Annotated in this window: 764 protein-coding genes, 8 tRNA genes, 16 pseudogenes and 1 riboswitch (1 of these 789 running past the window's edge); of the genes and pseudogenes, 394 read left to right on the top strand and 394 right to left on the bottom strand. The window is 65.7% G+C overall.

Features of this window, described 5'->3' with window-relative positions; all coding sequences use genetic code 11:
- From AC0MAZ_RS16310 to AC0MAZ_RS16290, 5 genes are all read left to right on the top strand, one after another.
- Positions 1-264, top strand: partial view of an isochorismatase gene (locus tag AC0MAZ_RS16310; protein WP_232856207.1) — the final stretch only. 603 nt of this gene lie to the left of the window's left edge; the window shows 264 of its 867 coding nt (coding positions 604-867); its start codon lies beyond the left edge, outside the window; its stop codon occupies positions 262-264.
- A complete protein-coding gene (gene dhbA / locus AC0MAZ_RS16305) occupies positions 264-1,013 on the top strand; it encodes a 2,3-dihydro-2,3-dihydroxybenzoate dehydrogenase (protein ID WP_475858549.1) in 750 nt (249 codons plus the stop codon). Before AC0MAZ_RS16310 ends, dhbA begins: the two co-directional genes overlap by 1 nt.
- Before the next feature lie 80 nt (positions 1,014-1,093).
- Entirely contained in the window at positions 1,094-2,389 is a 1,296-nt protein-coding gene (locus tag AC0MAZ_RS16300; protein WP_475858547.1) for a histidine decarboxylase, read from the top strand.
- Positions 2,390-2,816: 427 nt separating this feature from the next.
- Positions 2,817-3,884 carry a GNAT family N-acetyltransferase gene (locus AC0MAZ_RS16295; RefSeq protein WP_475858545.1) on the top strand — a complete coding sequence of 356 codons (1,068 nt, stop codon included), beginning with the start codon at positions 2,817-2,819 and terminating at the stop codon, positions 3,882-3,884.
- A gap of 88 nt (positions 3,885-3,972) precedes the next feature.
- A complete protein-coding gene (locus AC0MAZ_RS16290; protein ID WP_475861446.1) occupies positions 3,973-4,887 on the top strand; it encodes a fatty acid desaturase family protein in 915 nt (304 codons plus the stop codon).
- Positions 4,888-4,998: 111 nt separating this feature from the next.
- On the opposite strand, the gene AC0MAZ_RS16285 is transcribed toward AC0MAZ_RS16290, so the two are convergent.
- The 6 genes from AC0MAZ_RS16285 to AC0MAZ_RS16260 all read right to left on the bottom strand — a co-directional run bounded on the left by AC0MAZ_RS16285 (position 4,999) and on the right by AC0MAZ_RS16260 (position 10,658).
- Positions 4,999-6,339 carry an LLM class flavin-dependent oxidoreductase gene (locus tag AC0MAZ_RS16285; RefSeq protein WP_475858543.1) on the bottom strand — a complete coding sequence of 447 codons (1,341 nt, stop codon included), beginning with the start codon at positions 6,337-6,339 and terminating at the stop codon, positions 4,999-5,001.
- Entirely contained in the window at positions 6,326-7,870 is a 1,545-nt protein-coding gene (locus tag AC0MAZ_RS16280) for an MFS transporter (protein ID WP_475858541.1), read from the bottom strand. Before AC0MAZ_RS16280 ends, AC0MAZ_RS16285 begins: the two co-directional genes overlap by 14 nt.
- A gap of 70 nt (positions 7,871-7,940) precedes the next feature.
- Complete coding sequence (locus AC0MAZ_RS16275) at positions 7,941-8,690, bottom strand: tRNA-dependent cyclodipeptide synthase (RefSeq protein WP_096050126.1); 750 nt, start codon at positions 8,688-8,690, stop codon at positions 7,941-7,943.
- A gap of 5 nt (positions 8,691-8,695) precedes the next feature.
- Positions 8,696-9,115 carry a 2OG-Fe(II) oxygenase gene (locus tag AC0MAZ_RS16270; RefSeq protein ID WP_244670885.1) on the bottom strand — a complete coding sequence of 140 codons (420 nt, stop codon included), beginning with the start codon at positions 9,113-9,115 and terminating at the stop codon, positions 8,696-8,698.
- Positions 9,112-9,471, bottom strand: a complete 360-nt coding sequence (locus AC0MAZ_RS16265) for a hypothetical protein (RefSeq protein ID WP_475858538.1) — start codon at positions 9,469-9,471, stop codon at positions 9,112-9,114. The genes AC0MAZ_RS16270 and AC0MAZ_RS16265 overlap by 4 nt, the downstream gene beginning before the upstream one ends.
- A gap of 233 nt (positions 9,472-9,704) precedes the next feature.
- The gene (locus AC0MAZ_RS16260) at positions 9,705-10,658 is read right to left on the bottom strand and encodes an aliphatic sulfonate ABC transporter substrate-binding protein (RefSeq protein ID WP_475858537.1); all 954 of its coding nucleotides are present in this window, start codon (positions 10,656-10,658) and stop codon (positions 9,705-9,707) included.
- Between the two features lie 13 nt (positions 10,659-10,671).
- On the opposite strand from AC0MAZ_RS16260, the gene AC0MAZ_RS16255 reads away from it, so the two are divergent.
- A complete protein-coding gene (locus tag AC0MAZ_RS16255) occupies positions 10,672-10,800 on the top strand; it encodes a hypothetical protein (protein WP_269806752.1) in 129 nt (42 codons plus the stop codon).
- A 41-nt stretch (positions 10,801-10,841) separates the two neighbouring features.
- On the opposite strand, the gene AC0MAZ_RS16250 is transcribed toward AC0MAZ_RS16255, so the two are convergent.
- The 11 genes from AC0MAZ_RS16250 to AC0MAZ_RS16200 form a co-directional block, all read right to left on the bottom strand.
- Positions 10,842-13,292: a TonB-dependent receptor plug domain-containing protein gene (locus AC0MAZ_RS16250; protein ID WP_475858536.1), complete on the bottom strand. Its 2,451-nt coding sequence runs from the start codon at positions 13,290-13,292 to the stop codon at positions 10,842-10,844.
- Between the two features lie 55 nt (positions 13,293-13,347).
- Positions 13,348-13,842 carry a RidA family protein gene (locus AC0MAZ_RS16245; protein WP_110737047.1) on the bottom strand — a complete coding sequence of 165 codons (495 nt, stop codon included), beginning with the start codon at positions 13,840-13,842 and terminating at the stop codon, positions 13,348-13,350.
- A 75-nt stretch (positions 13,843-13,917) separates the two neighbouring features.
- Positions 13,918-15,492, bottom strand: a complete 1,575-nt coding sequence (locus AC0MAZ_RS16240; protein ID WP_475858534.1) for a flavin monoamine oxidase family protein — start codon at positions 15,490-15,492, stop codon at positions 13,918-13,920.
- 320 nt (positions 15,493-15,812) lie between these two features.
- Positions 15,813-17,006 carry a dipeptidase gene (locus AC0MAZ_RS16235; RefSeq protein ID WP_475858533.1) on the bottom strand — a complete coding sequence of 398 codons (1,194 nt, stop codon included), beginning with the start codon at positions 17,004-17,006 and terminating at the stop codon, positions 15,813-15,815.
- Between the two features lie 377 nt (positions 17,007-17,383).
- The gene (locus tag AC0MAZ_RS16230) at positions 17,384-18,340 is read right to left on the bottom strand and encodes an ABC transporter substrate-binding protein (RefSeq protein WP_203646428.1); all 957 of its coding nucleotides are present in this window, start codon (positions 18,338-18,340) and stop codon (positions 17,384-17,386) included.
- A gap of 15 nt (positions 18,341-18,355) precedes the next feature.
- Entirely contained in the window at positions 18,356-19,174 is an 819-nt protein-coding gene (locus AC0MAZ_RS16225; RefSeq protein WP_475858531.1) for a class II aldolase/adducin family protein, read from the bottom strand.
- A complete protein-coding gene (locus tag AC0MAZ_RS16220) occupies positions 19,171-20,115 on the bottom strand; it encodes a D-isomer specific 2-hydroxyacid dehydrogenase family protein (RefSeq protein WP_475858529.1) in 945 nt (314 codons plus the stop codon). The genes AC0MAZ_RS16225 and AC0MAZ_RS16220 overlap by 4 nt, the downstream gene beginning before the upstream one ends.
- Positions 20,112-21,302 carry an acyl-CoA dehydrogenase family protein gene (locus AC0MAZ_RS16215; protein ID WP_475858528.1) on the bottom strand — a complete coding sequence of 397 codons (1,191 nt, stop codon included), beginning with the start codon at positions 21,300-21,302 and terminating at the stop codon, positions 20,112-20,114. Before AC0MAZ_RS16215 ends, AC0MAZ_RS16220 begins: the two co-directional genes overlap by 4 nt.
- The gene (locus AC0MAZ_RS16210) at positions 21,299-22,060 is read right to left on the bottom strand and encodes an ABC transporter ATP-binding protein (protein WP_443201107.1); all 762 of its coding nucleotides are present in this window, start codon (positions 22,058-22,060) and stop codon (positions 21,299-21,301) included. Before AC0MAZ_RS16210 ends, AC0MAZ_RS16215 begins: the two co-directional genes overlap by 4 nt.
- Before the next feature lie 2 nt (positions 22,061-22,062).
- On the bottom strand, positions 22,063-22,878 hold the full coding sequence (locus tag AC0MAZ_RS16205; RefSeq protein ID WP_475858527.1) for an ABC transporter permease: 816 nt from the start codon (positions 22,876-22,878) through the stop codon (positions 22,063-22,065).
- Positions 22,879-23,429: 551 nt separating this feature from the next.
- Entirely contained in the window at positions 23,430-24,326 is an 897-nt protein-coding gene (locus AC0MAZ_RS16200; protein WP_475858525.1) for a LysR family transcriptional regulator, read from the bottom strand.
- A gap of 110 nt (positions 24,327-24,436) precedes the next feature.
- Here AC0MAZ_RS16200 and AC0MAZ_RS16195 point away from each other — a divergent pair, with 110 nt between their 5' ends.
- Positions 24,437-25,039: a cysteine dioxygenase family protein gene (locus AC0MAZ_RS16195; protein WP_475858524.1), complete on the top strand. Its 603-nt coding sequence runs from the start codon at positions 24,437-24,439 to the stop codon at positions 25,037-25,039.
- Positions 25,036-26,619, top strand: a complete 1,584-nt coding sequence (locus tag AC0MAZ_RS16190) for a rhodanese-related sulfurtransferase (RefSeq protein WP_475858523.1) — start codon at positions 25,036-25,038, stop codon at positions 26,617-26,619. The genes AC0MAZ_RS16195 and AC0MAZ_RS16190 overlap by 4 nt, the downstream gene beginning before the upstream one ends.
- A gap of 174 nt (positions 26,620-26,793) precedes the next feature.
- Here AC0MAZ_RS16190 and paaX read toward each other — a convergent pair whose 3' ends face one another.
- Positions 26,794-27,717 (bottom strand): phenylacetic acid degradation operon negative regulatory protein PaaX, encoded by a 924-nt coding sequence (paaX, locus tag AC0MAZ_RS16185; RefSeq protein ID WP_475858521.1) that lies wholly within the window; start codon positions 27,715-27,717, stop codon positions 26,794-26,796.
- Positions 27,718-27,776: 59 nt separating this feature from the next.
- Positions 27,777-28,376 (bottom strand): phenylacetic acid degradation protein PaaY, encoded by a 600-nt coding sequence (gene paaY, locus AC0MAZ_RS16180; protein ID WP_203646641.1) that lies wholly within the window; start codon positions 28,374-28,376, stop codon positions 27,777-27,779.
- Positions 28,377-28,717: 341 nt separating this feature from the next.
- On the opposite strand from paaY, the gene paaF reads away from it, so the two are divergent.
- The 16 genes from paaF to AC0MAZ_RS16100 all read left to right on the top strand — a co-directional run bounded on the left by paaF (position 28,718) and on the right by AC0MAZ_RS16100 (position 44,918).
- Complete coding sequence (paaF, locus tag AC0MAZ_RS16175) at positions 28,718-29,491, top strand: 2,3-dehydroadipyl-CoA hydratase PaaF (protein ID WP_475858519.1); 774 nt, start codon at positions 28,718-28,720, stop codon at positions 29,489-29,491.
- Between the two features lie 31 nt (positions 29,492-29,522).
- Complete coding sequence (gene paaG, locus AC0MAZ_RS16170; protein WP_232856187.1) at positions 29,523-30,317, top strand: 2-(1,2-epoxy-1,2-dihydrophenyl)acetyl-CoA isomerase PaaG; 795 nt, start codon at positions 29,523-29,525, stop codon at positions 30,315-30,317.
- A gap of 2 nt (positions 30,318-30,319) precedes the next feature.
- Entirely contained in the window at positions 30,320-31,837 is a 1,518-nt protein-coding gene (gene paaH / locus AC0MAZ_RS16165; protein ID WP_475858517.1) for a 3-hydroxyacyl-CoA dehydrogenase PaaH, read from the top strand.
- The gene (paaI, locus tag AC0MAZ_RS16160) at positions 31,830-32,279 is read left to right on the top strand and encodes a hydroxyphenylacetyl-CoA thioesterase PaaI (RefSeq protein WP_203646647.1); all 450 of its coding nucleotides are present in this window, start codon (positions 31,830-31,832) and stop codon (positions 32,277-32,279) included. The genes paaH and paaI overlap by 8 nt, the downstream gene beginning before the upstream one ends.
- Positions 32,272-33,492 carry a 3-oxoadipyl-CoA thiolase gene (pcaF, locus tag AC0MAZ_RS16155; RefSeq protein WP_475858515.1) on the top strand — a complete coding sequence of 407 codons (1,221 nt, stop codon included), beginning with the start codon at positions 32,272-32,274 and terminating at the stop codon, positions 33,490-33,492. The genes paaI and pcaF overlap by 8 nt, the downstream gene beginning before the upstream one ends.
- A gap of 94 nt (positions 33,493-33,586) precedes the next feature.
- Complete coding sequence (gene paaK / locus AC0MAZ_RS16150) at positions 33,587-34,906, top strand: phenylacetate--CoA ligase PaaK (RefSeq protein WP_475858513.1); 1,320 nt, start codon at positions 33,587-33,589, stop codon at positions 34,904-34,906.
- A 283-nt stretch (positions 34,907-35,189) separates the two neighbouring features.
- A complete protein-coding gene (gene paaA, locus AC0MAZ_RS16145) occupies positions 35,190-36,179 on the top strand; it encodes a 1,2-phenylacetyl-CoA epoxidase subunit PaaA (RefSeq protein WP_234561645.1) in 990 nt (329 codons plus the stop codon).
- 28 nt (positions 36,180-36,207) lie between these two features.
- A complete protein-coding gene (paaB, locus tag AC0MAZ_RS16140; protein ID WP_011533969.1) occupies positions 36,208-36,489 on the top strand; it encodes a 1,2-phenylacetyl-CoA epoxidase subunit PaaB in 282 nt (93 codons plus the stop codon).
- An 8-nt stretch (positions 36,490-36,497) separates the two neighbouring features.
- Entirely contained in the window at positions 36,498-37,256 is a 759-nt protein-coding gene (paaC, locus tag AC0MAZ_RS16135) for a 1,2-phenylacetyl-CoA epoxidase subunit PaaC (RefSeq protein WP_475858512.1), read from the top strand.
- A complete protein-coding gene (gene paaD / locus AC0MAZ_RS16130; protein WP_232856182.1) occupies positions 37,243-37,767 on the top strand; it encodes a 1,2-phenylacetyl-CoA epoxidase subunit PaaD in 525 nt (174 codons plus the stop codon). The genes paaC and paaD overlap by 14 nt, the downstream gene beginning before the upstream one ends.
- Positions 37,768-37,782: 15 nt before the next feature.
- Complete coding sequence (gene paaE, locus AC0MAZ_RS16125) at positions 37,783-38,859, top strand: 1,2-phenylacetyl-CoA epoxidase subunit PaaE (protein WP_232856181.1); 1,077 nt, start codon at positions 37,783-37,785, stop codon at positions 38,857-38,859.
- A 171-nt stretch (positions 38,860-39,030) separates the two neighbouring features.
- Positions 39,031-39,339: a DUF485 domain-containing protein gene (locus AC0MAZ_RS16120; RefSeq protein WP_110736998.1), complete on the top strand. Its 309-nt coding sequence runs from the start codon at positions 39,031-39,033 to the stop codon at positions 39,337-39,339.
- Positions 39,336-40,898 (top strand): cation acetate symporter, encoded by a 1,563-nt coding sequence (locus tag AC0MAZ_RS16115; RefSeq protein WP_475858510.1) that lies wholly within the window; start codon positions 39,336-39,338, stop codon positions 40,896-40,898. The genes AC0MAZ_RS16120 and AC0MAZ_RS16115 overlap by 4 nt, the downstream gene beginning before the upstream one ends.
- Positions 40,899-40,933: 35 nt before the next feature.
- On the top strand, positions 40,934-42,166 hold the full coding sequence (locus AC0MAZ_RS16110; RefSeq protein WP_475858508.1) for an OprD family porin: 1,233 nt from the start codon (positions 40,934-40,936) through the stop codon (positions 42,164-42,166).
- Between the two features lie 38 nt (positions 42,167-42,204).
- On the top strand, positions 42,205-44,253 hold the full coding sequence (paaZ, locus tag AC0MAZ_RS16105; RefSeq protein ID WP_475858506.1) for a phenylacetic acid degradation bifunctional protein PaaZ: 2,049 nt from the start codon (positions 42,205-42,207) through the stop codon (positions 44,251-44,253).
- 353 nt (positions 44,254-44,606) lie between these two features.
- A complete protein-coding gene (locus AC0MAZ_RS16100; protein WP_232856177.1) occupies positions 44,607-44,918 on the top strand; it encodes a hypothetical protein in 312 nt (103 codons plus the stop codon).
- Between the two features lie 5 nt (positions 44,919-44,923).
- Here the strand turns inward: AC0MAZ_RS16100 and AC0MAZ_RS16095 are convergent, their stop codons facing one another.
- Entirely contained in the window at positions 44,924-46,555 is a 1,632-nt protein-coding gene (locus tag AC0MAZ_RS16095; RefSeq protein WP_475858504.1) for an ATP-binding response regulator, read from the bottom strand.
- A 107-nt stretch (positions 46,556-46,662) separates the two neighbouring features.
- Here AC0MAZ_RS16095 and AC0MAZ_RS16090 point away from each other — a divergent pair, with 107 nt between their 5' ends.
- A complete protein-coding gene (locus tag AC0MAZ_RS16090; protein ID WP_203646663.1) occupies positions 46,663-47,277 on the top strand; it encodes a LuxR C-terminal-related transcriptional regulator in 615 nt (204 codons plus the stop codon).
- 170 nt (positions 47,278-47,447) lie between these two features.
- On the opposite strand, the gene AC0MAZ_RS16085 is transcribed toward AC0MAZ_RS16090, so the two are convergent.
- A complete protein-coding gene (locus AC0MAZ_RS16085) occupies positions 47,448-47,669 on the bottom strand; it encodes a DUF6555 family protein (protein WP_186713273.1) in 222 nt (73 codons plus the stop codon).
- 91 nt (positions 47,670-47,760) lie between these two features.
- Positions 47,761-48,312: an ATP-dependent Clp protease proteolytic subunit gene (locus tag AC0MAZ_RS16080; protein WP_475858501.1), complete on the bottom strand. Its 552-nt coding sequence runs from the start codon at positions 48,310-48,312 to the stop codon at positions 47,761-47,763.
- 314 nt (positions 48,313-48,626) lie between these two features.
- Between AC0MAZ_RS16080 and AC0MAZ_RS16075 the strand changes: the two genes are divergently transcribed.
- From AC0MAZ_RS16075 to AC0MAZ_RS16060, 4 genes are read left to right on the top strand one after another with little or no spacing between them, the layout of a single operon-like run.
- Positions 48,627-49,400: an endonuclease/exonuclease/phosphatase family protein gene (locus AC0MAZ_RS16075; RefSeq protein WP_475858500.1), complete on the top strand. Its 774-nt coding sequence runs from the start codon at positions 48,627-48,629 to the stop codon at positions 49,398-49,400.
- Entirely contained in the window at positions 49,397-50,599 is a 1,203-nt protein-coding gene (gene clsB, locus AC0MAZ_RS16070; RefSeq protein WP_475858497.1) for a cardiolipin synthase ClsB, read from the top strand. Before AC0MAZ_RS16075 ends, clsB begins: the two co-directional genes overlap by 4 nt.
- Positions 50,599-51,558: a lysylphosphatidylglycerol synthase domain-containing protein gene (locus AC0MAZ_RS16065; RefSeq protein ID WP_475858495.1), complete on the top strand. Its 960-nt coding sequence runs from the start codon at positions 50,599-50,601 to the stop codon at positions 51,556-51,558. The genes clsB and AC0MAZ_RS16065 overlap by 1 nt, the downstream gene beginning before the upstream one ends.
- A gap of 24 nt (positions 51,559-51,582) precedes the next feature.
- Positions 51,583-51,834 carry a hypothetical protein gene (locus AC0MAZ_RS16060; protein WP_475861506.1) on the top strand — a complete coding sequence of 84 codons (252 nt, stop codon included), beginning with the start codon at positions 51,583-51,585 and terminating at the stop codon, positions 51,832-51,834.
- A gap of 835 nt (positions 51,835-52,669) precedes the next feature.
- On the opposite strand, the gene AC0MAZ_RS16055 is transcribed toward AC0MAZ_RS16060, so the two are convergent.
- Both AC0MAZ_RS16055 and AC0MAZ_RS16050 read right to left on the bottom strand, forming a co-directional pair.
- Positions 52,670-52,900, bottom strand: a complete 231-nt coding sequence (locus AC0MAZ_RS16055; RefSeq protein ID WP_475858493.1) for a metallothionein — start codon at positions 52,898-52,900, stop codon at positions 52,670-52,672.
- Entirely contained in the window at positions 52,900-53,361 is a 462-nt protein-coding gene (locus AC0MAZ_RS16050) for a phosphotransferase system, HPr-related protein (RefSeq protein ID WP_475858492.1), read from the bottom strand. The genes AC0MAZ_RS16055 and AC0MAZ_RS16050 overlap by 1 nt, the downstream gene beginning before the upstream one ends.
- Positions 53,362-53,518: 157 nt before the next feature.
- On the opposite strand from AC0MAZ_RS16050, the gene ligD reads away from it, so the two are divergent.
- From ligD to AC0MAZ_RS16025, 5 genes are read left to right on the top strand one after another with little or no spacing between them, the layout of a single operon-like run.
- Positions 53,519-55,981, top strand: a complete 2,463-nt coding sequence (gene ligD / locus AC0MAZ_RS16045; RefSeq protein ID WP_475858490.1) for a DNA ligase D — start codon at positions 53,519-53,521, stop codon at positions 55,979-55,981.
- Complete coding sequence (locus AC0MAZ_RS16040) at positions 55,981-57,003, top strand: acyl-CoA dehydrogenase (protein WP_475858489.1); 1,023 nt, start codon at positions 55,981-55,983, stop codon at positions 57,001-57,003. The genes ligD and AC0MAZ_RS16040 overlap by 1 nt, the downstream gene beginning before the upstream one ends.
- Positions 57,000-57,770 carry a PIG-L deacetylase family protein gene (locus tag AC0MAZ_RS16035; RefSeq protein WP_475858487.1) on the top strand — a complete coding sequence of 257 codons (771 nt, stop codon included), beginning with the start codon at positions 57,000-57,002 and terminating at the stop codon, positions 57,768-57,770. Before AC0MAZ_RS16040 ends, AC0MAZ_RS16035 begins: the two co-directional genes overlap by 4 nt.
- Entirely contained in the window at positions 57,767-58,366 is a 600-nt protein-coding gene (locus AC0MAZ_RS16030; RefSeq protein ID WP_254463572.1) for a class I SAM-dependent methyltransferase, read from the top strand. Before AC0MAZ_RS16035 ends, AC0MAZ_RS16030 begins: the two co-directional genes overlap by 4 nt.
- Entirely contained in the window at positions 58,363-59,025 is a 663-nt protein-coding gene (locus tag AC0MAZ_RS16025) for a glycosyltransferase (protein WP_475858485.1), read from the top strand. Before AC0MAZ_RS16030 ends, AC0MAZ_RS16025 begins: the two co-directional genes overlap by 4 nt.
- 14 nt (positions 59,026-59,039) lie before the next feature.
- On the opposite strand, the gene ku is transcribed toward AC0MAZ_RS16025, so the two are convergent.
- From ku to AC0MAZ_RS16010, 3 genes are all read right to left on the bottom strand, one after another.
- Positions 59,040-59,876 carry a non-homologous end joining protein Ku gene (ku, locus tag AC0MAZ_RS16020; RefSeq protein WP_475858483.1) on the bottom strand — a complete coding sequence of 279 codons (837 nt, stop codon included), beginning with the start codon at positions 59,874-59,876 and terminating at the stop codon, positions 59,040-59,042.
- A gap of 9 nt (positions 59,877-59,885) precedes the next feature.
- Complete coding sequence (locus AC0MAZ_RS16015; RefSeq protein WP_203646679.1) at positions 59,886-60,023, bottom strand: PSPA7_2676 family Cys-rich small protein; 138 nt, start codon at positions 60,021-60,023, stop codon at positions 59,886-59,888.
- 140 nt (positions 60,024-60,163) lie between these two features.
- Entirely contained in the window at positions 60,164-60,352 is a 189-nt protein-coding gene (locus tag AC0MAZ_RS16010) for a con-10 family general stress protein (protein ID WP_203646680.1), read from the bottom strand.
- Between the two features lie 240 nt (positions 60,353-60,592).
- Here AC0MAZ_RS16010 and AC0MAZ_RS16005 point away from each other — a divergent pair, with 240 nt between their 5' ends.
- Together AC0MAZ_RS16005 and AC0MAZ_RS16000 are read left to right on the top strand one after the other, a co-directional pair.
- A complete protein-coding gene (locus AC0MAZ_RS16005) occupies positions 60,593-61,804 on the top strand; it encodes a multidrug effflux MFS transporter (RefSeq protein WP_475858481.1) in 1,212 nt (403 codons plus the stop codon).
- Between the two features lie 5 nt (positions 61,805-61,809).
- A complete protein-coding gene (locus tag AC0MAZ_RS16000; protein ID WP_475858479.1) occupies positions 61,810-62,442 on the top strand; it encodes a TetR/AcrR family transcriptional regulator in 633 nt (210 codons plus the stop codon).
- 96 nt (positions 62,443-62,538) lie between these two features.
- On the opposite strand, the gene hpaR is transcribed toward AC0MAZ_RS16000, so the two are convergent.
- Together hpaR and hpaA are read right to left on the bottom strand one after the other, a co-directional pair.
- The gene (hpaR, locus tag AC0MAZ_RS15995; protein WP_203646685.1) at positions 62,539-62,961 is read right to left on the bottom strand and encodes a homoprotocatechuate degradation operon regulator HpaR; all 423 of its coding nucleotides are present in this window, start codon (positions 62,959-62,961) and stop codon (positions 62,539-62,541) included.
- A 171-nt stretch (positions 62,962-63,132) separates the two neighbouring features.
- Positions 63,133-64,035, bottom strand: a complete 903-nt coding sequence (gene hpaA, locus AC0MAZ_RS15990) for a 4-hydroxyphenylacetate catabolism regulatory protein HpaA (protein WP_028688922.1) — start codon at positions 64,033-64,035, stop codon at positions 63,133-63,135.
- A gap of 162 nt (positions 64,036-64,197) precedes the next feature.
- On the opposite strand from hpaA, the gene AC0MAZ_RS15985 reads away from it, so the two are divergent.
- From AC0MAZ_RS15985 to AC0MAZ_RS15950, 8 genes are all read left to right on the top strand, one after another.
- Complete coding sequence (locus AC0MAZ_RS15985; RefSeq protein ID WP_475858477.1) at positions 64,198-64,872, top strand: fumarylacetoacetate hydrolase family protein; 675 nt, start codon at positions 64,198-64,200, stop codon at positions 64,870-64,872.
- Positions 64,869-65,648 carry a fumarylacetoacetate hydrolase family protein gene (locus AC0MAZ_RS15980; protein WP_254463564.1) on the top strand — a complete coding sequence of 260 codons (780 nt, stop codon included), beginning with the start codon at positions 64,869-64,871 and terminating at the stop codon, positions 65,646-65,648. The genes AC0MAZ_RS15985 and AC0MAZ_RS15980 overlap by 4 nt, the downstream gene beginning before the upstream one ends.
- The gene (gene hpaE, locus AC0MAZ_RS15975) at positions 65,645-67,105 is read left to right on the top strand and encodes a 5-carboxymethyl-2-hydroxymuconate semialdehyde dehydrogenase (RefSeq protein ID WP_203646701.1); all 1,461 of its coding nucleotides are present in this window, start codon (positions 65,645-65,647) and stop codon (positions 67,103-67,105) included. Before AC0MAZ_RS15980 ends, hpaE begins: the two co-directional genes overlap by 4 nt.
- Positions 67,106-67,261: 156 nt before the next feature.
- Positions 67,262-68,185, top strand: a complete 924-nt coding sequence (gene hpaD, locus AC0MAZ_RS15970; protein ID WP_203646703.1) for a 3,4-dihydroxyphenylacetate 2,3-dioxygenase — start codon at positions 67,262-67,264, stop codon at positions 68,183-68,185.
- A gap of 11 nt (positions 68,186-68,196) precedes the next feature.
- Positions 68,197-68,607 carry a 5-carboxymethyl-2-hydroxymuconate Delta-isomerase gene (locus tag AC0MAZ_RS15965; RefSeq protein WP_232855110.1) on the top strand — a complete coding sequence of 137 codons (411 nt, stop codon included), beginning with the start codon at positions 68,197-68,199 and terminating at the stop codon, positions 68,605-68,607.
- Positions 68,608-68,614: 7 nt separating this feature from the next.
- Entirely contained in the window at positions 68,615-69,418 is an 804-nt protein-coding gene (hpaH, locus tag AC0MAZ_RS15960; RefSeq protein ID WP_203646706.1) for a 2-oxo-hept-4-ene-1,7-dioate hydratase, read from the top strand.
- A gap of 135 nt (positions 69,419-69,553) precedes the next feature.
- Positions 69,554-70,354, top strand: a complete 801-nt coding sequence (hpaI, locus tag AC0MAZ_RS15955; RefSeq protein ID WP_232855112.1) for a 4-hydroxy-2-oxoheptanedioate aldolase — start codon at positions 69,554-69,556, stop codon at positions 70,352-70,354.
- A 122-nt stretch (positions 70,355-70,476) separates the two neighbouring features.
- A complete protein-coding gene (locus AC0MAZ_RS15950; protein ID WP_475858475.1) occupies positions 70,477-71,436 on the top strand; it encodes a ribonuclease Z in 960 nt (319 codons plus the stop codon).
- 215 nt (positions 71,437-71,651) lie between these two features.
- Here AC0MAZ_RS15950 and AC0MAZ_RS15945 read toward each other — a convergent pair whose 3' ends face one another.
- A complete protein-coding gene (locus tag AC0MAZ_RS15945; RefSeq protein WP_475858473.1) occupies positions 71,652-73,220 on the bottom strand; it encodes a sensor domain-containing diguanylate cyclase in 1,569 nt (522 codons plus the stop codon).
- Between the two features lie 198 nt (positions 73,221-73,418).
- Entirely contained in the window at positions 73,419-74,300 is an 882-nt protein-coding gene (locus tag AC0MAZ_RS15940; protein ID WP_475858472.1) for a LysR family transcriptional regulator, read from the bottom strand.
- A gap of 108 nt (positions 74,301-74,408) precedes the next feature.
- Here AC0MAZ_RS15940 and AC0MAZ_RS15935 point away from each other — a divergent pair, with 108 nt between their 5' ends.
- Entirely contained in the window at positions 74,409-75,383 is a 975-nt protein-coding gene (locus tag AC0MAZ_RS15935; protein ID WP_475858471.1) for a polysaccharide deacetylase family protein, read from the top strand.
- Positions 75,384-75,513: 130 nt separating this feature from the next.
- On the opposite strand, the gene AC0MAZ_RS15930 is transcribed toward AC0MAZ_RS15935, so the two are convergent.
- Entirely contained in the window at positions 75,514-76,017 is a 504-nt protein-coding gene (locus tag AC0MAZ_RS15930; protein ID WP_475861444.1) for an ester cyclase, read from the bottom strand.
- Positions 76,018-76,196: 179 nt separating this feature from the next.
- On the opposite strand from AC0MAZ_RS15930, the gene AC0MAZ_RS15925 reads away from it, so the two are divergent.
- Positions 76,197-76,610 (top strand): winged helix-turn-helix transcriptional regulator, encoded by a 414-nt coding sequence (locus tag AC0MAZ_RS15925; RefSeq protein ID WP_232855117.1) that lies wholly within the window; start codon positions 76,197-76,199, stop codon positions 76,608-76,610.
- Positions 76,611-76,742: 132 nt separating this feature from the next.
- Here AC0MAZ_RS15925 and AC0MAZ_RS15920 read toward each other — a convergent pair whose 3' ends face one another.
- The 20 genes and pseudogenes from AC0MAZ_RS15920 to AC0MAZ_RS15825 form a co-directional block, all read right to left on the bottom strand.
- Positions 76,743-77,594, bottom strand: coding sequence for a CsgG/HfaB family protein (locus AC0MAZ_RS15920; protein ID WP_186735546.1), 852 nt, complete (start codon positions 77,592-77,594; stop codon positions 76,743-76,745).
- A gap of 32 nt (positions 77,595-77,626) precedes the next feature.
- Positions 77,627-78,046: a curli assembly protein CsgF gene (locus AC0MAZ_RS15915; protein ID WP_050705917.1), complete on the bottom strand. Its 420-nt coding sequence runs from the start codon at positions 78,044-78,046 to the stop codon at positions 77,627-77,629.
- Positions 78,043-78,438, bottom strand: coding sequence for a curli production assembly/transport protein CsgE (gene csgE, locus AC0MAZ_RS15910; RefSeq protein ID WP_203646718.1), 396 nt, complete (start codon positions 78,436-78,438; stop codon positions 78,043-78,045). Before csgE ends, AC0MAZ_RS15915 begins: the two co-directional genes overlap by 4 nt.
- Positions 78,435-78,956, bottom strand: a complete 522-nt coding sequence (locus tag AC0MAZ_RS15905; protein ID WP_475858469.1) for a type II secretion system protein — start codon at positions 78,954-78,956, stop codon at positions 78,435-78,437. Before AC0MAZ_RS15905 ends, csgE begins: the two co-directional genes overlap by 4 nt.
- Positions 78,931-79,305 carry a type II secretion system protein gene (locus tag AC0MAZ_RS15900; protein ID WP_096050074.1) on the bottom strand — a complete coding sequence of 125 codons (375 nt, stop codon included), beginning with the start codon at positions 79,303-79,305 and terminating at the stop codon, positions 78,931-78,933. The genes AC0MAZ_RS15905 and AC0MAZ_RS15900 overlap by 26 nt, the downstream gene beginning before the upstream one ends.
- A gap of 5 nt (positions 79,306-79,310) precedes the next feature.
- On the bottom strand, positions 79,311-79,784 hold the full coding sequence (locus AC0MAZ_RS15895; protein WP_232855119.1) for a type II secretion system protein: 474 nt from the start codon (positions 79,782-79,784) through the stop codon (positions 79,311-79,313).
- A complete protein-coding gene (locus AC0MAZ_RS15890) occupies positions 79,781-81,658 on the bottom strand; it encodes a secretin N-terminal domain-containing protein (protein ID WP_203646724.1) in 1,878 nt (625 codons plus the stop codon). The genes AC0MAZ_RS15895 and AC0MAZ_RS15890 overlap by 4 nt, the downstream gene beginning before the upstream one ends.
- Positions 81,655-82,161: a hypothetical protein gene (locus AC0MAZ_RS15885; RefSeq protein WP_475858467.1), complete on the bottom strand. Its 507-nt coding sequence runs from the start codon at positions 82,159-82,161 to the stop codon at positions 81,655-81,657. Before AC0MAZ_RS15885 ends, AC0MAZ_RS15890 begins: the two co-directional genes overlap by 4 nt.
- The gene (gene pilO, locus AC0MAZ_RS15880; protein WP_203646726.1) at positions 82,161-82,712 is read right to left on the bottom strand and encodes a type 4a pilus biogenesis protein PilO; all 552 of its coding nucleotides are present in this window, start codon (positions 82,710-82,712) and stop codon (positions 82,161-82,163) included. The genes AC0MAZ_RS15885 and pilO overlap by 1 nt, the downstream gene beginning before the upstream one ends.
- A complete protein-coding gene (locus tag AC0MAZ_RS15875) occupies positions 82,699-83,241 on the bottom strand; it encodes a pilus assembly protein (protein ID WP_475858466.1) in 543 nt (180 codons plus the stop codon). The genes pilO and AC0MAZ_RS15875 overlap by 14 nt, the downstream gene beginning before the upstream one ends.
- A 1-nt stretch (position 83,242) precedes the next feature.
- Positions 83,243-84,025 carry a hypothetical protein gene (locus AC0MAZ_RS15870; RefSeq protein ID WP_203646728.1) on the bottom strand — a complete coding sequence of 261 codons (783 nt, stop codon included), beginning with the start codon at positions 84,023-84,025 and terminating at the stop codon, positions 83,243-83,245.
- Positions 84,006-85,805, bottom strand: coding sequence for a GspE/PulE family protein (locus tag AC0MAZ_RS15865; protein WP_475858464.1), 1,800 nt, complete (start codon positions 85,803-85,805; stop codon positions 84,006-84,008). Before AC0MAZ_RS15865 ends, AC0MAZ_RS15870 begins: the two co-directional genes overlap by 20 nt.
- Positions 85,806-85,859: 54 nt before the next feature.
- Positions 85,860-86,393: a response regulator gene (locus AC0MAZ_RS15860; protein ID WP_232855124.1), complete on the bottom strand. Its 534-nt coding sequence runs from the start codon at positions 86,391-86,393 to the stop codon at positions 85,860-85,862.
- 240 nt (positions 86,394-86,633) lie between these two features.
- The gene (locus AC0MAZ_RS15855; RefSeq protein WP_475858462.1) at positions 86,634-87,275 is read right to left on the bottom strand and encodes a SurA N-terminal domain-containing protein; all 642 of its coding nucleotides are present in this window, start codon (positions 87,273-87,275) and stop codon (positions 86,634-86,636) included.
- 21 nt (positions 87,276-87,296) lie between these two features.
- A complete protein-coding gene (locus AC0MAZ_RS15850) occupies positions 87,297-88,787 on the bottom strand; it encodes a cytochrome c/ABC transporter substrate-binding protein (protein WP_475858460.1) in 1,491 nt (496 codons plus the stop codon).
- A gap of 152 nt (positions 88,788-88,939) precedes the next feature.
- The gene (locus AC0MAZ_RS15845) at positions 88,940-89,596 is read right to left on the bottom strand and encodes an SCO family protein (protein ID WP_203646732.1); all 657 of its coding nucleotides are present in this window, start codon (positions 89,594-89,596) and stop codon (positions 88,940-88,942) included.
- Complete coding sequence (locus tag AC0MAZ_RS15840) at positions 89,593-90,246, bottom strand: SCO family protein (protein WP_203646734.1); 654 nt, start codon at positions 90,244-90,246, stop codon at positions 89,593-89,595. Before AC0MAZ_RS15840 ends, AC0MAZ_RS15845 begins: the two co-directional genes overlap by 4 nt.
- The gene (locus tag AC0MAZ_RS15835; protein ID WP_475858458.1) at positions 90,243-92,222 is read right to left on the bottom strand and encodes a YncE family protein; all 1,980 of its coding nucleotides are present in this window, start codon (positions 92,220-92,222) and stop codon (positions 90,243-90,245) included. Before AC0MAZ_RS15835 ends, AC0MAZ_RS15840 begins: the two co-directional genes overlap by 4 nt.
- Positions 92,223-92,582: 360 nt before the next feature.
- Positions 92,583-92,657, bottom strand: a pseudogene (locus AC0MAZ_RS15830) (DUF3077 domain-containing protein); the annotation flags it as partial.
- Between the two features lie 69 nt (positions 92,658-92,726).
- Positions 92,727-93,548, bottom strand: coding sequence for a shikimate 5-dehydrogenase (locus AC0MAZ_RS15825; protein ID WP_475858457.1), 822 nt, complete (start codon positions 93,546-93,548; stop codon positions 92,727-92,729).
- Positions 93,549-93,712: 164 nt separating this feature from the next.
- On the opposite strand from AC0MAZ_RS15825, the gene AC0MAZ_RS15820 reads away from it, so the two are divergent.
- The gene (locus AC0MAZ_RS15820) at positions 93,713-94,057 is read left to right on the top strand and encodes a hypothetical protein (RefSeq protein WP_186735574.1); all 345 of its coding nucleotides are present in this window, start codon (positions 93,713-93,715) and stop codon (positions 94,055-94,057) included.
- A gap of 102 nt (positions 94,058-94,159) precedes the next feature.
- Entirely contained in the window at positions 94,160-94,342 is a 183-nt protein-coding gene (locus AC0MAZ_RS15815) for a hypothetical protein (RefSeq protein WP_475861442.1), read from the top strand.
- 68 nt (positions 94,343-94,410) lie between these two features.
- Here AC0MAZ_RS15815 and AC0MAZ_RS15810 read toward each other — a convergent pair whose 3' ends face one another.
- The 12 genes from AC0MAZ_RS15810 to gntR all read right to left on the bottom strand — a co-directional run bounded on the left by AC0MAZ_RS15810 (position 94,411) and on the right by gntR (position 107,355).
- The gene (locus AC0MAZ_RS15810; RefSeq protein ID WP_203646740.1) at positions 94,411-95,469 is read right to left on the bottom strand and encodes a metal-dependent hydrolase; all 1,059 of its coding nucleotides are present in this window, start codon (positions 95,467-95,469) and stop codon (positions 94,411-94,413) included.
- Positions 95,470-95,544: 75 nt separating this feature from the next.
- Positions 95,545-96,795: an OprD family porin gene (locus AC0MAZ_RS15805; protein ID WP_475858456.1), complete on the bottom strand. Its 1,251-nt coding sequence runs from the start codon at positions 96,793-96,795 to the stop codon at positions 95,545-95,547.
- A gap of 224 nt (positions 96,796-97,019) precedes the next feature.
- Positions 97,020-97,934 (bottom strand): catechol 1,2-dioxygenase, encoded by a 915-nt coding sequence (gene catA, locus AC0MAZ_RS15800; protein WP_475858455.1) that lies wholly within the window; start codon positions 97,932-97,934, stop codon positions 97,020-97,022.
- Positions 97,935-97,969: 35 nt separating this feature from the next.
- Positions 97,970-98,260: a muconolactone Delta-isomerase gene (gene catC / locus AC0MAZ_RS15795; RefSeq protein WP_203646744.1), complete on the bottom strand. Its 291-nt coding sequence runs from the start codon at positions 98,258-98,260 to the stop codon at positions 97,970-97,972.
- Between the two features lie 144 nt (positions 98,261-98,404).
- Positions 98,405-99,526 (bottom strand): muconate cycloisomerase family protein, encoded by a 1,122-nt coding sequence (locus AC0MAZ_RS15790; RefSeq protein ID WP_475858453.1) that lies wholly within the window; start codon positions 99,524-99,526, stop codon positions 98,405-98,407.
- A gap of 29 nt (positions 99,527-99,555) precedes the next feature.
- Positions 99,556-100,890: an MFS transporter gene (locus tag AC0MAZ_RS15785; protein WP_232855140.1), complete on the bottom strand. Its 1,335-nt coding sequence runs from the start codon at positions 100,888-100,890 to the stop codon at positions 99,556-99,558.
- A 55-nt stretch (positions 100,891-100,945) separates the two neighbouring features.
- Positions 100,946-101,707 carry a 1,6-dihydroxycyclohexa-2,4-diene-1-carboxylate dehydrogenase gene (locus tag AC0MAZ_RS15780; protein ID WP_234560989.1) on the bottom strand — a complete coding sequence of 254 codons (762 nt, stop codon included), beginning with the start codon at positions 101,705-101,707 and terminating at the stop codon, positions 100,946-100,948.
- Positions 101,708-101,909: 202 nt separating this feature from the next.
- Positions 101,910-102,920, bottom strand: a complete 1,011-nt coding sequence (benC, locus tag AC0MAZ_RS15775) for a benzoate 1,2-dioxygenase electron transfer component BenC (RefSeq protein ID WP_475858452.1) — start codon at positions 102,918-102,920, stop codon at positions 101,910-101,912.
- 66 nt (positions 102,921-102,986) lie between these two features.
- Entirely contained in the window at positions 102,987-103,472 is a 486-nt protein-coding gene (gene benB / locus AC0MAZ_RS15770; protein WP_475858450.1) for a benzoate 1,2-dioxygenase small subunit, read from the bottom strand.
- On the bottom strand, positions 103,469-104,827 hold the full coding sequence (gene benA, locus AC0MAZ_RS15765) for a benzoate 1,2-dioxygenase large subunit (protein WP_475858448.1): 1,359 nt from the start codon (positions 104,825-104,827) through the stop codon (positions 103,469-103,471). Before benA ends, benB begins: the two co-directional genes overlap by 4 nt.
- Before the next feature lie 336 nt (positions 104,828-105,163).
- Positions 105,164-105,892, bottom strand: coding sequence for an RHS repeat-associated core domain-containing protein (locus AC0MAZ_RS15760; RefSeq protein WP_475858447.1), 729 nt, complete (start codon positions 105,890-105,892; stop codon positions 105,164-105,166).
- A 443-nt stretch (positions 105,893-106,335) separates the two neighbouring features.
- Positions 106,336-107,355 (bottom strand): HTH-type transcriptional regulator GntR, encoded by a 1,020-nt coding sequence (gene gntR, locus AC0MAZ_RS15755; protein ID WP_475858446.1) that lies wholly within the window; start codon positions 107,353-107,355, stop codon positions 106,336-106,338.
- Positions 107,356-107,705: 350 nt separating this feature from the next.
- Here gntR and AC0MAZ_RS15750 point away from each other — a divergent pair, with 350 nt between their 5' ends.
- The 4 genes from AC0MAZ_RS15750 (at position 107,706) to AC0MAZ_RS15735 (ending at position 111,062) form a co-directional block, all read left to right on the top strand.
- Positions 107,706-108,245 carry a gluconokinase gene (locus AC0MAZ_RS15750; RefSeq protein ID WP_232855150.1) on the top strand — a complete coding sequence of 180 codons (540 nt, stop codon included), beginning with the start codon at positions 107,706-107,708 and terminating at the stop codon, positions 108,243-108,245.
- Between the two features lie 114 nt (positions 108,246-108,359).
- Positions 108,360-109,712, top strand: coding sequence for a GntP family permease (locus tag AC0MAZ_RS15745; RefSeq protein WP_203646753.1), 1,353 nt, complete (start codon positions 108,360-108,362; stop codon positions 109,710-109,712).
- Positions 109,713-109,817: 105 nt separating this feature from the next.
- The gene (locus AC0MAZ_RS15740) at positions 109,818-110,114 is read left to right on the top strand and encodes a hypothetical protein (protein ID WP_475858445.1); all 297 of its coding nucleotides are present in this window, start codon (positions 109,818-109,820) and stop codon (positions 110,112-110,114) included.
- Positions 110,115-110,198: 84 nt separating this feature from the next.
- Positions 110,199-111,062 (top strand): RHS repeat-associated core domain-containing protein, encoded by an 864-nt coding sequence (locus AC0MAZ_RS15735; protein ID WP_475858443.1) that lies wholly within the window; start codon positions 110,199-110,201, stop codon positions 111,060-111,062.
- A gap of 140 nt (positions 111,063-111,202) precedes the next feature.
- On the opposite strand, the pseudogene AC0MAZ_RS15730 reads toward AC0MAZ_RS15735, so the two are convergent.
- From AC0MAZ_RS15730 to AC0MAZ_RS15710, 5 genes and pseudogenes are all read right to left on the bottom strand, one after another.
- A pseudogene (locus AC0MAZ_RS15730) lies at positions 111,203-111,453 on the bottom strand (helix-turn-helix domain-containing protein); the annotation flags it as partial.
- Positions 111,454-111,651: 198 nt separating this feature from the next.
- On the bottom strand, positions 111,652-113,079 hold the full coding sequence (locus AC0MAZ_RS15725; RefSeq protein ID WP_203646755.1) for a sigma-54-dependent transcriptional regulator: 1,428 nt from the start codon (positions 113,077-113,079) through the stop codon (positions 111,652-111,654).
- Positions 113,048-114,541, bottom strand: a complete 1,494-nt coding sequence (locus tag AC0MAZ_RS15720; RefSeq protein ID WP_203646756.1) for a sensor histidine kinase — start codon at positions 114,539-114,541, stop codon at positions 113,048-113,050. The genes AC0MAZ_RS15725 and AC0MAZ_RS15720 overlap by 32 nt, the downstream gene beginning before the upstream one ends.
- 290 nt (positions 114,542-114,831) lie before the next feature.
- Entirely contained in the window at positions 114,832-116,277 is a 1,446-nt protein-coding gene (locus AC0MAZ_RS15715; protein WP_203646758.1) for an ATP-binding protein, read from the bottom strand.
- Positions 116,278-116,704: 427 nt separating this feature from the next.
- A complete protein-coding gene (locus AC0MAZ_RS15710; RefSeq protein WP_203646759.1) occupies positions 116,705-117,304 on the bottom strand; it encodes a lytic transglycosylase domain-containing protein in 600 nt (199 codons plus the stop codon).
- 185 nt (positions 117,305-117,489) lie between these two features.
- Between AC0MAZ_RS15710 and gspG the strand changes: the two genes are divergently transcribed.
- The 3 genes from gspG (at position 117,490) to AC0MAZ_RS15695 (ending at position 120,328) form a co-directional block, all read left to right on the top strand.
- Positions 117,490-117,915, top strand: a complete 426-nt coding sequence (gene gspG / locus AC0MAZ_RS15705; protein WP_203646760.1) for a type II secretion system major pseudopilin GspG — start codon at positions 117,490-117,492, stop codon at positions 117,913-117,915.
- An 11-nt stretch (positions 117,916-117,926) separates the two neighbouring features.
- A complete protein-coding gene (locus AC0MAZ_RS15700; RefSeq protein WP_234560995.1) occupies positions 117,927-119,105 on the top strand; it encodes a type II secretion system F family protein in 1,179 nt (392 codons plus the stop codon).
- Between the two features lie 65 nt (positions 119,106-119,170).
- Entirely contained in the window at positions 119,171-120,328 is a 1,158-nt protein-coding gene (locus AC0MAZ_RS15695) for a GGDEF domain-containing protein (RefSeq protein WP_234560996.1), read from the top strand.
- Between the two features lie 15 nt (positions 120,329-120,343).
- On the opposite strand, the gene AC0MAZ_RS15690 is transcribed toward AC0MAZ_RS15695, so the two are convergent.
- A complete protein-coding gene (locus AC0MAZ_RS15690) occupies positions 120,344-121,258 on the bottom strand; it encodes a site-specific integrase (RefSeq protein WP_234560997.1) in 915 nt (304 codons plus the stop codon).
- Positions 121,259-121,472: 214 nt separating this feature from the next.
- On the opposite strand from AC0MAZ_RS15690, the gene AC0MAZ_RS15685 reads away from it, so the two are divergent.
- Both AC0MAZ_RS15685 and AC0MAZ_RS15680 read left to right on the top strand, forming a co-directional pair.
- Positions 121,473-122,654, top strand: a complete 1,182-nt coding sequence (locus AC0MAZ_RS15685) for an NnrS family protein (RefSeq protein WP_475858441.1) — start codon at positions 121,473-121,475, stop codon at positions 122,652-122,654.
- 112 nt (positions 122,655-122,766) lie between these two features.
- Complete coding sequence (locus AC0MAZ_RS15680) at positions 122,767-123,414, top strand: DUF1345 domain-containing protein (RefSeq protein WP_062574194.1); 648 nt, start codon at positions 122,767-122,769, stop codon at positions 123,412-123,414.
- Here the strand turns inward: AC0MAZ_RS15680 and AC0MAZ_RS15675 are convergent.
- Positions 123,340-124,569, bottom strand: coding sequence for a pyridoxal phosphate-dependent aminotransferase (locus tag AC0MAZ_RS15675; RefSeq protein WP_475858440.1), 1,230 nt, complete (start codon positions 124,567-124,569; stop codon positions 123,340-123,342). The two genes, AC0MAZ_RS15680 and AC0MAZ_RS15675, sit on opposite strands and share 75 nt — an antisense overlap.
- Before the next feature lie 296 nt (positions 124,570-124,865).
- Between AC0MAZ_RS15675 and AC0MAZ_RS15670 the strand changes: the two genes are divergently transcribed.
- Positions 124,866-125,129, top strand: a complete 264-nt coding sequence (locus AC0MAZ_RS15670; protein ID WP_186714368.1) for a DUF1652 domain-containing protein — start codon at positions 124,866-124,868, stop codon at positions 125,127-125,129.
- Here AC0MAZ_RS15670 and AC0MAZ_RS15665 read toward each other — a convergent pair.
- The gene (locus AC0MAZ_RS15665) at positions 125,126-127,213 is read right to left on the bottom strand and encodes a putative bifunctional diguanylate cyclase/phosphodiesterase (protein ID WP_475858438.1); all 2,088 of its coding nucleotides are present in this window, start codon (positions 127,211-127,213) and stop codon (positions 125,126-125,128) included. The two genes, AC0MAZ_RS15670 and AC0MAZ_RS15665, sit on opposite strands and share 4 nt — an antisense overlap.
- 364 nt (positions 127,214-127,577) lie before the next feature.
- Between AC0MAZ_RS15665 and AC0MAZ_RS15660 the strand changes: the two genes are divergently transcribed.
- Positions 127,578-127,859: a hypothetical protein gene (locus tag AC0MAZ_RS15660; protein ID WP_232855168.1), complete on the top strand. Its 282-nt coding sequence runs from the start codon at positions 127,578-127,580 to the stop codon at positions 127,857-127,859.
- 1 nt (position 127,860) lies between these two features.
- On the opposite strand, the gene AC0MAZ_RS15655 is transcribed toward AC0MAZ_RS15660, so the two are convergent.
- The 3 genes from AC0MAZ_RS15655 to AC0MAZ_RS15645 all read right to left on the bottom strand — a co-directional run bounded on the left by AC0MAZ_RS15655 (position 127,861) and on the right by AC0MAZ_RS15645 (position 130,235).
- The gene (locus AC0MAZ_RS15655) at positions 127,861-128,541 is read right to left on the bottom strand and encodes an alpha/beta hydrolase (protein ID WP_475858436.1); all 681 of its coding nucleotides are present in this window, start codon (positions 128,539-128,541) and stop codon (positions 127,861-127,863) included.
- A 116-nt stretch (positions 128,542-128,657) separates the two neighbouring features.
- Complete coding sequence (locus AC0MAZ_RS15650; RefSeq protein WP_254464020.1) at positions 128,658-129,467, bottom strand: substrate-binding periplasmic protein; 810 nt, start codon at positions 129,465-129,467, stop codon at positions 128,658-128,660.
- 141 nt (positions 129,468-129,608) lie between these two features.
- Entirely contained in the window at positions 129,609-130,235 is a 627-nt protein-coding gene (locus tag AC0MAZ_RS15645) for a glutathione S-transferase family protein (protein WP_475858435.1), read from the bottom strand.
- A 238-nt stretch (positions 130,236-130,473) separates the two neighbouring features.
- Between AC0MAZ_RS15645 and AC0MAZ_RS15640 the strand changes: the two genes are divergently transcribed.
- A complete protein-coding gene (locus AC0MAZ_RS15640) occupies positions 130,474-130,791 on the top strand; it encodes a DUF2388 domain-containing protein (protein WP_232855179.1) in 318 nt (105 codons plus the stop codon).
- Between the two features lie 40 nt (positions 130,792-130,831).
- On the opposite strand, the gene AC0MAZ_RS15635 is transcribed toward AC0MAZ_RS15640, so the two are convergent.
- From AC0MAZ_RS15635 to AC0MAZ_RS15620, 4 genes are all read right to left on the bottom strand, one after another.
- Complete coding sequence (locus AC0MAZ_RS15635; protein WP_475858433.1) at positions 130,832-131,767, bottom strand: 5'-nucleotidase; 936 nt, start codon at positions 131,765-131,767, stop codon at positions 130,832-130,834.
- Between the two features lie 40 nt (positions 131,768-131,807).
- Positions 131,808-132,506: an MOSC domain-containing protein gene (locus AC0MAZ_RS15630; RefSeq protein WP_475858432.1), complete on the bottom strand. Its 699-nt coding sequence runs from the start codon at positions 132,504-132,506 to the stop codon at positions 131,808-131,810.
- Between the two features lie 538 nt (positions 132,507-133,044).
- Positions 133,045-133,314, bottom strand: a complete 270-nt coding sequence (locus tag AC0MAZ_RS15625) for a hypothetical protein (RefSeq protein ID WP_234561005.1) — start codon at positions 133,312-133,314, stop codon at positions 133,045-133,047.
- A gap of 66 nt (positions 133,315-133,380) precedes the next feature.
- Positions 133,381-134,301, bottom strand: coding sequence for a LysR family transcriptional regulator (locus AC0MAZ_RS15620; RefSeq protein ID WP_475858431.1), 921 nt, complete (start codon positions 134,299-134,301; stop codon positions 133,381-133,383).
- 124 nt (positions 134,302-134,425) lie between these two features.
- On the opposite strand from AC0MAZ_RS15620, the gene AC0MAZ_RS15615 reads away from it, so the two are divergent.
- Positions 134,426-135,160 carry an SDR family NAD(P)-dependent oxidoreductase gene (locus tag AC0MAZ_RS15615; protein ID WP_203646780.1) on the top strand — a complete coding sequence of 245 codons (735 nt, stop codon included), beginning with the start codon at positions 134,426-134,428 and terminating at the stop codon, positions 135,158-135,160.
- 16 nt (positions 135,161-135,176) lie between these two features.
- Positions 135,177-135,383 carry a tautomerase family protein gene (locus tag AC0MAZ_RS15610; RefSeq protein ID WP_203646781.1) on the top strand — a complete coding sequence of 69 codons (207 nt, stop codon included), beginning with the start codon at positions 135,177-135,179 and terminating at the stop codon, positions 135,381-135,383.
- A gap of 41 nt (positions 135,384-135,424) precedes the next feature.
- On the opposite strand, the gene AC0MAZ_RS15605 is transcribed toward AC0MAZ_RS15610, so the two are convergent.
- Genes AC0MAZ_RS15605 through AC0MAZ_RS15585 form a run of 5 tightly spaced genes read right to left on the bottom strand, consistent with a single transcriptional unit; the run spans position 135,425 to position 141,932 of the window.
- Positions 135,425-135,802 carry a response regulator gene (locus AC0MAZ_RS15605; protein WP_203646783.1) on the bottom strand — a complete coding sequence of 126 codons (378 nt, stop codon included), beginning with the start codon at positions 135,800-135,802 and terminating at the stop codon, positions 135,425-135,427.
- A gap of 44 nt (positions 135,803-135,846) precedes the next feature.
- Entirely contained in the window at positions 135,847-137,073 is a 1,227-nt protein-coding gene (locus AC0MAZ_RS15600; RefSeq protein ID WP_232855188.1) for a hybrid sensor histidine kinase/response regulator, read from the bottom strand.
- Entirely contained in the window at positions 137,067-137,642 is a 576-nt protein-coding gene (locus tag AC0MAZ_RS15595) for a chemotaxis protein CheB (protein ID WP_475858429.1), read from the bottom strand. Before AC0MAZ_RS15595 ends, AC0MAZ_RS15600 begins: the two co-directional genes overlap by 7 nt.
- Positions 137,639-138,460: a CheR family methyltransferase gene (locus AC0MAZ_RS15590; RefSeq protein ID WP_050705979.1), complete on the bottom strand. Its 822-nt coding sequence runs from the start codon at positions 138,458-138,460 to the stop codon at positions 137,639-137,641. Before AC0MAZ_RS15590 ends, AC0MAZ_RS15595 begins: the two co-directional genes overlap by 4 nt.
- A 4-nt stretch (positions 138,461-138,464) precedes the next feature.
- Positions 138,465-141,932 (bottom strand): response regulator, encoded by a 3,468-nt coding sequence (locus tag AC0MAZ_RS15585; protein ID WP_267812377.1) that lies wholly within the window; start codon positions 141,930-141,932, stop codon positions 138,465-138,467.
- A 256-nt stretch (positions 141,933-142,188) separates the two neighbouring features.
- On the opposite strand from AC0MAZ_RS15585, the gene AC0MAZ_RS15580 reads away from it, so the two are divergent.
- Positions 142,189-142,554, top strand: a complete 366-nt coding sequence (locus AC0MAZ_RS15580; protein WP_203646789.1) for a response regulator — start codon at positions 142,189-142,191, stop codon at positions 142,552-142,554.
- 190 nt (positions 142,555-142,744) lie between these two features.
- Entirely contained in the window at positions 142,745-143,032 is a 288-nt protein-coding gene (locus AC0MAZ_RS15575; RefSeq protein ID WP_186714385.1) for a hypothetical protein, read from the top strand.
- Between the two features lie 2 nt (positions 143,033-143,034).
- Here the strand turns inward: AC0MAZ_RS15575 and AC0MAZ_RS15570 are convergent, their stop codons facing one another.
- The 3 genes from AC0MAZ_RS15570 to AC0MAZ_RS15560 all read right to left on the bottom strand — a co-directional run bounded on the left by AC0MAZ_RS15570 (position 143,035) and on the right by AC0MAZ_RS15560 (position 145,097).
- On the bottom strand, positions 143,035-143,295 hold the full coding sequence (locus tag AC0MAZ_RS15570; RefSeq protein WP_203646791.1) for a DUF1652 domain-containing protein: 261 nt from the start codon (positions 143,293-143,295) through the stop codon (positions 143,035-143,037).
- A 207-nt stretch (positions 143,296-143,502) separates the two neighbouring features.
- On the bottom strand, positions 143,503-144,408 hold the full coding sequence (locus tag AC0MAZ_RS15565; RefSeq protein WP_203646793.1) for a LysR family transcriptional regulator: 906 nt from the start codon (positions 144,406-144,408) through the stop codon (positions 143,503-143,505).
- Positions 144,409-144,554: 146 nt separating this feature from the next.
- The gene (locus AC0MAZ_RS15560) at positions 144,555-145,097 is read right to left on the bottom strand and encodes an RrF2 family transcriptional regulator (RefSeq protein ID WP_475858426.1); all 543 of its coding nucleotides are present in this window, start codon (positions 145,095-145,097) and stop codon (positions 144,555-144,557) included.
- Between the two features lie 261 nt (positions 145,098-145,358).
- On the opposite strand from AC0MAZ_RS15560, the gene AC0MAZ_RS15555 reads away from it, so the two are divergent.
- The 4 genes from AC0MAZ_RS15555 to AC0MAZ_RS15540 all read left to right on the top strand — a co-directional run bounded on the left by AC0MAZ_RS15555 (position 145,359) and on the right by AC0MAZ_RS15540 (position 152,580).
- Positions 145,359-146,561 (top strand): NAD(P)/FAD-dependent oxidoreductase, encoded by a 1,203-nt coding sequence (locus AC0MAZ_RS15555; RefSeq protein WP_475858425.1) that lies wholly within the window; start codon positions 145,359-145,361, stop codon positions 146,559-146,561.
- A gap of 217 nt (positions 146,562-146,778) precedes the next feature.
- Entirely contained in the window at positions 146,779-148,404 is a 1,626-nt protein-coding gene (locus tag AC0MAZ_RS15550) for a methyl-accepting chemotaxis protein (RefSeq protein WP_203646797.1), read from the top strand.
- A 189-nt stretch (positions 148,405-148,593) separates the two neighbouring features.
- Positions 148,594-150,216 (top strand): methyl-accepting chemotaxis protein, encoded by a 1,623-nt coding sequence (locus AC0MAZ_RS15545; RefSeq protein ID WP_234561011.1) that lies wholly within the window; start codon positions 148,594-148,596, stop codon positions 150,214-150,216.
- 180 nt (positions 150,217-150,396) lie between these two features.
- A complete protein-coding gene (locus tag AC0MAZ_RS15540) occupies positions 150,397-152,580 on the top strand; it encodes a response regulator (protein WP_232855200.1) in 2,184 nt (727 codons plus the stop codon).
- 64 nt (positions 152,581-152,644) lie between these two features.
- Here AC0MAZ_RS15540 and AC0MAZ_RS15535 read toward each other — a convergent pair whose 3' ends face one another.
- Positions 152,645-154,825 carry an ATP-binding protein gene (locus tag AC0MAZ_RS15535; RefSeq protein WP_475858422.1) on the bottom strand — a complete coding sequence of 727 codons (2,181 nt, stop codon included), beginning with the start codon at positions 154,823-154,825 and terminating at the stop codon, positions 152,645-152,647.
- Between the two features lie 87 nt (positions 154,826-154,912).
- Positions 154,913-155,545 carry a LysE family translocator gene (locus tag AC0MAZ_RS15530; RefSeq protein ID WP_203646805.1) on the bottom strand — a complete coding sequence of 211 codons (633 nt, stop codon included), beginning with the start codon at positions 155,543-155,545 and terminating at the stop codon, positions 154,913-154,915.
- A 155-nt stretch (positions 155,546-155,700) separates the two neighbouring features.
- Here AC0MAZ_RS15530 and AC0MAZ_RS15525 point away from each other — a divergent pair, with 155 nt between their 5' ends.
- From AC0MAZ_RS15525 to AC0MAZ_RS15505, 5 genes are all read left to right on the top strand, one after another.
- The gene (locus AC0MAZ_RS15525) at positions 155,701-156,435 is read left to right on the top strand and encodes an RHS repeat-associated core domain-containing protein (protein ID WP_475858420.1); all 735 of its coding nucleotides are present in this window, start codon (positions 155,701-155,703) and stop codon (positions 156,433-156,435) included.
- A gap of 397 nt (positions 156,436-156,832) precedes the next feature.
- Positions 156,833-157,066: a hypothetical protein gene (locus AC0MAZ_RS15520; protein ID WP_475861441.1), complete on the top strand. Its 234-nt coding sequence runs from the start codon at positions 156,833-156,835 to the stop codon at positions 157,064-157,066.
- 73 nt (positions 157,067-157,139) lie between these two features.
- Entirely contained in the window at positions 157,140-157,499 is a 360-nt protein-coding gene (locus AC0MAZ_RS15515; protein WP_475858264.1) for a transposase, read from the top strand.
- On the top strand, positions 157,496-158,341 hold the full coding sequence (locus AC0MAZ_RS15510; protein WP_475861439.1) for an IS3 family transposase: 846 nt from the start codon (positions 157,496-157,498) through the stop codon (positions 158,339-158,341). Before AC0MAZ_RS15515 ends, AC0MAZ_RS15510 begins: the two co-directional genes overlap by 4 nt.
- A 366-nt stretch (positions 158,342-158,707) precedes the next feature.
- Positions 158,708-159,709: a FecR family protein gene (locus AC0MAZ_RS15505; protein ID WP_475858418.1), complete on the top strand. Its 1,002-nt coding sequence runs from the start codon at positions 158,708-158,710 to the stop codon at positions 159,707-159,709.
- A 167-nt stretch (positions 159,710-159,876) separates the two neighbouring features.
- Here the strand turns inward: AC0MAZ_RS15505 and AC0MAZ_RS15500 are convergent, their stop codons facing one another.
- Positions 159,877-161,196, bottom strand: a complete 1,320-nt coding sequence (locus tag AC0MAZ_RS15500) for a Na+/H+ antiporter family protein (RefSeq protein ID WP_198745489.1) — start codon at positions 161,194-161,196, stop codon at positions 159,877-159,879.
- A 262-nt stretch (positions 161,197-161,458) separates the two neighbouring features.
- Between AC0MAZ_RS15500 and AC0MAZ_RS15495 the strand changes: the two are divergent.
- From AC0MAZ_RS15495 to AC0MAZ_RS15465, 7 genes and pseudogenes are all read left to right on the top strand, one after another.
- A pseudogene (locus tag AC0MAZ_RS15495) lies at positions 161,459-162,700 on the top strand (methyl-accepting chemotaxis protein); the annotation flags it as partial.
- Positions 162,701-162,850: 150 nt separating this feature from the next.
- Positions 162,851-163,606, top strand: coding sequence for a methyl-accepting chemotaxis protein (locus AC0MAZ_RS15490; RefSeq protein ID WP_371041468.1), 756 nt, complete (start codon positions 162,851-162,853; stop codon positions 163,604-163,606).
- Positions 163,607-163,697: 91 nt separating this feature from the next.
- Positions 163,698-164,714: an ABC transporter substrate-binding protein gene (locus tag AC0MAZ_RS15485; RefSeq protein WP_475858416.1), complete on the top strand. Its 1,017-nt coding sequence runs from the start codon at positions 163,698-163,700 to the stop codon at positions 164,712-164,714.
- Positions 164,711-165,559, top strand: coding sequence for an ABC transporter permease (locus AC0MAZ_RS15480; protein WP_198745492.1), 849 nt, complete (start codon positions 164,711-164,713; stop codon positions 165,557-165,559). The genes AC0MAZ_RS15485 and AC0MAZ_RS15480 overlap by 4 nt, the downstream gene beginning before the upstream one ends.
- A 52-nt stretch (positions 165,560-165,611) precedes the next feature.
- Positions 165,612-166,223, top strand: a complete 612-nt coding sequence (locus AC0MAZ_RS15475; RefSeq protein ID WP_475858415.1) for a cell wall hydrolase — start codon at positions 165,612-165,614, stop codon at positions 166,221-166,223.
- A 239-nt stretch (positions 166,224-166,462) separates the two neighbouring features.
- On the top strand, positions 166,463-167,326 hold the full coding sequence (locus AC0MAZ_RS15470) for a LysR family transcriptional regulator (RefSeq protein WP_475858414.1): 864 nt from the start codon (positions 166,463-166,465) through the stop codon (positions 167,324-167,326).
- A gap of 285 nt (positions 167,327-167,611) precedes the next feature.
- Positions 167,612-168,529 carry an AEC family transporter gene (locus AC0MAZ_RS15465; RefSeq protein ID WP_203646816.1) on the top strand — a complete coding sequence of 306 codons (918 nt, stop codon included), beginning with the start codon at positions 167,612-167,614 and terminating at the stop codon, positions 168,527-168,529.
- A gap of 459 nt (positions 168,530-168,988) precedes the next feature.
- Here the strand turns inward: AC0MAZ_RS15465 and ureG are convergent, their stop codons facing one another.
- Genes ureG through AC0MAZ_RS15425 form a run of 8 tightly spaced genes read right to left on the bottom strand, consistent with a single transcriptional unit; the run spans position 168,989 to position 174,534 of the window.
- Positions 168,989-169,612, bottom strand: coding sequence for an urease accessory protein UreG (ureG, locus tag AC0MAZ_RS15460; protein WP_203646818.1), 624 nt, complete (start codon positions 169,610-169,612; stop codon positions 168,989-168,991).
- A gap of 11 nt (positions 169,613-169,623) precedes the next feature.
- Positions 169,624-170,298: an urease accessory protein UreF gene (locus tag AC0MAZ_RS15455; RefSeq protein ID WP_203646820.1), complete on the bottom strand. Its 675-nt coding sequence runs from the start codon at positions 170,296-170,298 to the stop codon at positions 169,624-169,626.
- The gene (locus AC0MAZ_RS15450; RefSeq protein ID WP_232855211.1) at positions 170,298-170,843 is read right to left on the bottom strand and encodes a HupE/UreJ family protein; all 546 of its coding nucleotides are present in this window, start codon (positions 170,841-170,843) and stop codon (positions 170,298-170,300) included. Before AC0MAZ_RS15450 ends, AC0MAZ_RS15455 begins: the two co-directional genes overlap by 1 nt.
- Positions 170,844-170,862: 19 nt before the next feature.
- Positions 170,863-171,348, bottom strand: coding sequence for an urease accessory protein UreE (gene ureE / locus AC0MAZ_RS15445; RefSeq protein WP_234561021.1), 486 nt, complete (start codon positions 171,346-171,348; stop codon positions 170,863-170,865).
- 10 nt (positions 171,349-171,358) lie between these two features.
- A complete protein-coding gene (gene ureC / locus AC0MAZ_RS15440) occupies positions 171,359-173,062 on the bottom strand; it encodes an urease subunit alpha (RefSeq protein ID WP_475858412.1) in 1,704 nt (567 codons plus the stop codon).
- Positions 173,059-173,376 (bottom strand): urease subunit beta, encoded by a 318-nt coding sequence (locus AC0MAZ_RS15435; RefSeq protein WP_232855380.1) that lies wholly within the window; start codon positions 173,374-173,376, stop codon positions 173,059-173,061. The genes ureC and AC0MAZ_RS15435 overlap by 4 nt, the downstream gene beginning before the upstream one ends.
- Before the next feature lie 10 nt (positions 173,377-173,386).
- Positions 173,387-173,689: an urease subunit gamma gene (locus AC0MAZ_RS15430; RefSeq protein ID WP_038706005.1), complete on the bottom strand. Its 303-nt coding sequence runs from the start codon at positions 173,687-173,689 to the stop codon at positions 173,387-173,389.
- A gap of 11 nt (positions 173,690-173,700) precedes the next feature.
- Complete coding sequence (locus AC0MAZ_RS15425) at positions 173,701-174,534, bottom strand: urease accessory protein UreD (RefSeq protein WP_234561023.1); 834 nt, start codon at positions 174,532-174,534, stop codon at positions 173,701-173,703.
- Between the two features lie 283 nt (positions 174,535-174,817).
- On the opposite strand from AC0MAZ_RS15425, the gene AC0MAZ_RS15420 reads away from it, so the two are divergent.
- The 6 genes and pseudogenes from AC0MAZ_RS15420 (at position 174,818) to AC0MAZ_RS15395 (ending at position 181,546) form a co-directional block, all read left to right on the top strand.
- Complete coding sequence (locus tag AC0MAZ_RS15420) at positions 174,818-175,186, top strand: glyoxalase superfamily protein (protein WP_050706017.1); 369 nt, start codon at positions 174,818-174,820, stop codon at positions 175,184-175,186.
- The gene (locus AC0MAZ_RS15415) at positions 175,183-175,536 is read left to right on the top strand and encodes a hypothetical protein (RefSeq protein WP_198745506.1); all 354 of its coding nucleotides are present in this window, start codon (positions 175,183-175,185) and stop codon (positions 175,534-175,536) included. The genes AC0MAZ_RS15420 and AC0MAZ_RS15415 overlap by 4 nt, the downstream gene beginning before the upstream one ends.
- A 347-nt stretch (positions 175,537-175,883) precedes the next feature.
- Positions 175,884-177,530, top strand: a pseudogene (locus AC0MAZ_RS15410) (ATP-binding cassette domain-containing protein).
- 650 nt (positions 177,531-178,180) lie between these two features.
- Positions 178,181-179,200, top strand: a complete 1,020-nt coding sequence (locus tag AC0MAZ_RS15405) for a branched-chain amino acid aminotransferase (protein WP_028690746.1) — start codon at positions 178,181-178,183, stop codon at positions 179,198-179,200.
- A gap of 296 nt (positions 179,201-179,496) precedes the next feature.
- Positions 179,497-180,177, top strand: coding sequence for a response regulator transcription factor (locus tag AC0MAZ_RS15400; RefSeq protein ID WP_050706019.1), 681 nt, complete (start codon positions 179,497-179,499; stop codon positions 180,175-180,177).
- Positions 180,155-181,546: a sensor histidine kinase gene (locus AC0MAZ_RS15395; protein ID WP_475858410.1), complete on the top strand. Its 1,392-nt coding sequence runs from the start codon at positions 180,155-180,157 to the stop codon at positions 181,544-181,546. The genes AC0MAZ_RS15400 and AC0MAZ_RS15395 overlap by 23 nt, the downstream gene beginning before the upstream one ends.
- A gap of 120 nt (positions 181,547-181,666) precedes the next feature.
- Here the strand turns inward: AC0MAZ_RS15395 and cysS are convergent, their stop codons facing one another.
- On the bottom strand, positions 181,667-183,049 hold the full coding sequence (gene cysS / locus AC0MAZ_RS15390) for a cysteine--tRNA ligase (protein WP_186714427.1): 1,383 nt from the start codon (positions 183,047-183,049) through the stop codon (positions 181,667-181,669).
- A gap of 9 nt (positions 183,050-183,058) precedes the next feature.
- A complete protein-coding gene (locus tag AC0MAZ_RS15385) occupies positions 183,059-184,762 on the bottom strand; it encodes a glutamine--tRNA ligase/YqeY domain fusion protein (protein WP_203646844.1) in 1,704 nt (567 codons plus the stop codon).
- 248 nt (positions 184,763-185,010) lie between these two features.
- On the opposite strand from AC0MAZ_RS15385, the gene AC0MAZ_RS15380 reads away from it, so the two are divergent.
- Both AC0MAZ_RS15380 and lpxH read left to right on the top strand, forming a co-directional pair.
- Entirely contained in the window at positions 185,011-185,514 is a 504-nt protein-coding gene (locus AC0MAZ_RS15380; protein WP_475858408.1) for a peptidylprolyl isomerase, read from the top strand.
- Complete coding sequence (lpxH, locus tag AC0MAZ_RS15375) at positions 185,511-186,233, top strand: UDP-2,3-diacylglucosamine diphosphatase (RefSeq protein ID WP_050706024.1); 723 nt, start codon at positions 185,511-185,513, stop codon at positions 186,231-186,233. The genes AC0MAZ_RS15380 and lpxH overlap by 4 nt, the downstream gene beginning before the upstream one ends.
- A 149-nt stretch (positions 186,234-186,382) precedes the next feature.
- Here the strand turns inward: lpxH and pvdQ are convergent, their stop codons facing one another.
- Complete coding sequence (pvdQ, locus tag AC0MAZ_RS15370) at positions 186,383-188,689, bottom strand: bifunctional acylase PvdQ (protein ID WP_475858407.1); 2,307 nt, start codon at positions 188,687-188,689, stop codon at positions 186,383-186,385.
- Positions 188,690-188,888: 199 nt separating this feature from the next.
- On the opposite strand from pvdQ, the gene AC0MAZ_RS15365 reads away from it, so the two are divergent.
- On the top strand, positions 188,889-189,251 hold the full coding sequence (locus AC0MAZ_RS15365) for a fe2+ zn2+ uptake regulation protein (RefSeq protein WP_232855219.1): 363 nt from the start codon (positions 188,889-188,891) through the stop codon (positions 189,249-189,251).
- A 36-nt stretch (positions 189,252-189,287) separates the two neighbouring features.
- Here the strand turns inward: AC0MAZ_RS15365 and AC0MAZ_RS15360 are convergent, their stop codons facing one another.
- Positions 189,288-189,476: a hypothetical protein gene (locus AC0MAZ_RS15360; RefSeq protein ID WP_011533313.1), complete on the bottom strand. Its 189-nt coding sequence runs from the start codon at positions 189,474-189,476 to the stop codon at positions 189,288-189,290.
- Positions 189,477-189,911: 435 nt separating this feature from the next.
- Between AC0MAZ_RS15360 and AC0MAZ_RS15355 the strand changes: the two genes are divergently transcribed.
- Positions 189,912-190,292, top strand: coding sequence for a Mor transcription activator family protein (locus AC0MAZ_RS15355; protein WP_475858406.1), 381 nt, complete (start codon positions 189,912-189,914; stop codon positions 190,290-190,292).
- Between the two features lie 18 nt (positions 190,293-190,310).
- Here the strand turns inward: AC0MAZ_RS15355 and AC0MAZ_RS15350 are convergent, their stop codons facing one another.
- Genes AC0MAZ_RS15350 through AC0MAZ_RS15340 form a run of 3 tightly spaced genes read right to left on the bottom strand, consistent with a single transcriptional unit; the run spans position 190,311 to position 196,428 of the window.
- Complete coding sequence (locus tag AC0MAZ_RS15350) at positions 190,311-193,985, bottom strand: translocation/assembly module TamB domain-containing protein (RefSeq protein ID WP_475858405.1); 3,675 nt, start codon at positions 193,983-193,985, stop codon at positions 190,311-190,313.
- Entirely contained in the window at positions 193,982-195,724 is a 1,743-nt protein-coding gene (locus AC0MAZ_RS15345) for an autotransporter assembly complex protein TamA (protein WP_232855223.1), read from the bottom strand. Before AC0MAZ_RS15345 ends, AC0MAZ_RS15350 begins: the two co-directional genes overlap by 4 nt.
- 53 nt (positions 195,725-195,777) lie before the next feature.
- Positions 195,778-196,428, bottom strand: a complete 651-nt coding sequence (locus tag AC0MAZ_RS15340) for a GNAT family N-acetyltransferase (protein WP_203646864.1) — start codon at positions 196,426-196,428, stop codon at positions 195,778-195,780.
- Between the two features lie 163 nt (positions 196,429-196,591).
- Between AC0MAZ_RS15340 and xthA the strand changes: the two genes are divergently transcribed.
- The 5 genes from xthA (at position 196,592) to AC0MAZ_RS15315 (ending at position 204,326) form a co-directional block, all read left to right on the top strand.
- Positions 196,592-197,404 (top strand): exodeoxyribonuclease III, encoded by an 813-nt coding sequence (xthA, locus tag AC0MAZ_RS15335; RefSeq protein WP_232855224.1) that lies wholly within the window; start codon positions 196,592-196,594, stop codon positions 197,402-197,404.
- Positions 197,405-197,824: 420 nt separating this feature from the next.
- A complete protein-coding gene (locus AC0MAZ_RS15330; RefSeq protein ID WP_203646865.1) occupies positions 197,825-198,703 on the top strand; it encodes a formylglycine-generating enzyme family protein in 879 nt (292 codons plus the stop codon).
- A gap of 130 nt (positions 198,704-198,833) precedes the next feature.
- Positions 198,834-200,498 (top strand): cyclic peptide export ABC transporter, encoded by a 1,665-nt coding sequence (locus AC0MAZ_RS15325; protein ID WP_475858404.1) that lies wholly within the window; start codon positions 198,834-198,836, stop codon positions 200,496-200,498.
- 230 nt (positions 200,499-200,728) lie between these two features.
- On the top strand, positions 200,729-203,188 hold the full coding sequence (locus AC0MAZ_RS15320) for a TonB-dependent siderophore receptor (protein WP_475858403.1): 2,460 nt from the start codon (positions 200,729-200,731) through the stop codon (positions 203,186-203,188).
- Positions 203,189-203,318: 130 nt separating this feature from the next.
- Complete coding sequence (locus AC0MAZ_RS15315; RefSeq protein ID WP_203646867.1) at positions 203,319-204,326, top strand: GlxA family transcriptional regulator; 1,008 nt, start codon at positions 203,319-203,321, stop codon at positions 204,324-204,326.
- Between the two features lie 131 nt (positions 204,327-204,457).
- Here AC0MAZ_RS15315 and AC0MAZ_RS15310 read toward each other — a convergent pair whose 3' ends face one another.
- Both AC0MAZ_RS15310 and AC0MAZ_RS15305 read right to left on the bottom strand, forming a co-directional pair.
- Complete coding sequence (locus AC0MAZ_RS15310) at positions 204,458-205,003, bottom strand: thioredoxin family protein (RefSeq protein WP_475858401.1); 546 nt, start codon at positions 205,001-205,003, stop codon at positions 204,458-204,460.
- Positions 204,993-205,268 carry a DUF2790 domain-containing protein gene (locus tag AC0MAZ_RS15305; protein WP_203646871.1) on the bottom strand — a complete coding sequence of 92 codons (276 nt, stop codon included), beginning with the start codon at positions 205,266-205,268 and terminating at the stop codon, positions 204,993-204,995. The genes AC0MAZ_RS15310 and AC0MAZ_RS15305 overlap by 11 nt, the downstream gene beginning before the upstream one ends.
- A 219-nt stretch (positions 205,269-205,487) precedes the next feature.
- Between AC0MAZ_RS15305 and AC0MAZ_RS15300 the strand changes: the two genes are divergently transcribed.
- Entirely contained in the window at positions 205,488-206,228 is a 741-nt protein-coding gene (locus AC0MAZ_RS15300) for a response regulator (protein WP_050705623.1), read from the top strand.
- Complete coding sequence (locus AC0MAZ_RS15295) at positions 206,225-207,511, top strand: sensor histidine kinase (RefSeq protein ID WP_475858399.1); 1,287 nt, start codon at positions 206,225-206,227, stop codon at positions 207,509-207,511. Before AC0MAZ_RS15300 ends, AC0MAZ_RS15295 begins: the two co-directional genes overlap by 4 nt.
- A gap of 16 nt (positions 207,512-207,527) precedes the next feature.
- Here AC0MAZ_RS15295 and AC0MAZ_RS15290 read toward each other — a convergent pair whose 3' ends face one another.
- From AC0MAZ_RS15290 to AC0MAZ_RS15255, 8 genes are all read right to left on the bottom strand, one after another.
- Positions 207,528-210,602, bottom strand: a complete 3,075-nt coding sequence (locus AC0MAZ_RS15290; protein ID WP_475858397.1) for an error-prone DNA polymerase — start codon at positions 210,600-210,602, stop codon at positions 207,528-207,530.
- A complete protein-coding gene (locus AC0MAZ_RS15285) occupies positions 210,599-212,017 on the bottom strand; it encodes a Y-family DNA polymerase (RefSeq protein WP_475858396.1) in 1,419 nt (472 codons plus the stop codon). Before AC0MAZ_RS15285 ends, AC0MAZ_RS15290 begins: the two co-directional genes overlap by 4 nt.
- A 6-nt stretch (positions 212,018-212,023) precedes the next feature.
- The gene (gene imuA / locus AC0MAZ_RS15280; protein WP_203646876.1) at positions 212,024-212,644 is read right to left on the bottom strand and encodes a translesion DNA synthesis-associated protein ImuA; all 621 of its coding nucleotides are present in this window, start codon (positions 212,642-212,644) and stop codon (positions 212,024-212,026) included.
- Entirely contained in the window at positions 212,644-213,252 is a 609-nt protein-coding gene (lexA, locus tag AC0MAZ_RS15275) for a transcriptional repressor LexA (RefSeq protein ID WP_475858395.1), read from the bottom strand. Before lexA ends, imuA begins: the two co-directional genes overlap by 1 nt.
- 70 nt (positions 213,253-213,322) lie before the next feature.
- A complete protein-coding gene (locus AC0MAZ_RS15270; protein WP_475858394.1) occupies positions 213,323-214,921 on the bottom strand; it encodes a hypothetical protein in 1,599 nt (532 codons plus the stop codon).
- Between the two features lie 3 nt (positions 214,922-214,924).
- The gene (locus AC0MAZ_RS15265) at positions 214,925-215,686 is read right to left on the bottom strand and encodes a hypothetical protein (RefSeq protein WP_475858393.1); all 762 of its coding nucleotides are present in this window, start codon (positions 215,684-215,686) and stop codon (positions 214,925-214,927) included.
- Positions 215,687-215,846: 160 nt separating this feature from the next.
- Positions 215,847-216,374, bottom strand: a complete 528-nt coding sequence (locus AC0MAZ_RS15260) for a thioesterase family protein (protein ID WP_475858392.1) — start codon at positions 216,372-216,374, stop codon at positions 215,847-215,849.
- A 268-nt stretch (positions 216,375-216,642) separates the two neighbouring features.
- Entirely contained in the window at positions 216,643-217,053 is a 411-nt protein-coding gene (locus tag AC0MAZ_RS15255) for an acyl-CoA thioesterase (RefSeq protein ID WP_475858390.1), read from the bottom strand.
- A gap of 450 nt (positions 217,054-217,503) precedes the next feature.
- Between AC0MAZ_RS15255 and AC0MAZ_RS15250 the strand changes: the two genes are divergently transcribed.
- The gene (locus AC0MAZ_RS15250; protein WP_475858389.1) at positions 217,504-218,169 is read left to right on the top strand and encodes an HAD family hydrolase; all 666 of its coding nucleotides are present in this window, start codon (positions 217,504-217,506) and stop codon (positions 218,167-218,169) included.
- 76 nt (positions 218,170-218,245) lie between these two features.
- On the opposite strand, the gene ppk2 is transcribed toward AC0MAZ_RS15250, so the two are convergent.
- Positions 218,246-219,064 carry a polyphosphate kinase 2 gene (ppk2, locus tag AC0MAZ_RS15245; protein WP_475858388.1) on the bottom strand — a complete coding sequence of 273 codons (819 nt, stop codon included), beginning with the start codon at positions 219,062-219,064 and terminating at the stop codon, positions 218,246-218,248.
- Between the two features lie 258 nt (positions 219,065-219,322).
- Between ppk2 and AC0MAZ_RS15240 the strand changes: the two genes are divergently transcribed.
- Positions 219,323-219,955 (top strand): hypothetical protein, encoded by a 633-nt coding sequence (locus AC0MAZ_RS15240; RefSeq protein WP_203646888.1) that lies wholly within the window; start codon positions 219,323-219,325, stop codon positions 219,953-219,955.
- A gap of 98 nt (positions 219,956-220,053) precedes the next feature.
- The gene (locus AC0MAZ_RS15235; RefSeq protein ID WP_203646890.1) at positions 220,054-220,272 is read left to right on the top strand and encodes a hypothetical protein; all 219 of its coding nucleotides are present in this window, start codon (positions 220,054-220,056) and stop codon (positions 220,270-220,272) included.
- Between the two features lie 144 nt (positions 220,273-220,416).
- Here the strand turns inward: AC0MAZ_RS15235 and AC0MAZ_RS15230 are convergent, their stop codons facing one another.
- Positions 220,417-221,316 carry a proline iminopeptidase-family hydrolase gene (locus tag AC0MAZ_RS15230; protein ID WP_186733290.1) on the bottom strand — a complete coding sequence of 300 codons (900 nt, stop codon included), beginning with the start codon at positions 221,314-221,316 and terminating at the stop codon, positions 220,417-220,419.
- 98 nt (positions 221,317-221,414) lie between these two features.
- Positions 221,415-222,176: a LuxR family transcriptional regulator gene (locus tag AC0MAZ_RS15225; RefSeq protein ID WP_203646892.1), complete on the bottom strand. Its 762-nt coding sequence runs from the start codon at positions 222,174-222,176 to the stop codon at positions 221,415-221,417.
- A 172-nt stretch (positions 222,177-222,348) separates the two neighbouring features.
- On the opposite strand from AC0MAZ_RS15225, the gene AC0MAZ_RS15220 reads away from it, so the two are divergent.
- From AC0MAZ_RS15220 to AC0MAZ_RS15195, 6 genes are read left to right on the top strand one after another with little or no spacing between them, the layout of a single operon-like run.
- Positions 222,349-223,239, top strand: coding sequence for a proline iminopeptidase-family hydrolase (locus tag AC0MAZ_RS15220; RefSeq protein ID WP_203646895.1), 891 nt, complete (start codon positions 222,349-222,351; stop codon positions 223,237-223,239).
- 3 nt (positions 223,240-223,242) lie between these two features.
- Positions 223,243-224,190 carry an ABC transporter permease gene (locus AC0MAZ_RS15215; RefSeq protein ID WP_203646897.1) on the top strand — a complete coding sequence of 316 codons (948 nt, stop codon included), beginning with the start codon at positions 223,243-223,245 and terminating at the stop codon, positions 224,188-224,190.
- Positions 224,187-225,035 (top strand): ABC transporter permease, encoded by an 849-nt coding sequence (locus AC0MAZ_RS15210; RefSeq protein ID WP_203646899.1) that lies wholly within the window; start codon positions 224,187-224,189, stop codon positions 225,033-225,035. Before AC0MAZ_RS15215 ends, AC0MAZ_RS15210 begins: the two co-directional genes overlap by 4 nt.
- The gene (locus tag AC0MAZ_RS15205) at positions 225,032-226,018 is read left to right on the top strand and encodes an ABC transporter ATP-binding protein (protein ID WP_232855272.1); all 987 of its coding nucleotides are present in this window, start codon (positions 225,032-225,034) and stop codon (positions 226,016-226,018) included. The genes AC0MAZ_RS15210 and AC0MAZ_RS15205 overlap by 4 nt, the downstream gene beginning before the upstream one ends.
- Complete coding sequence (locus AC0MAZ_RS15200; RefSeq protein ID WP_475858385.1) at positions 226,015-226,989, top strand: ABC transporter ATP-binding protein; 975 nt, start codon at positions 226,015-226,017, stop codon at positions 226,987-226,989. The genes AC0MAZ_RS15205 and AC0MAZ_RS15200 overlap by 4 nt, the downstream gene beginning before the upstream one ends.
- A gap of 34 nt (positions 226,990-227,023) precedes the next feature.
- Entirely contained in the window at positions 227,024-228,565 is a 1,542-nt protein-coding gene (locus AC0MAZ_RS15195) for an ABC transporter substrate-binding protein (RefSeq protein WP_475858383.1), read from the top strand.
- 421 nt (positions 228,566-228,986) lie between these two features.
- On the opposite strand, the gene AC0MAZ_RS15190 is transcribed toward AC0MAZ_RS15195, so the two are convergent.
- The 3 genes from AC0MAZ_RS15190 to AC0MAZ_RS15180 all read right to left on the bottom strand — a co-directional run bounded on the left by AC0MAZ_RS15190 (position 228,987) and on the right by AC0MAZ_RS15180 (position 233,344).
- A complete protein-coding gene (locus AC0MAZ_RS15190; protein WP_475858381.1) occupies positions 228,987-231,134 on the bottom strand; it encodes a hypothetical protein in 2,148 nt (715 codons plus the stop codon).
- Complete coding sequence (locus AC0MAZ_RS15185; protein ID WP_475858379.1) at positions 231,121-232,323, bottom strand: DUF3142 domain-containing protein; 1,203 nt, start codon at positions 232,321-232,323, stop codon at positions 231,121-231,123. Before AC0MAZ_RS15185 ends, AC0MAZ_RS15190 begins: the two co-directional genes overlap by 14 nt.
- 91 nt (positions 232,324-232,414) lie before the next feature.
- Positions 232,415-233,344 carry a class I SAM-dependent methyltransferase gene (locus tag AC0MAZ_RS15180; protein WP_475858377.1) on the bottom strand — a complete coding sequence of 310 codons (930 nt, stop codon included), beginning with the start codon at positions 233,342-233,344 and terminating at the stop codon, positions 232,415-232,417.
- A 187-nt stretch (positions 233,345-233,531) separates the two neighbouring features.
- Here AC0MAZ_RS15180 and AC0MAZ_RS15175 point away from each other — a divergent pair, with 187 nt between their 5' ends.
- Complete coding sequence (locus AC0MAZ_RS15175; RefSeq protein WP_475858376.1) at positions 233,532-234,050, top strand: GNAT family N-acetyltransferase; 519 nt, start codon at positions 233,532-233,534, stop codon at positions 234,048-234,050.
- A 619-nt stretch (positions 234,051-234,669) separates the two neighbouring features.
- On the opposite strand, the gene AC0MAZ_RS15170 is transcribed toward AC0MAZ_RS15175, so the two are convergent.
- A complete protein-coding gene (locus AC0MAZ_RS15170) occupies positions 234,670-235,695 on the bottom strand; it encodes an AraC family transcriptional regulator (RefSeq protein ID WP_475858375.1) in 1,026 nt (341 codons plus the stop codon).
- A gap of 171 nt (positions 235,696-235,866) precedes the next feature.
- Here AC0MAZ_RS15170 and AC0MAZ_RS15165 point away from each other — a divergent pair, with 171 nt between their 5' ends.
- Genes AC0MAZ_RS15165 through AC0MAZ_RS15155 form a run of 3 tightly spaced genes read left to right on the top strand, consistent with a single transcriptional unit; the run spans position 235,867 to position 238,514 of the window.
- Positions 235,867-237,051, top strand: a complete 1,185-nt coding sequence (locus AC0MAZ_RS15165; RefSeq protein ID WP_475858374.1) for an acetyl-CoA C-acyltransferase family protein — start codon at positions 235,867-235,869, stop codon at positions 237,049-237,051.
- 14 nt (positions 237,052-237,065) lie between these two features.
- Positions 237,066-237,914 (top strand): 3-hydroxybutyryl-CoA dehydrogenase, encoded by an 849-nt coding sequence (locus AC0MAZ_RS15160; protein ID WP_475858373.1) that lies wholly within the window; start codon positions 237,066-237,068, stop codon positions 237,912-237,914.
- A gap of 12 nt (positions 237,915-237,926) precedes the next feature.
- On the top strand, positions 237,927-238,514 hold the full coding sequence (locus tag AC0MAZ_RS15155; protein WP_475858371.1) for a TetR/AcrR family transcriptional regulator: 588 nt from the start codon (positions 237,927-237,929) through the stop codon (positions 238,512-238,514).
- Between the two features lie 876 nt (positions 238,515-239,390).
- Here AC0MAZ_RS15155 and AC0MAZ_RS15150 read toward each other — a convergent pair.
- The 7 genes from AC0MAZ_RS15150 to AC0MAZ_RS15120 form a co-directional block, all read right to left on the bottom strand.
- Positions 239,391-240,875: an efflux transporter outer membrane subunit gene (locus AC0MAZ_RS15150; RefSeq protein ID WP_475858369.1), complete on the bottom strand. Its 1,485-nt coding sequence runs from the start codon at positions 240,873-240,875 to the stop codon at positions 239,391-239,393.
- Positions 240,872-243,982: a multidrug efflux RND transporter permease subunit gene (locus AC0MAZ_RS15145; protein ID WP_475858368.1), complete on the bottom strand. Its 3,111-nt coding sequence runs from the start codon at positions 243,980-243,982 to the stop codon at positions 240,872-240,874. Before AC0MAZ_RS15145 ends, AC0MAZ_RS15150 begins: the two co-directional genes overlap by 4 nt.
- Positions 243,979-247,077 carry an MdtB/MuxB family multidrug efflux RND transporter permease subunit gene (locus AC0MAZ_RS15140; RefSeq protein ID WP_203646914.1) on the bottom strand — a complete coding sequence of 1,033 codons (3,099 nt, stop codon included), beginning with the start codon at positions 247,075-247,077 and terminating at the stop codon, positions 243,979-243,981. Before AC0MAZ_RS15140 ends, AC0MAZ_RS15145 begins: the two co-directional genes overlap by 4 nt.
- Positions 247,074-248,348, bottom strand: a complete 1,275-nt coding sequence (locus AC0MAZ_RS15135; protein WP_475858366.1) for an MdtA/MuxA family multidrug efflux RND transporter periplasmic adaptor subunit — start codon at positions 248,346-248,348, stop codon at positions 247,074-247,076. The genes AC0MAZ_RS15140 and AC0MAZ_RS15135 overlap by 4 nt, the downstream gene beginning before the upstream one ends.
- A gap of 287 nt (positions 248,349-248,635) precedes the next feature.
- The gene (gene tpx, locus AC0MAZ_RS15130; protein WP_475858365.1) at positions 248,636-249,136 is read right to left on the bottom strand and encodes a thiol peroxidase; all 501 of its coding nucleotides are present in this window, start codon (positions 249,134-249,136) and stop codon (positions 248,636-248,638) included.
- Between the two features lie 163 nt (positions 249,137-249,299).
- Positions 249,300-250,580, bottom strand: coding sequence for a serine/threonine transporter (locus AC0MAZ_RS15125; RefSeq protein WP_050705937.1), 1,281 nt, complete (start codon positions 250,578-250,580; stop codon positions 249,300-249,302).
- Positions 250,581-250,863: 283 nt separating this feature from the next.
- The gene (locus AC0MAZ_RS15120) at positions 250,864-252,060 is read right to left on the bottom strand and encodes an amino acid aminotransferase (RefSeq protein ID WP_203646918.1); all 1,197 of its coding nucleotides are present in this window, start codon (positions 252,058-252,060) and stop codon (positions 250,864-250,866) included.
- A 600-nt stretch (positions 252,061-252,660) separates the two neighbouring features.
- Here AC0MAZ_RS15120 and AC0MAZ_RS15115 point away from each other — a divergent pair.
- Complete coding sequence (locus tag AC0MAZ_RS15115) at positions 252,661-252,906, top strand: hypothetical protein (RefSeq protein ID WP_050705939.1); 246 nt, start codon at positions 252,661-252,663, stop codon at positions 252,904-252,906.
- An 11-nt stretch (positions 252,907-252,917) separates the two neighbouring features.
- Entirely contained in the window at positions 252,918-253,166 is a 249-nt protein-coding gene (locus AC0MAZ_RS15110) for a hypothetical protein (protein ID WP_232855311.1), read from the top strand.
- A 36-nt stretch (positions 253,167-253,202) separates the two neighbouring features.
- Here the strand turns inward: AC0MAZ_RS15110 and AC0MAZ_RS15105 are convergent, their stop codons facing one another.
- Positions 253,203-254,228: an Ldh family oxidoreductase gene (locus tag AC0MAZ_RS15105; RefSeq protein ID WP_475858363.1), complete on the bottom strand. Its 1,026-nt coding sequence runs from the start codon at positions 254,226-254,228 to the stop codon at positions 253,203-253,205.
- Between the two features lie 143 nt (positions 254,229-254,371).
- Between AC0MAZ_RS15105 and AC0MAZ_RS15100 the strand changes: the two genes are divergently transcribed.
- The 6 genes from AC0MAZ_RS15100 to AC0MAZ_RS15075 all read left to right on the top strand — a co-directional run bounded on the left by AC0MAZ_RS15100 (position 254,372) and on the right by AC0MAZ_RS15075 (position 259,621).
- Positions 254,372-255,244: a MurR/RpiR family transcriptional regulator gene (locus AC0MAZ_RS15100; protein WP_475858362.1), complete on the top strand. Its 873-nt coding sequence runs from the start codon at positions 254,372-254,374 to the stop codon at positions 255,242-255,244.
- 26 nt (positions 255,245-255,270) lie between these two features.
- The gene (locus AC0MAZ_RS15095; RefSeq protein ID WP_234561129.1) at positions 255,271-256,023 is read left to right on the top strand and encodes a transporter substrate-binding domain-containing protein; all 753 of its coding nucleotides are present in this window, start codon (positions 255,271-255,273) and stop codon (positions 256,021-256,023) included.
- Between the two features lie 104 nt (positions 256,024-256,127).
- On the top strand, positions 256,128-256,847 hold the full coding sequence (locus tag AC0MAZ_RS15090) for an ABC transporter permease (protein ID WP_232855319.1): 720 nt from the start codon (positions 256,128-256,130) through the stop codon (positions 256,845-256,847).
- On the top strand, positions 256,844-257,554 hold the full coding sequence (locus AC0MAZ_RS15085) for an ABC transporter permease (protein WP_475858361.1): 711 nt from the start codon (positions 256,844-256,846) through the stop codon (positions 257,552-257,554). Before AC0MAZ_RS15090 ends, AC0MAZ_RS15085 begins: the two co-directional genes overlap by 4 nt.
- Positions 257,555-257,570: 16 nt before the next feature.
- Positions 257,571-258,815 (top strand): NAD(P)/FAD-dependent oxidoreductase, encoded by a 1,245-nt coding sequence (locus AC0MAZ_RS15080; protein WP_475858360.1) that lies wholly within the window; start codon positions 257,571-257,573, stop codon positions 258,813-258,815.
- A 23-nt stretch (positions 258,816-258,838) separates the two neighbouring features.
- Positions 258,839-259,621 carry an amino acid ABC transporter ATP-binding protein gene (locus tag AC0MAZ_RS15075; protein WP_096047910.1) on the top strand — a complete coding sequence of 261 codons (783 nt, stop codon included), beginning with the start codon at positions 258,839-258,841 and terminating at the stop codon, positions 259,619-259,621.
- 43 nt (positions 259,622-259,664) lie between these two features.
- Here the strand turns inward: AC0MAZ_RS15075 and AC0MAZ_RS15070 are convergent, their stop codons facing one another.
- The gene (locus AC0MAZ_RS15070) at positions 259,665-260,546 is read right to left on the bottom strand and encodes a LysR family transcriptional regulator (protein WP_203646926.1); all 882 of its coding nucleotides are present in this window, start codon (positions 260,544-260,546) and stop codon (positions 259,665-259,667) included.
- A 275-nt stretch (positions 260,547-260,821) separates the two neighbouring features.
- On the opposite strand from AC0MAZ_RS15070, the gene argC reads away from it, so the two are divergent.
- Both argC and AC0MAZ_RS15060 read left to right on the top strand, forming a co-directional pair.
- On the top strand, positions 260,822-261,751 hold the full coding sequence (gene argC / locus AC0MAZ_RS15065) for an N-acetyl-gamma-glutamyl-phosphate reductase (RefSeq protein WP_203646928.1): 930 nt from the start codon (positions 260,822-260,824) through the stop codon (positions 261,749-261,751).
- A gap of 59 nt (positions 261,752-261,810) precedes the next feature.
- Positions 261,811-262,497 (top strand): GNAT family N-acetyltransferase, encoded by a 687-nt coding sequence (locus AC0MAZ_RS15060; protein ID WP_475858358.1) that lies wholly within the window; start codon positions 261,811-261,813, stop codon positions 262,495-262,497.
- Positions 262,498-262,509: 12 nt separating this feature from the next.
- On the opposite strand, the gene AC0MAZ_RS15055 is transcribed toward AC0MAZ_RS15060, so the two are convergent.
- The 3 genes from AC0MAZ_RS15055 to AC0MAZ_RS15045 form a co-directional block, all read right to left on the bottom strand.
- On the bottom strand, positions 262,510-262,989 hold the full coding sequence (locus tag AC0MAZ_RS15055; protein ID WP_475858357.1) for a VOC family protein: 480 nt from the start codon (positions 262,987-262,989) through the stop codon (positions 262,510-262,512).
- Between the two features lie 86 nt (positions 262,990-263,075).
- Complete coding sequence (locus AC0MAZ_RS15050) at positions 263,076-263,390, bottom strand: DUF2388 domain-containing protein (RefSeq protein ID WP_274235421.1); 315 nt, start codon at positions 263,388-263,390, stop codon at positions 263,076-263,078.
- The gene (locus AC0MAZ_RS15045; RefSeq protein WP_203646931.1) at positions 263,387-263,758 is read right to left on the bottom strand and encodes a VOC family protein; all 372 of its coding nucleotides are present in this window, start codon (positions 263,756-263,758) and stop codon (positions 263,387-263,389) included. The genes AC0MAZ_RS15050 and AC0MAZ_RS15045 overlap by 4 nt, the downstream gene beginning before the upstream one ends.
- A gap of 155 nt (positions 263,759-263,913) precedes the next feature.
- Here AC0MAZ_RS15045 and AC0MAZ_RS15040 point away from each other — a divergent pair, with 155 nt between their 5' ends.
- The 3 genes from AC0MAZ_RS15040 (at position 263,914) to AC0MAZ_RS15030 (ending at position 265,973) form a co-directional block, all read left to right on the top strand.
- Entirely contained in the window at positions 263,914-264,405 is a 492-nt protein-coding gene (locus tag AC0MAZ_RS15040) for a GNAT family N-acetyltransferase (protein ID WP_475858355.1), read from the top strand.
- An 83-nt stretch (positions 264,406-264,488) separates the two neighbouring features.
- Complete coding sequence (locus AC0MAZ_RS15035; protein WP_475858354.1) at positions 264,489-265,097, top strand: hypothetical protein; 609 nt, start codon at positions 264,489-264,491, stop codon at positions 265,095-265,097.
- A gap of 60 nt (positions 265,098-265,157) precedes the next feature.
- Positions 265,158-265,973, top strand: a complete 816-nt coding sequence (locus AC0MAZ_RS15030) for a protein phosphatase 2C domain-containing protein (protein WP_475858353.1) — start codon at positions 265,158-265,160, stop codon at positions 265,971-265,973.
- Positions 265,974-266,040: 67 nt separating this feature from the next.
- On the opposite strand, the gene AC0MAZ_RS15025 is transcribed toward AC0MAZ_RS15030, so the two are convergent.
- The gene (locus AC0MAZ_RS15025) at positions 266,041-266,466 is read right to left on the bottom strand and encodes a GNAT family N-acetyltransferase (RefSeq protein ID WP_475858351.1); all 426 of its coding nucleotides are present in this window, start codon (positions 266,464-266,466) and stop codon (positions 266,041-266,043) included.
- Between the two features lie 185 nt (positions 266,467-266,651).
- On the opposite strand from AC0MAZ_RS15025, the gene pbpG reads away from it, so the two are divergent.
- On the top strand, positions 266,652-267,578 hold the full coding sequence (gene pbpG, locus AC0MAZ_RS15020; protein WP_203646942.1) for a D-alanyl-D-alanine endopeptidase: 927 nt from the start codon (positions 266,652-266,654) through the stop codon (positions 267,576-267,578).
- A gap of 62 nt (positions 267,579-267,640) precedes the next feature.
- Here the strand turns inward: pbpG and AC0MAZ_RS15015 are convergent, their stop codons facing one another.
- Positions 267,641-268,066: a hypothetical protein gene (locus AC0MAZ_RS15015; RefSeq protein ID WP_232855340.1), complete on the bottom strand. Its 426-nt coding sequence runs from the start codon at positions 268,064-268,066 to the stop codon at positions 267,641-267,643.
- Between the two features lie 182 nt (positions 268,067-268,248).
- Here AC0MAZ_RS15015 and pvdM point away from each other — a divergent pair, with 182 nt between their 5' ends.
- The 7 genes from pvdM (at position 268,249) to AC0MAZ_RS14980 (ending at position 278,308) form a co-directional block, all read left to right on the top strand.
- Positions 268,249-269,619: a dipeptidase gene (gene pvdM / locus AC0MAZ_RS15010; RefSeq protein WP_203646944.1), complete on the top strand. Its 1,371-nt coding sequence runs from the start codon at positions 268,249-268,251 to the stop codon at positions 269,617-269,619.
- Positions 269,612-270,892 carry a pyoverdine-tailoring periplasmic protein PvdN gene (pvdN, locus tag AC0MAZ_RS15005; RefSeq protein ID WP_254465118.1) on the top strand — a complete coding sequence of 427 codons (1,281 nt, stop codon included), beginning with the start codon at positions 269,612-269,614 and terminating at the stop codon, positions 270,890-270,892. The genes pvdM and pvdN overlap by 8 nt, the downstream gene beginning before the upstream one ends.
- Before the next feature lie 431 nt (positions 270,893-271,323).
- A complete protein-coding gene (locus AC0MAZ_RS15000) occupies positions 271,324-272,133 on the top strand; it encodes a gamma-glutamyl-gamma-aminobutyrate hydrolase family protein (protein WP_203646946.1) in 810 nt (269 codons plus the stop codon).
- 447 nt (positions 272,134-272,580) lie between these two features.
- The gene (kdgD, locus tag AC0MAZ_RS14995) at positions 272,581-273,492 is read left to right on the top strand and encodes a 5-dehydro-4-deoxyglucarate dehydratase (protein WP_234561039.1); all 912 of its coding nucleotides are present in this window, start codon (positions 272,581-272,583) and stop codon (positions 273,490-273,492) included.
- Positions 273,493-273,594: 102 nt separating this feature from the next.
- Entirely contained in the window at positions 273,595-274,950 is a 1,356-nt protein-coding gene (locus AC0MAZ_RS14990) for an MFS transporter (RefSeq protein ID WP_267812261.1), read from the top strand.
- Between the two features lie 78 nt (positions 274,951-275,028).
- Positions 275,029-276,582 (top strand): galactarate dehydratase, encoded by a 1,554-nt coding sequence (gene garD, locus AC0MAZ_RS14985; protein ID WP_475858350.1) that lies wholly within the window; start codon positions 275,029-275,031, stop codon positions 276,580-276,582.
- 145 nt (positions 276,583-276,727) lie between these two features.
- Positions 276,728-278,308, top strand: coding sequence for an aldehyde dehydrogenase (NADP(+)) (locus AC0MAZ_RS14980; protein ID WP_475858349.1), 1,581 nt, complete (start codon positions 276,728-276,730; stop codon positions 278,306-278,308).
- Positions 278,309-278,441: 133 nt separating this feature from the next.
- Here AC0MAZ_RS14980 and AC0MAZ_RS14975 read toward each other — a convergent pair whose 3' ends face one another.
- Positions 278,442-279,191, bottom strand: a complete 750-nt coding sequence (locus AC0MAZ_RS14975; protein ID WP_475858348.1) for a FadR/GntR family transcriptional regulator — start codon at positions 279,189-279,191, stop codon at positions 278,442-278,444.
- A gap of 79 nt (positions 279,192-279,270) precedes the next feature.
- The gene (locus tag AC0MAZ_RS14970; protein ID WP_475858347.1) at positions 279,271-280,038 is read right to left on the bottom strand and encodes an AraC family transcriptional regulator; all 768 of its coding nucleotides are present in this window, start codon (positions 280,036-280,038) and stop codon (positions 279,271-279,273) included.
- Positions 280,039-280,146: 108 nt separating this feature from the next.
- On the opposite strand from AC0MAZ_RS14970, the gene AC0MAZ_RS14965 reads away from it, so the two are divergent.
- The 9 genes from AC0MAZ_RS14965 to pdxR all read left to right on the top strand — a co-directional run bounded on the left by AC0MAZ_RS14965 (position 280,147) and on the right by pdxR (position 290,661).
- Positions 280,147-280,962 (top strand): sulfite exporter TauE/SafE family protein, encoded by an 816-nt coding sequence (locus AC0MAZ_RS14965; protein WP_232855347.1) that lies wholly within the window; start codon positions 280,147-280,149, stop codon positions 280,960-280,962.
- A gap of 63 nt (positions 280,963-281,025) precedes the next feature.
- Positions 281,026-281,676 (top strand): DUF998 domain-containing protein, encoded by a 651-nt coding sequence (locus tag AC0MAZ_RS14960; RefSeq protein WP_203646957.1) that lies wholly within the window; start codon positions 281,026-281,028, stop codon positions 281,674-281,676.
- Positions 281,677-281,750: 74 nt separating this feature from the next.
- Complete coding sequence (locus AC0MAZ_RS14955; RefSeq protein WP_232855349.1) at positions 281,751-282,080, top strand: hypothetical protein; 330 nt, start codon at positions 281,751-281,753, stop codon at positions 282,078-282,080.
- A gap of 173 nt (positions 282,081-282,253) precedes the next feature.
- Entirely contained in the window at positions 282,254-283,474 is a 1,221-nt protein-coding gene (locus AC0MAZ_RS14950; RefSeq protein WP_475858345.1) for a M20/M25/M40 family metallo-hydrolase, read from the top strand.
- Positions 283,475-283,480: 6 nt separating this feature from the next.
- The gene (gene glcD, locus AC0MAZ_RS14945; RefSeq protein ID WP_254465110.1) at positions 283,481-284,980 is read left to right on the top strand and encodes a glycolate oxidase subunit GlcD; all 1,500 of its coding nucleotides are present in this window, start codon (positions 283,481-283,483) and stop codon (positions 284,978-284,980) included.
- Positions 284,980-286,026 carry a glycolate oxidase subunit GlcE gene (gene glcE, locus AC0MAZ_RS14940; RefSeq protein ID WP_475858342.1) on the top strand — a complete coding sequence of 349 codons (1,047 nt, stop codon included), beginning with the start codon at positions 284,980-284,982 and terminating at the stop codon, positions 286,024-286,026. Before glcD ends, glcE begins: the two co-directional genes overlap by 1 nt.
- A 9-nt stretch (positions 286,027-286,035) precedes the next feature.
- Complete coding sequence (gene glcF, locus AC0MAZ_RS14935; RefSeq protein ID WP_475858341.1) at positions 286,036-287,292, top strand: glycolate oxidase subunit GlcF; 1,257 nt, start codon at positions 286,036-286,038, stop codon at positions 287,290-287,292.
- Between the two features lie 165 nt (positions 287,293-287,457).
- Complete coding sequence (locus tag AC0MAZ_RS14930; RefSeq protein WP_110738654.1) at positions 287,458-287,799, top strand: hypothetical protein; 342 nt, start codon at positions 287,458-287,460, stop codon at positions 287,797-287,799.
- A 1,428-nt stretch (positions 287,800-289,227) separates the two neighbouring features.
- The gene (gene pdxR / locus AC0MAZ_RS14925; RefSeq protein ID WP_475858340.1) at positions 289,228-290,661 is read left to right on the top strand and encodes a MocR-like pyridoxine biosynthesis transcription factor PdxR; all 1,434 of its coding nucleotides are present in this window, start codon (positions 289,228-289,230) and stop codon (positions 290,659-290,661) included.
- Here the strand turns inward: pdxR and AC0MAZ_RS14920 are convergent.
- Both AC0MAZ_RS14920 and AC0MAZ_RS14915 read right to left on the bottom strand, forming a co-directional pair.
- Positions 290,654-291,847 (bottom strand): cyanate transporter, encoded by a 1,194-nt coding sequence (locus AC0MAZ_RS14920; protein WP_254465108.1) that lies wholly within the window; start codon positions 291,845-291,847, stop codon positions 290,654-290,656. The genes pdxR and AC0MAZ_RS14920 overlap by 8 nt on opposite strands.
- Positions 291,844-292,302, bottom strand: coding sequence for a nucleoside deaminase (locus AC0MAZ_RS14915; RefSeq protein ID WP_234561028.1), 459 nt, complete (start codon positions 292,300-292,302; stop codon positions 291,844-291,846). The genes AC0MAZ_RS14920 and AC0MAZ_RS14915 overlap by 4 nt, the downstream gene beginning before the upstream one ends.
- Before the next feature lie 196 nt (positions 292,303-292,498).
- Here AC0MAZ_RS14915 and AC0MAZ_RS14910 point away from each other — a divergent pair, with 196 nt between their 5' ends.
- Positions 292,499-292,936, top strand: coding sequence for a carboxymuconolactone decarboxylase family protein (locus tag AC0MAZ_RS14910; RefSeq protein ID WP_050706207.1), 438 nt, complete (start codon positions 292,499-292,501; stop codon positions 292,934-292,936).
- A 4-nt stretch (positions 292,937-292,940) separates the two neighbouring features.
- Here AC0MAZ_RS14910 and AC0MAZ_RS14905 read toward each other — a convergent pair.
- A pseudogene (locus AC0MAZ_RS14905) lies at positions 292,941-293,258 on the bottom strand (LysR substrate-binding domain-containing protein); the annotation flags it as partial.
- Here AC0MAZ_RS14905 and AC0MAZ_RS14900 point away from each other — a divergent pair.
- Together AC0MAZ_RS14900 and AC0MAZ_RS14895 are read left to right on the top strand one after the other, a co-directional pair.
- Positions 293,247-293,384 (top strand): annotated as a pseudogene (locus tag AC0MAZ_RS14900) (NAD(P)H-dependent oxidoreductase); the annotation flags it as partial. The pseudogenes AC0MAZ_RS14905 and AC0MAZ_RS14900 overlap by 12 nt on opposite strands.
- A 321-nt stretch (positions 293,385-293,705) precedes the next feature.
- Positions 293,706-294,731 (top strand): IS110 family RNA-guided transposase, encoded by a 1,026-nt coding sequence (locus AC0MAZ_RS14895; protein ID WP_475858338.1) that lies wholly within the window; start codon positions 293,706-293,708, stop codon positions 294,729-294,731.
- A 215-nt stretch (positions 294,732-294,946) separates the two neighbouring features.
- On the opposite strand, the gene AC0MAZ_RS14890 is transcribed toward AC0MAZ_RS14895, so the two are convergent.
- Positions 294,947-295,120 (bottom strand): hypothetical protein, encoded by a 174-nt coding sequence (locus tag AC0MAZ_RS14890; RefSeq protein ID WP_475858337.1) that lies wholly within the window; start codon positions 295,118-295,120, stop codon positions 294,947-294,949.
- Between the two features lie 77 nt (positions 295,121-295,197).
- On the opposite strand from AC0MAZ_RS14890, the gene AC0MAZ_RS14885 reads away from it, so the two are divergent.
- From AC0MAZ_RS14885 to AC0MAZ_RS14860, 6 genes are all read left to right on the top strand, one after another.
- Positions 295,198-295,974, top strand: a complete 777-nt coding sequence (locus AC0MAZ_RS14885; RefSeq protein WP_475858336.1) for an ABC transporter substrate-binding protein — start codon at positions 295,198-295,200, stop codon at positions 295,972-295,974.
- 24 nt (positions 295,975-295,998) lie between these two features.
- Positions 295,999-296,688, top strand: coding sequence for an ABC transporter permease (locus AC0MAZ_RS14880; RefSeq protein WP_186735854.1), 690 nt, complete (start codon positions 295,999-296,001; stop codon positions 296,686-296,688).
- Positions 296,689-296,700: 12 nt separating this feature from the next.
- Positions 296,701-297,399 (top strand): ABC transporter permease, encoded by a 699-nt coding sequence (locus AC0MAZ_RS14875; protein WP_186714582.1) that lies wholly within the window; start codon positions 296,701-296,703, stop codon positions 297,397-297,399.
- 9 nt (positions 297,400-297,408) lie between these two features.
- Positions 297,409-298,521, top strand: coding sequence for a succinylglutamate desuccinylase/aspartoacylase family protein (locus AC0MAZ_RS14870; RefSeq protein ID WP_254465250.1), 1,113 nt, complete (start codon positions 297,409-297,411; stop codon positions 298,519-298,521).
- A 19-nt stretch (positions 298,522-298,540) separates the two neighbouring features.
- The gene (locus tag AC0MAZ_RS14865) at positions 298,541-299,305 is read left to right on the top strand and encodes an ABC transporter ATP-binding protein (RefSeq protein WP_232855360.1); all 765 of its coding nucleotides are present in this window, start codon (positions 298,541-298,543) and stop codon (positions 299,303-299,305) included.
- A 78-nt stretch (positions 299,306-299,383) separates the two neighbouring features.
- Positions 299,384-300,289, top strand: a complete 906-nt coding sequence (locus AC0MAZ_RS14860; protein WP_234562298.1) for a MurR/RpiR family transcriptional regulator — start codon at positions 299,384-299,386, stop codon at positions 300,287-300,289.
- A 33-nt stretch (positions 300,290-300,322) separates the two neighbouring features.
- Here the strand turns inward: AC0MAZ_RS14860 and AC0MAZ_RS14855 are convergent, their stop codons facing one another.
- Complete coding sequence (locus tag AC0MAZ_RS14855; protein ID WP_232855361.1) at positions 300,323-301,255, bottom strand: LysR family transcriptional regulator; 933 nt, start codon at positions 301,253-301,255, stop codon at positions 300,323-300,325.
- Positions 301,256-301,399: 144 nt separating this feature from the next.
- On the opposite strand from AC0MAZ_RS14855, the gene AC0MAZ_RS14850 reads away from it, so the two are divergent.
- Positions 301,400-302,623 (top strand): MFS transporter, encoded by a 1,224-nt coding sequence (locus AC0MAZ_RS14850; RefSeq protein WP_475858334.1) that lies wholly within the window; start codon positions 301,400-301,402, stop codon positions 302,621-302,623.
- A gap of 5 nt (positions 302,624-302,628) precedes the next feature.
- Here the strand turns inward: AC0MAZ_RS14850 and AC0MAZ_RS14845 are convergent, their stop codons facing one another.
- From AC0MAZ_RS14845 to katB, 3 genes are all read right to left on the bottom strand, one after another.
- Positions 302,629-303,501: an MFS transporter gene (locus tag AC0MAZ_RS14845; RefSeq protein WP_475858332.1), complete on the bottom strand. Its 873-nt coding sequence runs from the start codon at positions 303,499-303,501 to the stop codon at positions 302,629-302,631.
- A gap of 55 nt (positions 303,502-303,556) precedes the next feature.
- Positions 303,557-303,865 (bottom strand): hypothetical protein, encoded by a 309-nt coding sequence (locus AC0MAZ_RS14840; protein WP_232855363.1) that lies wholly within the window; start codon positions 303,863-303,865, stop codon positions 303,557-303,559.
- Positions 303,866-304,064: 199 nt separating this feature from the next.
- Positions 304,065-305,606: a catalase KatB gene (gene katB / locus AC0MAZ_RS14835; protein WP_186735862.1), complete on the bottom strand. Its 1,542-nt coding sequence runs from the start codon at positions 305,604-305,606 to the stop codon at positions 304,065-304,067.
- Between the two features lie 157 nt (positions 305,607-305,763).
- On the opposite strand from katB, the pseudogene AC0MAZ_RS14830 reads away from it, so the two are divergent.
- Positions 305,764-306,176: pseudogene (locus AC0MAZ_RS14830) on the top strand (thiamine pyrophosphate-dependent enzyme); the annotation flags it as partial.
- Between the two features lie 301 nt (positions 306,177-306,477).
- On the opposite strand, the gene AC0MAZ_RS14825 reads toward AC0MAZ_RS14830, so the two are convergent.
- The 6 genes from AC0MAZ_RS14825 to AC0MAZ_RS14800 all read right to left on the bottom strand — a co-directional run bounded on the left by AC0MAZ_RS14825 (position 306,478) and on the right by AC0MAZ_RS14800 (position 314,055).
- Positions 306,478-307,563, bottom strand: a complete 1,086-nt coding sequence (locus AC0MAZ_RS14825; protein ID WP_475858330.1) for a hypothetical protein — start codon at positions 307,561-307,563, stop codon at positions 306,478-306,480.
- Positions 307,564-307,662: 99 nt separating this feature from the next.
- A complete protein-coding gene (locus AC0MAZ_RS14820) occupies positions 307,663-308,949 on the bottom strand; it encodes a hypothetical protein (protein ID WP_475858329.1) in 1,287 nt (428 codons plus the stop codon).
- A 39-nt stretch (positions 308,950-308,988) separates the two neighbouring features.
- Complete coding sequence (locus tag AC0MAZ_RS14815) at positions 308,989-311,235, bottom strand: hypothetical protein (protein ID WP_475858328.1); 2,247 nt, start codon at positions 311,233-311,235, stop codon at positions 308,989-308,991.
- Positions 311,236-311,638: 403 nt separating this feature from the next.
- Positions 311,639-312,229, bottom strand: a complete 591-nt coding sequence (locus tag AC0MAZ_RS14810; RefSeq protein WP_475858327.1) for a hypothetical protein — start codon at positions 312,227-312,229, stop codon at positions 311,639-311,641.
- 129 nt (positions 312,230-312,358) lie between these two features.
- Positions 312,359-312,772 carry an alternative ribosome rescue aminoacyl-tRNA hydrolase ArfB gene (gene arfB / locus AC0MAZ_RS14805; RefSeq protein WP_203646975.1) on the bottom strand — a complete coding sequence of 138 codons (414 nt, stop codon included), beginning with the start codon at positions 312,770-312,772 and terminating at the stop codon, positions 312,359-312,361.
- 56 nt (positions 312,773-312,828) lie between these two features.
- Positions 312,829-314,055, bottom strand: a complete 1,227-nt coding sequence (locus tag AC0MAZ_RS14800) for an NADH:flavin oxidoreductase/NADH oxidase family protein (protein ID WP_475858325.1) — start codon at positions 314,053-314,055, stop codon at positions 312,829-312,831.
- Positions 314,056-314,261: 206 nt separating this feature from the next.
- Here AC0MAZ_RS14800 and AC0MAZ_RS14795 point away from each other — a divergent pair, with 206 nt between their 5' ends.
- Positions 314,262-315,215: an acetoacetate decarboxylase (ADC) gene (locus AC0MAZ_RS14795; RefSeq protein ID WP_203652663.1), complete on the top strand. Its 954-nt coding sequence runs from the start codon at positions 314,262-314,264 to the stop codon at positions 315,213-315,215.
- A 118-nt stretch (positions 315,216-315,333) separates the two neighbouring features.
- Here the strand turns inward: AC0MAZ_RS14795 and AC0MAZ_RS14790 are convergent, their stop codons facing one another.
- Positions 315,334-315,774, bottom strand: a complete 441-nt coding sequence (locus AC0MAZ_RS14790) for a MerR family transcriptional regulator (RefSeq protein ID WP_203646976.1) — start codon at positions 315,772-315,774, stop codon at positions 315,334-315,336.
- Between the two features lie 116 nt (positions 315,775-315,890).
- Here AC0MAZ_RS14790 and AC0MAZ_RS14785 point away from each other — a divergent pair, with 116 nt between their 5' ends.
- The 4 genes from AC0MAZ_RS14785 (at position 315,891) to AC0MAZ_RS14770 (ending at position 320,325) form a co-directional block, all read left to right on the top strand.
- Positions 315,891-316,721, top strand: a complete 831-nt coding sequence (locus tag AC0MAZ_RS14785; protein WP_203646978.1) for an alpha/beta fold hydrolase — start codon at positions 315,891-315,893, stop codon at positions 316,719-316,721.
- 376 nt (positions 316,722-317,097) lie between these two features.
- Positions 317,098-318,255, top strand: coding sequence for a cationic peptide resistance protein CprA (gene cprA, locus AC0MAZ_RS14780; RefSeq protein WP_232855369.1), 1,158 nt, complete (start codon positions 317,098-317,100; stop codon positions 318,253-318,255).
- A gap of 375 nt (positions 318,256-318,630) precedes the next feature.
- Complete coding sequence (locus tag AC0MAZ_RS14775; RefSeq protein ID WP_234562305.1) at positions 318,631-319,929, top strand: NAD(P)/FAD-dependent oxidoreductase; 1,299 nt, start codon at positions 318,631-318,633, stop codon at positions 319,927-319,929.
- A gap of 30 nt (positions 319,930-319,959) precedes the next feature.
- Positions 319,960-320,325 (top strand): cupin domain-containing protein, encoded by a 366-nt coding sequence (locus tag AC0MAZ_RS14770; protein ID WP_050705511.1) that lies wholly within the window; start codon positions 319,960-319,962, stop codon positions 320,323-320,325.
- A gap of 157 nt (positions 320,326-320,482) precedes the next feature.
- Here AC0MAZ_RS14770 and feaR read toward each other — a convergent pair whose 3' ends face one another.
- The 4 genes from feaR to pobA all read right to left on the bottom strand — a co-directional run bounded on the left by feaR (position 320,483) and on the right by pobA (position 325,124).
- Entirely contained in the window at positions 320,483-321,448 is a 966-nt protein-coding gene (feaR, locus tag AC0MAZ_RS14765; protein ID WP_203646983.1) for a transcriptional regulator FeaR, read from the bottom strand.
- A gap of 196 nt (positions 321,449-321,644) precedes the next feature.
- Complete coding sequence (locus AC0MAZ_RS14760) at positions 321,645-322,208, bottom strand: DUF3156 family protein (RefSeq protein WP_475858323.1); 564 nt, start codon at positions 322,206-322,208, stop codon at positions 321,645-321,647.
- Positions 322,189-323,688: an APC family permease gene (locus AC0MAZ_RS14755; RefSeq protein WP_254465255.1), complete on the bottom strand. Its 1,500-nt coding sequence runs from the start codon at positions 323,686-323,688 to the stop codon at positions 322,189-322,191. Before AC0MAZ_RS14755 ends, AC0MAZ_RS14760 begins: the two co-directional genes overlap by 20 nt.
- Positions 323,689-323,936: 248 nt before the next feature.
- Positions 323,937-325,124 (bottom strand): 4-hydroxybenzoate 3-monooxygenase, encoded by a 1,188-nt coding sequence (gene pobA / locus AC0MAZ_RS14750; protein WP_475858322.1) that lies wholly within the window; start codon positions 325,122-325,124, stop codon positions 323,937-323,939.
- Between the two features lie 166 nt (positions 325,125-325,290).
- On the opposite strand from pobA, the gene AC0MAZ_RS14745 reads away from it, so the two are divergent.
- From AC0MAZ_RS14745 to AC0MAZ_RS14735, 3 genes are all read left to right on the top strand, one after another.
- Positions 325,291-326,163, top strand: coding sequence for a helix-turn-helix domain-containing protein (locus AC0MAZ_RS14745; protein ID WP_234562912.1), 873 nt, complete (start codon positions 325,291-325,293; stop codon positions 326,161-326,163).
- Positions 326,164-326,377: 214 nt separating this feature from the next.
- Positions 326,378-326,779, top strand: coding sequence for a MerR family transcriptional regulator (locus AC0MAZ_RS14740; RefSeq protein WP_028692177.1), 402 nt, complete (start codon positions 326,378-326,380; stop codon positions 326,777-326,779).
- A 20-nt stretch (positions 326,780-326,799) separates the two neighbouring features.
- A complete protein-coding gene (locus AC0MAZ_RS14735) occupies positions 326,800-327,699 on the top strand; it encodes a hydroxymethylglutaryl-CoA lyase (RefSeq protein ID WP_267812219.1) in 900 nt (299 codons plus the stop codon).
- Positions 327,700-328,238: 539 nt separating this feature from the next.
- Here AC0MAZ_RS14735 and AC0MAZ_RS14730 read toward each other — a convergent pair.
- The gene (locus tag AC0MAZ_RS14730; RefSeq protein ID WP_475858321.1) at positions 328,239-328,775 is read right to left on the bottom strand and encodes an MgtC/SapB family protein; all 537 of its coding nucleotides are present in this window, start codon (positions 328,773-328,775) and stop codon (positions 328,239-328,241) included.
- A 425-nt stretch (positions 328,776-329,200) separates the two neighbouring features.
- Here AC0MAZ_RS14730 and ccoG point away from each other — a divergent pair, with 425 nt between their 5' ends.
- From ccoG to AC0MAZ_RS14710, 4 genes are all read left to right on the top strand, one after another.
- Positions 329,201-330,607, top strand: coding sequence for a cytochrome c oxidase accessory protein CcoG (ccoG, locus tag AC0MAZ_RS14725; protein ID WP_475858320.1), 1,407 nt, complete (start codon positions 329,201-329,203; stop codon positions 330,605-330,607).
- 39 nt (positions 330,608-330,646) lie between these two features.
- Positions 330,647-332,056 (top strand): GntR family transcriptional regulator MpaR, encoded by a 1,410-nt coding sequence (gene mapR / locus AC0MAZ_RS14720; RefSeq protein WP_028692181.1) that lies wholly within the window; start codon positions 330,647-330,649, stop codon positions 332,054-332,056.
- Positions 332,057-332,121: 65 nt separating this feature from the next.
- Complete coding sequence (locus tag AC0MAZ_RS14715) at positions 332,122-334,185, top strand: ATP-binding protein (RefSeq protein ID WP_475858319.1); 2,064 nt, start codon at positions 332,122-332,124, stop codon at positions 334,183-334,185.
- Positions 334,186-334,253: 68 nt separating this feature from the next.
- A complete protein-coding gene (locus tag AC0MAZ_RS14710; RefSeq protein WP_475858318.1) occupies positions 334,254-336,305 on the top strand; it encodes a PAS domain-containing protein in 2,052 nt (683 codons plus the stop codon).
- Between the two features lie 161 nt (positions 336,306-336,466).
- Here AC0MAZ_RS14710 and AC0MAZ_RS14705 read toward each other — a convergent pair whose 3' ends face one another.
- The 8 genes from AC0MAZ_RS14705 to AC0MAZ_RS14670 all read right to left on the bottom strand — a co-directional run bounded on the left by AC0MAZ_RS14705 (position 336,467) and on the right by AC0MAZ_RS14670 (position 384,691).
- Positions 336,467-337,213, bottom strand: coding sequence for an SDR family oxidoreductase (locus AC0MAZ_RS14705; RefSeq protein WP_203646991.1), 747 nt, complete (start codon positions 337,211-337,213; stop codon positions 336,467-336,469).
- Between the two features lie 94 nt (positions 337,214-337,307).
- On the bottom strand, positions 337,308-338,843 hold the full coding sequence (locus AC0MAZ_RS14700) for a DHA2 family efflux MFS transporter permease subunit (RefSeq protein WP_203646992.1): 1,536 nt from the start codon (positions 338,841-338,843) through the stop codon (positions 337,308-337,310).
- Complete coding sequence (locus AC0MAZ_RS14695) at positions 338,840-340,033, bottom strand: EmrA/EmrK family multidrug efflux transporter periplasmic adaptor subunit (protein ID WP_475858316.1); 1,194 nt, start codon at positions 340,031-340,033, stop codon at positions 338,840-338,842. Before AC0MAZ_RS14695 ends, AC0MAZ_RS14700 begins: the two co-directional genes overlap by 4 nt.
- A 30-nt stretch (positions 340,034-340,063) precedes the next feature.
- Complete coding sequence (locus tag AC0MAZ_RS14690; RefSeq protein WP_186714554.1) at positions 340,064-340,537, bottom strand: MarR family winged helix-turn-helix transcriptional regulator; 474 nt, start codon at positions 340,535-340,537, stop codon at positions 340,064-340,066.
- A gap of 956 nt (positions 340,538-341,493) precedes the next feature.
- A complete protein-coding gene (locus tag AC0MAZ_RS14685) occupies positions 341,494-343,497 on the bottom strand; it encodes a MacB family efflux pump subunit (RefSeq protein WP_203646999.1) in 2,004 nt (667 codons plus the stop codon).
- A gap of 2 nt (positions 343,498-343,499) precedes the next feature.
- Positions 343,500-344,654 carry a macrolide transporter subunit MacA gene (gene macA / locus AC0MAZ_RS14680; protein ID WP_234563129.1) on the bottom strand — a complete coding sequence of 385 codons (1,155 nt, stop codon included), beginning with the start codon at positions 344,652-344,654 and terminating at the stop codon, positions 343,500-343,502.
- A gap of 66 nt (positions 344,655-344,720) precedes the next feature.
- On the bottom strand, positions 344,721-359,246 hold the full coding sequence (locus AC0MAZ_RS14675; RefSeq protein WP_475858312.1) for an amino acid adenylation domain-containing protein: 14,526 nt from the start codon (positions 359,244-359,246) through the stop codon (positions 344,721-344,723).
- Positions 359,243-384,691: a non-ribosomal peptide synthase/polyketide synthase gene (locus AC0MAZ_RS14670; protein ID WP_475858310.1), complete on the bottom strand. Its 25,449-nt coding sequence runs from the start codon at positions 384,689-384,691 to the stop codon at positions 359,243-359,245. Before AC0MAZ_RS14670 ends, AC0MAZ_RS14675 begins: the two co-directional genes overlap by 4 nt.
- A 280-nt stretch (positions 384,692-384,971) precedes the next feature.
- On the opposite strand from AC0MAZ_RS14670, the gene AC0MAZ_RS14665 reads away from it, so the two are divergent.
- Positions 384,972-386,027, top strand: coding sequence for a tetratricopeptide repeat protein (locus AC0MAZ_RS14665; protein WP_254465042.1), 1,056 nt, complete (start codon positions 384,972-384,974; stop codon positions 386,025-386,027).
- 9 nt (positions 386,028-386,036) lie between these two features.
- On the opposite strand, the gene AC0MAZ_RS14660 is transcribed toward AC0MAZ_RS14665, so the two are convergent.
- Positions 386,037-388,100, bottom strand: a complete 2,064-nt coding sequence (locus AC0MAZ_RS14660; RefSeq protein ID WP_475858308.1) for an ATP-binding protein — start codon at positions 388,098-388,100, stop codon at positions 386,037-386,039.
- Positions 388,090-388,539, bottom strand: a complete 450-nt coding sequence (locus tag AC0MAZ_RS14655) for a nucleoside deaminase (protein WP_475858307.1) — start codon at positions 388,537-388,539, stop codon at positions 388,090-388,092. The genes AC0MAZ_RS14660 and AC0MAZ_RS14655 overlap by 11 nt, the downstream gene beginning before the upstream one ends.
- 145 nt (positions 388,540-388,684) lie before the next feature.
- Here AC0MAZ_RS14655 and AC0MAZ_RS14650 point away from each other — a divergent pair, with 145 nt between their 5' ends.
- Positions 388,685-389,458 (top strand): type 1 glutamine amidotransferase domain-containing protein, encoded by a 774-nt coding sequence (locus AC0MAZ_RS14650; RefSeq protein WP_475858306.1) that lies wholly within the window; start codon positions 388,685-388,687, stop codon positions 389,456-389,458.
- A gap of 6 nt (positions 389,459-389,464) precedes the next feature.
- Here AC0MAZ_RS14650 and hppD read toward each other — a convergent pair whose 3' ends face one another.
- A complete protein-coding gene (gene hppD, locus AC0MAZ_RS14645) occupies positions 389,465-390,541 on the bottom strand; it encodes a 4-hydroxyphenylpyruvate dioxygenase (protein ID WP_234561423.1) in 1,077 nt (358 codons plus the stop codon).
- A 314-nt stretch (positions 390,542-390,855) separates the two neighbouring features.
- On the opposite strand from hppD, the gene AC0MAZ_RS14640 reads away from it, so the two are divergent.
- Together AC0MAZ_RS14640 and rarD are read left to right on the top strand one after the other, a co-directional pair.
- Positions 390,856-392,451 carry an EAL domain-containing protein gene (locus AC0MAZ_RS14640; protein ID WP_203647009.1) on the top strand — a complete coding sequence of 532 codons (1,596 nt, stop codon included), beginning with the start codon at positions 390,856-390,858 and terminating at the stop codon, positions 392,449-392,451.
- Positions 392,452-392,485: 34 nt separating this feature from the next.
- Positions 392,486-393,373 carry an EamA family transporter RarD gene (rarD, locus tag AC0MAZ_RS14635; protein WP_232856507.1) on the top strand — a complete coding sequence of 296 codons (888 nt, stop codon included), beginning with the start codon at positions 392,486-392,488 and terminating at the stop codon, positions 393,371-393,373.
- On the opposite strand, the gene AC0MAZ_RS14630 is transcribed toward rarD, so the two are convergent.
- A complete protein-coding gene (locus AC0MAZ_RS14630; protein ID WP_475858304.1) occupies positions 393,336-394,907 on the bottom strand; it encodes a TerC family protein in 1,572 nt (523 codons plus the stop codon). The two genes, rarD and AC0MAZ_RS14630, sit on opposite strands and share 38 nt — an antisense overlap.
- Positions 394,908-395,167: 260 nt before the next feature.
- On the opposite strand from AC0MAZ_RS14630, the gene AC0MAZ_RS14625 reads away from it, so the two are divergent.
- On the top strand, positions 395,168-395,749 hold the full coding sequence (locus AC0MAZ_RS14625; protein WP_232856505.1) for a LysE family translocator: 582 nt from the start codon (positions 395,168-395,170) through the stop codon (positions 395,747-395,749).
- 430 nt (positions 395,750-396,179) lie between these two features.
- On the opposite strand, the gene AC0MAZ_RS14620 is transcribed toward AC0MAZ_RS14625, so the two are convergent.
- Both AC0MAZ_RS14620 and AC0MAZ_RS14615 read right to left on the bottom strand, forming a co-directional pair.
- Entirely contained in the window at positions 396,180-396,956 is a 777-nt protein-coding gene (locus tag AC0MAZ_RS14620; RefSeq protein WP_203647016.1) for an AraC family transcriptional regulator, read from the bottom strand.
- 10 nt (positions 396,957-396,966) lie between these two features.
- Positions 396,967-397,509: a helix-turn-helix domain-containing protein gene (locus AC0MAZ_RS14615; RefSeq protein ID WP_198743306.1), complete on the bottom strand. Its 543-nt coding sequence runs from the start codon at positions 397,507-397,509 to the stop codon at positions 396,967-396,969.
- A gap of 154 nt (positions 397,510-397,663) precedes the next feature.
- On the opposite strand from AC0MAZ_RS14615, the gene AC0MAZ_RS14610 reads away from it, so the two are divergent.
- Entirely contained in the window at positions 397,664-398,446 is a 783-nt protein-coding gene (locus AC0MAZ_RS14610; protein WP_203647018.1) for an aldolase, read from the top strand.
- A gap of 33 nt (positions 398,447-398,479) precedes the next feature.
- Positions 398,480-399,370 carry a dihydrodipicolinate synthase family protein gene (locus tag AC0MAZ_RS14605; RefSeq protein ID WP_203647019.1) on the top strand — a complete coding sequence of 297 codons (891 nt, stop codon included), beginning with the start codon at positions 398,480-398,482 and terminating at the stop codon, positions 399,368-399,370.
- A gap of 84 nt (positions 399,371-399,454) precedes the next feature.
- Here the strand turns inward: AC0MAZ_RS14605 and AC0MAZ_RS14600 are convergent, their stop codons facing one another.
- Together AC0MAZ_RS14600 and AC0MAZ_RS14595 are read right to left on the bottom strand one after the other, a co-directional pair.
- On the bottom strand, positions 399,455-400,594 hold the full coding sequence (locus AC0MAZ_RS14600) for a glycerate kinase (protein ID WP_232856502.1): 1,140 nt from the start codon (positions 400,592-400,594) through the stop codon (positions 399,455-399,457).
- Between the two features lie 101 nt (positions 400,595-400,695).
- A complete protein-coding gene (locus AC0MAZ_RS14595) occupies positions 400,696-401,799 on the bottom strand; it encodes a sugar diacid recognition domain-containing protein (protein ID WP_234561430.1) in 1,104 nt (367 codons plus the stop codon).
- 155 nt (positions 401,800-401,954) lie between these two features.
- Here AC0MAZ_RS14595 and AC0MAZ_RS14590 point away from each other — a divergent pair, with 155 nt between their 5' ends.
- A complete protein-coding gene (locus AC0MAZ_RS14590) occupies positions 401,955-403,286 on the top strand; it encodes an MFS transporter (RefSeq protein ID WP_475858300.1) in 1,332 nt (443 codons plus the stop codon).
- Positions 403,287-403,431: 145 nt separating this feature from the next.
- Here AC0MAZ_RS14590 and AC0MAZ_RS14585 read toward each other — a convergent pair whose 3' ends face one another.
- Together AC0MAZ_RS14585 and AC0MAZ_RS14580 are read right to left on the bottom strand one after the other, a co-directional pair.
- Positions 403,432-404,541 (bottom strand): DmpA family aminopeptidase, encoded by a 1,110-nt coding sequence (locus tag AC0MAZ_RS14585; RefSeq protein ID WP_475858298.1) that lies wholly within the window; start codon positions 404,539-404,541, stop codon positions 403,432-403,434.
- A gap of 17 nt (positions 404,542-404,558) precedes the next feature.
- Positions 404,559-405,923, bottom strand: a complete 1,365-nt coding sequence (locus tag AC0MAZ_RS14580) for an APC family permease (RefSeq protein ID WP_475858297.1) — start codon at positions 405,921-405,923, stop codon at positions 404,559-404,561.
- A gap of 300 nt (positions 405,924-406,223) precedes the next feature.
- Here AC0MAZ_RS14580 and AC0MAZ_RS14575 point away from each other — a divergent pair, with 300 nt between their 5' ends.
- Positions 406,224-407,021 (top strand): helix-turn-helix transcriptional regulator, encoded by a 798-nt coding sequence (locus tag AC0MAZ_RS14575; RefSeq protein WP_254465029.1) that lies wholly within the window; start codon positions 406,224-406,226, stop codon positions 407,019-407,021.
- Between the two features lie 28 nt (positions 407,022-407,049).
- Here the strand turns inward: AC0MAZ_RS14575 and AC0MAZ_RS14570 are convergent, their stop codons facing one another.
- The 5 genes from AC0MAZ_RS14570 to AC0MAZ_RS14550 all read right to left on the bottom strand — a co-directional run bounded on the left by AC0MAZ_RS14570 (position 407,050) and on the right by AC0MAZ_RS14550 (position 413,263).
- Positions 407,050-408,516: a DNA-3-methyladenine glycosylase 2 family protein gene (locus AC0MAZ_RS14570; protein ID WP_475858295.1), complete on the bottom strand. Its 1,467-nt coding sequence runs from the start codon at positions 408,514-408,516 to the stop codon at positions 407,050-407,052.
- A 186-nt stretch (positions 408,517-408,702) separates the two neighbouring features.
- Positions 408,703-409,749 carry a chitinase gene (locus tag AC0MAZ_RS14565; protein WP_203647036.1) on the bottom strand — a complete coding sequence of 349 codons (1,047 nt, stop codon included), beginning with the start codon at positions 409,747-409,749 and terminating at the stop codon, positions 408,703-408,705.
- 37 nt (positions 409,750-409,786) lie between these two features.
- Positions 409,787-410,422 (bottom strand): lytic polysaccharide monooxygenase auxiliary activity family 9 protein, encoded by a 636-nt coding sequence (locus tag AC0MAZ_RS14560; protein WP_028689290.1) that lies wholly within the window; start codon positions 410,420-410,422, stop codon positions 409,787-409,789.
- 359 nt (positions 410,423-410,781) lie between these two features.
- Positions 410,782-412,473, bottom strand: coding sequence for a phospholipase D-like domain-containing protein (locus AC0MAZ_RS14555; protein WP_475858293.1), 1,692 nt, complete (start codon positions 412,471-412,473; stop codon positions 410,782-410,784).
- Positions 412,474-412,495: 22 nt separating this feature from the next.
- Positions 412,496-413,263, bottom strand: coding sequence for a ribonuclease T2 family protein (locus AC0MAZ_RS14550; RefSeq protein ID WP_475858292.1), 768 nt, complete (start codon positions 413,261-413,263; stop codon positions 412,496-412,498).
- A gap of 154 nt (positions 413,264-413,417) precedes the next feature.
- Between AC0MAZ_RS14550 and AC0MAZ_RS14545 the strand changes: the two genes are divergently transcribed.
- Together AC0MAZ_RS14545 and AC0MAZ_RS14540 are read left to right on the top strand one after the other, a co-directional pair.
- Positions 413,418-413,600, top strand: coding sequence for a DUF2986 domain-containing protein (locus AC0MAZ_RS14545; RefSeq protein ID WP_203647040.1), 183 nt, complete (start codon positions 413,418-413,420; stop codon positions 413,598-413,600).
- 41 nt (positions 413,601-413,641) lie between these two features.
- The gene (locus tag AC0MAZ_RS14540) at positions 413,642-414,106 is read left to right on the top strand and encodes a VOC family protein (protein ID WP_232856493.1); all 465 of its coding nucleotides are present in this window, start codon (positions 413,642-413,644) and stop codon (positions 414,104-414,106) included.
- Position 414,107: 1 nt separating this feature from the next.
- On the opposite strand, the gene AC0MAZ_RS14535 is transcribed toward AC0MAZ_RS14540, so the two are convergent.
- The 5 genes from AC0MAZ_RS14535 to AC0MAZ_RS14515 all read right to left on the bottom strand — a co-directional run bounded on the left by AC0MAZ_RS14535 (position 414,108) and on the right by AC0MAZ_RS14515 (position 419,958).
- Entirely contained in the window at positions 414,108-414,929 is an 822-nt protein-coding gene (locus AC0MAZ_RS14535; RefSeq protein ID WP_254465026.1) for a MipA/OmpV family protein, read from the bottom strand.
- 157 nt (positions 414,930-415,086) lie between these two features.
- Positions 415,087-415,383 carry a DUF3144 domain-containing protein gene (locus tag AC0MAZ_RS14530; protein ID WP_110737748.1) on the bottom strand — a complete coding sequence of 99 codons (297 nt, stop codon included), beginning with the start codon at positions 415,381-415,383 and terminating at the stop codon, positions 415,087-415,089.
- 288 nt (positions 415,384-415,671) lie between these two features.
- A complete protein-coding gene (locus tag AC0MAZ_RS14525) occupies positions 415,672-417,006 on the bottom strand; it encodes an MFS transporter (protein WP_203647050.1) in 1,335 nt (444 codons plus the stop codon).
- A gap of 229 nt (positions 417,007-417,235) precedes the next feature.
- The gene (locus AC0MAZ_RS14520) at positions 417,236-418,777 is read right to left on the bottom strand and encodes a class I adenylate-forming enzyme family protein (protein ID WP_475858289.1); all 1,542 of its coding nucleotides are present in this window, start codon (positions 418,775-418,777) and stop codon (positions 417,236-417,238) included.
- A 2-nt stretch (positions 418,778-418,779) separates the two neighbouring features.
- Positions 418,780-419,958 carry an acetyl-CoA acetyltransferase gene (locus tag AC0MAZ_RS14515; RefSeq protein ID WP_203647052.1) on the bottom strand — a complete coding sequence of 393 codons (1,179 nt, stop codon included), beginning with the start codon at positions 419,956-419,958 and terminating at the stop codon, positions 418,780-418,782.
- Between the two features lie 141 nt (positions 419,959-420,099).
- Here AC0MAZ_RS14515 and AC0MAZ_RS14510 point away from each other — a divergent pair, with 141 nt between their 5' ends.
- Positions 420,100-420,672 carry a LuxR C-terminal-related transcriptional regulator gene (locus tag AC0MAZ_RS14510; RefSeq protein ID WP_203647054.1) on the top strand — a complete coding sequence of 191 codons (573 nt, stop codon included), beginning with the start codon at positions 420,100-420,102 and terminating at the stop codon, positions 420,670-420,672.
- Between the two features lie 48 nt (positions 420,673-420,720).
- Here AC0MAZ_RS14510 and AC0MAZ_RS14505 read toward each other — a convergent pair whose 3' ends face one another.
- Positions 420,721-421,365 carry an ankyrin repeat domain-containing protein gene (locus AC0MAZ_RS14505; RefSeq protein WP_203647056.1) on the bottom strand — a complete coding sequence of 215 codons (645 nt, stop codon included), beginning with the start codon at positions 421,363-421,365 and terminating at the stop codon, positions 420,721-420,723.
- Positions 421,366-421,523: 158 nt separating this feature from the next.
- Here AC0MAZ_RS14505 and AC0MAZ_RS14500 point away from each other — a divergent pair, with 158 nt between their 5' ends.
- On the top strand, positions 421,524-422,405 hold the full coding sequence (locus AC0MAZ_RS14500; protein ID WP_203647059.1) for a LysR substrate-binding domain-containing protein: 882 nt from the start codon (positions 421,524-421,526) through the stop codon (positions 422,403-422,405).
- A gap of 36 nt (positions 422,406-422,441) precedes the next feature.
- Here AC0MAZ_RS14500 and AC0MAZ_RS14495 read toward each other — a convergent pair whose 3' ends face one another.
- The 7 genes and pseudogenes from AC0MAZ_RS14495 to AC0MAZ_RS14465 all read right to left on the bottom strand — a co-directional run bounded on the left by AC0MAZ_RS14495 (position 422,442) and on the right by AC0MAZ_RS14465 (position 430,994).
- On the bottom strand, positions 422,442-423,170 hold the full coding sequence (locus tag AC0MAZ_RS14495; RefSeq protein WP_475858286.1) for a DUF899 domain-containing protein: 729 nt from the start codon (positions 423,168-423,170) through the stop codon (positions 422,442-422,444).
- 157 nt (positions 423,171-423,327) lie between these two features.
- A complete protein-coding gene (locus tag AC0MAZ_RS14490; protein WP_203647063.1) occupies positions 423,328-424,773 on the bottom strand; it encodes a curlin in 1,446 nt (481 codons plus the stop codon).
- A gap of 30 nt (positions 424,774-424,803) precedes the next feature.
- Positions 424,804-425,274 carry a curlin gene (locus tag AC0MAZ_RS14485; RefSeq protein WP_203647065.1) on the bottom strand — a complete coding sequence of 157 codons (471 nt, stop codon included), beginning with the start codon at positions 425,272-425,274 and terminating at the stop codon, positions 424,804-424,806.
- 13 nt (positions 425,275-425,287) lie between these two features.
- Complete coding sequence (locus AC0MAZ_RS14480; RefSeq protein ID WP_475858285.1) at positions 425,288-427,522, bottom strand: Ig-like domain-containing protein; 2,235 nt, start codon at positions 427,520-427,522, stop codon at positions 425,288-425,290.
- Positions 427,523-427,548: 26 nt separating this feature from the next.
- Positions 427,549-428,895, bottom strand: coding sequence for a hypothetical protein (locus AC0MAZ_RS14475; RefSeq protein WP_475858284.1), 1,347 nt, complete (start codon positions 428,893-428,895; stop codon positions 427,549-427,551).
- A 302-nt stretch (positions 428,896-429,197) separates the two neighbouring features.
- A pseudogene (locus AC0MAZ_RS14470) lies at positions 429,198-429,704 on the bottom strand (flavin reductase family protein); the annotation flags it as partial.
- A gap of 120 nt (positions 429,705-429,824) precedes the next feature.
- Complete coding sequence (locus AC0MAZ_RS14465) at positions 429,825-430,994, bottom strand: p-hydroxyphenylacetate 3-hydroxylase oxygenase component (RefSeq protein ID WP_254465021.1); 1,170 nt, start codon at positions 430,992-430,994, stop codon at positions 429,825-429,827.
- 325 nt (positions 430,995-431,319) lie between these two features.
- Here AC0MAZ_RS14465 and AC0MAZ_RS14460 point away from each other — a divergent pair, with 325 nt between their 5' ends.
- The 6 genes from AC0MAZ_RS14460 to AC0MAZ_RS14435 all read left to right on the top strand — a co-directional run bounded on the left by AC0MAZ_RS14460 (position 431,320) and on the right by AC0MAZ_RS14435 (position 437,371).
- Entirely contained in the window at positions 431,320-432,807 is a 1,488-nt protein-coding gene (locus AC0MAZ_RS14460; protein WP_475858283.1) for an aldehyde dehydrogenase family protein, read from the top strand.
- A gap of 2 nt (positions 432,808-432,809) precedes the next feature.
- On the top strand, positions 432,810-433,469 hold the full coding sequence (locus AC0MAZ_RS14455) for a helix-turn-helix transcriptional regulator (protein WP_475858281.1): 660 nt from the start codon (positions 432,810-432,812) through the stop codon (positions 433,467-433,469).
- A gap of 76 nt (positions 433,470-433,545) precedes the next feature.
- Positions 433,546-434,364: a molybdenum cofactor biosynthesis F family protein gene (locus AC0MAZ_RS14450; RefSeq protein ID WP_203647073.1), complete on the top strand. Its 819-nt coding sequence runs from the start codon at positions 433,546-433,548 to the stop codon at positions 434,362-434,364.
- Entirely contained in the window at positions 434,361-435,152 is a 792-nt protein-coding gene (locus tag AC0MAZ_RS14445; RefSeq protein ID WP_475858280.1) for an SDR family NAD(P)-dependent oxidoreductase, read from the top strand. Before AC0MAZ_RS14450 ends, AC0MAZ_RS14445 begins: the two co-directional genes overlap by 4 nt.
- On the top strand, positions 435,149-435,916 hold the full coding sequence (locus AC0MAZ_RS14440) for an SDR family oxidoreductase (protein ID WP_475858278.1): 768 nt from the start codon (positions 435,149-435,151) through the stop codon (positions 435,914-435,916). The genes AC0MAZ_RS14445 and AC0MAZ_RS14440 overlap by 4 nt, the downstream gene beginning before the upstream one ends.
- A 168-nt stretch (positions 435,917-436,084) precedes the next feature.
- Complete coding sequence (locus AC0MAZ_RS14435) at positions 436,085-437,371, top strand: alginate export family protein (protein WP_475861436.1); 1,287 nt, start codon at positions 436,085-436,087, stop codon at positions 437,369-437,371.
- Between the two features lie 121 nt (positions 437,372-437,492).
- Here the strand turns inward: AC0MAZ_RS14435 and AC0MAZ_RS14430 are convergent, their stop codons facing one another.
- On the bottom strand, positions 437,493-438,371 hold the full coding sequence (locus AC0MAZ_RS14430; protein WP_254465016.1) for a Dyp-type peroxidase: 879 nt from the start codon (positions 438,369-438,371) through the stop codon (positions 437,493-437,495).
- Between the two features lie 174 nt (positions 438,372-438,545).
- On the opposite strand from AC0MAZ_RS14430, the gene AC0MAZ_RS14425 reads away from it, so the two are divergent.
- Both AC0MAZ_RS14425 and AC0MAZ_RS14420 read left to right on the top strand, forming a co-directional pair.
- Positions 438,546-439,436, top strand: a complete 891-nt coding sequence (locus tag AC0MAZ_RS14425; RefSeq protein ID WP_475858276.1) for a bile acid:sodium symporter family protein — start codon at positions 438,546-438,548, stop codon at positions 439,434-439,436.
- Between the two features lie 568 nt (positions 439,437-440,004).
- On the top strand, positions 440,005-441,096 hold the full coding sequence (locus tag AC0MAZ_RS14420; protein ID WP_475858275.1) for a TerC family protein: 1,092 nt from the start codon (positions 440,005-440,007) through the stop codon (positions 441,094-441,096).
- Here AC0MAZ_RS14420 and AC0MAZ_RS14415 read toward each other — a convergent pair.
- The 3 genes and pseudogenes from AC0MAZ_RS14415 to AC0MAZ_RS14405 form a co-directional block, all read right to left on the bottom strand.
- A pseudogene (locus AC0MAZ_RS14415) lies at positions 441,097-441,192 on the bottom strand (DUF1330 domain-containing protein); the annotation flags it as partial. It abuts the gene before it with no gap.
- 143 nt (positions 441,193-441,335) lie between these two features.
- A complete protein-coding gene (locus AC0MAZ_RS14410; RefSeq protein WP_028691681.1) occupies positions 441,336-441,524 on the bottom strand; it encodes a hypothetical protein in 189 nt (62 codons plus the stop codon).
- Between the two features lie 140 nt (positions 441,525-441,664).
- A complete protein-coding gene (locus tag AC0MAZ_RS14405; RefSeq protein WP_050705861.1) occupies positions 441,665-441,985 on the bottom strand; it encodes a heavy metal-binding domain-containing protein in 321 nt (106 codons plus the stop codon).
- A 134-nt stretch (positions 441,986-442,119) separates the two neighbouring features.
- Between AC0MAZ_RS14405 and AC0MAZ_RS14400 the strand changes: the two genes are divergently transcribed.
- Both AC0MAZ_RS14400 and AC0MAZ_RS14395 read left to right on the top strand, forming a co-directional pair.
- A complete protein-coding gene (locus AC0MAZ_RS14400; RefSeq protein ID WP_475858273.1) occupies positions 442,120-443,547 on the top strand; it encodes an MFS transporter in 1,428 nt (475 codons plus the stop codon).
- A complete protein-coding gene (locus AC0MAZ_RS14395; RefSeq protein ID WP_203647083.1) occupies positions 443,544-444,272 on the top strand; it encodes a class I SAM-dependent methyltransferase in 729 nt (242 codons plus the stop codon). The genes AC0MAZ_RS14400 and AC0MAZ_RS14395 overlap by 4 nt, the downstream gene beginning before the upstream one ends.
- A gap of 215 nt (positions 444,273-444,487) precedes the next feature.
- Here AC0MAZ_RS14395 and ribD read toward each other — a convergent pair whose 3' ends face one another.
- The 7 genes from ribD to AC0MAZ_RS14360 are packed head-to-tail and all read right to left on the bottom strand — an operon-like array spanning position 444,488 to position 451,420.
- Positions 444,488-445,402 carry a bifunctional diaminohydroxyphosphoribosylaminopyrimidine deaminase/5-amino-6-(5-phosphoribosylamino)uracil reductase RibD gene (gene ribD / locus AC0MAZ_RS14390; RefSeq protein WP_267812193.1) on the bottom strand — a complete coding sequence of 305 codons (915 nt, stop codon included), beginning with the start codon at positions 445,400-445,402 and terminating at the stop codon, positions 444,488-444,490.
- Positions 445,399-446,058, bottom strand: a complete 660-nt coding sequence (locus AC0MAZ_RS14385) for an SAM-dependent methyltransferase (RefSeq protein WP_475858271.1) — start codon at positions 446,056-446,058, stop codon at positions 445,399-445,401. The genes ribD and AC0MAZ_RS14385 overlap by 4 nt, the downstream gene beginning before the upstream one ends.
- A 12-nt stretch (positions 446,059-446,070) precedes the next feature.
- On the bottom strand, positions 446,071-447,762 hold the full coding sequence (locus AC0MAZ_RS14380) for a WD40 repeat domain-containing protein (protein ID WP_203647087.1): 1,692 nt from the start codon (positions 447,760-447,762) through the stop codon (positions 446,071-446,073).
- Positions 447,763-447,785: 23 nt separating this feature from the next.
- Entirely contained in the window at positions 447,786-448,382 is a 597-nt protein-coding gene (gene ribA / locus AC0MAZ_RS14375; RefSeq protein ID WP_028691687.1) for a GTP cyclohydrolase II RibA, read from the bottom strand.
- A 34-nt stretch (positions 448,383-448,416) separates the two neighbouring features.
- Positions 448,417-449,427: a formylglycine-generating enzyme family protein gene (locus AC0MAZ_RS14370; RefSeq protein WP_203647092.1), complete on the bottom strand. Its 1,011-nt coding sequence runs from the start codon at positions 449,425-449,427 to the stop codon at positions 448,417-448,419.
- A 56-nt stretch (positions 449,428-449,483) separates the two neighbouring features.
- A complete protein-coding gene (locus tag AC0MAZ_RS14365) occupies positions 449,484-450,377 on the bottom strand; it encodes a VOC family protein (protein WP_475858269.1) in 894 nt (297 codons plus the stop codon).
- Positions 450,377-451,420, bottom strand: a complete 1,044-nt coding sequence (locus AC0MAZ_RS14360; RefSeq protein WP_203647098.1) for a methyltransferase — start codon at positions 451,418-451,420, stop codon at positions 450,377-450,379. Before AC0MAZ_RS14360 ends, AC0MAZ_RS14365 begins: the two co-directional genes overlap by 1 nt.
- Before the next feature lie 310 nt (positions 451,421-451,730).
- Between AC0MAZ_RS14360 and AC0MAZ_RS14355 the strand changes: the two genes are divergently transcribed.
- Positions 451,731-452,375, top strand: coding sequence for a helix-turn-helix transcriptional regulator (locus AC0MAZ_RS14355; protein ID WP_203647100.1), 645 nt, complete (start codon positions 451,731-451,733; stop codon positions 452,373-452,375).
- Positions 452,376-452,495: 120 nt separating this feature from the next.
- Here AC0MAZ_RS14355 and AC0MAZ_RS14350 read toward each other — a convergent pair whose 3' ends face one another.
- On the bottom strand, positions 452,496-458,834 hold the full coding sequence (locus AC0MAZ_RS14350; protein ID WP_475858267.1) for an amino acid adenylation domain-containing protein: 6,339 nt from the start codon (positions 458,832-458,834) through the stop codon (positions 452,496-452,498).
- A 418-nt stretch (positions 458,835-459,252) separates the two neighbouring features.
- Between AC0MAZ_RS14350 and AC0MAZ_RS14345 the strand changes: the two genes are divergently transcribed.
- The gene (locus AC0MAZ_RS14345; protein ID WP_232856474.1) at positions 459,253-460,005 is read left to right on the top strand and encodes a helix-turn-helix transcriptional regulator; all 753 of its coding nucleotides are present in this window, start codon (positions 459,253-459,255) and stop codon (positions 460,003-460,005) included.
- Positions 460,006-460,021: 16 nt separating this feature from the next.
- Positions 460,022-461,452: an efflux transporter outer membrane subunit gene (locus AC0MAZ_RS14340; RefSeq protein ID WP_475858265.1), complete on the top strand. Its 1,431-nt coding sequence runs from the start codon at positions 460,022-460,024 to the stop codon at positions 461,450-461,452.
- On the opposite strand, the gene AC0MAZ_RS14335 is transcribed toward AC0MAZ_RS14340, so the two are convergent.
- Positions 461,422-462,174, bottom strand: a complete 753-nt coding sequence (locus AC0MAZ_RS14335; RefSeq protein ID WP_232856472.1) for an AraC family transcriptional regulator — start codon at positions 462,172-462,174, stop codon at positions 461,422-461,424. The genes AC0MAZ_RS14340 and AC0MAZ_RS14335 overlap by 31 nt on opposite strands.
- A 940-nt stretch (positions 462,175-463,114) precedes the next feature.
- Between AC0MAZ_RS14335 and AC0MAZ_RS14330 the strand changes: the two genes are divergently transcribed.
- Together AC0MAZ_RS14330 and AC0MAZ_RS14325 are read left to right on the top strand one after the other, a co-directional pair.
- Positions 463,115-463,474 carry a transposase gene (locus AC0MAZ_RS14330; protein WP_475858264.1) on the top strand — a complete coding sequence of 120 codons (360 nt, stop codon included), beginning with the start codon at positions 463,115-463,117 and terminating at the stop codon, positions 463,472-463,474.
- Positions 463,471-464,316 (top strand): IS3 family transposase, encoded by an 846-nt coding sequence (locus AC0MAZ_RS14325; protein WP_324256565.1) that lies wholly within the window; start codon positions 463,471-463,473, stop codon positions 464,314-464,316. The genes AC0MAZ_RS14330 and AC0MAZ_RS14325 overlap by 4 nt, the downstream gene beginning before the upstream one ends.
- A gap of 418 nt (positions 464,317-464,734) precedes the next feature.
- On the opposite strand, the gene AC0MAZ_RS14320 is transcribed toward AC0MAZ_RS14325, so the two are convergent.
- On the bottom strand, positions 464,735-465,172 hold the full coding sequence (locus AC0MAZ_RS14320; protein ID WP_203647106.1) for a PACE efflux transporter: 438 nt from the start codon (positions 465,170-465,172) through the stop codon (positions 464,735-464,737).
- 315 nt (positions 465,173-465,487) lie between these two features.
- Between AC0MAZ_RS14320 and wecB the strand changes: the two genes are divergently transcribed.
- The 5 genes from wecB (at position 465,488) to AC0MAZ_RS14295 (ending at position 473,878) form a co-directional block, all read left to right on the top strand.
- A complete protein-coding gene (gene wecB, locus AC0MAZ_RS14315; protein ID WP_203647108.1) occupies positions 465,488-466,642 on the top strand; it encodes a non-hydrolyzing UDP-N-acetylglucosamine 2-epimerase in 1,155 nt (384 codons plus the stop codon).
- The gene (nfrB, locus tag AC0MAZ_RS14310; protein ID WP_232856470.1) at positions 466,639-468,813 is read left to right on the top strand and encodes a cyclic di-3',5'-guanylate-activated glycosyltransferase NfrB; all 2,175 of its coding nucleotides are present in this window, start codon (positions 466,639-466,641) and stop codon (positions 468,811-468,813) included. The genes wecB and nfrB overlap by 4 nt, the downstream gene beginning before the upstream one ends.
- Positions 468,810-471,812 (top strand): phage receptor, encoded by a 3,003-nt coding sequence (locus AC0MAZ_RS14305; RefSeq protein WP_475858262.1) that lies wholly within the window; start codon positions 468,810-468,812, stop codon positions 471,810-471,812. The genes nfrB and AC0MAZ_RS14305 overlap by 4 nt, the downstream gene beginning before the upstream one ends.
- Positions 471,812-472,657 carry a DUF4434 family protein gene (locus AC0MAZ_RS14300; protein WP_475858261.1) on the top strand — a complete coding sequence of 282 codons (846 nt, stop codon included), beginning with the start codon at positions 471,812-471,814 and terminating at the stop codon, positions 472,655-472,657. The genes AC0MAZ_RS14305 and AC0MAZ_RS14300 overlap by 1 nt, the downstream gene beginning before the upstream one ends.
- 132 nt (positions 472,658-472,789) lie before the next feature.
- Positions 472,790-473,878, top strand: a complete 1,089-nt coding sequence (locus AC0MAZ_RS14295) for a GGDEF domain-containing protein (RefSeq protein ID WP_475861432.1) — start codon at positions 472,790-472,792, stop codon at positions 473,876-473,878.
- A gap of 114 nt (positions 473,879-473,992) precedes the next feature.
- Here AC0MAZ_RS14295 and AC0MAZ_RS14290 read toward each other — a convergent pair whose 3' ends face one another.
- Positions 473,993-475,291: an ATP-binding protein gene (locus AC0MAZ_RS14290; RefSeq protein WP_475858260.1), complete on the bottom strand. Its 1,299-nt coding sequence runs from the start codon at positions 475,289-475,291 to the stop codon at positions 473,993-473,995.
- Between the two features lie 6 nt (positions 475,292-475,297).
- Positions 475,298-475,999, bottom strand: coding sequence for a response regulator (locus AC0MAZ_RS14285; protein ID WP_050705882.1), 702 nt, complete (start codon positions 475,997-475,999; stop codon positions 475,298-475,300).
- Between the two features lie 158 nt (positions 476,000-476,157).
- Between AC0MAZ_RS14285 and AC0MAZ_RS14280 the strand changes: the two genes are divergently transcribed.
- Together AC0MAZ_RS14280 and AC0MAZ_RS14275 are read left to right on the top strand one after the other, a co-directional pair.
- Positions 476,158-477,333, top strand: a complete 1,176-nt coding sequence (locus AC0MAZ_RS14280; protein WP_203647120.1) for an efflux RND transporter periplasmic adaptor subunit — start codon at positions 476,158-476,160, stop codon at positions 477,331-477,333.
- 11 nt (positions 477,334-477,344) lie between these two features.
- Positions 477,345-480,470 (top strand): multidrug efflux RND transporter permease subunit, encoded by a 3,126-nt coding sequence (locus tag AC0MAZ_RS14275; RefSeq protein ID WP_475858257.1) that lies wholly within the window; start codon positions 477,345-477,347, stop codon positions 480,468-480,470.
- A 57-nt stretch (positions 480,471-480,527) separates the two neighbouring features.
- Here the strand turns inward: AC0MAZ_RS14275 and AC0MAZ_RS14270 are convergent, their stop codons facing one another.
- Entirely contained in the window at positions 480,528-480,800 is a 273-nt protein-coding gene (locus AC0MAZ_RS14270; protein ID WP_475858255.1) for an HU family DNA-binding protein, read from the bottom strand.
- Between the two features lie 180 nt (positions 480,801-480,980).
- On the opposite strand from AC0MAZ_RS14270, the gene mobA reads away from it, so the two are divergent.
- Positions 480,981-481,556, top strand: coding sequence for a molybdenum cofactor guanylyltransferase MobA (gene mobA / locus AC0MAZ_RS14265; protein ID WP_475858253.1), 576 nt, complete (start codon positions 480,981-480,983; stop codon positions 481,554-481,556).
- 250 nt (positions 481,557-481,806) lie between these two features.
- On the opposite strand, the gene AC0MAZ_RS14260 is transcribed toward mobA, so the two are convergent.
- From AC0MAZ_RS14260 to AC0MAZ_RS14250, 3 genes are read right to left on the bottom strand one after another with little or no spacing between them, the layout of a single operon-like run.
- Positions 481,807-483,210: an efflux transporter outer membrane subunit gene (locus tag AC0MAZ_RS14260; RefSeq protein WP_475858251.1), complete on the bottom strand. Its 1,404-nt coding sequence runs from the start codon at positions 483,208-483,210 to the stop codon at positions 481,807-481,809.
- Positions 483,210-486,338 carry a multidrug efflux RND transporter permease subunit gene (locus AC0MAZ_RS14255; RefSeq protein WP_475858249.1) on the bottom strand — a complete coding sequence of 1,043 codons (3,129 nt, stop codon included), beginning with the start codon at positions 486,336-486,338 and terminating at the stop codon, positions 483,210-483,212. The genes AC0MAZ_RS14260 and AC0MAZ_RS14255 overlap by 1 nt, the downstream gene beginning before the upstream one ends.
- A 15-nt stretch (positions 486,339-486,353) precedes the next feature.
- Positions 486,354-487,496: a MexC family multidrug efflux RND transporter periplasmic adaptor subunit gene (locus AC0MAZ_RS14250; RefSeq protein ID WP_475858247.1), complete on the bottom strand. Its 1,143-nt coding sequence runs from the start codon at positions 487,494-487,496 to the stop codon at positions 486,354-486,356.
- Between the two features lie 182 nt (positions 487,497-487,678).
- Between AC0MAZ_RS14250 and AC0MAZ_RS14245 the strand changes: the two genes are divergently transcribed.
- From AC0MAZ_RS14245 to AC0MAZ_RS14235, 3 genes are all read left to right on the top strand, one after another.
- Positions 487,679-489,211, top strand: coding sequence for an FAD-dependent oxidoreductase (locus tag AC0MAZ_RS14245; RefSeq protein ID WP_475858245.1), 1,533 nt, complete (start codon positions 487,679-487,681; stop codon positions 489,209-489,211).
- A gap of 89 nt (positions 489,212-489,300) precedes the next feature.
- Positions 489,301-490,308, top strand: coding sequence for an aldo/keto reductase (locus AC0MAZ_RS14240; protein ID WP_203647140.1), 1,008 nt, complete (start codon positions 489,301-489,303; stop codon positions 490,306-490,308).
- Positions 490,309-490,548: 240 nt separating this feature from the next.
- Positions 490,549-491,181 carry a LysE family translocator gene (locus AC0MAZ_RS14235; protein ID WP_232856454.1) on the top strand — a complete coding sequence of 211 codons (633 nt, stop codon included), beginning with the start codon at positions 490,549-490,551 and terminating at the stop codon, positions 491,179-491,181.
- 36 nt (positions 491,182-491,217) lie between these two features.
- On the opposite strand, the gene AC0MAZ_RS14230 is transcribed toward AC0MAZ_RS14235, so the two are convergent.
- The gene (locus AC0MAZ_RS14230; RefSeq protein ID WP_475858243.1) at positions 491,218-491,433 is read right to left on the bottom strand and encodes a hypothetical protein; all 216 of its coding nucleotides are present in this window, start codon (positions 491,431-491,433) and stop codon (positions 491,218-491,220) included.
- Between the two features lie 235 nt (positions 491,434-491,668).
- Between AC0MAZ_RS14230 and AC0MAZ_RS14225 the strand changes: the two genes are divergently transcribed.
- The 4 genes from AC0MAZ_RS14225 to AC0MAZ_RS14210 are packed head-to-tail and all read left to right on the top strand — an operon-like array spanning position 491,669 to position 495,957.
- The gene (locus tag AC0MAZ_RS14225; protein ID WP_475858241.1) at positions 491,669-494,287 is read left to right on the top strand and encodes a T6SS effector BTH_I2691 family protein; all 2,619 of its coding nucleotides are present in this window, start codon (positions 491,669-491,671) and stop codon (positions 494,285-494,287) included.
- The gene (locus AC0MAZ_RS14220; RefSeq protein WP_203647150.1) at positions 494,287-495,483 is read left to right on the top strand and encodes a DUF6708 domain-containing protein; all 1,197 of its coding nucleotides are present in this window, start codon (positions 494,287-494,289) and stop codon (positions 495,481-495,483) included. The genes AC0MAZ_RS14225 and AC0MAZ_RS14220 overlap by 1 nt, the downstream gene beginning before the upstream one ends.
- Positions 495,455-495,652: a hypothetical protein gene (locus tag AC0MAZ_RS14215; protein ID WP_267812176.1), complete on the top strand. Its 198-nt coding sequence runs from the start codon at positions 495,455-495,457 to the stop codon at positions 495,650-495,652. The genes AC0MAZ_RS14220 and AC0MAZ_RS14215 overlap by 29 nt, the downstream gene beginning before the upstream one ends.
- Before the next feature lie 47 nt (positions 495,653-495,699).
- Entirely contained in the window at positions 495,700-495,957 is a 258-nt protein-coding gene (locus tag AC0MAZ_RS14210; protein WP_186734772.1) for a PAAR domain-containing protein, read from the top strand.
- A 3-nt stretch (positions 495,958-495,960) separates the two neighbouring features.
- Here AC0MAZ_RS14210 and AC0MAZ_RS14205 read toward each other — a convergent pair whose 3' ends face one another.
- Entirely contained in the window at positions 495,961-496,848 is an 888-nt protein-coding gene (locus tag AC0MAZ_RS14205; RefSeq protein ID WP_475858238.1) for an MFS transporter, read from the bottom strand.
- A 76-nt stretch (positions 496,849-496,924) separates the two neighbouring features.
- Here AC0MAZ_RS14205 and AC0MAZ_RS14200 point away from each other — a divergent pair, with 76 nt between their 5' ends.
- From AC0MAZ_RS14200 to AC0MAZ_RS14185, 4 genes are all read left to right on the top strand, one after another.
- On the top strand, positions 496,925-498,094 hold the full coding sequence (locus AC0MAZ_RS14200; RefSeq protein WP_475858237.1) for an acetyltransferase domain-containing protein: 1,170 nt from the start codon (positions 496,925-496,927) through the stop codon (positions 498,092-498,094).
- Positions 498,095-498,121: 27 nt separating this feature from the next.
- Positions 498,122-498,319: riboswitch (cobalamin riboswitch) on the top strand.
- 114 nt (positions 498,320-498,433) lie between these two features.
- Positions 498,434-499,447, top strand: a complete 1,014-nt coding sequence (locus AC0MAZ_RS14195) for an ABC transporter substrate-binding protein (protein WP_475858235.1) — start codon at positions 498,434-498,436, stop codon at positions 499,445-499,447.
- Positions 499,444-500,460, top strand: a complete 1,017-nt coding sequence (locus AC0MAZ_RS14190) for a FecCD family ABC transporter permease (protein WP_475858234.1) — start codon at positions 499,444-499,446, stop codon at positions 500,458-500,460. Before AC0MAZ_RS14195 ends, AC0MAZ_RS14190 begins: the two co-directional genes overlap by 4 nt.
- Positions 500,457-501,242, top strand: a complete 786-nt coding sequence (locus tag AC0MAZ_RS14185) for an ABC transporter ATP-binding protein (RefSeq protein ID WP_475858232.1) — start codon at positions 500,457-500,459, stop codon at positions 501,240-501,242. The genes AC0MAZ_RS14190 and AC0MAZ_RS14185 overlap by 4 nt, the downstream gene beginning before the upstream one ends.
- Before the next feature lie 394 nt (positions 501,243-501,636).
- Here the strand turns inward: AC0MAZ_RS14185 and AC0MAZ_RS14180 are convergent, their stop codons facing one another.
- Both AC0MAZ_RS14180 and AC0MAZ_RS14175 read right to left on the bottom strand, forming a co-directional pair.
- A complete protein-coding gene (locus AC0MAZ_RS14180) occupies positions 501,637-502,071 on the bottom strand; it encodes a bleomycin resistance protein (protein WP_475858230.1) in 435 nt (144 codons plus the stop codon).
- Between the two features lie 223 nt (positions 502,072-502,294).
- Positions 502,295-502,666, bottom strand: coding sequence for a GFA family protein (locus AC0MAZ_RS14175; protein ID WP_232857425.1), 372 nt, complete (start codon positions 502,664-502,666; stop codon positions 502,295-502,297).
- 167 nt (positions 502,667-502,833) lie between these two features.
- Here AC0MAZ_RS14175 and AC0MAZ_RS14170 point away from each other — a divergent pair, with 167 nt between their 5' ends.
- From AC0MAZ_RS14170 to AC0MAZ_RS14160, 3 genes are all read left to right on the top strand, one after another.
- Positions 502,834-502,989: a hypothetical protein gene (locus AC0MAZ_RS14170; RefSeq protein ID WP_155952705.1), complete on the top strand. Its 156-nt coding sequence runs from the start codon at positions 502,834-502,836 to the stop codon at positions 502,987-502,989.
- Positions 502,990-503,047: 58 nt separating this feature from the next.
- Complete coding sequence (locus AC0MAZ_RS14165; RefSeq protein ID WP_234562402.1) at positions 503,048-503,527, top strand: hypothetical protein; 480 nt, start codon at positions 503,048-503,050, stop codon at positions 503,525-503,527.
- A 230-nt stretch (positions 503,528-503,757) separates the two neighbouring features.
- A complete protein-coding gene (locus AC0MAZ_RS14160) occupies positions 503,758-505,260 on the top strand; it encodes a sensor domain-containing diguanylate cyclase (protein WP_203652667.1) in 1,503 nt (500 codons plus the stop codon).
- Between the two features lie 43 nt (positions 505,261-505,303).
- On the opposite strand, the gene AC0MAZ_RS14155 is transcribed toward AC0MAZ_RS14160, so the two are convergent.
- The 4 genes from AC0MAZ_RS14155 to mqo all read right to left on the bottom strand — a co-directional run bounded on the left by AC0MAZ_RS14155 (position 505,304) and on the right by mqo (position 521,367).
- Positions 505,304-505,609 (bottom strand): hypothetical protein, encoded by a 306-nt coding sequence (locus AC0MAZ_RS14155; protein WP_186734798.1) that lies wholly within the window; start codon positions 505,607-505,609, stop codon positions 505,304-505,306.
- A 134-nt stretch (positions 505,610-505,743) separates the two neighbouring features.
- A complete protein-coding gene (locus tag AC0MAZ_RS14150) occupies positions 505,744-517,995 on the bottom strand; it encodes a filamentous haemagglutinin family protein (RefSeq protein WP_475858226.1) in 12,252 nt (4,083 codons plus the stop codon).
- Between the two features lie 265 nt (positions 517,996-518,260).
- The gene (locus tag AC0MAZ_RS14145; protein ID WP_203647159.1) at positions 518,261-519,406 is read right to left on the bottom strand and encodes a substrate-binding domain-containing protein; all 1,146 of its coding nucleotides are present in this window, start codon (positions 519,404-519,406) and stop codon (positions 518,261-518,263) included.
- A gap of 386 nt (positions 519,407-519,792) precedes the next feature.
- A complete protein-coding gene (gene mqo / locus AC0MAZ_RS14140; protein ID WP_475858223.1) occupies positions 519,793-521,367 on the bottom strand; it encodes a malate dehydrogenase (quinone) in 1,575 nt (524 codons plus the stop codon).
- 338 nt (positions 521,368-521,705) lie between these two features.
- Between mqo and aroQ the strand changes: the two genes are divergently transcribed.
- Entirely contained in the window at positions 521,706-522,155 is a 450-nt protein-coding gene (gene aroQ, locus AC0MAZ_RS14135) for a type II 3-dehydroquinate dehydratase (protein ID WP_232857433.1), read from the top strand.
- Entirely contained in the window at positions 522,152-522,997 is an 846-nt protein-coding gene (locus AC0MAZ_RS14130) for a shikimate dehydrogenase (protein ID WP_475858221.1), read from the top strand. Before aroQ ends, AC0MAZ_RS14130 begins: the two co-directional genes overlap by 4 nt.
- Positions 522,998-523,045: 48 nt before the next feature.
- Here AC0MAZ_RS14130 and AC0MAZ_RS14125 read toward each other — a convergent pair whose 3' ends face one another.
- Both AC0MAZ_RS14125 and quiC read right to left on the bottom strand, forming a co-directional pair.
- Positions 523,046-523,708, bottom strand: coding sequence for a TetR/AcrR family transcriptional regulator (locus AC0MAZ_RS14125; protein WP_203647163.1), 663 nt, complete (start codon positions 523,706-523,708; stop codon positions 523,046-523,048).
- Between the two features lie 211 nt (positions 523,709-523,919).
- Positions 523,920-525,812, bottom strand: coding sequence for a 3-dehydroshikimate dehydratase QuiC (gene quiC / locus AC0MAZ_RS14120; protein ID WP_475858219.1), 1,893 nt, complete (start codon positions 525,810-525,812; stop codon positions 523,920-523,922).
- Positions 525,813-526,317: 505 nt separating this feature from the next.
- On the opposite strand from quiC, the gene AC0MAZ_RS14115 reads away from it, so the two are divergent.
- On the top strand, positions 526,318-527,691 hold the full coding sequence (locus AC0MAZ_RS14115; RefSeq protein ID WP_475858217.1) for an MFS transporter: 1,374 nt from the start codon (positions 526,318-526,320) through the stop codon (positions 527,689-527,691).
- A 93-nt stretch (positions 527,692-527,784) separates the two neighbouring features.
- Positions 527,785-529,692 (top strand): hypothetical protein, encoded by a 1,908-nt coding sequence (locus AC0MAZ_RS14110; protein WP_475858215.1) that lies wholly within the window; start codon positions 527,785-527,787, stop codon positions 529,690-529,692.
- Positions 529,693-529,753: 61 nt separating this feature from the next.
- Here AC0MAZ_RS14110 and AC0MAZ_RS14105 read toward each other — a convergent pair whose 3' ends face one another.
- Positions 529,754-530,665 carry a LysR substrate-binding domain-containing protein gene (locus AC0MAZ_RS14105; RefSeq protein ID WP_475858213.1) on the bottom strand — a complete coding sequence of 304 codons (912 nt, stop codon included), beginning with the start codon at positions 530,663-530,665 and terminating at the stop codon, positions 529,754-529,756.
- A 94-nt stretch (positions 530,666-530,759) separates the two neighbouring features.
- Here AC0MAZ_RS14105 and AC0MAZ_RS14100 point away from each other — a divergent pair, with 94 nt between their 5' ends.
- From AC0MAZ_RS14100 to AC0MAZ_RS14075, 6 genes are all read left to right on the top strand, one after another.
- Complete coding sequence (locus AC0MAZ_RS14100; protein ID WP_234562408.1) at positions 530,760-531,851, top strand: tartrate dehydrogenase; 1,092 nt, start codon at positions 530,760-530,762, stop codon at positions 531,849-531,851.
- 264 nt (positions 531,852-532,115) lie between these two features.
- The gene (locus AC0MAZ_RS14095; protein WP_198744704.1) at positions 532,116-533,714 is read left to right on the top strand and encodes a BCCT family transporter; all 1,599 of its coding nucleotides are present in this window, start codon (positions 532,116-532,118) and stop codon (positions 533,712-533,714) included.
- Positions 533,715-533,923: 209 nt separating this feature from the next.
- Positions 533,924-535,045, top strand: a complete 1,122-nt coding sequence (locus tag AC0MAZ_RS14090; RefSeq protein WP_050706148.1) for an aromatic ring-hydroxylating oxygenase subunit alpha — start codon at positions 533,924-533,926, stop codon at positions 535,043-535,045.
- A gap of 57 nt (positions 535,046-535,102) precedes the next feature.
- Positions 535,103-536,077, top strand: a complete 975-nt coding sequence (locus tag AC0MAZ_RS14085; RefSeq protein WP_254464716.1) for a PDR/VanB family oxidoreductase — start codon at positions 535,103-535,105, stop codon at positions 536,075-536,077.
- Positions 536,078-536,324: 247 nt separating this feature from the next.
- Positions 536,325-538,940, top strand: coding sequence for a T6SS effector BTH_I2691 family protein (locus tag AC0MAZ_RS14080; RefSeq protein ID WP_475858211.1), 2,616 nt, complete (start codon positions 536,325-536,327; stop codon positions 538,938-538,940).
- On the top strand, positions 538,940-540,136 hold the full coding sequence (locus AC0MAZ_RS14075) for a DUF6708 domain-containing protein (protein ID WP_475858210.1): 1,197 nt from the start codon (positions 538,940-538,942) through the stop codon (positions 540,134-540,136). Before AC0MAZ_RS14080 ends, AC0MAZ_RS14075 begins: the two co-directional genes overlap by 1 nt.
- Before the next feature lie 93 nt (positions 540,137-540,229).
- Here the strand turns inward: AC0MAZ_RS14075 and nfsB are convergent, their stop codons facing one another.
- Entirely contained in the window at positions 540,230-540,883 is a 654-nt protein-coding gene (gene nfsB / locus AC0MAZ_RS14070; RefSeq protein WP_110733882.1) for an oxygen-insensitive NAD(P)H nitroreductase, read from the bottom strand.
- A gap of 104 nt (positions 540,884-540,987) precedes the next feature.
- Between nfsB and AC0MAZ_RS14065 the strand changes: the two genes are divergently transcribed.
- From AC0MAZ_RS14065 to AC0MAZ_RS14050, 4 genes are all read left to right on the top strand, one after another.
- Complete coding sequence (locus AC0MAZ_RS14065) at positions 540,988-541,908, top strand: LysR family transcriptional regulator (protein WP_203647177.1); 921 nt, start codon at positions 540,988-540,990, stop codon at positions 541,906-541,908.
- A gap of 34 nt (positions 541,909-541,942) precedes the next feature.
- The gene (locus AC0MAZ_RS14060) at positions 541,943-542,557 is read left to right on the top strand and encodes a LysE family translocator (RefSeq protein ID WP_475858208.1); all 615 of its coding nucleotides are present in this window, start codon (positions 541,943-541,945) and stop codon (positions 542,555-542,557) included.
- Positions 542,558-542,634: 77 nt separating this feature from the next.
- The gene (locus tag AC0MAZ_RS14055; protein ID WP_254464826.1) at positions 542,635-543,465 is read left to right on the top strand and encodes an AraC family transcriptional regulator; all 831 of its coding nucleotides are present in this window, start codon (positions 542,635-542,637) and stop codon (positions 543,463-543,465) included.
- Positions 543,466-543,514: 49 nt separating this feature from the next.
- Positions 543,515-544,099, top strand: coding sequence for a LysE family translocator (locus tag AC0MAZ_RS14050; protein WP_232857107.1), 585 nt, complete (start codon positions 543,515-543,517; stop codon positions 544,097-544,099).
- Between the two features lie 18 nt (positions 544,100-544,117).
- Here the strand turns inward: AC0MAZ_RS14050 and AC0MAZ_RS14045 are convergent, their stop codons facing one another.
- A complete protein-coding gene (locus AC0MAZ_RS14045) occupies positions 544,118-545,005 on the bottom strand; it encodes an EamA family transporter (protein WP_203647183.1) in 888 nt (295 codons plus the stop codon).
- A gap of 262 nt (positions 545,006-545,267) precedes the next feature.
- On the opposite strand from AC0MAZ_RS14045, the gene AC0MAZ_RS14040 reads away from it, so the two are divergent.
- Positions 545,268-546,665, top strand: coding sequence for a purine-cytosine permease family protein (locus tag AC0MAZ_RS14040; RefSeq protein ID WP_232857109.1), 1,398 nt, complete (start codon positions 545,268-545,270; stop codon positions 546,663-546,665).
- A 326-nt stretch (positions 546,666-546,991) separates the two neighbouring features.
- Positions 546,992-548,299 (top strand): phosphate ABC transporter substrate-binding/OmpA family protein, encoded by a 1,308-nt coding sequence (locus AC0MAZ_RS14035; RefSeq protein WP_475858207.1) that lies wholly within the window; start codon positions 546,992-546,994, stop codon positions 548,297-548,299.
- Between the two features lie 5 nt (positions 548,300-548,304).
- Here AC0MAZ_RS14035 and AC0MAZ_RS14030 read toward each other — a convergent pair whose 3' ends face one another.
- Together AC0MAZ_RS14030 and AC0MAZ_RS14025 are read right to left on the bottom strand one after the other, a co-directional pair.
- The gene (locus AC0MAZ_RS14030; RefSeq protein WP_203647189.1) at positions 548,305-549,639 is read right to left on the bottom strand and encodes an ATP-binding protein; all 1,335 of its coding nucleotides are present in this window, start codon (positions 549,637-549,639) and stop codon (positions 548,305-548,307) included.
- Positions 549,636-550,349 (bottom strand): response regulator, encoded by a 714-nt coding sequence (locus tag AC0MAZ_RS14025; RefSeq protein ID WP_232857155.1) that lies wholly within the window; start codon positions 550,347-550,349, stop codon positions 549,636-549,638. The genes AC0MAZ_RS14030 and AC0MAZ_RS14025 overlap by 4 nt, the downstream gene beginning before the upstream one ends.
- A 154-nt stretch (positions 550,350-550,503) precedes the next feature.
- Here AC0MAZ_RS14025 and AC0MAZ_RS14020 point away from each other — a divergent pair, with 154 nt between their 5' ends.
- Positions 550,504-550,839, top strand: coding sequence for a hypothetical protein (locus AC0MAZ_RS14020; protein WP_234561369.1), 336 nt, complete (start codon positions 550,504-550,506; stop codon positions 550,837-550,839).
- Entirely contained in the window at positions 550,836-551,495 is a 660-nt protein-coding gene (locus AC0MAZ_RS14015) for a DUF3313 domain-containing protein (protein ID WP_475858205.1), read from the top strand. Before AC0MAZ_RS14020 ends, AC0MAZ_RS14015 begins: the two co-directional genes overlap by 4 nt.
- 35 nt (positions 551,496-551,530) lie before the next feature.
- On the opposite strand, the gene AC0MAZ_RS14010 is transcribed toward AC0MAZ_RS14015, so the two are convergent.
- Complete coding sequence (locus AC0MAZ_RS14010; protein WP_475858204.1) at positions 551,531-552,583, bottom strand: NAD(P)-dependent alcohol dehydrogenase; 1,053 nt, start codon at positions 552,581-552,583, stop codon at positions 551,531-551,533.
- A gap of 178 nt (positions 552,584-552,761) precedes the next feature.
- Between AC0MAZ_RS14010 and AC0MAZ_RS14005 the strand changes: the two genes are divergently transcribed.
- Positions 552,762-553,667, top strand: a complete 906-nt coding sequence (locus AC0MAZ_RS14005) for an AraC family transcriptional regulator (protein ID WP_234561377.1) — start codon at positions 552,762-552,764, stop codon at positions 553,665-553,667.
- A 172-nt stretch (positions 553,668-553,839) separates the two neighbouring features.
- Here AC0MAZ_RS14005 and AC0MAZ_RS14000 read toward each other — a convergent pair whose 3' ends face one another.
- Positions 553,840-554,436 (bottom strand): TetR/AcrR family transcriptional regulator, encoded by a 597-nt coding sequence (locus AC0MAZ_RS14000; RefSeq protein WP_475858203.1) that lies wholly within the window; start codon positions 554,434-554,436, stop codon positions 553,840-553,842.
- Positions 554,437-554,529: 93 nt separating this feature from the next.
- Between AC0MAZ_RS14000 and AC0MAZ_RS13995 the strand changes: the two genes are divergently transcribed.
- The 4 genes from AC0MAZ_RS13995 to AC0MAZ_RS13980 all read left to right on the top strand — a co-directional run bounded on the left by AC0MAZ_RS13995 (position 554,530) and on the right by AC0MAZ_RS13980 (position 559,250).
- Positions 554,530-555,129, top strand: coding sequence for an NAD(P)H-dependent oxidoreductase (locus tag AC0MAZ_RS13995; protein ID WP_232857115.1), 600 nt, complete (start codon positions 554,530-554,532; stop codon positions 555,127-555,129).
- 122 nt (positions 555,130-555,251) lie between these two features.
- Positions 555,252-555,758: a sigma-70 family RNA polymerase sigma factor gene (locus tag AC0MAZ_RS13990; protein ID WP_232857116.1), complete on the top strand. Its 507-nt coding sequence runs from the start codon at positions 555,252-555,254 to the stop codon at positions 555,756-555,758.
- A complete protein-coding gene (locus AC0MAZ_RS13985; RefSeq protein WP_203647202.1) occupies positions 555,755-556,732 on the top strand; it encodes a FecR family protein in 978 nt (325 codons plus the stop codon). Before AC0MAZ_RS13990 ends, AC0MAZ_RS13985 begins: the two co-directional genes overlap by 4 nt.
- 91 nt (positions 556,733-556,823) lie before the next feature.
- Entirely contained in the window at positions 556,824-559,250 is a 2,427-nt protein-coding gene (locus AC0MAZ_RS13980) for a TonB-dependent siderophore receptor (RefSeq protein ID WP_475858201.1), read from the top strand.
- A gap of 7 nt (positions 559,251-559,257) precedes the next feature.
- On the opposite strand, the gene thpR is transcribed toward AC0MAZ_RS13980, so the two are convergent.
- A complete protein-coding gene (gene thpR / locus AC0MAZ_RS13975) occupies positions 559,258-559,803 on the bottom strand; it encodes an RNA 2',3'-cyclic phosphodiesterase (RefSeq protein ID WP_232857119.1) in 546 nt (181 codons plus the stop codon).
- A gap of 215 nt (positions 559,804-560,018) precedes the next feature.
- On the opposite strand from thpR, the gene lpxO reads away from it, so the two are divergent.
- On the top strand, positions 560,019-560,918 hold the full coding sequence (gene lpxO, locus AC0MAZ_RS13970) for a lipid A hydroxylase LpxO (RefSeq protein ID WP_214501466.1): 900 nt from the start codon (positions 560,019-560,021) through the stop codon (positions 560,916-560,918).
- A gap of 184 nt (positions 560,919-561,102) precedes the next feature.
- Here lpxO and AC0MAZ_RS13965 read toward each other — a convergent pair whose 3' ends face one another.
- Entirely contained in the window at positions 561,103-561,399 is a 297-nt protein-coding gene (locus tag AC0MAZ_RS13965; RefSeq protein WP_203647204.1) for a DUF3077 domain-containing protein, read from the bottom strand.
- A 418-nt stretch (positions 561,400-561,817) separates the two neighbouring features.
- On the opposite strand from AC0MAZ_RS13965, the gene AC0MAZ_RS13960 reads away from it, so the two are divergent.
- From AC0MAZ_RS13960 to AC0MAZ_RS13925, 8 genes are all read left to right on the top strand, one after another.
- The gene (locus AC0MAZ_RS13960; protein WP_232857120.1) at positions 561,818-562,723 is read left to right on the top strand and encodes an AraC family transcriptional regulator; all 906 of its coding nucleotides are present in this window, start codon (positions 561,818-561,820) and stop codon (positions 562,721-562,723) included.
- Between the two features lie 264 nt (positions 562,724-562,987).
- Positions 562,988-564,298, top strand: a complete 1,311-nt coding sequence (locus tag AC0MAZ_RS13955; RefSeq protein ID WP_234561361.1) for an ABC transporter substrate-binding protein — start codon at positions 562,988-562,990, stop codon at positions 564,296-564,298.
- A gap of 70 nt (positions 564,299-564,368) precedes the next feature.
- Positions 564,369-565,292 (top strand): carbohydrate ABC transporter permease, encoded by a 924-nt coding sequence (locus AC0MAZ_RS13950; protein ID WP_203647207.1) that lies wholly within the window; start codon positions 564,369-564,371, stop codon positions 565,290-565,292.
- Between the two features lie 10 nt (positions 565,293-565,302).
- Positions 565,303-566,136, top strand: coding sequence for a carbohydrate ABC transporter permease (locus AC0MAZ_RS13945; protein ID WP_011533227.1), 834 nt, complete (start codon positions 565,303-565,305; stop codon positions 566,134-566,136).
- 165 nt (positions 566,137-566,301) lie between these two features.
- Positions 566,302-567,414 carry an ABC transporter ATP-binding protein gene (locus AC0MAZ_RS13940; RefSeq protein ID WP_475858197.1) on the top strand — a complete coding sequence of 371 codons (1,113 nt, stop codon included), beginning with the start codon at positions 566,302-566,304 and terminating at the stop codon, positions 567,412-567,414.
- A gap of 365 nt (positions 567,415-567,779) precedes the next feature.
- The gene (locus tag AC0MAZ_RS13935) at positions 567,780-569,255 is read left to right on the top strand and encodes a mannitol dehydrogenase family protein (RefSeq protein WP_475858196.1); all 1,476 of its coding nucleotides are present in this window, start codon (positions 567,780-567,782) and stop codon (positions 569,253-569,255) included.
- Positions 569,256-569,271: 16 nt separating this feature from the next.
- A complete protein-coding gene (gene xylB, locus AC0MAZ_RS13930) occupies positions 569,272-570,762 on the top strand; it encodes a xylulokinase (protein ID WP_475858194.1) in 1,491 nt (496 codons plus the stop codon).
- A gap of 41 nt (positions 570,763-570,803) precedes the next feature.
- Positions 570,804-571,751 (top strand): carbohydrate kinase family protein, encoded by a 948-nt coding sequence (locus tag AC0MAZ_RS13925; protein ID WP_475858193.1) that lies wholly within the window; start codon positions 570,804-570,806, stop codon positions 571,749-571,751.
- A gap of 64 nt (positions 571,752-571,815) precedes the next feature.
- On the opposite strand, the gene AC0MAZ_RS13920 is transcribed toward AC0MAZ_RS13925, so the two are convergent.
- The 10 genes from AC0MAZ_RS13920 to AC0MAZ_RS13875 form a co-directional block, all read right to left on the bottom strand.
- A complete protein-coding gene (locus AC0MAZ_RS13920) occupies positions 571,816-572,229 on the bottom strand; it encodes a hypothetical protein (protein WP_232857126.1) in 414 nt (137 codons plus the stop codon).
- Positions 572,230-574,008, bottom strand: a complete 1,779-nt coding sequence (locus AC0MAZ_RS13915) for an FAD-dependent oxidoreductase (RefSeq protein ID WP_232857127.1) — start codon at positions 574,006-574,008, stop codon at positions 572,230-572,232. It lies immediately after the preceding gene.
- Positions 574,009-574,049: 41 nt separating this feature from the next.
- On the bottom strand, positions 574,050-574,841 hold the full coding sequence (locus AC0MAZ_RS13910) for an SDR family NAD(P)-dependent oxidoreductase (protein WP_203647217.1): 792 nt from the start codon (positions 574,839-574,841) through the stop codon (positions 574,050-574,052).
- Positions 574,838-576,607 (bottom strand): FAD-dependent oxidoreductase, encoded by a 1,770-nt coding sequence (locus AC0MAZ_RS13905; protein ID WP_203647219.1) that lies wholly within the window; start codon positions 576,605-576,607, stop codon positions 574,838-574,840. Before AC0MAZ_RS13905 ends, AC0MAZ_RS13910 begins: the two co-directional genes overlap by 4 nt.
- Before the next feature lie 57 nt (positions 576,608-576,664).
- Positions 576,665-578,083, bottom strand: coding sequence for a 3-deoxy-7-phosphoheptulonate synthase class II (locus tag AC0MAZ_RS13900; protein WP_475858190.1), 1,419 nt, complete (start codon positions 578,081-578,083; stop codon positions 576,665-576,667).
- Between the two features lie 41 nt (positions 578,084-578,124).
- A complete protein-coding gene (locus tag AC0MAZ_RS13895) occupies positions 578,125-578,724 on the bottom strand; it encodes a chorismate--pyruvate lyase family protein (RefSeq protein WP_203647223.1) in 600 nt (199 codons plus the stop codon).
- Between the two features lie 36 nt (positions 578,725-578,760).
- Complete coding sequence (locus tag AC0MAZ_RS13890; protein ID WP_232857157.1) at positions 578,761-579,996, bottom strand: FAD-dependent monooxygenase; 1,236 nt, start codon at positions 579,994-579,996, stop codon at positions 578,761-578,763.
- A 368-nt stretch (positions 579,997-580,364) separates the two neighbouring features.
- Entirely contained in the window at positions 580,365-581,288 is a 924-nt protein-coding gene (locus tag AC0MAZ_RS13885) for a LysR family transcriptional regulator (RefSeq protein ID WP_203647229.1), read from the bottom strand.
- A 155-nt stretch (positions 581,289-581,443) separates the two neighbouring features.
- The gene (locus AC0MAZ_RS13880; RefSeq protein ID WP_203652672.1) at positions 581,444-582,388 is read right to left on the bottom strand and encodes an LLM class oxidoreductase; all 945 of its coding nucleotides are present in this window, start codon (positions 582,386-582,388) and stop codon (positions 581,444-581,446) included.
- Positions 582,389-582,435: 47 nt separating this feature from the next.
- Positions 582,436-583,674, bottom strand: a complete 1,239-nt coding sequence (locus AC0MAZ_RS13875) for an MFS transporter (RefSeq protein WP_475861429.1) — start codon at positions 583,672-583,674, stop codon at positions 582,436-582,438.
- A 358-nt stretch (positions 583,675-584,032) separates the two neighbouring features.
- Here AC0MAZ_RS13875 and AC0MAZ_RS13870 point away from each other — a divergent pair, with 358 nt between their 5' ends.
- Both AC0MAZ_RS13870 and AC0MAZ_RS13865 read left to right on the top strand, forming a co-directional pair.
- Entirely contained in the window at positions 584,033-584,455 is a 423-nt protein-coding gene (locus tag AC0MAZ_RS13870; RefSeq protein WP_475858188.1) for a hypothetical protein, read from the top strand.
- Positions 584,456-584,526: 71 nt separating this feature from the next.
- Positions 584,527-586,350, top strand: a complete 1,824-nt coding sequence (locus tag AC0MAZ_RS13865) for a hypothetical protein (RefSeq protein WP_475858187.1) — start codon at positions 584,527-584,529, stop codon at positions 586,348-586,350.
- A 99-nt stretch (positions 586,351-586,449) separates the two neighbouring features.
- Here AC0MAZ_RS13865 and AC0MAZ_RS13860 read toward each other — a convergent pair whose 3' ends face one another.
- Positions 586,450-586,659 carry a hypothetical protein gene (locus AC0MAZ_RS13860; RefSeq protein WP_475858186.1) on the bottom strand — a complete coding sequence of 70 codons (210 nt, stop codon included), beginning with the start codon at positions 586,657-586,659 and terminating at the stop codon, positions 586,450-586,452.
- A gap of 191 nt (positions 586,660-586,850) precedes the next feature.
- Between AC0MAZ_RS13860 and hxsD the strand changes: the two genes are divergently transcribed.
- The 6 genes from hxsD to AC0MAZ_RS13830 all read left to right on the top strand — a co-directional run bounded on the left by hxsD (position 586,851) and on the right by AC0MAZ_RS13830 (position 591,621).
- A complete protein-coding gene (gene hxsD / locus AC0MAZ_RS13855; RefSeq protein ID WP_475858185.1) occupies positions 586,851-587,150 on the top strand; it encodes a His-Xaa-Ser system protein HxsD in 300 nt (99 codons plus the stop codon).
- Entirely contained in the window at positions 587,147-588,634 is a 1,488-nt protein-coding gene (hxsB, locus tag AC0MAZ_RS13850; RefSeq protein ID WP_475858184.1) for a His-Xaa-Ser system radical SAM maturase HxsB, read from the top strand. The genes hxsD and hxsB overlap by 4 nt, the downstream gene beginning before the upstream one ends.
- 5 nt (positions 588,635-588,639) lie before the next feature.
- The gene (gene hxsC, locus AC0MAZ_RS13845) at positions 588,640-589,869 is read left to right on the top strand and encodes a His-Xaa-Ser system radical SAM maturase HxsC (RefSeq protein WP_475858183.1); all 1,230 of its coding nucleotides are present in this window, start codon (positions 588,640-588,642) and stop codon (positions 589,867-589,869) included.
- A complete protein-coding gene (hxsA, locus tag AC0MAZ_RS13840; protein WP_203647237.1) occupies positions 589,866-590,474 on the top strand; it encodes a His-Xaa-Ser repeat protein HxsA in 609 nt (202 codons plus the stop codon). The genes hxsC and hxsA overlap by 4 nt, the downstream gene beginning before the upstream one ends.
- A 197-nt stretch (positions 590,475-590,671) precedes the next feature.
- A complete protein-coding gene (locus AC0MAZ_RS13835; protein ID WP_475858181.1) occupies positions 590,672-591,235 on the top strand; it encodes a hypothetical protein in 564 nt (187 codons plus the stop codon).
- A complete protein-coding gene (locus AC0MAZ_RS13830) occupies positions 591,232-591,621 on the top strand; it encodes a hypothetical protein (RefSeq protein ID WP_023629525.1) in 390 nt (129 codons plus the stop codon). Before AC0MAZ_RS13835 ends, AC0MAZ_RS13830 begins: the two co-directional genes overlap by 4 nt.
- A 138-nt stretch (positions 591,622-591,759) precedes the next feature.
- On the opposite strand, the gene AC0MAZ_RS13825 is transcribed toward AC0MAZ_RS13830, so the two are convergent.
- Complete coding sequence (locus AC0MAZ_RS13825; protein WP_475858180.1) at positions 591,760-591,921, bottom strand: hypothetical protein; 162 nt, start codon at positions 591,919-591,921, stop codon at positions 591,760-591,762.
- Between the two features lie 568 nt (positions 591,922-592,489).
- Here AC0MAZ_RS13825 and AC0MAZ_RS13820 point away from each other — a divergent pair.
- Together AC0MAZ_RS13820 and AC0MAZ_RS13815 are read left to right on the top strand one after the other, a co-directional pair.
- Positions 592,490-592,732, top strand: coding sequence for a hypothetical protein (locus AC0MAZ_RS13820; RefSeq protein ID WP_475858179.1), 243 nt, complete (start codon positions 592,490-592,492; stop codon positions 592,730-592,732).
- Positions 592,733-592,873: 141 nt separating this feature from the next.
- Positions 592,874-593,137 (top strand): DUF3077 domain-containing protein, encoded by a 264-nt coding sequence (locus AC0MAZ_RS13815; RefSeq protein ID WP_475858178.1) that lies wholly within the window; start codon positions 592,874-592,876, stop codon positions 593,135-593,137.
- Between the two features lie 300 nt (positions 593,138-593,437).
- On the opposite strand, the gene AC0MAZ_RS13810 is transcribed toward AC0MAZ_RS13815, so the two are convergent.
- Positions 593,438-594,250 carry an endonuclease gene (locus AC0MAZ_RS13810; RefSeq protein WP_475858177.1) on the bottom strand — a complete coding sequence of 271 codons (813 nt, stop codon included), beginning with the start codon at positions 594,248-594,250 and terminating at the stop codon, positions 593,438-593,440.
- On the bottom strand, positions 594,243-595,526 hold the full coding sequence (locus AC0MAZ_RS13805; protein ID WP_475858176.1) for a DNA cytosine methyltransferase: 1,284 nt from the start codon (positions 595,524-595,526) through the stop codon (positions 594,243-594,245). Before AC0MAZ_RS13805 ends, AC0MAZ_RS13810 begins: the two co-directional genes overlap by 8 nt.
- A 527-nt stretch (positions 595,527-596,053) precedes the next feature.
- Between AC0MAZ_RS13805 and AC0MAZ_RS13800 the strand changes: the two genes are divergently transcribed.
- Positions 596,054-597,886, top strand: coding sequence for an AAA family ATPase (locus AC0MAZ_RS13800; RefSeq protein ID WP_475858175.1), 1,833 nt, complete (start codon positions 596,054-596,056; stop codon positions 597,884-597,886).
- 182 nt (positions 597,887-598,068) lie between these two features.
- Here the strand turns inward: AC0MAZ_RS13800 and AC0MAZ_RS13795 are convergent.
- From AC0MAZ_RS13795 to thrS, 9 genes are all read right to left on the bottom strand, one after another.
- A tRNA-Pro gene (locus AC0MAZ_RS13795) sits at positions 598,069-598,145 on the bottom strand.
- 102 nt (positions 598,146-598,247) lie between these two features.
- Positions 598,248-598,604 carry a MerR family transcriptional regulator gene (locus AC0MAZ_RS13790; protein WP_011533210.1) on the bottom strand — a complete coding sequence of 119 codons (357 nt, stop codon included), beginning with the start codon at positions 598,602-598,604 and terminating at the stop codon, positions 598,248-598,250.
- The gene (ihfA, locus tag AC0MAZ_RS13785) at positions 598,585-598,887 is read right to left on the bottom strand and encodes an integration host factor subunit alpha (RefSeq protein ID WP_009394049.1); all 303 of its coding nucleotides are present in this window, start codon (positions 598,885-598,887) and stop codon (positions 598,585-598,587) included. The genes AC0MAZ_RS13790 and ihfA overlap by 20 nt, the downstream gene beginning before the upstream one ends.
- 4 nt (positions 598,888-598,891) lie before the next feature.
- Complete coding sequence (pheT, locus tag AC0MAZ_RS13780) at positions 598,892-601,273, bottom strand: phenylalanine--tRNA ligase subunit beta (protein WP_232857145.1); 2,382 nt, start codon at positions 601,271-601,273, stop codon at positions 598,892-598,894.
- A gap of 31 nt (positions 601,274-601,304) precedes the next feature.
- Positions 601,305-602,321 carry a phenylalanine--tRNA ligase subunit alpha gene (pheS, locus tag AC0MAZ_RS13775; RefSeq protein WP_028691467.1) on the bottom strand — a complete coding sequence of 339 codons (1,017 nt, stop codon included), beginning with the start codon at positions 602,319-602,321 and terminating at the stop codon, positions 601,305-601,307.
- A 111-nt stretch (positions 602,322-602,432) separates the two neighbouring features.
- Positions 602,433-602,789, bottom strand: a complete 357-nt coding sequence (gene rplT / locus AC0MAZ_RS13770) for a 50S ribosomal protein L20 (RefSeq protein WP_003250671.1) — start codon at positions 602,787-602,789, stop codon at positions 602,433-602,435.
- 27 nt (positions 602,790-602,816) lie between these two features.
- Positions 602,817-603,011 carry a 50S ribosomal protein L35 gene (gene rpmI / locus AC0MAZ_RS13765; RefSeq protein WP_003250667.1) on the bottom strand — a complete coding sequence of 65 codons (195 nt, stop codon included), beginning with the start codon at positions 603,009-603,011 and terminating at the stop codon, positions 602,817-602,819.
- Positions 603,012-603,074: 63 nt separating this feature from the next.
- Positions 603,075-603,626, bottom strand: a complete 552-nt coding sequence (gene infC / locus AC0MAZ_RS13760; RefSeq protein ID WP_172670897.1) for a translation initiation factor IF-3 — start codon at positions 603,624-603,626, stop codon at positions 603,075-603,077.
- Complete coding sequence (gene thrS, locus AC0MAZ_RS13755; protein ID WP_203647245.1) at positions 603,626-605,548, bottom strand: threonine--tRNA ligase; 1,923 nt, start codon at positions 605,546-605,548, stop codon at positions 603,626-603,628. The genes infC and thrS overlap by 1 nt, the downstream gene beginning before the upstream one ends.
- 333 nt (positions 605,549-605,881) lie before the next feature.
- Here thrS and AC0MAZ_RS13750 point away from each other — a divergent pair, with 333 nt between their 5' ends.
- Positions 605,882-606,187 carry a hypothetical protein gene (locus AC0MAZ_RS13750; protein WP_110738971.1) on the top strand — a complete coding sequence of 102 codons (306 nt, stop codon included), beginning with the start codon at positions 605,882-605,884 and terminating at the stop codon, positions 606,185-606,187.
- Positions 606,188-606,350: 163 nt separating this feature from the next.
- Positions 606,351-606,563, top strand: coding sequence for a cold-shock protein (locus AC0MAZ_RS13745; protein ID WP_007956027.1), 213 nt, complete (start codon positions 606,351-606,353; stop codon positions 606,561-606,563).
- A gap of 210 nt (positions 606,564-606,773) precedes the next feature.
- Here AC0MAZ_RS13745 and AC0MAZ_RS13740 read toward each other — a convergent pair whose 3' ends face one another.
- The gene (locus tag AC0MAZ_RS13740) at positions 606,774-607,094 is read right to left on the bottom strand and encodes an I78 family peptidase inhibitor (RefSeq protein ID WP_232857147.1); all 321 of its coding nucleotides are present in this window, start codon (positions 607,092-607,094) and stop codon (positions 606,774-606,776) included.
- 287 nt (positions 607,095-607,381) lie between these two features.
- Between AC0MAZ_RS13740 and AC0MAZ_RS13735 the strand changes: the two genes are divergently transcribed.
- The gene (locus tag AC0MAZ_RS13735; RefSeq protein ID WP_475858170.1) at positions 607,382-607,594 is read left to right on the top strand and encodes a hypothetical protein; all 213 of its coding nucleotides are present in this window, start codon (positions 607,382-607,384) and stop codon (positions 607,592-607,594) included.
- Here AC0MAZ_RS13735 and AC0MAZ_RS13730 read toward each other — a convergent pair.
- The 7 genes from AC0MAZ_RS13730 to AC0MAZ_RS13700 all read right to left on the bottom strand — a co-directional run bounded on the left by AC0MAZ_RS13730 (position 607,566) and on the right by AC0MAZ_RS13700 (position 614,718).
- The gene (locus tag AC0MAZ_RS13730) at positions 607,566-608,576 is read right to left on the bottom strand and encodes a nucleoside hydrolase (protein ID WP_475858168.1); all 1,011 of its coding nucleotides are present in this window, start codon (positions 608,574-608,576) and stop codon (positions 607,566-607,568) included. The genes AC0MAZ_RS13735 and AC0MAZ_RS13730 overlap by 29 nt on opposite strands.
- A gap of 147 nt (positions 608,577-608,723) precedes the next feature.
- Positions 608,724-609,128: a D-ribose pyranase gene (gene rbsD, locus AC0MAZ_RS13725; RefSeq protein ID WP_232857150.1), complete on the bottom strand. Its 405-nt coding sequence runs from the start codon at positions 609,126-609,128 to the stop codon at positions 608,724-608,726.
- Positions 609,125-610,033 carry a ribokinase gene (gene rbsK, locus AC0MAZ_RS13720; protein WP_234561342.1) on the bottom strand — a complete coding sequence of 303 codons (909 nt, stop codon included), beginning with the start codon at positions 610,031-610,033 and terminating at the stop codon, positions 609,125-609,127. Before rbsK ends, rbsD begins: the two co-directional genes overlap by 4 nt.
- Before the next feature lie 9 nt (positions 610,034-610,042).
- A complete protein-coding gene (locus AC0MAZ_RS13715) occupies positions 610,043-611,068 on the bottom strand; it encodes a LacI family DNA-binding transcriptional regulator (RefSeq protein WP_203647250.1) in 1,026 nt (341 codons plus the stop codon).
- A 4-nt stretch (positions 611,069-611,072) separates the two neighbouring features.
- The gene (locus AC0MAZ_RS13710; protein WP_254464796.1) at positions 611,073-612,065 is read right to left on the bottom strand and encodes an ABC transporter permease; all 993 of its coding nucleotides are present in this window, start codon (positions 612,063-612,065) and stop codon (positions 611,073-611,075) included.
- A complete protein-coding gene (locus AC0MAZ_RS13705; protein ID WP_475861427.1) occupies positions 612,062-613,615 on the bottom strand; it encodes a sugar ABC transporter ATP-binding protein in 1,554 nt (517 codons plus the stop codon). Before AC0MAZ_RS13705 ends, AC0MAZ_RS13710 begins: the two co-directional genes overlap by 4 nt.
- A gap of 158 nt (positions 613,616-613,773) precedes the next feature.
- Positions 613,774-614,718, bottom strand: coding sequence for a sugar ABC transporter substrate-binding protein (locus tag AC0MAZ_RS13700; RefSeq protein WP_203647253.1), 945 nt, complete (start codon positions 614,716-614,718; stop codon positions 613,774-613,776).
- 341 nt (positions 614,719-615,059) lie between these two features.
- Here AC0MAZ_RS13700 and AC0MAZ_RS13695 point away from each other — a divergent pair, with 341 nt between their 5' ends.
- The 3 genes from AC0MAZ_RS13695 (at position 615,060) to AC0MAZ_RS13685 (ending at position 617,318) form a co-directional block, all read left to right on the top strand.
- Positions 615,060-616,148: an asparaginase gene (locus tag AC0MAZ_RS13695; RefSeq protein ID WP_050705237.1), complete on the top strand. Its 1,089-nt coding sequence runs from the start codon at positions 615,060-615,062 to the stop codon at positions 616,146-616,148.
- Positions 616,149-616,379: 231 nt separating this feature from the next.
- The gene (locus tag AC0MAZ_RS13690; protein ID WP_050705218.1) at positions 616,380-616,622 is read left to right on the top strand and encodes a DUF1654 domain-containing protein; all 243 of its coding nucleotides are present in this window, start codon (positions 616,380-616,382) and stop codon (positions 616,620-616,622) included.
- Between the two features lie 6 nt (positions 616,623-616,628).
- The gene (locus tag AC0MAZ_RS13685; RefSeq protein WP_050705217.1) at positions 616,629-617,318 is read left to right on the top strand and encodes an endonuclease; all 690 of its coding nucleotides are present in this window, start codon (positions 616,629-616,631) and stop codon (positions 617,316-617,318) included.
- A 6-nt stretch (positions 617,319-617,324) separates the two neighbouring features.
- On the opposite strand, the gene AC0MAZ_RS13680 is transcribed toward AC0MAZ_RS13685, so the two are convergent.
- Both AC0MAZ_RS13680 and AC0MAZ_RS13675 read right to left on the bottom strand, forming a co-directional pair.
- Positions 617,325-617,750: a bifunctional (p)ppGpp synthetase/guanosine-3',5'-bis(diphosphate) 3'-pyrophosphohydrolase gene (locus AC0MAZ_RS13680; protein WP_203647254.1), complete on the bottom strand. Its 426-nt coding sequence runs from the start codon at positions 617,748-617,750 to the stop codon at positions 617,325-617,327.
- A 136-nt stretch (positions 617,751-617,886) separates the two neighbouring features.
- Positions 617,887-618,456 (bottom strand): SPOR domain-containing protein, encoded by a 570-nt coding sequence (locus tag AC0MAZ_RS13675; protein WP_203647255.1) that lies wholly within the window; start codon positions 618,454-618,456, stop codon positions 617,887-617,889.
- Positions 618,457-618,512: 56 nt separating this feature from the next.
- Between AC0MAZ_RS13675 and AC0MAZ_RS13670 the strand changes: the two genes are divergently transcribed.
- Positions 618,513-620,672, top strand: coding sequence for a hypothetical protein (locus tag AC0MAZ_RS13670; RefSeq protein ID WP_475858164.1), 2,160 nt, complete (start codon positions 618,513-618,515; stop codon positions 620,670-620,672).
- A 70-nt stretch (positions 620,673-620,742) separates the two neighbouring features.
- Here the strand turns inward: AC0MAZ_RS13670 and AC0MAZ_RS13665 are convergent.
- Both AC0MAZ_RS13665 and AC0MAZ_RS13660 read right to left on the bottom strand, forming a co-directional pair.
- A tRNA-Val gene (locus tag AC0MAZ_RS13665) sits at positions 620,743-620,819 on the bottom strand.
- Positions 620,820-621,120: 301 nt separating this feature from the next.
- Positions 621,121-621,197: transfer RNA gene (locus tag AC0MAZ_RS13660), tRNA-Val, on the bottom strand.
- A gap of 202 nt (positions 621,198-621,399) precedes the next feature.
- On the opposite strand from AC0MAZ_RS13660, the gene AC0MAZ_RS13655 reads away from it, so the two are divergent.
- Positions 621,400-622,683, top strand: a complete 1,284-nt coding sequence (locus AC0MAZ_RS13655) for an NAD(P)/FAD-dependent oxidoreductase (RefSeq protein ID WP_203647257.1) — start codon at positions 621,400-621,402, stop codon at positions 622,681-622,683.
- A gap of 77 nt (positions 622,684-622,760) precedes the next feature.
- Here AC0MAZ_RS13655 and AC0MAZ_RS13650 read toward each other — a convergent pair whose 3' ends face one another.
- Positions 622,761-623,504, bottom strand: coding sequence for a peptidase C39 family protein (locus AC0MAZ_RS13650; protein WP_475858162.1), 744 nt, complete (start codon positions 623,502-623,504; stop codon positions 622,761-622,763).
- Between the two features lie 154 nt (positions 623,505-623,658).
- On the opposite strand from AC0MAZ_RS13650, the gene AC0MAZ_RS13645 reads away from it, so the two are divergent.
- The gene (locus AC0MAZ_RS13645; RefSeq protein WP_203647259.1) at positions 623,659-623,838 is read left to right on the top strand and encodes a hypothetical protein; all 180 of its coding nucleotides are present in this window, start codon (positions 623,659-623,661) and stop codon (positions 623,836-623,838) included.
- A gap of 77 nt (positions 623,839-623,915) precedes the next feature.
- Here the strand turns inward: AC0MAZ_RS13645 and AC0MAZ_RS13640 are convergent, their stop codons facing one another.
- A complete protein-coding gene (locus AC0MAZ_RS13640; RefSeq protein WP_203647260.1) occupies positions 623,916-624,671 on the bottom strand; it encodes a TerC family protein in 756 nt (251 codons plus the stop codon).
- 15 nt (positions 624,672-624,686) lie between these two features.
- Positions 624,687-624,926, bottom strand: a complete 240-nt coding sequence (locus AC0MAZ_RS13635; RefSeq protein ID WP_203647261.1) for a hypothetical protein — start codon at positions 624,924-624,926, stop codon at positions 624,687-624,689.
- Between the two features lie 132 nt (positions 624,927-625,058).
- On the opposite strand from AC0MAZ_RS13635, the gene nhaR reads away from it, so the two are divergent.
- The 3 genes from nhaR to AC0MAZ_RS13620 all read left to right on the top strand — a co-directional run bounded on the left by nhaR (position 625,059) and on the right by AC0MAZ_RS13620 (position 628,092).
- Entirely contained in the window at positions 625,059-625,952 is an 894-nt protein-coding gene (gene nhaR, locus AC0MAZ_RS13630; protein ID WP_203647262.1) for a transcriptional activator NhaR, read from the top strand.
- Between the two features lie 155 nt (positions 625,953-626,107).
- Complete coding sequence (gene sstT / locus AC0MAZ_RS13625) at positions 626,108-627,319, top strand: serine/threonine transporter SstT (RefSeq protein WP_232856859.1); 1,212 nt, start codon at positions 626,108-626,110, stop codon at positions 627,317-627,319.
- A 131-nt stretch (positions 627,320-627,450) separates the two neighbouring features.
- Positions 627,451-628,092 (top strand): YceH family protein, encoded by a 642-nt coding sequence (locus tag AC0MAZ_RS13620; RefSeq protein WP_234563017.1) that lies wholly within the window; start codon positions 627,451-627,453, stop codon positions 628,090-628,092.
- Between the two features lies 1 nt (position 628,093).
- On the opposite strand, the gene AC0MAZ_RS13615 is transcribed toward AC0MAZ_RS13620, so the two are convergent.
- Positions 628,094-628,285, bottom strand: coding sequence for a hypothetical protein (locus tag AC0MAZ_RS13615; RefSeq protein WP_110738951.1), 192 nt, complete (start codon positions 628,283-628,285; stop codon positions 628,094-628,096).
- A 182-nt stretch (positions 628,286-628,467) separates the two neighbouring features.
- Between AC0MAZ_RS13615 and AC0MAZ_RS13610 the strand changes: the two genes are divergently transcribed.
- From AC0MAZ_RS13610 to AC0MAZ_RS13600, 3 genes are all read left to right on the top strand, one after another.
- On the top strand, positions 628,468-628,932 hold the full coding sequence (locus tag AC0MAZ_RS13610; protein ID WP_475858160.1) for a nuclear transport factor 2 family protein: 465 nt from the start codon (positions 628,468-628,470) through the stop codon (positions 628,930-628,932).
- A 222-nt stretch (positions 628,933-629,154) separates the two neighbouring features.
- Entirely contained in the window at positions 629,155-629,433 is a 279-nt protein-coding gene (locus tag AC0MAZ_RS13605) for a hypothetical protein (RefSeq protein WP_198745276.1), read from the top strand.
- Complete coding sequence (locus tag AC0MAZ_RS13600; protein WP_254465186.1) at positions 629,405-630,163, top strand: ATPase; 759 nt, start codon at positions 629,405-629,407, stop codon at positions 630,161-630,163. Before AC0MAZ_RS13605 ends, AC0MAZ_RS13600 begins: the two co-directional genes overlap by 29 nt.
- A gap of 177 nt (positions 630,164-630,340) precedes the next feature.
- Here AC0MAZ_RS13600 and AC0MAZ_RS13595 read toward each other — a convergent pair whose 3' ends face one another.
- Positions 630,341-631,402 (bottom strand): sigma-54 interaction domain-containing protein, encoded by a 1,062-nt coding sequence (locus AC0MAZ_RS13595; RefSeq protein WP_198745274.1) that lies wholly within the window; start codon positions 631,400-631,402, stop codon positions 630,341-630,343.
- Between the two features lie 328 nt (positions 631,403-631,730).
- Here AC0MAZ_RS13595 and AC0MAZ_RS13590 point away from each other — a divergent pair, with 328 nt between their 5' ends.
- Genes AC0MAZ_RS13590 through AC0MAZ_RS13580 form a run of 3 tightly spaced genes read left to right on the top strand, consistent with a single transcriptional unit; the run spans position 631,731 to position 635,222 of the window.
- Positions 631,731-632,798 carry an ABC transporter substrate-binding protein gene (locus tag AC0MAZ_RS13590; protein WP_203647268.1) on the top strand — a complete coding sequence of 356 codons (1,068 nt, stop codon included), beginning with the start codon at positions 631,731-631,733 and terminating at the stop codon, positions 632,796-632,798.
- 15 nt (positions 632,799-632,813) lie between these two features.
- Positions 632,814-634,037 carry a lipase family protein gene (locus AC0MAZ_RS13585; protein ID WP_475858159.1) on the top strand — a complete coding sequence of 408 codons (1,224 nt, stop codon included), beginning with the start codon at positions 632,814-632,816 and terminating at the stop codon, positions 634,035-634,037.
- 15 nt (positions 634,038-634,052) lie between these two features.
- Positions 634,053-635,222 (top strand): LLM class flavin-dependent oxidoreductase, encoded by a 1,170-nt coding sequence (locus AC0MAZ_RS13580; RefSeq protein ID WP_203647270.1) that lies wholly within the window; start codon positions 634,053-634,055, stop codon positions 635,220-635,222.
- A gap of 555 nt (positions 635,223-635,777) precedes the next feature.
- On the opposite strand, the gene AC0MAZ_RS13575 is transcribed toward AC0MAZ_RS13580, so the two are convergent.
- Together AC0MAZ_RS13575 and AC0MAZ_RS13570 are read right to left on the bottom strand one after the other, a co-directional pair.
- Entirely contained in the window at positions 635,778-636,509 is a 732-nt protein-coding gene (locus AC0MAZ_RS13575; protein ID WP_203647272.1) for a class II aldolase/adducin family protein, read from the bottom strand.
- Between the two features lie 15 nt (positions 636,510-636,524).
- Complete coding sequence (locus tag AC0MAZ_RS13570) at positions 636,525-637,571, bottom strand: ABC transporter substrate-binding protein (RefSeq protein WP_203647273.1); 1,047 nt, start codon at positions 637,569-637,571, stop codon at positions 636,525-636,527.
- 319 nt (positions 637,572-637,890) lie between these two features.
- Here AC0MAZ_RS13570 and AC0MAZ_RS13565 point away from each other — a divergent pair, with 319 nt between their 5' ends.
- The 8 genes from AC0MAZ_RS13565 (at position 637,891) to AC0MAZ_RS13530 (ending at position 651,481) form a co-directional block, all read left to right on the top strand.
- Positions 637,891-639,123: an acyl-CoA dehydrogenase family protein gene (locus AC0MAZ_RS13565; RefSeq protein WP_475858158.1), complete on the top strand. Its 1,233-nt coding sequence runs from the start codon at positions 637,891-637,893 to the stop codon at positions 639,121-639,123.
- A gap of 162 nt (positions 639,124-639,285) precedes the next feature.
- Entirely contained in the window at positions 639,286-641,067 is a 1,782-nt protein-coding gene (locus AC0MAZ_RS13560) for an ABC transporter ATP-binding protein (protein WP_475858157.1), read from the top strand.
- Positions 641,060-642,892, top strand: coding sequence for an ABC transporter ATP-binding protein (locus AC0MAZ_RS13555; RefSeq protein WP_475858156.1), 1,833 nt, complete (start codon positions 641,060-641,062; stop codon positions 642,890-642,892). The genes AC0MAZ_RS13560 and AC0MAZ_RS13555 overlap by 8 nt, the downstream gene beginning before the upstream one ends.
- Positions 642,893-643,166: 274 nt before the next feature.
- Positions 643,167-644,315 carry an LLM class flavin-dependent oxidoreductase gene (locus AC0MAZ_RS13550; RefSeq protein ID WP_203647277.1) on the top strand — a complete coding sequence of 383 codons (1,149 nt, stop codon included), beginning with the start codon at positions 643,167-643,169 and terminating at the stop codon, positions 644,313-644,315.
- A gap of 11 nt (positions 644,316-644,326) precedes the next feature.
- A complete protein-coding gene (locus AC0MAZ_RS13545; protein WP_475858154.1) occupies positions 644,327-645,394 on the top strand; it encodes an ABC transporter substrate-binding protein in 1,068 nt (355 codons plus the stop codon).
- A complete protein-coding gene (locus tag AC0MAZ_RS13540) occupies positions 645,391-646,449 on the top strand; it encodes an ABC transporter substrate-binding protein (protein WP_475858152.1) in 1,059 nt (352 codons plus the stop codon). The genes AC0MAZ_RS13545 and AC0MAZ_RS13540 overlap by 4 nt, the downstream gene beginning before the upstream one ends.
- A 207-nt stretch (positions 646,450-646,656) precedes the next feature.
- The gene (locus tag AC0MAZ_RS13535) at positions 646,657-648,897 is read left to right on the top strand and encodes a TonB-dependent receptor (protein ID WP_475858150.1); all 2,241 of its coding nucleotides are present in this window, start codon (positions 646,657-646,659) and stop codon (positions 648,895-648,897) included.
- A gap of 142 nt (positions 648,898-649,039) precedes the next feature.
- Positions 649,040-651,481, top strand: a complete 2,442-nt coding sequence (locus AC0MAZ_RS13530) for a TonB-dependent receptor plug domain-containing protein (RefSeq protein ID WP_475858149.1) — start codon at positions 649,040-649,042, stop codon at positions 651,479-651,481.
- Between the two features lie 310 nt (positions 651,482-651,791).
- On the opposite strand, the gene AC0MAZ_RS13525 is transcribed toward AC0MAZ_RS13530, so the two are convergent.
- Positions 651,792-662,618: a peroxidase family protein gene (locus AC0MAZ_RS13525; protein WP_475858148.1), complete on the bottom strand. Its 10,827-nt coding sequence runs from the start codon at positions 662,616-662,618 to the stop codon at positions 651,792-651,794.
- 658 nt (positions 662,619-663,276) lie between these two features.
- Here AC0MAZ_RS13525 and AC0MAZ_RS13520 point away from each other — a divergent pair.
- The 4 genes from AC0MAZ_RS13520 to AC0MAZ_RS13505 all read left to right on the top strand — a co-directional run bounded on the left by AC0MAZ_RS13520 (position 663,277) and on the right by AC0MAZ_RS13505 (position 668,373).
- Positions 663,277-665,013: a type I secretion system permease/ATPase gene (locus AC0MAZ_RS13520; protein ID WP_475858146.1), complete on the top strand. Its 1,737-nt coding sequence runs from the start codon at positions 663,277-663,279 to the stop codon at positions 665,011-665,013.
- A gap of 6 nt (positions 665,014-665,019) precedes the next feature.
- Positions 665,020-666,357, top strand: coding sequence for an HlyD family type I secretion periplasmic adaptor subunit (locus tag AC0MAZ_RS13515; RefSeq protein ID WP_203647281.1), 1,338 nt, complete (start codon positions 665,020-665,022; stop codon positions 666,355-666,357).
- A gap of 1 nt (position 666,358) precedes the next feature.
- Entirely contained in the window at positions 666,359-667,687 is a 1,329-nt protein-coding gene (locus AC0MAZ_RS13510; RefSeq protein WP_203647282.1) for a TolC family outer membrane protein, read from the top strand.
- A 77-nt stretch (positions 667,688-667,764) separates the two neighbouring features.
- Positions 667,765-668,373 (top strand): hypothetical protein, encoded by a 609-nt coding sequence (locus AC0MAZ_RS13505; RefSeq protein WP_203647283.1) that lies wholly within the window; start codon positions 667,765-667,767, stop codon positions 668,371-668,373.
- A 6-nt stretch (positions 668,374-668,379) separates the two neighbouring features.
- Here AC0MAZ_RS13505 and AC0MAZ_RS13500 read toward each other — a convergent pair whose 3' ends face one another.
- Positions 668,380-669,162, bottom strand: a complete 783-nt coding sequence (locus AC0MAZ_RS13500) for a FecR domain-containing protein (protein WP_232856890.1) — start codon at positions 669,160-669,162, stop codon at positions 668,380-668,382.
- A 504-nt stretch (positions 669,163-669,666) separates the two neighbouring features.
- Here AC0MAZ_RS13500 and AC0MAZ_RS13495 point away from each other — a divergent pair.
- The 7 genes from AC0MAZ_RS13495 to AC0MAZ_RS13465 all read left to right on the top strand — a co-directional run bounded on the left by AC0MAZ_RS13495 (position 669,667) and on the right by AC0MAZ_RS13465 (position 676,052).
- The gene (locus AC0MAZ_RS13495) at positions 669,667-670,041 is read left to right on the top strand and encodes a hypothetical protein (RefSeq protein WP_232856891.1); all 375 of its coding nucleotides are present in this window, start codon (positions 669,667-669,669) and stop codon (positions 670,039-670,041) included.
- A 151-nt stretch (positions 670,042-670,192) separates the two neighbouring features.
- On the top strand, positions 670,193-670,537 hold the full coding sequence (locus tag AC0MAZ_RS13490; RefSeq protein WP_110739533.1) for a metalloregulator ArsR/SmtB family transcription factor: 345 nt from the start codon (positions 670,193-670,195) through the stop codon (positions 670,535-670,537).
- Between the two features lie 21 nt (positions 670,538-670,558).
- A complete protein-coding gene (locus tag AC0MAZ_RS13485) occupies positions 670,559-671,842 on the top strand; it encodes an arsenic transporter (RefSeq protein ID WP_234563131.1) in 1,284 nt (427 codons plus the stop codon).
- A gap of 15 nt (positions 671,843-671,857) precedes the next feature.
- Positions 671,858-672,328, top strand: coding sequence for an arsenate reductase ArsC (locus AC0MAZ_RS13480; RefSeq protein WP_475858145.1), 471 nt, complete (start codon positions 671,858-671,860; stop codon positions 672,326-672,328).
- A 397-nt stretch (positions 672,329-672,725) separates the two neighbouring features.
- On the top strand, positions 672,726-673,541 hold the full coding sequence (locus AC0MAZ_RS13475; RefSeq protein WP_254464686.1) for an isocitrate lyase/PEP mutase family protein: 816 nt from the start codon (positions 672,726-672,728) through the stop codon (positions 673,539-673,541).
- A 301-nt stretch (positions 673,542-673,842) separates the two neighbouring features.
- On the top strand, positions 673,843-674,883 hold the full coding sequence (locus AC0MAZ_RS13470) for a hypothetical protein (protein ID WP_254464685.1): 1,041 nt from the start codon (positions 673,843-673,845) through the stop codon (positions 674,881-674,883).
- Positions 674,884-675,194: 311 nt separating this feature from the next.
- Positions 675,195-676,052 carry a diguanylate cyclase domain-containing protein gene (locus AC0MAZ_RS13465; RefSeq protein ID WP_475858144.1) on the top strand — a complete coding sequence of 286 codons (858 nt, stop codon included), beginning with the start codon at positions 675,195-675,197 and terminating at the stop codon, positions 676,050-676,052.
- Between the two features lie 87 nt (positions 676,053-676,139).
- Here the strand turns inward: AC0MAZ_RS13465 and bla are convergent, their stop codons facing one another.
- On the bottom strand, positions 676,140-677,015 hold the full coding sequence (gene bla, locus AC0MAZ_RS13460; RefSeq protein WP_337994563.1) for a class A beta-lactamase: 876 nt from the start codon (positions 677,013-677,015) through the stop codon (positions 676,140-676,142).
- Between the two features lie 205 nt (positions 677,016-677,220).
- Here bla and AC0MAZ_RS13455 point away from each other — a divergent pair, with 205 nt between their 5' ends.
- The 11 genes and pseudogenes from AC0MAZ_RS13455 to glsB all read left to right on the top strand — a co-directional run bounded on the left by AC0MAZ_RS13455 (position 677,221) and on the right by glsB (position 686,572).
- Positions 677,221-677,538, top strand: coding sequence for a hypothetical protein (locus tag AC0MAZ_RS13455; RefSeq protein WP_203647290.1), 318 nt, complete (start codon positions 677,221-677,223; stop codon positions 677,536-677,538).
- A 99-nt stretch (positions 677,539-677,637) separates the two neighbouring features.
- A complete protein-coding gene (locus tag AC0MAZ_RS13450; protein WP_186732582.1) occupies positions 677,638-678,021 on the top strand; it encodes a tautomerase family protein in 384 nt (127 codons plus the stop codon).
- A 50-nt stretch (positions 678,022-678,071) separates the two neighbouring features.
- Entirely contained in the window at positions 678,072-678,290 is a 219-nt protein-coding gene (locus AC0MAZ_RS13445) for a hypothetical protein (protein WP_232856894.1), read from the top strand.
- A gap of 16 nt (positions 678,291-678,306) precedes the next feature.
- On the top strand, positions 678,307-678,987 hold the full coding sequence (locus AC0MAZ_RS13440) for an HD domain-containing protein (RefSeq protein WP_254464682.1): 681 nt from the start codon (positions 678,307-678,309) through the stop codon (positions 678,985-678,987).
- 93 nt (positions 678,988-679,080) lie between these two features.
- The gene (locus AC0MAZ_RS13435) at positions 679,081-680,250 is read left to right on the top strand and encodes a MerR family transcriptional regulator (protein WP_475858142.1); all 1,170 of its coding nucleotides are present in this window, start codon (positions 679,081-679,083) and stop codon (positions 680,248-680,250) included.
- Positions 680,251-680,275: 25 nt separating this feature from the next.
- Positions 680,276-680,833 (top strand): annotated as a pseudogene (locus AC0MAZ_RS13430) (HD domain-containing protein); the annotation flags it as partial.
- A gap of 9 nt (positions 680,834-680,842) precedes the next feature.
- The gene (locus AC0MAZ_RS13425; RefSeq protein ID WP_475861426.1) at positions 680,843-681,343 is read left to right on the top strand and encodes a GNAT family N-acetyltransferase; all 501 of its coding nucleotides are present in this window, start codon (positions 680,843-680,845) and stop codon (positions 681,341-681,343) included.
- Positions 681,344-681,457: 114 nt separating this feature from the next.
- Positions 681,458-681,976 (top strand): sigma-70 family RNA polymerase sigma factor, encoded by a 519-nt coding sequence (locus tag AC0MAZ_RS13420; RefSeq protein WP_475858141.1) that lies wholly within the window; start codon positions 681,458-681,460, stop codon positions 681,974-681,976.
- A complete protein-coding gene (locus AC0MAZ_RS13415; RefSeq protein ID WP_475858140.1) occupies positions 681,973-682,920 on the top strand; it encodes a FecR domain-containing protein in 948 nt (315 codons plus the stop codon). The genes AC0MAZ_RS13420 and AC0MAZ_RS13415 overlap by 4 nt, the downstream gene beginning before the upstream one ends.
- Before the next feature lie 92 nt (positions 682,921-683,012).
- Complete coding sequence (locus AC0MAZ_RS13410; RefSeq protein ID WP_475858139.1) at positions 683,013-685,511, top strand: TonB-dependent siderophore receptor; 2,499 nt, start codon at positions 683,013-683,015, stop codon at positions 685,509-685,511.
- A gap of 143 nt (positions 685,512-685,654) precedes the next feature.
- Positions 685,655-686,572, top strand: coding sequence for a glutaminase B (glsB, locus tag AC0MAZ_RS13405; protein ID WP_475858138.1), 918 nt, complete (start codon positions 685,655-685,657; stop codon positions 686,570-686,572).
- A gap of 7 nt (positions 686,573-686,579) precedes the next feature.
- Here glsB and AC0MAZ_RS13400 read toward each other — a convergent pair whose 3' ends face one another.
- Positions 686,580-687,614 carry an AraC family transcriptional regulator gene (locus tag AC0MAZ_RS13400; protein ID WP_232856903.1) on the bottom strand — a complete coding sequence of 345 codons (1,035 nt, stop codon included), beginning with the start codon at positions 687,612-687,614 and terminating at the stop codon, positions 686,580-686,582.
- A 283-nt stretch (positions 687,615-687,897) separates the two neighbouring features.
- On the opposite strand from AC0MAZ_RS13400, the gene AC0MAZ_RS13395 reads away from it, so the two are divergent.
- The gene (locus AC0MAZ_RS13395) at positions 687,898-688,800 is read left to right on the top strand and encodes a SphA family protein (RefSeq protein WP_232856931.1); all 903 of its coding nucleotides are present in this window, start codon (positions 687,898-687,900) and stop codon (positions 688,798-688,800) included.
- A gap of 183 nt (positions 688,801-688,983) precedes the next feature.
- Here the strand turns inward: AC0MAZ_RS13395 and AC0MAZ_RS13390 are convergent, their stop codons facing one another.
- The 8 genes from AC0MAZ_RS13390 to AC0MAZ_RS13355 all read right to left on the bottom strand — a co-directional run bounded on the left by AC0MAZ_RS13390 (position 688,984) and on the right by AC0MAZ_RS13355 (position 702,533).
- Entirely contained in the window at positions 688,984-690,261 is a 1,278-nt protein-coding gene (locus AC0MAZ_RS13390) for a DSD1 family PLP-dependent enzyme (RefSeq protein ID WP_475858137.1), read from the bottom strand.
- Between the two features lie 15 nt (positions 690,262-690,276).
- The gene (locus AC0MAZ_RS13385) at positions 690,277-691,671 is read right to left on the bottom strand and encodes a D-arabinono-1,4-lactone oxidase (protein ID WP_232856904.1); all 1,395 of its coding nucleotides are present in this window, start codon (positions 691,669-691,671) and stop codon (positions 690,277-690,279) included.
- Positions 691,672-691,686: 15 nt separating this feature from the next.
- Positions 691,687-692,043, bottom strand: a complete 357-nt coding sequence (locus AC0MAZ_RS13380) for a c-type cytochrome (protein ID WP_203647298.1) — start codon at positions 692,041-692,043, stop codon at positions 691,687-691,689.
- A gap of 302 nt (positions 692,044-692,345) precedes the next feature.
- Entirely contained in the window at positions 692,346-696,578 is a 4,233-nt protein-coding gene (locus tag AC0MAZ_RS13375) for a hemagglutinin repeat-containing protein (RefSeq protein ID WP_475858134.1), read from the bottom strand.
- Positions 696,579-696,617: 39 nt separating this feature from the next.
- Positions 696,618-698,291 (bottom strand): ShlB/FhaC/HecB family hemolysin secretion/activation protein, encoded by a 1,674-nt coding sequence (locus AC0MAZ_RS13370; RefSeq protein ID WP_442800031.1) that lies wholly within the window; start codon positions 698,289-698,291, stop codon positions 696,618-696,620.
- A 799-nt stretch (positions 698,292-699,090) separates the two neighbouring features.
- Entirely contained in the window at positions 699,091-700,416 is a 1,326-nt protein-coding gene (locus AC0MAZ_RS13365; protein ID WP_475858133.1) for an MFS transporter, read from the bottom strand.
- A gap of 28 nt (positions 700,417-700,444) precedes the next feature.
- Entirely contained in the window at positions 700,445-701,515 is a 1,071-nt protein-coding gene (locus AC0MAZ_RS13360; protein WP_475858131.1) for a C45 family autoproteolytic acyltransferase/hydolase, read from the bottom strand.
- Between the two features lie 100 nt (positions 701,516-701,615).
- Positions 701,616-702,533 carry a LysR family transcriptional regulator gene (locus AC0MAZ_RS13355; RefSeq protein ID WP_475858129.1) on the bottom strand — a complete coding sequence of 306 codons (918 nt, stop codon included), beginning with the start codon at positions 702,531-702,533 and terminating at the stop codon, positions 701,616-701,618.
- A gap of 186 nt (positions 702,534-702,719) precedes the next feature.
- On the opposite strand from AC0MAZ_RS13355, the gene AC0MAZ_RS13350 reads away from it, so the two are divergent.
- Positions 702,720-704,441 (top strand): amidohydrolase, encoded by a 1,722-nt coding sequence (locus tag AC0MAZ_RS13350; protein ID WP_475858127.1) that lies wholly within the window; start codon positions 702,720-702,722, stop codon positions 704,439-704,441.
- A gap of 24 nt (positions 704,442-704,465) precedes the next feature.
- On the opposite strand, the gene AC0MAZ_RS13345 is transcribed toward AC0MAZ_RS13350, so the two are convergent.
- Positions 704,466-705,041, bottom strand: coding sequence for a hypothetical protein (locus AC0MAZ_RS13345; RefSeq protein WP_110739648.1), 576 nt, complete (start codon positions 705,039-705,041; stop codon positions 704,466-704,468).
- Positions 705,042-705,183: 142 nt separating this feature from the next.
- Between AC0MAZ_RS13345 and AC0MAZ_RS13340 the strand changes: the two genes are divergently transcribed.
- The 9 genes from AC0MAZ_RS13340 to AC0MAZ_RS13300 all read left to right on the top strand — a co-directional run bounded on the left by AC0MAZ_RS13340 (position 705,184) and on the right by AC0MAZ_RS13300 (position 714,608).
- Entirely contained in the window at positions 705,184-705,642 is a 459-nt protein-coding gene (locus AC0MAZ_RS13340) for a GNAT family N-acetyltransferase (protein WP_475858125.1), read from the top strand.
- 260 nt (positions 705,643-705,902) lie between these two features.
- The gene (gene proP, locus AC0MAZ_RS13335) at positions 705,903-707,405 is read left to right on the top strand and encodes a glycine betaine/L-proline transporter ProP (RefSeq protein ID WP_203647303.1); all 1,503 of its coding nucleotides are present in this window, start codon (positions 705,903-705,905) and stop codon (positions 707,403-707,405) included.
- Between the two features lie 148 nt (positions 707,406-707,553).
- Positions 707,554-708,009, top strand: coding sequence for a (2Fe-2S)-binding protein (locus AC0MAZ_RS13330; protein ID WP_203647304.1), 456 nt, complete (start codon positions 707,554-707,556; stop codon positions 708,007-708,009).
- Complete coding sequence (locus AC0MAZ_RS13325) at positions 708,009-710,252, top strand: xanthine dehydrogenase family protein molybdopterin-binding subunit (RefSeq protein WP_232856913.1); 2,244 nt, start codon at positions 708,009-708,011, stop codon at positions 710,250-710,252. The genes AC0MAZ_RS13330 and AC0MAZ_RS13325 overlap by 1 nt, the downstream gene beginning before the upstream one ends.
- A 17-nt stretch (positions 710,253-710,269) precedes the next feature.
- The gene (locus AC0MAZ_RS13320; protein WP_475858122.1) at positions 710,270-711,604 is read left to right on the top strand and encodes a c-type cytochrome; all 1,335 of its coding nucleotides are present in this window, start codon (positions 710,270-710,272) and stop codon (positions 711,602-711,604) included.
- Positions 711,605-711,820: 216 nt separating this feature from the next.
- Positions 711,821-712,837, top strand: coding sequence for an XdhC family protein (locus AC0MAZ_RS13315; protein ID WP_267813872.1), 1,017 nt, complete (start codon positions 711,821-711,823; stop codon positions 712,835-712,837).
- 205 nt (positions 712,838-713,042) lie between these two features.
- Positions 713,043-713,624 (top strand): hypothetical protein, encoded by a 582-nt coding sequence (locus tag AC0MAZ_RS13310; RefSeq protein WP_203647308.1) that lies wholly within the window; start codon positions 713,043-713,045, stop codon positions 713,622-713,624.
- Between the two features lie 65 nt (positions 713,625-713,689).
- The gene (locus tag AC0MAZ_RS13305; protein WP_232856920.1) at positions 713,690-714,244 is read left to right on the top strand and encodes a lipocalin family protein; all 555 of its coding nucleotides are present in this window, start codon (positions 713,690-713,692) and stop codon (positions 714,242-714,244) included.
- A 58-nt stretch (positions 714,245-714,302) separates the two neighbouring features.
- Positions 714,303-714,608: an NIPSNAP family protein gene (locus AC0MAZ_RS13300; protein WP_232856921.1), complete on the top strand. Its 306-nt coding sequence runs from the start codon at positions 714,303-714,305 to the stop codon at positions 714,606-714,608.
- Positions 714,609-714,668: 60 nt separating this feature from the next.
- Here the strand turns inward: AC0MAZ_RS13300 and AC0MAZ_RS13295 are convergent, their stop codons facing one another.
- The 10 genes from AC0MAZ_RS13295 to AC0MAZ_RS13250 form a co-directional block, all read right to left on the bottom strand.
- Complete coding sequence (locus AC0MAZ_RS13295; RefSeq protein WP_203647311.1) at positions 714,669-714,935, bottom strand: hypothetical protein; 267 nt, start codon at positions 714,933-714,935, stop codon at positions 714,669-714,671.
- Positions 714,936-715,006: 71 nt separating this feature from the next.
- On the bottom strand, positions 715,007-715,561 hold the full coding sequence (locus AC0MAZ_RS13290) for an EndoU domain-containing protein (RefSeq protein WP_203647312.1): 555 nt from the start codon (positions 715,559-715,561) through the stop codon (positions 715,007-715,009).
- A gap of 79 nt (positions 715,562-715,640) precedes the next feature.
- Positions 715,641-716,423 carry a glycoside hydrolase family 19 protein gene (locus AC0MAZ_RS13285; protein ID WP_475861372.1) on the bottom strand — a complete coding sequence of 261 codons (783 nt, stop codon included), beginning with the start codon at positions 716,421-716,423 and terminating at the stop codon, positions 715,641-715,643.
- Positions 716,424-716,519: 96 nt separating this feature from the next.
- Positions 716,520-716,906: a hypothetical protein gene (locus tag AC0MAZ_RS13280; RefSeq protein ID WP_186732609.1), complete on the bottom strand. Its 387-nt coding sequence runs from the start codon at positions 716,904-716,906 to the stop codon at positions 716,520-716,522.
- 31 nt (positions 716,907-716,937) lie between these two features.
- Complete coding sequence (locus AC0MAZ_RS13275; RefSeq protein ID WP_225933215.1) at positions 716,938-717,111, bottom strand: hypothetical protein; 174 nt, start codon at positions 717,109-717,111, stop codon at positions 716,938-716,940.
- A gap of 43 nt (positions 717,112-717,154) precedes the next feature.
- Complete coding sequence (locus tag AC0MAZ_RS13270; RefSeq protein ID WP_232856924.1) at positions 717,155-717,460, bottom strand: hypothetical protein; 306 nt, start codon at positions 717,458-717,460, stop codon at positions 717,155-717,157.
- Positions 717,460-717,732 carry a hypothetical protein gene (locus AC0MAZ_RS13265; RefSeq protein ID WP_050706449.1) on the bottom strand — a complete coding sequence of 91 codons (273 nt, stop codon included), beginning with the start codon at positions 717,730-717,732 and terminating at the stop codon, positions 717,460-717,462. The genes AC0MAZ_RS13270 and AC0MAZ_RS13265 overlap by 1 nt, the downstream gene beginning before the upstream one ends.
- Before the next feature lie 87 nt (positions 717,733-717,819).
- Positions 717,820-718,428 carry a DUF2589 domain-containing protein gene (locus AC0MAZ_RS13260; protein WP_050706450.1) on the bottom strand — a complete coding sequence of 203 codons (609 nt, stop codon included), beginning with the start codon at positions 718,426-718,428 and terminating at the stop codon, positions 717,820-717,822.
- Between the two features lie 11 nt (positions 718,429-718,439).
- Complete coding sequence (locus tag AC0MAZ_RS13255) at positions 718,440-718,928, bottom strand: DUF2589 domain-containing protein (RefSeq protein ID WP_050706451.1); 489 nt, start codon at positions 718,926-718,928, stop codon at positions 718,440-718,442.
- A gap of 196 nt (positions 718,929-719,124) precedes the next feature.
- Positions 719,125-720,165 carry a helix-turn-helix domain-containing protein gene (locus AC0MAZ_RS13250; RefSeq protein WP_475861371.1) on the bottom strand — a complete coding sequence of 347 codons (1,041 nt, stop codon included), beginning with the start codon at positions 720,163-720,165 and terminating at the stop codon, positions 719,125-719,127.
- A 224-nt stretch (positions 720,166-720,389) separates the two neighbouring features.
- Between AC0MAZ_RS13250 and glpT the strand changes: the two genes are divergently transcribed.
- Positions 720,390-721,742: a glycerol-3-phosphate transporter gene (glpT, locus tag AC0MAZ_RS13245; RefSeq protein WP_203647318.1), complete on the top strand. Its 1,353-nt coding sequence runs from the start codon at positions 720,390-720,392 to the stop codon at positions 721,740-721,742.
- A 178-nt stretch (positions 721,743-721,920) separates the two neighbouring features.
- Here glpT and AC0MAZ_RS13240 read toward each other — a convergent pair whose 3' ends face one another.
- The 6 genes and pseudogenes from AC0MAZ_RS13240 to AC0MAZ_RS13215 form a co-directional block, all read right to left on the bottom strand.
- Complete coding sequence (locus AC0MAZ_RS13240; RefSeq protein WP_475861369.1) at positions 721,921-722,649, bottom strand: DUF1353 domain-containing protein; 729 nt, start codon at positions 722,647-722,649, stop codon at positions 721,921-721,923.
- 112 nt (positions 722,650-722,761) lie between these two features.
- Complete coding sequence (locus AC0MAZ_RS13235) at positions 722,762-724,378, bottom strand: mechanosensitive ion channel family protein (RefSeq protein WP_442800030.1); 1,617 nt, start codon at positions 724,376-724,378, stop codon at positions 722,762-722,764.
- A gap of 448 nt (positions 724,379-724,826) precedes the next feature.
- A pseudogene (locus tag AC0MAZ_RS13230) lies at positions 724,827-724,937 on the bottom strand (GNAT family N-acetyltransferase); the annotation flags it as partial.
- Between the two features lie 34 nt (positions 724,938-724,971).
- Positions 724,972-725,169, bottom strand: a complete 198-nt coding sequence (locus AC0MAZ_RS13225) for a DUF1737 domain-containing protein (protein ID WP_475861367.1) — start codon at positions 725,167-725,169, stop codon at positions 724,972-724,974.
- Positions 725,170-725,490: 321 nt separating this feature from the next.
- Complete coding sequence (locus tag AC0MAZ_RS13220; RefSeq protein ID WP_475861365.1) at positions 725,491-725,739, bottom strand: hypothetical protein; 249 nt, start codon at positions 725,737-725,739, stop codon at positions 725,491-725,493.
- A 359-nt stretch (positions 725,740-726,098) separates the two neighbouring features.
- Positions 726,099-727,898: a glycoside hydrolase family 15 protein gene (locus tag AC0MAZ_RS13215; protein WP_475861363.1), complete on the bottom strand. Its 1,800-nt coding sequence runs from the start codon at positions 727,896-727,898 to the stop codon at positions 726,099-726,101.
- 736 nt (positions 727,899-728,634) lie between these two features.
- Between AC0MAZ_RS13215 and AC0MAZ_RS13210 the strand changes: the two genes are divergently transcribed.
- Complete coding sequence (locus AC0MAZ_RS13210) at positions 728,635-729,684, top strand: 3-oxoacyl-[acyl-carrier-protein] synthase III C-terminal domain-containing protein (protein ID WP_475861361.1); 1,050 nt, start codon at positions 728,635-728,637, stop codon at positions 729,682-729,684.
- A gap of 60 nt (positions 729,685-729,744) precedes the next feature.
- Here AC0MAZ_RS13210 and zwf read toward each other — a convergent pair whose 3' ends face one another.
- Positions 729,745-731,238, bottom strand: coding sequence for a glucose-6-phosphate dehydrogenase (gene zwf / locus AC0MAZ_RS13205; RefSeq protein WP_475861360.1), 1,494 nt, complete (start codon positions 731,236-731,238; stop codon positions 729,745-729,747).
- Positions 731,239-732,222, bottom strand: a complete 984-nt coding sequence (gene gnd / locus AC0MAZ_RS13200; RefSeq protein WP_475861358.1) for a phosphogluconate dehydrogenase (NAD(+)-dependent, decarboxylating) — start codon at positions 732,220-732,222, stop codon at positions 731,239-731,241.
- A 196-nt stretch (positions 732,223-732,418) separates the two neighbouring features.
- Between gnd and AC0MAZ_RS13195 the strand changes: the two genes are divergently transcribed.
- From AC0MAZ_RS13195 to AC0MAZ_RS13155, 9 genes are all read left to right on the top strand, one after another.
- Positions 732,419-732,586 carry a DUF6026 family protein gene (locus tag AC0MAZ_RS13195; protein ID WP_220037411.1) on the top strand — a complete coding sequence of 56 codons (168 nt, stop codon included), beginning with the start codon at positions 732,419-732,421 and terminating at the stop codon, positions 732,584-732,586.
- A 492-nt stretch (positions 732,587-733,078) separates the two neighbouring features.
- A complete protein-coding gene (gene glgA / locus AC0MAZ_RS13190) occupies positions 733,079-734,638 on the top strand; it encodes a glycogen synthase GlgA (protein WP_232855912.1) in 1,560 nt (519 codons plus the stop codon).
- Positions 734,639-734,652: 14 nt separating this feature from the next.
- On the top strand, positions 734,653-736,395 hold the full coding sequence (gene treZ / locus AC0MAZ_RS13185; protein ID WP_475861355.1) for a malto-oligosyltrehalose trehalohydrolase: 1,743 nt from the start codon (positions 734,653-734,655) through the stop codon (positions 736,393-736,395).
- On the top strand, positions 736,392-738,461 hold the full coding sequence (gene malQ / locus AC0MAZ_RS13180; RefSeq protein ID WP_475861354.1) for a 4-alpha-glucanotransferase: 2,070 nt from the start codon (positions 736,392-736,394) through the stop codon (positions 738,459-738,461). Before treZ ends, malQ begins: the two co-directional genes overlap by 4 nt.
- Positions 738,458-741,232 carry a malto-oligosyltrehalose synthase gene (locus AC0MAZ_RS13175; protein WP_475861352.1) on the top strand — a complete coding sequence of 925 codons (2,775 nt, stop codon included), beginning with the start codon at positions 738,458-738,460 and terminating at the stop codon, positions 741,230-741,232. The genes malQ and AC0MAZ_RS13175 overlap by 4 nt, the downstream gene beginning before the upstream one ends.
- Before the next feature lie 20 nt (positions 741,233-741,252).
- Positions 741,253-741,495: a DUF2934 domain-containing protein gene (locus tag AC0MAZ_RS13170; protein ID WP_203647330.1), complete on the top strand. Its 243-nt coding sequence runs from the start codon at positions 741,253-741,255 to the stop codon at positions 741,493-741,495.
- Between the two features lie 129 nt (positions 741,496-741,624).
- Positions 741,625-743,778 (top strand): glycogen debranching protein GlgX, encoded by a 2,154-nt coding sequence (glgX, locus tag AC0MAZ_RS13165; RefSeq protein WP_475861351.1) that lies wholly within the window; start codon positions 741,625-741,627, stop codon positions 743,776-743,778.
- A gap of 298 nt (positions 743,779-744,076) precedes the next feature.
- Entirely contained in the window at positions 744,077-744,859 is a 783-nt protein-coding gene (locus AC0MAZ_RS13160; protein ID WP_254464663.1) for an endonuclease/exonuclease/phosphatase family protein, read from the top strand.
- Positions 744,860-745,179: 320 nt separating this feature from the next.
- Positions 745,180-746,256, top strand: coding sequence for an autotransporter domain-containing protein (locus AC0MAZ_RS13155; protein ID WP_232855908.1), 1,077 nt, complete (start codon positions 745,180-745,182; stop codon positions 746,254-746,256).
- A gap of 149 nt (positions 746,257-746,405) precedes the next feature.
- Here the strand turns inward: AC0MAZ_RS13155 and glgB are convergent, their stop codons facing one another.
- From glgB to AC0MAZ_RS13140, 3 genes are all read right to left on the bottom strand, one after another.
- Positions 746,406-748,616 (bottom strand): 1,4-alpha-glucan branching protein GlgB, encoded by a 2,211-nt coding sequence (glgB, locus tag AC0MAZ_RS13150; protein WP_475861349.1) that lies wholly within the window; start codon positions 748,614-748,616, stop codon positions 746,406-746,408.
- A gap of 157 nt (positions 748,617-748,773) precedes the next feature.
- On the bottom strand, positions 748,774-752,091 hold the full coding sequence (gene treS / locus AC0MAZ_RS13145) for a maltose alpha-D-glucosyltransferase (RefSeq protein ID WP_475861347.1): 3,318 nt from the start codon (positions 752,089-752,091) through the stop codon (positions 748,774-748,776).
- A gap of 152 nt (positions 752,092-752,243) precedes the next feature.
- On the bottom strand, positions 752,244-754,262 hold the full coding sequence (locus AC0MAZ_RS13140) for an alpha-1,4-glucan--maltose-1-phosphate maltosyltransferase (protein ID WP_475861345.1): 2,019 nt from the start codon (positions 754,260-754,262) through the stop codon (positions 752,244-752,246).
- 138 nt (positions 754,263-754,400) lie between these two features.
- On the opposite strand from AC0MAZ_RS13140, the gene AC0MAZ_RS13135 reads away from it, so the two are divergent.
- From AC0MAZ_RS13135 to AC0MAZ_RS13125, 3 genes are all read left to right on the top strand, one after another.
- Positions 754,401-754,568, top strand: coding sequence for a hypothetical protein (locus tag AC0MAZ_RS13135; RefSeq protein WP_475861343.1), 168 nt, complete (start codon positions 754,401-754,403; stop codon positions 754,566-754,568).
- A 103-nt stretch (positions 754,569-754,671) separates the two neighbouring features.
- Complete coding sequence (locus tag AC0MAZ_RS13130; RefSeq protein ID WP_254464659.1) at positions 754,672-754,911, top strand: acyl carrier protein; 240 nt, start codon at positions 754,672-754,674, stop codon at positions 754,909-754,911.
- A 145-nt stretch (positions 754,912-755,056) separates the two neighbouring features.
- Complete coding sequence (locus tag AC0MAZ_RS13125) at positions 755,057-755,317, top strand: acyl carrier protein (protein ID WP_254464658.1); 261 nt, start codon at positions 755,057-755,059, stop codon at positions 755,315-755,317.
- Here AC0MAZ_RS13125 and AC0MAZ_RS13120 read toward each other — a convergent pair.
- Positions 755,292-756,962, bottom strand: a complete 1,671-nt coding sequence (locus AC0MAZ_RS13120) for an AMP-binding protein (RefSeq protein WP_475861341.1) — start codon at positions 756,960-756,962, stop codon at positions 755,292-755,294. The two genes, AC0MAZ_RS13125 and AC0MAZ_RS13120, sit on opposite strands and share 26 nt — an antisense overlap.
- 319 nt (positions 756,963-757,281) lie before the next feature.
- Here AC0MAZ_RS13120 and AC0MAZ_RS13115 point away from each other — a divergent pair, with 319 nt between their 5' ends.
- From AC0MAZ_RS13115 to AC0MAZ_RS13100, 4 genes are read left to right on the top strand one after another with little or no spacing between them, the layout of a single operon-like run.
- Positions 757,282-758,445, top strand: a complete 1,164-nt coding sequence (locus AC0MAZ_RS13115; RefSeq protein ID WP_050706477.1) for an isovaleryl-CoA dehydrogenase — start codon at positions 757,282-757,284, stop codon at positions 758,443-758,445.
- A gap of 19 nt (positions 758,446-758,464) precedes the next feature.
- Positions 758,465-760,072 (top strand): carboxyl transferase domain-containing protein, encoded by a 1,608-nt coding sequence (locus AC0MAZ_RS13110; protein ID WP_203647337.1) that lies wholly within the window; start codon positions 758,465-758,467, stop codon positions 760,070-760,072.
- A gap of 3 nt (positions 760,073-760,075) precedes the next feature.
- Entirely contained in the window at positions 760,076-760,885 is an 810-nt protein-coding gene (locus AC0MAZ_RS13105; protein WP_232855901.1) for a gamma-carboxygeranoyl-CoA hydratase, read from the top strand.
- On the top strand, positions 760,882-762,834 hold the full coding sequence (locus AC0MAZ_RS13100) for an acetyl/propionyl/methylcrotonyl-CoA carboxylase subunit alpha (RefSeq protein ID WP_475861338.1): 1,953 nt from the start codon (positions 760,882-760,884) through the stop codon (positions 762,832-762,834). The genes AC0MAZ_RS13105 and AC0MAZ_RS13100 overlap by 4 nt, the downstream gene beginning before the upstream one ends.
- Before the next feature lie 130 nt (positions 762,835-762,964).
- Here AC0MAZ_RS13100 and AC0MAZ_RS13095 read toward each other — a convergent pair whose 3' ends face one another.
- Complete coding sequence (locus AC0MAZ_RS13095; RefSeq protein ID WP_475861337.1) at positions 762,965-763,669, bottom strand: S24 family peptidase; 705 nt, start codon at positions 763,667-763,669, stop codon at positions 762,965-762,967.
- A gap of 89 nt (positions 763,670-763,758) precedes the next feature.
- Between AC0MAZ_RS13095 and AC0MAZ_RS13090 the strand changes: the two genes are divergently transcribed.
- From AC0MAZ_RS13090 to AC0MAZ_RS13080, 3 genes are all read left to right on the top strand, one after another.
- Positions 763,759-764,073, top strand: coding sequence for a DUF6124 family protein (locus tag AC0MAZ_RS13090; protein ID WP_203647340.1), 315 nt, complete (start codon positions 763,759-763,761; stop codon positions 764,071-764,073).
- 663 nt (positions 764,074-764,736) lie between these two features.
- Positions 764,737-765,252, top strand: coding sequence for a DUF4880 domain-containing protein (locus tag AC0MAZ_RS13085; RefSeq protein WP_232855898.1), 516 nt, complete (start codon positions 764,737-764,739; stop codon positions 765,250-765,252).
- A gap of 186 nt (positions 765,253-765,438) precedes the next feature.
- Positions 765,439-766,587 carry a M14 family metallopeptidase gene (locus AC0MAZ_RS13080; RefSeq protein WP_475861335.1) on the top strand — a complete coding sequence of 383 codons (1,149 nt, stop codon included), beginning with the start codon at positions 765,439-765,441 and terminating at the stop codon, positions 766,585-766,587.
- Positions 766,588-766,711: 124 nt separating this feature from the next.
- On the opposite strand, the gene AC0MAZ_RS13075 is transcribed toward AC0MAZ_RS13080, so the two are convergent.
- The 7 genes from AC0MAZ_RS13075 to AC0MAZ_RS13045 form a co-directional block, all read right to left on the bottom strand.
- Positions 766,712-767,680, bottom strand: a complete 969-nt coding sequence (locus tag AC0MAZ_RS13075) for a Csu type fimbrial protein (protein WP_475861333.1) — start codon at positions 767,678-767,680, stop codon at positions 766,712-766,714.
- Positions 767,677-770,010, bottom strand: coding sequence for a fimbria/pilus outer membrane usher protein (locus AC0MAZ_RS13070; protein ID WP_475861424.1), 2,334 nt, complete (start codon positions 770,008-770,010; stop codon positions 767,677-767,679). The genes AC0MAZ_RS13075 and AC0MAZ_RS13070 overlap by 4 nt, the downstream gene beginning before the upstream one ends.
- Positions 770,011-770,078: 68 nt before the next feature.
- Positions 770,079-770,858, bottom strand: a complete 780-nt coding sequence (locus AC0MAZ_RS13065; protein ID WP_203647344.1) for a fimbrial biogenesis chaperone — start codon at positions 770,856-770,858, stop codon at positions 770,079-770,081.
- A 34-nt stretch (positions 770,859-770,892) separates the two neighbouring features.
- Positions 770,893-771,396, bottom strand: coding sequence for a Csu type fimbrial protein (locus AC0MAZ_RS13060; protein ID WP_475861332.1), 504 nt, complete (start codon positions 771,394-771,396; stop codon positions 770,893-770,895).
- A 3-nt stretch (positions 771,397-771,399) separates the two neighbouring features.
- Positions 771,400-771,933, bottom strand: a complete 534-nt coding sequence (locus AC0MAZ_RS13055) for a Csu type fimbrial protein (protein WP_475861330.1) — start codon at positions 771,931-771,933, stop codon at positions 771,400-771,402.
- 17 nt (positions 771,934-771,950) lie between these two features.
- Complete coding sequence (locus AC0MAZ_RS13050; protein WP_203652676.1) at positions 771,951-772,484, bottom strand: Csu type fimbrial protein; 534 nt, start codon at positions 772,482-772,484, stop codon at positions 771,951-771,953.
- Positions 772,485-772,508: 24 nt separating this feature from the next.
- Complete coding sequence (locus AC0MAZ_RS13045) at positions 772,509-773,036, bottom strand: Csu type fimbrial protein (protein ID WP_475861329.1); 528 nt, start codon at positions 773,034-773,036, stop codon at positions 772,509-772,511.
- 446 nt (positions 773,037-773,482) lie between these two features.
- Here AC0MAZ_RS13045 and AC0MAZ_RS13040 point away from each other — a divergent pair, with 446 nt between their 5' ends.
- From AC0MAZ_RS13040 to AC0MAZ_RS13025, 4 genes are all read left to right on the top strand, one after another.
- Positions 773,483-774,508 carry an IS110 family RNA-guided transposase gene (locus AC0MAZ_RS13040; protein WP_475858338.1) on the top strand — a complete coding sequence of 342 codons (1,026 nt, stop codon included), beginning with the start codon at positions 773,483-773,485 and terminating at the stop codon, positions 774,506-774,508.
- Between the two features lie 508 nt (positions 774,509-775,016).
- Complete coding sequence (locus tag AC0MAZ_RS13035; protein WP_475861327.1) at positions 775,017-777,269, top strand: ATP-binding protein; 2,253 nt, start codon at positions 775,017-775,019, stop codon at positions 777,267-777,269.
- A gap of 11 nt (positions 777,270-777,280) precedes the next feature.
- A complete protein-coding gene (locus tag AC0MAZ_RS13030; protein WP_050705090.1) occupies positions 777,281-777,742 on the top strand; it encodes a response regulator in 462 nt (153 codons plus the stop codon).
- 10 nt (positions 777,743-777,752) lie between these two features.
- Positions 777,753-780,137, top strand: a complete 2,385-nt coding sequence (locus AC0MAZ_RS13025; RefSeq protein WP_475861325.1) for a hybrid sensor histidine kinase/response regulator — start codon at positions 777,753-777,755, stop codon at positions 780,135-780,137.
- A gap of 56 nt (positions 780,138-780,193) precedes the next feature.
- On the opposite strand, the gene AC0MAZ_RS13020 is transcribed toward AC0MAZ_RS13025, so the two are convergent.
- Positions 780,194-780,268 (bottom strand) — tRNA-Gln (locus AC0MAZ_RS13020).
- Positions 780,269-780,663: 395 nt separating this feature from the next.
- Between AC0MAZ_RS13020 and AC0MAZ_RS13015 the strand changes: the two genes are divergently transcribed.
- Complete coding sequence (locus AC0MAZ_RS13015; RefSeq protein ID WP_050705088.1) at positions 780,664-780,906, top strand: hypothetical protein; 243 nt, start codon at positions 780,664-780,666, stop codon at positions 780,904-780,906.
- A gap of 106 nt (positions 780,907-781,012) precedes the next feature.
- Complete coding sequence (gene zapE, locus AC0MAZ_RS13010) at positions 781,013-782,098, top strand: cell division protein ZapE (protein ID WP_254463531.1); 1,086 nt, start codon at positions 781,013-781,015, stop codon at positions 782,096-782,098.
- A 267-nt stretch (positions 782,099-782,365) separates the two neighbouring features.
- On the opposite strand, the gene AC0MAZ_RS13005 is transcribed toward zapE, so the two are convergent.
- Positions 782,366-784,255 (bottom strand): propionyl-CoA synthetase, encoded by a 1,890-nt coding sequence (locus tag AC0MAZ_RS13005; RefSeq protein WP_475861323.1) that lies wholly within the window; start codon positions 784,253-784,255, stop codon positions 782,366-782,368.
- Positions 784,256-784,408: 153 nt separating this feature from the next.
- Here AC0MAZ_RS13005 and AC0MAZ_RS13000 point away from each other — a divergent pair, with 153 nt between their 5' ends.
- Together AC0MAZ_RS13000 and AC0MAZ_RS12995 are read left to right on the top strand one after the other, a co-directional pair.
- On the top strand, positions 784,409-785,692 hold the full coding sequence (locus tag AC0MAZ_RS13000) for a leucine-rich repeat-containing protein kinase family protein (protein WP_475861322.1): 1,284 nt from the start codon (positions 784,409-784,411) through the stop codon (positions 785,690-785,692).
- Between the two features lie 61 nt (positions 785,693-785,753).
- Entirely contained in the window at positions 785,754-786,620 is an 867-nt protein-coding gene (locus AC0MAZ_RS12995; RefSeq protein ID WP_232855889.1) for a LysR family transcriptional regulator, read from the top strand.
- On the opposite strand, the gene AC0MAZ_RS12990 is transcribed toward AC0MAZ_RS12995, so the two are convergent.
- The 5 genes from AC0MAZ_RS12990 to AC0MAZ_RS12970 form a co-directional block, all read right to left on the bottom strand.
- A complete protein-coding gene (locus tag AC0MAZ_RS12990) occupies positions 786,594-787,751 on the bottom strand; it encodes an HPP family protein (protein WP_475861321.1) in 1,158 nt (385 codons plus the stop codon). The two genes, AC0MAZ_RS12995 and AC0MAZ_RS12990, sit on opposite strands and share 27 nt — an antisense overlap.
- Positions 787,752-788,114: 363 nt before the next feature.
- Entirely contained in the window at positions 788,115-789,434 is a 1,320-nt protein-coding gene (locus AC0MAZ_RS12985) for a sensor histidine kinase (RefSeq protein WP_203647353.1), read from the bottom strand.
- Positions 789,431-790,099 (bottom strand): response regulator transcription factor, encoded by a 669-nt coding sequence (locus AC0MAZ_RS12980; RefSeq protein WP_232855886.1) that lies wholly within the window; start codon positions 790,097-790,099, stop codon positions 789,431-789,433. The genes AC0MAZ_RS12985 and AC0MAZ_RS12980 overlap by 4 nt, the downstream gene beginning before the upstream one ends.
- On the bottom strand, positions 790,100-790,414 hold the full coding sequence (locus AC0MAZ_RS12975; protein ID WP_203647354.1) for a PepSY domain-containing protein: 315 nt from the start codon (positions 790,412-790,414) through the stop codon (positions 790,100-790,102).
- The gene (locus AC0MAZ_RS12970; RefSeq protein WP_234562621.1) at positions 790,414-790,719 is read right to left on the bottom strand and encodes a PepSY domain-containing protein; all 306 of its coding nucleotides are present in this window, start codon (positions 790,717-790,719) and stop codon (positions 790,414-790,416) included. The genes AC0MAZ_RS12975 and AC0MAZ_RS12970 overlap by 1 nt, the downstream gene beginning before the upstream one ends.
- A gap of 311 nt (positions 790,720-791,030) precedes the next feature.
- Here AC0MAZ_RS12970 and AC0MAZ_RS12965 point away from each other — a divergent pair, with 311 nt between their 5' ends.
- Both AC0MAZ_RS12965 and queD read left to right on the top strand, forming a co-directional pair.
- Positions 791,031-792,110 carry a patatin-like phospholipase family protein gene (locus AC0MAZ_RS12965; RefSeq protein ID WP_232855884.1) on the top strand — a complete coding sequence of 360 codons (1,080 nt, stop codon included), beginning with the start codon at positions 791,031-791,033 and terminating at the stop codon, positions 792,108-792,110.
- Between the two features lie 53 nt (positions 792,111-792,163).
- Positions 792,164-792,520, top strand: a complete 357-nt coding sequence (gene queD / locus AC0MAZ_RS12960; RefSeq protein WP_023630589.1) for a 6-carboxytetrahydropterin synthase QueD — start codon at positions 792,164-792,166, stop codon at positions 792,518-792,520.
- 60 nt (positions 792,521-792,580) lie between these two features.
- Here the strand turns inward: queD and AC0MAZ_RS12955 are convergent, their stop codons facing one another.
- Positions 792,581-793,060 (bottom strand): DUF1289 domain-containing protein, encoded by a 480-nt coding sequence (locus AC0MAZ_RS12955; protein ID WP_203647356.1) that lies wholly within the window; start codon positions 793,058-793,060, stop codon positions 792,581-792,583.
- Positions 793,061-793,468: 408 nt separating this feature from the next.
- On the opposite strand from AC0MAZ_RS12955, the gene acnB reads away from it, so the two are divergent.
- A complete protein-coding gene (gene acnB, locus AC0MAZ_RS12950; protein WP_475861422.1) occupies positions 793,469-796,078 on the top strand; it encodes a bifunctional aconitate hydratase 2/2-methylisocitrate dehydratase in 2,610 nt (869 codons plus the stop codon).
- Between the two features lie 181 nt (positions 796,079-796,259).
- Here the strand turns inward: acnB and prpD are convergent, their stop codons facing one another.
- From prpD to AC0MAZ_RS12920, 6 genes are all read right to left on the bottom strand, one after another.
- The gene (gene prpD, locus AC0MAZ_RS12945; RefSeq protein WP_475861317.1) at positions 796,260-797,744 is read right to left on the bottom strand and encodes a 2-methylcitrate dehydratase; all 1,485 of its coding nucleotides are present in this window, start codon (positions 797,742-797,744) and stop codon (positions 796,260-796,262) included.
- 158 nt (positions 797,745-797,902) lie between these two features.
- Positions 797,903-799,093 (bottom strand): 2-methylaconitate cis-trans isomerase PrpF, encoded by a 1,191-nt coding sequence (prpF, locus tag AC0MAZ_RS12940; RefSeq protein WP_475861316.1) that lies wholly within the window; start codon positions 799,091-799,093, stop codon positions 797,903-797,905.
- Positions 799,094-799,225: 132 nt separating this feature from the next.
- Positions 799,226-801,814: a Fe/S-dependent 2-methylisocitrate dehydratase AcnD gene (acnD, locus tag AC0MAZ_RS12935; protein WP_203647358.1), complete on the bottom strand. Its 2,589-nt coding sequence runs from the start codon at positions 801,812-801,814 to the stop codon at positions 799,226-799,228.
- Positions 801,815-801,979: 165 nt separating this feature from the next.
- On the bottom strand, positions 801,980-803,107 hold the full coding sequence (prpC, locus tag AC0MAZ_RS12930) for a bifunctional 2-methylcitrate synthase/citrate synthase (RefSeq protein WP_475861314.1): 1,128 nt from the start codon (positions 803,105-803,107) through the stop codon (positions 801,980-801,982).
- A 161-nt stretch (positions 803,108-803,268) separates the two neighbouring features.
- Positions 803,269-804,159 carry a methylisocitrate lyase gene (prpB, locus tag AC0MAZ_RS12925; RefSeq protein ID WP_232855879.1) on the bottom strand — a complete coding sequence of 297 codons (891 nt, stop codon included), beginning with the start codon at positions 804,157-804,159 and terminating at the stop codon, positions 803,269-803,271.
- Positions 804,156-804,872: a GntR family transcriptional regulator gene (locus tag AC0MAZ_RS12920; RefSeq protein WP_475861312.1), complete on the bottom strand. Its 717-nt coding sequence runs from the start codon at positions 804,870-804,872 to the stop codon at positions 804,156-804,158. The genes prpB and AC0MAZ_RS12920 overlap by 4 nt, the downstream gene beginning before the upstream one ends.
- A gap of 285 nt (positions 804,873-805,157) precedes the next feature.
- Here AC0MAZ_RS12920 and rloA point away from each other — a divergent pair, with 285 nt between their 5' ends.
- The 5 genes from rloA (at position 805,158) to AC0MAZ_RS12895 (ending at position 810,735) form a co-directional block, all read left to right on the top strand.
- Entirely contained in the window at positions 805,158-805,694 is a 537-nt protein-coding gene (gene rloA, locus AC0MAZ_RS12915; RefSeq protein ID WP_110738108.1) for a retropepsin-like aspartic peptidase RloA, read from the top strand.
- Between the two features lie 5 nt (positions 805,695-805,699).
- Positions 805,700-807,235, top strand: coding sequence for an osmotic stress tolerance membrane protein RloB (gene rloB / locus AC0MAZ_RS12910; RefSeq protein ID WP_475861309.1), 1,536 nt, complete (start codon positions 805,700-805,702; stop codon positions 807,233-807,235).
- Entirely contained in the window at positions 807,235-808,215 is a 981-nt protein-coding gene (locus AC0MAZ_RS12905) for an alpha-L-glutamate ligase-like protein (RefSeq protein WP_028692610.1), read from the top strand. Before rloB ends, AC0MAZ_RS12905 begins: the two co-directional genes overlap by 1 nt.
- Before the next feature lie 234 nt (positions 808,216-808,449).
- Positions 808,450-809,793 (top strand): aminodeoxychorismate synthase component I, encoded by a 1,344-nt coding sequence (gene pabB / locus AC0MAZ_RS12900; protein ID WP_475861307.1) that lies wholly within the window; start codon positions 808,450-808,452, stop codon positions 809,791-809,793.
- Between the two features lie 207 nt (positions 809,794-810,000).
- A complete protein-coding gene (locus tag AC0MAZ_RS12895) occupies positions 810,001-810,735 on the top strand; it encodes a phosphoadenylyl-sulfate reductase (protein ID WP_050705067.1) in 735 nt (244 codons plus the stop codon).
- Positions 810,736-810,860: 125 nt separating this feature from the next.
- Here the strand turns inward: AC0MAZ_RS12895 and cysB are convergent, their stop codons facing one another.
- From cysB to AC0MAZ_RS12880, 3 genes are all read right to left on the bottom strand, one after another.
- Positions 810,861-811,835: an HTH-type transcriptional regulator CysB gene (cysB, locus tag AC0MAZ_RS12890; protein ID WP_011533140.1), complete on the bottom strand. Its 975-nt coding sequence runs from the start codon at positions 811,833-811,835 to the stop codon at positions 810,861-810,863.
- 127 nt (positions 811,836-811,962) lie between these two features.
- Positions 811,963-812,460: a universal stress protein gene (locus tag AC0MAZ_RS12885; protein WP_110738113.1), complete on the bottom strand. Its 498-nt coding sequence runs from the start codon at positions 812,458-812,460 to the stop codon at positions 811,963-811,965.
- 95 nt (positions 812,461-812,555) lie between these two features.
- Positions 812,556-813,518 (bottom strand): putative 2-dehydropantoate 2-reductase, encoded by a 963-nt coding sequence (locus AC0MAZ_RS12880; RefSeq protein ID WP_232855876.1) that lies wholly within the window; start codon positions 813,516-813,518, stop codon positions 812,556-812,558.
- A gap of 260 nt (positions 813,519-813,778) precedes the next feature.
- Between AC0MAZ_RS12880 and AC0MAZ_RS12875 the strand changes: the two genes are divergently transcribed.
- Entirely contained in the window at positions 813,779-814,855 is a 1,077-nt protein-coding gene (locus AC0MAZ_RS12875) for a 3-deoxy-7-phosphoheptulonate synthase (RefSeq protein WP_028692615.1), read from the top strand.
- Positions 814,856-814,909: 54 nt separating this feature from the next.
- Here AC0MAZ_RS12875 and AC0MAZ_RS12870 read toward each other — a convergent pair whose 3' ends face one another.
- Complete coding sequence (locus tag AC0MAZ_RS12870; RefSeq protein ID WP_203647366.1) at positions 814,910-815,191, bottom strand: GNAT family N-acetyltransferase; 282 nt, start codon at positions 815,189-815,191, stop codon at positions 814,910-814,912.
- Positions 815,192-815,682: 491 nt separating this feature from the next.
- Here AC0MAZ_RS12870 and oprI point away from each other — a divergent pair, with 491 nt between their 5' ends.
- Complete coding sequence (oprI, locus tag AC0MAZ_RS12865) at positions 815,683-815,934, top strand: outer membrane lipoprotei OprI (RefSeq protein WP_003259780.1); 252 nt, start codon at positions 815,683-815,685, stop codon at positions 815,932-815,934.
- Positions 815,935-816,164: 230 nt separating this feature from the next.
- On the opposite strand, the gene AC0MAZ_RS12860 is transcribed toward oprI, so the two are convergent.
- From AC0MAZ_RS12860 to AC0MAZ_RS12850, 3 genes are all read right to left on the bottom strand, one after another.
- Complete coding sequence (locus tag AC0MAZ_RS12860; protein ID WP_203647368.1) at positions 816,165-817,139, bottom strand: L,D-transpeptidase family protein; 975 nt, start codon at positions 817,137-817,139, stop codon at positions 816,165-816,167.
- Positions 817,140-817,233: 94 nt separating this feature from the next.
- On the bottom strand, positions 817,234-817,515 hold the full coding sequence (locus tag AC0MAZ_RS12855) for a hypothetical protein (RefSeq protein WP_028692618.1): 282 nt from the start codon (positions 817,513-817,515) through the stop codon (positions 817,234-817,236).
- Positions 817,516-817,573: 58 nt separating this feature from the next.
- Positions 817,574-818,179 (bottom strand): arylesterase, encoded by a 606-nt coding sequence (locus tag AC0MAZ_RS12850; protein WP_203647369.1) that lies wholly within the window; start codon positions 818,177-818,179, stop codon positions 817,574-817,576.
- Positions 818,180-818,189: 10 nt separating this feature from the next.
- Here AC0MAZ_RS12850 and AC0MAZ_RS12845 point away from each other — a divergent pair, with 10 nt between their 5' ends.
- Both AC0MAZ_RS12845 and AC0MAZ_RS12840 read left to right on the top strand, forming a co-directional pair.
- Positions 818,190-818,873 (top strand): ABC transporter ATP-binding protein, encoded by a 684-nt coding sequence (locus AC0MAZ_RS12845; RefSeq protein ID WP_475861302.1) that lies wholly within the window; start codon positions 818,190-818,192, stop codon positions 818,871-818,873.
- A complete protein-coding gene (locus tag AC0MAZ_RS12840) occupies positions 818,873-821,380 on the top strand; it encodes an ABC transporter permease (protein WP_232855873.1) in 2,508 nt (835 codons plus the stop codon). Before AC0MAZ_RS12845 ends, AC0MAZ_RS12840 begins: the two co-directional genes overlap by 1 nt.
- A 153-nt stretch (positions 821,381-821,533) precedes the next feature.
- Here AC0MAZ_RS12840 and greB read toward each other — a convergent pair whose 3' ends face one another.
- The 4 genes from greB to AC0MAZ_RS12820 form a co-directional block, all read right to left on the bottom strand.
- Positions 821,534-822,007, bottom strand: coding sequence for a transcription elongation factor GreB (gene greB / locus AC0MAZ_RS12835; RefSeq protein ID WP_203647372.1), 474 nt, complete (start codon positions 822,005-822,007; stop codon positions 821,534-821,536).
- Between the two features lie 89 nt (positions 822,008-822,096).
- Positions 822,097-822,405, bottom strand: a complete 309-nt coding sequence (locus AC0MAZ_RS12830; protein WP_050705060.1) for a hypothetical protein — start codon at positions 822,403-822,405, stop codon at positions 822,097-822,099.
- Between the two features lie 246 nt (positions 822,406-822,651).
- Positions 822,652-823,086 carry a DoxX family protein gene (locus AC0MAZ_RS12825; protein WP_050705059.1) on the bottom strand — a complete coding sequence of 145 codons (435 nt, stop codon included), beginning with the start codon at positions 823,084-823,086 and terminating at the stop codon, positions 822,652-822,654.
- A 111-nt stretch (positions 823,087-823,197) separates the two neighbouring features.
- Complete coding sequence (locus AC0MAZ_RS12820) at positions 823,198-824,604, bottom strand: MltF family protein (RefSeq protein WP_203647374.1); 1,407 nt, start codon at positions 824,602-824,604, stop codon at positions 823,198-823,200.
- Positions 824,605-824,762: 158 nt separating this feature from the next.
- Between AC0MAZ_RS12820 and AC0MAZ_RS12815 the strand changes: the two genes are divergently transcribed.
- The 3 genes from AC0MAZ_RS12815 (at position 824,763) to AC0MAZ_RS12805 (ending at position 827,594) form a co-directional block, all read left to right on the top strand.
- Positions 824,763-825,569, top strand: a complete 807-nt coding sequence (locus tag AC0MAZ_RS12815; protein ID WP_203647375.1) for a TatD family hydrolase — start codon at positions 824,763-824,765, stop codon at positions 825,567-825,569.
- 86 nt (positions 825,570-825,655) lie between these two features.
- The gene (locus AC0MAZ_RS12810; RefSeq protein ID WP_203647376.1) at positions 825,656-827,134 is read left to right on the top strand and encodes a methyl-accepting chemotaxis protein; all 1,479 of its coding nucleotides are present in this window, start codon (positions 825,656-825,658) and stop codon (positions 827,132-827,134) included.
- A gap of 91 nt (positions 827,135-827,225) precedes the next feature.
- Positions 827,226-827,594, top strand: a complete 369-nt coding sequence (locus AC0MAZ_RS12805; protein WP_203647377.1) for an Mpo1-like protein — start codon at positions 827,226-827,228, stop codon at positions 827,592-827,594.
- A 136-nt stretch (positions 827,595-827,730) separates the two neighbouring features.
- On the opposite strand, the gene AC0MAZ_RS12800 is transcribed toward AC0MAZ_RS12805, so the two are convergent.
- From AC0MAZ_RS12800 to AC0MAZ_RS12790, 3 genes are all read right to left on the bottom strand, one after another.
- On the bottom strand, positions 827,731-828,528 hold the full coding sequence (locus tag AC0MAZ_RS12800; protein ID WP_475861301.1) for an acyl-CoA thioesterase: 798 nt from the start codon (positions 828,526-828,528) through the stop codon (positions 827,731-827,733).
- A gap of 83 nt (positions 828,529-828,611) precedes the next feature.
- On the bottom strand, positions 828,612-829,379 hold the full coding sequence (locus AC0MAZ_RS12795) for a CHAD domain-containing protein (RefSeq protein WP_475861299.1): 768 nt from the start codon (positions 829,377-829,379) through the stop codon (positions 828,612-828,614).
- Between the two features lie 14 nt (positions 829,380-829,393).
- A complete protein-coding gene (locus tag AC0MAZ_RS12790; protein WP_046854892.1) occupies positions 829,394-829,672 on the bottom strand; it encodes a hypothetical protein in 279 nt (92 codons plus the stop codon).
- Positions 829,673-829,830: 158 nt separating this feature from the next.
- Between AC0MAZ_RS12790 and AC0MAZ_RS12785 the strand changes: the two genes are divergently transcribed.
- The gene (locus tag AC0MAZ_RS12785) at positions 829,831-830,871 is read left to right on the top strand and encodes a patatin-like phospholipase family protein (protein ID WP_203647380.1); all 1,041 of its coding nucleotides are present in this window, start codon (positions 829,831-829,833) and stop codon (positions 830,869-830,871) included.
- Positions 830,872-831,092: 221 nt separating this feature from the next.
- Here the strand turns inward: AC0MAZ_RS12785 and AC0MAZ_RS12780 are convergent, their stop codons facing one another.
- From AC0MAZ_RS12780 to AC0MAZ_RS12730, 11 genes are all read right to left on the bottom strand, one after another.
- Positions 831,093-832,952, bottom strand: coding sequence for a SurA N-terminal domain-containing protein (locus AC0MAZ_RS12780; RefSeq protein ID WP_186716079.1), 1,860 nt, complete (start codon positions 832,950-832,952; stop codon positions 831,093-831,095).
- A 179-nt stretch (positions 832,953-833,131) separates the two neighbouring features.
- Positions 833,132-833,404, bottom strand: a complete 273-nt coding sequence (gene hupB / locus AC0MAZ_RS12775) for a nucleoid-associated protein HU-beta (RefSeq protein WP_011533117.1) — start codon at positions 833,402-833,404, stop codon at positions 833,132-833,134.
- 154 nt (positions 833,405-833,558) lie between these two features.
- The gene (lon, locus tag AC0MAZ_RS12770; protein ID WP_203647382.1) at positions 833,559-835,955 is read right to left on the bottom strand and encodes an endopeptidase La; all 2,397 of its coding nucleotides are present in this window, start codon (positions 835,953-835,955) and stop codon (positions 833,559-833,561) included.
- Positions 835,956-836,110: 155 nt separating this feature from the next.
- On the bottom strand, positions 836,111-837,394 hold the full coding sequence (gene clpX, locus AC0MAZ_RS12765) for an ATP-dependent Clp protease ATP-binding subunit ClpX (protein ID WP_198743995.1): 1,284 nt from the start codon (positions 837,392-837,394) through the stop codon (positions 836,111-836,113).
- A 108-nt stretch (positions 837,395-837,502) separates the two neighbouring features.
- Positions 837,503-838,144, bottom strand: a complete 642-nt coding sequence (gene clpP / locus AC0MAZ_RS12760; RefSeq protein ID WP_043213484.1) for an ATP-dependent Clp endopeptidase proteolytic subunit ClpP — start codon at positions 838,142-838,144, stop codon at positions 837,503-837,505.
- A gap of 91 nt (positions 838,145-838,235) precedes the next feature.
- Positions 838,236-839,549: a trigger factor gene (tig, locus tag AC0MAZ_RS12755; RefSeq protein WP_203647383.1), complete on the bottom strand. Its 1,314-nt coding sequence runs from the start codon at positions 839,547-839,549 to the stop codon at positions 838,236-838,238.
- A gap of 418 nt (positions 839,550-839,967) precedes the next feature.
- Positions 839,968-840,267: a DUF6388 family protein gene (locus tag AC0MAZ_RS12750; RefSeq protein ID WP_475861297.1), complete on the bottom strand. Its 300-nt coding sequence runs from the start codon at positions 840,265-840,267 to the stop codon at positions 839,968-839,970.
- A 143-nt stretch (positions 840,268-840,410) separates the two neighbouring features.
- Positions 840,411-840,486: transfer RNA gene (locus AC0MAZ_RS12745), tRNA-His, on the bottom strand.
- Positions 840,487-840,522: 36 nt separating this feature from the next.
- A tRNA-Leu gene (locus AC0MAZ_RS12740) sits at positions 840,523-840,607 on the bottom strand.
- Positions 840,608-840,663: 56 nt separating this feature from the next.
- Positions 840,664-840,739 (bottom strand) — tRNA-His (locus AC0MAZ_RS12735).
- Positions 840,740-840,774: 35 nt separating this feature from the next.
- Positions 840,775-840,851, bottom strand: a tRNA-Arg gene (locus AC0MAZ_RS12730).
- Positions 840,852-841,106: 255 nt separating this feature from the next.
- Here AC0MAZ_RS12730 and folD point away from each other — a divergent pair.
- The 10 genes from folD to rdrB all read left to right on the top strand — a co-directional run bounded on the left by folD (position 841,107) and on the right by rdrB (position 853,675).
- A complete protein-coding gene (gene folD, locus AC0MAZ_RS12725; RefSeq protein ID WP_050705047.1) occupies positions 841,107-841,961 on the top strand; it encodes a bifunctional methylenetetrahydrofolate dehydrogenase/methenyltetrahydrofolate cyclohydrolase FolD in 855 nt (284 codons plus the stop codon).
- 271 nt (positions 841,962-842,232) lie between these two features.
- On the top strand, positions 842,233-843,150 hold the full coding sequence (ctlX, locus tag AC0MAZ_RS12720) for a citrulline utilization hydrolase CtlX (protein ID WP_475861296.1): 918 nt from the start codon (positions 842,233-842,235) through the stop codon (positions 843,148-843,150).
- 19 nt (positions 843,151-843,169) lie between these two features.
- Positions 843,170-844,216 (top strand): ornithine cyclodeaminase, encoded by a 1,047-nt coding sequence (locus tag AC0MAZ_RS12715; protein ID WP_475861294.1) that lies wholly within the window; start codon positions 843,170-843,172, stop codon positions 844,214-844,216.
- Positions 844,217-844,609: 393 nt separating this feature from the next.
- Complete coding sequence (locus AC0MAZ_RS12710; RefSeq protein WP_084941448.1) at positions 844,610-845,392, top strand: ABC transporter substrate-binding protein; 783 nt, start codon at positions 844,610-844,612, stop codon at positions 845,390-845,392.
- A 118-nt stretch (positions 845,393-845,510) separates the two neighbouring features.
- The gene (locus tag AC0MAZ_RS12705) at positions 845,511-846,218 is read left to right on the top strand and encodes an ABC transporter permease (protein WP_232855866.1); all 708 of its coding nucleotides are present in this window, start codon (positions 845,511-845,513) and stop codon (positions 846,216-846,218) included.
- Positions 846,215-846,928 carry an ABC transporter permease gene (locus AC0MAZ_RS12700; RefSeq protein ID WP_050705042.1) on the top strand — a complete coding sequence of 238 codons (714 nt, stop codon included), beginning with the start codon at positions 846,215-846,217 and terminating at the stop codon, positions 846,926-846,928. Before AC0MAZ_RS12705 ends, AC0MAZ_RS12700 begins: the two co-directional genes overlap by 4 nt.
- 4 nt (positions 846,929-846,932) lie before the next feature.
- The gene (locus AC0MAZ_RS12695; protein ID WP_232855865.1) at positions 846,933-847,745 is read left to right on the top strand and encodes an ABC transporter ATP-binding protein; all 813 of its coding nucleotides are present in this window, start codon (positions 846,933-846,935) and stop codon (positions 847,743-847,745) included.
- Between the two features lie 13 nt (positions 847,746-847,758).
- Positions 847,759-848,250 carry an Lrp/AsnC family transcriptional regulator gene (locus tag AC0MAZ_RS12690; RefSeq protein ID WP_050705041.1) on the top strand — a complete coding sequence of 164 codons (492 nt, stop codon included), beginning with the start codon at positions 847,759-847,761 and terminating at the stop codon, positions 848,248-848,250.
- 114 nt (positions 848,251-848,364) lie between these two features.
- Positions 848,365-850,983 carry an antiviral RADAR system adenosine triphosphatase RdrA gene (rdrA, locus tag AC0MAZ_RS12685; RefSeq protein WP_475861291.1) on the top strand — a complete coding sequence of 873 codons (2,619 nt, stop codon included), beginning with the start codon at positions 848,365-848,367 and terminating at the stop codon, positions 850,981-850,983.
- A 7-nt stretch (positions 850,984-850,990) separates the two neighbouring features.
- Positions 850,991-853,675, top strand: coding sequence for an antiviral RADAR system adenosine deaminase RdrB (gene rdrB / locus AC0MAZ_RS12680; protein ID WP_475861289.1), 2,685 nt, complete (start codon positions 850,991-850,993; stop codon positions 853,673-853,675).
- A gap of 85 nt (positions 853,676-853,760) precedes the next feature.
- Here rdrB and AC0MAZ_RS12675 read toward each other — a convergent pair whose 3' ends face one another.
- The 3 genes and pseudogenes from AC0MAZ_RS12675 to AC0MAZ_RS12665 form a co-directional block, all read right to left on the bottom strand.
- Complete coding sequence (locus AC0MAZ_RS12675) at positions 853,761-855,443, bottom strand: putative bifunctional diguanylate cyclase/phosphodiesterase (RefSeq protein WP_475861287.1); 1,683 nt, start codon at positions 855,441-855,443, stop codon at positions 853,761-853,763.
- 12 nt (positions 855,444-855,455) lie between these two features.
- Positions 855,456-856,565, bottom strand: coding sequence for a methyl-accepting chemotaxis protein (locus AC0MAZ_RS12670; RefSeq protein WP_442964127.1), 1,110 nt, complete (start codon positions 856,563-856,565; stop codon positions 855,456-855,458).
- 174 nt (positions 856,566-856,739) lie between these two features.
- Positions 856,740-857,054: pseudogene (locus AC0MAZ_RS12665) on the bottom strand (PAS domain-containing protein); the annotation flags it as partial.
- A gap of 243 nt (positions 857,055-857,297) precedes the next feature.
- On the opposite strand from AC0MAZ_RS12665, the gene AC0MAZ_RS12660 reads away from it, so the two are divergent.
- From AC0MAZ_RS12660 to AC0MAZ_RS12640, 5 genes are all read left to right on the top strand, one after another.
- Positions 857,298-857,612 carry a helix-turn-helix domain-containing protein gene (locus AC0MAZ_RS12660; RefSeq protein WP_203647389.1) on the top strand — a complete coding sequence of 105 codons (315 nt, stop codon included), beginning with the start codon at positions 857,298-857,300 and terminating at the stop codon, positions 857,610-857,612.
- A gap of 209 nt (positions 857,613-857,821) precedes the next feature.
- Positions 857,822-859,132, top strand: coding sequence for a C4-dicarboxylate transporter DctA (locus AC0MAZ_RS12655; RefSeq protein ID WP_110738147.1), 1,311 nt, complete (start codon positions 857,822-857,824; stop codon positions 859,130-859,132).
- A gap of 70 nt (positions 859,133-859,202) precedes the next feature.
- A complete protein-coding gene (locus AC0MAZ_RS12650) occupies positions 859,203-859,904 on the top strand; it encodes a FadR/GntR family transcriptional regulator (RefSeq protein ID WP_203647390.1) in 702 nt (233 codons plus the stop codon).
- Positions 859,905-859,923: 19 nt separating this feature from the next.
- The gene (locus tag AC0MAZ_RS12645; RefSeq protein WP_475861284.1) at positions 859,924-860,628 is read left to right on the top strand and encodes a GntR family transcriptional regulator; all 705 of its coding nucleotides are present in this window, start codon (positions 859,924-859,926) and stop codon (positions 860,626-860,628) included.
- 195 nt (positions 860,629-860,823) lie between these two features.
- Entirely contained in the window at positions 860,824-861,681 is an 858-nt protein-coding gene (locus AC0MAZ_RS12640; protein WP_475861283.1) for a lectin MOA-related protein, read from the top strand.
- Between the two features lie 6 nt (positions 861,682-861,687).
- On the opposite strand, the gene AC0MAZ_RS12635 is transcribed toward AC0MAZ_RS12640, so the two are convergent.
- A complete protein-coding gene (locus AC0MAZ_RS12635) occupies positions 861,688-862,272 on the bottom strand; it encodes an isochorismatase family protein (RefSeq protein WP_475861281.1) in 585 nt (194 codons plus the stop codon).
- Between the two features lie 99 nt (positions 862,273-862,371).
- Between AC0MAZ_RS12635 and AC0MAZ_RS12630 the strand changes: the two genes are divergently transcribed.
- Both AC0MAZ_RS12630 and AC0MAZ_RS12625 read left to right on the top strand, forming a co-directional pair.
- On the top strand, positions 862,372-862,815 hold the full coding sequence (locus AC0MAZ_RS12630; RefSeq protein WP_475861279.1) for a GNAT family N-acetyltransferase: 444 nt from the start codon (positions 862,372-862,374) through the stop codon (positions 862,813-862,815).
- A 190-nt stretch (positions 862,816-863,005) separates the two neighbouring features.
- On the top strand, positions 863,006-863,983 hold the full coding sequence (locus AC0MAZ_RS12625) for a hypothetical protein (protein ID WP_475861420.1): 978 nt from the start codon (positions 863,006-863,008) through the stop codon (positions 863,981-863,983).
- A gap of 125 nt (positions 863,984-864,108) precedes the next feature.
- Here AC0MAZ_RS12625 and AC0MAZ_RS12620 read toward each other — a convergent pair whose 3' ends face one another.
- Entirely contained in the window at positions 864,109-864,537 is a 429-nt protein-coding gene (locus AC0MAZ_RS12620; RefSeq protein ID WP_203647395.1) for a PACE efflux transporter, read from the bottom strand.
- 100 nt (positions 864,538-864,637) lie between these two features.
- Between AC0MAZ_RS12620 and AC0MAZ_RS12615 the strand changes: the two genes are divergently transcribed.
- The 3 genes and pseudogenes from AC0MAZ_RS12615 (at position 864,638) to AC0MAZ_RS12605 (ending at position 867,553) form a co-directional block, all read left to right on the top strand.
- Positions 864,638-865,516 (top strand): LysR family transcriptional regulator, encoded by an 879-nt coding sequence (locus AC0MAZ_RS12615; RefSeq protein ID WP_475861278.1) that lies wholly within the window; start codon positions 864,638-864,640, stop codon positions 865,514-865,516.
- Positions 865,517-865,666: 150 nt separating this feature from the next.
- Positions 865,667-866,650, top strand: a pseudogene (locus tag AC0MAZ_RS12610) (cache domain-containing protein); the annotation flags it as partial.
- A 162-nt stretch (positions 866,651-866,812) separates the two neighbouring features.
- Complete coding sequence (locus AC0MAZ_RS12605; RefSeq protein ID WP_371263136.1) at positions 866,813-867,553, top strand: methyl-accepting chemotaxis protein; 741 nt, start codon at positions 866,813-866,815, stop codon at positions 867,551-867,553.
- A gap of 42 nt (positions 867,554-867,595) precedes the next feature.
- Here AC0MAZ_RS12605 and AC0MAZ_RS12600 read toward each other — a convergent pair whose 3' ends face one another.
- From AC0MAZ_RS12600 to AC0MAZ_RS12590, 3 genes are all read right to left on the bottom strand, one after another.
- Positions 867,596-868,660, bottom strand: a complete 1,065-nt coding sequence (locus AC0MAZ_RS12600) for a YkvI family membrane protein (RefSeq protein ID WP_475861276.1) — start codon at positions 868,658-868,660, stop codon at positions 867,596-867,598.
- A gap of 106 nt (positions 868,661-868,766) precedes the next feature.
- Positions 868,767-869,147, bottom strand: a complete 381-nt coding sequence (locus tag AC0MAZ_RS12595) for a RidA family protein (protein ID WP_110738477.1) — start codon at positions 869,145-869,147, stop codon at positions 868,767-868,769.
- A gap of 12 nt (positions 869,148-869,159) precedes the next feature.
- A complete protein-coding gene (locus AC0MAZ_RS12590) occupies positions 869,160-870,296 on the bottom strand; it encodes an NAD(P)/FAD-dependent oxidoreductase (RefSeq protein WP_203647399.1) in 1,137 nt (378 codons plus the stop codon).
- A gap of 113 nt (positions 870,297-870,409) precedes the next feature.
- Between AC0MAZ_RS12590 and AC0MAZ_RS12585 the strand changes: the two genes are divergently transcribed.
- The gene (locus AC0MAZ_RS12585) at positions 870,410-871,012 is read left to right on the top strand and encodes a helix-turn-helix domain-containing protein (RefSeq protein ID WP_203647400.1); all 603 of its coding nucleotides are present in this window, start codon (positions 870,410-870,412) and stop codon (positions 871,010-871,012) included.
- A gap of 262 nt (positions 871,013-871,274) precedes the next feature.
- Entirely contained in the window at positions 871,275-872,060 is a 786-nt protein-coding gene (locus AC0MAZ_RS12580) for a sulfite exporter TauE/SafE family protein (RefSeq protein WP_050705024.1), read from the top strand.
- A 171-nt stretch (positions 872,061-872,231) separates the two neighbouring features.
- On the opposite strand, the gene AC0MAZ_RS12575 is transcribed toward AC0MAZ_RS12580, so the two are convergent.
- Together AC0MAZ_RS12575 and AC0MAZ_RS12570 are read right to left on the bottom strand one after the other, a co-directional pair.
- Positions 872,232-873,281, bottom strand: a complete 1,050-nt coding sequence (locus AC0MAZ_RS12575) for a DUF1176 domain-containing protein (RefSeq protein ID WP_475861273.1) — start codon at positions 873,279-873,281, stop codon at positions 872,232-872,234.
- A gap of 30 nt (positions 873,282-873,311) precedes the next feature.
- The gene (locus tag AC0MAZ_RS12570) at positions 873,312-874,352 is read right to left on the bottom strand and encodes a DUF1176 domain-containing protein (protein ID WP_203647402.1); all 1,041 of its coding nucleotides are present in this window, start codon (positions 874,350-874,352) and stop codon (positions 873,312-873,314) included.
- Positions 874,353-874,502: 150 nt separating this feature from the next.
- Between AC0MAZ_RS12570 and AC0MAZ_RS12565 the strand changes: the two genes are divergently transcribed.
- Positions 874,503-875,075, top strand: a complete 573-nt coding sequence (locus AC0MAZ_RS12565) for a biliverdin-producing heme oxygenase (protein WP_475861271.1) — start codon at positions 874,503-874,505, stop codon at positions 875,073-875,075.
- A gap of 17 nt (positions 875,076-875,092) precedes the next feature.
- Here the strand turns inward: AC0MAZ_RS12565 and AC0MAZ_RS12560 are convergent, their stop codons facing one another.
- A complete protein-coding gene (locus tag AC0MAZ_RS12560; RefSeq protein WP_475861269.1) occupies positions 875,093-875,464 on the bottom strand; it encodes a hypothetical protein in 372 nt (123 codons plus the stop codon).
- 180 nt (positions 875,465-875,644) lie between these two features.
- Entirely contained in the window at positions 875,645-875,803 is a 159-nt protein-coding gene (locus AC0MAZ_RS12555) for a hypothetical protein (RefSeq protein ID WP_156177521.1), read from the bottom strand.
- 200 nt (positions 875,804-876,003) lie between these two features.
- On the opposite strand from AC0MAZ_RS12555, the gene AC0MAZ_RS12550 reads away from it, so the two are divergent.
- Positions 876,004-876,453, top strand: coding sequence for a GNAT family N-acetyltransferase (locus AC0MAZ_RS12550; RefSeq protein ID WP_232855849.1), 450 nt, complete (start codon positions 876,004-876,006; stop codon positions 876,451-876,453).
- Positions 876,454-876,795: 342 nt separating this feature from the next.
- Here the strand turns inward: AC0MAZ_RS12550 and AC0MAZ_RS12545 are convergent, their stop codons facing one another.
- Both AC0MAZ_RS12545 and AC0MAZ_RS12540 read right to left on the bottom strand, forming a co-directional pair.
- Positions 876,796-877,821: an IS110 family RNA-guided transposase gene (locus AC0MAZ_RS12545; protein WP_475858338.1), complete on the bottom strand. Its 1,026-nt coding sequence runs from the start codon at positions 877,819-877,821 to the stop codon at positions 876,796-876,798.
- Positions 877,822-878,187: 366 nt separating this feature from the next.
- Complete coding sequence (locus AC0MAZ_RS12540; RefSeq protein WP_203647408.1) at positions 878,188-878,475, bottom strand: hypothetical protein; 288 nt, start codon at positions 878,473-878,475, stop codon at positions 878,188-878,190.
- Between the two features lie 571 nt (positions 878,476-879,046).
- Here AC0MAZ_RS12540 and AC0MAZ_RS12535 point away from each other — a divergent pair.
- The 3 genes and pseudogenes from AC0MAZ_RS12535 to AC0MAZ_RS12525 all read left to right on the top strand — a co-directional run.
- Positions 879,047-880,096 (top strand): annotated as a pseudogene (locus AC0MAZ_RS12535) (cache domain-containing protein); the annotation flags it as partial.
- Positions 880,097-880,219: 123 nt separating this feature from the next.
- Entirely contained in the window at positions 880,220-880,999 is a 780-nt protein-coding gene (locus tag AC0MAZ_RS12530; protein ID WP_375547222.1) for a methyl-accepting chemotaxis protein, read from the top strand.
- 192 nt (positions 881,000-881,191) lie between these two features.
- Entirely contained in the window at positions 881,192-882,385 is a 1,194-nt protein-coding gene (locus AC0MAZ_RS12525; RefSeq protein WP_475861268.1) for an MFS transporter, read from the top strand.
- A gap of 57 nt (positions 882,386-882,442) precedes the next feature.
- On the opposite strand, the gene AC0MAZ_RS12520 is transcribed toward AC0MAZ_RS12525, so the two are convergent.
- Complete coding sequence (locus AC0MAZ_RS12520) at positions 882,443-884,257, bottom strand: ABC transporter ATP-binding protein/permease (RefSeq protein WP_203647410.1); 1,815 nt, start codon at positions 884,255-884,257, stop codon at positions 882,443-882,445.
- A 161-nt stretch (positions 884,258-884,418) separates the two neighbouring features.
- Between AC0MAZ_RS12520 and AC0MAZ_RS12515 the strand changes: the two genes are divergently transcribed.
- Positions 884,419-884,838 carry an N-acetyltransferase family protein gene (locus AC0MAZ_RS12515; RefSeq protein ID WP_475861266.1) on the top strand — a complete coding sequence of 140 codons (420 nt, stop codon included), beginning with the start codon at positions 884,419-884,421 and terminating at the stop codon, positions 884,836-884,838.
- Between the two features lie 169 nt (positions 884,839-885,007).
- Here the strand turns inward: AC0MAZ_RS12515 and AC0MAZ_RS12510 are convergent, their stop codons facing one another.
- From AC0MAZ_RS12510 to AC0MAZ_RS12460, 11 genes are all read right to left on the bottom strand, one after another.
- Positions 885,008-885,220, bottom strand: a complete 213-nt coding sequence (locus AC0MAZ_RS12510; RefSeq protein WP_203647412.1) for a formate dehydrogenase subunit delta — start codon at positions 885,218-885,220, stop codon at positions 885,008-885,010.
- Positions 885,217-888,093, bottom strand: coding sequence for a formate dehydrogenase subunit alpha (gene fdhF / locus AC0MAZ_RS12505; RefSeq protein WP_232855843.1), 2,877 nt, complete (start codon positions 888,091-888,093; stop codon positions 885,217-885,219). Before fdhF ends, AC0MAZ_RS12510 begins: the two co-directional genes overlap by 4 nt.
- On the bottom strand, positions 888,090-889,634 hold the full coding sequence (locus tag AC0MAZ_RS12500; RefSeq protein WP_232855842.1) for a formate dehydrogenase beta subunit: 1,545 nt from the start codon (positions 889,632-889,634) through the stop codon (positions 888,090-888,092). The genes fdhF and AC0MAZ_RS12500 overlap by 4 nt, the downstream gene beginning before the upstream one ends.
- Positions 889,628-890,113 carry a formate dehydrogenase subunit gamma gene (locus AC0MAZ_RS12495; RefSeq protein ID WP_203647415.1) on the bottom strand — a complete coding sequence of 162 codons (486 nt, stop codon included), beginning with the start codon at positions 890,111-890,113 and terminating at the stop codon, positions 889,628-889,630. The genes AC0MAZ_RS12500 and AC0MAZ_RS12495 overlap by 7 nt, the downstream gene beginning before the upstream one ends.
- A 374-nt stretch (positions 890,114-890,487) precedes the next feature.
- A complete protein-coding gene (locus tag AC0MAZ_RS12490) occupies positions 890,488-891,645 on the bottom strand; it encodes a glutathionylspermidine synthase family protein (RefSeq protein ID WP_203647416.1) in 1,158 nt (385 codons plus the stop codon).
- 2 nt (positions 891,646-891,647) lie between these two features.
- On the bottom strand, positions 891,648-892,400 hold the full coding sequence (locus tag AC0MAZ_RS12485; RefSeq protein WP_203647417.1) for a DUF1190 domain-containing protein: 753 nt from the start codon (positions 892,398-892,400) through the stop codon (positions 891,648-891,650).
- Positions 892,401-892,425: 25 nt separating this feature from the next.
- Positions 892,426-892,851, bottom strand: coding sequence for a DUF350 domain-containing protein (locus AC0MAZ_RS12480; RefSeq protein WP_028692698.1), 426 nt, complete (start codon positions 892,849-892,851; stop codon positions 892,426-892,428).
- 12 nt (positions 892,852-892,863) lie between these two features.
- Positions 892,864-893,520 (bottom strand): DUF2491 family protein, encoded by a 657-nt coding sequence (locus tag AC0MAZ_RS12475; protein WP_203647418.1) that lies wholly within the window; start codon positions 893,518-893,520, stop codon positions 892,864-892,866.
- Positions 893,521-893,811: 291 nt separating this feature from the next.
- The gene (locus AC0MAZ_RS12470; RefSeq protein WP_203647419.1) at positions 893,812-894,513 is read right to left on the bottom strand and encodes a PspA/IM30 family protein; all 702 of its coding nucleotides are present in this window, start codon (positions 894,511-894,513) and stop codon (positions 893,812-893,814) included.
- A 16-nt stretch (positions 894,514-894,529) separates the two neighbouring features.
- Positions 894,530-895,144, bottom strand: coding sequence for a YjfI family protein (locus tag AC0MAZ_RS12465; RefSeq protein ID WP_475861263.1), 615 nt, complete (start codon positions 895,142-895,144; stop codon positions 894,530-894,532).
- 100 nt (positions 895,145-895,244) lie between these two features.
- Positions 895,245-895,559 (bottom strand): DUF2388 domain-containing protein, encoded by a 315-nt coding sequence (locus tag AC0MAZ_RS12460; RefSeq protein ID WP_232855838.1) that lies wholly within the window; start codon positions 895,557-895,559, stop codon positions 895,245-895,247.
- A gap of 219 nt (positions 895,560-895,778) precedes the next feature.
- Between AC0MAZ_RS12460 and AC0MAZ_RS12455 the strand changes: the two genes are divergently transcribed.
- The gene (locus AC0MAZ_RS12455; RefSeq protein WP_475861262.1) at positions 895,779-896,570 is read left to right on the top strand and encodes a MipA/OmpV family protein; all 792 of its coding nucleotides are present in this window, start codon (positions 895,779-895,781) and stop codon (positions 896,568-896,570) included.
- Here AC0MAZ_RS12455 and AC0MAZ_RS12450 read toward each other — a convergent pair.
- The 4 genes from AC0MAZ_RS12450 to AC0MAZ_RS12435 form a co-directional block, all read right to left on the bottom strand.
- Complete coding sequence (locus tag AC0MAZ_RS12450) at positions 896,558-897,880, bottom strand: ATP-binding protein (protein ID WP_234561535.1); 1,323 nt, start codon at positions 897,878-897,880, stop codon at positions 896,558-896,560. The two genes, AC0MAZ_RS12455 and AC0MAZ_RS12450, sit on opposite strands and share 13 nt — an antisense overlap.
- Complete coding sequence (locus AC0MAZ_RS12445; RefSeq protein ID WP_232855918.1) at positions 897,881-898,588, bottom strand: winged helix-turn-helix domain-containing protein; 708 nt, start codon at positions 898,586-898,588, stop codon at positions 897,881-897,883.
- Positions 898,589-898,665: 77 nt separating this feature from the next.
- Positions 898,666-899,298, bottom strand: coding sequence for a hypothetical protein (locus tag AC0MAZ_RS12440; protein WP_232855835.1), 633 nt, complete (start codon positions 899,296-899,298; stop codon positions 898,666-898,668).
- Between the two features lie 11 nt (positions 899,299-899,309).
- Positions 899,310-899,600, bottom strand: a complete 291-nt coding sequence (locus AC0MAZ_RS12435) for a hypothetical protein (RefSeq protein WP_475861261.1) — start codon at positions 899,598-899,600, stop codon at positions 899,310-899,312.
- Between the two features lie 359 nt (positions 899,601-899,959).
- On the opposite strand from AC0MAZ_RS12435, the gene AC0MAZ_RS12430 reads away from it, so the two are divergent.
- Positions 899,960-902,959 (top strand): autotransporter family protein, encoded by a 3,000-nt coding sequence (locus AC0MAZ_RS12430; RefSeq protein ID WP_475861260.1) that lies wholly within the window; start codon positions 899,960-899,962, stop codon positions 902,957-902,959.
- A 52-nt stretch (positions 902,960-903,011) separates the two neighbouring features.
- Here the strand turns inward: AC0MAZ_RS12430 and AC0MAZ_RS12425 are convergent, their stop codons facing one another.
- From AC0MAZ_RS12425 to AC0MAZ_RS12415, 3 genes are all read right to left on the bottom strand, one after another.
- A complete protein-coding gene (locus AC0MAZ_RS12425; protein ID WP_475861258.1) occupies positions 903,012-905,423 on the bottom strand; it encodes a TonB-dependent siderophore receptor in 2,412 nt (803 codons plus the stop codon).
- A 306-nt stretch (positions 905,424-905,729) separates the two neighbouring features.
- Complete coding sequence (locus AC0MAZ_RS12420) at positions 905,730-906,650, bottom strand: FecR domain-containing protein (protein WP_203647429.1); 921 nt, start codon at positions 906,648-906,650, stop codon at positions 905,730-905,732.
- Positions 906,647-907,162 carry a sigma-70 family RNA polymerase sigma factor gene (locus tag AC0MAZ_RS12415; RefSeq protein ID WP_234561528.1) on the bottom strand — a complete coding sequence of 172 codons (516 nt, stop codon included), beginning with the start codon at positions 907,160-907,162 and terminating at the stop codon, positions 906,647-906,649. Before AC0MAZ_RS12415 ends, AC0MAZ_RS12420 begins: the two co-directional genes overlap by 4 nt.
- A gap of 396 nt (positions 907,163-907,558) precedes the next feature.
- Between AC0MAZ_RS12415 and AC0MAZ_RS12410 the strand changes: the two genes are divergently transcribed.
- Together AC0MAZ_RS12410 and AC0MAZ_RS12405 are read left to right on the top strand one after the other, a co-directional pair.
- A complete protein-coding gene (locus AC0MAZ_RS12410) occupies positions 907,559-908,572 on the top strand; it encodes a polymorphic toxin type 44 domain-containing protein (protein ID WP_475861257.1) in 1,014 nt (337 codons plus the stop codon).
- Positions 908,550-908,978, top strand: a complete 429-nt coding sequence (locus AC0MAZ_RS12405; protein ID WP_203647432.1) for a hypothetical protein — start codon at positions 908,550-908,552, stop codon at positions 908,976-908,978. Before AC0MAZ_RS12410 ends, AC0MAZ_RS12405 begins: the two co-directional genes overlap by 23 nt.
- A 173-nt stretch (positions 908,979-909,151) precedes the next feature.
- On the opposite strand, the gene AC0MAZ_RS12400 is transcribed toward AC0MAZ_RS12405, so the two are convergent.
- Positions 909,152-909,967: an aminoglycoside phosphotransferase family protein gene (locus AC0MAZ_RS12400; protein WP_203647433.1), complete on the bottom strand. Its 816-nt coding sequence runs from the start codon at positions 909,965-909,967 to the stop codon at positions 909,152-909,154.
- 272 nt (positions 909,968-910,239) lie between these two features.
- On the opposite strand from AC0MAZ_RS12400, the pseudogene AC0MAZ_RS12395 reads away from it, so the two are divergent.
- A pseudogene (locus AC0MAZ_RS12395) lies at positions 910,240-910,444 on the top strand (DUF3077 domain-containing protein).
- 173 nt (positions 910,445-910,617) lie between these two features.
- On the opposite strand, the gene AC0MAZ_RS12390 reads toward AC0MAZ_RS12395, so the two are convergent.
- Positions 910,618-911,349: a hypothetical protein gene (locus tag AC0MAZ_RS12390; RefSeq protein WP_203647434.1), complete on the bottom strand. Its 732-nt coding sequence runs from the start codon at positions 911,347-911,349 to the stop codon at positions 910,618-910,620.
- Positions 911,350-912,643: 1,294 nt separating this feature from the next.
- Entirely contained in the window at positions 912,644-914,278 is a 1,635-nt protein-coding gene (locus AC0MAZ_RS12385; RefSeq protein ID WP_475861255.1) for a hypothetical protein, read from the bottom strand.
- Between the two features lie 369 nt (positions 914,279-914,647).
- Here AC0MAZ_RS12385 and AC0MAZ_RS12380 point away from each other — a divergent pair, with 369 nt between their 5' ends.
- On the top strand, positions 914,648-915,640 hold the full coding sequence (locus AC0MAZ_RS12380) for an AraC family transcriptional regulator (RefSeq protein WP_475861253.1): 993 nt from the start codon (positions 914,648-914,650) through the stop codon (positions 915,638-915,640).
- Positions 915,641-916,183: 543 nt separating this feature from the next.
- On the opposite strand, the pseudogene AC0MAZ_RS12375 reads toward AC0MAZ_RS12380, so the two are convergent.
- Positions 916,184-916,435 (bottom strand): annotated as a pseudogene (locus AC0MAZ_RS12375) (DNA adenine methylase); the annotation flags it as partial.
- Positions 916,436-916,622 lie beyond the last annotated feature (187 nt).

Raw genomic sequence — 916,622 nt, 5'->3', positions numbered from 1 at the left:
ACCGACACCGCCACCCTGCTGACCCAGCCCGCGGGCGAAACCACCCGCGACTGGCTGCACGGCCGGGTGCGCCAGATGATCGAGGACGACAGCGACCTCGACCCGCAGGAAAGCCTGATTTTCTACGGGCTGGACTCGCTGCAGGTGATGAAGCTGGCCGCTGAGCTCAAGCAGCGCGGCATCGCCGTCAGCTTCGAGGAACTGGCCAACGCGCCGACCCTGGACGGCTGGTGGTCGCTGGTGCAAGCGCGGGGTGCCGCCTGATGGCCATGGCCCGTTTCACCGGCCGGCGCGTGCTGGTCACTGGTGCCGCCAGCGGCATCGGCCGCTGCGTGGCGCAGCAGTTTCTCGACGAAGGCGCCGAGGTCATCGGCCTGGACTGCGAGGAGGCCGAGGTGCCGTTCCCGCTGCTGCATGTCGACCTGACCGACCCGGCCGACGTGCAGCGGGTCTGTGACCGCCTCAAGGAGCAGGCGCAGTACCTCGACGTACTGGTCAATGTCGCCGGCGTGCTGCGCCTGGGGCGCAGCGACGAAGTGTCCTGCGAGGACTGGCAGCGCTGCCTGGATGTCAACGTGAGCGCGCCGTTCTACCTGATGCGCCAGTGGACCCCGGTGTTCCGCCGCCAGCGCCGCGGCGCCATCGTCAATGTCGCCTCCAACGCCGCCCACGTGCCGCGCCTGAACATGGCCGCCTACTGCGCCTCCAAGGCCGCTCTGGTCAGCCTGAGCCACTGCGTGGGCCTGGAACTGGCGCCCTATGGCGTGCGCTGCAACGTGGTCTCGCCGGGCTCGACGCGCACGCCGATGCTCGCCGGCATGCTCGGCGACCCGGCGCTCGAGCGCCAGCTGGTCGACGGCCTGCCCGGGCAGTTCAAGCTCGGCGTGCCGCTGGGCAAGATCGCCACGCCCGACGACATCGCCAATGTGGTGCTGTTCCTGGCCTGCGAGCAGGCCGGCCACGTGACCCTGCAGGATATCGTGGTCGACGGCGGCGCCACCCTGGCCGCCTGAGCCTGATGCGGCACTGACAAGGACTTTCACCCGCACCGCGCTCGGCCCTGGCTGGCCGAGCGCGCACCATGGAGCTGGACATGACATTCTCACCCACCAACCACAAGCGTCTCGAGGCTTTCTGGCAATACTGCCTCACCCACCAGTACTTCAATGTCGGCTACCCCGAGTCAGCCGACTTCGACTACAGCCTGCTGCACCGTTTCATGCGCTTTTCCATCAACAACTGCGGCGACTGGAACGAGCCCAGCAACTACCTGCTCAACTCCTTCGACTTCGAGCGCGAGGTGATGCGCTACTTCGCCGAGCTGTTCCACATCCCGTTCGAGGACAGCTGGGGCTACGTCACCAACGGCGGCACCGAAGGCAACATGTTCGGCTGCTACCTGGCCCGCGAGCTGTTCCCCGCCGCCACCCTCTACTACTCCAAGGACACCCACTACTCGGTGGCCAAGATCGTCCGCCTGCTGCGCATCAAGGCCCAGGTGGTGGAGTCTCAGGCCAATGGCGAGATGGACTACGACGACCTGGTCGCGCGGATCGCCGCCGATGGCGAGCGCCACCCGATCATCTTCGCCAATATCGGCACCACCCTGCGCGGCGCCACCGACAACATCGCCACCATCCAGCAACGCCTGGCCCGGGCCGGCATCCGCCGCGAGGACTACTACCTGCATGCCGACGCGGCCCTGAGCGGCATGATCCTGCCCTTCGTCGACGCCCCCGAGCCCTACTCGTTCGCCGACGGCATCGACTCGATCTGCGTCTCCGGACACAAGATGATCGGCTCGCCGATGCCCTGCGGCATCGTCGTGGCGCGGCGTGGCAACGTCGAGCGCATCTCGGTGGAAATCGACTACATCAGCGCCCGCGACCAGACCATCAGCGGCTCGCGCAATGGTCACACGCCACTGCTGATGTGGGCCGCCCTGTGCAGCCGGTCGCGGGAGGACTGGCGCGCACGCATCCAGCGCTGCCTGGATCTGGCCCAGCACGCGGTGGACCGGCTGCGGGCGGCCGGCATCGAGGCCTGGCGCAACCCCAACTCGATCACCGTGGTGTTCCCCTGCCCCTCGGCCAGCGTGTGGAAACGCCATTGCCTGGCCACCTCGGGCGACACCGCGCACCTGATCACCACTGCCCATCATCAGGACAGCGCACAGATCGACGCCCTGCTCGACGAGGTGATCGCTGACCTCAAGTCTCGCAACAAACCGCCAAGCCGATCCCCGCTGCAAGGCCCCCTGATCGACGGCCTGGGCAGTCACACCAAGGTCTACAGCACGGCTGGGCAGCCCCTGCCGGAGCGGCTGCAGGGCCATGCAATGCCCGAGCGCGACAGCGGCCTTGCCCGCCTCAAGGGCAGCGATATCTGAACGCAGAGTCATCCATACGGCCACTTGTATGTAAGCCTGTTCCTACAGCGTGTCACCTGGGGACCTTGCGTGCCGAAAAACAGGGGGCGGGCCTGCCCGCCGCCTCGGTACCGTGACGGGGCACCGCGTTGCAGACACCGGTCGCCCCCCGTTTGACGGCCCATGGCGTGGCTCTATAGTCCGTTTCCTGGCAGCGGCAAGGATTTCCGCTGGCCTTGGACAAGAACCCGCCATGTACAGGAGTCGTATGATGGCCATGCTCACGGATGACGCACCCTCGCCTCACCCTCTACACGCATCACCCAGCCGCGCCGACCTGCGACGACATCCCCGTCACTGACCCCTGCACCCGCCCCGCCACGTGCCTGTGACCCGCCTTGGGCGGTCACTGCATTCGTTCGCCTTCAATAAAGACAAAAGGTGCGTCATGACTGCGACCCGTTCGCCGCAAACGGCCGTTGCGCCGTTGCCGGAAACCGAATCACTGCGTTATCGCCCGGCCAGCCCCGCCGATATCGAAGCCCTCGCCGCGCTGTTCCAGCAGGTGTATGGGCAGACCACCCACCCCTGCCAGAACCCGGGCTATATCCGCCACTCCATGGGCAGTGGGCAACAACAGTGGTTCGTTGCCGAGGCCGAGGGCCAGCTGCTCGGTTGCTGCTGCATCGCCCGTCGCCCCTGGAACCGCTCGTGGGAAGTCTGCCACGGGGTCATCCACCCCGATGCGCGCAGGACCGGCGCCATCTCCAGCCTGATCCGCCTGGGCTTCGAGACCCACCGGCCCGAACCCGTGGAACTGGGCTTCTACATCACCCGCAACATTGCCAGCCATGGCGTCATGAACAAGATCCGCCCCGCCGTGCTGGTGGGGCATGACGGCGGCCCGGACACGGTCGACGGCCTGCGCGAATATCACCTGACCGCCATCCAGCCGGTGCTCCAGGCCGGTTTTGTCCATGTTGCGCCCTGGTACGTGACCACCCGCGCCGCCGACTTCGTCCGCCGCCTGCTCTACCCCGCCCTGCGCCTCGGCGTCACCCCCGGCAGCTACCCGGAGACCTTTCTGAGCGGCCCCACCGGCGCCGAACGCCATGGCCAGCTCAGCTACACCCACGATCCCAAGGCCCGCGCGCTGATGCTGTCGGGCCAGTGCGGTCGCTACCTGTCGAGCCAAGCCGTGCTGGCGGAGCTGGGCGCACTGCTGCGCCAACATGCGCAGGCCGAGTATGTCAGCCTGGTGATCCTGGCCGACAAGCTCGAACTGCTGGCCAGCCTGCGCCGCCTGGGTTTTGCCATCACCGCCTACCTGCCGGCCTGGCACCTGGAGAACGGCACGCGCTACGACTGCATCCAGCTGGTGTTCCAGGACTTCGACGTGGCGCCGCGCAGCCACGGCTTCGACGACGACATCGCCCGCTTCGACCTGGCCTACGCGCACCTGGCCAACAACCTCTGCAGCCTTCCCGCGGCCCCGGCTTCCCGGGCCGCCAGCTAACCGATCGGAGTTTTTGCAAGTGACCAAGGACCAATGGCTTAGTGTAAGAAAACAGATCCCCGACGGCGCCCGGGAACCCTGGACCGTGATGCTTTGGGTCGCCGACCTGGCGTTGTTGGCGGTGGCCTGGAACCTGTGGCTCGCCGACTCCACCGCCTTGCAGTTGCTGGGCCTGGTGCTGGCAGGCCTGGCCACCGTGCAGCTCTACCTGATCATGCACGAGGCGACCCACGGCGCCGCCTCGGCCAACCGTCGGCTCAACGACTTCATCGGCCACTGCGACGGCTGGCTGATCGCCTTGCCGTTCCTGGTCCGTCGGCGCTTCCACATGGCCCACCACACCTGGACCGCACACCCGGTGAACGACCCGGAGAACCGCGGCATGATCGAGCGCTTCTCGGTGATGACGAAAAAGCAGGAGCGCACCCTGGAGTTCGTCTGGAAGCACTGGATCCCGATGATCGCCGCCAACCATTTCCTGCTCAACTGGCGCGCGCCGTTCATTGCCCGGGCCAAGGGCGACAGTTCGCCGAGGATTCTCAAGGAGATCCGCTTCGCCCGCCTGTACCTGGCCGGTTACCTGGCGGCGGCCGTGCTGGCCTGGAGCCTGGGGCACCTGCTTGACCTGGTGCTGTTCTACGGGATCACCTGGCTGTTCCTGTTCTTCATGGTCGAGCTGCTCAACCTCCCCCACCACGCCGAGGCACCGTTGCTTGCGCGGGACGCCGACCGCCTGCAGTTCTGGGAGCAGGACGGCGTGTCCCATGACTGCAAGGACCTGCCGCTGTGGTCGCGCTATGTGATCCTCAACTTCAACCTGCATATCGTCCACCACGCCTTCCCCTCGGTGCCGTGGTACCGGTTGGCCCAGGTGCAGAAGCTGCTGAGCGAGCATGAGGTCGGCCATGCGCCGTCGCAGACCCATGAGTGGGAGTTCGCGGTGAAGAACCGGCGGCGGCCGTTGTTGCAGCTGATGGGGCATTTCTTCGATCAGCGGGGTTGAGCTGCCCCTCCGGGTCAGTACAGGTATTCGTGGGAGCGGGCTTGCCCCGCGATAGCGTCAGTTCGCTAATGACGCCATCGCGGGGCAAGCCCGCTCCCACAGGTGCCATGCTCAGTTCGAAAAATGGTGATTGGGCACATACCGCAACCCCAGGTTCTCCCGCAACGTACGCCCCTCATACTCTTGCCGGAACAACCCCAGCCGCTGCAACTCGGGCACCACCTGCCCGACAAAATCGTCCAGCCCACCCGGCAGGTGGGTAAACAGCAGGTTGAAGCCATCCGCCGCCCCCTCCTCGAACCAGCAGGCCATCTCCTCGACGATCTGCCCCGGCGTGCCCACCAGCAGCCGGTGCCCGCCCGCGCCGAGCCTGGCCAGCAACTGCCTGGCGGTGGGCCGTTCGCGGCGGATCAGGTCCACCACCAACTGCTGGCGGCTCTGGTGCCGCTCGGTCAACGGCAAAGGGTCCGGCAGCACCACCGGGGCATCCGCCGGTAACTGCTCCAGGTCGATGCCGATGTCCAGCAGGAACGACAACGCCTTGAGCGCCGCCTCCGGATCCACCAGCGCCTGCAGTTGCTCGTGCTTTTCCTGGGCTTCGCTGACCGTGCGCCCCACCACCGGTGCCAGGCCCGGAAATACCAGCAACGACTCCGGCTCCCGCCCGGCCAGCGCCAGGCGCTGGTGCATGTCGGCGTAGAACGCCCGGCCCTCGTTCAAGGTCTGCTGGGCAGTGAACACCAATTCGGCGCTGCGCGCCGCCAGCGCCCGGCCGGCCTGCGAGGAACCGGCCTGGGCGATCACCGGCCAGCCTTGCACGGGGCGTGGGGCATTCAACGGGCCACGCACCCGAAAATGCGCGCCCTGGTGGTCGAGCACCCGCATGCGCGCAGGCTCCAGCCAGGTACCGGAGGCTTTGTCCAGCGGGAAGGCATCGTCCGCCCAGCTGTCCCAGAGCCCGGTGACCACATCGAAGAACTCCTCGGCGCGGGCGTAACGATCAGCATGGGGCAGGTGCGCCCCCTGGTTGAAGTTCTCGCCACCGATCAGCGCGGTCACCAGGTTCCAGCCGGCGCGGCCACCGGACAAGTGATCGAGGGAGGCAAATGTGCGGGCAATGTTGTACGGCTCGTTGAAACTGGTGTTGGCGGTGGCGATCAGGCCGATATGGCGGGTTACCACCGCCAGCGCCGGCAACAGGGTCAGCGGGTCCCAGCGCAGGCTGTAGGCGCTGCTGCGCAGCACCCGTGGGTCCAGCTCGCCGACGGCGACGTTGTCGTTGAGGAACAGCGCGTCGAAACGCCCGCGCTCCAGGGTCTGGGCGTACTGCCGGTAGCGCTCGAAGTTGATCGAGGCATCGGCGTCCGCCTGCGGATGTCGCCAACTGCCGGCGTGAGCGCCGGCGCCGGAGAGAAAGGCGCCCAGCCGCAGGCGGCCGTCACGCCTTGCCATGGCTGGGCTCCTGGGCGGGTACGGTTGCCTTCTTCGCTCGCAGCAGCAGGGTCACGCCACCCCAGACCAGCAACAGGCTGACGGCGAGGAACACCATCAGCGCCTGGTAACCGTCGAGGAACGCGGCATGCACCCAGCCCTGCAGGACATCGTCGCCCTGCCCCAGGTGCTCGGCCAACAAGGTCGCACCCTGCTCCGGGGCAGCCGCCGCCCGGGCCAGCCAGCCGGTCTGCACGGGCACGCCCGTGGCTGCGGACAGCGTGTCGACCGCCACCGCCCGGTACAACCCCACCCCGACTGCCAGCCCCAGCCCGCCGCCGACATTGTGCAGGGTCATCAGCGAGCCCATGGCCACCGAGCTCACCTGCTGCGGCACCGACGAGATCCCCAGCACCGTCGAGGGCCCGAGGATGCAGGCCCAGCCCAGTCCCATCACAGCGAAGGCGCCCAACAGATGCACCAGCGAGGTGTGCTCGCCGAATGCTGCCTGCAGCACGGCGGACAGCACGAACAGCAGCAGCCCGGCCTGCACCAGCAGCGCCGGGCCCTTGCGGTCCACCAGGCGGCCCACCAGCGGCGACAGCAACGCCACCCCGAGCGTTGTCGGCAACAACAGCAGGCCGCTGGCCTGCACGCTCTCGCCACGGATCAACGCCAGGTACAGCGGCATGACGAAGAATGCCACGCAATAGAACACCGCCAGGCCGAAGCTGGCGGTGACCGCCGCGACGAAACGGCGGTTGGCGAACAGGCGCAGGTCGATGATCGGTGCATCGACCCGCAACTCGACCCCAACGAAGACCAGCAAGGCGAGCAGCGCCACCGCCAGCAGGCCCAAGGTATTGGCCGAGGTCCAGCCCCAAGCGGCGCCCTGGACGATCACCAGCACCAGGCTCGGCAAGCCCACCAGCAACAGCAGCGCGCCCAGCCAGTCGAGCCGCGCGCCCTCCTCGCCGGCCCGCGACTCGTCCGCCGCCACGGCGATGATCGCCAGGCTCAGCAGCACGAACGGCACGTTGACCAGGAAGATCCACTGCCAGCCGAAGGCGCTGGTGATCAGCCCGCCCAGCACCGGCCCCGCGGCAAGACCAATGCCGTTGACCCCGAACAGCACGCCGAAGGCCTTGCCCTGCTCCTCGCTGGCGAAGGTGGCCGCGACGATCGCCCCCGACGCGGTGTACAGCACCGCGCAGGCCAGGCCCTGGGCGACCCGGGCCGCCACCAGGGTGTCGATGCCGGTGGCCAGCCCCGCCGCCAGCGAGGCCAGTCCGAACACTCCCAGCCCGATATTCAGCACCCGTCGGCGGCCTTTCAGGTCGGCCAGCCGGCCGACCAGCACCATGGCGCTGGACAGCGCCAGGATGAAGCCGTTGATCACCCACTGCAGGCTGTCCACCGATGCGCCGAGGTCGGCCTGCAGCGCCGGCAGCGCGGTATTGACGATGGTGAAGTCGACGCAGCCGAGAAAACTGGCGATGCTCACACCGAGCAAAGCCCACCATTTGCGTTGCTGTTGCGCAAAAACGCCCATGGAAACTCCTGTTCCGGATTTCAGTATGAAGGCCGTCGTCCGTGTGGCGTGGGGCCGGGATTGCGAAGACTCAGATGGCAATGGCGCTGGCGGCCCAGGCCGGGTGTGCCGCCCCTGGCAGGGTGAAGGGAATCGGGATGCCGCGCTTCTTGAACTTCAGCGGCAACCAGTGCACCCGCTCCGGCGCGTGCGGCTCGACCAGCAGGCGCCGGGCGGTGGCCATGGCATCGGTCATCTGCTGCGGGTAGATCACGTAGTCGTATCCCTCCTCGGCCCACTGCGGCAGGATGATCGGCACCTCCTCGAGGATGTACTCACGGCACTGGGCGGCAGCGCGCTCCAGGTCCGCCTCGGGGTCGCGCAATCGCAAACGCTCGATGAACACGCCGATGGTCGCCTCGATGGCGCCGCGCAGGTCCTCGCTGTCGCGGTACAGCTGGTTCACCTGCTGGCGCAGCTCGGCGTAGCGGTCCGAGGCCAGCTCCTGGTTCCAGCGGCTGATGCGCACCGGCGCCTCGAGCCCGGCCAGGTACTTGCGATTGCGCGCCAACCACGCGTCGCCGTCGCGGATCGACGCCGACAGCGCCTCGCCCGGCGACTTGCCGTGCTTGTTGTGGCGCTGCAGGGTGTCGGCCACCACCACCTTCACCTGGCTGAAGCCGGATTTGTTGATCAGGTGCACGGTGGAGCTGAGCTTGTGCTCCTCGTGGTATTCCTGGCCCACGCTGACCGCCAGCACGCAGCGCTTGCCGGTGAAGTCCAGTTCTTCGCCGCCCTTGTTGAAATAGGCTTTGAGGTTGATCGCTTCCACATTGCTCATGTCGCTTAGCTCCAGTAGGCCAAAGGCTGGTCGTCGCCGAAATAACCGATGAATACGCCGAGGGTGACCCGGGTGCTGGTGGCCGAAGGGCGCACCGCGTGGATCAGCCGCGGGTTGAGGAAGATCAGGTCGCCCGGCTCGGGCTTGACCACCAGGTCCGGCGGCGGCAGCAGGTGGCGCTCGATGCCGTAGGCGCGCTGGCCACGCAGGCGCTGGTATTCGGCCTCGTCCGGGTGCAGGTTCCAGATCTCCAGCTCGCCGCCGTCCTCGGGGATCTGCAGGTAGATGTTGGTCGACAGCTGGGTGAGCAGCCGCGGCTGGTGGTCGGCCGGGGCGTTGCGCGCCAGGTCGTCGGTATGCGGCGTGAGGTCGACATTGTTGCCCTGGAAGCGGGCAATGCCGACGAAGCACTTCTGCCCGTTCACATCCAGCAGCCGCCCCCCTTGGGCCAGACCTCGTCGAGCAGCAGGCGCAGGTGATCGATGGGCGACGCCAGCGGGCCGAAGGCGCTGCGGATCTTGCGGATGTTGCCGATGGCCTGGCCGTGATACTCGGCGCGGCTGGCTTCGTCCTTGATCTCGATATAGGCCTTGCCCAGGCGCACGAACTCGGTCTGTTCGCTGAAGGCGCCGCGCAGTTCGTGATGGCTCAGGCGCTCCAGGGCCAGGGCCACGGTATCGGCGGGTGCGAAGCCTTTGATCAGGATGCCCAGTGTACGGGCGTGAATCACATCGTCTAACTGTGCGGCGGTCAACTCCTCGACCGTGGTAATTGTCAGCATGAACACTCCCTCGCCTATTCCTGAACGGTTTGACTGCACCTGTGATGGGCGGATAACCGGCGACATCCGATGGTCGCCAGGCCATCTTCAACAAGCGGCAAGCACTTGTGAAATATCGTTTTTCTCTAGCGTCAAAACTTTTTCAAAATATTACAGAGCAACTTCAACCATTATCAGCAATGCGCATGAACATTATAAAAATGACAACTTGGCTCATGTGTTACGGATAACTTTTACTGAACTTCCGGCGCCTCATTGAACTGCCTGTCCACCTGTTGTTCGGCAACGAAGCCCGGACCGATCACCCCCTCGTCCCGGTACAGCCTGGCGGTGTCGGCCAGGTCCCTGACCAGGGCGTCGTCGACTGCGACCCGGCGTGGCTGTGAATAGCGGTTCGAGCGCAGGTGCACTTCCAGTGGCAGCCCGCTCTGGCGGGCCTGGATCGCCGAGAATTGCTCGACATGAGCGTTGGCCCAGTCCCAGGCGCGGCCGACCCGATGCAGGAAATCCCGCAGTTGCGCCGGCTTGTCGTGAATCGCCGCGGGGTTGGCCACCAGCAGCATGTTGCCGGCGAACAAACCTTCGCCGCTGACCAGCACCCGCGTGCCGCCTTCGAGCTGGACCATGCTGGTGTACGGATCCCAGGTGGCCCAGGCATCGGCGCCGCCGTTGGCCAGCAGGCTGCGCGACTCGCCCGGCTGCAGGAACACGAACGTGGCGTCGCGGCCTTTATGGCCGCTGGCGCGCAATGCGGCCAGCGCCAGGTAATGGCCGATGGAGCCACGGGTGGTGGTGATGCGCCGGCCCACCAGCGACGCCGCGTCGGTCAGGGGTGAACTGTCGGGCACGACGATTGCCACCGCCGTGGGCGTCACCTGCAGGCGCACCACCCCGACGGTCTTGAGCCCGGCGCCGGCCGCCGTGGCGAACACGAACGGCGCGGTGCCCAGGGTGCCGATATCCACCGCGCCGGCCGCCAGGGCTTCGGCGGTGGGCGCGGCGGCGCCGAAGGCGGCGAACTCCAGGGGGTATGGCACATCCTCGAGCTCGCCGGCGGCCTGCAGCAGCACCTGCAGCGAGTTCTTCTGGCTGGAGACGCGCAGGGTTTCTTCGGCGTGTGCGATCCCCAGCATCAGGCACAGCAACCCCGCCAGGATGTAACGCCCCCCGCTCCCACGCTCAATCATGCAGGAAACTCCCATGGCTGGCCGGCGTGTGACACGCCCGGCACAGCAACACGCCAGCGAGCCACGCCCCTGTGGGAGCGGGTTTACCCGCGAATGGCACACCGCGGTGGATGGCACCGGCCATGCCGGTGTTCGCGGGTGAACCCGCTCCCACAGGAAAGCCGTCAGCTTCGCGAGTACCCATCAGAACGCCAGGCTCACACGGCCGTAGTAGTACCCCCCACCCAGTCCATAAGGCGAGAACATGCCGTACTCGTAGGTCCCGGCCCAGGGCACGATGCCGATCTTGTCCGGGTACTTGTCGAACAGGTTGTTGGCGCCCAGAGCCACTGTGATGTTCTGGGTGAGGTCGTAGGCCACGTCGATATCGGTGATCCACTTGGCGCCGTAGGTTCGGTCGTTGGCCGGGATGTTCGAGCCTTCGGTGTACTCGCCGTAGCGGGTCAGGGTCAGGTTCACCGTCCAGTCGTCGACCTTGTAGTTGCTGTTGAGGATCCACTTGTCCTTGGGCGTGGCCTTGGTCAGGTCGATCTGCTGCTGGCGGTCGAACAGCACGTAGCCGGCACCGAGGCTCGACAGGCTCGCCGGGGTGTCGGCCAGGTCGCGGATGCTGGTCTTGTTGTGGTTGTAGGCCAGGCTCCAGCGCACGGTACCGTACTCGGCCAGCGGCTGGCGGTACTCGGCCACCAGGTCGACGCCCTTGGTGCGGGTGTCGGCGGCGTTGGCAAAGTACTGCCCCGAGAGGTCCGGCGACAGGCCGTTGGCCACCAGGATGCTCGACACGGCGGGGCCGGTGAGCACGCCGGTCTGCAGGATGCGGTCGTCGATGTCGATCAGGTAGAAGTCGGCGGTCAGGCGCAGGCGGTCGGTGGGCTCGGCGGTGAAGCCCAGGCTGTAGTTGCGTGACTTCTCCGGCTCCAGGGTCTGGGCACCCAAGGCGATGGCCTCGGGCGAGCCTGGGCGCATCTGCTTGGTGCGCGCCGTGCTGGTGCTGCCGCCGGCGCCGAAAATGGTCACCGAACTGGTCGAGGAAAACACGTTCTGCGCCAGCGACGGCGCGCGGAAGCCATTGCTCACCGCGGCCCTGACCGCATAGCCCGGGGCGAACTCGTAGCGGGTGGTGAACTTGCCGCTGACGGTCTCGCCGACCTCCTGGTTGTAGCGCTCGTAGCGCAGGGCGAAGGCGCTGTACCACTGCGGCGTGAGGTTAATGCCGAAATCGACATAGGCCGCGCCGCTGTGGCGGATCATCTGCCCGGCGTCCTCCGGGGTGGTGCCGTTGACCGAGAACAGGCCAGGGTCCGGGCGGCGTCCGGCCAGCGGGCCGCTGGGGATCACGTAGTTGCCGTAATTGTAGGAGTTGGGCTCACCCTCGGTAAGCTCGTACTTCTCCCAGCGGTACTCGACGCCGAACGAGGTTTCCAGCGGGCTGCTCCAGCCGATGTCCAGGGCCCGGCTGAAATCCAGGTTGGTGGTCCACTGGTCGAAGATCTCGTCGGTCAGGTGGAAGCGCCGCTGGCTCAGCAACGGGTCGTTGGACAGGTTGAGGTTGTTGTCGGTGTACAGCTTGGCCTTGTCGCGGCCATAGGTGGTCGACAGGTCCCAATCCCACTCGGCAGCCAGGCCCTTGAGGCCGGCAAGCACCTGGTAGTCGGTCTCCTCCACTTCGCGGGTGGCCTGGCCGCCTTTCGGATAAGGCGCGTTGGGCAGCCAGTTGGTGGCGGTGATGTCGGTGGGCGCGCGGTGGCCGAGGACTTTCTTGCCGTCGCGGTAGCTGAGGGTGGAGAACGAATACAGCTTCAGTTCCTCGCCCAGCGGCAGTTCCAGGTTGTAGGCGCCACTGTAGGTGCGGTCGCGGCCCAGGCCGTATTCCTCGCCCCAGCCGTGACGCTCTGTCAGGCGCGGGTCGGGCTGGCCGTTGGCCAGGGTGGTGAAATTGCCGCGCACGGCGCCGGCGCGGTCGTAGGGCTCCTGCACCTTGGCGTCGAACGACAGGTTGAGAAAACCGCCGTCGCCCAGGCCGAAGCCGGCATTGGCCGCCTCATGGCCGCTGGTGCCGTCGCCAGCGTAGTACTGCCCGACCGAACTGTCGGAGGTGATGCCCTCGGCATCCTGCTTGAGGATGATGTTGATCACCCCGGCGATGGCGTCGGAGCCGTACTGCGCCGCCGCGCCGTCGCGCAGCACCTCGATGCGCTCGATCGCCGCGGTGGGAATCAGGTCGAGGTCCACCGGCACCGCGGCGGTGCCGACCCGGGCGTTGTTGTTGATCATCGCCGTGTTGTGCCGGCGCTTGCCGTTGACCAGGATCAACACCTGGTCGCCGCCCAGGCCGCGCATGCTGATGCCGCGCACCAGGAATGCAGTGCCGCCGCCGTTGATGGTCGGCGCGTTGAACGAGGGCAGCAGGCGCGTGAGCATGTCCTTGAGGCCGTTCTGGCCACTGGTGCGCAACTGCTCGCCGGAAATCACGTCCACCGGCACCGGGCTGTCGGTCACGGTGCGCTGCTGGCTGCCACGCACGCCGGTCACCACCACGGTGGACAGCGCCGGGTCTTCGGCGGCCATGGCCTCGCCAGCCAGGCTCAGGGCCAGGGCGGTGGCCACGGGGGAAAGCTTGAAGGTCTTGGGCATCTGCGGATATTCCTTGTGGCGACCATGGCCCGGCCGCCGCTATCGGGTTCGGGGTTCAACGGGCCTTGGCGGCGACCGCCTCGACTTCGATCAGGGCGCCGGGCAACACCAACCCGGCCACCTGCACCGTGGTGCGGGTCGGTTTCAACGGTTGACGGTCATTGCCGAAGAACTGGCGGAAGCCGCGCTGCAGGCCGTCGAAATCCATGCGTCCCTGCAACCCCGGGTCGCCCACCAGGTACACCCGCAACTGCACCACGTCGCCCAGGCCCAGCCCGCGCGGCGCCAGGGCGGCCTCGACCTTGCGCAGCACCGCCACGGTCTGCGCCTCGGTGTCGCCGCTGGCGCGCAGCTCGTCCTTGGCCGCCTTGGGGTCGGCCGGGTCGGGCAGGATGCCGGAGACGAAGGTCAGCGCCGTGCCCGGCGGCAGGGTCGCTGACTGCAGGATCGGCGAGTTGGGATAGGTCGAGGGGACGCGCTCGATATCGGCGGCCTGGCTGGCCGCGGCGAACAGGACCCCCAACCCCAGAAGGGCGTGCTTGAAAGGCATGGCGAAGCTCCACTGATGTGTAGGCGCCAGCCTCGGAGGTCCGCTACCTGGCAGATGGTTTTAGTTGTGTAGTAGTCAGGCTGTCTGCCGGCTCTGCGAGGTGCCCTGGGCACGCTCGCACAGGTTGCGCACCACCCGCCGGGCGGCTCCGGCAGCGGTTTCCTGCCAGATACCGATACCGCTGTGGGCCAGGGCGTCGCTGGTCAGGTGCACCCGGCCCTGGGCCTGGTTGAGCAGGTTGTAGTCGGCGTCGGCCAGCGGGTGGCTGATCCACGGCCCGAGGCTGTGGGGTATGCGTCCCCAGTCCACCACCAGTGGCTTGCGCAGTTCGTGGCCGTGCCCCGGGTGCAGCAGCTCCACGGCCTGGCGCGACAGGGCGATCTGCTCGGCGACCGACTTGTCGGCAAACTGGCGGGCGGTCTCGCCGTTGTTGTAGGCGGCGACGAGAATGCCCTCGGCCTGGTTGAAGCCGCCGCTGGGGTACCACAGCCCGGACGACGCCTGGTTGATGAACGAGAGGCCGCCGTAGATCTGGTAGTCGGTCTCCCAGAAGCGCCGGGACTGCCAGGCCACCTTGTTGGCATGACCGAACTGCACGGCGGCGATGGCCTGGCGCACCGGGGCGCTGAAGTTGCTGTCGAGCTTCGCCAGCAACGGCAGCGGCAAGGCGATCACCGCATAGTCGCTGGTGATGCGCCGTGGCTGACCATGCTGCTGGAAGCCGATCTCCACCCGGTCGTCGAAATGGCGAATCGAGCGTACCTCGGCCCCCAGGCGCAGGGCATCCCGCAGGTGGCGCTGGAACGCCAGGGGAATGCGGTCCATGCCGCCCACCGGCTGGAACATGGTCGGCGAGAACTCCGGGTACTCGTCGATCATCAGCGCCGTGCCCAGCGCCGGGTTGAGCAAGGTGCGCAGGGGCAGCGGGTCGTTGCGCAGGGCTTGCTGGTCGCCGGCCCCGGGCCAGACCTTGTAGCCGGAGCGCGCCGAACCCAGGTACTCGAGCTTCTCCGACAGGTCGCCCCAGGTGCGCAGGAAGCCCAGCAGGTTGCGCCGGTCGTCCAGGCTCAACTCCTGGTCCAGGGCCTGGCGGTCGACGGCCTTGGCCAGCAGTTCGGCCAGGTGCCCGCGGCTGTCGTTGACCGCCTGGCGGATCTGCATCGGTGGCTGGTCGAGGTCGGGACGCACCAGGGCGTTGCGGCTGGTGTTGACCAGCACTTCAAGCTCCACCCCCAGTTCGCGGCAGTAGCCGAGCATCAGCTGATGATGGCTGGGCAACCGGCCAGGGCCGGCGTTGAGGTAGAAACCATCGTCGAACTCGACGGTTTGCACGCTGCCATCGGTGAACGCGACCCGGTCACCCCGGCGCACGGTCCAGTTGCGCCCGCCGACCCGCTCGCGGGCCTCCAGCAGGGTGACGGCAAAGCCGGCCTTGCGCAGCTCGTAGGCGGCCACCAGGCCGCCGATGCCGGCGCCGACCACGGTGACAGTGGCGCCCTGCCCGACACGGGCCAGCGGCAGCTGGGCGTAGTTCTCCTGGCTGGCCCGCGCCGGGGCCAGCGGCCCGAACAACCCGAGGGCCGCCGTGGCGGCTTGCAGGCCACCGACCATACCGATACGGGCAATGAGCTGGCGTCTGGTCAATGGCATCGCGGGCACTCTCCCTGGTCCACGGTTATCGCTTTCGGTTATGACTGGATGTTTTCAAGCTACGAAAACGCTCTATGTGGAGCCATCCTAGAGAGCGGGATGAGCTAAGAGAAATACATTTTGAGCATATGCAAATATTAAAATGTGTAATGTCTTAAGCTTTGCATGCTGCGCAGAACGCATAATTATTTTGAAACACCTGCTTTTTTGTAGGAGCGGCCTTGTGCCGCGAAAGGGCCGCAAGGCGGCCCCGACGATCGACGATGTGACACCAATGCCTGGGGGCTGCGATGCAGCCCTTTCGCGGCACAAGGCCGCTCCTACAGTGAACACGTGGATTGCGCTTCTTCCATCACCCGCAACAGGTTCCCACCCCAGATATCCGCCAGGTCCTGCTCGCGGTACCCCGCCGCCAGCAACCGCGCAGTGATCTCTGGCAACTGGCTGACATCGCGCAGCCCCTCCACCCCGCCACCACCGTCCCAGTCCGCGCCGATGCCGACATGCCGCGGGCCAACCACGTCGAGGATGTGCAGCAGATGACGCATGAAGTCGTCCAGGCTGGTCGCCGGCAACGGATGCCGGGCTTCGGCCTCGCGTATGCGCCGGGCCAGGTCCGCCACCTGCGCCGGCGGCAGGCTGGCCGCCAGGCGGAACTCCCGGTACAGCGGCGCCAGGGCCTTGTCCCGCTCGGGGTTCGGCGCACGCGGCACCAGGTCGCTGGCGTAGGTGTTGACCTGCACCACTCCACCCTTGGCGGCGAGATGGCGCAATCGTTCGTCATCGAGATTGCGCGGATGCGGGCCGATGGCCCGGGCCCCGGAATGCGAGGCGATCACCGGGGCGCTGGACAACGCCAGCACCTGGTCGAACACCGCATCGGAGGCATGGGACACGTCAATGAGGATTCCCAGGCGGTTGGCCGCCTGCACCAGTTCGCGGCCAGCCGGGCTCAGCCCATGCCAATTCGGCAACGCGGTGGCCGAGTCGGCGAAGTCGTTGTTCTGCGCATGCACCAGGCCCAGCATGCGCAAACCCAGGCGGTGGTAAGTGGCCAACCGGCCGGGGTCGGCCGCCAGCGGTTCGGCATTCTCCATGCTGATCAGCACCACCCGCCGGCCGGAGGCGACGATCGCCGGCACCTCCTGCGCCCGCGTGGCCAGGGCGAATGCGTCCGGCCGGGCGGCGACCATGTCGCGGATCCGGGTCATCACCGCCAGGCCATGCTCGCTGGCCAGGGTACGGCCCTCGGGCGTGAGCGGTCCCTGGGGGGTGAAGATGGCGAAGAAACCGCCGTCCAGACCACCGTCGCGCATGCGCGGCAGGTCGACCTGGGACAGGTCGTCGGCATAGCGGTGGCGCTGGCCGATGTCCCAGCCGGGCCGGGCCAGTTGCATGGGCGTGTCCAGGTGGCTGTCGAGGACAATCAGGCGTTCGTGGAGGGCGCGGACATCGGCCAGCGCGCAGCCGCAGGCCAGTACCAGCAGCAAGGCATATCGAGTTGAACGAGGCATGGGATTCCTTTATGCCAGACACGGTCCCTGCCCTTCGGACTACGCAGTCGCGCAGGGAACTCTCACCCTGTGGGAGCGGGTTCACCCGCGAACACCGGCGCAGCCGGTGCCATACACCGCGCTGGATTCTTCGCGGGTAAACCCGCTCCCACAGAGTCAAGCTGAATTAATAGGTTACGTGTTGTTCCATAGGAGATTACACAGCCCTTACGGGCTGCGCTGTCGCGCAGGAAACAGAGTTCCAGCGTGGGAGCGGGCTTGCCCCGCGAACACCGGCGAAGCCGGTGCCATACACCGCATCGCGGGGCAAGCCCGCTCCCACGCTACCCAGTCAAATCAAAGAATTATGTTTTGTTCCATGAGAGCGGCCGCGTTAATCACGAAGCCCAGCTAAAACTCCGATCCCACAACGGCGCCACATCCAGGCGCTGGGGCAGCACGCCGGCGGCGTAGAAGGTGTCGGCCACATCCTGCTGCGAGCGCACCGCGGCATCGTCCACCGCCTGCAGCACCCGCGGCCCGCTCTGGGCCTTGTACTGGGCGATGAACACTTCCCGGGGAATGCCCAGCACCTGCTCGCAACGCGCGGCCCAGGCCTCGGGGTGGTGCTGCACCCACTGCCAGCTGCGGTACTCGCGGCGCACGTAGTCCTCGATCGCCGCGCGCTTGCGCGGATCTTCGATCGCCCGCTGGTTGGCGGCGATCACGTAGTTGCCCGACAGGTAGCCCTGCCCGGTGCGCAGCACCCGCGCCCCGCTGCGCAGCTCGGCCAGCTGGATGAAGTAGCCGAAGGTCACCCAGACATCCAGGTTGCCGTTCTGGAACGCGGCGAAACCATCCTGGGGCGTCAGCGCCAGGGGCTGGATGTCCGCCAGGGTCAGGCCCTGGTCCTTGAGGGCGCGCAGCAGCATGTAGTGCGAGGACGTGGAGCGGATGTACCCCACCCGCTTGCCCGGCAGCTCGGCCAGCGACTGCATGGTCGAGCCCTTGGGCACGACAAAGGCCTGGTTGTTGACGTCACCGGTCAGCACGGCGATGAGCCTGACCGGCGCCTGGTTGCGGATGCCGAAGATCGGCGGGATCTCGCTCATCGGCGCCAGGTCCAGGGTACCGCTGATCAACGCTTCAAAGCCGAGGTTGCCGCCGTTGAACTCGGCGTATTTCACCGCGTAGGGCGGGCGCTCGATGCCGGCCTCCTCGAAGAAGGTCGGCGCGGCGCCCTTGTAGGTGGCCACGCCCAGGGTCAGCCCCTGCCAGTCGCGGGCAAAGGCGCCGGGCAGCGCGCAGGCGAGCCCGCCCAGGGCGCTGTACTGCAGAAAACGACGGCGATTCATGGCGCCTCCTTGCACTCAGTCGAGAAAATCGGGTTCGTCGCGCAGCAGGCGGTCCCAGTACGGCTGGAAGCTGAACCAGCCACCGAACTCGGTGCCGACCTGGCGCGCGGTGTGCTCGGCCACTGCCGCCGGGATCGGCCGCGGCGTGCCGACGGCCTCGGCCAGCAGTTGCGCATGGGCGGCGTTGTCCAGGGCGATGAAGCGCCACACCGCGGCCTCTACCGTGCGCCCGACGGTGAGCAGCCCATGGTTCTGCAGGATCAGCGCGACCTTGTCCGGCCCCAGGGTGGCGGCGATGCGCGCACCCTCGCTGGCCTCCAGCACCACCCCGGTGAAGTTGTCGAACAGCGCGTGCTTGCCATGAAAGGCGCAGGCGTCCTGGGTCAGCGGATCGAGCAGGCGTCCCAGGCTCGACCAGGCCTTGCCGTACAACGAATGGGCATGGGCGGCGGCCACCACGTCCGGGCGCGCCTCGTGCAACGCCGCATGGATGGCGAAGGCGGCCAGGTTCAACGCGCCCTGCCCTTCGACGATCTCGCCCCGTGGGTTGACCAGCAGCAGGTCGCTGACGCGAATATGGCCGAAGTACACGCCCACCGGATTGACCCAGAAGTGATCGGGATGCTGAGGGTCGCGTACGGTGATATGGCCGGCGCCGCCCATGTCGAAGCCGTGCCGGGCGAACAGCCGGAACGAACCGGCCAGGCGCTGCTTGCGCAGCAACCGCTCGGCCTCGTGGGTCGATTGTTGCGGCGGGTCCTGCCAGCGATGCACGGTGTGGCCGTCGCGGGGCAATGAATAGGCGGTGGGTAGGCGGCTCAGCCTGGCGCTCATGCGGTCTCTCCTTGGGCCAGCAGGTTCTCCAGCGGTCGTCCGCTACGGAAATGATCGAGGTTGCGCGCCAGCAGCGCGGCAAGGTTGCGGTACACCTGCGGCGTGTTGGCCGAGGTGTGGGGGCTCAGCCGGACCTTGGGGTGGCTGTACAGTCGGTGCCCTGCCGGCAGCGGCTCGGGCTCGGTGACATCGAGGCTGGTCAACGCCACCTGGCCGCTGTCCAGGGCCTCGAGCAAGGCGTCCTGGTCCACCAGGGCGCCACGGGCGATATTGATCAGGTGCAGGCCAGGCTTGGCGTGGGCAAGGCTGCGCCGATCGACCACATGCCGGGTCGACGGGTCGGCCGGCGCCGCCAGCACCAGGTGATCGGCGCGGGCGAACAGCTCCTCGACGCTGGCCACGCCCCGTACGCCGGGCACCTCGAACGGCCTGACCGAGCGGCGCAGGGCGATCACTTCGATATCCAGCGCCAGGGCCTTGCGCGCCAGGGCCTGGCCGATCCGCCCGAAGCCGTAGAGACCCAAGGTGCTGCCGGCCAGCGAGGCCAGCGGACGTGGTTGCCATTGCCCGGGTTCGTCGATCCACAGTTGCGGCAGTTGCTTGGCGGCGGCGAACATCGATGCCAGGGCGAATTCGGCCAGGCTGTCCGCCGTCACCCCGCGAGCACTGGCCACAGGCAGCGGCTCGAGCAGCCAGCCGGGAAAGTAGTCGATGCCGGAGCTGACCAGCTGCACGAAGCCGAGCCCGAACGGCCAGCCCGAGGGCGGCGCAACGGCATCACGCAAGCCCGGGTCTGGCGCGGCCAGCAGGACCCGGACATCGTCCGGCATCCCATGAGGCACGCCCCTGGGCAGCGCCAGGATCTCCACGCCCGGCACGGCGTCGGCCAGCAACGCATTGAACCGCGCGTCCAGCTGGCTGGCGATACGCACGCCGCTCATGCCTGGCCGCCACGGCTGGGCAAGGCGAACGCCGCGCGTCCGGCGGCGCCGAGCACCGCGTCGTTCTGTGGTGTGTGGATACGACTGCACAGCACGTCGCGGTAATGCCGCTCAAGCGGGTTGCCCCGGGCCAGCGCCGGGTTGCCGATGGCCTCCACGCCCAGCTCGACAGCGCTGATGGCCTGGGTGGTCACCAGGTACTTGACCTGGGTGGCCTCGCTCGCCGGGATGCGCCCTTCGGCGGCGGCGTCGAGCAGGACCCGGTTGGACAGCAGCAAGGCATCGATGCGCCCCACCAGTTCCTGGAATCGCGACAGGCTCGACAGCGGCGCGCCGAGGTTGCCCGGCGTGCGCCCGGCCAGCCAGCCCACCAGCCAGTCGCGGGCGGCCCGGGCGACGCCGTCGTAGATGCTCGACAGCAGCACGGCCAGCCACAGTACGCCGTTGTGGTCGAGCTCGGACGGGCGTGGCTGGTGCGCCGGGAGGACATCCACGGCTTGTTCGGCGGGCACCAGTACATCATCGAAAATCACATCTTGGCTGCAGGTGGCACGCATGCCCAGGTGGTCCCAGGTTTCCTCGATGCGGATGCCCGGCGTGTCGCGGTGCACCAGCCAGGTGCCGACCCGCGGTTCGGCCTCGTCGCTGCGTGCCCACACCGCAAGCCAGGTCAGCCCGGGGATGCCGGTGGAGTAGATCTTGCGCCCGCTGATCCGCCAGCCCTCGGCCACCCGCCGGGCGACGGTGCCCGGCAGGCCGCCCCGCGCCGGGGTGCCCAGCTCCGGCTCGACGCGCAGGGCGTTGACCAGCGCGCCGTCAGTCACCGCCTCGCGGGCCAGGCGCAGGCGCAGGTGCTCGGGCCAGGCCTGGTTCTGCTGCAGGCGGGCATGCTGCAGGTACTGCATCACCAGCACCAGGGCGGTGGACGGCTCGCCCCGGGCCACGGCGGCGATCACCCGCCGGGCCTGGGCCAGCGTCGCTTCGCTGCCACCCAGGCGGCGCGGCACGGTCAGGGCCAGTAGGCCGTGTTCATGCAGGCGGCGCAGGTTGGCGTGGGGGAAGCTGCCCCGGCGATCATGCTCGGCGGCGCTGGCGGCAAATTCGTCGCTCAGGCGGGCCAGCAGGTCGGCGAAGGCCGGCGAATCGAGATCGGGCGCCTTGGCGCTGGTGTGCAGGTCGAGGCTCATCGTTGGGCGGTCCGTGCGAGGGTGTGGGCATGGCTGGCCGCGGGCGCTTCGACGCCGAGCAGGGCCAGCAGGTGTTGGCGCAGTTCCTGGAAGCCACGGCTGGCCACCTCGCGGTGACGCGGCAGGCGGATCGGGATCTGCTCGGCGAGGCGCCCCGCCTCCAGCACCACCACGCGGTCGGCCAGCAGCAAGGCCTCGTCGACATCGTGGGTGACCAGCAGCACCGACGGCTGATGGGTGCGCCACAGTTCGAGGATCAACTGGTGCATGCGGATGCGGGTCAAGGCATCCAGCGCGGCGAAAGGCTCGTCGAGCAGCAGCAGTTGCGGCTCGCGCACCAATGCCCGGGCCAGGGCCACGCGCTGGGCCTCGCCGCCGGACAGGGTGCCCGGCCAGGCCTCGGTGCGGTGCGCCAGGCCCACCTCACGCAGCGCCGCCAGGGCACGCGCTTTCGGCTCGGCGCCCCTCAGGCCCAGCACGACATTGCGCCAGGCACGCTTCCAGGGCATCAGCCGTGGTTCCTGGAACACCGCCGCATGGGCGCCAGGCACCTCCAGGGTGCCCGCCTCCACCCGGTCGAGCCCGGCCAGCGCCCGCAGCAGGGTGGTCTTGCCCGAGCCGCTGCGGCCGAGCAAGGCGACGAACTCGCCGGGTGCCAGGTCCAGGTCCAGGCCGTCGAGCACCGTGTGGCCCTGGAACCTGCGCGTGAGCCCGCGCACCCGCACCGGGGGGCGCAGGCGTTGCAGTGCGACTTCCATGGTCAGTTCCTTATGAAGGTGGGGCGCCAGGCCAGGGCCAGGCGTTCGAGCAGGCGCACCAGGGCGTCGATGGACAGGCCCAGCACGCTGTAGACGATCAGGCAGATGACGATGACATCGGTGCGCATGAAGTCGCGCGCGTCATTGACCAGGTAACCTAGGCCAGCACTGGCGTTGATCTGCTCGACCACCACCAGGCCCAGCCAGCTGATGCCGAAGGCATAGCGCAGCCCGACGAAGAATGCCGGCAGCGCGCCGGGCAGGATCACATGCCAGACCAGCCCCAGGCGGCCCAGGCCGAACAGTTGCCCGGCCTCCACCAACTTGGGGTCGACGCCGCGAATGCCGGAGAACAGGGTGAGGTACACCGGGAAGGTGGTACCCAGGGCAATCAGGGCGATCTTGGGCGTCTCGCCCACGCCGAACCACAGGATGAACAGCGGCACGATGGCCAGGAACGGCAAGGTGCGCAGCATCTGCACCGGCGAGTCGATGGCCAGCTCGCCGCGCCGTGACAGGCCTGCGAGCAAGGCCAGCAGAGTGCCCACGCTGACACCGATGGCCAGGCCGCTCAGGGCGCGCTGGAGAGACACCCACAGGTGCCCGGCCAGCTCGCCGCTGACGATCATCTGCCAGAGGGTGTCGCCGATGGCGCTGGGCGCGGCGATGATTCGCGGCGGCAACATGCCGCTGCGCGAGGCCAGCTCCCAGGCCGCCAGCAGCAGCAACGGGCTGACCAGTCGCAGGCCCAGGTTGCGAAAGCCCTGCCAGTGCAGCAGGGCTGTGATGGGTACCAGGGTGTTGCTGTACCGGGACATTCCATCTCCTCGCTCAAGGCCGTTCCATTGATTGCTGGCGGTGGCGGGAGTGTGGATCGAGCCCGCCGGTGCCTGGCTTGATCCTTATGCTATCGATCTTAAAAAGGGGCGTGAAATTCGATCTGCTTCTAACCTAATATACAGAATGTGCATTTATTTATTGTTGTTATATAAATAATATTTTTGGTATTCGGGCGCAGGGGTTTTGATCGTGTTATGGCCGCAAGGTGTCCGCCGCAACCCTTGCAGCGCCCTCAAGATCGAGCGCCGCCCGCGCGGTGCATCGCGACGCAAGGCCGCTCCTACATCTGTTTCGGGCCAGTCAAACCTTTGCCATTACCTGGTACGCCTTGTGGGCACTACTGCCGCCTAACCTGTCTCAAGGCATGCACCAAGGCGGGCAACCATGGCCTGACAGGTTTGGCACGTTGCAACAAATGTAGGAGCGGCCTTGTGCCGCGATGCGCCGCGCGGGCGGCGCTCGATCTCGTAGGCGCTGCAAGGCTATCGCCAGGCACCTCTTCGCCTAAACACGATCAAAACCCAAAACCTCACCCCTGACTCACCACCCGCTGCGCCACCGTCTCGCCAAACAACGCCACCGGCGCCTGCAAATTCCCAAGAAAACGCGGATGAATCAGCCACAGGTCAATCACCGGCTTGAAATCACTCACCTGCACGATCTCCAGGCGCTCGCGATGACGGCTGTTGTCCAGCAACGGCCGCGGCACCAGGCCGAAGCCCAGGCCATTGGCGATCAAGCCCAACTGCAACTCGGTACCGAAGGTCTCCAGGTTGATCCGCAGCGACAGCCCTTCGTCGTTCAGCGCCCGCTGCAGGCCGGCACGGAAGCCGCAGCCGTCGGGGTTGAGCACCCAGCCGCGCTGGTAGCAGTCGGCGAGCTTGCAACTGCGCTTGCCCACCTCGCCACGGGCGGCCACCACCACCAGGTCCATACGCGCCAGCGAACGGCCGACGATGCCCTCGGGGAATACCTTGCCGGCCGGGAACAGCGCCGCCACGGCGTCCAGCTCGCCGTTTTCCATCTTGCCCAGCAGATGGCTGCCCCAACCGGTGGCGACCTGGGTCTGCAGGTCGGGGTACAGCGCCTTGAGCTGGCTCAGGGCGTCGAGCAGCACCACGTCGCCGACGGTCTGCGGCACCCCCAGGCGCAGGGCGCCACTGGGCGAAGAGTCGCTCAGCACCAGCTCGCGCAGCGCGTCCATCTCGCGCAGTACTGCCCGGCACTGCTCGTAGACGCGCATGCCCATGGGCGTGGGTTTCAGCGGTTTGGTGTTGCGGTCCAGCAGGCTGACGCCCAGGGCCTCCTCGAAGTTCTGCACCCGACGGGTGATGGCCGGCTGGGTCAGGCGCAGCGATTCGGCCGCCTGGCTGATGGACTGGCTGCGGATGACGGCCACGAATGCATCGATATCATCTATCTTCATTCTTAATTCGCATAATAAATATCTGGAAAAATACGCAACAAGAATAATACCTTTTCCCTCGCCACGGTAGCGCCCGGCGCTGCCTCATCTCATGGACATCGAGGGAACCCATGTCTCAAACGCCCAACCTCGGACGGCTACGCGGCTTCATCGGCGAGCTGGCCGACCTCCTCGCCCAGGCGCCGGACGAGCCGCGCCTGCTCGACCACGGCGCGCGGCTGCTGCGCGACCTGGTCAGTGTCGACGACTGGCTGCCGGACGACTACGCCCGGCCCAACCCGGAGCGCTACCAGCAATACCTGCTGCACGCCGATTCCAGCCAGCGCTTCTCCATCGTCAGTTTCGTCTGGGGGCCGGGGCAGGAAACCCCGGTGCACGACCACCGTACCTGGGGGCTGATCGGCATGCTGCGCGGCAGCGAGATCAGCCAGGGCTATGCCCTGGCGCAGGATGGCCTGCAGCAGGAGGGGCCGGCCGAACGACTGGAGCCCGGCCAGGTGATCGCGGTGTCGCCGCGCATCGGCGACCTGCACCAGGTGCGCAACGCCCATGCCGACCGCACCTCCATCAGCATCCATGTCTACGGCGCCAATATCGGCGCGGTGCGGCGTGCGGTGTACACCGCCGAGGGCACAGAGAAGCCCTTCATTTCCGGCTATTCCAACAGCTACCTGCCCAACCTCTGGGATCTGACGAAAGAGAACCGCGCATGAGCCAGGCCACCCACCGCAGCTACCACGCCATCCGCACCGCCCTCCTTGCCGGCCAGGAGCTGGCCTTGCTCGATGTCCGCGAGGAAGACCCGTTCGCCCAGGCCCATCCGTTGTTCGCCGCCAATGTGCCGCTGTCACGCCTGGAGCTGGAGATCTACGCCCGAGTGCCACGCCGTGACACGCCCCTCACCGTCTACGACGACGGCGAAGGCCTGGCGTCGACCGCCGCGCAGCGCCTGCTCAGCCTCGGCTACACCGACGTGGCGCTGCTCGAAGGCGGCCTGGCCGGCTGGCGCCAAGCGGGCGGCGAACTGTTCCGCGATGTCAATGTACCGAGCAAGGCCTTTGGCGAACTGGTCGAGGCCGAACGCCATACGCCCTCGTTGGCTGCCGAAGAGGTCAAGGCGCTGCTGGACGCCAACGCCGATGTGGTGGTGCTGGATGCCCGCCGCTTCGACGAATACCAGACCATGAGCATCCCCGGCGGCATCAGCGTGCCCGGCGCCGAACTGGTGCTGCGCGTGGCGGAACTGGCCCCCGATCCGGCCACCCGGGTGATCGTCAACTGCGCCGGGCGCACCCGCAGCATCATCGGCACCCAGTCGCTGGTCAATGCCGGTATTCCCAACCCGGTGGCGGCCCTGCGCAACGGCACCATCGGCTGGACCCTCGCCGGGCAGACGCTGGAGCAAGGCCAGTCGCGCCGTTTCCGCGCCGTGACCGCCGCCACCCGTGACAGCGCCGCGCAACGCGCCCGCCAGGTGGCCGACCGTGCCGGTGTGGCGCGCATCGATCTGGCAGGCCTGCGCCGATGGCAGGCCGAAGCGCAGCGCACCACCTACCTGTTCGATGTGCGCACGCCAGAGGAGTTTGCCCTGGGCCACCTGCCCGGCGCCCGCTCCACGCCCGGTGGCCAGTTGGTGCAGGAGACCGACCATGTCGCCAGTGTACGCGGCGCGCGCCTGGTGCTGGCGGACGACGATGGCGTGCGCGCCAACATGAGCGCGTCGTGGCTGGCCCAGATGGACTGGGAGGTGGCGGTGCTCGATGGGTTGTCGTCGGACGACTTCACGCAAACCGGTGCCTGGGTCGCCCCCGTGCCGACGCCGCCCCAGGTCGAAACCATCAGCCCCGCCCTCCTCGCCGACTGGCTATCGGAGCCGGATACCCAGGTACTGGACCTCACCACCAGCGCCAACCATGTCAGGCAGCATATTCCCGGTGCCGTATGGGCGCTGCGCAGCCAGCTGAAGAAAGTACTGGCCTCATTGCCAGCAGCACGGCACTTCGTCCTGACCTGCGGCTCGAGCCAGCTGGCGCGCTATGCCGCGCCGGAGGTGGCGGCGCTGAGCGGCAAGTCGGTGTTCGTGCTTGAAGGCGGCAACAGCGCCTGGAGTGCCGAAGGGCTGGCGACCGAGCAAGGCGAGCAGCGCCTGGGCGCGCCGCGCATCGATCGCTATCGACGTCCCTATGAAGGCACCGACAATCCGCGGGAGGCGATGCAGGGGTATCTGGATTGGGAGTTCGGGTTGGTGGACCAGTTGGGGCGGGATGGGACCCATGGGTTCTTTGTGATCTGAAGAAAAAACACCCGACTATCGGCCCTGTGCTGTCGATTGCGCGGCTGGCGCGCACCCTGTGGGAGCGGCTTTAGCCGCGAAGCAAGCGACGCGGTGGATGGCACCGGCTTTGCCGGTGTTCGCGGCTAAAGCCGCTCCTACAGGTCCCTGCTGAACCCATCAGTTAGGTGCCGCTCAGCCAAGCCCGCCAAAGCGTCGATAGTAACTCTCGTTGGCATCCGGCAACGGCCCATCCGCCGTTTCCAGCGCGCAGGCCAGGTATTCCTCCGCCCTGCCCTGCACCAGCCGGTACAGGTTGCGGCACAGCTGCCGCGCCGCGCGCCCTTCCCAGTCACCCGGCAACAGCTCGTCCGGCAGTTGCGGATCACGCAGCAGCAGGCGGCGGTATTCATGGATCAGCAGCGTGCGCGCCAGGAAACAATCCTGCGGGCTCGGCGCCTCGAGGTCCTTCATGGCCTGCCACAGCGGGCGGAACAGGCGGATGAACTCGCTGTAGTGCTGGCCCAGCTCCTCGATGTTCCAGCTTTCCCGCACCTGGGCGCGCAGGGCCTTGGAGGCCAGCACTTCCTGGGCGAGGGTTTCGAAGACGATGCAGTCGTCCTCGGCGTCCTGCTCGCGCAGGGTCGCGGCGAGGTCGGCGCGGTCGGTGCGCGGGCAGCCCAGCAGGTTCGTGCCCATGGCGCCGAAGCCCTGCCATTCCAGCTCTTCGCGCACGGCCTTGCGCTTGCCGGCGTCGAGCTGCGCCAGCAGCACCAGGGTCCAGGCGCCGTTCCAGGCCGGCAGGCTGGCGCTGTAGACGCGCTTGAAGGCTTTCTCGAAACGCCGCCGACCGGTGCCGGTCAGGCTGTAGTAGCTGCGCCGGCCGACTTTCTCGGCGGTCAGCCAGCCTTCCTTGGTCAGGCGGAAGATCGAGGTACGGATCAGCCGCTCGTTGATGCCCATCGGCTCCAGCAGGTTGATCAGGCTGCCCAGCCAGACCGTACCGCCATGGGGTTCGATGGCATCGCCGTACAGGGTGATGATCAGGGAGCTTGCGCGGATCGGCGTCTGCTCCTGGAAACGGGTGATCAGGTGGTTCAGGGGGGCAAGGCTGCTCATGGGGGAACGAGGCGCGGCTAAAGCCTCGACTATACCTGCCTGCCGCGACCGCGCAAGGCTCATGCGCCGCCCTCGGCCTTGGGCCGGAAGCCGGAGTCGCACATGCGTGGGCGGTCCGCTTCGGGCGCGGTCAGCGGTGGGCACTCCACCAGCGCGGTCATGCAGCGCCGGGCCAGGCTGTGGTATTCGGCAGTGCCGCGCTGTTTCCAGGCCAGCTCCTGGTCGCTGATCGGGCGCTTGACCTCGGCCGGCGCGCCGACCACCAGGCACTGTTCCGTACACGTGAATCCCGCCTTGACGAAGGCCGTGGCGGCGACGATGCAGCGTGGGGCGATATGCGCGCCGTCCATGACCACCGCGTTCATGCCGACCAGGGCGTCCTCGCCTATCCGACAGCCGTGCAGCACGGCGCCATGGCCGATATGGCCGTTGCGCTCGACCACTGTGTCGGCGCCGGGGAAACCGTGCATCACGCAGGTGTCCTGCAGGTTCGCGCCCTCTTCCAGGATTATTCGCCCGAAATCGCCGCGCAGCGAAGCCAGGGGGCCGATGTAGCAGTTGGGGCCGATCAACACGTCGCCGATCAGCACGGCGCTGGGGTGTACGTAGGCGCTGGGATGAACCACTGGGGTCAGGCCGTCGAGGCGATAGCAGGGCATGGGTTTGGCTCTCAATATGATTCAGTTGATCAAGCGATCCTGTATCAGATCAAATCACTTCGTCAATGCCTTGCTGGTGTATCGCTTTCCTCACAAAGCGTCAGCACAGTGATGACCTAATCGCTGGGCAAGCCAGCACCAACAAATGGCTACAACAGCGAGACAGCCTGGGAGCGGGCTTGCCCCGCGATAGCGTCGCTCGCCTCAAATATAGATACGTAATTACAATTTCAATGTTGATTTTACGTATCACTTTGAACATATACTTGCCCCAGCACCACGAACAATTCCAAGAAAAGCCGGCCCCAGCCGGCGCCGAACGTGCAGCCTGAGGTACCCCCATGCCAAGCAACCTCATCGTGCAGGCCCCGGCGGACGGCGTCCGCCTGATCACCCTGCACCGCCCGCAAGCCCTCAACGCCCTGAACACGGCGCTGCTGGAAGAGCTGGCCGAACAACTGGACGCCGCCGACCAGGACCCGCAGATCCGCGCCGTGGTCATCACCGGCAGCCAAAAGGCCTTCGCCGCCGGCGCCGATATCAACGAAATGGCCCAGCGCGACCTGGTCGGCATCCTCAACGACCCGCGCGTGGCCCACTGGCAGCGCATCGCCGGCTTTGGCAAACCGCTGATCGCCGCCGTCAACGGCTTCGCCCTCGGCGGCGGCTGCGAACTGGTGATGTGCGCCGACATCGTCATCGCCGGCAGCGACGCCCGTTTCGGCCAGCCGGAAATCAACCTCGGCATCATCCCCGGCGCCGGCGGCACCCAGCGCCTGCTGCGCGCCGTGGGCAAGCCGCTGGCCATGCAGATGGTCCTCGGCGGCGAAGCCATCGACGCCCGTCACGCCCTGCAGGCAGGCCTGGTCGGCGAAGTCACCCAGCCCGAACTCACCGTCGAGCGCGCCCTGCAGGTGGCCGCCGCCATCGCCGCCAAGGCACCGCTGGCGGTGCGCCTGGCCAAGGAGGCGCTGCTCAAGGCCCAGGACATGGACCTGGCCTGCGGCCTGCGCTTCGAACGCCACGCCTTCACCCTGCTGGCCGGCACCGCCGACCGCGACGAGGGTATCCGCGCCTTCCAGGCCAAACGCCCGGCCCGATTCCAAGGGCTGTAAGCCTTCCACCGACTGACGGAGCGAGCCAGTCATGTCCTTCCAGCACATCCTGTTTTCCATCGGCGACGACGGCGTCGCCCTGCTTTCGCTGAACCGGCCCGAGCAGCTCAACAGCTTCAACAGCGCCATGCACCTGGAAGTGCGCGAGGCGCTGAAGCAGGTACGCCAGAGCGAAACCGCCCGGGTGCTGCTGCTGACCGGCGAAGGCCGTGGCTTCTGCGCAGGCCAGGACCTGGCCGACCGCAATGTCGCCCCCGGCGCCGAGCTGCCTGACCTGGGCCAGTCCATCGAGCAGTTCTACAACCCGCTGGTGCGCAGTCTGCGCGACCTGCCGCTGCCGGTGATCTGCGCGGTCAACGGCGTGGCCGCCGGCGCCGGGGCCAACCTGCCGCTGGCCTGCGACCTGGTGCTGGCGGCGCGCTCGGCGAGCTTCATCCAGGCGTTCTGCAAGATCGGCCTGGTGCCGGACTCCGGCGGCACCTGGCTGCTGCCGCGCCTGGTCGGCATGGCCCGGGCCAAGGCGCTGGCCCTGCTCGGTGAGCGCCTGAGCGCCGAGCAGGCCGAGCAATGGGGGCTGATCCACCGGGTGGTGGACGATGCCGCGCTGCGCGACGAAGCGCTCAAGCTCGCCCGCCACCTGGCGACCCAGCCCACCTATGGCCTGGCCCTGATCAAGCGCGCCCTCAACCAGAGCTTCGACAACCGCTTCGACCAACAGCTGGAACTGGAGCGCGACCTGCAACGCCTGGCTGGGCGCAGCGAGGACTACCGCGAGGGCGTCGGCGCCTTCATGAACAAACGCACAGCTGTGTTCAAGGGGCGCTGACCATGGCCGCACTCGACAACAACGCCCTGGTGGCAGTGATCGGCGCCGGCGCCATGGGGGCTGGTATCGCCCAGGTGGCGGCCCAGGCCGGCCACCCGGTACGCCTGTATGACAACCGCCCCGGCGCCGCCGCGCAGGCCATCGAGGGTATCGACCGACAGCTCGGCCGCTTGGTGGAGAAAGGTAGGCTTACCCCCGACACCCGCAGCACCATCCGCGCTCGCCTGCAACCGATCGACAGCCTCGCCGACCTGGCCGATGCCCGCCTGGTGATCGAGGCCATCGTCGAAAGCCTGCCGATCAAGCAGGAGCTGCTGCGCCAGCTTGAAGCCCACTGCGCCGACGACTGCATCCTGGCCAGCAACACCTCGTCACTGTCGATCACCAGCCTTGCCGCCGGGCTCCGGCACCCGCAACGGGTGATCGGCATGCATTTCTTCAACCCGGCACCGCTGATGGCGCTGGTGGAGGTCGTGTCCGGACTGGCCACGGCGCCGACATTGGCGAGCACCCTGTACGACACCGCCCGCAACTGGGGCAAGCAACCGGTGCACACCCGTTCGACGCCAGGCTTTATCGTCAACCGCGTGGCTCGGCCCTTCTACGCCGAAAGCCTGCGCCTGCTGCAAGAAGGCGCCGCCGACTGCGCCACCCTCGATGCCCTGCTACGCGACGCCGGAGGCTTTCGCATGGGCGCCTTCGAGCTGACCGACCTGATCGGCCATGACGTCAACTACGCGGTGACCTGCTCGGTGTTCGAGGCGTTCTATGGCGACTTCCGCTTCCAGCCATCGCTGGTGCAAAAAGAGCTGGTCGACGCCGGGCGCCTCGGGCGCAAGACCGGCCAGGGCTTCTATAGCTACGCCGAAGGCGCCGAGCGGCCAGCGCCTGCGGCACTCACCAGCCAGGCGCCTGTCGAGCGCTGCACGGTGGAAGGTGACCTCGGTGTCCTGCGGCCCCTGGTCGAGCGCCTGCGCGCCAAGGGTATCGACGTCACCGAGCGCGCTGGCAGCGGCCTGCTGCGGGTGAGAGACGCCACCCTGGCGCTTTCCGATGGCCGCCTGGCCAGCCAGCGCGCCCGCGAGGACGGTTTGCGCAACCTGGTGCTGCTGGACCTGGCCCTGGACTACACCAGCGCCACGCGCCTGGCCATCAGTCACGGCGCCGAGTGCAGTGCCGAGGCCCTGGACCAGGCCGTTGCCCTGCTCGCCTGGGCCGGCTTGAGCGCCTGCCCGGTGGCCGACCTGCCCGGCCTGGTGGTGCTGCGCACCGTGGCCATGCTCGCCAACGAAGCCGCTGACGCCGTGCTGCAAGGCGTCGGCACGCCCGGCGACATCGACCTGGCCATGCGCGCCGGGGTCAACTACCCGCGCGGCCCGCTGGCCTGGGCCGACGACCTGGGGGTCGGCTACACCCTGAACGTGCTCGACAACCTGCAACGCAGCTACGGCGAGGAACGTTATCGCCCGTCCCTGCTGCTGCGCCGCACCCACGCCGAAGGAGGCCGCCTGCATGGCTGAACAATCCGCACACACCCTGGCCCGCGCCTGCGCCCAGGCCATGTTCGCCCGCGACGCCGCCAGCCAGGGCCTGGGCATCGAACTGCTCGACGCCGGCCCAGGCAGCGCCCGGCTGGGCATGCGCGTGCGCGCCGACATGCTCCAGGGCCACGGCACCTGCCACGGCGGCTACCTGTTCGCCCTGGCCGACTCGGCCTTCGCTTTTGCCTGCAACAGCTACGATGAAGCGGCCGTGGCCCTGGGTTGCAGCATCGACTATGTGGCGCCGGCACGCCTGGGCGATCAGTTGCTGGCCACCGCCAGCGAGCAGAGCCGCAAGGGCCGTACCGGCAACTACGACGTGCGCATCGAGAACCAGCAGGGCGAGCTGATCGCCCTGTTCCACGGCAAATCCTACAAAGTGCGCGGCACCGTGCTGTCGCCGGAGACCTCCCATGACTGACGCCACCCTGCCCCACGCGCTGATCATCGATGCCGTGCGCACGCCCATCGGCCGCTATGGCGGCGCCCTGTCCAGCGTGCGCCCCGATGACCTTGCCGCAGTGCCGATCAAGGCGCTGATGGCGCGCCATCCCGATTTGGACTGGGCGGCCGTGGACGATGTCATCCTTGGCTGCGCCAACCAGGCCGGCGAAGACAACCGCAACGTCGCGCGCATGGCCGGCCTGCTGGCCGGGCTGCCGATCGAGGTGCCCGGCACCACCCTCAACCGTCTGTGCGGCTCGGGCCTGGACGCCATCGGCAACGCCGCCCGCGCCCTGCGCTGCGGCGAGGCCGGGCTGATGCTGGCCGGCGGCGTCGAATCGATGTCGCGGGCGCCCTTCGTCATGGGCAAGTCGGAACAGGCCTTCGGCCGCAGCGCGCAGCTGTTCGACACCACTATCGGCTGGCGTTTCGTCAATCCGCTGATGCAGGCGCACTACGGTATCGACTCGATGCCCGAGACCGCCGAGAACGTCGCCGAGCGCTTCGCCATCTCCCGCGAGGACCAGGACGCCTTCGCCCTGCGCAGCCAGCTCAAGGCCGCCGCCGCCCAGGCCAATGGCCGCTTGGCCCGGGAGATCGTCGCGGTGCAGATCCCCCAGCGCAAAGGCCCGGCCAAGCGCATCGAGCAGGACGAACATCCCCGTGGCGACACCACCCTGGAACAGCTGGCGCGCCTGGGCACGCCGTTTCGCGACGGTGGCAGCGTCACCGCCGGCAATGCCTCGGGGGTCAACGACGGCGCCTGCGCCCTGCTCCTGGCCAGCCCCGCGGCAGCCCGGCGACATGGCCTCAAGGCTCGCGGCCGGGTCCTTGGCCTCGCGGTGGCGGGCGTCGAGCCGCGACTGATGGGCATCGGCCCGGTGCCGGCCACCCGCAAGGTACTGGAACTGACCGGCCTGTCCCTGGCCGACATGGACGTGATCGAACTCAACGAAGCCTTCGCCGCCCAGGGCCTGGCCGTGCTGCGCGAGTTGGGCCTGGACGACGACGATCCCCGGGTCAACCCCAACGGCGGCGCCATCGCCCTGGGCCACCCGCTGGGCATGAGCGGCGCACGGCTGGTCACCACCGCCCTGCACCAGCTGGAGCAGACCGGCGGCCACTACGCCCTGTGCACCATGTGCATCGGCGTCGGCCAGGGCATCGCCCTGGTGCTCGAACGCCTCTGATCAGCCGCCAGAGACGCCAAGCGACGCGGGCAGTATGCTGCCTGCCATGACACTCAGGGCTTCGGCCCACGACAAGAACAACTCGAGTGAAACCATGAACCTCTACCACGATGCCGACCGCGCCCTGCTCGACCCGATGGAAACCGCCAGCCTCGACGCGCTGCGCCAGCACCAGCTGGAGCGCCTGCGCTGGAGCCTGAACCACGCCTACGCCAATGTGCCGCTGTATCGTCAGCGCTTCGACGCCTGCGGCGCCCATCCCGACGACCTGAATTCGCTGGACGACCTGGCGAAGTTCCCCTTCACCGGCAAGAACGACCTGCGCGACAACTACCCCTACGGCATGTTCGCCGTGCCCCAGGACCAGGTGGTGCGCCTGCACGCCTCCAGCGGCACCACCGGCAAGCCGACGGTGGTCGGCTACACCCAGAACGACATCGACACCTGGGCCAACGTGGTGGCGCGCTCGATCCGCGCCGCTGGCGGGCGTCGTGGCGACAAGGTGCATGTGTCCTATGGCTACGGCCTGTTCACCGGCGGCCTGGGCGCGCACTACGGCGCCGAGCGCCTGGGCTGCACGGTGATCCCCATGTCCGGCGGCCAGACCGAGAAGCAGGTGCAGCTGATCCGCGACTTCCAGCCGGACATCATCATGGTCACCCCTTCGTACATGCTCAACCTGGCCGACGAGATCGAGCGCCAGGGCATCGACCCGCACGACCTCAAGCTGCGCCTGGGCATCTTCGGCGCCGAACCCTGGACCGACGAACTGCGCCGCTCCATCGAGCAGCGCCTGGGCATCGACGCACTGGATATCTACGGACTGTCGGAAATCATGGGCCCGGGCGTGGCCATGGAATGCCTCGAGACCAAGGATGGCCCGACCATCTGGGAGGACCACTTCTACCCCGAGATCATCGACCCGGTCAGCGGCGACGTGCTGCCGGACGGCCAGCTTGGCGAGCTGGTGTTCACCTCGTTGAGCAAGGAGGCATTGCCGATGGTGCGCTACCGCACCCGTGACCTGACCCGCCTGCTGCCCGGCACGGCGCGGCCGATGCGGCGCATTGGCAAGATCACCGGGCGCAGCGACGACATGCTGATCATCCGCGGGGTCAATGTGTTCCCCACGCAGATCGAGGAACAGGTGCTCAAGATAAAACAGCTTTCAGAGCTTTATGAGATACATCTGTATCGCAATGGCAACCTCGACAGCGTCGACGTGCATGTGGAACTGCGCAGCGACAGCCAGTACCTCGACGAGGGCCAGCGCAAGCAGGTGGTGGGCGAGCTGGCGCGGCAGATCAAGACCTATATCGGTATCAGCACGCAGGTCCAGTTGCAGCCTTGCGGCACGCTGAAACGTTCGGAGGGCAAGGCTTGTCATGTGTATGACAAGCGGTTGGCTGGCTGACGGCAAGCGCTGAGAAGGAAGCCCCGGCATGGTCCGGGGCTTTTTTTGGCCTGAATTTCACATCCCCTGTGGGAGCGGGTTTACCCGCGAATCAGGCGCCGCAGTGGATGGCACCGGCTCTGCCGGTGTTCGCGGGTAAACCCGCTCCCACAGGGATCACTGCTGCTTGACTGGAACGTGATACATAATTCTTATTCGATACATCAAATACTGTTTGATGTTGTGTTTTGTATCGCTTATAAATGACCCACGCCCCAAGCAGCCCACAACCGGGAGCCTGAACATGTACGCACAGCTCGTAGAAACCGGCGTCAAGCGCCTCAAGTCCCTGGAGGAGATGTCGCCCGAAGAGCGCGCCTTCCAGGAGAAGATCGACGCCGAAATAAAGATCGAAGCCAAGAACTGGATGCCCGAGGCCTACCGCCAGACCCTCATCCGCCAGATCTCCCAGCATGCCCACTCGGAAATCGTCGGCATGCTCCCGGAAGGCAACTGGGTCACCCGCGCCCCGTCGCTCAAGCGCAAGCTGCAGCTGATGGCCAAGATCCAGGACGAAGCCGGCCACGGCCTGTACCTGTACAGCGCCATGGAAACCCTCGGCGCCGACCGCGACGAAGAGATCGCCAAGCTGCACAGTGGCAAGGCCAAGTACTCGAGCATCTTCAACTACCCGACCCTGAGCTGGGCCGACATGGGCGCGGTGGGCTGGCTGGTGGACGGCGCGGCGATCGTCAACCAGGTGGTGCTGCAGCGCACCTCCTACGGCCCCTACTCCCGCGCCATGATCCGCATCTGCAAGGAAGAGAGCTTCCACCAGCGCCAGGGCTACGAGCTGCTGCTGACCATGATGCGCCACGGCACCCAGGCGCAGAAGGACATGGTCCAGGACGCCATCGACCGCCTGTGGTGGCCGGCGCTGATGATGTTCGGCCCCAGCGACGAGCATTCCCCCAACAGCGCCCAATCCATGGCCTGGAAGATCAAGCGCCAGACCAACGACGAACTGCGCCAGCGCTTCATCGACCAGACCGTGCCCCAGCTCGAACTGCTCGGCTGCACCGCGCCGGACCCCGCGCTCAAGTGGAACGAGGCCCGTGGCCACTACGACTTCGGCGAGATCCAGTGGGATGAGTTCTACGAAGTGATCAAGGGCAACGGCCCGTGCAACCAGGAACGCCTGGCCACCCGGCGCACCGCCATCGAAAGCGGTGCCTGGGTGCGCGAGGCCGCCGTGGCCTATGCCCGCAAGCAACAGAACAAGAACGCCGCCTGAAGCGGCGAATGATGCGGAGATACCCCCAATGTCTGTCTGGACCCTGTTCGAAGTCTTCGTGCGCAGCAAGCACGGCCTGAACCACAAGCACGTCGGCAGCGTGCACGCCGCCGACGCCGCCATGGCCATCGAGAATGCCCGCGAGCTGTACACCCGCCGCAGCGAGGGGGTGAGCCTGTGGGTGGTGCCCTCGGCGCTGATCACCGCCTCCTCTCCTGACGAGAAGGATCCGCTGTTCGCCCCGGCGGATGACAAGGTCTATCGCCACGCCAGCTTCTACGAGCTGCCGGCAGAAGTCGGACACATGTGAGGCGCGCCATGCACAAGCAAGCATTGATTCAATACCTGCTGCTGCTCGGCGACAGCGCCCTGGTCCAGGGCCAGCGCCTGTGCGAGTGGTGCGGCAAGGCCCCGGCGCTGGAGGAAGAACTGGCGCTGATGAACGTCGGCCTCGATCTGGTCGGCCAGGCGCGCAACTGGCTGGACTATGCCGCCGAACTGCAGGACGACGGCCGCGATGCCGACGCCCTGGTCTTCCGCCGCGACGAGCGCGCCTACCGCAACCTGCTGCTGGTCGAACAGCCCAACGGCGACTATGCCGTGACGATGCTCAAGCAGTTCCTCTACGACGCCTGGCACCACGCTGTGCTTGACGGTCTGTGTGCCTCGAACGATGAGCGCATCGCCGGTATCGCCGCCAAGGCCCTGAAGGAGGTGACCTACCACCTGCGCCGCTCAGGCGAATGGGTGCAGCGCCTGGGCGGCGGCACCGAAGAGAGCCGCCAGCGCATGCTCGAGGCCATCCCCGTGCTGTGGCGCTTCACCGTCGAGCTGACGGTCGCCAGCGACAGTGAAGTGCAACTGGCCCAGGCCGGCATCGCCGCCCACCCGGCGCAGGTCGCCCAGCGCTGGCACGCCACGGTGGAAACGATCTTCGCCTCGATCGAGCTGCCGCTGCCCAAAGCCGCCAGCCACTTCTACCTGGACGGGCGCAAGGGCCTGCACACCGAGCACCTGGGCCTGCTGCTGGCCGAGATGCAGTTCCTGCCGCGAGCCTACCCCGATGCGACCTGGTGAGCTGATCGCGGGTGACCGCGGCGCCCGCGCCCTGCGCGACGGCGACCTGGCCCAGGCCTGGGCGGTGCTGGCCGAGGTGATGGACCCGGAGGTACCGGTGGTCAGCGTGGTCGACTTAGGTGTCGTGCGCGACCTCGACTGGCGCGCCGGCCACTTGCACCTGGTGGTCACCCCGACCTACTCCGGCTGCCCGGCCACCGAGGTGATCGAGGGCGATATCCGCCAGGCGCTGGAACAGGCCGGGTTCGCCGAGCCCGCGCTGGAGCGCAGGCTTACCCCGGCCTGGAGCACCGACTGGATCAGCGACCAGGGCCGCGAGCGCCTGCGCGCCTACGGCATCGCACCGCCCGTCGGCAGTGCCAGCCTGCGGGGGGCCTCGCCCACGGTGTGCTGCCCGCAATGCGCAAGTAGCGATACCGAACTGCTCAGCCAGTTCGGCTCCACCGCCTGCAAGGCCCTGTACCGCTGCCGTGCGTGCCTGGAGCCGTTCGACTATTTCAAATGCCTTTGAGCCGTGGAGAACGCCATGAGCCAGTTTCACAGCCTGACCGTCAAGCAAGTGCGCCAAGAGACCCGCGACGCGGTGTCCATCGCCTTCGACGTGCCCGCGCACCTGCACGATGAGTTTCGTTTCACCCAGGGCCAGTACCTGGTCATGCGCACCCGACTGGATGACGAAGAAGTGCGCCGCTCCTATTCGATCTGCAGCGCGGTGCAGGACGGCGAATTGCGCGTGGCGGTCAAACGCGTGCCGGGCGGTCGTTTCTCGGCCTTCGCCAACGAAGTGCTCAGGGCCGGCCAGCAGCTCGAGGTAATGCCGCCGTCGGGCAGCTTCTTCGTGCCGCTGGACCCGGCGCGCCGAGGTCACTACCTGGGCGTGGCCGCCGGCAGCGGCATCACCCCGATCCTGTCGCTGGTCGCCACCACCCTGGCCTGCGAACCCCACAGCCGCTTCACCCTGCTGTACGGCAACCGCGCCAGCAACAGCGCGCTGTTCCGCGATCGCCTGGAAGACCTGAAGAACCAGTACCTCGACCGCCTCAACCTGATCTTCGTGTTCAGCCGCGAGCAGCAGGATGTCGACCTGTACAACGGCCGCATCGACGCCGACAAGTGCGGCCAGCTGTTCGCCCGCTGGCTCGACGTGAAGTCACTCGATGCGGCATTCATCTGCGGCCCGCAGGCGATGACCGAGACCGTGCGCGACAGCCTGCAGGCCAATGGCCTGGCCAGGGAGCGCATCCACTTCGAGCTGTTCGCCGCCGCCGGTGCAGAGGCCCGTCGCGAAGCCCGCGAGGCGGCGCGCCAGGTGGATTCGGCGGTCAGCCACGTCACCGTGATCAGCGACGGCCGCGCCCTGGCCTTCGACCTGCCGCGCAACACCCGCAGCGTGCTCGAGGCCGGCAACGCCATCGGCGCCGAGTTGCCCTGGTCGTGCAAGGCCGGGGTGTGCTCGACCTGCAAGTGCAAGGTGATCGAGGGCGAGGTGGAGATGGACAGCAACCATGCCCTGGAGGACTACGAAGTGGCGGCCGGGTATGTGCTGTCGTGCCAGACCTACCCGTTGAGCGACAAGGTGGTGCTCGATTTCGATCAGCTCTAGCACCGCGTCGCCTGCTTCGCGGGTAAACCCGCTCCCACAGGTACATCGGCGCCCTCAAGACCAACGCCGTCCCTGTGGGAGCGGGTTTACCCGCGAAGAAGCCAACACAGATACCGGCAACACCCGCGTGACCTGAAAAAACAATTACAACAGCCAGAGAGAACGCTCCCCATGACACCCGAACACCTCGAATCCATCAGCAAGCACCCCGCCTTCGTGCAACTGATCCAGCGCAAGCGCCGCCTCAACGGCTCGCTGACCCTGGCCATGCTCGTCGCCTACTACGGTTTCGTCCTGCTGGTGGCCTTCGCCCCCGGCGTGCTCGGGCAATCGCTCAGCGGCGGCGTGACCAGTGTCGGCATGCTGGTGGGCGTGCTGATGGTGCTGCTGTCCTTCGCCCTCACCGGCATCTACATGCACCGCGCCAACCGCGTCATCGACCCGCTCAACGAGGTGGTCAAGCAGGAGTGCGCGCGATGAACTGGACCGCCATCTCGATGTTCCTGGTGTTCGTCGGCTTCACCCTGCTGGTGACCCGCTGGGCCGCCCTGCGCACCCGCTCGGCCAGCGACTTCTACACCGCCGGCGGCGGCCTGACCGGCATGCAGAACGGCCTGGCGATCGCCGGCGACATGATCAGCGCCGCCTCCTTCCTCGGCATCTCGGCGATGATGTTCATGAACGGCTACGACGGCCTGCTCTACGCCCTGGGCGTGCTGGCCGGCTGGCCGATCATCCTGTTCCTGATCGCCGAGCGCCTGCGCAACCTGGGCAAGTACACCTTCGCCGACGTGGTCTCCTACCGCCTGGCCCAGGCCCCGGTGCGCCTGACCTCGGCCTTCGGCACCCTGGCCGTGGCGCTGATGTACCTGGTGGCGCAGATGGTCGGCGCCGGCAAGCTGATCGAACTGCTGTTCGGCATCAGCTACCTGTACGCGGTGATGCTGGTGGGCGTGCTGATGGTGCTGTACGTCACCTTCGGCGGCATGCTCGCCACCACCTGGGTGCAGATCATCAAGGCGGTGATGCTGCTGTCGGGCACCACCTTCATGGCCTTCATGGTGCTCAGGCACTTCGGCTTCAGCACCGAGGCGATGTTCGCCAGCGCCGTGGCCGTGCACGCCAAGGGCCAGGCGATCATGGCACCGGGGGCACTGCTGTCCAACCCGGTGGACGCCATCTCCCTGGGCCTGGGCATGATGTTCGGCACCGCCGGCCTGCCGCATATCCTCATGCGCTTCTTCACCGTCAGCGACGCCAAGGAAGCGCGCAAGAGCGTGTTCTACGCCACCGGTTTCATCGGCTATTTCTACCTGCTGCTGATCGTCATCGGCTTCGGCGCCATCGTCATGGTCGGCACCGAGCCGTCCTACCGCGACGCCAGCGGGGCGATCATCGGCGGCGGCAACATGGTCGCGGTGCACCTGGCCCAGGCGGTGGGCGGCAACCTGTTCCTTGGTTTCATCTCGGCGGTGGCCTTCGCCACCATCCTCGCCGTGGTCGCGGGCCTGGCGCTGTCCGGCGCCTCGGCGGTGTCCCACGACCTGTACGCCTGCGTGGTGCGCAAGGGCCAGGCCAGCGAGCAGCAAGAGATGCGCGTATCGCGCCTGGCCACCCTGGGGATCGGCCTGTTCGCGGTGCTGCTGGGGCTGCTGTTCGAGTCGCAGAACATCGCCTTCCTTTCCGGCCTGGTGCTGGCGGTGGCCGCCTCGGTCAACTTCCCGGTGCTGCTGCTCTCGATGTTCTGGAAAGGCCTGACCACCCGTGGGGCGGTGGGCGGCAGCCTGGCCGGGCTGGTCTCGGCCATCGTCCTGGTGGTGCTGGGCCCGGCGGTGTGGGTCAACGTGCTGCACAACGAGCGGGCGCTGTTCCCCTATAGCAACCCGGCGTTGTTCTCCATGTCGCTGGCCTTCCTCGCAGCCTGGGCCTTCTCGGTCACCGACGGCTCGGAGCGGGCACGTGAAGAACGCGGGCGCTACCTGGCCCAGTTCATCCGCTCGATGACCGGTATCGGCGCCGCCGGCGCCAGCAAGCACTGACCTCAAGAACAATAACAATGTCGGGTACAACAACAATGAACCGCACGCACCTCAAGTCAGCCGCCTGGCTGGCCACCCTCGCCCTGCCCTTGCCGGCCATGGCGGACTTCGTCGCTGACAGCCACGCACGCCTCGAACTGCGCAACCACTACATCAACCGCGACTTCCGCCAGAGCAACGCCCCGCAGAGCAAGGCCGAGGAATGGGGCCAGGGCTTCACCGCCCGCTTCGAATCGGGTTTCACCGAGGGGCCGGTCGGCGTCGGGGTGGACGCCATGGGCCAACTGGGCATCAAGCTCGACTCCAGCCGCGACCGGCGCAACACCGGCCTGCTGCCCTACGGGCCACGCAGCCTGGAACCGGTGGACGATTACAGCGAACTGGGCCTGACCGGCAAGCTGCGGGTGTCCAAGAGCACCCTGCGCCTGGGCACCTTGCAGCCGATCCTGCCGGTGGTGGTGTACAACGACACCCGCCTGCTGGCCTCGACCTTCCAGGGTGGCCTGCTGACCAGCCAGGAGCTGGACGGCCTGACCTTCAACGGCGGCCGCCTGACCAAGGCCAACCTGCGCGACTCCTCCGGGCGCGACGACATCGGCTACGGCGCCGCCAGCAGCGACCACTTCGACTTCGCCGGCGGCAGCTACGCCATCACCCCGCAGGTCAGCGTCAGCTACTACTACGCCAAGCTCGAAGACATCTACCGCCAGCAATACATCGGTTTGCTGCATACCCAGCCCCTGGCCGAAGGTGTCAGCCTGCGCAGCGACCTGCGTTACTTCGACAGCCGCGGCGACGGCGCCGAGCGCGCCGGGCGCATCGACAACCGCAACTTCAACGCCATGTTCACCCTGGGCGTGAAGGCCCACAAGTTCACCGCCACCTGGCAGCAGATGTCCGGCGACAGCGCCTTCCCGTTCCTCAACGGCGGCGATCCGTACACCGTCAACCTGGTCACCTACAACACCTTCACCCGCGCCGGGCTCGACTCCTGGCAGGTGCGCTACGACTACGACTTCGTCGCGATGGGCATCCCCGGGCTGAGCTTCATGACCCGCTACACCGACGGCCGCCACGCCGAGACCGCCACGCTCAGCAATGGCCGCGAGCGCGAGCGCGACACCGACATCACCTACGTCATCCAGAGCGGCCCGTTCAAGGACGTCAGCCTGCGCTGGCGCAACGTCACCTTCCGTTCCAGCAACGGCCTGACCAATGCCGTGGACGAGAACCGCCTGATCATCGGCTACACCGTGGCGCTGTGGTAACCGCGCCCCCTGTCCATTAGAACCGCATGGAGAACAGCATGTCCGCCGCCCCTACCCTGCAAAGCTTCATCGCCGGCCGCTGGATCGGCCAGCACGGCGCCCAGGCCCTGCGCAGCGCCCTGGATGGCCATATCCTGGCCTACAGCCACGAAGAGCGCCCGGACTTCGCCGAGGCCGTGGATTTCGCTCGGGCCCAGGGCCTCAAGCAGCTGCTGGCCATGGATTTCCAGCAGCGCGCCGCCCGGCTCAAGGCCCTGGCGCTGTACCTGGCCGAGCGCAAGGAGCAGCTCTACGCCCTGTCCCACCATTCCGGCGCCACCCGCGCTGACAGCTGGATCGACATCGAGGGCGGCAACGCCACGCTGTTCGCCTATTCCAGCATGGGCCGGCGCGAACTGCCGTCGGGCAACCTAGTGCATGAAGGCCCGGCAATCGCGCTGGGCAAGCAAGGCCATTTCGCCGGCAGCCATATCCTGGTGCCGCGCACGGGGGTGGCCGTGCATATCAACGCCTTCAACTTCCCGATCTGGGGCATGCTGGAGAAGTTCGCCCCGACCTTCCTCGCCGGCATGCCGTGCATCGTCAAACCCGCCACGTCCACCAGCTACCTGACCGAAGCCGTGGTACGCCTGATGAACGAATCGGGCCTGTTGCCGACCGGCAGCCTGCAACTGGTGATCGGCAGCACGGGCGATCTGCTCGACCGTCTGCAGGGACAGGACGTGGTGACCTTCACCGGCTCCGCCGACACCGCAGCCAAGCTGCGCGTCACCCCGAACCTGATCCGCAACTCGGTGCCCTTCACCGCCGAGGCCGACTCGCTGAACTGCGCCATCCTCGGCCCGGACGTGAGCCCCGACAGCGAGGAGTTCGAGCTGTACATCAAGGAAGTAGCGCGGGAAATGACCACCAAGGCCGGGCAGAAATGCACGGCGATCCGCCGCGCCATCGTCCCGGCCAAACACATCGACGCGGTGGCAACCCGCCTGCGCGAGCGGCTGCGCAAGGTGATGGTGGGCGATCCTGCGGTCGAAGGCGTGCGCATGGGCGCGCTGGCCTCCCACGACCAGCAGCGCGATGTCGGCGAGCGCGTGCGCCAATTGCTGGACAGCTGCGAGCAGTTGCTGGGGGCCAGTGACGGTTTCACCCCGGTGGGTGAAGGCGTGGCCGAGGGCGCGTTCTTCGCCCCGACCCTGCTGCTGGCCCGCGACCCGCATGCCGAGGGCGGCGCCCACGATATCGAGGCGTTCGGCCCGGTGAGCACGCTGATGGCCTACGACGACCTCGACGAAGCCCTGACCCTGGCCGCCCGCGGCAAGGGCAGCCTGGTGGCATCGCTGGTCACCGCCGACCGCGCCGTGGCGGCCAAGGCCATTCCGGTGGCGGCGGCCTGGCACGGGCGGCTGCTGGTGCTCGACAGCGAGGCGGCCAAGGAATCCACCGGCCATGGCTCGCCATTGCCGCAGCTCAAGCACGGCGGCCCCGGCCGTGCGGGCGGCGGTGAAGAGCTGGGCGGCCTGCGCGCGGTCAAGCACTACCTGCAGCGCGCCGCCGTGCAGGGCTCGCCGAGCATGCTGATGGCGGTGACCGGCGAATACGTGCGCGGCGCCGAGGTGATCGAGACCGAGGTGCACCCGTTCCGCCGCCATTTTGACGACCTGCGCATCGGCGAGTCGCTGCTGACCCACCGCCGCACCGTGACCGAGGCCGACCTGGTCAACTTCGGCTGCCTGTCGGGTGATCACTTCTACATGCACTTCGACGAGATCGCGGCGAAGCAGTCGCAGTTTGGCAAGCGCATCGCCCACGGTTACTTCGTGCTGTCGGCGGCGGCCGGGTTGTTTGTTTCTCCGGGCGAAGGGCCAGTGCTGGCCAACTATGGCCTGGACACCCTGCGCTTCATTACCCCGGTGGGGATCGGCGACACCATCCAGGCGCGCTTGACCTGCAAGCGCAAGATCGACCAGGGCAAGACCAGCCCGCAGGGGCAGGCGCAAGGGGTGGTGGCGTGGGATGTGGAGGTGACCAACCAGCTGGGTGAGCTGGTGGCCAGTTATGACATCTTGACGTTGGTGGTGAAGCGGTGAGCGTGGTTGGGTTGCGAGGGGCTTGGCGATAGGCGGCCATCCCTTTCAAGGTCTTGCGATTACTGGGGTCGCTTTGCGACCCTTTCGCGGCACAAGGCCGCTCCTACAGGAGATTCGCGCCCCCTTGTAGGAGCGGCCTCGTGCCGCGAAAGGGCTGCAAAGCAGCCCCGGCAATTCCAAGCCGGACGCCAAGTCTCAGCACCTTGAAATTGCCATCACTATGCCACCTCGCACATCCGCCCTACATCGCGCAATGCTCCCTCGGCGCTATAGTCGGCCCATCGCCCCACCGCCAGCCCCCCTTCCTGGCGGTGGGTGCGCCGTACCGAGAACAATGCCAAGGAAGCAACGCGATGATCCCCATGTCCTTCCCCTTCAAGTCCCTGGTCCTGCTTGCCGGCCTCGCCACCCTGGCCGGTTGCCAGACCGCCAGCCCCAGCGCCGACACCCTCAAGCAGCGTACCGAGGTCACCCTCGGCGTGCCGGTAAGCAAGGTCAGCAACCTGCGCAGCGACTCCAACACCACCTACTTCACCGCCAGCACCTCCAAGGGCCAGTTTGACTGCCAGGTGCCCAGCGGCGGCCTGGTCGCCGTGGCCGGCATGGGCATCTACACCCCGTCACCAACCTGCTGGAAGGAAGGCCAGGCCCCCGTCTTCCAGTGACACCCTCAAGCGCCGGCCTGAACCGCCGGCGCCGCTGCCGTCTCGCGCAGGGCACGCAACGCCGCGCGCAACTCGGCAGGTCGCACCGGCTTGGCCAACACCGCGATGCCCCGCGCCTGCAAGGCGCCCTGCAGCCTGTCGATGTCGTGACCGGTCATGATCAGCGCCGGCACATCGGCACCGCGCTGCGCGCGCAACTGGTCGATGCAGTCAATGCCGGTAGCCTGCGGTCCCAGGTCATAGTCGGCGACGATCACATCACAGTCGCTGACCAGGCCATGGGGCGAACTCTCGGCCTGCACCTCGCATCCCCAGCGTTGCAACAAGGCACTGGTGGCCTGCAGCACGTTGTGGTCGTCCTCCACCAGGCACACCCGCAGCCCGGTGAGCAGGCCCGCCTGCACGGCCTGGTCGAGCGTGGCCCGCGGCACTTGCGCAGGGGCCCTGGCCAACCCCTGCAGGGTCACGCAGGTGCCATGCCCCAGGCGCGAGCGCAGGCTGACCTGCAGGCCCATCAACCGCCCCAGGCGCTTGACGATGGCCAGACCCAGGCCAACCCCCTCGACATCCTTGTCGCGTGCCTCGCGCACCCGGTAGAACTCCTCGAACACCCGGTCCTGGTGCTCCTCGGCAATCCCCCGCCCCTGGTCGCAGACAACGATGGCCAGGCCCTGCCCGCAAGGCCGCACGCCGATCAGCAACCGGCGTCCGGTGGCGTACTTGAAGCTGTTGGACAACACGTTCTGCACCATGGTCGCCAGCATGCCCGGATCGGCGCGGATCCAGTGACGGCTCGGCACCAGGCGCATCTCCACCCCGGCCCAGCGCGCCGCCTCGCTGTTCTGGCGCAGCAGCTCGCGCAGGAAGCCGTCCACGGCAAAGGTCTCCCATTTCGGCTGCACCCGGCCGTTGTCCAGGGTGTACAGGTCGAGAATCGAGCGGAACAGCTGCGAGACGTTGAGCAGCGAGCGGTCGATGCTGTCCACCAGGCGCCGCTCCTCCTCGCCCAGGCGTGCCTCGCGCAGGCAGGCGGTGAACAGGCCGATGGAGTGGATCGGCTGGCGCAGGTCGTGGCTGGCCTGGGCCAGGAAGCGGGATTTCTCGCGGGTCGCGGCCTCGGCCAGGGCCGTGGCCTTGCGCGTGCGCTCCAGCAAAAGGTGGGCATAGAACGGGATCAGGGTGCTGGTGGTCAGCAGCATCGGCAGCAGAAACGGCTGCTCCTGCCAGTAGGGGGTCAGCCGCCAAACCACCAACAACGCCCCCAGGGCCAGCACCGTGGCAATGGCCAGGTAACGCGAACCGAAGCGCATGCCGTTGCCCAGGTTGATCCACACCATCACCGCATACAGCGGCAGCGCGGTTTCGCCGCCGACCACCAGGCCGAAGCTGGTGCCGGTGTAGTCACCGAGCATGCCGAAGATCCGCCGCGCCGGATAATGCCCCGGCCAGCGCTTGATAGCCTGGCGCATGCCGATCGAAACCACCACGAAAGCGGCGTAGTAGAGTATCACCGGCAGATAGGTGGCCGGCGAGCGACCCGGCAGGAAGCCCAGCAGCGCCACGTAGCTGATCGCGCAGGAGGCGACGATGATGCGCAGGTTGGCCTGGTCCAGTTCGTTGTTCTTTTCGAACTTCATGGGGTAACGTCCTTGTGCGCCAGTCGGCATTTGCGGCAAGCATCATGGGAAAATGCCGCAGTTGACTGCTAAATTAGCATGTGTCGGACGACAGGGAGTTCCTCGACGTGAGTTGTCGCATCATCGTGGCAGATGACCATCCGCTGTTCAGGGAAGCCATGGTCAACACCGTGCGGCGCATCCTGCCCGAAGCCCGGCTGGAGGAAGCCGGCAGCCTGGCCGACGTGCTGCGCCTGGCGACCCTGGGCACAACGCCCGATACCCTGATCCTCGATCTGCGCTTTCCCGGCCTGACCTGCATCGGTCGCCTCGCCGAGCTGCGCCGGCAACTGCCGCGTACCACGCTGATCGTGGTGTCGATGGTCGACGACCCGGAGGTGATCTGCGAAGTCATGGCCGCCGGCGTCGATGGTTTCATCGGCAAGAGCGTCAGCCCCGCGGAGATCGGCACGGCCATCCTCGCCATCCGCGCCGGCGAGGTGGTGGTCAACTACCTGCCCAGCGGCCTGCTGCCGCAACTGGGGGCTTCCAGCGAGCTGGAACAGCTCACCCACCGCCAGCAGGACGTGTTGCGCCTGATCGCCCAAGGCAAGACCAACAAGGAGATCGCACGGGCGCTGGATATCTCGCCGTTCACGGTGCGTATTCATGTGTCTTCGCTGCTCAAGACCCTCAATGTGCCGACCCGCACGGCGGCGGCGGTCAAATATTCGGGCAATTAAGCGCAGATCGGGCTGTCAGCTGTCGCGGGGCCCTGTGGGAGCGGGTTCACCCGCGAACACCGGCGCAGCCGGTGCCATATACCGCGTTGCTTTATTCGCGGGTAAACCCGCTCCCACAGGATATGTGACTCGCTGTCGGGCGTTGTTCCCTGTGCGGGTAAGCGTCTGGTTCAGACCCGCCAGTGCACATCGGTGATGCCATGCCGCTCGGCCATCGGCCGGCTGACCTTTTTGATCTTTTCCCGTCCGAACTTCGGGATGATCCCCAACCCCGCATCGCAACTGGCCCAGTGCCAGGCTTCGGCGTTGTCCATGTGCTCCTGGCGGATGATGAAACGCCGCGGCTCTCCGTGCAGCCGGTATTCGATGGTGTACAGCTGGGGACTTGGCATCGACGCAGGCCCTCCTCTTCTCCATGGATGACTCTCTGACAGATCACCCTGTGCGCTGAAAATTCAAAAAAATTGTCAGACAAGACACGCCTCACGCATGCACGCTCCACTGCGTGACATCGGGCTCGATCGGCAAGTCGTCGATGGCATGGATCAAGCCGCAGGCAAGCGCCTCGTCGGGCCCGAGGATGCGCGGATAGGCCATCAGGTAGCGCGGCACATCCAGCACCTCATTGGCGCCTTCGGTTCGTTCGGCGACGATCTGCGCATACAGGCGCAGGTCATAGTCCAGGCTCATGGCGTACTCGGCCATGCGCGCATGGTCCACCGAGCCGTGCAAGGTCCAGTGAAAGGGGTGGAACAGGAACTTGCTCAGGGCGCAGGCGGTACGGTGGCTGCCGGCCAGGAACAGGATGTTGCCCATCGACTCGACCGTGCCGAGGTTGTGGGTGTGCACTTGCACCGGCAACGCGCGCAGGAAGTTGTAGAGGGTAAAGCCGTAGCTGCATTCGCCGCCCATGGTGGCGATGTTCAGCTGCAACAATTCGGCGCCCTGCTGCAAGGCTCGCGAGCAGGTGTTGATGAGATTGCCGCAGGTGGCCGAGTTGATCGGGCCGGTGAAATGGATGATGTGTCTGGCCATTGCGTCCTCCAGGTCAGTCGGCGCCGTGCGGATCGTCACCGCGCACGCCCAGCCATTGGTACTGCCTGCGCAGGGCATGCAGCTCGACCGGCTTCAAGTCCTGCAGGTCGCATTTCATCGCGAACCCTCGTGCAGGTTCTCTGCCCGGCAAGCGGTGGAGGCTGCGCCTGCCCCTAAAGTTCCACCGTAATTCCGCTCATCCATCGGGCTGAACCCAGACGCTTGGCAGCCGGTCGCTATGCAATAACGACTGTCAGGGACGCGAACGTGAACGCATGTCATAGCGAACTTCCCGAATGCTCGGGGACCGTGCGATGAATAGCCCCGTATCCGCCTCTGGCCATACCGGGGAGCAGACGATGGCCGTGCACCGCCTGACGGTGCTGACCCTCAACGTGCACAAGGGCTTCACCCTGTTCAACCGCCGCTTCATCCTGCCGGAGCTGCGCGAGGCGGTCCGCTCGACAGGCGCCGACCTGGTGTTTCTGCAGGAGGTCCACGGCAGCCATCAACAGCATGCCGAGCGCCACCCCACCTGGCCGCAGACCCCACAGTACGAATTTCTCGCCGACAGCATGTGGCCGCAGTTCGCCTACGGGCGCAACGCGGTCTATCCCCATGGCGATCATGGCAACGCCCTGCTGTCGAAGTTTTCGATCCGCGCCTACGACAACCTGGACGTCTCGATCCACGGCAACGAGGAGCGCGGTCTGCTGCACTGCCAGCTCGAAGTACCCGGCCATGAGCAGGTACACGCGATCTGCGTGCACCTGGGGCTGCGCGAAGACCATCGCCAGCGCCAGGTCGACCTGCTGCTGGCGTTGCTCGACAGCCTGCCGGCGGACGAACCGGTCATCGTCGCTGGCGACTTCAACGACTGGCGCCTGAAAGCGGATGCGCGGCTGTCGGGCCATCTGCGCGAAGCCTTTGGCAAGCCAGCGCGCAGCTTTCCCGCCCGCCTGCCCCTGCTGCGCCTGGATCGCATCTATCTGCGCAATGCTCAGGCCTGCGAGGCGCAAGTGTTGGCCAGGTACCCGTGGTCGCACCTCTCCGACCATGCCCCGCTGGTGGCGCAGGTGACGCTATGAAGCAGTCCTGGAGCGACGGCAACCGTGTCGAACTGCTGATCAATGGCGAGCAGTACTACCCGCGCGTGTTCGAGGCCGTGGCCCAGGCGCGCAAGGAAATCCTCCTGGAAACCTTCATCATCTACGACGACAAGGTCGGCCAGCCGTTGCGCCAGGCCCTGATCGACGCCGCGCGGCGCGGGGTGCGGGTCGAGGTGGCGGTGGACGGCTACGGCACCGCGGACTTGCCCGACGACTTCATCGCCTCGATGACCGAGGCCGGGGTGCGTTTCCATTCGTTCGATCCGCAACCACGGCTGGCCGGCATGCGCACCAACCTGTTCCGCCGCCTGCACCGCAAGATCCTGGTGATCGACGGGCAACGCGCGTTCATCGGCGGCATCAACTACAGCGCCGACCACCTCGGTGATTTCGGTCCGCAGGCCAAGCAGGACTACGCGGTGGAGGTCGTCGGCCCGGTGGTGGCCCAGGTGCACGCATCCTCCTGCCGCATGCTCGCACCAGTGCTGGATACCACCAGCCTGGTACAGCCGACCTGCACCGCCGCAGGCCCGGCCAGCGCCGTGCTGGTGGAGCGCGACAACCGGCGCCATCGCAACGATATCGAGGTCTGCTACCTGCAGGTTTTCCGTGAGGCCAGGCAACGTATCGTCGTGGCCAACGCCTACTTCTTCCCCGGCTATCGCCTGCTGCGCGAACTGCGCAACGCCGCCCGGCGCGGGGTCGAGGTGACCCTGATCCTCCAGGGGCAACCAGACATGCGCTGGGTACGCGCCCTCTCGCGGCTGCTCTACAACTACCTGCTGCGCGACGACGTACGTATCCACGAGTACTGCCAGCGTCCGTTGCACGGCAAGGTGGCGCTGGTGGACGACGACTGGTCCACGGTGGGCTCGAGCAACCTCGACCCGCTGAGCCTGTCGTTCAACCTCGAAGCCAACCTGCTGATCCGCGACCGGGCGTTCAACGACGTGCTCTACCAACACCTGAGCGAGCTCACCCGCGAACACTGCAAGACCGTGACGCTGGAGCGCATGGTGCGTGGCTACTGGTGGCGCGCACCCTTGATTTTCCTGGGTTTCCACATCACCCGCTATTTCCCGCGTATCGCCGGCTGGTTCCCCGCGCATCGGCAGCGCCTGCAGTCGCTGCAAGCCGCCAGCGAGGCCCCGGCCGACTACCACGGGGGCAAGACCTGATGGCCACGCCACGCTGGAAGACCTGGGGCAAACGCCTGCTGACCGTACTGTTCCTGGTGTTGATCCCGGTGCTGCTGTTCACCCTGGCGCGTAACCTGGACTGGAACGAAGTGCGCCAGTCACTGCTGGCCTACCGACCCTCGACCCTGGCCCTGGGGTTGCTGCTGGCCCTGTGCAGCTATCTGGTGTTCGCCAGCTACGACCTGCTCGCCCGCGCCTACACCGGCCATCGCCTGCCGGCCCGCCAGGTGCTGCCGGTGGCGTTCGTCTGCTATGCGTTCAACCTCAACTTTACCACCTGGGTCGGCGGGGTGGCCCTGCGCTATCGCCTGTACGGCAGGCTGGGGCTGGATACCCCGACCATCACGCGCATCCTCACCCTGGGCCTGTTGACCAACTGGATGGGTTACCTGCTGTTGGCCGGAACGGTGTTCGCGTTGGGCTTGGTCAAGCTGCCGGATAGCTGGGCGGTGGGCGCCGGCGGCCTGCGCCTGATAGGCGTCATGATGGTGGCGATCACGTTGGCTTACCTGTTCGCCTGTGCCTTCGCCAAGCGGCGAACGTGGGAGCTGCGCGGGCACGAAGTCACTCTGCCGAGCCTGCGCCTGGCGTTGGGCCAGGTGGTCCTGGGGGCCAGCAACTGGGCTTTGATGGCGGCGTTGATCCACCTGCTGCTGCCGCCGGAACTGTTCTATCCCTCGGTGCTGGGGGTATTGCTGATCAGCTGCGTGGCGGGCGTGGTCGCGCATATTCCCGCAGGGCTTGGCGTGCTGGAGGCCGTGTTCCTCGCCCTGCTCCACGGCCAGCTCGGCCAGGGCACGCTGGTCGCCGCGCTGCTGGGTTATCGAACGTTGTACTACCTGATTCCGCTGCTGTTGGCGGTGGTCACCTACCTGATCCTCGAGAAGCGCGCCAAGGCCTTGCGCCAACAGGCCGGGCCGGCCCTCGACAAGCGCTGAAGGGCCTTCGGGCCTGGGAGGTACTTGGCCAACCCCAATGCCGCAGGGCGTGACGAGCCCTCCACCCGCCCTGCCGTGCCCAAGGATGCGCGGATCATCACCTATCACTGCGACACCCCGAGCCTGGGCCAGGCGCGTAGCGATTGTGAGCGCAACAACGCCGACGTCCCAACGAGGCAAGCTCAGCGCTATGCCGTTGCCGTTGCCGTTGCCGTTGCCGTTGCCGTTGCCGTTGCCGTTGCCGTTGCCGTTGCCGTTGCCGTTGCCGATCAATAGTTTAGCCCCATAGCCCGCTAGCGACAGCTGCGTCAGCCCAGGCGCCGCCCGTAACTTCGCGACTTCAGGAGGCCGAACGCAGGCCTTGCGGAGGGAGGTGACGGGCATGGATGCCCGTCAAGCGCTGGGGCCCAGGATGGGCCCTGCAGCGCGGTCCTCCCGGGAGCAAGGCCGGAGTGAGGGGACCCGGAGCGAAGCGTAGGGCCGGATGAATGGAGCGAGGATTTTTTGGTTCCTTTTTGATCCTTCAAAAAGGAACTCGCCGTAAGGGCGAAAAGGTGACTATGCGTCGACATTGCAAATGAATGCACTTACAACCCTTAAAACCAGCACCGGCCGACTTTGACTTTGACTTTGACTTTGACTTTGACTTTGACTTTGACTTCTAGAGCATGTGTATTGAAAGTTATATGCGCATTCATTTGCGATGGTGACGCAAAGTCACCTTTCCGCCCTTACGGCGGGTCCCTTTTTGAAGGATCAAAAAGGAACCAAAAAATCCTCGCTCCATCATCCGGCCCCTACGCTTCGCTCCGGGGTTCCCTCGCTTCGTTCTTGCTCCCGGGAGGACCGCGCTGAACGCCCCATCCTGGGGCGCAGCGCTTGACGGCCATCCATGGCCGTCACCTCCCTCCGCAAGAACTCCGCTCGGCCTCCTGAAGTCGCAATTGGCGGCGCCTGAACTATCGCGCACTTAGAAGCAAGATCAAGATCAAGATCAAGATCAAGATCAAGATCAAGATCAAAATAACTACTGCTGCTGTGCGTACATTGATGTAGCAATTCGCTCTTCGCCGGAGATTTCAACGAAAGGGCCGTCGAGAGTGAAAGAACCTTATGGCGATATAGGATCCCTCGCCGGGAATGTTTCATCCAGCGCGTTATCGACATTACTCTCCTTCGGCCGGGTCATCTCACCACATTTGCAATCGGCCATACGACAAGGCTCCCCATCGCGATGCCCCGTCGCACAGGCTTCGCAGCAATAGGCCTTGCCATCCTGGACCACGGCATTGGCATCCACGGTGCAGGAACAGTGGTTGCAGGAACAGCGTTGCTCATTCATCACGGCTCTCTCCTGTCGTCATCAGGCACCACCTCATCGACCCACGGCTCACCATCCAACGGCGCCGAGCGGGCCAGTTCGGCCTCGTCCAGGCCGATGCCACCACCGATCTCGTGGGCCTCCACCTGGCGCAGGGTCTGGTCGGCAGGTCCGCTGCCTGTGCCAGGTTCATGCGGGTCTCGAGCGCCGGATTCATCGAACAGCGTATCCGGGCTCAAATCGTCGAGGGTGACATTGTCCTCGTGCAGGCTGTCGCCCAGGGTCTCGCCACCGGTCATGCCGCTTTCGGCGACGCGCCGGGGCGGGTAGTCCTCGGCGATCTCGCGCGCCGGACGCTCGTCGCCGACACGCCCCTGGCGCTCATCGCGGCGCTCGCTGAAATCCAGCTCGTGGACGCTGCCCATGCGGTCCTCGGTGTCGTCTATATCAACCTGCGGTCTTGGGTCATCGGGTCTAGGCATGAACGTTCTCCGTCAGTGGGCTTCACACGGTCGACTGCCCCCACCAAGCAATGATTCAGAGTTTCTTCAAAAGGCACCGCCCCGCGCTTTTTTTGAACTCCGCGCCGCACCGCCGCCTCCCAATCCTGAGACCCCGCGAACCGTCCCGGAGCCCGCCATGGCCAAGCCCCTGCAGGAGTACCAGCGCAAGCGCGATTTCAACGCCACGCCCGAGCCGGCTGGCAAGCGCGCCAGGCCACGCTCGGCCCACGCCCTGCAGTACTGCATCCAGAAGCACGATGCCAGCCACCTGCATTACGACTTTCGCCTGGAACTCGACGGCACCCTCAAGAGCTGGGCGATCCCCAAGGGGCCCTCGCTCGACCCCAAGGTCCGGCGCCTGGCGGTGCACGTGGAAGATCACCCACTGGACTACGCCAACTTCGAAGGACACATTCCCGAAGGCCATTACGGCGCCGGTGATGTGATCGTCTGGGACCGGGGTGTCTGGGAGCCCGAGGGCGATCCGCATGAAACCTATGCCAAGGGCAAGCTGCGCTTTCGCCTGCAAGGCGAGAAGCTGTCGGGAATCTGGAACCTGTTCCGCACCCACCTGGCCGGCAAGAAAGAGCAGTGGATGCTGGTCAAATCCCATGACGGACAGGCGCGCAGCGAATCCGACTACCGCATCGTCGAGGCCCTGCCGGACAGTGTGCTGAGCGACCGCACCCTGCCACCGCGGCGCCCGACCAAGGCAACCGCTTCCACGCGCAAGCGCAAGGCCGGTCGCAAAGCCCTGCCGGCGCTGCTCCAGCCACAACTGGCGACGTTGCTTGACTCACCTCCCAGCGGCGACTGGCGTTACGAAGTCAAGTTCGATGGCTACCGGATCCTGGCGCGCATCGACGGTGACGACGTACGCCTGTTTACCCGCAATGGCCACGACTGGAGCGCGAAGATGCCTCGTCAGGTCAAGGCGCTCAAGGCACTGGGGCTCGACGCGGCATGGCTGGACGGCGAGATGGTGGTGGTCGACGACAACGGCGTGGCCGATTTCCAGGCGTTGCAGAACGCCTTCGACACCGAGCACGACGAACGCATCACCTATTACCTGTTCGACCTGCCCTGGCTGGGCGGCGAGGATCTGCGCGAACTGCCGCTACAGGCCCGTCGCGCCACCCTGGCCAAGCTGCTGGAAGACAACGCTTCGCCGCTGCTCAGGTATTCCACCGATTTCAACGAGCCGGTTGACTCGCTGCTCGACAGCGCCTGTCGGCTGGAACTCGAGGGGCTGATCGGCAAGCGTGCCGACAGCCCCTACGTCGGCCGGCGCAGCAGCGACTGGATCAAGCTCAAGTGCAAGCAGCGCCAGGAATTCGTGATCGTCGGCTATACCGACCCCAAGGGCAGCCGCCACGGCTTTGGCGCCCTGCTGCTGGCCCTGCACGACCATGACAGCGGCCAGCTGCGCTACGCCGGCAAGGTCGGCACCGGCTTCAGCGCCGCCACCCTGGACAGCATCCTCACCCGACTGAAACCGCTGCAGACCGCCAAGCCGCCCTTGGCCAGCCCTCCCACCGGAGCCGAAGCCCGCGGCGTGCACTGGCTCAAACCGCAACTGCTGGCAGAAGTCGCCTACGCCCAGATGACCCGCGAAGGCATCGTGCGCCATTCAGTGTTCCACGGTCTGCGCGACGACAAGCCCGCCACCGCCATCGACCTGGAGCCAGCGATGCCCGCCAAGCACGTAGCACAACCCGAGGGCCTGGGCACCCTGCGCCTGACCCACCCCGACCGCGTGGTCGACGCAACCACCGGGGCCACCAAGCGCCTCGTCGCACAGTACTACACCCAGGTCGCCGACTGGCTACTGCCGCAGCTCAAGGATCGGCCCGTGGCCCTGGTCCGGGCACCGGATGGCCTGGGCGGCGAGCTGTTCTTCCAGAAGAACGCCGGCCAGCTGCATATCCCCCACGTGCTCAGCTACAGCAAGGCCCAGGCCGGCCAGGCGGCCATGGTGCTCAACCGCGCCGACAGCCTGCTGGGCGCGGTGCAGATGAACACCCTCGAACTGCACACCTGGAATGCCACCACCAAGGACTTCGACAAGCCCGACCGCTTCGTACTCGACCTCGACCCTGATCCCGCACTGCCTTGGAAGGCCATGCTCGAGGCCACCCAACTGACCCTCACCCTGCTCGATGAGCTGGGCCTGAAGGTGTTCCTCAAGACCAGCGGCGGCAAGGGCATGCACCTTGTCGTGCCATTGACCCGGCGCGCCGGTTGGGACGAGGTGAAGGACTTCAGCCACGCCTTGGTCGAGCACATGGCCGGCCTGTTCCCCGATCGCCTCAGCGCCGTGTCCGGGCCAAAGAACCGGGTCGGGCGGATCTTCATCGACTACCTGCGCAACGGCAAGGGCGCCACCACCGTGGCCGCCTACTCGCTGCGCGCCCGCGAGGGATTGCCAGTGTCGGTGCCGATCTGGCGCGAGGAACTGACTCAGCTTAAAGGCGCCAACCAATGGAACATCGGCAACCTGCAGGCCCGGCTTGCCGAGGTGGACGATCCGTGGGCCGACATGGCCAGGACCCGCCAGTCGATCACCGTGCGCATGCGCAAGCAACTGGGGATTGCCTGATGGAATCGACCCACTTTGATCAGCTGCTACACCGGGTCGCTGCTCGTTCGCAGCCCCTCGAACTCGAACCCTTGCTGCCGGAACTGCTGCAGGCTCTGCAGCGCGAACACCTCGACCTGCTCCCCTTGCCGGGCCAGGGGCAGACCCTGGAGCGCTGGCGGGCCCTGGCGCGGGTCGCCGCTTGCGATCTCAGCCTGGCCAAACTCTACGAAGGCCATACCGACGCCTTGGCGATCCTTGCCGAGTGCGGCGCCGCTCATCATGCCGGTGAAGGGACCTGGGGCGTGTGGGCTGCCGAACCGCCGGATGCCCGCACCCTCATCGTCGAACGGAACGGCGAGCAGGTTCGCCTGCAAGGCCGCAAGGCCTGGTGTTCGGGGGCGTTACAGATCGACCGTGCGCTGCTGACCGCCTGGCAAGACGACCAGCCTCAACTGGTGGCCATCGAGCTGCGCCATCCCAGCCAGCGCATCCAGGCCGACCACTGGCAGGCCGTCGGCATGGCCGCCACCACCAGTGTCGCCATCGCGTTGGACGACTCGCCGGGGTTGGCCATCGGCAAGCCCGGCCAGTACCTGTCCCGTCCGGGCTTCTGGCACGGCGGCGCGGGCATCGCCGCGTGCTGGTACGGCGCCGCCGAAGCCTTGGCGGACTACCTGCGCGAACACTGCCGCAAACCCCGGCCCGACCCGCACGCCGATGCCCACCTGGGCGCGGTCGATGCCGCCTTGTTCGGGGCCCGTGCCGCCCTGCGCGAATGCGCCGCCTGGATCGACCGGCACCCTCACGACGATGCCAGTTTCGAGGTACGCCGCACCCGCGCCCAGGTCGAGCAGGCGGTCGAGTTGGTCATCCAGCATGTCGGCCGGGCGCTGGGCGCCACGCCGTTCTGTTGCAGCAGCCATTTTGCCCGGCTCAGCGCCGACCTGCCGGTATACCTGCGGCAAAGTCACGCAGAACGCGACCTGGCCGAGCTGGGGCGGCAACTGACCGACATGCCTGCAGGAGCATGGCAACTATGAGCCAGAATCTGATTCAGACCGCTGACGGCACGCCATGGAGCGCCTGGCAGCAATCCGCGCACCTGGCCCGGGCCACCTGGCTGACACCCGACCGACTGTGCCCGCCCGGCAGACGGCTGGTGCTGCTGGCGCCGCACCCGGACGACGAAATCCTCATGGCCGGCGGCCTGTTGGCCAGCTTCCACGGCCGGGAACAGGACCTGGTGCTGATTTCCGCCACCAACGGCGAGGCCAGCCATCCGCATTCCAGCCAGTGGACCGAGCACCGCCTGCGCCATCAGCGCCCCCTTGAGAGCCGCCATGCCCTGCACAAGCTGGAGCTGGACCTCAACCGCGTCGATTGGCGACGACTCAATCTCAAGGACGGCGCCCTGCCACGCGACGAGGCTTTCCTGGTCACGCACCTGGAACAGTTGCTCCAACCCGACTACCTGCTGCTGACCACCTGGCGTGGCGATGGGCACTGCGATCATGAAACCGCCGGCCGCGCCTGCGCCCGGGCGGCCCAGTCGCGCCGCGCGCAGTTGGCCGAGGTACCCGTGTGGGCCTGGCACTGGGCCGTTCCCGACGATCCGCGCCTGCCTTGGCCCCAGGCATATCGCCTCCAGCTCGACGAAACGCGCCTGGCGCGCAAGCGCGAGGCCCTGGCCGCCCATGCCAGCCAGTTGCAGCCCGATGGCGATCGTCCGCCGGTACTGCCCGAACAGCTGCAGGCCTGCCTGCTGCAACCCTTCGAACTGGTCTTCCTGTCAATGGAGTCGCCATGAGCCTCGACGCGCAGTACTTCGCCGACCTGTATGCCGGCAACGATGACCCGTGGGCCTTTCGCACCCGCTGGTACGAACGACGCAAGCGCGACCTGGCCCTGGCCAGCCTGCCGCGCCAGTGCTACGCGCGCGTGTTCGAGCCAGCCTGCGCCAACGGCGAATTGAGCGTCCTGCTGGCCGGGCGCTGCGCCGACCTGCTGTGCCAGGACATCGACGCCACCGCCGTGGCCCTGGCCCGCCAGCGGCTGGCAGGCGTGAGCCATGCCCGCGTCGAACAGGGACACCTGCCGGGCGATTGGCCGGGCGGGCAGTTCGATCTGATCGTGCTCAGCGAGATCGGCTACTACCTGGACCCCACCGAGTGGCTGCAGGTGATCGAGCAATCGGTGGCCAGCCTGAGCCATGGCGGCGGCCTGCTGGCCTGCCACTGGCGCCATCCCATCGCCGGTTGCCCGCAGGATGGTCGCGAAGTCCATGGTCTGCTGGCCCGACACCTGCCGCTGTACCCGCTGCTGTGCCACGAGGAGGCGGATTTCCTGCTCGAGTACTGGTCGTGCCAGCCCAGCCTCGTGGACCTGGACGAGACCTGCCCATGATCGCCGTCATCATTCCGGCCCACAACGAGGCCCGCCGCCTCGGGCACTGCCTGGCCGCCGTCAAGCTGGCGGTGGCGCGGGCCGAGGCGGCGGGCCTGGTGGTCGAGGTGCTGGTGGTGCTCGATCGCTGCGTCGACGCCAGCGCGCGCATCGCTCGTCGTCATGGCGTGCACACCCTGGAACTGCAGGCCGGCAACGTCGGCTTCGCCCGGCGCCTGGGCGCGGCCTGGATGATCGAGCGCGGCGCCCAGTGGCTGGCTTTTACCGATGCCGACAGCCGCGTGCCTGGGCACTGGCTGGTGTCGCAACTGCAATGGCATGCCGACGCGGTCTGCGGCACGGTGCACATCGAGCGCTGGCAGCCCTGGCACGGCGCCGCCCTGCGCCAGTTGTACCGTAGCCGTTACCAGGCCCGGGACGGGCACCGGCATATTCACGGCGCCAACCTGGGCGTCTGCACCAAGGCCTATGAGCGCGTCGGCGGATTCCAGCCGTTGCCGGCCCACGAAGATGTGCAACTGGTGCTGGCCCTCGAGGCCAGTGGCGCGCAGATCGTCTGGACGGCGGCGCACAGCGTGGCCACCAGCAGTCGCCGGAACAGCCGCGCTCGCCAGGGCTTCGGGGACTACCTGAATGGACTGGAAGGGCAACTGCCGTAACCTCTGCGCAACCGCTATGACGCTTTGCGCGGTCGCTTGGTCGCCGGTTTCTTCGCCCTGGCCTTGCCACCCAGGCTGCGCTTGAGCAGCTCGGTAAGGTCGATGATGTCAGCGCCCTTCTCCGCCGGCGCGCCCTCGCCTTTGTCCACGGTCTCGATCTTGCCCTTGCTGGCCTTCTCTTCCACCAGGTCGAGGATGGTCTGGCGAAAGGCATCATGGTACTCGTCGGGCGTCCATGGCCCGCTCATGTCTTGCACCAGCTTCCTGGCCATGTCCAGTTCGCGCTTGTCCAGCTTGCTGTTGGTCACACTCTTGTCCAGTTCCAGCGACTCCAGGCCGCGCACCTCCTCGGGCCAGCGCAGGGTGATCATCACCAGCGCGTCCTCCAGGGGGCGCAGTAGCGCCAGGTGCTGGCGGGTGTGCAGCACCACGGTGGCCAGGGCGACATTGCCGGTGCTGTGCAAGGTCTCGCGCAGCAAGGCGTAGACCTTGCCGCCGCGGCGGTCAGGGCTCAGGTAGTAAGGCGTGTCGAACTGTTGCAGCGGGATCTCCCCGGCATCGATGAAGGAAAAGATCTCGATGGTCTGGGTCGCCTCGGGCCGGGCCTTGCGAATCTCCTCCTCGCTGATCACCACATAGCGGCCCTTCTCGTACTCCACACCCTTGACGATGTGCGCCTTGTCGATCTCCTTGCCGGTCACCTTGTTCACCCGCTTGTAGCCCACCGGCTCCATGCTGCGTTTGTCGAGCCAGTCGAAGTCGACGCGTTCGGTACGCACGGCGGTGTTGAGGGAGACGGGGATATGCACGAGGCCGAAGCTGATCGCACCTTTCCAGATTGCCCGGGGCATGGTCGGCTCCTACGCGTCGAACGGTTGGCCGGGCTGGCTGTAGCGCAACGCGCCGCAGCGCTCGCAGCACTGGCAGTCAAGCCCGGCGATTTCCCGGACCAGCAGGCTGCGCCATTGGCAGCCACGCAACAGGCAGACGAGTTTCATCAGCCACCTCCTTGGCCCGCATGTAGGGGCTCATACAAGGAATGACTGCACAGCATGTCAAAGGTTTACTCGATGTTTTCGGCCGATCCAAGTCGGGATATGCGCGGTACCAGGCGAACCCGGCACCGCGTGCCCTTCACTTACGAGCGGCCACCCTTGCGGCCGGACTCGGTCTGGCGGTTGTCGCCACTGCTCTGGCCGCCCTTGCGGCCGGCTTCGGATGCCTTCTCGCGGTCGTTGGCGAAGTTGCCCGGGTTCTTCGATCCACCCTGGCTGCCGGTCTTGTTGCTGTCCTGGCGACCGGTCATGTTGCTGTCTTTATTGGCCATGGTTGCAAAACCTCATGTGGCTGTGGGATGCACGGCTGCATGCCGTACATGGTTGGGAGTACGGCGATAAGGAGGGATTCGGATTATTCCGGAGTGATCGGACCGGTGGCGCTAAACATGCCGATGCCCTGTATCTGGGACGCAAGGGGACGCAGGCATGGTTGACCCCTTCACGCACTCTGGCATAATTCGCACAACCTACCGGTCGGTAGGTTTATTTTGCCAACGGATTTTCCAGTCATGCCTGCTTCCAACCTGCGCTTCGCCGCCTCCCTCGCCCTGATCGGCGCCCTCGGCCCTTCGGCCATCGACATGTACCTGGCCAGCCTGCCGGAAATGGCCCGCGACTTCGGCACCGGCTATACCCAGGTGCAACTGACCCTGACCGTGTTCCTGCTGGCGATGGGCGCCGGCCAGCTGCTGTTCGGCCCCGTGGTGGATGCCCTGGGTCGTCGTCGTCCATTGCTCGCGGGCCTGATGGTGTTCTGTCTGGCCTCCCTCGGCGCCGCCGCCGCGCCATCGCTGGACACATTGCTGCTGGCACGCCTGGTCCAGGGCCTGGCCAGCGCGCTGACGCTGGTGGTGATCATGAGCATGGTGCGCGACAGCGCCGACGGCGCGCGGGCGGCGCAGATCTTCGCCCTGCTGATGACCATCGAAGGCCTGGCGCCGATCCTCGCCCCGGCGCTGGGCGGGGTGATCGACGCGGCCTACGGCTGGCGGGCGATCATGCTGGTGCTGGCCGGTCTGGGCCTGCTGACCCTGCTCAACTCGATGCTGACGCTCGACGAGACCCTGCCTGTGGCGCAGCGGGTACGCCTGGCGCCGACCAGTGTATGGCGCACCTATGCGCGCATCGCCGCCGACGGCGCGTTCCTGCGCCCTGCCCTGGCGTTGTCGGCGGTGTTCTTCTTCCTGTTCGCCTACATCGCCGGTTCCGCCTACGTGTACCAGCAGCATTTCGGTCTCTCCAGCGCCCACTTCGGTCTGCTGTTCGGGGGCTGTGGCGTGGCCATCCTGCTCGGCGCGGCGCTGTCCGGCTACTGGGTAACGCGCCACGGCGTGGCTCGCGTGGCCTGGTGGGGCGCGCTGTGCATGGGCGGCGGCGCGCTGCTGACGGTACTTGCCGGGCTGAGCGACGCGGACCTGGTGCTGCTGCTGGCGGGCGTGGTACTGGCGCTGTTCGGCTTAGGCATTTGCGAGGCCACCTTGATGGCCCTGGCGATGTCGTCGCAACAACGTGACGTCGGCTCCACCGCAGCGTTGCTCGGCGCCCTGCAACTGGTGATCTCGTCCAGTGCCACACCGTTGGCCGGGCACCTGGCAACGCTGGGGCCGCTGGCCTGGGCCTGGCTGCTGGCGGCCGCTGCCCTGGTCATCGTCGGTTTGACCCGCGCCGCCGTGGCAAAGACAATCAGCGCCTCGCCCTACCCCAGCGCCAATCCGGAGTGACCGCCTTGAAAGCCCTGACCCCTTCCGCCGCGCGCATCTGCGACCATGCTGTCGAGCATTTTGCCGAACACGGCTACGACGGCTCGTCGCTGAACGAGATCGCCGTCCTGGCCGGCATGCGCAAGGCCTCGCTCTATGCCCACTTCGCCAACAAGGACGCGTTGTTCGTGCGCGCCTTCGAACGGGCGCTGGCGGACGAGACCGCCTACGTCGAGGCCGGATTCGGCCATGAGGCGGCGGGCCGCGAGGCGCCGGGGCACTGGCACCCGCTGCACCTGGCCGAGCGCTACGCCGCCTCGGCCAACCTGCGCTTCGTGCTGCGCACGGCGTTCCTGCCGCCGGCACCGATCCGTGCGATCGTCACCGGCGGCTTCGAGGCCTACCTGGAGCAGATCCGCCTGGGCTTCTGCCAGGCCCTGCGCGAGCGCCACGCCTGGGCCCGCAGCGATGGCAACAAGCTGGAGCTGTATGGCGACGCGTACCTGGGGATCATCGACAGCCTGCATGTGGAGCTGCTGTATGCGAACCCGGCGGTGTATGCGCGGCGGGCGGCTTCGTTGCTGAAGATTCTCGATGATTCTCTGTATCTGTGCGCAACCCCTGTAGGAGCGGCCTTGCGCCGCGAAAGGGGCGCGTAGCGGCCCCAGGATTTCAGCGTTGACGCATCAATCGACGGGGCTGCTACGCAGCCCTTTCGCGGCACAAGGCCGCTCCTACAGGGATTGCGCACGGCATCAGGGCCTGACCTTCTTCAACTCGTTCAACAACCCCATCAACTGCTCCAGCTTGTCCTCGCCGAACTGGCGCTGGATCTCCTGGTAATTGCGCTCCATCTCCTCGCTCATGGCCAGGAACGCCTGCTGCCCGCGCACGGTCAGGCTGATGAAGATCCGCCGCTGGTCCTCCGGCGACTTGCGCCGGCCCACCAGGCCGTCGCGCTCCAGGCGCTTGAGCACGCCGCTCATGCTCGGTTTGAGGATGCAGGCCAGGTCCGCCAGCTGGTGGCTTTCCAGCTCGCCCTGCTGGCGCAGGATGCGGATCACCCGCCACTGCTGCTCGGTCAGGTCATGGGCATTGAGGGCCGGGCGGAAGAACGCCATGGTCGCTTCGCGGGCCTGCAACAGGGTCAACGTCAGGGAAGGTCTAGGAGTGGTCATCAGGATAAACGGCTGGTTTTATTAAGATATTAATAAAGTGAAAACCATTTTCACCCGTGCTGTCCAGCCCCTGTGAAAAGTACCAGCGCTCCCGGCAAACGCCTATTTTCCAGGCGCCGCCTTCGTTGCACGATCAGTTGAAGCCTGTAGCCCGGAGCTGATCGCCCCATGTCAACGCAATCCCGCCTGGCGCTGGCGATACTCCCCCGGCGTCATCTGCGCATGGCGCTGGAAGAAGCGGCTGAAATACGCCGGATCCTTGAACCCCAGCCGATAGCAGATCTCGTTGGCCGAACCGCCGGTGTACAGCAGCAATCGGCGCGCCTCCTGCATCAGCCGTTCGAACACCAGACGCTTGGACGGCAGGTCGGCCATGCGCCGGCACACATCGTTCAGGCGCGCCTCGGTCACGCCCAGCGCCGCCGCATACGCCGGCAGTGTCCAGTGGTCGAGGTAGTGGCGCTCGATCAGCTCGTTGAAGCGATGAAACAGCTGCAGGTCCTCGTGCCGCGCAGGTGTGGCCTCCAGCGAATTGGCGCCCAGGCGCAGCAGGCTGATCATCACCAGGCGCGCCAGGTCCTGCACGGCGGTGCCCTGCCCGGCCTGGCCATGGCCGATTTCGTCGCCAAGCAGGTCGAACAGTTGCTCCAGGCGCCGCACCTCGCCGGCCGCCGCCCCCTGCAGGTGACCCAGGGCAACGCACGCCGGTTGCAGCCGCGGCCCCAGCGCCAGCCCAGGCTCGGCCTGCAGCAGTTGCCAGACCAGTTGCTGGCGCACGGTCAGCACATGGCCGTCGGCGTCGGCCTCGGTGACGAAGGCATGGGGAATGGTCGGCGGGGTGAGGAAGAACATCGGCCCGGACTCGTGGTAGCGCTGCTCGTCCAGGTACACCCGCACGCTGCCGGTCTTCACGTAGTGCACCTGGAAGAAGCGGTCGTGGCGGTGCACCGGCATGTTGCGGCCGAAGAATCCGGCCAGGTTGCCCAGGCGGTCGTAGTGCACCTCGCTGTCGCTATAGCGCTGGTCGTACACCTGACCGATGTTGATGTTGGGAATCGGCTGTCGTTCTTTCATTGTTGTTCTCGCAGCAGTGAAACGCGCCGGGGAAACCATCGTAGCACCACCGGCCAGCGGTAGACGCCTTGACGATCGTTAACATATTAAATATAACGTTAACACATTAACAAAAACACCACGAGGCGCCCCTGGTCGCCTCAATCACCGCAGGAGAAAAGCATGAGCCGTGCCTTGCACGAGGTCGCCAACGGCAGCTTGTTCGGCGTCGCCCTGAACTATCAGGGCCTGCTGCAGCAGCATCTGGCATCCTTCCATGAAGCGCCGTACCAGCAGCCGCCGGTCAAACCGGTGCTGTTCATCAAGACCCCGAACACCCGCAACGAGCATGCCCGCCCGGTGACCTACCCATCGGCAGTCGAGCGCCTGCAACCCGGCCCCGCGTTGGGCGTGGTGATCGGCAAGGACGCCAGCCGCGTCAGCGTCGAAAACGCCCTCGCGCATGTGGCCGGCTACACCATCGTCAACGAGTTCAGCCTGCCCGAGGACAGCTACTACCGTCCGGCGGTCAAGGCCAAGTGCCGCGACGGCTTCTGCGCCATCGGCCCGCAGCTGGTGCCGGCCGCGCAGGTCGGCAACCCCGACGCGCTGGGCATCCGCCTGTGGGTCAACGGCGAGCTGCGCCAGCAGAACAACACCGCCAACTGCGTGCGCGGCGTGGCCCGGCTGATCGCCGAGATCAGCGAGTTCATGACCCTGCATGCCGGCGACGTGCTGATCACCGGCACCCCCGAAGGCCGCGTCGATGTGCTGCCCGGCGACCGGGTGACGGTCGAGATCGACGGCCTTGGCCAGCTGACCAACCCCATCGTCGCCGAACAAGGACTCGCCCCATGAAGCACGCCCGTATCCAGTTCGACGGCCAGGTCCATCAGGTCACCGTCGAGGACGACCAGCAACTGCGCCTGGCCGATGGCCGCCTGGTCCATGCCGACCAGGTCACCTGGCTGCCACCGGCCACCGGCAACATGTTCGCCCTGGGCCTGAACTACGCCGACCACGCCGCCGAGCTGGCCTTCACCCCGCCCACCGAACCGCTGGCGTTCATCAAGTCGCCGGGCACCTACACCGGGCACGACCAGGTCACCTGGCGCCCGGACAACGTCAAGTACATGCACTACGAGTGCGAACTGGTGGCGGTGATCGGCAAGCCGGCGCGCAACGTCAGGCGCGAGGACGCCCTCGACTACCTGGCCGGCTACACGGTGTGCAACGACTACGCCATCCGCGACTACCTGGAGAACTACTACCGCCCCAACCTGCGGGTGAAAAACCGTGACGCCACCACCCCGGTGGGCCCGTGGATCGTCGACGTCGCCGACGTGCCGGATCCGTCGAAGCTGACGCTGCGCACCTGGATCAACGGCGAGCTGAAACAGCAAGGCAGCACCGCCGACATGATCTTCGACATCCCCTACCTGATCGAATACTTCTCCAGCTTCATGACCCTGCAGCCCGGCGACATGATCGCCACCGGCACCCCGGAAGGCCTGGCCGACGTGGTACCGGGCGACGAGGTGGTGGTGGAAGTAGAAGGCGTTGGTCGCCTGGTCAACCGAATCGTCAGCGAAGCCGAGTTCTTCGCCCGCAAAGCACACGAGGCAACAGCATGATCAAGCACTGGATCAACGGCCGCGAAGTCGAGAGCCGCGACACCTTCATCAACTACAACCCGGCCACCGGCGAAGCCATCGGCGAAGTCGCCAGCGGCGGCGCCGAGGAAGTCGCCCAGGCCGTGGCCGCGGCCAAGCAAGCCTTCCCCAAATGGGCCAACACGCCGGCCAAGGAGCGCGCCCGGCTGATGCGCCGCCTGGGTGAGCTTATCGAGCAGAACGTGCCGCAGCTGGCCGAACTGGAGACCCTGGACACCGGCCTGCCGATCCACCAGACGCGCAACGTGCTGATTCCCCGCGCCTCGCACAACTTCGACTTCTTCGCCGAGGTGTGCACGCGCATGGACGGCCACACCTACCCGGTGGACGACCAGATGCTCAACTACACCCTCTACCAGCCGGTGGGCGTGTGCGGGCTGGTGTCGCCCTGGAACGTGCCGTTCATGACCGCCACCTGGAAGACCGCGCCATGCCTGGCCCTGGGCAACACCGCGGTGCTGAAGATGAGCGAACTGTCGCCGCTGACCGCCAACGAGCTGGGCCGCCTGGCGGTCGAGGCTGGCATCCCCAATGGCGTACTCAATGTGATCCAGGGCTACGGCGCCACCGCCGGCGATGCCCTGGTGCGCCACCCGGACGTGCGCGCCATCTCCTTCACCGGCGGCACCGCCACCGGCCGCAAGATCATGCAGACGGCGGGCCTGAAGAAGTACTCGATGGAGCTGGGCGGCAAGTCGCCGGTGCTGATCTTCGAAGACGCCGACCTGGACCGTGCCCTGGACGCCGCGCTGTTCACCATTTTCTCGCTCAACGGCGAGCGCTGCACCGCCGGCAGCCGGATCTTCATCCAGGAGAGCGTATACCCGCAGTTCGTCGCCGAGTTCGCCGCCCGCGCCAGGCGCCTGATCGTCGGCGACCCGACCGATCCGCAGACCCAGGTCGGCTCGATGATCACCCAGCAGCACTACGACAAGGTCACCGGCTACATCCGCATCGGCCTCGAGGAAGGCGCACGCTTGGTGGCCGGCGGCTTGGAGCGTCCGGCCGGGCTGCCGGCGCACCTGGCCAAGGGGCAGTTCATCCAGCCGACGGTGTTCGCCGACGTGAACAACTCGATGCGCATCGCCCAGGAAGAGATCTTCGGCCCGGTGGTCTGCCTGATCCCGTTCAAGGACGAGGCCGAGGCGCTGCAACTGGCCAACGACACCGAATACGGCCTGGCTTCGTACATCTGGACCCAGGACATCGGCAAGGCCCACCGCCTGGCCCGTGGCATCGAAGCGGGCATGGTGTTCATCAACAGCCAGAACGTGCGCGACCTGCGCCAGCCGTTCGGTGGGGTGAAAGGCTCGGGTACCGGGCGCGAAGGTGGGCAATACAGCTTCGAGGTCTTCGCCGAGATCAAGAACGTGTGTATATCCATGGGTAGCCATCACATTCCGCGCTGGGGAGTGTAACGCTTCCAATCGCCGGGGCTGCCTTGCAGCCCTTCGCGGGTAAACCCGCTCCCACAGGAACAGCGCTGAACCTGTGGGAGCGGGTTTACCCGCGAATCGAGGGCGCAGCCCTCGCCATGGACACCAAGAACAACAACCTTCAACAGGAGACATACCATGGGCAAACTCGCTCTCGCCGCCAAGATCACCCATGTTCCCTCGATGTACCTGTCCGAACTGCCCGGCCCGCGCCAGGGCTTTCGCCAGGCGGCCATCGACGGCCACCACGAGATCGGCCGGCGCTGCCGTGAACTGGGCGTGGACACCATCGTCGTGTTCGACACCCACTGGCTGGTCAACGCCAACTACCACATCAACTGCGCCGCGCATTTCGAAGGCCTGTACACCAGCAACGAACTGCCCCACTTCATCGCCAACATGGACTACGGCTTCCCCGGCAACCCCGAGCTGGGGCGGATCCTTGCCGAGGAATGCAACCGCCTGGGCGTGGAGACCATGGCCCACGACGCCACCACCCTGGCCCCGGAGTACGGCACCCTGGTGCCGATGCGCTACATGAACGCCGACCGCCACTTCAAGGTGATCTCGGTCTCGGCCCTGTGCACCTCGCACTATCTCAATGACAGCGCGCGCCTGGGCTGGGCCATGCGCAAGGCGGTCGAGGACCACTACGACGGCACCGTGGCCTTCCTCGCCAGTGGCTCGCTGTCGCACCGCTTCGCCCAGAACGGCCAGGCCCCGGACTTTGCCACCAAGGTCTGGAGCCCGTTCCTGGAGACCCTCGACCACCGCGTGGTGCGCATGTGGCAGGACGGCGACTGGGCCGACTTCTGCGCGATGCTGCCCGAGTACGCAGTCAAGGGCCACGGCGAAGGCTTCATGCACGACACCGCCATGCTGCTCGGCGCCCTGGGCTGGTCCCAGTACGACGCCAAGGCCGAGGTGGTGACGCCGTACTTCGGCTCCTCCGGCACCGGCCAGATCAACGCGATCTTCCCGGTCACCCCGCAGGACGGCAGCGCGATCCCCGCCGCCCAGGCCTCGAACCCGGCCGGCGTCACCGCCACCAGCCGCCTGTAAGGAGTACCGTCATGCCTCATCTGGTCCTGCTCTACAGCCCGGACATCGAAGCCGACGCCGATATGCCCGGCCTGTGCCGCGCCCTGGCCGACTGCATGCTCGCCCAGCGCGACGAACATGATCGCCAGGTGTTCCCCACCGGCGGCACCCGCGTGCTGGCCTACCCGGCCGCCCACGCGGCGATCGCCGATGGTCGTGGCGACTACGGCTTCGTCTACGCCAACCTGCGCATGGGCAGCGGTCGCAGCGCCACAGTGCACCGGCAGGTCGGCGATGCGCTGCTGGCGGTGCTGCGTCGGCAGTTGGACGCGCTGCTGGAACGTCGCCCGGTCGGGCTGACCCTGCAGATCGATGAAAGCCAGGCGCAGGTGTACGACGCCAAGCACAGCAGCCTGCATCCCCTGTTCACCCGTCAGCCCTGAGGTCTCCATGCTCGACGCCCGCATCATCCAGCAAGCCGCCGCCCGCCTCGACCAGGCCGAACGCACCCGCGAACAGGTCGGCCAGTTCTCCCTGGAACACCCCTCGATCAGCATCGAGGACGCCTACGCCATCCAGCGTGCCTGGGTGGCGCAGAAGATCAAGGACGGCCGCAAGCTGGTCGGCCACAAGATCGGCCTGACTTCCCGGGCCATGCAGGTCTCCTCGAACATTACCGAGCCGGACTATGGCGCGCTGCTCGACGACATGCTGTTCGACGAAGGCAGCGACATTCCCTTCGAGCGCTTTATCGTGCCCCGGGTCGAGGTGGAGCTGGCGTTCATCCTCGGCAAGCCGCTCAAGGGGCCGAACGTGACCCTGTTCGACGTGCTCGACGCCACCGAGTGGGTGATTCCGGCCCTGGAGATCATCGATGCGCGCATCCAGCAGGTCGACCCGCTCAGCGGCGCCACCCGCAAGGTGTTCGACACAATCTCCGACAACGCTGCCAACGCCGGCGTGGTCATGGGCGGTCGCGCCGTGCGCCCGGGCGACGTCGACCTGCGCAAGGTGCCGGCGGTGCTGTACCGCAACGGCGTGATCGAGGAGTCCGGCGTGTCGGCGGCGGTGCTCAACCACCCGGCCAAGGGCGTGGCCTGGCTGGCCAACAAGCTGGCGCCATACGACGTGGGCCTCGAAGCCGGCCAGATCATTCTCGGCGGCTCGTTCACCCGCCCGGTGGCCGCCCGTCCTGGCGACACCTTCCACGTCGACTACGATCAACTCGGTTCGATCGCCTGTCGATTCGTCTGACGCCTGCCCAGACAGCAGAGATTCCTGTGGGAGCGGGTTCACCCGCGAAAGCATCATCAGCATCACCATCGCATTCGCGGGTGAACCCGCTCCCACAGTGTACCTGCGACCCCACACGCTCAACGAGGACCGCCCATGGACATGCCCATCAACACCTTCAAACAACGCCTGCGCGCTGGCCAGGCGCAGATCGGCCTGTGGCTCGGCCTGGCCGACCCGTACTGCGCGGAGCTGGCGGCCAATGCCGGCTTCGACTGGCTGCTGCTCGACGGCGAGCACGCGCCCAACGACCTGCGCAGCCTGCTCGGCCAGTTGCAGGCGGTGGCGCCCTACCCGGCCCAACCCATCGTGCGCCCGGTGATCGGCGACACCGCGCTGATCAAGCAATTGCTGGATATCGGCGCGCAGACCCTGCTGGTGCCCATGGTCGAAAGCGCCGAGCAGGCACGCCAGCTGGTGCGAGCGATGCACTACCCGCCCCACGGCGTGCGCGGCGTCGGCAGCGCGTTGGCACGAGCGTCGCGCTGGAACAGCCTGCCCGACTACCTGGACCAGGCCGACGAACAGATGTGCCTGCTGGTGCAGGTGGAGAACCGCGAAGGCCTGGCCAACCTCGACGCGATCTGCGCCGTCGAAGGCGTCGATGGCGTGTTCATCGGCCCCGCCGACCTCAGCGCCGCCATGGGCCACCGGGGCAACCCGGGGCATCCCGAAGTGCAGGCGGCCATCGACGACGCCATCGTGCGCATCGGCCGTGCCGGCAAGGCGGCGGGGATCCTCAGCGCCGACGAGGCGCTGGCGCGCCGTTACATCGAGCTGGGCGCGGCGTTCGTCGCGGTCGGGGTCGACACCACGGTGCTGATGCGCGGCTTGCAGACGTTGGCGGGCAAGTTCAAGGACGGGGCCGCTGCCAGCGCCCAGGGCGGTGTCTACTAGTCCGGCCTGGTAGCGCGTAAGCTCGATGTTGGGAGCACACTGGCCCCTGCGACAGTGCCATGCTAGCCTCCGCGCGCCTCGTCCTGCGGGGTCGCAACAACATCGAATCAAGGAGTCAGGCAATGGACCTGCAGTTTCTGGGCACCTCTTCCGGTGTGCCCACCAAGGCCCGCAACGTCAGTGCGACCGCAGTCATCGAATCCTCAGGCACCGGCTGGTACCTGGTCGATTGCGGCGAAGGTACCCAACACCAGTTGCTGCACAGCCCGCTGTCGGTGCGCGACCTGCGCGCCATCCTCATCACCCATGTGCACGGCGACCACTGCTTCGGCTTGCCGGGGCTGCTGGCCAGTGCCGGCATGTCGGGGCGCAAGGAACCCTTACAGCTAGTGCTGCCGGCCGAGCTTCAGGCCTGGGTGCGCCAGAGCCTGGCGGTCAGCGATACCTACCTGCCCTTCGAGCTGCAGATGCAGCCGGTCGAGACCTTCACCGGGCTGGAACATGGCAATGTGCAGATCGGTGTGGTCGAGCTGTCGCACCGGGTACCGTCCTACGGTTTCGTGTTCGAGGAGCGTGACCCAGAGCCACGGCTGGACACCCAGCGCCTGCAGGCCGACGGCATCCCCGCCGGGCCGTTGTGGGGGCAACTGGCCCGTGGCAGGACTGTCGAGCACGAGGGACGCCAGCTCGACCCGCAGGCCTACCTGCAACCGACGCGCCCGGCGCAGCGGATGATCGTCTGCGGCGACAACGACCGCCCGGAGCTGTTGAGCACGCTGGCGGCGAACGTGGATGTGCTGGTCCATGAGGCGACCTTCACCCAGCCGGTGGTCGAGCGTGCCCAGGCGACCTTCGGCCACAGCACCGCCGCCGCAGTGGCGCGCTTCGCCGAAACGGCGGGCGTGAGGAACCTGGTGCTGACGCATTTCAGTGCTCGCTACCAGTCGGGCGGCGGGCGTGGTGGCTCCATCGAGGAGGTACGCGAAGAGGCGCAGGCGCACTACAACGGGCACCTGACCCTGGCCCGGGACCTGCAGCGTTATCGGCTTGGCCGTGATGGGGTGTTGGTAGAGGTGGAGTGAGCAGGCCTTGTGGCCAGCCCCTTTTGGATATCAACGCTCCGATTCAAGATTGCCGGGGTCGCTCTGCGACCCTTTCGCGGCACAAGGCCGCTCCTACAGGGGGACGCAATCGCCTGTAGGAGCGGCCTTGTGCCGCGAAAGGGCTGCAAGGCAGCCCCAGCAACTCCAAGCCGGACGCCACTCTCAACCCCTGGAAAAGGCTGGACCTTGCGGCCTCAATGCGCCGGATGCTGCGCCACGCTGCCCGCCAGGCAATAGCGATCCCGCCCCTGGCGCTTGGCTTCATAAAGCGCCGCATCCGCAGCCGCCATCAGGTTCTCCGGGGTCACCGTCTCCAGCGTCGGCGCGCCCACCGCAATACCGGCACTGGCCGAGACGTGTCCCAGCGGGCTGCCGGCATGCTCGATGGCCAGCCGGCGCAACAGCTGCAGGATCTCCTGGACGATCTGGCTGGCGCCCTGGCCATCGGTATCGGGCAACAACAGGGTGAACTCCTCGCCGCCATAGCGCACCGCCAGGTCCCCCGGGCGCTTGAGCGCCTGGCGCAGCAGCTCGGCGAAACGCCGCAGGCACTGGTCGCCCGCCGGGTGGCCGTAGCGGTCGTTGTAGGCCTTGAAGTAGTCCAGGTCGAGCATCACCAGGGCCAGCGGCCGGCCCTGGCGCCGTGCCCGGCGGATCTCCGGCTCGAACACCGCGTCCAGGCGTCGGCGGTTGCCCAAACCGGTCAGGCTGTCGCTCAGGGCCAGCGCCTTTAGGGTCTGGTGGGCCTGGTGCAGTGCGCGCTCGATGGCGATGCGCTCGCGCAACTGGCGCAGGACGATCCAGCCGAAGCCGGCCAGGCCGACCAGCAGCAGGACCAGCACGGCCAGTGACTTGATCATGTCATGCCGCCAGGGCCCGACGATCGACTCGCGGGACAAGCCCGCCTGTACCACCAGCGGGTAGCTGGACAGCGCCCGGAACGCATACAGCCGAGTGGTGCCATCAACCACCGCCACCGCTTCGGTCACGCCTTCGCTGGCGTAGGGCAGGTAAAGACGGAAGATCTCGCTGCCCGCCAGGCTGCGGCCAATGACCTGCTCGACGAACGGCCGGCGCACGAGGATGGTACCGTCGCGTTTGGCCAGCACCAGGGCGCCACGTTCATCGATCTTGAAATCACCGTAGTAACGCACGAACCAGTCGACCTTGATGGTGCCCAGCAGCACCCCGGCGAAGCGGCCATCGGGCAGGTCCAGGCGCCGCGAGATGGGGATGATCAGGTCGCCCGTGGAACGGCTGCGCACCACCGAGCCGATACGCACCTGGTGACCGGCGTGGGTCTGGTGGTAGATGAAATAGTCGCGGTCAGCGTTGTTGGCACCCGGCGGCACGGCGTCCTTGTCGGTGACGATCCAGCTGCCATCGGCGCCGTAGACGAACAGGCCGTGCAACTGCGGCATGATTTTCACCTGCTGCTTGAGCAGGGCGTGCAGGCGCGGTCGATCGACATGGGCGAAGCCATCGCCTTCCAGGCGCTCGGCCAGGACGGCGGTGATCGCGTCCACCTGGCGGATGGCGTCCTCGGCGTGCTGGGCGGTGGCCCTGGCCAGGTTGGTGACCGCGTTCTCGGCGTCGCTGAACGCCTGCCGGTACTCGCGCCAGATCCGCCAGCCCTCGATCAGCACGAACGCCAGCATCACCACCGCCATGAAACCCAGCACCAGGCGGAACAACGACACGGCGCGGCCCTCGCCGGTCACCGCGAAGACGCTGTCATCAGTGTGTTTCCTGGCTGCTGCCATCAAAGTCCCTTGTCGTCACGCACTAGCCGCCCATCACTATAGTTCAGCCAGGACACTGTCTATCTCCTGTAGGAGCGGCCTTGTGTCGCGAAAGGGCCGTGCAACGGCCCCAGGATGTCAGCATTAAGCAAAGATTGCCGGGGCCGCTTTGCGGCCCTTTCGCGACACAAGGCCGCTCCTACAAGGCACCATTCGACTCTATGACCCAAGCTGTTCTACGATCGCCTCCATCAGCGCCCGCACCCGCCTCGGCTGCACCCGGGTCGGCGGATAGACGATCTGCAGCGCCACCTGCCCGGCGCTGAAGTCTCCCAGCACCTCCACCAGCCTGCCACTGTCCAGGTCATCGCGTACATCGCGCAGCGACTTCAGGCACAGGCCATGCCCGGCCAGGGCCCAGCGCCGCACCTGCTCGCCGTTGTTGGCGACCCGCCGGCCGCGCACGCTGACCGGATAGGCCGCCGAGCCCAGGCGAAGCGGCCAGACCCGCTCGGTGTGGATGCCGAAGCGCATGACGATGCAGTCGTGCCGCGCCAGGTCGTCCGGGTGCAGTGGTGTGCCGTGCCGGCCCAGGTAATCGGGCGCGGCGCACACCACCCGGCGGTTGTCGCCCAGGGGCCGGGCGCGCAGGGAACTGTCGGCCAATGTGCCGTAGCGGATGGCGAAGTCGATGCCCTGCCCTACGAGGTCGACGTAGCCATCGGTCAGGTCCAGGTCGATCGACACTTCGGGGTGTTCGGCAAGGAAGCGGTCGAGCAGCGGCGCGATGCAGTGCTGGCCGAGGTCCACCGGGGCGCTCAGGCGCACCAGCCCGGAGATCTTCTGCTGGCCGTGGCGCAGCTGGCTCTGCAGCTCGTCGGCCTCGGCCAGCAAGCGCCGGGCGCCGTCGGCCAGCAGCCGACCGGCGTCGGTCAGGCTGAGCGAGCGGGTGCTGCGGGTCAGCAGCGTCACCCCGTAATGCGCCTCCAGCGCCGACAGGCGCTCGGACACCGTGGCCGGTGACAACCCGCGCTCACGGCCCGCCGCCGACAGGCTGCCCTTTTCGATGATGGTGAGGAACAACGCCAGTTGATCCAGCATGGCTTTCGACTTTTCCGAAATATGATTTTGTCTTTCGGCTGATTATTAGCGATTTTCTCGCTAATTACACTGCCCGGCATCGAAACCCACGCACTCAGGAGCGAACCGATGACCAGCAGAAGAGACTTCATGAAAGGCACCCTTGCCGGCGGCATCGCCGTGGCGGCGGGCGCGGCACTGGCGAGCGAGCCAGGCAGCACCAACGGGACGACGCCAGGTAGCGGCGATGGCAAGGCGTTCTGGCCCAACGGCGCGCAACTGGTGATATCGGTGTCGTTGCAGTTCGAATCGGGTGGGCAGCCGGAGCATGCCGAAAGCCCCTTCCCGCCCCTGGACCCACGCTACCCCGACACCATCGCCCCCAGCTGGTACCGCTACGGCCCGCTGGAAGGCGTGCCGCGCCTGCTCGCGCTGTTCGACCGGCACGGCATCAAGGTTACTTCGCACATGGTCGGCAAGGCCGTGGAAGCTTACCCGGAGCTGGCGGCCGAGGTGGTCCGGCGTGGTCACGAAGCCGCCGGTCACGGCCTGCACTGGGCGCCCCAGTACAGCCTGACGCCCGCCGAGGAGCGCCGCCAGTACCAGCAGGCCAGCGGCATAATCGAACGCGTCACCGGGCAACGTCCGCTGGGTTTCAACGCGTTCTGGATGCGCCACTCCCGCGAAACCCTGAATATCCTCCAGGACCTGGGCTTCCTCTACCACATCGACGACCTGGCCCGCGACGAGCCGTCGATCACCCCGGTGCGCGGCAAGCCGTTCGCCGTGGTGCCCTACACCCTGCGCAACAACGACATCGGCCGCATCGCCGGGTCCACGGCGATGACCGGCGCCGCCTTGCTGCAGGAGCTCAAGGACGAATTCGACGTGCTGTACGCCGAAGGCCGCCAGCGCCGCCGGCTGATGTCGCTGTCGGCCCATGACCGCATCGGCGGCACGCCCACCGTGGTGCGGGCGCTGGACCAGTTCTTCGCCTATGCCCGCAGCCATGCCGGGGTGGCGTTCATGCGCAAGGACGACATCGCCCGCTGGACCCTGGCCCAGGGCGATGCGCCGGTCAATCCGCCGCGGGTGTTCAGCTGATCGCAGGCCAGACCCAACCTGTAGGAGCGGCCTTGTGCCGCGAAAGGGCTGCGCAGCAGCCCCGGGATCTCAGCCTCAAGGCAGATATTGCTGGGCCGCTTCGCGGCCCTTTCGCGGCACAAGGCCGCTCCTACAGCCCCACTAGCCCCGCCTGACGCATGAATGCCAGGTTGTCCTCCAGATGCCAGTCCTCGGCTATACGGCCATCGGCGATGCGATAGATGTCCATGGCGATGAAGTCGATGGCCTGGCCCTGACCCTGGTGCTCGCCCAGTGTGCCGGTGAAATGGCCAGTAAAGCGCAATGCCGCGGTGACCCGGTCACCCGCGACGATCATCTGCAGCACCTCGCAGCGCAGGTCCGGCACCGCCGCGCGGAATGCCCGGGAAGCCTTCAGCGGCCCTTCGACGCCCTGCACCCGCCCCGGCGGCAGGGTGTTGTCGCGAAAGTCGGCGGCCAGCGCGGCGCGGGCCATGGCCTCGTCGCCAGTGTTCCAGAAGGTGTCGTAGCGGCGGGCGGCGAGGATCTGCTGCTGCGCCTGGGCCTCGGGCAGGCTCTGGTCGACCACCAGCGTGGCCGGCGTCACCAGCTCACTGGCGTTGCCCAGATTGGCCGCCGCCGTCAGCAGCAGCATGGAGATGCAGCGGGCGGCACGCAGCGCCGAAGCCTTGGTTTCGGTGTTCATCCTGATTTCCTTCAGTGCGTTTACAAGGGGGCATGGCGCGGCCGCGAACCATGGACAACAGCCTAACCAGCCCCGACCAAGCGCTCAAGAAGGCACTTTTCACTCACCTGATTACCCTGGAGTAACCCATGGCCCACTACCGCGAATGCCCGGCCTACGACGTCTTTGCCCCGAACTGCCCGGCACGCCTGGTGCTCGATCGGCTGGCCGACAAATGGGTGCTGCTGCTCATCGACCGCCTCAGCGCCGGCGAGCGGGTGCGCTTCAACCAGCTGCGCCGGGATATCGCCGGGGTCTCGCAGAAGGTGCTGTCGCAGACCCTGAAGAGGCTCGAGCGCGATGGTCTGGTGGAACGCCAGGTACACCCGACCGTGCCGCCCACCGTCGAATACGCCCTGACCGAACTGGGCGCGACACTGGGCGGCACGGTGGAACAACTGGCGCATTGGGCGGAGTCGAACATGCCGGCGATAGTTCAAGCTCGGCAACGCTACGATAAGAGGCCGGACCCAGGATCCCCCCGCAATGCACTTCCCCTGTAGGAGCGGCCTTGTGCCGCGAAAGGGCTGCAAAGCAGCCCCGCCGATCTTTGCATTAGCGCGCAAATCCCGGGGCCGCTGTGCGGCCCTTTCGCGGCGCAAGGCCGCTCCTACAGGCAAGCGCGTAACCTCGACTTACGGCTGCTGATACTGACTCAGGTACTTGTCCAGCACCGCCTTGTCCCCCGCCCCATCCCCCGCCACCTGCCACAACCGCCGCTCGATCCCCTGGGCCAGCAGGTGGCCCACCGCGGCTTCGATGGCCGACAGCACGCACAGCTGCGCCGGTTCGTTGGTGGTGTAGCCCACCTCGGCTTCGAGCAGCTTCTTGAACTCGATGAACTTGAACACCCCGGCGTTCTGCCCGACCGAGTAGATGGTCTTGCTGGTCATCACGTTGGCCAGCACCTGGCCGGTGCGCACGTCCACCGCCCGCAGGTTGACCGTGACCTGGTCGACCCGGTACTCGCGGGACAGGCCGATGCCCAGGTAGCGGGCGCCCTCACCGCCGCTGCGCACATTGGTGTCGTAGGCGATGATGCCGCCCTCGAGCATCAGGTTGGCCGCCTGCAGCGGCGGCAGCTCGCCCTGGATGTTTTCCGCGACGTCGGGCTTCTTCTGCGAGGCGCGGATGATCTTGCGCTCGGTCAGCAGGTTCTGCAGGCCCTCGCGCTCCAGCACCACGAACCAGCCGCTGGCGTTGAGCGCGTCCATCAGCATGCTCGCCGCCCCCTGGGTGACGCTGGTGGAAAACGAACTGGCCGGGGTCGGCTTGTATTGCCCGGTCTGGTCGCGGAAACCGTACACCACCGCCATCAGCCGGCCGCGGGGCCGAGGCATGTTGACCAGGTCGTAGTAGGTCGAGGCCCGCGGCGTCAGCGTCGGGGTCTCGGGGTCCTGTTCGGCGGGCATCGGCTCGCGCAGGCCGCAGCCTGGCAGGCTACCCAGGGCGGCGAGGACCAGCAGTGTGCTCAGCAGGCGTTTCATGGCGTTCTCTCCCCAGTAAAGACCCGTCCCTCTCAGGGGTTCAGGCCGCTGACCTCGATGATCGAGACTTCCCCGGTGGCCCGGTCGGTGACCTTGATGCTCAGCGCCCCCGAGTCGTCGATGACGTCGATCAGGAAGGCGTCGGTGGACATGCTGCCGGTGTTGCCGTTGCTGATGTTGTCCAGCAGTTGCCCGAGCAGGCGCGACTCGAGCTGGTTGCTGAAGCGCTCCAGGGCCGAGGTGCCGGCGAATGCCGAGCTGCGGTCCTTGAGGTCGGGATCGTCGTAGTCGTTCTGCGCCTGGGCGTTGTTCAGCAGCCAGGTGCCATTGATCGGGTTGCCGCCGAAGGACGGGTTGACCGGGGTGTACACCAACTCGGTGGCCAGGGCCTGGCCACCGAGGCCGGCAGCCAGCAGGCAGGCGGCGATGCGTCGTGCAAGATGGGTGCTCATAGCTCGTCCCTCTCCAGATCGGTTGTGTCCTGCAGCAGTCGTTGCAGCTTGCGCTGGATGATCTGTTGCCTGACCAGGTCGGCGGCCGCGATGGCCTCGTCGTTGAGTTGCGTGGTGTTAGGCGGCAGGAAACGCCGGTACAGCACCTCGCGCTCGTATTCCACCGTCACCAGGCTGCCCCAGCGGGCATCCGGGCGTTCGCGCACCACCAGGTTGAAGTCGAGCCGGCTGGTGGCGCGCAGCCGGTCGCTGAAGGCGTGATAGAAGTCGTGGCCGATGTGCGAGATGGTGTTGTCGACGATGAAACCCATCATCTCGTCCTCGGCACCCGCCCGGGCCTGACCCTGCAGCAGGGCCAGGCACAGGCACAGCAACGTGGCCAGGCGTTTCATGGCGCCTCTCCCGGGCCTGCGTGTTGACGGGCGCCGCCGGCACTCTCGGCAAAGGCCTGCTCGGCGACGAACTGCCAGTCGCTGTAGTGTTCCAGCCCTTCGAAAGCGCTCCACTGGGCGTCGAAGCCACTGCGCTTGAGCGGCGCGGTCTCGGAGCGGCTGTACACCCCGGTGATACGGCCATCGACCGCGCGCAGCAGGCCCCACGCCTCGCCGCCGCCGACCGGGTCCGGGTAGAGCCTGCGCAGGTGGCGCTGCGGCGCCGGGAAACGGTTGTCCTCCACCAGCTCGCCCAGGTCCTGCGGGTACTGGGCCAGGCCCGGCGAGGCGCGATAGTAGCTGCGCAGGGCCTGGGCGTACTGGCCGCCCACCCACAACAACTGGCGCTCGCGTTCGCGCTGCACGCTGGTGGCCCACAGGGTGCCGGTGGCCGCCAGGGCCACGCTGCTGACGGCGATCAGCAGCAGCACGCCCAGGTAGGTGAAGCCGGTTTCACCATTCGGCATAGAGGCTGCCATCACGCGCCCTCCCGCTGGCTCCACTCTTGATGTCGGCCACCCCGCCAGCCACGCCCTCGGGCGGCGGCACCAGCTGCCAGGCATCGCGGCGCTCGGTGATCGGGTCGACCGGGGTGTTGCGCAGGTAGCGCTGCTCCACCAGCTGATCGAGGGAATCGGGGTAGTGCCCGGTGTCGCCGTAGTAGTGGTCCAGGGCCTCGCGCAGCACCGCCAGGCTCTGGCGCAGGGTGGCCTCGCGGGAGGCCTCCAGGCTGTTGAAGTAGCGCGGCATGGCGATGGTCATCAGGGTGGCGATGATCGCCATCACCACCAGCAGTTCGATGAGGGTAAAGCCCTTGCTCGGTTTCATCGCCGTCACCATTGCCCGTAGGGAACGTTGTTGAGGCCCTTGCCGGCGGCCGTGGAATAGACGTCGAACACGTCCTCGCCCTCGCGCGGGTTGTCGGCCGCGCTGTCGTAGGCGCGCAGGCCCCAGCCGCCCTGGTCGTCGGCCTTGGCGGCGCGCAGCGGATCGTGGGGGATGCGCCGCAGGAAGTAGAACTTCGCGCCCTTGGCGCTGCGCACATCGCGCACGCCGTCCACCAGCACCTGCAGGTTCGGTGGATAGCCGCTGCCGTTCAGGCGCTTCTCGATGTAGCCGGCGTCGAAGGCGCGCTTGTAGGCATCGATGGCGTCGCGGATCTGGTACAGGGCCTCGCGCAGTTGCTGCTCCTTGCCCCGGCGCACCACGGTCTCGGTCAGTGGCGCGGCCATGCTGGCGAGCAGCCCGAGCAGCGCCAGGGTCAGCACCACCTCGATCAGGCTGAAGCCCTGCTGGCGGCGTGTCATGGCCGTGGCCTCGGGCTGGCGGGCACCACGGCCATCTGCCCTTCCACCAGCGGCGCCTCCTGCGACTCGCTGCCCGGCACCTCGGTGGGCACCGCGCTGGCCGGCACCGGCTGGGCCAACTGGCGCACCTGCAGGGCCGACTCGGTGCCGGTGGCGAACTCCATGTCCGACGGGCTCTGGTACGGCAGGTTGCGCACGATGCGCGGGGTGATCGCCAGCACCAGTTCGGACTTGCTCATGTCGTCCTTGTTGCTGCCGAACAGCCGGCCCAGGCCGGGAATGTCACCCAGCCCCGGGATCTTGTTGCCGCTGGCGTTGTGGTCGTTGCGCACCAGCCCGGCCAGCACCTGGGTCTCGCCGTCGTGCAGGCGCAGGCTGGTCTGGGCGTTGCGGGTGTCGACCTGGACCGGGATGGTGCCCTGGCGGGTCGCCTCCAGGGGCGTGGCGTTGCTCACTTCCAGGGCCACCTTGATCGCCACCTCGTTGTTCAGGTGCACGGTAGGTTGCACTTCGAGCTTGAGACCGACGTCCAGGTAGGTGACGCTCTCGGTGATCACCGGCCCCTGGGTCGAGGGCACCGAGGTAGCGCTGATGATCGGCACCCGCTGGCCGATGTGGATGCGCGCCTGCTCGCGGTTGCTGACCCGGATCACCGGGCTTGCCAGGGTGTTGATGTCCTTGTCCTGGGCGTTGATCTTGGCCTGCGGCGCCGGCGAGATGCTGATCCGGCTGGAGTCGATGCCGCGCAGCTGGTCGAGCACGCTCACCGACTTGCCGTCGCTGGTCAGCACGCCGAAGGTGTTGGGCCATTGCAGGCCGAGGTCGAGGATGCGCGAGGTGGCCACCTCCATCACCTCCACTTCCAGCACCACCTCGGGGTTGGACTGGTCCTGGGACTGCAGCAGTTTCTCGGCCATGCGCACGGCGTCGGGGGTGTCACGCATGGTCAGGGTGTTGAGGCGCTCGTCGACGAACACGTCGCGGGTCTTGAGCATGGTCTTGACCATGTTCAGCGCGGTGTTGGCGTCGATGCTGGTCAGGTAGAAGGTGCGCATGACCAGTTCCTGGTAGTCCTTGGTCTTCTGCGGCGAGTCCGGGTAGATCAGCAGGGTGTTGTCGTTGACGATCTTCTGGCGCAGCTGGTTCTGCTCCAGCAGCAGGGCCACGGCGTCCTCGATGCGCACCTCGCGCACGAAGATGGTGGCCTTCATGTCCGGGCGCAGGTCCTTGTCGAAGATGAAGTTGATCCCGGCGACCTGGGCCAGCACCTCGAAGATGGTCTTCAGGTCAGCATCGCGAAACTCCAGGGTCACCGGGCGCTCCAGCTTGCTGCGCAGCTGCGGGTACGGCGTGGCGGTGCGCGCCTGGACGTTCTCGATGTCGCTGCGCAGCATCTGGCCTTTCTGGTTCTGCGGATCCAGGCGCAGCACCTCGCGCATGTAGCGCTCGGCGCCGAACAGGTCGCCCTGGCGCAACGCCGCCTGGCCGAGGGCGACGCGATCGTCGAGGGTGCGGATCAGCTCCAGCTGGCGGATGCCTTCCTGGGCACGGCGGTTGTTGGCCTCTATGGTCAGCACCCGGCCGTAGCCCATGCGCGCGCCAGCGAAGTCGTGGCGCACGCGGTCGCTGTCGGCCTGGGTCAGCAGCGCCTCGACCGCGGCCTGGCGGCCGTGGGCCAGGGCGATGTTCAGTTCGGTGTCACGCGGGTCCTCGCGCAGGGCCTCTTCCAGGCGGGCGATCCCGGCCTCGTACTGGCCTTCCTTGATCAGCTCCTGGCTGTCCTTGCGCGCGGCGCTCGAGCCACATCCGCCGATGGCCACGCACAGGGCCAGGAGCATGAACGGTGCAGGCTTGCACAACTTCGACGATTTCATGGGGCGCTCCCGACAGACAGGGTCTGTGGCTGGTGCAGTGGCAGGTAGACCAGGCTCAGCTCGGTGGCCGAGACGTGGTCCAGACGGTAGGTGTCATCGATCACGTCGCCCTGGCGCACGACGTAGAGCTTGTCGCCGCTCTGCAGGAAGATCTGCAGGTCGTCGCGCTCGCCCATGCGGCCGATGAAGCGAAACGGCAGTGTCGGCGCGGTGGGCGCGGCGGCCACCGGGGCGGTGACCACGGGTTGCTCGGTGACGGTGGCCAGGGCCTGGGGTGGGCTCCATTGCTGGCTGGGGAACAGGTCTGTGGAAGCCTGTTCCGGCCTCTTCGCGGGTAAACCCGCTCCCACAGGGTCAGCTGCATCCCGGGACCCTGTGGGAGCGGGTTTACCCGCGAAAGGGGCCACCTCGTCCTCCAGGCCGAACCAGTGCCCCGGCGCCCACGCCAGCGCGGCGCTCACCCCGAGGAACCCGGCCCACATCACCGCACGCTGAGTGTTCATCACGACCTCGACAGGTAAAGGGTCATGCGCACACGACCGGTCAGTTCCCTGTCACCGATCCGCTTGCGCTGCAGCTCCAGGTCTTCCAGCACCAGGGTCGGCAACTGGCCGAGCAGTGCCTTGAGGAAGCCGCGGATCTGCGGGTAGCTGCCACGCACCGGCAGGACAATCTGGTAGCGCGCCAGCTGGGTCCTGGGGTCCACCCCCAGGGCGTACTCGCCGCGGGACAGGCTGATGCGCTCGGCGCTGGCCAGGTGGTACAGGCGCTCGATCAGCTCGCTGGCCTGGGGCTGGCCGGGCAACTGCTGGCGCAGTTCGTCCAGGGCCTGCTGCTCGGGTCGGGCCTGGACCTTCAGCTCGCCACGCGCCAGACGCTGCACCTGGGCACTGGCATCGGCCTCGCTGGCGCGCAGCTCGCGCACCGCCTGCCAGTGCGGCAGCACCCCGGCCAGGGCGATGGCCAGCGCCAGGGCGCCAACCAGCAGCGCCGCCAGCCCTGCCCGGCCCAGGCGCCGCAGCGCTTCGTGGACAATCAGGCTAGGGACGCGCATGGCCGGTCTCCCAGGTGGCGGTGAGGTTGAAACGCACCGGATGCTCGGCCTGCCCGGCCAGCACTTCGTGGTTGAGCAGCGACACGTCGGACAGCTCGGCGCTGCGCTCCAGGCGCTGGTGGTACTGCAGCATCGCCTCGAGGTTGCGCGCCTCGGCGCTGATGCGGACCTGGCCCTTGCGTGCGTCTGGGGTGAGGCTGAGCAACGCCACGTCTTCCTGGGGCATCGCCTCGAGCATGGCGAACAGTTGCTGCCAGGGCCGCTGCAGTTGCTGCGAGACGCTGCGCATCTGTGCCAGGCGCTCGGCCTGCTCGCGGATCACCGCGCTGCTCTGCACGGCGGCGGTGGCCGGGCGCCGGCCGAGCTTGAGTTCGAGCTGGTGCACGCGGCCTTCCAGGTCCACCTGCTCGCTCACCAGTTGCTGCTGGGCCAGCACCAGCACTGCCAGCACGGCGCCGCCCAGGGCCAGCAGCGACCAGGCCAGGGGGCTGTTGTGACGGGGCTGGAATTCCAGGTCGAGGCGGCGCATGTCAGGCCACCGCCCGCCACATGGCGCACAGCGGGTCGGCCTCGGCGCAAGGCGCGCACAGCTGCACCGCCGCCAGCTGCGAGGCCGCCGTGCGTCCCGGCGCGTGCAGGTACACCCGCGGCAGCTGCTCGCCGTACAGCTCGCAGGTGCGCTCGATCAGCGCCTGCAGGGCCTGGTCGCTGTCGGCGCAGCCCTGGGCCAGCACCTGTTGCCAGGCGCCGCCGGCGGCCAGCAGCAGCACACTGCGGCGCGGCTCGGCGAGCACGAACAGGAAGTCGCCCTGGGCCAGCTGTGCCGAGCAGCGATTGTAGGCGGCCATCAGGTAAGGTTGCACCGAGCGCAGGCTCAGCCGGCTTTCCCGGCCCAGGGCCTGCAGGCCCTGGAGCAGCGCCTCGGGCAGCGCGGTGGCGATGCGCGCGGCGCCTGCCGGCTCCGGCGACAGGACGATGCGCCAATCGTCCAGGGCCTGGCCGTAGAGATGTTCGAAGCAGGCCCGGGCGTAGCTGTCCAGCTCGCCCGGGGTGCCTATGGCGTCGCTCCAGGGCACCAGGCAGAAGCGGCTGTAGCGGGCCGAGAGCAGCACCCGCAGTTGCGCGCCGCGTGCCGGGTGCTCGTCGAGCAGGCCGGCCAGGGCCTCCAGGGCCGCGGCCCAGGCCGGCTGGGCGGCGTCGCAGTTGAAGGCGCGACTGCCCAGCCACTGGTGTTGATGACCGTGCCAGCGGCCCAGGCCGACACCCTCGGCGCCGAGTACGGCGCAATACCGATCAGGCGATAAATGTGACACGGTTGATCTCCTCGAGTGTGGTGCGGCCGTTGCGGACCAGGTCCAGGGCCGAGGCACGCAGCAGGCGCAGACCGCGTTGGCAGGCCAGCTGCTTGATCTGCGCGAGCGGGCGGCGTTCGACGATCATCTGCCGCAGGTCGTCGTCCAGGTGCAGCAGCTCGGCAATGGCGTTGCGCCCGCGGTAGCCACTGCCACGGCACTGGCCGCAACCCTGGGCGCGCACGAAGCGCCAGCCGGCCACCGCGTCACGGGCCAGGCCCGAGGCGGCCAGCAGTTCGTCGTCGGGCTCGCAGGGCACCGCGCAATGCGGGCAGGCCAGGCGTACCAGGCGCTGGGCCAGCACGGCGTTGAGCGCCGAGACGAAGCTGTAGGGGTCGACCTGCATCTGGCTGAAGCGGCCGATCACGTCGAACACGTTGTTGGCGTGGATGGTGGTGAACACCAGGTGCCCGGTGAGCGCCGACTGCACGGCGATCTGCGCGGTGTCCGGGTCGCGGATCTCGCCGACCAGGATCTTGTCCGGGTCATGGCGCAGGATCGAACGCAGGCCGCGGGCGAAGGTCAGGCCCTTCTTCTCGTTGACCGGGATCTGCAGCACGCCGGGCAGCTGGTACTCGACCGGGTCTTCGATGGTGATGATCTTGTCGACGCCATGGTTGATCTCGCTGAGCATGGCGTACAGCGTGGTGGTCTTGCCGCTGCCGGTGGGCCCGGTGACCAGGATCATGCCGTAGGGTTCGCTGGCCAGGCGGCGCAGGGCGCGCAGGGTGTGCTCCTCGAACCCCAGCGCCTGCAGTTGCACGCCGCTGACCTGGTCGGACAGGTCCTGCTTGTCCAGCACCCGCAGCACCGCGTCCTCGCCGAAGATGCTCGGCATGATCGAGACGCGAAAGTCGATCTGCCGCTCGCCGATGGCCACCTTGAAGCGCCCGTCCTGGGGCACGCGCTTCTCGCCGATGTCCAGCTCGGCCATGACCTTGATGCGCGAGATCACCTGCTCGGCGAAGGCGCTGCCGCTGGCCTTGCCGGCACCGTTGAGCACGCCGTCGATGCGGTACTTGATGGTCAGGCCCTGGCCGGTCATCCCTAAGTGGATGTCGCTGGCGTGCAGCTTGAGGGCGTCGTACAGGGTCGAGTTGACCAGCTTGACCACCCGGCTCTGGTCTTCGCTGATGCTGGTCAGCGACAGGCGCTGCAGCGGGTCGGCCTCGCCACCGGCCTCGGCGTCGTGGCCGAGGGCGTCGACGGCGTGGAAGCTCTCTTCGTGGCGGGCCAGGAACGCGGCCAGGTCGGCGGCGTGGACCAGGTACAGCGGCGCGCCCTGCAGGCAGTCGTCGATCCAGGCCAGGCGGGCACTGTCGAAGGGGTCGGCGAACACGCCGACCCGCTCGCCGTTGTGCTCGACCAGGGCGAATTCGCGCTTCAGGCATTGCGCCAGGCTGACCTGGTCGAAGGCCGGGGCGCAGGCGAACAGGGTCTGGGTGGCGAGTGCCGGGTAATGCAGGGTGGCGGCCAGGCGCTGGGTGAAGGTGGCGGGCGTGTCGCTGCAGAGGCGCTCCAGGCAGGCCAGCAGGCGCTCTTCGCCGGCTTGCTGGCGGGCCTGGGCCAGGAGGTCGCGGGAATAGCCTGGAAGCACCTGTGCCCCGTTCGCGGGTAAACCCGCTCCCACAGGTTCGGCGCAATGGCGGAAAGCATGGGGGCCCAGTGGGAGCGGGTTTACCCGCGAAGAGGCCGGTACCGACAGCGGATCTTCCGAGGTTGTATCGATTGCCTGGGACATGGCCTGCGACTCCGCTCAGGGGCGGCGCCGCAGGCCGGGGGACCTTGGGCGCCGCTATTCCCCGGTGAGCAGTTGTTCGTCGTCAGGTTCGCCTGGCCTGGCGCCGTTGCGTCGGCGGTCGGCCAGGACCCAGCTGCCATCGTACAACTGCAAGGGGAACGACTCGTTCCTGTTCTGGCGTCGTTCGACGAACCCCGTGGCCGGCTGGTCGGTGCTCCTGCGCTGGCGCTCGATGCCCATCAGGTCGAAGACGGCGCGGGCCAGTTCCATCAGCGGGAACGGCTTGAACAGGACATGGGTCACACCCAGCTCGGCGGCGCGCTCACGGACCTCGGCGGTCGGGTGGGCGGTGATCAGCACGAAATGACACGACCTGTTCCTGCGCACGGTCTCCAGGACCTGAAACCCCTCCATGTCGGGCAAGCGGTAATCCAGCACGATCACGTCCGGTGCCAGGTTCTCGGCCTGATCGATGCCGCTGGCACCGTCATGGGCGAGATGGACCTCCAGGCCTTGCGCCTGCAGATACGCTTGCAGGTTCTGCGCAAGGGTCTGTTCGTCATCGACTACCAATACTCTGTTCACCAAGGTCCACTCCCATGAACTGCCCGGTTTCCCGGTCTGCGAAGTGCGGCCTTGTAGAGGCTTGAGCAGGCTTCGTGCCAGGCATGAAAAGTCATTGCGCACCGCTTTCAAGTCATTGATATCGTTGTTGCTTTCAATCCACTTCAAGCCGTGCCGGCAGGCCGTCCCCCCACAACCGGGGAAGCTGATGGCACTTTGCCTTTGGGGCATTCCCCAACAGTGGGGGAACGCCCTGGCGCGGCTTCAATCGCCGCGCTCCACTGTAGCGGAATCACGCAAACGTTGGCGCACCGCTTGACGCGCCTGGGCCTGCAATTGCGCGACGAGCGCTGCCCTGGCCAGGCGCAGGCCGTGTTCAGGTAAGACAGAAGTATTATCACTTTGGTTCTGCATCCCTTGCAGTCTTTGCCGATTGGCCTGATGGAAGGCCGCGACCTCGGCTTCGCTGGGCTCGACCACCGCCGTCAGCCGGGCGTAGACCTGCTGGGCGGCCATCTCCTGACGAGTGTAGTCAGCGAAGCTGCGCCGATCGAAGCCCGCCTCCTCCAGGCGGCGCTCGAACACCGCGGGACTGCCGAAGGCCACCTCCACCTCGCCGATTCGGGCCGTCAGCTGCGCCTCGCTGATCTCGACGCCCTGGCGCTTGGCCTCCTGCCATAGCAGCTCCTTGTCGATCAGTTCATCCAGGGCCTGCTCGCGCAGGCGCTGGTAAAGGTTGGGGTTGCGGATGCTCGCCACCGCCCGCCCCTGGGCCTGCAGGTATTCGCTGAAGTAGCGCTCCAGACGCAGCACGCCGATGTCCACGCCATTGACCCGCGCCGCCGGCGTGTCGGCGTGGCTTGCCAGGGCAAGCAGTGACAGCAGGCAGGCAATCAGTACGCGCATGGTCATCCACTCCTGAAAGGGTCATGGTGAGTCCGGTACCGGACGATACGGCGCCACCTCGACATAGCCCGGCCCCGGCAGGCTCACCACCACCACGTGGGCGCCGGCCATGCCCTGGCGGCGCCCAGGGCCGAAGCCCAGCAACGGCGTCAGCCCGGTCTCGACGTCATGCAACTGTTCCAGGGCGCCGAGCAGTTGTTCACGGCTGGCGTCGCGCCCCACCTGTTTCAGGGCTTCGACCAGCAACTGCCAGGCACACAGCGTGCTGACCTGCAACGACGCCTGGCGCGATTCCAGGCCCTGGCGCTGCTGCACGCCGGCCAGGGTAGCCCGGCCCCTCGCGGTCCAGTCGCCAGGCACGAACGGATAGGCCAGCAGCACGCGTCGCGACCAGGCCGGTGCCAGCCCCGGCACGGCACCGGCCACCTGGCTCGACGCGGCCAGCAGGTATGGGTTGCGGCCGGCGGCCTGCAGGCTGGCGGCCAGCTCGGCAAACGCCTGGGCGCGCCCCAGGAAGATGATGCCCTCGCCCGCCAGTGCCTGGCCGGTGAACGCTTGCGCGGATACGCCGGTAAAGCCCAACTGGCGCAAGCGCTGCTGTACAACCTGCGCCGCCTCGGCCTGGTCGTCACCGGCGTAGATCACCTGCACGGCATCGGCTGCCAGGCCAAGGCTGTCGCGGGCATGCAAGGCCACGCTGAGCAATTGCTCGGGCACGCCCGGCAAAGGGTCGAACACCTGCGCGCTGCCGCCACTGCGCGGCGTGGCGCCGATCAGCGGCAGGCTCGCCTGTTCCAGCTGGCGACTGTCGAGCAGTGGTGCCACGGGCGCGATCAGGGCGAAAACCTGCTCGCGCTGGATCAGCTGGTCCAGCGCCTGTGCGGTACTGGCCGGATCCGGCCCAGGGTCCAGCGCGATCAGCTGCAGTCGACGGCCATGGATGCCCCCCGCCTGGTTCAGCTGAGCGACACCATCCTCCAGCACCGCCCGCACCGTTCGCCCGGCCTCGGCCAGCGGGCCCTGTTCGGGCAGCAAGGTACCGAGGCGCAGGGTGCCCTCCTCCACGCCCGGGTCGCGGTCTTCGCCCAGGCGCTTGAGGTAGGCCGCCAGGTTGCGCTGGTCGGCCAGGCTCAGCTCGAAGCGTGGCATGGCCGGGTCCAGGTGGTTGCCGGCGGGATCGACGCCGCTGCGCACAACCCGCGCCAGGCTGGCTTCGGTATAGGCCGGGTAGCGTCGGTTGTTGACCTCGCGATCGCCTGGGCCGAGGGCCAGGCGCTGCCAGTCCAGGCTCGGCGGTCGCACCCCGCCCTCACTGCGGCCGCGCCCGTCGTTGCCGTGGCAACTGGCGCAGGGCAGCACGCTGGCCGGCACGCTCATGTCAGCGGGGCCGACCCGGGCCAGCAACTGGGCGTCGCTGCTGGAGAGGCCTTCGCGGTAGAGGCGTTTGCCCGCTTGCTCCTGGGCCGTCAGATCCAGTGCGTGCGAGGTGTTGCACATCATCAGGATCAACATCAGGTACAGGGGCAGGCCATTTCTGATGCCTGCAGCGCCTCCTGTGGGAGCGGGTTTACCCGCGAATGCTGCACTGGGCTCACTGACGCATTCGCGGGTAAACCCGCTCCCACAGGGGCCGTACCGCCCGATTGCCCAGGGCTTCATGATGTTCACCGCCCCGCCAGCGGCTGGGCCAGCAGTTGCATGCGCTGAGCGATCGCCGCCGGTGGCGCGTCCGGACGGATCTTGCTCCAGCGCTTGCCTGCCACGTCGCCGGCGATCAACTGCGTCGAATGCTGCTCGGGGCTGGGCAGGAACTGCCCCAGGCGCCCGAGCACCAGGTCGACGCTGGCCTTGTCGCCGGTCAGGAACAGCCAGTTCGGCCCGTCCACCCCTTGCTTGCGGGCAAACGCCTTGAGCACCTCGGGCGTGTCGTTCAGCGGATCGCTGCTCACCGAGACGAAGGTCACCTGCGCCGCAAGCTCGGCGCCCATGGCTTCGCGCACCTCGCGCAATTTGCGGGTGATCAGCGGGCAGGCATCGTTGCAGTGGGTGAAGATCACGTTGAGCATCACCACCTTGTCCTTGAGCACATCGCTGTAGAAGCGCAGTTCGCGGCCGTCCTGGTCCTTGAGCACGGTGTCGGTGAACCAGGTCTGCGCATCGCGGGTACCGCCGCCGCTGACCATGGGCTGCGGCGCGGGTTGCGGTGCCGGCGCGTGGCCCTCGTGGGCGAACGCGACCGAAGCGAGGATCCACAGGCAGCCGCCGAGCACCAGCCAGTCGAGGCTGCGCATGCCGGCATGGCGGGAGGTCTGCGCGCTCATGGCCGCACCTCCTGGCCGGCGATGGCCGTGCTCTTGGCGTGCACCCGGCGCGCGCTCAGGCGGTTGATCTCGCCGATCAGCACGTTGGGGTCGGTGAAACCGTAGTAGCGCGTCCAGTGTCCGCTGCGGCCGTCCCCAACCAGAATCAGCGGCGGGTGCTCGCTGAGGTTGGCGCTGAAGCTGCCCAGCCCCTTGAGCGTCTCGCTGATGGCGTAGGGCGAACCGGTCAGCCAGCTCCACCCCGGCCCGTGCTGGAACGCCCGGGCGTACCCGGCCAGGCGTTTCGAGTCGTCGCGCTGCGGGTCGACGCTGATCGATACCAGGCGGATCTCCTCGCCCACCCGCCCGCCCAGCTGCTGCTGGACCTTGCTCATGATCGACGAGACCACCGGGCACACCGTGGTACAGCTGGTGTAGATGAAGCCCATGACCACCAGGTGATCGCCCACCAGGTCTTGCTCCAGACGCACAGGCATGCCGTCCTGGTCCAGCAGCGCCACGTCGGCGAAGCGCACGCTGGCTTTCTCCTGGCGTGCGGCCGGGGGTTGCTCGGGCTGGCCGCCGTGATCGTGACCGGCGTGGGCCAGGGCCAGGTTGCTGGCCAGCAGCAGGCTCAGGCCCAGCAGTTTTCCGCCATGCAGACGCGTCATCGCACACTCCTGGCTTCCCCTTGGGAAGTACTGGGCTTTGCTGCGGCCGGCAGGACGCGCAGGCTGGTGTAGTTGTCTTCGGTGAAGGCGCGCCCGAGGCTGGGCGACTGCACGTGCAGGTACCAGGCGCCGGCCTCGGCCAGCTCCAGCGGTGCCTGGTAGAGCCCGTCGCCCACCTCGACCAGCGCCACGTCACGCGGCAGCGACGAAGGCGCCAGGAAGTAGCGCAGGCTCAGGTCATCGAGCCCCTGGCGCGGCCTGCCGTCCTCGCCGAGGATGCGTACCTGGGCCATGTAGGGCGCGTGCTGCTGCAACGGCCGGGCGGTGCCGATGAACTCGGCATGGGCCCGCTTGCGCAGGCTCGACTGCGGCAGCGCCGCGACCTCGGTGCTGAAGCAGTGGATGATCTGCGGCTGGTTGAGCAGGAACGCCACGTCGAAGGTGCCGGCCGCCGGCAGCTTGACCGTCGAGCCATACACCCCCGGCGCCACCTCGCGCAGGCTGCGATCGACGACCAGCGCGGCGCGGGCCTGGTGGCCGCGGTTGTTGTAGCCCGACATCGGTGCGTTCATGCCCTCGGCGTAGAAGTAGGTGGTGTTGTCCACCGGGTTGACCACGAACACCGAGTTGTCGTCGCGGGAGATGCTCACCCCCTGGGCCAGCGGCAGGTCGCCGGCCTGGCGCGGCGCCGCCGGGCCGGCCTCGAAGCCCTGGACGATCGGCGTGCGCCCCTGCCCGAGGCTTGCCAGGTTGATCATGCTCACCTTCGGTGAGGCCAGGCCGCGCACGTAGGCGTAGGCCTTGGTAAAGGTCAGCTGGTAAGGCTCGGCGGCCACCGGGATGCGGTGGATCAGCTGGTCGGTACTGGCATCTATCACCAACGCCTGGTTCTCCAGGGTATTGAGCACCACGCCGTAGCGGCCATCGTGGCTGAAGCGCATCGGCCCCTGGCCCTGCTCGGCCTTGACCGTGTGGCGCAGGCTATGGCTGCGCGCATCGATCACCCGCACCGAGCCCTCCTGGCCATCGACCACATACACCGCCTGCGACAAGGGCGAGTACGCCACCGACAGCGGATGCGGGCCGACTTCGAGGGTCTTCACCAGACGCATCTGGGCGGTGTCGATGACGCTCAGGGTGCCGCCGTCACGGTTGCTGACGAAGGCGAAGCGCGAATCGGCGCTGAAGGCGATCTCGTGGTGGCCGGAGCCGGTGACGAACGACTTGAGCTTGGTGCGGCTGGGCACGTCGATCACCGTTACCCCGCCCTTGGCCGGGTCCTGGCTGTTGTTGCCCACCCACAGCAGGCGCTGGTCGGGTTGCAGCGCCACCCGCAGCGGCTGCTCGCCGGCCTCCAGGGTGGCCACGCGGGTGAAGGTCTCGGTGTCGATCAGCGCCACCTGGTTGCGTTCGGGCATGGACACGAACACCTGCTTGTCATCGCCGGTGGCCACCCAGTCCATGGGCCGCCCCGGCAGGTCGATGCGCGCCAGGGTGCTGGTGACCCCGCCCACCGACACGGTCGGGTCGATCACGGTCAGGCTCGCGTCCTTGTTCAGCACCAGCAGGAAGTAGCTGTTCAGGTCGAGCAAAGGACGAGCGCCGATGCTGCTCTTGAGGAACAACGCCACTCGCGCCTTGCAGCTGCTGTCGCGATCGCCGACAGGCGCCGATTGCGCGGGGTCGAGCCAGGCACCGGGGGCCATGCCCGACAAGGGCTGGCCGCTGGTCTGGTCGCTGACCTTGAAGCGGATGTTGGCAAAATCCCCCTCGCGCAGCTCACCCCCGCTCAGGGGGCGGGCCTCGAACTCCACGGTCACGCCATCGCGGTTGAGGGTATGCAGGGCTTGGGGGTCGGCGGCTTCCTGCAGCAGCTCGCGGGGGTCGCACCAGAGCTTTTCGTAGGCGACGCCAAGGCCGATCAGCGCCGTGCCCAGCAGCAGGCCCAGGTAGGCTGGGCGCAGCTTGCGGTTCATGCCTGCGCTCCGCTGGCAGGGGTGGGCGCGCACGGGGCAGCGCCTTCGAGCGGGATGACCATGCTGCACCTCCACGGGGCTCAAGGGTTCTGTGGAGGGTGGAAGCAAGCGTTATGCCATCAATAAAAGTGTTTTGAATCAGTGTGTTGGAGAAACAAGTGGAGAGTATTGGGGAGGCTGCCCCAAAGACGGGGGCGCTTTGCGCCGCTTTTCAAGGCTTTTGCGGTTTTCAAGATTGCCGGGGTCGCTTTGCGACCCTTTCGCGGCACAAGGCCGCTCCTACAGAGGATAGCGCGCCCCTGTAGGAGCGGCCTTGTGCCGCGAAAGGGCTGCAAGGCAGCCCCGGCGATTACAAGCCGGGCCCAGTTCGGCATCGTCCATCAACGCCTTGGCCAGGGCACTGAGATAGTGAGCGGCCCAGACCATGCGTGGGTCGCTCTCCACCACCCCGACCAGGGTCAGAAGAAAGCGATTAAGTCTGATGTTTCTGGGCAAGGTTTCAGGTCAGATCTCCCGGGCATGCGCCACTGCCACCGCCACCTGCTCGGCCGTCGGCCGCACCCCGGTATACAGCACGAACTGCTCCAGCGCCTGCAACGCGATGACATCGAGCCCGGTGATCACCGGTTTGCCCAGCGCCTCGGCGGCGCGGATCAAGGGCGTGCGCACGGGCATGGCCACCACGTCGAATACCTGCTGCGCCGCCGCGATGGCGGTTTCGCTGAACGCCAACTGCTCGGCTTCAGGCCCTCCTGCCATGCCGATCGGCGTGACATTGACCAGCATCGGCGGACACCGGTCGCCCAGGTCCGGCAACCAGCGGTACCCGCAGGTGTCCGCCAACTGCCGCCCGGCTTGCTCGTTGCGGGCGACGATGGTGCCCTCACGGAATCCTGCGTCCCGCAGCGCACTGGCCACCGCCTTGGCCATGCCGCCGCTGCCGCGCAGGGCGAACGCGGTGCTCGGATCGACCTCATGCCGGGCCAACAGTTGGCGCACCGCCAGGTAGTCGGTGTTGTAGGCCTTGAGATGGCCATCGGTGTTGACCAGGGTGTTCACCGAGGCGATGGCCGCGGCGGACGGATCGAGCTCGTCCACCAGCGCCAGGCACGCCTCCTTGTACGGCATCGACACGCCGCAGCCACGGATGCCCAGGGCGCGGATGCCGGCCACGGCGGCGGGCAGGTCACGGGTGGTCATGGCCTTGTAGTAGTAATCCAGCCCGAGCTGGCGGTAGAGGTGGTTGTGAAAGCGCACGCCGAACGTCCCGGGGCGCCCTGCCAGGGAGATGCACAGCACCGTGTCCCGGCTCGGAGAATGGCTCATCGCGGTTCCTCTGTCATGTGGCTGAATCGATTTTTCCAGCGTACCAGACCCTGCCGCCGATCGCCCCTTACACAACCTTTACCCTTTGCCGGCACGCACTTTACCGTGGCTGCGGTCATAGTTATCAGGCCCCGTGCGTGGGGTTGTCTTGCGAGGTGTTCGCCATGAAGCGTTTCATCCCCGGAATCGCCCTGCTGGTCGGTGCGCTGGCCATCAGCGGGCAGGCATCGGCCCATGGTGGCGGCTGGTATGGCCCGGGGCCAGTGATCGGCGCGGCGGTAGTGGGCGCGGTGGTCGGGGCGGCGGTATCGGGCGGCCACGACCGTACCGTCTATGTCGAGCGCCAGCCGGCCTACTACCCGCCGCCACCGGTCTACGTGCAGGCGCCACCGCCGCCGGTCTACTACCAGCCCTACGTGGTCGAGCGCTATGTCCCCGCCCCGCCGCCACCGGTGTACCGTCGCTACTACGGCCCGCCACCGGTGTACTACGGTCCGCCACGCTGGTAAGGGGGCATAGTTGATAAAAGCAATGACCACTATCGAGGACATTGATTTCAAACCCTGAGGGCATCTGCGTAAGGTGGGGCCATGTTCGAGAGGAGATACACCATGGCCCCGATCCAGATCATGTCCGTTGTCGGCAGCGCGGTACCCAGCAGCCTGCGCCAACAAGGCCTGCTGGCCTGCTGGTACCTGTTGCGCAACGGTGAAACCATCAGCGGCCCATTGACCAGCCGCCGCTCGGCCGAGACCCTGGCCGACCACCTGCTCGGCGAGACGTTCGCCGCCTGACCCCGAATTTGTTGTGCGTTGCTCCCTACGCCTCTTGTTGCCCGCCGTCATGGCGGGCTTTTTTTGCCTCACAAGTGCCCGGAGCCCGGCGTCGCCCATGCCGCCAAAGGCAGCGGCGGTTGCTGCTCGAGGATGCGACGCCAGATCAAGGCCAACCTGCCGCCATCGAACAGGGACGCGGCTCCGCCACCGATCCAGCCCCGGGGCTGGGAGACCGCCCATTGTCCGGCAGCGTCACGCCGGGCCATCTCGAAGCGGAAACTGTAGCTACCAGGCATGCCCATGCGCAGGTCGGTGACCACCAGCGAGTCGCCGATGATGTCGTAGCGCAACCAGTCATCGGTGAACCAGCGCAGCCGCTCGTGTAACGCGGCTCCCGCCAGTATCCCGGCCATCTCCAGGTTGCGCGACTGACGCAGCATCTCGGGCGGCTCGCGATCAAACCAGCTGCTCACGCCCTCGTAGTAGTCGCCCTCCGGGGTTTTCGCCAGCACTCGCCAGATCAGGCTGTTGAAGGCGATGGGCACCGCGCGGACCTCGCTGTTGCTGACGCCTTGCGCTTGCAGGGCCATGGCGAAACGTTGCTCGGCAGCCATCCGCCCAGCCAGGCCGAAGCCCAGGTATGCAGTGCTGAACGCCAGCGCCAGGGACAGCAACACGGTCGCCCTGCCCTTCAGGCCCTTGACCGCCGCATAGCCGACCGCCAGCAACAACGGCACGGTGTATACCGGGTCGATGATGAACACCGCGGCCCAGCTTTCCGGCGTCAGGTGCAAGGGCCAGAACAGCTGGGTACCGTAGACGGTGAACGCGTCGAGAATCGGGTGGGTGACCAGCGCCAGCCAGAAGGCCAGGAACAGCCGGGGCCGGGTGTAGCCCTTGTCCGGCCAGCGCCAGGCGACCAGCCAGGCCAGCAGCAAGGCCAGGCCGGTCAGGACGAAGATCGAATGGGAAAAGCCACGGTGGAAGGTCATCTGCGACACCGGATCGGCGTAGCGGATCACCACATCCAGATCGGGCACGGTGCCAAGGGCGGCGCCGTAGAGCAGCGCACGGCGCCCCTGGAGGCGGCCCAGCACGGTGCCCTGCAGGGCGGCGCCGAGTACGGCTTGGGTGAGTGAGTCCAAAGGGAACGGTTCCTGAGCGAGACCTGCGCAAGCTACCTGCTTCGCCAGTGAATATGCAAATAGCCATCGTGGCAGTCAGAACAGCTGCCAGGTGTACACCAGGATCAAGCGGTTCTCGTCGATGTCGCTGCGATAGTTCGAACGTGCAATGGCGTTGCGCACCCGGATCCCCAGCCCCTTGAACACCCCGCTCTGCACCGCGTAGCCCAGGTCGATGTCGCGCTCGCGATCCCGGCCTTCGAAGCCCTGCCCGGTGTCGACATTGTCGCCAGTGATGTAGCGCACCGTCGCGGTCAACCCGGGGATGCCCAGGGCGGCGAAGTTGTAGTCGTAACGCAGCTGCCAGGAGCGCTCGTCGGTGTAGGCGAACTCGTAGGTCGGCACCTCGTTGCCCAGCGGCGAGATGTTGGCGAACACCCGGGGAAACGGGCTGTCGCCGTAGATGCCCTGGTAGCCGACATGAAAGCCGTGCCCGCCACGCCGGGCAGTCAGCAGCGAGAAGAACGCCTGGTTGTCGATCCGCCCCAGCCGCGCGTCGCCCGCCTCGCGGGCGCTGAAGTAGCCGAGGTTGGCGCTGAGCACCCAGTCGCCCACGGGCTTGCTGTGCTTGAGACCCACAAAGCCCTGCCGGTAGATGTCCTGCAGTTGCCCATACCACAGGCTGACACTGCTCTGCCCGGCATTGAACCCGTAGTCGCCGCCCGCATAGTCGAAGGCGTCGCTCTGTGCCTGGCGCATGGGCACATGGCCGAGCATGGCGCTCATCCTGCCGTCGCCACCCTCGTTGCGCAGGTGCGTGCTGCCCAGATGACCGGCCTGCACGGTCAGGCCCTCCAGTTCGGCGGAGCTGAGGCTGATGCCCTGGTAGGTCGGCGGCAGCAGGCGGATATCGCTGAAGGTGAGGACCGGCAGGTTGGGTTGCAGCTCGCCCAGGCGCAGTTCGCTCTTCGACCAGCGCGCCTTGAAGGTCGGCGCCAGGCGGCTGTACTCGGCCGCGGCGCGGCCATCGCCGTGCACCGGCAGCAGCCCGCTGTTGACCCGATCGGGGCTGCTGTCCAGTCGGATGCCCAACAGGCCCAGGGCGTCCACACCAAAACCGACGGTGCCGGGGGTATAGCCGGACTTGAAATCGAGGATGAAGCCCTGGGCCCACTCCTCGGCCCGGGACTGCCGGCTGGCGCCGACGATGTCGCCGTAGTCGCGGCTGAAATAGTAGTTGCGCGCGCCGAGGCTGGCTTTGGCGCCTTCGAGGAAGCCGCCTTCGGCGGCCAGCAGGGAGGGACTGAGCAGGGTCAGGCCCAGGACGACGCAAGGGGTGTGGTTCATTCCGAAGCTCTCTGATCTTGTTGTTATGTGATGAAGTGCTGGAACGGGGGTTAACTCTGGTATGCCCTCCTCCTGGGCATGGCAAAACGGGACAACACAGGAGCTGTAGGAGCGGCTTTAGCCGCGATGCAGGCATCGCGGTATTTGGCACCCGCTTCGCGGGTGATCGCGGCTAAAGCCGCTCCTACAGAGGTTGCGTCAGATCAATGGGGCGGATGACACCCTCAGGCCTGCTGCAAGGCCCGTGGCCTTGCGCTGCGTTGCTCGGCCTCGCTGTCCTGCGCCTGCTGCAGCTGGAAGTCGAAGGTCAGTTCGGCAACCCGCCCCTGCCCGTCGTCGCGCAACACCACCTCGCCCACCAGCCCTTCACGGGTGGCATAGGCGAAGTCGTCCCACAGGTAGCGGTCGCCGGCGAGGTTGATCTGGGTGGTCAGGTGGCGGTAGCCCGGTGCCGAGATGAAGAAGTGAATGTGCGCCGGGCGCTGGCCGTGGCGGCCGAGCAGGTCCAGGCACTCCTGGGTCGGCCCCTGCGGGTCGCAACCGTAGCCCGACGGCACGATCGAACGGGCGCGGTAGCGGCCCTGGGCGTCGGTAACGATGCGTCGACGCAGGTTGTAGGCGGACTGGCTCTGGTCGAAGAACGAGTAGGTGCCCCGGGTGTTGGCGTGCCACAGATCGACCGTGGCGCCGGCCAGTGGCTGGCCCTGCGGGCCGAACACCTGCCCCTCGAGGAACATCACCGTGGCCACGCCCTCCTCGCTGCCATCGTCCATGCGCGCCTCGCCCTCGGTGATCGGCGCGCCCGCCACATACAGCGGGCCTTCGATGGTGCGTGGGGTGCCGCCACCCAGGCCGGCCTGGGCATCCTTGGCGTCCTGCAGCAGGTCGAGGAAGTGCTCCAGGCCCAACCCGGCCACCAGCAAACCGGCCTCGCCGCGTCCGCCGAGGCGGTTGAGGTAATCGACGGCGTGCCAGAACTCGTCCTCGCTGATCTCCAGGTCTTCGATCAGGCGCGCGGCGTCCTGCAGCACCCGCTGGACGATACGCTTGAGGCGCGGACTGCCGTTGTCGTTGTGCAGGCCCGCGGCCTCTTCGAAGAACTGCTGCACCTCAGGGGTATGGGAAATCTTCACGGTCATGATCAGGTACCTCGTGTTGTTCTTGTCGTGTGGGGTCAGCGGTCGTCGGCATGGATCGACGAGGGGTGGCGGCACAGGCCGGCGACCTCGATGTCCATGTAGGGGAACAGCGGCAGTTGCAGCAGGGTGTCGTGCAGCGCCTCGACGCTGGGCACGTCGAACACGCTGTAGTTGGCGTAGTGGCCGGCGATGCGCCACAGGTGGCGCCAGGTGCCCTCGCGCTGCAGGCGCTGGGCCAGTTCCTTTTCATCGGCCTTCAGTTGCGCGGCCTTGGCCGGGTCCATGTCGACCGGCAGTTTCACGGTCATCTTCACGTGGAACAGCATGGCGTCTCTCCTTACGTATGACGGAATCATTCAGGCAGGGACCCTGTGGGAGCGGCTTCAGCCGCGAACACCGGCGCAGCCGGTGCCATCCACCGTGTCGCCTGCTTCGCGGCTGAAGCCGCTCCTACAGGACTGGGTGTTTCTTCAGCGGCGGGCGAAGCGCGACAACCGCGCCTCGTCCAGGGTCAGGCCCAAGCCGGGGGTGGCCGGAACGTGCAGGTGGAAATCGCGGTAGACCGGCCCCTCGCAGACGACGTCCTCGGTCAGCAGCAACGGGCCGAACAGCTCGGTGCCCCAGGTCAGCTGGCGCAGGGTGAGGAAGGCATGGGCCGAGGCCAGGGTGCCCACCGCCCCTTCGAGCATGGTCCCGCCATACAGCGCGATGCCGGCGGCCTCGGCGATCTGCGCGGTGCGCAGCACGGCGCGGGGGCCGCCGTTCTTGGCGATCTTCAGGGCGAAGACGCTTGCCGCGCCCTCGGCGGCCAGGCTGAAGGCGTCTTCCACGCTTTCGATGGACTCGTCGGCCATGATCGGTGCCGTGCTGCGCTGGTTGAGGCGGACCTGGCCGCCACGGTTGATGCGCGAGATCGGCTGCTCGACCAGGTCGACGCCGTTGTCGCCCAGCACCTGGCAGGCGCGGATGGCCTGGGACTCATCCCAGTACTGGTTGACGTCGACCCGCACACTGGCGCGCTCACCCAGTTCGCGCTTGATCGCCAGCACGTGCCTGAGGTCCTGCTCCAGCGGGTTGGCGCCGATCTTCAGCTTGAACAGCCGGTGACGGCGGATCTCCAGCAGGTGCTCGGCCTCGGCGATATCCCGGGCGGTGTCACCGCTGGCCAGGGTCCAGGCCACCTCCAGGCTGTCGCGTACCCGCCCGCCGAGCAGCTCGCTGACCGGCAGCCCCAGGCGCTTGCCCTGGGCGTCGAGCAAGGCCGTCTCGATCGCCGACTTGGCGAAGGTATTGCCCTTGGCCTGCGTGTCCAGCCTGAGCATGGCGGCGTTGATGTTGCCTGCGGGCAGGCCGATCAGTGCCGGCGCCAGGTGCGCGTCGATATTGGCCTTGATGCCCTCGGGGCTTTCGTAGCCATAGGCCAGGCCGCCGATGGTGGTGGCCTCGCCGATGCCCTCGACGCCGTCGCTGCAACGCAGGCGCAGGATCACCAGGGTCTGGCGCTGCATCGTGTGCATGGCCAGCTTGTGCGGGCGGATGGTCGGCAGGTCGACGATGAGCGTCTCCAGCCGGTCGATGGTCGGGCGTGTCATGCAGGCTCCAGTTCAGTCAGGGTGGGGGTTCAGGCCGCCGCGGCCAGGGCGTGCCGCCGGCCGCTGGCCAGGTGCACGGCCATGGCCAGCGCGGCGACGGCGCCGGGGATGGCGAAGGCGATGAAGTTCAGTTGCAGCGGCAGGTTGATGCCCATCAGCGCGCCGCCCAGCAACGGCCCGACGATGGCGCCGTTGCGGCCGATGCCGGAGGCCCAGCCCAGGCCCGTGGAGCGCACCGCCAGGCCATACAGCTGGGCGGCACCGGCATACAGCAGGATCTGCGTGCCGATGGTGGTGGCGCCGGCGATGAAGATCAGCAGGTACAGCACCGGCATCGGGCTGTTCACCCCCAGCAGGCTGATCGACAGCGCGGCGGCGAGGAAGAACGCCACCTTGACCTTGACCAGGTTGTAGCGGTCGCCCAGCCAGCCGCCGAGAATCGCCCCGGCCATGCCGCCGAAGTTCAGCACCAGCAGGAACGACAGGCTCGAGCCGAGGCTGTAGCCGGCGCTGGCCATCAGCTTGGGCAGCCAGGAGCTGAGGGCGTAGACCATCAGCAGGCAGCAGAAGAACGCCAGCCACAGGGCCAGGGTGCGGATCGCCAGGCCGTTGCGGAACAGTTCGAGCACTGATGAGGCTTTACCGGCATCGCGGGGCAAGCCCGCCCCCACGACCAGGTCATCGTGCTCGGTGACACCGCAATCGGGGTCGAGGCGCTTGAGCAACTGGCGCGCTTCATCGACGCGGCCCTGGCGCACCAGGAAGCCGATGGACTCCGGCAGGTAGAACAGGATCACCGGCAGGAACAGCAGCGGTACGGCGGCAGCGAAGAACATCGACTCCCAACCGAAGCGCGGCAGCAGGAGGATGCCGATGCCCGCCGAGAGCATGCCGCCCAGCGAGTAGCCGCTGAACATGATCGCCACCAGGGTGCTGCGCAGGCGCTTGGGCGCGTACTCGTTCATCAGCGCCACGGCGTTGGGCATCAGCCCGCCACAGCCGAGGCCGGCAAAGAAACGATAGAGGCCGAACTCGCTGGGGCTGCTGGCGAAGCCGTTGAGGATGGTCGCCCCCGAGAACAGCGCGAAGCACAGGGCGATGCCCTTCTTGCGCCCGATGCGGTCGGCCAGGCTGCCGAACGCCAGGGCGCCGAACATCATGCCGAACAGCGCGTAGCTGCCCAGGGCGCCGGCCTGCAGCGGGGTCAGCGCCCACTCCTGCATGATCACCGGCAGCACCACGCCGTAGATGAACAGGTCGTAGCCGTCGAAGATCAGCAGCAGGCCGCACCAGGCCATGACCCTCCAGTGGAAGGGGGTGAAGCGGGCATTGTCGATGATCGCGTGGACGTCGAGTGTTCGCATGGCATCTGTCTCCGTTGTTCTTGTTGTGTGCAGAGAAACCTTGCCGGGGCGGCCTTCAGCCGAGGTCGCCACCGCCCACCGGCAGGGTCACGCCGGTGATGTACGAGGCCTCGTCAGAAGCCAGGAAGAGGATCGCGCCGACCTGCTCGTCGAGGCTGCCATAGCGTTTCATCAGGCTGCTGGACAGGGTCTGGTCGACGATCTGCTGGTACCAGGCCCGCTCCTGGGCGCTCTGCTCGGCCTCGTTGCGCGGAATGCGCCGCGGTGGCGCCTCAGTGCCGCCGGGAGCGGTGGCGTTGACCCGGATGCCGCGCCCGGCGGTTTCGAAGGCCAGGCACGCGGTGAGCGCGTTGACGCCGCCCTTGGCCGCGCCGTAAGGCACGCGGTTGACGCCGCGGGTGGCGATGGACGAGACGTTGACGATGGCGCCGCTGCCGCGTTCGAGCATGTACGGCAGCGCCGCGTGACAACACCACAGGGTGGGGAACAGCGAACGGCGCACCTCGGCCTCGATCTGCTCGACCTGGTAATGCTCGAAGGGCTTGGCCCAGATGGTGCCGCCGACGTTGTTGACCAGGATGTCGAGGCGGCCGAAAGTCTCGACGGCGCGGGCCATGACCTGGGTGCAGTCGGCATGCCGTTCGAGGTCGGCGGTGAGGGTCAGCACGCCCTCGCCCGCCAGTTCGTGGACCAGTTCGGAGCGGTCCACCGCCACCACCTGCGCGCCCTCGGCCTTGAGCCGCCAGCACACGGCGCGGCCGATGCCCTGGGCGGCGCCGGTGACCAGGGCGACTTTGCCTTGGAATCGGTTGTTCATGTAGATCTCCTGCTTGATCCGGAAATGCCGGGAGGGCTCCGCCCTCCATCGCGGCACAAGGCCGCTCCTACAGAAAAGCGCGATCCCTTGTAGGAGCGGCCTTGTGCCGCGAAAGGGCCGCAACGCGGCCCCGGCGCTCTCGAAATTCATGGATAAAAAGAGGCCACCCCACCCGCACGATGCAGGCAGCCCCATAAAAGCTTCAGGCCGCCGCCGCGAACTTCTCGTAGTAGAAATTGGCCGGGGTGATGCCCTGCTCGCGGATGTACTGGCTGACCGCCTCGACCATCGGCGGCGGGCCGCACAGGTACACATCGACATCGCCGTCATTGAGGTGGCGTGGCTCGATGTGCTGGGTGACGTAGCCCTTTTGCGGATACTGGCTGTCGGGGTTGGCCACACAGGCGCTGAAGGTGAAGTTGGGAATGCGCGCGGCCAGGGCTTGCAGGCGATCCAGTTCGACCAGGTCGAAGTCGTTGGTCACCCCGTAGACAAGGTGCAGCGGATGCCCACTACCCTGCTCGGCGATCTTCTCCAGCATTGCGGTGAATGGCGCGAGGCCCGTGCCGCCGGCCAGCAGCAGCAAGGGGCGCTGGATCGGCCGTAGGTAGAAGCTGCCCAGCGGCCCGGCCAGGCTGAGGCTGTCGCCGGCCTTGGCCAGCTGGGTGAGAAAGCTGCTCATCAGCCCGCCCGGCACATTGCGAATCAGGAAGCTGACTTCGCCGTCCTTGGGCAGCGAACTGAACGAATAGGCGCGGCTCTGCTCGCTGCCCGGCACCTTGAGATTGACGTACTGCCCCGGCAGGAATGCCAGGCGACTGAGCGCCTCGCCCTTGATCGAAAGGGCGATGGTGCTGGCCGACAGCTGGCGCACGTCGCTGATGGCCGCTTCAAAGCTGGCCTGCTCGGTCTTGCACAGTTGCGACGAAGCCGGGATGCGCACCACGCAATCGCTGGCGGCGCGCATCTGGCAGGTCAGCACGTAACCCTGGGCGATTTCCTCCTGGCTCAGGGCGTCCTCGATGAAGTTGTCGCCCAGCTCGTAGTGCCCGGACTCGGCCTTGCACTTGCAGGTGCCGCAGGCGCCGTCGCGGCAGTCCAGCGGGATGTTGATGCCCTGGCGGTAGGCGGCGTCGGCCACGGTCTCGTGGCCTGCGGCCTCGATGAAACGGGTGACCCCGTCCTCGAAATTCAGTGCGATCTGGTAGCTCATGGTGCACCTCGCAGGCGAGCCTGGGCGCGGCGCGCCATCAGGCACACCGACAGGCTCGGCGGTGAATCAGATGTGGTAGATGTCGATGACCTGACGCACGTAGTCGTTCTTCAAGACCACCTTCTTGGCCTTGATCAGCGGCTGTTCGCCGCGCAGGTCGAGGGTGTAGAAGCTGGTGCCGAAGTAACTGTCGGTGGTCTTGTAGCGAAAGCTCAGGGTGTGCCAGTTGAAACGCAACTGGCAGCTGCCCTCGTCCGCCGCGACGATCTCGATGTTGCTGAGATTGTGCGAGGTGCGGGTATCCGGGACCGTGGCGCTGGAACGCTCGGTCTTGATGCGGAACACCCGGTCCTCGAGGCCGCCACGGTTGCCGTACCAGATCAGCGAGATCTCGCTTTGCGGGTCTTCGGTCAGGGTGTCGTCGTCATCCCAGGAGGGCATCCAGAAGGTCGCGTCACAGGCGTACAGCTCCAGCCACTGGTCCCACTGGGCGTCGTCCAGGTAGCGCGCCTCGCGGTAGAGGAAATCGCGCACGGTGTCATGCAGGCTCATTGCACGGCCTCCACGGGGATCAGCTTTTGTTCGTCCTTCAAAGCCTGGACCATGGTGTCCTGCCAGTACTTGTGCTGCAGCACGAACAGGCCTTCGTCTTCGGTGCGCACGCCCGACAGCAACGGCTTGAGCGCGATCTCGCTGGCCGCCGCGTCGGCGCCTTCGATCCAGTGCCTTGCGCCCCGGGACATGTCGTTCCAGCCGGCACCTGCGCCGTAGCCGGTCTGGCAGGAGCGGAACTCTTCCAGGTCGTCCGGAGTGGCCATGCCGCTGACGTTGAAGAAGTCCTCGTACTGGCGGATGCGCCGGGCGCGGGCCTCGGCGCTTTCGCCCTTGGGCGCGATGCAGTAGATGGTGATCTCGGTCTTGTTCACCGAGATCGGTCGGGCCACGCGGATCTGCGAGCTGAACTGGTCCATCAGGTAGACGTTCGGGTACAGGCACAGGTTGCGCGAGTTCTCGATCATCCAGTCGGCGCGGGCCTGGCCGAAATCGGCGGCCAGTTGCTCGCGGCGCTCGTAGGCCGGGCGATCCTCGGGGTTGGCCCAGCGGGTCCAGAGCAGCAGATGCCCGTGCTCGAAGGAGTAGAAGCCGCCGCCCTGCTTGGCCCAGGCGCCGGCGCTCATGGTCTTGATCTCGTCGCCCGCCTCGCGCTGCTTGCGCTGGTTCTGGGTGGCGGCGTAGTTCCAGTGCACGGAGCTGACGTGGTAGCCGTCGGCGCCGTTCTCGGCGGTGAGCTTCCAGTTGCCTTCATAGATGTAGGAGCTGGCGCCGCGCAGCACTTCCAGGCCCTCGGGCGACTGGTCGACGATCATGTCGATGATCTTCGCCGACTCGCCCAGGTGCTCGACCAGTGGCTTGACCTCGGCATTCAGACTGCCGAACAGGAAGCCCCGGTACGACTCGAAACGGGCAACCTTGGTCAGGTCGTGGGAGCCGTCGCAGTTGAAGCTGTCGGGGTAGCCGGCGTTGCCCGGGTCCTTGACCTTGAGCAGCTTGCCGCTGTTGTTGAAGGTCCAGCCGTGGAACGGGCAGGTGTAGCTGGAGCGGTTGCCGCGCTTGTGCCGGCAGAGCATGGCGCCGCGGTGGCTGCAGGCGTTGAGGAAGGCATTGAGTTCGCCGTCCTTGTTGCGCGCGATGAAGATCGGCTGGCGCCCCATGGTCAGGGTGAGGAAGTCGTTGTTGGCGGGAATCTGGCTTTCGTGGGCCAGGTAGATCCAGTTGCCCTCGAAGATGTGCTTCATCTCCAGGTCGAACAGGCGCGGGTCGGTGAACATCTCCCGCTTGCAGCGATAGACGCCCTTCTCCCGGTCATCCTCGAGCAAGGCATTGAGATAGTCGAATCCCAGGGACATGGCCAGGGCCTCCGTTGTTATTGTTCAGGCCGGGTCAGGTTAGGTCCCTGGGTGGGACGGGGATATCCGGATTGTGCAGAGTGCTATCCGTTTTGTGCAGGCTCCTTGTGTGTTGCGGTGCGCTGATGGGGCGCTACTTCCACGCTTGCGGTAGAGATGAAAGCGCCAGGCGCGCTGGGATGGCTGGTACTGGTTTTGCCGGTGCTTGCTCGGAAAGTGCGGTGACCGAGTAACACTCAACGCCCCGTCGTGGTCATGCGATGAGTCGTCGCCGCACCTTGATCGCACATTAAAGCCACCCGCCAAAAGCGAACAGGTTATTTCCGAGACAGCAGACTAGACAGGACTAAAGTTGTTGGACTCACGGACAGCGGAACCCTGATTGTTAGGATTTTTGGGGGAGTTAGAGGCAGACTTGTTAGCAACAAGCACCGAATTTACAGCGGATAGCAAAATTGAAGGCCTCGAGGAAGAATTTGAGTCTATATAAAACTCCGCAGAGGTGCTTGACCATGCGTTTTTTGGCTCTGGCTTAACATTTACTCTCTTCTCAATTATTGCTTCACTTGAACTTTCAACCGACTCAGTGACCGCCTCCACCCTTCCATTTTCATGGAATACCTTTCTTCTCTTCGAGAGTCCCAGCACGGGTGTATTGTCATCGACAGCCTTCATCTTTCCATTTTCAAGGAATATTCTTCTTTTATCAGCGGCTGTTAAAAACGACGTATTTTTAGACACCATGCTTTTTGAGGTGGGTTGCCCACCCACATGCCCCGTCGGATCGATCCGAGAAACAGGATCCCCACTACAGTACATGTAACAATTCCCCCCGCCTGCCCCAAAAGGACTGTAGCTATCAGGCGAGTTGAACCGCATCAGCACCGGATTGTAAGCACGATAGCCATTGCCCAGCAGGTAATGACCAGAGATCAATTCACGAAGCTGCCCGCCGAATCGCAGGCATGGCCCAGTTGCAAGGCTGCCGTGGCCATAGACCGTATAGGCTAACAGGCTGGACCCACCAACGGCGTGCATTACTGTCCCAAGGATGTCCACTTGCATGAGTTGAGTAGCCATGATCTTTGGTAGGCCTATCTGAAAATCATAGGCTCCGGCCTCCTTCGGTCATTTACAACTGGTAAATCTGATAGGTTGCCCAGTGATGTATACACCTCACGGGCTATCGCCCTCAGGGCCGACGTGTATTCACATACAGGTTTGCGCTACTGCCCCATCTCGAAGAATGCGGCCAAGGCGCCGCCAGAAGTGAACAGCTTTTTTTGAGACAGGACACTTGCCCCAAGGTCAGTTCATGCAAGGCAGGGGTCAAACCGTCGCGTTTCTGGTACAGCATCGTCACGCGCTTTCATGGCTTTTGAGCAAGCCGAACGCCGCGTCATTCCCAGCAGACGATGTCCCGCGACTTCGCCCGGCCAGCAAACTTCAATAATTGAGAGTGAGCAATGCCGCGCAGTGCGCCCTCCCAAGAAAGCGCAGCTCAATGCTCAGGAGCTCTCCCGCACCATCAGCTCGAACCCCAGGTCCTGCTGCCCGGTGGCCACCCGCTTGCCGTCGAGCAGCGCCAGCAGCGCCTGGGCCGCGCCGCGGCCGACCGCCGAGCGCGGGGTGCGGATCGAGGTCAGGCGCGGGACCATGTGCGCCGAGGCCGGCAGGTCGTTGAAGCCGACCATCGCCACCCGCTGAGGCACCTCGACGTCCTCGCGCAGCGCCTGCAGCACCGCGCCCTGGGCCAGGTCGTCGTTGCAGAAGAAGATCCCGTCTACGTCCGGCGCCTTGGCCAGCAGGCGGCTGAACAGCGTGCCGCCCAGGCCGATGGACGACGGCTGCGGATCGAGCATTTCCAGCTCGGGCGCCTGCAGTCCGGCCTCGGCCAGGGCCTGGCGGAAGCCCTCGGCGCGCTGCATCACCCGCGGGTCGAGCTGCGCGGCGATGAAGCCCAGGCGCCGCCGGCCGCGCTCGATCAGGTGACGCGCCGCGGCGCGCCCGGCCTCGTGCTGGGAGAAGCCCACCGACAGGGCATCGGCCTCACCACCCAGCTCCATCATATGCACGCACGGCACCCGGCTGGCGGCGAGCATCTGCCGCGAGGCGTCGCTGCGTTCGAAGCCGGTGAGCAGCATGCCGCACGGCTGGTAGGCCAGGTAGTTGCGGATCAGGTTCTCTTCCTCGGCGATATCGTAGTGATAGTTGCCGATCAGCACCTCCAGGCCACGGGGGCGCATCACCTCGTGGATGGCCTCGAGGGTATCGATGAACAGCTGGTTGGACAGCGACGGGATCAACACCACCACCGACTGGCTGCGCGCCGAGGCCAGGGCACGCGCCGCCGGGTTGGCGACGTAGCCCAGGCTGGCCGCTGCGGCCATGACCTTCTGCGCCAGTTCCGGCGCGACCGTGCTGACGCCGCGCAGGGCGCGGGAGGCGGTGATGGGGGAAACCCCGGAAAGCCTGGCGACTTCCGCCAGGGTGGGACGACCGGTAGTGCGCGAGCCAGTGCGGGACATGAGTATTGTAATTTTACCGCTTGCAGGAATGGGGAACGGTCACTAAGGTAGCGCTGTCTCTGAATGCAGGCAATGCAATCTTGGTAGGGTCTGTACGAAATGTGTCTGCGCGAAGGCCAGACAAGGCGATAATGGGGGGAGCAAGCGCAGTGTACTGGAGTACATGAGCATTCCGAGCCCCGTTTCAACGCAGTATGGGCGAGTGCAGATACATTTCGGACAGAGCCTGGCAGGCATGCGTTCAGCGTCCATACTGCCAAAGACAAGATCAATAACACCCGGGAGGGTGGCGCATGACCTTCGGCTCGTCCCGGCCAAGACAGCGCTATCTCACCCAGCAGGAGGTACAGATGAACCCTACCCTGTCCGCGATCGTGGTCATGGGCGTAGCCGGCTGTGGTAAAAGCAGCGTCGGCGCCGCCATCGCCACCCGCAGCGGCGGCCGCCTGATCGAAGGCGATGCCTTCCACCCCGCCGCGAACATCGCCAAGATGAGTGCCGGTATTCCCCTGGACGACGACGACCGCGCCGGCTGGCTGGTGCGTCTGGGCCAGGAGCTGCAAGACACCCTGGCCGCCGGCGAACGCCCAATCCTGACCTGCTCGGCCCTCAAGCGCCGCTACCGCGACACCCTGCGCCAGGCCGTGCCCGAACTGTGCTTCGTGTTCCTCGAACTGACCCCGCAGGAAGCGGAAAAGCGCGTGCTGGCCCGCCCCGGCCACTTCATGCCGGCCAGCCTGATCGACAGCCAGTTCGCCGCGCTGGAACCGCCGCACGCCGAGCCCCTGACCCTGGCCCTGGATGCCACCCGCCCGCTGATTACCCTGGCCGAGGACGTGCACCAATGGCTAAAGCCTTGCGGTGAGCAGGCGCTGGCGCGGACTGCCTGATCCGGCGGTTTTTCCGGCTCACCAAAGACAGCGCTGTCTCCATGCTTCTCAAGACGCAATGACGCAAGACACGCGACACCAAAACAACAACGAAAAGACCGAGGTTCACGAACCATGTTCGGACTGGCTACCGATACCTTCCTGTTGCTCGACGCACTGGTCACCATCGTCGGGCTCATCCTGCTGATCACCCATTTCAAAGTCCACCCCTTCGTCGCCCTCACCCTGGCCGCAGGCTTTCTCGGCCTGACCTCCGGCATGCCGGTGGCCAAGGTGATGAAATCGTTCCAGGACGGCTTCGGCGGCGTGCTCGGCTTCGTCGGCATCGTCCTGGCGCTGGGCACCATGCTCGGCAAGCTGATGGCCGACTCCGGCGGCGCCGACCAGATCGCCCAGACCCTGATCCGCGCCTTCGGCAAGCAGAAGGTGCACTGGGCGATGATGTTCGCCGCCTTCCTGGTGGGCATCCCGCTGTTCTTCGAGATCGGCTTCGTGCTGCTGATCCCGCTGGTGTTCATCGTCGCCCGCCGCTCCGGCGTGTCGCTGGTGAAGATCGGCATCCCGCTGCTGGCGGGCCTTTCGGTGGTGCACGGCCTGGTGCCGCCGCACCCGGGGCCGCTGCTGGCGATCGGCATCTTCCACGCCGACATCGGCAAGACCATCTTCTACGGCCTGCTGGTGGCCCTGCCGACCGCGGTGATCGCCGGCCCCCTGTTCGGCAACTTCATCTCGCGCTACATCCCGGGCAACCCGTCCCAGGAGCTGATGGACCAGATCGCCCGCGAGTCGAACCAGCAGAACCTGCCGAGTTTCAGCGTGACCCTGATCACCGTGCTGCTGCCGGTGGTGCTGATGCTGCTGAAAACCTTCGCCGACGTGGTACTGCCGGCCGAGCACATCGTGCGCCAGTGGATGGACCTGATCGGCCATCCGATCACCGCCCTGCTCGCCGCCCTGCTGCTGGCCTTCTACACCTTCGGTTCGGCCCGCGGCTTCAACCGCCAGCAGATCATGAAGATGCTCGACCAGAGCCTGGCGCCCACCGCCGCCATCGTGCTGATCGTCGGCGCCGGCGGCGGCTTCAAGCAGATGCTGGTGGACACCGGCGTCGGCAACGTGATCGGGCAGATGGCGGTACAGGCCGAGATCTCGCCGATCCTGCTGGCCTGGCTGGTAGCGGCGGTGATTCGCATCGCCACCGGCTCCGCCACCGTGGCCACCATCACCGGCGCCGGCATCGTCGCCCCGGTGATCGACCTGGTGCCGGGGGTCAACCGGGAGTTGCTGGTGCTGGCCACTGGCGCAGGTTCGTTGATCCTGTCCCACGTCAACGACGCCGGGTTCTGGCTGGTCAAGCAGTACTTCAACATGACCGTGGCCGAGACCTTCAAGACCTGGAGCATGATGGAGACCATCCTTTCGGTGGTCGGCATCATCTTCATCATGCTGCTGTCGCTGGTGGTGTGACCGTTGGTCGCCGTCATGGCACCTTGCTGACGGGCCACAGGCCCAAGTGAGACAGAGGCCCTGCGCAGGCAGGGCCGCTTTCTCCGTCGCAAAGGAGCCTGCCCCATGAAACACGCCTTCCTCCTCGCCGCCCTGCTCGCCTCGCCACTGGCCTTGGCCGCCGGTACCGGCGCCACCTACCCTGACGATCCGCACAATCCGGCGCCACAGCCGGGGGTCGACAGCACCCTCAACCCGATCGAGAAGCCCATGCCGCGGGATACCGACCCGCGGATCAAGGGCAATGACCCGGAAAGTCCGCCGGCCGAACAGAACGATGATCGTGATCTGCCGGGGATGGGAGGTAGTGGATCGGAAGGGATGGGGCGTGACGGGGGAAGCTCAGGGAGCAGCAAGCCCTGAGCCCTGCCACCTGACATTTTTACCAGTTGTACAGCACCCAGTGGCGCACCAGTATTACCAGGTAATACTGGTCGGGGGCGACACATGGACAAATCAAACCGGGGCCGTTCAGCAGCCCCGGGAATACTGGCTGTCGACCGGCAGGCCACTATATTGAGGAGGAGCCATGTATCACAGCCCTCCACATTCACCTATTGCCCTTACGGCTACCTACCTGAACGTAACGACTCAACGTTGTTGAGGTTCAACGGGCAGCCTCTGGAACTGCCCATCCCCCTCTATCTTCTGGGCAATGGTTATCGCGCCTTCAATAGCGTCTTGATGCGCTTCCACTCCGCCGACAGTAAAAGCCCGTTCGGTGATGGAGGCATCAATGCCTACACCTACTGCGCGGGTGATCCGGTCAACAATACCGACCCGTCCGGGCATATCTTGGAGAAAGTCCGTAATGCTATTACCGGAAGGGTTGAATTCGAAGGGTCATACCAGGTTCTGTTCAAAGGTAATGACCAGATTGCGCCAACCGTGTTCCATAAAGAGGTACTACGTAGTGGAATGGCAGGTTTCGTTACACACTCCAAACTAGGCAGCCCGCTATTGATGGATGAGTTCGGTAACCTAAATAATGCGAAATCAGTGGCTAGGGAGGAAATCGGTCCCAGGCTGAAGGGGTTGAAAGCCTACCGCGAAGCCCCAAACAAGCCTTTCATGCTGCTCGCATGCTATGCAGGGACCGCCGCTGCGCAGATTGTCGCCAATACATTGAACAGACCGGTTATTGCAGTCATGGGAAAGCTCAGAGCACCCAAGGCCCACCTGATTAATCAGCTTTCAGAGGATGGTAAACCAATGCCTCTGCGTGAGTATGATCCTGAGGACAATGACAAGCTGATAACAGCAGTGCTTCATACGTTTTATCCTATGGCGCAAGTCCGCAGCGCCTCTTAGGTACTAAGCGGCGCCGTTTTCGTCTTTAACATCAGCCCTTTCAAAGTGTTGATCATTGGCGTCCGACTTAGGCCTGCCGGGGCCGCTGTGCGGCCCTTTCGCGGCACAAGGCCGCTCCTACAGGGATTGCGCTGGGCTGGTCACCACTGGCGCTTGTCTGGACGGGTCAGGCCGAGTTTTTCGATCTTGTAGCGCAGCATGTCCCGCGACAGCCCCAGCAGCCGTGCCGACTTGGTGACGTTCCAGTCGGTGCGATCCCAAGCGTGCGGCAGACCATGTCGCGCTCCATGTCCGGCAGGCTGGCGGCGCCCGGAGGCTCGTGGCGCGGTGCTTCGAACGCTAGCACCTGCGCGGGTTGCGCCTGTGGCTCGTCGACCAGGGTCAGGCACAGGGGCGTGACGGTGGTGGGTCAGGGACTGGCGGGAAACCTTGAGCTCACAACGCTACTCGGTCCCTGTAGGAGCGGCCTTGTGCCGCGAAAGGGGTGCGAAGCGCCCCCAGGATTCGTGCATCAAGCTAATATCGCCGGGGCCGCTGTGCGGCCCTTTCGCGGCACAAGGCCGCTCCTACAGGGATCGCGCTGGGCTGGTCACCACTGGCGCTTGTCTGGACGGGTCAGGCCGAGTTTTTCGATCTTGTAGCGCAGCATGTCCCGCGACAGCCCCAGCAGCCGTGCCGACTTGGTGACGTTCCAGTCGGTGCGATCAAGCGTGCGGCAGACCATGTCGCGCTCCATGTCCGGCAGGCTGGCGGCGCCCGGAGGCTCGTGGCGCGGCGCTTCGAACGCCAGTACTTGCGCGGGTTGCGCCGGCGGCTCGTCGACCAGGGTCAGGCACAGGTTCAGCTGATGGGCGCCAATCACCTCGCTGGGGGCCAGCAGCACCGTCTGCTCGAGCATGTTGCGCAGTTCGCGTACATTGCCCGGCCAACCGTAGCCCAGCATCAGCGCCTCGGCCTCGGCCGAGAAACGCAGGTTGGGCTTGCCGTAGCGCCGCCCGTGATGAGCCAGGAAATGCCGGGCCAGGCGCAGGATATCCTGCCCGCGCGCGTACAGGCGCGGTACCTTGAGGGCGATGATGCGCAGGCGGAAGAACAGGTCGCGGCGGAACTTGCCCTGCTGGACCATCTGCTCGAGGTTGCAGTTGGTGGCGCTGATCACCCGCAGGTCGACCTTGCGCTCCTTGACCGCGCCGATGCGGCGGATGGTGCGGTCCTCCAGCAGCTTGAGCAGCTTGGCCTGCAGCACCAGGTCCATCTCGCCGATCTCGTCGAGGAACAAAGTGCCGCCGTCGGCCGCCTCGACCAGGCCCACGCGACGTTCCTTGGCATCGGTGAAGGCGCCCTTTTCATGGCCGAACAGCTCGGCCTCCAGCAGGTTGGCGGGAATCGAGGCGCAGTTGAACTCGATGAACGGACCCTTGGCCCGGCTGCCGTCGAAATGCAGGGCGCGGGCCACCAGCTCCTTGCCAGTGCCGGTCTCACCCTCCACCAGTACTGGCGGCAGGTCGCCGCTGGCCATGCGCTGCTCGGCGTCGAGCAGCTGGCGCAGGGTGTGCTTGAGCTCGAGCATGGCCGGCGACTCGCCGATCAGCGCCTGCAACCCGGACTTCTGCGCCTCGCGCTCCTGGTAGAACGACAGCGTGCGCTCCATGCGTTCGGCGGCCAGGGCCTTGTCCAGCATCAGCTTGAGCTCGGCCAGCACCACCGGCTTGGTCAGGTAGTGGAACGCCCCCTCCTTCATCGCCAGCACGGCGTCCTCGACGTTGCCGTAGCCGGTCATCATGATCACCTTGAGCTCCGGCGCCTTTGCCACCAGCGTGCGCAGCAGGTCGTGGCCGCTCATGCCGGGCAGCGAGTTGTCGGTCAGCACGGCGTCCGGCTGGGCGCGCTTGATCTGCTCCAGCGCCAGTTCCGCACTGTGGCACACCGTGACCTCGAAGCCTTTCAGGCCCAGGTAGGTGCGAATGTTGTCTGCAAGGATTTCATCATCCTCTACCACCAGGATGCTGTGCTCCATGGTCCCCTCCCGCTGCAATGTTGAAAGTCAGGCTGACGCGGGTTCCTTCCTCTTCGCGGCTGGTCAGTTCGACCGCGCCGCCAAAGCGTTCCATGATCCGTTTGACCAAGGCCAGGCCGACACCCAGCCCGCCCTGCTTGGTGGTGAAGAACGGCTTGAACACCATGCGCCGCTGCTGCTCGCTCATGCCCTTGCCGGTGTCGCTGAGCTGCAGCTGGGCCTGCTGGCCCTCCAGCTGGCGCACCTCGGCGCGCAGCTCGCCACCCTGGGGCATGGCCTCCAGGGCGTTGGCGAACAGGCTGTTGAGGATCTGCGTCAGTTGCAGCGGCTGGCTGGCCACCCATTGCGCCGGCGGCCCGTCGAAGGCGAAACGTACGCCGTTGCGCTCGATCTGCGGGGCGAAGGCCTGGCGCGCATCCTCGATGGCCGCCACCAGGTCCACCGACTCGGCTTCGTCGCTGGTCGGGCGCAGCGACACCAGCAGGTCGCGGACCCAGCGCGACATACGGTCGACCTGGGTGATGATGTCGCCAATGTTCTTCTGCGCCGCCGGACTGGCGATGTCCTGCGCAAGTTCGGCGCTGGAGCGGATGTTGGCCAACGGGTTGCGCAGGCTGTGGGCCACCGCCGAGGACATCTCGCCCAGGGCCACGTAGGTCTCGCTGGCCACCAGGCGGTCCTGCTGGTGGTGCAGCAGGCTGGCGGCGCGGCGCACGATCCAGAACAGGCCGAAGTAGATCAGCGCCCCGCCGACCAGGGTCGAGGCCCAGATCAGCACATAGCCGCGCTGGATACGTCGCACCAGGTCCTGGGGTTCCTTGTAGATCTCGACCATGGCCAGCACCTGTTCACCCTGGCTGTCGAACAGCGGGATGTAGTTCTCGATGAACAGGTGCCGGGGCTCGCGCTGGAACTTCTGTTCCTCGCGGTCCTCGTCGGCCTTGTGGTAGCTGGCCGATACCGCCTTGCGCGAGTGGAAGGCATGCTCCAGGTCGTCGTCCTCGTCGATGCGCTTGCCGATCAGGTTGGGGTTGGTCGACCAGACCACCAGGCGGTCGCGGGCGTAGACATTGGCCAGCAGGGTGTCGGGCAGGTGTTCGACGTGGTCGAGAAACTCGACCCGGGTCGACTCCGCCAACTGCGGGGTGAACTGCAGGTGTTGCTGGTCCAGGCGCGGGTCAAGCAACTCGCCCATGGTGATGCCCGGCGGCAGTTGCGAGTGACGCACCTCGGCCTGGGCCATGGCCTGGATGAACTGGGCGGTGAGCATGGCGTCGCGCTCGACGCTGTCGCGTACCACGAAACGCGTCGAGACGTACCCCAGCCCGCCGGCGACCGAGGCGATGATCAGCAGGCTGACCAGCGAGAACCAGCGCAGCAGGTTGAACTCGCGCAGCGGCGCGGCCAACCCGCTGGCGGAGGCGCCGGGCTTGTCTGGGGCTTCGTTTTCGAGCGTCTGCATCGCGTCGCTCCCGCCTGGGGCCGATGAGGGCTATCGGCATGCCCTTGCTACCGGTGGTAGCAAAGTGACTCCATTGAGCCCGGACAGACGATGCCGCCTCAGGCCTGTATCAGGTCTAGCAAAAACTCAGCCAGTACATTCAATATTCTATTTTTTATTATAAATCATAGACTTAAATAAATTTGTTAATGCTAAATGTTGAAAAACCCCCCACTTTTGGGGAATTGCTACCCACATCCAATAAATTGCTTATAAAACAATTCATTAAGAGACATTTCTACCGTTACACATCACACTGCTGCGACGCGAAAATTCAACAGCACCCGTGTCCCCATCCCCTCGCGACTGCTCAACCGCACCGAACCACCAAAGCACTCCATGATCCGCTTGACCAGCATCAGCCCTACCCCCACGCCACCCTGCTTGGTGGTGAAGAATGGCCGGAAGGCCATGCGCTGCTGCTGCTCGCTCATGCCCTTGCCGGTATCCGATAGACGCAGGCTGAGGGTGCGTCGGTCGTGGCGCACCACCTCCACGCGCAACTCTCCGCCCGCCTCCATCGATTCCAGGGCGTTGGCGATCAGGCTGTTGAAGATCTGCCCGAGCAAGGCCGGCTGGCCCAGCACCCGGACCGTCGGCAGGTCGGCCAGGACCAACCGTACACCACCCTGTTGCAGCGCCTGGCCATGGGCCTGGAGGCTGTCGCGCAGGGCCTGGGCCACATCCACCGGCACAGCCTCGTCGCCGAGCGGGCGCAGCGACTGCAGCAGCTCGCGCACCCACTGCGACATGCGATCGACCTGGTTGATGATGTCGCTGATGTTCTTCTGCGCCGGGCCTTCGTCGAACGCCTGGGCCAGTTCGGCGCTGGAGCGGATGCTCGCCAGCGGGTTGCGCAGGCTGTGCGCCACAGCCGACGACACTTCGCCCAGGGCGACGAAGGTTTCGTTGCCGATCAGCCGCTTCTGCTGCACCGCCATCAACCGGGCGGCGCGGCGCATGATGCCGTACAGGCCGACATAGACGAGGCCGACCCCCACGGCAATGGCCAGCCAGATCAGCAGCAGGCCGTGCTCGATGCGCACGATCAGGTCGTGGGGCTCCTTGTAGATCTCGACCATGGCCGTGACATGTTCGCCGTCGGCATCGAACAGGGGGATGTAGTTCTCGATGAACAGCTGCTCGGGCGGGGTGACGAACTTCTGCTCGCTGCGCGCCTGCTCGAAGTCGTGGTAGCTGGCCGACACCCGCATCTTGTACTCGAACGCCCGGTCGAGGTCGTCGTCCGACTCGATCAGCTTGCCGATCAGCGCCGGGTTGCTCGACCAGATCACCGTGCGGTCGGGGGCGTAGATGTTGGCCAGGAGCATGTCCGGCAGGTGGGCGATATGGTCGAGGAACTCGCCCCGGGCCCGGCGCCGGGCCTCGGGATCGACGTCCGAAAGGGCGTGGTCGGTGCGCGGATCGAGTAGCTCGCCCATGGTCCGCACGTTGGGGATCGACACATGGCGCACTTCGGCATCGGCGATGGAGGTGATGAACTGCGCGGTGAGCAAGGCGTCGCGCTCGACGCTCTCGTCGATGATGAAGCGGCTGGAGATCAGGCCCAGGCCGACACCCACCGAGAGGATGATGGCCAGGCTCACCCAGGCGTACCAGCGCAACATGTTGAACGGTTTGCGCGCCGGGCCGGTGTCGGCGGGCGGCAACGTGTCGGGACGTGGGGCGAGGTCCATGGCGGGCTCCGCGGCTGGGCACCTCTAGAGGTTATAGCCCAGAGTTGGGGGAAGCATGGGTGTCGGTGGGACTATTGATCGTGTGGGGGCTGCCAGGTGTCCGCCGAATGCCTTGCAGCGCCTATGAGATCGAGCGCCGCCCGCGCGGCGCATCGCGACGCAAGGCCGCTCCTACATTTGTTGCAACGTGCCGAACCTGTCAGGTCATGGTTGCCCGCCTTGGCGCATGTCTTGAAACAGGTGGCGCGGCAGTGATGCCCACGCTGAAACCGCGTCGTACCAACAAGGCGGATCAGGTAATGGCACAGGATTGACTGGCCCGAAACAGATGTAGGAGCGGCCTTGTGTCGCGATGCGCCGCGCGGGCGGCGCTCGATCTTGTAGGCGCTGCAAAACTTTCGGCGAACACCTAGAAACCCCACCCCGATCAAAGCGGCGCATCCTCAGCCAACCCCCGCAACAACCGATACTCACGCAACACCGCCGGCACATACCGCCGCGTCTCGGCAAACGGCGGCACCACCCGCCCCCGGCTGAGCACGGCATCGGGCCCGGCATTGTAGGCCGCCACCGCCAACGTGATGTCGTTGTCGAACAGCTTGAGCATGCGTTTGAGATAGCGCGCCCCACCCTGAACGTTGGAAGCCGGGTCCAGCACATCCGCCACGCCCATCTCCTTCGCCGTGTCCGGCATCAGCTGCATCAGCCCCGCCGCGCCCTTGGCCGAGCGGGCCTTGGGGTTGTAGCCGGACTCGGCCTTGATCAGCGCATGCAGCAGCGCCGGCGACACACCGTTGGCCAGGGCCGCGGCCGCCACCAGGTCGGCATAGGGCCTCCCGGTGACCAGCTGGGCGTTGACCGGCCCGCCAGCCACCCCGTTCTCCTGGATCACCCGCTCATAGTGCCGTCCTGGCCGATGCACGTTGGACAGCACGAAGCCGCCTTTGCCATCGCTGGAGATGTAGATGTCGGCCTGGGCGCCAAACGCCATCAGCCCCACCGCCAGTCCCAGGATCAGTCCACGCATGTCGGTCGCCTCCCGTCGCACAAGATCAAGAGTGGCCCCCGATGTGGGGGATATGCCCCGTCGATCCGGGCTTTTCAGCTATGACGCAAGCGCCGTGCCGCCCGCCATCACGCACGGCGCAAGGGCCCGACGCAGACGTGCACGGCTGTTGCATGGCAGGGGCAAACGCACTGGAGGGTTTCACCATGCAGCGCAACATCCACAACCAACGCGGCTTCACCCTGCTCGAACTGTTGGTGGTGCTGGTGGTGCTGGGCCTGCTGGCCGGCATCGTCGCGCCCAAGTATTTCAGCCAGCTGGGCCGCTCCGAGGCCAAGGTGGCGCGAGCGCAGATCGAAGGCCTGGGCAAGGCCCTGGACCTCTATCGCCTGGAAGTCGGCCACTACCCCAGCAGCGAACAGGGCCTGCAGGCTCTGGTGGTCGCACCCGGCGGCGAGGCGCGCTGGTCGGGGCCGTACCTGCAGAAAGCCGTTCCCCAGGACCCCTGGGGACGCCCTTACATCTACAAGCAGCCCGGCGAGAACGGCGGCGAGTATGACCTGCTGTCGATGGGCAAGGACGGCCAACCCGGCGGTGACGGGGAAAACGCCGAGATCACCAGCTGGCAGTGAGGAGCCCGGCCATGCGCTATCAGCTCAAGGCCCTGGGCAGCCAGGGCGTGGTGCAATTGCAGGTCGAGGCCGAGGACAGCGACCAGGCCCGGCGCCAGGCCGAGGACCAGGGCTTGCGCGTGCTCAGCGTGCGCCGCCAGGGCCTGGCCCTGCGCCGCCGCCCGGCGGCGTTCGACCTGATGCTGTTCAGCCAGGAACTGGCCACCCTGCTCGGCGCCGGCCTGCCGCTGATCGACGCCCTCGAGAGCCTGGCCGAGAAAGCCCCGGGCGGCGCCACGCGCAAGACCCTGGAGCAACTGGTGCGCCAGCTGTATGAGGGGCGCTCGCTGTCCCAGGCCCTGGCCCAGCAGCCACGGGTGTTTCCCGCCCTGTACGTGGCCCTGGTGCAGTCGAGCGAGCGCACCGGCGCCCTGGGCGACGCCCTGAACCGCTACATCGGCTATCGCCAGCGGCTGGACCTGGTGCGCCAGAAGCTGGTCGGCGCTTCGGTCTACCCGCTGCTGCTGTTGCTGGTGGGCGGCGGCGTGGTGCTGTTCCTGCTGGGCTATGTGGTGCCGCGCTTCAGCCTGGTGTTCGAGGGCATGGGCACCGAGCTGCCCTGGCTGTCGCGGGTGCTGATGCGCATCGGCCTGTTCCTGCATGCCCAGCAACTGCCCCTCGGGCTGGGCACGCTCGCCGGCATCGGCGCGCTGGTCGCCCTGCGTCGCCATCCGGCGCTGCGCCGTGGCGCCGGTCGCCTGCTGCGCCGGCTACCGGCCCTGCACCAGCGCCTGATGATGTACGAACTGGCGCGCTTCTACCGCTCGCTGGGGATCCTCCTGCAAGGCGGCATTCCCATCCTCACCGCCCTGGGCATGGCCCGCGGGCTGCTGGGCAGCAGCGCGGCCGAAGGCCTGGAGCAGGCCAGCCGGCGGGTCGCCGAAGGCCTGCCGTTGTCCGATGCGCTGCAGGCCGGGCAACTGGTCACGCCGGTTTCGCTACGCCTGCTGCGCGCCGGCGAGCAGTCGGGCAACCTGGGCGAAATGCTCGAACGCTGCGCGGACTTCCACGACCAGGAGATCGGCCGCTGGGTCGAGTGGTTCGTCAAACTGTTCGAGCCCTTGCTGATGACCTTCATCGGCCTGCTGATCGGGCTGATCGTGATCCTCATGTACATGCCGATCTTCGAGCTGGCGTCGAGCATTCACTGAGCAAGGTAGCAAATGGCCATGCGCATGGCTTAGCATCGCCGGTTTGCCCTTTGAGCCCTTGTATCGTGCCGCTTAGCCTGCCGACCCTGATCCTGGTCGCCGTTTTCATCCTGACCCTTACGGGCATCCTGACCCTGCACGCCTGGCGGCGTTGCGCCAGCGATCCGAGCTTGGGCTACCTGGGCGCGATGCTGCTGCTCTCGGCCCTGGGGGTCAGCCTGAATGCCCTGCGTGGCATTGACATGGACTACCTGGCCCTGGTGCTGGGCAACATCGTCCTGCTGGTCGGCACCGGGCTGGGCTGGACGGCCATGCGCGTGCTCGGCGGGCGCAAGCCGCACTGGCCGCTGCTGCTGGCCGGTGCCGTGTTCTGGGGGCTGTTCAGCCTGTGGCCGGGTTTTTACGGCGATCTCGGCCTGCGGGTGAAAGTGTATTCGCTGCTGACCCTGGGTTACACCTGCCTGAGCATCGGCGAGTTGCTGCGGCCACGGGTGCGCCTGCAGGTGTCCTATACCCCGGCGTTGATCCTGACCACCCTGCATGCAGCGCTCTACCTGATGCGCACGCTGCTCGAGGACGGTGTCGCCCTCGACCACGCCATCAACAGCGGCGGCGCCAGCCCGGGCTTCTTCGCCTTCATCCTGTTCGAGTCGATGCTGTTCGCCATCGGCATCTCCTATGTGACCCTGGCGATGGTCCGCGAACGCGCCGAGATCATGCTCCGCGCCGCGGCCTACAGCGACCCGCTGACCGGCATCGACAACCGCCGGGCGTTCATGGAGCGCGGCGCAGGCTTGCTGCATGACTGCGCGGCAGGCCAGGCACCGGTGGCGCTGCTGCTGTGCGACCTGGACCACTTCAAGCGCATCAACGACCGCTTCGGCCACCCCGTCGGGGACGAAGTGCTGCTGGCGTTCGCCCGGGAAACCGCTCGTCACCTGCGCCGGGACGACCTGTTTGCGCGCATCGGTGGCGAGGAGTTCGCCTGCCTGCTGCGTGGCGCCAGCGAAGCCGAGGGCGAACAGGTGGCACAGCGGATCTGCGCCGGGTTTTCCGGGCTGGCGCTGCTGGAGCCGGGGCTGCTGGGCGTGAGCATCGGCATCGTCAGCCAGCCGGCCGCGCAAGGCGAGCTGTCGCGGCTGCTGTCGATGGGCGACCGGGCGCTGTATGCGGCCAAGCAACAGGGGCGTGGCCGGGTGTTGCGCTATGCCGAGGTGTCCTGACGCCCTCGATCCCTCTCAGTAGTCGAAGCGCTCCACCGCCCGCCGCCGCTCGTTGTCATCGCGCCGGTCATAGCTCGCCGTGGTCTGGATGTTGGCATGGTGCGCGAGCTTCTGCGCGATCGACAGGTCGTGCTCCTCGATTACCCGGGTGATGAACGCCCGGCGAAAATCATGGGGCATGATCTTCGCCCCCACCTGCGCTCCGCGCTGGCGGGCGATGTAGTAGATCGCGTGTTTGGTGATGCGCGCACGGGTGATATGGCTGCCGCGGCGGATGCGGTTGAACAGGAAGCTGTCGTCGCGCTCGCCGGCGGGCAGGTGCTCGCGGCGCAGGTCGAGCCAGGCCTGCAGCTTGTCGAAGGCCCAGGCCGGGGCGTACTTGAGCAACTGGCGGTTGCCCTTGGCCAGCACCTGCACGCTGCGCTCCTGGAAGTCCACCTGGTCCAGGTCGACGTCCACCGATTCCGACTTGCGCATGCCGGTGCCGTAGAGCAGCGCCAGGATCGCCGCGTCGCGCACGCCCTGGGGGCGCGGGTCGGCGGCGCAGACATCCATCAGTTCACGAATCAGGTTACGCCGCAGGTTGCGCCCCGGCGGCAGGCGGCTGCCGCTGGCTGGCTTGACCTCGCGGATCATCAGCAACTGCTCGTGGTCGATCAGCCCCTGGCGCCAGGCCTCGTTCATCACCCCGCGCACGGCATTGACGTACAGCGATGAGGTATTGGGCGCGTAGCCATCCGCGCGTAACGCCGCGACCAGGGCGATCACATGGCCGGGCTCGAGACGGTGCCAGGGCACCTCGGCGATATCGCCATCGGCGAAGCCCAGGCGGTCGGCGGCATCCTGCAGGATGTAGCGCATGGTCAGCTGGCTGGACGGGGCCAGGCGGGCAAGGTACTGCAGCAGCGGATTGCGCAGGAGGTCGGTCACAGCGGGGATCCTGTAGCAAAGCCGAATGCGCGGCGGCGCAAGACGGCGCAAAGCGAGTCGTTTCGACCCTGATCAAGGTCAAAAAGACTACAAACAAAAAGAGTCATAATGACTTCACACAGTGCCATCACCTTGATATTCAAGGCCTTTGAACGCTGGCATGGTTCGTGATGGTACCCCATTCAACCGCTCCGATCGAACCAAGGTCCCCGCCATGCTCGTCCAGCCGATCACCGCTCGCCCACGCCAGGCCCTCTGGGCCCTGGGTTTTCGTCCGTTCTTCCTCGGCGGCAGCCTGTTCGCCCTGCTCGCCCTGCTGCTGTGGGCCGGCGTGCTGGCCGGCGCGTTCCAGCTCGACCCGGCCGGCGGCATGCTCGCCTGGCACCGCCATGAAATGCTGTTCGGCTTCGCGGTGGCCGTTGTCGCCGGTTTTCTGCTTACCGCCGTACAGAACTGGAGCGGCATCCCGGGCCTGAGCGGCCGGCCGCTGCAGGGGCTGTTCCTGCTCTGGCTGCTGGGCCGGATCAGTTGGTTCCTGCCCTTGCCGGCCTGGCTGCTGGTCCTCATCGAAGGCGCCTTCCTGCCCCTGGTGGCGCTGGCCCTGGCCCGACCGATCATCCAGCGGCGGCTGCGCAACAACTACCCCATCGTGGTCCTGGTGCTGCTGATCGCCGCCTGCCAGTGGCTGACCCTGGCCGGCGGGCTGCTGGGCAACGAGGTGTGGCAACGCCGCGGTGTGCTGGCCGGGCTGTGGCTGGTGGCGGCGATGATGAGCGTGATCGGCGGGCGGGTGATCCCTTTCTTCACCCGTCGCGGCCTGGGCAACATGAGCCCGGCGCCGGCCCGGCCCTGGCTGGATCGTGCCTGCCTGCTGGGCAGCGTGGCGCTGCCGCTCACCTACGTACTGGGCTTCAACGATGCGCCGCAGCCACTGATGGCCGCGCTGTTCGCCGCCCTGGCGGTGCTGCACGGCGTGCGCCTGGCGCTGTGGCATGACCGTGGCCTGTGGCGGGTGCCGCTGCTGTGGTCACTGCACCTGGCCTACGCCTGGCTGATCCCGGCCTGCCTGGGCCTGGCGCTGTGGCATGCCGGGTTGGCGATCAATCCGAGCCTGGCCGCCCACGCCCTGACGGTCGGCGCCATGACCGGACTGATCGTGGCGATGATGGCCCGGGTCAGCCTGGGGCATACCGGGCGGCCGCTGGCGGTGCCGCGCAGCATTGGCTGGGCGTTCGCGCTGATCCAGCTGGCGGCGCTGGCCCGGGTCGTGGTGGTGCCGTTCACGGCGCTGGGGCTGGGGTTGTCGGTGCTGTTCGGCAGCGCCGCGCTGCTGCTGTTCCTTTGGCACTACCTGCCTATCCTGCTGCGAGCGCGAGTGGATGGCATGCCGGGCTGAACGACCTGTATGGGCTGCGCGCATGGAATGAGTTGCGTGGGAGCGGGCTTGCCCCGCGATAGGGGCGCATCTGGTCTACAGTTCAACCCACGCCCATCCGCCAAGGGACCGCATGGCCTTCCACCACCTCACCCGCACCCACCCCCGTCTCAGTATCGCCACCCTGGCCGGCCTGCTCGGTGGCTGGCTGATCCCCGCCGGCGACACCGTGCAGCATATCCTCGCCGGCTGGAACCTCGGCGTCTGGCTGTACCTGGCCATGGTCCTGTGGCTGAGCCTGCGGGCCAATGCCGAGCGGGTGCGCAAGGTCGCCCGGATCGAGGATGAAAACGCCGGCCTGGTGCTGATCACCGTCTGCGTCTCGGCCATCGCCAGCCTGGCCGCCGTCACCCTGCAACTGGTGTCCAGCCGCGGCCTGGAGGGCGGCGCCCTGGCCCTGCACTACCTGTACACCGGGCTGACCGTGGCCGGCTCATGGCTGCTGATCGGCTGCATCTTCAGCCTGCACTACGCCCGGCTGTTCTACACCGGCGACCGCCATGAGCCGCCCCTGCGCTTTGCCGACGGCGAACGCAACCCGGACTACTGGGACTTCCACTACTTCTCGTTCACCATCAACGTCGCCGTGCAGACCTCGGACATCGGTGTCGCCGGCCGAGCCATGCGCCGGGTGGTGCTGGCCCACTCACTGGTAGGTTTCGTGTTCAACACGGCGATCCTCGGCTTTACCATCAACATCGCCGCCGGACTGCTCGGCTAGCACCCGCAGCGCGCAGGCAGCGATACGCCGGCACACCTGCTCCAGCACATCGGCTTCCAGCACCAGCCCCAGGCGCAGGTGCCCCGCGGCACTCGGTCCGAAACCATCCCCCGGCAGCAACGCCACGCCCTCCTCGTCCAGCAGGCGCTGGGCGAACGCCTGGGCGCCGAGCCCGCTGCCGCGGATATCGAGCATCACGAACATGCCACCGGCCGGCCGATGGGCATGAATGCCAGGACAGCCCTCCAGCACCGCGCATACCCGGTCACGCCGCTGCCGGTAGATCTCGCGCATCCGCCGCACGTCATCCCCTGCCTGATCCAGGGCCACGCAGGCAGCATGCATGACGAACTCCGGCAGGCCGAACAGCATGCTCATGACCAGGGTACCGAGGTGCCTGGCGAACAGCGGCGGCCCGATCACCCAGCCGACCCGCCAGCCACTCATGGCATGGGACTTGGACAGGCTGCCGATCGACACGCAGCGCTCGGCCATGCCCGGGAGGCTCAACGGACTGGGCGCCTCACCGTCGTACAGCAATGACTGGTAGACATCGTCGCAGATCAACCACAGATCATGCTCCCGGCATAACTGCGCCAGGCGCTCCAGGTCGGCCTGGTCGATCATCGCGCCCGTCGGATTGTGCGGACTGTTGAGCAGCAGGCCCCGGGTGCGCGGGGTGATCGCCCTGGCCACCGCCGCAGGATCCAGGCGAAACCCCTGTTCCGGCCGCACCGCGACCTGCACGGCCCGTGCACCGCAGGCACCGAACACGCCGTGATAGGTCACGTACATGGGTTCGGCGACGATCACCTCGTCGCCGGGTTCGAACAGGCACTGGAAGGTCGCAAACAGACCGCACTGTGCCCCTGCGGTCACCACCACCTGCACCGGATCGAGGGGCAGTTGGCTATGGCGCACCACCGCCTCACGCAGGGCGAGGCTGCCGCGCACATCGCTGTAATGGGTGTCGCCGCGGCGCAGGCTGGCCACGGCGGCCTCGACCACCGGGGCCGGAGTGTCGAAATCGGGGTCGCCCACCGACAGCAGCATAATCTCTCGCCCCTGTCGGCGCTGCTCCAGGGCCTGGTAGTGAATGTCCCAGGCGGCGACTGCATGGCCGGCAATACGTTGGGTGAGCGTGGAATAACGCATGACTGTCTCCCTGTCTGCCGGCCGGCACCGTTGGTCCGAAAAGCGCTGCAGATAAACATAGCAGAGCAACCCTCGCTGCCAGCCGTCCACCCACGGGGAAAACGTTTGCCCAGCCAACGAGCACCCACCGTTCATCGTGACAGGACTGTGACCGCCGTCATGCATTAGTACATCTGCCATATTTTCCGGCGAACACTGCCATGGCAGGTGCTATGGTTAGAGTCCCGACGGCCAGGACGGCCACAGTATTACCGCTACGCAATCACCGCGTTCAGGATACGAACAAGGAGGCTGGCATGAACAAGATGACGTTCCCCAACGCCTGCCAGGTGATGCGCTGGCATTTCCATCCGCTGGGTTTCGAGGCCAGCATGGATGCCCCGCGCAGCATGGTCGCCCGGCTGTTCGACCGGGCCACTGGCGAAACCCTTCTGGCGATCGCCGGCATTCCCTGCGCCACCATCATGCCCGCCGCCGATGTCGAGCGGATCATCGAGGCGGTGGAGGCCGAGATGGAAACCTTCGACCTGCTGGCCGGCCCCATGCGCAGCGCTGTCTAAATTGCCTGTTCCTGACGCGCTTTCAACGCCTGCAACCCTTTCATGAACTGCTCGGGCGGCACCGGCTGGCCGAGCAGGTAGCCCTGCAGCGAGTCGCAACCCAGGCGGGTCAGGAAGTCCTGCTGGCGGTCGGTCTCCACGCCTTCGGCAACAATCCGCAAGCCCAGTGCCTGGCCCAGTGCGACGATGGCCGAGACGATCGCCGCATCGTCGCTGTCCTGCTCCAGGTCGCGCACGAAGCCGCGGTCAATCTTCAGCTCGTTGGCCGGCAGGCGCTTGAGGTACATCAGGCTGGAGTAGCCGGTGCCGAAATCGTCGATGGACAGGTCAACGCCCATGTCCGACAGGCGCTGCAGCACATGCAGGCTGGCGTCGGCATCGCGCATGGCAGTGGTTTCGGTAATTTCCAGGGTCAGGCGGTTGGCCGGCAGGCCATTTTCACTCAACGCCTGGGCCACGTTGTCGACCAGTCCGGCATGGCAGAACTGAATGGCCGACAGGTTGACCGCGATACGCCAGTCGTCGTTGCCCTCATCCAGCCACTGGCGCATCTGCCGACAGGCTTCGCCCAGTACCCACTCACCGATCGGAATGATCAACCCAGTCTTCTCGGCCAGGCCGATGAAGCGGTCCGGCAGCATCAGGCCATGTAGCGGGTGCTCCCAGCGCAGCAGGGCCTCGGCGCCGATGGGCTGGCGCTGCACGGCGTCGAACTTGGGCTGGTAGTGCAGGCGGAACTGCTGGTGCTCCAGGGCCGTGCGCAGATCCTGCAGCAATTGCAGTTGCTGGCGCGCGTTGCTGTTCATCGAGGCGTCGAAGAAGCTGTAGCCGTTCTTGCCGGCGCTCTTGGCGTGGTACATGGCCGCGTCGGCGTTGCGCAGCAGCTCGTGCTGGTCCAGGCCGTTGCCCGGGTACAACACGATGCCCAGGCTTGCCGACAGTTGCAGGTCGTGCTCGGCCACGCGGAACGGCCTGGCCATCAGGTTGACCTGCTTGACCGCGACATTCATGGCGTCGTCCGGCTCTTCCAGCTCCACCAGCAACACGAACTCGTCGCCGCCGATCCGCGCCAGGGTGTCCTGGCTGTGCAGATGGCCGCGCAGGCGCGCCGCCACGGCCTTGAGCAACAGGTCGCCGACATGGTGGCCGAAGGCGTCGTTGACCGGCTTGAAGCCGTCCAGGTCGATGAACATCAGGGCGAAGCAGCCGCCCTGCTCCGCCACCCGGCCCATGGCCTGGTCGATACGGTCGGCCAGCAGCGTGCGGTTGGGCAACCCGGTCAGGGTGTCGTGCAGGGCCAGTTGGGTCAGCTCCTGGTTGGCCAGGGTCAGCGAGCGTGCCAGCTCCGCCGTGCGCGCTTCCAGGCGGGCATCCAGCACCGAGGTCAGCAGGGCCACCGCCAGCACCGCCAGGGTGGTGATCAATACCAGGTAGTCCAGGCCGTCGCCGGCCAGGCCCGTGGCCAACGCGCCACAGAAGCTGCCCGCCGGGAAGTTGGCCGCGGCCATGCCGGTGTAATGCATGCCGACGATGGCGATGCCCATCACCACTGCCGCGACGCCGCGGATCTGGCGCACATAGGGGGTGTGCTGGCGCAGGCGGAAGGCAATCCACAGCGCCGCCGCCGACGCGCCCACGGCGATGGCCAGCGACGCGCCGAACAGCGTCGGGTCGTAGTCGATACCCGGCTGCATGCGCAGCGCGGCCATGCCCATGTAGTGCATGCAGGCGATGCCGGTGCCCATGATCAAGGCGCCGAACGCCAGCTGCAGCCACGGCAGCTTCGGCTGGCTCACCAGCCACAGGGCAAAGCCCGAGGAGGCCACCGCGATCAGCAGCGACAAGGCCGTCAGGGCGGTGTCATAGCCCAGCTCGATCGGCAGGCTGAACGCCAGCATGCCGATGAAATGCATCGACCAGATGCCGATGCCCATGGCGAACGCCCCGCCACCCATCCACAGGTACACCGCCCGCCCCTTGGCCGTGGCGATGCGCCCGGTAAGGTCCAGGGCCGTATAGGAGGCAAGGATGGCCACGCACAGCGAAATCAACACCAGCGAGGATGAGTAACTACCGATCAGCATTCGCACTTCCAGGAACAGGCCGACGGACGGCCCGGGAAAAGCCGATAATTGTACTCAAGCTTTGGCGAAACGCACGGGGTTTTCGCGGGTCTGAGTGGATCCAATGATTGACCGGAGGCGCCGCAGGGACTGGGCTAGAGCGCATTGCCCAGTAATTGAAGGCATATTGCCACTTGTCGTCTCGGACCTCATCGCGGGGCAAGCCCGCTCCCACGCTGTGAAACATGCCTGAATGACCTGGAAGATGGCGTGGGAGCGGGCTTGCCCCGCGATAGCGTCACGACGAAACCCAAGCCAGGCGAAGCGACTCCAGCTAATCTAAACAGGCCAACACCGTGAAACCACGCCGCCCCAGGAGCTCGCCATGGCCACCCGCCCCAGGCAGGCAGTGCTGCTCGCCCTGCTTGCCCTCGCACTGTCGCTGACTGCCGGCTGTTCGAGCAAACACACCACCACCCGCTACGCGGCACAAGGCTCCGCTTGCTATGCCAAGGCCCTGCCCAGCAGTGGCGAGGGTGGCCTGGCCTTCGGCCCCACCCTCGCCATGGCCAGCAAGAAGTCGCTGGCCAGCTGCGTGCGCTACGCCGGCAGGTCGGGCGGCACGCCGCATACCTGCCAGGTCGTCGTGGCCAAGTGCAAAGGCTGAGCTAGCCCAGCGCCTCTTCGATCAGCGCGGCGACCTCAGTGGCCCGCGAGGCCAGCGACGCGTGGCTGGCATCCAGGGTGATGACCTTGCGCGCCTTCAACCGCGCCGACATCATCTGCTGGTTGGCCGGCGCGATCATGTGATCCTGGCTGGAGATCTGGTACCACGACGGTTTGTGCTTCCACGCCGGATCAACGATGGTGTCGCCAAAGGTGCTCGCCAGCGGCGCCTTCTGCGTCACTGCCATGACCAGCGCCTCATCCGCCGACAGGTCCTGGCAGAAACTCTCGTGGAATTTGTCGGGTTTGATCCACAGGTAGCCGTCGCTGTCCGGCGCCAGGTTCGCTGCCGCCAGCGGTGGATGCTGCTGGGTCAATCCGCCCGGGCTTTCACCCGCATCGGGTGCGAAGGCAGCGATGTAGACCAGCCCCGTTACATTGGCCTGGTTGCCCGCCTGGGTGATCACCGCCCCGCCATAGGAGTGGCCGACCAGCAGCACCGGTCCGCCGACCTGCGCCACCATCTTGCGCGTGCGCTCGGCGTCGTCCGCCAGGGAGGTCAGCGGCAGCTCCACGGCGCGGACTTGCGTGATGCCCTTGCGCGCCAGCTCGACGATCACCTTGCCCCAATGGGCGGCACCGCCCCAGAAACCGTGTACCAATACGACCGTTGGCTTGCTCATGGATGAACACCTTCGCTAGGGAAACAGGGATGTGATTCGCCGCAACAGCATAGGCCATAGGCTGGCGCGCCTTAGATCAAAGGCACTGGACGGCACTCGCGCAAATGACGCAAAACCTATTGGCCGGTCTGCTGGCGTTGCCAGCGTTGCAGGTTCTCGGCCACCAGTTGCTCGGGCAACGGGCCCGCAACCAGTGCCTTCATCTTGCGCGCCAGCTGCTCGCGCAGCGCCGGCTTGTTGCAGCCGGACTTGTGCGACAACGCCAGGTACAACCCTTCGCTGGAGACCGGCGGTTCGAGCACCTCAAGCGCCTGCTCCTTGCCCAGCGTGCGAGCCAGGGCCAGCCCGGGATAGTGCTCGAAGATCACATAGTCGCTGCGTTTGAGCAGCAGCTTCTGGAAAGCCTGGGTGACGCTGGGCACGGCCTCGAGGTTGAGCTGCGCCCGGGCGTAGTCGTCGAAGGCCTGGCCGTGGCTGTTGTTGACCAGCGTTCCGCCACGTCGCCCCTTGAGGTCGGACCAGTCGCTGTAGGCGAAGCCCTCGCCCTTGCGCACCCAGACCACACTGGAGTTGAACAGGAATGGCGGATTGACGAAATCCACCAGCAGTTCCCGCGCCTGGGTGTGGAAATACCCGGCAAGCATGTCGACGCGCCCGCTGCTCACCTCTTCCTGGGCCCTCGACCAAGGCCCGACATACACCACGTCCACCACCAGACCGAGCTCCTTGGCCACCTGCTTGAGCAGGTCGGCATTGGCGCCGATCAGGCGCTCGGGGTCCTGCGGGTCCCGCCAGAGGTAAGGGGGATACTCCGGATTGCCGGTGGCGGTGAGGTGCTGGCAGGCGTCAGCGGCGACGCTGATCTTGGGCACCATCGCCAGGGCGAACGACAACATCACAGACACGCCCAGACAACGTCCGTTCATTGCGTTCCTCGTACTATGGATTACGCCACTGACAACGTGGCCTTACACAGTGTGCACGAGAAATGGCCGAACGCCACGTGCGCTGTCGCGATCCGTGCTGCGGTACGTCGTCACGCCTGCTGCTGAACGTGCAGGGCTGCCTCAGCCGGCCGCCCGCGGCATCAGGTCGTAGGGGTGCTTCCAGCCTGGAACCGCCTGGATAAGCGCCTTCCAGGCTTCGATATGGCGGAACTCCTCCAGCGCCAACCCCGTGTCTTCAGGCATGTACACATATCCCGCCAGGGACAGGTCGGCAATGGTCAGCCGCCCACCCACCATGAACGGCGTGTTTGCCAGGTGCGCATCGACGATCTGGTAGGCCGCCTTGGCCCGCTCGCGCAAGAAGCGGGTGACATCCGACTCGCCCATGCTCTTCAGGCAATAGATGAAACGCAAGGCCGCGTAGTAGCTGGTGAACTTGTGGTTGTCGAACAGCATCCAGCGCCAGATCTCGCGCTTCTCATGATCGTCACGCGGGCCGAAGCGGCCGGTGCGCTCGGCCAGGTAGTCGAGGATCAGCGCCGACTGGGTGAGCTTCTCCCCGGCGTGCTCCAGCACGGGCACCTCGCCCTGTTCATTGACCGCATCACGCCAGTCCTGGCCACGGGTCTGGCCGTGGAAGAAATCGACGAACTCCGGCGCCCAGTCCTGGCCGGTGAGTTCCAGCATCAATGCGACCTTGTAGGCGTTGCCGGATTCGGCAAAGCAGTGGAGCGTGTATTCGGCCATGGGTATCAGCGTCCTTTGATTGTTGAACGTCTGTCAAACGAACAGATCCTAGACCCGCAACGACTGTGCGCGCTACTGTCGCTTGCCATTCAACGATATTCGCTTGCGCCTTTCCTTGATCCTGTCCTTTTCCACTGCCCATCATGGCGATTGTGGGGAGTGGAACTCCCGGCGACCCTTTGCGCTCTTAACATCATGCAGTAACTCCCTTGGGCATCACCTTTCCGGAGGACTCGCCATGCGCCATTTACTGCTCGTTCCCGCACTGCTTCTCCTGCTCCCCGCAGGTTTCGCCCTGGCCCGCGTCGATGCCGGGGATGTCGCCACCTCGGCGGGGATCTCCGCATCGCTGTACTCGACCTTCAAGGACGACAAACGGATCATTCCGGCCCGTGACGAACTGTCGGCCTTCGTCGCCAGTGGTGGTGCCATTCGCGGGGCTTACCTGGAGTCGGCGCTGGCCCATGTACGCCAGGCCAATCCCGGGCTGCAGGCCAGTGACGAGGAACTGGCCCGGGCGCTACTGTCGCAGGATGACGGTTTGGCGGATCACTGAGCGCAAGAAACCCGGGGCCGCCCATGCGGCCCCTGCCTGCTCAGCGCGCCCGGTTGGTCACCCCGAACGGGATGTGCACCGACGGCGCCACGGTGCTGGTGCTCTTCAAGTGCCCCGACTGGTCGTCGAAGAAGATGTGCGGCTTGAGCACCTGAAGCACCCGTCGCTTCTCGATGCCGCCGAGGAAGAACGCATCGTTGGCCATCACCCCCCAGCTTTTCAGGGTGTTGAGCGCTCGTTCATGGGAGGGCGCGTTGCGCGCCGTGACAATCGATACCCGCAGGCGGTTCTCGTAGCCCGGATGGGTCAGCTTGTGCTGTTCCTCGGCCGCCTGGATGCGGGCGATGCGCACGAAGAACTCCTTGAGCGGGCCAGGGTTGTGCGGCTGGGTGACGTTGATCACCTCATGGGCGTGAAAGCTGTCCAGCCCGCCTGACTGCATCACCGCCTCCGACTCGTCCCCGGCCAGCACGCCGTCGAAGTCAAAGGCGATGCGCAGGTTGTCGTCGCTTTCGTCGTCATCGAACTTCGAATCCAGCACCTGCCCTGCCGGATAACCGGCCTTGATCGCGGCATCGACGTGCTGCTTGTCAGCGGAGAGGAACAGGGCGATGTTCAGCGCCGGGATGTACTCGTACGGCGAGCGGCCCTGGGTGAAGATCGCCCGGGTCATGTTCAGGCCGTAATGGCCGATGGTCTTCATCACCCGCATGCCGGTGTCCGGGTCGTTCTGCGACAACAGCACCACCTCCACCAGCGGGTCCTCGGGATCGCCGCGCAGGTCGTTGAGGGCCAGCAGGCGCTTGATGAAGGGATAGGCAATGCCTTTTCCCAACGGCACGTCCAGGTGCTGCTCCTGGTATTTGCGGAACTGTGCCTCGCCCTCTCGACGGAACACCGCGTCCGATTCACTGAGGTCAAACACCGCACTGGAGGCGACACCGATGACCAGCCGATCATCCAGTTCGAAGGCCATGGGGCTTTCCTTGTATTGATAACGTTGTACGCGATGCCGCTCAGCCTTCGCTGCGGCCCTGCAGGCGCGAGGTCCAGTCTTCGACCTGATGTTGCTCCAGGCGCTTCTCCAGGGTCCGACGCCAGTTCGGCACCAGCGGCAGCACCAGGCACTCGCGCAAGAGGTCGGGTTCCAGGCGCTTGTCGAACAGCACCGCCGAAAGCCGCGCCACCGACCATTCGCCGTGCGGGCGCTCGACCAGTTGCAGGGCATCGCCGGCCTCGATCACGCCCTCCTCCAGCACCCGGTAGTACCAACCGGTTCGCCCGCTCTGTTGCACCCGCAACGCCATCTGCGCCACGTCGAAGCGGTCGTTGAGCTTCCAGCACGGCATGCGCCCCTGGGAGATTTCCAGTAACGCCGTGCCGACGCGGACCCGGTCGCCCAGGCAGACATCGCCCTCGCGCCAGCCGGTGCTGCTGAAGTTTTCGCCGAAGGCGCCGGGCCGGTCCAGCAAGGGATGCTCGCCCAGTTCGGCAGTCCAGTCGGGATAGTGATCGCGGGGGTAATGGTGGATGGCTTTCTCGACACCACCGTGTACCCGCAGATCACCCTGTTCGTCGCCGACGATACCGAGGAAGGTCACTGCCAGAGGCCCTTGGCGAGGCTGCTTGTCGATGGCACTGTGCGAACCCGGGCGGGTGAACGGCCGGGCGCAGCCGGTGAGCAGGCTGTCGAGGCGCGGGCTGGGCGAGGTCATGCGGCGGTCTCGTTGAAAGATCCGCCAGAGCTTACACCAGAGCGCCTGAGGGCCCAACCGCATTACCTGTGGGAGAAACTGTCTTGCTGAGTTTTTTCAGCTGCCGCGATCTCTGTAGGAGATCACACAGCCCTTCCGGGCTGCGCTGTCGCGAAGGGAACAGGGTTCCAGCGTGGGAGCGGGCTTGCCCCGCGATCACCGGCGGAGCCGGTGCCAAACGCCGCATCGCGGGGCAAGCCCGCTCCCACGCTGCCCCAGCTAAATCAATGTATTGTGTTTTGTTCCATGAGAGCGGCCTTGTGCCGCGAATGGGCCGCAAAGCGGCCCCGGCGATTTTTGCAACAACGCTGAAATCCCGGGGGCTGCTTCGCAGCCTTTTCCGGCCGGCCCGGCGCTCCGGCAAGGCCGCTCCTACACAGGTTGGCGTAGTACCTGTGGGAGCGGCTTTAGCCGCGAACACCGGCGAAGCCGGTGCCATCCACCGCGTCGCTTGCTTCGCGGCTAAAGCCGCTCCCACAGGGTCCGCATTGGCCAACCGTTACTTGCCCCGCGCCTTGTTGTAGATGGTCTTGGCGCGGTCGGCCGAGGCTTGGCACTTGGCCATGTCGCCTTTGTCCCGGGCGTCCTTGGCCTCCTTGAGCAGCTCGTGATAGTCATGGGCCATGCCGCCATGCAGTGCCTGGCCATCGGTCTTGCTGATGTACTCCAGATCATTGATCTTGGCATCGCAATTGGTCGCCGGACCATCCTCGGCTTGGGCGGCGAAACTCAGTACGCAGGTGATCGCTAGCAGTGTCATGGATTTCATGGCGTGTTCTCCTGGGAAATCGACGCAGAACAGAGCTTAGTCCGCCCGTGCATGCCCGACGGTGCTTCAGCCCAACGGTCGTGCAACCTCGCCGATCAGGAAGTCGATGAACACCCGCACCTTCAACGGCATGTACCGGGCTTGCGGATACACCAGCATGAACGGCCGCGACGTCCCGCCATGCCCGGCCAGCACCTCCACCAGTTCGCCACTGTCCAGCGCATCCTGCACGGTAAAGCGGTACGCCTGCATCAGGCCGCCCCCATGGCGCACCAGGGTCGTGGTGGCGAGGAAATCGCCCAGGCAAGTCAGCGCGCCCTGGGTCTCGAGCTCGACCAACAGCCCGTCACGGCGAAAGCTCCAGGGCGGACGCCTGCCGCTGCTGGGCAGCTCGAACTGGATGCACTCATGCCCGGCCAGGTCCTCCAGGGTCTGTGGCGTACCGGTCCGGGCCAGGTAGCCGGGGGTGGCGACCACCACCAGCTCGGCGTCCTCCAGGCGCCGGGCCACCAACCGCGAATCGGCGGGCGCGCGGCCACGGATCGCCAGGTCGAAGTGTTCCTCGGCGAAATCGACGTTGCGATTGCTGACATGCACATCCACCTGCACCCCTGGATAGCGCTGGCGAAAACGCGGCAGCAGTGGCAACAGGCGGTGATGGGCATAGGGCGTAGGTGCGCTGATGCGCAGGCGGCCAGCGGGCTCGAGCTGGCCACCGGTGACTTGCCGCTCGGCCTCGACCAACTGCCCCAGCGCCTGCCGACAGTGCTGGTAATAGGCCTGGCCGGCCTCGCTCAGGCGCATCTGCCGGGTGGTGCGCACGAACAGGCGCACGCCCAGACGCTCCTCCAGGCGCGCCACCGAGCGGCTCACCGCCGCGGGGGTGACCCCTGCCAGGGTGGCCGCCTCGGTAAAGCTGCCGGCATCGGCGGCAAGGCAGAACAACTCCAGGCTGCCCAGTTGCAGGTCATCGAAATGGCGGGTCATGGCGGGCTCTATTAATTACATGATGTATCGATTGAAATGCCCTGCGCCTCATTTTTCAAGCCGAGATTGCAACTTAAAGTGGCTCCACACCCGAGCAACGGCTCGCATCACCGGAGAGTTTCCCATGAGCAACGCAAGAACCGTCATCATCACCGGCGCCTCCAGCGGCCTGGGCTTCGCCCTGGCCCAGGCCTACCTCAAGCGTGGCGATAACGTGGTCGGCAACGCCCGCACCCAGGCTCGCCTGGACGAAGCCGCAGCGCGCCTGGGAAATCCGGCCGCCTTTATCGGCGTGGCGGGCGACATCGCCGAAAAAGCCACCGCCGAGCGGCTATTCGCCGCCGCCCAGGAAGCCTTTGGCCGGGTTGATATCCTGGTCAACAACGCCGGCATCTTCATTCCAAAGCCCGTGACCGACTACACCGAGGCCGACGTCGATGCGCTGGTCGGCACCAACCTCAAAGGTTTCTTCTACCCCGCCCAGGCAGCAGCCCGGGTCATGAAGGCCCAGGGCCACGGTCATATCGTCGCCATCACCGCCTCGGTGGCCCTGCAACCGGACACCCGCGTCCCGGCGCTGCTGCCGGTGCTGGTCAAGGGCGGGCTGAACCAGGCGGTCAAGGGCCTGGCCCTGGAGCTGGCAGCGAGCGGCGTGCAGGTCAACGCCGTGGCCCCAGGCATCATCGACACGCCGCTGCACAGCGGCCACACCGAAGGGCTCGGCGCACTGTCGCCAAGCGGTCGCACCGGCAAGCCAGAGGATGTGGTGGACGCCGTGCTGTACCTGACCGATGCCCGTTTCGTCAGCGGCGTCATCCTCCCCGTCGACGGTGGCAGCACCGCCGGTACCTGGCACTGAACCTGGAGCGACGCACATGCCTTATGTCCATATCCGCGTGACCGATGAAGGCGTCACGGCCGAACACAAGCGTCAACTGATCGAAGGCACCACCCGCCTGCTGGAAAAGGTCCTGAACAAGCCGCCGGCGAGCACTTTCGTGGTGATCGAGGAAGTGCCCACCGACAACTGGGGCGTCGGTGGCGAATCGGTGACCTCATTGAGAGCACGCGAACGGCGATAAAAGCAACCACCGGCCTGGAAAACTGGCCGGTTCGCATGCGCCTAGCGCAACAGCGTCTGGATCTGCTCGTGGAGCGTGTCGAGGTCGAAAGGCTTGGCCAGGATCGGCGCCTTGCGCGCGATCGGGCTGCCCGACTCGACGATCTCGGCCGGGTAGCCACTGATGAAGATCACCTTCAGGTCCGGGCGCAGCTTCACCGCAGGCTCGGCGATTTCCACCCCGGAAATCCCGCCTGGCAGGCGGAAATCGGTGACCATCAGGTCCAGGTGCGGCTTGCTCGCCAGGATCGCGAACGCCTCCTCGCCGTCCTCGGCCACCAGCACGTGGTAGCCCTCGCCGGCCAGGTAATCGCGCAGGATCATGCGGATCGCCGGTTCATCCTCGACCACCAGTACCACGTCTTGTGCATCTTCACTCATGACAACGCCTTCGCATTCAACAGGTTGGCCATCAGACCCCAGCACTACGCAGAGGTTGCGCGGGCCGGGTCACAATGTTGCGACTGTGCCGACAGCGGCAGATACACGGTGAAGGTCGAGCCGATGCCGGCCTGGCTGTCGACCTGGATCCGCCCGCCATGGGCCAGGACGATCTGCTCGGAGATGTACAGGCCCAGGCCCAGCCCGCCCGTGGCCTGCTGCGCGGCAACGCGCTCGAATTGCTGGAAGATCCGCTGCAGGTGTTGCGCATCGATACCGATGCCATGGTCCTGCACCTGCACGCAGGCCATCTCGCCCGCTTCGAACACCCGCACCTGGACCGGTTTGCGCTCACCATAGCGCAAGGCATTGGACAACAGGTTGGCCACCACTTGTTCAATGCGGAACTCGTCCCAGTCGCCCTGCAAGGGGTCGCAGCGCTGCAGTTCGAGCGGCGTGTCCACGGCGCCGGCCTGGGTGGCGAAGTTCTCCACCAGGCCCCGCACCAGTTGCCCAAGGTCGAAGGTCCGCGGGCGGATCGACAGCTTGCCGGTACGGATCCGCGATACATCGAGCATGTCCTCGACCAGGCGGATCAGGCTGTTGATCTGGCGCTCGTCGCGCTCGACCATGGCCTTGAGCTTGTCCTCGCTGAACGCCGCCAGGTTGCCGCGGGACAGGTGCAGGCGGCGCAGCTGGGTTTCCAGGATCAGCCCGTTGAGCGGCGTGCGCACCTCATGGGAGACAATCGACATGAAGTCGTCACGCATGCGCACCGCGTGCTCCAGCTCGCCCCGCGCCACCTGCAACTGGGCCAGCAGCAGCTCTTGCTCCTGGCGGCTCTGCTCCAGGGCCTGCAACTGTCGGTCGAGGGCCTTGCGCTGGCGGAACAGATCGACGAACACCGACACCTTGCTCTTCACCGCCAGGGTTTCCAGCGGCTTGTGCAGGAAGTCCACGGCGCCGCTCTCGTAGCCCTTGAAGGCGTAGTTCATTTCGCGCCCGGCGGCGCTGACGAAGACGATGGGGATGCTGCGGGTCTTTTCCGTGCCGCGCATCAGCTCGGCCAGCTCGAAGCCGTTCATGCCCGGCATCTGTACGTCGAGAATGGCCAGGGCGAACTCGTGCTCGAGCAGCAGCGACAACGCCTGCTCGGCGGACTGCGCCTGGTGCACCTCGCGGTCCTCGCCCTGGATCAGGGCGTCGAGGGCCAGCAGGTTCTCCGGCAGGTCGTCGACGATCAGCAGTTTCGCGGTAATGTGGCTTAGCATGCGCTGGGTTCCAGGGTAGCGAGCAACTGCCCGATACCGCCAAGGGAAAGAATATGGTCAGGGTCGTGCAGGGCCAGGGCGGCCTCCGGCATCAACGCCACCTGTGCGTCGCGGGGGTCCTGGACAACCGTCCGGCCACCGCGTTGTCTGATGCGCAACAGCCCCCGGGCGCCGTCTTCGTTGGCGCCGGTGAGCAGCACGCCGAGCAGGCCCGGGCCATAGGCATCGGCGGCCGACTCGAAGAGAAAATCGATTGCCGGGCGCGAGAAATGCACCGGCGCTTCCTGGCTGAGCGAGAAGCTGAGGTCGCGCTCGACCGACAAGTGATAGCCCGGCCCCGCCACGTAGATCAGCCCAGGCTCGATCCGCGCCTTGTCGAAGGCTTCGCGCACCGGCCGGCGCAGGCGCCGCTGCAGCACCTCGGCGAGCTGGCTGTGGCGGTCGTCCGGCAGGTGCAGCAGGCACAACACCGGGATGGCGAAGTCCGCCGGTAGCGCGCCAAGCACGCTGAACAGCGCCGTGACGCCGCCCGCCGAGGCGCCGATGACGATCGCGCGCACGCCGTTCATGTCTTGCGGTAGATCCGCTCGGGCCGCACCAGCGGCTCGAAGCCTTCGCTGTAGGCCGAGAAGTCCACCGACTCCTTGCTGCCCAGCACCAGGAAGCCGCGGTGGCACAGCGACTCGTGGAACAGGCCCAGGGCGCGGTCCTGCAGGTCCTTGTTGAAGTAGATCAGCACGTTGCGGCACGACACCAGCTGGGTCTCGGAGAACACGCTGTCGGTGGCCAGGCTGTGGTCGGCGAAGGTCACGTTGTCGCGCAGGCTTGAGTCCATGATGGCGTTGCCGTAGGCGGCGGTGTAGTACTCGGAGAAATCCCGCCGGCCACCGGCCTTGCGGTAGTTCTCCTCGTACTCGCGCATGCTCTGCATCGAGTAGATACCCTGCTTGGCGCGCTCCAGCGAATGCGGGTTGATGTCGGTGGCGTAGAGGATGGTGCGCTCCAGCAGGCCTTCCTCGCGCAGCAGGATGGCCATGGAGTATACCTCCTCGCCGGTGCTGCAGCCGGCGATCCAGAGCTTCAGCGACGGCCAGGTGCGCAGCAGCGGCACCACTTCGTTGCGCAGCGCAAGGAAATGCCCGGGGTCGCGGAACATCTCGCTGACCGGGATCGTCAGGTACTGCAGCAACTCGAGGAACATGCCCGGGTCGTGCAGCACCCGCTCCTGCAGCGCCGACACCGTGCGGCAGTCGAACTGGCGCACGGCGTGGAGGATCCGGCGCTTGATCGAGGCGCCGGAGTAATCGCGAAAATCGTAGCTGTACTTGAGGTAGATCGCCTCGATCAGCAGCCGGATCTCGATATCGGTGTTGCGTTCACTGGTCAAGATTTCAGATTCGCTCCAATTGCGGCAGCCAGACCCGGATCAGCGAGAACAGGCGGTCCAGGTCGATCGGTTTGGCCAGGTAGTCGTTGGCCCCGGCCTGCAGGCAGCGCTGCTGGTCATCCTTCATCGCCTTGGCGGTCACGGCGATGATCGGCAGCTTGCGCCAGCGCGGCTGCTGACGGATCAGGCGGGTGGCCTCGTAGCCGTCCATCTCCGGCATCATCACGTCCATCAGCACCAGGTCGATGTCATCGTTGGCCTCCAGGCACTCGATGGCTTCGCGCCCGTTGCGGCCGATCTCGACGATGGCGCCCTTGTGCTCCAGGGCGCTGGTCAGGGCAAAGATGTTGCGCACATCGTCGTCCACCAGCAGGACCTTGCGCCCCTCGAACACCTTGTCGCGGCTGCGCGCGGTCTTGAGCATGCGCTGGCGTTCGTTGGACAGCTGCGACTCGACCTTGTGCAGGAACAGCGTGACTTCGTCGAGCAGGCGCTCGGGCGAACGCGCGCCCTTGATGATGATCGAGCGCGAATACTTGAGCAGGTCGGCCTCTTCCTCGCGGGTGAGGTTGCGCCCGGTGTAGACGATCACTGGCGGGAAGCTGCGGATGTCCTCGGCGGTCATGCGCTTGAGCAGCTCGTTGCCGAGCATGTCGGGCAGCTTGAGGTCGATGATCATGCAGTCGTAGATGTTCTCGCGCAGCAGCGCCAGGGCGTCCTGGGCCATGGCCACGGCGGTGATCTGGATATCGTCGTCACCGATCAGGCGGGCGATGCTCTCGCGCTGCAGGTCATCGTCCTCCACCAGCAGGATGTGCTTGAGCTTCTGCGTGAGCTTGGCCTCCAGGCGGCCGAACACCGCCTTGAGCTCCTCGCGGCTGGTGGGTTTGACCGCGTAGCCCACCGCGCCCATGTGCATGGCCGCCTCGACGCGATCTTCCACCGAAATGATGTGCACCGGGATGTGCCGGGTGCCGGCCTGCTCTTTCAGGCGCTGCAGCACGGTGAGCCCGGAATGGTCGGGCAGGCGCATGTCCAGCAGGATGGCGTCGGGCAGGTACTGGGCGGCCAGCTCGAAGCCTTCGTCGGCGGCATGGGCGACCAGGCAGCTGTAGCCCAGCTCGTGGGCCAGGTCGAAGAGGATGCGGGCGAAGTTCGGCTCGTCCTCGATCACCAGGATGCAGCGGTTGGCGAACGGCGCCTGGGCGCGGTCGTCGGCAAAGGCCGGGGCCGGGCGCTCGGTGCGCACCGGCGCCGGTACCGGCGGCGCCGGCGGCAGTTCGTCGACCGCCGGGCGCAGGCTGTGCACCTCTACCTGCTGCGCCGACGGCTCGAAGTGCTCGGGCAGGATCAGGCTGAACACGCTACCCTGCCCCGGGCTGCTGTCAACATTGATCTGCCCGCCCAGCAGGTGCGCCAGGTCGCGGGAAATCGACAGGCCCAGACCGGTGCCGCCGTAGCGGCGGTTACTGGTGCCGTCGACCTGGTGGAAGGCGCCGAAGATCGCCTGCTGCTGGTCGGCGGCAATGCCGATACCGGTGTCGCGCACGGCAAAGACGATGCCCAGGCCGGCCTGGTGGCTGATGCCCAGGCTGACCTGGCCGCGCTCGGTGAACTTGATGGCGTTGGACAGCAGGTTCTTGAGGATCTGCTCCAGGCGCTGGCGGTCGGTGAACAGGCTCGCCGGCAACGGCTGCTCGAGTTTCACCTCGAAGGCCAGGCCCTTGTCCTGGGCCAGCGGCTGGAACATGCCCCGCAGCCCTTCGACCAGGCGCTCCAGCGGCGTGCTCTCGGCGCGCACCTCCAGCTTGCCGGCCTCGACCTTGGCGATGTCGAGGATATCGTTGATCAGGTTCAGCAGGTCGTTGCCGGCCGAGTAGATCGACTCGGCGAACTTGACCTGCTCCTCGCTGAGGTTGCCTTCGGCGTTCTCGGACAAGAGCTTGGCCAGGATCAGCGAGCTGTTGAGCGGCGTGCGCAGCTCATGGGACATGTTGGCGAGGAACTCGGACTTGTACTTGCTCGAACGCTGCAGGTCGTCGGCGCGGGCCTGCAGCTCGACCTGGGCCTGGTTCAGCTCGCTGTTCTTGCGATCCAGGGCCTCGGTGCGCTCGGCCAGCTGTTCGTTGGTCTGCTCCAGTTCCGCCTGCTGGGTCTCCAGGTGGGCCTGGGACTCCTTGAGCACCCGCGATTGCTCCTCGAGCTCTTCGTTGGCGGTCTTGAGCTCTTCCTGCTGCACCTGCAGCTCTTCGTTGAGCTGCTGGGTCTCGGCCAGTACTTCCTGCAGGCGCTGGCGGTAGCGTGCGCTCTCGATGGAGATGCCCAGGTTCTCGGTGATCCGCTCCAGCAGTTCGACGTCGCGCTCCTGCAGCGTGCGCAGGAAGCCCAGCTCCAGTACGCCGTTGACCCGCCCGTCGTCCTGGGACGGCACCAGCACGCCGCTGCGTGGCAGGCCGCGCCCCAGGCCAGAGCTCAGGCGGTAGTAATCCTCGGGCAGTTCGTCCAGGCGCAGCAGGCGCCTCTGGATCACCGCTTCGCCCAACAGGCCGGCATGATCGCCCAGACGCGGCTCGCTGCCCTGCTGCTCGGCGTCCAGCCCATAGGTGGCGACCCGCACCAGCTGGCCATGCTCGTCGCGCACGTACAACGCGCCGACCACGCTGCCCAGATAGCCGGCGAAGAAACGCAGGATATTGTCGCCGAGCATGGGCAAGGTCAGCTGCCCCAGCACCTGCTCGGCCAGCTGGGTCTGCCCGGCCCGCAGCCAGGCCTGTTGCTCCAGGCGCTCGGCGGCGCGCTGCTGGGCCTCCAGGTTCGACACATAGCTGGCCGATAGCGCCAGCAGGTCGCGGCGCCCCAGGTAGGCAAGCAAGGCACTCAGGGCGACGATGAACAGCACGAAGGCCGAGATCGCGGTCATGGTGACCGTGCTGACCGTCTCGTTGCGGGTCGTACGCAGTTGCTGCTCGGTGTTGATGAAGGTGTCGAACTCCTTGCGGATCTCGTCGGTCAGGCGCTTGCCGCGGCCACGGCCGATCGACGCCTGCACGTCGCCCTGGCTGCGGCGCTGGCTGATCATCTCGCTGCCGAAGGTATTCCACTCGCGCTGCAAGGCCGCGATGCGGTCAATGCGGTCGACCTGCTGGGGGTTGTCCGCGACCATTTCCTTCAAACTGTCCAGGCTGCCGAAAATACGCGGCTTGGCGACCTCATAGGGGTCGAGGAAACGCTCCTCGCCAGTCAGCAGGTAGCCGCGCATGCCGGTTTCCATGTCGATCGACAGCTTGATCGTCTCGTTGGCATTGCCGATCACCCGGTCGGTGTGCTCGACCCACTGCATGGCCGAGAGCAGGTAGTTGATCACCGCGACAAACGCCACGGCGCCCAGGAGCCCTACGCCCAGGGGCAGGCCGACGTTGCGGCTCAGCAGTTTGCGAAAGCTGCGTTGGTCCATCGAGGCTGCTTGAATCATCTGAAAGTGCCCGAGTGAAAAAAGTCCATTGAACAGACTGGCGTCTACATCGTGTAAGGGTTGCCCTGCGCCAGACCGACCGGGGGAATACAGCGAGTCTAACCAGCTTTGGCGGATCTGGCAGGGCATTTAGCCAGTATTTGAAGCCTGTCTGCGGCAATCGTTCCATCTATTTGCCGGTGCCGTTAAGCTTGGGAACTTCTGCCACCGCCTTGCGCACAGAGTAGAGACAATCCACCGAAACAGGATCCGCACAATGCACCTTCTGGTAGTCGAAGACGACGACATCGTACGCATGCTGATAGTCGAAGTGCTCGGCGAACTGGGCTACACCACTATCGAGGCCGACAGCGCCGGCGCGGCCCTGAAGATCATCGAGGATCCCGAGCAGTCCCTGGCACTGTTGATGACCGACGTCGGCCTGCCCGACCTGCGCGGCGAGGAACTGGCCGCCAAGGCCCGCGAGGCCCGGCCACTGCTGCCGGTGCTGTTCGCCAGCGGCTATGCCGAGAGTTTCACCGTGCCCGAGGGCATGCACCTGATCGGCAAGCCGTTCAGCATCGATCAACTGCGCGATAAGGTGCTGGAGATTCTCGGCGCGCCGTCCATGCCTGGCCTGTAGGAGCGGCCTTGTGCCGCGAAAGGGCTGCGAAGCAGCCCCGGCAATTGATGCATCAACGCAGAAGCCCCTTTCGCGGCACAAGGCCGCTCCTACAGGCGCCCAGCGAAAGGCACAGGCTGAAATAATTTGAACGTCTTGCGCTTTTAAGCTTCCAACGTTCGAGGTATGCCTCTTTCGCCGGAAAGCCACCATGAAGATGCCCTGCCGCGCACCCTGCGTCCTGCTGGAACTGGACTTTGTCCGCGACACCCTGTTCGGTCGGGTGGCCCAGCGCGCCGAGTGCCAGGTGCAGTTGGCGGCCCTCAGTCTGCAAGGCCGCCCGGCACTGCGCCTGCATATCGAGCCGCCGCTGCCGGGCAAGGTCGAGAAAGCCCACAGCGTCGCCTTCGCCTGGGAAGGACGCAACTATCGCGGCGTGGTCCGCGAGCATGTCAAATGCGGTGACGGTGGCATCAACCTGCTGCTTGAACTTTTATGACCTCAGGCGCTGACCTTGCGCACGGTGGCCGGGGCCTTGCGCTGCGCCTTGACCCTTGCCACCAGGCCCAGCAGGTCATGACAGCTGTTGAGCTCGGCGATCGGCACGCCGGTCACAGTCAGGCAGTCGTCCAGGCTCTGTCCCTGGCCCAGGCGAATGGTGAGGTGTTCGCCGTCCGGGCAGCTCACCTCGCAGCGGTCAGGCAGGCAGGCCTGTTCGATCATCTGCCGCATCTCAAGCATTGAAACGCCAATCAACGACATGGTACGACCCTCTCTGTACTGGATGGCCTGTTGGGTTTGGTACGCCCTCGACTGGCAGGCTGCCAATTGATATTGCCCATGCCCGGGTGCAGGTCCATTCGCCCAGGCAATGACAACGTCGAAGTGCCTCTAGCACCTTAGTGGAAGAAACCGCTGGCATGGCAACGTTCGCTCGCCAGCGCCATGTTGGCGACGGATGGTCAACGCCTACAGGCGTGCCAGTTCCTCGCGACAGAACTCGACGAACAATTGCGCCGGCTTGGTCAGCTGCACACGTTTCAGGTGCGCCGCCGCCAGGCCCGACAGCGCTACAGGCTCGGTGATGTCGAGGGTCACCAGGCGCTGTCCGTCGTAGGTGAATTCGGAATGCGGCCGGGTCACCAGCAGCGAGAAACCGAAACCCTGGCCCACCATGCCCCGGACCATCTCTATCGACGGCGAGCTGAAGACGATGTTCGGCGTCAGCCCCAGCTCGTTGAACAGGCTGACGAAGTAGGTGCGGCTAGGCGCCACGTCAAGCAGGATCATCGGTTCCGGGCACAGGTCGCGCAGCGACACCTGGGTTTGGCCGGCGAAACGGTGCTTTTCCGGCAGCAGCACATAGGGTTTCTGCGCCGGCATCAACGGCTCGGTCTCTATGGTGCCGTCCAGGTCATGGTCGTAGAGGAACGCCAGGTCGAAGGTGCCCGCCGTCAGGCCCTGGATCAGGTCCTGCTGTTCGCCGTCGCGAAGGCGGATGTCCACCCCGGGATAACGCTGGCGAAAACCGGCGATCAGTCGCGGCAGGTACAAAGGCGCCACGGTCTCGAAACAACCGATGTCGATCTGCCCGGCCACCGTGTCGTTGTCGGCCAGGGCGTTCTGCTCGAACTCATGGGCCATCTGCAGCAGGGCCCGGGTCTTGGCATAGAAGCGCTTGCCGCTGGGCGTCAGCGACACGCCCTGGGCGTGATGGCGGATGAACAGCTGCACACCGAAGCTCTCTTCCAGGCTCTTGATCGCGGTGGAGATAGACGGCTGGGCGATATACAGCTGGCGCGAGGCCTCGGCGACGCTGCCGGCCTCCACCGTGGTGACGAAGTACTTGAGTTGGCGCAAGGTGTAGGAAGCCACGCTGACCTCTCTGGCGCCGGGAGCGGCGCACGGAATTTTTCTGTCAGCTTACCTCGGCTTGGCACCTGTGGGCCGATCGCACAGGCAAGGATTTACCTTGGGGTTGAGCACAATTTTCCGTTGCGCCGCCCAACCGACCCAGCTCGTCAGACGGCCTGCAGCGGAATGTCCCCACCGGCGCCCTTGCCGTCGCGCCGCTCGCTCATCCAGTCATTGACCTTCTGCCCGAACTCGGCCGGAGCCTTGCGCCCGAAGCGCCGCGCCAGGTCGAGGATGGTTTGCTGGGCCAGCGCCTCCTCCATGCGTTTCTGCGCCCCCAGCATCACCGCATGGATCGCGCAGGTGCCTTCGGTGGCCCAGACCGGCGCGGCGCCCTCGAACACCGCGCAACGCTCGCGGATCTCCCGGCAGTCGAAGAGCTTCTTCGGCCCGTCGATGGCCGTGACGATATCCAGCACGGTGATCTCGTCGGAAGGCCGCGCCAGACGGAATCCGCCGCGCACGCCTTCGGTCGCCGCCACCAATCCGGCGCGGGCCAGCTTGGTGAAGACCTTGGCCAGGTATTCCTGGGGCACGCCCTGCAACTCGGCCAGGTCGCGCACGCTGGATTCGCGGCTGTCGCCGCGCTCGTCCACCAGGAACAGCAGGCAATGGATGCCGTATTCGACGCCGGCGCTGTAAAGGGACATATCAATCTCCGACTAATTCTGTCGCAAATAGTACGCCCATAATCGGTGGCAGGCAAAGCCGGTCGTCGCCGTGCAAGCATATCAACATCCCCGCAGAAGCCAATAAACACGCTGGATACAGCCGATACACCTGCGTTTGCGAAAGGACGACCCGAAAAATAACACTTGCCGATTTAAACTACGATCAATACAGTCGTAGTTATTCGACGGGCCGTGAACGCCTCATCGAAGACCTTTTTCCTGTCCTTGCGGAGCATCCACATGACCTCTCGTATCCTGATCATCGGTGCCGGCTTTGCCGGTGTCTGGAGCGCCCTGAGCGCCGCCCGCCTGCTCGACCAGGCACAACGCGGCGACGTGCGCATCAGCGTGCTGGCCCCGCAGCCGCAACTGCGCATCCGTCCACGCTTCTACGAGGCCGACGTCCACACGCTGCAGGCACCGCTGGAGGCGCTGTTCGACGTGGTGGGCGTGGAGTTCATCCCTGGCACCGCCGACAGCATCGACAGCGCCGCCCGCCAGGTCGGCTACCGCGATGCCGATGGCCTGCCGCAGCAGCTCGCCTACGACCGCCTGATCCTCGCCGCCGGCAGCCAGGTGGCCCGCCCTGCCGTACCGGGCCTGGCCGAGCACAGCTTCGATGTCGACCAGATGGAGTCGGCCGTGCGCCTGGAACAGCACCTGCACGGCCTGGCCAGCCTGCCCGCCTCGCCGGCGCGCAACACCGTGGTGGTCTGCGGCGGCGGCTTCACCGGCATCGAGACCGCCACCGAGATGCCGCCGCGCCTGCGCGCCATCCTCGGTGAAGGCCATGCCCGCGTGGTGCTGATCGACCGTGGCGCCAGCGTCGGTGCCGCCCTCGGCGCCGGGATCACCCCGGCCATCGTCGCCGCCAGCGAGCAGGCGGGCGTCGAATGGCTGACCGGCACCTCGGTGGTGGCGGTGGATGCCGGCGGCGTGACCCTGGACAACGGCGAGTACATCGCCAGCAAGACCGTGATCTGGACCGCCGGCGTCAAGGCCAGCCCGTTGACCGCGCAGGTCGCCGGCGAGCGTGACGGCTTCGGTCGCCTGCGGGTCGACGACCACCTCAAGGTGATCGGCCAATCGCACATTTATGCCACCGGCGATGTGGCCTGGGCCGCGGTGGACGAGCTGGGCAACCACGCCCTGATGACCTGCCAGCACGCCATCCCCATGGGTCGCCACAGCGGCAACAACGCCATGGCCGACCTGCTGGGCCAGACGCCGATAGCGTACCGCCAGCCCAAGTACGTCACCTGCCTGGACCTGGGCGACTGGGGCGCCGCGTACAGCGAAGGCTGGACCCGCGAACTGAAGCTGCAGGGCCAGGAAGGCAAGGACCTCAAGCGCCAGATCAACTCGGTCTGGATCTACCCGCCGGCCGCCGACCGCGCCCTGGCCCTGGCGGCGGCCGACCCGCTGATTCCGATCGTCGAGTGAACGAAAACAACAGGCCCGTCACGGAAGTGACGGGCCTGTTTGTATGCGTCATTACATTGAACGACTGGTCAATAATAGTGGCGTTATGTCATCATTCAGAAAAAACAACATGAACCGTGAGGATATAACCCCCTTCGCAGTGCATCGAGAGCCTTTCCAGCCGAGCCCGGTCAGTCCGCGCTCTTGACGCCTGCCAGCCACCGTCAAGGAGCGTCGCATGCAGTTACGGAACATGAAGATCGGTATTCGGGCAGCAGGAATGTTCACCCTGCTCGGGATCCTGGTCCTGGCCCTGGGCCTGGTCGCCCTCTACGAAACCCGGCGGATGGACAGCGCCACCGACGAAATCCGTCTCACCTGGATGCCCGCCGTGCTCGCCCTGGGCGAGGTCAGCAGCAACCTGGGCCGGGCCCGCGCCCTGACCCTGCGCAGTGTCCTTGAGGACAGCAGCAGCGCCCGCCATGCCACGCTGGACAAGATCGTCCAGGTCAACCAACAGCTCGAAAACGACCTCAAGGCCTACGAGCGCACCATCTTCGCCGCGGACGACCGCGCCCTGTTCGACACCTTCATGGGCCTGAGCGAACGCTATCACGCACTGCAGCAAGCCATTCGCAGCGCCGCCGGCGATGACCGACTGGACGAGGCCCGACGTCTGGTCAACGGCCCGCTGGCCGAGTACGCCGACAGCATGATGAAGGCCCTGGCCGAACTGATCGACTACAACACCAAGGGCGCCGAGCAAGCCTCGCTGCGCAGCAGCGCGGCCTCCGACGAAGCCTTCAGCCTGATCATCGCCGCCATTGCCGTGATCACCCTGGCGCTGATCGGCATCGCCACCCTCCTCACCCGCAGTATCGTCGTGCCCCTGGCCGACGCCGTTGCCGTGGCCGAGCGGGTCGCCACCGGCGACCTGACCCGCGAAATCGTCGTGCTCGGCCGCGACGAACCGGCCTTGCTGCTGGCCGCCCTGAGCCGCATGCAGCATAGCCTGCGCGACACCCTGCGCAGGATTGCCGCGTCTTCCGACCAGTTGGCCTCGGCCTCCGAGGAGCTGCACACCGTCACCGAGGACACCAGCCGCGGCCTGCACCAGCAGAGCGCCGAGATCGACCAGGCCGCCACGGCGGTCAACCAGATGACCGCCGCCGTCGAAGAGGTAGCGAGCAACGCCGTGAGCACCGCCGACGCCTCCCAGGGCGCCGACCGCACTACCCGCGACGGTCGCGACCAGGTCAACCAGGCGCTGGCCTCGATCCAGCACCTGGTCGATGACGTGACCGGCACCTCCGGGGAAATCGAGCAGCTGGCCAGCCACGCCAACGAGATCAGCCAGGTCTTGGACGTCATCGGCTCGATCGCCGGGCAGACCAACCTGCTGGCCCTCAACGCCGCCATCGAGGCCGCCCGCGCCGGTGAGGCCGGCCGCGGCTTCGCGGTGGTCGCCGACGAGGTCCGTGCCCTGGCCCACCGCACCCAGCAGTCCACCGCGGAGATCGAGCAGATGATCGGCGGCATCCAGTCCGGCACCGAGCGTGCGGTCAGCGCCATGCACAGCAGCCAGGGCCGTGCCAACGGCACCCTGGCCGTGGCGCAGTCGGCCGGCCAGGCCCTGGAGCTGATTGCCGAGGCGATCGCCACCATCAACCAGCGCAACCTGGTAATCGCCACCGCCTCCGAACAGCAGGCCCAGGTGGCCCGGGAGGTGGACCGCAACCTGGTGAACATCCGCGACCTGGCGATGCAGACCTCGGCCGGCGCCAACCAGACCAGCGCGGCGGCCCAGGACCTGTCACGCCTGGCGGTGGAGCTGAACGGGATGGTGGCGCAGTTCAAAGTCTGAGCAAGCGCATTACATTGCCGCTCAACCGGGCTACCAGCGGATGACGCCGTCCGCTGGGAGCCCGCCTACGCCGGGACAGGTACCGGCAAATAGGAAAATCCGCCGCAATACGTGCGACCTGGCGACTATCTCCCCGCAGCCCCCGGAATCATGCTCCTGACGTTTGCATTCTGACGTCAAGGAACATCCATGCTGTTGAGAAACATGAAGATCGGTAAACGGGCGACCAGCCTGTTCACGCTGCTGGCCGGCCTGGTCCTGGCCATGGGCCTGGTGGCCTTGTACGAAACCCGGCAGATGAACGATGCCACCAACGAGATCCGCCGCAACTGGCTGCCGGCCGTGATCGCCCTCAACGAGATCGGCGGCACCCTGGCCCAGGAACGCGCCGCCACGCTGCGCGCGGCGCTGGAGGAAGACACCGACGAAAACGCCAGCGTCAACCTGCTCAACAGTATCGAGGAAGCGATCCAGCAGGACCTCAAGGATTACGAGAAGACCATCTCCGACCCCCAGGACCGCGGCCTGTTCAATGCCTTCCTGGTGGCGCGCCAGCAATACACCCAGCAACAGCAACAGGTGCTGGCGAACATCGGCGCCGGGCGCATGGCCGAAGCCAGACGCCTGATCAATGGCCCGCTGATCCAGCGCGCCGACCGTATGATGGACGCCATGGCAACACTGGTGGCCTTCAACTACAAAGGCGCGGAAACGGCCTCGCACCGCAGCGACACGGTCAGCGACCAGGCGTATGCGGTGATCATCACGGCACTGGTGCTGATCGTCCTGGCACTGATCGCCATCGCCACCCTGTTCACCCGCAGCGTCGTCGCGCCGCTGGCCGACGCCGTCATGGTGGCCGAGCGCATCGCCACCGGCGACCTGACCCGCGAGATCACGGTAGTCGGCCACGACGAGCCGGCATTGCTGCTGCACGCCCTGCGCCGCATGCAGCAGAGCCTGCGCGACACCATCGGCAAGATCGCCGCGTCCTCCGACCGCCTGGCCTCGGCCTCCGAAGAGCTGCACAGCGTCACCGAGGACACCAGCCGCGGCCTGCAGCAGCAAAGCACCGAAATCGACCAGGCCGCCACTGCGGTCAACCAGATGACCAGCGCCGTCGAGGAAGTGGCGAGCAACGCGGTGAGCACCGCCGAGGCCTCCCAAGGCGCGGACCAGACCACCCGGGACGGCCGTGACCAGGTCAACCAGGCGCTGGCTTCGATCCAGCATCTGGTCGACGATGTCACCGGTACCGCCGGGGAGATCGAACAGCTGGCCAGCAGCGCCAACGAGATTACCCGGGTGCTGGATGTGATCGGCTCGATCGCCGGGCAGACCAACCTGCTGGCCCTCAACGCCGCCATCGAGGCCGCCCGTGCCGGCGAAGCCGGGCGTGGCTTCGCCGTGGTCGCCGACGAGGTGCGGGCGCTGGCCCATCGCACCCAGCAGTCCACCGCCGAGATCGAACAGATGATCGGCGGCATCCAGGTCGGCACCGAGCGCGCGGTCAGCGCCATGCACAGCAGCCAGGGCCGTGCCAGCGGCACCCTGGAGGTGGCGCAATCGGCCGGCCAGGCCCTGGAACTGATTGCCCGGACCATCGCCTCGATCAACCAGCGCAACCTGGTGATCGCCAGCGCTTCGGAACAACAGGCCCAGGTGGCGCGGGAAGTGGACCGCAACCTGATGAACATCCGCGACTTGTCGATGCAGACCACGACCGGGGCCAACCAGACCAGCGCATCGGCCCAGGACCTGTCGCACCTGGCGCTGGAACTCAATGGGCTGGTGGCGCAGTTCAAGGTCTGATTCGGGTCGCCCTGCGCTCCATCGCCGGCAAGCCCGCTCCCACGTGATTCTTCCAGAGATGCATACCGTGGGCGCGGGCTTGCCCCGCGATGGCGCCCCCCCAGACGACACAAAACCCCTCGCCAAGCGCCGCGTCTCGGTGCACCCTGATGCTCTCACGCACAAGGACCCGCAAAGCACATGGCGAAATGGCTCGACGGCGGCGGCCTCATGGCCGAACGCATCCGCAACCACGACTGGTCGTCGACCACCCTGGGCCCCCTTGCCAGCTGGCCCGATGTGCTCAAGACCACGGTTGCCCTGTGCCTGGCCTCGCGCTTTCCCCAGGCCGTGCTGTGGGGCGACGCGCTGATCACCCTGCACAACGACGCCTTCAGCGAAATCCTCGGCAACAAACCCTCTGCCCTGGGCCGCCCCTTCAGCGCGGTCTGGCAGGAAGCCTGGAGCGATATCCGCCACCTGGCCCAGCGCGCCCTCGACGGCGAAGCCGTATACATCGAAGATTTCCCGCTGATGATCGAGCGCCACGGCAGCCCGGAGCGCGCCTACTTCACCTTCTGCTACAGCCCCATCCGCGACCACGACGGGCAGGTGGTGGGGATGATCGACACGGTTACCGAGACCACCGCCAGCGTGGTGGCCAACCAGCGCCTGAACTTTCTCGACAGTTTGAGCCGGGCGGCGGCCAACGCCATCGATCCTGAACGGGTCATGGCCACCACCACGCGCCTGCTGGGCGAGCACCTGCACCTGTCGAGCTGCGCCTATGCGGTCATGGACCCTGACGAGGACGGTTTCACCATCTGCGGCGACTGGGTCGCGCCAGGTTCGCCGCGCCTGCTTGGCCAGTACCGCCTTGCCGACTTCGGCGATCTGGCCGTCAGCCGCCTGCGCGCCGGACTGGCGCTGGTGATCGAGGACAACCTTGCGCAACTGTCACCCCATGAATCGGCGACCTTCCAGGCCATCGGCATTACCGCCACCATCTGCATGCCCTTGATCAAGGAAGGCCGCCTGACGGCGCTGATGGCCATCCATGACAAGGCGCCCAGGACGTGGACCCGCTACGAGAGGGCCTTGATCGGTGAGGCCACGGAGCGCTGCTGGGCACATATCCAGCGGGTCCAGGCCAATGCCGAGGTGCGCGAGGCGTTGACGGCGCTGGAGGCCCTCAACGCCACCCTCGAGCAACGCGTGGAGGAGCGCACCAGCCAGTTGCTGCACACCGAGGCCGTGCTGCGCCAGGCGCAGAAGCTCGAGGCCATCGGCCAATTGACCGGCGGCGTGGCACACGATTTCAACAACCTGCTGACCATCATCCGCTCCTCCATCCACTTCCTGCAGCGGGCGGACCTCGACGAGACTCGGCGCAGCCGCTACTTCAAGACCGTCTCCGACACCGTCGACCGCGGCGCCAAGCTCACCGGACAACTGCTCGCCTTCGCTCGGCGCCAGGCCCTCAGCCCGCAGGTGTTCGAGGCCGGTCCCAGGCTCGAAGCCATGGCCGAGATGCTCGACACCGCCACCGGCGCCCGCATCCAGGTCGGCCTGGAACTGCCCGACACGCCCTGCCACGTGCACGCCGACCTCGGCCAGCTGGAAACCGCGGTGATCAACCTGATGATCAATGGCCGCGACGCCATGGACGGCATCGCGGGCACGCTGCGTCTGCGCCTGGAGGCCAATCAGCGACTGCCGGCGTTGCGTGGACAGGCGGCGCAGGACGGGCCGTTCGCGGCGATCTCGGTCATCGACAGTGGCGTTGGCATCGCCCCGCACCTGCTGGAGCGCATCTTCGATCCGTTCTTCACCACCAAGGCCGCCGGCCAGGGTACCGGGCTTGGCCTGTCGCAGGTGTTCGGCTTCGTCAAGCAATCCGGTGGCGATGTGCAGGTGCTCAGCGTGCCAGGCCAGGGCACCACCTTCACCCTGTATCTGCCCCAGGTGCCGCAGGCCGATGGCGAAACACCTGACGTGACGGTGCCGCTGGTCCTGCCCGGCGAGCGCAAGCGCATCCTGGTGGTGGAGGACAATCCGGATGTCGGCAGCTTCACCGCGCAGATCCTGCGTGACCATGGCTACCAGATCAGCTGGGCGACCTCGGCCGAGGATGCCCTGGCCCAGATCGCGGCGGCCCGCGGCGGATTCGACGCAGTGTTCTCCGATGTGGTGATGCCGGGCATGGGCGGTCTCGCCCTGGCCAGGGAACTGCGGCGCAGCCAACCGCAACTGCCGGTGATTCTCACCTCCGGCTACAGCGAAGCGATCGCCGAAGGTGGCCACCAGGGCTTCGCGTTCCTGGCCAAGCCCTATTCGGCCGAACAGGTGTGCCAGATGCTGGGGGATGTACTGGCTAGTCGGTGAGGCGTATCAACTCACCATGGCATGGGAGCGGGCTGCATGATGTTCGAGGTTTCCTCCACAGCGTTCACTTTCGCCTCGCCAATAGCCGCGCCAGACTCTGCCCCAGCTCGTCCTGGCGAAACGGTTTGCGCAGTACCTCGAAGCCATGCAACTCACGCGGCGTCAGGTTGGTGTAACCGGTAATGATCAGCACCGGCAATTGCACCAGCTGCTCGCGCACCTGCTGGGCGAAGCGCACGCCGGTAGTCTCGGCCATGACATGATCGGTCAGCAGCACATCGGGCAGCAGGCCCTTGTCCAGCAACGCCAACGCCTGGGCCGGCCCCTCGGCCTCGGTCACCTCGTAGCCGAGGGCGCGCAGTTGCAGGAGCGTGGCCTGACGCACCAGTGGCTCGTCGTCCACCAGCAGCACGCGGATCTGGCCTTGCGCCCGGGGAACCTCGAGCGGCTTGGCCGCTTCATCAACCACTTCCTGCTCGCTGGCCGGGAGCCACAAGGTCGCTTCGGTGCCCTCACCCACGCGCGAACGAATGCCGAAGCCGCCGCCGGACTGCAGCGCCAGGCCCTGCACCATCGGCAAGCCAAGCCCGGTGCTGCGGCCCACGCCCTTGGTCGAGTAGAACGGCTCGACGCAATGCGCCAGCACCTCCTCGCTCATGCCACAGCCATTGTCGGTGACCCGCAGCCACACCTGTGGCCCTGCCTGCAGACCGGGCGGACCAGGCGTACCGTCGCCGCCAAGACCGGCGCGTATGGTCAACTTCCCGCCCTCGCCCATGGCATCGCGGGCATTGACCACCAGGTTCAGCAAAGCCAGTTCGAGTTGGTGCGGGTCCACCAGCACCCCCGGCAGTGCCGTCTCGACACTGACCTCCATGGCAACGGTCGGGCCCAGCGAGCGAGCGATCAGCTCGCGCATGTCCCCCACCAGTGCCGCCAGCGACACCGTCGTCGGCTTGAGGGTCTGCCGCCGCGCGAAGCTGAGCAGGCGCCCGACCAGATTGCGCGCGCGCTCGGCCGCCTGCAGGCCGCCATCGATGAGGCGCTCGGCGCGCTCCGGTTGTGGATGGCGGCGCAGCAGTTCCAGGGAAGCGATGATCGGCGTCAGCATGTTGTTGAGGTCGTGGGCAATGCCGCCGCTAAGCTGGCCGATCATCTCCATCTTGCGTGCTTCATGCAGTTGCACCAGTGCGGCCTCGCGCTGGGCAAGCATGTTGGCCACCCGCTCCTCCAGGTTTTCGTTGAGCATGTGCAGGGCGCGCTCGGCACGGGCGTGAGTGACCGCCGCCCAGACCTGCCGGGCGGCCTCTTCCACCAGCAGGCATTCGCTCTCGCCCCAGGCGTGGGGTGCATGAAAATGCACCGCGAGCATGGCCTCCAGGCGTTCAGCGCGCAGCACCGGAACGTGCAGCGTGGCGCACAGGCCCTTGAACCGGGGCGGCACGCCCTGGCTCGCCTCATAGTTGCGCTGCACCGCCTGACCGGCCAGTAGCGCCTCGCGCAGGGTCGGGTCCAAGGCCGAGTACTGGTTGAAGCCGACCATCGACGGTACTTCGGCGGCCCACTCCTGAGCAACTCGATAGCGTCGGCCATCGCCCAGGTCCTCGCCGAAGCAGACCCGCGCCGCGCCCAGTTCCTCCCCCAGGCGGCGCACCGCATGGGCCTCGATGCGCTCGGCCTCGCCCAGGCCCGGCAAGGCCTGGCGCAACTCCTGGAGAAACGCCTGGCGTTGCTGGAAACGCACCCGCTCGGTGGTGTCGGTGACGATGCACAGCACGCCGCCCACCCCACCGTCGGCCTCGCGCACGGCAGAGTAGGAGACATCGAAATAGGCGGTTTCGCCCGGGCCATGTCGCTCGATATAGAACGGCCGATCCCGGGCCGAGAAGGTCACCCCGGTTTCACGCACTCCGCGCAGCAGCGGCTCGAGGTCGTTCCACAACTCGCTCCAGTGCTCCTGTCCGGGCCGGCCCAGGGCCGCGGGGTGCTTGCTGCCGATGGTCGGCCAGTAGGCATCGTTGTACAACGCGATGTACTGCGGCCCCCAGAACAGCACGATCTGCGCCTGCGCCGGCAGGAGCATGGCCACCACCGACTGCAGCACTGGCGACCAGCCATCCGGCACTCCGAGCGGAGACTGTCGCCAGTCCATCGCCTGCAACAGGCAGCTGACTTCGCCACCGCCGCCCAGGAAGCTCGGCAGTGCTTGCAGGTTAACCGTCTTGCTCTCCTGGCGCGCTTTCATGTCTCGGTTTTCCCGGGCACGTTTTCTTTCCTCTGAGGGTAAGAAGTCGCCCGGTGGCAAAACGTTCCATCGGATCGACGCCGACGATCAACGGCGTCCTTCGGCCAGCATGCGCAGCGCCAGCGCCGCCAGCACCGTGCCCATCAGCCAGCGCTGGACTTGCTGCCACACCGGCCTGCCGGCCAGGAACACGGCGATGGAACCGGCCATCAGCGCGATCAGCGCGTTGACCGTGACGCTGATGGCGATCTGCGTGCTGCCCAGCACCAGCGACTGCGCCAGCACGCTGCCGTGGCCGGGCTCGATGAACTGCGGCATCAGCGACAGGTACATGACCGCGATCTTGGGGTTCAGCAGGTTGGTCAGAAACCCCATCATGAACAGCCGCCGCGGGCTGTCGGCCGGCAGGGCGCGGACCTGGAACGGCGAACGCCCGCCCGGGCGCAGCGCCTGCCAGGCCAGGTACAGCAGGTACAGCGCGCCGCCGATGCGCAGGGCGTCGTAGGCGAAAGGCACGGCCATGACCAGCGCGGTGATGCCCAGCGCGGCGCAGAGCATATAGAAGACGAAGCCCAGCGCCACGCCACCCAGCGAGATCAAGCCGGCGCCACGCCCCTGGCAGATGGAGCGGGAGATCAGGTAGATCATGTTGGGGCCCGGCGTCAGCACCATGCCCAGGCTGATCAGGGCGAAGGCCAGCAGGTTGGAGGGTTCTGGCATTGCAAGTCCTCTTTGTCGGTAGTGCCATACCTGGCATTTTTGCCAGTTTCACTGGCCTGGGGCGCACGTTAACGTGGATTGGTCATTTCTGAACAGTGGGTGGGAAGGTGGTTAGTCCAGATACCAGGCTGCTGGCAGGCGACTTGGCAGGCTCCGTGCTGATCGCGTCGCGAGGGGCATTGCGCCATGGGTTCGTTTTCTCGGTTTACGGCCATGATCCGGTCCAGGCGGTTGTCCGCGCGCAGCTTGGCTTCAATGGCGTGATACGGGAACTGTTGACGGGCTGTTACCTGCTCGGCAATGGGCATCGTGCGTTCAGCCCGACATTGATGCGGTTCCACTCGCCGGACGGGCTCAGCCCTTTTGCGGCGGGTGGGATCAATGCCTATGGGTATTGCGGGGGGGATCCGGTGAATCATGTGGATCCTGATGGGAGAATGACCAAGCGTCCAACAGCACTCGTGTCTGATCCAGCCTTGACGAACGCTTCCGCGACAAAAGAGTTAACCCTTCAAATAAACGCCACTTCATACGACCAGATGGCTAACCTGATAAACTCAAGCCCGGAGTTTGCGCCATTGGTCATAAAGACCACTGCTGAGAACGCCTTATTTCATGCTCTCGCATTACCCAACAAAGACCGAGTACACCAGGATAAAGTGCGCTTGGAAACACCCTCTCTGGGAATCCTACGTATTGACCAAGAGCGATTTGAAGATGTAGTGCTCCAAGGGTCGAGAGCACGTGAGGCGTACAAAGTCTATTCTGCTGTTCCCAATGAGTCGAACAAAGCTAAATACCTAGAAGAAAAGTCCGACTATGGAAAAGCCAGGGAAGTCCTTATAGATGCCTACAAGTTTGCAATTGAGGATTTTCGAAGTAAACCCTGAGCCGTGTCATCTTGGATTAATTCCTTACACATCCGTCCTTGAAACCCTCGCCCTGCCCCGGTAACCTTTGCGCGCTGCTGTAAGTCCAGCAGCCGGGTTTGGTCACCCGCGAACATCAAGGCGCACAAGCGCCCGCTCTGCGATTCAGTTGGCGCTTTTTTGTGCCCGGCTGTCTCGTTTTATGGCGGCTGTGCGTGGGGCGCCTCTGTGCGCGCCGGTTTCCTTGATTCCCGGTTGACCAACCCGCGTACAGTCGCCACCCATTCGTTTGGTCACGTCGAGTGGCGGCTCCATTGAATCAAGGAGCGACATAATGACAAAAGGCTTACCTGATCCTCCGTCTCGCGCCACCACGGCGCACTCCAGCTTCGGCAACTGCGAATGCAGCCACCCTTCCCTGTTCGCCGTGCGTGAAGGCGTGGACTTCGAAGATGTGCTGGTGCACCTGTCCACCCTGCTCAAGGGCGCATTCGCCACCAACCTCAAGGCCATGGAGCTGGCGACCGGCACCTGTCACGACCTGCTGCTGGGCAACGACCACGGGCTGGACGCGGCCAAGGCGGTAGTCGAGGCGTTGCTCGATGGCGTGGAAATGCAGCAGGTGGAAAAGGCGCGCCTGCGTACCGTCTGAAGGGCCCCATCGCGGGGCAAGCCCGCTCCCACGCAGGCAACCACCCCTGTGGGAGCGGGTTTGAACTGGCCTAATGATTTTGGACACCTTCATCGGGCGCTATGATGGCGCCCAATTGGAGGCAAAATCAGTGCGTAAATCTTATTCAAGAGAATACAAAGTCCAAGCTGCCGAAATGGTGCTGGACGGTGGGCAGTCAGTTCCTGAGGTCTGTGCCGCCCTTGGGCTGGGCCCTACCGCGCTTCGCCGCTGGGTTGACCAGGTGCGTGAAGAGAGAACCGGTAAGGTTCCGGCTGGAGCCAAAGCGATTACACCCGAGCAGCAACGAATTGAAGAACTCGAAGCGCTGGTTCGGCAAAAGGATCGGGATATCGAAATCCTAAAAAAGGCCAGTGCTCTCCTGCTTCGGGACTCCAAAGATCGTTCTCGCTGATCAACGAGCTGAGTGAGCAATACCCTGTTGTCGTCTGCTGCCGCGTGCTTGGGGTTAAGCGCAGCAGTTTCTATGCGTGGCGCAAACGACAAGGACGTGAAAACCCGGCAAGAGATGCGCTACGCCTGCTGGTAATCAAGCACTTCAACGCATCGCGAAGTGCTTCTGGCTCGCGAACCCTGGCGCAGGAATTGCGGCACGAAGGCCATGAAATAGGACGATACAAGGTGCGTGCGCTAATGCGTGAAGCTGGCCTGAAGTGCAAACAGCGCAGGCCGCACCGCTATCGGTCATCAGGGGCAGAAGCGTTGATCGCCGAGAATCAGCTGAAGCGCAATTTCAAGGTTTCGGCGATCAATGAGGTTTGGTGTGGCGATGTGACCTATATCCAGGTTGGCAGGCGCTGGCTGTACCTAGCCGCCGTGATTGACCTCTATGCCCGTCGCGTAGTGGGTTGGGCATTCTCGATGATTGCAGATGCCAACTTAGCTTGTAACGCCCTGCGCATGGCCGCTGAATCGCGGGGTAGGCCGGCGGGCGTAATGTTTCATTCAGACCAGGGCTGTCAGTACACCAGCCATAAATTCAGAGCCGCGCTCGATGAGTACAACTTGAACCAGAGCATGAGCCATCGAGGCCAATGCTGGGATAACGCTGCCATGGAGCGATTCTTCGGAGCATTGAAATCAGAATGGGTGCCGGCAGAGGGTTACGAGACCGAAGCGCAGGCACGAGTGGATATCCAGGCTTATCTGATGCGCTACAACCTCAAGCGCCTCCACAGCTACAACGGCTATGAAACGCCAGTAGCCATGGAGGAAAAGCTCAAGGCAGCGGCATGAACCTTAACCGGTGTCCAAAATTACTTGACCAGATCAGTTTACCCGCGAACACCGGCGCAGCCGGTGCCATAAAACGCATTGCCTTCTTCGCGGGTAAACCCGCTCCCACAGGGTATCCGATGCGCGCTCGAGTATTGTTTCCTGCATCGCATCGCGGTCCCTGTGGGAGCGGGCTTGCCCGCGAACACCGGCGCAGCCGGTGCCATGCGCCAGGGGATCGCCCACGCAAACCGGCAACTCACCCTGTCGCAGATGAAACCCAACCTCAGATACGACGAAAAACTGCACAATTGATAGTCATTCGCCATTAACTCGTTCTCGGAAGCACCCGCCCGGGGGTAGAATGCCGCAAAACCGGGAGCCGCGATGAACCAGGACCGCCACATTCCAAGCGACGAAGATGCCATTACCGATGCCGCCGCGCATTGGTGCATGCGCCTGCACGCCGACGACTGCACGGCGGGCGAGCGCGAGGCGTTCGGCCAATGGTTGGCGAGCGACCCGCGGCACGCCGAGGAATACCAGGCGATGCTGGAAATCTGGGACACCGCCGACCTGCTCCCACGTAGCGCCCAGGTGATCCCACTGCCCACCCGGCAAGCGACGCCGACGCGTCACTGGCGCCCGTTCGCCTCGGCTGCCGCCATCGCCCTGCTCGCGTTGCCCCTGGCCGGTTGGGTCGGCTGGGAGCAAGGTTGGCTGCCCAACGGCTACCAGCACTTCGAAGCCACCGACCAGTTGCGCCACGTGCGCCTGAGCGACGGCAGCAGCGTCGAGCTGAACCTGCATAGCGAATTGCGCTTCCTCAACTACAAGGACGAGCGCAAGGTCACCCTGGTCAAGGGCGAGGCGTTCTTCAAGGTCACCCACGACAGCAACCACCCGTTCATCGTCCACGCCGCCAACGGCCAGACCCGGGTTACCGGGACCCAGTTCAACGTGTGGAAGTATCAGGACCAGGTCAAGGTGACGCTGGTGGAAGGCTCGGTGCTGGTCAGCGCCGGCGGCAACACTGGCGGCTACCGTCTTGGCCCGGGCATGCAGGCCAGCTACCACAAGGGCGATTTCGAACCCGAACTGAACCAGAGCGACGATTACGGCAACAGCCTGGCCTGGCGCAGCGGCAAGCTGGTGCTGGACAACCTCAGCCTCGGCCAGGCCCTGCCGGTGATCAACCGCTACCTGGACAAGCCGCTCATGGTGGCCGACGACAGCACCGCCAGCATTCGCATCAGCGGTGTCTACAGCACCCGCGAGGTCGCACGCCTGGTCGACACCCTGCCCAAGGTGCTGCCGGTGTACCTGACCCGCAGCAAGGACGGCAGCACCGTCCTCAACCGCATCGTCCCCGCGCCGACCCGCGGCTGAGCTGAAGCTGCGCCCTCTGCCCCTGTAGGAGCGGTCTTGTGCCGCGAAAGGGCTGCGCAGCGGCCCCAGGGTATCAGCGTTTACGCAAAGATCGCCGGGGCCGCTTTGCGGCCCTTTCGCGGCACAAGGCCGCTCCTACAGAGACAGCGTGCGGCTGTGACAGCAGATCAGAGCGTCATCGCCGCCAACCAGCCAAACGCCAGCAGCGGCAGATTGTAGTGGATGAACGTCGGCACCACGGTATCCCAGATGTGATGGTGCTGTCCGTCCACGTTCAGCCCCGAGGTCGGCCCCAGGGTCGAGTCCGACGCCGGCGATCCGGCATCACCCAGTGCGCCGGCGGTACCGACGATGCACACGGTGGCCAGCGGGTCGAAGCCCAGCTGCACGCACAGCGGCACGAAGATCGCCGCCAGGATCGGCACGGTGGAGAACGACGAGCCGATGCCCATGGTCACCAGCAGCCCCACCAGCAGCATCAGCAGCGCGCCGACGCCCTTGCTGTGGTCGATCCACTGGGCCGAGGCTTCCACCAGGCTCTTGACCTCGCCGGTGGCCTTCATCACTTCGGCAAAGCCGGAGGCGGCGATCATGATGAAGCCGATCATCGCCATCATCTTCATGCCTTCGGTGAACAGGCTGTCGGTGTCCTTCCAGCGCACGATGCCCGACAGCGAGAAGATCAGGAAGCCGACCATCGCACCGATGATCATCGAATCCAGCCACAGCTGGATGATGAACGCGGCGCCGATCGCCACCCCGGCCACCAGCAGGGTCACCGGGTTGTACTGCACGCTGACCTGCTCGACCTGTTCGATGCGTTCCAGGTCGTAGTCACGCTTCTTGCGGTAGCTGAAGAACACCGCCAGCAACAGACCGGCGAGCATGCCCGCCGCCGGGATGGCCATGGCGTGGGTGACGTTGACGCCGCTGACGTCCACCCCGGCGCGGCTGACGTTGGCCAGCAGGATCTCGTTGAGGAAGATGTTGCCGAAGCCCACCGGCAGGAACATGTACGGGGTGATCAGGCCGAAGGTGATCACGCAGGCGATCAGCCGGCGGTCGATGCGCAGACGGGTCAGCACGTACAGCAGCGGCGGCACCAGCAAGGGAATGAAGGCGATGTGGATCGGCAGGATGTTCTGCGACGACACCGCCACCACCAGCATCAGGCCGACCAGCAGCCACTTGACCTTGCCACCGTCGGCATGGCCCTGGCGATCGATCATCGCCAGCGCCCGGTCGGCCAGGGCATGGGCCAGTCCGGACTTGGCGATGGCCACCGCGAAGGCGCCGAGCAAGGCATAGGACAGGGCCACCGTGGCCCCGCCACCCAGGCCTCCATTAAAGGCCTTGAGCGTACCCTCGATACCCAAGCCACCGACCAGGCCTCCGGCCAGGGCGCCGATGATCAGGGCGATGACCACATGCACGCGGGACAGGCTCAGGATCAGCATGAGCCCGACCGCGGCAATCACTGCATTCATGGTGTGCGAACCTCGTTACGACAGACAAAAAGCGGGCATTCCGGCGACAGACTGCGCGCAGGCAGTGGCCGGACCAGGGGATGTTGTTATGAAGGGCGCACACTCTGAAGCACAGGCCGGCAGAAGTCAAAAGCGTCTGCGCCGCAACATCGCGTAGGGAATAGACGAAAGTCGCAGGGTTTAATTGAACGTTTGAATAAAGAAAAATCCGAGCAGGCCGACACAGTCGGCAGCATCAAACCTATTACAAGGGATTTTCCCCATGCCTTTGCTGCGACAACTCTCCATCCAATGGAAGATCACCCTGCTGGCGGGCCTGTGCCTGGCGGCCATCGTCACCCTGCTCGTCGGCCTTTCGCTGTACCGCATGGACCACAGTTCGGACCTGGTGAAAGCCAGCAGCATGCGCATGCTCTCCGACTCGGCCCAGTCGCGCATCGAATCCCAGGGTGAGGTCCAGGCCCTGAACATCCGCCGCCAGTTCATGGACGCCTACCAGTACGGCGCCGGTTTCGCCCGCCAGGTGCTGTTCCTGCGCGAACAGGCCGAGAAACGCTTCCTCGACGCCTACGACCTGCGCCAGGACATGACCGCCCAGGTGCGTGCCGCGTTGCAGGCCAACCCCGACCTGCTCGGCCTGTCGCTGGTGTTCGAGCCGGGCGCGCTGGATGGCAAGGACAAGTTGTTCGCCGGCCAGAGCGAACTGGGCAGCAACGAGACCGGGCGCTTCGCCCTGTACTGGTCGCAGCCGCGGGTCGGCCAGCTGACCTCGATGGCCCTGCCCGAGCACGACATGGCCAACACCGAGATCGGCCCCAGCGGCCAGCCGGCCAACACCTGGTGGGTGTGCCCGCGCAGCACCGGCACGGTGTGCGTGGTCGAGCCGTACTTCTATGACATCGACGGCCAGCGCGTGCTGATGACCAGCATCGTGTTCCCGCTCAAGGCGGGCGACAAGGTCATCGCCACCCTGTCCATCGACATCAACCTCAACAGCCTGCAGGCCCTGAGCCAGACCGCCAGCCGCAGCCTCTACGACGGCCAGACCACCGTCGGCATCCTCAGCCCCGTGGGCCTGCTGGCCGGCTACAGCGCCGACGCCGGCAAGCTGGCCCAGCGCTTCGACCAGGTCGACCGCACCCAGGGCGCGGAGCTTGTGCGCAAGCTCGCCGACGGCAAGCTGCAGATCCTTCACGACCAGCAACGCCTGAAAGTGCTGGCCGCTTTCGAGCCGATCCCTGGCGGCAAGCCATGGGGCGTGCTGCTGGACGTGCCGGAAAGCGCCCTGACCGGTCCGGCCGAGGCCCTCAAGGTTGAACTCGACGCCCTCAACACCAGCGGTACCCTGCTCGAACTGGGCCTGGGCCTGGCCGCCGCCATCGCCGGCCTGCTGCTGGTGTGGCTGATGGCCCGCGGCGTGACCCGGCCGATCCTCGGCGTGGCCGCCATGCTCAAGGACATCGCCAGCGGCGAAGGCGACCTGACCCGCCGCCTGCAGTACGACAAGCAGGATGAGCTGGGCGAGCTGGCCGGCTGGTTCAACCGCTTCCTCGACAAGCTGCAGCCGACCATCGCCGAGGTGAAACGCTCGGTGCAGGCCGCTCGCGGCACCGCCGACCAGTCCGCGGCGATTGCCGCCGAGACCAGCGCCGGCATGGAGCAGCAATACCGCCAGGTCGACCAGGTGGCCACCGCCTCCCACGAGATGAGCGCCACTGCCCAGGACGTTGCCCGCAGCGCGGCCCAGGCCGCCCAGGCCGCGCGCGAAGCCGACCAGGCGACCCGCGAAGGCCTGGCGGTGATCGACCGCACCACCACCAGCATCGACACCCTGGCCGCCGACATGAGCGGCGCCATGGCCCAGGTCGAGGGGCTGGCGCGCAACAGCGAGAAGATCGGCTCGGTGCTCGAGGTGATCCGCTCTATCGCCGAGCAGACCAACCTGCTGGCGCTCAACGCCGCCATCGAGGCCGCTCGCGCCGGTGAGGCCGGCCGTGGCTTCGCCGTGGTCGCCGACGAGGTGCGCAACCTGGCCCGCCGCACCCAGGAGTCGGTGGAGGAAACCCGCCAGGTGATCGAAGCCCTGCAGGCCGGCACCCAGGAAGTGGTCGGCGCCATGGACAGCAGCCACCGCCAGGCCCAGGGCGGCGTCGAGCAGGTCGGCCAGGCCGTCACCGCGCTGCAGCGCATCGGCCAGGCGGTGACCGTGATCACCGACATGAACCTGCAGATCGCCAGCGCCGCCGAGGAGCAGAGCGCGGTGGCCGAGGAGATCAACAGCAACGTCGCCACCATCCGTGACGTGACCGAGTCGCTGAGCGGCCAGGCCAACGAATCGGCGCGGGTCAGCCAGTCGCTCAACAGCCTGGCCAACCAGCAGCAGGGGCTGATGGATCAGTTCCGCGTTTGATTCCACCCCGTCGGGGCCGCTTTGCGGCCCCGGCAACTTCGTCGTCTACACTTCTGCCCGAACCCAAGGACCGGCAACCGACGAGGCCCCGATGAAGAAAGTCCCCACCCTTCTGGCCAGCCTGCTCCTCGCCTTCGGCCTGGCCAGCACCGATTCTGCCGCTGCTGCGGACCAACCCGCCCCCATCCACTTCGGCGCCATCGGCTGGGAAAGCGGTGCCCTGACCACAGAGATCCTGCGCCTGATCGTCGAACACGGTTACGGCTACCCCACCGACACCCTCCCCGGCAGTACCGTCAGCATGGAAGTGGCCCTGGCGCGCAACGACCTGCAGGTAATCGCCGAGGAATGGGCCGGGCGCAGCCCCGCCTGGGTCAAGGCCGAACAGGCCGGCCAGGTGTTCGCCCTGGGCGACACGGTGAAGAACGCCGAGGAAGGCTGGTGGGTGCCGGCCTACGTGATCAAGGGCGACCCTGCACGCGACCTGAAACCCTTGGCCCCGGACCTGCGCAGCGTCTACGACCTCAAAGACTACCCCCAAGTGTTCAAGGACCCCGAGGTACCCGGCAAAGGCCGCTTCCTCAACAGCCCCAGCGGCTGGACCTCCGAGACCGTCAACAGCCAGAAGCTCAAGGCCTACGGCCTAGACGGGCTGTACAACAACTTCCGCAGCGGCTCCGGCGCCGCCCTCGACGCCGAGATAGGCTCGGCGATCCGCCGAGGTCAGCCTGTACTGTTCTACTACTGGAGCCCGACCCCGTTGATGGGCCGCTACGACCTGGTTCGCCTGGAGGAGCCGGCGTTCGATGCCACCGCCTGGGCCACCCTGACCGATGCCGCTAACCCCAACCCGAAAGGCAGCCGCTCATTGCCGGCCAAGCTCTCGATCGGCGTGTCGAAGGCATTCCGTGACGCCCACCCCGAGCTGGTCGCGGTGTTCGAAAAGGTCGACCTGCCCATCGCCACCCTGAACAAGGCCCTGGCACGCATGAGCGAAACCCGCCAGCCGCCCCGCGAGGCCGCCCTCGCCTTCCTGCGCGACAACCCCGCTGTGTGGAAGGCCTGGATGCCCGCCGAAAACGCCGCCAAGGTCGAGGCCGGCCTGTGAGTGGTGGTTTCCCCGAAGCCCTGCAATTCTCCTTCGCCGCCTGGGTCAACCGCCTGGTCGACTGGCTGGTGCTGCACTATGGCGATCACCTGCGCAGCATCTCCGACCAACTGCTGCAACTGCTGGTGGGCCTGGAGAACCTGCTCCGGTTACTGCCCTGGTGGCTGCTGTTGCTGCTGGTCGGGCTGCTGGCCTGGCACGCCAGCCGCAGCCTGGCACGGGCGTTGGTGTTGCCGCTGCTGCTGGCGCTGATCGGCATGCTCGGGCTGTGGGACAAGCTGCTGCAGACCCTCGCCCTGGTGCTGGTCAGCACCGGCCTGTGCGTGCTGGTCGGCGTGCCGCTGGGCATCCTGCTGGCCACTCGCCCCCTGGCCCGGCGCCTGATCCTGCCGGTGCTCGACGTGATGCAGACGCTGCCGGCCTTCGTCTACCTGATCCCGGTGCTGATGCTGTTTGGCCTGGGCAAGGTGCCAGCGGTGTTTGCCACCCTCATCTATGCCCTGCCGCCGCTGGTTCGCCTGACCGATCTGGGCCTGGCACAGATCGACCCGTCGCTGCTGCAGGCCGCCCACGGCCTGGGCGCCAGCCGCTGGCAGCGCTTGCGCCGCATCGCCCTGCCGCTGGCCTTGCCAAGCATCATGGCCGGGCTCAACCAGTCGGTGATGATGGCATTGTCGATGGTGGTGGTGGCGTCGATGATCGGCGCCCGCGGGCTGGGCGAAGACGTGCTGGCCGGGATCCAGACCCTGAACGTCGGCCAGGGCGTCGAGGCGGGGCTGGCGATCGTCGCCCTGGCGATGGTCATCGACCGCATCAGCCAGGCTTATGGACGACCTGGGCGCTGAGTTGAAGCCGTGCAGCTAGACTGTGGACAGCCCACCCTCAGGAATATCGACCATGCGCCTACCGTGGATTCTGTTCGGCCTGTCCCTCGCCCTGTTCGCAGGCCTCCTCCCCGCCGCTGACAGCCAGAAAGCCGCGGTCGCCGAAGACAAGGCTCAGGTACTGGAAGAAAAGGTGGCCGAGGATGCACCACCGCCGAAAAAGCAGGAGACCCTGACCCCTGGAGAAGTCCAGGCGGTCGACCCGGCGGGCCAGTCGCCGATGGATGACAGCATCACCTGCCTGGCGCGCACCATCTACTGGGAGGCCAAGGGTGCCAATGCCCAGGACATGGGTGCGGTAGCCAGCGTGGTGCTCAATCGCCTGGGGCACGAGGGCTTTCCCGACAGCATCTGCGCGGTGGTCAAGCAAGGTGTAGAGAGCAAGAGCTGCCAGTTTTCCTGGTGGTGCGATGGACGCCCCGATCAGGTGGAAGAAGAGGAACGCTATGCAGTGGCCAAGGAAATTGCCCGCAAGGCCCTCAACCAGCAGTTGAAGGACCCCACCGGCGGCGCGCTGTATTTTCACGACCGCAACGTCAACCCGGATTGGGCCAAGGCCTACCGCAAGACGGCCGAGACCACGCACTTCCTGTTCTACAAACCGAACCAAGCGCTAGCCCGATGATGACCGGCGGCAGTCCGACATTGATCCGTGGGCGCCTCGTACGACAATGAAATCGGTCCATCTGAGCCAAGACTTCGCCCATCAGTGTTCCCACAATCTTGTCCTCCAGCATCCTTCGCGTGATCAGACCTCAGGCCAACGCTCGCCTTCAGCGTGGAACCATGTTTTCGCGTATCGTACCCGCCTCCCCCCTCCTGCACGGCCCAACCTGCCAAGCCACGAACCGGAGCCTGCCCCGCGTGTCCCTCAAAGCCTTGCGCACCCTGGTCACCATCGCTCGCCACGGCACCTTCGCCCGCGCCGCCGACCTGCTGAGCCTGACCCCCTCGGCGGTGAGTCTGCATATCAAGACCCTGGAGGTCGAACTGCAGGTCTCCCTGTTCGACCGCAGCCGCCGCCAGGTCATGCTGACCGAGGCTGGCCAACTCGCAGTGGTCCGTGCCGAAGGCATCCTGGCCGCCTACGACGAGCTGGCAGACACCCTGGCCAGCGGCCCAAGCTTGCGTGGGCGCCTGCGCATCGGCGCAATTCATACCGTGCTTGCCCGGCGCCTGCCCAAGGCGCTGGTGTGGATCAAGGCGCACCACCCCGAACTGCATGTCAGTGTGGTTTCGGGCATGTCGGCAGAGCTCGCCCGACGGGTCGAGGATGGGGAGCTGGACGCGGCGATCACCACCGAGCCGGTCAGCCCCTACCCGCAGAGTCTTCAGTACACGCCGCTGTTCGAGGACCGCTTCTGGGCCATCGCCAGCCCGGAACTGGCCGACCAGAACCTGCCGACGCTGCTCGCCGAGCAGCCGTTCCTGCGCTTCGACAAACGCGCCTGGGCCGGTCGGCAGATCGAGCAGGAGCTGCGTCGCCAGCGGCTGCAGGTGAACGAGCAGATGGAACTGGACAGCCAGGAGGCCTTGGCGCGTATGGCGGCCATGGGGCTGGGGGTGGCGGTGATTCCCATGAGCGACGACGACCTCGAGCGGCTGCCAGCAGCCACCGTGCTGCCCTTCGGCGAACCGCAGCTGATCCGGCGTATGGTGCTGCTGGAGCATGAGAAGAGTCAGCGCCGGCATTTGAGTGCAGTGTTGAGGACCGCGTTGGAGGCCTGATCACAGTGTCGCGCCGCGAACCATGATTGCGCGGTCAGCGCGCACCCAGTGGGAGCGGCTTCAGCCGCGAAGCAAGCGACGCAGTGGATGGCACCGGCTTCGCCGGTGTTCGCGGCTAAAGCCGCTCCCACAGGATAAAATTAAATCAATGAGTCACGCATTGGTCATGGAGCGCGGGCTTTCAGTTCGTGCAGTTTTTCTCAACAGTCGCTCAAGAAAACACCGTTTTTTCTGCTCACTCCACTCCGCTAGTCTGTGACGGTACCCGACCACGGACCCGCCCCCATGCTTCATCTGCTGCTCACCACCCTCGTCCCGATCATCCTGCTCATCACCCTCGGTACCTGGCTGCGAGTGCGTGGCTTTCTCGCCGAAACCTTCTGGCCCGGCGCCGAGCGCCTGAGCTACTACGTGCTGCTGCCGTCGCTGTTCCTCCACGGCCTGGCCACCGCCAACCTCGACGGCGTGCCGGTGCTGGGCATGGTGGGCGTGTTAATGCTCTCGACGCTGCTTGGCGCCCTGTTATTGGTGCTCTACCAGGGCGTTGCCAATTATGACGGTGCCGATTTCACCTCGGTATTCCAAGGTGGCGTGCGCTTCAACAACTACATTGGCGCGACCCTGGCCGCCGGTATCTACGGCACGGCCGGCATCGCCCTGGCGGCCGTGGCCAACGCCGCCATCGTGCCGCTGGTCAACCTGCTCTGTGTGCTGGTCTTCGCTCGCTTCAGCGCACGCCACAGCTCGCCGGCCGTGGTACTCCAGGCGATCTTTGCCAACCCGCTGATCATCGGCTGTGCCGGGGGGCTATTGCTGCGATTGACGGGCGTGGGCCTGCCAGCAGGCCTGGAGCCCACGGTCAAAGCCCTGGGCCAGGCGGCGTTACCTTTAGGACTGCTTTGCGTTGGCGCAGCACTGGGTGGCGCGCGGATCGGCCAGCAGGCCAAGCCCTTGGTAGTCTCGGCACTGTTCAAGTTCCTGGTCATGCCACTGACCACCTGGGCATTGTGCCAGCTGCTCGGGCTGGGCGGCCAGGCGGCGGTGGTGGCGGTGCTGTTCCAGGCCCTGCCCACCGCCTCGTCATCCTACGTGATGGCCCGACAGATGGGTGGTAACGCGCCGCTGATGGCGACCATCATCGCCCTGCAGACCATCATCGCCGCCGTGACGCTGCCAATGGTGCTGACATTGGCGCTGAGTTGAAACAATTCGCTTTGAGGGTGGGCAGCCCACGCTCAGGAGAAAGGCCAGCAAGCAAAAAAAGCGCCGCTGAGCATGACTGCCCAGCGGCGCGGGTATCGCATTGAAACAGCTGACTTGACTTAGTCGAAGTCGAAATCAGGCTGGCAGGATCCCATTGCCGTCGGGTAGTAACCCTCTGGGCATTCGATCGGCATCGGCAACCAGGACGATTGAGCCTGAGCTAAGCCAGCAGTGGCCAACAGAGCGACAAATGCGAACATTTTCATAACAGTTTCCTTCAGTAAATAATGTGGTTTAACCGCGACAAGTGAAACTTCTCATTCCGCCCTGTCATCAGTCCGACACACGATATCCCTTGTCGCAGGAAACGGCTTTCACCAAAGGCCCATCCATAACCCGGAAATCAACGCCTAAACCGTAGGAAATATGTCGAAAATGCCGAGTTAGACACCAATTTCATCACTTATCCTTCTCCAACATCCCCCGCTCGACAATGAAGTCGATCACCGCTTGCAACCCCTCACCCTTCTTCAGATTGCTGAAGGTCCACGGTCGCTCCGGGCGCATGCGCCGGGTATCACGCTCCATCACTTCCAGCGAAGCACCGACATAAGGCGCCAGGTCGGTCTTGTTGATCACCAGGAAGTCCGACTTGGTGATCCCCGGCCCGCCCTTGCGCGGGATCTTCTCGCCCTCGGCGACGTCGATCACGTAGATGGTCAGGTCGGCCAGTTCCGGGCTGAAGGTGGCGCTGAGGTTGTCGCCGCCACTCTCGACGAAGATCACTTCGAGGTTGCCGAACCTGCGCGCCAGATCTTCGACGGCGGCCAGGTTCATCGAGGCGTCCTCGCGGATCGCGGTGTGCGGGCAGCCGCCGGTCTCGACGCCGACGATGCGCTCGGGCGCCAGGGCCCCGGCCTCGGTGAGGATGCGCTGGTCTTCCTTGGTATAGATGTCGTTGGTCACCACGGCGATCTGGTAGTGGTCGCGCATGGCCTTGCACAGGCACTCGAGCAGCGCGGTCTTGCCGGAACCGACCGGGCCGCCGACACCGACGCGCAGGGGTTGCTGGTAGTTTTCCATCTAGGCAGTCCTCAGGAACGGAACAATCGGGTGTATTGGGTTTCGTGACGCGATGAGGCGATGGCCAGCAGCGGCAGGCCGCCGCCGAGCTGGTCGTCATCGAGGGCCAGGGCATGGTCGAGCACGGCGGGCAGCGCCTCGCCCAGGTCGCGCAGCAAGGTCTGGGCGGCCTGCTGGCCGAACGGCACCAGCTTCACCCCTGCCATCACCGCGCCTTCCAGCCAGGCGAAGCCATGGCCCAGGGCGAGCTGGCGCAACGGGATCGACCAATGCGCGCCGAGCCAGGCCATGCCGCCCAGCTGGCTGAGTTCGAGGCTGGCGCGCCAGGCCGGAGCCTGCGCCAGTTGCCAGCCATCGAGCAGGCGCGCCAGGGCGCTGCCGCGCTGGCGCTCCTCGAGGCGCAACTCGGCGGTCTCGCGGTTGGCCAGCAGGAACAGGCTCCAGTGGGCGAAGGCCTCGGCATCGTCCGCCTGGCAGGCCCGGTAGAGGCGCGCCAGCAGCGGCCAATCAAGATGGCCGAGGGTGTCGTGCAACTGCTCGCGCTGCCAGGCGGCAAAGCCCTTGGCATCCTTCACCCAGCCAGCTTCCACGGCCCACTCCAGGCCTTGCGAATAGGTGAAGCCACCCACGGGCAGCCCGGGGCTGGCCAGCTGCAGCAGGCGCAGCAGCGCCAGGTCGCTGGTCATCAACCGGCCAGCACCAGCGCGGCACCGGCCAGCAGGCCGCCGCCAAAGGCTTTCTGCAGGCCGGCATGGCGGCGCAGCAGGCAGCCGACACCGAAGCCTACAGCCAGCAGCAAGCCGCTGACCGTGACGAAGCCGACGCTGAACTGCCAGAACGCGCTGGGCGTGGCTTCCACGCCATGGGCCCAGCCGTGGAACAGGGCGAACACCGGCATGATCAGCGACAGCAGCAACTGGCGGCTCGGCAGCAGCATGGCGGCAGCGGCCACCAGCAGCGAGCCGAGGATCATCTGCTCCATGCCGACCACGTCGCCGAACAGATGGCCGCACACCGCGCCGCCGAACATCGCCGCCAGGGTCGCCAGCGGCAAGGTCAGGTTGCGCCGGGTCAGGGCGGCGAGCACGCCGGTGCCGAGCAGCATCAGCAGGTGATCGAGCCCGGTCAGCGGATGCAGCAGGCCGTCCTGCAGCGGGTTGGCGTCGTGGCCGGGGTGGGCGAAGGCCGGCAGGGCCACCATCAGCAGTACCAGGGCGAAAGTCTTTTTCATTGTGGGCTCCAGGGTGAGGTCAGGAATGGGCTGGCAGGCGTACGAACGGATGGGCGTGGCCATGGGAATGACCATGGGGCGCGCTCTGGTAGGCACCGGCCTCGGGCTCGAACGGCGCCTGTTCGGCGACCACCTCCAGTCCCAGGCCGCGCAGCATGTCGTCGAGCACATGGTCGTGCTGGTAGCGCAACAGGCCCGGTTCGATCTGCAGCGGCACATGGCGGTTGCCCAGGTGGTAGGCGGCGCGGGCCAGCAGGTGCGGGTCGGTGCAGCGCACCGTGGACACCGCCTCCGGCGCGGCCAGTACCTGGATCACTTGAGTGCCTTCGGCGTCGCCCAGCAATTCGCCGCCACGCAGCAGATGGCCGCGCTCGAGCATCAACCCGGCCTCGCGGCCATCGTCGAGGGTGACCCGCAGGCGGCTCTTGATGCGGCTGTCGACATTGAGAGTGACGGTGCCGGTGATGGCCTCGGCCTGGGTGATGCGACGGGTAAGGACAATCATGTTCGCTCCTTCAGAACAGGAAATAGCGCTGCGCCAGCGGCAGCTCGTGGGCCGGCTCGCACACCAGCAGCTCGCCGTCAGCGCGCACCTGGTAGGTCTGGGCATCGACCTCGATCAGCGGTTGCAAGGTGTTGTGGACCATGTCGGCCTTGCGCACCCGCCGGCAGCCATGGGCCACGCCGATCAGGCTCTGCAGCTTCAGTTCATGGGATAGGCCACGGTCCACGGCGGCCTGGGGCAGGAAGGTCATGCGCGTGGCATGCCGCGCCGCGCCCAGGGCGCCGAACATCGGCCGGTAGTGCACCGGTTGCGGGGTCGGGATCGAGCCGTTGATATCGCCCATCGGCGCCGTGGCGATCATCCCGCCCTTGAGCACCAGGGCCGGCTTGACCGCAAAGAACGCCGGCGCCCACAGCACCAGGTCGGCCAGCTTGCCCACCTCCACCGAACCGACTTCGTGGGCAATGCCGTGAGTCAGCGCAGGATTGATGGTGTACTTGGCGATGTAGCGCTTGACCCGGAAGTTGTCGCTGTAGGCGCCGTCCGGCGCCAGCGGGCCGCGGCGCAGCTTCATCTGGTGCGCCACCTGCCAGGTGCGCAGCACCACCTCGCCGACCCGGCCCATGGCCTGGGAATCGGAGGAGGTCATGGCGAAGGCGCCCATGTCGTGGAGGATATCCTCGGCGGCGATGGTCTCGCGGCGGATGCGCGACTCGGCGAAGGCCACGTCCTCGGCAATGCTCGGGTCCAGGTGGTGGCAGACCATGAGCATGTCCAGGTGCTCGTCCACCGTGTTCACGGTGTAGGGCAGCGTCGGGTTGGTCGAGGACGGCAGCACATTGGCCTGCCCCGCCGCGCGGATGATGTCCGGCGCGTGGCCGCCGCCCGCCCCTTCGGTGTGGAAGGTATGGATGGTGCGCTCGCCGATGGCGGCCAGGGTATCCTCGATGCAGCCCGACTCGTTGAGGGTGTCGGTGTGGATCGCCACCTGGATGTCCATCTCCTCGGCCACCCCCAGGCAGCAGTCGATGGCGGCGGGCGTCGAGCCCCAGTCTTCGTGCAGCTTGAGGCCCACGGCACCGGCGGCGATCTGCTCGCGCAGGGCCTCGGGCCGCGAGGCGTTACCCTTGCCCAGCAGGCCGATGTTGATCGGCAGGCAGTCGGCGGCCTGAAGCATGCGCGCCAGGTACCAGGGGCCGGGGGTGCAAGTAGTGGCGTTGGTGCCGGTGGCGGGGCCGGTGCCGCCGCCGATGAACGTGGTCACGCCGCTGGTCAGCGCCTCTTCCACCTGCTGCGGGCAGATGAAGTGGATATGCGAGTCGATGCCGCCGGCGGTGACGATCTTGCCTTCGGCGGCGATCACCTCGGTACCCGGCCCTACAGGCACCGTGACACCAGGCTGCACATCGGGGTTGCCGGCTTTGCCGATGGCGGCAATACGCCCGTGCTTGACACCGATATCGGCCTTGACGATGCCCCAGTGGTCGATGATCAGTGCGTTGGTCAGCACCAGGTCCATGGCCTGCGCCGCGAGCATCTGCCCCTGGCCCATGCCGTCGCGGATCACCTTGCCGCCGCCGAACTTGACCTCCTCGCCGTAGATCGTGAAGTCCTTCTCCACCTCCACCCACAGCGCGGTATCGGCCAGGCGCACACGGTCGCCGACGGTGGGACCGAACATGTCGGCGTAGGCCTGGCGGGAAATGCGGCTCATGCCCTGCCCTCCAGCGCGCCCATCACCTTGCCCTGGAAACCGTACACCTCGCGCTTGCCGGCATAGGCCACCAGTTGCACGGTGCGCGCCTGCCCCGGCTCGAAGCGCACCGCGGTGCCGGCCGGTATGTCCAGGCGATAGCCACGGGTCGGCTCGCGCTCGAATACCAGGGCGTCGTTGACTTCATAGAAGTGGTAGTGCGAGCCCACCTGCACCGGGCGGTCGCCATGGTTGGCCACGCTGACGCTGACAGTCTGGCGGCCGAGATTGAGCTCGATGTCGCCCGCGGCGACCTGGACTTCTCCGGGGATCATGCCGGCTTCCTCAAACGATGGGTTCATGCACGGTCACCAGCTTGGTGCCGTCGGGAAAGGTCGCCTCGACCTGGACGTCGTGCAGCATCTCCGGCACACCGGCCATCACCTGTTCGCGCACCAGCACCTCGCGCCCCAGGCTCATCAGCTCGGCTACCGTGCGGCCATCGCGGGCGCCTTCGAGTACCGCGGCGCTGATCAGCGCCACCGCTTCCGGGTAGTTGAGTTTCAGGCCACGGGCCAGGCGCCGCTCGGCCAGCAAGGCGGCGGTGAACAGCAGCAGTTTGTCTTTCTCTCGCGGGGTCAGCTCCATGGCGGCTCTCTTCAGGTGGCCCAGATGCGCGGCGGGCACGGCGCCAGGCCGAGCACGGCCGGGCGCAGCAGGTGCCAGAGGCGCTGCAGGTTACGTTGCAGGTGTTGGTTGTCATGGTCGAGCAGGCGGATCACCAGCAGCGGGCCGAGCAGGGTCGCGCCGGCGGGCGTGGCCAGTTCGTCGAGGGCCTGGCGCACCTGGTCGAGCAGCGCCTGGTCGGCCGGCGCGGCGCAGAACGTGGCGATCAGCGGGTGCCCGGCCAGTTTGTCCAGGTGCCCGCCTTGGATGCGCAGGCGCTCGTGCAGGCCGGGCTCACCGGGCAGTTCGATGCGCAATCGGCTATCCAGGGCGCCCTGTTCGAAGCGCTCGCCCATCACCGGGCGGCCCAGGCACAGCGTCTCCCAGGCCAGCAGGCGGGCACCGGGCTCGAGGGTGAAACGGCTGTCCAGGCAGGCTCGGGCACCGTTGAAGAAGATGCTGTCCTGGGGCAGCCACTCCAGGGTGCTGCCGGCGGCGAGGTGAAAGCGCTGGGCCAGGCGCGCGGTGGGGCCAATGCTGCGGTAGAACTTGCTGGCGCCGGGCATGGTCAGCAAGGCGTGGCTGCCGGTCTCCAGGTGGATGTCCAGCTCCAGGCGGTCACCAGCAACGATCCCGCCGGGCGGGTGCAGCACATAGACATGGCACGGCGCGCCCTCCGGGTAGAAGGGTCGCTGCACCAAAAGAGGTCCGACATGACGGCGCGCACCAAGGCGGGTCACGCCCTCGCGCTGGACGAAGCGCAACTGCAGATGGGCGCTCCAGCCCGGGTCTGCCTGCGGTGGGTCGATCTGTTGCGCCAACGACATCCTGGAACCCCTGAAATCCGTGGCCTGGCGGCCGGATTGAGGGTCAAGCGCGGGGGCTTGCGGGCACGCCGGGCTGACCACTCGATCAATATTCGCTGATGGGATATAGCAGGGAGCGGGCCAACTGCGCAGATGAACGATGATGAAACTTTCGAACCGTCAGTCATGCCGCAAGGCTGCGGCCCAGAGCGGCTGCGCCCCGGCGCGCAATTCGGGTGCCAGCCTCGATGGCGAAGTGCGCTAAAGTGACCACCCTGCCCTTTTTCGAGCCAAGGACGCCCCCATGCAATTCGCCCCCGCCATTCCGATCCTGCGGATCTTTTCGGTCGACAAGGCCCGGGAGTTCTACCTCGACTTCCTCGGTTTCCAGCTCGACTGGGAACACCGCTTCGCCCCGGACCTGCCGCTGTACATGCAGGTCCACCGCGACGGTCTGATCCTGCACCTGTCCGAGCACCACGGCGACGCCACGCCGGGCGCGGCAGTGTTCGCCCGGGTCGAGGACCTCAAGGCCCTGGAGCGTGAACTGCTGGCCAAACAATACGGCTATGCGCGACCGCACGCCGAGGCAGTCGATTGGGGCCTGGAGATGCAGGTCGCCGACCCGTTCGGCAACCGCCTGCGCTTCTGCCAGCAGATCGACAACGTCTGATGGCCGGCGGCAAGCGTGCCCTGGCGCGCCTGGAGCGGGAGATGGTCGCCTGCCTGACCGAGGCCTGCGCCACCGCCCAGGGCGAGATCGTCGGTTTCGCCTGGCTCACCCATCAGGTGGACCTCGACGACTTCCCCGCCAGCCTGCGCATCACCTGGGTGTTCACCGACGACACCGACAAGGCCCGGGCCCTGGCCGGCACGGACAAGGCGCGGATGATCGCGCTGACGGCCCAGGCGCTGAGCGACGCGGGGATCGAGCTGGACCATGTGGCCTGGCATGTGCGCTTCGACAGCGAAGAAGCCTGCTGGCGCGATCATGGCGGCGACTGGAACCGGCGTTTGCGCTGAGCCCTTCAAGCCCTGCGCGGTCCCTGTAGGAGCGGCCTCGTGCCGCGAAGGGGCTGCGCAGCAGTCCTTAGACCTCTGCGCCGAAGCAGATATTGCCGGGGCCGCTTAGCGGCCCTTTCCGGCCGGTCCGACGCCTCGGCAAGGCCGCTCCTACAGGGGATTGCGCATGTGCTGACGACGCGCATAGGCGAAAACGTTGCCTTCCAACGCGTTGCTGGACTAGTCTTGCACCCACTCCACACCACAAGGTATTCGTCCAATGCGCCATTGATGCCGCCGTCAGCCTGACGGCCAGTCTTCAGCCTCCGGCTCACGCCGGGGATGTCGCGGCATGAGTGGAGTTGTGCATGACGAACTCGTCGATCCTGACGCTGGACAGCGTCACCCTGGTCCTGCCCGATGGCAGGCCACTTTTCACCGACCTCAACGAATCCTTCGACCTGCGCCACACCGGCCTGGTCGGACGCAACGGCGTGGGCAAGAGCTTGCTCGGGCAACTGCTGGCCGGCCTGCGCGAGCCCAGCCAGGGCCACTGCCTGCGCCATGGTCGAGTGCATCATCTCGACCAGCAGGTGCTCGCCAACAGCGCCACTCTCGCTGACCTGGCCCAGATCGGTGGCACCCTGCGCGCCCTCGAACGGATCGAGCGTGGCAGCATCGACCCGGCAGACTTCGATGCGGTTGGTGAACGCTGGGACATCCGTTCGCGATTGTAGGCCCAGTTGCAACGCCATGGCCTGGGTCATCTCGACCCGCACTGCCCGGCCAATCGCCTGAGCGGCGGCCAGGCCATGCGCGTCGCCCTGCTCGGCGCCTGGCTGAGCGAGGCCGACTACCTGATCCTCGACGAGCCAAGCAACCACCTGGACAGCAGTGCCAGGGCCATGCTCCTGGACATGCTCCAGGGCTGGGAAAAAGGCCTGCTGGTGATCAGCCACGACCGGGCACTGCTCGGGCACATGGCACGCATCGTCGAACTGTCGCCCCTTGGCTTGCGCGCCTACGGCGGCGATTTCGCCTTCTACCGGCAGCAGAGCACCGCGCAGGCCGAACTGGCCGCGCAGGAACTGCTGCGCCTCAAGCAGCAGCGTCAACGCCAGGCCCAGGCATTGCAACGTCAGCGCGAGAACCTCGAGCGTCACCAGGCCAGCGCCGGGCGCCAGGCCAGGCAGGCGAACCAGGCGCAGATTCTGCTCGACCGCCAGCAACAGCGCAGCCAGGCCACCGCCGGGCGCCAGCGCCGCGAGCAGCAAGACGCCAAGGTGGCGCTGGACGAACAGGTGCGCCAGGCAGCGTGCCAGGTCGAGCGCGAGGTGCCGATCATGCTGCACGCCCCCACGCCGCAACGGCATGCGGGGCGCGAGGTGCTGGCCCTGGAGGGTTTGTGCCTGCCACGGGGCACGACGGATGCGCTGGATATGCGCCTGTGCCTGGGCCAGCGACTGGGGGTGGTGGGCGACAACGGCAGTGGCAAGTCCACCCTGCTGCGGGTGCTGGCCGGTGAACTGGCGCCGCGCGCGGGCAGCCTGCGGCTGACCGGCGAAGTGGCCCTGCTCGACCAGCACGGCAGCCGCTTGGAACCGCAACAGAGCGCCCTGGAACACCTGCGCGCCGCCAATCCTCGCCTGCAGTGCGACGAACTGCATCGTCGGCTGGCGCAGCTGGGCATCGATGCGGCACGCATCGCACTGCCCGGTGCCCTGCTCAGTGGCGGCGAACGGCTCAAGGTCGCGTTGGCTGCCGTGCTGTACCGTGAACAGCCATTGGACCTGCTACTGCTCGACGAACCGAACAACCACCTCGACCTGCCGTCGCTCGAGGCGCTGGAGCAGTTGTTGCGCCAGTTCAAGGGGGCGCTGCTGGTGGTCTCGCATGACCACGTTTTTCTGGAAAACCTGATTCTGAAGGACTATCTGCGTTTAGGCTCATCCCTTTCAAGGTCTTTTGGCGCGAGGGCTATTGACCGCATCAGGGCTACCAGGTGTTCGCCTTAACGCTTGCAGCGCCTATCAGATCGAGCGCCGCCCGCGCGGCGCATCGCGACGCAAGGCCGCTCCTACATTTGTTGCAACGTGCCAAACCTGTCAGGCCATGGTTGCCCGCCTTGGTGCATGTCGTGAGACAGGTGGGACGCCAGTGGTACCCACGCTGAAACCGCGTCGTACCAACAAGGCGTACCAGGTAATGTCACAGGATTGACTGGCCCGAAACAGATGTAGGAGCGGCCTTGCGTCGCGATGCGCCGCGCGGGCGGCGCTCGATCTGACAGGCGCTGCAAGAGTTACGGCGAACACCTTGAAAGGCCTGGCGTTTAGGCTGAATACACAAAGACATGTCTGACTAACATCCGACAACCTTCAGAATCCTCCTACACATCATTCGGAAGTCGGGGTCTTTAGCAACATCCCCCTGCACGGCAATGTTCCTGGCCAAGGTAAATTCCAAGGAATGTGGATGTGCAGTTCTGCACAGGCTCAGGCCTGTTCGTTCATCGTAATCGCCATCGCGACAGCGACTGACCCGAACGTACACGCCCGGCGGATTGTGTGACTGGCCGTTCCCGATCCGCGCCGGATGTATTATGGTGGCGGGGTGCGCATATAAAAGCAGCCCGCCGTGTTCGGGCAAGAGCAATGAGGGTGTCATGAGTAACGAAAGCATTAACTGGGACAAGCTGGGTTTCGACTACATCAAGACCGACAAACGTTACCTGTCCGTATGGCGTAACGGCGAGTGGGACAAGGGCACCCTGACCGAAGACAACGTGCTGCACATCAGTGAAGGCTCCACCGCCCTGCACTATGGCCAGCAGTGTTTCGAAGGCCTGAAGGCCTACCGCTGCAAGGACGGTTCGATCAACCTGTTCCGCCCCGACCAGAACGCCGCGCGCATGCAGCGCAGCTGCGACCGCCTGCTGATGCCACGGGTCTCGACCGAACAGTTCATCGAAGCCTGCAAGCAGGTGGTCAAGGCCAACGAGAAATTCGTTCCGCCGCACGGCAAGGGCGCGCTGTACCTGCGTCCGTTCGTGATCGGCACCGGTGACAACATCGGCGTGCGCACCGCCCCCGAGTTCATCTTCTCGGTCTTCGCCATCCCGGTCGGTTCGTACTTCAAGGGCGGCATGACCCCGCACAAGTTCCTGATCTCCGACTACGACCGCGCAGCCCCGCAAGGCACCGGCGCAGCCAAGGTCGGCGGCAACTACGCGGCCAGCCTGCAACCGGGCTACGAGGCCAAGAAAGCCGGCTTCGCCGACTGCATCTACCTCGATCCGCTGACCCACAAGAAGATCGAGGAAGTCGGTTCGGCCAACTTCTTCGGCATCACCGCCAACAACGAATTCGTCACGCCGAAGTCGATCTCGGTATTGCCGGGCATCACCCGCCTGTCGCTGATGGAACTGGCCGAATCGCGCCTGGGCCTGAAGGTGATCGAAGGCGACGTGGAAATCGACAAGCTCGACCGTTTCGTCGAAGCCGGCGCTTGCGGCACCGCCGCGGTGATCACGCCGATCGGCGGTATCCAGTACAACGGCAAGCTGCACGTGTTCCACAGCGAAACCGAAGTCGGCCCGGTCACCCAGAAGCTCTACGCCGAGCTGACCGGTATCCAGAGCGGTGACGTCGAAGCCCCGGCGGGCTGGATCGTCAAGGTCGCCTGAGGCGCCAGCCTGCAGTGAAGACGGGGCATGCCAGCGATGGCATGCCCCGTTTTGTTTGAGCATGGGCTCTGAAAAGATCCCCCAGGAAAACTAATCACAAGCGCACCACGCCCTTCTGTGGGAGCGGGTTCACCCGCGAACACCAGCAGAGCTGGTGCCAGACACCGCGGCGCTTGTTTCGCGGGTAAGCCCGCTCCCACAGGGCGTCGTGGTGTCGCGTAGATGAATTTTTCTTAAATCGCCGGTTGTCTATTCTTTGGCACAATCAGGTCTCCACTCGCCGCCCAGGAACCAGCATGCCTCGCGTACTGACCATCGAAGACGACGCCGTCACCGCCCAGGAAATCGTCGCCGAACTGTCCAGCCACGGTCTGGAAGTCGACTGGGCCGACAATGGCCGTGAAGGCCTGGCCAAGGCCATCGCCGGCGGCTATGACCTGATCACCCTCGACCGCATGCTGCCCGAGGTCGATGGCCTGACCATCGTCACCACTCTGCGCAACCTGAAGATCACCACGCCGATCCTGATGATCAGCGCCCTGTCGGACGTCGACGAGCGCGTGCGCGGCCTGCGCGCCGGCGGCGACGACTACCTGACCAAGCCGTTCGCCTCCGACGAGATGGCCGCCCGGGTCGAGGTGCTGCTGCGTCGCAACAGCGTGCCGATGACCCAGACCCGCCTGCAGGTCGCCGACCTCGAGCTGGACCTGATCAGCCACGAGGCGCGCCGCGGCGAACAGGCGCTGAACCTGCTGCCCACCGAGTACAAGCTGCTCGAGTACCTGATGCGCCACTCCGGCCAGGTGATCACCCGGATGATGATCTTCGAGGAGGTCTGGGGCTACCACTTCGACCCTGGCACCAACCTGATCGACGTGCACATCGGCCGTCTGCGCAAGAAGATCGACTCGCCCGGGCAGAACCCGCTGATCCGTACCGTGCGGGGCTCCGGCTATGCCATTGCCGAACCCGTCTAAGGGCTGGAGTTCTTCCACCAGCCGCCTGCTGGCGCTGTACAGCTTCCTGTTCGTGGCCTGGAGCAGCATCCTCATGGGGGTGCTGTACTTCGAGGTCACCAGCTACCTGAACAAGCTCACCCGCCACTCCATGCTGCAACGCCAGCACCTGTTCGCCCACATGAGCGGCAAGCAGCTGGACGACGCGCTGATCGCAAGCCAGGCCTTCGAGGAACGCAGCTTCGACGCCTACGGTTTGTTCGACACCCAGCTCAACCCGATCGGCGGGCGCATCCGCACGATACCCTCGGAGCTGGGCCTGGACGGCAAGGTCCACGAGCTCAAGCGCTGCCTGGACGCCGACGACCCCCACCTGCCCCGCGACAGCTGCGACGCCGTGGCGATCAAGGTGCAGGACGGTCGCTGGCTGGTGCTGGTGCGCGACAACGGCTCGCTGTTCGTGGTCACCCGGATCATTCTCGACGCGCTGCTCTGGGGCATTTCCCTGACCCTGATTCCAGGCTTCGCCGGCTGGTACCTGCTGCGCCGCCGACCGCTCAAACGCATCCGGGCGATCCAGGCCCAGGCCGAACTTATCGTCGCCGGTGACCTGACCCACCGCCTGCCGGTGTCGGTGCGCCGCGATGAACTGGACATGCTGGCCGCCATCGTCAACGCGATGCTCGACCGCATCGAAAGGCTGATGCATGAGGTCAAGGGAGTCTGTGACAACATCGCCCACGACCTGCGCACGCCCCTGACCCGCCTGCGCGCGCAGCTCTATCGCATTCGCCAGCAAAGCGGCGCCGACTCTGCCGAAGGCGAAGCGCTGGACCAGGCGATCGGCGAGACCGACACGCTGATGGCGCGCTTCCGTGGCCTGCTGCGTATCAGCGAACTGGAAGACCGCCAACGCCGCGCCGGCTTCGTCCAACTCGACCCGCAGGCTTTGCTGGTGGAGCTGCACGACTTCTACCTGCCACTGGCCGAGGATGGCGGCATCCGTCTGCAGCTGGAGCAGCCCGTGCAACTGGCGGCCCTGCATGGTGATCGGGAATTGCTGTTTGAAGCCCTGGCCAACCTGGTAGGCAATGCGATCAAGTTCACCCCGCAAGGCGGCCAGGTGCGCATGGTCGCAAGCGAAGACGATCAAGGCGTGCATATCGCCGTCGAGGACAGCGGGCCGGGGATTCCGACGGATGAGCGCGAGGCGGTGTTGAAGCGCTTCTACCGCAGTGAGGAAGGCCATCGCCACCCGGGGTTCGGGCTGGGGCTGTCGATCGTCGCGGCGATCGTCGACCTGCATGGGTTTGGATTGGAGGTGGGGGCCAGCGAGTGGGGTGGAGCCAAGTTGGTGTTGCATTGCCCATTGGTTGGGGTAGTTCAATAAAGAGCGGGGCCGCTTTGCGGCCCTTTCGCGGCACGAGGCCGCTCCTACAGGGGACCACGCAGCTCTGTAGGAGCGGCCTCGTGCCGCGAAAGGGCTGCGCAGCAGCCCCAGTGGCGCCAATCAGTCAGCCAGGCGCCAGGTGGTGGTGCCCTTGCTGTCTTCCAGCACCACGCCCATGGCGGTCAGCTGGTCGCGGATGCGGTCGGACTCGGCCCAGTTCTTGTCGGTGCGTGCCTGCAGACGCGCCTGGATCAGCGCCTCCACTTCGGCGGCATCGACCTTGCCCTCGGCGCCGGCACGCAGGAAGTCATCGGCCTCCAGCTGCAGCACGCCCAGCACATCCCCCAGCTCGCGCAGGCGACCGGCCAGGCCGGCGGCGGCCTCGGGGTCGCTGTCGCGCAGGCGGTTGATCTCGCGCACCAGGTCGAACAGCACGGCGCAGGCTTCAGGCGTGCCGAAGTCGTCGTTCATCGCCACGGTGAAACGCTCGACGAATGCCTCGCCACCCTTGGCCGCGACCCGCGGCAAGCCGCGCAGCGCGTGGTAGAAGCGCTCGAGCGCGCCCTTGGCGTCACGCAGGCTGTCCTCGGAGTAGTTGATCGCGCTGCGGTAGTGGCTGGCTACCAGCAGGTAGCGCACCACTTCCGGGTGGTACTTGTCGAGCACGTCGCGGATGGTGAAGAAGTTGTTCAACGACTTGGACATCTTCTCGCCATTGATGCGGATCATGCCGCAGTGCATCCAGGCGTTGGCGTACTGCTTGCCGGTGGCCGCCTCGCTCTGGGCGATCTCGTTCTCGTGGTGCGGGAACTCCAGGTCGCTGCCGCCGCCGTGGATGTCGAAGCTCTCGCCCAGGCAGCAGGTGGACATCACCGAGCACTCGATGTGCCAGCCCGGACGGCCCGGGCCCCACGGCGAATCCCAGTAAGGCTCGCCGGGCTTGACGCCCTTCCACAGGACGAAGTCCAGCGGGTCCTGCTTGGCCTCGTCGACCTCGATGCGGGCGCCGATGCGCAGGTCTTCGATCTTCTTGCGCGACAGCTTGCCGTAGCCGACGAACTTGCCGACCCGGTAGTACACGTCGCCGTTGCCCGGCGCGTAGGCATAGCCCTTGTCGATCAGGGTCTGGATCATCGCGTGCATGCCGGGGATATGGTCGGTGGCACGCGGTTCCAGGTCCGGCGGCAGGATGCTCAGGCGCCGCTCGTCCTCGTGCATCGCATCGATCATGCGGGCAGTCAGCGCGTCGAACGACTCGCCGTTCTCGTTGGCCCGGTTGATGATCTTGTCGTCGATGTCGGTGATGTTGCGCACATAGGTCAGCTCATAGCCGCTCTTGCGCAGCCAGCGGGTGACCAGGTCGAAGGCCACCATGCTGCGGCCGTGGCCCAGGTGGCAGTAGTCGTACACGGTCATGCCGCACACGTACATGCGCACCTTGTTGCCGTCCAGCGGCTTGAAAACTTCCTTGGTCTTGCTCAGCGTGTTGTAGATGGTAAGCACGAAGGTTCCTCAGCTGCCCCACGAATCGCGCAGGGTCACGGTCCGGTTGAATACCGGGCGACCCGGCTGGGAGTCTTTCAGGTCGGCGCAGAAGTAGCCTTCGCGCTCGAACTGGAAGCGGTCTTCTGGCTGGGCCTGGCCCAGGGAAGGTTCCGCGCGACAACCGCTGAGCACCTGCAGCGAATCGGGGTTGATGTTGTCGAGGAAGCTGCCGCCGTCTTCGGTCTTCTCCGGGTTGGCGGAGCGGAACAGGCGGTCGTACAGACGCACTTCGCACTCGACGCTGCCTTGCGCCGGCACCCAGTGGATCACGCCCTTGACCTTGCGGCCCTCGGGGTTCTTGCCCAGGGTGTCCGGATCGTACGAGCAGCGCAGTTCGACGATGTTGCCGCCTTCGTCCTTGATCGCCTCGTCGGCGCGGATCACGTAGCTGCCGCGCAGACGCACTTCACCGGCCGGCTCCAGGCGCTTGTAGCCCTTGGGCGGCTCTTCCATGAAGTCGTCGCGGTCGATGTACAGCTCGCGGGCGAACGGCAACACGCGCACGCCCATGTCTTCCTTCGGGTGGCGCGGCAGTTCGAGCTGCTCGACCTGGCCCTCGGGGTAGTTGGTGATCACCACCTTCAGCGGGCGCAGCACGCACATCGCGCGTGGCGCGGTGCGATCGAGGTCGTCGCGGATGCTGAACTCGAGCATCGCCATGTCGACCACGCCGTCGGAACGGTTGGTGCCGATCATCTCGCAGAAGTTGCGGATCGAGGCCGGGGTGTAGCCGCGACGGCGATAGCCCGACAGGGTCGACATGCGCGGATCGTCCCAGGCCTCAACGTGGCCTTCGTCCACCAGCTGCTTGAGCTTGCGCTTGGAAGTGATGGTGTAGTTCAGGTTCAGGCGGCTGAACTCGTACTGGCGCGGGTGCGCCGGCACCGGCAGCTTGTCGAGGAACCAGTCGTACAGCGGACGGTGGCTTTCGAACTCCAGGGTGCAGATCGAGTGGGTGATGCCTTCGATGGCGTCCGACTGACCGTGGGTGAAGTCGTAGTTGGGGTAGATGCACCACTTGTCACCGGTCTGGTGGTGGTGGGCATGACGGATGCGGTACAGGATCGGGTCGCGCAGGTTCATGTTCGGCGAGGCCATGTCGATCTTGGCGCGCAGCACGCGCTCGCCGTCCTTGAACTCGCCGGCCTTCATGCGCGCGAACAGGTCCAGGTTCTCCTCGACGCTGCGCTCGCGGAACGGGCTGTTCTTGCCAGCCTCGGTCAGGCTGCCGCGGTATTCCTTGGCCTGCTCGGGGGTCAGGTCGCAGACATAGGCGTTGCCCGACTTGATCAGCTCCACGGCCCAGGCGTGCAGCTGCTCGAAGTAGTCCGAGGCATAGCGCACCGGGCCTGCCCACTCGAAGCCCAGCCATTTGACGTCACGCTGGATGGAGTCGATGTACTCCTGGTCTTCCTTGGCCGGGTTGGTGTCGTCGAAACGCAGGTGGCAGGCACCGCCGAATTCCTTGGCCAGGCCGAAGTTGACGCAGATCGACTTGGCGTGACCGATATGCAGGTAACCGTTGGGCTCCGGCGGGAAACGGGTGACGATGCTCTGGTGCTTGCCCGAGTCCAGGTCGGCCTGGACGATCGGCCGCAGGAAGTTCACAGGGACGGCGGGTGCGCCTTTGGCAGCGGCGTTTGGCGCGTTGTCGGCAGTGGGCTTGCTCATAGTGTCCTTGAATGCAGGTAGCCGGCCCGGGTAGGCCGATTGAATCAAAGCGCCTATCATAGCCGAAGCAGTCAAGCTGCTGACAGCCGGAGCACCGACAAAGTGGCGCGTTTTGTCGCCGCAGCGGTCTACAATCCGGCACAATGGCGCCCCAGTGGCGTGTGCCGCGGCGGCCTGATCCTGCGTCAGGTCATCCGAGCGCACCGCGCACCCTATTTCCCGAATGCCTTGAAAGAGCGAATTTCAGCATGTCCAAAGTCAAACTGAGCACCAACCACGGCGATATCGTCATTGAACTGAATGACGAAAAAGCCCCGATCACCGTGGCCAACTTCCTCGAATATGTTAAGGCCGGGCACTACAGCAACGTTGTGTTCCACCGTGTGATCAAGGGCTTCATGATCCAGGGCGGCGGTTTCGAGCCAGGCATGAACGAAAAACGTGACAAGCGTGCCAGCATCCAGAACGAAGCCGACAACGGCCTGAAGAACGACAAGTACACCATCGCCATGGCCCGCACTATGGAGCCGCACTCGGCGTCGGCGCAGTTCTTCATCAACGCCTCGAACAACGACTTCCTCAACCACAGCGGCAAGAATGTCCAGGGCTGGGGCTACGCCGTCTTTGGCAAGGTGACCGAAGGCCAGGACGTCGTCGACAAGATCGAAGGCGTTTCCACCGGCTCCAAGTCTGGCCACCAGGACGTGCCGAAAGACGACGTGATCATCGAGAAAGCCGAGATCATTGAGTGATACTGCTGATCTCCGATCTGCACCTGCAAGAAGAACGCCCGGACATCACCCGGGCGTTTCTTGATCTGCTCGACGGCCGCGCCCGCCACGCCAAGGCGCTGTACATCCTCGGCGACTTCTTCGAGGCCTGGATCGGCGACGATGCGATGACGCCGTTCCAGCAGTCGATCTGCCAGGCCCTGCGCCGGCTGAGCGACAGCGGCACGGCGATCTACCTGATGCACGGCAACCGCGACTTCCTCATCGGCCAGGCGTTCTGCGACGCCGCCGGCTGCACCTTGCTGGCCGACCCCAGCGTGGTCGAGCTGGGTGGCGAGGCGGTGCTGCTGATGCACGGCGACACCCTGTGCACTCGCGATGTGGCCTACATGAAGCTGCGCCGCTACCTGCGCAACCCGCTGACCCTGTGGATCCTGCGGCACCTGCCACTGGGCACGCGGCACAAGCTGGCGCGCAAGCTGCGCAGCGAAAGCCGCTCGCAGACGCGCATGAAGAGCACCGAGATCGTCGACGTCACCCCCGAGGAAGTGCCCAAGGTGATGGCCGCCCACGGCGTGCGCACCCTGGTTCATGGCCACACCCACCGGCCGGCGCTGCACAAGCTGGTGGTCGACGGCCAGCCGGCGCGGCGTATCGTGCTGGGGGACTGGGATCGTCGGGGCTGGGCGTTGCAGGTGGACGAACAGGGCTTCCAGCTGGCGCCGTTCGAGTTTTCCTGAACGACAAACGCACAGCCCCCTGTAGGAGCGGCCTCGTGCCGCGAAAGGGCCGCAAAGCGGCCCCCCGATATCTGCGATTATGCAAAGATCGCCGGGGCTGCTTTGCAGCCCTTTCGCGGCACAAGGCCGCTCCTACAGAGGACGCCTGATTACTGGGCGATGACCACGCGCCCCTTATCCCGCTCGCTGATCACATACTGCCGATACTGCGGATCAGCCTTGATCTGCGCCTCGGTGAACGGGATCGGCGCCAGTTGCTTGGCCGCGAAGGCACGCGTCTGGTCGGCGGCATGCGCCGACGCCTTTTCGCTCGACAGCGAGAACGCCAGCAATCCCTGGGCCTTTGGCCCCTGCTCGGTGAAGCTGACCACCTGCAGATAGCTCGAACCACTGACCACCATGCGCTTGCCCGGCCCCACCGGCACACTGACCATCGCGTTGTAGACCCCCAGGGCCTGCGGACCGCCAGGCACCGGCGTGCCATCGGCAGCCTGCTGGATCTGCCCCCAACGCTGATCGGCGGCGATGCCCGCCTTGCCCACCCGCTCCAGCGACGCCAGCGCCGCCTCGCGCAGCAGCTTGCCTACCGCGGCCTGCTCCACCGCCAGGCCACGCGGGGTGTGCTGCGGGTCGGCCGGGTCGAACGGCACGCGCCAGCTTTGCGGGTGCTCGGCCAGCGCGCCGGCGATATTGATGAAGTGGACCAGACCGACGCCGCTATCCAGGTCGGCCTTGCCATTCCAGTCCCGCAGGCTGACGCACACTGACTCAAGATCCGCCCCCGCGCCCTTGCACCACTGCAGCAGGTCCGGCAACAGCAGGCTGGCCTGGTACACCTCGTCGTCGAACACCATGCGCTGCAGCTCGGCGACACCCAGCTTGTCCCTGCCCTGCAGGCGCTGCAGGGCAAAACGGCTGCGCATGCCCAAGGGCTGGTCGGCACGGCTGACCAGCGGCGAGAAGCCGGTCAACGGCTGGGCCGGGTTGGCCATCCACGCCGAGTCGTTGGCGTGCTGCACATAGTCACGGCGCTCCAGGCTCGGCAGCAGGTTCGCCGGGAAGATCCCCGGCTGGGCCGCCTGCGCATCGACCTTCCACTGGCAGGCGCTGCGCGAACCATCAAGTACCACCAGCGGGCCGGAGGCCGCCGGATTGCTGCACTGCGCCAGCAGCGCCTGGTCGACATAGGGCACCACCGACTGGTTCAGGTACAGGGCCTGGCCAGCGGCATCCACCGCCAGGGTGTTGACCCAGGGGATACCCTGCAACTGCCCCACCGAAGCCTTGAGCGCCTCCAGGCTATCGGCGCGGTTGATCCGGTACCACTGCTGCAGCACCCGGGTATTGTCCAGGTTGGCGTCGCGCAGGCTGTAGGCCGCCTGGTTGTCCCAGTCCAGCCGCCCTGGCCACTGCACCACCGGGCCGAACTTGGACAGGTGGATAGTGCGCTCCACCTCGCTCAGCGTGCCGTCCTTGCCCTTCACCATGACCTTGAGCTGTTTGCGCTCGAGCGGCAGCGACTGGCCGTCATACAGGTAACGAGTGGCGTCCTTGGGGTCCAGTTGCAGACGGTAGAGGGTGAAATGCTTCGAGGTGTCGACGGTATGGGTCCAGGCCAGATGGCGGTTGAAACCGATATTGACCACCGGCAGGCCCGGCAGGGCCGCGCCCATCACATCCAGCTGCCCGGGGATGGTCAGTTGCATCTGGTAGAAGCGCATGCCGCCGATCCAGGGGAAATGCGGATTGGCCAACAATAGCCCGCGACCATTGGCCGAACGCTCGCTGCCCACCGCCACGGCGTTGCTGCCACGTTCGGCGGCGAACTGCGCCTGGCGCGCCAGGGCCACGCTGTAGTCGACCACCGGGCGTTGCGCCGCCAGCTTCGGCGGGGTCGCGGCCACCACCGCCTCGACGAACTGACCGACACCGCCTTCAGCCAGCAGGCGTCGAGTCAGCTTGACCAGGTCGCGGCTGCTGATCGGCCGCACCCAGTCCCCTGCCCCGCACTCGGCCGGCAGGCCCTGGGCGCGCCGCTCGCCCAGGGCACGGTTATAGCCGCTGGCGTAGCCGTCGAGCAGGTCACGCACCGCCACCGGTTGCGCCTGCAGGAAGGCGTCCACTGCCGCCGATTCGTTCAGCCAGGTGAAGAACAGGTCGCTGGACAGGTTGTCGCGCTGCTCGACCGTCTTGGCGTCGCCACCGAAATAGCGCGAGCGCTCGCCATTGACCGTCAGCACCTCGTTGGCCAGCAGGCACAGGTTGTCCTGGGCGTAGGCATAGCCGATGCCGTAGCCCAGGCCGCGTTCGTCCTTGGCCAGGATATGCGGCACGCCGAAGCTGGTGCGACGGATCTGCGCAGAGGCCTCGTCGGCAACCTCCCGTGCCTGGACAGCCAGGCTGGAGGCAACCAGGGCAGCGGCAAGGCCCAGGCGGAACAGGGGAAGAGGGATCACAGGCACTCCTCGTGCTATCGGGGTCATCCCGAACAGACGAATGGCCGGATGAAAATTTTACGTTCGACGTGAGGCTGCAACGTTCTCAACAGAACGTGTCAGATTTTTTTCACCGAGGGTTGCAGTTTTGTCGATCTCATTCGTCTTTAGATGTGAGGCACCCATGATTTCGGGACAGTCCACGAAAAGGAGCATTCACATGTACAACCCGCAACAAACGCTATCGGCGCCGCCCGCCCCAGGCCAGGCCGCCGCCCCCCAGGAGGAACGCGTGGGCAACGAACAGATCCGCGAGCTGCTGCGCGCCTATGGCCTGCGCACCAGCCTGATCCGCCTGAAGGTCATCGACGCCCTGCACACCGCCGGGCGCAGTGGCCGCAGCATTGGCGTGCGCGGCGTGCATGCGCAACTCGAGCAACTGGATATTCCCTTGTCGTTCCTGAGTGTGCGCGAGGTGCTCAAGCGCCTGTGCAGCGAAGGCGTCATCAGCCTGGGCAGCGACAAGTGCTACAGCCTGAACCCCCAGGCCTGGGCCGTGCTCGAGCAACCCGTCTCGCGTTGAGCGCCTGGCCGGCAGGGATATGCCGGCCCGCCCGTCTCAGGGCTTGACCTTGCGCCGCAGGATCCCGTTGATCACCACCACGACCACCGCGATGGCGATGGCGATGTACTGGAACGTCTGCTCGCTGATAGTGCCCTGCTTCTGCAGGTAGCTTAGGCCGAGCATGATCCCCAGGACCACCAGGATGATCAGGATCGAGTATTTGAGGCGCTGCACGTGGGTCATCGAAAATTCCTTGCGACATCGGGGACATGAGGCTCCAGCGGAGCCGACGCCATGATACCTCGCCCGCTTTTCCCCCGCTGAAGTTCCTGCCTGCCTCCTTTTCCTGCACATACCTCCTCACCCCAGGACCCCCGGGCGTGTCTGCGCGCGAACGCCTGGGTCATCCACCCAAACCGCCATCATGGAACCCCTTCACTAGACGATTTGGGGCCTGTAGCTAAAGGGTGAAGGCGTTTCCTACTTCACGCTATCAGGCTGCCCGCAAACAACAGGCAGTTGCGACTACAAGCTCCGGTCCGCTTCACGCCTAGCGACCCTTTCCGCTGCTGTTCGAAAATCGGACCACGCCACTCGGACCGCCACCTGTGGCCGACCACGCCGCAGCCAACCGGGCCTCGGCGTCTGCCAAACCTACATGACGGAAGGAACCATTTCGTGGAAAAGCCAGACCTGAGCAATATCGACATCACCCAACTGCCTCAATCGCTGCAGGCGCTGATCGAGTGCATCGGCCTGGACAGCGCCTATCGCCTGACCTGCGCTTTCGGCGGGCGCCCCAAGTACATTCCCAAGCACCGCGACCGCAGCAAGCTCGCCGATGTGCTGCCATCGGCGGCGCTCGACGCGCTGATCGAGCGCTATGCCGGCCTGGCCCTGGAAATTCCCAAGCCCGATCACTTCCAGCGCCAGCTGCGCAACCAGCAGATCCAGAAGGAAAGCGCCAGCGGGCTGTCGCGCAGCCTACTGGCCAACAAGTACGGTCTGAGTCTGCGGCAGATCGGCAACATTCGTCGCCAAGAGTGCCATGCCCGATGAGCAGGCACTCCACCGGGCTCAGAAATCTCGCTTGTAGAAGATATCCAAGGAACTGGCCAGGCCGCTGGCGGCCTCGAGGTAGACCTTCTTGCTGAGCTTGTAGCGCAAGGCGATGGTGTTGGCCGGCTCGAATACGCCGACGCCATAACGCAGGCTAAGCCGCTCGGTGAGATTGCCGCTGGCCACTACGCTGGTCTTGTTGCCCGTGCCCTGGGTGTCGAGCTGGAAGTCGTCGATGCCCAGGTTCGAGGCCAGGCCGCCGGTGAGGCCGGCGCTGCCCATCAGGCCCAGGCCCAGCGCCGCCTCGGCCAACATGTTGTTGTCCTCGCCAGAGCTGTTCAGCGGCCGGCCCAGCACCAGGTAGGACAATGCCTGCTCCTGGCTCATTGCCGGCTCCGAGAACACCTTGGTGGTCGGCTGTTCGGCGCTGCCGCTCAGGCGGATGCCGGCAATTACGTCATCGACCTTGCGGATGGCCTCGATATCCAGGTACGGCTGGTCGATGGGCCCGGCGAACAACAGGCGCGCGCGGCGGATGGTCAGATTCTGCCCATACTGCCGATAGCGCCCGTCGGCCAGGCTCAGTTCGCCGCGGGTATCGAGGTTGTCGCCGATATGCACATGCCCCAGCAGGTTGGCGGTAAGGCCGAAGCCCTTGAACGACAGTTTTTCGCTGCCGACCTCGACATCGATGTCCATGGCCACCGCCATCGGCGGCTTGCCCTGCTCGGTCTGGTGGCCGACGATCACCGTGTCGTCGGAGACCTTGACCGTCGACGGCGGCAACTCACGCACGGTGATCTTGCCCTTGGGCACCAGCACCTTGCCGGTCACCGCCAGGCGGTCGTCCAGCAGGCGGATGGTCAGGTCGGGCGCCACTTCCAGCGCCGCGTACGGTTCGATGCTGACCGGCAGTTGCTGGCCCTGCAGGCGCAGGTCCATGCCCAGCGCCTGCCCCCAGGTCAGGTGACCGGCCAGTTGCCCACGGCCGGCGGCGCCGCTGCGCCAGTTGCCGTTCAACTGCACCTGCTCGCCGGCGATCAGTGCCTGCAGCGACAGGTCCTCGAGGCTGACCGGCAGTTCCGCGCCGCTGACTTCGCCGCCGCTCAAGGCCAGGTTGCCATTGACCTGGGGCGCCAGCAGGCTGCCCGACAGGCGTCCGCTGCCGTTGAGCTGGCCGGCCAGGCGCTCGACCATCGGCAGGAACGGGCGGATGACCGACAGATCGAGCCCGGCCAGGCGGAAGTCGCCGGAAAGCGGCTTGTTGCGGCCCAGCGGGTCGATGCGGGCATTCAGGTTCAGCTCGCCCAGGCGCTCGCCGCGAAAATCCACGCGGGTGTCGACCCGGCGCGGCGCCAGGGTGCTGTCCAGGCGCAACACCTGGTAAGGGAAGTCGATCCAGCGGTCCTTGTCGCGCACCCGCAGGGTACCGCCGCCGGCATCGATGCGGATGCTGCCCTTGGGGCCACTGGACGGGATGTCGAGGTTGATGTCGGCGTTGAGCAGGCCGTGCCAGGCGAAGTCCTTGGGTAGCCACTGCGCCAGGCTGTCCAGCGGGAACTGCTTGAGGTGGTAGCGCAGGCGCGGCTCTGGCGCCAGGCGCTGGTCCTCGCCGCACAGGCTGGCCTGGCCGGAACGCCAGCAATGGGCACCGAAGTCGAGCTGGCCGCTGGCCAGGCGTTGCAGGCGCGCCGGTGCCTGCAACTGCCAATCCTGGCCGCCGGCCTGGATGCGCCCGTTGGCCAGGCGGCCACGCCAGTCGCCCTTGCTCAAGGCGCCATCCAGCGCCAGGTCGAGCTTGAGTTGCGGGCCGTCGAGGGCCAGCGTCGCGGCCTGCTGGCGGATATCGCCCTTGCCTTGCACATCGAGGCTGCCCAGGGCGGTGTCCCCCAGGCGGATCCCGCCGGCCTTGAGCGTCAGCTGGCCGCGCTGGGCGCTGTCCAGTCGCGCGTCGAGGTCCAGGCGCTGCACGCGGTTGTCGGCCTGGCCCAGTTGCTGGCCCTGCAGGGCCAGGGTGCCCTGGGGCGCGGCCAGGGTACCGGCCAGGTCCAGGCGGCCCTTGGCCTGCCCTTGCAGTTGCGGCCAGAGCTGGCCCAGGCGCGGCAGGTCGAGGTCGATACGCCCGGCCAGGCGCTGCTGCAGGCTGGCGCTGCCGCTGATGCGGTTGTCACCCAGTTGCACCGCCAGGCTGCCCAGGGTCCAGCGCTCGCCAGCGCCCTCGGCGTCGACCTTGACCAGCGCCGACTGGCCGCGCAGGCGACCCTTGAGGTCCAGCTGCGCCTTGAGCGCCAACTGCTCGTGCTTGAGCTCGCCCTGGCTGCGCAGCGGCCCGGCCAGGGTGCCCGGCAGCTCCGCCAGCCAATAGGCCGGGTCCAGCGCCGACAATTGCAGGTCGACATCCCAGGCCAGGGTGTCGGCAAAACGCAAGGCGACACTGCCCGCGGCCTTGCCCTGCCCCGCGCTGAGCAGCAGCTGTGGCAGGCGTACCTGGCCCAGGTCGCCCTCGAACGGGCTGGCCAGGCTGAAAGCGCCCGCCGGGCCGTCCAGGTCGCCGTTGAACGCGCCCTTGTAGTTGCCGTCGCGGTACTGCAACTGGGCGTTGAAGCGCTTGAGGCTGACCTGGGGCGCCTGCTCCAGCGGATACAGGCGCAACCAGGGGAAGTCCAGCCAGTCGAGGCTGGCGTCGGCGCTCAGGCCCTGCTGCCAGTCGGCGCTGGCCTGCAGCTTGAGCCGCTGCGTGTCGCTGGCGTTGAGGTCCAGGGCATCGATCCGGGCTCCCTTGGCGTCCACCTTGCCGGCCAGCACCAGGCCCACCGGCCCTTGCTCGGCGGGCAAGGTGGCCGAACCTGAGAGTTGGTAACCGTTGAGCAGGTCGCCCTGGGCATCGAGCTTGAGCTGGTTCAACTGCAGGGTGTCGGGCAACTCGCCGGCGGGCTTGAAGGCCTCCGAGCGGATGCTCAGGCGGGCCGGCAGGTGCTCGGCCAGGGCCTGCAATTCACCGTTCAACCGGGCATCCAGGTAACCGCTGCTGGTGGCCTCGATGACGAGGGTCTGCTGCAGCTCGCCCTTGGCGTTCAATGCCAACTGCCACGGCTTGCCATCCACTGTCGGCAGTTGCAGCGTGCCCTGCAGCTGCAGCGGCCAGTCACCCTGGGGCGTCAGGTCGCCTTGGACATCCAGGTGCAGATCGTCTCGGCGCAGTCGCAGGCTGTCCACCCGCAGCCCGCTGGCGGTCCAGTGCGCGGCCAGGCTCAGGTCGCCCAGCAGTTCGCTGCCATCCAGGCGCAACTGGCCCACCTTGACCTCGCCCAGTTCGATGGCCAGCGGCAGGTTCAGCGCCGGCAATTGCAGCGGGCCGCTGTTGGGGTTGTCCTCTCCCGGCGCGAAGGCCATGTCGATGCGCTCGGCCTGCAGGCGCTCGACGCACAGGGTGGCACGCAGCAGACAGGCCGGCGACCAGGCCAATTGTGGCGCCAGCAGCTCGACCCGATCGTCGCCGGCGGACCAGCGCAGCAGGCTGGCCTGCCAGCTGCCGCCAAGGCGCCCGGTAAAATCGCTGACCTCGAGCCCCGGCACCCGCGCCAGCGCCCAACGGCCCCCCGCCTGGGTGCCGAGCACCAGCCCCAGCGCCAGGACGATCAGCACCAGCAGGCCCGCCAGCACCAGCAGGATCGGTTTGAACACACGCATCACAGCTCGGGCCCCATGGAGAAGTGCAAGCGAAAACCACCGTCATCATCCAGCGCGCGGGCCAGGTCCAGGCGCAGCGGCCCGACCGGCGACACCCAGCGCACACCGATGCCGACACCGGTCTTGAGGCTGGGGAACTCCAGCGAATTGAACGAGTTGCCCTGGTCGACGAAGGTCGCCAGGCGCCATTTTTCCGCGATCGAGTACTGGTACTCGGCGCTGCCGGCCACCAGGTAGCGGCCGCCGATGCGGTCGCCCTGGTTGTTCTTTGGCGACAGCGACTGGTAGTCGTAGCCGCGCACGCTCTGGTCGCCACCGGCGAAGAAGCGCAGCGACGGCGGGATGTTCTGCTGGTAGCCGTTGGTGGCGCTGCCGCCGAACTGCACGCGAGCGAGGAAGCGATGGTTCTGGCCCAGGGTAGTCAGGCCCTTGAGCAGCACGTTGCCGTGGATCAGGTTGGTGTCCGAGCCCAGGCCTTCCTTGGCCGCCTGCAGGTCGAACTGCAGGCGGTAGCCGTTATGCGGGTCGATGCGGTTGTCGCTGCGCAGGTACGAAAAGCTGACGCCCGGCATCAGCAGGTTGCTCAGCCCCGAGTCGTCACCCAGGCGATATTCCTCGCGCTGGTACTTGAGCGAGATCACCCGTTGCCAGCCGCTGGGCAGCTTGCTGTGCCACTCGGGGCCAACGGTGAGCAGCTTGCTCAGGGTGTCGGTGCCGGAGATCTCCTCGTTCTGGTAGCCGCCGGCGAAGCGCAGCTTGTCGGTGAGCGGCGGGTCCAGCGGGATGTCGTACCACAGCCCGACGTTCTGCCGGGGCGCCGACAGCTCGGTTTCCCAACCATAGCTGTGCCCTTGCGGGTTGACCCAGTGGCGGGTCCAGTTGGCCTTGCCGCGCGGCCCGACGTCGGTGGAAAAGCCCAGGCCCAGGCCCAGGGTGCGCGGCTTGCGGGTATCGAGGCGCACATCCACCGGGATGTCCTCGCCCACCGCGGCGGTGGGCGCGGCGTCCACCCGCACGCTGTCGAAGTAGCCGCTCGATTGCAGGTCGTTGTTGAGTTCGGCGATCAGTTCAGAGTCGTAGGGGGTGCCGGGCTTGAACGACACCATGCGCTGCAGCAGGTCGTTGTCCAGCGGCGCGTCACCGCCGAAGGTCACCGCGCCCAGGCGGTAGCGCGGGCCGCTCAGGTAGATCAGCTCGATGTCGGCCACGCCGGCCTGCGGGTCCACCGCCAGGCGCTGGCGCTCGAAACGGCCGGCGAAGAAGCCGTAGCGCGACGCCTGGTTCTGGATCAGCCGCTTGGCATCCTCGTAGGTGCCGTGGTTGAGTTGCTCGCCCGGGCGCAGCGCCTTGCTGTCGGGGATGCGAAAGGCCTTGAGCTCGCTGGCCGGCCCGTCGATGCGCACGGTCACGTTGCGCAGGCGCACCGGCTCGCCGGGCTCGACCCGGATGATCAGTTGCGCGGGTTTGTCGTTGTCCCCCGGTGCCTTGACCTCGGTCTCGACCCGCGCCTGGTAGTAGCCCAAGGCCTGGGCCGCCTTGCGCGTCTGCTCCTCGGCGCCCCGGCTGAAGCGCAGCAGGGCTTCTTCGTCGCGATCGCCCAGGCTGCCGATATACCCTTCGATATTGGACTTGAGCGCCTTGTTGGCGGGTTTGACCCGCACCAGCAATTCGCTCTGCGCCCATGCCATGGAGCTGGCGGCCAGCAACAGCAGGCCCCAGCCAAGTCTTCCTGAATACGTCATGCGCGGCATGCTACCAGAGCAAAGGGGTCAAGAGGGCTGTCGGCAAACGCCTGTCACAGGTTCGCCACCCTGGATGAACGGGGATTGGGGTGGAAGAACACCCGCTCCCTGATCGGTCCCACCGCGATCTCGCCGATTTCTTCATAACCCTGGCGTTGGTAAAACGCCAGGTAGTGCGCATTGCCGGTATCCAGCACCACGCCCTCGGTGTTGGCGTCCTCCGCGCACCAGTCGTGCACGGCCTGCAGCAGTTGCTCCCCATAGTGCTGGCCCTGGAACTGCGGGTGCACGCCCAGCAGCGGCAGGACGTGGACATTGTCGCCCGGCAGGCAGCCGGCCAGCGCGGCCTGGTAGTCCAGGTAGCGCCGGGTACAGCGCAGGCCGGTGCCGAGGATCATGCGCAGGCGCCAGGCCCAGCTGTCGGCCACGCCCAGGCGCCGCTGCGGCGGCACGATCAGCGCCAGGCCGACCAGGCGGTCCTCCAGCAGCAGGCCGATCGCCGGCAACTGCAGATAGAAGTGCTGGCGCACCCATTCGCGCACCATCACCCGCAGGCGACGCTCGTAGCCGGGGCGCTGGCCCTCGAACAGCCAGGCGAAGGTCGGCTCGTGGCGATAGGCATGGTAAAGCAGCGAACGCGCCTCACGGGCGTAGCCGGCGTCGAGCAGACAGGTGCGGGCCGGGGCGGCGATGACGTCGGGCATTGCGGGCAGTCCTCCTGGAATGGGCTTACAGTGCCTTGGAGCCAGATTCCGGCGCTGGGTTCACCTCCTCCAGCACGTTAGCAGTGCCCGCCGCGCGGCGCCATGCTGGCCGTGGCCGGCGATGTCGGCTAGCATCCGTGGCTTTTACCAGGATCATCTTTCCATGAAGATCGTCTCGTTCAACATCAATGGCCTGCGCGCCCGACCGCACCAGCTGGCGGCGCTGATCGACAAACACCAGCCGGACGTGATCGGCCTGCAGGAAACCAAGGTCAGCGACGATCAGTTCCCGTTGGCCGACGTCGAGGCGCTCGGCTACCACGTGCACTACCACGGCCAGAAGGGCCACTACGGGGTCGCCCTGCTCTCGCGCCAGGCGCCGCTGTCGTTGTTCAAAGGCTTTGCCAGCGATGAAGAGGACGCCCAGCGTCGTTTCATCTGGGGCACCTTCGCCGATGCCGACGGCACGCCGATCACCGTGATGAACGGTTACTTCCCCCAGGGGGAGAGCCGCGACCACCCCACCAAGTTCCCGGCCAAGCAGCGCTTCTACAGCGACCTGCAGGCCCTGCTCGAAGGGCAGTTCAAGAATGACCAGCCCGTCGTGGTGATGGGTGACCTGAACATCTCGCCCCAGGACTGCGACATCGGCATCGGCGCGGACAACGCCAAGCGCTGGCTGAAGACCGGCAAGTGCAGCTTCCTGCCCGAGGAGCGCGAGTGGATGGAGCGGCTCAAGGGCTGGGGCCTGGTCGACAGCTTCCGTCACCTGCACCCGGAGGTGGCCGACCGCTTCAGCTGGTTCGACTACCGCAGCCGCGGCTTCGAGGACGAGCCCAAGCGCGGCCTGCGCATCGACCTGATCATGGCCTCCCAGGGCTTGCTGCCACGGGTCAAGGCCGCCGGGGTCGACTATGAGCTGCGGGGGATGGAGAAGCCTTCGGACCATGCGCCGATCTGGCTTGAGTTGGGTTGAGTTGAGGCGCTAGCGCTTGACTGTAGCCTTGCAGCGCTCTCGAGATCGAGCGCCGCCCGCGCGGCGCATCGCGGCGCAAGGCCGCTCCTACATCTGTTTCGGGCCAGTCAATCCTGTGCCATTACCTGGTCCGCCTTGTTGGTCCGACGCGGTTCCAGCGTGGGCACCGCTGCCGCTTCACCTGCCTCAAGGCATGCACCAAGGCGGGCGCCGCCTCACTCTCAGGCATAACTGGCCCGAAACAGATGTAGGAGCGGCCTTGCGCCGCGATGCGCCGCGCGGGCGGCGCTCGATCTGATAGGCGCCACACCTCTCCCGCCAAACACTTGTTACAACCCACCCTTAAACATCGCCTCGTTCATTTCGTTCATCAGCACGAACTCCCGCTGTCTGCCCAGCAACCCTGAACAAGGCTTCCCCATGACCGCACCCCTGAACCGCCTCACCCTGGCCGCCCTGCTGGTCGCCTGCAGCCTGCCGGCCCTGGCCGCGGCGCCCGCGCACAAACCCGGCACGGTGTTCCGCGACTGCGCCAAGACCTGCCCGGAAATGGTGGTGCTGCCCGCTGGCAGCTTCATGATGGGTACCCCGAATGACGAGAAAGGCCGCCAGGACGACGAAGGCCCGCTGCACCAGGTGACCTTCAAGAAGGCCTTTGCCGTCAGCCAATACCAGATCACCAACGGCGAATGGAAAGCCTACCTCAAGGCCAGCGGTTACAAGGTCCCCAACGGCGACACCCGCCCGGGCCGCGAATGCATCGCGGGCGTGCCGCGCTACCAGCAGGGTGACCGCCAACCCGCCGTGTGCCTGAACTTCCACGAGGCCGAGGCCTACGCCTCGTGGCTGTCGAAGAAGACCGGCAAGGTCTACAAGGTGCTCAGCGAATCCCAGCGCGAATACGCCGTGCGCGGCGGCAGCACCGGGCCGTTCCCCTTCCCGCTCGATGACAACGACGAGCAGAAGTACCAGATCTCCAAGCACGCCAACACCTACGGCCCCACGGACGGCTTCTCCTTCACCTCGCCCGTCGGCAGCTTCCCGCCCAACGCCTTCGGCGTCTACGACGGCCACGGCAACGTCTACGAGTGGACCCGCGACTGCTACGTCGACAGCTACGCAACCGCCCCCACCGATGGCAGCCCGCAGACCAACAGCAGCGAATGCGAGGACCGCCGGGTGATCCGCGGCAACGACTACACCGAGGCGCCGATCTTCTCCCGCTCGGGCAATCGCAACGAACGCAGCTCCACCCTGCGCGGCGACTGGATCGGCTTCCGCGTCGCCCGCGAACTCTAAGCCCTCCCCACTTCCGGCGCCCCTGGCGCCGGATCCGCCTCGCCACTAAATCCGCGCAAAACCCTCTCGTCTACCAAGATCAGGGCCTGGTCCGCCGCCCTGCGCCAACGAATACTCACGAGATGACTCCATGACGTCCAAGACCCCCAGCCTCGCCCAGGAAACCCTGCGGATACTCAAGCCGTTCTGGATGCTGGTCGCGCTTTCGGCGGCCCTCGGCGTGGTCAGCGGCCTGAGCGTCACCGCCCTGCTGGCCACCATCAACAGTGCGATGAACGCCGTGGGCGGGCCGGACACCCGCACCGCCCTGCTGTTCGGCGGCCTGTGCCTGCTGACCCTGGCCTGCTCCACCGGCTCGAACCTGCTGACCAACTACGTCGGACAGAAGGTGGTGGCGCGCCTGCGCCGCGAACTGGCCGCCAAGGTGCTGGTGGCGCCGATCGCGCAACTGGAGCGCTACCGCGCCCACCGCCTGATCCCGGTGCTGCTCAACGACGTCAGCACCATCAGCGCCTTCGCCCTGTCGGTGGCGCCGATGGTCATCGCCTTCACCGTCACCCTCGGCTGCCTGTCCTACCTGGCGCTGCTGTCCTGGCAGATCCTGCTGGTCACCGTGCTGACCGTGGTGATCGGCACCGGCGCGCAATTCATCGCCCACCGCCATGGCATGAAGAACATCCTTACCGCGCGCAACAACGAAGACGAGCTGCAGAAGCACTACCAGGCCCTTTCCGGCGGCGCCAAGGAGCTGCGCATCCAGCGCCAGCGCCGCCAGCACATGCACGACCAGTTGATCCACGGCGCCACCGAACGCATCTGCAAGGCCAACATCCGCGCGGCGAACATCTTCGTCAGCGCCGAGACTTTCGGCTCGATGCTGTTCTTCGCGGTGATCGGCATCGCCATCGCCTTCCAGGCCCTGTGGCCGAGCACCGACAAGACCGTGCTGGGTGGTTTCGTGCTGGTGATGCTGTACATGAAGGGGCCGCTGGAACAGCTGATCACCAACCTGCCGAGCATCAGCCGGGCACAGATCGCCCTGCGCCGGATCGCCGAGCTGTCCCAGCGGTTCTCGTCGCCCGAGCCGCACCTGCTGGTCAGCGACCGCGCACCGCAGGTGACCGAGGTCGCCTCCATCGAACTGCGCCAGCTGCGCTATGACTATCCCCAGGTCGAAGGCAGCCAGCCGTTCCACCTGGGCCCGGTGGACCTGACCATCCGCCAGGGCGACATCGTCTTCATCGTCGGCGAGAACGGCTGCGGCAAGACCACCCTGATCAAGCTGCTGCTGGGCCTGTACACCCCGCAACAGGGCGAGGTCCGCCTCAACGGCGAGACAGTTACCCCGCAGCGCCTGGACGACTACCGCCAGCTGTTCACCACCATCTTCGCCGACTACTACCTGTTCGACGAACCGCTGCCGGGCCTCGCCGAGCTGCCGCCGGAGGCCGCCAAGTACCTCGAACGCCTGGACATCGCCCACAAGGTCGGGATCCGCGACGGCAGCTTCACCACCACCGACCTGTCCACCGGCCAGCGCAAGCGCCTGGCGCTGATCAATGCCTGGCTCGACCAGCGCCCGGTGCTGGTGTTCGACGAGTGGGCCGCCGACCAGGACCCGGCCTTCCGCCGGGTGTTCTACACCGAGCTGCTGCCGGAGCTGAAGCAGCAGGGCAAGACCATCATCGTCATCTCCCACGACGACCGCTACTTCCCGGTGGCCGACCAGCTGGTGCGCATGCACAGCGGCAAGATCCTGGTCGAACGCAACCAGGAACCGGCCCTGCCCGCCTGACCCCTCCTCCACGGGCGGTGGCCCTGTCACCGCCCGCGCCGCTTAAATTCCCCGCCGCACCGCTCGTTCCCCTATTGCCGCACGCTGAATCAACCCTGCCTACAGGGAAGTCGCAGGTCACGCCTCTACCAACCGCAATAATTATTTTTCCGGTTTTGGCATTCGCATGCGTCCTACTCGCAACGGAATAATTTTCATTTACTTTGCGTACCTTGAGCCAGAGCATAAAAATGCCAATACCAGCCAACACCCTGACCCCTTTGAGCAAAGCGCTGATGCTGCGCCGGATGCTGCGCTCCTCGCCGGCCATGGCAACCCTCGGCCTCGCCCTGTCCCTGCCGCTGGCCGCCCAGGTGCAGGCCCAGGAGCAGGACTTCGACATCCCGGCCCAGTCGCTGGCCAGCGCCCTGCAAGAGCTGGGTCGCCAGGGCAACCTGCAGGTGCTGTTCAGCCCGGAAACCGTCCAGGGCCTGCGCAGCAGCCCGGTCAAGGGCCGCTTCTCGCCAACCCAGGCAGCTGGGGAGCTGCTCAGGAACAGCGGGATTCGCTACAGCGTGCAGGACAACACCCTGATCATCAGCGGCGCGGCAGAGTCCGGTTCGGCCATGACCCTGGACGCCACCACCATCAACGGCCAGGTGCTCGGCGCCACCACCGAGGGCAGCAACTCCTACACCACCGGTGCGGTGACCATCGGCAAGACCGCGCAATCGCTGCGTGAAACCCCGCAGTCGGTGACCGTGGTCACCCGCAAGCTGATGGACGACAAGAACCTGGTCTCGCTGGACCAGGTGATGGCCCAGACCACCGGTATCACCCGCGCCAACCGCGGCTACGGCAACCACCACTTCAGCTCCCGTGGCTTCGACCTTACCGACGAAAGCTACATGGTCGACGGCGTGCCCGGGCAGGCCTACGCCTACACCGGCTGGATGACCCCGGACATGGCGATCTTCGACCGCGTCGAAGTGCTGCGCGGTGCTTCCGGCCTGCTGGTCGGCGCCGGCAACCCGGGCGGCGCGGTGAACCTGGTGCGCAAGCGCCCGACCGCCGACCCGCGCTTCACCGTGATCACCCGCGCCGGCTCCTGGGACAACTATCGCCTGGACCTGGATGCCAGTGGCCGCCTCAACCCCCAGGGCACCCTGCGCGGGCGCATGGTCGCCTCCTATGAGGACCGCGGCTACTTCACCGACGTCACCAAGTCCAAGCGGCCACTGCTGTACGGGATCGTCGAGGCCGACCTGAACGACGCCACCACCGTCGCCCTGGGCCTGCGCCGCCAGACCTCGCGCATCGACGGCTACAGCGTGCTGGGCATCCCCAACAACCCCGATGGCAGCAACCCGCACCTGAAGCGCTCGACCTACCTGGGCCAGGACTGGACCAAGCTGCAGACCGACATGGACGAGGTGTTTGCCGACCTCACCCACCGCTTCAACGACAACTGGACCGCCAAGCTGGCGCTGTCCCATTCCGAGGGTGGCTACAACCGCAGCGCCATCGAGTGGGGTGTGGGCAGAACTGATCCCACCTTGGAGTATGGTGCCCCCGGTGGACCTAGGGTCAACACCGTCAGCTATCACAAGTTCGATGTGACCTCCAATGCCGTCGACGGCCACCTGGACGGCACCTTCGAGGCCTTCGGCCTGACCCACCAGTTGACCCTCGGCGCCAACTGGTCCAAGCGCAAGATGAACGACAAGGACAACACCATAGATCTACCCAGCACGATCCCGCTCAATGTCTTCGATCCCGACCATAGCAATATCCCGGAATTGCAGCGCAACGGCTGGAAGTCCATGGATGACACCATCGACACCCGCTACGGCACCTACCTGAGCGCCCGCCTGCACGCGACCGAAGACCTGAGCTTTGTCCTCGGAGGTCGCCTGAGCTGGTACAAGAACGAAGCCTGGAACGGTCCGAAGGTGACGACTAGCCGACAGGACGAGGAATTCACCCCCTTCGTCGGTGCGATCTACGACCTGAACGATCAGTGGTCGTGGTACGCCAGCTACGCCGACATTTTCCTGCCGCAGTCCAACTACCGCACCGTCAGTGGCAGCGTACTGGACCCCTCCATCGGTTCCAACTATGAAACCGGCATTAAGGGTGAGCTGTTTGACAAGCGTTTGAACGTTTCCTTCGCGGTGTTCTACATCGAGCAAGAAGACGTTGCGAAGCAGGATCCAAACCCTGATAACCGTGGTAAGTGCCCAACGGACTCTGCAGGCCGCTGCTGGGTCAACGGCGACGGCATCAACCGCAGCAAGGGCTTCGAAGCCGAGGCCACCGGCGAACTGCTGCCGGGCCTGCAGGTCGCGGCTGGCTATACCTACAACACCACCAGCTCGTCCGAGGGCGGCCCGATCTCGGCGCAGACCCCGAAACACATGGTGCGCGTGAACACCAACTACACCTTCCCGGGTGAATGGAACCGCCTGAGCGTCGGCGGTGGTGTCTCGGCGCAGAACTCCTACGTCGATGCCTACAACGAGGCCTACAACAGCGGCCGTGCGATCTTCGACGCCCGCGCCGCCTACAAGCTCGACGAGCACTGGACCGTCGGCGTGGACGTCGAGAACCTGTTCGACCGCAAGTACTTCGACTCCATGGGCTACTGGACCCGCGGCACCACCTACGGTACCCCGCGCAGCTACATGTTCACCCTGCGCGGCGACTTCTAAGCCCCGCGTTGCATGACCGGCGCCCCCTCTCGAGGGGGCGCTTTGCTTTGAGCACCAGCGAGCGCCCCTGTTGTCTTTCCCCGCGTCCCGCCGCACACTCGTGCGCGCCAGCCAGGAAGCGGAGTCCGCAGTGCCCACGCCACGCCAGTTCAGCAAGAAGACCAGCACCAGCAACATGCTGCGGCTCAAGTCCGGCGATGCCGGCAACCAGCGCCCCTACCGCGTCGACTTCGTCCTGCTCGAGCATTTCTCCATGGCCAGCTTCACCGTGGCGATGGACGTGCTGGTCACCGCCAACCTGCTGCGCACCGACAGCTTCACCTCCACCCCGCTGTCCCTGGCGGGCGATCGCGTGCTCAGCGACCTGGGCCTGGAACTGGTGGCCAGTCCGCTGGCGCCGCGCAGCCTGCAGGACCTCGACCTGCTGGTGATCTGCGGCGGCCTGCGCACACCCTTGAAATACCCCGACCTCGACCGCCTGCTGGGCGATTGCGCCAGCCACGGCATGACCCTCGGCGGGCTGTGGAACGGCGCCTGGTTCCTCGGCCGCGCCGGGGTGCTCGACGACTATGGTTGCAGCGTGCACCCCGAGCAGCGCGCCAGCCTGGCCGAGATCAGCCCGCAGACGCGCATCACCCCGGCCAGCTTCACCCTCGACCGCGACCGCCTGAGCGCCGCCAGCCCCAACGGCGCCATGGAGCTGATGCTCGGGCTGGTGAGGCGGCTGTACGGCGATGCCCTGGCCGAAGGCGTCGAGGAGATCCTGTCGTTCTCCGGGGCGCGCTATCGCCAGGTCGGGCCAGGGGCGAAGAAGTCCATGAGCCTGCACCTGCGCACCATCGTCGAGCTGATGGAGAACAACCTCGAGGAGACCCTGAGCCTCGACCAGCTGGCCACCTACTCCGGGCGTTCCCGGCGGCAGATCGACCGCCTGTTCCAGGCCCAGCTGGGCACCTCGCCCCGGCGTTACTACATGGAACTGCGCATCACCAAGAGCCGGCGCCTGCTGCAGTATTCGGACCTGTCGGTGATGGAGGTGGCGGTGGCCTGCGGGTTCGTCTCGGTCTCGCACTTCAGCAAGTGCTATGCGGCGTATTTCGGCTATCCGCCGTCACGCGAGCAGCGGCTAGGGGAATGACCCTGCTGCGCCCTATCGCAACTGTAGGAGCGGCCTTGCGCCGCGAAAGGGTCGCAACGCGACCCCGGCGACTCACCCGCAATCACAGATCCTGGAGCTGCTGCGTAACCCTTTAACAACACAAGGTCGCTCTACCCCCGCTCATTCAGCAATTCGCGAATCACCCGCTCCTGCCCCGCATAATCCCCCTCGCCAAAGTGCACATGGCGCACCTGCCCCTTGCGATCGACAAAGTAATGCGCCGGCCAGAACTGGTTGCCCCAGGCGTTCCAGATCCGGTAGCCATTGTCCACCGCCACCGGGTAGGCGATGCCCAGTTGCTGCACATGGGCCCGGACATTGCCCAGGTCGTGCTCGTAGTCATACTCCGGCGTATGCACCCCGACCACCACCAGCCCCTGCTCGCCGTAGCGCTGCGCCCAATCATTGACATGGGGCAGGCTGCGCCGGCAGTTGATGCAGTCGTAGGTCCAGAAATCCACCAGCACCACCTTGCCCTTGAGCGCGGTGCCATCCAGCGGCGGCGAGTTGAGCCACTGCTCGGCCCCCGCCAGCGACGGCATGGGGCCGTAGCTGTCCCTGGCCAGCAGGTGGCCGGCCAGGCCCAGCCCGAGCAGGGCCAGGGCCACGCCGCCGGCCTTGAGCAGGCGGCGCTTGCCGCGCACCTCAGTTGTCATGGCAGCCACTGGTGGCGTATGAGCGGTACTCGACACTCTGCGGCTTGCCCTGGGAGTCGAGGTAGTCCATGCGAGTCTTCACCGGCCCGCAGGTGGTGCCTGGCTCATCCTTCACCGACAGCACTTTCTTCACATCCAGCCGGTCGCCGTAGCGGTATTGCATCACGCTGGCGTCGTTCAGCGAGCTGCTGCTGGCCTGGGCCGTCAGGGCGCCGAGGCCGAGGACGGCAAACAGGGCGGCGCTGGCGAGGGTCTTGAGGTTCATGGCGTGTCTCCTTGTGCGGATTCTGGTTTGGGAAGGCTTTACTCCCCGGTCGAGAACCATTTCACGCCTGCCAGGTATCGCGCATGTGTCCGGCCAGGGGCCGCCGTGCTTCTTCCTGTATCTGTGTCGCCAGCAGATACACTGCAATACAAACCCGGGCAGGCAAGCCCGGATCCACTCGGTACACTGCGCCCATTCCCCACGTACAAGGACACCCCGATGGAACACGCCGATCACATCCTGATCGTCGACGACGACCGCGAGATCCGCGAACTGGTCGGCAACTACCTGAAGAAGAACGGCCTGCGCACCAGCATCGTCGCCGATGGCCGGCAGATGCGCGCCTTCCTGGAAAACAACGCCGTCGACCTGATCGTCCTCGACATCATGATGCCCGGCGACGACGGTCTGCTGCTGTGCCGCGAACTGCGCGCCGGCAAGCACCGCAACACGCCGGTGCTGATGCTCACCGCGCGCAACGACGAGACCGACCGCATCATCGGCCTGGAGATGGGCGCCGACGACTACCTGACCAAGCCGTTCTCCGCCCGCGAGCTGCTGGCGCGGATCAACGCCGTGCTGCGCCGCACGCGCATGCTGCCGCCGAACCTGACCATCAGCGAGAGCAGCCGGCTGATCGCCTTCGGCCCATGGCGGCTGGACACCACCGCCCGCCACCTGCTCGACAACGAAGGTACCCTGGTGGCGCTGTCGGGGGCCGAGTACCGCCTGCTGCGGGTGTTCCTCGACCATCCGCAGCGGGTGCTCAGCCGCGAGCAACTGCTTAACCTCACCCAGGGCCGCGAGGCGGACATCTTCGACCGCTCCATCGACCTGCTGGTCAGCCGCCTGCGCCAGCGCCTGGGCGACGACGCCCGCGAGCCGACCTGCATCAAGACCGTGCGCAGCGAAGGCTACGTGTTCTCGCTACCGGTGCAGTTGCTGGAGTCGCCGGCATGAAATGGCCGCGCACCCTGGCCTCGCGCCTGGCCCTGATCTTCTTCACCGGGCTGGTGCTGGCCTATGGCCTGTCGTTCAGCCTGCAGGCCTACGAACGGTACGTCAGCAGCCGCTCGATGATGCTCAGCAACCTGGAGCTGGATGTCTCGACCTCGGTGGCCATCCTCGACCGCCTGCCCGCCGCCGAGCGCCCGGCCTGGCTGTCGCGCCTGGAACGGCGCACCTACCGCTACCGGCTGAACGGCGGCCTGCCCGGCGAGGCCATGCCCAGCGCCGACCCGCCCATGGCCGCCGAGTCCATCGTCAAGGCCATCGGTGACCGCTACGCCCTGACCTTCCAGGAAATTCCCGGCCCCAACGCGCACTTCCAGGCTCACCTGCGCCTGGCCGACGGCGCGCCGCTGACCATCGACGTCACCCCTGCCCCGGTGCCGGTGGCCACCTGGCTGCCGGTGGTGCTGCTGATCCAGCTGGCGGTGCTGCTGGCCTGCACCTGGCTGGCCGTGCGCCTGGCCATCGGCCCGCTGACCCGCCTGGTCCAGGCGGTGGACAACCTCGACCCGAACAGCCCTGGCCCGCAGCTCGACGAGAGCGGCCCGCGCGAGGTGCGCTACGCCGCCGTGGCCTTCAATGCGCTGCAGGCGCGCATCGGCGCCTACCTCAAGGAGCGCATGCAGCTGCTCGCCGCCATTTCCCACGACCTGCAGACGCCGATCACGCGCATGAAGCTGCGGGTCGAGCAGATGGACGACGGCCAGGAGAAGGACAAGCTGGCGCACGACCTGGACGCCATGGAGCACCTGGTGCGCGAAGGCGTGGCCTATGCCCGCAGCATGGACAGCGGCACCGAGGCGCCATGCCGGGTCAACCTCGACGCCTTCCTCGACTCCCTGGTATTCGACTACCAGGACAGCGGCGCCCGGGTGGACCGCCACGGCAGCGCCCAGGCGACCCTGCAAACCCGTCCCCATGCCTTGCGCCGGGTGCTGGTGAACCTGGTGGACAATGCCCTCAAGTTCTCCGGCGCCGCGCAGCTGGAGGTGGGCTGCGAGAACGGCGTGACCCTGATCCGCGTGCTCGACGATGGCCCGGGCATCCCCGAGGCGGAACTCGACGACGTACTCAAGCCGTTCTACCGGGTCGAGGGCTCGCGCAACCGCAGCACTGGCGGTACCGGGCTGGGGCTGGCGATCGCCCAGCAACTGACCCAGGCCATGGGCGGCAGCCTGACCCTGCGCAACCGTGCCGAAGGGGGACTGTGCGCGCAGGTCGAGCTACGCTGAGGTCCAGCATTACCTGTTAGTGAAAATCTCGACTGCGTACATCCAGCCCCTGCAACAAGGGGCTGATGTCCTCCAGCCGCCGGGCGATCAGGTGGCGCACCCCGCTCTCCTGCTCCAGGCGCCCGCTCACCTTGAGCAATTTCGAGCCCACCAGCGCCCGCCGCTGGCGCTCGGCCAGGTCGCGCCAGACCACCACGTTGACCATGCCGTGCTCATCCTCGAGAGTGACGAAGGTCACGCCACTGGCGGTCTGCGGGCGCTGCCGGCCGACCACGATGCCGGCCACGGCAATCGTGTCGCCATGCTCGACCCCCGCCAGTTCCGTCGAGCTGCGACAACCCAGCGCCCGCAAGCGAGAACGCAGCAGGGTCAACGGATGCGGACCGAGGGTGGTGCCCAGGCTGTCGTAGTCGGCGGCCAGGTCCTCGGCGACACTCGGCAGCGGCAACATCACCGCCTGCTCGGGCACGGAGTCGACCTCGGCAAACAGCGGCAACTGCGCCTGCACCGCCGCCACCTGCCAGCGCGCCTGGTGGCGGTCACCGGCCAGCCCGCGCAAGGCCCCGGCATCCGCCAGGCGCGCACGGGCCCGAGCATCGAGCCCGGCACGCAGGCACAGGTCCTCGACATCGCGCCACGAACGCTGTGCCCGCGCCTGCGCCAGGCGGCGGGCATCGTCTTCAGCGAAGCCACGGATCTGGCGCAGCCCCAGGCGGATGGCCAGCGCGCCCTCGCCCACGGCTTCCAGGGTGCAGTCCCAGTCGCTATGGAACACATCCACCGGGCGCACGTCGATCCCTTGGCGGCGGGCCTCCTGCAGCAGCTGGTCGGGGCTGTAGAAGCCCATCGGCCAGCTGTTGACCAGCGCGCAGGTGAAGATCGCCGGCTCATGGCACTTGAGCCAGCTGCTGGCATAGCACAGCAGGGCGAAACTGGCGGCGTGGGACTCGGGGAAGCCGTAGCTGCCGAAACCCTTGATCTGCTCGAAGATGCGCTCGGCGAAGGCCAGTTCGTAGCCATTGCGCAGCATGCCCGCGACCAGCCGCTCGCGGTGCGGCTCCAGCCCGCCATGGCGCTTCCAGGCGGCCATGCTGCGGCGCAGCTGGTCGGCCTCGCCCGGGCTGTAGTCGGCGGCGACCATGGCCAGCTCCATTACCTGCTCCTGGAACAGCGGCACGCCGAGGGTGCGCTCGAAGACGGCCTTGAGCTTTTCCGATGGATAGGTGACCGGCTCCTGCTCGAGCCTGCGGCGCAGGTACGGGTGGACCATGTCGCCCTGGATCGGCCCGGGACGGACGATGGCCACCTCGATCACCAGGTCGTAGAACTTCACCGGCTTGAGCCGGGGCAGCATGGCCATCTGCGCCCGCGACTCGATCTGGAACACGCCCATGGTCTCGGCACGGCCGATCATGGCGTAGGTGGCCGGGTCCTCCTTGGGCAGGGTCGCCAGCGTGTACTCGCGCCCCCGGTGCCGGGCGATCAGGTCGAAGCAGCGGCGCAGCGCGCTGAGCATGCCCAGCGCCAGCACATCGACCTTGAGCAGGCCGACCATGTCCAGGTCGTCCTTGTCCCACTGGATCACCGTGCGCTCGGCCATCGCTGCGTTCTCCACCGGCACCAGCCGGTCCAGCGGCTGCTCGCAGATGACGAAGCCACCGGGATGCTGCGACAGGTGCCGGGGAAAGCCGATCAGTTCCCCCGCCAACACCAGGATGCGCCGCAGCGAGGGGCTGTGGGCGTCGAAACCGGCCTCGGCCAGACGCCCGGCATCGGGGATGCGATCGCTCCAGCGCCCGCAGCACTTGGCCAGGGCGTCCACCTGGTCGGCCGGCAAGCCGAGCACCCGGGCTACGTCGCGCACCGCCCCGGCGGCGTGGTAGCTGCTGACCACGGCGGTAAGTGCCGCACGGTGCCGGCCATAGCGGCGGAACACGTACTGGATCACTTCTTCGCGGCGGTCATGCTCGAAGTCCACGTCGATGTCCGGCGGCTCGTTGCGCTCGCGGGAAAGGAAGCGTTCGAACAGCAGGCGGTGTTCCATGGGGTCGAGCTCGGTGATGCCGAGGACGAAGCACACCACCGAGTTGGCCGCCGAACCGCGCCCCTGGCAGAGGATGCGCTGGCGGCGGGCGAAGGCGACGATGTCGTGGACGGTCAGGAAGTAGCTCTCGTAGCCCAGTTCCTCGATCAGTGCCAGCTCCCGCTCCAGCACCGTGCGCACCTTGTCGCTCGGGCCCTGGGGCCAGCGCTCGGGCAGGCCGCGCCGGCACAGTTCGCGCAACCAGCTGGCCGGGGTATGCCCTTCGGGCACCAGCTCCCGCGGGTACTGGTACTTCAGCTGCGACAGGTCGAAGGTGCAGCGCCCGGCAACCTGGGTGGTCTGCGCGAGCAGATCGTCGGGGTACAGCTCGCGCAGCTGGTCGAGCGAGCGCAGGTGACGCTCGCCGTTGGCGAACAGGAAACGCCCCGCCTCGGCGACCGCGCAATGTTCGCGGATGGCGGTCATGCAGTCCTGCAAAGCCCGCCGCCCGCGCACATGCATGTGCACATCACCGCAGGCCACCAGCGGGATATCCAGCCGCGCCCCAAGGGCGCGCAGCTGCGCCAGGCGCTGGCAGTCATCGGCCCCGCGGTGCAGGTGCACCGCCAGCCACAGGCGCTCGCCGAACAGCTGCCGCAACCAGGCCCCGACGCCATCGTCGGGCTCGGCCACCCACAGCGCCAGCAGGCCCTGGTGATGGGCCTCGAGGTCCTCGGCGAGCAACTGGTAGCGGCCCTTCTCCGAACGCCGCCGGGCGCGGGTGATCAGCGCGCAGAGGTTCTGGTAGCCGGCAAGGTCCTCCACCAGCAGGACCAGCTTCGGCCCCTGGTGCACCCGCACCTCGCTGCCGACGATCAGCTTCAGCTGATGCTGCTTCGCTGCCTGCCAGGCCCGGACAATCCCCGCCAGCGTGCATTCGTCGGTGATCGCCAGGGCCTGGTAGCCCTGCTCGCGGGCGCGGCGGAACAGTTCGTCGGCACTGGAGGCGCCGCGCTGGAAGCTGAAATTCGACAGGCAGTGCAGCTCTGCATAATCCGGGCTGTTCATGCGAACCAGCCCTGCAACCACAGCGGCCCGGGGCTCGCCAGGTCACGGAAGGCCCAACCGCGCAGGCCGTCGCGGGTCTCGATGCGGTAGTAGTCACGGCGCACGTCGCCACCGTCCCACCAGCCGGACTCGATGCGCTCGGCCTGCCCCAGCAGTTGCAGGCCGGTCTCGCTCAAGAGCTGGGGTGTGGGCAGCAGCCAACCGGGACGACGACCAGGGGCCATCACCCGTTGGCCCTGGGCGCCCTGCTCCACGCCTTGCCAGGCGCACTCGGGGCGATGGTCGGCTTCGGCGCGCAGGCCCCTGACCGCCTCGTCACCGAGCCGCGCCCGCAGCCGTTCACGCAGCTGCTCCCAGGGCTGGGCCTGCTGTGCGCGCGGGTCGAACAGCGCCTGGCGTTGCGGCACGAATGGCGGCAGGTCGGCGGCCAACAGGCGCAGGTTGCGTACCGGCGCCGGGATACGCAGCGGTTCCAGGCGACCACGGGCCAGCTCGAACAACAGCGAGGCGTCACGCTCGGCGGCCAGCAGGCCGACCTTGAGCACGGTGTCGGCGCCTTCGGCGTGCTCCAGGTGCAGCTCGAAACGCTGCACGCCGCAGTCGCGCCCGGCGAGGAAAGCCGCCAGGTCGCTGATGAGGCGACGCAAGGGGAACAGCAACGCCTGATGCGACTCGACGTCGAAATTCAGCTCCAGCCGCGCCTCGAAACGATCGGGCGGCTGGTAGAAGTCCAGCCCCAGGTTGCGCAGGCCGAGCAGCTGGTCCAGGTGCAACTGCACCTGGACACTGAAACGCCTGGCCAAGGCATCGCGCGGCAATGCCAGCACCTGCCCGAGCCGCTGCAGGCCCATGCGGGCGAAGGCCTCGGCCGCTTCGGCGGGCAGGCCGACACGCTCGACGGGCATCTCGAGCAAGGCGGCGCGAGTGGCCTGCGGGCAGGTCAGCGCCAGGCCGTCATGGCCATTGGCGAGCATCCTCGCCGCCACCGGATTGCTGGCCACGACAATGCGCTGGCGCAGCCCCAATGCCGCCAGTTCCTCGCGCAGGCGGGCCTCGAACAATGGCCAGGGGCCGAACAATTGCAGGCTCGAGCCCACCTCCAGCAGCAACGCACGGGGATAGTGAAGACTGACCTGGGCGCTGAAGCGGTAGGCCCAGGCTGCCAGCAACTGCTGCAACTGCTCGATGCGCGCCGGCTCGACCTCGACGCAGCTGAAACCGTCAGCCAGGGCGCGGGCGGCGGTCAGCGTCTGCCCGGCGCGCAGGCCCAGCTCACTGGCCGCCGGGTTGACCGCCCGCAGCACCCGGCGCTGGAGCGGCCCGCCGAGCAGCACCAGCGGTGCCTCGGGGTCGTCGCGTTCGCGCAGGACGGTGTCCAGCGCCAGCTGTGGCAACAAAATGCAGGCCCAGAGCATGGCGCATCACTCCCGTCCCGGGCAGGCGATGGGCGTGGCCGGCGCCAGGCCGCCCCGGCACTTGAGCACGCGCCACTGCGCCGGACGCAGGTCGAGGGCGATGCGCAGGGCGGCGGGTGATGGGTTCAGCGCGGCCTGGTGCGGGCGACAGGCAAACGCCAGCGCGTCGCCGGTCTCCGCGGCCACCTGCAGACGCCGCAGGGCACGGTCGTCGGCGTACCCTGGCCAGCACAGCACGGCGGCGCAACTGCCCGAGCGCAGGCACTGCTCGGCCGCCCACAAGGCATCGGCCGCCTCGGCGTCAACCTGCACCAGCCAGCGCAGGTCAACGCCAGCGGCCTGCCAGGCCGGCGCGTAGGGAATGAACGGCGGCGCCACCAGCACCACCCGCTGCCCCTCCCCGGTCAACCGGGCGAGTGTCGGCCAGAGCAGTTGCAGCTCACCGCAGCCGGGGCTGGCCAGCAGCAGCTCGCTCAGTGCCGCCGCCGGCCAGCCACCTTCCGGCAGACGATGGTCGAGGCTGGCATGCCCGGTGGGTTGCAGGCCCTGCGCACGCGCCTGGGCCTGCCGTCCACGCCATACCTGGCGCTGGTCGAGCAGTCGGTCGAGTTCGACCACGGCGCCCATCAGTCACGCCTCAGCAGGCCGCAGAACACGCCTTCGATGAAGAACTCGCGCCCGGGGCTCACGTCGATGGGGGCATAGGCCGGGTTGCGCGGCAGCAGGCGATAACCGTCGTGGGTGCGCTGCAGGCGCTTGATGGTCACCTCGCCGTCGAGCCGGGCGACCACGATCTGCCCGTCACGGGCCTCGCCCTGCTGGCGGATGCCGACCAGGTCGCCGTCGAAGATGCCGTCGTCGATCATCGAGTCGCCGCGCACCTTGAGCAGGTAGTCGGGGGTACGTCGGAACAGGCTGGGGTCGAGCAGCAACTGCTCGTGGATATCGAGGTCGGGGCCGATCGGCGCACCGGCGGCGACCTGGCCAAGTACCGGTATCTCGAGGATCTCGGGCCGGCGCAGGGGCTCGGCCAGGCGGATGCCACGCGCCTGGTTGGGCGTGACGTCGATGAACCCGGCCTGGCTCAGGGCGGTGATGTGCTTGCGCGCCACGCTGCGCGAGGCGAAACCGAAGCGCTCGGCGATGTCGGCCAGCGACGGTGGCTGGCCTTGATCGGTGATGCGCTCGCGGATGAACCCGAGGATGGCGCGGCGTTTGGGGGATAAAGTGTCCATGGAGTACATTTGTACTCTTTTTTCAAAACACTGAACAGTCCCCTTCGTCGCCGGCCCTCCCCGCCCTGCCTCAGTAGCGAATGGACAAGGCGATCGCCTCGTTCGGGGTCTGGTGTTTGTCCAGCAGGCCCAGCACCTCTTTCTTCAACTGCTCCTGCCGGTCGATCAGCGCCAGGTCGCGGAACTTGTAGTCCAGGTCGGCATAGCTTTCCGACACGCCGGCATTGAGGTGGTTCTTGCCGAAGGTGTGCACGATGTGCTTGGACTTCCAGATGTCGTACTGGCTGAACACCTGGTCCTGCGGCAGGTGCCTGGCGACCGAGAACGGCACCCGGGTCAGCAGGCAGTAGTTCATCTTGTACTTGTGGAACTGGTAGTGCTCCAGGGAGTGGACGAACGACACGTACCAGATATAGGTGGCGATCACCTCGATGTTGAAGGCCTTGTCGCCGGGCTGGCACGGCAGGTTGACGTAGCGGCACAGCTCGGCGACCCAGTTGTTGATGTAGGGCTCGGAGCCGTCGCGCAGCAGGTCGTCGTAGCTGGCCGAGACGAACTTCAGCACCGCCGCGTAGTAGTCGCGGTACTGGGCGTTGAGCGCGTGCTGGCCATTGAGGTACTGGTCGAACGGGATGGCGAACTTGATCTCGAACTTCTGGGTCAGCGCCTGGTCTTCGGTCTCGCGCTTGTTGTACATGTTCAGGGCGTTTTCATAACCGACCTTGTAGAAGGTCTGCGCCGAGTAATAGCCGATGCAGCTGTAGAGGAACTTGTCGGCGATGCCGGTGGTTTCGCGCAGCGACAGCGGCGACTCCTTGAACTGGTGGTTGAGCATCAGGATGTAGGCGGTATGCGGGTCCATCAGCTTGTGGAAGTTCGACTCCCTGGGCACCAGGTTGAACAGGAACGCCGCGCCCATTTCGGCGAAGAACAGGTGGTGGTGCAGGTGCGCGCCGAGGATGAAGAACACCATGGTGTTGGACATGAAGTACACCTTGGCCAGGTCCCAGTGCGGCTCGCCCGGGCCGACACTGAAGCCGTCGCGCAGGGTGATGCGCATGCTGTCGGCGGCAAAATCCTCGGCAATGGCGATGCTGGCCACGTCGAACACCGAGCTGGACAGGCGGATCTCGCGGGTGAAGTCACGCATGTCGAAGGTCGACACGCCATCGACCGTCTGCAGGTAGTGGGTGATCTGCGACGACATCAGGAACACCCGCAGGTCCTCGTCCGAGATGGCCGTCGGTTGCGGGAACTGGCCCAGCGGCACCTTGTAGTAGTCGCGGTTGGCCTTGATGATCGACTGGATGTAGTTGTGGTAGACCTTGTCCTTTCTCCAGCGGTAGACCAGCTCGGCGGGCAGCTTTTTCGGGATGTAGCCCATGTGGTAGTCGGTGCCCGGGATCGGCGTGCTTTCCATCGAGATGGAATCGCGGTTGTAGTGGCGGTAGCCGAAGTAGCGAGGCAGCAGCCATTTCAACTGGACCCACTTCCAGGCCAGGAAGCTGGTGCCGAGGTTGATCGCGTACAGCGACAGCAGCAGCGGCACGAATTTCACGTAGTAAAGGCCCACGTACACATGCTTCAACGGCTCGGCGCGGGTCTTGCTCATCAGGATGATCACGGGACTGACGGTGATGAAAAACGCCAGCAGGATGACTTCCAACATGCTTCAAACTCCTTGTTCGATCGCTTTGTTCTTGTTGCGGCTTGCGCCGTAGCTGTACAGGCAGGCGCCTGTGAAAATCACGTTGGCCACGCTCCAGGCGAGGGCCGCGTCGGGGCTGTACCAGCCCGTCAGGTCGAAGGCCGGCAGGTTCATCAACGGTGTGTCGCCGGCGAGCGTGCGCACGAACAGGTAAAAACCAAAGGTGTAGGCACGGGCCTGGAAGTACAGATCCGAACGACGCAGGAGCAAGGCGTAGGCCACCGGTGCCAGCAACAGCGGCAGGGCGTAGCCGAAGGTGGTGATCCGTGCCGAGTACAGGAAGCACAGGTTCCAGGTGGTGTAGAGGTAGGGCCAGTAGGCCGGGACACGCACCACGAAATCACTGTGACGGCCGGAGATCTCCCAATGCTTGCGCGAGTACGGCAGGCAGACGATCAGGCCCACGGCGGCGACGATGTTGAGGATGTTTCCGGTCTGCCAGTCGATCACCGAGGCTTCGATGATGTTCAGCACGATCACCACGTAGATGAGCTTGTAGATGAAGCCTTCGATCCTTGGCTTGTAGCGGGCATAGGCCAGGAAGCACATGGGCAGCAACACACTGATGGTCTTGATGCGCATGAACAGGTTGGCGTTGGGCACCAGCAGCGCCGGCAGCGACAGGACGAAGAAGGTCAGGCCCACCAGGCGGTAGCGCCTGAACAGCTCGGCGACCAGCAGGAAGGCGGCGAAAAAGGCCAGCATCAACAGCAAGGTGTTCGACATGAGGTGTTTCCCTACTCATTCATGGATCGACGTGCGGCGCGAACGCCGGGCACGGCAAAGCCTGCCGCGCACGTCCGGGCCAGAGGCCGGGGACGGTGGAGCAATGGACAGGCGTTGCAGGTATCAGGTGGCTGGCAAGGAGGCCGCGGCGCGGCCTGGCTCAGGCCTTGCCGAGGACGTGCGCTTCAGCCTCCAGCCACTTCTTCACGGCTTCGGGCATCGGCGCGGTGGTGGGCTGGACCTTGAGCTTCTCGGCGATCACCGCGTTGGCGACCAGGCCCTTGCGACCGACCCAGGCGCCTTTGGAGTAGCCGGTCACGACCACCTCGCCTGCGCTGTTGAAGAAGCTGTACTGGAAGTAGGTCCAGTTCTCGTCAAGGCAGCAGATGCTGAATTCGGCGGTATACTTCTCGAACATGGAAAGTTGCTTCTTGTAGACAACCAAGTTGCCACCGAGCATCGGCTTCCAGCCCAACTTGAAGGCCGGAATGAGGATTTTCGCGCGCAGGCAAAGTTCCAGCATGAACAAGTCGGCGATGGTCATGTAACGACCATTGTTCATGTGCTTGTTGATGTCGATATCGTTCGGCCAGACCCGCAGCGTGCGGTGCAGCGTGTCGGTCAGGGCCATGGGCGGCTTGAAGAAACCGCGCAGGACAGCCAGCAACAGGCGGATGTACAGATTCATCCGGTTATCCCTCCCTAGGATTTTTATTATCGTTCCCTGTCAAGCCAGCCGTTGATGCGTCGGCTGGCGGCAAGCGGCGCATTGCAGGCCTGCTTGTTTGCTTCGTAGCGGTGGCGAAACTAACAGCTTTCCCCAAGAGCAACCAGTGGCCAACACCTTAATTGGTCGAAAAACGCCAACTGAATAACCGGTCACGTTCGGACTTTATATCCGATTGATGCTGAAACGTTTGTTCTTTTATTGGAAAACTATTCGTCGCGGTGTCCCGCTAGTCCATGTGCTCGCTCAATGCCTGGCGCAATGCCTCGGGCACTGCAACTGGCTGCTTGCTCTCAGGGCAGACGCACACCTGGGTCATGCTGGCGCGAAAGCAAACCTCGCCGCCGGCGCCGCGTGCCTCGACGGCAAAGCTGAACGAGGTCGTCCCAGGCACGCCACTGCTGACCTGCACGCTGATCAGGTCATCCCAGGTCATGGGCGCCAGGAACTCAATGGACAGGGCCCGCGCCGGCGGCATCACGCCCATGGCGAACAACCTGCGCAGGCCTTCGCCGCCAAGGCGGTGGGAGAGAAACTCATGAATCGCCTCGATGACGAAATAGGAGATGCGCGGCGTATAGACGATCCCCGCAGGATCGCAGTCGCCAAACAGAATTTTCCTGGTAGTGACAAAAGGCATGGCGTTATGTGCTCCGTGCTGGGAATGCCTGGCCGCTCATACTAACGTACAAACGGCTGGCATCTTTGCTGCCCACCACTCCCAAGCCATGCACCAAGGCAGGCAACCATGGCCTGACAGGTTCGGCACGTTGCAACTAATGTAGGAGCAACTGTCTTGCTGAGATTTTTCAACCGGCATGATCTCTGTAGGAGCGGCCTTGTGTCGCGAAAGGGCCGCAAAGCGGCCCCGGCGATCTTTGCGACAACGCTGAAATCCCGGGGCTGCTTCGCAGCCCTTTCGCGACACAAGGCCGCTCCTACAGGTTGGCGTAGTACCTGTGAGCCTTGCGTCGCGATGCGCCGCGCGGGCGGCGCTCCCGCCGAGCACCTCGAACGCCCCCAGCCAAGTGCATTTCCCCCCCCTGATCCCTTATGATGCTGAATGGTTTCTCCACCCCCAGGATGCCCGATGCTGACCGCCCTGCTGTTCGACCTCGATGGGACCCTCACCGATACCGACACCTTGCACCTGCAAGCCTTCCGCCAGCTGCTGTTCGACCATGACGGCCGCGAGCTGACGCAGGAGCAGTTCAACACCCAGGTCAGCGGCCGCTCCAACGGCCTGTTGTTCGCCGAACTGTTCCCCCAGGCCGATGCCGCCAGCCGCCAGGCCCTGGCCGAACGCAAGGAAGCGCTGTTCCGCGAACTGTCACCGACCCTGGCGCCGATGCCCGGCCTGTTGCGCCTGCTGGATCACGCCACGCGGCATGGCATCGGCATGTGCGTGGTGACCAACGCGCCCCGCCTGAACGCCGAGCACATGCTCGGCGCCATGGACCTGGCCACGCGTTTCGAGCATGTGCTGGTAGCAGACGAGCTGGCGCGCCCCAAACCCGACCCCCTGCCCTACCTCACCGGCCTGCAGCGCCTGGACGCCAAGGCCGGACAGGCACTGGCATTCGAGGACTCGCTGCCAGGCGTCAAGGCCGCCGTCGATGCCGGCATCTTCACCGTCGGGCTGGCGACCACACAGTCCGCCGAGCGGTTGCTGGAAGCCGGGGCAAGGCTGGTGGTCGACGACTATGACGACCCGCGGTTGTGGGACCTGGTCGAGCAAATGCAGTCGGCTGGCTGATTGTCCGGGGAGCACAACGTGCACCTTGCCCGTGTGCTCGGAACAGTCGCCGCCACGGCTTGCGTCGATCCATGCGTCAGAACCGCTCCGCCACCATCTTGAACGGATACGGCTGCGCCTTGTGCTTGCCGATCCTGCCTCGCTTGGGCAGCGACACCTTGTGCGCGTGGCTGAGGTCCTTGTAGGGGATCTGTTGCAATAGGTGGCTGATGATGTTCAGCCGCGCCTTGCGCTTGTCCTCCGAACGCGCCATGTACCAGGGCGCCCAGGACGAGTCGGAGGCAGCGAACATGTCGTCGCGGGCGCGGGTGTAGTCGTCCCAGCGGTTGTAGGACTTGACGTCCATCGGCGACAGCTTCCACAGCTTGCGCCCGTCGCTGATGCGGTCCTGCAGGCGGCGGGTCTGCTCCTCGGCGCTGACCTCGAGCCAGTACTTGATGAGGATGATCCCCGACTCGACCATCATGCGCTCGAACATCGGCACCACGGTGAGGAACTTGTGGGCCTGCTCATCAGTGCAGAAGCCCATCACCCGCTCGACGCCGGCGCGGTTGTACCAGCTGCGATCGAAGATCACCACCTCGCCCGCCGCCGGCAGGTGGACCAGGTAGCGCTGGGCATACATCTGGGTCTTCTCGCGCTCGGTGGGAGCCGGCAGCGCCACCACGCGAAACACCCGCGGGCTCACCCGCTCGGTGATGGCCTTGATGGTGCCGCCCTTGCCGGCGCCGTCGCGGCCCTCGAAGACGATGCACACCTTCAGGCCCTTCTCCACCACCCACTGCTGCAGCTTGACCAGCTCGACGTGCAACCGTCGCAGTTCTGCCTCGTAGCTCTTGCGCCCGAGTCTGTCCGTGGCATCGCCCTTGCGTTTCTTGCCCTCGCCCTTGGCCATCGGCGGCTCCTCTGTGTGCGTTGCAGGTCTGTCCGTTGCCGGTTGCCCCGACGGCGCCAGGGCGGATCAAAGGAGTATGGATGAGCAGCGGCATTTTGCCGGGCATTGCGCTGCGCGGGTGCTGCGAAACAGCGCACAGCTTGGAGGATATGTCGTCTTGCCACGATTGCGGGGGCTCTGGCCCGCGGGTTCTAATCCCGCACCAGCCGGCCCGGCCGGCGCGCATCCCTGCAATTGGCAACTCAAGGAAGCCCTACGATGGACAGGAAGATCATACCGCTGGCCCTGCTGGCGACCCTGGTCGGCTGCTCGGACGGCCAACAGCCCCGCGAAGCCGACCTGCGCCAGGCTGCCCAGGCCTACCTCGACACCCAGTACCCGCACTGTTTCGTGATCAGCGCCTTCCCCACGCGCACCCGTGACTTCGATGTGGAAGGCACCAACAAGGCCCTGCACGCCCTGGCCCGGGTCGGCGTGGTCAGCGAACGGGAAGTCGCCCGCACCGAGGTGCCGGAGCGCCTGTGGCAGCCGGCGCGGACCGACATCTACTACGCCTACGACCTCACCGACGAGGGCCGGCGCCACTACAAGGCCGATGCCCGGCGCGAGGCGAACGGCGCCAGTACCGGCGGCCTGTGCTTCGGCAAGGCACAGGTCACCACCATCAAGGGCTTCAGCCCCCCTGTCGAACACGATGGCCGCCAGCAGTCCCGGGTGACCTACAGCTACCAGATCACCGAACTGCCGGGGTGGGCCGACGACGCGGCGGTCCAGGCCGATATCGCCGGGCTTGGCCAGGCGGTCGCCAGCGCCGCCAAGCCGCTGGAGGAAACCCGATCCATGGTCCTTACGGCCCAGGGCTGGGTGCACGAGCAACTGCTGGCCAACTGAACGGCTTGTTAATCCTGGGAAAATCCGCGCACGCCATCCTTGCCTCAACCCGGCCGCCAGGCGGCCGACCTTCAGGTCAATCGATGGAGACTCCAGTGATGAAATCCGTAGCGTGCGCACTCGCCCTGCTGGCAACGATCTCGGCCACCTCGGCCTTTGCCGAAGGCGGCGCCGACCGCCTCAGGGAACGCAGCGACCAACTTGCGCTGCAACGCCAGCAGGCGGCCGAGCAGGTTGCCAAGGGTGACGCCCCGTCACCCGCCCGGCAGCATCTCGGCCAGCAAGGACAGGACGCTAGCGACAAGCCCTCCAGCTGATGCCCCCTGAACAGCGTCTTTCAGCGCAGACGCCTTGCGCGTGGATGGCTTGGCCCCTACCTGACAACACCGCGCAAAAAACTCAGGCCCGCCGGGCAACGCCCGGACAGGCCTGAGGAAGGGAAAACGGTCGAATGCTACGCGCTACAGACTCTCGTCGAGGAACTTCACCACCGTGCCCATGCACGCCACCCGCTCCTCGACATGGGGCATATGGCTGGAGTTCTCGAACAGCGCCCAGCGGATCCCGGGGATCAGGTCCAGGTACGGCTTGACCACCAGCGGCGTGGCCTCGTCATAACGCCCGGAAATCAGCAGGCTCGGCACATTGATCTGCGGCAGGCGGTCGACGATGGTCCAGTCCTTGGTGCTGCCGATGATATGGAACTCGTTCGGCCCGGTCATGGCGTGGTACACGGTCGGGTCGGCATCCACCTGGGCGAAGGTGCGCGCCACTTCTTCCGGCCAGGGCTTGAGCCGGCACACGTGGCGGTCGTAGAACACCCGGGTGGCGGCGATATAGTCGGCTGCGGTGTAGTCGCCCACGGCCTCGTGGCGCAGCAGGGTGTCCTGGACCTCCTTGGGCAGCTCTTCACGCAGGCGGTTGGCCTCGCGTACCCAGGTGCGCATGTCGGCCGGCGAGTTGGCGATCACCAGGCAGCGCAGGCCCCGTGGCTGGCGCACCGCGTGCTCGCTGGCGAGCATGCCGCCCCAGGATTGGCCCAGCAGCGCGTAGCGCTCGCTGATGCCCAGGTGTTCCAGCAGGTTGTCGAGCTCCTCGAGGAACAGCTTGACCGTCCAGAACGATGCCGGCATCTGCGGCAGGTGGGTCGAGCGGCCGTTGCCCAGCTGGTCGTAGTGGATGACCGGGTAGCCACCGGCGGCGACATCCTTGTAGGCGTCGACATAATCGTAGGTGCAACCCGGGCCGCCATGCAGGATGACCAGTGGGGTGCGGCCACAGTCCAGGTCACCGGTAACGCGGTACCAGGTCTTGTAGTTGCCGAAGGGGGCAAAACCTTCACGCGATTGGGTGAGTTCCATGTCATCCGGCTCCGTGCGAATCATGGAGCACACAATAACCTCACGCGCGGCGCGGCATAACTAGAGAGTTCTCTAGGTTTTCGACCTTTTTTGTTGCTTCATTGGTCCAGCAGGCGGTAGTGCACCGCCCGGGCGACCGCCTGGACGCGGTTTTTCGCCCCCAGTTTGTGCATGGCCGAGGTCAGGTGCAGGGAAATCGTCGCCAGCGAGCGGTTGAGCTTCTCGGCAATCTCCCCTGCCGTCAGGCCTTCGGCGGCCCAGCGCAGGCATTCGACCTCGCGGCGGGTCAGGCGGATGACGCGGGTGGCGGAGGCCTTGGCCAGCAAGGGATAGGCCGCCTCCTGCAAGGCATGGGCGATCAGGCTGAAATCGCCCAGGTGCTCCCGGGCGTCGTCCAGGTCGCGTTGGCTGGCCTGGGGGCGCAGGCCGGTCAGGGTCGCCAGCCCGCCCCGTGGCAGGTGGATGGGCACGGTCACGCCGCAGGTCAGCTGCGCGTCGTGCAGGTAACCGACCACCGGGGCGTGGCGCTGGTCGATGTGGCGCTGCAGGACGGTCTCGCCCTTGGGCAGGTACGACCAGACGAAGGGCGCGATGGAGGACACCGCCACCTGCTGCACCGGGTCGATCTGGTAGAAGCCCTCGGAGCACCACAGGTCCTGCCAGTCCTTCGGGGTCTGGCGCAGCCGGACCACACTCGGGGTGATCAGCTCGCCGACATGATCCAGCGGCACCGGGCTGTAGTCGTACACCAGGGCATCGAAGCCCAGTTCCGCCGCCAGTTCGGCGACGCTGTCCATCTGCTCGTCGAGGCTATCGTCCGACGCCAGACGCGCATTGAGTTCAGCCATCTTGGCCTGCATACCTGACACTCCCTGTGATTCCTTTTGGATTTCCATCTCGAAGTCCGGCACGTAGAATGCCACGGCTTGGCGCGGGACTGCCATACGAAACCTATAGGAAACACTAGCTTGTAGGCGACGAAAACTCCTGCGCTAGTTATAGCTGCAAGCCATGGCCAACAGGAGAGTAGCGATGTGGCGTGAGATGCAACCTGACCAGCAGTTCAACGTATCGGTCGATGGCCACAATCTCGTGGTGTACAGCTTTGGTGAAGGGGACGAGGTGCTGCTGTGCCTCAATGGCGGGCCGGGGCTGCCCTGCGACTACCTGCGCGACGCCCATGCCTGGCTCAAGGACAAGGGTATCCGCGTGGTCGCCTTCGACCAGCTGGGCACCGGCGCCTCCGACCGCCCGGATGACGACAGCCTGTGGAACATCACCCGCTACGTGGCCGAGGTCGAGCAGGTGCGCCAGGCCCTGGACCTGGGCCGTGTGCACATGCTCGGGCACTCCTGGGGCGGCTGGCTGGCGATCGAGTACGCCATTCATCACCCGCAGTCGCTGAAAAGTCTGATTCTCGAGAACACCGTCGGCGACATTCCGCACCTGATCACCGAGCTGGAGCGCCTGCGCGGCGCCCTGGGCAGCGAAACAGTGGCGATGATGCAGCGCCACGAGGCCATGGGCACCCTCGACCACCCGCAGTACCAGGCCGCCATCACCCTGCTCAACTACCGCCATGTCTGCCGGCTCGATGAATGGCCGGCGCCGATCCAGCGCTCGCTGGGCGACTGGAACATGGGCCCCTACGCCACCATGCAGGGCCCCAACGAGTTCCTTTATATCGGCAACCTCAAGGACTGGAACCGCCTCGAGCAAATGGGCTCGTTCCGCATGCCGGTGCTGATCACCACCGGCCAGCACGACGAACTGACCCCGGCCTGCGCCATGCGCATGAAGCTGGCGCTGCATGAGCGCGCCGAGCTGCACGTGTTCCCCAACAGCAGCCATATGCCGTTCTACGAAGAGCCCCAGGCCTATTTCCCGGTGTTGCTGGATTTCCTGCAACGTAACCGGGGCTGATCGATGAGCCTGGCCCGCTACCGGTTCGTCCTCATCCGTCCGTTGCAACTGCTGCCGGTGCTGCTGGGCATCAGCATCATCACCTTCGTGCTGGTGCGCTCGATCCCGGGCGATCCGGCGCGGGTACTGCTGGGCGCGCGCAGCACACCGGACGCGATCCAGAAAATCCGCGCCCAGTTCGGCCTCGACGAGCCGATCTGGGTGCAATACCTGTACTTCCTGAAGAACCTGCTCAATGGTGACCTGGGCAAGTCGCTGCTGTACAAGGTCGACGCCCTGCCGCTGATCGCCAGCCGCATCGAGCCGACCCTGATGCTGGTGTTGGGCAGCGTCGCCCTGGCGCTGCTGATCGCCGTGCCGCTGGCCATCCTCGCCGCCCGCCACAAGGGCGGCTGGGCCGACAACCTGATCCGCCTGTTCACCACCGCCGGCCTCGGCTTGCCGGCCTTCTGGCTGGGGCTGATGCTGATCCTGCTGTTCAGCGTGCACTGGGGGCTGTTCCCGGTGTCCGGCTATGGCCGTACCTGGACCGACAAGCTGCACCACCTGGTGCTGCCCTGCCTGACCATCGCCCTGGCGCTGTCGGCGGTGCTGGTGCGCAACCTGCGCGCCAGCATCCTGCTGGAGATGCAGGCCGACCATGTCACCGCCGCCCGTGCCCGGGGCCTGGGCGAAGGGGCGATCCTGCGCCGGCATGTCCTGCCCAACTCCATGGTGCCGACCATCAACCTGCTGGCGGTCAACATCGGCTGGCTGATCAGCGGCACGGTGGTGATCGAGAGCCTGTTCTCCCTGCCGGGCGTCGGCCAATTGCTGGTGCGCGGCATCTTCACCCGTGACTACATGGTGGTCCAGGGCGTTGCCATGGTGCTGGCCTGCGCCACGGTGGCGGTGAACTTCCTCGCCGACGTGGCGACCACCGTCCTCGATCCGCGGGTGAAGATCCAATGAGCGCCACCCTCGCCCTGCGCGCACGCCTGGCCTGGAACCTCGGCGATGGTCGCCTGACCCTGTACTGCGGCCTGGCCATCGTCCTCGGCTGGTGCCTGCTGGCGCTGTGCGCGCCGTGGGTTGCGCCATTCGACCCGCTGCTGCAGAACGGCGACCTGCGCCTGGCCGCGCCGAGCCTGGCGCATCCCTTCGGCACCGACAACTTCGGCCGCGACGTGCTCTCGCGGGTGATCTGGGGCGCCCGCGTCGACCTGCAGATGGCCTTGATCGGGGTGATCTTCCCGTTCCTGCTCGGCACCTGCATCGGCGCGGTATCCGGCTACGTCGGCGGCTGGCTGGACAACGCCTGCATGCGCCTGATCGACATTGTCCTGGCCTTTCCGTTCCTGGTGCTGATGCTGGCGATCATGGCCATTCTCGGCCCGGGCCTGGGCAGCTTCTACATCGCCATGGCGCTGGTCGGCTGGGTGTCCTATGCGCGGCTGATCCGCTCGCAGATCCTCGTGCTCAAGCAGAGCGACTTCGCCCTGGCCGCCAGGAGCCTGGGTTTCAGCCACCGACGCACGCTGTTCGGCCACCTGCTGCCCAACGCGCTGTTCGGCTCGGTGGTGTTCTGCATGTCGGACGCCGTGCTGGTGCTGCTCAACGGCGCCGCTGTCAGCTACCTGGGCCTCGGTGTGCAACCGCCGACCCCGGAATGGGGCACCATGGTCGCCGAGGGGCAGAGCTTCATCACCAGTGCCTGGTGGATCTGCACCTTCCCGGGCCTGGCGGTGGTGACCCTGGCCATGGGCTTCAGCCTGCTGGCCGACGGCGTCGCCGAACGCCTGGGAGACCGCTCATGACCACGCCCCTGCTCCAGGTTCGCGGACTGAGCGTCATCGCCCGTGCCGGCCAACGGGATATCACCCTGGTCGACCGGCTGTCCTTCGACCTTGGCGAAGGCGAGATCCTCGGCCTGGTGGGTGAAAGTGGCTCGGGCAAGACCCTGGCCTGCCGGGGCCTGATGCGCCTGCTGCCGGCGCCGAACCTGCGGGTCGAGGGCCAGGCCGTGCGCCTGGCGGGCCACGACCTGCTGCAGCTGGACGAAGCCGGCATGCGCCGCCTGCGTGGGCGCGAGCTGGGGATGATCTTCCAGAACCCCAGCAGCCACCTGGACCCGCTGATGCGCATCGGCGAGCAGATCGCCGAGGGCATCCGCCTGCACCAGGGCGTTTCGCGTCGCGAGGCCCGGGCCGAAGCCATCGAGGTGCTGCGCCAGGTCGGTATCCCCGACCCGAAGTCCCGGGTCGACAACTATCCCCATGAGTTTTCCGGCGGCATGCGCCAACGGGCGATGATCGCCGTGGCCCTGGGCTGCAACCCCAAGGTGCTGATCGCCGACGAGCCGACCACGGCCCTGGATGTCACCGTGCAGGCGCAGATCCTGCGCCTGCTGCTGGAGCTGCGCGACCGCCGCGGGCTGTCGATGATCCTGATCAGCCACGACCTGGGCGTGGTGGCGCAGACCTGCGACAGCATCGCCGTGATGTACGCCGGGCGCCTCTGCGAACACGGCGCCAAGCACGAAATGCTGGCCCGGCCTCGACATCCGTACAGCGCCGGGCTGCTGGCCTGCCATCCGGCGGCGCAACCCGAGGCACGGCGCATGACCACCATCGCCGGGCAGCCACCGCTGCTCGATGACCTGCCGGCGGGCTGCCGCTTCGAATCACGTTGCCCCCAGGCCATGCCGCTCTGCCGGCAACAATTGCCCGAACTGCTGGAGGCAAGCCCCGGCCACCGCCTGGCCTGCCATGTCCCGCTGCTGGCCGGAGGCCTGTCATGACCAGTTTGTTGCAGGTCAAGGACCTGCAGGTTCAATTTCCCGCCGCCGGCAGCGGCCTGTTCAACCTGCGTCCGCGCAAGGTCAGCGCGGTCAACGGCGCCTCGCTGAATCTCGCCGCCGGCGAAACCCTCGGCCTGGTGGGCGAATCGGGCTGCGGCAAGAGCACCCTGGCCCGGGCCATCCTCCAGCTCACCCCGAGCTGCGGCGGCCAGGTGCTGTTCGACGGCACCGACATGAACCAGGGCAACCCGGCGGATATCGCCCGCCTGCGCCGCGAGACCGCGATGATCTTCCAGGACCCGTACAGCGCGCTCAACCCACGCCAACGCATCGGCCAGATCCTCGCCGAAGTGCTGCAAGTGCAGCGCAAGGTGCCCGCCGCGCAGATTCCGGCCCGGGTCGGCGAACTGCTCGAGCTGGTCGGCCTGCGCGCCGAACTGGCCGAGCGCAGGCCCGGCTCGCTCAGCGGTGGCCAGTGCCAGCGGGTCGGCATCGCCCGGGCCCTGGCCGTCGAGCCCCGGCTGATCGTCGCCGACGAATGCGTCGCCGCGCTGGACGTGTCGATCCAGGGGCAGATCATCAACCTGCTGCTGGAGTTGCGCGAGCGCATGGGCCTGGCGCTGCTGTTCATCACCCACGACCTGGGCGTGGTGCGCCGCCTGTGCGACCGGGTGGCGGTGATGTACCTGGGGCAGATCGTCGAGGAAGGCCCGGTGCATGAGGTCTTTACCGCCCCGCGCCACCCCTACACCGCCGCGCTGATCCAGTCCATCGCCGACATCGACCCGGCCCGGCGCCTGCCCCAGGACCCGCTGGCCGGCGAGCCGCCGAGCCCGCTGAACCTGCCCTCCGGCTGCGCCTTCCATCCGCGCTGCCGGCATGCGCTGCCCGGCTGCGGCGAAACCGCGCCACCCGAGCATATCCAGGGCGCCCGGCGCCACGCCTGCGTTCACTCGCAACTGCCCTGCTGACATCACCACCATGACCATCAAACGGAGCTTGAGCATGAAACCCGCCGCATTGAAACTTCTCACCGCCGCCGTGCTGGCCGCCAGCACCCTGGCTAGCGGCCTGGCCCAGGCCGCCGGCGTGCTGACCATCGGCTGCCGTGAGGAAAGCACCACCTTCGACCCGATCAAGAGCGCGCAGAACCGCGACAGCTGGGTATTCGCCAACGTCTACGACGTGCTGATCCGCGTCGACAACAGCGGCACCCGGCTGGTGCCGGGCCTGGCCGAAAGCTGGAAGGTTTCCGACGACGGCCTGACCTACACCTTCAAGATGCGCGAGGCCAAGTTCTCCGACGGCTCGCCGATAACCGCCGAGGACGCCGCCTTCTCCCTGCTGCGCATCCGCGACAACCCGGGTTCGCTCTGGGCCGACTCGTACAAGATCATCGACACCGCCAAGGCCGCCGACCCGCATACCCTGGTGGTGACCCTGCACAGCAAGTCGGTGCCGTTCCTGGCCCAGCTCGCCACCGCCAACATCTCGATCCTGTCGAAAAAGGCCATGGACAAGCTCGGCGAGGAGGAATACGCACAGAACCCGGTGGTGTCCGGGGCCTTCAAACTCAAGGAATGGCTACGGGGCGACCGGGTGATCCTGGAGAAGAACCCGGAGTTCTGGCAGGCCGACAAGGTCAGCCTGGATGGCGTGGAGTGGATCTCCATCCCGGATGACCGCACGCGCATGATGAAGGTCCAGGCCGGCGAACTGGACTCGGCGATCTTCGTGCCGTTCACCCAGGTGGACGAGTTGCAGAAGGACAAGAAGATCACCATCCATATCGACCCCTCGACCCGTGAAGACCACCTGCTGATCAACCACTCCAAGGGCCTGCTGGGCAAGCAGGAAGTGCGCGAGGCCATCGACCTGGCGATCGACAAGAAGGCGCTGGTGGACACGGTGACCTTCGGCCATGGCGAAATGGCCTACTCGTACATTCCCAAGGGCGCGCTCTACCACAACGCCGACAACCCGCAGCGCCCGTTTGATCCGGCCAAGGCCCGCGAGCTGCTGAAAAAAGCCGGCGCCGAGGGACTGAAGGTCAACTACGTGGTCAACGCCGGCAACGAGGCCGACGAGCAGATCGCCGTGCTGGTGCAGAAGCAGCTGGCCGATGTCGGCATCACCGCCAACCTGCAGAAGGTCGACCCGACCCAGAGCTGGCAGATGCTGGTCGACGGCGACTACGACCTGTCGGTGATGTACTGGACCAACGACGTGCTCGACCCGGACCAGAAGACCACCTTCGTGCTGGGCCATGACACCAACATGAACTACATGACCCGCTACCACAACGACAAGGTCAAGGACCTGGTGGCCGCAGCCCGGGTGGAAACCGATCCGGTCAAGCGCAAGCAGATGTACCAGGACCTGCAGAAGCTGGCCAAGCAGGACGTGCACTGGATCGACCTGTACTACAGCCCGTACATCAACATCTCGCGCAGCAATATCCAGAACTTCCTGCAGAACCCGCTGGGGCGTTTCACCCTGGAGGAGACAGTGAAGCTGGAGCCTGGGCAGAAGACCGCGCAGAACTGAAACCCGTGGGGCGGCTCATGGCTGTCTTTTGACCGCGTTGTGGCGGACAGGTGCCTGGCAGTAGTCTTGTCGCGCCCTTGAGACCGAGCGCCGCCCGCGCGGCGCATCGCGGGACAAGTCGCATCGGCGCACCGCCGCTCCCACATTTGTTTCGGGCCAGTCAATCCTGTGCCATTACCTGGTCCGCCTTGTTGGTACGACGCGGTTTTGGCGTGGTCGCTAACGCTGCTCCACATGACTCAAGGCATGCACCAAGGCAGGCGCCGGTACTTTCACAGGCATAATTGGCCCGAAACAAATGTGGGAGCGGCGGTGCGCCGATGCGACTTGTCCCGCGATGCGCCGCGCGGGCGGCGCTCGATCTGATAGGCGCTGCAACTCTCTCGTCCTACACCTCGAGAATCCAGCGCCGCCCCTCATATCAACCCCTAGCCTTGCGCCGCCGCATCCACGCCCAGGCAACCCCCGCCAGCACCACCAACCCCACCGGCAGCACCTGCGCCTTGTACGGCCGCAACGCCGTGCGCACGCTATCGAGCTTCTCGGTCAGGTAGCGCTTGTTGGCCTGATCGAACCGGGGCTCTTCGCACTGCTTGCCGAAATCTTCCGCCCACTGCACGAACGGCCCCTGCTGGACATAGCGTCTGTACAACGCGCTTTCCTGTTCGCTGCCGGGCACCCATCCGGCCGCCGTGCACAGCACCGCGGCAAAGGCCTGGCTGCTGCGTGGCAGTTGGTCAGCGGCCTGGTTGGCCAGGTCGGCGGCGACATAGCGGTAGTGGTAGCGCTGATCGGGCTTGGCCTCGGTCGCCAGTTGGCGCTGCACTTCGCCCGCGGCCAGGAACGGCCCTGGCTGCACTTCGGCGCTGCCCAGGCTGTAGCTGCCGCCCAGCCAGGCGTAGTCGGGCGCCATTTCATAACCGAGGATCTCCATGCCCGCGCTGCGCGCCAAAGTCGCTGCGGCGTACAGTGCTTCAGCCCGGCCGGTAGGTGTCCAGCGTGAGACGGCATCCTGGCGGTGCTGGCCGTAGGCCTTGGCATCTGCCTGCAACTGCGGCGTGGCGAAGTAGCCGGGTGCTTCGTCGTAGCGCCCCTCGCGCAGCAAGCGTCGACCCAGCAGCTCGCGCAGTTGCGTCGCCACTGGTCGCGGCACGTAACCGCCCTCCTCTGCCTTGGGCGCTGGCGGCGCCGGCACATGGGCATCAACGTAGCCTTTGAGCTCATCCAGGGTCAGCACGCGATCGGCCACGCTGGCCGTGTCCTGCCAGTAGATCTCCTGGCTGCGGTACAGCAGGTCGAAGGCCTGCAGGTAGTCGCCGCGCTCCAGCGCCAGGATCGCGCCTTCGCCTTCGACGCGGCAGCCAGGCTTCACGCTTTCGTAGTCCCAATCGGGTGTCTGTCGCGAACCCCATGACTCTTCGCGTGGGAATGCGGCGGCGGCCTTGGCATAGGCCGCCGCTGCCTGTTTTTTGTCGCCGTCGCGCAAGGCCAGCTTGGCGCGCAGCCACCAGGCAAGGCCGGTGTCGCCTGCCTGCTGCAGATAGCTTCTGGTCGCGGCATAGTTGCCTTGCTGGTAGGTCAACGCAGCCAGGCGGTCGGCGTCTTCCAGCTTGTCGCCGACACTGGCCTGCAGCAATGCGGGCAGGCGCCGGGCCTGGGTCGGCGGCTGGCCGTCGTAATCCCAGCCGACATGGCTGAGCAGGTAGGCGGTGAGCAGTTTGCGTGGCATCGGCTGTGCCAGCAGTGTCTTCAGCTGTTCATCCGGCAGGCTCACCAGTTCGTTGGCAAGCTGCCTGAGCGAGCTGTAGCCGCTGCCCGAGCCCAGGCGGCTCTGGCTGGCATACAACTGGATGGCGCTGCTCCAGTCGCCAGCGAGCTTGGCCAGGCGGGCCTCTTCGCCAAGGCTGGCCACCCCCAGCTCCAACGGATCGCTGAAACCTTCGGCGCTGAGTGTGCGGGCCTGGTGAAAGGCCTCGCGTGCCTGGGTTTGCAGGGCCAGCGGCGTCTGTTGCGGATCATCGCTGGCCTCGAAGCTGCGAGCCATCAGCGCCCGCCCCAGCGAGTAGGCCGCCCAGGTGCTGCGCAACTTGCGTTGCTCGGCCGGCAGGGCCAGCACCTTGGCGAAATAGTCCGCCGCCAGGGCGTTATCCTCGGTGTCGAAGGCCACTGCGCCGGCAATGTACAGGCGCAGTTCATCCGGCAGTTCGGCACCCTGCTCCAGCACCTGTCGCGGATCCTGCAGGGACCGCAACTGCGCGACCTTTTCGCGCAGCGATTCCGGCAACTCATCGGCCTCGATCCGGCTGCGCTGCTCACGGTAAGGTCGGTCGTTGTCGTCACTGTCCCAGTAAGGGGTCAGGGTCATCTCGGTGGTGGGCTTGAGGCCTGCCAGCTGCTCGCCGAGGCGATTCACCTCGAAGCCAAAATTGCCTTCCGGCAGCTCGGCCAGGGTCTGCGCCCGGTCATCCAGCAGGCGCATCGGGAAGTCCGGGCCACAGGCCAGCGCCGTGCCGACCGGCACGCTCAGGGACAGGCACAGCAAGCGTCGGGTCCAGTCAGGGGTAGACATTCCATGCTCCTTGATCGATTCCATGGCAGCGCGCCCAACCGAGGACGCGCCGGCCGCCAGCGGCCACACGCACGCTGGACTGGCGGTTGAAGACGAGGTGTTGGGGGGATTGCTGCAGGCGGTAGCCGTTGAGCCCATCCGCGGCGTCGCAGGATTCGACGTTCAGTTCCACGCGCGCGGGCACCGCCAAGTCGAGATTGCCGACATTGACCAGGCTGATGTCGAAGAGCCCGCCCTGCCCGGACAGTTCGACCCGCCACTGGCTGGCGAGCGTGTCGCCGCGCGCCACCGCCTTCAGGGTGGTCAGGCTCCAGGCCCGGCGGTCGCCGGGCAATGGCAGGCGGAACCAGATCAGCCCGACCAGGTGCGCGGGCGGCTTGTCCCGCAGTTGCCTGCCCAGGTCCGCCAGTTGCTGCGGATCGGCCAGCAGTTCGCGGCGCTCGCCGGGCCGGTTCAATGGGGTTTCGCTTTCCACCACCGGCGCACCACCGGTATCCGGCAGCAGCGCGACGCCATAGGCGGGCAAGGCCAGGTAGAACGGCCTGTCGCCGACACGACTCCAGCGTTCGGCCCAGCTCTTCGCCTGCAGCGGATCGAACAGGCCTCGACGGGGATCGCTCACCGCGTGTACCTGCAACACGCTGCTGTCCACCGCCTGCAACAACGCCGGCAGGTGCGGGCTGTCGAGCCAGGCGGGCAGCGCGGTGATGCTCAGTTTCAGGCCCGACGGCAGTTGCTCGCGCAGTTTCAGGAGGAATTCGGTATAGCCCGGCAGGCGGGCGCTGCCGCTGTCATGGTCGATCTCGAGCCCGCTTGGGGTCAAGCCGGCGGCCTGCCAGTCGGCCAGCAATTGGGCGATCTGGGTGCCGGCCAGCTGCAGGTCGAGCGCGGGCAGCTGACCGTCCAGCCGCACCACGGCGATCACCGGGCGGCCATCGGCCTTGAGCTGATGCAGGTTGACCAGCGCCCTGCTCCAGCCTGCCTTGGGCTGGGCCTGCAAGGCCAGCACACGCAGGGTCGAGAAGTCGGCGCGGCTATCGGCCAGGGCCTGTTCGTGGATCGGCCGCCACTGGCGTTGCCAGATGTAGAGTTGCTGGTCGAGGGGCGGTGCAGGGTCGGGCTGGCAGCCGGTAAGCGCGGCAAGGACAAAACCTGCGAAAAGACGACGCAGTAGCGGGATGGCGGGCATACAGTCCTTTGTCTGACGGGTGTTGGCGCCGGGGTGAAGTGCAGATTTTACCCCAGCGCACCAAAGGATGGACACGGAGCTGATCGTTTAATCACGGAGTCCGGTCAGGTGCCTGACGGCCTAGCTGGCGGGTCGGCTGAGCAATAGATAGATGACATTCCGGTAGGGATCGAAGTACAGGCAGGTGTGCGTTGACGCGCCTTGGGGTATGAACCCTCTCATCTGCTCGCGTGATCGAAGCACCAGGTTCCAGTCCATGAACGCTTCCATGTAGCCCCGCCCCCAGTTGTCCGCAGTGAAGTTCGCAATCAGCATTCGCCCCCCCCGGATTGAGTCTGGCCATCAGCCAGGTGGTGAGCTTCGCTGCCTGGGCGTGGCTGAGATAGTCGTAGATACCAATGCTGTAGATGAAGTCGAAGCCGTTGTGCTCACCGTTTTCAGGCAAGCTCTTGACATTGCACTGCCAAGTCGTGATCTCGGGAGAGACTTGCCTAGCCTGAGCCAGCGTCTCGGCATCATTGTCAAAGGCAACGAAACGGGTGATGCGCGCGCGGGTCGATGGCGTAAGCAGCTCCAGCTCCCGGCAATGTCCGCAAGCCACACTCATCAGCGCCAACGTTTCCCGTTGGCCTGCCATTTGCTCGATCAACCAGGCGATATGCTCGCGCCGCCAACGCACACTGAGCGCATTCGGGCTAGAGGTCACGACGTTGAAGATCCGCTTGCCCAGCTCGCTGGCATCCGATGGCGGCTGTTGGTAGTAGGCGTAGTCCAGCATCACCGCATCCCCCGGATAACCTCTGGGTTTGTCGAAGGCGCGTGATGTATAGGGATCTTGCTTGAGCAACTGGAATATCGGGTGCTGACGACACTGATCGACCACACTTTCCCGCCAGAGCGTGTCGGACAGCCCCTGGCGGTACTCGGTCAGCAGTTCGTTCATGCAGTTGATGGCGTGCAGGTAATCGCCACCGACGATGTCATTCTGAAAATCATCCAGTGCGCGGCTCAAGCCTCTCATGGTCAACCTCCGGTGGGACGCAAGGTTATTTGAATAGCCCTTTGAGATTAGTAGAGCCGCAAGCCCGTGGCGCATCGGACCGTGACGCTTGTTCAGCACATCGCGCAAACAGCGGACAAAGGCTTGAACCTCAAGGCAACCCGGCGTACAAATCCTCCAGCCCTCCCAATCCCGCAAGGAGCACCGGATGCTGGAGCTGCACACCGATCGGTTGTACCTGCGCCCCCTGGCCGAAGCCGACTGGCCGCTGTTCCTCAGGCTCCACCGCGAGCCCGAGACCATGCGCCATGTGTTCGACGAGCTGCCGGAAAGCGAAGTGCGCCGGGGGTTCGAGCATCGCCTGCCGGACTGGTCACCCGGCGCCGAACACTGGCTGTGCCTGGTGATGACCGACAAGGCCAGCGGCCGGGACGTCGGAGTCACCGGCCTGCGCCTGCTGCGCCCAGGGCATGCCGAGTGCGGCTACCTGCTGCTGCCCGAGTGGCACGGCCAGGGCCTGGGCAGTGAATCGCTGCGGGTGATCGTGGATTTCGCCAGCGCCACCGGTCTCACCTCGCTGGAGGCCACCGTCACCGACGGCAACACGGCCTCCTGCCGGGTCCTGGAGAAGTGCGGCTTTACCCTCGCCCGCCGTGTGCCCGAGGCCTACCGGCTCGGTGGCCGCTGGCACGACGACCTCATCTACAGCCTCGAGCTGCACGGATAACCCATGAACCCCTACCAATGAGTGCCGCCCCGCGCCTTCTGGCGCACGGCGATGACCGGGCAGGCGCGCAAGGCGCAACAGTACGGCGTGTTTTCGTTCCGCGCCGGCAACCTCTATACCCCGACGATGCTGCGCCAGTGGCTGGTTTGGGCACTGGGGTGTTCGCCGAGAGAAATTCAGCGCCTATGATATCGAGCGCGGCGCATCGCGACGCAAGGCCCACACAGGGATCGCGCCAGATTCTAAAAGATTGAGCAAGACAGTTGCTCCCACAGGCGTGGCGCGTGGCTTGAGGGCTGCGCGGTCGCTGTGGGAGCGGCTTCAGCCGCGAACACCGGCATAGCCGGTGCCAGGTACCGCGTCGCCTGCTTCGCGGGTAAACCCGCTCCCACAGGGATCGCGCCAGATTCTAAAAATTGAGCAAGACAGTTGCTCCCACATCTGTTTCGGGTCAGTCAATCCTGTGCCATTACCTGGTCCGCCTTGTGGGTCCGACGCGGTCTCAGCGTGGACAGCGCTGTCGCCCCACCTGTCTCAAGACATGCACCAAGGCGGGCAACCATAGCCTGACAGGTTCGGCACGTTGCAACAAATGTGGGAGCAACTGTCTTGTACTGTACTACGTAGTACACCACGAATCATGTTTCCCCTTGGCCCGGTAACTGCCCGGACTCTGCCCGGTCCATTTCTTGAACGCTCGGTGAAACGCGCTGGGCTCCTGGAAACCGGTGTGCTCGGCGATCTCGGCAATGCTCAGGCACCCTTCGCGCAGCAGCTCGAAAGCCATTGCTCGACGCACCTCGTCCTTGATCTGCTGGTACGAGCGCCCTTCCCGCTCCAGCCGGCGGCGGAAGCTGCTGGCGCCAAGCCCCTGCCGCTCGGCCATGACGTTGAGGGTCGGCCACTGCCCGTAGTGGCGGGCGCGCAGGTGGCGGTAGACCTCGGCCGCCAGGCCGTTCTGGTTGCGAAAGCGAATCACCAGCCCCTGCGGCGCGCTGCGCAGGAAACCCTTCAGCGCCGCCAGGTCCTGCACCACCGGCAGGCGCAGCCAGGCGCTGTCGAACTCCACCTCGGTACGCCCGCTGCCCAGGCGCAAGTCCGGCCCCCACAGCAACGCGTCGTCCTCCTGCGCCGGCCGCGCCAAGGCCAGTTCGGTGCGGTCGATGGCGATGCGCCTTCCCGCCAGCCAGCACAACAAGCCGATCACCAGCACCAGGTAGGTTTCCTCGGCATAGACCCGGGTCAGCGGATCGGCGATGTTCGACTGCACGCTGATCACCGTGCGCGCGCCGCGCACCGTGACACTGCCGTTCAGGTCGCGCAGGAACAGGGCGAAACTGCCCAGGCACTGGCGCAGTGCCTTGCCCAGGGTGGGTTCCTGGATCAGCCCGCGGCAGATCAGGGCGAAGCTGCCCAGGGGCATGCCGTGGCTGTCGAGATGGAAGAACTCGTCGTGCAGCTCGTCGATCAGCGCGAGCCACAGTTGCGCGAAAGCCTTGGCCGGCACCCGCGCCAGGGGCTCGGCCAGCACCTGCGGATCAATGCCCACCGCCCGCAGATGGGCGTCGCGTGCCTGTGGCCGCTCACGCAGGGCGTGGAGCATGGCATTGAGGAAATACACCGCGACCGTATCGCTATCGCGCATGGCAGAAGTCCGCTGTCTATGCTGAGTGGCAAAAAATACCAGGTTGATTGAACAGATCCGGCATAGGCCACCTGAAGGCCTTTGCCTAGACTCGATCCACCCCGGGAGGGTGCGGCCGCCATTCTCGCAGAGCCACCCCCACCCCGCCACGCCTTCGCAAACGGAGCCCCCATGAGCAGCACAGAAATCTTTGTCGTCAGCGCGGTACGTTCGGCCATCGGCAGCTTCGGCGGTTCGCTCAAGGACCTGCCACTGGCCGACCTCGCCACCCAGGTGACCCGCGCCGCCATCGAGCGTTCGGGCATCGCCGCCGAGCAGATCGGCCATGTGGTGATGGGCAATGTGATCCCCACCGAGCCACGCGACGCCTATCTGGGGCGGGTCGCGGCCATGAACGCAGGCATCCCCAAGGAAACCCCGGCCTTCAGCGTCAACCGCCTGTGCGGCTCGGGTCTGCAGGCCATCGTTTCAGCCACCCAGGGCCTGCTGCTGGGCGACAGCGACATCGCCCTGGCCGCCGGCGCCGAATCCATGAGCCGCGGCCCCTACCTGCTGCCACAGGCCCGCTGGGGCGCGCGCATGGGCGACCTGCAGGGCATCGACTACATGGTCGGCATCCTCCAGGACCCGTTCGAGCACTTCCACATGGGCATCACCGCCGAGAACGTCGCGGCGGCCCACGGCATCAGCCGCGAGATGCAGGACGAGGTCGCCCTGACCAGCCAGCGCCGTGCCGCCCGCGCCATTGCCGAGGGCCGCTTCGACGGCCAGATCGTGCCGATCGAGATCAAGACCCGCAAAGGCCCCGTGCAATTCGCCGTGGACGAGAACGTGCGCGGCGACGCCAGCGCCGAACAGCTGGCGGCCATGAAGGCGGTATTCAAGAAGGACGGCACCGTCACCGCCGGCAACGCCAGCAGCATCAACGACGGCGCCGCCGGCCTGGTCCTGGCCACCGGTGACGCCATGCGCCGCCAGGGCCTCAAGCCACTGGCGCGGATCGTCGCCTACGCCCACGCCGGCGTGGAGCCGGCACTGATGGGCCTGGGCCCGATCCCGGCCACGCAGAAGGTGCTGGAGAAGGCCGGCCTGAAGGTCGCCGACCTGGACGTGATCGAATCCAACGAAGCCTTCGCCTCCCAGGCCTGCGCCGTTGCCCGCGCCCTGGGCTTCGACCCGGAGAAGGTCAACCCCAACGGTTCGGGCATTTCCCTCGGCCACCCGGTCGGCGCCACCGGCGCGATCATCGCCACCAAGGCCATCCATGAACTGCACCGCGTCCAGGGCCGCTACGCCCTGGCCACCATGTGCATCGGCGGCGGCCAAGGCATCGCCGTCGTCTTCGAACGCGTCTGAAAGGAGTCAGCAACATGAACATCGAACGCATCGCCGTGATCGGCGCCGGCACCATGGGCAACGGCATCGCCCAGGTGTGCGCGCTGGCCGGCTACCAGATCCTGCTGGTGGACGTCTCCGACGCCGCGCTGGAGCGCGGCGTGGCGACCCTGGGCAAGAACCTGGAGCGCCAGGTCGGCAAGGGCACCATCGACGCCGACAAGGCCAGCGCAGCCAAGGCGCGCATCCGCACCAGCACCGACTACGCCCAGTTGGCGGACGCGCAGCTGGTGATCGAGGCGGCCACCGAGAACCTCGCCCTCAAGCAGCGCATCCTGCAGCAGGTGGCCGCCAATGTCGGTGCCGAGTGCCTGATCGCCACCAACACCTCGTCGCTGTCGGTCACCCAACTGGCGGCCAGCATCGAGCAGCCGCAGCGTTTCATCGGCGTGCACTTCTTCAACCCGGTGCCGATGATGGCGCTGGTCGAGATCATCCGGGGCCTGCAGACCAGCGATGCGACCTACGCCCAGGCGCTGCTGGTCACCGAGAAGCTCGGCAAGACCCCGATCACTGCCGGCAACCGTCCGGGCTTCGTGGTCAACCGGATCCTGGTGCCGATGATCAACGAGGCGATCTTCGTGTTCCAGGAAGGCCTGGCCAGCGCCGAGGACATCGACACCGGCATGCGCCTGGGCTGCAACCAGCCGATCGGCCCGCTGGCCCTGGCCGACCTGGTGGGCCTGGACACCTTGCTGGCGATCATGGAGGCCTTCCACGAAGGCTTCAACGACAGCAAGTACCGCCCCGCCCCACTGCTCAAGGAGATGGTTGCCGCCGGTTACCTCGGGCGCAAGAGCGGCCGCGGCTTCTTCACCTACTAGAGGAGCCGCGTGATGCCCCCGGTCAACGCGGCGCTGCGCTGCGCCAACTTCGAGGAGCGGCGTGACCGGGCCATGGCCCTGTTCGCCGAAAAAGGCTTCGGCCAGGTCAGCATGCGTGAGCTGGCGGCGCACGTGGGCTTGACCGCGGGCTCGCTGTACCACCATTTCCCCAGCAAGCAGGACCTGTTGTATGACTTGATCGAGGAGTTGTACGAGGAGTTGCAGGCCACCCTGGACCTGGGCCGTCGGGCGCGGGCCCAGGGCCGGCCAGTGCTGGCTTGCCTGATTGCCGCGCACTGGCAGTTGCATGCGGAGCGACCGTTGCAGTTTCGTCTGGCCGAGCGGGATTTTTGCTGCCTGACCGGGGAGCAGCAGGCGCGTCTGGCGGGCCTGCGGGAGCGCTATGAAACCGGGCTCCTGCGGTTGATTGCGCCACAGGCGCGGCTGGGGGCCGAGGTCCTGGCGGCTACCGGGCATGTGCTGGCGACGCTGTTGAACCAGTTGCCTGGGATGTTGCGGGGGAAGGGGCTGGGTGAGGTGGAGGGGGTTGGGTTGATGGAGAGTTTGGTGGGGGGGGCTGTGGAGAGGGCTTTGGGGTAGGGTTTTGGTTCTCTGGTTCTCTGGTTCTCTGGTTCTCTGGTGATTGTTTTGAGGTTTTTATGCGCATTCGTAGGTGATGTCGACATTTAGTCACCTTTTCGCCTTTACGGCGACCTACTTTTCTCTAGGGAAAAGTAGGCAAAACCGTTCCGCTCCGTTCATCCGGCCCCTGCGCTTCGCTCCGGGGTTCCCTCGCTCCGTTCTTGCTCCCGGGAGGACCGCGCTGAACGCCCCATCCTGGGGCGCAGCGCTTGACGGCCATCCATGGCCGTCACCTCCCTCCGCAAGAACTCCGCTCGGCCTCCTGAAGTCGCAATTGGCGGCGCCTGAACTACCGCGCGCTTAGAAGCAAGAGCAAGAGCAAGAGCAAGAGTAAGAAATGCGAAGTTAGTTGTTTTACAGTTAGTTATGTATTGGCTGTTCCGACCCTTTCGCGGGGCAAGCCCGCTCCTACAGGGTTATATATAACGGCGACTATCGTGTAGGAGCGGGCTTGCCCCGCGATGTGATCGAGAGATTAATTAGGCTCCCACTAGCGACAGCTGCGCCAGTCCAGGCGCCGCCCGTAACTTCGCGACTTCAGGAGGCCGAACGCAGGACTTGCGGAGGGAGGTGACGGGCATGGATGCCCGTCAAGCGCTGGGGCCCAGGATGGGCCCTGCAGCGCGGTCCTCCCGGGAGCAAGGCCGGAGTGAGGGAACCCGGAGCGAAGCGGAGGGCCGGATGAATGGAGCGCAACGGCTTTGGTTACTTTGGCCAAGACCAAAGTAACCCGCCGTAAGGGCGGAAAGGTGAATAAGCGTCGACATCACAAATGAATGCGCCTACAACTTACAAAACAATCAAAAAACCAAAAAAAACCAAAAAAACCCAACTCTACTCCACTACCAAATCCCGCCCAACATCCCACCCTCCCCCAAGCGCCGCAATCAACTGCACACTCGCCACCAACCGCCCCTGCAACAACGTCAACACACTCCGCTCGTTGCTGAGCGCCGTCGTCTGCACATTGACCACATCCAGATACCCGATCAACCCCGCCTTGTACTGGTTCTCGGTCAACCGCAACGACTCCCGCGCCGCGTCCAGCGCTTCCTGCCGCACCGCCGCCTCGTCCCCGTACACCTTGAGCTGCACCAGGTAGTTCTCGACCTCCTTGAATCCGTCGAGCACCGTCTGCCGATACTGCGCCACGGTCTGGTCGTACACCGCCACCGTCCGGTCGACCTCGGCACTGCGCTTGCCGGCATCAAACAGCGTCAACGCCAGTTGCGGCCCGACCGACCAGTAACGGTTGGGCAACTCGATCCAGTTGTTGAAGCTGCTGCTGGAGTACCCCCCGTTCATGCTCAGCGACAGATCCGGGAAATACGCCGCCCGCGACACGCCGATGTTCGAGTTGGCCGCCATCACCTTGCGCTCGGCCGAGGCAATGTCGGGACGCCGCTCGAGCAGCTGCGACGGCAGCGACAGCGGCACCTGCGGCAACGCCGGAATATCGTTGCTCGCCGCCAGGGCAAAATCAGCCGGCGCCTTGCCCATCAACACGGCGATGGCGTTCTCGTACTGCGCCCGCTGCCAGGCCAGGTCGATCAGGTCGGCCTGGGTGCTCTTGAGCTGGGTACGCGCCTGGGCCACGGCATCCGGCCCGGCAACCCCGGCGCGGTACTGGTTCTCGTTCATCTTCAACGACCGCTCATAAGTTGCGACCGTGGCTTCAAGCAGGCGCTTCTGCGCATCGATCACCCGCAGCTGCAGGTAGTTCTGCACCAGCTCCGACTGCTGGCTCAGGCGGATGGCCGCCATGTCGGCCAGGCTGGCCTCGGCGCTGGACTCGTTGGCGTTCATGGTTTCACGCAACTTGCCCCACAGGTCGATCTCCCAGCTCACCCCGAGCTGGGCGTTGTAGGTGTCGCGGATGCCGCTGCTGTTGTTCGACAGGCTGGAGCTGGAACTGCCGGTGCCCTGGGCTGAACGGTTCTTGCTGGTGGTCAGGTTCAGCGAAGGGAACAGCGAGGCACGGCTGCTGCGCACCAGCGCCTGGGCCTGGCGGTACTGCGCCTCGTACTGCGCCACCGTCTGGTTGCTGCGATTGAGCTCCTCCACCAGGGCGTCAAGCTGCTTGTCGCCATAGATCTCCCACCACGCCCCGCGGGCGATGGCGTCGGACGGATTGGCCTGGGTCCAGCCTTCGGCCTGCTTGAACTGCGCCGGGGTGCTGATTTCCGGGCGCTGGTAGTCCGGGCTCAGGGTACAGGCGCTGAGCATGGCCACGCACAACCCGGCGCTGACCAGGCGCGAACCGCGCCCGTGGGTCAGCCGCTTGAGGGCACGATGGATTCGGGTGTGGGCAAAGTTCATAGCGGGGTATCCAGGGCAGCGTCGGTGCGCACGCCGCGCCAGCGGTTGAACCGGTGGCGCAGGCGATCGAGGTACAGGTAGACCACGGGCGTGGTGTAGAGGGTGAGGATCTGGCTGAACACCAGGCCGCCGATGATGGTCAGGCCCAGCGGCTGGCGCATCTCGGCGCCCTCGGCGCGGCTGAGCAGCAACGGCAGCGCGCCGAGGATCGCCGCCAGGGTGGTCATCAGGATCGGCCGCAGGCGCAGCAGGCAGGCGCGGCGGATCGACTCCTCCGGCGACAGGCCGTCGTGGCGCTCCAACTGCAGCGCCAGGTCGATCATCAAGATGGCGTTCTTCTTCACCACGCCGATCAGCAGGAACAGCCCGAGCAACGAGATCAGGCTGAACTCGCCACCGGTCAGGTACAGCGCCAGCAAGGCGCCGACACCGGCCGAGGGCAGCGTGGAGAGGATCGTCAGCGGGTGGATGTAGCTCTCGTAGAGGATGCCCAGCACCAGGTACACCAGCACCAGGGCGCCGAGGATCATCAGCGGCTGGCCTTCGGTGGTCTTGGTGAAGGCGTCGGCGTCGCCGCCGAGCTTGGCGATCACCGACTCGGGCAGGCCGAGCTTGGCCACCGCGCGTTCCAGCGCGGCCATGGCCTGGTCGGGGCTGTAGCCTTCGGCGACGTCGAACGAGATGTCCTCGGAGGCGAACTGCCCTTCGTGGCTGACGCGGTCGTTGGCCAGGCTGTTCTCGTAGCGGGCGAAGGTGGACAGCGGCACCCGGGCGCCGTCGGCAGTGATCACCTGCACCTGCTCCAGGGTGCTCGGGTCCCAGGCGTATTTCGGGTTGATCTCCAGCACCACCTGGTACTGGTTGAGGCTGTCGTAGATGGTCGAGATCTGCCGCTGGCTGTAGGCGTTGTTCAGCACCGCGGTGACCATGTCCATGTCGATGCCCAGGCGCTTGGCCTGGTCACGGTCGACCACCAGGGTCACCTGCTGGGTGCCGGCGCCGTCGTGGGCGTCGATGGCGGTCAGCTCGGGCAGCTTGCGCAGCTCGGCGGCCACCTTCGGGAACCACTCGCGCAGGGCTGCCAGGTCGCCGCTCTGCAGGGTGTAGAGGTACTGTGAGGTGCTCTGGTCGCGACCGCCACCGCCCAGTTGCAGGTCCTGGTCGGCCATCAGGTACAGACGCCCGCCGGGGATCTTCGGCAGGTCCTTGCGCAGGCGGTCGATCACCTTCTGCGCGTTCTCCTTGCGCTCGGCGATCGGTTTGAGGCGCACCAGCACGAAGGCGTTGTTGGTGCCGCTGTTGCCGCCGATGAAACCAGCGACGCTTTCCACCGCCGGGTCCTTGAGCAGGGCGCGGCGGTAGATTTCCATCTTCGGCTGCATCACGGTGAACGACAGGCCGTCGTCGCCACGGATGAAACCTTGCAGCTGGCCGGTGTCCTGCTGCGGCATCAGGGTCTTGGGCACCACCACGTACAGGGCGATGTTCAGCCCGATGGTGGCCAGCAGGCTGAACAGGGTCAGGCGCTTGTGGCGCAGCGCCCAGCCCAGGCTCTTGTCGTAGCCGGCGACCATGCGCTGGTGGATGCGGTCGCTCCAGCGTTGCAGGCGGGTCTGCTGCTGCGGGCCGTGGACCTTGAGCCAGCGCGAGCAGAGCATCGGCGTCAGCGTCAGCGACACCACCAGCGAGACGATGATCGCCGCGGCCAGGGTGATCGAGAACTCCTTGAACAGCCCGCGCACGATACCGCCCATGAACAGGATCGAGACGAACACCGCCACCAGCGAGACGTTCATCGACAGCAGGGTGAAGCCCACCTCCTGCGCACCCTTGTAGGCGGCGCGCATGGGGTTTTCGCCGTTCTCGATATGCCGCGAGATGTTCTCCAGCACCACGATGGCGTCGTCCACCACCAGGCCGGTGGCGAGAATCAGCGCCATCAGCGACAGGTTGTTCAGCGAGAACCCGCACAGGTACATGACCGCGAAGGTGCCCACCAGCGACACCGGCACCGCCAGGCTCGGGATCAGCGAGGCGCGCAGGTTGCCGAGAAACAGATAGACCACCAGGATCACCAGCACCACGGCGATCAGCAGGGTGTGCTCGGCCTCCTTCAGGGTGGCCTTGATCACCGGCGAGCGGTCCATGGCCACGTTGAGCTTGACGCTGGCCGGCAGCAGCGACTGCAAGGCCGGCAGCTCGGCCTTGATCTGCTCGACGGTCTGGATGATGTTGGCGTTGGTCTGGCGGTTGACCACCAGCAGCACCGCGCTCTCGTCGTTGAAGAAACCGCTGTTGTAGCGGTTCTCCACGCCATCGCTGACCTTGGCCACGTCGGACAGGCGCAGGATCGCGCCGTTCTGCTGGCGGATCACCAGCGGCTTGTAGTCCTCGGCGGTCTCCAACTGGTCGTTGGCGCGCACCTGCCAGTTGCGCTCATGGTCTTCGACGAAGCCCATGGGCCGGCGCTGGTTGGCGTTGGCCACCGCATTGCGCACGTCGTCCAGGGACAGGCCGTACTGGTTGAGCAGCTGCGGTTCCAGCTCGATGCGCACCGCCGGCAGCGAGCTGCCGCCGATCTGCACCTCCCCTACCCCGCTGACCTGCGCCAGGCTCTGGGACAGGATGGTGTCGGCCAGGTCGTAGAGCTTGCCCTTGGACAGCACGTCCGAGGTCAGCGACAGCACCATGATCGGCGCCTGGGACGGGTTGATCTTCTTGTAGGTGGGCATGCTGCGCATGCCGCTGGGCAGCAGGTTGCGGGTAGCGTTGATCGCCGCCTGCACCTCGCGCGCCGCGCCGTCGATATCGCGGCCCAGCTCGAAGCCGATGATCACCCGGGTCGAGCCCTGGTTGGAACTGCTGGTCAGGGTGGTGACGCCGGCGATGGCACCGAGCTTGCGCTCCAGCGGCGTGGCCACGGTGGAGGCCATGACCTCCGGGCTGGCGCCGGGCAGGCTGGCCTGCACCACGATCACCGGGAAGTCCATCTGCGGCAGCGGCGACACCGGCAGCAGGCCGAAGCTCACCCCGCCCAGCAGCATGATCGCCAGGCTCAGCAGCATGGTGGCTACCGGCCGGCGGATAAAGGGTCCGGACAGGTTCATGCTTCGGCCTGCCGCGCATCGTCAGCCGGGCGCCAGCGGCGCGCCAGGCGGTCGAAGTACAGGTAGATGACCGGCGTGGTGAACAGCGTCAGCACCTGGCTGACCAACAAGCCGCCGACCATCACCAGGCCCAGCGGCTGGCGCAGCTCGGCGCCGGAGCCGGTGGCGAGCATCAGCGGCATGGCGCCGAACAGCGCGGCCAGGGTGGTCATCAGGATCGGCCGGAAGCGCAGCAGCGCCGCCTGGTAGATCGCGTCACGTGGGCTCATGCCCTGGTGGCGCTCGGCCTCCAGGGCGAAGTCGATCATCATGATCGCGTTCTTCTTGACGATGCCGATCAGCAGGATGATGCCGATGATGGCAATCATGCCCAGGTCGTTGCCGCTCAGCAGCAACGCCAGCAAGGCCCCCACCGCCGCAGACGGCAATGTGGAGAGGATGGTCACCGGGTGGATGTAGCTCTCGTAGAGCACGCCCAGCACGATGTACATGGTCACCACCGCGGCCAGGATCAGCAGCAAGGTGCTCGACAGCGAGGCCTGGAACGCCTCGGCGGCGCCCTGGAAGCGGGTCTGTACACCGATCGGCATGCCGATGTCCTGCTGCACCTGCTCGATCACCTTGACCGCCTCGCCCAGGGACGCGCCATGAGCCAGGTTGAACGACATCATCACCGCCGGGAACTGGCCGATGTGCGAGATCGCCAGCTGGGCCTGGCGCTGCTCGATGCGCGCCAGGGCCGACAGCCGCACCTGACCGCCGTCGGTGGCCTTGACGTGGATCGATTCCAGGGCCTGCGGGCCGAGGCTGGCCGCGGTCTGCGACTGCAGCACCACGCGGTACTGGCTGGCCTGGGTGTAGATGGTCGAGATCTGCCGCTGGCCGAAGGCGTCATACAGCGCGTTGGTGATCTGCGCCACGGTAATCCCCAGGCGACTGGCCATATCGCGGTCGATCACCAGGAATACCTGCAGGCCCTGATCCTGCAGGTCGCTGGCCACGTCCTGCAGTTCGGGACGGTCCTTGAGCGCCTGCACCAGCTTGCCGCTCCATTCGGCGAGCATGTCGGCATCCGGCGAGCTCAGGCTGAACTGGTACTGGGTGCGGCTGACCCGGTCCTCGATGCTCAGGTCCTGCACCGGCTGCATGAACAGGCGGATGCCGACCAGCCTGTCGAGCTGCGGCTGCAGGCGGTTGATCACCTCGGCGGCGGTGACGTCGCGCTCGCCGTGAGGCTTGAGGTTGATCAGCAGGCGGCCGCTGTTGAGGGTGGCGTTATCGCCGTCCACGCCTATATACGAGGACAGGCTCTGTACCGCCGGGTCCTGCAGGATCACCTTGGCCAGGGATTGCTGGCGCTCGCTCATGGCGGCGAACGAGGTCGATTGCGGCGCCTCGGAGATGCCCTGGATGACCCCGGTGTCCTGGGCCGGGAAGAAGCCCTTGGGCACCATCAGGTACAGCACCACGGTCAATGCCAGGGTGGCCACGGCCACCAGCAGGGTCAGCGGCTGGCGCTCGAGCACCCAGGTCAGGGTGGTGCCGTAGTGCTTGATCAGCCAGTCGATCCAGGCACCGCTGGCGCGGTAGAAGCGGCCTTGCTCCTCTTCCTTGGGTTCACGCTTGAGCAGGCGCGCGCACATCATCGGCGTCAAGGTCAGCGACACCACCAGGGAAATCAGGATGGCCACCGCCAGGGTGATGGCGAACTCGCGGAACAGCCGCCCGACCACATCGGCCATGAACAGCAGCGGAATCAGCACGGCGATCAGCGAGAAAGTCAGCGAGATCAAGGTGAAACCAATCTGCTTGGCGCCCTTGAGCGCGGCCTGCATGGGTGTTTCGCCCTCCTCGATGTGCCGGGAGATGTTCTCCAGCATGACGATGGCATCGTCCACCACGAAACCGGTGGCGATGGTCAGGGCCATCAAGGTGAGGTTGTTGACCGAAAAACCCGCCAGGTACATCACCCCGAAGGTGCCGATCAGTGACAGCGGCACGGCGATGGAGGGGATGATGGTGGCGCTGAAGCGGCGCAGGAAGACGAAGGTGACCATCACCACCAGGGCGATGGCGAACAGCAACTCGTGCTGCACATCGCGCACGGCGGCGCGGATGGTCTGGGTGCGGTCGGTAAGCACGCTGACATCCAGGCCCGCCGGCAGGTTGTCGGTGATCGACGGCAGCAGTTCCTTGATCCGGTCGACCACCTCGATGACGTTGGCGCCGGGCTGGCGCTGGATGTTCAGCAGCACCGCCTCGTTCTGGTTGGCCCAGGCGGCCAGCCGTTCGTTCTCGGCGCCGTCGACGATCTCGGCGACGTCCTTCAGGCGCAGCGGCGCGCCATTGCTGTACTTGAGGATGAGGTTGGCGTATTCCTCGGGCGAGCGCAGCTGGTCGTTGGCGTCGAGCATCGACACCCGGGTCGGGCCGTCGAAGTTGCCCTTGGGCTGGTTGACGTTGGAGGCGCCGATCAAGGTACGCACGTCGTCCAGGTTCAGGCCGTTGGCGGCCAGGGCGTCGACGTTGACCTTGATCCGCACGGCCTGGCGCTGGCCGCCGGCGATGCTGACCATGCCGACGCCGCTGATCTGGGCGATCTTCTGCGCCACGCGGGTGTCGACCAGGTCGTTGAGCTTGGGCAGCGGCATGGTCTTCGAGGAAATGGCCAGGGTCAGCACCGGGGTGTCGGCCGGGTTGACCTTGTTGTACACCGGCGGCGCCGGCAGGTCGCTGGGCAGCAGGTTGCTGGCGGCGTTGATCGCGGCCTGCACCTGCTGCTCGGCGACATCCATGTTCATGTCGAGGTTGAAGCGCAGGGTCAGTACCGAGGCGCCGCCGGAGCTGGTCGAGGCCATCTGCTCCAGGCCCGGCATCTGCCCGAACTGGCGTTCCAGCGGCGCGGTGACGGCACTGGTCATCACCTGCGGGCTGGCGCCGGGGTACAGGGTCATGACGCGGATGGTCGGGTAGTCGACCTGGGGCAAGGCCGCCACCGGCAGCAGCCTGTAGGCGATCAGGCCGGCCAGGACGATGGCCAGCATGCTCAGCGTGGTGGCGACCGGCCGCAGGATGAACAGGCGCGAAAGGTTCATGCGCCCGCCTTGGTGCCTGGTTCAGCGGCCTGGGCCGAGCCCTTGGCGCCCTGCCCCTGCAGGTGCTGGCCAGGGGTGGTCGGCACTTGCGAGCTATCCTCGACCACATCGACCTTGGTGCCTTCGCGCAGGCGGTCGGTGCCTTCCAGCACCAGGCGCTCGCCAGCGGCCAGGCCCTCGACGATCACCGTGTTCTCGCCATCGCTGGCGCCGACCTTGAGCTTGCGCACGTTGATGGTGTTCTCGGCGTTGACCACATAGGCGAAGGTGCCGTCGTTGCCGAACTGGATCGCCGCAGCCGGAGCCAGCACCACCTGTTTGAGGGTGTCGGCCAGCAGGCGCACATTGACGAACTGGTTGGGGAACAGCGCATGGTCTGTGTTCTGGAAGGTGCCCTTGAACTTCAGGGTGCCGGTGGCGACGTCGATCTGGTTGTCGAGGCTGCCCAGCACACCGGTGGACTGCAGCTTCTGGTCGCCCCGGTCCCAGGCCTCGACCGGTAGGCTGGCGCCGCTGCGGTAGCGGGCCAGGACGGTGTCGAGCTGGGTTTCCGGCAGGGTGAAGACGACGCTGATCGGCTGGGTCTGGGTGATGACCACCAGCGCCGTGGTGTCGTTGGCCGCCACCAGGTTGCCCAGGTCCAGCTGGCGCAGGCCCACGCGGCCGTTGATCGGTGCGCGGATCTGGGTGAACTCGAGGTTCAGGCGAGCGTCGTTGACCTGGGCCTGGTTGGTCTTGACCAGTCCCTGGAATTGCCCGACCTGGGCTTCGGCGGTGTCGAGGGTCTGCTTGGCGATGCTGTCCTCGGCGTACAGGCCTTTATAGCGGGCCAGGTCGACCTGGGCGTTCTTCAACTGTGCCTGGTTCTGCGCCAGGGTGCCTTCGGCCTGCTGCAAGGCGATGCGATAGGAACGTGGGTCGATCTCGGCGAGCAGGTCGCCTGCCTTGACCTGCTGGCCTTCCTTGAAGTGGACCTTGACCAGCTCGCCGGCGACCCGGCTGCGCACGTTGACCGTGTTGGTCGCGGTGACGGTGCCGAGGGCCTTGTAGTACAGCGGGAAGTCCCCGACACGCACGGGTTCGACCCGTACCGGCACCGCCTCGGTGGAGGCACCGAAGCCCGGTCGCCCGCCCTTGCCCGGTCGGTGCCCGGCGTCCTCCTTGTGGACGGTCGCCGCGGGCCACAGCCACCAGGCCAGCAGGGCCACCAGCAGCAGGATCAGCAGGCCGAACAGCCAGCGACGAGGGGAACGGGAATTGGAGGCTTGCATGGGTCGAACGAACCTTGTTCAGAGAAAGACGGCGTGGAGAGCGTGAACGATAAGCACTGGCATCGCTTTAGCAAAGGGGCTTTACCAGTGCTTTACCTTCGGCTGACGTTGGCAAAGGGGTGAACTTTAAATGAAAACGGCCTGGAACAGGGTCCAGGCCGTTACAGGGTGTAACCCCTGGGGGGCTTCGCCCCTTTCGCGGCACAAGGCCGCTCCTACAGGAATCAGCGTTTTCTGTAGGAGCGGCCTTGTGCCGCGAAAGGGCCGCAGGGCGGCCCCAGCGTCACTTACTTCAGGACAGCCAGTGCCGCCTCGTAGTTCGGCTCGTCGGCGATTTCGCCCACCAGCTCGGCGTGCAGCACCTTGTCGTTTTCGTCCAGCACCACCACGGCGCGGGCGGCCAGGCCGGCCAGCGGGCCGTCGGCGATGGCCACACCGTAGTTTTCCAGGAACTCGCGGCCACGCAGGGTCGACAGGTTCTTCACGTTCTCCAGACCTTCGGCGCCGCAGAAGCGCGCCTGGGCGAACGGCAGGTCGGCGGAGATGCACAGCACCACGGTGTTGGTCACGTCATTAGCCTGGGCGTTGAACTTGCGCACCGAGGTAGCGCAGGTCGGGGTGTCGACGCTCGGGAAGATGTTCAGCACCTTGCGCTTGCCGGCGAAGTCGGCCAGCGACTTGTTCGACAGGTCGCCAGCGACCAGGGAGAAGGCTGGTGCCGCGGCGCCTTGCTTCGGCAGTTCACCGCTGACCTTGACCGGGTTGCCTTTGAGAGTCACTTGAGCCATGGCGGAAATCCTTATACGGGGTTGGAAAAGGACTCAGAGTTAACCATGAAGGGACGCAAGTGCCTATGGGCAAAGATGAAATTGTCCTACGTTCGGGCAATTCCTGTAGACAAACGCCCGGGTGACTGGCGTCGACCCGGGCGCTTTTCCTACGTGACGGGACTCAGGCCAGCAGGCCGTACACCACCGAGGTCAGGGCCACCAGGCCGACGACCACCACGAACAGGTTGGACAGCGCGCCGCTGTACTTGCGCATCGATGGCACGCGACGGATGGCGTACATCGGCATCAGGAACAGCAGCACGGCGATGATCGGGCCGCCGAGGGATTCGATCATGCCGAGGATGCTCGGGTTGAGGGTGGCGACGATCCAGCACACCACCAGCATCAGCGCGGCGACGATGCGGTCCAGGGCCTTGGCACCCGGGCGCATGCCGGACTTGACGATCATGCCCTTGAGGCCCTCGCTGGCACCGATGTAGTGGCCCAGGAACGACTTGGCAATGGCGATGAAGGCGATCAGGGGCGCGGCGAAGGCGATGGCCGGCTGCTCGAAGTGGTTGGCCAGGTACGACAGGATCGACAGGTTCTGCGCCTTGGCCTCGGCCAGCTGGGCGCTGCTCAGGGTCAGCACGCAGCTGAACACGAAGAACAGCACCATCAGCACCATCAGCAGGTGCGCGCGACGCAGGATCTGACCGCTGCGCTCATCGGCGTGCTCGCCGTAGCGGCGCTTCTGGTCGACGGCGAAGGCCGAGATGATCGGCGAGTGGTTGAACGAGAACACCATCACCGGAATCGCCAGCCACACGGTGTGCAGGAAGGCCGAGCCGGACGGCACCTGGGTGGCGGTGTCGAGGATGCCGCCGGTCCAGTGCGGCACCAGGTACAGGGCCAGCAGCGCCAGGGCAACGATGAACGGGTAGACCAGCAGGCTCATGACCTTGACCGTGGCCTGTTCGCCGCAGCGCACGATGGCCAGCAGGCCGAGGATCAGCACGAACGACAGGATCGCCCGCGGTGGCGGCGCGATGTGCAGCTGGTGCTCCATGAAGCTGCTGACGGTGTTGGTCAGCGCCACGCTGTAGATCAGCAGGATCGGGAAGATGGCGAAGAAGTACAGGACGGTGATCAGCGCGCCGGCGGTGATGCCGAAATGCTCCTCGACCACTTCAGTGATGTCGCCGCCCTTGCTGCCGGAGAGCACGAAGCGGGTCAGCCCGCGGTGGGCGAAGTAGGTCATGGGGAAGGCCAGCAAGGCCAGGACCAGCAGCGGCCAGAAACCGCCAAGGCCGGCGTTGATGGGCAGGAACAGGGTTCCGGCGCCGATGGCCGTGCCGAACAGGCCCAGCATCCAGGTGGTGTCTTGACGCGACCAGCTGCCGAGGGTGGCGGGGGTCGATTCTACAAAGCGTTGTTCAACGCTTGGGGCCTGCTCATTCATTCCGGGTGACGCTCCACTCGCAAGACTGCAACAGGCTGAGAATGGCGAAATAGACGATTCGCCCAACTCAACCGGGGAAGAGGGGCGCGATTGTGCATGCAAAGGTTGCACTTGGGGAAGCCCCGCCCGAGGGACGGTTGCACTTGTCTTTACAAGCGGGTTGTGCTGGAGGGGCTGCTTCGCAGCCCTTTCGCGGCACAAGGCCGCTCCTACAGAGAAACGCAAACCTCCCTGTAGGAGCGGCCTTGTGCCGCGAAAGGGCCGCAGAGCGGCCCCAGGCCGGTTACCGCTGAACGGCGGCAAACGCCTCGGCTACCTGGCGCAGGTTGGCCGGACGCAGCCCGGACATGCACACCCGGCCACTGTCGATCAGGTACACGCCGAACTCGTCACGCAGGCGACGCACCTGCTCCACGCTGAAACCGGTGTAGCTGAACATGCCGCGCTGGCGCAGGAAGAACTGGAAGTCCTGGCCCGGCAGCAGCTCGCCGAGGAGGTCGACCAGGCCCTGGCGCATGTCGAGGATACGCTTGCGCATCACCTCCACTTCCGCCGCCCACTGGGCATTGAGCGCGGCATCGCCGAGCACGCCGGCTACCAGCTGGGCGCCGAACGCGGGCGGGCTGGAATAGTTGCGGCGCACGGTGGCCTTGAGCTGGCCGAGCACGCTGGAGGCGGTGGCGGCATCGTCGCAGACCACCGACAGGCCCCCTACCCGCTCGCCGTACAGCGAGAAGATCTTCGAGAATGAGTTGCTGACCAGGCACGGCACGCCGGCACGGGCCATCTCGCGAATGGCGTAGGCGTCTTCCACCAGGCCTTCACCGAAGCCCTGGTAGGCGATGTCGAGGAACGGAATCAGCTGGCGCGCCTTGACCACCTCGACCACCTGCTGCCACTGCTGCTGGTTCAGGTCGACGCCGGTGGGGTTGTGGCAGCACGGGTGCAGCAGGACGATGCTGTTGGCCGGCAGGGTCTGCAGGGTCGCCAGCATGCCGGCGAAATCGACGCCACGGCTGGCGGTGTCGAAGTACGGGTAGCTGTGCACCTTGAAACCCGCGCCTTCGAAGATCGCCCGGTGGTTGTCCCAGGTCGGGTTGCTCACCCACACCTCGGAGCCCGGGAAGTAGCGCTTGAGGAAGTCGGCGCCGACTTTCAGCGCGCCGGAACCACCGACGGTCTGCACGGTGGCCACGCGGCCATCGGCCACAGCCGGGTGATCTGCGCCGAACAGCAGCGCCTGGATCGCCTGGCGGTAGGCGGCCAGGCCTTCCATCGGCAGGTACAGCGAGGCTTCGTGGGGCTGACCGGCCAGGCGCTTCTCCACCTCGCCCACCGCCGCCAGCTGCGGCACCACGCCAGCTTCGTCGTAGTACAGGCCGATACTCAGGTTGACCTTGTCGGCGCGCGGGTCGGCCTTGAAGGTTTCCATCAGCGAGAGGATCGGGTCGCCGGCATAGGCATCGACATGTTTGAACACAGCGTGCAGCTCCTTGGAAATCAGGACAGTTCAGGGAAGGCTCCAGCGAGGATACCCGCAGTGGGGCGTCAGGAACATCACCGATGTGCAAGGAGTCGATGCAGGGGTGCACGAGGGAGCGTTACGACGCAAAGACATTTCCCACATCAATTACGGAAACGGATGAATAGGCACCCTCTGTGGCGGCCTGCCATTGTCGCTATTGATTTTCTGAGTACGACTGGAGAGTTGTAGCGCTCTTTAGACCGAGCGCCGCCCGCGCGGCGCATCGCGGCACAAGGCCGCTCCTACATCTGTTTCGGGCCAGTCAATCCTGTGCAATTGCCTGGTCCGCCTTGTTGGCTCGACGCGCTTTCAGCGTGGGCACTACTGCCACTCCACCTGTCTCAAGATATGCGCCAAGGCGGGCAACCATTGCCTGACAGGTTCGGCACGTTGCAACAAATGTAGGAGCGGCCTTGTGCCGCGATGCGCCGCGCGGGCGGCGCTCGGTCTCGAGAGCGGTGCAAGACCATCGCCAAACCCTTGGCCGCCATCACGCGATCAATTGCCTTCTCGCCAAAGGCCTTGAAGGGCGCGTCCAAAGACAAGGACCATACGATGCCTTACATCTACCTGGCTGTATGTACTGCACTGACAGGCTGGTTCCTCGACTGGATCTGCAAGCCGATTCTGGTGCGCAGGTGGCTCTACCTGGTTTTCCAGATCACAGGCATCACCGCTTGCACACAACTCGGTGCCCAGGAGGTTCTTTACTGGGATGGAGGGGCATGGGGCCTGTTCTTTTCACTCGCCGGATTTCCTCTGCTGTTCGAACGCTCGAGTTGGTATGAGCGAAACCGATAGAGGAGGCATTCATGAACATGCTTTACCTGCTGATCTATCTGCCGGTCGCAATCCTTCTGTTCGACTGGCTTTGCAGGTCAGTACTGCTTCGCAGAATCTTGTACATCGTCTTCATGGTAGCGGGCATCAGTACCTGTTCACAGCTGGGGCAACGCGAGTTCATGAAACTCGATGGTGGGCAATGGGCTCTATTCTTCGTCGTGCTCGGCACGACCCTGCTGTTTGATCGCTCGCACTTTTTTGATCGCGATCGGGATTGAGGACCTGCGCCCCATCCCGATCCAGATGGGGCCAGTTCAGCCCGCCAACCCCCGCAACTCCCCCCACTCCCGCTCACTCAACGCCACCCCTTCTCGCCCAGCCACTTCACGCTCGCGATAACGCCGCTCGCCCGGCATCCGCGTCAACCCGACTGCCTGCATCTGTTCCACCAGTTCACGGCTGCGCAGCGCGAAGCGCTCGCCCTCGGCCTTGCTCGGGTCGATCACGATGATCAACTGCCCGGTCCAGGGGGTCTTGGCTCCTGGGTGGCCCGACCAGTCGAACTCCCAGGAGAAATTGCCTCCCGTCAGCGCCGCCGCCAGCAGCTCGACCATCATCGACAGCGCCGAGCCCTTGTGCCCGCCGAACGGCAGCAAGGCGCCGCCCTCGAGAATCGCCTTGGGGTCGCTGGTCGGCTGGCCATCGGCATCCACGCCCATGCCCGGCGGCAACTGCTCGCCCGCCCGCGCGGCGATCTGCACATCGCCATGGGCCATGGCGCTGGTGGCCATGTCGAAGACGATCGGATCATGCCCGGCGCAAGGCGCGGCAAAAGCAATGGGGTTGGTGCCGAACAGCGGCTTGCGCGCACCGTGTGGCACCACGCAGGTCATGCTGTTGACCACGCTCAAGGCCACCAGGCCTTCGTCGGCGAACGGCTCGACATCCGGCCACAGCGCGGCGAAATGGTGCGAGTTGTGGATCGCCAGCACCGCGATGCCGGCCGCCCGGGCCTTCTCCACCAGCAGCGGCCGGGCCGCCGCCAGCGCCGGCTGGGCGAAACCACCCTTGGCATCGACCCGTACATAGCCGGATGCCAGGTCGGTCACCAACGGCTCGGCGCGGCCATCAACCCAGCCGCTGGCCAGGGTCGAGACATAACCGGGAATACGGAACACCCCATGGCTGTGGGCACCGTCGCGCTGGGCACTGGCGCAATTGTGGGCGAGCACGGCGGCCACCGCCGCGCTGCAGCCATGACGCTCGAAAATCGACTGCAGCAACGCCTGCAGCTCGGTAAAAGGCACGCGCACGACAGGGCCGGTGGAAGGTGAAGACATCTGGAGCTCCTTTCTTGGAATTGGATTCGCTACAGCGCAACTGCACAGACTTTCCCGCCAATGACAGCTATCTGTCAAATATTGACTTAATGACAGAAAACAGCCATTTTGGCCTCCACGCCAGAAATCAACCGGAACCGACCATGAGCCAATCGATCAAGCAACGCCTGGAAAGCAGCCTGCACACCGCTGCCGCCTCGGGCCGCCAGATCGCCAGCTACATGCTCGCCAACCTCCACGAACTGCCGTTCCAGACCTCGGCCAGCATCGCCGCCAAGCTGGGCGTCAGTGAATCCAGCGTCGGCCGCTTCTGCCGCTCGCTGGGCTACGCACACCTCAAGGCGCTCAAGCAGGACCTGCAGAGCGACCTGGGCGACGGCCCCTGGCTGGTGGGCGACCGCCTGCAGGAGTTCCGCCAGCAACCCGAGGACGACCAGCGCTCGGGCAGCCTGGAGCTGGAAATGGCCGCGCTGGTGCGCGTGCACGAATACAGCCGCGGCGAACCCTGGCAGCAGGTCGCCCGGCGCCTGGCGGAAAAACCGCGGGTGTTCGTCGCGGGCTTTCAGACCGAACGCGGCGTGGCCATGTGCATGAGCCACCTGCTGCAATACCTGCGCGACGGCGTGCAACTGGTCGACGGCAGCGCCGGGCACTTCGCCGAGGTGCTGCTGGGGCGCCCGCAGGACTGCGCGCTGGTGGTGTTCGAGGCGCGCCGCTATTCCCGCCATGCCCTGCAGCTGTGCCACAAAGCCCGCGAGCTGGGCATCCCGGTAACCCTGGTCACCGACACCTTCTGTGACTGGGCCGATGCCAACGCCGACGAGGTGTTCCGCATCCCCACCGAATTCAACCTGTTCTGGGAATCCACCGCGACCATGCTGTCGTGGGTGCACCTGATGGTCAACGAGGTCTGCAAGAAGCTCGGACCGGATGTTGAAAGACGCTTGGAAGCAACTGCCGCTCTACATAACGAGTTCGTCGGCTACACCTCGTGGCCGGCGGGCAAACAACAATAGCAAGAGTGCAACTACCGAGGTGCGAGATGAAAGGAACCATGGCTGTGGTGGGTGCGTGCGCCCTGCTGCTGGCGGCCGGCGCCAGTGCCGAGACCCTGCGTTTTGCCACTGAAGGCGCTTACCCGCCGTTCAACTACGTCGATGCCGACAACAAATTGCACGGCTTCGACATCGACATCACCCATGCCCTGTGCGAGCAGATGAAAGTCGAGTGCACCCTGGTGGCCCAGGACTGGGAAGGCATCATCCCCGCGCTGATGGCGCGCAAGTACGACGCCGTGGTGGCCTCGATGATCGACACCGAGGAGCGCCGCCGCAAGATCGCCTTCACCGACCGCTACTACCGCACCCCGCTGACCGTGGCGGTCGCCAAGGACAGCAAGATCAGCGACGCGCAGACCGACTTCAAGGGCTACACCGTCGGTGCCCAGTCCGCCTCGACCCAGGCGATCTACGCCGAGGACGTGTACGGCAAGGCCGGCGCGGACGTGAAGCTGTACCCGACCCTGGACGAGGCCAATGCCGACCTCGCCGCCGGTCGCCTGGACGGGGTGATCGCCGACAAGTTCCCGTTGCACGAATGGCTGAACAAGAATGGCAAGGACTGCTGCAAGATCCTCGGCGACGTCGACGGCACCAAGGCCGACGCGGCGATTGCCGTGCGCAAGGATGACGAGGCCCTGCGCGTGCGGCTGAACGAGGCCCTGGCGGCGATCGTGGCCAATGGCACGTACCAGAAGATCGCGAGCAAATACTTCGCCTTCGATATCTACCAGTAATCTCGTGGGAGCGGGCTTGCCCCGCGATGGCGTCCTGCGTCAACCAGGTGCTATCGCGGGGCAAGCCCGCTCCCACGGGGTCGTCTGTATCCCGGGGGTTACCCATGCTCGATCAACTCTCCCTGCTCTCCTTCGCCAGCGGCGGCTGGGGCCAGGCGCTCTTGGCCGGCGCTCTGGTGACCGTGTCGCTGGCCCTGGCCTGCCTGCCCATCGGCCTGCCGCTGGGCCTGCTGGTGGCGCTGGCCGCGCGCTCGCGCAAACGCCTGCCGCGGGCCTGGGCCACCACGTTCTCCACGGTGTTCCGCGGCCTGCCCGAATTGCTGACCCTGCTGATCATCTACTACGGCTGCCAGATCGCCGCGCAGAAGATCCTCGCCGCGCTGGGCTACCAGGGCGAGGTGCTGATCAACACCTTCCTCGCCGCGATGGCCGCCTTCAGCCTGGTGTTCGCCGCGTTTTCCAGCGAGATCTGGCTGATGGCCTTCAAGACCCTGCCCAAGGGCCAGCTGGAAGCCTGCGCGGCCTTGGGCCTTAGCAAGCGCACCGGATTCTTCAAGGTGGTGTTGCCGCAACTGACGCGCATCGCCCTGCCGGGCCTGTCGAACAACTGGCTGAGCCTGCTCAAGGACACCTCGCTGGTCTCGACCATCTCGCTGATCGACCTGATGCGCCAGACCAACCTAGCGGTCAGCGTGACCAAGGAGCCGATGCTGTTCTACGGCGTCGCCTGCCTGGTCTACCTGCTGTTCTCGGCGCTGTCGGGCAGGGTCTTCACCCTGCTGGAGCGGCGCAGCAACCGCCATTTGCAAGGAGCCCGCCCATGAGCCCGGAGCAACTGCTGGCCTACGTGCTCGATCCCGACCTGCTGGAGCGCTACGGCGCGCGCTTCGTCGATGGCCTGCTGGTCACCGCCAAGCTGGTGGCGATCTCCTTCACCCTCGGCGCGCTGCTGGGCATGCTCCTGGCCCTGGCGCGGATGTCGCAGCGCCTCGTGCTGCGACGCCTGGCTGCGGGCTACGTGTACTTCTTTCGCGGCTCGCCGCTGCTGGCGCAGTTGTTTTTGCTGTACTACGGGCTCGGTTCGCTCAAGGGTTTCTGGCAGGACCTGGGGCTGTGGTGGTTCTTCCGCGAGGCCTGGTACTGCGCCCTGCTCGCCTTCACCCTCAACACCGCCGCGTACCAGGCCGAGATCTTCCGCGCCAGCCTGATGGCCGTCGCGCCGGGCCAGTACGAGGCGGCCAAGGCCCTCAACCTCAAGCGCTCGACCACCTTCTTCAAGGTGGTGCTGCCACAGTCGCTGCTGGTGGCCATCGGCCCGTTGGGCAACGAGCTGATCATGATGATCAAGGCCAGCGCCATCGCCTCGCTGGTGACGATCTACGACCTGATGGGGGTGACCAAGCTGGCCTTCTCGCGCAGCTTCGACTTCCAGATCTACCTGTGGGCGGCGGTGCTCTACCTGCTGATCGTCGAGGTGGTCCGGCGCACCCTGAAACACCTGGAGGCCCGCCTGGGCCGCCACCTGAACTGATTGAAGGAATCCTTACATGCATTGCCAGACCATCGTCCTGGGTGCCGGCATCGTCGGCGTCAGCACCGCCCTGCACCTGCAGGCCCGCGGACGCCAGGTGACCCTCGTCGACCGCGACGAACCGGGCAGCGGCACCAGCCATGGCAACGCCGGGCTGATCGAGCGCTCCAGCGTGATCCCCTACGCCTTCCCGCGCCAATGGAGCGCCCTGCTGCGCTACGGCCTGAACCGCCAGCCCGACGTGCGCTACAGCCTGACCCACCTGCCCAAGGTCGCGCCCTGGCTGCTCAGCTACTGGCGCCAGTCCGCCCCCGGCCGCCTGGCCAAGGCCGCCGCCGACATGCTGCCGCTGGTGCAGCGCAGTGTCGAAGAACACGATGCACTGATCGAGGCCGCCGGCCTGCAAGGACTGGTACAGGCCAAGGGCTGGATCGAGGTGTACCGTGACAGTGCGCTGTTCGAACAGGCCAAGCGCGACCTGCGGGGCCTGGCCCGTTATGGTCTGCAGTACGAGATCCTCGAACGCGAACAACTGCAGGCCCGCGAACAGCAACTGGACGGTGGCGTGATCGGCGGCATCCACTGGCTCGACCCGAAGACAGTGAGCAACCCCGGCGGCCTGACCCGTGGCTACGCGGCGCTGTTCGTCCAGCGCGGCGGGCAGTTCCTCCATGGCGACGCGCGCAGCCTGCGCCAGGTCGAGGACGGCTGGCAGCTGGACACCCGTCGAGGGACGGTGACGGCCGACGAGGTGGTGGCCTGCCTCGGCCCGCAGTCGGCCGACCTCTACGAGCGGCTGGGCTACCGCTTTCCGCTGGGCATCAAGCGCGGCTACCACATGCACTACGCCACCCGCGACGGCGCCGAGCTGGGCCACTCGATCTGCGACACCCAGGGCGGCTATGTCCTGGCGCCGATGGCCCGTGGCGTGCGCCTGACCACCGGCATCGAATTCGCCGCAAGCGATGCCGCCGCCAACGAGATCCAGCTGCGCCGCTGCGAGGCCCTGGCGCGCCAGCTGTTCCCGGCCCTGGGCGAGCGCCTGGACGACAAGCCCTGGCTGGGCCGCCGCCCCTGCCTGCCGGACATGCGCCCGGTGATCGGCCCGGCGCCCCTGCACAAGCACCTGTGGTTCAACTTCGGCCATGCCCACCACGGCCTGACCCTGGGCCCGGTCAGCGGCCGCCTGCTGGCCGAATTGATGACCGGCGAGCACCCCTTCACCGACCCTGCGCCCTACAGCGCCGCACGTTTCGACTGAACCTTGAGCGGGAGAACAACAAGATGACCGCCCCCCTGAGCCTTGCCAGCCTGCACCCTGCCCCCGATCCGCGCCCGGAGCTGATTCGCATCGAGGGCCTGAACAAGCACTACGGCGCCTTCCATGTGCTGCACGATATCGACCTGTCGGTGCGCGAGGGCGAGCGCATCGTGCTCTGCGGCCCGTCGGGTTCGGGCAAGTCGACGCTGATCCGCTGCATCAACCGCCTGGAAATCGCCCAGCAGGGCAGCATCCGCGTGGCCGGCACCGACCTCGCCAGCAAAGGCCGCCAGGCCGACCAGGTGCGCAGCGAGATCGGCATGGTGTTCCAGCACTTCAACCTGTTCCCGCACATGAGCGTGCTCGACAACTGCCTGCTGGCGCCGATGAGCGTGCGCGGCCTGTCGCGCCGGGAGGCCGAGGAACGGGCGCGCTTCTACTTGAGCAAGGTCGGCATCGAGAGCCAGGCGCACAAGTACCCCAGCCAGCTGTCCGGTGGCCAGCAGCAGCGGGTGGCGATCGCCCGGGCGCTATGCATGAAACCGAGGATCATGCTGTTCGACGAGCCGACCTCGGCGCTCGACCCGGAGATGGTGGCCGAGGTGCTGGATGTGCTGGTGCAGTTGGCCGGCACCGGCATGACCATGCTGTGCGTCACCCACGAGATGGGCTTCGCCCGGCAGGTGGCCGAGCGGGTGCTTTTCCTCGAGGGCGGGAAGATTATCGAGGACAGCCCACCCGAGGTGTTCTTCGGCCAGCCGCGCACGGCGCGGGCACAGGCGTTTCTCAAGCAGATCCTGCACTAGCATTCTCCAGTGAATGGCAAGTGACAGCCTGTACTGCCATTTTTCATTGACGCAGCCGCCCCAACGCCTCCAGTACATGTTCCGTCGCCCGCTCCACCTGCCCCTCGCGACAGGCGATCCCCAGTTGGCGCCACATCCCCGGTCGCAACGGCCGCCGGGCGATGCGCGGCGGCGACTGCTGCACCTCCCCTTCCTGCGGCAGCAAGGTGGCGCCGTAGCCCGCCGCCACCAGGCTCTTGATCGCATCGTTGTAGTTCAGCTCGATCCGCGGCTCGGGGTACAGCCCCGCCGCGGCAAACCACTCCGAGGTCACCCGCGACAACTGCGTGGAGCTGTCGTTGAGGATCAGCGCCCGGGCCGCGAGCCAGGCCGGCGTGACCCGGGCAGGCGGCTGCCAGTCGGCGGGAACATAGGCCATGATCGGGTCACGCCGCCACGGTGTGATCCTCACCCCTTTGCCCGCCACCTGCGGCAGCGCCACCAGGCCGATGTCCAGGGTGCCCTCGCGCAGTCGCGCCAGGGAGGCCTGTGAAGTGAGCACCTGAACCTGCACGTCGACTCCCGGATGGTCCACCCGCAGTGTTTCCAGGGCCTGGGGCAACAGGTGGGCGATGGCGCCAGTCGAAGCGCCCAGGCGCACCCGCCCGGTCAGGCCCTGCACCTGGCGGCGCACTTCGTCCAGGGCCTGGTCGGCGTCGGCCAGCAGGCGCCGGGCGCGGGTCAGCAAGGTCTCGCCAATGGCCGTGGGGCGCACCTGGCCGCGGGTGCGGGTGAGCAAGGGCGCACCAATGCGTGCCTCCAGCTCGGCCACGTGCAGGCTGATGGTCGGAGGCGCCAGGTTGAGCTGACGGGCGGCGTCGGCAAAGGAGGCACGGTCGGCAATCACCACCAGGGTGCGCAGGCGGTCGAGGCTGATTTCTCGCATGGGGTCTCGGCACGGATGAAGTAATAGCGGCTGGCACATCTCAGGTAGGAGCGGCCTTGTGCCGCGAAAGGGCTGCACAGCAGCCCCGGCACTTTCGCGCCAAACGGGCAACCCTGGGGCTGCTTCGCAGCCCTTTCGCGGCACGAGGCCGCTCCTACAGGGGCATGCGATTTAGATTCAGGATTACTGAACATGGCAATCATGATATTCAAATTTTCTTTCGTCCAGCGAACGACGAGGATAACGCCATTCCTTCTCTTCACTGGAACACCGACATGCACCAGCCCCTCGTCTTCATCGACGGCGACCAAGGCACCACCGGCCTGCAGATCCATGCCCGCCTGCACGGCCGCCAGGACCTGCGCCTGCTCACCCTGCCCGAAGCCGAGCGCAAAGACCCGGCGCGGCGCAGCGAGGCGATCAACAGCGCCGATATCGCCGTGCTCTGCCTGCCCGACGACGCCGCCCGCGAGGCCGTGGCCACCCTGCACAACCCGGCGGTGCGGGTGATCGACGCAAGCTCCGCGCACCGCACCACGCCCGGCTGGATCTATGGCCTGCCGGAACTGAACGAACAACAGGCCGAACGCATTGCCCGGGCCACCCGGGTAAGCAACCCCGGCTGCTACCCCACCGGCGCGATCGCCCTGCTGCATCCGCTGGTCAAGGCAGGCTTGCTGCCGGCGGACTATCCGCTGAGCATCCATGCCATCTCCGGCTACTCCGGTGGCGGCCGGGCCGCCGTCGAGCGGCATGAGCAGCGCAGCGACGCCTACCTGCCGACACTCCAGCTATACGGACTGGAGCTCGCCCACAAGCATGTGCCAGAGATCCAGCAGCATGCGGGGCTGAGCGCGCGGCCGGTGTTCGTGCCGGGTTACGGCGACTACCGCCAGGGCATCGTGCTGAGCATCCCGCTGCAACTGCGCCTGCTGCCCGGGGTCAGCGCCGAGCAGCTGCAAGCCTGCCTGGAGCGGCATTACCAGGGTGCCCGCCATGTGCAGGTGATGCCTCTGCACCAGCACGGCCCAGCTCAGGCGCTGGACCCGCAGGCGCTGAACGACAGCAACGACTTGCGCCTGGCCGTGTATGCCAACCCCGAGCATGGCCAGGTATTGCTGACTGCGGTGTTCGACAACCTGGGCAAGGGCGCCTCGGGCGCCGCGGTGCAGAACCTCGACCTCATGCTGGCCGGGCTGCGCTAGAATGATCACCCGCCTCGTTCCGGGGCGGGTGTTTCAATCCTGCCGGAGCCCGACCCGCGATGTTCATCCTCCGCCGCCTTGATGGCGTGCCGCCCGAATCCTTCCAGAACCAGATCCGCCAGCTGGTGATCGACCATGTCGGCCAGCTCAGCAGCGTCGCCATCAGCCCGGACAATCCGCTCTACCCGTTGTACCAGTACGGAGTCGGCCTGGAGGTGCACCAGTACCTGATGGCACTGGACGGCACCCGTGGCCTGGCCGTCGAGCTGACCCTGGCCCTGGATGCCGAGGCGCCGGACCAGTTGCTCGGCTTCGCCCTGGTACTGCCGGCCCAGGACAACCCGCAGGCCTGCGCCCTGGCCTACCTTGCAGTGACGCCCAGCCACCGCCGTCAGGGCATCGCCCGTGGCCTGCTGGACGCAGTGCGTGAACGCTATGCCTGCGTCGAGCTGAGCACTTTCGCCCAGCAGGTGCCATGGTTCGAGAACATGGGCCTGCAGGTGGTCGCCTGTACCGGCCCACAGGTGTTGATGAGCAGTACCGGGCAGGCCAGCGGCGCACTGATCGGGCGGCTGGACATCGCGCCGATCTACCAGACCGTCGAAGTCCGGCAGATCCACGCCTACCTGCTCAAGCAACAGGGCGAGGAGGCAATGGTGGATGCCGAGCGCCTGCGCGACGAGCGGCTGGACGTCCTGACGGAACAGGCAAGGGCGTGCGTCAGGGAACGCAAGACCGTGCATTGAGGCGCCTCGCCGTCAGCCCTTGATGGCCTTCTCGATCGTGGCAATGTCGATCTTGCCCATCTGCAGCATCGCCTCGAACGCCCGCTTCGCCAGGGCGCGATCGGGGCTGGCCACCGCCTGGGTCAATACCCGCGGGCTGATCTGCCAGGACAGCCCCCACTTGTCCTTGCACCAGCCGCATACGCTCTCGCTGCCACCGTTACCGACGATGGCGTCCCAGTAGCGATCCGTTTCCTCCTGGCTGTCGGTCGCCACCTGGAACGAAAAGGCCTCGCTGTGGCTGAACGCCTTGCCCCCATTGAGACCGATGCACGGGATGCCCATCACGGTGAACTCAACCGTGATCACATCGCCCGCCTTGCCCGAGGGGTAGTCGGCGGGCGCCTTGTGCACGGCGGTCACCCGGCTGTCGGGGAAGGTGCTGGCGTAGAAGTTCGCCGCCACCTCGGCGTCGCTGTCGTACCACAGGCAAATGCTGTTCTTGGCGGTCATGATCGGACTCCTGGCGGGACTCGTTGCCCACGAGTCTAGCCGCCTGTCCTGGCATGCCAGGGCGGACCGATCAGCGGCTCAAGCCATCAGCCCTGGCAGGCGAACGCCTGGGCCAGCTCACGATCGCTCAGCGCGCTCACCGGATGCAGCTGGCGGTACTCGTCCAAGGCCTGCTCCAGCCGTGCGCCGCGCAGGCGCCCGTCGCTGGCGATGAACAGCAACGCATCGTCGCGGGCGGCCTGGTAGGTACGCGTCGGATGGCTGGTGGAGCCGCTTACCGCTGCGGTGGCGAGGCTCGAGCCGACGGTGAAGTGGTCGCTCGAGTTGCCCTTGCCGTCCATGGCCAAGGCCGGGCCGGCAAGCAGCAACATCGCCAGCAATGCTCGGCCGCGCAGGATCACGAGGCAACCCGTGCGGCTTGCGCGACGTCGGCGTGCCGCTGGCTGAAGGCCAGGTAATAGCCATTGCAATCACGCACGCCGAACTCCCGCGAACCATACTCCGTGTCGTGCAACGGCCAGGCGATATCCGCCAGCTCGCGAACTTGTGCGTAATAGCCGTCGACATCCTCGACCACCAGATAGAAGGTCCCGGCACACCCCGGCGGCAGCCGCCACAGGTCGTCCTCGGTGAACAGCAGGCGGCAGTCGTGCAACTGGACGGTAAGGGTCGATTGCGCGGTGTCGGCGACGGTAAATTGCAGCACATCGCGGTAATGACGGCGGGTGGCGTCAAGGTCGGTGCAGCGCAAAAGCGGGGCAACAGGCATGCGGAACCTCCTCGTCGGTAAACGGTTTGCGGCGGATCATCGCCGCAAACCCGGGGAGCGGCAAGGGGCTGTATGCCGCGTTTGCCGGCCATCTGTATCTAACCGCTGGCGCCGTACACGCCTAGGATCGAGGTCTTCGACCCAAGGCAACTGCCATGAACGACCTGCCGCCCGCCATCGACTTTCCCGGCCTGACCCTGCGCCGTCTGTTGCCGGGCGACCATGCCATGGTCTGCGCCCATCGCGAGGCCATGTTTCTGGAAGCCGGTGGCGACCCGCATCGCCTGAAGACCATGACCGAGCACTTTGGGCCCTGGCTATGGACGCGCCTGGCGGACGGTCGCTATTACGGTTTCGTATTGTTGGGCGACATGCAACCAGTGGCCGCGATCGGCCTGATGACGATCGAGTGGCCGCCGCATCCGGCCCACCCCCATCAGGAACAGCGCGGCTACGTGCTGAATGTCTATGTCGAGCCATCCCATCGGCGTCAGGGCCTGGCCTCGAAACTGATGCGCCTCGCCGAATCGGAGTTCGCCGAGCGCGGCCTGGACTTCGCCGTGCTTCATGCCACCGACGTGGGCAGGCCGGTTTACGCCGGGTTGGGTTGGGCGGCAACCACGGAAATGGCCAAGGCCCTCGGCTGAACGCTCAAGTCGGCCAGGCAAGAGCCGATACCCCTCGTGCATCCGATCGGATGCACGATTGTGCAGTTACTCAAGGAAGATTCATGTTATGCCACAACCTGCCAGCCCTGCTGGCACTGTCGCTGATGCTGTCACTCACCGGCTGCAACGGCCTGCCAAGCTCGAACGCCACCGACTCAGCGCCGCTCGGTCCGATTCAACCGGATAGCGAAGCCCGCACGGCCTGGATCACGCAGATCCTGGCCCAGGACCCACTGGCCAGCCAGGACCGACAGCCACCACCGCGCGAGAGCAACGCGCAGATCGTCGACGCATTGCGCCAGAAGCGCGACCTGAAGTTGCCGGATGCCTACTGGGCGCAATGGCAACGCAATCTCGATACCTTCGATGCCGAAGCCTCCCGTCACAAGGAAGCACAGCGCGCCCGTTACATCGCCACCTTCAGCGACCAGCTCAAGCGCGTCGACGACACCACCCTGCAACGCCTGGCCAGTGCGCCCGACACCCTGGACGCGGCTACCCGCGATGCCTGGAAGCAACGCCTGATCGAGCGCTACAGCCGCTATATCATCGACAGCGAAGTAGGCCGCGACATCCTCGACGCCCACCTGCGACGCATGGCGCTGATGGACCGGCAATTCGGCGTCTGCGACCTGGACAGCCATTGCTGGGACCGCACGCCCAGACCGTGAAATTTGACTCGCGACGGCGCAGGGCTCAAGGTCGGTGATCCCACCGACCTGGAGCCCGACATGCATTTCGACCTGATCCAGAGCTTGTGCCTGGCTGGCAAGCCCGATGTGCCCAATGACGACCGTATCGGCAACGCCGACTGCCACGCCTGGGTCATCGACGGCGCTACCGACCTCGGCGCCCCCGGCCTGCTCGGCGAGCGCGGCGGCGCGGCGTGGCTCTCGGCCACGACCCAGCGCGCCTTCGCCACGGCCTCGGGGCCACTGCGGCAGGTCTGCGAGACGGTCTTCGATTCGATTGCCCAGGCCTACCGGCAGGACCGCCGACGCGAGCCCCTGGCCACCTGGGAACTGCCGCGCGCGGCCTTTGCCGCGGTGGCCATCGAAGGTGAAGAACTGGTCTGCGCGCACCTGGCCGACTGCGTGGTGCTGCATCGCAGCGCGCAAGGCATCCGCTTCCTCACCCCCGAGCCCGATCGCGAGGCCGAGCAAGCCGAAGCCGCCGCACTCGGCCCCGGCACCGGCGCCCACGGCGTGCGCACCCCAGCGGTGCTGGCCGACCGCCGCAGCGCTCGCGAGCGGCCCCGGGCCGTGCTCGGCGTAGATGCCGAGCTGTCCCGTGAGGGCACCTTCTACAGCCGAGCGCCAGTCGCCGTGGGTGACGATGTGCTGCTGATGAGCGATGGCTTCGCGGCGCTGTTCGATACCTACCGGGCCTATGACCCGGCAGGTTTCATCGAGCGCCTGCAAAGCCACGGCCTGGATGATCTTGCACGGACACTGCGCGGCATCGAGCACGACGATGCCGCATGCCTGCGCTACCCGCGGTTCAAGATGAGCGACGACGCCTCGGCGATCTGGTTGCGGGTGGGTTGACCCTTGTAGGAGCGGCCTTGTGCCGCGAAAGGGCTGCAAAGCAGCCCCGGCTGTGAGGAGCGAGATGCTACGCCAACCGTTTATGCAGGAAATAGCGGGTATGCCCAGGCGGAAAGTCGGCAAGCTCGCCGAACACCTCGAACCCCAGCTTGCGGTAGAAGTCCGGCGCCTGGAAGCTGAAGGTATCCAGCCAGATTCCGCAACACCCCTTCTCCCTCGCCAGCGCCTCGGCCTGGGCCATCAGCTCGCGTCCGCTGCCCTGCCCGCGCATGCGCTCGGGCACCACCAGCAGCTCGACGAACAACCAGCCCCCTCCGAGCCTGGCGTAGAGCCCGCCAACGACCTCATCATCGTCGGGATCGCGCAGCGTCCAGGCGACGGTGGCCGCGCCGGGCGAACCGATCACGCTGTCGTTGAAGGCGCGCAGGGGTTTGAGAATCGCATCGTGGTGCAGGCTGGTGGCCTGGTCGGTGAAATCGATCGTGAGCGTCATGGCAGGTCGTCCGGTTGACCACGTAGGAAGGCGGCGCAAAGCGCGCCGGATTAAATTTACTTCACGTTGCGCCCTTTAGATATAAGGCATTCGACAGCGGTTCGACCATACTCCAAAATGCAAAGGTTTTTTGGGGGGAAACCCTTGCACAGCCAACGACATACCAACATTTAGTGAGCCTCAACGTGAAAACTTCCCTGTCCATCCTCAGCCTGCTGCTGTTGCTCACAGGTACCGCGACCCTACCGTCGACCGCTGCTGCACAACCCCCGGCCCAGGTCCAGCGTGACCCAAGCAAGCTGCACCTGGCCTCTGGCAGCGCCCTGTTGATCGACCTCAACACCAACAAGGAGCTGTATGCCAGCCACGCCGATCGCGTGCGCCCCATCGCCTCGGTCACCAAGCTGATGACCGCGATGGTCGTGCTCGACGCCAAGCTGCCCATGGACGAAATGCTCGGCATGACCATCGCCAACAACCCGGAGATGAAGGGCGTGTACTCGCGGGTACGCCTGGGCAGTGAGCTGAACCGGCGCGAGACGTTGCTGATCACCCTGATGTCGTCGGAAAACCGCGCGGCCAACACCCTGGCCAACCACTACCCCGGTGGCTATGGCGCCTTCATCAAGGCGATGAACGCCAAGGCCCGCAGCCTGGGCATGAGCCGCACCCGCTACGTCGAGCCGACCGGCCTGTCGACCCTGAACGTGTCCACCGCCCACGACCTCGCCAAGTTGCTGATGGCCTCGCGCAAGTATCCGCTGCTCAGCGAGCTGTCGACCACCCGCGAGAAGACCGTGGCGTTCCGCAAGCCCAACTACACCCTGGGCTTTCGCAACACCGACCACCTGGTGAACAAGAGCAACTGGGACATCGCCCTGACCAAGACCGGCTTCACCAACGAAGCGGGGCATTGCCTGGTGCTGCTGACGAAGATGGACAACCGTCCGGTGGCCATGGTGATTCTCGACGCCTACGGCAAGTACACCCACTTCGCCGATGCCAGCCGCATGCGCCAGTGGCTGGAGACCGGCAGCGCCAAGCCGGCGCCGGCGGTGGCCATGCAGTACAAGAGCGAGCGCCAGAGCCGCGCGCGCCTGGCGCAGGACTGACACACCGCTGAAACGACGACGCCCCGCATGATGCGGGGCGTCTTGCTTTACCGGTATGGGTCTCAGGCCTGGGTGGCGATCATGCCACCGGCGCTGCTGCCGCCAGTCTTGGTCAACGCTTCGAGCAACTGTTGCGTGGCGGCCAGGATCTGCCCGCTCAGGGTGGCGATGCTCGCCTGTTTGGCGGTGATCATGGCCAGCTTGGAGGTTTCGTCCATCTCTTGCTCGGCAATCATCGCCAGTTGCTTCTGCTCTTCGGCAAGCTGCTTCTGCAATTGCTTGATCATGTCGCGCAGCTGGGTAATGTGCCCCGGCTCGCCGCTGCCCTCACCACCCTCGGCCTGCTTGGCCTCCTCGGCCTTGCCCGGGGTGGTTTCACCCGACAGGTCCACCGCGACGCTCGTCAACGGCTTTTCTTTCTTTTCTGCGGGCTGGGCGTTGGCCACACTGGTGATCACGCCCATCGTCGCACTGTTGATACCTACCATTCCCTAATCCTCCGTGGTGGGTCCTTTCAATACCAGCGCTATCGGCCGCGCCACGGCAGACTTGATGGCTTTACGCCGATAAATTTACCCCCTCGTCATTCGTCCACCACATACCCGAGCCATGCCCTGGCGCCCCTGGCGACCCGACAGGCCGACCCGATCAGCCCCGCAACGAGATGGCAATGACCAAGACCCGTTCCCGCAAAGCCTTGTACATCGGCCTGCCCCTGGCCCTGGTGGCCGCCCTGGGTGGCGCCGCCGGCTATTACTTCTGGAAGCAGGACAGCGGCTATCCCCGCGCCATCGTGCAGCAGGCCAATGAACTGCACGAACACATGCTCTCCTTCGACAGCCATGTCACCGTGCCGCTGGGCTACGGCAGCGACGGCTACGAGGCTGACAAGGACGGCCGTGGTCAGTTCGACCTGGCCAAGGCGGCCAAGGGCCGGTTGTCGGGCGCGGCGCTGACCGTCTTCGGCTGGCCCGAGCTGTGGAACGGCCCGAACGCACCGCACCGTCCGACCCCGGGCTTCGTCGACGAGGCCCGAAACCAGCAGGAAGTGCGCTACAAGATCATCAGCGGGATCGTGCGTGACTTCCCCAACCAGGTCGGCATCGCCTACACCCCCGAGGACTTCCGCCGCCTGAACGGCGAAGGCAAGTTCGCCATCTTCATCAGCATGCTCAACGCCTACCCGCTGGGCAACGACCTGTCGCAGCTCGACCTGTGGAGCAAGCGCGGCATGCGCATGTTCGGCTTCAGCTACACCGGCAACAACGCCTGGGCCGACTCCTCGCGCCCGCTGCCGTTCTTCAACGACACCCCCGACGCCTTCGGCGGCCTGTCGCCACTGGGCGAGCAGGCGGTCAAGCGGCTCAACGACCTGGGCGTGATCATCGACGTCTCACAGATGTCCACCCTGGCCCTGGAAGACGTGGCCCGCCTGAGTCGCGCCCCGTTCGTCGCCTCGCACTCGGCGCCGCGGGCGCTGGTGGACATCCCGCGCAACCTCTCCGACAAGGAGATGCAACTGATCAAGGACAGCGGCGGCGTGCTCCAGGTCGTGGCCTTCACCACCTACCTCAAGCCGCTGAGCAAGCCGACCCTGGAAAAACTCGAGGCCCTGCGCGCGCGCTTCGACCTGCAACCGCTGCAAGGCCTGACCAACGCGCTGATGCCAGGCGACCCGATCATCGCCATCTGGCCCGAGGCGCGCTTCGGCGAATACGCCAGCAGCCTTTACGCCATCGTCGACGAAGAGCCCCGTGCCGGCCTCAAGGAATACGTCGATGCCATCGACTACGCCGTGAAGAAGATGGGTATCGACCATGTCGGCATCAGCTCCGACTTCAACGATGGCGGCGGCGTCACCGGCTTCATGAACGTCGGCGAGATCCGTAACGTCACCGCCGAGCTGCTGACCCGCGGCTATTCCGAAACCGATATCGCCAAACTCTGGGCGGGCAACTTCCTGCGTGTGTGGGGGCAAGTGCAGAAAGCCGCCAACCCGGTGGCCCTGCTCGACAACAACCGGGAAGCTCGCCATGACTGACCGGCGCGCCTTCCTCAAGCAGGCCGCCGCCCTGGCCGCCAGCCTGCCCTTGCTGCCCGGTGCCCTGGCCGCCGAGCCGGCAGCCCCGACACTGCAAGGCCCGGACAAATGGCGCCAACTGCGCCAACTGTTCCCCCTGGCCCCCGATGTCGCGCACTTCGCCAATTTCCTGATTACCGCCCACCCGCGCCCGGTGCAGGAAGCGATCGACCGCCACCGCGCCACCCTCGACCGCAACCCGGCCCTGTGCATGGACTGGGAAAGCCAGTACGAATGGCAACGCGAGGACGAGGTCCGCGAATGGGCGGGCCGCTACCTGGATGTGCGTCCGCGCCAGGTTGCCCTGACCGGCAGCACCACCGAGGGCCTGGGCATGATCTACGGCGGCCTGCATGTGGCGCCGCACCAGGAAATCCTCACCACCGAACACGAGCACTACTCGACCCACAATTGCCTGGCATTCCGCCAGCGCCAGCACGGCACCCAGGTGCGCAAGCTGCGCCTGTTCGACAAACCCGGCGAGGTCTCCACTGATCGGGTCCTGAGCCTGATCGACCGCAGCATCCGCCCCGAGACCCGGGTGCTGGGCATGACCTGGGTGCACTCGGGCAGCGGCGTCAAGCTGCCGGTGGGCGCCATCGGCGAACTGGTACGCCAGCACAACCGCAACCGCGACGAGGCCGAGCGCATTCTCTACGTGGTCGATGGCGTACACGGCTTCGGCGTGGAAAACGTGCGCTTCGCCGACTTCAACTGCGACTGGTTCATCGCCGGCACCCACAAATGGATGTTCGGCCCCCGGGGCACGGGGATCATCTGCGCGGCGTCGGAGCAGATGCAGCACCTGACACCGACCTTCGCCACCTTCTCGCGCAACGAGGACTTCGGCACCATCATGACCCCGGGCGGTTACCACGCCTTCGAGCACCGCTGGGCGCTGGGCGAGGCCTTCAAGCTGCACCTTGCCCTGGGCAAGGCCGACGTCCAGGCGCGTATCCATCAGCTCAACGACTACCTCAAGGCACGCCTGGCCGAGCACCGCGCCATCGAGCTGGTGACCCCGGTCAGCCGTGAGTTCTCCGCCGGCTTCACCTTCCTGCGCATCAAGGACCGCGATCCCGATGCCGTGGCGGCCTACCTGAACGCCAACAAGGTCATGGTCGATGCCGTGGACCGCGACGTCGGGCCGGTGATCCGCTTTGCGCCCAGCCTGCTCAACGACGAGCAACAGATCGATCGGGCCATGGCGCTACTGCGCAAGCAGATCGGTTGAAACGCCTCCTGCTGTAATGGGGCCGCTCTGCGGCCCTTTCGCCGACAAGTCCAACTTCCCTTGCAGGCATGCCTGCAGACAGACACGGCCCGGACTGTGCCGTACGCCTGCTTGTCGGCGAAAAACCAACGTGCACGAGCGATCATTGCACCGGCGCAATGAGCCAACTGCATCGTTAAATATTATTGACCTAAACCCCCGCCAAACCCTTGCCAGCCAAGGCCTTGAACATCTCAATCCCCCGGAAACCGGCGCCTGGGCGCCCCGCCACTCGTTTGACATATCGAACGGCTCTGGCAAGCTAGGAGTCAGGCCCCGACCGACATCGCCTGCAAGGCGAGCCGGCAGTGCTCGGGGCTCCAGGCAGCACTGAAGGCCCCGGCCGTGCGCCTGCACAACAACGACAGGCATGACCTGTCTCAAGGTGACATATGTCCAACAGCAACATTGGCAACAAGCAACCCTCCCTGCGCAAACCCGTCGTCCTGATGACCATGGGCAGCCAAGAGCGCAAAGGCCATGACTATCAGGTCATGACCCACAAATACATCACCCCGCTGGTCGATTTCGCCGGTTGCGTCCCGGTCCTGGTGCCCACCTGCTGTGGCGTCGAAGACCTCGAGACCTACCTGGACATGGCCGACGGCGTCTACCTGACCGGTGCCGGCAGCAACATCGACCCGAGCCTCTACGGCCAGGAAAACCAGACCCCCGGCAAGGGCCAGGACAAGGACCGCGACCTGTTCGACATGCCGCTGGTCAAGGCCGCGATCAAGCGCGGCCTGCCGATCTTCGGCATCTGCCGCGGCATGCAGGAAATCAACGTGGCTTTGGGCGGTGACATCTACCAGAAGGTCTACGCCGAGCCCGGCTTCAACGACCACCGGGAAAACCCGGAAGATCCGGTCGAGGTCCAGTACGCCGCGGTGCACAGCGTGAAGATCAAGCCAGGCAGCTGGCTGCGCGATACCCTGGGCACCGACGAGATCCGCGTCAATTCGCTGCACGGCCAGGGCCTGCGCAACCTGGGTGCCGGCATCGAGCCGATCGCCCATGCCGAAGACGGCCTGGTCGAGGCGATCCACGCCCCGAGCCTGTCGCCCTTCCTGTTCGCGGTGCAGTGGCACCCGGAGTGGCAGGCGGCGAAGAACCCCGACTCGATCAAGATGTTCCAGGCCTTCGGCGACGCCTGCCGCGCCCAGGTCCGCAAGTCCCAGGTCAAGCACCACCAGGCTGCCTGATCCACTGAAGCTTCGTTAGCTTTGATCGCGGGGCGGTGCAATACCGCCCCCGTTTCCCCGGTCACCCTCTGCTGGTCCCAGAACACTTCCCGTGGAAGCGGGCGGCGGGCTTGTGCCTGTCTCCGCGATCTTTTTTCTTCCGCAAAAGTCATACGACAACATCACTCTACCGAATAAATAGGGCTTACGCTTTCCCCTGTAGGAGCGGCCTTGTGTCGCGAAAGGGGCGCGCAGCGGCCCCAGGGTCTTAGCGTAGACGCATCAATCGCCGGGGCCGCTTTGCGGCCCTTTCGCGACACAAGGCCGCTCCTACAGGGATTGCGTTGTCATGGCTGAAACGAATTCAAAATTCTGTGCAGGGGGGGACTAGTCATCGCACAAGTTGTACGATAACTTACCTCTCACCTTGGTTCCCCCTCCTCCAAGCGCCACAGGATGCCTACAACAATGACCCCACAAGAACTGCAATCCATCCTCTCCCACGGCCTGCTGTCGTTCCCCGTCACCGACTTCGACGCCCACGGCGACTTCAACCCGGCCGGCTACGTAAAGCGCCTGGAATGGCTCGCCCCCTACGGCGCCAGCGCGCTGTTCGCCGCCGGCGGCACCGGCGAGTTCTTCTCCCTGGCCGCCAGCGAGTACAGCCAGGTGATCAAGACCGCCGTCGACACCTGCGCCACGTCGGTGCCGATCCTCGCCGGCGTCGGCGGCTCGACCCGCCAGGCCATCGAATACGCCAAAGAGGCCGAGCGCCTCGGCGCCAAAGGCCTGCTGCTGCTGCCCCACTACCTCACCGAAGCCAGCCAGGACGGCGTCGCCGCCCATGTCGAGGCGGTGTGCAAGGCGGTGAATATCGGCGTGGTGGTATACAACCGCAACGTCTGCCGGCTGAACGCCGACCTGCTGGAACGCCTGGCCGAGCGCTGCCCGAACCTGATCGGCTACAAGGACGGCCTGGGCGACATCGAGCTGATGGTGTCGATTCGTCGCCGCCTGGGTGATCGCTTCAGCTACCTGGGTGGCCTGCCTACCGCCGAGGTGTATGCTGCGGCGTACAAGGCCCTGGGCGTACCGGTGTACTCCTCGGCGGTGTTCAACTTCGTGCCGAAGACGGCGATGGACTTCTACCACGCCATCGCCCGCGACGATCACGCCACCGTGGCCAAGCTGATCGACGACTTCTTCCTGCCGTACCTGGACATCCGCAACCGCAAGGCCGGCTATGCCGTGAGCATCGTCAAGGCCGGGGCGAAGATCGCCGGCTACGACGCCGGGCCCGTGCGCACGCCGCTGACCGACCTGACCGCGCAGGAGTACGAGATGCTCGCCGCGCTGATGGACAAGATGGGCCCGCAATAAGCGAACGCCCTGCGGCCTGCCGATGCCGCCGCCGGAGCAGGGCCACCCTGCTCCGGCCCACAACCGATCCCCGTATAAAAATAACGAGTGGGAGTAACCAGCATGCAAGCGACGAAAAAGACGCATGTGCGCTACCTGATCCTGTTGATGCTGTTCCTGGTGACCACCATCAACTACGCCGACCGCGCCACCATCGCCATCGCCGGCTCCAGCCTGCAGAAGGACCTGGGCATCGACGCGGTCACCCTCGGCTACATCTTCTCCGCCTTCGGCTGGGCCTACGTGGCCGGGCAGATCCCCGGCGGCTGGCTGCTTGACCGCTTCGGCTCGAAGAACGTCTACGCCTTCAGCATCTTCACCTGGTCGCTGTTCACCCTGCTGCAGGGCTTTGTCGGCGGCCTGCCGGTGGCCTGGGCGGTGGTCACGCTGTTCACCCTGCGCTTTCTGGTCGGCTTCGCCGAAGCGCCGTCGTTCCCCGGCAATGCCCGGATCGTCGCGGCCTGGTTCCCGACGCAAGAGCGCGGCACCGCCTCGGCGATCTTCAACTCGGCGCAGTACTTCGCCACCGCGCTGTTCGCGCCGATCATGGGCTGGATCGTCTTCACCTTCGGCTGGGAACATGTGTTCGTGGTGATGGGCGCGCTGGGCATCGTGTTCTCGGCGGTGTGGCTCAAGACCATCTACAACCCGCGCCAGCATCCGCGCATCGGTGCCGCCGAGCTCGAGCACATCGAACAGAACGGCGGCCTGGTGGACATGGACCAGAAACGCGGCAACGACGGCCCGAAATGGGGCTATATCAAGCAACTGCTGACCAGCCGCATGCTGCTGGGCGTCTACCTGGGCCAGTACTGCATCAACGCCATCACCTACTTCTTCCTCACCTGGTTCCCGGTGTACCTGGTGCAGGAACGCGGCATGACCATCCTCAAGGCCGGCTTCATCGCCTCGTTGCCGGCAGTGTGCGGCTTCATCGGCGGCGTGCTTGGCGGCGTGCTGTCGGACTGGTTGCTGCGCCGCGGCAACTCGCTGACCTTCTCGCGCAAGCTGCCGATCGTCTGCGGCCTGCTGCTGTCGACCACCATGGTCTTCTGCAACTACGTCGAGGCCGAATGGATGGTGGTCGGTTTCATGACCCTGGCGTTCTTCGGCAAGGGCATCGGCGCGCTGGGCTGGGCGGTGGTCGCCGACACCTCGCCCAAGCAGATCGCCGGGCTGTCGGGCGGGCTGTTCAACACCTTCGGCAACATCGCCTCGATCACCACGCCGATCGTCATCGGCTACATCATCAGCGCCACCGGCTCGTTCAAGTGGGCCCTGGTGTACGTGGGCGCCAACGCCCTGGTGGCAGTGTTCAGCTACCTGGTGATCGTCGGTCCGATCAAGCGCATCGAGCTCAAGGACAACCCGAAGCAGGAAGCAGCACCCACCACTGAACTCGCCACTTCGCGCCATTGAGTGAAACACGCCTGCGCCCTGCCCGGGCGCAGGCTGGCGTACAAGAAGCCTGAAAGAAACGACAAGAAGGGCCTGACCATGCAGTTGATCGAACATTCCGAGTCGCCCCGCTACGTGCGCCTGCATCCTGACGACAATGTCGTGGTGGTGGTCAACGACGGCGGCCTGGGCGAAGGCGCGCGCTTCGCCGACGGCCTGACCCTGGTCGAGGGCGTTCCGCAGAGCCACAAGGTCGCCACCGCGGATATCCGCCGGGGCGAGGCGGTGCGCCGCTACGGCCAGGTCATCGGCCATGCCCTGGAAGACCTGCGCCAGGGCAGTTGGGTCAAGGAAGATCAACTGGCGATGCCGGCCGCCCCCGAGCTCGACAGCCTGCCGCGCTGCGACGCCGTGCCCGCCGCCCAGGCGCCCCTCGAAGGCTTCACCTTCGAGGGCTATCGCAATGCCGACGGCACCGTCGGCACCCGCAACATCCTCGGCATCACCACCACCGTGCAGTGCGTGACCGGCGTGCTCGACCACGCGGTCAAGCGTATCCGCGACGAACTGCTGCCCAAATACCCCAACGTGGATGATGTGGTCGCCCTCACCCACAGCTACGGCTGCGGCGTGGCGATCAACGCCCGCGATGCCTACATCCCGATTCGCACCGTGCGCAACCTGGCGCGCAACCCCAACCTGGGCGGCGAGGCGCTGGTCATCAGCCTGGGCTGCGAAAAACTCCAGGCCGGCCAGGTGATGCACGAGGACGACCCGTCCGTGGACCTCAGCGAACCCTGGCTATACCGCCTGCAGGACGCCTCGCTGGGCTTCGTCGAGATGATCGAGCAGATCATGGCCCTGGCCGAAACCCGCCTGCGCAAGCTTGACCAGCGCCGCCGCGAAACCGTGCCGGCCAGCGAGCTGATCCTGGGCATGCAATGCGGCGGCAGCGACGCCTTTTCCGGCATCACCGCCAACCCCGCCCTGGGCCATGCCGCCGACCTGCTGGTGCGCGCCGGAGCCACCGTGCTGTTCTCGGAAGTCACCGAGGTGCGCGACGCCATCTACATGCTCACCTCCCGCGCCGAAACGCCGGAAGTCGCCGAGGCGCTGGTGCGCGAGATGGACTGGTACGACCGCTACCTGCAACAGGGCGCGGCGGATCGCAGCGCCAACACCACGCCAGGCAACAAGAAAGGTGGCTTGTCCAACATCGTCGAGAAATCCCTGGGCTCGATCGTCAAGTCCGGCAGCGGCGCCATCCAGGGCGTGCTCGGCCCGGGCGAACGGGTCACGCACAAGGGCCTGATCTTCTGCGCCACCCCGGCCAGCGACTTCGTCTGCGGCACCCTGCAGCTGGCCGCCGGGATGAACCTGCATGTGTTCACCACCGGTCGCGGCACGCCTTACGGCCTGGCCATGGCACCGGTGGTCAAGGTGTGCACCCGCAGCGAACTGGCCCAGCGCTGGCCGGACCTGATCGACATCGACGCCGGGCGCATCGCCAGTGGCCGGGCGAGCATCGAGGAGCTTGGCTGGGAGCTGTTCCGCTATTACCTGGACGTGGCCAGTGGTCGCAAGCGCACCTGGGCCGAGCAGCATGGTCTGCACAACGACATCACCCTGTTCAATCCGGCACCGATCACCTGAAGGCACGCGCCAAACCCTGTGGGAGCGGGTTTACCCGCGAATCAGACGCCGCATGGTCTGGCACCAGCTTCGCTGGTGTTCGCGGGTAAACCCGCTCCCACAGGGTCGGTGAATGTCCCCTCTTTCTGACCTACAGGAGCACCCCATGCCCAATATCCTCGGCCACAACTTCATCGCCGGCCAACGCAGTGCCGTCGGCCCGCAACGCCTGCAAAGCCTGGACGCCACCACCGGCGAGGCACTGCCCTACAGCTTTGCCCAGGCCACCGAGGGCGAAGTCGACCGCGCCGCCCAAGCCGCCGCCGTCGCCTTCGGCGAATTCCGCCAGCTCCCCCCGGCACGCCGCGCCGAATTCCTCGACGCCATCGCCGCCGAACTGGACGAACTCGATGACAGCTTCGTCGCCATCGTCTGCCGCGAAACCGCCCTGCCCGCCGCGCGTATCCAGGGCGAACGCGGCCGCACCAGCGGGCAGATGCGCCTGTTCGCCCAGGTACTGCGCCGTGGCGACTTCCTCGGTGCGCGCATCGACCTGGCGCTGCCCGAGCGCCAGCCGCTGCCACGGGTGGACATCCGCCAGATGCGTATCGGCGTCGGCCCGGTAGCGGTATTTGGCGCCAGCAATTTCCCGCTGGCCTTCTCCACCGCCGGCGGCGACACCGCCGCAGCCCTGGCCGCCGGTTGCCCGGTGGTGTTCAAGGCTCACAGTGGCCACATGGCCACCGCCGACCTGGTGGCCTGCGCCATCCTGCGCGCCGCCGAACGCACCGGCATGCCCAAGGGCGTGTTCAACATGGTGTTCGGTGGCGGTGTCGGTGAGTGGCTGGTCAAGCACCCGGCCATCCAGGCGGTCAGCTTCACCGGCTCGCTCAAGGGCGGCGACGCTTTGTGCCGCATGGCTGCCGAGCGGGCGCAACCGATCCCGGTGTTCGCCGAGATGTCCAGCATCAACCCGGTGATCATCCTGCCGGGCGCGCTAGCCAAGCGCGGCGAAGCCATCGCCCGTGAGCTGGCCGGCTCCGTGTGCCTGGGCGCCGGGCAGTTCTGCACCAACCCGGGGATGCTGATCGGCCTGCAGTCGCCTGGCTTCAGCCAGTTGCTGAATGACCTGGGCCGGCATCTGGAGCAACAGGCTGGCCAGACCCTGCTCAACGCCGGCGGCCTGCGCAGCTATGTCGCCGGCCTGGAACACTTGCACGCCCATGCCGGCATCCAGCACCTGGCCGGTCAGGCGCAACAGGGCGACCAGGCCCGTGCCCAGCTGTTCAAGGCCGACGCCCGTCTGCTGCTGGAGTCCGACCCGCTGCTGCAGGAAGAAGTGTTCGGCCCGGCCACGGTGGCCGTCGAAGTCAGCGACCGCGAGCAACTGCGCGCCGCCCTGCTCGGTCTGCGCGGCCAGCTGACCGCCACGCTGATCGGCGAGCCGGAAGACTTCGAGGCGTTTGCCTGGCTGGTGCCGCTGCTGGAGGAGAAGGTCGGGCGGATCCTGGTCAATGGCTACCCGACCGGGGTCGAGGTGTGCGACGCCATGGTCCATGGCGGACCTTACCCGGCGACCTCGGATGCCCGCGGCACTTCGGTCGGCACCCTGGCCATCGATCGGTTCCTGCGCCCGGTGTGCTACCAGAACTACCCGCAGGCGCTGCTGCCGGAGGCATTGCGCGATGGTAACCCGCTGGGGCTGCGGCGATTGGTGAATGGGCAGTGGAGTGACGGGGCGGTCTGAGAGCCCTGGGCTCTTTTAGGGTGCCTGCGTCGGCCTCTTCGCGGGTAAACCCGCTCCCACAGGGATCAGCGTTTGCCAGCGCGCTGTGAAGAACCTGTGGGAGCGGGTTTACCCGCGAAGGGACCAGTACAGATCAAATGCCTTGCGCCTCGGCCTCTTCATGGGCCTGGCGCAGGCGCTCGCGGCTGTTGCTCAGGTGCATGCGCATGGCCATCTTCGCGCCTTCGCTGTCGCGTCGGGCGATGGCCTCGTAGATCGCCTCGTGCTCATGCATCAGCCGGTTCATGTAGTGCGCCTGGTCGTCATGGGCCAGGCGCGCCGAATTGAGCCGGGTGCGCGGGATGATGCTGGTACCCAGGTGGTTGATGATGTCGGCGAAATAGTGATTGCCGCTGGCCTGGGCAATGCGCAGGTGGAACTGGAAATCCGCCGACACCGCATCCGAGGCGTGGGCCGCGCCCTCGTTGAGCTCGTCCAGCGCCGCGCGCATGCCGGCCAGTTCCTCATCGCCGCGACGCTGGGCGGCAAGGCCCGCGGCTTCGATCTCCAGGGCGATGCGCAACTCCAGCACCGCCAGCACTTCGCGCAAGGTGACGATGGTCGCCGGGTCGATCCGAAAGCCACCAGTGCTCGGCGCGTCCAGCACGAAGGTGCCGATGCCATGACGGGTCTCGACCTGGCCGGCGGCCTGCAGCCGCGAGATGGCCTCGCGCACCACGGTGCGGCTGACCCCCTCCTCGACCATGATCTGCGACTCGGTGGGCAGCTTGTCGCCGCGCTTGAGCTGGCCGCTGCGGATGCGTTCGGTCAGCACCGTGACCAGTTCCTGGGCCAGACTGCGCGGCTTGCGCCGGGTCCGTGCCTGTACCTGCTGCTCTGTCATGCCCTGTATGTCTGGTTGTGAAAGACAGGCGTGATGATAGCGCAAGCAGTTGTACGATCACATACGTCCAGCGGGGTTTTCATCTGCCCTGGCGTGCCGCCGACGGCGGCTGGCCCATGATTCGTCGGTACAGGCTGGAGAACGCGCTGGGGCTTTCATAGCCCAGGTCCAGGGCGATGGTGGTCACCGCCTCGCCGGTCGCCAGCCGTGTCACCGCGGCCATCAGGCATGCCTGCTGGCGCCACTGGCCGAACGACAGCCCGGTCTGCTCGCGAAAGCGCCGGCTGAAGGTACGCGGGCTCCAGTTGAGCTGCCCTGCCCAGGTGTCGCCACGGGTGTGGACCGACGGCTGCGCCAGGAACGCCTGGCACAGGGCCGCCAGACGCGGCTCGGCCGGCAGCGGCGCGAACAGCGGCAGACGCTCGGCCTGGCCCAGCTCATGCAGCACGAGCCGCAGCAGCAGGCCATCGCGCCCCGCCTCGTCATGCAGGGCCGGCACCTCGGCGCTGGCCAGCAACAGCTGGTGCAGCAGCGGCCCGACCCGCAGTGCCTCGCACACGCCACCCGGCCTGGGCAGCGCGGTCGGTTCGATGTACAGGCTGCGGGTACTCACGCCACGCATGCGCACCTGATGCGGCTTGCCGGGCGGAATCCATACCCCGCTGCCGGGCGGGATGACCCAGGCGCCGTCATCGGTCAGCACCTCCATCAGCCCGCTCATGCCATACAGGAACTGCGCCCGGCGATGGACATGCCTGGGCAGCAAGGTATCGGGCGAATAGTCGGTGGCGATGGCCAGCACCGCACGCGGGGTGGCATCGACCTCGGACAGGGGAACATTGCGCATGAAAGGAGGCTCTGGCCGAAACACGACGATTATTGGCCAGGTTGCGCAAGCCAGCCAAGAGGCATACCCCTACCCTGACCGCCTCAACCCTGGCCCGAGGCCCACACCATGCTCTATCCCCTGCTTGGCCTGTTCGGCCTGTGCGCCGGCGTCACCACCTTGCTGTTTGGCTTCGGCGGCGGGTTCTTCGCCGTGCCGCTGTTCTATGCCCTGCTGCTGGCCAGCCATGGCGCGGGGACCGCCATGGCCCAGCACGCCATGCAGATCGCCGTGGCCACCTCGGCCACGGTGATGATCTTCAGCAGCGCGCTGGCCACCTGGCGCCATCACCGCGCGGGCAGCCTGCGCTGGGACCTGGTGCGACCACTGGCGCCGGCCATCGCCCTCGGCGCGCTGCTCGGGGCCTGGGCGGCGCTGTACCTGGCCAGCGCCTGGCTGCGCTGGCTGTTCATCGCCTACCTGGCGCTGAGCCTGATGGACGCCTGGCTGCGCCCGGGCTTCGTCCGCGCTGGCGAACATCGCCTGGCGCCCCTGGGCAGTACCGGCGCCAGCCTGGTCGGCGTGCCCATCGGCGCCCTGGCAGCGTTGCTCGGGGTGGGCGGCAGCGTGATGACCGTGCCACTGATGCGCCGCCGCGGCGCCAGCATGCGAACCGCCACGGCCATGGCCAACCCGCTGTCGCTGCCCATGGCCCTGGCGGCCACGCTGGTCTATGCGCTGCTGCCGGCTGGCCAGCTCGACCTTGGCCCGGGCCTGCTGGGCTTCATCGACCTGCGCGCGGCCCTGGTGATGACCGTCGGCGCCTGGCTCGGCATGCACCTGGCCGCGCCACTGCTCGGGCGCATCCCCGACAGCGTGCATGCCCGGGCCTACCTGGCGCTGCTGGCCTGCGTGCTGCTGGTGATGCTGGTCAACGGCCGCTAAGGCTGGCGAATGGCCACGGCGACGCGGTAGGCTGCGTCCTGCACTCACCAAGGAAGGCACTGCATGAAGACGTTCGATCGCCTGCTGCTCGCCAGCGGCCTGCTCATCCCCCTCTGGCTGCTGCTGGGCGTCACCCTGACGGCGCTGGCCTACCCCGGCTACGACCACCTGCAACAAGCCATGAGCCAGCTCGGCGCGGTCGGCGCCCCCACCCACGGGCTGTCGCCCTGGGCCAACAATTTCCCGCTGGCCCTGTTGTTCGCACTGTTCGCCTGGGGCCTGGCGCGGCGCTGGCGGCGCTCGAAGCTGGCACGGCTGAGCGCCCTGCTGGTGCTGTTGCATGGCCTGGGCAGCCTGGTGACCGGCGGGTTTGCCTGTGACCAGGGCTGCGCGCCGCTGGAGCCATCGTTCTCGCAACAGATGCACAACCTAGGCGGCCTGCTGATGTTCCTTTCGCTGACGCTCGCCAGCGTGTTGTGGATCGGCCTGGGCATGCGCCTTGCCCGATCCCCGGGGCTGGCCTGGGGGTCGCTGCTGAGCGCTGTACTGGCGGTGGTTACCGTAGTGTTGATGACCCAGGCCGTGCACAGCGGTGAACTGTTCGGTCTCTACCAGCGCCTGAACTACGGCGTCGGCGTGCTGTGGATCGCGGCCCTGGCCCTGCAGTCGCTGCGCAGGCGCCAGCACGGTGGCCTGCAAATGGCCATCGCCTGACGGCAAACTGCTGGCCCCCAGGCGTCGGAAGCAAAGGCAAACTTTGTTTTCCTTCAGATGCTTAGGACAGCAACATGCGAGTGATTCTAGCAACCGTGGCCGGCTGCCTGCTGGCCACCGCCGCCTTCGGCGCCCAGGCCCGGGCACTGAGCCAGAACGATCGCCAGGTGTGCGGCTGGGGCGCGCAGATCGCCGCCGAGGCGCAGCAGGCCAAGCTTTCCGGCGTCACCCTGTACGCCACGCGCAAGAAGCTCCAGGCGCGCAAGTTCGCCAAGCCGTGGATGCGCATGACGGCCTTCGGCATCACCGAGCAGACCTACAACAGCCGGTCTCGGCTGAAGCCGGCGGCGATCAAGCAGACGTATTACGAGCAGTGCGTACAACACGCGATAGCGAAAAGATAAATTCTTTATATTCAATAGCTTATTAACTATATGTAATGTCATGCATCACTATGAGTTGTCATGATTTTCAGCCCTCTCAGGCTGCACGGCAGCTTTGTCGCCGGGGGCAAATGACTCGGTAATCGGATGGCAGGGTCTACGCTGAAGGGTTCACGACAACGAGATCCCTGCCCATGCCCTTGCGATTCTGCTCATTGGCCCTTGCCCTGGCCTGTGCCACCGCCCAGGCCGCCGACCCGACGCCCCAGGAACTGTTCAGCCAGGCCCAGGCCGAACAGCCTCATTACCTGGAGACCCTCAAGACCCTGGTGGCAGTGGACACCGGCACCGGCACCGAACCCGGTCTGAAACAGGTCGGCAGCGAACTGGTGAAACGCCTCGAGGCCCTCGGTGCCAAGGTCAGCACCCAGCCGGCCACGCCCTCGGTGGGCGACAATATCGTCGGCACCCTCAAGGGCAGCGGCGACAAGGACTTCCTGCTGATGGTCCACTACGACACGGTGTTCGGCCCCGGCACCGTGGCCAAGCGCCCGTTCCGGATCGATGGGGAACGCGCCTACGGCCCCGGCGTGGCCGACGCCAAGGGCGGCGTGGCGATGATCCTGCATGCGCTGAAACTGCTACAGGAACAGCAGTACAAGGGCTACCGCACCCTCACCGTGCTGTTCAACCCGGACGAGGAGATGGGCTCGGCCGGCTCGCGGCAACTGATCGCCGAGCTGGCGCGCAAGCACGATTTCGTCTTCTCCTACGAGCCGCCGGACAAGGACGCGGTCACCGTCGCCACCAACGGCATCAACCGCCTCAAGCTCGAGGTCAAGGGCCGCGCCTCCCACGCCGGCTCCGCCCCGGAAGCCGGGCGCAACGCGCTGGTGGAGCTGGCGCACCAGTTGCTGCAGTTGAACGACCTCGGCGACAAGGGCAAGGGCACCACCGTCAACTGGACCCTGGCCAAGGCCGGGGAAAAGGCCAATATCATTCCCGCCCAGGCCAGCGCCGAGGCCGACATGCGCTACTCCGACCTGAGCGAGACCGAGCGGGTGCAGGAAGACGCCCTGCGGATCATCAAGAAACAGCTTGTAGCCGATACCCAGGTCGAGCTGGTCGTGGAAAAAGGCCGCCCGCCGCTGGCCAGAAACGACGCCTCCACGGAGCTTGCGCAAACGGCGCGGCAGCTCTACAGCAAGATCGACCGGCAGTTGCAGCCGATCGCCATGCGCTTCGGCACCGACGCCGGCTACGCCTACGTGCCCGACAGCGACAAGCCGGCGGTGCTGGAAACGCTGGGTGTGGTCGGCGCCGGCCTGCATGGCGACGACGAGTACATGGAGATCGCCAGCGTGGCGCCACGCTTGTACCTGACGGTGGCGATGATCCGGCACCTGGCGCAGTAAGCCTGCATGAACATCCTTTACGACGAACGTGTCGATGGACCGTTACCGGCCGTGGACAAGCCGGCACTGCTGGCCGCCCTGCGCGAGGCCCTCCCCGATCTGCAGATCCTGCACCGCAGCGAAGACCTCAAGCCCTACGAGTGCGACGGCCTCTCGGCCTACCGTTCGTTGCCGCTGCTGGTGGCGCTGCCCGAGCGCCTGGAGCAGGTGCAGGCGTTAATGCGGCTCTGCCACCAGCGCGGCGTGCCGGTGGTGGCGCGCGGCGCCGGCACCGGCCTGTCCGGCGGCGCCCTGCCGTTGAGCCAGGGCATCCTGCTGGTGATGGCGCGCTTCAACCGCATCCTCGAAGTCAACCCGCAGGGCCGCTTCGCCCGGGTCCAGCCTGGCGTGCGCAACCTGGCGATCTCCCAGGCGGCGGCGCCCCATGGGCTGTACTACGCGCCCGATCCTTCCTCGCAGATCGCCTGCTCGATCGGCGGCAATGTCGCCGAAAATGCCGGTGGCGTGCATTGCCTGAAATACGGCCTGACCGTGCACAACCTGCTCAAGGTGGAGATCCTCACCGTCGAAGGCGAACGCCTGGTACTGGGCAGCGACGCCCTGGACAGCCCCGGTTTCGACCTGCTGGCGTTGTTTACCGGCTCCGAGGGCATGCTCGGCATCGTCACCGAAGTCACCGTCAAGCTGCTGCCCAGGCCGCAGGTGGCGCGGGTACTGCTGGCCAGCTTCGACAGCGTCGAGGATGCCGGGGGCGCGGTGGCCGAGATCATCGGCGCCGGGATCATCCCGGCTGGGCTCGAGATGATGGACAACCTGGCGATTCGCGCCGCCGAGGACTTCATCCATGCCGGCTACCCGCTGGACGCGGCGGCGATCCTGCTGTGCGAGCTCGACGGCGTCGAGGCCGACGTGCAGGACGACTGCGCCCGGGTCGATGCCGTGCTGCGCAAGGCCGGCGCCCGCGAGGTGCGCCTGGCCTGCGACGAAGCCGAGCGCGTGCGCTTCTGGGCCGGGCGCAAGAATGCCTTCCCGGCGGTGGGGCGCATTTCCCCGGACTACTACTGCATGGATGGCACCATCCCGCGCCGCGAGCTGCCGCGGGTGCTCAAGGGCATCAGCGCGCTTTCCCGGCAGTACGGCCTGCGGGTGGCCAATGTGTTCCATGCCGGCGACGGCAACCTGCACCCGCTGATCCTGTTCGATGCCAACCTGCCCGGTGAACTGGAGCGCGCCGAGGCCATCGGCGGGCAGATCCTCGAACTGTGCGTGGCCGTCGGCGGCAGCATCACTGGCGAACACGGCGTAGGACGGGAGAAGATCAACCAGATGTGCGCGCAGTTCAACAGCGACGAGATCACCCTGTTCCACGCGGTCAAGGCCGCCTTCGACCCACGGGGCCTGCTCAACCCGGGCAAGAACATCCCCACCCTGCAGCGCTGCGCCGAGTTCGGCGCGCTGCATGTACACCACGGGCAACTGCCCTTCCCCGACCTGGAGCGTTTCTGATGGACAGGGACCTCGGCCAGGACCTGCTGGAGCAGGTCAACCAGGCGCTGAACCGGCGCACCCCGCTGCGCATCCAGGGCGGCAACAGCAAGGCCATGCTCGGTCGCCCGGTGACCGGGCAGGTCATCGACACCCGTGGCCACCGCGGCATCGTCGGCTACGACCCCACCGAGCTGGTGCTCACCGCCCGCGCCGGCACGCCCCTGCGGGAGGTCGAGGCGACGCTGCACGAGGCCGGGCAGATGCTGGCCTGCGAGCCACCGCACCTGGGCCCCGAGGCGACGCTGGGCGGCATGGTCGCGGCCGGGCTGTCGGGGCCACGCCGGCCCTGGGCCGGGTCGGTGCGTGACTATGTCCTCGGCACCCGGCTGATCACCGGCCACGGCAAGCTCCTGCGCTTTGGTGGTGAGGTGATGAAGAATGTCGCCGGCTACGACGTGTCGCGGCTGATGGCGGGCAGCTTCGGCTGCCTGGGGCTGCTCACCGAAGTGTCACTCAAGGTGCTGCCGCAACCGCGCCAATGCCTGGGCCTGCGCCTGGAGATGAGCACGCAGCAGGCACTCGCCGCACTCGCCGAATGGGGCCGACAAGCGCTGCCAGTCAGCGCCGCCTGCCATGACGGCGAGGCGCTGCATCTGCGCCTGGAGGGCGGCGAAGGTTCGGTGCGCTCGGCCCGTGAGCGCCTGGGTGGTGAAGCGTTCGACACAGGCTTCTGGCAAGACCTGCGCGAGCAGCGCCTGGCGTTCTTCACCGCACCCGCAACGCTGTGGCGGCTGTCCCTGCCCATTGCCTGCGGTGCACTCGAACTGCCGGGACAGCAGTTGATCGACTGGGGTGGCGCCCAGCGCTGGCTCAAGTCCGACGCCCCGACGTCCGTCATCCGGGCATTGGCGGCCGAGGCCGGCGGTCATGCCACCGCCTACGCGCCCGGCGACGACAGCAGTGCCCCACTCGATCCGCTGACGCTGCGCTATCACCAGGCGCTGAAACGCCAACTCGATCCCCAGGGTGTGTTCAACCCTGGCCGCCTATACGCGCACTTGTGAGGCCATGGCATGCAAACCCACCTGAGTGAGTCCACCCGCCAGCTGCCCCGCGCCGACGAGGCCGAACGTATCCTGCGTTCCTGCGTGCACTGCGGGTTCTGCACCGCCACCTGCCCCACCTACCAGTTGCTCGGCGATGAGCTGGACGGGCCTCGCGGGCGCATCTACCTGATCAAGCAGGTGCTCGAAGGCGAACCGGCGGGCACCAGCACCCAGGCGCACCTGGACCGCTGCCTGAGCTGTCGCAACTGTGAGACCACCTGCCCGTCGGGGGTGGAATACCACAACCTGCTCGACATCGGCCGCGCCGTGGTCGAACGGCAGGTCCCCCGGCCGCCGGGGCAACGCCTGCTGCGCGCGGGCCTGCGCGCCGTGGTGCCGAGGCCGGGCGCATTCAAGGCGCTTGTGCGCGCCGGGCAGGCCCTGTATCCCCTGCTCCCGGCCAGCCTCAAGGACAAGCTGCCGGCGCAGGTCGTCACCCCGGGCCAACGTCCGATGCCGCGCCACACCCGTCGCGTGCTGCTGCTCGAAGGCTGCGTGCAGCAGGCCCTTTCACCCAACACCAATGCCGCCGCCACTCGCCTGCTCGACCGGCTAGGCATCAGCGTCGAACCGATCCACCAGGCCGGTTGCTGCGGCGCCGTGGACTATCACCTGGATGCCCAGGCACGAGGCCTCGACCGCGCCCGACGCAACATCGACGCCTGGTGGCCGGCCATCGAGGCCGGCGCCGAGGCCATCGTGCAAACCGCCAGCGGCTGCGGCGCCTTTGTCCGCGACTATGGCCACCTGCTTCAACAAGACCCACGCTACGCCGCCAAGGCCGCTCGGGTCAGCGCCCTGTCTCGTGACCTGGTACAGGTGCTGCAGGCCGAGCCACTGGAGCATCTGGGTCTATGCGCCGAGCAGCGCCTGGCATTGCACTGCCCCTGCACCCTGCAGCACGCCCTCAAGCTTGGCGGCGCGGTGGAAGGTCTGCTGGCCCGGCTGGGCTTTCATCTCACCCAGGTGCCGGATAGCCACTTGTGCTGCGGCTCGGCCGGCACCTATTCACTGACCCAGCCGCAGCTGGCGCGCCAGCTGCGCGACAACCGCCTCAATGCCCTGGAAAGCGACAACCCACTGGTCATCGCCACTGCCAACATCGGCTGCCAGCTGCACCTCGGCGGCGCCGGTCGCACGCCGGTGCGGCACTGGATCGAAATCGTCGAGGCGGCACTTGAGCCCGGCGCTTTCGAGGCCGCGGAAATTGTGCCCCGCACCTGACGCGGATCAAGGCGATGTTCAACCTGGTGCCTGTAATTTCGGAACCCTCCTACCGAAAGTACGGAAGCTTCTAGATTGTTGCCCCACCCTCGGCAAAACATCATCAGGACTGGAGACGTGACCGCCGCCCCGGCGCGGCCAACCCCATCCAGACGAGGCCATGCCATGCCCACAAATGCTCATCGCCCTACCCGCGAACTGCGCCACACCCTGCGTCAACTGCTGGCCCACGAGGTCAGCAACCCCGACGACAACCCGCACCTGTCCGGGGTGCGGTTCTTCTGCGCCACCGACGAACACACCCGCCAGCTGATCGAGCGTGTCGAGCTGCTCGCCAGCGAAGCCTTCTTCGATGCCAAGGGCCGCGCCATCCCCGCGCGCATGCGCGAAGCAGCGGTGGATGGCGTATGCATCCAACAGAAACGCAAGGCCTGCGAGGACGAGACGGTGATCCGCATCGCATTGCCGGAAAAAGGCTACATCACCATCAGTACCGCTCGCCTGTGAACACGCCGTCCCTCTCATGGAACTGCACATGACTTGTTGATTTAGCAGGAACCTGTGGGAGCGGCTTTAGCCGCGAACACCGGCAAAGCCGGTGCCATCCACCGCGTTGCTTGCTTCGCGGGTAAACCCGCTCCCACAGGGTATGCCACTCGCTCTCGGGTATTATTCCCTGCGCGATCGTCAGTAGGGCCCCTTGCAGCTTTGTCGATAAAACCCGAAGCTTTTACACCCCCTGCGCTTCGGACCCCCTGCCCCGATGGAACTGCACATCCGCCTCGAAGGCCGCAAAGGCCTGGCCGACCAGCTCTCATGGAACTGCACATGACTTGTTGATTTAGCAGGAACCTGTGGGAGCGGCTTTAGCCGCGAATACCGGCAAAGCCGGTGCCATCCACCGCGTTGCTTGCTTCGCGGGTAAACCCGCTCCCACAGGGTATGCCACTCGCTCTCGGGTATTATTCCCTGCGGGATCGTCAGTAGGGCCCCTTGCAGCTTTGTCGATAAAATCCGAAGCTTTTACACCCCCTGTGCTTCGGACCCCCTGCCCCGATGGAACTGCACATCCGCCTCGAAGGCCGCAAAGGCCTGGCCGACCAGCTCTCATGGAACTGCACATGACTTGTTGATTTAGCAGGAACCTGTGGGAGCGGCTTTAGCCGCGAATACCGGCAAAGCCGGTGCCATCCACCGCGTTGCTTGCTTCGCGGGTAAACCCGCTCCCACAGGGTATGCCACTCGCTCTCGGGTATTATTCCCTGCGGGATCGTCAGTAGGGCCCCTTGCAGCTTTGTCGATAAAATCCGAAGCTTTTACACCCCCTGTGCTTCGGACCCCCTGCCCCGATGGAACTGCACATCCGCCTCGAAGGCCGCAAAGGCCTGGCCGACCAGCTCTCATGGAACTGCACATGACTTGTTGATTTAGCAGGAACCTGTGGGAGCGGCTTTAGCCGCGAACACCGGCAAAGCCGGTGCCATCCACCGCGTTGCTTGCTTCGCGGGTAAACCCGCTCCCACAGGGTATGCCACTCGCTCTCGGGTATTATTCCCTGCGGGATCGTCAGTAGGGCCCCTTGCCGCTTTGTCGATAAAACCCGAAGCTTTTACACCCCCTGCGCTTCGCCCCCCCTGCCCCGATGGAACTGCACATCCGCCTCGAAGGCCGCAAAGGCCTGGCCGACCAGCTCTCATGGAACTGCACATGACTTGTTGATTTAGCAGGAACCTGTGGGAGCGGCTTTAGCCGCGAACACCGGCAAAGCCGGTGCCATCCACCGCGTTGCTTGCTTCGCGGGTAAACCCGCTCCCACAGGGTATGCCACTCGCTCTCGGGTATTATTCCCTGCGCGATCGTCAGTAGGGCCCCTTGCAGCTTTGTCGATAAAACCCGAAGCTTTTACACCCCCTGCGCTTCGGACCCCCTGCCCCGATGGAACTGCACATCCGCCTCGAAGGCCGCAAAGGCCTGGCCGACCAGCTCTACCAGCAACTGCGCGCCGGCATCGACAGCGGCCACCTGGCGGCCGGCACCCAACTGCCACCCACGCGCCTTTTGGCCGAGCAGCTGGGGGTTTCGCGCAAGACCGTGGCCGAAGCCTACTCGCGCCTGACCTACGACAACCTGCTCAGTGGCGTGGTCGGTCGCGGCACCTTCATCACCCCGCGCCACACGCCGCGCCAGAGCGACAGCGACAACATCCCCCTGGCCGCCGCCGAAACCCTCGAGCGCTGGCGCCAGCGCGCCACGGTATTGGGCCAACGGGCGCTGGACGCGCCGTCGCGCTACGACTTCATCGGCGGCGCCTCGAGCAAGGCGCAGTTCCCCTACGACCACTGGCGCAGTTGCATGAACTACGCCCTGCGCCGCAGCCAGCGCCACCCCGACCGACAGTTTTCCGCCCAGGGCCTGCCCGAGCTGCGCGAGGCCATCGCCCACCAGATTGCCTTCACCCGCGGCATCCAGTGCACCGCAAGTGACGTGCTGGTATGCAACGGCGCCCAGCAGGCCCTGGACCTGATCGCCCGGGTACTGGTCGAACCCGGCTGCAAGGTGGCCATGGAGGACCCGGGCTACCCACCGGCGCGCCAACTGTTCCTGGCCCTGGGCGCGCGCCTGCAGTCGGTGGCGGTGGACGACCAGGGGCTGTGCGTCGAGCAGATCGAGGACGGCACCCGGCTGATCTACGTGACACCCTCGCACCAGTTTCCGCTTGGCATGCCCATGGCCGAGCCGCGGCGCCAGGCGCTGCTGGCGCGGGCTGCCGAGCTCGGCGCGCTGATCATCGAGGACGACTACGACTGCGAGTTCCGCTACCAGGGGCCAGCCGCCGAAGCCTTGCAGCGCCTGGATCGACATGGCCTGGTGGCCTATGTCGGAACCTTCTCCAAGACCCTGCTGCCGGAGTTGCGCCTGGGCTACGCGGTGCTGCCGCCGGCCGTGCTGCAGGCCGCCTGCGTGGCCAAGCACCTGAGCGACTGGCACAGCCCGACCTTGCAACAATGGGCCCTGGCACGCTTCATCAGCGAAGGTCACCTGAACAAGCACATCCGTCGTTGCCATGAGGTGTACAGCGCCCGCCGCGAGCGGATCCTGGCACGCCTGGGCGGCGACCTGGCGCCCTGGTTCGACACGGTGCCGGCCAGCGCCGGCTTTCACCTGAGCGCGCTGGCCAAGCCCGGGGTGGATATCGAGCTGTTGATCAACCTGGCGCGCAAGGTGGAAGTCGGCCTCTACTCGCTGGCGCCGTTCTTCAGCGAAGCGCCGGTCAGGCCGGGACTGCTGTTCGGTTTCGGTGCCATCGAACTGCTGGACATCGACCCGGCGCTGGACCGGGTCGGTGACACCCTGCAGCGCCTCAGTTGAGCGCTGCCTCAGCGACTCGTCCCTCACGGGCGATGGCCCGGGCATAGCCTTTCGGAGCGAAACGCACGGTCACCAGCAGCATCGCCAGCACGGTGCAGGCCAGCAGGGTCCAGGAGGCCTGGAAATCGCCGCTGACATCACGCAACCAGCCGGTGACGTACGGCACGATACCGGTGACGATGAAACCTACGCCCTGGACGAAAGCCGCCAGGCTGCCGGCTTCGCCGGGCGTGCGCAGGTGCTCCAAGGTCAGCGTCAGGCTGAGGCTGAAGCACGCGCCCAGGCCCAGGCCGATCAGCGCCACCCACAGGCCCATGGCGCTGGCCGGCGCCAGCAGCAGGCCAAGGAAGCCCGCCAGTTGGATCAGCAAGGCCAGCCACAGGCCCGGCCGCCGATCGACCAGACGCCGCAGCAGCAACGGCAGGCCCAGGGCACCGCAGACCTGGAAGATGGTCATCAGCCCAACCAGCTCGCCGCCGCCCTGGGCCGTGCCGCCGTGCTCGAGGTGATAGGCCGGCAACCAGGCCACCATGCTCGTATAGCCACCGTTGATCAGCCCGAAATAGAGCGCAAGCAGCCAGGCCCGGCGGTTGCCGAACCAATGGCCGCCCCCGCCACCGGCCAGGCTGGGTGCATCCTGGCGCGGGCGCAGGACGGTCCACGCCACGATCGCCAGCAGCGCCGGAAACGCCCACAGGCCAAGGCCGAACTGCCAATGGCCGAAGTGCGCGGTGATCGATGGGCCAAGCACCGCCGCCAGGCCACCGCCGCTCATCAACGCCGCCGAATACAGCCCCATGGTCGCCGCCAGGCGGCCGGGGAACCAGCGGTTGACCAGCCCCGGCATCATGCCCTGCACCACGGCGACACCCAGGCCTGCGACCACCGCACTTACGATCAGCGCCCAGGCGCTGTCCAGTTGCAGGCGCCACAGACACGCCAGGGCGATGGCCGCCAGTCCCGCCAGCATGCCGCCATGCTCGCTCAGCCAGCGCCGCAGCCAGGGTTGCAGAAGCGGTACCAGGCCCATGCACAGCACCGGCAACGCGGTCAGCAGCGCCGCCTGCTGGTAGCCCAGGCCGGTGCTCTGGCGCATCGGTTCGAGCAGTGGGCCAATGCTGGTAAGAATCGGCCGCAGGTTCAACGCCAGCAGCACCACCAGCAACAGGTTCAACGCGCCCCTCATGCTTCGCCGGCCTGCTGCCATTCAAGGTACAGGCCGCTTTCACCCGCCGGTTTCAGCGGGCGCAGGGGCAGGCTCTGCTGCTGTGGCGGGCGGGCCATCTGCGCATACACTGCGGCGGTGGACAACCCATAGGGCTCGCCCTCGTCGTTGTCGTAGGCGAACCAGGCGCGCTCGATGCCGCACAGGTGCATGGCGGCCAGGCACATCGGGCACGGATGGCCGCTGGCGTAGATCTCGGCACCGTCCAGGCGCGCCCGGCCAAGCACCTGGGCGGCCTGGCGGATGGCCTGCATCTCGGCGTGGCTGGTGGGGTCCTGGGTGCTGTGGATCTGGTTGACGGCACGGGCGATCACCTGCCCCTGGTGGACCAGCACGGCGCCGAAGGGGCGGCCACCGGCCTGGATATTGGCGCGGGCAAGCTCAAGGGCCTCGCGCATGAATCGATCTGCGGACATGAAACGGTTCTCAGGTGAAGACCTGCCCATTATCCCGCCTCGGCCGCCCTGGCAGAAATGAAGAGATTGGATGCCTGTCAGTGCCCATCCGAATGACGGATTGGCCTCCTGGCAAAGCGCGGGATTGGCTATTCGGCGCGGCGCGAACTGGCCCTAAGGTAGTGCCACTTTCCTCTTGTCGAACTGGAGCCTCACCATGCATGACCGTATCGAATGGGCCAAACACTCGCCGGAAGCCTACAAAGCCATGATCGGCCTCGAGCAGGCGCTGGTCGCCTCGGGCCTTGAGCATTCACTGCTCGAGCTGATCCGCCTGCGCGCCTCGCAGATCAATGGCTGCGCCTACTGCGTCAACATGCACGCCAACGATGCGCGCAAGGCTGGTGAAACCGAAGCACGCCTGCAGACCCTGAGCGTCTGGCGCGAGACCCGCTACTTCAGCGAGCGCGAGCGGGCGGCCCTGGCCTGGGTCGAAAGCCTGACCCGCCTGGCCGAGCGCGGCGCGCCGCAGGACGAGTACCAGGCGCTGCTGGAGCACTTCAGCGCCAAGGAGATTGCCAACCTGACCCTGGCCATCGCCACCATCAATGCCTGGAACCGCTTCGGCGTGGGCTTTGCCATGGTGCCGGCATAACAGCTCAAGGCGCCTGCAACGGTACCGCCCGGGCCAACTGTTCACGCAACCACTGATGCGCAGGATCGCGGTGCACCCGCTCCGGCCACAGCATCAGCATCTCGAAGCCCGGCACCACCAAGGGCGCCTCCACCACCCTGAGGGCCGGGTTCCCGGCCACCAGGCGCGGCGGCAGCATGGCCACCAGGTCGCTGTCGACCAGCATCGCCGCAAGCCCCGAGAAGCGCGGTACCGACAGCACCACATTGTGTGCCAGGCCCTGCTCGGCCAGGGCGTCGTCGGTGGGCCCCGTGAAACCTTCACCGTCGGGCGAGACGATGATTTGTGGCGTGATGCGCCCATCCCGTTCCGGCGGCAGAACGGTGGGGATTATGTGATTCCGGCGTTGACCCTGCGGCCAGAGCTTGCGCCTGGCCGGGATGGATTGGGCGTGCATGTTGCCGACTAGGCGGATACCAGGTGTCCGCCACAACCCTTGCAGCGCCTGTCAGATCGAGCGCCGCCCGCGCGGCGCATCGCGGCACAAGGCCGCTCCCACATCTGTTTCGGGCCAGTCAATCCTGTGCTCTTACCTGGTCCGCCTTGTTGGTCCGACGCAATTTCAGCGTGGGCATTACTGTCGCCTCACCTGTCTCAAGACATGCGCCAAGGCGGGCAACCATGGCCTGACAGGTTCGGCACGTTGCAACAAATAATGAAATGGCTACCCCCGCCCCACCCTGTGTCAGCCCTCTAAGCTTTCACAGGGTGCCTATCGGAGTGCAACGCCATGAACACTGTCGCCATCATCGCCATCGACCTGGGAAAGTTGAGCTTCCATGTACACGCTCAGGATGATCGGGGTCATGAGCTCTATCACCGCAGGTTCAACCGTGAGTCACTCATCCGCCACCTTGCCAATCTTGCGCCCTGCACGGTGGCGATGGAGGCCTGTGGTGGCTCTCATTTCATGGCGCGAGAGGTGACGAGACAGGGTCATACGCCCAAACTTATTCCCGCACAGTTCGTTCGCCCCTACGTGAAAAGCAACAAGAATGACTTTGCCGATGCTGCCGCTATCGGTGAGGCGGCAACCCGCGATCAGATGCGCTTCGTGCCTCCCAAAACCGAGGCCCAGCAGGCGCTGGCGATGCTCAATTCACTGCGCGACAGCTTCATCAGAGACCGTACTGCCACCATGAACCGCATCCACGCTTATTTGCTCGAGGTGGGGGTCAGTTTGGCACCCACCTTCAAGGCGGTCCGGGAGCTCCCCATTCTGCTGGACGACAGTACCTTCTCACCGTTGATCAAGAAGCTGTTGCTGGACCTACATGCCCACTTCCGCTATCTCGATGATCGGATCAAGGCTCTGGACAAGGAAGTGCATAGCCAGGCCGTTAGCGATGATCTTGCTTCCCGTTTGATGTCGATACCTTGTATTGGCCCGATCACCGCTACCGCCCTGGCTGCGGAATTGGGTGATGGTAAGCAGTTCCGCTGTGGGCGAAATTATTCAGCCTCCATAGGCCTGGTTCCCAGGCAGCACACGACAGGCGGCAAACCTTGCCTGGGGCGAATCAGCAAGCGGGGCGACGGCAATCAGCGACGACTGCTGATCCAGTGCGCGAGGGTCTATCTGATTGGGCTGGAGCGCAAAACCGGCAAGCTGGCGGACTGGGTACGTGGCTTGCTACGTGTTCACCACCCCAACCTGGTGGTGTGCGCTATCGCCAACAAACTGGCCCGAATCGCCTGGGCCATCACGGCACACCACAGCGAATTTAATGCAGGGTCAAGCGCCATGAACGCTTGACCCTGCAGACACACGAGTAACAACCCACCTGGTTTTGCGATGCTGCACACAGATGACGTGAACGGTATACCGGCCTGGCGATCAACCTGAGCTCCTACTCGGCTTCAGAAGCCGAACAAATATCTAGGCTCGTCGGGCGCGATTTTCATCGAGGCGCGGGACCAACCTCCCACACGACGCCGTATAGATTGACGCAAACCAAACTCACGCACATCTCAGTACAGTATTGCAGAAATGGGGGTAACCATAGATGTAGGAGCGGCCTTGTGCCGCGATGCGCCGCGCGGGCGGCGCTCGATCTCATAGGCGCCACAACCCTGTCGACGAACACCATCGACCACCGTTCTGACACATTTATTTTCACCATATTGATAAATGAAATATTTCATGTCATGTTCTTCTCCGTACCCAGGCCCCTCCCAAGCAAAGCCCTGGACGGTACGCCCCACCCACCGGAGTCAACAATATGAACAAGACAGGACTTCTCGGCGCGCTGGCACTCTGTGCCTGCAGCGCCTTCGCCCAGGCCGACGACGCCAGCCTGCGCATCGGCATCGAGGCCGCCTACCCGCCCTTCTCCTACCGCACCCCTGAAGGCGAGCTCGCCGGCTTCGACTACGACATCGGCAATGCCCTGTGCGCACAGATGCAGGTCAAGTGCCAGTGGGTGATCCAGGAGTTCGACGGCATGATCCCGTCGCTGAAGGTGCGCAAGATCGACGCGGTGCTGTCGTCGATGTCGATCACCGAGGATCGCTTGAAGTCGGTCGACTTCACCGACAAGTACTACCAGACCCCCGGCAAGTTCGCGATGAAGGCCGGCAGCCGGCTCGACACCCCGGCGGTGGACCTCAAGGGCCGCAAGGTCGGGGTGCAGCGCTCGTCCACCTATGACCGCTTCGCCACCGAGCAACTGGAGCCGGCGGGGGTCGAGATCGTGCGCTACGCCTCGCAGAACGAAGCCTTCCTCGACCTGGTGTCCGGGCGCCTGGATGCCACCCTCGCCGATATCGTCAACACCGAGGAGAGCTTCATCAAGACCCCGGCCGGCCAGGGCTTCGCCCTGGTCGGCCCGGACATCGCCGACCCGCACTACTTCGGCCGCGGCGCCGGCATCGCCGTGCGCAAGGGCGACAGCGCCAACCTGGCGCGGCTCAACGCCGCCATCGCCGCGATCCGCGCCAATGGCACCTACCAGCAGGTGCAGCGCAAGTACTTCCCGTTCGACATCTACGGCCAATAGCGCAGGCTGACGAGGGTTTTCATCATGCTTCACGGCTACGGATCGAGCATTCTCGATGGCGCCTGGCTGAGCATCCACCTGGCCCTGCTGGCGATGGCACTGGCCATCGGCCTGGGCCTGTTCGGTGCGGCCTGTCGCCTGTCCCCCCTGAAATGGCTGGCGGTACCGGGCGAGGTCTACACCACGGTGGTGCGCGGTATTCCCGACCTGGTCCTGATCCTGCTGGTGTTCTATGGCGGCCAGGACCTGGTCAACCGCCTGGCGCTGGCACTGGGTTACGAGCAGTACATCGACATCAATCCCTTCGTCGCCGGGGTCTGCACCTTGGGCTTCATCTTCGGTGCCTACCTCTCGGAGACCTTTCGCGGCGCCTTCCTGGCCATCCCCAAAGGCCAGGCCGAGGCCGGTATGGCCTACGGCATGAGCGCCCTGCAGGTGTTTGTGCGGATCAGCCTGCCACAGATGGTGCGCCTGGCGCTGCCGGGCTTCACCAACAACTGGCTGGTGCTGACCAAGTCCACCGCGCTGATCTCGGTGATAGGCCTGCAGGACATGATGTTCAAGGCCAAGAACGCCGCCGACGCCACCCACCAGCCGTTCACCTTCTTCCTCGCCGTGGCGGCGCTGTACCTGCTGCTGACCAGTGCCTCGCTGCTGCTGTTGCGCGGCGTGGAGAAACGTTACTCGGTCGGCTTCAAAGCCGCCGAGCTCTAGGGGATCTGCCCGATGACACTCGACTATCCGCTGATCTGGCAGAACCTGCCGTTGTACCTGAACGGCATCGCCCTGACCCTCAAGGTGCTGTTGATCTCGCTGGCTTGCGGCCTGGCCCTGGCGATCCCGCTGGGGTTGATGCGGGTCTCGCGCGCGTGCCTGCTGCGCTACCCCGCCTGGCTCTACACCTATGTGATCCGCGGCACGCCGATGCTGGTGCAGCTGTTCCTGATCTACTACGGGCTGGCCCAGTTCGAGGCGGTGCGCCAGAGCCCGTTGTGGCCCTACCTGTCCAGCGCCACGTTCTGCACCTGCCTGGCGTTCGCCATCAACACCAGCGCCTACAGCGCCGAGTTGCTGGCCGGGAGCCTGCGCGCCACGCCGCGTGGCGAGGTGGAGGCGGCCCGCGCCATGGGCATGTCGAGGCTGACGCTGTACAGGCGCATCCTGCTGCCCTCGGCCTTGCGCCGCACCTTGCCGCAGTACGGCAACGAGGTGCTGATGATGCTGCAGACCACCAGCCTGGCCTCGATCGTCACCCTGGTCGACATCACCGGCGCGGCAAAGACCTTCAATGCGCGCTACTACCTGCCGTTCGAGGCCTTCATCACCGCCGGGCTGATCTACCTGGTCCTGACCTTCCTGCTGGTGCGCCTGTTCAAGCTGGCCGAGCGCCACTGGCTGGCCTACCTCGCCCCCCGCAAGCACTAAGGAACTTCCATGCAGCACATCGACCATATCCTGCCCTGGAGCGCCTGCGGCACCCAACGCTCGCTGCGCGTGCTGCGCTTTGGCAGCGGCCCGCGCAAGGCCTATATCCAGGCCTCGTTGCACGCCGACGAGCTGCCGGGGATGCGCGTGGCCATCGAGCTCAAGCGCCGCCTGCTCGAACTCGAGGCGCAAGGCCGGCTGACTGCGGTGATCGAACTGGTGCCACTGGCCAACCCGATCGGCATCGGCCAGATGTTCCAGGCCACCCACCAGGGCCGTTTCGAGTTCAACAGCGGCAAGAATTTCAATCGCGATTTCCCAGCGCTGACCGAAGCGCTGGCCGCCCACCTGGAAGGCCGCCTGGGCAGCGATGGCCAGGCCAACGTGGCAACCATCCGCCGGGCCATGCTCGAGCTTCTTGACGAACTGCCCGCGCCCGACTCGGAGCTCGACGGCCTGCGCCGCCTGCTGCTGCGCCACGCCTGCGACGCCGACCTGGTGCTGGACCTGCACTGCGATTTCGAATCGGTGATGCTGCTGTACGCCATGCCGCAGCACTGGAGCCAGCTGCGCCCGCTCGCCGCCCGCCTCGGCGCGCAAGTGGCGCTGCTGGCCGAAGGCGCCGGTGGAGATGCCTTCGATGAAGCCTGCGCGGCGCCGTGGCTGCACCTGCGCGAATACTTCCCCGAGGCCGAGATTCCCCTGGCCTGCGTGGCGACCACCATCGAGTTGCGCGGCATGGCCGACACCGAACGCGAGCAGTGCCAGGCCAGCGCCGAGCAGATCCTCGGCTACCTCGCCGACCAGGGCCTGATCAGCGGGCCGTGGCCGGCCGCGCCGGAGCATTGCTGCCAACCCACGCCCTTCGCCGGTGCGCAGTATGCCTACGCCGAGCACCCGGGGGTGGTCAGCTACCTGCAGCCGCTGGGCGCGCAGGTGCGGGTCGGCGATCCGCTGTTCGAAGTGCTCGATCCGCTCAGCGACCGCCACAGCGTGGTCAGGGCCACCACCGACGGCATCCTCTATGCCCGCGAACGCCTGCGCTTCGCCCAGCCCGGCCTGTGGCTGGCCAAGGTCGCCGGCAGCACCTCCATCCGCCAAGGTCGCTTGCTCAGCGACTGACCCCTGCGAGTACCGACTGATGAACAAACTGCAAATCCACGACCTGCACAAAAGCTACGGCAACCACCAGGTGCTCAAGGGTGTTTCACTGCAGGCCGACGCCGGTGATGTGATCAGCATCATCGGCTCCAGCGGCTCGGGCAAGAGCACTTTCCTGCGCTGCATCAACCTGCTCGAGCAACCCAATGCCGGGCAGATCCTGGTCAACGGTGAACAGCTCAAGCTGCGCGAGTGCGCCCGCGGCGGGCTGCGCGCGGCAGACCCGCACCAACTGCAGCGCCTGCGCTCTCGGTTGAGCATGGTCTTCCAGCACTTCAACCTGTGGTCGCACATGAGCGCCCTGGACAACGTCATGGAAGCCCCGGTGCACGTGCTCGGCATCAACCGCAAGGAGGCCCGGGACAAGGCCGAGCACTACCTGGCCAAGGTCGGTGTCGGCCATCGCCGCGACGCCTACCCGGCGCACATGTCCGGTGGCGAGCAGCAACGGGTGGCGATTGCCCGGGCCCTGGCCATGGAGCCCGAGGTGATGCTGTTCGACGAGCCGACCTCGGCGCTCGACCCGGAGCTGGTCGGCGAGGTGCTCAAGGTCATGCAGGACCTGGCCCAGGAAGGCCGCACCATGGTCGTGGTCACCCACGAGATGGGCTTCGCCCGCGAGGTGTCCAACCAGCTGCTGTTCCTCCACCAGGGCCAGGCCGAGGAGCGCGGCGACCCACGCGAAGTGCTGGCCCGGCCGCAGTCCGAACGCCTGCGCCAGTTCCTCGCCGGCAGCCTGAAGTAAGCGCCAGGGCGCTCAACGGCTCCGCCGCCGGGCGCCTTGGGATACACTACCGGCAACTTTCAGGGAGCGTCGCGCCGGATGTCGAGCCATACCAAGAACACCACCGTCTACGCCTCCGCGGTCATGCGCAAGCTGTCGCAGAGCCTGGGCGAACTGCCGCCGTCCCTGCGCAAGGTCGCCGATTACATCCTGCGCCACCCGCTGAAGGCCGCGACCCTGACCATCGAGGAGATGGCCCAGGCCACCGCCACCTCACCGGCCGCGGTCAACCGCCTGGCCAAGGCCCTGGACCTGGGCGGCTACAGCGGCATGAAAGCCGAGCTGGTGGCGACCCTGCAACAGATGGTCTCGCCGGTGGACAAGCTGCGCAACGAACTGGCCCAGCGCCCGGGTGGCGAGTTCGGCCTGCATGAGCAGATCCAGAGCGCCAGCAGCAACCTGGCGACCACCGCCAGCAACAACCAGGCCGACGCCTTCGAGGCGTTCGTCGGCTGCCTGCTCGAGGCGCGCAAGGTCTATGTGCTGGGGTTCGGCAATAGTGTCTACCTGGCGGGCCTCGCCGCCTCGACCCTGGTGCCGTTCTGCAAGGACACCTGCGCCATCAGCATGGAAGGCGGCAACGAGAACGCCGCCTACCGCCTGGCCGCGATCACCGAACAGGACGTGCTGCTGGCCATCGCCCTGCCACGTTACTCCCAGGACACCCTGCAGCTGTCGCGCTTCGCCCATGAGCGCAAGGCCACCGTGCTGGCCATCACCGACTCCCCGGCCTCGCCGCTGGCGCCGCTGGCCCGTCACGTGCTGTATGCCACCGCCGATCATCCGGTGCTGACCAGCTCCAACATCGCCGTGCTGGCGTTGATCGAGGGCCTGGTGGCCGGGGTCATGGCGCGCAACAAGGAGGCGGTGAAACTGGCCACCGAACTCACCGAAAGCGTGATGTCGTATCTGCATGTGCCAGGTGACAAGTTCAGCAGAAAGTAGGTGCGCCAGACAGCTGGGTAGATCCCCGTGAATTTACTCCGCTCTCCCTGAGCAGCCTTCGGCACTCAATCGGGGCAACAGGTAATCGAGCAACGCCCGTACCTTGGGCAACCCCTCCCGCCTTTTCAGCCAGACCAGATTCATCGGCAATCCCTGCGAGGTGAGCTGCGGCAACACCTCGACCAGCGTGCCGCACTCGATATGCGTTCGGGTCAGCCAGGTCGGCAGCTGGCCAATGCCCAGGCCCGCCAGGACCGTGTCGAGCATGCCTTCGCCATCGCCGATGGCCAGGTGTGGCTGGACGATCCGCTGCCTGATCTCGCCCGGCAACCCACCGCCCAGGTACCACGGCGTGACCAGACCTGCGGCCTCGCCATAGCCGATGCACAGGTGGCGCTCCAGGGCTTGCTCGTCCTGTGGCGTGCCATGTTGCGCCAGGTAGTCGGGCGAAGCGCAGAACGCCAGGCGCTGGGCACCGAAATACCGGTGCCCCAGGGCCGCAGGCCAGGCTTGCGCGCCGCCGATGCGCACCAGGATGTCCACGCCCTCCTGCACCGGGTCGATGTAGCGGTCGGAAAACGACACATGCGGTTGCAACCGCGGATGCGCCCGGGTGAACGCCACGATCAGCGGCAACACATGCAGTCGGCCAAAGGCGGCCGGCAGATCGATGCGTACCTTGCCGTGGGGGGTGTCGCTTTCGGCGAAGATGGCCTGCTCGGCCTCTTCCAGATCGGCCAGCACGCTGGTGCAGGTCTTGTAGAACAGCGCGCCCGCCTCGGTCAGCGACAGCCTGCGGGTAGTGCGGTTGAACAATCGTGCCCCCAGGCGCGCCTCCAGCCGCGCCACCCCCTTGCTTACCGCCGAGCCACTGAGGCTCAGGCGCCCGGCGGCAGCGCTGAAGCTGCCCATCTCGGCCACCGCGACGAAGACGTCGATTCCCTTCAACCGTTCGGATGCGTACATCAGCCACTCCATTGATGACGAAAATTCCGCTACCGGCGGAATTTATCGCCCAGATCAATCCTGGGTTCTCCAATAGGCTACGGCAAAAAGCAAGGTGGGCCCAAGCGTCTACCTGCCCCCTTCACCTGCCCAGGGACCTGGACCATGACCATTGAAACGCAACCTGCACAGCACACGGAAACCGGCCGCTTGCTACCGGTGGCCACCGCGGTGTTCCTCGGCCTGATGACCATGGGCATGCCGCTGGCCAGCGTGCCGCTGTGGGTCCATGGGCAGTTGGGCTACGGCATGCTCATGGTGGGGTGCGTCATGGGCGTCGAGTCGCTGGCCACCCTGCTCACCCGTCATTTCGCCGGGACCGCCGCGGATCGTCGCGGCCCGAAACGGGCGGTGGTTCTGGGTCTGCTGGGCAGCGCGGTCTCCGGCCTCTGCTACCTGCTGGCCGCGCAACTGCAGGACACCCCTGCGGCCAGCCTGGCGGCCGTCATCGCCGGGCGAATCGCCATGGGCTTTGCCCAGAGCCTGCTGTTTACCGGTGGCAGTACCTGGCCGATCGCCCTGTTCGGCGCAGAGCAGGCCGGCAAGGCGCTGTCCTGGATCGGCATCGCCATGTTCGCCGGCATCGCCTGCGGCGCGGCGGTGGCAGCGCAGCTGGGTGAAGTCGCAAGCTTTGCCTGGGTGTCGGCGGTGACGGCGATCATTCCGCTGTTCGGCCTGCTCGTTGCACTGCGCACGCCGGCGGCCCGCCTCGTCCACGCGTCGGGCGCGTCGATGCCCCTGGCGGCGCTGCTGGCCCGGATCTGGCGCCCCGGCCTGGTGTTCGCGCTGGCAACCGTGGGCTATGTGTCGGTGTCGTCGTTCATCACCCTTACCTACGCACACCATCAGTGGAACGGCGCCGGCTATGCCCTCGCGGCGTTCGGCGCCGGTTACGTCTGCGCCCGCCTGTTGTTCGGCGCTCGGGTGGACAGCACTGCGGGGCCGGACATGGCCTTGTCGATGCTGGCCATTGAGGCCATCGGCCAGTTGCTGCTGTGGCTGGCGGCGAGCCCCGCCCAGGCGATGCTGGGGGCGGCACTGAGCGGCTTCGGTGTGTCGATGATCTATCCCTTGCTGGCGCTGGTAGCGCTGCGTGCGGTGCCATTGCACAGCCTGGGGCTGGCCATCGGTTTCTATGACGCCTGCTTCGATATTTCCATCGGCCTGACGGCACCGCTGGCCGGCCTGCTCGCCCGCCAGCAGGGGGTACCCGCGGTATTCCTGATCGGCGTGCTGGCCTCGCTGGTGGCGATGCTGGCCGCGCTTTGCGCCTATCGTCACGTGGTCGATGGTCCCCGGGGCAGTTGCTCGCGCAACCACCCGGCTTGACCCCTCTACTGCCACTCGCTGGACAGATTGGGCGGCAAAGATTCCTCGACGGAACGACTGATTTCCAACGGGATACAGTCCTGTTGCGGAAACTCATCTGGAATTGTCACAGGCTGCAACCACGAGGCCTTCTTGTCAGCGTTCCAGCCCACACGTTCCTCGAGCTTGGGCGCTATAAGCACCTTACTTCGTTGCGCATCCGTATAGACAACAAGCTCGTCACTTGCAACTCCCTTGCAACTGTTCCTTGCATTGAAGTCAGCAAAATGCGCAATCCGATAGATGGAGTTACGACTCTGCTCTTCATCATTAATCCAAGCGTGGATCATCAGTGCAAAAAAAAGCTGTGCCGCCGCACTGATTATGATAGTTACAATAATCGCAACACCATCCCTGGAGCCTGAAAAACTATCGCGCCCCAGCCAAGCGACTATAATCAGGAGCACAGAAATTGCCACAACAAACCAAAAAAACATCCCAAGCGTCTGAAGCGCGGTCACCGCCAACAACGTCATCGGGAAAACCGAAGCATCCACATGAAATATGTCATTGATGGCGATGGCCGCATTGGATTTCGCCAAGAACGCCACATACGAAAAAATCGCCAGCCAGGCCACGAGTGACGCACGCAGTTCTACCAGGTTTCTCAGGACGGTCGTTTCCAATGTCGCGATGAAAACATAGACTCCCAAGAACACGAACACTGCCATCAGACCAAAACCAAGATCCGGATGCCCTTCGTTAACCGACATGAATGCAGCGAAAAGACTCAGAGCGGCAATACAGGAGATCACCAATAAGATGCGCCTGATTACACTAATTTTTCGCCCCTCGAAATCAATATTATCAGCCCGTAGAGCTCTTTCGATTTTTTCCATGGCGTTACGCTTTCCCTCTACCCGGCTGCACCTTGTATCGCTGAGACATTGGCAACTAACGCTTCAAGACCTTACTGATATCCACCAGCTTCTTCCCATTGCTTTTGGCGAGCTCGTACATTTCGGTCACCAGCCTATTAACCTCTTCAATCAGTTCGATCCGTTCGCTCTTTGAAGTGCTTTTTTTGATGGAATTCAGGCGATTGGTGATAATGCGCTTTCTGCCCAGCAGGCTGTAGTCATTCACGCTACCGTAAATCTCCAAGTAGTCATAGCTCGGAAATTTTTCGGCAATTTCAGAAATATTTACTCCACTCTCCAAAAGTTGATTCATTTCCTTGAGATCATGGGCGGCAATTGTCATTTGGTTCACGTTTCCTTACAAGAATGAAGTCTGCGCTCGCTGAGCCAGACAGACTATTGTCAACAACTGCAGAAAGGTGACACTCTTTAGCCATCATTACAACCTCGGGCGCGATATTGGGGGAGAAACGGATTTATCCATGACGCGCCCGGCTTCGCGGGTGCTCGCGGATAAACCCGCTCCTGCAGATCCGCGCCGCTCAGTCCTTGAGCTTCGCCGCCAACTGCCGGACCCGCTCGAGGTCGGCCTTGGCCACCTTGGCCAGGCCGGTGCCGTAGTCCGCATCCGCCTTGTAGAAGAACGACAGCATGATGTAGCGGCTCTGCTCGTCCGCCGTCGCCAGGGCCTGGCCGAGGCTATTGATCAGGTCGGTCTGGTCCTTCTTGCCGTAGGAACGGAACAGCTCGCCCGCCTGCTTGAAGTTCTGCTCGCGCTGGATCTTCGCCTGCTGGGTGCTGCCGCTCAGCGGGGTCTGCACGTACCGCGCGTCGGCCTGCTCGTCACGCGGCTGGCGGCGGCTCGGCTGGTAGTTCACGCCGCTGTCGGTGTGCCCGGCGTTCATCGCGCCATCCTGGTTGACGGTGTTGACCTCAGCCCGCGGGCGGTTCACCGGCAGGCTCAGGCCATTGGCGCCGACCCGGTACATCTGGGTATCGGCGTAGGCGAACAGGCGCCCCTGGAGCAGGCGATCCTCGGACGGTTCGATACCTGGTACCAGGTTCGACGGCGCCATGGCCACCTGCTCGGTCTCCTGGAAGAAGTTGTCGACGTTGCGCTCGAGCACCATCTGGCCGATCTTGCGCTCCGGCACGTCGGGCCAGATCTTGGTCGCGTCCAGCGGGTCGAAGTCGAACTTGGCCAGCTCCTCAGGCTTGAGCACCTGGATGTACAGGTCCCATTTCGGCAGCTTGCCCTGGTTGATCGCGCTGACCAGGTCGTGAGTCATGTGGCTATAGTCGCGGCCCTGGACCTGGGCGACCTGTTTCGGGTCGAGGTTCTTCTGCCCTTGCAGACTCTTCCAGTGGAACTTCACGTAGTGCACCTGGCCCTTGGCGTTGACCAGCTTGTAGGCGTGCACGCTGTTGCCGTCCATCTCGCGGTAGCTGGCCGGCGTGCCTTCGTTGGAGTACAGCAGGGTCAGGGTGCGGGTGGCTTCCGGTACATGGGAGAAGAAATCGAAGCGGCGCGAATCGTCATCGAGGTTGCTGCGCGGGTCCGGCTTGAAGGCGTGGACCATGTCCGGGAACTTGATCGCGTCGCGGATGAAGAAGGTTGGGAAGTTGTTGCCGACCAGGTCCCAGTTGCCATCAGCGGTGTAGAACTTGGTGGCGAAACCGCGCGGATCACGCAGGGTTTCCGGCGAGTGGTTGCCGTGCACCACCGAGGAAAAGCGCACGAATACCGGGGTCTTCTCGCCGGGGCGGAACACCTTGGCCATGCTCAGGTCGCTGATGTCGGCACTGGCGGTGAACTGGCCATGGGCGCCAGTGCCGCGGGCGTGCACCACGCGCTCGGGGATGCGTTCACGGTCGAAGCGCTGCAGCTTCTGCAGCAGTTGCACGTCCTGCAGCAACACAGAGCCGTTGGGGCCGGCGGTCTGCGAGTTCTGGTTGTCGCCAACCGGCGCGCCGTTGTCACGGGTCAGGGTGGCGGCCTGCACGGATAGCGACAGCAGACTGGCGGCAAGGCTGCCCGCCACCAGCAGGCGACCGGGTTGGAACAGCTTGAGCAAAGGGATCATGGGGTACTCCTAAGGGTTCTTTCAGGCGTCTTGATGCGCCTCGAAAAGGGTAAGGAGCCCGTGACCGATCACTAAATTGATCCTGATGATCAGTGCAATTGGTAATTTCAATCCTGTTTTTTATTCATGAATGCTATAGGCAAGCAAAGCTGTCCTAACCGTGCTGCTCGACAACGCCCTGGCGACCATGGCCGCGCACCTGGTATATCAGGATCGCCCGGTGATCTCGGTCTGCGGCGACGGCGGCTTCATGATGGAACAATAGGAGCTGGAAACCGCAGTACTACCGTGGTGATCCTGCTTGACGACGGCTACGGCATGATCCGCTGGAAGCAGGCCAATATAGGCTTCACCGATTTCGGCCTGGACTACGGCAATCCGGACTTCGTCAGAGAAGCCGAAGTCTACGGCGTCAATGGCTGTAGCGTTGAGAGCGCCGACGCCTTGCTGCCCCTACTCGACCACTGCATCTCCAACCAAGGCGTGCACGTGATCGACTGCCCAGTCAATTACAGCGAGAATGACCACATCCTCAACAGAGAACTGCGTGAACGCGCGCTGGGCATCTAATCAGAGAGGTCACTACCGGCCATGGATTGGTAATGACCTACTCACTCGACGATAGTGCTGGGCACTAGGCATTCAAGACTCAGGCGACCCTGACGGCGCAGCTTAGATCACGTGACAAGCACATTCCCCTCTCAAGACCGCTACCGGACGCACCAATCGACCCAAGAAATTGAGGTCATGGCAAGCTCCATACAAACTGGCACCTCGAATGCCGTAATTGCCATGGGCAAAATCAAAGAGCAGGCACGCAAGCCATGCCTCTAGCAACCTTAAAAAACTTTAGACTTAGATGAGCATAGCGTCAGCCACTCAATCTATGAGTGATGTTTACATTAAGGTTTTTCTTAAGCTTGTCTTCTGTAGCCTCTATGCTATCAAGCTCCTCATATAGCCTGCCATACACAGCGAATCGTTTGTATGCCTTTGACTCTTGAGAGTAATCCATTGCTGCTTGTATTGCAGTGGAAATTGTCGCAGTAGGCTTAACAAGTGCCTTCGAGAGGTCAGAGGACGATAAATTTCGACGCAACAAGCGAGGCTTTTTGAACCCGCTCTTCACAACGATATCCCACGATTTAGCCCACTCCGCCACTACCTCACTCTTGGCTGAGACACCCTTCTGTGCTTCGACTTCACGCTTGAGCTTACCAGTGAGCTGCCTGAGCTCTTCATGGTCGCGTCGCAGGTTGATAAGATTGTCCAACAACATATCCACAGAGAACGTCTGGTCAATCAAAAGCAAGAAGAATGGAGGGACATTATCAATTATGCTCTCAAACGAGTCTCCGACCACGCTTACAATGCTTTTCAAAGCTCCCCTGAAATGCTCATCGAGCACCTGCAGCTGTTCGACATGGTAGGGGATAGGTTTAAACTCGCTTTTTGATACCTCCAATCCTTGCAAAGAAAGCGGAAGTATCAAGGAAGAATGCGTTTTTTCTGCTATCTCATTCACTAGGCTTTGCTGCCAAAATCTAAGAAAAGTCATTGGCGTGCATCCTTCACTCAAAATCTCATGATAATCAGCCTCCCCGAGCAGACCATCATGTTGAGCAAACCACTTGGCACCGTCTCTCTCGAGAATCTCAAAATTCTCGACATTTAAATTCAGGTCAAAAGTAAGGCCATCCTGAAGGTTAGTTGAGTGTAAGAGATCACTCTTTTTAATGAACTCAAAAATTTTTCCATCAGGGTCAAGATACTTCAAAACCGAATGATTCTCAAAGCCTTCCGTCAGCACAACCTTATCGTACAGCACGAATGATTCTACGAAATTTCCCGCCCTCGACACCCACTCAGATGACCAATTCAAGGGCATGTTAGGACTGCAGGCTGAGAGCCCTAGAAAAGCATCTGTCGCCCACGTTGAAATAGTTACCTTGTTCATAAACTTCAACTCTTCTTCCTGAAATCAATATCAGCCACAGCAACAATAATAATACAGCAATTGAATCCTATTTCCTGTGCAGGATAGCCGTGACCTTAATCAGAGGCCTTCTTTCCTCAAGTTTGCCGCTGTGTCCTCCCGCCGGCCATCGTGCTCATAGCCTTTGGCCAAGTCATCCAGAACAGCAGCCACATTGGGATGTGAAAAACGAACCCGCTCGGCGTGTCCTCGATACGTCTCCGCCAGGGTCCTTTCCTGCTCTCCGCCATCCCACATGGACCTGATGGTTACACCACGTTTGTTAAAGCAACCAATGCAAAACCCTTCCCTCATTTGCTCTGCGTCGAAGTCATCCAGTACCTCTCTGATTGGTTCGCACGGCCAGGCCCCATCTGCATCTGCAGGAGCATGCGCAAGTATTTCGCCTAATGTCTGATCACACATCGTTAGCCTGTCGGCGTCACGGCACAGACCGCGGGTCGATCTGACGAACTCAAGCAGAACGTCTCTATCGATGCGCCCATCATCCTGCACACCAGGCAACCGACGACATGAGTGCAGAATACTGTAGGCACGTTCCGCAGCAGCCTTAGCCAGATCGTCAACTGGTTTCCGCTCTCCATTCTCCGGAGCGAACACCATGCAAATAAATTCTTTGAAAATTTCGGGCTCAGTCATAAGGGCTTCATAAAGAAGCGCCGCCTTGCTTTCTCGACCATAACGAAACAACGGGAATAGGCCAAACTCAAGTCGCACCAGCGTCATCCGGTCTATCTCTTTGCAGGCCTCTAAACGTTCGATCATCTTCTCAAGATGCCAGCTTTCGAGCCTGATCTCCCCCTCTGCACCTTGGGTTAAGAACAGCTCAAGGGCCGCAAGCAGCAGATGCGGGTCTGCTTTTTCGATCGCATACTGACAGTAATGAAGCGCACTTAATGGTCGCTTGACTGCCAGCAACTGCTCCATAACATACCCTGGAATCTCATCTGCTCTAGGATGGACACTTACTTGCTGCCAATAGGCAGCCGAAACCTCAGGCCCGCACTCCTCCACCATCCGCCATGTAGCAGGCCTTGCCACTGCCAAAGTCAGCAACTTGGCCAACCTGTCCACTTCCCACTTATGCTGCATCCCTAAACAGATCAGTTTTTGGAGAAGCTCGTCGGCGATTGGCACTGAATACGATTCAAATATCCCAACCAGGCATCTCGCCACCGATGAAGATTTCGCAAAATCCGCACCTACCGAAAATAGCCAATCGGCAATTTCAACTGAATTTATCCATTCAACCCTGGTCAGCGTAGATCCAACAATGCCAGGCTCAGCGCATTCGCATATGAGGCGATTCACCCCTTGTATTGAATAGGCCTCGTGTATCTGATTCAATGCCGAGACCCGCAGTTTTAGTACGACCAGCCCCTTGGCTTAAATTCCATCGTACTCATCTTTTTCAGGCAAGTCCAACCAGTGGTTGTCAAACAACCATTGGTGTCGCAGCACCACGTCTTTAGCAACAAGCTGCTCATAAATACCGCTTATAGCTTGCAATTTACTTTCCAGCTCTGCGACTGGTTCATCTGAATAGTTTTTATGCCAGTAAATTATGTGCCGCAGCTCTGCACGGATAGCTTCACGGTCCCCATCGGCAGCCCCATCCAACAAAAATGGCGCTAGGAGTAAAAGCGAATTATCCAACTCATCGACAAGATGAATTTTCTTGATGACCCGCACCGTTCTGGAGGCATCCCCCGCGCTCATCGTGAACAACCTTTCTTTCGCGGCGAGGACCATCGCGGCTACCTCCTCTCCGCTAACACCACGACCAGCACCGGCATCGTCATCCCGCCACTTTGGTCTGTGGGTCAGAAACACACCATTAGGCCCACGCCCGACCAGGGCCAGCAGTAAGCTGAAGCTCGCGTCGGGTGCTTTGTTGATCAGAAAATCAAGGACCTTGATGCGCTCTTCCAAACTGGCCGCTGTCTGGGGATACGACGATCTGAACAAACTAAGCAGACTCTCACTAGGTTTGTTTCCCCAATTTCCTTTCATGGGCACATCACGGAGACGAGCAAGAATCAGTGAAACTGGGCCGAGCCGCCGCGGCGCCCAGCCGAGCATCTCTAGCGCCCAGAGCAGATCGGCGTGCCAGCAACGACCGCCCAAACCACCCGAGCTTGCTGACTCGGTAATGAGTCGAGTCACAGGCGCACCCGGCAGGCTGAGACTTTTTTGAACCGCACGGATGAATTCATCGGGTGCTGCTTCAGCCAAAGTCGGCAAGTACGAGGCTAGCGACAACCAGCGACGACCATCGGCACCATCGAGCAAACTCAAGATGAGCGACGAAACGCGCTGCTCTATGTGGAGCGACTGAAGCCCTGGTTGCTCCTCGCCGCGCACCGCCAGCTTCAAAAGCGAGTCACAAATCGACTCGAACAGCAGACTGGAATATTGATGTACTCGACCACGAACCTGAGCCAGCCAACGCTCGTCTTCCGGCAGCTCCAACTGCGGATCAGGGATACTGAGGATCTCCTGGGCAACAGCAAAAAATCTATCTAGCTGACCGCTAGTGATTCGGTCGCCACACTGAGTGAGGAGCTCCAGCGGTGATTTAGCCTTCCAGACCATACCGATATTCAGCACCGGTGCATCATCCACTCTGGCGAGTTGGCGTAAATCTGCCTCTACTTCCTCATACGTCCGATCGGCAATGCGCTCAATTATCTGTCTGTCAGCCAGGCAATCAGACTTCCAAGCCCCAAGCAGACACAGAAGAGGCAAGCTTGCCGAGTGAGGGGAATCCAACCAACCAGGGCGACGGATCGCGGGGTTGGTAGCCCGTTGACGACGCAGTACCGTCCAGGACCTCCCTGTACTGAGCGCATACCTTTTGGCATCGGACTCTTCCATCCCGGTATGAACGAGAGCCTTTTCGAAATCGTAAATACTCGGTCGTTCCAGTACCAGTTCGTCTCCGTTCGGCCTACCCGCCATATCACCAGAGGCGTAGGGAACGATCAGTCGAAGCCCTTTACGCATGATGGGGTGACTGGCTATCTCTGCGCGAGCGGCGATTGCGATACGAATCTGAGGGTTGGCTTCAACATATCGCCAGCCAGCAGGATCAACTACTACCAGTGACTGATGCCTCAACTCTCCCGAAGCCATTGTCGCCGCCACCACAAAGGCTGCAGCTTCATCCATGCTGTCAGCTCTGATCGATAGCGGACTCATCACATCGGTATCAGCCGTTGCGGACCGAAGTTTTTCATTCAGAGCATTCAGCTCCAGCGCCCGCCCCATAACCAGTGCATCAGGAGTGATCTCGGGAACGCATTGGCGAGCCCAGCCATCCCAAAAGCGCGCAAGGCTTACAACCCCCCAACCGGCAAGACCCATCTCTTCGGCAAATTGCAAGGACACTGCCGGGGTTTGCTCCAGCCATTGCTCCAAGTCATCCGCGTCATAGGCTCGAACGCCTGCCCACTCTCGTTGGCCCTTCTTTTGCGCCAACCAATCAGCTTTTTTTACCCAACGCCTCGGCGTCACAAAAACAAAAGCTGTTTTAGAACGCTCTTGCTGATCTACTTTTTCAACACGCTTCTGATAATCCGAATTGGCTTTTGCCTGGACGTCTTGATCGCAGCCGATTTCCCAGCGGGACAAGCCGAGCGGAATCCAGGCATTACCCTCTTGATGGAAAACTGTTCCATCCCACCCGGGGACGTAGGTGGAGTCGCCTGCTGGGAACGATAGGAGAGCCGTCACCGACGGCTCGTAGCAAAGCCGCCTGATCAAGCGTGGCAGCGCCGCTTGCGCCTCCTTCGCATGAGTGTTGGCCCAATCGACGATGTGAGAGGCTGTAATTCGCATGGTTTACCCCGAGGCAGGACCAGTCCCAGTACAAGTCACTGCGAGTGTACTATTTGGACGGGCACAGATGCGCAGGGGAGCAGTGGAAACGCCTGGCTAAGCAGGGCTTTGGCACCATAGAAGAATGGACCGGGGCGATGGCAGATAGACTCTAATAATTGTGCGTCACCCGCGCCAACCTAGCAAAGCGTTGGCCTCAGGGCGTATTGTTCGTGAGTAACGTCGTCGAGGAGGCTGCCGTGAAACGTACCCTGATTGGGATGGCAGAGGCTGGAGAGCCGCTGTTGCGACAAGCACTTGAGGCACTGCGCCAGTTGCATGACGCCGAGTGCACCAGATTGTTGGCGAATGGCGCGGTGCTGAACGCGCGGTAGAGGTTGCGGCACCACAGCCGCAAGTCCACCGTACCCTCGCAGGTCAACCCGCCATTCGCGTTCCAGCCGCCAGCGCTGATGCCCTTGCCCTGGGCGACGATAAAGCTGGCGAACGCCTGCGGCCACTGGTCGGCCTTCAGCGCCCCGGCAACCGCGGTGTAGTCGAACCGCTGCAACTCGCCGTCACGCTCGCGTACCAGGCAGGCGCTGATCACCTCGCCCTCGACCAGGTCGCGTCCGGCACGGATCGGGCACAGGGTGTGCCAGCCCTTTTCCAGCGTGCCCAGGCGCTCAAGCTCGAAGCCTGTCATGTCCGGCAGGTAGCCATCGGGCTGGGTGGTGATTTTAAACGGTACCGCAGAAGACGAAACGTTTTGTGGCGAGGGAGCAGAGGCGGTGTTTGCACTGGCCATTACGGTTCTCCTTGAATGTTCAGGCGAGAAAGACCGGTGCCAGACAGCAAACAGAAGCACCAAAGTTCATTCGATGCTTTATTTACTAGGGCTAGCGAAAGAGGCACAACTGACATAAATGCCAGGTCTCTAGAAATCCACCTTGCCGCGCCCCGCCTTGATCGTCCCACGCCTGGACTTCGAGTCGAGGCGGCGGGTCTTTGAACCGAGGGTCGGCTTGGTCGGCCTGCGCTTCTTCTCGACCTTGCCGGCGCCGATGATCAGCTCGGCCAGACGCTCCAGCGCGTCCAGGCGGTTCTGCTCCTGGGTGCGGTACTGCTGGGCCTTGATGATCAGCACGCCGTCAGCGGTAATGCGGCTGTCGCGCAGCGCCAGCAACCGCTCCTTGTAGAACGCGGGCAGCGACGAGGCCGGGATGTCGAAGCGCAGGTGCACGGCGCTGGAGACCTTGTTGACATTCTGCCCGCCGGCGCCCTGGGCGCGGATGTAGGTCAGTTCGATCTCGGCATCCGGCAGATGCACATTGTTGGAGATAGTCAGCATGGTGCGCCTCTTGTGATAGCGCGGCCATTATCGCATCTCCTTGACGTCCCGGGGTGTCAGGCCTGCGCCATGCGCCGCCGGTACTGCCTGGCGCGCACGGCGTCGGTCCATTGCTGGCGCAGCAAAGCCCACAATGGAGATACCCCAGGCTCGGGCGCCTTGGCCTCGCTCAGCCTGCGCAGCTGGAACTTGACCATGGCCATGTTGCCCAGCGAAGCCAGGGCCTTGTTCTTCCAGGTGATCGGGCGCAGTTCCGGCACCGCCGCCTCCCCTGCCTGCCAGGCGCGGGGCAAGGCCGGCGCGATGGCCAGGGCAGTGCCGATGCCGACCATCTCGACGCCGCTCTGCACCACCTGCTCGGCGACCGGTCGACGGCGGATGCCGCCGGTGACCATCACCGGCATCTTCGCCACCGTGCGGATGTCCCGGGCGAACTCCAGGAAGTACGCTTCACGCGCAAGCGTGCGGCCATCCCGGGCCTGGCCCTGCATCGCCGGCGCCTCGTAGCTGCCACCGGACAGTTCCACCAGGTCGACCGCCAGCTCATTGAGCAGGCACACCACCTGCCGGGCATCGTCGGCGCTGAAGCCGCCACGCTGGAAGTCCGCCGAGTTGAGCTTGACCGCCACGGCGAAGCCGGGCGACACCACCGCGCGTACCGCCTTGACGATCTCCAGCAGCAGCCGCGCGCGGTTGTCCAGGGAGCCGCCCCACTGGTCGGTGCGCTGGTTGCTCAGCGGCGAAAGGAACTGGCTGAGCAGGTAGCCATGGGCCGCATGGATCTGCACGCCGCTGAAGCCGGCCTGTTCGGCAAGCCGCGCGGAGCTGGCGAAGCGCCGGATCACCTCGTCGATCACCTCGGCAGGCATCGCCCGCGGGGTGGAGAAATGCCTGGACATGTTGCCCAGGTCCAGCGCCACGGCCGAGGGTGCCCAGGTCTGCTGCCCGAGGCTCGCCGGCATCTGCCGGCCGGGGTGGTTGATCTGCAACCAGAACTGCGCACCCTTCGAGCGGCCGATGGCGGCCCACTGGCGAAAACGCTCCAGGTGCCGGTCATCTTCCAGCACCACGCCGCCGGGGCCGGTCATGGCGCGCCGGTCGACCATGACGTTGCCGCTGATGAGCAGACCGGCGCCGCCCTGCGCCCAGGCCTGGTACAGGCGCATCAGCCGGTCCGAAGGGGCATGGTCGGCATCGGCCATGTTTTCCTCCATGGCGGCCTTGGCGATGCGATTGGGGACGACCGCGCCATTGGGCAGGGTCAGGGGGGAGAACACGTCCATCGGCAATACCTCGAAAAAGTGGCGTGCCGCAGACGTTAGCCTTGAAGTCAACTTTAAGGTCAAGCCCTGGGTTGGCGAAAATTTGATCATTGACTCTCAAGTTGGGTTGAACGTTAGGGTGATTGCGCAGCGACAGCCCTTACCCCCCCTGGAGATACCGCACCGTGAAACTCGCAAGCGCAACCGCCTTGGCCGGCGCCCTGCTGATGCCCGTCACCCACGCCGCCAATGGCCTCCCTGAACACGCCGAAACCACGCAGATCGACATCGCAGGGCTCTCGGTGCCAGTGCTCAAGGGCGGGCTGTACGACCGTTACCGTTCCAACCCGCCGCTGGCCGTGATCCAGGCCGAGGCGCCGGGCATCGACCTGAGCTGGTTCAAGGGCCTGGAGAAGACCCGGGTCGACATGGGCTTTACCTCCTACTCGCCGAACTTCTACTACAGGAACAGTCGCGTCACCGCCGTCTACACCGCCGACCTCGACCGCCTGCGCGCCCTGATGCCCGCCGAAGTGCTGGAACAAGTGCAACCGTTGCAGGTGTGGCCGGGGCGCGGGCTGGTGGCGTTTACCGCCTACACCTACGACTACTGCGACAACGACAGCTACAACGAGATCGCCCTGTCGATCATTACCAGCAAGCCCGGCAAGGCTAATCTCGGGCCTTTCTCCCTGGTCGGCCAGTCGATGGCCAAGGATTTCTGGGGTTATGTACTCAAGCTGCCGGTCAATACCGAGCTGGCGCGGGTGCGCGGCGTGGTGGGCTACAACCTGCCCAAGTGGCTGACCGCGATCGACCGCCGCGAGGATGCGCGGGCCGTGACCTACGACATCGGCGACGCGCAGAGCGGCAAGGTGGATGTGATCTTCAGGGCGAAGAAGCTCGAGGGGCTGTCCGCTGAACCAGGCCTGGTGACCAACAGTTTCACCAACCTCGACCACCAGGGCCGGCTGGCCTACGGCTACGCCACCTCGCGCCAGACCCTGCATGCCTCGAGCATGAGCGGGGATTCGGCGCAGCTGGTGCTTGGGGATGGCGAGCTGTCGCGCTATATCCGCGATCTGCAGCTGGGACGGATGGTCAAGTACGAGTATGTGCCTGAGTTCCAGAGCGCGCTGTATGCGCCCAGGCCGCTGGCGGCGCTGGGCTCGAGCGACTGAGACGGAACTGACGGTGCTCGATTCCTGTAGGAGCGGGCTTGCCCCGCGATGAGGCCGGCCATGACTATGCAGTGGCATGGCACCGGCCGAGGCCGGTGTTCGCGGGGCAAGCCCGCTCCTACAAGTCAGTAGCTTGCCGGGCCTTGTCCTGGGCAAGCTCCTCGCGCAACCGCTCCAGCACCCGCTGCGAGTTGTCCACGCAGGGCATGCCTTCAGGCTTGCTCTCGATCCCCTCGATCACCAGCAGCAACTGCGCCTTGTTGCGCGCCAGGCGCTCCTGCAGTCGCTCGATCTCCTCGACCTTGCGCCTGAGCCCGCCGAGCAGTTCGTCATGCTGCCAGCCCTTGCTCTTGGCAGGCAGCAACTGGCGGATCTCCTCCAGCGAGAACCCGGCAGCCTGGGCGTTGGTGATCATTTCCAGCACCCATACCGCGTCGGCATCGTAGTCGCGATAGCCATTGGCCTTGCGTTCGACCGAGCTGATCAGCCCGCTGGCTTCGTAGAAGCGGATACGCGACGCGGCCAGCCCGGTAAGTTTGGCCAACTCTCCTATTCTCATCCGGCACCTTTGAAATTGCATTGACCTTCAAGCGCACTTTAATCCTAGTGTTGTCCGGTGGCCAGTGAACCATCACCGGCCTGCCCGCTCCACACCCTAGAGACAGGAGAAGCGAAATGGGATACGTCACAAGCAAAGACGGTGTCGAAATCTTCTACAAGGACTGGGGACCCCGTAACGCCCAGGTGATCTTCTTCCACCACGGCTGGCCACTGAGCGCCGACGACTGGGATGCCCAGCTGTTGTTCTTCGTCGCCGAAGGCTATCGCGTGGTCGCCCATGACCGCCGTGGCCACGGTCGTTCGAGCCAGGTCTGGGATGGCCACGACATGGACCACTACGCCGACGATGTGGCCGCCGTGGTCAAGCACCTGGGCGTCGAGGGTGCGGTCCATGTCGGCCACTCCACCGGCGGTGGCGAGGTGATCCACTACATGGCCCGCCATCCCGAAGACAAGGTGCCCAAGGCCGCGATCATCGCCGCGGTTCCGCCGCTGATGGTCAAGACCGACGGCAACCCCGGCGGGCTGCCCAAGTCGGTGTTCGATGATCTGCAGGCCCAGCTGAAAGCCAACCGGGCGCAGTTCTACCACGATATCCCGGCGGGGCCGTTCTACGGTTACAACCGCCCCGGGGCCAAGGCGGACCAGGGGGTGATCCTCAACTGGTGGCGCCAGGGCATGATGGGCGGCGCCCAGGCACACTACGACGGCATCGTCGCGTTCTCCCAGACCGACTTCACCGAGTCGCTGAAGAAAGTGACCGTCCCGGTGCTGGTGATGCATGGCGACGACGACCAGATCGTGCCCTACGAGAACTCGGGGCCGCTGTCGGCCAAGCTGCTGCCCAAGGGCATCCTGAAGACCTACAAGGGCTACCCCCACGGCATGCCGACCACCCACGCCGACGTGATCAACAAGGACCTGCTGGCATTCTTGCGCAGTTGAGATACCCGTCGGGGGCCGCCGCGCCCCCGACGAGTACTTGATCGAGCAACAACTTTAAAACTTTTTACATATTGGCTACGCGCACTTACAGCTGTTCAACACCCATTAAAATACTTTCACCAAAAACCTCCATATCGGCCACAACTGTTAATTGAATTAACAGGCCACGGGCCAGACAATTAAATACCCCTGCCCCTGGTAACGTCCCGCGTTACCTGGGCATGGTGGTTTCAAACCAACCCGGTACGGCTGCCTTCTCTTGACTCAAGAGTGCGTATGGCTGTGCGCCTGAAACTGCTGTTCGGCCCAACTTTCACACGACTTCTACACCCCGTCACGGGGTGTAAGCCGGGCCCGTCATTGACCGAGGAAACCTATGAACACCCCTGCCACCGTCGCGCTCGACGCTGTCCCTTCAACCCAGGAACGTATCCTGCTGACCGGCGCCACAGGTTTTCTCGGAGGCGCCGTCGCCGCCCGGATGATCGCCGAAGGCCATGCCGGCGCCCTGTGCTTCCTGGTCCGCGCCGACAACCCGGCCCAGGGCCTGCAACGCCTGCGCGACAACCTGAGCCAGCATGGCGTCGATGAGCGCCAGGGCCTGGCGCTGAGCGAGGCGCAGATCATCTGCGGCGACTTCCTCGACACCGCCTGGCTGGCCCGCGAGACCCCGCGGCTGATGCAGGTCGACAGGGTAATCAACTGCGCCGCCGTGGCGTCGTTCTCGAAGAACCCCAATATCTGGCCGGTGAACGTCGAGGGCACCTTCGCCTTTGCCCAGGTGCTGAGCCGCTCCGCGCGCCTGAAGCGCTTCCTGCACGTGGGCACCGCCATGTGCTGCGGCCCGCAGCGCGAGTCGCCAATCAGCGAGTCCTGGGAATTCCCCGAGGCCGCCCAACAGCTGGTGGACTACACCGCCTCGAAGGCTGAGATCGAGCGACGTCTGCGTGAGGAGCTGCCCGCCCTGCCCCTGGTGGTGGCGCGGCCGTCCATCGTGGTCGGCCACCGCAGCCTGGGTTGCCAGGCGTCGGGCAGCATCTTCTGGGTGTTCCGCATGGGCTTCGCCCTGGAAAGCTTCACCTGCGGCCTGGACGAACAGATCGATGTGATCCCGGTGGACTATTGCGCCGAGGCGCTGATCGGCCTGACCCTCAAGCCACGCCTGAGTCACGACCTGTACCACATCTCCGCCGGCCATCACTCGGCCTGCACCTTCGCCGAGATCGACGAAGCCTTCGCCCTGGCCAATGGCGCGCAACCAGTGGGCGAGCGCTACCGCAAGGTCGATGTCGACGACCTGAAGTCGCTGGCCAGCCGCTTCGAAGCCCGCATCGGCCCGGCCAACCCGCGCCTGGTGCTGCGCGCACTGCGCCTGTACAGCGGCTTCGCCGACCTCAACTACCTGTTCGACAACAGCCGGCTGCTGGAAGAAGGCATCGCCGTGCCGCCACGCTTCACCGACTACCTGGACGTGTGCGTCAGGTCGTCCAGCGGTGTGAGCATCGCCACGCAGATGCAGTGGGATTTCAAGTAAAAGCCATTCGCCATCCCTGTAGGAGCGGCCTCGTGCCGCGAAAGGGCCGCGCAGCGGCCCCAGCGAATTCTGCCTCTACGCTGAGATCCTGGGGCCGCTGCGCAGCCCTTTCGCGGCACAAGGCCGCTCCTACAGGGAATGCAGCCGCTGGCGGTGATTTACTTAACATGTTCATGAGGCGCATGATCACCACACCTCCTGTGGAGGTCATGCTGTCGCCGTACGCCCTCAGAGATGGACACACTTGGCAGCCTGAAGCAAAACCCTGGCAGCCCCAGGCAAGACACCTACCTGTCGTTAGGTGCTCAATGCCTGCAACCGCCAGCGCTTGTGCAAGCCCTGCTGTCCAACAATTCCAACTGTCCAGGCTGCGCCATGATCAACATCGAAACGCCCACGTACTACACCGCCACCAAGAAGTACAACCTGAGCTTCCCCACCCTGGAAAGCGACATCGACGCCGATGTCGTGGTGATCGGCGGCGGCTTCTCGGGCATCAACACCGCCCTGGAACTGGCCGAGAAAGGCATCACCAACGTCGTCGTGCTCGAAGCCCGCTACCTGGGCTTCGGCGGCACCGGCCGCAATGGCGGGCAGATCATGGCCGGCATCGGCCACGACCTGGAGAAGATCAAGGGCAGCGTCGGCGAGAAAGGCCTGCGCGAGATCTTCGAGATCAGCGAACTGGGCGCCGGCATCATCAAGGAGCGCATCGCCCGCTACCAGATCGACGCCGACTTCTGCCACGGCTACGGCTACATGGGCTTCAACGCCCGCCAGGAAAAGACCCTGCGCGCCTGGGAAAAAGACTTCAAGGCGATCAACGGCAAGGATGAGATCCGCTTCCTCGCCGGCTCGGAGGTCAAGCAGATCATCGGCTCCGACGCCTACAGCAGCGCGCTGCTGCACATGGGCGGCGGCCACGTGCATTCGCTGAACCTGCTGCTCGGCGAAGCCCAGGCCCTGGTCGGCCACGGCGCGCGGATCTTCGAGCACAGCCCGGCCCTGGAGGTGCACTACGGCGAGCGGATCACCGTGCGCACCGGACGCGGCTCGGTCAAGGCCAACAAACTGCTGTGGGCCTGTGACAGTTTCCTCAACAAGCTCGAACCCGAGCTGCATGCGCGCACCGTCAACACCTACGCCTTCCAGCTGATGACCGAACCGCTGTCGGACGAGCAGATCCTGCGCATCAGCCCGATCCGCGGTGCCTACAGCGACATCCGCCCGGTGATCGACTACTACCGCGTCACCCGCGAGAACCGTCTGCTGTTCGGCGCCGCCACCCCGTTCGTGGAACACATCCCGAAGGACCTGAAGGCCTGGAACCGCAACCTGATGCTGAAGATCTTCCCCTACCTCAAGGACGTGCGCATCGACCTGGCCTGGGGCGGACCGATGGCCACCAGCGCCAACCTGTTCCCGCAGATCGGCACCTTGAGTAACCGTCCCAACGCCTTCTACGTGCAGGGCTATTCGGGCTTCGGCGTCACCCCCAGCCACATCATCTGCAAGATCCTCGCCGAAGGCATGAGCGAAGGCTCCAGCCGCTACGAGCTGATCAGCTCGGTCAAGCATGCGCGCATCCTCGGCAAGGACCACATCCGCCCGCTGCTGCTGACCGCCGGCAAGACCGTGCATCAGCTGTCGGGCTTCTTCAACGGCCGCCGTTGATTCCTTTTGAACAAGACCAGGAGAACCACCATGACCCTCACCGCCGTCCGCCAGGGTGTGCAACTGTCCGAACTCGACGCCTGGGGCACCGTTGCCGACCTCGGCTCGACCATCCTCGAAGGCGAGGTCAAGTGCTACGGCAAGATGACCCACGGCGCCCCCACCGACCCGGTCAGCAGCGCCTACTTCGGCACCACCCAGGGCAAGTTCCGCATGGTCTACCCGTTCAGCGAGCAGGCGGTGATCGTGACCGGCGAGATCCAGCTGACCGATGAATCCACCGGTCAGGTGACTCGGTACAAGGCAGGCGATGCCTGGTTCGTGACCAAGGGCACGCCGGTGCTGTGGGAAGTGCTGAGCGAGACCTTCGTCAAGCATTACCTGGCGATCGCCTGACGAAACGCCCCCGCGATAGCGGCCGCCGATACATCCTCGTCAGGCAGATTAATACTATCGCGGGGCAAGTCGCATCGGCGCACCGCCGCTCCCACGGGTTCGATGAGTACCTTGTGGGAGCGGCGGTGCGCCGATGCGACTTGCCCCGCGATGACCATTACCGCCCCGGCATCAGGGCCATGGCCCGGAAATCCTTCGGCGACTGCTCGAAGTGCTTCTTGAATGCCCGGCTGAAATGCGCCGAGTCGGTGAACCCCCACTTGTAGGCGATCGAGGTGATCGACTCGCGCTTGAGGAACGGGTTGGACAGGTCGTCCGCGCTGCGCTTCAGGCGTGAGCGCTGGATGTAGCGGCAGACGCTGTCGCCCTCCTCCTCGAACAGGCGGTACAGGTGGCGTACCGAGATGCTCAGGCGTTCGGCCAGGTTGGCCGGGGTCAGGCCCGGCTGGCCCAGCGATTCGTCGATGACCTTCTGCACGTAGCCGCGCAGGCTGGCGCCGCTGAGCCCGGCGAGCGACCCGGGATTGTCGTCGCCGCGCTCGAAACCCGGCTCCAGCAAGGCGATGAACGCCGCCTGCAGCGCCTCGCCCTGGGTTGCCCCGGCCTCATCGCCCTCGCGGCACAACTGGTCCATCAGCAGGTGCAGCATGCGCCCGCAGGCGTTGGTCGAGGAAATCTTGCCGAAGGTCGCGCCCTGCCCGGTCACATGCTTGCGCACCTGTTCGCGAGACAACGACAGCGAAACATGCTCGATCAGGCCGAACGGGGTGATCTCGCACGGGCCCACCGAATCCATCAACAGCAGCTCGCCCGGTGACAGCTGGATACTCACGCCGTCCTGGGTGATCTGCGAGTAGCCCATGCGTTGGCTGACCAAAAAGCAATGCTGGTCGTCGTCGCGGTCGGGGTTGTCGCCAAAGCGGCGGATGGTGCCGGCGTTGGTGCGCAGGTTGGCCAGGGCCAGGCCGGCGCGGTTGTAGGTCGAGATCTCGCCGATGAACAGCGAGCGGTTGAAGGCCAGTTCGGTCTGGAACCGGCCGCAGACCTTCTGCATGGCCGTGGTCCAGCGCTCCAGGCCGTCCAGGGCGGGTCTGGCGTTGCACTGAGTGACGGGTTGGGGCATGGCAACCTCCACACGCGGGCGTTGTTGTTATGCGCTAATTGTTAACATGTTATCAATGAGCGTACAACTGTCATCGTTCGCGGGGGGCTTTAGGACGGTGGGAGCGCTTCGCGGCACAAGGCCGCTCCTACAGGAGGAGGCGATCGTCTGTAGGAGCGGCCTTGTGCCGCGAAAGGGGCGCGAAGCGGCCCCAGGTTCAAAGATCGCGAAGCATGCGCTCCAACGCATCAAATACCTGCCAGAGGTGCTTGCGCTGTTCAGCGTCGAGGGGAATGTAGCGGCGCAAGGCGGGCATCCGGTTGACCACCTCGCTGGCGCCCATGTGCTCCAGGGTTACCTGCCACAGGCCGTCCTGGCAATCGATGGCCAGGCGCTTGAAATCCAGGGGCATCAGGATGGCGTGAACCGCTGCGAGACGCGCGTCGAGGCGCTCGAACAAGGCCTGGTCGCCGCCCCGCCGTCGGCAGGCAACACCACTGCGGCGCAGCACGCCGGTGTGGTGCAGTTCCGCCCGCAGCCTGCCCTGGTCGCGGGCAGGCACGCGCAGGATGAACTCGCACATCACCAGGTGCATCAGCAGGTGGCTTTCGGTGCGCTCACGCACTTCGATCCGAGGGCCATCCTCGCGGTAGGTAAACGATGTTGCGGATTGCAAATCCGTCAATCCCAGGTTTCGCCCCACCCGCTGCAAGGTCGCCCCAGGCCGGTATCCAGCCGGGGCGCGCGGGCCGGTCAGGCGTTCAAGCCAGCTTGCCGACATGCTGCACCTGCTCGTTGAGAGAATGACCGGGCTCGGCGGCGAACTCCTTCTCCAGCACGTCCTCGACCCGCGCCGGGCGGAACGGGTTGACCTTCTGCACGCACAGCGTCCAGAACAGCGCATAGGCCGCAGTGGCGCCGAGCATCACGGCGAACGGCAGGTAGACATCGGCCGGGTTCATCCCCGGCGGGGTGATGAACCACATGCCCAGCAGGATGCCGATGCTGGAGACAATCTGCGGCAGCGGGAACAGCGGCGAACGGTAGGCCCGCGGCAGGTCCGGGCGGCGGATGCGCAGGATCACCACCGACAGGGTCACCAGCAGGTACGCGGTGCTCCAGGCGCATACCGCCGCCAGCACCAGGTGCAGGATGTTGTCGGTGTTGCCGCCCAGGTACCAGGCGTGCAGGCACGGGATCAGCGCCACCACCAGGATGCACAGCAACGGCGTCTTGAAGCGCGGGTGCAGGTAGGTGAACACCTTGGGCAGCGCCCCGTCCACCGCCATGCCGTAGAGAATCCGCGGCACCCCGGCCATCAGCGTGTTGATGGTGGCGGCGCCGGCGAAGAGGAAGCCGATGCCCAGCCACACCGGGCCGATATCGCCCATCACCTGCTCGGCGAAACGCGGGATGGCCATGGGCGTGTCCAGCAGGTGCACGCCGCTGGCGGCGTCGAGCACGACGTTCTCCACCTGGCGCTTCATCGCCGCGCCGTAGATGAACATGCAGCTGGCCACGCCGAACAGGCCCAGGGCCATGGCCTTGGGCATGACCCAGGCCGAGCGGCGCAGTTCCGGGGCCAGCGGGGTGACGAATTCGCAGCCGACGAACATGAACATGGCCATGCCCACCAGCGACAGGATGGTCATCAGGTCGGTGCCAACCAGCGACACGCCGAACGGCCCGTCCAGCTCCACCGCCGGCGCGGCGATCAGGCCAAGCACGCCGAACGCCATCAGCGTGGTCCACATGCCGAAGGTCAGCACCACTTCGGCACGGCCAAAGGCGCTTACGCCGAAAGCGTTGAGCACGCCGAACACCAGCACGAAGCCCACTCCCAGCAACCAGGATCCGCCAGCCGACTCGGCCAGGGTGTTGAGGTGCTCGAAGTTCACCAGGGCCATGACCCCGGAGAGGATGGTCTCGGCGGTGCCGGCGAACACATGCACGATCAGGTACGCCGAGAGGGTGCCGGTGATGGCGAAGAAACGACCCAGGCCGCAGTTGATGTAGTCGTAGACGGAGCCGGTGGTCGGCAGGATCGCCGCCGCCTCGGCGAAGGTGGTCGACTGCGCCAGCATCATCACCGCGGCGATCACCATGGCCACGGCGAAGGCGCTGCCGCCAATGCCGAAACCCATGGTCGCGGTGAGGATCACGGGGCTGGCCATGATCAGGCCAACGGTGCTGGCCAGCGCGGTTGGGAAGCCGACGCTGCCACGGTTGAGGTGCTCGGTGAGCTTATTGTTTATTGTCATGGGTAGGCCCTGGGTGGACGAGGGAAAGATGATCGCTTGCCCGGCGCGCCGCAAGTGCTGGCGAACGCCGGGCCTGCCCCGCGATGAGCTTGACACCCATTGCCGGCATTACCCCTTCACTTTGCGGCCTCCTCCCAGGCGGGGTCTTGCCACAGCCTGCCGCCGATCTTGCCGCTCCCTGCCAGCCCTGCTGCATGCCCTGGGGCCTGCGTGCCGACGATTGAACCTCGACGCGATCCTCGCCGGTCCTATTCCACCGCCTCGAATGGCAGCCCCACATAGTTCTCGGCAATATTGGCAAGGCCGACCGACGAGCCCAGGTAATACTCACGATCCGCCTCCTGCATCTTGCGGTCCCAATCATCCTGGTGCTCGCCAAAATCGTGCAGCAGCCGGGTCATGAACCAACTGAATCGCTCGCCCTTCCATACCCGTCGCAAGGCCATCGGCGAATACTCGGCCAGCAGGTCGGTGCGACCCTCGCGGTACACCTTGACCAGGATCCGGTACAGATAGTTGACGTCCGACGCCGCCAGGTTCAGGCCCTTGGCACCGGTGGGCGGGACGATATGGGCAGCGTCACCGACCAGGAACAGGCGGCCATGCTGCATGGGCTCGAGCACATGGCTGCGCAGCGGCGCGATGCTCTTCTCCAGCGCCGGCCCCGTGACCAGCTGCGCGGCCACCTCCGCCGGCAGGCGTGCCTTGAGCTCTTCCCAGAAGCGCGCGTCGGACCAGTCCTCCACCCGCTCCTGCAAGGGCACCTGCAGGTAGTAGCGGCTGCGGGTCTGGGAGCGCTGGCTGCACAGCACGAAGCCACGTTCATGGTGGGCGTAGATCAGCTCGTGGTTGACCGGCGGGGTGTCGGCCAGCAGCCCCAGCCAGCCGAACGGGTAGGCCCGCTCGTAGACCTTCAGCACATCGGCCGGAATGCTCTGGCGCGCTACACCGTGGAAGCCGTCGCAGCCGGCGATGTAGTCGCAGTCGACGCGGTGCTGGCGACCGTCCTTGTCGAAGGTGAGGTAGGGCCGCTCGCCGTCGATGGCATGGGGGCGGACATTGTCCGCCGAATAGATGATCGGCGCCCCGCTGGCCTGGCGCGCCTGCATCAGGTCGCGGGTGACCTCGGTCTGGCCGTACACCATCACCGTCTTGCCGCCGGTCAGTGCCTTCAGGTCGAGGCGCTGGCGACGGCCATTGACCAGCAGTTCGACGCCTTCATGCACCAGCCCCTCACGGTCCATGCGCTCGGCCACCCCGGCTTCGCGCAGCAGGTCGACCGTGCCTTGCTCGAGCACCCCGGCACGGATACGCCCCAACACATAGTCCGGGGCCTGGCGTTCGACGATCAGCGTGTCGATGCCCGCACGGTGCAGCAGCTGGCCCAGCAGCAGGCCAGAGGGGCCGGCGCCGATGATTGCAACCTGAGTCTTCATTGTTGTTGTCTCGCGATGACGATGCCGGCCGGTACTGGCAATGGCCGCACATCTGCTGTTAGGGTTTGCACCTGTATTTTTACTGGCTAACCTGGCGCGAAACGTGTGATATTTGCGCTAAAAACTGCACTTTTACAAAATTCGTTCGATTAACGGACAGCCTTTCATGAACACCCCGCTCCCCGGTATCCCGCTGTTCCAGCTGTACGGCGAACACCACGCCTGGCCGGACACCGACCTACTGCACTGCGAGTCGATCCCGGCGCGCAGCCGCCTGCACCATTGGGAAATCAAGCCGCATCGGCATGCCGAACTGTTCCAGCTTCTTTATGTGCAGCGGGGCGAGGCCCAGGTGGAGATCGAGGGTGAGCGCCGGGTGATTCGCGAGGCGGCGATCCAGGTGGTGCCGCCGCTCACCGTGCATGGCTTTCGCTTCAGCGCCGATATCCAGGGGCATGTGCTGACCTTCGGCACGGCCCTGGTGGTCGACCTGGAGCAGCGCCTCGGCGCGCCCTTGAGCGTACTGGCGGCCCCCCGCTGTTACCCGCTGGGCCAGGACCGTGTGCGCCTGCACGGGCTGATCGACACGCTGCAGCAGGAGTACCAGGGCAGCGCACCGGCGCGAGGGCCCATGCTGCAGGCGCTGGTCACCGCGTTGATGGTCTGGATTCACCGCCAGCAGCGCGCCCTGCCGGCGCGCAATCAGGACGAACGGGACCAGCAACTGCTGGGGCGTTACCTGCGCCTGGTCGAGGCGCATTACCGCGAGCACTTGGCCGTGGACGTATTCGCCGGTCGGCTGGGCATCACCAGCCTGCAGTTGAACCAGCTGTGCCGCACGCTGGCCGGGCAATCGGCGTTGCAGGTGATCCACCAGCGCCTGCTGCTCGAGGCGCGGCGCAACCTGGCGTATACCCGCATGAGCATCGGCCAGTTGTCCGACAGCCTGGGGTTCAGCGATCCGACCTACTTTGCGCGGTTCTTCAAGCGGCTCGATGGCCAGACGCCCAAGGAATATCGCAGGTCGGTCAATACCTGAACTTGCGCAGTCCCGGTAGGAGCGGCCTTGTGCCGCGAAAGGGCCGCAGAGCGGCCCCGGCGATCTTTGCTTAAAAGCTGAATCCTGGGGCCGCTCAGCGGCCCTTTCGCGGCACAAGGCCGCTCCTACAGAGAGCCAAATCCCTTGGCAGCCTGCTTGACGTATACGTCAACCTGGCATTAGGTTACTCGCATTCCCTCCCCCGAGCCCAAGCATGAGCAGCCAGACCTACAGCATCTCCGACCTGTCCCGCGAGCTGGACATCACCACCCGCGCCATCCGCTTCTACGAGGAACAGGGCCTGCTCAGCCCCGAGCGCCGTGGCCTGGAGCGCATCTACTCGGCACGCGACAAGGTCACCCTCAAGCTGATCCTGCGGGGCAAGCGCATCGGCTTCTCGCTGGCCGAGTGCCGGGAGCTGATCGAACTCTACGACCCCACCAGCGGCAACCAGAAGCAGCTCACCAGCATGCTGGCCAAGATCGCCGAACGCCGTGCCCAGCTCGAACAGCAGATGCTCGACATCCAGCAGATGCACCTGGAGCTGGACACCGCCCAGGAGCGCTGCGAGCAGGCCCTGGCCGCCACCCTGAACCCGTCGCACCCCCACCGTTGATCCGCCACAGGAAGCCCGCCATGTCATTGCCCAAGAATGTCCGCCTGGTCGAAGTCGGCCCGCGCGACGGCCTGCAGAACGAAGCCCAGCCCATCAGCGTCGCCGACAAGGTGCGGCTGGTGGACGACCTCACCGACGCCGGTCTCGGCTATATCGAAGTGGGCAGTTTCGTCTCGCCCAAGTGGGTGCCGCAGATGGCCGGCTCCGCCGAGGTGTTCGCCGGTATCTACCAGCGCAAAGGGGTCACCTATGCGGCCCTGGCACCCAACCTGCGCGGTTTCGAGGATGCCCTGGCCGCCGGGGTGAAGGAAGTGGCGGTGTTCGCGGCGGCCTCGGAAGCCTTCTCGCAGCGCAACATCAACTGCTCGATCAGTGACAGCCTCAAGCGCTTCGAGCCGATCATGGACGCCGCCCGCAGCCAGGGTGTGCGGGTGCGCGGCTATGTGTCCTGCGTGCTCGGCTGCCCCTACGAGGGGCGTATCAGCGCCGAGCAGGTCGCGCCGGTGGCCCGCGCCCTGCACGACATGGGCTGCTATGAGGTGTCGCTGGGCGACACCATCGGCACCGGCACCGCCGGTGATACCCGCCGCCTGTTCGAGGTGGTCGCGGCCCAGGTACCCCGCGAGCAACTGGCCGGGCACTTCCACGATACCTATGGCCAGGCCCTGGCCAATGTCTACGCCAGCCTGCTGGAAGGCATCAGCGTATTCGACAGCTCGGTGGCGGGCCTGGGCGGTTGCCCGTACGCCAAGGGTGCCACCGGTAACGTCGCCAGCGAGGACGTGGTGTACCTGATGCAGGGGCTGGGCATCGAGACCGGGATCGACCTGGACAAGCTGATCGCCGCCGGCCTGCGCATCAGCGAAGTGCTGGGGCGCGCCACTGGTTCACGGGTGGCGCGGGCACGTGGCGTGCGCTGAGTCATACGCCTGTCACACAGGTGTGGGTGGAGTGTTACCGCCTACACGCTTTGCAGAAAAAAATCGGGTAACAGGGAAACAATTCGACAGAATTTCACGTGCCAGCTTTCCCTCAAAAATCATCAAATCATTGATTTTAAAGGACTTTAAAAAGTTGGCACGCCACCTGCTATATCTTTTGGCATAACAAGAACAAAAAACGCGATACCCAATAAAAACAACAGTAAACGGCTCTGACATAACAAGAACAACACGGCAGAGGCGTAGCAAGCAGATTTTTTTGGAGTCGACGTGCTTTCCAGGGGTTTCGGCCCCGCAGCCTGACACAGAACAATAAAACTACCTCCAAGGTAGCGGCAGTCAAGGTTGGATCACGTTGCATGAACGCAGGTCAGCGCTCAAAAAAATACGTTTGCTCTTGGCCCCGGTTGGGGGCCCCGCAATGCAGAGACAAGTGCCGACAAAAACAACAACAGGCCCGTCTCCAATAATAAGAAAAGAGCAGGCAACAACGCTTATGAGGGGAGCTTCGGCTCCCCTCAGTGCTTCCTGCCCTCCTCGTCTTCCTCGCCTTTCTTTTCCCTCGCCTCGCCCTCGACCTTGTCCACCAGCAGCGGCATGCTGGCCAGTACCAGCAGCGCCAGCACGGTGCTCACCAGTGCCGTGGCCTCGCGGCCCATACCTGCGGCCGTACCGATGGCGGCAGTCATCCACAGCCCGGCGGCGGTGGTCAGGCCCTTGACGTGGCTGGCGTCCTGGCCGTTACCCTTGAGAATCGTGCCCGCCCCGAGAAAACCGATGCCGGCGACGATACCCTGGATCACCCGGCTCAACGCCTGCTCGTCGGCGCCGGCCATGCTCGGCGCCAGCACGAACAACGCCGCCCCCATCGACACCAGCATGTGCGTGCGCACTCCGGCCGCCTTGCCCTTGCTCTCGCGCTCGAAGCCCAGCACCGCCCCCAGCAGGGCCGCCATCAGCAGGCGGATCAGGATGCGGGCCACCTCGCGCTCGTCGGTGACATCGGCGAACTCGGTCTGCAAGGCCTCGAGCATCGATTGCCAGAATGTGTCCATCGCTTGCCTCCGGTGTCCCCGATCCTTGTGGAAGATCGCCTGTCGCGCAGTTCGCGCCCCTGTGGGAGTGGGTTTATCGGACCGCCGCGAACACCGGCGCAGCCGGTGCCATCCACCTCTTTGGATTCTTCGCGGGTAAACCCGCTTCCACAGGGTGTGCTTCCCTGTGCGATCTCCTACAGATGACCGCGACACAAGCACCTCGTGCCTTGCACCCCGCCCAACGGCCCCAAGCACGCTGCGACGAAGGTGCGGTGGATAGCCGCAGGCATCTGCAACCAATTGCTCAAGGCTGCTAAATCCAAGGCCTGAGCAAATCAACCAATCATCTGATATGGTTTTTCTCTCAATACCTGGGCCTGTGCTGAAAACAGATCGGGGGCCATAGTGCCCTGGCCTGATCGAGGCCTGATGAGCGATGAACCATGAGCGATAGAATCCCCTTCCGAGTCATCGAGATTGCCCCCGCCGCCAACAAGAGCAAAAGCCAGGTGGCCGATGGCATCCACACCCGCAGCTTCACCGGCTTCTACCGCAACCTGCGGATTGCCTTCGCCGGGTTGCTGTTCGTACTGTTCTTTGGCACCGCCTGGTTGCAATGGGGCGACCGTCAGGCCGTGCTCTGGGACCTGGCCGAAAGCAAGTTCCACATCTTCGGCGCGACCTTCTGGCCGCAGGACTTCATCCTGCTGTCGGCGCTGCTGATCATTTGCGCCTTCGGCCTGTTCGCCATCACGGTGTTCGCCGGGCGTGTCTGGTGCGGCTACAGCTGCCCGCAGAGCACCTGGACCTGGCTGTTCATGTGGTGCGAGAAGATCACCGAAGGCGACCGCAACCAGCGCATCAAGCTGGCCGCCGCGCCCTGGGGCGTCGAAAAGATCGCCCGGCGCGGCCTCAAGCACGGCCTGTGGCTGGCCATCGGCCTGCTCACCGGGCTGACCTTCGTCGGCTACTTCACCCCGATCCGCCCACTGGCCGCCGAGCTGTTCAGCTTCGAGCTGGGCGGCGTTGCGCTGTTCTGGATCCTGTTCTTCACCGGCGCCACCTACCTCAACGCCGGCTGGCTGCGCGAGGCGGTGTGCATGCACATGTGCCCCTATGCGCGGTTCCAGAGCGTGATGTTCGACAAGGACACCCTGGCGGTGGCCTACGACCCCAGCCGCGGCGAAGCCCGTGGCCCGCGCAAGAAAGGCAGCGACCCGCGCAGCCAGGGCCTGGGCGACTGCATCGACTGCACCCTGTGCGTGCAGGTCTGCCCCACCGGCATCGATATCCGCGAGGGTCTGCAGATGGCCTGCATCGGCTGCGCCGCCTGCATCGACGCCTGCGACGGGGTGATGGACAAGATGAACTACGCCCGCGGCCTGATCGGCTACAAGTCCGAGCACAACCTGCAAGGCGGCAAGACCCACTGGCTGCGCCCTCGCCTGCTGGGCTACGCCGCCGCGCTGACGGTGATGATCGGCGCCCTGGTGGTCGCCCTGCAGATGCGCCCGATGGTGTCGATGGACGTGATCAAGGACCGTGGCCTGTTCCGCGAGAACGCCCTGGGCCAGATCGAGAACATCTACCTGCTCAAGATCATCAACAAGACCCAGGAACCGCAGCACTATCGCCTGCGCCTGGTGGACGCCGATGGTTTCGAACTGCACGGGCGCACCGAGTTCACCCTCGCCGCTGGCGAAATGAGCGAGCTGCCGGTGTCGGTGGCGATGCTCACCGACCGCCCGAGCAGCAGCTCCCAGGAGCTGACGTTCGAGATCCAGGACAGCGACCAGCCGGGCATCCGCAGCACCGCGCACAGCCGTTTCGTCGCGCCGATGAATCGCTGATCCCTTAAACTGATCACCACCTTGCCTGCCCAGACCATAATGAAACGCTACGAACGATTCGCCGACGACATTGCCGAACTGATCCGCTCCGGGGTGCTTGGCCCCGGCCAGCGGGTGCCTTCGGTACGCTACGCCAGCCAGACCCACGGGGTCAGCCCGTCCACGGTGTTCCAGGCTTATTACCTGCTGGAGCGGCGCGGCCTGATCCGCGCCCGGCCGCGCTCGGGCTACTTCGTCAACGCCCATGCGCCGCGCCCGTTCAGCGAGCCGCAGCCCCAGGCGCCGGCCAGCGAGTCCACCGATGTCGATGTCAGCGGCCTGGTGTTCTCGATCCTCGACTCGATCAAGGATCCGCACACCGTGCCGTTCGGTTCGGCCTTCCCCAGCCCGACCCTGTTCCCCCTGCAGCGCCTGTCACGCTCGCTGGCCAGTGCCAGCCGGGCCATGGACCCGCGCATGGTGGTCACCGACCTGTCGCCGGGCAACCCGCAACTGCGCCGGCAGATCGCCCTGCGCTACATGGTCGCCGGGCTGATGCTGCCGATGGAGGAACTGCTGATCACCAACGGCGCCCTGGAAGCGCTGAACCTGTGCCTGCAGGCCGTCACCCAGCCCGGCGACCTGGTGGCCATCGAGGCACCGGCCTTCTATGCCTGCCTGCAGGTGCTCGAGCGCCTCAAACTCAAGGCGGTGGAGATCCCGGTGCACCCGCGCGAGGGCATGGACCTCGGCGTGCTGGCCCAGACCCTGGAGAAACACCCGGTCAAGGCCGTGTGGTGCATGACCAACTTCCAGAACCCGGTGGGCGCCAGCATGCCGGAGGCCAAGAAGCAGGAACTGGTCGAACTGCTGCGTCGCCACCAGGTGCCACTGATCGAGGACGACGTCTACGCCGAGCTGTACTACTCGCAGCAGGCACCGAAACCGGCCAAGGCCTTCGACACCGAAGGCCTGGTGATGCACTGCGGCTCGTTCGCCAAAAGCCTGGCCCCCGGCTACCGGATCGGCTGGGTGGCGGCCGGACGCTTCGCGCAGAAGATCGAGCGACTCAAGCTGATGACCTCGCTGTGCGCCTCGATGCCGGCCCAGGCGGCGATCGCCGACTACCTGCAACATGGCGGCTATGATCGCCACCTGCGCAAGCTGCGCTACGCCCTCGAGGGCCAACAGGCCAACATGCTGGCCGCCATCGCCCGCCACTTCCCGGCGCAGACCCGGGTCAGCCAACCCTCCGGGGGCTACTTCCTGTGGCTGGAGCTGCCCGAGCAGATGGACGCCCTGAAGCTGTTCCACATGGCTTTGGCCCAGGGCATCAGCATCGCGCCGGGGCCGATCTTCTCGCCGACCCGGCGCTTCGGCAACTGCATCCGCCTGAACTACGGCAGCCCCTGGGGGGATGGCGCGGAACAGGCCATGGAGACCCTGGGGCGGATCGTGCGTTCGTTTTGATGGCTTGATGGCTGGGAGCATGGACCACAACTATAGTGTTAGGGTCCATCGGATGGATCCAGCCTATGCCAGCCCCGTTGCCACCTTCAGAGCAGTTGCAGGCCCGTATCCAGACCCTCGAGACGCAGGTGGCGAGGCATGAGCTGGAGTTGGTTTGTTTCGAGTTGTTACGCTCCTGCATGGCCGAAGGCTTCTGTGTCCTGGAACTGCTTGATGGCCCCCAAGGGCCATTGAGCGACTACCGCTACATCCTCAGCAACGACGCCTGCCTGCGCCATACAGGCCATGACAAGCGGATGGGGCAGACCGTACGCGAGCTGATCCCGGACGAAGCCGATGCCTGGGTGCCGCGCTTTGCCGAGGTACTGCGCAGCGGCCAGCCGGTACGCTTCGAACAGCGCCTGGACATCACCGACCGTTTGCTCGACGTCTGCGCCTATCGATTGGGGCCGGCCAGTGACAGACGAGTGGCCGTACTGTTTACCGGTGTCCCGGCCAGCGAACAGGCGCGCCAGCTGCTGCACGAGCAAACGGAAGAGCGCATGGACAAGGCCGAAACCAACAACAGGTTGCTCGGCGAGCTGGTGGACCACAGCCTGGCCAATGTGTTCGCCGCAGACTGCAACTTACGCCTGGTGGCGATCAACCGCACGGCGCGCGAAACCTTCGAGCGCCTGCATGGCATTTCGCCCAAGGTTGGCGACCATGTCCATGACATCCTGGCAGGTCTGCCACAGATCATGGAGAAGCTCCAACCGATCTGGCCCCGCCTTATCACCGGGGAGTCTTTCGTCGAGATGGTCAGCCTGGGCATGCCTGAGCAGCCCCGACATTACGAAATGCGCTACAACCCACTGCGCGACGGCAAAGGCCAAATCCGTGGCGGCTATCTGTTCGCCTACGACATCACCGCCCGCGTGCAGGAACAGGAGCGCTTGAGGCAGGCCGAGGAAGCCTTGCGCCAGTCGCAGAAGATGGAAGCCATCGGCCAATTGACCGGCGGCATCGCCCATGACTTCAACAACCTGCTCGGCAGTATTCTCGGCGCGCTGGAGCTGGCCGACAAGCGCCTGACGCAGGGGCGTCAGCAGGACAGCAGGCATCTGCTCGACATTGCCCGGCAGAACACCTCGCGCGCGGCTTCTCTGGTCCAGCGCCTGCTGGCTTTCGCCCGCCAGCAGGCGCTGACGCCACAGCCGCTGGATGTGCACCACCTGGCCGCCGGTATGCGCGAACTGATCCGCAGTTCCCTTGACACCCATATAACGTTCGTCGATGCCACCCGCGCCGGCCAATGGCTGGTCTGCGTCGATCCATCGCAGCTGGAAAGCACACTGCTCAACCTGTGCATCAACGCCCGGGACGCGATGGCGCGGGGCGGCACCCTGCGCATCAGCTCCGACAACTGCCAGCTGGATGCCGCGCAGGCTGCAGCCCTTCAGCTCGAAACCGGACAGTATCTGCACATTCAGGTCGAAGATACCGGCTGTGGCATGACCCAGCAGATCAGCGAGCGTGCCGCCGAACCTTTCTTCACCACCAAGCCCCTGGGGCAAGGCACCGGGCTGGGCCTGTCCATGGCTTATGGCTTCGTGCGCCAGTCAGCCGGCCAACTGAGCATCGACAGCTCACCAGAGCGCGGCACCTGCATCCACATGTATTTACCACGTGCTCATGCAGGCAGTGCAGCGCAAGCAGACGATATGCAGCAGGTGATCACGCAAGCAAGGCCCAGGCAACCGCTCATCCTGCCGGTAGAAGATCAAGCGACACTGCGTCTGGTGATACGGGAAATCCTCGAGGAACAGGGCTTGCAGGTTCAGGACTTCGAGAATGGCCGCACGACCCTGTGCGCCTTGGACGAAGGCGCTCGCCCAGACTTGCTGGTGGTGGATATCGGGCTGCCGGGGGATATCGACGGATACCAGGTCGCCAATGCCTGCTGGGCTATCGACGAGCATCTGCCCACCCTGTTCATCACCGGCTACGATGGTGCCATCGATACCCGCCGGATCAAGGGCTCGCCGCCCATGACCCTGTTGCACAAACCCTTCGAACTGACACTGCTGACCAGCAGCGTGGAGCAACTGCTGAACGCCGCGCGAAGCAAGCCCCGCGCAAGGCCTTGAGCCGCGCGACTGGACAGGCACACCGACAGGCGATTAGCGTATCTGACCTCACATCGACGGATGCCCGCATGCCCTCGCGCGAACTGCAGTCCCTGCGCCTGGAAGTTGAACGCCTACGCCAGCGCAATGCCTTGCTGGAGGCCGAACTGGCCAATCCACCACGGCATGATCCCGACCTGTTCCGCTTTCTCTTCGACACGATGGACGAAGGGTTCTGCGTCATCGAATTCTTCGACGGCCCGCACGGCCCACTGAGCGACTACATCCATATCCTCGCCAACGCCGCCTATGCCCGCCATGCGGGGATTCCCAACGTGGTCGGGCAGAAGCTGCGCGAGATGGTGCCCGACGAGGCCGACGACTGGGTGGCCCGCTATGGTCAGGTGCTACGCACCGGTGAGCCTCTGCAGTTCGAGCAGGAATTGATTGCCACTGGCCGGGTGCTGTCGGTCACCACCTTCCGGATCGAGCCCGCCGGGAAACACCAGGTGGCGGTGCTGTTCAAGGATGTCACCGAACGACGCCGCGCAGAAACCGCCTTGCAACAACTCAACGACCAGCTCGAGCAACGGGTCACCGCAGCCCTGGCCGAACGCAGCCTGTTTGCCGAGCTGGTCGAACACAGTGTCGCCCGGGTGCAGGTGGTGGACACCGCGTTGCGCTTGCTCGCGATCAATGCCCGTGCAGTCAAGGATTTCGAGTACCTGTTCGGACGCAGGATCAAGGCGGGCGACAGCCTGCTCGAACGCCTGGAGGGATTCCCCGAGGAATGCGAACGATCGGTGGCGCTATGGCGCAGGGCATTGTCCGGTGAAAGCTATACCGAAGTTATCGAATACGGTCGCGGCAATGACAGGCGGCATTTCGAACTGCGCTTCACCCCCTTGCGTGACCACACCGGCGGGATTGTCGGTGCCTATCTGTTCGTCTACGACATCACCCGCCAGGTCAGCGAGCAGAAGCGGCTGCTCGAGGCCGAGGAGGCCCTGCGCCAGGTCCAGAAGATGGAGGCCGTAGGCCAGCTCACCGGCGGCATCGCCCATGACTTCAACAACCTGCTTGGCGGCATACTCGGTGCCCAGGAACTGATACGCCAACGCTTGCAGCAGGCCCGTCACGCTGAAATCGCGCCCTTGTTGAACAGCGCCTGTGAATCCGCGCAACGGGCCGCCACGCTGGTGCAACGCCTGCTGGCGTTCTCCCGCCGCCAGACCCTGCTGCCCCAGGCCACCCGCCTGAGCACGCTGGTAGGGGGCATGGAAGACCTGATCAGCCGCAGCGTCGGCCCGGCCATCGAGGTGAGCAGCGATTTCGAGCAGGAAAACGGCACGGTGTTCATCGATCCACCGCAACTGGAAAGCGCCCTGCTCAACCTGTGCATCAATGCTCGCGACGCCATGCCTGCCGGCGGTCACATCGACATCCGCTGCGTCGCGCTGGAGGTGACGCAGGTTACAGCCCAGTCACTGGACCTGCCTTCCGGGCCCTACCTGCGCTTGAGCGTCAGCGACACCGGACGCGGAATGCCAGCGGAGGTGATCGATCGCGCGATCGAACCCTTCTTCACCACCAAGCCCATGGGGCAAAGCACCGGACTGGGCCTTTCCATGGTCTATGGCTTCGTCCGTCAGTCAGGTGGGCAACTGCAGATCTGCTCCCAGCCGGGCGAAGGGACCTGCATCCACCTCTACCTGCCCAGGCATGACACCGTTGCCCAGCCTGCGCCTGCAAAAGCTGCGTCACTGCTGTCCGCTCGCGGGCCCGGAAAGCGGGTACTGCTGGTCGAAGACCAGGCCGCGTTGCGCCTGGTGATCGCTGAAGTGCTCGAGGAGCTGGGCCACCAGGTCGATGGCTACGCCACCGGACCTGCGGCACTCGAGGCAGACCTGGGGTTCGACCTGCTGATCACCGACATCGGCCTGCCCGGCGGCATGAACGGCCGCCAGGTCGCCCAGGCCATGCGCGGGCGACTGCCTTCGATCCCGGTGCTGTTCATCACCGGCTACGATGCCAACGCGGTGCTTGAGGATGGGCCCCTGCCGCAAGGCATGCGTGTACTGACCAAGCCCTTCGACCTCGAAAAGCTGGTGGATCAGGTCGATCTGTTGCTGCGCGACTGACGAGCCTAGGGTCTGTACGAAATGTGTCTGCGCGAAGGCCAGACAAGGCGAAACGGGGGGAGGAACGGCCGGGGTCGCGCCCGACTGTACTGGAGTACATGAGCATTCCGAGCCCCGTTTCAACGCAGTATGGGCGAGTGCAGATACATTTCGTACAGAGCCTAACGTCCGCCACTCAGGTCGATGAAGGTGCCGGTCGCGTAGGACGCCTTTTCCGACAGCAACCACAGGATCGCCTCGGCCACTTCCTCGGGCTGGCCACCGCGCCCCATCGGCAAGCCCGGCTCGAGCTTGCTGACGCGGTCCGGGTCGCCGCTCAGGGCATGGAAGCCGGTGTGTATGTAGCCCGGCCGCACGCCGTTGACCCGCACACCCTCGCCGGCTACTTCCCTGGCCAGGCCCACCGTGAAGGTGTCCAGAGCGCCCTTGGAGGCGGCATAGTCGACGTACTCATTGGGCGAGCCCAGCCGCGCGGCCATCGACGACACGTTGACAATCGCCCCGCCCTGGCCGCCATGGCGGCGGGCCATGCGCAGCAAGGCGTGCTTGGCGCAGAGGATCGGGCCGACCACATTGGTCTTCATCACCTTGAGCAGGCGGAACTCGGACATGTCCTCGACGCGACTCTGCTGGCCGATGGTGCCGGCATTGTTGACCAGCGCGGTAACCGGCCCGAGCTCCTGGTCGACGCAGCGGAACAGCCGCACCACTTCGTCCTCGACGCTGGCGTCGGCGCGCACAGCAATGGCCTCGGCGCCCAGCGCACGGACCTGCGCCAGCATCGCCTCGGCGGCCTGGTCGTCAGCGTGGTAGTTGATGCAGATGCGGTAACCCTGTTGCGCCGCCAGCAATGCGGTGGCGGCGCCGATGCCCCGGCTGGCGCCGGTGATGACGATGACCTTGTCCATGAGTCTGCCAAGTAGCCAGGTAAAGGCCTACAAGATTAGGGGAAATGCCATCATTTGAAAACGGGGCAGGTGCTGCATGGACAGGATCATTGGTTCAATGCCCCGCCGAAGCCGGCCCGGCCTTGGCGGTAAAGGGCGGCTTGGCCAGCCATACCAGCAGGATCAACCCGGCGAACACCCAGGTGAGCAAGGTGAAATAGTCCACCGTCGACATCATGTAGGCCTGGCTGTTGAGGATCTGTTCCAGCTTCGCGTAACTCTGCGGAGTGGCCCCGCCCAGCTGCTCCAAGGTCTGCCGGGTGGCCGGATCGAAGCTGCTGATGTGCTCGCTCAGGTAGGCGTGGTGCTGGTCGGCCCGGCGAATCCAGATCCAGGTGGTCAGCGACGCGGCAAAGCTGCCGCCCAGGGTGCGCAGGAAGGTGGCCAGCCCGGAACCGTCGGCGATCTGGTGCGGCGGCAGGTCCGACAGCAGGATGCCCAGGGTCGGCATGAAGAACAGCGCCACGCCGATGCCCATGAACAACTGCACCAGGGCGATGTGCAGGAAGTCCACCTCGTTGGTGAAGCCGGCACGCATGTAGCAACTGGTACCGATCGCCAGGAAGGCGATGCCGGCCAGCAAGCGCAGGTCGAAGCGATGGGCGTACTGGCCGATGAAGGGCGACATGAGCACCGGCAGCAGGCCGATCGGCGCCACCGCAAGGCCCGCCCAGGTGGCGGTGTAGCCCATCTGGGTCTGCAGCCATTGCGGCAGGATCAGGTTGATGCCGAAGAACCCCGCGTAGCCGCCCACCAGCACCAGGGTGCCGATGCGGAAGTTGCGGTGCACGAACAAACGCAGGTTGACCACCGGATGGCGATCGGTCAGCTCCCAGATGACGAACACCGCCAGGAACACCACCGAGATCAGCGTGCCAATCACGATGAACGACGACTCGAACCAGTCCAGGTCGTTGCCTTTGTCCAACACCACCTGCAACGCGCCGACACCGATGATCAGGGTCAGCAGGCCGATGTAGTCCATCGGCTGGCGACTGGTGACTACCGGCCGCGCACGCATCTGCTGGCGCACCACGGCGGCGGCGAACAGGCCGATCGGCACGTTGATGAAGAAGATCCACGGCCAGCTGTAGCTGTCGGTGATCCAGCCACCGAGGATCGGCCCGGCAATCGGCGCGACCACCGTGACCATCGCCAGCAGCGCCAGGGCCATCCCCCTTTTCGCCGGCGGGTACACGGCGATCAGCAGGGTCTGGGTCATCGGGTACAGCGGGCCGGCCACCACGCCCTGGATCACGCGGAACAACACCAGCTCGGGCATCGACTGGGCGACGCCGCACAGGAACGAGGCCAGCACGAACAGCAACGTGGCCCAGATGAACAGCTTCACCTCGCCGAAGCGTCGGCTGAGCCAGCCGGTCAACGGCAAGGCAATGGCGTTGCTCACCGCGAACGAGGTGATCACCCAGGTGCCCTGCTCCGAACTCACGCCGAGGTTGCCGGAAATGGTCGGCAGCGCCACGTTGGCGATGGTGGTGTCGAGCACCTGCATGAAGGTCGCCAGCGACAGGCCGATGGTGGTCAGCAGCAGGCTCGGCGGGGTGAACTGCGCGGGGGCCTGCTGGCTCATCGCTGAGCCGTCTTGCCGGTGGCGCTGTTCTCGTGGATCAGCCGGGCGATCAGGTCGTCGGCCTCGACCAGCTGACGGTCATACACCTGGGTGATGTAGCTGGCCTGCTGCGGTGGCTGCTGGGCCAGGGCCGGGCCGCTCTGGTCGTGCAGGTCGACCTCGGTGACGGTGGACAGGCCGATGCGCAGCGGGTGCTTCTTCAGTTGCTCGGGATCAAGGTGGATGCGCACCGGTACGCGCTGGACAATCTTGATCCAGTTGCCGGTGGCATTCTGTGCCGGCAACAGGGCAAAGGCGCTGCCGGTGCCCGCGCCGAGGCTGTCGACGGTGCCGGTGTACCTGACTTCGCTGCCGTACAGGTCGGCGGTGATCTCGACCGGCTGGCCAATGCGCATGTCGCGCAGTTGGGTTTCCTTGAAGTTGGCGTCGATCCACACCTCGTCCAGCGGGATCACCGCCATGGTTGTCGTGCCCGGTTGCAGGCGCTGGCCCAGTTGCACGGTGCGTTTGGCGACATAGCCGGTCACCGGCGCCACCAGCGTGGTGCGGGCATGGTCGAGGTAGGCCTGGCGCAGGTCTGCTGCGGCGGCCATCACTTCCGGATGCGAGGACACCACGGTGTCGTCGACCAGCGCGGTGCTGGTGTTGAGCTGTTGGCGAGCGCTGTTGACGGCGGCCTGGGCCACGGTCAGGTCATCGCGGGAGTGGGCCACTTCCTCGGCGGCGATGGCGCCGCTGTCGGCCAGCACCTTGCGTCGGTTGTAGTCCTGCTGGGCCTTCTGCAATTCGGCCTGGCGGGTCTGCAGTTGCGCCTTGAGCGAGTCGACATTGCTGTAAAGCCCGCGCACCTGGCGCACGCTGCGCGCCAGCTTGGCCTCGGCCGACTGCAGGGCGACCTCGCTGTCGGCCGGGTCGAATTGCAGCAGCACCTGGCCGGCATGGACCAGGTCACCGTCATCGGCGCCGATGCTGGTGACGGTGCCGGTCACCAGCGGGGTGATCTCCACGACATTGCCGTTGACGTAGGCGTCGTCGGTGCTTTCGTACCAGCGCCCGACCAGGCTGTACCAGGCCCAGGTGCCTGCACCGGCAAGGACCAGTATCAGCAACAGGGCGAGCAGCCAGACCTTGCGCTTGCGTGTGTTGTCAGGCGCGGGGGCCGGGATGGAGGTGTCAGCGGGAGTGGCCATGACAATACCTTGGAAGATGCGTGACAGGGATCAACGATCGCCGAAGCGGCGGATCGTCAGCGGGTCGCCGGCGTTGATCAGGACCTTGGCGAGCAGTTGCTCGAGGGTCTTGAGTTCCTCGGGCTGCAGCACGCCGACCAGTTCGTTCATCGCCGCCGCGCCGACCTGCGGGAGGCGGTCGGCCAGGCGCTGGCCATCGGCGGTGAGGGCCAGGCGCACCTGGCGGCGGTCGTCGGGGCAGCGGTTGCGCAGGATCAGGCCCTTCTGCTCGAGGCGATCGAGCATGCGGGTCATCGAGCCGCTGTCCAGGCCCAGGTAGCGGCACAGTTCGGCCGGGGTGTCGACCTGGTACTGGGTGACGATGATCAGCACCTTGAACTGGGCGGCGGTGACGCCGTCGGCTTCCAGGTGCCAGTCGAGGATGCGGTCCTTGAGGAGTGCGGCGCGGCCGAGCAGCATGCCTATGGCGCAGGTCTGGAAGGTTTCCGGAGTGTAGTGGGGCATTGGGGCTGCTCGTTGAATTGTGTGAAAATATTACTGCTTAGGCAGTGAATGTCAAAGCTTTGATTAGGGGGCTAAAGGAATTTTTTTGTTTGGAGTCAGGATTGGATGTGATTGTTTTGAATTTTGCATTCATATTCTTTGAATATGTCGACATCTAGTCACCTTTCCGCCCTTACGGCGGGTCCCTTTTTGAAGGATCAAAAAGGAACCAAAAAATCCTCGCTCCATTCATACGGCCCCTGCGCTGCGCTCCGGGGTTCCCTCGCTCCGTTCTTGCTCCCGGGAGGACCGCGCTGAACGCCCCATCCTGGGGCGCAGCGCTTGACGGCCATCCATGGCCGTCACCTCCCTGCGCAAGAACTCCGCTCGGCCTCCTGAAGTCGCAATTGGCGGCGCCTGAACTACCGCGCGCTTAGAAGCAAGAGCAAGAGCAAGAGCAAGAGCAAGAGCAAGAGCAAGAGCAAGAGCAAGAGCACGAAATGCGAAGTTAGTTGTTTGAGCATTAGTTATGCATCGGTTGTTCCGGCCCTTTCGCGGGGCAAGCCCGCTCCTACAGCGTGGGAGCGGGCTTGCCCCGCGATGTGATCGAGAGATTAATTAAGCTCCCACTAGCGACAGCTGCGCGAGTCCAGGCGCCGCCCGTAACTTCGCGACTTCAGGAGGCCGAACGCAGGACTTGCGGAGGGAGGTGACGGGCATGGATGCCCGTCAAGCGCTGGGGCCCAGGATGGGCCCTGCAGCGCGGTCCTCCCGGGAGCAAGGCCGGAGTGAGGGAACCCGGAGCGAAGCGTAGGGCCGGATGAATGGAGCGAGGCGGCTTTGGTTACTTTGGCCAAGACCAAAGTAACCCGCCGTAAGGGCGGAAAGGTGAATAAGCGTCGACATCAAAAATGAATGCGCATACAACTTCCAATACCAACCCAACCCCAACTAAAACCAACTCAAACCATCATATTTTAATCCCGAGCCAGCGCCTCAATAGGATCCAACCGCGCCGCATTCCGAGCCGGCACAAACCCAAACACAATCCCAATCAACGTAGAACAAACAAACGCCGTAACAACCGACCCCAACGAAAACACCATCTCCCACTGCTTGACAAACAAGGCAAACAGATACCCGATCCCATAGGACAACCCGATCCCGATCACCCCACCGATCAGACAGACCATCACCGCCTCCACCAGAAACTGCTGCCGGATATCGGACTGCCGCGCCCCCACCGCCATGCGAATGCCGATCTCCCGGGTCCGCTCGGTGACCGACACCAGCATGATGTTCATCACCCCGATCCCCCCCACCACCAGCGAAATCACCGCGATCAGCGACAACAGCAGGGTCAGCGAGCGGCTGGTCTTCTGCACGGTCTGCATGATGCTGTCGAGGTTGTTGGTGAAGAAGTCCTTGGTCCCATGCCGCTGCAGCATCAGCTTGTTGACCTCCTCCTCGACCCGCTTGCTCGGCATGCCATCCTTGATCCGCACGCTGATGCTGTCCAGGTGGCGCTGGCCGAGCACCCGCCCAGCGGCGGTCTCGTAGGGCATCCACACGTTCAGCGTGTTGCCGGCGACGAACAGGTTCTTGTTCTCGGCGGTCACGCCGATCACCGTGCACGGCAGCTTGCCGACCAGGATCACCTGCCCCAGCGGGTTGACCCCGTCGCCGAACAGGCGCTTGCGCGTGTTGTGGTCGATCACCACCACCTGCGCCTGGCGCCGGGCGTCGTCGGCGCTGAACACGATCCCCGAGGCCAGCGGAATGTTGCGCACCTGGAAGTACTGCTCGCTGACGCCGTTGAGCTGCACGTCGGCATCGATGTTGCGGTAGCGCACCAGCGAGCTCTGGCCGATCACCGGAGTGGCGCTGTCGACGTAGTAGAGCGCGTTGAGCGCCGTCACATCCGCCGGCATCAAGGTCTCGATGGCCTTGGCCCGGCTGTCGCCGAAACTGGTGCCCGAATAGATGTCGATGGTGTTGCTGCCGATCGCCTGGATGTCCTTGAGCACGTAGCCCTTGGCGCCCTCGCCGATGGCCGAGATCGACACCACCGAGGTGATGCCGATGATGATCCCGAGCATGGTCAGCAAGGTGCGCATGCGGTGCGAGACCAGGGCGATCCAGGCCATCTTGAAGGCCTCGCGGAACAGGCCCAGGCTTGCCACCAGCCGCCGCGGCGCCTGCTCGACAGCCGGCGTGGCCTCGGCGGCTGGCGCCGGTGTCTCGGGTCGGGTGCGGCGGTCGCTGACGATCTGCCCGTCACTGACCTCGATGATCCGCTCGGCATGGGCGGCGACCTTGGGGTCGTGGGTCACCAGGATTACCGTGTGCCCGGCAGCGTGCAACTCCAGCAGGATGTTCATCACCTCCTTGCCGCTGGCGGTGTCGAGGGCGCCGGTGGGTTCGTCGGCAAGGATCACCTCGCCGCCGTTCATCAGCGCCCGGCAGATGCTCACCCGCTGCTGCTGGCCGCCGGACAGCTGGCTCGGCCGGTGGGCCAGATGGGTGCCCAGGCCCAAACGCCCCAGCAGTTCACGGGCACGGGCATGGCGTCCGGCCTGGGGCACGCCGGCATAGACCGCCGGAATTTCCACATTGCGCAGGGCATCCAGGTGCGGCAACAGGTGGTAGCGCTGGAAGATGAAGCCGAAATGGTCGCGGCGCAGCGCAGCCAGGGCGTCGTCGTCCAGGTCGCGGGTTTCCTGGCCGCTGACCTGGTAGCTGCCGGCGCTGGCATGGTCCAGGCAGCCGAGGATATTCATCAGGGTCGACTTGCCCGAGCCCGAGGCGCCGATGATCGCCACCAGTTCGCCGGCATGGATCTGCAGGTCGATACCCTTGAGCGCCAGGAACTCACGGTCGCCGGCCATGAAGCTGCGGCTGACCCCCTGCAGGCGCAGCAACGGCTGCTTCTGGTCAGCAGGCCGCGCCAGGTGCGGTGAAAGCTCGACGGTCATGTTCATGCTCACGCCCCCGCCTCGCCCGACACCGGCTCGCCGATCACCACCCGATCGCCTTCGGCCAGGCCACCCTTGACCTGCACCTTGACGTTGTTGTTGATCCCCGCCTGGACCTTGCGCACCTGGGCGAAGCCCTTGCCGTCGATCACCCGTACCGGGAAACTGCCGTCGGCGTCGCGCGGCCCCAGCGCCGCCACCGGCACGGTGAGCACGCCCTGGGCGGTGTCGAGGACGATGCGCACCTGGGCGGTCATCGAGATGCGCAGGCGGTGCTCGGGGTTGGGTACCTCGAACAGTGCGTTGTAGAACACCGCGCTGGCCTGCTTGGCCGCGCCGCTGTTCTTGTCGCTGCTTTCCAGGTAGTTCTGCGGCGCAGGCTCCGTGCCGCGCAGCTTGGCGTAATAGCGCTGGTCATCGCCGAGGATGGTGAAGTACACCTGCTGGCCGGGGCTGATGTGAATCACGTCGGCCTCGGACACCTGGGCCTTGATGGTCATGGTGTCGAGATCGGCCAGCTTGAGGATCACCGGCGCCAACTGGTTGGAGATCACCGTCTGGCCTTCCTGGGTGACGATGCCCACCACATGGCCGTTGATCGGCGCGACGATGCGGGTGTAGCCGAGGTTGACCCTGGCGGTGTCGATCTGCACCCGGGCGCTCTTGATCTGCGCGTCCAGCGAGCGCAGGTTGGCCTGCTGCACCTCGAACTCGGACTCGGCACTCTCGAAATCCTGGCGCGAGATCGACTCGTCGTCCTGCAGCACCTCGTACCGCTCGTAGACCCGCTTGGCCTGCTTGAGCTTGGCCTGCACCGAGCGCCGCTCGGCCTGCAGCTTCTCCTCGTCGACCTCGGCCTGGCGCAAGGTGTTCTGCGGCACCAGCGGGTCGATCTCGGCCAGCCACTGGCCCTCGCTGACCTTGTCACCGAGCTTGACCTTCAGCGACTTGAGCTGCCCGGAAACCTGGGCACCGACGTCTACCTGGCGGATGCCCTCCAGGGTGCCGGTGGCCAGCACCGCGTTCTCGATGTCGCCACGCTCGACCGTGGCGGTGATGTACTGCGGCGGCTTGGCCGGGGCCTGCACCGCGTACAGCACGATGCCGGCGACCAGGGCCGCGGCGACCCCAAGGGTGATCTTGCGAAACTTCGTCTTTTCCATAAAACCGTTCTTCCAGAATCCGATGAGGTCCCGTGGGCGCGGGCATGCCCCGCGCCCACGACGGTGTTACTGCTTCACCCTGCCGTGATGCAGGGCCTGCCCGTCATGCCACCACGCCGCCAGGCTGAACACATCCGGCACCTTGAGGATGCTGAAATGGTTACCCGGCCCCTGCCACACCTCCAGTTGCGGCAGCCAATCGCGCCAGCCCTCCTCCATGGCCTGCTGCTCGCGCTGGTTGCCGGCGACGTCCAGACTCGGATCAGCCACCAGCACCAGCCGCGCCAGGCCGTTGAACCCACCCTCGGGACGGTACACCGTGCGCAGGGCCGTGGCGAAGGTCCGCGCCACGCCCTCGAGTGCCTGCGCCGAAGAGCGTGACGGCATCAGGCCGACCCGCACCATGGCCGCGTGCAACTGGCGCAGTTGCTCCTGATCGTCGGCTTCGGCAAAGGCCGCAGGTTCGATGCCCAACGACTTGCCGGTGGACAGTTGCAGCGACTCGATCAGCCGCTGCAGGGCCTGGGTAAAGGTGTACGGCTTGCCGCAACTGCCCCCCGCGCCTGGCGCCTCGCTGTCGACCAGGGTCAGGGAGCGCACTTCGCGCCCTTTGGCCTGCAAGCGTGCCGCCATGGCGTGGGCCACCCAGCCACCGAACGAATGCCCGACCAGGTTCAACGGACCCTCGGGGTACAGCGCCTCGATGGCCCGGACATGGCAGTCGGCGGCGGCCTCCACTGTGCTGTGCGGCACCTCGCCCGCGGCCAGGCCCCGGGCCTGCAGGCCATGCACCGGCCAATCCGGCCCCAGCGCCTCGGCCAGGCCGATAAAGCTGGTCACGCTGTCGCCGGCCCCCGGCACGCAGAACACCGGGACATGGGACGGCGTGCCGCTCTGGATCGCCAGCAGCGGCTGGTGTGTCGGCCGAACGCCACCGGGTGCGGCCTGCAACGCCTGCGCGATGGCCTGGCCCAGCACCGCCGCTTGCGGATCCTGCACCATGCTCTGGTGATCACCCGGCACGCTCAGGCAATGCAACGCCTGCCCCGGCAAGGCCTCGGCCCAGCCCAGGGTCGGGCTGTCGGTGACGATGCCGGCGCTGCGCTGCTCGGCCACGAACAGGTGCAGCGGCACCGGCAACGGTGCCAGCCGGTAGTGGGCCAGGGCATGCCCATGGGCCAGGTGACGCTCGAAGAAGTGGCGCAATTGCCCGTCGCTGGCCTGGACCAGGCCGGGCACCAGCAGCTGGCGATCACGGCAGTGGGCGAGCAGTGCTTCGAACGCCAGCGCCCCGGGCTGCAATGCCTCGATCTCGGCCAACTGCGCCGCCCCCGCCTCGCCCTGGGCCTGCCAATGCACCCGGCAATGCAGCAACAGCTGCCCTTGCAGCAGGTGCGGCCCTTGCCAGCGCGCCTTGCCCTGGTCGCTCAGGCGCGGCACGTAGGTGTCGATCAGGCCGACGAAGGCCACCGGCTCGTCCGCGCCCAGCAACTGCGCGGCCACCTCGTAGGCCAGCACGCCGCCGAACGACCAGCCCGCCAGCCGATACGGCCCGTGTGGCTGCACGGCGCGGATCCGCCGTACCAGGCGTGCCGCCAGACACTCCATGGTATTCAGCTGCGCCTCCCCAGGGGCGACGCCAGCCAGGCCGTAGACGGGGAAATCACCTTCGATATGCCGCCCCAGGACCGGGAAGTACAGGTCCAGGCCACTGAACTCGTGGATCAGGAACAAGGCAGGCTGGCTGCCTGCGGCGCGCACCGTGACCAGGCCTTCGTCCTCGTGCGCACCCTCGCCCAGGCGCGCTGCCAGGGTGGCGATGGTCGGGTGCTGGAACAGCTCCGCCAGGGTCGTGTGCAGGCCGGCCTGGCGCATCTCGCCTACCAGGCGGATCGCCGACAGCGAATGCCCGCCCAGTTCGAAGAAGCTGTCATGCCGCCCCACCCGCTCGACCTCCAGCACTTGCGCCCACAGCGCGGCCAATGCCTGTTCCACCGGTGTTGCAGCGGCCTCGAACACCGCCACGGCCAGGTCCTGCGCGCCCGGCAGCGGCAGCGCCCGGCGGTCGACCTTGCCATTGTTGGTCAACGGCAACGCCTCGAGCGCGACGAACGCCGTCGGCAACATGTACTCCGGCAGCCGTTCGCGCAGGAAACCGCGCAACGCCACGCCGTCGAGGGCCGCGTCGGTACGGGTGTACCAGGCCACCAGGCGCAGCGGTCCCTGCTCCAGGCGCAGGGCCATGACCACGACCTCGTCCACGCCCGGGCACTGGGCCAGGTGCTGCTCGATCTCGCCCAGCTCGATACGGAAACCACGGATCTTCACCTGGTCGTCGGTGCGCCCCAGACACTCCAGCTGGCCGTCATCACGCCAGCGGGCCAGGTCGCCGGTGCGGTACAACCTCGCGCCGGGCCCAGCACCGAACGGGTCGTCGAGGAAACGCTCGGCGGTCAGTTGCGGGCGATTCAGGTAGCCCAGCGCTACGCCGTCGCCGCCGATGTACAGCTCGCCGGTCACGCCTTCGGGCAGCAGGCGCCCGTGCGCGTCGAGTACATAGGCCGTGGTATTGCCGATCGGGCCGCCGATCGGCACATGCTCGGCGCCGTCGGCCACGGCCCGCACGGTGCAGGCGGTGGCAAAGGTGGTGGTCTCGGTGGGCCCGTAGCAGTGCACCAGGCGCAGGTTCGGCGCCCGCGCCAGCAACGCCCGGAAGCTGGCGGGCTCGCCACGCTCGCCGCCGCACAGCAGGACCCGCAGCCCGGCCAGGGCCTCGGGGATCAGCTGCACATACTGGTTGAACAGCGCCGTGGTGACGAACATCACGCTGGCGCCACCCTGGCGCAACGCGGTGGCGAACTGCGTTGGCTCGACCAGGGTCTGGTGATCGATCACCAGCACCTGGCCACCGTTGAGCAGGCCGCCCCAGACATCCAGGGTGGCGGCGTCGAACGCCGGATTGGAGACGAAGGCGAAACGGTCGCTGGCATCGAAGTCGGCATAGCCGTTGTTCAGCACCAGCCGGGTGATGCCGCGGTGAGTCACCCGCACCCCCTTCGGCGTGCCGGTGGAGCCCGAGGTGTACATCACATAGGCCACCGCGTCGGCGTCCTGCGCCAGGTTCGGGTTGTGCGCCGGCTGGTCGTCGAGGGCCAGGCAGTCCAGGTCGATGCGCCGCGCCTCGCATTCCGCCGCCAGGCTGCCGAGGGTCAGCAGCGCCACGGCCTGGCAGTCCTGGACCATGAACGCCTGGCGTTCGGCCGGGGCGTTGATGTCCAGCGGCACATAGATGGCCGCGCACTTGAGCACGGCCAGCTGCGCCACCAGCAAGGGCAACGAGCGCGGCAGCAGGATCGCCACCGGATCGCCTGCCGCCACGCCCTCGCCGATCAGCCAATGGGCCAGGCGGTTGGCCTGCTCGTTGAGCTCGCCATAGGTGAGCTGGCGTTCATCGTGGCGCGCCGCCAGCGCCAGCGGGTGCCGCGCCACCTGCTGCTCGAACAGGCGCTGCACCGGCAACGCTCGCGGGTAATCACGTTGCGTGGCGTTAAAGCCCACCAGGAGCCGCCGGCGTTCCTCGGCCGGCACGATCTCCAGCCGTTCCAGGCCTCGTTCGGGATCCTGAGTCAGGGCCTCGACCAGGTTTTCCAGGGCCTGTTGCAGATAACCGCACAGTCGTCGCGCATCCAGGCCCGGCGCACACTGCGCGGTCAGGCCGAAGCCTTCGCCCAGGTCATCGATGCTCAGGGCCAGCGGGTAGTTGCTGCGTTCCTCGGCATGCAGCAGCTCGATGCCTTCCCAGGCGCGCCCAGCTGCACCGTCACGGAGCAGGGCCGTGGCACTGTGGCGGTAGTTGAGCAAGGCGCTGAACAGCGGCGCGCCGGCCGGCAGCGCGCTGCAACGCTGGGCCAGGGCCAGTTGCGCATGCTCGTGCACCAGCAGCCCGGTAAGCCGGCGGTGGGTGTCGAGCAGCGCCTCGCGCACCGGCAGGCGGCCCACCTCCAGGCGCAGCGGCAAGGTGTTGATGAACACGCCCAAGGCGCGCTCCACGCCTTCGCCACCCTGCAGGCGACCGAGCAGCACGGTGCCGAACACCACGCTGTCGCGCCCCGACAACTGCCCCAGCACCATCCCCCAGGCCAGGTGCATCAGGCTGGCGGCGCTGACGCCCAGCAGCCGCGCTTGCTCGCGCAGGTGTCGCGCCAGGCCGTCGTCCAGCAGTATCCGGGCTTCGGCCTCGGCGCCCTGATGAGCCAGCGGATGCGGGCCATAGGGCAAGGTCGGCTCGTCGATGTCGCCCAGCTGTTCGCGGAAGAACGCCTCGTGCTCGGCCTCGCCCGCGCCTTGCAGCACCTGGGCGATGTAGTTGCGGTACGGCACCGGCGCGGGCAACTGGCGCTGCTCGCCGAGCAGGCAGGCCTGCAGTTCGGCGCGCAGCACATCCTGGGCCACGTGGTCCATGACCAGGTGATGGAACAGCAGGGTCGCGGTGATGCGCCCGCTGGCCGGGTCCTGGCTGTGCAGCAAGCGCAGCATGGGTGCGCGGGTCAGGTCCAGGCGCAAGACCTGCGGCGCCCCCGGCGACACCTCCTGTACCGGCAGCGATGCCTGGCGCCACACCACCTGCACGGGTTCGGCGAGGCCGTCCCAGTACAGCGAGGAACGCAGGATATCGTGACGGGCGATCACCTGGTCCAAGGCCCGCTGCAGCGCCTCCAGCCGCGCGCGGTCGGCCACGGCGAAACGCGCCTGCAACAGGTACGGATCATCCCCCTCGCTGGCCAGGTGGTGGTAGAGAATCCCCGCCTGCAACGGCCCCAGCGGGTAGATGTCCTGCACGTTGGCGGCGCCGCCCGGGACCTGGGCGACGATGCGGTCGATGGCCGCCTGCTCCAGCGCCACCAGCGCCAGCAGGTCCGGTGTGATGCGGCGGCAGTCGACGCCAATACGGTTGGCCGGCACCCGGGTCCCGCCATGCTGGCCCAAGGTCGCGGCCAGGGCGGCCAGGGTCGGCTCGGCGAACAGCACGCGGATGTCCGCCTCCAGGCCTTCGGCACGCAGGCGGGCGATCAGGGTCACCGCCAGCAGCGAGTGGCCACCCAGTTCGAAGAAGTGGTCCTGGCGCCCTACCCTCGGCACGTTCAGCAGCTCGGCCCACAGTGCCGCCAGATGGGTCTCGGCTTCCCCTTGCGGCGCCTCGTAGGCACGGCTGAGCACGGCCTCGGCGCCGGGCTCGGGCAGCGCCTGGCGGTCGAGCTTGCCATTGGCGGTCAGCGGCATGGCCGGCATCGCCACATAGGCCGACGGCACCATGTAGTCTGGCAGCTGCGCCAGGGCATGCCGACGCAACGCCTCGATCCCGGGCGCGTCGTCGTGGGCGGTGAACCAGGCGACCAACCGCTCGCCACGCAGCAGCACCGCAACTTCACGAATCGCGGGATGACTGGCCAGGCAGGCCTCGATCTCGCCCAGTTCGATACGCAGGCCATGCAGCTTGACCTGGAAGTCGTCGCGGCCGAGGAACTCCAGCTCGCCGTCGGCGCGGCGGCGCACCAGGTCGCCGCTGCGGTACAGGCGCTCGCCGACCACGAACGGGCTGTCGCCGAAGCGCTCGGCGTCCAGTTCCGACAGGCCCAGGTAGCCACGGGCCACGCCGACGCCGCCGATGTGCAGCTCGCCCACCACGCCACGGGGCACCGGCAGGCCGTTGCGATCAAGCACGTACAGCCGGGTATTGGCGATCGGCCGGCCGATCGGTGGCGCGCTTTCAGGCAGCGGTTGCCCGGGCTCCAGGGTCCAGACGCTGCAATCGACGGTGGCCTCGGTCGGGCCATAGACGTTGTGCAGGCGTACCTGCGGCAGGCGCTCGCGCACCTGTTGCAGTAACGTCGTGGTCAGCTCGCCGCCGCCGCAGACGATATCGGTGAGGCTGTCGCAGGCCGCGCTGGCCCCAAGGGCGAGGAATTGCTGCAGCAGCGCCGGCACGAACTGCACCACGCTGACCTGCTGGCGCTGGATCAGCGCCGCCAGGTAGGCCGGATCGCGCTGGCCGTCCGGACGCGCCAGCACCAGGCGCAGGCCGGCGCACAGCGGCCAGAACAATTCCCACACCGAGGCGTCGAAGCTCACCGGGGTCTTGTGCAGCAGCGCGCCCTCGACGGTCGGGGCGATCAGCCGCGAGCTCCAATGCACCAGGTTGCACAGGCTGCGGTGCTCGACCATCACCCCTTTCGGCGTGCCGGTGGAGCCGGAGGTGTAGATCACGTAGGCCAGGTGGCGGGCACCCAGGCCGCTCACCTGCGGATTGTCCGGCGACTGGCCGGTCCAGGTCGGCTGGTCAAGGTCCAGGCGTGGCACGGCACTGTCGATGAAGCGCCCGCGGCTGCCGGCATCCACCAGCAACGCCAGCGGCGCGCTGTCGGCAAGCATGTAGGCCAGGCGCTCGTCGGGGTAGCCCGGGTCCAGCGGCACGTAGGCGCCGCCGGCCTTGAGCACCGCCAGCAGCCCGACCAGCAGTTGCGGCCCACGGGCCAGGCACACCGCGACCCGGCTGTCGGCGACCACGCCCTGGGCGATCAGCTGATGGGCCAGGCGGTTGGCCGCCTCGTTCAGTTGCCGGTAGCTCATCTGGCCGTCCTCGGCCTGCAGCGCCAACGCCTGCGGCATACGCGCCACCTGCGCCTCGAACAACGCCTGCACCGGTTGCTGCAAGCCGCCGACCAATTCGCTGGCATTGCAGGTCACCAGCTCCTGGCGACGCTCGGCGGCGCCCAGCAGTTCGACCTTCGCCGGCACCGCCTGGTCGCTGCCGGCCATCGCCCACAGCAGTTGCTCCAGGTAGCCGACATGGCGTTCGATGGTCGCCCGGTCAAACAGTGCCGTGGCGAACTCCAGGGCGCCGCCGTAGCCGTCGGCGGTCTCGCCCAGGCTCAGGGTCAGGTCGAACTTGGCGAAGATCTGCGCGCCGCCCAGCGCCTCCAGTTGCAGGTCGCCCAGTTGCAAGGCCTCGCCCGGCACGCCGTTCCAGGCCAGCGACACCTGGTACAGCGGGGTATGGGCCAGGCTGCGCGGCGGGTGCAGCAGTTCCACCACCTGTTCGAACGGCAGGTCCTGATGGTCCTGGGCCTGGCTGACACAGGCCTTGACCCGGGCCAGCAGCGCGCCGACGTCGGGCAGTCCGGCGGTATCGATGCGCAGGGCCAGGGAGTTGACGAACAAGCCGATCAGCCCTTCGACCTCGGCCTGCCGACGGTTGGCCACCGGTGTGCCGATCACCACCTCGGCCTGGCCGGACAGGCGCGCCAGCAGCACCGCCCAGGCGGCGCCGAACAGCATGAACGGGGTGACCCCGTGGCGCAGGCACAGCGCCCTGAGGTCTTCGCTCAGACGCCGGTCCAAACGTATCTCGACGCGGTCACCCTGGTAGTCCTGGCGGGCTGGCCGTGGCCGGTCGGTGGGCAGGGTCAGCAGCACCGGCGCGCCGGCCAGGGCCTGTTGCCAATATTCGCCCTGGCGCTGCAGCGCGTCGCCGGCCAGCCAGCGGCGCTGCCACAGGGCGTAGTCGCCATACTGGATCGCCAGCGCCGGCAGCGGATCGTCGCGCCCTTCGCTGAAGGCCTGGTACAGCGCCGCCAGCTCCTGGGTGAACACGCCCATCGACCAGCCGTCGGCGACGATATGGTGCAAGGTCAGCAGCAGCACGTGATGCTCTGCCGCCAGACACAGCAGGCGGCCACGCACCGGCAACTGGTGCGCCAGGTCGAAGGGCAGCAGCGCCTCGGCCTGCATCAGTTCGGGCAGCTGCTGCGCGGCGCCGCGCAGGTCGTGCCAGGCCAGGGCGAAGCCGCCGCGGCCCGGGGCCACGCGTACCCTTGCCTCGGCGCCTTCCTGGGTGAAGTGGCTGCGCAGGCTCTCGTGACGCTCGACGATGCGCGCCAGTGCCTGCTCCAGCGCCGCGCGGTCCAGCGGGCCGTGCAAGGCCAGGCCCAGGGGAATATGGTAGGCGGCGCTGGCATCGTCCATCTGCGCCAGGAACCACAGGCGCTGCTGGGCGAACGACAGCGGCAGGGACTGGCCACGGGGCGTCGGCTCGATGGCCGGCAGCACCTCGCCACCGCGCTCGGCCAGGGTCGCCGCCACCGCCAGCAGGCGGTCGTCGCCGAACAGCTCGCCCAGCGACAGCTCCCGACCCAGGCGCACCCGCACCTGGCCGACCATGCGCATGGCCAGCAGCGAATGGCCGCCCAGTTCGAAGAAGCGGTCCTGGCGCCCTACCCGTTCCAGCTGCAGCAGCTCGCACCACAGTTCGGCCAGGGCCATTTCCAGCGCGCCCTCGGCAGCCTCGTGGACCTGGCTGGCCGACGCCTCGCGCTCGGGCAACGGCAGCGCGCGACGATCAACCTTGCCGTTGGCGGTCAATGGCCAGGCATCCAGGCGCACCAGGGCCGTCGGCACCATGTAGCCCGGCAAGCGCTGTTGCAGGGCGGCGCGCAGGGCGCCGACCGGCTGCGCCTCAGGGCCGGCGATGTAGTAGGCCACCAGGCGCGGCTGGCCGGGCTGATCCTCGCGGGCCAGCACCAGCGCTTCGGCGACGCCAGGCAAGGCCAGCAACTGCGCCTCGATCTCCCCCAGCTCGATGCGCAGGCCGCGCACCTTCACCTGGTCGTCGTTGCGGCCCAGGTAGTCCAGGGTGCCGTCAGCGTTCCAGCAGGCCAGGTCGCCAGTGCGGTACATGCGTGCGCCAGGCTGCTCGCTGAACGGGTCGTCGAGGAAGCGCTCGGCCGTCAGATGCGCACGGTTCAGGTAGCCCCGCGCCACCCCGACACCGCCCACGTAGAGCTCGCCGGTCACGCCACACGGTACCAGTTGCCGCGCCTCGTCCAGCAGGTAGACCCGGGCATTGGCGATAGGCCGGCCGATGTCCAGCGCCCCGCCCGGCAGCACCAGGCCGGAGGTGGCGACCACCGTCGCCTCGGTGGGGCCATAGTTGTTGACCACGACGCAGCCGGGGTCGCGGGTGAACTGGCGCAGGCGGTCGCCACCGATCAGCAGGGTGCGCAGGGTCGGATGGCGCAGCCCCTGGGTGAAGGCATATTCGGCGACCGGTGTCGGCAGGAAGGCCACCTTCAGCGGTTGCTCCAGCCACCAGGCCAACAGGCCGTCGAGCTGCTCGTTACCCAGCTCGGCCGGTGGCAGGTGCAGCACCGCGCCGGCGCACAGGGCCGGCCAGACCTCCCAGGCCATGGCATCAAAGCCGAAGCCGGCGACGCTGGCAGTGTGCTCGCCGGCGCCCAGCTCGAAGGCCTTGCAGTGCCAGTGCACCAGGTTGGCCAGGGTACGGTGCTCGACCATCACGCCCTTGGGCTGCCCGGTGGAGCCGGAGGTGTAGATCACGTAGGCCAGGTGGCTGGCCAGCAGGCCGGACAGCTCGGGATTGTCCGTACGCGCCGGCCAGTCCGCCCGGTCCAGGGCCAGCACAGGCAAGGTCAGCCCGTCCAGGCGCGCCAGCAGCGCCTGCTGGGCCAGGACCACCACGGGTGCGCTGTCCCCGAGCAGGTAGCGCAGGCGCTCATCCGGATGCGTCGGGTCCACCGGTACATAGGCGCCACCGGCCTTGAGCACCGCCAGCAGCGCCACCAGGGTATCCAGGCCGCGCCGGGCGACCACCGCGACCCGGTCGTCCGGCCCTACGCCGCGTTCGATCAGGTGATGGGCCAGGGCGTTGGCGCGCTGGTTCAGCTCGCCGTAGCTCAGGCGTGCATCGCCGGCCACGGCGGCCAGCGCCTGCGGGGCACGGGCCGCCTGGGCCTCGATCAGGGCCGGCAGGGTCTGGCCGACCGGGAATGTCCGGGCACTGTTGTTGAAGGTGTGCAGCAGGCGTCGGCGTTCGGCGCCGCCGACCAACTCCACCTCGGCCAGAGGCACCTGGTCGTTGGCGATCATTGCCCGCAGCAGACGCTCGAAGTAACCGGCGAAACGGCACACGCTGCTTTCATCGAACAATGCCGTGGCGTACTCGAGGCTGCCGACCAACGCCTCGCCCTGCTCGCCCATGCTCAGCGACAGGTCGAACTTGGCCACCTGGTTGGCCTGGGCCACGCCCTCCAGGCGCAAACCCGCCAGGCTCGGCGCGACGCCCTCGGTGGCCAGCCAGTTGAGGGTGGTCTGGAACAACGGCGTGTGGCCGAGGCTACGCGCCGGGCGGACGATCTCCACCACCTGCTCGAACGGCAGGTCCTGGTGCGCCTGGGCGTCGAGCAGGCGTGCCTTCACCTGGGCCAGCAGGCGCTCGCTGCTCGGCGCGCCCGACGTGTCGATGCGCAGCGCCAGGGTGTTGACGAACAGCCCCACCAGCGGCTCCAGCTCGGCATGGCCGCGTCCGGCCACCGGGCAGCCGACCACCACCTCTGTCTGCCCGGACAGGCGCGCCAGGGTCGCGGCCCAGGCACTGAGCAGCACCATGTACAGTGTTGCCTGATGCCGCTGGGCCAGGGCCCGCAGGCCGGCCCCCAGTCGCGCATCCAGCTGCAGCGCCAGGCTGGCGCCGCTGAAGTCCTGGCGTGGCGGTCGTGGCCGATCACTCGGCAGGCTCAGCAGGGTCGGCGCGCCATCCAGGGCCTGGCGCCAGTAGTCGGCCTGGCGTTGCAGTTGCTCACCGGCCAGCCAGCGTCGCTGCCACACGGCATAGTCGCCGTACTGGATGGCCAGAGCCGGCAACGGATCGTCCAGGCCCTGGCACATGGCCGGGTACAGCGCGCCCAGCTCACGGGTCAGCACGCCGAGGGACCAGCCGTCGGCGACGATATGGTGCAGGGTCAGCAGCAGCACATGGTGCTGATCCTCCAGGCGCAGCAGGCTGGCGCGCAACAGTGGTCCTTCGACCAGGTCGAACGGCGCGCTGGCCTCGTCCTGCAGGTGCGCTGCCAGGTCATCGGGCGCCAGGCTCAGGCGCCGCAGCCAGCCCGGTAGCGGCGTGGCGGCGATGTGCACCTCGGCGCTGTCGCCTGCGGGTACGAAGCGGCTGCGCAGGCCTTCGTGGCGCGCGACGATGCACAGCAGGGCACGCTCCAGCGCGTCGGCATCCACCGAGCCACGCAGGCCCAGGGCCAGCGGCACGTTGTAGGCCTGGCTGCCGCCCTCCAGCTGGGCCAGGAACCACAGACGCTGCTGGGCGAACGACAACGGCAGGGGCTGCTCGCGGGGCACCGCGACGATGGCCGGCAGCGCGCTGTGCCCGGCGCTCGCCAGCACCTGGGCCACGGCGGCCAGTTCGGGGTTGGCGAACAGCTCGGCCAGGGTCAGCTCGACGCCAAGGTGCAGGCGCACCTGGGAGACCATGCGCATGGCCAGCAGCGAATGGCCACCCAGGGCGAAGAAATGGTCATGCCGGCCAACCTGCTCCACCTGCAGCAGTTCGGCCCACAGCTGGGCCAGGGCAGTTTCCAGTTCGCCCTCGGGGGCCACGTAGCCACGCTCGAACAGCGCCGAACGCTCAGGCGCCGGCAAGGCGCGGCGGTCGAGCTTGCCGTTGGCGGTCAGCGGCAGCGCCTGCAGGGCAACGAAGGCCACCGGCACCATGTACTCCGGCAGATGGGCCAGCAGTTGCGTGCGCAGGACCTCGGGCAAGGGTGCCTCGAGGCCGGCCTGCGCGGTGAAGTAAGCCACCAGGCGCGGCTGGCCAGGCTGGTCCTCGCGGGCCACCACCACGGCCTCGCCGATGCCCGGCAGGCTGTTCAGGCGGTTCTCGATCTCGCCCAGTTCGATGCGTACCCCACGGATCTTCACCTGGTCGTCGTTGCGTCCCAGGTAATCGAGGGTGCCGTCGGCCAGCCAACGCACCAGGTCGCCGGTGCGGTACATGCGCGCGCCCGGCGTTGCCACGAACGGATCGTCGAGGAAGCGCTCGGCGGTCAGCTGCGGGCGGCCAAGGTAGCCACGGGCGACCCCGGCGCCGCCGATGTACAGCTCGCCCGCCACGCCCAATGCCACCGGCTGCAACCCGGCGTCGAGCACGTACAGGCGGGCATTGTCCACGGGGCCGCCGATGTGCAGCGCGCCCCCCGCCTCCACTACCCCGGAGCTGGCCACCACGGTGGTCTCGGTCGGGCCGTAGTTGTTGACCACGGCGAAGGTCTGGGTGCGGTTGAACTGGCGCAGGCGATCGCCGCCGATCAGCAGGGTGCGCAGGGTCGGGTGCCCGAGCTGATGGCTGAAGGCGTATTCGGCCACCGGCGTCGGCAGGAAGCTGACATCCAGCGGTTGGTCGCGCCACCAGGCCAGCAACGCATCAAGGTCCTCGTGGCCTTCGCCGGCAGGTGCCAGGTGCAGGGTGGCCCCGGCGCACAACGCCGGCCAGACCTCCCAGGCCATGGCGTCGAAGCCGAAGCCGGCCAGGCTCGAAGTGTGCCGGCCCAGGCACAGGTCGAAGGCCCGGCAGTGCCAGTCCACCAGGTTGTTCAAGGTGCGGTGCTCGACCATCACCCCCTTGGGCTGCCCGGTGGAGCCCGAGGTGTAGATCACGTAGGCCAGGTGTTCCGGTCCCAGGTCGGCGACGGCTGGATCATCCAGCCGCTGCGGCCAGTCAGGCTGATCGAGCGCCAGCACGGGCACCGTGATCCCATCCAGGCGGCCGCGCAACGCTTGTTGGGTCAGCACGGCCACAGGCGCGCTGTCGTCGAGCAGGTAGCGCACACGCTCGTCCGGATGGGCCGGGTCCACCGGCACGTAGCCGGCGCCGGCCTTGAGCACCGCGACCAGGCCAATCAGCGTGTCCAGGCCACGGCGGGCGAACACTGCCACGCGGTCGTCGGGGCGCACGCCGAGGCCGATCAGGTGGTGAGCCAGGGCATTGGCGCGCTGGTTCAGTTGCTGATAAGTCAGCGACTGCTCATTGGCAGTGGCGGCCAGGGCGTGGGGATGGGCCTGGGCCACGGCCTCGATACGCCGATGCAACGGACCGTGCGGCTGTTCGATGCCCGGGGTCTGGTTGAAGGTTTCCAGCAGTTGCTCACGCTCGTCGGCAGGCACCATCGGCAGCGCCCTGACTTCAGCGGTGGACGTCGCCGCAAGCAGGCTGCGCAGGGTCTGCTCCAGGTAGGCACAGACACGCCGTGCCGGCACCTCGGGGCTGGCCAGCAGGGTCAGGCGCAACGCTTCGCCGAAGTCGTCGACGCTCAGGGTCAAGGGGTAGTTGGTGGCCTCGGCGGCGTGCACGATCTCGATCCCGGCCCAGCCGGCGCGCAGCACCGCTTCGGAGCCCGAGGCCGCGCTGTGGCGGTAGTTGAGCAAGGCATTGAACAGCGGCGTCGGCGCCGCCACGCCGCTGCAGCGCTGGGCCAGGGCCAGGGGCGCGTGCTCATGGCGCATCAGCGTGCTCAGGCGCTGGTGGGTGGCCTTGATCGCGCTGGCCAGGTCGGCGTCGTCCAGGTCCACCCGCAGCGGCAAGGTATTGATGAAGATGCCCAGCGCCCGGTCGGTGGCCTCGGCGCCTTGCAGACGGCCCATCAGCACGGTGCCGAACACCACCTGGTCGCGCCCGGTCAGGCCGCCCAGCACCCGCGCCCAGGCCAGGTGGAACAGGCTGGCGACGCTCACCCCCTGGCTGCGGGCCTGGGCGCGCAGCGCGCGGCACAGCGCCAGGTCGAGGTCCAGCGCGTGCTCGTTCAGCGCCGCGCCATCCCCCTGCACATCGGCCAGGCCATAGGCCAGGGTCGGCGCGTCCACGCCGCCGAGCATGTCGCGGAAAAACGCCTCGTGCTCGGCCTCGCCGACGCCCAGCAGGGCCTGGGCCACATGGTTGCGGAACGGCAGCGGACGGCCCAACCGGGCACTTTCGCCGAGCAGGAAGGCAAGCATTTCGTGGCGCACCACCTCAAGGGCGCTGTGGTCCATGGCCACGTGGTGGAACTGCAGGGTCGCGTGGACCTGCCCATCCGCCTGCGCCGCCTGGCATTGCAGGCGGATCAACGGTGCCTGGGTCAGGTCGAAGCCGCTGTCCGGCAGCTGGCCCTCGGCCAACTGGGTGACCCGCAGCCGGGCCTGGCGCCAGACCACCTGCACCGGCGTCTCGAGTGTCTTCCAGTGCACCGAGGTGCGCAGGATGTCGTGGCGGTCGATCACCCCTTGCAGGGCCTGGGCGAAGGCCTCGACCCGGGCGCTGCTGGCGAACACGAAGCGCGCCTGCATCACGTAGGGATCATGGTCGCCGGCGCTGGCATGGTGGAACAGCATGCCTTGCTGCAAAGGCACCAGCGGATAGATGTCCTGCACATTGGCCGCGCCGCCGGGCACGCCTTCGACCAACTGGTCGATGCTGGCCTGGTCGAGCTCGACCAGGCTGAGCATGGCCGGGGTGATCCGCGCGCAGCCGGCGGGGATGCGGTTTTCCGGTACCTCGACGCTGCCCTGGCGCGCCGCCACGTACTCGCCACGTTCGAGCATCCCCAGCAGCGCCGGCTTGTGCTCGCGCAGCCGCGCCACCAGCGCGGCGTCGCTCAGGGCCTGGCGATTGCCCTGGACCACCAGCTGGCCATCCTTGAGGGCCAGCTGGACATTGTTGGCGGCCAGGGTCGCCAGTAGTTCGTTGATGCTCACAGGACGATCTCCATTCTGTCTGTGATGGCGGCATAGCCTGCCAGCGTCGGGTGTTCGAACAGGCTGCGCACGTCGGCTTCCAGGCCCGCCTCGCGCAAGCGCGAGGTGAGGGTCACGGCCAGCAGCGAGTGGCCGCCCAGTTCGAAGAAGTTGTCGTGGCGGCCTACCTGCTCCACGCCCAGCAGCTCGCCCCAGATACGCGCCAACAGCTGCTCGGTGTCGCCTTGCGGCGCCTCGTAGACGCGCGCCGGCAGGTCCGGCTGCGGCAGTGCCTTGCGGTCGAGCTTGCCGTTGGGGGTCAGCGGCAAGGCGTCGAGGGCCATGAACAGCGCCGGTACCATGTACTCGGGCAGTTGCCCCAGCAGCGCCTCGCGCAGAACCTCGGCGGGCGGCGCGGCGCCGGTGACATAGGCCACCAGGCGCGGGCCGGTCGGTTGGGCGTCGTGCACCAGCACCACGGCTTCGCGCACCCCGGGTACCCGGGCAAGGCAGGCCTCGATCTCGCCCGGCTCGATGCGCAGGCCGCGCAGCTTGATCTGGTGGTCGGTGCGGCCAAGGAACTCGAGGCTGCCGTCAGGGCGCTGGCGTACCCGATCGCCGCTGCGGTACAGCCGCTCGCCGTCGGCGAACGGGCTGGCGATGAAGCGTTCGGCCTGTTGCTCCGGCAACCCCAGGTAGCCACGCGCCACCCCGGCGCCGCCGATATGCAGCTGACCGGCAACGCCCAACGGCACGGGTTGGTCGTGGCCGTCGAGCACGTACAGGCGGGTGTTGTCGATCGGCCGGCCAATCGGCATTGCGCCCGATGTCAACGGATCCTGCGGGTGCAAGGTGCAGACGCTGCAATCGACCGTGGTTTCGGTCGGCCCATAGACGTTGTGCAGCCTTGCCCGTGGCAGGCGCTCGCGCACCTGGTGCACCAGGGCCTCGGTCAACTCGCCGCCACCGCAGACGATATCGGTGAGGCTGGCGCAGGCCGCGCTGGCCTCGTGCTCGAGGAACTGCTGCAGCAACGCCGGCACGAACTGCACCACGCCGACCTGTTGCTGGTGGATCAGCTCGGCCAGGTACTGCGGGTCGCGCTGACCGTCCGGCTTGGCCAGCACCAGGCGCACGCCGCTGCACAGCGGCCAGAACAGCTCCCACACCGAGGCGTCGAAGCTCACCGGGGTCTTGTGCAGTAAAGCGCCCTCGCCCGGGAACAGCCCGGCGCTCCAGTGCACCAGGTTGACCACGTTGCGGTGCTCGACCATCACCCCCTTGGGCAGCCCGGTGGAGCCGGAGGTGTAGATCACATAGGCCAGGTTGGCGGCGGTCAGGCCCGGCACCTGCGGGTTGTGCTCCGGCTCACGGATCGAGTCCGCCAGGTCGAGATCGACCTGGGTCAGTGGCAGATCCCCCATCAGCGCCCGGGTGGCCGCCTGCACCAGAACCGCTTGTGGCTGGCTGTCGACCAGCATGTGGCGGATCCGTTCGACCGGGTAATCCGGGTCGAGCGGCACATAGGCGCCACCGGCCTTGAGGATCGCCAGCAGGCCGACCACCAGCGACAGACCGCGCTCGACACAGATCGCCACCCGATCGTCGGGCCGTACACCCAGCGCGATCAGGTGATGGGCCAGACGGTTGGCCTGGGCATTGAGCTGCTCATAGCTGAGTTCACCCTGCTCGGCGCTGAGCGCAACGGCCTCGGGCCTACGCAACGCCTGGGCCTCAAACAGGTCCTGGAGGGTCCGGTTCAGGTCGTGGGGCTGCGCCGTGCGGTTGAAGTCGTGCACCAGCTGGTCGCGTTCCTCGGCCGACAGTACTGGCAGTTGCAGCAGCGCTTGCCGTGGCTGATGGGCCAAGGCCTCGGCCATGGCCTCCAGCACCCGCCGCATCTGCTCGCAGACGCGCGCCGCGCCGACCGCCGCCGGCGCCAGGGCAACCAGACGGAAGCGCTCGCCTATATCGTCCACGCTCAGGCTCAGCGGGTAGTTGCTGCGCTCGTTGCTGTCCAGGGTCTCGATGCCTTGCAGGGCCTGGCGCTGGTCCTCGTCCGCCTGGCTGCCGTGGCGGTAGTTGAGCATGGCGCTGAACAGCGGCGCCGGGGCCGGCACGCCGCTGCAACGCTGGGCCAGGGCCAGCGAGGCATGCTCGTGGGCCAGCAAGGCGCTCAGGCGCTGCTGGGTCTGGCGCACGGCGTCCTGCAGGTTGATGCCTGCAAGGTCCAGGCGCAGCGGCAAGGTGTTGATGAACATGCCCAGCGCCTGGTCCGCTCCCGCGCCGCCTTCCAGGCGACCGAGCAGCACGGTGCCGAATACCACGCTGTCACGGTCGCTGGCGGCGGCCAGCAGGCGGGCGTAGGCCAGGTGGAACAGGCTGGCGACGCTGATGCCCAGCTGCCGTGCCTGCTGGCGCAGACCGGTGGCCAGGGGTTCGTCCAGCCATAGCTGGGCCTCTTCGATGCCGAGGCCGTCGACCTGCACGTCGCCCAGGCCGAACGGCAGGGTCGGCTCGTCGATATCGCCCAACTGCTCGCGGAAGAACGCCTCGTGCTCGGCCTGGCTGACGCCCAGCCGCGCCTGGGCCACGTAGTTGCGGTACGGCGCGCCCTGTTCGGCGGGCACCGGCGCGCCTTGCAGATAGCTGACCAGTTCCCGGCCGAGCACATCCAGCGCGGTATGGTCGAGGACGATATGGTGGAACTGCAGCACGGCCTGCCGTCCGGCGCCCTGCGCGTCCGGCCAGTGGAACAGGCGCACCAGTGGCGCCTGGTCGAGGGCCAGGGCATGGGGCACCGCAGTCTCGTCGGCCACCTCGAACAGCGCCAGCCCAGCCTGGCGCCAGACTACCTGCAATGCCTGCGGCAGGCCGTCCCACAGCACCGAAGTACGCAGCACGTCATGACGGGCGATGACCTTGCCCAGGGCATCGACGAAGGCGTGCAGCCGGTCACGGCTGGCGAAGGCCATGCGCGATTGCAGCACATAGGGATCGTGCTCCGGCGAGCTGAGGTGGTGGTAGAGAATGCCTTCCTGCAACGGCGCCAGTGGGTAGATGTCCTGCACGTTGGCCGCGCCGCCCGGCACCGTGGCGACGATGCGTTCGATGGCAGCAGGTTCAAGGTCCACCAGTGGCAGCATGTCCGGGGTGATCCGGGTGCAGTCGACCGGGATCCGGTTGGCCGGGACCTCGACCTGGCGGCCATGGCCCAGGGTCGCCGCCAGTGCCGCCACGGTCGGCTGACCGAACAAGGTGCGCACGTCGGCCTGCAGGCCGGCCTGGCGCAGACGCGCGGTGAGGCTCACCGCCAGCAGCGAGTGGCCGCCCAGTTCGAAGAAGTTGTCGTGGCGACCGACCTGTTCGATGCCCAGGACTTCAGCCCAGATTGCAGCCATGGCCTCCTCGGTCGCGCCGATTGGAGCGACATAGGCCTGGCGTGCCAGGGCTGCAGGATCAGGGTCCGGCAGCGCCTTGCGGTCCAGCTTGCCGTGGCTGGTCAGTGGCAGTTCCTCCAGACGCATGAAGGCTTGCGGTACCAAGTGACCCGGAAGGCTGACTTGCAGACCTTGGCGCAAGGTGTCGAGATCGACCACGGCGGTTTCGGTGAACCAGGCCAGCAGACGCTCGTCACGCACCAGCACCACCGCGTCCGTAATGCCCGGCTGGGCCTTCAGCGCGGCCTCGATCTCGCCCAGCTCGACCCGTACGCCACGGATCTTCACCTGGTCGTCATTGCGGCCCTGGTAGTCCAGCGTGCCATCGACATTCCAGCGCACCAGATCGCCCGTGCGGTACATCCGGCCGCCGTTGAACGGATCGTCGAGGAAACGCTCGGCAGTCAGTTCAGGGCGTTTGAAGTAACCTCGGGCGACCTGCGCACCACCGATGTACAGCTCGCCGGTCACCCCCACTGGTACGGGCTGGCGTTGCTCGTCGAGTACATAGACGCGGGTGTTGGCGGTCGGCTTGCCGATATGTAGCGCACCGCCCGGTTGCAGTTGCCCCGACGTCGCCACCACGGTGCTCTCGGTCGGGCCATAGTTGTTGACCAGCGCGAAGCCCGGATCGCGGTCGAACTGGCGCAGGCGATCACCGCCGACCAGCAGCGTGCGCAGGGCCGGGTGCTGGCGTTCGCGGCGCAGCGCCTGCTCGGCGACCGGCGTCGGCAGGAAGCTCACTTGCAGCGGCTGCTCCAGCCACCAGTCGAGCAGTTCATCGACATGCTCGCCGCCGATGGACGCCGGCGGCAGGTGCAGCACCGCCCCGGTGCTCAGTGCCGGCCAGGCTTCCCAGGCCATGGCATCGAAGCCGAAGCCGGCGACGCTGGAGGTGTGGCTGCCCTCGCCCAACTCGAAGGCCTGGCAATGCCAGTGGATCAGGTTGGCCAGGGTGCGGTGCTCGACCATCACCCCCTTGGGCTGACCGGTGGAACCGGAGGTGTAGATGACATAAGCCAGCTGATTCTCGTCCAGCCCTGCAACCACAGGATTGCTGGCCACGTGGTCGAGCCAGTCATCGCCATCCAGCATGACTTTGGCTACATCGCCGACCAACGCTTCGGTGGCCGATTCGACCAGCACCAATGCCGGTGCGCTGTCACTGAGCAGATAGGCAATCCGCTGCGCCGGATAGCCCGGATCGACCGGCACATAGGCCGCGCCGGCCTTGAGCACGGCCAGCATCGCCACCAGCCGTTGCGGGCCACGTTCCAGGCACAGCGCCACGCGGTCGCCCAGGCTCACGCCGCGCTCGATCAGATGATGAGCCAGGCGGTTGGCGCGCGCGTTGAGCTCGCCGTAGCTCAGACTCAGCCCACCCTGTACAACGGCCAATGCTTCAGGCGCTTGGGCCTCGACCAGCGCGTGCACGGTCTGCCCCTGGGGATAATCCACGGCCGTGGCATTGAAACCTTCTAGCACCTGGCGTCGCTGCATGCCGTCGAGGATGGGCAGCCTGTCGACCTGCGCCGCGCCACCTTGCTCCAACGCCTGGATCAACTGGCTCACGGCAGCGGTCATCCAACCTGCGACCCGCTCGGCACCGATCCCCAGCTGGGCCAGTACGCTCAGGCTGAAACCTTCCCCGTGGTCGTCCACGCTCAGGGTCAGCGGGTAGTTGCTGCGCTCTTCACCGCCGAGCTGATGCATGCCCTGGAAGCTTGCGACATCCACACCGGCCGTATCCGTCGGGCTATGGCGGTAGTTGAGCAAGGCACTGAACAGCGGCGCCGAGGCCGGCACGCCGCTGCAACGCTGGGCCAGTGCCAACGACGCATGCTCATGCCCAAGCAACGCCGACAGCCGCTGGTGGGTGGCCTGCACCGCATCGCGGGCGCCCTTGGCGGTGTCGATGCGCAGCGGCAAGGTGTTGATGAACACCCCCAGCGCCCGGTCGGCGCCGTCACCGCCTTGCAGGCGGCCCATCAGCACGGTGCCGAACACCACGTCAGCACGCCCCGCCAGCACGCCCATCACGCGGGCCCAGGCCAGGTGCATCAGGCTCGCGGCGCTGACCCCGAGTGCCCTTGCCTGCTCGCGCACCCGGCGCGACAAGGCCGGATCCAGCGGCAGGCGCGACTCCTCGATATCGCGCCCGTCGCCCTGCACATCGGCCAAGCCCATCGGCAGGGTCGGCTCGTCGACATCGCCGAGCATGTCGCGGAAGAACGCCTCGTGCCCCGCCTCGGCGGCGCCCAGGCGTACCTGGGCCACGTAGGTGCGGTACGGCACGGGCGCACTCAACAGGTGCCGGCGACCGGAGAGGATCGCCTGCAGTTCGTGGACGATCACCTCCATCGCCGTGTGATCCAGGGCCAGGTGGTGGAAGTGTAAAACGGCCACCACCCGTTGCAGGGCCGGGTCCAGGGCGTAGGTCAGACGCAGCAGCGGCGCCTGGGTCAGGTCCAGGCGTTGCAGGCGGGCATCGAAGTGCGCGTGCAGCCGCTCGATCACCGCCTCTTCGCCCAGGCCGGTGACCTCGCTGACCGCCAGCTGGGCCTGGCGCCAGACCACCTGCACCGGCTCGCCCAGCCCTTCCCAGACCACCGAGGTGCGCAGGATGTCGTGGCGGTTGATGACTTGTTGCAAGGCATCGGCACAGGCCTGCAACCGATCCAGGCTGTCGAAGGCCAGGCGGGTCTGCAGCAGGTACGGGTCGCCCTGCTCGGCACTGAGGTGATGGTAGAGGATGCCTTCCTGAAGCGGCGCCAGCGGGTAGATCTCCTGCACGTTGGCCGCGCCACCCGGCACGCTGGCGACGATACGGTCGATGCTGGCCTGGTCCAGGTCGATCAGGCTGAGCATATTCGGCGTGATCTGCGTCGCACCCTGCGGTACACGGTTCTCGGGCACTGCCACTTCACGCCCGGAGCCCACAGCAGCCGCCAGCGCGGCCAGGGTCGGCTGGGCGAACAGCACGCGCACGTCGGCATCCAGCCCGGCCTTGCGCATGCGCTCGATCAGGCTCACCGCCAGCAGCGAGTGGCCACCCAGTTCGAAGAAGTGGTCATGGCGGCCGATTTGTTCGACCTTGAGCACCTCGGCCCAGATCGCGGCCAGCGCGGTTTCGATCTCACCTTGCGGCGCCTCGAAGGCACGGCTGACCAACGCGTCGCTGCCCGGCTGCGGCAAGGCGCGGCGGTCGAGTTTGCCGTTGGCGGTCAGCGGTAGCGCGTCCAGTTGTACATAGGCCGAAGGCAGCATGTAGTCCGGTAGTTGGCCTTGCAGTTGCTGGTGCAGTTCAGCGATTGCCTGATGGCCAGTGAAATAGGCCACCAGGCGCTTATCGCCCGGCACATCCTCGCGCACGATCACGGCGGCATCACGCACACCCGGGCACCCGCCCAGGCGTGCCTCGATCTCGCCCAGTTCGATACGGAAACCACGCAGCTTGATCTGCTGGTCGGCACGGCCCAGGTAACGCAATGTACCGTCGGTCTGCCAGCTCACCAGGTCACCGCTGCGGTACATCGTGCCGCCGTTGAACGGATCCGGCAGGAAGCGCTCAGCCGTCAGCTCCGGCTGGCCCAGATACCCCAGGGCCACGCCGTCACCGGCGATGTACAACTCGCCCACCGCTCCCACCGGCAGCAATTGCTGGCGGGCATCGAGCACATAGCAGCGGCTGTTGCCGATCGGCTTGCCAATCGGGATGCTGCCCTCGCCCACCTCGGTGATTTCGTAGGTGGTGCTGAAGGTGGTGGCCTCGGTCGGGCCGTAGCCATTGAGCAGGTGTTGCGGCGCGCCATCGCGCAGTACCCGGGCAATCACCGCCGGGTCCAGCACATCGCCACCGACCATCAGGTAGCGCAGGCCTCGGAACACCGGCAGCAAATCGTCGGCAAACTGGTGGAACAGGCCGGCGGTGAGCCACAGCACGGTGACGCCCTGCTCCAGCAGGACTTCGCGCAGGCCCTGGCGCGACAGCACCGTGTCCTGGTCGACCACCACCACCGCGCCGCCGTTGAGCAGTGGCGCCCAGACTTCCAGGGTGCTGGCGTCGAACGCCGGGTTGGAAGCAAAGGCCACGCGGTCCTGGCGGTTGAAATCGGCAAAGCCGTTGTTGATCACCAACCGCACGATGGCCCGGTGCGGCACCTGCACGCCTTTCGGTGTACCGGTGGAGCCAGAGGTGTACATGATGTACGCCGCGCTGCCGGCGTCCACCGCCAGGCCCAACGGCGCATCCGCGTAGCCGCTCAGGTCGAGGCGGTCGAGTTCGACCCGGCGTGCGCCGTCCACCTGCGGCTGGTCGCTGTGGGTCAGCAACAGCCGCGCCTGGCTGTCGGCCACCATGAACGCCTGGCGTTCGGCCGGCGCGTTGCCGTCCAGCGGCACGAACACCGCCGCGCATTTGCTTACAGCCAGCTGGGCCGCCAGCAGATCGAACGAGCGAGGCAGCAGCAAGGCTACCCGGTCACCCGCCTGTACCCCCTGCTCCAGCAGGTACCCGGCCAGCCGACTGGCCTGCCGGTCAAGCGCCTGGTAGCTCCAGCGCCGCGTGCCATGGGCCACCGCCAGCGCATCCGGGCTGGCCTTGGCCTGCGCCTCGAACAGGGCATGCACGGGCAGGTCGCGGGGATAGTCGCGACGGGGCGCGTTGAACTGCCGCGCCACGCGCTCGCGTTCGGCGTCCGGCAAGGCGTTGATACGGTTCAACGGCGCCGCCGGCGTGTCCGCCAAGGTATCGACCAACCGCGCCAGGGCCGTCTGCAGCAGCTGGCAGACCAGTAGCCCATCCACTTGCGGCACGGCCTGCACGGTCAGGATGAAACCGTCACCCAGGTCGTCGACGCTGACCACCAGCGGGTAGTTGCTGCGCTCATGGGCGGCCAGCAGTTCGATGCCCTGCCAGGCCTGTGCGCGCTGCGCCCCGGAGGCCGCGCTATGGCGGTAGTTGAGCAGGCTGGTGAACAGCGCCTGGGAGGCCGGCACGCCGCTGCAGCGCTGGGCCTGGGCCAGGGAGGCCTGCTCGTGGGCCAGCAGGCGCGCCAGGCGCTGGTGGGTCAGACGCACGCCGTCGACCACATCCATCTCCCCCACACTGACCCGCAACGGCAAGGTGTTGATGAACATGCCCAGCGCCCGCTCGGCGCCCTCGCCGCCCTGCAGGCGACCGAGCAGCACGGTGCCGAACACCACTTCCTCGCGGCCTGACAGCTGCGCCAGCACCTGCCCCCAGGCCTGGTGCACCAGGCTGGCGACGCTGATGCCCAGCAACCGTGCCTGCTGACGCAGGCGCAGGGCCAGTGGCTCGTCCAGGCGCTCGCGGTGGTCGAGCACGTGGCTGCCATCGCCCAGCGCCCCGCGCAGGCCGAACACTTCGGTCGGCTCGTCAATATCGCCCAGCAGTTCGCGGAACAGCGCCTCCTGCGCCTGGCTGTCGTCACGCAGGCGCGCCTGGGCCACATAGTTGCGGTACGGCACGCTGTCGCCCTCGGGCGTGCGCCCCAGCAGCGCATCGCCGACCTCGACCACCAGCAGTTCCATGGCAGCGTGGTCGAGGAGGATATGGTGCAGCAGCAGGGTCGCCTGCAAGCGGCCCTGTTGCATATGGCTGCTCAGGTGCATCAACGGTGCGCGGCCCAGGTCCAGGCGCGGGCTGTCCAGTGCCGGCTCAAGGTCCAGGCGCGCCTCGCGCCAGACCACCTGCACCGCTTCGTCGAGCCCCTGCCAGTGCACGCTGGTACGCAGGATGTCGTGGCGGGCGATGACCTGGTTCAGCGCCGCGACGAAGGCTTCCAGCTCGGCCTCGCCGGCAAAGGCGAACTTCAGTTGCAGTACGTAGGGGTCGACCTCGGCACTGGCCAGGTGGTGGTAGAGAATGCCCTGCTGCAACGGCGCCAGGGCGTACAGGTCCTGGATATTGGCCGCACCGCCGGGAATCCTCTGCACCAGGCTGTCGAGCGCGGCCTGTTCCAGGCGCGCCAGCGGCAACATGTCGGGGGTGATGCGTGTGCAGCCCGCCGGGATACGGTTGGCCGGCACTTCCAGCGTCGCCTCGCCGCCCACCGCCGCCGCCAGCGCGGCCAGGCTCGGCTGGCCGAACAGTACCCGTACATCCGCCGCCAGGCCGGCCTGGCGCATGCGCGCGGTCAGGGTCACGGCCAGCAGCGAGTGGCCGCCGAGCTCGAAGAAGTTGTCATGGCGACCGACCTTAGCCACACCCAGCAGTTCGCTCCACAGCTGCGCCAGCAGGGTCTCGACTTCGCCTTGCGGCGCCTCATAGGCCTGCTGCGTGGTTTCCGGCTGCGGCAGCGCCTTGCGGTCGAGCTTGCCGTTGGGGCTCAGCGGCAGCGCCTCGAGGTGGGTACAGGAAGCCGGCACCATGAACTCCGGCAACTGGCCCAGCAGCGCAGCGCGCAGCGTGTCCGGCGCCTGCCGGGCGCCGGTGTAGTACGCCACCAGGCGCTGCTCGCGGGCCAGCACCACCGCCTCCTTGACCCCTTCGATACGGGTCAGGCAGGCCTGGATCTCGCCCAGTTCGATGCGCAGGCCACGAATCTTCACCTGATCGTCGTTGCGCCCGAGGTATTCCAGGTTGCCGTCGGCCAGATAGCGGGCCAGGTCACCGGTGCGGTACATCCGGCCACCGGCCCTGAGCGAGAACGGATCATCGAGGAAGCGTTCAGCGGTCAGTTGCTCGCGGTTGAGATACCCCCGCGCCACCTGCACGCCACCGATATACAGCTCGCCGGCCACACCCACCGGTACCGGCTGGCCCTGGGCGTCCAGCACGTACAGCGCGGTATTGGCGATCGGCTTGCCGATCGGCGTGTTGTCCGGTGCCGCCACGCAGTGCCAGGCACTGACATCCACCGCCGCCTCGGTCGGGCCGTACAGGTTGTGCAGCTCGACCGTCGGCAGCTGTGCGTGGAAACGCCTTGCCAGGCTGCCGGGCAAGGCCTCACCGCTGCACAGCACACGCTTGAGCTGATGTGGCAGGACTTCGCCATGGGCGAGGAACACATCAAGCATCGACGGCACGAAGTGCAAGGTGCTGACCTGCTCTTCACGGATGACCGCGCGCAGGTACTCGGGGTCGCGGTGTCCGCCAGGGCGCGCCATCACCAGGCGGGCGCCGGTCTGCAGCGGCCAGAGGAACTCCCACACCGACACGTCGAAGCTGAACGGGGTCTTCTGCAGCACCACGTCACCAGCGCCCAGTCGGTAGGCGTCCTGCATCCACAGCAGGCGGTTGACCACCCCGGCGTGCTCGTTCATCACGCCCTTGGGCAGGCCGGTGGAGCCGGAGGTGTAGATCACATAGGCCAGGTGGCGCGGGGTCAGCCCGGGCACCTGTGGGGCATGCGCCGGCTGTGCCTGCCAGGTCGGTCGGTCGAGGTCGATCAGCGTCGCCGGGCTCGCCTGCGGCACGTCGCGGGTGGCACCGTGCACCAGCACCGCCAGCGGCGCGCTGTCATCGAGCATGTGGCGGATGCGCTCGGCCGGGTAGTCCGGGTCGACCGGCACGTAGGCGCCACCGGCCTTGAGGATGGCCAGCAGGCCGACCACCATCGACAGGCCGCGCTCGAGGCAGATCGCCACGCGCGCGTCGGGTTTTACCCCCAGCGCAATCAGGTGATGGGCCAGGCGGTTGGCCTGCTCGTCGAGCTGGCGATAGGTCAGCTCGCCTTCCTCCGCCCTCACCGCCACAGCGGTCGGGGTGCGTCGAACCTGAGCCTCGATCATGCCGTGCAGGGTCTGCTCCAGGTCGTACGCCACCGCCGTGTCATTGAACTCGACCAGCACCTGGCGCCGCTCCTCGGCACTCAGCACCGGCAAGCGGTTCAGCGCCTGCTGCGGATGCTGCTCGAGCGCCAGCAACAGACCGTCGAGCACCTGCAGCATCTGCGCGCAGATCCGCTGTGCGCCCCCCTGGGCCGACACCTGCACGCCCAGGCGCAGGCCATCGCCGAAGTCATCGACGTTGAGGCTCAGCGGGTAGTTGGTGCGCCCTTCGCTGCCCAGGGTCTCGATCCCCTCCCAGGCCTGTGGCTGCGGCGCGGCGCGGGTGCTCTGCCGGTAGTTGAGCATGGCGCTGAACAGCGGCAGCGGCGCGGCCACCTGGCTGCAGCGCTGGGCCAGGGCCAGCGAGGCGTGCTCGTGGACCAGCAGCGCCGACAGCTCGCGGTGGGTGGCCAGCACGCCGTCGCGCACGCCCAGCCCATCCAGCTCGACCCGCAACGGCAGGGTGTTGATGAACATGCCCAGGGCCCGCTCGCTGCCCTCGCCGCCCTGCAGGCGGCCCAGCAGTACGGTGCCGAAGACCACGCGGTCCTTGCCGCAGGCCACCGCCAGCAGGCGCGCCCAAGCCAGGTGCACCAGGCTCGCGGTACTCACCCCCAGCTGGCGGGCCTGGTCGCGCAGGCGACCATAGCGAAGGCCGTCGAATTCCACCTCGGCCTCATCGAGGGCCTGACCTTCGCCCTGCACCTCGCGCAGGCCGAACGGCAGGCTTGGCTCGTCGATATCACCCAGGCGGGCGCGGAAGAACGCCTCGTGCTCGGCCTCGCTGACGCCAAGGCGTGCCTGTGCCACATAGTTACGGTACGGCACCGAGGCCGGCAGTGGCTCGGTCTGCCCCAGCAGGTAGCCGCGCAGCTCGGCCTGCACCGCCTGCATGGCGATATGGTCGAGCACGATATGGTGGAACTGCAGCACCGCCTCGACCCGCTGGCCACCCGGTTCGGTGCGATGCAGCAGGCGGATCAGCGGCGCCTGGCCAAGGTCCAGGCGCGCCAGGTGGGCGTCGTCGAGCGGCGCCAGTTGCAGCGGCGCCTGGCGCCAGACCACCTGTACCGGCTGCGGCAGGCCATCCCAGAGCACTGCGGTACGCAGGATGTCGTGCCGGGCGATGACCTGTTCCAGGGCCTGTGCGAACACCCGCAGCCGCGCCGGGCTGTCGAAGCGCAGCCGTGCCCGCAGGGCGTAGGGATCGACGCCCACGGCGCTGAGGTGCAGATAGAGGATGCCCTCCTGCAACGGCGCCAGGGGGTAGATATCCTGGACATTGGCCGCGCCACCCGGCACCGCGGCGACGATGCGCTCGATGGCGGCCGGTTCCAGGTCGACCAGCGGCAGCATGTCCGGGGTGATGAGGGTGCAGCCCGCCGGAATCCGGTTGGCCGGCACCACCACCGCGCCGCCCTGGCCCAGGGTAGCCGCCAGCGCGGCCACGCTCGGCTGGCCGAACAGGGTGCGTACATCCACCTGCAGGCCGGCCTGGCGCAGGCGCGCGGTGAGGGTCACGGCCAGCAGCGAGTGACCGCCCAGTTCGAAGAAGTTGTCGTGCCGCCCTACCCGCTCCACGCCCAGCAGTTGCGACCAGATCTCGGCCAGCAGCACCTCGGTCTCGCCTTGTGGCACCTCGTACTGGCGCGCCTGCACGTCCGGCAGCGGTAGCGCCTGGCGGTCGAGCTTGCCATTGGGGGTCAGCGGCCAGCTGTCGAGGTGGATGAACAGCGCCGGCACCATGTACTCCGGCAACCGCGCCAGCAATGCCTGGCGCAGCGCGTCGGCCGGCTGCGGCTCGCCACGGTGGTAGGCGACCAGGCGATCACCGCCGTGTGGGTGCCGGTGGACCAGCACCAGGGCCTCGCGCACGCCGGCCACGCGGTTCAGGCAGGCCTCGATCTCGCCCGGCTCGATGCGCAGGCCGCGCAGCTTGATCTGGTGGTCGGTACGACCAAGGAACGTCAGGCTGCCGTCGGCGGCCTGGCGTACCCGATCGCCGCTGCGGTACAGGCGCTCACCCTCGACGAACGGGCTGGCGATGAAGCGTTCGGCCTGTTGCTCCGGCAGCCCCAGGTAGCCACGCGCCACCCCGGCGCCGCCGATATGCAGCTGGCCGGCGACGCCCCAGGGTACCGGCTGGTCGTGGGCATCGAGGACGTACAGGCGGGTGTTGTCGATGGGTTGGCCAATCGGCAACGCGCCGGGTGGAATCGGCTGTCCGGGCTCCAGGGTCCAGGCGCTGCAGTCGACCGTGGTTTCGGTGGGGCCGTAGACGTTGTGCAAGCGCACCTGTGGCAGGCGCTGGCGTACTTGTCGGGCCAGGGCCTCGGTCAGCTCGCCACCACCGCAGACGATATCGCTGAGGCTGGCGCAGGCGGCACTGTCGTCCTGGTCGAGGAACTGCTGCAACAGCGCGGGCACGAATTGCACCACGCCGACCTGCTGCTGGCGGATCAGCCCGGCCAGGTACTGCGGGTCGCGCTGGCCATCCGGCTTGGCCAGCACCAGGCGCAGCCCGCTGCACAAAGGCCAGAACAGCTCCCACACCGAGGCGTCGAAGCTCACCGGGGTCTTGTGCAACACTGCGCCGCCGGCCGGGAACCGGCGGGCACTCCAGTGCACCAGGTTGGCCAGGTTGCGGTGCTCGACCATCACCCCCTTGGGCAGGCCGGTGGAACCTGAGGTGTAGATCACATAGGCCAGGTGCGCGCCGTTCAGCCCGGGCACCCGTGGGTCGCTGTCCGGCTGCCCGTCCCAGCTGGGCTGATCGAGATCGACCTGCGGCACCACCGCTTCGCCGACCAGCGTCCGCGTGCCTTGTTGCACCAGTAGCGCTCGCGGCTGACTGTCGGCGAGCATGTGGCCGATACGTTCTGCCGGGTAGTCCGGGTCCAGCGGCACATAGGCACCGCCGGCCTTGAGGATCGCCAGCAGGCCGACCACCAGCGGCAGGCCGCGCTCGACACAGATTGCCACCCGGTCGTCGGGCCGCACGCCCAGTGCGATCAGGTGGTGGGCCAGGCGATTGGCCTCGGCATTCAGCTGGCGATAGCTGAGTTGTCCGTCGTCAGACTGCACGGCGATCGCCTCGGGATCGCGCGCCACCTGCTGCTCGAACAACGCCTGGACAGGCTGTTCGAGATTGCCGGCCTGGGCCGTGGCGTTGCAGGTCTGCAACAGATGCTCACGCTCATCGTCCGGCAATACCGGCAGCGCCAGCAGCGCTTGCCGTGGCTGAGCCTCCAGACCTTCCACCATGCCCTGCAGCACCTGCCGCAACTGCCCGCAGACCCGCTGGGCGCCGACGCTCGCCGGGGTCATTGCCACTAGGCGGAAGTCTTCCCCCATGTCGTCCACGCTCAGGCTCAGCGGGTAGTTGCTGCGCTCCTGGCCATCGAGGAACTCGATGCCCTGCCATTCCAGGCGCCGGGCCTCGCTCGCCGCCTGGCCATGGCGGTAGTTGAGCATGGCGCTGAACAGCGGCGCCGGAGCCGGCACGCCACTGCAACGCTGGGCCAGGGCCAGCGACGCATGCTCGTGCACCAGCAAGGCGCTCAGGCGCTGCTGGGTCTGACGCACGGCGTCCTGCAGGTCGATGCCTGCAAGGTCCAGGCGCAGCGGCAAGGTATTGATGAACATGCCCAAGGCCCGCTCGGCGCCCTCGCCGGCCTCCAGGCGGCCCAGCAACACAGTGCCGAACACGACTCGATCAGTGCCGCTGACGGCCGCCAACAGGCGGGCGAAGGCCAGGTGGAACAGGCTGGCGGGGCTGATGCCCAGCTGCCGGGCCTGTTGCCGCAAACGCGCGGCCAGGGTCTGGTCCAGCCAGAGGTGGGCTTCCTCGATGGCCTGGCCGTCGCCCTGCACATCGCTCAGGCCGTAGGGCAGCGTCGGCTCGTCGATATCGCCCAGCTGGGCGCGGAAGAACGCCTCGTGCTCGGCCTGGCTGACGCCAAGGCGCGCCTGGGCCACGTAGTTGCGGTAAGGCACCGGGGCCTGCACTGGCACGGCGCTGCCCTGCAGGTAGCCGAGCAGCTGCGCGCCGATGATCTCCAGGGCGGTGTGGTCGAGAACGATATGGTGGAACTGCAGCAGTGCCTCGATGCGCTGGCTGCCGGCCTCATCGCGATACAGCAGGCGGATCAGCGGCGCCCGGGCCAGGTCGAGGCGTTGCAGGTCGTGGCCGTCGAGCGGCGCGACCAGCAGTGGCGCCTCGCGCCAGACCACCTGCAGCGGTTGCTCCAGGCCTTCCCAGAGCACGGCGGTGCGCAGCACGTCGTGACGGCTGATGGCCTGGCGCAAGGCCCTGGCGAACGCTTCCAGGCGCGCCGGGCTGTCGAACGCCATGCGCGACTGCAGCACATAGGGATCGTGCTCCGGCGAGCTGAGGTGGTGGTAGAGGATGCCCTCCTGCAACGGCGCCAGCGGGTAGATGTCCTGCACGTTGGCCGCGCCGCCCGGCACCGTGGCGACGATGCGTTCGATGGCAGCAGGTTCAAGGTCCACCAGTGGCAGCATGTCCGGAGTGATCTGGGTGCAGCCGACGGGGATCCGGTTGGCCGGGACCTCGACCTGGCGGCCATGGCCCAGGGTCGCCGCCAGTGCCGCCACGGTCGGCTGGCCGAACAACGTGCGCACGTCGGCCTGCAAACCGGCCTGGCGCAGGCGCGCGGTGAGGCTCACCGCCAGCAGCGAGTGACCGCCCAGTTCGAAGAAGTTGTCGTGGCGACCGACCTGCGCAACGCCCAGCACCTCGGCCCAGAGTGCCGCGATAGTGGTTTCCACGGGGCCTTGCGGCATGGCGTAGGCCTGGCCGGTGAGCATGGCCGGTTCCGGCAAGGCCTTGCGGTCCAGCTTGCCGTGGCTGGTCAGTGGCAGTTCCTCCAGACGCATGAAGGCTTGCGGTACCAAGTGACCCGGAAGGCTGACTTGCAGACCTTGGCGCAAGGTGTCGAGATCGACCACGGCGGTTTCGGTGAACCAGGCCAGCAGACGCTCGTCACGCACCAGCACCACCGCGTCCGTAATGCCCGGCTGGGCCTTCAGCGCGGCCTCGATCTCGCCCAGCTCGACCCGTACGCCACGGATCTTCACCTGGTCGTCATTGCGACCCTGGTAGTCCAGCGTGCCATCGGCATTCCAGCGCACCAGATCGCCCGTGCGGTACATCCGGCCACCGTTGAACGGATCGTCGAGGAAGCGCTCGGCGGTCAGTTCAGGGCGGTTGAGGTAGCCCCGAGCGACTTGAGCACCGCCGATGTACAGCTCGCCGGTCACACCGACCGGCACGGGCTGACGCTGCTCGTCCAGCACATAGACGCGGGTGTTGGCGGTCGGCTTGCCGATATGCAGCGCACCGCCCGGTTGCAGTTGCCCCGACGTCGCCACCACGGTGGTCTCGGTCGGGCCATAGTTGTTGACCAGCGCAAAGCCCGGATCGCGGTCGAACTGGCGCAGGCGATCACCGCCGACCAGCAGCGTGCGCAGGGTCGGGTGCTGGCGTTCGCGGCGCAGCGCCTGCTCGGCGACCGGCGTCGGCAGGAAGCTCACTTGCAGCGGCTGCTCCAGCCACCAGTCGAGCAGTTCATCGACATGCTCGCCGCCGATGGACGCCGGCGGCAGGTGCAGCACCGCCCCGGTGCTCAGCGCCGGCCAGGCTTCCCAGGCCATGGCATCGAAGCCGAAGCCGGCGACGCTGGAGGTGTGGCTGCCCTCGCCCAACCCGAAAGTCTGGCAATGCCAGTGGATCAGGTTGGCCAGGGTGCGGTGCTCGACCATTACACCCTTGGGCTGGCCGGTGGAACCGGAGGTGTAGATGACATAGGCCAGCTGATTCTCGTCCAGCCCTGCAACCATAGGATTGCTGGCCGCGTGGCCGAGCCAGTCATCGCCATCCAGCATGACTTTGGCTGCATCGCCGACCAACGCTTCAGTGGCCGATTCGACCAGCACCAGCGCTGGCGCACTGTCGCTGAGCAGGTAGGCAATCCGCTGCGCCGGATAACCCGGATCGACCGGCACATACGCCGCCCCGGCCTTGAGCACGGCCAGCATCGCCACCAACCGTTGCGGGCCACGTTCCAGACACAGCGCCACGCGGTCGCCCAGGACCACGCCACGCTCGATCAGATGATGAGCCAGGCGGTTGGCGCGCTCATTGAGTTCTCCATAGCTCAGACTCAGCTCGCCCTGTACTACGGCCAATGCTTCGGGCGACTGGGCCTCGACCAGTGCGTGCACGGTCTCCCCTTGCGGATAGCCCACGGCCGTGACGTTGAAGTCCCCCAGCACCTGGCGCGAAGCCTCGTCATCCAGTATCGGCAAGCCTGCGACCACTTGCCCCGGGCACTGCTGCAGGGCCTGCAGCAATTGGTCCAGGGTATTGACCATCCAGCCGCCGATCTGCGCCGCCGGCAGCCCTTCGGCGGCCAGCACGCTCAGGCTGAAACCCTCGCCCAGGTCGTCGACGCTCAGGGTCAGCGGGTAATTGCTGCGCTCCTCGCCACCGAGCAGCCGCACGCCCTGCCAGATGCCCTCACCGTCGCGAGCGACGCCCTCGGTACTGTGGCGGTAGTTGAGCAAGGCACTGAACAATGGCGCCGAAGCGGCCACGCCGCTGCAACGCTGGGCCAGCGCCAGGGGCGCGTGCTCGTGACCGAGCAGGGCCGACAGCCGCTGGTGGGTGAGGCGCAGCGCCTGGTCCACCGGCAGCGCGATATCCACCCGCAATGGCAGGGTGTTGATAAACATGCCCAGCGCCCGGTCGGCGCCCTCGCCCGCTTGCAGGCGGCCCATCAGCACGGTGCCGAACACCACGTCGCGACGCCCCGCCAGCACGCCCACCACACGGGCCCAGGCCAGGTGCACCAGGCTGGCGGCGCTGACGCCGCGCTGCCGCGCCTGCTCGCGCAGGCCATGGGCCAGGGTGGCCGGCAACATCAGGGCAGCATGTTCGACGCGCCCGCCATCGCCCTGCACATCGGCCAGGCCATACGGCAGGGTCGGCTCGTCGATATCACCCAGTTGCGCGCGGAAGAACGCCTCGTGGCCAGCCTGATCGTCGCCCAGGCAGACCTGGGCAACATAATTGCGATACGGCACCGCCGCAGGCAGCGTGACACCACGCCCGTCCAGCAGCGCCTGCATCTCCTCGCCGACCACGGCCATGGCGGCGTGGTCGAGGGTCAGGTGGTGGAACTGCAACAGGGCTACCCACTCGCCCTGGCGCGGATCCTCGGCATAGACCAGGCGCAGCAAGGGCGCCCGGGTCAGGTCCAGGCGCTGCTGGCGGGCATCGAAACGGGCCTGCAGTTGCTCGATTACCGCCTTTTCGCCCAGCCCGGTGACTTCGCTGACCGCCAGGCGGGCCTCGCGCCAGACCACCTGCACTGGCTCGCCCAACCCCTCCCAGACCACCGAGGTGCGCAGGATGTCGTGGCGGTCGATGACCTGTTGCAAGGCCGCAGCCCAGGCCCGCAAACGCTCGATGCTGTCGAAGGCCAGGCGTGACTGCAAAAGGTACGGGTCGCCCTGCTCGGCACTGAGGTGGTGATAGAGAATGCCTTCCTGCAAGGGCGCCAGCGGGTAGATTTCCTGCACGTTGCCCGCGCCACCCGGCACGCTGGCGACGATACGGTCGATGCTGGCCTGGTCCAGCTCGATCAGGCTGAGCATGTCCGGCGTGATCTGCGTCGCGCCTTGCGGCACACGGTTCTCGGGCACTGCCACTTCACGCCCGGAGCCCACAGCCGCCGCCAGCGCGGCCAGGGTCGGCTGGGCAAACAGTACGCGCACGTCGGCATCCAGCCCGGCCTTGCGCATGCGCTCGATCAGGCTCACCGCCAGCAGCGAGTGGCCGCCCAGCTCGAAGAAGTGGTCATGGCGGCCGATTTGTTCGACCTTGAGTACATCGGCCCAGATCGCGGCCAGCGCGGTTTCGATTTCACCTTGCGGCGCCTCGAAGGCACGGCTGACCAACGCGTCGCTGCCCGGCTGCGGCAAGGCACGGCGGTCGAGCTTGCCGTTGGCAGTCAGCGGCAGCGCGTCCAGTTGTACATAGGCCGACGGCAACATGTAGTCCGGCAGTTGGCCTTGCAGTTGCTGGTGCAGTTCAGCGATTGCCTGATGGCCAGTGAAATAGGCCACCAGGCGCTTATCGCCCGGCACATCCTCGCGCACGATCACGGCGGCGTCGCGAACACCCGGGCACTCGCCCAGGCGTGCCTCGATCTCGCCCAGCTCGATACGGAAGCCCCGCAGCTTGACCTGCTGGTCGGCGCGTCCCAGGTAACGCAGGGTGCCGTCGGCCTGCCAGCTCACCAGGTCGCCGCTGCGGTACATCGTGCCGCCGTTGAACGGATCCGGCAGGAAGCGCTCAGCGGTCAGCTCCGGCTGGCCCAGATACCCCATGGCCACGCCGTCACCGGCGATATACAACTCGCCCACCGCTCCCACCGGCAGCAATTGCTGGCGAGCATCGAGCACATAGCAGCGGCTGTTGCCGATCGGCTTGCCAATCGGGATGCTGCCCTCGCCCACCTCGGTGATTTCGTAGGTGGTGCTGAAGGTGGTGGCCTCGGTCGGGCCGTAGCCATTGAGCAGGTGTTGCGGCGCGCCATCGCGCAGTACCCGGGCAATCACCGCCGGGTCCAGCACATCGCCACCGACCATCAGGTAGCGAAGCTCTCGGAACGCCGGCAGCAAATCGCCGGCGAACTGATGGAACAGGCCAGCGGTCAGCCACAGCACGGTGACACCCTGCTCCAGCAGCACTTCGCGCAGGCCCTGGCGCGACAGCACCTGGTCCTGGTCGATCACCACCACCGCGCCGCCGTTGAGCAGTGGCGCCCAGACCTCCAGGGTGCTGGCGTCGAACGCCGGGTTGGAGGCGAAGGCCACCCGGTCCTGGCGGTTGAAATCGGCAAAGCCGTTGTTGATCACCAGGCGCACGATGGCCCGGTGCGGCACCTGCACGCCTTTCGGTGTACCGGTGGAACCGGAGGTGTACATGATGTACGCCGCGCTGCCGGCGTCCACCGCCAGGCCCAACGGCGCATCGGCATAACCGCTCAGGTCGAGGCGGTCGAGTTCGACTCGGCGTGCGCCGTCCACCTGGGGCTGGTCGCTGTGGGTCAGCACCAACCGCGCCTGGCTGTCGGCCAGCATGAACGCCTGACGCTCGACCGGCGCATTGCCGTCCAGCGGCACGTACACCGCCGCGCACTTGCTCACGGCCAGCTGGGCCGCCAGCAGATCGAACGAGCGAGGCAGCAGCAAGGCCACGCGGTCACCGGCCCGAACGCCCTGTTCAAGCAGGTAATAGGCCAGACGATTGGCCTGGGACTCAAGCTGGGCAAAAGTCCATCGAAGCTGACCATGGACTACCGCCAGCGCATCCGGGGAGTTCGCAGCCTGGGCTTCGAACAACCGGTGCACGGCCAGGTCACGCGGGTAGTCCCGTGCCGTGCCGTTGAACTGCTGCACCACGCGCTCACGCTCCGCCTCCGGCAAGCGGTGCAGGTTGTGCAAAGCGCTCATCGGCGCCTGTTCCAGCGCCGTGACCAGTTGCAGCAGCGCCATGCGCAGCAGCTGGCAGACCCGGCCACCGTCCACTGGCGCCACGACCTGCACCGTCAACCTGAAGTCATTGCCGTAGTCATCGACGCTGACCACCAGCGGATAATTGCTGCGCTCCTGCGCGGTCAGCAGCTCGATCCCGGCCCAGGCTGGCCCGTGTTCGGGTTGACCGGCACTGTGGCGATAGTTCAACAAGCTGGTGAACAGCGCCTGGGACGCCGGCACGCCACTGCAACGCTGGGCCAGGGCCAGGGACGCCTGTTCGTGGGCCAGCAGGCGCGCCAGGCGTTGATGGGTCAGACGCACGCCATCGGCAACGCCCGCAGCCCCCACGCTGACCCTCAGCGGCAAGGTATTGATGAACATGCCCAGCGCCCGGTCGGCGCCCTCGCCGCCCTGCAGGCGACCGAGCAGCACGGTGCCGAATACCACTTCCTCGCGGCCGGACAACTGCGCCAGCACCTGACCCCAGGCCTGGTGCACCAGGCTGGCCACGCTGATCCCCAGCGTCCTCGCCTGGCCACGCAGGCGTGCGCCCAGTTCCGGTTCCAACGACTGACGGGTTTCACCGACCTGGCGAGTATCAACCTCGGCCTCACGCAATCCGAACACCTCGGTCGGCGCGTCGATATCGCCCAGCAGCTCGCGGAACAGCGCCTCGTCGGCCCGCGGATCGGCGCCCAGGCGCGCCTGGGCTACATAGTTGCGGTACGGCACGCTGTCCGGCAGCGCCGTCTGCCCTTGCAGCAAGGTACCGATCTCGGCCACCAGCTGCTCCACGGCAGTGTGGTCGAGGAGGATATGGTGCAGCAGCAGGGTCGCCTCCAGGCGCCCGGCCTGGACCTGGCTGCTCAGGCGCAACAGTGGCGCCTGCCCCAGGTCGAGCCGCAGCGTCTCCAGCGCCGGGCTCGGCACCAGCGGCGCCTCGCGCCAGACCACCTGCACCGCCTCGTCGAGGCCCTGCCAGTGCAGGCTGGTGCGCAGGATGTCGTGACGGACGATGACCTGGTTCAGTGCCGCGACGAACGCGTCCAGCTCGGCTTGCCCGGCAAAGGCGAAACGCGCCTGCACCACATAGGGGTCGGCGCCTTCACTGGCCAGGTGATGGTAGAGAATGCCCTGCTGCAACGGCGCCAGGCCGTAGATATCCTGGACATTGGCCAGGCCACCGGGGATCTGCCGCACCAGCGCATCGATGGCGTCCTGGTCGAGGCTGGCCAGGGGCAGCATATCCGGGGTGATCCGCGTGCAATCGGCGGGGATGCGGTTGGCCGGCACGGCGACGGCCGCATGCCCGCCCACCGATGCGGCCAACGCTGCCAGGGTAGGCTGGCTGAACAGCACCCGCACATCGGCTTGCAGCGCCTGCTGGCGCATGCGTTCGACCAGACGCACCGCCAGTAGCGAGTGACCGCCCAACTCGAAGAAGTTGTCGTCTCGGCCTACCGCCTCGACCCCGAGCAGGTCAGTCCAGATCGCCGCCAGGGCGGTCTCGACCGGCCCCTCGGGTGCCTGGTACTGCCGCGTCGGCGCCTCGGGCGCCGGCAGGGCCTTGCGGTCGACCTTGCCGTTCGGTGTCAACGGCATGGCCTCAAGGTGGATGAACAGTGCCGGCACCATGTACTCGGGCAATTGCCCCAGCAGATGCTCACGCAGCTCTTGCGCGACCTGGGCCTGACCGCTGTGGTAGGCCACCAGGCGTGGGCCGCTGTGCGGGTGCTGGTGAACCAGCACCAGCGCCTCGCGCACGCCAGGCAGACGGTTCAGGCAGGCCTCGATCTCGCCCGGCTCGATACGCAGGCCGCGCAGCTTGACCTGGTGGTCGTTACGGCCAAGGAACGCCAGGTTCCCGTCCGCGCGCTGGCGCACCAGGTCACCGCTGCGGTACAGGCGCTCGCCCTCTACGAACGGACTGTCGATAAAGCGCTCGGCCTGCTGCCCGGCCAGCCCCAGATAACCCCGCGCCACCCCCGCGCCACCGATGTGCAGATGCCCGGCCACGCCCCACGGCAGCGGCTGGTCGGCGTCGTCGAGGACGTACAGGCGGGTATTGTCGATGGGGCGGCCGATCGGCAGCGCGCCGTGGGGCACAGGTTGTCCGGGCTCCAGGGTGAAGACGGTGCAGTCGACCGTGGTTTCGGTGGGTCCGTAGACGTTGTGCAGGCGCACCTGCGGCAGTCGCTCGCGCACCTGGCGCGCCAGGGACTCGGTCAGCTCGCCGCCACCGCAAACGATATCGGTCAGGCTCGTGCACTGCGCGCTGCGCGCCTGCTCGACGAACTGCTGCAACAGCGCCGGCACGAACTGCACCACGCTGACCTGCCGCTCGATGATCTCCCGTGCGACATAATCCGCGTCGCGCTGGCCGTCCGCTCGCGCCAGCACCAGGCGCAACCCACTGCCCAGCGGCCAGAACAGCTCCCACACCGAGGCGTCGAAACTGATCGGCGTCTTGTGCAGCAGCGCGCCGTCAGCGCTGGTCGGGCACAGCCCGGCGGCCCAGCGCACCAGGTTGACCACGCTGCGGTGCTCGACCATCACTCCCTTGGGCGTGCCGGTGGAGCCGGAGGTGTAGATCACATAGGCCAGGTGTCGTGGGGTGAGCCCGGCCACCCGTGGGCGGGTGGCCGGCAAGGCTTCCCAGGTCAGCTGGTCGAGGTCGACCTGCGGTACCGCCACCTCGCCCGGTATCTCGCGGGTAGCGCTGTGGACCAGCACCGCCAGCGGCGCGCTGTCTTCGAGCATATGACGGATGCGCCCGGCCGGGTAACCCGGATCGAGCGGCACGTAGGCGCCACCCGCCTTGAGGATGGCCAGCATGCCGACCACCATCGACACGCCGCGCTCGATGCAGATCGCCACCCGGTCGTCAGGTTTTACCCCAAGTTCGATCAGGTGATGGGCCAGGCGGTTGGCCTGCTCGTCGAGTTGGCGATAGCTCAGTCTCTCGCCATCGGCCTCCAGCGCAACGGCGCTGGGGCGCAGCTGCGCCTGGTGTTCGAACAGGGCGTGCAGCGGCAGGTCCAGGTCATGGTCGACCGCCGTGTCATTGCAGTCCACCAGCAGGTGATGGCGTTCCTCGACCGTCAGCACCGGCAGGTCCAGCAAAGGCCGCTCGGGCTGCTGCTCGAGCGCCTCCACCAGCCCTTCGAAGACTTGCCGCAACTGCCCGCACACGCGCTCGGCGCCCCACTCGGCGAGCGCCTGGACCGTCAGGCGCAGGTCCTCGCCCAGGTCGTCGACGGCCAGGCTCAAAGGGTAGTTGGTGCGTTCCTCGGCCCCCACCACATCGATGCCCGGCGCCACCGCGATCACCTCGGCCGCATCGCCCGCGGCACTGTGGCGGTAGTTGAGCATGCTGTTGAACAGCGGCGTCGGTGCCAGCACGCCGCTGCAGCGCTGGGCCAGGGCCAGGGGCGCCTGCTCATGGCCGAGCAACGCCGTCAGTTGCCGATGGGTGACCAACAGCGCCTCACGCACGCCCTGCCCGCGCAGGTCGACGCGCAGCGGCAAGGTGTTGATGAACATCCCCAGGGCCTGTTCAGCGCCCTCACCCGCCGCCATGCGCCCGAGCAGCACACTGCCGAACACCACCGACTCACTTCCGGACAGAGCCCCCAGCAGGCGCGCCAGCCCCAGGTGCATGATGCTCGCCGGGCTCACCCCGAGCAGCCGTGCCTGGGCTCGCAGGCGCTGGCTGAGGCCGGAAGCCAGGGTCAGCCTGGCTTCCTCCATGGCCTGGCCGGCCACCTCCTGGACGCCAAAGGCCAGGGTCGGCTCGTCGATATCGGCGAGCATGGCGCCGAAGAAGGCCTCATGGGCCTGTTCATCCTGGGCCTGCCGACTTCTGGCCAGCAGGTCGCGGAACGGCACCGGGGCCGGCAGTCGCTCGCCCTCACCCGCCAGGTAGGCCTGGATCTCGCGGCGTACGATATCCAGCCCGGTGTGATCCATGACGGTGTGATGGAACAGCAGCAAGGCCAGAACCTCGCCGTCGCGGGCCTGGGCATGCACCAGGCGCAACAGCGGCGCCTGGCCCAGGTCCATGCGATAGCGGTGGGTGTCGAAGCGCTCGCGCAACTGTCCCAGCGCATCCCCGTCGTCGTTCAGCTCGACGGCCTCGCAGACCAGCGGCGCCTTGCGCCACACCACCTGCAGCGGCTGGTCGAGGTATTCCCAGGCCAGCGCCGTGCGCAGGATGTCGTGGCGCTGGATCACCCAGTCGAGGGCCTCGGCGAACGCCTGCAGGCGTACAGGGCTGGCAAAGCGCAACTGCGCCTGCAACACGTAGGGGTCGCCCTCGGCCGCCGTGAGGTAGTGGTAGAGCATGCCCTCCTGCAGCGGTGCCAGCGGGTAGATGTCCTGCAGGTTGGCCGCGCCGCCGGGCAAGGTGGCGACGATGCGGTCGATGGCCGCCTGGTCGAGGCCGGCCAGGGGCAGCATGTCGGGGGTAATGCGCAACGCCGGGCTCAGCCAACCGTGGTCCAGGCCGGCGAGCATCTCCAGCAGCGCCGGCTTGTGGGCCGCCAATGCATCCCACAGGGCGTCATCGAGGGTGTCTTCATCGCCTTCGACGATCAGGTCGGCCTCCTCGCGCTGGAGTCGGATCGCACGGGTGGAGAGCGCTGCCATGAGTTCGTTGAAGAGCATTGGTAAGCATCCTGCTTTAGCCAGTCGGAAATGCTCGGAACGCTAATGGATCGAGGTGGGACGGGCTGACATGGGAAGGGGGGACAATGGCAGGAGCTGTCGGGTGTTCGACAGGAAAGTTGCAGCGCCTGTGAGATCGAGCGCCGCGCGGGCGGCGCTCGGTCTCATAGGCGCTGCAAAACCATCGCCAAACACCCAACAGCCACCCCGCGAGCCCCCATCATTGCAATTGCCCCCCGCCTGCCCCAAGCTCTGCGGTACCGCCACCCCGGACCGCCAGATGCAACGACGCCACCTGATCCAGATCGCCCTGCTGCTTGTACTGGTACTGCCCATCGCGATCGGCTACCTGTGGCGTGACCAGCAGCCCGCGGCGCCCAGCCTGCCGCCGCACAGCTACGCCAAGGCCCTGCGCCAGGCCCACGACGGCCTGCCGGGCGCCGCCCGGGTGCTCTACCAGCAGCTGCAACGCGACGACCTGCCAGCGATCCGCCGCGCCGCGCTGTACGCCGAACTGCCCCATTATCCGTCGCCACAGGCACTGAAGCTGGCCCAGCAAGACCTGGAGCACGCCGACCCACTGGTCCGCCGCGCCGCCATCGCCAGCATCCGCCGCCTGCTGCCGGCCGCCCAGCGCAGCCTGGTGCTGGGCCCGCTGCTGGAAGATGACGAGCAAAGCGTGCGTTTCGCTGCGGTAGACGCGCTGCTGGGCCTCGACCCCGACGCCATCGGCCTGTACTTTGGCCCCTTGCAGGATGCCCTGGAGCAATACGAGCAGACCCTGGAGCAACAGCCTGACGACGCCGCGGCCCAGGTGCACCTGGCCCGCCTGTACATGCATGAGCAAGCCTACGACGCGGCCACCAGGGCCCTGCAACGCAGCCTGGCGGTGGCGCCCGAGGGGCTGGACGCCCTGGCCACCCAGGTGCGCCTGCTGGAACAGCAAGGCCGCCACGACGCCTCCCGTGAAGTGCTGGCCAAGGCCTTGGCGCTGCGCCCCGACTCGGCGTTCCTGCAATACGAACTGGGGCGCTGGCTGACCCGCCACGAGCAACAGGAATACGCCCTGCTGGCCCTGGCACGCGCGGTCGAACTGGAACCGGAAAACAACGAATACCGCTATACCCTGGCCGTCACCCTGCACCAGCTGGAACAGGTGGATGCCGCGCAGAAGCAGCTGGAAACCGTGCTCAACCGCCAGCCCGCCAACCGCCGGGCGCGGGTGTTGCTGATCGAGTACTGGAAGGAAACCGGCCAACTGCAGAATGTCCAGGTCCTGCTGGCCGAACTGGAACGGCAGAACCCGGACGACCCCTACCTGCAGCAGGGGCTCTGAGCCCCTCTATCAGGCCTGCAACATGCGCTGAATCTGCACGACCAGCGTCTGCAACGAGAACGGCTTGAACATCAACGCCGTGCCCGGCTCGTCAAGCAACGCCTGTTCGACCGGGTCGCTGGTGAAGCCGGTAATGAACAGGATCTTCTGCTCCGGCTTCATCATCCGCAGCGCCTTGGCCACCTGGCGCCCACTGAAGCCTCCCGGCAAGCCGATATCGGTGATCACCAGGTCGAACGGGCCGCGATGCCGGAACTCGCCCAGTGCGCCATTGGCATCGGCCACATCGCACACCTCGAAGCCGCATTCGACCAACGCCTCTTTCATCAGGCCGCGCAAGTTGACTTCGTCATCGACCAACAGCAGCCGCTCGCCCCGGGCCTGAACCGGCAGCGCTTGCGGGGCGATGCTCTCGGGCATCACACCCGAATGGCGCGGGAACATCAGCACCACCCGCGTCCCTTGATCCAAGGTCGATTCGATCCACGCCTGCCCCCCCGACTGGCGCACGAAACCATGCACCATGGGCAGCCCCAGGCCCGCCCCCTGCCCCAACGGCTTGGTGGTGAAGAACGGCTCGAAGGCCCTCGCCACATCCTCCCGGGACATGCCGTGGCCATCGTCCTCGATCTGCAACGTGACGTAGTCGCCCGCCGGCAAACTGGCCGGCCCCTCGCAACCCGACGCCAAGCGCTCGTTGGAGGTGCTGATCGTCAGGGTGCCCTTGCCAAGACAGGCATCCCGGGCATTGCTGCAAAGATGCAGGAGGGCGTTGCGCAATTGATCGGAGTCGACCTGCAACAGCCAGGGCGCAACATCCAGCTGCCAATCCAGGTGCATTTCGGCGCCGAGGGTCTGGCGCAACAAAGGCTCCATCTCCCGCAGCAGGTGATTGATGTTCAGTGGATAGGGCGACAGTGGCTGGCTACGGGCGAAGGCCAGCAGGTTCTGGGTCAGGCCAATGGCGCGCTGGGCACATTCCCGGGCCATCTGCACATACTCCTCGACACGCTCCATCCGCCCTTGGGCCAGGCGCCGTTCGAGCAGTTCGAGGCTACTGCCGACACCGGACAGCACGTTGTTCATTTCATGCGCCAGGCCACCCGCCACCTTCACCACGGTTTCCATACGCTGGCCGTCCCGCACCGCCGCCTCGGCCAGGCGTTGGACCGCCTGGCGGTCCGCGGTGAGGTCCCTTCCCACCAGCGCGGGCAATGCCGGAGCGGCAACCCCGGTCCAGCGGAACCAGCAATAGTGCCCTTCGTTGTGCCTGACCCGAGCATCGAATGCCGTCATGCCCTGTCCCTGCAGCAGCAACTTCAATGCAAGCTGGGCTTCGGTGCGATCGGCAGGGTGAAACAGTTCAGGCAACGTCACCTGCAGATGCGACGCCTCGCCCCAGCCCAGCAAGCGATGCCAGGCCGGATTCGACGAGCGCACGTGCAGGTTGGCATCGAGCATCAGCATCACGTCGGGCGACAGCTGCCAGGTATGTTGCGGATCGCTCAGGTACTGCTCCAGGCGCGCCTCGAAGGACAGCGCCAGCTCACGCCACTCACGCCCGGTCTCGATACTGGCGGTGGTCTCGATCAGGGCATGCAGGAAGCCGGCAACCTCACCCTGGTCATTTCGGATAGGTGAATAGCAACCCGTTACCCAGGCCGTCGCCGCAAAGCCCTCTCGCTTGACAGGCAACGGCGCGTCCTCGATCAAGCTGCCCTGCCCCTCCAGCACCTTGAACACCGCCGCCCCCATGCCCTCCCAGTTCTGCGCCCAGAGCGCATCGAAGGACCGCCCCTGATGGACAACCTCTGCGCCCAGCAGGGCCTGGTAGGGTTCGTTGTGAATCACGGTCAGCGCCGGCCCCCAGACCAGCGCACAGGGAAACGGTGACAGCAGCACCATGTCGGCGGCGATCCGCAGGGTGGGCGGCCAGGACGCCAGCGGCCCCAGCGGGGTCGTGAACCAGTCGAAGTCGGCGATGGGCTTGCCCATGGCGGCCAGCGGGGAGGAAGGCGGCGCCAGGTGAATGACCTGGATCTCGCCCTCGCCGGCATGCAGGTCAGCGGCCAATATCTTCGTCCCACAGCTCGGGTTTTTCGTCGATGAATCGGCGCATCAGCGCCTTGCAGGTTTCATCGTCGTGTACTTCCAGGCGTACACCCCGGCTGCCGAGCAGTTTTTCCTCTCCCAAGAACGTGGTGTTCTCACCAATGACCACATGCTTGATGCCATACAGCAGGATAGCGCCGCTGCACATGGCACAAGGCGACAAGGTGGTGTAGAGGGTGGACTCCTGGTACACCCGGGCTGGCTGACGGCCGGCATTTTCCAGGGCGTCCATCTCGCCATGCAGGATGGCGCTGCCGTTCTGCACCCGGCGATTATGGCCGCGGCCAATGATCTTGCCATCGTGCACCAGCACCGAGCCGATCGGAATACCCCCCTCCTCGAGACCCTTGCGGGCTTCGTCTATGGCGGCCTGCAGGAAAGCGGAAGTGCCCTGGTCCATGGTTTTCCCCGGTAGTACGTCGACTTTGCAGCAGACTAGCACAGCGCCCACCGGTCATGGCGCATTGTCTGGCGCGGGCTATGCTCATAGGGCTTTGGATCTTGCTGGCCAACCGTTTTCCCATGGATTCGACGGGCATGCACACATGAACAAGAAGCTCCTGGTCGTGCTGACCAATACCGCCAAATACCCCACCATCCCGCGCGCCACAGGACTGTGGCTGGGCGAGGCCGTGCACTTCGTCGACAAGGTGCAGCAGGAGGGTCTTTCCGTCGACTATGTCAGCCCGGCGGGTGGCTATGTGCCCATAGACCCGCACAGCCTGCGCATGGCGCCTGAGCTGGACTGGAAGTGGTACGACGACAAGACGTTCATGAACCGCCTGGGCGCCACGCTTAGCCCTGGCCAGGTCAAGGCCGAGCAGTATAGCGGGATCTACTACACCGGCGGGCATGGTGTGATGTGGGATTTCCCCGACAACCAACCGCTGCAAGAGCTGGCACGGCGCATCTACGAAAGCGGTGGTGCGGTCGCTGCGGTCTGCCATGGCGTGGTGGGCCTGCTGAATATCAAGCTCAGCGACAACAGCCTGCTGCTCAAGGGACGCCGGATCACCGGTTTCTCCAACACCGAGGAGAGACTGGCGGAACTGGACGAGGTGGTACCGTTCCTGACCGAAAACGAGCTGGGCGCCCGTGGCGGCGAGTACAGCAAGGCGGATGACCCCTGGGCGCCCTACGTGGTGGAGGATGGCAGCCTGATTACCGGGCAGAATCCAGCATCCACCGCCGGGGTGGCCGAGGCGGTGATTCGCTACTTGCGCAACCGGCAGCTCCCACAAAAGCATCGCGGGGCCAGCCCGCTCCCACGCCCGTCATGGCGTGGGAGCGGCTGGCCCCGCGATGGATCTTGCAGGTAAAGCGTATTACTCGACGCTCAGCACACCGCGACGCACCTGGTCACGCTCGATCGACTCGAACAGCGCCTTGAAGTTGCCTTCGCCGAAGCCGTCATCACCCTTGCGCTGGATGAACTCGAAGAACACCGGGCCCAGCAGGGTTTCCGAGAAGATCTGTAGCAGCAGGCGCTTGTCGCCCGGCGCGGAGGCGCCATCGAGCAGAATGCCGCGGGCCTGCAGCTGGTCGACCGGCTCGCCGTGACCCGGCAGGCGCTCCTCGAGCATCTCGTAGTAGGTCTGCGGCGGCGGGGTCATGAAGCGCATGCCCAGGCCCTTGAGCGCGTCCCAGGTCTTGAGCAGGTCGTCGGTGAGGAAGGCCACGTGCTGGATGCCTTCGCCGTTGAACTGCATCAGGAACTCTTCGATCTGTCCGGCCCCTTTCGACGATTCCTCGTTGAGCGGAATGCGGATCATGCCGTCCGGCGCGGTCATCGCCTTGGAGGTCAGGCCGGTGTACTCGCCCTTGATGTCGAAGTAGCGGATTTCGCGGAAGTTGAACAGCTTTTCATAGAAGTTGGCCCAGTAGGCCATGCGTCCGCGATAGACGTTGTGGGTCAGGTGGTCGATGATCTTCAGGCCGGCGCCAACCGGGTTGCGGTCCACGCCTTCGATGAACTTGAAGTCGATGTCGTAGATCGAGCTGCCTTCCTCGTAGCGGTCGATCAGGTACAGCGGCGCGCCACCGATACCCTTGATCGCCGGCAGGCGCAGCTCCATCGGACCAGTCTCGATTTCCACCGGCTGGGCGCCCAGTTCCAGGGCGCGAGCATAGGCTTCATGGGCGTTGCGCACGCGGAAGGCCATGCCGCACACCGATGGGCCATGCTCGGCGGCGAAGTACGAGGCGATGCTCTGGGGCTCGTTGTTGAGGATCAGGTTGATGCCGCCCTGGCGATACAGGTGCACATCCTTGGAACGGTGGCTGGCCACCTTGGTGAAACCGAGAATCTGGAATACCGGCTCCAGCACGCCTGGGGTCGGCGAGGCGAGCTCGATGAATTCGAAGCCTTCCAGGCCCATCGGGTTGTCGAAGATATCTGCCATGTGGGTGTCCTCATCTATAAGCGAAAAACGGTTTATTACAGGCTTTGGATGTGGAGATGGCGTGGTGGTGAACAGGGGATCCCGCGCACGCTGCGGGCCAGGAAGTCACCAATGATCAGCTTGAACCCATGGTATGTCATATGGACCCATTCTCGGCGGGCTTGATTCCCCGGGAGGCGGAGAACCTTATTGTTGTATTCGTAACCCGATTCTACAGTGCGTAAATTTGTTTGTCGCGCTTTAGTTCGCAGGTTGTTCCGACAAACGGCTATTCTCAGCAGCATCCCGTCGCCTTGCAGAAGGTCCACCCGCACATGCCCCTGACCGCCAAACGCCCCGCCCGCTGGAGTTGGCGCGCCCTGCTGCCCTGGGGTGTCGGCGTGCTGCCGCTGCTGTGCGGGCTGGCGGTGATGCGCTGGCAGACCGAACAGGAACTGCAAGCCAGCAGCCAGGCCACGGCCCGCGAAGTGGGCGGCCATGTCGAGGCAATCCTCGACAGCCTGTCCAGCGCCGCCCATCACCTGCTGCCCAAGGCCGGACTACCCTGCGACGAGGTGCAGTTGGCCCTGCGCATCGAGGTGACGCGCAACGCCTTCGTGCGCTCGACCAACCTGTTCGACCACGACCGGCTGTACTGCACCTCGCTGTTCGGCGACTTCGACGAGCCGGTGGATGCCAAGGACTACACCAATGGCCAACTGTGGCTGATGAATGGCAACTCGGTCACCCCGGGACAGGCCCTGCTGGTCTACCGGGTCAGCCAGGAAGGCCGTGGCGACCGTGGCGCGATCACTACTGTGGATGGCCGCCACCTGCTCACCGCGCTGCACCTGATCGGCGCCGACAACCTGGTAAAGGTGCATGTCGGCCATCACTGGATGGGCAGCGATGGCCAGGTTCACGACGGCAAGCCGCCGCTCGCGGCCACCGCCGCCGCGCAGTATGCCTCTACCCGTTATCCGTTCGATGTGCACGCTGGCTACGAAGAAGGCAAGCAGGCCGCGTTGATGCGCTCGCGCTACCCCGCCCTGCTGAGCCTGCTGCTGATGCTGGGCGTGGCGGCCGGCGCCGCCTGCCGCTGGCAGATCCGCCGCGCCAGCTCATCGCGGGGCGAGCTGGACCGGGCCCTGGATGCCGACGAGTTCTTGCCGTACTTCCAGCCGGTGGTACGCAAGGGGGATTACCGCTGGGCCGGTGTCGAGGTGCTGATGCGCTGGCAGCACCCTCGCGAAGGGCTGGTGCGCCCGGACCTGTTCATTCCCTATGCCGAGCATAGCGGCCAGATCGTCGCCATGACCCGGGCCCTGATGCTGCACACCGCCCAAGCCCTGGCCCCGCATGCGGCGCTGCTGGAGGACGGTTTCCATGTCGGCATCAATATCACCGCCGACCATTGCCGCGACCTGGGCCTGCTCGACGACTGCCAGACCTTCCTCCAGCACTTCCCGCCCAAGCGCGTGGTACTGACCCTGGAGCTGACCGAACGCAAGCTGATCGAGCCGACTCCGGTGACCTTGGAACTGTTCGAAAAACTGCACGCCATGGGCGTGATGATCGCCCTGGACGACTTCGGTACCGGCCAGTCCAGCCTCAACTACCTGCGCCAGTTCCAGGTCGACTACCTGAAGATCGACCAGAGCTTCGTCGCCATGATCGGCGGCGACGCCCTGTCCCAGCATATCCTCGACACCATCATCGATCTCTCGGCCAAGCTGGGCCTGGGCATCGTCGCCGAAGGCGTGGAGACCGAGGTGCAGCGCGACTACCTGGCACGCCACGAAGTGGACTTCCAGCAGGGCTACCTGTTCGCCCGGCCGATGCCCGCCGACGAACTGCTGCTGGCCCTGGCCGCCCAGCCCAGTAGCCCGCAGTTGCCGCCGGGCAATGGCCCTGAGATCATGCGCGGCTGATCCGCCCGCTCACTTCCCGTTTTCCGAGGCATTCGTGTCAAAAGGCATTCTTTCGTCGGTCATGGCGTCCTGCCTGTTCGCCGTGATGTACTTCTATACCTCCTTCCTCAAGCCCCTGGACGGCGAGGAGATCTTCGGCTGGCGCACCCTGCTGACCCTGCCCTGCCTGACGCTGTTCATGCTGGTCTCGAAAGACTGGAAACGGGTCGGCGAGCTGCTCGGGCGGGTGCGCCGCGCACCGCTGCTGCTGCTCGGCATGGTCGGCACTTCGTGGCTGATGGGCGTGCAGTTGTGGTTGTTCCTCTGGGCGCCCCTGCACGGGCGCAGCCTGGAAGTGTCGATGGGCTACTTCCTGCTGCCACTGGCCATGGTGCTGACCGGGCGGCTGGTGTACGGCGAACGCCTGTCGCGCCTGCAGAAGGTCGCGGTGAGCTTCGCCGTGCTCGGGGTTGGCCACGAGCTGTACCAGCACGGCAGCTTCGCCTGGGAAACCCTGCTGGTGATGATCGGCTACCCGATCTACTTCGTCCTCAGACGGCGCTGCCGCACCGACCACCTGGGCGGCCTGTGGTGCGACATGTGCCTGCTGCTGCCGTGGGCCCTGTACTTCGTGATCCAGGGCCCGCTGTCGGCGGCGGACCTGGCCGAGCACCCGGGCCTGTACGGGCTGATCCCGCTGCTCGGGGCGATCAGCGCCTGTGCCCTGATCGCCTACGTGCTGGCCAGCCGTCTGTTGCCGTTCAGCCTGTTCGGCCTGCTCAGCTACGTCGAGCCGGTGCTGCTGGTGGGCGTGGCCCTGCTGCTGGGCGAGACCATCGGCCCCGACCAGTGGCTGACCTACCTGCCGATCTGGGGCGCCGTGCTGGTGCTGGTGCTCGAAGGCATCAAGCACCTACTGCGTCAGCGTCGGCGTTCGGTGTAAGGCGCACCTGGCGCACCCGACGCTCCTCCACCGCCACCACGGTCATGGTCCAGCCGTTCCAGGCCAGGTGATCACCCACCACCGGCAGGCGGTCCAGCAGGCTCATCACCAGGCCCGCCAGGGTCTGGTAGTCCTCGGTGGCACGGGCGGCGAAGCCTGTGCGCGCCTGGACCTGAGCCAGGTTCAGGGCGCCACTGACCACGAAACCGCCCGCCTCCTCGACCACGCCCGGCCCCTCCACCTCGCTCGCATCCGGCAGCTCGCCGGCAATCGACTCGAGGATGTCGGTCATGGTCAGCACCCCGGTGAAGTCACCGAACTCGTTGACCACGAAGGCGATGTGGGTGGACTGGGCGCGCATCTGCTCCAGGGCGTTGAGGATGCTGAAGCTCTCCAGCAGGTTCAACGGCGCCCGGGCCAGATGTTCCAGCGCCGGCTGGTTACCGCCCAGCAGTTCCTTGAGCAGCTCCTTCTTGTGCACGTAGCCCAGCGGTTCCTCGATACGCCCGTCGCGGATCAGCGGCAGGCGCGAGTACGACGAGTTGACCAGCATCTGGGTGATCGCCTCGGCCGGCTGCGACAGGTCGATGGCATCGACCTTGGCCCGCACCGTCATCACCGTGCGGATCGGCCGCTCGGCCAGGTTGAGCACGCCACTGATCATCACCCGCTCACGGCGGTCGAAGACCACCTGCTCGTCACCACCGGCCACCAGGTCGGCGATCTCCTCGCCCACCTCGTCGGCCTCGACCCGGCGCCCACCCATCAGGCGCAGCACCGCGTGGGCCGTGCGCTCACGCAATGGCCGGTGCTGATGCAGGCTGCGCTTGCGACGGGCGCGGGCCAGCTGGTTGAACAGCTCGATCAACAGCGAGAAGCCGATGGCCGCGTACAGGTAGCCCTTGGGAATATGGAAGCCCAGGCCTTCGGCGGTGAGGCTGAAGCCGATCATCATCAGGAAGCCCAGGCACAGCATGATCACTGTCGGGTGTTCGTTGACGAAGCGGGTCAGCGGCTTGCTGGCGACAATCATGATACCGATGGAGAAGATCACCGCGATCATCATCACCGACAGCTGTTCGACCATGCCCACGGCGGTGATCACCGCGTCCAGCGAGAACACCGCGTCGAGCACCACGATCTGCGCGACGATCGGCCAGAACGCCGCGTGACGGGTCACGCCGCCGCTCTGGGCGACATGACCCTCGAGGCGTTCGTGCAGTTCCATGGTGGCCTTGAACAGCAGGAACACGCCACCGAACAGCATGATCAGGTCACGGCCGGAGAAGGTCTTGCCGAACACCTCGATCAGCGGCGCGGTGAGGGTCACCATCCACGAGATGCTGGCCAAAAGGCCCAGGCGCATGATCAGCGCCAACGACAGGCCGATCACCCGGGCGCGGTCGCGCTGGTGCGGCGGCAGTTTGTCGGCAAGAATGGCGATGAACACCAGGTTGTCGATACCCAGCACCAGCTCGAGGACGATAAGCGTCAACAGGCCCAGCCAGGCCGTGGGGTCGGCTAGCCATTCCATTAGCGGGTACTCACAGGGGCGGCGTCACGAGGACGGGGGAAGGAAGGCCGGGACGGCCAGGGACTGGGGGGCTCCGCGAAGGTGCTCATATAGACCTTGATAGAAAATAGGGATGTCGATCCTACAATCGAAGCAGATTTCTCTGATAGCGCAAAACTATTACAAAAGCTGTAACAGGTGCGGCAGGGCATTTTTGTTCAATACGCCCGTCACGGTCTTAGCCAGGATAGCCACACCCTCCTCCTGCATGGAAACCTCCAATGAGCCTGACATTGTCCATGGCAGCCTTTGCCCTGGCTGCCTCCATCTCCCCCGGCCCGGTCAACATCGTTGCCCTCGGCAGCGGCGCACGCCATGGCTTGCGGGCCAGCATCGGGCATGCCGCCGGCGCCACCCTGGGTTTCTGCCTGCTGCTGGTGCTGGTGGGGCTGGGCGTGCATGAGCTGTTGCTGCGCTGGCCGTTGCTGGGGCGGTTGCTGCACTGGGGTGGCGTGCTGTTTCTGCTGTACATGGCCTGGAAACTGGCCAGTGACGATGGCGGACTGGGTGCCGACGACAACCGGCGAGCGCCCAGCGCCTGGCACGGCGCGGCCATGCAGTGGCTGAGCCCCAAGGCCTGGCTGGCGGCGGTGGCCGGGATCGGCGCCTTTACCGGCGGCGAGCAGCAGTTGCTGTGGCTATTCACCTGGATCTACGGGCCGATCTGCTTCGTCTGCGTGGCCAGCTGGGCCTGGGCCGGCAGCGTGATCCGCCAGTACCTGGCCGAGCCGTGGCGGATGCGCCTGCTCAATCGGGTGCTGGCGGGGTTGCTGGTGGCGAGCGCGGTTTACCTGATGGTGTGAGGTTATCGGGCCGGGCGCTATCGCGGGGCAAGCCCGCTCCCACAGAACACCACGTAACCCATTGACTTGGCTTGGCCCTGTGGGAGCAACTGTCTTGCTCAAAGTCTGATAGCTTGCGTAATTCCTGTGGGAGCGGGCTTGCCCGCGAACACGGGCGAAGCCCGTGCCATCCATTGCGGCGCCTGCTTCGCGGGTAAACCCCACAGGCGTAGCGCGTGGCTTGAGGGCCGCGCGGTCGCTGTGGGAGCGGCTTCAGCCGCGAACACCGGCATAGCCGGTGCCAGGCACCGCGTCGCCTGCTTCGCGGGTAAACCCGCTCCCACAGGGATCGCGCCAGATTCTAAAAATTGAGCAAGACAGTTGCTCCCACAGGGGCACAGTTCCTTGCGCGACAACACAGCCCGAAGTCTTGGGCGATCTCCCTCCTGTCTCAGCCATTGCGATAATGCCCCGGCGTGGTCGCCAGGTGGCGCTTGAAGGCCCGCTGCAGGTGCGCCTGGTCGGCGAACCCCGCCTCCAGCGCAACCTCGGCAATCGGCCTGCCGGCCCGCAGTTGCGCCCGGGCGTGCTGCACCCGCTGGTCGAGCAGGTAGCCATGGGGCGTCAGGCCGAAGCGCTTGCCGAACGCGCGGATCAGGTAGGCCCGTGACAGCCCCGCCGCAGCGCAGATGTCCTCCAGCGTCAGCGGGTCGAGGCGATGGGCACGGATGAACGCGGCGGCCAGCTCAAGACGTGGATGGCGTGGTGGCTGGCCGCTCGCGTCCGCCTCCAGCACCTGCGCCAAGCCCCTGAAGAACGCCTCCAGCTGCGCCTCCCGACCCTCGTTGCCGGGCTCGAACAACCCGGCGAACAGCGCCAGCAACTGCCCGTACAGCACCGCCGATGTGCTCAAGGTCGCCGAGGGCAGCGCGAAGCCACGCGCCAGCAGCCAGGGCATGTCGACGAACAGCATAAGGTACGACCAGGGCTCGCCCTGGATCGGGTTGCAGGTGTGCACCACGCCCGGGTTCATCAGCACCGTGCTCCCCGCCGCCACCTCATGCCGGGCGTTGCCGGTCAGGTAGGTGCTGCGCCCACCGGTAATCACGCCGATGGAGAAACTCTCGTGGGAATGGGCCGCATAGCACACCTGGCGGCCGTCCCCCACGCGCCGGGCTTCGACAAAGGGCAATGCCGGATCACGCCAGAACCGCGAGACCTCGATCATCGCCCCGCCCTCACCCCTCGCCGCCCTGCACCACCACCAGCAACTGCGCCTGGCGCTCGCCGACCGAACGCAGGCGGTGCGGGGTCTGGGCATTGAAATGCAGGGCATCGCCCGCCTCCAGCAACACCCGTTCGCTCATGAAGTCCACCTCCACCTGGCCCTCGTGGACGAACAGGAACTCCTCGCCTTCGTGCTCCTTGAAAGTCGGGTCGCTGAACGCGGTCGGTGGCTGGATCAGGAACGGCAGCAGGCTGCGCTGGCCAACCTGGGAGGTCAGCACCGCATATCCCGGCCCCTCGCCACCACCCACCAGCGCCTGGCGCTCGCCGCGGCGCACCAGGCTGTAGCGCGCCTGGCCGTCGTGCTCGCCGTCGAACAGCTCCTCGACATTGACGTTCAGCGCCCGCGCCAGCTTCAGCGCGGCGGCGATCGACGGCGTGTTGAGGCCGCGCTCGACCTTGGACAGGTAACTCTTGGTCATGCCGGACTTGTCGGCCAGTTGCTCAAGGGTGATGCCCAGTTTCTTTCTCAGCAGTTTCAGTCGGATAGACATGTGACGCGGGTTTCCCGAACAAACGCACTTGCTTATGACACTTTGTGTCATATAGGATTATTTGTGTCATCTGATGGCTCGCCCCCTCACCGTCCAAAGCTCGGGGGCGAGCCAGCCCTGACATCCGTCATCACGCCACAGAGGAAAGCTCCCCATGGCCAATACCCTTACCCTCAGCAAAGACCAGCTGGTGCAAAAGGCACTGACACAGATGCAAGGCTCGCTTGCCGATAATACGTGGACTGTGCGCGAAAAGCTGGCCCTGACCTGCCGAATTCTCTTCGATAACGGCCACGACTCGGGCCTGGCCGGGCAGATCAGCGCCCGCGGTCCGCAGCCGGGCACCTTCTACACCCAGCAACTGGGCCTGGGCTTCGACGAAATCACCGCCGGCAACTTGCTGCTGGTCAACGAAGACCTCGAAGTGCTCGAAGGCCAGGGCATGCCCAACCCGGCCAACCGCTTCCACAGCTGGGTGTACCGCGCCCGCCCCGACGTCAACTGCATCATCCACACCCACCCCACCCACGTCGCCGCGCTTTCCATGCTCGAAGTGCCGCTGCAGGTCTCGCACATGGACCTGTGCCCGCTGTACGAGGACTGCGCGTTCCTCGAGGCCTGGCCGGGCGTGCCGGTGGGCAATGAGGAAGGCGAGATCATCAGCGCCGCCCTGGGCGACAAGCGCGCCATCCTGCTCTCGCACCACGGCCAGCTGTCCACCGGCACCAGCATCGAGCAAGCCTGCGTCTACGCCCAGCTGATCGAGCGCGCCGCGCGCCTGCAACTGCTGGCGATGGCCGCCGGCACCATCAAGCCGATCGCCCCGGAGCTCGGCCGCGACGCCCACGACTGGATCGACCGGCCCAAGCGCCACGGCGCCGCCTTCAACTATTACGCCCGGCAGGCGCTGCGCCAGCACGCCGATTGCCTCGCCTGACCCCATCTTGCCTTGCTTGCGGAGCCACACACCATGACCACTCGATTCCACGGCATCATCGGCTACACCATCACCCCGTTCACCCAGGACGGTGAACAGCTTGACCTGCCGGCCCTGGGCCGCTCCATCGACCGCCTGATCGACGGCGACGTCCACGCCATCGCGCCGCTGGGCAGCACCGGCGAAGGCGCCTACCTGAGCGACGGCGAATGGCAGCAGGTCGCCCAGTACAGCCTGGAGCGCATCGGCAAGCGCGTGCCGAGCATCGTCAGCGTCTCCGACCTGACCACCGCCGGCGCCGTGCGCCGCGCCCGCTTCGCCCAGCAGCACGGCGCCGACGCGGTAATGGTGCTGCCGGCGGCCTACTGGAAACTCAGCGAAGCCGAGATCGTCCAGCACTACCGCGCCATCGGCGCGGCCATCGACCTGCCGATCATGCTCTACAACAACCCGGCCACCAGCGGCACCGACATGCCGGTGGAGCTGATCCTGCGCATCGTCCGCGAGGTGGACAACGTGACCATGGTCAAGGAGAGCACCGGCGACATCCAGCGCATGCACAAGCTGCAACTGCTCGGTGAAGGCCAGGTACCGTTCTACAACGGTTGCAACCCGCTGGCGCTGGAAGCCTTCGTGGCGGGCGCCACGGGCTGGTGCACGGCGGCGGCCAACCTGATTCCCGAACTGAACCTGCGGCTGTACCAGGCGGTGCAGAACGGTGAGCTGGAACAGGCCAAGGCGCTGTTCTACCGCCAACTGCCGTTGCTTGACTTCATTCTCAAGGGAGGTTTGCCGGCGACCATCAAGGCTGGCCTGGAGATGACCGGGTTGCCGGTGGGCGAGCCGCGCCGGCCGGTGTTCGGGCTGGATGCCCAGGGCCGCGACCAGCTGAAGGCGCTGCTCGACGCCTTGTATCAGGGCTGACATCGTCAACGTGCCTGTGGGGGGCCACTCCCACAGGTCATCTACACACTTGAGAACACCGCCCCGACCCGGACGGTGTTCTGATCAGCGCTGGCGCGCCACCTGCCACAACCGCGCCACATCCCCGGCCCGCGCCTTCAGCAGCGTCTCGGCTTGGTCACAGGCCTGCTCCAAGGTCATCGGTCCGCTGGCCAAGGCAAAGGCGGCGTCGATGCCCTGTGCGTACAACTGCTCGTAACCGGCCCCCAGGGTCCCCGCCAAAACCACCACCGGTACACCATGTCGCCTGGCCACGCGCGCCACCCCAAGCGGCGTCTTGCCGCGCAGGGTCTGGGCATCGAAGCGTCCTTCGCCGGTGATCACCAGGTCCGCGCCCTGCACCAGGCCATCGAGCCCGGCCAGCTCGGCGACCACCTCGACGCCCGGGCGGAACTGCGCGCCCATGAACGCCTTGGCGGCAAACCCCATGCCCCCGGCCGCGCCGCTGCCCGGCTGGTCACGCACATCCGTGCCCAGCAGGCCTGCGCAATGGTCGGCGAAATGTGCCAGGGCCTGGTCCAGGGCCTGCACCTGCTCGGGGCTGGCGCCCTTCTGCGGGCCGAAGATCGCCGAAGCACCGTTGTCCCCGCACAACGGGTTGTCGACATCGGCGGCAACCTCCACCTGGACCTGCGCCAGGCGCGGGTCCAGGTCGCTGGCGTCGATGCGCGCCAATTGCGCCAGGGCCAGTCCGCCCTCGGCCAACGGTTCGCCCTGGGCATCCAGCAAGCGCAGGCCCAACGCCCGCAACATGCCGCTACCGCCATCATTGGTGGCACTGCCGCCGATGGCCAGGACGATGCGCGAGGCACCGGCCGCCAACGCCGCCGCCACCAGTTCGCCGGTGCCCCAGGTGCTGCTGCGACAAGCGTCGCGCTGGCCGTTGGGCACCAGCTGGATGCCACTGGCCTGGGCCATCTCGATCACCGCCGTGCGGCTCTCGGCCAGCCAACCCCAACCCGCCTCGACCGTCTCGCCCAACGGGCCGCGCACCACCTGGCGACGCAGTTCGCCATGGCTGGCGGCGACGATCGCCTCCATGGTGCCTTCGCCGCCATCGGCCATCGGGCATTCGATGCGCTCGGACGCCGGCCAGACTTCGGCCAGGCCGGCGGCGATGGCGCGGGCGACACCGGCAGCATCGAGGCTGTCCTTGAACGAGTCGGGGGCGATGACGATCTTCATGGGGATTCTCCTGTCCTGTTGTCGCGCATGCTGACAGGTGTACGCCACGCCAGCCTCGGTCGGATGCACAAAACCCAGGGGCGTTGATTGGGCGGATGCCTCTACAGCCCCTTTGCCGGCAACAACTGCAACCCCAAATACAGGCTCAGCATCCCCTCCATCCGCAACGGGTCCACCTCCCCCAGCTCGGCGATCCGCTCCAGCCGATAGCGCAGGCTGTTGCGATGGATTCCCAGGGCCTCGGCGCAGGCCTGGCTCTGCCCGTCATGGGCGCACCAGGCACGCAGGGTGAGCAGCAACTGGCCACTGGCGTCCTTGGCGCGGATGCGCTGCAACGGTTCGAGCAGCTCATCCAGGGCATCGTCGTTGCGATGCCGCCAGAGCAAAGCCGGCAAGCGGTAGCGCTCCAGGCTCAGCAGACGCTCGTCAGGCAGCACTTCACGGCCGTAGGCCTGCAGGTCGCGAACCCGCCGATAACCACGGCGCAACTGCTCCAGGCTCTGCGCCGGGCTGCCCAGGGCCAGGCGTTCGACGTCCCAACCATGGCGCTGCAGGCGCTCGAACAGGCGCGGCTCGTCCAGCACCACGCCCGCCGGGCGGCACCATAGCAGCGACTGGCGTGCGGGACTGACGCACCAACTGTCCGGGTAGCGACTCATCAGCCAGGCTGACAGGGCCTCGGCAGGCGGCCCGGCGCGCAGCTCGAACAGGCAGGGAATCCGTGGCAGGTTGGGCTTGAGCCCCAGTTGCTGGGCCTCGTCGACCAGGCGCGGTGACTCACCGCTGCCGCCCAGCAGCAGCGCCAGCAGGTCGTCGCAGCGCTGGCGGCGCCATTGCTGCTCCACCTGCAGGTGACGCTGGGCCAGCAGCATCTCGGCGGTCATGCGCACCAGCTCGCCGTAGGTGCGCAGTTGCTGCGGATCACCGGTCAGCCCCAGCACGCCGATCAGCCGGCCATCGAGCATCAGCGGCAGGTTGACGCCGGGCTGCACGCCCTTGAGGCACTTGGCCGCTTCCGTATCCAGCTCGACGATGCGGCCGTTGGCCAGCACCAGTTGCGCGCCTTCGTGACGGGTATTGATGCGCTCGGGCTCGCCACTGCCGAGGATCAGGCCCTGGCTGTCCATCACATTGACGTTGCACGGCAGGATGGCCATCGCCCGGTTGACGATGTCCTGGGCCAGGTCGTGGTCCAGCTCGAACATTGCAAGGGTCCTTCGACTTTGGTCGGCGGCACAGCAGCCTGCACCTGACACTGTGCAAAAGCACAAAGACAGCCGCGCTACACTCCCCGAGACTGCTCAAGGCGAGCGCCGGCACAGGCGACGCGGTGACAACCATAACAACAGAGAACCCGATCATGGCACACAGCCCCGCCCCTGACCAAGGCATCGAGATCACCCGCAACGCGCTGTACCGGCGCATCACCCTGCGGCTGATCCCGTTCATTTTCATCTGCTACCTGTTCAACTACCTGGACCGCGTCAACGTCGGCTTCGCCAAGCTGCAGATGCTCGACGCGCTGAAATTCAGCGAAACCGTGTACGGCCTCGGCGCCGGCATCTTCTTCATCGGCTACGTGCTCTGCGGCCTGCCCAGCAACCTGGCACTCAACCGCTTCGGCCCGCGGCGCTGGATCGCGCTGATGATGATCGCCTGGGGCAGCCTGTCCACCTGCCTGCTGTTCGTCACCACCCCCACCGAGTTCTATGCCCTGCGCCTGCTCACCGGCGCCGCCGAGGCGGGCTTCTTCCCAGGCGTGGTGCTGTACCTCTCGCGCTGGTTCCCGGCGGACCGCCGCGGCCGCATCATGGCCCTGTTCATGTCGGCGATTCCGGTGTCCGGCCTGCTCGGCGGACCCTTCTCCGGCTGGATCCTCGAGCACTTCGCCGCCGGCCAGCATGGCCAGGCCGGCTGGCAGTGGATGTTCCTGATCCAGGGGCTGCCCACCGTGGTGCTCGGCGCGCTGGCCATCGTGCTGCTCAGTGACGGCTACCAGACCGCCAAGTGGCTGAGCCCGGCCGAGCGCCAGCTGATCGAGGCGGACCTCAAGGCCGACGCCGCCAGCAAGCCGGCCACCCGCGGTGACAGCGTGCTGTCGGTGCTGACCAACCCGCTGATCTGGACCTTCGGTTTCGTCTACTTCTGTATCCAGAGCGGCGTCTACGCCATCAACTTCTGGCTGCCGTCGATCATCAAGAACATGGGCTTCGACAACCCGCTGCTGATCGGCTGGCTGAGCGCCATTCCGTACCTGCTGGCCGGAGTGTTCATGATCCTGGTCGGCCGTTCGGCGGACCTGCGTAACGAGCGCCGCTGGCACCTTGTGGTGCCGATGCTGATGGGCGCCCTGGGCCTGCTGATCGCGGTGAACTTCGCCGGCAACCCGCCCATCGCCATCCTCGGCCTGTCCATTGCCACCATGGGCGCGCTGACCGGCCTGCCGATGTTCTGGCCGATGCCCACCGCGCTGCTGACCGCCGGCACCGCCGTGGCGGGCCTGGCGATCATCAACTCGGTGGGGCAGATGGCCGGTTTCCTCAGCCCTTACCTGGTGGGCTTCATCAAGGACCAGACCGGGTCGACCGATGCGGCGCTGTATGCGCTGGCGGGGTTGATCGTGGTCGGCAGCCTGGTGGCGTTGCGGGTTTCGCGGGGTGGTAGTGCTGCCTTGGCAGGTGCCCGCTCGTAACGTGGTTTCTGTGTAGGAGCGGCCTTGTGCCGCGAAAGGGCTGCGCAGCAGCCCCGGGATCTCAGCGTCGACGCATGAATTGCCGGGGCCGCTACGCGGCCCTTTCGCGGCACAAGGCCGCTCCTACAGGGGGGAAACGGTACTGCTAGTTACGAGGCTTCCACCCCGCCTCGTGCAACGCCGTCAACAGCAAGTCCCCCTCCAGCGCCGGCACCACCACCCCGCCCTTGCCCTGCATCGTCCGCCCCGCCAGCAAGGCATTGACGATCGCCTCCTCCACCGCCTCCGCCGCCGCCATGAACAACCCCGAGATATGGTCGTTGTTGAGCATTTGCACGCCTGTGCACTGGGCCAGCCCCTTGCGCCCGTAGTCAGCGGGCGGCAATCCCTGGTTGCCGGTGGAAAACGCCAGGAAGATATCGCCGCTGGAGTCCTCGGTACCGCCACCGGTGCGGGCGATGCCGATCGACGCCCGCTGCGCCAGGCGCTGACACTGGTGTGGCAGCAACGGCGCGTCGGTGGCGATCACCACCACGATCGAGCCCATCCCCGGCGTGCCCGCCTCGGCCTCGGCGAAGGGCGACGGCAGATGCCCCAACTGGCGCCCGACCGGATAGCCGTCGACCCGCAGCTCGCGTCGCTGGCCATGGTTGGCCTGGACCAGGACACCGACCGTCCAGCCCCCCTGCCCGTCCTCCAGGCGCCGCGAGGCGGTGCCGATGCCGCCCTTGAACTCGTGGCAGATCATCCCCGTGCCACCGCCCACCGGGCCTTCCTGCACCGGGCCTGACTCCGCGGCCTGCTGCGCCTGGCGCACCTGCGCCGGCGTCACGTGCTGGCCCCAGATGTCATTGAGCAGGCCATCGTAGGTTTCCATCACCACCGGCATGCACCAGTACACCGCGTCGTCCGGCAGACGCTCGCGCTCGGCGCCGATCAGCGCGTCGCGCACCACGCCGACGCTGTGGGTGTTGGTGATGGCGATCGGCGTGGTCAGCAGCCCGGCCTCGCGAATCCACTCCAGCCCCGTGGCGTCGCCGTTGCCGTTGAGCACGTGGCAGCCGGCGAAGCACGGCTGCTGACGGGCCGCGCCCGCGCGCGGCTCGATCAGGGTCACCCCGGTGCGGATCGGCGCCGGGCGTTGCTCGTCGATCAGGGTGCTGTGGCCGACCCGTACCCCTGGAACGTCGGTGATGGCATTGAACGGGCCCGGGGTGCCGTGGCCGAGGGTGATGCCCAGTTGACGCGCACGCATGTGTACTCCTTGGATGCTCACAATTTCTGGAAAGTCGGGCTGAGGCGGCCGTGGGTGCTGTACAACACCATCGACACGGCCAGCAGCCCGAGAATGATCAACAGGTCGCGCAGCGATGCCTCGCGCAGCAAGGTCACCAGCAGCCAACCGGCGCCGCTGACCGCCAGCAACGCCGGCAACGGCCACAGCGGCATGCGGTACGGGTGCTCACGGTCGCGGCGCAGCACCCGGCTGCACAGTGCGCAGGCCGCCACCACCAGGTAGATCAGCAACAACAGCAGCACGGTGAACGAAGTCAGTTGTTCCAGGCTGCCGGACAGGCTCAGCAACGCCGACGGCACGGCCAGGAACAGGGTCGCCAGCCACGGCGATTCCCAGCGCGGGTGGATCAGCGTGAAGGCGCGGTTGAGGGTTGGCGTCCAGATCGCATCGCGGCCGCTGCTGTACACCACCCGGCCGACCTGGATGACGATGGCGACGATGGCGTTGAACACCGAGAGGAAGATCCCGGCACTCACCAGCCGCGCCAGTGTCTGGTTGCCGTGGGCAGTGAGCAGGTAACCGATCGGGTCGCCGCTGGCCAGCATCGCCTGCAGCGACGGCGCGCCAATCAGCAGCGCCGCCAGCGGAATCACCTCGATCGCCACCACGACCACCAACGACCACAGCACCGCCCGGTGCACGGTACGGCCACGGTCCTTCATGTCCTCGGCCAGCAGCACCGCGCCACCGTAGCCGTTGAAGGCGAACAGGGCCATGCCCACCGCCCCCAGCACCAGCGCCCAGGGCGCGACGACCAGGCTGCCCTGCTCGAGCATCTGCGGTTGCAGCAGGCTTGCCACCGGCTGGCTGGCGTTGCCGAAACCCAGTGTCACGATCACCAGCAGCGCGGCGACTTCGCAGAACAGGAACAACCCGGTGATCCAGGCGTTCAGGCGAATATTGAGAATGCCCAGCGCATAGCTCGACACCACGATCACCAGGGCCACCGCCTGGGTGTCAAACCTGGTGCCCAGGGCGTTGTTCAGGTAGGTGGCGGCACCAGCGGCGAGCACCGGCGGGATGAACAGCATCGAGGCCAGCACGGTGAGGAAGGTGGCGTAGCCGGCCAGCCCGCCGAACACCCGTTTGGCGTACACGTATTCGCCACCGGCGGAGCTGTGGGCACGCCCCAGCTCAGCGTAGCACCAGGCGAACATCAGCGCCAGGACCGCGGCCATGATGAACGAGAGAAAGGCGCCGCTGCCGGCCTGCTGGATGGCGAACGGGGCGATGACGAACACGGAACTGGCCGGGGTCACCGCCGACACGGTGATGGCGACCACGTCGAACACCCCCAGCCGTTGCTGGAGTGCGCCCGTGGGCGCTGCGCTGGAGCTCATGGCGTTTTTCCTCTGGTTGTTATTGGTTGTGAGGGGAAAACCGGTCACGCGGCCGCTGGACCTGGGCTGGACTGTAGGCTGGCGCAGCGACTGGGCCAATTACCCAAAGGGGGTACGCCTCTTGACGGGGAGCAGGAAACCTCACAAGACTGCGCATTCGCAGGTTGAATTTTGTGGGAGCGGGCTGGCCCCGCGATGGCGTAGCGTCAGGCAACCCTGCAATATCGCGGGGCAAGCCCGCTCCCACGCCCCCCTCATTCCAGCCAACTGACGAGTAACAGTCGCCAGCAATGGGGTCTCATGCACAACCTGTTCACCGAAGCCAGCACTCACGCAGGCCTGGCCCGCACCGTCGAGCAGATCGGCCAGCCGCGTTTCTGGCGCCAGTTGATCCTGCTGTTGCAGCAGTGGCTGGTGTTCGACAACGCCCTGGCGATGTTCTACCCCCGCGCCGGCCTGCCCCGGGCGCTGGAGATCTTCGATGCCCGGGGTGAAGGCAACCCCGAGGCCATGGCCCTGTACCTGAGCGGCCTGTACCAGCTCGACCCGTTCTACCAGGCCTGCCAGGAGCGCATCGGCGACGGTCTGCACAGGCTCGAGGAAGTGGCACCGGACCAGTTCCGCCAGAGCGAGTACTACCTCAAGTACTTCCACGACCATGTGCTGGAAGACGAGGTGCAGTTCATCGTGCAGTTGGGGGACAGTGGCGCCCTGTCGCTGTCGCTGGGACGCCGCGAGCGGTTCGACAGCGCCAGCCATGGCTTGCTGGCGGTGGTCTGCCCGTGGGTGGTTGCGCTGATGGCCCAGCACTGGCTGCAGCAGAGCCTGCGCCCGGCGCCCGTGGCAGGCATGGCCCATCAGGTGCGCGACGCCATGAGCCTGTTCGGCGCCAAGGTGTTGTCCGAGCGCGAGCTGGAGATCGCCCGGCTGATCCTGCGTGGCTATTCATCCAAGGCCATGGCCGAGCGCCTGGCCATTTCCCCGGAAACCATCAAGGTCCATCGTCGGCATCTTTACGCCAAGCTGGATATCTCGTCGCAACCGGAGTTGTTCTCGTTGTTCCTGCAATCGCTGGGGCATGATCCGCAGGATCCCTGAGCCCGCCGCACAGCGTTTGCCAAGACACTCACGGACGCGCCGGATCTGCCAACCCCTGCCAGGCACGCAACACGGCATAGCCACGCCAGGGCCGCCAACCCTGCGCAGCCTGTGTCGCGGCCCTGGCGCTGTTCACCCCCAGGGCCTTCTGCAGTGCCACGTCACCCGCCGGAAACGCATCGGGCCAGCGCAAGGCGCGCAAGGCAATGTACTGGGCCGTCCAGTCGCCGATGCCGGGCAAGTCCCGCAACTGGGCGCAAGTGGCCGCGACATCGACACCGGGGCTCAGCAGCAGGCGCCCCTCCCCCACGGCCTCGGCCAAGCCCTTGAGGGCGGCCTGGCGCTGGCGCGTGATGCCCAGTCGGCCAAGGGCGTCACCACTGGCCGCCGCCAGGCTGGTCGGTGTGGGAAACAGACGGTCCAGCGCTGCAACGGGCGTCTGGATAGACTCGCCAAAAGCCGCGACAAGGCGCGCGCCCAGCGTGCGCGCAGCGGCCACGGTGATCTGTTGGCCAAGCACGGCACGCACCGCCAGCTCGAAACCGTCCAGCGTACCGGGCACACGCATGCCTTCGCTCGCCGGGAACGTCGCCTGCAACACACTGTGGACCGCCACCGGGTCGGCATCCAGGTCGAACGCGGCCCGCACGCGGTTGATCAGCGTGGGCAAAACGCCTGCCAGGCTGTCACTGATGGTCACCTGCGCCTGGGCACGCTGGTCGTCAAGGCTCACACTCAGCCAGCCGCTGCACGCCTGCTGGCCCTGCACAAGGCGCAGGGTGCGCATGTACTGCCGGCCCTCCACCCATTCCAGGCCCGGGATGGCGCGCAGGCGCAGGAAGCCCAGCATCGCCTCCACGTCATAGGGCGGGCGCCAGCCCAGGCGAACGCTCACCCCTTGCCCATTGGCGGTCGAGCGGGCGCGACGCAACGTACTGGGATTCAGGCCATAGTGCTGGGAGAACGCATCGTTGAAGCGCCGCACACTGCCAAAGCCACTGGCCAACGCCACCTGGGTCATCGGCAGCTGCGTGTCGGCGATCAGTTGCTTGGCCGCCAGCAGCCGACGTGTCTGCAGGTACTGCAGCGGCGAAACCCCGAAATGCGCCTCGAAGATGCGTCGCAGATGGCGGTCGCTCACCCCCAGGTGCCGGGCGATATCGACCATCGTACGTACGTTCTGCGGCTCGTCCAGCATGCGCGCCGCCTGCACGGCCAGGATGCGCGAGGCATCCTCGGTGCTCCACGCCACCGCACGCGGCGCCAGCTCAGGGCGGCAGCGCAGGCACGGCCTGAAACCCGCCGCCTCGGCCTGGGCGGCATGCCGGTAGAACTGCAGGTTGTCACGCCGTGGCGTCTTGACCCGGCACACCGGCCGGCAATAGATGCCGGTGCTGGTGACCGCGGCGAAGAAGGCGCCATCGAAGCGCGCATCGTGCGCCTTCAAGGCCAGGTAGCAGGCATCGCTTTCGGGAGAATCGATTAGGTTGGTCATGAGCGACATCCTATGCCCTGGATTCGCTTGAGGCTCGCCATTTTCGGACATATGGCTTGCAGGGTTTCCCCTGTCCTGCAGACAACAAAAAATCCGATGCCTTGCGGCATCGGATTCTCATCGATCGATCACATCGGCAGGCCTCGACTGCCGGACATCAGGCACGTCTGCCCGATGCAGGTTCGATCAGGCGGTCGGTGCCTTGCGGGTGCGTGCGGGCGCCTTGGTGCCGTTGATCAGCGGCCCGTAGCGTCGGCTGAACTCCTGGTTGTAGGGCACGTGGTCCTTGTTGACCCCATTATCCCAGTTGACCGACCAGGTCATCAGGCCCTTGATCGACACGCCCTTGGCGTACAGGCGCTTGAACGCGTTGGTCACCGCCGTCGGGTTGACCACATAGCCGGTGGCGGCGGCATCGACGTTGGCCGGCAGGCCGATGACGAACTTGTCGGCCGGAATCCGGGTGAAGCCGCGGGTGCCGCTGACCAGGCTTTCGGTCAGGTAGAAGAGGAAGTCCTCTTTGAGCGCATCGTTGTTCTGGGCGATCCAGGCGCCCCTGCCGTTGTTGGCCTCCTGCACCCACAACCCGTCGCCACCCTGGTTGTAGAACTGCGGGGCGATGAAGTCGTAGTAGCCCTCCAGTGCCTTGAGGTAGTCGACGTAGCGCCCGGCGCTGGTCAGGTAGGGGAACTCCGGTGCCATGCTGATGATGAAATGCTTGCCCTCGGCGGCATAGTGATCCTTCACCAGCTTCAGCGCGGCGGGCAGGACGGTCTTGTTGGCGGCGAAGTCGATCGCGCTCTGTTCAAGATCGATGTCCAGCCCGTCGAAACCGTAGGTTTCCACCAGGCGGATGATTTCATTGGCCAGCGGCTGTTCGTGGCCCGGGTTCAGCGCGATATGCGCATCGGCACCGCCCAGCGACATCAGTACTGCCCTGCCCTGGCTGTTGAGCACGCCGACCTGGCGGCGGAACTCGGCATCGGACAGGTTGTACGGCTTGAAGGTCGGAATGCCGCTGCCCTTCATGAATGCCACGGCCACCACGTTGTAGTCGCGCGGCACCTCCTCCAGGCTCATGTTGGCGAACTGCCCGCGCTGGTAGCCGTCCGCAGGGCCCGCCGGCCAGTTGTGCCAGTAGCCCATGAGGATCTTCTTGCCCTCGAGGCTGGGCATGCGCGAGGCGGCGTCGTCGCGCGCGGCCTTCAGTTGGGTAAAATCAATCTTTGACATGTTCCAATCCTTTAGAACGTGTGGAAGATCCGCGGACTTACTTGAAGTCGACGTCGAAGGCCTGATAGAAGGCGTTGCCGGTGTTGGCGACGATCCACATCAGGACGATCACATGACGGCCCTTCTTGTTGGCCGGCAGCTTCACTTCGTGGTCGACCTTGGCCTTCAGCTCGCCGGCATGGCTGTAGTACGGCACCTGCGGGTAGAAGTCCTCGGCGAACGGCTTGTCCTCCAGCTGCGCACGGGTGATGCGCTGTTTCGGGTCCCAGCCGTCCTTGGTGATCAGCCAGCGGTAGCCGCGGGTGGTGTGCGGCGCGGTGTAGCGCCAGGTCACCTTGAACAGCTGCCCGGGGTCGACGTTCACCAGCGGCCAGGTGAAGGCGCGGTTGAGCTTCTTGCTCATCTCCTCGTCGGTGAAGTTGACGCAGTCACGGGCGTCGGTCTTGCCACCGCTGAGGATGTAGCCGTCGGCGGGCGGGGCGACGCTTGGGTTGTCCGACTGGAACGGTGCGGGGAACGGGCCGGCCGCCAGGGCCGGGAAGTTCTTGCCGCCTTCCATTTCGTCGACCTGCCAGCCGCTGAGCACGCCCAGGTCGATGGCGACGGCGCCGCGGGAGGCCGGAGAAGTGACGCGACCGTGGCGAAGCGGGTTCTGGTTTTGTGGTTGGTTCATGTTCATAGCTCCATAAGGTTTGAGAACTCTCCCTTTCCTAGGAAGAGGTCTTCAAATTAACGGAGCTGGATTTATTGTCCACGGGGCGATTTTGCGCACTGACGCCGGTCGTTTGGAGAAACCCCAATGAATACTGGATATTCATACAGTATCGCTATGCTTCTCCTACCCATCATGGAGCAAATCACCTACATGCCCAGGCGGCGCATGGCCCTGTAGGAGCGGCCTTGTGCCGCGAAAGGGGCGCGCAGCGGCCCCAGCGATCTTTGCATCAACACTGAGATCCTGGGGCTGCTTCGCAGCCCTTTCGCGGCACAAGGCCGCTCCTACAAGGGATTGCGTATGGCCTGAGGGGACTGTCAGCCGACCAGATAGCGCCGCCGCTTCGACCGGTAGTTCGCCGGATCCAGGTGCGCGGGCAGCCATTGCCCGGCCTGCGGCTTGAGGTAGTTGCCGGTGCTCCCGGGCCGGGCCTGGTACTTCGCCGCCAGGTAGCGCGCATAGTGGTGATCGAACAGGCGCATGAACTCGCCGAAGTAGATGTCCGCCACCCGGGTATCGCCGTGGATCACCAGCATGTTCTCGTCGTTCTTCTCCTGGGAGGCGGCGCTGAAGTTCGCCGACCCGGTCACCACCGTGGGCTGCTCGCCCAGGGGGTCGACCAGCAGGTACTTGGTATGCACGTAGTCGTTGCTGTTCAGCGGGTTGTCACGCTCCTTGAGCGCGTTGGTCAGCGGGTTGTCCTCCCCCAGGAAGCTGCCGGCGGCAAAGATCACGTCACCGTCGGTGCCGATGTTCTCGGTCTTCCTGAGCGGGTCGTCCTTGATCACGTAGCGCAGCACGTCGTTCTGCGCCTGGAGCACCTCCTGGAACTCCCGAGCGATCTCGAACGCGGCGGTAAAACACACCAGCTGACGGGCTGCGTCGGCCAGGTCCGCGTACCACTGCAAGGTCTTCTGCGCCTGGGGCGTTTCCTTGCGCTCGCGGGGACTGAACAGCGGGTAGGTGCCCGGCTGCAACGGCAAGGCGGGCAGCGGGGTAGCCTGGGTATTGGGCGCACGCAGCCTGGCTGAGGTCATGTTCTGTTGCAGCCGCGTCCAGTAGTCCAGGTATTGCCGGGCGATGATGGGGTCGTGGACAACATGGCCGACATTGGAGTGGCCGAAGATCCCGCCAGCCGAGATATTGGTCGAGCCGGTCCAGACGCTGACCGGCTGGCCATCCTTGAGCAGCACGATGAACTTGTTGTGGCGGATGCCTTCGCTGACCGTGCGCGGATGCACCCAGGCCTGCAGGCCGGCCTGCTCGATGGTGGCCAGGTTGTTCGCCTTGTACTTGCTCTGGGCATCGAAGACGACCTGCACGTCGCCTTCACGGGCGGCCTCGCGCAGGGCCTGGGCGACCGGCAGGTACTGGAACTCGTAGAATGCCGCGCGCAGGCCCATGCCTTTCGCGCCGCCGCGCCCGATGAAGTCGAGCAGGGCCTCGTACAGGCCCCGCGAAAGCCATTTCATCGGTTTGGAGGCCGGCGCATCGGGATCGGGAGCGACGTTATCGAATTCCCTGGCATAAGCCTGGGAGCCGATCACGCCGCGGTTGAAATGGATATCGTGCCTCAGGCCCTCGCCGCCCGGCGCAAGCGTGGGCTCACAGCGCACGCGCACCGCGACGCCCCGGGCGTCGTCGATGCGCAGGTTCCTGGGTTCGCCGAATACCGGCTGCACCGTGTAGGCGTACTCCCCTTCGGGCGCGACGGTGTAGTCGGCCCACAGGAAACTCTGGATCGGATGCTCGCTGGTCGGCACCAGCGTGCCCGGTGGCAGCCCCTTGTCCTTGTCGGCGAAGCGCTTGAGGCCGCGCAGATAGTATTGGGTCCGCAGCTTGCCGGCCGCGTCGAAGTACCGACGGTGTACGGCAAAGCCCAGCAGGTTCTGCTCGCCGACCAGGGTCTCGAGGCTCGGCGGCGTGACGAAGTCCCAGGCCAGGAACACGACATGGGTGCCGGCGATGGCCCGTACCCGCAGATAGTCGCCAGTGGCGGATGCTCGCATGGGTGCACTCCTTGCAGGCCGGTTACTGGAACGGCGTCCTGACCTTGATCTGCTGATTGTCGGGGGTCCCGCCGCTCGGGCACGGGATCGCAGCGAGCTGCTTGTCCAGGCACACCCAAAGCTCCTTCAGACGGTTGCCCGAACCCACCGAGACCCGCAGGCTCTGTGCCGGCAATGCAGGGTTGCGGGCCAGGAAGGCCTGCTTGATGTCGCTGACCCTGGCGTTAACCAGTTGATTAGGGCCAGGGTTGCTGCCGAGCATGGCTTGCGTGTCGGGACGGCGCAGCGTGTCGTACACCCGCTGGATATCGGCGAAGTAGCGTTCGGCGGACGACCAGCCACAGGTGCCGTGGGCCTGCCATTCGTTCTGCATCAGGTCCGGCCCCGGCATCATGCACAGGTGCTGCCTGACCAGTGGCGCCGGCAGCGAGCCGACGCTCTGGCAGTTGCGAGGATGGTCCTGATTGGACTTGGCATAACGGTTCTGCGGCCACAGGCCATGCACCACCCATTCGAAACGATTGCCCGAGAAGCACTGGAAGGCATGCTTGTCCCGTTGCGCCTTGGGCTTGTTGCGCTGGCTCTCGCAGTGTTCCGGCGACCAGGACAGCACCAGCGCCAGGTAGTCGGTGGGCAGGTCCTTGTTGACGTAGTCCACCGGGCGCACCGGCGCGGGCTCGACGGCGTCGGGCAACGCGCAGATTTCCTCGGCGAAGATCGGTGAGGCGGCGGCCAGCCAGCCCCAGAGCAGCGTTCTGACCCAAGCGCAATGCCGTGGTGATCCTTGCATGATGACCTCCTTGTCGGGTTCGACAGGCTCCGTGCCTGTCGCTCGTACAAACCCGTCAGGTGATGGTGTAGCGCGAATATGACGATTCGTCAGTGGCGCTTTGTTGTATCGTTCGTCCCTGCCGTACCACCAGGCGCCAATGAAGCGAAAAAACATGAACCGTCGTAAAAAGATCAACCAGCTGTTGAAAGCCCACGCCAAGAAGGCCAGCGCCAAACTGGCGCCGAAAAACCGCAACACCTACATCTCCAAGGCCGACCGGCTGAAACTGGCGGCCGAAGCCAGCCTGGGCGCCGAGCAGGCCACGGCAGACAGCACCTCCCCCGCACAGCCCTGAGCCTGATAATGACAACACCTGCCGACATAGCGAGCGATGCGATGGACCTGAAATTCAGCCACGTGGATGTGCTGGTCGCCGATCTGCAGGCCGCTTGTACCTACTACGCCCAGGTGCTGGGCGCCGAGATCTCGCGCACGCTCGTCTGGGAGCGCGGCGGCCTGCATGTGCACTACGCCATCGCCCGGATCGGCCAGGAGCGTTTCATGCTGGTGCAGCCGCTGGCGGGCAACCTCAAGGACCTGCTCGACAGCCATGGCGAAGGGATGATCTACCGCCATTGCTACTCCACGCCGGACATCGAACAGGCCTATGACCAATTGACGGCCAACGGCATCCAGCCCGAGGACGAGAACGGCAAGCCGCTGGCGCGCGAGCACCTGCAGTCGCCTGCCGGTGCCCGCATCATCTGGCTGCCGAAGCGTTTCGGGCATTTCTCGATCGAGATCATCGAGGCACAGGCGCTCGAAACCTTCATCGAGGATGCCTTCCTCCCGCAAGCCTGAATCAGAATGCGTACTGCACCCCGACGGTCGAGGTGACCGGCGTGTCCTGGCGAATGATCGGGCTGTGGCGGACCTGGTCGGTGTAGTGCATCACGTTCACGCTGGCGATGGTCGACCAGTGCGGGTCGAACCGGTGCATCCACGACAGCTCGCCCGAGTAGGCATGGATGCCCTTGTCCGCCTTGAATCGATCGAAATCGGTGTTGTCGCTTTGCTGGGCAGTGACGCCGAAGTAGGTCTGGTTGTACTTGGCCTGCCCCGCATGCGCATTGAGGCCCAGGGTGACCATGTCGGCGTCGCTCTGGTGCAGCGTGTTCAGCAGGCCGAACTGGTAGCTGTTGCCGCGCTTGTAGCCACCGGTGCGCAACTCGGCGCCGGCGGTGACCGCCAGCCAGGGCAGGACCTGCTGGGCCAGGTCGATGTTGACCACCGTCGCTCCCCCTACCGCCCCCATGCCTTTCAAATCGTCCGAGCCAGCGCGGTACTTGCTGTCACCGTCGGCACGACCGAAGTCGTAGCCGAGCGAGAGACTGGCGCTGAAGCCGCTGTCGAACTGATGCTGGACGCCCACGCCCTTGAGGCTGTCGGCGAAGAAGATGCCGCGCTGGAGGGTCACCGATGGCAACAGGTGGCCCTGGCTGCCCTTCGCGCCCATGTAGCGCGGCGCGGCATGCAGGGCGAAGCCTGCGGTGACCTGGGTCTCGTCGCCCCAGATGATGTCCGGCGCAGTCTTTTCCTGGGCACTGGCCTGGCTGCAGGCAAGTGCCGCGTTGAGGGCAAGCGAAGTGCCCAGTATCTTCCTGATGGACGTTGATTCGAACATGATCATGACTCGCTGGATAAAGTTTTCGACGCTGCGGGAAACGCACCGGGATTGCCCGGCGCATTTCAACTGGCGCGCACTCTAGCGAGGGTCTGTCAATGTTCCTTCCAGCGATTGTCAAGGTCGTGTGAAGATGGCTGAATTTTCCGGGTAGGCCTCAGCTGTCCTGGCCCAGCACATAGCGGTCGAAGTGCTGGATATGCTCGTCGAGGTTGTCCTCGAGCATCATCCGGTACTGCTCGCAGAAGTACTTCAACAACTCCTCCCGCGCCGCGGCCATCTCCTGCGCTGACTTGAAGCTGCGCGCCGTCATCCAGGCATTGAAGCGACTGGCGGCGAAGGTCATCGAAGCGCTGACCTTGCCGAGGTCTTCGAGCTTCTCGATCTGCTGGTTGGCCAGCTCGATATGCGCATCAGCGCGGTCGTAGAAGGCCTGGTCGGTGGCTTGTGCCATGGCGGTATACCTATTGGAGATGTTTGTCTCAGGCCGTCTTGGCCTGAACAGTGAACAGCCGGCTCATCAGGCGCGCACAGTTGGGTGCGGCCTGCATCCCCAGACCGATAGATTGAGGCGGCGACTGTAACAGAATGCTGTCCTGCCCCGGATACAAGGCTCGAAATCCCTACCGGTGGGAGCGGGTTTATCGGACCGCCGCACCGCCGCGAACACCGGCAGAGCCGGTGCCATCCACCGCGCCGCCTGCTTCGCGGGTGAACCCGCTCCCACAGAGGTCCCTTCGCCTTAAACCGAGCGCAGGTTCAAAGGGCTCGGATCAACAGACTGCCGCGCATCGTGGCCACAGGCGACGAAATCCTCCTTGCGCAGCACCACCAGCGCCACCAGCGACGCCACACCGGTGCCCACGTAGAAGTACCACGGCGCGGTGATATCCCCGGTCACCTTGATCAGCCAGGTGGAAATCAACGGCGCACTGCCGCCGAACACCGCCACCGGGATGTTGTAGGCCATGGCGATGCCGGTGGAGCGGATGCGCGTCGGCAGCAGTTCGCTCATCAACGCGTAGGTCGACGAAGCGTACAGCCCGAACAGGATCGCCACCGCCATCAGCGGCCAGAACAGGGTGGCCGGGGTGGCGCCGGGCGCGGTCTTGAAGAACCAGTACATGGCCAGGGTCGCCAGGGTGCCGATCACCATCAGGAACGGCTTGCGCCCGTAGCGGTCGGTGAAGGCGCCGCCCAATGGCATCACCAGCGCCGCCGACAGGCTGGCGACGAACACGTAGAGCAAGGTGGTGCCGCTGTCGAACTTCAGCGTGTTGGACATGTAGGTCGAGGCGAAAGTCAGCACCAGGTAGAAGATCGAGCTGTGCAGGGTGATGATGAAGAACACCAGGGCGATCGAGCGCTTCCACTGCCATACCTCGCGCAGCGGCGCCTTGGAGGTCTGCCCGGCTTCCACCAGGGCGAGGAACTCGGGGCTGTCCTCGAGCTTGAGACGAATGTACAGCGAGATGAAGCCCAGGGGACCTGCGATCAGGAACGGGATCCGCCAGCCCCAGTCCTGCATCAGCTCGGCGCCCAGCGCCCAGGTCATGCCATTGGCCACGGCGCCGCCCAGCAGCAGGCCGAGCACCGCGGTGACCATCAGCCAGCAGGTGGCGAAGCCGCGTCGACCGGGGCCGGCGTATTCGGAAATGAAGCTGGTGATGGTGCCGATCTCACCGCCGGCGGAGAAACCCTGCACGCAGCGGATCAGTACCAGGATCACCGGCGCGGCGATGCCGATGCTGGCGTAGGTCGGCAGCAGACCGAGCAGGAAGGTGGAGCCGGCCATCATCACCAGCACCGTGATCAGCGTGCGGCGACGGCCGATCTTGTCCGCCAGCGGGCCAAAGAACAAGCCGCCCAGCGGGCGGATGAAGAAGCTCAGGGCGAAGGCCGCGAAGCTCGCCAGCAGGCTGCTGGTGGGGTCGTCGGAAACGAAGAAGGCCTTGCCGATGTACAAGGCCAGGAAGCCGTAGACGCCGTAGTCGTACCACTCGATCAAGTGGCCGGTGGTGGCGCCGATAAAGGCGCGGCGCCGCTGGCGCTGGGTGTTGCCGGGTGACATGCCCATGTCGGGAACTCCTGTCGTGGTGCTTTCCATGAAAGATGCGGGTCAGTGGCTAATGCCAGTCAGTTAAGCCAATTGGGGTCGCTGCGCGACCCTTCGCGGGTAAACCCGCTCCCACAGGTACAGCGCTCGATTCAGCGTTTGCGCGATCCTGTGGGAGCGGGTTTACCCGCGAAGGGCTGCAAAGCAGCCCCAATAAGTGCGATGAAGCGCTAACTGACTGGCATTAGGGTCAGTGGCTGGCGAACGCCCCGTCGGCGTCCTGCAGCCACTGGCGCAGCTGGGTCTTGAGAATCTTGCCGTAGCTGTTTTTCGGCAGCTCGGCGCAGAACAGGTACTTCTTCGGTTTCTTGAACGAGGCCATGCGCGCCAGGAACCATTGGTTGAGCACCTGGGCATCGAGGCTGCCGGGCGTGCGCGGCACGACGAAGGCCACCACCGACTCGCCCCACTCGGCGTCGGCCTCCCCCACCACGCAGGCCTCGAACACCTCGGGATGCTGGATCAGCACCTCCTCGACTTCGCGCGGGTAGATGTTGCTGCCGCCGGAGATGATTACATCCTTGCTGCGGTCGGTCAGGCTCAGGTAACCGCGCTCGTCGAGAAAACCGATGTCGCCGGTGCGCAGCCAGCCGTCCACCAGGGCCTCCCGGGTGGCCTGCGGATCATTCCAGTAACCCTGCATCACCACCGGCCCGCGCACGCTGATCTCGCCGGGTTCGCCGGCCGCCAGCGGCTGGCCCGCGCCGTCCACCACACGCACCTCGACACAGGCCTGGGCCCGCCCCACCGAGGCGGCGATGGCGGGCCAGTCGGGGTGCTCACGGTCGGCGATGACCTCACGCGACAGCGCGCTGATGGTCATCGGGCATTCGCCCTGGCCGTAGATCTGCACCAGGCGCGGGCCGAAGGTGTCCAGGGCCTCGCTGAGGTCCGCCAGGTACATCGGGCCACCGCCGTAGACGATGGTCTTGATGCCCGCGCCGTCATAACCCTGTTGGCGGGCCTGCTCGACCATGCGCTTGACCATGGTCGGCGCGGCGAACAGGCAGATCTGTCCCAGAGTCTGCGCTAGGCTGAACAGCTCGACGGCCTGGAAGCCCCGGGACAGCGGCACCACGTGCCGGGCGCCGCAGCGCACGTGGACGAAGTTGTACAGCCCGGCGCCATGGGACATCGGCGCGGCGTAGACCACGGCATCGACGGCGGTTACCGGGTCGACGTCCAGCGGGTAGCACAGCGACATGGCGACCAGGTTGCCATGGGACAGCATCACGCCCTTGGAACGCCCCGTGGTGCCGGAGGTGTAGAACAGCCAGGCCAGGTCGCTGTCCTGACGCGGGTGCGGCTGCGCCAGTTGATCGCTGTCGAGCGCGCCGGGCGCGGCCAGGACAGGCGCAGCCAGCTCACGGCAGCCGACTGGCAGGGTCGCGCTGTCGAAGAGCTCGCCCTCGTCGGTATAGATCAGGCGCGCCCCGGCATTGCCGGCAATCCAGGCCGCTTCCAGGGCGTGCAGCTTGCTGTTGATCGGCACCGCCACCGCCCCGCTCCACCAGATGGCGTAGAGCAGTTCCAGGTAGACGCAGCTGTTCTTCATCAGCAACGCCACCCGGTCGCCCGGTTCGATGCCATGCACGTCACGCAGTTCCAGTGCCCGTGCCCGCACCTGGGCGGCGAACATCCGGTAATCGGCCACCTGACGCTCCCCGTCGAACAGCGCCGGACGCTCGGGCCAGCGCTGGGCCGCATCCTGCAGCCAATGGGCGATGTTCATCCTCAGACCCTGACCGCTTGCAACACGCTGGCATAGTTGGCCACCGCCATGCCGCCCATGTTGAACAGCAGGCCGAACTCGGCGTTGGGCACGCCCAGGCCGATGGGCTTGCCGGTCAACTGGGCGAAGCCCAGGGCATGCATCGACACCCCGGTGGCGCCCACCGGATGGCCCTTGGCCTTGAGCCCGCCGGACAGGTTCACCGGCAGCCGTCCGCCCTGGCGCACGATGCCATCGTCCAGCGCCCGGTGCCCCTCGCCCCTTGGCGCCAGGCCCATGGCCTCGTAGATCAGCAGTTCGGCGATGGTGAAGCAGTCGTGCACCTCGGCGAAGCTCAGGTCGTTCAGGGTCACCCCCGCCTCGCGCAACGCCCCGTGGATCGCCCGTTGCGGCCCCTCGAAGGCCAGCATGTCGCGACGCGACAGCGGCAGGAAGTCGTTGACCTGGACCATCGAGCGGATCGCCACCTGGCGGCGCATCGAGCGGGCGCGCTCGGGCGAGGCCAGGACGATCGCCGCCGCGCCATCGCTGATCAGCGAGCAGTCGGTCAGGCGCAGGGGCGCGGCGATCAGCGGGTTGCTTGGCGACACCTGGTTGCAGTGTTCGAAGTCCATCACCCGGTGCATCTGCGCCAGCGGGTTGGCCATGGCGTTGGCGTGGTTCTTCACGGCGATGGCCGCCATCGACGCCAACGGGCTGTGGTAGCGCTCGGTGTACTGCTGCGCTACCTGGCCGAACAGCTGGGCGAAGCTAAGCCCGGCTTCCGCCAGGTCGTTCTGGTAGCCAGCGCCGGCCAGCGCCCGGGTGACCTCGACCGTGCTGTTGCCGGTCATCTTCTCCGCGCCGACCACCAGCACCAGCTCGGCGGCGCCGCTGCGGATCGCGTTGATCCCGGCCTGGATCGCCGCCGAGCCCGAGGCGCAGGCGTTTTCGCAGCGGGTGGCGGGCTTGAAGCGCAGTTGCGGGTCGGCCTGCAGCATCAGCGAGGCCGGGAAGCCGTCGGCCACCAGGCCTGAGTTGAAGTGGCCGAGGAACAGCGCGTCGATCTCGGCGGCGTCGATGGCCGCGTCCTGCAGGGCATCGCGGGTGACCTGGACGATCAGGTCCTCGAGGTTCAGGCCATCCAGGCGGCCGAAGGGACTGTGCGCGGCGGCGACGATGGAGATGGAATCGTGGAGCATGGTGGTTTTCTTCTGTCCTTGAAGCGGGTATTGCATACAATGTGGCAGTACCCGAATCCCACGCTAGTTGGGGCAACTACGTACGCGAGTAAGTAGTGAGCCGTACGGGACACCACCACAAGCACCAAGGCAGGAAGCCTGATGACCGTACCCACCCACGCCTCCCCGGACCTCGAACGCCTGGCGTTCCAGGTTTCACCGGCGCCGCAACTGATCACCGGCCACCGGCGCATGCTTGACTGCAACGAGGCCTTCTCCCGGCTGTTCGGCTATACCCGTGAAGAACTGCGCGGGCATCTGACCTTGCTGCTCTACCCTTCCCACGCTGATTACCAGAGCATCGGCGAGCGCAGCGAGCACTGGCTGCGCAACGGGCTGGGCGCCTTCTACTCCGACGAACGCTTCATGCAGCACCGCAATGGCGAGGTGTTCTGGGCCCGGGCCCAGGGCTTCACGCTGACGGTGGAGGATCCGTTCAAGCTGATGATCTGGCATTTCGAACGGCTCGACCGGCAGCCGGCGCCGACGGTGCAACTGACGCCGCGTGAGCGGGAAATTTCGTTGCATATCGTCAATGGGCTGACCTGCAAGGAGGTGGCGCGGCGGTTGGGGATCTCGCATCGGACAGTGGAAGTGCATCGGGCACGGCTGATGAAAAAATTGCAGGCGAAGAACAGCGCGGAGTTGGTGTCGAAGATCATTTTCATCAGTTGATTGCGGGTCATCAGCAACCCGCAAACAGGTCGCTTGCCTGAACGGACCCTACCTTTGCAGCAGGGCCACCATCTCCTGGTATCCGCGCTGGCGGGCATGCTCCAGCGCGGTCACGCCATCCTTGTCGGCGATCCGTGGATCCGCCCCGGCCGCCAGCAGCCGGCGCACGATCTCCACATGCCGCGGGCCGCCATCGCCGAGGATCACCGCCTCGAGCAGCGCGGTCCAGTGCAGGCGGTTGAGATGGTTCACGTCGACGCCGGCATCGATCAGCAGCTGCACGGTCTCGACATGGCCGCGCTCGGCCGCCGGGATCAGCGCGGTGCCGCCGTAGCGGTTGGTACTCCTCAGGTCGGCGCCATGGGCCAGGGTCAGGCGCAGGATGTCGTTCAGCCCGCGGGCGCCGGCATACAGGTAGGGGCTGTCGTTGATATTGTCCTTGGCGTTGACGTCGGCCCCGGCCTCGATCAGCACCTTGGCCACATCCACCTGGTTGGCGTGGGTCGCCACCAAGAGCGCGGTCTGGCCCTGCTCGTCGCGGGTGTCCGGCGGTGCGCCCTGCTCCAGCAACTGGCGCACGACTGGCGCATCACCCCGTTGGGCGGCATCGAGCAAGGCGGTGTTCATGGTCGTGGTCTCGGCATGGGTGGCAAGGCTCAGGCTCAACAGCAAGGCGGCGAACGGCAGGCGCATGGGCATCGGTTCCTTGTGCGACGAAGCTCCAATGTAGGGCCCTGATCGTTGTAGCAGAAGTGAATTATCTGGATGCAACCCAGTGTATTTGCGCATGTTGCCGGGTAGCGGTTCCCATGGTAGAAGTCAGGTTTGTCATTCAGAAGCTGAATACCAAGATGTCTTCCAGCGTAAAACCGAATAGGGCCCTGTTCGACCTCGACCTGCTGCGCGCCATCGTCGTGGTGGCCGACTGCGGCAGTTTCACCACCGCCGCCGCACGGCTGCACTCCACCCAGTCGACCATCAGCCAGAAGGTTCGCCGCCTCGAAGACATGGTCGGTCATCGCCTGCTGGTGCGCGGCAACCGCGACGTGCTGCCCACCGATGCCGGGCAGACCTTGCTCGGCTATGCCCGCCACATGCTGGCCTTGAACGACCAGATGCTCGAAGCCCTGGCCGGGGCCATGGTCGGCGTCACCGTGCGCCTGGGGGTGCCGGAGGATTTCGTCGGCGGACGCACCACCAACGCGCTGTCCGCGTTCAGCCGGCGCCATCCGCAGGTCAAGCTGGAGGTTACCAGCGGCCTGTGCCGCGACCTCAGCCAGGCCTACGACAACGGCGAGCTCGACCTGGTGCTGCTCAAGCAGCGGCGCAACAGTCGCGAGGGCGTGGCCTGCTGGCCGGAGCGGTTGCAGTGGATCGACAGCGTACGCACACCGTCCTTCGAACTCGATCCGATTCCGCTGGTGACCTTCCCGCCACGCGGGCTGTACCGCGACGACATGATCAATGCGATCGAAGGCATGGGCCGGCGCTGGCGCATCAGCTTCACCAGCTCCAGCCTCAGCGGGATCCAGGCAGCGGTGGCCGACGGCATGGGCATCAGCCTGCTTCCTCCACGCGCGGCGCTGGCCGAGCACCGGGTATTGGGTGCCGAGCAAGGGCTGCCTGAAGTGGACAGCTACGAGATCGTGATCGTGCATCGGCCGACGGCGGACGTGATGGTCAAGGCGCTGGCCGAGGTGCTGACGGAGTTGCTGGCGCTGCGGGCGATCTGATACGGCCATCGCGACTTGCCCCGCGATGGCACTCTCTCAGTCCCCACAACAGTGGGGTTTGTCCTGGGCGTCCTCATAGCGATCATGATGCCGCACCCAGTCCATCGTCCCTTCCTCGTTGCGCCCCAGGGGCGCCAGGTCGAGGAAGTTGTAGGCGTTGACCAGGATGTCCAGCCCCCGGGCATAGGTGGAATAGGTGTGGTACAGGTTGCCGTCGGCCTCCCGGTAGAACGCGCTCAGCCCGGGCAGCTCCGCCTCGTTGCCGGTATAGGGTTCGTAGTTGTACTGGGCGCTGCCGTCGGTGGCGACACTGACCCCGAAGTCCTGGTTGAAGGGGCTGCCATGCGAGGAGTACCACGGGAAGCGCCAGCCCATGCGCTGGCGGAACGCCTGGAACTCGGCATAGGGCGCCCGCGACACCGCCACCAGGGACACGTCATGGTGGGCCAGGTGCAGGTTGGCACCGTCGAAGTGGTCGGCGAGGAACGAACAACCCGGACAGCCTTCGTTCCAGCCTTCGGCGAACATGAAGTGATAGACCAGCAACTGGCTGCGTCCGGCGAACAGCTCGGTCAGGCCCAGCTCGCCGTGCGGGCCGTGGAATCGGTAGTCCTGTTCCAGCCGCACCCAGGGCAAGGCGCGGCGGGCGGCGGCGAGTTCATCGCGTTGATGGGTGAAGGCTTTCTCATGCAGCCAGAGTTGCTGGCGGGCGGCAAGCCACTGGCTGCGCGTGACCACGGCATGCTTGGGGATGGGATGGCTCATGGGCGTGACTCCACGCTGGGGGTTCACCAGGTGGTCGAACGGGTAGCGAATGTTTCGACAGGCCTTGTGCCGTTACCGACGGATGGTCACGCAAAGCGGGGAAAAAGGAACCGCGGCGCCAGGGAGAGCAAACACCGCGGTCCAAGGGGGGAGCCTGTCACTGCTGGGTTACAGTCGCCGAGTTGGCATTGCCGTACTGGGTGATGGTGGCGGTCTGGCTTGCGCCGCTCTGGTCGACGAACGCCTGGTTGCCGTTGCCACCCTGGGTCACGTAGGCAAGGTTGGCCACGTCGGTCTGCTTGATGGTGGCCTCGTTGCCATTGCCGTACAGCTGGTAGGTGTAGCTCTGGTTGCCACTGCCCGACTGGTCGAGGGTGATGCTGCCGCCATTGCCGGCGGCCAGGCCTTCGGCGTAGTTGGCGGTGCCGCGCTGGTCGGCGATGAGCAGGTTGTCGCTGCCGTTCTGCTCGAAGTACAGCTCATTGTTGCTGTCGGCCTGGCGGGTTTCCATCTGGTTGCGGTTGCCGTTCTGGTCCAGCCGCGCGACCTGGGCGTTGCCTTCCTGGGTGATGTTGACGCCGTTGCCATTCCCGGTCTGGTTGATCTGCGCCTGTTGGCCGACGCCGAACTGCCCACCGGATTTTTCGCCCTTCCAGTTGCTGGCCATGATCTTGTTGGCATTGCCCGCCGTGCTGATGGTCAGGCTGTGGTTGTCGCCGGTCTGGTAGGTGAAATGCAGGTTGTTGTTGCCTACTTGGGAAATACTGGTCACCGCCTGGCTGGTCTCGTACTGGTCCGACCAGCTGGCATTGCCGCGACCGGTCTGGCTGAGGCCTGCGCTGTTGCCCTGGCCGAAGCTCTGGTCGATGTAGCCTTCGTTGGCCTGGCCATTCTGGTACACGCTGGCCTGGCTGGCGGCCTGGTTGTCCTGCCACACCTCCACCGAGTTGCCGGTGCCGTACTGGTCGATGCCGATGGTGCCGCCCAGGCCGTCGCGCTGGTCGCCATAGGCCCAGTTCTGCTTGCCCTCCTGGTAGATCGCGATATCGCCGTCCTGGTGAGTCATGTGCTCGGCGGCCGCCTGGTTGCCGGTGCCGCCCTGCATGATCACGCTCTTGTTGTTGCTGCCGCCGAACAGCTGCTCGACCGTGGCGTCGTTGCCATGGCCTGACTGCAAGGTGGTGGCCTGGCTGCCCAGCTGGGTGTCCTGCCAGATGACCGAACGGTTGCCGCTGCCCAGCTGGATCTGCAGGGACTCGTTGTTCTCGCCCACCGACTGGCTGGCGAAGGCGTCGTTGAGGCTGCCGCCGGACTGCTGGGTGATCTGGCTGCCGTTCTCGTACAACTGCTCGGCGTAACCGGCGTTGAACGAGCCGGTGGCGCTCTGCTGGATATGGCTGGTGCTGTTGTCCTGCAGCGCCATGTGGTTGTGGTCGTGGCCGGTCTGGTTCTGCGTGGCCGAGGCGAACGGCGCCTGGCTCTGCTTGACCTCGGCGATGTTCTGGTTGCCCTGCTGGGACTGGGTCGAGATGCTGTCGTCGGCCATGGCCTGGCCGGCAAGGGCCAGGACGATGGCAGCGCTCAGGGGGGCGAGCTTGTGCATGGTGTTGCCTCCAGATCTGTCGTGTTGGGCCTAGCGGTATTGGCTGACATGGACCTGCTGGCCGTTGCCGGCCTGGGTCACGGTGCTGTTCAGCCCCGTGCCGCGCTGGTCGATGGTGGCGCTGTTGTGGTTGCCGATCTGCTCGATGGCGGCGCTGTTGTCGCTGCCGTTCTGGCGGATCGTGGCGTTGTTGCCCTGGCCCTGCTGGCTGATCGCGGCCGTCAGGTCGCTGCCTTCCTGCAGGATGTACGCCTCCTGCGCGCTCCCGGCCTGGACGATCCGGCCCAGCAGGGCCTGGCCGTTCTGGTCGAGGGCGGCGCGGTTGCCCGTGCCCAGCTGCTCGATCACCGCAACCTGGCCGGCAGCGGTCGGCAGCAGGCGCAGCACCAGCGGCTCGCCGAGGTCGCTGCCGACGGCGAGGTCGGCGTTGTCCATCAGGTCGTCGGCCAGGGCCTGGCCGGTCAGGGCCAGACTCAGCAGCAGTGGGTACAGGGCGTTCATGGCATCCCTCCGTTTACTGCACCACCACGTTGACCGTGCGCGTGGTGCCCTGGCTGCTGGTCACCGTGGCGGTCGGCGCGGCGGTGGGCACCAAGGTCGTGCTGTTGCTCACCGTCAGGCGCCAGCGGCCGGTGACCGGCACGGTGGTGGTACCGAGGGTCTGCACGCCGGTGGTGGTGGTCACGCGCACGGTGATGGTGTTGCCGGTGGTCACCGAGGATGTGCCGCTGATATCCCAGTTGAAGCGGTTGTTCGAGCGCGCCGTGACCGTCGCCGCGGTGACCGCGAAGGTTTCCTGGGCCGGCCGTGGCGACACCTGCACGGTGACCGTGCCGGGCGTCGAGGTGGCGCCGATCGAGTCACGGGCGATGTAGCTGAAGCTGGTGCTGAAGGCCGCGCTCACCGTGGCCGGCGGCGTGTAGGTGATCACGTTGCCGTCGGTGCTGACCGTGCCGCGCCCGGCCGGGGTCGGCTGGGTAACGCTGGCGATGGTCAGAGGCAGGTTGCCTTCCGGGTCGGTGTCGTTGGCCAGGGCGTTGATGGTCAGCGGCACGCCGAGGGTGGCGACGCTGTCGGCCACCGCGCTCGGTGGACGGTTCGGCGCGACGTTGACGGTCACCGTGGCCGGGGTCGACTTCAGGCCCTTGGCGTCCTGGGCGCGGTAGCTGAAGGTCGCCACCACTGGCGCGGTGGCGCCGGCCGGCGGGGTGTAGGTCACCGCGGTGGTGCCGTTGAGTACCACGCCGCCCAGGCCGGTGCCCGGCTGGGTGAGGTCGGTGATGCTCAGTGGCACGTTGCCGTCCGGGTCGCTGTCGTTGGCCAGCAGGTTGAGGGTGATCGGCACCCCGACACTGGTGCTGGCGCTGTCGGCCTGGGCCACGGGGGCCTGGTTCTCGGTGGGCACCGGGGCATTGCCGACCACCACCACCGGCTCCACGTCGATACCGCCGTGGGCCGACTTGACGGTGATGCTGGCGGGTGGCTGGGCCAGGTCGTTGACCGTCAGGCTCTGCTGCACGCCGGACTTGGACATGCGCCCGAAGCCCTGAACCAGCAGGTCGGGCACCACCACTTCATCGCTGGAGCGAGCCTCGACCAGCAGGCGCTTGGCGCTCCAGTCGTAGCGTGCGGTGGCGACCTTGACCACATCGCTGAGCTTGCTCGACAGCGCCGTCGGCCGCGTGGTGCCGGCCGGGCTGCTGGCGGTGACCACCACCACCGACGGTGGCACGGCCTGGCTCAGCTGCTGGCTGAAGAACAGCCCGTTGTTGTCGGCGAGCATGCTGAACTGGCATGGCGAGGGCGGCGAGCCGATCAGCGCCAGGCCGTTGCGCAGGCACAGGCTGGCGCTGTTCGGCGCCTTGGCGAAGACCTCGACGCGGGTGCCGGCGGCGTTGCGCTGGTAGGTGGCGCGCTGCAGCGTCACCGGGGTCTGCTGGCGCTGGTCGAGGACCTTGCCGGAGACGGTGAAGACGTTGGTCTGGATGGTGCCCGCCGGGCCCTGGATGCGCACGAAGTTGGTGTTGTTCGGGCTGCCGGTCACCGCCTCGGTGATGTTCGGGTCGCCGACGAAAGTCTCGGTGGCACCGGTGTCCGGGTTGACCTCGGTGTACGGGCCGCCGACGCCGCGCAGGAACGGGCCGAGGTTACCGTTCAGGGCGCCGCTGAAGTTGCCCGGCGCGCCGATGCCGATGTCGCGGGTGATGTTGATCGCCCGTCGGCCGGCGGTGGTCACGTTGACCGTCTCGACCCCGAACGGGTGGGTGATGGTGTAGGTGCCGGTGCGCGGCACCGAGGCGCGGATGCGAATGCGGGCAAAGCTCTGCTGGTCGCCGTTGACCGGGTTCTCGGCGGCGAAGGCCGCCTCGAGGCCGGCGACATAGACTTCCAGCTCGTAGCCGCTGTTGCCCACCTGCGGGATCTCGGTCTCGGCCAGGAACCAGAACATCTCCGGCGGCCAGTTGTCCGGGAACACCAGCGGCAGGGTGTCGTCGTAGACCCCGGGCTCGGGCAGCAGCGTGCACATGTAGGCCGGGGCGCCCGGCGCACCCGGTGCCCGCGAGCTGGTGGCGCGTGACTGGCACAGCTCCAGGGCAAGGTTGTTGGCGTCCTTGTACCACATCGGGTAGCCCCCGGTGGCGAAGGTGTAGGGGCCGGGATCGACCTCGCTCAGCGCGGCCCAGGCCGCGCTGCTGACGGTAAGGGTGAAACCGGCGGCGCACAGCGCCCGACGCGACCAAGTATTCATGCGGCCTCCTTGAAGGCGGTGTCTGTTCATGGCACCAGCACCACGTCTTCGTTGTCGCTGCCGCCGTGGCTGCTGGTGACTTGCACCTCCGCCGGCGGGATGGGTGACAGCCCGGTGGTCAGGGACTTGACCGCGCCGTTGCCGCTCAGGTTGCCGATCAGCGTGCCGTTGCCGGTGCGGGCGGTGAGTGCGGGCGGACTGGTCTCGTCGCTGCTGCTGGCGACCAGGGTCAGCTGGCCGCTGGCCAGGCTGTATTCGGCGCGGCTGATGGTCACCAGGTCGGTCAGCGGCATGGCGGCGCTGGTCGGCGTGCTGGTGGTGATGGCCAGGCTGTTGTCGGCGGTTACCTGCAGGGTCAGCGGCAGGGTCGGGTTGAGCGCCGACTGGCCGTACCAGGCGCCGGTGCCGTTGGCCTCGCCCAGGGGCAGGGTCGGCGTCTGGCTGGTCAGGGTGACCGTGGCCGGCGCCGGCGGCGCCATGACGAACACATCCTGCTGGGCCCGCAGGTCACCGTTGACGGTGTGCCGCGAGTAGGTGCTGCGCTGCGGGATCAACGGCGTCGGCCGGTTGACCGTGGACAGCTTGCCGGAGATGGCGAACAGCTCGGTGCGCAGGTCGATGCCGTTGGGCCCTTCGATGCGCACGAAGTTGGTGTTGAACGGGCTGCCGGTGACCGGTTCTTCCAGGTTCGGGTCACCAATGTAGCTTTCGCTGGCGCCGGTGCCGGGGTTGGTTTCGGTGTAGGGGCCGTTGACGCTGCGCAGGAACGGCCCGACGTCGCCTTTGAGCGCGCCGCTGTAGTCGCCGGGAGAGCCGATGCCGATATCGCGGGTCATGTTGATCGCCCGGCGCCCGCCCGCCGGCACGTCGAACACGTCGACGCCGTAGGGATGGGTGATGGTGTAGGTGCCGGCCACCGGCACATCGACGCGGATGCGCACCCGAGCGAAGCTGACCTGGTCGCCATCCACCGGCTCCTCGGCGCTGAAGGCGGCCTCGATGGCCGAGCCGAAGCTCAGGTCGATGCCGCGGGCGGCATCGACGATGGCGGCGTCGGCGGTAAACCAGAAGGCCTCGTCGGGGAAGTTGCTGGGGAAGACGATCGGCCGGGTATCGTCGAACACGCCGGGTGTGGGCAGCAGCGTGCACATGTACGACGGCGCGCCGGGGGCGCCGGCGACCCGTGAGCTCACCGCCTTGGACAGGCACAGGTCGAGCACCCGGCCATGGCTGTCCTGGTACCAGGCGGGGAACTTGCCGGTGGGCAGGGTATACGGGCCGCTGTCGACCGCATACAGCGCAGCCTGGGCCGGTAGCTGGAGCAGGCCGGCGAAGATCGCCACGGCCAGCGGGTGGGGAGTCGGTCGGTGCATGAGTTGCTTCCTCCTGCAAACGGGCCCATGGGTTGGGGCGTCTGCAGAGGCATCGGCAACTGTTGTGCCAGGTTTCCCATGGCCTTGAGAAATGGCTCTGGATCAAGGGTTCCAGCGTGCCTGACCGGTATCCGGCGAAGTGTTGCAGATGGGCGGGTGGACCCAGCATTGGGGAATGGGGCCAGGGTGGCGAGGTATTCACCGCAAGGGATTGTGCGCCGGTCAGATCGAGCGCTGTGCGCGTGGTGCTCGATCTGGCCGGCGTTACAAGGCGTGCAGCGAACGCCTTGAATACGCTACCTCTCGGTACGACGTTCCATCAGCGTGTGCGGCAGGACCCTGGAGTACGCACCCTGGTGATAGAGCAGCGGCGAGCCGCCCAGGTCGTCGAAGGCCAGCACCCGGCCGAGGAGGATCCAGTGATCGCCGCCATCGATCTGCTGGAACTTCTCGCAGCGAAAACGCGCCGCGCAGCCTGGCAGCAAGGGCGCCCCACCCTCTCCGGTCTCGTGTTCGATTCCGGCGAAGCGGTCTTCGCTGGGGTGGGCAAAGGTGTTGGACAGGTCGATCTGGTCGGCGGCCAACACATTCACGGCGAAGTGCCCGGCGGCCTCGAACACCGCATGGCTGCCTGAGCGTTTGTCGATGCTCCAGAGCACCAGCGGCGGATCGAGGGATACCGAGTTGAAGCTGTTGGCGGTGACGCCGACCTTGCGCCCGGAGGCGTCGGCGGCGGTGATCACGGTGACGCCGGTGGCGAAGTTGCCCAGGGCGCGGCGGAAGGCGCGGCTATCGAAGGGAGTGGACATGCAAGGCTCCGTCATTGTTATCGGGCTGGGTCGGTTTGCGGGCGCGGGCTTGTCTGGTCGAGCGCTATCGCGGGGCAAGCCCGCTCCCACGTTGTTCCGTCCATGTTTATCGGTTGCAGATCAGGTCATCGCCGGGTCCGGCTCCAGCCCCATCAGCTCGCGCCCGAGGATCTGCGCGCAGACGTCGTAGTCGGTGTAGGCATGCGCGCCGGTCATGTGCGCATCGCGGAACAGCCGCTGCAGCTCGTTGCCGTCGAACCAGGCGCCGCCGCCGGCCGCCTCCATCAGCCGATCCACGGCCTGGATGCACAGCTTGACCGCGTAGCCCTGGTTGGTGCGCCAGTACGTCAGTTCCGTGCGGGTCGGGTATTGGTGCCGGGCGCTGTACTCGGCGATCTGCTCCCAGCTCTTTTCCAGCAACGCCCGCGCCGCGGCGACCTGGTGGGTGGACTCGGCCAGGCGCATCAGCGCCGGGGTGGCCGCGCCGACGGCGGCGCCGGTGTAGGCGCGCACGCGGTTGCGGGTCTTGTCCCTGAAGACCTCGAGCATTCGCTCGGCGATGCCCAGGCTGACCGTGGAGAACCCGCTGGCGAAGTACGGCCGGTAGGGGTTGAAGTAGATCGCGCTGTCCGGGTACAGCCCGAAGCCAGCCGACTGGCCCTCCATCATGTCCCTGGCCTTCTGGATGCGGTGTTCGGGCACGAAGGCACGCTCGACGATCAGCGTGCGGCTGCCACTGGCGCGCATGCCGGTGGCGAACCAGTCGTCGCGGATCTGGTAGTCGCTGCGCGGCAGCACGGCGAAGCAGTAGTCCTGGCCGCCCTCGGGGTTGGCCCGGCGAAAGCCCATGATCGCCCACTCGGCGTGGTCACAGCCGCTGCTCCAGCCCATCTCGCCGCTGAACAGCACACCGCCCTCGACCTCCTCGGTGCGGCCGAACGGCGCGATGCTGCTGCTGGCGGTGGCGTCCGGGTCGCGGCCCCAGATCTCGTCCTGCAAGCGTGCCGGGAACATCGCCAGCTGATGGCTGTGGGTGCACAGCAGGCTCATCGCCCAGGCGGTGCTGGCGCAGGCGCCGGCCAATGCGGCGATGCACTCGGCGAACTGCGGCAGGCTGATTTCCAGGCCGCCGTAATGCCTGGGCAGGAAGGCCTTGTGCAGGCCGATGGCCTTGAGCGCGGCGATGTTCTCGGCGGGCACGCTGCGCTCGCGCTCGGCCTGGTCGGCGCGGGCGGCGATGGCCGGCAACAGGGGCTTGAGGTCTTCGAGCAGGGAGTTTGGCTTTTTCATGGTCTGGCTCATTGTTATTGGACCCTGGCGAACGCTGCCTGGAAGGGGCCGCTCGCTGATGAATGCCGGGTCAGTATGGGAGCCGTGGGCGAGGTGGAAAATGCAACTTCCGCACCTCGGATTGCACTTTTCGTGGCGCCTGGCAGGCAGGGTCATGGGGGCGGCACGGGCAGACAAGAAGCACAGGGCTGCGCGTCGTAACCTGCAACAAACCAGCGCCACAGATCCCTGTAGGAGCGGGCTTGCCCCGCGATCACCGGCACAGCCGGTGCCAAGCAGCGCAGCGCCTGGATCAACGCATCTCGCCATTACCCGGAGCCCTGCCATGAGCGATATCCCCCTCCTCCCCAGCGTCAGCGCCTTCCTGGCCCGCGACCACGGTCTGTACATCCATGGCGCATCGGTCGCCAGCCAATCCAGCGCCCGCATCACCGTGCACAACCCGGCCAACGGCGAAGCCATCGCCCAGGTCGCCGATGCCAACCTGGCCGATGTCGAGCGCGCCGTCGAATCGTCCCGCCAGGGCTTTGCCAGCTGGTCGCGCACCAGCCCCGCCGCCCGCGCCGCGGTGTTGTTCCGCCTGGCCGACCTGCTGGAGGCCAACCGCGAGGAACTGGCCCAGCTGGAAACCCTGCAGTCGGGCAAGCTGATCGGCATCGCCCGCGCCTTCGAGGTGGAGCAGGCCGCGCACTTCCTGCGCTATTACGCCGGCTGGGCCACCAAGATCACCGGCCAGACCATCACCCCGTCCCTGCCCTCCTTCGCCGGCGAGCGCTACAGCGCCTTCACCCTGCGCGAGCCGGTGGGCGTGGTGGTGGGCATCGTGCCGTGGAACTTCGCCACCATGATTGCTCTGTGGAAACTGGCCTCGGCCCTGACCACCGGCTGCAGCATCGTGCTCAAGCCCAGCGAATTCACCCCGCTGACCCTGCTGCGCATCGCCGAGCTGGCCAGCCAGGCCGGCCTGCCGCCGGGCGCGCTCAATGTGCTGACTGGCGGCGGCCTGGTGGGCAAGGCGCTGGTCGAGCACCCCGGCACCGACAAGGTGTCGTTCACCGGCTCCGTGCCCACCGGCATCGCCGTCGGCCAGGCGGCCATGGGCGCCAAGCTGACCCGGGCGACCCTGGAGCTGGGCGGCAAGAACGCGGTGGCGTTCCTGCCCGATGTCGCCGTCGACAAGGCGGTGGACGGCATCATCGAGGCCGGCTTCCTGCACTCCGGGCAGATCTGCGCCGCCGGCGAGCGCTTCTACGTCCATCGCTCGCGCCTCGACCCGCTGCTCGAAGCCCTGTCCCAGCGCCTGGGCCAGTTGAAGATCGGCTCACCCCTGGACGAAGCCACCCAGTTCGGCCCGGTGGCCAACAAACCGCACCAGCAGAAGCTCGGCGAGCTGTTCGCCACTGCCCGTGCCGAGGGCAACCGCATCGTCCATGGCGGACGCCTCGGCGACGGCCCAGGCTGCTTCGTCGAGCCCACGGTCATCCTCGCCAACAACGTGGGCGACACCCTGCTCAACCAGGAAACCTTCGGCCCGGTGGCGACCTTCCTGCCCTACGACCATGAGGACGAACTGATCCACCTGATGAACGCCTCGCCCTACGGTCTGAGCGCGAGCCTGTGGACCAACGACCTGGGCAAGGCCATGCGCCTGATCCCGGAGATCCAGGCCGGGACCCTGTGGGTCAACATGCACACCCTGCTCGACCCGGCGGTGCCGTTCGGCGGCATCAAGGCCTCGGGTATTGGCCGCGAGTTCGGCTCGGCCTTCATCGACGACTTCACCGAGCTGAAGTCGGTGATGATCCGCTACTGACCATGACCCACGCCAACCACGACCTGGGCCGCTACTGCCTGCAGGCCTTCAGCCAGCAGGTGCCGGCCTCGCTGGCGGCGTTCTACCGCATCGATGCCGGGCAGCAGGCCTGCGACTTCCTGTTGCAGGACCTGCAGGCACCGATGCATGCCCGCTACCTCGAGCACTACCGGGCCTTCGACCCGCTGCAGCCCGAGCGCTGCCTGGCCATCGGCCAACCGGTGGTGTCGCTGCGCCAGGGCCTGGCCTGCCTGCCCGAAGCCAAGGGCCAGACCTACCGGCGTTTCCTCGCGCAGCATCAGGTGCTGGACGTGGTGGAGATCATCGCCCAGGCCGATGGCCGCCCCGTGGCCGGCGTCTCGCTGTTGCGCTGTGCCAGCCTCGGTGAGTTCCGCAGCGACGAGCTCGAACGCCTGCTGCCCCTGCACGGGCTGATGCAGCTCGCCGTGGCCAGCCAGCCGCTGGCGAGCGCGCCCGCGCCCGTCGAACTGACCCCACGGGAACGGCAGATCGCCGAGCTGCTGCGCCACGGCAGCAGCAACAAACTGATCGCCCGCGCCCTGGGCGTCGGCATGCCGACGGTGAAGACCCACCTGATCAACCTGTTCCGCAAACTCGGCGTGCGCAACCGCACCGAGCTGGTGGCCAGCCTCTACCTGTGACTCAACCTTCCGGTTGATACCGCCGCCTGTCACGCCGTTGCACCCTGTGGCCACCCCAACCACAGGAGTCACCGCCATGCCCAACACTGCCGACTGGATCACCGTGGGCGCCCTCGCCGACGGCTTCGCGCCCGAGGCCTTCATCCTGCCGCAACTGGCCGACCTGTCCGGGCGCACGCTCACCCTGCACTTCGCCAATGGCTGGGTCATCGAACACCGCTTCGACAGCGAGCGCCTGCACTGGCGCGCGGCGGACGGCCACAGCAGCGGCAGCGCCGGCTACCGGGCCACCTCGGTGCGCCCCGGCATCTACCTGGTCGACTTCATCAAGCACGAGGCCGGCCAGGCCTGGTCGGTGTCGCTGGTGCTCGACACCCTCGAGCACGCCTTCACCGCCGTGCTCGGCCGCTTGCCCGACCAGGCCCGCACCCAGCGCGGCCTGTACGCCCTGGCCCTGGCCGGCGAAGCGCTGACCGGCGTCGAAGCCAGCTTCCTGCACGGCAGCCTCGACCGCCCCTGGCAGGCCGGCGCCTGCCCCCACGCGCCGACCACCGAGCTGGTCGGCCTGCGCAACCACTACCGCTACAGCCCCACCGAGGAGTACGAGCACATCTACCTCAACGCCAACTACTACAGCTGGCAGTGCCTCAAGGGCGTCGAGCAGGGCCTGTGCGACACCGACCGGGCGTACTACTACAAGATCGCCGAGCAGCTGTACCTGTTCGTCTGGTGCGAGAAGATCGTGCCCACCCTGGGCCTGGTGATGATCGACCTGGCGCACCACCGCAGCGACGGCAAGATTTTCGGCTACCAGGGCGGCGGCTTCGATGCGCTGGCCAATTTCCCGGTGTCGTCCCACTGCCGGGTGCTCAACCGCACGGAGCCTGCGCAGTGAGCCGCGGCGTGCTGATCACCGGGGCCGGCAGCGGCATCGGTGAAGCCTGCGCCCTGCGCCTGGCCGGCCAGGGCTGGCAGGTGGCGCTGGTAGGCCGTCGCCGCGAGGCGCTGGAGCGCGTCGCGCGGCTGTGCGATGGCCTGGTGCTGGCCGGCGACGCCGCCGACAGCGCCACCTGGGCCGGTTTCATCGAGCAGGTGCGCGCCCGTTTCGGCGGCCTCGACGCGGTAATCGCCTGCGCCGGCGGCCATGGCCTGGGACCGGCCGAGCAGACCAGCGACGCCGCCTGGCGCGAGGCCCTGCGCGGCAACCTCGACAGCGCCTTCCACACTGCCCGGGCCTGCCTGCCGTTGCTGCGCGAGCGGCGCGGCAGCCTGGTGCTGCTGGGCTCCATCGCCTCGCTGGCGGCCGGCCCCGAGGTCTGCGGCTACACCACCGTCAAGCATGCCCTGGTCGGCCTGACCCGCTCACTGGCCCGCGACTACGGGCCATTCGGCGTGCGGGTCAACTGCGTCTGCCCGGGCTGGGTGCGCACGCCCATGGCCAACCAGGAGATGCAGCCATTGATGGATCACTACCAGGAAGACCTCGACGCCGCCTACCGCCGGGTCACCGCCGACGTGCCGCTGCGTCGCCCGGCCAGCAGCGACGAGATTGCCGCCGTATGCCAGTTCCTGGTCGGCGCCGAGGCCAGCATCGTCACCGGCGCGGTGATCACCGCCGATGGCGGTTCGACCGTGGTCGACGTGCCGACTTTGGCCTACACCCGCCTGGAGCCATCGGCATGAACGCGCGCTACGACTTCAAAGGTCGCACGGTGCTGGTCACCGGCGCGGCGGGCGGCATCGGCCAGGCCATCGTCGAGGGTTTCGCCCGTGGCGGCGCCCGGGTGCTGGCGCTGGACCTCGACCCGCAGGCGTTGCAGCGCCTGGTCGAGGACCAGGTGGCGTTGGGGCACGAGGTTCGTGGGGAGGTCCTCGACCTGGCCGACCCCGGCGGGATCCGCGCCTCGCTGGCCGGACTGCAACGCCTGGACGTACTGGTGCACAACGCCGCCTACTTTCCACTCACCCCACTCACCGAGATCGACCCGGCACTGTTGCAGCGCACCCTGGCGGTGAACCTGGGCGCATTGTTCTGGCTTGTCCAGGGCGCCCTGCCCCTGTTCCGCCGCCAGGGTGATGGATGCGTGCTGGCCACCTCGTCGGTGACCGGGCCCCGGGTGGCCTACCCGGGCCTGAGCCATTACGCGGCGTCCAAGGCCGGGGTCAATGGCTTCATTCGCAATGCCGCGCTGGAACTGGCGGCGTTCAACGTGCGGGTCAACGGCGTGGAACCGGGGATGGTGCGCACACCGGCCATGGACAACCTCGGCGATACCGCCCTGAACGCCCGGATCGCCGCCGGCGTGCCCCTGGGGCGACTGGGCGAGCCGGCCGATATCGCCGCGGCGATGCTGTTCCTGGCCTCTGACGCCGCCCGCTACATCACCGGCCAGACCCTGGTGGTCGACGGCGGCGCGACCTTGCCGGAGAGCGCCGCGAGCCTGTGATGGCGGTGATATGCAAGACCGCTGGCAGCCACGGGCAAGACCGCCGCCAGCGTTCCACGCGCTAATAGCCCGTCGCCTTTCGACACTGCCTCCACAACAACGCGGCACCCAAGACCGCACACAACAAACGAGGATCGATCCATGCGTCTCACCCCACGTCGCACCGCAATGGCCGCGGCCCTGGCCCTGCTGGTCCATGGCCCGGCCAGCCCGGCCTACGAGCTGTACGCCGCCGACGACAGCCACCTGAATGCCGACCTGCTCGCGGTCTGGGGCATGTTCAATAGCCGCCACAACTACGACGGCACTCCCGGCGGCTCGACCTGGCGCGAGGGTTTCATCAAGTACGGCCTCAGCGGCGACCAGGGCCTGGGCGGCAACGGCAGCCTGTACGGCGCCTTCAACTGGGTCAGCTCCGGCGCCTGGGGCGACGGCGACGCCGGCGGCAACCAGGACGGCTCCGAACGCACCACCAAGATCGAGGACGCCTACCTGGGCTGGCGCTCGGGTGATCTGTTCCCGTTGCTGGGCAAGGATGGCGTTGACTTGTCCGGCGGCCGCCAGGTGATCCGCCTGGGCAGCGGTTTCCTGATCAACGACGACGGCCCCAACCTGGGCAAGGGCCCGGCCGACGGCCAACTCAACCGCGGCGGCGGCTTCTACCTGGGCGCGCGCCACGCCTTCGACCGCACCGCGGTGCTGCTCCTGGGCGGCAAGCAGGGGCTGCATGGCAGCGTGCTGTGGCTCAAGTCCGACAACCGTGCCCAGGCCGAAACCGAGCTGGCGGCCGGCACCCTGGACTACACTCATGAACTGGGCACCCTGGGCCTGACCTATATCCACGGCATCGACGTGACCGACCAGTGGGCCAGCGAGTTCCAGAAGGCCCGTGAGGGCATGGATGTGTACAGCCTGCGCGGCGAAGGTGGCGTCGGGCTGGAAAACACCCGCTTCGCTTTCGAGTACGCCTGGCAGGACAAGCGCGGTGGCCGCGAGACCGCCTGGTACACCGAGGCCGCCTACACCTTCGCCGAAGCCCCATGGGCGCCGCAGCTGACCTACCGCTACACCCGCTACTCGGCGGGCTGGGACCTGCTGTTCACCGGCCTGTCCAGCGGCTACGGCACCTGGATCCAGGGCGAGGTCGCCGGCAACTATGCCGGGCCGTTCAACACCAACAGCGGCATCCACCACATCGGCCTGAAGGCCACGCCACGGGACGACCTCACGGTCGGCGCGCTGTTCTTCGACTTCGATACCGTGCGCACCCGCGACACCCTGAACCTGGATGCCCAGGAGCTGGACCTGTATGTGGAGTGGGCGGTCAACGAGCACCTGATCGTCACCCCGCTGCTGGGGCTGTTCAAGCCGCGCAAGGATCAAAGCAATGGCGGCAACCAGGTGGGGAGCGGAACCAACGTTTATAGTCAGTTGACGGTGGCGGTGCCGTTCTGAAGGGGTACCGGGGGCGCCCTGCGCCCCGTTCGCGGCACAAGGCCGCTCCTACAGGGACGCGCATTCTGCTGTAGGAGCGGCCTTGCGCCGCGAAAGGGCTGCGCAGCAGCCCCAGGATCCATCAGCCCAGCAGAAGGCGCAGGTCGGCACCGACTTCAGCCAACGGCGGGCACCAGTAGTACCCCCCCGTCAACGGCCGGCTGAAGCGGTACAGGCCATCGATCACGCCATCCTCGAGCCCGCTCATGCGCCGCAGCTGCACCTCGAAGGCATCCAGCGAGAAGCCCAGGGCGACGAACGCCAGGCCGGCGCCACGCTCGTCGGTCCACGCCACCGAACGACGTACAACGAACGCCTCCGGCGCGAAGCTTTCCTGGGCGGTACGCTTGACGTGGGCCGATTCGGGTGCATCGTCGAGCTCTTCGTTGTCGCTCAGGCGGCGGCCAATGATGTTGTCCTGTTCAGCCTGGGGCAGCGACTTGAAGTACTCCAGGTCGTGCTTCCACAGCTGGAACGCGGCAAAGCTGGAGCCCGCCAGGCCAGGCGCCTCGCCCGGCACGATGGCCGCGGCGACGGCGTCTTCGTCCACCGGGTTCTCGGTGCCGTCTTCGTAGCCGGTCAGGTCGTGGCCGCCGCGGTGCAGGAAACCGTCGACGCTGTCGACCAGGCGCAGGGCCGGCGCCAGCGCCTGCTGCAGGGCCTGGGCGCGCAGGAACAGCTCGCCGCGTTCGGCGCCGCGCAGCCACAGCCACAGGGCGTGCTGGGTCGCCGGGTTCTCCACCACCGCATCCAGTTGCGGGAAGCTGCGCAGGCCCGGCACTTCGCGGCCCAGGGCCTTGGCCAGCGGCGCGCCGACGCCCAGGATCAGGCTCTGCCCATCGACCTGCGGCAACAGCTGGTCGAGGACGGCGGGCAAGGCCTCGAGCGAGTCGAGGGCGAAGAACAGGTGGCGGGCATGGGCCGGCACCGGAGTGGCAAGCAGACCTGGCTGGAACGGCATGACAGGCGAATCCTCGGCAAAAGGTCGAATGCTACTGCGCCGTGCGATGCACCGCAACGCGACACAGGGCCGCTCGCCCCGGTAACAATCGGTTACCAAGGTAGGCCAGTTGCGATTAGCTATCGTTGCGCCACCACCTACACTCCTCGGAATCCTTCGCCCGAGAGACCGCCCATGACCGCCTCCCCGCTGCTCACCGCCCTTCTGCCGCTGGCCCTGGGTATCATCATGCTCGGCCTGGGCCTGTCGCTGACCCTGGCCGACTTCGCCCGGGTGGTGAAGTACCCCAAGCCGGTGGTGATCGGCCTGGTCTGCCAGATCCTGCTGCTGCCGCTGGTGTGCTTCCTGATCGCCAACGGCTTCGGCCTCGAATCGGCGCTGGCGGTAGGCCTGATGCTGCTGGCCGCCTCTCCGGGCGGCACCACCGCCAACCTGTTCAGCCACCTGGCCCATGGCGACGTGGCGCTGAACATCACCCTGACCGCGGTCAACTCGCTGATCGCCATTCTCACCATGCCGCTGCTGGTCAACCTGTCGCTGATCTGGTTCATGGAATCGGACCAGGCCATCCCGCTGCAATTTGCCAAGGTCATGCAGGTGTTCGCCATCGTCCTGCTGCCGGTGGCGCTGGGCATGCTGATTCGCCGCTGGACGCCGCGCTTCGCCGCGCGCATGGAAAAACCGATGAAGATCATCGCGGCGCTGTTCCTGGCCTTCACCATCGTCCTGGCCCTGGCCAAGGACTGGCAGACCGTGGTCGAGTACGCGCCGATCGTCGGGGGCGCCGCGCTGCTGTTCAACCTGCTCAGCCTCGCGGTGGGCTACTGGGTGCCGCGCCTGCTGAGCATTCCGAAGCGCCAGGCGATCGCCATCGGCATGGAGATCGGCATCCACAACGGCACCCTGGCCATCGCCCTGGCCCTGAGCCCGACGCTGCTCAACAACGCGACCATGGCGGTGCCGGCGGCGATCTACAGCCTGATCATGTTCTTCACGGCGGCGGGGTTTGGCTGGTGGGTGAGCCGGGGGCACAAGGCCGCCGGCACCGTCAGCGATTGCGCCTGAGTACCAGGTCTTTCAAGGTGTGTGACGTTAGAGTTGCAGCGCCTATCAGACCGAGCGCCGCCCGCGCGGCGCATCGCGGATGAATCCGCTCCTACATTTGTTGCAACGTGGCCATGCCTGATAGGCCATGGTTGTAAGCCTTGTGCGCTCGACGCGATTTTTCGGTGGGCGTTGCCGCCGCCCCGCTTGTCTCAAGACAGGCGCCAAGGCTGGCAACCATGGCCTTACAGGTTCGGTACGTTGCAACAAATGTAGGAGCGGATTCATCCGCGATGCGCCGCGCGGGCGGCGCTCGATCTTGCAGACGCTGCAAAGGTTGCGACGAACACTTTCCGAGCCCCGTTTCGGGTCGGACTCGGGATACTCACCACGCCTCGATGTTGGCGCCCCAGCCGGCGGATACTTCGCAACCATTGGATTCAGGCAAAGAAATGTAACAGCCTGCCATTCGCAAGCCCGGCGATCGCGACTAGGCTCAGAAGCATGTGATGCCGGGCCCCTCTGACGGTTTGCGCCGCCATGTCGGAATCACTGTTGCCTTGCAACGTCGACAATCAAGGAGGGGCTCATGACGGCTCTGCAGCATTTCCTCTTCACGCCTTTTCTCGGCACCAGCGCCTGGTTGTGGCTGGTCTTCATCACCATCGTCATCGCCTTGCTGGTTCTCGACCTGGGTGTGCTGCACCGCCAGGACCGCGAGATCGAGATGCGCGAAAGCCTGTTGCTGTACTCGGGCTACTTCAGCGTCGGCGTGCTGTTCGGCCTGTGGGTCTGGCATGAGCTGGGCGCGCAGCCGGCGCTGGAGTTCTACACCGGTTTCCTGGTCGAGCAGTCGCTGTCGATGGACAACGTGTTCGTCATGGCGATGATCTTCAGTTTCTTCGCCATCCCCCGCCGCTACCAGCATCGCGTGCTGTTCTGGGGCATCCTCGGGGTGGTGGTGCTGCGGGCGATCATGATCGGCGTGGGCGCCGCGCTGGTGCAGCACTTCGCCTGGGTGCTGTACCTGTTCGGCGCCTTCCTGCTGTTCACCGGGGTGAAGATGGCCCTGTCAAAGGACGACGCCCACCCGGACCTGGCCAACAACCCGGTGCTGCGCTTCGTGCGCCGGCACATGCGCGTCACCGACCAGCTGCATGGCCGGCACTTCTTCGTCCAGCTCACGCCGCCCGGGGCGACGCGGGCGATCCGCTATGCCACGCCGCTGTTCCTCGCCCTGGTCTTGATCGAGCTGGCCGACCTGGTGTTCGCCGTCGACAGCGTGCCGGCGATCTTCGCCATCACCCAGGACCCGTTCATCGTCTACACCTCGAACATCTTCGCCATCCTTGGCCTGCGTTCGCTGTACTTCGCCCTGGCGGCGCTGATGCACCGCTTCGTCTACCTCAAGTACGCGCTGGCGCTGGTGCTGATCTTCATCGGCTGCAAGATCTTCTGGCACGGGCTGGTGGGCAAGGTGCCGGCCGGGATATCGCTGGGGGTGACGTTCGGATTGCTGCTGGGCGGAGTGCTGTTGTCACTGCTGCGCACCCGTGACCAGTCGCCACCCGCCGATACCGACGCCGTGCAGGACACGCCGCTGCCCACCACGGACAAGCCGGCGACTCCACGCCCTGCCGGCGAAAACCCGGAAAAGAAAGACCCGCACCTGCGGGTCTGATCAGGGGGCGAGCCCCTCGACGATGATCACCTGCGCCAGCGCCACGCCCTGGCAATGGCGGCAGGCATCCTGGTACAGGTCCGACCGGTAGCGGGCCCCGCGGCACTGCAGAAGGTCGCCGGGGGGGGTGGTGATCCTGGCCAACCACGAAGAGCGACCTGAGCAAGGGCGCCGGGGCCCATTGAACGCGACGGCGCCCACAGGACCTGTGGGCGCCGCGATGGGGATTCAGCGCGGATTTACTTCTTCGACGGGACACGCGGCGTGAAACGCCCCTTCTTGGCCCGCTGCAGGTGCGCCGGTTGCAGTTGCTCCGACTCGTCCAGGGTCATGTTGGCAAAGCCCAGGCGCACGGCTGCCTGGCCACAGCGCACCTGGCTGTTGATAGGAAACGCATCGTTCAGGTCTTCGAAATAGGATTCGCTCATGCCCTGTCTCCCTCCAATGGCGACCGTGCCGGCAGGCAATACGCCTGCCTAGTGAAGCGGCGGTCCGTTGAAGTGAGACTAGCCGGTCATTTGCAGACCAGTCGGACAAAATTTCCTGGTCCGACCAGTGGCAACTGGCCTTACTTCAGACGCACCGCCGTGCCGGTGGCGAACACCACGACCATGCCGCCCTGTACCGACGGCATGCTGATCTCGAAGTCCACGCCTACCAGCGCATCGGCCTGCAACTGCCGTGCCCGCGCCATGAGTTCCTCGGTGGCCTGCTCGCGGGCCAGCTTCAGCGCGCCCTCCAGGGTTTGTGAGCGGCCGCCGAAGAAGTCGCGAAAGCGTGCGAAGAAATCGCGCACGAAGTTGATCCCCTGCACCGATTCGGCGCTGACCACGCCGAGGTACTCGGCAATCGGGCGGCCGTCGAGCTGGCTGGTGGTGCTGATGATCATGGGTGACGCTCCTGGAACAAGACAAAAGAGCACGATCCTAGCAAAAACATCACCGCCAAATTACACAAGCAAAACCTTGAATAATGATTTTCCGACTCCTAGACTCCCAGCGCAGGACCACGCAAGGAGCGTACATGACCGCAATCCCCGAACAGCCCCCGGCGCGCTGGAGCGAACTGCTCAGCGGCGGCAACGCGCTGCGCTCGATCGCCCTGGCCGGCGGCGTCGCCCTGCATGCCATCAATGTCTACATCGTCACCACCCTGCTGCCGACCGTGATCGAAGAGATCGGCGGGTTGGCCTTCTATGCCTGGAACACCACCTTGTTCGTGGTCGCCTCGATCATCGGTTCCACCCTCTCCACCCGCCTGCTGGCCCGTAGTGGGCCGCGAGTCGCCTACCTGCTGGCGCTGGTGGTGTTCACCATCGGCTCGCTGCTCTGCGCCCAGGCCGCGAGCATGCCGATGCTGCTGCTCGGACGCAGCGTGCAGGGCCTGGGTGGCGGCATCCTGTTCGCCCTGAGCTATGCGCTGATCCACCTGGTGTTCGACAGCCGCCTGTGGCCCCGCGCCATGGCCCTGGTCTCGGCGATGTGGGGCGTGGCCACGCTGTGCGGCCCGGCCGTGGGCGGGGTGTTTGCCGAAGGTGGACACTGGCGCTGGGCGTTCTGGTCGCTGCTGCCGGTGGCTGGCGCCCTGGCGCTGATCGTCTGCCTGCGCCTGCCGGCGCGCCAGGCCGTGGACGACAGTGGCGCGCGCCCGGCCTACGGGCTGATCGCCTGCCTGGTGGCCTCGGTGCTGGCGATCTGTGCGGCCAGCCTGGCCGATACCTTGTGGATCAACCTGGCCGGCATCGTCGTGGGCCTGGCCCTCGCCGCGCTGATCGCCCGCCGCGATCCGCGGGCGCGCCATCACCTGTTGCCCACCGGGGCCTACAGCCTCAGGCAACCGATGGGCGCGCTGTTCGCCATGATGTGCCTGCTGGTGGCGGCCATCACCACTGAAATCTATGTACCTTACTTCCTGCAGCGCATCCATGGCTTCGGCCCGCTGGCCGCCGGCTACCTGACTGCCGTGATGGCCGCGGGCTGGACGGTTGGCGCCCTGGCCAGCGCCGGACGCGACCGCGATGGCGGCGCCTGGCAGATCCGCAGCGGGCCGCTGGTGGTGGCCGTGGCGCTGCTGGCCCTGGCCGTGCTGACCCCCGCCCCGGCCTGGATCGCCAGCGCGCCGGGCCTGGCCCTGTTCGCCCTGGCCCTGGCCGGCGTCGGCCTGGGCATCGGCCTGGGCTGGCCGCACCTGCTCACCCGGGTGCTGCAGGCAGCGCGCCCCGGCGAGGAAAACCTCGCCTCGGCCTCGATCACCACCGTGCAACTCTACGCCACCGCCCTGGCCGCGGCCCTGGCCGGCCTGGTCGCCAACGGCGCCGGGCTGGTCGAGCCCGGCGGCGAGCAAGGCGCGCGCCAGGCGGCGCTATGGCTGTTCGCCGTGTTCGCCTGCGCGCCGCTGCTGGCGCTGCCGTTGGCGCTGCGACTCACCTCTGAAAACAAGGAGCGCCCATGAAGGAATCCAAGGAAGTCTACGAGCGGATCAGCGAGCAGTTCGAAGACTTCACCAGCCACGCCAGCCAGCGCGGGGTCGAGGTCGACACGTTTCGCTACATGGCCGGCGAAGTGACCGGCGAGGAAGTTCTCGACCTGGCCTGCGGCCATGGCTTCTTCAGCCGCCGCCTGAAGGACTGGGGCGCGGCGCGGGTACACGGCGTGGATATCTCGCCGAGCATGATCTACCAGGCGCGCCAAGCCAACGACGGCATCGCCTACGAAGTGCGCGACGTGGCGCAGATGGGCCGCATTGGCCAGTTCGACAAGGTCACCGCCGCCTGGCTGTTCAACTACGCCGGCAGCGTCGAGGAGTTGCGGCGCATGTTCGAGAGTGTCGCCCTTAACCTCAAGCCGAACGGACAGCTGATCGCCTACACGGCGAACCCCGCCTTCGACCTGGCCCTGGGCAATTTCACCGAGTACGGCATTCGTGTGCTGGACGAACAGCCGGTGGAAGGCGGCCTGCGCTGCCGGGGCCAGTTCATGAGTACACCGCCTGCGGACTTCACCTATTACCGCTGGCAAAAGTCGGTCTACGAACAGGCCGCCCACGATGTCGGCCTGCGCAACGTGCGCTGGATTGCCCCACTGATCAGCGGGATCCGCAAGAAAGCGCATCCGCCTGGGTATTGGGACCTGTTCGAGCAGAACAGCCTGCAGGTCGGGCTGATCTGCAGTCGCTAGGATCATCGAAGCTTACGCTCAGAAAAACTACGATTAAGTGGCAAGCGCGTATTCTGTGGGAGCGGCTTTAGCCGCGAAGCAAGCAACGCGGTGGATGGCACCAGCTTCGCCGGTGTTCGCGGCTAAAGCCGCTCCCACAGGTCCCTGCTAAGTCAATGAGTAAGGGCCGCAAAGCAGCCCCGTTGATCGTGATTACAGCGCAAGTCCTGAGGGCGCTAGACCTGGACCAGCCACTCATCCACCAGTCCCTGGCGCGCCAGGGCCTCGCACCAGGCTGGCTCGGCCTCGACCTGGACTTCGTTGCAGTCGAGCTCATGCAGCGCCTGTAGCACCTGCAAGCCACCCAGATCCTCCAGTTCCTGGCAACGCGCACGGGCATACCGACCGTCCCGCCTCGCCTGCGCCCCATGCAGCACCAACGTCGGCGCCCGCCCATCGAGCACCTTGGCCGAAGCCGGGCAGTCCAGCCCCTGGTCGAGCAGCACCCGCAAGGGCACCACCGGCTCGGCCCTTTGCCCGGCAACCTGCGCCACCAGCGAGGTGTCGCAGGCCTTCACCCAGTCACAAGTGGTCAGCAACGCCGAAGCCCTGCCCCGCCAGTGCGCCAGGGGCGTCTGCTCGTCGCAATGGCTGAGCATCGTGCCTTCGCCCAGCGCACCGATCTCCAGCGCCGCCGGACGCAACACCCGCACCCAAGGGCGCTGGCGCTCGATGCGCGAGAAGAACCCGCGATTGAGCGCCCGTGCCCGTGGGCAAGGCAAGGCCTCGACCGCGATGCCCGCACCACGCAGGCGATCCGCGCCGATGCTCTGCGAGACATCGCCGCTGGCCGTGACTACCCGACTCACCCCCGCCGCCACCAGGGCATCGGCGCACGGCGGCGTGCGCCCATGGTGACCACAGGGTTCCAGGGTCACATAGGCGGTCGCCCCCCGCGCCGCCGTGCCCGCCTCGCGCAGGGCGTGCACTTCGGCATGGGCCTGGCCGGCGCGCTGATGCCAGCCGCGCCCCACCACCTGCCCGGCGTTGACGATCACGCAGCCGACCCGCGGGTTGGGCATGGTGCTGTACAGGCCCTGGCTGGCGAGCGCCAGGGCCATGTCCAGGTAGTGGCGATCAATTGCACTCACGTGCGAACCAGCGCCAGCAGGTAGCGAGCCTCGCCATGCTGGCGCTCGATCACATCCAGCCCCTGCCAGGTGAAGCCATGGCCCTCGAGGGTCTGGCGGATGCCGTCGTCGGTGAAGAAGTAGCCCTGGCGCTGGTTGTCCATCTCGCGCCAGCCCGGCTGCGGATGGGCCGCGTCGACCCCGAACACGTTCAGCCCCACCAGCGCGCCGGGGCGCAGCAGGCGGCGCACATGGCCCAGGTATGCAGCCCACTCATCCGGGTGCTGGTGGTGGAAGCAGCCATTGTCCAGGGCCGCGTCGAACACCGTGCCCGGCGCCGGCTGCCAGTCCTGCATGGCCTTGTTCACCAGGTCCAGTCGATCGCCCCAGCGCTTGCGCAGCAACGGCCAGCTGGAGTTCTCGACGATATCCAGCCCGGTGACCCGGTGCCCGGCGAGGATGAAGGTGGAGGCGTCACGGCCACGGCCCACGCCGATGTCCAGCACATGCTGGTCGGCACGCGGGTCGAGCCGTTCAAGGAAGGCCTGGGCCGCCTGGATCATGCCGATATCCCACGACCACTCGTCCTCGCCATGGCTGTAGCGGTGCACGAACGAAGTGTCGAGGGCCTTGCGGTAATCGCCCTGGGCCATGAAGTCACTTGCTTGCTTACTCATCGTGCTGCTCCTTCAGGACGCCAGGCGGGCGTCGATACCGTAGATGCGCCCGTCATAGGAGCTGGCCAGGAAGGCGTCGCTGACGGCGTCGTGGGTCAGGCAGGAAATGCCGCTGGCGGTCGGCCGCTGCATGGGCAGCCAGCGCCGCGAGGCCAGGTCGAACAGCGCCACGGTACCGTTGTAGGCCGCGGTGGCGATCACCCGGCCATCGCCGGAGGCGGCGATGCACTTGATCGAGTGCTGGTGCGGCGAGTCGAACACCTCGTCGCCGGTCTCCAGCCACAGGCGCAGCTTGAGGTCGCGACCGATGCTGGCGAAGCCGCCGGTGATCGGGCAGCAGCCATTGGAAATACGCGTGTGCGCCCCCTCGATATGCCGCACGCTGCTGAAATCCTCGATGCTGTGCAGCGCGGCATCGGCCGAGGCGCAGACGCTGAACAGGTGGCGCTCGTCGGCGGCCACGCCCTTGATCGCGTTGTCGTGCATGGGGATCGACGCCACCAGGCGCAGTCCGCCCTGGCCGTCATGGCCGAACACCAGGCCTTCGCCGGTGTAGGTGCCGATCAGCGCCAGGTCCTCGCCGTTCCTGACGAAAGTTGCGCCGCAGTTGAGCGGCGAACGGTGCTGGTACAGCATGCGCCCGGACAGGCCGTCGAACACCTGGCCCATCTGGCCGCCGGTCAGCAGCAGCGGGCCGAACGGCAGGAGGAAGTTGCACAGGCTGCCGACACTGGTCACCGGCTGGTCGTCACGGTGCAGGATGCCGGCGTCGCCGATGCTGTACTGGCGCTCGTCGCTGCGCACCACGGCGTTGATGCTCACCGCCGGCTCGATGCCCGACACCTGCCATTGGTCCTGCTCGTAGTTCCAGGTGGCGTAGCGCGAACCGAAGGTGGCGAACACCAGCTGTTCGTCACCGACGAAGGCGCAGCTGCGCGGCCAGACGATGCTCGGCAGCGCGGTGCTGCGGCGCTTGACCAGGTTACGCCCGGCGTCGAAGGTCCAGAGGATCGCCGAGCGGTCGTAGCTCAGGCTCACCAGCAGGCGCTTGTCGTCGTTCCAGACGATGCGCTTGATCCCGGCGGCGTGGGCCGGCACGGTCTGCACCTGGCCCTGGGCGATGATCGAGATACGCCCCTCGTCGTCCCCGGCGAACACCACGCCTTCGCGGGTGATAGCAATGGTGTCGGTTTCCACGCCGCCGATGTCCACCTCGTCGCATTGCTGGCCGGTGCGGGTGTCCCACTGGCGCACGGTACCGTCGTCGCTGCTGGAGATCAGGCGCTGGCCGTCCGGCGACCAGACCACCGAGATGACGTCGGCCTGGTGGCCATGGAACGCCTGCAGCTGCACGCCGTCGAGGTCGAAGATGCGCAGCACGTGGTCACGCGAGCAGGTGGCCACGCGCTGGCTGTCGGGCGAGAACACCGCCATCTCGACGTCGTCGTTGTGCCCCTGCAGCACGGCTTTCAGGCGCATGCTCGGCACTTCCCAGATGCGCGCGGTGTAGTCGCTGCTGGCGCTGACCAGGTGCTTGCCGTCACTGCTGAACGCGCACTGGTTGGCCAGGTGGTCGTGGTGCACGCGGTGGATCGGCTCGCCGGTGGCGGCGTTCCACAGGATTACCTGGTTGTCGTAGCCGGCGGTGGCGACGAAGCGCGCGGCATGGGCGGCGATACCGCTGATAGGGCCAATGTGTTTCATCGAAAGATCCTTTTTCGCTGGAGTCAGAGCTTGATCGAATGGCTGGACTTGACCGCCTTCGCCTGCAGGTAGTTGCGGTTGTGATTGGTCAGGAACACCCCGGTGGGCACCTGCTCGATCACATCGATGCCACCGGCGCGCAACTGGGCGACCTTCTCCGGGTTGTTGGTCAGCAACCGGCACTGGTCAACGCCCAGGGCGCGGAGGATCTGCACGGCCGGGTCGAACGAGCGCGAGTCGGCCAGGTGGTTCAGACGCAGGTTGGCCTCGTAGGTATCCAGGCCCTTGTCCTGCAGCAGGTAGGCCTCGAACTTGGAGTACAGGCCAATGCCGCGCCCTTCCTGGCGCAGGTAGATCAGGTAGCCGCCCACCTCCTTGAGGGTGCGCAGCGCCTCCTGCAGCTGCGGGCCGCAATCGCAGCGCTGCGAGCCGAACACATCGCCGGTGATGCACTCGGAGTGCACCCGCACCAGCGGCACGTCGCACTGCTCGCGGCCGATGCCGACGGCGAAGTGCTCCTGGTCACGCTCGAAGCCGTGGAAGCCGAAGAAATGGGCGTCGACGTCGCCGCCGAGAATGGAAATCGGCACGATGGTGTGAAGCGAAACATCCTTGTTCATGGAATCAGACCTCTTGCACGGAAGACGGAACAGCTCAGTTGTGGTTTTCAACCAGGCGAAAACCCATGACGTAGATCGGTCGCGGGTAACGCCCGTGGCGGCGCGCGGTGCGCGCCAGGTCGCGGAAACGGGTGAAGCTGCCACCGCGGGCCACGCGGTGGGTGCCGACATCGAGCACCAGGTCGTCCTCGATCTGCGGTCCGCCGGGGTATGGCCGGTAGTCCTCGGCCACGTACTCCTCGACATTGCCGGCCATGTCCAACACGCCGAAGGGCGAGGCGGCGTCGATGAACACGCCGACCGGCGTGCTGTCCAGGTAGCCCAGCTCGGCGGTGTTGGCCTGCTCGACCTGGTAGGCGTCGCCCCAGGGGAACTGGCGGCCTTCAGGGCCGGCGGCGGCGTACTCCCATTGCGCCTCGCTGGGCAGGGCGAAACGCCGGCCGGTGCGTTCGCTGAGCCACCGGGCGTAGGCGTCGGCGTCACTGGCCGAGACGCTGTACACCGGATGGTTGGCGTGATGCCGCGGGTAGCGGCCGAACGCCCAGCCGTCAGGGATGCCGGCATGCCCGCTGTCGAGCAGGAACTGGCGGTACTCCTGGTGCGTCACCGGAAAGCGGGCGATACGAAATGCCGCCAGCTCCACGGCGTGGCGCGGGGTCTCCTTGTCGATCCAGCTGCGGTCCAGGCCGAGCCCGTCGAACTGGTCCATCACCTGCTCGACCGCGCGCGGATCGAGGCCGATGTGCACCCGCGCGGCGGGAATGTCGATCATCTGCGGGGCGAAGGTGTCGATGCGCGGGTCGCCACGCAATGCCAGCACCTCGCCGGCGGCAATGCGCCGGGCCAACGGCTGGCGCGGCTGCTCGAGCAGCGTTAGCAGGCCGTCCAGCGGCGCCTGGAGCAGATCGTCGAGCGCCGTGGCGACCTGCGTCTGCAATGGGTGCTCCTGGTAATGCTGCGGGTAACCCATCAATGCCCGGTCGCTGACATCCTTGGGCAACGGGCTGGGCAGCCGTGGCCAATGCCACTGTTTGTAGCTGTTCATGCAAATACCTGCCTGGGCACAGGCCTGCCCGATGGCAGGCCTGTGACGACGTGGGATCAGAGGCGGTCGAGGAGCAACCGTGGGTTGCTTTCGATCATCTCCACTTCAGCGCTGTAGACTTCGATCACCAGACCATCCGGGTCCTCGAAGTAGACGGCGCTGCGCACGTTGTCCGGCCCATGGTGGTAGCCCGGCGCCGGGCCGTTGCCCTTGACCAGCTTGATGGTGCCGGCGGCGCTGACCTGCTCGGCGATGCGCCGAACGTCCTCGGGCAGCGCCCGCACACCGATGTGATAGCCGGTCGGGTAACTGAACGACTCGCTCTGCTCGATGAAGAAGTCGAAGCCGTTGAGCTCCATCACGGCCTTGCGCGGCCCCAGGTTGTAGCAGTAGTTGGCGCCGAGGATGTCGCTGTAGAACGCCTTGGAGGCTTCCAGGTCGCGGGTGAGGATATTGACGTGGTTCATCTCGGGACGCTGCGCGGCCCGCGCCGCGTCGTCCAGCCCCAGGCCGTCGAGCGAGCGCCACAGCTTGGTCGCGGCTGCGAACTTGGCGAAGCCCGCCAGCCAGTCCTTGATCGCCAGCTCCGGCGCCTGCCCGGCACCGATATCCAGCGAGTAGGGATAGAGGAAGCCCTGGCTCGCCTGCTGCCACTGGGCGATCACGCCGCTGGCAGGCGGCAACTGCGCCAGTGCGCCCTGCACGCGGACCAGCACCAGCGCGGTGTTGCGGCACAGTCCGCTGGCCTCGTTGAGCAGCGCGTTCAACGCCGCCGGCGGCGTGGCGCTGTCGAGCAGCAGGCAGACCGCGTCCACCGGTCCCTGGCCGGCCGGCTTCTGGCTGACCTGCAGGCTGAAACCCGCCGCCGCCGCTGCGCTGCCCAGGCTGTCCAGGGCCTGGGCCGCCGCGTCGCCGAGCGGCGCGGCATGCAATGCCAACAAGCGCAGCATCAGACAGCCCTCCGTCCGATCAGCAGGGTGTAGCGGCCGATCGGCTCCTGCTCCACGGTGAGCCCCGCCTTCGCCATGCTGTCGATCAGGTAGCGGGTCGAGTGCAGCTCGCCGTTGACCGTGTTGAGCATCATGTGCAGGGAGAAGTCGGCCGACAGCGCCGGATGGATCTCGTCATCCTCCAGGGCCATGCTCAGCACCAGCAGCGCGCCGTCACCCTCGACCATGCCGGCGGCGCCGGCGATCAGGGTGCGCACCTGCTCGCGGGTGAAATAGTGCAGGCAGTCGTTGAGCATCACCACGTCTGCCCGCTCGCCCTGGTACTGCGCCAGGTCCAGCAGGTTGCGGGCATGGAAGCCCAGGCGGTCGTCGAGACGGTACTTGGCGAAGGTGGCCGCAGCCGCCTCGCGGGTCGGCTCCAGGTCCCAGACCTCACCCTTGACCTGCGGATTTCGGCTGGCGATCTCGGCCAGGTAGGTACCGTGGCCACCGGCCAGGTCGATCACCCGCCGGGCCTTGTCGAACAGCGGCAGGTCACGCAGCACGTCGACCATGGGCTGGCTGAAGCGGACCATGGCATCGTTGAAGGCATCGCGAGCCGCCAGGTCGTGCTTGAAACGGTTTTCCTGCTGGAAATCCAGCGAGGTGCGGCTGCGCAGCACTTCGTCCAGGCGCGGCCAGTTATGCCACTGCAGACGCTGATGATCGATGATCGGGCCGATGAACTCGGCGCTGTCGCTGACCAGGAAACGCTGGCTCAGCGGCAGGTTCTCGAAACCTTGGGCAGTGCGTTTCAGCAGGCCCATGGCTACCAGCGCGTTGAGGAAGATGCGGCCCTTGTTCGGCACCCAACCCAGCGCATCGCTCAGGGCCTGGGCGCTGACCGGCTGGCGGGTGTGGTCGAACACACGCTGGGCCAGCGCCGAATGCAGGATGGCGGACTGGCGGTACTGGTCGGAGAGCTTCACCAGGTCGACCACGCCTTGCAGACTGTTCAGTTCGTCGGCGTGTTCGTAGATGGTCACGGGTTTCTGGGCATTCATGCACTCACATCCCTGTCGAGTTATTGTGGGTGAGCCCATGCCCGGCATCTACCAGCAAGGTGTCGATTGACTTGCACGCACCCCTCCCTGGGACCGGCAAGCACAGGCTCCGCAATTGAGCCTAGACGCAGACCCAATAAATACAACTAATACCTTTTATATTTTTATCGCATATAAATTTTCTTATCGATAATCGTTCATCTTGCACAATTCACCGCGAATCCGGGCTATCCTTCGCCCACTTGCCTGCGCAAAGGATGGCCCAGGAGAGTGCCCGATCCGTTCATTCACGCCCGGTTTCCAGCGCTCCATGACCTCGACCACCGTTGATACCAACTGCACCGCCGACCGCATCCTGTTCCTGCTCAAGACCCGCGGGCCGCTCAAGACCGCCGACCTGGCCCAGCTGCTCGCCATCACCTTCGAAGCCACCCGCCAGCAGGTGCAGAAACTGCAGGCGTCCGACCTGATCAGCGGCATCAGCGTGCCGGCCAAGGGCGCCGGGCGCCCTTCGCAAAAATGGGCGCTGACCGCCACGGCCCAGCGCCGCTTCCCCGATTCCCACAGCGTGCTGACCCTGCAACTGATCGAGAGCGTCGAGCAGGTCTTCGGCAGCGACGGGGTCGACCGCCTGATCAGCCGCATGGAAGACAGCAACAGCCGTGAGTACCAGCAGGCCTGCGCCGATGGCCAGAGCCTGGAAGACAAGGTGCGCATCCTCGTGCAGTTGCGCGAGCGCGCCGGCTACATGGCCGAGATGCAGGCCGACGGCAATGACTGGCTGATCGTCGAAAACCACTGCCCGATCTGCATCGCCGCCACCCGCTGCCAGGGGTTCTGCCGCAGCGAGCTGCAGGTGTTCCAGGCGGCGATCGGCGAGCAGGGGCTGGTGGAACGTTGCGAGCACCTGATCTCGGGGGATCGGCGCTGCGTCTATCGCATTTCGCCGAAATAATCTGGCGTTCTAGCAACGTGGGGGCGTTCTAGCCCCGCGATCACCGGCCAAGCCGGTGCCATGCAGCGCCTCGCGGGGCAAGCCCGCTCCCACGCCCCCTCGCCAGGTCAACGTGACTCATCAGATCCGCCGCCTGCCCTTCAGCGCCGGAATGGTGGTCTGCGCAATCGCCACCTGTTCCTGCTCACGCCGGGTGTTGGCCGCCAGGCCCGCCAGGGTCGGCTGGCTGAACAACAGGCGCGCATCGGCATGCAACCCCGCCTGGCGCATGCGCGCCACCAGGCTGACCGCCAGCAGTGAGTGTCCGCCGAGCTCGAAGAAGTTGTCGTCACGGCCGACCTGCTCGATCTTCAGCACCTCCGTCCAGATCTGCGCCAGCGCATGCTCCAGCTCGTCGCGGGGCGCCTCATAGGCCCGGCTGATCACCGCCTCCGCGCCCGGCGCCGGCAAGGCGCGGCGATCGACCTTGCCGTTGGGGCTCAGCGGCAGCTCGGCCAGGAGCACATAGGCCGAAGGCACCATATAGGCCGGCAGGCGCGCCGACAGGTACGCACGCAGCGCTTCCAGCGTCGGCGCGGCATGGCCGTCGCGACAGCTGGCATAGGCCACCAGCCGCTCCTCGCGCACCAGTACCACGGCCTGGCTTAAGACCGGGTGGGCGGCCAGCAGCGCCTCGATTTCGCCCGGCTCGATACGCAGGCCGTTGAGCTTGACCTGGAAGTCATTGCGCCCGATGAACTCCAGCTCGCCATCGGCGCGATAACGCACCAGGTCGCCGGTACGGTACAGGCGGTCGCCGGCCACGAACGGGCTGGCGATGAAGCGCTCGAACTGCAACGTCGGCAAGCCCAGATAGCCGCGGGCCACGCCGATGCCGCCGATATGCAGTTCGCCAGCACAACCCACGGGCACCGGACGGTCATGGGCGTCGAGCACGTACAGGCGGGTATTGCCGATCGCCCGCCCGATCGGCGGGGCGACGGTGGGCAACGGCTGGCGCGGCTCCAGGGTCCAGGCGGTGCTGTCCACGGTGGCCTCGGTGGGGCCATAGACATTGTGCAGGCGCACCTGGGGCAAGGCCTGGCGCACCTGTTGCGCCAGCGCCAGGGTCAGCTCGCCGCCGCCACAGAAGACATCGCGCAGGCTGCTGCAACGCTCGACGCCCGGGGTGTCGAGAAACGCCTGCAGCAGGGCCGGGACAAACTTGACGGTAGTCACCCGGCGCGTCTGGATCAGCTGCACCAGATAGGCCGGATCGCGGTGCCCGTCGGGGCGCGCCAGCACCAGGCGCAAGCCGGCGCACAGCGGCCAGAACAACTCCCACACCGAGCCGTCGAAGCTGAACGGCGCCCGTTGCAGCAGCGCGTCGTCGGCCTGTGGCGGGCACAGCTCGCTGCCCCAGCGCATCAGGTTGCACAACCCGCGATGCTCGACCATCACCCCTTTCGGCGTACCGGTGGAGCCCGAGGTGTACATGACATAGGCCAGGTGCCCGCCGCCCAGTTCCGGCAGTTCGGGCGCAGGGTCGCCATGCCCCTGCCAGTCACCGTGATCCAGGTCCACCAGCGGTGTCGACAGGCCCTCGAACAGGCCGCGGGTGGCTCCGTGCACCAGCAGTGCCAGGGGCGCGCTGTCGGCAAGCATGTAGTGCAGGCGTTCGTCGGGGTAGCCGGGGTCCAGCGGCACATAGGCGCCACCGGCCTTGAGCACGCCGAGCAAGCCAACAATCAGCGAGGCGCCGCGCTCCAGGCACACGGCGACCCGGCTGTCGGGCCGCACGCCCAGGCCGATCAGGTGATGGGCCAGCCGGTTGGCCAGGGCATCGAGCTCGCGGTAGGTGAGCTGTGTCTCTTCGCTCTGCAGCGCCACGGCATCCGGCGTGCGTCGCACCTGGGCGGCGAACAACGCCGGCAGGTGCGGATAGGCGGGATCCAGCGCCACCTCGGTGGCATTGAGGGTCTCCAGCAGATAGACGCGCTCCGTCTCCGGCAAGGTCGAAAGCGATTGGAGCGCCACTGGCGGCTCGCTGACCAGGGCATTGGCCAGCGCCTGCAGGGCGCAGCAAACATGCCCGAGCACCCGTTCGGCGCCCAGCTCGCGAGGCGCCCGCACACTCAGCCGCAGGCTGTCGCCCTGCTCGTCCACGGTCAGCACCAGGGCGTGGCTGTGCACCTCGCTGGCATCGAGCAACGTCACGCCAGGCAGCGCCACGCTGTCGTGCGCGGCGCCATGCCGATAATTGAGCAGGCTGTCGAACAACGCCACCCCGGCAGGCAAGCCGCTGCAGCGCTGGGCCAGCACCAACGGCGCATCCTCGTGCCCGAGCAGTGCCGCCAGCTGGCCGTGGATTCCGGCCAGCGCCTGGCCCACATCACGACCGGCCAGCGACACCCGCAGCGGCAGGCTGTTGATGAACATGCCCAGCGCCCGCTCGGCACCCTCGCCCGCCATCACCCGACCCAGCAGCACGGTGCCAAATAGCACCTCGTCGCGACCGCCCAAGGCTCCCAGCACCTGGGCCCAGGCCAGGTGCATCAGGCTGCCCAGGCCGACGTCGTGCTGACGCACGCGCTGGCGCAAGGTCGTGGCCAAGCCCTCAGGAACGGTCAGGGCGCAGGTTTCGACGGTGGCCTGGCCCTCCTCGCCCATGCCGGCCAGCCTAGGGGGCGCTTCCACCCCGGCCAGGGCTTCGCGCAGGAAGGCTTCATGCCCCGCCTGCCTGGCCTCGTCGCGGCTCAGGGCGACGTAGTTGCGATACGGCACGGGCGCTGGCAGCGTGTGTCCCTCGCCCGCCATCAGCGTCGCCAGCTCGGCCAGCAGCACCTGCACCGAGACCGCGTCGTTGACCAGGTGGTGGAAGTGCAGCAGCCCCAGCCAGCGCTGCCGCGCGCTGTCCTCGACGCAGGCCAGGGCCATCATCGGCGCCTGGCGCAGGTCCAGCCGCAGGGCCTCTTCGCGCAGCCGGGTGGCCGCGTCGCCCGAACCGGGCGCAAGCACCCTCAGCGGCAACCAGGCCTGGCGCCACACCACTTGCTGCGGCTGCGCCAGGCCTTCCCAGGCCAGGCTGGTACGCAGGATGTCGTGACGCTCGATGACCCCGGCCAAGGCGCGGTTGAACGCCTCCAGCGCAGCCTGGCTGGCGAAGGCGAACAGCGCCTGTTGCTGGTACGGGTCACGGTCTTCGGTGAGGTGGTGATACAGCAGGCCTTCCTGCAGCGGTGCCAGCGGGTAGATCTCCTGCACATTGGCCGCGCCACCCGGAACCATGCCGACGATGCGGTCGATGCTGGCCTGATCGAGGCGGGTCAGGGCCAGCATCTCGGGGGTGATCCGCTGGCTACCCGGGGCCACGTGGTTGGCCGGTACCGACTGCGCAGGGGTACTGCCGAGCGATGCGGCCAGGCTCGCCAAGGTCGGCTGACCGAACAGGACCTGTGCATCTACTTGCAGCCCCGCCTGACGCATGCGCTCGATCAGGCGCACCGCCAGCAGCGAATGGCCGCCCAGCTCGAAGAAGTGATCGTGCCGCCCAACCTGCTCCACCTCCAGCAACTCGCCCCACAGCGCGGCCAGGCGCTGCTCAAGCTCGCCCCGGGGCGGCTCGTGGGCGCGCCGTACCGTGGCCTCGTTGCCCGGCACCGGCAAGGCGCGGCGGTCGAGCTTGCCATTGGCGGTCAACGGCCAGGCCGTCATCGCCACAAAGGCGCTCGGCAGCAACGCGGCCGGCAGGCGCCTGCGCAGGTGCTCGTGCAACTGCAACGGGGTCGATGCGTGTTCGCCGAGGTACCAGGCCACCAGCTGGCCGTCGCGCAGCAGTACCAGCGCCTCGCGCACGGCCGGGTGGCTGGCCAGCGCGCTCTCGATCTCGCCCAGCTCGACCCGCACGCCGCGGATCTTCACCTGGTCGTCGCCGCGCCCCAGGTACTCCAGGGTACCGTCGGGCAACCAGCGCACCAGGTCCCCTGTGCGGTACATCCGGGCGCCGTGCTGCGGGGTGAACGGGTCGTCGAGGAAGCGCTCGGCTGTCAGGTCGGGCCGATTCAGGTAGCCGCGGGCGACACCCGCACCGCCGATGTACAACTCACCGACGGCGCCTATCGGCAGTTGCCGGCCCTGGGCATCGAGCACATGCAGGCGGGTATTGGCCACCGGCGCGCCGATGTGCAGCACCTGGCCCGGGCGCACCTCGCCCGCGCTGGCCACCACCGTGGCCTCGGTCGGCCCGTAGTTGTTGATGATCCGCCAGCCTTGCTCCCGGGCCAGGCGACGCAGGCGATCACCGCCGACCAGCAAGGTGCGCAGGGTAGGATGCGCCTCGCCCTGGGCGAAGGCGTGCTCTGCCACCGGCGTGGGCAGGAAGCTGACCTGCAGCGGCTGGGCGCGCCACCAGCGCAGCAGCGCGTCGATGTCCTCGCCGCTCTCGCCCACCGGCGCCAGGTGCAGGGTGGCGCCGGCGCACAGGGTCGGCCAGATCTCCCAGGCCATGGCATCGAAGCCAAAGCCGGCCAGGCTGGAGGTGGCGCTGCCAGGCTGCAGGTCGAAGGCGGCGCAGTGCCAGTCGACCAGGTTGGCGAGCATGCGCTGCTCGATCATCACCCCCTTGGGCTGGCCGGTGGAGCCGGAGGTGTAGATCACATAGACCAGGCTTTCGCCCGATAGCCCAGGCACCTCGAGGTCATCAAGCACTGCCGTGGGCAATGGCAAGCGGTCCAGCTCGATCACCGGCACATCGATGGCCGGCAAGCGCTCGCGCAGGACGGACTGGGTCAGCACCACCTTTGGTGCGCAATCGTCGAGCAGGTAGCGCAGACGCTCGCCCGGGTGCGCCGGATCGATCGGCACATAGGCCGCGCCAGCCTTGAGCACCGCCAACAGGCCAACCAGAGTGTCCAGGCCTCGGCGAGCGACCACCGCCACCCGCTGCTCCGGCGCCACGCCCAAGGCCTGCAGTTGCGTGGCCAGCTGATTGGCGCGGTTGTTCAGCTCGGCATAACTCAGGTGGCGCCCCTCGTGCACGGCGGCCGTCGCCTCGGCGCGCAGCGCGGCCTGGGCCTCGATGCGCCGATGGATCAGGGCCGGGCCTTGGGCGGCGCTGGCCGTGGCATTCCACAGCCGCAGGCGCTGGTGCTCGTCGGGCAACAGCAGGTCGTAGTCGTCGATGGCCGCCTGCGGCCGCTCCAGCCCCTGGGCCAGCACATGCAGCAGGCGCGCAGTGAACACCTCGACCTCTTCGGGGGCCAGCCAGGCCTGGTTGTACACCAGGTGCAGCCAGGCCTTGCCATTGTGCGGGTTGCTGCGCAGGTAGATCGACAGCGGCGTCGGCTCGTGATCGTTGCATACCTTCACGCTGTGGGCGCCGAGGCTGCCAAAGCGCAGGTCGTGGCCCTCTTCCTCGTAGGACACGGTGATCTCGAACAATTGCCCCCGGGCCTCCCGGGACAGCCCCAGCGCCCGGTTAAGGTCGCTGAGCGGCAGGCGCTGGTGGCGCAGGTCGCGCCGCAGGGCATCGCCGATACCGCGCACCAGCTCAGCGAAGCTCAAACTCCGGCCGAAGTCCATGCGCAAGGCATTGACCTGGACGAACATGCCCAGTGTCGCCTTGGCCCGCGCATTGCCACGGTTGCGCACCGGCAGGCCGACCACCCAGTCGTCCCGCTGCCAGGCCCGGGCACAGCACACGTGCAAGGCCGCCAGCAGCACATGGGCGACCGATCCCTGCAGTTCGTCGGCCAGTTGCCGCATGCGCGCCAGCAGGTCGCCGTCGAAACTGCGGTCCAGCGCATGGCTGGGCGTGGCACCTGGCGGCAGGCCCTGTTCCCTGGGGCGCAGCAGCGCATCGGGCAGTTGCGGGTAACGGCATTGCCAATAGGCAAGATCGCGCTGCTGGCGGGCCGATCCCTGGTAGGCCAGGTCATCCTCGATGAACGTCCGGTAGGACGGGGCGGTGTCCGGCAGTGCCAGGCCCTGCTCGAGCAGACCGTAGTACTGGCCCAGCTGGTGGAGCAACTGCTCCAGGCCCCAGCCGTCGAGGATCAGGTGATGGGCCTGCAACATCAGCAGGCTGCGCGCGCCGCCCACATGCAGCAATGCCATGCGCAGCAACGGTCCGGTTTCAAGGGCGAAGGGCTGTTGCAGCAAGGTCTTGGCCAGACGCTGTGCAGCGGCGAACGGCTCAGCCTGCCCGCGCAGGTCGTGCTCGTCCAGCGGCACCTGCAAACCGGCCACAAAGCGCTGGCGGGCCACGCCATCGTCCCCCGCCTTGCGCACCAGCACCGTGCGCAACCCGTCGTGAAGCGCGACCAGATGCGCCAGCGCGCGCCGCAGCAGGCCACTGTCCACGGCGCCGTCGAATTCGAGATAGCCGCCGACGTTGTAAAGCGGCGAGTCGCCATGGCTGATCTGGTCCAGCCAGATGTCGCGCTGGGCGCAGGTCAGGGGGAAGCTATCGGCGACGGACATGGGCGGGTCTTCCTTGAAACGGGATCGTCCGCGGATTCAAGCACCCACCCCGCGCCCTGTATGGCCCCCCAAACCCGGACACTGGCCAATACCTTTTCGCTCCGCCTGAGCCTGCTGAATCTTTTGTAGGAAATTGACGATAGTCGGCAGCCGGTACCTGCCTACCCCTGTCAGCCGGCGGGGCAATCGCCGGCGATCTGGTCGGTTTCTGGCGCCAATTGTCCGACAATCCATCGATTCAAGCTGCATGAGCCCGGGGAAATACCGACTTTTCTTGTCGGATAATTTGGCATTTCCTGTCCCCGCTTTCCGCTACAGACGCAGGCTCGGAGCCTGCTATTCAATAGCGCCAAGCCCCAGCACAGAGAGGACTCGACCGCGAGACCCACCGCGTTACCGGATCAAGGAAGACAACGACATGAAGCTGATCGACAGCCTCGAACACCGCCACGACCCGCACCTGTACCTGCAGTTGGGCGCACTGGTTGCCAGCACCGGCGATGCCACCTTCGCCGAACAGATGTTCCAGCTGATCGACGACCAGGTACCGATCCATCGACTCGACCTCAGCGAATGGACCCTCGACAGCGACCAGGCCAGCATCCGCCAGGTCAAGGTGCTGGGCAGCGCCGGCCTGCCCGAGGCGACGCCCGCGCAGGCGCAGCTGCGCCATCCCCTGCTGCAAAGCATCATGCGCATGGAAGACCCCTTGCTGATCCAGATAAACGCCCCCGTGCACCAGTGCAACCTGGTGTCGCGCAGCGGCGACCGGCGCTGGGTCATCTGCTGTCATCGCCAGCGCAGCGAGCGGATGTTCTCCCTGGCCGAACTGTCGCTGCTCAAGCGCCTGTCCGACACCCTGTTGCCTCTGGTCGAGCACCATGCCCAGCTGTTCCTGCAGGCGGCCCAGCGCCGCCCGGGAAGCCTGCAGGCGGATGAGGCCGGCTCGCTGCGCCAGGTCTTCACCGAGCGCCTGGAGCAGGAGGCAATCCGCCTGTCCACCCGCGAACAGGAAGTGTGCATCGGCCTGCTCACCGGAGCCACCGTGCCACAGATGGCCCAGCGCCTGAATGTGAAGAACAGCTCGATCGAGACCTACCTGAAACGCGCCACCGCCAAACTCGGCGTCAGCGGACGCCATGGCCTGGCCCGCTGGATGGCCGGCACCTGATCCCAGAGACCCTGTCATGCCGCGAATCACCCTGCCCTTGCTTGTCCTCGTATTGACCGGTTGCAGCCTCGCCCCCGACTACCAGCGCCCACTCTCGCCCAGCGCCGAGCAGTACCCCACGGGTGTCGCCTACCGGGGCGGGCCACCCGCCACGGACGTGGCCGGCGACTGGCGCGGGGTGTTCCGCGACCCGGTGCTGCGCCAGTTGCTCGACACCGCGCTGGTCAACAACCGCGACCTGCGCGTGGCCGTGCTCAACGCCGAGGCCTACCGTGCCCAGTACCGCATCCAGCGCGCCGAACTGCTGCCGAAGATCGCCGCCAACGCCCAGGGCACGCGCCAGTACCTGCCACGGCGGCGCACCGGTGGCGAAGGCATGATCAGTTCCCAGCAATCGGCCACCGTCGGCATCAGCGCCTATGAACTGGACCTGTTCGGTCGATTGCGCAGCCTCAGCGACCAGGCCCTGCTCAACTACCTGGCCACCGACGAGGCCCGGCGTGGCGCCGAGCTCAGCCTGCTCAGCAGTGTCGCCGGCGCCTACCTGACCTGGCGCGCCGACCAGGAGCTGCTGGCCCTGTCGCGCCAGACCCTGCAGGCCGACGAGAAGAGCCTGCGCCTGACCCAGCGCCAGCGCCGCACCGGCACCCTGTCGGCGCTCGACCAGATCCAGGCCACCACCCGCGTCGACAGCACCCGTGCTGCCGTGGCGCGTTACACCCGCCTGGCCGCCCAGGACCTCAACCAGTTGCAGCGCCTGGTCGGCGCGCAGGTCGACGAACGCCTGCCGGCGCTGCCGCTGGCCGACGAGCAGATCGCCCGGGTGCCCGCCGGCCTGCCCGCCGACCTGCTGCAACGGCGCCCGGACATCCGCCAGGCCGAGTACCAGCTGCAGGCCGCCAACGCCAATATCGGCGCGGCGCGGGCGGCGTTCTTCCCGAGCATCAGCCTGACCGCCAACGCCGGCAGCAGCAGCCGCGAATTGGCCGACCTGTTCGATGCCGGCAGCGGCACCTGGCTGTTCCAGCCGCAGGTCAACCTGCCGCTGTTCAACGCCGGCAGCCTGCGTGCCAGCCTCGACTACGCCAAGTTGCAGAAGGACATGCAGGTGGCACGCTACGAGAAGTCGATCCAGACCGCCTTCCAGGAAGTGGCCGACGGCCTGGCGGCGCGCAGCACCTACCAGCAGCAGTTGCAGGCCCAACGCGCCTTGGTGGAGGCCAGCCAGCGCTACCACGACCTGGCCGAGAACCGCTACCGCACCGGCATCGACAGCAGCCTGACCTTCCTCGACGCCCAGCGTTCGCTGTTCAGTGCCCAGCAGGGCCTGATCAGCGACCGCCTGGCACAGCTGTTGGCCGAGGTGAACCTGTTCACCGCGCTGGGCGGCGGCTGGGACGAGGCGCCGGGGCTGGCCTACCAGCGCTCCGCGGCCCTGCCGAAGTAGACCGACGGCGACACCCCGAGGGTGCGACGGAACATGGCGCTGAAGGCGCTGGGGCTGTCGTAGCCCAGGTCCAGCGCCACCTCCAGCACCGACTGCCCGGCCGCCAAGGCATCAAGGCTGGCCAGCAGGCGCATGCGCCGCAACCACTGCACCAGGCTCAGGCCGGTCTCGCGCTGGAAGGCGCGGGTCAGGGTGCGCGGGTTGAGGCCGCTGTGGGCCGCGGCACGGGCCAGGCTCCAGTCCTCGGACGGTGCCTGGCGCAGGGCCTCGCACAGGCCTTGCAGATGCGTCGAGTGCGGGCTGGGCACATGCAGGGCGAACACCGGCAGCACGCGCAGCTCGTCGAGAATCAGTTGCATGATCCGCGCCTCGCGCCCCTGGGCCGGATGGTCGGGGGCGATGTCCATGGCGCGGATGATCAGTTCGCGCAGCAGCGGTGAGATCTCGATCACCTGGCACTGGCGCGGAAGGTCCGGGCGCGCGCCAGGGTCGACGAACAAGGTACGCATGCGCACCACGCCGGCCATGCGCAGTTCGTGATCGACCGCCGCCGGCACCCAGACCCCGCGCCCCGGGGGGACCACCCAGCTGCCTTCACGGGCGCTGACCGTGACCACGCCGCTGATGGCGTGGATCAGCTGGGCGCGGTCATGGCAGTGCGGGGCGATGTGCTCGCCATGGCGGTAGTTCTCGGCGAGCGGCAGGATGATCGGGCGCGGCATTGGTGCGGATCTGGCTAGGGTGGAGGGGGATTATGGCGATGTGGGGGGTGAAGGGGAAATCGGGGGAATTGGGGATGGTGGGGTGTTTCGGGGTGTTCGCCGGGAGAGTTGCAGCGCTCTTGAGATCGAGCGCCGCCCGCGCGGTGCATCGCGACGCAAGGCCCCCACAGGGATCGCGCCAGATTCTAAAAATTGAGCAAGACAGTTGCTCCCACAGGCGTGGCGCGTGGCTTGAGGGCCGCGCGGTCGCTGTGGGAGCGGCTTCAGCCGCGAACACCGGCATAGCCGGTGCCAGGCACCGCGTCGCCTGCTTCGCGGGTAAACCCGCTCCCACAGGGATCGCGCCAGATTCTAAAAATTGAGCAAGACAGTTGCTCCCACAGGCGTGACGCGTGGCTTGAGGGCTGCACGGTCGCTGTGGGAGCGGGCTTGCCCGCGAACACCGGCATAGCCGGTGCCAGGTACCGCGTCGCCTGCTTCGCGGGTAAACCCGCTCCCACAGGGATCGCGCCAGATTCTAAAAATTGAGCAAGACAGTTGCTCCCACAGGCGTGGCGCGTGGCTTGAGGGCTGCGCGATCGCTGTGGGAGCGGCTTCAGCCGCGAACACCGGCGCAGCCGGTGCCAGGCACCGCGTCGCCTGCTTCGCGGGTAAACCCGCTCCCACAGGGATCGCGCCAGATTCTAAAAATTGAGCAAGACAGTTGCTCCCACAGGCGTGGCGCGTGGCTTGAGGGCCGCGCGGTCGCTGTGGGAGCGGCTTCAGCCGCGAACACCGGCATAGCCGGTGCCAGGCACCGCGTCGCCTGCTTCGCGGGTAAACCCGCTCCCACAGGGATCGCGCCAGATTCTAAAAATTGAGCAAGACAGTTGCTCCCACAGGCGTGGCGCGTGGCTTGAGGGCCGCGCGGTCGCTGTGGGAGCGGCTTTGAACTGGCCTAATGATTTTGGACACCTTCATCGGGCGCTATGATGGCGCCCAATTGGAGGCAAAATCAGTGCGTAAATCTTATTCAAGAGAATACAAAGTCCAAGCTGCCGAAATGGTGCTGGACGGTGGGCAGTCAGTTCCTGAGGTCTGTGCCGCCCTTGGGCTGGGCCCTACCGCGCTTCGCCGCTGGGTTGACCAGGTGCGTGAAGAGAGAACCGGTAAGGTTCCGGCTGGAGCCAAAGCGATTACACCCGAGCAGCAACGAATTGAAGAACTCGAAGCGCTGGTTCGGCAAAAGGATCGGGATATCGAAATCCTAAAAAAGGCCAGTGCTCTCCTGCTTCGGGACTCCAAAGATCGTTCTCGCTGATCAACGAGCTGAGTGAGCAATACCCTGTTGTCGACTGCTGCCGCGTGCTTGGGGTTAAGCGCAGCAGTTTCTATGCGTGGCGCAAACGACAAGGACGTGAAAACCCGGCAAGAGATGCGCTACGCCTGCTGGTAATCAAGCACTTCAACGCATCGCGAAGTGCTTCTGGCTCGCGAACCCTGGCGCAGGAATTGCGGCACGAAGGCCATGAAATAGGACGATACAAGGTGCGTGCGCTAATGCGTGAAGCTGGCCTGAAGTGCAAACAGCGCAGGCCGCACCGCTATCGGTCATCAGGGGCAGAAGCGTTGATCGCCGAGAATCAGCTGAAGCGCAATTTCAAGGTTTCGGCGATCAATGAGGTTTGGTGTGGCGATGTGACCTATATCCAGGTTGGCAGGCGCTGGCTGTACCTAGCCGCCGTGATTGACCTCTATGCCCGTCGCGTAGTGGGTTGGGCATTCTCGATGATTGCAGATGCCAACTTAGCTTGTAACGCCCTGCGCATGGCCGCTGAATCGCGGGGTAGGCCGGCGGGCGTAATGTTTCATTCAGACCAGGGCTGTCAGTACACCAGCCATAAATTCAGAGCCGCGCTCGATGAGTACAACTTGAACCAGAGCATGAGCCATCGAGGCCAATGCTGGGATAACGCTGCCATGGAGCGATTCTTCGGAGCATTGAAATCAGAATGGGTGCCGGCAGAGGGTTACGAGACCGAAGCGCAGGCACGAGTGGATATCCAGGCTTATCTGATGCGCTACAACCTCAAGCGCCTCCACAGCTACAACGGCTATGAAACGCCAGTAGCCATGGAGGAAAAGCTCAAGGCAGCGGCATGAACCTTAACCGGTGTCCAAAATTACTTGACCAGATCACTTCAGCCGCGAACACCGGCATAGCCGGTGCCAGGCACCGCGTCGCCTGCTTCGCGGGTAAACCCGCTCCCACAGGGATCGCGCCAGATTCTAAAAATTGAGCAAGACAGTTGCTCCCACATTTGTTTCGGGCCAATTATTCCTGTGAATGAGGCGGCGCCCGCCTTGGTGCATGTCTCAAGTCGTGCGGGGCGGCAGTGGTGCCCACGCCGAATCTGCGTCGGACCGACAAGGCGGACCAGGTGATGGCACAGGATTGACTGGCCCGAAACAAATGTGGGAGCGGCCTTGCGTCGCGATGCGCCGCGCGGGCGGCGCTCGATCTCATAGGCGCTGCAATCCTGTCGCCAAACACCTTTGCGCCACTACACAATCCCCGCCATCAACACCCCTTGACCCCTTCCTGCGCCGACACCGGCACATCGAAGACCTTGTCGAACCCCCACTGGAACACGAACGCATAGACAAAGAAGAACACGAACAGCGCCAGGTTGGTCACCAGCGCCGCCCACAGCCCGATATCCAGCCAGTAGGCCACCAGCGGCAGCAGGATCAGCACCAGCCCACCCTCGAAGCCCAGGGCATGCAGCAGGCGCCGCAGGAAGGTGCGGCTACGCTGACTTTGGCGTGCCTCCCAACGCTCGAACGCCCAGTTGTAGGCCATGTTCCAGCTCATGGCGATGCCCGACATGAGGATCGACAGCACGGTCGACTGGGCCATGCCGGCGCCGAATGCCAGCTCCAGCGCAGGCGCGACGCAGGCCACGGCGATAGCCTCGTAAAGGATGGCCTGGACGACCTTGCGCGCCTTGCCTTGCATGTTCAGCTCCCCGAAGAAAAGACCTACAAAGCTACAAGAAGAAGGCTGTAAGAAAAAGTCGGAAATACTTTATTGACTGACCGTTCAATCAAGAAAAGCTAGCATAAACGTTTCCGCACCACCCCTCCCTGGCGTCCGGCCCGTCAAGTGCCGACACGACCCCCGCCTCCGTGGCACTTCCGCAAGCGCCTGCACCGCACCGTCCGGCGCAGGCCGCGCATTGGACAACCCCGTGATCGACTGCTTGTATCTATGACTGGCAAGCGGCGACACGTCGTACAACTTCGTCCAGGGAATCGAACGAGGAACTACACGATGGCTTACACCGTGATGATGGTATTCGGTACCCGCCCTGAAGCGATCAAGATGGCCCCGCTGGCCCGCGTCCTGCGCGACTGGCCTGAGGTCGACTTGCATATCTGCTCCACCGGCCAGCACCGCGAAATGCTTGAGCAGGTCCTGACCGCCTTCGGCCTCACGGTCGACCAGGACCTGCAGGTGATGACCCAGAACCAGACCCTCAACGGCCTGTCCCGCGACCTGCTGGACAAGCTCGACCGCGCCTACGAGCAGGTCAAGCCCGATATCGTCCTGGTCCACGGCGACACCACCACCAGCTTCATCGCCTCGCTGGCGGCCTTCCACCGGCATATTCCCATCGGCCATGTCGAGGCCGGCCTGCGCACCGGCAACCTGCAGCAGCCCTGGCCCGAGGAAGCCAACCGGCGCTTGACCGGCGTGCTCGCCGACCTGCACTTCACCCCCACCCGCGACTCCGACGCCAACCTGATCCGCGAGGGCGTGCCGCCCGAGCATATCGAGGTCACCGGCAACACGGTGATCGACGCCCTGCTGTGGATGCGCGACAAGCTGCACCGGGACAACTGGCGCCCCGCGCCCGAATCCCCGCTCAAGGTGCTGCGCGACGACCAGCGCATGGTGCTGATCACCGGCCACCGCCGGGAGAACTTCGGCAGCGGCTTCGAACGCATCTGCCTGGCCCTGGCGGAGCTCGCCCTGCGCTACCCGGATGTGCAGTTCCTCTACCCTGTGCACCTCAACCCGCAGGTGCAGCACGCGGTGTACAGCGTGCTGTCCGGCCGCGACAACATCCACCTGGTCGCGCCCCAGGACTACCCGCATTTCGTCTGGCTGATGAACCGCGCCCATATCATCCTCACCGACTCCGGTGGCGTGCAGGAAGAGGCGCCCGCCCTGGGCAAGCCGGTGCTGGTGCTGCGCAAGGTCACCGAGCGTCCCGCCGTGCTCAAGGGCGGCACGGTCAAGCTGGTCGGCACCCTGACCGAGCGCATCGTCCACGAGACCAGCCAGTTGCTCGACAACCCGGACGCCTACGCGCGCATGGCGCAGGTGTTCACCCCCTTCGGCGACGGCCACGCCAGCGAGCGCATCGCCGAACGCCTGAGCCGCTGGTTCGCCGAGCAATCCGCCGCACGGGACAACGCATGAGCCTGGTCTTCATCGATTTCCTTACCTATGTCCTGTTCGGCCTGAAGATCCTTGCCATCATCCTGGCGACACTGATGTTCGTGCTCGGCCTGGACGACCTGTTCATCGACCTGTGCTACTGGGGGCGCAAGCTGATCCGGCGCTTCCGGATCTACGACAAGTTCGAGAAGGCCGACGAGAAGCGCCTGTTCGAGGTGCCGGAAAAGCCCCTGGCGATCATGGTGCCGGCCTGGAACGAGGTCGGCGTGGTCGGCGAGATGGCGCGCCTGGCCGCCTCGACCATCGACTACGAGAACTACCAGATCTTCGTCGGTACCTACCCCAACGACCCGCAGACCCAGGCCGACGTCGACGCCGTGTGCCTGCACTACCCCAATGTGCACAAGGTGGTCTGCGCCCGCCCCGGCCCGACCAGCAAGGCCGACTGCCTGAACAACATCATCGACGCCATCCTGCGCTTCCAGCAGGACGCGCGCATCGAGTTCGCCGGGTTCATCCTGCATGACGCCGAGGACGTCATCTCGCCCATGGAACTGCGCCTGTTCAACTACCTGCTGCCGAACAAGGACATGATCCAGATCCCGGTGTACCCCTACGCCCCGGAATGGAAAGGCTTCACCGCCGGCCACTATGTCGACGAGTTCGCCGAGAACCACGGCAAGGACGTCATCGTGCGCGAGGCGCTCACCGGCCAGGTGCCCAGCGCCGGAGTCGGCACTTGTTTCAGCCGCCGGGCGATCAGTGCCCTGCTCGAGGACGGCGACGGCATCGCCTTCGACGTGCAATCGCTGACCGAGGACTACGACATCGGTTTTCGCCTCAAGCAAAAAGGCATGAAGTGCATCTTCGCCCGCTACTCCATCACCGACCCGGCGCTGGCCCTCAAGCAGGACTGGCGCCCCGGCATGAGCCGCGAGTTCGCCCAGGTGATCTGCGTGCGCGAGCACTTCCCGCGGGACTGGCAGCACGCCATCCGGCAAAAATCGCGGTGGATCGTCGGCATCGTGTTCCAGGGCACCAGCAACCTCGGCTGGAGCCGCAAGGGCGCGCTCAACTACTTCCTCTGGCGCGACCGTCGCGGGCTGTTCGCCTACCTGCTGAGCTTTTTGGTCAACCTGTTGCTGCTGGTGCTGCTGGCGATGTGGCTGGTCACGGTGATCGCGCCGGAGTCGTGGCGCTTCATGTCGATCCTCAGCGACAGCAAGCTGCTGACCACGCTGCTGTGGCTCAACGGCCTGCTGCTGTTCAACCGCCTGTTCCAGCGGTTCTGGTTCGTTACCCGCTACTACGGCATCTTCGAGGGCCTGCTGTCGGCGCCGCGGATGATGTGGAGCAACTTCGTCAACTTCTTCGCCAACCTGCGCGCCTTGCGCCAGGTGATGGAGATGGGCGATTCGCGGCGGGTGGCCTGGGACAAGACCACCCACGAGTTCCCCGCCCTCGCCGCGCCTGCGCGCACACCGCTGGGCCAGCGCCTGGTGGAGAAAGGTTTGATAACCGAGACCCAACTGGAGCAGGCCATCACCAGCCCGGTCCGCCGGCGCCTGGGCCGCGAGCTGCTGCTGCGCGGCTGGCTGAGCAGCGAGCAACTGGTCGAGACCCTGGCTGAACAGCTGGACCTGCCCTGGGCGCCGCTGAACCCGTTCAAGATTGAGCCTGCGCTGATCGCCAAGCTGCCGCGCAAACTCGCCACCCACTACGGCGTGCTGCCGGTGGACGAAGACGGCGACACCCTGGTGCTGGCCAGCGAGAGCCCGGTCAGCCAGGTCTCGCTCGGCGTGATCAGCCGCCAGCTCAAGCGCCCGGTGCGCGCCCGCCTGGCGCCGCAAGGTCGAGTCACCCTGGGCCTGCGCTACCACTACCCGAGCCCCTGGCAGAAGCCCGAGACCCGCGAAATGCTCGCGGTACTCGAACGTCATCAGGACGACGCTACCCTGCTGGAGCAGGTGGGCATCCACCAGGTGATGCTCGGCACGCTGTTGCAGGTGCGCGGCATGGTACCAGTGACCCTGTTCAACCAGGCGCTGATCGATTTCAGCCCCGAGCAGCAGAGCCTGGGCGAGCACCTGATCGCCCGCGGCATCATCACCGAAGAGGTGCTGCAGCAAGCCCTCGCCGAGCAGGCCAGCGAACAGCAGGCCGCCTATGAACTGACCCGGGAGGTGGCATGACGCCCCGTCTTTCCCTGACCCTCGCCAGCCTGCTGCTGTGCTCATCCACCCTGGCCGCGCCGACCAAGCCGATGACCGACTTCCAGCGTTTCACCAGCTACCCGTTCATGGAGCGTGGTTACCGGGAAGCGCAGAAGGACAACTGGGCGGAGGTCGAGCGCCTGACCCGCCATGTACTCAAGCGCGTGCCCAACAACAACGAGGCCCGCGCCCTGCTGGCCGAATCCCTGGCCCACCAGCGCCGCTACAAGGAGGCCGAGGCCATCGCCGAGGACCTCGACGACAACCCCGAGCACGCCGACGCCCTGCTCGAACTGCGCCTGACCTGGATCGAGCAGGACCCGCCTGCGGCGAGCCAGGTGGAGGCCTGGCTGGCCGACAGCCAGGGCCAGCAGCGCGTGCGCCTGTGGCAGGCGTACAGCGTCAGCCTGGCCAAGTTCGGTGGCGCGGCCAAGGCCCTGGAGTGGCTCAACCAGTTGCCGGTGCGCGACGACGGCATGGTGCTGCGCATGACCCGGGCCAACTTCGCCGAGCAACTGCGCAACTGGGGCGAGACCATAGACCAGCTGCAACCCCTGGCCGACAAGGGCGAATTGCCGCCGCAGGACTGGCAGCGCCTGGCCAACGCCTATATCCAGCAGGTCGATGAAAAGGGCCTGAACAAGCTGCTGGCCAGCGCGCCATCCCAGGAGGCGGCGACCCACGCCCGCCTGGCCATGGCCAACCGCGCCATCGCCATGGGCCACAACCAGCAGGCCGAGCGTTGGCTGCAGAGCCTGCCCGCCGATCAACTGCAACATCCCGAACAGCGCCGGCAACTCTGGGAACTGGCCCGCGAGGGCGACGACGCGGCGCTGGTGCGCCAGCTGAGCAACGAATTGCAGCGCCCGTGCCTGGAGACCGTCGACTGGCTGTCGCACAAGGACCTGAAGCTGGCCCGCGAGCAGCTCGCCCAGTGCCAGGCAAGCGACAATCCACGCAGCTACGCCATCCTCAAGCAGCGCCTGTACGGTGAACCCGCGCAGCCGCCGCAGCCACGCACGGCGGCACAATGGGAGCAACGCTACCGCCAGACCGGCGACCTCGCGGCGCTGGAACAAGCCACGTTCATGCTGCTCGAACGCGGCCAGGCCGAACACGCCCGGCAGCTGCTGGAGAACGCCTACGACCGCCGCCAGGGTCGGTTGACGCCCTCGCTGCTGCAACGCCTGGGTAACCTCTATGCGCGCAACGACGGCCCACTGGACACCCCGCGCATGCTTGCCCTGGTGCCGCGGGTCGATGCCGCCACCCGCGGCCTGTTGCTCGCCCGCCTGGCCGAGGCCGGCCAGTGCGACGCGGTGCGCAAGGCCATCCCGGCCAACCCGAGCGAAGCTGGCCAGTATCGCGCCCTGGGCCGCTGCGCCATGCCCGACCAGCCCGGCGAAGCCGTCATCTACTACCAGGCCGCCGAACGTCTGGGCGACCCAGGCAGCCGCCTGCCCCTGGCCTACGCGCTGGAGGCCTCGGGCGACTCCGAGGCGGCGCTGCCGATCTGGAACAGCCTGCCGGCCGACGCCTGGACCGACAATGCTCGCCTGACCGCGGCGCGTGGTGCCTTGAACGCCGGCGACGCCAATGTCGCCCGCCGCCACTGGGACGCGGCCGCGCACCTCAGTGCCGACGATTGGGCCCTGGGCGCCGCCATTGCCCAGCGCCAGGGCGACACCCAGCAGGCCCTCGCCTTCCAGCGCGAAGCCCTGCGCCACACCCCGCGTGCCGATCATTACTACGCCGCCGCCGGCACCGCCCAGCAGGCCGGCGACAGCGCCCAGAGCACCGCCTGGCTGGCCGAGGCCGTGCGCCTGGCGCCGGACCAGCCGCGCTACCGGGCCGACTACGGCATGCGCCTGGCCGGCTCGGCAGACAAGCAGCAACGACGCCAGTCCATACCCTACCTGGAACGCGCCACCCGCGACTTCCCCGAGGACTACCGCCTGGGCGAGACCCTGGCGCTGCGCTACGACGAGGCCGAGGACAGCGCCTCGGCCCGCCGCGAACTGCGCCGGGTGCTGGACGTGGAACGCAACCTGGTCGACGGCGACGACGAGTACGGCAGCCTGGAAGCGCGCAAATACCGTCAGCGCCGCGCCCATGAAGCGCTGTCGCGCCGCGATACCATCACCCTGGCCAGCACCTGGTCGCCAGCCGGCACCTCGACCAACGACAAGTTCCTCGACGACGGCGCGCGCGCCGGCAGCTCACGCCGGGCGCAATCGCAGAACGTGCAGCTGGCGATGTGGGACCACGCCCTGGGCGAGGAGCCCAGCCGCAACGGCAGCACCCTGTCGGTGTATGGCCGCGTGCTGTTCGGTGGCCAGAGCCGCACCGACTACGCCCAGAGCATGGGCACCGGCGTCGGCCTGCGTTACAAGCCGCTCGGCCAGGCCAACCTCAACCTGTACGCCGAGCTGTACCACCAGCGCCAGATCGACAGCACGCACTACAGCGGCCTGAGCCTGGGCGAGCTGCTCAGCCCGGCCAAGGTCGGCGGCAACTGGGGCGACCTGCGCCACAACGCCGAGTCGAGCAACGACCTGCTGCTGCGTGCCACTGCCTCGTTCCTCGACCAGGGCCGGTACCGCAACGACTGGCGCATCGACGAGGACGACTGGGACGAGCGTTTCCTCTACCTGGACGCTGCCTGGTGGACCCGGGCCGGCGATCATGCCTGGCTGTCGCGCTTCCAGCAGGGCCATGCCTGGAAACTGCCGAGCCAGTCGCCGCAGACCATCATGCCCTACGGCTTCCTCGAGTTCTCAAGCCAGGACCCGAGCAACGACTGGCGCCAGGACGCCCGCGCCGGGGTCGGCGTGCGTTGGCAGTGGTGGTTCGACGATGACCGTTACAACGCCTACCGTGGCTCGCTGAAAGTGCGCGCCGAGTACCAGCAGGCACTGGGCGGCAACCTCTACGAGCGCGCCAACGGCGTGTTGCTGGGTGTGGAGATGAACTTCTGATGCGTACCTTCCTGGCGCTCTGCCTGCTCGCCCTGTGCCTGCCCGCCCAGGCCGACCAGCGCCTGTTCTACCAGCCGCTCAACCGTGATGCCAACGTCACCCACGCGCAATGGCAACAGCTGTGGCGCGCCACCAAGGCCCTGGGTGGCAAGACCCTGATCGTGCAGTGGAGCGCCTACGGCGACAGCGACTTCGGCGGCGCCAACGGCTGGCTCGCCGACAGCCTGCGCGAGGCGCGGACCCAGGGGCTGGAGCTGGTGCTGGGGCTGTACATGGATCCGGCCTACTACCAGCGGCTCGAACAGCTCGACGGCGAAGGCCTGAACAGCTACTTCAAGGCGCAGTTGGGCCGCTCCCTCACCCAGTACCAGCAGCTCAAGGCCGACTGGGCGCTGCCAGTGTCCGGCTGGTACCTGCCGCTGGAGCTGGACGACCTGCACTTTCGCGATGCGGCCAGGCGCGAGGCGCTGTACACGCAGTTGCAGGCGTTCAACCGACAACTGGACAAGCCCCTGCATATCAGCGCCTTCAGCGCCGGCCAGCTGTCGCCTCGGGTCAATGGCGCGTGGCTGGACCAACTGGCGAGTCTTGGCCTGAACGTGTGGTGGCAGGATGGTGCCGGCACCGGGCGCCTGCCGCCGCTGGTGCGCCAGGGTTATGAACAGACCCTGCCCTGCCGGGTGGGTATCGTGCGCGAGGCGTTTCGCCAGGTCAGCCAGCCGGGGCAACCGTTCCGCGCGGAGCCTGCGCAGCCGACGCTGAGCGGAGGTTGCCACGCAGAGGCTGTGTTCGCCTTGCGCTACCGGCCTTGGGCCAAGGACGTGCTGAAATCGGACTCGCTGTAGGAGCGGCCTTGTGCCGCGAAAGGGGCGCGTAGCGGCCCCGACGATCTTTGCATGAACGCTGAATTCCTGGGGCCGCTGCGCGGCCCTTTCGCGGCACAAGGCCGCTCCTACACGGCCACAGACACCATCCCCATGTACAAAACCCTCGAAGCCCACATCCGCCAACAGGTCGCCCCCGCCGCCCTGCGCGCCGAGTTCCGCCAGCACGAATTCGAGGCCATGCGCCGCTTCTGCCTGCTGATCTTCTGCATCGGCATCGCCATCTGGCTGATCTTCGATCTGATCGTCAGTTACCTCGGCGGCCAGGGCTTCACCTGGCTGTCGGGGATATTCATCGCCCTGCTGTGCAGCCTCTGCGTGGTCCTGGGCTTCACCCGCAAGAGCCAGCATTTCGACGTGCTCAACCTGTTGTTCGTGGCAGTGATCACCCTGGCCATGCGCCTGGTGATCGAGGGCATCCCCATCGTTCTGCGCCCGGTGTGGCTGGTGCTGGGTGTCTCGACCGTGCTGTACACCGTGTCGGTGCTGCCGGTGCGGCGCTGGTCGTTCTTCTGCGCCATGGCCATCACCTGGCTCATGCTCAACCCCTTCTACCACACGCGTATCGAGGCCCTGGAGCTCGAGGGTGCGATGCTGCTCAGCTACGCGGTGTTCCTCAGCGGCTTGGTGATCTACAGCTACCTGCGCATCCGCCAGGCCAAGCTGCACAACTTCTACCTGACCAAGGTGCTGCTGGAACAGGCCTACATCGACGCCCTGACTGAAATCCCCAACCGCCGCTCGTTCATGGCCAAGGCCGAAAAGCAGCTGCGCCAGGCGGACGCCGGGCAGTTCCTGGCGATGATCGACATCGACAACTTCAAGCAGGTCAACGACCGCTTCGGCCATGACATCGGCGACGAGGTGCTCAAGCGCGTGGCGGCACATATCAAGGCGGCAATGAACGGCTACGAGATCGCCCGGCTGGGTGGGGAGGAATTCGCGATCTTCTTCCAGGGGCTGGACGAGGCCGGCGCCGAGCAGCAGGTCGCGGCGCTGTGCCGGCGGGTGCGCGAGGACCTCGGCGCACATCCGGTGACCATCAGCATCGGCCTGGCCCGGATCGACAGCGGCGATAGCCTGAGCATGGCGCTGATCAGGGCGGACCAGGCATTGTACGAGGCCAAGCACACGGGCAAGGACCGCTTCGTGACCTGGTCGGCAAGCTTGTCAGGACAATGACCATCGCGGGGCAAGCCCGCTCCCACGCCAACCTCCATCACCCCTTCATCACCTGCCCCCAACACCTGCGTGGGAGCGGGCTTGCCCCGCGATGAGGCCGGCCCAGGCGCTGCATTACCCTGCGGGCAAGCGAATCCTGAACTGCGCCCCACCCAACGCCGACTGCGCCACGGTCAGTGTCCCGCCCTGCCCTTCGATGGCCCGCCGACTGATCGCCAGCCCCAACCCGAACCCACCGGTATTGCGATCACGGCTACGGTCCAAGCGATAGAACGGCTGGAAGATCCGCTCACGCTCCTCGGTCGGGATGCCGATGCCATCGTCCTCCACGGTCACCAGGCAGGCGCCGTCTTCTTCCCGGCGCAGGCGCAGCAGCAGGCTTTCATCGCAATAGCGCATGGCGTTGCGCACCAGGTTCTGCACGGCGCGGGCGGTCAGCCGCGGGTCGAGGACAAAGCGCGGCAGGTCGGTTTCGCAGCGCACCTCCCAACGGATGCCACGGTTGTCGAGCTCCTCGGCGAAACTGCCGAGCACGCTGTCCACCAGCTCCAGCAACGACACCTCGACCCGCTCGCGGGCCTGGTCGACGCTGTCCAGGCGGCTGTAGGACAGCAGCTCGAGCACCAGCTCGTCCAGCTCGCGCACGTGCCCCACCAGCCCCAGCAGGCGCTTGCGGCTGGCCGGCGGCACCTCGTCGAACAACAGCACCAGGCCGAAGTCCAGACGCGTCAGCGGCGTGCGCAGCTCATGGGAGACCGCGTTGAGCAGTTCGCGCTGCTGGTTGACCTGGCGCTCCAGGTCGCTGGCCATGGTGTCGAACACCCCGGCCAGTTCACCGATGTTCGAGCGTGGCGAAATAGACGTGCGCTCGGACATCTCGCCGCGCCCCAGGCGCCGGGCGGTGTCCTTCAACCGTTCGAGGTCGCGCCAGTGCGGCCATACCCACAGCAGCAGGCAGCCAAGCATGGCCGCGCCGATCAGCACGGTCACGCCCCAGGACAGCACGTTGATGTCCAGCGGATCGTCCGGCGAGTGCAGGCGCACCAGCCATTGCGAATCCAGCGGCGCCAGTACCGTTTCGTAGTAGCCCCAGTCGGCCATGCGCACCGCGTACAGGCCATGCTCGAGCCGGGCTTTTTCCTCGCCGCTCAGCTCGGCCTCGTCCATGCGCAGCAGGCGCACTTGCAGCGGCTTGAACACCCCGGCCAGGTCTTTTTCCACTGCCGGCCACTGCTCCCGCGGCGCCTGCTGGAACTGGCGCACGATCAGGGTCTGCACGCCTTTGGCCTGCTCGAGGTTGTAGGCCATGAAACGCTCATGGAACAGCCCGACGATGGTGTCGGGGATCAAGGCGATCGCCCCGGCATAGGCGACAATGATCACCAGGTACAGCCGCACCAGGATCTTGAGCATGGCCTGTCAGTACTCCCACTCGACCCGGCTGAACAGATACCCCTTGCCCCACACGGTCTTGATCTTGCGCGCCTCGCCGGCGCTGTCGTCGAAGCGCCGGCGCAGCTTGGAGATGGCCACGTCCACCGAGCGATCGGTGCCATTGAACTCGATGCCGCGCAACTGCTGCAGGATACGGTCGCGGCTCATCACCTCGCCGGCGTTGCGCGCCAGCACCACCAGCAGGTTGTACTCGCCGCTGGACAGCTCCACCTCCTCGCCGCGCCAGCTGACCGTGCGCTCGGCCAGGTCGATGCGCAGGCCGCCGACCTGGATCAGGTCGCTGTCCAGGCGTGGCTCGTTGACGCTGCTGCGGCGCAGCAGGGTGCGCACCCTGGCCAGCAGCACCCGGGGTTCGCAAGGCTTGGTGACGTAGTCGTCGGCGCCCATTTCCAGCCCCAGCACCTGGTCGTGGCTGTCGTCACGGGCGGTCAGCATGAGGATCGGCAGGCCCTGGGTTTCCTGGCGCAGTAAGCGGCACACCTGCAGGCCGTCGAGGCCCGGCAGCATCAGGTCGAGGATCACCAGGTCCGGTTTCTGCCGGCGGAACTCGTCCAGCACATGGTCGCCGCGGGCAATCACCCGGACATGAAAATCGTTGCGTTGCAGGTAGCTGGCGATCAGTTCGGACAACGCGCTGTCGTCTTCGACCAGGAGAATGTTCGGCATAAGGGGATTTGACGAAAGATTGAAGTAAGGCAGGATATAGAATCCTGGGCGGGCCACCGCCGATTGTTCACACTTTTTCACACACGCCCAACACAGCTTAACAGCCGCCACCCGAACGGCTGCTTTAGCATACGCTGGATCAAACCTGGAAGATCCGTATGTCCATTCCCTGCCCTTCGCGCCTGCGCCCCTTGGCGCTGCTGGCGCTGATGACCCTTTCCCTGGCCGGTTGCAACGACGCCGCCGAACAGGAAGAACAAGCCCCGCCTTCCCAGGTCCGGGTCGAGACCCTGGCCGTGCAGCCATTGGCGATCAGCACCGAACTCAGCGGCCGCATCCTCGCGCCGCGTACCGCCGAGGTGCGCGCCCGGGTAGCCGGCGTCGTGCTCAAGCGGGTGTACCGCGAAGGCAGCGACGTCAAGCAAGGTGATGTGCTGTTCCTGATCGACCCGGCGCCGTTCAAGGCCGACTTCGACAGCGCCCGCGCCAGCCTGGCCAAGGCCGAGGCAACCCTGTACCAGGCCCGCCTGCAGGAGCAGCGCTACCGCGAGCTGGTCGACGACAAGGCGGTCAGCCGCCAGGAGTACGACAACGCCCGCGCCGCCTTCCTCCAGGCCGATGCTGCGGTCGGCGAAGCCAAGGCGGCGCTGGAACGGGCACGCCTGAACCTGGGCTACGCCACCGTCACCGCGCCGATCTCCGGACGCATCGGCCGCGCCCTGGTGACCGAGGGCGCGCTGGTCGGGCAAAGCGAAACCACGCCGCTGGCCACCATCCAGCAGTTGAACCCGATTCATGCCGATGTCACCCAGTCGACCCGCGAGCTCAATGCCCTGCGCCGCGCATTGCGCGCCGGCGAGCTGCAGCAGGTCGGCCAGGGCCAGGTCAAGGCCACGCTGATCCAGGATGACGGCAGCGCCTACCCGCTGGCCGGCAAGCTGCTGTTCTCGGACATCAGCGTCGACCCAAGCACCAACCAGATCACTTTGCGCAGCGAGTTCCCCAACCCCGACCTCGACCTGCTGCCAGGCAGCTACGTGCGCGTGCGCCTGGACCAGGCCGTACAGCCCCAGGGCATCAGCGTGCCGCAGCGCGCCATCCTGCGCGACAGCGCCGGCGTGCCCAAGGTGCTGCTGGTCGACCCGCAGGACCGCATCAGCGAACGCCAGGTGGTCCTGGGCAGCGCCCAGGGTGATCGCTGGATCGTCAGCGAGGGCCTGGCCCCGGGCGACCGTGTGGTGGTCGAGGGCCTGCAACACGTCAAGGCCGGCGACCAGGTCCAGGTCGACGAGCAACCGGGCGCCTCCGCGGTCGCCCAACACACCGGCCAATGAGGGCCTGATCCATGCCGCAGTTCTTCATCGACCGCCCGGTATTCGCCTGGGTGGTCGCCCTGTTCATCCTCCTGGTCGGCGCCCTGGCCATCCCGCAGCTGCCGGTGGCCCAGTACCCCGACGTGGCGCCGCCGCAGGTGGAAATCTACGCCGTCTACCCGGGCGCCTCGGCGGCGACCATGGACGAGAGCGTGGTCAGCATCATCGAGCAGGAGCTCAACGGTGCCGACAACCTGCTCTACTTCGAGTCGCAGAGCAGCCTGGGCAGCGCCACCATCACCGCCAGCTTCCAGCCCGGTACCAACCCGGACCTGGCCCAGGTCGACGTGCAGAACCGCCTCAAGGTGATCGAGTCGCGCCTGCCGCGCCCGGTGACCCAGCAAGGCCTGCAGGTGGAAAAGGTGTCCACCGGCTTCCTGCTATTGGCCACCCTCACCTCCGAGGATGGCAGCCTCGACGAGATCGCCCTGTCGGACATCCTCGCGCGCAACGTGATGAACGAGATCCGCCGCATCAAGGGCGTCGGCAAGGCGCAGCTGTATGGCTCGGAGCGGGCCATGCGCATCTGGATCGACCCGGCCAAGCTGGTCGGTTTCAACCTCACGCCCAACGACGTGGCCGAGGCCATCGCCGCGCAGAACGCCCAGGTCGCCCCCGGCAGCATCGGCGACCTGCCCAGCCGGCCGACCCAGGAAATCACCGCCAACGTGGTGGTCAAGGGCCAGCTGAGCACCCCCGAGGAATTCGCCGCCATCGTCCTGCGCGCCAACACCGACGGCTCGACCGTCACCGTCGGCGATGTCGCCCGGGTCGAGATCGGCGCCCAGGAATACCAGTACGGCACGCGCCTGAACGGCAAGGCCACCAGTGCCTTCAGCGTCAAGCTGTCACCCGGCGCCAACGCCATGGAAACCGCGGGCCTGGTCAAGCAGAAGCTCGACGAGCTGGCGCGCTACTTCCCGGCCGGGGTGAAGTACGACATCCCCTACGACACCTCGCCGTTCGTCAAGGTCTCGATCCAGCAGGTGATCAACACCCTGGTCGAGGCCATGATCCTGGTGTTCGCGGTGATGTTCCTGTTCCTGCAGAACTTCCGTTACACCCTGATCCCGACCCTGGTGGTGCCGGTGGCGCTGATGGGCACCTTCGCGGTGATGAACGCGCTGGGCTTCTCGATCAACGTGCTGACCCTGTTCGGCATGGTGTTGGCGATCGGCATCCTGGTCGACGACGCCATCGTCGTGGTCGAGAACGTCGAGCGGATCATGGCCGAGGAAGGCCTGCCGCCGAAGGAAGCCACGCGCAAGGCCATGGGCCAGATCAGCGGCGCCATCGTCGGCATCACCCTGGTGCTGGTGGCGGTGTTCCTGCCGATGGCCTTCATGAAAGGCTCGGTGGGCGTGATCTACCAGCAGTTCTCGGTGTCGATGGCGGTGTCGATCCTGTTCTCGGCGTTCCTCGCCCTGAGCCTGACCCCGGCGCTGTGCGCCACCCTGCTCAAGCCGCTGGAAAAGGGCGAGCACCATGAGCGCAAGGGTTTCTTCGGCTGGTTCAACCGCCGCTTCGAAGGCATGAGCAACGGCTACCAGCGCTGGGTGACCCACGCCCTGGCCCGCAGCGGCCGCTACCTGCTGGTGTATGCCGTGCTGCTGGCGGTGCTCGGCTACGGCTTCAGCCAGCTGCCCACCGCCTTCCTGCCCACCGAGGACCAGGGCTATACCATCACCGACATCCAGCTGCCGCCGGGTGCCAGCCAGGCCCGCACCATCGAGGTGGCGCAGCAGATCGAGGCGCACAACGGCGAAGAGCCGGGCGTGGCCAACACCACGCTGATCCTCGGTTTCAGCTTCTCCGGCAGCGGGCAGAACGCGGCGCTGGCCTTTACCACCCTGAAGGACTGGTCCGAACGCGGTGGCGACGACAGCGCGCAGTCCATCGCCGACCGCGCGACCCTGGCCTTCACCCAGCTCAAGGACGCCATCGCCTACGCGGTGCTGCCGCCGCCGGTGGACGGCCTGGGCGAGTCGACCGGCTTCGAGTTCCGCCTGCAGGACCGTGGCGGCATGGGCCATACCGCGCTCATGGAAGCCCGCGACCAGTTGCTGGAGGCGGCGCGCAAGAGCAAGGTGCTGGTCAACGTGCGCGAAGCCTCGCTGGCCGAAAGCCCCCAGGTGGAACTGGAAATCGATCGACGCCAGGCCAATGCCCTGGGCGTGTCGTTCGCCGATATCGGCGCGGTGCTCGACACGGCGGTGGGTTCCAACTACGTCAACGACTTCCCCAACCAGGGCCGCATGCAGCGGGTGGTGGTGCAGGCCGAAGGCGACCGGCGCAGCCAGGTCGAGGACCTGCTGAAGATCCACGTGCGCAACAACAGCGGCAAGATGGTGCCCCTGGGCGCCTTCGTCACGGCCCACTGGCAGTCCGGCCCGGTGCAACTGACCCGCTATAACGGCTACCCGGCGGTGTCGATCTCCGGCGAGCCGGCGGCCGGCTACAGCTCGGGCGAGGCCATGGCCGAGATCGAGCACCTGGTCGCCCAACTGCCGGCCGGCTCCGGCCTGGAATGGACCGGCCTGTCGCTGCAGGAGCGCCTGTCCGGCAGCCAGGCGCCGCTGCTGATGGCGTTGTCGCTGCTGGTGGTGTTCCTGTGCCTGGCGGCGCTGTACGAAAGCTGGTCGATCCCCACCGCGGTGCTGCTGGTGGTGCCCCTGGGCGTGCTCGGCGCGGTACTCGCCGTGACCCTGCGCGGGATGCCCAACGATGTGTTCTTCAAGGTCGGCCTGATCACCCTGATCGGCCTGTCGGCGAAGAACGCCATCCTGATCATCGAGTTCGCCAAGGACCTGGTGGACCAGGGGCACGACGCGGTGGACGCGGCGATCCAGGCCGCGCGCCTGCGCCTGCGCCCGATCGTGATGACCTCGCTGGCGTTCATCCTCGGCGTGGTGCCCCTGGCCATCGCCAGCGGCGCCAGCTCGGCCAGCCAGCAGGCGATCGGCACCGGGGTGATCGGCGGCATGCTCAGCGCCACCTTCGCCGTGGTGTTCGTGCCGGTGTTCTTCGTTGTGGTGATGCGCCTGGCAGGGCGTGGCAAGGCACCCCAGGTAACGCTGGAACACAGCGCATCTCGATGATGCCACCTGGACAGGGAGGCACCTGCCGCCTCCCTGTCCATCATCGTGGAGAAATGCTCAGTTGACCGTGTTCCTCAATGCCTTGCCGGCCTTGAAAACCGGTTGTTTCTTCGCCGGGATCTTCAAGGCCTTGCCCGTTTGCGGATTACGCCCTACCCGTGCGCGTCGCTTGGCCACGGTAAACGCGCCAAAGCCGACCAGCGATACCTTCCCCCCTTCGACCAGTGTCCGGGTCACTGCCCGGAGAAAGCCATCCAGGCAACGCCCTGCCGCCACTTTCGTGATGTCGGCCGATTGGGCAATTGACGTGATCAGTTCGCTCTTGTTCATCAACACTCTCCGTGATGCTCGCCAATGGCTCGATTCGATCCAAGGCCGCGAGCCCTATTAGCCATCGGCAACCCGCCCCGTACAACTGACAGAAATACCAGGTGCGCCGTCTGTAGCGCACTGGACAATACAGGGACGAAGTGGGAGGGTTGCAGGCCGTGTACCCGTAGAGCCTGCCCCATGCCCACATCCTTCCCCCCCTGCTCCATCCTCATCCTCGCCGGCGGTCGTGGCCAGCGCATGGGCGGCCGCGACAAGGGCCTGGTGACCTGGCGTGGCGAGCCGCTGGTGGCCCATGTGCAGCGTGCCGTGCGGGCACTCAGCGACGACCTGGTGATCTCCTGCAACCGCAACCAGGCGGCCTATGCGGTTTATGCCGACCAGTTTGTCGGCGATGCCGAAGCAGACTTTCCCGGCCCACTGGCCGGGGTCATCAGCGGGCTCAAGGTGGCGCGGCATGAATGGGTAGTGCTGCTGGCCTGCGATGCGCCGCGGATCGACCGGGCCTTGATCGAGGACCTGCTGGCCCTGGCGGTGGCCCACGACAGCGCGGCCATGGTGCGCCAAGGTGGGTACTGGCAGCCGATGTTCAGTGTGTTGCCGCGGCGGTTGCTGCCGCTGCTGGAGCAGGCCTGGCAGGTGGGTGAGCGGAGTTTGCAGAAGGCCTTGCTGCAGGCGAGCGTCCAGGGGCTGGAGTGTGTCGAGGACGATCCGCGATTGAGCAACTTCAACAGCCCGGATCTGCTGCAGGATTAACCTGTCCACGACCCTCTGTAGGAGCGGCCTTGCCGAGGCGTCGGACCGGCCGGAAAGGGCTGCAAAGCAGCCCCAGGATCTCGTGGCGAGGCGGATATTGCCGGGGCCGCTACGCGGCCCTTTCCGGCCGGTCCGACGCCTCGGCAAGGCCGCTCCTACAGAGATTGTGTAAGCCCAAATAAAAAAATAGCCCCGGGGCAAAGATCCCCCGGGGCCGAGCGGTTGGATTCCCCAACCAAAGGAGTTGGTTTCAGCCCTTGTCCGGCCAGCCACCGCCCAGGGCACGGAACAGATCGACCAGCGCCAGCTGACGCTGGGTGCTGGCCTCGATGAACGCCGCTTCGTTGACATAGCCGTTGCGCTGCGCATCCAGGTAACGCAGGTGGCTGTCCACGCCGCCCTCGTAGCGCGCCTTGGCCAGCGCCACGGTCGCCCGGCTGGTGTCGGCCAGGGCCCGGCGCGCCGCTTCCTCGCGGCGTAGGGTGTCGGTGGCGGCCAGGGCGTCGGCGACTTCGCGGAAGGCGGTCTGGATCGTGCCTTCATACGCCGCCACCGCCGAATCCTTGCGCGCCTCGGCCAGGCTCAGGCCGGCCTTGTTGCGCCCGGCGTCGAACAGCGGCAGCGACAGCTGCGGCATGAAGCTCCAACTGCGCGAACCACCGTCGAACAACCCGGACATCTGCGCGCTGGAAGTACCGAAGCTGCCGGTCAGGCTGATCCGCGGGAAGAACGCCGCCCGCGCCGCGCCGATATCGGCATTGCGCGCCCGCAGCCGGTGCTCGGCGGCGAGGATGTCCGGGCGGCGCTCGAGCAGCGCCGACGGCGCGCCCGGGGCGATGTCCTGCAGGACCAGCGGCGCCTCGCCGCGCTCGGCCGGGATCGCCTTGGCCGCGTCCGCGCTGCCCAGCAGCAACACCAGGGCGTTGTAGGCCTGGCGCTGCTCGCGCACGATGCCTTCGAGCTCGGCCCGCGACTGCTCGACCAGCCCCAGTGCTTCCTGGTGATCCAGCGCCGTGGCCGTGCCAGCAGCGCGCCGCTGGCCGACCAGGGCCAGCGAATCCTCGCGGCTGGCCAGGGTCTGGCGGGTCAGCGCCAGGCGCCGCTCGGCGCCGTCCAGGGTCAGGTAGGCCTGGCTGACCTCGGCGATCAGGGCAATGCGTGCGGCACGGCCAACTTCCTCGGTGGCCAGGTACTGTTCCAGGGCCGCATCACTCAGGCTCTTCACCCGGCCGAACAAATCGACCTCGTACTCCGGCAGCGACAAGCCCACCTGGTAAGTACTGCTGACACCCTCGCGGCCATTGCTCGACAAGTCGGCCGGCAGGTGCTGACGGTTGCCGGAGGCCCCGGCATTCAAGCCCAGCACCCGGTCGGCGCGCTGGATGCGGTACTGCGCGCGGGCCTGCTCGATATCCAGCAGGGTCTGGCGCAGCGAGCGGTTGTTGTCCAGCGCGGTGCCCACCAGCTGGCGCAGGGACGGGTCGACGATGAACGCCTGCCAGTCCAACTGCTCCACCACCTTGCCGTGATGGCCGGCGGCATCGCCCCACGCGGTCGCCACCGGCGCCTCGGGACGCTGGTAGGTCGGCGCCAGGGAGCAGCCGGCCAAGGTGACGGCCAGCGCGAACGGAATTGCAAGATTGCGCATGAGCATCACTTGGTCACCTCGACAGCGTGTTGCACGGGGGCCGGCTTGCGCTTGAGCAGCTTCAGCACGAATACGAAACAGATCGGCACGAACACCACGCCCAGCAAGGTGGCGCTGAGCATGCCGCCGATCACCCCGGTACCGATGGCGCGCTGGCTGGCCGCGCCGGCGCCGCTGGCGATGGCCAGCGGCACCACGCCGAGGATGAAGGCCATGGAGGTCATCACGATCGGGCGGAAACGCAGGCGCGCGGCTTCAATGGCGGCGTCGCTCAGGCTGTAGCCCTTCTCCCACAGCTCCTTGGCGAACTCGACGATCAGGATCGCGTTCTTCGCCGCAAGACCAATGATGGTGATCAGGCCGACCTTGAAGTACACATCGTTGGGCAGGCCGGTGAGCATCACTGCCCACACCGCGCCCAGGGCGCCGATCGGCACGATCAGCATCACCGTCAGCGGGATCGCCCAGCTTTCGTACAGCGCCACCAGCAGCAGGAACACCACCAGGATGGCCAGGGCGAACAAGGCCGTGGCCTGGCCGCTGGAGACCTTCTCCTGGTACGACAGGCCCGTCCAGGCATAGCCGATGCCAGGCGGCAGCTCGCTGACCAGGCGCTCCATCTCGGCCATCGCCTGGCCGGTGCTGTGGCCGGGCGCGGCGTCACCGGCGATGCGAATCGACGGATAGCCGTTGTAGCGCACCAGCTGCACCGGGCCCTCTTCCCACTTGGTGGTGACGAAGGCACTGAACGGTACCTGCTCGCCTCCGGCATTAGGGGCATACAGGCGCAGCACGCTTTCCGGGGTCATGCGCTCGCCCTGTTCGGCCTGTACCACCACGCGCTGCTGGCGCCCGGCGTTGGTGAAGTCGTTGATCACCGCCGAACCGAAGGCGGTAGCCAGGGTGCTGTTGATGGCTTCGAAGCTCACGCCCAGGGCGCGGGCCTTCTCGCGGTCGATCTGCACGCGCAGCTGCGGTGCCTCGGCCAGGCCTTCCATCATCGCGTAGAGGATCACCGGGTTGCCGTTGGCACGGGCCAGCAGCTGGTCGCGGGCCGCCAGCAGTGCTTCGCGGCCCAGGCCGCCACGGTCCATCAGGCGCAGGGCGAAACCGCCCGAGTTGCCCAGGCCATCGATCGGCGGCGGCATGACCGCCGTGATGGTGCCGTCGCCATTGGCCGCGAACTGGGCGTTGATGGCGGCGGTTTCCGCCTCGGCCGACTGCTCGGGGCCGCGCACGGACCAATCCTTGAAGGTCGGGAACGCCAGCGCGGCATTGTCGCCCTGGCCCGAGAAGCTGAAGCCGCTGACGATGAACGAGCTGGCCGTCGCCTCGCGGGACATCAGGAATTGCTCCAGCGCCTCGGCGGTGTGGTCGGTACGCACCCGGCTGGCGCCCGGCGGCAGTTGCACGTCGACAATGCTGTAACCCAGGTCCTCCGAAGGCACGAAGGCTTCCGGCAGACGCAGGTAGGAATAACCGAGCACCACCAGGATGCCGACGTAGGCCAGCATCCAGCGACCGGCGCGGGCCACCAGAGCGCTGTTCATCACCGAGTAGCGCTCGGTCACGCGGGCGAAGGCGCGGTTGAAGGCACCGAAGAAACCGCCCTTCTCATGGTGGCCATGGGGCACCGGCTTGAGCAGCGTGGCGCACAGCGCCGGGGTGAAGGTCAGGGCGAGGAAGCCGGAGAACAGGATCGACACCGCCAGCGACACCGAGAACTGCTGGTAGATCACCCCCACGGAACCGGACATGAACGCCAGCGGCAGGAACACCGCCGCCAGCACCAGGGTGATGCCGATGATCGCCCCGGACACCTGCCCCATCGCCTTGATGGTCGCGTCCACCGGCGACAGGCCCTCCTCGGCCATCAGCCGCTCGACGTTCTCCACCACCACGATGGCGTCGTCCACCAGGATGCCGATGGCCAGCACCATGCCGAACATGGTCATCATGTTCACCGAGAAGCCGAGCAGCTTCATGATCATCAGCGTGCCCAGCAGGCACACCGGCACCACGATCGACGGAATCAGGGTATAGCGCACGTTCTGCAGGAACAGGAACATCACCAGGAACACCAGCACCATGGCTTCGATCAGGGTGTGGATGACCTTCTCGATGGCCACGTCGACGAAGCGCGAGGTGTCGTAGGGCACCGAGTACTCGACGCCCTCGGGGAAGAACTGCGCAAGCTCGGCCAGGCGCTCCTTGACCAGCGTCGCGGTCTGGATGGCGTTGGCACCGGGCGCCAGCTGCACCGCGCCGGCCACGGCCGGGTGGCCGTCCAGGCGCGAGGACAGGTTGTAGTTCTCGCTGCCGATGGCCAGGCGCGCGACATCGCCCAGGCGCACGCTGGAGCCGTCCGGGTTGGCGCGCAGGACGATGCCGGCGAAGGCCTCGGGAGTATCGAGGGTGCCCTGCACCGCCAGGGTCGCGGTCAGCTCCTGTTCGCTGGCACCCGGCGTGCTGCCGAAGCTGCCGGCCGGCACCTGGACGTTCTGGCCACGGATGGCGTTGTTGATGTCGTCGATGGACAGGCCATAGCCCACCAGCTTCTGCGGATCGACCCAGACCCGCATGGCCGCTTCGGAGGCGAAGAACTGCAGCTTGCCCACGCCCGGCACGCGCAGCAGTTCGTTGTTGATGTTGCGCGCGGCGTAGTCGGCCAGGGCCGTGGTGTCGCCACGGTCGCCGGCCTTGCTGGTCAGGGCGTAGATCAGCAGGAAGCCGGAACTGGCCTGCTCCACCTTCAGGCCCTGGGTCAGCACGGCCTGGGGCATGCGTGCCTCAGCCTTCTTCAGGCGGTTCTGCACGTCGACCTGGGCCATGTCCGGCTCGGTGCCGGGCTCGAAGGTCACCAGCACCTCGGCGACGCCGTTGGAGTTGTTGGTGGACTCGTAGTACAGCAGGCCCTTGGCGCCGTTGAGCGACTCCTCGATGATGCTGGTCACCGACTCCACCAGCACCTTGGCCGAAGCGCCCGGGTAGCTGGCGGTGATGGAAATCTGTGGCGGTGCCACGCTGGGGTACTGGGCCACCGGCAACGCCGGGATCACCAGCAGGCCGGCCAGGGAAATGAACAGCGCCACGACCCAGGCGAAGTTCGGCCGATTGATGAAGAACTTGGACATCTCGCTACCCTCGCCTTATTTCGCCGCGACCGGCTGCGCCTGCGCCGCCACCACAGGCATGCCCGGGGCCAGGCCGGCCGGACTGCCGACGATGACCTGGTCACCGCCGCGCAGGCCTTCGACGATCTGCCAGCGCGAACCCTGCATCACGCCGGTGCGCACGCTGCGCGCCTCGGCCAGGTTGCCGGTGCCGACCACCATCACCCGCGCCTCGCCGTCGCTGCCACGCTGCACCGCCCGCTGCGGCACCAGGATGGCCTGCTGGTCGGTGCCCTGCGGGGTGCGCACGCGCACATACATGCCCGGCAGGAGAATGCCGTCGGCATTGTCGAAGCGCCCGCGCAGGGTGACCTGGCCGGTGCCGCGGTCGACCGCCACGTCGGTGAACATCAGCGCGCCCTGGCGCTGGTAGTCGGTGCCTTCCACCTGGGCGGTCAGCGCCTTGTCGTCGCCACCACCCAGGGCGCCGTCCTTGAGGGCCTGGCGCAGGCGCAGGGCGTCGGCGGCGGACTGGGTGAAGTCGACGTAGATCGGATCGAGCTGCTGGATGCGCGCCATCAGCGTGGCGTCGCCCTGCCCGACCAACGCGCCTTCGGTCGCCAGGGCGCGACCGATGCGCCCGGAGATCGGCGCGGTGACCGTGGCATAGCCCAGGTTCAGGCGCGCGGTCTGCACGTCGGCCTGGGCCGAACGCACGGCGGCCTGGGCGCTGCGCAGCTCGGCGGTGGCGCTGTCGAAGTCCTGCTGGCTCACCGCTTCGATCTTCACCAGCGGCGCATAGCGTTTTACCCGCGCCTGGGCTTCGTGCTGCACGGCCTGGGCCCGGGCCAGGTCGGCCTCGGCGCGGGCCAGGGCGGCCTTGAACGGCGCCGGGTCGATCTGGAACAGCACATCGCCGGCCTTGACGTCGGCACCTTCCTCGAAACGCTTGTGCAGGACGATGCCGGCCACCCGCGCACGCACCTCGGCCACCCGCATCGGCTCGACCCGGCCTGGCAAGGTCGAGGCCAGGGCCAGTGGCTCGGCGGCCACGGTCACGATTTCCACCGGAAACGCCGTTTCAGCGCCGACCTGCTGTTCATCGGCCGCCCCGCAGCCAGCCAGGGCTACTGCCACTGCCAGCCAGCTGGCCACTCCTATTGCACGCAAATTGCTCATGAACTCACCCGAGCCGTTAACTAAATTTGGCGCGAATGGTACTAACACATTCGATTTGAGTCAATTTAGTCTCATTTGAAGTTTTTGTGAAAAGTTGTAATGACCACCTCCGATCGTCGGGTCGTCGCAGTCCAGGCCCATGGCAGGCGTCAAATGAAACACAACGCCTGAGGAGATCCGCCATGACCCTGCACGCCGTGGCCAGCCTCGACCAGCTCGAGGAACACCGCCCCCTGCGCGTCCAGGCCGGCACCGAGGACATCGTCCTGGTGCGCCAGGGCGAATTGGTGAAGGCCTACCAGGCCAACTGCCCGCATGAGGGCGCGCCCCTGGAAGAGGGCGCGGTCTGTGGCGGGCTGCTGGTCTGCCCCTGGCACAAGGCCGCCTTCGCCGTGGACGAGGGCGCGGTCTGCGAACCGCCGGCCCTGACCGGCCTGCGCCGCCATGCCGTAGAGCTCAGGGATGGCCAGGTCTGGGTCGACGACCAGCCGTTGCCCGAGACAGCACCGCCGCGCCACAGTGACGCCCGCACCTTCGTCGTGGTGGGCGCCGGCGCCGCCGGCTCGGCCGCCATCGCCACCCTGCTCGAGCATGGCTTTGCCGGGCGCCTGCTGTGGATCGACCAGGAACAGCCGAACGCCTACGATCGCACCGCCCTGAGCAAGTTCGTCATCGCCGGGCAGATGCCGGTGGACGAAGTGCCGACCCTGCTGGCCCCGGACGCCCTGCGCCGCGGCCAGCTGCAGCGCCTGCACGGCAAGGTGCGCGCCGTGGATGCCGGCAAGCGCGTGATCACCCTGGCCGACGGCCAGAAGCTGAAGTACGACGCCGCCCTGCTGGCCACCGGCGGCAAACCCAGGCGCCCCGAGCTCCCCGGCGTGCAGTTGCCCGGCATCTGCGTGCTGCGCTCGCGCACGGATGCCGCGCAGTTGCTCGACCTGGCCGAGCCGGGCCAGCCGGTGGTGATCGTCGGCGATGGGTTCATCGGCCTGGAGGCCGCCAGTGCCCTGCGCAAGTACGGCTTGCAGGTGCATGTAGTCACGCGCCACGCCATCCCGCTGGCCCGGCAGCTGGGCGAGCGCATCGGCCAGACCCTGCGCGAGCTGCACGAACGCAAGGGCGTGGTATTCCACGGGCCGACCGAGGTGAGCGGCTTCGAAGGCCGGGAGCGGGTCGAGGCCGTGTTGCTGGCCACTGGCGAGCGCCTGCAAACCCCGCTGGTGCTGCTCGGCACCGGCGTCAGCCCGGCCACCGGCTACCTGCAAAACCTGCCCCTGGCCGAGGACCGTTCGCTGACGGTGGACGCCCACCTGCAGGCCGCCGACGGCCTGTGGGCGGCCGGTGATATCGCCACCTTTCCCCTGGCCGGCCGCCCGGTGCGCATCGAGCACTGGCGCCTGGCCCAGCAGCATGGGGTGATCGCCGCCGCCAACATGCTCGGCGAGCGCCGCCGCTACGACGACGTGCCGTTCTTCTGGACCTACCAGCACGGCCGTACCTACGAAGTGCTCGGGCATGCCAGCGGCTGGAACCGCATCGAGTACGTCGGCACCCCGGAACAGGGCGACTTCATCGCCCTGCAGTGCCTGGACGACCAGGTCGAGGCGGTGATCGCCAAGGGCCACGCGCGGGCCATGGCGGTGCTGTCGCAGCGGCTGAAACGGCCGCTGCCGAGTCGCGAGGCGCGTGATCTGATCGATGCCTGGCCGGATTGAAACGGCGCCCGCCGCACGCTTTCAATGCCGGACGGAACTGTGTAAAAGAGGGAAACCCCTCTCAAGGCGTCAGAAAAGGATTATCTGCAATGATCTACCGCCCCCTCGGCCGCTCCGGCCTGCACGTCTCGGCCCTCACCCTGGGCAGCATGATGTTCGGTGAGCAGACCGGCACCGAAGACTCGCTGCGCATCATCGACAAGGCCTGGGACCAGGGCATCAATTTCGTCGACACCGCCGACGTCTACAACGGCGGCCGTTCCGAGGAGATCGTCGGCGAGGCGGTGGCGCGCAACCGCCACGACTGGATCATCGCCTCCAAGGCCGGCTACGGCCCGGTCGATGGCGTGCCGAACCGCAGCGGCCTGTCGCGCAAGCACCTGTTCAATGCCATCGAGGCCAGCCTCACGCGCCTGGGCACCGACTACCTGGACATCTACTACCTGCACCGCGAGGACCACTCGGTCCCCCTGGAAGAGACCGTGCGCGCCATCGGCGACCTGCTGGCCCAGGGCAAGATCCGCTACTGGGGCGTGTCCAACTTCCGTGGCTGGCGCATCGCCGAGATCTGCAACCTGGCGGAGAAACTCGGCGTGGCCAAGCCTGTGGTCAGCCAGCCGCTGTACAACATCGTCAACCGCCAGGCCGAACCCGAGCAACTGACCGCCGCCGCCTACCATGGCCTGGGCGTGGTGCCGTTCAGCCCGCTGGCCCGTGGCGTGCTCAGCGGCAAGTACGCGCCCGGCTCGACCCCGGACCAAGGCAGCCGCGCCGGCCGCCAGGACAAGCGCATCATGGAGGTGGAATGGCGCCAGGAGTCGCTGGCCATCGCCCAGAAGATCCATGCCTACACCGAGGCCAAGGGCGTGGGCATCGTCGAGTTCGCCATCGCCTGGGTGCTGAACAACCGCCTGGTCAGCTCGGCCATCGTCGGACCACGCACCGAGGCGCAGTGGGACACCTATGCCGGCGCGCTGGAGGTGAAGATCACGGCGGAGGACGAAGCGTTCATCGACTCGCTGGTGACACCGGGCCATGCCTCGACGCCCGGGTTCAACGATGTGGCGCACTTCGTCAGCGGGCGCCTGCCACGCTGACACCCAGGTCTAGGTCTGGGACGTAGAGCATAGAACGAGGGAGCGGGCTTGCCCCGCGATGAAGGTTACGCAATCCCTGGCACCCGCTTCGCGGGTGTTCGCGGGGCCCGTCGCATCGGCGCACCGCCGCTCCCACGCTGTCCCCAGCAGATCGACAGCTCATGTGTCCGCAAGCCCCCATGGCGGCCCGCCCCGATTGCTGGCATTGTTCGATTTTCCCCGCGCAAAGGACGCGCTCCCATGGCCCTGCACCTCTGGTTGACCTTCTCCTTCGCCTACCTGCTCACCTCGCTGATCCCCGGCCCCAACGTCCTGCTGACCGTGCGCAACGCCCTGCGCTACGGCCCCTCCGGCATGGGCATGACCCTGTTCGGCAACCTCACCGCGCAACTGCTGACGATCACCGCCGTGGCGATGGGCGTGGGCGCCCTGCTGATCTCGCTGCCCACGGCGTTCCTGGTGCTGAAACTGGCCGGCGCCGGCTACCTGATCTACCTAGGCCTGCGCCAGTTGCTGAGTAAAGGAGGCCCCGCCGCCCCGGCGACCCAGGTGGTCGCGACCCCACCCCAGACGCAATGGCGGATCGCCGTGGAGGCCTTCCTGGTCTCGGTGAGCAATCCCAAGACCCTGGTGTTCTTCTGCGCCTTCCTGCCGCAGTTCCTCGAGCCCGGGCGGCCGATCTTCGGCCAGTTCGCGGCGATGTACCTGAGCGGCTCGCTGATCGTCTGCCTGGTGCATTCCTTCTACTGTTTCACCGCCTGGCGCTTCGGCCTGCGCCTGAAGGCTTCGCCCCTGGCCGCCTGGTTCAAGCGCGCCACCGGCGCGCTGTTCATCGGCCTGGGCGTGCGCCTGCTCAACGCCCGGGCGGTGTGACACTCGGCTGCTCCCCCGCAAGGCCCGGGTGGTGATTCAGGACTGCCTCAGGTTGAGCACCAGCGCGATGAACGCCTGCTCATCGAGCCACTCGTCTTCATGCAGGTCGATGGCCCGGCGGGTGTCGCCCTTGAGACTGGCATTGAGCAGCCCGGCCTGGTGGATCAGCGCCCTGAGCCGGGCCAGGCGCGGACCACGCCAGTCGGCAAGGCTGGCGATGCGGGCGTCGATCTGCTCCCGGGCTTCAGGCATGGGGGCATCCTCAGGCAGGTTCTCCCAAGAACTGTAAGCGAATGCTGCCAAATAGCCCTGAAAGGGAAAATCAGAGAAACGTCCTACGCGGATTTGGGAAGCCCTGCTGACCACCCACAATCCGTTCCTCGCTAGTGTTTCAGGTCTGCGTAACGTCGCCCGTGGCTGGCTGCAACAGCCAGCCATGGGCTCGGTACAAACACACCTGCATGAACAGCTTCGCTGAGGACATCGGATGTTCGACTTCAACAAATTGCTCGAAATCACTCGGCAGAACTGCGAGGCCCTGGAGGCTCCCTTCGCCAGCGGGCCCGCCGTCCATTGCACGCGCACCTTCACCATCCTGCCCCTGCGCTATGCGGCCGTTGGCGGCACTACCGGCCAACGCCTGCGCTTGCCCAGCCTGCCCGAACACCTGCGCCATCCCTACAGCGTTGCCACGCTCCAGCATGCCGACTATGCCATTCGGCCACTGCGCCAAGGCTTCCTGTACGTCATGGAGAAACGCAAGCGCAGCGGGCAGCACAGCCTGCATCCGCCCTATCGCATTGCGGCGAACGGTTCATTGTCGCTGGTTGCCCCCGGGCAGTCCGAGCCGGACGCCACAGACGCCCACACCCTGCGCGATATGATGCGCAACACGGCCTTGGCGTTCAACGTCCATGACCTCGAAGACCTGGCTGAGCTACGCCTGTTCTACAGCCCCGACCCGCTGACCGAAGCGGCCCAGCAGCAACTGCTGCGTCGACGCGACAGGCTGCCGGCCGTGGATGTCGCCGCCTTCACCGGCCTTGGCTGCCCGACGCCCAGGCCTTATGTGCTGCGCCATGACCAGCTGGACCTGGTCGCCGATTTCGCTGCGGAAACCGACAGCTCATTGCGCAAGCTGCTGGACAACCAGCTGTTCAGTGAAACCAGTGTCCACTCGCTAACGGCGGCCCGGTACATGCTGGGCCCGGTTGCCGGCAAACCCGAAGCTCGTGGTATCGCGGTGGTGGTGGAGGATGCCATCGGCATCACCCAGCAACTCAATGCCTGGCGCAACGCGGGCATGGAGCACCTGAAGGATTGGCTGGAAGCCACGGAGTCGGTCGCGGGAAAACCCGGCCCCAGCAACGAGCGCAAGGTGCTGGTCGCCCAGGCCTTCACCGAACTGCATCAGCAATTCAGTGAGCGCAAGGTCGCCGCGCTGGTCGACCGTCACAAAGAGGCCATGCGCGCCCACCTCGCCGGTGCCGATCAGGGCGCCAACCCGCAGATGGCCGCCTGGTGGGCGCAGGCCAAGGAGGGCATTCTCGATACCGCAGGCGCACTCAGGCGCCAGGACCTTGAGGCCCGGGCGAACAACGGCGAGTTCGCCCGGCAGTTCGAAACGCGCTACCTGCCACACGTCGACCTCAAGGCCATGCACGACCAGCTTGCCTGGTTCGAATCCCACGGCCTCGAGGCGCAGCGCCTGGCCGACGTGCGGGCCGACGACCATCTCGCCTGGCTGCAATCTGAGCAACTGCTTGCGGCCCTGGCCTACTACGACGAGAACGACCTGCGCAGCGGCCTGTGCTTCGCTCACCAGACCGGGCTCAGCGTGGTCGGCATGGAGGGCGTGTCAGCCGGGGCGCGGCTGCTCGCCCAGTGGTGGCACGCCGACACGCTGACGCCCGACAACCTGGCCCTGCGTTCCTTCGTCTTCAACCAGCGCGCCATTGCCGAGGTGCTGGAGCAGACGCGCCAGGCACTGCAAGCACTGCCGCCGGAATGCGATCACTGGCAGCAAGTGGACACTTCACTGAAGTACGCCAAGGAACTCGCCTCGCAGTTCAGCCGGGTGGACGGCCACCTCGACCAGCTGGCCCAGCACAGCGCCCTCAACACCGCCGGCGCCTTGGCCTGGCTGGGTCAACTGGGGCGCCAGGGCCTGCAGGCCGGCGCCCCCGGCAACATGGATCGCCTGCTGTACCGGCGCCTGGGCACCTACCTCATCGCCTCGCTGGGCGAGCAAGCCATCAACCTGCGCCTGAGCGAACACGCACTCGAGGGTGACACCCCCTCGCGAGGACGGGTGGCGGCCCCCATGGTCCGACGCCTTGATCGCGCCTACGTGGAGACATTGCAGGGCGCTCACGCTCATTCGTTCTATCGGCTTCGGCTGGCCAGTGGGCTGCTCCTGCTGGAGGCTGGACTGCTCCTGTTGCAGGGGCAGCGGGATGACAAGGACCGGCGCTTCTGGAGCGAGGTGGTGGCCGCTGGACTGGCCAGTGCGGCGGCGGGGTTCGAGCTTCTCGCGGTGGGGACGGAGCAGACCCTGCTGGGCGTCGGGCGGAACAGCGCGATTGCGCGGGGAGCGGACATCAGCCTGGGGCGCTATCGGCTGTGGGGGGCGGGGTTGGCGACGGTGGGGGGCGTTGTCAGTATTACGTGGGACGTTTCAGACGCGAGAGAAGCCACCGCTCGATCTAAATCATTGCTGGCAACGACTTATTGGCTACGAGCTGGATCTACGACCGCCCTACTTTTGGGGCAGGGAGGAATAGCATTTTCACAGGCAAGTGTGTTTTTCCAATGGCTATCAATGAGTGCCAACCAAACATGGAAAAGCAGCTTATACGCCACCCTTTCCACTCTTTCTGCACGACTAGCCGCGAACCGTGCCGCCATGATGTTTCTGAGTCGCTTAAGCTGGATAGGCGGCGCTATTGTACTCGGCACCACTATAACCTTACTCATTATCGATGATGACGCACTGGAAAAATGGTGTAGTAAATGCTGCTTCCGCCTTAAACCATCCGACAAAGGATACGTGAAGGACGCAGAAGAGCTAGAAGCCTTATTCAGCGCCATGAGTGAGGTCATATAATGTATTTTATTGAATGGCTTGCATGGCTGGCCGCCATTGACCCCAAAGAAGAACGCGAAGCCTTTAAAAAGCAGAACAGAACAATCAAGAATAGAGGGGTGTACGAAAGCGAGGACGAAGAATACGTTGCAGCCGCAAAAAAACCAGTATGCGAAACCCCAAAGAGCCGTGGCCCAGTCTACGTGTACAACGAGCATGTGCTCGAAATGCGCTGCGGCATGTGGGAGGACAAGCGCGGGCTGATCAGTATATTATCTCTCACCATAATAATGCTGATAATCAGCGGATTAGAAATTGCTTTCCATTCGATAACGATATTAATCGATCTTGCTTCTGATTATCAGGGAGAGCCGTATGGTGAGAGGCTATATTTAGCAGTTTTCTTTCTCAGCACAACCCTCTGCATCTTGTGGTTTTATCTGAAGTATGTTTTCCGCTTCACACGTTTTGAAATGTTCACGTCACGCCACTTGTTGATACGTTTCAACCGCATCACCCAACAAGTCTACCTCCACCGCCCGCCATACTGCGGAGGGATCGTCACGCTCCCATGGAACGGCGTATCGTCTAGCGGCTCTGATAAAAAGTATGCTCCACCAGGTGGAATGGGTATGCCGCTGGAACTCACATGGTCGCCCGTGTTCACTGGCACACTGCGTCCTGAACTGATTTGGGTCGGCAAATCCGCCAACAATTTTGCGGAGCTTCAAGCCGAATGGGAGTTTATCCGTCGCTTCATGGATGAAGGTCCAGAAGGACTACCACGCCCCCACATCACCTCGCACTTTCCCTGGCCCTGGCAAGCCTTCACGCCTCAGTTCGAAGGCCTGACTCACTACTTCCGCAGTTCCCCACGCGTCCTCAAATGCGGCCTGCTGCTGCTCTCTCCTGCCTTCCTGATCATCGGAACAGGCCATTGGTTGAGTCTCCTGCTGTGCTGGAAGCCTCGATGGCCCAGGGTCATTCGTGAAGCCGGCCTGCCGGGAAAACCCGTCCCGGCAGTGACCACAGTTGACGATTACCCACCCCATATCCAGGAGAGGCTGCGAGAAAACGCCTACCTCTGGACCATACGTCCAGGCAAACGCCCGGAGAGAAAGCCCCGCGCCTCTAAACGTCGGCCCAAGAGCCAAAGTCAAACTCCCGATATCGAGAAGGATGCGCCCCATGAGCTCGACAGTATTGATCAGCCGTAAAAGCAGGTTGTTCTTGACCGAGATGGAACTCAACGCACCACGCCTCTGCCTGCTGGACCAATGCTGGCGCGACGATCCCCATGACTGCGACAACCCGACAGTGCGCGGCTCCACCGTCATCCAATCCGATACCCGCGAAGTGCTAATCACCCTGAGCGAAGCCAAATAAGGCGCGGCTTAAATCCCTACACCTAACGAAAACAAGGAGCATACGTGATGAAACCCATCGTTCTAGTCGGGCACAAGCATGACTGCCCCCTGCATGGCGCAGGCGAGGTTGTTTCAGGCCATACGGCCACATTGATCAATGGCAGGGCTGTCGCCTGCGTAGGCGACAGGATCAGTTGTGGGGCCGTCATCGAAACAGGGTCGGCGAACCATGCCATCGAAGGCCGGGCCGTTGCACGCCAAGGTGATACCACCAGCCATGGCGGAACCCTGGTGGAGGGCGAGATCGGCTGGATGGTTGATTAGGCCTCATTCGCTTCTCTGCAGTACCAACGTGGCCACCAACGCCAGCACCGCAAACCCACAGGCCACATAATCCAGTGCAGCCAGACCAAGCCCCTGGATCGCCGCGCCCCCCAGCGCGGCACCGGCGGCGATGCCCGCGTTGGCCGCCGACACGTTGAGGGTCCCGGCCAGGGCCTGGGCCTTGGCGCCGGCGCGCATCACCTGCACCTGGCACACCGGGAACAGCGCCGTGTAGGCGATGCCCCACAGTGCCAGGGCGCCCACCAGCAGCAGCGGGTTGCCGATCACCGGGGTGACCAGGCCCATGCCCAAGGCCAGCATCGCCAACAGCAGCAGCGTGGCCCGCAGCGGGCTGCGATCGACGATCCGTCCGGCCAGGGCGTTGCCGAGCATGCCCATCAGGCCGAAGCCCATCAGCCACCAACCGACCGCGTTGGCCGGCACGGCGGCGAGCTGTTCGAGGATCTCGGCCAGGTAGGTGTAGGCAGTGAACACCAGCGCCGAAAGCAGCACATGGGCGATGAAACGACGGTCCTTGAGAATCACCGTCTGCCGCTCCCCTGCGGCGCGGGCCGGAACCGCCGGCAGGGACGGCAGCCAGGCCCACATCAGCAGCGCCACCAGCAGGCACAGCCCGGCGCTTTCGCTGGCGGTGCCCCAGTACACCGGCAGGGCCAGCGCGGCGAGGAACCGCGCCAGGGCCAGTACCCAGACGTTCGGCGCCAGCGCCGACAGAGCATTGAAGGCGGCGAACAGCAGCAGGATGGAGATAAACAGCCCCCTGGCGCCGCAACCGCGGGCATCTGCCCAAGGTAAGCGCGATGGTCCAGGCCCTGGCCGAGCGGCTGGGGCCGCTGATTCAGGGCTGATCCAGACTGAACGCCAGTGCATGCCTGTATCCAGGCACAGACAAATGAAATAAAATAACATTTCATTTGAATGCTATCCCTGCCTGCGACCCGCCTCGATGACCAGCCTCCCGACCGCCCTCCCCAGCCAACGCCTGCACAGCATCGACGCCCTGCGCGGCCTGGTGATCCTGTTCATGCTGCTGGACCACGTGCGCGAAACCTTCTTCCTGCACCGCCAGGTCAGCGACCCGATGACCATCGACGCGATCGACGCCACCGACCCCAGCCTGTTCGTCAGCCGCACCCTGGCGCACCTGTGCGCGCCGATGTTCGTGCTGCTCACCGGGTTGTCGGCCTGGCTCTACGGTGAAAAGCACCAGGACCGGGGCGATGTAGCGGCATTCCTGTTCAAGCGCGGCCTGTTCCTGGTGTTGCTGGAGCTCACCCTGGTCAACTTCGCCTGGACCTTCCAGTTGCCGCCGGGCGTGATCTACCTGCAGGTGATCTGGGCCATCGGCCTGAGCATGATCGCCCTGTCTCTGCTGGTGTGGCTGCCACGCCCGCTGCTGCTCGCCCTGGGCGCGCTGATCGTCGCCGGCCACAACCTGCTCGATGGCCTGCATTTCGCGCCGCACTCGGCGCTGCATGTACCCTGGGCGATCCTGCACGAGCGCAGCTGGCTGGAGCTGTCCGACAGCCTGCGCCTGCGCACTTCCTACCCGGTGCTGCCGTGGATCGGCGTGATCGCCCTCGGCTACGGGCTCGGCCCCTGGTTCAGCCGCACCAGCGATGCCGGCGAGCGCCAACACCGCCTGCTGCTCGGCGGTGTGATGCTGCTGCTCGGCTTCGTCGTATTGCGTATTTTCAACGGCTATGGCGAGGCGCCGTGGACCTTCTACGCCAGCGTCGGCCAAACGCTGATGAGCTTCTTCAACATCACCAAGTACCCGCCGTCACTGCTGTTCCTGGCCATTACCCTGGGCGTCGGCCTGTTGCTGCTACGCGCGTTCGAGCGTGCCGGCGAGGCCCGCTGGATCGGCCCGCTGGCGGTGTTCGGCGCAGCGCCGATGTTCTTCTACCTGCTGCACCTGTATGTGCTCAAGCTGCTGTATGTAGCCTGCGTGGCGCTGTTCGGCCTGAACCAGGGCAGCCATTTCGGCTTCGACGGCATCGGCGCGGTGTGGCTGGTCGCGGTACTGCTGGCGATCGCCCTGTACCTGCCGGTGCGCGGCTTCGCCCGGCTCAAGGCGCGGCGGCGCGACATCGCCTGGCTCAAGTACCTGTAAAAGCGTTTTCAGCCGATGGCCCGATGGTCTACCATGCCGCCCGCCGGTTTCCACACGGAATCAAAAGGGAATCCCGGGCGCGCCGAGTGCGGGCCAAAGGGAACTGCCCCCGCAACTGTAGGTGCCGAGCCTGCGCCATCGATGCCACTGGGTCTGCCGACCCGGGAAGGCCGGCGCCGGCCAGGACGCACCAGTCAGGAGACCTGCCGGCACGCATTCACCAACCGGCGGGGTGTCCGGGATGGTCATCCGCCCCTGGCCGCGTGCTCAGCGCACGACGCCTGGCGATGCCTGTCCGTGGGCCATTCCGTGCACCACCCGACAGGAGATCGCCCCACCATGCCGCACCGCCTCGCCACCCTGCTCGCCGGCCTGTCACTGGCGGGCCTGGCCCACGCCGACGCCACCCGCTACCCGCTGACCGTCGACAACTGCGGCCAGACGCAGACCTTCGCCCAGGCCCCGCAGCGCGCGGTGACCATCGGCCAGGCCGGCACCGAGCTGCTCTATGCCCTGGGCCTGGGCGAGCGCCTGGCGGGCACCTCGCTGTGGTTCAACAACGTGCTGCCCGAGTTCAAGGCGCAGAACGACAAGGTCGAGCGCCTGGCCGACAACGAACCGGGCTTCGAGGCGGTGGTCGGCAAGCGCCCGCAGTTGGTGACGGCGCAGTTCGAATGGATGGTCGGCGCCCAGGGCGCGGTCGGCACCCGCGAACAGTTCGCGGAGCTGGGCATTCCCACCTACCTGCTGCCCTCGGACTGCGAAGGCAAGGACAACCTGGTGGGCGCCGACGGTACCCGCCTGCAGCCGTTCAGGATCGACACCATCTACAAAAGCGTCAGCCAACTGGCCGAGATCTTCGACGTGCAGGATCGCGGCGAACGCCTCAATGCCGAGCTCAAGGGCCAGCTGGACCAGGCCCGACAACGCCTGGCCGGCCAGGACCTGAGCCACACCAGCGCGCTGTTCTGGTTCTCCTGCGCCGACCTCAAGGTCGATCCTTACGTCGCCGGTCGCCAGGGCGTGGCCGACTTCATGCTGCAGACCCTCGGCGTGCGCAACGTGGTCGAATCCAGCGAAGAATGGCCGGCGGTGGGCTGGGAAACCCTGGCCAGGGCCAACCCCACCTGGCTGATCGTCGCCCGCATGGACCGCCGCCGCTACCCCGCCGACGACTACCGGAAAAAACTCGAGTTCCTGCGCAGCGACCCGGTGACCCGCAACATGGACGCGGTCAGGCAAGGCCGGATCATCGTCCTCGACGCCGACGCCATGCAGGCCGGCATCCGCCTGTTCCGTGGCCTGGAGGTGCTGTCCAGCGCCTTTGCCAGCGGTAAAGCGCCACAACCATGAGCCGCTTGCTGCCCATCAGCGCCTTCGCGCTGCTCGCCCTGTGCCTGGCCATGCTCGCCGGGATCGCCATCGGCGAGACACGGATCAGCGCCGAGGTGGTCTGGCAGGTGCTGGCCAACCAGCTGTGGCAGGCCGGTCATGCGCTCGATCCGATCGACGCCGGCATCGTCTGGAACTACCGCCTGCCGCGCACCCTGGTGGCCGCCGCCTGCGGCGCGGGGCTGGCGACCTGCGGGGTGATCCTCCAGGCGCTGCTGCGCAACCCGCTGGCCGAGCCGTACCTGCTGGGCCTGTCGGCGGGCGCCTCGACCGGCGCCGTGGCGGTGGGCCTGTTCGGCCTCGGTGGCGCGGTGCTGTCGCTGTCGGCCGGCGCCTTCATTGGCGCGCTGGCCGCGTTCGCCCTGGTGCTGGTGCTGTCGCGGGCCAGCGGCAGTCGCCACGACAATGCGCAGGTGATCCTCGCCGGCATCGCCGGCTCGCAGCTATTCAACGCGCTGACGGCCTTTCTGATCACCAAGTCGGCAACCGCCGAACAGGCCCGAGGCATCCTGTTCTGGCTGCTGGGCAACCTCAGCGGCGTGCGCTGGCCAGCGGTGTGGCTGGCGCTGCCGGTGGCCGTGGTCGGGCTGGCGGTGTGCCTGTGGCACCGCCGGGCGCTGGACGCCTTCACCTTCGGCGCCGACTCGGCGGCCTCGCTGGGCGTGCCGGTGCGACGCACGCAATTGTTGCTGATCAGTTGCACGGCGCTGGTGACCGCGGTGATGGTCTCGATCGTCGGCGCCATCGGTTTCGTCGGCCTGGTCATCCCCCATGCCCTGCGCCTGTTGCTCGGCCCCGGGCACAGCCGCCTGCTGCCGGCCAGCGCCCTGGGCGGCGCGTTGTTCCTGATCGTCGCCGACATCCTCTCGCGCACCCTGATCGCCGGCCAGGTGATCCCGGTGGGCGTGGTCACCGCCTTGATCGGCGCGCCGGTGTTCGCGTTGATCCTGGTCAGCCGCCGGGGGCGTCCATGACCGTGATGACCGCCATCGCCCACGCCCCGCTTGCCTGCGAGGGCCTAAGCCTGCGCCTGGGCGACCGCGACGTGCTGCAGGGAATCGACCTGAGCGTGATGCCCGGCGAGACCCTCGGCGTGGTCGGCCCCAACGGCTCGGGCAAGTCCACCCTGCTCAAGCTGCTCGCCGGCCTGCGCACGCCGAGCAGTGGCGGCGTGCACTTGCTGGGCGAGGCGCTGGAGCGCATGCCGCGTCGGCGCGTGGCGCAAAGCCTGGCACTGGTCGAACAGCAGGCCGACACCCTGGACGCCATCAGCGTGTATGACGCCGTGGCCCTCGGCCGAACGCCGTGGCTGTCGGCCCTGGCGCCGTTCGGCGCGGACGACCGTGCCATCGTCGAGCAGGCGCTGGCCGACGCCGATGCCGGCCACCTGCGTCGGCGCCTGTGGGGCGAGCTGTCCGGCGGCGAACGCCAGCGCGTGCACATCGCCCGTGCCCTGGCCCAGCGGCCGCAGGTGCTGCTGCTTGACGAGCCGACCAATCACCTTGATATCCAGCACCAGTTAAGCCTGTTGCGGCAGGTGCAGGCGTTGCCGGTGACTACCCTGGTGGCCTTGCATGATCTGAACCAGGCGTTGACCTGTGACCGGTTGGCTGTCCTGGATCAAGGGCGGTTGGTGGCCTTGGGGAAGCCCGAAATGGTGCTGACGCCGGAGCGGTTATTGGGGACGTTTGGGGTTCAGGCTCATTACCTGGTCGATCCGTATGATGGGGCGCGGGTGCTGCGGTTTCGTGCCTGAAATGGCTGGGGGTGCTTTACAACCCTATCAAGGTCTTTGGAGGCGGGGTTATTGATTGTATCAAGGCCACCAGGTGCTCGCCGCGCACCTTGCAGCGCCTATGAGATCGAGCGCCGCCCGCGCGGCGCATCGCGGGACAAGCCCGCTCCTACATCTGTTTCGGGCCAGTGAGTCCTGTAAGGGTACCGCTGCCCGCCTTGGTGCATGTCTTGAGTCATGTGGGGCGGCGTTAGCGACCACGCTGAAACCGCGTCGTACCAACAGGGCGGACCAGGTAATGGCACAGGAGAAAGACCGTGGAGCGCCGGTGATCGCGGGGCAAGCCCGCTCCCACGTTGGTAATGCTGGTAAGGTTGCTTGCAGCGCGACAGCGCAAATGAGCAGGACGCGGACTCTACCGCAGATTCGACTGTGCCGGACGCTCGCCCATCCGTTGCGCGAGCCTCAGCAGATAACCATCCGGGTCCTGGACCAGAAACTGACGCAGCCCCACCTCGATGGCGTCGGCGCGATACCAGACGTCCTCGCACGCCTGGAACAGCGGCCAGCGCTGGCGCTCGAGCCGCTCGACCAGCGGCGCGACCGCCGCGACGTCGATCTGCAGGTTGATCCCCCGCCCCAAGGGTTTTTCCAGGGGCCCGGTAAGCCAGTGATCCTCGGCGTCGAACTGCTCGAGCATGACCTGCGCGCCCTGCAGGTCAAGGTAGGCAAAGCGCTGCTCCGGGCGCTGATAGGCAATCTCGAACCCCAACAACGAAACCCAGAAATCCAGACTGCGATCGAGGTCACTGACGATCAGTTCGGGCACCATCTTGTTGCGCTGCAGCATGCAATCGTCCTTGAGCGGCATGGGAAAGTGGCGCACATGATATCCCTTACTCAATCTCAAGTCGTGCGCCAAGGCGGGCAACCATGGCCCAACAGGTTCGGCACGTTGCAATAGATGTAGGAGCGGGCTTGTCCCGCGATGCGCCGCGCGGGCGGCGCTCGATCTCACAGGCGCTGCAAGGCCCTCGCCGAACACCTGTCAGCCTCCCCCCAATCCCCAACCTTCACCCCACCCTCCACCAACGCGGCCGACAAGCCCGAAACGAATGCGAACTCGGCCGCAGGGCCTGGTCGCCCTTGGCATCGAAGCAGCCCAGCAGCAAGGCCACCGTCGGCGCATCGTCAATGGCCCCGAGGGAACTGCCGCAGGTGGCACAGAACGCACGGCAGGAGCCCTCGGACGAGCGGTACAGCGCAGGCAATCCACCCTCCCCGGTCCAGGCGACCGCTGCCTTGTCGAACTCCACCCAGCACAGGGTCAGGCTGCCGGAATGTCGCTGGCACTGCCCGCACGAGCAGGTATGCGGAAAACGCGGCTCGCCGCTGGCGGAGAACCGGATACGGCCGCACAGGCAGCCACCTTTGTAGCGGGTCATGGGGTTACCTTCCTTGGCTGCCGGGATTGCCGCACAATAGCCAACCTCGCGCCTACCAGTGGTGCAAAAGTGTTACGCCGTGTGGCATGCCGATCTGCCCTGCCTGCGTCGCCTGCTACAGTGCGCCCCGCGGCCCTTCCGGCCCCTGCAATGATGGAAACCTGCTGATGGAAAGAATGATCCAGTTCGTGGCCGTGGTGGTGGTCTGCACCCTCATCGGCGTTGCCTGCGAACACTACGAAGTCAACCGCTACCTGAAATGGCTGCTGATGGCCCTGCCGGCGATCCTCTGGGTGCGCCTGCGCAATCCGCTGCAACGCTGATTCCACCACCACGGGTTTGCAGTACACTCCCAGGCCTTACCGTGCCCAAGGCCCCACCATGCCCCGCCTGTCTCGTCTACTGCTGCCCGTGTTGCTGCTCGGCGCCCTCGCCGCCTGCGACCAGAAACCCAGCCGCGAGGAAAAGATCCTCGCCAACCTGCCCCTGCAGGAAGCCTACGACCACAACATCGAGCGCATGGCAGGCCTGTTGGCCATGACCCATGCGCAGGTGCCCGAGGACAAGATCAAGGACGTGCTGCGCAAGCACCTGACCGTCGACGACCAGCGCCAGGACCTGTTCAGGCTGTACAGCGAGGAGCACTTCAGCGATGCCGAGTTCGACCTCATCGTTCAGGCCACCCGCGACCCGGCCAAGGCCAGGGAGCTTGGCCAGAGCGAGGAAGGCAAGCGCCTGAGCGAGAAGCTCACCACGCTGATGCGTGAAAGCGCCAGCGACGCCAAGGTCCAGGCCCTGGTGCAGGAGCGCATGCAACAGGTCGAGGATGACCTGCAGGCGCTGGAGCAGACTGCGCCCTGACCCTGGATAACAAGGGAGGATAATTCCGAGAGCTTTGTGGGAAACCGGAGCTCCCCTTGTCCTCCAATCCTGCAATTGCGCACAAGCATGGTCCACCTTGCGCCAAGCGCGTAAGGTGCGTTTTCCGCTGTATCCGACGAGGCCAAGGATTGCGATATTTCACCCCGCACGGACCGCGCCCCGACCTGCGCACCCTCATACTCGCCCTGTGCGCCACCACGGCCCTGGTCATGCTGCTGGCCAGCTACTTCGCCAGCTACCGGGTACAACGGCAACTGCTGATCGACAGCGCCCTGGAGGCCAACCGAGCCTATGCCGCCAAGCTGGCGGCCGTGACCGAAACCACCTTGGTCAGTGCCCTGCAGCAACTGGCCTACAGCGCCCGGCAAAGTGGCCTGCACCCGAACGACGACAGCCTGGTGCAGGATGAGATCGACCGCCTGCAACAGCAGGGCAACCTGTTCAATTCCACCTTGCGGGTCGATGCCCAGGGGACCGTGCGTTCGCTCTCGCCCGCCTCGCTGCAGCACCTGGCCGGCAGCCAGGCGACTTCACCCGGCGCCCAGCAAGCACTGCGCGAACACCGCACGCTGGTCTCCACACCTTTCCTGTCGGCGGCCGACAACCTGCTCGTGGTGCTCTCGCAACCGATCTTCGACGCCAGCGGCCACTACCACGGCTACATAGGGGGCAGCCTCTACCTGCGCGAGCGCAACCTGCTCAACAGCCTGCTGGGCACGCACTTCTACCAGAACGGCTCGTACCTCTATGTGGTCGATCGCAACCGCCGGCTGCTGTTTCACCCTGACAGCAAACGGGTCGGCACCCTGGTCGGCGACAACGCGCTGCTCGACGACCTGCCGAACCTCGACCATGGCACCCGGCGCCTGGTCAACAGCCAGGGCGTCGAGATGCTGGCCGGCTTCGCCACGGTGCCCAGCGCCGGCTGGACCATCGTCACCCAGCAGCCACTGCGTAACACCGTAGCCCCGCTGCGCCAACTGGTCCTCAATGTGGTTGCCATCTCCGCGCCGCTGGCCCTGCTCGGCTGCCTGCTGTTGTACTGGCTGACACAGGTCATCGCCCACCCGCTGCGACAGTTGACCCACGTTGCCCGGGGCATGGGCCAGCAACAGACCACCGAACGCATCCATCAGGTCCGCGCCTGGTACGCCGAGGCCGCCGAGCTCAAGCGCGCACTGCTGTTCGGCGTCAACCTGCTGCAGGAACGTATCGGCCGACTCAACCGTGATGCCCAGACCGACCCACTCACCGGGCTGGTCAATCGTCGTGGCCTGCAACAGGCGCTACGCCTGTTACAGGCCGAAAAGCGCGGCTTTGCCGTGGTGGTGCTGGACATCGATCACTTCAAGCGGATCAACGACGGCCATGGCCACGATATCGGCGATCAGGTCCTGCAGCAGCTGGCAGGCTTGATGCGTGGAAGCTGTCGCGAGGGGGACCTGCTGTGCCGCACCGGCGGCGAAGAGTTCCTGATACTGCTGCCAGGGGCGAGCCTGGAGGTGGCGACCGCGATCGCCGGTCACCTGCGCCTGACCGTCGAGCACGCCCCTTTCGCGCCAACTGGCGGCGTCACCCTGTCACTGGGCGTGGCCAGCTGGCGGCCTGGAGACGGCAGCGAACCCGCTGATGTGTTGGGCAACGCCGACAGGGCGCTGTACCGGGCCAAGCAGAAGGGTCGCAACCGAGTCTGCATCGACAGTCCGCACTGACACCTGCCTGTCGCTGGTCATCGCCCAGCCACATCCGTCACGCTCAGGCCTGGCGTCTGCGCGGCACCTGTTCCGGCAGTGGCAAGGCGCCGGTGGCCAGGGCGCGAGCGCGGTCCACGCCCCAGACCAGCGCCCGGGTCATGGTCTCGCCTGGCCGCGAGGGGTAGTACTCCTCCAGCAAGGCCTTGCCGCCTCGGGCATAGAGCCCGAGAAACAGTTGCGTGGCACCGACCCTGGACAGGCGCACCTGCACATCGATGCTAGTGCCGTCGCTCAGTTCCTCGTCATGGCAGCGACTGTGCAACTGCGCATCGGCCCACTGCCAGTAGGTCTCTTCCCTGATTCGCATTGCGCTCGATACTCCGTGTCTGAAATGCCGCGCAAGAAAAGCACAGCCACGAAGCCGCGACGAGGGCCACTCGTCGAAACCATGAGCGGGATCAAGAAACCACAGGAAAAGCCTGCCGTTGGGCGGTTTTGCTCTCATAGCAACAGGTTGCCCCGCTCCTCCTCGGTCAACTGCGCCTTCGCCCGCTCGTCCAGCGTCCCCGCGCCCAGCACCTGCACCGGGCTCTGGTGGTTGTACTGGGGATTGAGGCTCGCCCCGTCCTGCCCCGGCACCAGCCGCTCGCCGCCGAAACCCAGCACCTGCACGGTGATCACCGAAGGCTGGCGCTGCCTGGACGCAGCCTGCTGCTGGCGGCCCGCCTCTTCGGCAGCCTGGCTGGCCGACGATGCCGCGGCACTGGCCGAGGCGATCGCACCGGTGTTCACCGAGGCCACCACCGGCATGCCCTTGGCATCGCCCTGGACCTGGATGTTGGCGGCGTTGACCACCTGCAGCGCGGCGATGTTGACGTTGCCCGACACGCGGATCCCGGCCTCGCCGGCATCGATGGTGCCCAGCGGCGCGATCAGGTCGATATCCCCCGGGGGCACCTCGGCGATCGGATTGAGCGTGGCGATGCCGGCGCCGGTGCTCGGCACGCTCGGCGCCAGGCCGACGTTGCCCCAGCGGTCGTAGGTGCGCTTGGGCGGGGTGTAGACCACGGTGGTCTTCGAACCGCGGCCGGCGTTGATGTCGCCCTGGGCCGACCAGCCGAGGATCGAGCCGCCGAAGGTGGTCATGATCCGGCTCTGGCCGAGCAGGATGCTGCCTTGCGAATACAGCTGGATGTTGCCGCTGCCCTGGGTGATCACCCCGGCGGTGGACGGCGGGGCCTCGCCTTCGATGCCGAACACTTGCTGGCCACCCGGCGTCAGTACCTGGATATCGCCGCCGAAGTCGGTGTGGATGCCCGCACCGCCGTAGAAGGTGGCGCTACCGCCATAGCTGATCGGGTTGCCGGCCACGTCCCGCTCCGGGAACAGCGCGGCGATTGCCTGGCGACCGCGCAGGTAACTGCCGCTGCGCGGGCCGTCGACGTCATTGTATTCACGGCCACCCTCGCGCAGTTCGGCGAAGTACACCTGGCGGGCGAAGATCCGCTGCTGCTCGGCGGGCAGCGTGGCGAGGAACGCCCTGCCCGCCTCGGCGTCACCCTCGAAGGCAAAGCGCGCGCGCAGCCAGGCCAGCAGGTCCTGGTCGTAGACCTTGACGACCTGGCCCGGTTGCCCCGCCAACGACCGGGAAGGATCGGCCAGGTGCTGCGGATCCAGGTAGCGTGCCAGCAGGCCGGCGTAGTCCGGTCCCTGCTTGCCGGCCCCGACGATGATGGCGATGGCCGCGCCATCGTTACCGGCGCCGCTGCCACCGACCCGACCGATACTGGTGATCGCCGCCTCCTGATAGGCCGAGTCGACGCCCGATCCGGACTGGTACAGGTTGCGCCCGGCGACCACCTCGAGCTGGCCGGGGCCGGCAACATTGAAGGTGCTCAGGCGGATGTCGCGACCGGCGCTGACCAGCGAGACATCGTGGCGGTCGCCATGGATGATGAGGTTGCCGCGGGACAGGTTGTTGCCACCCTCGCCACCGGCCACCAGGCCGCCGGCCGCCTGGCGCTGGCTGCCCAGCACGGTGCCGGCGTTGACGATGTCGCGACCGGCCATGATGCGCAGCGGCCCGCTGCCCTGATAGAGCCTGAGCCCCAGCACGGGATAATCGATGACCTCGCCGGTGTTCAGCCCGACGATATCGCCGTCCAGCGCATAGAACCGCACTGGCTGCGCAGGCTGCACCCGGCTTTGGACATAGGTGTTGACGCCGAAACTGTAGAGTGGACTTTCCCAGACATTGCGCGGCAGGTCGCCGTGCAGGTTGGTCGACAGCACGAGGTTGCCGGTACTGCTGCCCAGGAATGCGGGGCGCCACGGCGTAGGCAGCGCCGAGGCGTCGGTGCCCGCCTGGCTGACTGTGTAGCCGCCGGCATAGATCGAGTCCCCCGCGAGCAACTGCAAGCGCGTGTTGGCCGACGGCGCGGTCATCAGGCTCTCCGCCGAGGCCTGGCTCGCCGAGCTGCGCACCGAGTCGCCATAGTACAGGCTGCCATTGACGGCGGTAGCGCTGAGCGCGGTCGGATAGAACACGCGGCCGCCATGGATCGCCAGGTTGCGGGTCGCGACACTGGCACGGTTGTGAACGTTCGGTGCCAGGTCGCCACCCAGGCTGACCATTTCGATGGAGGTCTGCGGGGTCCACAGCGAGAACCAGCTGTTGCCGCGCCCGCTCATCCGCGTGCCATCGTCGGCAGTGAACGGCGTGCTGTTGAACGTCGGCACCCGGCCCGGATCGCCTACCCCCTGCAGCACCAGGTCGCCGCGGCTGAGCAGGCGCACGCCGCTGTCACCCGGCATCAGCGTGACGCCGCCCCAGGCCTTGGCCCGGGTTGCGCTGTAAGGGTCGTAGGCGCGCGACTCGCTGTTGTCCTGCTCGATGCCGTAGCTGCCGTAGATCGACTGCAACAGCCCGATATTGGCCGCCTCCACCTGCAAGGCGCCGCGCAGGTTGACCAGCGTTCCCTGCAGGTCCATCTGGGCGTCCGCGGCCGTGATCGCGGCCAGCCCCGGGTTGAGTCCGCCACCGACACGCAGGTCGAGGTCGCCCCCGCCGGTCTGTACCAGGCGCCCATCGGCGTCCACCCGGCCGCTGCTGGCGACCACCAGGTTCAGGCCCTGGCTGCGCTCGACGCTGGAAAGGTCGGCGCCGCTGGCCTGCAACAGGCCGGCCGCGCCCGCCACCCGCACATCCAGATTGCCGCCACCCAGGGTGCCGATGCCGGTGAAACCGACCAGGTACGGCAAGCCGGGTGCGCTGGCCGGGTCCTGGGCGAAACTGCCGAAATTGAGCCACCAGGCACCTGGCGTGCCAGCGTCGGTCTGCCCTTGGCGCCACAGCCAGTTGCCGACAGCCGCCGAAGCGGTCTGACGGCGCGTCTGCTGCTCGGTAGCCTTGGGCCCGACCAGGTTGCCGGTCAGGTCGCCGCCAGCGGCGATCAACAGGTTGCCGCCCTGCTGCGGATACCAGGCCCGGTACTGGCCGGTGGTCGATTCGTAGGCCGCGCCCAGGGCGCCAAGCACGCTGCCATCGGCCTGGCGACCGCGGGCCAGCTGATGCGCATCGATGCCCTGCTCGAGCAGGGCCGGTGCCTGGGTACCGGCGGTGTAGACCCCATACAGCGAGTCCATGCGCCAGTCGCCGGCGCTGAGCAGTTCAAGGTCGCCGGTTCCGGTGCGCAAGACGCTGTACAGCTGGGTCTGCGGGGTGATCTCGGCCTTGGTGACGCCGCCCGGCGTTTCGACCTTCAGGCACCAGGTCGGCCGGGCGGTACACAGCGCCAGCAGGTTGGAGGGTACCGGTTGGCCGGGCACCCGCCCAACCGCCAGGTTGGTCCAGAAATAGCTGATGATGGGTTTGGAAGTCTCGATCACCCGCGTGGCGATGTAGTGCTGGTCGGCCAGGCGCAATGCGCCGGCGTCCGGCTCCGGGCGGGTGATGCGGCTGTCGGCGGCGCCCAGGTCGGCGCCGGCCACCAGGCGCATCGACCAGGATTGCGAGCCCTCCGGCAGCATCTGCCCAAGCGCCCAGTTGCGTCCCTGCTGGCCGGCGACCTCCTGGCGCAGGTCGACCCAGAACACACCTGTGGGCAGCTTGACGTCGGTGCCTGCCGGCAGCAGCGCGCCCACCGCCAGCGCCAGGGCGCCACGCTGGGTCAGCCCTCCCACAGGCAGGGCAGCGCCCTTGCGCCAAACCCCACCGCGCACCGCCACGCTTACCGGCAGGCGGCTGCCGGCATCCAGCCGGGTATCGGCGGCCAGAGTCACCGCCTGCTCGAGCAAGGTGCCGGCGGCATACAGGAGATTGCCGGAAGCATCGCGCACGGCGGCATCAAGCACGGTACCGGCGGGCAGGGTCACGGCGCTGGCCAGGGTCAACACGCTGGGCAAGCGGGTGTTGGCCGGCAGCGAGGTGTCGGCGAACGGCAGGTCGAAATTCAACGTGCTGCCCGCGGGGTAGCGCGTGCCGGCGGCCAGTTCGACGCCGCTGCGTGGAATCACCAGGTCACTGTCGAATGGCTGCTTGCCGGGAATCAGGATCCAGCCACGGCCATCCATGCGTTCGCTGCCGGTGGCCAGCTCCGGCGGCAGGAAGCCGTCGCTGATGCTGCCATGGACTTCCAGGTTGCCGCCGGCGCGCAGGGCCAAGTGGCCGACTTCGCCGGAACCGCGCAGCGCAGTCTGCGCCGTGGCCGGGTTAATACTGGCGTAGCGATGACCGGACAGGTCGAGGTCGCCGCGCACCACCAGGTCGGTCTGGCCATCGCGGCTGGCGATCTCCACGCCGGGGCGCAGGTGCAGGGCCTTGGCGTAGGCAGCGTTGTTCAGCCCGGCCAGGCGGTTGTCGAGCAGGTCGCGGTTGGCCAGCGCGGCATTGACGAACAGCACGCTGCGCGCATGCTTGGCGTCGAGATAAGCCTGGTCGATGTACTGGTACGGCCGACCACTGGCCGCCGTGCCGCCATTCAGCGCGTCGGTGTAGCGCTGCTGGCCGACCACGGCGATGGACTGCGCACCCTGGATGTCCAGCCTGCCACGGGCATCGATGGCGATATCACCGGCGATGTCGCCGCCCACGCGCGGCGCCGTCAATACCAGCGAGCCGCGGGCACGGCCGTCGTGTTGCGCGGCGGCGGTGCCGTGGCGCAGGTCCAGGCGAGCGCCGGGGCTCAGGGTCAGCACGCCGTCGCCGCTGGCCAGCTCGATCTGCGCCCGGTTCGGCGCATCGATGATCGCACCGTTGCTGTCGACCCGCAGCAGGCTGCCATGGGCATCGAGCACCGCCCCGGCGGTCAGGGTCAGGCCATGCCCGGCCGCCAGGCGGATGCTGCCGACCTGGGCGCCGCTGGCATCGACGGTGCCGGCCACGGTCAGCTGGCCGTTGTCCAGCGAGAGGCTGATTTCCCGCGCCTTGAGCTCGCTGCCGATGACCAGGTCGCCCTGGGTGATCTGGAAGCTGCGCGCGCCGAACACCTGGTCACGGTTCAGGCGCTGGTTGAGGCCGGCGAAATCATCCACCTGGCGGGCACGGATCGCCACCGCTCCCTGGTCGTACGGCACTCGCGTGCCACCGGCGTCATGATCACCGCTGGCGGCGCCAAGGAGCTGGCCCTGCAGGCTGACCTGCCCGCCCAGGGCAGTGGCGCTCAGGCGGCCGGCGCGATTGTTGCGGGCACTGAGGTCAACCAGGCTGCCACTGGCCTGGCGGATGTCACCGACAGCGCTGGCCAGCAGCAGCTCACCGCCCCAGCTGTACTGGGTCACGTCGTTGAAGGTCAGGCTGCGCCCGGCCAGGTCGATACGCGAACGCTCCCCCAGGACCAGCGCCTGTTGCGCCGAAACGCTCAGCTTGCCGCTGGGCAGGCTGAAGGTACCGTCGAGCAGCACCTGCTGGCCACTGAGCGCGAGCTCCGCGCCCACGCCATCGCGGCCGCTGGCCAGCGCGCCACCGCCACCGGTCACGCGCAACAGACCACCGGCGCTGATGCGGTTGATCGAACCGGCGCCGCCGGTCCACAGCGGCGTCTCCACCAGCAAATCGCCACCGCTGTACTGGAAGCCGCCCTCGCCCTGCCAGGCGCCGCGCTGGTGGTACACCTGCAACGCCCCGCTGTGATTGGCGCTGACCTGGCGGCTGGCGCGGATGTCGACCTGACTGAAGCCCAGGGTCTGGCGGCTCATGCTGGCGGTGCCGTCGGGCTGGCTGGCCGGCCCGTAGCCGAAGGTCAGGTTTTCCACCCGCAGCTCGAGCACGCCGTCGCCACTGCCCGCGCCACCGGCGATGGGTGCGCCAGGCAACGTACGGGCGCCGTTCCACACCAGGTTGCCGGTGTGGATGGTCGCCCGTTCGCTGGCCTGGCCGAGGCCGTAGATGGCCGGCGTGCCGAGGATCAGTTGCTGCACGCGGTTGCGCCCGGTCAAAGGATCATAGGTGTCGAGCACGCTGTTGCCGAAGAAGTTCAGCGAGTCGGCCGCCGTCAGCGACAGGGTCTCCAGGGCGGGAATGCCGCCCTCGGTGCTGCCCTGGAACAGACGGTCGAGCACTTGCTGGTTGAGCGTCAGCCCCTGGCCCAGCACCCCGGCGTTGGCCGCGGCGGCCAGCGCGGCGGCGGAGCCGACGTTGATCCGCCCTACCGCCAGGCCCAGGTGGCGTGTGCCGAAGCTGACCTGGTCGTCGAGGTTGAAGGTGCGGTCGGTCGCGGCGAACAGCGAGCCGTCCGAGTACAGGCGGGTCACCCCCGCGCAGTTGCCCGAGGGGCAATCGCCAATGAGGATGCTGCCGGGCGCGAAGACATCGCCGGCCACCGACGGCAGCACGTCCAGGCGGCCGTTGGACAGCGCCAGCAAGCCGTGGGCATTGGGGTCGATGAGGAAACCGTCATTGGCATCGAACGGCACCGCCCCCTGGCCCAGGGTAATGATACCGGCCCCCTGCTCGACGACGATGGCGCCGCGCGCCCTGTCGGTAGCCAGGAACACCTCGCCGGCGCGCAGTTCGGCACCACTGCGCACGAGGATGTCAGCGGTCGACTCCTTGAAGCGCATCATGTTGCCACCCTGGCCGTAGAGCACCTCCGGACGGGCGCCGATGCTCAGCCGCGGCGCCTTGAGCGCGCTCAGGTCGCTGGCGCGCAGCGCGACCCGGTTGGGTTGCAACCAGTCGCTGGCCTGACCGTCGGCGAGGATCTCGATGGCCTCCACGCCCAGTACCGCCACGCTGCCGCCACGTCCGTCGCGGGCGGCGTCGAAGCGCGCCTGACCGGTAAAGCGGAACGCGGTCTCGGGATCGGCATTGGGCTTCAGGCGCAGGGTCAGCCACTTGCCATCGGCCTCGAGCGCCGCCCGCGGAACACCCTTGGCCAAGGCGTCGGCCCTGACGAAGGCGGCGTAGGACATTTCGTTGTACTGGCTGTAGCGGCGCAGGGTGTCGGCGGCGGTGAGGATCACCTGCCCCGACAACGGCTGGCGGATATCGGTGTTGGCCACCGACAGGCTGCCCGAGGTGGTCCAGGAACCATTGCGCATGACCTGGCTGATGCCTCGCTGGCCGGCCATGGCCAAGCCGTTGAGCTCGACGCGGAAGGCGCCCGGCAACAGCGCGTAGCTGGCCGGCAGCAAGGTGTAGGTACCCGCCGCCAGCCCCGGCACGCCCTGGTCGAGGGTGATGCGCTGGCCGATGGCCGGGTCCGCCACGCCGGCCTCCCCGGCCAGCGGCGCGTAGTCGCCGGCCAGGCCTGGGACGATGGCATAGACCGGGTTGCTCGACAGCGACGGCAGTACCAGGCGGCCATCGGCATCGAGCTGCATCAACGGATGGTAGCGGGCGTCGGTGGAGCCGCCGCGCCCGGAGACGAAGCCGGCGCCGGTCAGTTCGCCGCCGCCGGCCAGGTCGATCAGCGCCCCGGCCTGCACATCGATGCGCTTGCCGGCCAGGACCACCCCGTGATCGCTATCGCCGGTGCCGCCGATCAGGTTCACCGGCTTGCCGTCGTACAGGTAGCTCAGGCCATCGACCGTGCCGCCGTAAGGCATGCGCAGCCCCGCCGCGCTGACCGAAGTGATGCTGCCGGGCAGCAGGTGCACATCCTGGCCGTTCTCGCCGGTATCCCCCAGCAGCACCTGGCCAAGCGGCGCCCGCACCACCCCACCCTGCTCCACCGTGCCAGCGCCCAGGTGCAGGCGGCCGAACACCGACAGCGGCACGCCTGGCGTGGCCTCACCGACCCGTCCGATCCGCAGGGTGGCGTCGCGGGTGCTCAGCACGCGGGCGTAGGCACCGCTCACGGGGTACAGTTGCGCGGCCAACAGTTCAATATCGGCATTGCTGCTCAGCTGGGTCGGCATCGAGGGGATGTCGCGGCCGAGGAAGCGGATATCCCCTTCACTGCGCAGACGCGTCAGGGCAAAGCCCCGACGGTCGAACTCAAGCTGTTGCCCGCCACTGAGGGCCAGGTTGCCGTGGGCGCCCAGGCCCAGTTCGTCGCGTATTTCAAGCAGGTTGGCCTCGACCTGCAACAGTGCGTGCGACGCCTGCTGCGACAGCCCGCCCTTGACCGTCGGGCGCACGGTCTGGTCGCCGCCCAGGTGGTTGCTGCCTGCCAGTCGCACGTAGGGCGCACGCAGGCGGATGCGGCTGTCGTCGGCACTGCCGTCGGCGAGCACCAGGGAGCCGGCGTACAGTTGCAGCCCCTGGGCCAGGTCCAGTGCCAGTGAGCCATCGAAGGCCAGCACACCGTCGCTGAGCAGGGCCAGGTTGGTGAAGCCACCGCGCTCGACGGTGTCCACATCCAGGCGCGCATGGCCATAGCGCAAGCGCTCGTCGGTCCCGGCTCCACGGCCGAGTACCAGCTCGCGCGGCACATTCAGGCCATCCTCCAGGCCATCCTTGCGGTACAGACCGGTATCGAGGGCCACGCCGAGGCTGCCGCCCGCCGCGCCGACACCGCCGGACCAGGCGCTGAGCGTGCCGTCCAGGCGCAGGCCATAGCTGGAGGCCAGGCTGATGCTGCCACCGGCGCTGGCCATTGCCAGTGGGCCCTGACCACGGATGTCCAGCACGGCGCTGGCGCCATCGGCGCGCAAGCGGGCGCCACGGGCGATGTCGACAAAGAGGTAGGCGCCGTCGCTGGTCCCCTTGGCGTGGTCGATCTGCCCACCAATGACGATGTTGCCGCCGGCGGTGACCCGCCCGTAGCGCCGGCCCTGGCTGTCGAGGGCGGTAAGCGCCTGGCCGGAGACATCGATCAACGCCTCGCTGCCCAGGCGGATCGCACGGTTGTGCAGGCTTTCCTGCACCCCGCTCACCACCGTTTCGGGCAATACCTGCAACAGGCTCACCTTGCCACCGGCGGCCAGCAGCGAACCGTCCAGATTCAATTGCGCGGTACTGCTCAGGGCGATCGACTGCAACGGGTCGACACCGATGCTGGCGCCACGGCGCACCTCCAGCAGCGCGGCCTCGCGGTCCGCCTGGGCCAGGCGGGTATCGCCGGCGGCGAGGCTCAGGCTGGCACCGGCACGCAGGCCCAGCTCGCCCTTGATCGCGTTTTCACGCACCTGCGGCGGCAACCACAGGGTGGCCTGGTCAGCGACCGACAGGCTGGCGTCGAGCAGTTCCACGGGTCGGGTGACCTGCACCTGGGCGCCTTCGGCCACGATCAACTGTCGCGTGCCACGCACATTGTACTGGGCGAAGCCGCGGTTGAAGAAATCCGCGCCGAGGTGCAAGGCGCTCGCGTCGGCCACCCCGCCGATCCGCACGCGCTCGGCCTGCAGGTCGAGGGTGCCGGCGCCATTGCTGCCATGGCCGCGCAGCTCGCCATCGAGGCGCAAGCGCCCGTCACCGCTGGCGTTGAACACGCCGGCCTGCAACGTCAGGTTGCCGCCGCTGCCACCGCGCAGCTGGTTGCGCTCACCGCGCACCACCCCGCCGGAAACATCCAGCACGCTGGCCTGCCCCAGCAGCACATCGCCGGAGCTGCGCAGCGACAGGCTGCCGCCGTTGCGCCAGGCCATGGCCCCTGCGTCTTCGCGGTCGCTGCGCGCACCACCGACATCCAGGCGCACACCTTCGCCAACCAGCACCTGCGCACGCAATCCGGCCGGCGTGGCCAGGGCGATATCGCGCAGATCAGCGCCGTCACGCTGGCGCAGCACATCGCCCAACATCATCTGCCCGCCCTTGGCGGTAAGGTCGGCCGCGACCCGCACCTGCGGCGCGTACAGGGTCAGTTGCCCGCCGTCGGCCAGGTGCAGCGCCTGGTCGACCTGCACCGACTCGCTGGCGGCAATGCTCAGGCCGCCCAGCGCGAAACCGTTGAGCAATTCGCTGTCCAGTACCAGTCGCCCGCGCCGCTGCTCGTCCAACGGCGCCTGCAACTGCACATCGGCACTGGCGCCACGGTTGCCGCCAGCCAACGTCACCTGGCGCAGCACCGGGGTCAGGCTGAAGGCCAGGTCCTTGCTGCCTGTGAGGTAACCCGGCAACTGCTGGCCGATGACCAGCTGGGCGCCTCGGGCGCGAGCACTGTGGACCTGCTTGTAGCCATCCAGCCCGGCCACCGGCGCCTGCACCTGGCGCTCGTCCTGCCAGGTCTCGCCGACCAGCCGGCCGTCGAGCAGCACGCCCTGGGTGGCCACCACCAGGCTGCCGGCGTCGCGCCCGACGGTATAACCCTGCTCGAAGCGCTGCTGCGGCGCGATCAGCGGGTTGTAGAACACACGGGTCTGGGCCCAGCGCGCCGAATGGTCCTCGAAGCCCTGGTACAGGCCGCTGTAGAGCAGGTCGCCAGGCGCCCGCGACAGCTCGTACAGGCGCCCGTCCTCGCCACGCAGCCAGCTCTGGCGCACATAGCCGTCCTGCACCGCCAGGGTGCCGCCGGACAGGTTGATCTCGGCGCCGGCGCGGGTGACCAGGTCCTGGCCGGTGAAGGTCACGGTGCCGCCCTGGGCCATCCATTCACCCACGCCGTGGCTGCGCGTGCCCAGGTAGCCGCCCACCTCCAGCAGGCCACCCGCGGTGTACCAGCGGTCGCCGGCATGACCATTGACGCCGGCCGCGACGTGCACCAGCTCACGCACGTCGACCCACACATCGCTGTTGATCAGCCCGCCCTTGTCGCGGTTGCCGGCGGCATCGCGCTGCTCGTTGCCCTGGACATTGATCTTGATGACATTGCTTTCCATCGCCACCTTGACCCCAAGCGCGCCGGCCACATCGAGGCGCGCGCCATCGTCGACCAGGCTGCGCCGGCCGGCGCTGACCGCCACCTGGCCACCGGTGGCCAGGGTCAGCGAACCGTCCTGGAAGTGCACGGTGCCGCCGCTGACCACTTCCACCCGCGACTGCTCGGGGCGGTCGATGACCGTGCTGAGGTTGTCGAAGCGCCCCGTGGCCAGGTTGCCGTTGCTGCCGTTGACCACCGCCCTCGAGGCTTCGCGCTGGCTGTCGAGCGCCGCGCTGTCGTCGAGCAGCACGACGGTAACGCTGCCGCGCTCGAAGCTGACGCTGCCGGTGGCATCGCTGGCGGCGTTGAGCAGGTGGATGCTGCCGCGCCGATCCACCGAGGTGCTGGCCAGGACCACACCCTGCTGGCGCACCTGGTGACCGGTCAGGGTGACATCGCCGCCACTGGCCTGGATCAGCCCGCTGTTGCTCACCGTGCCGGCACTGCTGCCGGGCTTCAGGCTACCCGCCACTTCGTTGCCACGGGTGGTCGAGTAACGGTTGGCCTCGGTGCCCTGGCCGCGACGGATATAGAAATCGTCCGCCGCCGCCAGGGTCGCCTGGCCCTTGCCGGCGATGATCTGGCCGTCGTTGCCCACCTCGCTGCCCAGCAACAGCACGTAGCCGCCACCGCTGGTGGAGCTGCTCGGCGCCTGGGTACGAATCTGCGCGCCGCGCTCGACCAGCACCTTGCCGGCGGCATTGGTGAAGGTGGCCTGGCTGGCGCTGCTGTCGACGTAGAGCCCGCGCTGGGTGAACTGCTCGTCACTGACCTGGGCGGCGGCGGCCACCAGGTTGCGCACGTTGACCTGGCTGGTGCCGTTGAACACCACACCGTTGCGGTTGATCAGCATCACCGTGCCGGGCGCCTCGATCTGACCATGGATCTGGCTCGGACGGGCGGCGGGGTCGTTGACCCGGTTGAGCACGGCCCAGTCCGCCTGCTGCTCGAAACGCACGGTGGTGTCGCGCCCGACGTTGAAGGTCTCCCAGTTGAGGATGGCCTTGTCGGCGGTCTGTTCGATGCGCACCTGGGTCTTGCCATCGGCCTGGCTCTGCTGCGGTGCCTTGGCATTGAGCCAGCCCTGGGTCAGCGGGTTCTCGTCGACCTTCAGGCCACCCTCGCCCAGGCCGTTGGGCACAACCTGCGGCTGCACCTGGGCCAGGGTCCGGCCATTGGCCTGGGCCGCCTGCTGGGCGGCGATGGCCGCCACCGTGTTGTTGAGGTTGTTCACCGAACGCTGGAACTGCTGGTTCAGGCGCTGCTGCTGGGCCAGCGGTGGTGGCGATCCCGGCAGCACCTGCCCTGCCCCCCCGGCACCGGCGGCGCCGCTCGGGGCATTGGAGGCGCCCTTGGCGGCGAACCAGCCCGAGCTGAACGGCTGCGCCGCGTGGGCGCTGCCCGCCAGCATCAGCAAGGCGATGGCCTGGGCCAGGGGCTTGAGCCGCGGCGGCTCGCCGCGACGCTGGATGGCGGAGGCTGAAAGGGCTGGCTTGGGCATGCCGCGCGACATCGCAGGGTTCCTTGTGCTGGTTCTCGAGATCAGGGGATGGCGGTCGTGATGCCGCTTTGCCATAAGGCGCTCCGGCGACCGGGGGACCGAAGCTTTGTCATGCAAAGTTCATGGGGCTGGGGTATGGCGAACGCCTGCACCCGGCGCAATGCCGGTGCTCGCGCTGCCAGGTCGACGCAAAATGAAAAAAGCCCCGGCGTCACCCACGGGTGCCGCCAGGGCCCATGCCCACGTCCGAGGACGCGGGCCACCGGGGTTTTGCCTGTTACGAGCGACCGATACCGTTGCACACGTTGGTGTTGGCGATATCCAGGCCTTCGTTGCCTGCGTTGGTCAGGAAGGCCTTCTTGATTTCATCGGCGAAGGCGACCGGAACCGGCACGAAGGAGTGGATACCGATGGCCAGGTCGTGGTTGCCGCTGTACAGGTCGTTGAGGAAGCCACGAACAGCGGTGGCGTCGGCGGCGTCCTTGTAGCACTGGCCAACCAGCAGGTTGGTGTAGCCGACGATCGGGTAGCCAGTGGTTGGGACCGGCTTGTCGCTGGCGCCACGGCCGAAGGTGACAGCCCAGCTGGCCGGGTTGGCGCGGTTGGCGGTCGGGGCGGTGGCGCTGGCCAGGGCGGCCTGGGCGTTGTCGACGGTCGGCAGTACGGCGGTGCCGCTGGCCAGCTTGCTGACACGGGCCACCTGGGCGTTGTTGGCGGTATCGACGAAGTCAGGGCTGACGTAGCCGATGGCGCCGTCGGTGGCATTGACCGCATTGATCACGTCAGCGCTGCCGGCCACGCCCTGCCAGGTGCTCGGCTCGGTGCCGACGTTGGCGCTGGTGAAGGTGCTGCTGACCGAGAAGGCGGTCGGGCAGCTGTCGTTGAGGAAGCGCGCCAGCAGCTCGGTGGTGCCGCTGCTGCCGTTGCGGTAGATCACCTTGATCGGGGTGGTGTCGGCGGTGCCGAGCAGTTGGCCCCAGGTGGAGATGCTGCCGGAGAACACGCCGCACAGCTGCGAAGCGTTGACCTGCAGATCGCTGACACCATTGCGGTGGTAAGGGATGGTGACGGTGGTGCCGACGGCCGGGATCTGGATCAGTTTGCCCCAAGTCGCGGCGCGGTTGGTGTCGTAGGTCGACAGTTCGCTGGCGCTGAGCACCGAGTCGGAACCGGCGAAGTCGACGTTGGTGCCGGCCGGCTGGTTGATCGACGCAGGGGCGTTGGTCAGGAAAGCGGTCTTGCCACCGCCGCTGCCCACGCCGGTGTAGCTGAAGCCGCTTGGCAGGATGCCTTCCCAGGTGGCGTTGCCGTTGTACAGCGGCTCAGGCAGGGTGGCGCCGCCACCGACAACAGCAGCCATGGATTGGGCCGAAGCCAGGGTAGCAGCCACCAGGGAGGCGGCGATCACAGTACGCTTAAACATGAAGCAATCTCCTATCGTCGTGTTCGTACGTTGAGTGGGTCGCGCATTGCTGTGGCCACAGGCTGCATACCCTGATCCAGAGGGGCTGGCGGCCTGTCCACGGAGGCAACATTCGCAGCTTGTGGTGACAGGCAGAGGAAAAAACATCGGGAGTTCGGCGGGGAAAAGCTCGGGTGTCGGGGGGCGTTTTTTGTGCTCGCGGCTGGGCAGACAGGGAACAGGGCAAACGGTACCGGAGGGATCGATCAGGAGGATGGCGGATCAGGCACTCGGGAGTTTGTAGCAGGTGAGAAAAAAGATTTTGCCAGTGCGACCACTTCACAGTGGCCGGTGGCTCATGTTGGGGGGAACCCGCTCCCGCAGCGCCCGGCTGCGGGAGCGATCACTTAGGGCGCGGCAACCTCGCTGGGCGTCGCCAGTTGCAGGATCTCGCTGGTGTAGGCCCACTCTTGCTGGACCTTGTCCGGGTGCTCGTTCAGGCGGATGCCGTAGGACGGAATGATCTGCTTGATCTTCGCCTGCCACTCGGGCGTGGCCACCTTGTCCTTGAACACCTTGTTCAGCAGGTCGAGCATGATCGGCGGCGCGGTCGAGGCGCCCGGCGAGGCACCGAGCAGCCCGGCGATGCTGCCATCCTTGGATGTCACCACTTCGGTGCCCAGCTTCAGCACCCCGCCCTGGTTCTCGTCCTTCTTGATGATCTGCACCCGCTGGCCGGCCTGCCACAGGCGCCAGTCGGCCTTCTTCGCCTCGGGGAAGTAGGTCTGCAGCGCGGCGAAGCGGTCATCGTCGGACTGCATCAGCTGGCCGATCAGGTACTGCACCAGGTCGAACTCGCGCACCCCGACCCGCACCATCGGCCAGGTGTTGTGCAACGACATGCTGGCGAACAGGTCGAGCAGCGAACCTTCCTTGAGGAACTTGGTGGAGAAGGTGGCGAACGGCCCGAACAGGATCATGCGCTTGCCGTCGAGCACCCGGGTGTCCAGGTGCGGCACCGACATCGGCGGCGCGCCGGTGGCGGCGATGCCGTAGGCCTTGGCCATGTGGCGCTGGGCGATGGCCGGGTTGTCGGTGACCAGGAACGAGCCGCCCACCGGGAAGCCGGCATAGTCCTTGGCCTCGTCGATGCCGGACTTCTGCAGCAACGGCAGTGCCGCGCCGCCGGCGCCGATGAACAGGAATTTGGCGTCGGTGGTCGAGGTGTTGCCGTCCTTGAGGTTCTTGTACTCGACGTGCCAACTGCCGTCGTCGTTGCGGGTGATGTCCTGCACCTCGCTGGACAGCTTGAGGTCGAAGTTGGGCCGGGTCTGCAGGTAGCCGACGTACTGGCGGGTGATCTCGCCGAAGTTGACGTCGGTGCCGATCGGCGTCCAGGTGACGGCGAGCTTCTGGTTCGGGTCGCGCCCCTCCATCATCAGCGGCACCCACTTGGCGATCTGCGCATGGTCCTCGGAATACTGCATGGGTTTGAACAATGGGCTGGCCTGCAGCGCCTCGTAGCGCTTCTTGAGGAAGCGGATGTTGTCGTCGCCCCAGACGAAGCTCATGTGCGGTGTGGTGTTGATGAACGAGCGCGGATTCTTCAGCACCCCCTGCTTCACTTGCCAGGCGAGGAACTGGCGGGTGACCTGAAACGACTCGTTGATCTCCACCGCCTTGCTGATGTCGATCTTGCCGTCCTTCTCCGGGGTGTAGTTGAGTTCGGCCAGCGCCGAGTGGCCGGTGCCGGCGTTGTTCCAGCCGTTGGAGCTTTCCTCGGCGACCTTGTCCAGGCGCTCGACCATCTCCATCGACCAGCCCGGCTCCAGCTCGTTGAGCCAGACCGCCAGCGTGGAACTCATGATGCCGCCGCCCACCAGCAGCACATCTACCCGCTTGCCTTCGGCGGCGTGGGCGTGAAGGCCCAGGGCCAGGACCAGTGCCGCGACTGCCCACCTGGGCGTTTTGCTGATGTTCATGTGCTCTCCCGTGTTGGTCATTGCGTGCGCCTGCGGGATCAAGCTTAGCCGACTGATTTGCTCGGGCATGGTCAGGATGCTTGTTGTCGCCTTTAAACCCAGCACTTTTAAGGTATTGACGTCCGGCTTGGACTTGCCGGGGCTGCTTTGCAGCCCTTTCGCGGCACAAGGCCGCTCCTACAGGGGGGGCGCGGTCGCCTGTAGGAGCGGCCTTGTGCCGCGATAGGGCCGGTACAGGCAGCCGATAATCGCCCGCTTTGTACAGCCAATCATTTGACCAAACTAACCAGATAGTACAATTATCGAGACATCCAAAAACAACAAAGCGATGCCCCGTCATGACACCCCGAATCCTCGTGCTCAACGGCCCCAACCTCAACCTGCTGGGCACCCGCGAACCCGCCCAGTACGGCCACGAAACCCTTGCCGACCTGGCCCGTCTGTGCGCCGCCAGCGCCGCCGAGCTGGGCCTGGAACTGGAGTTTCGCCAGACCAACCACGAAGGCGAGCTGCTCGACTGGATCCATGCCGCCCGTGGCCGCTGCCACGGCATCCTGATCAACCCCGCCGCCTGGACCCACACCTCGGTGGCCATCCGCGATGCCCTGGTGGCCAGCGAACTGCCGGTGATCGAGGTGCACCTGTCCAACGTGCACAAGCGCGAGCCGTTCCGCCATCTGTCGTTCGTCTCCAGCATCGCCGTGGGGGTGATCTGCGGCCTCGGCAGCCAGGGCTATTGCATGGCCCTGGGCTACTTCAGCAAATACCTGCGCGAGCACGCGGCATGAACGGCGCGGGTATCCTCGCCGGCCTCATCGGCCGTGGCATCCAGGCCTCGCGCACCCCGGCGCTGCACGAGCATGAAGGCGACGCCCAGGCGCTGCGCTACCTGTACCGGCTGATCGACGCCGACCAGCTGGGCCTGGACGACAGCGCCCTGCCCGCGCTGCTCGATGCCGCCGAACGCACCGGCTTCACCGGGCTCAACATCACCTTCCCGTTCAAGCAGGCGATCCTGCCGTTGCTCGACGAGCTGTCGGACGAAGCCCGTGGCATTGGCGCGGTGAACACCGTGGTACTGCGCGATGGCCGGCGGGTGGGCCACAACACCGACTGCCTGGGTTTCGCCGAGGGCTTGCGACGCGGCCTGCCTGGGGTCGCGCGGCAACGCGTCGTACAGATGGGTGCTGGCGGCGCCGGCGCGGCAGTGGCCCATGCGCTGCTGGCCGAAGGCGTCGAGCGCTTGCAGCTGTTCGAGGTGGACCGGGCCCGTGCCCAGGCACTGGTGGACAATCTCACTGAGCGTTTCGGCGCCGGTCGTGCCGTGCTCGGCGAAGACCTGTCTGGCGCGGTGGCCGACGCCGATGGCCTGGTCAACACCACGCCCGTGGGCATGGCCAAGCTACCCGGCACCCCGTTGCCGCCCGCACTGCTGCACCCTCGACTATGGGTGGCGGAGATCATCTACTTCCCCCTGCAGACCGAGCTGTTGCGCCATGCCCGCGCCTTGGGCTGCCGCACCCTGGATGGCGGCACCATGGCGGTGTTCCAGGCGGTCAAGGCCTTCGAGCTGTTCAGCGGACGCCCTGCCGATGCCGAGCGCATGCAGGCGCACTTCGCCAGCTTCTGACCACCAGGAGGTCCATCGCGGGTCTGTCGACTTGCCCGCGATCGCCCGTCAGGCCTTGATGTAGCGCATCACCGCTTCGCAGATCACCTGCTTGTGACGCTGCTTGACCTGTTCGTCGGCCAGGTCGATCTGGAAGATATCGCCGAAGGTATGGCGGTTCGACACCCGGTAGAAGCAGAAAGAGCTCATCAGCATGTGCAGGTCGATCACCTCGATCCCCGGGCGGAACACGCCCTGCTCCACGCCACGGGCGAGGATCTTGCCCAGCGCATCGAGCACCATGCTGCTCATTTCGCGGATCACCGGCGACTGCTTGACGTACTCGCCGTAATGGATGTTCTCGGTGCAGACGATGCGCACGAAGTCGACGTTGTTGGCGTGGTGGTCGAAGGTGAACTCCACCAGGCGCTGGATCGCCTGCTCGGGCGCAAGCGAGTCGAGGTCCAGGCTGTGCTCGGTCTTGCGGATGTCGCCGTAGAGCTTGACCAGGCATTCGACGTAGAGCTGCTCCTTGCTGCCGAAGTAGTAGTAGATCATGCGCTTGGAGGTGGCGGTGCGCTCGGCGATGGCGTCGACCCGGGCGCCGGCCAGGCCCTGCTGGACAAACTCGGTGATGGCGGCCTGGAGAATGTTCTCGCGGGTCTTTTCCGGGTTGTTCTTGCGCGATCTGCGCAGCCCTTCGACTTCAGGCTTGGCTACCGAATCACTCATACCGACTCACAGGCTCGTTATAGGAATCCGGGCGATTATCCGTGAGCCGGGCGGTGCAGGGAAGCGTGGTGTTGGTCGAGAGTGCGCGGTCCCTGTAGGAGCGGCCTTGTGCCGCGAAAGGGCCGCAAAGCGGCCCCGGCGATCCTTGCTTGAACGCTGAAATCCTGGGGCTGCTACGCAGCCCATTCGCGGCACAAGGCCGCTCCTACAGCTACAGCACCGACTTGCGCGCCTTGGCCATCGCCGCCAGGCGCACCGCCACATTGGCCGCGCCATACCCGGCGTAACCGCCCTTGCGCTGCAGGATCTCGAAGAAGAAGCGCCCCTCGAACGGTTCGGTGTACACATGGAACAGCTCGCCGCCCTGGGCATCGCGGTCGTACAGCACGTTGTAATAAGCCAGCTCGCTGAGGAACTCGTCATCGAAGTCGAAGCGCGCCGCCAGGTCGTCGTAGTAGTTCAGCGGGATCTCCAGCAACGGCACGCCGGCCTCCTTGGCCCTGGCCACCTCACGGAAGATATCGTCGCAGTCGAAGGCGACATGGTGCACGCCCGAGCCGCGATAACTGTCCAGGGCATGGGCGATGGCGGTGTTGCGGTTCTCCGAAATGTTCAACGGCAGGCGCAGGCTGCCGCACTGACTGCGCAGGGCACGACTCTTGACCAGGCCATAGGGGTCGGGCAGCACCACCTCGTCGTCGGCGGTGAAATCGAACAGACTCTTGTAGAACAGCACCCAACTGTCCAGCGCCTCGGCCGGCAGCGCCAGGGCCATGTGGTCGATGCGCTTGAGCCCGCCGCTGGCCCGGGCGTTCCGGTCCAGGTGGAAGTCGGTGTCGTAGAGTGTCGGGCCATCGCTGTCCGGCTCTACCAGGTACAACAGGCTGCCGTCGGGGGCGCGCACCGCCGGGATCTCGCGCTCATTGGGGCCGACCAGGCCACGGAACGGCTGGCCACGGTAGGCGGTGGCGCGCCGCAGCGCGGCCTGGCCGTCGTTCACCCGCAGGGCCGTGGCACACAACGACGGGCCATGGGCCTCGAAGAAGTTGTGGGCGAACGAGTAAGGCTCGGCGTTGAGCACGATATTGATATCGCCCTGGCGCAGCAGGCGCACCGCCTTGCTGCGGTGTTCGCCGACCTCGGCGAAGCCCAGGCGCTTGAGCCACACACCCAGGCGCGCGCCTACCGCCTCGTCGACGGCGAATTCAAGGAACTCCACGCCGTCGTAGCGGCTCGCGGGCGGCGGCGCGAACAGCACGCCAGGCTCGGCAGCCCGCGCCTCACGCTCCAACTGAAGGCGGGTCTTCTCCTCCAGATACAGCAGCGAACGCAAGCCGTCGGCGGCATTCTGCCGGGGCGGTGCCGCACGGAAACCGTCGTTGAAGATCTCCAGCGACAGCGGACCGCGATAGCCGGTGGCCAGAATCGGCGCGAGGAAACCCGCCAGGTCCATCTCGCCCTGCCCCGGGAAGCAGCGGAAATGTCGACTCCACTCCAGTACATCCATGGCTAGGATCGGTGCGTCGGCCATCTGCACGAAGAAGATCTTGTCGCCGGGAATATCGCGGATACCGCTGGGGTCGCCCTTGATCGACAAGGTGTGGAAGCTGTCGAGGATCACCCCCAGCGCCGGATGATCGGCCTGGCGCACCAGGCTCCACACCTGCTGCCAGGTGTTGACGTGGCGGCCCCAGGCCAAGGCCTCGTAGCCGATACGCAGGCCGCGGTCACCGGCATGTTCGGCAAGCAGGCGCAGGTCGTCCACCAGCAGTTGCTCATCGCCCAGGGCGTCGGGCTGGACGTTGCTGCACACCAGCACCAGGTCGGTGCCCAACTCCTGCATCAGGTCGAACTTGCGCTCGGCGCGATCGAGGTTCTTGTGCAGGCGGTCGCGGCGGCAGCCTTCAAAGTCGCGAAACGGTTGGAACAGGGTGATCGCCAACCCCAGGTCCGCGCACAGCTGGCGGATCTCGCGGGGGCTGCCGGCGTAGTACAGCAGGTCGTTCTCGAAGATCTCGACGCCGTCGAACCCCGCGGCGGCGATGGCTTCGAGTTTTTCCGGCAGGGTGCCGCTCAAGGAAACGGTGGCGATCGAACGGTGCATGGCGGGTGTTCCTTGTTATTGAGGGAGGCCTGGGCAGGTCAGGCCCTTTCGCGGGGCAAGCCCGCTCCCACAGGTGTTGCGTTGTCCCCTGTTGGAGCGGGCTTGCCCCGCGAAAGGGCCAGTCCCGACAGCATCTGTCTGGCACGATCGATTATTCGCAGGTAAAGTCGCCCCGGCAACGCACTTTGTACGAAACAGTTAGTTTTCGTTCGATTACCGAACAAAACCCGTTCCGGCGAATTGATTCACCCACCCCCGTGAACAACCATGAATACCAGTCGCAGGCCCCGCCGGCCCTTCTCGCTGCCACGCCGGTCGTTCGGCGGGCCCCGCGCTGCAACGCCCAACGTCACCACATAATAAGTTCAAGAAAACGGGTACCGACCTATGCATACCTTGTTCGCCCTGCGATCCGCGCCGCCGCGTTCGTCTTCTCCCTACAGCCCCGTTGCCGTGCCCCGCGCGCGCTGACCATCCGGCCCCTGACAAGAACAACGGAGACAACATGGCCCGCTCAAGCTCCCAAGCCAAGAAAGCCACCGCCAGCGGATGGATCGGCTCTGCCCTCGAGTACTACGACTTCTTCATCTATGCCCAGGCCGCGGCGCTGATCTTCCCGCAGATCTTCTTCCCCTCCACCGACCCGAAGATGGCCATCATCGCCTCGCTGGCCACCTACGGCGTGGGTTACCTGGCGCGCCCGATCGGCGCCTGCGTGCTCGGCCACTGGGGCGACACTCGCGGGCGCAAGAACGTGCTGCTGCTGTGCATGTTCCTGATGGGCCTGTCGACCATGGCCGTGGGCCTGCTGCCCACCTACCACGACATCGGCCTGCTGGCCCCGGCGCTGCTGGTGGTGCTGCGCCTGGTCCAGGGCTTCGCCGTGGCCGGCGAAATCTCCGGAGCCAGCTCGATGATCATGGAGCACGCGCCGTTCGGCCGCCGCGGCTACTACGCCAGCTACACCCTGCAAGGCGTGCAGGCCGGCCAGGTGATGGCGGCGGCGGTGTTCCTGCCGCTGGCCTACTTCATGCCCAGCGAGGCCTTCAACGAGTGGGGCTGGCGCATCCCGTTCCTGATGAGCGCGGTAGTGCTGATCGCCGGTTTCATCATCCGCAATGAAGTGCACGAGACCCCGGCTTTCGTCCAGGAGGAGAAACAGGACAAGGTCGCCAAGTCGCCGATCGGCGAAGCCTTCCGCCACAGCTGGAAGCACATGGTGCTGGTGATGTTCATGGCGCTGATGAACGTGATTCCGGTGGTCGCCACCATCTTCGGCGCGGCCTACGCGGTGCAGCCGGCCTACGGCATCGGCTTCGACAAGAGCGTGTACCTGTGGATCCCGGTGGTGGGCAACATCGTCGCGGTGCTGGTGATCCCCTTCGTCGGCAACCTGTCCGACCGGATCGGCCGTCGCCCGACCATGATCGCCGGCTGCCTGGGCTCGGGCCTGCTGGCCTTCGCCTACCTGTATGCGATCAGCATCCAGAACGTGCCGCTGGCCTTCGCCGCTTCGATTCTCATGTGGGGCATGGTCTACCAGGGTTACAACGCGGTGTTCCCAAGCTTCTACCCGGAGCTGTTCCACACCCGCTACCGCGTCTCTGCCATGGCCATCGCGCAGAACATCGGCACCATGATCACCGCCATGCTGCCGGCGCTGTTCGCCGCTGTGGCGCCACCAGGTTCGGAGCATATCTGGCTGGTGGTCGGCGGGCTGGCGTTCCTGGTCACCTGCGTGTGCGCGTTCGCCGCGTACCTGGCGCCGGAGACCCATCGACTGGCCATGGAAGACCTGGGCAACCCACAGACGCGGCCGATGGATCGCGAGGTCTATGAATCCGGCCGCAAGGCCACCGCGAAAGTGATGAGCCACTGAGGGCCCGGCCAGTCACCTGACATTATTGCCAGGTGACTGGTATTTCACAAACTGCTCTGCTGTGGGCGAGGGTTAAACCACAGGAGCAATCCGATGAAAGTGCGCAATTGGAAAACAGCGTGGGCGGGGGTATTACTGGCGATGGTCACGGTAATTTCCGCGCAAGCGGCCACGCCACTGTTTACTGTAGAAACCGGGCAGGATACCGCCCAGTTGAAGAAGACCGCGACAGGTTACCTGGCCAGGTTGTTGGCTGAACCTGCCAACGTCGAGATCAAGCTGGTCAAGGTGGATGCGAAGTTGGTCAATCCACAAACTCAGGCTATCGCCGTCTCGACACCTGATGGCAAAACCGTAGAGTTCCACTTGCGCCCCTCCAAGCCCCTGGCCAGCGGATTTGACAGTTGGGTAGGTTACAAGGCCTCCGACTGGAAGAAAAAACACGCCAGCCAATCGAAGAACGAAATCGATTACGATCCGCGCTACTATCTTTCCCTTGTACGCCAGCAGGACAAGGTCGTCGGCAGGCTGGTGGTCGATGGGCAGCTCTATCGCCTTGACTACATAAACCCTGGCCAGCATGCACTCATAAAGGTGGATGAGTCGAAACTACCGGCGGAATCCAAACCGTTGCCGCCCCCAGGGGCCAGCGAAAAGATCCCACCCTCCGATAAGACCAAACGTCCTGACTTTTACGTCGTTCGCGTGCTGCTGGTATCGACCAAGCCTGTGCGCAAGATCAACCCAAACTACAAAGAGGAACTGATTGGTGCGTTACAGGATGCCAACCAGTACTTTGCAAACAGCAAGATGAACGTCATCTATGACCTTGCCGCTATCTACGACTCCAACTACGAAGGCGACGGTAGTGACCTGAACGAGCTGAAAAGCAAGGACAGCGAGCTGGGCAAGATGGTCTGGAAATACCGCGGCGCGCTGGGCGCACACCTGGTCTCGCTGTATGGCACCTTCACCGAGTCCTGTGGGGTCGCGTACAGCTGGTCGACCAAGGAGACCGCGTACAGCGCCATCAGTTGCCCTTCGTCACTGGCCCATGTACTTGGCCAGAACTATGGTGGCACCGTTGGCTGGGACCCCGCGCCTACCAATCCACTCAACCATGGCTACAAACGCGAGACCGCCCCCGAGTTCCATACCCAGATGGTCACCGCCCACGGCGCCCTGCCCAACTTCTCCAACCCCAGGGTGGAATATCAGGGCAAGCCCATGGGGGACGCGCTGCATGACATGGCGCAGTTCATTGAGGACAAGAGGGCCGAGTATGTGAGCAGTTTCTACGGCCCGCTCAATGCACTCAGTCTGTCGTTATATGAACAAACGGACTCCCAGGGAAAGGAATGCTACCTTCAGATTCGTTCCGGGCAACCAGTGAATATTTCCAGCGCGTGCAATGAGCAACCTGTGCGGTCCTTCTGGCTGACCAATATCGGCATCGCACAGCGCCTTTGCCTCTATGACGGACCAGGAGAACGTCATGTGTGCTACAAGAGAACCGCCGAAGGTGCAGATTATGCCGAGGTCAAGAATATTGACGACTCAAAAGATGTACCCGCAGGCTACATTCGTGAGCAGAAAGGCGGAGCACTGAATGGCGCCGTTGTAGATGCCCTGCATGGAGGTAATGCTGTCCTGCTGTTTGCTGAGAAAAACTTCAAAAGTCCGATGTGTGGCTTTAGCACTTCCTTTGCCGAATACCTGATCACTGAAGAAGTAGGCTGCCCTCACGACGCGGGCGGCAAGGCACGTTCAGCGCGAATCTTCTCGTATTCACCAGACAGCCCCCCCACTAGCTATTGGACGTTCTATAACGAAGACCGTAGCCGGACATTGAATTTCAAAGGTCAGCTATACGGTAAATTCGGGATAGCCGACTTCGATTCCCCCAACGGTATTCCAGCCACTATCGAGAGGACTCAGACAGGCGGTGCCATGAACGGTAATGTGTTCCGCTTCAGATTCAACAATGGTCCGTCCAAATGAATGAACCTCTGAGTACGTTCAGTCATTGAAGTCGGCGGGGCCGCTATGCGGCCTCCTGCCTTCAATCAGGCAACCGATACCGCTCGGTAAAGTACTGCCGAAAGAACTCCACCGCCACCCGCACCTTGGCCGAGCCGGCCAAGGGCGCGGTGTACACCGCCCAGATGTCCGCCGCCTGCTGGTAGTCCGGCAGCACCTGCACCAGCCGCCCCTCGGCGATGCTGTCGTGCACGTCCCACCACGAGCGCAGCAGGATGCCACGCCCGTCCAGGCACCACTGGTGCGCCACCTCGCCATGGTTGCTCGACAGCCCGCCGGTCACCCGCACGCTCTCCTCGCCCTGCGGCCCTTCCAGGTGCCATAGCCCGAACGGGTGGTCACGCTCCTTGATCACCAGGCAGTCATGGCTGGCCAGGTCCGCCAGCACCCGCGGCGTGCCATGCTCGGCCAGGTACGCAGGCGCCGCGCACAACACCCGACGGTTGCGCGCCAGGGGCTTGGCGATCAGGTGCGGGGCGATCACGTTACCCACGCGGATATCCAGGTCGACGCCTTCGGCGATCAAGTCCACCAGGCGGTCGTGCACATCCAGGCGGATGTCCAGGCGCGGATAGCGCGCCGCCAGTTCCGACAGCGCCGGCGCCACGAAGCGTCGGCCCAGGCCAAGGCTGCTGGCGATACGCAATTGCCCGACCGGCTCGCGCTGGCCGGCGTTGAGGTCGTCGCCCATGCGTTGCAGGGTCTCGAAGATCTGCTGCGCCCACTGGTACACCCGCTCGCCCTCCTCGCTCACCGTCACCCGCCGGGTGGTGCGGTGCAGCAGGCGCACGCCGAGGCTGTCCTCCAGCAGGCGGATGCGCTTGCTGACGAACGCCGCCGACATGCCGCGCTCGTCGGCCACCGCGGCAAAGCTGGCGCGACGGGCCACCTGCAGGAAGATATTGAGGTCATCCAGGTTCGGCAGATTATTCACGATTCGTGCACCAAGAATTGATGGATTGCCGGATTATCTCCGAAGCACAGCCTTATAGCATGGCCGCATCTTCCCTGAACACGAGAGGCGCCCCATGACCAAGACCTTCAAGATCGCCGCCATCCCCGGTGACGGCATCGGCAACGAAGTCCTCCCCGAAGGCCTGCGCGTGGTCGAGGCCGCCGCCCGCAAGCACGGCCTGAACCTTGAGTTCGAGTTCTTCGAGTGGGCCAGCTGCGACTACTACCTGGCCCACGGCAAGATGATGCCCGACGACTGGTTCGACCAGCTCAAGGGCTTCGACGCCCTGTACTTCGGCGCCGTCGGCTGGCCGGACAAGGTCCCGGACCATATCTCGCTGTGGGGATCCTTGCTCAAGTTCCGCCGCGATTTCGACCAGTACGTGAACATCCGCCCGGTGCGCCTGTTCCCCGGCGTGCCCTGCCCGCTGGCGAACAAGCAGCCCGGCGACATCGACTTCGTGGTGATCCGCGAGAACACCGAGGGTGAATATTCGTCCCTGGGCGGGCGCATGTTCGAAGGCACCGACAACGAGTTCGTGCTGCAGGAGTCGGTGTTCACCCGCCGTGGCGTGGACCGCATCCTCAAGTACGCCTTCGACGTGGCCCAGACCCGCGAGCGCAAGCACGTCACCTCGGCGACCAAGTCCAACGGCATGGCCGTGAGCATGCCCTACTGGGACGAGCGCACCGCCGCCATGGCCGCCCACTACCCCGAGATCAGCTGGGACAAGCAGCACATCGACATCCTCTGCGCCCGTTTCGTGCTGCAGCCGGAGCGCTTCGACGTGGTGGTGGCCTCCAACCTGTTCGGCGACATCCTCTCCGACCTCGGCCCGGCCTGCGCCGGCACCATCGGCATCGCGCCGTCGGCCAACCTCAACCCCGAGCGCAAGTTCCCGTCGCTGTTCGAGCCGGTGCACGGTTCGGCGCCGGACATCCATGGCCAGAACATTGCCAACCCGATCGCGATGATCTGGTCCGGCGCGCTGATGCTCGAGTTCCTCGGCCAGGCCGACAATGACGCCCGCTACCAGGCGGCCCATGACGACATCCTCAAGGCCATCGAGACAGTGATCGCCAACGGCGACACCACCCGCGACATGGGCGGCAGCCGCTCGACCCAGGAAGTGGGCAAGGCCATTGCCGAGCTACTCGGGGCCTGAGACGGCGGCGCCTGCTTCGCGGGTAAACCCGCTCCCACAGGATGGATGCAAACCCTGTGGGAGCGGGTTTACCCGCGAAAAGGGTGAAACCAACCATCCGGATTGTCCGACGATCCTATTGCCACCCACTTCGATTCAATGCAGAATCTGTAAACCAAAAGATACTTGTTATCTAATAGTTAACAGAAAGGAAAACCCAGCCTCGATACGGACTTCCCCAACGCCTGACGCCTACTACAAAAAAAATGCTCCAGGAGACAATTGATGTCCCCCAATAACAAAAAGATCGACGTGTTCCTGATCGCCGTGAGCCTGTTGGCCGTGCTGCTCACCGTGATCGGCCTTGCTGCCTTCCCCGCCCAGGCCGAAAGCCTGGCCAACCAGCTGTTCGAGGTGGCCACCCGCACCTTCGGCACCAGCGTCCAGGTCCTGGTGTTCGGCAGTTCCCTGGCCGTGCTGTACCTGGCCTTCAGCAAGTACGGCAACATCCGCCTGGGCGCCGGCAAGCCGGAGTATTCCACCACCACCTGGGTGTTCATGTTCATCTGCGCCGGCATGGGTTCCTCGACCCTGTACTGGGGCGTGATGGAATGGGCCTACTACTACCAGACCCCGGGCCTGAACATCGCGCCAATGTCGGCCAAGGCCCTGGAGTACAGCGTTAGCTACTCGTTCTTCCACTGGGGCATCAGCGCCTGGTCGATCTACGCCCTGGCCTCCTTGGCCATGGCCTATCACTTCCATGTGCGCAAGAAGAGCGGCCTGAACCTGGCCTCGATCATCGAGGCGGTCACCGGCTTCAAGGCCACCGGCCCCGTCGGGCGCGCCGTCGACCTGATCTTCCTGCTGACCATGATGGGCGCGCTGACCGTGTCGCTGGCGCTCACCGCCTCGACCCTGACCCGTGGCCTTGCCGACCTGGCCGGCACCCCCAACACCTTCACCGTGCAACTGCTGGTGATCGGCGCGGTGGCGCTGCTGTTCTCGCTGAGTTCGTACATCGGCATCGACGGCGGCCTGCAGCGCCTGTCGAAGATGGTCTGCATCGGCGCCCTGGTGTTCGCCGCCATCGTCCTGCTGGTCGGCCCGACCCAGTTCACCCTGAACAACACCGCCAATTCCATCGGCCTGATGCTGCAACATTACGTGCAGATGAGCCTGTTCACCGACCCGGCCGGCGATGGCGCCTTCACCCGCAACTGGACGGTGTTCTACTGGCTGTGGTGGGTGTCCTACGCCCCGGGCGTGGCCATGTTCGTCGCCCGCGTCTCGCGTGGCCGGCTGATCAAGGAAGTGGTGTTCGCCCTGCTGCTGGGCGGCAGCTTCGGTTGCTGGTTCTTCTTCGGCGCGCTGGAAAGCTACAGCATGCACCAGTTCATCAACGGCCAGATCGACGTGCCCAAGCTGCTCGGCACCCTCGGTGGCGAAGCGGCGGTGACCGATCTCTTGCTGGCCCTGCCATGGGGCACGCTGTTCCTCGCCGCGTACCTGTTCATCATGGCGGTATTCTGCGCCTCGCACATGGACGCCGCCGCCTACGCCGTGGCCGCCACCAGCACCCGCAACCTGCGCGAGGGCGAGGACCCGAGCCCGACCCTGCGCCTGTTCTGGTGCGTGGTACTGACCCTGGTGCCGCTGGCCATGCTGTTCGCCAAGGCCTCGCTGTCGACCATGAAGACCGCCGTGGTGCTCACCGCGATCCCGTTCATGGTGATCCTGCTGGTGAAGATCTACGGCTTCTTCAAGTGGCTGGCGGCCGACTACGGCCAGGTGCCGGCGTACCGCATCGAGGAAGAGGCCACCCGCCTGGCCGGCGAAGAGCCGCAGCAGCAGGCGCCGCGCAGCGCAGCGGCGGTGCACTGACCATGTAGGAGCGGCCTTGTGCCGCGAAAGGGGCGCGAAGCGGCCCCCAGGATCTGGGGTCTACCCCGGAATTGCAGGGGCTGCTGCGCAGCCCTTTCGCGGCACAAGGCCGCTCCTACAGGAAGCAGCGTCACGCAGCAGTACAAAAAAATTTACCCAACTTGTTAACCAACAGATACGCGTTAACCAATAAGAACCGAGATAGAGCCATGAACGATTTCAAACGCCTGCCCGCCGACTTCTGCGCCAACCCCGAAGAGGCCTTCACCCTCCCGGCAAAGTTCTACACCCAGGCCGCCGTCTTCGAGCACGAGAAGGAAGCGATCTTCGCCCGCAGCTGGATCTGCGTCGGCCACCGCAGCGAAGTCGCCGAAAAAAACGCCTACATCACCCGCCAGGTGATCGGCGAAAGCATCATCGTCGTGCGTGGCCGCGACGACGTGCTGCGCGCGTTCTACAACGTCTGCCCGCACCGCGGCCACCAGCTGCTCGAAGGCAGCGGCAAGGCCAAGAACGTCATCACCTGCCCGTACCACGCCTGGACCTTCAAGCTCGACGGCGAACTGGCCCACGCGCGCAACTGCGAGAACGTGGCCAACTTCGACAAGGACAACTCCACCCTGGTGCAGCTGCGCGTCGAAGAGTACGCCGGCTTCATCTTCATCAACATGGACAACGACGCCGGTTCCGTCGAAGACCAGCTGCCCGGCATGCAAAAACGCATGCGCGAGGCCTGCGCGGTGATCGACGACCTGCACCTGGCCGCACGCTTCGTCAGCGACACCCCGGCCAACTGGAAGTCGATCGTCGACAACTACCTCGAGTGCTACCACTGCGCCCCGGCCCACCCCGGCTTCTCCGACTCGGTGGACGTCGGCCAGTACAGCCATAGCCTGCACGGCAACTGGACCTTGCAGTACGGCCTGGCCAAGCCGTCGGAGCAGTCGTTCAAGTTCGATGAAACGGTCAAGGATCCGTCCTTCGCCGGCTTCTGGGCCTGGCCGTGCACCATGTTCAACGTACCGCCAGGGGCCAACTTCATGACCGTGATCTACGAGTTCCCGGTCGATGCCGAAACCACCCTGCAGCACTACGACATCTACTTCCTCAACAAGGACCTCAGCGAGGAGCAGCACAAGCTGATCGACTGGTACCGCGAAGTGTTCCGTCCCGAGGACCTGCGCCTGGTCGAGAGCGTGCAGAAGGGCCTGAAGTCCCGCGGCTACCGCGGCCAGGGCCGGATCATGGTCGATTCGCAGCGCAGCGGCGTGAGCGAGCACGGCATCGCCCACTTCCACAACCTGATCGCCGTCGCCCACCTGGACGACTGAACACGCTCCCCGCCCCGCGCCAGGGCCTGGCGCGGGGCTTCGTTGTCGAGGTACGCCATGGCCAAGCAATACGAAATGTTCAAGGTGCGCGTGACCGACGTGGAACAGGCCACGCCGCAGATCAAGCGCTTCACCCTGGCCCGCGCCGACGGCGCCGCCCTGCCCGCCTTCAGCGGCGGCAGCCATGTCATCGTGCAGATGCAGTCGGCCTGCGGCAGCCAGTTCAGCAATGCCTACTCGCTGATGAGCGACCCGCGCCAGTTGCACAGCTACCAGATCGGCGTGCGGCTCGAGGAGCAGTCCAAGGGCGGTTCGGCGTTCATGCACCAGCAGGTCGAGGTGGGCAGCGAGCTGACCATTTCCACCCCCAACAACCTGTTCGCCCTCGACCCCAAGGCGGGACGTCACGTGCTGATCGCCGGCGGCATCGGCATCACCCCGTTCCTGGCGCAGTTGCACGAGCTCGAAGGCAGCACTACCCCCTACGAGCTGCACTACGCCTTCCGCGCCCCCGAGCACGGCGCCTTCCAGGGCGACCTGGCGCAAGGCCCGCATGCCGGCAACACCCGCTTCTATATCGACAGCCTGGAGCGCAAGCTCGACCTCGCCGCGCTGTGCGCGGGGCTGGCCGATGACGCCCATCTTTATGTGTGCGGGCCCAAGCCGCTGATCGACGCGGTGATCGCCAGCGCCGCCGCCGCCGGCATCGCCGAGCCCCGCGTGCATTGGGAACAGTTCGCCGCCGCCGCGCCGGCCGCAGGCTCGGCGTTCACCGTGGTACTGGCGCGCTCCGGCACCGAACTGGAAGTCGAGCAAGGCATGACCATTCTCCAGGCCATCGAGAAATCCAAGGCCGCCAAGGTCGAGTGCCTGTGCCGCGAAGGCGTGTGCGGCACCTGCGAGACGGCGATCCTCGAAGGCGAAGCCGAGCATTTCGACCAGTACCTGAGCGACGAGGAGAAAGCCTCGCAGCAGACCATGATGCTGTGCGTCTCGCGGGCGCGCTCGGCGCGGTTGGTGCTGGATCTCTGAACCTTGGCGGCGGATCGCCTGCCCGCGCGGATTCGCCGGTGAGATGTAACTGAATAGTGCCAATAAGCGCTGAAAAGGAAAATCAGAGAAACGTCCTACGTGGATTTGGGAAGCACTGTCGACCACCCACAATCCGTTCCTCGCTAGTGTTTCAGGTCTGCGTAACGTCGCCCGTGGCTGGCTGCAACAACCAGCCACGGGCTCGGTACAAACACACCTGCATGAACAGCTTCGCTGAGGACATCGGATGTTCGACTTCAACAAATTGCTCGAAATCAATCGGCAAGCCTGCGAGGCCCTGGAGGCCCCCTTCGCCAGCGGGCCCGCCGTCCATTGCACGCGCACCTTCACCATCCTGCCCCTGCGCTATGCGGCCGTTGGCGGCACTACCGGCCAGCGCCTGCGCTTGCCAACCCTGCCCGATCACCTGCGCCATCCCTACAGCGTTGCCACGCTCCAGCATGCCGACTATGCCATTCGGCCACTGCGCCAAGGCTTCCTGTACGTCATGGAGAAACGCAAGCGCAGCGGGCAGCACAACCTGCACCCGCCCTATCGCATTGCGGCGAACGGTTCATTGTCGCTGGTTGCCCCCGGGCAGTCCGAGCCGGACGCCACAGATGTCCACACCCTGCGCGACATGATTCGCAACACGGCCTTGGCGTTCAACGTCCATGACCTCGAAGACCTGGCCGAGCTGCGCCTGTTCTACAGCCCCGACCCGTTGACCGAAGCGGCCCAGCAGCAACTGCTGCGTCGACGCGACAGGCTGCCGGCCGTGGATGTCGCCGCCTTCACCGGCCTTGGCTGCCCGACGCCCAGGCCTTATGTGCTGCGCCATGACCAACTGGATCTGGTCGCCGATTTCGCTGCGGAAACCGACAGCTCATTGCGCAAGCTGCTGGACAATCAGCTGTTCAGTGAAACCAGCGTCCACTCGCTGACAGCGGCCCGGTACATGCTGGGCCCGGTTGCCGGCAAACCCGAGGCCCGTGGTATCGCGGTGGTGGTGGAAGATGCCATCGGCATCACCCAGCAACTCAATGCCTGGCGCAACGCGGGCATGGAGCACCTGAAGGATTGGCTGGAAGCCACGGAGGCGGTCGCGGGAAAACCCGGCCCCAGCAACGAGCGCAAGGTGCTGGTCGCCCAGGCCTTCACCGAACTGCATCAGCAATTCAGTGAGCGCAAGGTCGCTGCGCTGGTCGACCGTCACAAAGACGCCATGCGCGCCCACCTCGCCGGTGCCGACCAGGGCGCCAACCCGCAGATGGCCGCCTGGTGGGCGCAGGCCAAGGAAGGCATTCTCGATACCGCAGGCGCACTCAGGCGCCAGGACCTTGAGGCCCGGGCGAACAACGGCGAGTTCGCCCGGCAGTTCGAAACGCGCTACCTGCCACACGTCGACCTCAAGGCCATGCACGACCAGCTTGCCTGGTTCGAATCCCACGGCCTCGAAGCGCAGCGCCTGGCCGACGTGCGGGCCGACGACCATCTCGTCTGGCTGCAATCTGAGCAACTGCTCGCGGCCCTGGCCTACTACGACGAGAACGACCTGCGCAGCGGCCTGTGCTTCGCCCACCAGACCGGGCTCAGCGTGGTCGGCATGGAGGGCGTGTCAGCCGGGGCGCGGCTGCTCACCCAGTGGTGGCACGCCGACACGCTGACGCCCGACAACCTGGCCCTGCGTTCCTTCGTCTTCAACCAGCGCGCCATTGCCGAGGTGCTGGAGCAGACACGCCAGGCACTGCAAGCGCTGCCGCCGGAATACGATCACTGGCAGCAGGTGGACACCTCACTCAAGTACGCCAAGGAACTCGCCTCGCAGTTCAGCCGGGTGGACGGCCACCTCGACCAGCTGGCCCAGCACAGCGCCCTCAACACCGCCGGGGCCTTGGCCTGGCTGGGTCAACTGGGGCGCCAGAGCCTGCAGGCCGGCGCCCCCGGCAACATGGATCGCCTGCTGTACCGGCGACTGGGCACCTACCTCATCGCCTCGCTGGGCGAGCAAGCCATCAACCTGCGCCTGAGCGAACACGCACTCGAGGGTGACACCCCCTCGCGAGGACGGGTGGCGGCCCCCATGGTCCGACGCCTTGATCGCGCCTACGTGGAGACATTGCAGGGCGCTCACGCTCATTCGTTCTATCGGCTTCGGCTGGCCAGTGGGCTGCTCCTGCTGGAGGCTGGACTGCTCCTGTTGCAGGGGCAGCGGGATGACAAGGACCGGCGTTTCTGGAGCGAGGTGGTGGCCGCAGGATTGGCCAGTGCGGCGGCGGGGTTCGAGCTTCTCGCGGTGGGGACGGAGCAGACCCTGCTGGGCGTCGGGCGGAACAGCGCGATTGCGCGGGGAGCGGACATCAGCCTGGGGCGCTATCGGCTGTGGGGGGCGGGGTTGGCGACGGTGGGGGGCGTTGTCAGTATTACGTGGGACGTTTCAGATGCGAGAGAAGCAGACGTTCGATCTAAATCATTGCTGGCGACTTATTGGCTGCGAGCTGGATCTACGATCGCCCTACTTTTGGGGCAGGGAGGAATAGCATTTTCGCAGGCAAGTGCGCTTTTCCAGTGGCTATCAATCAGCGCAACCAGTGAAAAGACCAGCAGATTACTTACTACTCTTTCCACACTTTCTGCAAAGCTGGCAGCCAACCGTACTGCCATGATGTTCCTGAGCCGCTTAAGCTGGATAGGCGGCGCTATTGTACTCGGCACCACTATAACCTTACTCATTATCGATGATGATGCATTGGAGAAGTGGTGTAGCAAATGCTGCTTCCGCCTTAAACCATCAGACAAAGGATATATGAAGGACACTGAAGAGCTAGAAGCCTTATTCAGCGCCATGAGCGAGGTTATATAGTGTATTTTTTTGAATGGCTTTCATGGCTTGCTGCCATTGACCCAAAAGAAGAGCGCGAAGCCTTTGAGAAACAGAACAAGACTATAAAAAAGAGAATAATTTATGAAGGCGAGGAAGAAAAAGAAATTGCAGCCGCAAAAAAATCAGCATGCGACGCCCCAAAAAGTCGGGGCCCAGTCTACGTGTTCAACCAGAATGTACTCGAAATGCGCAGCGGCATGTGGGAAGATAAGCGCGGACTAATCAGCATATTATCTCTCACAGTAATAATGATGATAACCAGCGGACTAGAAATTGCTTTCAACTCGATAAAAACTTTAATCGACCTTGCTTCTGATTATCAAGGAGAACCGTATGGTGAAAGGCTATATTTAGCACTTTTCTTTCTTAGCACAACCCTTTGTATCTTGTGGTTTTATCTGAAATATGGTTTGCGTTTCACACGTTTTGAAATGTTCACGTCACGCCACTTGTTGATACGTTTCAACCGCATCACCCAGCAGGTCTACCTCCACCGCCCTGCCTACTGTGGTGGAATCGTCACGCTCCCGTGGAACGGTGTATCGTCCAGCGGCGCGGATAAAAAATCTACCATAGCAAGTGGTGTGGGTCTCCCGTTGGCGCTCACATGGTCGTCCGCCTTCACCGGCACACTACGTACCGAACTGATCTGGGTAGGCAAGTCCTCGAACAATTTCACGGAGCTTCAAGCCGAATGGGAGTTTATCCGTCGCTTCATGGATGAAGGTCCAGAAGGACTACCACGCCCCCACATCACCTCGCACTTCCCCTGGCCCTGGCAAGCCTTCACGCCTCAGTTCGAAGGCTTGACCCACTACTTCCGCAGTTCCCCACCCGTCCTCAAATGCGGCCTGCTGCTGCTCTCTCCTGCCTTCCTGATCATCGGAACAGGCCACTGGGTGAGTCTTCTGCTGTGCTGGAAACCTCGCTGGCCCAGGATCATCCGTGAAGCCGGCCTGCCGGGAAAACCCGTCCCGGCAGTAACCACCGTTGACGATTACCCACCCCATATCCAGGAAAGGCTGCGGGAAAACGCCTACCTCTGGGCCATACGGCCAGGCAAACGGCCGGAGAGGAAACCCCGTGCCTCTAAACGTCGGCCCAAGAGCCCAATTCAAACTCCCGATATCGAGAAGGATAAGCACCATGGGGCCGACAGTATCGGTCAGCCGTAGAGCCAGGCTGATCTCGTTCGGCATGGAGGGCGTGGCAGCCAAGACACGGCTGCTCACCTGATAGTTGCAAGGTACAGCCCTACCTACCGCCAATCACAGAAAAGTAAACACCTCTGCCGCCGCCAACCGCGACTTGCTCAGCCCGGCATTGAAATCCTCCTCGCTGCGATAGCCCAGGCTCAGCAGCACCACGCTGGTGAAGCCCTGCTCGCGCAGGCCCAGTTCGGCGTCCAGGGCCTTGGCGTCGAAGCCTTCGATCGGCGTGGCGTCCAGGCCGTGGGCGGCGGCGCCCAGCAGTGCGGTGCCCAGGGCCAGGTAGACCTGCTTCTCCATCCAGTGCTGCAGGTCCTTGAAGTCATGGCGGTGCAGGTCGACGTAGCCGCGGCGGGTCTGGTCCTGGCCATCACGGGCCTGTTCGGTGCGGAAGCGCCCGTCGGCGGCCTCCTGCGCCAGCACCGCCTGCAGGTGGGCTTCGGTCATGTTGGTGCGGGCGGCGAACACGATCACATGGGAGGCGTCGCGCAGCTTCGGGCTGTTGTAGGCGAAACGCTCGTCGGTGGCCTTGGCCAGGCGCGCCTTGCCTTCGGCGCTGTCGGCCACGACGAAGTGCCAGGGCTGCGAGTTGACCGAGGACGGGCTGTGGCGCAGCTGCTCGAGCAAGGCATCGATGGTGGCCTGGGGAATCCTGCGGCTGGCGTCGTAGGCTTTGGTGGTGTAACGGCGTTTGGCGAGGGCAACGGTATCCATCTACGGCAATTCCTCAAAGGGATCGTGAATGAGCCGCATCTTATCTTCCCGGCGGCAAAGAAAAACCAGCACAATGCAGCAACACTTTCATCCCTGGAGTGAAAATGCTGCGCATCAACGATCTCGAACTGTTCGCCCGTGCCAGCGCCCTGGGCAGCTTTACCGCTGCGGCCCACGAGGCCGACCTGCTGCCCGGCCAGGTGGCGGCTGCGATCAAGCGCCTGGAACGCGAACTGGATGTGCGCCTGTTCGCCCGCACCACCCGCAGCCTGCGCCTGACCGCCGAGGGCGAGCTGTACCTGCCCACCGCCCAGCGCGTGCTCGATGCCCTGCGCCAGGGCCGCGAGGACCTGCACGGCAGCCACAGTTGCCTGCGCGGCGTGCTGCAGGTGGCGGCACCATCAGACATGGGGCGCAACCTGCTGCGGCCCTGGCTCAGCGCGTTTCGTCGCGAGCATCCGGGGCTCGGCCTGCGCTTCTTCCTCTCCGACCAGCTGGCCGACCTCTACCGCGACCCGGTGGATGTCGCTATCCGCTACGGCCAGAACGAGGACGCCAACTACATTGCCCTGCCCCTGGCACCGTGGAACCGTCGGGTGCTGGTGGCCTCGCCCGACTACCTGGCCCGCCATGGCCGGCCGGACAGCCCCGACGACCTGCAGCAGCACGACTGCCTGCTGTACCTGCAACAGAGCCGGGTCTACGACAAATGGCGGCTGGGCAACCGCACCGTGCAGGTGCGCGGGCCGCTGTTCAGCGACGACGCCGACGTGGTGCGGCGCTGGGCGCTGGAAGGCGAAGGCATCGTCTACAAGTCGTGGCTGGATGTCAGCGCCAATGTTGCCGCCGGCGAGCTGGAGGTCCTGCTGCCCGAACACCCCGGCGAGCTGACCCCGGTGACCCTGGTATGCCCGCACCGCAAGCAGCTCACCCCGGCGGTGGCCCAGCTGCACCTGTGGCTGCGCGAGCGCTTCGCCACGCTGCGCCCGGAGGGCATGTTGCAGCCGCTGTCACCGGGCGTATAGTGCATCCACCCCCGACTGCAAGGAGCTGTCATTCATGCCGAGCCTGGAGTTTCTCGTTACCGCGCTGATCATCGTGCTGATTCCCGGCAGCGGGGTCATCCTCACCGTCTCCAGCGCCCTGGTGGCCGGGCGCCGCGCCTGCCTGTGGACCGCCACCGGCTGCACCCTGGGTATCGTCCCGCACCTGCTGGCCTCGGTGCTGGGCCTTTCGGCCTTGCTGCACACCAGCGCCCTGGCCTTCCAGGGCCTGAAGTTCGCCGGCGTCGCCTACCTGCTGTACCTGGCCTACGCCACCTGGCGCGACCGCGCGGCCTTCGCCGTGGACACCCAGGCCGCCCCAGCCAGGGCCGGCCAACTGGTGCTCAAGGCCTGCCTGCTGAACATCCTCAACCCCAAGCTGACGCTGTTCCTCCTCGCCTTCCTGCCGCAGTTCATCAGCCCCCAGGCCGGTTCCGCGACCGTGCAGATGCTCGGCCTGAGTGCGGTGTTCATGGCCATGACCTTTGTCGTCTTCGTGATCTACGGCCTGCTCGCCCACCTGTTCCGCCGCGCCGTGATCGACTCGCCCCAGGTACAGGCCTGGCTACGGCGCAGCTTCGCCGCCTCGTTCGCCGGGCTCGGCATCAACCTGGCATTCGCCCAGCGCTGACGGCTGCACAATCGTTCTAAACGCCCGGGCCGTTTCTGCGTTAAGGTCGTCTACCGACACCCGCACGGCCCGCGCCCATGAGCAACTGGATCGACCTCAGACAGGACGCCGACACCGGCATCGAGTCGGTCCGCGCCCATTTCACCGGCCATGCCTACGACCCGCACTGGCACGACAGCTTCCTGGTCGGGGTGACCGAACAGGGCGTGCAGCAATTCAACTGCCGCCGCGCACGCCACAACAGCACCCCCGGCCAGGTGTTCGTGCTCGAGCCGGGCGACCTGCACGACGGCCATGCACCCACCGTTGAGGGTTTCACCTACTCGACCCTGTACCTGGATGCCAACTGGCTGGAAACCGAGCTGCGCGCCCTGTTCGAACACGCGCCCTCGGGCGCCCTGCCCAGCTTCGGCACCCTGCTGCACCAGGATCCGCGCCTGGCCGGGGCCACCGCCCGGGCCTTCGAGACGGTGCATTACAACGATCTGCGCATCGTCCGCCAGACCGCCCTGGACGACCTGCTGGCCTGCCTCACCGGCCACCTGCACTGGCGCAAGCGCCTGGACCCCGATCCACGCTTGCCGTTGTGCGCCCAGGTCGCCCGCGATTACCTGCACACGCACCTGGACCAGGACATCGGCCTGGTCGAGCTGGCGCAGGTGTGCGGCGTCGACCGCTTCCGCCTGACCCGGGCGTTCAAGGCGGCTTTCGGCCTGGCGCCGCATGCCTACCTGATCCAGCTGCGCCTGGCCCGTGCACGGCGGCGGCTGGCCCTGGGTGAAACGCCGGCCAGCGTCGCCACCTCCCTGGGCTTTGCCGACCAGAGCCACTTGGGCCGCTGGTTCCGCCGCGCCTACCGACTGACCCCGGCGGATTACCGCAAGCGCTGCTCAAACCTTCCAGACTGAACCGGCGCTCGCCGCGACCATGGCGCTTCGATCACTCGGAGCCTTGACCATGTCACACACGCTGTTGCCCTTCATCCTGTTCGCCCTGGCCGCCAGCATCAGCCCCGGGCCGACCAACCTGCTGATTCTCGCCCACGGAGCCAGGCGCGGCCTGCGCGCCAGCCTGGCGCCGATCGTGACGGCCTGCTGCGCGGCGGCGGCAGTGGTGCTGCTGGTGGGCCTGGGGCTGGGCGAGGTGCTGCTGCGCTACCCGCTGGCGCAGCAGGCCATGAGTTGGGTGGGCGCCCTGTGGCTCAGCTGGCTGGCCTGGAAGATGCTGCGCAGCGCCGGTGCGCCGCTGCAGGCGGGCAGCGATAGCGGCCTGGACCCGCTGAGCGCGGCGACCCTGCAGGTGGTCAACCCCAAGGTGTGGGTGACGGCGGTGGCAATGGTCGGCCTGTTCGCCGGCCCGGCACTGCCGATGTGGTGGTTGAGCCTGGTGTTCCTGCTGATCGCCCTGCCGAGCATGACCGCGTGGGCGCTGATGGGCATCGGCAGCGCCCGCTGGTTACGTTCGCCCCAGGCGCTGCGGGTGTTCAATCAGGGCCTCGCCGGCCTGCTGCTGGTGTCGGCGTGGTCGGCCTTGCTGGTGTGACGCGGCGGGCATCGGCCTTCAGCGCGCGGTAGCCGCGCGCAGACGCAGCCCCAGGCGCGGCCCGAACACATTGATCAGCAGCCCGAGCATCACCAGCAGCGCGCCCCAGCCCTGGGCCTCGCTCAGGCGCTCGCCCAGCAACACGGCCGAGGAGCTCAGGCCGACCACCGGCACCAGCAGCGAGAACGGCGCCACCTTGCCCGCCGGGTGGCGCGACAACAGGGTGCTCCACAGGCTGTAGCCGACCATGGTGGCGACGAAGGCCAGGTAGGCCAGGGCCAGCACCGAGCTCCAGCCGATGTTGGCCAGGGCATGGCCGATGCGCTCGGGCCCTTCCAGCCACCAGGACAGCGCCAGGAACGGCAGCGGCGGGATCAGCCCGCCCCAGATCACCAGGGCGACCAGGTCGACCTTGCCGAAGCGCCGGGTGATGATGTTGCCCATGCCCCACATGGCGCCGCCGCACAGGGTCAGCAACAGTGCGAGCAACGGCACGTGGCCGCTGTCCTCGCTGCCGATCACCGCCAGGCCGCCGGCGGCCACCAGCAAGCCCAGCACGCTGGCCAGGCGCAGCCGCTCGCCGAGGAACAGCGCGGCAAAGCCCAGGGTGAAGAACGCCTGGGACTGCAGCACCAGCGAAGCCAGCCCCGGCGGCATGCCACTGGCCATGGCCTGGAACAGGAAGGCGAACTGGCCCAGGGAGATGGTCGCGCCGTAGGCGATCAGCCAGCGCCAGGGCAGGTTCGGGCGCTTGATCAGGAACACCGCCGGGAAGGCCACCAGCAGAAAGCGCAATGCCCCCAGCAGCATCGGCGGCAGGCCGTCGAGGCCGACCTTGATGACCACAAAATTGACGCCCCAGGCGATGATCACCACCAGGGCGATCAGCAGGTCCTTGAGTGGCATGGCACGCATTCCTTCTTCAGGCTTGTTATAGACATATTTGGTTACAGCATAAGGGCATCGCGCCGCCTCGGACCAGCACAGTTGCGCGCCAGCCTTGCGCAACAGTCGGCTGTGATGGCTGCGGAACACTCATGAAAACCCTGCGCAAGCTTCACTTGACCAGACTTGTATATACATGCTCATATCGGGCTTCGGCCATCCGCCCTGCGTCCCGCCGATAGCCGCCGCCTTTCACAAAAACAACGAAGCGGAGCCCTCCCCGATGTCCAGCAAACCCGTGATCGAGCGCCGCTCGATCGACTACATCCCCGAGTCTGAACGCCATGGACGCGTCTACAGCCAATTCACCCTGTGGCTGGGAGCCAACCTGCAGATCACCGCGATCGTCACCGGCGCCCTGGCCGTGGTGCTGGGCGGCGATGTGTTCTGGTCGTTGATCGGCCTGCTGCTCGGACAACTGGTCGGCGGCGCGGTGATGGCCCTGCACGCAGCCCAGGGGCCACGCCTGGGTCTGCCGCAGATGATCTCCAGCCGGGTGCAGTTCGGCGTGTACGGCGCGGCCATCCCCATGGCCCTGGTGTGCCTGATGTACCTGGGCTTCACCGCCACCGGCACGGTGCTGTCCGGCCAGGCCATCGGCCAGTTGCTGAGCATCAGCGACAGCGCCGGCATTCTCATCTTCGCCGGAGTGATCGTGCTGGCGACCCTGGCCGGCTACCGGGTGATTCACTGGATCGGTCGGGTGGCCAGCGTGCTGGGGATCATCGCCTTCGTCTACCTGTTCAGCCGCATCCTGATGCTCGCCGACATCGGCCAGCTGCTCGACAACCGCCATTTCAGCTGGGCCAGCTTCCTGCTGGCAGTGTCGCTGGCGGCGTCCTGGCAGATCGCCTTCGGCCCGTACGTGGCCGACTACTCGCGCTACCTGCCCAGCCATACCTCGCCGCTCAAGACCTTCCTCGCCGCCGGCCTGGGCTCGGTGATCGGCGCCCAGGCCTCGATGATCCTCGGCGTGTTCGCCGCGGCCATCGCCGGCGGCCAGTTCTCCGGGCGCGAGGTGGCCTACATCGTCGGCCTGGGCGGCGCCGGCACCACGGCGGCGCTGCTGTACTTTTGCATCGCCTTCGGCAAGGTGACCATCTCCACCCTCAACAGCTACGGCAGCTTCATGTGCATCGCCACGATCATCAGTGGTTTCCGGGGTCACCTGCAGATCAGCCGAATCCAGCGCCTGGTGTTCGTGCTCGGCATCGTCGGCGCCGCGACCCTGGTCGCCCTGCTCGGCCAGCATTCGTTCCTCAGCGCGTTCAAGTCGTTCATCCTGTTCCTGCTGACCTTCTTCGTGCCGTGGAGCGCGGTGAACCTGGTGGACTACTACTTCATCACCAAGGAACGCTACGACATCCCGGCACTGGCCGACCCTGACGGCCGCTACGGGCGCTGGAACTGGCCGGGCATCGGCGTGTACACCTTCGGCGTGCTGGTGCAGATGCCGTTCATCGACACCAAGCTGTACACCGGGCCCATGGTCGCGCACCTGGGCGGCGTGGATGTGTCGTGGCTGATCGGCCTGGTGGTGCCGAGCGTGCTGTACTACTGCGTGGCCCGCCGCCGGGCGGCCGAGGCGCCGGCCGGGATCATCGTGCCGGAGGGGCGCTGAGCCGGGTTGCTCACACATATCCTGCATGAGATCGCCCAGCCCCTCGGGCTGGGCTGTCGCACATGAAATGGTGTCCCTGTGGGAGCAACTGTCTTGCTAATTTTTAGAATCTGGCGCGATCCCTGTGGGAGCGGGCTTGCCCGCGAACACGGGCGAAGCCCGTGCCATCCACCACGGTGTCGGCTTCGCGGGTAAACCCGCTCCCACAGGTTCTCTGCCCGCCGGCCCAGCCAGATAGGCTGGGCGATCTCTTACGGGACACTGTCATCTTTCGGTCAAGCAACTGTCGTAATCTGCGGCGCAACTCTGTGCCACGGGTCTTCGGCATGCCTCGCCTGCTTCTCCTTCTGCTGTGCCTGCTCCCGGGCCTGGCTTGCGCCGGGCCCGCGCAACTGCGTATCCAGGGCTCCAACACCATCGGCGCGGCCCTTGGCCCGGCCCTGGTGCAGGGGCTGCTGCAGGCTCAGGGCGCAAGCGCCATCGAGCACCGGCCCGGCGCCACGGCCAACGAGACCGAGGTCCACGCCCGCGATCCGGACGGCCAGCCCGTGCGCATCGACATTGCCGCCCACGGCACCAGCACCGGCTTTGTCGCGCTGGCCCGGGGCGAGGCCGACCTGGCCGCGGCCTCGCGGCCGATCAGCGACAGCGAGGCGCAACAGTTGCAGGCCCTGGGCAACCTGCGCGGCGCGGGCTCGGAACAGGTGATCGGCCTGGATGGCGTGGCGGTGATCGTCCACCCGGACAACCCGCTCACGCAACTGAGCACCGAGCAACTGGCCCAGGTGTTCTCCGGCCAGTTGCAACGCTGGGAACAGCTGGGCGTGCCCGGCGGGGCGATCCACCTGTATGCCCGCGATGATCGCTCCGGCACCTTCGAAACCTTCAAGGCCCTGGTACTTGCCCCTCAGCAAGCGACACTGGCCACCCAGGCGCGGCGCTTCGAGTCCGCCGACGAACTGGCTGCCCAGGTCATGGCCGACCGCCAGGCCATCGGTTTCAGCGGCCTGGCCACGGTCCACCGGGCCAAGGCACTGGCCGTGGCCGAGGGCGATGCACCAGCGCTGCCACCCAGCCGTGCCCTGGTGGCCAGCGAGGACTACCCGCTGTCGCGTCGCCTGTTCTTCTACCTCCCCACCCACCCCACGCCGCTGGCCAAGGCGCTCGCCGAGTTTGCCCAAAGTCCCGCCGGCCAGGCCATCGTCGCCGAGCAGGGCTTCGTTTCCCAGCAGATCAAGCCACAGCAGGTCGCGGCCCAGGGCGACATGCCGCCACGCTATCGGACACTGGCCGGCGAGGCCCAGCGCCTGAGCGTGAACTTCCGCTTCCAGGAAGGCAGCGCCGGCCTCGACAACAAGGCCCTGCGCGATGTGCAGCGGGTCGGCGACTACCTGCGCCAGGCCGGCAAGCTACAGGGCAAGGTGGTGCTGGTGGGCTTCGGCGATCCCAAGGAGACACCGGGCCGCGCCGCGCTGCTGTCGCGCCTGCGGGCCATGGCGGTGCGCCGCGAGCTGGCCCGCGTCGGGGTGCAGGTCAGGGACGTGGCGGGCATGGGCGACGAACTGCCGGTGGCCGGCAACGACCTGGAGCAGGGGCGCCTGCGCAACCGCCGGGTCGAGGTCTGGGTGTACTGACCCGCTCAGGACCCGTCAGGCAGTTCAACCCGCGCCACCAGCCCACCGCCAACGCGATTGCGCAAGGTCAGCTCGCCGCCCTGCTCGCGCACGCTGGCACGGGCGGCCGAGAGGCCGAGGCCGACGCCACCGGTGTCACGGTTGCGCGAGCCCTCCAATCGGTAGAATGGCTCGAACACCTGCTGCAGGGCCTCCTCGGGAATACCTGGCCCACTGTCGCGAACCTCGATGACGATCAGGTGAGCGGCGCGGCGCAGCGTTATCTGCGGATCGCGGGCATACTTCATGGCGTTTTCCACCAGGTTGACGACCACCCGCTTGGTCGCCAGCGGGCGGCCGTCATGCACCAGGTGCGCCGGGCCCTTGAAGGCGATGTCCAGATGCTGGTCGCGGTAGTCGTCAACCAGGGTCTGCAACAGCTCCGACAGATCATAGGCCGTGCGCTGCTCCAGTTGCGTGCCTTCGCGGAAGAACGCCAGGGCCTCGTTGATCATCGTCTGCATCTCGTCGACGTCGCGGATCAGCTTGCGCTGGTGGTCCAGGTCTTCCATGAACTCGCTGCGCAGGCGCATGCGCGTCAACGGCGCGCGCAGGTCGTGGGAGATGGCCGCGAGCATGTGGGTGCGCTCGCGGAGGAAGTGTTGGATCTGCGCCTGCATGGTGTTGAAGGCGATGATTGCCTGGCGGATTTCCTCGGGCCCCTCGATGGCGATGGGCGGCGCCTGCAGGTCGCCGCCGAAGCGCCGCGCCGCGCTGGCAAAGCGTTGCAGCGGCGCGGCCAGCTGGCGGGTGGCGAGCCAGGCCACCAGCAACGTCGCCACCAGCCCCAGACCGATGACCACCGCCAGGCGCGCCGTCGCGCTCATGCCCCAGCTGCGCTCCGGCGGCACGAACAGCAGCCAGCTGTCATCAGCCAGGGCAACCAGCGCCACGTAGTGCGCCTCGGCGCTGCCCATGGGCCAGTCATCCGGGTTGTACACTTCGATCGGCCGCGAGGGCCCCAGCAGCTGGGCCATCGCCGGCACCTGCCCGGAATTGAGCATGGTGCCCGGGCCAGGCAGGCCAAAGTCGTCACGCCGGGTACTCCAGGTCACCCGCAGCGTTGGCGTGCTCGCCGCCTCGGCCAGCTGCCCGCGCAGCGTCGCCGGCGCGGTCTCGATCACCCGGGTGGTCACGGCGATCTGCTCGAGCAGGCCGGTGCGTTCGATGGGCGGGCGTGCCCAGCTGCCGGCAACCTGGACGAACAGGGCATTGAACGCCAGCGAGGCGAGCAATGCGGTGAAAATGGTCAGGGCGATGCGCTTGCGCAGAGTGTCGCGACCCAGCAGGCGACGGATCACGAGCGGGTCACCGTGGCGCTGAACAGGTAGCCGCCATTGCGCACGGTGCGAATCAGGTCCGGGCGCTTGCTGTCGGGCTCGATCTTGCGCCGCAGACGGCTGACCTGCACGTCGATGCTGCGGTCGAAGGCGTCATGGCCGTGGCCACGGGTCAGGTCGATCAACTGCTCGCGGGTGAGGATGCGCTGCGGGTGCTCGAGAAACACCACCAGCAGGTCGAACTCGGCGCCGGACAGCGGCACCATCACCCGCTCGGGCGAGCGCAGCTCGCGGCAAGTGATGTCCAGCTGCCAACCGGCGAAACCGATCACCGGTCGCGCCGCCTCGCCCCGCGGTGGCTGTTCACCAACCCGGCGCTGCACGGCGCGCAGGCGGGCCAGCAGTTCACGTGGATCGAACGGCTTGGTCAGGTAATCGTCGGCGCCCAGTTCCAGGCCGATGATGCGGTCGCTCAGTTCGGCCATGGCGGTGAGCATGATGACCGGCACCCCAAGCTGCGCACGCAGCTTCTGGCACAGGCCCAGGCCACTTTCGCCGGGCAGCATCAGGTCGAGGATGATCGCATCCGGGCGCTGCCGGGCGATGGCTGCCCACATCGCCTGCCCCTCGGCGGCCAGGTCCACCTCGTAGCCGTGCTGGACGAAGAACTGCTTCAGCAAGGCGAGGATTTCGACGTCGTCATCGACGATCAACAGTCTGCTCACGGTGATACCGATCCGGGAAAAAAGGCGTATCTAAAACCATTGCGCCACGCGGGTCATTTATTTCAATCGCGCAACATTTCGTCATGCACGACACAAAGCGGACATCACCTGGCAACGATAACCCTTCACCCTGCCAGCCTTCCATCACCGAGGGCTTCCCATGACAATAGCCGACAGCCGCAACAGCACCGATGGGCACGAAGGTTCGATGCCCCTGATCCTCAGCCAGCGCAACACCACCCGCGGGCACACCGGATCCCTGATCGTGCAGCAGGAGAGCCTGGAGCTGGCGGACAACCAGGGCTACATCACCCTGCGCCGGTACTTCGAGCATTACGACCCCGCCAGCGGCGAATGGGTCGAGTACAGCCACACCGTGCCAATTCGCGACTTGGTCCACTGGTTGATGGCCCACGGGCAACTGCGCATCCACTCCTCGCAGGAAGTCGGCACCCAGGCCTGGCAGGCGGCAATCCCGGAGGAGCGCCATCCATGAGCCGGCGTCACCTCATGGCGCTGGTGCTGACGTCCACCCTGGGCCTGTCCGCGTGCGGCAGCAACAAGCCGGCACCGACCGGCTACCTCAAGGATTACGGATTACTCACCCCGCACCAGGCGCCTTCGGGCGCAACGGTGCTCAGCTGGGCCGACCCGAAATGGCCAAAGGGCCGTTACATCGAGGTCTACCTGGCACCCAGCCGGTTCTACCCGGCGCCCGAGCCGAGCACGCGCATCCCCCAGGCCACCCTCGCCAGCATCACCCACTACTACGATGCGGTACTGCGCAACGAACTGGGCAAGGTGATGACGGTGGTCGACAGGCCCGGCCCGAACACCCTGGTGGTCAGGCCGGCCATCACCCGCATCAGCGCCGACACCCAGGGCCTGCGCTTCTACGAGTGGCTGCCGATCACCCTGGTCGCGGCCGGGGTGAGCAGCGCCGCGGGCATTCGCGACCGGGACAGCGCGATTGCCAGCGAGCTGTCGTTCGAGGCGGGCGCAAGCGGCAAGGTGGTCGGCGAGGCGATGCTCGCGGGTACCGGCGTACCGCTGGATAACGACCGCCAGGTAATGACCGCCGACAACGTCAAGGCCGTGCTCGACGGCTGGGCCGTGGACCTGCGCCAGGGCTATGCGGCGCCGCTCAGGTAGCGTGACGCTTCACAGGACAAGCCCAGCTCGCCTGGTCAGGCCTTGAGCGTGGCCATGTCGATGACGAAGCGGTACTTCACGTCGCCGGCGATCATCCGCTCGTAGGCCTGGTTGATGTTACGGATGTCGAGCCTTTCGATATCGCAGCTGATCCCGTGCTCGGCGCAGAAGTCGAGCACCTCCTGGGTTTCGGCGATACCGCCGATCAAGGAACCTGCCAGCACCCGGCGCTGCATCACCAGGTTGGCCGCATGTACCGGTGGATCAACCGGTTCGATCAGCCCGACCAGGATGTGCACGCCGCCAAACTTCAGGGTTTGCAGGTAGGGGTTGAGGTCGTGCTGCACCGGGATGGTGTCGAGCAGGAAATCGAAGCGACCCGCCGCACTGCGCATCTGTTCGGCATCGGTGGAGACGATCACATGGTCGGCGCCCTGGCGACGGGCTTCCTCGGCCTTGGCCGCGGAGCGGGTGAACAGGGTCACTTGCGCGCCCAGGGCCTTGGCCAGCTTGATGCCCATGTGCCCCAGGCCGCCCATGCCCAGCACGCCCACCTTGTGCCCGGGGCCCACGCCGTGGTGCTTGAGGGGCGAATAGGTGGTGATGCCGGCGCACAGGATCGGCGCCGCGCTGGCCAGGTCCATGCCCTCGGGAATGCGCAGGACGAAATGCTCACTGACCACGATGCTGCTGGAGTAGCCGCCCATCGTGTTGCTGCCGTCGACCCGGTCGGGGGTGGCGTAGGTCATGGTCGGGCCTTCCAGGCAGTACTGTTCGACGTCCTGGCGACAGGCCTCGCACTGGCGGCAGGAATCAACCATGCAGCCGACGCCGACCAGATCACCGACCTGGTAACGGCTGACCTGCGCGCCCACCGCGCTGACCCGGCCGACGATCTCGTGGCCCGGCATCAGCGGGTAGACGGCGATGCCCCATTCATTGCGGGCCTGGTGGATATCGGAATGGCACACGCCACAGTAGAGGATCTCGATGACCACATCGTCGGGCCGCGGGCTGCGGCGCTGGAAGGTCATGGGGGCCAGGGGGCTGGTGGGCGATTGGGCGGCGTAACCGATGGCGGTGTACATGGGGCACCTCGTGCAAGTGAAACGATTCAGGCGACGCATTCTGCGCGCCAGGACCAGCCTCGCCCACCGCCGATTCTCCAGTATGCATGCCTGATTCTCCGGACCTTGCCACCAACCTCTGGCATGAGCCCGCGAATCTGCGAAGATGCCAGTGTCCGATTCTCTGCCCGGGTTCACCATGCACCTGACTCACCATGTGGATGCCAATGCCACGCTCTGCTCACTGATTCGCGCCCTCGCCACAGGCCCGGGGTTCGTGCCCACCGCGCTGCCCCAAGTCCAGGTCCTGACCTGGGACCACTACGTGGCCAGCACCCCGCAGATCTACGAACCCAGCCTGATCATCCTCGCCCAGGGCAGCAAACTGGCGCGCCTGGGACCACGCACGTTGGAGTACGGTGCCGGGCATTACCTGGTGCAGGCGCTGTCGGTGCCGTTCATGTGCGAGACCTTCGCCACGCCCCAGGCGCCGCTGCTCGGCGTGGCGGTGGACATCGACCGCGCCCTGCTCGGCGAGCTGGTGCAAAGCATGGACCTGGCGCCGGATGCCGCGGTGCAGGCACAGACGCCACAGTCGATGACTTCGGCGGTGCTGGACACGGCCATGCGCGACAGCGTCGAACGCCTGCTGCAGTGCCTGCAGGACCCGCTGGACGCCAAGGTGCTGGGGCCGGCGCGGGTGCGCGAAGTGCTCTATACCGCCTTGCGCGGGCCACAGGCCGGCGTGCTGCGGGCGCTGGTCGAGCAACAGGGGCATTTCGCCCGGATCGGCGCGGCCCTGGCCTACCTGCGCGAGCACTACGCCGAACCGCTGGGGGTGGAAGAGCTGGCCAGCCGGGCGAACATGAGCGTGTCGACCTTCCACGAACACTTCAAGCGCTGCACCGACCTGGCGCCGATGCAGTACCTCAAGCGCCTGCGCCTGCTCAAGGCGCAGCAGATGCTGATCGGCGAAGGGCTGGGCGTGGCCCAGGTGGCGCATCGGGTGGGTTATCAGAGCACCTCGCAGTTCAGCCGCGAGTACAAGCGCCAGTTCGCCCGCAGTCCGGGGGAAGAGCAGCCGTACCAGAGCCTGCCGGCCTGACTGGAGTCCGACTTGGAATTGCAGGGGCTGCTTTGCAGCCCTTTCCGGCCGGTCCGACGCCTCGGCAAGGCCGCTCCTACAGGCAACCGCGCGCCCTGTAGGAGCGGCCTTGTGCCGCGAAAGGGTCGCAAGGCGACCCCAGCAATCTTGAATTGGAGGTCAAATCCCAAAACTACTGGCGCAAAACCATCGCCACAATGGTCGCCTGCAGCTCGCGCTTGGCTGCTTCAGCCGTCAGCTCCCCGGCCGCCGCCGCCAGGGACAGCGCATCCGCCGCCCCCACCAGCACCCACAACCCGGCCACGCCGATATCGCCACCCGGCGCGAACGGCAGCAGCGCTTCACGGCATTTATCCATGAACGGCCCGTCATAACCACGCTTGAGCGCCTCCAGCTCCGGCGAGCCGGCCAGCGCGGCGCTGACCCCCGGGATCTCCCTACCCTGAGTCGCCACACAGTCCACATAGGCCTCGGCAATCACCCAGGCCCGCTCCGGCAGGCCCGCCGGGCAGCCGACCAGGGCCTTGTCGAGCATGGCGGTCTGGCGGGCGTCGTATTCCTGGTAAAGCGCCAGCAACAAGCCGTTGCGGGTCTCGAAATGGTCGTACACCACCGGCTTGGTCACCCCGGCCTGCTCGGCCAGATACCCCAGACTCAAGGCATCGGTGCCCTCCTCACGTACCAGCCGCCAGGCCACATCCAGCAACTGGCGCCGGCGCTCCTCGCGGGACAGGCGTTTGCGCGGCGCGGTCTTTTCCTCGCTTGACATCGCTTACCTACCAAAAGTAACTTACTAAGCGTAACTTACCTCGAGTATATAACGCTCCCGGTGTCCCTGCATCCTGATTCTGGAGATTCCACCATGCATGCCCTGATCGTCATCGGTCACCACGACCCCGACTCCCTCACCCACGCCCTCGCCCAGCAGGTCGCCGAGGGCCTGCGCGCCGCCGGCCATACCAGCGAGTTCGCCGACCTGGCCAGCGAAGGCTTCGACCCACGCTTCAGCCTGGCCGACCACGCCGTGCATCGACGCCTGGGCCAGCCACCGGCCGATGTACTGGCCGAACAGGCGCGCATCGAGCGGGCCGACACCGTGGTCATGGTCTACCCCATCTACTGGTGGTCGCTGCCGGCCCTGCTCAAGGGCTGGGTCGAGCGGGTGTTCAGCAACGGCTGGGCCTTCGACCAGGCCGCCGACGGCAGCACCACCAAGCTGCTGCACGGGATGACCGCGCACCTGGTCGGCGTGGCCGGCGCCGACGCCGGCACCTTCGAACGCCATGGCTATGGCGAGGCCATGCGCGTGCAGATCGAGCACGGTATCTTCGACTACTGCGGTGCCCGGGTCATCAGTTCGACCCTGTTCACCGACAGTGAAGGCGCAGCCCCCGCCAGCCTCCTGCCACAAGCCCGTCAACTGGGGCTGACCCTGTTCGCAGGCCAGGAAGCTGCGGCCTGATGCGCCAGCGCGCGCCGCTGCGCAGGCAGCGGCGCGAATTGTTGTGACATGCCCCATTGCGAGACGATGAACCTCCCGGCTACCATTGAGAACGATTCACACTCACAACTGGATAGCCACCGTTGGACAGCACCTCGACCCGCAAGCTGGGCTTCTTCTTCAGCGACCACCATCGCTGGCTGCTCCAACACATCCACAAACGCCTGCGCAACCGTGCCGACGCCGAGGACACCGCCGCCGAGGCGTTCTGCCAGATGCTCGGCGCGCAGGTCGATCCGGACAGCATCCAGCAACCTCGCGCCTACCTGTCGACCATCGCCCGGCGGCTGATCTTCGACCGCCACCGTCGCCGTCAACTGGAACTGGCCTACCTCGAGCGCCTGGCGCTATTGCCTGAACAAGTCGCCCCATCGGCCGAAGAGCAATTGCTGCTGATCGAAGCGCTGGTGACCATCGACCAGGTGCTGGAAGGCCTGCCCGCCATGGTCAAGGCCGCTTTCCTCTACAGCCAGCTCGACGGCATGAGCTATGTCGAGATCGCCGCCCGCCTGCAGATCTGCGAACGCACCGTCAGCCGCTACATGAAGCAGGCCCTGCGCCAATGCTACCTGTGCGAAGTACAACCATGAGCGCCCGCAGCCTGGACCCGATCGGCGAGCAGGCCATCGACTGGATGGTGGCGCTCAATGCCCGCGCGCCGGACGATGCGCTGTTGCGCCAACTGGAGCAGTGGCTGCGCCAGGACCCGGCGCACCGGCAGGCCTGGGACCGGCTGCAACAGCGCCTGGGCAGGCCTTGCGCAGCCCTGCGCGCCCTCGAGCAACGGGCCCCCGGACAGGCCGCCGAGGCGCGCCGGGTGCTGCTGCAACCGAGCCATTCACGTCGCGAAGTGCTGGGCGCCCTGGCCAGCCTCGGCCTGCTCGGCGGGGCGCTCTGGGGCGGCTGGCGCAGCGACGCCACCCAGGGCTGGCTGGCCGACCTGCACACCGCCAGCGGCGAGCGGCGCAGCTTCACCCTGGCCGACGGCAGCCGGCTGAGCCTCAACAGCGCCAGCGCCGTGGACCTGCGTTTCGATGCCCGCCAACGCCTGGTGCTGCTGCGCCACGGCGAACTGGTCATCCAGGTCGCCGCCGACGCCGCACGACCGTTGCGCGTGCGTACCGCGCAGGGCCAGGTGCAGGCCCTCGGCACCCGCTTCCTGGTCCGCCAGGAAGACACCGCCACCCGCGTGGTGGTACTCGAACACAGCGTGCGCCTGAGCCTGCCCGACGGGCGCTGGCAAGACCTGCAACAAGGCCAGGCGGCGCTGCTGCGCAGCAACGGCATCGAGCGGCTGGGCAGCGAGCAACAACAGCGCGCGGCCTGGGTGGAGGGCCGCCTGGAAGTGCTCGACGAACCGCTGCATGTGGTGGTCGACGCCCTGCGCCCCTACCAGCGCGGCTACATGCGCCTGGCCCCGGCGGTGCGCGACTTGCGGGTACAGGGCGTGTTCCCGCTCGAGCAGCCGCAACAAGCCCTCTCGGCACTGGCCGAAACCCTGCCGGTCAGCATCGAGCACTTCGGCCCCTGGCTGACCTTGATCGGCCCAAAAGCGGCTACGTGAAACTTTTTTTGAAAATCATTCGCAAAGGTGTCCGGTTTTCATTTCTCGGCCCACCTATCTCCTGACAACTCACAACATCCGGGAGATTTCCGTGCGCAACCCCTGGCCCATTGCCGCCGTCCTGACCAGCTTCAGCCTGTTCGCCCAGGCACAGACCCTGTCGTTCGACCTGCCCGCCGCGAGCCTGGCAACCACCCTCAACCGCATCGCCAGCCAGAGCGGCACCATCATCGCCCTGGAACCTGGGCTGGTACGCGGCAAGCAGGCCCCCGCGGTGGTCGGCCAGATGAGCGCCGAGCAAGCCATGCAGGCAGCGCTGGCCGGCAGTGGCCTGCAATTGCGCATCACCGGCAGCGGCCACTTCAGCGTGGCCCCCGCCAGCCAGGGCGGTGAGGCGCTGGAGCTGGGCAGCACCAGCATCACCGACAACTACCTGGACGCCACCAGCGAAGGCAGCGGCTCCTACGCGGCGCGGGCGGTGACCCTGGGCAAGGGCGTGCACACCCTCAAGGAGATCCCCCAGTCGGTGACGGTGATCACCCGCAAGCAGCTGGACGACCAGGGCATCACCGACCTGCAGGATGCGCTCAACCACACCACCGGCCTGGTCGGCGCCCAGGGCATCGGCCCTGGCGTGGTGGTGACCTCGCGAGGCTTCCAGATCGACGACTGGCAGTACGACGGCGTGCCGATCCCGCGCAACAACTACTCGCTGGGCAACTGGGCGACCCAGGACCTGGTGTTCTTCGACCGGGTTGAAATCCTGCGCGGCGCCTCCGGCCTGCTGCAAGGCACCGGCAGCCCGGGCGGCGCGATCAACCTGGTGCGCAAGCGTGGCCAGGCCGCACCGACCGTCACCGTCACCGGCAAGGCCGGTTCCTGGGACCACTATGGCCTGCAACTGGATGCCGGCGGCCCGCTGACCGCCGATGGCCGGGTACGCGGGCGGATGGTCGCCGACGAGGACCAGAGCGACAGCTTCATCGACTATGCCTGGAGCAAGTCGCACTCCCTGTACGGCGCGCTGGATATCGACCTGAACGACGACACCACCGTCGGCGCCGGCATCAGCTACAACCGCCAGCAGTCGCGGCCAATGCTGCGCGGTATCCCCCGCTACGCCAACGGCAAGGCGATCGACCTGCCCCGCTCGACCTACACCGGCGCGCGCTGGAGCCGCGCGCAAACCGACGTCACCACCTACTACCTCGACCTCGAACACCGCTTCGACGATGACTGGACGTTCAAGGCCGCCGCCGTGCGCATGGACGAGACCAACACCTCCACCCACCAGCGCGTGCAGAGCACCCGCCAAGGCCTGGCGCCCGACGGCACCGGTATCACCTACGCCGACTGGATCACCGACTTTCACAACACCAAGCTGGGCCTGGACATGAACCTGGTCGGGCACTTCGACACCGGTGCCGTGGCCCACGAGGTGACCCTCGGCGGCAACTACTCCAAGCTGACCTCGGACGATGCCTACTGGCGGAACTTCGCCGCCGATGCCGATGACAGCATCTTCGACATCGATCACAACCGTCCGGAACCTAGCCGCGACGGCCTGCTCGCCTCCAGCAATGCGCGCGCCAACCGCGCCAGCTACGATATCCGCCAGAAGGGCCTGTATGGCGCCTGGCGCGTCAAGCCGGTCGAGGACCTGACGCTGATACTCGGCAGCCGGGTCAGCTGGTTCGACTACAGCTGGGATTCGATCGACTTCAACAGCCCGACCGACCCCGGCAACCGCTACCCCACCAGCCGCATGACCGAGACCGGACAAGTCACACCCTATGCCGGATTCGTCTACGACCTGACCCGCGAATGGGCCTGGTACGCAAGCTATACCGATGTCTTCGTTCCGCAGACCGAACGCGCCGTGGGCAACGCCGCGCTCAAACCGGTACTGGGCAGCAACTATGAAACCGGCCTGAAAGGCGAACTGCTCGATGGCCGCGTCAACGCCTCGCTGGCGGTGTTCCGCTACGACCAGAAAAACCGTGCCGTCACCGATGTCGCCTCGGGCTTCGCCTGCGACGACTGGTACTGCTCCAAGGCGGCGGGCAAGGTACGCAGCCAGGGGATTGAAGCCGAGATCAGCGGCGAAGTGCTCAGCGGCCTGCAACTGTTCGCCGGCTACACCTACAACACCACCAAGTTCCTCGACGATCCGGAAGAGGAAGGCCGCGTATTCAGCCAATGGACCCCCAAGCACATGCTGCGCGCCTGGGCCGACTACACCTTGCCCGTGGACGGCCAGCGCTGGAGCACCGGGCTGGGCTTCACCAGCCAGAGCCACACCCTGGGTTACGAGCGCACCTATGAGGTGCCCGGCTACACCGTGTGGAATGCCCGCCTGGCCTACCAGCTGACACCGGAGGTGAGTCTGGCGGTCAACGCCTACAACCTGTTCGACAAGAAGTACTGGGTGGCAGGCTTCAACCAGCTCAACGGCAGCAACAACTACGGCGAGCCGCGCAACCTGATGTTCTCGGTCAAGTACACGCCTGAGTTCTGATCGCCGCTCAGGCGCTCAACGGCCATTGCGCCAAGGGCCAGTAACGGCCCTTGCGCGACTCGTAGAGCGTGAAGTGCCGGGCGGCAAGGAAGAATTCCGGCGCCGTGCCGGCCTCTGGCGGCTGGCCGCGAAAGTCCCTGGCCAGGGTCAGGTGCGGGCGATACTCACGGCTTGCCGCCTCCACGCCCAGGGGCAACAGCGCCTGCTGCAGGCCGTACACCAGTTGCAGCAGCGCCGCAGGCGCCTGCTGCGCCTCCAGCACCAGCGCAGCGGCCCGCGGCCAGACCTGCAGACGGTCGAGCAGCAAGCGTGGCGGTGCGACCGGCCGCCTGAGCTGATCGACCGCCGCGCAGATCGCCGGCACCTGCTCGGCGTCCACGTCACCGAGAAACAGCAAGGTGACGTGGAAATTCTCCGCCGGCACCGGTTTGCCGCTGCGCAGGTTCAGCCCTCGACGCCACTGCGCCAGGGCACGGCATTGTTGGTCGCTGACCGGCAAGGCGAAGAACAGCCGTTTGAACGGCGCGCCGCTGGGGCGCGGATCCTGGACCATGTGAATCTCCCTGACAGCGGTTCAAGCCATCGAGTGTAGTGCTTTACCCAGTCGTAACGGCGACGCAAGCTGTTGAATCGTTTGCGCAACCTGTCAGCCATTGCACCTAAGTCGGCCAGACAAGACGTAACAATAAGTACAAACCCGCGCCACGATTGTTTATGCTGGCGGGCTTACGCCATGGCGCATGGCCATTTTTCGACAAGTAAACGTCCATGAAAATTGCACTCGTACTGATCTTCGTCCTCTCGATCGCCTATGTTCACCTGCGCGGTCGGGTTCGTCACAAGCTGACCCGCCAGCTGGGCGATCACTCCAGCTTCCTGGCCCCGGTCAACGCCTTCCTGTACCTGTTCTCCAAGCATCCGGCCAAGCCGTACCTGCCGGTCAGCGCCTTCCCCGAGCTGCAGGTGCTGCAGGACCACTGGCAGGAGATCCGCAAGGAAGGCCAGCAGCTGTTGCAGGCCGGCGAGATCAAGAAGTCCGACAACTACGACGACGTCGGTTTCAACTCGTTCTTCAAGACCGGCTGGAAGCGCTTCTACCTGAAATGGTACGGCGAGAGCCACCCGTCGGCGATGACCCTGTGCCCGCGCACCACCGAACTGCTCGCCGGCATCGGCACGGTCAAGGCGGCGATGTTCGCCACCCTGCCGCCAGGCGCCAAGCTGGTGCGCCACCGTGACCCGTACGCCGGTTCCTACCGCTACCACCTGGGCCTGGACACGCCCAACGACGATGGCTGCTACATCGACGTGGACGGTGAAAAGTACTCCTGGCGTGACGGCGAGGGCGTGGTGTTCGACGAGACCTACATCCACTACGCCGCCAACACCACCGAGCACAACCGCATCATCCTGTTCTGCGACGTCGAGCGCCCGCTCAAGTACCGCTGGGCCGCGGCGTTCAACCGCTGGTTCAGCCGCAACGTCATGGCCGCCGCCGCCGCGCCCAACGATGCCAACGACAAGACCGGCGGCATCAACCGCCTGTTCACGCGCATCTACAAGATCCGCGAGCGCGGCAAGGCGATGAAGAAACGCAACCGCACCCGCTACTACCTGGAGAAGTGGGCAGTGGTCGCGGCGCTGGTGCTGGTGTTCATCTACATCTGACGCCGGAGCAAACCCGCTCCCGCAACGTGCGAGCGGGTTTGCCCTGCCCCGGATACTCTGGCCCCATGAGCAACTGAATATGGCTTGCTGTGCTGCCATCCTCGGCCATGCTGCCTGACGAAATCAGCGACAAAATAGCCGCTCTCGATTGCTCGAAAGCGGCCCTTGCCTTGGTGCCGACAGTTCAGCTGTCGCCTTGCTCTCGCTTCACCGGCAACTGCCCATCGATCATCGCCTTGGCCATGCCGCTGAGGTAGTACGTCGCCCGCATCAGCGTCTGTGCGTCTTTCGGCTGGCTCAACGCCTGGTAGGTCAGCCCGGTGATGCAGCCCAGGATGATCGTTGTTTCCTGCAGCACGTCCTCGGTCGGCAACCCCGGGATCGCCTGTACCCAGTCACGCACCGAGTAGCGCTTGGTGCGGCCTGCCAGGCTGACGATCTTCAGATCTGCGGTGCCCTTTGCGTGTTCGTCCTTGTCCATGACCTTGCCCCCTGGAAAAAGAAAGAGCCCGTCGCGGTTCATCCCTCGGAGCCGCCAGACCAAACCGCGCGATCCCTGCGCGGTAAGCTGCCCAGTGGCCCGGTCAACCCCGGTGGGTGAAGCGCGACGAGCAGGCCGAGACTAAAGCGAGCGCCAATCCACTACAACGGGCTACCGAGGGGAAAAGGTGCCTTTAGGAAAAGGACTACACAATCAACGGAAGAAATGCTGTAGGACCTGCAATATTCTCTGCAGATGTTGTCGGCTAAGGCCCATCGCGGGGCAAGTCGCATAGACGCATCACCTCTCCCACAAGGGCCACGTTGGCCGGCATCGCGTGGAACCCGCTTCAAGCATCTGCCCTGCTCCAGCACTTCAGGCTACGATGACACCTCGCCCTCCAGGCCCAGCCACCGCCATGCCCAGACCGAGCAAAGTCACCGATCCGTCCTACGAGCTGATGGACGACCACGAAGGCGCCTCGCTGATCTACCGCCAGCACGGCTTCCCCAGCCCGCTGGTGCGCTGGCACTTTCACAAGGAATACGAGCTGCACCTGATCGTCGCCAGCGCCGGCAAGGTGTTCATCGGCGACTACATCGGCAACTTCGCCCCCGACACGCTGTTTCTCACCGGCCCCAACCTGCCGCACAACTGGATCAGCCAGGTCGGCCCCGACGAAGTGGTGGGCAAGCGCGACATGCTGGTCAACTTCACCGACGAGGTGCTCGAGGACGGCGGCCAGGTGTTCTCCGAGCTCACCCAGCTTGCCCCGCTGCTGGCCCGGGCGCGCTATGGCATCGAGTTCCGCGACCCGGCGCTGATCCAGGAGAGTCGCCAGCTGCTGCAACGCATCGCCGACAGCCGCGGCATGACCCGCCTGGGATACTTTTTTATCCTCATGGAGCAGCTGGCCGCCTGTGACGACTACCAGCTGCTGTCCACCGTCACCTCCTCGCAGCTGGCCGACGAGCACAATGTCGAGCGCATCAACCGGGCGGTGGACTACATCTTCCAGCACTACGCCCAGGACCTGAGCCAGAACGCGGTGGCCGAGCACCTGGGGATGACGCCGACGTACTTCTCGCGGTTCTTCAAGCAGGCCGCCGGGCGCGGCTTCGTCGAGTTCGTCAACCGGCTGCGGGTAAGCAAGTCGTGCGAGCTGCTGGCCAAGGGCGAGCTGCCGGTGACCGAGGTGTGCTTCGAGTCGGGGTTCAGCAACCTGTCGAACTTCAACCGGCGGTTTTTGCAGCTCAAGGGCATGACGCCTTCGGACTACCGCAGCCTGGTGACCCAGCGGCTGACCGAGCAGAACCGGGGCTGAACGCCGTGCGCAACCTCCTGTAGGAGCGGCCTTGTGCCGCGAAAGGGGCGCGTAGCGGCCCCGGCGATTGATGCGTCAAGGCTGAAATTCTGGGGCCGCTGCGCGGCCCTTTCGCGGCACAAGGCCGCTCCTACAGGGGGCGCGCGCACAGCAAAAAAGTATCAGTCCTGGTGCAGGCCAGGCTTTGTCGGCATCGCCGTACGCGGGTGTAATCGGCAGCGAGCGACACAAAAACAATAACGTCATCCCCGAGGGAGTTCACCGATGAACGACTCGATCAAGGCCTGCCTGGCCGCCGCCTGCCTCAGCCTGCCGCTGCACGTCCAGGCCGCCGAGACCCTGACCATCGCCACGGTCAACAACAACGACATGATCCGCATGCAGCGCCTGGCCAAGGTGTTCGAGCAGCAGCACCCGGACATCCAGCTCAAGTGGGTGGTGCTCGAAGAGAACGTGCTGCGCCAGCGCCTGACCACCGATATCGCCACCCAGGGCGGCCAGTTCGACGTGCTGACCATCGGCATGTACGAAGCCGCGCTGTGGGGCGCCAAGGGCTGGCTGGCACCAATGACCGACCTGCCCGCCGACTACAACCTCGAGGATGTATTCCCCTCGGTGCGCAACGGCCTGTCGGCCAACGGCACGCTGTACGCCCTGCCCTTCTACGCCGAAGCCTCGATCACCTACTACCGCAAGGACCTGTTCGAAAAAGCCGGGCTGAGCATGCCCGAGCAACCCACCTGGACCCAGCTCGGCGAGTTCGCCGCCAAGCTCAACCACCCCGACCAGGGCCAGTACGGCATCTGCCTGCGCGGCAAGGCCGGCTGGGGCGAAAACATGGCACTGATCGGCACCGTGGCCAACGCCTTCGGCGCGCGCTGGTTCAATGAGCAATGGCAGCCCGAGTTCAGCGGCAGCGAGTGGAAGAACGCGCTGAATTTCTATGTGAACACCCTCAAGCAATACGGCCCGCCCGGCGCCTCCAGCAACGGCTTCAACGAAAACCTCGCGCTGTTCAACAGCGGCAAGTGCGCGATGTGGGTCGATGCCAGCGTCGCTGGCTCGTTCGTCACCGACAAGACCCAGAGCAAGGTCGCCGACCAGGTCGGCTTCACCTTCGCGCCCAAGGAAGTCACCGACAAGGGCGCCACCTGGCTGTATTCCTGGGCGCTGGCGATCCCCACCAGCTCCAAGGCCAAGGACGCCGCCAGGACCTTCGCCACCTGGGCCACCTCCGAGGCCTACGGCAAGCTGGTGGCCGAGCAGGAAGGCGTGGCCAACGTGCCACCGGGCACCCGCGCCTCGACCTACAGCGACGCGTACCTGGCCGCCGCGCCGTTCGCCAAGGTCACGCTGGAATCGCTCAAGCGCGTCGACCCCAACCACCCCACCCTCAAGCCCGTGCCTTACGTGGGCATCCAGCTGGTGACCATCCCCGAGTTCCAGGCCATCGGCACCCAGGTCGGCAAGCTGTTCGCCGCCGCGCTCACCGGGCAGATGAAAGTAGACCAGGTGCTGGCCTCGGCCCAGCAGTCCACCGAACGCGAGATGAAACGCGCCGGTTACCCCAAGTAGCTCGCACCGCCGTAGACCGCGCCAGCCTGCGGCGCGGTGACCGCCCCTTTCCGAAGCACACGGAGTCGCCATGAATACCTCGGCCCTCGACACCCCGAGCCTCGCCACCGCGCGCCCCGGCAAACGCCGCGTCGGCCCCGGCTGGTTCCTGGTCAGCCCTTCGGTGGCGCTGCTGCTGTTGTGGATGATCGTGCCCCTGGGCATGACCCTGTATTTCTCGCTGATCCGCTACAACCTGCTGTACCCGGGCGAAAACCAGTTCGTGGGCCTTGAGAACTTCGCCTTCTTCGTCACCGACGCCGGCTTCATGCCCGGCGCCCTCAACACCCTGACCCTGGTCGGCAGCGTGCTGGCGATCAGCGTGGTGCTCGGCGTGCTGATCGCCGCGCTGCTGGAGGCCGGCGAGTTCTGGGGCCGCGGCGTGGTGCGGGTGCTGCTGATCTCGCCGTTCTTCATCATGCCCACGGTCAGCGCGCTGCTGTGGAAGAACCTGATCTTCCACCCGGTGTCGGGCATCCTCGCCGCCGTGTGGCGCCTGTTCGGCGCGCAACCGGTGGACTGGCTGGCGCACTACCCGCTGCTGTCGATCATCCTGATCGTGTCGTGGCAGTGGCTGCCGTTCGCCATCCTGATTCTGATGACCGCCATGCAGTCGCTGGACCAGGAACAGAAGGAAGCTGCGCGCCTGGATGGCGCAGGCCCCTTGGCGATCTTCTGGCACCTGACCCTGCCGCACCTGGCGCGGCCGATCGCCGTGGTGGTGATGATCGAGACCATCTTCCTGCTGTCGGTGTTCGCCGAGATCTTCACCACCACCAGCGGCGGCCCCGGATACGCGTCCACCAACCTCGCCTACCTGATCTACAACCAGGCGCTGCTGCAGTTCGACGTCGGCATGGCCTCGGCCGGTGGCCTGATCGCCGTGCTGATCGCCAATATCGCCGCCATCGTGCTGGTTCGCATGATCGGCAAGAACCTCACCGCGCGCAGCTGAGGAGCCCGCCATGCTGACACTCAAGCAAACCCGCACCCTGAAGAACGCGCTGCTCGGCCTGCTGTGCTGGGCCATCGCCCTGGTGATCTTCTTCCCGATCTTCTGGATGTTGCTGACCAGCTTCAAGACCGAGCTGGACGCCTTCGCCACGCCGCCGCAGTTCATCTTTGCGCCGACGCTGGAGAACTACCTGCACATCAACGAGCGCAGCGACTACTTCGCCTACGCCTGGAACTCGGTGCTGATTTCGTTCTCCGCCACCTTGCTATGCATGCTGATCGCGGTGCCTGCGGCCTACTCGATGGCCTTCTTCGAGACCCGCCACACCAAGCGCACGCTGCTGTGGATGCTGTCGACCAAGATGCTGCCGCCGGTGGGCGTGTTGATGCCGATCTATCTGCTGGCCAAGCAGTTCGGCCTGCTGGATTCGCGCCTGGCGCTGATCATCGTCTACACCCTGATCAACCTGCCGATCGTGGTGTGGATGGTGTACACCTACTTCAAGGACATCCCCGTGGACATCCTCGAGGCCGCGCGGCTGGATGGCGCCGGCACCTGGCAGGAGATCGTCCGCGTGCTGCTGCCGATTGCCCGCGGCGGGCTGGCTTCGACCCTGCTGCTGTCGCTGATCCTGTGCTGGAACGAGGCGTTCTGGTCGCTGAACCTGACCTCGTCCGCCGCCGCGCCGTTGACGGCGCTGGTGGCTTCCTATTCGAGCCCTGAAGGGCTGTTCTGGGCCAAGCTCTCGGCCGTCTCGACCCTGGCCTGCGCGCCGATCCTGATCTTTGGCTGGATCAGCCAGAAGCAGTTGGTGCGCGGGCTTTCGTTTGGGGCTGTGAAATGAATCGTGCCCCTTCATATGTGCCACTGCTCCTGTGGGAGCGGGTTTACCCGCGAACACCGGCAAAGCCGGTGCCATCCACCGCGCCGCCTGCTTCGCGGGTAAACCCGCTCCCACAGGGAACTGTGATCTCCCCTCAAGACCTTGCCACCACTGAGGTGACTCGACATGGCTGACCTGAAAATCCGCAACCTGCACAAAGGCTTCGATGGCCACGCCATCATCAAGGGCATTGACCTGGACGTGCGCGACCGCGAGTTCGTGGTGTTCGTCGGCCCCTCCGGCTGCGGCAAGTCCACCCTGCTGCGCCTGATCGCCGGCCTCGAGGAGGTCAGCAGCGGCAGCATCACCCTCGACGGCGCCGACATCACCGACACCGCCCCGGCCAAGCGCGACCTGGCCATGGTGTTCCAGACCTACGCCCTGTATCCGCACATGACCGTGCGCAAGAACCTGTCCTTCGCCCTGGACCTGGCCGGCGTCGGCAAGCAGGAAGTCAGCGCCAAGGTCGACAACGCCGCGCGCATCCTCGAACTGCAACCGCTGCTCGAACGCAAGCCCCGCCAGCTCTCCGGCGGCCAGCGCCAGCGGGTGGCGATCGGCCGGGCGATCGTGCGCAACCCGAAGATCTTCCTGTTCGACGAGCCACTGTCCAACCTCGACGCCGCCCTGCGCGTGCAGATGCGCCTGGAACTGGCGCGGCTGCATCAGGAGCTGGCCGCGACCATGATCTACGTGACCCATGACCAGGTCGAGGCGATGACCCTGGCCGACAAGGTGGTGGTGCTCAACGGCGGGCGCATCGAGCAGGTCGGCTCGCCGCTGGAGCTGTACCACCATCCGGCCAACCTGTTTGTCGCAGGGTTTCTGGGGACACCGAAGATGGGCTTTTTGCGTGGGCACCTGAGTCGCAACCAAGGCAACCAGTGCGAGGTGGCGCTGGAGTGCGGCGCTCGCATCGCCTTGCCGCTGTGCGCGGGGGAGTTGCATACCGGCAGCCAGGTGACGCTGGGGATTCGCCCCGAGCATCTGAACATTGATCGCGCCGGGCAAGGTACCCAGGGCTCGTTGCAGGTGACTGCCGATGTGAGTGAGCGGCTGGGCAGCGATAGCTACTGCCATGTGCGTGCAGCCTCCGGGGAAATGCTGACCGTGCGGGTACGCGGGGACTTTGCGCCGGGGTTTGGCGAGGGGTTGGAGTTGGGCTTTGACCCTAGCCATTGCCATCTGTTTGATAGCAATGGGCAGGCGATCGACAAGCGATTGCTGCAGGTGGCCTGAGGTGTTCGCCGAGAGGGTTGTGGCGCCTATGAGATCGAGCGCCGCCCGCGCGGCGCATCGCGGCACAAGGCCGCTCCTACATCTGTTTCGGGCCAGTGAGTCCTGTAAGGGTACCTCTGCCCGCCTTGGCGCATGCCTTGAGACAGGTGGAGCGGCAGTGGTGCCCACGCTGAAAGCGCGTCGAGCCAACAAGGCGGACCAGGCAATGGCGCAGGATTGACTGGCCCGAAACAGATGTAGGAGCGGCCTTGTGCCGCGATGCGCCGCGCGGGCGGCGCTCGATCTCAAGAACGCCACAAGGCTCCCGCCAGGCACATCGCCGCCATCACGCGATCCACACATGACCTCCAAAGGGATGCTCCAGGATGAAATTGAACCACCCCAACCTCACCCAATTGCCCCCCTCCGTCGCCCGCCCCAGCTACGACCCAACCCAACTACGCCAGGGCATCGCCCACATCGGCGTCGGCGGCTTCCACCGCGCCCACCAGGCCGCCTACACCGACGCCCTGATGAACTGCGGCGAAGGCCTCGACTGGGCCATCTGCGGCGTCGGCTTGCGCGGCGAAGACCGCGCCATGCGCGACGCCCTGGCCGGCCAGGACCACCTCTACACCCTGTTCGAACTCGGCGACCAGCCCGACACCAAGGTACGCGCAATCGCCGCCATCAACGGCATGCTGCTGGCCGAGGACGGCGCCGAACCGCTGCTCGCCAAACTGGCCGAACCCGGCATCCGCATCGTCTCGCTGACCATCACCGAAGGCGGCTACTGCATCGACGACAGCACCGGCGAGTTCCGCGCCGACCTGCCGCAGATCCAGCATGACCTGGCCAACCCACAAACCCCGCAAAGCGTCTTCGGCTACCTCTGCGAAGCCCTGCGCCGCCGCCGCGAAGCCGGCACCGGCCCGTTCACCGTGATGTCCTGTGACAACCTCCCGCACAACGGCGACGTCGCCCGCAAGGCCCTGCTGGCCTTCGCCCAGCGGCTCGATCCCGACCTGGCCCAGTGGATAGCCGCCCACGTCAGCTTCCCCAACGCCATGGTCGACCGTATCACCCCGATGACCAGCCCCGCCCACCGCCAGCAACTGCGTGAGCGCCACGGCGTCGACGATGCCTGGCCGGTGGTGTGCGAGCCGTTTTTGCAATGGGTGGTGGAAGATAACTTCGTCGCCGGCCGCCCGGCCTGGGAAAAGGTCGGCGTGCAGTTCACCCGCGACGTCACCCCCTATGAAGAAATGAAGATCAAGCTGCTCAACGGCAGCCACCTGGCCCTCACCTACCTGGGCTTCCTGCAGGGCTACCGCTTCGTCCACGAGACTCTCGCCGACCCGCTGCTACGCCGCTACATGCGCACCTTCATGGACCAGGACGTGACCCCGCAACTGGCCCCAGTACCCGGCATTGATCTTGAGCGCTACAAGCAAAGCCTCGGCGAACGCTTCGCCAACCGCGCTATCGCCGACCAGCTGGAGCGCGTGTGCTCCGACGGCTCGTCGAAGTTCCCCAAGTTCATCGTGCCCACCGCCAACCGCCTGATCGCCGACGGCAAGCCGCTGGAGCGCGTGGCCCTGGTGGTGGCCGCCTGGGCCCTGTACCTGCGCGGCGAAGACGAACACGGCAACCGCTACAGCATCCCCGACCCCCGCGCCGCCGACTGCCAGGCCCGGGTGGTGCAGCGCGACGGCCTGGCCGCCCGGGTGCTGGGCGACGAGGCGATCTTCGGCACCGCCATCCCCGCGTCCAAGGCCTTCGTCAGCGCTTTCGAGCGCCTGTACGACAGCTTGCGCGAAGTCGGCGTGGGTGAAACCCTGCGCCAGGTCCTCGGCGACTGACACGGAGTGCTTCAAGATGGATGGATTGTTCCTCGGCATCGACTGCGGCACCCAAGGCACCAAGGCCCTGGTGCTGGACGCCGGCAGCGGCCAGGTGCTCGGCCTGGGCAGCGCCGCCCATGCGCCGCCCCAAGGCCGTGACGGCAGGCGCGAGCAGGCCCCCGCCGACTGGCTGGAGGCCCTGCGTGCGGCGGTGTCCGCTGCCTTGCGAGAAGCCCGTGTGGATGGCCAGGCGATCCGCGCACTGGCGGTGTCCGGCCAGCAGCACGGCCTGGTGATGCTCGACGCCCAGGGCCAGGTGCTGCGCCCGGCCAAGCTCTGGTGCGACACCGAGAGCGCGCCCGAGAACCAGGCACTGCTCGATGCCCTCGGCGGCGCCCAAGGCTCGCTCGAACACCTCGGGCTGGTGATCGCGCCGGGCTATACCCTGTCCAAGTTGCTGTGGACCAAGCGCCAACATCCCGAGCTGTTCGCCCGCCTCGCCCATGTCCTGCTGCCCCACGACTACCTGAACTACTGGCTGACCGGTCGCGCCTGCACGGAGCCCGGCGACGCCTCCGGCACCGGCTATTACGATGTGCGCCGACGGACCTGGGCGCCCGATGTCCTTCAGCACATCGAGCCCGGCGAGCGTCTTTTGGCGGCGCTACCTGAGCTGGTCGAATCCGGCGATTGCATCGGCACCCTGCGCGAACAGATCGCCACTGCACTCGGCCTGAGCCCACAGACCTGGGTGGCCACGGGCGGCGGCGACAACATGCTCGGCGCCATCGGCACCGGCAATATCGCCCCCGGCATGATCACCCTGAGCCTCGGCACCTCCGGCACCCTGGCCGCCTACGCCGACCAGCCCCACGTCAGCGCCCAGGGCGAAGTCGCGACCTTCTGCGCCTCCAGCGGCGGCTGGCTGCCGTTGATCTGCACCATGAACCTCACCAGCGCCTGCGCCCTGGTGCGCGACCTGCTGGAGCTCGACCTCGACCGTTTCACCGCACTCGCCGCCCAAGCCCCGATCGGCGCCGACGGCCTGCTGATGCTGCCCTTCTTCGACGGCGAGCGCGTGCCCGCCTTGCCCGAAGCAACGGCCAGCCTGCACGGCATGACCAGCGCCAACCTGACCCGCGCCAACCTCTGCCGCGCCGTGCTCGAAGGCACCTGCTTCAGCCTGCGTTACGGCCTCGACCTGCTACGTACCAGCGGCCTGCAAGACAGCGAAATCCGCCTGGTCGGCGGCGCGGCGAAAAGCCAGCTGTGGCGCCAGACACTGGCCGACCTGCTCGGCCTGCCGGTGGTATGCCCCCAACAGACCGAAGCCGCCGCCCTGGGCGCCGCGATCCAGGCCGCCTGGAGCCTCGGTCGCCAACTGGGCCAGGGCGACAGCCTCGAAACCCTGTGCAAACGCTGCGTCGCCCTCGACGAAAGCACCCGAACCCTGCCCCGCCCGGCGCAACAGGCCGAGTACGAGGCCGCCTATCAACGCTATCGGGAGCAACTGCCTGCACGCTGAGTGCGGGTATCCTTCCCTAATCTTTCGTTCTGGAGAACTGCATGTACCTGGTGTGTGGCGAGGCCCTGTTCGATGTCTTCAGCGTGGAAAACAGCAGCCGCAGCAGCGAGCTGGGGTTTACCGCGATTGCCGGCGGATCGCCGTTCAACGTGGCCGTCGGCCTGCGCCGGTTGGGCGTGGCGTCGGCGTTGTTTGGCGGGTTGTCCAGCGACTACCTCGGTGCCCGGCTACGCCGGGTGCTGGACGAGGAACGGGTGGACTGCCGCTACGTGGTGACCAGCGATGCGCCGACCACCCTGGCCATGGTCGGGCTGGATACCAATGGCTCGGCGCAGTATCAGTTTCGTGGTGAAGGCTGTGCGGACCGGCAGGTGACGCTGGCGCATCTGCCGGAGCTGGATGAGCGGGTGCGGGGAATCCATGTGGGCTCGTACACCCTGGTGGTGAAGCCCGTGGCCGATACCCTGATGGCGCTGGTGGAGCGCGAGCGGGACCGACGGCTGATCAGCCTGGATCCGAATGTGCGGTTTAATCCGCAGCCGGATGTGGCGCTGTGGCGGCGGCAGGTGGAGGCGTTTGCCGGGCATGCGCATGTGATCAAGGCCAGTGAGGAAGATATCGCCTTGCTCTATCCAGGTCGGGAGACTCGTGATGTGGCCAGAGGCTGGCTGAACGAGCGCTGCCGACTGGTATTCGTTACCCATGGAGCAGATGGCGCCAGCGTTCACTGCGCGCATGGATCATGGCAGCGCCCGGCGGATACCACAGTGCCGGTTCGCGACACCGTGGGCGCTGGCGATACCTTCCAGGCAACGCTGCTCGCCTGCCTCGCTCGCCTTGGGGCTGACAGCCCGGCAGCCGTGGCAACGCTCGAGCGGGAAACCATCGACGCGATGCTTGCCTACGCGATCCGTGCCGCCGCGATCACCTGCTCACGGGCAGGCCCGGATCTGCCTTTCGAACGCGAACTGCCGCCCATGCGCTCATGATGCCAGCAGCCTGGGCTGGCCCCGCGATGAGGCACGCCCAGGCTGTCCATGAGCGCCAGCGCTCTCAGTTGTTCGGTGCGCCACTGGCGATCCAGGCCTGCACGGCCTGGATCAGCTGGGTGTCGGCTTGCGCCTGGCCGAAAGGCATCGCCACACCCTTGCCCCCCACCGACAACTGGTCGCCTGTGAGTTTGTGCAGCAGATAGCTGGCCTGCGGATCGCCGGGCACGACACGCTTGAGCGTGCTTTGTACCGAAGCGATGCCCACCAGCTGCCGATAGGCGCTACCGCGCTGCAACACCAGATCTTCCGGGGCCGAACCCTGCAGATGGCAAGACACGCAATAGGTGTCGAGCATGGGCTGGATGGTCTTCCTGAAACTCGGCACCTCGTCGGCCAGCACCGGCGAGGCAGACGTCACCAGTGCACACAGCCATGCCACGCGCCAACGCCGCGCGCAAACGCCGATGCCGTCCATTCATGCCTCCCTGATCGGTTCGCGGGCCGCGTGGTCGCCGGCCAGGCGACCGAACGTCATGGCCGTGCCAAGGGTCGCCCCCGCCGCCCAGTAGGTATCGTGGGCGGGGCTGGCGATGCAGTTGCCGGCACCATACAGGCCAGGGATGGGCTGGTCATCGTAGCCGAGCACACGGCCATGGCTGTCGATTACCGGACCGCCATTGGTATCCAGCGTCACCGGGCACATGATGATCGCGTAGTACGGCCCCTTGCCCGCCAGCGGAAACATGGTGAAGTTTTCCTTTTCGTTGGCCGGGTGGCGCGGGTCCTTGCGCGGGGGGCTGGGGTAGAAATACATGTAGTCGCGGTCGTAGGCGAACTTGCCGCGCTGGTGGTCCTCGTCGCTGCCGCTCTCGGCGAAGCGGTTGAAACGCGCCAAGGTCTCCTTCATCTGCGTGGCGAAGCCCGGGTCCAGGCGCAAGCCACCAGTGTGACTGGCCAGCGAGGCCAGGCGTTCATCGAGGGCCTTGGCCAGCTCGGCGAAAGTCTCGCCGCGCAGCACATAACGCTCGGTGGTACCCGGCGCCGGAATGGGGGGATGACCGGCAAACAGGTCGGCCGTGCGCTGGTCGTAGACCATGAACATCAGCAGGTTGGGATAGCTGGCGGTGCTTGGGTCCCAGGTGAAATGAACCTTCGAGCGGTCATGGTAGTTGCGCTTCTCGTTGACCACGCGACGCCCGTAGCGGTTGACCAGGATCATGCTGTCGCCTGGCGGTACCCAGATTTCCCGAGGTACGCTGGGGAAGGCGATGGCTTCCTCGAGCAGGGTCTGGGCACGCCAGGCGCCACCCATGTTGCCCAGCTGTGCACCGATGGCACCGCCGATGCGGATGAAATCGCCCGTGCAGGTGGGGATGCCGCAGCCACCGAACACCGGGTTGACCTGATACTGGGCGCGCAACTGGCGGTTGGCGGTATAGCCGCCCGTACCGAAGACGACCCCTCGGCGCGCACGCAGCAGCACCTGGCGTGGCTCGTCGTTGTCGTCCAGGGTGGACACCTGCAGGCCAATGACTTCGCCACGGGCGTTGGTCAGCAGGCGTTCGGCGCTGCTGGCCAGGCGCACCGGGATTGCGCGGCTGTCGAGCGCGCCACGCAGTTGGCGCATGAGCTCCGCTCCCAGGCCGAGACTGTTGTCCGGCTGTTTCGGCCCCAGCGCCCGGCCGCGCAGGCCAACCGAGCCGGCGATGACGTCACCGTAGTCGGGCTGGTCAGGCACATCGTCCGGGAAGATCGAGTAACGCATCGACTGCAGCGCATTCATCTGCGCGAGCTTGTCGATGGTCGGCGACGCTTCGCGATAGAAGGTGCGCATCAGCTCATACGTGGCTTGCGGGATGCCCAGGGTGGGGTGATCCGGGTTGAACAGCTGGGGGTAGCTGTAGCGGGCCATGTAGGCCAGGCAGGCGGCCTCGCTGTCCGCAAGTCCCTTGGCCTTCATGTGGAAGTTGTCGGGAATCCAGTAGGCGCCGCCCGACTTGGCCGAGGTGCCACCGAAGAACGGAGCTTTCTCCAGCACCACGACCTTGGCACCGGCCTCATGGGCAAACAGTGCGGCGCTGACACCGGCGGCACCACTGCCGACGACGATGACATCGAACTCCTCGTGCCACTGCGGGGATTGTGGCGTGGCCGCCCGGGCGCTGGCGGCCATGCCCAGGGAGGAGACGGCGGCACCGGCGGCGCTGGCCTTGAGCAGCGAGCGCCGGGAAATACGCGAAGCATTCTTGGACATGCGGGTTGTTCCTTGATTCGAGAGCTGCGACGGGAGCGCGATCAGAAGCAGGCGCGTACCACACCACCATCCACGCGCAGGGCGGATCCATTGATCGAGGCGGCCTGCTCGCTGCAGACGAAGGCCACCGCCGAGCCGATCTCGGCCGGCTCCTGGAAGCGCTGGATCAGCGAGCTGGGGCGCAGGGTGCGGAAGTATTCCTCGGTGAAGGCTTCCAGGTTGCCGCCGCCCAGGCCCTGGACGAAATCGCGCACACCGTCGGTCAGGGTCGGTCCGGGCAGCACGGAGTTGACCGTGACACCGGTGGCGGCGCAGGTCTCGGCCAGGCCGCGGGCAATGGCCAGCTGGGCGGTCTTGGTCATGCCATAGTGGATCATTTCCCTGGGAATCTGGATGGCGCTTTCACTGCTGATGAACACGATCCGCCCCCAGTTGCGCTGCTTCATGCCGGCCAGGTACTGACGCGACAGACGCACTCCGCTTAGCACGTTGATGTCGAAGATCTCCTGCCATTGCTCGTCGCTGATCTCGTCGAACTCGGCGGCTCCGTACACCCCCAGGTTGTTGACCACGATGTCGACCTGAGGATGCGCCTGGTGCAGGCGCTGCACCGCATCGGCACGACTGAGGTCCGCAACGAACGGGATCAGTTCGGCCTGGTGCTCGCCGACGCGTTGGCGAAGGCCGGCAATGGCGGTATGCACGGCATCGGCGTCACGGCCATTGATGATCACGTTGACGCCTTCGGCATACAGTGCCTCGGCAATGGCCAGGCCGATGCCTTTGCTCGATCCGGAGACGACGGCCAGGCGGGGTTGACTGAACAGTTTCATGCAAGCTCCTTGTGCAGGTGTTCGTGAGTGCTGTGGGTGCGCGCCGTGGGCAGGAGTTGCTCGAGCACCTGCGCCAGTACCTGGCGCGGCGTCCCTTCGGCCTTGGCGGCCCAGGCGACATGGCCGTCCGGGCGGACCAGGGCCAGGTCGGTGTCGGTGAAGCCCACGCGGTTACGCAGGTCGAAGTAGATATCGTCGAAGCCGTCGGCTGCGCTCAGGCGCAGCCCGTGCAGGGGTATGCCGCGCGCTCGGGCCAGCTCGCCCGCCGCCTCGACCCAGGCACCTGCCTGACTGCCGGCAATCAGGGTGAAGCGGCCCTTGCCCAGCAGGGCCAGGGTCGACACGCGCTCGCCCCGACGCGTCACCCAGGCATGGGGGAAGCGTGCGCCGGCGACCACCTGCGAATGGTAGGCGCCCGCCAGCTCGTCGAGCGGTTCGGGCGGCGCGTCGGCCGCTTCGAGGATGGCGGCGGAGCGATAACGCAGATTGCTTTCGACGCCGAGACAGTTGAACTCGTAGTTCTTCTGCCAGATGGCCTGGGCCAGCCGCTCACGGACCTGAGCACCGCCGACGTCGTCAGCGAATACCGCCTGCAGGTCCAACTGCCCCTGCTGGCCGTCCGGCTCGAGCACCGCCAGCAGCTCACGGGTCTGACCGATGCTGCGGATCGCCCGGGTGACGATCTGGCGGCCGATCGGCGCACGCTCATCACTGTAGCTGTGAAGCAGGCGTGGAGCGGCGATGCCCTTGAGCACGTAAGCAAGCTTCCAGGCCAGGTTGTAGGCGTCCTGGATCGAGGTGTTCGAGCCCAGGCCGTTGTTCGGTGGATGCCGGTGCACCGAGTCGCCGGCACAGAACACCCGCCCGCTGGCGTACTCGGTGGCATAGGCGCGGTTGACGGTCCAGGTGGAAATCGAGCTGATGTCCGGCTCGACATCGTCGGTCCCCAGGACCTTGCGAATGATGTCCGCCGCTTCGGCATTGCCCAGGCGCGGGGCCGGCTGGTTGATGTCGTAGCTCCAGACGCACAGCCATTCATTCCACGGGCGCACCATGCGCAGCAGGCCGACCCCCAGCCCGCCGATACGGGCTTCCGGGTTGAGCATCCAGAAAAGGGCGCTGGGGCGGTGGGCGACGTAGCGGCTGAGGTCGGCCTTGAATAGGATGTTGATGCTGCCGGCCAGGCCCATCTCGCCGGACATCGGTAGCCCGATGGCTTCGGCCACACGACTGCGGCCGCCATCGGCACCGATCAGGTACTTGGCGCGAATGGCGAACTGCTCGCCGGTCAGGTGGTCGAGCACCTGGGCCGTGACGCCCTCCTCGTCCTGCTCGAGCGAGAGGAACTCGCTGCTGAAACGGATTTTCGCCCCGGCCTTGACCGCGTTGGCCACCAGCACCGGCTCCAGGAAATTCTGCGGGATATCGCAGATTTCGTGGGGGCTGGTGAGGCGGTATTCCGACAGACGCTCGGGGGCCGCGCCCCAGGAGCGGATGCGTCCGATCTCGCGTCCGGTCAGCGACTCGCAGAGGATGCTGTCACCGATCAGGTGATTGGGCACGGCATCGCGCAGTGCTTCCTCGACCACTCCGGCGTCGTCGAGGATCTCCATGGTGCGCTGGTTCATGATGTGCGCGCGTGGGGTATCGGCCAGCCAGGGGTATTTGGTCACCACCAGGGTCTGGATACCGTGGCGGGCGAGAAACAGCGCGGCCGAGGCGCCGGCCGGGCCGCTGCCGATGACGAGGACTTCGGTTTCAATCATGGTCTCTTCCTTGAACGTGTGGGCACTGCCCGCACGCGACAGGCTTCAGGGGCGTGGTCAAGCGAACTTCTGTGCCAGGCGCAGGGCCAGTTCCAGCGATTGCTCACGATTCAGGCGTGGATCCACGCTGCTGCGGTAGTTGCGCGGCAGGTCGGCTTCGGTGAGGTTGCCCGCGCCGCCCAGGCATTCGGTGACGGCTTCGCCGGACATCTCCAGATGCACGCCACCCAGGTGACTGCCGTGGGCGGCATGCAACCCGGCGGCCTGTTCCAGCTCGGCGAGAATGTGCTCGAAGTAGCGGGTCTTGTAGCCGTTGCCGAGACTGCAGGTATTGCCGTGCATCGGGTCACACACCCACAACACGCGACGGCCCTCGCGACGCACCGCGTCGATCAGCGCAGGCAAGGCGTTGCCTATGGTTTGTGCGCCCATGCGGGTGATCAGGGTGAGACGGCCAGGTTCGTCGTCCGGATTGAGGCGTTCGATCAGGCGTAGCAACTGGTCGCTGCCGGTTGCCGGCCCAACCTTGACCGCGATCGGGTTTTCAATGCCGCGCAGGTATTCGACATGGGCCCCCTCGAGGTCGGCGGTACGCACACCGATCCACGGGAAGTGGGTCGACAGGTTGAACCAGCCATGATGGGACGGCACGTAGTGCGTCAGTGCCTGTTCATAGGGCAGCAGCAGGGCTTCATGGGAGATATGCAGGTGCGCCGATGGCTCGCTGCCGCCACCCTCCTGGCGCAAGGCCTCGAGCAGTTGCAAGGCTTCGCGCAGGGAGCCCAGCAAGCGTTCCTGGGCATCGGCCCGGGGGCTCTGGCGCAGCCAGTCGAAGGCCCAGCGCGACGGCTGGTACAGGTCGGCAAAGCCTTTGCGCATCAGCGCGCGGGCTAGGTTCAGGGTCAGTGCCGAGCGGGCATGGGCCTGCAGCATGCGCTGCGGATCGGGTTCGCGCGCACTGGCTTCGAAACGGTGCCCGTTGACGATATCGCCGCGGTACACCGGCAGTTCGACGCCATCGATGCATTCGCTGTCGGCCGAGCGTGGCTTGGCATATTGGCCTGCCAGACGCCCGACACGGATGATCGGGCGACGCAGGCCATGGGTCAGCAGCAGCCCCATTTGCTCCATATGTTCCAGGCGCGTGTGTATCGCCGCGCCGGTGCAGTCCTCGAAGCGTTCGGCACAATCGCCGCCTTGCAGCAGGAACAGCTTGCCTTCCTGGGCTCGCGCCAGCGCCTGCTTGAGCTGGACCACTTCCTCGGCCATGACCAGCGCCGGCTGCCGGGCGAGCTCCTCCAGGGCCTGCTCCATGGCCTGGCGGTCGGCATAGCGGGGTTGCTGCAGGGCGACCCGTTGTTGCCACGACGCCGGTGACCAGTCGGGATCACGGCGTGGTTCAGCGATATCGGCAGTGAACGGCACCGTTGCGCTGCGCGAAGGAGGAACAGCGTCTTGCAGATTCAGAGAAACCATGGGGATCCTGCTCTCACGTTGGGTGGACGAAGGCACTGCACTCACAGATGTTGCGTCAGCGCTCCGGCAGGCCGGGCAAGGGGCCGTGCAGCGGGAGACGGGGCACGGCCCTCGTGGTGCCAGAAGCCTGACAGGAAGCACTCGGCAATCAGCAGCGGCGCGCCGTGACGGTGGAACAGCGAGCGTCGCGCCAGCCAAGGACCGCTGTCGTCAAGGCAGCGCGACAGCCTGCCCAAGGGCTCGTCCAGGGCCAGCACGCCCCATTCGAACGGCCCTCGGACGATGTCCGGGTCCTGATACAGCATCATGCCCAGAGGCTGGGAGCCGTAACCGTCAAGCACCGCCCAACCCTGGTCGAGGGCACCGAGCGGAGCGATGCTGCGCGCCAGTACACAGGGGCGTTGATCAAGGCGCATCAGCACCGTGCGCACCCACAGCGGGGTGCCGGCGGCGATGCCCAACGCCTGGGCATCGGCGAAGCAGGCCTGGGTCGGGTACTGATCGATCAGCTCGAGGCGATATTGGCCCAGCGCCTTGAGGTGCAGGGTCAGCGAGCCGGGCAGGAACAGCCAGTGGCATTGTTCGGTGGAAAGCCAGGGCAAGGGCGCACGCTGCCACTGGGTGCACGAGTCGGTGTTCATCACTTGAATCCCTTCAAGAGGCGCGCAAGGCGGTGGTCAGGCGCAGGTAGTCCGTGGAGTGTTCGTCTGGGTCACGCTGGCATAGTCCGGCAAGGCCAGGCGGCGGGCTTCGGCAAAACTCATCAAGGCGTCAAAGTCGGCGAACGGCAGGCCATCGGCACGCCGGTCGGCCTCGTGGATCAGCGCGTCGGGCAGCTCTTGGCGGTCGCCGAGCACGATGGCCGAGGTCAGCGGTTTGCGCTGGGCCTCGTACTGCTGCAGGGCCTGCTCCAGTGAATCGCCGCTGGCCAGTGCCTCTGCCAGGCAGTGGGCATCGAGAATGGCCTGGCCGGCACCGTTGGAGCCCACCGGCACCATGGGGTGCGCGGCGTCGCCGATCAGGGTGATGCGCCCCACCGTCCAGCGTGGCAGCGGATCGCGGTCGGCCATCGGTGTCTGGATGATCGGCTGGTTGCTGCGCATGAGCAATTGCGGGATGTCCAGCCAGTCGAAACTGCGCGAAGCGAAGAAACGCGCCAGGTCCTCGAGGCGGTCGGGGGCGAACTCCGGGTCGTGCTCGAACAGCGCACGGTCCAGTTCGGCGACCCAGTTGATCAGTTGCTCGCCACGCTCGTTGACCTGGTCGCGAATGGGGTAGATCACCAGCTTGCCATGTGCTGGCACACCGATGCGCACCATGCTGGCACCGCTCAGGAACGGCGGCGCCACCGTCACCCCGCGCCACATGTGCACGGCCCGGTCGACCGGGGCCAGGTGCTCGCCGAACAGGCTGCGACAGACCTGCGAACGCACGCCGTCCGCACCGATCAGCGCACTGCAGTGCACCTGGACCAGGGGGGCCTGCGGCCCTTGGGAAAAGGTGGCGATCACACCCTGGTCATCCTGGACGACATCGCGCAGCGTGTGCCCGGTCAGCAGGAAGTCGGCGCCCAGGCGTTGGCGGGCGGCGTCCAGCAGGGTCTGCTGAAGCACCCCGCGGTGAATGGACAGCTGCGGCACCGAGTGACCGTTGCGCAGCCCCAGCGGCAGGCTGTGCAGGCGTTGGCCATATCGGTTGAAGAACACCATCTCCTGGGTGGTGACGGCATTTTCCTGCAACTTTTCCAACAAGCCAAGTTCGGCAAACACTTTCATCGCATAGGGCTGAAGGTTCAAACCTACGCCCAGCGGCTCAATGGTTTTTGCCGACTCGTAAACTTTTACCCGGAAGCCTTTTTTATGCAGTGAGAGTGCGAGCGTAAGCCCTGCTATCCCCGCGCCGACAATAATCATTTGATTCATGACGTGCTCTACGCGCTGTATGGAGTTTAAGTATTGAATTGTTCTATTTGTTCCCAGGAATCCTAGCATGTGCATTTTTTTATAATCAAGGCGTTGATTTCAGTTGTTTATTCCAGTGATTTTTGAATATTTTTCCACAATTTAGGCGTTTCCAGGCCGGCCGTTGCGGAAACGACAAAACTGTTTCAATTTTCAGGCAACAATTGGAAATACAACCAAATGAGAACGCAATGAGCAGCACACACACTCAATTGCAGGCGCGGGAAAAGTGACTGAAGAGTCAGCGATAACAGGCGGGCACAAAAAAGCCAGCGGCATAACTTAAAGTTCTGAGCGCCGGCAGTAATGAAATAATTGAATTAATTATGATCGAGGAACAAGGGCGTCAAATGCCGGGAAAGAAAGCGCAGCATGATGTCGACCTTGGGCAGCAGTTGCCGGCTGCGTGGCCAGATGAGGTGTACCGGCAGCCCGGGTGTCGAGAGGTGCGGCATGATTTCCACCAGATCACCGCGCTGCAGTTCGTCGCGGATCATCCAGGTCGCCAGCTGCGATATGCCATAGCCGCCCTTCACCGCCTGCACCTGGGCCTCGCCGCTGCCGACGATGATCCTGCCATTCATGGTGCGCCGTTCGATCTGGCCATCGGGGCCACTGAACATCCAGGGGCTGACACTGCCATCGGCGCGGCCATACATCACGCAGTCGAACTGGTCGAGTTCATGTCCGTGCTGGATGTTCAGATGCTGGCGCAGGTACTGCGGCGCCCCGCAGAAGATCAGGCGCTCCTGGCCGATCTGCTGGTGCGCCAGCAAGTTCGACAGCTGGTCGACGCTGCCAATGCGCACCGCCAGGTCGATCCCCTCCTCTATCACATCGACGAAGCGGTCGGTGAACGAGGCATGCAGGCGCAAGCGTGGATTGTGCTCGGTGAAGTTCAGCAGCAACGGCAGCACATGTTGCTTGCCGAAGGTCACCGGCACATCGATGCGCAGGCGTCCGGCCGGTTCCTGGCGCTCTGCGGCCAGGACCGTCTCGGCCTCCTCCAGCTCGGCCAGGATACGTGCGCAGGTGCGATAGAAGGCCTCGCCCGTGTCGGTCAGGGAAAGGCTGCGGGTCGTGCGCTCGAACAGTCGGGTGCCCAGCCGGCCTTCAAGGCGGGCAACCCCCTTGCTCACAGCCGAGGTCGAAAGGTTGAGTTGCGCGGCGGCGGCGGTGAAGCTGCCGGCGTCCGCAGTGGTGACGAAAACTTCGATGCCTTTGAGGTGCTCGGTAAGCCTCATTGAAAATCCTTTTACTGCCGCGCCCGCGATGGGCGCACACGCTTCATGCGTAGATTGCGAGGGGCTCGCTATCCGCCCTGCGAGGGCGGACAGCGTAGTGACGGCGGTCAGGGTAGCAGCAAGCGCAACAGGTCGAAACCGAACTGCCCTCCTCGTCAGGCGAACTGGGGCAGCACATGCTCGGCGAGTTCATCCAGAACCGCCTGTACAGGCCGTCGACTGATACGCAGGTTCAGGGCGATGTGCGAAACGCCCTGCTCGCGCTGGCGCAGCCAGAGATCGAGCAGGGCCTGCCGTCCGCCACGCAGCCCCCGCCCCGCTCGCAAGGGTGCGCCCGGGTCCTGCTCCAGATCGAAGAACGCGCCGTAGCCATACGGCTTGAACTGCCCCGGCTCCTGGCAGGCGCGCCATTGCTCGAGGACCCAGGGCAAGGCCTGGGCATCGCTCTGGTGCCAGATCCAGCCATCGGTGTGCTGGGCCAGCCAGGAAAGCTCCTGACCGCAGCGACCCACGGCCAACGTTGGCAACCTGCCAGTGACCGGTTTGGGGACCAGGTCCAGAGTGCCGTCCAGCGTGCCGTGGAAGTGCGAGTAATGCACCGGGTAGTCCTGGCTCACCACGCTCTGCAGCATCTGGTAGGCATCCCGGTAGCGCTCGGCACGCTGCTGGTAGTCCACGCCGAACGCCGGGTACTCGCTGGGTCGGTCGCCTGTGGACAAGCCCAGCAAGAAACGCCCTTGCAGCAGCTGGTCGACACTGCAGGCCTGCTTGGCGACCAGCAGCGGGTTGCGCAAGGCCAGGATGATCCCGGCAGTACCAATGGCGATGCGCTGGGTATGCGCCGCCAGCCAGCCGGCATAGACCATCGGATCATGGACCTGGGCGACGTCCCCGAAATCCGGGTCGTGAAACGGCACGTCGCGCAACCAGATGGCGGAAAAGCCCAGGGCCTCGGCATGCTGTACCAGCTGCAGGTGCTGGCGCAGCGGCGGAACGGCACTGTCGGGATAGGCCTCCAGCGGCGCGATCAGGCCGAAGGTCAGTTGTCCCGGGCGGAACACCCGGGCATACGCAGGGTGAGCGGCCAACGCAGCGTCCATTCCAGGGTACGCCGGCGTGCCGTGGGCCGGCAGGGTGTGCGGCGCGGTCATCGGCGCAGCGTCCCGGCGCGCTCGAGGCCCGCATCGGTGGCGCGGCGCTCCTTGAACTGCACCAGCAGCAGGCAGATCACCGCGGCGGCCAGGGCAATCGTGGCGGCGATATAGCCGAGACTGGCCAGGCCGGTCTGCTCGATGCTGTAGCCCCCGATGATGGCACCCAGGCCGATGCCGGCGTTGGCGGCAGAGACGTTCAGGGTGCCGGCCAGGGCCTGGGCGTGGCTGGCGGCTTTCATCACGCGTACCTGGCACACCGGATACAGCGCGGTGTAGGCGATGCCCCAGACGGTCAGCGCCACCGCCAGGCCGACATACGAACCGGCCAAGGGAATGCTCATGGACATGCCTGCGGCCAGGATCAACACGAACACCGCCGTGGCGCCCAGCGGGTTGCGGTCGACGAAGTGACCGCCCAGCCAGTTGCCAACCAGGCCGATGGCACCAAAGCCCATCAGCCACCAACCCACTGCCACCGGCGCGATACCGGCCAGGCGTTCGAGCATGTCAGCCAGGTAGGTGTAGGCGGTGAACATGGCGGTAAACACCACCACCGAGAGCACGATGTTGCCGATGAAGCGGCCATCGCGCAGGATGCGCATCTGCTGGCCGATGCTGCTGCGCTCCGGACGGGCCAGGGTCGGCATGTACAGCGCGAGCAACAGCAGCATCAGCAGCGACAGCGCGGACAGCCCCCAGAACGCGCCACGCCAGCCGATCAGGTTGGCGAACACCGTGCCCAGCGGGATACCGAACAGCGTGGCCGCAGCGATGCCCAGGTAGACCTGGGCGACGGCGCGACCGGCCCGATCGGGGCCAACCAGTTGGCTGGCCGTTTCACTGGCCGTGCCCCAGAACACCGGCAACAGCAGTGCCGGGATGAACCGGGCAATGCACAGCACCCAGATGTTCGGTGCCACGGCCGCCAGGGCGTTGGAGGCGGCGAAAATCAGCATGATCACCATGAACAGCCGCTTGCGCTCGAAATGGGCCAGGGCGGCAGTCAGGGGCGGGCCGAACAGCATCACGGTAAAGGCGAACAGCGTCACCAACTGGCCGGCGGCGGAAATGGAAATGTCCAGGTCCCGAGCGAGTGCCGGCAGCAGCCCGATGATCAGAAATTCGGTGGTGACGATCACGAAGGCGGCGATGGCCAGCAGCGTGATAGAGAAGGCGCTGTGTCGCGACCCCGAAGCGGACGTGGGAGACGTAGTGGCGTGTGTCATGGCAATGCGATCCAGGCAAGGTAGATCGCGCTAGTCTAGGAAAGCAAAAAATTCCTATCTCGGGTAATTATTCCTCTGATTGTTGCCCCAATTTCCACAATCACTTGCTGACCGATCACCCCAGCCAAAGCCGAACAGGGCGGCCATCCTGAGGCGGAGGATTCGTGCGGATGCCGCTCGTAGACATCATTCACTACCCTCCGCGCGCATGTATGACATCTGCTGCAGCCTGCGCTATCGACGCCGATTGCAGTTGCAGGGTCTCCCTGGATCGTTACACGGGTAAGTCCAAAGGATGATGCCATTCGGACATCAAGCCACGCTAATCTAGGAAGACGGCCAGCGAACAACAAGGAGTAACGCCATGCAGCACATTACCCAGGTCGATAACACTCTCTGGGCACTGATCAGCCGCTTGCAGGGCACGGAGCTGCAAACGCCCTCCAACGCCAGCAATACCCGCTTCAGAGTCGCGGCGGTCAGCAACGACCACGTAGAGGTGGTAACCGGCACCAACAACAGCTCGGTCACCCTGACCCGCGCGGCATTCCAGCAAACGCTGGATTACCTGGCCAGCAACCGTCACTTCGGTGAAGCACACGCTGTGGAAATTGGTTCCAGTCGAACGTCAGCTAGCGCCGGCCCGCTCTGCCACGCCGCTCGTCGCCAACCCGATGGCCGTCCAGGCACCGTCGTCATCACCTACATCCTGCCGATACTGGAGCGCTGCCAGGCTGTCGCCATTCAGCGAGACGCCAGGCCGACGAGCACCTGGCTGATGCCTTGAACCCACCCCACCTTGTACGGGGGCACCCGCTCCCTTTACCCGATACACCGTTCAAAAGGTAAGGACACACGATGGCAACCTCAGGAATCGATTGCGACGACGACCTGTTCACCAGCCTCATCAGCTCCACGCCCGAAGAAGTGGACATTCTGGTGGACATCATCACCGACTTCTCCCGGGGCCGCGCCGGCCTGGATGCAGACATCAAGAGGCAGCTGGTACAAGCCAAGCACAGCTCGCGGCCTGCGGGTTATACCGAGCAGCAACTCGACCTGCTGGGCCATGAGCTGCAGCAGTTCGGCGGGCATTCGGCAATGAACCTCGCCCGTCGCCTATTGAAGAAATCGGCGGTGCCCTACGCCGAGATCGTCAACGACGTTTACCAGAAGCTCAACGGCAGCGGTGCAACCAGCGTGGCGGACAAGGAACGCCAGATCGCCCTGGCGCTGTTCGGTGCAGGCTGGCGGGAGCTGCCGGACAGCGAGCGTTTCGAGCGGGCCACCAACACCAAGGTGCTGACCGGGCTGTTCAAGCTCGAAGAGGCTCTGCCCAAAGGGGCCGCCAGCATGATCGGCCTCTCCGCCTCGCGCAGCGCGGCACTGTTCACCATGGCCGCGACCACCGGATTGCGCCTGAACCCCTTTGGCGCTGCCTTCACGGCCGGCGTGGGCCTGCATAGCAGCGTGGCTGAAGCCTACCGCGTGACCGTGCCCTTCGTTGCCCAGATGGGCTGGATCCGCCTGCGCCGGGAAGCACCCGCCACGCCCCAGGCCGCACGCCCCGATGCCCAGCCAGTGGTCACCACCTCCCCGACCACGGCCGACCTGGTGATCCAGGACGGCCAGGGCGGCACATTGCTCAAGCTCAACGTCGTGCAACGCCCACCCGCAGGTACCCACCGCCCACTGCCAACCGACCGGATCAGTGCGCTCAATCCGCTGCTGGCCAATGTGCCCGGCCTGGCCGCCATGGGCGAGCTGGCCAGCGGCAACTACGTGATGTGCAGCCTGCCATTCGAGACACTGACCAAGAACGCCAACGGCGACGGCAGCGTCCGGGCTTTCGTGCGTACCGGCGGCAAGATCAGTGAGCAGGCCAGCCTGTCGCTGCCTGAAGACCTGCAGAACGTGCTGCTCAGTGGCGCGGTGTGGAACGCGGTGTCCTCGGCAGTGGGCCAGAAGCACCTGCACGACATCAACGAAAAGCTGGACGCCGTCAAACGTCAACTGGATGCCGTGCAGCACGATCTGGACGAAAAGCAGTGGGAAAAGCTGACTGGGATGTTCGAGTACACCCAAGGCGTGCTCGATCACTATCAGCAAGAAGGCATCGACAGCACTGCCCGCCAGACACTGGAAAATCACCATAGCCAGATCACCTCCCTGGCCCAGTACTTCGCTCGCAAGATGAACGAAGAGCTGAAGCGCGCCCAGGATGTGCAGGCAGACAAATTGTTCGGTGTGGACAGCACCCGCCAGGCATTGCAGGGCAGCCTGACGAAGATGGAGGGCTGGGTCAGCGGTTACCTGCAAACCGCACAGCTGCAGGTGGTCAGTTGTGCCTTGCGCTACCTGGCCGAACCACTGCAACGCTATCGCGCCCAGGCGGCCAAGGCTCTCGAAAGCCTCGGCCAGCTAGAGGAAATCGGCAACCAGAGCCGGAGCATCTACAACTCGCAGATGGAACTGACCAGCTCACGTATGTTCAGCCTCGACGCCTCCCTGAAACAAAGCTTCACGGCGCAACTGGACGGCCTGACCAGCGTCTTGGCCCAAGGCCCGCAGGACACCCAGCAACTGCAGCAGTCGCTGTTCGATCAAGGGGAGCGTCAGGTACTGCTGCGTTATGAGAACGGACAGATCGCTGAAGCCCAACTACTGGAGCGGGCAATCTGAGGGCGACCAACGTAGCCTTTGGTGTAAGCGAAACGGAGGATGGCACAGGCAGGACCGGGGGCGTGAGTGTACAGAGGTTGTCTGCTGACTATCGCGCTCTCAACCTTCGAACAGCACGGTGCGCTTGCGATTCGCTTGTGCCCGTGCCCGAAGATCAGCCACGCGACTCAGCAACGATGCAGGGATGGGCTGGAGATGTTCCGGATTCTCGGTCATGTCTGTGTGCACAAGTTCAAGAATGGTTTTCTGGGCCTCCTGCGCTTCGCTTTCGATGGCTAGAAGAGCCACGTTCACCTTTGATTTGGACATGTTTTGCCCCTGCATCCGGACCATGCGACGACTGCCGCATGTGCGGTCTGATCAGATGAATGCTACAGCAGAATCGTTTACGGCAAATCAGGAGCGGGCCAACGTTACAAATGTAAAAAAATATGATGGCACTATGCCTCGCTAGCCGGCAAAATCCACACATTCCCAACGGATTTGAAGGACCAGTTCCAATGACATGGCCAGTCATTCTGAAACTCGACAACGCAGCCTATTCCCTCAGCGTGGTGCAACGAACCGCTTACGCCTTGGCTGACACAGTCGCGATTCAGATCGGCATTGAAGCTGACCAGATCAGCCTCACTGCGTTCCCAGCTAAAACGAAAGTCATGCTGACTCAGGAGCAGGCACATTCGCTGATCCTCCAGCATTTAAATGACTTTGCCCTACGTGATCACATCAACCGTGAGACCGCTGGGTTGCGTGAGGTGCTGGCTCGGGCAGCACTTGCTGGATGTGGAGTTTCGCGGTGACACTGATTGCCACCGACGCTAACGGCTACCGTCTGCTGCCCTTTCGCTTCATGCGCCTGAACACCGCAAATGACCGGGACATTTTGCTCACCTCCGATACAGGCGAGTATCTGCACGTGGACGACGCGCAGTTGCGGGCCCTCAGTTACTTCGACATAGAAGCAGGCACACCTTTTTACAAGGACCTGCTAGCTCGCCATTTCATCTACGAACCGACACGCCACGATCCTTTTCCCGAAATGGCGGCGCAATATCGCAGCCGCAAGGACTTTCTTTTCCAGGGCCCGGCACTGCACTTGTTCGTTGTAACGCTACGCTGCAACCACACCTGCCAGTACTGCCAAGTTTCACGAGCACCGCTGGGTGGCTCGGGCCATGACTTATCGGAAGCGGATGCACTCGCTGCCGTTGATCGCTTGTTCGAATCGAACGCTCCCGCGCTGACGGTAGAGTTCCAGGGCGGCGAGCCACTTCTGGCCTTCGAACGTGTACGCCAGATTGTCGAATGGGTAGCTACACGAAACCTGGTCGAGCAACGGGATATTCAGTTCGTCATAACCACAACGCTGCACCACCTGACGGACGAAGTACTCGACTTCGCAAAACTGCACCGCATCCAGTTCTCGACTTCCCTCGATGGACCGGCGCCCTTGCACAATGCCAACCGCCCGACGCCTTCACGAGACTCTTACGAGCACACCGTGGAAGGCATCAAACGGGTACGCGAGCATCTTGGACACGACGCAGTCTCCGCACTGACAACATTGACCTCTCGAAGCCTTGAACAGCCTGAAGCTATCATCGACGAGTATGTAAAGCAGGGCTTTTCCAGCATTTCACTTCGACCGCTCAGCCCTTACGGGTTTGCTTCCAAGAGTGCACATCGCCTTGACTATCCGATTGAGCAGTACCTGACCTTCTACACGAGGGCGCTGGCCTATCTGCTGAAGATCAACCAGCAAGGGACCTACCTGTCGGAGAGTTACACCAGCTTGCTGTTGAAGAACATCCTAACGCCCTTCTCATCCGGCTATGTCGACCTGCGCTCACCCGCCGGCGCGGGTACAGCGGCGCTGGTCTACAACTATGACGGTTACGTCTACCCGTCGGACGAGGCTCGGATGCTGCTGGAGATGGGCGAAGACGGTTTAAGGTTGGGCACAGTCCAGCAACCCTTGTCAGAACTTCTGGCCTCACCCGTAATGGAGGCGCTGCTTGCCAGTGGCGTCGCGGAAGCATTGCCGGGCTGTTCGGATTGCGCATTGGTTCCCTACTGCGGCGCAGACCCGGTCGAACATTATGCTCGCCAAGGGGATCCGGTCGGACACCGGTTGTTCAGCAGTTTCTGCAAGAAGAACATGGGACTGTTAAAGCACTTGTTCGCCTTGCTACGCGACGGAGATAACAACGTCCAACGGGTACTGCTGTCCTGGTTGAACAGGCGCTCATACAGCGATGTTCGCTTCCCAGGCTACAGGGGCTAAGGACGATGCTGCGCAAAGATACCCACTTCGAAATTCAAAACCTGCATGAACCAAAGCTGCTCAAGGTCATCACCCTGGATGAGTTCATTGAGCAAGGAGTCGCCGTTTGCGCCGGTACCGCGCAATTCAATGATTTGCTGCTCTGGTTACCCAACGAAGATCTTGAACGAAATCCACATCTGATTTCATTGCCCGTGGGCGGCTTCCTGACCCCAGGGTCACTCACCAGCCCCTTCGACAACGGCAGGCTGCACCTGCATTCCCCCAAGGATCCGGATGTCGTTCAACCTGGCGATGTCATTGCCATTACCCCTGGCAATGCATTGGTAAGAGTGCTCTATCGACGCGGGTCAGACAGTAACCTGCTGTTCATGACGGATCGTTGCAACAGCCTCTGCCTGATGTGCTCGCAACCGCCTAAAGATATCGATGACCGCTGGCATATCGAGGAAAACCTTCGACTGATCGACCTGATGGACGCAGGCGAGGAAAACCTGGGGATCAGCGGCGGAGAGCCCACACTTTATCGTGATGGCCTGCTTGAGATTCTGGCCAAGTGCAAAACCGTTTTGCCACAGAAGTCCGTACACGTGCTCAGCAATGGACGGCTGTTCAAAGATCCGAGCTGGATTGCAGCCCTCGCGGCCCTAGGCCACCCCCAGCTGAGCTGGGGCATTCCGCTGTATGCCGACAACGCAGTCGACCATGACCATGTAGTTCAGGCCCCGGGCGCCTTCAGCGAAACCGTGCAAGGACTCTATAACCTCGCACGCGCTAACCAGATCATTGAGATACGCGTGGTACTCAGTCGCCTGACCACACCACGCTTGCCTGAATTAGCCCATTACGTGTTCAGGAACCTCCCCTTCGTACGGCACGTTGCGTTGATGGGTATCGAAAGTACTGGTCTGGCCAGAAAGCACTACGAGGAGTTGTGGATTGACCCGCTGGATTATCAAGAGGCATTGAGCCAAACCGCCTATTTCCTCTACAACCGTGGGATGCCGGTTTCGATCTACAACCTGCCCTTGTGTTTGATCCCACCCCACCTCTCACGATTCGCCCGCCAGAGTATCTCCGACTGGAAAAACCTGTTCATCGATACCTGTCAGCAATGCGCTGCCGTCAAACATTGCTCAGGGTTCTTCAAATCCCACACTGACCGCTGGCAGAGCCGCGGCGTACGACAACTATCGACCGAGGCCTTTAGCGCCTATGCAAGGAGTGCACAGTGAAATTGCTTGACCGCTGGAAAATCCTGATCAGTGGCATCACCTTGTTGCCGATGGCTGGTACCACATTGGCACAGGCGGGCCATACACCGCTTGCCGATGCGAACTGGCAACCGAACGACAAGCTGCAGCCTCCAGTCTTTGCCGATACGCTAAATGCCCCAGATGCAGTGAACATTTATGCGGCACATCGCTCGCACAGCTCACATCGGTCCCATAGCTCCCACAGTTCCCATTACAGCGGGTCTGGTGGCTATAGCGCGCCTCGCTACTACAGCCCGCCCGCAACCAGCACACGGAGCTACAGTGCGCCGAGCACTTCGCACAGTACTTCAAGCAGCAATAGCCTTTATCAGTCGTCCGGCACTACTACCGGGGCTAGCCCGGGTACGTCAAAGACCCGCGCAACCAACGAACAGAAAAGCAACCTGGTCAAGCGCGTACAGACTGCACTTATGGTTCGCCAGTACTATCAAGGCACAATTGATGGGGTCATGGGCAAGGCTACTCGTGGCGCGTTAATGGCTTTCCAAATGGATAGTGCACTGACCGTGAATGGCAGGATGGATACACCCACCCTCAACTCCCTGGGGATCAAGATTCCATAAATTTGGTCAGGGTAAGAGTCCACCGCGAACTCGCTCTAGCAACAGGCGAGTCCCAATGTAAGCCGTTCGCGAAAGGTTTTGATTACTGCGCTTAAGTGATAAAGGCGCTTGGCCATTAGCACAAGCGCCCTAATCGACCCTGCTCCCCCAGCGCTCGTATAGTCCCTTCTGGATTACATAAATCGGGAAAGGACTCCATGCGTCACAGACTTCCACTCCCCTGCCGATGGCTAGCCATCCTGGCTCTGGCCTGCAGCACCTCGGCCCTGGCCGAGCAAGCTGCGGGCGACTACTGGATCATCTACGGCAAAGGCGAACGCCTGCACAACGAGGTCTACGTCGCCGATGCCGCCGGCATCCTGCAAAAGCCCGGTGGCGTGCAATCGGCCCAGGTCATGCAGCTGTTCGAAGACCCGGCCTTCCCGACCCTCGCCGCCTACGAGGTGCAGGTCAAATGCAAACAGCGCCAGATCCGCCTGGACAGCGCCCGGGCGATTCGTCGCTTCGACGGCGCCGTGCGCGATGTGAAAACCAACGCTAAAGACTGGGCCGCACCAAAGGACTACTGGCTGCAGCGCACCTTCGCCTTCGTCTGCGCCCCCGACAACCGCGCGCGCAACCAGATGTTGTCGATCGGCAAGATGCCGGCGGCGAAGATGGTCGCCACCATCCAGGCCATGTTCATCCAGTTGATTGGCGTGCAGGCCAACAGCCAAGCGGTGCAGGAGCTGGACGACATGCTGGCGAATACCCCACGATGAGCACGCGCCCTCTGCTGGTCCTTGGCCTGTTATTGCCTGCGCTGGCCGGCTGCATCCCGACCCTGCCGGAGCTGATGGCGGGCAACCAATGGCAAGGGCGCGACGCCAAGCAGGCCATCGACTTCTTCGGCCCGCCCATGCGCATGGAGCCGTTACCTGGCGGCGCCGGGGTGCAGTTGGGCTGGTACCGCGATACCACCTACGTGCAAAAGGAGGTGGTCGGCAGCACCGCCGAGATGCAAGGCAACGTGATGGTCCATACCAACTACTGGGACGACGTGGCCCATCCTGGCGGCTGCACGATCCTGATGTCGGTGAACAAGGCGCGGCAGATCAACGATTTCTCCACCAAGGGCCGCTGTAACGGCGTGAACCTGGCGCCATAACGGCTAGCCGAAACGCGGGAGCAGGCCTGTGGGACCAGGTTCGAGGAATCGGGCTCGCAGGCGCGGATTCGTGGGAGCGGGCTTGCCCCGCGATAGCGCCCGCCCAGACAACCAAGCCCCCAGCCAGATACCCTCCCCCTACTCAGCCCCCCGCCCAAACATCAACCCATGATTCACTTCCTGGGCCAACGCCTTGGCCATGCCACTGAGGTAATGCACCGCCGTCAGCAGCGTAGGCAGATGATCCGTCTCCACCATCGCCAGATCACTGATCTTGTGCACCGGCGTGGCGATGCTCAACCATTAAACCATCGGTGCGATGCTTACCTACGCAACCCATGCGGCAACTATCACATATTCAAGGTTAGGTATAGACCTACCATTCGCGCACGAACGTTGTAACACGCCTCACCCCACCCTCGTAATATCTGGTGTCACGAGTGAAATTTATCGAGTCGTCGGCTTATGCGGAGCCACAAAGTTTAGTGATTTGACTTCAGCTTACAGGTCGTTACAGGCAAGCGGCATCGAAGGTGTTGAGTTGTGAAAAAATCAGATTTAGCCCCTTCCTTGTAGTCCATTTCCCAAAGATACTCTCTCCGCTGATTTTCCGTTGCACGCGCCAAAAGTGAGCTCTAGTCTCGGCATGTCGTTGGTATTCAACGACCGGGTTTAGCCGCCCGAAATCGTCAGACACCACAGCCGTGCAATGCCGAGTAATCGACATCTGCGCCTTTATGGCGGCTGTACGTGGGGCACCTTCGGGTGCGCCGGGTGCCTGACGTCCCGGTCGGCTAACCCGCGTACAGCTGCCACCTATTCGTTTAGCCGCGTTTGGTGGTTGCTCTATCACGACAGGAGCCAAACCATGCTTAAGATCGTTCCCGACCCTCCTCACAATTTGCTCACCCTTGAAGACACCCTAATCCAGGCCACCGACTATGCACTGTGTGCCGAGACAGTTGTGCAACAGGCGTTGTTATTACAGCCCAAGTCGCCGGTGTCGATTCTGATGATGGCGTCGATGCATGAGATAGAGGCGCTGCGGGCTTTGCTTGAATCTGCGCTGACCCAGTTACAGATGCCCACTGAGCCTAGAACTTCTTATTGAATGCCACTCAACATACTGTTTGGACTGGCCCTACCCACAAAAATCTTTGCAACACTTCGCAGATAATAAGCAGCTCTGATCGTACGAACTACTTTTGAGAGCCAACCAGTCTAAGCAGTAAATTTTCAGGGAGATTGAAAAATGGCCTCAGACGATACCAAACTCACTGTTGGCAAAACCATATTCTACCAGGGTGAAAAGCAGACCTACCCCTTATTTCGTATCGAAGCTGGCATACCTTGCCAGCACGCACGTGAGCAAGCCTCTGAACTAATGGGGTGCGCACGTGACTTGACTATTGACGGATTGATGGAAGATAAGCCGCAGCTAATTTGGGCCTCTCATTACCTCTGCGCATTGGCTAAGGCATTAATGGATGACGCTGAATTAGGCATGATGCACTAGAGACAACTATTTACACGCCCGGGGCGCTTTCAAAAACCAAATTAGCTGCCTAACTCTGAAGGCGCTCAACGGGTAAAATCAGTTAAGTTACACCTCCTAAGCTCTGTATTCGGGCCTTGCCCGACGATCCATGAGTGACTTTAAGCCTGGCAAAATAAAGTACCTTCAACAAGATGATCAAACATCTGCATCTACACACCGTGCGAAAATCGATTTTCACAGCACAACTTATCGTACAGCACGCAATGCAAAGCTAAATTCTTTAAAACTACTTATCAAGCGAGCACAATCACAAAAACATCAGCACCCATGCTTATGGTAAACCTTAAGATCTTCTTTTGAAATATCTGACGACATTACTAGCTGATAATGTCGCTCCTCCAAAACCTTCACTTCGTCGTCCTGGACGACAAGTTCAAACATAGCGATGCGGCCACTGCTCATGAACTGTACGGATACGGCGCGGCATTCCAACTCAGGGAACTTACGCTGACAGAATAGAATGTCTTGCTCAGTTTGAACAACGCCATGCTTGTCATTCCCACCCTTGGCCTGCACGGGTACCACAAACTGGCGACCATACTTATCAACACCCACATACACTTCATCAATTTCGATTTGACCGATCTCTTTGAGCTGGGTGCGCAAGTGGTTTTGAAGTGAGCAAGCAGTAATACCAAGAAATATATCTATCAGCCGATTGTAGCGAACCTTTGCCAGAAGTGCCTGCTCGTCGCTGAGTGCATAAGAGACAATAATTTCAGGAGTGGCGTCAGGAATCTTTATGGTAATCAGTTCTTCGCGAGGTAAAATCCGATTAAGCTTTACCTGTTTGAACGTATAAAGAGCAGTACCCGCCCCCTTGATGATCCACTCCATTCCAGGTGCAGCCGTACTGGAAATTGAGGCCGGCAGCTCTTTCCTGTACCGGAAGGAGTAAGGTATGTCGCCTAAATTTTTCGGCAGCTCTACGTCCAGCTTTTTGGCAATAGGCGCAAACTCCGCTCTTGAAAATTCAAAGCTGGTCATACCTTTCTTGTAATGACTAGCAAATACCTCCTCTATTATTAGGCCATATTTACTAGGCGTCCGCGCCTTCGCTGCTTTAGGCATTATTTTCTTCCACAAGTGATTCTGCTGAGTATTTTCGAGTGCGCTGAGCTATAGTGTCCCTAGGTACGTCGAAGTATCGAGCGGCAGTGCCCATATCGAAGCCAAGCAAGGCGGTTGAGCCCTGTTTTATAACTTGCTCCGGCTTGATTAGGCTAACCTCAAGGGCATTGACAATGGATGATGCAATCGCGCGCCCCAACAGAGGTGGTACGCTATTCCCGATTTGGCGAAAGCCATGCCACTTAGTTGCATGAAAGCGGAACCAATCCGGAAATGAATGCAGCCGTGCCGCTTCTCGGACAGTAATAACGCGTGGTTGGTGCGGATGGATAGGACGGGGGGAAGTAAACGCACCCCTGGCGCTGTCCGTACCTGCACGTAACGTATTGCACAGTCCATCTGGGGGTAATTTTCGGAAGCGACTTATCGGCTCTGTTTTTCCATGTGCCGTGGCCTTAAATCGTTCCTGTGACAGAGCTGTATGCTCCGTGCGCAAACTAGAGGTTAGCATATTTCTATCAAAGTCACGCTTATATCCGAAATTATCAGGATCCTCCTGCAAATCACGAAGCCGCTGACCATATGTTGAACTTGTTTTCCATTTAGCCGTCACCGCATCTGCACTGATCAATTGATCAAATGCATTCGCATCTGGTAGATCCCCAATAGCTTCTTCAACAGTAACTCTATGCTCCATAGGCATTGGGTACTGCGGTGTTTTAAGTCCACGGCGCGTACCTAGCAAAAAGAGTCGTTTCCGATCTTGGGGGACGCCAAAGTCAGCGGCGTTGAGAACCTGATATGGAGTAACTACGTCGTACCCAGCCTCACCCAGCGCATTGATCAGTTCCTTCAAAAACTCCGAATGCTTACCGAGCGTAAGTCCCTTGACGTTTTCGAAAACACAATACTTTGGCTTCAGTTCTTCAACAATTCTAACGTAGTGGAAGACCAACTGATTTCTGGGGTCATCCAAAGCGCGTTTACCAATCATAGAGAATCCCTGACAAGGGGCCCCTCCAAAAACCACGTCAATTTCTTTGCTACCTAAGCCCGCTAATCGGCGAATTTCACTGCCGCTGAGGTCTGTTACGCTAGCGCAAATGGTCTTACAGTTTGGAAAGTTGTACTCATGCACTGCGCAGTGAACGGGGTCAATCTCGACGGCTGCAGCTACGTCGAATCCAGCTTGCTCAAAGCCAAGAGACAATCCGCCTGCGCCTGCAAATAGGTCTATGCCGATAGGTCTAGGCGTAGTCTTGCTCGATGAGGTCATTTGGCTACCATCAATAATCAGTGAAAATCTGGGGCGGTATGATACCTGCTTCGGACCAGGTCGTCCTAGGCCTGAGTGATCACCTAAGCCGGCATCGACTCAACAGCACCGTGATGTCCGGCGCCCGCACGCAGGGACATGACTGACGCCGGCATATTCAACCCTACCCAAGTCTCCCCTGGCGCTAGAAAGACAGTCAATGACCAGAAAGGGTATCGAACGCCCCGCAGCGGGTAGGAACGTTCCGGATTGAGCAGGCGAATCGAGCAATATGGGCATTTGCCCTGACCTTACTACCCATTTGCATTCAATCTGACTAGCCGTTTGCATCCAACCTGTACGGTCTTTTTATTAACAAAAAACTACTCAATGAGCAGCTGGACACCTAATAGGCCAACATCTGCCGCTTGCAGTGTATAGATTCCGATCAGAAGGGTTTGTCAACAAGGCATTTCGCCACTATACGTCTACAATTAGCTACTCCACTGAGCAAAACATTGAACACAACGTTAGATGAGGAAGTCACGATGCGCCTTAAGACCGTCAAACTCACTCATTTCCGCGGCTATCGCACCACCACCATCCTTCCGGTCGATACCGCAATGACAGGCATTGTGGGTCGAAACGACTATGGAAAGTCGACTATCCTTGAGGCCCTAGCTATATTTTTCGATAGCGCAGATATTAAGCCTGACAAGAGTGACATGAACTGTTTTAGTCTAGCGGAGGGGCATGAGAAATTCGAGATCGCCTGCGAATTCGACAACCTTCCGAGTACCCTAGTGCTTGATGAAAATGCTCAGACCTCATTATCGCAGGAGCTTCTGCTAAACGGAGAAGGCGCATTTGAAGTTGTCAAAACCTTCAGGGCTAGTACCGGCAAACATGACTCTACAGCCATTCGCTGTCAGCACCCCGCAGACAAAACACTCGCAAGTCTACTAAGCCTGAAAATGGCGGATCTAAGGAGGCTAGGCGAGCAGTTTGGAGTCGCTGGGCAAGTAGCAGATCAGAGGGTAGCCTCACAATGGCGGCAAGCCATTCGCAATGCAACGGGCGATGTTCCCTGCGAGGAGACGCTCCTCGATGTAGGTAAAGGCCTATCAACAGAGGCCAAATCCGTCTGGGATAAAATTGAGGCACTGTTGCCAACTTTCGCTCTTTTTAAAGCTGACCGAGAGAGCAGTGATGGCGACGCAGAGGCCAAAAATCCGTTGCAACTAGCGGTCAAAGAAGCCCAGGCTGCGCTTCAAGTCGAGATCAGTGAGCTGGAGCGAAAAATCGAAAACAGCGTACTAGATGTAGCCGAACGCACGCTTAACAAACTTCGAGAAATGGCACCTGAGCTGGCTAATGAGTTGAACCCTCGCTTTAAGGAGAAACCCAAGTGGACCTTTAACTTTACTCTGGAAGGAGAGAACGGTATACCCATCAATAAGCGCGGCAGCGGCGTACGTCGTCTTATATTGCTAAATTTTTTCCGAGCCGAGGCAGAAAGAAAAGCAGTAGCGGGGGGGCCGCGCAGCGTGATCTACGCTATTGAAGAGCCTGAAACCTCCCAGCACCCAAACTACCAAATAATGCTTATGAAGGCACTCCTGGAATTATCCAACCAAACAAATCGGCAAATCATTGTTACCACCCATGTCCCTGCATTAGCGGGTTTGATGCCTATTGAAGGCATTCGGTATGTTACTAAGAATGAGAGCGGCATCCCCATCATTAAGCTACCCAACCAAGAAGTACTAAAGGAGGCTGCAGAAAGCCTAGGCGTACTGCCTGAAACTGGGATGGAGCGGGCAAAAGGCGTAGTCCTAGTGGAAGGTAAGTCCGATGTCACTTTCTTACGCCATAGCTCAAATATCCTAAAGGCCGGGGGCTATCTTCAAACCAGTCTTGAAGACGCTGGTCTTATCCCGATCTTGGTTGGTGGATGCGGTAGCGTGAAGCACTGGGTCACCCTCAATCTTGCCAACGATCTAGGGCTACCTTGGTGCGTATTTTTAGACTCTGACCTTGGCGGAAGCCCAGAGCAAGTCCTCTCGATTTTAAAGCGAAAACAAGAAGTCGAGGAACAGGGTCGTGCTTTCTACTCGACACGTAAACGGGAAATCGAAAACTACCTTTGTCCCGACATGATCAAGGCGTACACGGGGATACAGGTGGCTTTTACTGACACCTGCGACGCAAAAAAAATAATTGGCAAAGCGGTGGGTATCAAAGCGGATGATGTCATTGATAAACTCTGGCCACTGATGACCGCCGAACAAATCCTCCAACGATCTACTTACCAGGAAAATGATACAGATCGTGTCGAACTCAAAGAGCTTCTTGAAAACCTATTAAAACTTGTTGTTTGAATTCCCAAGCAGCTAAAGCGTAGCTGGGATCTGTCTGTTGAAAGCCAGTGTCGTACGATTGCTCGCCTCGACAACTACAATCATTCAGATAAACTTCAGGTGATATAGCTTTGTTAAAATGATTAGCGTGCCAGAAACAAAAAAGCCCAGTCGTTGCCGACTGGGCTTTTCCGTTTCAATAATGGTCGGGACGGAGTGATTCGAACACTCGACCCCTTGCACCCCATGCAAGTGCGCTACCGGGCTGCGCTACGCCCCGACAAGGCGGTTCTCAATGTTGCCGAGAACGAGAAGAAATGTACCCTAACCTTTTGATTAATGGAAGCTTTTTTTCAAAAAACTTTCCACTCATCGGCTTTGGTCACTTCTTGAGCACCACCAACACATCCTCCAACTCCGCAATCATCTGCCGAATCAGCTGCTTGTACTGGCTGGACTCATCCTTGACCTCATCACTGGAGAGCCGTAACCGCGCCCCGCCAATGGTAAAGCCCTGGTCATACAGCAAAGCGCGGATCTGGCGGATCATCAGCACGTCCTGGCGCTGATAATACCGCCGGTTGCCACGGCGCTTCACCGGGTTGAGCTGCGGAAATTCCTGCTCCCAGTAGCGCAGCACGTGCGGTTTTACCGCACAGAGCTCGCTGACTTCACCGATGGTGAAGTAGCGTTTGCCCGGGATGGGGGGCAGCTCGTCGTTATGGCTTGGTTCCAGCATAGGCCTCTACCCGGGCTTTCAGCTTCTGCCCTGGACGAAAGGTGACGACGCGGCGCGCGGTGATCGGGATCTCTTCCCCTGTTTTAGGGTTGCGGCCCGGCCGCTGGCGTTTGTCGCGAAGGTCGAAGTTGCCGAAACCGGACAACTTGACCTGCTCGTTGTCTTCAAGCGCGTGCCGAATTTCTTCGAAAAACAGCTCGACCAGCTCCTTGGCCTCACGCTTGTTAAGCCCCAGCTCCTCGTACAGCCTTTCGGCCATCTCAGCTTTCGTCAGAGCACCCATGCCGTTATTTCCTTAACGTGGTGTTCAACCTTTGTTCAAGCGAGGTGAGGATAGTTTGCAGGGTTTCATTCACCTCATCGTCGTTAAGAGTGCGCGATGGATGTTGCCAGGTCAAGCCGACGGCCAGGCTTTTTCTATCAGGATCAATGCCTTTACCCTGGTAGACGTCAAACAGCCTGAGGTCTGTGAGCCATTCGCCTGCATTGTCACGAATTACTTCAAGCACCGAGCTAGAAGCTACATCACGACCTGCGATCAAGGCCAGGTCACGGCGGGTTTCCGGGAACTTGGACAGCTCGCTGAACTTCGGCAGGCGGCCTTCGACTACATCGCCGAGCACCAGCTCGAAGACGAACACCGGGCGGTCGAGGCCGAGGGTCTTGGCCAGCTCCGGGTGGATGGCGCCGAGGTAGCCGACTTCCTTGCCGTCGCGCTCGATGCGGGCGGTCTGGCCGGGGTGCAGGGCTGGGTGCTTGCCAGCGACGAAGGAGAAGTCGCTCAGGGCGCCCGAGTAGCCCAGCAGGGCTTCCACATCGGCTTTGACGTCGAAGAAGTCGATGCCGTCGCGACCGTTGGCCCAGCCTTCTGGCTGGCGGCTGCCGGTGACGACGCCGGCGATCATCGGCTGCTGCTTGAGGTCACCGAGCTGGCCGACGAAGCGCAGGCCGCTTTCGAACAGGCGCACGCGGTCTTGCTGGCGGTTGAGGTTGTGCTGCATCGCCTTGACCAGGCCCGGCCACAGCGAGGCGCGCATGGCGGCCATGTCGCTGGAGATGGGGTTGGCCAGCAGCAGCGGCTCGACGCCTGGGGTGAACAGCTCGAACAGTTTCGGGTCGATGAAGCTGTAGGTGATGGCTTCCTGGTAGCCGCGGGCGACCAGCAGGCGGCGCAGGTTCGGCAGCTCGCCGCGGGTTTCCGGGCGGGCTTGCGGGGCCAGGCGGGCCTGCGGGTAGCGCACCGGCAGGTTGTTGTAGCCGTACAGGCGGGCCAGCTCTTCGATCAGGTCGACTTCCAGGCTGACGTCGAAGCGGTGGCTTGGGACGGTGACAGTCCACTCCCCTGCTCCGTTTGCGCTGGTTTTCAGCTCCAGGGCGTTGAGCAGTTGCTCGACCTGGGCGGCGTCCATCTCCATACCGAGCATCTGGGTGATGCGTTCGGCGCGCAGGGTGATCGGCGCGATGTTCGGCAGGTGCTGCTCGCTCACGGTCTCGACTACGGGGCCTGCTTCGCCGCCGACGATCTCGAGGATCAGGGCGGTGGCGCGCTCCATGGCTTCGCGGGCCAGTTGCGAGTCCACGCCGCGCTCGTAGCGGTGCGAGGCGTCGGTGTGCAGGCCGTAGGAACGGGCCTTGCCGGCGACGGAGATCGGCTCGAAGAAGGCGCTTTCGAGGAACAGGTCGCGGGTCTTCTCGGTGTTGACGCCGCTGTGCTCGCCACCCATCACGCCGGCAATGGCCAGGGCGCGGGTGTGGTCGGCGATCACCAGGGTGTCGGCGCGCAGGGCGACTTCCTGGCCGTCCAGCAGGACGAGCTTCTCGCCCTCCTCGGCCATGCGTACGCGGATGCCGCCGTTGATTTCGGCGAGGTCGAAGGCGTGCATCGGCTGGCCGAGTTCGAGCATCACGTAGTTGGTGATGTCGACGGCGGCGTCGATGCTGCGCACGTCGCTGCGGCGCAGGCGCTCGACCATCCACAGCGGGGTCGGCTTGCTCAGGTCGACGTTGCGAATCACACGGCCCAGGTAGCGTGGGCAGGCGGCCGGGGCGCTGACTTCGACCGGGCGCACTTCGTCGTGGGCGGCCGGTACGGCTGGCACCACCGGGCGGGTGACCGGCACGTCGTACAAGGCGCTGACGTCACGGGCCAGGCCGGCCAGGGACAGGCAGTCGCCGCGGTTCGGGGTCAGGCCGATCTCGATGCTGGCGTCGTCCAGGTTCAGGTACTGACGGATGTCCTGGCCCACCGGGGCGTCGGCGGCCAGTTCCAGCAGGCCGTCGTTCTCTTCGGTGATCTGCAGTTCAGCCGCCGAGCAGAGCATGCCGAACGACTCGACGCCGCGCAGCTTGGCCTTCTTGATCTTGAAGTCGCCCGGCAGTTCGGCGCCGATCATGGCGAACGGGATCTTGATGCCTGGGCGGGCATTCGGGGCGCCGCAGACCACCTGGAAGGTCTCTGCGCCGTTGCTCACCTGGCACACGCGCAGCTTGTCGGCGTCCGGGTGTTGTTCGGTGGTGAGGATCTCGCCCACCACGATGCCGCTGAACTGGCCGGCAGCGGGGGTCACGCTGTCGACTTCGAGGCCGGCCATGGACAAGCGGGCGACCAGTTCGTCACGGGAGACTTGCGGGTTTACCCAACCGCGCAGCCACTGTTCACTGAATTTCATGCTGTTCTCCTGAAAGTTGCGTCGATTGGGCCTAGCGGAATTGAGCCAAGAACCGCAGGTCGTTGTCGAAGAACAGACGCAAATCGTTGACGCCATAACGCAGCATGGCCAGGCGCTCGGCACCCATGCCGAAGGCGAAGCCCTGGAACTCTTCCGGGTCGATGCCGGACATGCGCAGCACGTTCGGGTGGACCATGCCGCAGCCCATCACTTCCAGCCAGCCGGTCTGCTTGCAGACGCGGCAGCCCTTGCCGGAACACATCACGCACTGGATGTCGACTTCGGCGCTCGGCTCGGTGAAGGGGAAGAACGACGGGCGGAAGCGCACGGCCAGTTCTTTCTCGAAGAACACCCGCAGGAACTCTTCGATGGTGCCCTTGAGGTCGGCGAAGTTGATGCCACGGTCGATCAGCAGGCCTTCGACCTGGTGGAACATCGGCGAGTGGGTGATATCCGAGTCGCAACGGTACACACGGCCTGGGCAGACGATGCGGATCGGCGGCTGGGTGCTTTCCATGGTGCGCACCTGGACCGGCGAGGTGTGGGTGCGCAGCAGCATGTTGGCGTTGAAATAGAAGGTGTCGTGCATCGCCCGGGCCGGGTGGTGGCCGGGGATGTTGAGCGCTTCGAAGTTGTGGTAGTCGTCTTCGACCTCGGGGCCTTCGGCGATGCCGTAGCCGATGTGGGTGAAGAACTGCTCGATGCGCTCGAGGGTACGGGTGATCGGGTGCAGCCCGCCGGTGGTCTGGCCACGGCCTGGCAGGGTGACGTCGATGCATTCGGCGGCCAGGCGAGCGTTGAGCTCAGCCTCTTCAAAACCGGCCTTGCGTGCGTTGAGCACGTCGGTGACGCGTTCCTTGGCGTCGTTGATCAGCGCGCCAACCTTGGGGCGCTCTTCGGCTGGCAGGTTGCCCAGGGTCTTCATCACCTGGGTCAGCTCGCCTTTCTTGCCGAGGAATTGGACCCGGATCTGTTCCAGGGTAGTGATGTCTTCAGCGCGTTCCACGGCCTCGAGGGCTTGGGCGACCAGCGCGTCCAGGTTTTCCATGTACAGACTCCAGATACGAAAATAGGGGAAGAGCTTTTGAAGGCTCTTCCCCTATCCGATGACGTTTTACACCCGACGGCGCAGGCGCCGCCGGATGATTGTCGTGGGTACTTAAGCCAGTACGGCTTTAGCCTTCTCGACAATCGCAGCAAACGCCGCTTTTTCGTTCACTGCCAGATCGGCCAGAACCTTACGGTCGATTTCGATCGACGCCTTTTTCAGGCCAGCAATCAGACGGCTGTACGACAGACCGTTGGTGCGGGCACCGGCGTTGATACGAGCGATCCACAGTGCGCGGAACTGACGCTTCTTCTGGCGACGGTCGCGGTAGGCGTATTGGCCTGCCTTGATGACCGCTTGCTTGGCAACACGGAATACGCGCGAACGTGCACCGTAGTAACCTTTAGCTAGTTTCAGAATTTTTTTGTGACGCTTACGAGCGATAACGCCGCGCTTAACACGAGCCATGAGTAACTTCCTCTATCTTAACCAGAATTAACGAACGCGCAGCATGCGCTCGACTTTTGCCACGTCAGACGGGTGCAGCAGGCTGGCACCGCGCAGTTGACGCTTACGCTTGGTCGACATTTTGGTCAGGATGTGGCTCTTGAAAGCGTGCTTGTGCTTGAAGCCGGAAGCCGTCTTCAGGAAGCGCTTCGCAGCACCGCTCTTGGTTTTCATTTTTGGCATGTTGGAACTCCGCATTCGAATAAAAATTACACAATAATCATCAGGCCTGCCGTGCCCGGGAGATTACTTCTTCTTTTTGGGGGCGATGACCATCATAAGCTGGCGTCCTTCCATCTTCGGATGCTGCTCAACGGTGCCGTATTCCACGAGGTCAGCTTCGACCCGCTTCAACAGCTCCATGCCCAGCTCCTGGTGGGCCATCTCACGGCCGCGGAATCTCAGAGAGATCTTGGCCTTGTCCCCATCGCTAAGGAAACGTACCAGGTTGCGTAGTTTTACCTGGTAATCCCCTTCTTCCGTCCCTGGACGAAACTTGATTTCTTTGATCTGGATCTGCTTCTGGTTCTTCTTGGCTTCGTTGGCCTGCTTCTTCTTCTCGAAGAGGTGCTTGCCGTAGTCCATCACCTTGCAGACGGGCGGTACCGCGTCTGCAGAGATTTCCACCAGATCCAGCTTCGCTTCATCAGCGATACGCAGCGCTTCATCAATCGAGACGATGCCAATCTGCTCGCCGTCAGCACCAATTAACCGAACCTCGCGTGCCGAGATATTCTCGTTGATCGGGGCTTTCGGTGCAGTTCGTTTATCGTTTCTCATTTCACGCTTAATAGTCATTACTCCGATTCTTGGCGACCACGCCGGGAAACCGCTTGCGACAGCAGCTCAGCGAACTGCGCGACGGGCATCGAGCCCAGGTCTGCGCCTTCGCGGGTGCGCACAGCGACGGTTTGCGTTTCGACTTCGCGATCCCCTATAACCAAAAGATAAGGGACCCGCAGCAACGTATGCTCGCGGATTTTAAAGCCGATCTTCTCATTTCTCAAGTCCGACTTGGCACGGAATCCGCTACCGTTCAGGTCTTTTTCCACCTCGAGGGCGAAATCGGCCTGCTTGTCGGTGATGTTCATGATCACCGCCTGGGTCGGCGCGAGCCAGGCCGGGAACACGCCGGCGTAGTGCTCGATCAGCATGCCGATGAAGCGCTCGAACGAACCGAGGATGGCGCGGTGCAGCATCACCGGGCGCACGCGGCTGTTGTCTTCGGCGATGTAGCTGGCGTCCAGGCGCTCAGGCAGGTTCGGGTCGTACTGCAGGGTGCCGCACTGCCAGTTACGGCCGAGGCAGTCGCGCAGGGTGAACTCGATCTTCGGACCGTAGAACGCGCCCTCGCCCGGTTGGTATTCCCACTCCAGGCCCGACTCGTTCAGGGCGTCAGCCAGGGCGCCTTCGGCGCGGTCCCACAGCTCTTCGGAGCCCACGCGCTTGGCGGGGCGGGTCGAGAGCTTCATGGCGACGTCGGTGAAGCCGAAGTCCTTGTATACGTCCAGGGTCAGCTTGATGAAGTCGGCGGCTTCTTTCTTCACCTGGTCTTCGGTGCAGAAGATGTGCGCGTCGTCCTGCACGAAGCCACGCACGCGCATGATGCCGTGCAGGGCGCCGGACGGCTCGTTACGGTGGCAGGCACCGAACTCGGCCAGGCGCAGCGGCAGGTCGCGGTAGGATTTGAGGCCCTGGTTGAACACCTGCACGTGGCACGGGCAGTTCATCGGTTTTACCGCGTAGTCGCGGTTTTCCGACGAAGTGGTGAACATGTTCTCGGCGTAGTTGGACCAGTGGCCGGAACGCTCCCAGAGGATGCGGTCGACGACCTGCGGGGTCTTGATTTCCTGGTAGCCGTTTTCACGCTGGACCTGGCGCATGTACTGCTCGAGCACCTGGTACACGGTCCAGCCGTTGGCGTGCCAGAACACCATGCCTGGTGCTTCTTCCTGCAGGTGGAACAGGTCGAGCTGCTTGCCGATCTTGCGGTGGTCGCGTTTTTCGGCTTCTTCGATGCGCTGGATGTAGGCGGCCAGCTGCTTCTTGTCGGCCCAGGCGGTGCCGTACACACGCTGCAGCTGCTCGTTCTTGGCGTCGCCGCGCCAGTAGGCGCCGCTCAGCTTGGTCAGCTTGAACGCTTTGAGGAAACGGGTGTTCGGCACGTGCGGGCCACGGCACATGTCGACGTATTCTTCGTGGTAGTACAGGCCCATGGCCTGTTCATCCGGCATGTCCTCGACCAGGCGCAGCTTGTAGTCTTCGCCACGCTGGGTGAACACGTCGATGACTTCGGCGCGCGGGGTCATCTTCTTGACGACGTCGTAGTCCGTGTCGATCAGCTGCTGCATGCGCTTTTCGATGGCGGCGAGGTCGTCCGGGGTGAAGGGACGCTCGTAGGCGATGTCGTAATAGAAGCCTTCGTCGATCACCGGGCCGATCACCATGCGGGCGGTCGGGTACAGCTGCTTCACCGCGTGGCCGATCAGGTGGGCGCACGAGTGACGGATGATCTCCAGTCCCTCTTCATCTTTAGGGGTGATGATCTGCAGGGTGGCGTCGTGGTCGATCTTGTCGCAGGCATCGACGAGCTTGCCGTCGACCTTGCCGGCCAGGGTGGCCTTGGCCAGGCCCGCGCCAATCGAGGCGGCGACTTCGGCTACGGATACCGGCTGGTCGAACGTGCGTTGACTGCCATCGGGAAGAGTAATAATGGGCATGGCGCCTCCTCTCCTAGTGGTGACCCCTACCAAAGGTCACGTGGGTTGGGATGAGCCAGTACAAGATCCGCCCTGCCTTTCCCGCGGGAAAGCCTGCCTCACAGTGGCAGAGACCTTTCGGCCTGCCAGGGACGAACCAGAGTGACTGGAAGGTAAAAGTTGCAGGCCGCCAGTGGCGAGCCGCAAGCCGAGCATGCTAGCACGCGGGTTGCACCCGGTCGCAGAAATATTTGGAAATTACGCCGCCGGGGTGAACTTGTGCAGAAAATTTCCTATCAGACCTTCTGAAGCAACCTACTCTTGATGAGACCTTTACCCAAGGAGTGTCCGGTTATGCGACTTCAGTCCCTTCTGGCTGCCTGCGCCGCAAGCGCCCTGCTGCTGCCGCTGGCCGCCAACGCAGGCAATTTCCCCGCCGGCAAGGAGGCGCCCTACATGGCTCAATGCCAACAGGTGGCGAGCGGCCAGGGCGTGGACGCGGCGACGGCGAAGAAGCACTGCGAATGTGGCGCCAAAGTGATCAAGGAGAAATTCACCGACAAGGAAATCAATGACCTCACCACCGCGGAGGATGGCGTTGACGCCAATCTGATGCAGAAGGCCCAGCAGGCAGTACGGGCCACCTGCACCGCAAAATAGGCAGGGTTGACTGGCCATTGCACGCATCTTTTGCGCTGGATCAACATCCTGCGAAGGTAAAAGGCGCTAGATACGCAGAAATGGACTATAGTGTCGTCGGTGCTACTGAAGCTACGGCGACATTGCACCCCGATAAAAAATCATGTTTCTGGAGATTCACCCCATGTCCAATCGCCAAACCGGCACCGTCAAGTGGTTCAACGATGAGAAAGGCTTCGGCTTCATCACTCCTCAAGGCGGCGGCGACGACCTGTTCGTACACTTCAAGGCCATCGAAACCGACGGTTTCAAAAGCCTGAAAGAAGGCCAAACTGTTTCCTTCGTAGCCGAAAAAGGCCAGAAGGGCATGCAGGCCGCGCAGGTTCGTCCGGAGTAATTTTCGGATAGCTGCAAAAAAACCCGCCACTTGTGGCGGGTTTTTTATTGGCTGCCAGAATCACGCAGCACCTTTGTAGGAGCGGCCTCGTGCCGCGAAAGGGCCGCAACGCGGCCCCGGCGATCTGTGTTGTGGCGAAGAACCTGGGGCCGCTTTGCGGCCCTTTCGCGGCGCAAGGCCGCTCCTACAGGGGGCGGCAGCGCCGGGGGATCAACCGCAGTTGACCCGGGTAACCACACCCTTGTCGTCGACATTCAGGTTCAGCCGCTCGGAACGGTATTCCAGGGTGATCATGTCGTGGGGCTTGAGGATGCGCGCCATCTGCGAGCCACTGGCCTTGCGCGCCTGCTCCAGCAGCTCTGGCGAGGCCAGCTTGCCGATGGTGAAGTCGGCGCCACTGGCTTCGCAGCGGCCGTCATTGCCGGCCGGGGTGGCCTGGGCACTGCTGCCGCCCGAGGTGCCACCGGTGCTGCAACCTGCCAGAACGGAAGCCACCAGCAAGGTCGCCAGGGAAGCGCGGGTACGGAACATGAATCCTCCTAAATAAATCCGGGAACTGCCTGATGCGACAATTCCTCCAGGCATTTGTTGCACAACCGCACGATTCTGCCTGACTCGGCCACTTGACGCGAAAGGCAATCGTGACCGGATTTTGCACCGAACCGTCGGTTCGGCCAACCGCGCTCCTTATGCTTAAGTCGCAGGTCCCGTCACGCAAAGGCATGATTTACTGCAAGAAGCGGAGCGCGAAACGCCTCCCCTTCGAACGCCAGGACGCGGTATTCGACCTATCACCAGGCCCCAGCGAGAACCGCCCCATGAGCAGCCACAGCATCGACGCCGATATCAAGGTCAAGTGGGACGAGGGCCAGAGCGCCTACAGCCCGAGGACGCCCGAAGAACTGATGCTGATCGCCGTCGACCTGCTGGTGCGCGACCGCGGTGGTGACGCGGCGCGCAGCTTCATCGAGCAGCTGCTCGAGCGCCACGCGCCGCAGGGGGCTATTTCAATCGAGCCAGGCGGGCGCTGAGCAGGTCGAAGAAGCCCTGGGCGTTGCCCTCCTTGATCCACGTCACGTTGGCCGGTTGCTTGAGCACGCCATACCAGTCGGCGACGGTCTGGCCGAAGGTCGGGCCTTCGCGGCTGTCGACCACCATGTGCACCTGCCGGCCTTCGAACAGATCCGGCTTGAGCAGGTAGGCAATGACGCTGGCGTCGTGCACCGGGCCGCCGGGCATGCCGTAGTTGTCCATGTCGAACTTGATGTAGGCGTTGAGGATGTCCACCACCAGCTTGCTGGCGTTGTTGTTCACTGCCGCCAGCTGCTTGAGGCGGGCGTCGCTGGTGAGCACCTTGTGGGTGACGTCCAGCGGCAGGTAGGTCAGCTTGACGCCGCTGGCCAGCACCACCTCGGCGGCGTGGGGGTCGGCGAACAGGTTGAATTCGGCAGCCGGGGTGATGTTGCCGCCGTTGAAGTGGGCACCGCCCATCACCACCACTTCCTTGATGCCGTTGACGATCTCGGGCTTCTGGATCAGCGCCAGGGCCAGGTTGGTCTGCGGGCCGAGCATGGCGATGGTGATGCTGTGGGGTTCGGCGCTGCCCAGGGTGTCGATCAGGTACTGCACGGCGTTGCCGTTGGCCAGGGGCTTTTTCGGTTCGTGGACCTGGACGCCGGTCAGGCCTTCCTCACCGTGGACGTTGGCGGCGTAGATCGGCGTGCGCACCATCGGCCGCCCTGCCCCGGCGTATACCGGGATTTCTTCGCGGCCGGCCCATTCACGGGCCAGGCGGGCGTTGCGCGAGGTCTTTTCCAGGCGCACGTTGCCGGCCACGGTGGTGATGGCGCGGATTTTCAGCTCCTCGGGCGAGGCCATGGCCAGCAGCAGGGCCACCACGTCGTCGGCGCCGGGGTCAGTGTCGATGATCAGGTCGCGGGGCGCGGCCATGACGGCGGTGGCGGCTAGCGCGGACATGAGGACGGCTCCTTGGAGCAGGGATTTGAGGGACATTCAGCACTCCTTGTTGCTAGGGGATGGATTCAACTGGGGCCGCTTTGCGGCCCTTTCGCGGCACAAGGCCGCTCCTACACGAATCGGGTTGCCCCTCTGTAAGAGCGGCCTTGCGCCGCGATCGAGGGCAAAGCCCTCGCATTCGGTCTAAAAGGTAACGCCAGCCACCAGGGCAATATTGCTATAGGGCTTGCACTCCCCCGTACGCACCACGGCTCGAGCCTGGCGACACAGGGTCTTGAAATCGGCATGGCTGAGCACCTGGCGCTGGCCCAGCTCGCCGCCGGCATGCAGCTGCTCGACCTCGGCCAACCCCGGCGGCAAAGCCTGGAACACCTCTTCGGCCAGCACATGGCGCTCGACCTGCATCTCGCTCAGCACCACACGCAGCACGCTGACAAAGTCCGGGATGCCCGGGGTCAGCGCCAGGTCGATCAGTTCCACGCCCGGCGGCACCGGCAAACCAGCGTCACCGATCACCAGGATGTCACCGTGGCCCAGCCCGGCGATGGTGCGCGACAGGGCGATGTTCAACAGTGGCGTCTTCTTCATGGCGTCAGCTCCCGCAGATACGGAATCGACGGCTGGGCACCGGCGCGGGTGACGGACAACGCAGCCGCACGTTGGCCGACGATGATCGCCTGCTCTTCCGGCAGCCCCCGGGCCAGGCCCGCGGCGAACCCGCCGACAAAGGTGTCGCCGGCCGCCGTGGTGTCCACCGCTTCGACCTCCGGCGCCGGAAAGTGGCGACCCTCGCCATCATCGACCAGCAGCGCGCCCTGGGCACCGAGGGTGACGATCACCTTGCCCGCGCCCATCTTGCGCAGGCGCCGGCCAGCCCGGCGCGCGCTGTCCAGATCGTTGACCGGCAGGCCAGCCAGGGCCTCGGCCTCGCTCTCGTTGGGGATCAGGTAATCGATGTGGGCAAACCATTCCACCGGCAGCGGCCCGCTGGCCGGCGCCGGGTTGAGGATCACCTTCTTGCCCAGCTCGCGGCCACGGGCCAGGGTCCAGGCCACGGTGGCCGTCGGCACCTCCAACTGGCAGATGATCACCTCGGCCTGCTGCAGCAGGCTGTCGAACCGGCGCACCGACTCAGGCCCGAGCAGGCCATTGCCGCCCGGGATGATGACGATGGCGTTCTGGCTGGCGGCATCCACCACGATCAGCGCCACGCCACTGGAGACGCCACTGCACACACCAACGCCCTGGCAGTCGATGCCCTCCACCTCCAGGGCCCGACGCAGCTGCTGGCCATAGGCGTCGTCACCGACGTTACCGACCATCGCCACGCTGGCCCCCAGGCGCGCCGCGGCCACGGCCTGGTTGGCACCCTTGCCGCCAGGCACGGTGAAGAAACTTTCGCCGGCCAGGGTCTCGCCGCCCCGGGGCAGGCGCTGGGCGCGGGCCACCAGGTCCATGTTCAGGCTGCCGACCACAACCACCTTGGCATTCATGGGTATTCCTTAACGGTAATCGTTGAACAGGTCCGGGCGCGGCCCGGTGGATTCACGCAAGACGATGCGCGGGGCGACGATGCGCTGCTCGGCGGCGCCGTCGCGCCGCGGCGTGACGATGCGCGACAGCAGCAGGCCGGCGGCGCTCTCGCCCAGCTCGCGGATCGACTGGCCGACGGTGGTCAGCGACGGGTACACGTAGCGGCTCAGCTCGATGTCGTCGAAGCCGATCACCGACAGCTCGCCGGGCACGTCGATATTGCGTTCGGCGGCGGCGCGCAACACGCCGAAGCCGATCATGTCGTTGCCGGCGAAGATCGCCGTGGGCCGCTCGCCATCGAGCAGGCGCGCCGCGGCGGCATGCCCGCCGGGGCTGGTGAAGTCGCTGTGCAGCACATGGCCTGGGGCGATGCGCACATCGGCCTCGGCCATCGCCCGGCGGAAACCGGCCAGGCGCAGCTGGCTGACACCGGTGTCCACCGGGCCGCCGATGGTGGCGATCTCGCGGTGGCCCAGCTCCAGCAGGTGGCGGGTGGCCAGGTAGGCGCCCTGCTCGTGGTCGATGCGCACCAGGTCGGCCTCGACGCCGTCCAGGGCGCGGTCGACGATGACCATCGGCGTGCGCACGCCGCCGAGGCTGTCGAGCAGGTCCTGGTCCTCGCCCACCGAGGCGACGATCAGCCCGTCGATGCGCTTTTCCAGCAGCACGCGCAGGTAGCTGCGCTGCTTCTGCGGGTTGTCGTCGGAGTTGCACAGGATCACGCAGTAGCCGTTGCGCTCGCAGGCATCCTCGATACCCCGGGCCAGCTCGGCGAAGTACGGGTTGACGCTGTTGGGCACCAGCAGGCCGATGGTGGCGGTGCTGCGCGCCTTGAGCGAGCGCGCCACGGCGCTGGGCACGTAGTCGAGCTCGGCGATCGCCGCCTCGACCTTCACCCGCACGTGCTCGCTGACCGGGCGGGTCTTGTTCAGTACATGGGACACGGTGGTGTAGGAAATCCCCGCCAGTGCCGCGACGTCTTTGATGGTTGCCATGGTTTCAGTTCCGCCGGTTCGCGCGCCGGCTGCGGTAAGTGTCGAGTACCACGGCGATGACGATCACCGCCCCGGTGATGATGCGTTTGGTCGGCTCGGAGGCGCCGATCTGGGCCAGGCCCGCGGCCAATACCGAGATGATCAGCACGCCGAAGAAGGTGCTGATGACCGAGCCGCGCCCGCCCATCAGGCTGGTGCCGCCGATCACCACGGCGGCGATCACCTGCAGCTCGAGACCGGAGCCGGCGTTGGGGTCGGCGGCTTCCAGACGGGAGATCTGGAACAGCGCGGCGAGGCCGGCGAGCACGCCCATCAGGGCGAACACCAGGATCTTGTACGGGCGCGGGTCGATGCCAGCCAGGCGCACGGCCTCTTCGTTGGTGCCGATGCCGATCAGGTAGCGACCGAACACGGTGCGGGTCAGCACCAGCTGGGCGGCGACGATCACCAGCAAGGCAATGATGAAGGCCGGCGAGATGCCGAAGGCGATGGGGTTGGAGAACCAGGCGAAGGCATCGCCAATGTAGGCAGTACGCGAGTCGGTGAACTGGTAGGCCAGGCCACGGGCCATCTCCAGCACGCCCAGCGAGACGATGAACGAGGGGATGCGCCAGGCCACGGTGATGCTGCCGGTGACGGTGCCGGCCAGCGCCGCCACGGCCATGCCCAGCAGCGCGGCGGGCAGCACGCTCCAGCCCCAGCCGAGGATCGCCACGCTGACCGTCGAGGCGGCCAGGGCCAGCACCGAGCCCACCGACAGGTCGATGCCGCCGATGATCAGGATGAAGGTCATGCCCACCGCCAGCACCATCAGGTCGGGGATCTGGTTGGCCAGGGTGCTGAAGGTGGCGTAGGACAGGAAGTGGCTGCTCAGCATCGAGAACAGCACGATCATCGCCAGCAAGGCGCCGGCCAGGCCCAGGTAGGTACCCAGGCCGAAATAGGTGCCGCTGCGGCGCACGGGCGCGCTGCCCGAAATGTTTGTTGTGGTTTTCATGCGTCCATCCTGGGGGCTGCGTCGTGCAGCAGGGCATCACGTTTCTGGTAGCCGGCGAAGGCGGCGGCAAGCAGTTGGTCCTGGGTCCAATGATCGCGGTCGAAGGTGTCGATCAGGCGTCCGGCGCTGAGCACGGCGATGCGGTCGCAGATCAGCATCAGCTCGCGCAGGTCGCTGGACACCACGACGATGGCCTTGCCCTGACGCGCCTGCTCGGCGAGCAGGCCATAGATGTCGAACTTGGCGCCGACATCGATGCCACGGGTGGGCTCGTCGAACAGCAGCACCTGGCAGTCGCGCTCCAGCCAGCGGCCGATCACCACCTTCTGCTGGTTGCCGCCGGACAACTCGCCCACGGCCTGGGCGGGGCTGGCACTGCGGATGCGCATGGCGCCGATCTGGCGCTCGGCCAGTTCGCGCTCGGCGTCGCGGTCGAGCACGCCGGCGCGGGACACGGCGCCGAGGTTGCCCAGGGCAATGTTGGCGCTGATCGACTGGCTCAACAGCAGGCCTTCACCCTTGCGGTCCTCGGTGATCAGGGCGATGCCGGCCTTGACCGCGGCCTTGGGCGAATCGATGTTCAGCGGCCGCGGCGGCTGGCCGAGGGCGACCTGGCCGCTGTCGGCGCGGTCGGCGCCGTAGATCAGGCGCAGCAGCTCGGTGCGCCCGGCGCCGATCAGGCCGGAGATACCGAAGATCTCCCCTGCCCTGACCTCGAACGACACCTCGCGCACCTTGTCGCCGCGGCTGAGCTTGTCGACCCTGAGCAGCGGCGCGCCGATGCGGCGCTGGCCGAGGTCGATATGCTCGCCCAGCTCGCGGCCGACCATCAGGTTGACCAGTTGCTCGCTGTTGTAGCGCTGGATCGGCTCGGCGCACACCAGCTTGCCGTCGCGCAGCACGGCGATGCGCTGGGCCACGCGCTGCAGCTCTTCGAGACGATGGGAAATATAGACGATGGCCACGCCGCGCTGGCGCAGGCGCTCGATCTGGGTGAACAGCAGCTCCACCTCGCGAGCGGTGAGCATGGCCGTGGGCTCGTCGAAGATCAGCACATGGCAGTCGCCGATCAGGTTGCGGGCGATTTCGACCATCTGCTGGTGGCCGATGCCGAGCTCACCCACGGGGGTGCCCGGGTCGATGGCGTCCAGGCCGACCTGGGCCATGGCCGCGCTGGCCAGCTGGCGCAGGCGCTTCTGGTTGACCCAGCCGAGGCGGCTGGGCAGGTTGTCGAGGAACAGGTTCTCGGCCACGGTCAGGGTAGGCAGCAGGTTGAGCTCCTGCATCACCATGCGCACGCCGAGGCGCTCGGCCTCGGCGCGGTTGCCGGGGCTGTAGGGCTGGCCGCGATAGACCATCTGCCCGGTGGTGGGGATCTCCAGGCCGCTGATCAGCTTGGACAGGGTCGACTTGCCCGCGCCGTTCTCGCCGGTCAGGGCCAGCACCTCGCCGCCGCGCAGCTCGAGGGTGACGTCGCCGAGCACGGGCTGGGCGTAGGTCTTGCCCAGGCCGCTGACGGCTAGCACGGTTTCATTGGCCGGTACTGACATGGCCATTGTTCTCCTAGAAAAACCACGACTTCTTGATTCAACGACTGCCCCTGTGGGAGCGGGTTTACCCGCGAACACCGGCGCAGCCGGTGCCATCCATCGCGTGGTCTTCTTCGCGGGTAAACCCGCTCCCACAGGGCCTGCGTATCGCCAGGCAATTACTGGGTAATCAGCTCGACCGGCGTCTGGATGACATTGTCGGCATCCACGCCCGGCTGCTCGCCCTTGAGCATCTTCAGCGCCGCCTGGATGCCGAACACCGCCTGCTGGCTGGCCGCCTGGTCGAGGGTCGCGAGCACGCGGCCATCCTTGAGCATCGGCTTGATGGCGTTGATGTTGTCGTAGCCGACCACCTGCACCTGGCCGGTCTTGCCGGCGGCGCGCACGGCCGAGACGGCGCCCAGGGCCATGCTGTCGTTGCCGGCCAGCAGCGCCTTCAGGTCGGGGTATTCGTTGAGCATCGAGGCGGCCACGGCGTTGCCCTTGTCGATCTCCCAGTTGCCCGATTGCACCGAGACGATCTTCATCTGCGCGGCTTGCATGGCGTCCTTGAAACCGGCGGTGCGCTGCTGGGCATTGGTGGTGGTCGGCACGCCTTCGATGATGCCGACCTGGTCACCGGCCTTAAGCTTCTTGGCCAGGTAGTCACCGACCTCACGCGCGCCCTTGCGGTTGTCCGGGCCCACGAACGGCACGCTGATGTTCTTGCTCTTGAGCACGGCGGGGTCGAGGCGGTTGTCGATGTTGATCACGGTGATGCCGGCGTCCATGGCCTTCTTGATCACCGGCACCAGCGCCTTGGAGTCGGCCGGGGCGATGACCAGGGCCTTGGCGCCGGTGGCGATCATCTGCTCGACGATGCGGATCTGGTTGCCGGTGTCGGTCTCGTCCTTGATGCCGTTGGCCACCAGGGTGAAATCGTTGGGGTGGTCTTTCTGGTAGGCCTTGGCGCCGTCTTCCATGGTGCGGAAGAACTCATTGGCAAGGGACTTCATCACCAGGGCGACCTTGGGCGCTTCCTCGGCGTGGGCAGTGGACAGGGAGAAGACCAGCGAGGAGAAAACGGCGAGGGCCAGCGGACGGCCGGGGAACGGCAGTTTCATGGAAATGACTCCGAATCTTGTGGTTTTTATCGGATCGCAAACGTTTGCGGTAAGCAACTATGGAAACAGGCGTCGGTTTTGTCAAATCCATTGCGTAGGCAGCCACAGCTACGCGCGTCGGATTATCCGCAATTCGTCCGAAAAACCGAACACCTTTCCTGCAAAAATTCGGTGATCCGAACACGCGCACCGTCTCTGACCCTCTGGTCGCGTCGAGTACCCCCAGTCAAAACAGGGGTTTCAAGATGAAATACGACGAACGGTAGTTGCTGGTACGAAATCTGCCTTTACCCCAGTGCGACATAACGCACATCTCCTCCAGGAAGAGAGAAGCAGAAATGATGAAAACCGCTATCAAGACCTTCGCACCGAGCGCCCTGGCGCTGCTGCTGGTACTGCCGACCACCGTTTCCGCCAAGGAAGCCGCGCAACAACAGAAACTCGCCAACGTGGTGATCCTCGCCACCGGCGGCACCATCGCCGGCGCTGGCGCCAGCGCGGCCAACAGCGCCACCTACCAGGCGGCCAAGGTAGGCATCGACAAGCTGATCGCCGGCGTGCCAGAGCTGAAGGACCTGGCCAACGTGCGCGGCGAGCAGGTGATGCAGGTCGCCTCGGAAAGCATCGGCAACGACGACCTGCTCAAGCTGGGCAAGCGCGTCGCCGAACTGGCCGACAGCAAGGACGTCGATGGCATCGTCATCACCCACGGCACCGACACCCTGGAAGAGACCGCCTACTTCCTTAACCTGGTAGAGAAGACCGACAAGCCGATCATCGTGGTCGGCTCGATGCGTCCGGGCACCGCGATGTCCGCCGACGGCATGCTCAACCTGTACAACGCCGTGGCCGTGGCCAGCAGCAAGGACGCCCGCGGCAAGGGCGTGCTGGTGACCATGAACGACGAGATCCAGTCCGGTCGCGACGTGAGCAAGGCAGTCAACATCAAGACCGAAGCCTTCAAGAGCCAGTGGGGCCCGCTGGGCATGGTCGTGGAAGGCAAGTCGTACTTCTTCCGCCTGCCAGCCAAGCGCCACACGGTCAACTCCGAGTTCGACATCAAGACCATCAGCAAGCTGCCGGCCGTGGACATCGCCTACGGCTACGGCAACGTGACCGACACCGCCTACAAGGCGCTGGCCCAGGGTGGCGCCAAGGCGATCATCCACGCCGGCACCGGCAACGGTTCGGTGTCGTCGCGCGTAGTACCGGCGCTGCAGGAACTGCGCAAGGAAGGCGTGCAGATCATCCGTTCGTCCCACGTCAACCAGGGCGGCTTCGTGCTGCGCAACGCCGAACAGCCTGACGACAAGAACGACTGGGTCGTGGCCCACGACCTGAACCCGCAGAAGGCGCGGATCCTGGCCATGGTCGCGATGACCAAGACCCAGGACAGCAAGGAGCTGCAGCGGATCTTCTGGGAATATTGATCGGCGCTTGAAACTAGCCGGTGTGTTTTCTGCACCGGCCTCTTCGCGGGTAAACCCGCTCCCACAGGATTTGTGCTGGACCTGTGGGAGCGGGTTTACCCGCGAAAGGGCCAATATTCAAGGAACCAATCCCTCTACCACGGTCTTATACGGCTTTCATCCTACCTGCTGTTGCGAAACGGCTTACAGTGAAATACTGTATGCACATACAGCAAAACAAGGAACAGCCCCGTGGCCAAACCCGCCTCCGCGTCGCCAAGCCCTTATGAACTACTGGGTCAGCGCATCCAGAAGATCATCAACAGTCCCACCGCCCAGCGCAGCCGCGCCGCCCTGATCTTCCGCCTGGAGCACGAGTCGCCCGACGACTGGGCAACCCTGCTCGAGGAAATCGCCGAGAACGACAACGTCACCCTCGCCCACCGCGACGATGGCGGCGTGCAGATTTTCTGGACCGTGCCGAAGGAAGACTGACCGCGCATGAGAGTTTCGCTTTTCGCCGCCTGCCTGCTGCTGCTTGCCCCCCTCGCCCACGCCGACGCCCCACGCACCTTCCAGGAGGCCAAGAAGGTCGCCTGGAAGCTGTACGCGCCGCAGTCCACGGAGTTTTATTGCGGCTGCAAGTACAAGGGCAACAAGGTCGACCTGGCCTCCTGCGGCTACGCGCCACGCAAGAACCTCAACCGCGCCTCGCGCATCGAATGGGAGCACATCGTCCCGGCCTGGCAGATCGGCCACCAGCGCCAGTGCTGGCAGGACGGCGGGCGCAAGAACTGCACGCGCCACGACAAGGTCTACCAGCGCGCCGAGGCCGACCTGCACAACCTGGTGCCGAGCATCGGCGAGGTCAACGGCGACCGCAGCAACTTCAGCTTCGGCTGGCTGCCCGAGCAGCATGGCCAGTACGGCAGCTGTCTGACCCAGGTCGACTTCAAGGCCAAGAAGGTCATGCCGCGCCCGTCGATCCGTGGGATGATCGCGCGCACCTACTTCTATATGAGCAAGCAGTACGACCTGAGGCTGTCCAGGCAGGACCGCCAGCTGTTCGAGGCCTGGAACAAGACCTACCCGCCGCAGGCCTGGGAGCTGCAGCGCAACCAGCAGGTGGCGTGCGTGATGGGGCGCGGCAATGAGTTCGTCGGGCCGGTCAACCTCAAGGCCTGCGGCTGAGGCCCCTCAGGCCAGCGTCTGCAGGTAGACGCTGGCCTGCTGGTAACGGCACAGCCGGGCCAGGTCCGCCGGGCCTGGGCAAGGGATGCGCGAGAGATCGCTGTTGTCGGCCAGGTCGGCCAGCTTGACCTGGCGCGCCAGGGGGTCGACGCCCAGGCGGATGACGAAGGCCTCGTAGCTCTCGCCTTCGCGACGGCTAAGCGCCAGCAGCGCGGCGAGGATCTTCAGCGGGAAACCTTCACGGGCGAGGTCGGACAGGGTCAGCGGGGTGTCTTCCAGCACGTCGTGCAGTACCGCGACGATGCGTTGCTCCGGGGTGATCACCCGTTCCATCACCCGCAACGGGTGAAGGATGTACGCCGCACCGCCTTTGTCGAACTGCCCTTCATGTGCCTTGATGGCCATCGCAATGGCCCGCTCCAGCGTCGCCATGAGGCGCTCCCCCATTCAACCCCCACAGTAGACAGCATAGCTGCTGCTGCACGGGCTGGCCGGGAAGCAACTCCGCCTGTTCTGACGCCATCGCGGGACAAGCCCGCTCCTACAGGGATTTATATGGCCGTCGCGATCAGCGCTTGACGCCGTGCTGGATGACGATCGAGTCGGTGCCCAGCTTGGCCATTACCTCGGCCTTGCGCGCATCAGCCTCGGCCTTGGCCGGGAACGGGCCCATCAGCACCACCGGCTTGCCATCGCGGTACTCGACCCAGGACGGAATGCCCTTCTCGATCAAACGGGCAGTCATGTCGGTCAGGGCGCCCATGTTCGGCCCCTGAATCACCTCGACGTCCCAGCCCTCCGGCGCCGGCTGGTCGGCCAGCGCCTCGGCGCGGCGCTGCAGGTCGGCACCGCCGCAGATCTCGCGGATGCGCAGGTTGTTGCCGGTTTCGTCGATGAGGATTTCGTACTGGCCGTCATGCTTGATCGCCACGTAGCTGCGATAGGCCTGGTACTGCCCGGCGTCGTCCTTGCCGCGCACCTGGCCGCAGATAGAGCCCTGAGTGTCGAAACGCACGTTGGCGAACTTGGCCGTCTTGGGGTTGTTCAGGTGCTCGGCCACCTGCTTGTGCACGCCTTCGACCTCGTTGTTACAACCCGCCAGGGCCAACACCGCCATTACCACCGCCAGTTTGCGCACGCCTGTACCTCCAGATTCGAAGGGGCGGATTCTAGCATGGCCGGGAACATCCCCTCATGGCACTTCTGTCGCAGGCTTTGTCTGTTGCCTGTGGCCCTCGACCTGGCCGAAGATGTCGCCGCGCCACAATGGACAGACAGCGACACAAGGACCTCAGGTTGGAACCTTCAAACGCCACAGCCACCCCTGCCAGCACGCCCGAACTGCCGCAAGAGTGGCCCACGCACCTGCAGCCCGAAGCCAGCATCAGCCCCGACACGCGCATCTACCCGCGTACGACCTTCGTGCTTGATTTCGCGATGCCGGCGGAATCCTTCGAACAGCTGTGCTGGTGGCTGCTGAGCAAGGAACAACCGCTTGGCGGCTGCCACCGTCTCGGGAAAAGCGGCACCCGGCAAGGCGGCATCGACCTGTTCGCCCATGACGAAGAAAGCCCCGACCGACTCAACGTCTTCGAATGCAAGGCCTGGAAGGACTTCACCAGCAGCGAGCTGACGGGCGCCATCGATGCCTTCCTGAATGGCCCCTGGCCTTCGCTCACGCGCTCGTTCACCCTGATCCTGGCGCAGCGCGAGATCGGCACGCTGGCCAGTCGCTGGATCAATGAGAAACAGCGCCTGAAAGCGGCAGGCATCGAAGGGCGGCTGTGGACCGCCCATGAGCTGACGCAGAAACTGCAGCATCACCCCGACGTGCTGTCGAAGTTCTTCCCAGGCGCGCATATCGAGACGTTCGGCAACCTGTGGATGGAACGCGTGGGGTTCTCAGAGCTGGTTGCCAAATCCATCTTCGACCCGCGCCCCTACGTGGCACGCAAAGCCAGGGCATTCGTCGAACGCCCCGGCAGGCTGAGCGACCACCTGGCCGTCGCCAGGCATGCGCCCGATAGCGCCTGCAGCCCCGATGCCTTCACCCGCATCGGCCATCACGGCCGCCACTGGTACTACCGCGGCCCCTGGTTTTCGCTGAGCGTGTTCCTGCCGGACCTGACCTCGTCCCGCGCCACCGCCGCCTTCGACTTCCACCAGCACGACCTGCGCGGCGTGACCATCACCGTCAGCCACGAATGGCTGCTCGAGCGCTTTCTGTTTGCCAGCGGCGCGCCACTGGACAGCCAGTCGCGCCCGTTCATCGTCGGGCTGATGCCAGGCGACAAGGACCGTTACCTGATCGACCTGCCCAACAGCCGCCTGATACTCGAAGAACCCGTGGTCCAGGCACTCGCCGATGTCGCCGACGCGCTCACGGTGGTGATGCGCGACACCTTGCAGGCACTGGAACGCAGCCTGTCCGCCAGCGGATTTGCGTTTATCGCCCACGGGGGCTCGCACCGGGTGAAGATCGGCTCGCTGCGCAAGCACGCCTGGCGCTACATCGCCCGCTTCTGCGAGGCGCACGACTACGCCGCAGGCACAAGCCCCTGGCACATGTTCGACGCCCACCCGAGCATGCTCAAGCCCTGCCACGCACAGGCAACCGACCGCCACGACAGCGGATACCACGCGCTGATCACCACCCATACGTCGACCGACGCGTTTTCCAGCGATTGGCTGGACCTGCTGTGGACGCCCCACGACCTCAGCGAACGCGAACCCTCGTCCAGAGGCTGGTGGCCCTGCCAGGACACCCTGGACTGGCTCGACCAGAAACTGCTGCCCGAGGTCAGGCGCTGGACCTGGGAGCGCGAATTCGGCTCACGCTGGCGCAGATTGCGCTACGCCAGGGAGGCTCGCAACTTCGCAGGCTATCTGGATTATCTGCTGACGATCGGGGATGTGCGCGAACGAGCACTGGTAGAACAAGGCAGCTGGCAGGCGGACCTGCCGCACGCCATCAACCGACTCGAGCGCTACTATGCAGGCCGCTCGGCAGGACACATCGACAAGGAAGATGTCGTCAACCTGTACCGCGCAGTCGCCATGATGGCAGGCCACAAGCGAGGGCTGCCCAGGTATCTTGCCCGGTCGCTGAGCCTGGAACCGACAGACGATCACGAAGCGCTGATGGCATCGATCCACCGCCACATCGAGACGTCACAAACCGTCGTCAACAATACAGTGGTCGAATATGCGCTGAAGGCCCTGGGCGCTCAGTTCGACGGCCCAGACTGCCCTTTGCAGCCCGATGAACGCCAGCAGATGCTGGACTGGTTGCTGCCGCTTGCCCATACGTGCGATGACGGTGCACTGGTGCGACGCCACAGCAGCAAGCGCTGAGGCCGCACCGGGGCGTCTTTTCCTGCGCAAAACAAAAAGGGCGATCCTTGCGGATCGCCCTCTTCTGATTTGGTAGGCACAATTGGACTCGAACCAACGACCCCCACCATGTCAAGGTGGTGCTCTAACCAACTGAGCTATGTGCCTGTCGTGTGGTGCGCATATTAGTGATCGAATGCGTACCTGTAAAGCGTTTTTTTCAAAAAAATCAAAAACTTTGCGAAACTGCTTAATGCCAGCCCTGCCAGGCGACGCAATCCCTGTAGGAGCGGCCTTGTGCCGCGAAAGGGCTGCGTAGCGGCCCCAGTATTTTTGCGTTAAAGCAGAAATTGCCGGGGCTGCTACGCAGCCCTTTCGCGGCACAAGGCCGCTCCTACAGGGGCCGTGCATGGCCGTAGAGCGCCAGAATGCAAAAAGGGCGATCCTTGCGGATCGCCCTCTTCTGATTTGGTAGGCACAATTGGACTCGAACCAACGACCCCCACCATGTCAAGGTGGTGCTCTAACCAACTGAGCTATGTGCCTGTCGTGTGGGGCGCATTCTACCCGATCCAGATACCCTGTCAACACTTTTTTTCACGCTAAGCTACTGAATCTTAAACTATTTATAGGAAGGCCAGGTTTCAGGGGGGCGTAAAGGATTTTCACCGGACGACTAGCGGGTGTTTATTATTATTGATAGCATCGGTACATTCGTTAAAAATATAAAACACGAGGTTCCTCGAGCATGGCTAACACCCCCTACCCCCAGTCCTACTACGCCGCCTCGGCCAACCCGGTGCCGCCACGTCCGGCGCTGCAGGGTGAGGTGGAAACCGATGTGTGCATCATCGGCGCCGGCTACACCGGCCTGTCCAGCGCCCTGTTCCTGCTGGAGAACGGCTTCAAGGTGAGCATCGTCGAGGCCGCCAAGGTCGGTTTCGGCGCTTCGGGCCGCAACGGCGGCCAGATCGTCAACAGCTACAGCCGCGACATCGACGTCATCGAACGCACCGTCGGCCCCAAGCAGGCGCAACTGCTGGGCCAGATGGCCTTCGAAGGCGGGCGTATCATCCGTGAGCGCGTGGCCAAGTACGACATCCAGTGCGACCTGAAGGACGGCGGCGTGTTCGCCGCGCTGACCAGCAAGCAGATGGGCCACCTGGAATCGCAAAAACGCCTGTGGGAGCGCTTCGGCCACAACCAGCTGGAACTGATGGACCAGAAGCGCATCCGTGAAGTGGTGGCTTGCGACAGCTATATCGGCGGCATGCTCGACATGAGCGGCGGCCACATCCACCCGCTGAACCTGGCCCTGGGCGAAGCCGCCGCGGTCGAGTCGCTGGGCGGCATCATTTATGAGCAAACCCCCGCCGTGCGCATCGAGCGTGGCGCCAACCCTGTCGTGCATACCCCGCAGGGCAAGGTCCGCGCCAAGTTCATCATCGTCGCAGGCAACGCCTACCTGGGCAACCTGGTACCGGAACTGGCGGCCAAGTCGATGCCGTGCGGCACCCAGGTGATCACCACCGAGCCGCTGGGCGACGAGCTGGCGCGCACCCTGCTGCCGCAGGACTACTGTGTCGAGGATTGCAACTACCTGCTCGACTACTACCGCCTGACCAGCGACAAGCGCCTGATCTTCGGCGGTGGCGTGGTGTACGGCGCGCGCGACCCGGCGAACATCGAGGCGATCATCCGTCCGAAGATGCTCAAGGCCTTCCCGCAGCTGAAGAACGTCAAGATCGACTACGCCTGGACCGGCAACTTCCTGCTGACCCTGTCGCGTCTGCCGCAGGTCGGTCGTATCGGCGACAACATCTATTACTCCCAGGGTTGCTCGGGTCACGGCGTGACCTACACCCACCTGGCGGGCAAGGTGCTGGCCGAGGCCCTGCGCGGCCAGGCCGAGCGCTTCGACGCGTTCGCCGGCCTGCCGCACTACCCGTTCCCGGGTGGGCAGATGCTGCGCGTGCCGTTCAGCGCCATTGGTGCCTGGTACTACAGCCTGCGCGATCGTCTGGGCTTCTAAGACAGTTCGGGGCCGCTTTGCGGCCCCGGCAAGTCCAAGTCGGACGCCAATTATCAACATATTGAAAGGGCTGGGTCTCAATTCCCGAGACTGGTGACCGCCTGTTTCGCCGCGATCTCCTGCCCCGCACGGGCCAGCTCGTCCGCCGCCTGCAACCAACGCTGGCGATCCACCTGGGCCGGCAGTTGCCGTGGCGACTGCAGCAGCACCGCCCAATTGCCCTCCTTGGCCCACGCCGACTCGAAATCATCGAAGGCCATCAACTGGCGCCGATGCATCCCTGAGCGCAGCAGCACCCGCTGCTTGTAGCGGTCGTAGCCGATCAGCACCGCATAGCGCGGCTCGCTCCACCAGGCCGAACCTTCCTGATAACGCAGCAGCACCGGATAACCGGCGGCCACCTGCGCGAGCAGCGCGTCCAGGTGCTTGTCCAGCGGGTAGACCACCCGACCGTACTCGCGGGCTACCCGGGGAATGCCGGTGTCCAGCGATTCGGCGGCCTTGGGCAGGCCCAGCGCCTTGTCGAGCAGGCCCGGGGGGATCGGCGCGCCCTGTTGCGACAGCACCGCGGCCAGGGCCATCGAGCCACTGTGGTTGGCGTTGCCGCGGTAGAACGGCACGCTGCTGATCTCGACCCGCTGTGGCAGGCCCTTGAGCGCGGCCGGTGGCGTGCCGGCGCAGCCGGACAGGGTCGCCGCCACCAGGCAGGCGACCAGCAGGCGACGTGGGCCCAGGGCCCGAAACTTGGAGAGCTTTTGCAACGTGGACACTCGCTTGTTCCGCGGCCAGGCAGGCGGCGCCCGACCAAGAACCCCGATCATAGGATGCCGGCGTCCGCGGGTATAGCCCGGCGCGGTCTTGGAACGAAACGGCCCAAGGACTAGACCTTCGGTCAATGGAACGTCACAGCCGACAGGCTAGACTGAAGCTGTGTCTGGATGGCGAGCACGGCTCGCCAGAGAGAAGGAGGCACACATGAGCCTGACAATGGCAATTCTCGTGTTGGTCGGCATGTGGCTCAGCGTCGCGGCGGCCATGCTCTGGGGGGTGTTGCGCATCGTGCGCCGGCATTCCCACCCTCATCACCTGCCACCACAGGCCGTGGCCAAGGCCCCATCGGTGCGCCGTGCCAGGCGCCATGCCGGGGCGCATTGACAGCACTACAAACTTCGAGCCTTGAACGACAAGAGGGAGCCTGGGCTCCCTCTTGCTTATCACTTGCAGCTTGCGGCTCAGTTGCCCTCGGCCGCCTCACGCTTCAAGCGCGCCCGGCGCGCCAGGATGTTGAGGATCTCGATCGCGGTCGAGAACGCCATGGCCGCATACACATACCCTTTCGGTACATGGGCGCCAAAGCCTTCGGCGATCAGGGTCATGCCGATCATGATCAGGAAGCCCAGGGCCAGCATCACCACGGTCGGGTTGTCGTTGATGAACTTGGCCAGCGGGTCGGCGGCCACCAGCATCACGATCACGGCGCTGATCACGGCGATGATCATGATCGGCAGGTGCTCGGTCATGCCCACGGCGGTGATGATGCTGTCGATCGAGAAGACGATGTCCAGCAGCAGGATCTGGAAGATCGCCGCGGTGAAGCCGATGGTCACGGCGTTGCCGGCCTTGGACTCTTCCTTGGCGCCATGAGGGTCGACGCTTTCGTGGATCTCCTTGGTCGCCTTCCACAGCAGGAACAGGCCACCGGCGATGAGGATCATGTCCTTCCACGAGAACGTGTGGCCGAACACCTCGATCACCGGCTCGGTCAGCTGGACGATCCAGGCCACGGTGCTGAGCAGCGCCAGGCGCATGATCAGGGCCATGCTGATACCAATGCGGCGTGCCTTGGAACGGTAGGCCTCAGGCAGCTTGTTGGTGAGGATCGAGATGAAGATCAGGTTGTCGATGCCGAGCACGACCTCCATGGCCACCAGGGTGGCGAGGGCAACCCAGGCGGTGGGGCTTGCGGCGAGTTCCAGCAAATATTCCATTGGTCAGTCCTGCTCTCAGATGTCCTGGGTGTCTTTCTTGTCGTCTTCGGCCTTGGCCTTCTCGCCTTCGCTGCCGATGGCGTCGCTCAGGGCCTGCTGGGCGGCGTCGTTGGTCTTGTCGATGGCCTGCTTGGCGGTTTCGGCGGCCTGGTCGAGCATCTGCTGGGCGGATTTCTCGGCCTGGTCGCAACCGGACATGGCGAACAGGGCCAATACCAGCACCAACGGTGTACCAATGGATTTGAGTTGTAGCATGAGGTCCTCGCTTGTCGAATTCCGGGCGGCGCGTCGTGCGCCTGATGGGGAGGCATTCTAAAGAGGCTGAAACATCCGGAAAATTCGTTTTTTCGGCGTGTATACTTCGGTTTTCCCGAACTGAGACAGGCCATGCTCAACTACCGTCAGCTCCATTATTTCTGGGCCGTGGCCAAGACCGGCAGCATCGCCCGCGCCAGCGAGCAGCTGAACCTCACCCCGCAGACCATCAGTGGGCAGATCAGCCTGTTCGAGCAGACCTGGAACCTGGAGCTGTTCCAGCGCGTCGGCCGCCAGCTGGAGCTGACCGAGACCGGGCGCCAGGCGCTGGTCTACGCCGAGCAGATGTTCCAGATCGGCGGCGAGCTGGAAGCCATGCTGCGCGCCGGGCCGCAGGAGCAGATCCTGTTTCGCGTGGGGGTGGCCGACGTGGTGCCCAAGTCCATCGTCTATCGCCTGCTGGCGCCGACCATGGAGCTGGACGAAGTGCTGCGCATCAGCTGCCGCGAGGACAAGCTCGAACGGCTATTGGCGGACCTGGCGATCCAGCGCCTGGACCTGGTGATCTCCGACAGCCCCATGCCCAGCCACCTGGACATCAAGGGCTACAGCCAAAAGCTCGGCGAGTGCGGCCTGAGCTTCTTCGCCACGCCCGCGCTGGCCGAACGCCTCGCCCGGCCCTTCCCCGCCTGCCTGGACGACGCGCCGTTGCTGATCCCCGGCCAGGAGACCGTGGTGCGCAGCCGGCTGTTGCGCTGGTTGGCCGAGCAGCAGGTGCAGCCGCGCATCGTCGGCGAATTCGACGACAGCGCGCTGATGCAGGCCTTCGGCCAGTCGGGCAGCGGCATCTTCGTCGCCCCCAGCGTGATCGCCGAGGAAGTCTGCCGCCAGTACGGGGTGCGCCTGATCGGCCAGACCGAGGCAGTGAACGAGTCGTTCTACGCCATTTCGGTGGAGCGCAAGGTCAAGCACCCGGGGATCCTGGCGATCACCGAGGGCGCGCGGCGGGAGCTGTTCCACTGGTAACCCGACGGGTACACAGGGTGCGTGGGAGCGGGCTTGACCCGCGATTCAGGCGAAACCGCTTCGGCCAGTGATCGCGGGGCAAGCCCGCTCCCACGCTATGCCCCGCAGGTCTGTGATAAAGTCGCGCGCTTTCACGTAATCGGATTGCGCTGCACATGACCCCCATCCTCCGCCTCATCAACCGCACCGGCCTGGTGACGCAGATCTGCATCGGCCTGGTGGCCGGCATTCTCCTCGCCCTGCTCGCCCCCGCCGTGGCCCGTGACCTGGCGTTCCTCGGCAAGGTCTTCGTCAGCGCCCTGAAGGCCGTGGCGCCGGTGCTGGTGTTCATCCTGGTGATGGCTTCGATCGCCAACCACCGCCATGGCCAGGAAACCCACATCCGCCCGATCCTCTGGCTGTACCTGCTGGGCACCTTCGCTGCGGCGGTGGTGGCCGTGGCGGCGAGCATGCTGTTCCCGTCCAACCTGGCGCTGACCACCAGCGATGCCGCGCTGAGTGCCCCCGGCGGGATCGGCGAGGTGCTGCAGAACCTGCTGCTCAGCGCCGTGGACAACCCGGTCAACGCACTGCTCAACGCCAACTTCATCGGCGTGCTGACCTGGGCCATCGGCCTGGGCGTGGCCCTGCGTCATGCCAACGACACCACCCGCACCGTGGTCGAGGACCTGTCCAACGGCGTCACCCTGATCGTGCGCGTGGTGATCCGCTTCGCCCCGCTGGGCATCTTCGGCCTGGTCAGCGCCACCCTGGCGCAATCGGGCCTGGACGCGCTGCTCGGCTACCTGCACCTGCTCGGTGTGCTGATCGGCTGCATGCTGTTCGTGGCGCTGGTGATGAACCCGCTGATCGTGTTCTGGAAGATTCGCCGCAACCCCTACCCGCTGACCCTGCTGTGCCTGCGCGAGAGCGGCATCACCGCGTTCTTCACCCGCAGCTCGGCGGCCAACATCCCGGTCAACCTGGCGCTGTCGGAAAAGCTCGGCCTGCATGAGGACACCTATTCGGTGTCGATCCCGCTGGGCGCGACCATCAACATGGCCGGCGCGGCGATCACCATCACCGTGCTGACCCTGGCCGCCGTGCACACCCTGGGCATCCCGGTGGACCTGCCGACCGCGGTGCTGCTCAGCGTGGTGGCGGCGGTCTGCGCCTGTGGCGCCTCGGGCGTGGCCGGTGGCTCGCTGCTGCTGATCCCGCTGGCCTGCAGCCTGTTCGGCATTCCCAGCGAGATTGCCATGCAGGTGGTGGCGGTCGGCTTCATCATCGGCGTGCTGCAGGATTCGGCGGAAACCGCGCTGAACTCCTCCACCGACGTGCTGTTCACTGCGGCGGCGTGCCAGGCCATGGAGCAGCGCAGCGCCTGAGGCCGCTGTCGCGGGTCAAGCCCGCTCCCACGCCCTGTGGGAGCGGGCTTGCCCCGCGATGCCCCCGGTGATTGCTTAAGCTCGGCGCTTTACCTAGGCTAGTGGCCTTTTCCTCGCAATGAGACAGGGCCATGTCAGAACACGAAACCACCGGCGAAGGCCGTTTCAGCAGCATCGAGATCCGCGTGCTCGGTTCGCTGATCGAGAAGCAGGCCACCAGCCCGGAAACCTACCCCCTGACCCTCAATGCCCTGGTCCTGGCCTGCAACCAGAAGACCAGCCGCGAACCCGTCATGAACCTCTCCCCCGGCCAGGTCGGCCAGGCCCTGCGCGCCCTGGAGAACCAGGAAATGGCACGCCTGCAGATGGGCAGCCGCGCCGACCGCTGGGAGCAGCGGGTCGACAAGGCCCTGGAGCTGGTACCGGCGCAGCTGGTGCTGATGGGGCTGATGTTCCTGCGCGGCCCGCAGACCCTCAGTGAGCTGCTGACCCGCAGCAACCGCCTGCACGAGTTCGATGACACCGAACAGATCCAGCACCAGCTGGAGCGCCTGATTTCACGCGGTCTGGCCCTGCACCTGCCACGCCAGGCCGGCCAGCGCGAAGACCGTTACACCCACGCCCTGGGCGACCCGGCCGAGATCGAGGCGATTCTCGCCGCCCGCCAGCAAGACGGCGGCACCCGCTCCGCCAGCGCGGCGGACGAGCGCATCGAGGCGCTGGAAGCCCGAGTGACGGCGCTGGAGGCGCGCCTGGCCCAGCTCGAAGGTTGATTCAGGGCTTTTCGGCGTCGGGGAAATTGCGGCAGCTCTTGCGTTCGGCCAGCTCCCGCTCACTGGGGCGCTGGTCGACGAACACGGTGCGGCCGTCGGCGTAGATTTCCAGGTAGCCCCAGTGCAGGTCCTGCTCGGTCTGCCCGGGCTTGGGCGGGACGAGCCACCAGGGTTCGCGGCTGATCAGGTTCATGAGTGGGCTCCAGTGGGGCTGGCGGTAACTTGTGCGGTAACTATAGACAGCCAGGCCTGGCACTCCCGCGCGGATTGTTCCTCCGAGGACAATTATGAAGTGCCCGGCGCACCGATTCTCCCTGCCCGGCGACGGGTCTAATCTCGGTCCTGCAAACCCACTTCCCGCAAGGATCGACCACGATGTCCCGCCCACCACTGCCCCCCTTTACCCGTGAAACCGCCATCGAGAAGGTGCGCCTGGCCGAAGACGGCTGGAACAGCCGCGACGCCGCCAAGGTGGCCCTGGCCTATACCCTCGACACCCACTGGCGCAACCGCGCCGAGTTCTGCAGCAGCCGCGAAGAGGCCCAGGCCTTCCTCACCCGCAAGTGGAACCGCGAACTGGAGTACCGCCTGATCAAGGAGCTCTGGGCCTTCACCGACAACTGCATCGCCGTGCGCTACGCCTATGAGTACCGCGACGACAGCGGCCAGTGGTACCGCGCCTACGGCAACGAGAACTGGGAGTTCGCCGAGGACGGCCTGATGCGCAACCGCCACGCCAGCATCAACGAGCAGCCCATCAGCGAGGCCGAGCGCAAGTTCCACTGGCCGCAGGGACGCCGCCCGGACGATCATCCTGGGCTGAGCGACTTCGGTTTCTGAGGAGCGACGCCGGATCTGCGGGGCCGCTCGACGGCCCCGTTTCAGCTTTAGGAAACGGACTACGTGAGCCTGGGAAACCGTGAGCGCAGCGTTGTGCCAGACTGCAGGGCAACTCCACTCCAGGACAGCCCGATGACCCTCCTTGATGCCTTTTTACAATGTCGGCGCTATGATGCTTCCCATGTGCGCAAGCGGTTTCGCGTTGCGCGGAGGTGTCCAGCGATGGCAGCAAAAGCAAAGAAAGTCTCCGAACGAGACCTCGATGCCCTTGAGCAACAAATCCCCCTGCACGCCAGCGAGGCCACGCATTCGGCCTACCTGCGTGCCCTGCAGGCCAGCCAGCGCGGCGTCCTGTGTGTCGATGAAGGCGAACTGGTGCGCGTCGAGGCCGATGGCGCCCGAACCGTGCTGGGCAAGGCCAGCCCCCGGCGCAAGGTGCGGGTCGGCGAGGTGATCAGCGTGCGCAGGGTCGATGACGAGACGGCCGGCGGGCGTGCCTAGACTGCGGGTTTTCGCGGGGCCCAACGGCTCGGGCAAGAGCACCATCAAGGCCAGCCTGCCTGCGGCGCTGACACGCCTTTTCGTCAATGCCGACGAACTCGAACACGAGGCGAAAGACACCGGCTTCATCGACCTCGCCCCGTTCGGCATTCAGGCCACCCAGGCCGAATTACACGCCTTCCATCTCAAGCATCATCTGATCGCATCCCGGCAGCTGGTTGCGCAGGCGCGGCTGCTGCAACTGCTCAATAACCGGATCGACTACCGCGCGGTGCCGGTGGACTCGTACTTCGCCTCGGTGATCGCCGATTTCATTCGCCAGCGCCTGCTGGAGGCAAAGCAGAGCTTCACCTTCGAAAGTGTCATGTCGCACCCGAGCAAGATCGAATTCATGCGCCTGGCCCAGGCCCAGGGCTATCGCACCTACCTCTACTTCGTCTCGACCGAGAACCCGCGGATCAATATCGAGCGGGTCGCCATTCGCGTGCGCGCCGGCGGGCATCCGGTCAGGGACGACCTGGTACGCAGCCGCTACGAACGTTCCCTCGACCTGCTGCCCGAGGCCATCGCCGCCAGCCATCGCGCCTACGTGTTCGACAACTCCGGCCAGAGCGCGGTTTGGCTGGCAGAAATCACTGATGGCGTGCAGCTGGAATACCGTAACGAAGAAATTCCCGACTGGTTCTTCGAATCCTATGTGGATGAAGTCGAGCGGCCGGCAGAGGTGTAACGATATCCCAAGCCATCCACGACTCCTGTAGGAGCGGCCTTGTGCCGCGAAAGGGGTGCGAAGCGCCCCCAGAACTTGTGCCTCAAGCTGATATCGCCGGGGCCGCTACGCGCCCCTTTCGCGGCACAAGGCCGCTCCTACAGGGAAACGCGCATGGGCTGTCATTCGCCACCACACTCAGCGCCCTCCGAGTTCCCCGATCTTCTCCAACCGTGCCCGCACGATATTGCGGCTGATGTTCAGCAACCGCCCGGTCTGCAACTGGTTGCCATGGCAATAACGGTACGCCGCGCGGAACACGGTCTCCTCGATGTGTTCGTACAGGTCCGGAATATTCTGCTCGAACAATGCCAGCAAGGCGCTTTCCAGGCTCACCGGCGCCACCGCGCCCGGCGCTGGCAACCCGGTCACCTCCGGCTGCCCCAGCGCCTGTGGGCGCATGTCCACCAGGTGCAGGTCCCCCGGCGCCACCTGCTGCTGGCGGCACACCAGCAGCGCATGGTGAATGGCGTTCTCCAGTTCGCGGATGTTGCCCGGCCAGCTATGCGCCAGCAGCTTGCGCTCGGCCTCGATGCTCAGGCTGGCGCGCTCGTAACCCAGGCGCCGGCAATGCTCCTCGATGAAGAACTCGGCCAGCGGCAGGATATCCCCGGGCCGTTCGCGCAGCGGCGGCAGACGGATGGTCGCCACGTGCAGGCGGTAGAACAGGTCTTCACGAAAGTGCCCGGCCACCACGGCGTCGGCCAGGTTGACGTTGGTCGCCGCCACCAGGCGCACGTTGATCGGCACCGGGGTGCGCGAGCCGAGGCGCACCACTTCACGCTCCTGCAGCACGCGCAGCAGCTTCACCTGCATGTTCAGCGGCAGGTCGCCGATCTCGTCGAGAAACAGCGTCCCGCCGTTGGCGGCCTCGAACCAGCCGGCCTTGTTCGAGGTGGCGCCGGTGAAGGCACCCTTCTCGTGGCCGAACAGCTCGCTCTCTACCAGGGTCTCGGCGAAAGCGCCGCAGTTCACCGCGACGAAAGGCTCACCATGACGGCGACTGAGCTTGTGGATATGGCGGGCCACCAGTTCCTTGCCGGTGCCGGTCTCGCCAATGATGAGGGTGTTGGCTTCGCTGGGGGCCAGGCGCTCGATGCGGCTGAGCAGCTCCTGGGAGCGCGGGTCCTTGAACACGAGCACGGTGGCGCGCACGGATTTGGTCAGCTCGCGGGCATTGGGATGGGTAATCAGCGACATGGGGGCATTCCTGGCAGTGTGTGCGCGCCCTCATAGTGCATGAAACAATTTAGACCGAAAAATTATTAATAAATATTTATATATTCGATTAGTGAATATATAGAAAACCAATCGTTGCAGTGCTGCTGGAGCAGCAACCGGTCAGCAACGGTCTGCCTGCCGATCAGCACCCCGGACCGCGCGCCAATGCCTTCGCTGTAGCGCGTAGCCCTTGTCGCACAAGGGCTGCAGCCCTGCCCGCAGCGCCCTGGCATGCATTTCGCTCCTGCCTGACAAACGCCTGGGCCGCCCAAACACGCGGCCCGCACACTGTCGGGAGCGCAACATCATGAAAATCCTCTGGCGCCATGGCCTCGCCCTGCTCGGCTTGCTGTTGAGCCTCACCACCTGGGCCGGCGAGGCGCCCAAATCCGTGCGTATCGCCATCGTTGCCTTCACCCAGGGAGGCGTGCCGGTGTTCGGCGGCATCCCCGGGCGGGTGATCGAGGATGGCTGGCTCGCCCAGCAGCTCGCCCAGCGCGGCATCAGCCTGGACTGGGTCGCCCTGCCCCACGCCGGCGCCGGTCCGCAGATCAACGAAGGCTTCAGCAACGACAGCCTGGACTTCGCCGTGCGCGGCGACCTGCCCTCGGTGATCGCCGGCGCCGGCAACGTGCCGGGCAAGCTGGTGGTGCCCGGTGGCAGCGGCAACAACGTGTACCTGGTGGTGCCGGCCAACTCCAGCGCCCGCAGCATCCAGGACCTCAAGGGCAAGCGCCTGGCCCTGCACCGTGGCCGGCCATGGGAGTTCGCCTTCAGCAACTTCCTCGTAAGCCAGGGGCTGCAACTGAACGACTTCAAGATCGCCAACCTCAACCCGCAGGTCGGCGCGGCGGCGGTGTCGGCGGGCAAGGTGGATGCGGCGGTGCTGCTCAACGAAGCCTATGCCCTGGAAGACAAGGGCGTGGCGCGCATCCTCTGGTCGACCAAGCAAGGCGCCGACGACTGGCGGCTAGTCTCGGACTTGTGGGCCACCGACCGTTTCGTCGAGCAGCACGCCGACCTCACCCAGCTGGTGGCTACCGCCTGGGTCAAGGCCGCCTGGTGGATCTCCCAGGAGCAGAACCGCGACGCCTACTACAAGTTGTCGTCCCGCGCCGGCGTGGCCGAGAGCGTGCTGCGCCGCGACGACCAGGACGACCCGGTGGCCTGGCAGGCGCGCTGGGCGCCGAAGAGCGATGCCCAGCTCAAGGCCCATTACCAGGCACTGGCCCGCTACGCCCTGGACAACCGCCTGATCCGCACGCCCTACGACATCGGCCCGGACCTGGCCACCGGTTTCACCCGCCAGGCCCTGAGCGACCTGCAGCTCACCCATTACTGGCCGTCCCTCGACGCCCAGCTCAGCCAACACTGATCAAGAGATCCGCCCATGAAACTGCCCGTTACTTTCGCCCTGGGGTTGTCAGCCCTGGCCTTGTCCATCGCCGCCGTGGCCGCCGACACCTTCGCTCCCAAGCCCGACCCGCAGCAGGGCGACGGCCGGGTCTCGGCCTTCTACACCTGGAGCAAGGCCATCCCGGCCACCCCCGGCAAGCTGCTGCGCAGCGAGCCGCTGGACAGCGCCCTGAGCCTGCCCAACGCCGCCAGCGCGCAACGCATCCTCTACACCTCGCTGGACGGCATCGACGGCAAGACGCCGATCGTGGTCTCCGGCGCGCTGTTCATCCCCAAGGGCAAGGCGCCCGCCGGCGGCTGGCCGGTGGCCAGCTGGGGCCACGGCACCGTGGGTGTCGCCGATATCTGCGCGCCGTCCTGGGCCGGCCGTTCGTACCGTGATGTGCAGTACCTCAACCGCTGGCTCGACGAGGGTTATGCCATCGTCGCCACCGATTACCAGGGCCTGGGCGTGCCCGGCGGCCACCCGCTGCTGAACAACCGCATGGCCGCCTACGGCATCCTCGACGCGGCCAGGGCCGTGGTCGCCGGCGTGCCGGGCCTGGCCAACAAGGTGCTGATCGTCGGCCAGTCGCAAGGCGGCGCCGGGGCCTTCGCTGCCGGTGCCTATGCGGCCACCTATGCGCCGGACCTGGGGGTGAAGGGCAGCATCGGCACCGGGGTGATCTACACCATCGGCGCGCAGAACGTCGGCGAGCAGGATGTGAACAAGGTCGACCCGGCGCTGGCCTACGGTTTCTACACCCTGCTGGCGGCGCAGCAGTACGACCCGAGCATCGACCCGCGCGACTTCTACACCGACAAGGCCCTGCCGCTGTTCGAGCAGGCGCGCAGCAGTTGCCTGTCCGCCCTGGTCAGCGATATGGTCGGCAGCGGGCTGACCCCGGCCAATGCCAAGAAGGACTATCAGGGCGACCAGCTCAAGGCCTGGCTGGCCCAGGTGTCGTACCCGACCCTCAAGCTGGCGCAACCGATCTTCATCGGCACCGGTGCCGAGGACAAGACCCCCGCCGCCAGCACCCAGGTGGCGCTGATGCAGGACGCCTGCAAGGCCGGTTCCGTGGTCCAGGGCCACCTGTACAAGGGCCTGGGCCACAGCGAGACGGTCAACGCCTCGCTCCGGGACTCGATCCCGTTCGCCCGTCAGGTCATCAGCGGCCAGCCCGTCACCCCGATCTGCAACCCCAGTGTCCAGTAAGCCAGGAGCACGACCATGAGCCTCGAATTCTTCACCCGCCTGCCGCTGCACGGCGAGACCCAGTTCCTCCCGGGCGACCCGCGCAACCGCGGCGACTGGCATGCCGGCGGCCCCAGCACCGGGGCCGTCTCGGGCTTCGCCGTGGGCGATCACTTCAGCTACATCGACTACCTCGGCCAGGTGGCCCGCGCCGCCGAGATCAACGGCTTCGGCGGCGCGCTGATGGTCAACGCGCCGACCGGCGAGGAGCCGTGGACAGTGTGCTCGCTGCTGGCCCGCGAGACCCGCACGCTGAAGTTCGTCACCGCCTTCCAACCCTACCACTACACGCCCTGGGTAGCGGTGCAGCAGGCCGCCACCTACCAGCGCGCCACCGGCAACCGGCTGGTGTGGAACATCATCAACGGCGGCTCGGACGCGATCCAGCGCCAGGTCGGCGACTTCGAAGGGCACGATGAGCGCTACGCCCGCGCCACCGAGTTCATGGACGTGGTGCGCGGTTACTGGCACAACCCCGACTTCCACTACCAGGGCCGCTACTACAGCGCCGAAGGCGGTGGCCTGCGCGGGCCGTTGAAGAAGGCCGAGCTGCCGCTGATCTGCACCGCGGGCTCGTCCGAGGCGGCGCGGGAGTTCGCCGCCCGGCACGCCGACTTCTACCTGATGCGCGCCGAGCACCCCGACGAAATCGCCGCGCTGATCGCCGATATCCGCGCACGCGCCTTGAAGCACGGGCGCAGCGATATCCGTTTCGGCCTGTCGATCGATGTCATCACCCGCGACACCGAGCACGCCGCGCTGGCCGAGGCCAAGCGCTTCTTCGACGAGGGCGTGGCCAAGGGCACGGTCAAGGCCCGCGCCGCCCACGCCGGGCTGCGCACCGCGCGCAAGCTGAGCTACGAGCACGAATACGCCGAGCAGGACGAAGCGCGGGCCTTCGACGACTTCTTCATCCATCCCAACGTGTGGACCGGTTTCGGCTACATCGGCATCCCGCCGGGCTGCGCCCTGGTCGGCAGCCACGCCAACGTGGTGGCGCGGATCCGCGAATACCATGCCATCGGCATCGACCTGTTCTTCCTCGCCGGCTACCCACACCTGGAGGAGGCCTACCGCCTCGGCGAACACATCCTGCCGCATTTCCGTGAGCAACGCGCCCCGCTCACCCGTCCGAGCCAGGCCTGACCTCGGCGCAGCCAGAGCGCTCGCTGTTCAGTGCCTGGCGCTTCGAGAATATCTGGCTAAAAGGCTGGGCACTGCCCCCTGTAGGAGCGGCCTTGTGCCGCGAAAAGGACGCGCAGCGGCCCCGGGAGCTGCGCACTGGCCTAGATTGTCGGGGCTGCTCTGCAGCCCTTTCGCGGCACAAGGCCGCTCCTACAGTGCGCCCAACCGCAGGCGCAGGTGGCCTGCGAGTGCCTGGGGCAAGCTGACAAAGAATGACCACACCCGCGATCCGCCTGTCTCACGCGGCTCGTAATGACATCAGCGAAATCCTTCGTTTCACCCAGGTGCAGTTCGGTGACGCTGCACGGCGACGCTACCAAGGGCTGCCCCAGGCGGCATAGCGTTCGATCAGTGAAGCACCGGAGCAAGCGGGCAGTTGCAAACGTACGGAGGTCGCGGCTGGCCTGCGCAGCCTTCACCTGATGCATTGCCGCAGCGTGTCCACGGCAGGGCGGGGCGCACGCCCCAGAGGATCTTGACCTCCATGGGCGTGCTCCATGCGCGAAAGGTGGGGAATCAGTTGCGCCGGTCGATGCCGGGCACCAGGCCCAGTTCGCTGGCGCGCTCGTACAGGCCGCTCATCTTCCACTGCTGGGTGAGCACACCCGGGCCGTAAGGACGCGAGCCGCCGAGGGCGTCGGCGAGCAGCTGGATCTGCGCGCCCTCCTCCAGCAGCAGGATGAATTCGGCGGTGGCGCGCAGGCCCTGCTTGCCCCACACGGTGGCGCCGCCGTTGGCCTCGAGAATGGCCAGGTTGAACGGGTTGGCGGCGATCTGCTCGAGGATGAAATCCACCTCGGCCTGGCGGCGGTCGATGTACACCGGCAGCTCGCGGGCCAGCTGGTAGCGCTGCACCGGCACGTAGTGGAACGGCAGGCTGCGGTGGGTCTGGGCCCAGGCGCCGAGGTACGGGCTGTGCACGTGGGACACGGTAGTGATGTCGGCGTGGGTCTGGAACAGCTTGGTGTAGCGGCCCAGCCCTCCCTTGCCCTTGCCGAGGATGACATTGCCGGCAAAGTCGCTGACCGTCGCCTCCAGCGGTTTGCGGTGGTTCCACGGGCCGCCGTAGTTCACCGACACCAGCAGTTCCTCGCCGGGTACCCGCTCGATGAAGCCGACGGTGCCGTTGGCGGTGATGGTGCGGGTTTCGCGGAACACGCTGAAGGCCGCTTCGGCCTCGGCCAGCACCTGGTCGGTGAAGGCTTGCAGCTCGGTGCTGAGGGGACGTTCGTTGATCAGTACGGTCATGGTCGGTCTCCGGTATCAGGCGCGGCGCTGGGCCAGCAGGTCATGGGCGGCTTGCAGGGGACGGTGGTCGACCCAGTCGGCGAGGTCGAAGTCGCGTTCCAGGAAGCCATGCAGGTTGAGGAAGGTCTTCTGGGTGTCGAGGTAGGCCAGGCGCTGGGGCGACAGGTCCGGTGCCAGGGTGGTGTGGAAGTCGCCGCGATAGGCTTCGGCCACGCCCTGGCTGCCGGCGCGGGTCTCGTCCTCGAGAATGCCGTTGAGCGCGTCGCGGTTGCCGGCGGCCCAGTCGGCGGCGCGCAGGGTCTGGGCGAGGAAGCGCGTTACCAGGTCGAAATGCTCGTCGAGCAGGCGCTGGTGCACGGTGATCGGCCGCGGCGTGCCGTTGTTGATGCGGTGGCGCGGATCAGGCAGGGCATCGAGGTCGATGCCCACCACCAGGCCCAGGCGGCGGGCGGCATCGGCGGCGGCGGCGCCCTTGACGTACACCGCATCCACCTCACCGCGCACCAGCGGATCCAGGCCCGACCACAGCCGTTGCAGGCCCAGTTGCGGGGTGCCGGCATCGAACTGGTCGAGCAGCGCCACCTCCACCAGATGCACGTCATCGAAGCCCAGGCCGGCCGAGGCCAGCGCGCCTTTGTAGCCATGCAGGCTCATGGCCCGGGCGATGCTGCCGGGGCGGTTGTCGCCCCAGGCCGGCAGGGCCAGGCGCTTGCCGCGCAGGTCTTCAGGGCGGCGGATGTCGCTGTCGGGGCGGACCAGGATGGTCTGCCACTCCTCGATCCAGGTCAGGCCGATCAGCCGTGTCGGCGCACCGGCGGCGCGGGCGGCCAGGGCCGGCAGGTTGCCGCCCTCGCGGAACAGGCCGGGAAGCTGGTGATCGTAATGGTGATGGCCGAGCTGGCGGGCCTCCTGCAGGGTATCGATGGGCAGGCCGTCGGCGGCGAATTCATCTTGCAGCCAGCCGAGCTTGTAGGCGATGCCCGAGGCAGTGGGTACCGGGCAGCGGGTGAACCAGAGGCGCTCCAGGGTTTCAGGTTTGGGAGTGGCTTGAGCGAGGGTCATGGGTGGCTCCTTGGACGTCGTGCAAGGACCGTTGCAGCGCTCGTGCCAAGGGCTGGGATGCCCGGAATACCGGGCTTTTCGGTGATGGCCAGGGTGGCGACTGCTGACCAGGATGCAGGATTGCGGCGCGGGTGTTGCCTGATCAGCAGAAGCGACGATCAGAGGTGCTGCTGGAGCAGCAAGGGTGCGCTGAAAGCCCGGTACTGCGTGGACTTCAGGGCTGTGGCAAAGAAGTTGCTCTGGCGTTTGCAGGCATCGCGGGGCAAGCCCGCTCCCACACCGACCCGCGATGGGCCATACACTGCCACCGAGGTAACCCATGACCACCATCGAACACCCGCCAGCCCGGCGCATCACCCGCGAATCCGAAGCCATCGACATCGCCCGCCAGGTCGCCGGCGAAATCGCCGCCCTCGCCGCCGACCCGGGCAACAACCGGCCACTGCCCCGCCGCCAGGCCGAGCTGCTGTCGAGCAGCGGCCTCACCGCCATCGGCGTGCCCACGCAGTTCGGCGGCCTCGGCGCCTCGGTCGCGACCATCGTCGAGACCGTGCGCCTGATCTCCACCGCCGATGGCGGCGTCGGCCAGCTGCTGCAGATCCACAACGTGATGCTGCGCGGCGTGCTCGGCGGCTACCCCGACGAGGTCCGCGACCGCGTGCTGGCCGATGTGCTGGCCGGCAAGCGCCTGGGCAATGCCCTGGCCGAGGTCGGCGGCAAGAACAAGTTCGCCCTCAAGACCCGCGTCGAACGCCGCGCCGACGGCAAGCTGGTGCTCAATGGCAGCAAGTTCTACTCGACCGGCGCCTACCTGGCCGAGTGGATCTCGCTGACCGCCGCCAGCGAGGACGGTGGCGCCGGCGTGCTGCTGCACCGCGACACCCCCGGCCTGACCCTGGTCGATGACTGGGACGCCTTCGGCCAGCAGCATTCGGTGAGCGGCACGGTGAAGTTCGACGAGATCGTCCTCGACGAACGCTTCGTCACCTTGCGCAGCGGGCCGATGAAGCGCACCGGCCTGACCTTCCCGCAGATCCTTCACGCCGCCATCGACAGCGGCATCGCCGCCGGCGCCCTGCAGGCGGCGGTGGATTACCTGCGCGAGCACGCCCGGGCCTGGGTCGAGAGCGGCGTCGAGCAGGCCAGCGACGAGCCGCACATCATCCGCCAGGTCGGCGAGTACGCCGTGGCCCTGCGCGGCGCCGAGTCGGTGCTGCGCGAGGCGGCGCGGGTGTTTGACGCCCATGAGCGCGACCCGGCGGACAAGGCGCTGGAGGATGAGCTGATCCTCTCGGTGGCCACCGCCCGGGCGCATGCCGATGGCGCGGCGCTGAAGATCGCCAGCGACCTGTTCTCGCTGCTGGGGGCCAGCGCCTCGCTGAGCAAGTGGAACCTGGACCGTTTCTGGCGCGATGCCCGCGTGCACACCACCCACGACCCGATCCGCTGGCGCCTGCACAACGTCGGCAACTACTACCTCAACGGGGTGGATCCGGGGGAGTACACGGCGGTGCTCAATGCCAAGGAAGCGCAAGGCGCTACACGTCGCTGAGAGGTTGCGCCCTTGGGGCTGCTGCGCAGCCCTTTCGCGGCACAAGGCCGCTCCTACAGAGACCGCGCGATTCCTGTAGGAGCGGCCTTGTGCCGCGAAAGGGGCGCGCAGCGCCCCCGGCGACCTCGAAGACCTCCCGCCACCACCAGACCCGAGCCCTGCATGACCTCCAGACACCCCCTCCTGCGCGCCCTGGCCATCTACCGCGAGATGCCCTGGCGCTTCACCCTGGTCACCACCCTGTACATCGCCGGCAACCTGGGCCTGGCCTGGCAGCAATGGCTGATCGGCCAAGCGGTCGACGATGTCGGCGCCGGCCGCGCCGTGACCCGCCTGGCCGACGGCAGCCTCGACGCCAGCCTGGGCTGGCACTGGCTGTGGACCCTGCTGGCCATCGCCCTGGCCCGCGGCCTGCTGCAGTACGCCGCCGCGGTGCTGTCGCTGGTGCTCAGCCAGGCCCTGCTGACGCGCCTGCGCGAACGCATTCTCGAACAGGTCCAGGCCCTGCACCTGGGCTACCACTGGCGCCATGGCATGGGCGAGCTGGTGACCCGCACCACCCGCGATGCCGACAAGGTGCGCGATGCGCTGATCACCTTCTGGCGGCAGATCGTCGAAACTCCACTGGTGCTGCTGGCGGCGGTCGGCCTGCTGGGCTGGTACGACCCGCTGCTGGGCCTGGTGCCGTTGCTGCTGACCGGCGCCGGGCTGTGGCTGTTCGTACGTCAGACCGAGCGCCTTGTCACCCTTGATCGGGCAGTTGCCTCTGCGTATGACCAGGTCAGCCAGGATCTGGCCGAAGGTATCGGCGGCGTGCGGGTGATCAAGGCGTTCGGCCTTGAGCAACGGCGCATCGCTCGTTTCGCCGAGCAGGTGACACTGTTCAGCGGCCACGCCCGTGCGGCGCTGGCCTACGCCAGCTCGCGCATTCCGTTGCCGCAGGCGGTGGTCGCCCTCGGCCATGTATGGATCCTGGTGTACGGCGCCCACCAGGTGGCCGCCGGCCGCCTGGGCATCGGCGAGCTGGTGACCTCGCTGCTGGTAGCCACCACCCTGGTGTTCCGCATCGAAGGCATCGGCCGGGTCATGCAGACCTTCGCCGACGCTCGCGCCAGCGCCGAACGCATCTGGCAACTGCTCGACGAACGCCCCGCCATCATCAGCGGTCAGTGCGCACTGCCCGAAGGGCCGTTGGGCCTGAAGCTGGAGCAGGTGCGCGTACGTGCGCCGGATGCCGGCCGCGACCTGCTGCACGGCTGCTCGCTGCAACTGCGCCCCGGCGAGGTGGTGGCGCTGGTCGGCGCCACCGGCAGCGGCAAGAGCCTGCTGGCCAGCCTGCTGCCGCGCCTGGCCGAGGTGGACGGTGGCAGCGTGCGGGTCGGCAGCGACGCTCACGGCTGGCACGATGTGCGCGACCTCGACCTGGCGGCCTTGCGCCACCGGGTGCAGGTGCTGCCCCAGGAAAGCTTCCTGTTCTGCGACTCGCTCGCCGCCAACCTGCGCCTGGCCGCGCCCGACGCCACCGACTGCGAACTGCGCGAGGCACTGCGCCAGGCCGCCGCCGAGGACGTGCTGGAGCGCCTGCCCCACGGCCTGGATACGCCACTGGGCGACCGTGGCGTGACCCTTTCCGGCGGCCAACGCCAGCGCCTGTGCCTGGCCCGCGCCCTACTCGGCGCGCCCGACATCCTGTGCCTGGACGACGCCACCAGCGCCCTGGACGCCCAGAGCGAGCGCCGCGTGCTCGACAACCTGCGCCGTCAACGCAGCCAGACCGGCCGTGCGCCGACCCTGCTGTTGATCACCAGCCGCCTGTCCACCCTGCTGCTGGCCGACCGCGTGCTGCTGCTCGACGGCGGGCGCATCAGCGCCAACGGCAGCCACGCCGAGCTGACGGCGAACAACGCCCATTACCGCGACCTGCTGGGGATCGAGCATGGCTGAAAGCGATATCGACATCGAACAGCGCCTGGCCCGCCAGGCCCTCGACCGCGGCATGCTGGGCCGTTTGCTGCCGCTGCTGCGGCCGATCCGTGGGGCGATCCTGAGCGTGATCGGCCTGGAGCTGCTGCTGGTGTTCACCGTGTTCCTGCGACCGTGGTTCGTCCGCGAGCTGCTCGACCGCGGGCTGATCCAGAACGCCGGCCACTGGCTGCTGGACGAGCGCCTGGTGCTGTGGCTCGGCCTGGGCCTGGCCGCCAGCTGGCTGGGCCGCTTCCTGCTGGCGGGCGTCTCGCAGTTGATTGCCGGCGGCGCCGCCATCGGCGTGCTCAACGCCCTGCGCGTGCAGGTGTTCGCCCATGTCCAGGCGCTGTCGGTGAGCTACTTCGACCAGACCCGCGCGGGGCGCATCATCGCCCGCGCCGACCGCGACGTCGACGCGCTGGAGCCGTTGCTGGTGCAAGGCCCGCCGGAGCTGCTGGGCGCCCTGCTGCGCTGCGGCCTGGCCGGGCTGATGCTGTGGCGCATCGAGCCGAGCTTCTTCTACAGCCTGGCGGCCACCGTGCCGCTGCTGGCGCTGGCCACCTGGCGCTTCAAACGGGTGTCGCAGCGCAACTGGGCCAAGGTCGCCGAGCAGCGCAGCCGCTTCACCGCGCACCTGGTCGAGAGCGTCAGCGGCGTGCGGCTGATCCAGCAGTGCGGGCGCGAGGCCAGCAACCAGCGGCGCTACCGGCACCTGCTGGAGGCCTTCAACCAGGCGCTGGTCCACGGCAGCCTGCGCACCGGCTGGTTCGCGCCGTTCACCGCGCTGCTGGGCACGGCGGGCATGGCCGTGCTGTTGCTGGTGGGCGCCTTCGGCCTGGCCGAAGGCCGGGTGAGCGTCGGCCAGGTGGCCGAGAGCCTGTTCTACGTGTTCCTGTTCCTCGGCCCGCTGCAGGAGCTGTCGGACCTGTTCGAGCGCTACGCCACCGGCAGCGCCTCGGCGCAGCGCATCTTCCTGCTGCTCGACACCCGCGCCCAGGTGCTCGACCCCGCGCAACCACGGGCGCTGGGCCGGGCCCGTGGCCAGGTGGACTTCGCGCAGGTCGGCTTCGCCTACAACGCCAGCGCCCACCCGGTGATCGACGGGCTCGAGCTGCATATCCCGGCGGGTGAAGTGCTGGCCATCGTCGGCCACTCGGGGCATGGCAAGAGCACCCTGGTGCAGTTGCTCACGCGCTTCTATGACGTGCAACGCGGGGCGGTGAAGCTCGACGACATCGACCTGCGCGAGCTGGCCCAGCACGACCTGAGGCGCAACGTCGGCGTGGTGCTGCAGGACAACGTGCTGTTCAGCGGCACCCTCCTCGACAACCTGCGCCTGGCCCGGCCCGGCGCCGACGACGCCCAACTGATCGCCGCCGCCCGCGAACTGGGTGCCGACGAGGTGCTGGAGCGCCTGCCGCTGGGCTACCACACCGAAGCCGGCCCGCTGGGCAGCCACCTGAGTCACGGTCAGCGCCAGCTGGTGTGCCTGGTGCGCGCCTATCTGGCCGACCCTGCGGTGCTGGTGCTCGACGAAGCGACCTCGGCGGTCGACGTGCACACCGAGCGGCGCATCCAGCAGGCGCTGCGCCGGCTGTGCCAGGGCCGCACGGCGATCATCATCGCCCACCGCCTGGCGACCATCCGCGACGCCGACCGGATCGCCGTGGTGCGCCATGGGCAGGTGGTCGAGCTGGGGCGGCATGCCGCGCTGGTGGAGGCCGGCGGGGTGTATGCAGGGTTGTACGCGGCGTATCTGCGCAGTGCCGGGGAGCAGGTTGGCGGAACCACGCAACCCGTGTAGGAGCGGCCTTGTGCCGCGAAAGGGCTGCACAGCAGCCCCAGGATCTCAGGGTAACGCACATATCGCCGGGGCTGCTGCGCAGCCCTTTCGCGGCACAAGGCCGCTCCTACAGGGAAATTGCGTTCCCCTGCTGCTCACCGGGCAACGGCTGCTGCCTGACTGCTGCCACAGCAGCACCCCACCCTTGCCACCCCACGCCGTTCCGGCCCTGCAGTGCCATGGCACAGCCGTTGCACCACCCTCCCCATCGACCACCTCCCCTTCAGGAGCCCCCATGACCACCGAATTCTTCTGGCGCCTGCCCCTGGGCACCGACGGCCCGCAACTCTCCACCGATCGCCACACCCGTGGCAACCCGCAGCACCGCCCGGGCCACATCGCCCCCGGCCGCCTGCCCGGCGGCGAGGCCGACGGTTTCACCTACATCGACTATATCGCCCAGGTGGCCAAGGCCGCCGAGCTGGCCGGTTTCGAAGGCGCCCTGCTGCCCACCGGCCCCGAGCCATGGATCGCCGCCGCGGCCCTGGCCCGCGAGACCCGGCGCATCCGCTTCCTGATCGCCTTCCAGGCCACCTGGACCCTGCCGGCCTACGCCGCGCAGCAGGCGGCGATCCTGCAGAACCTCAGCGGCGGGCGGCTGGACTGGAACATCATCACTGGCGGCAACCCGGCCAGCCAGCGCGCCAACGGCGACTTCCTCGAACACGACCTGCGCTACAAGCGCACCGGCGAATTCCTCGACGTGATCCAGGGCCTGTGGGCCAACGACAGCTTCTCCTACGAAGGCGACATCTACCGCCTGGAGCACGGCAGCCTGCCGCCGGGCCTGGCCCACGAGCGCAAGCCCGGGGTGTACTTCTCCGGCTTTTCCGACGCCGCGCTGGAGGTCGCCGCCCGCCACGCCGACGTCTACCTGAACTGGGCCGAGCCGATCGACAAGCTCAAGCCGCATCTCGAGCGGGTGCGCGAACTGGCCGACAAGCAGGGCCGCACGGTGCGTTTCGGCCTGCGCGTCGACCTGTTCGCCCGCGAAACCGAAGAGCAGGCCTGGCGCGAGCTGCGCCAGCAGTTCGAACGCCTCGAAGGCAAAAGCAGCGCCATTGCCAAGGGTTTCGCCAGCGGCTCCGACTCGGTCGGCGGCGCGCGCCAGGCAGCCTATCACCAGCACCTGCAGGACTTCGACGAACTGAAGCTGGCGCGCAATCTCTGGGCCGGCTTCGCCAAGGCCAAGCCCGGCCCGACCGTGGGCCTGGTGGGCAGCCACCAGAACATCGCCGAGCGCCTGGCCGAATACCGCGACGCCGGCTTCTCGACCTTCATCCTGGCGGCCAACCCGCACCTGGAAGAGGCCCTGCGCATCGGCCAGGAAGTCCTGCCGCTGGTGCAGCAGGCCGCCGCCACGCCGCTCAAGGCCAGCGCCTGAGGAGAACGACCATGAGCCAACCCCTCGACACCCTCTGGTACACCCGCTGTCCGGTGCCCACCGGCCTGGGCATCGCCGTGCAGCAAGGCTGGCTGCAGCAGGACCTGTCCGCTCTGGGTACCCGCGTGCAGTCGCTGCGCGAAGCCGACGAACAGGCCGTGCGCGAATCGCACTTCGACCACACGCTGCGCAACTCGGTGCGTCACGGCGGCAGCATCCCGGCGATCTGGGCCCGCGCCCAGGGCCGCGAGACCCGTGTGCTCGGCCTGTCCTGGGCCGACGAGGCGCAACTGATCCTGACCCGCCCGGACAGCGCCATCCACACGGTGCAGGACCTCAAGGGCCAGCGCTTCGGCCTGCCCGACTGGAGCGCGGCGCAGATCGACTTCACCCGCGCCCAGGCCCTGCGCGGCCTGGAAAACGCCCTGAAGCTGCACGGCCTGCAGGTGGGCGACCTGCAACTGGTCAACTACCGCTACCACGGCACCTTCAGCGACCGTCCGGTGCGCAATGTCGCCGGCACGCCGGTGTCCACCGGCCAGGGCGAGGGCCGCAACCTGGAGCTGGCCGGCCTGCTGCGCGGCGAGGTGGACGCGATCTTCCTCAAGGGCGCCAGCGCCGTGCAACTGGCCCACGCCTTCGGCCTGCGCACCGTGATCGACACCGGCAGCCACCCCGACCCGCTGATCCGCAGCAACAACGGCACGCCGCGCACGCTGGCGGTGGACAGCCATCTGCTCGAACGGCACCCGCAGGTGGCCCGCACGCTGCTGTCCAGCGTGCTGCGCGCCGAGCACTGGGCGCAGCAGCACCCGGACGAGACCCGTCGCTACCTCGCCCGCGAAACCAACAGCAGCGAATACTGGGTCGGCGTGGCCTATGGCAATGACGCCCACCTGCGCCTGCGCACCGCCCTGGACGAACAGGCCATCGACGCGCTGCAGGACTTCGTGCAGTTCCTCGCGCGCTGGCGCTTCATCCCGGCCAGCTTCGCGGTGCGCGACTGGATCGACCGGCAGCCGCTGGACGCGCTGCTTGCCGCCCCTTCTGCCATGGACAGGAAACCCGTCGCCTTATGAGCAAGCCCCTGGAAACCCTCTGGTACACCCACAGCCCGGTACCCACCGGCCTTGGCATCGCCGTGCAGTCCGGGCGCCTGGCCCAGGCCTTCGCGCCGTTCGGCACGCGCATCCAGTCGCTGCGCGAGTCCAGCGAGCGCGAGGTGCGCGAGGCCCACTACGACCACCACCTGCAGAACTCGGTGCGCCACGGCGGCAGCATCCCGGCGATCTGGGCCTACGCCAGCGGCGTCGAGACCCGGGTGCTGGGGCTGAGCTGGATCGACGAGGTACAGCTGATCCTCACCACTGAAGAAAGCGGCGTACGCGGCATCCGCGACCTGAAGAACCGCCGCTTCGGCCTGCCCAAGTGGGCCAACGTGCAGATCGATTTCACCCGCGCCCAGGCCCTGCGCGGCCTGGAGAACGCGCTCAAGCTCGAAGGCCTGAACGTGGCCGACGTCGAGCTGGTCGACTACCCCTACGGCGGCACCTACAGCGATGAACCCAAGCAGCACTTGTACGGCTCGGAGGTGGCGCTGGACACCCGCCGCGTGAGTCGGCGCAACAACGAGCTGATCGGCCTGCTGCGCGGCGACATCGACGCGATCTTCCTCAAGGGCGCCCACGCGGTACAGCTGGCCCACGAGTTCGGCCTGCGGGTGGTGGTCGACACCGGCAGCCACCCCGACCCGCTGATCCGCAGCAACAACGGCACGCCGCGCACGCTGACAGTGGACACCCACCTGCTGCACGAGCATTTCGAGGCCAGCCGCACCCTGGTCGACACCGTGCTGCGCACCGAGCAATGGGCTTGGGCCAACCCCGAGGACACCCGGCGCTTTCTCGCCCGCGAGCTGAACACCAGCGAGTACTGGGTGGCGGCGGCCTATGGCGAGGATGCCCACCGGCGCCTGCGCACGGCGCTGGATGGCCGCTCCATCGCGGCGTTGCAGGACTTCAGCGAATTCCTTCATCGCTGGGGGTTCATCCCGCGGCGCATCAATGTGCGCGAGTGGATCGATTCGAGCGTGCTGGAGCAGGTGATCGGCTCCACCTCGCGATTGGCTGTCTGATCGCATCACGGGGGCGTGGGAGCGGGCTTGCCCCGCGATTGGGGCGGCCCTGCTGCCCCAGCAACACCCGCCAAACACCCCACTGCTGCAGCATCCGCACCGACCGCTTGAAAGACCAATAAATACGAATAAAAACAGTGTATTACGAGCTTGGCACAGTCCCTGCTCTGTCCTCCCCAACAACGCGTTCACTCGGGGAGATTCCACATGCACCAGCGCCATCCACTAGCCCGCCAGATCAGCCTCGCGCTACTGCTCGGCAGCACCGCCAGCCACACCTTCGCCGCCGACGAGAACAAGACCGAGCCGGCCCTGGAGACCGTCACCGTCACCGCCCAGCACCGCGAACAGACCCTGCAGGAAGTGCCGGTGGCCGTGTCGGCGATCAAGGGCACGCAACTGGTCGCCGACGGTGTGCGCTCGATGGGCGACATCACCACCTTCGTGCCCAACGCCTCGGCCAAGAACCCCGACGGCGACGGCCGCCCGCGCTGGTACATCCGTGGCCTGGGCACCGGCGACACCGGTGCGGCGACGGTCTACCCGGTGGGCATCTACGCCGACGACGTCTACCTCAACGCGCCCATCGCCGGCGGCGGTCCGCTGTTCGACCTGGAGCGCATCGAGATCCTGCGCGGCCCGCAGGGCACCCTGTACGGCAAGAACACCACCGCCGGCGCGGTCAACGTGATCTCGAAGAAACCGACCTTCGACACTGACGGCTATGGCACGGTCGGCTTCGGCAGCAAGAACGAGCGCATCCTCAACGGCGCCCTCGGCGGTACCCTGGTGGACGACAAATTGGCCGGCCGGGTGTCGCTGTATTCCGAGGAACGCGACGGCTTCCAGCACAACGATTTCGACGGCAACAGCTACGGCGACGTCAACAAGAAGGCGGTGCGCCTGCAGTTCCTCGCCCAGCTCAACCCGGACCTGGACGCCCTGCTGAAGATCCACAGCCGCCAGTTCAAGGGCGACGGCAGCAACGGCTCGCTGCCGGTGGGCCGCTACTATAACGTCGGCTATGAGCGTCCCGGTGGTCGCGATATCTCGCTCAACATCAACGAGGACTACCGCCTCGACCACGACGGCGCCTCGCTGACCTTCAACTGGTACCTGGGCGACTACACCCTGACTTCGATCAGCGCCTACGACGACATCCGCAACCGCTCCACCACCGACGCCGACTACACCCCCTACGAGGTCAATGGCGCCTCGATTACCGACAACCGTTATCGCCAGTGGTCCCAGGAACTGCGCCTGGCCTCGCCGGAGGACCGTTCTCTGCACTGGCTGCTCGGCGCCCACTACTTCCACGAAGACCTCGACAGCGCCTCGCAGCGCATCGTCACCCCGGGCCCGACACCCAACGGCAGCGGCTCCAACCAGGTCGGCAGCACGGCGTTTCGCGACCTGGGCTTCGACCATCGCACCGACAGCTACGCGCTGTTCGGCAACCTCACCTACGACTTCACCGACGACTTCAGCGTGACCGGCGGCCTGCGCTGGACCCAGGAGAAGAAGGACATCGACCTGGACCTGGTGCAGCTGACCCGCGCCAGCGCCAACGGCCCGCTGATCCCCATCGCCGGCGTTGGCAGCAACGGCAACCGCCAGCAGGACAAGACCTGGGAAGCCTGGACCTACGACCTGACCCCGGAATACCGCATCAACGACAACCTGCGGGTGTTCTTCCGTTATGCCCATGGTTTCCGTTCCGGCGGTTTCAACACGGGGCTTTCCACCAGCCTGGCGCAGCTGACCACGGTCGATCCGGAAGAACTGGACGCCTACGAGCTGGGGCTCAAGTCCGAGTGGTTCGACCGGCGCCTGACGGTCAACGCCAACGTCTTCTACTACGACTACTCGGACATCCAGGTAAACCTGCTGACGGTCAACAACGGCGTGCTCACCACCGCCCTGACCAACGGCGCCAAGGGCAAGGTCAAGGGCGCCGAGCTTGAGATCGAGGGCCAGCCCACTGAACGCCTGCACCTGCGCGCGGCCGTGTCGTTCCTCGACACCGAGTACACCGATTTCAAGAACACCAACCCCACCACTGGCGCGGTGACCGGCGACTACAGCGGCAACAGCTTCGTGCGCTCACCACGCAACGTGGTGTCGCTGGGCGCCGATTACACCCTGCCGCTGGACGTGCCCGGCCGCGTGGTAGCCGGTGGCGATGTGAGTTTCCGCGACAAGGAGTACTTCCTCGCCGACCGCCAGAGCAGTGCCGACGAGACCCTCAGCCAGCCGCACTACACCCTGGCCAATGCGCGCCTGAGCTGGTTCAGCGCCGACGACAAGCTCAGCGTCACCGGCTTCGTCAACAACCTCACCGACCGCCGCTACCAGGTGCATGGCCGGCCCAACGGCGGTGCCGGGCAGTACGTGATCACCTACGGCGACCCGCGCACCGTGGGGATGAGCATTACCAGCCGGTTCTGATTTTTCTGCCCCCTGGGGCTGCTGCGCAGCCCTTTCGCGGCACAAGGCCGCTCCTACAGGGTTTGCGCGGCCCCTGTAGGAGCGGCCTTGTGCCGCGAAAGGGCCTCGCAGAGGCCCCATTGCCCTTCAAAAGGACAGCCCCATGCCCCACCACACCCCCTTGGCCCTGAGCCTGGCCATCGGCAGCATCGCCGTGCCCGCGCTGGCCGCCGAACCCACCGACCGCCTCGACACCGTGGTCGTGGTCGGCACCCACCGCAGCGACCTCACCGCCCTGCAAAGCGCCGCCCCGGTGGACGTGCTCAGCGGCGAAAAGCTCCAGGAAACCGGCGCCCGCGACCTGTCCGGCGCCCTCACCGCGCTGTCGCCCTCGTTCAACTACCCGCAATCACCACAAGGCGCCTTCGCCGGTTCCATCGCCCAGGGCGCCTCGCTGCGCGGCCTGGCCTCCGACCAGGTGCTGGTGCTGGTCAACGGCAAGCGCCGCCACACCAGCGCCAACGTCACCCGCCAGGGCCTGGCCAACGGCCGCGGCGCGGCGGCGGTGGACCTGAGCCTGATTCCGCTGGCGGCGGTCGAGCGGGTGGAGATCCTGCGCGACGGCGCCGCCGCCCAGTACGGTTCGGACGCCATCGCCGGGGTGATCAACATCGTGCTCAAGGAGCGCGACGAAGGCGGCAACCTCGGCTACCGCTTCGGCGGCTACGACAAGGGCGACGGCCTGCAGCGCAAGCTCAGCGGCTGGAAAGGCTTCGCCCTGCCCAACGACGGTTTCCTCACCCTGGCCTTCGACGCCGGCAGCCAGGACCCGGCCAGCGACACCCGCGACGACAACCGGATCTTCTACCCCGGCTCCACCAGCACCAACACTGCGCGTGAGCAGAACAACCGCTACCGCAACTGGCGCTGGGGCTCGGGCAATGTCTCGGACCAGTACAACTTCACCGCCAACGCCGAAATGGGCCTGGGCGATGGCCTGAGCGCCTATGGCCTGGCCACCTACGCGCACAAGAACACCGACGCCGAGAACTTCTTCGACCCGCCCACCACCCTGCGCAGCAACTACGGTAGCGTGGCCCTGGCGCGCTACCCGGACGGGCGCCTGCCGATCACCCGCTACGGCCTGGAGGACCATGCCGTCACCGGCGGCCTGCGCTACCAGGACGAGACCCTCGGGCACTTCGACCTGGCCCTGAACCATGGCAACAACCGCCTCGACTCCACCGACCGCGATGCCATCAACCCCAGCTGGGGGACGGCCAGCGCCTCGACGATCTACACCGGCCGGCGCGAGGCCGACCAGACCAACCTGACCCTGGACTGGACCCGCGACTTCGCCACCGACCTGCTGTTCAAGCCACTGACGGTGTCCGCCGGCCTGGCCTGGCGCGAGGAGAACTACCAGCTCAGCGCCGGCGACGCCCAGGGCTGGCAGAACGGGCCGCTGTTCAACACCGTCGACCCACTGACCGGGCGGCGCATCCCCGGCTACTATTCGGGCATTACCCAGGTCGACGCCGCCTCCCTCGACCGCCGGGTGATCGGCGCCTACTTCGACCTCGAAGGGCAGATCACCGAGCAACTCCAGGCCGGCTTCGCCCTGCGCAGCGAGCACTACTCCGACTTCGGCGACACCACCAACGGCAAGCTGTCGCTGCGCTACGACTTCACCCCCGAGATCGCCGCCCGGGCCAGCGCCAGCACCGGCTACCGCGCACCGTCCCTGGTGCAGTCGGGGCTGTCGTCGTTCAGCGTGCAGGTGGTCGAGCAACCGCCGGGTAGCGGCAACTGGGTCGAGGTGCAACAGCGCACCCTGCGCGCCGACAGCCCCGAAGCGCAACTGCTGGGCGGCAAGGCGCTCAAGCCCGAGGAGTCGACCAACTTCTCGGTCGGCCTGGTGTGGCGCCCGCTGGCCAACGCGTCGCTGACCGTCGACGCCTATCGCATCGACATCGACAACCGCATCACCCTGTCCGACCAACTGCCGGCGTCGGTGGTCGGGCCGATCTTCGCCGGCACGCCCTACGCCAATATCCAGAGCGCGGCGTTCTACAGCAACATCGCCGACACCCGCACCGACGGCATCGAACTGGCCGGGCACTACCAGCTCGACCTCGGCGCCTGGGGCCGGCTGGACCTCAACGGCGGCTATGCCCGCACCAACACCCGCATCACCGGGCTGGACGATGTCGGCGGCATTGCCGGCAACCAGATCATCGGCCGCAACACCCAGGGGCTGATCGAGGACGGCACGCCCAAGGACAAGCTGACCCTGAGCGCCAACTGGCAGTACCAGGGCTGGAACGTGACCGTGGCCCAACGCCGCTACGGCCAGTGGCAGAACCGCAACGCCGCCAACCCGGCGCTGGACCAGACCTTCGGCGCGCAGTGGGTGACCGACCTGGACGTGGCCTACCGTTTCGGGCTGGGGCTGACCTTGTCGGTGGGTGCGATCAACCTGTTCGACAGCCACCCCGACAAGCTCGAGGGCGCGCAGCTGTATGGTGTGCAGAAGTATTCGATCACCAGCCCCGAAGGGGCGCAGGGGGCGTTCTACTACACCAGCCTGAGTTATGACTTTTGAGCGGGTGTGGGGGGGCTGGTGCCAGGCGATAGTCTTGCAGCGCTCTCGAGATCGAGCGCCGCCCGCGCGGCGCATCGCGGCACAAGGCCGCTCCTACATCTGTTTCGGGCCAGTCAATCCTGTGCCATCACCTGGTACGCCTTGTGAGTACGGCGCGGTTTCAGCGTGGGCACAAAGGCAGGCAACCATGGCCTGACAGGTTCGGCACGTTGCAACAAATGTAGGAGCGGCCTTGTGCCGCGATGCGCCGCGCGGGCGGCGCTCGATCGCATAGGCGCTACAACTCTCTCGCCAAACACATCGCCCTCCCTCAAGACGCGAGAATAAAGTCCGCCACCGTCACACTGGTCGCATCCCCCACCCCGACCAGGCGGATGGAGTCAGGCCCCCCGAAACTGACCAGCGTATCGGCGCCCACATCGGCAATGCTGACACTGACGGCAAAGCTCGCCGCGGTAATGCTCAGCGCCGTGATATCCAGCCGGTCCTGCCCCCCTGCCGGGGCGGCGTCGAAGCCGAACACCTGGTCGGTGCCGAAGCCTGCCGCGAACTGGAAGATATCGTTGCCGTCGTTGGCCACCAGCGAGTCGTTGCCGGCACCACCGCTGACGATGTCGTCACCGGCCCCGCCATCGACGAAGTCGTTGCCGTTGCCGCCCTGCACGACATCGTTGCCGCCACCGCCCAGCACCGTGTCGTTGCCATCGCCACCGACCACCACATCGATGCCGACGCCACCGTCGAGGTTGTCGTTGCCCGCCCCGGCCTGCAGCGTGTCGTTGCCGACACCGCCATTGAGCGTGTCATCGCCCTCCCCGCCGTCGAGACTGTCGTCACCGCCACCGCCGTTCAGGCTGTCGGCGCCGAGGCCACCGATCAGTTGGTCGTTGCCGGCATCGCCGTTGAGCGTGTCGTTGCCGGCGTTGCCGAGCAGGGTGTCGTTGCCGCCGTCGCCACTGAGGGTATCGTTGCCGGCACCACCGGTAATGACGTTGTTCAGACCGTTACCGTTGCCGACGAAGTTGCCGACGCCGGTGTAGGTCAGGTTCTCGACGTTGGCGCTCAGGCTGTAGCTGGCCAGCGCGGTCAGCACGGTGTCGATGCCGCCACCACCCGCCTCGACCACCACATCCGAGGTGGAGTCGACGATATAGGTGTCGTTGCCGGCACCGCCCACCATCCGGTCACCGCCGGCACCGCCATCGAGCTGGTCATTGCCGGCCCCGCCGGTGAGGGTGTTGGCCAGCGTGTTGCCGAAGCCTGTGAAGTTGCCGCTGCCGGTGAAGGTGAGGTTCTCGATGTTGGCGCCGAGCTGATAGCTGAGCAGGCTGGTCTGCACCAGGTCGGTACCACCACCAGCCGCCTCGACAACGCTGTCGCCGGCATTGTCGACCACGAAGGTGTCGTTGCCGAGGCCGCCGTCCATGGCATCCGCGCCAAGGCCACCGTTGAGGGTGTCGTTGCCGTCCTCGCCAAACAGCAAGTCAGCGTCGTCACCGCCGTTGAGGATGTCGTTGCCCGCCCCACCGAACAGCTGGTCCACCGCGCCCAGGCCATTGAGCGTGTCGTTGCCGCCCAGGCCGCGCAGCACATCGTTGCCAGCGCCGCCGGTGAGTGTGTTCGCCGCATTGGTGCCCACCAGGGTGACGCCGGTCAGCAGGCGCACCGCCGTGGTCGCGGCGGAGGTCACGGTTTCCTGGGCGCCGAAGCCGTCGGTGTAGCGCACGATCACCCGCAGTTGCTGGTTGCCCTGGGCGAAGCCCGGGGTGTAGCTCGCCGTGGTGGCGCCAGCGATGTCGACGAAGATGCCGCCCACGCCCTGCTGCCACTGGAAGCTGAAGGCGCCCAGCCCGTCGAGGTCGGCGATGCCGGCGGTCGAGGCGGTCAGCAACTGCCCCTGGTCCGGCGTGGTGTCGCTGATCAGCACCGTGCCGGTCGGCGCGTCGTTGACGTTGGCCACCGGGCCGAGGATGTCGGAGGCGGCGCGCTCGGCCACGCCGAAGGTGTCCACGTAGCCCACCTGCACCCGGACATGCTGGCCGACCTGGGGCTGGCCAAGGGTGAAGGTACTGGCGGTGGCACCGGCGATATCGACCCAGCCCGCGCCGTTGTTCATCTGCCACTGGAAGGTGAACGGCGCGCTGCCGATGCCGTCGGCGTCGACGATGGTCGCCGGGTTGGCGCTCAGCACCTGGTTCTGCACCAGCAGCCCGGCCACGGCGGGCCCGCTGCTGGGCGCGCTGTTGGCCGAGGAGTCGACGATCTCCAGGGTGCCCTTGGCGTCCTGGTACACCGCCCGCACGCGGATGTTCAGGCCGGCGACATCGTCCGCCACCCGGTAGGTGCTGCCGATCGCCCGCGAGACCTCGCCGGCGGCGACGAAGGTAATGTCCTCGTAGACGCCCGTGCCGGGGATGTTCTCCACCTGCCAGTAGTAGGCCACCGGCCCGCTCAGCGCGCCGCTGGGGTTGCTCGCGCCCTGGTTGTCGGCGTCATGCACCGCCAGGTCGCTGACCCGCAGCAACTGCCCGGCCACGGGCGTGTCATCGCGCAGACCGGTGGCATCGTCGACGATCGCCAGGTGGCCGCTGGGGCCGTTGTTCAGCGCGCTGCCCACGCCGGAAGCCTGGGCGCCGTCGGCGAACTGCAGACGCTCGATGCCGGTCAGGCGATCGACGCCGTCGCGGCCGACCACCGTGTCGGTGACGATCACCGTGTTGCCCTCGACGACGATGCGGTAGTCCGTGGCGATGCCGGAGAACAGCGCGGTGTCGTACTGGTCGGTACCGCTGAGGATCTCCCGCACGATCACCAGCTGGCCGGGGTTGTAGGTGCCCTTGAGCATCAGTGGCACCATCGGCTCCATGCTGTCGAACGAGGCGATCTCCGGCCCGCTGCCGTCGCTGTTGGCCCGCACGCTGATGCGCACGTTCAGCCACTTGTCGCCGTCGAGGATATCGTCGCCGCCACGCCCTTCGATCAGGTCGCTGCCACTGCCGCCGAGGATGATGTTGCCACCGTCGTAGAAGGTCGCGCCAACAGGCAGCAGCCCGGCCAGGCCGTTGATCAGGCTGATGTTGGTGAGCACGCTGCCGGTGGCCCCGGCGGTCGGCAGCGAGGTGGCGTCCTCGTTGTCGCCGCGCAGGAAGTCACCGTGCGCCGAGCCCGACAGGCCTTCCATGATGTCGAAGCGCACCAGCGCCGAAGCCCCCGAGCCCGGTACCGGCGGCACATCGAAGAAGCGGTCGCTGTAGTCGACGGTCACGCCCTGGGCCAGCCCCTTGAAGGTCGCCCAGTCATAGCCGGAGCCGCCGATGTAGCGATCGCCGAAACCGAGGCTGCCGACCATGATGTCGTCGCCGCCTTCACCGTTGAACTTGTCGTTCTCGTTGCCGCCGACGAACACGTCGTTGCCGATCACCGGATCGTTGCCGAGAGGGTCGAAGTTGTCGCCGGGGGCGCCGTCCGAGGTGCCCTTCTCGATCCAGTCGTCGCCTTCGTTGCCCATGTCCTGCTCGTTGGCCTTGCTGCCGAGGATGAAGTCGTTGCCCTGGCCGCCGATGGCCTCGGAAGCATCCTCGCCGGTGACGATGAAGTCATTGCCGAAGCCGCCGATGATCAGGTTGACGCCATTGCCGCCATGCAGCACATCGTTGCCGTCGCCGCCCTGGATGTTGTCGTCGCCGCCCATGTCGCTGATGATGTCGTCGCCGGCACCGCCGCGCAGCTGGTCGTTGCCGTAGCCGCCTTCGATACGGTCGTTGCCGCCGTCGCCCCAGACCGTGTCGTCGCCTTCGCTGGAGACGAGGATGTCGTCGCCCTGGGTGCCGCCCAGCACGATGTGCTGGTCACCGGCATAGCGGATGTAGTTGCTGTCGGGCCCGACGGTCAGCGGGCTGTCGCGGAACACCACCTGCTGGCCGTTGTCGCCAAGCGGGTCGGCGTTGCCCAGGCCGTCGTTGTACTGCTTGCTGCGGTCCAGCTCCAGGTAGAACCCGGGGTCGGAGAACACCAGGCCCGGCAGGTGCGTGGCCGAAGTGTTGGCCATGATCAGCTTGGCGAACGAGTTGCTTTCCAGCTCGGCGTTCATTGACAGGCCGGCGGTGCGCTCCAGGTAGTAGAAGCGGTCACCGTCCTGCAGTTTCTCCAGCTGGTTCTCGAACACGAAGTTGAAGGTGCTGCCGAGCATGCCGCCGAACGGGGTCTTGGCCTCGGCCAGGCCGCCAATCCACAGGTCGATGGCATCGACGCCGGTCACGGTCACGCCCTTGAGGTCATCGACAGTGCCCAGCACCCCGTCCTTGCCCGCCAGCGTCACGTTGGCCCAGCTGCCGCTGCCGTTGAGGAAGTCCAGGCGGTCGGACGGCGCGTCCGCGCCACCGAACACCAGGGCCAGGGCCGCGGCGCGCTTGCCGTCGAGGGTGGTGGCCGAGGTGATGGAGCCGTGTGTGCCGTAGGCGGCGATGAAGTTGATCAAGGACTCCGGGTGCTTGAGGTGCTGCACCAGGTCGACCCAGCTGGTGTACGGCTTGAGCTGGGTATCGCCGGTCTGCCCGAAGATGTCGCGGCGCACGGCGTTGAGCGAGGGGATGCCGACATCGCGGCCACGGGCGATGTTGATCGCCGGCAGGTCCAGTGGCAGGCCGAGCAGGTTGTTGCGCAGCGCCTCGGTGACGAACTCGTCGATCTCGTTGCCGGCCTGGCGGGTCACCCCGCGCACGATGGCACTGGTTGCCTCCTCGGGGGTCACGCCGCTGGCGGCGTAGGCCAGCGGGTTGAGGAACGCCGCGATCAGGCCCATCTGCTGCTCGGGGTTGGCGCTGGCCGGATCGCCGATCACCTTGAAGTCGATGTCGAAGCGGTCGACGGTCTCGGTCAGCATCGAGTGGCCGAAGCGGTACACGGTGTGCGCGAACTCGGCGACGATCGAGGCATCGAGGTCGACGTCGTAGACCTGGGTCGGGGCGAAGAACAGGTCGACGCGCGGCTGGATGGTCCGGGCGAACTCCTCGAACACCAGGTGCTGGTACTGCATCTCGGTGCCGAACTTGGCCGCCTGGAACAGTCGCTCGCCGTTCCACACCAGGGCGTCGATCTCGGCCTGGCTGACGGGCAAGGCGCTGACCGGGGTCAGCAGCCACTCGTTGAGGAAGGCCAGGTCGCCCGAGTCGAGCACGGTGTCCTGGGTCTGCGCCACCAGCCGGTTGTGCTCTGAGTGGAAGATCGCATGCACGGCGGTCAGGCCGATGTTCTCGTTGACCCGGCCATCGCCGGCGATGTAGTGGGCGTCCAGCAGTTCGTTGTCGTAGGCCAGGTTGGCACCGGTGTGCGGATTGACCGGCACGGCGTTGCCGGTGGCGCTGTCGGCATCCGGCGCGAGCACGCCACCGATGGATACCGGCACGGCATTGTGAGCGATGTCGGCAAGGAACTGATGGCCGGTGCGCACGGCGTTGGTCAGGTCGATCGGCGCCAACGGGTTGCCTTCGACCAGCACATCATCGGCGGTGCCGCCCAAGCCGTCGGCGCCCTTCATCACCACCATCGGATAGCCATGCGGCCCCTTGATGAAGTTGCCGTAGGCATCGGTGGCCAGCAGCGGCACGTTGTCGACGTCGGCGTCGGTCAGGTGGATGCCGAGGATGTCGTTGGCCTGGGCCTTGACCACCTTCCAGGTGGCCATGCCACCGATCTCGCTGTCGTCACCACTGCCGAACTTGCCGTCGGCGCCCAGGTCGCGGTTGGTGATAAGCCGGCCGGTGGCGATGGGGCCGCTGGCGCTGAGCTGGTAGCCGCGCAGGAACACCTGGTGCGAGGGGTGCGAGCTGTAGGTCTGGTTCTGGTCGACGAACGGCGTGGTGGTGTTGGTGTGCTCGTGAATGTCGTCGGCGTTGCCGAGGATGCCGTCCGGCCCCGGCAGGTTGGTGGCCCGGGTCAGCACCATGAAGTTGGCGGCGCCGCCCGGCACGTACAGCGGGTCGTCCGGCTGCAGGGGAATGAAGATGGTTCCCGAACCGCCCTTGGTGACCAGGTCCAGGCCGTGGTCGAAGAACTGGCCGAAGAAGGTCATCCAGGCGTTGAACGGCGCCGACAGCCCGGCATCCGCCGAGGTGTTCTCGAACAGGAAGACATCATGGTCGTCGCCGGTGCCGAACTGGCCGTCCATGCCGGGGCTGGCGACGACCCGCACACCGTCCTTGAGCTGGTCGTCGTTGCCCGGCGTGCCGAAGTCCAGCACGCCGTTGGCGCCGGGGTCGTAGGCGCTGGCGTAGGCCGCCGGGTTGTTCGAGGTCTGGTCGACGATCAGGTTGCTGATGGTGCGCGGCTCTGAGTCGAACACGTAACCGCTGGTCTGCTGGTACGACGAGCCGGGGATGGCCGGCGAGCCGGGGCCGAAGAACCCGGCGGGCGCGCCCTCGGCGGCATTGAACACCGGGTCGGTCAGGCGCGGGAAGACATTGTCGGCGGCGCCATACTCGGTGTGGTCATGGCCATTGAGGTTCATCAGGTTGTTGTTCGAGCCGTCGACCGCGCGCAGGCCCAAGGGCGCGCGGATGTTGGGGATCAGCGAGAGGATGTCCTGCCCGGCGGCATCCGCTTCGGCGATCTTGATCTGGGCGAGGATGAAGTTGAGGTCGGAGCGGACCATGTGCAGGCCCTCGCCCCCCGCGCTGGCATCGACCACCGGCGTGGGCGCGGTCGGCACCACCGGCGCGCCGGCCTCGACCACGGTGGTGGGCGCGCTGAACAGCACCTCGGTGGTGCCGTGGGCGTCCTGGTAGATCGCCTTGACCCGCAGCGACAGGCCGACCAGGTCCGGCGACACCTTGAACGCGGTGCCATCGGCGCTCTGGAACGCCAGGTCGCCGGCCGGCAGCAGGATGATGTCCTCGAACACACCGCTGCCGGGGTCGGCCTCGAACTGCCAGTAGTAGGACACCGAAGCATTGGCCAGGGTGCCCAGCGGGTTGCCCGCCGTGACGTTGTCGCCGTCGCGCACCCCGGCCATGCTCACGCTGAGGATATCGCCCACGGTGATCGCGCCACCGTTGCCGTCACTGAGGCTCGGGCTGCCGGTCGGCTGCGCGTTCAGCCCCGGCACCAGCACGCGCTGGGCATCGGCGAACTGCAGGCGCTCGATGTGCAGCAGGGTATCGGTGCCGTCACGCCCGGCCACGGTATCGGCCACGGTCCACACATCGTCCGCCAGGTCGGCGGTGCCGCGGGTGTCCTGGGTCACCACGTACTCGGCCTGCACCCCGGAGAACACCGCGGTGTCGAAGGCCGCGCCGCCAGTCGAGGTGCCGGGCAGGATTTCCCGGATGGCCTTGAGCTGGCCGGGGTTGTAGGTGCGGTCGAGCATGAACGGGATCATCTCGACCATGCTGTCGAAGCTGGCGATCTCAGGCCCGGTGTGCTCGAGGTCATCGGCGGCGTAGACCGCGATACGCACGTTGAGCCACTTGTCGCCGTCGATCAGGTCGTCGCCGCCACGGCCCTCGATCAGGTCGCTGCCATTGCCACCCAGCAGGATGTTGCCGGTGGCAAAGCCGGTGGTCGGCAGCCCCGCGTCGGCGAGGAACTGCGCCAAGCCGCGGATCAGCGCGACATTGCTCAGGGCGCTGCCGGTGGTGCCGCCATGGTTGAGGATGGTGACCGCATCGACGTCGTCGCCCTTGAGCACGTCGGCGAAGCGCGAACCGGACAGTCCCTCGACCTCGGCGAAGCGATCGAGGATCGACGCCGGCGAGGCGCCGACCGGGTTGAACACCCCGGCGTTCTGGTTCGGCGCGTTGCCATGGGGCTGCGCCAGCGCGGCCAGGCTCAGGTCGGCGGTGACGCCGACCTGGTCGTTCTTGTAGGTGATCCAGTCGAAGCCGGACATGCCGTCCATCTTGTCCTGGGCATCGCTGCCGACAAAGATGTCGTCGCCGCCCTCGCCGATCATTTCGTCGAAGCCGCCGCCCCCGACGAAGATGTCGTTGCCCACCACTTCATCGGTAAGCAGCGGCGCGAAGTTGTCGCCCGGCGCGCCGTCCTGGGTGCCCTTCTCGATCCAGTCATCGCCTTCGTTGCCGGTGGGCGGCAGGTTGGTCTTGGCGCCGAGGATGAAGTCATCGCCCTGGCCGCCGAAGGTGGTGCTGATGTCCTCGGTGGTGATGATGAAGTCCTGGCCGTCGCCGCCGAGGATCAGGTTGCCGGCGGCGAGCATGCTGCCGGCGACGATCACGTCGTTGCCGGCGTTACCTTCCAGGCGGTTGTCGCCGAACGAATCGGTGATGATGTCGTCGCCTGCGCCACCGAGCACGGCATCGTTGCCGGCGCCGCCCTCGAGGTAGTCGTTGCCGCCATCGCCATAGAGCGTGTCGTCGCCTTCGCCGGAAAGGATGATGTCATCGCCCGAGGTACCGCCGAGCACCACGTGGTCCTCGCCGGTGTAGTGCAGGTAGTTGTCGTCCGGCCCGACGGTGTCGGGGTTGTCGCGAATGACCAGCGGCACGATCTCCACGCCGTTGATCTCGATCCCTCCGGTGGGGTCGGCGCGACCGTCGCCGCCAAGACCGGTGAACTGGTTGGCCTGGTTGACCTCGAGGGTGAAGGTCGGGGTGAGGAACACGGTGTTGGACAGGTGGGTGACATCGGAGTTGGCCATGATCAGCTTGGCGAACGAGTTGTTCTCCAGCTCAGCGCCGAAGTTAAGGCCGGCGGTACGCGACAGGTAATAGAAGCGGTCGCCGTTCTGCAGGGCCTCCAGCTGGGTCTCGAAGACGAAGTTGAAGGACGAGCCGAGCATGCCGCCGAAGGGCATCTTCTGCTCGGCCAAACCGCCGACCCAGAAGTCGATGGCGTCGACCCCGGTCACCGTCACCCCGCTCAGGTCGTCCGCGGTGCCCAGCACGCCATCCTTGCCGGCCTTGGTCACGTTGGCCCAGGCGCCGCTGCCGTTGAGGAAGTCCAGGCGGTCGGACGGCGCGCCGCTGCCGCCCAGCACCAGGGCCAGGGCGGCGGCGCGCTTGTCGGCCAGGGTGGTTGCCGAGGTGATCGAGGCGTGCGTGCCGTAGGCGGCGATGAAGTTGACCAGCGACGCGGGGTGCTTGAGGTGGTCGGCAAAGTCGACCCAGCTGATGTAGGGCTTGAGCTGGCTGTCGCCGGTCATGGCGTAGAACTCGCGGCGCGACTCGTTGAGCGAGGGGATGCCGGTGTCGCGGCCACGGGCCAGGTTCAGCGCCGGCAGGTCCAGGGGCAGGCCGAGCAGGTTGTTGCGCAGCGCCTCGGTGACGAATTCGTCGATCTCGTTGCCGAGCTGGCGGGTCACGCCACGGATGATCGCCCCGGCCGCTTCATCGGCGGTGGCGCCGCTGCCGGCGAAGGCCAGCGGGTTGAGGAAGGCGGCGATCAGGCCCAGTTGCTGGTCCGGGTTGTCCGGGTCGCTGAGGATCGGGTTGAACGCCGGGTCGAAGCGGTCGACGGTCTCGGTCAGCATCGAGTGGCCGAAGCGGTACACCACATGGGCGAACTCGGCGAGGATCGCCGGGTTGATCGAGGTGTCGTAGCCACTGGGGGCGAGGAACTCGTCGATCTGTGGCTGGATGGTGCGGGCGAACTCCTCGAACACCAGGTGCTGGTACTGCATCTCGGTGCCGAACCTGGCCGCCTGGAACAGGCGTTCGCCATTCCACACCAGCGCCGCCACCTCGGCGGGCGTGGCGGGCAAGGCGGCCACATCGTCGATCAGCCACTGGTTGAGGAACGCCAGGTCGCCCGAGGCGAGGATGGTGTCCTTGGTCTGCTGGACCAGGCGGTTGTGCTCGGCGTGGAACACGTGGTGCACGGCGGTCAGGCCGATGTTCTCGTTGACCCGGCCGTCACCGGCAATGTAGTGGGCGTCGAGCAGTTCGTTGTCGTAGGTCAGGTTGTTGCCGCCCGGGCCCATGGGCTGGGCATTGCCCACGGCACTGTCGGCATCGGCCTGCAGCACCCCGCCGACCAGCACCGGCTCGGCGTTGTGGGCGATGTCGTCGAGAAAACCATGGCCGCTGCTCACGGCATTGACCAGGCTGATGGGCGCGGCGCGGTTGCCTTCGACCAGCTGGGTGACATCGTCGGCGGTGCCGGCAATGCCATCGGCGCCATTGCCCACGCGGATCACCACCTGCGGCATGCCGTTGGGTCCGCGCAGGAAGTTGCCATAGGCGTCGGTGGCCAGCAGTGGCACCCGGTGCACGTCGGCGTCGGTCAGGTTGATGCCGAGGATGTCGCGGGCCTGGGCCTTGACCACGGCCCAGGTGGCCATGCCGCCGTTCTCGCCGTTGCCATCGTCGCTGGTGCCGAACTTGCCATCGGCGCCCAGGTCACGGTTGGTGATCAGCCGCCCGGTGGCCACCGGGTGACCAGCCGCGTCGAGGGCGTACTCGCGCAGGAACACCTGGTGCGAGGGGTGCGAGCTGTAGGTCTGGCTCTGGTCGACGAAGGGCGAAGTGGTGTTGGGCTGGCCGTCGTCGGCGGTACCGACCACGCCATCGGCGCCGGCAGTGCGCACGGCACGCGGCAGCACCATGAAGTTGGTCGGGCTGTTGGCCACGTACAGTGGGTCGTCCGGTTGCAGCGGGATGAACACCATCTGGCTGCTGCTCTTGGTGACCAGGTCCAGGCCGTGGTCGAAGAACTGGCCGAAAAAGGTCATCCAGGCGTTGAAGCCGGCGGTCAGGCCGACGTCCGGCGACTGGTTGGGGATGAAGAACACCTCTTTGTCATCGGCGGTGCCGAACACCCCGTCGATGCCGGGGCTGAGCACCGGAGCGGCGCCGCCGTTGGCGTCGACCGCGGCCGGGTTGTTGGCGGTCTGGTCGACGATCAGGTTGCTGATGGTGCGCGGCTGGCTGTCGCTCACCGTGCCGGTGCCGGCATACGCCGCGCGGTACTGGGCATCCATCAGGCGCAGGAAGGCGTTGTCCGAGGCGCCGAACTCACTCTGCCCGGTCACCAGGTTGTTGTAGCTGCCATCGACGGTGCGCAGGCCGAACGGCACTTGGCTGTTGGGCAGCAGGTCGATGAGGCTGGCGCCCTTGGCGTGGGCCTCGGTGATGAAAATCTGCTGGAGGATGAATTGCAGGTCGGACTTGCTGAAATTGGCCATGATGGTTGACCTCTGTCTGTCGGGAGCGAGGCGCAGGCGCCCGTCGCGCCCGGTCGGTGGCGTGCACGGTCATGCAGTTGGTTTTTTTATGGCGAATACGGGTGCGCGACAGCGTTACCCGTCGTGCGGGCTACGTGCCTCGGATTCGCGAAGGTTCAGGGCTCGCCGTCGCTCAGGCGCGGCGCTCCCGGGCCCGGGGCGGGCCATGGTTTCTCGAATGGCAGGGGAACGTCCTGTAGAGCCCATTCACTCGGTACAAGAACAGGAGACGAGTCATGTTCTGCTCCCACAGGAATGTCGACAAGGATTCGCGAGGGGTCGGGGCGACAGCTGGCCTGCGGCGAAAGTTCCCACGAACTGATTAAGACTAAAGTTGCGCGGCAAAATATTGTCAATATCTCGTCAGCAAAAAATGTCGCGCATCGATAATGCTTATCAAGCCACTGTTTTTAATAGGAACTTGAAGGAATCAATAGAGCAAAAAGATATTACAAGATATTTCTACGCAACCTACTCTGCTGTTTGTGGGCTCCCTGCAGCGTATTTGGAATAACCCGCCAAAAGAGCGACAAAACCTTCTGCAGGCCAGCAACCACAAAGCTTTTAGCCCGACCACCGCAACGGCGGCCGGCATTTTTCGCAGAGGGAGGCTCCCCCGATGACCAGGCAGACAGGTACCCGCTCCGAGCTGGCCGAGGCACTGTTTCAACTGCGACGCAGTTTCTATGCCCTGGCGGTGTTCAGCGGGGTGATAAACGTCATGATGTTGACGCCCGCCGTGTACATGCTGCAGGTATACGACCGCGCGCTGGTCAGCCGCAACCTCACGACCCTGGGCATGCTGACGGTGCTGGTGGTGGGGCTGTTCCTGCTGATGACCACCCTGGAGATGCTGCGCAGCCGGGTGCTGGTGCGGGTCGGCAACCGCCTGGACATGGCGCTCAACCGGCGCCTGTTCAGCGCCGCCTTCGAGCGCAACCTCAGCCGTGCCGGTGGCAGCCCCGGCCAGGCCCTGCAGGACCTGGCGCAGGTGCGTCAGTTCCTCACCGGCAACGGCCTGTTCGCCTTTTTCGACGCGCCCTGGACACCGATCTACCTGCTCGTCGCCTACCTGATCCACCCGCTGCTCGGCCTGGTCACGCTGGTCGGCTCGCTGATCCTCGCGGCACTGGCCTGGCTCACCGAAAAGGCCACCAAGCAGCCCCTGGGCGAGGCCAACCACGCCGCCCTCGCCTGCGCCCATTACGCCAACAACAACCTGCGCAACGCCGAGGTGATCGAGGCCATGGGCATGCTGGCGTCGATCAGCCAGCGCTGGTTCCAGAGCCACCTGCGCATCCTGCAGATGCAGACCCTGGCCTCCGACCGCGCCGCCGTCATCGGCAGCATCGGGCGCTTCGTGCGCATCACCCTGCAGTCGCTGATCCTCGGCACCGGGGCCCTGCTGGCGATCGAGGGCAAGATCACCCCGGGCATGATGATCGCCTGCTCGATCCTGACCGGCCGGGCCCTGGGCCCGGTGGAACAGGTGATCGCCGCGTGGAAGCCACTGCTCGGCTGCCGCCTGGCCTGGGGCCGGCTCAACGGCTTGCTGCAGGACTATCCGCAGCGCCCGCCGAGCATGTCGCTGCAACGGCCGCTGGGCATGCTGGCGGTGGAGAACGTGTATGCCGGCGCGCCCGGCACCGGCAGCACCATCCTGCGCGGTGTCAGCCTGGGCCTGACCCCGGGTGAAAGCCTCGGGGTGATCGGCCCGTCAGCCTCGGGCAAGTCGACCCTGGTGCGGTTGCTGGTCGGGGTGTGGCCGGCCCAGGCCGGCAAGGTGCGCCTGGACGGCGCCGACATCTTCACCTGGAACAAGCGTGAACTGGGCCCCTGGCTCGGCTACCTGCCCCAGGATGTCGAGCTGTTCGAAGGCAGCATCGCCGACAACATCGCCCGCTTCGCCGAGGTGGACAGCGAGGCGGTGATCCGCGCCGCCAAAAGCGCCGGCGTGCACGACATGATCCTGCGCTTTGCCCAAGGCTACGACACCCGCCTGGACAGCGACGGCGGCCCGCTGTCCGGCGGTCAGAAGCAGCGTATCGCCCTGGCCCGCGCGCTGTACGGCGAACCCAACCTGATCGTGCTGGACGAACCGAACGCCAACCTCGACGACCTCGGTGAGAAAGCCCTGGTCGACGCCCTGGCCGAACTCAAGGGCCGCGGCGCCACGGTGGTGCTGATCTCGCACCGCCCCAACGTGCTCTGCGCCGTCGACAAGGTGCTGATGCTGCGCGACGGCGCCGTGCAGATGCTCGGCAGCCGTGAAGAAGTGTTCGCCGCCCTGCGCACGGCCAGCGTGATCCCCGCTGGCGCCGCGACCCCGCTGGCCGCCGTCAAGGTACGGGAGTGACCGATCATGATCCATTCCATGCAAACCGAACTGCTTCCGGCCGACGCCAACCCGATCGACCTCGACGTCGGCAAACCCGTGCGCTGGGGCCTGTGGCTGGTGCTCGCCGGCTTCGGCGGTTTCCTCCTGTGGTCATGGCTGGCGCCGCTGGACGCCGGCGTGGTCGCCACCGGCACGGTCAAGGTCACCAGCAACCGCAAGGCCGTGCAGCACCTGACCGGCGGCACCGTCGAGGCGATCCTGGTGCACGAGGGCGAGCGGGTGAACAAAGGCCAGGCGCTGGTGCGCCTCGACGCCCTGCATGCGCTGGCCGAGCAAGGCGCGGTCAGCGCCCAGTACATCGTCAGCAAGACCGTGGAGAATCGCCTGGAGGCCGAACGCGACGGCCACGACACGGTGACCTTCGCCCCTGCCCTGCTGCGCCAGTTCGAAGACGATCCGCGGCTGTTGGCGGCCATGGACCTGCAACAGCACCTGCTGGCGACCCGGCGCGCGGGCCTGGCCGGCGAAATCGGCATCCTCGAGGAGAACATCGCCGCCTCGGCGGTGCAGCTCAAGGGCCTGCAGCAGGTGTATGGCGCCCGCGCCTCGCAGATCGGCTTCCTCGGCCAGGAACTGCAAGGCACGCGCATGCTCGCGGCCGAAGGCTATGTACCGCGCAACCGCCTGCTGGAGCTTGAGCGCAGCAACGCCGACCTCTCCGCCGGCCAGGCCGAGAACCTCAACAACATCGCCCGGGTGCGCAGCCAGATCAACGAGCTCAGGCTGCGCGTCCTGCAGCGCCGCCACGACTACCTCAAGGAGGTGCAGTCGCAGCTGACCGACACCGCCAAGGAAAGCACCACCCTGGCCGACCGCCTGCGCGCCCTGGACTACGAAGTGACCCATACGATCATCCGCGCGCCCATCGACGGCATGGTCCAGGCCTTGAGCATCGCCACCGTCGGCGGGGTGGTCCAGCCCGGCAGCCGGATCATGGAGATCGTCCCGCTCGACGAGCCGCTGCAGGTCGACGCGATGATCCCGGTGCAGGCCATCGACCGCATGACCCCGGGCCTGGCCGTGGACATCGCCTTCCCCGCCTTCAACCACGCCAGCACGCCGAACATTCCCGGGCGCGTGCTGACCGTCTCCGCCGACCGCCTGCTCGACGAGGAGAGCAAGCAGCCGTTCTACCTGGCACAGGTGGAAGTCACCGCCGACGGCATGGCTTTGCTCGGCAGCAACCATATCCGCCCCGGCATGCCCGCCACCGTCACCATCAAGACCGGCGAGCGCAACCTGCTGAGCTACCTGCTCAAACCCCTGCTCGAACGCGTCGACGCCGCGTTCAAGGAGCAATGAGATGAACCGCCATTGCCTTGGCCTGTGCCTGCTGACGCTGGCGTTGCCGGCCGGCGCCATGGACCTCAAGCAGGCCTGGGACCTGCTGCAGTACCAGGGGCCGATCTACCGCGCCGCGGTGCATGAACAGCAGGCCGGCCTGGAAAACCGCGCCATCGGCCAGGCCGGCCTGCTGCCGCAGGTCAACGCCTCGGCCTACGCCAACCGCATCGACGGCAGCCAGCGCCAGCACGGCATCGACAACGACCTCGACTATGACGCCACCGGCGCCAACCTGCGCCTGCGCCAGCCGCTGTTCAACAAGCAGAAGATGGCCGAATACCGCCAGGGCCAGCAACGCGCCGACTACAGCGTGGCGGTATTCGACGCCAAGAGCCAGGACGCCGCCGTGCGCCTGGCCGACAGCTACTTCGACGTGCTCCTGGCCAGCGAGACCATCACCCTGGCCCGGGCCAAGCTCGGTGCCTTCGAGGAGCAGCTCGGCTCGGCCAGGCGACGCATGCAGCTTGGAGCCGGCACCATCACCGACATCGACGAGTCCCTGGCCCGGCGCGACCTTGCCGAGGCCGAGCTGATCGAGGCCCAGGACAACCTGGCCAATGCCAGCCGCAAACTGGCCGAGTACATCGGCGAGACACCCGTGTCGCTGACCACCCTGCAAGCGGACTTCGCCACCCCGCCGCTGCTGCCGGACAACCTGCATGACTGGCTGGCCAGGGCCCAGGCCGACAGCCCGGTGATCCAGGCGCGCCGGCACAGCTACGCGCTGGCCGAGGAGGAGGTCAAGCGCGCCAAGGCCGGCCACTGGCCGACCCTGGACTTCGTCGCCGGCTACACCGCCGGCAAGAGCCAGTCGATCTCCGAGCTGAACCAGCGCAACCACTACAGCTCGATCGGCCTGGAGCTGAACATTCCGCTGTACAGCGGCGGCGGCGTCAGCGCGCTGAGCCGCCAGGCCAGCGCCAACAGCGCCAAGGCCCTGGACGAGCTCGATGCCACGCGACAGGAAGTCATCACTGGCACCACCCGCGAGTTTCGCGGCGTGCAAAGCGGCGCCCTGCGCGTGCACGCGCTGGAAAAGGCGGTGGCCTCCAACGAACGCTCGCTGCTGTCGGCACGCAAGGGTTTCAGTGCCGGCGGCACCAGCACCAACGCCGATGTGCTCGACGCCGAGGAGCTGCTGTTCGTGGCACGGCATGACCTGTTCGAGGCCAAGCTGCGCTACCTGATGTCGCGCCTGCGCCTGGCCTCGGCGGTGGGCAGCCTGGGGGATGACGACATCGACCAGATCAACCGGTACCTGGGGCCGGAGTTGTTGGTGAACAACTAGATTGAGATACAGCCCGCGACATCGGCCCACAGTTTGGCGATACTGCTCAGCCCTCATCCATGAAAAGGACTTCGCTGATGAAGCGACTGCTTGCCCTCACCCTCCTCACCCTGGCCATCGCCGGCTGCGACAAGGCCGACCAGACCACCGCGGCGACCGGCCAATGCGCCAAGGACACCGACTGCAAGGGTGAGCGCATCTGTGAAAGCGGCCAGTGCGTCAACCCGCAGCCCCAAGCCGCGCTATTGGCCAAGCCTACCGTCAGCGCACCGCTGGCGCCGAGCATTGCCTATGAGCCGCTGCCGATCAGCGACGAAGGTGCCGGTCCGTTCAGCGTCCAGGGCATGGAAATGGGCACCGCGTTGAACTACCAGTCCCGGGCAGGCGTGATGAACGTCATGGAGTCCGTCGTCGCCGACGCCGAAGGCACCGGCTACGTCGCCATCGAGAAAGCCTACGCCTTCGGCCCGAGCCGCTATGTGCTGGTGGTGTCCACGGGCGAAGGCGGCAATGCCTGCCCGGCGTCCACCTATGTCTTCAGCTTCGATACCAGCGGCGAGTACGTGGACGGCAAGGCTGAGGTGGACGGCTGTTCGGAAATGGTCGAAAGCATGGCCGAAGGCAACAAGCTGACCATCAAGAAGGATGGCGCCGCGACCGTGGTGTACAACGGCCAGGTGAAGTGAGTGGGCTCAGGCCGGCACCACGTTGGCCCAGTACCCCAGTACCCGCTGGATCCGAACCGGCAGGGTCTCGGTCAGCAGCATCAGGCTGGCATCCGGTTGGTCGAGGGACAATGACCTGCTGACCTGCAATCGCGCGATCTGCGGGTCGCACCTGAGCACGCCTGGGCGATAGTTGTCGAGTTCCTCGAGCACCTCGGCCAGGGGCATGCGCTCGGCCACCAGGTGTCCATGGGTCCAGGCTCCGGCCCCAGTTGGCAGTGCGACCCTCGGGGTACTGCCCGTGTCGCCGAACAGTTGCTGCCACCCGGCTTCCAGTGCCAGCGGAGCGGCCGAACCCCACGCGATCGATGCCACGCCATCAAGCATCTGCACCAGGGTCGCGGATGCTTGTTGCTGGACGATCAAGCGCGCCGCCTGCCCCGGCATGATCCGTACCTGGGTGGTTCGCAGGCTGACACCGGCGCCCTGTGTCACCTCCAGCAGCACCCGCCCACGTTGCAAGGTCACGGCGCGGCCAGCGTTGTCCAGTGCGCTGCGGCTGTCCAGTAGCACCGAAAGGCCCGGTGCCAGTCGCCAACCGCGTCGTTGTCCGGTGCCGGTGGCGCAATCGCTGAACAGCGTTGGCAGCGCGCCACCTTGGTTCACGCCATAGCCACTGGCGAGAAGTACGCCGGTCGCGGTCAGGCTGCCGAGCAGCGTTCGCCGCGACACCTTCGCCCGGCCACCCTGGGGCTGGGAGTCACGGTTCTGGATCAGGTCCAGTGCCGGGTCGCGGTGGGTTGAAGACATGCGGCGACTCTCTGGGGAGGGCGAAAGGTGCTTATGATAATTCTTATCATTTACTTTTTGCCAGTTGCTCTGACTCGCTCTGGGGGTGTTCGCCGTAACCGTTGCAGCGCCTATCAGATCGAGCGCCGCCCGCGCGGCGCATCGCGGCACAAGGCCGCTCCTACATTTGTTGCAACGTACCGAACCTGTCAGGCCATGGTTGCCTGCCTTGGTGCCCACGCTGAAACCGCGCGGTACTCACAAGGCGTACCAGGTGATGGCACAGGATTGACTGGTCCGAAACAGATGTAGGAGCGGCCTTGTGCCGCGATGCGCCGCGCGGGCGGCGCTCGATCTGATAGGCGCTGCAACGGTTACGGCGAACACCTTGAGGACAAGAATCGGGACAACCCCCCCCTCCAGAACTTTTTCCATTTTCCCGGTCTATTGGGTGAGTGCATTCCTCGGTTGCTCCAACAGCCACCGAACGCACGCTCACCTGCCATTCAGAGGTTGTCTTCTCTCATGAAATTCCCTGCCCCATGCATGCTGCTCGTTGGCCTGTTCGCACTCGCGGCCGCAGGCTCGGCATCCGCCGCACCGATGAAGACTTCGACACCTCACACCCTCGACCTGGCGGACCGCCAGGCCAGCGAAAACCCTTGGCCAAGCCTGGCCAGCGCACCCTCGGCAGCGCTGCTGGCCCATGACGACCGCTACCGGCACGACGAGCGCTGGCACGATCACCGCGACGACTGGCGTCGGGAACAGTGGCGCCGCGAACAATGGCGCCGGGAGCAGCACCGCCGGGAAATGGAACGCCAACGCTACTGGGAACGCCATCACGAGCGCGCCTTGCGTCATCGCTATGACGACGACCACCGCTACTATCGCCGCTGAACAGCCCACGCGCTGCCTGCTTCCCTCTGGAACAAAACATAACGTGCTGATTTAGCTTGCACAGTGTGGGAGCGGGCTTGCCCCGCGATGGGGTTGCGCGATACATACGGAAATACGTATATTCGATTTTCCATATGTATAGGCCATCACCATGCTCACGCCTCCCGAGGTATTCAAATGCCTCGCCGACGAGACTCGCGCCCGTGCCACCTTGCTGATCGCCCAGTCGGGCGAGCTGTGCGTCTGCGAGTTGATGTGCGCCCTCGGCGACAGCCAGCCGAAGATCAGCCGCCACCTGGCCCAACTGCGCAACTGCGGCCTGTTGCAGGACCGCCGCCAGGGCCAGTGGGTGTACTACCGCCTCGCCCCACAGCTCCCCGCCTGGGTGCATGACCTGCTGCAACTGACCCTGCGAGCCAACGAAACCTGGCTGCACGACAACACCACCCGCCTGCAGCACATGGACGGCCGCCCGCAACGCGCCGCCTGCTGCTGAACCTGCCCCCGGAAAACACCCATGCTGATCGCGATCGCGGTATTCGTCTTCACCCTGGTGCTGGTGATCTGGCAACCCCGTGGCCTGGGCGTGGGCTGGAGCGCGGCACTCGGCGCGCTGATCGCCCTGGCCGTCGGCGCGGTCTCGCTGCAGGACATCCCGGCGGTCTGGGCCATCGTCTGGAACGCCACGGCCACCTTCATCGCCATCATTATCATCAGCCTGCTGCTCGATGAAGCCGGCTTCTTCGAATGGGCCGCCCTGCATGTGGCGCGCTGGGCCAATGGCAGCGGCTACCGCCTGTTCGCCTTCTGCGTGCTGCTGGGCGCGGCGGTGTCGGCGCTGTTCGCCAACGACGGCGCCGCGCTGATCCTCACCCCCATCGTCATGTCGATGCTGCTGGCCTTGCGCTTCTCGGCCGCCACGACCCTGGCGTTCGTCATGGCCGCTGGTTTCATTGCCGACACCGCGAGCCTGCCGCTGGTGGTGTCGAACCTGGTCAATATCGTCTCGGCGGACTATTTCGGCCTGGGCTTCGGCGAGTACGCCGCGGTGATGGTCCCGGTGAACCTGGTCAGCGTCGCCGCCACCCTCGGCGTGCTGTGGCTGTTCTTCCGTCGCGACCTGCCGCGTCACTATGCCCTCGATGCGCTCAAGGCCCCCGAATCGGCGATCCATGACCGCGCCACCTTCGTGGTCGGCGGCTGGATGCTGCTGGTGCTGCTGGTCGGGCTGTTCGCCCTGGAACCGCTGGGCGTGCCGGTCAGCGCGGTGGCGGCGGTGTGCGCGGCGATGCTGTTCGCCGTCGCCGCCCGCGGCCATCGCATCTCCACCCGCCGCGTGCTGCGCGAGGCGCCCTGGCAGGTGGTGATTTTCTCGCTGGGCATGTACCTGGTGGTGTATGGACTGAAGAACGCCGGCCTCACCGACCTGCTCACGCAACTGCTCGACCGCCTGGCCGCGCACGGCCTGTGGAGCGCCACCCTCGGTACCGGCCTGCTTGCCGCCTTGCTGTCGTCGGTGATGAACAACATGCCCAGCGTGCTCATCGGCGCCCTGTCGATCCAGGCCAGCGATGCCCAGGGTCTGGTACGCGAAGCGATGATCTACGCCAACGTCATCGGCTGCGACCTGGGCCCCAAGATCACCCCCATCGGCAGCCTCGCCACCCTGCTCTGGCTGCACGTGCTGGAGCGCAAGGGCATGCGCATCACCTGGGGCTACTACTTCAAGGTCGGCATCCTGCTGACCCTGCCGGTCCTGTTGATCACCCTCTCGGCCCTGGCCTTGCGCCTGAGCCTTTGATACCCGGAGCGCCCCATGCGAGTCCTGTTCATGTGCACAGCCAACAGCTGCCGCAGCATCCTCAGCGAAGCCCTGTTCAACCACCTGGCGCCGCCGGGCTTGCAGGCCGTGAGCGCCGGCAGCTTTCCCCGGGGCCAGGTGCTGCCGCGCAGCCTGAGCACCCTGCAACAGACCGGCATCGCCATCGAGGGGCTGAGCAGCAAAGGCAACGACGCCTTCGCGGACAACCCGCCGGACATCGTCATCACCGTGTGCGACAAGGCCGCCGGAGAAACCTGCCCGGTGTACTTCGGCCCGGCGCTGAAGTGCCACTGGGGACTGGCGGACCCGTCCGAGGTGGTGGGCGACGAGCAGACCATCGACGCCGCCTTCCGCGCCACCCTGGCGCATATCGAACGGCGCTGCCGGGCGTTTCTGGCCCTGCCATTGGCCAGCCTCGGGCGCGATCAGCTTGGGGTTGAGCTGGAAAAGATCGGCAGGCTTTGAGCGCTGGTCCTTTCGAGGTGTTCGACATTAGAGTTGCAGCGCCTACAAGATCGAGCGCCGCCCGCGCGGCGCATCGCGACGCAAGGCCGCTCCTACATTTGTTGCAACGTACCGAACCTGTCAGGCCATGGTTGCCCGCCTTGGTGCATGTCTTGAGACAGGTGAGGCGCCAGTGGTGCCCACATTGAAACCGCGTCGTACCAACAAGGCGGACAAGGTATTGGCACAGGATTGACTGGCCCGAAACAGATGTAGGAGCGGCCTTGCGTCGCGATGCGCCGCGCGGGCGGCGCTCGATCTCACAGGCGCTGCAACACTCTCGTCGAACCCCAGGGAAAATGGCAATCTAGGTCCCGCAGTGAACCATCAACAGGATGTTCAAGGGAGTCATGTCGTCATGGCAGCACTGGATCGCGTATTTCATGGTCTTCACCAGCAAGGGTTGTTACTTCTGGCCAACGTGGCGGACGCCGGCGGCGCGCGCCTGGTCGAGCGCCAGGGCAGCCAGGCGGTCGCCACCAGCAGCGCCGCCGTGGCCTGGTCGCACGGTTACCAGGACGGCGACAAGCTGCCCCTGGCACTGCTGGCCGGCACCGTCGAGTCGATGGCAAGGGTGCTCAGCGTGCCGCTGACGGTGGATATCGAAGGCGGCTATTCGCACGCCCCCGAACAGGTTGCCAAGGTCGTCGACACGGTCATCGCCGCAGGCGCGGTGGGGATCAACATCGAGGACGGCACACAGCCTCCCGAACAGCTCCTGCGCAAGCTCGACGCCGCCAGAAACGCCGCGAGCCGGCGCGGGGTCGACCTGTTCATCAACGTGCGCAGCGATGTCTACCTGAAGAACCTGCTGCCCGCCGAGCAGCGCCTCGAGGAGCTCCTGCGGCGCGCCGCGCGCTATGCCGCTGGCGGCGCGAACGGGCTGTTCGCCGCCGGCGTGGTCGAGCCCGACGAGATCGCTACGCTGTGCCGGGAGCTGACGCTGCCGGTCAATCTGCTCTGGCGCGCAGGCTTGCCCGGCCCGGCCGAATTGCAACAGCTTGGCGTTCGCCGCCTGAGTGCCGGATCGAGCATCGCCGAGTTTCTCTATGGCGCCATGAGCGGCCTGGCCCAGCGTTTCCTGGAAAGCGGCCAACTCGACACCAGCGGGTTGAAGGCACACAGCTATGGTGAACTCAACGCACTGATGGCCAGCCAGGCCGATGGTTCCTGAACGGTAGGGAGAGCCTGTAGAAGCTGAAAAGCACCTGGCCCTCATCGGTTCGCTCCACTACCGTGGGCTGATCATTTCCGGCCCACTGGACCAGGCCTTTCAAGGTGTTCGACGACAGAGTTGCAGCGCTCTTGAGACCGAGCGCCGCCCGCGCGGCGCTCGGTCTTATAGGCGTTGCAAGGTTTGCGGCGGACACCTTGAGGCCCTTATCCGGTAAAGACCTTGAAAGGGATGGCCCACTGGACGAATCGCCGGAATCGCCCTAGCATCGGCGCCCCCACGGCCTCACTCACGGACGATCATGCCCCCCGCCACCCGACTGCTTGCCCTGTTCGCCCTGTCCACCCTGGTCAGCGCCTGCAGTGTCAATGGCACCTATATCGACAGCACCCGCCCCGATGCCGCCAAGCTGCGCTACATCTCGGGCAATAGCAGCTCCACCCTCGACCTGTTCGACAGCGAGCGCTGTGAAGGGCGGACCACCGGCATGCTCAACAACCTGTTCGTCCCCGACTCCCGCCGGCGCGCCGACATGAGCGTACCGCCGCCAGCGCACAGCAACAGCTACTACGAGATCCGCCTCGAACCCGGCAAACCAGTACATGTTCGCGCCAACACCCAGGGCGCCACCACGGTCTGTGCGGCCTCGTTCACCTTGACACCGCAGGCAGGTTCCGAATACGAACTGAGCTTCGACAAGTCGCCTGGCTACTGCCAGGTGGAACTGGTGCGCCTGCAACGGGTCGAGGGAGAGGACCAGCGCCAGCCCTATCCGATGATCGACACTGTTCCAACCGTCTGCTGGGGTACGTCAGCGCTGTTCCCGAAACAACCCACGCCCCTGCCCGATTCCGCCCGGCGCACCGCGCTGATCGACAGCATCCTGCGCGACAGCGTCACACCGGAGATGGAACAGTTGACCACGTTGCGCACAGCCGTGGTCCTCACCCGCCAAGCCTCCCCCGAAGTACAGGTAGCGGCACGCAAACAGGAAATGGGCCTTGATTTGACTGAGGCCTATTGGCAGCAATACCAGCAGAACCTGCAGACATTCGCCGAGGCGCTCGCCAACCTGAAGACTCGTACGCTGGAGCGCTACGACACCGACAACCGCGCCTACCTGCGCAGTGTCCTTGACCAGCAACTGCAGGTCTGGGCTGGTGACAACAACGACCCGCACCTGCCCAGCAGGGCCCAGCGTATGCGCGACATGGCGCACTACTACAACTATGTCCTGCAAGAGACGGTCGCCCAGATCAGACTCGAACACTTGCGCAGCATGGCTGAACTGGACCAACGCGAAGGGGTTTGCAAGCGCTTCGCCGGATGCTGGAAACTCTAGGCCGTCAACCGAGCGAAGGGCTGCCCCATGCCGTCGGGGCATGACGGTCACGGTCTTCGACCCCGACCTGGACCCCGATGGGCGCTGCGCGACGACAATCGTCGAGTTGCTGGGGCGGTTGCCGTTTCCGCCAGACAGGGGCACTTGAAGCAGCCGACAGTCTGCTTGCCCACAGGTAGTGTGCCGCGCCCCCGAGCCTGTGTATGCTGCACGGGCGCGGCAAGCGGCCCCCGGCGGCTTGCAGGACCTCGCGCCGCCGCCCTGCGTGATCGGACCATGACCGGGCTACCCGTATCGGACACCCCTGCCCTATGCCCGTCGACCTGCAAGCGCTCTACCCCAGGCTGATCCACCTGATGCTGGACACCGTGTTCGTGGTCGACCGGGACGACACCATCGTGTTCGTGAGCAATGCCTGCGAGGCCTTGCTCGGCTACCGCGCCGACGAACTGACCGGCACCCCGATCACCCGCTACATGCACCCGGACGACCTGGAGGCCACCCGCGCCTCGATCGTCCGGGTCATGGACGGCACCCCGCACTTCGACTTTCGCAACCGCTATGTGCGCAAGGATGGCGAGATCGTGCATATCCTCTGGGCGGCCTTCTGGTCCGACGAGGTAGGGGCGCGGATCGGCGTCGCGCGCAACATCACTGCCCTTACCCAGGCCGAGCAGGAACTGCGCTTTCTCGCCCATCACGACCCGCTGACCAAGCTGACCAACCGCTCGCTATTCAACGACCGCCTGGCCACGGCCCTGCGCGCCGCCCGCCATCAGCAGCGCCGGCTGGCCCTGCTGTTCCTGGACGTCAACGACTTCAAGGGCATCAACGATGTGCACGGCCATGCGGCCGGCGACCGCGTGCTGTGCACCATCGCCCAACGCCTGCAGGACAGCGTACAGGAAGCGGACACCGTGGCGCGGATCGGCGGCGACGAGTTCATCGTGCTGCTGACCGACGTGCCGTCGGAGGACGCCGTGTACGAGGTGGTCGAGCAGATCGCCATGGTCATGGAGGAGCCGCTCGGGGCCGAATTCGGCGATGTCAGGATGCCGTCCTGCAGCATCGGCGTGGCCTGCTATCCCACCGATGGCGAGGATGCCGACACCTTGCTCAGCCATGCCGATGGCGAGATGTACCGCAAGAAGCGGCGGCGGGTGGGGTGATGGTCTGTTGTGGCCTCATCGCGGGTGAGCGCGCGCGCCACCACTTGTGGGAGCGGGCTTGCCCCGCGATGAGGCCCGTGCGATTGCTCAGCCCTTCCAGGCCTCCACCACGATCCGCGTGGCCGCCGCAATCGTCTCGCTGTTCCACGGCGCGTCCTGTTTCGTAGCACGGCTGAACACCACCAGGATCCACGGCGCCCGGCCCTTGGGCCAGATGACCGCGACATCGTTGGCCACGCCATAGTCACCCGAGCCGGTCTTGTCGCCCACCACCCAGTCCTTCGGCAGCCCGGCGCGAATGCGCGTGTCGCCGGTGGTGTTGCCCTTGAGCCAGGCCTGCAGCTGTTGTTGCGCGGCGGCGGGCAGGCCATCGGTGAGCAGCAGGCGCTGCAGGGTCATGCCCATGGCCAGGGGCGTCGTGGTGTCACGCGGATCACCCGGCAAGGCGGTGTTCAGCGTCGGCTCGTTACGGTCGAGGCGGAAGGTCGGATCGCCCAGGCCACGGACGAACGCCGTCAGCCCGGGTGGACCACCGACCAGCTCGAGCAGCAGGTTGCCGGCGGTGTTGTCGCTGTACTGCACCGCGGCGGCGCACAGTTCGGCGACGGTCATGCCAGGCCCGACATGCTTTTCGGTGACCGGCGAATAGACCACCAGTTGCTCGGCGCCATAAGCGATGCGCCGCGCCAGCAAACCCGGCTCGGACGCGCTGCGGTGCAGGACGGCACCGGCAAGGACGGCCTTGAAGGTGCTGCAGAAGGCGAAGCGCTCTTCGCCACGCCAGGCCAATTGCCGACCGCTGCCGGTGTCCAGGGCCCACAGGCCGATGGTACTGCCGCTGGCCGCCTCGAGCTGTTGCATCGCCTGGCGCAGCGAATTGTCCGCCCAGGCGGGCAGGGTCAGCAGGGCCGAGCAGCCGAGCGCGCCCTGGAGCACGCGGCGGCGGCTGAGGGTGGGGATCATGCAGGCATTCCTTAAGAAAATGAGCAAAACGCGAAGGCTAGAACGTTTTAGCACCTGAGCCAAGCACCGCCTTGTCCCTCCAGCAGGACCACCCATGCCGTGGGAAAGCGGATTCTTTTCGCGCCACTGCCCTGGCCACCCTTGCGTTGACCGGCAAAAGGCAGGACAGTAACCGGGTGTTCCCGCAATGAAACGGAGATTCGCCTTGACTACCGATCGCCTGAGCCTGCTCCAGTTCGAGCAACTCAGCCTGAAGCCCGCCGCCGCCAGCCAGTTCGCCCTCTCGCTGAAAGACCTCGAACAGCTGACACTCCCCGAGCGCTACGCCTATCGTGCTGCCCACTACCTGGGCGACATGGCCGAGGCAGAGAACAGCCAGCAGCTGGCTGTCGCCAAGGAGCAGGGCATCGGTTTCACCCAGGGCCTGCTCACCGCCGCGGCCATCGAAGACGCCCTGGCGAAAAGGCTGATCGAGGTCTTCAATAACGCGAGCGAGCGCGCCTCCAAGCTGCTGCCACAGTAACGGTAGTTGCCTTCCCGAGCCCGGCGCCTGTCCGGGCTCATGCCTGATCCTGCCCTACCAGCTCCTGCGTCTCGCCTGGCCATCGTCCAAGGAGTCCACATGCCACTGGTACGCATCGATATCAAGCGCCACCCCGACCCGGCTCATCTGCGCACACTCGGCCAGATCGTCTACGCCTGCATGCGGCGAACGATCAATGTGCCCGAGCACGACAATTTCCAGATCCTTACCGAACACGACGGCGACCGCCTGGTGAACGACCCGCAATACCTGGGCATCCAACGCTCCGACGGCCAGGTGTTCATCCAGATCACCCTCAACGAAGGCCGCACCCTGGAGCAAAAGAAGGCGCTGTACCAGGCCATCGCCGAAGGTTTCGAGCGCGAGGCCGGGGTGCGGCCACAGGACGTGTTCATCAATCTGGTCGAGGTGCGCAAGGAGAACTGGTCGTTCGGCAACGGTATCGCCCAGTACGCCAGTTGACGGCAGTGGGCAGCCTGGCACCGTCCTTACCATGGCCGCAGGAGCCTCCGATGATCAGCGAACTGTCCGTTCATGTCCTGTTCCGCAGCCTGTGCTATCCGCTCGGTTGGCCACTGGTGAAGCTGGCCACGCTGGGCAGGTATCCGTCCAGGGGCGCCTGGTACACCGAGCGCGCCGAGGCCGAGTGGACAGCTGCCATCGGCCTTGTCGTACTCTTGCTGCTACTGATGCTGTTGCTGGGACAATTCGACATTGCGCCTTTCCCCTGATCCGCTGGAGCCCTCGTTGACCAACACGCCCTTCTTCCCCTTGCAGGCCCTCGCAGCCGAGTTGCTGCCCCAACTGCCCGCCGACAGTAACGACGGCTCCCATGACCTCGCCCATCTGCAACGGGTCTGGAGCAATGTCCGGCGTATCCAGGCCAGGGAGGGCGGCGACCTCGAAGTACTGCTCGCCGCCACCGTGCTGCACGATTGCGTGGCGGTGGAAAAGAACTCGCCCCTGCGTGCGCAGGCCTCGACGCTTTCGGCCGAACGCGCCGCCGCGATCCTTGCCGACATGGGCTGGCCGCAACCGCGCATCGAGCAGGTGACCCATGCGGTGATGACCCACAGCTACTCGGCGGGCCTTTCGCCGCAGAGCCTGGAAGCGAAGATCCTCCAGGACAGCGATCGCCTGGACTCCATGGGCGCCGTCGGCATCGCCCGCTGCTTCTATGTGTCCGGGCGCATGGGGTCGGCACTCTATGACGCCGAGAACCCCACTGCCGCAGGGCGGGACTATCGCGACAACCACTTCGCCATCGAGCACTTCCCAACCAAACTGCTCAAGCTCAGCTCGGGCTTGCAGACCGGCGAAGGCGCGCGCCTGGCCGCCATCAGGCATCAGCGGCTGGCGTCGTTTCTCGCCGAATTCATGGAAGAGGTCGGGGTGGATCCGGCCTGCGCCCTGTCGACCCAGGCTTGAAGGACACCAGCGCCACCTCTTTTTGCGAAAATCCGCTTTACCTGTCTATAACTTCATAGTTCATCATCGCCCCACTGCATGAGGGGAAGACTGGTGTATCGCATTTCCGAACTGGCGGCGAAGGTGGGCCTGAGCCGCTCCACGTTGCTCTACTACGAAAAACTCGGGCTGGTGTCCTCGCGGCGCCAGGCCAACGGTTATCGCACCTACGGCGAGCAGGACCTGCAGCAGCTGCGGCTGTTGCAGCAACTGCAGGCCGGCGGCCTGAGCCTGAAGGAATGCCAGGCCTGCCTGGAGGCGCGCCTGGACCGCGCGGCCCTGCTCGAACGCCTGCATACCCTGGACGAAGAGATCGCCGCCCGACAACGCTCGCGTGACCTGCTGGCGGCGATGCTCGGGTTGTCGTCCATGCGCCCCTGGCACCAGGCCCTCGAGCAGCAGGCACCCGGCGCCCACCTGGCGTGGCTGCGCCGGCAAGGATTCAATGAGAAACAGGCCCTGCGCCTGAAATGGCTGTCCCGCGACATGAACGAACACGACTGCTACATGGCCGACTTCGAACGCATTTTCGATGGCCTCGAGTACCTCGGCCCGGGCTCGGCACAGGATTCACTCAAAGCACTGCACGCCCTGCCCCACGCCCCCGCGACACTGCTGGACATCGGCTGCGGTCGTGGCGCCTCCAGCGTGCTGCTGGCCGAACACAGCCAGGCGCACATCACCGCGCTGGACAACGACGAGCACAGCCTGGGCTACCTGCGCGCGACTTTGGTCGACAAGGGCTTGCAGGCGCGGGTCACGCCGATTTGCGCGAGCATGACCCAGCTGCCGTTCGCGCCTCGGCACTTCGACGCGATCTGGGCCGAGGGTTGCGCCTACATCATGGGCTTCGACAACGCCCTGGCGTACTGGCGCGCCTTTCTGAAACCCCAGGGCTACCTGGTGGTCAGCGACCTGGTGCGGGTGGCCGACAGGCTCGCCCCCTCGGCCGAGACGTTCTGGCAGGCCGCCTACTCCGACCTGCATAGCGTCGACACACGCCTGGCCGCCATCGCCCGCCTGGGCTATCGCACCCTGTCGCACTTCCCCTTGAGCGCGCAGGCCTGGGCCAACTATCTGGAGCCGCTGCGCGAACGCGTGGCCAGCCTGGCGGACGAGGACTTCGCCTCCCAGGCCCTGGCCGACATCCGCCGCGAACTCGAGATCCACACAAACCACCTGGGCGAGTACGGGTATCATCTGTTCATCATGCAGACACGCTGAACCCGCCCCAGGACATGGAGTCACCATGAACATCGAAAAACTGCAGAACCGCCTCGCCTTCCTGCGCCAGGCCGAACAACTCAAGAGCGTCATCCGCAGCGCCCACACCTCCAGCGGCCGCGCCGAAAGCACCGCCGAGCACACCTGGCGGCTGTGCCTGATGGCCATCACCTTCGCCGACGAACTGGGCGACCTGGACCTGCTCAAGGTGCTGAAGATGTGCCTGGTCCACGACCTGGGCGAGGCCATCAGCGGCGACGTCCCGGCCGTCAGCAAACAGGGCTTCCCCGACAAGAGCCGGCAAGAGCGCGAAGACCTGCTGCACCTGATGTCGAGTCTGGACACCGTCCTGCGCGACGAGATCATGGCGTTGTGGGAGGAATACGAGGCAGCGACCTCAGTCGAAGCGCAGGCAGTCAAGGCCCTCGACAAGCTGGAAACCCTGCTGCAGCACAACCAGGGGCGCAACCCGCCAGGCTTCGACTATGCCTTCAACCTCGACTACGGCAAGCGCTATACCGCCGCCACGCCGCTGTTCGAGGCCCTGCGCGGCCTGATCGACGCCGACACGCGCCGGCATCTCGACAATGGCATCAGCCTGCGCGACGAGCGCCCGGAGGACACCGCCACCATCGGCCAACTGACCGAGGCCGCCTTTGCCAACGCCGAACACAGCAGCCACACCGAGCAGTTCATCGTCACCGCCCTGCGCCGAGCCGGAGCGCTCACGGTATCGCTGGTGGCCGAGGAGGCCGGTGTCATCGTCGGCCATGTGGCGATCTCCCCGGTAACCCTGTCGTCAGGTGCCGAGGGCTGGTACGGACTAGGACCGGTCTCGGTGCTGCCGCAGCGCCAGGGCCAAGGCATCGGCTCGGCGCTGATCAACGCCGCGCTGGCCCGCTTGCACGGGCTGGGTGGCCAGGGCTGCGTGGTGCTGGGCGACCCGGGATACTATGGCCGCTTCGGTTTCAAAGCCCAACCGGGCCTGAGCCTGCCGGGCGTACCCGCCGAATACTTCCAGGCCCTGGCCTTCAACGGTGATATGCCGCAGGGCAGCGTGCAATACCACGTGGCCTTCGAGGCGACGGCGTAAGCCATCCCGCCGCTCCATGGCAGACACTGTGGAGCGGCCCTTCGCTCGCATCCCGTTGCCAGCCCCCTGGGAAATACACAATAATGCGATAAATTCCCATTTAAGAATTTATCCATGTCGGCCGAGTCCTCTGCCCTACCCTCCGCAGTCAGTACCCTCTATGCCCAGCACAGTGCCTGGCTGCGTGGCTGGCTGCGCAAGCGCCTGGGCAATCATTGCGATGCCGCCGACCTGGCACAGGACACCTTCGTCAAGCTGATCAGGGCCCGCACCGCACTGGAAATCCGCGAGCCTCGCCAATACCTGAGCACCGTGGCCAAAGGCCTGATGATCGATCTGCTGCGGCGCCGCTCACTGGAGCAGGCCTACCTCGACACCCTGGCCAGCCTGCCCGAGGCCCAGGTCCCCAGCGCCGAAACCCAGGCCATCCTGCTTGAAACCCTGGTAGAACTGGACCGCCTGCTGTCAGGGCTGGGCGCGCACGTTCGCCAGGTCTTCATCCTGTCCCAGCTCGACGGACTCACCTACGCCCAGATCGCCACGCAGCTGGGTATTTCCCTGCGCACGGTGAACAGCCACATGGCCAAGGCCATGGAGCACATCTGCTTGCTGCAATGGGACACCCACGCGTGACGCCGTCACCCGCCCAGCGCGAGGCGATCCGCGCAGCGGCGCGCTGGTATGCGCGGCTGGCTTCAGGGACGGCCGACGCCCACGAACAGGCGCGCTGGCAAAAATGGCATGACAGCGATCCCTTGCACCAACAGGCCTGGCAACGCATGCAGGCGATCAGCGACAACCTCGGACGCATGCCGGGCCAACTGGCGGCCTCGACCTTGCTGGCGGCCGGGCAATCACGACGCCAGGTGCTCTACGGCCTGGCCTGCCTGCTCGGTGGTGGAACCCTGGCAACCCTGGGCTGGCGCAGCGACCTGGGCCTGGTCCTGCGGGCCAGCCACCATACCGCCGTGGGAGAGCGACGCACCTTCACCCTGGCCGACGGCAGCCAGTTGACCCTGGACACCGACAGCGCGGTCGACGTGCGTTTCGATGATCGCCAGCGCCTGCTGGTGCTTCATCGCGGCCAGCTGGCCATCAGTACCGGCACGGACCCGGCCGCTCGCCCCTTCCTGGTCGAGACTCGTTTCGGGCGGGTGCAGGCATTGGGCACCCGCTTCCTTGTCAGTACCGGCGAGCAGGGCTGCGAAGCGGCGGTCATGGAGAAGGCCGTGCGGGTCTCGGCCGAGGGCAGTCGGCCGCTACGCCTGGAAGCCGGACAGCGGGTCAGCTTCGGCCCGTCGGGCATCGGTCGCATACGCGTCAATGACGCCTCGGTCGGCGCCTGGCAGGACGGCAGCCTGATCGCCATCGAACAGCCCCTGGTCGAGCTGCTCGCGCAACTGTCGCGCTACCGTCCCGGTGTGCTGCGCTGCGATCCGGCCGTGGCCGCCCTGCGGATTTCCGGCGCCTTCCCCATCACCGACACCGACCTGGCCCTGGAGGCGCTGCAAAGCGCCTTCGCCCTGGACGTGCAGCGACGCACCCGTTACTGGGTGACGGTGACCGCACGCGGCTGATTATCTTTTCTTTGCCTGGGTTTGCACTTTCATGTGCGCTCGTTCGGCCCTTCCTTCCATCTGACACCACTCAACCACTTGGGAAGGGAAGCATGAGCACGCGGCACTCGGTACATTCGGCATTGGCGTTGGCCATCCACCTTTCACTGGGCACCACGTTCGCGTTGCCCGGCATCGCCCTGGCCGCATCGGTCAGCAGCACCCAGGCCCGGGTCTACGACATTGCGCCCGGCAACCTGACCGAGACCCTGAGCCGTTTCGCCAGCCAGGCCGGAGTGGCGCTGTCATTTGACGGCGCGTCCACCCGGGCCCTGCGCTCCTCCGGCCTGCAAGGCCGCTACAGTATCGACCAGGGGTTTGCCGTGCTGCTGGCGGGCAGCGGCCTGCAGGCGGTCCGTCAGGCCAATGGCGTCTACCTGCTGGTCGCCCTGGCGCACGACGACGCCGTACAGTTGGGTGCCACGCAGATCGACAGCCAGAGCCTGCAAGACGATGCCGACAGCTATACCGCCGCCAGCGCGACAGTGGGCAGCAAGGTGGCGACTTCGCTGCGCGAAGTGCCTCACTCGGTGTCGCTGATCACCCGCAAGCGCATCGAGGAGCAGAACCTCAACAGCCTGACCGACGTGATGGGCAAGATGACCGGCGTCTCGGTACAGAAGGGCGGGATCTCCCAGGCGGCCATGGGCAACGAGAGCAACTTCTTCTCCCGCGGCTTCGCGGTGTCCAACACCACCCTCGACGGTGGCGCGCCGTTGACCAGCTCCATCGCCGGCTACGGTTCGCTCAGCCAGCTGGACATGGCCCAGTACGAGCGCGTCGAGTTCCTGCGCGGCGTCGATGGCCTGTACTCCAGCACCGGCGACCCCGGCGGCACCGTCAACCTTGTGCGCAAGCGTGCCCTGCGCGAGCAGCACCTGAATTTCGCCGCCTCGGCCGGTAGCTGGGACAACTACCGCAGCGAGCTGGATGTCACCGGACCGTTGGTCGACAGCGCGGCCCTGCGTGGCCGTCTCGGCCTGGCGTACCAGGACAGCAAGTCGTTTCTGGACTACGTCGATACCCGCAACTCGCTGACCTATGGCTCGCTTGAACTCGACCTGACGCCAGACACCGTGCTCACCGTCGGCGGCAGCTTCCAGGACAACGATGGCGTACCCTACTTCGCTGGGCTGCCGCGCTACAGCGACGGTGCCGACCTGAAGCTGCCACGTCACACCGCGTTTACCTCCAACTGGAACACGGTGCGGGAAAAGACCACGCAGTTGTACACCCGGCTGGAACACAATTTCACCAGTGACTGGTCGCTGACCACCGACCTGACCTACGTCGACATCGACCGCGACTCCACCGGCCTGTACTACTTCGGCGGCGTGGACCCGCAGACCGGCAGCGGACCGAGCTGGCACCAGTACCCGAACAAGGGCGGCAGCGTGCGCAAGACCGTCAACAGCTACCTCAAGGGCGGGTTCGATGCCTTCGACCGCCATCATGACGTGCTGCTGGGCGTGGACTACAGCAACACCGTCGGCTCGGTGATCCAGCGCACCGGCCTGATTTCCGGCATTCCCGTGGACCTCGGCGGACGCACCCCGCCGCAGGACCTGGGCAGCACGCCGAACAAGAAACAACTGCTACCCGAAATCCGCCGCTCCGCCTACGGCATGACGCGCCTGGCGCTCAGCGATGAGCTCAAGTTCATTCTCGGCGGGCGCCTGACCGACTACAGCTATCAGAACAAACAGGACTTCTACGACGGAACCACCCCGCCCTCACGTCCGCAAACGCAGCACAAAAACGGCGTGTTCACCCCCTACGCCGGCCTCACCTACGACCTGAATGATCGCTGGACCGCCTACACCAGCTACGCCGAAACCTTCACGCCCCAGGCCGGCAACACCGACACCAGTGGCGCCCAGATCGCGCCCGCCACCTCGAAGAACTACGAGGTCGGCCTCAAGGGCCAATGGTTCGACGGTCGCCTCAACAGCTCGTTCGCGGTGTACCGGATCGAGCAACAGGACACCGCCGTCTACGATGAAAACGGCAGCGGCCCGGTTGGCAGCGAGGCCACCTGCTGCTACTTCAACGCCGGCCAGGTCACCAGCAAGGGCTTCGACGCCGAGATCAGCGGCGAAGTCGCCCGCGGCCTGCAACTGACCGCCGGCTACACCTACAATCGCCTCGAGGCCAAGGACGCCAGCGACGGTCGTGGCAGCTTCGAAGGCGTCACGCCCAAGCACCTGCTCAAGGTCTGGGGCACCTGGCAGTTGCCCGGCGGGCTGCAGGGCTGGAAGGTCGGCCTGGGCGCGACCAGCCAGAGCGGCACCTCCAAGCAAGGCACGGTCAGCCCGTTCAACCCGTCCACTGGCCGCTTCGATGGCGACCCGGTCGACTACAAGTTCCTGCAATCGGGCTACACGATCTGGAGCGCCAGCCTGGATTACCGGATCGACGAGCACTGGTCGGCAACCCTCAACGCCAACAACCTGTTCGACAAGAAGTACTACGCGACGGTGGGCAATTCGGCCTACAACAACTTCTACGGCGACCCGCGCAACCTCATGCTGACCGTGCGCAGCAGGTTCTGACTCGATGCCTTGATGGCAAGCCTGGACTACCCGGTGTGAAAGGAAGGCTGGCAGCGTCTGTGTAATCGATGTGCTCCGCAGCCAGCAACCATCGTCTACCTGAACGTTTTCGAACGCGCCTTTCCTTCGCACCAGGTTTCCCGATGCAAGCACTCCTGCAAGAGATCCTCGACCACGTCCGCCCCCTGCTCGTCCAGGGCCAGGTGGCGCAATACATCCCCGCCCTCGCCCAGGTCGACCCGAACCAGCTGGGCATCGCCATACAGAGCCTGGACGGCCAGTTGCACTGCGCGGGCGATGCGCACACGCCGTTCTCGATCCAGAGCATCTCCAAGGTGTTCAGCCTGGTGCAGGCGATCAACCACAGCGGCGAGGACATCTGGTCGCGGCTGGGCTACGAGCCTTCGGGCCAGGCGTTCAACTCGCTGGTGCAGTTGGAGGTGGAAAAAGGCCGGCCACGCAACCCGTTCATCAATGCCGGGGCGCTGGTGATCTGTGACATCAACCAGTCGCGCTATGCCACGCCCACCCTGTCGATGCGCGACTTCGTCCGCCGCCTGGCGGCCAACCCGCGCATCGTCAGCGACACGGTGGTGGCCGAGTCGGAATACCAGCACCGCGCGCGCAACGCGGCCATGGCCTACCTGATGCAGGCCTTCGGCAACTTCCACAACGATGTCGACGCGGTGCTGCGCAGCTACTTTCACCACTGCGCGCTGTCCATGAGCTGCGCCGACGTGGCCCGCGGCTTCGCCTTCCTGGCCAACAGCGGCTACTGCCCGCACAGCGGCGAGCAGGTGCTCAGCCCACGCCAGGCACAGCAGGTGAATGCGATCATGGCCACCAGCGGGCTGTATGACGAGGCCGGCAACTTCGCCTACCGGGTCGGCCTGCCGGGCAAGAGCGGCGTGGGCGGCGGCATCGTCGCGGTGGTGCCAGGGCGCTACAGCATCTGCGTGTGGTCGCCAGCGCTGAACGCCTCGGGCAATTCGCTGGCGGGGCTGCGGGCGCTGGAGCTTTTGAGCGAGCGGATGACCGGGTCGGTGTTCTCGGCGGTCTGAGCGCCCCCTACAGGGCCGGGCTGTCGCGCCAGGCCGAGGGGCTCTGTCCGGTCCAGCGCTTGAACGCCCGACGAAAGCCGCGCACATCGCTGTAGCCGAGCGCCTCGGCAATACGTTCGATGGGCATGTTCGGGTTGCCCAGCAGGCTCGTCGCCCGCGATTGGCGCACCTGCTCCTGCAAGCCTTCGAAGGTCACGCCGTGCTCGGTCAGGTGCCGGCGCAGGGTACGGCTGCTCATGTTGAGGTCGGCGGCGACACTGTCGATCCGGCAGCCGTCGGGCAGGTCGCGGGCGATGGCGCGCTCCACGCTCTGCAGCAGGCTGGCCTTGTGCTGCAGCGGCGCGCACTCCAGCTCCAGCAGTTTGAGCGCCTGGCGCAGGGCGACCGGCTGATGCCCGGGCAACGACTGGTCGAGCCAGCGGCTGGCGATCACCATGCGGTTGTGCAGGCAGCCGAACGCTACTGCCGGCCCTAACAGATGCACGTAAGTGTCCCGGTAGGCCGGCGCGGGATGGGTGAACTCGAAACGCAGCGGCTGGAACTCGGTACCGATCAGCGTCCGGCCGTAGACCATCAGGCTGGCGAAGAACTCCTCCACCGCGAACACCTGGATCTCGGCGTAGGGCAGCCGGCAGTCGACCTCGATAAAGGTCTCCCGCTCGTCCTCGTGAAGACTGTAGACCGCGATGCCGCCGCTGGCGTGCTGGTAGCGCGCGCCTACCTCGAAGGCATCGCGCAAGGTCCTGCACAACGACAGCACGTGGCCGAGCAGGCCCAGGGTGCCCAGTACATTGCGATGCCCGACCCACAGCCCGAGGCCCTGCCCGGGCAAGGCCTGCAGGGTGCGCTGGATCAGTGCCACGGCCTGGCGACAGGCGATGCGCTGGGCCGGGTCCTGCAGCTCGGCCGGGGTGAAGCCCAGGCCTCGGCACAGCCGCTCGCCGTCCAGGCCACGGTCGCTGGCGAGCTGGAGCAAGGTCTGCAACATGAACGGCGAGGCCAGCGCCAGGTCGAGTTGCGGGTCAAGGGGGGTACTGGGCATGAAAGGCTGCTCCCGGGCCGAGGCGCCTGAGGTTCTTGTTGTCGGGGGCACTGCGCTCGGCGCCGTCATGATATCGCGCAGGGACGCGCCCCGACGGCGAGAGTAACAAAATATTGCAGAGTGTCCGGCAAAGCCCCCCTGCCTGTCCGGCACGGCCCTGCGCCCCCAGGCGGCCAGCGCTTATTTGTATAGGGCGGCACAACGCCGCTCGCCCACAACAATAAGAACGAGCCCGACCATGAACCCGACCCGCCTCGCCTGGCTGCCCCCGGCAGCCGCCTGCATGCTCAGCGCCAGCCTCGCCCTCCCGACCCATGCCACCGAAAACGGCGTGGACAACATCGGCCCCGGCACCGACGGTTTCTTCGTCCTGCCGCTGAACGTCGACCAGCTGCCGGCGCACATGTTCGCCTTCAATCTCTACTACAACCACTACCAGGCGCGAAAACTGGACATCAGCTCGCTCGGCGGCAAGGTCGAGCAGGTGAAGATCACCTCCGATGCGATCATCCCGCGGCTGGACTACCTCAGCCCGCTGCGCCTGTTCGGCGGGCGGGTCGGCGGCTACGTGGCGCAGCCCTACATGCGCCAGCAGGTGGCAATGTTCGGCCAGCGCAGCCGCCGCGAGAGCCAGGGCGACGTCACCATCGCACCGATCATCCTGTGGGACATGGGCGCGGACCTCACCCTGGGCGCGGCGCTGGAGATCACCCTGCCCACCGGCGACTACGAAGCCACGCGCATGGCCAACACCAGCAACAACTTCTACACCTACAAGCCGCTGCTGTCGGCGACCTGGCTGCCCAGCGAGCGTAGCGAGCTGTCGGTCAAGGCCACCTACAGCTTCAACGAAGAGAACCATGACACCGACTATCGCTCGGGGCAGCTGTTCCACTTCGACTATTCGGCCAGCTATCGGGTGACCGACAACCTGCGCCTGGGGGTCAATGGCTACTACGTGAAGCAGACCACCGACGACAAGCAGTTCGGCCGGACCGTGAGCTTCATGGGTGAGGATGTCGATGATGGGGTGCGCGGGCAGGTGTTCGCCATTGGCCCGGCGCTGCATTACACCTTCCTCGAGTACGCCAGCATCGAGGCGCGCTGGGCCAAGGAGTTCGCGGTGCGCAACAGGCCGGAGGGGGAGATGTTGTGGGTCAAGCTGAGTTTGCCGTTTAGTTTGTGAGGCCCGATCAGTTGCTAATTTCAGCGTTTACGTCTTGATCGCCGGGGCTGCTTTGCAGCCCTTTCGCGGCACAAGGCCGCTCCTACAGGGAGTGCGGTCGCCTGTAGGAGCGGCCTTGTGCCGCGAAAGGGATGGCCGCCCATTCAGGGAAATGCATGAATTTATGGACTGCGCAGCAACCCGCTACGCATACACCGGCCAGCGCTCGACAATCCGCCCATCGCGTACCGCCAGCAGGTCGCCGAACTGCAGCAGGATCGCCTCGGACTGGGTCGGGCGCAGGAACACCTGGTCGTCGACCTGCAGGCCCACCGCCGCCGAGCCGTTGAGCATTTCCTGGTTGGAGCTGCGCCCATAAAGGCCGTTGAAACGCAGTCCCCTGGGCGACTCGGGCTCGGCCAGCCAGTTGCCGCCATAAATGAAGAAGGTCTCGCGCTGATTCGGGTCCCACCAGGCGAACAACGCCGACTTGCCGTCCAGCGCCGGAATCTGCACCGCACCCGTGCGCTTGATCACCGGCGTGGCAATATAGGCCGCCGGCTGGTGGTCCTGCAGCGACGGCAGGTCATAGTGGGTGGGCTTGAGCAACGCCGAACCCACCGATACCTCGCTACTGGTGCGCTCGTACTCGTGCATCCGGTAGCTAGGGCTGCCGGCGGTGTTGAGGGTCAGGTCCGTACGCCACAACCCGGGATAACGGCTGCGGGCGTGGTCGACGAAGCCGTCGTACAAGCCCATGACCTTGGCGAACAGCGCCTGTGGCGATCCGAGGATACCCGGCACGCCCATGCCGACGAAGGGGTCGTAGCCCATGAAGCCGGCGAAGGCCAGGTGCCGGGGATTGGCGGCGATGATCGCCAGCATCCGCTCCAGCTGCGCCGAGTCCTTGACCCCGCCACGGTGCAGGCCGACATCCAGCTCGATATTGATCCGCAGCCGGGTGCCCAGTCCCTGGGCCAGCGCCAGGTACTGTTGCAGGCGCTCGGGGGTGTCGAGCAACCACTGCAGTTGCCTGGCCGGGTCGAAAGCGCCGCGGTGCTCTTCGTAGAACAGCTGCGCCGAACGCACCGGCAGCGGCTTGCCAAGCAGGATGTCGGCCTCGGGGAAGCGCAGCGCATCGTCGTTGAGAAACGGCTGGTGAAACGACATCAGCCGGCGGGTATCGGCGCGCCGGGCGATGTACTCGAGCAGCTGCGGCGAGGGCAGCGACTTCTCCACCAGGCGCAGCTGCTTGCCGGCGCGGCGCACCGACTGGGTCACCACATCGATGTTGTGGTCCAGGCGGTCGAGGTCGATCAGCATCACCGGGCGCATCGGCCCGTGCTCGCGCAGCTCGCGCTGCAACCTGGCGAAATAGTCATCGTGCGGCGCCCCTTGGGCGCCAGGGCGCAGCCAGGCGCCGGCAGCGGCCAGCAGCACACCGGCGCCCGCTGCGCCGACCAGGAATTTGCGTCTGTTCATCACCTCTCCTTGTGCTCAGGCAACGCCGAGGATCGAGGCCAGGTGGCCATTGAGGAACTTGCCTGTCGGGTCCAGCGCCTGACGCACCTCGGTGAATGCCTTCCAGCGCGGATACAGCGGCTGCAGGGTGCGCGCATTGAGGGTGTGCAGCTTGCCCCAGTGCGGGCGCCCGGCGTATTTCCAGAAGATCGGCTCGATGGCGGCGAAGAAGTTGTGGTGGTCCATGCTGTAGTGCTGGTGCACCGAGATCGAGCAGCTGTCACGCCCTTCGAACATGCTCAGCGGGATATCGTCGGCCTTGACGTAGCGGTACTCGATGGGGAACCAGGTTTGCAGGTCGCGCTCACGGATCAGCGCGAGGATCTCGCGCAGGCAGGCCGGACCATGCTCGGCGGGCACCGAGTACTCCATCTCGTTGAAGCGCACGTTGCGCACATTGGCGAAGATCTCGTACGAGTCACCGACCCGCTCGTCGAAGCTGGCGACATGCCGCAGGCTGTTGAGCAGTACGCGCCGGGCTTCAGGAAAGTCGCTGCCGTACTTGTCGAGCTTCTCGATCAGGCTGACGAATTCGTTGCCACTGCCGCCGGCCGTATCCTGGTCAGCGGTGGCGGCATCCTTGGTTTCATTGAGGGCGATGGACAGCGCATAGTCGGAATGGGTGATTACCAGCATTTCCCAATGCTGGTTTTCCCGGGTGTTCTTCTCCACGTCCTCCAGCAACTCGTCGGTGCGAGCGATCCATTGCCGCTCGCGCAGACGGAAAGCCTCGCGGTTCTGCAGGCGGATCCGGGTGGCCACGCCCAGTGCGCCGAGGGACACCCGCGCCGCGGCGAACACCTCGGGGTGGCGATGGCTGTCGCAGTCGAGGACCTCGCCGCTGGCCGTGACCAGTTGCAGGCCGGTGACCTTCGAGGAATACGAGCCAAAGCCGACGCCGGTGCCATGGGTCGAGGTAGCGATCGCGCCGGCCAGGGTCTGGTAGTCGATGTCGGCCATGTTCGGCAGCGCCTGGCCGACCGCCTTGAGCGCCGCGCCCATCGCCGACATCGGCGTGCCGGCAGCGAACTCGGCCTGCAGGGTGGCGGGGTCGTGGTCGAGCAAACCACTGAAATAGCCGAGCGACACTAGAGTGCCGTCGCTGGGCACCAGGGCGCTGAAGGAATGCCCCGAACCGACCGGACGCACCCTGCCGGGGGCCTGGCGGATGGCCTGGGCCAGTTCGTCAAGGCTCTGCGGCGCCAGCCGCGCCTCCGGCAGGCAGCTCTGCGCGCCGGACCAGTTGCGCCAGGGGATCAGCCGCGGCGCGCGCAGCAGTTGCGCCAGTGCCGGGTTGGCGGAAAGCGCGAGCAACGCGCAGGCCGCGCCGGAGTGTTGCAGCCAGCGACGACGGGAAAGGTGAATCGTCATGGGAGTACCTTGCGCTCAGTGGAGGGGCTGGCCGGACATGTAGCCGATCAGGGCAAGGAACTGCGCCTCGCTGCACTGCATGCACAGGCCCATGGGCGGCATGCCCTGGTAGCCGTTGATGCTGTGCTCCAGCAGGCGGTCGACGCCCTGGGCCAGGCGCGGGGCCCAGGCCGCCGCGTCGCCTGCCAGGGGGGCGCCGGACGCTGGGTTGGCGTGGCAGGTCTGGCAGGTGCTGGCGTACAGCGCGGCCAACGCAGGGTCCGCGGGGGGGGCCTGGGTGACGGCGGGTTTGCTGTCGTCCCGGCAACCGCCGAGTAGCAGGGCCAGGGTGGTCAGGACGGCTGCAGGTAGCAGCGGTGGGAAAAGCGCCATGGTGCTCCCCTCTTCTACCGTGCTTGGGCACGGCGTTTTCTTGTGGTGGGTAGGAAGCAACAGTAAGGCGGGGACAGGCTGGGGGTTCAGGGCAATGGCGGACAGCGAGGGGGGTGGGATCGGACAATCCTGCGCAGGGCAAGCAGCAACAGGCAGCCCTTTAAAGGTGTTGAAAATTGGCGTCCGACTTGGGCTTGCCGGGGCTGCTTTGCAGCCCATCGCGGCACAAGGCCGCTCCTACAGGGGTACGCGTTCGCCTGTAGGAGCGGCCTTGTGCCGCGATGGGCCGCAAGGCGGCCCTGTCAGCCCTTGTTGGTCAGTCCGTCAACCTGGCCTTCGACCGTCACCGGCCCGACCTTCAGCTTGCCGCCCTCCAGCGACACGCTGGGTAGGCCCGCCTCCGGCAGCTTGGGCAGGTCGAGGGTGGCCTTGACCTGGTAGCCGAGCGGCTTGACCTCGGCCCCGAGCGTGGTACCGCCCTGCTCCACGCCCTTGACCTGCAGCCCCAGCCCACGCTGCGCCGCGATGCCCGAAGCCTGCGTGACCCCGGCCTTGCGCACGAACTCGCCCTGGGCATTGAACGATGGCGTGTAGTCGAAGCCTGGCTTCTCCTGGCCCTCCTTCGCCTCGCCCGGCTTGCCGGCCAGGCCCGCGCCCAGGTCGACCCGCACCGAGGTGGTGGTGTCCTGGCGTTCCGCGACCGTCAACCCGCCCGCCAGCTTGCCGCCGACCTGCTGGCCGTCGACCCGTGCGCCGCTGAGTTGCGCCGCACCGTCACTGTTCAGGGTCACCTCGCCAGCGGCGATATGGCTGTTCTGCTGGGTGGTGGCCTGCAGATGATCCACCTGCACCTTGCCGCCCAGGTCGAAGTCATGGGACGAGCTGACCTGTTGCCCGGCGTCCGCCGGCGTAGTGCGGCTCAGGTTGCTCCCGGCCTTCACCTCGACGCCCCAGTTGGTACGGCCCTGGGTGGACTGCGCCGACTCCAGCGCCAGGCCACCCTCGCCTGCGCCGACGTTGACGGCCGTGGCGCCGACCTGGGTGCCCTGCAGATGCACCGACTGGCCGGCCAGGTCCACGTTGCCGCGGCTGTTCAACTGGCCGCCGGTCAGGGTCTGCGAACGTTCGTTGGTCTGGCCCACATTGAAGTTGCCGCCCAGCTTGCCGCTCAGGTCACGGCCCTGCTCACCGGTGGCGGCCTTGCCACCGAGATTGAGGCCACCGCCCAGATGATTGCCGCTGACGGTCCGGGTGTCGCTGGCGGCCTGCAGGTCGAGGGCGCCACCGGCCTTGAGTTCGACCGGGCCGCCCGCGTCGATGCGCGTGCCTTGCAAGGTCTGGTCGCCAGCACTGACCAGTCGTACCGAGCCGTTGCCGCTGATGCTCGCCACCTGGGCCTTGCTGTCGACACTGTGTTCGCCGGCATGGTCGAGCTGGAACCCAGCGCCCAGGTCGACCCTGTCGCCCACCGGCAAGGTGCCCACGGTCAGCGAACCGCTGCCACCGAGGCTGCCGGTGTCGCGACGCTCATGGTTGCTGGCCTGGTCCAGGGCGAGCTTGCCGCCAGTGTTGACAGCCACCGCGCCCTGGCCACCGTCGAGGCGACTGCCTTCGAAGCGGGCATCGCCACCGACCTGGATGTTCAGGCCCTGGTTGCCACTGAAAGTACCGACCACGGCAGTGGATGTATCTTCGTTCAGGTGCTTGCTGCCACCGGAACCATTGGCGGTCACGTTGAGGTCTTCGCCGGTCTTGGTGTAGATCCGGGCGGACACATCGGCGTTCACCTGCTGCTCGCTGCGGCTGTGGGTATTGCTGGCCGCGTCGGCCTGCAGCGAACCGGCCTTGACCTCCAGCGCGCCGCCGTTGGCGTTGTAGCGGGTGCCCTGGTCTTTCAGCGCGCCGGCCACGTCCAGCTGGACGCCCTGACCGTTGAACTGGCTGACCACCGCGGTGCCGGTCTGCTCGCCCTGCTGCTGGCTGGCATGGCCGACGGCCAGGTCGACGCCCAGGTTCGGCGTGCCAAGCTTGCCCAGGGCGGCGGTCAGCGAAGTCTTGCCGTCCAGCACGTCCTTGACGTCGTTGAGCGGCAGCTTGCCGTCAAGGGCATCCTTGACCGACACCTTGCCGTCCACCACGTCCTTGACCGCCCCGGCAATCGGCCGGGCGATGTCCTTGTACTCGACGTTGACACCGACATCCGCCGTCCAGCTGCTCTGCTGGTGGCTGCTGCTGGTGGTGTCGCGGGCCGCACGGTTGTCCACCTGGCCTGCGCTGATGCTCAGGGTGCCGGCGCTGTTCACCTGCGCGCCCTCGCTGGCCAGGGTATCGGCCTTGATTTTCACGCTGCCGGCGCTGTCGAGGCCGGTGGTCTTCGCCGTGGTGCTGCTCGAGGCGTCCTGCTGGGTGCCATGGGCGAAGTCGACCCCGGCGCCGGCACGGTCGAGGCCAGCGGTGAGGTAGACGCCACCGCCGGTATGGCTGCTGTCGCGGGACTCGCTGCGGCTGTCCTGCTCGGCCAGCAGCGACACCTGCTTGCCGGCCAGGGTGGTATCGCCCGCGGTGGACTTCACCGCAGCGCCCTTGACGGTCAGGTTACCACCGGCGGCCAGCTGTACTTCGCTACCGCTGAGGCTGGAACCCTGCTGGCTGACCTGGCTGCCAGCGGCGCTCTGGCGATCGCTCGCATAGCCGACGCCAGCACGATACTGCCCGGAGCCCGGCGCGGTCTCCTTGGCCGAAGCAACGAAGCCACGGCTGCTGCTGGCGCTGTTGTGTTCGCGGGTGTCCTGGGCCGAGGCGACCTTCAGATCCCCCGCCGCCTCGGCGTTCAGCGCACCGGTGGCCTTGACCGTCGAGCCGACCACGTCGATGCCCTCGGCGCTGCTCAGGCCGACGCTGCCACCGGCCACCAGCTCGCTGCGCACCGCGGTGCTTTCCCGGCTGTTCTGCTTGGCTTCGTTGTGGCTGACGCCGAAGAACTTGCTCTGCTGGTTCTGGCTGTCACGCTGGTCGGTGCGCGAGGCGTTGCTGATCTGCACCTGCTTGCCGGCGATGCGGATGTCCTGGCCACTGGTCAGCTGGGCACCTTCGGTCAGCACCGAGGCCTTGGCGTGCAGTGCGATGTCGCCACCCTTGAGCTGGCTGGTGACGCTGCGCTGGGTTTCATTGCGGTTGTCCCAGTCGGCCTTCCAGAAGCCCTTGGTGTGCTTGCCCTGGTCGGTCTGCACCTGGCGCTCGGTGGCGGCGGTCAGGCGCAGGTCGGCGCCGCTGTCCAGGCGCAGTTTGCCGGGCGCCTCGAGGCTGGCGGCGCTGAGGGTGAGGTCCTGGCCGGCGTGCAGCCCGGCATCACGCTGGGCCACGACCCGGGTGGCGTGCTCGCGGGTGTCGCTGTCGGTCTGGGTGCGCTGGTAGGTCTCCCAGTCGATGCCCAACGCGCCGCTGCGCCAGTTCTCGCGTTTTTCCTGGAGCTTGCGGCTTTGCACGGTGCTCAGGGTGAGATTGCGTCCGGCGTCGAGCTTGACGTCGCGCCCGGCCACGTCGGCAGCGGCCAGGGTCAGGTCCTGGGCACCATGCAGCTCGACATCGCCCTGGCTGCTGCGCACGCCGGCACGGGTCGCCTGCAGCGAGTCGGCCACGGCGGCGCCGCTGATATTCAGGTCACCCGCCGAGTCGATACGCACGCCGTCGCGGCCGTCGATCTGCCCCGACCCAACCCGCACACCGGCACCCTGCGCGGTACTGACGATATTGATGCGCCCGGCCTGCATCGCGCCGAACAGGCTGGCGTCGATACGTTGCTCGCTGGCTGCGCCGCGGTCGACGACCTTGGCCTGGCCGCTGACGTAGTCCACCTGATTGCGGCCCACGGTGAGGTTGAGCTGGTCACGGGCATCCAGACGACCCTGGCTGTCGATGCGCGGGGCGATCAGGTTGACCGAGCCGCCGTCGTTGCGCAGGCCGGCGCCCTGCACCTGCAACTGGCCGTTGGCGTCCTGGGTGCCCAGGGCCTTGAGCCGGCCCGCGTCCAGTTCAGGACGGCCCACCACCAGGCTGGCATTGGGCGCGTTGATGAAGCTGGCGCCGTTGACCGAGATGCCGTTGGGGTTGGCCAGCACATAGTCGGCGGCGCGGCCGAAGATTTCCTGGGCGCCATTGATGGCGGAGGCGTTGCGGCTGACCACTTCGTTGAGGATCACGCTCGCCGCCTGGCCCTGGAACTGCGGGTTGGCCGCCAGCTCACCGGCCAGCTGCGAGTGGCCGGCCTGCAGGGCGTTGTTCAGTACCAGGCCCTGGCGGTCGACGTTGTAGTCAAGGAACTGGTTGTGCGACAGGCCCGCGCCGTTGGGCGCGACGATATTGACGATGGGCACGCCGCCCTGGGTCTGCAACTGTGCCGTGCCCCCAGGGCCGGGGGCGACCACGACGCCGCCGGCCAGCGCCTGGGGCAGGCTCGCGGCCAGGAACAGGCTGGCTATCGCCCAGCGCAGCTTGCCTTGCGGGGACAGGTTGAAGGTAAAGGGGGTCTTGGGCATAGGTCACTCTCCATGTCGGTACTGCTAATTCGGTGCGACTCAAATCTGCACGGCGGCCCTGAACAGCCAGACTTCAGGCTCGCGGTGGTAACCGCTGGGGGTGGTCAGGCTGCGCTGGTAGTCAACGTCCAGCTGCAGCGCCTTCCAGCTCAGGTTCAGGCCCAGGCTCGCGCCGCTCAGGCGCTGGCTGGCGGCGCCGTGATCGGCCTTGATCCAGCCGTGGTCCAGCCCCAGCCGCGGGGTGATGGTCAGCGGCCCCTGGGGCTGCAGCGGCAGGCGCAGGGTGTTGCGCCACACCGCCCCGCTGGCCCCGGACAGGCTGCTGAGGCGATAGCCGCGCACGGCGGAATCGTCGGTGCCGAGCAACTGCTCGATGGCTGGCAGCGGGTCGGGGCTGTACTGCAGGTTGAACTGGCTCTGCCACTGCCAGGGTTGGCCCAGCAGCTGGCCATTGCGCCACTGGCCGAGGCCGGCGCGGTACTTGCGAAACTGCGCCATGGGCAGGTCGGGCACCGGCCGATCGGCATCGTCGTCGGCGCCAAACCAGTGCAGCCCCTGGGCGTAGTTGAGGTCCAGATTCCACACCGCGCTGTCGAGCCAGAACAGATTGAGCCCGGCCTCGGCCACCGTCAGCGTCGGGCTCTGCACGTCCAGGCGGACCTTGGCGAATTCGCTGTCGACGTCCTTGTGCGCCAGTTGCAGGCTGGCGCTCAATTGATGACGCTGGTCGCGCCACAGCACGCGCTCGCCGCGCAGGCTGAGCTGGTCGGTGATGCCGGTGCTGTGCAGGGTCAGGGTGCTGAGCTTGATCGGCGAGCGGTACTCGGCATGGCTGGCGAACAGGCTGAAGGTCCAGTAACCATAAGGAATCGCGTAGTACAGGCTGGCGTTGCGGCTGTAGCGATCGCCCTGGTTGAGGGTATCGCTGGCCGACAGGCTGAGCAGGTCATTGAGCGCCAGCGGGTTGTCCAGGCTCAGGCTGAGCACGCTGCGGTCACGGCCAGTGCTGGCGCTGCCGAGATTGTCCAGGCCCAGGCCCACGGAAACCCGTGGCTGGCCTGCGCTGCGCGGGCGCAGGATGATCCGCGAGGCGCCCGGCTGGCTGCCGGGGGCGATGTCGGCGGTGAGGTCGACCGAGCGCAGGCGGTTGAGCTGGTCCAGGCCCTGCTCCAGGTCGCGCAGGTTCAGCGGCTCGCCAAGCATGCCGGGGAAGGCCCCGGCCAGGGACACCGGCAGGCGCTGGTCGGCCAGTTCGATGGCCTCCAGGTAGCCTTCGTCCACCAGGATGTCCAGCGACTGCCCGGCCGCCGGGGCGCTGCTCAGGTAGGGGCGGCTGGCGATATAGCCCTTTTCCAGGTACAGCGCGGTGATGCCCGACAGCAGCTGGTTGATCTGCCCCACGCCCATGCACGCGGCCACCAGGGGGTCGATGCGGGCATCGAGGGTGGCGCGGTCGATCAGCGTGACACCGCCGATGCGCACCCCAGCCAGCGGCCAGCAGCGCGCATCCGGGGCCGAGGCCTTGGGTGTCTGTGGGGTGGTGTCGGGCGCGGTGAACGCGCCGCGTTGCAGTTGCCGGCGGCGTTGTTCCAGTTGCAGTTGCTGCAGGTCGTGTTGCTGCTGTTGCTGTTGGCGCAGCACTTCCTGGCCGGGGGTAAATGTCTCGGCATGCAGGTTGCCGGCGCACAGGCAAGCCAGTACGACAGACAGCATTAATTGACGACGATCAACAGCAGACAGGTACGACATACAACACCCATTCGCAGGCAAAGGCACAGCGAGAATCGCAGTACTTGGAACTTCCCAGCACGGTCACCGAGGGTTATCGGCACACGCGCAATAACTTTAGAAAGTTGAGCGTTGTTTGTTGAAACGCTCGCGGAAAAGTTAACGACTGCTAATTACCACATGGCTACGGGCATGACCGCATGGTCACTTGATAGCCCTTGGTAAAGCGGGTATAGGGGCTGACGCGATCGAATTGTCCAACAATCGAACTGAATGACTGTCTGGCCCCACGGTACTTGTAGACACGAGCGGGAGACACCGGACTTTAGTCGTAGGGGGAATAGTGGGGCAACTTTATGGTTTGCGGGCAGATTGGGCGAGAGACAAGTTGGCTGAAAATTGCGCAAAAGTTGCGCTGAGGAATGGGGAGTAATTGTTCTGGAATTGAGGTGTTCGACGAGAGTATTACAGCGCCTATTAGACCGAGCGCCGCCCGCGCGGCGCATCGCGGATGAATCCGCTCCTACATTTGTTGCAACGTGGCCATGCCTGATAGGCCATGGTTGTAAGCCTTGTGTGCACGACGCGGTTTTTCGGTGGGCATTGCCGCCGCCCCACCTGTCTCAAGACAGGCGCCAAGGCTGGCAACCATGGCCTGACAGGTTCGGTACGTTGCAACAGACGTAGGAGCGGATTCATCCGCGATGCGCCGCGCGGGCGGCGCTCGATCTGATAGGCGCTGCAGGACTATCGCCTGCCACTCACTGCCCTCACACAATCCCCCTCACCGCTCCAACGCCGAACCGCGCAACAATCCCCCCTCTTCACTCCCCTCGCCCAGCCCATCGATCTGCGCCATGCTCAGCCGCGCCGTCTCCTTCAAGCCCAACGAACACAGCGCCACCAGCGCCAGCGCCGCCGCCCCGTACAACGCGACGCCCAGTGGGTCATGCCCGTTGAGAATCAGGATCGCCGTGGCAATGCTCGACGCCGTCCCGCCCCCCAGTGCCGCGCCGACCTGGTAGCTGGCGGAAATGCCCGAGTAGCGCATTTCCCGGGGAAACTGCTCGCCCAGGAACGCCGGGATCGGCCCCTGTGTGGCGCCCATCAGTGCACCGACCAGGCTATAGGCGACCAGGGCGATACCGAAGTGGCGCATGTCCACCAGGGCAAAAAAGGCGAACAGGCCCAGCGCCATGACCAGCGCCCCGAACACCATCACCACGCGCCGCCCCAGGCGGTCCGACAGGTGCCCGAACAGCGGCGCCGACAGCACGATGGCCACCGACAGGGTCAGGTCGAACATCAGGGCCTGGGTGCTGCCGTACCCCGCCTGGGTGGCGTAGGTCAGGAAGAACGTGCTGCCGATGTAGGCGATGGTGCAGTAACCGAAGGCGATACCGGTGCACAGCAGCAATTGCCGTGGCCGTTGCCGCAGGGCTTGCGCCAGGGGCGCCCGCACGGGTTTGACGGTGGATGCGGTCAGCGGCGTCTTCAGCCGTGCATACAAGCCGATCAGCACCAGGGTGCCTCCCAGCCAGAACGGGATCCGCCAGGCGAAGTCCACCAGGTTGTCATCGAACGCGGCGCTGACCAGGGCGAATACCGCCGCACCGAGAATGCCGCCCACGCCGATGCCCATGCTGGTGAAACTGCCCCACAGGCCGCGCCGGCCAGGCGGCGCCGACTCGATGCCAAACAGCGCGGCGCCACCCCACTCGCCCCCGGCGGCAAAGCCCTGGACCAGGCGCAACAGCACCAGCAGGATCGGCGCAACCACACCAAGGCTGGCATGCCCCGGCAGGCAGCCGATGAGGAAGGTGCTCAGCCCCATCAACAGCAAGGTGGTGACCAGTACCTTCTGCCGACCGACGCGGTCGCCGAAATGGCCAAACACCAGGCCGCCCAGGGGCCGGGCGAGGAACCCCGCGCCGAAGGCACTGAACGCCACCAGGGTGGCGGTCAGGTGGTCCAGACCGGGAAAGAACACCTGGGGAAACACCAGCGCGGCGGCGGTGCCATAGATGATGAAATCATAGAACTCGAGGGCCGTGCCCAGGCCGGAGACGCAGAAGGTGCGCAAGGCGGAGCGGGAAGGTTGTGCATGCATTGTTGTTGTTCTCGTGATGCGGATGGGCTCAGAAACGTTGGCAGCCGGCCTTGGCCAGTTGTAGCGGGGTGCCGGCGACGTAGTCGAGATGGCCGTGCTCGGTGTCGATGGCCACGCTGAGCAGGGTTTCCCAGCGCTCGGTGTCGGGCAGCGCCAGGTCCGGATGGAAGCAGATCGGCGCGGCATCGCCCGCAGCGCCGCACATGGCCTCGGCACGGGCACGCGGGTCGGCGCTGGTCATCTGGCCGACCACCTGTTGCAGATGGGCCAGCCGGCCCTCGGTCTCGGCCCGGTCGGCGACCTGCTCACCGGTACTGAGCTGCGGGTCGAGGAAATGGTTGGTGTGCAACAGCCAGCCATCCTCGCGGGGCAGCACCAGCGCCGTGCGCTCGGGACTCAGCTCGATGCTCACCGCACGTGGGCTGCGGTCCTCGCGGGAGAACACAGTGAGCACGGTGGAGGCGCTGACCCGCGCCGAACGGGCCAGTTCGATGGCCTCGTCGACACTGCGAGCCTCCTCCAGCAGCCGTCGGGCGATGGCATGCACCGGCACGCCGCCAGCGGTGTTGTCGCTGCGGTGGTGGAGGATGTTGAAGTGCAGGCCCAGGCCCGCGCTGTTGACCCCCAGCTTGGCCAGCATGCCGAACTCGCAGAACAGCTTGACCGCCAGGCCCTGGCGGCTGCGCAGGGCCAGCATCAGGCCATGGGGGCACAGGCTGTCGTGCCAGTCCCAGGTCTGCAGGGTCTGCGGCGCACGCGGGCCACGGGGGGCGTGCACGGTGGTGGAGCATTCGCTGTGGCGGGTGCGTGCCGCCAGCACCTCGGTGCGGGCGTTGAGGCTCGCCAACTGCCACAACGGCAGGCCGCTGCCACTGGCCAGGCCGGCGATTTCCGCCGCCAGGTCCGGGCTCCAGGCTTCTAGGGCGGCCAGGCTGTTCTCGCCGATGCGCTGCGCTTCGCCCAGCGTCACGCCGACTCGGGTAAAGAAGTCCAGGTACAGCTGGGTGGTCTCGCCGATCTGCCCGGCGAAGCGCTCGCCGACCTGACGGCCGCGGGCATGGGGATCGAGGGTATCGGTGACGCAGGTATGAATCTTCACGGCGGCTTTCCTGATGGGACGCAAGCGGCAAGCCTAGCGGCGAGGCCCCACCCCGATCATCGCCAGGCCCCGCACAACTTTTGTGCCCGCCAGGAAAAACTCAGGCGCGCAGGCCCTGACCGCGCAAGTGCTCATGCAACAGGGCGATGAATGCCTGCACCTTGCGCGTATTGCGCCGATGCGGCAGGTACAGCACATGCACCCAGGGACCGAACGCGCTCAGCGCCCGCCAGTAATCAGGCATCACCTCCAGCAGTTGCCCATTGGCCAGGTAGGGTGCCGCGCACCAGGTGGGGATGAACTGCAGCCCCTGGCCATCGAGCAGGCAGGCCAGCAGGAAGTCGAAGTTGTCGCTGACCAGCCTGGCCGTCGGCTGGCGCACGCGCTGGGTCTGGCCCTCGTGCTCGATCCACCAGAAGCTGCGGTTGAGCAACGGGTGGCGCAGCAGCAGCCAGTCATGCTGGGCGTAGTTGTCCAGGTTGATGACCTCGCCGCGTCGGGCCAGGTAGTCCGGGCTGGCGCACAGGATCACGCGGTTCTCGATCAGCGGCTGGACGATCAGCTCGGGCTGGTCGGTGGGACCGTCGCGCAGCGACAGGTCGTAGCCGCCGTCGATCAGGTCCTCGTTGGCATCGTTGAGGTTCACCTCCAGGCGCACCTGCGGGTGCTCGCGCATGAAGCGGCAGCACACCTGGTTGAGAAAGGCCGGGCCGAACGACGGTGGTGCGGTGATGCGCAAGGTGCCGCGCAGTTCATGCTGCAACTGCTCCACTTCCTCGGTGACCCGCTGCAGGTGCATCAAGGCCTGTCGCGCGCCTTCCAGATAGAGGGTGCCGGCTTCGGTCAGCGCCATGCGCCGGGTGGTGCGCTCGAACAGGCGCACCCCCAGCTCGGCTTCCAGATGGGCGACGGCCTTGGTGATGGCCGACGGCGTCTTGCCCAACTGCTCGGCGGCACGGCTGAAGCTGCCGTGCTCGGCGGCGGCAACGAAGATGGTCAGGGCCGTCATTTTGTCCATGGTTGCTTCCTGGTTGGCACACGTGGGGCGCCGTGGAGTATCCATGGATTCATGCGCAGGCGGCAATCGATGGGGAGCAGCAAGCACTCTTTCCAGAACGCGAATAAAGTTGTGCCTGCCGTGCCGTTTAAACACCCTTCCCGCTTGGCTAGCCTGCCGCCTCCCCCATCAAGCACGAGGCATCGCATGAAGCAGTTCCTGAAGATCGCGCTTGGCGCCGGCCTGGCCTGCGCCGCCCTGCCCGGCTTCGCCGCCGTCGACCTGATCCTGCACAACGCCAAGGTCTACACCGCCGAGCCGGGCCAGCCACTGCAGCAAGCCGTGGCGGTGGAGGGCGAGAAGATCGTCGCGGTGGGCTCCGACCAGGCCGTGCTGCGCCTGAAGGTCGATGGCACGCGGACCATCGACCTGGGCGGCAAGGTGCTGATGCCCGGCCTGCTCGACTCCCACTCCCATGCCATCAAGGGTGGCCTGCAGCTGGAGTTGGCCGACCTGGCCGGTGTGCAGATCCCCCTCGACGCGCTGGAACAACGCCTGCGCCAGTGGCGTGAGGACGGCAAGGCACGACGCGGCGAGTTCCTCAGCGTCGGCGGCTTGCCGCCAACCTACTGGGACGACCTGGCCGCGCTCGAGCAGCGCTTCAACCAGGGCGAGTGGGCCGACCAACCGATCCTGTTCGCCGCCAACGACATGCACACCGGCTGGGCCAACCGCGCCATGCTCGCCCATGCCGGCATCGATGCGGCGAAGATCGCCGCCCTGCCAGCCGTGGCCCGCAACACCATCGGCCAGCACTCGGACGGCACGCCGAACGGCTTTCTCGTCGACGCCGGGCTGTACCCGGTCACCGACCTGCTGCCGGCACTGACCCACGACACACTGATGAGCGCCGGGCGCCAGGCCCTGGCGCACTATCGAAGCCTGGGCGTCACCGGCTGGATGGACCCGCTGGCCAACGAGCTGCCCGGTGCCGACGTACACAACGATTCGCTCGGCGTGCTGCCGGTGTACAGGGCCCTTGCCCTGCGCGGCGAACTGACCGCCCATGTGGCCGCGCTGCTGATGGCCGATTCCAAAGCCCGTCCGGCCGACCTGGATGAGCTGGACAAGGTGCGCCGGCAGTTCCTCGGCGTACCCAACCTCACCCTGCCCGGCATCAAGGTGTTCGCCGATGGCGTCGCCGAGATGCCGGCGCAGAGCGCGGCGATGCTCGAGCCTTACCGCAACTCGGGGCAGCACGGCGAACTGCTGCTGGACCCGGCGCACTTCGGCGAACTGGTGAGCGCCGCCGACGCCCGTGGCTGGCTGGTGCATGTGCACGCCATCGGCGACCGCGCCGTGCGCGCGGCGCTCGACGGCGTGGCCCAGGCCCGCCGTGATCGCGCCAGCGGCATCGCGCACTCGATCACCCACCTGCAGATGGTCAACCCGAAAGAGTACGCACGCTTCAAGCAGCTGGACGTGATCGCCTCGATGCAGTTGTACTGGGCCAGCGCCGACGAGGCCAATCTGGAGCTGGTCAAACCCTACGTCGATGCCATGGCCTTCCTGCACACCTTCCCGGCGCACTCGCTGCTTGCCCATGGCGCCACCATCGCCGGCGCCAGCGACTGGCCGATCAGCACCCCTGATCCCTGGCAGGCCATCTACCAGGCCATCAGCCGCGTCGGCCCCAAGGGCGTGCTCAACGCCGCCGAGGCCCTCGACCGCGAGACGATGCTCCAGGCCTATACCCTCAACGCCGCCCGGGCCATGCGCCTGGAACGGCAGATCGGTTCGCTCAAGGCCGGCAAACAGGCCGACATGATCGTACTCGACCGCGATATCTTCAGTGTCGCACCCCAGGCGCTGCGCGACACCCAGGTGCTGCAGACCTGGTTTGCCGGAAAACCCATCTACACACGTTGAGCCAGCTTGCGCGGGTCGGGTCGATCAACCGTCCATGCTCTTGGTCAATGCTTCGCTGCCCTTGGGCGGGTAGACCACCTCCCGGGTATCGAGGTCACGAATCTCGGAGGTGATGGTGATGGTCATCGTCTCTCGCCCGGGCGGGCCGTTGATGGCATCGACGGTGTCGAAATCGACGATGTAGCGCTTGCCTGCACGGAACTCGACGTCGCGCGCGGTGAAACCGCATTTGCCGCCACCGGTGCCCAGCGCGTTCATCGAGGCCCAGCACCAGCTCAGCGAGTGCTTGCCCGGCGTCAGCCGCAGCGCCTGCTTGCCCGCGATATCGAGGATCGAGCGGCGCCCGGCCCCCTCGAGCAACTGGTCATCGACATGGGTGGCCAGCAGCAGGCGATGGAACGGCACGCCCAGGGCGCGGTAGCGGATGGTGGCGAAGTACACGACCGGCGCGTCGGCCTGGTTGCCGGACAGATCATAGGGCGTCATCGTCTCAGGCGCCCAGTCACCCTGGTACTCCTTGTAGTGGTAGTTGGAGCAGGCTCCGAGCAGGGCGGCCAGTGACAGGGCGACAACCGATTTGAGGCAGGACGACAGACGCATGGTTCTTCCTTGATGAATGCGGGTGCAAGGATAGCGGCTGCGCAGGCAAAAAATCAAAATGCCATCACCCTCGTCGATCATGCACAGCAGTGTATGCTTCGCGCAAAGGTCCGCCCCTCCTGCCCCTGAAAAGGACATCGTCATGCGCCGCCTGGACTGGCTGAAACACCACATGGCCCACAGCGACACCCTCGCCCAGTGGCTGCACCAACAGTTCCACTATGAATACGCGAACGTGCCGCTGCCCGACTGGCAACGCGAGTTCGCCGAAGGCCAGCACAACGGGCAATGGCAATGCCTGGTCGCCCTGGACGGCAACCGCCTGCTGGGCAGTGCGGCCCTGGCCAGCGATGACCTGCCCGGGCGCAGCGACCTCGGTCCCTGGCTGGCCTGCGTGTTCGTCGCCCCAGAGGCGCGTGGGCAAGGCCTGGCGGAGCAACTGATCGAAGGTATCTGCGAGCATGCCCGCAGCAACGGAGTTGCCACGCTCTACCTGCATACCCATGACCAGGATGCGTATTACGCCAAGCGCGGCTGGACGCACATGGAACCGTTCGAGGCCTGGGGGCATAGCCATTGGTTGATGTGTCGCACGCTCTGACCAGCGCCGTCCTCAAGCCATGCGCCCTCCCCTGTGTAGGAGCGGCCTTGCGCCGCGAAAGGGCTGCAAGGCAGCCCCAGGATCTCAGCGCAGACGCATAATTCGCCGGGGCCGCTTTGCGGCCCTTTCGCGGCACAAGGCCGCTCCTACAGGGACGCAAATGACACCGCAGGGAATTATTTAGCGCGCCGTTGTATCTGACCCTAGGTACAAGGCTGGCCAAACCATGGCCATGCCCCAAGCCTCAAGGACAACGGCCCATGAAATCACGCAGGAAACCCGTCAAACCCATCGGTTTGAAGGACATCACCATCGTCGACGACGCCAAGATGCGCAAGGCCATCACCGCCGCCGCCCTGGGCAATGCCATGGAGTGGTTCGACTTCGGTGTCTACGGCTTCGTCGCCTATGCCCTGGGCAAGGTGTTCTTCCCCAACGCCAGCCCCGGCGTGCAGATGATCGCGGCCCTGGCCACCTTCTCCGTGCCATTCCTGATCCGCCCGCTGGGCGGGCTGTTCTTCGGCGCCCTGGGCGACCGCTACGGACGCCAAAAGGTGCTGGCCGCGACCATCGTGATCATGTCGCTGAGCACCTTCGCCATCGGCCTGATCCCCTCCTACGCCAGCATCGGCATCTGGGCGCCGATCCTGCTGTTGCTGGCGAAGATGGCCCAGGGCTTCTCGGTGGGCGGCGAATACACCGGCGCGTCGATCTTCGTCGCCGAGTACGCCCCGGACCGCAAGCGCGGCTTTCTCGGCAGCTGGCTGGACTTCGGCTCGATCGCCGGCTTCGTCCTCGGCGCCGGGGTGGTGGTGCTGATCTCGACGGTGCTCGGCGAGGAGCAGTTCCTCGAATGGGGCTGGCGCCTGCCGTTCTTCCTGGCCCTGCCGCTGGGCCTGATCGGCCTGTACCTGCGCCATGCACTGGAGGAAACCCCGGCGTTCCAGCAGCACGTCGACAAGCTTGAGCAAGGCGACCGCGAAGGCCTGGCCAGCGGCCCGAAAGTGTCGTTCAAGGAAGTCGCCACCCAGCACTGGCGCAGCCTCCTGACCTGCATCGGCGTGGTGATCGCCACCAACGTCACCTACTACATGCTGCTCACCTACATGCCCAGCTACCTCTCGCACAACCTGCACTACAGCGAGGACCACGGTGTGCTGATCATCATCGCGATCATGGTCGGCATGCTCTTCGTGCAGCCGATCATCGGCCTGCTCAGCGACAAGTGGGGACGCAAGCCGTTCATCATCATTGGCAGCGTCGGCCTGTTCCTGCTGGCGATCCCGGCGTTCATGCTGATCACCAGCGGCAAGCTGGCGGTGATCTTCGCCGGCCTGTTGATTCTCGCCGTGCTGCTGAACTTCTTCATCGGCGTGATGGCCTCGACCCTGCCGGCGATGTTCCCCACCCATATCCGCTACAGCGCCCTGGCCAGCGCCTTCAACATCTCGGTGCTGATCGCCGGCCTCACCCCGACCCTGGCCGCCTGGCTGGTGGAGACCACCGACAACCTGTACATGCCGGCCTACTACCTGATGGTCATCGCCGTGATCGGCCTGCTCACCGGCCTGACCATGAAGGAGACCGCCAACCGCCCGCTGCGCGGCGCCGCCCCGGCCGCCTCGGATATCGAGGAAGCCCGCGAGCTGCTGCAGGAGCACCACGACAACATCGAGCAGAAGATCGAGGACATCGACGCACAGATCGCCGAGCTCGAGGCCCGGCGCCAGACCCTCGCGCAACAGCATCCGCGCATCGATTGAGGCTACTTGCGCATTCCGCCGGATTGCTTGCCTGATCCTCTGAATCTGTGGGGTGTATCGGTTGCGCAATGGGCCCCTGTGCTAGCGTTTCTGGATTGGGGAACAGCGTATTCCCCGCTTCCACAACCGATGATCAGCAGGTGAGCCCATGGAACTACGAATCAACCAGCAGACCTACCAGGTCGAGGCTGACGCCGACACGCCCTTGCTCTGGGTGATCCGCGACGACCTGGGCCTGACCGGCACCAAGTATGGCTGCGGCCTGGCCCAGTGCGGCGCCTGCTCGGTGCTGGTGGACGGCAACGTGGTGCGCGCCTGCGTCACCCCGGTGGCCGGCGTGGTCGGCCGCGAGGTCACCACCATCGAGGCCATCGAAAACGACGCGGTTGGCAAGCGCGTGGTCGCCGCCTGGGTCGAGCACCAGGTGGCCCAGTGCGGCTACTGCCAGTCCGGCCAGGTGATGGCGGCCACCGCGCTGCTCAAGCACACGCCCAAGCCCAGCGCTGCGCAGATCGACGCGGCCATGGTCAACCTGTGCCGCTGCGGCACCTACAACGCCATCCATGCCGCCGTGCACGATCTCGCCGAAGGGGGTAAAGCCTGATGAGCACACGCATCGATACCCCCGAAGACTTGCTGAAACTGCCAGCAGGCGAAACCGTCAACCTGTCGCGCCGGCGCTTTTTGGTCGGCACCACCGTGGGCGCGCTGGTGCTCGGCTTCGGCCTGCCAGTGGGTGCACCACGCGTACAGGCCGCCAGCGCCACGGAGCGCGGTACCCAGGTGCCGGCTTTCCTGGAGCTGCGCCCGGACGGCAGCGTGCGTCTGCTCAGCCCATTCATGGAGGGTGGGCAAGGCGTCAACACCGCCATGGCGCAGATCGTCGGCGAGGAGCTGGACCTCGAGCCTGCCCGTTTCCTGGTCGAAAGCGCGCCCGCCGGCGAAGCCTACGTGGTCATGGAAAACGGCCTGCGCATCACCGGCGGCAGCATGTCGGTGCGCATGAGCTACCCGACCATGCGCCGCCTCGGCGCCCTGGCCCGGGCCATGCTGCTGCAAGCCGGCGCCCAGCAGTTGGGCGTGCCGGTGAGCGAGCTGACCACCGAGCCGGGCAAGGTGGTGCATGCCGCTTCGGGCCGTTCGCTCGGCTACGGTGAACTGGCCGAAACGGCCATGGACCTGCCGGTGCCGGACCCCGCCAGCGTCACCTTGCGCGACCCCAGCCAGTTCCGCTGGATAGGCAAGCCAGTACAGCGCCTCGACGCCTACGACAAGTCCACCGGCAAGGCCATCTACAGCATCGACATCAAGGTCGACGGCATGCTCCACGCCGCCGTGCAGCATGCGCCGCGCCTGGGCATGAGCGTCGGCGGACTGCGCAACGAGGAACAGGTCAAGGCCATGAAGGGCGTGCATTCGGTGCACCAGCTGCCCGGCGCGGTGGCGGTGGTCGCCGAACGCTGGTGGCACGCCAAGCGCGCGGTCGAAGCGCTGCAGGTGGACTGGAAGGAGGCGGCTGCCGACAGCCAGGTGCGGCCAATGCCCGCCGATTTTTCCACTGACGGCTGGCGCGACCACCTGGCCGCCCAGACCGGGCCGAGCCGCGACGAGGAAAACCAGGGCGACGTAGCGGGCGCCCTGGCCAGCGCCAAGACCACCGTCGAGGCCACCTACCACAACCAGTACCTCAACCATGCTCAGCTGGAACCGCCCTCCGCCACCGCCCGTTTCAACCCCGACGGCAGCCTGGAGGTGTGGCTGCCGAACCAGGCCCAGGACATGTTCCGCGACGACATCGCCAAGCGCACCGGCCTGGACCCTGCGCGGATCACCCTGCACTCGCCACTGCTCGGCGGCTTCTTCGGCCGCCACTTCCTGTACGACTCGGCCAACCCCTACCCGCAGGCCATCGCCCTGGCCAAGGCCGTGGGCCGGCCGGTGAAACTGATCTGGAGCCGCGAAGAGGAGTTCCTGCGCGATGCCATGCGCCCCATGGCCGTGGTCAAGTTCCGCGCCGGCCTGGACGACAAAGGCCTGCCGGTGGCCATCGAGGCGATCAGCGCCACCGAAGGTCCGACCGAGGCGCTCGCCGGCAAGCAGGGTGACAAGGTCGACCCCACCGCCCTCGAAGGGCTGTCGGGCAAGGCCTACGCCATCGCCAACAAGCGCATTGCGCAGATCTACGTCAAAGGCCCGGCCATGCTCGGCTACTGGCGCTCGGTGGGCAACTCGCTGAACGACTTCTTCTACGAGTCGTTCCTCGATGAACTGGCCGACAAGGGCGGCCATGACCCCTACGAGCTGCGCCTGCAACTGCTGCAGGGCAACCCTCGCCTGACCACCCTGCTGCAGGCGGTGGCGGAATTGTCCGGCGGCTGGAAACGCGGCCCGTTCACCGCCGAGGACGGCAGCAAGCGCGCCCGTGGCGTGGCCATGGCCTCGCCGTTCGGCTCGGAGGCGGCGGTGATCGCCGAGGTATCGCTGGAGGGCGGCCAGGTCAGGGTGCACGACATCTGGCAGGCCATCGACCCAGGCAGCATCGTCAACCCGGCGATCATCGAAGCCCAGGTCAACGGCGCGGTGTCCCTCGGCTTGTCCCAGGTGCTGCTGGAGGAAGCGGTGTGGCTCAACGGCATGCCACGGGCGCGCAACTATGACCTGTACCCGGTGCTGCCGCCATCGCGCATGGCCCGGGTGCATGTGCGCATCGTCGAGAGCGGGGCGAAGATGGGCGGTATCGGTGAGCCACCGCTGCCGGCGGTGGCGCCCGCGGTGGCCAACGCCGTGGCGCAGCTCACCGGCCAGCGCGTGCGCAGCATGCCCCTGAGCCGCCATACCTTCAGCTGACACGACAAGGACAGCCCATGAACAACAGCCGATTCGCAAGAACCGCAGGCTGGCTGGCCTTGCCGTGCCTGGTCGCGGCAGGCCTGCTGGCCTGGTACGTCAGCCGCGAGCCCGCCTCGCCCTTCAGCGCCACCGACAGCGCCGACGCCGCCCTGGTCAGCCGTGGCGAGTACGTCGCCCGGCTCAGCGACTGCGTGGCCTGCCACAGCCTGCCGGGCAAGGCACCGTTTGCCGGCGGCCTGGAAATGGCCACGCCGCTGGGCGCCATCCATGCCACCAATATCACCCCGGACCGCGAGCACGGCATCGGCGCCTACAGCCTGGCCGACTTCGACCGCGCGGTGCGCCAGGGCGTCGCGCCGGGTGGGCGACGGCTGTACCCGGCCATGCCCTACCCGTCCTACGTCAAGCTCAGCGACGACGATGTGCGGGCGCTCTATGCGTTCTTCATGAAGGGCGTGCAGCCGGCCGCCGAGGCCAATGTCCCCAGCGACATTCCCTGGCCGCTGAACCTGCGCTGGCCCATCGCCCTGTGGAACGGCCTGTTCGCGCCGACCAGCGCCTATGCGCAGAAGGCCGACCAGGACCCGCTGTGGAATCGCGGCGCCTACATCGTCCAGGGCCCCGGCCACTGCGGCAGTTGCCACACACCTCGGGGCCTGGCCTTCAACGAGAAGGCCCTGGACGAGAGCGGCGCACCGTTCCTCGCCGGCGCCCTGCTCGATGGCTGGTACGCGCCGAGCCTGCGCCAGGACCACAACACCGGACTCGGGCGCTGGAGCGAGCCGGAGATGGTGCAGTTCCTCAAGACCGGACGAAACAAGCACGCGGTGGTGTACGGCTCGATGACCGAGGCGTTCAACAACTCCACGCAGTTCATGAGCGACGACGACCTGAACGCGATCGCCCGCTACCTCAAGTCGCTGCCCGGCGACCCGGGGCGTGACGGCGCACCCTGGCAGTATCAGGCGGTAGCCGCGGGGCCCGACACGCCGGGGGCGCATACCTACGCGACCCGCTGCGCCAGCTGCCATGGCCTGGACGGCAAGGGCCAGGCCGAGTGGATGCCGCCGCTGGCGGGCGCCACCTCGATGCTGGCCGCGGAAAATGCCTCGGCGATCAACATCACCCTCAACGGCTCGCAGCGCATCGTCGCCGCCGGGGTGCCGGATGCCTACCGCATGCCGGCGTTCCGCGAGCAGTTATCGGACCAGGAGATCGCCCAGGTGCTGAGCTTCGCCCGCAGTGCGTGGGGCAATCACGGCGGCGCGGTAGAGGCCAAGGCGGTGGGCGCGTTGCGCGGGCATACCGACCCGGCCAGCAGCAGCCCGATCATCCTGCATATGCGCTGAGCAGCGCTGTGGGAGCGGGTTCACCCGCGAAGCCGGTGACACGGTGGATGGCACCGGCTCTGCCGGTGTTCGCGGGTAAACCCGCTCCCACAGGGATCGCGCCAGATTCTAAAAATTGAGCAAGACAGTTGCTCCCACAGGGATCGTGTCAGCTTTTAGACATTGAGCAAGACCGTTGCTCCCACAGGCACTCGGCAACACGAGGTTTCATACACCATGGAAAGCATCGACCTGCTGGTCCTGCGCACCACCCATGACTGGCTCCAGGCCGGCCACCGCGTGCTGCTCGCCACCGTCGCCCGCACCTGGGGCTCGTCGCCGCGTCCGGTCGGTTCGATGATGGCCCTGCGCAACGACGGTCGGGTGGTCGGCAGTGTATCCGGCGGTTGCATCGAGGACGACCTGATCCACCGCTACACCACCGCCTACGGCGGCCCCGGCCTGCCCGAAGGGGCACCCGAGGTGATCCGCTACGGCATCAGCGCCGACGACGCCCACCGCTTTGGCCTGCCGTGCGGCGGCACGCTGGAGCTGATCCTCGAATTCATGCCCGCCGCCGCCTCGCTGCGACAACTGCTGGAGCAGCTCGACAGCGGCCAGCTGATGCGTCGCCAACTGACCCTGGCCGACGGCGCGGTCAACCTCGAACCCACCGCCACCCCGGAACAGTTCCGTTTCGACGGCCGGCAGATGACCAACACCCTCGGCCCCGGCTACCGCATGCTGCTGATCGGCGCTGGCGCGCTGGCCGAGTACCTGGCGACCATGGCCCTGTTCAACGGCTTCAGGGTGGCGGTGTGCGACCCTCGGCCCGAGCACATGGCCACCTGGTCGGTCGCCGGCGTCGAATACCTGAAGGGCATGCCGGACGATGTGGTACGCGACTTCAAGGCCGACCTGCGCACCTGCATCATCGCCGTCAGCCACGATCCCAAGCTCGACGACCTGGCGCTGCTAGAGGCCCTGCATGGTCCGGCATTCTACATCGGCGCCATCGGCTCGCGACGTAACAGCCAGCTGCGCCGCGAACGGCTGATCGAGCACTTCGGCGAAACCGAGCAGTCGCTCGAACGGCTGCATGGGCCCATTGGCATCTACATCGGCAGCAAGACCCCGGCGGAAATCGCGGTGAGCGTGATGGCCGAAGTACTGGCGGCGAAGAACGCCGTGAGCTTGCCGGGGGCGGTGAGTGTGTCCAAGGCCAAGCGCGAGCGTGATCATCAACCTTTGTAGTGCCTGAACCGGCCTCATCGCGGGGCAAGTCGCATCGGCGCACCGCCGCTCCCACGACCGTCAGAGCGGCGCCAACGTGGGAGCGGCGGTGCGCCGATGCGACTTGCCCCGCGATGAGGCCAGCATTGGCCACACACCTGCCAACCAGTGTCTATGCTTCTTCTCGCATACACCCACCGGTATCGACCACAAGGAAGACAGGCCAATGACTGCCACCCTCGCACGCGCTGTTGCTTTCGCCTCGCTAGTGTCCGCCGCCAGCCTCACCGCCCACGCCGCCGAACTGCCCATCGCCAGCGAAGCGCTGGAAAGCCATGTCACCACTGAAGTGACCAGGATCGACCTGCCCAACCGCCAGGTCACGGTGAAGGGTCCCCACGACAAGGACGTGACCTTCCAGCTCACCGAACAGGCCAAGGCCCTGCCCAATCTCAAGGTGGGCGATCAGGTCGATATCAAAGTGACCCGTGCCATCGCCTATGTGCTCAACACCAATGTCGGCGGCGCTCCCAAGGCCTCCGAGGAATCGGGCACCATCCGCGCCACCAAGGACAACCCCAACCCGGGTGGCGAGGCGTTCCGTCAGGTCAAGGTCACCTCGCAGATCAAGAAGATCGACCTGAACACCCACGAAGTCACACTGCTGCCACCGGAAGGCAAGCTGCAGGTGGTCAAGGTCGAGGACCCCGAACTGCAGGCACGCATGAAGAATCTCAAGCTCGACCAGACCGTAGAAGCCATCTATACCGAAGTGCTGAGCGTGGAGACCTCACGCCCAGCCCAGTAAAACCTTTGGCCGGCCCGCGCATCGAACATCATGTGAGCCCTTCCCCCCCCTTCAGGAGGTTTCCCATGGCGATGCGCCTGGCCGTGCCGTTTTGCTGCTGCCTCACCCTCGTGCTCATGGGCTGCACCAGCGCCCGCGATGAGCCGCCGCCCACCACGCAGCAGGTCGAACTGCAGCGCTACCAGGGCACCTGGTACGAACTGGCGCGCCTGCCGATGTTCTTCCAGCGCCACTGCGTGCAGTCCGAGGCCCATTACGGCCTGCGCGAGGACGGCCGTATCGACGTGACCAATCGCTGCCTGGAGCAGGACGGCCAGTGGAACGAAGCCCTAGGCGTCGCCGAGCCGCAGGTGGCCGGACGCACCGACAAGCTCTGGGTACGCTTCGACAACTGGCTCAGCCGCCTGGCACCGAACCTGACAAAGGGCGAGTATTGGGTGCTCTACCACGACCCGGACTATCGCGTGGCACTGGTCGGCCACCCGAACCGCGAGTACCTGTGGCTGCTGTCGCGCTCAGCGACCGTCAGCGCCCAGACCCGAGAACAGCTGCTGGAGCTGGCACGCCGGCAGGGCTATCCCACCGACCAACTGATCTGGCGACAACCAGCCCCCCAGTGACGGCCGCCATCCGCCCCTGTAAGGTGAGCCACCCGGCTCACCCGAAGGATTGCGTGCAATGATCACCTGCCACCTCAAGTACATCATCGACCCCTACCAGATCCCGGCCTTCGAGGCCTACGGCAAGCTGTGGATCGGCCTGGTCAACCGCATGGGCGGCACCCACCACGGCTACTTCCTGCCCAGCGAAGGCGCCAACAATGTTGCCTACGCCCTGTTCAGCTTCCCCAGCCTGGCCGCCTACGAGCAGTACCGCACAGCCTCGGAAACCGATCCGCAGTGCATCGCCGCCTTCGCCCTGGCCAACGAGCAACGCTTCATCCTCAGCTACGAACGCAACTTCCTGCGGCCAGTGCTCGATTGACCTTCACAGGCCTGCGAAAACCTGACACGCATCACCGGCGTGCAGGCCCAGCGCAGGGTTTCAATAACGCGCTTTCGGCTGCCAACCCTGCAGGGTCTCGATGAAACTGTCCAAAGGCAGGCGCAGCGCAGGCCAGTCCTCCCTGTAGTGGTGTTCGATCACCACGGCGTCCTCTTCGAAGGCAACGTGGTAGGCGTTGCCGCTGTAGGCCTCCACCACTCGGTTGCGACGTGCGGCCAGGGCCTTCTCGAGCAAATGCTCAAGTGCCACGGCCGTCACCTCGTCGTCGAGAAACTGCTGCAGGCCTGGGGGGCGGGGATTGGACATGAGCAGGCTCCTTTGCCAGGGATACGGAAGAGCCGGGCATGATGCCCGGCCCTGGTGAGGGTGACGCAGGATCAGTAGTCAGGATAGGCGGTGGTCACCACCGTGCCAGCCCCATTCAGATATCCGACGATGTTGAACGATGCGCCAGGGTTGCCCGCCACGCAATGCGCCCCCGACGGCCCGCGGAACTCGTTGCCGTTCAGCGAGGTGCGGTTGTTGTAGGCATTCTGGATGGCCGCCACCACATTGGCTTGCGAGCAGCTGTCCGGGAACATGGTGGAGATGGACTTGCTCGCGGTCACGCCGTTCTGGGTGATGTTGAAGCTGCGCAGGACATAGATCCCGGCCGGCCCGACCGGCGTATTGGTGGTCGCCGCGGTGAAGGCCACGGTGGCGGGCAACTGTCCGCCAGGCCTGCTGTGGAAGCCCTTGGCCCGGTTGTTGGCCACCTCGCCGCAGAACACATGCTGTTGATTGACCGCCGGCACGCCGCCCGAATTGGGCTGTGGGCATGCCACGGCGGCCTGGGCGGACGCCACCGGCACCAGGCTGAACGCCAGGCTGCCGATGACCGCCAGCCCAGCCAGCGCGACGCGTGCATGTGGGAACACGAAAGTCTTTTTCATCATGAAGCTCCTTTTTTACGGTGACAGGACGTTGTTGTCCTCGGGTTCCGCCGCTGCCGGCGAAAAGGGGGAATGGGGTTCAGCCGACCAGCAGCCACCTGGCCCGGGCGAGGTACGCGGCGCGGTCGTCCAGGCCGTTGAAACCGCCATTGACCCGGCGGGTAACCTCACGCAGGTCATCCTTGTCGGCCCAGTCGTTGAGCTTGCGGTTGGCCCAGAACCAGCCGGCGACGTCCACCGCCAGGGCCGGGTCGCTGCTGACCAGGGAGGGGTCGTCCTTGTTCTCGAAATCGCGCTTGCAGTACTGGCCGTACTGGCGGTAGTTGGCGCGACCGGTCAGCTGGATCAGCCCGCGCCCCTTGAAGCGCGGCCCGTCGCCCGGTTGCAGGTTGCCCAGGTCCTTGCGGCCCTCGTAGGCACTCCCGCTGGCCAGCTCCTCGGTGTAACGCAGGCAGCCGCTCTCATGGGCGATCTGGGCAAGGAAGTGGGCGATGCGCAGCGGCGTGTCTATGCGGTAGCGGGTCAGCACGTCGAGCACCGGCTGGTGGAAGGCATCGATACGTGCGCCGCTGGCATTGATCAGCGCCAGCCACAATTTGGGCGCGACCAGCCCACCGGGCAGGCCCACGCGCAAGGCGGCCAGGGTCGCATCGCCCGGCGCCACCGGCTTGCCCTGCGGGCTGCCGATAAGCTGCTGGAAGTTGTCCAGCGCACTGCGCGTGCCGCCCCCCCACAGGCCATCGATGCCAAGCGCGCAGCTGAAGCCGCGTTGACCGCTGTTGAGGTTGAGCAGCAGCTGCAGGCTGCGCACATCGGCGGTGGCGTTGTTGCCGCCCGTCCCTACGGTGTTGGTGATGCACATGGTCAGCTCCTTTTTTCGGGCAAGCCGCTCCCCGTGGGGCAGCGGCCAGGCCGTGCCTTGATGGCGAAGCGAATGGATGTCGGTTGCTTGTGGCGGCTACCTGGCGGGCGGCACCAGGGTGGCGCTGTAGGCGAGCTTGTTGGCCTGGGTGAACAACTGGATCTGCAGGCCGTCACTGCCCTGGCGACTCTGCAGGTAGCCCAGGGTCAGCGGCCCGCAGCGGCCCGCCCCACCGCCTTTGAGGCTGTAGCTGCGCTCCGGCCCGTCTGCGCCGTTGAACTCCAGGGCGAAATCGCACGCCCATCCCGCGCCGAAGCGCACCTTGCCGGCGTTCTTGCCCAAGCCCGCGCCAGGATCGATGTTCAGCAGCACCGGCACGTTGGTGCCGTTGTCCTTGAATGTGCCCTGGTACTCGTCGGCCCACGCCGATCCCAGGCCGGCCAGTGCAAGGGCACCGGCCAGTGCGGTTGCCAGATGTCTCATGGTGACTCTCCTTGTTGGGTGATTCATGGGTTCAGAACGCCAGCACCAGCCCCGCCCACTTGGCGATGGCCAGGGCCAGGTCGGGCTGGATCGCCCCCAACGCCACCAGCGCCGACAATGCGGCCGCGCCGATGGCGCACAGCACGCGTTTGCCGGTGGACATCCGAGCCGGTTGGCCTGGTTTGTTCTTGAGAATCGTGCGCATGGTTCGGGTCTCCTGGGTTGAAAGCAGCAAACGCATCGAGCGCTCAGTCGGCCTGGCCATCACCGGGCCTCCCGTAGTGGCCGAACAGTTCGCCATCGAGGCAAACGACAATCGCCTCACCGGCATCGCCGGGCACGTTGATACTCAGCTCATGCAAGGTTTCATTGCGCCGTGGCGCGCGACCGACACGCAGCGCCAGACTCCCCGGCGCATCGCCGGGCTCGAGGGTGGCGGCCAGCACCACCTGCATCTCTGCGATCCGGATCCCCGGCCAGCGTTGCCCGGTGGCGTGCCGCGCGCACTGCACGGCGCCGCCCAGCGCGTGGACGAACTCTGCGAAGTGGTTCATCACGAGGCCTCCTGTTCGTCGGCCAGCCAGAACGGCCGACGGGCGAAGCCCACGTGGTAGATGAGTGACTGCAGCACCACCTGGTGCTCGCCGATGTTGAGCAGGTTGAAGGTTTTCTCGATGCCGACGATGCGCCCCTTGGGCGGTTCGCTGAGGCAGCGGTTGAGCAGCGCGGTCTGCGCCTGGATCAGCTCGTGCGACGTCAGCTTCTCCGGATCGGTGCTGCCGACGACGATGCGTTTCACATATCCCACGTCCGTTAGATCGAACATCACGGAACTCCTTTCCGGAAAAGTCTGACGGCCAACCCCTGGCTAGCGCTCACACGAGCACAGGGCTGGCATTGGGCCGATCACCGCTTACTGCTGGGTGATGGCTTTGGGCGCGACCGACTGCGAGATCATGTCCAGCACCCGGGCCAGTCCTTCCGGCATACCGTCGTCGGCCGCGTGGACCTCGACGTGATACTTGGCCGACTGGTCGGTCGAACGGGTGTTCTCCTTGTGCGAAGACACCGAGCCGGAGATGTTGACCTTGGCGCTGAACGGCCCCCAGCCCACGCTGGCCTCGGCCGACATCGCCGCCTGGGCGTCGGTGGCTTCGCGCGATTGCTCGGAGTTCTTCACCTCCATGTCGAAGGTGATGTCGACCTTGTTGATCGACAGGTTCGGCACCTTGACCACCGCCAGCAGCGGGACTTCGAGCTCCACCCGTTCCATCGGGATGGTGCCGTCGTCGGGCTTGCTGGTGGACGGACGGTCGAAGCGGAAGCTGACCGTGCGTACATCGCCCACCGCGTTGGGGTCGGTCGGGTTGTTGGGGTCAGGCAGGAAGCCGATCACCTTGATGAAGTCGGCGGTGGCATTGGCCAGGCGGACCTGGGCGTCGCAAGCGGCTGTGAGAGGACCGCCGATCAGGTCGCCCATAGGCAGGCCGCGGAACTGGTCACCCATCGAGAAGTTAGCCATTTGTGTTTCTCCTAGATCAATTTATCGAGGTTTTGCAGCAGCCGAGCCATCCCCTCCGAAGGGGGCTGGGTTTCGACTTTGAGGGTGACGCGCGCCAGCGGCCCGCCTTCACCATTGCGGCGAACGCCCAGGTCGACGTTCAGAGCCTTGTGGGTCTCGCTCGGCCAGCCCGAGTCGTCATCACCGGCAGTCGCCGGGCCGACGTTCGCAGCCGAACCGTCATCGGCGTTCAGCCCTACCTCGAACGAGATTTCCATGTCCTTCACGGCCATCAGCCGCGCCCCCACCAGCGACAGCAGCGGGACCCGTACCACGCGCTCCTCGCCGTCCCTCGCCTCGGGCGAATGGGACGGCAGGCGCACATCGATGCTGACCGGCCGGTTGTCCTCGTCGAAGTACTGGCGCACGGTCGACACCTGGAAGCGCTGGATCTTGTCCTGCGCCTCGGCGACCGCGCCGGCGATGCTCTGGATGAGGTGATGGAGGGATTGATTCGCCACGACCGACGCTCCTTGTCTCATGCGGTGCCGATGCCGTCCGGGTGGCTTCGGTATGCCCCACGCGTTGCAGGGTTCAGGCCCTGACGACGGCACCGGGTTGGATGGATGGTTGGGTTACCAGGTGAGCCCAGATTACGGATGGGCCTGGGGCGTGTCCGGGGGCGTGCGTCCTGGAAATCGGGTCAGCCGTCCCGAATCAATGACTGGCCAACTCGCGCAGCCAGCGCGCCATCGAGGGCGGCTCGCCGACCCACGCATCCGGGCAGGCCAGCTCGCCTCGCTGCAAGGCGGTACGCGCCGCGCGTGGAGACAGGCCGAAGGCCTTGCGGAACACCTTGCGCAAGTGCGCCTCATCGGTAAAACCATGGTCGTAGGCCAGGTCGCCGATGCGCCGCCCGGCATTGCCGGGCTCGCCCAACGCTTGCAGGTAGCGGCGCAGGCGCCGTTGCAGCAGGTAGTGGCGCACCCCGCCGAATCGCTCGAATGCCCGATACAACTGACTGCGCGAGGTACCCATGGCCTTGGCCAGCACCGTCGGGGTAAGGTCGTTGCGTTGCAGGTTGCGCTCGATGTAGCTGCGCGCCCGTCGGCCGAGGTCGCCCTGTGTGGGCATGGCCTTGACCTGGCGGCCAGCTGCCGCGCTGATCAGGCAGGCACCGATCACTCCCACCAGCGGCTGGCCCAGGTGTAGCAATTGGTCCTGGGTCAGTTGCGGCGCGGCCGTGGCGAGCGACGACAGCAGGCTGGCGAGCAGGCGCCCCATCGGGCTCTCCCGTCCCAGGCGCAGGCCATGCAACTGCCATGTGGGGTGCGCCAGCGCGGTACGGGGTATCACCAGGCTCAGGCCTTCGCCGCCGGCCATGGCAAAAGCCGCCGGCTGTGTCAGGTCCAGCACCACCACATCCCGCGCCCGCACGCGCATGCCATTGCCAGCGGCCAGGCCACGTTGCAGCGGCAGGTACAGCACATAGTGATCGAGGTCGCACCCGTCCAGACGGTGCGCGTCACGGCCATAGCGGGCGCCCTCCAGGTAACCACGGCACAACAAAAATCGCTGGCAATGAAAGACCTCGAGCGAGGCACTGAATGCATCGCCTGCCCTGGTCGCCGTGCTGAAGAGCACGTCGACCGCCAGGCGCCAGGCACGCAAGTGCTCCGTTGTGATGTGCAGGAGGGGCAGTTGCGTGTCGCGGGGGGCGGTGCTGGTGCGCTCGGCTTGCGTTACGTGAATATCCATGTGTTTCGGCTCTTCTATCCATAGTCGAGCCGGAAAAGTGGTTCACTTCCGATTAGCCTGTAGCCTTTTGCCATTATTCGTGTCAGGTATCTGCCATCAACCTGTCGTCGAGAAACACGGCAATTTTCACAAAACAACACCTGCTCCCCGCGAAACAGATATTTTTTCTGTAACGAAAATGTAAAATTCGTTTTCGCATACCTATAACAAGTTGGGAGCTTCACATGTTTGCCTTCTTCCGCCCTGCCGCGCACCAGGCGCCGCTGCCCGACGAGCGCGTCGACAGCACCTATCGTCGCCTGCGCTGGCAAATCTTCGCCGGGATCTTTTTCGGCTATGCCGGCTACTACCTGCTGCGCAAGAACTTCTCCCTGGCCATGCCCTACCTGATCGAGGAAGAGGGCTACACCCGTGGCCAGCTGGGCGTGGCGATTTCCGCCATCGCCATCGCCTACGGCCTGTCCAAGTTCCTCATGGGCCTGGTCTCGGACCGCTCCAACCCGCGCTACTTCCTGCCCTTCGGCCTGCTGATCTCGGCCGGGGTGATGTTCATTTTCGGTTTCGCGCATTGGGCCACGTCCAGCGTGACGATCATGTTCGTGCTGCTGTTCATCAACGGCTGGGCCCAGGGCATGGGCTGGCCGCCGAGCGGGCGGACCATGGTGCACTGGTGGTCGCAGAAGGAGCGCGGTGGCGTGGTCTCGGTGTGGAACGTCGCCCACAACGTCGGCGGCGGCCTGATCGGCCCGCTGTTCCTGCTGGGCCTGGGCTGGACCAACGACTGGCACGCCGCCTTCTACGTGCCCGCCGCCGTGGCGGTGCTGGTGGCCGTGTTCGCCTTCGCCACCATGCGTGACACCCCGCAGTCGGTCGGCCTGCCGCCGGTCGAGCAGTACAAGAACGACTACCCGGAAGGCTACGACGAAAGCCACGAGCAGGAGTTCAGCGCCAAGCAGATCTTCGTCGAGTACGTGCTGCGCAACAAACTGCTGTGGTACATCGCCCTGGCCAACGTGTTCGTCTACCTGCTGCGCTACGGCGTGCTCGACTGGGCGCCGACCTACCTGAAGGAAGCCAAGCACTTCAGCGTCGACACCACCTCGTGGGCGTACTTCTTCTACGAGTGGGCCGGCATCCCCGGCACCCTGCTGTGCGGCTGGATGTCCGACAAGATCTTCCGCGGCAACCGCGGCCTGACCGGCATCGTGTTCATGGCCCTGGTGACCGTCGCCACCCTGGTGTACTGGCTCAACCCGCCGGGCAACCCGACCGTCGACATGATCGCGCTGTTCTCCATCGGCTTCCTGATCTACGGACCGGTGATGCTGATCGGCCTGCAGGCGCTGGAGCTGGCGCCGAAGAAAGCCGCCGGCACCGCGGCCGGCTTCACCGGCCTGTTCGGCTACCTGGGCGGCTCGGTCGCGGCCAGCGCGGCGATGGGCTACACCGTCGACCACTTCGGCTGGGACGGCGGCTTCGTGCTGCTGGTGAGCGCGTGCGTGCTGGCGATCGCGTTCATGGTGCCGACCCTTTGGCACACCAAGGCGGCAAGTGCCAGTCGTGAGGCGGTGGCCTGATCACTGTGGGGCGCGCCTTTGAATTGGCCCGGATGAGCGGCCTTGCGCGCTTCACTTGAGAAAGGTTTGTCGTTTATCGGGGCCGCTTTGCAGCCCTTCGCGGGCAAGCCCGCTGCCACAGCGGTTCGCGCAATACCTGTGGCAGTGGGCTTGCCCGCGAAAATGATGTTTGACCGCGCTACAGGTTCGAGACGGGTAGCTTCTCGATCTCATCCAGGCTGGGGTTGCTCCGCTCGATTTCACTGCGCATCTTGTCGAAGGCCGCCTGCGTGGCTGGCGGTTGCACCTCGCGCACTTCGACCACTGCGCCCACGACCTCGTCTATCGACTCACTTGTGAACAATCCATCCGATACGGTTCTGGATATCACTCGACCGTCGCTTATCAATTCAGCCTCCTTGCCAGGCGGCAGCGCCGCTTTGAATTGCGCAAACTCAGTGTCAAAGGTTGTCGTCCGTGTTCTGGGGATCTTGACGAACTCCGGCTCCGCCCAGCGCGGTCCGAAGTGATACACCGCGCCATACATGACCTTGGCTTGAGTCTCTCCGATTCCAGCAGCTCTCATGCCTGTATAAAAAGCCCTATGGGTATCTTGCCAGCTCCTTGTTCGCTTCACGCACGCCACATCATGGATGATGGCCGCCTGCCGATACTGGCCATCTAACGGCCCCCCAACCACGCCCCAGGCTACTTTCGGTATCGAGGCGCCATCGGATATCGTATCTTTGGGCGCCAGCCAGAACAGTTTCCCCGGCCTGGGCCCGGTATAGGTGAAGTCCTGAAGCAAGCGAATATCTCGATTGGTCTTCATTAACTCGACATTGAGGGGGCTGGAAAACTTGCCCCAATCCTGGGCGATAGCACCTGAGCTGAGCACGAGCATCACAGCCAGTAGATCCACTCTCATCTTGACACCTCCCTGTTCATGCGGACTGACAGACTCTTCCAAGCATAGAATCAAAAAGCCACTAACCACTCTGCGCCGACAGGCAGCTCATGCGCACGCCCGGTCTCTGGGATCAACCAGGCATATCGGACTTCGTGACATCCGGCGCCTGCGCTGGCGCGCTGTACCAGCGCTCGGGCGGCACCCGTTTCTCCTGTGCCGGGTCGCCCAGGTAATGCGGCGACATGATCTGCACGCCGTATTCGTTGAATACATCCTGGATATTGGCGTGCAACAGGCTCAGCAGCTCTGCCCGCGGCCTGGGCTCGCTCGGCACCGCCTGGGCGACCAGGCGGTATTCCGGATAGAAGTCCGACAGCCCGGTCTGGAACACCTGCGGCCTGGGGCTGGCGAGGATGCCGTCGGTGCGCCGCGCCGCCTCGGTCAGCATCGCCTCCACCTGGCGCCAGGGCGTGTCGTAGCCAATGGTGACCACGGTATCGACGATATAGCCCGCCCCCTGTACCGCCCTTGAATAGTTGCGGGTCACGGAACCTGTGATCATCGAGTTGGGCAAGGTCAGCACTTCGCCCAGCCCGGTGCGGATGGTGGTGTTGAACATCCCCACCTCGGTCACCGTCCCCTCGTGCTCGCCGACCCGCACGTACTCACCGGCCTTGAGCGTGCGCGAATAGGTGAGGATCAGCCCCGCCGCCGCTTGGCCGACCACGCTGGAGGCGCCCAGGGAAATCATCAGGCCCAGCAGCACCGACAAGCCCTTGAACGCATCAGTGCCCGAGCCCGGCAGGTACGGGTAGGCCATCACCAGGGCGAACAGCCAGATGGCCAGGGAGGTCAGGCGCGTGGTCGGTTGCAGGGTCTCGCCGGTCAGCCAGGGCACGCTGCCGGGGCGCGCCAGGCGCTCCAGCAGGCGGCGACTGAAGCTGCTGATGCCACGGGCGATGAAGAAGATGGTGATCGCCACGGCGATGCCCGGGATGGCATGGACGATCCCGTCGAGCAGGTAGCGCAGCAGGTCGAGCAGGTGCAGGTTGAGGCTCTCGCCCCAGGGGCGGGTGTAGGGGAAGCGCGACAGCACGAAGCTCAGCCACTGGTAGCTGAACAGCGCCACCAGCAGCCAGTAGAACAGGCGCAGCAAGCGGTCGACCAAGGCATAGACGTACTGCATGTCGAACAACGGCAGTTGCCCCACCTTGAGCTGGTAGGCCCGGTTGCGCATCAGCCTGGGCAAGAGGCCAGTGAGCTTGCGCCGGGCAACATGAGTGGCCTTGAGCAGCGCGAGGTAGATCAGCGTGGCCAGCAGCGAGTAGCCCAGGGCCACGAACAGGAAATGCAGGCTGCGCGCCTCGCCGGTTTCGTCCACCACCTGGCGCAACACCATGGCGGCCTGCTCGGCGGCCGCCCGGGTATCGCCCGAGCCGCCCGGCAAGTCCTGCGGGGCGACGATGAAGGCGCGCCGGTCACCGATCAGGACCAGTTGGCTGTCCATCATCGGATCGACCCGCACCTGCAGCCCCTCGGCACCGCGCAGGGCCTCGTCGACCACCGCCCGGGCGCGCTGCGCACGCACTGTCGGGGGTTCGCCGAGCACACTAGCGTGGAAGGTGAAGACCGTGCGGTTGGCCACCGTCAACTGCGCCGCGACAGGTGCTGTGCCATCGGCGTCGTCGGCCATGGCGGCGGGGATCAGCGACAACAGCGACAACAGCAGGTAGTACAGGCATTTCATCAGGCAGCTCCCTGGCCTTGCGTTACCTATAGCACGCAAGCGTAGCTGCTCGTTGCGGGGGCTTCAGGCTGTCTGGTGCCTGCCGCAAGCCTTGCAACGCCTATCAGATCGAGCGCCGCCCGCGCGGCGCATCGCGACGCAAGGCCGCTCCCACATCTGTTTCGGGCCAGTCAATCCTGTGCCATCACCTGGTCCGCCTTGTTGGCCCGACGCAGTTTCAGCATGAGCGCCACTGCCGCCCCACCGGTCTCAAGACATTCACCAAGGCCGGCAACCATGGCCTGACAGGTTCGGCACGTTGCAACAAATGTAGGAGCGGGCTTGTCCCGCGATGCGCCGCGCGGGCGGCGCTCGATCTCATAGGCGCTGCAAGGCTTGCGGCGGACACCTGGCGGCCCTCACTCGGTCGATAGCCATCGCGCCCAAAGACCTTAAAGGGCCTGCCCCTCACTTGCCGATAGTCATCAAGCATCGGCGCAGGTGCCCGACCGATCCTCGCGATGTAGGGGCTGTAGGCTTCTGCGACCAGGACGGCACCTTCATCGGCGTCGTCGAGCATGGCCCGGCGCAGGCGGATGCGGCATCTATCCGTCTCAGTCCCTGGCTACCGGCCACAATACCGCCTGTGCAGCCACTACATATCCCTTGCTGCTATCGAAGGTCACGCTGGGCGAACCATAAAGCTGATAACCCAACGCCAGGCTCTCGGAAATGCGCTGGCAGAAACTGGCGTCGTCCTTGCCGGTGATCAGGCGATAGACCGGCAGGCCGTTGGGTGGGGTCGAGGGCATCCGAGTATTCCTTTCATGGCAGGCGTCTATCGCGTGCGGGGCCGGGCATCATGCCATAGCTGCCGCGTCGATTCGCCTCGGTGGGGCCTGACCTGAGCGGGCATGCTCCATACGGATGGCACCGGCTGCGCCGGTATCGCGGGACAAGCCCGCTCCTACAGGGTCTATGCTTGGCTGGAAATCCTGTCTCAGACACTGCACAGCACCTGTAGGAGCGGGCTTGCCCCGCGATAGCGCCAGCGCGGCCACCCACGCAGCCAACGTCAATCATCGCCAGACATGCCCACTTCAACCACTGCATCCCACGCAGAATGCGCAAACTCAATGGCGTGTCTGCACCTGTGCTGGCACCTGCGCCAACGTGCAGTCCAGCAGCGCGCGTACCGTTTCCATCTCGTGCACCGCCGTCAGCGCCAGCGTTGCACCGAGCGAATGCGGATGTGAGGCCAGCACCGACTGATGGGCCACGATCAGGGCGCAGCGCACGTATTCCGCTGCCTGGATCAGGGTGTCTTCAAGGTGATGAGGGGAAGGATTGGATGGCGGTGGATCGGGGACGATCTTCAACATTTCGACTTCTGCTGCGGTAAGGATACGCCGCCATCCTTCCTTTGCAGTGGAGGGGTGGCGGCTACGTACAGGCTGCAAAAACCGGGGCAGAAGAAGGTAACCCGGCAGGTCCGAAGACCTCCCGCACGCAGCCACCATGAAACAAGCCTCCAGGTGCCTTGATGCACCTGGGGCCTGGCAACGGCGTCCTTCTTCTTTGGCTCGGGTTTGCAGACCCGGTCGCTGAATTGGCAGCGACCGGGGGAGCCTAGGTTGCAGGGAGAGCCGTAGCAATGGCTGAAAGGCGGCAAAAGGATGATTCGGAAATGGACTACAAGCAATGAGGAAAAACTGATTGTCCAGCGTCAGAAGTCGCAGGTTCAGTCACCGCCCTTCGCCCGATCCCGCACCGGACACTGCGCCCGGTGCAGGTTCAACGCCGTATTGATGATCCCGATATGGCTGAACGCCTGCGGGAAATTCCCCAGCATGCGCTTCCCCGCCGGGTCGTACTGTTCCGCCAACAGCCCCACGTCATTGCACAAGCCCGTCAATCGTTCATACAGCACCTGCGCCTCGTCCCGCCGCCCCAGCAGCACATACACATCCGCCAGCCAGAACGAACACACCAGGAACGTCCCCTCCCCCGGCGTCAGACCGTCGCTGCAATTGTCGCTGTCGTAGCGCAGCAGCAGGCCGTTGCGCAGCAGGCGCCTTTCGATCTGTTCCAGGGTGCGCAGAAAGCGTGGATCGTCGGCCGGCAGAAAGCCGGTCAGGGCGATCTGCAGCAGGCTGGCGTCCAGCTCCGCCGAGCCGTAGGCCTGGACGAAGTGCCGACCGCCGGCGTCCAGCCCGCGCCGGCAGACCTCGTCACGGATCTCGTCCGCCACCTGGCGGTAATGCCGGCTGCGCTCACGCCCCTCCTCGGTGGTGTCGGCCAGGCCCGCCGCCCGGTCGAAGGCGACCCAGGCCATGACCTTGGAGTGCACGAAGTGCTGGCGACCGCCCCGCACCTCCCACAGGCCCTCGTCCGGCTCGCGCCAGATGCCTTCCAGGTACGGCAGGATCGCACGGGCGATGGCCGCGCCGCGCGGGTGGCGCGGCAGGCCGCCCTTGATCGCCTGGGTCATGGCGTCGGCCAGTTCGCCGTAGATGTCCAGCTGCAACTGGCCGGCGGCGGCATTGCCGACCCGCACCGGCTGCGAGCCCTCGTAACCCGGTAGCCAGGGCAAGGTGAACTCGGGCAGGTCACGCTCCCCCGCCAGGCCGTACATGATCTGCATCTGCTCGGGATTGCCGGCCACCGAGCGCAGCAGCCATTCACGCCAGGCCTGGGCCTCTTCGAAATAGCCCAGGTTCATCAGCGCCAGCAGGGTCATGGTGGCGTCGCGCAGCCAGCAGTAACGGTAGTCCCAGTTGCGCTCGCCGCCGACGCGCTCGGGCAGCGAGGTGGTGACGGCGGCGACCATGCCGCCGGTGGGCGCGTAGGTCATGGCCTTGAGGGTCAGCAGCGAACGACGAACCCGGTCGGTGTAGGGCCCGACATCAGGGCAGCGGGCGGCGAAGGCCCGCCACTGCTCGAGGGTCTGTTCGAAGTCATGGTCGATGTCGCAATCGGGCTGCACGGGCAGGTGCGAAGCCTGGTGGCAGAGGCTGAACACCTGGCGCTGCCCCGCGCACACGCGAAAACGGGCGACGCTGTGGTGGTCGCGGCCATGGGTTTCGGTGCTGCTGCGCAGGATCAGCCGATCGGGGCCGGCGACGGCGCTCAGGGTCAGCGGGTCGATCTTTTCCACCCAGGGCACGCTGCGGCCGTAGTCGAAGCGCAGCACCAGGTCCATCTCGAAGGCCGTCTCGCCGGCCAGGCCCTCGACGATGCGCAGCACGGCGTTGCGCTCGCCCAAGGGCATGCAGTCGAGCACCCGGGCGCGGCCACTGGCGGTGGTCCAGGTGGTTTCCAGTACCAGGGTGTCGTCGAGGTAGCGGCGAGTGCTGTGCTCGACGGGGTCGCTGGGGGCGATGCGCCAGCGGCCGTTTTCCTCGTTGCCCAGCAAGGCGGCGAACACCGCGGGGGCGTCGAAGCGCGGCAGGCACAGCCAGTCGAGGGCGCCATCGCGGTTGACCAGGGCGGCGCTGCGGCAGTTACCGATGAGGGCGTAGTCTTCGATCGGGGCGGGCATCGGGGATCCTCTGGCGGGTGGGCTTGAAGTTGGATGCTTCGCTACGGCTGGTCGTTCCACTGAGCATTGGTTTAAGCCCTGCGCTGCGAAAAATCCTACATGAAATCAAGACCGTTCCTGTTGGGAGGTCTCCGCCCGCTTCGCCCTAGAGTAAGAACGCCGACGCCTAATGCCAGTCAGTTAGCGCTTCATCGCACTTGTTGGGGCTGCTTTGCAGCCCTTCGCGGGTAAACCCGCTCCCACAGGATCGCGCAAACGCTGAATCGAGCGCTGTACCTGTGGGAGCGGCTTTAGCCGCGAACACCGGCATAGCCGGTGCCAGGCACCGCAGCGCCTGCTTCGCGGGCAAGCCCGCTCCCACAGAGATAACAGTTCCCTACGCGATCTCCTATGGAACAACACGTAACTCAGCACTTGTGTTGTGCCGCTGGCGACACGCAAGAACATTGATCCACGGCATTGGTTCGCAAATACCCTGTGCTAGAAATATGCCAGTCAGTAGGCGTCACCGGGGCTGCTACGCAGCCCATCGCCGGCAAGCCGGCTCCCACGGATACAGCGCAGGCTCAGGGAATGCACGCGCCCTGTGGGAGCCGGCTTGCCGGCGAAAGGTCGCAGAGCAGCCCCCTTTCGCTTGACTGGCAAGCATCAGGCCATTGGCTGCTTACAAGGATGAGCACGCCTCCACTCATGCGCACATACCGCGCAGGATCAACCCCCTCAACAAGGACGTTATATGAAGATCGTCGGGCTTTCCGCAATACTGCCGTCACGCCAAGTCACCAACCAGGACGTCATCAACCTGGTCGAACAACACTCCAGGGACACCTTCCAGGAGGACTTGCCGAAAACCTTGAAGACCATCGGCAAGTTGCTGGAAAAAAGCGGCAGCGACACCCGCCATTGGCTGGCGGCTGACGAGACGCCGATGGCCCTGATGGAAGCGGCGTTCGACGCGGCGCTGGCCCAGGCCAATATCAGCAAGGCCGACCTGGACCTGTTGATCTATCCCAACGTCACCCGCGGCTTCATCGAGCCGGCCAACAGTACCTTCATCGCCAAGGCCCTGGGCCTGAACTGCCGCAACTTCGACGTGGTCGATGCCTGCAACGGCTGGGTGACGGCCATGGACGTCATCAACAGCAAGATGCAAGCCGGTGAAATCCGCTACGCCGCCATCGTCAACATGGAGTTCGGCATGTCGGAAGGCGGGCCGGTGATGCCCAAGAACTTCTCGTTGCAGTCACCGGCCGAACTGGCCTACAAGTTCCCGAGTTTTACCATTGGCGAGGCCGCCGTCGTCACCATCCTGAGTAACGAGGCACCGGGGAACTTCAAGTTCTCGTACATCAACCGACCTGACCTGAGTGACTTGTCGACGATCTCCTTGCCGGACTGGAAGCTGTTCTGCAACGAAGAAGATATCGCCAAGATCGAACCGACCGGTGGCCAGTACCAGTTCAACTCCTATGCCGCCGCTCTGCACGAAGACGGGCGCAACGAAGCGATCAAAGTCTTCAACCTGCGGAAACTCACCGCGGACGACGTGCACAAGGTGTTCATCCATACCGGCTCGCCAAAGATGTGGGAACACATTGGCCAGATGATCGGCGTCGATCACAAGTTGCATCACGTCGGGCACAAGACCGGCAACATCATTACCGCGTCGATCCCCTTCGGCATCTTTGATGCCATGAGCCGCGGCGAAGCCGAGCCAGGCCAGTTCTGCATGGGCTGGGCGGGCAGTGGCGGGATGGTGTTCTCGGCGCTGTCGTTTACCTTGTAGGGCTGCTCTGAAGACCTGCCGCCGTGCTGCAACGGCGGCAGGTCGCTATCCCCGCTGGCGTCACCCCAGCGTGTGCCACTCGCGCTTGTCCCGCGCCAGCAGCTCGTCGCCGGCCTCGGGGCCATCCTCCCCCGCCGCATACCCGTGCACCTCGCCGCCCTCGGTCGCCCAGGCATCGAGGAAAGGTTGCACCGCGCGCCAGCCGTTCTCGATGTTGTCGGCACGCTGGAACAGGGTCTGGTCACCGGTGAGGCAGTCGTAGATCAGCGTCTCGTAACCGGTCGCCGGGGTCATCTTGAAGAAGTCCTTGTAGGCGAAGCCCATCTCGACATTCTCCATCACCAGCTCCGGCCCCGGGCGCTTGGCCTGCAGGTCGAACCACATGCCCTCGTTGGGCTGGATCTGGATCTTCAGGTAGTTGGGCTTGGGCCGCTCCAGCTCGCTTTCGCGGAACTGCGCGTAGGGCGCCGGCTTGAAGCAGATGGCGATCTCGGTGTCGCGCACGCTCATGCGCTTGCCGGTGCGCAGGTAGAACGGCACCCCGGCCCAGCGCCAGTTGTCGATCATCACCTTGAGGGCGACGTAGGTCTCGGTCTGGCTGTGCGCGGCGACGTTGGCCTCCTCGCGGTAGCCGGGCAGCTGCTTGCGGCCCTGCTTGCCGGCGCTGTACTGGCCACGCACGGAATTGCGCAGGGCCATCTTCTGCGACCAGGGGCGGATGGCGCCGATCACCTTGGCCTTTTCACCGCGCACGGCGTCGGCGCCGAAGGCCGCCGGCGGCTCCATGGCGACCATGGCCAGCAGCTGGAACAGGTGGTTGGGCACCATGTCGCGCAGGGCGCCGGTGTTGTCGTAGAACGCCCCGCGCGTCTCGACGCCGACGGTTTCGGCGGCGGTGATCTGCACGTGGTCGATGTAATGATTGTTCCAGAACGATTCGAACAGGCCGTTGGAGAAACGGCTGACCAGGATGTTCTGGACGGTCTCCTTGCCCAGGTAATGGTCGATGCGGTAGATCTGCCGCTCGTTCATCACCTTGAGCAGGCGGGCGTTGAGCGCCTCGGCGCTGGCCAGGTCAGTGCCGAAGGGCTTTTCCACCACCACCCGGCGAAAGCCCCCGCCCGACTCGTCGAGCAGGCCGGCATCGCCCAGGCGCTGGGCCACCTCGGGGAAGAAGCGTGGCGAGGTGGCCAGGTAGAAGATGGCGTTGCCGTGGCGCGTCTTGTCGATGCGCCGGGCCAGGGCCTGGTAAGTCTGCGGATCGAGGAAATCGCCGGTCTGGTAGTCCAGGCGCTTGGCCAGGCGTGCCCAGAGCTTCTCGTCCAGGCACTTGCCGGCGTCGCGCTCGGCCATGAAGGCATGCAGGCGCTCGGCGAACGCCTCGGCCGTGGCGGCGTTGTGGTCGACCCCGACGATGCGCATGTTGCGATCGAGCAGGCCGTCACGGCTGAGGTTGTACAGCGCCGGCATCAGCAGGCGCTTGACCAGGTCGCCGCTGGCGCCGAACAGGAACAGGGTGCAGGGCGGCGCAGCGGGGATGGTCGATTTGCTCATTCAGTCCTTCTTCTTCTCGACGTGGCCGCCAAAGCCCAGGCGCATGGCGGAGAGGATCTTGTCACCGTAGGTGCCCTGCTGTTGACGCGAGCGGAAGCGGGCGAACAGCGCGCTGGACAGCACCGGCACCGGCACCGCCTGCTCGACGGCGGCGTCGATGGTCCAGCGGCCTTCGCCACTGTCGGACACCGAACCGCTGAATTCGGTCAGCTGCGGGTCGGCGACCAGCGCGTCGGCGGTCAGGTCCAGCAGCCAGGAGGTGACCACGCTGCCACGGCGCCACACTTCGGCGATCTCGGCGACGTTGAGGTCGAAGCGCTGGTCTTCCGGCAATTCCGGGCCGCCCTTGCTGCGCAGCAGGTCGAAGCCTTCGGCGTAGGCCTGCATCAGGCCGTACTCGATGCCGTTGTGCACCATCTTCACGTAGTGGCCGGCACCGGGCGGGCCGGCGTGGATGTAGCCGTGCTCGGCGCGCTCGTGCTCGCCGCTGCGGCCCTGGGTGCGCGGAATGTCGCCGACGCCCGGGGCGAGGGCCTTGAACAGCGGTTCCAGGCGCTCGAACACCGCCTTCTCGCCGCCGATCATCATGCAGTAGCCACGGTCCAGGCCCCACACGCCGCCGGAGGTGCCGACGTCGAGGTAGTGCAGGCCACGCTTGCCCAGCTCGGCGGCGCGGCGCACATCGTCCTTGTAGAAGGTGTTGCCGCCATCGATGATGGCGTCGCCCGGCTCGAGCAGGTCGGCCAGCTGGGCGATGGTCTGCTCGGTGATTTCGCCCGCCGGCAGCATGACCCACACCGCCCGTGGCGCCTCGAGCTTATCCACTAGTTCTTTCAGGGTATCGGCGCCCACCGCACCTTCGCCTTCCAGGGTGGTGATGGCTTCGCGGTTGCGATCGTGGACCACAGTGCTGTGACCTGCGCGCATCAGGCGCCTTGCGATATTGCCGCCCATGCGGCCAAGCCCGATGATTCCCAGTTGCATGTGACGACGCTCCCGTTGGTTTTGCTTTACAACAATTGACGATTTCAGATTAGTCCAGCGTTCTGGCGTAGGGTTCACCGACGAACGGGGCGACAACGATAAACAAAAAAGTTCCCAAGGGCCTGCGAAGAATTCAGAATGCGCGCCGCGCGAAGCGACTACGCTTCAAATTGTCACCAGCCATGCGAGGTGTGCCATGGGTACCCTGATGCCAGCCACTCCCACCCAGACCCTCTACGTCACCGTGCGCCGCGACGAGCTGCGCCAGTTGAAAGACGAACGTGACCAGCTGCGCCAGCAGGTCGCCCAGCTGAACCTGCTGCTGGAGCAGGCCCGCGTGCAAGGCAAGGCCGCCGGTCTCTGATTCACCCATCCCGTGTGGGAGCGCCCTGGCTCCCACCCTCTCGCTGACGCCCTTTCCTGTTGCCGTATCGCGCCCGTCGCGGGTCGAACCCGTTGCGTTGCGCTGCGACCCTCATATTTTGCAACAACTCGCCAACGTTTGCGCGGACAAACGCCCTCGAGAAAAATGACCAACGGGTCACTTTTCTCGCATTTCGTCTCCTACACTCCAGTTTCGGCCCGCGTTTTGCTCATAAAAAAGTGACGTAAAAAAGTCGAACTTTGCAGAACACGGGCAGGTCAGGACTTAAGTGGGCCGACGCAAAAGGACTTCCTCACGTCAAGCCCGCCCACCCCAACCAGTTCATACGTCTTTCGGCCGGAATGCCGAACGTGCCGTGCCTGCGCGCACGTATCTGGGGCAAGGACCGCACTACGAAGATGCAACAACGATCAGAGAGCACACCCACGAGCCAACGTTAAGCACACACCAGAACAAGGGACGGAGAGAAGTATGATCAGTGCCGCTGTCGAACCTCACGTAGAGTCATTCAACCCGGATAGCCGCGAGCCGCTGCCATCGGCGCTCGCCCCGACAGTCAAGGCACCCGGCGCCCAGCGCCAGCACAATCCGAACAAGCGCAAGATCCTGTTCGTCACCTCGGAGATCGCCGACCTGGTCAAGACCGGCGGCCTGGGCGACGTCTCCTCCGCCCTGCCCCGCGCCCTGGCGCACCTGCACGACGTGCGGGTGCTGATCCCCGGTTACCGCCAGGTGATGGAAAGCGACAACCCCATCCATATCGTCGGCGAACTGGGCGGCCATGCGGCCCTGCCACCGTGCAAGATCGGGCGCATGGACCTGGCCGACGGCCTGGTGATCTACGTGCTGATCTGCCCCGAGCTGTACCAGCGCGACGGCACGCCCTACGGCGCCAACAACGGCCGCGACTGGCCCGACAACCATATTCGCTTCGCCCGCCTGGGCCTGGCGGCGGCGGAAATCGCCGCCGGCGAAGGCATGGCCCACTGGCGCCCCGACCTGGTGCACGCCCACGACTGGCCGGCCGGGCTGGCCCCGGCCTACATGCACTGGCGCGGCCTGAGCACGCCGACCCTGTTCACCATCCACAACCTGGCCTACCAGGGCGTGTACAGCCGCGGCTGCAGCCCGGAGCTGGCGATCCCCGACCACGCCATGCAGCAGGAAGGCATGGAGTTCTACGGCAAGCTGTCGTTCCTCAAGGCCGGGCTGGCCTACTCCAGCCACATCACCACGGTCAGCGCCACCTACGCCCGTGAGATCACCACCCCCGAGTTCGGCTGCGGCCTGGACGGTTTCCTTGCCAGCAAGGCCCAACAAGGGCTGCTCGGCGGCATCCCCAACGGCATCGACGAAAGCTGGGACGCGGCCACCGACCAGCACCTGCACCACAACTTCAGCCTCAACGACTGGGCCGGCAAGGCGCGCAACGCCCAGCAGGTGCGTGAGCTGTTCGAACTGGAGCCGTCGGACGGGCCGCTGTTCGCCGTAGTGTCGCGGCTGGTCTACCAGAAAGGCCTGGACCTGACCCTGGGAGTGGCCGACTACATCGTCCAACAGGGCGGTCAGATCGCCATCATCGGCCGCGGCGAACCCGAGGAGGAACAGGCCATGCGCGAGCTGGCCCTGCGTCATCCTGGGCGTATCGGCGTGCGCATCGGCTTCAACGAGACCGACGCCCGGCGCATGTTCGCAGGCAGCGATTTCCTGCTGATGCCATCGCGCTACGAGCCCTGCGGCCTGAGCCAGATGTACGCCCAGCGCTACGGCTCGCTGCCGGTGGCGCGCAACACCGGCGGGCTGGCCGACACCATCGACAACGGTGTAACAGGCTTCCTGTTCGACGACTCGACCGTCGACAGCTACCGCGAGGCCCTGGCCCGCGCCTTCTATGTGTACGGCAAGAAGAACCTGCTGAACGCCATGCGCTGCCTGTCGATGACCCAGCCGTTCAACTGGTGCCAGGCGGTGGAGCCCTACGCCCGGCTGTACGAAGACCTGGTCAGGCAGGCGCAGCACGCCCACTACTGAGCGGAGAGCCGGCGATGCACAAGCATGGCGCACAGTTGATGGACGCCACGTCGGCGCGCTTCGCCCTCTGGGCGCCGGATGCGCGCAGCGTGAGCGTGGCGATCGGGCAGCGGCCGCCCCTGGCGCTGCGGCCCGACGGCGATGGCTGGTACACCGGTGTCGGCCCCTGCCAGGCGGGCGAGCACTACCACTATTGCATCGACGATGAGCTGCAGGTGCCCGACCCGGCGTCGCGCTATCAGCCCGAAGGTGTGCACGGCCCCAGCGCGCTGGTGGATGTCGACGCTTATCCGTGGCGGCACCCGTGGCAGGGCCGACCCTGGCACGAGGCGGTGATCCAGGAGCTGCACGTGGGCCTGCTCGGCGGCTACGACGGCGTGGCCAAGGTGCTGCCGCGCCTGGCCGAGCTGGGCATCAGCGCCATCGAGCTGATGCCCCTGGGGCAGTTCCCCGGCGCGCGCAACTGGGGCTACGACGGCGTGCTGCCGTTCGCCCCGCAGCACAGCTACGGCACGCCGCAGGCGCTGTGCGGCCTGGTCGACCAGGCCCACGGCCACGGCCTGATGGTGCTGGTGGACGTGGTCTACAACCACTTCGGCCCCGACGGCAATTACCTGCACCGCTACGCCAGCCCGTTTTTCCGCGAGGACCGGCAGACGCCCTGGGGCGCGGCCATCGATTTTCGCCGCGCCGAGGTGCGCGAGTATTTCATCCAGAACGCGCTGATGTGGCTGTGCGACTACCGCTGTGACGGCCTGCGCCTGGACGCGGTGCACGCCATCGACCAACCGGACTTTCTCGTTGAGCTGGCGCAGCGGGTGCGCGCCGCCGTCGAGCCCGGGCGGCAGGTGTGGCTGGTGCTGGAAAACGAGCACAACCAGGCCGCGCTGCTGCAACAGGGCTTCGACGCGCAATGGAACGACGACGGCCACAACGCCCTGCATGTGCTGCTGACCGGCGAGACCGAAGGCTACTACGCCGACTACAAGGACCGACCGATCGACCAGCTGGCCCGCTGCCTGGCCGAAGGCTTCGTGTTCCAGGGCCAGCCCGACCGCCACGGTACGCCACGGGGCGAACCCAGCGGCCACCTGCCACCGAGCGCCTTCGTGCTGTTTTTGCAGAACCACGACCAAGTCGGCAACCGCGCCCTGGGCGAACGCCTTACCCGCCTCTGCCCGCCGCCGGCCCTGCGCGCTGCCACCTCGCTGTTGCTGCTGGCGCCGATGATCCCGCTGCTGTTCATGGGCGACGAGGACGGCAGCCGCGAGCCGTTCCTGTTCTTCACCGATTTTCACGATGAGCTGGCCGACGCGGTGCGTGAGGGACGGCGCGGCGAGTTCGCCCATTTCGACGCTTTCGCAGACCCGCAAAAACGCGAGCAGATCCCCGACCCGAATGCCGAGGCGACCTTCGCCTCGTCCCGGCCCCGGCACCAGGACGTGCTGGCCGGCTGGCACGGCCTGTACCAGCAACTGCTCGACCTGCGCCGGCGCCATGTCATCGCGCACCTGCCCGGCACCCGCGCCCTCGGCGCCGAGGTGCTCGGCGAGCAGGCGCTGACCGCCCGCTGGCGCCTGGGCAACGGCTGCGAGCTGCGCATCGACCTCAACCTCGCCGCCCAGCCCCAGCCGGTCGCGCTGCCCGCCCTGCAACGGCGCCTGTACGACAGCAGCGACAACGCCCACCCCGACTCGACCCTTGCCGCGCACAGCTGCGTGGTCAGCCTGCTGCCCCCCGACCAGGAGACGCCATGAGCGAACAGCCCCTCCATCGCCTGGCCGCGCGGGTCGGCCTGGCCCGCGACTGGATCGACGCCAACAACCGCCCGCAGCAGGTCAGCGACGAGGTATTGCGCCGGGTGCTCGCAGGCCTCGGCCACCCGGCCGACGATGCCGCCGCCATCGCCGCCAGCCTGCGCGCCGTCGAGCAGGCCGAGGACAGCGAACACCTGCCGCCGCTGCTGACCGTCGATGTCGGCCAGCCCCTGGACCTGCAACGCTATTTCAGCGCCGACCGCCAGGCGCACTGCACCCTGGAGGACGGCAGCCAGCGCAACCTGGCCCTGGACGCCCAGGCGCGCCTGCCGGGCGAGCTGCCGCTGGGCTACCACCGCGTGGACATCGATGGGCGCAGCTTCAGCGTGGCCGTGGCACCGCCGCGCTGCCATGCCCTGGAGGACCGCGTCGAGCAGCAACCGCCGCGCTGCTGGGGCATCGCGGCGCAGCTGTACAGCCTGCGCCGCCCAGGCGATGGCGGCTACGGCGACTGCCTGGCCCTGGAGCAACTGGCGCGCAACGCCGCCGAGCGCGGCGCCGATGCCCTGGCGATCAGCCCGATCCACACCCTGTCGGCATTCGACCAGCGCCACTTCAGCCCCTACTCGCCCTCCAGCCGGCTGCTGCGCAACGTGCTCTACGCCAGCCCCGGTGTCGTCTTTGGCGAGCGCGAGGTGCGCATGGCCATCGAGGCCTGCGACCTGCAGGCGACACTCGACACGCTGGAACAACAGGCCCTGGTGGACTGGCCACGGGCCGCCGACGCCCGCCTGCGCCTGCTCGAGACGCTCTACCGGCAGTTCAGCCAGGGCGAGCATCCGCTTCGCCAGGATTTCGACAGTTTCCGCGCCAGCGCCGGCGAGCAACTGGAGCACCATTGCCGCTTCGAAGTGCTGCAGGCCGAGGCGGTCAGTACCGGCCTGGGCGCCGACTGGCGCCGCTGGCCCAAGGCCTGGCACGATCCCTACCACCCCGAGGTCGAGGCCTTCGCCAACGCCTACCCGGCGCGGGTCGAGTTCCATGCCTTCTGCCAGTGGCTGACCGAGCGCAGCCTGCAACGGGCCCAGGACGCGGCGCGCGGCAACGGCATGGCGGTGGGCCTGATCGCCGACCTGGCGGTGGGGGCCGACGGCGCCGGCAGCCAGGCCTGGAGCCGCCAGGACGAACTGCTGGCCGAGCTCAAGGTCGGCGCACCGCCGGACATCCTCAACCGCTCCGGCCAGGACTGGGGCATCTGCGCCTTCTCCCCCGAGGGCCTCAAGCGCAACGGCTACCGCGCCTTCATCGAGATGCTGCGGGCCAACCTGGCCCATGCCGGCGGCCTGCGCATCGACCATGTGATGGGCCTGCGCCGGCTGTGGCTGATCCCCCGTGGAGCCACACCCAGCGAAGGCGCCTACCTGGACTATCCGCTGGACGACCTGCTGCGCCTGCTGGCGCTGGAATCGGCGCGGCACCAGGCGATCATCCTCGGCGAGGACCTGGGCACCGTGCCCGAGGGCCTGCGCGAACGCCTGGCCGACAAGGCCGTGCTGGGCATGCGCGTGCTGCCGTTCGAGCAGGCCGCGCCCGGGCAGTTCAAGCCGATCCTCGACTGGCCGGACAACGCCCTGGCCACCACCGGCACCCATGATCTGGCGCCCCTGGCCGGCTGGCTGGTGGGTCGCGACATCGACTGGAACCATCGCCTGCAACTGATCGACGCCGCCACCGAACTGCACTGGCGCCACACCCGGGCCCTGGAGCGCGACGGCCTGCGCCGCACCCTGGAGCAGAACTACGGACCACTGCGCGGCGACGACGCGCTGATCGACGCGGCGATCCGCTACGTTGGCCACACCCGCGCGCCGCTGGTACTGGTGCCGCTGGAAGACCTGCTGGGCAGCGACGAGCAACCCAACCTACCCGGCACCACCGAAGGCCACCCCAACTGGCGCCGGCGCTTCCAGGCGCCGGTACGCGACCTGCTCGACGACGAGGACGCCGCCCGCCGCCTGGAGCTGCTGGCCCAGGCCCGCGAACAGGCCTGGGAGCGTGATCGATGAAACCGTTGACCGCTACCCTGCGCCTGCAGCTGCACAGCGACTTCACCCTGGATGACGCGGTGCCGCTGGTGCCCTACTTCGCCCGGCTAGGCGTCAGCCATCTGTACGCTTCGCCGATCCTCACCGCCCGCGCCGGCTCCCGGCATGGCTACGACGTGGTCGACCCGACCCGGGTCAACCCCGAGCTTGGCGGCGAGGCGGCGCTCGAACGCCTGGTGGCCGCCCTGCGCCAGCACGGCATGGGGCTGATCCTCGACACCGTGTCCAACCACATGGCCGTGGGCGGCGCCGACAATCCCTGGTGGCAGAGCCTGCTGGCCTGGGGCCGGCGCAGCCCCTATGCGGAATTCTTCGATATCCAGTGGCATTCCAGCGACCCCTTGCTGGCCGGGCAATTACTGCTGCCGTTCCTCGGCAGCGACTACGGCGTGGCCCTGCAGAACGGCGAGATCCCGCTGACCTTCGACACGCAGCACGGCCGTTTCGAGGTCGCCCACCACGAACATCGCTTCCCGATCTGCCCCCTGGACTACGGGCGCATCCTCGGTCAGGCCGAGGATCCGCGACTGCAGGCACTGGCCGCGCACTTCAGCGCCCTCGGGGAAGCCGGCGACCCGCTGGCCGCGGCCCTGCCCCTGCACCACGAACTGGCGCGCCTGGCCACCGCCGGCGCGAACCTGCAATCGTCCCTCGATGCCTTCGACAGCCGCACCGAGGCCAGCTTCAAGCGCCTGCACCTGCTGCTGGAGCGCCAGACCTACCGCCTGGCCAGCTGGCGCACCGCCGCCGACGACATCAACTGGCGACGCTTCTTCGACATCAACGAACTCGGCGGCCTGCGCGTGGAGCGCGCCGTGGTGTTCGAGGCCACCCACGCCAAGCTGTTCGAGCTGATCGAGCGCGGCCTGGTGGACGGCCTGCGCATCGACCATATCGACGGCCTGGCCGAGCCACGGCGCTACTGCCGCAACCTGCGCCGCCGGGTCGACCGCTTGCTGGCGCGACGGCCACTGGATGCCGCGCTGGCACACTTCCCGATCTATGTGGAGAAGATCCTCGGCACCGACGAACACCTGCACCGTGACTGGCTCACCGACGGCACCACCGGCTACGAGTTCATGAACCAGGTGTCGCTGCTGCAGCACGATCCCGCTGGCGAGGGGCCGCTGGGCGAGCTGTGGAGCGCCGTCAGCGAGCGCCCTGAATTCACCGAGGAGGTGCGCAGCGCCCGCCACCTGGTGCTCAACGCCAGCCTGGCCGGCGACTGCGAGTCGGTGGCCCAGGCCCTGCTGCAGGTGGCCCGCGACGACCTGATGAACCGCGACCTCACCCTCGGCGCCATTCGCCGGGCGCTGCAGGCCCTGGTCGAGCACTACCCGGTGTATCGCACCTACATCAACGCCTGTGGCCGACCCGCCGAGGACGAGGCGTTCTTCCAGCAGGCGCTGGCCGGGGCGCGCCAGTCGCTGGGCGAAGCCGACTGGCCGCTGCTCGAGCAGCTCGAGCGCTGGCTCGGTGGTCAACCGTGGCGCCGCCTGCCGCCGGGCCGACCGCGCAAGCACCTGCGCCATGCCTGCGTGCGCTTCCAGCAACTGACCGCGCCCAGCGCCGCCAAGGCCGTCGAGGACACCGCGTTCTATCGCTCGGCCCGCCTGCTGTCGCGCAACGACGTGGGCTTCGACGCCGAGCGTTTCAGCGCCGCGCCGACCTGGTTCCACAACGAAGCCCAGCGCCGCCTGCGCGATTTTCCCGACAACCTGCTGGCCACCGCCACCCACGATCACAAGCGCGGCGAGGACTGCCGGGCGCGCCTGGCCGTGCTCAGCGAACACGGCCCCTGGCTGGCCAGCCGTGTCGAGCACTGGCGCGAACTGGCCGCGCCGCTGCGCGAGGCACTGGACGATGGCGAGGCCCCCAGCCCCAGCGACGAACTGCTGCTGTTGCAGACCCTGCTCGGCAGCTGGCCGCTGACCCTCGACCTGCAGGATCCGGCGGCCCTGCGCGCCTATGCCGAACGCATCCGCCAATGGCAGCGCAAGGCCCTGCGCGAAGCCAAGCTGCGCAGCAGCTGGGCCGCGCCGAACGAACGCTACGAGCAGGCCTGCGCAGCCTATGTCGACGGCCTGCTGCTGGACGACGAGAACCAGCAACTGCGCCAGTCCCTGCACGAAGCGGCGCGCCGCCTGGCCTGCCCCGGCGCCCTGAACGGCCTGGCGCAATGCCTGCTGCGCATGACCACGCCCGGCGTGCCGGACCTGTACCAGGGCAACGAGTACTGGGACCTGTCGCTGGTCGACCCGGACAACCGCCGCCCGGTGGACTACCCTGCAAGACGCGCCAGCCTGGACGATGCCACGCCCCTGGCCGAGCTGCTCGCCCACTGGCGCGACGGCCGCCTCAAGCAAGCCCTGGTGGCCCGGGTGCTGGACGCCCGCCAGGCCCACCCCGAACTGTTCCAGCGTGGCGCCTACCTGCCGCTTGCCGTGCGCGGGCGCCATGCCGACAAGGTGCTGGCCTTCGCCCGCCTGGGCGAGGACGCCCGCGCCATCATCGTCGTACCGCGGCTGGCCAGCACCCTGCTGGGCCCGGCCGCCACCCCGTTGATCCCGGCACAGAACTGGGACGATACCCGGCTTGTCCTGCCGTTTGCCTTGTCGCCTGCCAACTGCTCGGGACTTTTCGGCGGCGGTGCTGTCACCCCTTCAAGGGAGCTGATGTTGAGCGCCGTGCTGATGGAGTTTCCGGTCAACCTGTTGATTGAACATGCCTAACTGCATTCAGGAGCGTCGTGATGAGTGTCGAAGAAAAGCGTATTCGCGAGTTTGCGTATCAGATCTGGGAGTCGGAGGGTAAGCCGGCGGGCCAGGAGGACCGTCATTGGCAGATGGCGCGCAAGCTGGCCGAGGCCGAGGCATTGGCGCCCAAGGCTGCGCCGCGCAAGAAGGCGGCGGCCAAGCCGAAGGTAGCGGCGCCGGTGGAAAAACCGGTGGCAGCCAAGAAACCGCGGGCGGTGAAAAAGCCCGCTGCCGGCTGATTACTCCACTGGCCTCTTCGCGGGTAAACCCGCTCCCACAGGGGAGTTGCATGCACCTGTGGGAGCGGGTTTACCCGCGAAGAGGCCCGCATTGACACCCAGGCAACGCCCCGGACCATGAGGACCGCCATGAGCCCCCGCACCCCGAAGAAGACCCGCTCCGTCGCCCCGTCGCGCATCCGCGAAGGCCTGCCCTTTCCGCTCGGCGCCACCTGGGACGGCCTGGGGGTCAACTTCGCGCTGTTCTCGGCCAACGCCACCAAGGTCGAGCTGTGCCTGTTCGATCCCAGCGGCGAGGAGGAAATCGAGCGCATCGAGCTGCCCGAGTACACCGACGAGATCTACCACGGCTACCTGCCCGACGCCCACCCGGGCCTGGTCTACGGCTACCGTGTGCACGGCCCCTACGAGCCCGAGAACGGCCACCGTTTCAACCCCAACAAACTGCTGATCGATCCCTATGCCAAGCAGCTGGTCGGCACGCTGCAGTGGTCCGAGGCGCTGTTCGGCTATACCATCGGCCACCCCGACGCCGACCTGTCGTTCGACGAGCGCGACAGCGCGCCGTTCGTGCCCAAGTGCAAGGTCATCGACCCGGCTTTCACCTGGGGCCGCGACCAGCGCGTGTCGATCCCCTGGGAGCGCACGATCATCTACGAGGCTCACACCCGCGGCATCAGCATGCGCCATCCGGCGGTGCCTGAGCACCTGCGCGGCACCTTCGCCGGGCTTGCCAACGACGAGCTGCTGGCGCATATCAAGGAACTCGGCGTGTCGAGCATCGAACTGCTGCCGATCCACGCCTTTGTCAACGACCAGCACCTGCTGGACAAGGGCCTGAACAACTACTGGGGCTACAACAGCATCGCCTTCTTCGCGCCCCATCCGCGCTACCTGGCCAGCGGCAAGATCGCCGAGTTCAAGGAAATGGTCGCGCACCTGCACGACGCCGGGCTCGAGGTGATCCTCGACGTGGTCTACAACCACACCGCCGAGGGCAACGAACGCGGCCCGACCCTGTCGATGCGAGGCATCGACAACGCCTCGTACTACCGCCTGATGCCCGACGACCGGCGTTTCTACATCAATGATTCGGGCACCGGCAACACCCTCGACCTGAGCCACCCCCGGGTGCTGCAACTGGTCACCGATTCGCTGCGCTACTGGGCCGGCGAGATGCACGTGGACGGCTTTCGCTTCGACCTGGCGACCATTCTCGGCCGCTATCACGACGGCTACAGCGAGCGTCACGGTTTTCTCGTCGCCTGCCGCCAGGACCCGATGCTCAGCCAGACCAAGCTGATCGCCGAACCTTGGGACTGCGGCCCGGGCGGCTACCAGGTGGGCAACTTCGCCCCCGGCTGGGCCGAGTGGAACGATCGCTTCCGCGACACCGTGCGCAGCTTCTGGAAAGGCGACGAAGGCATGCTCGCCGACTTCGCCTCGCGCATCACCGCCTCGGGCGACCTGTTCAACAACCGTGGCCGGCGCCCCTATGCCTCGGTCAACTTCGTCACCGCCCACGACGGCTTCACCCTGCGCGACCTGGTGTCGTACAACGACAAGCACAACGAGGACAACGACGAGAACAACCAGGACGGCACCAACAACAACCTGTCGTGGAACTGCGGCGTCGAAGGCCCCACCGACGACCCGGCGATCAACGCCCTGCGCATGCGCCAGATGCGCAACTACTTCGCCACCTTGCTGCTGGCCCAGGGCACGCCGATGATCGTCGCCGGCGACGAGTTCAGCCGCACCCAGCACGGCAACAACAACGCCTACTGCCAGGACAGCGAGATCGGCTGGGTGAACTGGGACCTGGATGAGGATGGCAAGGCGCTGATGGCCTTCGTCAGGCGCCTGACCCGCCTGCGCCTGGCCTACCCGATCCTGCGCCGCTCGCGCTTTCTGGTCGGCGACTACAACGAGGTGATCGGGGTCAAGGACGTCACCTGGCTGGCCCCGGATGCCAGCGAGATGACCGTCGAGCAGTGGGAGGACCCGCACGGGCGCTGCCTGGGCATGCTGATGGACGGCCGCGCCCAGGTCAGCGGCATCGCCCGGCCGGGCGCCGAGGCAACCATGCTGTTGATTGTCAACGCCTATCACGACGTGGTGCCGTTCACCCTGCCGGCGGTGCCGGAGGGCGACTACTGGAGCTGCCTGGTGGACACCGACCGACCCGAGCTGCGCAAGCCGCAGCACCTGGCGTTCGACACAGTGTTCGAGGTCAAGGGGCGGTCGTTGCTGTTGCTGGTGCTGCAGCGGGAGGAGGAGTGAACCTGCAATGGGCGTTTTCGGTCCTACACTCATGACTTTCAAGGTTTTTGCGATTTTTGGGGATGACCAGTCCAGTTCAAGATTGCCGGGGCTGCTTTGCAGCCCTTTCCGGCCGGTCCGACGCCTCGGCAAGGCCGCTCCTACAGGCGACCGCGTACCCTGTAGGAGCGGCCTTGTGCCGCGAAAGGGTCGCAAAGCGACCCCGGCAAGTCCAAGCCGGACGCCAATTATCAACACTTGAAAGGGCTGGGACCCACAAAGCCCGCTCCCACAACGTGACTTACCAGCAGGAGCCGTCGTGAGCAGTCCAGGTTTCGCCAACGTCAACCAGGCCCCGGCCGTGCATCGGGTCAAGGTGCTGACGGTCAACACCCACAAGGGCTTCACCGCCTTCAACCGGCGCTTCATCCTGCCGGAGCTGCGCGAGGCGGTGCGCAGCACCGAGGCCGACATCGTGTTCCTCCAGGAAGTGCTCGGCAGCCACGACCGCCATGCCGCGCGCTACCCCGGCTGGCCACGGACCTCGCAGTACGAGTTCCTCGCCGACAGCATGTGGAGCGACTTCGCCTACGGCCGCAACGCAGTCTACCCAGACGGCCACCACGGCAACGCGCTGCTGTCCAAGTACCCGATCATCGAACACCGCAACCTCGACGTGTCGATCACCGGCCCCGAGCGCCGCGGCCTGCTGCACTGCGTGCTGGACCTGCCCGGGCAGCGCCAGGTGCATGCCATCTGCGTGCACCTGTCGTTGCTCGAGCGCCACCGCCAGCAACAGCTGCACCTGCTGCGCCGGCTGCTCGACGCCCTGCCCGCCAACGCCCCGGTGATCATCGCCGGCGACTTCAACGACTGGCAGCTGCGCGGCAACCACACCCTCGGGCTGCAGCACGGCCTGCACGAGGCCTTCGAGCGCCACCACGGCCTGCTGGCCCGCACCTACCCCGCGCGCCTGCCGCTGCTGCGCCTGGACCGCATCTACCTGCGCAACGCCGATAGCCACGCACCGAGAATCCTCGGCAACAAGCCCTGGACCCACCTGTCCGACCATCTGCCGCTGGCGGTAGAAGTGCGGTTGTAGCAACGATTCGGCATAGCCGCGAGGCGGTAAATCACCATTATCGATATGCGTCTTTCAAATTTACGCAAATTCAACAAGTTAAATAGTCAAACAGGCATTTTTCGATCCTTTCACGCTTTCTTGACGCAAGCGCCGTCCTCTCCTTAGCTGAACAGTAATCACCAGACGTAAAAACTCGTGCCGGGCCTCTAGCGCGCGCCCTCGTGCGCTCTGCAGAAGGCTGGTGCGCTGGTACCTGTCGCCCCCTGTTCTTGTCGTACAGCTCGTGACATCAGGCCAGGTCTTGGGCTGTTCACTCATACATCAACAGGAGATCCGCCATGAAAAGCACCTCGAATCCCTCGCGCTTCGACGCTTTTTTCTGTGCGGTTTCCACGTCGCTGCTCTTGGCAACCCCGGTGGAAACCTTCGCCTTCGAATCGCAGGAGGGCGAACCCTTCGCCCCTGTCCTGGCGCAGCCCGAGGTGCCACGATTGTCGCTCGATCCGGTCAGCGTCAGCGGCCTCAACCAGGGCCTGCTCAGCGCCTTCTCCGAGCGCATGGGTGAACGTCATGGCCAGCCCGACAGCGACCATATCGCCAGCCAGTGGGCGCAGTTCTTCCCCGGCGCGCCGCGCCCGGGCGCCCAGCCGCCGGCGCAGGTGGAGGCGCCCAGCCAGCAGATGATGATCGGACCGGACTTGTTCGTGCGTGAAACCAGCGGCGGCAACGTGCACCGCGCGGGGATCTTCGTCGGCCACAACAACCTGCAGAGCACCTTCAACGGCATGCGCCCGCTGCTGGGCGACAAGCAGCGCGACGCGGTCAACCTCAGCGGCGAGAGCCTGGGCGTGTACTGGAGCATGACCCACGAGCAGGGCTGGCACGTGGACGCCGTGGCCATGGGCACGCGCATCGACGTCAACGGCCGCTCCCAGGCCGGCCAGCGGCTCGATGACAGCGGCCACGCGATGACCTTCTCGGTGGAGGGCGGCTACCCCATCGGCCTGGGCGCCGGCTGGGTGATCGAGCCCCAGGCGCAGTTGATCAACCAGCAGTTCTTCCCCGGTAGCCAGGTGCAGGAGGAAACCCTGCAGGCCTTCGACAGCCAGCCCAGCTGGAGCGGCCGGGTCGGCGCCAAGCTGTCGGCGCGCTACGAAGTGCGCGGCATGCCCATCGAACCCTATGTGCGCACCAACGTCTGGTACGACTTCAGCAACGCCGACCCGGTGAAGCTGGACCAGGTCGACAAGATCTCCAGCTCGCGCAGCGCCGCCACGGTTGAACTGGGCTTGGGCCTGGTGGCCCGGGTGACGCCAAACGTGGCGCTGTTCGTCAGTGCCGACTACAGCTCCGATGTGGATGACAATGACCTGAATGGGTTGATTGGCAGCCTTGGGGTCAGGATGCGTTGGTAGACGACCACCGCACTCCTGTAGGAGCGGCCTTGTGCCGCGAAAGGGCCGCAAAGCGGCCCCAGGATTTCAGCGTTGATGCATCAATCGCCGGGGCTGCTTTGCAGCCCTTTCGCGGCACAAGGCCGCTCCTACAGGGAGAGAGGAAACCATCAGGCCGGCTTCATCACCAACACCCCCAACGGCGGCAGGTTCAGCGCCAGCGACAATGGCTGGCCATGGCTGGCGATCGCTTCGCTGGCTACCGCCCCCAGATTCCCCACATTCGACCCGGCATACAGCTCGGCATCGCTATTGAGCAATTCTTGCCAGTGCTCGCCAAACGGCACGCCAATGCGGTAACCCTCCCGCGGCACCGGCGTGAAGTTGGCCACCACCAGCAGTGGCTCGCCCTGGCTGCTCCAGCGCAACCAGGCGTACACGCTGTTATGCGCGTCGTCGCCGATCAGCCACTGGAAGCCCTGGGGCTGGCAGTCCAGCTCGTGCAACGCCGGCAGTTCGCGGTACAGGCGGTTGAGGTCGGCCACCAGCTTCTGCACGCCCTGGTGCTCGGAGTACTGCAGCAGGTACCAGTCCAGTTGCTGGTCATGGTTCCACTCGCGCCACTGGCCGAACTCGCAGCCCATGAACAGCAGCTTCTTGCCCGGGTGGGTCCACATGAACGCCAGGTAAGCCCGCAGGTTGGCGAACTTCTGCCAACGATCGCCGGGCATCTTGTCGATCAGCGAATGCTTGCCGTGGACCACCTCGTCGTGGGAGATCGGCAGGATGAAATGCTCGGAATAGGCATAGATCAGCCCGAAGCTCATCTCGTTGTGGTGGTAGGTGCGGTGCACCGGGTCGTTCTGGATGTAATGCAAGGTGTCGTGCATCCAGCCCATGTTCCACTTGTAGGCGAAGCCCAGACCGCCCTGCTGCACCGGCTGGCTGACCCCGGGCCAGGCGGTGGACTCCTCGGCGATGATCAGCGCGCCCGGCGCTTCGTGGGCGGCGACGCCGTTGAGGTGGCGGATGAAGTCGATGGCCTCGAGGTTCTCGCGCCCGCCGTGGCGGTTGGGCACCCATTCGCCGGCCTTGCGCGAATAATCGCGGTAAAGCATCGAGGCCACCGCGTCCACGCGCAGGCCGTCGATGTGGAAGTGCTTGAGCCAGTGCAGCGCCGAGGCCAGCATGAAGCCGCGCACCTCGTTGCGACCGAGGTTGTAGATCAGCGTGTTCCAGTCCTGGTGGAAGCCTTCCAGCGGGTTGTCGTACTCGTACAGCGCGGTGCCGTCGAAGCGCGCCAGGCCATGCTCGTCGGTGGGGAAATGCGCCGGCACCCAGTCGAGGAGCACGCCGATGCCGCCCTGGTGGCAGGCATCGACGAAGAAGGCAAAGTCCTCGGCGCTGCCATAGCGCGAGGTCGGCGCGAACAGCGACAGCGGCTGGTAGCCCCAGGAGCCGCCGAAGGGGTGCTCCATGATCGGCATCAGTTCGATATGGGTGAAGCCCAGCTCCTGCACGTAGGGCACCAGGCGCTCGGCCAGCTCGCGCCAGTTGTAGAAGCGCGCGACTTCGCCGGCATCGTCCAGCTCGCAGCGCCAGGAGCCGACGTGCAGTTCGTAGATCGACAGCGGCGCGCTGTAGGCATGCCGGTGGGTGCGCTGCTCCATCCACTGGCCATCGCGCCAGTCGTGGGCCAGGGCACCGGCCACCTTCGAGGCGGTGCTCGGCGGCAGTTCGGTGGCACGGGCCAGGGGGTCGGCCTTGAGTGGCAGCACGCCGTCCGCGCCCAGTACTTCGAACTTGTAGGTTTCGCCCACGCCGAGCCTGGGCACGAACAGCTCCCACACCCCGGCACCGTGGCGCAGGCGCATGGGGTGACGGCGGCCGTCCCAGTTGTTGAAGTCGCCTACCACCGACACTCTCCGGGCATTGGGTGCCCACACCGAGAAGCACACGCCCGCGACGCCTTCGACAACGGTGGGCTGGGCGCCGAAGCGCCCGGCCAGGTCGCGGTGGTTGCCTTCGGCGAACAGATGCATGTCCATGTCGCCCAGTTGCGGGCCGAAGCTGTAGGGGTCCTCGGTCACCTGCTCGCCGCCGGCCCAGCCGATCTGCAGCAGGTAGGCCTGTGCCTCATCGAGGTGCGCGGTGAACAGCCCCGGCACGCTGCCCTGCACCATTTCGGCAAGCACTTGCCCATCCTGGCGCGTCAGCAGTCGTGCATTCAGGGCATTGGGCAGGAAAGCGCGGACGAACAGGCCGCCCGCACCGTCGCCATGGGGACCCAGCACGGCAAATGGGTCGGCGTGCTCGGCGCGGACCAGGGCGTCGAGGTCCCGTTGCCGAAGGCCGCCGTTGTCACGCGTGGTTGCATTCATCTCACTGCCCCTTATCAAATTATTCAATGCTGCCCATCCGGGCCCCTGTGGGAGCGGGCTTGCCCGCGAAGCAGGCGTCTTGGTACATGGCACCGGCTTTGCCGGTGTTCGCGGGCAAGCCCGCTCCCACAGAGATTCGTGTTCAACCTGGAATGGCTCACCCCTCCCCCCAGGTACTGATCAGTCCATGCAGACCATGCAAAGGCACGGCCAGCCAGCTTGGCCGGTTTTCGGCTTCATAGGTGATTTCGTAGGCGGCCTTTTCCAGGCAGAACAGCTCCAGCGCGGCGCGCTCGCCCTCGGCATGCTGCCAGGCGTGGGGCATGGCGGCGGTGGCCAGCCCGTAGGCTTCGACGAAGGCGTGACGCGACTGGTGCAGGTACTGCCGGGCGACCCGCTGCCGGGCCTGGCGCGCCGCGTCGGACAGGTCGACCGCCGAGGCGCTGCGCAGGATCATCGCAGCAGCATAGTCGAAGGAACGCAGCACGCCGCTGACATCCTTGTACGGGCTGTGTTTCGCCCGGCGCTCGTCCAGCGGGCGCGCCGGCTCGCCCTCGAAATCGATCAGGTAGGCGTCGCCCTGCACCACCAGCACCTGGCCCAGGTGCAGGTCGCCGTGCACGCGCATCAGCAGGCCGCCCCGGGCCTGCCGGGCGAGGTTGTCGACGTGCTGCTGCAGGCCTTCACGCTGTTGCTGCAGGTCGTCGACCAGGGCCTGGCTGTCGCGGTCCAGGGTGTCGCGGTGCTGGGCCAGCAGGTCGAGGGCACGGGTCAGGTCGACGCTGGTCTGCCGGCTCCAGCGCTCGCTGTCCTGGGCATCGCTCGGACGAGACTGGAACGCCTTGTCGTCGCTCGGCGCGGCCAGCAGCAGATGCATCTCGCCCAAGCGTTGGCCGAGCAAGGCGGCGAAGCCGGTCAGCTCGGCCAGGGCATCGGTATGCGCCTCCTGTTCGACGCTACCCGGTTCCATCTGGTCGCGAATCGCCCGTTCCAGGGTGTTCTGCGTCCAATCCCAGGCGTCGCCCTGGTTGCTCAGGTAGCCCTGGGCGATCATCAGCAGATGGGGCTGGCCACTGTCATCGACACGGCTGACCCAGGCCAGCAGGGGCGAGATATTGGCAAAGCCCGCAGCGGTCAGGTAGGCGCTCATCTCAAGCTCCGGATGCACCCCCGGGTTCACCCGGCGGATCAGCTTGAGCACCAGGCTGCCGCCGACCACCACCGAGCTGTTGGACTGCTCGGCGCCCAGGTAGCGCACCTCGCTCTGCTCATCGAGCTGCAGCGCGGCCAATGCCTCGGTGCGATGGAAATGCAGCTCGCCCAGGCCATCGCCACAGGGCAGGCGCAGGCCCTCCTGGCAGCCCTTGAGCACGGCGCGAATGAACGGTTCGAGCACGAAGGCGTCGGTAATCAGCCCCACCTGACGGCCACGGCGCACCCGCGACAGCGCCAGTTGCTGAGGCAGCGCCGCGTTGATCTGCTCCTCCGGCAGCAGGCCGAAGGGCAACTGGTAGTGAGTGACGACGCCCTCGCTGTACACCTCCAGCTCGGCGAGCAGCACCGGCAGCGCCGTGGTGGCGAAGCGCACGCCATAGCTCAGGCGTACCTGGTCAATGGGCCCTTCCTTGCCGGCAAACCAGCGGCGCTTGGGCAGGTATTGCGGCAGGATGGCTGCCTGCAAGGTCTCGCGCGATGGCGACTCGAGCAGCTCCTCCATGCGCTTGCGCAGCACCAGGGTGGTCAGCTCGGGCAGACCCTCGGCAGGCTGGACATGCCAGCTTGGCATGCGGTCGTGGCTGGCCAGCAGGAACCAGTAGAAACCATAGGGCGGCAGGGTCAGCAGGAACGGCAGCTGGCCGATGGGCGGGAAGGCGCTGCCGCCGAGCATTTCCACCGGCACCTTGCCGGCGTACTGCGACAACTCCAGTTCCGCCGCCTGGGCCGCCCGCGAGACATTGGCCACGCACAGCACAATCTCGCTGTTGCCGTCGGCATCGGTGTATTCGCGGATATAGGCGAGAATCCGTCGATTGCTCGGCGTCAGCATCTTCATGCTGCCCCGGCCAAAGGCTTTCTGCTGGCTGCGCACCGCCAGCAGGCGGCGGTTCCAGTTGAGCAATGAATGCGGGTCGTGGGCCTGGGCCTCGACGTTGATGGTCTGGTAGCCGTACAACGGGTCCATGATCGGCGGCAGCACCAGGCGTTGCGGATCGGCCCGGGAGAAACCGCCGTTGCGGTCCGGCGACCATTGCATGGGCGTGCGCACGCCGTCGCGATCGCCCAGGTAGATGTTGTCGCCCATGCCCAGCTCGTCGCCGTAGTACAGGGTCGGGGTGCCGGGCATCGACAGCAGCAGGCTGGTCAGCAGTTCGATGCGCCGCCGGTCGCGCTGCAGCAGCGGCGCCAGGCGCCGGCGGATGCCGAGGTTGATGCGTGCGCGGCGGTCCTCGGCGTAGTAGTTCCACAGGTAGTCGCGCTCGCGGTCGGTGACCATCTCCAGGGTCAGTTCATCGTGGTTGCGCAGGAAGATCGCCCATTGGCAATTGGTCGGGATCTCCGGGGTCTGGCGCAGGATATCGGTGATCGGGAAGCGGTCCTCCATGGCCAGGGCCATGTACATGCGCGGCATCAGCGGGAAGTGGAAGGCCATGTGGCACTCGTCGCCGTCGCCCTCGCCGAAGTACGGGCGGGTGTCCTCCGGCCACTGGTTGGCCTCGGCCAGCAGCATGCGGTCGGGGTAGTTGGCGTCGATCTCGGCGCGGATGGCCTTGAGCACGGTGTGGGTTTCGGGGAGGTTCTCGTTGTTGGTGCCGTCGCGCTCGATCAGGTACGGGATGGCATCCAGGCGCAGGCCGTCGACGCCGATGTCGAGCCAATAGCGCATCACGCCGATCACCGCTTTCAACACCTGTGGGTTGTCGAAGTTCAGGTCCGGCTGGTGCGAGTAGAAGCGGTGCCAGAAATACTGGCCGGCGACCGGGTCCCAGGTCCAGTTGGACTTCTCGGTGTCGAGGAAGATGATCCGTGTGCCGTCGTACTTTTGCTCGTCGTCGGACCACACGTAGAAGTCCCGGGCCTTGCTGCCGCGCCTGGCGTGGCGGGCGCGCTGGAACCAGGGGTGCTGGTCGGAGGTGTGGTTGATGACAAGCTCCGTGATCACCCGCAGGCCGCGCTTGTGGGCCTCGGCGATGAAGCGCCTGGCATCGGCGAGGCTGCCGTAGTCCGGGTGCACGGCCTTGTACTCGGCGATGTCGTAGCCGTCGTCGCGCCGGGGCGAGGGGTAGAACGGCAGCAGCCAGAGGGTGTTGACGCCAAGTTCGGCGATGTAGTCGAGCTTGCCGATAAGCCCTGCGAAATCGCCGATGCCGTCGTTGTTGGAATCGAAGAACGATTTCACGTGCAACTGGTAGATCACCGCGTCCTTGTACCACAGCGGATCGTCGATGAAGGCTGCCGGGCGGGAACGCTTGGCCATGTGCGACTCCTTTCAATTGCAGATTTGCTTTCTCGGCCTTGCGCGATCCCTGTGGGAGCGGGTTCACCCGCGAAGCAGACACCGCGGTGCATGGCACCGGCTTTGCCGGTGTTCGCGGGTGAACCCGCTCCCACAGGGATCGTGCAAGACCATCACTGGGCCCTTTCAATGCGCCAGATGCCAAACGGCTGGTACCACGGTTCGATGCGCATCCACTGGGTCTTGCCATGCCAGGTCCAGCGGTGGCCATTCATCAGGTCCTCGCCCTGGGTATCGGCGTTGTCGTCCAGCCCCAGCTCCCACAGCGGCAGCTCGAAACTGGCCTCCTGGGCGTTGTACGGGTCGAGGCTGATGGCCACCAGGATGACGTTGTCACGCTCGGGCGTGCGCTTGGCGAAGTACAGGATCTGATCGTTCCAGCAGTTGAGGAACATCACCCCCAGGTGGGTCTGCAGGGCACGGTTCTGCCGGCGGATGCGGTTGAGCTGGGCGATCTCGGCAACGATGTTGCCGGGCTGGGTGAAATCGCGCGGGCGGATCTCGTACTTCTCCGAATCCAGGTACTCCTCCTTGCCCGGCAGCGGCGTGCCTTCGCACAGCTCGAAGCCCGAGTACATGCCCCACAGGCCCGAACCCAGGGTTGCCAGCGCGGCGCGGATGAGAAAGCCGGGGCGGCCCGAGGTCTGCAGGAAGTACGGGTTGATGTCCGGCGTGTTGACGAAGAAGTTGGGCCGGTAGCACTGGCTCCACGGCGGCTGGTTGAGCTGCTCGAAGTATTCGCGCAGCTCCTGTTTGCTGTTGCGCCAGGTGAAGTAGGTGTAGCTCTGGGCGTACCCGACCTTGCCCAGGCGCGCCATCATCGCCGGGCGGGTGAAGGCCTCGGCGAGGAAGATCACCTCGGGGTGGTGGCTGCGAACATTGGCGATCAGCCATTGCCAGAACGGCAGCGGCTTGGTGTGCGGGTTGTCGACGCGGAAGGTCTTCACGCCCTCCTCCACCCAGCCGACCACCACATCGCGCAAGGCCAGCCACAGGCTCGGCACCGATTCGGGGGCGTAGAAGTCGACGTTGACGATGTCCTGGTACTTCTTCGGCGGGTTCTCGGCGTAACGGATGCTGCCGTCGGGGCGCCAACTGAACCAGCCGGGGTGCTCCGTGAGCCAGGGGTGGTCCTGGGAGCACTGGATGGCGAAGTCCAGGGCGATCTCCAACCCATGCTCGGCGGCGGCGGCGACCAGCCGGCGGAAGTCCTCGCGGCTGCCCAGCTGTGGGTGTATGGCGTCGTGCCCGCCCTCGGGGCTGCCGATGGCGTAAGGGCTGCCGGGGTCGCCGGGCTCGGCCTGCAAGGCGTTGTTGCGGCCCTTGCGGTGCTTCATGCCGATGGGGTGGATCGGCGGGAAGTACAGCACGTCGAAGCCCATGTCGCGGATCATCGGCAGGCGCTGGTGCACGTCGTCGAAGGTGCCGTGGCGTTCGGCATCGTCAGTGATCGAGCGCGGGAACAGTTCGTACCAGCTGGCGAACAGCGCCGCCTCGCGGTCCACATCCAGGGGAAACTCGCGGCTGCGGGTGAGGTAGCTGCGGTGCTCGGCCTCGGCCATCAGCTGGGCCGCCTCAGGGTGCAGCAGCAACATCACCTGGTCATCCACCGGCAAATCCGGCAGGCGCTGTTGCAAGCTCTCGAGTTGCTCGCGCAAAAGCCCGTCGCTGCGCTCGATGCCCTGGCCCAGCAGCAGCCGGCCCTCCTCCAGTTCGAGTTTCACGTCCACACCGGCGGCGTACTTCTTCTCCAGGTCATGGCAGTAGGTGGCGAAAGGGTCGATCCAGGCCTCTATGCTGAACAGGTGCAAGCCCAGATCGGTGGGGGTGAAGTCCGCCAGCCACAGGTCGTTGCCCGGCGAGTGCATCGCCACGCAGTGCCAGCGCCGGCTGTGGGCCTGGCGCCAGTTCAGGCTCACCGCCAGGCGGTCGTGGCCATCGCTGTAGACCTTGGCCGTCACCTCGACCTTGTGCCCGCGCACCGCCTTGGCGGCGAAGGTGCCACCGTCGAGCACCGGGCTTGCGTCCTCGATCACGATGCGCGGCGCCAGCAGCGCCTGGGACAGGCTGATGGCCTGGTCCGGGTGATCGTTGGCCATGGGCACGCTTTCGAACGGCTCTTTACCAGACATCGACCTGCTCCCCTGGACTGGTGGCGGTAAGGGTTCAGAGCCGTGATCGGGCGCGGGGGTTCAAAAAAAATGAGCGTCGGGCGCAGGCCTGGGTCAAAGCCTGCGACACCTCTTCATTCATCCCGCGAGGCCAGGCCCATGAACATTCCCATTCCACCGGAGACACCCGACCCGATCATCGACGACCCGGCCCTGCCGCCGCCGCTGCCCGAGGAGGATCCGGACGAGCAGCCGATCAAGCCGACCCTGCCGCCGACCGTGGGCGACCCGCCGAGCGAGGAGCCGCCGGTGAAAGGTAGAGGATAGACAAGGTGTGGCGGGATAGATGGGGCCACCTGATATTTCTGCCAGTATCAAAGCGCGCTCCATAAGCCTACAACGCTCATATCACTTATATGAGGACGGTGGTATGACACAGGTTGAAGAACGACTGAAGAAAGTCATCGTGGAAAAACTTGGTGCTGAAGCAAGCAAAGTCATTCCGCAGGCAAACTTCAAAACTGACCTCTTGGCGGACGATTTGGATATGACTCAAGTATTCATTGCCACCGAAGAAGAGTTCGAAATCACTTTCGATGAGGATCAGATCGAAAAAATCGAAACGATGAGGGATCTCATCACGCTTATTAATAAAAAATCCAAGAAATGATCTTTTCGAACCAATGAATGTCCCGCACCTGTGCGGGACACTCCAATCACAACCCAGACAATCGCACACCTGGTATTTTTACCAGTAGCACAATCTCCCAGCGCCGCGTACAGAGAGACTCTCCTCTCTGACGGCAGCCCCAGGCATGCGCTCGCGCCTCTACATCGCCTTCCACCTGCAATGGATCCTCGCCGGCTTCCTCGAACAGAGCCTGCACCGGATCCGGCCGAACATCGCCATGGACGAACTGGGCGCCGACAGTTTCGACGTGGTGGAACTGCAAGCCATCGTGGAGGAGACATTCGGCATCTTCATCCCCCACCAAATCCAGACGTACACCACCTTTGCCGAGCTGATCGACCTGGTCTACAAGGCGATGCCTAGCCCCCCAGTTCCTCCACGCTGATTTCGCGCATCCGAAACTTCTGCACCTTCCCCGTCACCGTCATCGGAAACTCATCGACAAAACGGAAATGACGCGGCGCCTTGAAATGCGCCAGCCGTGCCTTGCACCACTGCTGCAGTTCCTCGGCACTGGCGCTGTGCCCGGGGTGCAGGCGAATCCACGCCACCACCTCCTCGCCATACTTGCTGCACGGAATCCCCACCACCTGCGCCTCGGCCACCGCCGGGTGGGTGTGGAAGAACTCCTCAAGCTCGCGCGGATAGATGTTCTCGCCACCGCGAATGATCATGTCCTTGTTGCGCCCGACGATGCGCACATAACCGTCATCGTCCATCACCGCCAGGTCGCCGGTGTGCATCCAGCCGGCCGGATCGATGGCGTCATGGGTGGCCTGCAGGTTGTCCCAGTAGCCGAGCATCACGCTGTAGCCCCGGGTGCACAGTTCGCCGATCTCGCCCCGGGCAACGATGCGCCCGTCGGCGTCCACCAGCTTGGTCTCCAGCTGCGGCTGGGTGCGGCCCACGGTGGTCACGCGAAGCTCCAGGCCGTCGTCGGGTCCGGTCTGCAGCGACACCGGGCTGGTCTCGGTCATGCCATAGGCGATCTGCACCTCGGCCATGTGCATCTGCTCGATGACCTTGCGCATCACCTCGATCGGGCAGGTGGCGCCGGCCATGATGCCGCTGCGCAGGCTGGACAGGTCCAGCGCGGCGCGGCTGGGGTGGTCGAGCATGGCGATGAACATGGTCGGCACGCCATAGAGGATGCTGGCCCGCTCCTCGGCCACGGCGCGCAGGGTGAGTTCGGCGTCGAAGGCGTCGTTGGGGTAGATCAGGGTGCTGCCGTGGGTGATGCAGCCGAGATTGCCCATGACCATGCCGAAACAGTGGTACAGCGGCACCGGGATCACCATGCGGTCCTGCTCGGTCAGGCCCAGGCTCTCGCCGACCATGTAGCCGTTGTTGAGCAGGTTGTAGTGGCTCAGGGTCGCGCCCTTGGGCGCACCGGTGGTACCGGAGGTGTACTGGATGTTCACCGGCTGGTCGAACTGCAGGCCCTGCTGCCGGGTCTCGTAGGCGGCGAGTTCCACCTGCCCTGCCCGCCCGGCCAGCGCGGTCCAGGGCAAGAAGCCCGTGGGCGGCTCGACGGCCAGGCTGATCACTCCGCGCAGATCGGGCAGACGCTCACTGGCCAGCTCGCCCACGGCATGGGCCGCCAGCTCAGGTACCAGTTCCTGCACCATCGCGTGGTAGTCGGAGGTCTTGAAGGCATCGGCGCACACCAGCCAGCGGCAGCCGGACTGGCGCAGCACGTATTCAAGCTCGCCCACCCGATAGGCCGGGTTGATATTGACCAGGATCGCGCCGACCTTGGCCGTTGCCAATTGCAGGATGCACCACTGGGCGCAGTTGGGCGCCCAGATGCCGACCCGCTCGCCCACCTCCACGCCCAGCGCCATCAAGGCCCGGGCATGCACATCGACCTCGGCGGCCAGCTCGCGCCAGCTGTAGCGCAATCCCTGGTGGCGCACCACCAGCGCCTCGCGCTCGCCATGAAGGGCGACGGTGGCATCGAAGGCCTGGCCGATGGTCAGGGTGAGCAATGGTTTGTCTTGACGGCCGCGCGTGTAGCTTGGTTGAGGCATGGTTGTCCCTTCTTGTGGTTGTTCTGGGCATGACTGAAGCAGGCGGCAATTACTCTGGCGCAGATTTACGTTTACGTAAAGGTGATGACTGGATTGACAGCAATACAAGGCAGGTTTACGTTAACGTAAAGGTGAAAACGGCGCCGAGCCCGGCAATGCGCCGCCGACCCTGTGGGAGCGGGTTTACCCGCGAATGCGACCATTCAGGCAATGACGGTGACCCTGCTGACGCATTCGCGGGTGAACCCGCTCCCACAGGGTTTGCGGAAGATCCTTGGGCTACGGTGTAACCCAATTTCAAGAACAAGAAGGTGCCCCCATGCATTACCCCAGCCTGAACTTCGCCCTGGGCGAGACCATCGACATGCTCCGCGACCAGGTGCGCACCTTCGTCGCCGCCGAGCTGGCGCCGCGCGCCGCGCAGATCGACCACGACAACCTGTTCCCCGCCGACATGTGGCGCAAGTTCGGCGACATGGGCCTCTTGGGCATCACCGTGCCGGAAGAATACGGCGGCGCCGGCCTGGGCTACCTGGCCCACGTGGTGTCGATGGAAGAGATCAGCCGCGCCTCGGCCTCGGTGGCCCTGTCGTACGGCGCCCACTCCAACCTGTGCGTCAACCAGATCAACCGCAACGGCACCCACGAGCAGAAGCTCAAATACCTGCCCAAGCTGATCAGCGGCGAGCACATCGGCGCCCTGGCCATGAGCGAGCCCAACGCCGGCTCCGATGTGGTGTCGATGAAGCTGCGCGCCGAAAAACGCGGCGACCGCTACGTGCTCAACGGCAGCAAGACCTGGATCACCAACGGCCCCGACGCCAACACCTACGTGATCTACGCCAAGACCGACCTGGACAAGGGCCCCCACGGCATCACCGCGTTCATCGTCGAGCGCGACTGGAAAGGCTTCACTCGCAGCAACAAGTTCGACAAGCTCGGCATGCGCGGTTCCAACACCTGCGAGCTGTTCTTCGATGACGTCGAAGTACCGGAAGAAAACATCCTCGGCCAGCTCAACGGCGGCGTGCGCGTGCTGATGAGCGGCCTGGACTACGAGCGCGTGGTGCTCGCCGGCGGCCCCACCGGCATCATGCAGAGCTGCATGGACCTGGTAGTCCCGTACATCCATGACCGCAAGCAGTTCGGCCAGAGCATCGGCGAGTTCCAGCTGATCCAGGGCAAGATCGCCGACATGTACACCCAGCTCAACGCCAGCCGCGCCTACCTGTACGCCGTGGCCCAGGCCTGCGACCGCAGCGAAACCACCCGCAAGGACGCCGCCGGGGTGATCCTCTACACCGCCGAGCGCGCCACGCAGATGGCCCTGGAAGCGATCCAGATCCTTGGCGGCAACGGCTACATCAACGAGTTCCCGGCCGGCCGCCTGCTGCGCGACGCCAAGCTGTACGAGATCGGCGCCGGCACCAGCGAGATCCGCCGGATGCTGATCGGCCGCGAACTGTTCAACGAAACCCGCTGAGCACAAGGAACCGGCGTCCATGGCTACCTTGCATACCCAGATCAACCCGCGCTCGGCGGAATTCGCCACCAACAGCGCGGCCATGCTCGAACAGGTCCAGGCCCTGCGCGGCCTGCTCGCCCAGGTCAGTCAGGGCGGCGGACCGAAGGCCCAGGAGCGGCATACCTCGCGGGGCAAGCTGCTGCCCCGCGAGCGAATCGACCGCCTGCTCGACCCGGGCTCGGCGTTTCTTGAGATCGGCCAGCTGGCCGCCCATGAGGTGTACGGCGAAGACGTGCCGGCCGCCGGCGTGATCGCCGGCATCGGCCGCGTCGAAGGCGTGGAGTGCATGATCGTGGCCAACGACGCCACGGTCAAAGGCGGCTCCTATTACCCGCTGACGGTGAAAAAGCACCTGCGCGCCCAGACCATCGCCTTGCAGAACCGCCTGCCGTGCATCTACCTGGTGGACTCCGGCGGCGCCAACCTGCCGCGCCAGGACGAGGTGTTCCCCGACCGCGAGCACTTCGGCCGGATCTTCTTCAACCAGGCCAACATGAGCGCCCTGGGGATCCCGCAGATCGCCGTGGTGATGGGCTCGTGCACCGCCGGTGGCGCCTATGTGCCGGCCATGGCCGACGAGGCGATCATGGTGCGCCAGCAAGCGACCATCTTCCTCGCCGGCCCGCCTCTGGTGAAGGCCGCGACCGGTGAAGTGGTCAGCGCCGAGGACCTCGGCGGCGCCGACGTGCACTGCCGCACCAGCGGCGTGGCCGACCACTACGCAGACAACGACGAGCACGCCCTGGCCATCGCCCGGCGCAGCGTCGCCAACCTCAACTGGCACAAGCAGGGCAAGCTGCAGTGCCAGGCGCCGATCGCGCCGCTGTACAACGCCGAGGAGCTGTACGGCGTGGTCCCGGCCGACGCCAAGCAGCCGTTCGATGTGCGCGAGGTGATCGCCCGCCTGGTCGACGGCTCGGTGTTCGATGAGTTCAAGGCGCTGTTCGGCACCACCCTGGTGTGCGGATTCGCCCACCTGCACGGCTACCCGGTGGCGATCCTGGCCAACAACGGCATCCTTTTCGCCGAGGCCGCGCAAAAAGGCGCGCACTTCATCGAACTGGCCTGCCAGCGCGGCATCCCGCTGCTGTTCCTGCAGAACATCACCGGCTTCATGGTCGGCAAGAAGTACGAGGAAGGCGGCATCGCCAAGCACGGCGCCAAGCTGGTGACTGCGGTGGCCTGCGCCCAGGTGCCGAAGTTCACGGTGATCATCGGCGGCAGCTTCGGCGCCGGTAACTACGGCATGTGCGGCCGCGCCTACGACCCGCGCTTCCTGTGGATGTGGCCCAACGCCCGCATCGGGGTGATGGGCGCCGAACAGGCGGCCGGGGTGCTGGCCCAGGTCAAGCGCGAGCAGAGCGAGCGCAGCGGCGAGGTGTTCAGCAGCGAAGACGAGAAGAAGCTCAAGCAGCCGATCCTCGACCAGTACGAACGCCAGGGCCACCCCTACTACTCCAGCGCCCGGCTGTGGGACGACGGCGTCATCGACCCGGCGCAGACCCGCGATGTGCTCGGCCTGGCGCTGTCCGCCGCGCTGAACGCCCCGATCGAACAGAGCCGCTTCGGCATTTTCCGGATGTGACCCATGAGCGAATTCGCCACCCTTGAACTGGTCAAGGACCCTCGCGGCTTCGCCACCCTGTGGCTGAGCCGGGAAGACAAGAACAACGCCTTCAATGCGCAGATGATCCGCGAACTGATCGTCGCCCTCGACCAGCTGGCCGAAGACGCCAGCCTGCGCTTCGTGGTGCTGCGCGGCCGTGGCCGGCACTTCAGCGCCGGCGCGGACCTGGCCTGGATGCAGCAGTCGGCGCAGCTGGACTTCAACACCAACCTGGACGACGCTCACGAGCTGGGCGAGCTGATGTATGCCCTGCACCGGCTCAAGACGCCGACCCTGGCCGTGGTGCAAGGCGCCGCTTTCGGTGGCGCGCTGGGGCTGATCAGCTGCTGCGACATGGCCATCGGCGCCGAGGACGCGCAGCTGTGCCTGTCGGAAGTGCGCATCGGCCTGGCCCCGGCGGTGATCAGCCCGTTCGTGGTCAAGGCCATCGGCGAGCGCGCTGCCCGCCGCTATGCCCTCACCGCCGAGCGTTTCAGCGGCGTGCGCGCCCGCGACCTGGGCCTGCTGGCCGAGGTATACCCGGCCGCCGAGCTGGACGCCCAGGTCGAAGCCTGGGTCGATAACCTGCTGCAGAACAGCCCGCAGGCGCTGCGCGCCACCAAGGACCTGCTGCGCGAAGTGGACGCCGGCGAGCTGAGTCCGGCCCTGCGTCGCTACTGCGAGAACACCATCGCCCGCATCCGCGTCAGCGCCGAAGGCCAGGAGGGCCTGCGCGCCTTCCTGGAAAAACGCCGCCCCGCCTGGCAAGACAACAAGGAGCCGCGCTCATGAGCCGACCCACGCTGACCACCCTGCTGGTCGCCAACCGCGGCGAGATCGCCTGCCGGGTGATGCGCACCGCCAAGGCCATGGGCCTGACCACCGTGGCCGTGCACAGCGCCACCGACCGCGATGCGCGCCATAGCCGCGAAGCCGATATCCGTGTAGACCTCGGTGGCACCAAGGCCGCCGAAAGCTACCTGGTGATCGACAAGCTGCTCGACGCCGCCAAGGCCAGCGGCGCCCAGGCGATCCACCCGGGCTATGGCTTCCTGTCGGAGAACGCCGGTTTTGCCCGCGCCATCGAACAGGCCGGTCTGATCTTCCTCGGCCCACCGGCCAGCGCCATCGACGCCATGGGCAGCAAGTCGGCGGCCAAGGCGCTGATGGAGTCCGCCGGCGTGCCGCTGGTGCCGGGCTACCACGGCGAGGCCCAGGACCTGGAGACCTTCCGCGCCGCCGCCGAGCGCATTGGCTACCCGGTGCTGCTCAAGGCCAGCGCCGGGGGCGGCGGCAAGGGCATGAAGGTGGTCGAGGACGAGAGCCAGCTGGCCGACGCCCTGGCCTCGGCGCAACGCGAGGCGCAGTCGTCGTTCGGCGATGCGCGCATGTTGGTCGAGAAGTACGTGCTCAAGCCGCGTCATGTGGAGATCCAGGTGTTCGCCGACCAGCACGGCAACTGCCTGTACCTCAACGAGCGCGACTGCTCGATCCAGCGCCGCCACCAGAAAGTGGTCGAGGAAGCGCCGGCACCGGGCCTCTCTCCCGAGTTGCGCAAGGCCATGGGCGAGGCCGCGGTGCGCGCCGCCCAGGCCATCGGCTACGTGGGCGCCGGCACTGTCGAGTTCCTGCTCGATGCCCGCGGCGAGTTCTTCTTCATGGAGATGAACACCCGCCTGCAGGTGGAGCACCCGGTCACCGAGGCCATCACCGGGCTCGACCTGGTGGCCTGGCAGATCCGCGTGGCCTGCGGCGAACCGCTGCCGATCACCCAGGAGCAGGTGCCGCTGATCGGCCATGCCATCGAGGTGCGGCTGTACGCGGAGGATCCGGCCAACGAATTCCTGCCGGCCACCGGCACCCTGGCGCTGTACCGCGAGTCGGCGCCGGGCGAAGGCCGCCGGGTGGACAGCGGCGTCAGCGAGGGCGATGTGGTGTCGCCGTTCTATGACCCGATGCTGGGCAAGCTGATCGCCTGGGGCCAGGACCGCGAGCAGGCGCGCCTGCGGTTGCTGGCGATGCTCGATGAGTTCGCCATTGGCGGGCTGAAGACCAATATCGCCTTCCTGCGTCGCATCCTTGCGCACCCGGCGTTTGCCGAGGCGGAACTGGACACCGGGTTCATTCCGCGTCACCAGGATGTGTTGCTGCCTGCGCCCCAGGCGCTGCCGGTGCAGTTCTGGGAGGCTGCCGCCGAGGCGTGGCTGCAAAGCGAGCCTGCTTCGCAGCGCCAGGACGACCGCGCTTCGCCATGGGCGGCCCGCGATGGCCTGCGCCAGGGATTACCGGCGCGCAGCAGCCTGCATTTGCAGTGCGAAGGGCATGAACAGGCAGTGGCACTGGAGCGCAGTGCGCCTTCGACTTATCGCCTGGAGGGGGAGCAGCTGTGTCATGACGTGGACGGCCTGCGCCGTCGTCACCTGGCGGTGCGTCGGGGCGGCACGCTGTACCTGCAGTGGCAGGGTGAGTTGCATGCGGTCAGTGTTCATGACCCGATTGCGGCGGCGGAAGCCAGCCACAGCCATCAGGGCGGGCTGGGTGCGCCAATGAACGGGAGTATCGTGCGGGTACTGGTGGAGCCGGGGCAGGTGGTCGAGGCCGGTACCGCGCTGGTGGTGCTGGAGGCGATGAAGATGGAGCACAGCATTCGGGCGCCGCACTCCGGGACAGTGAAGGCACTGTTCTGCCAGGAGGGGGATATGGTCAGCGAAGGGACAGTGTTGGTCGAGTTGGAGGCTTAACGAGCTTTGAAGGTTGAGCTAGGGGCGCTTTGCGCCCCTTTCGCGGCACAAGGCCGCTCCTACAGGGAAGCTCGGTTTCCTGTAGGAGCGGCCTTGTGCCGCGAAAGGGCTGCACAGCAGCCCCGGCGATCTAGAGCACCCCGTGCATCCGCACCACAACACCAAGGAACTCGCAGCCCTCCTCGCACACCAAAGTCGGATAGGCATTGTTGAGCGCCTTCAGATACCGCTGCCTACCCTCCTCGGTCAACTGCCGAAAGATCGCGGACTTGCCTGGCAGCCGGGCAATCACCAGACGCCCCGGCTCGGCGGGCACACCATCATCGACCAGGATTCGAACCCCCTCGGGCACGCTCCTGCCACTGGCGGCACTCATGGTGTCGTTCTCGACCGTCAGCCAGAACGCCTTGCCCTGGGCCAGGTAGTCAGTCTGCTCGAAGACCTCCGGCGCTTCCTGCTCCTGCTGACCCAAGGTGCTCCAGTCACGTACCGGATAGCGGAAACACACGAAGTATTTCGCCAGCCCGTCGTCATCGTCGTCCTCGAGGCCATAACGCGCCCGCTCCTCACCCACCTGCCCCAGCACACGCAGTTGCATGCTGACCTGGTAATGCGGCATGCCCAACTCGATGAACGTGCGGTTCATCGAGTCGACCCGAGGCTGACGGCGTTTCTTCAGCCAATGGCCGATGCTGCCCTGGGAAACCCCAACGCGTTCGGCAAGCTGCTCCTGGGAGATATCGAGCTCCTCGATCCGTTCCCGGACCAGAGCTATCCATTTGTCCATATTCATCGCAGGCACGATACGGACTGCCTCCCTGCGTTCAATACACATCAAGTAGTATTTGCCTAAACACATTTCAATACTTTAGGTATTAGAATCGGACTTCACCTTTCACCTATTGGTATTCGCAGGTAATCAGGATGAGCATCTCGAAAGAAACGGAAACAGATCTCGACGAAGAAGCAGCCCGCCGCGCCCTCGATTTCTACCTCAACCCCACCCCCACGCCCCGCGACCTGGAGCGTTCGCTATGGACCCTGCGCGATGGCGTCAGCAACGCCCAGGCTTGCGACCATGCCATGGCCCTGCTGCGCTGCGCGTCGGCCACAGCACAGGAAACCGGCAACCATCTGCAGGGCACGACGCGGGAAGTAGTGTTTGCGCTGATGCACATGGTCAACATGGCCCGCGCCCTGCTCGAGCAGTGCCACGCCACGGAAAAGGCATCGATCTGAAGGACAGCCCTTTCAAGGTGCTGATAATTGGCGTCCGGCTTGGATTTGCCGGGGCTGCTTTGCAGCCTTTTCCGGCCGGTCCGACGCCTCGGCAAGGCCGCTCCTACAGGGGCGCGCGGTCTCCTGTAGGAGTGGCCTTGTGCCGCGAAAGGGTCGCAAAGCGACCCCGGCAATCTTGAATAGGAACAGCCATATCCCAAAAATCGCAAAGCTTGAAAGGGATGGCTGTGAAGGGAGAACGTGATAGCCGACGAACGGCAAAAGCCCCGATTGCCGGGGACGAGGTGTGCGTCAGTTAGATATTTTTTTGCCAATCGCGGAAAAATCATTTGACTGGCAAATGATAACGATTATTATTGCACTCAGCAGGTCGCGAGACCCGCTGGATAACCTGCAACGTCCTCAGGTCGGACGCTCAGATTATCTCCTCATCAGGCTAATCACGGTTTTTGACCCGGCTTTTTGCCGGGTCATTTTTTTTGGCTCTTCAGGCTAATGAAGATCGTTGATGGCGGCGATGATAGCAAAACTGTGTCAGGACGTGAACGCTCATTACAAATCTTTGCGGAATCAGCACTTGAGAATCAATCTCGTTTAGCTTAAGCTGATTCTGCATCAAGGAAGATGCCCCCACCCCTTTCCTTAATGAGCAAGGAGCTGTCCATGACCCGCCTGCTGCTGCCCCTCGAGCACGACCCGCGCACCGCCGAACAGCATGGCGAGGACGCGCTGCTGCATGCGCTCAAGCGCCTGCCGCGCCGGGTCCAGCAAGTCTTCCTGCTCAACCGCCTCGACCAGCAGGGCTTCGCCGCCATCGCTGAACGCCTGGACCTGCCGCTGATCAGCATCGAGCGCCACATGAACCAGGCCCTGCAGACCGCCCGCGCCCCCGGCGACGCGCTGGCCAGCATCGCCGGCCAATGGTACGTGCGCCTGCAGAGCCCGCAGGTGACCGCCAGCGAACGCATCGACTTCCGCCGCTGGCTGGATGCCGACCCCGACCACCTGCGCGCCTTCCACGAAACCGAACTGCGCTGGCGCAGCCTGCTTGCCCCTGCCCGACAATTGGGCCATGACGGCTGGTACCGGCAAGGGCGTGCGGCGTTATCGCTGGGTGGCTGCTCGATTGCCGTCGGGCTTGGTGTTGCTGCGCTTGTAGCGCTGGGGCTACTGGCCTGAAGAGTCTGGGGCTGCGCTGCAGCCCTTCGCGGCAAAAGGCCGCTCCTACAGGAAACCGCGCACTTCTGTAGGAGCGGCCTTGTGCCGCGAAGGGGGCGCAGAGCGCCCCCAGTCCAATTAACCTGCGCACCCCCGCCGCCAAGCGGTGTAGAGTACAGTCACAACAACGCCAACAGGAGGCTGGCAATGACCGTGACGCTCTCCCCGCTGCACATCGACTGCGATTTCGACTCCGGCAACATCCTGGTCCTGGACGCCAGCAACCCTGCGCACGTCCACCTGAACATCCGCAAGGACAGCCACAGCGACCACTTCCAGTGGTTCCACTTCAAGGCCAGCGGCCTGACCCCGGGCCAGGTCCATCGCTTCAGCCTGGACAACGCTGCCGAGTCCTCCTACAAGAACGCCTGGACCGGCTACCACGCCGTGGCCTCCTACGACCAGCAGACCTGGTTCCGCGTGCCCAGCCAGTTCGACGGCAAGGCCCTGAGCTTCGACTTCGAGGCTGAACAGGCGCAGGCCTGGTTCGCCTACTTCGAGCCCTACCCGCGCGCCCGGCACAACCAGCTGATCGAGCGCGCCAAGCAGATCCCGGGCGTCGAGCTGCTGGCCAGCGGGCGCAGCGTGCAGGGGCGCGACATTCCGCTGCTACGCGCGGGCAATGGTGCGACCGGCAAGCGCAAGCTGTGGATCATCGCCCAGCAGCACCCGGGCGAGCACATGGCCGAGTGGTTCATGGAAGGCGTGATCGATCGCCTCGAGGCCAACGACAAGATTGTCCAGGATCTGCTGGCCAAGGCCGACCTGTACCTGATCCCCAACATGAACCCGGACGGCGCCTTCCTCGGCCACCTGCGCACCAACTTCAAGGGCAAGGACCTCAACCGCGCCTGGCAGGACGCCAGCGTCGAACTGAGCCCCGAGGTGTTCTTCGCCCAGAGCCAGATGAAGCTGCATGGCGTGGATGCGTTCATCGATGCCCATGGCGACGAGGAGATCCCCCATGTGTTCACCGCGGCCTGCGAGGGCAACCCCGGCTACACGCCGCGCATCGCCAAACTGGAAGAGCAGTTCCGCAGCACCCTGTGCAGCCTGACAAAGGACTTCCAGACGAAATACGGCTACACCCGCGACGAACCGGGCCAGGCCAACATGACCCTGGCGTGTAATGCCGTGGGCCAGGCCCATGACTGCCTGTCGCTGACCCTGGAGATGCCGTTCAAGGACCACGACGATGCGCCAAACCCGCGCACCGGCTGGTCGGGCGAGCGCTCGAAGGCGCTGGCCGGGGCGGTGCTGGAGACGTTGCTGAAGATGGTTGGCGATCTGCGCTGATTACTGAGGCTGGCACCGGCTTCGCCGGTGTTCGCGGGTAAACCCGCTCCCACAGGGTGTACGCTATCGCTGTGGGAGCGGGTTTACCCGCGAATGCGTCAGAGCGGCAACACCAGGCTTCGCGCTAGAACTGCACATCCAGAATCACACTGTCGGTATAGGTCGCCGCCGGCGGCGTGGCCTGGTCGGTGTAGACCTTGGCGTTGTAGTTGAACACCTGGCTCCCGGTCCCGGTCCCCGCCCCGGGGTTCACCTCGGCATCGCTGCTCGAGCGCCGCGCCGCGCCCACCGAGCCCCAGCGCACCACGCCGGCGCTCTTGAAGATATCGTAGGCCAGGTAGTTGTTGGCACTGGACTTCATCCGCCGCCGTCCGCCCGAGACGTTCTGCCCGTCATCCAGCCCCACCGTGTAGTTGCTGCCCTTGGTGCACGACACGCTCACGCTCTGGTTCACCGTGCCAAACCCGGCCACCACCGGCGCGCTGGCGAAGCTGATGTTGGGCGTGGTGATCTGGCAGTCGTTGGTCACCGTGAGGCTGACCAGCAGGGTCTGGTTGCCGCTGCCGATGTCGCGCCCCAGGCAGATGGCACCGATACCGATACCCGAACAGTAGTTCCAGCTCCAGGCGATGTTCAGGGTTTCCTGATACAGGCCGGCGGCGACGTTGGCGCCGACCACGGTCTTCAGGTACAGCGGCACGGTCTTGGGCGTGGTGCCGTTGAGCAGGCCCAGGGCGTCGATGATGCCGTTGCGGGCGAAGTCGAACTGCACGCCACGGCTGATCGGGTAGCTGGTGGTGTTGTCGGCGTAGAGCGTATAGGGGATGACATCGCCGGTCGGGCCCACCAGCCCACTGCTGGACGACGTGAAGGTGGCATAGAAATGGTCATTGCTGGTCAACAGCGACAACAGCGAACCGGTGCACTGCAGGCCGGCATTGGTGGTCGAGGCACTCTGCACCGTGGTGCGTATCAGCGTCGAGTTGACCGAGCCGTAGGCCGCCGGCGCGGTGGCCACCGACGAGCACAACGCCCAGACCGTTCCCGGCAGCGCCAATAGCCCTGCCAGGCCCCCACGGATCAGCCGGTTCATCGGCACACCAGCGGGCCGATCAACGGAATCGGCCCCTGCCCTTCAGGCAGGTCGAACGCCACCTGGCACTGGCCGCCATCGGCCTTGTCCACCTGCAGGCGATTGTGCGGCGCCAGGTTCTCCAGGTAGACCAACCCATCCCAGCCCACCACCGCCTCGCCGCCGCTTTCCTGGTGGCGTACCCGGCTGCCCAGCTTGAGCTCCTGCTGGTCAGCATCGACCAGCACCAGGCTCGCCGCCAGCACACGCTTGAGCGGGAATTCCAGCAGGTAGCCGCTGCCACGGCGCACGGCCACGCGCTGCTCCACCTGTGGCGCCAGCACATCGGCGGGCAGGTCCATGGGGTCGATCTCGTACTTGCCGCGGTAGTAGCCGCTGCTGTACGGCACCAACAGGTGGCCGTTGCGGTCGGTGCGGCCGATCTGCTGGTTCTCGTAGCGCACCGGCACGTCGGCGTAGCCGCTGGTGCTGACCACCACGAAGGCGTCGTCGATGCGGTTGGCGGCGAACAAGCCTGCGTCCATCAGCACCAGCGAGCCGCTGGCGTCGGCCCAGCGGGTCATTTCGCCGCTGCTGCCGTAGGCGCCCACCTGCAGCTGCACCGACTGCAGGCGCCAGGTCAGGTCGGCCTGGCGGTAGTCGTCACGGTTGCCGCCGGTGGCGTAGCCCAGGTTGTAGCCCACCCCGCCGCCCACCGGCACCGCCTGGCTGTAGTTGACCCGCTGCAGGTCCTGGCCGTCCTTGCTGCGCTCGGCGCTGAAGGCCAGGGTGCCACGCAGGTCGAAGGGGATCACCAGCTGCGCCTGCACCGCCCACTGGCTGTCACCGACCTCGCGGTTAGCCGACAGGTACAGGCTGCTGTTGCGCCACAGCGGCTTGCTCCAGCTCAGGTTGATCAGCCGCGTGCGCGTGCCGTCGCCGGCGCGCACGTCGAAGTAGCCGGCGCCGAGGCTGCCGTAGCGGTCCAGGTTGAGGCTCAGGGTGGCCTGCTCGCTGCGCTGGCTCAGGCGGGTGAAGGGGCTGTCGACCAGCGACAGGTCGGCGTAGTCGCCGTGGCGCTGCACGCGCTGGTAGTTGAAGCCGATGCGCCGGCTGTTGTACTGGTAGCCCAGCGCCACCTGCTGCCCTGTATCGCCTTCGAAACGGCTCTGGGTCAGCGCCGCGTTGAGCACGCCGAAGGTACCCAGGCGCAGGTTGCCGCCCAGGCCGCCGAGCATCATCGACTCGGCGCTTTCGGCATGGGTTTCCAGGGTGAAGTAGTCGGACACCCCGTGGCGCAAGGTCACCGAGGCCACGCCCGGGCCATAGGCGAAATCACGCACGGCATAGTCGCGGCGCAGGCTGCCGGCGGCCACCGAGAAGTCCGACAGCCCCTTGGCCAGCAGGCTGCTGGTGACGTAGAACGGCAAGGTGGTCGACACCTGCCGGCCGAGGGCGTCGGTGGTCACCACCACGGCCTCGCCGGCGCCGTTGATGAACGGCACGTTGGTCAGTGTGTAGGGGCCCGGCTGCAGTTCGGTGCTGCTGCTCTTGTAGCCGTTGATGAACAGGTCCAGCGAGGTCGGCACGGCGGCTTCGCCGGCAAAGGCCGGCAGCGGATAGGTGACCAGGTCGGGACGGGCGCCGAAGTCGCGGGACAGTTGCAGGCCGCCCACGCGCACCGAGGTGGTCCAGGGCAGCGCGCCGGTCACCAGGTCGCCTGCCTCATAGGTGAGCAGGCGCTGCTCGTCGGTGTAGCGGAAGGTGGTGTCGTAGCGCAGGAAACCCTGGCGGCCCTGGGCCTGGGCGCCGTTGAACGACTGGCGCCACTGCCCGGTGGTGGAGAAGGTGCCCCAGTCGTCGAACAGGCGCAGCTCGTTCCAGGCGGCCAGGTAGCTGCCGCCCTCGTCGGTGTCATTGAGGTAGGCGTCGTAGTTGAGCAAGGCGCCGAAGCTGCTGCGGGCGTCGCTAGCCGGGTACAGGTTGCGCTCGCCGACCTGCTGGTCGGGCAGCCAGGCCGGCGGCACCTGCAGCAGCAGGCGCTGGTTCTGGCTGTCGTAGTCGCTGTGCAGGCCGGGGATCTCGTCCAGGGCCACTTCACCCTGGGGCTGGCCCGGTAGCCTGATGCCCGCCTCGCGCAACACCTCGCTGGCCAGGTACAGGCGCCCGGCGCGCTGCTGCACCGGCACCAGCTCAGCCTTGGTCACCTGGTTCACCAGCAGGTCGAGGTACAGCGTGGCGTCGGCGATGGCGGCCTGTTCCGAGGGCGGCGGCGGCAGCTCGTCGGCCACGCCCAGGCCGGGCCCCAGCACCGCCAGGCCCAGCCACAACCGGTGCGTTGCCACCCGCACCCAGCTCACACACGATTTCCAACCATTACCGGGTCCTCCCTGGCCCCTGTGATCCGTTCAAGCGCGGCTCATTGCCCCTGTTTGATGGCCTGGGCCACCTCCTGGCCGTTGACCCGCCCCTTGAGCACGCTGGCGGCGCCCGGCGTGGCCGGTGCCGGCCAGCGCATGCTGGCGCCGGGCAGCACGTAGCCAAGCAGCCCTTCGACCAGCGGCCGGTCCTGGCCGGCCTGCTGCAGTACCACATCGGTCAGCCGCGCATGCACTGGCCCCGTGTTGCGCAGCTCGACATAGGGCTTGCCCTGTACGCTCACCGCGCGCCAGCTCAACTGCGGCTTGCCCACGCCCTCGGCACTGCGCCTGCCTTCCGGGTCGGGCTTGCCCCACAGCCCCTCGCCGTAGACGAACAGCGGTACCGAGTAGCGCATCTGCAGGCGGATCGCCGCCTTCGGCCCTTCGCTGGCGGCATCGGCCGGCAGCGGCGAAGGGATCTCGTCGATGATGATGCGGTAGGCCTGCTCCTGGCCTGCGGGTGAGCTGCCGGTGCGGGTCAGGCGGATCAGTTGCTTCTGCCCCGGCGCGATAGTGGCCACCGGCGGGCTGCCGATGATCTCGCGCTGGGCCTGGAACTGCTCCTGGTACTCGCCCTGGCGCCAGGCGAACACCCGCACCTGCAGGCTGGTCGGCGCCGAGCCGCGGTTTTCCAGCCACAGCGCGCCGGCCTTCTGGTCGGCCTCCAGCACCGGGTCGATCGGCCAGATCAGCACCGAAGTGGCCGCGAAGGCCGATGCGCAGCTGGCCAACAGCAGCAGCCCGATGATCCCACGCGCCCGTTTCGCGCCTGCCCCCATGCCCCTCTCCTTCTCGGTTATTCGCGGCGGCCTGTCACCAGGTCACCGTCACTTGCACGACATCGGTATAGGTCCCGGCCGGCAGGGTGCCGGTCAGGGTGGTACGGCCATAGACCGGCAGTTTGATCGCCGTCGGGTCGCTGTAGCTCACCGCCACGTTGCTGCCGATGCTCAGGCTCTGGCTGAACGCGGCGTCGCGGTACAGCTGGTAGGCCAGCAGCTGCGTCCCCCCCGAACGCTTGAGGTTGCGCGTGCCGCTGGCGCTGTTCTGGCCGCCGTCCAGGCTCATGCTCAGGGCCACCCCGGGGGTACACTGGAAAGTCACCGTGCTGCCGCCGAGCGAGGTGCTCAGGGTGGCGGTGGACAGCGCCGAGCTGGTGCCGTAGTCGAGCACGCCATAGGCGGTCACGCCGCCGACCACCAGGCAGCCGGCGACGATCTGCGCCGTCACCTGGAAGGTGCTGGTGGTGACCGCGTGGGCACCCTGGGTCAGCGCCAGGCACAGCCCGACGGCCAACAGCCGCGCCGTGCCCGGCATGGCTCAGAAACTCAGCTCGACCGCCACCGTGTCGGTGTACACCCCGGCCGGCAGGCCGGCCTTGCCGCGGGCCTGACCGTACAGGTTGACGGTCTGCGCCACGCCGGTGCTGGTCGGCAGGGTGATGGTGCCGTCGATCGCCAGCAGCTGAGTGTGCCCAGCGTCGGTGTAGAAGTCGTAGGGCACGAAATTGCCCGCGCCATCGGCCAGGGCCCGGGTCCCGCCGGCGGACTGCGAGTCATGGGTACCGGCACGCACCTTGATCGTCGGCACCGTGCCTGCCGAGCAGAGAATGCTCATGGCCCCGCCACCGCCGCCGAGCACCTGGCCATTGGCGGTGGTGAACAGCGAGTCCTGGGTGCCGAAGTTGAGGCTGCCGAAGTTCAGCCCCGAGCTGCCGCCGCTGCCGTTGACCTGGCAGGCGGCGGTCAGCGTCAGGGTCGAGCTGATGGTGCCGGTCACGGTGGCGGCCTGGGCCTGGGCGGCCAAGGCCAGGCCAAGGCCGGCGAGGATGCAGCGGGTGAGGTGCTTGGGCATCGGAATCTCCTTGCGTGTTACCAGTCCAGGGTCACCCTTAGGGTGTCGCGATACAGCCCGGCGGGCAGCGCGCGCGGTTGCGCGACCACCACGCCATAGATGGGCACGGGCACCTGTTGGGTGCCGCTGATGGTGAAAGTACGGGCCTGGCCGATGTCGTAGCGACTGTTGCCGCCCGGGTCGATGGCCAATTGGTAGGGAATGAGTTCGCGGCCATTGCTCAGGCGACGCACGCCGTCGGTGCCGTTCTGTCCGCCGTTGATGCGCACGCTGAAGGCGCGCACCTGCGGCGAGCAGCTGATCTGCAGGCTGCCCTCGCCGCCGGCTTCGTCGACCCGGCTGGTCAGCGGCTGGTCCCAGGTCGGCCCGCGGGCGCCGAAGTCCATCAGGCCCGGGTTGCCCAGGGCGGCCGGCTGCGGGTCGCTGCTGATCTGGCAGGCGGCGCTGATCACCAGGCGCGCCTGGATGAAACCGGTGGTGGTGCCGTGGGCCGCGCCGCTGGGCAGCAGCAGCGGGCCCAGGGTCAGTAGCAGGATCGAACCACGGTGCAACGCGTCCATGAGCATGCAGCCTCCCTACCAGGTGACCGTAACTTTGAGCAAGTCGGCGTACAGCCCGGCGCGGGGCGCCCAGGCCAGCGTGTCGATCCGTGCGTAGAGGGGCAGTTCCACCGAGCCGCTGTCCGGCACCCGCGCCGATTGCGCCACGTCCACCGCCAGCGGCTGGCGCCAGGCGGCGTCACGGTAAAGGCGGTAGGGAATCGGCCGGGCCTGGGCATCGGGGCTGGCGAGGTAGCGCACTTCGCCGACGCCGCCGTGCTGGCCGCCATCGACACGCACCTGGTACGGGGTGTCCGGGTTGCACTCCAGGCGCGGCGGGCGTTGGGCGAGCAGCACACCACTGGCCGGCGCGCCCGGGCCGTCCAGGCGCGCCACGCTGCCCAGGTCGATGCGCCCCAGTGCCTGCGGGCCGGCGTCGCGCTGCTGGTTGACCAGCATGCAGCCGCGCTGCACGCGCACCTGCACTTCAACGAGAAAATCCGCTGCCATGGCGTTGCCACTCAACAACAGGCCCAACAGCATGGCCACTAAGCGCTCCGTCACCGGTCGATCCTTGTGCGTATGGGTTGAGTTTGAGCGTAGCAGCGCGATTGGATCCGGGCCGGGGTGGGCCTACCCCTCTTTGGCATTAATGAAAAGGGCTGGGTAGAGTTGTGCCGGGAAATCAGTTTCTGCCCTGGTGTTCGACGTGAGTTTTTTAGCGCCTGTGAGACCGAGCGCCGCCCGCGCGGCGCATCGCGACGCAAGGCCGCTCCTACATCTGTTTCGGGCCAGTCAATCCTGTGCCATCACCTGGTCCGCCTTGTTGGTACGACGCGGTCTCAGCGTGGGCACTACTGCCGCTCCACCTGTCTCAAGACATGCGCCAAGGCGGGCAACCATGGTCTGACAGGTTCGGCACGTTGCAACAAATAATGAAATGGCTACCCCCGCCCCACCCTGTGTCAGCCCTCTAAGCTTTCACAGGGTGCCTATCGGAGTGCAACGCCATGAACACTGTCGCCATCATCGCCATCGACCTGGGAAAGTTGAGCTTCCATGTACACGCTCAGGATGATCGGGGTCATGAGCTCTATCACCGCAGGTTCAACCGTGAGTCACTCATCCGCCACCTTGCCAATCTTGCGCCCTGCACGGTGGCGATGGAGGCCTGTGGTGGCTCTCATTTCATGGCGCGAGAGGTGACGAGACAGGGTCATACGCCCAAACTTATTCCCGCACAGTTCGTTCGCCCCTACGTGAAAAGCAACAAGAATGACTTTGCCGATGCTGCCGCTATCGGTGAGGCGGCAACCCGCGATCAGATGCGCTTCGTGCCTCCCAAAACCGAGGCCCAGCAGGCGCTGGCGATGCTCAATTCACTGCGCGACAGCTTCATCAGAGACCGTACTGCCACCATGAACCGCATCCACGCTTATTTGCTCGAGGTGGGGGTCAGTTTGGCACCCACCTTCAAGGCGGTCCGGGAGCTCCCCATTCTGCTGGACGACAGTACCTTCTCACCGTTGATCAAGAAGCTGTTGCTGGACCTACATGCCCACTTCCGCTATCTCGATGATCGGATCAAGGCTCTGGACAAGGAAGTGCATAGCCAGGCCGTTAGCGATGATCTTGCTTCCCGTTTGATGTCGATACCTTGTATTGGCCCGATCACCGCTACCGCCCTGGCTGCGGAATTGGGTGATGGTAAGCAGTTCCGCTGTGGGCGAAATTATTCAGCCTCCATAGGCCTGGTTCCCAGGCAGCACACGACAGGCGGCAAACCTTGCCTGGGGCGAATCAGCAAGCGGGGCGACGGCAATCAGCGACGACTGCTGATCCAGTGCGCGAGGGTCTATCTGATTGGGCTGGAGCGCAAAACCGGCAAGCTGGCGGACTGGGTACGTGGCTTGCTACGTGTTCACCACCCCAACCTGGTGGTGTGCGCTATCGCCAACAAACTGGCCCGAATCGCCTGGGCCATCACGGCACACCACAGCGAATTTAATGCAGGGTCAAGCGCCATGAACGCTTGACCCTGCAGACACACGAGTAACAACCCACCTGGTTTTGCGATGCTGCACACAGATGACGTGAACGGTATACCGGCCTGGCGATCAACCTGAGCTCCTACTCGGCTTCAGAAGCCGAACAAATATCTAGGCTCGTCGGGCGCGATTTTCATCGAGGCGCGGGACCAACCTCCCACACGACGCCGTATAGATTGACGCAAACCAAACTCACGCACATCTCAGTACAGTATTGCAGAAATGGGGGTAACCATAGATGTAGGAGCGGCCTTGCGTCGCGATGCGCCGCGCGGGCGGCGCTCGATCTCATAGGCGCTGCAAACCTGTCGCCAGGCACCTGGCCGCCACACACGCATCCACAGGAAAATTTCCCCCCAGCCACGAAACCCTGGCACCCCTCACCTTTCAAATAACCAGACCCCGGCAAAGCGGCCGCCATTCTGATACCGTTCACCAACAATATCCTGTGCATACGCATGGCCCATGCGTGGACGGACCCTAACAGGAGAGTCCCGTGACGACCGACCCGACCTCGCTCGAGCAGGCAATCGAGCGCTGTGCCCAGGAGCCGATCCAGGTTCCGGGCAGCATTCAGCCCCAGGGTTTCCTGCTGGTGCTGGACGAGACCGACCTGCGCGTGCTCCAGGCCAGCGAGAATGCCGAGCGCTGGCTGGGTGTACCGGCCCGCGCCCTGGCCGGCCAGGCCTTCGCCGAACTGGTCGGCGAAGGCTTCGACCTGCGCCAACAGTTGGCGAACCTGCCCGACGATGAAATCTTCCCGTTCCACATCGGCGATGCGCGCCTGCACCACGGCGCGCCCTGGCCCACCGCGCTACGGGTGCTGGCCCACCGTCACGACCAGGTGCTGATCCTCGAGTTCGAGCCTCTGCGCAACCCGCCGGGCAACACCGGCAAGGACGACTACTACCCCCTGGTCCGCGCCTTCGTCAGCACCCTGCACCAGGCCACCCGGATCGACGAGCTGTTGCAGCAGTCGGTGCGGCAGATCAAGCGCATCACCGGCTTCGGCCGGGTCAAGGCCTACCGCTTCGACAGCGAGGGCACCGGCACGGTCCTGGCCGAGGACGCCGACCCTGGCTACCCCAGCTACCTGGGGCTGTGCTTCCCGGCCTCGGACATCCCGCGCCAGGCCCGCGAGCTGTACCGGATCAACCGTATCCGGGTGATCGAGGACGCCAACTACCAGCCCTCGCCGCTGGTGCCGGCCGCCAACCCGCGCACCGGCAAGGCCCTGGACATGAGCTTCGCCGCGCTGCGCAGCGTCTCGCCAGTGCACCTGCAGTACATGCGCAACATGGGCACCCTGGCCTCGATGTCGCTGTCCATCGTGGTCAACGACCGGCTCTGGGGGCTGGTCTCCTGCCACCACGAGCAACCGCGCCCGGTGGACTTCAAGACCCGCACCGCCTGCGAGCTGCTGGCCAACGTGCTGTCGCTGCAGATCGAGGCCATCGAGTCGCACGACAGCACCCGCCAGCTCCTCGACCTGCGCCAGCGCATCGTGCGCATGCTCGCCGCGATGGCCGATCACGACAGCGTCAGTGACGGCCTGCTGGCCCTGCCCGAGGTGATGCTGCAGTTCGCCGGGGCCACCGGTGCGGCGATCATCAGCGCCGAACGCTGCGACCTGATCGGCGCAACGCCGCCGGCGGCGCAGGTCAACGCCCTGGCGCACTGGCTGGCGTGGCGCGGCGGCGACGCGGTGTTCCATACCGACAACGTGCGGCGCGATATCGATGAGCTACCGGAACTGGCCCGGCATGCCGCCGGCGTGCTGGCGGTGGCGATCTCGCAGATCCATTCGCATTATCTGCTGTGGTTCCGCCCCGAGCAGGCCCATACGGTGAACTGGGCCGGCCGCCCGGAGAAGACCGTGGCCCCCCAAGGCAACCTCAACCCGCGGCACAGCTTCGAACGCTGGCAGGAGGAAGTGCGCGGCTTCAGCGCGCCCTGGGATCCGCTGATCATCGAAGGCGTGCAGGAGCTGCGCGGCGCGGTGCTCGGCATCGTCCTGCGCAAGGCCGAGGAAATGGCGCAGCTGGCCGGCGAGCTGAGACGCTCGAACAAGGAACTCGAAGCGTTCTCCTACAGTGTGTCCCATGACCTGCGCGCGCCGTTGCGGCACATCGCCGGCTACAGCGAGCTGCTCGGCGAGACCGAGGGCGCGCAGCTGTCCGAACGCGGCAAGCGCTTCCTCGGCCATATCGAGGATGCCGCGCAGTTCGCCGGCACCCTGGTGGACAACCTGCTGAACTTCTCGCAGATGGGTCGCTCGGCGCTGCGCCTGTCCGATGTCGACCTCAACACCCTGATCGATGCCATTCGCGCCGAGATGGCCCCGGACTACGCCGGCCGCGCCATCGTCTGGGAAATCGCCGAGCTGCCCAAGGTGATCGCCGACCCGGCCTTCATCAACATGGTCTTGCACAACCTGATCGCCAACGCCATCAAGTACACCCGTGGCCGCGACCCGGCGCGCATCGAGATCGGTGCCGTGCGCCACCGGCACGAGATCGAGTTCCATGTGCGCGACAATGGCGTAGGCTTTGACATGGCCTACGCCGACAAGCTGTTCGGGGTGTTCCAGCGCCTGCACCGCATGGAAGAATTCGAGGGCACCGGCATCGGCCTGGCCAGCGTACGGCGGATCATCGAGCGCCACGATGGCCGGGTCTGGGCCGAGGGACACATCGACCAGGGCGCCAGTTTCCACTTCACCCTACCCCTCCACCCCACGTCTGCCTGAGGCCGGACATCATGCTCAAACCCATCCTGCTGGTCGAAGACAATCCCAGAGACCTCGAACTGACCCTGCTCGCCCTGGAGCGCAGCCAACTGGCCAACGAGGTCATCGTCGTGCGCGATGGCGCCGACGCGCTGGACTACCTGTTGCGACGCAACGCCTATGCCGAACGCGATGATGGCAACCCGGCGGTGATGCTGCTGGACCTCAAGCTGCCCAAGGTCGATGGCCTGGAAGTACTCAAGGTGGTGCGCGACACCGCCGAGTTGCGCAGCATCCCCATCGTCATGCTGACCTCCTCGCGGGAAGGCCCTGACCTGCGCCGGGCCTATGAGCTGGGGGTCAACGCCTACGTGGTCAAGCCGGTGGAGTTCAAGGAGTTCGTCACCGCGATCTCCGACCTCGGCATGTTCTGGGCGGTGCTCAACGAACCACCACCCGGTTCGTTGCGCCTGAACCGACGCGGCAGCAATTGAGGCGAGCACGATGCAGCACACCCCGCTGAAGCTGTTGATGGTCGAAGACAGCGCCATGGATGCCGAGCTGATCCTGGTGCGCCTGGAGCGCAGCGGGTTGCAGGTGCAATCGCGGCTGGTGTTCGACCATGTCGGTGCCGAGCATGCCCTGCGCGAAGCCTCCTACGATTTGATCCTGTGCGACTGCGTGCTACCGGGCTCCTCCGGCGCCGACGTGCTGGCCACCGCGCAGCGCCTGGCCCCGCACGTTCCGTTCATCTTCCTCTCGGGCATCTACGGCGAGGAGCACGCGGTGGAGATGATCCGCCTCGGCGCCACCGACTATGTACTGAAGAAGAACCTGCCGCTGCTGCCCAAGGCGGTGCGCCGGGCGCTGACCGAGGTACAGGAACGCCAGCGCCGGCGCCGCGCCGAAGAGGCCCTGGCCCAGGCCGAGGCCCGCGCGCGCATCGCCATCGACGCCGCCGGCATGGGCACCTGGGACTACCATCCGCAGGACGGGCAGATGGTCTGGGACGATCGCTGCAAGATGCTGTTCGGGCTGCCCGGCGACACCCGGATGAGCCTCGAGGTGTTCTACGCCGGCATCCATCCCGACGACCTGCCGCGCGTGCGCGACGCGGTGGAGCAGGCCATGCGCGCGGACAGCGACGGCCACTACCGCGCCGAATTCCGCATCGCCCAGACCGGCGCGCTGGAGCCACGCTGGCTGCTGTCCACCGGCCAGACCCAGTTCGTCGACGGCCTGTGCGTGCGTTTTTCCGGCGTGTTGCAGGACATCCACCAGCAGCGCCAGGCCACCCAGGCGCTGGAACAGCTCAACGAAATGCTCGGCGAGCGGGTCGAGCGCCGCACCCGCGAGCGTGACCGCGCCTGGGAGCTGTCCCAGGATCTGCTGGCAGTGCTCAACAAGGACCTGACTCCCGTGGCGTTGAACCCGGCCTGGGAGACGGCGCTGGGCTTCCCTCGCGAGCGCCTGGCGCAGATCTCGCTGCTGCATCTGCTGCCGGAGGCCGACCAGGAAAGCTTGCTCACCGAACTGGCCGCGCTGTCCCAGGGGCGCACCAGCGCCCGCTTCGTCGGCCGTATCCTGCATGCCGAAGGCCAGCAACGCTGGCTGTCATGGGTAGTGGTGCCGGACGACAACCTGCTGCACGTAGTCGCCCGCGACATCTCCAGCGAGCGCGAGGCGGTGCTGGACCTGGCCGAGGCCAACGAGCGCCTGCGCGAGCAGATTGCCGAGCGTGAACGCATCGAGGCCGCGCTGCAGCAGATGCAGCGCCTGGAAGCGGTCGGCCAGCTCACCGCCGGGGTGGCGCACGACTTCAACAACCTGCTGACGGTGATTCTCACCGGCGCCAGCTTCCTGCAAAGCGACCTGGACAAGGGCTTGCTGGACAAGGCCCACAACCGCCTGCAGCACATCCGCGAGGCGGGCGAGCGCGGGGCCAAACTGACCGCTCAGCTATTGGCGTTCTCCCGCAAGCAGCGGCTGGAGCCGGTGCCGCTGAACCTCAACCGTACACTCTCGGGGCTGGAGGAACTGCTGCGCCGCACCCTGGGCGGCAGCATCTCGGTACGCCTGGAGCTGGACAGCGGCCTGTGGCAGGCCCTGACCGACCCGACCCAGACCGAGATGATCATCCTCAACCTGGCGATCAACGCTCGCGACGCGATGCCCGAGGGAGGCCAATTGACGTTGGCCACACGTAACACCCGGGTCAGCACTCGTGCGCAGCGCCCGGAAGAACCGGAGCCCGGTGACTATGTGGTGCTGAGCATCCGTGACAGCGGCTGCGGCATGAGCGAGGACGTGCTGGCCAAGGCGTTCGAACCGTTCTTCACCACCAAGGACATCGGCAAGGGCTCGGGCCTGGGGCTGGCCCAGGTGTTCGGCTTCGCCAAGCAGTCCGGCGGCGGCGTGCGCATCGACACGACGCCGGGCCGCGGAACCCTGGTCAGTGTCTACCTGCCAGCGGTGAAGGCCCGCGCCGATGCCTTGACGGCAGGCCAGGACGAACTGCGTCCGCCGTCCGGCCAGGGCACGGACCGGCGCATCCTGCTGGTGGACGACGACCACCTGGTGCGCGAGATGATCGGCGACCTGCTGCGCCGCCAAGGCTATGAGGTGCAGCAGGCGCATGACGGCAAGCAGGCCATGGCGCTGCTCGACGAGCGCATCGACCTGCTGCTCACCGACTTCGCCATGCCCGAGTTCAATGGTGCCCAGTTGGCCCTGGCGGCCCGCGAGCGCTACCCACGGCTGCCCGTGGTGTTCCTCACTGGCTACGCGCAGTTGCAAGGGCTGGAGTTGCCGGGGTGCCAGGTGCTGCAGAAACCGGTGCAAGAACACGCCCTCGCCCAGGCATTGGCCGAGCTGCTGGAAAACCGGTAGGCAGAAACGAAAAAATCGCCGAAAGGCGATTTAAGGAGAAGGTATAGCTTGAAAAATGGCAGGGGCGGCTGGATTCGAACCAACGCATGGCAGGATCAAAACCTGCTGCCTTACCGCTTGGCGACGCCCCTGTATCGGATCTGGCGAGTGACTGACTCACTGCCTCACTGACAACCCCCTTGCAGCGCCGTGTGTTGCTGCTTGGGAATGGCCGGCACTTTAACAACCTTTTTTCGAGGTGGAAAGCTTTTTTTTGAAAAAAACGCAGAAAAACAGCAGGTTAGTTGTACCAGCCCGAATTTGTGGGGTTTCTGCCGGCCCTCTCGCGGTGCAAGCCCGCTCCCACGCAGACGATGCTCTGCGCAATGATTTCCCAAAGGCAAAGTGTTCTGGCGTGGGAGCGGGCTTGCCCCGCGATAGTCTCCACGACAACCATTCGTCGCAATTCCCCCTCCTTGCCTCAACACAATCGCATTCCTCCCTTCCAACCAGATAGACCCCATCGGCGCATCACAAGGAGGACGCCATGCCTGTTTCCCACGACCTCTACCAGGACCTGCACTACCCCCGCGAGATCGTCCAGCAGCGACGCCAGCACGACCCGCAGCTCGACCGTCTGCTCGACGAGTACATGGACATCGACAACCAGGTGCTGGCTGCCGAGTCGATCTCGGCCGGCAACTTCCAGGACGACGACCTGCGCCATCTCAAGGAGCGCCGCCTGGCGATCAAGTACATGATCGAGCGACAGCTGGAGCACAAGGCCTGACCTATCGTATTTCACGATCATTGCCCGACAAATTCTCGATTGGTCAAAATGCCCGGCGTCGCGCAAGCTGCGCCCTGCCCCAGATCCGCCCCGAGGAGCCTGTCACTTGTCCACCTGGATTCCCGCGCCCTTGCGTCTGCTCGGCCAACGTTTGCGTCACGAGCCACCTGCGCACAGCGCCCTTGCGAACTACTTCCAGGACCGCGCGACCGAACGCGGCTACACCCTGAGTGACGGGCAACGACAGGTGATCGCAGCGATGGCCACGCAGTTGGCCGCGCTCGCGACGGGCCAGGCACGCAGCCTGTACCTGCACGGTGCGGTCGGACGTGGCAAGAGCTGGCTGCTCGATGGCTTCTTCCAGGCCGTGCCGACGGCGGCCAAGCGTCGCTTGCACTTCCATGACTTCTTCGCCCGTCTGCACCAGGGGATGCATCGCCATCGGGCGCTGGACGATGCCCTGGAGGCGACTCTCGACGAACTGCTGGGGGATTGCCGGGTATTGTGTTTCGACGAGTTCCACGTCCACGACATCGGCGACGCCATGCTGCTCACCCGGTTGTTCGATGCCCTGTTCGCCCGTGGCGTGTTCCTGCTGGTCACCTCCAACTACGCCCCCGAGGGGTTGCTGCCCAACCCGCTGTACCACCAGCGCTTCCTGCCGGTGATCCGCCTGATCACCAGCCGCATGCAGGTGCTGGAAGTGAACGGTGACACGGATTTTCGCAGCCTGCCGGCCAACCATGAGCATCAGCGGTTTACCCAGGGGCATTATGTCTGGCCGGGCGACGCGCAGCAGCGCGTGCGCTTGCGGCTACCCGCGTCGCAGCCACTGCAACTGGAGGTCAACCAGCGCCCGTTGCGCGCCTTGGCCAGCGAGGGACGCCAGGTCGTATTCAGTTTTCACGACCTGTGCGAGCAGCCCACCGCGGTGATCGACTACCTGGCCCTGGCCGAACGCTATGACCACTGGATCATCGAGGGCCTGGACGACCTGGCCGAATGCTCGCAGGCGGCACAGCAGCGTTTCGTCAACCTGGTGGATGTGCTGTACGACCAGGACCGCCAGGTGACGGTGATCGGCAAGCGGCCACTGGAGCAGAGCCTGGACGGGTCGCTGGCCGACCTGATGCGCACGCGCAGCCGGTTGGGGCAGTTGCACCAGGTGGGGGCCCAACGCTCTATCGCCTGAGCGGGCCTCTTCGCGGGTAAACCCGCTCCCACAGGGTCCGCGCAGCTCTTAAGATCAGCCCTTTCAAGGTGTTCAACGTTAGAGTTGTAGCGCCTATAAAATCGAGCGCCGCCCGCGCGGCGCTCGATTTTATAGGCGCTGCAAAGGTTGCGGCGAACACTTGGTGGCCCTCACTCGCTCAACAATCTTCGCATCCACAGACCTTGAAAGGGCTGGCTCTCAAGATCGGCACCACTTCTGTGGGAGCGGGCTTGCCCCGCGATGACTTCAACCTGCCCTGGGCAGGTCCGCCAGCACCCCTTCAATCTCGCCCAGCACCGCCGGATCATCCAGTGTCGAGGGCGGCACGTAGTCCTGCCCATCGGCAATCTTGCGCAACACCGCCCGCAGGATCTTGCCCGAGCGGGTCTTGGGCAGGCGTTTGACCAGGCGCACCCGGTTGAAGCAGGCCAGCGCGCCGATCTGTTCGCGCACGCTGCCCACCAGTTCGCCCTGCAACTGCGCCTCGCCAATGCCCTGGCCGTCCTTGAGCACCACCAGCGCCAACGGCACCTGGCCCTTGATCTCGTCGTGCACGCCGATCACCGCGCACTCGGCCACTGCCGGATGACGCGCCACCAGGTCCTCCATCTCACCGGTGGACAACCGATGCCCGGAGACGTTGATCACATCGTCGGTGCGCCCCATGATGTAGACGAAGCCGTCCTCGTCCAGGTAGCCGCCGTCACCGGTGTGGTAATAGCCCGGATAGCTGTGCAGGTAGGCCTGCAGGTAGCGCTCGTGATCGCCCCACAGCGTCTGGCTGCAGCCCGGCGGCAACGGCAGGGTGATGACGATGGCGCCCTGCTGGTTGGGGCCCAACGGCTTGCCGTCGTCGTCCAGCACTTGCACGTGGTAGCCCGGCACCGCGCGGTTGCTCGACCCCGGCCGCGCCGCGCTGCCTTCAAGGCCAACACAGGGCGCGGTCACCGGCCAGCCGGTCTCGGTCTGCCACCAGTGGTCATGTACCGCCTTGCCGCTGACCCGCTCGAGCCATTCATGAGTACTGGAGTCGAGCTTCTCCCCGGCCAGGAACAGCTGGCGCAGCGAGCCCAGGTCGTGGCGGCGGATCAGCTCACCGTCCGGGTCTTCCTTGCGGATCGCGCGCATGGCGGTGGGCGCGCAGAACAAGCCGTTGACCTTGTACTGCTCCACCACCCGCCAGTAGGCCGAGGCATCCGGGGTGCGGATCGGCTTGCCCTCGTAGAACACCGTGGTGCAGCCGCTCATCAGCGGCCCGTAGACAATCAGCGAATGGCCGACCACCCAGCCCACATCGGAAATGCCCCACCACACATCGCCCGCCTGCATGCCGTAGACATGGCGCATGGCGTAGCACAGGGCGACCGCGTTGCCGCCGTTCTCGCGCACGATGCCCTTGGGTTTGCCGGTGGTGCCGGAGGTGTACATGATGTACAGCGGGTCACCCGCGTCCAGCGCCACCGGTGCCACCGGCTCGGCGCCGACCAGCGCATGCTGCCAGTCCAGGTCGCGCCCGGCCTGCAACTCGGCGCGCACCTGCGGGCGTTGCAGCACCAGCACATGCCGCGGCTGATGACGGGCCAGCTGCAGGGCGCGGTCGACCAGGGGCTTGTATTCGATCACCCGGTCGAACTCCATCCCGCACGAGGCCGTGAGCAGCAGCGCCGGCCGGGCATCGTCGATGCGCAGGGCCAGTTCGTTGGCGGCAAAGCCGCCGAACACCACCGAATGCACCGCGCCGATGCGGGCGCAGGCGAGCATGGCCATGGCCGCCTGGGGCACCATCGGCATATAGATGATCACCCCGTCGCCCTTGCCCACGCCCAATGAGCGCAACAAGCCGGCCAGGCGCGCGACTTCGTCACGTAGCTGGTTATAAGTGAAGGCCTGCTGTACGCCGGTCACGGGCGAATCGTAGATCAGCGCCAGTTGTTCGCCGCGGCCCTGCTCGATCTGGTGGTCGAGGGCCAGGTGGCAGCTGTTGAGGCGGCCGTCGGCGAACCAGCGGTGGGTGCCGTCGGTGTTCTGCTGCAGGATCTGGGTCGGCTTGCGCTGCCAGGCCAGCTGCTCGGCCTGGGCTTGCCAGAAGTCGGCGGGATCGGAAATGGAATGGGCGTAGCTGTGCTGATAGGTCATTGGTTCGCAACCCGGTACTTGTTGTTATTGAAGGGCGAACCTTGAGTATGGACCGGGGTGACGGCGCCGCCATCGGACTTAAGTCGCAACCCATATGCAGATTTGCCGCACCCGAGCGCTTACAATGCTCGCCCCCGAACACAGAACAGTCCCATGCATACCCTCGACGACCTGCGCGCCGGCCGCCTGCGCGGCATCACCCGCCTGAACCTCTGCCAGGAGCTGACCGATTTCCCCCGGGAGATCTTCGACCTGGCCGACAGCCTCGAGGTACTCGACCTCACCGGCAACAGGCTGAGTGACCTGCCCGCGGACCTGCACCGCCTGACCCGGCTCAAGGTGCTGTTCTGCTCCAATAACCGGTTTACCCACCTGCCCCACGCCATCGGCCGTTGCCAGGCACTCGAGACCGCAGGTTTCAGGAGCAACCGCATCACCCGGGTCGACGCCCAGGCGCTGCCACCCGCGCTGCGTTCGCTGGTGCTCACCGACAACGCGCTGGAACAACTGCCCGAAGCCCTGGGCGACTGTGCTCAGCTGCAGAAACTGATGCTCGCCGGCAATTGCCTGCGCGCCCTGCCGCAAAGCCTGGCGCGCTGCGAGCGACTGGAGCTGCTGCGCGTCGCCAGCAACCGCCTGCAAGCCCTGCCCGACTGGTTGCTGCGCATGCCACGCCTGGCCTGGCTGGCGTATGCCGACAACCCGCTGCCGCCGGGCCTGGTCGCCCCCGCCACGGACGGGCACTGCCCGGTGCTGCATTGGCAGGACATCGACCTTGAAGAAGAACTCGGCCGTGGCGCCTCCGGAGTGATTCACCGTGCCCGCCTGCGCGACCAGGATGCCCCGGTGGCGGTCAAGCTGTACAAGGGCGCGATCACCAGCGATGGCTCGCCACTGGCAGAAATGAGCGCCTGCATTGCCGCCGGTGACCACCCGCAGCTGGTGCGCCTGGCCGGACGCATCGATGACCACCCGCAACAACTGCCGGCCCTGGTGATGCAACTGATCGACGCGCACTGGTCGAACCTGGCCGGTCCGCCCAGCCTCGAAAGCTGCACCCGCGACCGCTACCCGGACAACCGCCGCCTGACCTTGCCCGCCCTGCGCCGCCTGACCGGCGGCATCGCCTCGGTCTGCGCCCACCTGCATGAGCGTGGCTTGAGCCATGGCGATCTCTATGCCCACAACATCCTGTTCGACGACGATGGCCAGTGCCTGCTGGGTGATTTCGGCGCCGCCTCGTTCCATCCGCAGGATGGCGGGGCCCAGGCGCTCGAACGCCTGGAGGTGCGCGCCTTCGGCATCCTGCTGGAGGAACTGCTGCAGCAGTGCGCCGAGCAGGAGCACGCGTTGCAGGCACTGGCGCTGCGCTGCCAACAGGCCGATGTGATGGCACGCCCGTCCTTCGCCAGCCTGGTGGCGCAATTACCCGGTTAAGCGCCCCACAACGGTGCAAAGCCTCTAGAATAGGGCACCCCTTCAGCCACAGAAGCGCCCCATGGACATCGATCAGGCCCGCACCTTCCTGGAAATCGTCCGCTGCGGCAGCCTGGTTGCCGCCGCCGAGCGCCTGTTCGTGTCGCAGACCGCGATCAGCGCCCGGGTCCAACGCCTGGAGCAGCAACTGGGCTGCCAGCTGTTCGTGCGCAGCCGCAATGGCGCCAGCCTCACCAGCGACGGCGAGGCGTTCGTCAGCTATGCCAACCAGCTGGTGCAAACCTGGGAAGCGGCGCGCCGCGACCTGCCGCTGCCCCAGGGCTGCCAGCAGGTGCTGCACGTGGGCGCCGAAGTGAGCCTGGGCAACCCGATGCTGCTCGACTGGGTCAGCGCCCTGCACCGGGAGCTGCCCAGCCACGCCATCCGCTGCGAGGTCAGCGACGGTGAATCGCTGCTGCGCAAGGTGGAGATGGGCCTGCTAGACGCCGCGCTGGTCTACCAGCCAACCTATGGACCGGGCCTGCAGGTCGAGCAGTTGATGGAAGAGAAGCTGATCCGCGTGCGTCGGGTCGATGCGCCCGAACCGTATGTCTACATCGACTGGGGCGAGGCGTTCCGCCGCCAGCACGACGCCGCCCTGCCCGACCTGTCACGCCCGGCCCTGAGCTTCAACCTCGGGCCGCTGGCCCTGCAGTTCATCCTCGACCGCGGCGGCAGCGGCTATTTCCGCACGCGGGTGGTGCAGGCCTACCTGCAGAGCGGCGTGTTCGAGCGCGTGCCCCAGGCGCCGGAATTTACCTACCCGACCTTCCTGGTGCACGCCCGCGAACGCGACAGCGAGGCTTTGCAGCAGGCCTTCAGCGTGTTGCGTCGGCTGGTGGCCGCTGGCGAAAGCGACTGGTCACAGCGCTGGGACCCGGTGATCTGAGCCCGGCGCGGCGGCGCTGAGCAGGTGTCGCTTGAGGCCGGCGATCAGGTCGGTCTGGGTGATCACTCCCACCAGGCGCTCGCCGTCGAGCACCGGCAGACAGTGCAAGCCTTGTTCACTGAGCAACGGCAGCAAGCGTTCCAGGGGCTGCGCGCCGTCGACACTGATCACCTGGCGGCTCATTACCTGTTCCAGGCGCACGGACTGGCGACGGAACAGGCCGCGCCAGCTGAACCGCCCACGGGCCATTGCCGCGCCGATCAGATCGCTGAGGCTGACGATTCCAACCAGGCGGCCGTGTTCCAGCACCGGCAGGGTCTTCAGATGGTGGCTGGCGAGCATTTTCCAGGCCTGTTCCAAGGTGGTGGCTGGCGTCGCGGTCTGCACGTCGCGGGACATCACCGAGCGCGCGGTGATACCGCCCAGGCTGCGCTGCAAGGCATGCTGCTCGGTGGCCAGGATGATGCGCTCCAGCTCGTCGCGGGTGACGTCGACGAACTCGCCGATCTCTGCCAGGGCCTGGTCCAGGTCTTCGCCCCGGATACCGACCCGCTCGCCCGGCAGGGGATCGTGAGTATGGTGCGGGTCCTTGCGCGGCACCGCGCCCTTCGGGTAACGCACCCCGGTCAGGCGGTTGTACAGCACCGCCACGCCCACCAGCACCAGCGCATTGAGCAGCACCGGTTCGAGCAGGTGGTCGCCCATGGCCACCAGGCCCGGATCGGCCAGTACCGCGCTCACCGCCACGCCGCCACCGGGCGGGTGCAGGCAGCGCAGCAGGCACATCACCAGGATCGCCACAGCCAGCGCCGCCGCCGCGACCCACAGACCGTCGCCAAATCCGTGACGCATCGCCAGGCCCACCACGCCGGCCAGGGCGTAGCTGCCCAGCACCGGCCAGGGCTGGGCCAGGGGCCCGGAGTGCACGGCGAATACCAGTACCGCCGAGGCCGCCAGCGGGCCGAGCAGGTGCAGGGCGATGGATGGGCCGTAGGCCAGGCTGCACAGATAGCCGGCGAGAAACAGGCCCAGCAGCGCGCCGACGCCGGCGCGCAGCCACTCTTTCTTGGGAATGTTCAGGGGCGCCGGAAGCAGGCGCTGAAAGCGGGATTGGGGACGCGAGGCAGACATCGAGGTATTCGGATCGTGTTCTTGTGCGGAAAAAGAAAGCCCAGCGCGACCGGCCTGGGCCCTGTGTTGCGCAATGCAGTGGCGCAAGGGGCTCCGTCCATGGAGAGATGGAAACCGCAGGGTTTCGTGGGGAGGGATTGTGCCGGGTGTGGGCAATGGCGGGCCAATTCAAAAAACTGCGGCTGAACTGCAATTTTTTTGCAGGGTTGATCCGAGTTTTGCAATCCCCTGTAGGAGCGGCCTTGCGCCGCGAAAGGGGCGCGTAGCGGCCCCACGATCTCTAACATCATGCAAAATCGTCGGGGCTGCTGCGCAGCCCTTTCGCGGCACAAGGCCGCTCCTACAGGGGGTTGTGCACGCCGATCAACGTCCTTTTCGCGGCAGTTCGATACTGACCCGCAGCCCGCCCTGTGGGCTTTCCAGCAGCGCGATGCGCCCGCCCCAGGCCTCGACGATATCGCGCACGATACCCAGCCCCAGGCCATGGCCATCGACCTGCTCGTCCAGCCGCGAGCCGCGCTCGAGCACCTGCAGGCGCTGCGCCTCAGGGATGCCCGGACCATCGTCGTCCACCCACAGCCGGTAACCCTCGGCGGTCGGCGCGATGCCCAGGCGCACCTCGCTGTCGGCCCATTTGCAGGCGTTGTCCAGCAGGTTGCCGAGCAGTTCCAGCAGGTCCTCGCGGTCCCAGGGCAGCAACAGGCCGGACGGTACATCGCGCTCAAGCAGCAGGCCTTCGCCATGGATCATGCCCAGGGTCGCCAGCAGCCCTGGCAACTCGGCATCACAGTCGAACTGCGCGCCCGGCAGCGCGTCACCGGCCAGGCGTGCGCGATTGAGCTCGCGGGCCAGGCGCTGCTGTATCTGCTCCAGTTGCTCGCGCATCTGCGCACGCACCTCGGGCAGCGCCTGCAGGCGCTCGCTGGCGGCCAGGCTGAGCAGCACCGCCAAGGGTGTCTTCAAGGCATGACCGAGGTTGCCCAGGGCATTGCGCGAGCGCCGCAGGCTGTCCTCGGTATGGGCCAGCAGATGGTTGATCTGGTCCACCAAGGGTTGCAGCTCGCTGGGGACCTCGGCGTCCAGTTGCGAACGCTGGCCCTGCTGCAGCTGGGCGATCTGCTGACGCGCCCGTTCCAGCGGGCGCAGCGAGCGGGTCACGGTGATGCGCTGCAGCACCAGCACCAGCAGCAACGCCACCAGGCCCAGGCCCAGGCCGATCTGCTGCATGTGCCGGAAGCCCTCGCGCACCGGCGAATAGTCCTGGGCCACGCTGATCGAGATGTCCTGCCCCAGGCGTCGGTAATCGCCGCGATAGGCCAGCAGTTGCTGGCCCTCGGGCCCCAGCTCGTGGCCGTCATCCAGCCCGGGCTTGCCGGGCTTGGGCATGTCCAGGTCCCACAGCGAACGCGAGCGCCAGGTACCCTGGTCGAAATCGATGCGGAAGTAGTAGCCCGAGAACGGCTGCTGGTAGGCCGCCGACAGCCGTCGCTCGTCCAGTTGCAAGCCGGACGGGCCGCGCACCAGCGCCACCAGCAGGTTCTCGCTCTCCTTGCGCAGGCCCGCTTCCAGGTAGCGCTGCAGACCGGCCTCGAACAGCCACAGGGTCAACTGCGCCAGGGCCAGCCCCACCACCACCAGTACCGCCACCAGGCCCAGGCTCAGGCGCGCCTGGATCGACTTCACGCGGCGCTCCCGGCGTATACGTAGCCCTGGCCGCGACGGGTCTCGATCACGCTGCGGCCGAGCTTGCGCCGCAGGTGGTTGACGTGCACTTCCAGCACGTTGGAGTCGCGCTCGGTTTCACCGTCATACAGGTGCTCGGCCAGGTGGCTCTTGGACAGCACCTGCCCCGGGTGCAGCATGAAGTAGCGCAGCAGGCGGAACTCGGCCGCGGTGAGCTGGACATCGATACCCTCGCGGCTCACGCACTGGCGCGATTCGTCCAGGTGCAGGCCGGCCGCTTCCAGCTTCGGCTGGTTGGCCAGCCCCTTGGCCCGGCGCAGCAAGGCCTGGATACGCAGTTGCAGCTCCTCGGGGTGGAAGGGCTTGCTCAGGTAATCGTCGGCGCCGGCCTTGAGCCCCTCGATCCGCTCAGCCCAGGAACCGCGAGCGGTAAGGATCAGCACCGGGGTGGCCAGGCTGGCCGCGCGCCACTGCGCCAGTACCTCGAGCCCCGGCAAGCCGGGCAGGCCGAGGTCGAGGATGATCAGGTCGTAGGGTTCGCTCTGGCCCTGGTACACCGCGTCGCGGCCATCGGCCAGCCAGTCCACGGCGTAGCCCTGGCGTTGCAGGGCGGCGGTCAGTTCGTCGGCCAGGGGGACATTGTCCTCGACAAGCAGCAGGCGCATTCAGTCGTCTTCCTCGTCTTTGAGCAACTCGCCGGTGCGGGCGTCGAGCTTGATCTCGCGCACCACGCCGGCCGGGGTCAGCAGTTCGACCTCGTACTCGTAGCGCTCGTGCTTCTCTTCCAGCTCCGCCTCCAGCAGCCGCGCCCCGGGGTAACGCCCCAGGGCGGACTCGAGCAGTTGCTCCAGCGGCAGGATGATGCCCTTTTGCCGAAGGGCCAGGGCTTCATCCTGATCCAGGTCGCGCGCGGCGGCCAGCGAGCAGACGGTCATCAATGCGAAGGCAAGATAGCGCGTCGTTCGCGGTAGATCGCCCATCAGTTGTCCCGGGCGTCCCGCAGCACTTCACCAGTCTTGGCATCGACGTCCACGTCCCACTCGGCGTTCTGCGCATCACGCAGCTCGACCTTGAGCACGTAGCGGCCATAGGTGTTTTCCAGCTCGGAATCGGTGATGGTGGCGCCCGGGTGCTTGGCCTTGGCGATGTCTGCGATTTTTTGCAGCGACTGAACGGTACCGGCCTTTTCCAGGCCACTGATCTCGTGAGCCGGCACATCGGCCAGGGCAACGCTGGCGCCAAACGTCAGGGCAGCGGCAGTAACAAGGGCAGTCAAAGTTTTCATGAGGTTCTCTCCAGCGAGATATGTAATTTGTCTACGGGGTTAAGATTAACCACCGGTCCTTAACTCAACCTGAAAACAGCTGGCCGCATGATAGCGCAGCTCATATGAGCCCGTACGCTGTCCCTTTGTAGGAGCGGCCTTGTGCCGCGAAAGGGCTGCAAAGCAGCCCCGGGATTTCAGCGTTGATGCAAAGATCGCCGGGGCTGCTTTGCAGCCCTTTCGCGGCACAAGGCCGCTCCTACAGGGGGATGTGTACGTCCAGCCCAGCGATACACTCTATACTGCCCGCCTGCCCCACCCGAGACCCCGCCATGAGCGCCATCCACATCAAGTACCCCGCCCTGACCTTCAAGGCCGGCCAGCGTGCCCTGCGGCAGATCCGCGAGCGCGGCCTGCGGGCCGAAGATGTCGGTGTGCTGCCGGGCGCCGCCGGCGGCCCCAAGCCGCTGGGGATCCAGGGCCTGGACCTGGCGCTGTTCGGTGAGTGGCTGCCCAGCGCGCCGCGCCAGCGTGCGCTGATCGGCGCCTCGATCGGCGCCTGGCGCTTCGCCAGCGCCTGTCTCGACGACCCGGTCGCCGGCATCCGCCGCCTGGGCGAGCTGTATACCGAGCAGGACTTCGCCAAGGGCGTGACGCCGAAAGCGATCAGCCAGAGCTGCCAGCGCATGCTCGACGACCTGCTGCAGGGCCGCGACGGGCAGGTCCTGGCCAACCCGCACTACCGCCTGAACATCCTGGTGGTGAAGAGCCATGGCCAGCTCGCCCACGACCACCGCGGCCGCCTGGGCATGGGCCTGTCCTCGGTGATCGCCAGCAACCTGCTGGGGCGCGCGCGCCTGGGCCGGCATTTCGAGCGGGTCATCCTCCACGACCAACGCGCCGCGCCGCCACTGGAGCCACTGACCGACTTCCCGTCGCGCAGCCTGCCGCTGGACCTGGCCAACCTGCGCCACGCCCTGCTCGCCTCGGGCTCGATCCCCATGGTCATGGAAGGCGTGCGCGACATCCCCGGCGCCGGGGCCGGCACCTACCGCGACGGCGGCCTGCTCGACTATCACCTGGACCTGCCCTACCAGGGCGACGACCTGGTGCTCTACCCGCACTTCACCGACAAGGTGGTGCCCGGCTGGTTCGACAAGGCCCTGCCCTGGCGCAAGGGCGACGCCACGCGCCTGCAGAACGTGCTGCTGATGACCCCGTCGCCGCAGTACCTGGCCGCCCTGCCCTACGGCAAGCTGCCGGACCGCAACGACTTCAAGCGTTTCATGGGTGATGCGCCGGGCCGCAGGCGCTACTGGTACCAGGCCATGGCCGAAAGCCGGCGCCTGGGCGACGAGCTGCTGGAACTGATCGCCACCGAGCGGTTGCAGGATCGGTTGCAAGCCTTGTAGCGGGCATGCTGGTAGACTGCGCGCATCGTTGATTCACACAGAGTTATGCCAGCGTGGAAATCTTTAAGGAATTTACCTTCGAATCGGCTCACCGCCTGCCCAACGTCCCTGCCGGCCACAAGTGTGGTCGCCTGCATGGCCACTCGTTCAAGGTCGCCCTGCACCTGACCGGCCCGCTCGATCCGCACACCGGCTGGATCCGCGATTTCTCGGAGATCAAGGCGATCTTCAAGCCGATCTACGAGCAACTGGACCACAACTACCTGAACGATATTCCCGGCCTGGAAAACCCCACCAGCGAAGTGATCGCCAAGTGGATCTGGGACCAGGTCAAGCCGCTGCTGCCGGAGCTTTCGAAGGTGCGCATCCATGAGACCTGCACCAGCGGGTGCGAGTACACCGGTGACTGATCTGCACCGGCCTTTTCGCGGGTAAACCCGCGAAGAGGCCAGCACTATCACCCCAGAGCTTCAGTCCTGCCCGCGATCCAGGGCATCACGCAGAAAGCTCGGCGCGATATAGCGCTGGTAATGCGCCTCCGACAACAGAAAGAATTCCCGGTCGATGGCATCGCGCAACTGCGGCAGGTCCCAGTCGCGGAACTCCGGCAACAGCGCCATCCCGTACGCCTCCAGGTCACGAATCATCCGCGCCCCACGGGCGATCAGCTGATACGCCCAGCAATACTCCGACTGCTGCGCCACGAAACGGATCGAGCGCTGCTCCAGCTGCTGGCGCAGCAGCTCTTTGTCGAACACTTCCAGCTTGGCCATCATCACCTGCACCAGCAGTTGCTCCAGGCGCAGCCACACGGCGCGCTTCTGCTCGTCGTCGTAGCCGTTCCAGTGGATCACTTCGTGGTGAAAGCGCTTGCAGCCGCGGCACACCAGGTCGCCGTAGACCGTGGAGCACAGGCCGACGCAAGGGGTCTTGATGGATTGGTTGGACATGTAGAAACAACGGCTTGGCGGTGGAACACCGGTTCATGTTAGCCCTTTGTCTAACCAGGGTCACCCGTTAAAGTCATCTTCGCCGCCTTACTTTCGGCTTATTTTTGCCGTAGAATCACTCCGCCTTTTCAAGGCAACAATGTCCGTTGGAAGCTGTTTTCAAAGCGTCACGAGCACAGTTCATCCGGTAGAACGGCGTTGGCCCTGTCCATGCAAGCGCGCATGGCCAGGGCCAACCCCTCATCAGCCTTCCGTTCTACAGGCGTAAAACTTTGAAAGCAGCTTCTGTAAGGATTCTCTGCGACCCTGGCTTGCCGGCTCAAAAAGCCGTCTTGAGCGCATGGGTGCATGGAATGCTGGATGAGCGTCCCGGACTCCCTTTAGGGACCACTGATGAGGGTAATAACTGTGCTTGAAGCCTACCGCAAACACATCGAAGAGCGTGCCGCTCTGGGTATCGTGCCCCAGCCGCTGAACGCCGAACAAACTGCAGGCCTGGTCGAGCTGCTGAAAAACCCGCCGGCCGGCGAAGAAGCCTTCCTCGTAGACCTGATCACCAACCGCGTTCCGCCAGGAGTCGACGAAGCCGCCTACGTCAAGGCCGCTTTCCTCTCCGCCGTCGCCAAGGGTGAAACCAAGTCCCCGCTGATCGACCACAAGCACGCCACCGAGCTGCTCGGCACCATGCAGGGCGGCTACAACATCGAAACGCTGGTCGCGCTGCTGGACGACGCCGAACTGGGCGCCGTCGCGGCCGAACAGCTCAAGCACACCCTGCTGATGTTCGATGCCTTCCACGATGTGGCCGAAAAAGCCAAGGCGGGCAACGCCCACGCCAAGGCCGTGCTGGAGTCCTGGGCTGCCGGTGAGTGGTTCACCAGCCGTCCGGCAATCGCCGACAAGTACACCCTGACCGTGTTCAAGGTGCCTGGCGAAACCAACACCGACGACCTGTCCCCTGCCCCGGATGCCTGGTCGCGCCCTGACATCCCGCTGCACGCCCTGGCCATGCTGAAGATGGCCCGCGACGGCATCGAGCCTTCGCAGCCAGGTTCGGTCGGCCCGCTGGCCCAGATCGAAGCGGTCAAGGCCAAGGGCTTCCCGGTTGCCTACGTCGGTGACGTGGTCGGTACCGGCTCCTCGCGTAAGTCCGCCACCAACTCGGTGCTGTGGTTCTTCGGCGACGACATCCCGTTTGTTCCGAACAAGCGCGCCGGTGGTTTCTGCTTCGGCACCAAGATCGCCCCGATCTTCTACAACACCATGGAAGACGCCGGCGCCCTGCCGATCGAATTCGACTGCACCAACCTGGGCATGGGCGACGTCATCGACGTCTACCCGTTCAAAGGTGAAGTACGCCGTCATGGCAGCGACGAACTGGTCACCAGCTTCGAGCTGAAGACCGAAGTACTGCTCGACGAAGTCCGCGCCGGCGGCCGTATTCCGCTGATCGTTGGCCGTGGCCTGACCGAGAAAGCCCGTGCCGAACTCGGCCTGGGGGCTTCCGACCTGTTCAAGAAACCCGAGCAGCCAGCCGCTTCGACCAAGGGCTTCACCCTGGCGCAGAAGATGGTCGGTCGCGCCTGCGGTCTGCCGGAAGGCCAGGGCGTGCGTCCAGGTGCCTACTGCGAGCCGAAGATGACCACCGTCGGTTCCCAGGACACCACGGGCCCGATGACCCGCGACGAGCTGAAAGACCTGGCGTGCCTGGGCTTCTCCGCCGACCTGGTGATGCAGTCGTTCTGCCACACCGCGGCCTATCCGAAGCCGATCGACGTCACCACCCACCACACCCTGCCAGACTTCATCCGCACCCGTGGCGGCGTGTCGCTGCGCCCGGGCGACGGCATCATCCACAGCTGGCTGAACCGCATGCTGATGCCTGACACCGTCGGCACCGGTGGCGACTCGCACACCCGCTTCCCGATCGGCATCTCGTTCCCGGCCGGTTCCGGCCTCGTGGCCTTCGCCGCCGCTACCGGCGTCATGCCGCTGGACATGCCGGAGTCGATCCTGGTCCGCTTCAAGGGCAAGCTGCAGCCTGGCATCACCCTGCGTGACCTGGTCCATGCCATCCCTTACTACGCGATCCAGAAGGGCCTGCTGACCGTCGAGAAGAAAGGCAAGAAGAACGCCTTCTCCGGCCGCATCCTGGAGATCGAAGGCCTGAACGACCTGACCGTCGAGCAAGCTTTCGAGCTGTCCGACGCCTCGGCCGAACGTTCCGCCGCCGGTTGCACCATCAAGCTGCCAGAGAAGGCCATCGCCGAGTACCTGCAGTCCAACATCACCCTGCTGCGCTGGATGATCGGCGAAGGCTACGGCGATGCCCGCACCCTGGAGCGCCGCGCCCAGGCCATGGAAGCCTGGCTGGCCAAGCCTGAGCTGCTGTCGGCCGACGCCGATGCCGAATACGCCGAGATCATCGAGATCGACCTGGCCGACGTTAAAGAGCCTGTGCTCTGCGCGCCGAACGACCCGGACGATGCCCGCCTGCTGTCCTCGGTACAGGGCGAGAAGATCGACGAAGTGTTCATCGGTTCGTGCATGACCAACATCGGTCACTTCCGCGCCGCCGGCAAGCTGCTGGACAAGGTCAAGGGTGGTATCCCGACCCGTCTGTGGCTGGCCCCGCCAACCAAGATGGACGCCCACCAGCTGACCGAAGAAGGCTACTACGGCATCTACGGCAAGGCTGGCGCGCGCATGGAAATGCCAGGCTGCTCGCTGTGCATGGGTAACCAGGCACGTGTGCAGACCGGTTCCACCGTGGTCTCCACTTCGACCCGTAACTTCCCGAACCGTCTGGGCGACGCCACCAACGTGTACCTGGCCTCGGCCGAGCTGGCTGCAGTTGCTTCGATCATCGGCAAGCTGCCGACCGTCGAAGAGTACATGCAGTACGCGAAAGACATCGACAGCATGGCTGCCGACGTTTACCGCTACCTGAGCTTCGACCAGATCGCCGAGTTCCGCGAAGCGGCGGCCAACGCCAAGATCCCGGTGGTTCAGGCGTAAACTGAGCAGTACGTTGTAAGCGAAAGCCCCGGTAGCGATACCGGGGCTTTTTTGTTGGCTTGTGTTGGCTTTGCTGGCCTCTTCGCGGCTAAAGCCGCTCCCACAGGAAACCCGAACTCTTCAAGATCACGATAGACCTGTGGGAGCGGCTTTAGCCGCGAAGAGGCCGGAACAGGCAGCCTCAGATAACGAACAGATCAAGGAACCTGTGCACCGGCATGGCCTCCAGCGTCTGCTGATCCTTGCACACATCCAGGATCGCCTCACAACGCTGCCGCGCAAACCGCGTCGCCAGGTTCTCCCTGAACTTGGCCTCGAGCAACGGCATCCCCTCCTCCCGCCGCCGCCGATGCCCGATCGGGTACTCCACCACCACCTGGGGGGTGTGCGAACCGTCCTTGAAGAACACCTGCACGCCATTGGCGATGGAGCGCTTGTCGGCCTCCAGGTACTCGCGGCTGAAACGCGGCTCCTCGACGATCACCATCTTCTCGCGCAGTCGGTCGATGCTCGGGTGCGCGGCATGGAAGGCATCCTCGTAGTGCTCGGCCACCAGCTCGCCGAAGATCAGCGGCACGGCGGTCATGTACTGCAGGCAGTGGTCACGGTCTGCGGCGTTGGCCAGCGGCCCCTCCTTGGAAATGATGCGGATTGCCGACTCATGGGTGGTGATGACGATCCGGTCGATCTCGTGCAGGCGGTTGCGCACTTGCGGATGCAGGGTCACCGCGGCTTCGCAGGCGGTCTGGGCGTGGAACTCGGCGGGGAAACTGATCTTGAACAGCACATTTTCCATCACGTAGCTGCCCAACGGCTGCGGCAGGCGCAGTTCACGCAGCGGCTCGGGCTTGAGCGCCAGGTCCTTGTTGGTGTGGCTGAACGACACATCGTAGAAGCCCCACTGCCTGGCGGTCAGCGCGCCGGGCACGCCCATCTCGCCGCGCAGGGCGATATCGGCCAGGCGCACGCCGCGGCTGGAGGCATCCCCCGCCGCCCATGACTTGCGCGAGCCGGCATTGGGCGCATGGCGGTAGGTGCGCAGGGCCTGGCCATCGACGAAGGCATGGGACAGCGCCGACAGCAGTTGCTCGCGATTGGCGCCCATCAGCCTGGCGCAGACCGCCGTGGAGGCGACCTTGACCAGCAGCACATGGTCCAGGCCGACCCGGTTGAACGAGTTCTCCAGCGCCAGCACGCCCTGGATCTCGTGGGCCATGACCATGGCATCGAGCACCTCGCGCATGACCAGGGGCGCCTCGCCGATGGCCACGCGCTTTTGCGACAGGTGATCGGTGACCGCCAGGATGCCACCGAGGTTGTCCGAGGGATGGCCCCACTCCGCCGCCAGCCAGGTGTCGTTATAGTCCAGCCAGCGGACGATGCAGCCGATATCCCAGGCGGCCTTGACCGGGTCGAGGCGGTAGCTGGTGCCGGGTACGCGGGCGCCATGGGGAACGAGGGTGCCCTCGACCAGCGGGCCGAGGTGCTTGGTGCACTCAGGGAAGCGCAGGGCCAGCAGGCCGCAGCCCAGGGTGTCCATCAGGCAATGGCGGGCGGTGCTGAGGGCTTCGGGGGAATCGACGCGATAGCCGAGCACATAGTCGGCGAGGGTCTGCAGGACCTGGTCGTAGTCGGGGCGGGTGTTGAGGTCTACGTTTGCGCTCATATACAGCTCCCTTCTGGATTGCCGGGACTGCTCTGCAGCCCTTTCGCGGCACAAGGCCGCTCCTACAGGGAGAGTGCAATCCTCTGTAGGAGCGGCCTTGTGCCGCGAAAGGGCCGCAAAGCGGCCCCAACCAACGAAAGCCGAACGCCACTGATGCCTTAGAAACTATCGCCAGGCACGCGCACCCAGCCCTCCATCAGCACCCGAGCACTTCGGCTCATGATTGCCTTGGTCACGGTCCACTGCCCGTCCACCTGACGCGCCTCGGCCCCGACCCGCAGCGTTCCGGACGGATGGCCGAAACGCACGGCACTTCGTTCTCCGCCACCGGCGGCGAGGTTGACCAACGTCCCCGGGATCGCTGCGGCAGTGCCAATCGCGACCGCCGCGGTACCCATCATCGCGTGGTGCAGCTTGCCCATCGACAGCGCGCGCACCAGCAGGTCGACGTCCTCGGCGGCAACAACCTTGCCACTGGAGGAGGTATAGCCGGTCGGCGCCGCGACGAACGCCACCTTCGGCGTGTGCTGGCGTCCGGCGGCCTGGTCGATGTGCTCGATCAGCCCCATGCGCACCGCGCCATGGGCACGGATGGTCTCGAAACGCTGCAATGCCGCAGCATCGCCATTGATGGCGTCCTGCAGCTCGGTACCGGTATAGCCGATATCGGCGGCATTGACGAAGATGGTCGGGATGCCGGCATTGATCAGGGTCGCCTTGAAGGTGCCGACACCCGGCACCTCGAGGTCGTCGACCAGGTTGCCGGTGGGGAACATCGCCCCGCCGTCACCGTCCTCGTCGGCGGCCGGGTCGAGGAATTCCAGCTGCACCTCGGCGGCTGGGAAGGTCACGCCGTCGAGCTCAAAATCGCCGGTTTCCTGCACCTCGCCTTCGGTGATCGGCACATGGGCGATGATCGTCTTGCCGATGTTGGCCTGCCAGATCCGCACGGTGGCGATGCCATTGCGCGGAATGCGCGCGGCATCGACCAGCCCGCTGCTGATGGCGAACGAGCCGACCGCGGCGGACAAGTTGCCGCAGTTGCCGCTCCAGTCGACGAAGGCTTTGTCGATCGAGACCTGGCCGAACAGGTAGTCGACGTCGTGGTCGGGCTTGATGCTCTTGGACAGGATCACTGTCTTGCTGGTGCTGGAGGTGGCGCCGCCCATGCCGTCGATCTGCTTGCCGTACGGGTCGGGGCTGCCGATCACCCGCAGCAGCAGGGCGTCGCGGGCCGGGCCAGGAATCTGCGCCTGCTCGGGCAGGTCCTGGAGGCGGAAGAACACGCCTTTGCTGGTGCCGCCACGGAGGTAGGTGGCGGGGATTTTGATTTGCGGTACATGTGTCATGGTCAATTCCTGTCTTGCACGACACCCTGTGGGAGCGGGTTTACCCGCGAAGGCGCTTGATCAAGCAATGATGTTGATCCTGCTGACGCATTCGCGGGTAAACCCGCTCCCACAGGGGCCATGCCGCTCCTGTTAAGCCGCGCCTTCCAGGAAGTCCTGGGCAAAGCGCTGCAACACGCCACCCGCCTCGTAGATCGACACCTCTTCGGCGGTATCCAGGCGGCAGGTCACCGGCACCTCGACACGCTCGCCGTTGCGTCGCGTCACCACCAGGGTCAGCGTCGCCCGCGGCGTGCGCTCACCGAGCACGTCATAGGTCTCGCTGCCATCCAGGCCCAGGGTCTTGCGGTCGGTGCCCGGCTTGAACTCCAGCGGCAGCACGCCCATGCCCACCAGGTTGGTGCGGTGGATGCGCTCGAAGCCTTCGGCGACGATCGCCTCGACACCGGCCAGGCGCACGCCCTTGGCTGCCCAGTCACGGGACGAACCCTGGCCGTAGTCGGCACCGGCAACGATGATCAGCGGCTGCTTGCGCTGCATGTAGGTCTCGATGGCCTCCCACATGCGGGTCACCTTGCCTTCCGGCTCGATACGTGCCAGCGAACCCTGCTTCACACTGCCGTCGTCCTTGCGCACCATCTCGTTGAACAGCTTGGGGTTGGCGAAAGTGGCGCGCTGGGCGGTCAGGTGGTCACCGCGGTGGGTGGCATAGGAGTTGAAGTCCTCCTCTGGCAGGCCCATCTTCGCCAGGTACTCACCCGCGGCGCTGTCGAGCATGATGGCGTTGGACGGCGACAGGTGATCGGTGGTGATGTTGTCCGGCAGCACCGCCAGCGGGCGCATGCCGCGCAAGGTGCGCTCACCGGCCAGGGCGCCTTCCCAGTAAGGCGGGCGGCGAATGTAGGTGCTCATCGGGCGCCAGTCGTACAGCGGCGCGACCTTCGGCCCCTTGTCCTCCTCGATGGTGAACATCGGGATGTACACCTGGCGGAACTGCTCGGGCTTGACCGAGGCGCGCACCACGGCGTCGATCTCTTCATCGCTCGGCCAGATATCCTTCAGACGAATCTCCTTGCCGTCGACCACGCCCAGCACATCCTTCTCGATATCGAAGCGGATGGTGCCGGCGATGGCATAGGCCACCACCAACGGCGGCGAAGCCAGGAACGCCTGCTTGGCGTACGGGTGGATGCGCCCGTCGAAGTTGCGGTTGCCCGACAGCACGGCGGTGGCGTACAGGTCGCGGTCGATGATCTCCTGCTGGATCACCGGGTCCAGCGCGCCGGACATGCCGTTGCAGGTGGTGCAGGCGAAGGCGACGATACCAAAGCCCAGTTGCTCCAGTTCCTGCTCCAGCCCTGCTTCCTTGAGGTACAGCTGCACGGCCTTGGAGCCCGGCGCCAGCGACGACTTGACCCATGGCTTGCGGACCAGGCCGAGCTTGTTGGCGTTGCGCGCCAGCAGGCCGGCGGCGATCACGTTGCGCGGGTTGCTGGTGTTGGTGCAGCTGGTGATGGCGGCGATGATCACCGCGCCATCCGGCATCTGCCCCGGCACTTCTTCCCACTGGCCGGCGATGCCCTTGGCCGCCAGGTCGCTGGTGGCCACCCGGGCGTGCGGGTTGGACGGGCCGGCCATGTTGCGCACCACGCTCGACAGGTCGAAGCTCAGGGTACGCTCGTACTCGGCCTTGGCCAGGCTGTCGGCCCACAGGCCGGTGGCCTTGGCGTAGGTCTCCACCAGCTGCACCTGCTGGTCATCGCGGCCGGTGAGTTTGAGGTAGTCGATGGTCTGCTGGTCGATGGCGAACATCGCCGCAGTGGCGCCGTATTCCGGGGCCATGTTGGAGATGGTGGCGCGGTCGCCCAGGGTCAGCGCGCTGGCGCCGGCACCGTGGAACTCTAGGTATGCGCCGACCACCTTCTGCTTGCGCAGGAACTCGGTGAGCGCCAGCACCAGGTCGGTGGCGGTGATGTTCGGCGCCAGGCGACCGGTCAACTCGACGCCGACGATCTCCGGCAGGCGCATCCACGAGGCGCGGCCGAGCATCACGTTCTCGGCCTCCAGGCCGCCGACGCCGATGGCGATCACACCCAGGGCATCCACGTGCGGGGTGTGGCTGTCGGTGCCGACGCAGGTGTCCGGGTAGGCCACGCCGTGATCGTTGTGGATCACCGGCGACATCTTCTCCAGGTTGATCTGGTGCATGATGCCGTTGCCCGGCTGGATCACGTCGACGTTCTTGAACGCCTGCTTGGTCCAGTTGATGAAGTGGAAGCGGTCTTCATTACGGCGATCCTCGATGGCGCGGTTCTTGTCGAACGCCTGCGGGTCGAAGCCACCGCATTCCACAGCCAGCGAATGGTCGACGATCAGTTGTACCGGCACCACCGGATTGACCGCGGCCGGGTCGCCGCCTTTGTCGGCGATGGCGTCGCGCAGCCCGGCGAGGTCGACCAGGGCGGTCTGGCCAAGGATGTCGTGGCACACCACGCGGGCCGGGAACCAGGGGAAATCGAGGTCGCGCTTGCGCTCGATCAGTTGCTCGAGCGATGCGTCGAGGGTGGCCGGATCGCAGCGACGCACCAGGTTTTCGGCCAGTACGCGGGAGGTATATGGCAAGCCGTCGTAGGCGCCGGGCTTGATCGCCTCGACCGCGGCACGGGCGTCGAAGTAGTCCAGGGCGGTGCCTGGCAGGTTCTTGCGGAATGCGGTGTTCATATCGTTATCGGGCTCGGTCACGGTATGCGGACTGCAGGTCAGGCCACGGGGGGCGCTGCGCGCCCCTTTCGCGGCACAAGGCCGCTCCTACAGATGTTGCGCCGCCCCCTGTAGGAGCGGCCTTGTGCCGCGAAAGGGCTGCAAGGCAGCCCCAGCGGCTTCAGCTCAACGCTGCTCGATCGGCACGAACTGGCGCTGCTCGACGCCGACATACTCGGCGCTCGGGCGGATGATGCGGTTGTTGGCGCGCTGTTCGAACACGTGCGCGGCCCAGCCGGTCAGGCGCGAGCAGACGAAGATCGGGGTGAACAGCTTGGTCGGGATGCCCATGAAGTGGTACGCCGAGGCATGGTAGAAATCGGCGTTGGGGAACAGGCGCTTCTGTTCCCACATGGTCTTGTCGATGGCTTCGGAAACCGGGTACAGCACGGTGTCACCGACTTCGTCGGCGAGTTGCTTGGCCCAGCCCTTGATCACCTCGTTGCGCGGATCGGACTCTTTGTAGATCGCATGGCCAAAGCCCATGATCTTGTCCTTGCGCTCGAGCATGCGCAGCAGCTCGGCGGTGGCCTCCTGCGGGGTCTGGAAGCGCTCGATCAGTTCCATCGCCGCCTCATTGGCGCCGCCGTGCAGCGGGCCGCGCAGCGAGCCGATGGCGGCGGTCACGCAGGAGTACAGGTCGGACAGGGTCGAGGCGCAGACCCGGGCGGTGAAGGTCGAGGCGTTGAACTCGTGCTCGGCGTAGAGGATCAGCGAGACGTTCATCACCTTGACGTGCAGCTCGCTCGGCTTCTTGCCGTGCAGCAGGTGCAGGAAGTGGCCGCCGAGGGTGTCCTCGTCGCTGGTGCAATCGATACGCACGCCGTGGTGGGTGAAGCGGTACCAGTAGCACATCACCGCCGGGAACAGCGCCAGCAGACGGTCGGTCTTCTCGCGCTGGGCGTCGAAGGTCAGTTCCGGCTCCAGGGTGCCGAGCACCGAGCAGCCGGTGCGCATCACGTCCATCGGGTGGGCATCGCGCGGGATGCGCTCCAGCACTTCCTTCAGCGCTTGCGGCAGGTCGCGCAGGCCCTTGAGCTTGTGCTTGTAGTCGGCAAGCTCGGCCTTGCTCGGCAGCTCGCCGTACAGCAGCAGGTAGGCGACTTCCTCGAACTCGGCGCCGGCGGCCAGGTCGCGCACGTCATAGCCGCGGTAGGTCAGGCCGGCGCCGGCCTGGCCGACGGTCGACAGCGCGGTCTGACCGGCCACCTGGCCACGCAGGCCCGCGCCACTGAGTACTTTTGCTTCGGCCATGGTGTTTCTCCTTTCTTGAATTTGTTATCGAAGTCTTTTCTGGCTAATCGGTTTGCCTGTGCCGGCCTCTTCGCGGGTAAACCCGCTCCCACAGGTTTGGCGCAATCTCTGAAACCTGTGGGAGCGGGTTTACCCGCGAAGAGGCTGGCACAGCTATTCATTTACCCTTTTTTCTGCGCGAACAACGCATCGAGGCTCTGCTCGAAGGCGTGGTAGCCGATGGCATCGTAGAGCTCCATGCGGGTCTGCATGGTGTCGATCACGTTCTTCTGGGTGCCGTCGCGGCGCAGCGCGGTGTAGACGTTCTCGGCCGCCTTGTTCATGGCGCGGAAGGCCGACAGCGGGTACAGCACCAGCGACACGTCGACCGAGGCCAGTTCCTCGGTGGTGTACAGCGGCGTGGCGCCGAATTCGGTGATGTTGGCCAGGATCGGCGCCTTCACCCGGTCGGCGAAGGTCTTGTACATCGAAAGCTCGGTGATGGCTTCCGGGAAGATCATGTCGGCGCCGGCCTCGACACAGGCCGCGGCGCGGTCCAGGGCGGCGTTCAGGCCCTCCACTGCCAGCGCGTCGGTGCGCGCCATGATCACGAAGCTGTCGTCAGTACGGGCGTCGACGGCGGCCTTGATGCGGTCGACCATCTCCTGCTGCGAGACGATCTCCTTGTTCGGGCGGTGGCCGCAACGCTTGGCGCCGACCTGGTCCTCGATATGAATGGCGGCAGCGCCGAACTTGCTCATCGACTTGACGGTGCGGGCGACGTTGAAGGCCGAGGCGCCGAAACCGGTGTCGACATCCACCAGCAGCGGCAGGTCGCAGACGTCGGTGATGCGCCGTACGTCGGTGAGCACGTCGTCCAGGCCGCTGATGCCCAGGTCCGGCAGGCCCAGGGAGCCGGCGGCGACACCGCCGCCGGACAGGTAGATGGCCTTGAAACCGGCGCGCTTGGCCAGCAAGGCGTGGTTGGCGTTGATGGTCCCGACCACCTGCAGCGGATGTTCGGCGGCGACCGCGTCACGGAAACGCTGGCCGGGCGTGCTCTTCACTGTCATGACTCACCTCGTGGGCTATTGTTGTCGGCACCTTGGTAGTGGCGCTCGATATTGCGTTTGGATGCGCCGATGTGGCGACGCATCAGGAGTTCTGCCAGTTCGCCGTCGCGGGCTTCGATGGCATCGAGGATGCGGTGGTGCTCGGCGAAGGCCTGGCGCGGACGGTTGGGCGTGCTGGAGAACTGGATGCGGTACATGCGCACCAGCTGGTACAGCTCGCCGCAGAGCATCTTGTACAGGGTCTGGTTGCCGCTGCCCTGGATGATCCGGTAGTGGAAGTCGTAGTCGCCTTCCTGCTGGTAGTAGCCCTGCCCGGCCTGGAACGCGGCGTCGCGCTCGTGGGTGTCGAGCACGTGGCGCAGCTCGTCGATGGCCGCCTGGCTCATGCGCTCGGCGGCCAGTCGGCAGGCCATGCCTTCAAGGGATTCGCGGATTTCGTACAGTTCGATCAGCTCGGCATGGCTGAGCGACACCACCCGGGCGCCGACATGGGGCACGCGCACCAGCAGGCGCTGGCCCTCCAGGCGGTGAATCGCCTCGCGCAGCGGGCCGCGGCTGATGCCGTAGGTGCGCGCCAGCTCCGGCTCGGAGATCTTGCTGCCAGGGGCGATCTCGCCCTTGACGATGGCGGCCTGGATGCGCCGGAAGACGTGCTCCGAGAGGGTCTCGGTATCGTCGTGGGGCAGCGTGGTGGCCGGGGCTGTGTCCAGCATGATTGTCGACACCTTCAAAATCAGTGACGCCAAAACTAGCCAAATAGAGAAGTGGAGTCAAAGACAAAAAGAATATTGTCGACAATCGTCTAATAACGAACTTACCCCGCGCTGATGCGGTCAGATCGCGGGCGCGCTGGCGTCAACACACCGGCGTGATAGAATGCCGCGCTCCTTCGGGAGCATGGATAGTGTGTCTGTCATCATTTCATGTTGTTGACAGATCAATGAGGACGCTTGGCCAGTCGCCTTGCCCTGAAACCTGCACAGCACCGCGCCAGGATTATGAGACTCAAACCCGCTTTATTGCTGCTCTGCCTGACCCTGCTGCCGGCGCTCGCGCCCGCGGCCGAAAAGACCGTGTACGGCCTGAACGAATACGCCCGCCTGGGCGACCTTGACCTGGAAGTGGCGGCCAAGCTCGACACCGGCGCCAAGACCGCCTCGCTCAGCGCCCGCGACATCAAGCGTTTCAAGCGCAACGGCGAGAGCTGGGTGCGCTTCTACCTGGCCATCGACGCCGCGCACAAGCACCCCATCGAACGCCCCCTGGCCCGCGTCAGCAAGATCAAGCGCCGCGCCGGGGACTATGATGCCGACTCGGGCAAGGCCTACACTGCCCGCCCGGTCATCGAACTCGACATCTGCATGGGCCAGACACGACGCACCATCGAGGTCAACCTCACCGACCGCAGCGCTTTCCAGTTCCCGTTGCTGATCGGTTCCGAGGCCCTCAAGCACTTCGGTGCGCTGGTCGACCCAAGCCTTAAATACGCGGCCGGCAAACCTGCCTGCGCCACCGAAGCTCCCAAAGCAGAGTAATTCCGATGCGCTCTCTTACCCTCCATCTGAAAGTCCTGATCACCGTCCTGGTAGTGCTGGGCATCGCGATCACGGCCTACCAGATCTTCGCCCTCGGCATCCCGGTGACCGAGGACGAGACCGACGACCTGTGGAACATCGACGCCAAGGTCGAGTTCGTCGCCAGCGCCAAGGATCCGGTCAAGGTGCAGATGTTCGTGCCCCCGCTGAACCGTGACTACGTGAGCCTCAACGAGAGCTTCATCTCCAACAACTATGGGGTCAGCGTCAACCGCGCCGACGGCAACCGCAAGGTGACCTGGTCGGCCCGTCGCGCCAGCGGCAACCAGACCCTCTACTACCGGCTGGTGCTGACCAAGCGCTACAGCAACGAAAAAGCCAAGATCAAGGGCCCGACCTTCCGCGACAGCCTGGCCGTCGAGGGCCCTGAGAAGATCGCCGCCGAAGCGCTGATGGCACCGATCCGCCAGCACTCGGCCGACGTCGAGACCTTCGTCAGCGAGACCATCAAGCGGGTCAACAATGCCAGCGACGACAACGCCAAGCTGCTGCTGGCCGGCGACAATTCGCCCATGAAAAAAGCCCAGGTCATCGACCTGCTGCTGTCCATTGCCCACGTGCCACTGGAGAAGGTCCACACCATCCGCCTGGTGGCCGACACCCCGCAGAGCCCCGAACTGTGGCTGCGCAGCTTCAATGGCAACGACTGGCTGTACTTCAACCCGGAGACCGGCGAGCAGGGCCTGCCCAGTGACCGCCTGCTGTGGTGGACCGGCGACGACAACCTGATCACCGTCGATGGTGGCAAGAAAGCCAACGTCACCTTCAGCATGAACAACAGCGAGATGAACGCCATCCGCCTGGCCAAGCTGACCGACGAGAACACCGACGCCGACTTCCTCGAGTACTCGCTGTACGGCTTGCCGCTGCAGACCCAGCAGACCTTCATGATCATGGTGATGATCCCGATCGGCGTACTGGTGATCCTGGTGCTGCGCAACCTGATCGGCATCCAGACCCTGGGTACCTTCACCCCGGTGCTGATCGCCCTGGCCTTCCGCGAGACCCAGCTGGGCTTCGGCATCATCCTGTTCACGGTGATCACCGCCCTGGGCCTGTCGTTGCGCTCGTACCTGGAACACCTGAAACTGCAAATGCTGCCACGCCTGTCGGTGGTGCTGACCTTCGTCGTGGTGCTGATCGCGGCCATCAGCCTGTTCAGCCACAAGCTGGGCCTGGAGCGCGGCCTGTCGGTGGCACTGTTCCCGATGGTGATCCTGACCATGACCATCGAGCGCCTGTCGATCACCTGGGAAGAGCGTGGCGGCAGCCATGCCATGAAAGTGGCCGTCGGCACCCTGTTCGCCGCCTCTATCGCGCACCTGCTGATGACCGTGCCGGAAGCGGTGTACTTCGTCTTCACCTTCCCGGCGGTGCTGCTGATCCTGGTGGGCTTCATGCTGGCGATGGGTCGCTACCGCGGCTACCGCCTGACCGAGCTCGTGCGCTTCAAGGCATTCCTGAAGAAGGCTGACGCCTGATGTTTGGCCTGATCAAGACGTGGAAAGCCCTGGAGGCCCGGGGCATCATGGGTATCAACCGGCGCAACGCGGACTACGTGTTGAAGTACAACAAGCGCCACCTGTACCCGATCGTCGACGACAAGATCATCACCAAGGAGCGCGCCCTGGCGGCCGGCATCCATGTGCCGGAGATGTACGGCATCATCGAAACCGAGAAGCAGATCGAGAAACTCGACGAGATCATCGGCGGACGCAGCGACTTCGTCATCAAGCCGGCCCAGGGCGCCGGCGGTGACGGTATCCTGGTGATCGCCGACCGCTTCGAGGACCGCTACCGCACGGTCTCGGGCAAGATCATCAGCCACGAGGAAATCGAGCACCAGATCTCCAGCATCCTCACCGGCCTGTACTCGCTGGGCGGGCACCGCGACCGCGCGCTGATCGAGTACCGGGTCACCCCGGACCAGATCTTCAAGAGCATCAGCTACGAAGGCGTGCCGGACATCCGCATCATCGTGCTGATGGGCTACCCGGTGATGGCCATGCTGCGCCTGCCGACCCGCCAGTCCGGCGGCAAGGCCAACCTGCACCAAGGCGCCATCGGCGTGGGCGTGGACCTGGCCACCGGCCTGACCCTGCGCGGCACCTGGCTGAACAAGATCATCAGCAAGCACCCGGACACCACCAACGCGGTGGACGGCGTGCAACTGCCGAACTGGGACGGTTTCATGAAGCTCGCCGCCAGCTGCTACGAGCTGTGCGGCCTGGGCTACATCGGCGTGGACATGGTCCTGGACCAGGACAAGGGCCCGCTGATCCTCGAGCTCAACGCCCGCCCCGGCCTGAACATCCAGATCGCCAACGACTGCGGCCTGACCCAGCGCACCCACGCCATCGAGGCGCACCTGGAGATGTTGGCCAAGGAAGGTCGCAGCGAGGATGCCGAGCAGCGCGTGAAGGTCTCGCAAGGGCTGTTCGGGCACGTCAACCCACTGTAACCGCGCTCCATGTAGGAGCGGCCTTGTGCCGCGAAAGGGCCGCAAAGCGGCCCCGACAATCTCTGCATCAACGCGGAAATCCCGGGGGCTGCCTTGCAGCCCTTTCGCGGCACAAGGCCGCTCCTACAGGGGGAATGCGCAGATCCAGATGGCGAATGTCGCTGCCAGCGCTAGGCGCATTCCCCCCACGGGTCTACAATCGCCCACCTCGCTTGTTCATCGCCGTCCATCCTGATGCCGACCTGTACGCTCCACCCCCTGCCCTACCAGCCCGACCCTGCCTTCTACTTCGAACGCCTGCGCCGCGCGCCCGGCGCGACCCTGCTCGACAGCGCCCGCCCAGGCGCCGAACGCGGCCGCTACGACCTGCTCAGCGCCTGGCCGCTGCAGCAGTTGCAGGCACGCCCCGAGGAAGACGGTCGCGACTACCTGCAGCGCCTACGCCAGGCCCTGGCCGACCTGGGGACGGCACAACTGCCCGAGGGCATCGAGCTGCCGTTTGCCGGCGGCCTGATCGGCTACCTGAGCTACGACTTCGGCCGGCGCCTGGAGCAGTTGCCGACGCACGCGGTCGACGACCTCGGCCTGCCCGACGCCCGGTTGGGGCTGTATGCCTGGGCACTGGTGTCCGACCATCGGCTGTGCAGCAGCCAGCTGGTGTTCCACCCAAGCCTGCCCGAGGACGAGCGGCAACGGCTCATCACCTTGTTCGAGGCCAGCACCCCAGGTGATAGCGGTGACTTCCACCTGCTCGCGCCGATGACCGGCGATCTTCGCCCCGAGCAGTACCGGGCGGCGTTCGACCAGGTGCAGCGCTACATCCAGGCCGGCGACTGCTACCAGATCAACCTCACCCAGCGCTTTCGCGCCCCCTGCCAGGGCGACCCATGGCGCGCCTACCAGGCCCTGCGCGCCGCCTGCCCGACGCCGTTTTCCGGCTACCAGCAGCTGGATGAAGACACGGCGCTGCTGAGCTTCTCCCCCGAGCGCTTCATCCGTGTCAGCCAGGGCGAAGTCGAGACCCGGCCGATCAAGGGCACCCGCCCGCGCGCCGCCGACCCGGCCGAGGATGCGCGCAACGCCGCCGAACTGCTGGCCAGCCCCAAGGATCGCTCGGAAAACCTGATGATCGTCGACCTGCTGCGCAACGACATCGGCCGTACCTGCCAGACCGGCTCGGTGAAGGTGCCGGAGCTGTTCAGCCTGGAGAGCTACCCCAACGTTCATCACCTGGTCAGCAGCGTGGTCGGCCGCCTGGCCGCCGACAAGGACGCCCTGGACCTGATCGGCGGCAGCTTCCCCGGCGGCTCGATCACCGGCGCCCCGAAGATCCGCGCCATGCAGATCATCGACGAGCTGGAGCCGGCGCGCCGGGCGCTGTACTGCGGCTCGCTGCTGTATGTCGATGTGCGCGGCGAGATGGACAGTTCCATCGCCATCCGCAGCCTGCTGGTCAAGGATGGCCAGGTCAGTTGCTGGGGTGGCGGCGCGGTGGTGGCCGACTCGGACTGGCAGGCCGAATATGAAGAGTCGATCGCCAAGGTGCGAGTGCTGATGGAAACGCTGCAGGCCCTGTGATCGGCGGCGCCTGCTTCGCGGGCAAGCCCGCGCCCACAAGGCCTGCGCCACTGCCGGGATCACTCGACACCTGTGGGAGCGGGTTTACCCGCGAAAGGGCCCGCGCAGGCAGCACAAACCCTTGAGATAAACGTCTGCCCCGCCATTTTTTGTTACCATCTGACCACTACGAGCGCACAGCGCCACTCAACCGATGGAAACCGCCTGATGAGCCAACCCTTCGACGTCGCCGCCCTGGCCGCGACCTACGCCAGCAAGTCCCCGCAGGAGATCCTCAAGCTCGCCTTCGAGCATTTTGGCGATGACCTGTGGATCTCCTTCAGCGGCGCCGAGGATGTGGTGCTGGTGGACATGGCCTGGAAACTGAACAAGCAGGTCAAGGTGTTCAGCCTCGACACCGGCCGCCTGCACCCGGAGACCTACAGGTTCATCGACCAGGTGCGCGAGCAGTACAACCTGCCCATCGAGATCCTCAGCCCGGATCGCGACAAGCTCGACCCGTTCGTCAAGGAAAAAGGCCTGTTCAGCTTCTACAAGGACGGCCACGGCGAGTGCTGCGGCATCCGCAAGATCGAACCGCTGCGCCGCAAGCTGGCCACCGTCAGCGCCTGGGCCACCGGCCAGCGCCGCGACCAGAGCCCCGGCACCCGCAGCCAGGTGGCGGCGCTGGAGATCGACAGCGCCTTCTCCACCCCGGAGCGCACCCTGTACAAGTTCAACCCGCTGGCGCAGATGACCAGCGAGGAAGTCTGGGGCTACATCCGCATGCTCGAGCTGCCCTACAACAGCCTGCACGAGCGCGGTTTCATCAGCATCGGCTGCGAGCCCTGCACCCGGCCGGTGCTGCCGAACCAGCACGAGCGCGAAGGGCGTTGGTGGTGGGAAGAGTCGACGCAGAAGGAGTGCGGGTTGCACGCCGGCAACCTGATCAGCAAGGCTTGAAACAGCAGGGGCCGCTTCGCGCCCCTTTCGCGGCACAAGGCCGCTCCTACACGGAAAACGTGATCCCCATGTAGGAGCGGCCTTGTGCCGCGAAAGGGCCGCAAAGCGGCCCCAGCTATTTCAGATCAGTGCACCGGCAGCTCGACCCCTTCGAACAGCTCTTCGAGCTCCTGCTTGTTATGGCACTGGATCGCCTTGGCCATCACCTCACGGGTCAGGTGCGGCGCGAACTTCTCGATGAAGTCGCACATGAAGCCACGCAGGAAGGTGCCGCGACGGAAGCCGATCTTGGTGATGCTGGCCTCGAACAGCTCGCTGGCGTCCAGGCACACCAAATCGCTGTCGAGCTTCGGGTCGACCGCCATCTTGGCCACGATGCCCACGCCCAGGCCCAGGCGCACATAGGTCTTGATCACGTCGGCGTCGGCGGCGGTGAATACCACCTTCGGCGTCAGGCCACGGTGATTGAACGCTTCGTCGAGCTTGGAACGGCCGGTGAAGCCGAACACGTAGGTGACGATCGGGTACTCGGCCACCGCTTCCAGGGTCAGCTTCGGTAGCTTGGTCAGCGGATGCCCCTGGGGCACCACCACGCAGCGGTTCCACTTGTAGCACGGCATCATGATCAGGTCGCCGAACAGCTCCAGCGCCTCGGTGGCGATGGCGAAGTCGACGGTACCGTCGGCCGCCATCTCGGCGATCTGCATCGGCGAACCCTGGTGCATGTGCAGGGCGACTTCCGGGTACTGCTTGATGAAGTTGCTGATCACCGGCGGCAGCGCGTAGCGCGCCTGGGTGTGGGTGGTGGCGATCGACAGGGTGCCCTTCTTCTCGTTGGAGAATTCCTGGGCGATCTGCTTGATGCTTTCGACCTTGCGCAGGATCTCGCCGGCGGTATTGATGATGCGCTCGCCCGCCGGGGTGACGCGGGTCAGATGCTTGCCGCTGCGGGCGAAGACCTCGACGCCCAGCTCGTCCTCGAGCAGGCGAATCTGCTTGCTGATACCCGGTTGGGAGGTGTACAGGCTCTGCGCCGTCGCGGAAACGTTGAGGTCATGGTGCGCCACTTCCCAGATGTAGCGCAGTTGCTGAAGCTTCATAGATATCCCTCAAAGGCGGTAGGTCACCGGCGCGCCGGCAGCGACGAGTTATAACTATATTAGTGGCTTGAGAAATAAATCTAGAACTATTTTGTTACGTTCGCTGGAAAAAGTCCTACCGCTAGGTTCACGATTTCCTACGTCCAAGATGGTGAGCCAACGGCACCATGTACACCGGCACCGGTGACAGTTGCAGCAGCCGCACCGCCGTGCGGCCGATCGGCACATCCACCCCCGCGCCGGCGCTGTGGCTGCCGAAGATCAGCAGGTCGACCGACAACCGCTGGGCCTGCTCGAGGATCACCTGGGCCGGATCGCCCTGGCGCACCCGCACCGCGCGGATCAATGCCAGGTCGGCCGGCTCGGTCATCTCGTCGCGAAAGTTCTCCAGCACCCGCTGCTCGATATTGGCCATGACCGTGTTGACGCCCTCGCTGTGCAGCGCATCGAGGGTCTGCTCATCGAGGTAGCTCTGCAGCAACGATTCGGCGAACTGGCCCATGGGCTCCACGGCATGAATCACATACAGCTCTGCGTTGAAGGTCCGCGCCAGGGCCAGGGCGTGCTGCATGATGAAGGGCGCATAGACACCGAGGTCAGTGGCAAACAGCATGGAACGGATCATTCGACCTCCTCGACTGCCGCGACGGCAGAGCAAGCTTGAGCTTAGCAGCGCCATCGGCGGTCGCCTGGCCGTCCGGCGCACAGCCGCCGCGGGCTTCAGGCCTGCCGATTACGCCGGTCGATGAACGCCAGGGCCTGGTACAACGCCTCCATGCGCGGCAACGCGCAACCGGCCGCGCGGGCCCGGGCCAGGGGCTCGGCATAGATCGCCTGCAGCTCCAGCGGCCGCTGCTGGACATGGTCGTGGTACATGCTCGGCCAGTAGTCCGGCATCTTCTCGGTGATTCGGAACAGGTGCTCGGCATAGCCCGCCGGCAGCTCGCGGCCACTGGCCTTGGCGCCCGCCACCACTTCGGCCATCAACGCCTGGATCAGCGCGCGGCTGTCGGCATCGCCCATCAAGGGCGTGGTGCTGGCCTGCAGCAACACCGAAAGGCCGTTGTAGGGCACGTTCCACACCAGCTTCTGCCAGCGCGCCTGATCGAGGTCGGCCATGGCCTGGGAATCGATGCCCGCGGCCCGGAACAGCCCGGCGCCCTCCTCCACCACGGCAGCCCCGCCGTCCTGCGCAGGACCACTGTGATAGCCCAGGTTCACCGCGCCCAGCGACTGGTGGCGGATAACACCGAGGCCCTCGCGATTGACGCAGATGAAGCACAGGCCGCCGAGCAGGTGCAGGTCCGGGCGCAAGGCCGGGCGCAACTGCTCCTCGACGCCAAGGCCGTTCTGCAGCAACACCACCCGGGCATCGGGCGCCGCGGCCTGCACGATCAAGGGCGCCAGCTCCGCGTTGCTGGTGGCCTTGGCACCCACCAGCAGCCAGTCGCAGGGCGGCATGTCGGCGGCAGAGGCGTAGGCCTGCACCGGCATGTGCACCTGGCCATGCACCGCGCTGTCCAGGCGCAGCCCCTGCTCGCGCACGGCCAGGTATTCGCTGCGCAACAGAAAGTGCACGTCGAAGCCGGCGCGGGCCAGCATCAGGCCGTAGAATCCACCGATTGCGCCGCTGCCGATGATGCCGATGCGGGGATTGCCAATGCGAGGGTCGAGGGACGCCATGCCGTGCTCCTGAGCGAGAGTCATTGTTGTGGGTCAGCCACTATACCCGCGTGCCGGCCATCGCGATCAAATCCTCCCAGCCGACATCGAACCGCCCGCAAACGCCACCCGATGGGCAAAAACCCCGTATCGACGGGCCCCAGCCCATTGTCGCGCCCCCGCTAACGCGCTAAGGTTCGGCCTCCCCGCTGCGAATAATCTGCTGCTGGGCCGCACGGGGATCGCTGGCGGCCGGCACCCGTGACCTGACGAGTAACACGATGGCTGATTTACCGATCGATGACCTTAACGTTGCCTCCAACGAGACCTTGATCACCCCCGATCAGCTCAAGAAGGAAATCCCCCTCAGCGCCAAGGCCCTGCAGACCGTGACTGCCGGCCGTGAAGTGGTGCGCAACATCCTCGACGGCAAGGATCATCGCCTGTTCGTGGTGGTCGGCCCCTGCTCGATCCACGACATCAAGGCCGCCCACGAGTACGCCGAGCGCCTGAAGGTGCTGGCCGAGGAAGTCTCCGACACCCTGTACCTGGTCATGCGCGTGTACTTCGAGAAGCCGCGGACCACCGTCGGCTGGAAAGGCCTGATCAATGACCCGTACCTGGACGACTCGTTCAAGATCCAGGACGGCCTGCACATCGGTCGCCAACTGCTGCTGGACCTGGCCGAGAAGGGCCTGCCCACCGCCACCGAAGCGCTCGACCCGATCTCCCCGCAGTACCTGCAGGACCTGATCAGCTGGTCGGCCATCGGCGCCCGCACCACCGAATCCCAGACCCACCGCGAGATGGCCTCGGGCCTGTCCTCGGCGGTCGGCTTCAAGAACGGCACCGATGGCGGCCTGACCGTGGCCATCAACGCCCTGCAGTCGGTGTCCAAGCCGCACCGATTCCTGGGCATCAACCAGGAAGGCGGCGTGTCCATCGTCACCACCAAGGGCAACGCCTATGGCCACGTGGTGCTGCGCGGCGGCAACGGCAAGCCCAACTACGATTCGGTCAGCGTCGCCCTGTGCGAGCAGGACCTGGTCAAGGCCAAGATCAAGCCCAACATCATGGTCGACTGCAGCCACGCCAACTCCAACAAGGACCCGGCCCTGCAGCCGCTGGTCATGGAGAACGTCGCCAACCAGATCCTCGAAGGCAACCAGTCGATCATCGGCCTGATGGTCGAGAGCCACCTGAACTGGGGCTGCCAGGCGATTCCGAAAAACCTCGACGAACTGCAGTACGGCGTGTCCGTCACCGATGCCTGCATCGACTGGGCGGCCACCGAGAAGACCCTGCGCAGCATGCATGCCAAGCTCAAGGATGTACTGCCCAAGCGCCAGCGCGGCTAAAAGACGTGCAAACGAAAACGCCGGGCAATGCCCGGCGTTTTCATGTGTGCCGTGTCAGGCCTTGCTCGAATGCCGCTGCTGACGCTCCATGTAACGCTCGACGTAGGAGCAGGACGGGATCACCGTGTAGCCCATCTGCTCGGCGTACTCCAGCGCCCTCTCGGTGAGCGCGGCGGCGATCCCGCGACCGCGCAGGGCGTTGGGGACGAAGGTGCGATAGATGTCCAGCGTCTGCTTGCCCAGGTCCATGTACGTCAGATAGGCCCGGTGACCGTCCACGGTGGTCTCGAACTGATGACCGGCCTGGTCATGGTGGATGGTCAGCGTTTCGCTCATCACTACTCCTCGCAGGTCTTGTCGGCAGACCCTTACCTTACCGATATGGTTTATCCGGCGGAGGAACCTCTACGCCACCTGTTGCCCCTTCGACAGCAGCGCGACCGGGATCGTTCTGCATCGATGGCCCCCTCAAATAGTAGGCGGCACCAGCGAGAATGCTCAAGCTGTGCAGAATGAAAATGCTGACAGCCATCCGCCCGAGGCCCGGCAACAGCAACCGGATGTTCAAGGGCTAAGACGCCGGTCGACAGTTAAAGTCACCCTTAGTTCAACAAAAAAGTTCCTGTACTACAATCGCTTGCGAAGGCTGGCCAGGATTTTCACACTTTGTTTACAAACCCCGTCGCCGGGGCCGTCCACAGCATTTTTTTTGCAGTTCTTGCGCTCAGTCAGTTTACTTACTACAAGTAATGGGTACTATGTACGCCGGCCAGTTTCTCTTTTCCGAGAGATGGCTATTTAATAGAAAGTCCTTGAAGGGGAACACGATGAACAACGTTCTGAAATTCTCTGCTCTGGCTCTGGCCGCAGTTCTGGCTACCGGTTGCAGCAGCGTATCCAAAGAAACCGAAGCTCGCCTGACTGCTACCGAAGACGCAGCAGCTCGCGCCCAGGCTCGTGCAGACGAAGCCTACCGCAAAGCTGACGACGCTCTGGCAGCTGCTCAGAAGGCTCAGCAGACCGCTGACGAAGCCAACGAGCGCGCTCTGCGTATGCTGGACAAAGCCAGCCGCAAGTAATAATCCTCACGGATTGTTATGGAGCCGACCCACTTGTGGGTCGGCTTTTTTATTGCCTGCAAAAAAGCCAGGTGATGCCGCCCAAACAACTGGGGCCGCCTGGCGACCCACCCCGGGACAAGCCTACGCCTAAAGGCATGGCGTTTACCGTACCTGTAGGAGCGGGCTTGTCCCGCGATGGGCCGCAAGGCGGCCCCAAAGTGCCCCGCTAGTTGCCAGCGGGCAATCGCTTACTGCAGTTCTGGCGGAATGCTCGACACCATCGGCGCGCTTGCACCATTGGTTGGCACGGCGATCTCGACCGGCATGCCGTCTTCGGCCGCCACCACATCGCGAACCATGTCCCAGTTCATGCGCAAGTTGTTGGCCAGGTCTTCACGCTTGAGCAACGCATTGATGACCGCGGTGTGCTTGTCGACCACCGACGGATTGCCGTGGTCGTCCAGCGGTGTATGCGCCTCGAGATAGACCTTGCCGGCACTGATGCCGAACTTGTACGGCTCGTTGATGATGCGCACCGGGGTACCCACCGGAACCATCTTCGACAAGGTCAGCACGTTGTTGTTGAGCATGCGGAAGCAACCGTGACTGGTGCGCATGCCGATGCCGAACTTCTTGTTCGAGCCGTGGATCAGGTAGCCCGGTACACCCAGGGTGAACTTGAACGGCCCCAGCGGATTGTCCGGCCCTGCTGGCACCACCGTCGGCAGGATGTCGCCATCGGCGGCGTGCTCGGCGCGAATCGAGGCTGGCGGGGTCCAGGTCGGGTTCGGCGTCTTGGCGGTAATCTTGGTGTTGGCGATCGGCGAACCCCAGCCCTCGCGACCAATACCCAGCGGGAAGGTGTGCACCACGTTCTGCCCTTTCGGGTAGTAGTACAGGCGATATTCGGCCAGGTTGATGACGATGCCTTCACGCGGGCCCGGCGGCAGGATGTAGCGGGTCGGCAGGACGATTTCGGTACCGGCGCCCGGCAGCCAGGGGTCGACGCCCGGGTTGGCGGCGATCATCTCGAGGTAGCCGAGGTCGTTGGCGGTGCCGATGTCGGCGAAGGTGTCCTCGTACTTGGCCTTGATGGTATGGACCTGGCCGACGACGTCTTCACCGGGAGCTGGCAACGGCAGTTCCAGCGCAACAGCGGGGCCTGTCGCCAGCAGGGCGGCCAGGGTCAGGCTACGGGTGACGGCGGGAAAGCGCGGCAACATCCGGGAAATCCTTCGAAAGATCAGTCAAGACAACGATTGTACACCCGCGCCCAAACGAGCGGGAGGCGCAAGCGTTTCAGATGATGAAAGGCGCTCAGAGTTCCGGCCACACCGGGCGCATACCGCGCCGCTGGGCATCGAGGATCGCCCGGCACAGCGGGCACAGGCGCTCGTCGCGGTAGATCGCCCGCTCCACACCCGACCAGCGCGGCTGCGCCGGGAGCAGGCCACCGCACAAGGTACGGTCGACCGGCACGCCCAGCTCGAGCTGGCGGGCGGCCAGGTGGATGCGCACTTCCTGGCAGGCAAACAGGTCGAGCTGCTCATCGGGCTCGATCAGTTGATAGGCGTACAGGGACCAGGCGGGGCGCGGCATCGGGGGCACTCGAAACGGGGGGCGCAACATTAGCCGAAAGCGGCCCCCGATAAAAGCGTCACAGCAAGGGTTTTATCGCCGGCCAGGCATTTTCCAGCAGGCGCTGCTGGGCGGTCGCAGCCGGGTGGATGCCATCGGCCTGCATCAGCTCCGGCACCCCGCCCACGCCTTCGAGGAAGAACGGCACCAGCGGCACCTTTTTATCGGCGGCCAGCTGTTCATAGACCTGGGCGAATGCCGTGGTGTAGCGCACGCCATAGTTCGGCGGCAGGCGCATGCCCAGCAGCACCACCTTGGCACCGGCCTGGCGAGACTGATCGATCATCGCGGCAAGATTCTGTTGCAATTGTTGCGGCGGCTGGCCGCGCAGGCCATCGTTGCCTCCCAGCTCCAGCACCACCAGGTCCGGCTTGTGCGCCGCAAGCAGCGCCGGCAGCCGCGCCTGGCCACCTGCGCTGGTGTCGCCACTGATCGAGGCATTGACCACCTGGTCGTCGAAACCCTCTTTCTTCAACTGCTGTTGCAGCAGGTTGACCCACCCCTGGCGGGTATCCAGGCCAAAACCGGCGCTGATACTATCGCCGACAACCAGCAGCGTTCCCGCCGCCGCGCCCTGGGCCAGGCAACACAGGGCCAGGCCGGCACTCAACCACCACATTCGCATCGGATTCTCCATGGGCCCCAGCATTCTCGTTGCGCAGAACCTTAGCAAAGTGGTCCCCAGCGCGGAAGGCGACCTGACCATCCTCCACGCCCCCTCCCTCGACCTCGCCCAGGGCGACAGCCTGGCCATCGTCGGCGCCTCCGGCTCCGGCAAGTCCACGCTGCTGGGCCTGCTCGCCGGGCTCGACCGGCCCAGCGCCGGCAAGGTGATCCTCGCCGGCCACGACCTCGGCCTCCTCGACGAGGACCAGCGTGCCCGGGTGCGCGCCGAGCACGTGGGCTTCGTGTTCCAGTCGTTCCAGTTGCTCGACAGCCTCAACGCCCTGGAGAACGTCATGCTGCCGCTGGAGCTGGACGGTCGGCGCGATGCCCGCGAACACGCCCGCGACCTGCTCGAGCGGGTCGGCCTGGGCAAGCGCCTGAGCCATACCCCGCGCCAGCTCTCCGGCGGCGAGCAGCAGCGAGTGGCAATCGCCCGCGCCTTCGCCGCGCAGCCGGCGGTGCTGTTCGCCGACGAGCCCACCGGCAACCTCGACAGCCACACCGGCGAGCGCATCAGCGACCTGTTATTCGAGCTGAACCAGGAGCGCGGCACCACCCTGGTGCTGGTGACCCACGACGAGCGCCTGGCCAAGCGCTGCCGTCGCCTGATCCGTCTGGATGCCGGTCGCCTGGTGGCGCCCCTGGAGCCCTGATGACCCGCCTATCGTTCCCGCGACTGTGTGTCCTGGCCCTGCGCCAGTTGCTGCGCGATGCCCGCGCCAGCGAAGTACGCGTGCTGTTCTTCGCCTTGCTGGTGGCGGTGGCGGCCAGTACCGCCATCGGCTACTTTGGCGCCCGCCTCAACGGCGCCATGCAGTTGCGCGCCAGCGAGTTCCTCGGCGCCGACCTGGTCCTGCAGGGCAGCGCCCCGCCCAGCGCGCAGCAGATCGCCGATGGCACGGCGCTGGGCCTGAGCCATGCGCGGGTGGTGGAATTCACCAGCGTGGTCGGCGCCGACAACGGCATCCAGCTGTCCAGCATCAAGGCCGCCGACCCCGCCTACCCCCTGCGCGGCCAGTTGCGCAGCGCGGCGGCGCCCTACGCCGAGGAAACACCTGGTGGCGGCCCCGCGCCGGGCGAAGCCTGGGTCGAGCCGCGCCTGCTCGCGGCGCTGGGCCTGGCCATCGGCGACAGCATCGACGTGGGCATGAAGACCCTGCGCATGAGCCGCGTGCTGACCTACGAGCCCGACCGCGCCAACAATTTCTACAGCCTGACGCCACGGGTGCTGATGAACCTCGCCGACCTCGACGCCACGGGGGTGATCCAGCCCGGCAGCCGGGTCAGCTACCGCGACCTGTGGCGCGGCGATATCGATGCCCTGCAACAGTACCGGCAGACAGCGGAACAAAGCCTGGCAGCCAATCAGCGCCTGCTCGACACCCGCGACGGCAACCGGCAGATCGGCGGCGCCCTGGGCAAGGCCGAGCGCTACCTGAACATGGCCAGCCTGGTGGCGGTGCTGCTGGCTGGCGTCGCCGTAGCCCTGTCGGCCAGCCGCTACGCCGCGCGGCGCCTGGACGCCAGCGCCCTGTTGCGCTGCCTGGGACTATCCCGGCACCAGGCCCTCGGCCTCTACAGCCTGCAACTGGCCATGCTCGGCGTCGTCGCCGCGCTGGCCGGCGCCCTGCTCGGCTGGCTGGCGCAGCTGGGGCTGTTCCGCCTGCTCGAAGGCCTGCTGCCCAGCCAGGTGCCACCCGGCGGACTCACCCCGGCGCTGGCCGGCATCGGCACCGGGCTGGTGGCCCTGGCCGGCTTCGCCCTGCCGCCGCTGGCGGCCCTTGGTCGCGTGCCGCCGCTGCGTGTGCTGCGCCGCGACCTGCTGCCGCTGCCACCAAGCAGCTGGCTGGTGTATGGCGCCGCCCTGCTCGCCCTGGGCCTGATCATGTGGCGCCTGAGCCTGGACCTGCTGCTGACCTTCGCCCTGCTCGGCGGCGGGCTGATCGCCGCCTTGCTGCTGGGTGGATTGCTGCTGCTCGGCCTGCGCAGCCTGCGCCGGTTGCTGGGCGGCGCACCGCTGGCCTGGCGCCTGGGGCTCGGGCAACTGCTACGCCACCCGCTGGCCGCCGCCGGCCAGGCCCTGGCCTTCGGCCTGATCCTCCTGGCGATGGGCCTGGTCGCCCTGCTGCGCGCGGAACTGCTCGACACCTGGCAGGCGCAGTTGCCCAAGGATGCGCCCAACCATTTCGCCCTGAACATCCTGCCCGACGAGCGCCAGCCGTTCACCGAGCGCCTGGCCCAGATCAACGCCAGCGCCGCACCGCTGTACCCGGTGATTCCCGGCCGCCTGACCCATATCAACGAGCAGCCGGTGCGCCAGCTGGTCAGCAAGGAATCCACCGGCGAGCGCGCCATCCAGCGCGATCTCAGCCTGACCTGGGCCGCCGAACTACCCCAGGGCAATGCCCTGAGCGCCGGCCAATGGTGGCAGCAGGCGCCCGCCGGTGATGAAGTCCCCGGAGTTTCCGTGGAAGCGGAGCTGGCGCAGAGCCTGCACCTGCAACTGGGCGACCTGCTGACCTTCGACATCGGCGGCCAGCAGCGCCAGGCCCGGGTCAGCAGCCTGCGCAGCGTGCACTGGGACAGCTTCCAGCCCAACTTCTACATGATCTTCCAGCCGGGCACCCTGCAAGGCCTGCCCACCACCTACCTCACCAGCTTCTACCTGGCGCCGGGCCACGACCAGGAGATCGTCGCCCTGTCCCGGGCCTTCCCGGCGGTGACCGTGCTGCAGGTCGACGCGCTGCTGGCGCAGCTGCGCAGCATCCTCGCCCAGGTCACCCTGGCGGTGGAGTATGTGCTGCTGTTCGTGCTGGCGGCGGGGCTGGCGGTGCTGTTTGCCGGCCTGCAGGCGACCCTCGACGAGCGCATCCGCCAGGGCGCCCTGCTGCGCGCGCTGGGGGCGGCGCGCCCGTTGCTGGTCAAGGCGCGGCGCATCGAGTTCGGCCTGCTCGGCGCGGCCAGCGGTGTGCTGGCGGCACTGGGGTGCGAGCTGATCACCTGGGCGCTGTACCGCTACGCCTTCGACCTGCACTGGGCACCGCATCCGTGGCTGCTGGCGCTGCCGCTGGCCGGGGCGGTGCTGGTGGGCGCAGCCGGGGTGATCGGCACGCGTCGCGCGCTCAATGCCAGCCCGTTGGCGGTGTTGCGCGAGGGGTGAATATTCGGAGGCTTACGCTTCCCCCTGTAGGAGCGGCCTCGCGCCGCGAAAGGGCTGCGTAGCGGCCCCAGCGATCGTTGCCTTGATGCTGATATCCCGGGGCCGCTTCGCAGCCCTTTCGCGGCGCAAGGCCGCTCCTACAGGAGTCGCCAGCTAGAGGTTGTAGCGGATGCTGTTCACATACCAGGTCGCCTCGCCCGTGGGCGTGTGCACCAGCACTTCGTCACCCTCCCCCTTCTTTAGCAGGGCCCGGGCCATTGGTGAGTCGATGGAGATGTAGTCGTTGCGCCCGTGGATCTCGTCATAGCCAACGATGCGAAAGCGCAGCTGCTCGCCGTCATCGTTCTCGATCTCCACCCAGGCACCGAAGAACACCTTGCCTTCCTGTTGAGGCGAGTACTCGACCACCTTGACGTCTTCCAGGCGCTTGCGCAGGTAGCGCACGCGGCGGTCGATCTCGCGCAGCAGCTTCTTGTTGTACTGGTAGTCGGCGTTCTCGCTGCGATCGCCCAGCGATGCCGCCCAGGTGACCTTCTGGGTGATTTCCGGGCGATAGACCCGCCACAGGTGGTCAAGCTCCTGCTTCAGCGCAGCATGGCCTTCAATGGTGATGATGTTGGTGCTCAACGACTGTCTCCTCAGTGCATCCGCAGCGGGCGACAGGCGCCCACCGGGAGACCGAGCTTAGCGAAAAAAGGCTGGACGCGACACGCCGCTCAACGCCGGGTGATCAACCCCTGGCGGGCAATGCGGGTGAGCTGGCCGATGACCTCGGCGGCCTCTTCTGCTGCGGGCGCCTGGATCACAGCCAGGTCGAAGCGGTCGTTGCCGTACTGGTCGAGCTGTTCACAGCTGTCGGAGAACTGGATGAGGAAGGCACAGGCCTGGCCCTTGCGTCGGGAAAAGCCATCGAGATTGCGCAAAAGCGTGGGTTGATGCTGGCCGCCGAGCAGGATGCGCGGGGTACGGGAAGCCTGGTTCTTGGCCAGGGGGGTCAAGCAGACACTGGTACGTGGGCAACTCATGGAGTCTCTCTCCGCCTCGCTGTTCCCGCTGGGCAGCGGTGGGAGGCGTCACCGAACCAGCGCTTTAGCGGTATTTCGGATGACCCGTCGGGGCCTCTCCTGCGCCCCGCAAGTAGCTGTTTAAATCGGCGCAATCGGTATGCTAGAGGCAGACGCATGAAGTTACAAGCGCTTGTGCAAAAGCAATCGCGGGGCCAGCCCGCTCCCACAAACTTCGTGGGAGCGGGCTGGCCCCGCGATTGACGATCAGCGTGCGATCAGGCGGTCCAGCGACAGGCGACCGGCGCCCTCGATCAGCACCGCCACGGTACCGGCCATCAGCGCCAGGGCGAACTCGTAGCCGTTGTTGGACATGAACAGCCCGTTGCCGATATGCACCGAGAAGATCGCCACCACCAGGGTCACGCTCAGTGCCAGCGCCGCCGGGCGGGCCAGCAGGCCGACCACCAGGGCCAGGCCGCCGAAGAACTCGGCGCTGCCGGACAGCAGGGCCATCAGGTAGCCTGGGGCCAGGCCGATGCTTTCCATCCACTGGCCGGTGCCTTCCAGGCCGTAGCCACCGAACAGGCCGAACAGTTTCTGCGCGCCATGGGCCATGAAGATGATGCCGACCAGGATACGCACGACGCTCAGGCCATAACCGGCGCGGGTGGTGAACAGGGCTTTGAGGGAGTGATTCATGTTTGCTTCCTTGTTTGAGCAGGTGTGTGTTGGATGAGCGCCATCTTAATCAAATCATCGAATAAGAAAATCGCAATAATCGCGTAAATTCTATCGAATAATTAGATTTATCTAGCGCTTCGCCACACGCTCCAGGGAAGCCCGCTCTCGGTTGAACGCGAGGAAGTACTTGTTGACGCTGTTGACGAAGTTCACCGGCCCCATGCCCACCTGCTCCATGGCGATGCGCTCGGTCTGGAAGAACCACTGGTTGCCATTGAGCCCACGCCGCCGTGCTTCGGCACGCATGGCCTGGACCCGCTCCGGCCCGAGGTTGTAGGCGGCCAGGATGAAGGCCATGCGCTCGCGCTCGTTGAGCTGCGGGCTGGCGAAGAACTTGCGGCGGATCAGCGCCAGGTAGCGGGCGCTGGCCTGGACATTGCCGTCCACCGTGGCGGTGTTGCTCACCCCCACCCGCTGGGCCGCCGACGGGGTGATCTGCATCAGCCCGTGGGCGCCACCGGTGCCGCGTGCCTTGGGGTCGAGGGTCGACTCCTTGAACGCCAGGGCGGCCAGATTCAGCCAGTCGAACTGCTGATCGCCACCGTGCTTCTGCAGCACCGGGCGCACCGACTCCAGGCGCTGGCGATCCTGTCGAGCCAGCGGGTTGTGCACCCGGTACTGGCGCCGGTAGATGCGTTCGAAGGCCGCGTCCTGGTTGTCCGGCGCGCGGTAGGTGGCGAGAAAGCGATCCACCGCCGCCTGCAGCATCGGCGCGTCCTGGCGCACATACCAGCGCATAGCCTGGGGCGGGGCCAGCTGCAGCTTGCTGTCCACCCGCAGGCGCGGCATCACCCGCGCCCAGCGCTGGGCGATCGGCCGCTCCACCACGGTCAACGGGTAGATGCCGGCCTGGACCATCTCCAGCACATCCTCCACCGCCAGCGTCGGGTCGACCCATTCCACCTTGATCGGTGCCCGCTTGCGCAGGGCCAGCTGCTGGTTGATCGCCTGGATCGCCGCGCCCGCGGCACTGGCGGTGGTCAGGGCGACGGTGCGCCCGGACAACTGCTCGGGGCGGCTGTAGCCGCGCTCGCCCTTGCGCCCGACCAGTTGCAGCGGCACCTGGTCGACCACCGGGGCACTGACGCCAACTCCGCGCACCACGCTCGGGTCGAGCAGCTCGCCGGGGGCGGCAAGATCGCCCTCGCCGCGCTGCAATGCCGCAAGCAGCTGCTCCTTGGCGCGGGGGATGATCTTCAGGGTGATTTCCTGGCCGTCGGCGACCCGGGCATTGAGGGCATGCTCCAGGGCGCGCAAGCGGTAGTACTCGACCCCTACCGGCTCACCCTTGACCTCGCCGGAGCTGTTGCGGCTCTGGTTGACCAGCACCCGCAGCACCTTGCTCGAACGGATCTGCGCCAGGTCACGCGCCTGGCTGGCCGGCACATGCTGTTGCGGCCCGGCTTCGCCGGCAGCGGCCGGCACGGCGGCCAGCGGCCCGGACAGCAACAGGCAAGTCAAAAAGGTTCGCAACATGGGGATAAGGGTCCGAGAGCGGTTGGCGGGCACCATGTGCTGTGATCGATCCGTGATAAATGACCGCAACAGACCACGGCAAACGTTTGAAGTTCTTGGTTTTTTCTCGATATCCCGGTTTTTGCTATGCTGGCCGCCCCGCGGCACGAGGTAGCACCATGCAACTGATCGATATCGGCGTCAACCTGACCAACAGCAGTTTCCACGACCAGCAGGCCGCCATCGTCGAGCGCGCCGTGGAGGCCGGCGTGGCACAGATGGTCCTTACCGGCACCAGCCTGGACGTCAGCACCGAGGCCCTGGAACTGTGCCAGCGCCTGGACGAACCTGGCCAGCGCCTGTTCAGCACCGCCGGGGTGCACCCTCACGACGCCAGTCACTGGAGCAGCGGCAGCGAACGCCAGCTGCGCGAACTGCTCGCCCAGCCACGGGTGGTGGCCGTGGGCGAATGCGGCCTGGACTTCAATCGCGACTTTTCCCCGCGTCCGGCCCAGGAAAAGGCCCTGGAAGCGCAGTTGGCACTGGCGGTCGAACTGCGCCTGCCGGTGTTCCTCCACGAGCGAGAGGCCAGCGAGCGCCTGCTGGCAATCCTCAAGGACTACCGCGACCAGTTGCCCGCCGCCGTGGTGCACTGCTTCACCGGCGAGCGCCAGGCGCTGTTCGCCTACCTCGACCTGGACCTGCACATCGGCATCACCGGCTGGATCTGCGACGAGCGCCGCGGCACCCACCTGCATCCCCTGGTCGGCAACATCCCCGAGGGCCGCCTGATGCTCGAAAGCGACGCGCCCTACCTGCTGCCCCGCAGCCTGCGGCCCAAGCCGAAGAACGGCCGCAACGAGCCGGCCTTCCTGCCCGAGGTGCTGCGCGAGGTGGCCCTGCACCGCCATGAAACCGCAGCGCACACCGCCGCCCACACCAGCGCCTGCGCCCGCGCGTTCTTTGGCCTGCCTGGGGTTTCTTGACGCATATCAACAAGGCCCCTGGCCTTGGCGGGCACAATGATGGCACCTTGCCAATAATGTTTCCGCCAACTCAGAGAAGACCTACCATGGGTGCCTGGCTTAGCAACGTTTCCCTCAAATACAAGTTCTGGGCCGTCAATGCCGTGGCCTTCGTCACCACCCTGATGCTGGTGCTCTACGCGGTGTACCTGGAGCAGCAGGCCCGCGCCAGCGGTGCGCAGGCGCAAGCCCAGGCCCAGGCCGAACTGCTGGCGGCCTGGCCCGCCGGGCAGGCCCTGCCCGCCCAGGCCAACCTGATCACCTGGCGCAATGGCCAGACACCACAGTTCGCCGGCGAACCCCTCGAAGCCCTGCGCGACGGCCAGGGCTGGGTCGAGCTGCCCGGTGCCTGGATCCTCGGCGACAACCCGCTGCGCGGCGCCCAGGTGCTGCGCCGGGGGGATCAGCAGCTTGCGTTGATCGCCCAGTCGCCGAGCCTGCGCCAGGTCTATTTCGACCGCTTCAGCAACTACGCCGTGTGCGTGCTGATCCTGATGCTGGCGATGCTCTGCGCCTCGCAGTTGTTGATCCGTTTCCTGCTCAGCCAGCTCAACACCCTCAAGGACGTGATGCTGCACGTGGAGAAGACCGGCGACCTCTCGGCCCGGGTGCCACTGGCCTGCGGCGACGAAGTCGGGCAGATGGCCGGCGCGTTCAACGCCATGCAGACCACCTACCACCGCGTGGTCAGTACCGTGGCGCGCACCGCCGCGCAGCTGGACTCCGGTGCCGCGCGCCTGGCCGGCAGCATGGACGAGGTGCGCCACGGCATGATCGGCCAGCAGAGCGAGACCGACCAGGCGGCCACCGCGATCAACGAGATGACCGCCACCGTCCACCACATCGCCCAGCATGCCGGCGCCACCCGCGACCTGTCGCAGACCGCCGACACCCTGGCCGGCAGCGGCCAGGCCGTGGTCAGCCGCGTGCAGGACTCGATTGCCGGGCTCTCCAGCGGCGTGCAGCAGACCGCCGAGATGATCCGCCAGCTGGCCGATGACAGCCAGAAGATCAACGGTGTGGTCGGGGTCATCCACAGCATCGCCGAACAGACCAACCTGCTCGCCCTCAACGCCGCCATCGAGGCGGCCCGGGCCGGCGACCTGGGCCGCGGCTTCGCCGTGGTCGCCGATGAGGTGCGCAACCTGGCCAAGCGCGTGCAGACCTCCACCGACGAGATCACCACCATGGTTGCCGACCTGCAGGCCGGTACCCGCGACGCGGTGGATTTCATGCAGGAAAGCTCGTACAAGGCCGACGATTGCGTCAAGCAGGCCCGCGAAGCCGGCGAGGCCCTCGCCGAAATCACCAGCGCCGTGGCGCAGATGCGCGAAAGCAACACCCAGATCGCCGTGGCCGCCGAGCAGCAGAGCCAGGTGGCCGAGGAGATGAACCGCGCCGTGGTCAGTATCCGCGACGTGACCGAGGAGACCGTGCAGCAGACCGTGGGCTCGGCCACCACCAGCAGTGAACTGGCGACCCTCGCCGGCGAGCTGAACAAGGCGATCGGCCAGCTCAAGCTGTGACCCGCGCCGGCTATGGCCACCATAGCCAGCCTCGATTGGCCCCCGCCCGGGGGCCGCACTAAGCTTTGGACAGGCCCCAGAGGATCTGTCCATGAGCAAGCGACTGCCCAACCTGCCCGCCTGGCAATGGCGCGGCTACCACCATAACCATCGCCACCCCGCCAACCTGGTGCTGCACCTGATCGCCGTGCCGCTGTTCATCCTTGGCGCGCTGCTGGTGCTGTCGGGGCTGTTCGGGCTGGACCTGTCGCAGATCGCCGTGGGCATCATCGCCCTGGTGGCCGGGCTGGGTCTGCAACGCCAGGGGCACCGCCTGGAAGCCGAGCAGCCCGAGCCGTTCAGTGGCCGCAAGGACGCCGTGCAACGCCTGCTCACCGAGCAGTTCATCACCTTCCCGCGCTTCGTGCTGAGCGGTGCCTGGTGGCGGGCCTGGCGCGAGCGACACAAGCATCGCCACTGACTGAAATACATCGCGGGGCAAGCCCGCTCCCACGCTGGAACTCTGTACCCTGCGCGCCAGGCTAGGCGATCTCCCACAAGCGCCACAGGGCGGCGTGGGAGCGGGCTTGCCCCGCGATTGGCTTGACGAAGATGGCTCAGGCGAACACAGTCACCGTCTGCCGGCTCAACGCCAGCAACTCGCCCTCTGCCGTCCACAACGCCGCGGCCGCATGCCCATAGCCATCACGGGCATACTCGGTCTCGACCACATAGCGGCACCAGTCGAGGGTCGACAGCTGCGGCGTGGGCTGCACGAACTCGATGGTCCAGGTCAGCGTGCTGCCAGCGGCGGGCTGCTTGAGATACGGCAGCAGGCTGGGCGGCCAGGCATCGACCAATGCCAGCAGGTGCGCCACCCCGACCGGCTCCTCGGCGGCATCGCGCAGGCGCACCCAACCACCCATATGGCGCGAGTCGTTGCCACTGAACGGCAGGCCGCCCACCGCCCAGCGAAACGCCACGTGCTGCATGAACTGCGGTGTAATGCCCTTGATAAAGGGCAACTCCGGCGCTGCCTCCTGCAGCGGCTTCATCGGCATCGCGGTGGGCGCGTCGACCGCCACCACGGAAGGGCGACCGGCACCGAAGCTGCCCTGCACCAGGGTCACCACCTGGCCATCCTGCACGGCGCGCCCCAGCAAGGTGCTGACCGCCTTGCCCTCGCGCAGCACCTCGACCTCCAGACTGATCGGCACATCCGTCGCCGCCGGGCCGACGAAGGTGATGGCCAGCGAACGCACCGGGCGGTCGTCGCCCAGCTTCTGGCGCATCGCTTCGTGCACCATCGCCGCCATCAGGCCGCCGAACACCGCGCGCCCCTGGGCCCAGCCGGCGGGCACGCTGATTGCCTCGGGGTGCGCGCGGGCGGCTGCCAGCAATTCTGTGAAGTTCATGTGCCAGGGCTCCTGCGCCAAAAAAACCGATAGTAACCAGCGATCACGCCAGCCACAGCCCGCATATCGGTCATTTGCCGGGACTAACGGCGCGCCAGGGCCTTTTGCAGTGCTTCGAGGGTGAGGTCGGAGCGTGCTTCGGCGGCATGCAGCTCATGCTCCCAGGCCACCTTGCAGCCGAGCAGGTCGCTGTGCTCGCGCACCTGCAGCAACCACTGCACGCGGTCGTGCCAGTCGCCCAGATCGCCCTGGGCCGCCTTGAGCAAGCGCTGCAGCTTGTTGCCGGCGTGTTCGAGCTGTGGGTAGGCCTGGTCGCCATAGCGCACCCGCTTGATCAGCAGGCGCAGTCGGTGGCGGTCGTGGGCAGGGTCCGCCAGGGCCGTCTGCAGCCCGCGCCATTGCTTGTGCAGGCGCTTGTCGATGCGCTGCCCCAGCTTCGCCGCCAGCCCTTCACGGCCAGCGGCACGCAGGAACATCGGGAACGCATCGAGAATCGCCAGCACGCGGTTGAGCTGGGCGCTGGCCGCGACACCGGCATAGGTGCGCGCCCTGCCCTCCTGGCGCCGCGCGCCTGCCTGCACGTGCCCGCGATGAACCAACTGCGCCGCCAGCACCTCGCGATCACGCAGCGGCGTGGTCAGCGTGCCCAGCGCCCCGGCCGCCTGCTCGAGCTGCTCGACGCCCGGCAGGCCACGCAACGGCCGCAACAGGCTGCGCAGCCGCCGCACGGCAATGCGCAAATCGTGCAACGCCTCGCGGTCGGTGTCGGCGGCCAGGCGTTCGCGACAGGCCAGCAGACGCACCTGCAGTGCCAGGATCTGGCCGACCACATGATCGAGCATGGCGGACATGGGCAGCTCCTCGGTCAACGCCCGGCGCGGGATTCACGAATATAGAAACGGGCCTTCTCGGCCTTGCGGGTACAGCCCTCGAAGCCTTCGAACTGCTGCTGGGTCTTGGCGCCGGTCAACAACGACAGCGCCTTGGAGTAACTCACGGTGCCGGCAAAGCCTTCGGCCTTGGCCAGGTCCAGTTCCTTCCAGGCGGCATCGAGCTGGGTCGCGCAACTGTCGCGATAGGCCGTCTTGCCCGCGCAGCCGGCCAGGGCCAGGGCAATCAGAGGAAGGGTGATCCAGGCTTTCATCGGTAATACCTCGAGGGTGAAAAACTAAGGTGGCCGTTCGACGGCAAAGCAAACGAAAAGTGCCCTGCTCAGCGTAGTCCAGCGCGGACTACATTGAAGCACAGGTGGTAATGGGTGCATTGTTGGACCATGGTGGCACAGCGGCGGGGGAAAAGGTCATGGGCAAACGCGTGGCATTGGTGCTGGGCTCCGGTGGTGCCCGGGGATACGCGCACATCGGCGTGATCGAGGAAATCGAACGACGCGGCTATGAGATCGGCTGCATCGCCGGCTGCTCGATGGGCGCGGTGATCGGCGGCATCTACGCCGCCGGCAAACTCGACGAATACCGCAGCTGGATCGAGAGCCTGGACTACCTCGACGTGCTGCGCCTGGTGGACGTCAGCTTCCGCCTGGGGGCGATCCGTGGCGACAAGGTGTTCGGGCAGATCCGCAAGATCGTTGGCGAAATCAACATCGAGCAATTGCGCATCCCCTACACGGCGGTCGCCACCGACCTGACCAACCAGCAGGAGATCTGGTTCCAGGAGGGCTGCCTGCACCAGGCCATGCGCGCCTCGGCGGCCATTCCCAGCCTGTTCACCCCGGTGGTGCAAGGCAACCGCACGCTGGTCGATGGCGGCATCCTCAACCCGCTGCCGATCGTGCCGGTGGTGTCCAGCCACTGTGACCTGATCATCGCCGTCAACCTCAACGCCACCAACCAGAAGCAATACCAACTGCCGGTGATCGAGCGCCCGGCGGCATTCAAGATGCGCTTCGATGCCTTGATCAGTTCGCTCGGCTCGCGCCTGCCGTTTCGCCGCAAGCCGGCCGAACAGCTGATCCGCCTGGAGCAGGAAATCACCGCCGAGGGGCTGGCCAGCCCCAACCCGTGGCTCGCTGAAAGCGCCGCCCCCGAGGGCCAGCAGCCGGCGGCCGCGCCGCAGAGCGAGGGGGCGCCGAAATCGGCCACGGGTTCGTTCATCGTCGACAACGTCGGCCCCGCGTCCCTGCTCGACCTGATCAACCAGAGCTTCGAGGTGATGCAGACGTCATTGGCCCAGTACAAGATCGCCGGCTACCCGCCGGACATACTGATCAACGTGCCCAAGCGCGTGTGCCGGTTCTTCGAGTTCTACAAGGCGCCGGAGCTGATCGCCCTGGGGCGGGAGGTTGCGCGGGATACGCTGGACAATCATGAGGGGGTTCGGCGGTAGCTACGCGCGCGATCCCTGTAGGAGCGGCCTTGTGCCGCGAAAGGGCTGCGCAGCAGCCCCGGCGATTGCAGCGTCAACGCTGAAATCCTGGGGCCGCTTCGCGCCCCTTTCGCGGCACAAGGCCGCTCCTACAGAGGGAGAGAGAGGAGGCAGCAGAGCGTTCCGAACATCGGAAACGAAACAGGCCGCATACGCGGCCTGTTTCGTGATCAGCGCACCACTCAGTAGCGCGTGATGTCGGCACTGCCTTCAAGCAGCTTGCGATAGGCCGCGAAGTCCTGCGAACCGGCACGCGAAGCGAGGTAGCGACGGATCTGCGCCTTCTCTTCGTCGGTGGCGGCGGCGCCTTCGTTGACGCCCTTGAGCTGAAGGACCACCAGGCTGCCGTCGCCCAGGACCACGCTGCCGTAGACCGGCTTGTCCTTGGCCGCAGGCTTGCCGAGGCGGAACACCGCCTGCAGCTCGGCCGGGTCGATACCGTCCTGGCCGCGGGTGACCGCTTCGTGGACTTTCCAGCCCTGGCCTTCGGCCTTGGCCGAACCCTCACGCAGACCGGCGATCAGCTTGTCGGCCTTGGCCTTGAGTTCAGCAATCGCCTTCTCCTTGGCCAGGTGCTCGCTGATGTTCTTGGCCACGGCCTCCAGCGGCAGTTGCTCAGGCTTGCGGTGTTCCTTGACGCGCAGTACCACCACGGTCTCCGGATCCAGCTCGATGGCGTTGCTGTTGGCGCCCTCTTCCAGCACCTGCTCGCCGAACGCGGCCTGGATCACCGCGCGGTTGGCGGTGATGCCTTCGCCGCCCTCGCGACCGAAGGCCGCCGAAGTGTGCACCTTCAGGCCCAGGTCCTGGGCCGGCTGGGCCAGGTCGGAGGCTTCGAAGGCGGTGTCCTCGAGCTGCTTGGTGGCCTCGACGAAGCGCTGCTCCACCTGCTGGGTCTTCAGCTCGTGGGTCAGCTTGTCCTTCAGGCTGGCGAAGCTCGGCACATCCGGCGCCTGCACGCCCAGCAGCTTGATCAGGTGGTAGCCGAACTCGGTGCGTACCGGTGCGGACACCTGGTCCTTGTTCAGCTTGTACAGCGCGTCCTCGAAGGCCGGGTCGTACACGCCAGGGCCGGCGAAGCCGAGGTCGCCACCGGTGTTGGCCGAACCCGGATCCTGGGAGAATTCCTTGGCCAGCTTGGCGAAGTCCTCACCCTTGTCCAGGCGCTGCTGGATCTCTTCGATGCGGGCCTTGGCCTTGGCATCGTCGGTCTTGTCGTTGACCTCGATCAGGATGTGCGCGGCATGGCGCTGCTCGCCCAGGTTGGCGATCTCCTTCTCGTACAGGGCCTTGAGCTCGCCGTCGTCGACCTTGACCTGGTCGAAGAAGGCCGACTTCTTCAGCTCGAGGTAGTCGATGACCACCTGATCCGGGGTCATGAATTCCTTGGCGTGCTGGTCGTAGTGCGCCTTGACCTCGTCATCGCTCACCTTGACCGCGGCCGGATCGGCCTTGAAGGTCTGTGAAGCGAAATCGCGGGTCTGCTTCTCGAGGCGGGCGAAGGCCTCGACCTGCTTGTCGGTGACGAAGCTGCTGCCGGCAAGGCCGGTGCGCAGCTGGCCGATCAGCATTTCCTGGGCGAGCATCTCGCGGAACTGCATGCGGCCGTAGCCCATCTGGCGGATGACCGAGTCGAAGCGCTCGGCGCTGAACTTGCCATCGACCTGGAATTCAGGCGTCTGCAGGATCAGCTGATCCAGCGCGGCCTCGGAAAAAGCGAACTTGGCGTCTTCGGCACCCTGCAACAGCAGCTTGCGATCGATCAGCCCCTTGAGCGCTGCTTCGCGCAGCATCTTCTCGTCCAGCAGCGCAGGGTCGAAATCCTTGCCCAGCTGTTGCATCAGCTGGCGGCGCTGCATGTCCACGGCCTGGCTCAGCTCGTTCTGGCTGATGGTCTGGCCGTTCACCTTGGCGGCGTCCTGGCTATGGCTGGCGGCCTGGAAAATGGCCTCGAAGCCGGTCAACGCCATCAACACGACGATTAGGCCGATGATGGTCTTGGCAATCCAACCTTGTGAATTGTCCCTGATATTCTGCAGCATGCGTCCCCCAGAAACGGCTGTACCACTGCGTCGACAACCGCGGAGCGTGGGTAGAATCCTGATAGAAGAAAGGCGCATCCAGTGGATGCGCCTTTTCGAAGCGAGCGTGCCAGCGGGAACGTTTGCGACCCGCCGTCACGCGGTCGGCCCTGACGATGCCGGGCCGGCTGAAAGACGACTTAGTTGACGGCGTCTTTCAGGCCCTTGCCAGCCTTGAAGCCTGGAACCTTGGCGGCAGCGATCTTGATCGCCTTGCCGGTTTGCGGGTTGCGGCCGGTGCGCTCGGCGCGCTCCTTGACCGAGAAGGTACCGAAGCCAACCAGTACCACATCGTCACCTTGCTTCAGGGCGCCGGTGACGGATTCGATGACTGCGTCCAGCGCACGGCCGGCTACAGCTTTCGGGATGTCAGCAGATGCGGCGATAGCGTCAATCAGTTCCGACTTGTTCACTCTAAGTCCCCTTATTTCTCTATTGAGTTTGTTTCTAAGTATGTAATGAAAAGCTTAATGAAACGAGCGCTGGGTGGCCTGTTGACACTGGCGTGCCGTTTTATAGCAAGGGGCCGAAAATGCTGTCAACCAAAGCCCCCCAGCGAAATACGTACTAGTGCGTGCTGATTCTTTCCTTAGCATCGCCGTCGCGCTTCTCATCTTTCGCGACAATCTCCGGAGCCACATCTGGCAAGGGCTCCGGGGCGTATTGCAGCGCAATTTGGAGGACTTCGTCAATCCATTTGACCGGTTTGATCTGAAGATCCTGTTTGATATTTTCCGGAATCTCCTTCAGATCGCGAACATTCTCCTCTGGAATGATCACCGTCTTGATCCCGCCGCGGTGTGCCGCCAGCAGTTTTTCCTTGAGGCCACCGATGGCCAGGACCTGGCCGCGCAAGGTGATCTCACCGGTCATCGCCACGTCGGCGCGTACCGGGATCTGGGTCAGGGCCGACACCAGCGCGGTGCACATGCCGATACCGGCGCTCGGGCCATCCTTGGGCGTGGCGCCTTCGGGCATGTGGATGTGAACGTCGCGCTTCTCGTGGAAGTCTGCGGCGATCCCCAGGCTCTGGGCACGGCTGCGCACCACCGTCTGCGCGGCGGTGATCGACTCGACCATGACGTCGCCGAGCGAGCCGGTCTTGATCAACTGGCCCTTGCCCGGGATGACCACGGCCTCGATGGTCAGCAGTTCGCCGCCCACCTGGGTCCAGGCCAGGCCCGTGACCTGGCCGATCTGGTCCTGCTGCTCGGCCAGGCCGTAGCGGAACTTGCGCACCCCCAGCAGCTGCTCGAGCTGCTCGCCGCTGACCTTGACCTTCACCTGCTTGGCCCCGGTGTGCTCCTTGACCACCTTGCGGCAGACCTTGGCGATCTGGCGCTCCAGGCCACGCACGCCGGCTTCGCGGGTGTAGTAACGGATGATATCGCGGATGGCCGAAACATCGACCTCCAGCTCGTCCTTCTTCAGGCCGTTGGCCTTGACCTGCTTGGGCACCAGGTACTTGACCGCGATGTTGATCTTCTCGTCCTCGGTGTAACCCGGCAGGCGGATGACTTCCATGCGGTCGAGCAGCGCCGGCGGGATGTTCATCGAGTTCGAGGTGCACAGGAACATCACGTCCGAGAGGTCGTAGTCGACTTCCAGGTAGTGGTCGTTGAAGTTGTGGTTCTGTTCGGGGTCGAGCACCTCGAGCAGCGCCGAGGCCGGATCGCCACGCATGTCGCTGCCCATCTTGTCGATCTCGTCGAGCAGGAACAGCGGATTGCGTACGCCGACCTTGGTCATTTTCTGAATCAGACGACCGGGCATCGAACCGATGTAGGTACGACGGTGGCCACGGATCTCGGCCTCGTCACGCACGCCGCCCAGGGCCATGCGCACGAACTTGCGGTTGGTGGCGGCGGCGATCGACTCGGCCAGCGAGGTCTTGCCCACGCCGGGCGGGCCGACCAGGCACAGCACCGGGCCACGGATCTTCTTCACGCGCTTCTGTACGGCGAGGTACTCGAGGATGCGTTCCTTGACCTCTTCCAGGCCGTAGTGGTCGGCATCGAGGATTTCCTCGGCCTTGGCCAGGTCCAGGCGCACCTTGCTCTGGGCCTTCCACGGCACCTGCACCAGCCAGTCGAGGTACGAACGCACCACGGTGGCCTCGGCCGACATCGGCGACATCTGCTTGAGCTTGTTCAGCTCGGCCTGGGCCTTGGCCAGGGCGTCTTTCGGCAGGCCGGCGGCGTCGATGCGCTTCTTCAGCTCCTCGACTTCGTTGTGGCCTTCGTCGCCATCGCCGAGCTCCTTCTGAATGGCCTTCATCTGCTCATTCAGGTAGTACTCGCGCTGGCTGCGCTCCATCTGCTTCTTGACCCGACCACGGATACGCTTCTCGACCTGCAGCAGGTCGATCTCGGCGTCCAGCAGCGCCAGCACGTGCTCGACGCGGGCCTGCAGGTCGACAATCTCGAGGATCTCCTGCTTCTGCTCGATCTTCAGCGCCATGTGCGCGGCCATGGTGTCGACCAGGCGACCCGGCTCCTCGATGCTGTTGAGCGAGGACAACACTTCGGCGGGGACCTTCTTGCCCAGCTGCACGTACTGCTCGAACTGCGACAGCAAGGTCCGCACGAACACTTCGGACTCGCGCTCGGCGGTCTCGGTTTCGTCGATCAGGCTGACTTCGGCGCGGATATGGCCGTCGACTTCGTTGAAACGCTCCACGGCGCCGCGCTGCTCACCCTCGACCAGCACCTTGACGGTGCCATCGGGCAGCTTGAGCAGTTGCAGCACGGTGGCGACGGTGCCCACGCGATACAGGGCGTCTTCGCCCGGATCATCGTCGGCCGGATTCTTCTGGGCCAGCAGGAGGATCTGCTTCTCGCCCGTCATCGCGGCCTCGAGGGCCTCGATAGACTTCTCACGCCCCACGAACAGTGGGATGACCATGTGCGGATAGACGACGACGTCACGCAATGGCAAAAGAGGCAAGTCGAGGGTGGTCTTCATGATTTCGCCTCTACAGCGGCCTTGGTGGCCGGAAACCGTTGGAAATGGTGCTTGGGGCTAATGTGGGGGCAGCCCTGGGAAATTACAAGCGCCCAGGCCATGAAATGCAAAAAGGGGCCTGAAAGGCCCCTTCTTGCGTGCTGCCCCTTGCCCGATCAGGCGTCGGGGGCGGCCTTGGCTTGCGGCTCGCTGTTCTCGTAGATGAGCAGCGGCTGCGACGAGCCTTCGATGACGCTCTCGTCGATCACCACCTTGCTGACATCCTTCTGCGAAGGAATCTCGTACATGGTGTCGAGCAGCACGCCCTCGAGAATCGAACGCAGGCCGCGGGCGCCAGTCTTGCGCTCCAGAGCCTTGCGTGCCACGGCCTTGAGCGCATCGCTGCGGAACTCGAGGTCGACGTCTTCCATCTCGAACAGCCTGGCGTACTGCTTGGTCAGCGCGTTCTTCGGCTCGGTGAGGATCTGCATCAGCGCAGCCTCGTCCAGCTCGTCCAGGGTCGCCAGCACCGGCAAGCGGCCGACAAACTCCGGAATCAGGCCGAACTTGACCAGATCGTCCGGCTCGACCTCACGCAGCGACTCGCCGACCTTCTTGCCCTCTTCCTTGCTGCGCACTTCGGCACCGAAGCCGATGCCGCCTTTGGTCGAGCGGTTCTGGATGACCTTTTCCAGGCCCGAGAAGGCGCCACCGCAGATGAACAGGATATTGCGGGTGTCGACCTGCAGGAATTCCTGTTGCGGGTGCTTGCGGCCCCCTTGCGGCGGCACGGAGGCCACGGTGCCTTCGATCAGCTTCAGCAACGCCTGCTGCACGCCCTCGCCCGAGACATCACGGGTGATGGACGGGTTGTCCGACTTGCGCGAGATCTTGTCGATCTCGTCGATGTAGACAATGCCCATCTGGGCCTTTTCCACGTCGTAGTCGCACTTCTGCAGCAGTTTCTGAATGATGTTCTCGACGTCCTCACCGACATAACCGGCTTCGGTCAGGGTGGTGGCGTCGGCAATGGTGAACGGTACGTTCAGCAGGCGCGCGAGCGTCTCGGCGAGCAGCGTCTTGCCCGAGCCGGTCGGCCCGATCAGCAGGATGTTGCTTTTGCCCAGTTCGACTTCGTCGCCCTTCTTGTCACGCTGGTTCAGGCGCTTGTAGTGGTTGTACACCGCTACTGCCAGCACCTTTTTCGCGCGCTCCTGACCAATGACGTACTGGTCCAGGATTCCGCTGATTTCTTTCGGCGAGGGTAACTTGTGCGCGTTGCTCTCGGCCTGGGCTTCCTGCACCTCCTCACGGATGATGTCATTGCACAGGTCGACGCACTCGTCGCAAATAAATACCGAGGGGCCGGCAATCAATTTACGCACTTCATGCTGGCTTTTGCCGCAGAAAGAGCAGTAGAGCAATTTGCCGTTGTCCTCGCCGTTACGGGTGTCAGTCATTCGATCGATCCAATCCGGTAGGCTTGAAACACAAGATGAAGGCAATCGCTGGCTTTTTCAAGTCCGCGCTCGGGCGCAATCAGCGCCCGAACGCTCTGGCGCATTGCTTCAGGATGCCAGTTGCCGCTTGTCGTAGACCGAGTCGATCAGGCCGTACTCGGCCGCGCGCGCGGCGCTCATGAAGTTGTCGCGCTCGGTGTCGCGTTTGATGGTCTCGAGGTCCTGGCCGGTGTGGTGGGCCAGCAGCTCGTTCAGGCGCGCCTTGATGTTGAGGATTTCCTGGGCGTGGATTTCGATGTCGGTCGCCTGGCCCTGGAAGCCGCCCAACGGCTGGTGAATCATCACCCGCGAGTTTGGCAGGCAGTGGCGCTTGCCGGCGGCACCGGCCGCGAGCAGGAAGGCGCCCATGCTGCAGGCCTGGCCGATACAGATGGTCGAGACGTCCGGCTTGATGAACTGCATGGTGTCGTAGATCGACATGCCGGCAGTTACCGAGCCGCCCGGGGAGTTGATATAAAGATGGATATCCTTGTCCGGGTTTTCCGCCTCAAGGAACAGCAACTGCGCCACCACCAGGTTGGCCATGTAGTCTTCTACGGGGCCGACCAGGAAGATCACGCGCTCCTTCAGGAGGCGCGAATAGATGTCGTAGGCACGTTCGCCACGGGCGGACTGCTCGATAACCATCGGGACCAGACCGCCTGCGGCCTGGATGTCAGAGCTTTGCTGAATATAAGAATTGCGGGACATGTCCTGCACTCGCTCCCAAATAGTCATGGCTTGAATACGCACAAGCCAGCGCGAAGGCTGGCTTGTGGGGGTTTCCTACGAGAGTAGCCTGTTACTCAGCGTCGGCAGCAGCCTGTGCTGGTTTGACGGCTTCTTCGTACGAGACCGATTTGTCGGTCACAGTCGCTTTCTGCAGGACAGTATCTACAACTTGCTCTTCCAGCACAACCGAACGGACTTCGTTCAGTTGCTGGTCGTTCTTGTAGTACCAGGCGATGACCTGCTCAGGCTCCTGGTAGGCCGAGGCCATCTCTTCGATGACTTCACGAACCTTGGCTTCGTCCGGCTTCAGGTCGAACTGCTTGACCACTTCGGCGACGATCAGGCCCAGCACGACGCGGCGCTTGGCTTGCTCTTCGAACAGCTCGGCCGGCAGTTGGTCAGGCTTGATGTTGCCACCGAACTGCTGGACAGCCTGCACGCGCAGACGGTTGACTTCGTTTTCCAGCAGGGCTTTCGGCACGTCGACCGGGTTGGCGGCCAGCAGACCGTCCATGACCTGGTTCTTGACCTTGGCCTTGATGGCCTGGCGCAGCTCACGCTCCATGTTCTTGCGAACTTCGGCGCGGAAGCCTTCCAGGGTCGATTCCTTGATGCCGAACTGGGCGAAGAAGGCTTCGTTCAGCTCTGGCAGCACAGGGGCCGATACGCTGTTGACAGTGATGGTGAACTCAGCGGCTTTGCCAGCCAGGTCGAGGTTCTGGTAGTCCTCTGGGAAGGTCACGTTGACCACGCGCTCTTCACCGGCCTTGGCGCCTACCAGGCCGTCTTCGAAGCCCGGGATCATGCGGCCGGAACCCAGCACCAGCTGGGTGCCTTTGGCCGAACCGCCGGCGAAGGCTTCACCGTCGATCTTGCCGACGAAGTCGATGTTGACCTGGTCGTCGTTTGCAGCGGCGCGCTCGACGGCCTCGAAACGGGTGTTCTGCTTGCGCAGGACTTCCAGCATGTTGTCCAGGTCGGCGTCAGCCACTTCGGCGCTCAGGCGCTCGACGGCGATCGACTCGAAACCGGCAACGGTGAATTCAGGGAAGACTTCGAAGATGGCGACGAACTCGAGGTCCTTACCCTTCTCGAACGACTTCGGCTCGACGGCAGGCGCGCCAGCCGGGTTCAGCTTCTGCTCGACGATGGCTTCGTAGAAGGAAGCCTGGACCAGGTCACCGAAAGCCTCTTGGCGGGCATCGGCTTCGAAACGCTGGCGGATCACGCTCATTGGCACCTTGCCCGGACGGAAGCCGGCAACCTTGGCGCGCTTGGCAGTCTGCTGCAGACGCTTGTTGACTTCGTTCTCGACGCGCTCGGCCGGAACGGCGATGGTCATGCGGCGCTCGAGAGCGGAAGTGTTTTCAACAGAAACTTGCATGGATATTCCTCGTTGCACAGACGTTAGCCGGCGATAGCCCGACTCCAGAATCAAGGGCAAACATTCTAGTGACTCATCAAGCAGAAGTCACCCCACCTGGATTGTCGGCGAGCCGCGCCGGTCGATTTCCTTGAAAGGCCCGCCCGCCTTGGCGTCGAGCCTGTTTCATTCACGGCCGCGCACGCCCTTGTTGCGTGCGCGGTTGTAAAACCTTGTCAAACAAACAGTGGCCAGTTGAGATATGGGTATGAGTGGGTGGTTTCAAGGGGGATTGCGTCAGGGCCGGCGGGCGTTCGCCGAAGGCCCTGCAGCGCCCTTGAGATCGAGCGCCGCCCGCGCGGCGCTCGATCTGATAGGCGCCAGAGATCCCTCGGCGAACACCTGGTCGCCCTGACGCAATACCACCTAAAATCCCAACCTACTCCAGATCAAGCCCATTGAACTGGCAATACTCTCCCCACTCCAACCCCAGCGCCTCGGCCACCTCGCGATGAGTCTCCAGGCGCATGGCCTGCAGCTGCTCCGGCGACTCGGCGATCAGCTGCAAGGCATACTCCCAGGGCTCGACGCCCTGCTCCTGCGCCGCATCCTCGAACGCCCACTCGATCTGCTGGGCCTGCTCACGAGCATCCAACTCGCGGATCTCCTCGAGCAGCTGCGGGTTGGCCTCGGCGAAACGTTGCAGCGCCAGGGCCTGGCGCGCTTCTTTTGCGATCATCTGCGCTATTCCTCTGCCGGCACCTCGGCCAGCCCTTCAACCGGCTGAAATCTATCAGCTTTTGTAGCAAGGCCACCAGAGGCCGCCAACGCCAGAAACGACAAAGGCGCCCGGTCATACGACCAAGGCGCCTTCGTAAAATATGGGGTGGACGATGGGAATCGAACCCACGACAACCGGAATCACAATCCGGCGCTCTACCAACTGAGCTACGCCCACCATAATGCAGTGTTGCGGTACAGCCTTACAGAAACATGGTGCGGACGAAGAGACTCGAACTCTTACAGCTTGCGCCGCTGGAACCTAAATCCAGTGTGTCTACCAATTTCACCACGTCCGCATGAAACTCAAAAACAAAGGCGCCGGATCATTCAATCGAGGCGCCCCTGCAGAATCTGGGGTGGACGATGGGAATCGAACCCACGACAACCGGAATCACAATCCGGCGCTCTACCAACTGAGCTACGCCCACCATATTGCGGTACTGCTTACTTGCCCAGGCCTTAATGGCGCACCCGGCAGGACTCGAACCTGCGACCATCCGCTTAGAAGGCGGATGCTCTATCCAGCTGAGCTACGGGCGCTTAAGCTTACAGTCCAGCCGAACAAACGAACCGCTTATTCTGCCCGACTTTGCCAACCCGTGCCAGGCAGTGCCCGACAAGTGCGGCGAATCTTATAGGCGACCCCGCAGGTCGTCAACACCTTTCGCAAAAAAATTTAAATTATTGAAGGGGTTAGGGGATTTGCCCGACCACCCGCCTTTGCCCTTGGGCCGTGTCGTGCGAGAATGCGCGCTTCTTATATATGTTCCCTTCTCGATGGTTAATCACGCGTCTATGACTGCACACCTAATCGATGGCAAGGCGATCGCCGCCAACCTGCGCCAGCAGATCGCCCAACGTGTCGCCGAGCGTCGCCAGCAGGGCCTGCGCACGCCAGGCCTGGCGGTGATCCTGGTCGGTACCGACCCGGCCTCCCAAGTCTATGTCTCGCACAAGCGCAAGGACTGCGAAGAGGTCGGCTTCATCTCCCAGGCGTTCGACCTGCCCAGCGAGACCACGCAGCAAGCCCTGACCGACCTGATCGATCGCCTCAACGATGACCCGGCCGTCGACGGTATCCTGCTGCAGTTGCCGCTGCCCGAGCACCTGGACGCCTCCCTGCTGCTCGAGCGCATCCGCCCGGACAAGGACGTGGACGGTTTCCACCCCTACAACATCGGCCGCCTGGCCCAGCGCATCCCGCTGCTGCGCCCGTGCACGCCGAAGGGCATCATGACCCTGCTGCACAGCACCGGCCAGGACCTGTACGGCATGAACGCGGTGATCGTCGGCGCGTCCAACATCGTCGGCCGGCCGATGGCCATGGAGCTGCTGCTGGCCGGCTGCACCGTCACCGTCTGCCACCGCTTCACCAAGGACCTGGCCGGCCACGTCGGCCGCGCCGACCTGGTGGTGGTCGCCGCCGGCAAGCCGGGCCTGGTCAAGGGTGAGTGGGTCAAGGAAGGCGCCATCGTCATCGACGTCGGCATCAACCGCCAGGACGACGGCAAGCTGGTCGGCGACGTGGTCTACGAGACTGCCCTGCCCCGCGCCGGCTGGATCACCCCAGTGCCGGGCGGCGTGGGCCCGATGACCCGTGCGTGCCTGCTGGAAAACACCCTGTACGCGGCTGAAGAGCTGCACAAGTAGGTTGTTCCGGCAATGACGCAACGGCGCCTCTCGAGGCGCCGTTTTCGTTTGTGCACTTCATCCTCGTGGGAGCGGGCTTGCCCCGCGATGGCGATGGGGCTGCCGACGCCATCGCGGGGCAAGCCCGCTCCCACGAGTGCTATATCAGCCGATTCCGCTGCCAAGCTAGCCATTTCAGCTGGACCGGCTGCCCACCCTCCACGCTTCAGCCGGGATTGCCTCGCGATCCCTCTGACAATGGTCACACAGCCCACCCGTGGATGCGTGCCCAATGCAAACAACAAATACCGTCCTCATGATTCGCCCGGCGCGGTTCGCCTTCAACCCCGACACCGCCGCCAACAACCGCTTCCAGCAGGCGCCGCCGGACCCGCAGGCCGCCAGCGAAAAGGCCCTGGAAGAGTTCGACGGCTACGTCGACACCCTGCGCCAGCACGGCGTCGATGTGCTGGTGGTACAGGACACCCCCGAACCCCATACCCCCGATTCGATCTTCCCCAACAACTGGTGGAGCAGCCACGCCGACGGCAGCCTGGTGCTGTACCCGATGGAGGGCGAGAACCGCCGCCTGGAGCGCAGCAAGGGCGTACTGGGCGTGCTGCAGGAGCGCTTCGCCATCCAGCGCACCATCGACCTGAGCCCGCTGGAACAGCAGAATCTGTTCCTCGAAGGCACCGGCAGCATGGTCCTGGACCGCGAGCACCGCATCAGCTACGCCTGCCACTCCGGGCGCACCCACGAACGCGCCCTGCGCCAGTTCGCCGAGCGCCTGGACTACCGCCTGTGCCTGTTCAACGCCATGGACCGCCGCCAGGCGCCGATCTACCACAGCAACGTGATGATGAACGTCGGCCGCCAGCTCGCCGTGGCCTGCCTCGACGCCCTGCCCCACCCCGATGAACGCCGCACCCTGGAGCATTCGCTGCGCGACACTGGCAAGCAGGTGCTGGCGCTGAACTTCGACCAGTTGGAGAACTTCGCCGGCAACATGCTCGAAGTCCACGACCGCGACGGCCGCTCCCTGCTGGTCATGTCGCGCAGCGCCTGGCATGCGCTCGATACCGACCAGCGCCGCCAGGTCGAGCGGCACAGCCACCCACTGGTGGTGAACATCGACCATATCGAACGCATCGGTGGCGGCAGCGCGCGCTGCATGCTCGCCGAAGTCCACCTGCCCTCGCGCCACTGACTCGACAAGGAGAATCATCATGACCCGCTACATCGACGTGCACGACCTCGCCCACCTGGTCAACCGCAAGGGATTGCCCACCTGCCTGGCCGAGATGGCCGAGTACATCCGCCAGGACTACCTGCGCTGGCACGACTTCGAGAAATGCCCACGCCTGGCCAACCACTCGACGGACGGGGTGATCGAACTGATGCCGGTGTCCGACGCCAACCTGTACGCCTTCAAGTACGTCAACGGCCACCCGAAGAACACCCACAATGGGCTGCTCACAGTGATGGCCTTCGGCGCCCTGGGCGATGTCGACACCGGCGCGCCGGTGCTGCTCAGCGAGATGACCCTGACCACCGCCATCCGCACCGCCGCCACCTCGGCCCTGGCCGCCCGCTACCTGGCGCGCCCGGACAGCAAGCGCATGGCGCTGATCGGCAATGGCTCGCAGAGCGAATTCCAGGCCATCGCCTTCCATACTTTGCTGGGCATCGAGGAGATCCGTCTGTTCGATATCGACCGCAAGGCCTCGGAGAAACTGGCGGCCAACCTGGCCGGTTTCCCGCAGCTTAAGCTGATGATTGCCGGCAGTGTGACCGAGGCGGTGCGCGGCGCCGACATCGTCACCACGGTCACCGCCGACAAGGCCTACGCCACCATCCTCACCCCACAGATGATCGAGCCGGGCATGCACCTCAATGCCGTGGGCGGCGACTGCCCGGGCAAGACCGAGCTGCACCGCGACATCGTCGAGCGGGCGCGGGTGATCGTCGAGTACGAACCGCAGAGCCGGATCGAGGGCGAGATCCAGCAGATGCCGGCGGACTCGCCGACCACCGAGTTCTGGCAGGTGGCCGAGGGGATCGCCGCCGGCCGTGAGAGTGCCGCGCAGGTGACGCTGTTCGACTCGGTCGGCTTCGCCCTGGAGGACTACTCGGCGCTGCGCTATGTGCTGGATGTGGCCAGGGCGCTGGACATCGGGCGCGACATCGCGCTGGTGCCGCAGCTGGAGAATCCGAAGGACCTGTTTGCCCTGCTGCAGCCGAAAGCGGCGCAACGCAAGGCCAGCGCCGCCTGACAGCCCCCCCCCCTGTAGGAGCGGCCTTGTGCCGCGAAAGGGCCGCAAAGCGGCCCCGGCAATCTGTGCGTCGAAGCTGATATCTGGGGCCGCTGCGCAGCCCTTTCGCGGCACAAGGCCGCTCCTACAGGGGACCGCGTACACCGCGACCGACAAGCATGACGGTCGCTCGACCTGACAGAAACCGCTGTCGCACTTCCGTAAATCTTTGTCGGAACAGCCGATTCGGCTGCAAAAAGAATCTTTACAGCCGAATCCGGCAGCCCACGCGCAGGCAAACGACACAAAAAACCTGTCTATCTCGCGCATTCTGAGCCCGACCCATGAGTCACCGACGGACCTACACGCGCTAATCGCCCTACTACCAATAACAACACCCAGGGACCCAAGACCATGCCCTCCATGCGAAAACGCCTCGGCGTGCTGCTGTTCTCGTTGTGCGCCACCACCCTCACCCAAGCCAAGGAGTGGACCGAAATCCGCTTCGGCGTCTTCCCCGAATACCCGCCGTTCGAATCCGTCGCCGCCGATGGCAGCCTGCAAGGCTTCGACATCGACCTGGGCAATGCCATCTGCGCCAAGCTGCAGGTCAAATGCACCTGGGTGCACAACGAATTCGACGGCATGATCCCCGCCCTGCGCGCCCGCAAGTTCGACGCCATCATGTCGTCGATGGCCGTCACCCCGGCCCGCCTGAAGCAGATCGACTTCAGCAACCGCCTGTTCCTCAGCCCCACCTCGGTGATCGTGCGCAAGTCGGCCGACTTCGGCGACAGCGCCGAATCGCTCAAGGGCAAGCAGGTCGGCGTGCTTCAGGGCTCGCTACAGGAAGCCTACGCCCGCGCCGTGCTGGCGCCGCTGGGCGCGCAGGTCAAGGCCTACCAGGGCCAGGACCAGAACTACGCCGACCTGCTCAACGGCCGCCTCGACGCCACCGTCACCGACAAGCTCGAAGCCCAGCTGAACTTCCTCTCCAAGCCTGAAGGCGCCGACTTCAGGAGTGGCCCGGCGATCAAGGACCCGACCCTGCCGCTGGACATCGCCATGGGCCTGCGCAAGACCGACCCCGAGCTCAAGGCCCTGCTCGACAAGGGCATCGCCATGATCCACGCCGACGGCACCTATGCCGAGATCCAGAAGAAGTACGTCGGCGACCTGGATATCTATAACGAGTGAGTTCCCACCGGCCTCTTCGCGGGCAAGCCCGCTCCCACAGGTAACCACCAGCGTTCGGCCTGCACACATCCTGTGGGAGCGGGTTCACCCGCGAAGAAACCACCGCGAGATCCCCGTCATGCACGACTTCCTCACAAGCGGCCTGCAAGGCTTCGGCCCGCTGCTGGCCCAAGGCACCTGGATGACCGTCAAGCTGGCCCTGCTGTCGCTGGCGCTGAGCCTCGCGCTCGGCCTGATCGGCGCCAGCGCCAAGCTGTCGCGATCCCGGCTGCTGCGCCTGCCAGCCACCCTGTACACCACGCTGATCCGCAGCGTCCCGGACCTGGTGCTGATCCTGCTGATCTTCTACAGCATGCAGATCTGGCTCAACGACCTGACCGAGGCGCTGGGCTGGGACTATGTCGAGATCGACCCGTTCGGCGCCGGGGTCATCACCCTGGGCTTCATCTATGGCGCGTACTTCACCGAGAACTTTCGCGGCGCCATCCTCAGCGTGCCCGCCGGCCAGCTGGAGGCCGCCACTGCCTACGGCCTGAGCCGGGCACAGCGGTTTCGGCTGGTGCTGTTCCCGCAACTGATGCGCTTCGCCCTACCGGGGCTGGGCAACAACTGGCTGGTGCTGCTCAAGTCCACCGCGCTGGTGTCGATCATCGGCCTGGCCGACCTGGTCAAGGCCGCGCAGAACGCCGGCAAGAGCACCAACGACGTGTTGTTCTTCCTGTGCCTGGCGGGCCTGGTGTACCTGCTCATCACCACCCTGTCCAACCGCCTGCTCAAGCACCTCGAGCGGCGCTACAACATCGGCATCAAGGAGCTGGCGCGATGATCGAACTCCTTCAGGAATACGGCCTGGCCTACCTGTACCACGACGGCAGCGGCCTGTCGGGCCTGGCCATGACCCTCTGGCTGTTCCTGGCCAGCATGGTGCTGGGCTTCGCCCTGTCGCTGCCCCTGGCCCTGGCACGCACCTCGCGCCACGCCTGGCTGCGCCTGCCGGTGCAGCTGTACACCTTCGTGTTCCGCGGCACGCCGCTCTATATCCAGCTGCTGATCTGCTACACCGGGCTCTACGGCCTGCAGGTGGTGCGCGAGCATGCCCTGCTCGACCAGTTTTTCCGCAACGCGCTCAACTGCACCCTGCTGGCCTTTGTGCTCAACACCTGCGCCTACACCGTGGAGATCTTCGCCGGGGCCATCCGCAACTTGCCCGCCGGCGAATTGGAAGCGGCCCAGGCCTACGGCCTGCGCGGCTGGAGGCTCAACCTGTTCCTGGTCCTGCCGGCGGCCCTGCGCCGCTCGCTGCCGGCCTACAGCAACGAGCTGATCCTGATGCTGCACGCCACCTCGCTGGCCTTCACCGCCACCGTCGCCGACATCCTCAAGGTGGCCCGCGACGCCAACGCCGCGACCTTCCTGACCTTCCAGGCCTTCGGCGTGGCCGCCCTGCTGTACATGCTGCTGTCCTTCGCCCTGGTCGGCCTGTTCCGCGTGGCCGAACGGCGCTGGATGCGCTTCCTTGACCCTGTACGAGGCTGAACCCATGACCGCTACCGCACTGCCACTCACCACCTTCGAACAGGCCCCCTTGGCGCGTGCCCATGCCGGCACCCTCAAGCTCAGCGTCGACGGCCTGCACAAGCACTACGGCGAGCACCAGGTGCTCAAGGGCGTCTCGCTGCAGGCGCGCAAGGGCGACGTGATCAGCCTGATCGGCGCCAGCGGCTCGGGCAAGAGCACCTTCCTGCGCTGCATCAACTTCCTCGAAAAGCCCAACGCCGGCAGCATCACCCTCGACGGCCAGACCCTCGACCTGAGCAAGGGCACCCCGCCAGCGGCCCAGCTGCAAAACCTGCGCACGCGCCTGGCCATGGTGTTCCAGCACTTCAACCTGTGGAGCCACCTGACGGTGCTGGAGAACATCTGCCTGGCACCGCGCAAGGTGCTGGGCATCAGCGCCGGCGAAGCCGAGGCGCGGGCACGCAAGTACCTGGACAAGGTCGGCCTGCCGGCCCGCGCCGCCGACCAGTACCCGGCGTTTCTCTCCGGCGGCCAGCAACAGCGCGTGGCCATCGCCCGGGCGCTGGCGATGGAGCCGGAAATCATCCTGTTCGACGAGCCCACCTCGGCACTGGACCCCGAGCTGGTCGGCGAAGTGCTCAAGGTGATACAGACGCTTGCCGAGGAAGGACGTACCATGCTCATGGTCACCCATGAAATGGGGTTCGCCCGCCAGGTGTCGAGCCAGGTGCTGTTCCTGCACCAGGGCCTGGTCGAGGAAAGCGGCAGCGCCGAGATCCTCGACCAGCCACAGAGCGAGCGCCTGCGGCAGTTCCTCTCCAATCGTCTGAAGTGAAGTCACGCCGCATATGGATACCAAGGCCATCACCCCCGCCGCCGCACCGCTGGATCGCATCGACGAAGCGATCATCGACGTGCTGCGACACCAAGGAAGGATCACCTACGAGAAGCTCTCCACCCTCGTGCACCTGACCCCCAGGCCCTGCCTGGAACGGGTGCGCAAGCTGGAGCGGCGCGGGGTGATCCGCGGTTACGGGGCCATCATCGACCTGCAGCAGGTCTCCCCCGGGTTGTCGTTGCTGGTGCTGGTGGCGTTGTCCAACCAGAGCGGGCGCTCGGCGCAGCGGGCCTTCGAGGCCACCGTGCGCGCCTGCCCGCAGGTCTACGAGTGCCAGCTGATCAGCGGGCATTTCGACTACAGCCTGCGCATGCGCTGCCGCGACATGGAGCACTACCGGGTGCTGACCGAGACCTGGATGAACAACGACGAGCTGCATATCGACAAGCTGGTGGCGCATCCGGAGCTGGCGGCGGTGAAGAGCACGGCGCCGCAGGCGTGAGCCAAGGTAGCGCTTGTGGCGCAAGATAGTGGCTTAGTAACATTACTGGATCCAATGACCACGCCTCGCGGGTGAACCCGCGGGGCGTTTCCACATTTCCAGGGATGTACAGCCGTGGCCAGCAACCAATCCAACGATTCGCGTATTCGTTTTCCCATCGAGCAGAAGGAACAGGCGGCACAGCGGGAGCACAGTACGTTGCTGGCGCGGGATATCTACAAGGACCTGGCCGACCTGCTTGAGGACGGCCTCAAGAGCCAACCTGACCGGGACGATCTGGACCAGCACCGTTCGCACAATGCGATTCTGATCGATGGCAAGCGCGGCACAGGCAAAAGCTCGGTACTGGTCAACCTCAACCTGTATCTGGAGAACGAACGGGCTGATCTGGCCAAAGCCATTCATGTGCTCAAGCCAGTGGACCCGACCCTGCTGGAGGACACCGACGATCTGTTCCTGAACGTGATCGTCGCCGCGCTCATCCGGGACAAGTCGGTCGCCGAAGCGCTCAGCCGCGCAGACCACAGGGCCGAAGAGTTCCACCATCAGTTGCAGCTGCTGGGCAATACCCTGGAGCAACTGCAGTCCCAGCGCAACAAGTACGGCCTGGACAAGGTCAGGGCGTTCATGGGCAGCCACGACCTGAACAAGCAGGTGCATGAACTGTTCAAGAAATCGCTTGAGCTGATCGGCAAGAAGCTCCTGGTCCTGCCGATCGACGACGTCGATACCTCCCTGAACCGGGCCTTCGAGAACCTCGAGGTGGTAAGGCGCTACCTGACCTCTCCTTACGTTCAGCCCATCATCAGCGGTGACCTGGCGCTCTACCATGAAGTGACCTGGCGCGACTTCTACAGCAAGCTGACGCAGAACAGCAAGATCAAGACCCGTGATGCCCTGGACACCGCCAAGAGCCTGGCGACCGAGTATCAGCGCAAGATCATGCCGCTGCAGCTTCGCAGGGACATGCCCACGGCGGCGAACTACCTGGCGAACGAGGAAATCCTGCTCTGCAAGGACAGCGAGGAGTATTTCTCCCTGCCCGTGTTCTGGCGCTGGATCGACGCGCTGCTCAATGAACGGCTGAACACCCCCACCGAACGACGCCTTTCGATCAAGCTGGAGACCGTCCGCGAGCTTACGCAGCTGATTTTTGCGTTCAGGCAGAACATTCCCGATCTCAGTGGCCTGCTCAAGCGCTGGGGCCCGTCCATTACCAATGAGTGGGCGCTGCATCGCGCGATGATCATGCCCATCGGCATCATCCCGGCGCTGAACGAATTTTCCCGGGAATACCATCGTGCGCAACGTCTTGAGGAAAAGACGCAGCGCGAGACGGCCAGTAATCATGCCTACCAGAATTTCTTCAATGCCAAGCATGAGGCGGACCCGCTCTCGGCGGTTGAGTGGCGACACTGCATCACCGAGGCCAAAAAAGTCCTGCTCAACTATCTGCATCATGAGCATGCGTCTTCGGCTGCCAGTCTGGCGCTTGAGGCGGATGCTCATATTCTGAATATCCAGACGACGCCGACCGCCCGGTTGTCGACCTTGTTCAAGGCTACCTTGTTCCAACCGACCCAGTTGTCGAAGGAGAGCGCCCTGTCATTCCCGGCCCCCCTTGTACGCTCCAACCTGGATGAATGGAAAAAGCATGCGCCGAAGGACTTGCAGGGAATCGTCAGCCTGGAGGAGCGCCACCCCTATGCACTGGCCGAAGTGGGGCATGCCATAAAGCGCTATGACACGTCAGATCTGCCGCTTGCGGCTCAATTCCTCGCTGAACTCATGCTGCATCGGAGCTTCTTCAGCGAAAGCCGAAAAACCAACATGATTTTCACCGGCCGACTCTTCGAGCTGGTGATTGCCAGCCTGGTCAGGAACCTGGAGCCGAACGATCTGAACGAGCTGATAAACCGAGCGCCGTTCTATTCTGTACCCGCCTTGAGCGACGACGACCTCGATCCTCAGGACCTTGCCCCCGAGGACAGTGCGCCAGATACCTACATCGACCCCCTGACCATTTCTCTGGCAAAAGATATTAATGACTGGCGCACGGAGCACCGGCTCGATGAGCATCCAGTTTCTGGCTGGCTGATCTTCAACGTCATGAACAGTTACTTTGCAAAGTCTTGGGAGTTCAACAAGCCGCTGAAACCCAACCAGAACCCGGCTGACCCCAGCCTGCGGATGCTGAGCATGACCGCTCGCCGGGCCTACCGGACGCTGTGGAATGCATTTGCCAGCCTGGAAAAAGGTGAAGTATTCGGCATGCCTTCTATTGTCACGAGCTTCAGCATGGGCGACAAGGACAAGTTCGAGCAGGGTCTGGCGTATCGGCAGAACATACTGCCGTTCCTCCGCCGCCACGGTGAGCAGTCGTTTGGAATAGAGACCCGCGCTTTCACCAGTGCGCTGGCGAACCACCCCATCTTCAAGATGATCGAAGAACTTCGGCAATCTGCAGATCAGCTCGAGGACTCCGAATACGGGGATGAGTGGGTTTACCCGCCCACTACTCGATCTGTTACGGAGATAATGAAACACCGCTTCAACGTTGATTCAATCGGTGACATCTATTCGGCCAGGTTCACCCGAGACGATAGCGACGCCAGGATTACTCAAGACGATATCGATGCCATTCGTCGTTTTTGCGCTAGTCAAAAAATTCCCGATGACGTCATTGATGGAAATCCTCATTTCCAACATCTGAATCGCGTAGTAGGCAAGTAAGCTTCCCATGCTCAGCCCATCCCTGCTCGAACTCACCACCGGCGCATTCTTCTCATGCCCGGTTTTCGCCGCGCGCCTGAAAAGTGACCTCCTGACCAAGGACCTCGGCCTGCGCATGCGTGAAGCCAGGTCGTTCATCGAAGAGTACCGAAGCTGTATCCGCAACGCCGTGGATCAGCGTTCCCCCGGACGGTTCAGGCTCAACGACCTTGCACGGGCCGCGGAAGAGCTCTGCCCGCTTGACCTCTTCCGCACCCCGCAGCAGAAAGCCCTGGATACCCTGTTCCAGACGTTCTTCCTGTGCAACGGCGACCATGTCCACTACCGCCCCGAGTGCCTGACGGACTACGCCCACCTGTGTGCCATGGTCGATCCGACCGTCATCGTCGCCTGGCACCTGGCGCAACGCTTCAGGCAGAACCCGCACCTGTCGGCAGCCGACGCCCAGCGCATCGTGCTGGCCCAGCAACCGCTGTTCAGCCCGCCTTCGATCGCCAACAAAGCCTTCTCCGAAGGCCATGTGCACCTGGGCGGTGCGCATTTCGAAGGCATCATCCTGATGAACCAGATCACCCACCAGCCGGGCCTGGAAGCCTTCGCGCCGCTGCATCGCCTGTGCCACGGCCTGCTCGGTGAGTGGCCGGGGCGCCTGGGCAACGGCACGCCGGACAAGATCCTCAAGCTGTACCAGCGCACCCTCGGCAAGGCCCACCTCACCAATGGGCCGCTGATCCTCAGCTGGCCGGGCTACAGCACGCTGCATCCCCATACCGAGGACCGCCGCCACCCCAGCTGGCTCAAGCTGCAACTGGCCGAGGCGATCAACACGGGCGACCTGAGCAAGGCCTGGCTGTGGCTGCTGATCTGGCTGTGGAGCCAATACCAGGATGCCGAGACGCCCCCTGTGCTGCGCATGGGCATCTTCTACCTGGTGCTGGCGCTGATGGCCGAACGGCGCAAGCTGCTGATGGATGGCCAGGGCCTTACCCGCTTCACTGCCATCTACGGCGGATTCAGCAAGGCCTCCAGGCACAATCCGCAAGAACACCTGCTGACCTACGGGCGCGCCTGCGCGCGCCAGTTGTTCCAGAACCCCGAGGATTGCGCGGAACTGAAGATCACCGAAAACGTCTTCACCAGCGACTTCATGGCCGGCTGGGTCAGCGCCCTCGAACAGCACCACGGCCAGCCGCCGATTGCCCCTCTCAAGCCCGTCAGCGCCCATCAGGCCAAGCACTTCCGCTCCCGCATGGAGCGCTGGCACCTGTGCGTGCACTTCCTGCGCCGTGAAGAACACCTGCACAAGCGCGGCAAGATCTGGTCCGATGGCGAGAAGCTCTACCGCAAGCTGCGCGAGCACTCTGGCTGGTCGGCGCCGGCGTTTCTGCACGGCAAGGTCAGCGAGCATTTTCGTTTCGATCCGAGCGCCTGGGTGCGGGGCCTGGATGTCGCGGGCGACGAGAACAAGACCCGTAACGAACTCTATGCGCCGATGCTGCGCTGGCTGCGTGCCGGCCTGCAGCCGGCCGGCCATGGCGATGGCTTCCAGGGTGGGCTGCACCTGAGCATTCACACTGGCGAGGACTATGCCCACCCTCTGTCGGGCATGCGCCATATCGACGAGACCGTGCACTTTTGCGAGATGCGCCACGGTGACCGCATCGGCCATGCGCTGGCGGTCGGCGTGTCGCCGCTGCAGTGGTGCCAGAACCAGGGCGACATGCTGCTGCCGGTGGACGAGCACCTGGACAACCTGGTGTGGCTCTGGCACCACGCCACGCAACTGGCAACTTGCGTTCCCCTGGCGAATCAGATCCTGCCGCGGCTGGAACGCCGTATTGCCCAGTTCGTGCCCCATGTCGCCTGGACCAGCCCTCATTACCTCAATGCGTTCTACCCTCGGCAGAAGCTCGGCAAAGGCCAGGCGCAATCTCAGCCCGAAGAATCGCGGCGCTACATCAACCCGCACACCCTGCATGAAGCCTGGCGCCTGCGCCGCAACTGCTTCCACATGCTCGAGCAGTACCGGCCGAACGAACCCCTCGACGACAAGATGCGCGCCGCCCTGCCCGACCGGGATATCCTGGGCACGGTCAACTTCCTCAAGCTCAACGGCCAGCATGATGACCCGGGGGCGGCGCTGCTGTACTGGCGTCGTTCCACCCTGCTCAGCCATGCCCAGTACAAGCCCCGCATGGTGCATGTGCGCATCCAGCGCCACGCCCTGGTCGAGACCCCACCGATGCCAAGCGAGCAAGGCCTGCTGCTGGACTACGAAACCCCGGAAGAGCTGGAATTCATGGAGGCATTGCAGGACCACCTGATCGAAACCTGCGACCAGCGTGGGATCATCTTCGAGACTAATCCCAGCTCGAATGTGTACATCGCCCGGATCGGCAAGCACGCCGATCACCCGATCTTCCGCTGGAACCCTCCGGACGAGAGCACGCTGGAGCGCGGCGCAATACACAATCGCTTCGGACTGCGACGCGGGCCGATCCGGGTCACGATCAATACCGACGATCCTGGCGTGATTCCGACGACCTTGCGCACCGAGTATGCGCTGCTCCAGGAAGCGGCCAAGGCGATGGGCATATCCAGGACCCGAACCGAGGAATGGCTGGAACGACTGCGGATCTATGCCAACGATCAGTTCCAGCGCAACCATCGGCCGGTGTTCAGGGACCGCTGACATAGCGTTGGGACCAAAGACGCAAGCATCACCAGCGTGGGAGCGGCAGTGCGCCGCTCCCATAGGTTAAGCAACCTGCCGACCCTCAGCGCCACGCCTTTGGCTGCCGGTAGTCCGCCACCCACTGCGCCACCGCCTCCACCGGCATCGGCCGGGCGATGCCGTAACCCTGGGCCAGCTCGCAGCCCAGCCCCATCAGCACCCGCCCGTGCTCGACACTCTCCACCCCCTCGGCGATCACTTCGCGCCCGAACGCCCGCGCCAGGCCGATCACCGCGCCGGTCAGGGCCAGGTCGTCATGGTCATGGAGGATGTCGCGCACGAAGGACTTGTCGATCTTGATGGTCTGCGCCGGCAGGCGCTTGAGGTAGCTCAGCGAGGAGTAGCCGGTGCCGAAGTCATCCAGCGAGAAACGCACGCCCAACGCCCGGCAGGCATCCAGGCAGCGACCGACACGAGCCAGATTGTCGATCGCCACCGATTCGACGATTTCCAGATCCAGCAGCGCCGGGGGCACGCCTGGGTGTTGCCCCAGCAGCCGTTTCAGGCGCTGGGCGAAGTCGCCGCGCTGCAGCTGGCGGGCGGCGATGTTGACGCTCAGTGACCAGTCTCGCCCGGACAGCTGCCACTGCTGCAACTGGGTCAGGGCCTGGTCGATGACCCACTCCCCCAGCTCGACGATCAGGTCGGTCTGCTCCACGAAGGGCAAAAACTCCCCCGGCGGCACCGGCCCCTTGGACGGATGCATCCAGCGCAACAAGGCTTCGAAACCGATCACCTGACCGCTGCGCATGTTCACCTTGGGCTGGTAGTGCAGGCACAGTTCGCCCTGGCGCAGGGCCTGGCGCACCCGCGCCACGGTCTGGTGGGTGGCCTTGAGCTCAAGCTCCTGGGACACGTCGAACAGGTGGTAGCGGTTGCGCCCGCGCTGCTTGGCCACGTACATGGCCTGGTCGGCATGGCGCACCAGGGTGTCGGCGTCCTCGTCATCCTGCGGGAACAGCGTCACGCCGATGCTCGCGCTCAGGCTCAACGACTGCTCGCGCACCACATAGGGCGCGGCCAGCGCCTGGAGAATGCGCTGCAACGCGGCATGCAACTGCTGCGGGCCTTCGATATGGCGCAGGATCAGCACGAACTCGTCGCCCGACAGGCGCGCCACCGCATCGCCACCGCGCAGGATGTGCTGCAGACGCCGGGCGACCTCCACCAGCAGCAGGTCGCCGGTGGCATGGCCGTAGCCGTCGTTGACCGCCTTGAAGCCATCCAGGTCGAGCATGCACACCGCCAACGGAATACTCTCCCGGCGGGAGAACGCCAAGGCCTGGTTGAGCAGGTCGGACAGGTAGGCGCGATTCGGCAGGCCGGTCAAAACGTCATGCCCCACCCGCCACTGCAGGGTGTGCAGCAACTGGCGCTTCTCGGTCACGTCGAAGCGGATCGACACGTACTTGCGCACCTGGCCGGTGTGCGGGTCGATCAGCGGCACCATGGTGCTGTCCACCCAGTACAACGAGCCGTCCTTGGCGCGGTTGCAGATCTCGCCCTTCCACACCCGGCCAGCGGCCAGGGCGCGCCACATCTCGAGGAAGAAGGTCGGTTCGTGCAACCCGGAATTGAGGATGCGGTGGTTGGCCCCCAACAGTTCCTCGCGGCTGTAACCGGAGATGCTGCAGAACTGCTGGTTGACGTAGGTGATGCAACCGCGCAGGTCGGTCTCGGAAAAGATCGCGGCCGCATCGACGGCCGCGCGGTAGTTGTCGTCCATAAGCCTCGCAACCTAGCGGTTGAAGCGCTCCACCAGGGCGCGCAGCCCGGCGCACACTTGCTCCAGTTCCGCGCCGCGCACGGCGGCGGCATTGGCGCGGCGGGCGCTCTGCTGCACCGTGCCGGCCACGCCGTTGATCTGCCGCGAGACATCCTCGGCCACGCTGGACTGCTCCTGCGAGGCCGCGGCCATCTGCTGGCTCATGTCGCTGATGCGCTGCACCGCGTGCTGGATGCCCTGCAGGGCCTCCCGGGTCAGGGCGACCTGGGTCACGCCCTGCTGCGCGCCTTCCAGGCCTTGGCTGGCGATGCTCACCGCCTGCTCGGCACCGCCGCGCAGGCTGTCGATGATCGACTGGATATGCAGGGTCGACTGGCGGGTCTTGTCGGCCAGGGCGCGCACCTCGTCGGCGACCACCGCGAAGCCGCGCCCCTGCTCGCCGGCGCGGGCCGCTTCGATGGCGGCGTTGAGCGCCAGCAGGTTGGTCTGCTCGGCGATGGCGCGGATCATTCCGGCTGCCTCGGCAATGGCGCCGGTCTGACCGGCCAGCTCGTTGACCGCCTGGTTGATCTGCCCGACCGTGCCGGCCAGGCTCTGGATCGCCGCGCCGCTGGCGTCGGCCACCTGGCTGCCCTGCCCGGCCAGCAGGTGCGCGGTGTGCGCCTGCTCGGCAGTCAGTTGCACGTGGCCGGCGACCTCGCCGATGGAGGCGGCCATCTCGGTCATGGCGGTGGCGGTCAGGTCGGTTTCGGCACGCTGTTCGAGCAGTGCCGACTCGGTGCTGCGCGACAGCCGCCCGGCATCCTGGGCGGCGCCGGCCATCTGCGCGGCGAGGTCGCTCAGGCGGGTGAGCGCGGTCTTCAGGCGCGCCTCCTCGCTGATCAGGATCAGCTCCAGTTGCCCGGCGGCACCGGGCAGGTCACTGTAGGTCAAGGCCGCGACCGGGTCGCTGAAGGTGTTGTCGGCAACCTGAACGATGCGCCGCAAGTGGCGCCCCATACGGCTTTGCGCCCACAGGCCGACACCGGCGAACAGCGCCAGGGTCAGGCCCTGGGCGGGCAGTTCAGGCAAGATCTGGTTGGCGCCAATGGCCACGGCCCCCGCCAGCAGCGGCAGCGCCATGGCCCGCCCCAGCAGGGCCAGGCGCCGGGTCGGCGACAGCGCCGCCTTGCCGTCACGCAGCCGGGCGTACAGGGCTTCGGCGCGGGCCACCTGCTCGCGGGTCGGGCGCACGCGCACCGACTCGTAGCCGACCACCTGGCCGTTGTCGAGCATCGGCGTGACGTAGGCGTTGACCCAATAGAAGTTGCCGTTGCGGCAGCGGTTCTTGACGATGCCCATCCAGCTGCGGCCAGCCTTGAGGTACTGCCACATCAGCTCGAACACCGCCTCGGGCATGTCCGGGTGGCGCACCAGGTTGTGCGGGCTGCCGATCAGCTCGTCCTGGCTGTAGCCGCTGATGGCGGCGAACTCGGCGTTGCAGTAGGTGATCAGGCTGGCCGTGTCGGTCGCCGAAATCAGCCGCTGGTGCTCGGGAAAGCTTTGCTCGACCGGATTGACCGGCAGGTTCAGACGCACGATGAGACTCCATTCATACACGGCCCGACGCATGGCCTGACAGGAGGCCAGGGGCGCCGGAACCGTTCATCCTGGATCAGTTCCAATGTCCGACAACGCTTGCACACGGGCCGGCAAATGGCCGGATCGCCCTGGACGACTACTTGAATGACTGATCAATCAAAGCGGCGAATTCTACGAATTCCATCACATTTTGCAAATAAAGGTGACGAATCATGGCGTTGCGCCATATCGACATATATCGTTAAGTGCTTGATTCTAAATGGGAATTGAGCGATGACGAGAACAGGTCTAGGTCCAGCCCTGCGCCGCTACCGCAAACTGGCGGGCTTCACTCAGGCGCAACTGGGCGAGCGAACCGGCTTCGACCCCAAGACCATCAGCCGTTTCGAAACCGGCACCTACACCCCCAGCATCGAATCGCTGGTGAGCTTCGCCGAGGCACTGGGGATCAAGCCGAAAGTGTTCTTCAGCGACCCTGACGATGAAGACGAACAACGCGCCTACCTTTTCGGCGTGATCCACAACGCCCCTCCCAAGGACCTCGGCAAGCTGATCGCCGCCGTCGATCAGGTGCTGGCCAAGCCGTGAAATCCCCCCGCGCACCACGCTAGAGCAGAAGCACCGTCACTGCACCACAACTGGTCAGACCGGTAAGGCCGAAATCACTTGCAAAGTAAAAAAAATCGGCGTTTTATGGCTCGGCAGTGAACAAACCGGTAAGACCACAATAATTAAGTCCTGCGCTCTTTCGCTCCGTGTGGCTTGGGGGGCAAGGACACCGACCAGAGACTCCTCCCATGCTCAAATGGTGTTCGCGTTCGATCTTCCTCCAGGTTGTGCTCGGCCTTGCCCTCGGCATTGTCTGCGGCCTGAGCTTCCCCGACCTGTCCCTGCAACTCAAACCCCTGGGCGACGGCTTCATCAAGCTGATCAAGATGCTCATCGGCCTGATCGTGTTCTGCGTGGTGGTCAGCGGCATTTCCGGCGCCGGCGACCTGAAGAAGGTCGGGCGCATCGGCCTGAAATCGGTGATCTACTTCGAAGTGCTGACCACCCTGGCCCTGGTGATCGGCCTGGTGTTCGCCTTCTCCACCGGCATCGGCAGCGGCGCCAACATCCACCTCGACCAGCTGTCCAGTGCCGACGCCGGCGCCCTGGCCGAGCGCGGTGCGCACATCCACGGCACCACCACCTTCCTCATGGACCTGATCCCCACCTCGGTGGTGGGCGCCTTCGCCGACAACAACATCCTCCAGGTACTGCTGTTCTCGGTGCTGTTCGGCAGCGCGCTGAACCTGGTGGGTGAGTCGGCCTCGGGCATTTCGCGGCTGATCAACGAGCTCAGCCACGTGATCTTCCGCATCATGGGCATGATCGTGCGCCTGGCGCCGATCGGCGTGTTCGGCGCCATCGCCTTCACCACCAGCAAGTACGGCCTGAGCTCGCTGCAGCACCTGGGTGGCCTGGTGGCGCTGTTCTACCTGACCTGCGCCGGCTTCGTGCTGATCATCCTCGGCACGGTGATGCGCCTGTCGGGCCTGAGGCTGCTGCCGCTCATCAAGTACCTGCGCGAGGAGCTGTCCATCGTCCTCGGCACCGCCTCCTCCGACGCCGTGCTGCCCCAGGTGATGCGCAAGCTCGAGCACCTGGGCATCGGCAGTTCCACCGTCGGCCTAGTGATCCCCACCGGCTACTCGTTCAACCTCGATGGCTTCTCCATCTACCTGACCCTGGCCATCGTGTTCATCGCCAACGCCACCGGCACGCCACTGGCGATGACCGACCTGCTGACCATTCTTCTGGTGTCGCTGGTGACTTCCAAGGGTGCCCACGGCATCCCAGGCTCGGCCCTGGTGATTCTCGCCGCCACCCTGACCGCGGTACCGGCGATCCCGGTAGTAGGCCTGGTGCTGGTACTGGCCGTGGACTGGTTCATGGGCATCGGCCGGGCGCTGACCAACCTGATCGGCAACTGCGTCGCCACCGTGGCCATTGCCCGCTGGGAAAAGGACATCGACCTGGAACGCGCCCACAACGTGCTGGCCAACAAGCCTGGCTTTGCCCCGATCACCCGCAAGCAGGGCCAACCTCATCAACAGGAATTCTAAGCCCAAGGCCGCCGGCGCCCAGCGCCGGCCGGCCAAGCGCAAAGATGCCGCGTCAACCAAGGAGCGAACCGTGATCAGCTCTTCGACCGTAGTCAATTCAGTGGTGGAGAAACTCCGCCAGGCCCTGGCCCGCGGTCAGTGGCGCAGCGGCGACATGCTGCCCGGCCAGCGCGAGCTGGCCGAACAACTGGGGATCAGCCGACCGAGCCTGCGCGAGGCGGTGATCGTCCTGGAAACCCTGGGCCTGGTGCGCTCGATGCCCGGCAAGGGCGTGCTGGTGCTGGATGCAGACGCCGCCCAGTCACAGGAAGCGGACACCGTCGCCGAGGCCAGCCTGGCCGATGTGCTCGAGCTGCGCTACACCCTCGAACCCTTCATCGCCGGGCTGGTGGCGCAATCGGCCGGCAGCCAGGACATCGGCCAACTGCGCCTGACCCTGATGGACATGCGCGAAGCCCTCGATGCCGGTGACAGCGAGGCCGGCATCAACGCCTACATCGCCTTCCATGAGGCGCTGTTCGCCCTGACCACCAACCCGATCTTCCAGAGCGTGGTGCAGCAGACCGGCAATGCCCTCAAGCAGAGCGCCGCCATGCTGCGCAACTCGCCCGAGCACCTGGCTGCGCGCCTGAGCGAGAACGAAGCGGTGGTGCGCGCGATCCGCGAGCGCAACAGCGCCAAGGCCAGCCAGCAGATGCGCCAGCACATCCTTGCCGAGGGCCAGCGCATGGGCATCGCCCTGAACATCCCGGACGACCAACCAGGCACCTGAATAAAGAAGGAGAGCGACCATGACCGCCTGCGCCCAAGCCGCCCCCCGCCTGCCTGCCCTGCTCGGTGCCGGCGAGACCCGCCTGTCGGCGGAACAGATCTACCCCCGGCTGTTCGACGCCATCCTCGAACAGCGCCTGCCCCCCGGCAGCGCCCTGCCCGAGCAGGCGCTGGGCAATGCCTTCGGCGTCAGCCGCACGGTGATCCGCCGGGTGCTCGGGCGCCTGTCCGACCAGCAGGTGGTGGTGCAGCGCCCCAGCCATACCGCGCACCTGGCCGCGCCCGACCCCGAGCAGGCGCGCCAGGTGCTCAGCGCCCGGCGCCTGGCCGAAACCACGCTGATCGGCCTGGCCACCCAGCGCGCCCGACCGGCGCAGATCCGCCAACTGCGCCAACTGGTCGAGCGCGAGCGCCAGCACCATGAACGCGGCGAACGCTGCACGGCAATCCGCCTGGGCGGCGAGTTCCACATGAAGCTGGCGCAGATGGCCGCCAACGCACCGCTGGCGCGCTTCCTCAACGGCCTGGTGCCAATGACCTCGCTGATCATCGCCCGCTACGAGTCGCCGTGCTGCGAGCACTGCGCGTGGCAGGAGCACGCGGCGATCATCGATGCGGTGGAAAGCGGCGACGGCCAGGCCGCGCTGAGCCTGATGCACGAGCACCTGGATCGCCTGGAGGGCAAGCTGGAACTGGACGGGCCCAAGGGAAACCGTGCCGGATGATCAGGCGGCGGGATCCGCGCGAGACTCCCGGGCATCCCGGCATCCCGTCGGGCTTGTCCTGCCGAAGGTGCCATGAACACAACTGCAACCATTCCAAAATCAGCCAGCCATTCGCTCGATAGCGTTCCCACGGCCCCGCCAGAGGCCGCGCCCACGCCAAGACCAAGCCCGGCGGGCGGTGAACTCAGCGCGGCAATGTCGCTGGACACGCTGGCCAGTGACGAGTCGTATGTGCTGTTCGACGAACACGGGCGGGTCCTGTGTGCCCAGCAGCAAGGATCCTGGGGCTGGGCCTACCTGGGCGATTTCGACACCTACAACTCGGATGTGCTCTACATCGCCGTATCGGCCGCAGGCGGTGGGCGCCTTGCCACGCTGGACGTCTCGGCGAACGATCGCCCCTGGAGCCTTTACGCCAATGGCCCCATCGGCAGGGACCCTTGGTTGTTCGCCTCCGGCCAAGGCTGGCCAGGTTACCCGCGGATCAACCTGTGCCCCGTAAGCAACGGCAACAACGCCCAGCAATTCACCCTGCAGGTCGAAATCGACGGCGAGCGCAAAGCCTTCAAGGCCGGCAGCAGCACCTGGGACTGGCTGTACCTGGCAAGCCCCGCAAAGGAACCCACGCGCTTCACCCTGCATCGTTACCATATCACCGGCCAACGCCTGTTCGACCTCATCAGGACGACCTGGCCGAGCGTTGCCGCCGACGCACTTTGTGAAGCCGACAGTGCCTACCAGGCCATCTCGTCACACCACGCCAGGCAGATCTGGCAGGACGCGGGCCTTGGCCGCTGCCGCTGGCGCAGCGAAAGCTTCGACTGCGACGACTTTGCCTTTGTCTACAAGGGCCAGGCCTCGCTCGACGCCTACCACGGCAATGCAACCTACCCCTACGCCGTGGGCTGGATCGCTGGCGCATGCGGCAACGAGGCGCACGCGGTGAACCTGTTCCTGGACCTGGATGGCCATCTCAAGACCCTGGAGCCGCAAACCGGCGAAATCATGCTGGCGCAAGACTGGCCCTATGCGCCGTACCAGGTACTGATCTGAGACCTGTCACTTTTCACCTGCTGCATCGACCGAGCTGAACGCCACCGAGTCGACGCCAGGCAGGATCGACACTTCGTCCCCCAACGACCATTCCGCCACCCGCGCCGCCAGGGCGGCGGGCACACCCGGCGAGCCGCCTGGGCCGGGCGGCACGTCGTAGGTGGCGTGGGCGTCGTGCGCCAGCAACACCTCGAAGCCCCGTTGCAGCGCGGCGCGGGCGGTGGCGGCCAGGCACATTTCCGAGAGCAGGCCGCACAAGGCCAGGCACTGGACTCCCAGCTCATCCAGCAAGGCCTGCAACCCGGTCTCGACAAAGCCATCGTCCTCGGTCTTGAACAGCACGTGCTCGCCACGGGCCGCCGGGAAATACAATTGCCAGCCGGCCGTGTGCGGGGCGTCCGGGGTATCGGGGGCGCCGTCGTTCTGCAGGAAGATCACCGGCACGCCGGCCTGCCGCGCACGTGCCAGCAAGCGGGCGATGCTCGTCTGCAGGGCGAGATGAGCGGGAACGGCGTCGGGCCCTTCCATGAACGCGCATTGCACGTCCACCAGCAACAGGGCCTCGGCCCGGGGGATCGGTTCAGCGGGCATGCGACGCTCCAGTGCGAGAGATGAAAGGCCGAGCATAGCGCAGCCCCAGGGAGCGCCGTACCATGACCGCCGATTCATCACAGGGTCTTGGAGGCCAATATGAAGCACGCTATCGCGCCAGTGGGCGCGGAACATTTCGATCGGCTGGCCGATCTGTGGGAGGCCTCGGTACGGGCGACCCATGACTTTCTTCCCGATGGCTATATCGAGCGTCTGCGCCCGCTGGTGCGCGAGCAGTACCTGGGGTTTGTCGAACTGCGCGCCTGGCGGGACAGTGAAGGCCATATCCAAGGGTTTGCCGGGGTGCATGACGGCAAGCTGGAAATGCTCTTCATCGACCCCGCCTGCCGTGGCCAGGGCATCGGCAAGGCGCTGCTGGCCGGCGTGGTCGAGGAACTGGGCGTGCGTGAGGTGGGCGTCAATGAACAGAACCCACAGGCGGTGGGGTTTTACCTGAAGCAGGGGTTTATCCAGGTGGGCCGCTCGGAGGTGGATGGCCAGGGCGATCCGTATCCGTTGCTGCACTTGAAGCTGGAGGGGTGAACATGTTTATCAAGCCTGCCAAGGGGGCCGCTCTGCGGCCCATCGCGGGACGAGCCCGCTCCTACAGGTATTGTGCAGTACCTGTAGGAGCGGGCTTGCCCCGCGATGAGGCCCGCAAGACAAACCTATACTTCGGATAACCACCCAGCCTCTCGCCAAGGGGGCAATCCGCGTGAAATCAATCCTTGCGATGTTTGCGCTCTGCCTCCTGCTGGCCCTCGCCAGTTGCGCCGGCAAACGCCCCCCGGCCCCGCCGCCACCGCAGAACCTGCCCCCCGCCGTCTGGCAACGCATCGACCAGGACATTATCGAAGCCTCGGTCGCCGCCGCAGGCTCTGCCAACGACTACGCACGGCGTTCCATGCGCGTGTGGAAGGAGCAGGTGCAGCAACGCACCGAGAACGATTTCATCCCCTGGTTCACCGGCTACTGGACCCAGCAATGGCTCACGCTCAAGGTGGCCTGGTACACGATGAACAGCGGCAATGGCAACGAGCCGCCGGAAAAGCGCCTGGGCCTGTACCTGCAGGAGCAGTACCGCGAACGCGTGATCGACCCGGTGGCCGAGCAGATCAACCCCGAGGGCATCCGCGACCGCGCAAGCGAGCTGTACCTGCAACTGCTCGGCCAACAGCTGCCGGCGATCATCCAGCGCTACAACGCGCCGCCCGAGCAGTTCAGCCAGCGCCTGAACCGCATCCCGATCATCGCCCTGGGGCCGCCGGATGCACGCAACGCCTCGCTCTACCAGTTGCTGCGGGCCAAGTCGCTGGACCAGCAACCGGCCTGGCAATCCCTGCGCCAGCACCTGCACCAGCAGGCCGCCAAGGCCCCCGGGCAGACCGATGCCGGGCTATCGTCAGTGGCTACCCAGGCCAGCGAGAAACTCGGCGCCACCCTGGCCCCGCGTGGCGCCGCCAGCGCGATCGCGGCGGCAGTGGGCAAGGCGGCAGGAGCGCTGATCTCGGTGGCGGCAACCGGCTACGGCATCATCACCCATGACCGCGAGCAGCCGCAGATGGTCGAGCAACTGCGGGTGATCCTCAATGTGGCGCTGAACCAGGAATGGCAAGAGCTGATGGAGAACCGCCAGAGCGGGGCCATGGCTGGGGTGTATTACTTGTCGGGGCAGGTGGAGGACAGTTTGCTGGGCTATCGAGCGCCGTGATCTGTAGGAGCGGCCTTGTGCCGCGAAAGGGCTACGGAGCAGCCCCTGGATTTCAGCATTTATACATAGATCGCCGGGGCTGCTGTGCAGCCCTTTCGCGGCACAAGGCCGCTCCTACAGAAGGCTCAGGCCGTCGCCATTGCCGAAGTCGGCAAGCCAAAGATCCGGTCGAACGCCCAGTTGTAGACGAACGTGTAGCACGGCACCAGGATGATGAACGCCAGGTCCACCAGCAACGCCTCCAGCAGGGTCATGTCCAGCCACCAGGCGATCAGCGGGATCAGGTACACCACCAGGGTCAGCTGGAAGCCGATTGCATGCGCCACCCGACGGCCCAGGCTGCGGCCGCGCTTGGCCTGGCGGCTCTCCCAACGCTCGAACAAGGTGTTGTAGATGAGGTTCCAGACCATGGCGATGGTGGTGATCATCACCGCCAGGGGGCCGGTGTGCGAGGCCTGGGTGTCGGACAGGTAGGCCAGGCCCAGGGTCGACATGCACAGGCCGATCAGTTCATAGAAGGTCACGTAGACCAGTTTGCGTTTGATTCCTTGCACAAAGTTACCTTGCTGCGGGGATGACGAAGACGCGCAGAATGAATCAATAAACTTGACAGAAAAAGTCGGCAGCCTTCAGATTTACTGAAAGGAGACTGCCATGAACTTTTCCAGCGACACCATCCTGCTGTTTCTCGCCGTGCTCGACCGCGGCTCGTTTTCCGCCGCCGCGCGGGCCCTCGGGCGGGTACCCTCGGCGGTGAGCATGGCCATCGGCAACCTCGAGGCGGAGCTCGGCTACCCGTTGTTCGAGCGCGGCTCGCGCGAGGCGCGCCCGACCGCCCAGGCCCAGGCCCTGGAACCCCATGCCCGGCTGATCGCCGAACAGCTCGGGCTGCTGGAAGTGCACGCACTGGAACTGTCGCGCGGGCTGGAGAGCAGCCTGGCCATCGCCGTGGTCCCGGATATCGACCAGCGCCCGTTGCTCAACGCCATTACCCGCCTTGGCGAGCGCCATCCGCTGCTGGACATCGAACTGCTCGCCGCGCCCCAGGAGGAGGCCCTGCAATTGCTCGACAGCGGTCGCGCCGGCCTGTGCCTGGCCTTCGCCGGGTTGCAGGTGGACCCACGGCGCAGCTTCCAGCACATCGCCATGGAGGCGCTGGTGGCCACGCTGTCGCCGCAGCATCCTGCCCTGCGCGAAGGGCGTATCCGCCACCTTGAAGACCTGGTCAACCTGCGCCAGATCCTGGTGCGCAGCCGCGACCTGCCGCTGTCCGACCCGCGCTCGCTGATCGGCACCTCGCACTGGCGCACCGACAGCCTGGATCTTGCCGTGCAGATGGTCGAGGCGGGCCTGGGCTGGGGCGACCTGCCCCTGTCGCGGGTCGCGCCGCTGATCGACGCCGGGCGCCTGGTGCGCCTGGAATTCCACAACACCCGCAACGAACTGCAACTGCCGGTCAATGCCTTCTGGCTGAAGCAGCAACCCCTCGGCCAGGCGGCCAGGGCGCTGGTGAGCCTGTTGGCTTCGAAATGATTTGTCACTCTGTTAGGGCAATTGCGCCAAGCACTGCGACATTTAGTCTTTCAACATTTTTCAGATTCGGCCGATAGCGTTGCAACAGGCTCCGCCATTCGTGCCACAAGCACGCGGCGCCCTCCTTTCACTGGCTCAAGGTCTCGAAACATGAACCTGAAATTCCGCCACAAGATCCTGCTCAGTGCCTGCGCCGTCGTCGTACTGGCCTTTGCGCTGTTCACCCTCTACAACGACTACCTGCAGCGCAACACCATCCGCCAGAACATCGAGTCCTCGGTGCGCCAGGCCGGCGCGCAGACCGCCAGCAGCGTGCAGAACTGGATGAGCGGACGCATCCTGGTGCTGGAGAACCTGGCCCAGGACATCGCCCAGCAGGGTGCCGGCAGCAACGTGCCGGGCCTGGTCGACCAACCGTCGTACACCAGCAACTTCCAGTTCACCTACTTCGGCCAGAACACCGGCCTGTTCACCCAGCGCCCCGACGCCAAGATGCCCGATGGCTACGACCCGCGTCAGCGCCCCTGGTACACCCAGGCCGTGGCCGCCAACCAGACCATGCTGACCCCGCCCTACATGGCGGCGGTAGGTGGCCTGGTGGTGACCATCGCCATGCCGGTCAAGGCCAAGGGTAGCGGCGAGCTGATCGGTGTGGTCGGCGGTGACCTGAGCCTGAACACCCTGGTCGACATCATCAACGCCGTCGACTTCGGCGGTATCGGCCACGCCTTCCTGGTCGACCGCAATGGCCAGGTGATCGTCAGCCCGGACAAGGACCGGGTGATGAAGAACCTCAAGGACATCTACCCGGGCTCGCCGCTGCGCGTGGAAACCGGCATCCAGGAAGTGAGCCTCGATGGCAAGGAGCGCATCATCTCCTTCGCCCCGGTTGACGGCCTGCCGTCGGCGCAGTGGTACATCGGCCTGTCGATCGACAAAGAAAAAGCCTACGCCCCGCTGAGCCAGTTCCGCACTTCGGCCATCATCGCCATGCTCATCGCCGTGGCCGTCATCGCCGGCCTGCTGGGCCTGCTGATCCCGGTGCTGATGAGCCCGCTGACCACCATGGGCCGCGCCATGCAGGACATCGCCGAAGGCGAAGGCGACCTGACCCGCCGCCTGGCCGTGCAGCAGAAGGACGAATTCGGCGAGCTGGCCACCTCGTTCAACCGCTTCGTCGAGCGTATCCATGCCTCGATCAGCGAAGTGTCGTCGGCCACCCGCCTGGTGCATGACCTGTCGGAAAAAGTCGTGGGCGCCTCCAACGCCTCGCTCTCCGGCTCCGAAGAGCAGAGCATGCGCACCAACAGCGTCGCCGCCGCCATCAACGAGCTGGGCGCCGCCACCCAGGAGATCGCCCGCAACGCCGCCGATGCCTCGCAGCATGCCAGCGGCGCCAGCGAGCAGGCCAACGGTGGCCGCCAGGTGGTCGAAGAGGCCATCAGCGCCATGACCGCCCTGTCCGAGCGCATCAGCGAGTCCTGCGAGCAGATCGAGACCCTCAACGCCAGCACCGACGAGATCGGCAAGATCCTCGACGTGATCAAGGGCATCTCCCAGCAGACCAACCTGCTGGCGCTCAACGCCGCCATCGAGGCCGCCCGTGCCGGTGAAGCCGGCCGTGGCTTCGCCGTGGTCGCCGACGAAGTGCGCAACCTGGCCCACCGCACCCAGGAGTCGGCCGAAGAGATCCACCGCATGATCACCAGCCTGCAAGTTGGCTCGCGCGAGGCGGTGCACACCATGAACACCAGCCAGGTCTCCAGCGAAGAGACCGTGCAGGTGGCCAACGAGGCCGGCGAGCGCCTGGCCAGCGTCACCCAGCGCATCGGCGAGATCGACGGCATGAACCAGTCGGTGGCCACTGCCACCGAAGAGCAGACCGCCGTGGTCGAGAGCCTGAACCTGGATATCACCCAGATCAACGCGCTGAACCAGCAAGGGGTGGAGAACCTCAACGAAACCCTGCGCCACTGCGACGCCCTGAGCCAGCAGGCCGGGCGCCTGAAGCAACTGGTCGGCAGCTTCCGCATCTGACCTGCCGCCCGCTCCCGCATGCACTGCGGGAGCGGGCTTGCCTCAGGCCACCGCCACCTTCGCCCCCCTGCCCCGCCGCAACCACCCCACCAGCACCGCCGCCATCAGCACGAACCCCAGGTAGCCGAACAGCGGATACACCTGCCCGACCAGGCTGATGAACCCCACCAGGCTGCAGACGAACCCCACCCCACCGGCCACCACCGCCCCCCAGCGAAACTTCACCGTGCCCGCCGGCAGCAATCGCGACAGGAACGAGAACAGCGTCCCCACCGCCGTGTTGACGATCATCCCGAAGATGATCAGGCACATCACCAGCCCGAGCAGCGGCGACACCCCGCTGGCAATCGACAGCATCGGCATCGGCAGCGCGGCCACGCTGTCCAGGCGCGACAGCAGCCCCGCGCTCATCACCAGCATCAGCCCGCCCAGCGCCGCGCCGCCCAGCAGGCCGCCGACCACGGCAACCCGTCCATTGCGTGCCGAGCCGCCGAGGATCGCCAGGATCGGCGCGCCGGCAACGATGTTGTAGGAGACATACAGGAACGCCCCAAGCAACCAGTGATGGGTGCCCGCCTCCTGCTGGCTGGCCACCTGGTCGAGCGCCGCGAAACTTAAGCTGCGGGTACACACCGCATACAGTGCGATGGCCGAGGCCACCAGGATCAGCAACGGGGTGATCGCGCCGATGGCCACCATCACCTTCTGCACATCCAGGCAGACGATGGCCACCACCAGCACGGTAACCAGCACGCTGCCGGCCAGCGCCGGAATGCCGAACTGCTGTTCAAGCAGTGCACCGCCACCGGCGAGCATGACCACGGTCACGCCGAACATGAAGAAGGTAATGAGCCAGTCGACCAGCACGCCCAGGTGGCGACCGCAGATGGCCTGGATCACCTCCTTGTGCGAGGTGGCCTTCAGGCGGTTGCCCAGCCCCGCCAGGGCCATGCCGAGAAACGTGAACAGCGCGGCGCTGACCAGCGCGCCGACCAGTCCCCAGACGCCGAAATCGACGAAGAACAACAGCAGTTCCCGCCCGGACGCAAAGCCCGCCCCCACGATCACGCCGACGAATGCGCCGGCGATCTTCAGCTGCTCTTGCATGTGCACCTCTGGTTTTTATTGTTGTGTCGGGTCGTTGCAGGGGTTGTTGTGGGAGCGGGCTTGCCCCGCGATGGCTGTATCGCGGGACAAGCCCGCTCCCACAGTGTCAGTTGTCCTGACCGATGTAGGCCTGCACCTCGATCTCCACATCCACCCCCAGCGCCAGTGCCGAGGCCACCGTCGAACGCACCGGCAGCGCCGCACCGAAGAACTCCTTGTAGACCTCGTTGAAGCCGGCGAAATGGCTCATGTCCGACAACCACACGGTGCACTTGACCACCTGGTCGAAGCGCGCGCCGCACGCCGCCAGGCTCTCGGCGATACGCTCGCAGGCCGCCCGGGTCTGCGCCTGGATATCGCCACGCACCACCTCGCCGCCCGGGCTCATCGGCACCTGCCCGGACAGGAACAGAAAGCCCCCGGCCTTCACCGCACGGGAGAAGGGAAACGGCAGGCTGCTGGGAAAACGCTGGATCTCATTGCTCATGGGATGCTCCATTCAGGGTTGGATGAAACGTGCCGGGGACAACCGTGCTGGCTCGACCCCCTGGCTGACAAGGCTGGCGCACAGCGGCAGGCCCAGCAACAGGTCGGCCGCCAGGCGCGAAGCCCCGGCGGCGGACTGGATACCGTAGCCGCCCTGGGCGGCCAGCCAGAAGAACGCGGGGGAAACCGGGTCGAAGCCGATCACCAGGTCGCCATCGGCGACGAACGATCGCAGCCCCGCCCAGCTGTGGCTGGGCCGGCGGATCTCGAGGGTGGTCATCGCCTCGATGTTGTAGATCCCCAGCGCCAGGTCCAGCTCTTCGGGCGCGGCGTCCTGCGGCTCGACCGGGTCGGCATTGGCGGGCGAGCCCAGCAGTTGGCCGGCGTCGGGCTTGAAGTAGAAGCTCTCGTCGACGCCGATCACTGCCGGCCAACGGGCGAAGTCGTGCTGCGCCGGGCCAGGAAAGGTGAACGCGCTGCGCCGGCACGGCTGCAGGCCGACCTTGCCGATCCCGCACTGCCCGGCCACCTGATCGGCCCAGGCGCCGGCGGCATTGACCAGTTGCCGTGCGCGCAGGCGGCTGCCGTCGGCCAGCTCGACATGCCACTGGTCATCCAGATAGTACGCCTGCACCAGCTCGGCATTGCAGCGCACCTCGCCACCGGCTTGGCGCAGGCCGCGCAGGAAGCCCTGATGCAGGGCGTGCACGTCGAGGTCCATCGCCCCGGTCTCGTGCACGGCGCCGGCCAGCAGTTCGCCGCGCAGGCTCGGCACCAGCTCGAGCGCCGCCGTGCTGTCGAGCAGGCTGACGGCGGTGCCGTTGGCCAGGTTCTGGGCGTAGGTGCTTTCAAGCAGATCGTGCTGCTCATGGCTGGCGACATACAGGCAGCCGCGGGGTTCGAGCAATGGATGCTCGCAGAAGCCCGCCGGCGGCTGCTCGTAGAACGCCCGGCTGGCGCGGGTCAGGGCCTGGATCTGCGGGGTGCCGTAGGCCTCCATGAACATCGCCGCCGAGCGCCCGGTGGCGTGATAGCCCGGCTGCGCCTCGCGTTCGAGCAGCAGCACCTGGCGCTGGCCGGCCAGTCGGTAACCCAGGGAGGCGCCAGCGATGCCGGCGCCAATGATCAGAATATCGTGGACCTGTCCCATGCACGCTCCTGCGGCGCTAATTATCATTTGTGAGAATTCTAATATATGAGAATTTAGAAATACGCAAGGCACCAAGGTAAGATGCCCGACCACAGCATAGCCCGAGAGCCCCGATGCCCGACGCCCCCACCACCCGCACCCCGCTCGACCGCAGTGAAGTCGGCGCGCGCCTGCGCCAGGTGCGCAAGGCCCGGCAGATGACACTCAAGCAGCTGTCGGCGCTCAGCGGCGTACCGCTGTCCACGCTGTCGAAAATGGAGCTGGCGCAGGTCTCGGTAAGCTACGAAAAACTGGCCGCCGCCGCCCGCGCCCTGAACCTGGACATCGCCCAGCTGTTTCGCGCCAGCGGCCCGGTGGGCGCGCCGCAGCCGGCCACCGTGGTAGTCGATTCGCTGGCGGCGGTGGCGGGTTATTCCACCGGCACCTACGACTACTACCCGATCGCCGGCGCCTTCCCCGAGCGACGCATGACCCCGGCCTATGCCCGCATCATCGCCCGTGAACGCGGCCAGTTCGACGATTTTATCCGCCACCCCGGCCAGGAGTTCGCCATGGTCATCAGCGGGCGCGTGCGCATCGAATTCGAGACCGGCGAGGCGGTCAGCATCGGGCCTCAGGAGACTGCGTATTTCGACAGCCAGGTGGGGCATATCTACCTGTCGGAGAGCGAGGATGGCGGCGATGCGCAGGTGATGGTGGTGATGACTGATCGCTGAAGCGCCTGGAGGTAACTCATCCCCCTGTAGGAGCGGCCTTGTGCCGCGAACGGGGCGCGGAGCGGCCCCAGGATTTCAGCGTTCAAGCAACAATCGCCAGGGCCGCTGCGCAGCCCTTTCGCGGCACAAGGCCGCTCCTACACAAAGCCAGTGAATGAGCCGGGCCAGTTATAACCTAATAACGAACAAGTCTATTTGGCTATAAAAAAATCTATATGCTGGCATCCATCCGATCACGGGCAAGCTGGGCGTCGAGTAGCGTATGGATGTAGGTTCTTTCGGTTTCACCATTGCGGGACTGGTTGTGGGCTTCATCGTCGGCATGACCGGCGTCGGCGGCGGTTCGCTGATGACCCCGATCCTGCTGTGGTTCGGCATCAACCCGGCCACCGCCGTGGGCACCGACCTGCTCTACGCCGCCATCACCAAGGCCAGTGGCGTCTGGGTGCATGGCCGCAACAAGAACATCGACTGGAAGATCACCGGCTGGCTGAGCCTGGGCAGCGTCCCGGCCGCCGCGCTGACCCTGTGGTTCCTCAGCACCCTGCACGCCGACACCTCCGCGCTCAACGCCATCATCAAGCAAGGCCTGGCGGTGGTGCTGATCCTCACCGCCCTGGCGATCCTGTTCAAATCGCGCCTGCAGGCCTTCGCCAGCAAGCATGCCGGCGATCACTACCACCTCAGCGACCGCACCCTGAACATCCTCACCGTGATCACCGGCGTGGTGCTGGGCGTGATGGTCACCCTCACCTCCATCGGCGCCGGCGCGCTGGGGACCGTGGCGCTGTTCCTGCTGTACCCGTTCCTGGTCACCCGCCGCCTGGTCGGCACCGAGATCGCCCACGCCGTGCCGCTGACCCTGGTGGCGGGCCTGGGGCATGCCGGCATGGGCAATATGGACTGGTCGCTGTTGGGCTACCTGCTGCTGGGTTCGCTACCGGGGATCTACCTGGGCAGTCACCTGACCGGGCGTATCTCCGACCGCGTGCTGCGGCCTTGCCTGGCGACTATGCTGTTGCTGATCGGCTACAAGCTGGCGTTCTGAGCCGTCCCTCAGACCCTGTAGGAGCGGCCTTGTGCCGCGAAAGGGCTGCGCAGCGGCCTTGTGCCGCGAAAGGGCTGCGCAGCGGCCCCAGGATTTCAGCATTGACGGAAAAATCGCCGGGGCCGCTACGCGCCCCCTTCGCGGCACAAGGCCGCTCCTACAGGGGACATGTCAACCTAGGCACCACAGTACCGGCCAGAATTCCGGCTTTACGTATCCACAGCGATCCAGCCGGGCCACCCGCTCCAGGCGCATGCGCTGACCGTCATAGCGCCATTGCTGGACCAGGCCACAACCGCGCTCCAACAGGCTTTTATCAGTGGCCTGCAATTGGCCACTTTGCGGATCGAACGTCACATGGCCACTGAGCTGCGGTGCCAGTAACGGCGTCGGCGCCTCGAAGGCCATTTCACTGATCTGGTAGGGCTCGGTGCGAGACACCCGATACAGGTAATTGGCGCAGAACTCGCCACTGCACCCGACATTGAGAATGACCAGGGCACTGTCAGCGTCCAGCGGGTACACCTCATAGTGGCTAAAGCTGAGGCCCGGCACATCACCTTCGACACCCGCCTGGCGCTTCACCGTCCTGCCGATTTCATGCGCCTGCTCGTCGCTCATGCCAGGCGCGGCGACAAACTGCGGCAACGCCGCCGCGACAGGAGCGTCAGGCACCTCGGCAGCCGGGACGTCGCCCACCCGCACCAGCGCATCGGCATGCCCTACCCGACCCTGGACCGCATCAATGGCCAGCAACGCGCCACTAATCCCCTGCAACGACGCCACCAGCTCGCCATCCTCGGTCAACGAACTCAGGCGATTGCCGTTGCGTATCTGACGGATCAGCGCCAGTGCCGCATCACCTTCGAGCTGCAGGTCGAAATCGTACTCACCTTGGATCCGCCGCCATTGAGCAGACAGTTCCTGACCATCAAGCAACACCTGGTCGGCAAACGCCGGCCCGACACGCAGCGTCAGCTCGAGCTTACCCTGCGGCCCTGCCTCGCGCCGGACGATGGTCTGCAGGCCGCTCATCAGCTCGTCATCGATCGCCAGCAACGCCGTGCAGGCACGGGTGTTATCACAGCCGACCGCCCAGTCCTTGACCTGCCGGTACAGCGGCACCGCCTCGAGCGCTGCCGGGTCGCTTTCGGCCTGCGCGGCCAGTGGTGCCATGAGCGCCAGCAGCAGTGCCGCACGGTGGCGTTTCATCCATTGCATGGTGTTGCCCCTGACATCCCTTTCGCGTTTTCAGCCTTCGCTGCGCCATAGTACCGGCCAAGTGTCAGTGCCCACTTCGGCACACCGGTCCATCCGCGACAACCTGACCAGGCGCATGCGCATGCCGTCGTAGCGCCAGCTTTCCTCGACCCCGCAACTGCCGGGATAGTCGTCCTTGGCATAGCTGTAGAGCTCGCCTTTTTTGGGGTAGAACTCGATAGCGTCGCGCATCCGGCTGATCAGCACCGGGCTGGACGGTGCCTCGAACTCCAGCGGCCCAAGCGCGTAAGGCGCCTCTCGCGACACTTTGTACAACGCGTAGAGGCAATGGAAGTCGTTGCAGTTGTAGCTGAGCAACGCCAGGGCATGCTGGTTGTCCAGGGCATGCAGCTCAAGCTTGGGAGCGACATCGTATTCGTTCTTCAACTGGTCTTCGGCGGCCGCCTTGGCCATCACCACCGGGTTGATGCCCGCCAGTTCCTGCTCGCTAAGGGGCGTGGCTGCCACAAAGGCCGGCCCCTGGGGCTTGGCCGGGGTGGGCAACTGGGCGTCGGCGACGCTGTCACCGGGTCGCATCAGCGCGCTGTAGTGACCGACCCGGCCCTGCACCGCATCCATCAGCAGCAAGGCGGCGCTCAGGCCTTGCAGCGAACTCACGCGCTCCCCTGGCCGGGTGTCGTCCACCAGGCGCTGGCCATTGCGCAATTGCCGCAACACGGCATAGGCATCGGCGCCCTCCAGTTCCAGGGTGGTCTCGACGCCGCGGGTCATGCGCCAGGGTGCGACCAGTAGCTCTCCGTCGAGCAGGGGCTCGCCCGACCAGTCAGTGCTGCCCACCAGGGTCAGGTGCAGGTTACCCCAGGCGCCCGCCTCGCGCTGCACCAGCATGCCCACCCGCATCTTCTCCGGATGATCGGCCAGCACCGCGGTGCAGAAGCGCGTGTTGTCGCAGCCCACCACCCAGTCCTTGATCTCCCGGTACACCGGTACCGGCTCTGGCTCCGCCGCGCCGACCAGGCCGGGTAGCAACGCCAGCCCGAGGGCCAGCAAGTTCCTTGTTGTTGCGCGCATCGTGCTGCATTCCTGTCTTAGCCGTGAAAGCCCCACTCCAGAGGCGGCGCAATGATTCCACAGATCAAATGCCAGGTGCGGAAAATCGGCAGTGGTGGTGGCGCCATGGGATCTGGCAGTATCGGTTGCGTCATGTTCAGAGCCTGCGCCATGTCCGCTACCGTCAGCCCGCTGTTGCTTGCCTTGCGCGAGGGTACCCGCGCCTGCCACGAAGGGCTGGAGGCGCGCCTGCCGTTCTTCAGCGAAGGCTTCGACCGGGCGGCGTATGCGCGTCTACTTGCGGCTTACCATGGCTTCCATGCGCCGCTGGACACCTTGCTGGCCGGGTACCAGGGCACCGAACGCAACAAGACACCCGCCTTGTCCCGCGACCTGGGCGCCCTGGCCATCGATGTCGAAGCACTGCCGCTGTGCCACGCCCTGCCTCGCATCGACGATGAAGCCAGTGCACTCGGTGTGATGTATGTACTGGAAGGCTCCACCCTGGGCGGCCAGGTACTCAAGCGAGCCATGGCTGAACGCCTGGACATCGACGCCGACAGCGGCGGTGCGTTTCTCGACGTCTACGGCGCGCATACCGGCGCACGCTGGCGCAGCTTCCTCGATCGACTGGCTGGCGCAGATCCGGAGCCTGCCGCCCAGGCCCGGACGGTAAAGGCAGCGGTCGAGACCTTCACCTGCTTCGAACGATGGCTTGAAGAGCGACGCGTGCTGGCCTGCTGATCCCCCGCGCTGGGGCCTTACCTACGGCACTTGTTCAACAGCGATGTCACCACGGGCGTCATGCTGATCGCCACCCCGCACAAACCACCGCATAACAGCGCAAAACCCAGCGCCCGCAATGGGTGCAAGGTATTGAAGAACGCCAGCACCAACAGCACCAGCAACAGCGCCAAGCCGTAGCGGATGGCCGCCCTTGGAATGGCCACCATCAGCAGGTTGAAGAGCACGAAGGCGTAGAACACCATCATCGTCGCCAAGCCGACGCTGACGCCTCGTGCCATGGGCGGGCCAACATGCTGCCGGTACAGATCGAAGCCCAGGCTCAAGAGGAAGGGAAACGCCACACAGGCCAATGCGTGCAGCAGGAAACGGGAAAGCAGCGGCAACATTCGTCCTTGATCCTGGAGCCGGCCATGGGTTGTGCATGGCCGTAAATGAAGGGGACGAATTTAAGGGGGCAGGCATCCTGGCACAAGCCTTGGAGAGCCGCATTACCAGGAACGGGTTGCACCTGAATCTTCAAATCCCAGCTTGAACAGCTCAGAGACTTTGACAGACGGCACGGCCCCTCACTTGGTTACAGGCAGCTTTCCATGCTTTTCGACATAATCAAGCAGCGCCTCGCTTGAACGGGCACCCTGGCGAAGAACCTCTTCATCACTTTTGCCGCTTCGCTTTTGCTTGGGAACAAAGGTATTGTCCTGCTTTGCAGGTGCGTATCGAGCCATGACTACCTCCAGTACGCTGATGAGTTGATGCTACGTGCTCGGGGCGCCCGCCTCAAATGTCTTGCGACCATCGCAAGCCCCTGCCCACGCCACAGTCGAAAGCGTAGTCCGCGCCAGCGGCCAATGGCCGTGGGATTTGCAACAGATCCTTTCTTCACGCACTGCGCCACACGGTGTACCACCCTCCTGCGAGCCCCGACATGAACGTCATTGCCTGTGATCTGCACCACCTGGACGCCGCCGCGGACCTCTTCAACCAGTACCGGATGTTCTACCAGGAGGCGGATGACCTCCCCGCTTCCCGCACATTCCTCAAGGCCAACCTCGAAACCGGCAACTCGCGCATCTACCTGCTGCTGGACGCCGACGGCCAGGCCATCGCTTTTGCCCAGTTGTACCCGGCCACCTGCTCGCTGGCGATGAAGCGCTTCTACTGGCTGTATGACCTGTTCGTTGCTCCGCACGCCCGCAGGGGTGGTCATGCCCGTTACCTGATGCAGCAACTGACCGAGATTTTCCAGGCCGAGGGCGCGCAGCGGTTGAGCCTGGACACCGCCCGGAGCAACCTTGCCGCCCAGGCACTGTATGAATCGCTGGGGTATGTGGCCGAGCAGGACTTCGTGACCTATCACAAGATGCTCGATTGCTGAGACTTGTCGGGGTGTTCGGCGGGAGACTGGCAGCGCCTATCAGATCGAGCGCCGCCCGCGCGGCGCATCGCGGCACAAGGCCGCTCCTACATCTATGGTTACCCCCATTTCTGCAATACTGTACTGAGATGTGCGTGAGTTTGGTTTGCGTCAATCTATACGGCGTCGTGTGGGAGGTTGGTCCCGCGCCTCGATGAAAATCGCGCCCGACGAGCCTAGATATTTGTTCGGCTTCTGAAGCCGAGTAGGAGCTCAGGTTGATCGCCAGGCCGGTATACCGTTCACGTCATCTGTGTGCAGCATCGCAAAACCAGGTGGGTTGTTACTCGTGTGTCTGCAGGGTCAAGCGTTCATGGCGCTTGACCCTGCATTAAATTCGCTGTGGTGTGCCGTGATGGCCCAGGCGATTCGGGCCAGTTTGTTGGCGATAGCGCACACCACCAGGTTGGGGTGGTGAACACGTAGCAAGCCACGTACCCAGTCCGCCAGCTTGCCGGTTTTGCGCTCCAGCCCAATCAGATAGACCCTCGCGCACTGGATCAGCAGTCGTCGCTGATTGCCGTCGCCCCGCTTGCTGATTCGCCCCAGGCAAGGTTTGCCGCCTGTCGTGTGCTGCCTGGGAACCAGGCCTATGGAGGCTGAATAATTTCGCCCACAGCGGAACTGCTTACCATCACCCAATTCCGCAGCCAGGGCGGTAGCGGTGATCGGGCCAATACAAGGTATCGACATCAAACGGGAAGCAAGATCATCGCTAACGGCCTGGCTATGCACTTCCTTGTCCAGAGCCTTGATCCGATCATCGAGATAGCGGAAGTGGGCATGTAGGTCCAGCAACAGCTTCTTGATCAACGGTGAGAAGGTACTGTCGTCCAGCAGAATGGGGAGCTCCCGGACCGCCTTGAAGGTGGGTGCCAAACTGACCCCCACCTCGAGCAAATAAGCGTGGATGCGGTTCATGGTGGCAGTACGGTCTCTGATGAAGCTGTCGCGCAGTGAATTGAGCATCGCCAGCGCCTGCTGGGCCTCGGTTTTGGGAGGCACGAAGCGCATCTGATCGCGGGTTGCCGCCTCACCGATAGCGGCAGCATCGGCAAAGTCATTCTTGTTGCTTTTCACGTAGGGGCGAACGAACTGTGCGGGAATAAGTTTGGGCGTATGACCCTGTCTCGTCACCTCTCGCGCCATGAAATGAGAGCCACCACAGGCCTCCATCGCCACCGTGCAGGGCGCAAGATTGGCAAGGTGGCGGATGAGTGACTCACGGTTGAACCTGCGGTGATAGAGCTCATGACCCCGATCATCCTGAGCGTGTACATGGAAGCTCAACTTTCCCAGGTCGATGGCGATGATGGCGACAGTGTTCATGGCGTTGCACTCCGATAGGCACCCTGTGAAAGCTTAGAGGGCTGACACAGGGTGGGGCGGGGGTAGCCATTTCATTATTTGTTGCAACGTGCCGAACCTGTCAGGCCATGGTTGCCAGCCTTGTGCGCTCGACGCGATTTTTTGGCGGGCATTGCCGCCGCCCCACTCGTCTCAAGACATGCACCAAGGCGGGCAACCATGGCCTGACAGGTTCGGTACGTTGCAACAAATGTAGGAGCGGCCTTGTGCCGCGATGCGCCGCGCGGGCGGCGCTCGATCTGATAGGCGCTGCAAGGATTGCGGCGGACACCTGGCGGCCCTCATACAGTCAACAACCTTGGCGCCGAAAGTACCTGAGCGACCCGATCAACCCCGCTCTATCCCATCCAGCACAGCCGACGTCAAGGCCAGCCCTTTCTCCAGGGAGTTCTCCGTCGCCACCAGCAGACTGCGCAGTGGTTCGCTGGCTTTTTCCAGGGCCATGGCATTGGTTTCGTAGGCCGCCTGCAAGGCCGCTACCGCGCACACCAGCGCATCCTCGCCATCAATGCCGGCATGCACCGAGAACATCGGTGGATGGGCGTCGTGGCAAGTGCCGAAATGGGCGTTGGCCGTGGTGGGTCGGGAGGTTCGGGTGGTCGTATCGAGGGTCATGGGCGAACCTCCCGGGGCAAGACGCGGGGTGGGTCGGGCACGATTTTCAGCATGGTTCAGCACTCCTACATAGCCAGGGGAGCTGCCGATATCCGCTTGCACTCGGAACGATGGAGGCAGCTGTACGTGGGTGTGCAAGACCGTGGATGTAGGAACCCGGCAGGCCCGAAGGCCTCCCACGTACAGCCGCCATTGAGCGGCTTGAACCACATCCTCGGGCTTGCACACCCGGTCGTTGAATCAGCAACGACAGGGCGAGACTAAGGAATGCGACTGGCCAGAACAACAGCTGAAAGGCCGTAAAAGCATGCTTGGGAAACGTCCTACGTGAAATAGGGAAAGTCTTAGTCATCCGCTTGAAACTGCTGTCCTGGCCTCATCGCGGGGCAAGCCCGCTCCCACGCCTCTCCTACTGTTTGCCCTGCTACTTGCCCTGAAAGCCAGGACAATTTCTGATTTTCCTGTACACGAAACATCTACTAAAGGTTTATATTCCGCCCGCCGAAACAGAAAAGGTAGCAAGTGGCCACCACTCCAGCGAAGCGGCCATGTACACCCTTCACTCTCACGGATGGGCGTCACCATGAAAATAAAAAACAAACTGATCCTGGCCTTCGTACTGGTGGCCTTCATCCCGGTCGCCCTGGTCGGCGGGATCTCGGTGCTGAACATCCGCAGCGAGGCGGTCGACCAGTTCCTCGATGGCAGCACCCGGGAAATCCGCCAGATCGACGGCAACATGCGCCAGTTCTTCGATGGCACGCTGCAGAACGTCGATCAAATGGCCAAGGATCTTGTATACACCTCGGTCACCTCGCTCAAGGATTACACCGGCGCCGATGCCGCCCGCCAGCCGATGCCCGAGGCCGCGCAGAAGGTGATCGACGCCTTCGCCCGCTACGGCACCACCCACCCGGCGGCGGCGATCCTGTCCATCGGCCTCGAGGACGGCAGCTACGCCAAATGGCCGGACGACCCGCAACTGGCCAAGTACGACCCACGCACCCGCCCCTGGTACAAGGCCGCCATGGCCAACCCGGACAAGACCGTGCGCACCGCCGCCTATTACTACGACAAGGATGACGTGGCCCTGGTCGGTACCGCCCGGGCGCTGCTCGACGAAACCGGCAAGGCCAAGGGCGTGTTCGTGGTCAGCGTGTCGCTGAAGAACCTCACCGAGCTGGTCAAGAGCATCAAGCTGGGTGACAGCGGCTACGTGATGCTGATCGAGGACGGCACCGTGCTGGTCGACCCACGCAACGCCAGCCACGGTTTCAAGCAGCTCAAGGACCTCGGCGTACCCTACGCGCAACTGGCCGCCACTTCCCAGGGCTCCACCGACGTGGTTATCGACGGCGTGCGCTACATGGCCAACGTGTGGACCTCGCCAGGCCTTGGCTGGCGCTTCGTCGGCCTGATCGAGTACGACGAGGTGATGGCCGCGGCCACACGCATGACCTATGTCACCGCGTTGATCGTGGTGGTGCTGGCCCTGGTCTTCGCCCTGGTGGCGGCGGCGTTCTCGCGGGTGATCGTCAAGCCGATCGGCCAGGTCAGTATCGGCCTGCAGTCGATCGCCGAGGGTGAAGGCGACCTGCGCCGCGACCTGCAGGTACAGGGCAAGGACGAAACCGCCGAGCTGGCCGGCTGGTTCAACAAGTTCCTCGCCGCCATCCGCCAGCTGATCCAGCGCATCGGCGCGGCCTCGACCAACCTGCACGAAGCCTCGCGCAGCAATAGCGAAATGGCCGGCAACATGAACGAGGCCGCCGGGCGCCAGCGCGAGGCGGTGGAGCTGGTGTCCACCGCATTCAACGAGATGGTCGCCACAGCCAACGAAGTGGCGCGTTCGTGCAGCAGCGCCGCCGACGCCGCCGAGCATGGCCACCGCCGGGTGGCCGAGGGCAAGCAGCAGATCGAGGCGACCACCGACAACGTCAATCGCCTGGGTCGGCGCCTGAGCGAATCGTCCCAGGCCATGGTCGAGCTGGAGGAAGGCAGCCGCAGCATCAACCAGATCCTCGGCACCATCCGCGCCATCGCCGAGCAGACCAACCTGCTGGCGCTCAACGCCGCTATCGAGGCCGCCCGGGCCGGCGACCAGGGCCGTGGTTTTGCCGTGGTGGCCGATGAAGTCCGCGCGCTGGCCAAGCGCACCGCCGACTCCACCGGCGAGATCGACCAGTTGCTCAACACCCTCGGCGGCAAGACCCAGGAGGTCTCGCAGAAGATGGAAAGCTGCCTGGACCTGTCGCGGGCCAGCGTGTCGTCGATCGAAAGCGCGCGGGACAGCTTCGAGGGCATCCAGCTCTCGGTGAACGAGATCCGCGACCAGAACCTGCAGATCTCCGCCGCCGCCGAGGAGCAGCACAGCGTGGCCGAGGAGATCAACCGGCATATCCAGCAGATCTACGACGAGGCACGGCTGGTGGAGGGGCTGGCCAGCTCCGCCCAGGCCGACTCCGGCAGGCTGGCGCAGTTGTCGGATGAGCTGAACGGGCTGGTGGGACGCTTCAAGTCGTGACCTTTGGCTTCACGCGGGCCCTGTAGGAGCGGCCTTGTGCCGCGAAATGGCTGCGTAGCAGCCCTGGCGATTGATGCGTCAAAGCTGAAACTGCGGGGCCGCTACGCGCCCCTTTCGCGGCACAAGGCCGCTCCTACCAGGACTTGCGTATGGCTCGGCTACAGTGAACTCGACGCCACCCTCGAGAGCACCATGCCCAACCACAGCCCCATCCCCCGCAGCGTCTGGGCTTTAGGCTTCGTCTCGTTGCTGATGGACATCTCCTCCGAGATGATCCACGCCCTGCTCCCGCTGTACATGGTCACCGTGCTCGGCACCTCGGTGCTGGCCGTGGGCCTGATCGAAGGCATCGCCGAGGCGACGGCGGCGATCACCAAGGTGTTCTCCGGCGCCCTCAGCGACCGCTTGGGCAAGCGCAAGCTGCTGACGGTGATCGGCTACGGCCTGGCCGCCGTGACCAAGCCGGTGTTCCCGCTGGCCCCCGGGCTGGAATGGCTGACCGCGGCGCGCTTCGTCGACCGCGTCGGCAAGGGCATCCGCGGCGCGCCTAGGGATGCGCTGATCGCCGATGTCACCCCCGCCGAGCTGCGCGGCGCGGCCTTCGGCCTGCGCCAGGCGCTGGATACGGTCGGGGCGTTTCTCGGGCCATTGCTGGCAATCCTGTTGATGTGGCTGACCGCCAGCCATTTCCAGACGGTGTTCTGGGTGGCGGTGATTCCGGCGTTCATGGCGCTCTATGTGCTGGTTGCCTTCGTCCGCGAGCCCGAAAAACCTGCTGCGCTCGGCACAGTGGCTGCGCCCCTGGCATTTCGCGAGCTGGCCCGGCTGGGCAACGGTTACTGGCGCCTGGTCATCCTGGCCACGCTGTTCACCCTGGCGCGCTTCAGCGAAGCATTTCTGCTGCTGCGCGGCCAGGCGCTTGGCCTTGCCGCCTTGTGGGCGCCAGCGGTGCTGGTATTGATGTCGCTGGCGTATTCACTGTCGGCCTATCCTGCCGGGGCACTCTCCGACAAGGTCGGGCGACGGGGTGTGTTGATGATCGGGCTGGCCCTGCTGGTGCTGGCCGATCTGCTGCTGGCCTGGTTGCCGGGCCTGCCCGGCCTGGCCCTGGGCGTGATCCTGTGGGGGCTGCACATGGGGTTTACCCAAGGCGTGTTCAGCGCCTTGATCGCCGACAGTGCACCCGAGGATCTGCGGGGGACCGCATTCGGCGTGTTCAATCTGGTGACAGGGTTGGCGTTGCTGGTGGCCAGTGTGCTGGCCGGAGGGCTGTGGGACTGGGTGGGGTATCAGGCGACGTTCATGGCGGGGGGCGTGTTCGCCGCTACCACAATGGCAGGTTTGTGGTTCATGGCTGATCGTGGGAGCGGGCTTGCCCCGCGATGAGGCCGGCAGGAACAACTTCATTGCCTGACCTGACGCCATCGCGGGGCAAGCCCGCTCCTACAGGGTCATGGCTGCCGGCTGCTGCTCCAGCAACGACCATCCCCCCTGCCCGTCCACCTCCAGGCGATGGGAGTGGAATCCCGCCAAGGTACTGCGGTGCCCGACACTGACCAGCAGCGTCGCCGGCAGCTCCGCACGCAGCAGCGAATACAGCGCATGCTCCAGCCCTTCATCCATCGCCGAGGTGGACTCGTCAAGGAACACCACCTGCGGCCGGTTGAACAGCACCCGGGAGAACGCCAGGCGCTGCTGTTCGCCCAGCGACAGAATCCGCGACCAGTCGCGCTGCTCGTCCAGCCGTTCGGCCAGATGCGCGAGATTGACCTGGCGCAGGGCCTGCTGCATGCGCGCATCGTCGCCGGCCGCGCCCTGTGCCGGATAGGCGATGGCAGTGCGCAGGTCGCCCAGCGGCAGGTACGGGCGCTGCGAGAGGAACAGTGCCTGCGTCCCCAACGGCCGCCTGACCTCGCCCTCGGCATAAGGCCACAGGCCCGCCAGGGCGCGCAGCAAGGTGGTCTTGCCGCTGCCCGAAGGTCCTTTGATCAGTAGCGCCTGACCGCTATGCAGGCTTAGATCGAGATCAGCGATCAACGCATGGCCATCGGGGCGTCGCACCTGCAAGCCATGAATCCCCAATCCATGAGCCTGATCCACGGTGGCCACGCGCGGCAAGGCGCTGGCCTGCTGGTTGGCATCGAGAAAGCCTGTCAGACGATCGAGGGTGGCTCGGTACTGGGCGAAGGTGTCGTAGGACTCCCGGAAGAACGACAGCGAATCCTGCACCTGGCCAAACGCCTGGGCGGTCTGCATCACATCGCCGAGCTTGATCGCGCCGCTGAAGAAGCGCGGCGCCTGGAGGATGAACGGGAACACCACCGCTACCTGGCTGACGCCCAGGTTGAAGCCGCTGAACTTGAGGTTTCGAAACACCAGCGCCCAGGCGTTGCCGATCAGCGCGAAGAAGCGCCCGAGCAAGGTGCCCCGCTCCACCTGCGCGCCCTGGTAGAAGGCGATGTTCTCGGCGTTCTCGCGCAGGCGCATCAAGGCGTAGCGGAAGTTGGCGGTGAGTTTCTCGTTGAGGAAGTTCAGGCGGATCAGCGGCTGGCCGAGGCGGAAGGCGATCCAGGTGGCGACCAGCACATAGACATACACGGCGAACACCATCGCCCGGGGGACTTCGACGCCGGCCACTTCAAGCGGCGCCGACAGGCCCCAGAGAATGCCGGTAAAGGCCACCAGCGACACCAGCGCGCTGACCGCCCCCAGCGCCAGCGACACGGAGCCGCTGACGAAGGCGTTCACATCCAGTTCGATACGCTGGTCGGGGTTGTCCACCGGCTCGGCAAGGAACTGCCCACGGTAGTAGGCATCGCCGTGCATCCAGTCGGCGGTCAGGCGCTCGGTGAGCCACACCCGCCAGCGGATGTTGAACGCCTGGGTGACGTAGAAGGCGAACAGCGAGCGCAGTACATGGATGGTCGCCAGCACCGCGAACACCCCGAGCAGGTACCAGAACGCGGTCTGGTCCAGTGCCTGCAAGGCGCTGTAGAAGCCGTTGTACCAGAACGAGAACAGCACGTTCAGGCGCACCGCGAACAGCGTCAGGACCAGCAGCAGGGCGAAGGCCAGCAGGGGTCGCCAACTGCGACGGAAGCTGAAATAGGGCCCGGCCAGTTGCCAGAACTGCGCCCCCCAACGGGTATGGCGCACCGCCAGCAAGGCGGTAATGGTGAAGCAGACAAGGGTGACCAACGAGGCGATTGCCAGCCAGCTCAAGCTCTCTTGCAGGGCCTGGTGCCAGTTCATGTCCATGGTGCGCTTCCATAGAGGATGTTGTTGCGAGCGTAGCACCGGACCTGCATTGACCCTGCAAACATGACGGACATTTCATCCAGGTCATGCGCTGCAACAACGTCTGTGCATGACTTGTCCGGGCGCGGATAATCGCGACACCTCCACTGCAGAACCAAGCCATGAACATTCGTCTTGCCGGACTACAGGATCTACTCGCCCTGATCGCCATCGACAGCGTCGTCCGCCAGGATCCGCAGCGTGCCGAACAGATTGCCGACTGGCTCAGGCAGTACCGATGCCTGGTGGCCGAGGTGCAGGGCAAGGTGGCCGCGTATGCGGTGATGCACCGGCACTTCTTCGGTTGCGCGTTCATCGAGATGCTGATGGTCGGCCAGGGCCATCGGCGCAGTGGGCTGGGAGCCGCGCTGCTGGCCCGCATACAGGCCGACTGCACGGGACAGAAGCTGTTCACCTCGACCAACCGCTCCAATGGCCCGATGCGCCGCTTGCTGGAGCGCCGGGGCTTTGTCGAGAGCGGCGTTGTCGAGCACCTCGACGAAGGGGACCCGGAGCAGGTCTATTTCTGGCGATGCGATTGAGCCAGCGTTCCAGGGCCCTATCGCGCCCCCCTGTAGGAGCGGCCTTGTGCCGCGAAAGGGCTGCGTAGCGGCCCCGGCGATTGCAGCGTCAACGCTGAAATCCTGGGGCCGCTTTGCGGCCCTTTCGCGGCACAAGGCCGCTCCTACAGGGGCGGCGTGAATTGCGCAATCAAACCACCGGCTGAAGTGCCTCGCGCACCAACACTTCCAGCCCCTCGCCGCCCTCGGCCTGCAGCCGTTCACCCAACTGCCGGCGCATGGCTGGCGTCCAGAAGCTCTGCAGATGCTGCCTGACTCCCTGCACCGCCTTGGCGTGATCCGGCTCGCTGTCGAAGTAATGGGCGATCTGGTTGGCCATCTTCACCAGATTGTCACTGCTCATCGGCGCACCTCCGCCGCTTCGGCCTGCCGCCGCTCCTTGAGCAACCTGCGCTGCTCGTCACTGAAGCGCTGGTAGCGCTTCTGCCATTCCGACGGCTGGAACACCTTTGCCACTTCCACCGCAGTGACCTTGTATTCCGGGCAGTTGGTGGCCCAGTCGGAGTTGTCGGTGGTGATCACGTTGGCGCCGGACTCGGGGAAGTGGAAGGTGGTGTACACCACCCCCGGCGCCACCCGGCCGCTGACCCTGGCGCGCAGCACACTCTGCCCGGAGCGACTGCCGATACCCACCCAGTCACCGTCGCTGATACCCCGACTCTCGGCATCGCTGGGATGGATCTCCAGGCGGTCCTCGTCGTGCCAGGCGACGTTGTCGGTGCGCCGGGTCTGCGCGCCGACGTTGTACTGGCTGAGGATACGCCCGGTGGTCAGCAGTAGCGGGTAGCGGCTGTTGACCTTCTCGTCGGTGGGCACGTAGCCGGTGAGCATGAAGCGCCCCTTGCCGCGCACGAACTGGTCGATGTGCATGGTCGGCGTGCCGTCGGGCGCGGCGTCGTTGCACGGCCATTGCAGGCTGCCGTGGCGGTCGAGTTCGGCATAGCTGACCCGGCGGAAGGTCGGGGTCAGGCGGGCGATCTCGTCCATGATCTCGGAGGGATGACGGTATTGCATGGGGTAACCCAAAGCACCGGCCAGGGCCACGGTGGCCTCCCAGTCGGCCTTGCCGGCCAGCGGCTCCATCACCTTGCGCACCCGCGAGATGCGCCGCTCGGCGTTGGTAAAGGTGCCGTCCTTCTCCAGGAACGAGCTGCCCGGCAGGAACACATGGGCGAACTTGGCGGTCTCGTTGAGGAAGATGTCCTGCACCACCACGCACTCCATCGCCAGCAGCGCGGCCGTGACATGCTGGGTGTTGGGGTCGCTCTGGGCGATGTCCTCGCCCTGGCAGTACAGCGCCTTGAAGCTGCCGTCCAGCGCGGCCTCGAACATGTTGGGAATGCGCAGCCCCGGATCAGGTTGCAAGGTCACGCCCCAGGCCTGCTCGAACTCGGCGCGCACACTTTCGTTGGAGATATGCCGGTAGCCGGGCAGCTCGTGAGGGAACGAGCCCATGTCGCATGAGCCCTGCACGTTGTTCTGCCCGCGCAGCGGGTTCACCCCAACCCCTTCGCGGCCGATGTTGCCAGTGGCCATGGCCAGGTTGGCGATGCCCATCACCGCGGTGCTGCCCTGGCTGTGCTCGGTCACGCCCAGGCCGTAGTAGATTGCCGCGTTGCCGCCGGTGGCGTAGAGCCGGGCGGCGGCGCGGATCTGCTCGGCGGGCACGCCGCACACCGGGCCGAGCACTTCAGGGGCGTTGTCGGGCTGGGCGACAAAATCGCGCCAGCGGGCAAAGTCCTCGGTCTCGCAGCGGGCGTCGATGAAGTGCTGGGCCAGCAGGCCTTCGGTGACAATCACATGGGCCAGGGCGTTGAGCATGGCCACGTTGGTGCCCGGTCGCAGTTGCAGGTGCAGCTCGGCGCGGGCGTGGGGCGAATCGACCAGGTCGATGCGGCGCGGGTCGATGACGATCAGCCGGGCGCCCTGGCGCAGGCGACGCTTGAGCTGTGAGCCGAACACCGGGTGCGCGTCGGTGGGATTGGCACCGATCACCAGCACCACGTCGGCCTGCATCACCGAGTCGAAGCTCTGGGTGCCGGCGGACTCGCCCAGGGTCTGCTTCAGGCCGTAGCCGGTCGGCGAATGGCAGACCCGCGCGCAGGTGTCGACGTTGTTGTTGCCGAAGGCCGTGCGCACCAGCTTCTGTACCAGGTACGCCTCTTCGTTGGTGCAGCGGCTGGAGGTGATGCCACCGATGGAATCGCGCCCGTACTTGAGCTGGATCCGCCGGAACTCGCTGGCGGCATAGGTCACCGCCTCGTCCCAGCTGACCTCCTGCCACGGGTCTTCCAGGCGCTTGCGGATCATCGGTTTGGTGATGCGGTCCGGGTGGGTCGCGTAGCCCCAGGCGAAACGCCCCTTGACGCAGGCATGGCCATGGTTGGCGCCGCCGTTCTTGTCCGGGACCATGCGCACCAGTTGCTCGCCCTTCATCTCGGCGCGGAACGAGCAACCCACGCCACAGTAGGCACAGGTGGTGATCACCGCCCGCTCGGGCTGGCCCAGCTGAACCAGGCTCTTCTCGCTCAGGGTGGCGGTCGGGCAGGCCTGCACGCAGGCGCCGCAGGACACGCATTCGGAACTGAGGAAATCGTCGCCGCCGGCCGCCGCCACCCGCGAGTCGAAGCCACGCCCGATGATGGTCAGGGCGAAGGTGCCCTGGATCTCCTCACAGGCCCGCACGCAGCGGTTGCAGACGATACACTTGCTCGGCTCGTAGTCGAAGTACGGGTTGGACACGTCCTTCTGTTCGCTCAGGTGATTGGCGCCGTCATAGCCGTAGCGCACCTCGCGCAGGCCGACCTGGCCGGCGACGGTCTGCAGCTCACAGTTGCCGTTGGCCGAGCAGGTCAGGCAGTCCAGCGGGTGGTCGGAGATGTACAGCTCCATCACGTTGCGCCGCAGGTCGGCCAGGCGCGGTGTCTGGGTGCGCACCACCATGCCTTCGCTGACCGGCGTGGTGCACGAGGCCGGGTAGCCGCGCATGCCGTCGATCTCGACCATGCACATACGGCACGAGCCGAAGGCCTCGAGGCTGTCGGTGGCGCACAGTTTGGGAATGCTGGTGCCGAGCAAGGCGGCGGCGCGCATCACCGAGGTGCCGCCGGGCACGCTGATCGAACGGCCATCGATGACCAGGCTGACCTGCACGTCGTTGACCCGCTCCGGGGTGCCCAGGTCGATATCGCTGCGGGGGTCGAAGTAGTTGATCATTGCGCGGCCTCCAGGCCGAAATCGGCGGGGAAGTGCTTGAGCGCGCTGACCACGGGGTACGGGGTCATCCCGCCCATGGCGCACAGCGAGCCGTATTGCATCGTGTCGCACAGGTCGCGCAGCAGGCCGGCCTGGCTCGCGCGGTAGGCCGGGTCGGTACTCGCGATCAAGCGGTCGACCACCTCCACGCCACGGGTCGAGCCGATCCGGCACGGCGTGCACTTGCCACAGGATTCCTCGGCGCAGAACTGCAGGGCGAAGCGGGCCATGCCCGCCATGTTCAGGGTGTCGTCGGCCAGCACCACGCCACCGTGGCCGAGCATCGCGCCCAGGGCGGCGAAAGCCTCATAGTCCAACGGGGTGTCGAACTGTGCGGGCGGCACCCAGGCGCCCAGCGGGCCGCCGACCTGCGCCGCCTTGATCGGCCGGCCACTGGCGGTGCCGCCGCCGTAGCCTTCCACCAGCTCGCGCAGGGTCAGGCCGAAGGCGCGCTCCACCAAGCCGCCATGGCGGACATTGCCGGCCAGCTGGAACGGCAAGGTACCCGTCGAGCGGCCCATGCCGAAGTCGCGGTAGAACGCCGCGCCCCTGGCCAGGATGATCGGCACCGAGGCCAGGGTAAGCACGTTGTGCACCAGGGTCGGCTGGCCGAACAGGCCCTCGAGCGCCGGCAGCGGCGGCTTGGCCCGGACGATGCCGCGCTTGCCCTCGAGGGACTCGAGCAGCGCGGTTTCCTCGCCGCAGATGTACGCCCCGGCCCCCACCCGCACCTCGAGGTGGAAGGCCACGCCGTTGCCGGCGACATCCAGATAGCCGGCCTCGCGGGCCAGCAGGATGGCCTCGTTCAGCGTACGCACGGCATCCGGGTATTCCGAGCGCACATAGATGTAGCCCATGCTCGCCCCCACGGCGAGGCCGGCGATGATCATGCCCTCGATCAGCAGGAACGGATCGCCCTCCATCAGCATGCGGTCGGCGAAGGTGCCGGAGTCGCCTTCGTCGGCGTTGCACACCACGTACTTCTGCCCGGCCATTGCCTGGCGCACGGTACGCCACTTGATGCCCGCGGGGAACGCCGCGCCGCCCCTGCCCCGCAACCCGGAGTCGAGCACCGCGGCGACCACTTCGTCACCGTCCAGCAGGGTGGCCTGGCGCAGGCCTTCAAAGCCGCCGTTGGCGTGATAGTCGTCCAGCGACAGCGGCCGGGTGATGCCGGCGCGGGCGAACAGCAGGCGTTGCTGGGACTTCAGGTAGGGAATCGCTTCGACCGGCCCCAACGCCAGGGCATGGCTACCGGGGTCGCCCGCCAGGGCGTCGAGCAGGCCGGGCACATCCTCGGGGGTGACCGGCCCGAAGCCCAGGCGGCCTTGGGCGGTATCCAGCTCCACCAGCGGCTCCAGCCAGTACAGACCACGGGAGCTGGTGCGGTTGATATGCAGCGGCAGGCGCCGCTGCGCGGCTTCGCGGGTCAACGCCTCGGCCACCTGGTCGGCACCGACGGCACAGGCCAGCGAATCGCAGGGGATGCACAGGTTCAGCATGCCTTCACCTCCTCGCGGCAAGCGGCCACCAACGCCTGCAGGCGTTCGGGGGTGACGCGGGCGTGGAGCCGGCCATCGAGTTCCAGGGCCGGCGAGCAGGCGCAGGCGCCCAGGCAATACACCGGGCGCAGGTCGAGCGCGCCATCCTCGGTGCGACCGTGGTCGTCCAACCCAAGCTGCTCACGCAACTGCGCGGCCAGCGCCTCGGCGCCGCGGCTCTGACAGGACTCGGCGCGGCACAGACGCAGGGTATGGCGGGCCGCTGGCGTGGTACGGAAATCGTGATAGAAGCTGATCACCCCGCGCACCTCGGCCTGGCTGAGGTTGAGGGCATGGGCGATCTCGGCGACGGCGCTGTCGGGAATGTAGCCGGCGCCGGCCTGGATGGCGTGGAGGATCGGCAACAGGGCGCCGGGAGTGTCCTGCTCACGGGCCAGGACGCGTTGGATCAGGGGCAGGTGGTTCAAGTCATCAGGCATACAGCAGACCTCGGCATCCCGGGGCGGCCCGTTGGCGGGCGGCGGTCCGGCGGTGTTCAGCTGCGGTGCGGGCCAGGTCACGGTGGCGGCAGGCCGGGCACCCTCGTTGTCCCTGGCCGGGCGTCTTGCTGCGCTCGGTCCACGGGCATCCTCAGAGCATGGCAGTTATTGCGCGAGGGGGTTGTGCGCGGGCGACCCGGCGCGTCCTGAAACCGACCACCGGAGGATGAGGAATGGCCTGTGTAGGAGCGGCCTTGTGCCGCGAAAGGGGCGCGGAGCGGCCCCAGGATTTCAGCATTGATGCAACGATCGCCGGGGCCGCTTTGCGGCCCTTTCGCGGCACAAGGCCGCTCCTACAGGGGGGGCGCAGGCGGTCAGTCCAGCACTACATGGGGCAGGAAGCGCGAGCTGTCCTTGGTGATCAGCGAGTCGTCTTCACGAATGCCGATCCCCGAGGCCAGGTCGCCGATCACCCAGGAGCCGATCAGGGTGTAGCTGTCGCCGAACTTCGGCAACGGCGCGAAGCCCTGGAGGATGTACGGCGCATCGTCGTAGGGACCGTCCTCGAACACCCGCTGGTCGTCGTCGGTGCGAATATCCACGTTGGCGCCCTCGCGGGAGAAGTACGGCTTGCGCACCCAGCCCTTGGGCACCGGGCGCCGAGGGTCTTCGTCGAGGAACGCCGGCAGCAGGTTCGGGTGCCCTTCGTGCCACTCCCACAGCAGCGGCAGGATGCCCTTGTTGGAGATCAGCGACTTCCAGGCCGGTTCCACGAACTGGGTATCGCAGCCGGCGATGGCCTGGCCGAAGTCCTCGTGGAAGATATGCTCCCAGGCATGCAGCTTGAACAGGCGCGGAATCGGCCGGCCTTCGAGGTCGACGAAACGCCCCTCGCCGTTCAAGCCGATGTCCTCCACATCGATGTGCCGGGTACTGATACCCACGTGCCCGGCCATCTTGCGCAGAAAATCCGTGGTGCCACGGTCTTCGACCGAGCCGGCAATGGCCGAGAAGTAGAACGGGCTTTCGCGCTCGAAGGCGCCAAAGGCCCGCACCAGGTCCTCGGCCAGGGTGTTGAACTGGCTGGCATGGGCCGGCAGCACGCCGCGCTCGATCTGCTGCTCCAGCCAGATCAGCTGGAACGCCGCCGCCTCGTACAGCGAGGTCGGCGTGTCGTAGTTGGCCTCGATCAGCTTGGCCGGGCCGTGGCCGTCGTAGCTGAAGTCGAAGCGCCCGTAGAGGTGCGGATGCCCCTCTTTCCACGAACGGCGCACCAGGTCGAAGAACGCCGGCGGGATCGCCAGGCGGGTCATCAACGCCTCGCTGTCGACGATGCGCTCGACCGCATCCAGGCACATGGCGTGCAGTTCCTGCGTGGGCGCCTCCAGGTCACGGCTGACCTGGGCCTCGCTGAACTGGTAGTAGCCGCGCTCGTCCCAGTAGCGCTCACCGTCGATGGTGTGGAAGGAAAAACCTTCGCGTTCGGCGGTGGCGTGCCAGTCCGGGCGTTCGTCGATGCTGATCTTGCGCATGCTCAACCGCCGAAGCTGAAGCCGCCGCTGCTCTTGCCGCCCCAGCCGCTGCGCGCAGTGGCCTGGCTGCCGAAGCCGCCGCGGGAGATCGACGAGGACACACTGGAGCGGGTCGAGGTTTTGGATCTGTAACTGCTACCGCCGGAGCTGCCGGAGTAGTAGCTGCTGTAGCTGCCGCCACTCTGCTGGGCCTGGTCGGAGCGCTCGAAGCGCTTGCCCTGGTCGATCTGCTGGCCGAGGGTGGTGGTGCGGTAGTCGCCGCGGCTGTCGCGGTACTGGTACACCGGCTGCGAGTAGTACTGGCGGCTCCCGCCACTCATCATCTGACCGAGCAGCAGGCCGGTGAGCAGGCCGTTGAAGTTGCTGCCACCGCTGACGGCCTGGCCGCTGTTCTCGACCTGGGCGCGTGCCGCGTCGACCTGCGACTGGCTCACTTCGCCCGACACCGCCAGCTCGAACCCACCCAGGCGCGGCATGTAGCGGCCGTCGCTGGTGACCTGGCAGTAGTCCGGCACGAAATCGGCCTCGCAGGCCGCCTTGTCGCCATAGGTCGGGGCGACCCGGCGGTGATCGGCCAGCGCCTCCATGTAGGCATCGGAACACACATCCACCGGCATCTTGTCATCGACGCAGGCCTGGACAGTGGTGTAGTTGCTGCGCTTGCTGACCGTGTAGGTCTCCTCGGGCGCGCTGCACGCGGTAAGCGCCAGCGGCAGGGAGCTGGCCAGCACCAGCTTGACGGAACTTCGTCTCATGTAGGGCTCCTTGCGCGCAAACGGCTCAGACCGACGGGGTCATGCAGGCCGAGTTGAGGAAGCCCACGCTGATCGCCACGGCGGCGGCGTAGATCGCGGCGGCCATTTCGCCCTTGGCGATTCGGCTGGCCAGGCCCTTGAGCACCAGGCTGGTGATGCCGAAGGCCAACAGCTGCACCACCGCGGCGATCACTACCCAGACCACGAAGTCGAGCAGGCTGACGCTGTAGGCGATGATGTTGCTGGCCGGCAGCGAGAAGCCGATCAGCGCGCCGCCCAGGGCAATGGCCGCGGCGCTGTTGTTGTCGCGGATCAGGGCGAACTCGCGGTGCGGGGTGAGGTGCGTATAGATGAACTGGAATACCCAGAACAGCACCAGCGCCACGCTGATGTAGAGGATGAAGCCGATCACTGCCTGGGCGTTGAGCGACATGCGAAGAGCGTCGAGCATGGTGAATCCTTGTCAGATGACGTTGAAGTCCGTTGATTGCAGGGTGACACCCACCGAAGTGGTCAGGCTGACATTGCCGTCCTCGTCCTCCTCCACCGACAACAGGAGGAATTCGCGGCGATCGGTCAGGCCGGTTTCGCGGGCATACAGCATCGACAGGTGCTGGATGCGGTAGCTGGTTTCGGGGCTGGTGACCCACTCGCTGATCGGCGTCAGCTCGGTCTGCCCTTCCTCGCTGCCCCACTGGCGGACGAACTCGTAGCCTTCATGCTCGTAGTACGGCAGGCCGATGTTCGACTCAGGACCGACCAGGCGCTTGAGTTCGGCGTCGCTGCTGACCGGCACCACGCTGTAGTAGCCAAACAGGATGATATCGCGCACATCGTCGGCCGACGCGCCGTTCATCACCACCTGCAGCCAGTAGTCCTCGTCTTCCATGTAGAAGCGCGCCAGGCGCACCGACTGGCCGAGGTCGACCTCACCGACGGCCCAGACCACTTCCTGACCGGGCACTTCCAGCTCGCTATGGCCATCGAGCAGCAGCTTGAGCGAAGGGTCGAGCTTGAGCATGCGCCCGCTGCCCAGGCCGAACGGCAGGTTGCCTTTGACCGGGCTGCCGGCGGCAGGTTTGGGGGCTTCGAAGCCCATGAAGCGTTTCAACCAACCCACGGGGCATCTCCTGGGTGAGAGGGTGACGGAACCGGAGCCAATGCAGGTGCTGAAGCGAACAGGCAGGGCCTGTGGGGAGAAGGCGACATTGAAGATCCCTTGGGTCGCGGCAGTCCTTTGGCGGGGGCGACACGATACTGCTTTTCGTGCGCTCCGCCAACAGGTCTGCGGCAGGGTTTTGCGCCAGCCTGGCCGGCCTTATCGCGGGGCAAGCCCGCTCCCACAAAGCCGGTGCAGATTTTACCTGTGGGAGCGGGCTTGCCCCGCGATAGGGCCGGCCCACTCAGCGGATCACTCCGCCGGCTTCGCCGCCTTGGCCTTCAAGCGCGCCAGCACATCATCGGCGCCGCTGTTGCTGGCACCGATGCCGGCCGACTTCAGGCGTGCTTCCAGATCGCTACCATCAGCCTTGCCCGCCAGTTCCGCCGCCGCTTCCAGCTCGGCAGCACGCTCGCTCTGACGCTTCTTGATGCGGTCCAGCGAGCCGACCGCCGTTTCCAGGCTGCCATTGGCGCCGCCGGTGGCCGACGCCGCGCTCACCTGGGCACGCTGCACGCTCTCGCGGGCCTTGACCAGGTCCACCTGCTGCTTGAGGCCCTTGATCTGCGCCTCGGTCTTGCTCACGGTGGCGGTCAGGGTCGCGACCGACGCGCCGAACTGGTCGGCCAGCGCCTGCTCGGAATCGCGCTGGTTGGTCAGGTCGGCGATGCGCGCCGCGCATTCGTGGGCCAGGCCTTCCTCGCCCTTGTCCAGGGCAGCGATGGCTTTCTGTTCCCAGTCGCCGATGGTCTTGTCGAACTCGGTGATGCGCTGCTGCGCGGTCTTGTGCTTGGCCATGATCTTGACCAGCTGGTTGCGCGCATCGATCAGGTTGTTGTCCGCGTCGCGGATCTCCTGGTCGAGGATGCGCAGGGCCTGGGAGTCGACGATCGCCTCACCGACTTCCGAAGCGCCGCCACGCAGGGCGGTGACGATCTTTCTCAACAAACTCATGGGGCAATCTCCGGAATCAGTGGGTGAAGTAGTCTTCGAAATCTTCGGCGGCGGTGATGACGTTGTCGGCCAGGGTGTGGATCTCCTGGACGATGTTGTCCAGCGACGAGGCCGCGCTCAGGGCACCGAACATGGTGTACACCAACTCGCCCGAGGGCAGCGTGTGCAGGCCGATCGACGACAGCGGGAAGACATCGCGGGTGCGCAGCACCGCATCGTTGAAGGCTGCCGCATCCTTCACCTGGCTGGCCTCAACCAGCAGCGTGTCGACCAGGATCTGCTCACCGGCCACGGCGATGTACAAAGGCAGGCCGTCCAGTTCGTTCATCACCAGCTTCAGGCTGGGTTCGGCGCCCTGTTGCAGGGACAGGCCGATCACGCCGCCGCGTACATCCTCCAGGCCCTGCAGGGCGCCGTGCAGCGATTCGATCGTCCAGTGGTTGTGCTCGGTCATGAAATCCTCCGTTCTGACCTGTTTGCCCGCGAGGGGCTGACGTAAAGCCTTCTCGATACCGCGCAAGGCGGCGGCATGCTCTGGCAGGATCCACAACTCACGCTTGACCAGGCCTGCGGCCTTGAGCCGGGCGCGCATGTCACGCATGTAGTCGGTGGAGCTTTTCTTGCCTGCCATCGAGGGGTGTCCTTGTCTCACATGTGAGGTACGTTACGCCTGGATTGTGACGTTCGCAAGTCTCACATGTGAGCCAGCTCGGCAGAACGAAGCGGATGACTCAGAGCGCCAGGATCGCCTGTGCCAGCGCCCGGTCCGACACGCCAGGCTCATCCAGCACCTGGCGAATCCGCGTAAACGCCGCCTCCATGCGCGCACTGCGAATGGCGCCATCGCTGGCGACGAACGCCGCAGCGTCATCCTTGGCGGCAAGGACAATCTTGTCATCCTTGAACGAGCTGCTGGTGCCTTTGCTGGCGCTCATGCTCAGGCTGACGGTCATGTCAGTGGTCATCACGAAACTGGTGGCCTGGGCCTGGCTGGTGAGCAGGCAAGCGAACAGACCGAGCAGGTGGAACGGCTGCGGGATATTCATGAAACTCTCGAGGTGGCTTGAGGGGAGCGCACCCTAGCAATGACGCGCCTGCTGCAACTTCATGAGCTTTGCAAAGGATTGTTAAAAAGTGCGAAGCCGATCACCCAGAAGCTTGCCCGACACCGTTAACAGTCTTTGACAGTTTCCCGACAAAGCTGCCAAAGATTGCCGCAGAGCCGCTCCCTAGCATGGCGCCATCAATCCTCATCGAGTGTCGCCATGTCTGTATCGAATCGTTCGCTGCCCCTCTCCTGCGCTTGCCTGCTGCTGTGCGCCACCGACCTGCGCGCCGGGGACTGGCAGTATCGCCTGAACGCCGGCATCGCCAATGCCCCTCGCTACAGCGGAGCCGGCGAACGGGCCACGGCACCGCTGCTCGGTGGCAGCATCACCAGCCCCGCCGGCTTTTTTCTCGACACCAGCAAGGGCCTGGGCTGGGCTCACGAAGGCGACACGTTCGACCTTGGGGTGCGAGTGGGCGCCAGCACCGCGCGCAAGGATCATCGCTCCGGCTTCGAAGGTTCGGACAGGCTCGACGGCATGGGTTCGATCAAGTCGCGGCCGCAATTGGGGCTCGACGCTGCCTACCACCTCGGCCCATTGACGCTGGCCGCCAACTTCGAGCACGCCCTGGAGCAGGACAAGGACAAGCCCGACACCGGCTCGGCCTACAACCACCTGAAACTGAGCCTGGGTATGCAACTGTACAAGGGCCGCATCGGCGAGTTGGTGGGCAGCGTCAACAGTCAGTTCGGCGACGGCGACTATATGCGCACCTGGTATGGCGTAAGCCAGGCCCAGGCCGCAGGCAGCCAGTTCCACGCCCACGATGCCCGTGGTGGCCTGATCAGCCGCGGTGGCGAGCTGTCCTGGAGCATGCCCTTCGACGAGCACTGGCACATGGCGACCGTGCTGGCGGCGGACTACCTGAACGACGATGCTGGCGATAGCCCTCTGGTCGAAAAGCGCCTGCAAACCTCACTGGTTACCCAGATGACCTATACCTTCTGACCTTTTTCAGGCGTCCGGGCAGTCTCGCCCCGGACAGGCCAGATCATGCGCAAGGACGCGCCCCCAGCCGCCGCATCGCCCACCTGCGCGTAACCGCCGTGGGACTGCGCCACCCGCCGCACCAGCGCCAGCCCAAGGCCAAAGCCCCCGGTACGCCGGTCACGACTGCTGTCGAGCCGCGAGAACGGTTCGAAAATCCTGTCCCTGCCCGCCACCGGCACACCCGGCCCGTCATCGTCGACCTGCAGCCGGTACTCACCGCCGCTGCATGACAGCGAGACGTGGATATGCCCTTTGGCATAACGGATGGCGTTGCGCAGCAGATTGATCACGGCCCTGGCCAAGAATCGCGGCTCGATACTCAAGGTCTCGACCTGACACGGTGCCAGATGAATCTGCACGCCGCTGGCCTCGGCTTCCAGGGTTACGCTGGCAATCACGCTGTCCAGCCAGCTGCCGGCCTCGACCGATTGCAAGCTCATGGCGGTTGCTCCGTGCTCCAGGCTGGCGTAGGTCAGCAGCTCGGACACCATGTCTTCCAGCTCACCCAGGTCGGCGTACATATCGCCGATCAACTGGTGGGCGCTGGCCGGGTCCGGCAGTTTCCTGAGCTGGTCGAGCTCGAAGTTCAGGCGTGCGATGGGTGTGCGCAACTCATGTGAAACCGCGTTGGTCATTTCGCGCTGGTTGGCGATCAGCACTTCGATACGCGCGGCCATCAGGTCGAAGTGCCCCGCCACATCGCTGATGCTCGAACGCCGCGGCATGCGCACACGCGCCGACAGGTCGTTGTCGCCGAAGCGCTGGGCGGCCAGGCGCAGTTTCTCCAGGTCGCGCCAGTGTGGCCGTACCCAGAAATACAACACCACCCCCAGCAGCAGTGCCAGCATCAGGTAGGCCGTGCCGATGTATACCGGCATGAAGTTGGGTTCGCGCGGCAGCTTGACGCTGAGCAACTGGTCGCCGTCATCGATGCGGCTGAACAGCTGGGTGTACTGCTCGCGCAGCACCAGCTGGCCCTGGGCCAACTGCGCGTATTCACGCTCGCTCAGCGCCAACTGGTCACGCCGCACAAGATCCAGCCCCAGACCGTAGGCCGGTCGCAATCGCTCCAGGCGCTGTGCGCGCTGCTCGCCCTGTACGCCACGCAGTTGTTCGACCAGCGCGTGAACCGTGCCGCGAAAGGTCTCGCGACTGGCCGCCTCCATCTGCGGGGCGAGCAGCGCATCCAAGGTATGCTCGACCGTCTGCAGCGCCACCACCAGGCCAACCGTCAGTATCAGGTACAAGCCCAGGAACAGGCGCAGCATCTAGCGCTCCCAGGCGAACGGGTTGAACAGGTAGCCCTTGCCCCAGACGGTCTTGATCCGCGTCGGTTCACGCGGCGTGTCGTTGAGCTTGCTGCGCAGCTTGCTGATGTACACATCGACGCTGCGGTTCATGCCATCGAAGTCGATGCCGCGCATCTTGTTGAGGATATCGTCGCGAGACAGGATCACCCCGGCATTGCCGGCCAATAGCTGGAGCAGGTCGAACTCCATGGTGGTGCACTCGACCGGCTCGCCCCCCAGGGTCACCTCGCGACACACAGGGTCTATTTTCAGTTCGCCGAACTCCAGCGCCCCGCCCGTGCTGCCCTGTGGCACATGACGGCGCTGCAAGGCGCGCAAGCGCGCCAGAAGTACCGGTGGCTTGATGGGTTTGATCACATAATCGTCGGCACCGGACTCCAGGCCCAGGATATGGTCCAGGTCATCCTCGCGGGCGGTGAGGATCACGATTGGTGTGTCGCTGAGCGCGCGGATCTCGCGGCAGACATGCAAGCCATCCTTTCCGGGCAGCATCAGGTCGAGTACCACCATCGACGGCCGGAACTCGACGAACGCCTGCCGCGCCAGGTCGCCGCGATGAACTTCGCGCACTTCGAAGCCATGTTGCGACAGGAAGGTCGCGATCAGCCCGCAGAGCTTCACGTCGTCCTCCACCAACAGCACCTTGCCTGGGCCAGAGCCATCCATCATCACGCGTTCCAGTCCTTAGAGAAGTGCGTGCATTATGCCCTTGCGAAGGTGTCACTACCATGTCGGCCCGCGCCCTATCCCGCCACCCGCACCAACCGCTGCAACCCCTCGATCACCTGCGGATCGCGCACTTCGAGCACGTCCATCTGGATCCGCGCAATCACCGCCTTGAGCAGCTCGGTCTGGCTCATCCGGGTCTGCTGCAGCAGCGCCAGAAAGTCCTCGGCCATGTGTGCGTTGACCTTCATCGACAAGCGCCGGGTCGCCCCCGATGTCTGTAACCCACGCTGACGCCGCTGCGCCTCCAGGGCCGTCACGAAGGCCTCGTGGCCAGGCTGCAAACCCATGCCCTGGCGGGCCTGCACCAGCCACTGGAAGTAATGGGCCAGGAACAGCTTGCGCAGGTGCGCGCCCGCCTCGCTGCACACGGCCTGCATCGCCGCATCCAGCACATCGAGATAGACCGCCGGTAGCCGCGCCTCGATGGACTTGAGCTGCTGCTTGCGCGCCTCGCGAATCGCCGGGGTGGACTGCGGCGGGATGGCCACCACCGTGTCGCAGCCATCGCACACGCCCACCAGGATATCCCGCGCGATGCCCTGGCCATCGCTGAAGGGCACATCGCGCCGGGTGTAATGCATGGCGACCAGCGCCTGGCAATGCTCGCACAAGGCCTGGCCGGTATCGCCTTCGAACAGGATCTTCATGGTCGGGATACTCATTGGTGAACGCTGATGAACCACGTCTGGGGTTCGATGAAATAGAACTTGATGTACCAGCCGCGGCGCTTCAGCACATGGACCTCGACGGCCGGCACGGCGTGGTGCGGGCTACTGCTGTAGTGGCTGGCGTCGCAAGCATTGATGATATCGATGACTTTGCCTGCGCCGACCTCCCCGATGGCCAGCAGATTCTTGACCTCGATATCACCCCGTGAGACGTGCAGGTAATCCCCGGATTCGAGCGCGGCGACTACCGCGCGCCTGACTGCCCCGAAGCCCTTTGGCATGACCCTTCCTCACGATACGAAAATCATCGTACAAAATCCTGAATGAATCCACCTTCAGGTCGATTCACCCGACCAGCGGCGCATCAGCCATGTCGAGATGCGGATGACACGTGCGGATGAACTATGGCTTGACGGGATTAGCTGGGTTGGACGCCTGTGTAACAGGTGCTTTCGAGGATTAGCTGGATGTTTCAACAAGGCTGGGCGGTCAGCAATATCACCTTCGCCGCCGGTCCGATCGCCCCCGCCTCACTCATCAGAGAATTATTTCGATTTTTTATAAAAGAGCGGCTTGCAATAGCAAATAGCTAGCACGAGTATCGGATCCGAATCCGGCAAACATGGACCGTTTACTTCAAATGCACCGTTCCCGCAAAAACCGTCTTGCCCTGCAGATTGCCCTTGTCGTTTCCAGTGGCGCTTCGCTGCACGCCCAGGGGGCGGAGTATTTCATCGACACCCCCACCTTTGTTCCCCAGCAGCTAGGCAACATCGACAGGCTGAACATCGGTAGCACCGGCAGCGTCATCGTGGCCAACGGACAAGCCGTGACATTGAATAACCACGGCTACATCCCCTCGGTCTCGATCGACAACGCGGGCTCGATAATCTCCACCGGTTCCAGGGCGATTGATACCCTCGATCTGCCCAACACCACAGGCTACTACCAGATAAACAACAGCGCTGGCGGGCTGATCCAGGGCAACGGCGACGCCATCCGCATCAACAACACCACCTCCTACGGCTCCCTGGATATCGTCAACAGCGGCACTATCAGCTCCGCCTTCGGCCAGGGCATCAACCTTGATGCAATGGTCGGCAGCAGCTACTACACCACCCACGTCACCAACGCACGCGGCGGCGTGATTCGTGCCTATGCCGCCGACGGCATGACCACGGGCTCGAATGCCAGGATCGACAATTTCGGCGAGATCTCCAGCGATGGCTTCGACGGCGTCAACCTGCGCGCCGCAACCGGTACCTATGTCACCAACCATGGACAGATCGATGGCGGTCGGCATGGCGTCAACGCCGATGCAAATGGAACGCTCAGCACCTTCGGCACGGTCATTGGCCGCAACGACGCCGGGTTCAATTCGTCTGGCGACAGCAACGTCTTCAACCAGGGTGGACTGATCGTCGGTGGCGCCAATGGCGCGCAGGCCTACGGTGACGGGGATGGCGTGCGTATCGCCGGCATCGGCGAGGTCTCCAACAGCGGCACGATTCGCGGCGAAGGTGCCGCTGGCCTCGATCGCAACGGCATCGCGAACACCAGCGAGGGCGTCGTACTCGGCGGCGGCCGGCTGGTCAACGGCCCGGACGCCCTGATCGTCGGCGCTGACAACGGCATGACGATCGGCAGCGCGCGCAACCGCGATGGCGCGGCGCTGGGCGGCACCTGGGTGAGCAACGTCGGCACCATCCAGGGACTGAACGGCCATGGCGTCAAGTTCGTCGGCGCGTTCGACGACAGGCTTGTCAACGATGGCCTGATAAGGGGCAACAACGGCCTGGCGCTGGATCTGGGCGGCGGCAACGACCTCCTCCAGGTCTCCACAAGGGGCCGCTTCGAAGGCCTCGTCGATGGGGGCAGCGGCCATGACACCGTGGAGCTGGGGCGCAAATACGACTGGTCAGGCAGCGGCAGTTTCGGCAACAGCCGCAATTTCGAGTCCCTGCAGGTTCTGGGCGGAACCTGGACCGTCACCAGCCAGGGCGATTTCAGCGAAACCAGCCGGGTGTTCGACTACGCGCACCTGGTCAACCAGGGCGCCCTCAACGGCACCGTGGATGTCGATCAATGGGGCACCTATGCCGGCGGCGGCTCGGTCGGCCATCTCAATGTCAACGGCACGCTGTACAGCAAGCCCGAAGGCGCCACCCGGGTCATCGGCAACCTGACCCTGGGCAACCAGGCAATCGTCGATATCGGCGTCAACCCCGATGGCAGCAGCGGCGCGCTGCGGGTGGGCGGCACCGCCTACCTCAATGACGCCAGCCTGCGCATCACCCCCAATTTCGGTGATACGCCATGGCCATGGCACAGCCACTACACCTTGCTCGAAGCCGGCCAGGTCGTCGGCCGTTTCGCTCAGGTTCAGGATACTTACTATGCGTTCCTGACTCCGGAGCTAAGCTATACCGACACCCGCGTGAACATGACCTTGACGCGCAACGACGTGGAGATGACCGAGTACGCCACCACGCCTAACAGCCAGCGGCTGGCCGAGAGCATCCGACCGAACGACTACTGGTGGGAGAGCGACCCCAACACCCCGGTTTACGGCGCCCTGCTCTACGCCAGCCCCGCCACGGCCAGTTCGGCCCTGGAGCAACTGGCCGGCAGCGGCAACGCCAACCTCGGTGCCGCGATTCTCGGCAGCAGCGCCCAGGTCGGCACGAGCATGCTCGCGGCCATGTACCAGATGGGCAGCGGCGCAGGCCTGGCCCTGGCGCTCGACCCGGTGCAGGCCCCGAGCGTCGCAGCCACCGGCGTGCCCAGCGAGCTGCGCAACCTCAACGACCCGCACGCCCGTGGCCGGGTGTGGCTGCAGGGCATCGGCGGCTACGGCAAACTGGATGGCGCCCACGGCAGCGCCGGCCTGGAACAACGCACCCAGGGCACCCTGCTCGGCGTCGACTGGGCGCTAGACGACACCTGGCGCCTGGGCGTGCTGGGCGGCTATTCGAAAACCCGCCTGGACAGCGGTGCCGACGAGGGCACCCTGGACAGCTGGCACGCCGGCCTCTATGCCTTGCGCCAAAGCGGCCCGCTGGCCCTGCGCCTGGGCGCCGCCTACAGCCGGCACGACGGCGACAGCAAGCGGCGCATCGAATTCGAGCGCTTCAGCGAGCGCCCCAAGGGCGACTACGACGCCGACAGCCAGCAGGCCTTCGTCGAGCTGGGTTACAACCTCGGCAGCGGCCGCCTGAATGTCGAGCCCTTCGCCAACCTCGGCTACCAGCGCTATCACCGCGACAGCTATCGGGAGAAAGGCGGCATCGCCGCGCTGGACGTCGACGGGCAGAGCCAGGACAACTTCAGCAGCACCTTCGGCGTACGCCTGGCGCACTTGAGCCAACTGGACAACGGCATCAGCCTGACGCCACGGGCCAGCCTCGGCTGGCGGCATGTGTATGGCAGCGTGGACAGTGAGGTGCGCCAGGCCTTCGTTTCCGGCGGCAGCGCCTTCAGCGTCGAAGGCACCGCGCTGGATCGTGACAGCCTGATGCTCGAGGCCGGTGTGGGGATCGGCCTGTCAGCGCGGCACAACCTGAACCTGGGATACAGCGGCGAGCTGGGCAGCGATAGCCGCAACCAGGCGCTGACGGCGCAGTGGCAGATGATGTTCTGAGGGTAGCGGTCGATGGCCCCACACAGGGGCCATCAGACACGCCTCATGTGTATCAGAACGCGTAGACCAACGTCGCCGTGGCGCTACGCGGGGTGCCATACCAACCACGCGCGCCGATCGCCGAGTAGTACTTCTCGTCCAGCACGTTGTTGAGGTTCAACGAAACGCTGGTCTGCGGCGTGATCGCGTACTGCGCCATCAGGTCGACCACGCTGTAGGCGTCCTGGGTGAACGTCTCGCCATGGGGCCCCGCTTTCTTCTTGTACTCCATGCCCTGCCAGCGCACGCCACCGCCGACTTTCAGCTGCGGCAGGGACTGCAGTTGATAGCTGGTGAAGAGCTTGAAGGTGTCGCGGGGTACTTCGGTGAGCAGGCGCTTGCCTTCGGCGTCCTCGGCCTGGGCATAGGTGTAGCTGGCGGAAACTTGCCAGTCGGGCAGGATCTGTCCGGCCGCCTCCATCTCGAAACCACGGGTCTTGGTGCCGGACTCGGCGCGGTAGGCCTGGTTGCCGTCCGGTGCCAGCTTGTCGCCGTCGGCCACGGCCAGGTTGTCCTGCTGCACTTCGAAGACACTGAAGGCGGTGGTCAGGCGCTTGTCCCAGAACTCGCTCTTGATGCCCAGTTCGTAGTTCACGCCCTCCAGCGGTTCGATATAGCCACCACTGGCATCCTGCCTGCTCTGCGGCTTGAAGATGGCGGTATAGCTGGCGTAGGCCGACCAGTTCTCGGCGAAGTCGTAGATCAGCCCCACGTAGGGCGTGACCACCCCGGTCTCGCTGCGCGAGGTGCGCGTGGTCGCACCGGTTGCCAGGGTGGTATGGCTTTCGTCGCGCTTCCGGTCGATCAGCCGCGCACCGGTAATCAGCGCCAGGTCATCGGTCAGACTCCAGCGCACCGAAGTCACCAGGCCGTCCTGGGTTTCATCCAGCGCATCTTCCGAATACTTGGTGTGGATGGCATCCGGGATCGCCAGCGAACCGTCCCAGGTATGAATGTTGTCGATGGGCTGGATCGTCCACAGCTGGTAGCCGGGGTTGCGGTAGTAGGCCCGGTAGTGGCTGGCGCCAAGGTACGCCTGATGCTCACGGGACAGCAGCTCGAACGGGCCGGAGGCCGAGAGATCGAACGACGTCTGCCGGGGCTCGCCCGCCCAACGGCCGGTCCAGGTGCTGATGCCGCTGCCGTCGGGCTTGACTGTACCGCTGGCGGCGGTGGCGAAGGTATCGTCGTAGCTACGGCGACTGTGCTCGGCATTCAGTTTCAGTTGCCAGCCATTGTCCAGTTGGTGTTCCAGGGTAGTGAACAGGGTTTTCGCGCTACGCTTGTGGTAGCTCCAGTCCGACGCCGAGTTGAACGAACGCGACGGGTTGAAGTGGCTGCCATCGGCGTTGTACATCGGAAAACCGTGGTTGCCCGCGCCGTCGTTGTCCATCTCCTGGTATTCCGCGCCCACCGTCAGCAGGGTGCTGTCGGTGACGTCCCATTCCACCACGCCGTAAGCGACCTGCCGTTCCAGCGACTGGCGGTCGACATTGCTCTTGCTGTCGGTGGTCGAGGCCACGAAACGCCCACGCACATGGCCGCTTTCCGACAGTTTGCCGGACACATCCAGCTCGGTGCGGTAGTTGTCCCAGGAGCCGGCCTTGAGGGTCAGTTTGCGCTGAGTCTCGACGGTCGGCTTCTTGCGAATCAGGTTGACCGTGGCGCCGGGATCACCGGTGCCCGACATCAGGCCCGTAGCCCCGCGTACCACCTCCACGCGGTCGTACGACACCATGTCGGCCAGGTCGTCCCGGAAACCAAAGGTATCGGGGCGGTTGACGCCGTCGACCTGGATGCTGCCAACCTGGAAGCCCCGCACATAGATATGGTTGGCGTCGCTACCGGCCGGCCCCATGCTGTCGACGACCACACCCGGCGTCTGCTCGAGCACCTGGGTCACGTCCGTGAGGTTCTGGTCCTCGATCTGCTGACGGGTCACCACACTGACAGACTGCGGCGTCTCTCGCGCCGACAGGCGCAGGCCGGTCGCGGTGCTGGCAGAACCCGTGGTGTAGCTGCCGGTGCCTTCGGTGGTGCTGCCCAGGCCCAGGGCATCGACACTGGTCGCGCCCAGTTCGACGGCGCCGTCGTTCTGCACCTTGCTCAGCACATAGCGTTTTTCGCCCACCTGCTGCACCCGCAACCCGGAGCCCTGCAGCAATGTGGCAAAACCTTGCTCCAGCTCGAAGCTGCCCAGCAGCCCCGATGAATGCAGCCCGGTGGTTTCGTCGTTGCTGAAGCTGATGGTCACGCCGCTGGCGGCGGCGAACTGGCTGATCGCAGCGGCCAGGCTGCCGGCCGGGATATCGTAGCGCTGCGGGGCGGCCCAGGCGGTCGAGGTCGCCAGTGCGCCAGCGCAAAGGCTCAATGCGAGGGTCGCCTGGCGGATGCTGCAGGCTAGCGAGGTACGGCGTGCGGACATGAAAAGGGGTTCCTGTACTGGTTGGCATGGGCACGCTTGAAGCGCGCGCCCTGAAGAGCCGAAGCAGCGTGAGAAATCTGCTACCCCAAATGCGAAAAATTCTCGAATATTGAGACAGGATGAGCAATCACCCAGACTTTCAGTCTGTGTTGTCGCACAGGATTCGAGGCGTAGAAGGATTAGAGGCGTGGGAGCGGCGGTTCGCCGCTGCGACTTGCCCCGCGATGCGATGGCAGCCTTGACGCCCTCATCGCGGGGCAAGGCCGCTCCCACGAAATGTGCATTCGAGAGGGAGGCCGGACCACCCTACCCCACCCCAAGTGGCTCCAGCCGCACCCAATAGCGCGTCACCCGCCTTGCCCGAACCGGCAACGCGTCTTCCAGACTGGCCAACGCAACATCGGTATCATCAAGATTGAACGCCCCCGACAGGCGCAACCCGGCAACGTCCTGCGTACACCCCAGATACCCAGGCCGATAGCGCCCCAGCTCACGAACCACATCGCCCAGGCGCCAATCAACGCTGACCAGCATGCCCTGTACCCAGGCCTGGGCGCCGGGGGCCAGGGGACGCAACGGCCCGATACTATCGGCAGCGAAGCTCAGCCCATACCCGGCATCGATACGCACCACTTGCGACGCTTGCCCTGGCCGCACTTCCACGGCATGGGCAGCCACCGCCACGTGGCTCGTACCCGCGTCCTGACGCACGCTGAAGCGGGTGCCGAGGGCACGGATCACACCTTCGGCGGTGCGCACGCTGAGCGGACGCGGGTCCTTGGCGGTCTCCACCAGGATCTCGCCTTGGCGCAGGTGGATCAGCCGCTGGCCAGCGTCGAAGCGGATATCGACGTGGCTGTTGGTATTGAGGTCCAGGCGCGTGCCATCGGCCAGGGTCACTCGGCGCCGCTCGCCGGTCCGGGTCGAGTAATCGGTGCTCCACGGCGAGCGCCGGTAACCCTGCCAACCCACCACACCGGCCCCCAGCAACAGTGCCAGGGCCTTCACGGCATGGCGCCGATCCCGTCGGGCGATTTCCAGGGTCTGCGCGGCGCCGCTGGGCACGTTGTCCAGGCGGCCCTGCAGCTCCTCCAGCCGCGCCCAGGCGGCGGCATGGCGAGGGTCGGCGGCGCGCCAGGCTTGCCAGGAGGCGTGGGTGGCGGCGTCGACGTTGCTGTCGTGCAAGCGCACGTACCAGTCCACGGCCTCGGCAAGAATGGCCTTCATGCACCCTCGACCAGCAGGCAGTGCATCAGCCCGCGCGCCAGGTGCTTGCGCACGGTGCTCACCGAAACGCCGAGGCGTTCGGCGGCCTTTTCGTAGCTCAAACCGTCCAGCTGCACGGCGAGGAAGATCGCCCGGGTGCGCGGGCCGAGGCCGTCGAGCATCCGGTCGATGGCCATCAGGGTATCGAGGATGGCGGCGTGGGTTTCGGCGGAAGGTGCGTAGTGCTCCGGCTGCAGCGCCAGGGCTTCGAGGTAGGCGGTTTCCAGGCTGCGGCGGCGATAGAGGTCGATGACCAGGCCACGGGCGATGGTGGCCAGGTAGTGACGGGGCTGGTTGAGGGTGCCGGCGGTGCGCGCCAGCAGCACGCGGATGAAGGTGTCCTGGGCCAGGTCGGCGGCATCGGCGGAGCTGTTCAGGCGTTGGCGCAGCCAACCGTGGAGCCAGGTGCTGTGCTCGCGGTAGAGCGTTTCCAGGCCGCAGTGGACAGTGCCGGCGGGAACAACGGTGGACATCACGTCCTCCCCCAAAAAGATTACCAGGTGCAAATAAGAACTTATCGCAAGTGTACTGAGTGAGCGCGGGATTGGGAATGGTGGCAGGTAAAAGACGGATTGAGGGATTGGAAGCGGTTCAGAGGGTTTCACCACAGCCGACCGGGGCAAATAGCGGTCCATTTCATCCGCGGTCTTTGCATGGCGAAGGATCCCCTGCGCCTCTCGATTCATGCCTTGTCACAAATGGAAATCCATATCATTTGCGATATAATATGCACAAACGCATCGATATGCATTGAATGCAAACCTGTATTTTTATACAGTATCGGCATGCATTGGGGCCTTCTCCCAATGCCGCAGCGACACAAAGTCACCTGACCGTCGCTGCTCCTCCCATCAAAAAAGGAATTGCAAATGCCGGTAGAACTACCCGCCACCGTCATCACTGGACGCCGCCCTGATTTTTCACCAGTTACTGTTCGTCCTGTTGTCGAGCCAATGGATCCCCGAGCAGAAGACACGCTGGCACGGTTGATTCGCGCCTCGGAATACGTGGAAGACTGGATGAGTAAAAAATGGACCGAGATCGGCCAGCAACACGACAACAACATGGCAGCGATCGACGCTGAACTGGACAAGGACATCAAGGACGCTGGCGGGCTGAACACCCCGATGGATCTGTCCACACCAGCGAGCACGGTTACCAAGGAAAAGAACATCGTCGTCAAGCTCTACTTGACCAAGCAATCCAGTGCCAATGAAAAATCCGCTACCGCCAAGGCCTTGTTCGATGGCGATGTACTTGCCCCTCGAAGCGCCACCGGGTTGACCTTCGCACGCGCCAACGGATACCAGGTGCGTGTCGACCAGCTGCGCCTCGCCAACTGGGCAAACAGCCTGCAAGCAGCCCGGCTGGCCCAGGTCTACACCGAAATGGTGCGCCGCCTGCAGGTGCGGGCGGGTGTACTGGGGTCCGTCGAAAGCGCCCAGGCCACGCGTGCGGCAAACGAACTGAACGCTGCGAGGGAGCAGATCCGTCTCAAGCAATACCCTGCCGCGCCGCCAGGCGTATCGCTGGCGCAGAACCTGGAGGAGTCGAAAAAGCAGAAGGAGTACTTCAAGAATGGCGGTACAGCCTTCCTGTTCAGCTGGTTCTATGCAAAAGTCCGAAATCGCGGGGACTGGGACTACAAGCAGCGTGGCCGCCAGTTTGCGAGCTTCGGCAACTTCAACTATGGCGCTGTAGGCGCTGCGGCCGGGATCTCTGAAGCGGTACTGTTGCGAGCGGCCGGGGCGGCACAAACGGTCGCGGGCACCTCCCAGGCCGAATTCGACAAGTGGTGGGCCGATGCGCCCTACGGTGATGATCCCGTTGACCAGGCGTGGATCAAGGCAGGTATCGATTATGCAAAATCCCAGGGTTACTAAATGGACGCTCTGGGCACTGTTGGTCGTTTGCCTCGGGCAGATGCTATACATCTATGCGTCCAGCCCAGGGCGACCTGACCCGGACCGAATCGTTTCGGTCACACCGGTGGGTGAAGGCGGCGCCATCTATGAAGTCCTGTACGACTCGGGAGGCGCGACCGTTCCATACGTCTATCGGTACTTTGTAATGGATCTTCAGGCCAGCGACGAGGTCGCGCTGAAAAAAACAAAAAAGGCGACGCCCTTCCTGGTCACGCAAAGCACTGGCGCGGTGCGAGAAGTTGCAGGCACCACGGTGAAGCTGCGCACCCGTGAGACCGTCTACGACTTCCACAACACGGCGTACTTCAAGACCCATGGGGAACTGAATATCGTGACGTTCGATCTGGACGCTACGCTTCCGTAAGCCAGGCGCCCCGCACCAGGCTGTTTTTCGAAGGCCATCGCGGAACAAGGCCGCTCCACATGCCGTATGCCTCAGCAGGCATGGGCAATCTCTGGAGCGACCTTATGTCGAAGAGCTGCGTAGCAGCCCCGGCGATTGGTGCGTCCAATCCCCAGGGCCGCTACGCGGCCCTTTCACGACCTTGGGCCGTTCCAGTCGCTTTCAAGCGCAGACGCTGCCAGCTTCGCCATCTCGAGCCTACTGCCCGGCTCGATACCGTCCTCGATCATCCAGGTCGCCGACAACCCTGCCCATGCAAGCACCCATTGCAAAAGCCTCTGACGATCGAGGCCGGCAGCAGCCGATATGATCGCTATCCGACGTGCAAAGCCCTCCGATGCCAACGCGCTTGCGTCGTCGGGGTTACAGAGGATGTTGGCGTAATCGAAGCCTCGCTCGCCGCACAAACCCTTGGGATCGATGGCGAGCCATCCAGCCGGCCCGAAATCCAGCACATTGCCGTGATGGATATCGCCGTGCAGTACCACCACATCCTGCGGCGCAGCTAAAAGCGCCCGCGCCGCTCTGGCACTGTGCTCCAGCACCCCGCCGTGAGTCGCTGCTGCACTCCACAGCGCTTCGAACCATTGTTCCAGCGGAACCAGCGCAGGCATTGGCTGAGACCGTGGTGTATGAAGGCGGGCGACCACTGCACAGAGGATTCGCGTGGCTTCGTCATCCCGGCCATCGGCAACCATCTGCGCCAGGGATGCCGAGCCTTGCGCCCGCTTCATCAACAACGCCTCGCCATCGTGAACCAGCACCGGGGCCGCACCATCACCGCCCCACCAGGCCATGAGCTGGTTGCCAGCCTGCTCTTCGGGTGATTGCGCGATCTTCAGCATGGCGGGTGTATCGCCCTGGCGAACCGGGAGAAGATGGCCGTTCAACGACACGAACGCGTCCCCATCGAGGGTCAGCCCCCATCGTTTCAGGTAGTGGTCAAACATGGTTTCATTACTCGCGATCCACTTGTGAACGGGGCTCGGTGAGCCGGTGAGCATCCATCGATGCCGTTCATTCGGAAATGACTATCCTGACGCGACGATTATTCGAGTACCAGCAGATGGACCGCAAGGCATGTGTTGCCTGGTCGGGCCCTTTCGCGGGTAAACCCGCTCCCACAGGATCACCTGTGCCTTGGAGCCAGCGCTGTACCTGTGGGAGCGGGTTTACCCGCGAAGAGGCCCGCACAGGCACCGACCATCTCAGGGAGAGAATCATGATTACAGACGACACCCCCACCACCGTCGGCAAGACCAAGTTCTACCAGGGCGAAGGCCAGACCGACCCGCTGTTCTGCATCGAACCCGGTATCCCCTGCCTGCACGCCCGCGACCAGGCCTCGGAACTGATGGGCTGCGTACTACCTGAGCGCGTTGGCCAAGGCGCTGATGGATGATGCGGAACTGGGCATGAGCCACTGAAGCGGGAGAGAACTTGGGCTTACCTTGCAACAGGTAAGCCCTCTGGAGCAAAGCAGCGAACTGGCAACAGCGAATGGATGCAATCAAGCGTTGATGGCACGCCAGAAAAGTTACCATTTCAAAATAAAAGAGCCGCGCAGTGCACGGCTCTTTTATTATAGCTGACCGCCCTTTTAAAGTGATTGCAGAGAAATACTGGCGCTCGTAGAGTCTTGTTGACTATCAGCGTCCATCCAGACCCACTGCGTGCCGTCGCCTTGCAAGTTATTGCTGACACTTTGAATCTGAGTTGCAACGATGGTGACAGCTCCTTTTTCCGAAGCAGTAGGCCCAATATTGGTGACTTGACCAGACAGCAGGCCATTGGAGGTTTCATTAACAACAAATACAGTAGCAGCAGCCTCCCGGAACTGGCACGAGATGAACTGAGTAATTTTGCTAACGATGGTCAGGTTCATCCACTTTGACGGAGGCACTGCATAATAGCGGTTATATTTGTTGAACGGATACTGCTCACCATTCGCCTGCAGCTGGTTATTATTCAGCCCGCTGGTATTGGTCGGCATGCTGGTACTGCCCAGCCACAGCTCGACCTGTGCGATGCCACTGTTACTGGGCAGCGAAACCGAGATGGTCTGGGTATCGGTACCCGAAACAAAGCCCAGCGAAGCCAAGCCGGCATTGGCAGTGGTACCTGGAACAGTAATGCCTGCAGGGGGTTGGCTATTGCTCCATACCACATTGACAGTGGCATTGTTGTCACTACCTGCAGAGTTATAGATGAAAATCCCGTAAATCTGGCCAGGGCGCAACGTCGTGCAGGTAGCCGTATCACCCGGAGTCAAAGTAATCCGTTGGCCACCGTTCCAGTTTATTTGTGAGGCTGCGATAGCGAAGCTTTCCATGGGATAGTCCTTTAGTAGATGCAGCATGATAGACGCGCTTACGTCCCTAACATCCGTTGCGCGACTACGAGCTTAGCCATCACAAAAAAATATGCTACGGAGTGCTTAGAATCATTGGCAATTAGCGAATAGTGGCTAAAAGCTATTCATCTTTCAATGCCCACTTAAACACCACCCATACTAAAGTAAGAACTGTAATAGTACTTTCTACAGCTGGCTGATACCCCTTACTTTTCAGCGCCCGCTGAAAATATTCGGCCATTTGGCTTTCACGATAGAAATGTATGCGATAGCGGTTGATCGCTTTATTCGAACTATGGTCCAGCCATTGCTACTGTACGAGATCCCGGGAACGCCAATCGCGCGCCCGGGGCAATCCGATCGGCACGATGGGCCAATGCTTCCGCCATGGGTTGTCTGCTCTGGCGCATTTGCGGGGCCAGCCCGCTCCCACGAGGGTGATGCTTGTAACGCTGTTCACCTTCGAACCGGCAGCACCTGATTCGCCGATCAAACCGGACGAATCCCGCCGCACTTGGTACTGGCCGCCATTCACTCTTTCCATCGCCAGCCAGCGCCCCCGCCGCCTGGCTTCGCTGAGTTCGCGTCCTGACTTATGCATCCTCAAGCCGCAACACCTGCAACCCTGCGCCCCGAGCCATACCGCCGCTTCTCCGTAGCGCCGATGATGAATTGGAACTATTAATCTCGCAGATCAGTAAAAACAAGGCCTACAGCACCGACCTATAAACCCCGTACCACTTTCGCACCATCTCCCCTCGAAACTTGCCTCTCGACAGAGTTTATTGAACGCCAGACCGTCTCATATCGCGAGTCTCTATCATTCCAAACCAGTCACGCCCTCCCCTGAACCTAGCATCAATGCAAACGGCCAATCTCGGTCGATGACTGCTCCTCATACGCCTGCGCAAACGCGGATTAGGGCCGTCAAAACCAGAGTATAAGTGGGTGCTTACAACACAGTCTGATACAACTACGTGTCTCGGACACAAAATCGATGAAGGCCACCGCCAAAGCAACTGCAAGACGAGTATGCCTCGGCTGAAGACCACAGACCACGGTGCTGACCATTCTTTCCGTGCCCAGTGTATAAATAACCAGTCCAAAAATGCATAAAAATCCGGAAACGAGTGAACATTTCCGGATTTTTACACAACCACTGGGTCGGTTAACCTATCCATAACTGATCGGATTTACACCCCAGCAATTTTCTATGCATTGCATTATAAATTTCAACATCCCCAATTGCTTTATAAATAGCACTTCATTGAAATTAACCACCCTTTTTCCCAGGACGCCGCTTTCCTTTAGGATTAGATTCCTGAGCACTCCAATCAAAATAATTTACTTTATAAATCTTCATATCAACATTAGAGACGGATTTATCCCCTTCAAATTCAACTAATTTATCTGGATCATCGGAAAACAACTCCCACTCATCATCAGAACTATTGTCTGGACCAGTTGTCTTGTAGCTTCTCGTCGGGAAATTATCAACTGCATAATCACCAGATTTTGGCGTATCAACTTGCAACTGCGCCCCTTGATAATCAGGCTCTGAATAAAAAGTGATACCTTTATTATTTTTCGGCGGCACATAAGGCGTGTGTGACGGATATTTCGTTGGACCATCAATACGCAAATATGTTACAGCAAAATTCATCAAAGCAGTTTGACTACCATCAGTGTACCCTTCAAATCCTACGATATAGTACCCTTCACGCTGAAATGATTTAACAAGAGTACTTTGTGAGTTCGGCCTCACAACCGTACCATCTGAAAGAATAAAAAAGATGCTATTTGCTGGCGAGGAAGTTGCCATATGGTCAACTCCAATAATGTCACGCTGATCCAGCGCAAACTCACCATTAATTTTATTATCTGGATTTGCCTCTGGAGGATACCCCGTTTGAGATACTTTCCCGGTATAGCGAAGCATATTATAAACTGCCGGATTCCCAATATCCTTCATACCTTCCCATGAAATTTTGGCGAAAGCACCGACATCGACATCAAACCCATTTTTAACAGGGCACAAACACTCTGACAATTGACTATTCGGCCTCAAAAGAGAACTTACGCAATAATTCTCCTTATCATTGAGATCGTTTAATTTCCAATTATATCCAAGTGGCTCATGGATATAAGCCACAGGAATATCTTTAGTCTCAATAGCATGGCTTGGACTAGTTAAATTTAAAGCATCAATCGCTATATTAACAGCCTCCCTCGAAGCTAGACCAACCCACATTCGCAATGTTTGTAAGTCATTGATACAATCAGATGCTGAAAAAATCGTATGAACTTCCTCTTCAATTCCCTCAATATATTCAGCAGCGTCGAGCAGAATACTTCTTGCAAGCACGTACTGCCCTTCAATGAAATCAGGACTAAGCTTCAAGATGTCATTATAATATGTATTCAACCAGAATGACGAAGACATTTGCACCCACGCCGAATAAAAGCCAGAGGTATAAGCCTTAGTCAAGACATCAGTAAATTTAAATTTCTGCTCCATGCCAACCATTTGACTTGACGTAGAAATGTAATGCCCCCTTGCAGATTCAATGTTACCTTCTTCAATTAAAATATCAATGATCTCAAATTTAACTCGATAAACCTCAATCTCATTAGTAAGATGATTTGTTAAATAATCAACTATTTCTTGCTCAACCCGACCGACTGCTCGACAAAGCATTGATTCATATAGTTCTACCTTTGGGTCGTTAGGGGTGGCAATTCTCCAAATAGCTTTGACAAGTTGCTTAAGAGCAAATCCTTTTATGCCCTTAGCGTAACCGTCATGAGCTACTGACGCCGACACATCCAGCAATAACATTTTCACTTCATCTGAAACATCAAACCCATCTGGAATTACAGGGCAATTCAATTCAAAACCATCATTCATAACAAAACCCTCTCACTTTGCGAAATAGACAAACCTATAACAACCATTACCTCAATTGGAAATCACACAATCTGTGCAGCCTTGTTAAATCATAGTGCACCTCCTTAACTTTTCATTCATACAGCTTCGGTATTTTAATTATTACTCCAGAAAAGCCATAGCAACCCCAAGCAACTCTTCCACCACACTACACATCATGCAACTATCGATAAGGTGCGATCTTTGCACTGAAGTATTCGTAGCCCAGCGACATAAAAACCTCACATGTCACTTAAGAGAATTATCGATATTAGGCGGTTGACTATAATTATTGTAACCATGACACTCTCTAATAAAGCCAATTGAAGCGATGCCAACCAATAAGACCCCATGAGCCATTCAGAAGATATGTGCAAAACAGACAGAACCACCCGAGAACTGGCCAATTCTTGGCCCGAACAATTTCACCGAGGCTCACTCGGTCGGGTATTGACGCGCTATATCCACAGCCCTACGGTGCAGAACCGCACCAACTACAGCATGGTTGCGCTTGATCAGTTATGGAGCAAAGCCGCCTCCCTTGATCCAGCGATAGGTCTGCATCTGTTCTCGCATTTCAGCCGTCAGGATTGGCACGTGCTGGCGCATGGCTGTTTGTACTGTGCTCACGTAGCCGAGGCGCTTCACTTCTGGGCGCGCTATGCAAAGCTAGGATCGGACATGGATAACGTGGTGTTGGTCGAGGAAGAAGATTCCTTAAGGGTGGAGCTCCACATTAATGCTCCCGCCGGTTTGGTCCGGCACATGGTCGAGCACTACTGTGTAACGTCACTCAGCGTATTACGGGCAGGAACAGGCAAAGCTTTTTTGCCTCAACGGGCGTGCTTTGCTCATCAGCGTCCAGTTTATTACTCTGAGTACCACGACTGGCTCGGCGACAATATCAAATTCAACTGTGAGTTCAATCGCCTGTACTTCAGTCGGACAAATCTAAAGATCCCGATGCAGTTTCACCATGCTGGGATGATGGATGTGTTACACCAAGAACTGGATCGCCGGTTGACACAGCAGAATCAGTTCAGTGGGTGGGCAGGAAGGGTGGCGCAAGGAATTCGCCAAAGCCTCATCTCAGGTCAAACTCCTACCCTGATGACCCAGGCACAAGAGCTCCATCAGAGCTCACGCACCTTACGTCGACGCCTCGAAGACGAGGGAATGAGCTTCCGCTTACTTCTTGATCGGGTTCGCGCAGAGCTCGAGCAGTATCTTGAGTTGCAAGGAAGCAGTCGCACGCAGATCGCCGCGCAGCTCGGTTATAGCGACCAGGCCGCCTATGTCCATGCTCGTAAACGCTGGCGGGCACAGTCAGAGCACGACCAATGAGAACGCAATAACAATGAATCGCCCCGGGTTTCGTAGAGACCTCTTTCCCGCAGGTCCGATCCCCACAAAACAGATCAGCAAATCACAGCAGTGCTGCGATCTCGCATGAATCTGTCTCCCACATCCTTGCGGATACCGCCGTTGCGGTTTCTGGTGCGTCAGTCGGGAAAAATCCCAGCACTCCCCCTCCATCTTCTCATTCCGGTAGTGATTGCCTGTCGCCCCAATCCCGACACCACCTGGAAGCGTCAACATTTGAATCTGTGTGATTGTCGGTGTGTAACGGTAAAGGTCATGAGTACTGCGCAATGCGCGTGTTGCGTCAGAAGTGCCCTCCCTAGGGTCTGTACGAAATGTGTCTGCGCGAAGGCCAGACAAGGCAAAACGGGGGGAGGAAGCGGAGTGTACTGGAGTACATGAGCATTCCGAGCCCCGTTTCAACGCAGTATGGGCGAGTGCAGATTCATTTCGTACAGAGCCAAGGCATATCTCGCGTTTTTATATTGACCCACGGGAAATAGGTGTTGGATTCACCTACTACAACTAGAAAAGTTGCTCCAGTACTGAAGGCTGCCAATTCATGATCACCAGCTCGCCAGTCACCTCGGCCGTACCCTGCCTCTGGTTGGTGTTGCTATAGCGAATATCCAGGCACTCGAAGTGGAAGCCATAGAAGGCTCGCCGGATGTCCGGATGATCGTTGATGCTGACCATCACCCTGCCCTTGCAGCGCCGCATGAAGTCGGCCATGCGCCCGTACTCCTCGAACGGGAAGTCGACGCCGTAGCCGGTGGTATGCGTTTCAACCTGCACGCATAGATGTATCACCGCCCAACCAGCAGGTGCCTGCCCCAGAAATCAAGCTCAGCTGCAGAACGAACCAGCCTGAAAATAGTCGATTGAAGCCGCCAACAATCAGATTTTGCCCCTTCCTTGTAGTCCATTTCCCAAACATACTTCTGCCGCGTTTTTTCCGTTGCGA

The organism is Pseudomonas sp. A, from assembly GCF_056270345.1.
The sequence above is the reverse complement of the archived record's forward strand: the minus strand, read 5'-3'. Positions and strand labels throughout refer to the sequence as shown.

Bases quoted from the DNA above. Each gene is read 5' to 3' on its own strand.
- AC0MAZ_RS14580 (WP_475858297.1), bottom strand. From the start codon at position 405,923: ATGAGCTCCAGCGCAGCGCCCACGGGCGCACTCCAGCAACGGCTGGGG.
- AC0MAZ_RS14345 (WP_232856474.1), top strand. From the start codon at position 459,253: ATGAAGCTGATCGACAGCCTCGAACACCGCCACGACCCGCACCTGTAC.
- AC0MAZ_RS13545 (WP_475858154.1), top strand. From the start codon at position 644,327: ATGAGCCAACCCCTCGACACCCTCTGGTACACCCGCTGTCCGGTGCCC.
- glcD (WP_254465110.1), top strand. From the start codon at position 283,481: ATGAACATCCTTTACGACGAACGTGTCGATGGACCGTTACCGGCCGTG.
- AC0MAZ_RS15595 (WP_475858429.1), bottom strand. From the start codon at position 137,642: ATGAACGGCGTGCGCGCGATCGTCATCGGCGCCTCGGCGGGCGGCGTC.
- AC0MAZ_RS15740 (WP_475858445.1), top strand. From the start codon at position 109,818: ATGAAACACGCCTTCCTCCTCGCCGCCCTGCTCGCCTCGCCACTGGCC.
- AC0MAZ_RS12850 (WP_203647369.1), bottom strand. From the start codon at position 818,179: ATGCGAATGTGGTGGTTGAGTGCCGGCCTGGCCCTGTGTTGCCTGGCC.
- AC0MAZ_RS12625 (WP_475861420.1), top strand. From the start codon at position 863,006: ATGTTTGCGCTCTGCCTCCTGCTGGCCCTCGCCAGTTGCGCCGGCAAA.
- cysB (WP_011533140.1), bottom strand. From the start codon at position 811,835: ATGAAGCTTCAGCAACTGCGCTACATCTGGGAAGTGGCGCACCATGAC.
- dhbA (WP_475858549.1), top strand. From the start codon at position 264: ATGGCCATGGCCCGTTTCACCGGCCGGCGCGTGCTGGTCACTGGTGCC.
- AC0MAZ_RS14890 (WP_475858337.1), bottom strand. From the start codon at position 295,120: ATGAAATATTTCATTTATCAATATGGTGAAAATAAATGTGTCAGAACG.
- AC0MAZ_RS13500 (WP_232856890.1), bottom strand. From the start codon at position 669,162: ATGTCTTCAACCCACCGCGACCCGGCACTGGACCTGATCCAGAACCGT.
- AC0MAZ_RS13450 (WP_186732582.1), top strand. From the start codon at position 677,638: ATGCCACTGGTACGCATCGATATCAAGCGCCACCCCGACCCGGCTCAT.
- AC0MAZ_RS12655 (WP_110738147.1), top strand. From the start codon at position 857,822: ATGCTCAAATGGTGTTCGCGTTCGATCTTCCTCCAGGTTGTGCTCGGC.
- AC0MAZ_RS15715 (WP_203646758.1), bottom strand. From the start codon at position 116,277: ATGGACCTCGCCCCACGTCCCGACACGTTGCCGCCCGCCGACACCGGC.
- AC0MAZ_RS15425 (WP_234561023.1), bottom strand. From the start codon at position 174,534: ATGTCGTTGGCGCAACAGATCGACCCACCGCAGGCAGACCCGGGCTGG.
- AC0MAZ_RS14280 (WP_203647120.1), top strand. From the start codon at position 476,158: ATGTCCATTCCCTGCCCTTCGCGCCTGCGCCCCTTGGCGCTGCTGGCG.
- AC0MAZ_RS14370 (WP_203647092.1), bottom strand. From the start codon at position 449,427: ATGAACAGCTACAAACAGTGGCATTGGCCACGGCTGCCCAGCCCGTTG.
- AC0MAZ_RS14770 (WP_050705511.1), top strand. From the start codon at position 319,960: ATGACCCTCACCGCCGTCCGCCAGGGTGTGCAACTGTCCGAACTCGAC.
- AC0MAZ_RS14895 (WP_475858338.1), top strand. From the start codon at position 293,706: ATGAACACTGTCGCCATCATCGCCATCGACCTGGGAAAGTTGAGCTTC.
- AC0MAZ_RS15085 (WP_475858361.1), top strand. From the start codon at position 256,844: ATGAGCCCGGAGCAACTGCTGGCCTACGTGCTCGATCCCGACCTGCTG.
- AC0MAZ_RS13995 (WP_232857115.1), top strand. From the start codon at position 554,530: ATGCATGCCCTGATCGTCATCGGTCACCACGACCCCGACTCCCTCACC.
- AC0MAZ_RS14460 (WP_475858283.1), top strand. From the start codon at position 431,320: ATGAGCGATATCCCCCTCCTCCCCAGCGTCAGCGCCTTCCTGGCCCGC.
- AC0MAZ_RS14755 (WP_254465255.1), bottom strand. From the start codon at position 323,688: ATGACAATAAACAATAAGCTCACCGAGCACCTCAACCGTGGCAGCGTC.
- AC0MAZ_RS15530 (WP_203646805.1), bottom strand. From the start codon at position 155,545: ATGCCAGAACCCTCCAACCTGCTGGCCTTCGCCCTGATCAGCCTGGGC.
- AC0MAZ_RS16035 (WP_475858487.1), top strand. From the start codon at position 57,000: ATGAGCCAGAATCTGATTCAGACCGCTGACGGCACGCCATGGAGCGCC.
- AC0MAZ_RS15325 (WP_475858404.1), top strand. From the start codon at position 198,834: ATGACGTCCAAGACCCCCAGCCTCGCCCAGGAAACCCTGCGGATACTC.
- clpP (WP_043213484.1), bottom strand. From the start codon at position 838,144: ATGTCCCGCAATTCTTATATTCAGCAAAGCTCTGACATCCAGGCCGCA.
- AC0MAZ_RS15025 (WP_475858351.1), bottom strand. From the start codon at position 266,466: ATGACGCTCACGATCGATTTCACCGACCAGGCCACCAGCCTGCACCAC.
- AC0MAZ_RS15630 (WP_475858432.1), bottom strand. From the start codon at position 132,506: ATGACCTCGCCCAGCCCGCGCCTCGACAGCCTGCTCACCGGCTGCGCC.
- AC0MAZ_RS13565 (WP_475858158.1), top strand. From the start codon at position 637,891: ATGACCACCATCGAACACCCGCCAGCCCGGCGCATCACCCGCGAATCC.
- AC0MAZ_RS15885 (WP_475858467.1), bottom strand. From the start codon at position 82,161: ATGAACACTCAGCGTGCGGTGATGTGGGCCGGGTTCCTCGGGGTGAGC.
- AC0MAZ_RS12560 (WP_475861269.1), bottom strand. From the start codon at position 875,464: ATGTTGCCGCTGCTTTCCCGTTTCCTGCTGCACGCATTGGCCTGTGTG.
- AC0MAZ_RS16240 (WP_475858534.1), bottom strand. From the start codon at position 15,492: ATGCCATTGACCAGACGCCAGCTCATTGCCCGTATCGGTATGGTCGGT.
- AC0MAZ_RS13570 (WP_203647273.1), bottom strand. From the start codon at position 637,571: ATGACCCTCGCTCAAGCCACTCCCAAACCTGAAACCCTGGAGCGCCTC.
- AC0MAZ_RS16195 (WP_475858524.1), top strand. From the start codon at position 24,437: ATGTCTCAAACGCCCAACCTCGGACGGCTACGCGGCTTCATCGGCGAG.
- hpaR (WP_203646685.1), bottom strand. From the start codon at position 62,961: ATGACCACTCCTAGACCTTCCCTGACGTTGACCCTGTTGCAGGCCCGC.
- AC0MAZ_RS12545 (WP_475858338.1), bottom strand. From the start codon at position 877,821: ATGAACACTGTCGCCATCATCGCCATCGACCTGGGAAAGTTGAGCTTC.
- AC0MAZ_RS15650 (WP_254464020.1), bottom strand. From the start codon at position 129,467: ATGAACGGACGTTGTCTGGGCGTGTCTGTGATGTTGTCGTTCGCCCTG.
- AC0MAZ_RS14170 (WP_155952705.1), top strand. From the start codon at position 502,834: ATGGAAAGAATGATCCAGTTCGTGGCCGTGGTGGTGGTCTGCACCCTC.
- AC0MAZ_RS12880 (WP_232855876.1), bottom strand. From the start codon at position 813,518: ATGGCGTCCCTCGACCCTCGCATTGGCAATCCCCGCATCGGCATCATC.
- AC0MAZ_RS12645 (WP_475861284.1), top strand. From the start codon at position 859,924: ATGACCGCCTGCGCCCAAGCCGCCCCCCGCCTGCCTGCCCTGCTCGGT.
- AC0MAZ_RS14195 (WP_475858235.1), top strand. From the start codon at position 498,434: ATGCCGCACCGCCTCGCCACCCTGCTCGCCGGCCTGTCACTGGCGGGC.
- treZ (WP_475861355.1), top strand. From the start codon at position 734,653: ATGCACAAGCATGGCGCACAGTTGATGGACGCCACGTCGGCGCGCTTC.
- AC0MAZ_RS14550 (WP_475858292.1), bottom strand. From the start codon at position 413,263: ATGCAAGGATCACCACGGCATTGCGCTTGGGTCAGAACGCTGCTCTGG.
- AC0MAZ_RS14100 (WP_234562408.1), top strand. From the start codon at position 530,760: ATGACCAAGACCTTCAAGATCGCCGCCATCCCCGGTGACGGCATCGGC.
- AC0MAZ_RS14355 (WP_203647100.1), top strand. From the start codon at position 451,731: ATGACCTCGACCACCGTTGATACCAACTGCACCGCCGACCGCATCCTG.
- ureE (WP_234561021.1), bottom strand. From the start codon at position 171,348: ATGATTGTCCTTACCCGTCGCATCACCCAGGCCGAGGCCATCACCGGC.
- AC0MAZ_RS14230 (WP_475858243.1), bottom strand. From the start codon at position 491,433: ATGCCTGAAGCCCGGGAGCAGATCGACGCCCGCATCGCCAGCCTTGCC.
- ribA (WP_028691687.1), bottom strand. From the start codon at position 448,382: ATGAACAAGGATGTTTCGCTTCACACCATCGTGCCGATTTCCATTCTC.
- AC0MAZ_RS15330 (WP_203646865.1), top strand. From the start codon at position 197,825: ATGACCGCACCCCTGAACCGCCTCACCCTGGCCGCCCTGCTGGTCGCC.
- AC0MAZ_RS14365 (WP_475858269.1), bottom strand. From the start codon at position 450,377: ATGCTGCGCTTGTTGGCATTGCATGCCGCGCCGCTCGGCGACGCGGCG.
- AC0MAZ_RS14435 (WP_475861436.1), top strand. From the start codon at position 436,085: ATGGCCGCGGCCCTGGCCCTGCTGGTCCATGGCCCGGCCAGCCCGGCC.
- AC0MAZ_RS14350 (WP_475858267.1), bottom strand. From the start codon at position 458,834: ATGTCCGTCGCCGATAGCTTCCCCCTGACCTGCGCCCAGCGCGACATC.
- AC0MAZ_RS15475 (WP_475858415.1), top strand. From the start codon at position 165,612: ATGCGCCTACCGTGGATTCTGTTCGGCCTGTCCCTCGCCCTGTTCGCA.
- AC0MAZ_RS16285 (WP_475858543.1), bottom strand. From the start codon at position 6,339: ATGGCAAGGCGTGACGGCCGCCTGCGGCTGGGCGCCTTTCTCTCCGGC.
- AC0MAZ_RS12980 (WP_232855886.1), bottom strand. From the start codon at position 790,099: ATGCGCCTGCTGCTTGTCGAGGACAATGTCCCCCTGGCCGACGAACTG.
- AC0MAZ_RS16190 (WP_475858523.1), top strand. From the start codon at position 25,036: ATGAGCCAGGCCACCCACCGCAGCTACCACGCCATCCGCACCGCCCTC.
- AC0MAZ_RS13250 (WP_475861371.1), bottom strand. From the start codon at position 720,165: ATGGATATTCACGTAACGCAAGCCGAGCGCACCAGCACCGCCCCCCGC.
- AC0MAZ_RS13925 (WP_475858193.1), top strand. From the start codon at position 570,804: ATGTACCTGGTGTGTGGCGAGGCCCTGTTCGATGTCTTCAGCGTGGAA.
- AC0MAZ_RS13530 (WP_475858149.1), top strand. From the start codon at position 649,040: ATGCCCCACCACACCCCCTTGGCCCTGAGCCTGGCCATCGGCAGCATC.
- benB (WP_475858450.1), bottom strand. From the start codon at position 103,472: ATGAGCCTGCATGACACCGTGCGCGATTTCCTCTACCGCGAGGCGCGC.
- AC0MAZ_RS13065 (WP_203647344.1), bottom strand. From the start codon at position 770,858: ATGGGGGCAGGCGCGAAACGGGCGCGTGGGATCATCGGGCTGCTGCTG.
- AC0MAZ_RS12860 (WP_203647368.1), bottom strand. From the start codon at position 817,139: ATGTTGCCGCGCTTTCCCGCCGTCACCCGTAGCCTGACCCTGGCCGCC.
- AC0MAZ_RS15215 (WP_203646897.1), top strand. From the start codon at position 223,243: ATGAGCCTGGCCCGCTACCGGTTCGTCCTCATCCGTCCGTTGCAACTG.
- AC0MAZ_RS12715 (WP_475861294.1), top strand. From the start codon at position 843,170: ATGACCCGCTACATCGACGTGCACGACCTCGCCCACCTGGTCAACCGC.
- AC0MAZ_RS16110 (WP_475858508.1), top strand. From the start codon at position 40,934: ATGAACCGCACGCACCTCAAGTCAGCCGCCTGGCTGGCCACCCTCGCC.
- AC0MAZ_RS16265 (WP_475858538.1), bottom strand. From the start codon at position 9,471: ATGCTGACAATTACCACGGTCGAGGAGTTGACCGCCGCACAGTTAGAC.
- AC0MAZ_RS15895 (WP_232855119.1), bottom strand. From the start codon at position 79,784: ATGACACGCCGCCAGCAGGGCTTCAGCCTGATCGAGGTGGTGCTGACC.
- AC0MAZ_RS14535 (WP_254465026.1), bottom strand. From the start codon at position 414,929: ATGTTCGAATCAACGTCCATCAGGAAGATACTGGGCACTTCGCTTGCC.
- AC0MAZ_RS15540 (WP_232855200.1), top strand. From the start codon at position 150,397: ATGGCGAAATGGCTCGACGGCGGCGGCCTCATGGCCGAACGCATCCGC.
- AC0MAZ_RS13485 (WP_234563131.1), top strand. From the start codon at position 670,559: ATGCTGATCGCGATCGCGGTATTCGTCTTCACCCTGGTGCTGGTGATC.
- AC0MAZ_RS15195 (WP_475858383.1), top strand. From the start codon at position 227,024: ATGAAACCCGCCGCATTGAAACTTCTCACCGCCGCCGTGCTGGCCGCC.
- AC0MAZ_RS14480 (WP_475858285.1), bottom strand. From the start codon at position 427,522: ATGAATACTTGGTCGCGTCGGGCGCTGTGCGCCGCCGGTTTCACCCTT.
- rdrB (WP_475861289.1), top strand. From the start codon at position 850,991: ATGCTCAGCCCATCCCTGCTCGAACTCACCACCGGCGCATTCTTCTCA.
- nfrB (WP_232856470.1), top strand. From the start codon at position 466,639: ATGAGCCTGGTCTTCATCGATTTCCTTACCTATGTCCTGTTCGGCCTG.
- hxsC (WP_475858183.1), top strand. From the start codon at position 588,640: ATGCTGCGCAAAGATACCCACTTCGAAATTCAAAACCTGCATGAACCA.
- AC0MAZ_RS14955 (WP_232855349.1), top strand. From the start codon at position 281,751: ATGCGAGTGATTCTAGCAACCGTGGCCGGCTGCCTGCTGGCCACCGCC.
- AC0MAZ_RS14740 (WP_028692177.1), top strand. From the start codon at position 326,378: ATGAGCAGCCAGACCTACAGCATCTCCGACCTGTCCCGCGAGCTGGAC.
- AC0MAZ_RS12470 (WP_203647419.1), bottom strand. From the start codon at position 894,513: ATGAGTTTGTTGAGAAAGATCGTCACCGCCCTGCGTGGCGGCGCTTCG.
- rpmI (WP_003250667.1), bottom strand. From the start codon at position 603,011: ATGCCAAAAATGAAAACCAAGAGCGGTGCTGCGAAGCGCTTCCTGAAG.
- thpR (WP_232857119.1), bottom strand. From the start codon at position 559,803: ATGGTCCAGGATCCGCGCCCCAGCGGCGCGCCGTTCAAACGGCTGTTC.
- AC0MAZ_RS13055 (WP_475861330.1), bottom strand. From the start codon at position 771,933: ATGCCCAAGCACCTCACCCGCTGCATCCTCGCCGGCCTTGGCCTGGCC.
- AC0MAZ_RS14520 (WP_475858289.1), bottom strand. From the start codon at position 418,777: ATGAACATCGCCCATTGGCTGCAGGATGCGGCCCAGCGCTGGCCCGAG.
- AC0MAZ_RS15185 (WP_475858379.1), bottom strand. From the start codon at position 232,323: ATGCCCGCCATCCCGCTACTGCGTCGTCTTTTCGCAGGTTTTGTCCTT.
- AC0MAZ_RS14715 (WP_475858319.1), top strand. From the start codon at position 332,122: ATGCCAGCCCCGTTGCCACCTTCAGAGCAGTTGCAGGCCCGTATCCAG.
- AC0MAZ_RS15920 (WP_186735546.1), bottom strand. From the start codon at position 77,594: ATGAAACGCCTGCTGAGCACACTGCTGGTCCTCGCCGCCCTGGGTAGC.
- AC0MAZ_RS12430 (WP_475861260.1), top strand. From the start codon at position 899,960: ATGCACCGTTCCCGCAAAAACCGTCTTGCCCTGCAGATTGCCCTTGTC.
- AC0MAZ_RS14430 (WP_254465016.1), bottom strand. From the start codon at position 438,371: ATGCCGTTCCAGCCAGGTCTGCTTGCCACTCCGGTGCCGGCCCATGCC.
- gnd (WP_475861358.1), bottom strand. From the start codon at position 732,222: ATGCAACTGGGAATCATCGGGCTTGGCCGCATGGGCGGCAATATCGCA.
- AC0MAZ_RS13735 (WP_475858170.1), top strand. From the start codon at position 607,382: ATGAGCAGCCACAGCATCGACGCCGATATCAAGGTCAAGTGGGACGAG.
- AC0MAZ_RS12855 (WP_028692618.1), bottom strand. From the start codon at position 817,515: ATGCCGCGCCCCGCCTGGTCCCTGTACGCCTATCAACTGATCGAGCCC.
- AC0MAZ_RS12975 (WP_203647354.1), bottom strand. From the start codon at position 790,414: ATGGGCGATCTACCGCGAACGACGCGCTATCTTGCCTTCGCATTGATG.
- ku (WP_475858483.1), bottom strand. From the start codon at position 59,876: ATGCCCCGGGCAATCTGGAAAGGTGCGATCAGCTTCGGCCTCGTGCAT.
- AC0MAZ_RS13495 (WP_232856891.1), top strand. From the start codon at position 669,667: ATGAAATTCCCTGCCCCATGCATGCTGCTCGTTGGCCTGTTCGCACTC.
- AC0MAZ_RS15490 (WP_371041468.1), top strand. From the start codon at position 162,851: ATGGAGCAGCAATACCGCCAGGTCGACCAGGTGGCCACCGCCTCCCAC.
- AC0MAZ_RS13695 (WP_050705237.1), top strand. From the start codon at position 615,060: ATGAAAACCGCTATCAAGACCTTCGCACCGAGCGCCCTGGCGCTGCTG.
- quiC (WP_475858219.1), bottom strand. From the start codon at position 525,812: ATGCACCGTTCGATCGCCACCGTTTCCTTGAGCGGCACCCTGCCGGAA.
- AC0MAZ_RS13515 (WP_203647281.1), top strand. From the start codon at position 665,020: ATGATCCATTCCATGCAAACCGAACTGCTTCCGGCCGACGCCAACCCG.
- infC (WP_172670897.1), bottom strand. From the start codon at position 603,626: ATGACTATTAAGCGTGAAATGAGAAACGATAAACGAACTGCACCGAAA.
- AC0MAZ_RS13645 (WP_203647259.1), top strand. From the start codon at position 623,659: ATGAGCCTGACAATGGCAATTCTCGTGTTGGTCGGCATGTGGCTCAGC.
- AC0MAZ_RS14110 (WP_475858215.1), top strand. From the start codon at position 527,785: ATGAAAGTGCGCAATTGGAAAACAGCGTGGGCGGGGGTATTACTGGCG.
- AC0MAZ_RS14145 (WP_203647159.1), bottom strand. From the start codon at position 519,406: ATGTTTAAGCGTACTGTGATCGCCGCCTCCCTGGTGGCTGCTACCCTG.
- AC0MAZ_RS14385 (WP_475858271.1), bottom strand. From the start codon at position 446,058: ATGAGTAAGCAAGCAAGTGACTTCATGGCCCAGGGCGATTACCGCAAG.
- AC0MAZ_RS15015 (WP_232855340.1), bottom strand. From the start codon at position 268,066: ATGGTAGGTATCAACAGTGCGACGATGGGCGTGATCACCAGTGTGGCC.
- AC0MAZ_RS15285 (WP_475858396.1), bottom strand. From the start codon at position 212,017: ATGCTCTGGGCCTGCATTTTGTTGCCACAGCTGGCGCTGGACACCGTC.
- AC0MAZ_RS12390 (WP_203647434.1), bottom strand. From the start codon at position 911,349: ATGGAAAGCTTCGCTATCGCAGCCTCACAAATAAACTGGAACGGTGGC.
- AC0MAZ_RS15150 (WP_475858369.1), bottom strand. From the start codon at position 240,875: ATGAACTTTGCCCACACCCGAATCCATCGTGCCCTCAAGCGGCTGACC.
- AC0MAZ_RS13790 (WP_011533210.1), bottom strand. From the start codon at position 598,604: ATGCTGGAACCAAGCCATAACGACGAGCTGCCCCCCATCCCGGGCAAA.
- proP (WP_203647303.1), top strand. From the start codon at position 705,903: ATGAAATCACGCAGGAAACCCGTCAAACCCATCGGTTTGAAGGACATC.
- macA (WP_234563129.1), bottom strand. From the start codon at position 344,654: ATGGAAAAGACGAAGTTTCGCAAGATCACCCTTGGGGTCGCCGCGGCC.
- AC0MAZ_RS13210 (WP_475861361.1), top strand. From the start codon at position 728,635: ATGAAGATCGTCGGGCTTTCCGCAATACTGCCGTCACGCCAAGTCACC.
- AC0MAZ_RS13170 (WP_203647330.1), top strand. From the start codon at position 741,253: ATGAGTGTCGAAGAAAAGCGTATTCGCGAGTTTGCGTATCAGATCTGG.
- AC0MAZ_RS14405 (WP_050705861.1), bottom strand. From the start codon at position 441,985: ATGATCATCAGCACCACCAGCCAGCTCGACGGCCGCCCGATTGCCGAG.
- AC0MAZ_RS14575 (WP_254465029.1), top strand. From the start codon at position 406,224: ATGCACAACCTGTTCACCGAAGCCAGCACTCACGCAGGCCTGGCCCGC.
- AC0MAZ_RS14980 (WP_475858349.1), top strand. From the start codon at position 276,728: ATGCCCAATATCCTCGGCCACAACTTCATCGCCGGCCAACGCAGTGCC.
- AC0MAZ_RS15665 (WP_475858438.1), bottom strand. From the start codon at position 127,213: ATGCTGATCGGTAGTTACTCATCCTCGCTGGTGTTGATTTCGCTGTGC.
- AC0MAZ_RS13560 (WP_475858157.1), top strand. From the start codon at position 639,286: ATGACCTCCAGACACCCCCTCCTGCGCGCCCTGGCCATCTACCGCGAG.
- AC0MAZ_RS15210 (WP_203646899.1), top strand. From the start codon at position 224,187: ATGAGCGCCACCCTCGCCCTGCGCGCACGCCTGGCCTGGAACCTCGGC.
- AC0MAZ_RS13985 (WP_203647202.1), top strand. From the start codon at position 555,755: ATGAGCGCCCGCAGCCTGGACCCGATCGGCGAGCAGGCCATCGACTGG.
- AC0MAZ_RS14620 (WP_203647016.1), bottom strand. From the start codon at position 396,956: ATGATCGAGGTCTCGCGGTTCTGGCGTGATCCGGCATTGCCCTTTGTC.
- AC0MAZ_RS16005 (WP_475858481.1), top strand. From the start codon at position 60,593: ATGCCTGCTTCCAACCTGCGCTTCGCCGCCTCCCTCGCCCTGATCGGC.
- AC0MAZ_RS14200 (WP_475858237.1), top strand. From the start codon at position 496,925: ATGACCAGCCTCCCGACCGCCCTCCCCAGCCAACGCCTGCACAGCATC.
- AC0MAZ_RS15980 (WP_254463564.1), top strand. From the start codon at position 64,869: ATGAAGCACGCCCGTATCCAGTTCGACGGCCAGGTCCATCAGGTCACC.
- kdgD (WP_234561039.1), top strand. From the start codon at position 272,581: ATGACCCCACAAGAACTGCAATCCATCCTCTCCCACGGCCTGCTGTCG.
- AC0MAZ_RS15610 (WP_203646781.1), top strand. From the start codon at position 135,177: ATGCCTTATGTCCATATCCGCGTGACCGATGAAGGCGTCACGGCCGAA.
- AC0MAZ_RS14205 (WP_475858238.1), bottom strand. From the start codon at position 496,848: ATGCACTGGCGTTCAGTCTGGATCAGCCCTGAATCAGCGGCCCCAGCC.
- AC0MAZ_RS15725 (WP_203646755.1), bottom strand. From the start codon at position 113,079: ATGGAGCACAGCATCCTGGTGGTAGAGGATGATGAAATCCTTGCAGAC.
- paaF (WP_475858519.1), top strand. From the start codon at position 28,718: ATGCCAAGCAACCTCATCGTGCAGGCCCCGGCGGACGGCGTCCGCCTG.
- AC0MAZ_RS14485 (WP_203647065.1), bottom strand. From the start codon at position 425,274: ATGAACGCCCTGTACCCACTGCTGCTGAGTCTGGCCCTGACCGGCCAG.
- AC0MAZ_RS12785 (WP_203647380.1), top strand. From the start codon at position 829,831: ATGGGCAAACGCGTGGCATTGGTGCTGGGCTCCGGTGGTGCCCGGGGA.
- AC0MAZ_RS12455 (WP_475861262.1), top strand. From the start codon at position 895,779: ATGTCTGTATCGAATCGTTCGCTGCCCCTCTCCTGCGCTTGCCTGCTG.
- AC0MAZ_RS13370 (WP_442800031.1), bottom strand. From the start codon at position 698,291: ATGCTGTCTGTCGTACTGGCTTGCCTGTGCGCCGGCAACCTGCATGCC.
- AC0MAZ_RS14640 (WP_203647009.1), top strand. From the start codon at position 390,856: ATGCCCCTGACCGCCAAACGCCCCGCCCGCTGGAGTTGGCGCGCCCTG.
- paaX (WP_475858521.1), bottom strand. From the start codon at position 27,717: ATGAGCAGCCTTGCCCCCCTGAACCACCTGATCACCCGTTTCCAGGAG.
- AC0MAZ_RS14885 (WP_475858336.1), top strand. From the start codon at position 295,198: ATGAACAAGACAGGACTTCTCGGCGCGCTGGCACTCTGTGCCTGCAGC.
- AC0MAZ_RS12840 (WP_232855873.1), top strand. From the start codon at position 818,873: ATGACCCGCCTATCGTTCCCGCGACTGTGTGTCCTGGCCCTGCGCCAG.
- AC0MAZ_RS14610 (WP_203647018.1), top strand. From the start codon at position 397,664: ATGGCCAATACCCTTACCCTCAGCAAAGACCAGCTGGTGCAAAAGGCA.
- hxsD (WP_475858185.1), top strand. From the start codon at position 586,851: ATGACATGGCCAGTCATTCTGAAACTCGACAACGCAGCCTATTCCCTC.
- oprI (WP_003259780.1), top strand. From the start codon at position 815,683: ATGAACAACGTTCTGAAATTCTCTGCTCTGGCTCTGGCCGCAGTTCTG.
- AC0MAZ_RS14260 (WP_475858251.1), bottom strand. From the start codon at position 483,210: ATGCTCATGCGCAATCTTGCAATTCCGTTCGCGCTGGCCGTCACCTTG.
- AC0MAZ_RS13195 (WP_220037411.1), top strand. From the start codon at position 732,419: ATGGGTACCCTGATGCCAGCCACTCCCACCCAGACCCTCTACGTCACC.
- AC0MAZ_RS15220 (WP_203646895.1), top strand. From the start codon at position 222,349: ATGTGGCGTGAGATGCAACCTGACCAGCAGTTCAACGTATCGGTCGAT.
- AC0MAZ_RS12595 (WP_110738477.1), bottom strand. From the start codon at position 869,147: ATGAGCAATGAGATCCAGCGTTTTCCCAGCAGCCTGCCGTTTCCCTTC.
- AC0MAZ_RS16275 (WP_096050126.1), bottom strand. From the start codon at position 8,690: ATGAGCAATGTGGAAGCGATCAACCTCAAAGCCTATTTCAACAAGGGC.
- AC0MAZ_RS14285 (WP_050705882.1), bottom strand. From the start codon at position 475,999: ATGCCGAACATTCTCCTGGTCGAAGACGACAGCGCGTTGTCCGAACTG.
- AC0MAZ_RS13000 (WP_475861322.1), top strand. From the start codon at position 784,409: ATGCATACCCTCGACGACCTGCGCGCCGGCCGCCTGCGCGGCATCACC.
- AC0MAZ_RS14060 (WP_475858208.1), top strand. From the start codon at position 541,943: ATGCCGAGCCTGGAGTTTCTCGTTACCGCGCTGATCATCGTGCTGATT.
- AC0MAZ_RS13380 (WP_203647298.1), bottom strand. From the start codon at position 692,043: ATGGCGCTTTTCCCACCGCTGCTACCTGCAGCCGTCCTGACCACCCTG.
- AC0MAZ_RS15760 (WP_475858447.1), bottom strand. From the start codon at position 105,892: ATGCAAGTGGACATCCTTGGGACAGTAATGCACGCCGTTGGTGGGTCC.
- AC0MAZ_RS14960 (WP_203646957.1), top strand. From the start codon at position 281,026: ATGAAGACGTTCGATCGCCTGCTGCTCGCCAGCGGCCTGCTCATCCCC.
- AC0MAZ_RS13650 (WP_475858162.1), bottom strand. From the start codon at position 623,504: ATGATCGGGGTTCTTGGTCGGGCGCCGCCTGCCTGGCCGCGGAACAAG.
- paaE (WP_232856181.1), top strand. From the start codon at position 37,783: ATGAGCCAGTTTCACAGCCTGACCGTCAAGCAAGTGCGCCAAGAGACC.
- AC0MAZ_RS13525 (WP_475858148.1), bottom strand. From the start codon at position 662,618: ATGGCCAATTTCAGCAAGTCCGACCTGCAATTCATCCTCCAGCAGATT.
- rbsD (WP_232857150.1), bottom strand. From the start codon at position 609,128: ATGAAGAAGACGCCACTGTTGAACATCGCCCTGTCGCGCACCATCGCC.
- AC0MAZ_RS15095 (WP_234561129.1), top strand. From the start codon at position 255,271: ATGAAAGGAACCATGGCTGTGGTGGGTGCGTGCGCCCTGCTGCTGGCG.
- AC0MAZ_RS16220 (WP_475858529.1), bottom strand. From the start codon at position 20,115: ATGAGCGGCGTGCGTATCGCCAGCCAGCTGGACGCGCGGTTCAATGCG.
- AC0MAZ_RS12635 (WP_475861281.1), bottom strand. From the start codon at position 862,272: ATGCCCGCTGAACCGATCCCCCGGGCCGAGGCCCTGTTGCTGGTGGAC.
- AC0MAZ_RS15855 (WP_475858462.1), bottom strand. From the start codon at position 87,275: ATGCGCGTACTGATTGCCTGCCTGCTGTCACTGCTTGCCCTGGCAAGC.
- AC0MAZ_RS14540 (WP_232856493.1), top strand. From the start codon at position 413,642: ATGGACCTGAAATTCAGCCACGTGGATGTGCTGGTCGCCGATCTGCAG.
- AC0MAZ_RS15890 (WP_203646724.1), bottom strand. From the start codon at position 81,658: ATGAAATCGTCGAAGTTGTGCAAGCCTGCACCGTTCATGCTCCTGGCC.
- AC0MAZ_RS15835 (WP_475858458.1), bottom strand. From the start codon at position 92,222: ATGAACCGCAAGCTGCGCCCAGCCTACCTGGGCCTGCTGCTGGGCACG.
- ureC (WP_475858412.1), bottom strand. From the start codon at position 173,062: ATGAGCCGCATTTCCCGCCAGGCCTACGCCGACATGTTCGGTCCCACC.
- AC0MAZ_RS15845 (WP_203646732.1), bottom strand. From the start codon at position 89,596: ATGAGCGCGCAGACCTCCCGCCATGCCGGCATGCGCAGCCTCGACTGG.
- pilO (WP_203646726.1), bottom strand. From the start codon at position 82,712: ATGCGCGTCCCTAGCCTGATTGTCCACGAAGCGCTGCGGCGCCTGGGC.
- AC0MAZ_RS12710 (WP_084941448.1), top strand. From the start codon at position 844,610: ATGCCCTCCATGCGAAAACGCCTCGGCGTGCTGCTGTTCTCGTTGTGC.
- AC0MAZ_RS13060 (WP_475861332.1), bottom strand. From the start codon at position 771,396: ATGCCGGGCACGGCGCGGCTGTTGGCCGTCGGGCTGTGCCTGGCGCTG.
- AC0MAZ_RS16205 (WP_475858527.1), bottom strand. From the start codon at position 22,878: ATGTCCCGGTACAGCAACACCCTGGTACCCATCACAGCCCTGCTGCAC.
- AC0MAZ_RS15745 (WP_203646753.1), top strand. From the start codon at position 108,360: ATGTTCGGACTGGCTACCGATACCTTCCTGTTGCTCGACGCACTGGTC.
- AC0MAZ_RS12575 (WP_475861273.1), bottom strand. From the start codon at position 873,281: ATGCAATGGATGAAACGCCACCGTGCGGCACTGCTGCTGGCGCTCATG.
- AC0MAZ_RS13955 (WP_234561361.1), top strand. From the start codon at position 562,988: ATGAACGACTCGATCAAGGCCTGCCTGGCCGCCGCCTGCCTCAGCCTG.
- AC0MAZ_RS13905 (WP_203647219.1), bottom strand. From the start codon at position 576,607: ATGATTGAAACCGAAGTCCTCGTCATCGGCAGCGGCCCGGCCGGCGCC.
- AC0MAZ_RS14155 (WP_186734798.1), bottom strand. From the start codon at position 505,609: ATGCGAATCAGGGAAGAGACCTACTGGCAGTGGGCCGATGCGCAGTTG.
- AC0MAZ_RS14510 (WP_203647054.1), top strand. From the start codon at position 420,100: ATGACCGTACCCACCCACGCCTCCCCGGACCTCGAACGCCTGGCGTTC.
- thrS (WP_203647245.1), bottom strand. From the start codon at position 605,548: ATGCCCATTATTACTCTTCCCGATGGCAGTCAACGCACGTTCGACCAG.
- AC0MAZ_RS14590 (WP_475858300.1), top strand. From the start codon at position 401,955: ATGGCACACAGCCCCGCCCCTGACCAAGGCATCGAGATCACCCGCAAC.
- AC0MAZ_RS13480 (WP_475858145.1), top strand. From the start codon at position 671,858: ATGCGAGTCCTGTTCATGTGCACAGCCAACAGCTGCCGCAGCATCCTC.
- AC0MAZ_RS15075 (WP_096047910.1), top strand. From the start codon at position 258,839: ATGACCGCCCCCCTGAGCCTTGCCAGCCTGCACCCTGCCCCCGATCCG.
- AC0MAZ_RS14045 (WP_203647183.1), bottom strand. From the start codon at position 545,005: ATGCCACTCAAGGACCTGCTGATCGCCCTGGTGGTGATCATCGCCTGG.
- AC0MAZ_RS14130 (WP_475858221.1), top strand. From the start codon at position 522,152: ATGAACGGCGCGGGTATCCTCGCCGGCCTCATCGGCCGTGGCATCCAG.
- AC0MAZ_RS12885 (WP_110738113.1), bottom strand. From the start codon at position 812,460: ATGATCCGTTCCATGCTGTTTGCCACTGACCTCGGTGTCTATGCGCCC.
- AC0MAZ_RS12810 (WP_203647376.1), top strand. From the start codon at position 825,656: ATGGGTGCCTGGCTTAGCAACGTTTCCCTCAAATACAAGTTCTGGGCC.
- AC0MAZ_RS13015 (WP_050705088.1), top strand. From the start codon at position 780,664: ATGCCTGTTTCCCACGACCTCTACCAGGACCTGCACTACCCCCGCGAG.
- prpB (WP_232855879.1), bottom strand. From the start codon at position 804,159: ATGACAGTGAAGAGCACGCCCGGCCAGCGTTTCCGTGACGCGGTCGCC.
- AC0MAZ_RS15080 (WP_475858360.1), top strand. From the start codon at position 257,571: ATGCATTGCCAGACCATCGTCCTGGGTGCCGGCATCGTCGGCGTCAGC.
- AC0MAZ_RS16075 (WP_475858500.1), top strand. From the start codon at position 48,627: ATGAATAGCCCCGTATCCGCCTCTGGCCATACCGGGGAGCAGACGATG.
- AC0MAZ_RS13715 (WP_203647250.1), bottom strand. From the start codon at position 611,068: ATGGCAACCATCAAAGACGTCGCGGCACTGGCGGGGATTTCCTACACC.
- AC0MAZ_RS15575 (WP_186714385.1), top strand. From the start codon at position 142,745: ATGAAGATGCCCTGCCGCGCACCCTGCGTCCTGCTGGAACTGGACTTT.
- AC0MAZ_RS12830 (WP_050705060.1), bottom strand. From the start codon at position 822,405: ATGAGTTGCCCACGTACCAGTGTCTGCTTGACCCCCCTGGCCAAGAAC.
- AC0MAZ_RS13865 (WP_475858187.1), top strand. From the start codon at position 584,527: ATGGCAACCTCAGGAATCGATTGCGACGACGACCTGTTCACCAGCCTC.
- AC0MAZ_RS14530 (WP_110737748.1), bottom strand. From the start codon at position 415,383: ATGGCACAAGCCACCGACCAGGCCTTCTACGACCGCGCTGATGCGCAT.
- AC0MAZ_RS14650 (WP_475858306.1), top strand. From the start codon at position 388,685: ATGAACAAGAAGCTCCTGGTCGTGCTGACCAATACCGCCAAATACCCC.
- AC0MAZ_RS15255 (WP_475858390.1), bottom strand. From the start codon at position 217,053: ATGCCTTTTGTCACTACCAGGAAAATTCTGTTTGGCGACTGCGATCCT.
- AC0MAZ_RS14050 (WP_232857107.1), top strand. From the start codon at position 543,515: ATGTCACACACGCTGTTGCCCTTCATCCTGTTCGCCCTGGCCGCCAGC.
- AC0MAZ_RS13830 (WP_023629525.1), top strand. From the start codon at position 591,232: ATGAGCACGCGCCCTCTGCTGGTCCTTGGCCTGTTATTGCCTGCGCTG.
- AC0MAZ_RS13390 (WP_475858137.1), bottom strand. From the start codon at position 690,261: ATGAACAGACGCAAATTCCTGGTCGGCGCAGCGGGCGCCGGTGTGCTG.
- AC0MAZ_RS13835 (WP_475858181.1), top strand. From the start codon at position 590,672: ATGCGTCACAGACTTCCACTCCCCTGCCGATGGCTAGCCATCCTGGCT.
- AC0MAZ_RS15265 (WP_475858393.1), bottom strand. From the start codon at position 215,686: ATGTCGAACACCTTGCTGTTGATGCTGGCCTTTTTCGCCGCCTTCCTG.
- AC0MAZ_RS13400 (WP_232856903.1), bottom strand. From the start codon at position 687,614: ATGCCCAGTACCCCCCTTGACCCGCAACTCGACCTGGCGCTGGCCTCG.
- AC0MAZ_RS13085 (WP_232855898.1), top strand. From the start codon at position 764,737: ATGACCCGCCTGCTGCTGCCCCTCGAGCACGACCCGCGCACCGCCGAA.
- prpF (WP_475861316.1), bottom strand. From the start codon at position 799,093: ATGACACATGTACCGCAAATCAAAATCCCCGCCACCTACCTCCGTGGC.
- AC0MAZ_RS13330 (WP_203647304.1), top strand. From the start codon at position 707,554: ATGGAACTACGAATCAACCAGCAGACCTACCAGGTCGAGGCTGACGCC.
- AC0MAZ_RS14420 (WP_475858275.1), top strand. From the start codon at position 440,005: ATGACGGCTCTGCAGCATTTCCTCTTCACGCCTTTTCTCGGCACCAGC.
- AC0MAZ_RS13750 (WP_110738971.1), top strand. From the start codon at position 605,882: ATGCGACTTCAGTCCCTTCTGGCTGCCTGCGCCGCAAGCGCCCTGCTG.
- nfsB (WP_110733882.1), bottom strand. From the start codon at position 540,883: ATGGATACCGTTGCCCTCGCCAAACGCCGTTACACCACCAAAGCCTAC.
- AC0MAZ_RS16295 (WP_475858545.1), top strand. From the start codon at position 2,817: ATGACTGCGACCCGTTCGCCGCAAACGGCCGTTGCGCCGTTGCCGGAA.
- AC0MAZ_RS14005 (WP_234561377.1), top strand. From the start codon at position 552,762: ATGCACCTGACTCACCATGTGGATGCCAATGCCACGCTCTGCTCACTG.
- AC0MAZ_RS15155 (WP_475858371.1), top strand. From the start codon at position 237,927: ATGCCCCCGGTCAACGCGGCGCTGCGCTGCGCCAACTTCGAGGAGCGG.
- AC0MAZ_RS13730 (WP_475858168.1), bottom strand. From the start codon at position 608,576: ATGTCCCTCAAATCCCTGCTCCAAGGAGCCGTCCTCATGTCCGCGCTA.
- AC0MAZ_RS14975 (WP_475858348.1), bottom strand. From the start codon at position 279,191: ATGACAGAGCAGCAGGTACAGGCACGGACCCGGCGCAAGCCGCGCAGT.
- AC0MAZ_RS15645 (WP_475858435.1), bottom strand. From the start codon at position 130,235: ATGGCCGAATACACGCTCCACTGCTTTGCCGAATCCGGCAACGCCTAC.
- AC0MAZ_RS15670 (WP_186714368.1), top strand. From the start codon at position 124,866: ATGAACAAGATGACGTTCCCCAACGCCTGCCAGGTGATGCGCTGGCAT.
- AC0MAZ_RS15140 (WP_203646914.1), bottom strand. From the start codon at position 247,077: ATGAACCTTTCGCGCCTGTTCATCCTGCGGCCGGTCGCCACCACGCTG.
- AC0MAZ_RS15640 (WP_232855179.1), top strand. From the start codon at position 130,474: ATGCGCCATTTACTGCTCGTTCCCGCACTGCTTCTCCTGCTCCCCGCA.
- AC0MAZ_RS16250 (WP_475858536.1), bottom strand. From the start codon at position 13,292: ATGCCCAAGACCTTCAAGCTTTCCCCCGTGGCCACCGCCCTGGCCCTG.
- AC0MAZ_RS14410 (WP_028691681.1), bottom strand. From the start codon at position 441,524: ATGAGCGAATCCTATTTCGAAGACCTGAACGATGCGTTTCCTATCAAC.
- AC0MAZ_RS15305 (WP_203646871.1), bottom strand. From the start codon at position 205,268: ATGAACCTCAAGACCCTCGCCAGCGCCGCCCTGTTTGCCGTCCTCGGC.
- treS (WP_475861347.1), bottom strand. From the start codon at position 752,091: ATGGCCAAGCGTTCCCGCCCGGCAGCCTTCATCGACGATCCGCTGTGG.
- AC0MAZ_RS15840 (WP_203646734.1), bottom strand. From the start codon at position 90,246: ATGACGCGTCTGCATGGCGGAAAACTGCTGGGCCTGAGCCTGCTGCTG.
- AC0MAZ_RS13025 (WP_475861325.1), top strand. From the start codon at position 777,753: ATGCAGCACACCCCGCTGAAGCTGTTGATGGTCGAAGACAGCGCCATG.
- AC0MAZ_RS14190 (WP_475858234.1), top strand. From the start codon at position 499,444: ATGAGCCGCTTGCTGCCCATCAGCGCCTTCGCGCTGCTCGCCCTGTGC.
- AC0MAZ_RS14290 (WP_475858260.1), bottom strand. From the start codon at position 475,291: ATGCTCAAGATCCTGGTGCGGCTGTACCTGGTGATCATTGTCGCCTAT.
- AC0MAZ_RS13040 (WP_475858338.1), top strand. From the start codon at position 773,483: ATGAACACTGTCGCCATCATCGCCATCGACCTGGGAAAGTTGAGCTTC.
- AC0MAZ_RS14360 (WP_203647098.1), bottom strand. From the start codon at position 451,420: ATGAATGCCCAGAAACCCGTGACCATCTACGAACACGCCGACGAACTG.
- AC0MAZ_RS15675 (WP_475858440.1), bottom strand. From the start codon at position 124,569: ATGCGTTATTCCACGCTCACCCAACGTATTGCCGGCCATGCAGTCGCC.
- AC0MAZ_RS14670 (WP_475858310.1), bottom strand. From the start codon at position 384,691: ATGCTCTTCAACGAACTCATGGCAGCGCTCTCCACCCGTGCGATCCGA.
- AC0MAZ_RS13590 (WP_203647268.1), top strand. From the start codon at position 631,731: ATGAAAATCCTCTGGCGCCATGGCCTCGCCCTGCTCGGCTTGCTGTTG.
- AC0MAZ_RS15395 (WP_475858410.1), top strand. From the start codon at position 180,155: ATGCCATTGCCGAACCCGTCTAAGGGCTGGAGTTCTTCCACCAGCCGC.
- AC0MAZ_RS14790 (WP_203646976.1), bottom strand. From the start codon at position 315,774: ATGAGAATAGGAGAGTTGGCCAAACTTACCGGGCTGGCCGCGTCGCGT.
- AC0MAZ_RS13365 (WP_475858133.1), bottom strand. From the start codon at position 700,416: ATGCATGCACAACCTTCCCGCTCCGCCTTGCGCACCTTCTGCGTCTCC.
- AC0MAZ_RS15905 (WP_475858469.1), bottom strand. From the start codon at position 78,956: ATGGCAGCCTCTATGCCGAATGGTGAAACCGGCTTCACCTACCTGGGC.
- AC0MAZ_RS15225 (WP_203646892.1), bottom strand. From the start codon at position 222,176: ATGCAGGCCAAGATGGCTGAACTCAATGCGCGTCTGGCGTCGGACGAT.
- AC0MAZ_RS13260 (WP_050706450.1), bottom strand. From the start codon at position 718,428: ATGGCTAACTTCTCGATGGGTGACCAGTTCCGCGGCCTGCCTATGGGC.
- pobA (WP_475858322.1), bottom strand. From the start codon at position 325,124: ATGAAGACTCAGGTTGCAATCATCGGCGCCGGCCCCTCTGGCCTGCTG.
- AC0MAZ_RS15465 (WP_203646816.1), top strand. From the start codon at position 167,612: ATGCTTCATCTGCTGCTCACCACCCTCGTCCCGATCATCCTGCTCATC.
- AC0MAZ_RS14085 (WP_254464716.1), top strand. From the start codon at position 535,103: ATGGCCAAGCAATACGAAATGTTCAAGGTGCGCGTGACCGACGTGGAA.
- AC0MAZ_RS14495 (WP_475858286.1), bottom strand. From the start codon at position 423,170: ATGAGCCATCCCATCCCCAAGCATGCCGTGGTCACGCGCAGCCAGTGG.
- AC0MAZ_RS15535 (WP_475858422.1), bottom strand. From the start codon at position 154,825: ATGAAAGCGCGCCAGGAGAGCAAGACGGTTAACCTGCAAGCACTGCCG.
- AC0MAZ_RS12555 (WP_156177521.1), bottom strand. From the start codon at position 875,803: ATGGCTCGATACGCACCTGCAAAGCAGGACAATACCTTTGTTCCCAAG.
- AC0MAZ_RS15925 (WP_232855117.1), top strand. From the start codon at position 76,197: ATGGCCCACTACCGCGAATGCCCGGCCTACGACGTCTTTGCCCCGAAC.
- AC0MAZ_RS14020 (WP_234561369.1), top strand. From the start codon at position 550,504: ATGACAATAGCCGACAGCCGCAACAGCACCGATGGGCACGAAGGTTCG.
- AC0MAZ_RS13910 (WP_203647217.1), bottom strand. From the start codon at position 574,841: ATGAAACTGTTCAGTCAACCCCGCCTGGCCGTCGTCTCCGGATCGAGC.
- hpaA (WP_028688922.1), bottom strand. From the start codon at position 64,035: ATGAAAGAACGACAGCCGATTCCCAACATCAACATCGGTCAGGTGTAC.
- AC0MAZ_RS14710 (WP_475858318.1), top strand. From the start codon at position 334,254: ATGCCCTCGCGCGAACTGCAGTCCCTGCGCCTGGAAGTTGAACGCCTA.
- AC0MAZ_RS12420 (WP_203647429.1), bottom strand. From the start codon at position 906,650: ATGAAGGCCATTCTTGCCGAGGCCGTGGACTGGTACGTGCGCTTGCAC.
- prpC (WP_475861314.1), bottom strand. From the start codon at position 803,107: ATGGCCGAAGCAAAAGTACTCAGTGGCGCGGGCCTGCGTGGCCAGGTG.
- AC0MAZ_RS14095 (WP_198744704.1), top strand. From the start codon at position 532,116: ATGTCCCCCAATAACAAAAAGATCGACGTGTTCCTGATCGCCGTGAGC.
- AC0MAZ_RS12585 (WP_203647400.1), top strand. From the start codon at position 870,410: ATGCCCGACGCCCCCACCACCCGCACCCCGCTCGACCGCAGTGAAGTC.
- glgB (WP_475861349.1), bottom strand. From the start codon at position 748,616: ATGAATGCAACCACGCGTGACAACGGCGGCCTTCGGCAACGGGACCTC.
- AC0MAZ_RS15115 (WP_050705939.1), top strand. From the start codon at position 252,661: ATGCCTTACATCTACCTGGCTGTATGTACTGCACTGACAGGCTGGTTC.
- AC0MAZ_RS15875 (WP_475858466.1), bottom strand. From the start codon at position 83,241: ATGCGCCGCCTCGACCTGGAATTCCAGCCCCGTCACAACAGCCCCCTG.
- AC0MAZ_RS12590 (WP_203647399.1), bottom strand. From the start codon at position 870,296: ATGGGACAGGTCCACGATATTCTGATCATTGGCGCCGGCATCGCTGGC.
- AC0MAZ_RS12670 (WP_442964127.1), bottom strand. From the start codon at position 856,565: ATGGCGCTGCCGCTGCTGGCGGGGGCCGTGGCCATTGGCGCCAACCAG.
- AC0MAZ_RS14335 (WP_232856472.1), bottom strand. From the start codon at position 462,174: ATGCCGCGCCCGATCATCCTGCCGCTCGCCGAGAACTACCGCCATGGC.
- AC0MAZ_RS13265 (WP_050706449.1), bottom strand. From the start codon at position 717,732: ATGTTCGATCTAACGGACGTGGGATATGTGAAACGCATCGTCGTCGGC.
- AC0MAZ_RS12815 (WP_203647375.1), top strand. From the start codon at position 824,763: ATGCAACTGATCGATATCGGCGTCAACCTGACCAACAGCAGTTTCCAC.
- AC0MAZ_RS15805 (WP_475858456.1), bottom strand. From the start codon at position 96,795: ATGAACCACACCCCTTGCGTCGTCCTGGGCCTGACCCTGCTCAGTCCC.
- clsB (WP_475858497.1), top strand. From the start codon at position 49,397: ATGAAGCAGTCCTGGAGCGACGGCAACCGTGTCGAACTGCTGATCAAT.
- AC0MAZ_RS14395 (WP_203647083.1), top strand. From the start codon at position 443,544: ATGAAGGAATCCAAGGAAGTCTACGAGCGGATCAGCGAGCAGTTCGAA.
- AC0MAZ_RS13655 (WP_203647257.1), top strand. From the start codon at position 621,400: ATGGCTAACACCCCCTACCCCCAGTCCTACTACGCCGCCTCGGCCAAC.
- AC0MAZ_RS15250 (WP_475858389.1), top strand. From the start codon at position 217,504: ATGCTGACCGCCCTGCTGTTCGACCTCGATGGGACCCTCACCGATACC.
- AC0MAZ_RS14015 (WP_475858205.1), top strand. From the start codon at position 550,836: ATGAGCCGGCGTCACCTCATGGCGCTGGTGCTGACGTCCACCCTGGGC.
- paaG (WP_232856187.1), top strand. From the start codon at position 29,523: ATGTCCTTCCAGCACATCCTGTTTTCCATCGGCGACGACGGCGTCGCC.
- AC0MAZ_RS12385 (WP_475861255.1), bottom strand. From the start codon at position 914,278: ATGAATGATGGTTTTGAATTGAATTGCCCTGTAATTCCAGATGGGTTT.
- AC0MAZ_RS14150 (WP_475858226.1), bottom strand. From the start codon at position 517,995: ATGTCGCGCGGCATGCCCAAGCCAGCCCTTTCAGCCTCCGCCATCCAG.
- AC0MAZ_RS13130 (WP_254464659.1), top strand. From the start codon at position 754,672: ATGACACAGGTTGAAGAACGACTGAAGAAAGTCATCGTGGAAAAACTT.
- mqo (WP_475858223.1), bottom strand. From the start codon at position 521,367: ATGAACATCAGCAAAACGCCCAGGTGGGCAGTCGCGGCACTGGTCCTG.
- AC0MAZ_RS15985 (WP_475858477.1), top strand. From the start codon at position 64,198: ATGAGCCGTGCCTTGCACGAGGTCGCCAACGGCAGCTTGTTCGGCGTC.
- AC0MAZ_RS16040 (WP_475858489.1), top strand. From the start codon at position 55,981: ATGGAATCGACCCACTTTGATCAGCTGCTACACCGGGTCGCTGCTCGT.
- AC0MAZ_RS14035 (WP_475858207.1), top strand. From the start codon at position 546,992: ATGCCTCGCCTGCTTCTCCTTCTGCTGTGCCTGCTCCCGGGCCTGGCT.
- AC0MAZ_RS14465 (WP_254465021.1), bottom strand. From the start codon at position 430,994: ATGAAAAAGCCAAACTCCCTGCTCGAAGACCTCAAGCCCCTGTTGCCG.
- AC0MAZ_RS13820 (WP_475858179.1), top strand. From the start codon at position 592,490: ATGCTTAAGATCGTTCCCGACCCTCCTCACAATTTGCTCACCCTTGAA.
- ihfA (WP_009394049.1), bottom strand. From the start codon at position 598,887: ATGGGTGCTCTGACGAAAGCTGAGATGGCCGAAAGGCTGTACGAGGAG.
- AC0MAZ_RS13175 (WP_475861352.1), top strand. From the start codon at position 738,458: ATGAAACCGTTGACCGCTACCCTGCGCCTGCAGCTGCACAGCGACTTC.
- AC0MAZ_RS13115 (WP_050706477.1), top strand. From the start codon at position 757,282: ATGCATTACCCCAGCCTGAACTTCGCCCTGGGCGAGACCATCGACATG.
- AC0MAZ_RS13685 (WP_050705217.1), top strand. From the start codon at position 616,629: ATGAGAGTTTCGCTTTTCGCCGCCTGCCTGCTGCTGCTTGCCCCCCTC.
- AC0MAZ_RS12435 (WP_475861261.1), bottom strand. From the start codon at position 899,600: ATGCCAAAGGGCTTCGGGGCAGTCAGGCGCGCGGTAGTCGCCGCGCTC.
- AC0MAZ_RS13030 (WP_050705090.1), top strand. From the start codon at position 777,281: ATGCTCAAACCCATCCTGCTGGTCGAAGACAATCCCAGAGACCTCGAA.
- AC0MAZ_RS16230 (WP_203646428.1), bottom strand. From the start codon at position 18,340: ATGAATCGCCGTCGTTTTCTGCAGTACAGCGCCCTGGGCGGGCTCGCC.
- AC0MAZ_RS16100 (WP_232856177.1), top strand. From the start codon at position 44,607: ATGATCCCCATGTCCTTCCCCTTCAAGTCCCTGGTCCTGCTTGCCGGC.
- AC0MAZ_RS13005 (WP_475861323.1), bottom strand. From the start codon at position 784,255: ATGACCTATCAGCACAGCTACGCCCATTCCATTTCCGATCCCGCCGAC.
- AC0MAZ_RS12480 (WP_028692698.1), bottom strand. From the start codon at position 892,851: ATGCTCGACGCTCTTCGCATGTCGCTCAACGCCCAGGCAGTGATCGGC.
- AC0MAZ_RS15030 (WP_475858353.1), top strand. From the start codon at position 265,158: ATGCATTTCGACCTGATCCAGAGCTTGTGCCTGGCTGGCAAGCCCGAT.
- AC0MAZ_RS15405 (WP_028690746.1), top strand. From the start codon at position 178,181: ATGAGTAACGAAAGCATTAACTGGGACAAGCTGGGTTTCGACTACATC.
- AC0MAZ_RS15900 (WP_096050074.1), bottom strand. From the start codon at position 79,305: ATGAAACCGAGCAAGGGCTTTACCCTCATCGAACTGCTGGTGGTGATG.
- AC0MAZ_RS13595 (WP_198745274.1), bottom strand. From the start codon at position 631,402: ATGTCGCTGATTACCCATCCCAATGCCCGCGAGCTGACCAAATCCGTG.
- AC0MAZ_RS16010 (WP_203646680.1), bottom strand. From the start codon at position 60,352: ATGGCCAATAAAGACAGCAACATGACCGGTCGCCAGGACAGCAACAAG.
- AC0MAZ_RS15945 (WP_475858473.1), bottom strand. From the start codon at position 73,220: ATGGCAGCAGCCAGGAAACACACTGATGACAGCGTCTTCGCGGTGACC.
- AC0MAZ_RS13945 (WP_011533227.1), top strand. From the start codon at position 565,303: ATGCTGACACTCAAGCAAACCCGCACCCTGAAGAACGCGCTGCTCGGC.
- AC0MAZ_RS13965 (WP_203647204.1), bottom strand. From the start codon at position 561,399: ATGGACAAGGACGAACACGCAAAGGGCACCGCAGATCTGAAGATCGTC.
- ccoG (WP_475858320.1), top strand. From the start codon at position 329,201: ATGAGCGATAGAATCCCCTTCCGAGTCATCGAGATTGCCCCCGCCGCC.
- AC0MAZ_RS12600 (WP_475861276.1), bottom strand. From the start codon at position 868,660: ATGCAAGAGCAGCTGAAGATCGCCGGCGCATTCGTCGGCGTGATCGTG.
- AC0MAZ_RS13540 (WP_475858152.1), top strand. From the start codon at position 645,391: ATGAGCAAGCCCCTGGAAACCCTCTGGTACACCCACAGCCCGGTACCC.
- AC0MAZ_RS15625 (WP_234561005.1), bottom strand. From the start codon at position 133,314: ATGAAATCCATGACACTGCTAGCGATCACCTGCGTACTGAGTTTCGCC.
- AC0MAZ_RS13310 (WP_203647308.1), top strand. From the start codon at position 713,043: ATGACTGCCACCCTCGCACGCGCTGTTGCTTTCGCCTCGCTAGTGTCC.
- AC0MAZ_RS14055 (WP_254464826.1), top strand. From the start codon at position 542,635: ATGAGCAACTGGATCGACCTCAGACAGGACGCCGACACCGGCATCGAG.
- AC0MAZ_RS12790 (WP_046854892.1), bottom strand. From the start codon at position 829,672: ATGAAAGCCTGGATCACCCTTCCTCTGATTGCCCTGGCCCTGGCCGGC.
- tpx (WP_475858365.1), bottom strand. From the start codon at position 249,136: ATGGCTCAAGTGACTCTCAAAGGCAACCCGGTCAAGGTCAGCGGTGAA.
- AC0MAZ_RS15340 (WP_203646864.1), bottom strand. From the start codon at position 196,428: ATGCCCGACGTCATCGCCGCCCCGGCCCGCACCTGTCTGCTCGACGCC.
- AC0MAZ_RS12445 (WP_232855918.1), bottom strand. From the start codon at position 898,588: ATGGATGGCTCTGGCCCAGGCAAGGTGCTGTTGGTGGAGGACGACGTG.
- AC0MAZ_RS12450 (WP_234561535.1), bottom strand. From the start codon at position 897,880: ATGCTGCGCCTGTTCCTGGGCTTGTACCTGATACTGACGGTTGGCCTG.
- AC0MAZ_RS12820 (WP_203647374.1), bottom strand. From the start codon at position 824,604: ATGTTGCGAACCTTTTTGACTTGCCTGTTGCTGTCCGGGCCGCTGGCC.
- AC0MAZ_RS15785 (WP_232855140.1), bottom strand. From the start codon at position 100,890: ATGCGAACACTCGACGTCCACGCGATCATCGACAATGCCCGCTTCACC.
- AC0MAZ_RS14125 (WP_203647163.1), bottom strand. From the start codon at position 523,708: ATGAGTGATTCGGTAGCCAAGCCTGAAGTCGAAGGGCTGCGCAGATCG.
- glpT (WP_203647318.1), top strand. From the start codon at position 720,390: ATGTTTGCCTTCTTCCGCCCTGCCGCGCACCAGGCGCCGCTGCCCGAC.
- AC0MAZ_RS15435 (WP_232855380.1), bottom strand. From the start codon at position 173,376: ATGATCCCCGGAGAAGTCCAGGTCGCCGCGGGCGACATCGAGCTCAAT.
- AC0MAZ_RS12955 (WP_203647356.1), bottom strand. From the start codon at position 793,060: ATGTCCAACCAATCCATCAAGACCCCTTGCGTCGGCCTGTGCTCCACG.
- AC0MAZ_RS16300 (WP_475858547.1), top strand. From the start codon at position 1,094: ATGACATTCTCACCCACCAACCACAAGCGTCTCGAGGCTTTCTGGCAA.
- AC0MAZ_RS13575 (WP_203647272.1), bottom strand. From the start codon at position 636,509: ATGACCGTACTGATCAACGAACGTCCCCTCAGCACCGAGCTGCAAGCC.
- AC0MAZ_RS12425 (WP_475861258.1), bottom strand. From the start codon at position 905,423: ATGTCCGCACGCCGTACCTCGCTAGCCTGCAGCATCCGCCAGGCGACC.
- AC0MAZ_RS13340 (WP_475858125.1), top strand. From the start codon at position 705,184: ATGCGCCGCCTGGACTGGCTGAAACACCACATGGCCCACAGCGACACC.
- cprA (WP_232855369.1), top strand. From the start codon at position 317,098: ATGAACACCCCTGCCACCGTCGCGCTCGACGCTGTCCCTTCAACCCAG.
- AC0MAZ_RS13270 (WP_232856924.1), bottom strand. From the start codon at position 717,460: ATGAACCACTTCGCAGAGTTCGTCCACGCGCTGGGCGGCGCCGTGCAG.
- AC0MAZ_RS13350 (WP_475858127.1), top strand. From the start codon at position 702,720: ATGAAGCAGTTCCTGAAGATCGCGCTTGGCGCCGGCCTGGCCTGCGCC.
- AC0MAZ_RS14295 (WP_475861432.1), top strand. From the start codon at position 472,790: ATGTACAAAACCCTCGAAGCCCACATCCGCCAACAGGTCGCCCCCGCC.
- paaZ (WP_475858506.1), top strand. From the start codon at position 42,205: ATGTCCGCCGCCCCTACCCTGCAAAGCTTCATCGCCGGCCGCTGGATC.
- paaI (WP_203646647.1), top strand. From the start codon at position 31,830: ATGGCTGAACAATCCGCACACACCCTGGCCCGCGCCTGCGCCCAGGCC.
- AC0MAZ_RS14930 (WP_110738654.1), top strand. From the start codon at position 287,458: ATGCCCACAAATGCTCATCGCCCTACCCGCGAACTGCGCCACACCCTG.
- AC0MAZ_RS16095 (WP_475858504.1), bottom strand. From the start codon at position 46,555: ATGAAGTTCGAAAAGAACAACGAACTGGACCAGGCCAACCTGCGCATC.
- AC0MAZ_RS16260 (WP_475858537.1), bottom strand. From the start codon at position 10,658: ATGATTGAGCGTGGGAGCGGGGGGCGTTACATCCTGGCGGGGTTGCTG.
- lexA (WP_475858395.1), bottom strand. From the start codon at position 213,252: ATGGACACTTTATCCCCCAAACGCCGCGCCATCCTCGGGTTCATCCGC.
- AC0MAZ_RS15310 (WP_475858401.1), bottom strand. From the start codon at position 205,003: ATGACAACTGAGGTGCGCGGCAAGCGCCGCCTGCTCAAGGCCGGCGGC.
- AC0MAZ_RS14855 (WP_232855361.1), bottom strand. From the start codon at position 301,255: ATGTACGCATCCGAACGGTTGAAGGGAATCGACGTCTTCGTCGCGGTG.
- pvdM (WP_203646944.1), top strand. From the start codon at position 268,249: ATGACCAAGACCCGTTCCCGCAAAGCCTTGTACATCGGCCTGCCCCTG.
- feaR (WP_203646983.1), bottom strand. From the start codon at position 321,448: ATGCCCCAACCCGTCACTCAGTGCAACGCCAGACCCGCCCTGGACGGC.
- pheT (WP_232857145.1), bottom strand. From the start codon at position 601,273: ATGAAATTCAGTGAACAGTGGCTGCGCGGTTGGGTAAACCCGCAAGTC.
- AC0MAZ_RS15750 (WP_232855150.1), top strand. From the start codon at position 107,706: ATGAACCCTACCCTGTCCGCGATCGTGGTCATGGGCGTAGCCGGCTGT.
- AC0MAZ_RS15505 (WP_475858418.1), top strand. From the start codon at position 158,708: ATGAACCAGGACCGCCACATTCCAAGCGACGAAGATGCCATTACCGAT.
- AC0MAZ_RS12405 (WP_203647432.1), top strand. From the start codon at position 908,550: ATGCAAAATCCCAGGGTTACTAAATGGACGCTCTGGGCACTGTTGGTC.
- gspG (WP_203646760.1), top strand. From the start codon at position 117,490: ATGCAGCGCAACATCCACAACCAACGCGGCTTCACCCTGCTCGAACTG.
- AC0MAZ_RS14735 (WP_267812219.1), top strand. From the start codon at position 326,800: ATGTCATTGCCCAAGAATGTCCGCCTGGTCGAAGTCGGCCCGCGCGAC.
- AC0MAZ_RS13445 (WP_232856894.1), top strand. From the start codon at position 678,072: ATGATCAGCGAACTGTCCGTTCATGTCCTGTTCCGCAGCCTGTGCTAT.
- AC0MAZ_RS15110 (WP_232855311.1), top strand. From the start codon at position 252,918: ATGAACATGCTTTACCTGCTGATCTATCTGCCGGTCGCAATCCTTCTG.
- AC0MAZ_RS13315 (WP_267813872.1), top strand. From the start codon at position 711,821: ATGGAAAGCATCGACCTGCTGGTCCTGCGCACCACCCATGACTGGCTC.
- AC0MAZ_RS12570 (WP_203647402.1), bottom strand. From the start codon at position 874,352: ATGCGCGCAACAACAAGGAACTTGCTGGCCCTCGGGCTGGCGTTGCTA.
- AC0MAZ_RS15290 (WP_475858397.1), bottom strand. From the start codon at position 210,602: ATGAACAGCCCGGATTATGCAGAGCTGCACTGCCTGTCGAATTTCAGC.
- pabB (WP_475861307.1), top strand. From the start codon at position 808,450: ATGCCGACCTGTACGCTCCACCCCCTGCCCTACCAGCCCGACCCTGCC.
- AC0MAZ_RS13320 (WP_475858122.1), top strand. From the start codon at position 710,270: ATGAACAACAGCCGATTCGCAAGAACCGCAGGCTGGCTGGCCTTGCCG.
- catC (WP_203646744.1), bottom strand. From the start codon at position 98,260: ATGCTGTTCCACGTGAAGATGACCGTGAAACTGCCGGTCGACATGGAC.
- AC0MAZ_RS12440 (WP_232855835.1), bottom strand. From the start codon at position 899,298: ATGAAGATCCTGTTCGAAGGCGATACCGGCCAGGCCTTGTGCGAGCAT.
- AC0MAZ_RS15550 (WP_203646797.1), top strand. From the start codon at position 146,779: ATGCAGTTACGGAACATGAAGATCGGTATTCGGGCAGCAGGAATGTTC.
- aroQ (WP_232857433.1), top strand. From the start codon at position 521,706: ATGACACCCCGAATCCTCGTGCTCAACGGCCCCAACCTCAACCTGCTG.
- AC0MAZ_RS13635 (WP_203647261.1), bottom strand. From the start codon at position 624,926: ATGCTACAACTCAAATCCATTGGTACACCGTTGGTGCTGGTATTGGCC.
- AC0MAZ_RS12580 (WP_050705024.1), top strand. From the start codon at position 871,275: ATGGATGTAGGTTCTTTCGGTTTCACCATTGCGGGACTGGTTGTGGGC.
- AC0MAZ_RS13225 (WP_475861367.1), bottom strand. From the start codon at position 725,169: ATGCCCTCGACCCCACCCAACGGCCTGCCGGTCTATCGCCTGATCACC.
- AC0MAZ_RS12990 (WP_475861321.1), bottom strand. From the start codon at position 787,751: ATGTCTGCCTCGCGTCCCCAATCCCGCTTTCAGCGCCTGCTTCCGGCG.
- AC0MAZ_RS16115 (WP_475858510.1), top strand. From the start codon at position 39,336: ATGAACTGGACCGCCATCTCGATGTTCCTGGTGTTCGTCGGCTTCACC.
- AC0MAZ_RS12970 (WP_234562621.1), bottom strand. From the start codon at position 790,719: ATGAAAACTTTGACTGCCCTTGTTACTGCCGCTGCCCTGACGTTTGGC.
- AC0MAZ_RS12675 (WP_475861287.1), bottom strand. From the start codon at position 855,443: ATGGACGACAACTACCGCGCGGCCGTCGATGCGGCCGCGATCTTTTCC.
- AC0MAZ_RS14250 (WP_475858247.1), bottom strand. From the start codon at position 487,496: ATGAGCAATTTGCGTGCAATAGGAGTGGCCAGCTGGCTGGCAGTGGCA.
- AC0MAZ_RS12605 (WP_371263136.1), top strand. From the start codon at position 866,813: ATGCGCACCAACAGCGTCGCCGCCGCCATCAACGAGCTGGGCGCCGCC.
- AC0MAZ_RS15600 (WP_232855188.1), bottom strand. From the start codon at position 137,073: ATGCTAAGCCACATTACCGCGAAACTGCTGATCGTCGACGACCTGCCG.
- AC0MAZ_RS12510 (WP_203647412.1), bottom strand. From the start codon at position 885,220: ATGAGCAGTGACAATCTGGTGAAGATGGCCAACCAGATCGCCCATTAC.
- AC0MAZ_RS13470 (WP_254464685.1), top strand. From the start codon at position 673,843: ATGCCCCCCGCCACCCGACTGCTTGCCCTGTTCGCCCTGTCCACCCTG.
- AC0MAZ_RS12690 (WP_050705041.1), top strand. From the start codon at position 847,759: ATGGATACCAAGGCCATCACCCCCGCCGCCGCACCGCTGGATCGCATC.
- AC0MAZ_RS14340 (WP_475858265.1), top strand. From the start codon at position 460,022: ATGCCGCGAATCACCCTGCCCTTGCTTGTCCTCGTATTGACCGGTTGC.
- AC0MAZ_RS12500 (WP_232855842.1), bottom strand. From the start codon at position 889,634: ATGCTGAACCTGTGCATCCCCTGCGATTCGCTGGCCTGTGCCGTCGGT.
- AC0MAZ_RS15820 (WP_186735574.1), top strand. From the start codon at position 93,713: ATGAAGCGTTTCATCCCCGGAATCGCCCTGCTGGTCGGTGCGCTGGCC.
- AC0MAZ_RS14625 (WP_232856505.1), top strand. From the start codon at position 395,168: ATGAGCCTGACATTGTCCATGGCAGCCTTTGCCCTGGCTGCCTCCATC.
- glgA (WP_232855912.1), top strand. From the start codon at position 733,079: ATGATCAGTGCCGCTGTCGAACCTCACGTAGAGTCATTCAACCCGGAT.
- AC0MAZ_RS13800 (WP_475858175.1), top strand. From the start codon at position 596,054: ATGCGCCTTAAGACCGTCAAACTCACTCATTTCCGCGGCTATCGCACC.
- AC0MAZ_RS13345 (WP_110739648.1), bottom strand. From the start codon at position 705,041: ATGCGTCTGTCGTCCTGCCTCAAATCGGTTGTCGCCCTGTCACTGGCC.
- AC0MAZ_RS14585 (WP_475858298.1), bottom strand. From the start codon at position 404,541: ATGCGTGCGCGTCAACTGGGCATCACCCTCGGCCACGGCACCCCGGGC.
- mapR (WP_028692181.1), top strand. From the start codon at position 330,647: ATGAAACGCTACGAACGATTCGCCGACGACATTGCCGAACTGATCCGC.
- AC0MAZ_RS14320 (WP_203647106.1), bottom strand. From the start codon at position 465,172: ATGCAAGGCAAGGCGCGCAAGGTCGTCCAGGCCATCCTTTACGAGGCT.
- AC0MAZ_RS16215 (WP_475858528.1), bottom strand. From the start codon at position 21,302: ATGAGCCTCGACCTGCACACCAGCGCCAAGGCGCCCGATCTCGATTCG.
- acnD (WP_203647358.1), bottom strand. From the start codon at position 801,814: ATGAACACCGCATTCCGCAAGAACCTGCCAGGCACCGCCCTGGACTAC.
- AC0MAZ_RS13700 (WP_203647253.1), bottom strand. From the start codon at position 614,718: ATGAAACTGCCGTTCCCCGGCCGTCCGCTGGCCCTCGCCGTTTTCTCC.
- paaB (WP_011533969.1), top strand. From the start codon at position 36,208: ATGTCTGTCTGGACCCTGTTCGAAGTCTTCGTGCGCAGCAAGCACGGC.
- AC0MAZ_RS13490 (WP_110739533.1), top strand. From the start codon at position 670,193: ATGCTCACGCCTCCCGAGGTATTCAAATGCCTCGCCGACGAGACTCGC.
- AC0MAZ_RS14860 (WP_234562298.1), top strand. From the start codon at position 299,384: ATGTCGAGCCATACCAAGAACACCACCGTCTACGCCTCCGCGGTCATG.
- AC0MAZ_RS12750 (WP_475861297.1), bottom strand. From the start codon at position 840,267: ATGATCGCAAAAGAAGCGCGCCAGGCCCTGGCGCTGCAACGTTTCGCC.
- AC0MAZ_RS14595 (WP_234561430.1), bottom strand. From the start codon at position 401,799: ATGTTCGAGCTGGACCACGACCTGGCCCAGGACATCGTCAACCGGGCG.
- AC0MAZ_RS14970 (WP_475858347.1), bottom strand. From the start codon at position 280,038: ATGCGCAATGTTCCCCTGTCCGAGGTCGATGCCACCCCGCGTGCGGTG.
- AC0MAZ_RS12965 (WP_232855884.1), top strand. From the start codon at position 791,031: ATGAGCGCCATCCACATCAAGTACCCCGCCCTGACCTTCAAGGCCGGC.
- AC0MAZ_RS12700 (WP_050705042.1), top strand. From the start codon at position 846,215: ATGATCGAACTCCTTCAGGAATACGGCCTGGCCTACCTGTACCACGAC.
- AC0MAZ_RS14500 (WP_203647059.1), top strand. From the start codon at position 421,524: ATGTCTTCCAGCGTAAAACCGAATAGGGCCCTGTTCGACCTCGACCTG.
- AC0MAZ_RS13505 (WP_203647283.1), top strand. From the start codon at position 667,765: ATGAAGCGACTGCTTGCCCTCACCCTCCTCACCCTGGCCATCGCCGGC.
- AC0MAZ_RS15380 (WP_475858408.1), top strand. From the start codon at position 185,011: ATGTCCAAAGTCAAACTGAGCACCAACCACGGCGATATCGTCATTGAA.
- AC0MAZ_RS14215 (WP_267812176.1), top strand. From the start codon at position 495,455: ATGAGCTCGACAGTATTGATCAGCCGTAAAAGCAGGTTGTTCTTGACC.
- AC0MAZ_RS15615 (WP_203646780.1), top strand. From the start codon at position 134,426: ATGAGCAACGCAAGAACCGTCATCATCACCGGCGCCTCCAGCGGCCTG.
- AC0MAZ_RS15295 (WP_475858399.1), top strand. From the start codon at position 206,225: ATGAAATGGCCGCGCACCCTGGCCTCGCGCCTGGCCCTGATCTTCTTC.
- AC0MAZ_RS14965 (WP_232855347.1), top strand. From the start codon at position 280,147: ATGCTCTATCCCCTGCTTGGCCTGTTCGGCCTGTGCGCCGGCGTCACC.
- AC0MAZ_RS12825 (WP_050705059.1), bottom strand. From the start codon at position 823,086: ATGAATCACTCCCTCAAAGCCCTGTTCACCACCCGCGCCGGTTATGGC.
- AC0MAZ_RS14175 (WP_232857425.1), bottom strand. From the start codon at position 502,666: ATGACCCGCTACAAAGGTGGCTGCCTGTGCGGCCGTATCCGGTTCTCC.
- ppk2 (WP_475858388.1), bottom strand. From the start codon at position 219,064: ATGGCCAAGGGCGAGGGCAAGAAACGCAAGGGCGATGCCACGGACAGA.
- arfB (WP_203646975.1), bottom strand. From the start codon at position 312,772: ATGCTGACTATCTCCAACAATGTGCATCTGCCGGATGCCGAGATCGAA.
- AC0MAZ_RS13110 (WP_203647337.1), top strand. From the start codon at position 758,465: ATGGCTACCTTGCATACCCAGATCAACCCGCGCTCGGCGGAATTCGCC.
- AC0MAZ_RS13410 (WP_475858139.1), top strand. From the start codon at position 683,013: ATGAGCACGCGGCACTCGGTACATTCGGCATTGGCGTTGGCCATCCAC.
- zwf (WP_475861360.1), bottom strand. From the start codon at position 731,238: ATGAGCAAATCGACCATCCCCGCTGCGCCGCCCTGCACCCTGTTCCTG.
- AC0MAZ_RS13355 (WP_475858129.1), bottom strand. From the start codon at position 702,533: ATGGACAAAATGACGGCCCTGACCATCTTCGTTGCCGCCGCCGAGCAC.
- AC0MAZ_RS13240 (WP_475861369.1), bottom strand. From the start codon at position 722,649: ATGAGAGTGGATCTACTGGCTGTGATGCTCGTGCTCAGCTCAGGTGCT.
- AC0MAZ_RS12490 (WP_203647416.1), bottom strand. From the start codon at position 891,645: ATGCGCAAGATCAGCATCGACGAACGCCCGGACTGGCACGCCACCGCC.
- benC (WP_475858452.1), bottom strand. From the start codon at position 102,920: ATGAGCTACCAGATCGCACTGAATTTCGAGGACGGGGTCACCCGTTTC.
- AC0MAZ_RS13090 (WP_203647340.1), top strand. From the start codon at position 763,759: ATGAGCATCTCGAAAGAAACGGAAACAGATCTCGACGAAGAAGCAGCC.
- AC0MAZ_RS15055 (WP_475858357.1), bottom strand. From the start codon at position 262,989: ATGACCGCCAAGAACAGCATTTGCCTGTGGTACGACAGCGACGCCGAG.
- AC0MAZ_RS15560 (WP_475858426.1), bottom strand. From the start codon at position 145,097: ATGTCCCTTTACAGCGCCGGCGTCGAATACGGCATCCATTGCCTGCTG.
- AC0MAZ_RS14380 (WP_203647087.1), bottom strand. From the start codon at position 447,762: ATGAAACACATTGGCCCTATCAGCGGTATCGCCGCCCATGCCGCGCGC.
- AC0MAZ_RS14910 (WP_050706207.1), top strand. From the start codon at position 292,499: ATGCATGACCGTATCGAATGGGCCAAACACTCGCCGGAAGCCTACAAA.
- AC0MAZ_RS13325 (WP_232856913.1), top strand. From the start codon at position 708,009: ATGAGCACACGCATCGATACCCCCGAAGACTTGCTGAAACTGCCAGCA.
- AC0MAZ_RS15000 (WP_203646946.1), top strand. From the start codon at position 271,324: ATGTCCAACAGCAACATTGGCAACAAGCAACCCTCCCTGCGCAAACCC.
- AC0MAZ_RS14785 (WP_203646978.1), top strand. From the start codon at position 315,891: ATGGGATACGTCACAAGCAAAGACGGTGTCGAAATCTTCTACAAGGAC.
- AC0MAZ_RS13220 (WP_475861365.1), bottom strand. From the start codon at position 725,739: ATGTTGAAGATCGTCCCCGATCCACCGCCATCCAATCCTTCCCCTCAT.
- AC0MAZ_RS14245 (WP_475858245.1), top strand. From the start codon at position 487,679: ATGACCCTGCACGCCGTGGCCAGCCTCGACCAGCTCGAGGAACACCGC.
- AC0MAZ_RS14990 (WP_267812261.1), top strand. From the start codon at position 273,595: ATGCAAGCGACGAAAAAGACGCATGTGCGCTACCTGATCCTGTTGATG.
- AC0MAZ_RS15780 (WP_234560989.1), bottom strand. From the start codon at position 101,707: ATGAACAACCGATTCCAAGGCAAAGTCGCCCTGGTCACCGGCGCCGCC.
- AC0MAZ_RS14235 (WP_232856454.1), top strand. From the start codon at position 490,549: ATGGCCCTGCACCTCTGGTTGACCTTCTCCTTCGCCTACCTGCTCACC.
- AC0MAZ_RS13300 (WP_232856921.1), top strand. From the start codon at position 714,303: ATGATCACCTGCCACCTCAAGTACATCATCGACCCCTACCAGATCCCG.
- AC0MAZ_RS15865 (WP_475858464.1), bottom strand. From the start codon at position 85,805: ATGTCCCAGGCAATCGATACAACCTCGGAAGATCCGCTGTCGGTACCG.
- AC0MAZ_RS14330 (WP_475858264.1), top strand. From the start codon at position 463,115: ATGATTTTGGACACCTTCATCGGGCGCTATGATGGCGCCCAATTGGAG.
- AC0MAZ_RS14695 (WP_475858316.1), bottom strand. From the start codon at position 340,033: ATGGCCACTCCCGCTGACACCTCCATCCCGGCCCCCGCGCCTGACAAC.
- AC0MAZ_RS13555 (WP_475858156.1), top strand. From the start codon at position 641,060: ATGGCTGAAAGCGATATCGACATCGAACAGCGCCTGGCCCGCCAGGCC.
- AC0MAZ_RS15660 (WP_232855168.1), top strand. From the start codon at position 127,578: ATGGCCACCCGCCCCAGGCAGGCAGTGCTGCTCGCCCTGCTTGCCCTC.
- AC0MAZ_RS15605 (WP_203646783.1), bottom strand. From the start codon at position 135,802: ATGAGTGAAGATGCACAAGACGTGGTACTGGTGGTCGAGGATGAACCG.
- AC0MAZ_RS13395 (WP_232856931.1), top strand. From the start codon at position 687,898: ATGCTCAGCGCCAGCCTCGCCCTCCCGACCCATGCCACCGAAAACGGC.
- AC0MAZ_RS16025 (WP_475858485.1), top strand. From the start codon at position 58,363: ATGATCGCCGTCATCATTCCGGCCCACAACGAGGCCCGCCGCCTCGGG.
- wecB (WP_203647108.1), top strand. From the start codon at position 465,488: ATGGCTTACACCGTGATGATGGTATTCGGTACCCGCCCTGAAGCGATC.
- AC0MAZ_RS15825 (WP_475858457.1), bottom strand. From the start codon at position 93,548: ATGAGCCATTCTCCGAGCCGGGACACGGTGCTGTGCATCTCCCTGGCA.
- AC0MAZ_RS14090 (WP_050706148.1), top strand. From the start codon at position 533,924: ATGAACGATTTCAAACGCCTGCCCGCCGACTTCTGCGCCAACCCCGAA.
- AC0MAZ_RS15105 (WP_475858363.1), bottom strand. From the start codon at position 254,228: ATGTCTTCACCTTCCACCGGCCCTGTCGTGCGCGTGCCTTTTACCGAG.
- AC0MAZ_RS15100 (WP_475858362.1), top strand. From the start codon at position 254,372: ATGAGCCAATCGATCAAGCAACGCCTGGAAAGCAGCCTGCACACCGCT.
- AC0MAZ_RS15710 (WP_203646759.1), bottom strand. From the start codon at position 117,304: ATGCGTGGACTGATCCTGGGACTGGCGGTGGGGCTGATGGCGTTTGGC.
- AC0MAZ_RS14180 (WP_475858230.1), bottom strand. From the start codon at position 502,071: ATGCTGCAGCGCAACAAGATGGTGCCCGAACTGATCGTCAGTGACCTC.
- AC0MAZ_RS12895 (WP_050705067.1), top strand. From the start codon at position 810,001: ATGAGCCAACCCTTCGACGTCGCCGCCCTGGCCGCGACCTACGCCAGC.
- AC0MAZ_RS14185 (WP_475858232.1), top strand. From the start codon at position 500,457: ATGACCGTGATGACCGCCATCGCCCACGCCCCGCTTGCCTGCGAGGGC.
- AC0MAZ_RS16080 (WP_475858501.1), bottom strand. From the start codon at position 48,312: ATGGCCAGACACATCATCCATTTCACCGGCCCGATCAACTCGGCCACC.
- AC0MAZ_RS14840 (WP_232855363.1), bottom strand. From the start codon at position 303,865: ATGACAATTGCCGCCCATGATCTCAAGGAAATGAATCAACTTTTGGAG.
- AC0MAZ_RS15180 (WP_475858377.1), bottom strand. From the start codon at position 233,344: ATGAGAGGCTTGAGCCGCGCACTGGATGATTTTCAGAATGACATCGTC.
- AC0MAZ_RS14525 (WP_203647050.1), bottom strand. From the start codon at position 417,006: ATGGGCATGTCACCCGGCAACACCCAGCGCCAGCGGCGCCGCGCCTTT.
- AC0MAZ_RS12380 (WP_475861253.1), top strand. From the start codon at position 914,648: ATGAGCCATTCAGAAGATATGTGCAAAACAGACAGAACCACCCGAGAA.
- AC0MAZ_RS14425 (WP_475858276.1), top strand. From the start codon at position 438,546: ATGACCGCCTCCCCGCTGCTCACCGCCCTTCTGCCGCTGGCCCTGGGT.
- AC0MAZ_RS13075 (WP_475861333.1), bottom strand. From the start codon at position 767,680: ATGAACCGGCTGATCCGTGGGGGCCTGGCAGGGCTATTGGCGCTGCCG.
- AC0MAZ_RS14160 (WP_203652667.1), top strand. From the start codon at position 503,758: ATGCTGCTGGCCAGCTACTTCGCCAGCTACCGGGTACAACGGCAACTG.
- AC0MAZ_RS14490 (WP_203647063.1), bottom strand. From the start codon at position 424,773: ATGCACAAGCTCGCCCCCCTGAGCGCTGCCATCGTCCTGGCCCTTGCC.
- AC0MAZ_RS13915 (WP_232857127.1), bottom strand. From the start codon at position 574,008: ATGTCCAAGAATGCTTCGCGTATTTCCCGGCGCTCGCTGCTCAAGGCC.
- AC0MAZ_RS14455 (WP_475858281.1), top strand. From the start codon at position 432,810: ATGACCCACGCCAACCACGACCTGGGCCGCTACTGCCTGCAGGCCTTC.
- AC0MAZ_RS15515 (WP_475858264.1), top strand. From the start codon at position 157,140: ATGATTTTGGACACCTTCATCGGGCGCTATGATGGCGCCCAATTGGAG.
- AC0MAZ_RS15135 (WP_475858366.1), bottom strand. From the start codon at position 248,348: ATGCAAGCCTCCAATTCCCGTTCCCCTCGTCGCTGGCTGTTCGGCCTG.
- AC0MAZ_RS13100 (WP_475861338.1), top strand. From the start codon at position 760,882: ATGAGCCGACCCACGCTGACCACCCTGCTGGTCGCCAACCGCGGCGAG.
- AC0MAZ_RS14225 (WP_475858241.1), top strand. From the start codon at position 491,669: ATGTTCGACTTCAACAAATTGCTCGAAATCACTCGGCAGAACTGCGAG.
- AC0MAZ_RS14865 (WP_232855360.1), top strand. From the start codon at position 298,541: ATGAACAAACTGCAAATCCACGACCTGCACAAAAGCTACGGCAACCAC.
- AC0MAZ_RS14400 (WP_475858273.1), top strand. From the start codon at position 442,120: ATGACCGCAATCCCCGAACAGCCCCCGGCGCGCTGGAGCGAACTGCTC.
- AC0MAZ_RS14040 (WP_232857109.1), top strand. From the start codon at position 545,268: ATGTCCAGCAAACCCGTGATCGAGCGCCGCTCGATCGACTACATCCCC.
- glgX (WP_475861351.1), top strand. From the start codon at position 741,625: ATGAGCCCCCGCACCCCGAAGAAGACCCGCTCCGTCGCCCCGTCGCGC.
- garD (WP_475858350.1), top strand. From the start codon at position 275,029: ATGCAGTTGATCGAACATTCCGAGTCGCCCCGCTACGTGCGCCTGCAT.
- AC0MAZ_RS14555 (WP_475858293.1), bottom strand. From the start codon at position 412,473: ATGCGAGCATCCGCCACTGGCGACTATCTGCGGGTACGGGCCATCGCC.
- AC0MAZ_RS15485 (WP_475858416.1), top strand. From the start codon at position 163,698: ATGAAGAAAGTCCCCACCCTTCTGGCCAGCCTGCTCCTCGCCTTCGGC.
- ureG (WP_203646818.1), bottom strand. From the start codon at position 169,612: ATGGAAAACTACCAGCAACCCCTGCGCGTCGGTGTCGGCGGCCCGGTC.
- AC0MAZ_RS14615 (WP_198743306.1), bottom strand. From the start codon at position 397,509: ATGTCTATCCGACTGAAACTGCTGAGAAAGAAACTGGGCATCACCCTT.
- AC0MAZ_RS14730 (WP_475858321.1), bottom strand. From the start codon at position 328,775: ATGGACACATTCTGGCAATCGATGCTCGAGGCCTTGCAGACCGAGTTC.
- AC0MAZ_RS15950 (WP_475858475.1), top strand. From the start codon at position 70,477: ATGGACCTGCAGTTTCTGGGCACCTCTTCCGGTGTGCCCACCAAGGCC.
- AC0MAZ_RS13140 (WP_475861345.1), bottom strand. From the start codon at position 754,262: ATGTCTGGTAAAGAGCCGTTCGAAAGCGTGCCCATGGCCAACGATCAC.
- AC0MAZ_RS13280 (WP_186732609.1), bottom strand. From the start codon at position 716,906: ATGAGACATCTGGCAACCGCACTGGCCGGTGCCCTTGCACTGGCCGGC.
- AC0MAZ_RS12525 (WP_475861268.1), top strand. From the start codon at position 881,192: ATGCCCAACCACAGCCCCATCCCCCGCAGCGTCTGGGCTTTAGGCTTC.
- AC0MAZ_RS13745 (WP_007956027.1), top strand. From the start codon at position 606,351: ATGTCCAATCGCCAAACCGGCACCGTCAAGTGGTTCAACGATGAGAAA.
- AC0MAZ_RS13080 (WP_475861335.1), top strand. From the start codon at position 765,439: ATGACCGTGACGCTCTCCCCGCTGCACATCGACTGCGATTTCGACTCC.
- AC0MAZ_RS13285 (WP_475861372.1), bottom strand. From the start codon at position 716,423: ATGTGCATCACCAACACCGTAGGGACGGGCGGCAACAACGCCACCGCC.
- AC0MAZ_RS15555 (WP_475858425.1), top strand. From the start codon at position 145,359: ATGACCTCTCGTATCCTGATCATCGGTGCCGGCTTTGCCGGTGTCTGG.
- hpaH (WP_203646706.1), top strand. From the start codon at position 68,615: ATGCTCGACGCCCGCATCATCCAGCAAGCCGCCGCCCGCCTCGACCAG.
- AC0MAZ_RS12630 (WP_475861279.1), top strand. From the start codon at position 862,372: ATGAAGCACGCTATCGCGCCAGTGGGCGCGGAACATTTCGATCGGCTG.
- AC0MAZ_RS12615 (WP_475861278.1), top strand. From the start codon at position 864,638: ATGAACTTTTCCAGCGACACCATCCTGCTGTTTCTCGCCGTGCTCGAC.
- AC0MAZ_RS13705 (WP_475861427.1), bottom strand. From the start codon at position 613,615: ATGTCAGTACCGGCCAATGAAACCGTGCTAGCCGTCAGCGGCCTGGGC.
- paaA (WP_234561645.1), top strand. From the start codon at position 35,190: ATGTACGCACAGCTCGTAGAAACCGGCGTCAAGCGCCTCAAGTCCCTG.
- AC0MAZ_RS14700 (WP_203646992.1), bottom strand. From the start codon at position 338,843: ATGAGCCAGCAGGCCCCCGCGCAGTTCACCCCGCCGAGCCTGCTGCTG.
- AC0MAZ_RS15300 (WP_050705623.1), top strand. From the start codon at position 205,488: ATGGAACACGCCGATCACATCCTGATCGTCGACGACGACCGCGAGATC.
- hpaD (WP_203646703.1), top strand. From the start codon at position 67,262: ATGGGCAAACTCGCTCTCGCCGCCAAGATCACCCATGTTCCCTCGATG.
- AC0MAZ_RS13895 (WP_203647223.1), bottom strand. From the start codon at position 578,724: ATGAACACCGACTCGTGCACCCAGTGGCAGCGTGCGCCCTTGCCCTGG.
- AC0MAZ_RS15060 (WP_475858358.1), top strand. From the start codon at position 261,811: ATGTTCATCCTCCGCCGCCTTGATGGCGTGCCGCCCGAATCCTTCCAG.
- AC0MAZ_RS16290 (WP_475861446.1), top strand. From the start codon at position 3,973: ATGCTTTGGGTCGCCGACCTGGCGTTGTTGGCGGTGGCCTGGAACCTG.
- AC0MAZ_RS13375 (WP_475858134.1), bottom strand. From the start codon at position 696,578: ATGCCCAAGACCCCCTTTACCTTCAACCTGTCCCCGCAAGGCAAGCTG.
- AC0MAZ_RS13670 (WP_475858164.1), top strand. From the start codon at position 618,513: ATGGCACTTCTGTCGCAGGCTTTGTCTGTTGCCTGTGGCCCTCGACCT.
- AC0MAZ_RS15430 (WP_038706005.1), bottom strand. From the start codon at position 173,689: ATGGAGCTGACCCCGCGAGAGAAAGACAAACTGCTGCTGTTCACCGCC.
- AC0MAZ_RS14165 (WP_234562402.1), top strand. From the start codon at position 503,048: ATGCCCCGCCTGTCTCGTCTACTGCTGCCCGTGTTGCTGCTCGGCGCC.
- AC0MAZ_RS13620 (WP_234563017.1), top strand. From the start codon at position 627,451: ATGTCAGAACACGAAACCACCGGCGAAGGCCGTTTCAGCAGCATCGAG.
- AC0MAZ_RS16050 (WP_475858492.1), bottom strand. From the start codon at position 53,361: ATGCCTAGACCCGATGACCCAAGACCGCAGGTTGATATAGACGACACC.
- AC0MAZ_RS15915 (WP_050705917.1), bottom strand. From the start codon at position 78,046: ATGAGCACCCATCTTGCACGACGCATCGCCGCCTGCCTGCTGGCTGCC.
- AC0MAZ_RS14565 (WP_203647036.1), bottom strand. From the start codon at position 409,749: ATGTCAAAGATTGATTTTACCCAACTGAAGGCCGCGCGCGACGACGCC.
- AC0MAZ_RS15260 (WP_475858392.1), bottom strand. From the start codon at position 216,374: ATGAATCTGTACATCCGCCTGTTGCTGGCTGTCCTGCGCGGTTTCTTC.
- AC0MAZ_RS13710 (WP_254464796.1), bottom strand. From the start codon at position 612,065: ATGAAAACCACAACAAACATTTCGGGCAGCGCGCCCGTGCGCCGCAGC.
- AC0MAZ_RS15190 (WP_475858381.1), bottom strand. From the start codon at position 231,134: ATGTCTACCCCTGACTGGACCCGACGCTTGCTGTGCCTGTCCCTGAGC.
- AC0MAZ_RS14600 (WP_232856502.1), bottom strand. From the start codon at position 400,594: ATGAAGATCGTCATCGCCCCCGACTCGTTCAAGGACAGCCTCGATGCT.
- rloA (WP_110738108.1), top strand. From the start codon at position 805,158: ATGAGACTCAAACCCGCTTTATTGCTGCTCTGCCTGACCCTGCTGCCG.
- AC0MAZ_RS13290 (WP_203647312.1), bottom strand. From the start codon at position 715,561: ATGAAAAAGACTTTCGTGTTCCCACATGCACGCGTCGCGCTGGCTGGG.
- xylB (WP_475858194.1), top strand. From the start codon at position 569,272: ATGGATGGATTGTTCCTCGGCATCGACTGCGGCACCCAAGGCACCAAG.
- AC0MAZ_RS14655 (WP_475858307.1), bottom strand. From the start codon at position 388,539: ATGGACCAGGGCACTTCCGCTTTCCTGCAGGCCGCCATAGACGAAGCC.
- AC0MAZ_RS15585 (WP_267812377.1), bottom strand. From the start codon at position 141,932: ATGATTCAAGCAGCCTCGATGGACCAACGCAGCTTTCGCAAACTGCTG.
- AC0MAZ_RS12460 (WP_232855838.1), bottom strand. From the start codon at position 895,559: ATGAATATCCCGCAGCCGTTCCACCTGCTCGGTCTGTTCGCTTGCCTG.
- AC0MAZ_RS13920 (WP_232857126.1), bottom strand. From the start codon at position 572,229: ATGGACGGCATCGGCGTTTGCGCGCGGCGTTGGCGCGTGGCATGGCTG.
- AC0MAZ_RS15940 (WP_475858472.1), bottom strand. From the start codon at position 74,300: ATGCTGGATCAACTGGCGTTGTTCCTCACCATCATCGAAAAGGGCAGC.
- AC0MAZ_RS14080 (WP_475858211.1), top strand. From the start codon at position 536,325: ATGTTCGACTTCAACAAATTGCTCGAAATCAATCGGCAAGCCTGCGAG.
- AC0MAZ_RS15385 (WP_203646844.1), bottom strand. From the start codon at position 184,762: ATGAGCAAGCCCACTGCCGACAACGCGCCAAACGCCGCTGCCAAAGGC.
- paaY (WP_203646641.1), bottom strand. From the start codon at position 28,376: ATGCCCTGCTATCGCCTCGACGGCCTGACCCCAGTGGTTCATCCCAGC.
- AC0MAZ_RS15230 (WP_186733290.1), bottom strand. From the start codon at position 221,316: ATGGAACTCACCCAATCGCGTGAAGGTTTTGCCCCCTTCGGCAACTAC.
- AC0MAZ_RS12875 (WP_028692615.1), top strand. From the start codon at position 813,779: ATGGCTGATTTACCGATCGATGACCTTAACGTTGCCTCCAACGAGACC.
- AC0MAZ_RS13155 (WP_232855908.1), top strand. From the start codon at position 745,180: ATGAAAAGCACCTCGAATCCCTCGCGCTTCGACGCTTTTTTCTGTGCG.
- AC0MAZ_RS12660 (WP_203647389.1), top strand. From the start codon at position 857,298: ATGACGAGAACAGGTCTAGGTCCAGCCCTGCGCCGCTACCGCAAACTG.
- AC0MAZ_RS15850 (WP_475858460.1), bottom strand. From the start codon at position 88,787: ATGTTGATCCTGATGATGTGCAACACCTCGCACGCACTGGATCTGACG.
- AC0MAZ_RS13740 (WP_232857147.1), bottom strand. From the start codon at position 607,094: ATGTTCCGTACCCGCGCTTCCCTGGCGACCTTGCTGGTGGCTTCCGTT.
- gntR (WP_475858446.1), bottom strand. From the start codon at position 107,355: ATGTCCCGCACTGGCTCGCGCACTACCGGTCGTCCCACCCTGGCGGAA.
- AC0MAZ_RS15815 (WP_475861442.1), top strand. From the start codon at position 94,160: ATGGCCCCGATCCAGATCATGTCCGTTGTCGGCAGCGCGGTACCCAGC.
- AC0MAZ_RS13680 (WP_203647254.1), bottom strand. From the start codon at position 617,750: ATGGCGACGCTGGAGCGGGCCATTGCGATGGCCATCAAGGCACATGAA.
- AC0MAZ_RS14545 (WP_203647040.1), top strand. From the start codon at position 413,418: ATGAACCGTCGTAAAAAGATCAACCAGCTGTTGAAAGCCCACGCCAAG.
- lon (WP_203647382.1), bottom strand. From the start codon at position 835,955: ATGAAGACCACCCTCGACTTGCCTCTTTTGCCATTGCGTGACGTCGTC.
- AC0MAZ_RS14690 (WP_186714554.1), bottom strand. From the start codon at position 340,537: ATGCCCCACTACACTCCGGAAACCTTCCAGACCTGCGCCATAGGCATG.
- AC0MAZ_RS14220 (WP_203647150.1), top strand. From the start codon at position 494,287: ATGTATTTTATTGAATGGCTTGCATGGCTGGCCGCCATTGACCCCAAA.
- argC (WP_203646928.1), top strand. From the start codon at position 260,822: ATGCACCAGCCCCTCGTCTTCATCGACGGCGACCAAGGCACCACCGGC.
- AC0MAZ_RS14450 (WP_203647073.1), top strand. From the start codon at position 433,546: ATGCCCAACACTGCCGACTGGATCACCGTGGGCGCCCTCGCCGACGGC.
- AC0MAZ_RS13135 (WP_475861343.1), top strand. From the start codon at position 754,401: ATGAACATTCCCATTCCACCGGAGACACCCGACCCGATCATCGACGAC.
- AC0MAZ_RS13880 (WP_203652672.1), bottom strand. From the start codon at position 582,388: ATGGACGCTGCGTTGGCCGCTCACCCTGCGTATGCCCGGGTGTTCCGC.
- AC0MAZ_RS14270 (WP_475858255.1), bottom strand. From the start codon at position 480,800: ATGAACAAGAGCGAACTGATCACGTCAATTGCCCAATCGGCCGACATC.
- tig (WP_203647383.1), bottom strand. From the start codon at position 839,549: ATGCAAGTTTCTGTTGAAAACACTTCCGCTCTCGAGCGCCGCATGACC.
- AC0MAZ_RS13940 (WP_475858197.1), top strand. From the start codon at position 566,302: ATGGCTGACCTGAAAATCCGCAACCTGCACAAAGGCTTCGATGGCCAC.
- AC0MAZ_RS15175 (WP_475858376.1), top strand. From the start codon at position 233,532: ATGCTGGAGCTGCACACCGATCGGTTGTACCTGCGCCCCCTGGCCGAA.
- AC0MAZ_RS12465 (WP_475861263.1), bottom strand. From the start codon at position 895,144: ATGGCAGGCAAGAAAAGCTCCACCGACTACATGCGTGACATGCGCGCC.
- AC0MAZ_RS15580 (WP_203646789.1), top strand. From the start codon at position 142,189: ATGCACCTTCTGGTAGTCGAAGACGACGACATCGTACGCATGCTGATA.
- AC0MAZ_RS15125 (WP_050705937.1), bottom strand. From the start codon at position 250,580: ATGAATGAGCAGGCCCCAAGCGTTGAACAACGCTTTGTAGAATCGACC.
- AC0MAZ_RS13305 (WP_232856920.1), top strand. From the start codon at position 713,690: ATGGCGATGCGCCTGGCCGTGCCGTTTTGCTGCTGCCTCACCCTCGTG.
- AC0MAZ_RS13885 (WP_203647229.1), bottom strand. From the start codon at position 581,288: ATGAGGCTTACCGAGCACCTCAAAGGCATCGAAGTTTTCGTCACCACT.
- clpX (WP_198743995.1), bottom strand. From the start codon at position 837,394: ATGACTGACACCCGTAACGGCGAGGACAACGGCAAATTGCTCTACTGC.
- AC0MAZ_RS14570 (WP_475858295.1), bottom strand. From the start codon at position 408,516: ATGACCAACCTAATCGATTCTCCCGAAAGCGATGCCTGCTACCTGGCC.
- AC0MAZ_RS15720 (WP_203646756.1), bottom strand. From the start codon at position 114,541: ATGCAGACGCTCGAAAACGAAGCCCCAGACAAGCCCGGCGCCTCCGCC.
- AC0MAZ_RS14665 (WP_254465042.1), top strand. From the start codon at position 384,972: ATGCAACGACGCCACCTGATCCAGATCGCCCTGCTGCTTGTACTGGTA.
- AC0MAZ_RS15145 (WP_475858368.1), bottom strand. From the start codon at position 243,982: ATGAACCTGTCCGGACCCTTTATCCGCCGGCCGGTAGCCACCATGCTG.
- AC0MAZ_RS14440 (WP_475858278.1), top strand. From the start codon at position 435,149: ATGAACGCGCGCTACGACTTCAAAGGTCGCACGGTGCTGGTCACCGGC.
- glsB (WP_475858138.1), top strand. From the start codon at position 685,655: ATGCAAGCACTCCTGCAAGAGATCCTCGACCACGTCCGCCCCCTGCTC.
- AC0MAZ_RS15620 (WP_475858431.1), bottom strand. From the start codon at position 134,301: ATGACCCGCCATTTCGATGACCTGCAACTGGGCAGCCTGGAGTTGTTC.
- AC0MAZ_RS15365 (WP_232855219.1), top strand. From the start codon at position 188,889: ATGTACAACCCGCAACAAACGCTATCGGCGCCGCCCGCCCCAGGCCAG.
- AC0MAZ_RS12485 (WP_203647417.1), bottom strand. From the start codon at position 892,400: ATGAGACGAAGTTCCGTCAAGCTGGTGCTGGCCAGCTCCCTGCCGCTG.
- AC0MAZ_RS14800 (WP_475858325.1), bottom strand. From the start codon at position 314,055: ATGGACGTGTTCTCCCCCCTGACCCTGCCCAATGGCGCGGTCGTCCCC.
- AC0MAZ_RS15320 (WP_475858403.1), top strand. From the start codon at position 200,729: ATGCCAATACCAGCCAACACCCTGACCCCTTTGAGCAAAGCGCTGATG.
- paaD (WP_232856182.1), top strand. From the start codon at position 37,243: ATGCGACCTGGTGAGCTGATCGCGGGTGACCGCGGCGCCCGCGCCCTG.
- AC0MAZ_RS13385 (WP_232856904.1), bottom strand. From the start codon at position 691,671: ATGACGATTCACCTTTCCCGTCGTCGCTGGCTGCAACACTCCGGCGCG.
- AC0MAZ_RS13615 (WP_110738951.1), bottom strand. From the start codon at position 628,285: ATGAACCTGATCAGCCGCGAACCCTGGTGGCTCGTCCCGCCCAAGCCC.
- AC0MAZ_RS14115 (WP_475858217.1), top strand. From the start codon at position 526,318: ATGGCCCGCTCAAGCTCCCAAGCCAAGAAAGCCACCGCCAGCGGATGG.
- AC0MAZ_RS15500 (WP_198745489.1), bottom strand. From the start codon at position 161,196: ATGAATGCAGTGATTGCCGCGGTCGGGCTCATGCTGATCCTGAGCCTG.
- AC0MAZ_RS13810 (WP_475858177.1), bottom strand. From the start codon at position 594,250: ATGCCTAAAGCAGCGAAGGCGCGGACGCCTAGTAAATATGGCCTAATA.
- AC0MAZ_RS14240 (WP_203647140.1), top strand. From the start codon at position 489,301: ATGATCTACCGCCCCCTCGGCCGCTCCGGCCTGCACGTCTCGGCCCTC.
- AC0MAZ_RS13215 (WP_475861363.1), bottom strand. From the start codon at position 727,898: ATGCCCGCCCCGATCGAAGACTACGCCCTCATCGGTAACTGCCGCAGC.
- AC0MAZ_RS15160 (WP_475858373.1), top strand. From the start codon at position 237,066: ATGAACATCGAACGCATCGCCGTGATCGGCGCCGGCACCATGGGCAAC.
- AC0MAZ_RS12415 (WP_234561528.1), bottom strand. From the start codon at position 907,162: ATGTCCACCGTTGTTCCCGCCGGCACTGTCCACTGCGGCCTGGAAACG.
- ctlX (WP_475861296.1), top strand. From the start codon at position 842,233: ATGCAAACAACAAATACCGTCCTCATGATTCGCCCGGCGCGGTTCGCC.
- AC0MAZ_RS13605 (WP_198745276.1), top strand. From the start codon at position 629,155: ATGGCAGCAAAAGCAAAGAAAGTCTCCGAACGAGACCTCGATGCCCTT.
- AC0MAZ_RS16030 (WP_254463572.1), top strand. From the start codon at position 57,767: ATGAGCCTCGACGCGCAGTACTTCGCCGACCTGTATGCCGGCAACGAT.
- AC0MAZ_RS13870 (WP_475858188.1), top strand. From the start codon at position 584,033: ATGCAGCACATTACCCAGGTCGATAACACTCTCTGGGCACTGATCAGC.
- AC0MAZ_RS14685 (WP_203646999.1), bottom strand. From the start codon at position 343,497: ATGAACATGACCGTCGAGCTTTCACCGCACCTGGCGCGGCCTGCTGAC.
- pcaF (WP_475858515.1), top strand. From the start codon at position 32,272: ATGACTGACGCCACCCTGCCCCACGCGCTGATCATCGATGCCGTGCGC.
- AC0MAZ_RS13420 (WP_475858141.1), top strand. From the start codon at position 681,458: ATGTCGGCCGAGTCCTCTGCCCTACCCTCCGCAGTCAGTACCCTCTAT.
- AC0MAZ_RS14515 (WP_203647052.1), bottom strand. From the start codon at position 419,958: ATGCTCCACGATTCCATCTCCATCGTCGCCGCCGCGCACAGTCCCTTC.
- AC0MAZ_RS13475 (WP_254464686.1), top strand. From the start codon at position 672,726: ATGGCAGCACTGGATCGCGTATTTCATGGTCTTCACCAGCAAGGGTTG.
- AC0MAZ_RS15035 (WP_475858354.1), top strand. From the start codon at position 264,489: ATGTTATGCCACAACCTGCCAGCCCTGCTGGCACTGTCGCTGATGCTG.
- pheS (WP_028691467.1), bottom strand. From the start codon at position 602,321: ATGGAAAACCTGGACGCGCTGGTCGCCCAAGCCCTCGAGGCCGTGGAA.
- hpaI (WP_232855112.1), top strand. From the start codon at position 69,554: ATGGACATGCCCATCAACACCTTCAAACAACGCCTGCGCGCTGGCCAG.
- AC0MAZ_RS15170 (WP_475858375.1), bottom strand. From the start codon at position 235,695: ATGCGCGATAGCGATACGGTCGCGGTGTATTTCCTCAATGCCATGCTC.
- AC0MAZ_RS14300 (WP_475858261.1), top strand. From the start codon at position 471,812: ATGCGTACCTTCCTGGCGCTCTGCCTGCTCGCCCTGTGCCTGCCCGCC.
- AC0MAZ_RS12805 (WP_203647377.1), top strand. From the start codon at position 827,226: ATGAGCAAGCGACTGCCCAACCTGCCCGCCTGGCAATGGCGCGGCTAC.
- AC0MAZ_RS15685 (WP_475858441.1), top strand. From the start codon at position 121,473: ATGCTCGTCCAGCCGATCACCGCTCGCCCACGCCAGGCCCTCTGGGCC.
- AC0MAZ_RS14845 (WP_475858332.1), bottom strand. From the start codon at position 303,501: ATGGAAAAAATCGAAAGAGCTCTACGGGCTGATAATATTGATTTCGAG.
- glcE (WP_475858342.1), top strand. From the start codon at position 284,980: ATGGACAGGGACCTCGGCCAGGACCTGCTGGAGCAGGTCAACCAGGCG.
- AC0MAZ_RS15935 (WP_475858471.1), top strand. From the start codon at position 74,409: ATGACCAGCAGAAGAGACTTCATGAAAGGCACCCTTGCCGGCGGCATC.
- AC0MAZ_RS16085 (WP_186713273.1), bottom strand. From the start codon at position 47,669: ATGCCAAGTCCCCAGCTGTACACCATCGAATACCGGCTGCACGGAGAG.
- AC0MAZ_RS13550 (WP_203647277.1), top strand. From the start codon at position 643,167: ATGACCACCGAATTCTTCTGGCGCCTGCCCCTGGGCACCGACGGCCCG.
- AC0MAZ_RS14255 (WP_475858249.1), bottom strand. From the start codon at position 486,338: ATGTCCAAGTTCTTCATCAATCGGCCGAACTTCGCCTGGGTCGTGGCG.
- AC0MAZ_RS14505 (WP_203647056.1), bottom strand. From the start codon at position 421,365: ATGCGCCTGCCGTTCGCCGCCTTGCTGTTGAGCCTGAGCCTTGCCACC.
- AC0MAZ_RS15655 (WP_475858436.1), bottom strand. From the start codon at position 128,541: ATGAGCAAGCCAACGGTCGTATTGGTACACGGTTTCTGGGGCGGTGCC.
- AC0MAZ_RS16245 (WP_110737047.1), bottom strand. From the start codon at position 13,842: ATGCCTTTCAAGCACGCCCTTCTGGGGTTGGGGGTCCTGTTCGCCGCG.
- rbsK (WP_234561342.1), bottom strand. From the start codon at position 610,033: ATGAATGCCAAGGTGGTTGTGGTCGGCAGCCTGAACATGGACCTGGTG.
- AC0MAZ_RS12995 (WP_232855889.1), top strand. From the start codon at position 785,754: ATGGACATCGATCAGGCCCGCACCTTCCTGGAAATCGTCCGCTGCGGC.
- AC0MAZ_RS16055 (WP_475858493.1), bottom strand. From the start codon at position 52,900: ATGAATGAGCAACGCTGTTCCTGCAACCACTGTTCCTGCACCGTGGAT.
- hppD (WP_234561423.1), bottom strand. From the start codon at position 390,541: ATGGCAGATATCTTCGACAACCCGATGGGCCTGGAAGGCTTCGAATTC.
- AC0MAZ_RS13610 (WP_475858160.1), top strand. From the start codon at position 628,468: ATGTCCCGCCCACCACTGCCCCCCTTTACCCGTGAAACCGCCATCGAG.
- malQ (WP_475861354.1), top strand. From the start codon at position 736,392: ATGAGCGAACAGCCCCTCCATCGCCTGGCCGCGCGGGTCGGCCTGGCC.
- AC0MAZ_RS12540 (WP_203647408.1), bottom strand. From the start codon at position 878,475: ATGACCCTCGATACGACCACCCGAACCTCCCGACCCACCACGGCCAAC.
- AC0MAZ_RS15700 (WP_234560995.1), top strand. From the start codon at position 117,927: ATGCGCTATCAGCTCAAGGCCCTGGGCAGCCAGGGCGTGGTGCAATTG.
- AC0MAZ_RS14795 (WP_203652663.1), top strand. From the start codon at position 314,262: ATGCCCGTCACCCACGCCGCCAATGGCCTCCCTGAACACGCCGAAACC.
- AC0MAZ_RS14875 (WP_186714582.1), top strand. From the start codon at position 296,701: ATGACACTCGACTATCCGCTGATCTGGCAGAACCTGCCGTTGTACCTG.
- AC0MAZ_RS15635 (WP_475858433.1), bottom strand. From the start codon at position 131,767: ATGGCCTTCGAACTGGATGATCGGCTGGTCATCGGTGTCGCCTCCAGT.
- AC0MAZ_RS16225 (WP_475858531.1), bottom strand. From the start codon at position 19,174: ATGAGCGCCAGGCTGAGCCGCCTACCCACCGCCTATTCATTGCCCCGC.
- AC0MAZ_RS15240 (WP_203646888.1), top strand. From the start codon at position 219,323: ATGGACAGGAAGATCATACCGCTGGCCCTGCTGGCGACCCTGGTCGGC.
- AC0MAZ_RS13235 (WP_442800030.1), bottom strand. From the start codon at position 724,378: ATGAAATGCCTGTACTACCTGCTGTTGTCGCTGTTGTCGCTGATCCCC.
- AC0MAZ_RS13890 (WP_232857157.1), bottom strand. From the start codon at position 579,996: ATGATTATTGTCGGCGCGGGGATAGCAGGGCTTACGCTCGCACTCTCA.
- paaC (WP_475858512.1), top strand. From the start codon at position 36,498: ATGCACAAGCAAGCATTGATTCAATACCTGCTGCTGCTCGGCGACAGC.
- glcF (WP_475858341.1), top strand. From the start codon at position 286,036: ATGCAAACCCACCTGAGTGAGTCCACCCGCCAGCTGCCCCGCGCCGAC.
- AC0MAZ_RS14475 (WP_475858284.1), bottom strand. From the start codon at position 428,895: ATGCACCGACCGACTCCCCACCCGCTGGCCGTGGCGATCTTCGCCGGC.
- AC0MAZ_RS15345 (WP_232855223.1), bottom strand. From the start codon at position 195,724: ATGACGTATTCAGGAAGACTTGGCTGGGGCCTGCTGTTGCTGGCCGCC.
- AC0MAZ_RS15090 (WP_232855319.1), top strand. From the start codon at position 256,128: ATGCTCGATCAACTCTCCCTGCTCTCCTTCGCCAGCGGCGGCTGGGGC.
- AC0MAZ_RS15270 (WP_475858394.1), bottom strand. From the start codon at position 214,921: ATGTTGGAAGTCATCCTGCTGGCGTTTTTCATCACCGTCAGTCCCGTG.
- AC0MAZ_RS14920 (WP_254465108.1), bottom strand. From the start codon at position 291,847: ATGAGGGGCGCGTTGAACCTGTTGCTGGTGGTGCTGCTGGCGTTGAAC.
- ligD (WP_475858490.1), top strand. From the start codon at position 53,519: ATGGCCAAGCCCCTGCAGGAGTACCAGCGCAAGCGCGATTTCAACGCC.
- bla (WP_337994563.1), bottom strand. From the start codon at position 677,015: ATGATCCCCACCCTCAGCCGCCGCCGCGTGCTCCAGGGCGCGCTCGGC.
- AC0MAZ_RS15400 (WP_050706019.1), top strand. From the start codon at position 179,497: ATGCCTCGCGTACTGACCATCGAAGACGACGCCGTCACCGCCCAGGAA.
- AC0MAZ_RS14810 (WP_475858327.1), bottom strand. From the start codon at position 312,229: ATGGCCAGTGCAAACACCGCCTCTGCTCCCTCGCCACAAAACGTTTCG.
- AC0MAZ_RS15790 (WP_475858453.1), bottom strand. From the start codon at position 99,526: ATGACACGCCCGACCATCGACCGGCTGGAGACGCTCATCGTCGACCTG.
- AC0MAZ_RS16120 (WP_110736998.1), top strand. From the start codon at position 39,031: ATGACACCCGAACACCTCGAATCCATCAGCAAGCACCCCGCCTTCGTG.
- mobA (WP_475858253.1), top strand. From the start codon at position 480,981: ATGCCCACATCCTTCCCCCCCTGCTCCATCCTCATCCTCGCCGGCGGT.
- AC0MAZ_RS12845 (WP_475861302.1), top strand. From the start codon at position 818,190: ATGGGCCCCAGCATTCTCGTTGCGCAGAACCTTAGCAAAGTGGTCCCC.
- AC0MAZ_RS16210 (WP_443201107.1), bottom strand. From the start codon at position 22,060: ATGGAAGTCGCACTGCAACGCCTGCGCCCCCCGGTGCGGGTGCGCGGG.
- AC0MAZ_RS13815 (WP_475858178.1), top strand. From the start codon at position 592,874: ATGGCCTCAGACGATACCAAACTCACTGTTGGCAAAACCATATTCTAC.
- AC0MAZ_RS14760 (WP_475858323.1), bottom strand. From the start codon at position 322,208: ATGTCGGCAAGCTGGCTTGAACGCCTGACCGGCCCGCGCGCCCCGGCT.
- AC0MAZ_RS13120 (WP_475861341.1), bottom strand. From the start codon at position 756,962: ATGCCTCAACCAAGCTACACGCGCGGCCGTCAAGACAAACCATTGCTC.
- AC0MAZ_RS15455 (WP_203646820.1), bottom strand. From the start codon at position 170,298: ATGACCAGCGACCTGGCGCTGCTGCGCCTGCTGCAGCTGGCCAGCCCC.
- AC0MAZ_RS15930 (WP_475861444.1), bottom strand. From the start codon at position 76,017: ATGCTGCTGCTGACGGCGGCGGCCAATCTGGGCAACGCCAGTGAGCTG.
- AC0MAZ_RS14870 (WP_254465250.1), top strand. From the start codon at position 297,409: ATGCAGCACATCGACCATATCCTGCCCTGGAGCGCCTGCGGCACCCAA.
- AC0MAZ_RS13640 (WP_203647260.1), bottom strand. From the start codon at position 624,671: ATGGAATATTTGCTGGAACTCGCCGCAAGCCCCACCGCCTGGGTTGCC.
- AC0MAZ_RS14950 (WP_475858345.1), top strand. From the start codon at position 282,254: ATGCCCTTGCGATTCTGCTCATTGGCCCTTGCCCTGGCCTGTGCCACC.
- AC0MAZ_RS13860 (WP_475858186.1), bottom strand. From the start codon at position 586,659: ATGTCCAAATCAAAGGTGAACGTGGCTCTTCTAGCCATCGAAAGCGAA.
- AC0MAZ_RS15235 (WP_203646890.1), top strand. From the start codon at position 220,054: ATGAAATCCGTAGCGTGCGCACTCGCCCTGCTGGCAACGATCTCGGCC.
- AC0MAZ_RS14915 (WP_234561028.1), bottom strand. From the start codon at position 292,302: ATGTCCGCAGATCGATTCATGCGCGAGGCCCTTGAGCTTGCCCGCGCC.
- AC0MAZ_RS15165 (WP_475858374.1), top strand. From the start codon at position 235,867: ATGAGCAGCACAGAAATCTTTGTCGTCAGCGCGGTACGTTCGGCCATC.
- AC0MAZ_RS12565 (WP_475861271.1), top strand. From the start codon at position 874,503: ATGTCCGCTACCGTCAGCCCGCTGTTGCTTGCCTTGCGCGAGGGTACC.
- AC0MAZ_RS13520 (WP_475858146.1), top strand. From the start codon at position 663,277: ATGACCAGGCAGACAGGTACCCGCTCCGAGCTGGCCGAGGCACTGTTT.
- AC0MAZ_RS13295 (WP_203647311.1), bottom strand. From the start codon at position 714,935: ATGTCCAATCCCCGCCCCCCAGGCCTGCAGCAGTTTCTCGACGACGAG.
- paaH (WP_475858517.1), top strand. From the start codon at position 30,320: ATGGCCGCACTCGACAACAACGCCCTGGTGGCAGTGATCGGCGCCGGC.
- rloB (WP_475861309.1), top strand. From the start codon at position 805,700: ATGCGCTCTCTTACCCTCCATCTGAAAGTCCTGATCACCGTCCTGGTA.
- AC0MAZ_RS13900 (WP_475858190.1), bottom strand. From the start codon at position 578,083: ATGGTTTCTCTGAATCTGCAAGACGCTGTTCCTCCTTCGCGCAGCGCA.
- AC0MAZ_RS14000 (WP_475858203.1), bottom strand. From the start codon at position 554,436: ATGTCAAGCGAGGAAAAGACCGCGCCGCGCAAACGCCTGTCCCGCGAG.
- pdxR (WP_475858340.1), top strand. From the start codon at position 289,228: ATGGAACTGCACATCCGCCTCGAAGGCCGCAAAGGCCTGGCCGACCAG.
- AC0MAZ_RS14605 (WP_203647019.1), top strand. From the start codon at position 398,480: ATGACCACTCGATTCCACGGCATCATCGGCTACACCATCACCCCGTTC.
- AC0MAZ_RS14010 (WP_475858204.1), bottom strand. From the start codon at position 552,583: ATGTACACCGCCATCGGTTACGCCGCCCAATCGCCCACCAGCCCCCTG.
- imuA (WP_203646876.1), bottom strand. From the start codon at position 212,644: ATGGGCGCCGTGGTCGAACTCGACCGACTGCTCGACCAGCGCCAGGTA.
- prpD (WP_475861317.1), bottom strand. From the start codon at position 797,744: ATGAGCGCAAACGTAGACCTCAACACCCGCCCCGACTACGACCAGGTC.
- AC0MAZ_RS15200 (WP_475858385.1), top strand. From the start codon at position 226,015: ATGACCAGTTTGTTGCAGGTCAAGGACCTGCAGGTTCAATTTCCCGCC.
- AC0MAZ_RS14705 (WP_203646991.1), bottom strand. From the start codon at position 337,213: ATGGACAAGGTCATCGTCATCACCGGCGCCAGCCGGGGCATCGGCGCC.
- nhaR (WP_203647262.1), top strand. From the start codon at position 625,059: ATGCTCAACTACCGTCAGCTCCATTATTTCTGGGCCGTGGCCAAGACC.
- AC0MAZ_RS15570 (WP_203646791.1), bottom strand. From the start codon at position 143,295: ATGTCGTTGATTGGCGTTTCAATGCTTGAGATGCGGCAGATGATCGAA.
- AC0MAZ_RS16255 (WP_269806752.1), top strand. From the start codon at position 10,672: ATGGCTGGCCGGCGTGTGACACGCCCGGCACAGCAACACGCCAGCGAG.
- pvdN (WP_254465118.1), top strand. From the start codon at position 269,612: ATGACTGACCGGCGCGCCTTCCTCAAGCAGGCCGCCGCCCTGGCCGCC.
- AC0MAZ_RS12905 (WP_028692610.1), top strand. From the start codon at position 807,235: ATGTTTGGCCTGATCAAGACGTGGAAAGCCCTGGAGGCCCGGGGCATC.
- AC0MAZ_RS13805 (WP_475858176.1), bottom strand. From the start codon at position 595,526: ATGACCTCATCGAGCAAGACTACGCCTAGACCTATCGGCATAGACCTA.
- rplT (WP_003250671.1), bottom strand. From the start codon at position 602,789: ATGGCTCGTGTTAAGCGCGGCGTTATCGCTCGTAAGCGTCACAAAAAA.
- AC0MAZ_RS15360 (WP_011533313.1), bottom strand. From the start codon at position 189,476: ATGACCCACGTGCAGCGCCTCAAATACTCGATCCTGATCATCCTGGTG.
- AC0MAZ_RS14630 (WP_475858304.1), bottom strand. From the start codon at position 394,907: ATGGAATGGCTAGCCGACCCCACGGCCTGGCTGGGCCTGTTGACGCTT.
- AC0MAZ_RS16065 (WP_475858495.1), top strand. From the start codon at position 50,599: ATGGCCACGCCACGCTGGAAGACCTGGGGCAAACGCCTGCTGACCGTA.
- AC0MAZ_RS15040 (WP_475858355.1), top strand. From the start codon at position 263,914: ATGAACGACCTGCCGCCCGCCATCGACTTTCCCGGCCTGACCCTGCGC.
- AC0MAZ_RS15420 (WP_050706017.1), top strand. From the start codon at position 174,818: ATGCAATTCGCCCCCGCCATTCCGATCCTGCGGATCTTTTCGGTCGAC.
- AC0MAZ_RS15545 (WP_234561011.1), top strand. From the start codon at position 148,594: ATGCTGTTGAGAAACATGAAGATCGGTAAACGGGCGACCAGCCTGTTC.
- AC0MAZ_RS12410 (WP_475861257.1), top strand. From the start codon at position 907,559: ATGCCGGTAGAACTACCCGCCACCGTCATCACTGGACGCCGCCCTGAT.
- AC0MAZ_RS16235 (WP_475858533.1), bottom strand. From the start codon at position 17,006: ATGCCTCGTTCAACTCGATATGCCTTGCTGCTGGTACTGGCCTGCGGC.
- folD (WP_050705047.1), top strand. From the start codon at position 841,107: ATGACTGCACACCTAATCGATGGCAAGGCGATCGCCGCCAACCTGCGC.
- lpxO (WP_214501466.1), top strand. From the start codon at position 560,019: ATGAAAATTGCACTCGTACTGATCTTCGTCCTCTCGATCGCCTATGTT.
- AC0MAZ_RS13535 (WP_475858150.1), top strand. From the start codon at position 646,657: ATGCACCAGCGCCATCCACTAGCCCGCCAGATCAGCCTCGCGCTACTG.
- AC0MAZ_RS15450 (WP_232855211.1), bottom strand. From the start codon at position 170,843: ATGAAAAAGACTTTCGCCCTGGTACTGCTGATGGTGGCCCTGCCGGCC.
- sstT (WP_232856859.1), top strand. From the start codon at position 626,108: ATGACCCCCATCCTCCGCCTCATCAACCGCACCGGCCTGGTGACGCAG.
- AC0MAZ_RS14775 (WP_234562305.1), top strand. From the start codon at position 318,631: ATGATCAACATCGAAACGCCCACGTACTACACCGCCACCAAGAAGTAC.
- AC0MAZ_RS12870 (WP_203647366.1), bottom strand. From the start codon at position 815,191: ATGAGCGAAACGCTGACCATCCACCATGACCAGGCCGGTCATCAGTTC.
- catA (WP_475858455.1), bottom strand. From the start codon at position 97,934: ATGACCGTGAAGATTTCCCATACCCCTGAGGTGCAGCAGTTCTTCGAA.
- AC0MAZ_RS14825 (WP_475858330.1), bottom strand. From the start codon at position 307,563: ATGAACAAGGTAACTATTTCAACGTGGGCGACAGATGCTTTTCTAGGG.
- AC0MAZ_RS13125 (WP_254464658.1), top strand. From the start codon at position 755,057: ATGCGCTCGCGCCTCTACATCGCCTTCCACCTGCAATGGATCCTCGCC.
- AC0MAZ_RS15965 (WP_232855110.1), top strand. From the start codon at position 68,197: ATGCCTCATCTGGTCCTGCTCTACAGCCCGGACATCGAAGCCGACGCC.
- benA (WP_475858448.1), bottom strand. From the start codon at position 104,827: ATGTCCCTGGGATTCGACTATCTCAATGCCTTGCTCGAGGATGACCGG.
- AC0MAZ_RS14305 (WP_475858262.1), top strand. From the start codon at position 468,810: ATGACGCCCCGTCTTTCCCTGACCCTCGCCAGCCTGCTGCTGTGCTCA.
- AC0MAZ_RS13105 (WP_232855901.1), top strand. From the start codon at position 760,076: ATGAGCGAATTCGCCACCCTTGAACTGGTCAAGGACCCTCGCGGCTTC.
- AC0MAZ_RS12520 (WP_203647410.1), bottom strand. From the start codon at position 884,257: ATGGACATGAACTGGCACCAGGCCCTGCAAGAGAGCTTGAGCTGGCTG.
- katB (WP_186735862.1), bottom strand. From the start codon at position 305,606: ATGATCCCTTTGCTCAAGCTGTTCCAACCCGGTCGCCTGCTGGTGGCG.
- AC0MAZ_RS12800 (WP_475861301.1), bottom strand. From the start codon at position 828,528: ATGAACTTCACAGAATTGCTGGCAGCCGCCCGCGCGCACCCCGAGGCA.
- AC0MAZ_RS13510 (WP_203647282.1), top strand. From the start codon at position 666,359: ATGAACCGCCATTGCCTTGGCCTGTGCCTGCTGACGCTGGCGTTGCCG.
- AC0MAZ_RS12780 (WP_186716079.1), bottom strand. From the start codon at position 832,952: ATGCTGCAGAATATCAGGGACAATTCACAAGGTTGGATTGCCAAGACC.
- xthA (WP_232855224.1), top strand. From the start codon at position 196,592: ATGAAGATCGTCTCGTTCAACATCAATGGCCTGCGCGCCCGACCGCAC.
- AC0MAZ_RS12640 (WP_475861283.1), top strand. From the start codon at position 860,824: ATGTCGCTGGACACGCTGGCCAGTGACGAGTCGTATGTGCTGTTCGAC.
- AC0MAZ_RS15735 (WP_475858443.1), top strand. From the start codon at position 110,199: ATGGACAAATCAAACCGGGGCCGTTCAGCAGCCCCGGGAATACTGGCT.
- AC0MAZ_RS14275 (WP_475858257.1), top strand. From the start codon at position 477,345: ATGCCGCAGTTCTTCATCGACCGCCCGGTATTCGCCTGGGTGGTCGCC.
- hpaE (WP_203646701.1), top strand. From the start codon at position 65,645: ATGATCAAGCACTGGATCAACGGCCGCGAAGTCGAGAGCCGCGACACC.
- AC0MAZ_RS16280 (WP_475858541.1), bottom strand. From the start codon at position 7,870: ATGGGCGTTTTTGCGCAACAGCAACGCAAATGGTGGGCTTTGCTCGGT.
- AC0MAZ_RS14560 (WP_028689290.1), bottom strand. From the start codon at position 410,422: ATGAACCAACCACAAAACCAGAACCCGCTTCGCCACGGTCGCGTCACT.
- AC0MAZ_RS12530 (WP_375547222.1), top strand. From the start codon at position 880,220: ATGGCCGGCAACATGAACGAGGCCGCCGGGCGCCAGCGCGAGGCGGTG.
- AC0MAZ_RS13580 (WP_203647270.1), top strand. From the start codon at position 634,053: ATGAGCCTCGAATTCTTCACCCGCCTGCCGCTGCACGGCGAGACCCAG.
- AC0MAZ_RS12515 (WP_475861266.1), top strand. From the start codon at position 884,419: ATGAACATTCGTCTTGCCGGACTACAGGATCTACTCGCCCTGATCGCC.
- AC0MAZ_RS15070 (WP_203646926.1), bottom strand. From the start codon at position 260,546: ATGCGAGAAATCAGCCTCGACCGCCTGCGCACCCTGGTGGTGATTGCC.
- AC0MAZ_RS12920 (WP_475861312.1), bottom strand. From the start codon at position 804,872: ATGCTGGACACAGCCCCGGCCACCACGCTGCCCCACGACGATACCGAG.
- AC0MAZ_RS14880 (WP_186735854.1), top strand. From the start codon at position 295,999: ATGCTTCACGGCTACGGATCGAGCATTCTCGATGGCGCCTGGCTGAGC.
- AC0MAZ_RS16015 (WP_203646679.1), bottom strand. From the start codon at position 60,023: ATGAAACTCGTCTGCCTGTTGCGTGGCTGCCAATGGCGCAGCCTGCTG.
- AC0MAZ_RS14745 (WP_234562912.1), top strand. From the start codon at position 325,291: ATGAACACCCCGCTCCCCGGTATCCCGCTGTTCCAGCTGTACGGCGAA.
- AC0MAZ_RS12705 (WP_232855866.1), top strand. From the start codon at position 845,511: ATGCACGACTTCCTCACAAGCGGCCTGCAAGGCTTCGGCCCGCTGCTG.
- AC0MAZ_RS13095 (WP_475861337.1), bottom strand. From the start codon at position 763,669: ATGTGTATTGAACGCAGGGAGGCAGTCCGTATCGTGCCTGCGATGAAT.
- AC0MAZ_RS12400 (WP_203647433.1), bottom strand. From the start codon at position 909,967: ATGTTTGACCACTACCTGAAACGATGGGGGCTGACCCTCGATGGGGAC.
- paaK (WP_475858513.1), top strand. From the start codon at position 33,587: ATGAACCTCTACCACGATGCCGACCGCGCCCTGCTCGACCCGATGGAA.
- AC0MAZ_RS15045 (WP_203646931.1), bottom strand. From the start codon at position 263,758: ATGCCTGTTGCCCCGCTTTTGCGCTGCACCGACCTTGACGCCACCCGC.
- AC0MAZ_RS14065 (WP_203647177.1), top strand. From the start codon at position 540,988: ATGCTGCGCATCAACGATCTCGAACTGTTCGCCCGTGCCAGCGCCCTG.
- AC0MAZ_RS13935 (WP_475858196.1), top strand. From the start codon at position 567,780: ATGAAATTGAACCACCCCAACCTCACCCAATTGCCCCCCTCCGTCGCC.
- AC0MAZ_RS12495 (WP_203647415.1), bottom strand. From the start codon at position 890,113: ATGCCTGATGACTTGAACCACCTGCCCCTGATCCAACGCGTCCTGGCC.
- AC0MAZ_RS16200 (WP_475858525.1), bottom strand. From the start codon at position 24,326: ATGAAGATAGATGATATCGATGCATTCGTGGCCGTCATCCGCAGCCAG.
- AC0MAZ_RS13950 (WP_203647207.1), top strand. From the start codon at position 564,369: ATGAATACCTCGGCCCTCGACACCCCGAGCCTCGCCACCGCGCGCCCC.
- AC0MAZ_RS15205 (WP_232855272.1), top strand. From the start codon at position 225,032: ATGACCACGCCCCTGCTCCAGGTTCGCGGACTGAGCGTCATCGCCCGT.
- AC0MAZ_RS13600 (WP_254465186.1), top strand. From the start codon at position 629,405: ATGACGAGACGGCCGGCGGGCGTGCCTAGACTGCGGGTTTTCGCGGGG.
- csgE (WP_203646718.1), bottom strand. From the start codon at position 78,438: ATGAAACGCCTGGCCACGTTGCTGTGCCTGTGCCTGGCCCTGCTGCAG.
- AC0MAZ_RS15680 (WP_062574194.1), top strand. From the start codon at position 122,767: ATGGCCTTCCACCACCTCACCCGCACCCACCCCCGTCTCAGTATCGCC.
- fdhF (WP_232855843.1), bottom strand. From the start codon at position 888,093: ATGATCAACTACTTCGACCCCCGCAGCGATATCGACCTGGGCACCCCG.
- AC0MAZ_RS14210 (WP_186734772.1), top strand. From the start codon at position 495,700: ATGAAACCCATCGTTCTAGTCGGGCACAAGCATGACTGCCCCCTGCAT.
- AC0MAZ_RS14850 (WP_475858334.1), top strand. From the start codon at position 301,400: ATGACCATTGAAACGCAACCTGCACAGCACACGGAAACCGGCCGCTTG.
- AC0MAZ_RS12795 (WP_475861299.1), bottom strand. From the start codon at position 829,379: ATGTCCGCCATGCTCGATCATGTGGTCGGCCAGATCCTGGCACTGCAG.
- AC0MAZ_RS13465 (WP_475858144.1), top strand. From the start codon at position 675,195: ATGCCCGTCGACCTGCAAGCGCTCTACCCCAGGCTGATCCACCTGATG.
- AC0MAZ_RS12695 (WP_232855865.1), top strand. From the start codon at position 846,933: ATGACCGCTACCGCACTGCCACTCACCACCTTCGAACAGGCCCCCTTG.
- AC0MAZ_RS13960 (WP_232857120.1), top strand. From the start codon at position 561,818: ATGCCCAGACCGAGCAAAGTCACCGATCCGTCCTACGAGCTGATGGAC.
- AC0MAZ_RS12550 (WP_232855849.1), top strand. From the start codon at position 876,004: ATGAACGTCATTGCCTGTGATCTGCACCACCTGGACGCCGCCGCGGAC.
- AC0MAZ_RS13275 (WP_225933215.1), bottom strand. From the start codon at position 717,111: ATGCGCACGATTCTCAAGAACAAACCAGGCCAACCGGCTCGGATGTCC.
- AC0MAZ_RS13585 (WP_475858159.1), top strand. From the start codon at position 632,814: ATGAAACTGCCCGTTACTTTCGCCCTGGGGTTGTCAGCCCTGGCCTTG.